The 922,746-nt window shown below is 51.6% G+C and carries 822 protein-coding genes, 7 tRNA genes, 1 other RNA gene, 10 pseudogenes, 1 CRISPR repeat array and 2 riboswitches (2 of these 843 cut by a window edge); of the genes and pseudogenes, 439 read left to right on the top strand and 401 right to left on the bottom strand.

What is annotated here, in order from left to right:
* Nucleotides 1-290: the final stretch of a hypothetical protein gene (locus METLU_RS25160; protein WP_231383588.1), read on the top strand. It extends 883 nt beyond the left edge of the window; only the last 290 of its 1,173 coding nucleotides appear in the window; the start codon falls outside the window, past its left edge; its stop codon occupies nucleotides 288-290.
* Nucleotides 291-767: 477 nt separating this feature from the next.
* Here METLU_RS25160 and METLU_RS0110975 read toward each other — a convergent pair whose 3' ends face one another.
* The 9 genes from METLU_RS0110975 to METLU_RS0110935 form a co-directional block, all read right to left on the bottom strand.
* Nucleotides 768-2,264, bottom strand: a complete 1,497-nt coding sequence (locus tag METLU_RS0110975; RefSeq protein WP_027158250.1) for a SpoVR family protein — start codon at nucleotides 2,262-2,264, stop codon at nucleotides 768-770.
* Nucleotides 2,261-3,520, bottom strand: coding sequence for a YeaH/YhbH family protein (locus tag METLU_RS0110970; protein WP_027158249.1), 1,260 nt, complete (start codon nucleotides 3,518-3,520; stop codon nucleotides 2,261-2,263). The genes METLU_RS0110975 and METLU_RS0110970 overlap by 4 nt, the downstream gene beginning before the upstream one ends.
* Before the next feature lie 17 nt (nucleotides 3,521-3,537).
* Entirely contained in the window at nucleotides 3,538-5,460 is a 1,923-nt protein-coding gene (locus METLU_RS0110965) for a PrkA family serine protein kinase (protein WP_027158248.1), read from the bottom strand.
* A 312-nt stretch (nucleotides 5,461-5,772) separates the two neighbouring features.
* Complete coding sequence (locus METLU_RS0110960) at nucleotides 5,773-6,081, bottom strand: hypothetical protein (RefSeq protein ID WP_027158247.1); 309 nt, start codon at nucleotides 6,079-6,081, stop codon at nucleotides 5,773-5,775.
* A gap of 123 nt (nucleotides 6,082-6,204) precedes the next feature.
* On the bottom strand, nucleotides 6,205-8,613 hold the full coding sequence (locus tag METLU_RS0110955; protein ID WP_027158246.1) for a fatty acid cis/trans isomerase: 2,409 nt from the start codon (nucleotides 8,611-8,613) through the stop codon (nucleotides 6,205-6,207).
* 124 nt (nucleotides 8,614-8,737) lie between these two features.
* Complete coding sequence (locus METLU_RS0110950; protein WP_027158245.1) at nucleotides 8,738-9,337, bottom strand: MBL fold metallo-hydrolase; 600 nt, start codon at nucleotides 9,335-9,337, stop codon at nucleotides 8,738-8,740.
* A gap of 70 nt (nucleotides 9,338-9,407) precedes the next feature.
* The gene (locus METLU_RS0110945; RefSeq protein WP_027158244.1) at nucleotides 9,408-9,806 is read right to left on the bottom strand and encodes a 4a-hydroxytetrahydrobiopterin dehydratase; all 399 of its coding nucleotides are present in this window, start codon (nucleotides 9,804-9,806) and stop codon (nucleotides 9,408-9,410) included.
* A gap of 266 nt (nucleotides 9,807-10,072) precedes the next feature.
* On the bottom strand, nucleotides 10,073-10,690 hold the full coding sequence (locus METLU_RS0110940) for a CDP-alcohol phosphatidyltransferase family protein (RefSeq protein WP_027158243.1): 618 nt from the start codon (nucleotides 10,688-10,690) through the stop codon (nucleotides 10,073-10,075).
* Entirely contained in the window at nucleotides 10,687-11,439 is a 753-nt protein-coding gene (locus tag METLU_RS0110935) for an endonuclease/exonuclease/phosphatase family protein (protein WP_027158242.1), read from the bottom strand. Before METLU_RS0110935 ends, METLU_RS0110940 begins: the two co-directional genes overlap by 4 nt.
* A 193-nt stretch (nucleotides 11,440-11,632) precedes the next feature.
* On the opposite strand from METLU_RS0110935, the gene METLU_RS0110930 reads away from it, so the two are divergent.
* Both METLU_RS0110930 and METLU_RS0110925 read left to right on the top strand, forming a co-directional pair.
* Nucleotides 11,633-13,012, top strand: a complete 1,380-nt coding sequence (locus tag METLU_RS0110930) for an NfeD family protein (RefSeq protein WP_027158241.1) — start codon at nucleotides 11,633-11,635, stop codon at nucleotides 13,010-13,012.
* On the top strand, nucleotides 13,012-13,752 hold the full coding sequence (locus METLU_RS0110925) for a slipin family protein (RefSeq protein WP_027158240.1): 741 nt from the start codon (nucleotides 13,012-13,014) through the stop codon (nucleotides 13,750-13,752). Before METLU_RS0110930 ends, METLU_RS0110925 begins: the two co-directional genes overlap by 1 nt.
* Before the next feature lie 56 nt (nucleotides 13,753-13,808).
* Here the strand turns inward: METLU_RS0110925 and METLU_RS0110920 are convergent, their stop codons facing one another.
* Nucleotides 13,809-14,072, bottom strand: a complete 264-nt coding sequence (locus METLU_RS0110920) for a DUF2024 family protein (protein ID WP_027158239.1) — start codon at nucleotides 14,070-14,072, stop codon at nucleotides 13,809-13,811.
* 271 nt (nucleotides 14,073-14,343) lie between these two features.
* Between METLU_RS0110920 and METLU_RS0110915 the strand changes: the two genes are divergently transcribed.
* Nucleotides 14,344-14,904, top strand: a complete 561-nt coding sequence (locus METLU_RS0110915; protein WP_027158238.1) for a MarR family winged helix-turn-helix transcriptional regulator — start codon at nucleotides 14,344-14,346, stop codon at nucleotides 14,902-14,904.
* Nucleotides 14,905-15,171: 267 nt separating this feature from the next.
* Here METLU_RS0110915 and asd read toward each other — a convergent pair whose 3' ends face one another.
* The 3 genes from asd to queF are packed head-to-tail and all read right to left on the bottom strand — an operon-like array spanning nucleotide 15,172 to nucleotide 16,600.
* Nucleotides 15,172-16,032, bottom strand: coding sequence for an archaetidylserine decarboxylase (gene asd, locus METLU_RS0110910; RefSeq protein ID WP_027158237.1), 861 nt, complete (start codon nucleotides 16,030-16,032; stop codon nucleotides 15,172-15,174).
* Nucleotides 16,033-16,035: 3 nt separating this feature from the next.
* Nucleotides 16,036-16,203, bottom strand: coding sequence for a hypothetical protein (locus METLU_RS25155; protein ID WP_231383587.1), 168 nt, complete (start codon nucleotides 16,201-16,203; stop codon nucleotides 16,036-16,038).
* A 7-nt stretch (nucleotides 16,204-16,210) separates the two neighbouring features.
* Entirely contained in the window at nucleotides 16,211-16,600 is a 390-nt protein-coding gene (gene queF, locus METLU_RS0110900) for a preQ(1) synthase (RefSeq protein ID WP_027158236.1), read from the bottom strand.
* A gap of 104 nt (nucleotides 16,601-16,704) precedes the next feature.
* Here queF and smc point away from each other — a divergent pair, with 104 nt between their 5' ends.
* The 4 genes from smc to METLU_RS0110880 all read left to right on the top strand — a co-directional run bounded on the left by smc (nucleotide 16,705) and on the right by METLU_RS0110880 (nucleotide 24,352).
* Nucleotides 16,705-20,214, top strand: coding sequence for a chromosome segregation protein SMC (gene smc, locus METLU_RS0110895; RefSeq protein ID WP_027158235.1), 3,510 nt, complete (start codon nucleotides 16,705-16,707; stop codon nucleotides 20,212-20,214).
* Nucleotides 20,214-20,918, top strand: a complete 705-nt coding sequence (locus tag METLU_RS0110890) for a cell division protein ZipA C-terminal FtsZ-binding domain-containing protein (protein WP_027158234.1) — start codon at nucleotides 20,214-20,216, stop codon at nucleotides 20,916-20,918. Before smc ends, METLU_RS0110890 begins: the two co-directional genes overlap by 1 nt.
* Nucleotides 20,919-20,924: 6 nt before the next feature.
* Entirely contained in the window at nucleotides 20,925-22,871 is a 1,947-nt protein-coding gene (locus METLU_RS0110885) for a helix-hairpin-helix domain-containing protein (protein WP_027158233.1), read from the top strand.
* Between the two features lie 302 nt (nucleotides 22,872-23,173).
* Complete coding sequence (locus METLU_RS0110880; RefSeq protein ID WP_081679081.1) at nucleotides 23,174-24,352, top strand: OmpA family protein; 1,179 nt, start codon at nucleotides 23,174-23,176, stop codon at nucleotides 24,350-24,352.
* A gap of 762 nt (nucleotides 24,353-25,114) precedes the next feature.
* Here the strand turns inward: METLU_RS0110880 and METLU_RS0110875 are convergent.
* Both METLU_RS0110875 and METLU_RS0110870 read right to left on the bottom strand, forming a co-directional pair.
* Nucleotides 25,115-26,137: an FAD:protein FMN transferase gene (locus METLU_RS0110875; RefSeq protein ID WP_027158231.1), complete on the bottom strand. Its 1,023-nt coding sequence runs from the start codon at nucleotides 26,135-26,137 to the stop codon at nucleotides 25,115-25,117.
* An 83-nt stretch (nucleotides 26,138-26,220) separates the two neighbouring features.
* Nucleotides 26,221-26,628 carry a ketosteroid isomerase-related protein gene (locus METLU_RS0110870; RefSeq protein ID WP_027158230.1) on the bottom strand — a complete coding sequence of 136 codons (408 nt, stop codon included), beginning with the start codon at nucleotides 26,626-26,628 and terminating at the stop codon, nucleotides 26,221-26,223.
* A gap of 117 nt (nucleotides 26,629-26,745) precedes the next feature.
* On the opposite strand from METLU_RS0110870, the gene soxC reads away from it, so the two are divergent.
* The 3 genes from soxC to aqpZ all read left to right on the top strand — a co-directional run bounded on the left by soxC (nucleotide 26,746) and on the right by aqpZ (nucleotide 29,483).
* Nucleotides 26,746-28,014: a sulfite dehydrogenase gene (soxC, locus tag METLU_RS0110865; protein WP_027158229.1), complete on the top strand. Its 1,269-nt coding sequence runs from the start codon at nucleotides 26,746-26,748 to the stop codon at nucleotides 28,012-28,014.
* Nucleotides 28,001-28,522, top strand: coding sequence for a c-type cytochrome (locus METLU_RS25150; RefSeq protein WP_231383586.1), 522 nt, complete (start codon nucleotides 28,001-28,003; stop codon nucleotides 28,520-28,522). Before soxC ends, METLU_RS25150 begins: the two co-directional genes overlap by 14 nt.
* Nucleotides 28,523-28,793: 271 nt before the next feature.
* The gene (gene aqpZ, locus METLU_RS0110855; RefSeq protein WP_027158228.1) at nucleotides 28,794-29,483 is read left to right on the top strand and encodes an aquaporin Z; all 690 of its coding nucleotides are present in this window, start codon (nucleotides 28,794-28,796) and stop codon (nucleotides 29,481-29,483) included.
* A gap of 99 nt (nucleotides 29,484-29,582) precedes the next feature.
* Here the strand turns inward: aqpZ and METLU_RS25145 are convergent, their stop codons facing one another.
* On the bottom strand, nucleotides 29,583-30,437 hold the full coding sequence (locus METLU_RS25145) for an EAL domain-containing protein (protein ID WP_036243038.1): 855 nt from the start codon (nucleotides 30,435-30,437) through the stop codon (nucleotides 29,583-29,585).
* A gap of 341 nt (nucleotides 30,438-30,778) precedes the next feature.
* Between METLU_RS25145 and METLU_RS0110845 the strand changes: the two genes are divergently transcribed.
* Nucleotides 30,779-31,630: a hypothetical protein gene (locus METLU_RS0110845; protein WP_027158227.1), complete on the top strand. Its 852-nt coding sequence runs from the start codon at nucleotides 30,779-30,781 to the stop codon at nucleotides 31,628-31,630.
* A 121-nt stretch (nucleotides 31,631-31,751) separates the two neighbouring features.
* A complete protein-coding gene (locus METLU_RS0110840; protein WP_027158226.1) occupies nucleotides 31,752-32,396 on the top strand; it encodes an FMN-binding negative transcriptional regulator in 645 nt (214 codons plus the stop codon).
* A 148-nt stretch (nucleotides 32,397-32,544) separates the two neighbouring features.
* Here the strand turns inward: METLU_RS0110840 and METLU_RS0110835 are convergent, their stop codons facing one another.
* The 5 genes from METLU_RS0110835 to METLU_RS0110815 form a co-directional block, all read right to left on the bottom strand.
* Nucleotides 32,545-34,206: a glutamine--tRNA ligase/YqeY domain fusion protein gene (locus METLU_RS0110835; RefSeq protein WP_027158225.1), complete on the bottom strand. Its 1,662-nt coding sequence runs from the start codon at nucleotides 34,204-34,206 to the stop codon at nucleotides 32,545-32,547.
* 223 nt (nucleotides 34,207-34,429) lie between these two features.
* A complete protein-coding gene (locus tag METLU_RS0110830) occupies nucleotides 34,430-34,693 on the bottom strand; it encodes a hypothetical protein (protein ID WP_027158224.1) in 264 nt (87 codons plus the stop codon).
* Between the two features lie 49 nt (nucleotides 34,694-34,742).
* Entirely contained in the window at nucleotides 34,743-36,566 is a 1,824-nt protein-coding gene (locus METLU_RS0110825) for a Na/Pi cotransporter family protein (protein ID WP_027158223.1), read from the bottom strand.
* Between the two features lie 138 nt (nucleotides 36,567-36,704).
* Nucleotides 36,705-37,529: an MOSC domain-containing protein gene (locus METLU_RS0110820; protein ID WP_081679080.1), complete on the bottom strand. Its 825-nt coding sequence runs from the start codon at nucleotides 37,527-37,529 to the stop codon at nucleotides 36,705-36,707.
* 132 nt (nucleotides 37,530-37,661) lie between these two features.
* The gene (locus tag METLU_RS0110815; protein WP_027158221.1) at nucleotides 37,662-38,060 is read right to left on the bottom strand and encodes a PilZ domain-containing protein; all 399 of its coding nucleotides are present in this window, start codon (nucleotides 38,058-38,060) and stop codon (nucleotides 37,662-37,664) included.
* A gap of 105 nt (nucleotides 38,061-38,165) precedes the next feature.
* Between METLU_RS0110815 and METLU_RS0110810 the strand changes: the two genes are divergently transcribed.
* The 13 genes from METLU_RS0110810 to METLU_RS0110750 all read left to right on the top strand — a co-directional run bounded on the left by METLU_RS0110810 (nucleotide 38,166) and on the right by METLU_RS0110750 (nucleotide 50,177).
* A complete protein-coding gene (locus METLU_RS0110810) occupies nucleotides 38,166-39,398 on the top strand; it encodes an ABC transporter substrate-binding protein (protein WP_231383585.1) in 1,233 nt (410 codons plus the stop codon).
* Nucleotides 39,399-39,407: 9 nt separating this feature from the next.
* Entirely contained in the window at nucleotides 39,408-40,370 is a 963-nt protein-coding gene (locus METLU_RS0110805; RefSeq protein ID WP_027158219.1) for a PQQ-dependent catabolism-associated beta-propeller protein, read from the top strand.
* Nucleotides 40,367-41,107 (top strand): ABC transporter ATP-binding protein, encoded by a 741-nt coding sequence (locus METLU_RS0110800; protein ID WP_027158218.1) that lies wholly within the window; start codon nucleotides 40,367-40,369, stop codon nucleotides 41,105-41,107. The genes METLU_RS0110805 and METLU_RS0110800 overlap by 4 nt, the downstream gene beginning before the upstream one ends.
* Nucleotides 41,104-41,907, top strand: coding sequence for an ABC transporter permease (locus METLU_RS0110795; RefSeq protein WP_027158217.1), 804 nt, complete (start codon nucleotides 41,104-41,106; stop codon nucleotides 41,905-41,907). The genes METLU_RS0110800 and METLU_RS0110795 overlap by 4 nt, the downstream gene beginning before the upstream one ends.
* 87 nt (nucleotides 41,908-41,994) lie before the next feature.
* The gene (gene cysK / locus METLU_RS0110790; RefSeq protein ID WP_027158216.1) at nucleotides 41,995-42,903 is read left to right on the top strand and encodes a cysteine synthase A; all 909 of its coding nucleotides are present in this window, start codon (nucleotides 41,995-41,997) and stop codon (nucleotides 42,901-42,903) included.
* A 46-nt stretch (nucleotides 42,904-42,949) separates the two neighbouring features.
* Nucleotides 42,950-44,527, top strand: coding sequence for a hypothetical protein (locus METLU_RS0110785; protein ID WP_027158215.1), 1,578 nt, complete (start codon nucleotides 42,950-42,952; stop codon nucleotides 44,525-44,527).
* A gap of 286 nt (nucleotides 44,528-44,813) precedes the next feature.
* Nucleotides 44,814-45,338, top strand: coding sequence for a hypothetical protein (locus METLU_RS0110780; protein ID WP_027158214.1), 525 nt, complete (start codon nucleotides 44,814-44,816; stop codon nucleotides 45,336-45,338).
* Nucleotides 45,339-45,397: 59 nt separating this feature from the next.
* Nucleotides 45,398-45,472: transfer RNA gene (locus METLU_RS0110775), tRNA-Gly, on the top strand.
* A 52-nt stretch (nucleotides 45,473-45,524) separates the two neighbouring features.
* A tRNA-Cys gene (locus METLU_RS0110770) sits at nucleotides 45,525-45,598 on the top strand.
* 19 nt (nucleotides 45,599-45,617) lie between these two features.
* A tRNA-Gly gene (locus METLU_RS0110765) sits at nucleotides 45,618-45,692 on the top strand.
* 714 nt (nucleotides 45,693-46,406) lie between these two features.
* Nucleotides 46,407-47,810 (top strand): mannose-1-phosphate guanylyltransferase/mannose-6-phosphate isomerase, encoded by a 1,404-nt coding sequence (locus METLU_RS0110760; RefSeq protein ID WP_027158213.1) that lies wholly within the window; start codon nucleotides 46,407-46,409, stop codon nucleotides 47,808-47,810.
* Between the two features lie 147 nt (nucleotides 47,811-47,957).
* Nucleotides 47,958-48,845: a UTP--glucose-1-phosphate uridylyltransferase GalU gene (gene galU, locus METLU_RS0110755; protein ID WP_027158212.1), complete on the top strand. Its 888-nt coding sequence runs from the start codon at nucleotides 47,958-47,960 to the stop codon at nucleotides 48,843-48,845.
* Nucleotides 48,846-49,253: 408 nt separating this feature from the next.
* A complete protein-coding gene (locus METLU_RS0110750) occupies nucleotides 49,254-50,177 on the top strand; it encodes an ExeA family protein (RefSeq protein ID WP_027158211.1) in 924 nt (307 codons plus the stop codon).
* 81 nt (nucleotides 50,178-50,258) lie between these two features.
* On the opposite strand, the pseudogene METLU_RS26715 reads toward METLU_RS0110750, so the two are convergent.
* A pseudogene (locus METLU_RS26715) lies at nucleotides 50,259-50,832 on the bottom strand (transposase); the annotation flags it as partial.
* 406 nt (nucleotides 50,833-51,238) lie between these two features.
* Between METLU_RS26715 and METLU_RS25135 the strand changes: the two are divergent.
* The 30 genes and pseudogenes from METLU_RS25135 to METLU_RS0110575 all read left to right on the top strand — a co-directional run.
* Nucleotides 51,239-51,827 (top strand): annotated as a pseudogene (locus tag METLU_RS25135) (GDP-mannose 4,6-dehydratase); the annotation flags it as partial.
* 2 nt (nucleotides 51,828-51,829) lie between these two features.
* Nucleotides 51,830-53,113 carry a nucleotide sugar dehydrogenase gene (locus METLU_RS0110730; protein ID WP_027158209.1) on the top strand — a complete coding sequence of 428 codons (1,284 nt, stop codon included), beginning with the start codon at nucleotides 51,830-51,832 and terminating at the stop codon, nucleotides 53,111-53,113.
* A 435-nt stretch (nucleotides 53,114-53,548) separates the two neighbouring features.
* The gene (locus METLU_RS0110725) at nucleotides 53,549-54,691 is read left to right on the top strand and encodes a glycosyltransferase (protein ID WP_155920536.1); all 1,143 of its coding nucleotides are present in this window, start codon (nucleotides 53,549-53,551) and stop codon (nucleotides 54,689-54,691) included.
* 427 nt (nucleotides 54,692-55,118) lie between these two features.
* The gene (locus METLU_RS0110715) at nucleotides 55,119-55,319 is read left to right on the top strand and encodes a CsbD family protein (RefSeq protein ID WP_027158207.1); all 201 of its coding nucleotides are present in this window, start codon (nucleotides 55,119-55,121) and stop codon (nucleotides 55,317-55,319) included.
* A gap of 637 nt (nucleotides 55,320-55,956) precedes the next feature.
* Nucleotides 55,957-56,421 (top strand): BON domain-containing protein, encoded by a 465-nt coding sequence (locus tag METLU_RS0110700; RefSeq protein WP_027158205.1) that lies wholly within the window; start codon nucleotides 55,957-55,959, stop codon nucleotides 56,419-56,421.
* A gap of 1 nt (nucleotide 56,422) precedes the next feature.
* Nucleotides 56,423-57,559, top strand: a complete 1,137-nt coding sequence (locus METLU_RS0110695; RefSeq protein WP_036243035.1) for a DUF1207 domain-containing protein — start codon at nucleotides 56,423-56,425, stop codon at nucleotides 57,557-57,559.
* A 181-nt stretch (nucleotides 57,560-57,740) separates the two neighbouring features.
* Nucleotides 57,741-57,890, top strand: a complete 150-nt coding sequence (locus METLU_RS27900; protein WP_155920535.1) for a lmo0937 family membrane protein — start codon at nucleotides 57,741-57,743, stop codon at nucleotides 57,888-57,890.
* Between the two features lie 483 nt (nucleotides 57,891-58,373).
* Entirely contained in the window at nucleotides 58,374-67,082 is an 8,709-nt protein-coding gene (locus METLU_RS0110685; RefSeq protein WP_231383584.1) for a GH36-type glycosyl hydrolase domain-containing protein, read from the top strand.
* A gap of 164 nt (nucleotides 67,083-67,246) precedes the next feature.
* Nucleotides 67,247-68,605, top strand: coding sequence for a V-type ATP synthase subunit B (locus METLU_RS0110680; protein ID WP_027158202.1), 1,359 nt, complete (start codon nucleotides 67,247-67,249; stop codon nucleotides 68,603-68,605).
* On the top strand, nucleotides 68,583-69,176 hold the full coding sequence (locus METLU_RS0110675) for a V-type ATP synthase subunit D (RefSeq protein WP_027158201.1): 594 nt from the start codon (nucleotides 68,583-68,585) through the stop codon (nucleotides 69,174-69,176). Before METLU_RS0110680 ends, METLU_RS0110675 begins: the two co-directional genes overlap by 23 nt.
* On the top strand, nucleotides 69,176-70,984 hold the full coding sequence (locus METLU_RS0110670) for a V-type ATP synthase subunit I (protein WP_027158200.1): 1,809 nt from the start codon (nucleotides 69,176-69,178) through the stop codon (nucleotides 70,982-70,984). Before METLU_RS0110675 ends, METLU_RS0110670 begins: the two co-directional genes overlap by 1 nt.
* Nucleotides 70,977-71,429 carry an ATP synthase subunit C gene (locus tag METLU_RS0110665; protein ID WP_027158199.1) on the top strand — a complete coding sequence of 151 codons (453 nt, stop codon included), beginning with the start codon at nucleotides 70,977-70,979 and terminating at the stop codon, nucleotides 71,427-71,429. Before METLU_RS0110670 ends, METLU_RS0110665 begins: the two co-directional genes overlap by 8 nt.
* An 11-nt stretch (nucleotides 71,430-71,440) precedes the next feature.
* Complete coding sequence (locus METLU_RS0110660) at nucleotides 71,441-72,130, top strand: ATP synthase subunit A (RefSeq protein ID WP_027158198.1); 690 nt, start codon at nucleotides 71,441-71,443, stop codon at nucleotides 72,128-72,130.
* Nucleotides 72,127-72,810: a DUF2764 family protein gene (locus METLU_RS0110655; protein WP_027158197.1), complete on the top strand. Its 684-nt coding sequence runs from the start codon at nucleotides 72,127-72,129 to the stop codon at nucleotides 72,808-72,810. Before METLU_RS0110660 ends, METLU_RS0110655 begins: the two co-directional genes overlap by 4 nt.
* A 36-nt stretch (nucleotides 72,811-72,846) precedes the next feature.
* Entirely contained in the window at nucleotides 72,847-74,658 is a 1,812-nt protein-coding gene (locus tag METLU_RS0110650; protein WP_027158196.1) for a V-type ATP synthase subunit A, read from the top strand.
* Between the two features lie 85 nt (nucleotides 74,659-74,743).
* Nucleotides 74,744-75,226, top strand: coding sequence for a low molecular weight protein-tyrosine-phosphatase (locus tag METLU_RS0110645; protein WP_027158195.1), 483 nt, complete (start codon nucleotides 74,744-74,746; stop codon nucleotides 75,224-75,226).
* A 45-nt stretch (nucleotides 75,227-75,271) separates the two neighbouring features.
* Nucleotides 75,272-75,991, top strand: coding sequence for a dienelactone hydrolase family protein (locus tag METLU_RS0110640; protein ID WP_027158194.1), 720 nt, complete (start codon nucleotides 75,272-75,274; stop codon nucleotides 75,989-75,991).
* A 169-nt stretch (nucleotides 75,992-76,160) separates the two neighbouring features.
* Nucleotides 76,161-78,764, top strand: coding sequence for a DNA gyrase subunit A (gene gyrA, locus METLU_RS0110635; protein ID WP_027158193.1), 2,604 nt, complete (start codon nucleotides 76,161-76,163; stop codon nucleotides 78,762-78,764).
* Entirely contained in the window at nucleotides 78,764-79,843 is a 1,080-nt protein-coding gene (gene serC / locus METLU_RS0110630) for a 3-phosphoserine/phosphohydroxythreonine transaminase (protein WP_027158192.1), read from the top strand. Before gyrA ends, serC begins: the two co-directional genes overlap by 1 nt.
* 15 nt (nucleotides 79,844-79,858) lie before the next feature.
* Nucleotides 79,859-80,944, top strand: coding sequence for a prephenate dehydratase (gene pheA, locus METLU_RS0110625; RefSeq protein WP_027158191.1), 1,086 nt, complete (start codon nucleotides 79,859-79,861; stop codon nucleotides 80,942-80,944).
* Between the two features lie 34 nt (nucleotides 80,945-80,978).
* Nucleotides 80,979-82,091 carry a histidinol-phosphate transaminase gene (gene hisC / locus METLU_RS0110620; RefSeq protein WP_027158190.1) on the top strand — a complete coding sequence of 371 codons (1,113 nt, stop codon included), beginning with the start codon at nucleotides 80,979-80,981 and terminating at the stop codon, nucleotides 82,089-82,091.
* On the top strand, nucleotides 82,084-82,983 hold the full coding sequence (locus METLU_RS0110615) for a prephenate dehydrogenase (protein ID WP_027158189.1): 900 nt from the start codon (nucleotides 82,084-82,086) through the stop codon (nucleotides 82,981-82,983). The genes hisC and METLU_RS0110615 overlap by 8 nt, the downstream gene beginning before the upstream one ends.
* A complete protein-coding gene (gene aroA, locus METLU_RS0110610; protein WP_027158188.1) occupies nucleotides 82,961-84,280 on the top strand; it encodes a 3-phosphoshikimate 1-carboxyvinyltransferase in 1,320 nt (439 codons plus the stop codon). Before METLU_RS0110615 ends, aroA begins: the two co-directional genes overlap by 23 nt.
* Entirely contained in the window at nucleotides 84,280-84,936 is a 657-nt protein-coding gene (cmk, locus tag METLU_RS0110605) for a (d)CMP kinase (protein WP_027158187.1), read from the top strand. Before aroA ends, cmk begins: the two co-directional genes overlap by 1 nt.
* Nucleotides 84,937-85,033: 97 nt before the next feature.
* Nucleotides 85,034-86,695 carry a 30S ribosomal protein S1 gene (gene rpsA, locus METLU_RS0110600; RefSeq protein ID WP_027158186.1) on the top strand — a complete coding sequence of 554 codons (1,662 nt, stop codon included), beginning with the start codon at nucleotides 85,034-85,036 and terminating at the stop codon, nucleotides 86,693-86,695.
* Between the two features lie 61 nt (nucleotides 86,696-86,756).
* On the top strand, nucleotides 86,757-87,062 hold the full coding sequence (locus METLU_RS0110595; protein WP_027158185.1) for an integration host factor subunit beta: 306 nt from the start codon (nucleotides 86,757-86,759) through the stop codon (nucleotides 87,060-87,062).
* A 484-nt stretch (nucleotides 87,063-87,546) separates the two neighbouring features.
* The gene (locus tag METLU_RS0110590) at nucleotides 87,547-87,780 is read left to right on the top strand and encodes a FeoA family protein (protein ID WP_027158184.1); all 234 of its coding nucleotides are present in this window, start codon (nucleotides 87,547-87,549) and stop codon (nucleotides 87,778-87,780) included.
* Nucleotides 87,780-90,119, top strand: a complete 2,340-nt coding sequence (gene feoB, locus METLU_RS0110585; RefSeq protein WP_027158183.1) for a Fe(2+) transporter permease subunit FeoB — start codon at nucleotides 87,780-87,782, stop codon at nucleotides 90,117-90,119. Before METLU_RS0110590 ends, feoB begins: the two co-directional genes overlap by 1 nt.
* Nucleotides 90,106-90,333: a FeoC-like transcriptional regulator gene (locus METLU_RS0110580; protein ID WP_027158182.1), complete on the top strand. Its 228-nt coding sequence runs from the start codon at nucleotides 90,106-90,108 to the stop codon at nucleotides 90,331-90,333. Before feoB ends, METLU_RS0110580 begins: the two co-directional genes overlap by 14 nt.
* A 146-nt stretch (nucleotides 90,334-90,479) precedes the next feature.
* Complete coding sequence (locus tag METLU_RS0110575; RefSeq protein ID WP_027158181.1) at nucleotides 90,480-92,141, top strand: ATP-binding protein; 1,662 nt, start codon at nucleotides 90,480-90,482, stop codon at nucleotides 92,139-92,141.
* 46 nt (nucleotides 92,142-92,187) lie between these two features.
* On the opposite strand, the gene METLU_RS0110570 is transcribed toward METLU_RS0110575, so the two are convergent.
* The gene (locus METLU_RS0110570) at nucleotides 92,188-92,835 is read right to left on the bottom strand and encodes a DUF2959 domain-containing protein (protein WP_027158180.1); all 648 of its coding nucleotides are present in this window, start codon (nucleotides 92,833-92,835) and stop codon (nucleotides 92,188-92,190) included.
* 104 nt (nucleotides 92,836-92,939) lie between these two features.
* Here METLU_RS0110570 and METLU_RS0110565 point away from each other — a divergent pair, with 104 nt between their 5' ends.
* Nucleotides 92,940-94,520: a peptide chain release factor 3 gene (locus tag METLU_RS0110565; RefSeq protein ID WP_027158179.1), complete on the top strand. Its 1,581-nt coding sequence runs from the start codon at nucleotides 92,940-92,942 to the stop codon at nucleotides 94,518-94,520.
* 179 nt (nucleotides 94,521-94,699) lie between these two features.
* Here METLU_RS0110565 and METLU_RS0110560 read toward each other — a convergent pair whose 3' ends face one another.
* The gene (locus METLU_RS0110560) at nucleotides 94,700-95,674 is read right to left on the bottom strand and encodes an integron integrase (protein WP_036243031.1); all 975 of its coding nucleotides are present in this window, start codon (nucleotides 95,672-95,674) and stop codon (nucleotides 94,700-94,702) included.
* A gap of 121 nt (nucleotides 95,675-95,795) precedes the next feature.
* Here METLU_RS0110560 and METLU_RS0110555 point away from each other — a divergent pair, with 121 nt between their 5' ends.
* The 19 genes from METLU_RS0110555 to istB (METLU_RS0110455) all read left to right on the top strand — a co-directional run bounded on the left by METLU_RS0110555 (nucleotide 95,796) and on the right by istB (METLU_RS0110455) (nucleotide 110,312).
* Nucleotides 95,796-96,098, top strand: a complete 303-nt coding sequence (locus METLU_RS0110555) for a hypothetical protein (RefSeq protein WP_027158177.1) — start codon at nucleotides 95,796-95,798, stop codon at nucleotides 96,096-96,098.
* Between the two features lie 77 nt (nucleotides 96,099-96,175).
* On the top strand, nucleotides 96,176-96,565 hold the full coding sequence (locus METLU_RS27315; RefSeq protein WP_081679078.1) for a GFA family protein: 390 nt from the start codon (nucleotides 96,176-96,178) through the stop codon (nucleotides 96,563-96,565).
* A 78-nt stretch (nucleotides 96,566-96,643) separates the two neighbouring features.
* Entirely contained in the window at nucleotides 96,644-97,057 is a 414-nt protein-coding gene (locus METLU_RS0110545) for a hypothetical protein (protein ID WP_027158175.1), read from the top strand.
* A 130-nt stretch (nucleotides 97,058-97,187) separates the two neighbouring features.
* The gene (locus METLU_RS0110540; protein ID WP_027158174.1) at nucleotides 97,188-97,688 is read left to right on the top strand and encodes a hypothetical protein; all 501 of its coding nucleotides are present in this window, start codon (nucleotides 97,188-97,190) and stop codon (nucleotides 97,686-97,688) included.
* 96 nt (nucleotides 97,689-97,784) lie between these two features.
* On the top strand, nucleotides 97,785-98,180 hold the full coding sequence (locus METLU_RS0110530; RefSeq protein WP_027158173.1) for a WapI family immunity protein: 396 nt from the start codon (nucleotides 97,785-97,787) through the stop codon (nucleotides 98,178-98,180).
* 67 nt (nucleotides 98,181-98,247) lie between these two features.
* Entirely contained in the window at nucleotides 98,248-98,640 is a 393-nt protein-coding gene (locus tag METLU_RS0110525) for a hypothetical protein (RefSeq protein WP_027158172.1), read from the top strand.
* Nucleotides 98,641-98,733: 93 nt separating this feature from the next.
* Nucleotides 98,734-99,264, top strand: a complete 531-nt coding sequence (locus tag METLU_RS0110520; protein ID WP_036243029.1) for an AAA family ATPase — start codon at nucleotides 98,734-98,736, stop codon at nucleotides 99,262-99,264.
* Between the two features lie 74 nt (nucleotides 99,265-99,338).
* Nucleotides 99,339-99,821 carry a hypothetical protein gene (locus METLU_RS0110515; protein ID WP_027158170.1) on the top strand — a complete coding sequence of 161 codons (483 nt, stop codon included), beginning with the start codon at nucleotides 99,339-99,341 and terminating at the stop codon, nucleotides 99,819-99,821.
* Nucleotides 99,822-99,975: 154 nt separating this feature from the next.
* Nucleotides 99,976-100,353, top strand: a complete 378-nt coding sequence (locus METLU_RS0110510; RefSeq protein WP_051299876.1) for a putative quinol monooxygenase — start codon at nucleotides 99,976-99,978, stop codon at nucleotides 100,351-100,353.
* A 70-nt stretch (nucleotides 100,354-100,423) separates the two neighbouring features.
* On the top strand, nucleotides 100,424-100,849 hold the full coding sequence (locus tag METLU_RS0110505; RefSeq protein ID WP_027158168.1) for a PaaI family thioesterase: 426 nt from the start codon (nucleotides 100,424-100,426) through the stop codon (nucleotides 100,847-100,849).
* Nucleotides 100,850-100,931: 82 nt separating this feature from the next.
* On the top strand, nucleotides 100,932-101,564 hold the full coding sequence (locus METLU_RS0110500; protein ID WP_027158167.1) for a hypothetical protein: 633 nt from the start codon (nucleotides 100,932-100,934) through the stop codon (nucleotides 101,562-101,564).
* Between the two features lie 83 nt (nucleotides 101,565-101,647).
* Nucleotides 101,648-101,935 (top strand): hypothetical protein, encoded by a 288-nt coding sequence (locus METLU_RS27895; RefSeq protein ID WP_196806531.1) that lies wholly within the window; start codon nucleotides 101,648-101,650, stop codon nucleotides 101,933-101,935.
* Nucleotides 101,936-101,941: 6 nt separating this feature from the next.
* Nucleotides 101,942-103,294 carry an IS1182 family transposase gene (locus METLU_RS0110495; RefSeq protein WP_027158166.1) on the top strand — a complete coding sequence of 451 codons (1,353 nt, stop codon included), beginning with the start codon at nucleotides 101,942-101,944 and terminating at the stop codon, nucleotides 103,292-103,294.
* A gap of 161 nt (nucleotides 103,295-103,455) precedes the next feature.
* A complete protein-coding gene (locus METLU_RS28650; protein ID WP_051299875.1) occupies nucleotides 103,456-104,475 on the top strand; it encodes an SEC-C metal-binding domain-containing protein in 1,020 nt (339 codons plus the stop codon).
* A gap of 171 nt (nucleotides 104,476-104,646) precedes the next feature.
* A complete protein-coding gene (locus METLU_RS0110485) occupies nucleotides 104,647-104,997 on the top strand; it encodes a hypothetical protein (protein ID WP_027158165.1) in 351 nt (116 codons plus the stop codon).
* Nucleotides 104,998-105,078: 81 nt separating this feature from the next.
* On the top strand, nucleotides 105,079-105,702 hold the full coding sequence (locus METLU_RS25125; RefSeq protein ID WP_196806530.1) for a GNAT family N-acetyltransferase: 624 nt from the start codon (nucleotides 105,079-105,081) through the stop codon (nucleotides 105,700-105,702).
* On the top strand, nucleotides 105,699-107,237 hold the full coding sequence (locus METLU_RS25120; protein WP_051299874.1) for an amidase: 1,539 nt from the start codon (nucleotides 105,699-105,701) through the stop codon (nucleotides 107,235-107,237). Before METLU_RS25125 ends, METLU_RS25120 begins: the two co-directional genes overlap by 4 nt.
* A 734-nt stretch (nucleotides 107,238-107,971) precedes the next feature.
* On the top strand, nucleotides 107,972-109,513 hold the full coding sequence (istA, locus tag METLU_RS0110460) for an IS21 family transposase (protein WP_027158164.1): 1,542 nt from the start codon (nucleotides 107,972-107,974) through the stop codon (nucleotides 109,511-109,513).
* A 43-nt stretch (nucleotides 109,514-109,556) separates the two neighbouring features.
* Nucleotides 109,557-110,312 (top strand): IS21-like element helper ATPase IstB, encoded by a 756-nt coding sequence (gene istB, locus METLU_RS0110455; protein ID WP_027157889.1) that lies wholly within the window; start codon nucleotides 109,557-109,559, stop codon nucleotides 110,310-110,312.
* A 335-nt stretch (nucleotides 110,313-110,647) separates the two neighbouring features.
* Here the strand turns inward: istB (METLU_RS0110455) and METLU_RS25110 are convergent.
* Together METLU_RS25110 and METLU_RS0110435 are read right to left on the bottom strand one after the other, a co-directional pair.
* A pseudogene (locus METLU_RS25110) lies at nucleotides 110,648-111,825 on the bottom strand (IS91 family transposase).
* A pseudogene (locus METLU_RS0110435) lies at nucleotides 111,822-112,729 on the bottom strand (tyrosine-type recombinase/integrase). The pseudogenes METLU_RS25110 and METLU_RS0110435 overlap by 4 nt, the downstream one beginning before the upstream one ends.
* A gap of 383 nt (nucleotides 112,730-113,112) precedes the next feature.
* Between METLU_RS0110435 and METLU_RS0110425 the strand changes: the two are divergent.
* From METLU_RS0110425 to METLU_RS25090, 6 genes and pseudogenes are all read left to right on the top strand, one after another.
* Nucleotides 113,113-113,601 (top strand): GNAT family N-acetyltransferase, encoded by a 489-nt coding sequence (locus METLU_RS0110425; protein ID WP_036243027.1) that lies wholly within the window; start codon nucleotides 113,113-113,115, stop codon nucleotides 113,599-113,601.
* A gap of 82 nt (nucleotides 113,602-113,683) precedes the next feature.
* On the top strand, nucleotides 113,684-114,097 hold the full coding sequence (locus METLU_RS0110420) for a GFA family protein (RefSeq protein WP_027158159.1): 414 nt from the start codon (nucleotides 113,684-113,686) through the stop codon (nucleotides 114,095-114,097).
* Nucleotides 114,098-114,309: 212 nt separating this feature from the next.
* A pseudogene (gene tnpA / locus METLU_RS25105) lies at nucleotides 114,310-114,741 on the top strand (IS200/IS605 family transposase).
* A gap of 326 nt (nucleotides 114,742-115,067) precedes the next feature.
* Entirely contained in the window at nucleotides 115,068-115,625 is a 558-nt protein-coding gene (locus METLU_RS28370) for a reverse transcriptase domain-containing protein (RefSeq protein WP_051299872.1), read from the top strand.
* Nucleotides 115,626-115,930: 305 nt separating this feature from the next.
* Complete coding sequence (locus METLU_RS25095; protein ID WP_051299871.1) at nucleotides 115,931-116,467, top strand: DUF4142 domain-containing protein; 537 nt, start codon at nucleotides 115,931-115,933, stop codon at nucleotides 116,465-116,467.
* Between the two features lie 15 nt (nucleotides 116,468-116,482).
* The gene (locus tag METLU_RS25090) at nucleotides 116,483-117,154 is read left to right on the top strand and encodes a Crp/Fnr family transcriptional regulator (protein ID WP_051299870.1); all 672 of its coding nucleotides are present in this window, start codon (nucleotides 116,483-116,485) and stop codon (nucleotides 117,152-117,154) included.
* A gap of 372 nt (nucleotides 117,155-117,526) precedes the next feature.
* On the opposite strand, the gene pntB is transcribed toward METLU_RS25090, so the two are convergent.
* The 3 genes from pntB to METLU_RS0110385 form a co-directional block, all read right to left on the bottom strand.
* Entirely contained in the window at nucleotides 117,527-118,921 is a 1,395-nt protein-coding gene (pntB, locus tag METLU_RS0110395; RefSeq protein ID WP_027158158.1) for a Re/Si-specific NAD(P)(+) transhydrogenase subunit beta, read from the bottom strand.
* Nucleotides 118,922-118,931: 10 nt separating this feature from the next.
* Nucleotides 118,932-120,497, bottom strand: coding sequence for a Re/Si-specific NAD(P)(+) transhydrogenase subunit alpha (locus METLU_RS0110390; RefSeq protein WP_027158157.1), 1,566 nt, complete (start codon nucleotides 120,495-120,497; stop codon nucleotides 118,932-118,934).
* Between the two features lie 204 nt (nucleotides 120,498-120,701).
* Nucleotides 120,702-122,954 carry a copper-transporting P-type ATPase gene (locus tag METLU_RS0110385; RefSeq protein ID WP_027158156.1) on the bottom strand — a complete coding sequence of 751 codons (2,253 nt, stop codon included), beginning with the start codon at nucleotides 122,952-122,954 and terminating at the stop codon, nucleotides 120,702-120,704.
* A gap of 318 nt (nucleotides 122,955-123,272) precedes the next feature.
* Here METLU_RS0110385 and METLU_RS0110380 point away from each other — a divergent pair, with 318 nt between their 5' ends.
* The gene (locus METLU_RS0110380) at nucleotides 123,273-124,772 is read left to right on the top strand and encodes an IS1182 family transposase (protein ID WP_036243024.1); all 1,500 of its coding nucleotides are present in this window, start codon (nucleotides 123,273-123,275) and stop codon (nucleotides 124,770-124,772) included.
* A gap of 169 nt (nucleotides 124,773-124,941) precedes the next feature.
* Here the strand turns inward: METLU_RS0110380 and METLU_RS0110375 are convergent, their stop codons facing one another.
* Nucleotides 124,942-125,967, bottom strand: a complete 1,026-nt coding sequence (locus METLU_RS0110375) for a zinc-dependent alcohol dehydrogenase family protein (RefSeq protein WP_027158154.1) — start codon at nucleotides 125,965-125,967, stop codon at nucleotides 124,942-124,944.
* Nucleotides 125,968-126,112: 145 nt separating this feature from the next.
* On the opposite strand from METLU_RS0110375, the gene METLU_RS0110370 reads away from it, so the two are divergent.
* On the top strand, nucleotides 126,113-127,399 hold the full coding sequence (locus METLU_RS0110370; RefSeq protein ID WP_027158153.1) for a hemolysin family protein: 1,287 nt from the start codon (nucleotides 126,113-126,115) through the stop codon (nucleotides 127,397-127,399).
* Nucleotides 127,400-127,475: 76 nt separating this feature from the next.
* Here the strand turns inward: METLU_RS0110370 and METLU_RS25085 are convergent, their stop codons facing one another.
* Nucleotides 127,476-130,307 carry a transporter substrate-binding domain-containing protein gene (locus METLU_RS25085; RefSeq protein ID WP_081679076.1) on the bottom strand — a complete coding sequence of 944 codons (2,832 nt, stop codon included), beginning with the start codon at nucleotides 130,305-130,307 and terminating at the stop codon, nucleotides 127,476-127,478.
* A gap of 1,080 nt (nucleotides 130,308-131,387) precedes the next feature.
* Here METLU_RS25085 and METLU_RS0110355 point away from each other — a divergent pair.
* On the top strand, nucleotides 131,388-133,778 hold the full coding sequence (locus METLU_RS0110355; RefSeq protein WP_027158151.1) for an LTA synthase family protein: 2,391 nt from the start codon (nucleotides 131,388-131,390) through the stop codon (nucleotides 133,776-133,778).
* Between the two features lie 23 nt (nucleotides 133,779-133,801).
* Here METLU_RS0110355 and METLU_RS0110350 read toward each other — a convergent pair whose 3' ends face one another.
* Complete coding sequence (locus tag METLU_RS0110350; RefSeq protein WP_027158150.1) at nucleotides 133,802-134,620, bottom strand: class I SAM-dependent methyltransferase; 819 nt, start codon at nucleotides 134,618-134,620, stop codon at nucleotides 133,802-133,804.
* A 367-nt stretch (nucleotides 134,621-134,987) separates the two neighbouring features.
* On the opposite strand from METLU_RS0110350, the gene METLU_RS0110345 reads away from it, so the two are divergent.
* From METLU_RS0110345 to cas9, 3 genes are all read left to right on the top strand, one after another.
* On the top strand, nucleotides 134,988-135,224 hold the full coding sequence (locus METLU_RS0110345; protein WP_036243021.1) for a WGR domain-containing protein: 237 nt from the start codon (nucleotides 134,988-134,990) through the stop codon (nucleotides 135,222-135,224).
* 955 nt (nucleotides 135,225-136,179) lie between these two features.
* Nucleotides 136,180-136,836, top strand: a complete 657-nt coding sequence (locus tag METLU_RS28645) for a hypothetical protein (protein WP_231383583.1) — start codon at nucleotides 136,180-136,182, stop codon at nucleotides 136,834-136,836.
* Entirely contained in the window at nucleotides 136,733-139,258 is a 2,526-nt protein-coding gene (gene cas9 / locus METLU_RS25080; protein ID WP_331271288.1) for a type II CRISPR RNA-guided endonuclease Cas9, read from the top strand. The genes METLU_RS28645 and cas9 overlap by 104 nt, the downstream gene beginning before the upstream one ends.
* 32 nt (nucleotides 139,259-139,290) lie before the next feature.
* Here the strand turns inward: cas9 and METLU_RS0110325 are convergent, their stop codons facing one another.
* Nucleotides 139,291-141,438 carry an FAD-dependent oxidoreductase gene (locus METLU_RS0110325; RefSeq protein ID WP_027158147.1) on the bottom strand — a complete coding sequence of 716 codons (2,148 nt, stop codon included), beginning with the start codon at nucleotides 141,436-141,438 and terminating at the stop codon, nucleotides 139,291-139,293.
* A 798-nt stretch (nucleotides 141,439-142,236) separates the two neighbouring features.
* On the opposite strand from METLU_RS0110325, the gene METLU_RS0110320 reads away from it, so the two are divergent.
* The 3 genes and pseudogenes from METLU_RS0110320 to METLU_RS0110310 all read left to right on the top strand — a co-directional run bounded on the left by METLU_RS0110320 (nucleotide 142,237) and on the right by METLU_RS0110310 (nucleotide 147,311).
* On the top strand, nucleotides 142,237-145,317 hold the full coding sequence (locus METLU_RS0110320) for a transglycosylase domain-containing protein (RefSeq protein ID WP_027158146.1): 3,081 nt from the start codon (nucleotides 142,237-142,239) through the stop codon (nucleotides 145,315-145,317).
* A 366-nt stretch (nucleotides 145,318-145,683) separates the two neighbouring features.
* Nucleotides 145,684-145,842: pseudogene (locus METLU_RS29170) on the top strand (transposase); the annotation flags it as partial.
* 575 nt (nucleotides 145,843-146,417) lie between these two features.
* On the top strand, nucleotides 146,418-147,311 hold the full coding sequence (locus METLU_RS0110310) for a hypothetical protein (protein WP_027158145.1): 894 nt from the start codon (nucleotides 146,418-146,420) through the stop codon (nucleotides 147,309-147,311).
* 129 nt (nucleotides 147,312-147,440) lie between these two features.
* On the opposite strand, the gene METLU_RS0110305 is transcribed toward METLU_RS0110310, so the two are convergent.
* From METLU_RS0110305 to ppnP, 5 genes are all read right to left on the bottom strand, one after another.
* Nucleotides 147,441-147,833, bottom strand: a complete 393-nt coding sequence (locus METLU_RS0110305; protein ID WP_027158144.1) for a DUF2721 domain-containing protein — start codon at nucleotides 147,831-147,833, stop codon at nucleotides 147,441-147,443.
* Between the two features lie 418 nt (nucleotides 147,834-148,251).
* Nucleotides 148,252-150,336: an elongation factor G gene (fusA, locus tag METLU_RS0110300; protein WP_027158143.1), complete on the bottom strand. Its 2,085-nt coding sequence runs from the start codon at nucleotides 150,334-150,336 to the stop codon at nucleotides 148,252-148,254.
* Between the two features lie 381 nt (nucleotides 150,337-150,717).
* A complete protein-coding gene (locus METLU_RS0110295; protein WP_081679073.1) occupies nucleotides 150,718-152,307 on the bottom strand; it encodes an ABC-F family ATPase in 1,590 nt (529 codons plus the stop codon).
* Nucleotides 152,308-152,373: 66 nt separating this feature from the next.
* A complete protein-coding gene (locus tag METLU_RS0110290) occupies nucleotides 152,374-152,847 on the bottom strand; it encodes a LabA-like NYN domain-containing protein (protein WP_027158141.1) in 474 nt (157 codons plus the stop codon).
* Nucleotides 152,848-152,850: 3 nt separating this feature from the next.
* The gene (ppnP, locus tag METLU_RS0110285; RefSeq protein WP_027158140.1) at nucleotides 152,851-153,165 is read right to left on the bottom strand and encodes a pyrimidine/purine nucleoside phosphorylase; all 315 of its coding nucleotides are present in this window, start codon (nucleotides 153,163-153,165) and stop codon (nucleotides 152,851-152,853) included.
* A 307-nt stretch (nucleotides 153,166-153,472) separates the two neighbouring features.
* Here ppnP and METLU_RS0110280 point away from each other — a divergent pair, with 307 nt between their 5' ends.
* On the top strand, nucleotides 153,473-153,760 hold the full coding sequence (locus METLU_RS0110280) for a hypothetical protein (protein WP_155920533.1): 288 nt from the start codon (nucleotides 153,473-153,475) through the stop codon (nucleotides 153,758-153,760).
* Nucleotides 153,761-153,771: 11 nt separating this feature from the next.
* On the opposite strand, the gene METLU_RS0110275 is transcribed toward METLU_RS0110280, so the two are convergent.
* Genes METLU_RS0110275 through smpB form a run of 5 tightly spaced genes read right to left on the bottom strand, consistent with a single transcriptional unit; the run spans nucleotide 153,772 to nucleotide 156,851 of the window.
* Nucleotides 153,772-154,347 carry a class I SAM-dependent methyltransferase gene (locus tag METLU_RS0110275; RefSeq protein WP_027158138.1) on the bottom strand — a complete coding sequence of 192 codons (576 nt, stop codon included), beginning with the start codon at nucleotides 154,345-154,347 and terminating at the stop codon, nucleotides 153,772-153,774.
* Nucleotides 154,325-155,386: an NAD(P)/FAD-dependent oxidoreductase gene (locus tag METLU_RS0110270; RefSeq protein ID WP_027158137.1), complete on the bottom strand. Its 1,062-nt coding sequence runs from the start codon at nucleotides 155,384-155,386 to the stop codon at nucleotides 154,325-154,327. The genes METLU_RS0110275 and METLU_RS0110270 overlap by 23 nt, the downstream gene beginning before the upstream one ends.
* A 34-nt stretch (nucleotides 155,387-155,420) precedes the next feature.
* On the bottom strand, nucleotides 155,421-155,774 hold the full coding sequence (locus METLU_RS0110265; RefSeq protein WP_027158136.1) for a HopJ type III effector protein: 354 nt from the start codon (nucleotides 155,772-155,774) through the stop codon (nucleotides 155,421-155,423).
* Between the two features lie 17 nt (nucleotides 155,775-155,791).
* Nucleotides 155,792-156,358: a hydrolase gene (locus METLU_RS0110260; RefSeq protein ID WP_027158135.1), complete on the bottom strand. Its 567-nt coding sequence runs from the start codon at nucleotides 156,356-156,358 to the stop codon at nucleotides 155,792-155,794.
* Between the two features lie 7 nt (nucleotides 156,359-156,365).
* A complete protein-coding gene (smpB, locus tag METLU_RS0110255) occupies nucleotides 156,366-156,851 on the bottom strand; it encodes an SsrA-binding protein SmpB (RefSeq protein WP_027158134.1) in 486 nt (161 codons plus the stop codon).
* A 103-nt stretch (nucleotides 156,852-156,954) separates the two neighbouring features.
* On the opposite strand from smpB, the gene METLU_RS0110250 reads away from it, so the two are divergent.
* The 3 genes from METLU_RS0110250 to METLU_RS0110240 are packed head-to-tail and all read left to right on the top strand — an operon-like array spanning nucleotide 156,955 to nucleotide 159,025.
* Nucleotides 156,955-158,316, top strand: coding sequence for a sodium-dependent transporter (locus tag METLU_RS0110250; RefSeq protein ID WP_027158133.1), 1,362 nt, complete (start codon nucleotides 156,955-156,957; stop codon nucleotides 158,314-158,316).
* Nucleotides 158,317-158,748 (top strand): type II toxin-antitoxin system RatA family toxin, encoded by a 432-nt coding sequence (locus METLU_RS0110245; protein WP_027158132.1) that lies wholly within the window; start codon nucleotides 158,317-158,319, stop codon nucleotides 158,746-158,748.
* Nucleotides 158,741-159,025 (top strand): RnfH family protein, encoded by a 285-nt coding sequence (locus METLU_RS0110240; protein WP_036243017.1) that lies wholly within the window; start codon nucleotides 158,741-158,743, stop codon nucleotides 159,023-159,025. The genes METLU_RS0110245 and METLU_RS0110240 overlap by 8 nt, the downstream gene beginning before the upstream one ends.
* A 34-nt stretch (nucleotides 159,026-159,059) precedes the next feature.
* Here the strand turns inward: METLU_RS0110240 and METLU_RS0110235 are convergent, their stop codons facing one another.
* Nucleotides 159,060-159,584: an outer membrane protein assembly factor BamE gene (locus tag METLU_RS0110235; RefSeq protein ID WP_027158130.1), complete on the bottom strand. Its 525-nt coding sequence runs from the start codon at nucleotides 159,582-159,584 to the stop codon at nucleotides 159,060-159,062.
* A gap of 156 nt (nucleotides 159,585-159,740) precedes the next feature.
* Between METLU_RS0110235 and fur the strand changes: the two genes are divergently transcribed.
* Genes fur through lolD form a run of 3 tightly spaced genes read left to right on the top strand, consistent with a single transcriptional unit; the run spans nucleotide 159,741 to nucleotide 162,100 of the window.
* Nucleotides 159,741-160,157 carry a ferric iron uptake transcriptional regulator gene (fur, locus tag METLU_RS0110230; RefSeq protein ID WP_434488054.1) on the top strand — a complete coding sequence of 139 codons (417 nt, stop codon included), beginning with the start codon at nucleotides 159,741-159,743 and terminating at the stop codon, nucleotides 160,155-160,157.
* Nucleotides 160,158-160,179: 22 nt separating this feature from the next.
* Nucleotides 160,180-161,427 (top strand): lipoprotein-releasing ABC transporter permease subunit, encoded by a 1,248-nt coding sequence (locus tag METLU_RS0110225; protein WP_027158128.1) that lies wholly within the window; start codon nucleotides 160,180-160,182, stop codon nucleotides 161,425-161,427.
* Nucleotides 161,420-162,100, top strand: a complete 681-nt coding sequence (gene lolD, locus METLU_RS0110220; protein WP_027158127.1) for a lipoprotein-releasing ABC transporter ATP-binding protein LolD — start codon at nucleotides 161,420-161,422, stop codon at nucleotides 162,098-162,100. Before METLU_RS0110225 ends, lolD begins: the two co-directional genes overlap by 8 nt.
* Nucleotides 162,101-162,149: 49 nt before the next feature.
* On the opposite strand, the gene METLU_RS0110215 is transcribed toward lolD, so the two are convergent.
* Nucleotides 162,150-162,659, bottom strand: coding sequence for a DUF2062 domain-containing protein (locus METLU_RS0110215; RefSeq protein ID WP_027158126.1), 510 nt, complete (start codon nucleotides 162,657-162,659; stop codon nucleotides 162,150-162,152).
* Between the two features lie 75 nt (nucleotides 162,660-162,734).
* Between METLU_RS0110215 and METLU_RS0110210 the strand changes: the two genes are divergently transcribed.
* The 14 genes from METLU_RS0110210 to METLU_RS0110150 all read left to right on the top strand — a co-directional run bounded on the left by METLU_RS0110210 (nucleotide 162,735) and on the right by METLU_RS0110150 (nucleotide 175,979).
* A complete protein-coding gene (locus METLU_RS0110210; RefSeq protein ID WP_027158125.1) occupies nucleotides 162,735-164,999 on the top strand; it encodes a DNA internalization-related competence protein ComEC/Rec2 in 2,265 nt (754 codons plus the stop codon).
* 88 nt (nucleotides 165,000-165,087) lie between these two features.
* Complete coding sequence (locus METLU_RS0110205) at nucleotides 165,088-165,537, top strand: SUF system Fe-S cluster assembly regulator (protein ID WP_027158124.1); 450 nt, start codon at nucleotides 165,088-165,090, stop codon at nucleotides 165,535-165,537.
* 14 nt (nucleotides 165,538-165,551) lie between these two features.
* Nucleotides 165,552-167,000 (top strand): Fe-S cluster assembly protein SufB, encoded by a 1,449-nt coding sequence (gene sufB / locus METLU_RS0110200; protein ID WP_027158123.1) that lies wholly within the window; start codon nucleotides 165,552-165,554, stop codon nucleotides 166,998-167,000.
* Between the two features lie 19 nt (nucleotides 167,001-167,019).
* On the top strand, nucleotides 167,020-167,232 hold the full coding sequence (locus tag METLU_RS0110195; RefSeq protein WP_027158122.1) for a hypothetical protein: 213 nt from the start codon (nucleotides 167,020-167,022) through the stop codon (nucleotides 167,230-167,232).
* Nucleotides 167,229-167,417, top strand: coding sequence for a type II toxin-antitoxin system HicA family toxin (locus METLU_RS29165; protein WP_081679072.1), 189 nt, complete (start codon nucleotides 167,229-167,231; stop codon nucleotides 167,415-167,417). The genes METLU_RS0110195 and METLU_RS29165 overlap by 4 nt, the downstream gene beginning before the upstream one ends.
* Nucleotides 167,418-167,484: 67 nt before the next feature.
* Nucleotides 167,485-168,228 (top strand): Fe-S cluster assembly ATPase SufC, encoded by a 744-nt coding sequence (gene sufC / locus METLU_RS0110190; protein WP_027158121.1) that lies wholly within the window; start codon nucleotides 167,485-167,487, stop codon nucleotides 168,226-168,228.
* Nucleotides 168,228-169,550 carry a Fe-S cluster assembly protein SufD gene (gene sufD, locus METLU_RS0110185; protein WP_027158120.1) on the top strand — a complete coding sequence of 441 codons (1,323 nt, stop codon included), beginning with the start codon at nucleotides 168,228-168,230 and terminating at the stop codon, nucleotides 169,548-169,550. The genes sufC and sufD overlap by 1 nt, the downstream gene beginning before the upstream one ends.
* Nucleotides 169,551-169,654: 104 nt before the next feature.
* Nucleotides 169,655-170,878 (top strand): cysteine desulfurase, encoded by a 1,224-nt coding sequence (locus tag METLU_RS0110180; protein ID WP_027158119.1) that lies wholly within the window; start codon nucleotides 169,655-169,657, stop codon nucleotides 170,876-170,878.
* A 79-nt stretch (nucleotides 170,879-170,957) separates the two neighbouring features.
* Nucleotides 170,958-171,410: a Fe-S cluster assembly sulfur transfer protein SufU gene (sufU, locus tag METLU_RS0110175; protein ID WP_027158118.1), complete on the top strand. Its 453-nt coding sequence runs from the start codon at nucleotides 170,958-170,960 to the stop codon at nucleotides 171,408-171,410.
* A 156-nt stretch (nucleotides 171,411-171,566) separates the two neighbouring features.
* Nucleotides 171,567-172,343, top strand: coding sequence for a class I SAM-dependent methyltransferase (locus METLU_RS0110170; RefSeq protein WP_027158117.1), 777 nt, complete (start codon nucleotides 171,567-171,569; stop codon nucleotides 172,341-172,343).
* Between the two features lie 66 nt (nucleotides 172,344-172,409).
* Nucleotides 172,410-172,730 carry a non-heme iron oxygenase ferredoxin subunit gene (locus tag METLU_RS0110165; RefSeq protein WP_027158116.1) on the top strand — a complete coding sequence of 107 codons (321 nt, stop codon included), beginning with the start codon at nucleotides 172,410-172,412 and terminating at the stop codon, nucleotides 172,728-172,730.
* 230 nt (nucleotides 172,731-172,960) lie between these two features.
* A protein-coding gene (gene prfB / locus METLU_RS0110160; RefSeq protein WP_155920531.1) for a peptide chain release factor 2 occupies nucleotides 172,961-174,059 on the top strand; the annotation gives its coding sequence in 2 pieces (ribosomal slippage) (nucleotides 172,961-173,035 and nucleotides 173,037-174,059; 1,098 coding nt in all).
* Nucleotides 174,060-174,165: 106 nt separating this feature from the next.
* Nucleotides 174,166-175,662, top strand: a complete 1,497-nt coding sequence (lysS, locus tag METLU_RS0110155) for a lysine--tRNA ligase (RefSeq protein WP_027158114.1) — start codon at nucleotides 174,166-174,168, stop codon at nucleotides 175,660-175,662.
* The gene (locus METLU_RS0110150) at nucleotides 175,662-175,979 is read left to right on the top strand and encodes a DUF2818 family protein (RefSeq protein WP_027158113.1); all 318 of its coding nucleotides are present in this window, start codon (nucleotides 175,662-175,664) and stop codon (nucleotides 175,977-175,979) included. Before lysS ends, METLU_RS0110150 begins: the two co-directional genes overlap by 1 nt.
* Nucleotides 175,980-176,075: 96 nt before the next feature.
* Here the strand turns inward: METLU_RS0110150 and METLU_RS0110145 are convergent, their stop codons facing one another.
* On the bottom strand, nucleotides 176,076-176,600 hold the full coding sequence (locus METLU_RS0110145; RefSeq protein ID WP_027158112.1) for a peroxiredoxin: 525 nt from the start codon (nucleotides 176,598-176,600) through the stop codon (nucleotides 176,076-176,078).
* Between the two features lie 389 nt (nucleotides 176,601-176,989).
* Here METLU_RS0110145 and METLU_RS0110140 point away from each other — a divergent pair, with 389 nt between their 5' ends.
* Nucleotides 176,990-177,400, top strand: coding sequence for a carboxypeptidase-like regulatory domain-containing protein (locus METLU_RS0110140; RefSeq protein WP_027158111.1), 411 nt, complete (start codon nucleotides 176,990-176,992; stop codon nucleotides 177,398-177,400).
* Nucleotides 177,401-177,527: 127 nt separating this feature from the next.
* Here METLU_RS0110140 and gloB read toward each other — a convergent pair whose 3' ends face one another.
* Entirely contained in the window at nucleotides 177,528-178,292 is a 765-nt protein-coding gene (gloB, locus tag METLU_RS0110135) for a hydroxyacylglutathione hydrolase (RefSeq protein WP_027158110.1), read from the bottom strand.
* Nucleotides 178,293-178,575: 283 nt separating this feature from the next.
* Here gloB and METLU_RS0110130 point away from each other — a divergent pair, with 283 nt between their 5' ends.
* The gene (locus METLU_RS0110130; RefSeq protein ID WP_051299868.1) at nucleotides 178,576-179,328 is read left to right on the top strand and encodes a cytochrome b/b6 domain-containing protein; all 753 of its coding nucleotides are present in this window, start codon (nucleotides 178,576-178,578) and stop codon (nucleotides 179,326-179,328) included.
* On the opposite strand, the gene METLU_RS0110125 is transcribed toward METLU_RS0110130, so the two are convergent.
* The 16 genes from METLU_RS0110125 to METLU_RS28360 form a co-directional block, all read right to left on the bottom strand.
* Complete coding sequence (locus tag METLU_RS0110125; protein ID WP_027158108.1) at nucleotides 179,318-179,647, bottom strand: cupin domain-containing protein; 330 nt, start codon at nucleotides 179,645-179,647, stop codon at nucleotides 179,318-179,320. The two genes, METLU_RS0110130 and METLU_RS0110125, sit on opposite strands and share 11 nt — an antisense overlap.
* A gap of 108 nt (nucleotides 179,648-179,755) precedes the next feature.
* Nucleotides 179,756-180,769, bottom strand: coding sequence for a PepSY-associated TM helix domain-containing protein (locus METLU_RS0110120; RefSeq protein WP_027158107.1), 1,014 nt, complete (start codon nucleotides 180,767-180,769; stop codon nucleotides 179,756-179,758).
* Entirely contained in the window at nucleotides 180,766-181,542 is a 777-nt protein-coding gene (locus METLU_RS0110115; protein WP_027158106.1) for an HpcH/HpaI aldolase family protein, read from the bottom strand. Before METLU_RS0110115 ends, METLU_RS0110120 begins: the two co-directional genes overlap by 4 nt.
* A gap of 10 nt (nucleotides 181,543-181,552) precedes the next feature.
* On the bottom strand, nucleotides 181,553-182,752 hold the full coding sequence (locus METLU_RS0110110) for a type III PLP-dependent enzyme (protein WP_051299867.1): 1,200 nt from the start codon (nucleotides 182,750-182,752) through the stop codon (nucleotides 181,553-181,555).
* Between the two features lies 1 nt (nucleotide 182,753).
* Nucleotides 182,754-184,577 (bottom strand): IucA/IucC family protein, encoded by a 1,824-nt coding sequence (locus METLU_RS0110105; protein WP_036243010.1) that lies wholly within the window; start codon nucleotides 184,575-184,577, stop codon nucleotides 182,754-182,756.
* 17 nt (nucleotides 184,578-184,594) lie between these two features.
* Nucleotides 184,595-185,767 carry an MFS transporter gene (locus tag METLU_RS0110100; RefSeq protein WP_027158103.1) on the bottom strand — a complete coding sequence of 391 codons (1,173 nt, stop codon included), beginning with the start codon at nucleotides 185,765-185,767 and terminating at the stop codon, nucleotides 184,595-184,597.
* Nucleotides 185,764-187,548, bottom strand: coding sequence for an IucA/IucC family protein (locus tag METLU_RS0110095; RefSeq protein ID WP_036243008.1), 1,785 nt, complete (start codon nucleotides 187,546-187,548; stop codon nucleotides 185,764-185,766). Before METLU_RS0110095 ends, METLU_RS0110100 begins: the two co-directional genes overlap by 4 nt.
* A complete protein-coding gene (locus METLU_RS0110090) occupies nucleotides 187,545-188,753 on the bottom strand; it encodes an ATP-grasp domain-containing protein (protein ID WP_036243007.1) in 1,209 nt (402 codons plus the stop codon). The genes METLU_RS0110095 and METLU_RS0110090 overlap by 4 nt, the downstream gene beginning before the upstream one ends.
* Nucleotides 188,754-188,762: 9 nt before the next feature.
* Nucleotides 188,763-190,898 (bottom strand): TonB-dependent receptor family protein, encoded by a 2,136-nt coding sequence (locus tag METLU_RS0110085; protein WP_027158100.1) that lies wholly within the window; start codon nucleotides 190,896-190,898, stop codon nucleotides 188,763-188,765.
* A 1,196-nt stretch (nucleotides 190,899-192,094) separates the two neighbouring features.
* The gene (locus tag METLU_RS0110075) at nucleotides 192,095-192,325 is read right to left on the bottom strand and encodes a DUF6686 family protein (RefSeq protein ID WP_027158098.1); all 231 of its coding nucleotides are present in this window, start codon (nucleotides 192,323-192,325) and stop codon (nucleotides 192,095-192,097) included.
* A gap of 64 nt (nucleotides 192,326-192,389) precedes the next feature.
* A complete protein-coding gene (locus METLU_RS25070) occupies nucleotides 192,390-192,593 on the bottom strand; it encodes a hypothetical protein (protein ID WP_036243004.1) in 204 nt (67 codons plus the stop codon).
* Between the two features lie 196 nt (nucleotides 192,594-192,789).
* Nucleotides 192,790-194,523 (bottom strand): NAD-dependent malic enzyme, encoded by a 1,734-nt coding sequence (locus METLU_RS0110065; RefSeq protein ID WP_027158097.1) that lies wholly within the window; start codon nucleotides 194,521-194,523, stop codon nucleotides 192,790-192,792.
* Between the two features lie 175 nt (nucleotides 194,524-194,698).
* On the bottom strand, nucleotides 194,699-195,253 hold the full coding sequence (locus METLU_RS0110060; protein ID WP_036243001.1) for a DUF488 domain-containing protein: 555 nt from the start codon (nucleotides 195,251-195,253) through the stop codon (nucleotides 194,699-194,701).
* Nucleotides 195,228-195,842 carry a uracil-DNA glycosylase family protein gene (locus tag METLU_RS0110055; RefSeq protein ID WP_027158095.1) on the bottom strand — a complete coding sequence of 205 codons (615 nt, stop codon included), beginning with the start codon at nucleotides 195,840-195,842 and terminating at the stop codon, nucleotides 195,228-195,230. The genes METLU_RS0110060 and METLU_RS0110055 overlap by 26 nt, the downstream gene beginning before the upstream one ends.
* Nucleotides 195,843-195,965: 123 nt before the next feature.
* Nucleotides 195,966-196,394, bottom strand: a complete 429-nt coding sequence (locus tag METLU_RS28365) for an IS1595 family transposase (protein WP_231383700.1) — start codon at nucleotides 196,392-196,394, stop codon at nucleotides 195,966-195,968.
* Nucleotides 196,395-196,425: 31 nt separating this feature from the next.
* On the bottom strand, nucleotides 196,426-196,893 hold the full coding sequence (locus METLU_RS28360) for an IS1/IS1595 family N-terminal zinc-binding domain-containing protein (RefSeq protein WP_231383518.1): 468 nt from the start codon (nucleotides 196,891-196,893) through the stop codon (nucleotides 196,426-196,428).
* 311 nt (nucleotides 196,894-197,204) lie between these two features.
* On the opposite strand from METLU_RS28360, the gene METLU_RS26705 reads away from it, so the two are divergent.
* A complete protein-coding gene (locus METLU_RS26705; protein WP_027158093.1) occupies nucleotides 197,205-197,570 on the top strand; it encodes a Rieske 2Fe-2S domain-containing protein in 366 nt (121 codons plus the stop codon).
* A gap of 102 nt (nucleotides 197,571-197,672) precedes the next feature.
* On the opposite strand, the gene METLU_RS28355 is transcribed toward METLU_RS26705, so the two are convergent.
* The 6 genes from METLU_RS28355 to METLU_RS25055 all read right to left on the bottom strand — a co-directional run bounded on the left by METLU_RS28355 (nucleotide 197,673) and on the right by METLU_RS25055 (nucleotide 200,088).
* A complete protein-coding gene (locus METLU_RS28355; RefSeq protein WP_196806528.1) occupies nucleotides 197,673-197,834 on the bottom strand; it encodes a hypothetical protein in 162 nt (53 codons plus the stop codon).
* 66 nt (nucleotides 197,835-197,900) lie between these two features.
* Entirely contained in the window at nucleotides 197,901-198,164 is a 264-nt protein-coding gene (locus tag METLU_RS29160; RefSeq protein ID WP_407939111.1) for a transposase, read from the bottom strand.
* 76 nt (nucleotides 198,165-198,240) lie between these two features.
* Entirely contained in the window at nucleotides 198,241-198,363 is a 123-nt protein-coding gene (locus tag METLU_RS28965) for a hypothetical protein (RefSeq protein ID WP_269209217.1), read from the bottom strand.
* A gap of 96 nt (nucleotides 198,364-198,459) precedes the next feature.
* Nucleotides 198,460-198,612, bottom strand: a complete 153-nt coding sequence (locus METLU_RS27880) for a hypothetical protein (RefSeq protein ID WP_155920528.1) — start codon at nucleotides 198,610-198,612, stop codon at nucleotides 198,460-198,462.
* Complete coding sequence (locus METLU_RS0110015; protein WP_027158091.1) at nucleotides 198,609-198,854, bottom strand: hypothetical protein; 246 nt, start codon at nucleotides 198,852-198,854, stop codon at nucleotides 198,609-198,611. The genes METLU_RS27880 and METLU_RS0110015 overlap by 4 nt, the downstream gene beginning before the upstream one ends.
* A 154-nt stretch (nucleotides 198,855-199,008) precedes the next feature.
* Nucleotides 199,009-200,088: an acyltransferase family protein gene (locus tag METLU_RS25055; RefSeq protein WP_051299866.1), complete on the bottom strand. Its 1,080-nt coding sequence runs from the start codon at nucleotides 200,086-200,088 to the stop codon at nucleotides 199,009-199,011.
* Nucleotides 200,089-200,260: 172 nt separating this feature from the next.
* Here METLU_RS25055 and METLU_RS27875 point away from each other — a divergent pair, with 172 nt between their 5' ends.
* Nucleotides 200,261-200,557, top strand: coding sequence for a hypothetical protein (locus tag METLU_RS27875; protein ID WP_155920526.1), 297 nt, complete (start codon nucleotides 200,261-200,263; stop codon nucleotides 200,555-200,557).
* Nucleotides 200,558-200,876: 319 nt separating this feature from the next.
* Complete coding sequence (locus METLU_RS0110005) at nucleotides 200,877-201,125, top strand: hypothetical protein (RefSeq protein ID WP_027158090.1); 249 nt, start codon at nucleotides 200,877-200,879, stop codon at nucleotides 201,123-201,125.
* 125 nt (nucleotides 201,126-201,250) lie between these two features.
* Here the strand turns inward: METLU_RS0110005 and dxs (METLU_RS0110000) are convergent, their stop codons facing one another.
* The 7 genes from dxs (METLU_RS0110000) to METLU_RS0109970 all read right to left on the bottom strand — a co-directional run bounded on the left by dxs (METLU_RS0110000) (nucleotide 201,251) and on the right by METLU_RS0109970 (nucleotide 210,593).
* Nucleotides 201,251-203,113 carry a 1-deoxy-D-xylulose-5-phosphate synthase gene (gene dxs, locus METLU_RS0110000; RefSeq protein ID WP_027158089.1) on the bottom strand — a complete coding sequence of 621 codons (1,863 nt, stop codon included), beginning with the start codon at nucleotides 203,111-203,113 and terminating at the stop codon, nucleotides 201,251-201,253.
* Between the two features lies 1 nt (nucleotide 203,114).
* Complete coding sequence (locus tag METLU_RS0109995) at nucleotides 203,115-204,779, bottom strand: copper resistance D family protein (protein WP_027158088.1); 1,665 nt, start codon at nucleotides 204,777-204,779, stop codon at nucleotides 203,115-203,117.
* A 9-nt stretch (nucleotides 204,780-204,788) separates the two neighbouring features.
* The gene (locus METLU_RS0109990; protein WP_027158087.1) at nucleotides 204,789-205,145 is read right to left on the bottom strand and encodes a copper resistance CopC family protein; all 357 of its coding nucleotides are present in this window, start codon (nucleotides 205,143-205,145) and stop codon (nucleotides 204,789-204,791) included.
* A 15-nt stretch (nucleotides 205,146-205,160) separates the two neighbouring features.
* The gene (locus METLU_RS0109985; protein WP_027158086.1) at nucleotides 205,161-206,540 is read right to left on the bottom strand and encodes an aspartate aminotransferase family protein; all 1,380 of its coding nucleotides are present in this window, start codon (nucleotides 206,538-206,540) and stop codon (nucleotides 205,161-205,163) included.
* Nucleotides 206,541-206,789: 249 nt separating this feature from the next.
* A complete protein-coding gene (locus METLU_RS0109980) occupies nucleotides 206,790-207,530 on the bottom strand; it encodes a phosphorylase family protein (protein ID WP_027158085.1) in 741 nt (246 codons plus the stop codon).
* Nucleotides 207,527-209,482, bottom strand: a complete 1,956-nt coding sequence (gene shc / locus METLU_RS0109975) for a squalene--hopene cyclase (protein ID WP_027158084.1) — start codon at nucleotides 209,480-209,482, stop codon at nucleotides 207,527-207,529. The genes METLU_RS0109980 and shc overlap by 4 nt, the downstream gene beginning before the upstream one ends.
* Before the next feature lie 10 nt (nucleotides 209,483-209,492).
* Nucleotides 209,493-210,593, bottom strand: coding sequence for a phytoene/squalene synthase family protein (locus METLU_RS0109970; RefSeq protein WP_027158083.1), 1,101 nt, complete (start codon nucleotides 210,591-210,593; stop codon nucleotides 209,493-209,495).
* A gap of 484 nt (nucleotides 210,594-211,077) precedes the next feature.
* On the opposite strand from METLU_RS0109970, the gene hpnH reads away from it, so the two are divergent.
* From hpnH to METLU_RS0109950, 4 genes are read left to right on the top strand one after another with little or no spacing between them, the layout of a single operon-like run.
* Entirely contained in the window at nucleotides 211,078-212,187 is a 1,110-nt protein-coding gene (gene hpnH, locus METLU_RS0109965) for an adenosyl-hopene transferase HpnH (RefSeq protein WP_027158082.1), read from the top strand.
* A 5-nt stretch (nucleotides 212,188-212,192) separates the two neighbouring features.
* Nucleotides 212,193-213,320 (top strand): glycosyltransferase, encoded by a 1,128-nt coding sequence (locus METLU_RS0109960; protein WP_027158081.1) that lies wholly within the window; start codon nucleotides 212,193-212,195, stop codon nucleotides 213,318-213,320.
* Nucleotides 213,321-213,351: 31 nt separating this feature from the next.
* Entirely contained in the window at nucleotides 213,352-213,969 is a 618-nt protein-coding gene (locus tag METLU_RS0109955) for an ABC transporter substrate-binding protein (RefSeq protein ID WP_027158080.1), read from the top strand.
* A gap of 11 nt (nucleotides 213,970-213,980) precedes the next feature.
* Nucleotides 213,981-214,961 (top strand): MlaA family lipoprotein, encoded by a 981-nt coding sequence (locus METLU_RS0109950; RefSeq protein WP_027158079.1) that lies wholly within the window; start codon nucleotides 213,981-213,983, stop codon nucleotides 214,959-214,961.
* Nucleotides 214,962-214,990: 29 nt separating this feature from the next.
* On the opposite strand, the gene METLU_RS0109945 is transcribed toward METLU_RS0109950, so the two are convergent.
* The 4 genes from METLU_RS0109945 to METLU_RS0109930 all read right to left on the bottom strand — a co-directional run bounded on the left by METLU_RS0109945 (nucleotide 214,991) and on the right by METLU_RS0109930 (nucleotide 218,620).
* On the bottom strand, nucleotides 214,991-215,506 hold the full coding sequence (locus tag METLU_RS0109945; RefSeq protein ID WP_027158078.1) for an adenine phosphoribosyltransferase: 516 nt from the start codon (nucleotides 215,504-215,506) through the stop codon (nucleotides 214,991-214,993).
* Nucleotides 215,507-215,550: 44 nt separating this feature from the next.
* Nucleotides 215,551-217,413: a 1-deoxy-D-xylulose-5-phosphate synthase gene (dxs, locus tag METLU_RS0109940; protein WP_027158077.1), complete on the bottom strand. Its 1,863-nt coding sequence runs from the start codon at nucleotides 217,411-217,413 to the stop codon at nucleotides 215,551-215,553.
* 84 nt (nucleotides 217,414-217,497) lie between these two features.
* On the bottom strand, nucleotides 217,498-218,394 hold the full coding sequence (gene ispA, locus METLU_RS0109935; protein WP_027158076.1) for a (2E,6E)-farnesyl diphosphate synthase: 897 nt from the start codon (nucleotides 218,392-218,394) through the stop codon (nucleotides 217,498-217,500).
* Complete coding sequence (locus METLU_RS0109930) at nucleotides 218,387-218,620, bottom strand: exodeoxyribonuclease VII small subunit (protein WP_027158075.1); 234 nt, start codon at nucleotides 218,618-218,620, stop codon at nucleotides 218,387-218,389. Before METLU_RS0109930 ends, ispA begins: the two co-directional genes overlap by 8 nt.
* A gap of 82 nt (nucleotides 218,621-218,702) precedes the next feature.
* Here METLU_RS0109930 and parE point away from each other — a divergent pair, with 82 nt between their 5' ends.
* Entirely contained in the window at nucleotides 218,703-220,598 is a 1,896-nt protein-coding gene (gene parE / locus METLU_RS0109925) for a DNA topoisomerase IV subunit B (RefSeq protein ID WP_027158074.1), read from the top strand.
* 3 nt (nucleotides 220,599-220,601) lie between these two features.
* Here the strand turns inward: parE and METLU_RS0109920 are convergent, their stop codons facing one another.
* On the bottom strand, nucleotides 220,602-222,032 hold the full coding sequence (locus METLU_RS0109920; protein WP_036242998.1) for an aldehyde dehydrogenase family protein: 1,431 nt from the start codon (nucleotides 222,030-222,032) through the stop codon (nucleotides 220,602-220,604).
* A gap of 194 nt (nucleotides 222,033-222,226) precedes the next feature.
* Between METLU_RS0109920 and METLU_RS0109915 the strand changes: the two genes are divergently transcribed.
* The 3 genes from METLU_RS0109915 (at nucleotide 222,227) to parC (ending at nucleotide 225,482) form a co-directional block, all read left to right on the top strand.
* The gene (locus tag METLU_RS0109915; protein WP_027158072.1) at nucleotides 222,227-222,577 is read left to right on the top strand and encodes an FUN14 domain-containing protein; all 351 of its coding nucleotides are present in this window, start codon (nucleotides 222,227-222,229) and stop codon (nucleotides 222,575-222,577) included.
* A 173-nt stretch (nucleotides 222,578-222,750) separates the two neighbouring features.
* Entirely contained in the window at nucleotides 222,751-223,248 is a 498-nt protein-coding gene (locus METLU_RS0109910; protein WP_027158071.1) for an acyl-CoA thioesterase, read from the top strand.
* Between the two features lie 2 nt (nucleotides 223,249-223,250).
* Nucleotides 223,251-225,482, top strand: coding sequence for a DNA topoisomerase IV subunit A (gene parC / locus METLU_RS0109905; RefSeq protein WP_027158070.1), 2,232 nt, complete (start codon nucleotides 223,251-223,253; stop codon nucleotides 225,480-225,482).
* 204 nt (nucleotides 225,483-225,686) lie between these two features.
* Here the strand turns inward: parC and lpdA are convergent, their stop codons facing one another.
* From lpdA to METLU_RS0109890, 3 genes are read right to left on the bottom strand one after another with little or no spacing between them, the layout of a single operon-like run.
* On the bottom strand, nucleotides 225,687-227,141 hold the full coding sequence (lpdA, locus tag METLU_RS0109900; protein WP_027158069.1) for a dihydrolipoyl dehydrogenase: 1,455 nt from the start codon (nucleotides 227,139-227,141) through the stop codon (nucleotides 225,687-225,689).
* A 13-nt stretch (nucleotides 227,142-227,154) separates the two neighbouring features.
* Entirely contained in the window at nucleotides 227,155-228,435 is a 1,281-nt protein-coding gene (gene odhB, locus METLU_RS0109895; protein WP_027158068.1) for a 2-oxoglutarate dehydrogenase complex dihydrolipoyllysine-residue succinyltransferase, read from the bottom strand.
* A gap of 1 nt (nucleotide 228,436) precedes the next feature.
* The gene (locus METLU_RS0109890) at nucleotides 228,437-231,262 is read right to left on the bottom strand and encodes a 2-oxoglutarate dehydrogenase E1 component (RefSeq protein ID WP_027158067.1); all 2,826 of its coding nucleotides are present in this window, start codon (nucleotides 231,260-231,262) and stop codon (nucleotides 228,437-228,439) included.
* Nucleotides 231,263-231,419: 157 nt separating this feature from the next.
* Between METLU_RS0109890 and METLU_RS0109885 the strand changes: the two genes are divergently transcribed.
* A complete protein-coding gene (locus METLU_RS0109885; protein WP_155920524.1) occupies nucleotides 231,420-232,229 on the top strand; it encodes a DUF2914 domain-containing protein in 810 nt (269 codons plus the stop codon).
* Nucleotides 232,230-232,391: 162 nt separating this feature from the next.
* Nucleotides 232,392-232,706 carry an H-NS histone family protein gene (locus METLU_RS0109880; RefSeq protein ID WP_027158065.1) on the top strand — a complete coding sequence of 105 codons (315 nt, stop codon included), beginning with the start codon at nucleotides 232,392-232,394 and terminating at the stop codon, nucleotides 232,704-232,706.
* 74 nt (nucleotides 232,707-232,780) lie between these two features.
* On the opposite strand, the gene METLU_RS0109875 is transcribed toward METLU_RS0109880, so the two are convergent.
* The 6 genes from METLU_RS0109875 to METLU_RS0109850 form a co-directional block, all read right to left on the bottom strand.
* A complete protein-coding gene (locus METLU_RS0109875; RefSeq protein WP_027158064.1) occupies nucleotides 232,781-233,665 on the bottom strand; it encodes a carbon-nitrogen hydrolase in 885 nt (294 codons plus the stop codon).
* Nucleotides 233,666-233,770: 105 nt separating this feature from the next.
* A complete protein-coding gene (locus tag METLU_RS0109870) occupies nucleotides 233,771-234,376 on the bottom strand; it encodes a DUF2238 domain-containing protein (RefSeq protein ID WP_027158063.1) in 606 nt (201 codons plus the stop codon).
* Nucleotides 234,369-234,713, bottom strand: a complete 345-nt coding sequence (locus METLU_RS25050; RefSeq protein ID WP_036242995.1) for a nucleotidyltransferase domain-containing protein — start codon at nucleotides 234,711-234,713, stop codon at nucleotides 234,369-234,371. Before METLU_RS25050 ends, METLU_RS0109870 begins: the two co-directional genes overlap by 8 nt.
* Nucleotides 234,714-234,895: 182 nt before the next feature.
* Nucleotides 234,896-235,924, bottom strand: coding sequence for an agmatine deiminase family protein (locus tag METLU_RS0109860; protein ID WP_027158062.1), 1,029 nt, complete (start codon nucleotides 235,922-235,924; stop codon nucleotides 234,896-234,898).
* A gap of 36 nt (nucleotides 235,925-235,960) precedes the next feature.
* On the bottom strand, nucleotides 235,961-237,640 hold the full coding sequence (gene recN / locus METLU_RS0109855; RefSeq protein WP_027158061.1) for a DNA repair protein RecN: 1,680 nt from the start codon (nucleotides 237,638-237,640) through the stop codon (nucleotides 235,961-235,963).
* A 5-nt stretch (nucleotides 237,641-237,645) separates the two neighbouring features.
* Entirely contained in the window at nucleotides 237,646-238,527 is an 882-nt protein-coding gene (locus METLU_RS0109850) for an NAD(+) kinase (RefSeq protein ID WP_027158060.1), read from the bottom strand.
* Between the two features lie 227 nt (nucleotides 238,528-238,754).
* Here METLU_RS0109850 and hrcA point away from each other — a divergent pair, with 227 nt between their 5' ends.
* From hrcA to greA, 8 genes are all read left to right on the top strand, one after another.
* Entirely contained in the window at nucleotides 238,755-239,810 is a 1,056-nt protein-coding gene (gene hrcA, locus METLU_RS0109845) for a heat-inducible transcriptional repressor HrcA (RefSeq protein ID WP_027158059.1), read from the top strand.
* Nucleotides 239,811-239,878: 68 nt separating this feature from the next.
* Entirely contained in the window at nucleotides 239,879-240,499 is a 621-nt protein-coding gene (grpE, locus tag METLU_RS25045) for a nucleotide exchange factor GrpE (RefSeq protein ID WP_027158058.1), read from the top strand.
* A 68-nt stretch (nucleotides 240,500-240,567) separates the two neighbouring features.
* A complete protein-coding gene (dnaK, locus tag METLU_RS0109835) occupies nucleotides 240,568-242,499 on the top strand; it encodes a molecular chaperone DnaK (protein WP_027158057.1) in 1,932 nt (643 codons plus the stop codon).
* Between the two features lie 125 nt (nucleotides 242,500-242,624).
* Entirely contained in the window at nucleotides 242,625-243,752 is a 1,128-nt protein-coding gene (gene dnaJ / locus METLU_RS0109830) for a molecular chaperone DnaJ (protein WP_027158056.1), read from the top strand.
* A 5-nt stretch (nucleotides 243,753-243,757) separates the two neighbouring features.
* Nucleotides 243,758-244,567 (top strand): 4-hydroxy-tetrahydrodipicolinate reductase, encoded by an 810-nt coding sequence (gene dapB / locus METLU_RS0109825; protein ID WP_027158055.1) that lies wholly within the window; start codon nucleotides 243,758-243,760, stop codon nucleotides 244,565-244,567.
* 103 nt (nucleotides 244,568-244,670) lie between these two features.
* Nucleotides 244,671-245,801 carry a glutamine-hydrolyzing carbamoyl-phosphate synthase small subunit gene (gene carA / locus METLU_RS0109820; protein WP_027158054.1) on the top strand — a complete coding sequence of 377 codons (1,131 nt, stop codon included), beginning with the start codon at nucleotides 244,671-244,673 and terminating at the stop codon, nucleotides 245,799-245,801.
* Between the two features lie 36 nt (nucleotides 245,802-245,837).
* Nucleotides 245,838-249,056 carry a carbamoyl-phosphate synthase large subunit gene (carB, locus tag METLU_RS0109815; RefSeq protein WP_027158053.1) on the top strand — a complete coding sequence of 1,073 codons (3,219 nt, stop codon included), beginning with the start codon at nucleotides 245,838-245,840 and terminating at the stop codon, nucleotides 249,054-249,056.
* Nucleotides 249,057-249,137: 81 nt separating this feature from the next.
* Nucleotides 249,138-249,614 (top strand): transcription elongation factor GreA, encoded by a 477-nt coding sequence (gene greA, locus METLU_RS0109810; protein ID WP_027158052.1) that lies wholly within the window; start codon nucleotides 249,138-249,140, stop codon nucleotides 249,612-249,614.
* Between the two features lie 61 nt (nucleotides 249,615-249,675).
* Here greA and yhbY read toward each other — a convergent pair whose 3' ends face one another.
* Nucleotides 249,676-249,942, bottom strand: a complete 267-nt coding sequence (gene yhbY / locus METLU_RS0109805) for a ribosome assembly RNA-binding protein YhbY (RefSeq protein WP_027158051.1) — start codon at nucleotides 249,940-249,942, stop codon at nucleotides 249,676-249,678.
* 46 nt (nucleotides 249,943-249,988) lie between these two features.
* On the opposite strand from yhbY, the gene rlmE reads away from it, so the two are divergent.
* From rlmE to METLU_RS0109780, 5 genes are all read left to right on the top strand, one after another.
* Entirely contained in the window at nucleotides 249,989-250,606 is a 618-nt protein-coding gene (rlmE, locus tag METLU_RS0109800; RefSeq protein ID WP_027158050.1) for a 23S rRNA (uridine(2552)-2'-O)-methyltransferase RlmE, read from the top strand.
* Nucleotides 250,607-250,781: 175 nt separating this feature from the next.
* Nucleotides 250,782-252,701 carry an ATP-dependent zinc metalloprotease FtsH gene (ftsH, locus tag METLU_RS0109795; protein ID WP_196806613.1) on the top strand — a complete coding sequence of 640 codons (1,920 nt, stop codon included), beginning with the start codon at nucleotides 250,782-250,784 and terminating at the stop codon, nucleotides 252,699-252,701.
* Nucleotides 252,702-252,878: 177 nt separating this feature from the next.
* Nucleotides 252,879-254,219, top strand: coding sequence for a phosphoglucosamine mutase (glmM, locus tag METLU_RS0109790; protein ID WP_027158048.1), 1,341 nt, complete (start codon nucleotides 252,879-252,881; stop codon nucleotides 254,217-254,219).
* A gap of 320 nt (nucleotides 254,220-254,539) precedes the next feature.
* Nucleotides 254,540-254,950, top strand: coding sequence for a preprotein translocase subunit SecG (gene secG, locus METLU_RS0109785; protein WP_027158047.1), 411 nt, complete (start codon nucleotides 254,540-254,542; stop codon nucleotides 254,948-254,950).
* A 40-nt stretch (nucleotides 254,951-254,990) separates the two neighbouring features.
* Nucleotides 254,991-255,075 (top strand) — tRNA-Leu (locus tag METLU_RS0109780).
* Between the two features lie 356 nt (nucleotides 255,076-255,431).
* On the opposite strand, the gene METLU_RS29155 is transcribed toward METLU_RS0109780, so the two are convergent.
* Entirely contained in the window at nucleotides 255,432-255,530 is a 99-nt protein-coding gene (locus METLU_RS29155) for a hypothetical protein (RefSeq protein ID WP_081679070.1), read from the bottom strand.
* 754 nt (nucleotides 255,531-256,284) lie between these two features.
* On the opposite strand from METLU_RS29155, the gene METLU_RS0109770 reads away from it, so the two are divergent.
* The gene (locus METLU_RS0109770; RefSeq protein ID WP_027158046.1) at nucleotides 256,285-256,602 is read left to right on the top strand and encodes a hypothetical protein; all 318 of its coding nucleotides are present in this window, start codon (nucleotides 256,285-256,287) and stop codon (nucleotides 256,600-256,602) included.
* A gap of 157 nt (nucleotides 256,603-256,759) precedes the next feature.
* On the opposite strand, the gene METLU_RS0109765 is transcribed toward METLU_RS0109770, so the two are convergent.
* The gene (locus METLU_RS0109765) at nucleotides 256,760-257,275 is read right to left on the bottom strand and encodes a hypothetical protein (RefSeq protein ID WP_027158045.1); all 516 of its coding nucleotides are present in this window, start codon (nucleotides 257,273-257,275) and stop codon (nucleotides 256,760-256,762) included.
* 574 nt (nucleotides 257,276-257,849) lie between these two features.
* Between METLU_RS0109765 and ppsA the strand changes: the two genes are divergently transcribed.
* Nucleotides 257,850-260,264 (top strand): phosphoenolpyruvate synthase, encoded by a 2,415-nt coding sequence (ppsA, locus tag METLU_RS0109760; RefSeq protein ID WP_027158044.1) that lies wholly within the window; start codon nucleotides 257,850-257,852, stop codon nucleotides 260,262-260,264.
* Here the strand turns inward: ppsA and queG are convergent.
* A complete protein-coding gene (gene queG, locus METLU_RS0109755) occupies nucleotides 260,261-261,340 on the bottom strand; it encodes a tRNA epoxyqueuosine(34) reductase QueG (RefSeq protein WP_027158043.1) in 1,080 nt (359 codons plus the stop codon). The genes ppsA and queG overlap by 4 nt on opposite strands.
* Before the next feature lie 108 nt (nucleotides 261,341-261,448).
* Between queG and METLU_RS0109750 the strand changes: the two genes are divergently transcribed.
* From METLU_RS0109750 to METLU_RS0109685, 14 genes are all read left to right on the top strand, one after another.
* Nucleotides 261,449-262,915 carry an NAD(P)H-hydrate dehydratase gene (locus tag METLU_RS0109750; RefSeq protein ID WP_027158042.1) on the top strand — a complete coding sequence of 489 codons (1,467 nt, stop codon included), beginning with the start codon at nucleotides 261,449-261,451 and terminating at the stop codon, nucleotides 262,913-262,915.
* Nucleotides 262,912-263,337: a tRNA (adenosine(37)-N6)-threonylcarbamoyltransferase complex ATPase subunit type 1 TsaE gene (tsaE, locus tag METLU_RS0109745; protein ID WP_027158041.1), complete on the top strand. Its 426-nt coding sequence runs from the start codon at nucleotides 262,912-262,914 to the stop codon at nucleotides 263,335-263,337. The genes METLU_RS0109750 and tsaE overlap by 4 nt, the downstream gene beginning before the upstream one ends.
* Before the next feature lie 67 nt (nucleotides 263,338-263,404).
* Nucleotides 263,405-264,721 carry an N-acetylmuramoyl-L-alanine amidase gene (locus METLU_RS0109740; RefSeq protein WP_027158040.1) on the top strand — a complete coding sequence of 439 codons (1,317 nt, stop codon included), beginning with the start codon at nucleotides 263,405-263,407 and terminating at the stop codon, nucleotides 264,719-264,721.
* Nucleotides 264,722-264,846: 125 nt separating this feature from the next.
* The gene (gene mutL / locus METLU_RS0109735; RefSeq protein WP_027158039.1) at nucleotides 264,847-266,646 is read left to right on the top strand and encodes a DNA mismatch repair endonuclease MutL; all 1,800 of its coding nucleotides are present in this window, start codon (nucleotides 264,847-264,849) and stop codon (nucleotides 266,644-266,646) included.
* Between the two features lie 8 nt (nucleotides 266,647-266,654).
* Entirely contained in the window at nucleotides 266,655-267,593 is a 939-nt protein-coding gene (gene miaA / locus METLU_RS0109730) for a tRNA (adenosine(37)-N6)-dimethylallyltransferase MiaA (RefSeq protein WP_027158038.1), read from the top strand.
* A gap of 60 nt (nucleotides 267,594-267,653) precedes the next feature.
* Entirely contained in the window at nucleotides 267,654-269,726 is a 2,073-nt protein-coding gene (locus METLU_RS0109725) for a carbon starvation CstA family protein (protein ID WP_027158037.1), read from the top strand.
* On the top strand, nucleotides 269,711-269,923 hold the full coding sequence (locus tag METLU_RS0109720; protein WP_036242988.1) for a YbdD/YjiX family protein: 213 nt from the start codon (nucleotides 269,711-269,713) through the stop codon (nucleotides 269,921-269,923). The genes METLU_RS0109725 and METLU_RS0109720 overlap by 16 nt, the downstream gene beginning before the upstream one ends.
* Nucleotides 269,924-270,039: 116 nt before the next feature.
* A complete protein-coding gene (locus METLU_RS26700; protein ID WP_051299865.1) occupies nucleotides 270,040-270,480 on the top strand; it encodes a hypothetical protein in 441 nt (146 codons plus the stop codon).
* A gap of 180 nt (nucleotides 270,481-270,660) precedes the next feature.
* Nucleotides 270,661-271,164, top strand: coding sequence for an REP-associated tyrosine transposase (locus METLU_RS0109710; protein WP_027158035.1), 504 nt, complete (start codon nucleotides 270,661-270,663; stop codon nucleotides 271,162-271,164).
* A gap of 470 nt (nucleotides 271,165-271,634) precedes the next feature.
* Nucleotides 271,635-272,309 (top strand): thiopurine S-methyltransferase, encoded by a 675-nt coding sequence (locus METLU_RS0109705; RefSeq protein ID WP_027158034.1) that lies wholly within the window; start codon nucleotides 271,635-271,637, stop codon nucleotides 272,307-272,309.
* A 327-nt stretch (nucleotides 272,310-272,636) separates the two neighbouring features.
* A complete protein-coding gene (locus tag METLU_RS0109700) occupies nucleotides 272,637-273,665 on the top strand; it encodes an efflux RND transporter periplasmic adaptor subunit (protein WP_027158033.1) in 1,029 nt (342 codons plus the stop codon).
* Complete coding sequence (locus tag METLU_RS0109695; protein WP_027158032.1) at nucleotides 273,665-275,416, top strand: ATP-binding cassette domain-containing protein; 1,752 nt, start codon at nucleotides 273,665-273,667, stop codon at nucleotides 275,414-275,416. Before METLU_RS0109700 ends, METLU_RS0109695 begins: the two co-directional genes overlap by 1 nt.
* Nucleotides 275,413-276,546 (top strand): ABC transporter permease, encoded by a 1,134-nt coding sequence (locus tag METLU_RS0109690; protein WP_027158031.1) that lies wholly within the window; start codon nucleotides 275,413-275,415, stop codon nucleotides 276,544-276,546. The genes METLU_RS0109695 and METLU_RS0109690 overlap by 4 nt, the downstream gene beginning before the upstream one ends.
* 2 nt (nucleotides 276,547-276,548) lie before the next feature.
* Nucleotides 276,549-277,661 carry an ABC transporter permease gene (locus METLU_RS0109685; protein ID WP_027158030.1) on the top strand — a complete coding sequence of 371 codons (1,113 nt, stop codon included), beginning with the start codon at nucleotides 276,549-276,551 and terminating at the stop codon, nucleotides 277,659-277,661.
* Nucleotides 277,662-277,808: 147 nt separating this feature from the next.
* Here the strand turns inward: METLU_RS0109685 and METLU_RS0109680 are convergent, their stop codons facing one another.
* The 3 genes from METLU_RS0109680 to METLU_RS0109670 form a co-directional block, all read right to left on the bottom strand.
* Entirely contained in the window at nucleotides 277,809-278,936 is a 1,128-nt protein-coding gene (locus tag METLU_RS0109680) for a PhnD/SsuA/transferrin family substrate-binding protein (protein ID WP_027158029.1), read from the bottom strand.
* A 2-nt stretch (nucleotides 278,937-278,938) separates the two neighbouring features.
* Nucleotides 278,939-281,635: a SpoIIE family protein phosphatase gene (locus METLU_RS0109675; RefSeq protein ID WP_027158028.1), complete on the bottom strand. Its 2,697-nt coding sequence runs from the start codon at nucleotides 281,633-281,635 to the stop codon at nucleotides 278,939-278,941.
* A gap of 231 nt (nucleotides 281,636-281,866) precedes the next feature.
* Nucleotides 281,867-282,229: a roadblock/LC7 domain-containing protein gene (locus METLU_RS0109670; protein ID WP_027158027.1), complete on the bottom strand. Its 363-nt coding sequence runs from the start codon at nucleotides 282,227-282,229 to the stop codon at nucleotides 281,867-281,869.
* A gap of 1,593 nt (nucleotides 282,230-283,822) precedes the next feature.
* Here METLU_RS0109670 and METLU_RS0109665 point away from each other — a divergent pair.
* Nucleotides 283,823-286,006: a S8 family peptidase gene (locus METLU_RS0109665; RefSeq protein ID WP_081679069.1), complete on the top strand. Its 2,184-nt coding sequence runs from the start codon at nucleotides 283,823-283,825 to the stop codon at nucleotides 286,004-286,006.
* On the opposite strand, the gene METLU_RS0109660 is transcribed toward METLU_RS0109665, so the two are convergent.
* Nucleotides 286,007-286,357: a tetratricopeptide repeat protein gene (locus METLU_RS0109660; protein WP_027158025.1), complete on the bottom strand. Its 351-nt coding sequence runs from the start codon at nucleotides 286,355-286,357 to the stop codon at nucleotides 286,007-286,009.
* Between the two features lie 728 nt (nucleotides 286,358-287,085).
* Between METLU_RS0109660 and METLU_RS0109655 the strand changes: the two genes are divergently transcribed.
* A complete protein-coding gene (locus METLU_RS0109655; protein WP_027158024.1) occupies nucleotides 287,086-287,370 on the top strand; it encodes a hypothetical protein in 285 nt (94 codons plus the stop codon).
* 76 nt (nucleotides 287,371-287,446) lie between these two features.
* On the opposite strand, the gene METLU_RS0109650 is transcribed toward METLU_RS0109655, so the two are convergent.
* The 6 genes from METLU_RS0109650 to METLU_RS0109625 all read right to left on the bottom strand — a co-directional run bounded on the left by METLU_RS0109650 (nucleotide 287,447) and on the right by METLU_RS0109625 (nucleotide 291,977).
* A complete protein-coding gene (locus METLU_RS0109650) occupies nucleotides 287,447-288,091 on the bottom strand; it encodes an IS630 family transposase (RefSeq protein ID WP_196806481.1) in 645 nt (214 codons plus the stop codon).
* Nucleotides 288,030-288,395: a helix-turn-helix domain-containing protein gene (locus METLU_RS0109645; protein ID WP_027156756.1), complete on the bottom strand. Its 366-nt coding sequence runs from the start codon at nucleotides 288,393-288,395 to the stop codon at nucleotides 288,030-288,032. Before METLU_RS0109645 ends, METLU_RS0109650 begins: the two co-directional genes overlap by 62 nt.
* Before the next feature lie 230 nt (nucleotides 288,396-288,625).
* Nucleotides 288,626-289,879: a S8 family peptidase gene (locus METLU_RS0109640; protein WP_027158023.1), complete on the bottom strand. Its 1,254-nt coding sequence runs from the start codon at nucleotides 289,877-289,879 to the stop codon at nucleotides 288,626-288,628.
* Nucleotides 289,876-290,550, bottom strand: a complete 675-nt coding sequence (locus METLU_RS0109635) for an anti-sigma factor family protein (RefSeq protein WP_027158022.1) — start codon at nucleotides 290,548-290,550, stop codon at nucleotides 289,876-289,878. The genes METLU_RS0109640 and METLU_RS0109635 overlap by 4 nt, the downstream gene beginning before the upstream one ends.
* Nucleotides 290,551-290,554: 4 nt before the next feature.
* A complete protein-coding gene (locus METLU_RS0109630; RefSeq protein WP_027158021.1) occupies nucleotides 290,555-291,148 on the bottom strand; it encodes an RNA polymerase sigma factor in 594 nt (197 codons plus the stop codon).
* Nucleotides 291,149-291,239: 91 nt separating this feature from the next.
* Nucleotides 291,240-291,977, bottom strand: coding sequence for a TorF family putative porin (locus METLU_RS0109625; RefSeq protein WP_027158020.1), 738 nt, complete (start codon nucleotides 291,975-291,977; stop codon nucleotides 291,240-291,242).
* Nucleotides 291,978-293,327: 1,350 nt separating this feature from the next.
* Between METLU_RS0109625 and METLU_RS0109610 the strand changes: the two genes are divergently transcribed.
* Nucleotides 293,328-294,599 carry an IS110 family RNA-guided transposase gene (locus METLU_RS0109610; RefSeq protein WP_027157521.1) on the top strand — a complete coding sequence of 424 codons (1,272 nt, stop codon included), beginning with the start codon at nucleotides 293,328-293,330 and terminating at the stop codon, nucleotides 294,597-294,599.
* Between the two features lie 156 nt (nucleotides 294,600-294,755).
* On the opposite strand, the gene METLU_RS0109605 is transcribed toward METLU_RS0109610, so the two are convergent.
* The 15 genes from METLU_RS0109605 to METLU_RS0109525 all read right to left on the bottom strand — a co-directional run bounded on the left by METLU_RS0109605 (nucleotide 294,756) and on the right by METLU_RS0109525 (nucleotide 309,537).
* Nucleotides 294,756-296,207, bottom strand: a complete 1,452-nt coding sequence (locus METLU_RS0109605; RefSeq protein WP_027158018.1) for a carotenoid oxygenase family protein — start codon at nucleotides 296,205-296,207, stop codon at nucleotides 294,756-294,758.
* 71 nt (nucleotides 296,208-296,278) lie between these two features.
* Nucleotides 296,279-297,304, bottom strand: coding sequence for an alpha/beta fold hydrolase (locus tag METLU_RS25035; protein ID WP_051299864.1), 1,026 nt, complete (start codon nucleotides 297,302-297,304; stop codon nucleotides 296,279-296,281).
* Nucleotides 297,305-297,615: 311 nt separating this feature from the next.
* The gene (locus tag METLU_RS0109590; protein WP_027158017.1) at nucleotides 297,616-298,119 is read right to left on the bottom strand and encodes a GNAT family N-acetyltransferase; all 504 of its coding nucleotides are present in this window, start codon (nucleotides 298,117-298,119) and stop codon (nucleotides 297,616-297,618) included.
* A 69-nt stretch (nucleotides 298,120-298,188) separates the two neighbouring features.
* Nucleotides 298,189-298,671, bottom strand: a complete 483-nt coding sequence (locus METLU_RS0109585; protein ID WP_051299863.1) for a DUF2507 domain-containing protein — start codon at nucleotides 298,669-298,671, stop codon at nucleotides 298,189-298,191.
* Nucleotides 298,672-298,793: 122 nt separating this feature from the next.
* On the bottom strand, nucleotides 298,794-299,159 hold the full coding sequence (locus METLU_RS0109580) for a roadblock/LC7 domain-containing protein (protein WP_036243685.1): 366 nt from the start codon (nucleotides 299,157-299,159) through the stop codon (nucleotides 298,794-298,796).
* 373 nt (nucleotides 299,160-299,532) lie between these two features.
* A complete protein-coding gene (locus tag METLU_RS0109575; RefSeq protein WP_027158014.1) occupies nucleotides 299,533-300,081 on the bottom strand; it encodes a cysteine hydrolase family protein in 549 nt (182 codons plus the stop codon).
* Nucleotides 300,082-300,263: 182 nt separating this feature from the next.
* On the bottom strand, nucleotides 300,264-301,088 hold the full coding sequence (locus METLU_RS0109570) for an alpha/beta fold hydrolase (protein WP_036242987.1): 825 nt from the start codon (nucleotides 301,086-301,088) through the stop codon (nucleotides 300,264-300,266).
* A gap of 184 nt (nucleotides 301,089-301,272) precedes the next feature.
* Nucleotides 301,273-301,359, bottom strand: coding sequence for a hypothetical protein (locus tag METLU_RS29150; RefSeq protein WP_407939110.1), 87 nt, complete (start codon nucleotides 301,357-301,359; stop codon nucleotides 301,273-301,275).
* A gap of 343 nt (nucleotides 301,360-301,702) precedes the next feature.
* A complete protein-coding gene (locus METLU_RS25030; protein ID WP_081679068.1) occupies nucleotides 301,703-304,150 on the bottom strand; it encodes an arylsulfatase in 2,448 nt (815 codons plus the stop codon).
* A 105-nt stretch (nucleotides 304,151-304,255) separates the two neighbouring features.
* A complete protein-coding gene (locus tag METLU_RS0109550; protein WP_051299861.1) occupies nucleotides 304,256-304,657 on the bottom strand; it encodes a hypothetical protein in 402 nt (133 codons plus the stop codon).
* A gap of 758 nt (nucleotides 304,658-305,415) precedes the next feature.
* Nucleotides 305,416-306,579: a hypothetical protein gene (locus tag METLU_RS0109545; protein ID WP_027158010.1), complete on the bottom strand. Its 1,164-nt coding sequence runs from the start codon at nucleotides 306,577-306,579 to the stop codon at nucleotides 305,416-305,418.
* A gap of 583 nt (nucleotides 306,580-307,162) precedes the next feature.
* The gene (locus METLU_RS0109540; RefSeq protein ID WP_155920520.1) at nucleotides 307,163-307,714 is read right to left on the bottom strand and encodes a hypothetical protein; all 552 of its coding nucleotides are present in this window, start codon (nucleotides 307,712-307,714) and stop codon (nucleotides 307,163-307,165) included.
* A 64-nt stretch (nucleotides 307,715-307,778) separates the two neighbouring features.
* Nucleotides 307,779-308,567, bottom strand: coding sequence for a class I SAM-dependent methyltransferase (locus METLU_RS0109535; protein WP_027158008.1), 789 nt, complete (start codon nucleotides 308,565-308,567; stop codon nucleotides 307,779-307,781).
* A 34-nt stretch (nucleotides 308,568-308,601) separates the two neighbouring features.
* Nucleotides 308,602-309,156 (bottom strand): hypothetical protein, encoded by a 555-nt coding sequence (locus tag METLU_RS0109530; protein WP_027158007.1) that lies wholly within the window; start codon nucleotides 309,154-309,156, stop codon nucleotides 308,602-308,604.
* A 111-nt stretch (nucleotides 309,157-309,267) separates the two neighbouring features.
* A complete protein-coding gene (locus METLU_RS0109525; protein ID WP_027158006.1) occupies nucleotides 309,268-309,537 on the bottom strand; it encodes a GYD domain-containing protein in 270 nt (89 codons plus the stop codon).
* A gap of 474 nt (nucleotides 309,538-310,011) precedes the next feature.
* Between METLU_RS0109525 and METLU_RS0109520 the strand changes: the two genes are divergently transcribed.
* The 6 genes from METLU_RS0109520 to METLU_RS0109495 all read left to right on the top strand — a co-directional run bounded on the left by METLU_RS0109520 (nucleotide 310,012) and on the right by METLU_RS0109495 (nucleotide 316,385).
* On the top strand, nucleotides 310,012-312,381 hold the full coding sequence (locus tag METLU_RS0109520) for an arylsulfatase (RefSeq protein WP_051299860.1): 2,370 nt from the start codon (nucleotides 310,012-310,014) through the stop codon (nucleotides 312,379-312,381).
* Nucleotides 312,378-312,530: a hypothetical protein gene (locus tag METLU_RS27870; protein WP_155920518.1), complete on the top strand. Its 153-nt coding sequence runs from the start codon at nucleotides 312,378-312,380 to the stop codon at nucleotides 312,528-312,530. The genes METLU_RS0109520 and METLU_RS27870 overlap by 4 nt, the downstream gene beginning before the upstream one ends.
* Nucleotides 312,527-313,051 carry a hypothetical protein gene (locus METLU_RS25025; protein WP_051299859.1) on the top strand — a complete coding sequence of 175 codons (525 nt, stop codon included), beginning with the start codon at nucleotides 312,527-312,529 and terminating at the stop codon, nucleotides 313,049-313,051. Before METLU_RS27870 ends, METLU_RS25025 begins: the two co-directional genes overlap by 4 nt.
* A gap of 47 nt (nucleotides 313,052-313,098) precedes the next feature.
* The gene (locus tag METLU_RS0109505; protein WP_027158004.1) at nucleotides 313,099-313,458 is read left to right on the top strand and encodes a SpoIIAA family protein; all 360 of its coding nucleotides are present in this window, start codon (nucleotides 313,099-313,101) and stop codon (nucleotides 313,456-313,458) included.
* Nucleotides 313,459-313,521: 63 nt separating this feature from the next.
* Nucleotides 313,522-315,774: a tetratricopeptide repeat protein gene (locus METLU_RS0109500; protein WP_036242985.1), complete on the top strand. Its 2,253-nt coding sequence runs from the start codon at nucleotides 313,522-313,524 to the stop codon at nucleotides 315,772-315,774.
* Nucleotides 315,775-315,821: 47 nt separating this feature from the next.
* Nucleotides 315,822-316,385: a lipid-binding SYLF domain-containing protein gene (locus METLU_RS0109495; protein WP_027158002.1), complete on the top strand. Its 564-nt coding sequence runs from the start codon at nucleotides 315,822-315,824 to the stop codon at nucleotides 316,383-316,385.
* 75 nt (nucleotides 316,386-316,460) lie between these two features.
* Here the strand turns inward: METLU_RS0109495 and METLU_RS0109490 are convergent, their stop codons facing one another.
* The 5 genes from METLU_RS0109490 to METLU_RS0109470 form a co-directional block, all read right to left on the bottom strand.
* Complete coding sequence (locus METLU_RS0109490) at nucleotides 316,461-316,739, bottom strand: glycine zipper family protein (RefSeq protein WP_027158001.1); 279 nt, start codon at nucleotides 316,737-316,739, stop codon at nucleotides 316,461-316,463.
* A gap of 12 nt (nucleotides 316,740-316,751) precedes the next feature.
* Nucleotides 316,752-317,144, bottom strand: a complete 393-nt coding sequence (locus METLU_RS0109485) for a Rap1a/Tai family immunity protein (RefSeq protein WP_027158000.1) — start codon at nucleotides 317,142-317,144, stop codon at nucleotides 316,752-316,754.
* Nucleotides 317,145-317,687: 543 nt separating this feature from the next.
* Nucleotides 317,688-318,698 (bottom strand): HAD family hydrolase, encoded by a 1,011-nt coding sequence (locus tag METLU_RS0109480; RefSeq protein WP_051299858.1) that lies wholly within the window; start codon nucleotides 318,696-318,698, stop codon nucleotides 317,688-317,690.
* 187 nt (nucleotides 318,699-318,885) lie between these two features.
* Nucleotides 318,886-319,284 (bottom strand): hypothetical protein, encoded by a 399-nt coding sequence (locus METLU_RS0109475; RefSeq protein WP_027157998.1) that lies wholly within the window; start codon nucleotides 319,282-319,284, stop codon nucleotides 318,886-318,888.
* Nucleotides 319,285-319,456: 172 nt separating this feature from the next.
* Complete coding sequence (locus METLU_RS0109470; RefSeq protein ID WP_196806527.1) at nucleotides 319,457-321,052, bottom strand: arylsulfatase; 1,596 nt, start codon at nucleotides 321,050-321,052, stop codon at nucleotides 319,457-319,459.
* Between the two features lie 263 nt (nucleotides 321,053-321,315).
* On the opposite strand from METLU_RS0109470, the gene METLU_RS0109465 reads away from it, so the two are divergent.
* From METLU_RS0109465 to METLU_RS0109435, 7 genes are all read left to right on the top strand, one after another.
* Nucleotides 321,316-322,140, top strand: coding sequence for a DUF2092 domain-containing protein (locus METLU_RS0109465; RefSeq protein ID WP_027157996.1), 825 nt, complete (start codon nucleotides 321,316-321,318; stop codon nucleotides 322,138-322,140).
* Between the two features lie 56 nt (nucleotides 322,141-322,196).
* Nucleotides 322,197-322,934, top strand: coding sequence for a hypothetical protein (locus METLU_RS0109460; protein WP_027157995.1), 738 nt, complete (start codon nucleotides 322,197-322,199; stop codon nucleotides 322,932-322,934).
* Between the two features lie 137 nt (nucleotides 322,935-323,071).
* The gene (locus METLU_RS0109455; protein WP_027157994.1) at nucleotides 323,072-323,779 is read left to right on the top strand and encodes a DUF4410 domain-containing protein; all 708 of its coding nucleotides are present in this window, start codon (nucleotides 323,072-323,074) and stop codon (nucleotides 323,777-323,779) included.
* A 78-nt stretch (nucleotides 323,780-323,857) separates the two neighbouring features.
* Nucleotides 323,858-324,757: a transporter gene (locus METLU_RS0109450; protein WP_027157993.1), complete on the top strand. Its 900-nt coding sequence runs from the start codon at nucleotides 323,858-323,860 to the stop codon at nucleotides 324,755-324,757.
* An 85-nt stretch (nucleotides 324,758-324,842) separates the two neighbouring features.
* Nucleotides 324,843-325,670, top strand: coding sequence for a hypothetical protein (locus METLU_RS0109445; protein ID WP_027157992.1), 828 nt, complete (start codon nucleotides 324,843-324,845; stop codon nucleotides 325,668-325,670).
* A 93-nt stretch (nucleotides 325,671-325,763) separates the two neighbouring features.
* The gene (locus METLU_RS0109440) at nucleotides 325,764-326,975 is read left to right on the top strand and encodes a patatin-like phospholipase family protein (protein WP_081679066.1); all 1,212 of its coding nucleotides are present in this window, start codon (nucleotides 325,764-325,766) and stop codon (nucleotides 326,973-326,975) included.
* A 656-nt stretch (nucleotides 326,976-327,631) separates the two neighbouring features.
* On the top strand, nucleotides 327,632-327,910 hold the full coding sequence (locus METLU_RS0109435) for an Lpp/OprI family alanine-zipper lipoprotein (RefSeq protein WP_027157990.1): 279 nt from the start codon (nucleotides 327,632-327,634) through the stop codon (nucleotides 327,908-327,910).
* A 451-nt stretch (nucleotides 327,911-328,361) separates the two neighbouring features.
* Here METLU_RS0109435 and METLU_RS0109430 read toward each other — a convergent pair whose 3' ends face one another.
* Nucleotides 328,362-329,546 (bottom strand): hypothetical protein, encoded by a 1,185-nt coding sequence (locus METLU_RS0109430; protein ID WP_027157989.1) that lies wholly within the window; start codon nucleotides 329,544-329,546, stop codon nucleotides 328,362-328,364.
* A 591-nt stretch (nucleotides 329,547-330,137) separates the two neighbouring features.
* Here METLU_RS0109430 and METLU_RS28960 point away from each other — a divergent pair.
* The 3 genes from METLU_RS28960 to METLU_RS0109420 all read left to right on the top strand — a co-directional run bounded on the left by METLU_RS28960 (nucleotide 330,138) and on the right by METLU_RS0109420 (nucleotide 331,540).
* A complete protein-coding gene (locus METLU_RS28960) occupies nucleotides 330,138-330,260 on the top strand; it encodes a hypothetical protein (protein WP_269209212.1) in 123 nt (40 codons plus the stop codon).
* Between the two features lie 115 nt (nucleotides 330,261-330,375).
* Nucleotides 330,376-330,666, top strand: a complete 291-nt coding sequence (locus tag METLU_RS0109425) for a hypothetical protein (protein ID WP_036242983.1) — start codon at nucleotides 330,376-330,378, stop codon at nucleotides 330,664-330,666.
* Between the two features lie 622 nt (nucleotides 330,667-331,288).
* Complete coding sequence (locus METLU_RS0109420) at nucleotides 331,289-331,540, top strand: hypothetical protein (RefSeq protein ID WP_027157987.1); 252 nt, start codon at nucleotides 331,289-331,291, stop codon at nucleotides 331,538-331,540.
* A 442-nt stretch (nucleotides 331,541-331,982) separates the two neighbouring features.
* Here METLU_RS0109420 and METLU_RS28955 read toward each other — a convergent pair whose 3' ends face one another.
* From METLU_RS28955 to METLU_RS29295, 10 genes are all read right to left on the bottom strand, one after another.
* Nucleotides 331,983-332,135 carry a type I restriction enzyme endonuclease domain-containing protein gene (locus METLU_RS28955; RefSeq protein ID WP_269209211.1) on the bottom strand — a complete coding sequence of 51 codons (153 nt, stop codon included), beginning with the start codon at nucleotides 332,133-332,135 and terminating at the stop codon, nucleotides 331,983-331,985.
* Nucleotides 332,084-335,185: a type I restriction endonuclease subunit R gene (locus METLU_RS25020; RefSeq protein WP_269209210.1), complete on the bottom strand. Its 3,102-nt coding sequence runs from the start codon at nucleotides 335,183-335,185 to the stop codon at nucleotides 332,084-332,086. Before METLU_RS25020 ends, METLU_RS28955 begins: the two co-directional genes overlap by 52 nt.
* Complete coding sequence (locus METLU_RS28345; protein ID WP_231383581.1) at nucleotides 335,182-335,790, bottom strand: Fic family protein; 609 nt, start codon at nucleotides 335,788-335,790, stop codon at nucleotides 335,182-335,184. Before METLU_RS28345 ends, METLU_RS25020 begins: the two co-directional genes overlap by 4 nt.
* Nucleotides 335,790-336,263: a Fic/DOC family N-terminal domain-containing protein gene (locus tag METLU_RS28340; RefSeq protein ID WP_196806526.1), complete on the bottom strand. Its 474-nt coding sequence runs from the start codon at nucleotides 336,261-336,263 to the stop codon at nucleotides 335,790-335,792. Before METLU_RS28340 ends, METLU_RS28345 begins: the two co-directional genes overlap by 1 nt.
* Before the next feature lie 152 nt (nucleotides 336,264-336,415).
* A complete protein-coding gene (locus METLU_RS27285; protein WP_081679065.1) occupies nucleotides 336,416-336,934 on the bottom strand; it encodes a restriction endonuclease subunit S in 519 nt (172 codons plus the stop codon).
* A 37-nt stretch (nucleotides 336,935-336,971) separates the two neighbouring features.
* Nucleotides 336,972-337,616: an IS630 family transposase gene (locus METLU_RS0109400; RefSeq protein ID WP_196806481.1), complete on the bottom strand. Its 645-nt coding sequence runs from the start codon at nucleotides 337,614-337,616 to the stop codon at nucleotides 336,972-336,974.
* A complete protein-coding gene (locus tag METLU_RS0109395; RefSeq protein ID WP_027156756.1) occupies nucleotides 337,555-337,920 on the bottom strand; it encodes a helix-turn-helix domain-containing protein in 366 nt (121 codons plus the stop codon). Before METLU_RS0109395 ends, METLU_RS0109400 begins: the two co-directional genes overlap by 62 nt.
* 109 nt (nucleotides 337,921-338,029) lie before the next feature.
* Nucleotides 338,030-338,566: an REP-associated tyrosine transposase gene (locus METLU_RS0109390; protein ID WP_027157985.1), complete on the bottom strand. Its 537-nt coding sequence runs from the start codon at nucleotides 338,564-338,566 to the stop codon at nucleotides 338,030-338,032.
* A gap of 237 nt (nucleotides 338,567-338,803) precedes the next feature.
* Entirely contained in the window at nucleotides 338,804-340,096 is a 1,293-nt protein-coding gene (locus METLU_RS25005) for an N-6 DNA methylase (RefSeq protein WP_331271269.1), read from the bottom strand.
* Between the two features lie 53 nt (nucleotides 340,097-340,149).
* Entirely contained in the window at nucleotides 340,150-340,494 is a 345-nt protein-coding gene (locus METLU_RS29295; protein WP_269209208.1) for a type I restriction-modification system subunit M N-terminal domain-containing protein, read from the bottom strand.
* Between the two features lie 179 nt (nucleotides 340,495-340,673).
* Between METLU_RS29295 and METLU_RS0109380 the strand changes: the two genes are divergently transcribed.
* A complete protein-coding gene (locus METLU_RS0109380) occupies nucleotides 340,674-341,570 on the top strand; it encodes a saccharopine dehydrogenase family protein (RefSeq protein WP_027157984.1) in 897 nt (298 codons plus the stop codon).
* Nucleotides 341,571-341,899: 329 nt separating this feature from the next.
* Here the strand turns inward: METLU_RS0109380 and METLU_RS0109375 are convergent, their stop codons facing one another.
* The 7 genes from METLU_RS0109375 to METLU_RS0109340 form a co-directional block, all read right to left on the bottom strand.
* On the bottom strand, nucleotides 341,900-342,331 hold the full coding sequence (locus METLU_RS0109375) for an aspartate carbamoyltransferase (RefSeq protein ID WP_081679064.1): 432 nt from the start codon (nucleotides 342,329-342,331) through the stop codon (nucleotides 341,900-341,902).
* 250 nt (nucleotides 342,332-342,581) lie between these two features.
* Entirely contained in the window at nucleotides 342,582-343,403 is an 822-nt protein-coding gene (locus METLU_RS0109370; protein ID WP_027157982.1) for a WD40 repeat domain-containing protein, read from the bottom strand.
* A gap of 1,453 nt (nucleotides 343,404-344,856) precedes the next feature.
* Nucleotides 344,857-345,153: a hypothetical protein gene (locus METLU_RS0109365; RefSeq protein ID WP_155920516.1), complete on the bottom strand. Its 297-nt coding sequence runs from the start codon at nucleotides 345,151-345,153 to the stop codon at nucleotides 344,857-344,859.
* A 28-nt stretch (nucleotides 345,154-345,181) separates the two neighbouring features.
* The gene (locus METLU_RS0109360) at nucleotides 345,182-346,129 is read right to left on the bottom strand and encodes a cyanobactin maturation protease PatG family protein (RefSeq protein WP_027157980.1); all 948 of its coding nucleotides are present in this window, start codon (nucleotides 346,127-346,129) and stop codon (nucleotides 345,182-345,184) included.
* 70 nt (nucleotides 346,130-346,199) lie between these two features.
* Complete coding sequence (locus tag METLU_RS0109355) at nucleotides 346,200-346,418, bottom strand: hypothetical protein (RefSeq protein ID WP_027157979.1); 219 nt, start codon at nucleotides 346,416-346,418, stop codon at nucleotides 346,200-346,202.
* Entirely contained in the window at nucleotides 346,415-347,299 is an 885-nt protein-coding gene (locus METLU_RS0109350; protein ID WP_027157978.1) for a S8 family peptidase, read from the bottom strand. Before METLU_RS0109350 ends, METLU_RS0109355 begins: the two co-directional genes overlap by 4 nt.
* A 413-nt stretch (nucleotides 347,300-347,712) precedes the next feature.
* Nucleotides 347,713-348,075 carry a DUF4186 domain-containing protein gene (locus METLU_RS0109340; protein ID WP_027157976.1) on the bottom strand — a complete coding sequence of 121 codons (363 nt, stop codon included), beginning with the start codon at nucleotides 348,073-348,075 and terminating at the stop codon, nucleotides 347,713-347,715.
* Nucleotides 348,076-348,160: 85 nt separating this feature from the next.
* On the opposite strand from METLU_RS0109340, the pseudogene METLU_RS0109330 reads away from it, so the two are divergent.
* Nucleotides 348,161-349,725 (top strand): annotated as a pseudogene (locus tag METLU_RS0109330) (IS3 family transposase).
* Nucleotides 349,726-350,015: 290 nt separating this feature from the next.
* Here METLU_RS0109330 and METLU_RS26695 read toward each other — a convergent pair.
* From METLU_RS26695 to norR, 3 genes are all read right to left on the bottom strand, one after another.
* Nucleotides 350,016-350,660 (bottom strand): YdcF family protein, encoded by a 645-nt coding sequence (locus METLU_RS26695; RefSeq protein WP_051299856.1) that lies wholly within the window; start codon nucleotides 350,658-350,660, stop codon nucleotides 350,016-350,018.
* A gap of 2 nt (nucleotides 350,661-350,662) precedes the next feature.
* Nucleotides 350,663-350,833, bottom strand: coding sequence for a hypothetical protein (locus METLU_RS28335; RefSeq protein ID WP_196806525.1), 171 nt, complete (start codon nucleotides 350,831-350,833; stop codon nucleotides 350,663-350,665).
* 137 nt (nucleotides 350,834-350,970) lie between these two features.
* Entirely contained in the window at nucleotides 350,971-352,488 is a 1,518-nt protein-coding gene (gene norR / locus METLU_RS0109315; RefSeq protein ID WP_027157974.1) for a nitric oxide reductase transcriptional regulator NorR, read from the bottom strand.
* A gap of 523 nt (nucleotides 352,489-353,011) precedes the next feature.
* Here norR and METLU_RS0109310 point away from each other — a divergent pair.
* The 4 genes from METLU_RS0109310 to METLU_RS24995 all read left to right on the top strand — a co-directional run bounded on the left by METLU_RS0109310 (nucleotide 353,012) and on the right by METLU_RS24995 (nucleotide 358,311).
* Nucleotides 353,012-353,917: a hypothetical protein gene (locus tag METLU_RS0109310; protein ID WP_027157973.1), complete on the top strand. Its 906-nt coding sequence runs from the start codon at nucleotides 353,012-353,014 to the stop codon at nucleotides 353,915-353,917.
* 166 nt (nucleotides 353,918-354,083) lie between these two features.
* Entirely contained in the window at nucleotides 354,084-355,664 is a 1,581-nt protein-coding gene (locus tag METLU_RS0109305; protein WP_027157972.1) for a DHA2 family efflux MFS transporter permease subunit, read from the top strand.
* Nucleotides 355,664-357,109 (top strand): efflux transporter outer membrane subunit, encoded by a 1,446-nt coding sequence (locus METLU_RS0109300; protein ID WP_027157971.1) that lies wholly within the window; start codon nucleotides 355,664-355,666, stop codon nucleotides 357,107-357,109. Before METLU_RS0109305 ends, METLU_RS0109300 begins: the two co-directional genes overlap by 1 nt.
* Nucleotides 357,110-357,150: 41 nt before the next feature.
* On the top strand, nucleotides 357,151-358,311 hold the full coding sequence (locus tag METLU_RS24995; protein ID WP_231383579.1) for an efflux RND transporter periplasmic adaptor subunit: 1,161 nt from the start codon (nucleotides 357,151-357,153) through the stop codon (nucleotides 358,309-358,311).
* 109 nt (nucleotides 358,312-358,420) lie between these two features.
* Here METLU_RS24995 and METLU_RS0109290 read toward each other — a convergent pair whose 3' ends face one another.
* The 12 genes from METLU_RS0109290 to METLU_RS0109230 all read right to left on the bottom strand — a co-directional run bounded on the left by METLU_RS0109290 (nucleotide 358,421) and on the right by METLU_RS0109230 (nucleotide 374,836).
* On the bottom strand, nucleotides 358,421-358,753 hold the full coding sequence (locus tag METLU_RS0109290; protein WP_027157970.1) for a hypothetical protein: 333 nt from the start codon (nucleotides 358,751-358,753) through the stop codon (nucleotides 358,421-358,423).
* Between the two features lie 18 nt (nucleotides 358,754-358,771).
* Complete coding sequence (locus METLU_RS0109285) at nucleotides 358,772-360,286, bottom strand: FAD-dependent oxidoreductase (protein WP_027157969.1); 1,515 nt, start codon at nucleotides 360,284-360,286, stop codon at nucleotides 358,772-358,774.
* 581 nt (nucleotides 360,287-360,867) lie between these two features.
* The gene (gene truC, locus METLU_RS0109280) at nucleotides 360,868-361,596 is read right to left on the bottom strand and encodes a tRNA pseudouridine(65) synthase TruC (RefSeq protein ID WP_027157968.1); all 729 of its coding nucleotides are present in this window, start codon (nucleotides 361,594-361,596) and stop codon (nucleotides 360,868-360,870) included.
* Nucleotides 361,593-361,865, bottom strand: a complete 273-nt coding sequence (locus METLU_RS0109275; protein ID WP_027157967.1) for a GIY-YIG nuclease family protein — start codon at nucleotides 361,863-361,865, stop codon at nucleotides 361,593-361,595. Before METLU_RS0109275 ends, truC begins: the two co-directional genes overlap by 4 nt.
* Nucleotides 361,865-362,560 carry a VIT1/CCC1 transporter family protein gene (locus tag METLU_RS0109270; RefSeq protein WP_027157966.1) on the bottom strand — a complete coding sequence of 232 codons (696 nt, stop codon included), beginning with the start codon at nucleotides 362,558-362,560 and terminating at the stop codon, nucleotides 361,865-361,867. Before METLU_RS0109270 ends, METLU_RS0109275 begins: the two co-directional genes overlap by 1 nt.
* 261 nt (nucleotides 362,561-362,821) lie before the next feature.
* Entirely contained in the window at nucleotides 362,822-364,147 is a 1,326-nt protein-coding gene (locus METLU_RS0109265) for an ATP-binding protein (protein WP_027157965.1), read from the bottom strand.
* Nucleotides 364,148-364,169: 22 nt separating this feature from the next.
* Nucleotides 364,170-364,643, bottom strand: a complete 474-nt coding sequence (locus tag METLU_RS0109260; RefSeq protein ID WP_027157964.1) for a PepSY domain-containing protein — start codon at nucleotides 364,641-364,643, stop codon at nucleotides 364,170-364,172.
* A 64-nt stretch (nucleotides 364,644-364,707) separates the two neighbouring features.
* On the bottom strand, nucleotides 364,708-366,645 hold the full coding sequence (locus METLU_RS0109255; protein ID WP_027157963.1) for a heavy metal translocating P-type ATPase: 1,938 nt from the start codon (nucleotides 366,643-366,645) through the stop codon (nucleotides 364,708-364,710).
* Between the two features lie 4 nt (nucleotides 366,646-366,649).
* Nucleotides 366,650-367,243 (bottom strand): cytochrome b/b6 domain-containing protein, encoded by a 594-nt coding sequence (locus METLU_RS24990; protein WP_036242981.1) that lies wholly within the window; start codon nucleotides 367,241-367,243, stop codon nucleotides 366,650-366,652.
* A gap of 170 nt (nucleotides 367,244-367,413) precedes the next feature.
* Entirely contained in the window at nucleotides 367,414-370,932 is a 3,519-nt protein-coding gene (locus METLU_RS26690; protein WP_051299854.1) for a bifunctional diguanylate cyclase/phosphodiesterase, read from the bottom strand.
* Nucleotides 370,933-371,038: 106 nt separating this feature from the next.
* Nucleotides 371,039-374,413, bottom strand: coding sequence for a bifunctional diguanylate cyclase/phosphodiesterase (locus METLU_RS26685; protein ID WP_051299853.1), 3,375 nt, complete (start codon nucleotides 374,411-374,413; stop codon nucleotides 371,039-371,041).
* 144 nt (nucleotides 374,414-374,557) lie between these two features.
* The gene (locus tag METLU_RS0109230; RefSeq protein ID WP_036242980.1) at nucleotides 374,558-374,836 is read right to left on the bottom strand and encodes a hypothetical protein; all 279 of its coding nucleotides are present in this window, start codon (nucleotides 374,834-374,836) and stop codon (nucleotides 374,558-374,560) included.
* A gap of 337 nt (nucleotides 374,837-375,173) precedes the next feature.
* On the opposite strand from METLU_RS0109230, the gene METLU_RS0109225 reads away from it, so the two are divergent.
* From METLU_RS0109225 to METLU_RS0109215, 3 genes are read left to right on the top strand one after another with little or no spacing between them, the layout of a single operon-like run.
* Nucleotides 375,174-375,644, top strand: a complete 471-nt coding sequence (locus METLU_RS0109225) for a hypothetical protein (protein ID WP_027157961.1) — start codon at nucleotides 375,174-375,176, stop codon at nucleotides 375,642-375,644.
* Nucleotides 375,645-375,682: 38 nt separating this feature from the next.
* Nucleotides 375,683-376,372: a response regulator transcription factor gene (locus tag METLU_RS0109220; RefSeq protein ID WP_027157960.1), complete on the top strand. Its 690-nt coding sequence runs from the start codon at nucleotides 375,683-375,685 to the stop codon at nucleotides 376,370-376,372.
* A complete protein-coding gene (locus tag METLU_RS0109215; RefSeq protein ID WP_051299852.1) occupies nucleotides 376,356-377,627 on the top strand; it encodes a sensor histidine kinase in 1,272 nt (423 codons plus the stop codon). The genes METLU_RS0109220 and METLU_RS0109215 overlap by 17 nt, the downstream gene beginning before the upstream one ends.
* 108 nt (nucleotides 377,628-377,735) lie before the next feature.
* Here the strand turns inward: METLU_RS0109215 and METLU_RS0109210 are convergent, their stop codons facing one another.
* On the bottom strand, nucleotides 377,736-377,939 hold the full coding sequence (locus METLU_RS0109210; protein WP_027157958.1) for a hypothetical protein: 204 nt from the start codon (nucleotides 377,937-377,939) through the stop codon (nucleotides 377,736-377,738).
* A gap of 198 nt (nucleotides 377,940-378,137) precedes the next feature.
* Here METLU_RS0109210 and METLU_RS0109205 point away from each other — a divergent pair, with 198 nt between their 5' ends.
* Complete coding sequence (locus METLU_RS0109205; RefSeq protein WP_051299851.1) at nucleotides 378,138-378,848, top strand: phosphatase PAP2 family protein; 711 nt, start codon at nucleotides 378,138-378,140, stop codon at nucleotides 378,846-378,848.
* Complete coding sequence (locus METLU_RS0109200) at nucleotides 378,839-380,764, top strand: LTA synthase family protein (protein ID WP_027157956.1); 1,926 nt, start codon at nucleotides 378,839-378,841, stop codon at nucleotides 380,762-380,764. The genes METLU_RS0109205 and METLU_RS0109200 overlap by 10 nt, the downstream gene beginning before the upstream one ends.
* A 76-nt stretch (nucleotides 380,765-380,840) precedes the next feature.
* Here the strand turns inward: METLU_RS0109200 and METLU_RS24975 are convergent, their stop codons facing one another.
* Nucleotides 380,841-381,608 (bottom strand): Crp/Fnr family transcriptional regulator, encoded by a 768-nt coding sequence (locus tag METLU_RS24975; RefSeq protein ID WP_036242979.1) that lies wholly within the window; start codon nucleotides 381,606-381,608, stop codon nucleotides 380,841-380,843.
* Nucleotides 381,609-382,466: 858 nt separating this feature from the next.
* Between METLU_RS24975 and METLU_RS0109185 the strand changes: the two genes are divergently transcribed.
* From METLU_RS0109185 to METLU_RS24965, 13 genes are all read left to right on the top strand, one after another.
* On the top strand, nucleotides 382,467-382,814 hold the full coding sequence (locus METLU_RS0109185) for a BON domain-containing protein (protein WP_027157954.1): 348 nt from the start codon (nucleotides 382,467-382,469) through the stop codon (nucleotides 382,812-382,814).
* Nucleotides 382,815-382,900: 86 nt separating this feature from the next.
* The gene (locus METLU_RS0109180; RefSeq protein ID WP_027157953.1) at nucleotides 382,901-383,452 is read left to right on the top strand and encodes a ferritin-like domain-containing protein; all 552 of its coding nucleotides are present in this window, start codon (nucleotides 382,901-382,903) and stop codon (nucleotides 383,450-383,452) included.
* Entirely contained in the window at nucleotides 383,449-383,775 is a 327-nt protein-coding gene (locus METLU_RS26680) for a BON domain-containing protein (RefSeq protein WP_027157952.1), read from the top strand. The genes METLU_RS0109180 and METLU_RS26680 overlap by 4 nt, the downstream gene beginning before the upstream one ends.
* Entirely contained in the window at nucleotides 383,775-384,917 is a 1,143-nt protein-coding gene (locus METLU_RS0109170; RefSeq protein ID WP_036242978.1) for a PQQ-dependent sugar dehydrogenase, read from the top strand. The genes METLU_RS26680 and METLU_RS0109170 overlap by 1 nt, the downstream gene beginning before the upstream one ends.
* Before the next feature lie 471 nt (nucleotides 384,918-385,388).
* Nucleotides 385,389-385,646: a DUF883 family protein gene (locus METLU_RS0109165; protein WP_027157950.1), complete on the top strand. Its 258-nt coding sequence runs from the start codon at nucleotides 385,389-385,391 to the stop codon at nucleotides 385,644-385,646.
* A gap of 12 nt (nucleotides 385,647-385,658) precedes the next feature.
* Nucleotides 385,659-385,919 carry a hypothetical protein gene (locus METLU_RS27865; RefSeq protein WP_155920514.1) on the top strand — a complete coding sequence of 87 codons (261 nt, stop codon included), beginning with the start codon at nucleotides 385,659-385,661 and terminating at the stop codon, nucleotides 385,917-385,919.
* A 174-nt stretch (nucleotides 385,920-386,093) separates the two neighbouring features.
* Nucleotides 386,094-386,486: a BON domain-containing protein gene (locus tag METLU_RS0109160; RefSeq protein ID WP_027157949.1), complete on the top strand. Its 393-nt coding sequence runs from the start codon at nucleotides 386,094-386,096 to the stop codon at nucleotides 386,484-386,486.
* A gap of 20 nt (nucleotides 386,487-386,506) precedes the next feature.
* The gene (locus tag METLU_RS0109155) at nucleotides 386,507-387,031 is read left to right on the top strand and encodes a quinol:electron acceptor oxidoreductase subunit ActD (RefSeq protein WP_027157948.1); all 525 of its coding nucleotides are present in this window, start codon (nucleotides 386,507-386,509) and stop codon (nucleotides 387,029-387,031) included.
* Nucleotides 387,032-387,067: 36 nt separating this feature from the next.
* Nucleotides 387,068-387,502: a DUF2383 domain-containing protein gene (locus tag METLU_RS0109150; protein WP_027157947.1), complete on the top strand. Its 435-nt coding sequence runs from the start codon at nucleotides 387,068-387,070 to the stop codon at nucleotides 387,500-387,502.
* 226 nt (nucleotides 387,503-387,728) lie between these two features.
* Complete coding sequence (locus METLU_RS0109145; protein WP_027157946.1) at nucleotides 387,729-388,046, top strand: hypothetical protein; 318 nt, start codon at nucleotides 387,729-387,731, stop codon at nucleotides 388,044-388,046.
* A gap of 99 nt (nucleotides 388,047-388,145) precedes the next feature.
* The gene (locus METLU_RS0109140) at nucleotides 388,146-388,391 is read left to right on the top strand and encodes a glycine zipper domain-containing protein (protein ID WP_027157945.1); all 246 of its coding nucleotides are present in this window, start codon (nucleotides 388,146-388,148) and stop codon (nucleotides 388,389-388,391) included.
* Between the two features lie 3 nt (nucleotides 388,392-388,394).
* Nucleotides 388,395-388,835 carry a phage holin family protein gene (locus METLU_RS0109135; RefSeq protein ID WP_027157944.1) on the top strand — a complete coding sequence of 147 codons (441 nt, stop codon included), beginning with the start codon at nucleotides 388,395-388,397 and terminating at the stop codon, nucleotides 388,833-388,835.
* Nucleotides 388,813-389,232 (top strand): hypothetical protein, encoded by a 420-nt coding sequence (locus METLU_RS24965; RefSeq protein ID WP_051299850.1) that lies wholly within the window; start codon nucleotides 388,813-388,815, stop codon nucleotides 389,230-389,232. The genes METLU_RS0109135 and METLU_RS24965 overlap by 23 nt, the downstream gene beginning before the upstream one ends.
* Nucleotides 389,233-390,208: 976 nt before the next feature.
* Here the strand turns inward: METLU_RS24965 and smbP are convergent.
* On the bottom strand, nucleotides 390,209-390,517 hold the full coding sequence (gene smbP / locus METLU_RS0109120) for a small metal-binding protein SmbP (protein ID WP_027157943.1): 309 nt from the start codon (nucleotides 390,515-390,517) through the stop codon (nucleotides 390,209-390,211).
* Between the two features lie 97 nt (nucleotides 390,518-390,614).
* Nucleotides 390,615-391,103, bottom strand: a complete 489-nt coding sequence (locus METLU_RS24960) for a PRC-barrel domain-containing protein (RefSeq protein WP_081679061.1) — start codon at nucleotides 391,101-391,103, stop codon at nucleotides 390,615-390,617.
* A gap of 352 nt (nucleotides 391,104-391,455) precedes the next feature.
* On the opposite strand from METLU_RS24960, the gene METLU_RS0109110 reads away from it, so the two are divergent.
* The 8 genes from METLU_RS0109110 to METLU_RS0109070 all read left to right on the top strand — a co-directional run bounded on the left by METLU_RS0109110 (nucleotide 391,456) and on the right by METLU_RS0109070 (nucleotide 399,658).
* On the top strand, nucleotides 391,456-392,331 hold the full coding sequence (locus METLU_RS0109110; RefSeq protein ID WP_027157942.1) for a hypothetical protein: 876 nt from the start codon (nucleotides 391,456-391,458) through the stop codon (nucleotides 392,329-392,331).
* Nucleotides 392,332-392,415: 84 nt separating this feature from the next.
* Nucleotides 392,416-392,973 (top strand): hemerythrin domain-containing protein, encoded by a 558-nt coding sequence (locus tag METLU_RS0109105; RefSeq protein ID WP_027157941.1) that lies wholly within the window; start codon nucleotides 392,416-392,418, stop codon nucleotides 392,971-392,973.
* A gap of 1,386 nt (nucleotides 392,974-394,359) precedes the next feature.
* Nucleotides 394,360-395,700 (top strand): right-handed parallel beta-helix repeat-containing protein, encoded by a 1,341-nt coding sequence (locus METLU_RS24955; RefSeq protein WP_051299849.1) that lies wholly within the window; start codon nucleotides 394,360-394,362, stop codon nucleotides 395,698-395,700.
* A 425-nt stretch (nucleotides 395,701-396,125) separates the two neighbouring features.
* The gene (locus METLU_RS24950; protein ID WP_051299848.1) at nucleotides 396,126-397,457 is read left to right on the top strand and encodes a right-handed parallel beta-helix repeat-containing protein; all 1,332 of its coding nucleotides are present in this window, start codon (nucleotides 396,126-396,128) and stop codon (nucleotides 397,455-397,457) included.
* Nucleotides 397,458-397,733: 276 nt separating this feature from the next.
* A complete protein-coding gene (locus METLU_RS0109085; RefSeq protein WP_155920511.1) occupies nucleotides 397,734-398,273 on the top strand; it encodes a hypothetical protein in 540 nt (179 codons plus the stop codon).
* Between the two features lie 485 nt (nucleotides 398,274-398,758).
* On the top strand, nucleotides 398,759-398,884 hold the full coding sequence (locus METLU_RS27275; RefSeq protein ID WP_081679059.1) for a DUF3096 domain-containing protein: 126 nt from the start codon (nucleotides 398,759-398,761) through the stop codon (nucleotides 398,882-398,884).
* Between the two features lie 68 nt (nucleotides 398,885-398,952).
* Nucleotides 398,953-399,111 (top strand): DUF3309 family protein, encoded by a 159-nt coding sequence (locus METLU_RS27270; RefSeq protein ID WP_036242975.1) that lies wholly within the window; start codon nucleotides 398,953-398,955, stop codon nucleotides 399,109-399,111.
* Nucleotides 399,112-399,211: 100 nt separating this feature from the next.
* Complete coding sequence (locus tag METLU_RS0109070) at nucleotides 399,212-399,658, top strand: BON domain-containing protein (RefSeq protein ID WP_027157939.1); 447 nt, start codon at nucleotides 399,212-399,214, stop codon at nucleotides 399,656-399,658.
* Between the two features lie 40 nt (nucleotides 399,659-399,698).
* Here the strand turns inward: METLU_RS0109070 and METLU_RS0109065 are convergent, their stop codons facing one another.
* Nucleotides 399,699-401,147: a hypothetical protein gene (locus METLU_RS0109065; RefSeq protein ID WP_027157938.1), complete on the bottom strand. Its 1,449-nt coding sequence runs from the start codon at nucleotides 401,145-401,147 to the stop codon at nucleotides 399,699-399,701.
* A 47-nt stretch (nucleotides 401,148-401,194) separates the two neighbouring features.
* Nucleotides 401,195-401,449, bottom strand: a complete 255-nt coding sequence (locus METLU_RS24940) for a GtrA family protein (protein ID WP_027157937.1) — start codon at nucleotides 401,447-401,449, stop codon at nucleotides 401,195-401,197.
* 427 nt (nucleotides 401,450-401,876) lie between these two features.
* On the opposite strand from METLU_RS24940, the gene METLU_RS0109055 reads away from it, so the two are divergent.
* The 7 genes from METLU_RS0109055 (at nucleotide 401,877) to METLU_RS0109015 (ending at nucleotide 409,684) form a co-directional block, all read left to right on the top strand.
* Nucleotides 401,877-402,971 (top strand): efflux RND transporter periplasmic adaptor subunit, encoded by a 1,095-nt coding sequence (locus tag METLU_RS0109055; protein WP_027157936.1) that lies wholly within the window; start codon nucleotides 401,877-401,879, stop codon nucleotides 402,969-402,971.
* Nucleotides 402,968-406,030, top strand: coding sequence for an efflux RND transporter permease subunit (locus METLU_RS24935; RefSeq protein WP_036242973.1), 3,063 nt, complete (start codon nucleotides 402,968-402,970; stop codon nucleotides 406,028-406,030). The genes METLU_RS0109055 and METLU_RS24935 overlap by 4 nt, the downstream gene beginning before the upstream one ends.
* Nucleotides 406,031-406,045: 15 nt before the next feature.
* The gene (locus tag METLU_RS26675) at nucleotides 406,046-406,477 is read left to right on the top strand and encodes an acyl carrier protein (protein WP_051299847.1); all 432 of its coding nucleotides are present in this window, start codon (nucleotides 406,046-406,048) and stop codon (nucleotides 406,475-406,477) included.
* A 216-nt stretch (nucleotides 406,478-406,693) separates the two neighbouring features.
* Nucleotides 406,694-406,939: an N-ATPase subunit AtpR gene (locus METLU_RS29145; protein ID WP_081679058.1), complete on the top strand. Its 246-nt coding sequence runs from the start codon at nucleotides 406,694-406,696 to the stop codon at nucleotides 406,937-406,939.
* Between the two features lie 270 nt (nucleotides 406,940-407,209).
* On the top strand, nucleotides 407,210-407,746 hold the full coding sequence (locus tag METLU_RS0109025; protein WP_051299846.1) for a gluconokinase: 537 nt from the start codon (nucleotides 407,210-407,212) through the stop codon (nucleotides 407,744-407,746).
* A gap of 235 nt (nucleotides 407,747-407,981) precedes the next feature.
* Entirely contained in the window at nucleotides 407,982-408,824 is an 843-nt protein-coding gene (locus tag METLU_RS0109020) for an SMP-30/gluconolactonase/LRE family protein (RefSeq protein WP_027157933.1), read from the top strand.
* Between the two features lie 44 nt (nucleotides 408,825-408,868).
* Nucleotides 408,869-409,684: an SDR family oxidoreductase gene (locus tag METLU_RS0109015; RefSeq protein ID WP_027157932.1), complete on the top strand. Its 816-nt coding sequence runs from the start codon at nucleotides 408,869-408,871 to the stop codon at nucleotides 409,682-409,684.
* 65 nt (nucleotides 409,685-409,749) lie between these two features.
* Here METLU_RS0109015 and METLU_RS0109010 read toward each other — a convergent pair whose 3' ends face one another.
* The 10 genes from METLU_RS0109010 to METLU_RS0108960 all read right to left on the bottom strand — a co-directional run bounded on the left by METLU_RS0109010 (nucleotide 409,750) and on the right by METLU_RS0108960 (nucleotide 419,311).
* Nucleotides 409,750-410,154, bottom strand: a complete 405-nt coding sequence (locus tag METLU_RS0109010; protein ID WP_027157931.1) for a c-type cytochrome — start codon at nucleotides 410,152-410,154, stop codon at nucleotides 409,750-409,752.
* Nucleotides 410,151-411,092, bottom strand: coding sequence for a cytochrome c oxidase assembly protein (locus METLU_RS24925; protein WP_051299845.1), 942 nt, complete (start codon nucleotides 411,090-411,092; stop codon nucleotides 410,151-410,153). The genes METLU_RS0109010 and METLU_RS24925 overlap by 4 nt, the downstream gene beginning before the upstream one ends.
* Nucleotides 411,089-411,469, bottom strand: a complete 381-nt coding sequence (locus tag METLU_RS26670) for a hypothetical protein (RefSeq protein WP_051299844.1) — start codon at nucleotides 411,467-411,469, stop codon at nucleotides 411,089-411,091. Before METLU_RS26670 ends, METLU_RS24925 begins: the two co-directional genes overlap by 4 nt.
* Nucleotides 411,470-411,479: 10 nt before the next feature.
* On the bottom strand, nucleotides 411,480-412,091 hold the full coding sequence (locus METLU_RS0108995) for a cytochrome c oxidase subunit 3 (protein WP_027157930.1): 612 nt from the start codon (nucleotides 412,089-412,091) through the stop codon (nucleotides 411,480-411,482).
* Nucleotides 412,088-414,001: a cytochrome c oxidase subunit I gene (gene ctaD / locus METLU_RS0108990; protein ID WP_027157929.1), complete on the bottom strand. Its 1,914-nt coding sequence runs from the start codon at nucleotides 413,999-414,001 to the stop codon at nucleotides 412,088-412,090. The genes METLU_RS0108995 and ctaD overlap by 4 nt, the downstream gene beginning before the upstream one ends.
* An 11-nt stretch (nucleotides 414,002-414,012) precedes the next feature.
* Nucleotides 414,013-415,041: a cytochrome c oxidase subunit II gene (gene coxB / locus METLU_RS0108985; protein WP_051299843.1), complete on the bottom strand. Its 1,029-nt coding sequence runs from the start codon at nucleotides 415,039-415,041 to the stop codon at nucleotides 414,013-414,015.
* Complete coding sequence (locus METLU_RS24915) at nucleotides 415,034-415,600, bottom strand: c-type cytochrome (protein ID WP_027157927.1); 567 nt, start codon at nucleotides 415,598-415,600, stop codon at nucleotides 415,034-415,036. Before METLU_RS24915 ends, coxB begins: the two co-directional genes overlap by 8 nt.
* The gene (locus METLU_RS0108975) at nucleotides 415,597-416,448 is read right to left on the bottom strand and encodes a substrate-binding domain-containing protein (protein ID WP_051299842.1); all 852 of its coding nucleotides are present in this window, start codon (nucleotides 416,446-416,448) and stop codon (nucleotides 415,597-415,599) included. The genes METLU_RS24915 and METLU_RS0108975 overlap by 4 nt, the downstream gene beginning before the upstream one ends.
* Nucleotides 416,429-418,342, bottom strand: coding sequence for a methanol/ethanol family PQQ-dependent dehydrogenase (locus METLU_RS0108970; protein WP_027157925.1), 1,914 nt, complete (start codon nucleotides 418,340-418,342; stop codon nucleotides 416,429-416,431). Before METLU_RS0108970 ends, METLU_RS0108975 begins: the two co-directional genes overlap by 20 nt.
* Nucleotides 418,343-419,005: 663 nt before the next feature.
* Complete coding sequence (locus METLU_RS0108960; protein ID WP_027157923.1) at nucleotides 419,006-419,311, bottom strand: hypothetical protein; 306 nt, start codon at nucleotides 419,309-419,311, stop codon at nucleotides 419,006-419,008.
* Between the two features lie 260 nt (nucleotides 419,312-419,571).
* On the opposite strand from METLU_RS0108960, the gene cas3 reads away from it, so the two are divergent.
* The 16 genes from cas3 (at nucleotide 419,572) to fae (METLU_RS0108880) (ending at nucleotide 436,553) form a co-directional block, all read left to right on the top strand.
* Nucleotides 419,572-422,280, top strand: a complete 2,709-nt coding sequence (gene cas3, locus METLU_RS0108955) for a CRISPR-associated helicase/endonuclease Cas3 (RefSeq protein WP_027157922.1) — start codon at nucleotides 419,572-419,574, stop codon at nucleotides 422,278-422,280.
* Nucleotides 422,277-423,767 carry a type I-E CRISPR-associated protein Cse1/CasA gene (gene casA / locus METLU_RS0108950; RefSeq protein WP_027157921.1) on the top strand — a complete coding sequence of 497 codons (1,491 nt, stop codon included), beginning with the start codon at nucleotides 422,277-422,279 and terminating at the stop codon, nucleotides 423,765-423,767. Before cas3 ends, casA begins: the two co-directional genes overlap by 4 nt.
* On the top strand, nucleotides 423,764-424,216 hold the full coding sequence (casB, locus tag METLU_RS0108945) for a type I-E CRISPR-associated protein Cse2/CasB (protein WP_027157920.1): 453 nt from the start codon (nucleotides 423,764-423,766) through the stop codon (nucleotides 424,214-424,216). The genes casA and casB overlap by 4 nt, the downstream gene beginning before the upstream one ends.
* A 37-nt stretch (nucleotides 424,217-424,253) precedes the next feature.
* Entirely contained in the window at nucleotides 424,254-425,396 is a 1,143-nt protein-coding gene (cas7e, locus tag METLU_RS0108940) for a type I-E CRISPR-associated protein Cas7/Cse4/CasC (RefSeq protein WP_027157919.1), read from the top strand.
* 14 nt (nucleotides 425,397-425,410) lie between these two features.
* On the top strand, nucleotides 425,411-426,064 hold the full coding sequence (gene cas5e, locus METLU_RS0108935) for a type I-E CRISPR-associated protein Cas5/CasD (RefSeq protein WP_027157918.1): 654 nt from the start codon (nucleotides 425,411-425,413) through the stop codon (nucleotides 426,062-426,064).
* Nucleotides 426,051-426,668 (top strand): type I-E CRISPR-associated protein Cas6/Cse3/CasE, encoded by a 618-nt coding sequence (cas6e, locus tag METLU_RS0108930; RefSeq protein ID WP_027157917.1) that lies wholly within the window; start codon nucleotides 426,051-426,053, stop codon nucleotides 426,666-426,668. Before cas5e ends, cas6e begins: the two co-directional genes overlap by 14 nt.
* Nucleotides 426,669-426,679: 11 nt before the next feature.
* Nucleotides 426,680-427,591 carry a type I-E CRISPR-associated endonuclease Cas1e gene (gene cas1e / locus METLU_RS0108925; RefSeq protein ID WP_027157916.1) on the top strand — a complete coding sequence of 304 codons (912 nt, stop codon included), beginning with the start codon at nucleotides 426,680-426,682 and terminating at the stop codon, nucleotides 427,589-427,591.
* The gene (gene cas2e / locus METLU_RS0108920) at nucleotides 427,572-427,877 is read left to right on the top strand and encodes a type I-E CRISPR-associated endoribonuclease Cas2e (protein ID WP_027157915.1); all 306 of its coding nucleotides are present in this window, start codon (nucleotides 427,572-427,574) and stop codon (nucleotides 427,875-427,877) included. Before cas1e ends, cas2e begins: the two co-directional genes overlap by 20 nt.
* 86 nt (nucleotides 427,878-427,963) lie before the next feature.
* Nucleotides 427,964-428,666: a CRISPR direct-repeat array (repeat unit 29 nt; unit sequence CCGTTCCCCACGAGCGTGGGGATGAACCG).
* 611 nt (nucleotides 428,667-429,277) lie between these two features.
* Nucleotides 429,278-430,216: a hypothetical protein gene (locus METLU_RS0108915; protein ID WP_027157914.1), complete on the top strand. Its 939-nt coding sequence runs from the start codon at nucleotides 429,278-429,280 to the stop codon at nucleotides 430,214-430,216.
* Nucleotides 430,209-430,910, top strand: a complete 702-nt coding sequence (locus tag METLU_RS24910) for an HAD family hydrolase (protein ID WP_051299841.1) — start codon at nucleotides 430,209-430,211, stop codon at nucleotides 430,908-430,910. Before METLU_RS0108915 ends, METLU_RS24910 begins: the two co-directional genes overlap by 8 nt.
* 131 nt (nucleotides 430,911-431,041) lie before the next feature.
* Nucleotides 431,042-431,953, top strand: a complete 912-nt coding sequence (locus METLU_RS0108905) for a beta-ribofuranosylaminobenzene 5'-phosphate synthase family protein (RefSeq protein ID WP_027157913.1) — start codon at nucleotides 431,042-431,044, stop codon at nucleotides 431,951-431,953.
* Between the two features lie 17 nt (nucleotides 431,954-431,970).
* On the top strand, nucleotides 431,971-433,107 hold the full coding sequence (locus tag METLU_RS0108900) for an ATP-grasp domain-containing protein (protein ID WP_231383578.1): 1,137 nt from the start codon (nucleotides 431,971-431,973) through the stop codon (nucleotides 433,105-433,107).
* Nucleotides 433,085-434,068 carry a methenyltetrahydromethanopterin cyclohydrolase gene (gene mch, locus METLU_RS0108895; protein ID WP_027157911.1) on the top strand — a complete coding sequence of 328 codons (984 nt, stop codon included), beginning with the start codon at nucleotides 433,085-433,087 and terminating at the stop codon, nucleotides 434,066-434,068. The genes METLU_RS0108900 and mch overlap by 23 nt, the downstream gene beginning before the upstream one ends.
* A gap of 88 nt (nucleotides 434,069-434,156) precedes the next feature.
* Complete coding sequence (locus METLU_RS0108890) at nucleotides 434,157-435,077, top strand: ATP-grasp domain-containing protein (protein WP_027157910.1); 921 nt, start codon at nucleotides 434,157-434,159, stop codon at nucleotides 435,075-435,077.
* Nucleotides 435,074-435,928 carry a triphosphoribosyl-dephospho-CoA synthase gene (locus tag METLU_RS0108885; protein WP_027157909.1) on the top strand — a complete coding sequence of 285 codons (855 nt, stop codon included), beginning with the start codon at nucleotides 435,074-435,076 and terminating at the stop codon, nucleotides 435,926-435,928. Before METLU_RS0108890 ends, METLU_RS0108885 begins: the two co-directional genes overlap by 4 nt.
* A 115-nt stretch (nucleotides 435,929-436,043) precedes the next feature.
* Nucleotides 436,044-436,553 (top strand): formaldehyde-activating enzyme, encoded by a 510-nt coding sequence (fae, locus tag METLU_RS0108880; protein ID WP_027157908.1) that lies wholly within the window; start codon nucleotides 436,044-436,046, stop codon nucleotides 436,551-436,553.
* Between the two features lie 23 nt (nucleotides 436,554-436,576).
* Here the strand turns inward: fae (METLU_RS0108880) and METLU_RS0108875 are convergent, their stop codons facing one another.
* Nucleotides 436,577-437,299, bottom strand: a complete 723-nt coding sequence (locus tag METLU_RS0108875) for a HisA/HisF-related TIM barrel protein (RefSeq protein ID WP_027157907.1) — start codon at nucleotides 437,297-437,299, stop codon at nucleotides 436,577-436,579.
* A 114-nt stretch (nucleotides 437,300-437,413) separates the two neighbouring features.
* Between METLU_RS0108875 and METLU_RS0108870 the strand changes: the two genes are divergently transcribed.
* The 5 genes from METLU_RS0108870 (at nucleotide 437,414) to METLU_RS0108850 (ending at nucleotide 442,185) form a co-directional block, all read left to right on the top strand.
* Nucleotides 437,414-438,400: an ATP-grasp domain-containing protein gene (locus tag METLU_RS0108870; RefSeq protein WP_231383577.1), complete on the top strand. Its 987-nt coding sequence runs from the start codon at nucleotides 437,414-437,416 to the stop codon at nucleotides 438,398-438,400.
* Nucleotides 438,390-439,436: a hydantoinase/oxoprolinase family protein gene (locus METLU_RS0108865; protein ID WP_027157905.1), complete on the top strand. Its 1,047-nt coding sequence runs from the start codon at nucleotides 438,390-438,392 to the stop codon at nucleotides 439,434-439,436. Before METLU_RS0108870 ends, METLU_RS0108865 begins: the two co-directional genes overlap by 11 nt.
* Nucleotides 439,437-439,568: 132 nt before the next feature.
* Entirely contained in the window at nucleotides 439,569-440,945 is a 1,377-nt protein-coding gene (gene pabB, locus METLU_RS0108860; protein WP_027157904.1) for an aminodeoxychorismate synthase component I, read from the top strand.
* Complete coding sequence (locus METLU_RS0108855) at nucleotides 440,942-441,493, top strand: amino acid kinase family protein (protein ID WP_027157903.1); 552 nt, start codon at nucleotides 440,942-440,944, stop codon at nucleotides 441,491-441,493. Before pabB ends, METLU_RS0108855 begins: the two co-directional genes overlap by 4 nt.
* Nucleotides 441,493-442,185 carry a DUF2959 domain-containing protein gene (locus METLU_RS0108850; RefSeq protein WP_027157902.1) on the top strand — a complete coding sequence of 231 codons (693 nt, stop codon included), beginning with the start codon at nucleotides 441,493-441,495 and terminating at the stop codon, nucleotides 442,183-442,185. Before METLU_RS0108855 ends, METLU_RS0108850 begins: the two co-directional genes overlap by 1 nt.
* 11 nt (nucleotides 442,186-442,196) lie before the next feature.
* On the opposite strand, the gene METLU_RS0108845 is transcribed toward METLU_RS0108850, so the two are convergent.
* Nucleotides 442,197-442,619, bottom strand: a complete 423-nt coding sequence (locus METLU_RS0108845) for a hypothetical protein (RefSeq protein WP_027157901.1) — start codon at nucleotides 442,617-442,619, stop codon at nucleotides 442,197-442,199.
* Nucleotides 442,620-442,858: 239 nt separating this feature from the next.
* Here METLU_RS0108845 and METLU_RS0108840 point away from each other — a divergent pair, with 239 nt between their 5' ends.
* From METLU_RS0108840 to METLU_RS0108820, 7 genes are all read left to right on the top strand, one after another.
* Complete coding sequence (locus tag METLU_RS0108840; protein WP_331271267.1) at nucleotides 442,859-444,475, top strand: GTPase domain-containing protein; 1,617 nt, start codon at nucleotides 442,859-442,861, stop codon at nucleotides 444,473-444,475.
* Nucleotides 444,456-446,078, top strand: a complete 1,623-nt coding sequence (locus tag METLU_RS0108835; RefSeq protein WP_027157899.1) for a GTPase — start codon at nucleotides 444,456-444,458, stop codon at nucleotides 446,076-446,078. Before METLU_RS0108840 ends, METLU_RS0108835 begins: the two co-directional genes overlap by 20 nt.
* A gap of 104 nt (nucleotides 446,079-446,182) precedes the next feature.
* Nucleotides 446,183-446,559: a transfer-messenger RNA gene (gene ssrA / locus METLU_RS27260) on the top strand.
* A gap of 171 nt (nucleotides 446,560-446,730) precedes the next feature.
* Nucleotides 446,731-447,993 carry a tyrosine-type recombinase/integrase gene (locus METLU_RS0108830; RefSeq protein WP_027157898.1) on the top strand — a complete coding sequence of 421 codons (1,263 nt, stop codon included), beginning with the start codon at nucleotides 446,731-446,733 and terminating at the stop codon, nucleotides 447,991-447,993.
* Nucleotides 447,994-448,101: 108 nt separating this feature from the next.
* Nucleotides 448,102-448,974 (top strand): DUF6387 family protein, encoded by an 873-nt coding sequence (locus METLU_RS0108825; RefSeq protein ID WP_027157897.1) that lies wholly within the window; start codon nucleotides 448,102-448,104, stop codon nucleotides 448,972-448,974.
* A gap of 126 nt (nucleotides 448,975-449,100) precedes the next feature.
* Complete coding sequence (locus METLU_RS27255; protein ID WP_081679055.1) at nucleotides 449,101-449,331, top strand: helix-turn-helix transcriptional regulator; 231 nt, start codon at nucleotides 449,101-449,103, stop codon at nucleotides 449,329-449,331.
* A gap of 124 nt (nucleotides 449,332-449,455) precedes the next feature.
* On the top strand, nucleotides 449,456-450,973 hold the full coding sequence (locus METLU_RS0108820) for a DUF3987 domain-containing protein (protein WP_027157896.1): 1,518 nt from the start codon (nucleotides 449,456-449,458) through the stop codon (nucleotides 450,971-450,973).
* A gap of 563 nt (nucleotides 450,974-451,536) precedes the next feature.
* Here the strand turns inward: METLU_RS0108820 and METLU_RS28325 are convergent.
* Both METLU_RS28325 and METLU_RS28320 read right to left on the bottom strand, forming a co-directional pair.
* On the bottom strand, nucleotides 451,537-451,965 hold the full coding sequence (locus METLU_RS28325) for an IS1595 family transposase (RefSeq protein WP_231383524.1): 429 nt from the start codon (nucleotides 451,963-451,965) through the stop codon (nucleotides 451,537-451,539).
* A 31-nt stretch (nucleotides 451,966-451,996) separates the two neighbouring features.
* Nucleotides 451,997-452,464 carry an IS1/IS1595 family N-terminal zinc-binding domain-containing protein gene (locus tag METLU_RS28320; RefSeq protein WP_231383518.1) on the bottom strand — a complete coding sequence of 156 codons (468 nt, stop codon included), beginning with the start codon at nucleotides 452,462-452,464 and terminating at the stop codon, nucleotides 451,997-451,999.
* Between the two features lie 92 nt (nucleotides 452,465-452,556).
* On the opposite strand from METLU_RS28320, the gene METLU_RS24900 reads away from it, so the two are divergent.
* Nucleotides 452,557-454,533: a DEAD/DEAH box helicase family protein gene (locus METLU_RS24900; RefSeq protein ID WP_051299840.1), complete on the top strand. Its 1,977-nt coding sequence runs from the start codon at nucleotides 452,557-452,559 to the stop codon at nucleotides 454,531-454,533.
* Here the strand turns inward: METLU_RS24900 and METLU_RS24895 are convergent.
* Nucleotides 454,518-455,021 (bottom strand): annotated as a pseudogene (locus METLU_RS24895) (IS256 family transposase); the annotation flags it as partial. The gene METLU_RS24900 and the pseudogene METLU_RS24895 sit on opposite strands and share 16 nt — an antisense overlap.
* Before the next feature lie 114 nt (nucleotides 455,022-455,135).
* Here METLU_RS24895 and istA (METLU_RS24890) point away from each other — a divergent pair.
* Nucleotides 455,136-456,650: an IS21 family transposase gene (istA, locus tag METLU_RS24890; protein WP_051299839.1), complete on the top strand. Its 1,515-nt coding sequence runs from the start codon at nucleotides 455,136-455,138 to the stop codon at nucleotides 456,648-456,650.
* Entirely contained in the window at nucleotides 456,640-457,389 is a 750-nt protein-coding gene (gene istB, locus METLU_RS0108790; protein WP_027157895.1) for an IS21-like element helper ATPase IstB, read from the top strand. Before istA (METLU_RS24890) ends, istB (METLU_RS0108790) begins: the two co-directional genes overlap by 11 nt.
* A 62-nt stretch (nucleotides 457,390-457,451) precedes the next feature.
* Here istB (METLU_RS0108790) and METLU_RS24885 read toward each other — a convergent pair.
* Nucleotides 457,452-458,204: pseudogene (locus METLU_RS24885) on the bottom strand (IS256 family transposase); the annotation flags it as partial.
* A 133-nt stretch (nucleotides 458,205-458,337) separates the two neighbouring features.
* Between METLU_RS24885 and METLU_RS27855 the strand changes: the two are divergent.
* The 6 genes from METLU_RS27855 to METLU_RS0108760 all read left to right on the top strand — a co-directional run bounded on the left by METLU_RS27855 (nucleotide 458,338) and on the right by METLU_RS0108760 (nucleotide 464,750).
* Complete coding sequence (locus METLU_RS27855; protein ID WP_155920507.1) at nucleotides 458,338-458,625, top strand: hypothetical protein; 288 nt, start codon at nucleotides 458,338-458,340, stop codon at nucleotides 458,623-458,625.
* Between the two features lie 17 nt (nucleotides 458,626-458,642).
* Nucleotides 458,643-461,087 (top strand): hypothetical protein, encoded by a 2,445-nt coding sequence (locus METLU_RS0108780; RefSeq protein ID WP_027157894.1) that lies wholly within the window; start codon nucleotides 458,643-458,645, stop codon nucleotides 461,085-461,087.
* A gap of 353 nt (nucleotides 461,088-461,440) precedes the next feature.
* Nucleotides 461,441-462,682: a TRAFs-binding domain-containing protein gene (locus METLU_RS0108775; protein ID WP_027157893.1), complete on the top strand. Its 1,242-nt coding sequence runs from the start codon at nucleotides 461,441-461,443 to the stop codon at nucleotides 462,680-462,682.
* The gene (locus METLU_RS0108770; protein WP_027157892.1) at nucleotides 462,675-463,079 is read left to right on the top strand and encodes a TIR domain-containing protein; all 405 of its coding nucleotides are present in this window, start codon (nucleotides 462,675-462,677) and stop codon (nucleotides 463,077-463,079) included. The genes METLU_RS0108775 and METLU_RS0108770 overlap by 8 nt, the downstream gene beginning before the upstream one ends.
* Nucleotides 463,080-463,396: 317 nt before the next feature.
* A complete protein-coding gene (locus tag METLU_RS0108765) occupies nucleotides 463,397-463,870 on the top strand; it encodes a TIR domain-containing protein (protein ID WP_027157891.1) in 474 nt (157 codons plus the stop codon).
* A gap of 4 nt (nucleotides 463,871-463,874) precedes the next feature.
* A complete protein-coding gene (locus tag METLU_RS0108760) occupies nucleotides 463,875-464,750 on the top strand; it encodes a DUF4231 domain-containing protein (protein WP_196806522.1) in 876 nt (291 codons plus the stop codon).
* A gap of 125 nt (nucleotides 464,751-464,875) precedes the next feature.
* On the opposite strand, the gene istB (METLU_RS0108755) is transcribed toward METLU_RS0108760, so the two are convergent.
* Together istB (METLU_RS0108755) and istA (METLU_RS0108750) are read right to left on the bottom strand one after the other, a co-directional pair.
* Nucleotides 464,876-465,631, bottom strand: coding sequence for an IS21-like element helper ATPase IstB (istB, locus tag METLU_RS0108755; protein WP_027157889.1), 756 nt, complete (start codon nucleotides 465,629-465,631; stop codon nucleotides 464,876-464,878).
* 43 nt (nucleotides 465,632-465,674) lie between these two features.
* On the bottom strand, nucleotides 465,675-467,216 hold the full coding sequence (gene istA / locus METLU_RS0108750; protein WP_027157888.1) for an IS21 family transposase: 1,542 nt from the start codon (nucleotides 467,214-467,216) through the stop codon (nucleotides 465,675-465,677).
* A 606-nt stretch (nucleotides 467,217-467,822) separates the two neighbouring features.
* Between istA (METLU_RS0108750) and METLU_RS27850 the strand changes: the two genes are divergently transcribed.
* The 4 genes from METLU_RS27850 to METLU_RS24875 all read left to right on the top strand — a co-directional run bounded on the left by METLU_RS27850 (nucleotide 467,823) and on the right by METLU_RS24875 (nucleotide 471,236).
* The gene (locus METLU_RS27850) at nucleotides 467,823-468,161 is read left to right on the top strand and encodes a hypothetical protein (RefSeq protein ID WP_155920504.1); all 339 of its coding nucleotides are present in this window, start codon (nucleotides 467,823-467,825) and stop codon (nucleotides 468,159-468,161) included.
* A gap of 990 nt (nucleotides 468,162-469,151) precedes the next feature.
* A complete protein-coding gene (locus METLU_RS0108740) occupies nucleotides 469,152-469,604 on the top strand; it encodes a MarR family winged helix-turn-helix transcriptional regulator (protein ID WP_051299837.1) in 453 nt (150 codons plus the stop codon).
* Nucleotides 469,605-469,650: 46 nt separating this feature from the next.
* Nucleotides 469,651-470,547 carry an SDR family NAD(P)-dependent oxidoreductase gene (locus METLU_RS24880; RefSeq protein WP_051299836.1) on the top strand — a complete coding sequence of 299 codons (897 nt, stop codon included), beginning with the start codon at nucleotides 469,651-469,653 and terminating at the stop codon, nucleotides 470,545-470,547.
* Between the two features lie 38 nt (nucleotides 470,548-470,585).
* On the top strand, nucleotides 470,586-471,236 hold the full coding sequence (locus tag METLU_RS24875; protein ID WP_051299835.1) for an efflux RND transporter periplasmic adaptor subunit: 651 nt from the start codon (nucleotides 470,586-470,588) through the stop codon (nucleotides 471,234-471,236).
* Here the strand turns inward: METLU_RS24875 and METLU_RS0108725 are convergent.
* Both METLU_RS0108725 and METLU_RS0108720 read right to left on the bottom strand, forming a co-directional pair.
* On the bottom strand, nucleotides 471,229-471,873 hold the full coding sequence (locus METLU_RS0108725) for an IS630 family transposase (protein ID WP_196806481.1): 645 nt from the start codon (nucleotides 471,871-471,873) through the stop codon (nucleotides 471,229-471,231). The two genes, METLU_RS24875 and METLU_RS0108725, sit on opposite strands and share 8 nt — an antisense overlap.
* Nucleotides 471,812-472,177: a helix-turn-helix domain-containing protein gene (locus METLU_RS0108720; RefSeq protein WP_027156756.1), complete on the bottom strand. Its 366-nt coding sequence runs from the start codon at nucleotides 472,175-472,177 to the stop codon at nucleotides 471,812-471,814. Before METLU_RS0108720 ends, METLU_RS0108725 begins: the two co-directional genes overlap by 62 nt.
* Nucleotides 472,178-472,238: 61 nt before the next feature.
* Here METLU_RS0108720 and METLU_RS24870 point away from each other — a divergent pair, with 61 nt between their 5' ends.
* The 3 genes from METLU_RS24870 to METLU_RS0108705 are packed head-to-tail and all read left to right on the top strand — an operon-like array spanning nucleotide 472,239 to nucleotide 477,329.
* A complete protein-coding gene (locus tag METLU_RS24870; RefSeq protein WP_081679054.1) occupies nucleotides 472,239-472,799 on the top strand; it encodes an efflux RND transporter periplasmic adaptor subunit in 561 nt (186 codons plus the stop codon).
* Entirely contained in the window at nucleotides 472,796-475,864 is a 3,069-nt protein-coding gene (locus METLU_RS0108710; RefSeq protein ID WP_027157886.1) for an efflux RND transporter permease subunit, read from the top strand. Before METLU_RS24870 ends, METLU_RS0108710 begins: the two co-directional genes overlap by 4 nt.
* Nucleotides 475,865-475,886: 22 nt before the next feature.
* Nucleotides 475,887-477,329 (top strand): efflux transporter outer membrane subunit, encoded by a 1,443-nt coding sequence (locus tag METLU_RS0108705; protein ID WP_027157885.1) that lies wholly within the window; start codon nucleotides 475,887-475,889, stop codon nucleotides 477,327-477,329.
* 472 nt (nucleotides 477,330-477,801) lie between these two features.
* Here METLU_RS0108705 and METLU_RS0108700 read toward each other — a convergent pair whose 3' ends face one another.
* Complete coding sequence (locus METLU_RS0108700) at nucleotides 477,802-478,212, bottom strand: site-specific DNA-methyltransferase (RefSeq protein WP_051299833.1); 411 nt, start codon at nucleotides 478,210-478,212, stop codon at nucleotides 477,802-477,804.
* Between the two features lie 367 nt (nucleotides 478,213-478,579).
* Here METLU_RS0108700 and METLU_RS0108695 point away from each other — a divergent pair, with 367 nt between their 5' ends.
* From METLU_RS0108695 to METLU_RS0108545, 30 genes are all read left to right on the top strand, one after another.
* Nucleotides 478,580-479,410 carry an energy transducer TonB gene (locus tag METLU_RS0108695; protein WP_027157883.1) on the top strand — a complete coding sequence of 277 codons (831 nt, stop codon included), beginning with the start codon at nucleotides 478,580-478,582 and terminating at the stop codon, nucleotides 479,408-479,410.
* A 10-nt stretch (nucleotides 479,411-479,420) separates the two neighbouring features.
* The gene (locus METLU_RS0108690; RefSeq protein WP_331271266.1) at nucleotides 479,421-480,395 is read left to right on the top strand and encodes a MotA/TolQ/ExbB proton channel family protein; all 975 of its coding nucleotides are present in this window, start codon (nucleotides 479,421-479,423) and stop codon (nucleotides 480,393-480,395) included.
* On the top strand, nucleotides 480,395-480,805 hold the full coding sequence (locus METLU_RS0108685; RefSeq protein ID WP_027157881.1) for an ExbD/TolR family protein: 411 nt from the start codon (nucleotides 480,395-480,397) through the stop codon (nucleotides 480,803-480,805). The genes METLU_RS0108690 and METLU_RS0108685 overlap by 1 nt, the downstream gene beginning before the upstream one ends.
* A 139-nt stretch (nucleotides 480,806-480,944) precedes the next feature.
* Complete coding sequence (locus METLU_RS24865; protein WP_051299832.1) at nucleotides 480,945-483,887, top strand: TonB-dependent receptor; 2,943 nt, start codon at nucleotides 480,945-480,947, stop codon at nucleotides 483,885-483,887.
* Between the two features lie 132 nt (nucleotides 483,888-484,019).
* Entirely contained in the window at nucleotides 484,020-484,985 is a 966-nt protein-coding gene (locus METLU_RS0108675; RefSeq protein WP_027157880.1) for an SMP-30/gluconolactonase/LRE family protein, read from the top strand.
* 176 nt (nucleotides 484,986-485,161) lie between these two features.
* Complete coding sequence (locus METLU_RS0108670; protein ID WP_027157879.1) at nucleotides 485,162-486,052, top strand: dienelactone hydrolase family protein; 891 nt, start codon at nucleotides 485,162-485,164, stop codon at nucleotides 486,050-486,052.
* A gap of 37 nt (nucleotides 486,053-486,089) precedes the next feature.
* Nucleotides 486,090-488,219 (top strand): protein-disulfide reductase DsbD family protein, encoded by a 2,130-nt coding sequence (locus METLU_RS0108665; protein WP_036242963.1) that lies wholly within the window; start codon nucleotides 486,090-486,092, stop codon nucleotides 488,217-488,219.
* Between the two features lie 261 nt (nucleotides 488,220-488,480).
* Complete coding sequence (locus METLU_RS0108660; RefSeq protein WP_027157877.1) at nucleotides 488,481-488,924, top strand: hypothetical protein; 444 nt, start codon at nucleotides 488,481-488,483, stop codon at nucleotides 488,922-488,924.
* A 70-nt stretch (nucleotides 488,925-488,994) separates the two neighbouring features.
* A complete protein-coding gene (locus METLU_RS0108655) occupies nucleotides 488,995-489,615 on the top strand; it encodes a redoxin domain-containing protein (protein ID WP_027157876.1) in 621 nt (206 codons plus the stop codon).
* A 13-nt stretch (nucleotides 489,616-489,628) separates the two neighbouring features.
* A complete protein-coding gene (locus METLU_RS0108650; protein ID WP_027157875.1) occupies nucleotides 489,629-490,336 on the top strand; it encodes a cytochrome b/b6 domain-containing protein in 708 nt (235 codons plus the stop codon).
* 47 nt (nucleotides 490,337-490,383) lie between these two features.
* Nucleotides 490,384-490,845, top strand: a complete 462-nt coding sequence (locus METLU_RS0108645; RefSeq protein WP_027157874.1) for a c-type cytochrome — start codon at nucleotides 490,384-490,386, stop codon at nucleotides 490,843-490,845.
* Nucleotides 490,846-491,484: 639 nt separating this feature from the next.
* A complete protein-coding gene (locus tag METLU_RS0108635; RefSeq protein ID WP_027157873.1) occupies nucleotides 491,485-492,330 on the top strand; it encodes an amidohydrolase family protein in 846 nt (281 codons plus the stop codon).
* Nucleotides 492,331-492,366: 36 nt separating this feature from the next.
* Nucleotides 492,367-494,106, top strand: coding sequence for a fumarate reductase/succinate dehydrogenase flavoprotein subunit (locus METLU_RS0108630; protein ID WP_027157872.1), 1,740 nt, complete (start codon nucleotides 492,367-492,369; stop codon nucleotides 494,104-494,106).
* Between the two features lie 2 nt (nucleotides 494,107-494,108).
* On the top strand, nucleotides 494,109-494,336 hold the full coding sequence (locus METLU_RS0108625) for a 4Fe-4S dicluster domain-containing protein (RefSeq protein ID WP_036242961.1): 228 nt from the start codon (nucleotides 494,109-494,111) through the stop codon (nucleotides 494,334-494,336).
* 5 nt (nucleotides 494,337-494,341) lie between these two features.
* Nucleotides 494,342-495,289 carry a HEAT repeat domain-containing protein gene (locus tag METLU_RS0108620; RefSeq protein ID WP_036243634.1) on the top strand — a complete coding sequence of 316 codons (948 nt, stop codon included), beginning with the start codon at nucleotides 494,342-494,344 and terminating at the stop codon, nucleotides 495,287-495,289.
* A gap of 375 nt (nucleotides 495,290-495,664) precedes the next feature.
* A complete protein-coding gene (locus METLU_RS0108615) occupies nucleotides 495,665-496,336 on the top strand; it encodes an ABC transporter ATP-binding protein (protein WP_027157869.1) in 672 nt (223 codons plus the stop codon).
* 272 nt (nucleotides 496,337-496,608) lie between these two features.
* Nucleotides 496,609-497,400: an ABC transporter permease gene (locus tag METLU_RS0108610; RefSeq protein WP_027157868.1), complete on the top strand. Its 792-nt coding sequence runs from the start codon at nucleotides 496,609-496,611 to the stop codon at nucleotides 497,398-497,400.
* Between the two features lie 255 nt (nucleotides 497,401-497,655).
* Nucleotides 497,656-498,531, top strand: a complete 876-nt coding sequence (locus METLU_RS24860) for an LLM class flavin-dependent oxidoreductase (RefSeq protein ID WP_051299830.1) — start codon at nucleotides 497,656-497,658, stop codon at nucleotides 498,529-498,531.
* A gap of 513 nt (nucleotides 498,532-499,044) precedes the next feature.
* The gene (locus METLU_RS0108600) at nucleotides 499,045-499,503 is read left to right on the top strand and encodes a rhodanese-like domain-containing protein (RefSeq protein WP_027157867.1); all 459 of its coding nucleotides are present in this window, start codon (nucleotides 499,045-499,047) and stop codon (nucleotides 499,501-499,503) included.
* 115 nt (nucleotides 499,504-499,618) lie between these two features.
* On the top strand, nucleotides 499,619-502,168 hold the full coding sequence (locus METLU_RS0108595) for a DUF1549 and DUF1553 domain-containing protein (protein ID WP_027157866.1): 2,550 nt from the start codon (nucleotides 499,619-499,621) through the stop codon (nucleotides 502,166-502,168).
* Between the two features lie 133 nt (nucleotides 502,169-502,301).
* Nucleotides 502,302-503,762 carry a DUF1501 domain-containing protein gene (locus METLU_RS0108590; protein ID WP_027157865.1) on the top strand — a complete coding sequence of 487 codons (1,461 nt, stop codon included), beginning with the start codon at nucleotides 502,302-502,304 and terminating at the stop codon, nucleotides 503,760-503,762.
* A 111-nt stretch (nucleotides 503,763-503,873) separates the two neighbouring features.
* Complete coding sequence (locus METLU_RS0108585; RefSeq protein ID WP_027157864.1) at nucleotides 503,874-504,260, top strand: hypothetical protein; 387 nt, start codon at nucleotides 503,874-503,876, stop codon at nucleotides 504,258-504,260.
* Between the two features lie 24 nt (nucleotides 504,261-504,284).
* Nucleotides 504,285-504,878 (top strand): peroxiredoxin, encoded by a 594-nt coding sequence (locus METLU_RS0108580; protein WP_027157863.1) that lies wholly within the window; start codon nucleotides 504,285-504,287, stop codon nucleotides 504,876-504,878.
* Nucleotides 504,879-504,915: 37 nt separating this feature from the next.
* A complete protein-coding gene (locus tag METLU_RS0108575) occupies nucleotides 504,916-506,517 on the top strand; it encodes a PepSY domain-containing protein (RefSeq protein WP_027157862.1) in 1,602 nt (533 codons plus the stop codon).
* An 11-nt stretch (nucleotides 506,518-506,528) separates the two neighbouring features.
* Nucleotides 506,529-506,717: a hypothetical protein gene (locus tag METLU_RS28620; RefSeq protein WP_027157861.1), complete on the top strand. Its 189-nt coding sequence runs from the start codon at nucleotides 506,529-506,531 to the stop codon at nucleotides 506,715-506,717.
* 350 nt (nucleotides 506,718-507,067) lie between these two features.
* On the top strand, nucleotides 507,068-507,292 hold the full coding sequence (locus tag METLU_RS0108565) for a hypothetical protein (RefSeq protein WP_027157860.1): 225 nt from the start codon (nucleotides 507,068-507,070) through the stop codon (nucleotides 507,290-507,292).
* A gap of 276 nt (nucleotides 507,293-507,568) precedes the next feature.
* Complete coding sequence (locus METLU_RS24855; protein ID WP_081679053.1) at nucleotides 507,569-508,837, top strand: MdtA/MuxA family multidrug efflux RND transporter periplasmic adaptor subunit; 1,269 nt, start codon at nucleotides 507,569-507,571, stop codon at nucleotides 508,835-508,837.
* A 35-nt stretch (nucleotides 508,838-508,872) separates the two neighbouring features.
* Nucleotides 508,873-511,977, top strand: coding sequence for an MdtB/MuxB family multidrug efflux RND transporter permease subunit (locus tag METLU_RS0108555; protein WP_027157859.1), 3,105 nt, complete (start codon nucleotides 508,873-508,875; stop codon nucleotides 511,975-511,977).
* 2 nt (nucleotides 511,978-511,979) lie between these two features.
* On the top strand, nucleotides 511,980-515,120 hold the full coding sequence (locus METLU_RS0108550; protein WP_027157858.1) for an efflux RND transporter permease subunit: 3,141 nt from the start codon (nucleotides 511,980-511,982) through the stop codon (nucleotides 515,118-515,120).
* A complete protein-coding gene (locus METLU_RS0108545; RefSeq protein WP_027157857.1) occupies nucleotides 515,117-516,595 on the top strand; it encodes an efflux transporter outer membrane subunit in 1,479 nt (492 codons plus the stop codon). The genes METLU_RS0108550 and METLU_RS0108545 overlap by 4 nt, the downstream gene beginning before the upstream one ends.
* A 174-nt stretch (nucleotides 516,596-516,769) precedes the next feature.
* Here the strand turns inward: METLU_RS0108545 and METLU_RS0108540 are convergent, their stop codons facing one another.
* Nucleotides 516,770-518,341, bottom strand: a complete 1,572-nt coding sequence (locus METLU_RS0108540) for an FAD-binding protein (protein WP_027157856.1) — start codon at nucleotides 518,339-518,341, stop codon at nucleotides 516,770-516,772.
* A 307-nt stretch (nucleotides 518,342-518,648) separates the two neighbouring features.
* Here METLU_RS0108540 and METLU_RS0108535 point away from each other — a divergent pair, with 307 nt between their 5' ends.
* The gene (locus METLU_RS0108535) at nucleotides 518,649-519,674 is read left to right on the top strand and encodes a hypothetical protein (protein ID WP_081679210.1); all 1,026 of its coding nucleotides are present in this window, start codon (nucleotides 518,649-518,651) and stop codon (nucleotides 519,672-519,674) included.
* A gap of 210 nt (nucleotides 519,675-519,884) precedes the next feature.
* Here the strand turns inward: METLU_RS0108535 and bstC are convergent, their stop codons facing one another.
* From bstC to METLU_RS0108485, 9 genes are all read right to left on the bottom strand, one after another.
* Nucleotides 519,885-520,763, bottom strand: a complete 879-nt coding sequence (gene bstC / locus METLU_RS0108525) for a sterol transporter outer membrane protein BstC (RefSeq protein ID WP_231383576.1) — start codon at nucleotides 520,761-520,763, stop codon at nucleotides 519,885-519,887.
* Nucleotides 520,702-521,535: a sterol transporter periplasmic substrate-binding protein BstB gene (gene bstB, locus METLU_RS0108520; RefSeq protein ID WP_027157853.1), complete on the bottom strand. Its 834-nt coding sequence runs from the start codon at nucleotides 521,533-521,535 to the stop codon at nucleotides 520,702-520,704. The genes bstC and bstB overlap by 62 nt, the downstream gene beginning before the upstream one ends.
* Entirely contained in the window at nucleotides 521,535-524,255 is a 2,721-nt protein-coding gene (gene bstA, locus METLU_RS0108515; RefSeq protein ID WP_051299828.1) for a sterol transporter cytoplasmic membrane protein BstA, read from the bottom strand. The genes bstB and bstA overlap by 1 nt, the downstream gene beginning before the upstream one ends.
* A gap of 13 nt (nucleotides 524,256-524,268) precedes the next feature.
* Nucleotides 524,269-525,375, bottom strand: a complete 1,107-nt coding sequence (locus tag METLU_RS0108510) for a Rieske 2Fe-2S domain-containing protein (protein ID WP_027157851.1) — start codon at nucleotides 525,373-525,375, stop codon at nucleotides 524,269-524,271.
* A gap of 40 nt (nucleotides 525,376-525,415) precedes the next feature.
* Nucleotides 525,416-526,432: an NAD-dependent epimerase/dehydratase family protein gene (locus tag METLU_RS0108505; protein WP_036242956.1), complete on the bottom strand. Its 1,017-nt coding sequence runs from the start codon at nucleotides 526,430-526,432 to the stop codon at nucleotides 525,416-525,418.
* A 171-nt stretch (nucleotides 526,433-526,603) separates the two neighbouring features.
* Nucleotides 526,604-528,001 carry an FAD-dependent oxidoreductase gene (locus tag METLU_RS0108500; protein WP_027157849.1) on the bottom strand — a complete coding sequence of 466 codons (1,398 nt, stop codon included), beginning with the start codon at nucleotides 527,999-528,001 and terminating at the stop codon, nucleotides 526,604-526,606.
* 46 nt (nucleotides 528,002-528,047) lie between these two features.
* Nucleotides 528,048-530,291, bottom strand: coding sequence for a terpene cyclase/mutase family protein (locus METLU_RS0108495; RefSeq protein ID WP_027157848.1), 2,244 nt, complete (start codon nucleotides 530,289-530,291; stop codon nucleotides 528,048-528,050).
* Between the two features lie 84 nt (nucleotides 530,292-530,375).
* On the bottom strand, nucleotides 530,376-530,978 hold the full coding sequence (locus METLU_RS0108490; RefSeq protein WP_027157847.1) for a hypothetical protein: 603 nt from the start codon (nucleotides 530,976-530,978) through the stop codon (nucleotides 530,376-530,378).
* Between the two features lie 11 nt (nucleotides 530,979-530,989).
* Nucleotides 530,990-532,630 carry a cytochrome P450 gene (locus METLU_RS0108485; protein WP_027157846.1) on the bottom strand — a complete coding sequence of 547 codons (1,641 nt, stop codon included), beginning with the start codon at nucleotides 532,628-532,630 and terminating at the stop codon, nucleotides 530,990-530,992.
* Nucleotides 532,631-533,683: 1,053 nt separating this feature from the next.
* Here METLU_RS0108485 and METLU_RS0108480 point away from each other — a divergent pair.
* On the top strand, nucleotides 533,684-534,100 hold the full coding sequence (locus tag METLU_RS0108480; protein WP_027157845.1) for a glycine zipper family protein: 417 nt from the start codon (nucleotides 533,684-533,686) through the stop codon (nucleotides 534,098-534,100).
* Nucleotides 534,101-534,714: 614 nt separating this feature from the next.
* Here the strand turns inward: METLU_RS0108480 and METLU_RS0108475 are convergent.
* From METLU_RS0108475 to METLU_RS0108465, 3 genes are read right to left on the bottom strand one after another with little or no spacing between them, the layout of a single operon-like run.
* Nucleotides 534,715-534,924 (bottom strand): dodecin, encoded by a 210-nt coding sequence (locus METLU_RS0108475; protein ID WP_027157844.1) that lies wholly within the window; start codon nucleotides 534,922-534,924, stop codon nucleotides 534,715-534,717.
* Nucleotides 534,917-535,600 (bottom strand): N-acetylmuramate alpha-1-phosphate uridylyltransferase MurU, encoded by a 684-nt coding sequence (gene murU, locus METLU_RS0108470; RefSeq protein WP_027157843.1) that lies wholly within the window; start codon nucleotides 535,598-535,600, stop codon nucleotides 534,917-534,919. The genes METLU_RS0108475 and murU overlap by 8 nt, the downstream gene beginning before the upstream one ends.
* Nucleotides 535,597-536,550, bottom strand: a complete 954-nt coding sequence (locus tag METLU_RS0108465; protein WP_081679052.1) for an aminoglycoside phosphotransferase family protein — start codon at nucleotides 536,548-536,550, stop codon at nucleotides 535,597-535,599. The genes murU and METLU_RS0108465 overlap by 4 nt, the downstream gene beginning before the upstream one ends.
* Nucleotides 536,551-536,688: 138 nt before the next feature.
* Here METLU_RS0108465 and lptD point away from each other — a divergent pair, with 138 nt between their 5' ends.
* From lptD to METLU_RS0108450, 3 genes are read left to right on the top strand one after another with little or no spacing between them, the layout of a single operon-like run.
* Nucleotides 536,689-539,595, top strand: coding sequence for an LPS assembly protein LptD (gene lptD / locus METLU_RS0108460; RefSeq protein ID WP_027157841.1), 2,907 nt, complete (start codon nucleotides 536,689-536,691; stop codon nucleotides 539,593-539,595).
* A gap of 13 nt (nucleotides 539,596-539,608) precedes the next feature.
* A complete protein-coding gene (locus tag METLU_RS0108455) occupies nucleotides 539,609-540,898 on the top strand; it encodes a peptidylprolyl isomerase (protein ID WP_027157840.1) in 1,290 nt (429 codons plus the stop codon).
* Nucleotides 540,899-540,934: 36 nt separating this feature from the next.
* Nucleotides 540,935-541,543: a DbpA RNA binding domain-containing protein gene (locus METLU_RS0108450; RefSeq protein ID WP_081679051.1), complete on the top strand. Its 609-nt coding sequence runs from the start codon at nucleotides 540,935-540,937 to the stop codon at nucleotides 541,541-541,543.
* Here the strand turns inward: METLU_RS0108450 and METLU_RS0108445 are convergent.
* Complete coding sequence (locus METLU_RS0108445; RefSeq protein ID WP_027157838.1) at nucleotides 541,540-542,172, bottom strand: MBL fold metallo-hydrolase; 633 nt, start codon at nucleotides 542,170-542,172, stop codon at nucleotides 541,540-541,542. The genes METLU_RS0108450 and METLU_RS0108445 overlap by 4 nt on opposite strands.
* A gap of 115 nt (nucleotides 542,173-542,287) precedes the next feature.
* Here METLU_RS0108445 and rnd point away from each other — a divergent pair, with 115 nt between their 5' ends.
* Nucleotides 542,288-543,466, top strand: a complete 1,179-nt coding sequence (rnd, locus tag METLU_RS0108440) for a ribonuclease D (protein WP_027157837.1) — start codon at nucleotides 542,288-542,290, stop codon at nucleotides 543,464-543,466.
* Nucleotides 543,467-543,755: 289 nt separating this feature from the next.
* Nucleotides 543,756-545,144, top strand: coding sequence for an L-lactate MFS transporter (locus tag METLU_RS0108435; RefSeq protein ID WP_027157836.1), 1,389 nt, complete (start codon nucleotides 543,756-543,758; stop codon nucleotides 545,142-545,144).
* 121 nt (nucleotides 545,145-545,265) lie between these two features.
* Here the strand turns inward: METLU_RS0108435 and fae (METLU_RS0108430) are convergent, their stop codons facing one another.
* Together fae (METLU_RS0108430) and METLU_RS0108425 are read right to left on the bottom strand one after the other, a co-directional pair.
* Nucleotides 545,266-545,778 carry a formaldehyde-activating enzyme gene (fae, locus tag METLU_RS0108430; protein ID WP_036243623.1) on the bottom strand — a complete coding sequence of 171 codons (513 nt, stop codon included), beginning with the start codon at nucleotides 545,776-545,778 and terminating at the stop codon, nucleotides 545,266-545,268.
* Nucleotides 545,779-545,868: 90 nt separating this feature from the next.
* A complete protein-coding gene (locus tag METLU_RS0108425; protein ID WP_027157834.1) occupies nucleotides 545,869-546,783 on the bottom strand; it encodes a DMT family transporter in 915 nt (304 codons plus the stop codon).
* 170 nt (nucleotides 546,784-546,953) lie between these two features.
* On the opposite strand from METLU_RS0108425, the gene METLU_RS0108420 reads away from it, so the two are divergent.
* The gene (locus METLU_RS0108420; RefSeq protein WP_231383575.1) at nucleotides 546,954-547,184 is read left to right on the top strand and encodes a hypothetical protein; all 231 of its coding nucleotides are present in this window, start codon (nucleotides 546,954-546,956) and stop codon (nucleotides 547,182-547,184) included.
* Nucleotides 547,185-547,209: 25 nt separating this feature from the next.
* Here METLU_RS0108420 and METLU_RS0108415 read toward each other — a convergent pair whose 3' ends face one another.
* Nucleotides 547,210-547,899 carry an O-methyltransferase gene (locus METLU_RS0108415; RefSeq protein WP_027157832.1) on the bottom strand — a complete coding sequence of 230 codons (690 nt, stop codon included), beginning with the start codon at nucleotides 547,897-547,899 and terminating at the stop codon, nucleotides 547,210-547,212.
* 207 nt (nucleotides 547,900-548,106) lie between these two features.
* On the opposite strand from METLU_RS0108415, the gene METLU_RS0108410 reads away from it, so the two are divergent.
* A complete protein-coding gene (locus METLU_RS0108410; RefSeq protein ID WP_027157831.1) occupies nucleotides 548,107-548,973 on the top strand; it encodes a helix-hairpin-helix domain-containing protein in 867 nt (288 codons plus the stop codon).
* Between the two features lie 238 nt (nucleotides 548,974-549,211).
* On the opposite strand, the gene hypF is transcribed toward METLU_RS0108410, so the two are convergent.
* Together hypF and hypE are read right to left on the bottom strand one after the other, a co-directional pair.
* Nucleotides 549,212-551,536 carry a carbamoyltransferase HypF gene (gene hypF / locus METLU_RS0108405; protein WP_027157830.1) on the bottom strand — a complete coding sequence of 775 codons (2,325 nt, stop codon included), beginning with the start codon at nucleotides 551,534-551,536 and terminating at the stop codon, nucleotides 549,212-549,214.
* Nucleotides 551,536-552,579 carry a hydrogenase expression/formation protein HypE gene (gene hypE / locus METLU_RS0108400; RefSeq protein WP_027157829.1) on the bottom strand — a complete coding sequence of 348 codons (1,044 nt, stop codon included), beginning with the start codon at nucleotides 552,577-552,579 and terminating at the stop codon, nucleotides 551,536-551,538. Before hypE ends, hypF begins: the two co-directional genes overlap by 1 nt.
* Nucleotides 552,580-552,745: 166 nt before the next feature.
* On the opposite strand from hypE, the gene METLU_RS0108395 reads away from it, so the two are divergent.
* On the top strand, nucleotides 552,746-554,245 hold the full coding sequence (locus METLU_RS0108395) for an IS1182 family transposase (protein ID WP_036242953.1): 1,500 nt from the start codon (nucleotides 552,746-552,748) through the stop codon (nucleotides 554,243-554,245).
* 223 nt (nucleotides 554,246-554,468) lie between these two features.
* Here the strand turns inward: METLU_RS0108395 and hypD are convergent, their stop codons facing one another.
* The 16 genes from hypD to METLU_RS0108315 form a co-directional block, all read right to left on the bottom strand.
* The gene (gene hypD / locus METLU_RS0108390) at nucleotides 554,469-555,632 is read right to left on the bottom strand and encodes a hydrogenase formation protein HypD (RefSeq protein WP_027157827.1); all 1,164 of its coding nucleotides are present in this window, start codon (nucleotides 555,630-555,632) and stop codon (nucleotides 554,469-554,471) included.
* Nucleotides 555,629-555,859 carry a HypC/HybG/HupF family hydrogenase formation chaperone gene (locus METLU_RS0108385; RefSeq protein WP_027157826.1) on the bottom strand — a complete coding sequence of 77 codons (231 nt, stop codon included), beginning with the start codon at nucleotides 555,857-555,859 and terminating at the stop codon, nucleotides 555,629-555,631. The genes hypD and METLU_RS0108385 overlap by 4 nt, the downstream gene beginning before the upstream one ends.
* Before the next feature lie 121 nt (nucleotides 555,860-555,980).
* A complete protein-coding gene (gene hypB, locus METLU_RS24850; RefSeq protein ID WP_036242951.1) occupies nucleotides 555,981-556,781 on the bottom strand; it encodes a hydrogenase nickel incorporation protein HypB in 801 nt (266 codons plus the stop codon).
* Entirely contained in the window at nucleotides 556,781-557,182 is a 402-nt protein-coding gene (hypA, locus tag METLU_RS0108375) for a hydrogenase maturation nickel metallochaperone HypA (RefSeq protein ID WP_456237700.1), read from the bottom strand. The genes hypB and hypA overlap by 1 nt, the downstream gene beginning before the upstream one ends.
* Entirely contained in the window at nucleotides 557,179-558,369 is a 1,191-nt protein-coding gene (locus METLU_RS0108370) for a Ni,Fe-hydrogenase I large subunit (RefSeq protein WP_027157825.1), read from the bottom strand. Before METLU_RS0108370 ends, hypA begins: the two co-directional genes overlap by 4 nt.
* On the bottom strand, nucleotides 558,366-558,830 hold the full coding sequence (hybE, locus tag METLU_RS0108365; protein WP_027157824.1) for a [NiFe]-hydrogenase assembly chaperone HybE: 465 nt from the start codon (nucleotides 558,828-558,830) through the stop codon (nucleotides 558,366-558,368). Before hybE ends, METLU_RS0108370 begins: the two co-directional genes overlap by 4 nt.
* A gap of 2 nt (nucleotides 558,831-558,832) precedes the next feature.
* Entirely contained in the window at nucleotides 558,833-559,054 is a 222-nt protein-coding gene (locus METLU_RS0108360) for a rubredoxin (protein ID WP_027157823.1), read from the bottom strand.
* Nucleotides 559,051-559,899 (bottom strand): hydrogenase expression/formation protein, encoded by an 849-nt coding sequence (locus METLU_RS0108355; protein WP_027157822.1) that lies wholly within the window; start codon nucleotides 559,897-559,899, stop codon nucleotides 559,051-559,053. Before METLU_RS0108355 ends, METLU_RS0108360 begins: the two co-directional genes overlap by 4 nt.
* A 134-nt stretch (nucleotides 559,900-560,033) precedes the next feature.
* Nucleotides 560,034-560,450, bottom strand: a complete 417-nt coding sequence (locus METLU_RS0108350) for a thioredoxin domain-containing protein (protein ID WP_027157821.1) — start codon at nucleotides 560,448-560,450, stop codon at nucleotides 560,034-560,036.
* Nucleotides 560,447-560,743, bottom strand: a complete 297-nt coding sequence (locus METLU_RS0108345; protein WP_027157820.1) for a HypC/HybG/HupF family hydrogenase formation chaperone — start codon at nucleotides 560,741-560,743, stop codon at nucleotides 560,447-560,449. Before METLU_RS0108345 ends, METLU_RS0108350 begins: the two co-directional genes overlap by 4 nt.
* Nucleotides 560,743-561,414, bottom strand: a complete 672-nt coding sequence (locus METLU_RS0108340) for a HyaD/HybD family hydrogenase maturation endopeptidase (protein ID WP_027157819.1) — start codon at nucleotides 561,412-561,414, stop codon at nucleotides 560,743-560,745. The genes METLU_RS0108345 and METLU_RS0108340 overlap by 1 nt, the downstream gene beginning before the upstream one ends.
* Before the next feature lie 2 nt (nucleotides 561,415-561,416).
* Nucleotides 561,417-562,121, bottom strand: coding sequence for a Ni/Fe-hydrogenase, b-type cytochrome subunit (gene cybH, locus METLU_RS0108335; protein WP_027157818.1), 705 nt, complete (start codon nucleotides 562,119-562,121; stop codon nucleotides 561,417-561,419).
* 10 nt (nucleotides 562,122-562,131) lie between these two features.
* Nucleotides 562,132-562,728 (bottom strand): HupE/UreJ family protein, encoded by a 597-nt coding sequence (locus METLU_RS24845; RefSeq protein WP_036242948.1) that lies wholly within the window; start codon nucleotides 562,726-562,728, stop codon nucleotides 562,132-562,134.
* Between the two features lie 9 nt (nucleotides 562,729-562,737).
* Nucleotides 562,738-564,534 carry a nickel-dependent hydrogenase large subunit gene (locus METLU_RS0108325; RefSeq protein ID WP_027157817.1) on the bottom strand — a complete coding sequence of 599 codons (1,797 nt, stop codon included), beginning with the start codon at nucleotides 564,532-564,534 and terminating at the stop codon, nucleotides 562,738-562,740.
* Complete coding sequence (locus METLU_RS0108320; RefSeq protein WP_027157816.1) at nucleotides 564,531-565,610, bottom strand: hydrogenase small subunit; 1,080 nt, start codon at nucleotides 565,608-565,610, stop codon at nucleotides 564,531-564,533. The genes METLU_RS0108325 and METLU_RS0108320 overlap by 4 nt, the downstream gene beginning before the upstream one ends.
* Before the next feature lie 419 nt (nucleotides 565,611-566,029).
* Nucleotides 566,030-566,335 (bottom strand): hypothetical protein, encoded by a 306-nt coding sequence (locus METLU_RS0108315; protein WP_027157815.1) that lies wholly within the window; start codon nucleotides 566,333-566,335, stop codon nucleotides 566,030-566,032.
* 340 nt (nucleotides 566,336-566,675) lie between these two features.
* Between METLU_RS0108315 and METLU_RS0108305 the strand changes: the two genes are divergently transcribed.
* Nucleotides 566,676-567,845, top strand: a complete 1,170-nt coding sequence (locus tag METLU_RS0108305; protein WP_027157814.1) for a hypothetical protein — start codon at nucleotides 566,676-566,678, stop codon at nucleotides 567,843-567,845.
* A gap of 188 nt (nucleotides 567,846-568,033) precedes the next feature.
* Here METLU_RS0108305 and METLU_RS0108300 read toward each other — a convergent pair whose 3' ends face one another.
* Together METLU_RS0108300 and METLU_RS27250 are read right to left on the bottom strand one after the other, a co-directional pair.
* Nucleotides 568,034-569,305, bottom strand: a complete 1,272-nt coding sequence (locus METLU_RS0108300; protein WP_027157521.1) for an IS110 family RNA-guided transposase — start codon at nucleotides 569,303-569,305, stop codon at nucleotides 568,034-568,036.
* 234 nt (nucleotides 569,306-569,539) lie between these two features.
* Nucleotides 569,540-572,161: a hybrid sensor histidine kinase/response regulator gene (locus METLU_RS27250; protein ID WP_081679050.1), complete on the bottom strand. Its 2,622-nt coding sequence runs from the start codon at nucleotides 572,159-572,161 to the stop codon at nucleotides 569,540-569,542.
* Nucleotides 572,162-572,561: 400 nt separating this feature from the next.
* Between METLU_RS27250 and METLU_RS0108290 the strand changes: the two genes are divergently transcribed.
* The 3 genes from METLU_RS0108290 (at nucleotide 572,562) to METLU_RS0108275 (ending at nucleotide 576,321) form a co-directional block, all read left to right on the top strand.
* Nucleotides 572,562-574,241, top strand: coding sequence for a multicopper oxidase domain-containing protein (locus METLU_RS0108290; RefSeq protein WP_027157813.1), 1,680 nt, complete (start codon nucleotides 572,562-572,564; stop codon nucleotides 574,239-574,241).
* On the top strand, nucleotides 574,238-574,882 hold the full coding sequence (locus METLU_RS0108285) for a multicopper oxidase domain-containing protein (protein ID WP_027157812.1): 645 nt from the start codon (nucleotides 574,238-574,240) through the stop codon (nucleotides 574,880-574,882). The genes METLU_RS0108290 and METLU_RS0108285 overlap by 4 nt, the downstream gene beginning before the upstream one ends.
* 464 nt (nucleotides 574,883-575,346) lie before the next feature.
* The gene (locus METLU_RS0108275) at nucleotides 575,347-576,321 is read left to right on the top strand and encodes an OmpA family protein (protein WP_027157811.1); all 975 of its coding nucleotides are present in this window, start codon (nucleotides 575,347-575,349) and stop codon (nucleotides 576,319-576,321) included.
* 96 nt (nucleotides 576,322-576,417) lie between these two features.
* On the opposite strand, the gene METLU_RS0108270 is transcribed toward METLU_RS0108275, so the two are convergent.
* The 10 genes from METLU_RS0108270 to METLU_RS0108225 form a co-directional block, all read right to left on the bottom strand.
* The gene (locus tag METLU_RS0108270; protein WP_027157810.1) at nucleotides 576,418-577,812 is read right to left on the bottom strand and encodes a sigma-54-dependent transcriptional regulator; all 1,395 of its coding nucleotides are present in this window, start codon (nucleotides 577,810-577,812) and stop codon (nucleotides 576,418-576,420) included.
* Complete coding sequence (locus tag METLU_RS0108265; RefSeq protein WP_027157809.1) at nucleotides 577,809-579,260, bottom strand: sensor histidine kinase; 1,452 nt, start codon at nucleotides 579,258-579,260, stop codon at nucleotides 577,809-577,811. Before METLU_RS0108265 ends, METLU_RS0108270 begins: the two co-directional genes overlap by 4 nt.
* A gap of 60 nt (nucleotides 579,261-579,320) precedes the next feature.
* Nucleotides 579,321-580,013, bottom strand: coding sequence for a DUF2490 domain-containing protein (locus METLU_RS0108260; RefSeq protein ID WP_231383574.1), 693 nt, complete (start codon nucleotides 580,011-580,013; stop codon nucleotides 579,321-579,323).
* Nucleotides 580,014-580,184: 171 nt separating this feature from the next.
* Complete coding sequence (locus METLU_RS0108255) at nucleotides 580,185-580,700, bottom strand: NADH-quinone oxidoreductase subunit B family protein (protein ID WP_027157807.1); 516 nt, start codon at nucleotides 580,698-580,700, stop codon at nucleotides 580,185-580,187.
* Nucleotides 580,701-580,709: 9 nt separating this feature from the next.
* Entirely contained in the window at nucleotides 580,710-582,293 is a 1,584-nt protein-coding gene (locus METLU_RS0108250; protein WP_027157806.1) for a hydrogenase large subunit, read from the bottom strand.
* Nucleotides 582,290-583,753: a hydrogenase 4 subunit F gene (locus tag METLU_RS0108245; RefSeq protein WP_027157805.1), complete on the bottom strand. Its 1,464-nt coding sequence runs from the start codon at nucleotides 583,751-583,753 to the stop codon at nucleotides 582,290-582,292. The genes METLU_RS0108250 and METLU_RS0108245 overlap by 4 nt, the downstream gene beginning before the upstream one ends.
* On the bottom strand, nucleotides 583,750-584,427 hold the full coding sequence (locus METLU_RS0108240) for a formate hydrogenlyase (protein ID WP_027157804.1): 678 nt from the start codon (nucleotides 584,425-584,427) through the stop codon (nucleotides 583,750-583,752). The genes METLU_RS0108245 and METLU_RS0108240 overlap by 4 nt, the downstream gene beginning before the upstream one ends.
* The gene (locus METLU_RS0108235; protein ID WP_027157803.1) at nucleotides 584,427-585,371 is read right to left on the bottom strand and encodes a respiratory chain complex I subunit 1 family protein; all 945 of its coding nucleotides are present in this window, start codon (nucleotides 585,369-585,371) and stop codon (nucleotides 584,427-584,429) included. Before METLU_RS0108235 ends, METLU_RS0108240 begins: the two co-directional genes overlap by 1 nt.
* Nucleotides 585,371-587,452, bottom strand: a complete 2,082-nt coding sequence (hyfB, locus tag METLU_RS0108230; RefSeq protein ID WP_027157802.1) for a hydrogenase 4 subunit B — start codon at nucleotides 587,450-587,452, stop codon at nucleotides 585,371-585,373. Before hyfB ends, METLU_RS0108235 begins: the two co-directional genes overlap by 1 nt.
* Nucleotides 587,453-587,517: 65 nt before the next feature.
* Nucleotides 587,518-589,173 carry a SulP family inorganic anion transporter gene (locus tag METLU_RS0108225; RefSeq protein ID WP_027157801.1) on the bottom strand — a complete coding sequence of 552 codons (1,656 nt, stop codon included), beginning with the start codon at nucleotides 589,171-589,173 and terminating at the stop codon, nucleotides 587,518-587,520.
* 508 nt (nucleotides 589,174-589,681) lie between these two features.
* Between METLU_RS0108225 and METLU_RS0108220 the strand changes: the two genes are divergently transcribed.
* Genes METLU_RS0108220 through METLU_RS0108210 form a run of 3 tightly spaced genes read left to right on the top strand, consistent with a single transcriptional unit; the run spans nucleotide 589,682 to nucleotide 591,871 of the window.
* Complete coding sequence (locus METLU_RS0108220) at nucleotides 589,682-589,957, top strand: hypothetical protein (protein WP_027157800.1); 276 nt, start codon at nucleotides 589,682-589,684, stop codon at nucleotides 589,955-589,957.
* Nucleotides 589,932-590,537: an isochorismatase family protein gene (locus METLU_RS0108215; RefSeq protein ID WP_027157799.1), complete on the top strand. Its 606-nt coding sequence runs from the start codon at nucleotides 589,932-589,934 to the stop codon at nucleotides 590,535-590,537. The genes METLU_RS0108220 and METLU_RS0108215 overlap by 26 nt, the downstream gene beginning before the upstream one ends.
* Nucleotides 590,534-591,871: a nicotinate phosphoribosyltransferase gene (locus METLU_RS0108210; RefSeq protein WP_027157798.1), complete on the top strand. Its 1,338-nt coding sequence runs from the start codon at nucleotides 590,534-590,536 to the stop codon at nucleotides 591,869-591,871. The genes METLU_RS0108215 and METLU_RS0108210 overlap by 4 nt, the downstream gene beginning before the upstream one ends.
* A gap of 328 nt (nucleotides 591,872-592,199) precedes the next feature.
* Here the strand turns inward: METLU_RS0108210 and METLU_RS28945 are convergent, their stop codons facing one another.
* The 3 genes from METLU_RS28945 to METLU_RS0108200 all read right to left on the bottom strand — a co-directional run bounded on the left by METLU_RS28945 (nucleotide 592,200) and on the right by METLU_RS0108200 (nucleotide 594,869).
* Nucleotides 592,200-592,778, bottom strand: a complete 579-nt coding sequence (locus METLU_RS28945; RefSeq protein ID WP_269209201.1) for an MFS transporter — start codon at nucleotides 592,776-592,778, stop codon at nucleotides 592,200-592,202.
* Nucleotides 592,779-592,806: 28 nt separating this feature from the next.
* Nucleotides 592,807-593,394, bottom strand: a complete 588-nt coding sequence (locus METLU_RS28940; protein ID WP_269209200.1) for an MFS transporter — start codon at nucleotides 593,392-593,394, stop codon at nucleotides 592,807-592,809.
* A gap of 212 nt (nucleotides 593,395-593,606) precedes the next feature.
* Nucleotides 593,607-594,869, bottom strand: a complete 1,263-nt coding sequence (locus tag METLU_RS0108200; RefSeq protein WP_027157797.1) for an MgtC/SapB family protein — start codon at nucleotides 594,867-594,869, stop codon at nucleotides 593,607-593,609.
* Nucleotides 594,870-595,256: 387 nt separating this feature from the next.
* On the opposite strand from METLU_RS0108200, the gene METLU_RS0108195 reads away from it, so the two are divergent.
* Both METLU_RS0108195 and METLU_RS0108190 read left to right on the top strand, forming a co-directional pair.
* Nucleotides 595,257-595,541: a PA3496 family putative envelope integrity protein gene (locus METLU_RS0108195; protein ID WP_027157796.1), complete on the top strand. Its 285-nt coding sequence runs from the start codon at nucleotides 595,257-595,259 to the stop codon at nucleotides 595,539-595,541.
* A 474-nt stretch (nucleotides 595,542-596,015) separates the two neighbouring features.
* The gene (locus METLU_RS0108190; RefSeq protein WP_027157795.1) at nucleotides 596,016-596,711 is read left to right on the top strand and encodes a protein-L-isoaspartate(D-aspartate) O-methyltransferase; all 696 of its coding nucleotides are present in this window, start codon (nucleotides 596,016-596,018) and stop codon (nucleotides 596,709-596,711) included.
* A 64-nt stretch (nucleotides 596,712-596,775) separates the two neighbouring features.
* On the opposite strand, the gene METLU_RS0108185 is transcribed toward METLU_RS0108190, so the two are convergent.
* Genes METLU_RS0108185 through METLU_RS0108175 form a run of 3 tightly spaced genes read right to left on the bottom strand, consistent with a single transcriptional unit; the run spans nucleotide 596,776 to nucleotide 599,374 of the window.
* A complete protein-coding gene (locus METLU_RS0108185; RefSeq protein ID WP_027157794.1) occupies nucleotides 596,776-597,510 on the bottom strand; it encodes a DUF72 domain-containing protein in 735 nt (244 codons plus the stop codon).
* 4 nt (nucleotides 597,511-597,514) lie between these two features.
* Complete coding sequence (locus METLU_RS0108180) at nucleotides 597,515-598,945, bottom strand: RtcB family protein (protein ID WP_027157793.1); 1,431 nt, start codon at nucleotides 598,943-598,945, stop codon at nucleotides 597,515-597,517.
* 9 nt (nucleotides 598,946-598,954) lie between these two features.
* Nucleotides 598,955-599,374, bottom strand: coding sequence for an archease (locus METLU_RS0108175; RefSeq protein WP_027157792.1), 420 nt, complete (start codon nucleotides 599,372-599,374; stop codon nucleotides 598,955-598,957).
* 341 nt (nucleotides 599,375-599,715) lie between these two features.
* Between METLU_RS0108175 and METLU_RS0108170 the strand changes: the two genes are divergently transcribed.
* Together METLU_RS0108170 and lon are read left to right on the top strand one after the other, a co-directional pair.
* Nucleotides 599,716-600,120, top strand: coding sequence for an Hsp20/alpha crystallin family protein (locus METLU_RS0108170; protein ID WP_027157791.1), 405 nt, complete (start codon nucleotides 599,716-599,718; stop codon nucleotides 600,118-600,120).
* A gap of 6 nt (nucleotides 600,121-600,126) precedes the next feature.
* A complete protein-coding gene (gene lon / locus METLU_RS0108165; protein ID WP_027157790.1) occupies nucleotides 600,127-602,565 on the top strand; it encodes an endopeptidase La in 2,439 nt (812 codons plus the stop codon).
* Between the two features lie 147 nt (nucleotides 602,566-602,712).
* On the opposite strand, the gene cysN is transcribed toward lon, so the two are convergent.
* The 5 genes from cysN to METLU_RS28310 all read right to left on the bottom strand — a co-directional run bounded on the left by cysN (nucleotide 602,713) and on the right by METLU_RS28310 (nucleotide 607,357).
* On the bottom strand, nucleotides 602,713-604,341 hold the full coding sequence (cysN, locus tag METLU_RS0108160) for a sulfate adenylyltransferase subunit CysN (RefSeq protein ID WP_027157789.1): 1,629 nt from the start codon (nucleotides 604,339-604,341) through the stop codon (nucleotides 602,713-602,715).
* A 48-nt stretch (nucleotides 604,342-604,389) separates the two neighbouring features.
* Nucleotides 604,390-605,298 (bottom strand): sulfate adenylyltransferase subunit CysD, encoded by a 909-nt coding sequence (cysD, locus tag METLU_RS0108155; protein ID WP_027157788.1) that lies wholly within the window; start codon nucleotides 605,296-605,298, stop codon nucleotides 604,390-604,392.
* 152 nt (nucleotides 605,299-605,450) lie between these two features.
* Entirely contained in the window at nucleotides 605,451-606,134 is a 684-nt protein-coding gene (mtgA, locus tag METLU_RS0108150) for a monofunctional biosynthetic peptidoglycan transglycosylase (protein WP_027157787.1), read from the bottom strand.
* Nucleotides 606,135-606,429: 295 nt separating this feature from the next.
* Entirely contained in the window at nucleotides 606,430-606,858 is a 429-nt protein-coding gene (locus tag METLU_RS28315; RefSeq protein ID WP_231383524.1) for an IS1595 family transposase, read from the bottom strand.
* 31 nt (nucleotides 606,859-606,889) lie between these two features.
* Nucleotides 606,890-607,357 carry an IS1/IS1595 family N-terminal zinc-binding domain-containing protein gene (locus METLU_RS28310; RefSeq protein WP_231383518.1) on the bottom strand — a complete coding sequence of 156 codons (468 nt, stop codon included), beginning with the start codon at nucleotides 607,355-607,357 and terminating at the stop codon, nucleotides 606,890-606,892.
* A gap of 286 nt (nucleotides 607,358-607,643) precedes the next feature.
* Between METLU_RS28310 and bamE the strand changes: the two genes are divergently transcribed.
* Entirely contained in the window at nucleotides 607,644-607,925 is a 282-nt protein-coding gene (bamE, locus tag METLU_RS0108130; protein ID WP_331271265.1) for an outer membrane protein assembly factor BamE domain-containing protein, read from the top strand.
* A gap of 56 nt (nucleotides 607,926-607,981) precedes the next feature.
* Here bamE and METLU_RS0108125 read toward each other — a convergent pair whose 3' ends face one another.
* On the bottom strand, nucleotides 607,982-609,592 hold the full coding sequence (locus METLU_RS0108125; RefSeq protein WP_027157784.1) for an NAD(P)/FAD-dependent oxidoreductase: 1,611 nt from the start codon (nucleotides 609,590-609,592) through the stop codon (nucleotides 607,982-607,984).
* A 210-nt stretch (nucleotides 609,593-609,802) separates the two neighbouring features.
* Here METLU_RS0108125 and METLU_RS0108120 point away from each other — a divergent pair, with 210 nt between their 5' ends.
* Both METLU_RS0108120 and METLU_RS0108115 read left to right on the top strand, forming a co-directional pair.
* Entirely contained in the window at nucleotides 609,803-612,448 is a 2,646-nt protein-coding gene (locus METLU_RS0108120) for an ATP-binding protein (protein WP_269209198.1), read from the top strand.
* Between the two features lie 89 nt (nucleotides 612,449-612,537).
* Complete coding sequence (locus tag METLU_RS0108115) at nucleotides 612,538-613,335, top strand: c-type cytochrome (RefSeq protein WP_027157782.1); 798 nt, start codon at nucleotides 612,538-612,540, stop codon at nucleotides 613,333-613,335.
* 336 nt (nucleotides 613,336-613,671) lie between these two features.
* Here METLU_RS0108115 and METLU_RS0108105 read toward each other — a convergent pair whose 3' ends face one another.
* Nucleotides 613,672-617,196: a bifunctional diguanylate cyclase/phosphodiesterase gene (locus METLU_RS0108105; protein ID WP_027157781.1), complete on the bottom strand. Its 3,525-nt coding sequence runs from the start codon at nucleotides 617,194-617,196 to the stop codon at nucleotides 613,672-613,674.
* A gap of 168 nt (nucleotides 617,197-617,364) precedes the next feature.
* On the opposite strand from METLU_RS0108105, the gene METLU_RS0108100 reads away from it, so the two are divergent.
* On the top strand, nucleotides 617,365-619,077 hold the full coding sequence (locus tag METLU_RS0108100; RefSeq protein WP_027157780.1) for a proline--tRNA ligase: 1,713 nt from the start codon (nucleotides 617,365-617,367) through the stop codon (nucleotides 619,075-619,077).
* A gap of 218 nt (nucleotides 619,078-619,295) precedes the next feature.
* Here the strand turns inward: METLU_RS0108100 and rlmN are convergent, their stop codons facing one another.
* The 4 genes from rlmN to METLU_RS24825 form a co-directional block, all read right to left on the bottom strand.
* Nucleotides 619,296-620,336 carry a 23S rRNA (adenine(2503)-C(2))-methyltransferase RlmN gene (gene rlmN, locus METLU_RS0108090; protein WP_027157779.1) on the bottom strand — a complete coding sequence of 347 codons (1,041 nt, stop codon included), beginning with the start codon at nucleotides 620,334-620,336 and terminating at the stop codon, nucleotides 619,296-619,298.
* A 219-nt stretch (nucleotides 620,337-620,555) separates the two neighbouring features.
* A complete protein-coding gene (locus METLU_RS0108085) occupies nucleotides 620,556-621,089 on the bottom strand; it encodes a hypothetical protein (RefSeq protein ID WP_027157778.1) in 534 nt (177 codons plus the stop codon).
* A 5-nt stretch (nucleotides 621,090-621,094) separates the two neighbouring features.
* Entirely contained in the window at nucleotides 621,095-621,619 is a 525-nt protein-coding gene (locus METLU_RS0108080; protein WP_036242943.1) for a hypothetical protein, read from the bottom strand.
* A gap of 33 nt (nucleotides 621,620-621,652) precedes the next feature.
* Nucleotides 621,653-622,087: a gamma-glutamylcyclotransferase family protein gene (locus METLU_RS24825; RefSeq protein WP_051299826.1), complete on the bottom strand. Its 435-nt coding sequence runs from the start codon at nucleotides 622,085-622,087 to the stop codon at nucleotides 621,653-621,655.
* Between the two features lie 455 nt (nucleotides 622,088-622,542).
* Between METLU_RS24825 and METLU_RS27830 the strand changes: the two genes are divergently transcribed.
* Both METLU_RS27830 and METLU_RS0108060 read left to right on the top strand, forming a co-directional pair.
* Entirely contained in the window at nucleotides 622,543-622,719 is a 177-nt protein-coding gene (locus METLU_RS27830; RefSeq protein ID WP_155920500.1) for a hypothetical protein, read from the top strand.
* Nucleotides 622,720-622,781: 62 nt separating this feature from the next.
* Complete coding sequence (locus tag METLU_RS0108060; RefSeq protein ID WP_027157775.1) at nucleotides 622,782-624,095, top strand: YihY/virulence factor BrkB family protein; 1,314 nt, start codon at nucleotides 622,782-622,784, stop codon at nucleotides 624,093-624,095.
* Between the two features lies 1 nt (nucleotide 624,096).
* Here METLU_RS0108060 and METLU_RS0108055 read toward each other — a convergent pair whose 3' ends face one another.
* Genes METLU_RS0108055 through METLU_RS0108035 form a run of 5 tightly spaced genes read right to left on the bottom strand, consistent with a single transcriptional unit; the run spans nucleotide 624,097 to nucleotide 628,621 of the window.
* Nucleotides 624,097-625,401 carry a dicarboxylate/amino acid:cation symporter gene (locus METLU_RS0108055; RefSeq protein WP_027157774.1) on the bottom strand — a complete coding sequence of 435 codons (1,305 nt, stop codon included), beginning with the start codon at nucleotides 625,399-625,401 and terminating at the stop codon, nucleotides 624,097-624,099.
* Nucleotides 625,391-626,071, bottom strand: a complete 681-nt coding sequence (locus METLU_RS0108050; RefSeq protein WP_027157773.1) for a (5-formylfuran-3-yl)methyl phosphate synthase — start codon at nucleotides 626,069-626,071, stop codon at nucleotides 625,391-625,393. The genes METLU_RS0108055 and METLU_RS0108050 overlap by 11 nt, the downstream gene beginning before the upstream one ends.
* A complete protein-coding gene (locus METLU_RS0108045; protein WP_027157772.1) occupies nucleotides 626,068-626,700 on the bottom strand; it encodes a DUF447 domain-containing protein in 633 nt (210 codons plus the stop codon). The genes METLU_RS0108050 and METLU_RS0108045 overlap by 4 nt, the downstream gene beginning before the upstream one ends.
* A complete protein-coding gene (locus METLU_RS0108040; RefSeq protein ID WP_027157771.1) occupies nucleotides 626,700-628,088 on the bottom strand; it encodes a DUF6513 domain-containing protein in 1,389 nt (462 codons plus the stop codon). Before METLU_RS0108040 ends, METLU_RS0108045 begins: the two co-directional genes overlap by 1 nt.
* On the bottom strand, nucleotides 628,085-628,621 hold the full coding sequence (locus METLU_RS0108035) for a flavoprotein (RefSeq protein ID WP_027157770.1): 537 nt from the start codon (nucleotides 628,619-628,621) through the stop codon (nucleotides 628,085-628,087). Before METLU_RS0108035 ends, METLU_RS0108040 begins: the two co-directional genes overlap by 4 nt.
* Nucleotides 628,622-628,709: 88 nt before the next feature.
* Here METLU_RS0108035 and folP point away from each other — a divergent pair, with 88 nt between their 5' ends.
* From folP to METLU_RS0108020, 3 genes are all read left to right on the top strand, one after another.
* Nucleotides 628,710-629,540 (top strand): dihydropteroate synthase, encoded by an 831-nt coding sequence (folP, locus tag METLU_RS0108030; RefSeq protein ID WP_027157769.1) that lies wholly within the window; start codon nucleotides 628,710-628,712, stop codon nucleotides 629,538-629,540.
* 611 nt (nucleotides 629,541-630,151) lie between these two features.
* Nucleotides 630,152-630,916, top strand: coding sequence for a methyltransferase domain-containing protein (locus METLU_RS0108025; protein ID WP_027157768.1), 765 nt, complete (start codon nucleotides 630,152-630,154; stop codon nucleotides 630,914-630,916).
* 101 nt (nucleotides 630,917-631,017) lie between these two features.
* Nucleotides 631,018-631,093, top strand: a tRNA-Val gene (locus METLU_RS0108020).
* 67 nt (nucleotides 631,094-631,160) lie between these two features.
* Here METLU_RS0108020 and METLU_RS0108015 read toward each other — a convergent pair.
* Nucleotides 631,161-631,814 (bottom strand): SOS response-associated peptidase, encoded by a 654-nt coding sequence (locus METLU_RS0108015; protein WP_027157767.1) that lies wholly within the window; start codon nucleotides 631,812-631,814, stop codon nucleotides 631,161-631,163.
* Nucleotides 631,815-631,816: 2 nt separating this feature from the next.
* On the opposite strand from METLU_RS0108015, the gene METLU_RS0108010 reads away from it, so the two are divergent.
* Genes METLU_RS0108010 through def form a run of 4 tightly spaced genes read left to right on the top strand, consistent with a single transcriptional unit; the run spans nucleotide 631,817 to nucleotide 636,025 of the window.
* The gene (locus tag METLU_RS0108010) at nucleotides 631,817-632,722 is read left to right on the top strand and encodes a 1-aminocyclopropane-1-carboxylate deaminase/D-cysteine desulfhydrase (RefSeq protein WP_027157766.1); all 906 of its coding nucleotides are present in this window, start codon (nucleotides 631,817-631,819) and stop codon (nucleotides 632,720-632,722) included.
* A complete protein-coding gene (locus tag METLU_RS0108005; protein WP_027157765.1) occupies nucleotides 632,719-633,378 on the top strand; it encodes a class I SAM-dependent methyltransferase in 660 nt (219 codons plus the stop codon). Before METLU_RS0108010 ends, METLU_RS0108005 begins: the two co-directional genes overlap by 4 nt.
* Before the next feature lie 22 nt (nucleotides 633,379-633,400).
* Nucleotides 633,401-635,491 (top strand): polyphosphate kinase 1, encoded by a 2,091-nt coding sequence (gene ppk1, locus METLU_RS0108000; protein ID WP_027157764.1) that lies wholly within the window; start codon nucleotides 633,401-633,403, stop codon nucleotides 635,489-635,491.
* Nucleotides 635,492-635,503: 12 nt separating this feature from the next.
* Nucleotides 635,504-636,025, top strand: coding sequence for a peptide deformylase (gene def / locus METLU_RS0107995; RefSeq protein ID WP_027157763.1), 522 nt, complete (start codon nucleotides 635,504-635,506; stop codon nucleotides 636,023-636,025).
* A 43-nt stretch (nucleotides 636,026-636,068) separates the two neighbouring features.
* On the opposite strand, the gene METLU_RS0107990 is transcribed toward def, so the two are convergent.
* Nucleotides 636,069-636,920: a hypothetical protein gene (locus METLU_RS0107990; protein ID WP_027157762.1), complete on the bottom strand. Its 852-nt coding sequence runs from the start codon at nucleotides 636,918-636,920 to the stop codon at nucleotides 636,069-636,071.
* Between the two features lie 139 nt (nucleotides 636,921-637,059).
* A riboswitch (cobalamin riboswitch) is annotated at nucleotides 637,060-637,268 on the top strand.
* Between the two features lie 252 nt (nucleotides 637,269-637,520).
* On the opposite strand from METLU_RS0107990, the gene METLU_RS0107980 reads away from it, so the two are divergent.
* A complete protein-coding gene (locus tag METLU_RS0107980) occupies nucleotides 637,521-639,632 on the top strand; it encodes a TonB-dependent receptor (protein WP_051299825.1) in 2,112 nt (703 codons plus the stop codon).
* A 299-nt stretch (nucleotides 639,633-639,931) separates the two neighbouring features.
* Here METLU_RS0107980 and METLU_RS27240 read toward each other — a convergent pair.
* Nucleotides 639,932-640,721 (bottom strand): IS5 family transposase gene (locus tag METLU_RS27240; protein WP_155920497.1). Its coding sequence is split into 2 segments (ribosomal slippage): nucleotides 639,932-640,460 and nucleotides 640,459-640,721, totalling 792 coding nucleotides; the frame shifts between segments, so codons are not numbered across the junction.
* A gap of 125 nt (nucleotides 640,722-640,846) precedes the next feature.
* Nucleotides 640,847-641,064, top strand: a riboswitch (cobalamin riboswitch).
* A gap of 110 nt (nucleotides 641,065-641,174) precedes the next feature.
* Between METLU_RS27240 and METLU_RS0107965 the strand changes: the two genes are divergently transcribed.
* From METLU_RS0107965 to METLU_RS0107870, 18 genes are all read left to right on the top strand, one after another.
* Nucleotides 641,175-641,354: a CbtB domain-containing protein gene (locus tag METLU_RS0107965; RefSeq protein WP_027157759.1), complete on the top strand. Its 180-nt coding sequence runs from the start codon at nucleotides 641,175-641,177 to the stop codon at nucleotides 641,352-641,354.
* Between the two features lie 7 nt (nucleotides 641,355-641,361).
* Nucleotides 641,362-642,045 carry a CbtA family protein gene (locus METLU_RS0107960; RefSeq protein WP_027157758.1) on the top strand — a complete coding sequence of 228 codons (684 nt, stop codon included), beginning with the start codon at nucleotides 641,362-641,364 and terminating at the stop codon, nucleotides 642,043-642,045.
* Nucleotides 642,042-642,851 (top strand): precorrin-4 C(11)-methyltransferase, encoded by an 810-nt coding sequence (gene cobM / locus METLU_RS0107955; RefSeq protein WP_036242941.1) that lies wholly within the window; start codon nucleotides 642,042-642,044, stop codon nucleotides 642,849-642,851. Before METLU_RS0107960 ends, cobM begins: the two co-directional genes overlap by 4 nt.
* A gap of 8 nt (nucleotides 642,852-642,859) precedes the next feature.
* A complete protein-coding gene (locus tag METLU_RS0107950) occupies nucleotides 642,860-643,696 on the top strand; it encodes a sirohydrochlorin chelatase (protein WP_027157756.1) in 837 nt (278 codons plus the stop codon).
* A 12-nt stretch (nucleotides 643,697-643,708) separates the two neighbouring features.
* Nucleotides 643,709-644,377 (top strand): precorrin-8X methylmutase, encoded by a 669-nt coding sequence (locus METLU_RS0107945; protein WP_027157755.1) that lies wholly within the window; start codon nucleotides 643,709-643,711, stop codon nucleotides 644,375-644,377.
* Between the two features lie 8 nt (nucleotides 644,378-644,385).
* Nucleotides 644,386-645,486, top strand: a complete 1,101-nt coding sequence (locus tag METLU_RS0107940; RefSeq protein WP_027157754.1) for a cobalt-precorrin-5B (C(1))-methyltransferase — start codon at nucleotides 644,386-644,388, stop codon at nucleotides 645,484-645,486.
* A gap of 1 nt (nucleotide 645,487) precedes the next feature.
* On the top strand, nucleotides 645,488-646,807 hold the full coding sequence (locus METLU_RS0107935; RefSeq protein WP_027157753.1) for a bifunctional cobalt-precorrin-7 (C(5))-methyltransferase/cobalt-precorrin-6B (C(15))-methyltransferase: 1,320 nt from the start codon (nucleotides 645,488-645,490) through the stop codon (nucleotides 646,805-646,807).
* The gene (gene cobI, locus METLU_RS0107930) at nucleotides 646,776-647,591 is read left to right on the top strand and encodes a precorrin-2 C(20)-methyltransferase (RefSeq protein WP_231383572.1); all 816 of its coding nucleotides are present in this window, start codon (nucleotides 646,776-646,778) and stop codon (nucleotides 647,589-647,591) included. The genes METLU_RS0107935 and cobI overlap by 32 nt, the downstream gene beginning before the upstream one ends.
* Nucleotides 647,588-648,334 (top strand): cobalamin biosynthesis central domain-containing protein, encoded by a 747-nt coding sequence (locus METLU_RS0107925; RefSeq protein ID WP_027157751.1) that lies wholly within the window; start codon nucleotides 647,588-647,590, stop codon nucleotides 648,332-648,334. Before cobI ends, METLU_RS0107925 begins: the two co-directional genes overlap by 4 nt.
* Nucleotides 648,334-648,738 (top strand): cobalamin biosynthesis protein, encoded by a 405-nt coding sequence (locus tag METLU_RS0107920; protein ID WP_027157750.1) that lies wholly within the window; start codon nucleotides 648,334-648,336, stop codon nucleotides 648,736-648,738. The genes METLU_RS0107925 and METLU_RS0107920 overlap by 1 nt, the downstream gene beginning before the upstream one ends.
* The gene (gene cobJ / locus METLU_RS0107915) at nucleotides 648,735-650,114 is read left to right on the top strand and encodes a precorrin-3B C(17)-methyltransferase (protein WP_027157749.1); all 1,380 of its coding nucleotides are present in this window, start codon (nucleotides 648,735-648,737) and stop codon (nucleotides 650,112-650,114) included. The genes METLU_RS0107920 and cobJ overlap by 4 nt, the downstream gene beginning before the upstream one ends.
* Nucleotides 650,107-650,457 carry a (2Fe-2S) ferredoxin domain-containing protein gene (locus tag METLU_RS0107910; RefSeq protein WP_027157748.1) on the top strand — a complete coding sequence of 117 codons (351 nt, stop codon included), beginning with the start codon at nucleotides 650,107-650,109 and terminating at the stop codon, nucleotides 650,455-650,457. Before cobJ ends, METLU_RS0107910 begins: the two co-directional genes overlap by 8 nt.
* A 134-nt stretch (nucleotides 650,458-650,591) precedes the next feature.
* Nucleotides 650,592-650,816 (top strand): phosphoribulokinase, encoded by a 225-nt coding sequence (locus METLU_RS0107905; protein WP_155920496.1) that lies wholly within the window; start codon nucleotides 650,592-650,594, stop codon nucleotides 650,814-650,816.
* A gap of 337 nt (nucleotides 650,817-651,153) precedes the next feature.
* A complete protein-coding gene (locus tag METLU_RS0107900; RefSeq protein WP_027157746.1) occupies nucleotides 651,154-652,038 on the top strand; it encodes a LysR family transcriptional regulator in 885 nt (294 codons plus the stop codon).
* 31 nt (nucleotides 652,039-652,069) lie between these two features.
* On the top strand, nucleotides 652,070-652,984 hold the full coding sequence (locus tag METLU_RS0107895; RefSeq protein ID WP_027157745.1) for a quinoprotein relay system zinc metallohydrolase 2: 915 nt from the start codon (nucleotides 652,070-652,072) through the stop codon (nucleotides 652,982-652,984).
* A gap of 65 nt (nucleotides 652,985-653,049) precedes the next feature.
* Nucleotides 653,050-653,883: a quinoprotein dehydrogenase-associated SoxYZ-like carrier gene (locus METLU_RS0107890; protein ID WP_027157744.1), complete on the top strand. Its 834-nt coding sequence runs from the start codon at nucleotides 653,050-653,052 to the stop codon at nucleotides 653,881-653,883.
* A gap of 715 nt (nucleotides 653,884-654,598) precedes the next feature.
* Entirely contained in the window at nucleotides 654,599-655,081 is a 483-nt protein-coding gene (locus METLU_RS0107875; RefSeq protein ID WP_027157743.1) for a hypothetical protein, read from the top strand.
* Between the two features lie 48 nt (nucleotides 655,082-655,129).
* Nucleotides 655,130-658,003: a dockerin type I domain-containing protein gene (locus tag METLU_RS0107870; protein ID WP_027157742.1), complete on the top strand. Its 2,874-nt coding sequence runs from the start codon at nucleotides 655,130-655,132 to the stop codon at nucleotides 658,001-658,003.
* Nucleotides 658,004-658,458: 455 nt separating this feature from the next.
* Here METLU_RS0107870 and METLU_RS0107865 read toward each other — a convergent pair whose 3' ends face one another.
* The 3 genes from METLU_RS0107865 to METLU_RS0107855 are packed head-to-tail and all read right to left on the bottom strand — an operon-like array spanning nucleotide 658,459 to nucleotide 659,495.
* Complete coding sequence (locus METLU_RS0107865; RefSeq protein ID WP_027157741.1) at nucleotides 658,459-658,854, bottom strand: hypothetical protein; 396 nt, start codon at nucleotides 658,852-658,854, stop codon at nucleotides 658,459-658,461.
* Between the two features lie 10 nt (nucleotides 658,855-658,864).
* Nucleotides 658,865-659,026, bottom strand: coding sequence for a hypothetical protein (locus tag METLU_RS27825; protein WP_196806521.1), 162 nt, complete (start codon nucleotides 659,024-659,026; stop codon nucleotides 658,865-658,867).
* Between the two features lie 13 nt (nucleotides 659,027-659,039).
* Nucleotides 659,040-659,495: a DUF302 domain-containing protein gene (locus METLU_RS0107855; protein WP_027157740.1), complete on the bottom strand. Its 456-nt coding sequence runs from the start codon at nucleotides 659,493-659,495 to the stop codon at nucleotides 659,040-659,042.
* Nucleotides 659,496-659,535: 40 nt separating this feature from the next.
* Here METLU_RS0107855 and mobA point away from each other — a divergent pair, with 40 nt between their 5' ends.
* Together mobA and METLU_RS0107845 are read left to right on the top strand one after the other, a co-directional pair.
* The gene (mobA, locus tag METLU_RS0107850) at nucleotides 659,536-660,129 is read left to right on the top strand and encodes a molybdenum cofactor guanylyltransferase MobA (RefSeq protein ID WP_027157739.1); all 594 of its coding nucleotides are present in this window, start codon (nucleotides 659,536-659,538) and stop codon (nucleotides 660,127-660,129) included.
* Nucleotides 660,130-660,137: 8 nt separating this feature from the next.
* Nucleotides 660,138-660,638, top strand: coding sequence for an endonuclease V (locus METLU_RS0107845; RefSeq protein ID WP_027157738.1), 501 nt, complete (start codon nucleotides 660,138-660,140; stop codon nucleotides 660,636-660,638).
* 94 nt (nucleotides 660,639-660,732) lie between these two features.
* Here the strand turns inward: METLU_RS0107845 and htpX are convergent, their stop codons facing one another.
* The gene (htpX, locus tag METLU_RS0107840; RefSeq protein WP_027157737.1) at nucleotides 660,733-661,605 is read right to left on the bottom strand and encodes a protease HtpX; all 873 of its coding nucleotides are present in this window, start codon (nucleotides 661,603-661,605) and stop codon (nucleotides 660,733-660,735) included.
* A 116-nt stretch (nucleotides 661,606-661,721) separates the two neighbouring features.
* Between htpX and METLU_RS0107835 the strand changes: the two genes are divergently transcribed.
* From METLU_RS0107835 to METLU_RS0107825, 3 genes are all read left to right on the top strand, one after another.
* Nucleotides 661,722-662,840, top strand: a complete 1,119-nt coding sequence (locus METLU_RS0107835) for a PQQ-dependent sugar dehydrogenase (protein ID WP_231383571.1) — start codon at nucleotides 661,722-661,724, stop codon at nucleotides 662,838-662,840.
* Between the two features lie 20 nt (nucleotides 662,841-662,860).
* Nucleotides 662,861-663,460 (top strand): NUDIX domain-containing protein, encoded by a 600-nt coding sequence (locus METLU_RS0107830; protein ID WP_027157735.1) that lies wholly within the window; start codon nucleotides 662,861-662,863, stop codon nucleotides 663,458-663,460.
* A 216-nt stretch (nucleotides 663,461-663,676) separates the two neighbouring features.
* Nucleotides 663,677-664,459, top strand: coding sequence for a lytic transglycosylase domain-containing protein (locus METLU_RS0107825; protein WP_036242939.1), 783 nt, complete (start codon nucleotides 663,677-663,679; stop codon nucleotides 664,457-664,459).
* Here METLU_RS0107825 and METLU_RS0107820 read toward each other — a convergent pair whose 3' ends face one another.
* The 4 genes from METLU_RS0107820 to METLU_RS0107805 are packed head-to-tail and all read right to left on the bottom strand — an operon-like array spanning nucleotide 664,460 to nucleotide 667,881.
* Nucleotides 664,460-665,047 carry a PqiC family protein gene (locus METLU_RS0107820; RefSeq protein ID WP_027157733.1) on the bottom strand — a complete coding sequence of 196 codons (588 nt, stop codon included), beginning with the start codon at nucleotides 665,045-665,047 and terminating at the stop codon, nucleotides 664,460-664,462.
* Nucleotides 665,048-665,053: 6 nt separating this feature from the next.
* Nucleotides 665,054-666,637, bottom strand: coding sequence for a PqiB family protein (locus METLU_RS0107815; protein WP_027157732.1), 1,584 nt, complete (start codon nucleotides 666,635-666,637; stop codon nucleotides 665,054-665,056).
* Nucleotides 666,638-666,643: 6 nt separating this feature from the next.
* Complete coding sequence (locus tag METLU_RS0107810) at nucleotides 666,644-667,261, bottom strand: paraquat-inducible protein A (protein WP_027157731.1); 618 nt, start codon at nucleotides 667,259-667,261, stop codon at nucleotides 666,644-666,646.
* On the bottom strand, nucleotides 667,258-667,881 hold the full coding sequence (locus METLU_RS0107805; protein ID WP_027157730.1) for a paraquat-inducible protein A: 624 nt from the start codon (nucleotides 667,879-667,881) through the stop codon (nucleotides 667,258-667,260). The genes METLU_RS0107810 and METLU_RS0107805 overlap by 4 nt, the downstream gene beginning before the upstream one ends.
* Nucleotides 667,882-668,293: 412 nt before the next feature.
* Between METLU_RS0107805 and METLU_RS0107800 the strand changes: the two genes are divergently transcribed.
* Nucleotides 668,294-668,797 (top strand): hypothetical protein, encoded by a 504-nt coding sequence (locus tag METLU_RS0107800; RefSeq protein ID WP_027157729.1) that lies wholly within the window; start codon nucleotides 668,294-668,296, stop codon nucleotides 668,795-668,797.
* Between the two features lie 136 nt (nucleotides 668,798-668,933).
* Here METLU_RS0107800 and fae (METLU_RS0107795) read toward each other — a convergent pair whose 3' ends face one another.
* A complete protein-coding gene (gene fae, locus METLU_RS0107795) occupies nucleotides 668,934-669,485 on the bottom strand; it encodes a formaldehyde-activating enzyme (RefSeq protein ID WP_027157728.1) in 552 nt (183 codons plus the stop codon).
* A gap of 176 nt (nucleotides 669,486-669,661) precedes the next feature.
* On the opposite strand from fae (METLU_RS0107795), the gene METLU_RS0107790 reads away from it, so the two are divergent.
* From METLU_RS0107790 to METLU_RS0107755, 8 genes are all read left to right on the top strand, one after another.
* Nucleotides 669,662-671,509, top strand: coding sequence for an LTA synthase family protein (locus METLU_RS0107790; protein WP_027157727.1), 1,848 nt, complete (start codon nucleotides 669,662-669,664; stop codon nucleotides 671,507-671,509).
* A 54-nt stretch (nucleotides 671,510-671,563) separates the two neighbouring features.
* Complete coding sequence (locus METLU_RS0107785) at nucleotides 671,564-672,679, top strand: hypothetical protein (RefSeq protein ID WP_027157726.1); 1,116 nt, start codon at nucleotides 671,564-671,566, stop codon at nucleotides 672,677-672,679.
* 20 nt (nucleotides 672,680-672,699) lie between these two features.
* Nucleotides 672,700-673,437: a DUF434 domain-containing protein gene (locus tag METLU_RS0107780; RefSeq protein WP_027157725.1), complete on the top strand. Its 738-nt coding sequence runs from the start codon at nucleotides 672,700-672,702 to the stop codon at nucleotides 673,435-673,437.
* Between the two features lie 608 nt (nucleotides 673,438-674,045).
* A complete protein-coding gene (locus tag METLU_RS24820; protein WP_081679048.1) occupies nucleotides 674,046-679,106 on the top strand; it encodes a peroxidase family protein in 5,061 nt (1,686 codons plus the stop codon).
* A gap of 179 nt (nucleotides 679,107-679,285) precedes the next feature.
* Nucleotides 679,286-680,131 carry a hypothetical protein gene (locus METLU_RS0107770; RefSeq protein WP_155920494.1) on the top strand — a complete coding sequence of 282 codons (846 nt, stop codon included), beginning with the start codon at nucleotides 679,286-679,288 and terminating at the stop codon, nucleotides 680,129-680,131.
* 398 nt (nucleotides 680,132-680,529) lie between these two features.
* Nucleotides 680,530-683,022: a multicopper oxidase domain-containing protein gene (locus METLU_RS24815; protein WP_051299822.1), complete on the top strand. Its 2,493-nt coding sequence runs from the start codon at nucleotides 680,530-680,532 to the stop codon at nucleotides 683,020-683,022.
* Nucleotides 683,023-683,053: 31 nt separating this feature from the next.
* A complete protein-coding gene (locus tag METLU_RS24810; RefSeq protein ID WP_051299821.1) occupies nucleotides 683,054-684,046 on the top strand; it encodes an SCO family protein in 993 nt (330 codons plus the stop codon).
* A 532-nt stretch (nucleotides 684,047-684,578) separates the two neighbouring features.
* Nucleotides 684,579-687,347 carry a putative Ig domain-containing protein gene (locus METLU_RS0107755; RefSeq protein WP_081679047.1) on the top strand — a complete coding sequence of 923 codons (2,769 nt, stop codon included), beginning with the start codon at nucleotides 684,579-684,581 and terminating at the stop codon, nucleotides 687,345-687,347.
* Nucleotides 687,348-687,527: 180 nt separating this feature from the next.
* Here METLU_RS0107755 and METLU_RS0107750 read toward each other — a convergent pair whose 3' ends face one another.
* Nucleotides 687,528-688,031 carry a CDP-archaeol synthase gene (locus METLU_RS0107750; RefSeq protein ID WP_051299820.1) on the bottom strand — a complete coding sequence of 168 codons (504 nt, stop codon included), beginning with the start codon at nucleotides 688,029-688,031 and terminating at the stop codon, nucleotides 687,528-687,530.
* 184 nt (nucleotides 688,032-688,215) lie between these two features.
* On the opposite strand from METLU_RS0107750, the gene gstA reads away from it, so the two are divergent.
* Nucleotides 688,216-688,827, top strand: coding sequence for a glutathione transferase GstA (gene gstA, locus METLU_RS0107745; protein WP_027157721.1), 612 nt, complete (start codon nucleotides 688,216-688,218; stop codon nucleotides 688,825-688,827).
* A 44-nt stretch (nucleotides 688,828-688,871) separates the two neighbouring features.
* Here gstA and METLU_RS0107740 read toward each other — a convergent pair whose 3' ends face one another.
* Entirely contained in the window at nucleotides 688,872-689,498 is a 627-nt protein-coding gene (locus METLU_RS0107740) for a helix-turn-helix transcriptional regulator (protein WP_027157720.1), read from the bottom strand.
* Nucleotides 689,499-689,717: 219 nt separating this feature from the next.
* On the opposite strand from METLU_RS0107740, the gene METLU_RS0107735 reads away from it, so the two are divergent.
* The 5 genes from METLU_RS0107735 to METLU_RS0107715 all read left to right on the top strand — a co-directional run bounded on the left by METLU_RS0107735 (nucleotide 689,718) and on the right by METLU_RS0107715 (nucleotide 693,685).
* Nucleotides 689,718-690,098 carry a group I truncated hemoglobin gene (locus tag METLU_RS0107735; protein ID WP_027157719.1) on the top strand — a complete coding sequence of 127 codons (381 nt, stop codon included), beginning with the start codon at nucleotides 689,718-689,720 and terminating at the stop codon, nucleotides 690,096-690,098.
* Between the two features lie 24 nt (nucleotides 690,099-690,122).
* A complete protein-coding gene (locus METLU_RS0107730) occupies nucleotides 690,123-691,103 on the top strand; it encodes a 2Fe-2S iron-sulfur cluster-binding protein (protein WP_036242937.1) in 981 nt (326 codons plus the stop codon).
* A gap of 127 nt (nucleotides 691,104-691,230) precedes the next feature.
* Nucleotides 691,231-691,572, top strand: coding sequence for a hypothetical protein (locus METLU_RS0107725; protein WP_027157717.1), 342 nt, complete (start codon nucleotides 691,231-691,233; stop codon nucleotides 691,570-691,572).
* A complete protein-coding gene (locus METLU_RS0107720; RefSeq protein WP_027157716.1) occupies nucleotides 691,569-692,165 on the top strand; it encodes a c-type cytochrome in 597 nt (198 codons plus the stop codon). Before METLU_RS0107725 ends, METLU_RS0107720 begins: the two co-directional genes overlap by 4 nt.
* Before the next feature lie 2 nt (nucleotides 692,166-692,167).
* On the top strand, nucleotides 692,168-693,685 hold the full coding sequence (locus METLU_RS0107715; RefSeq protein ID WP_196806520.1) for a cbb3-type cytochrome c oxidase subunit I: 1,518 nt from the start codon (nucleotides 692,168-692,170) through the stop codon (nucleotides 693,683-693,685).
* 207 nt (nucleotides 693,686-693,892) lie between these two features.
* Here METLU_RS0107715 and METLU_RS0107710 read toward each other — a convergent pair whose 3' ends face one another.
* On the bottom strand, nucleotides 693,893-695,431 hold the full coding sequence (locus METLU_RS0107710; protein ID WP_231383570.1) for a porin: 1,539 nt from the start codon (nucleotides 695,429-695,431) through the stop codon (nucleotides 693,893-693,895).
* A gap of 37 nt (nucleotides 695,432-695,468) precedes the next feature.
* On the bottom strand, nucleotides 695,469-696,257 hold the full coding sequence (locus METLU_RS0107705) for a pentapeptide repeat-containing protein (RefSeq protein ID WP_027157713.1): 789 nt from the start codon (nucleotides 696,255-696,257) through the stop codon (nucleotides 695,469-695,471).
* A gap of 748 nt (nucleotides 696,258-697,005) precedes the next feature.
* Between METLU_RS0107705 and METLU_RS0107700 the strand changes: the two genes are divergently transcribed.
* Nucleotides 697,006-698,025, top strand: coding sequence for a multicopper oxidase domain-containing protein (locus METLU_RS0107700; protein ID WP_027157712.1), 1,020 nt, complete (start codon nucleotides 697,006-697,008; stop codon nucleotides 698,023-698,025).
* A 42-nt stretch (nucleotides 698,026-698,067) separates the two neighbouring features.
* On the opposite strand, the gene METLU_RS0107695 is transcribed toward METLU_RS0107700, so the two are convergent.
* Nucleotides 698,068-698,988, bottom strand: coding sequence for a hypothetical protein (locus METLU_RS0107695; protein WP_027157711.1), 921 nt, complete (start codon nucleotides 698,986-698,988; stop codon nucleotides 698,068-698,070).
* Between the two features lie 493 nt (nucleotides 698,989-699,481).
* On the opposite strand from METLU_RS0107695, the gene METLU_RS0107685 reads away from it, so the two are divergent.
* Entirely contained in the window at nucleotides 699,482-701,824 is a 2,343-nt protein-coding gene (locus METLU_RS0107685; RefSeq protein ID WP_081679046.1) for a DUF7948 domain-containing protein, read from the top strand.
* Nucleotides 701,825-702,334: 510 nt separating this feature from the next.
* On the opposite strand, the gene METLU_RS26660 is transcribed toward METLU_RS0107685, so the two are convergent.
* The 3 genes from METLU_RS26660 to METLU_RS0107675 all read right to left on the bottom strand — a co-directional run bounded on the left by METLU_RS26660 (nucleotide 702,335) and on the right by METLU_RS0107675 (nucleotide 704,410).
* The gene (locus METLU_RS26660) at nucleotides 702,335-703,444 is read right to left on the bottom strand and encodes a transposase (RefSeq protein WP_196806519.1); all 1,110 of its coding nucleotides are present in this window, start codon (nucleotides 703,442-703,444) and stop codon (nucleotides 702,335-702,337) included.
* On the bottom strand, nucleotides 703,407-703,586 hold the full coding sequence (locus METLU_RS28305; RefSeq protein ID WP_196806518.1) for a hypothetical protein: 180 nt from the start codon (nucleotides 703,584-703,586) through the stop codon (nucleotides 703,407-703,409). The genes METLU_RS26660 and METLU_RS28305 overlap by 38 nt, the downstream gene beginning before the upstream one ends.
* Nucleotides 703,587-703,684: 98 nt before the next feature.
* A complete protein-coding gene (locus METLU_RS0107675; RefSeq protein ID WP_027157708.1) occupies nucleotides 703,685-704,410 on the bottom strand; it encodes an SDR family NAD(P)-dependent oxidoreductase in 726 nt (241 codons plus the stop codon).
* A gap of 149 nt (nucleotides 704,411-704,559) precedes the next feature.
* Between METLU_RS0107675 and METLU_RS0107670 the strand changes: the two genes are divergently transcribed.
* Entirely contained in the window at nucleotides 704,560-704,919 is a 360-nt protein-coding gene (locus METLU_RS0107670) for a DUF2784 domain-containing protein (RefSeq protein WP_027157707.1), read from the top strand.
* Between the two features lie 293 nt (nucleotides 704,920-705,212).
* Here the strand turns inward: METLU_RS0107670 and METLU_RS0107665 are convergent, their stop codons facing one another.
* Nucleotides 705,213-705,395, bottom strand: a complete 183-nt coding sequence (locus METLU_RS0107665; protein WP_027157706.1) for a PLDc N-terminal domain-containing protein — start codon at nucleotides 705,393-705,395, stop codon at nucleotides 705,213-705,215.
* Nucleotides 705,396-705,608: 213 nt separating this feature from the next.
* Nucleotides 705,609-707,456, bottom strand: coding sequence for a malto-oligosyltrehalose trehalohydrolase (gene treZ / locus METLU_RS0107660; protein ID WP_036242934.1), 1,848 nt, complete (start codon nucleotides 707,454-707,456; stop codon nucleotides 705,609-705,611).
* A 439-nt stretch (nucleotides 707,457-707,895) separates the two neighbouring features.
* Here treZ and METLU_RS0107650 point away from each other — a divergent pair, with 439 nt between their 5' ends.
* Nucleotides 707,896-708,111, top strand: a complete 216-nt coding sequence (locus tag METLU_RS0107650) for a DUF2905 domain-containing protein (protein ID WP_027157704.1) — start codon at nucleotides 707,896-707,898, stop codon at nucleotides 708,109-708,111.
* A 161-nt stretch (nucleotides 708,112-708,272) separates the two neighbouring features.
* Here the strand turns inward: METLU_RS0107650 and METLU_RS0107645 are convergent, their stop codons facing one another.
* The gene (locus METLU_RS0107645; protein ID WP_331271264.1) at nucleotides 708,273-709,544 is read right to left on the bottom strand and encodes a DEAD/DEAH box helicase; all 1,272 of its coding nucleotides are present in this window, start codon (nucleotides 709,542-709,544) and stop codon (nucleotides 708,273-708,275) included.
* Nucleotides 709,545-709,616: 72 nt separating this feature from the next.
* Nucleotides 709,617-709,868, bottom strand: coding sequence for a hypothetical protein (locus METLU_RS28300; protein ID WP_196806643.1), 252 nt, complete (start codon nucleotides 709,866-709,868; stop codon nucleotides 709,617-709,619).
* On the opposite strand from METLU_RS28300, the gene METLU_RS0107640 reads away from it, so the two are divergent.
* Together METLU_RS0107640 and METLU_RS0107635 are read left to right on the top strand one after the other, a co-directional pair.
* A complete protein-coding gene (locus METLU_RS0107640) occupies nucleotides 709,855-710,487 on the top strand; it encodes a rhomboid family intramembrane serine protease (RefSeq protein WP_407939061.1) in 633 nt (210 codons plus the stop codon). The two genes, METLU_RS28300 and METLU_RS0107640, sit on opposite strands and share 14 nt — an antisense overlap.
* Nucleotides 710,488-710,620: 133 nt before the next feature.
* Complete coding sequence (locus METLU_RS0107635; protein WP_027157701.1) at nucleotides 710,621-710,947, top strand: hypothetical protein; 327 nt, start codon at nucleotides 710,621-710,623, stop codon at nucleotides 710,945-710,947.
* 97 nt (nucleotides 710,948-711,044) lie between these two features.
* On the opposite strand, the gene METLU_RS0107630 is transcribed toward METLU_RS0107635, so the two are convergent.
* The 4 genes from METLU_RS0107630 to uvrA all read right to left on the bottom strand — a co-directional run bounded on the left by METLU_RS0107630 (nucleotide 711,045) and on the right by uvrA (nucleotide 716,970).
* On the bottom strand, nucleotides 711,045-712,607 hold the full coding sequence (locus METLU_RS0107630) for a phospholipase D family protein (protein WP_231383569.1): 1,563 nt from the start codon (nucleotides 712,605-712,607) through the stop codon (nucleotides 711,045-711,047).
* Between the two features lie 191 nt (nucleotides 712,608-712,798).
* Nucleotides 712,799-713,614 (bottom strand): DODA-type extradiol aromatic ring-opening family dioxygenase, encoded by an 816-nt coding sequence (locus tag METLU_RS0107625; RefSeq protein ID WP_027157699.1) that lies wholly within the window; start codon nucleotides 713,612-713,614, stop codon nucleotides 712,799-712,801.
* Nucleotides 713,615-713,623: 9 nt separating this feature from the next.
* Nucleotides 713,624-714,028, bottom strand: coding sequence for a hypothetical protein (locus METLU_RS0107620; protein WP_027157698.1), 405 nt, complete (start codon nucleotides 714,026-714,028; stop codon nucleotides 713,624-713,626).
* A 125-nt stretch (nucleotides 714,029-714,153) separates the two neighbouring features.
* Complete coding sequence (gene uvrA / locus METLU_RS0107615; RefSeq protein WP_027157697.1) at nucleotides 714,154-716,970, bottom strand: excinuclease ABC subunit UvrA; 2,817 nt, start codon at nucleotides 716,968-716,970, stop codon at nucleotides 714,154-714,156.
* Nucleotides 716,971-717,166: 196 nt separating this feature from the next.
* On the opposite strand from uvrA, the gene METLU_RS0107610 reads away from it, so the two are divergent.
* The 13 genes from METLU_RS0107610 to thrC all read left to right on the top strand — a co-directional run bounded on the left by METLU_RS0107610 (nucleotide 717,167) and on the right by thrC (nucleotide 729,919).
* Nucleotides 717,167-718,525, top strand: a complete 1,359-nt coding sequence (locus METLU_RS0107610) for an MFS transporter (RefSeq protein ID WP_036243608.1) — start codon at nucleotides 717,167-717,169, stop codon at nucleotides 718,523-718,525.
* A gap of 394 nt (nucleotides 718,526-718,919) precedes the next feature.
* The gene (locus tag METLU_RS0107605; RefSeq protein ID WP_081679044.1) at nucleotides 718,920-719,474 is read left to right on the top strand and encodes a tetratricopeptide repeat protein; all 555 of its coding nucleotides are present in this window, start codon (nucleotides 718,920-718,922) and stop codon (nucleotides 719,472-719,474) included.
* 341 nt (nucleotides 719,475-719,815) lie between these two features.
* Nucleotides 719,816-720,748 carry a 50S ribosomal protein L3 N(5)-glutamine methyltransferase gene (gene prmB / locus METLU_RS0107600; protein ID WP_027157694.1) on the top strand — a complete coding sequence of 311 codons (933 nt, stop codon included), beginning with the start codon at nucleotides 719,816-719,818 and terminating at the stop codon, nucleotides 720,746-720,748.
* The gene (gene aroC / locus METLU_RS0107595) at nucleotides 720,748-721,836 is read left to right on the top strand and encodes a chorismate synthase (protein ID WP_027157693.1); all 1,089 of its coding nucleotides are present in this window, start codon (nucleotides 720,748-720,750) and stop codon (nucleotides 721,834-721,836) included. Before prmB ends, aroC begins: the two co-directional genes overlap by 1 nt.
* A 76-nt stretch (nucleotides 721,837-721,912) precedes the next feature.
* A complete protein-coding gene (locus METLU_RS0107590; RefSeq protein WP_027157692.1) occupies nucleotides 721,913-723,070 on the top strand; it encodes an MFS transporter in 1,158 nt (385 codons plus the stop codon).
* Between the two features lie 82 nt (nucleotides 723,071-723,152).
* Entirely contained in the window at nucleotides 723,153-723,767 is a 615-nt protein-coding gene (locus tag METLU_RS0107585; RefSeq protein WP_027157691.1) for a MotA/TolQ/ExbB proton channel family protein, read from the top strand.
* The gene (locus METLU_RS0107580) at nucleotides 723,767-724,204 is read left to right on the top strand and encodes an ExbD/TolR family protein (protein WP_027157690.1); all 438 of its coding nucleotides are present in this window, start codon (nucleotides 723,767-723,769) and stop codon (nucleotides 724,202-724,204) included. The genes METLU_RS0107585 and METLU_RS0107580 overlap by 1 nt, the downstream gene beginning before the upstream one ends.
* Nucleotides 724,201-725,199: a tetraacyldisaccharide 4'-kinase gene (gene lpxK, locus METLU_RS0107575; RefSeq protein ID WP_027157689.1), complete on the top strand. Its 999-nt coding sequence runs from the start codon at nucleotides 724,201-724,203 to the stop codon at nucleotides 725,197-725,199. Before METLU_RS0107580 ends, lpxK begins: the two co-directional genes overlap by 4 nt.
* Nucleotides 725,192-725,383 (top strand): Trm112 family protein, encoded by a 192-nt coding sequence (locus METLU_RS0107570; protein ID WP_027157688.1) that lies wholly within the window; start codon nucleotides 725,192-725,194, stop codon nucleotides 725,381-725,383. Before lpxK ends, METLU_RS0107570 begins: the two co-directional genes overlap by 8 nt.
* Nucleotides 725,380-726,150 carry a 3-deoxy-manno-octulosonate cytidylyltransferase gene (kdsB, locus tag METLU_RS0107565; RefSeq protein WP_027157687.1) on the top strand — a complete coding sequence of 257 codons (771 nt, stop codon included), beginning with the start codon at nucleotides 725,380-725,382 and terminating at the stop codon, nucleotides 726,148-726,150. The genes METLU_RS0107570 and kdsB overlap by 4 nt, the downstream gene beginning before the upstream one ends.
* A gap of 126 nt (nucleotides 726,151-726,276) precedes the next feature.
* Entirely contained in the window at nucleotides 726,277-727,461 is a 1,185-nt protein-coding gene (gene alaC / locus METLU_RS0107560) for an alanine transaminase (protein WP_027157686.1), read from the top strand.
* 42 nt (nucleotides 727,462-727,503) lie between these two features.
* Complete coding sequence (locus tag METLU_RS0107555) at nucleotides 727,504-728,814, top strand: homoserine dehydrogenase (RefSeq protein WP_027157685.1); 1,311 nt, start codon at nucleotides 727,504-727,506, stop codon at nucleotides 728,812-728,814.
* Between the two features lie 10 nt (nucleotides 728,815-728,824).
* On the top strand, nucleotides 728,825-729,919 hold the full coding sequence (gene thrC / locus METLU_RS0107550; protein ID WP_027157684.1) for a threonine synthase: 1,095 nt from the start codon (nucleotides 728,825-728,827) through the stop codon (nucleotides 729,917-729,919).
* Between the two features lie 217 nt (nucleotides 729,920-730,136).
* On the opposite strand, the gene METLU_RS0107545 is transcribed toward thrC, so the two are convergent.
* Nucleotides 730,137-731,492: an alkaline phosphatase PhoX gene (locus METLU_RS0107545; RefSeq protein ID WP_036242932.1), complete on the bottom strand. Its 1,356-nt coding sequence runs from the start codon at nucleotides 731,490-731,492 to the stop codon at nucleotides 730,137-730,139.
* A gap of 286 nt (nucleotides 731,493-731,778) precedes the next feature.
* Here METLU_RS0107545 and recJ point away from each other — a divergent pair, with 286 nt between their 5' ends.
* Nucleotides 731,779-733,524 carry a single-stranded-DNA-specific exonuclease RecJ gene (recJ, locus tag METLU_RS0107540; RefSeq protein WP_027157682.1) on the top strand — a complete coding sequence of 582 codons (1,746 nt, stop codon included), beginning with the start codon at nucleotides 731,779-731,781 and terminating at the stop codon, nucleotides 733,522-733,524.
* A gap of 38 nt (nucleotides 733,525-733,562) precedes the next feature.
* Here the strand turns inward: recJ and METLU_RS0107535 are convergent, their stop codons facing one another.
* From METLU_RS0107535 to METLU_RS0107515, 5 genes are all read right to left on the bottom strand, one after another.
* Nucleotides 733,563-734,561 carry a peptidylprolyl isomerase gene (locus METLU_RS0107535; protein ID WP_027157681.1) on the bottom strand — a complete coding sequence of 333 codons (999 nt, stop codon included), beginning with the start codon at nucleotides 734,559-734,561 and terminating at the stop codon, nucleotides 733,563-733,565.
* A gap of 12 nt (nucleotides 734,562-734,573) precedes the next feature.
* Nucleotides 734,574-734,843 (bottom strand): BolA family protein, encoded by a 270-nt coding sequence (locus METLU_RS0107530; RefSeq protein WP_027157680.1) that lies wholly within the window; start codon nucleotides 734,841-734,843, stop codon nucleotides 734,574-734,576.
* Complete coding sequence (locus METLU_RS0107525) at nucleotides 734,840-735,142, bottom strand: YciI family protein (protein ID WP_027157679.1); 303 nt, start codon at nucleotides 735,140-735,142, stop codon at nucleotides 734,840-734,842. Before METLU_RS0107525 ends, METLU_RS0107530 begins: the two co-directional genes overlap by 4 nt.
* 3 nt (nucleotides 735,143-735,145) lie before the next feature.
* Nucleotides 735,146-735,682, bottom strand: coding sequence for a septation protein A (locus tag METLU_RS0107520; RefSeq protein WP_027157678.1), 537 nt, complete (start codon nucleotides 735,680-735,682; stop codon nucleotides 735,146-735,148).
* Nucleotides 735,683-735,773: 91 nt separating this feature from the next.
* Entirely contained in the window at nucleotides 735,774-736,040 is a 267-nt protein-coding gene (locus METLU_RS0107515; RefSeq protein ID WP_027157677.1) for a hypothetical protein, read from the bottom strand.
* 118 nt (nucleotides 736,041-736,158) lie between these two features.
* On the opposite strand from METLU_RS0107515, the gene METLU_RS0107510 reads away from it, so the two are divergent.
* Complete coding sequence (locus tag METLU_RS0107510) at nucleotides 736,159-736,458, top strand: DUF1244 domain-containing protein (protein WP_027157676.1); 300 nt, start codon at nucleotides 736,159-736,161, stop codon at nucleotides 736,456-736,458.
* A complete protein-coding gene (locus tag METLU_RS0107505) occupies nucleotides 736,455-737,195 on the top strand; it encodes a class I SAM-dependent methyltransferase (protein WP_027157675.1) in 741 nt (246 codons plus the stop codon). Before METLU_RS0107510 ends, METLU_RS0107505 begins: the two co-directional genes overlap by 4 nt.
* Before the next feature lie 14 nt (nucleotides 737,196-737,209).
* Here METLU_RS0107505 and METLU_RS0107500 read toward each other — a convergent pair whose 3' ends face one another.
* On the bottom strand, nucleotides 737,210-738,577 hold the full coding sequence (locus tag METLU_RS0107500; protein ID WP_027157674.1) for a TolC family outer membrane protein: 1,368 nt from the start codon (nucleotides 738,575-738,577) through the stop codon (nucleotides 737,210-737,212).
* Between the two features lie 113 nt (nucleotides 738,578-738,690).
* On the opposite strand from METLU_RS0107500, the gene METLU_RS0107495 reads away from it, so the two are divergent.
* The 4 genes from METLU_RS0107495 (at nucleotide 738,691) to METLU_RS0107480 (ending at nucleotide 742,949) form a co-directional block, all read left to right on the top strand.
* Complete coding sequence (locus METLU_RS0107495; RefSeq protein WP_027157673.1) at nucleotides 738,691-739,959, top strand: hypothetical protein; 1,269 nt, start codon at nucleotides 738,691-738,693, stop codon at nucleotides 739,957-739,959.
* Nucleotides 739,960-740,046: 87 nt separating this feature from the next.
* A complete protein-coding gene (locus tag METLU_RS0107490; protein ID WP_027157672.1) occupies nucleotides 740,047-741,174 on the top strand; it encodes an aminotransferase class V-fold PLP-dependent enzyme in 1,128 nt (375 codons plus the stop codon).
* 96 nt (nucleotides 741,175-741,270) lie between these two features.
* Entirely contained in the window at nucleotides 741,271-741,711 is a 441-nt protein-coding gene (locus tag METLU_RS0107485; RefSeq protein WP_231383568.1) for a substrate-binding domain-containing protein, read from the top strand.
* A gap of 11 nt (nucleotides 741,712-741,722) precedes the next feature.
* Nucleotides 741,723-742,949 carry a hypothetical protein gene (locus METLU_RS0107480; RefSeq protein ID WP_027157670.1) on the top strand — a complete coding sequence of 409 codons (1,227 nt, stop codon included), beginning with the start codon at nucleotides 741,723-741,725 and terminating at the stop codon, nucleotides 742,947-742,949.
* 2 nt (nucleotides 742,950-742,951) lie between these two features.
* On the opposite strand, the gene METLU_RS24800 is transcribed toward METLU_RS0107480, so the two are convergent.
* The 3 genes from METLU_RS24800 to METLU_RS24795 form a co-directional block, all read right to left on the bottom strand.
* Nucleotides 742,952-745,828, bottom strand: a complete 2,877-nt coding sequence (locus METLU_RS24800; protein ID WP_051299817.1) for a bifunctional diguanylate cyclase/phosphodiesterase — start codon at nucleotides 745,826-745,828, stop codon at nucleotides 742,952-742,954.
* A gap of 158 nt (nucleotides 745,829-745,986) precedes the next feature.
* Nucleotides 745,987-747,539, bottom strand: a protein-coding gene (locus METLU_RS27235) for an IS3 family transposase (protein ID WP_155920359.1) whose coding sequence is annotated in 2 segments (ribosomal slippage) — nucleotides 745,987-747,077 and nucleotides 747,077-747,539 — 1,554 coding nt in all. Because the reading frame shifts where the segments join, the coding sequence is not laid out codon by codon here.
* 42 nt (nucleotides 747,540-747,581) lie between these two features.
* The gene (locus METLU_RS24795; protein ID WP_155920489.1) at nucleotides 747,582-748,298 is read right to left on the bottom strand and encodes a PEP-CTERM/exosortase system-associated acyltransferase; all 717 of its coding nucleotides are present in this window, start codon (nucleotides 748,296-748,298) and stop codon (nucleotides 747,582-747,584) included.
* A gap of 158 nt (nucleotides 748,299-748,456) precedes the next feature.
* Between METLU_RS24795 and METLU_RS0107455 the strand changes: the two genes are divergently transcribed.
* A complete protein-coding gene (locus tag METLU_RS0107455) occupies nucleotides 748,457-749,242 on the top strand; it encodes a methyltransferase domain-containing protein (RefSeq protein WP_027157669.1) in 786 nt (261 codons plus the stop codon).
* Between the two features lies 1 nt (nucleotide 749,243).
* Here the strand turns inward: METLU_RS0107455 and METLU_RS0107450 are convergent, their stop codons facing one another.
* The 14 genes from METLU_RS0107450 to METLU_RS0107390 all read right to left on the bottom strand — a co-directional run bounded on the left by METLU_RS0107450 (nucleotide 749,244) and on the right by METLU_RS0107390 (nucleotide 760,055).
* Nucleotides 749,244-750,023 (bottom strand): TatD family hydrolase, encoded by a 780-nt coding sequence (locus METLU_RS0107450; protein WP_027157668.1) that lies wholly within the window; start codon nucleotides 750,021-750,023, stop codon nucleotides 749,244-749,246.
* A gap of 9 nt (nucleotides 750,024-750,032) precedes the next feature.
* The gene (locus METLU_RS0107445; protein WP_027157667.1) at nucleotides 750,033-750,383 is read right to left on the bottom strand and encodes a PilZ domain-containing protein; all 351 of its coding nucleotides are present in this window, start codon (nucleotides 750,381-750,383) and stop codon (nucleotides 750,033-750,035) included.
* Between the two features lie 4 nt (nucleotides 750,384-750,387).
* Nucleotides 750,388-751,380, bottom strand: a complete 993-nt coding sequence (locus tag METLU_RS0107440; RefSeq protein WP_331271263.1) for a DNA polymerase III subunit delta' — start codon at nucleotides 751,378-751,380, stop codon at nucleotides 750,388-750,390.
* Entirely contained in the window at nucleotides 751,377-752,000 is a 624-nt protein-coding gene (gene tmk, locus METLU_RS0107435; RefSeq protein ID WP_027157665.1) for a dTMP kinase, read from the bottom strand. Before tmk ends, METLU_RS0107440 begins: the two co-directional genes overlap by 4 nt.
* Nucleotides 751,997-752,995, bottom strand: coding sequence for an endolytic transglycosylase MltG (gene mltG, locus METLU_RS0107430; RefSeq protein ID WP_027157664.1), 999 nt, complete (start codon nucleotides 752,993-752,995; stop codon nucleotides 751,997-751,999). The genes tmk and mltG overlap by 4 nt, the downstream gene beginning before the upstream one ends.
* Nucleotides 752,992-753,825: an aminodeoxychorismate lyase gene (gene pabC / locus METLU_RS0107425; protein WP_027157663.1), complete on the bottom strand. Its 834-nt coding sequence runs from the start codon at nucleotides 753,823-753,825 to the stop codon at nucleotides 752,992-752,994. The genes mltG and pabC overlap by 4 nt, the downstream gene beginning before the upstream one ends.
* 38 nt (nucleotides 753,826-753,863) lie before the next feature.
* Nucleotides 753,864-755,108: a beta-ketoacyl-ACP synthase II gene (gene fabF, locus METLU_RS0107420; RefSeq protein WP_027157662.1), complete on the bottom strand. Its 1,245-nt coding sequence runs from the start codon at nucleotides 755,106-755,108 to the stop codon at nucleotides 753,864-753,866.
* Between the two features lie 90 nt (nucleotides 755,109-755,198).
* Nucleotides 755,199-755,432: an acyl carrier protein gene (acpP, locus tag METLU_RS0107415; protein WP_020161042.1), complete on the bottom strand. Its 234-nt coding sequence runs from the start codon at nucleotides 755,430-755,432 to the stop codon at nucleotides 755,199-755,201.
* A 145-nt stretch (nucleotides 755,433-755,577) separates the two neighbouring features.
* Nucleotides 755,578-756,306: a 3-oxoacyl-ACP reductase FabG gene (gene fabG / locus METLU_RS0107410; protein ID WP_027157661.1), complete on the bottom strand. Its 729-nt coding sequence runs from the start codon at nucleotides 756,304-756,306 to the stop codon at nucleotides 755,578-755,580.
* Nucleotides 756,299-757,249, bottom strand: coding sequence for an ACP S-malonyltransferase (gene fabD / locus METLU_RS0107405; protein ID WP_027157660.1), 951 nt, complete (start codon nucleotides 757,247-757,249; stop codon nucleotides 756,299-756,301). The genes fabG and fabD overlap by 8 nt, the downstream gene beginning before the upstream one ends.
* A 14-nt stretch (nucleotides 757,250-757,263) precedes the next feature.
* Nucleotides 757,264-758,232, bottom strand: a complete 969-nt coding sequence (locus tag METLU_RS0107400) for a beta-ketoacyl-ACP synthase III (RefSeq protein WP_027157659.1) — start codon at nucleotides 758,230-758,232, stop codon at nucleotides 757,264-757,266.
* A complete protein-coding gene (gene plsX, locus METLU_RS0107395; RefSeq protein ID WP_081679043.1) occupies nucleotides 758,229-759,257 on the bottom strand; it encodes a phosphate acyltransferase PlsX in 1,029 nt (342 codons plus the stop codon). Before plsX ends, METLU_RS0107400 begins: the two co-directional genes overlap by 4 nt.
* Before the next feature lie 88 nt (nucleotides 759,258-759,345).
* Nucleotides 759,346-759,528: a 50S ribosomal protein L32 gene (rpmF, locus tag METLU_RS27230; RefSeq protein ID WP_081679042.1), complete on the bottom strand. Its 183-nt coding sequence runs from the start codon at nucleotides 759,526-759,528 to the stop codon at nucleotides 759,346-759,348.
* Nucleotides 759,528-760,055 carry a YceD family protein gene (locus tag METLU_RS0107390; RefSeq protein ID WP_027157657.1) on the bottom strand — a complete coding sequence of 176 codons (528 nt, stop codon included), beginning with the start codon at nucleotides 760,053-760,055 and terminating at the stop codon, nucleotides 759,528-759,530. Before METLU_RS0107390 ends, rpmF begins: the two co-directional genes overlap by 1 nt.
* A 57-nt stretch (nucleotides 760,056-760,112) precedes the next feature.
* Between METLU_RS0107390 and METLU_RS0107385 the strand changes: the two genes are divergently transcribed.
* The gene (locus tag METLU_RS0107385; protein WP_027157656.1) at nucleotides 760,113-760,697 is read left to right on the top strand and encodes a Maf family protein; all 585 of its coding nucleotides are present in this window, start codon (nucleotides 760,113-760,115) and stop codon (nucleotides 760,695-760,697) included.
* Here METLU_RS0107385 and METLU_RS0107380 read toward each other — a convergent pair.
* The 30 genes from METLU_RS0107380 to ndhC form a co-directional block, all read right to left on the bottom strand.
* Nucleotides 760,694-761,557, bottom strand: coding sequence for an HDOD domain-containing protein (locus METLU_RS0107380; RefSeq protein WP_027157655.1), 864 nt, complete (start codon nucleotides 761,555-761,557; stop codon nucleotides 760,694-760,696). The genes METLU_RS0107385 and METLU_RS0107380 overlap by 4 nt on opposite strands.
* A gap of 7 nt (nucleotides 761,558-761,564) precedes the next feature.
* Nucleotides 761,565-762,137: a transglycosylase SLT domain-containing protein gene (locus tag METLU_RS0107375; protein ID WP_027157654.1), complete on the bottom strand. Its 573-nt coding sequence runs from the start codon at nucleotides 762,135-762,137 to the stop codon at nucleotides 761,565-761,567.
* A gap of 172 nt (nucleotides 762,138-762,309) precedes the next feature.
* On the bottom strand, nucleotides 762,310-763,908 hold the full coding sequence (locus METLU_RS0107370; RefSeq protein WP_027157653.1) for a MutS-related protein: 1,599 nt from the start codon (nucleotides 763,906-763,908) through the stop codon (nucleotides 762,310-762,312).
* Between the two features lie 188 nt (nucleotides 763,909-764,096).
* Nucleotides 764,097-765,086: a ferrochelatase gene (hemH, locus tag METLU_RS0107365; RefSeq protein WP_027157652.1), complete on the bottom strand. Its 990-nt coding sequence runs from the start codon at nucleotides 765,084-765,086 to the stop codon at nucleotides 764,097-764,099.
* Between the two features lie 8 nt (nucleotides 765,087-765,094).
* Nucleotides 765,095-765,637, bottom strand: a complete 543-nt coding sequence (folE, locus tag METLU_RS0107360; RefSeq protein WP_027157651.1) for a GTP cyclohydrolase I FolE — start codon at nucleotides 765,635-765,637, stop codon at nucleotides 765,095-765,097.
* A 41-nt stretch (nucleotides 765,638-765,678) separates the two neighbouring features.
* Nucleotides 765,679-766,668, bottom strand: coding sequence for a tRNA dihydrouridine(20/20a) synthase DusA (gene dusA / locus METLU_RS0107355; RefSeq protein WP_027157650.1), 990 nt, complete (start codon nucleotides 766,666-766,668; stop codon nucleotides 765,679-765,681).
* A 112-nt stretch (nucleotides 766,669-766,780) separates the two neighbouring features.
* On the bottom strand, nucleotides 766,781-767,014 hold the full coding sequence (locus METLU_RS0107350) for a hypothetical protein (protein ID WP_155920486.1): 234 nt from the start codon (nucleotides 767,012-767,014) through the stop codon (nucleotides 766,781-766,783).
* Nucleotides 766,998-767,750 carry a DUF2272 domain-containing protein gene (locus METLU_RS0107345; protein ID WP_231383567.1) on the bottom strand — a complete coding sequence of 251 codons (753 nt, stop codon included), beginning with the start codon at nucleotides 767,748-767,750 and terminating at the stop codon, nucleotides 766,998-767,000. The genes METLU_RS0107350 and METLU_RS0107345 overlap by 17 nt, the downstream gene beginning before the upstream one ends.
* An 8-nt stretch (nucleotides 767,751-767,758) precedes the next feature.
* The gene (rtcA, locus tag METLU_RS0107340; RefSeq protein WP_027157647.1) at nucleotides 767,759-768,778 is read right to left on the bottom strand and encodes an RNA 3'-terminal phosphate cyclase; all 1,020 of its coding nucleotides are present in this window, start codon (nucleotides 768,776-768,778) and stop codon (nucleotides 767,759-767,761) included.
* Nucleotides 768,779-769,165: 387 nt separating this feature from the next.
* Complete coding sequence (tkt, locus tag METLU_RS24790; RefSeq protein ID WP_036242929.1) at nucleotides 769,166-771,268, bottom strand: transketolase; 2,103 nt, start codon at nucleotides 771,266-771,268, stop codon at nucleotides 769,166-769,168.
* 81 nt (nucleotides 771,269-771,349) lie between these two features.
* The gene (gene zwf / locus METLU_RS0107320; RefSeq protein WP_027157645.1) at nucleotides 771,350-772,762 is read right to left on the bottom strand and encodes a glucose-6-phosphate dehydrogenase; all 1,413 of its coding nucleotides are present in this window, start codon (nucleotides 772,760-772,762) and stop codon (nucleotides 771,350-771,352) included.
* Between the two features lie 362 nt (nucleotides 772,763-773,124).
* Complete coding sequence (locus METLU_RS0107315) at nucleotides 773,125-773,598, bottom strand: VOC family protein (protein WP_027157644.1); 474 nt, start codon at nucleotides 773,596-773,598, stop codon at nucleotides 773,125-773,127.
* A 129-nt stretch (nucleotides 773,599-773,727) separates the two neighbouring features.
* The gene (locus METLU_RS0107310; protein ID WP_027157643.1) at nucleotides 773,728-774,189 is read right to left on the bottom strand and encodes a VOC family protein; all 462 of its coding nucleotides are present in this window, start codon (nucleotides 774,187-774,189) and stop codon (nucleotides 773,728-773,730) included.
* 136 nt (nucleotides 774,190-774,325) lie between these two features.
* Nucleotides 774,326-774,742 (bottom strand): YciI family protein, encoded by a 417-nt coding sequence (locus METLU_RS0107305; protein WP_027157642.1) that lies wholly within the window; start codon nucleotides 774,740-774,742, stop codon nucleotides 774,326-774,328.
* Between the two features lie 115 nt (nucleotides 774,743-774,857).
* Nucleotides 774,858-775,250 carry a YciI family protein gene (locus tag METLU_RS0107300; protein WP_027157641.1) on the bottom strand — a complete coding sequence of 131 codons (393 nt, stop codon included), beginning with the start codon at nucleotides 775,248-775,250 and terminating at the stop codon, nucleotides 774,858-774,860.
* Nucleotides 775,251-775,333: 83 nt separating this feature from the next.
* Nucleotides 775,334-776,587: an RNA polymerase sigma factor gene (locus METLU_RS0107295; RefSeq protein WP_027157640.1), complete on the bottom strand. Its 1,254-nt coding sequence runs from the start codon at nucleotides 776,585-776,587 to the stop codon at nucleotides 775,334-775,336.
* Nucleotides 776,588-776,732: 145 nt separating this feature from the next.
* Nucleotides 776,733-778,169, bottom strand: a complete 1,437-nt coding sequence (locus METLU_RS0107290; RefSeq protein WP_027157639.1) for an NADH-quinone oxidoreductase subunit N — start codon at nucleotides 778,167-778,169, stop codon at nucleotides 776,733-776,735.
* Nucleotides 778,159-779,646 carry a complex I subunit 4 family protein gene (locus tag METLU_RS0107285; protein WP_027157638.1) on the bottom strand — a complete coding sequence of 496 codons (1,488 nt, stop codon included), beginning with the start codon at nucleotides 779,644-779,646 and terminating at the stop codon, nucleotides 778,159-778,161. Before METLU_RS0107285 ends, METLU_RS0107290 begins: the two co-directional genes overlap by 11 nt.
* Entirely contained in the window at nucleotides 779,643-781,469 is a 1,827-nt protein-coding gene (nuoL, locus tag METLU_RS0107280) for an NADH-quinone oxidoreductase subunit L (protein ID WP_027157637.1), read from the bottom strand. Before nuoL ends, METLU_RS0107285 begins: the two co-directional genes overlap by 4 nt.
* 124 nt (nucleotides 781,470-781,593) lie before the next feature.
* Nucleotides 781,594-781,902, bottom strand: coding sequence for an NADH-quinone oxidoreductase subunit NuoK (gene nuoK, locus METLU_RS0107275; protein WP_027157636.1), 309 nt, complete (start codon nucleotides 781,900-781,902; stop codon nucleotides 781,594-781,596).
* Nucleotides 781,899-782,408, bottom strand: coding sequence for an NADH-quinone oxidoreductase subunit J (nuoJ, locus tag METLU_RS0107270; RefSeq protein WP_027157635.1), 510 nt, complete (start codon nucleotides 782,406-782,408; stop codon nucleotides 781,899-781,901). Before nuoJ ends, nuoK begins: the two co-directional genes overlap by 4 nt.
* A gap of 11 nt (nucleotides 782,409-782,419) precedes the next feature.
* Nucleotides 782,420-782,935 carry an NADH-quinone oxidoreductase subunit NuoI gene (nuoI, locus tag METLU_RS0107265; protein ID WP_027157634.1) on the bottom strand — a complete coding sequence of 172 codons (516 nt, stop codon included), beginning with the start codon at nucleotides 782,933-782,935 and terminating at the stop codon, nucleotides 782,420-782,422.
* Nucleotides 782,936-782,945: 10 nt separating this feature from the next.
* Nucleotides 782,946-783,899, bottom strand: coding sequence for an NADH-quinone oxidoreductase subunit NuoH (gene nuoH / locus METLU_RS0107260; RefSeq protein WP_027157633.1), 954 nt, complete (start codon nucleotides 783,897-783,899; stop codon nucleotides 782,946-782,948).
* On the bottom strand, nucleotides 783,896-786,565 hold the full coding sequence (gene nuoG / locus METLU_RS0107255) for an NADH-quinone oxidoreductase subunit NuoG (protein WP_027157632.1): 2,670 nt from the start codon (nucleotides 786,563-786,565) through the stop codon (nucleotides 783,896-783,898). Before nuoG ends, nuoH begins: the two co-directional genes overlap by 4 nt.
* Nucleotides 786,565-786,963 carry a 2Fe-2S iron-sulfur cluster-binding protein gene (locus METLU_RS0107250; RefSeq protein WP_027157631.1) on the bottom strand — a complete coding sequence of 133 codons (399 nt, stop codon included), beginning with the start codon at nucleotides 786,961-786,963 and terminating at the stop codon, nucleotides 786,565-786,567. Before METLU_RS0107250 ends, nuoG begins: the two co-directional genes overlap by 1 nt.
* Before the next feature lie 138 nt (nucleotides 786,964-787,101).
* Nucleotides 787,102-788,397, bottom strand: coding sequence for an NADH-quinone oxidoreductase subunit NuoF (nuoF, locus tag METLU_RS24785; RefSeq protein WP_196806517.1), 1,296 nt, complete (start codon nucleotides 788,395-788,397; stop codon nucleotides 787,102-787,104).
* 3 nt (nucleotides 788,398-788,400) lie between these two features.
* The gene (nuoE, locus tag METLU_RS0107235; protein WP_027157630.1) at nucleotides 788,401-788,877 is read right to left on the bottom strand and encodes an NADH-quinone oxidoreductase subunit NuoE; all 477 of its coding nucleotides are present in this window, start codon (nucleotides 788,875-788,877) and stop codon (nucleotides 788,401-788,403) included.
* Nucleotide 788,878: 1 nt separating this feature from the next.
* Nucleotides 788,879-790,621 carry an NADH-quinone oxidoreductase subunit C/D gene (gene nuoC, locus METLU_RS0107230; protein WP_027157629.1) on the bottom strand — a complete coding sequence of 581 codons (1,743 nt, stop codon included), beginning with the start codon at nucleotides 790,619-790,621 and terminating at the stop codon, nucleotides 788,879-788,881.
* Entirely contained in the window at nucleotides 790,614-791,252 is a 639-nt protein-coding gene (locus METLU_RS0107225; RefSeq protein WP_027157628.1) for a NuoB/complex I 20 kDa subunit family protein, read from the bottom strand. The genes nuoC and METLU_RS0107225 overlap by 8 nt, the downstream gene beginning before the upstream one ends.
* 3 nt (nucleotides 791,253-791,255) lie before the next feature.
* Nucleotides 791,256-791,672, bottom strand: a complete 417-nt coding sequence (ndhC, locus tag METLU_RS0107220) for an NADH-quinone oxidoreductase subunit A (protein WP_027157627.1) — start codon at nucleotides 791,670-791,672, stop codon at nucleotides 791,256-791,258.
* 328 nt (nucleotides 791,673-792,000) lie between these two features.
* Between ndhC and METLU_RS26655 the strand changes: the two genes are divergently transcribed.
* On the top strand, nucleotides 792,001-792,783 hold the full coding sequence (locus METLU_RS26655; protein ID WP_051299815.1) for a TIR domain-containing protein: 783 nt from the start codon (nucleotides 792,001-792,003) through the stop codon (nucleotides 792,781-792,783).
* Between the two features lie 102 nt (nucleotides 792,784-792,885).
* Here METLU_RS26655 and METLU_RS0107210 read toward each other — a convergent pair whose 3' ends face one another.
* Both METLU_RS0107210 and METLU_RS0107205 read right to left on the bottom strand, forming a co-directional pair.
* Nucleotides 792,886-794,004 (bottom strand): methyltransferase, encoded by a 1,119-nt coding sequence (locus tag METLU_RS0107210; RefSeq protein ID WP_027157626.1) that lies wholly within the window; start codon nucleotides 794,002-794,004, stop codon nucleotides 792,886-792,888.
* 8 nt (nucleotides 794,005-794,012) lie between these two features.
* Complete coding sequence (locus METLU_RS0107205) at nucleotides 794,013-794,633, bottom strand: TetR/AcrR family transcriptional regulator (RefSeq protein WP_027157625.1); 621 nt, start codon at nucleotides 794,631-794,633, stop codon at nucleotides 794,013-794,015.
* 288 nt (nucleotides 794,634-794,921) lie between these two features.
* Between METLU_RS0107205 and METLU_RS0107200 the strand changes: the two genes are divergently transcribed.
* Both METLU_RS0107200 and METLU_RS0107195 read left to right on the top strand, forming a co-directional pair.
* On the top strand, nucleotides 794,922-796,472 hold the full coding sequence (locus METLU_RS0107200) for a hypothetical protein (protein ID WP_027157624.1): 1,551 nt from the start codon (nucleotides 794,922-794,924) through the stop codon (nucleotides 796,470-796,472).
* Nucleotides 796,473-796,812: 340 nt separating this feature from the next.
* On the top strand, nucleotides 796,813-799,032 hold the full coding sequence (locus METLU_RS0107195) for a pentapeptide repeat-containing protein (RefSeq protein ID WP_027157623.1): 2,220 nt from the start codon (nucleotides 796,813-796,815) through the stop codon (nucleotides 799,030-799,032).
* A gap of 381 nt (nucleotides 799,033-799,413) precedes the next feature.
* On the opposite strand, the gene METLU_RS0107190 is transcribed toward METLU_RS0107195, so the two are convergent.
* Nucleotides 799,414-800,358, bottom strand: coding sequence for a hypothetical protein (locus METLU_RS0107190; RefSeq protein ID WP_027157622.1), 945 nt, complete (start codon nucleotides 800,356-800,358; stop codon nucleotides 799,414-799,416).
* A 524-nt stretch (nucleotides 800,359-800,882) separates the two neighbouring features.
* Between METLU_RS0107190 and METLU_RS0107185 the strand changes: the two genes are divergently transcribed.
* Nucleotides 800,883-802,577 carry an ABC transporter ATP-binding protein/permease gene (locus METLU_RS0107185; RefSeq protein WP_027157621.1) on the top strand — a complete coding sequence of 565 codons (1,695 nt, stop codon included), beginning with the start codon at nucleotides 800,883-800,885 and terminating at the stop codon, nucleotides 802,575-802,577.
* A gap of 74 nt (nucleotides 802,578-802,651) precedes the next feature.
* Here the strand turns inward: METLU_RS0107185 and METLU_RS0107180 are convergent, their stop codons facing one another.
* From METLU_RS0107180 to amoA, 5 genes are all read right to left on the bottom strand, one after another.
* Nucleotides 802,652-803,032, bottom strand: a complete 381-nt coding sequence (locus METLU_RS0107180; protein WP_027157620.1) for a hypothetical protein — start codon at nucleotides 803,030-803,032, stop codon at nucleotides 802,652-802,654.
* Between the two features lie 658 nt (nucleotides 803,033-803,690).
* Nucleotides 803,691-804,920: an MFS transporter gene (locus tag METLU_RS0107175; protein ID WP_036243599.1), complete on the bottom strand. Its 1,230-nt coding sequence runs from the start codon at nucleotides 804,918-804,920 to the stop codon at nucleotides 803,691-803,693.
* Between the two features lie 7 nt (nucleotides 804,921-804,927).
* Nucleotides 804,928-805,701, bottom strand: coding sequence for a bacterial ammonia monooxygenase, subunit AmoC (amoC, locus tag METLU_RS0107170; protein ID WP_027157618.1), 774 nt, complete (start codon nucleotides 805,699-805,701; stop codon nucleotides 804,928-804,930).
* 15 nt (nucleotides 805,702-805,716) lie between these two features.
* Nucleotides 805,717-806,955: a bacterial ammonia monooxygenase, subunit AmoB gene (gene amoB, locus METLU_RS0107165; RefSeq protein ID WP_027157617.1), complete on the bottom strand. Its 1,239-nt coding sequence runs from the start codon at nucleotides 806,953-806,955 to the stop codon at nucleotides 805,717-805,719.
* A 12-nt stretch (nucleotides 806,956-806,967) separates the two neighbouring features.
* Complete coding sequence (gene amoA, locus METLU_RS0107160) at nucleotides 806,968-807,720, bottom strand: bacterial ammonia monooxygenase, subunit AmoA (protein ID WP_027157616.1); 753 nt, start codon at nucleotides 807,718-807,720, stop codon at nucleotides 806,968-806,970.
* 244 nt (nucleotides 807,721-807,964) lie between these two features.
* Between amoA and METLU_RS0107155 the strand changes: the two genes are divergently transcribed.
* Nucleotides 807,965-808,900: a LysR family transcriptional regulator gene (locus METLU_RS0107155; RefSeq protein ID WP_027157615.1), complete on the top strand. Its 936-nt coding sequence runs from the start codon at nucleotides 807,965-807,967 to the stop codon at nucleotides 808,898-808,900.
* On the opposite strand, the gene METLU_RS0107150 is transcribed toward METLU_RS0107155, so the two are convergent.
* Nucleotides 808,897-809,991 (bottom strand): L-dopachrome tautomerase-related protein, encoded by a 1,095-nt coding sequence (locus METLU_RS0107150; protein WP_081679041.1) that lies wholly within the window; start codon nucleotides 809,989-809,991, stop codon nucleotides 808,897-808,899. The two genes, METLU_RS0107155 and METLU_RS0107150, sit on opposite strands and share 4 nt — an antisense overlap.
* 941 nt (nucleotides 809,992-810,932) lie before the next feature.
* Between METLU_RS0107150 and METLU_RS0107140 the strand changes: the two genes are divergently transcribed.
* From METLU_RS0107140 to METLU_RS0107125, 4 genes are all read left to right on the top strand, one after another.
* Complete coding sequence (locus METLU_RS0107140) at nucleotides 810,933-812,102, top strand: MdtA/MuxA family multidrug efflux RND transporter periplasmic adaptor subunit (RefSeq protein WP_027157613.1); 1,170 nt, start codon at nucleotides 810,933-810,935, stop codon at nucleotides 812,100-812,102.
* Entirely contained in the window at nucleotides 812,099-815,191 is a 3,093-nt protein-coding gene (locus METLU_RS0107135) for an MdtB/MuxB family multidrug efflux RND transporter permease subunit (RefSeq protein WP_027157612.1), read from the top strand. Before METLU_RS0107140 ends, METLU_RS0107135 begins: the two co-directional genes overlap by 4 nt.
* A gap of 2 nt (nucleotides 815,192-815,193) precedes the next feature.
* Nucleotides 815,194-818,307, top strand: coding sequence for a multidrug efflux RND transporter permease subunit (locus tag METLU_RS0107130; protein WP_036242926.1), 3,114 nt, complete (start codon nucleotides 815,194-815,196; stop codon nucleotides 818,305-818,307).
* A gap of 496 nt (nucleotides 818,308-818,803) precedes the next feature.
* The gene (locus METLU_RS0107125; protein WP_331271262.1) at nucleotides 818,804-819,259 is read left to right on the top strand and encodes a YcbK family protein; all 456 of its coding nucleotides are present in this window, start codon (nucleotides 818,804-818,806) and stop codon (nucleotides 819,257-819,259) included.
* Between the two features lie 73 nt (nucleotides 819,260-819,332).
* Here METLU_RS0107125 and METLU_RS0107120 read toward each other — a convergent pair whose 3' ends face one another.
* Nucleotides 819,333-820,151: a TOBE domain-containing protein gene (locus METLU_RS0107120; RefSeq protein ID WP_027157609.1), complete on the bottom strand. Its 819-nt coding sequence runs from the start codon at nucleotides 820,149-820,151 to the stop codon at nucleotides 819,333-819,335.
* A gap of 246 nt (nucleotides 820,152-820,397) precedes the next feature.
* Between METLU_RS0107120 and METLU_RS0107115 the strand changes: the two genes are divergently transcribed.
* The 13 genes from METLU_RS0107115 (at nucleotide 820,398) to msrB (ending at nucleotide 833,981) form a co-directional block, all read left to right on the top strand.
* On the top strand, nucleotides 820,398-822,404 hold the full coding sequence (locus METLU_RS0107115; protein ID WP_036242925.1) for a TonB-dependent receptor plug domain-containing protein: 2,007 nt from the start codon (nucleotides 820,398-820,400) through the stop codon (nucleotides 822,402-822,404).
* Nucleotides 822,405-822,421: 17 nt separating this feature from the next.
* Nucleotides 822,422-823,720 carry an ABC transporter substrate-binding protein gene (locus METLU_RS0107110; RefSeq protein WP_051299813.1) on the top strand — a complete coding sequence of 433 codons (1,299 nt, stop codon included), beginning with the start codon at nucleotides 822,422-822,424 and terminating at the stop codon, nucleotides 823,718-823,720.
* 47 nt (nucleotides 823,721-823,767) lie between these two features.
* Nucleotides 823,768-825,069: a di-heme oxidoreductase family protein gene (locus METLU_RS0107105; RefSeq protein ID WP_027157606.1), complete on the top strand. Its 1,302-nt coding sequence runs from the start codon at nucleotides 823,768-823,770 to the stop codon at nucleotides 825,067-825,069.
* A 48-nt stretch (nucleotides 825,070-825,117) separates the two neighbouring features.
* Entirely contained in the window at nucleotides 825,118-825,405 is a 288-nt protein-coding gene (locus METLU_RS24775) for a TOBE domain-containing protein (protein WP_081679040.1), read from the top strand.
* A gap of 73 nt (nucleotides 825,406-825,478) precedes the next feature.
* Entirely contained in the window at nucleotides 825,479-826,657 is a 1,179-nt protein-coding gene (locus METLU_RS0107095) for a molybdenum ABC transporter ATP-binding protein (protein ID WP_027157605.1), read from the top strand.
* Nucleotides 826,654-826,860, top strand: coding sequence for a hypothetical protein (locus tag METLU_RS0107090; protein ID WP_027157604.1), 207 nt, complete (start codon nucleotides 826,654-826,656; stop codon nucleotides 826,858-826,860). Before METLU_RS0107095 ends, METLU_RS0107090 begins: the two co-directional genes overlap by 4 nt.
* Nucleotides 826,861-827,197: 337 nt before the next feature.
* The gene (locus tag METLU_RS0107085; RefSeq protein ID WP_231383697.1) at nucleotides 827,198-828,628 is read left to right on the top strand and encodes an alginate export family protein; all 1,431 of its coding nucleotides are present in this window, start codon (nucleotides 827,198-827,200) and stop codon (nucleotides 828,626-828,628) included.
* Between the two features lie 100 nt (nucleotides 828,629-828,728).
* Complete coding sequence (gene modA, locus METLU_RS0107075) at nucleotides 828,729-829,532, top strand: molybdate ABC transporter substrate-binding protein (RefSeq protein ID WP_027157602.1); 804 nt, start codon at nucleotides 828,729-828,731, stop codon at nucleotides 829,530-829,532.
* Between the two features lie 16 nt (nucleotides 829,533-829,548).
* Nucleotides 829,549-830,235: a molybdate ABC transporter permease subunit gene (gene modB, locus METLU_RS0107070; protein WP_027157601.1), complete on the top strand. Its 687-nt coding sequence runs from the start codon at nucleotides 829,549-829,551 to the stop codon at nucleotides 830,233-830,235.
* Nucleotides 830,232-831,311: a molybdenum ABC transporter ATP-binding protein gene (gene modC, locus METLU_RS0107065; RefSeq protein ID WP_027157600.1), complete on the top strand. Its 1,080-nt coding sequence runs from the start codon at nucleotides 830,232-830,234 to the stop codon at nucleotides 831,309-831,311. The genes modB and modC overlap by 4 nt, the downstream gene beginning before the upstream one ends.
* A gap of 25 nt (nucleotides 831,312-831,336) precedes the next feature.
* Nucleotides 831,337-831,765: a TOBE domain-containing protein gene (locus METLU_RS0107060; protein ID WP_027157599.1), complete on the top strand. Its 429-nt coding sequence runs from the start codon at nucleotides 831,337-831,339 to the stop codon at nucleotides 831,763-831,765.
* Between the two features lie 200 nt (nucleotides 831,766-831,965).
* Nucleotides 831,966-833,174, top strand: coding sequence for a cation:proton antiporter (locus tag METLU_RS0107055; protein WP_027157598.1), 1,209 nt, complete (start codon nucleotides 831,966-831,968; stop codon nucleotides 833,172-833,174).
* A gap of 276 nt (nucleotides 833,175-833,450) precedes the next feature.
* Nucleotides 833,451-833,981 (top strand): peptide-methionine (R)-S-oxide reductase MsrB, encoded by a 531-nt coding sequence (gene msrB, locus METLU_RS24770; protein WP_036242924.1) that lies wholly within the window; start codon nucleotides 833,451-833,453, stop codon nucleotides 833,979-833,981.
* Here msrB and METLU_RS0107045 read toward each other — a convergent pair.
* On the bottom strand, nucleotides 833,978-834,550 hold the full coding sequence (locus tag METLU_RS0107045) for a CAP domain-containing protein (protein ID WP_027157597.1): 573 nt from the start codon (nucleotides 834,548-834,550) through the stop codon (nucleotides 833,978-833,980). The genes msrB and METLU_RS0107045 overlap by 4 nt on opposite strands.
* A gap of 94 nt (nucleotides 834,551-834,644) precedes the next feature.
* Between METLU_RS0107045 and METLU_RS0107040 the strand changes: the two genes are divergently transcribed.
* The 5 genes from METLU_RS0107040 (at nucleotide 834,645) to METLU_RS0107020 (ending at nucleotide 838,624) form a co-directional block, all read left to right on the top strand.
* Nucleotides 834,645-834,923: a hypothetical protein gene (locus tag METLU_RS0107040; RefSeq protein WP_027157596.1), complete on the top strand. Its 279-nt coding sequence runs from the start codon at nucleotides 834,645-834,647 to the stop codon at nucleotides 834,921-834,923.
* 1 nt (nucleotide 834,924) lies between these two features.
* The gene (locus tag METLU_RS0107035; RefSeq protein ID WP_027157595.1) at nucleotides 834,925-836,070 is read left to right on the top strand and encodes an MlaE family ABC transporter permease; all 1,146 of its coding nucleotides are present in this window, start codon (nucleotides 834,925-834,927) and stop codon (nucleotides 836,068-836,070) included.
* 14 nt (nucleotides 836,071-836,084) lie between these two features.
* The gene (locus METLU_RS0107030; RefSeq protein ID WP_036242923.1) at nucleotides 836,085-836,852 is read left to right on the top strand and encodes an ABC transporter ATP-binding protein; all 768 of its coding nucleotides are present in this window, start codon (nucleotides 836,085-836,087) and stop codon (nucleotides 836,850-836,852) included.
* 161 nt (nucleotides 836,853-837,013) lie between these two features.
* Nucleotides 837,014-838,006, top strand: a complete 993-nt coding sequence (locus METLU_RS0107025; RefSeq protein ID WP_027157593.1) for an MlaD family protein — start codon at nucleotides 837,014-837,016, stop codon at nucleotides 838,004-838,006.
* A gap of 18 nt (nucleotides 838,007-838,024) precedes the next feature.
* A complete protein-coding gene (locus tag METLU_RS0107020) occupies nucleotides 838,025-838,624 on the top strand; it encodes a PqiC family protein (RefSeq protein WP_231383565.1) in 600 nt (199 codons plus the stop codon).
* Between the two features lie 79 nt (nucleotides 838,625-838,703).
* Here METLU_RS0107020 and METLU_RS0107015 read toward each other — a convergent pair whose 3' ends face one another.
* The 10 genes from METLU_RS0107015 to sdhC all read right to left on the bottom strand — a co-directional run bounded on the left by METLU_RS0107015 (nucleotide 838,704) and on the right by sdhC (nucleotide 844,969).
* Nucleotides 838,704-839,270 (bottom strand): endonuclease dU, encoded by a 567-nt coding sequence (locus METLU_RS0107015; RefSeq protein ID WP_027157591.1) that lies wholly within the window; start codon nucleotides 839,268-839,270, stop codon nucleotides 838,704-838,706.
* Between the two features lie 146 nt (nucleotides 839,271-839,416).
* Nucleotides 839,417-839,493, bottom strand: a tRNA-Met gene (locus METLU_RS0107010).
* Between the two features lie 73 nt (nucleotides 839,494-839,566).
* A tRNA-Met gene (locus METLU_RS0107005) sits at nucleotides 839,567-839,643 on the bottom strand.
* A 52-nt stretch (nucleotides 839,644-839,695) separates the two neighbouring features.
* Nucleotides 839,696-840,787 carry a redox-regulated ATPase YchF gene (ychF, locus tag METLU_RS0107000; protein WP_027157590.1) on the bottom strand — a complete coding sequence of 364 codons (1,092 nt, stop codon included), beginning with the start codon at nucleotides 840,785-840,787 and terminating at the stop codon, nucleotides 839,696-839,698.
* Nucleotides 840,788-840,983: 196 nt separating this feature from the next.
* Entirely contained in the window at nucleotides 840,984-841,415 is a 432-nt protein-coding gene (locus METLU_RS0106995; RefSeq protein WP_027157589.1) for a protein YgfX, read from the bottom strand.
* Entirely contained in the window at nucleotides 841,375-841,623 is a 249-nt protein-coding gene (locus METLU_RS0106990; protein WP_027157588.1) for an FAD assembly factor SdhE, read from the bottom strand. The genes METLU_RS0106995 and METLU_RS0106990 overlap by 41 nt, the downstream gene beginning before the upstream one ends.
* A complete protein-coding gene (locus METLU_RS0106985; protein ID WP_027157587.1) occupies nucleotides 841,623-842,408 on the bottom strand; it encodes a succinate dehydrogenase iron-sulfur subunit in 786 nt (261 codons plus the stop codon). The genes METLU_RS0106990 and METLU_RS0106985 overlap by 1 nt, the downstream gene beginning before the upstream one ends.
* Nucleotides 842,408-844,192, bottom strand: coding sequence for a succinate dehydrogenase flavoprotein subunit (gene sdhA / locus METLU_RS0106980; protein WP_027157586.1), 1,785 nt, complete (start codon nucleotides 844,190-844,192; stop codon nucleotides 842,408-842,410). The genes METLU_RS0106985 and sdhA overlap by 1 nt, the downstream gene beginning before the upstream one ends.
* A gap of 3 nt (nucleotides 844,193-844,195) precedes the next feature.
* Nucleotides 844,196-844,576 carry a succinate dehydrogenase, hydrophobic membrane anchor protein gene (sdhD, locus tag METLU_RS0106975; protein WP_196806515.1) on the bottom strand — a complete coding sequence of 127 codons (381 nt, stop codon included), beginning with the start codon at nucleotides 844,574-844,576 and terminating at the stop codon, nucleotides 844,196-844,198.
* A 12-nt stretch (nucleotides 844,577-844,588) separates the two neighbouring features.
* Nucleotides 844,589-844,969: a succinate dehydrogenase, cytochrome b556 subunit gene (sdhC, locus tag METLU_RS0106970; protein WP_027157584.1), complete on the bottom strand. Its 381-nt coding sequence runs from the start codon at nucleotides 844,967-844,969 to the stop codon at nucleotides 844,589-844,591.
* Nucleotides 844,970-845,134: 165 nt separating this feature from the next.
* On the opposite strand from sdhC, the gene ygfZ reads away from it, so the two are divergent.
* Both ygfZ and METLU_RS0106960 read left to right on the top strand, forming a co-directional pair.
* A complete protein-coding gene (gene ygfZ / locus METLU_RS0106965) occupies nucleotides 845,135-846,136 on the top strand; it encodes a CAF17-like 4Fe-4S cluster assembly/insertion protein YgfZ (RefSeq protein ID WP_027157583.1) in 1,002 nt (333 codons plus the stop codon).
* Nucleotides 846,137-846,468: 332 nt separating this feature from the next.
* On the top strand, nucleotides 846,469-847,482 hold the full coding sequence (locus tag METLU_RS0106960) for a COX15/CtaA family protein (RefSeq protein ID WP_027157582.1): 1,014 nt from the start codon (nucleotides 846,469-846,471) through the stop codon (nucleotides 847,480-847,482).
* On the opposite strand, the gene METLU_RS26650 is transcribed toward METLU_RS0106960, so the two are convergent.
* From METLU_RS26650 to birA, 3 genes are read right to left on the bottom strand one after another with little or no spacing between them, the layout of a single operon-like run.
* Nucleotides 847,466-848,428, bottom strand: a complete 963-nt coding sequence (locus METLU_RS26650; RefSeq protein ID WP_027157581.1) for a hypothetical protein — start codon at nucleotides 848,426-848,428, stop codon at nucleotides 847,466-847,468. The genes METLU_RS0106960 and METLU_RS26650 overlap by 17 nt on opposite strands.
* Nucleotides 848,425-849,156, bottom strand: a complete 732-nt coding sequence (locus METLU_RS0106950) for a type III pantothenate kinase (RefSeq protein ID WP_027157580.1) — start codon at nucleotides 849,154-849,156, stop codon at nucleotides 848,425-848,427. Before METLU_RS0106950 ends, METLU_RS26650 begins: the two co-directional genes overlap by 4 nt.
* Nucleotides 849,156-850,148, bottom strand: coding sequence for a bifunctional biotin--[acetyl-CoA-carboxylase] ligase/biotin operon repressor BirA (gene birA, locus METLU_RS0106945; RefSeq protein ID WP_027157579.1), 993 nt, complete (start codon nucleotides 850,146-850,148; stop codon nucleotides 849,156-849,158). Before birA ends, METLU_RS0106950 begins: the two co-directional genes overlap by 1 nt.
* 327 nt (nucleotides 850,149-850,475) lie before the next feature.
* Between birA and METLU_RS28295 the strand changes: the two are divergent.
* A pseudogene (locus tag METLU_RS28295) lies at nucleotides 850,476-851,170 on the top strand (transposase).
* Nucleotides 851,171-851,178: 8 nt separating this feature from the next.
* On the opposite strand, the gene nqrF reads toward METLU_RS28295, so the two are convergent.
* The 6 genes from nqrF to METLU_RS0106905 all read right to left on the bottom strand — a co-directional run bounded on the left by nqrF (nucleotide 851,179) and on the right by METLU_RS0106905 (nucleotide 857,140).
* Nucleotides 851,179-852,408 carry an NADH:ubiquinone reductase (Na(+)-transporting) subunit F gene (gene nqrF / locus METLU_RS0106935; RefSeq protein WP_027157578.1) on the bottom strand — a complete coding sequence of 410 codons (1,230 nt, stop codon included), beginning with the start codon at nucleotides 852,406-852,408 and terminating at the stop codon, nucleotides 851,179-851,181.
* Between the two features lie 60 nt (nucleotides 852,409-852,468).
* Nucleotides 852,469-853,080, bottom strand: a complete 612-nt coding sequence (nqrE, locus tag METLU_RS0106930; protein WP_155920480.1) for an NADH:ubiquinone reductase (Na(+)-transporting) subunit E — start codon at nucleotides 853,078-853,080, stop codon at nucleotides 852,469-852,471.
* Nucleotides 853,081-853,083: 3 nt separating this feature from the next.
* Entirely contained in the window at nucleotides 853,084-853,908 is an 825-nt protein-coding gene (locus tag METLU_RS24750; RefSeq protein ID WP_036242918.1) for a Na(+)-translocating NADH-quinone reductase subunit C, read from the bottom strand.
* Nucleotides 853,895-855,100: an NADH:ubiquinone reductase (Na(+)-transporting) subunit B gene (locus METLU_RS0106920; RefSeq protein WP_027157576.1), complete on the bottom strand. Its 1,206-nt coding sequence runs from the start codon at nucleotides 855,098-855,100 to the stop codon at nucleotides 853,895-853,897. Before METLU_RS0106920 ends, METLU_RS24750 begins: the two co-directional genes overlap by 14 nt.
* Nucleotides 855,097-856,461 (bottom strand): Na(+)-translocating NADH-quinone reductase subunit A, encoded by a 1,365-nt coding sequence (locus tag METLU_RS0106915; RefSeq protein ID WP_027157575.1) that lies wholly within the window; start codon nucleotides 856,459-856,461, stop codon nucleotides 855,097-855,099. The genes METLU_RS0106920 and METLU_RS0106915 overlap by 4 nt, the downstream gene beginning before the upstream one ends.
* Nucleotides 856,462-856,771: 310 nt before the next feature.
* On the bottom strand, nucleotides 856,772-857,140 hold the full coding sequence (locus METLU_RS0106905; RefSeq protein ID WP_027157574.1) for a Rieske (2Fe-2S) protein: 369 nt from the start codon (nucleotides 857,138-857,140) through the stop codon (nucleotides 856,772-856,774).
* A 27-nt stretch (nucleotides 857,141-857,167) separates the two neighbouring features.
* Here METLU_RS0106905 and METLU_RS0106900 point away from each other — a divergent pair, with 27 nt between their 5' ends.
* On the top strand, nucleotides 857,168-857,794 hold the full coding sequence (locus METLU_RS0106900) for a DsbA family protein (protein ID WP_155920479.1): 627 nt from the start codon (nucleotides 857,168-857,170) through the stop codon (nucleotides 857,792-857,794).
* Here the strand turns inward: METLU_RS0106900 and METLU_RS24745 are convergent.
* The 8 genes from METLU_RS24745 to METLU_RS24735 all read right to left on the bottom strand — a co-directional run bounded on the left by METLU_RS24745 (nucleotide 857,780) and on the right by METLU_RS24735 (nucleotide 868,547).
* Nucleotides 857,780-860,059 carry a thioredoxin domain-containing protein gene (locus METLU_RS24745; RefSeq protein WP_051299812.1) on the bottom strand — a complete coding sequence of 760 codons (2,280 nt, stop codon included), beginning with the start codon at nucleotides 860,057-860,059 and terminating at the stop codon, nucleotides 857,780-857,782. The two genes, METLU_RS0106900 and METLU_RS24745, sit on opposite strands and share 15 nt — an antisense overlap.
* A 129-nt stretch (nucleotides 860,060-860,188) precedes the next feature.
* The gene (locus tag METLU_RS0106890) at nucleotides 860,189-860,749 is read right to left on the bottom strand and encodes a Csu type fimbrial protein (RefSeq protein ID WP_051299811.1); all 561 of its coding nucleotides are present in this window, start codon (nucleotides 860,747-860,749) and stop codon (nucleotides 860,189-860,191) included.
* The gene (locus METLU_RS0106885; RefSeq protein ID WP_196806514.1) at nucleotides 860,746-862,968 is read right to left on the bottom strand and encodes a fimbria/pilus outer membrane usher protein; all 2,223 of its coding nucleotides are present in this window, start codon (nucleotides 862,966-862,968) and stop codon (nucleotides 860,746-860,748) included. The genes METLU_RS0106890 and METLU_RS0106885 overlap by 4 nt, the downstream gene beginning before the upstream one ends.
* Before the next feature lie 111 nt (nucleotides 862,969-863,079).
* Nucleotides 863,080-863,832 (bottom strand): fimbrial biogenesis chaperone, encoded by a 753-nt coding sequence (locus METLU_RS0106880; RefSeq protein ID WP_051299809.1) that lies wholly within the window; start codon nucleotides 863,830-863,832, stop codon nucleotides 863,080-863,082.
* A gap of 5 nt (nucleotides 863,833-863,837) precedes the next feature.
* Complete coding sequence (locus METLU_RS0106875; protein ID WP_027157569.1) at nucleotides 863,838-864,335, bottom strand: Csu type fimbrial protein; 498 nt, start codon at nucleotides 864,333-864,335, stop codon at nucleotides 863,838-863,840.
* Nucleotides 864,336-864,498: 163 nt separating this feature from the next.
* Complete coding sequence (locus METLU_RS24740; protein ID WP_231383564.1) at nucleotides 864,499-865,629, bottom strand: glycoside hydrolase family 17 protein; 1,131 nt, start codon at nucleotides 865,627-865,629, stop codon at nucleotides 864,499-864,501.
* A gap of 617 nt (nucleotides 865,630-866,246) precedes the next feature.
* Complete coding sequence (locus tag METLU_RS0106865; RefSeq protein ID WP_027157568.1) at nucleotides 866,247-867,308, bottom strand: L,D-transpeptidase family protein; 1,062 nt, start codon at nucleotides 867,306-867,308, stop codon at nucleotides 866,247-866,249.
* Between the two features lie 306 nt (nucleotides 867,309-867,614).
* Entirely contained in the window at nucleotides 867,615-868,547 is a 933-nt protein-coding gene (locus METLU_RS24735; protein WP_051299808.1) for an alpha/beta hydrolase, read from the bottom strand.
* A gap of 788 nt (nucleotides 868,548-869,335) precedes the next feature.
* Here METLU_RS24735 and METLU_RS0106840 point away from each other — a divergent pair.
* Complete coding sequence (locus tag METLU_RS0106840) at nucleotides 869,336-870,253, top strand: TIGR01777 family oxidoreductase (protein WP_027157567.1); 918 nt, start codon at nucleotides 869,336-869,338, stop codon at nucleotides 870,251-870,253.
* A gap of 17 nt (nucleotides 870,254-870,270) precedes the next feature.
* Here METLU_RS0106840 and METLU_RS0106835 read toward each other — a convergent pair whose 3' ends face one another.
* On the bottom strand, nucleotides 870,271-870,672 hold the full coding sequence (locus METLU_RS0106835) for a DUF1499 domain-containing protein (protein WP_051300231.1): 402 nt from the start codon (nucleotides 870,670-870,672) through the stop codon (nucleotides 870,271-870,273).
* A 183-nt stretch (nucleotides 870,673-870,855) separates the two neighbouring features.
* Between METLU_RS0106835 and METLU_RS0106830 the strand changes: the two genes are divergently transcribed.
* The 5 genes from METLU_RS0106830 to METLU_RS0106810 all read left to right on the top strand — a co-directional run bounded on the left by METLU_RS0106830 (nucleotide 870,856) and on the right by METLU_RS0106810 (nucleotide 874,618).
* Nucleotides 870,856-871,203, top strand: a complete 348-nt coding sequence (locus tag METLU_RS0106830; RefSeq protein ID WP_027157565.1) for a phenylpyruvate tautomerase MIF-related protein — start codon at nucleotides 870,856-870,858, stop codon at nucleotides 871,201-871,203.
* A 63-nt stretch (nucleotides 871,204-871,266) separates the two neighbouring features.
* The gene (locus METLU_RS0106825; RefSeq protein ID WP_027157564.1) at nucleotides 871,267-872,271 is read left to right on the top strand and encodes a class 1 fructose-bisphosphatase; all 1,005 of its coding nucleotides are present in this window, start codon (nucleotides 871,267-871,269) and stop codon (nucleotides 872,269-872,271) included.
* Between the two features lie 51 nt (nucleotides 872,272-872,322).
* Nucleotides 872,323-872,772, top strand: a complete 450-nt coding sequence (locus METLU_RS24730; RefSeq protein ID WP_036242914.1) for an excalibur calcium-binding domain-containing protein — start codon at nucleotides 872,323-872,325, stop codon at nucleotides 872,770-872,772.
* A 62-nt stretch (nucleotides 872,773-872,834) separates the two neighbouring features.
* Complete coding sequence (locus tag METLU_RS0106815; protein WP_027157563.1) at nucleotides 872,835-873,770, top strand: YbgA family protein; 936 nt, start codon at nucleotides 872,835-872,837, stop codon at nucleotides 873,768-873,770.
* A gap of 2 nt (nucleotides 873,771-873,772) precedes the next feature.
* Nucleotides 873,773-874,618: an SDR family oxidoreductase gene (locus tag METLU_RS0106810; protein WP_027157562.1), complete on the top strand. Its 846-nt coding sequence runs from the start codon at nucleotides 873,773-873,775 to the stop codon at nucleotides 874,616-874,618.
* A gap of 11 nt (nucleotides 874,619-874,629) precedes the next feature.
* Here METLU_RS0106810 and METLU_RS0106805 read toward each other — a convergent pair whose 3' ends face one another.
* Nucleotides 874,630-877,998, bottom strand: a complete 3,369-nt coding sequence (locus METLU_RS0106805; protein WP_027157561.1) for an alpha-amylase family protein — start codon at nucleotides 877,996-877,998, stop codon at nucleotides 874,630-874,632.
* Nucleotides 877,999-878,404: 406 nt separating this feature from the next.
* Here METLU_RS0106805 and METLU_RS0106800 point away from each other — a divergent pair, with 406 nt between their 5' ends.
* The 5 genes from METLU_RS0106800 to METLU_RS27220 all read left to right on the top strand — a co-directional run bounded on the left by METLU_RS0106800 (nucleotide 878,405) and on the right by METLU_RS27220 (nucleotide 882,953).
* Nucleotides 878,405-879,106, top strand: a complete 702-nt coding sequence (locus tag METLU_RS0106800; RefSeq protein ID WP_027157560.1) for an FHA domain-containing protein — start codon at nucleotides 878,405-878,407, stop codon at nucleotides 879,104-879,106.
* A 54-nt stretch (nucleotides 879,107-879,160) separates the two neighbouring features.
* Nucleotides 879,161-880,771 (top strand): serine/threonine protein kinase, encoded by a 1,611-nt coding sequence (locus METLU_RS26645; RefSeq protein ID WP_027157559.1) that lies wholly within the window; start codon nucleotides 879,161-879,163, stop codon nucleotides 880,769-880,771.
* A 37-nt stretch (nucleotides 880,772-880,808) separates the two neighbouring features.
* Nucleotides 880,809-881,585 carry a PP2C family protein-serine/threonine phosphatase gene (locus METLU_RS24720; RefSeq protein ID WP_027157558.1) on the top strand — a complete coding sequence of 259 codons (777 nt, stop codon included), beginning with the start codon at nucleotides 880,809-880,811 and terminating at the stop codon, nucleotides 881,583-881,585.
* Nucleotides 881,586-881,634: 49 nt separating this feature from the next.
* Nucleotides 881,635-882,084, top strand: coding sequence for a glutaredoxin family protein (locus METLU_RS0106785; protein WP_027157557.1), 450 nt, complete (start codon nucleotides 881,635-881,637; stop codon nucleotides 882,082-882,084).
* A 410-nt stretch (nucleotides 882,085-882,494) separates the two neighbouring features.
* Entirely contained in the window at nucleotides 882,495-882,953 is a 459-nt protein-coding gene (locus METLU_RS27220) for a Kazal-type serine protease inhibitor family protein (RefSeq protein WP_081679039.1), read from the top strand.
* Nucleotides 882,954-883,240: 287 nt separating this feature from the next.
* Here the strand turns inward: METLU_RS27220 and METLU_RS0106780 are convergent, their stop codons facing one another.
* The 4 genes from METLU_RS0106780 to METLU_RS0106760 form a co-directional block, all read right to left on the bottom strand.
* On the bottom strand, nucleotides 883,241-884,437 hold the full coding sequence (locus METLU_RS0106780; RefSeq protein ID WP_231383696.1) for an IS4 family transposase: 1,197 nt from the start codon (nucleotides 884,435-884,437) through the stop codon (nucleotides 883,241-883,243).
* A gap of 350 nt (nucleotides 884,438-884,787) precedes the next feature.
* A complete protein-coding gene (locus METLU_RS0106770) occupies nucleotides 884,788-886,221 on the bottom strand; it encodes an efflux transporter outer membrane subunit (RefSeq protein ID WP_027157555.1) in 1,434 nt (477 codons plus the stop codon).
* A 6-nt stretch (nucleotides 886,222-886,227) separates the two neighbouring features.
* Nucleotides 886,228-889,386 carry an efflux RND transporter permease subunit gene (locus METLU_RS0106765; protein ID WP_027157554.1) on the bottom strand — a complete coding sequence of 1,053 codons (3,159 nt, stop codon included), beginning with the start codon at nucleotides 889,384-889,386 and terminating at the stop codon, nucleotides 886,228-886,230.
* Between the two features lie 19 nt (nucleotides 889,387-889,405).
* Nucleotides 889,406-890,515 (bottom strand): efflux RND transporter periplasmic adaptor subunit, encoded by a 1,110-nt coding sequence (locus METLU_RS0106760; RefSeq protein WP_036242913.1) that lies wholly within the window; start codon nucleotides 890,513-890,515, stop codon nucleotides 889,406-889,408.
* Between the two features lie 410 nt (nucleotides 890,516-890,925).
* Between METLU_RS0106760 and METLU_RS0106755 the strand changes: the two genes are divergently transcribed.
* Both METLU_RS0106755 and METLU_RS0106750 read left to right on the top strand, forming a co-directional pair.
* Nucleotides 890,926-892,401 (top strand): sensor histidine kinase, encoded by a 1,476-nt coding sequence (locus METLU_RS0106755; RefSeq protein WP_231383563.1) that lies wholly within the window; start codon nucleotides 890,926-890,928, stop codon nucleotides 892,399-892,401.
* Nucleotides 892,398-893,750, top strand: a complete 1,353-nt coding sequence (locus METLU_RS0106750) for a sigma-54-dependent transcriptional regulator (protein WP_027157551.1) — start codon at nucleotides 892,398-892,400, stop codon at nucleotides 893,748-893,750. Before METLU_RS0106755 ends, METLU_RS0106750 begins: the two co-directional genes overlap by 4 nt.
* A 283-nt stretch (nucleotides 893,751-894,033) precedes the next feature.
* On the opposite strand, the gene METLU_RS0106745 is transcribed toward METLU_RS0106750, so the two are convergent.
* From METLU_RS0106745 to METLU_RS0106700, 9 genes are all read right to left on the bottom strand, one after another.
* Entirely contained in the window at nucleotides 894,034-894,549 is a 516-nt protein-coding gene (locus METLU_RS0106745; RefSeq protein ID WP_027157550.1) for a helix-turn-helix domain-containing protein, read from the bottom strand.
* Nucleotides 894,550-895,051: 502 nt separating this feature from the next.
* On the bottom strand, nucleotides 895,052-895,552 hold the full coding sequence (locus tag METLU_RS0106740; RefSeq protein WP_155920473.1) for a hypothetical protein: 501 nt from the start codon (nucleotides 895,550-895,552) through the stop codon (nucleotides 895,052-895,054).
* A 341-nt stretch (nucleotides 895,553-895,893) separates the two neighbouring features.
* The gene (locus METLU_RS0106735; protein ID WP_027157548.1) at nucleotides 895,894-897,855 is read right to left on the bottom strand and encodes an alpha-amylase family glycosyl hydrolase; all 1,962 of its coding nucleotides are present in this window, start codon (nucleotides 897,853-897,855) and stop codon (nucleotides 895,894-895,896) included.
* Between the two features lie 16 nt (nucleotides 897,856-897,871).
* The gene (locus tag METLU_RS0106730; protein ID WP_027157547.1) at nucleotides 897,872-898,762 is read right to left on the bottom strand and encodes a PfkB family carbohydrate kinase; all 891 of its coding nucleotides are present in this window, start codon (nucleotides 898,760-898,762) and stop codon (nucleotides 897,872-897,874) included.
* Nucleotides 898,755-899,603: an HAD-IIB family hydrolase gene (locus tag METLU_RS0106725; protein WP_027157546.1), complete on the bottom strand. Its 849-nt coding sequence runs from the start codon at nucleotides 899,601-899,603 to the stop codon at nucleotides 898,755-898,757. The genes METLU_RS0106730 and METLU_RS0106725 overlap by 8 nt, the downstream gene beginning before the upstream one ends.
* The gene (locus tag METLU_RS0106720; protein WP_027157545.1) at nucleotides 899,596-901,740 is read right to left on the bottom strand and encodes an HAD family hydrolase; all 2,145 of its coding nucleotides are present in this window, start codon (nucleotides 901,738-901,740) and stop codon (nucleotides 899,596-899,598) included. The genes METLU_RS0106725 and METLU_RS0106720 overlap by 8 nt, the downstream gene beginning before the upstream one ends.
* 147 nt (nucleotides 901,741-901,887) lie before the next feature.
* Nucleotides 901,888-902,757: a phosphate-starvation-inducible PsiE family protein gene (locus METLU_RS0106715; protein WP_027157544.1), complete on the bottom strand. Its 870-nt coding sequence runs from the start codon at nucleotides 902,755-902,757 to the stop codon at nucleotides 901,888-901,890.
* Nucleotides 902,758-903,110: 353 nt separating this feature from the next.
* Nucleotides 903,111-903,575, bottom strand: a complete 465-nt coding sequence (gene lysM / locus METLU_RS0106705) for a peptidoglycan-binding protein LysM (protein WP_027157543.1) — start codon at nucleotides 903,573-903,575, stop codon at nucleotides 903,111-903,113.
* Nucleotides 903,576-903,603: 28 nt separating this feature from the next.
* On the bottom strand, nucleotides 903,604-904,164 hold the full coding sequence (locus METLU_RS0106700) for a DUF937 domain-containing protein (RefSeq protein ID WP_027157542.1): 561 nt from the start codon (nucleotides 904,162-904,164) through the stop codon (nucleotides 903,604-903,606).
* Nucleotides 904,165-904,514: 350 nt separating this feature from the next.
* Between METLU_RS0106700 and METLU_RS0106695 the strand changes: the two genes are divergently transcribed.
* Nucleotides 904,515-905,492, top strand: a complete 978-nt coding sequence (locus tag METLU_RS0106695; protein ID WP_027157541.1) for a MerR family transcriptional regulator — start codon at nucleotides 904,515-904,517, stop codon at nucleotides 905,490-905,492.
* A gap of 58 nt (nucleotides 905,493-905,550) precedes the next feature.
* On the opposite strand, the gene ftsH (METLU_RS0106690) is transcribed toward METLU_RS0106695, so the two are convergent.
* The 8 genes from ftsH (METLU_RS0106690) to METLU_RS0106650 all read right to left on the bottom strand — a co-directional run bounded on the left by ftsH (METLU_RS0106690) (nucleotide 905,551) and on the right by METLU_RS0106650 (nucleotide 913,740).
* A complete protein-coding gene (gene ftsH, locus METLU_RS0106690) occupies nucleotides 905,551-907,479 on the bottom strand; it encodes an ATP-dependent zinc metalloprotease FtsH (RefSeq protein WP_027157540.1) in 1,929 nt (642 codons plus the stop codon).
* A gap of 251 nt (nucleotides 907,480-907,730) precedes the next feature.
* Nucleotides 907,731-907,925, bottom strand: coding sequence for a hypothetical protein (locus tag METLU_RS24715; protein ID WP_036242912.1), 195 nt, complete (start codon nucleotides 907,923-907,925; stop codon nucleotides 907,731-907,733).
* 720 nt (nucleotides 907,926-908,645) lie between these two features.
* Nucleotides 908,646-909,740, bottom strand: a complete 1,095-nt coding sequence (gene arsB, locus METLU_RS0106675) for an ACR3 family arsenite efflux transporter (protein ID WP_456237699.1) — start codon at nucleotides 909,738-909,740, stop codon at nucleotides 908,646-908,648.
* A 16-nt stretch (nucleotides 909,741-909,756) separates the two neighbouring features.
* Nucleotides 909,757-911,559, bottom strand: a complete 1,803-nt coding sequence (gene arsA / locus METLU_RS24710) for an arsenical pump-driving ATPase (protein WP_051299806.1) — start codon at nucleotides 911,557-911,559, stop codon at nucleotides 909,757-909,759.
* 47 nt (nucleotides 911,560-911,606) lie between these two features.
* The gene (gene arsD / locus METLU_RS29290) at nucleotides 911,607-912,197 is read right to left on the bottom strand and encodes an arsenite efflux transporter metallochaperone ArsD (RefSeq protein ID WP_081679038.1); all 591 of its coding nucleotides are present in this window, start codon (nucleotides 912,195-912,197) and stop codon (nucleotides 911,607-911,609) included.
* A gap of 30 nt (nucleotides 912,198-912,227) precedes the next feature.
* A complete protein-coding gene (locus METLU_RS0106660) occupies nucleotides 912,228-912,710 on the bottom strand; it encodes an arsenate reductase ArsC (RefSeq protein WP_036242911.1) in 483 nt (160 codons plus the stop codon).
* A gap of 114 nt (nucleotides 912,711-912,824) precedes the next feature.
* Nucleotides 912,825-913,334 (bottom strand): ArsI/CadI family heavy metal resistance metalloenzyme, encoded by a 510-nt coding sequence (locus METLU_RS0106655; protein WP_027157536.1) that lies wholly within the window; start codon nucleotides 913,332-913,334, stop codon nucleotides 912,825-912,827.
* A gap of 55 nt (nucleotides 913,335-913,389) precedes the next feature.
* On the bottom strand, nucleotides 913,390-913,740 hold the full coding sequence (locus METLU_RS0106650; protein ID WP_027157535.1) for a metalloregulator ArsR/SmtB family transcription factor: 351 nt from the start codon (nucleotides 913,738-913,740) through the stop codon (nucleotides 913,390-913,392).
* Nucleotides 913,741-913,946: 206 nt separating this feature from the next.
* On the opposite strand from METLU_RS0106650, the gene METLU_RS0106645 reads away from it, so the two are divergent.
* Nucleotides 913,947-914,156, top strand: a complete 210-nt coding sequence (locus METLU_RS0106645; RefSeq protein WP_027157534.1) for a hypothetical protein — start codon at nucleotides 913,947-913,949, stop codon at nucleotides 914,154-914,156.
* Nucleotides 914,157-914,363: 207 nt separating this feature from the next.
* Here the strand turns inward: METLU_RS0106645 and METLU_RS27210 are convergent.
* Nucleotides 914,364-915,153, bottom strand: a protein-coding gene (locus METLU_RS27210; RefSeq protein WP_155920432.1) for an IS5 family transposase whose coding sequence is annotated in 2 segments (ribosomal slippage) — nucleotides 914,364-914,892 and nucleotides 914,891-915,153 — 792 coding nt in all. Because the reading frame shifts where the segments join, the coding sequence is not laid out codon by codon here.
* Nucleotides 915,154-915,251: 98 nt separating this feature from the next.
* A complete protein-coding gene (locus tag METLU_RS0106630) occupies nucleotides 915,252-916,901 on the bottom strand; it encodes an ISL3 family transposase (protein WP_027156516.1) in 1,650 nt (549 codons plus the stop codon).
* A gap of 111 nt (nucleotides 916,902-917,012) precedes the next feature.
* On the opposite strand from METLU_RS0106630, the gene METLU_RS24700 reads away from it, so the two are divergent.
* On the top strand, nucleotides 917,013-917,459 hold the full coding sequence (locus METLU_RS24700) for a DUF502 domain-containing protein (RefSeq protein WP_081679037.1): 447 nt from the start codon (nucleotides 917,013-917,015) through the stop codon (nucleotides 917,457-917,459).
* A gap of 50 nt (nucleotides 917,460-917,509) precedes the next feature.
* On the opposite strand, the gene METLU_RS0106620 is transcribed toward METLU_RS24700, so the two are convergent.
* Nucleotides 917,510-918,337 carry an AlbA family DNA-binding domain-containing protein gene (locus METLU_RS0106620; RefSeq protein WP_027157533.1) on the bottom strand — a complete coding sequence of 276 codons (828 nt, stop codon included), beginning with the start codon at nucleotides 918,335-918,337 and terminating at the stop codon, nucleotides 917,510-917,512.
* 199 nt (nucleotides 918,338-918,536) lie between these two features.
* Nucleotides 918,537-919,688: an SIR2 family protein gene (locus tag METLU_RS24695; RefSeq protein WP_051299805.1), complete on the bottom strand. Its 1,152-nt coding sequence runs from the start codon at nucleotides 919,686-919,688 to the stop codon at nucleotides 918,537-918,539.
* A gap of 346 nt (nucleotides 919,689-920,034) precedes the next feature.
* Between METLU_RS24695 and METLU_RS28290 the strand changes: the two genes are divergently transcribed.
* Complete coding sequence (locus METLU_RS28290; protein WP_196806513.1) at nucleotides 920,035-920,199, top strand: hypothetical protein; 165 nt, start codon at nucleotides 920,035-920,037, stop codon at nucleotides 920,197-920,199.
* Nucleotides 920,200-920,315: 116 nt separating this feature from the next.
* Here METLU_RS28290 and METLU_RS24690 read toward each other — a convergent pair whose 3' ends face one another.
* Nucleotides 920,316-920,969, bottom strand: a complete 654-nt coding sequence (locus METLU_RS24690) for a TetR/AcrR family transcriptional regulator (protein ID WP_036242910.1) — start codon at nucleotides 920,967-920,969, stop codon at nucleotides 920,316-920,318.
* A 169-nt stretch (nucleotides 920,970-921,138) separates the two neighbouring features.
* Here METLU_RS24690 and METLU_RS0106600 point away from each other — a divergent pair, with 169 nt between their 5' ends.
* Nucleotides 921,139-922,302, top strand: coding sequence for an efflux RND transporter periplasmic adaptor subunit (locus tag METLU_RS0106600; RefSeq protein WP_036243570.1), 1,164 nt, complete (start codon nucleotides 921,139-921,141; stop codon nucleotides 922,300-922,302).
* 3 nt (nucleotides 922,303-922,305) lie between these two features.
* On the top strand, nucleotides 922,306-922,746 hold the 5' portion of the coding sequence (locus tag METLU_RS0106595; protein ID WP_027157531.1) for an efflux RND transporter permease subunit. Its footprint extends 2,760 nt past the window's final position; only the first 441 of its 3,201 coding nucleotides appear in the window; its start codon is at nucleotides 922,306-922,308; the stop codon falls past the right edge of the window.

Genomic DNA, 922,746 nt, shown 5'->3' with positions numbered 1-922,746 from the left:
CAGGTGATCAAGTCGACTTCAATATCTCCGCAATATTGGCCGCCAGTCCACAGACATCTTTAAATGTCGGTTTACAACAGTCATTTATTCAAGAGACCAAGGTTAATAATGTTGAAGTACCCGGTAGCGACGGCGTGGCAAGCGTCTTTACTGCGGGTGCGTCATCGACCATTGGCCGCAGTTTATTTTTCTCTGTTTTGGGCGGTGTTGGGTTGACAGAGGACTCACCCGATTATTTCCTTAACGTAACCATTCCATTCAGGTTTGATGTACCTGTTAAACCACAATAGATCTTTATAAAACTCATAAGGGCTTTAGTCGTGACAATGCGGGCTAAAGCCCTTTTTCACAATGCGCTCACTTCGCAGGCTTATTATCAACTAAATGGCTGCGGTTTCCTTTGCTCGAGAACTGAAATGTTCTGGGTTGATCCAGGTTGTTACGGTATGTGACGACAAATGTGTTCAGAATCACCGGTGATTACATTGACAGGTCAAGGTTGATACATGGCAAGGCTAAATTAAGCTAAAGATCAACTTGAGTTCGGGATAAGAAAAGAGAGCGGGTTTTGGTTATAAATGAAGTTGTAGGATCGAATTCACTTGTGCCCAATAGGGGTATTCGATCCAAGGCGCCCGAGCGCGAGAGAAGGGGACATTAACATGCAGTTGCAGTGAGAATACCCAGGGGGCAAAAGTGAATTCGCACTACGCGAGCATTGAGTCAATTTACTACAATTTCTTCATAAGGCTTAAGCCGAACTGAGGTTAAAGAGGACATTCAAATGTAGTAAGCACCGATCCATCCTCGGAAAGCGTTTCAAGCCGGACATCAAATCCCCAAAGTCTGGCGACGTGTTTTAGCACTTCATCTGCACTTTTGGCTAACGGCAAACGGTGATATTGGGTGTGACGTAAAGTCAATGAACGGTCGCCTTTACGATCGACGTGGTAAACCTGGATATTGGGTTCGTTGCTGCCCAGGTTGTATTGTTCCGACAATGCCTGGCGGATATATTGGTAGCCTTGTTCATCATGGATCGAGGTCACCGCGATTTCTCTTTCCCTGTAGTCATCAAGGATAGAAAACAGTTTGAGGTCCCGAATGACTTTGGGGGATAAATACTGGCTGATAAAACTTTCATCTTTAAAATTCTGCATAGCGAAATGCAGAGTCTTATTCCAGTCGCTGCCGGCTATTTCCGGAAACCAGTGTTTATCTTCAGGTGTCGGGTTTTCACAGATTCTGCGGATATCGCTCATCATTGCAAAGCCCAGCGCGTAGGGATTAATGCCAGAGTAGTACTTGCTGTCGAAGGGTGGCTGGTAAACTACGTTGGTATGTGATTGCAGAAATTCAATCATAAAACCATCCGTTACCAAGCCTTCATCATAAAGCTGATTCAGAATCGTATAATGCCAAAAGGTGGCCCAGCCTTCATTCATTACCTGCGTTTGTCGTTGGGGATAAAAATACTGGGAAATTTTGCGTACGATGCGGATGATTTCACGTTGCCAGGGTTCCAGGAACGGGGCATTTTTTTCGATGAAGTAAAGGATATTCTCCTGAGGCTCTTCGGGGAAGCGGACTTCTTCCTCTGTGTCGCTGCGCGGCGTTTCCTTAGTGGGTATGGTACGCCATAACTCATTAACCTGAGATTGCAGGTAGGCTTCTCGATCTCGCTGCCGGGCTTGTTCTTCCTGTAGGGACAATTTGGATGGACGTTTATATCGGTCTACGCCAAAGCTTTTCAAGGCATGGCAAGAGTCGAGAATGGCCTCAACCTGTTCTTCGCCATAGCGTTCCTCGCAGTCCGCGATATAGCTTTTGGCAAACAGCAGATAGTCGATAATGGAATCCGCACTGGTCCAGGTCGTGAATAAATAGTTCTTCTTGAAAAAGGAGTTATGTCCATAAGCGGCATGCGCGATAACTAATGCCTGCATGGTCATGCTGTTTTCTTCCATTAAATAAGCGATGCAGGGATTGGAATTGATCACGATTTCATAAGCCAATCCCATCTGGCCTCTTTTGTAACGTTTTTCGTTTTTAACGAATTCCTTGCCGAACGACCAGTGACTGTAACCGATGGGCATACCGACGGAGGCATAGGCATCCATCATTTGTTCGGCTGTAATGATTTCCAGTTGAATCGGGTAGGTGTCCAATCCGAAATTATTGGCAATACGGGCTATTTCTGCGTGATATTTTTCTATCAGCTCAAATGTCCATTCCGATGTCTCTGATAGCGGTTTTCTGCTCATGAGCTTTGCTTCTCAAAAAGTTTGCGGAATACGGGATAAATATCGGCGACCCCTGCAATGCGCTGCATGGCAAAGTTGCTCCATTTGCTTTTCAGAGTCAGATACTCATGCCAGAGGTTCTGATGCCTATCCTCGGTGATTTCGATGTAGGCGTAATATTGCATATAAGGCATGATTTGCTCGGATAGGATTCGTGTGCAGTCTTTTGAATCGTTATCCCAGTTGTCACCGTCCGAGGCTTGCGCGGCATAAATATTCCATTCGGAGGTCGGGAAACGCTCCTGAATAATCTTGCTCATCAAATTGAGTGCGCTGGATACCACCGTGCCCCCGGTTTCCCTTGAATAAAAAAAGGTTTCCTCATCTACTTCACTGGCTTCGGTGTGATGGGAAATAAAGACAACCTGGATTTTTTCATAAGTTCGGGTCAGAAAGAGATACAGCAGCATGAAGAATCGTTTTGCCATGTCTTTTTCCTCAGGCCCCATGGAGCCCGAGACATCCATAACGCAGAACATGACCGCTTGCGTAGTCGGTTTAGGCTTGTCTATGCGGTTGTCATAACGCAAATCAAAAGTGTCGATAAAGGGAATCTGCTCGACTTTTTTCTTGAGCCGCTTGATTTCCTCATGCAGTGCAATAACCACAGCATCGGTTTCGTTGTGGCGTTTGAGTAAATTCTCAAGTTCTGCTTCGGCTTCCGCAATTCTCTTAATATGAGGCGCGCGCATAGCGATACGTCGGCCCAATGCCCCTCGTAATGAACGGATAACATTGATATTAGTCGGATTACCTTCGCTAGTATGGCCAGCCCGCACTTTTTTGGTTTCGTGGATGGTCGCCAGTTTGGTCTTGACCAGGTTAGGCAATTCAAGATCTTCAAAGAAGAATTGCATGAATTCTTCACGGGTCAGTTCAAAGACGAATTCATCCAGGCCTTCACCGGTATCAGAGGCTTGACTGCCTTGTCCGGTTCCGCCTTCGGGGCGTTCGATTTTGTCGCCTTTACGAAATTCCTTGTTCCCTGGATGAATGATTTCGCGATAACCGCCCTGGCCGTGGTGGAAGAAAGGTTCCGAGGTATCTCTTGCAGGGATAGAAACCTTTTCACCTTTATCCAGATCGGTCACGCTACGTTCGGTTACAGCGTCGGCAACCGCTTTTTTAATCTGGGTGCGAAAACGGCGAATAAATTTCTGTCGGTTAACGGCACTCTTATTCTTTCCGTTCAGGCGTCTATCTACAATTCGAGTCACAAATTTCTCCTCAAGTTTCAAGACGATTTACGTACTCTTAAATACCATTCGCTGAGTAACCGTACCTGCTTCTCTGTATAACCTTTTTCAACCATGCGATCAATAAACTCCTCATGTTTTTTCTGATCTTCAGGCGATGCCTTGGCATTGAATGAAATTACCGGCAGCAGATCTTCAGTGGTCGAAAACATTTTCTTTTCGATCACCGTGCGCAGCTTTTCATAACTGGTCCAGGCCGGATTCTTGCCGCCATGTTTGGCACGCGCCCGTAGTACAAAGTTCACAATTTCATTGCGGAAATCTTTGGGATTACTGATGCCGGCAGGTTTCTCGATTTTTTCCAACTCGTCATTCAAGGCGCTTCGATCAAACATCTCGCCGGTATCGGGATCGCGGTAGTTGGTGTCCTGTATCCAGTAGTCGGCATAAGTCACATACCGGTCGAAGATGTTTTGCCCGTATTCCGAATAGGATTGCAGATAAGCGGTTTGGATTTCCTTGCCGATGAATTCTATATATTTCTGTGTCAGGTAACCTTTAAGATAGGATAGATATTTTTCTTCAACATCCACCGGAAACTGTTCACGTTCGATCTGTTGTTCGATGACATACAAGAGATGAACCGGGTTGGCTGCAACTTCAGTGTTATCGAAGTTGAATACCTTCGACAGGATCTTGAATGCAAAACGCGTGGACAGGCCGGTCATGCCTTCATCGACACCGGCATAATCGCGGTATTCCTGATAGGACTTGGCATGAGGATCGGTATCTTTCAGATTCTCGCCATTGTAAACCCTCATCTTGGAGAAGATGTTGGAGTTTTCAGGTTCTTTCAATCGCGATAACACCGCAAACTGCGCCATCATTTGCAAAGTGCCGGGCGCACACGGCGCATTATGCAATGAGCTGTTTTCCAGCAGTTTGTCGTAAATTTTCATTTCTTCCGAGACACGCAGGCAATAAGGCACTTTGACAATATAAATGCGGTCGAGAAACGCCTCATTGTTTTTGTTGTTTCTGAATGCCAGCCATTCCGATTCGTTCGAGTGCGCGAGAATGATGCCCTGGAATGGTATCGCCGGAAAACCTTCCGTGCCTTTGTAGTTGCCTTCCTGCGTTGCAGTCAGCAGCGGATGCAGAACCTTGATGGGCGCCTTGAACATCTCAACGAATTCAAGCAAGCCCTGATTGGCCCGGCACAGGCCGCCGGAATAGCTGTAGGCATCGGGATCGTCCTGTGAGTATTTTTCCAGTTTACGAATGTCGACTTTGCCCACCAGTGATGAAATATCCTGATTGTTTTCATCGCCCGGTTCGGTTTTGGCGACGGCAATTTGTCTCAGGATGGAAGGTCGAATGCGTACGACTCTGAATTGGCGTATATCGCCATTGAATTCATGCAGCCGTTTGGTTGCCCAAGGCGACATGATTGTGTTGAGGTAGCGTCTGGGGATGCCGTAATCTTTTTCAAGAATATCGCCATCTTCATCAATATTGAAAAGACCCAATGGCGATTCGAACACAGGAGAGCCTTTAATGGCATAGAAAGGTGTTTTTTCCATCAGCGCTTTAAGCCGTTCAGCCAGTGATGATTTACCACCGCCGACCGGGCCGAGCAAATAAAGGATCTGTTTCTTTTCTTCCAGGCCCTGGGCTGCATGCCTGAAGAAAGAGACTATTTGCTCGATGACATCTTCCATGCCATAAAATTCGCGAAATGCGGGATAAATTTTTATGACTTTGTTGGAAAAAATCCGGCTGAGCCTGGGATCGTTATGCGTATCGAGCAGTTCCGGCTCGCCAATAGCCGCCAGCATACGCTCAGCAGGGCTCGCATAAGTTAACGGATCTTTTTTACAGAGATCCAGGTATTCAGGAAGCGTTAATTCTTCTTCCTTCAATTCTTCAAACTTGGACGTGTAGCGTTCAAATATGCTCATCACAACCCCCACATGGTTTGTTATGTTATCAATACGACATCAATATAGACCATGTATTCACGCATTATCTCCATCGGCACAATTAATTTAAGCTGAACGGGAGGTTTTATGGTTCAACTTATGTCATGAAAAAATGCTGCAAATTCATGGTAGTGGTTATTTATACAAGAAATAAATGATTAATGTGCAAGTCTTTACAGTAGTTCGTTTACATTTCAACTAAAATCAGGATCCCTAGTAAAAGACAGCCGATTTGACTTAACAGCTTATAGTCTTTGTTGAAGAGGGCAAGACTTTTCTCCTATAAACCAGCTACTCTTCGTCGTTTAGGTATAAGGCTTTAATCAGTTCTCTTTCCTCCGGAGCAAGCACGAGCCACGGGTGTTTCTTTTCGTAGCGGCTCCGGTCTGGAAGCTGCTGTTGCCTTCGATCCAGCACTCGGCGGTCTTCGGTGCGCCTTTCCATTTTTCGGCGATCAGACTTTGGCCATGCCAGGTAATTTTTCTGTATATGTTCCACCCATTCCTGCGAACCGAATTCGTATGGGCAGACGCGTCTTTCAGTTTTGCGTCGATCCATAAATGAGCGTCGTGAGCCCCTGCGCAAATTAACTATTTTCATGTCCTAATTACCTAGTACTGAGCAATTTTCATCAAGGACAGGCTGATACTTTAGAAAGTTCAACTTAGCCGGGTGCATCTGGCACTAAGGATAAGGGGAGATCAGCTTGTCGGTTCTTTAAGATTACAAATTTTCATAGCGGTTCATATCGAAAAAACCGGCTGTTCCAGGCTGTTCATGCAGGTATTTTTGATTAAACCAATCATAATATTGCCATATTTGCGGATTATTGCGACGAATACCATAACGGTTGTAAAACAAGTCTTTCTCTGCACCGGTCCTAGCATGTTTCAGGTGTTCAATAAATTCCGGGACCTGCTGTATTAATACGCTCAAAAATATATTCGGATAACTGCCGAGAAACCCTGGCACAACGGTCAGCGTATCCTGCTCAGGCTGTCGCCTCAGATTTTCCGCGAAGATAAAGGAAACGTTCGATAGTTTTTGATTGCGGATCAGTGTGTAGACGAGGTCTTTTTCAGGATCGGCCGTTTTTATACGCAGAAACGATACTTCAGGCAAGGCTTCGATTTCATATCCTTTGAGATCGGCTAATTGCCGCATCATGCCATCTGCCTGCTGCTGATCGGGAGAACTGTTCGCTCTGATGCACGGTTCTTTCAGGCAGCGATTGATCAAATCAGGTTCTCCGCCTGCAGGACCCAGACGCTGCTGGGTCCGTTCAAAAAATTCCTTTTTATAGTCGCTGGTCTGATAGCTGATAGCCGTTTCCTTGTCGATGCCATACAAGGGTTTGTCGAAGAAACCGAACAGTTTGGCATCAATGCCTTGATACCAGGAATCGCGCATCGCTTTTCGATGTTGCACCGGAATAAACCGGAGAAAGTTATTTTCAGCCTCCATGCGTAACGAATCCATGTATAAACGTGTAGTCACCTGATGGCCGGCCGTGCCGTAGACATTAAAACCGGCCACAAGCAGGTAATGAATACGTTCGAATAAAGGGTAATCGACGACCCAGGCTGTCAGCGGCGTCTTGCCCACCAGGCCTTTCACCACTGTGGCATTGTCAAAATGCCGAAAGACCGTCAACAAGGCGTTGTCATTATGGCCGTCGCCATCCCATATCAGATTGAAATCGACATCATGATGCCTTAACAGGGCTTTATGAATGAAAGTTTCTTTTTTATCGACATATTGCTGCTGCAGTTTATTAACGTCGAGCCACGAAATTAAGCCGATTTTTTCGCCTTCGGAAGCAGGCATGCGCAGGTAGTGATTGTTTGCAGCCAGGAATTCAGTGCTTTCCTGCATAAAGTCGTTCTGAGGCTTAATGAAGGCTATCCAGAACTGGTCACGGATAACGTTAACCGCGGCCTGGCCCCGGCAAACCGGGCCTTTAATGAAACCGGAGAAAAAATACTGCGCATCGTCGAGCAGGAATTGATAGCGCGAGATGGCCGGCAGTTCGCTGAAGGTATTAAACGGGTTGGCGGCCGACTGCGGGCCATAGCCCGGCAGTTTTGTTACGGTGAATTCCGGCTTGAGAAACAGTTCCTGCAAGCGTTGCATTTTGCCGTCACTTAATTCATAAACAAAATGATCTTTATCGACAATGGTGGAGGTAATGGGGCGTAACCGGTAATAAAACCGCTCGATGCCCGGATCGTCAAATGGACGGATGCTTTTCAGTTCTTCGACTGTCTGACCCGAAGGCGTTTTGGAGCGGACCAGTTTGTAAAACTCAGTAGCCGGGTGACCTTTAAAATGTAAATCGCCGATATACAGATGCTCATAGATATAGCGGGCGACCAACTGCTGCTTTGATGAAGGGCCGTTAAGGAAATGCTCCCATTTTTCAATTTCAGTGGCTGCGGCAGCCGATAATGATGGCTGAATATCGGTTTTAGCCCCGGCCTGCAACCAGCTTAAAAGCGTATTTTCCTGATCCTGGGTGAGCGGCGGCAAACCGTAGGGCATGCCCCAAAGCGGGTGATCGTGCCGGTATTCTTCAAACTCGTCGAGGCTGGGACATTGTAAGGAACGTTCCAGATCAAGCTCTATGGTATTTGGTAATTTGCCGCTGGATGGCAAAGGATTGTCGCGCTTTAATTGCAACAATTTTGCAATCAACGATTTGTTCAGGTTGGCCTCGGGTGAGGAGGTCTGTTCATTCAGAACGGGGAAAAAACCTTTCTTTCGCCAGCCTGCGGTCGTGGTTTCATCAATGTACAGCCTGGACGGCTCCTGTGCGGTTATTCTTTCATGGTCATAAACGCTCTTCTTGCTCGCGCCTCGGTCTATGCCTTCAAACGAGCTTAATTTAAGCTGGCAAGGCGAGTCATAACAGGAATGGCAAGCGACGCAGCGCGAGTCCAGAATGGGTTTGACATCGTTATGATAGGAAACCGGGCGAAATTGCCGATTAAGGTCGACAGGCTGCGTTTGCGGTTTGGCGGTTGCCGTATTGCTCGTGCTTGCAAAATTTATCGTGTTATATGCACCGATAAAACAGCTTATAAAAATAAAAAATAAAAGAGTGTATAACTTTGAGCCAACAATTCTAATCATTATTATAGGACACTGAATTCCGTTGTCAGGGGCTGTTGTTTATAACGCTTAATTTGGTTCCATGCAGGAACGCTTGTCGTGATCCGGCTAAGGATCGGACCGGTATTGCCAGAAGGACTTATATCTAGAGCGATCTGGCCAGACGATGCAGCGCTTCACCGCCATGATTAAACAACGGCCAGCCATCGCCGGTCAATACGGCTTTAATGCCTGGTAAATCAGCCAGACGTTTGACCGATTGAATGGCCTTGTCCACATCCGCCAGTTTGTTTTCCGGCAGAAGACATAATTCGCCGCCAATATGGCAACGGATTAAATCGCCAGTGATCAGTGTAGTATGTTCCAAAACCAGGGCAAGCTCTCCCGGTGTTTTAGAACCGTCAAGCTCATAAGCGATCAGACCGTGGACGACTTCTTCATTATCGTAAAGCCAGCGGTTACAGGAAAGAGGGAAAGTGTCTTCTTCGGCAGCAGGGCCACAGAGCATGGCGCCTGTTTCACTGGCAATATGCTCGGCATCGCGGCAGTGGTCGCTATTGGTGATGACTATGAAGCTGGCGCCGCCCAGCCTTTGCAGATGACTGTGATCATGTGCGGACATGGGCAAGGGATCGATCAGGACATTGCCGCCATCACGCACCCATAGCACGCTATGGAAGTCCAGGTTGCGCTCTGTATCAAAGACCGACCAGCCAAACAGGTCTTTCCGATGTAACTGTTTCATAATGGTGCTCTCGTTAACCTCTGAAATTCCGGTCGCTAATGGTGCTTATCCGTTCGATAAGGGCAATGGCTCACCAGAAGTGAGTACCCAGACCTTGACGGTACTTTTTAAATACATTGCGTTCATTGACAGATTGAGTAAGCGTATCAGTTTTGGAGGCCATAATAAAATCATTAAGATGCAGTCCTTTTATTTTGCGGGTCCACCAGCAGACCGTAACTTGCCCCCACTCCGTTGTAATCGATGGATGATGACCTTCCTGTTCGGCCAGGGCACCGACTTTATTGGTAAAGGATAAGGCTTCTTTAAAATCACTAAATCTGAATGTTCGGGACAGATGCCGGACACCATCCGTTTCAATTATTATCCAATCCTTCAGTTGCGGCATAAGCTCATCAATGCCCTCTTGGGATAACATGGGCGCACCGACTTGGCAGACTTCACATTTTTTACTGGTCAGCTCATTCATTAGAAATCCCCTTTTTATTATTGATACCAATAACAATGACAAGATGACTTTATATTTGGTTGCGAAATATTAGAAATACTCGCTGTGTTTGTGCAATTGCCGCTGTTTTTTTTGCCCTTTCAGACAATTATTGCCGGATTTTCCCTTTTACTTCTTGGGCGCAACTGATGATTTCATCGCGCGAGTGAAAACAGTCGAGGCAAATATCCTTCATTTAGGCAATATTGCCCGACACACGGTGACAAGGATGACTTCTTGAGAGGAGTTCATTTATTGTGCTGGTTGGTGGTCGATGTCGGTTGAGGCAAATGTTTTAAAACACTCCAGAGAGACGATATGTTTGAACGCTTTTCGGTAAGTATTAACGTAATGGCAATTTCTTCGGCGGCGGCCAGCGTGCAGAGGACCGCGGCGATTCTGAATGGCCAGGCCGGACCGCCCAAGAATAATACATACAACGTCAGCGCCATTGCCGCCGCCGCTAATTTGACCGTCCATGTATGGTAGCTGGTAAAGGAGCCGAATTTGACCATGCCTACAATGGAAGGTATCAGGTAGCTGCTGATAATCAGAACCACATAAATCAGCTCTCGCTTTACGACATCGGGCCACAGCCACCATGCGCTGATTGCGATGACTAAATAAATAATGACATCGGCCCAACTGTCGAGTACGGCGCCGAATTGAGTCACTTGCCCGGTCAGACGCGCGGCGATACCGTCCAGCGCATCGGAGAGAAAGGATACAGCCAATAAAATCAGAAACAGATTCTTATGGCCATGCCAGGCTAACCATAACAACACCGGCGCGGCCACAAATCGAAAGCAGGTCAACAGATTGGGCAGAGTCAATAATTCCGGGTTGAGCTTTAGATTCATAGTCATAACTGAAAAGTTGCAGACAGTGGGGCATGGTCCGACAGCATGCGCCAGGGCAGTTGCCCCAGTCGATTACAGGAGACCGGCTCAAGGCCCCGGTAATAAATTCTATCCATCGGTAAAAGCGGCATCCAGGCCGGGAAAGTTCTGGCATGACGCCCATGTAGAGTTTGGAATACCTCTTTTAATTCCAGGTGATCGTGAAAATGCCGTTCGATCAACCCCATCCAGTCATTAAAATCACCGGCTATGATTAACGGCGCGTCATGCGGTATATGACTGTCTATGCGATTACATAATGTCTCGACCTGACGTCGGCGCTCAGTGCCTATAAGGCCGAAATGAATGCAGACAATATGTACGGTTTTGTTGACTGCGGGAACGTGAATCACACCGTGCAAAAGGCTGCGGCTGGCCCAGGGATAGGGTGAAACGTTCACATTCTCCCAGAATTCCAGATCATATTTGCTGAGAATGGCATTGCCGTGATGACCCTCGCTGTAGATTGCGTTTTTGCCGTAGGCATAGTGCGGCCAGTGACCATGGGCCAGAAATTCCGACTGTGAGAGGTCGGGCCAGTCCAGTATCTTTTTTTCATGCAAACTGTGCGCGCCTTGCGTTTCCTGCAGGAACAGCAAATCCGCTCCTGCGTCAATCAGTGCGTCGCGTATCTGATGCAGAACAAAGCGCCGGTTGCCGATATTGAAGCCTTTGTGGATGTTATAGGTCATTACGCGCAATTGGTTTTTAGTCATACAGCCCTAAGAAGTTAAATGCGATATCTGAAACATTAACCCTGATTAAAACCAAAAATCAAGCCGGTATTGATGGGAGCCGGCTGTATTCGAACTAATGCCGCTTTTATTGTCCAATACTTTAGTAATACTGAGGGGCTAGCGCAAAAATACTGAAGCGGCTTTATATGGCATCCAATGGCAGAGAAAATCAATGATTATGATGAGGCAGGCTTTTTTTGTTTTCCTGGTGATTTTGGCTTTCACAGTCCAAGCCGAAACAGATGATGGCAGTCGGCCAAATAAAGCGGCAACGGTTATTCAGCTTGACATCAATGGCGCGATAGGGCCTGCCATTACCGATTATATCAGCAGAAATCTCGATAAAGCCGCCGAGGAAGGTGCGATTTGTGTGCTGTTTCGCATGGATACGCCCGGCGGTCTGGATACCTCCATGCGCGACATCATCAAAAAAATCATCGCCTCGCCGGTTCCGGTTGTCAGTTATGTGGCCCCTGGGGGCGCCCGTGCCGCCAGTGCAGGTACTTATATTCTGTATGCCAGCCATGTCGCGGCCATGGCGCCGGGCACCAACCTGGGCGCGGCCACGCCGGTGCAAATGCTAGGCCCGGACGATTTCGATGATGAAAAGGAGGATAAAGATGCCAAAGGTACTAAAAAAGAAGAGCCAGGCATATCGAATCCCATGGCCACCAAGGCTGTCAATGATGCCGTGGCCTATATCCGCGGTCTGGCCCAGATGCGTGGCAGAAATGCCGATTGGGCCGAGCAGGCGGTTCGTATAGCGGCAAGCATTCCGGCAGAAGAAGCACTGGCTAAACGGGTTATCGACTTGGTCGCAGCCGATCAGGCCGATTTGTTAAAGCAACTGCATGGCCGCAAAGTCAATGTGCTGGGTCAGGAAAGGATATTGCAGACCGACGGAGCCGTGATAAGAAAAATAGATCTGGACTGGCGCGGCGAGCTGTTGTCCGTCATTACTAATCCTAATATTGCTTATCTGTTGATGTTGATCGGCATTTACGGTTTAATCTTCGAATTTTCCAATCCCGGTGCCATTGTGCCCGGCACAATAGGCGGCATCTGTCTATTGCTTGCATTGTTTGCTTTTCAGTTATTGCCGATCAATTATGCCGGCATGGCGTTAATCCTGCTGGGCATAGCTTTAATGGTCGCGGAAGCTTTTGTTCCCAGCGTCGGCATTCTTGGTTTCGGAGGTTTGCTGGCATTTATTGTGGGTTCGGTAATCCTTATCGATACCGATCAGCCGGGATTCGGCATCAATCCGGCGATTATCGGCGCCGTCGCCCTGAGCAGTGCTGCGTTTTTTATCCTGGCCTTGGGATTATTGTTCAAATCCAGGCAGGCGCCGGTTGTAAGCGGCAGGGAAGAACTAATAGGCGCGACAGGCGTGGCGCTGGAGGATTTTACAGATCGCGGCATGATTCGTATTCATAGTGAAATCTGGCAGGTTCGCAGCGACAGTCCGATAAGTAAAAAACAGAGAGTAACAGTAACAGGTCTGGACGGTCTGACTTTATTGATTAGCCCGATTAAAGAGGAGTACAAGTGATGCTTACATATTTCTGGTATATATTCGGCAGCATTCTTTTAGTCATTTTAATTAGTGCCTTTAGAGTCCTGCGGGAATATGAGCGCGGCGTTATTTTCTTTCTCGGACGTTTTTATGGGGTTAAAGGGCCCGGATTGATTATCGTGATCCCGTTGATTCAACAGATGGAGCGCGTTGACTTGCGGACTATCGTCATGGATGTGCCTTCTCAGGATGTGATTTCTCTGGATAACGTCTCTGTAAAAGTCAATGCGGTGGTCTATTTCAGAGTCATCGAGCCGGATAAAGCCATTATTCAGGTTGAGAACTTTCTTGAGGCGACCAGTCAGTTGGCCCAGACGACATTGCGCTCCGTATTGGGCCAGCACGAACTGGATGAAATGCTGGCGCAACGCGACCGCTTGAACATAGATATACAAACCATCCTGGATCAGCAGACCGATGCCTGGGGCATCAAGGTGGCCAATGTGGAAATCAAGCATGTCGATCTCGACGAAAGCATGGTCCGGGCGATAGCCAAACAGGCCGAAGCCGAACGTACCCGTCGGGCGAAAATTATTCATGCGGAAGGTGAAATGCAGGCATCGGAAAAACTACTGGGCGCGGCCAATATACTGGCCCAGCAGCCACAAGCCATACAGCTTAGATATCTGCAAACCCTGACTGAAATTGCCGGGGACAAATCGTCGACGATTGTGTTTCCGTTGCCGATAGATATCGTCAATAATCTTATGAAATAGCAAAATTGGAACTGGCTTTATATTTTCAAAAACTTGAAAGCCCAGATCGATATTTTTTATCTTGGGCAGCCTTCCAGCTTATAAATCGCATAGCCTTGCGTGTCGATTTGTTGTCTTAAATCGGCAGGCGCTTCCGCGCTGTGACAAAAACAGCAATTCTCCTGAGTGACGGTCGCGTCTTCGTGCCCTATGCTTTGCAGCCATTCTTTGGCATAATTCAGCGCTTTTTCCTGGTCTTTCTCATCAAGAACTACATCAAAGTGCATAATCCTGCCCTTGGCCGTTTTTGCATAAGTGTCGAATACATGTGAGATAGGCATAACTTAAGTCCTGTAAAAAAACCGGCGGCATAACCGCCGGCACAATAACTACGTTTGAATTTAGGATATTATGATTTTCGTGATGAATTGAAACTCCCGAGCCAGTATTCATGCGATCTGGCAACGGAAACGATGACTTTTATATCGCATGGCAAAGAATTCGGGAGACATTCTCGCTCAAATTTATTATGGTATCGATTCGATACGGGGCAAGAATATGTTAAGATATCTTTCGTTGTCAACTTAATTAACGAATGTTTATATAGGTTCTATGGAAAAAGTTGATGTATTTGAGCTGATCGAACGGATGGCCGCCTTGATCCGTTCGGAAGAACGCAAAAGATGTACGGAATTAGGCCTTCAGCCGGTGCATTTGCAGGTGTTGGACTATTTATCACGCTGCAACCGTTACAGTGATACGCCGGCCGCCGTCACCAGTTACCTGGGCATGACCCGCGGGACGGTGTCGCAAACCTTGCTTCTGCTGGTGAAAAAAGGCTTTATAAAAAAGACATCTGATGCGAATGACCGGCGTATGGTGCATCTTGACCTTCTGCCGGAGGGTGATGCTATCTTGAAACAGGCCCGGCCTTCGGAATTGTTCAATCAGGCCTCGTCAATATTGAGAGCGATTGATTTCAGCAATCATGAAGATGTTTTTGTTAAAGCGCTTTCGGCGTTGCAAAAAGCCAACAAATCGCAGTCCTTTGGTTTGTGCAACACGTGTAAATATTTTACGAACACTCCGGAAGGTTATAAGTGTGATTTAACCAAGGGACCGCTAAGTCAGAGTGATAGTGAAAAAATCTGCCAGGAGCATACTGTTTTATAAGCTGTGAGGGAGTCAGGCGCTAGAGTTTGCCACATCCTGTTAGCACAGGATGTGGCGGGCTTGAATTCCTGGCAGGCTCGTTCCTGCAAAGCTAAGGTCGGATTTTCTTCCTCATCCGTTTCCGCGTCCTTTATCAGCAGAAAACCATGCGCTATAAGCCATCATTTCCATGATCGTTCCGATTTTTGATGGTTTATAGAAAAACTTATAGTTGAGTCAGGGCGCTCATCTTTCAGCGCCCACCTTAAGCTGTACATTGCTTGGTGGTTAACCCAAAGCCCTGCCAATCTGTTCACCCAGCCTCACCGTTTTTCCGGCTTTGAATTCAGCATCCCACTGCATTCTATCCTTGCCGAATAAAATAACAATCGTGGAGCCCATATTGAAGCGGCCCATTTCTTCGCCAATTTTCAGGGTAGGAGCGTCTTCTTCGTATTGCCAGCTGCGCACGGATGTTATGGTGGGCGGCGATACGACGCCATGCCAGACGGTCTCTATGCTGGAGACAAAAATGGCTCCGACCAGCACCAGCGCCATCGGGCCGATCTCCGTGTCAAAAATGGCCGCGACGCGTTCGTTTCTGGCGAACAGCCCTGGTACGGAATTGGTCGTGGCCGCATTGACGCTGAACAGACGGCCAGGAATATGCACCATTTCTTTTAGCGTGCCGGTCAGTGGCATGTGCAGGCGGTGATAGTCTTTCGGCGACAGATAAATCGTCGTGAAGGAGCCGTTGTTGAAAGGCTCGGCGCGCTCCGGGCTGCCGCCCAGCAAATCCGTGGCGGTAAAGCTTTTGCCCTTGGCCTGAAAGATATCGCCGTCGGTAATGGCGCCGGCCTGGCTGACGGCGCCATCCGCAGGACAGGCAATGGCGTTTCTGTCGGCGCAGAAAGTCCGGACACCCGGTTTGAGTTCGCGCGTAAAGAAATGGTTAAAGCTTTTGAAGGCATCGATGTCCTGCTCCAGCGCCTCGTCCATGTTGACGCCGTAATGCCTGATGATCTGTCTGATGAACAGGTTTTTCCAGATCCGGTTTTCAGAATGCGTCAGCGCGCTCATCATTTGAGATAAGGTATGGTGGGGCAGAGCGTATTGCGGTAATGTCGTCAGGGCTTCTTTTATGTTCATGAATCAGTAATATCGAGTATTTTGCCGCTTAAAAAACAGTTCCGGCTCGGCTTGCAGCGGGATTCCGTGTTGCTCGGCAATTTGCAGAATGTGTTCGGTCGCAAGACCTTGGCTTTTGCCGTCGTACTTCAAGGCGACGGCAATATCGCTGGTGTAACGGGTCTTGGGCATATCCGAATTAAGGCAAACGGACCAATTCCGGCGTGCGCCAGTCGCTGTTTCTGTGTTCTACGACGACTGTCGTATAAATGCCGCCCCGGACGTTGAATTCGGCGCGGATGCGCATGAAATTGGGCGATATAGCTCTGACGATGTCATCCAGGATTTCATTGGTGACGGCTTCATGAAAAGCGCCTTGCTCGCGGAAAGACCACATATATAGCTTCAGCGATTTCAATTCCACGCAAAGCGCGGCAGGTACATATTCGATCGTAATCTTGGCGAAATCCGGCTGGCCGGTTTTAGGACACAGGCAGGTAAATTCAGGAATGTCTATACGTATTGTATAATCGCGGCCCCGTTGCGGGTTGTCGAAAGTTTCTAGGTCTTTGCTGGGTCGTGTTGTCATCGTTGCTTGGTAAATAAAAGTAAATAAAAAAGTCGAAACTCAGCTGAATATCGTGAATAATAAGCGGTTATTTTAATTCAAATGCAGGGATATTCATACCAGTTATGAAACTGGAAAAAATCAAGCTTTCAGGTTTCAAATCGTTTGTCGATCCGACAGTTATTCCAATCACTGGCAATTTGACGGCGATAGTCGGGCCTAATGGCTGCGGTAAATCCAATATCATCGATGCGGTACGCTGGGTCATGGGCGAGAGTTCCGCCAAGCATTTGCGCGGCGGCAGCATGGCCGATGTGATTTTTAACGGTTCCTCCGGGCGCAAACCGGTCGGCACGGCTTCCGTCGAATTGATTTTTGACAACAGCGAAGGCAAGCTGGGCGGCGAGTATGCGCAATACGACACCATTGCCATCAAGCGCCAAGTGAGCCGCGACGGCCAGTCCTTGTATATGCTGAACGGCTCGCGTTGCCGGCGCAAGGATATCACCGACATATTTCTGGGCACGGGGCTGGGTTCCCGCAGCTATGCCATCATTGAACAGGGCACCATATCGCGCATGGTTGAGGCCAAGCCCGAGGACTTGAGAATCCATATCGAAGAAGCGGCCGGCATTTCCAAATATAAGGAACGGCGCAGCGAAACCGAAGCGCGCATGAAGCATACGCGTGAAAATATGGAACGGTTGAACGATCTGCGCGATGAAGTCGAGAAACAGCTCAAACACCTGCAAAAGCAGGCCGAAAAAGCCGAAAAATACACCGAACTTAAAAAGCAGGAACGCCAGTTCAGACTGGAGTTGCTGGCGATGCGCTGGAATGCCTATCATCAGGCTGCGCAGCAGTTGGAGACGAAACTGCAAGACGTGGCGGCCGAGCATAACCGCTTGTTTGTTCAGCTGCGAGATATCAATATCAGTCTGGAGGACAGGCGCGTAGAGCACAAAGTCCAGCAGCAGCACACCAACAGTTCTCAGGGCGAATATTATCAGGTTGTCGCGGAAGTCAGCGGTCTCGAACAAGCGATCAAGCACAATGAAATCAGCCACGAAGAAACCCAACTGGAAATCAACCGTTCTCGCCAGCAGGCCGAGCAGGCGTTAAATGAGCTCCAGGCCGATGTGCAGCAGTTGGAAGAAATCAGACAGGCCCTGGAAGAGGCCGAAGAATCCCTGATTGTCTCAGAGGAAAGGCAAGAGGGAGTTCTGCAGCTTCAGCAGGACTCGCAGCATCAACGGATATCCTGGCAGCAGCAATGGGATGCGTACCGCACTGAAAGCGCGAAGTACAGAGAGCAGGCCGAAGTGCATCGCGTAAAAACCGTGCAACTTGAAAACCAGAGCCGGCAATTGCAGATCCGCCTCGATAAATTAAACGGCGAACGTGATGAGTTGTCGGCTAGCCAGCTGCAAACGGATATCGAAACGCTGGATGCCGGCATTGAGCTGATTGAATCGCAACGCGCCGATCTGCAAAGCCAACTGGAACAGCTTCATCAGCAAATCCGCGACCAGCGGCAACAGGTCAAGCACTTGCATGATGAATTGCATGCACGGCGTTCGGAGATGCACAGCGTAAAAGGCAAGATCACCTCGTTGGAACTGTTGCAGCAGCACGCCATGGGCAAGGATAATAAAAATCTGAGCGCCTGGCTGGAGCAGATGAATCTGACTGATAGTCAGCGCCTGGCTGAATTCCTGGAAGTCGACTCAGGCTGGGAAACGGCTGTGGAAACCGTACTGGGCAGTTATCTGGAAGCGATTTGCATCGATAGCGCCGATTCTGTCATGGCGGGATTACCGCATTTGGCAAATGAATCGCTGACGCTTATCGAAACCGGTCGCAGAAAACCGGCTGAAACAGGCGAGCCGTTTATACGATTGCTCGATAAAGTGACGGCTCCATGGGATCTAGGCGATCTGTTGTCCGGCGTTTACTGCGCCGACACGGCCGAAGCGGCAAGAAGCCTGTCAACCCAGACCAAGTCTCATGAATCGGTTATTGCGCCTGATGGGACCTGGTTCGGGCCGGGCTGGTTGAAAATTATTCGCGCCAAGGACAGTAAAACCGGTGTGCTGCAGCGCGAGAAGGAGTTGCGCCTGTTGAAGCATAGACAGGAAGAACTACAGTTTGAAATTGAAGGCTTCGAAGATCAGTTGGAGGTGACTGAAGCGAGCTTAAAAGAGGCGGAAGTCAATCGCGAGTCCATGCAGCGGCAGGATAGCAGTCTCGGCTCGGAGTTATCGCTTAAAAATGCCGAATTCAGCGCCTACTCGGCGCGCTGGGAGCATCAGCAGCGCAGGCTCGCCCAAGTCAGTAGCGAAATAGAAGATATCGTTCATGAGAATACCGAAAACGCCGCATTGATTGCAGAATCCCGCCTGCTGCAGGAAGAAGCCGAACAGGCTCTGGCAACGCTGGAGCAGAAAAGGCAAAGCCTGGATTTGCTCAATCAGGAACTGCAATCCCGGCAGCATGATACCGAGCAATCCGTCCATGAAGCCCGGCAGCAGGTCTACAGCATCAAGGCGCAGGTTGAATCGTTAAAATCCACGGAAAACCTGACCGCCAGGCAGATTGAACGCTTGCAGATGCAACATCAGCAAGCGGTTACGCGAATTGCTGAACTGGAGCAGAAATTACAGCAAACCCTGGCGCCGCTGGACCAAGAGAAAAAGCAACTGGAGCAGCTCTATTTAAATAAGGATAAGCTGGAGACGGATCTGAAAACGCAGCGCCAATCTCAGGAAGAAATCGAATCAGTGATTGCCCATCTATCGGAAGAGCAGGTTCGAACCCAAAGAGCGCTGGACATGCAGAAGGAAGCGCTTGATAAGATTCGCTTTGAACTGCAGGAAAGCAAGGTGCGCCAGCAAACGGTCAATGAGCAACTCAAGGAGACCGATGCCGATGCCGAGCAGGTGCTGAAAAACCTGTCCGAGCAGGCCGAAGAACAAAGCTGGAAACGGAAAGTCGACGATTTATCGACCCAGATTGAGCGCCTGGGCACGATTAACCTGACAGCCATAGAAGAATACAAGTCGCAGTCGGAACGCATGAATTTTCTTAACGAGCAGCACGCGGACCTGATGGAGGCCCTGCAAACGCTGGATCAGGCAATCAGTAAAATCGATAAGGAAAGCCGACTGCGTTTTAAGGAAACTTTCGATAAAATAAACACCGGATTGCAGGAGAAATTTCCCAAGCTGTTCGGAGGCGGTCAGGCCTATCTGGAACTGACCGAGCAGGATTTGCTGGAGACTGGCGTCAATATTATCGCCCGGCCGCCCGGCAAAAAGAACAGTTCCATTCATTTGTTGTCAGGCGGAGAGAAAGCATTGACGGCGGTAGCGCTGGTGTTTTCGATCTTTGAACTCAATCCGGCGCCTTTCTGTTTGCTGGACGAGGTTGACGCACCTTTGGATGATGCAAATGTCGGAAGATTTTCACGAATGGTTGAGGAAATGTCAGCATCTGTTCAGTTTTTATATATTTCCCATAACAAGGCCACGATGGAAATTGCAAAACAGTTGGCAGGTGTTACTATGAAAGAGCCGGGCGTCTCCCGGATGGTCGCGGTAGATATTGAAGAAGCAGTGAGTTTGGCGGAAAACTAATGGATAAAGAAATATTGAGAATTGTAATTATTGCAACCGGTTTGCTTGTCATTATCGGTATGTTGTTGTGGGCTTTCATCAGAAACAGAAAAACGCAGCATGACATGGGGCTTTATGAGGATGAAAATGCCTCGAAAGGTGTTAGCAAGCCGCAATCATTCCAAGAGGATGAGGATGACGACGACCTTGGCATTGCGCTTTCAGGTTCTGACAAACGCGGAGCTTATCATGCAGCAAAATCAGACCAGTATGAGAAAGAAGATGACGATTACTATGTGTTGGAAGATGATGACTATGAGCAGGCGCCCCGGTTTGTCGCGCCCAAAATCATCCAATTCAGTCTGATTGCCAGGGACGAAGATGGCTTCAACGGCGTGGATCTGGTGAATGCGTTTGAAATGGTCGGGCTTGAATATGGTAGTTTGAAAATTTTTGAACGTCTGGATTCCAACCGACTGGTCGATTTTGGTGTCGCGAGTATGGTTGAGTCAGGTACGTTTCCGTCCAAAAATCTGGACACATTCTACTGTCCGGGCATCGTATTTTTTATGCAGCCTGAAGCGGTCGATGATGCGCAGGCTGTTTTTGACGATTACGTACAAACAATTCAATTGCTGGCCTCGGAGCTGAATGGCGTAATCCGGGATCATCAAAGACAGCCTTTGACGGAAGCTACAATTCAAATGATTCGGCAGAGTCTGTAAGCACTGATGCTTAACAGTGAACAGTTGAAAATTCTCCATGAAGCGGACTCAGATACTGCGTTATCACCGGAGTTTACAGAGCAAATCGCCGCACAAGCAGACGCCAGCCAGCTCACGGATGAGCAACTGCTTGAATTTTTAAAAATCTGCAACGTGTTGTATCGCGGCGGCGAACCGCTTATTTCCGATTATCTTTATGATTCGGTTTTTTTGGCCGAGCTGCAACGCAGGCATCCGCATCATCCTTATCTGGAAACGGTCGAGCCGGAAAAAGCCTTTGTCGGCAAGACGGTCACTTTGCCGGAGAGAATGCTGTCCACTGATAAAGCCTACAGGCAGGAAGAGATTAATCGATGGCTGACACGCATAGAAAAAGCCGCCGAGGAAATCAATATTGATCCTTCCTCACTGGTTTTCAGAGCCACCTCGAAACTGGACGGTTATGCGGCTTATGATGACGGGAAGATTTTGTATACGCGCGGCGATGGCCGCAAAGGCACCGATATCAGCCGGGTTTTTAAGCGCGGACTGATCGTTGGCGGTAACGGAAAAAGAGGGCAAGGTGCAGGCGAAATCGTCGTCGGTCAAAGCTATTTCAATACTTATCTGGCCGATTATTTTGAAAATGCCCGTAATTTCCAGGCCAGCATCATCCGGGAAAAAGAACTGGAACCGCATGCGTTAGAAGCCATACAAAGTCATGCTGCGGTTTTCTATCCGTTTTCGCAGCTACCAGACTGGTGCGGTTCCGCCGCGGAGATAAGAGCGAACTTCCATGAGATTGTCACTGAAGTCCGCTCTTTGGTTGATTATGACGTCGATGGCGTAATTTTTGAGGTAACGCATGACGCCGTAAAAAAACACATGGGCGCAACGCGGCATCACCACCGGTGGCAGATTGCCTACAAAAACAATATCGAGACAGCCACCGTTAAAGTACTGAGCGTTACGCCGCAAACCTCGCGTTCCGGACGTGTCAACCCGGTTGCTGAGCTGGAGCCTACGAGACTCAGTGGTGCCATGATTTGCAGGGCGACAGCTCATCATTATGGGATGGTCAAAGAGCAGGGCATTGGTCCGGGCACTATTATTGAATTGACTCGCAGCGGCCTCGTTATACCCAAAATTGAACGCGTCATTACGCCGCACCCTCCACAGATTCCGGATCGATGTCCCAGTTGCGGTAGCGAACTGGTCTGGGACAGTGATTATTTGTATTGTTTGAACACGACGCAATGCCCTGCGCAAATTGAAAATACGATTGAGCATTTTTTCAGGACGTTGGCCAATGTCGACGGATTTGGTCTCAAAACGATCGAAAAACTGCATGCCGCAGGGGTCAATTCCGTTTATGCGGTTTATCAACTGAATTTGAGTCAACTGCAGAGCATGGGCTTTGGTGATAAAACCGCCCAAAACCTATTGGATCAATTACAACGCAGCAGAACCGAAGCGATAGAGGATTGGCGTTTTTTAGGCGCATTCGGTATTTACAGAATGGGGCTGGGTAATTGCGAGCGATTGCTGCAGCATTACCATCTGACCGATATTTTCAAATTGACGATTGAAGATATTACCAATATTGAAGGATTCGCGGAAAAAACCGCCGTAGCGGTAGTCGAGTGCCTTAAAAAAGTCGAACATGACTTTATGCAAATTTATCAGTTAGGCTTCAATCTGATCCGGACGCCTTTGGTAAGAGAGCGTCAGCAAACAAGCAGCCCGATTTCAGGTAAAACGATTGTTTTTACCGGTACAATGCTGCATGGCAAACGCGATGATATGAAAAAAGAAGCCAAGCGTTTAGGGGCGAAAGTCGCGGATTCAGTCACGGGAAAAACCGATTATCTGGTGGCAGGTTCCGAGGTAGGAGTTTCAAAAATCAATGCGGCCATGCAGAAAGGCGTCCGCGTTATTAATGAAGAAGAGTATCTGGCATTGTTAAACGGATAACTCTCAGTTCGCGGGCCAAACTTTTAGTTATATTTTGTAAACCATCATAAGTGCCAGAATGGTAAGCATAAATTAATCAAAATAAACTAAGCTCGAGCTGTAGGGGGATGATTCAGTCATTTTGTGTGCGCTATTGCTCATACTTTTTTAACTGTTGCGATTAAACTACATTTTATTATTTTTAAACAACGGGTATACTATCCGAAAGGAAGATCGTTCTTTGTCGAGCATCGGCATTTGGAGCAGTGCAGGCCGAATAAAAATTAACATGCTAACGCAAATCAACATTTAAGGATTAAGCTATGCAAACACAAGATGAGTACAAACAAAAACAAATGGCACAAATGCATGAGTTGGGCGTTAAAACTGACGCTGGAATTGCAAATAAAAATGTTAGGGTAAAAACGCACTTACTTGCGCTTGCATTGTCAGGCATGAGCATTATGTCGGCTGCGCAGGCTGAAGAGCATCGGGATTATGAATCGGTCACTGATGATCGCTGGTATGTTGCCCCTTTCGGTACATTTATTAAAACCGGCGGTGACCGGGATGCAAAAGATGGCTGGGGCGGCGGTATGGGCTTCGGCAAAATGCTCAATGAACATTTTAACATCGAGCTGAGAGGCTTTTACCAGGGCTTTGGCGGTTATTCCAATGCCAATACCGGACAAAGCGGACGCTGGGACTTGACCGGCGGTTCGGCTGATCTTCAATATTATTTCTTCCGTGATAAATTCTCACCTTATGCAGTAGTGGGTGTCGGCGGAATGAATACCAGCGTTCCAGGCGATAGCGGTGCATCCATTATCGGTGAGAGCGGCGTCGGTTTTACCTATGAGCTGCACGATAATTTCTTGTTACGCAGCGATGTGCGCTACCGTTACAACAACAATTTCAATGCTCAGCTTCGTCCTGGTACCGACGAATACCATGACATGACTGTTAACGTTGGTTTCGTTGTTCCGTTTGGCGACAAGCCAAAAGCAGCAGTAAAACCAGAGCCATATGTGGCGCCGGTTGCAGCAGCTCCAGAACCAGATTGTTCGACTCTTGATTCAGACGGCGATGGTGTCAACAACTGCCTGGATAAATGCCCTGATACGATGAAAGGCAGCAAGATTGATTTCAATGGCTGTCCAATGAGTATCGAACTGAAAGGCGTAAACTTTGAGCACAACTCGGCCCAATTGACCGAAAATGCGAAGACTATTCTGGATGGCGTCGCTGCGAATCTGATTTCCACAGCAGATAAAAAAGATATTGAAGTACAAGGCCATACCAGCAGCGAAGGAACCAGTGCTTATAACATGAAATTGTCACAAAAACGCTCGCAAGCGGTTGCTAAATACCTCAAGAGCCAAGGTGTTACCAACAAGCTGTATGCTAAAGGTTACGGCGAAGACTTCCCTGTAGCTGACAATAGCACAGAAGAAGGTAAATCGATGAACCGCCGCGTTGAGTTAATCTGGATCGGTGATTAAAAAAGTAAGTTGAAGCCGAAAGATTAATTGTCTTTTATAATAAAAAACCCGCCGTTAAAGCGGGTTTTTTATTGGTTGGGAAAAACAAACAGTAGTTTGGGTCAATTTGACTTTTAATTAGCAGCCACAATTTTAATATTGCCTAGGCAATAAACAGTTCATCGTCTCAGAAATCTGCTGTTTGTAATCTTGTAGAATCTGCAATGACATATTAGGCGATAAAGCATTATTGCCAAATTTCTGACAAGCCAATAACGTGGTGATTAAAGGTGGGGTTGGTGCTTCTTGGGTGCCGATAAGACTATGAAACTTCGCCGGTAAAACAACATCGTTTAAAGTCAGCAATGCGTCGGCACCATAGTATCAGTCTTCAGTATCTGTAAGCATTCAAGCCAGTCATGAGTAAATCTCCAGCATTCAAGAGTCAGAAATCCTAGAAAGATGGCTTTTATAAGCAACAGGCAGTGACAAAGTCTGTGAGTTGAGGCGCCATGGCTCAGCTTTTCAGCAAAATTTGAGGGATGGGGAGCCAGTGTTGCGAAGAATCCGGCAAGAAGCGCTTTCTGAGAGCCGGGTTTTTGAGTCAGTACGACTGGCATAGCTAATGTCTTTTGTTAACATATTTCATTACATATCAATAGTTGTAAAGAACGGATTTTTCAGGAGTCCGCTTGCCTCCATGAGCGGATTGATGCGCTGGCGCAGCAATTCTCATTGCATAAAATCCAAGAAACATAGAGAGTTGTTTCAACTGAGCCGTAGTTATTGTGCCAAATCGACGAAGCGCTCCTGGCTCAGGGCCGGGCTGATAATTTCCTTTAAACTGCCATTTTCTCCATAAATAAAAAAAGCTTTCAATCCTTCCTCTGCGGCCAGTCGGGGACCTTCTTCTTCGCCCAGGCACAACAGCGCCGTGGACCAGGCATCGGCCCAGGTGGGATCGTCGTGCAATACACTCACTGACAGGAGATGATGATCCACGGGTCTGCCGGTCGACGGAGAGAGGATGTGAGAATAGACTTTACCACCACTCTCAAAGAAATTGCGGTAACTGCCTGAGGTCATGATGGCCATGGCGCGATCAGTCGGTACCTCGATAATGCGTTGCATCTCATGTCGTCCACCGGGTACCGGTTTTTCTATCGCTACACGCCAATGGGCGCCGTTGGCTTTTTTGCCGCGCACTTTCATTTCACCGCCGATTTCCAACAGGTAATTGGTGATACCCCGGCTTTCCAGCAGGGCTGCCACTTGGCCGATGGAATAGCCCTGACCAATGGAGGAAAAATCGATTTGAGCCGCACCATCCTTTTTGCGCAAGCGTCCGCCATCGCTGTCGGCTTCGATCTTGTTCAGGCCAATTTTGGTTTTGGCGGCAATAATTTCCTCATCGCTGGGTATGCGATCTTCATGTTTGAAAAAGCCCCAGGCCTCCAGAAGCGGTTTTACGGTCAGGTCATAGCAGCCACGAGATTTGGCGTGCACTGCTTGGGCAATGGAAACCAGTTCCGGCAGGGCTGGAGAAACCGTTATCCAATCGGTGCTTTGCTGCTGGTTGAAACGGGATGCTTCCGAGTCATCCCGGTAGTTGGAAAGCTGCAGGTCGATTTTCGCCAGCAGTGCATCGATTTCTCGATGCACTGCGTTGGCATCAGTGTTTTCGGCCGGGACGAACTTGATATGATAGCTGGTGCCCTGGGCCAAGCCGTCCAGTTCAAGCTCGCCTGGCGCGTTTTCGCAACCGGCCAGCAATAAAGTCAGGAACAGGCTAAGGATATATTTCATGGAGCACACTCAAACTAAAATCGATTCGTATCTACCCGGCAGATGTTACTGCACGGTTCCGCCTCAGGAGAAAGCCGCAAAAATTACTTGCTGACTTGCGCAATCCAGTCTTGCAGATTGTAGTAGTTGGTAATGCGCGCGACTTTGTTATCGCGGATTTCGAAAAAAGCGCCGGCCGGCAGGTGGTATTTTTGGCCTTTTGCTTCAGGCAAGCCTTCGTCGGTTTTCAGGTATTCGCCTAAGACGACAAATTCAGCCGCGCCGCGGCTGCCGTCCGGTGTCGCCATGATCACCATGTCTACGAGCTGCTCTTTGTAATTGTTGTTCATGCCGGCCATGAACTGCTTGAAAGCTTCCTTGCCGATTTCGCGTTTGCCCTGGTTGATATCATGGATGACGTCGTCAGTGAGCAGGCTCAGAAAAGTGGCCATGTCCGCGCTGTTGAAAGCGGCATAGTATTGCTCTATCAATTTGATGCTGTCTTGGTTCATAGTGTTCCTATCGTTCAAGTTAAAAAATGACGCCTATTTTATAATTAAACTGTATTTTTGCCTTATTATTTTGCAATAAACAGTTTATCGATCAACAACTGGCGGGAGTTTTGACATATGGTTCGGCAAACCGATTTACAACCCATTGCAGGTGGTGGTTTATTGGATCGGCGCTTGTTTTTAAAGCGCGGATTTTCTTTTTCGGTTGCTGTCGCTTTGGCGCCCGAAGCGTTTGCTTTATCTGGCGATAATGAGCGTTTGCCGTGGATGCAAAAACCGGGCGAGCCTTTTTCCAATTACGGTCAGCCTTCTCCGCATGAACGCAAAACCATTCGCTGGACCATGGGCAACAGCATGGCGCCCGGCAACGGGGTATCATGGACGCCATTGCAGGATCTGGAAGGCATCATCACGCCCAGCGGGCTGCATTTTGAGCGCCATCACAATGGCGTGCCGCAGATTGATCCCGATAAGCATCAATTGTTGATTCACGGCCTGGTGAATAAGGCTCTGATCTTTGATATGCAAGCCCTGCTGCGCTACCCGATGCAGTCCTGCTACGCGTTTGTTGAATGCGGCGGCAATAGCAATGCCGGCTGGCGCGACGAGCCAATTCAAACTGCTGTCGGCTATTTTCACGGTATGGCTTCGTGCAGTGAGTGGACGGGCGTGCCTTTGCGGATATTGCTTAATGAAGCCCATGTTAAAGGCCGAGCGAAGTGGATCATAGCGGAAGGCGCCGATGCCGCTGTCATGAATATCAGCATTCCCCTGGAAAAAGCGCTCGATGATTGCCTGTTGGCCATCTATCAAAACGGTGAACGCATCAGGCCGGAGAACGGCTATCCCCTGCGCCTGATCGTGCCAGGTTGGGAAGGCGTGCTGAACGTCAAATGGTTAAGGCGGATACATATTACTAACAGACCGGCCATGGCCAGAAATGAAACCGCGAAATACACCGAACTGATGCCTTCCGGCAAATCGCGGCAGTTTACCTTTGTCATGGACGCCAAATCGCTGATCACCAGCCCGTCACTCGGATACAAACTCGACAACAAAGGTTTGTACCAGATCAGCGGCCTGGCCTGGAGCGGGCGCGGCAGGATCAGCAAGGTCGAAGTCTCGGCGGATGGTGGTCGGACCTGGGCCGAGGCGCAGCTTCAAGAGCCGGTGCTGTCCCGATGTTTTACGCGTTTCAGGATTCCCTGGCAGTGGAACGGCGAAAAAACGGTGCTGAAAAGCCGGGCCATCGATGAGACCGGCTATGTGCAGCCGGAGCGTGACGCATTGATCGCACAATGTGGCCGGCATGGCTATTTTCACTACAACGCCATCGTCAGCTGGGAAATATCGCCGGAAGGGAGCGTCAGTCATGTTTATGCGTAGTTTGATGGCCTGTGTTTGCTTATGTCTTTGGCATGCGGCACAGGCGGAAAAAATTAGTCCCCATCTGGATGAACCGGCATCCAAGGATCTGATAGAGAGCTGGAACATGGATGTCTTTCCTGACGGTGAAGGGCTGCCCGAAGGCAGCGGCGATGCCGAAAAAGGCAAACAGGTTTATGAAGCTTATTGCCTGTCCTGTCATGGCGTCGAGGGCACAGGCGGCAGTGCGGATGAACTGGCCGGAGCCCGGCATTCATTAATCGATAATCCGCCCGATAAAACAATCGGCACTTATTGGCCTTATGCGACGACAATTTTCGATTTCACGCGCCGGGCGATGCCGTTAAATGCGCCGGGCAGTCTGAGCCATGATCAGTTGTATGCCGTCACTGCTTATTTGCTCTATCTGAACGGCATCATCAAGGAGACCGACGTCTTGAATGCCGAAACACTGCCTGAAGTGAAAATGCCGAATCGGGAGGGATTTGTCCAGATTGATGCAGAATGATTAATTACGCTATCACAAGTAGTTCTTCGATTTTAATAATTTTGTTTCTGCATCCCTGTCTCAAGAGAGTGAAATAGCGGAGCAAGGCACCTTTTTGGGTTTGAAAAAGGGCGATGATTAATTTCTTGACATGCTACTGTTAGAGTTTAGACTTGGTCACTAAGCACATATTTAGATGTATTATTTTATAAACAAACTTATATCCTGTTCGCCGTGATGGCCGCTTAGTTATTACGTAGGACACAACAATAACCACAAAAAGGAGATGAGTATGAAAAAATATATTGCTGAATTCTTCGGGACATTCTGGCTGGTGCTCGGCGGGTGTGGCAGTGCGGTACTGGCTGCCGCATTTCCTGATCTCGGCATCGGGTTTCTAGGGGTTGCGCTGGCTTTCGGTTTAACGGTGCTGACCATGGCTTACGCAATCGGCCATATCTCCGGTTGTCATTTGAATCCCGCAGTCTCTATCGGGCTCTGGGCTGACGGTCGATTCCCGGCGAGGGAATTGTTGCCTTATATCGTTGCTCAAGTCTTGGGTGCCATCGTGGCCGGAGGCGTTCTTTATCTGATCGCCAGCGGTAAAGCAGGGTTTGATGTTTCAGCAGGTTTTGCTTCCAATGGCTATGCAGCCCATTCTCCGGGCGGCTATTCTCTGCTGTCGGCTTTAGTCACAGAAGTCGTTATGACAATGGTGTTTCTGCTCGTTATTCTTGGCGCGACAGATATACGCGCACCGCAAGGTTTTGCGCCTATCGCTATCGGTTTTTGTCTGACTTTGATTCACCTGATCAGTATCCCGGTGACCAATACTTCGGTAAATCCCGCGCGCAGTACAGGGGTTGCAATTTATGTCGGGGATTGGGCTATAGCCCAACTGTGGCTGTTTTGGGTGGCGCCTATCATTGGCGCATTGCTTGGCGCAGCAATTTATCGTTTTATTGGCAGAATGGAAGATTAAGGCTTCATCTTAACAAATTGGCTTCAACGGCAATTTATGCGTCGTCATTGAAGCCAGTTTTAGAGTAGCGAGCTGATTTGCATTAATTATAGTTACTCGTCATGCTTCACTGATGGCTGTTTTTGATGAGCCGGCTTTTATGTATCTGGCTAAATAAGAGGCTTTTCTCAGGCTAAACAGATTGGGTTCGTAATGTCCGGCATGGCTAGTAGCAAATAGCGAATTGTCGAGTTTTTCAATCGGGGCCGCCATTGGCTTGCCAAAGTAGTACCCTTGGGCATAAGCAATGCCAATTTTTTCTATGGCCTTGAATTCATCAGCTGTTTCGATCCCTTCGGCAATGACCTGGCAGTTCAACGCCGTCGCCATGCTTAGAATGGATTTGACAAAATTCAGCTTGACAGGGTCCTTATCCAGTTTTTGAATAAAGTGTTTGTCTATTTTTACATAGTCAGGAAGTAATTCAGACCATAGCCTTAACCCCGAATAGCCGGCGCCCAGATCGTCCAGTGCAATTTCAAAACCCATGTTCCGATAATGGCTGACCGCCTCGCGCATTAACCCATAGTCATCAGTCGGTTGATGTTCTGTAAGTTCAATGACCACAGAGCGGGGGTCAACGCCAAATACCTTCAGAAATCTCAGCGTTTCGCCTTTTTTAAATTTTGGTTGCAAAAGTAAGGAAGGGCTTACGTTTATAAACAGTTTTTCATTAATGTTTAAGTCTGCGTAGCGTTTGATAGTGATTTCCCGGCAGATGAATTCCAGTTTTGCGCTTAAATCAAAGCGCTCGGCGGCGGCGAATAGATTGAGTGGGCTATGCAACGGGCTGTCGTAGGGACCGCGGATTAATGCTTCGTAACCCATGATTTTCTTTTGAGCTAAAGACACGATAGGCTGGAAATGAGGAGTTAGTTTTTGGTCGCCGAGAATGGCGATTAATTCATTATGCATTAGGGAAAAATAATTACTGGAAATTTCTGATTAACCAGCAAGAATAGGATGAGTTTATTACAGTAATGTGACAAACAGAAAAAATGCCGCAGAGGTTTTTTGTGCAGGATTAACTGGTTTTAAAGAGCTTTTCTATTTCCTGGTAATTGTACAGTCTTACGATCAAAATATGCTCGTCGCATAAGGATGAAGTAATGTTTGAGCAGTAGAGTCTTGTAAATTTGCTCGGCAAATTAGGTAATCTTTAACTTGACATGAAAAATTAATACATGTTTTTGAGGTCTGTTCTCCCGTAGCGTCAGGCTTTAATCTTTTAATTAACGGATTTAATAAGAGAGAAAATGAACCAAAAATTATCATTGAAACAAACACGTCTCATTGCCGCGTTAGCTGGAACACTGATTATTTCCATAGCTGTCTCTGTATTTTTTTATAGCCGAGAGGACGGTCAAAATTCGGCTTTCTTATCGCAAGGCCTTTCTGTTACCCCTGATCATACAACTGCCTTGGAAGAGTTATTCGACGTTACCGATTCAAATGGAAAAGTCAGAATCTCGACTAATGAACTGAGCAGCATCTGGTTTGAGCAATCATTCAAGTTGGGCAGTGATGAGCTTCATGTCATATTCATGAAAACTCAGGAAGTCGACCCGCAATCCGGTGCAATAGTTAAAACTCATGCCCAGGGTGTTGAAGTGGGCTCTATCACTTACAAGCAGGTAGATGGTGACTGGCAGGTCATATCGAAGCAGCCAAAATTTGGCGATTTCGGTGAGTGGGGCGATGCCCCGGAAGTGAAACAAGCCGAAATACTTCAACTGTCTCCGGATAACATCGCATTCATGATTGAGACCGGAGGCGGCATGGGCGGTTTTTTCGAGTCAGGAAAGACGCTGTTCGCTTATTCGAAAAACAACTGGCGCGATCTCGGATACGTGCAAACGGATGGAGATAATTCCGGTGCTTGTGATGGGGCATCTGAGCCGGCGCCTTCCGATAAAGGCGGCTCGATACCGTGCTGGCGTTATACAGGAACCCTGTCAATTGTTCCGGGCAAGAATATCGATTATCCGGATTTGCTAGTTACCCGCACCGGCACTGAAAGCGGAGAGGACGGCGTCTCCATAGTTCCCGCCAAGAATGTGACTTACATTTTTAACGGCGAGAAATATGTCGATTCTTCAAAATTGTAAAATTGGAAAAAATGACGCAGGCAAGGGCTTTTATACGATACGGTTCCCTATCAAAAGCGCTTTATCTGCACGCACTCTGTTCCTGCCTGTTTTTAATGAAATATTTTGAGAAGGAAAATCCATGTATATACCGAAGCATTTTGATGAGCCCAGAATCGAAGTCATGCATGATCTGGTTCGTGCCCGGCCTCTTGCTACGCTCATTACGTTATCCGCAAGCGGACTGAACGCAAATCACATTCCGCTGCACTTATCAGCCGAACCGGCGCCGTTCGGTGTTTTGCGCGGCCATGTTGCCCGCTCTAATCCAATGTGGTCGGATCTGGAGAAAGATGTTGAGGTGCTGACTGTGTTTCACGGTTCGGACGCTTATATTAGCCCATCCTGGTACGCTTCCAGGCAGGAAAACGGAAAAGTAGTGCCTACCTGGAATTATGCCGTTGTTCATGCCTATGGTTGGCTGCGCGTTATTGACGATGCTTCATGGTTACGTTCTCATCTTGAGGCGCTGACGGCGCATAATGAAGCGGCTTTTTCCAATCCATGGGCAGTATCGGATGCACCTTACGAGTTTACGGAGAAGTTGATCGAGGCTATCGTCGGCATCGAAATTACCATTACAAAACTGTCAGGCAAATGGAAGGTGAGCCAAAACCAGCCGGAGCAGAACCAGATTAGCGTCATTTCGGGGTTGAGGGAGTGCGGAAACTTTGAGGCCGAATCGATGGCTGCGCTGATAGAAGCCAACGCCAAAAACGCACGCTGACTCATCACTTATAGGCACAGCAATAATCCTGGGCGTTAGAGTGCATATAGCCAGTTGACGGTTTGCATGCGCTCTAAGCCAGAGTGAAGAAAAGAGTTGTCCATAGTATGGACAACTCTTGGTCAGAACGGATTGAGTTTTAAAGCAATCAGTCTTTTTCCCAGCTATCGCGCAGGGTCACTGTCCTGTTGAATACCAGCTTGCCGTCAACGCTGTCGGCATCCAGACAGAAATAGCCGGTGCGTTCAAACTGGTAGCGGCTTTCGGGCTTCGCATCAGCGAGGCTGGATTCGACGCGGCAGTCTGTCAGCACTTCCAGCGAGTTGGGGTTCAATGCATCAAGGAAGTTCTCTTCATTATCCGGATTGGGCACTTTAAACAGGCGGTCGTACAGGCGCACTTCCGCCAGCCGTGCGTGCGCTTCGGAGACCCAATGTATGACGCCTTTGACCTTGCGGCCTTCCGGATTTTTGCCCAGCGTGTCAGGGTCGTAGGTGCAGCGCAGTTCCGTAATGTTGCCGTTGGCATCCTTGATGACTTCGCTGCATTTAATGACATAAGCGCCACGCAGACGGACTTCGCCGCCTTCTATCAGACGCTTGAATTTTGGCGGCGGCACTTCGGCGAAATCATCCTGTTCAATCAGCACGACTTTGGAAAAGGCAACTTCGCGTTTGCCGAATTCGGGCTTCTGAGGATGATTGCTGATTTCCATGTATTCGGTTTGGTCATCGGGATAATTTTCGATGACCAAACGCAAAGGCCGCAGTACCGCCATCGCGCGGGGCGCATTTTCATTGAGATCTTCGCGGATGCAGTATTCCAGCATGCTCATTTCTATCCATGAATGTTGTTTGGTTACTCCGATGCGCTCGCAAAAATCACGTATTGATTTAGGCGTAAAACCCGCACGGCGCAGACCTGCGACAGTCGGCATACGCGGATCATCCCAGCCGTTGACGTGTTTTTCAGTGACGAGCTGGTTGAGTTTGCGCTTGCTGACGATAGTGTATTCCAATTGCAAGCGGGCAAATTCTATTTGTTGCGGATGGCAGGGCGTTTTGAGCTGGTCCAGTACCCAGTCGTAAAGAGGACGATGATCTTCAAACTCCAGTGTGCACAGCGAATGCGTAATGCCTTCAAGCGCGTCGGAAATGCAATGTGTGTAATCGTACATCGGATAGATGCACCAGTCGTCGCCGGTGCGTTGATGATGGACGCGGCGGATTCTGTACAGCGCCGGATCGCGCATGTTGATATTCGGCGATGCCATGTCGATCTTGGCGCGCAGCACGTATTGGCCGTCGGCGAACTCGCCGTCGCGCATGCGTTTGAATAGATCGAGGTTTTCTTCTACGGACCGGTTTCTGTCCGGGCTTTCCTTGCCTGGTTCGGTCAAGGTGCCCCGATAGGCTCTGATTTGTTCGGCCGACAGACTGTCAACATAAGCTTTGCCATCTTTGATTAACTGTACGGCATAGTCGTGCAGTTGTTCAAAATAATCCGAGGCATGGCGTAATTCCGTCCACTGAAAGCCCAGCCATTGCACGTCTCGTTTAATGGATTGTACATATTCATCACTTTCTTTTTCAGGATTCGTGTCATCGAAGCGCAGGTTGCAAGTGCCGTTGTATTCGCGGGCAATGCCGAAATTCAGACAGATCGATTTCGCGTGGCCGATATGCAGATAGCCATTGGGCTCAGGCGGAAACCGGGTGGCGACTTTTCCGCTATTTTTGTTTTCCTTGATATCGTTGTCGATGATGTGGCGAATAAAATTTGACGATGGCAGATTTTCGTTTGTGGGCATGAGGTCTGTATGTGGTTGTCGCGTTATGGAAGTTGATTTAATAGTCGGGAACTGTAGTCAGATCAGCCAATAAGCTGATCAGCAAACTTTCTATAAGTATTTTGCATTACAAACTATTAGATGCAATTTTTGATTTGATGAAATCGTTGCCGAGCATACTACTGTACGCGCTCGCTTTAGTAAAGACCGCACCGGACGCGAAAAAAGCGTGGTAGAGAGCGGTTTAGTCGGACGAGCCTTTATGTTCCCTAAGCTGTTGCAGAACGTCGATGCCTTTTTTGCGTTGCAGGCGGATGATTTCCAGTTCGGTTTGATACAGTTTTTTCAAACAGTCATCATCAGCCTGTTCTATTTTGCCCGTGATCTTCTGTTCTTTTTTCTTGAGTTTCCTCAGGATCTTTTTTAACTCTTCTATATGGCGTTTTTTCCTTTTTTGGGCAGGGTCAAAAAAGGCTTGTAATTTATGCAATAGCTTTTCTTTATTCATGGCGGGTGGAAGCAAGAATTAAAAAAGTACTGTCGAGTATAATCCTAATCTACAGATTGTCTGTTATGGGCGCATCCACCGCTTGAACGATTTCCTTGATCTCGGCTTCATTGAGGGCTAATTGCTGTTCAATGCGCATAGTGTTGGCATTGTCATGCACAAATAGCGTTTCGGCAGTTTTGATCAGATTTTTCTTGATGTTGTACATATAAGTGCTGTCGTTGATTAAAGACGATCCGGTTTCAGGCGTGATTTTTCGCTCCCGAATCAAGGTATCAATGGAGCGGTTCATCTGCATATCCTCGTCTTCAATCGACACTTTTAAAACATCCAGTGACAATAGCGGTAATTCGTTCTCTGCAATCTCCTGTCTGAACTTTTCAATCTGCTGGATCAGCAGGACTATCTGGTAAGCGATTTTTTTATATTCGTCTCTTGTGGCCTGGTTTTTTGAAGTTCTGGACCGCCCCCAGTTTTTCTGTAAATGTTTGGTATCTTTAATGGCCTCCACCAGCATCCGGTTGGCATCGCGCAGCCAGGTGAGTTTGGACGATTGTTTCATTTCCCATGTGAAATTGGCCTGACTGATAAAGGCAATGATGGCGCTGTAGATGCCTTTTATTCTTTTCTCATAGCCCGCATCGATATCGTATTCAACGGGCCCGTTGTTATGTTCTATCAGTTGTTTGAGATCAGATTGATCCGAGAGATTGCGTTTGCGCAAGCCAAATGTGTGCAGGATGATATGGATGCCGTGCTCGTACAAATGAATGCTTTCCAGTCTGACCGACTCGACGACCGTTTCAGGAAAGCCTGTGGCGGACGAATTTAAGTATTTGGGCCTGAAAAGGTTGGGGCGTTTCTCTACGAATATTTTTTCCAGCAAGGCGGCCAGATGATTCATGAAAGGCAGCATAATGACAACGCCGACCAGATTAAACAAGCTATGAAAAGTCGCCAGTTTCAGCGTATTGTCCGCGGCGGCGATGCCTAATGCGGCATTGATCATATCAACGGCAATGATAAATTCCCTGATGAAGATCAGGGCGATAATGCCGGTCAGCAGATTGAACAACAGATGCGCGCCGGCCAGTCGTTTGCCCTGGACATTGGCGCTCAGTGAGCCAATGACGGCGGTGAAGGTCGTGCCGATGTTGGAGCCGATGGCCAGCGCCAGCGCATTGTCATAAGTGATTTGATGTACGGATAGTGCCGTGATGATCAGTACCAGCGTGGCATGGCTGGATTGCATGATCATGGTGGCGATGATGCCCACTAATGTGTAAATCAGCAGTCCTTTTAAGCCCGGGATGGCGTAATCGGCCAGCTTGATCGTATTTTCAAAAGTCTCGAAGCTTTCCTTCATATAGTGAATGCCAAGGAAAAGAAAGCCCAATCCCGTCAAGATATAGCCAATGCCTTTTAACTGTTTGTTGTTCTGGAAACTGCATAAAACGCCGAAAACCAGCATGGGCATGGCGTAAGCGGAAATTTTGACTTTCAATCCTAGCCCGGCAATCAGCCACGCTCCGGTAGTCGACCCGAGATTAGCGCCGAATATGATGCCGATGCCCGCTATTAAATCAAGCAGGCCGGCGCTTAAAAAGGAAATGGTGATAATCGAAACCAGGGTGCTCGATTGCATCAACATCGTTGACACAATGCCAAAGCTGAGACTTTTCCAGGTCGTATCCGTGGTTTTTTGCAGAATCCGCTCCAGCATGCCGCCGGTAAAAGCCTTGAAGCCTTGCTCCAGAGACAGCATGCCGAAGAGAAAAATCGAGATGCCCATCGCAATGCCTTTAAATTCATCGCTTAGCCAAAAACCGTAAGATAAAAGCAGAATAACAACGAAAAGAAGGGCTTTAGGCATGTTTCAATAAAAATAGGGCAAAAAGGCTGGGGCTTATTCGGGGAGTCATTAAAAAATGGCATAGTTTAAATGCGGGGACGATTTTAGTCGTCCTTTTGACATAAAAAGACGGCTGAGGCCGCCTTTTACGGATTTTGGTTAAATCGGCGGCTGATTCGGGCCGGTCAATTTGACCTGGACAATATCGCCGATACTCAACGCGCCGCACTGATTGTGCAGGGCATTTTGCCCGAAGTAGACTTTATTTTGCCAATTTCTGACGCGGTTAAGCGTTCTCAGGGGTTCTTTTCCTGTTTGTGCGGTTTCAGGATCAATTGTTGGCACCGAGCAACGCGAGCAGGCTTTGGGAAGTCTAAAATCAATAGAGCCAATGCGGATTTCGCGCCAGCTGTCTTCAGCATAAGCGGGGCAGCCAGCAATGACCAGGTTGGGTCTGAAGCGAGCCATCGGTAAATCCAGTCCCATTTCATGATTTAATGAAACCAGCGAATTCTCTGAAATAATCAGGAAAGGAAAGCCGTCGGCAAACGAGACTTGGTCAGTGGCATGCGCATAATCGGGGTCGACTTGGCGGACCACGTCATCGGGCTGGTATACAAGCCTGCAGTCGGTGTTTAAAAAACGGCTCAGCCATCGATCGGCTCCCGATGATACGCTGCGGGCATCGCACTGATCGTGCCAGATGGTGCTGTTGATGATTTCGCCGTCAGCGGGCATCAGCGGCAGCACCAGGTTTTTCATGTCCGGCGCGGACAGGATCAGGTCGTTTTCGGTCAATGCCGTTTTAATTAGGGCCATTCGCGGCAGTCTGCGTTGGCTCAGAAATTGCCGGTTGCTATCGATAAGCAGCCATTTTCTGTCATGCAGAAGTCCGGTTTCGGTTACGGGCCAATGGGACGCGCTGATGCCTGCCAATGATTTTACCGGGTAAATGTATATGCCGCTTAATGTAAAGTGTGCCATTCGGATTAAGTAGTCGCTATCGTTGTTTGACCATGCGGATGTCTATTGCCTTGCATTTGCAGCGCTTGAAGCGGTTGAACTTGCATGGCGCTGCTGAACTGGATATTTTACCAGAGCGTTACGAAATGGGACTTATCTGAATATTAATTCTTTCTGAGTTTCCAGCAAATAATCCCCAAGTTCGTCATTATAGCGATTGAATTTGATTCCATATCGAATGTTCGAGAGAGTTGACTTGCGGACCACGGTTCCTTCGATTTTAAATGTTTTGCCACGATCAAATTTGAGCTTCAATGTTATTTTGTCACGAATATTGAGTTTTTTATGGCTGCGGATTAAGACGCCTTTGCTGCTGATATCAATTAAGTCAACCGGAATTTCGCGAGCAAAATTAAGCAAACTGTTTTTACTGAGGATGACTGTAATGTCTTTTCTTATGTAGCGGGTAGCAATGCGATTATTGACCATTTGCTTCTTTGATGGATTAAGGTAAAAAAATTTATTGGCAGCTTTTGTGTCATTAGAGGCCATGGTGTGATGGTTGTTATTATTAAGATAAATTCAAGTATTGTCGTAAATTGGCAAATTTCAATATAACGTTCTGCGCGAACTTCAACGAAAAGCAAAAAAAAGTCGATGAATCCGTTAAAATTGATGACTTGTTCGTTTTTATTGTCAGGAAATACCGTGTTTGATAGCCAGTCTCTTCGGATAATTATTAAACTTTTATTTATTATTCAATTGCTTACTGCAGGCCTGGTTTATGCGGAAGCTAAACAGACAGTCAATATCGCATATTTGGCGCAAGAGCAAAAAGCGCCTCCGCCTTTATCCAATCTGGACCCTTTTATCGAAAACAAGGGCGTTTTAGGGGCAGAGCTGGCGATTGGCGATAACAATACGACAGGCCAGTTCACCGGGCAGAAATTTGTCCTGAAAAAATTCATCGTGCCGATCGGCGGTAACGTTGCTGATGTGTTCAACAAAGACATCAGCGAAAAGTTTCAATTCGTCGTGACCACGTTGCCAGCCGAACAGATGACCAGCATTGCCGATTTGCCTGCAGCCCAGCAAATGGTGTTGTTCGATGCATTCACGCGCGATGATGCCTTACGCAACGAGCAATGCCGCAAAAACGTGCTGCACATGCTGCCCAGCAGAGCCATGCGGGCCGATGCGTTAGCCCAATATATGATGAAGAAACGCTGGACTGAGTGGTTTCTGGTCATTGGTCCCAATCCCGAGGATCGCCTGTTTGCCGATGCGGTCAGGCGCGCCGCCAAGCGTTTCGGCATGAAAATAGTGGAAGAAAAAACCTGGGAGCATACTTATGATGCCAGACGCACAGCACAATCGGATGTGGCTGTATTTACCCAGGTGGATGATTATGACGTGTTGGTCGTTGCCGATGAACAGGGGGTGTTTGGGGAATATCTTGATTACCGCACCTGGTATCCACGGCCGGTAATCGGAACTCAGGGTCTGATTGCCACGTCATGGCATCGAACGCATGAGCAGTGGGGCGCCGTACAGATTCAAAATCGCTTCAAGGAGCAGACCGGTCGCTGGATGGAAGAGCAGGATTATGCGGCTTATCTGGCTGTCAGGGCCATAGGCGAGGCGACTACGCGTACGAAATCCAATGAATTGAAGCCGGTTAGGGATTATTTATTGAGTGAGCAGTTTGCGCTGCAGGGCTATAAAGGCAATCCCTTGTCTTTCCGCTCCTGGAATGGTCAGTTAAGGCAGCCGATTTTGCTGGCGGCGCCCAGATCATTGGTCGCCGTAGCGCCGATTGAAGGTTTTCTGCATCCGAAAACCGAACTCGACACCCTGGGTTATGATCAGTCCGAATCAACATGTAAGTGAGGCATCCACATGAAAAAAAATTTTTTAATGCTGTTTTTGGCGATGGCATCAATAGGCTCAGTACAGGCGGAGACGGTTTTCGTCACGCTGGAAAAGGATAATGCCCTGGCTGTCGTCGATCCGATGGAAGGCAAATTAATCAAGACAGTGCCTGTCGGTCAGCGCCCGCGCGGCATCGCCATCAGTCCAGATAATAACTATCTGTATATTGCCACCAGCGATGACGATACGATCAAGATCGTGGATGCAAACACTTTGGCAGTGCTAGGCCAATTGCCATCGGGCGAGGATCCCGAGACATTCGCGCTGAATCCGGCCGGCGACCGGCTTTATGTCTCCAATGAAGATGACAGTTTGGTAACCGTGATCGATACCGCCAGCAAAAAAGCCGTCAAACAGATTCAGGTAGGTGTCGAGCCAGAAGGCATTACGGTCAGCCCTGATAACCGCTGGGTGGTCAGTGCCTCCGAGACGACGAACATGCTGCACTGGATCGACACGAAAAGCATGGCGATTACCGACAACACCCTGGTTGATCCCCGCCCCCGTGCAGTCAACTTTACAGCCGACAGTCAGCAGTTATGGGCGACATCGGAGATGGCCGGCACTTTAACGATTCTGGACGCTAACACGAAACAGGCCATCAAAACCATCAGCTTTGAAATAGCCGGCGTCACTAAAGATAAAATTCAGCCGGTAGGCGTCGTGATCGACAAGGACAGAAACAGAGGCTACGTGGCCTTGGGACCTGCAAATCGTGTCGCGGTAGTTAATGCAAAGACGTTTGAGGTTGAAAGATATCTGCTGGTCGGGCAGCGGGTCTGGAATCTGGCTTTTTCTCCCGATCAAAAAAGACTCTATAGCACTAACGGTACCAGTAACGATATTTCTATTATCGATCTGGAGAACCAGAAAGTGACTAAATCGGTCGGTGTGGGGCTTTATCCCTGGGGAGTCGCAGTCAAGCCATGAGTGCGCCGATAGCATTGTTAATTCAAGACTTAAGCTTTTCCTACGGAGGAAAGAAAGCGCTTGATCAGGTCAGTTTCCAGATTCAACAGGGGGAGTGCACAATCCTGTTAGGGCCAAACGGCGCCGGCAAGAGCACGTTATTTTCATTGATTACGCGGCTATATGATACCCGTAGCGGCCGCATCGAATTATGCGGCTTCGATATCAAGCGGCAAACGCGCAAGGCATTGGCAAAACTGGGCGTGGTTTTTCAACAGACCACCTTGGATATGGATTTGACGGTGATGCAGAACCTGCGTTACCACGCGGCTTTGCACGGCATGGGCCGCAAACAGGCCGCACAACGGATTCAGGAAGAGCTGGAACGCTTGAACATGGTTGAGCGCCGTTTTGAGCAAATACGGGAGCTTAATGGAGGGCATAGACGACGGGTCGAGATTGCGCGAGCGTTATTGCATAAGCCGTCGCTGCTGTTATTGGATGAGCCCACCGTCGGCCTGGACGTGCCCAGCCGTCATGATATCGTGGAACATGTGCACCGGCTGGCAGTTGAGCACCAGATGGCTGTTTTGTGGGCGAGTCATTTAATTGATGAAATTTATCCGGAGGATCGCTTGATCGTGCTTCATAAAGGCCGCATTAAAGCCCAGGGCACCGTTGATGAAGTTCAGGGAATTACCCATGCCGCAACGATTAAAGAGGCTTTCTACAAATTGACGCAAGGAGAGCAGGCATGAATGTTTTGCATTACTGGCGCGCAATGTGGGGCATCATCTGGCGTGAATTGTGGCGTTTTGTCACGCAACGTGAGCGCTTTATCTCCGCTCTGGTCAGGCCTTTGGTCTGGCTATTCGTATTTGCTGCCGGTTTTAGAGCCGCATTGGGCCTCGCCATTACACCGCCTTATGAAACTTATATTCTTTATGAAGTTTACATTACGCCGGGCCTGATAGGCATGATTCAACTGTTCAATGGCATGCAGAGTTCATTATCGATGGTATACGACCGGGAAATGGGCAGCATGCGGATACTGATGGTTTGCCCGCTACCACGAGGTTTTTTATTACTCAGCAAATTATTAGCCGGTACGGCAGTATCCATCCTGCAGGTATATGTGTTTTTAGCGATTGCCTGGTTTTATGACATCCAGGCGCCGTGGCAGGGATATCTGTGGATATTGCCGGCATTGATGCTGTCCGGACTAATGCTGGGCGCTCTGGGATTATTGTTGTCTTCATTCATAAAACAACTCGAAAACTTTGCAGGGGTCATGAATTTCGTAATTTTTCCGCTGTTTTTCATGTCCACGGCGCTGTATCCTTTATGGAAAATCAAGGAGTCCAGTGAACTGCTGTATAACCTGGCTAAATACAATCCTTTCTCCCAGGCGGTTGAGTTAACGCGATTTGCCTTGTACGAGCAGTTTAATCAGGAAGCTTTTATTTATACATTTGTCGCCTTTGTTATTTTTATGACAGCGGCGATCATTGGTTATAATCCATCAAAAGGCATGATGACGAGAAAGGGAGGCGGCTGATAGCCGATTCTCTCGTCTAAACCGATTTGCTAGTTTGGTCTAAAATTATCTCATCGTCGAGATCAATAAATTTATAGGAGAAAAAACATGGCTTACGCTCAGGATATTAGTGAATTGATTGGCAATACCAGTTTATTGAAATTGCGGCATATTACCGAGGCTGATTCAGCTGATGTATTGGTCAAGCTTGAATCTCGCAACCCCGGCGGCTCCGTTAAAGACAGGATTGGCCTGGCCATGATTATAACGGCCGAGCGAGAGGGCAGGCTTAAGGCCGGCGGTACGATAGTCGAGCCGACATCGGGCAATACAGGTATTGCTCTAGCAATGGTTGCCGCAGTGCGCGGTTACCGGTGCATATTGACCATGCCGGAAACCATGTCGGTAGAAAGACGGCAGTTGCTGGCGTTGTACGGGGCGGAAATTGTTTTAACTCCCGGCCCCGAAGGCATGAAGGGCGCTATTAATAAGGCCGAAGAAATCGTTGCCGGCACGCCGGGTGCGTTTATGCCTCAACAGTTTGAGAATCCCGCTAATCCGGAAATACACAGGCAGACGACGGCACAGGAAATATGGTCGGCTACCAATGGGAACATTGACGCGTTTGTGTGCGGCGTCGGCACGGGGGGAACGATCTCAGGGGTTGCCGATGTTATCAAAAAAAGAAAAGAAGATTTTCAGGTGATTGCGGTAGAACCCGTTGAGTCCCCCGTTATATCGGGCGGTACACATAGTCCGCATAAAATTCAGGGTATCGGCGCCGGATTTGTCCCCAAGAATCTGAGCGTGGATTTATTGGATGCTATTGAATTGGTCAGCACGGATGAGGCATTCGCAGTGCGCAAGCGATTAATCGAAGAGGAGGGCATTCTGGCTGGAATTTCGTCAGGAGCCAGCGTCTGTGCTGCTTTGAGAGTGGCTAAAAAACTGGGGCCGGGAAAAACAGTTGTCACCATTATTCATGATACTGGTGAGCGTTATTTAAGCATGGGTTGAATGGCTTGGTCGTTTATTACAGAGCGAAGTTAATATCGGTGAATATGTGAAGAACTCATTCTATCTGGTGATTCCAGCGCAACAGAATGATCCTCGGCGCCTCAAAGAATTTTCAAGTAAGGCATTACAGCAATGGATTACCGAATTGCCCACAGCCAATCCTGGTTTAGCCACACGTCTGCTTTACGATTTTATCAAAGATTGTAACTCCATCGAGATGGATAGTCAGATGAGGTTGGATGCTCTGGAGATTGTAAGACCTAGCGTACTTATTATTGAGGATTATCTTCGTTCAAGACTTATAAAATCCGGATTTCCGAAAGAAGACAATGACGGGAAAATTCTCGATGTATTAGTCTCAATTGAAAAGGAATTCTCTATAGGCTACTGGATAGTGCTCAAAGGCTTGACTCGGCGTAATGTGAGCTGGTTCCAAGGGAAGAATGCGGCATTGGCAATTCATCGCTGTATTAGAGGATTAAGCAACATTGTCATTAATCATTTTCTCATGGGGATGTCTATTCCAGACTGGGTATGGATAGATCTCCATTCGCTTTATAAACTCAGTGTCGAAATAAAAAAAGACAGGACTAAAATAGTCAATGGCACAAACCAGTCCAATAAAGCAAGCACTCCTGAAGAATGTTATAAGCAGATTCTGCTGCTCAGTCTTGCCGATCCGACAGGATTGATGCAAAAAGAGATCTTGTTGGTTTATAACTTCATAGAAACAATACATTTTTTAGTAAATTTGAAAAATGAGGCTGTTGCTGGTCAACAGATGCAATGTATTGTCTCAACGGATGAAGATAAACCACCGCATTATCAGGAAAATATGAATGCTAAAAATGATCTGGATGCGCTATATATAGATTTTACTAGGCTAATTAAAAACTTACAGCAGAAGGAAAAGTCGATTAGCGCGACCGATGCAAGATTTAGCTCAATGTATGTGCCGAAAAATAATAGTGTAAAGCTATCGTCAGAACTACTTGATTACCTGGGGCAAAGATGGTCGGGAATCGATCTTCAGGGAACTCTTTTTTTTAGCGACAGATTAGATCGATATATTGCTATTGGCTTGGATGCGTCATTCGAGCTACAGAGTTCATCGGAAGCGGATGCTGAAAAAAATTTGGAGTTTTTGGCCCAGTCAGGTTCCGATCAATTATTATCCTGTGTATTTGAAAAAACAGGTGTTTTATCTGTGGGGAGTCTGGTTAGTTTTAGAAAAACAGATATGCCGGAGCACAAGCGCTCCCTAGGCATAGTCAACAAGATAGTTGTAGCTAAACAAAGTGGAAAGATTGATTTTGGCATGCAATTGTTGGCACAGCAATCTGCTGCTGTAACTTACAGGCCGGTGGATGCTTCGGAAAAGGATGAGCTACAGAAAGCTTTGCTTTATACAGGAAACGAGCACGAAAGCGAAAAAATCTATATTATTACTGATACTTGTATGCTAGAAGGCGACATTATTCATTTATTTACACAACAGGAAGACTTTCCTGTCGTCTTGAAAAACAGAAAAAATGTCGGGCTAGGTTATTGGCAATTTGAATATCAACGTATAACGGAAAGAGAAAAACCGGCTCATACTAAAAAAGGCTATGATTTTATTTGATTAGATAAAATAAGAACCTACATAGCACTTGAAAAGTTTTTTCATCGTGGTAAGTTGGTGTATTAATTTGGAAATTTGATAATGGACTGTCGATTTTTAAAATTGCTATGGTTGGGTGAAATGAAAGCTCTTGCCTAAATAAAAGATCGTAAAATTTTTATTTATAGTTCAGTAGTTTAGTCAGGCAAATCTCGCTTTTGGATTATCTGAGCAAGCGGATGATGATAGTTTGGGCAGAGTCTCAATAAATATAATAAATAAAATTACAATATCGTGAGGATGAAAAATGAGTAACGAAGAAAATGTTAACAAAACTGAAGAAAACGTTAACAAAATCGAAGAAAATGTTAACAAAAGCGAAAGCTCAATGAAAAGTGTAGCTGGAAATCTGGTTTCTTCAATATTGAATTTAAAAGAAAAAAATCCAAAAGTATTTTTTGGGGCTATTGGAGGGGTAGTAGTCCTTCTAATTATCATAATGGCCAGCGGCGGAGATTCCTCGAGCTCTGTTTCCGGACCTGCAATCAAAAATCTTGTAGTGGGACAAAAATATGTTTTAAAGAGCCCAAATACCTATGATAAAGCAGCAACCATTCGTTTGGTCGCCGTGCCAGGCACTATAGCAGCATATGATGATACAGAAGAAGACGACAGAACCGGGGTCTGCAAGCATATGCCTCAAGGGACTCCTGTAACTGTTACGGATCTGCAGGACTTTTCTGGCAAGAAAAATGCTTTTGCTAAAGTTCAAATGTTGGAAGGCGAATGTCAAGGTAAAGACGGTTGGGTTTTATCAATTAATGTTCAATAAATAAAAACAAAAGTTGACATTATTAAGAAAAACTCTATAATGACTAAATAAATTGAAACGCGGGAATAGCTCAGTGGTAGAGCACAACCTTGCCAAGGTTGGGGTCGCGAGTTCGAATCTCGTTTCCCGCTCCAATGTGTTTATAAAAAGCCGCGAATGTACGCGGCTTTTTTATTTTACCTTTAAGGCTGCGTAGCAAAGTGGTTATGCAGTGGCCTGCAAAGCCATCAACAGCGGTTCGATTCCGCTCGCAGCCTCCATTTATACAATATTTAAAACGCGGGAATAGCTCAGTGGTAGAGCACAACCTTGCCAAGGTTGGGGTCGCGAGTTCGAATCTCGTTTCCCGCTCCAATGTATTTAAAAAAAGCCGCGAACATTCGCGGCTTTTTTGTTTCATCTTTATGGCTGCGTAGCGAAGTGGTCATGCAATAGCCTTGAATCTTCAATTTGAAGTTTAAAGATAATACTTCCTGATTCATTATCCCAAGCAGAATAAATTTCAGCAGCTTATCTAGCTTCATTCTCAAATGAAGCTCATACAATACTTCACCAAATTAATAAATCATCAAATCGAGCATGGCTTGGTAAATTCTTGCCAAGCGCTAGATCATGGAGCATGTTGTACGGCAAAAACTGTTCAATTTATAAAAAATTGCTCTGCGCAATCCCGTCAATGCATAAATCACCTCTTCATCATTATTGGCGTTTTTGGGACATGTATGGTAATCAAATCAAAGCATTACACGATTTTTTATCCTACATGATCAGTGATGATAACGTGCGTAAGTTTTTATGCCAACGACCAAAAGTTGCCGTCAAGTTTCGTTAAGCTGAGCCTGTGCGAGCGATATATGGAATAGTTTCAATAAATTGTCGCTGATTAGCGACTATTCCGCCGCATCACTGGCTTTGCTAGGCAGAATTTCTCTTATCCTAAAAAGTTTTGTCTTACTGATGTGATACTCCACGATTGATTGAAAACAATCTAGGCTTAATAAAGAAGTGTTAAAATTATTTTTGGTTAGGATTTATAACTTTTAACAAAGCAAAGGAAGATAAAAAGATATGATTCCCGTTATCTTATCCGGTGGTTCCGGTACAAGACTTTGGCCATTATCTCGAGGACAGTTTCCTAAACAATTTCTGCCGTTGATTTCTGATCATACTATGTTGCAGGAAACAGTGCTTAGGCTCAGTGGAGTCGCAGGAATGAAGGCGCCTATCGCTGTTTGCAATGAAGATCACCGCTTCATGTTAGCTGAGCAATTATGGGAAATTGGCGTTAAGCCGTCCGCAATAATCCTGGAACCTATGGGTAAAAATACCGCACCGGCTGTCGCTATGGCGGCCCTGACAGCGGATTCCGAAGATGATGTTTTGTTAGTATTGCCCGCGGACCATGTCATATTGGACCTGGAAGTCTTTCATCACGCTATTGCGCAAGCAAAGATTCTGGCAGAGCAGGGGAAATTAGTTACGTTTGGAATCGTACCTACGGAGCCTGAAACCGGATATGGCTATATCAAGCGTGATGCTTTACAACAAGGGGAGGCTTTTAATGTCGCGGCTTTTGTTGAAAAACCCGATTTAGACACAGCAAGGTATTATTTAGAAAGCGGCGATTACTTCTGGAACAGCGGAATGTTTGCCTTTAGAGCAGATACTTTTCTGCAAGAACTCAACAAATTTAATCCGGATATGCTATCGGCTTGCAAGCGTGCACTTGATGCCGCTAAAGTGGATTTGGATTTTACCCGTTTGGACAAAGCGCTCTTTTCCGCATGCCCGGCAGATTCCATTGACTACGCAGTGATGGAGAAAACTGATAAAGCTGTAGTGATTCCATTGGACGCTGGTTGGAATGATGTAGGGTCGTGGTCGGCATTATGGGATGTGGCCGATAAAGATCAGTTTGGCAATGCCATTAGTGGTGATGTATTGACCGTTGATACCGAAAATTCCTTCATACGCGCTGAAAATAAATTGGTTGCTGTTATTGGAGTGCGCGACTTGGTTGTTGTAGAGACCGCTGACGCATTGATGGTTGCGCCGAAAGACAGAGTGCAGGAAGTAAAAGATATTGTCGCTCAGCTAAAACAACTTAAGCGCAGTGAGGCGGAATTGCATCGTAAAATTTATAGGCCTTGGGGACATTACGATTCCGTGGATAGCGGTGAGCGTTACCAGACTAAACGCATAGTAGTTAAGCCCGGAGCCAGATTATCTGTACAAAAACATCATCATCGTGCAGAACACTGGGTTGTGGTAAAAGGTACGGCTTTAGTGACCAAGGACGAGGAAAAAATCTTGCTCTCCGAAAATCAGTCTACTTACATTCCTTTGGGTACAGTGCATTGCCTTGAAAACCCAGGCATCATTCCACTAGAAATGGTCGAAGTTCAATCGGGTAGTTATTTGGGTGAAGATGATATCGTGCGCTTTGAAGACTCTTATGGGCGTAATAAATGATTCTATATTTGCAACGTTATGCAGTTGAATATAAATTGTTCGGTATTTGCAACGTTATGCAGTTGAATATAAATTGTTCGGTTTGATTAAATTTGCAAACCGATAAATAAAATTATCGATTTATTATACAAGTTAAGGAAAAAGTGAATGAATAAAAAAATTACTAAAGCGGTTTTCCCTGTTGCAGGGTTAGGTACGCGGTTTTTACCAGCAACCAAGGCCAGCCCGAAAGAGATGTTGCCAATCGTTGATAAGCCGCTGATTCAATACGCTGTAGAAGAAGCTGTTGCAGCCGGTATTGATACTATGATTTTTGTTACCGGTCGTAATAAAAGAGCTATACCGGATCATTTCGATAAAGCTTACGAACTTGAAAAAGAGCTTGAAGCAAAAGGTAAGTTTGAAACGTTGAACATGATTCGGGATATTTTACCTGCGCATGTTTCATGTGTTTTTATTCGCCAATCTGAAGCATTGGGTCTAGGTCATGCCGTATATTGTGCCAGATCTGTAGTAGGCAATGAACCGTTTGCCGTTATATTGGCGGATGACTTGATTGCGGATGCCGGCAGAGGATGTATGGCGCAGATGGTGCGTCTCTATGAACAAAAACATACTTCTATTCTTGGTGTCGAAAGAGTTGACCCCTCTGAAACAGGTAGTTACGGTATCGTGAAAACGGGAGAATCTTCAGGTGCATATGCGCCTGTAGAGCTTATTGTTGAGAAGCCTAAACCAGAGGCAGCACCATCAAATTTGGCGGTTGTAGGCCGATATATTCTTACTCCGGCTATTTTTGACAAAATTAAAAAGACAGGCCGGGGCGCAGGAGGCGAAATTCAATTAACTGATGCGATCGCTGATCTATTGGTTGACGAACAAGTATTGGCTTATGAATTTGAAGGAAAACGCTATGATTGCGGTTCCAAACTGGGCTTTTTAATTGCAACAGTAGAACATGGATTGCTGCACAAAGAGCTAAAAGATGACTTTTTAGCTTACCTGAAAAATTTGACTAAAACGCAAAAAATTTAAGTCAATGCCATTTATAGAGACCTTACTTAAGGTTCTGGATAGCTAAATTACCCATAATAAAACAAAAAGGTCACATTAATAGTGGCCTTTTTAGTGAGAAAAGTTTCTTTAATCTAGACTGTTTGTGCATTGTAATAATATCTCCGCGACATTTGGAAATTTCAATCTGAGAGAGTTATTTAAATTTCAAAAAGTACGCTATAAAAAACAAAGAAAGCAGTGTATAAAGTTTGTTTTTTATTCCTAAATATTAGGAATGCTTGAATTTGGTTGGATCTTTTGATGTCCACCCATTGATCTGTTATAGAATCAGCTTATCCAATAAGTACAGCATAATAAGATCATCTGAGTCACGCTCTCAGTGAGATTTTCATGATAAGCTCCCACTAAGAACTTATTGCCGTAAATATGTATAAAAAATTTTTTGGACTTAACAAAAAACCATTCGCTCTTATACCTGATCCTGGGTTTCTGTATTTGAGCTCTAAGCATAAAAAAGCTTTAACTACACTTAATTATGGGTTAGTGAGTCAAGCCGGCATTACAGTGATTACCGGCGAGATAGGTTCAGGCAAAACAACATTGATCAGGTGCATGTTAGGCAAAATTAAAGATCAATGCGCCGTAGGGTTGATCACTAACACACATAGTAGCTTTGGCGATCTACTAACATGGGTATTGGCTTCATTTAATATCCAGCATGACGCTAAGGATAAATCCGAGCGTTATCAAATTTTTGTCAAATTTATAGCTGAACAAAGTCAAAAAAAACGACGTGTCGTATTGATTGTTGATGAAGCTCAGAATATGGATATTGAAACACTTGAAGAATTAAGATTGCTGTCCAACATCAATGTGAGTTCTCACGTAGTGCTGCAACTTATATTAGCAGGACAGCCGGAACTGGTTGATAAACTTAATTTGCCCGAGCTCGCTCAATTTGCTCAACGTATTTCCATTGAATATCATTTAGAGCCCCTTAATTTTGAAGAAACAAAGAATTACATAGCACATCGTATTCAGGCAGCCGGTGGAAGGACTTCAGTGTTTAAGGAATCTGCTTGTGCAGCTGTATTTTATTACACTGAGGGAGTGCCTCGACTAATTAACAACATTTGCGACTTAGCGATGGTTTTTGCCTTTGCCACCGATACACATGAAATTGGATGGAAAACTATTCTGGAAGTGGTGAATGAGAGGAAAACGAGTGGTATACGCCAGTTTACAGGAACAATTTCTCCTGATCTAGGTTTAAGCGAGCATACCTCCGAGGCGGAAAAATTTCATAAAGCAATCCTGGAAAAAACAGGTTTTGATACATCAACCTGCTAGTAATGAAGAGATTGAAATCATCTTTGTGAATATAAAACTTCCATGACATTGTTAAATTAGCAGAGTATTACCAAGTTACAGTCAAATCCGGTTTATGGAAAAGCAAGCGGCTTCCTGTTGTTGATCTCCGGTTTGTTTGATGCCGTTGGTGAATTTCACGCCGGCAATGACCTCGGCTAACTGTTGATAGCCTCTTAAGCGCAGCCATTTTTTCTGGGCCGTTTCTATCAGTTTAAATGCCATTGCCAATATTGTCGTCCGGCTACTAATGCCTGGTTTTGGTCGTTCTCAGCCTGACGATGGCAAAGACCGACTCGATCGGATTGCTGGTGCGGATATGCTGCCAGTTCTCGGCCAGATGATTATAAAATGCCAGCATAGCCTCCTTGTCTTTGACCAGGCGCGTCATCGCTTTCGGATATTTCAGCTCGAACCGTTCAAGACAGCGGTTAAATGCTTGATCAGCGCCTTTCCGTCTGCCAGATGGCCTGTGCAGAGCCGCTTTGATCTTGGACTGCATGGCTTTCGGCAGCTTTTCCAGGACATTGGCGGTCTTATGCACCCAGCAGTGCTGCTGGTTGGTTTCCGGCCAGAGTTTACTCACCGCTTTCCAAAATCCCAATTCGCCATCGCCGATAGCCAATTTGGGCGCACTCTTGATTCCTTGTTGCCCCCATCATAGATTCTCATTTAGAGCCTGATTTTAATGGGATGACAACTATCCTGACACAGGGGGGGAAACCTTTTCCAACGGAGTACACCGCTTGCTTCTCAGTTCAAGTACCAGAAATGATCATGCTTCCGTTCCAGTTGATATGCGATGCGCTAAATGATTTTTTGGGTGAAAAGTGAGCAAAAAAACACTAAAAGCTTGTCAAGATACGCTATATCACCTATTGAAAAACTATATATAGAGAGTATTTTTAAGTCAAAGAAGCAATAAAGTAGTGAAGTGCTTTTTCTTAAATTGAAATAATTATTGTTAATAGTTATGAAAGCATCACGGTAATTCATCATCCAACAGAATTAAGTAACTTGTATAAATGAAAAGAGTATTAATGCAGATCATGCATCTGCCGGCTCGGGCAGGAGTGAGATATTCATTGACTCATCCGCATGCCTATGTGGATTCCAATTTAGCTGGTTTTATCGATATATTGAGAGGATGTTGGCACAGTGAAATTTGAGCATTTGGTCTATGCTTCTTTCAGTTCTGTTTATGGCGCAAATCCCAAAATGCCCTTTTCCACCCACGACAATGTCGATCATCCTGCTTCGCTGTATGTAGCGACTAAAAAAGCGCATGAGCTGATGGCTCACACCTACAGTCATCTTTATAACCTGACGACTACGGGCCTGCGGTTTTTTCCTGTGTATGGACCGCAGAGCCGACCGGATATGTCTTTGTTTATGTTTATTCGTAATAATAATCCCGTCAATTTACTGACATTCATCGAAATACTCGAAAAATGTTTGAATAAGGAAGCCATAAAGAATTTTTTACCTCTACAGCCTGGAGATGTTCCTGATACTTATGCGGATGTTTCTGGTTTAGTAAATAAGTTGGGCTACAAGTCCGCTACTTCATTAGAAACCGGAATTAACAATTTTGTTGAGTGGTATAGAGATTTTTACAAAATTGGGAGATAAGTATGCATAACAGAAAAATATCAGTAGTTGGTTTAGGTTATGTCGGATTGCCTGTAGCAGTAGAATTTGCTAAAAATCAACAGGTTATCGGATTTGATATAAACTCGATACGCATTGAGGAGCTAAAACAGGGCATTGAGCGCACTAATGAAGTGGATGCGGAAGATTTGAAGAAAGCCAATATTTTATATACCTGCAATGCTGAAGATTTAAAAAAGGCGGATTTTCATATAATTGCGGTGCCTACACCGGTCAATAAAGCCAAACAACCAGACCTGAGGCCGGTAATCAAGGCTTCAAGAACCGTGGGTAAGCAACTTAAAAAAGGCGATATTGTTGTTTATGAATCGACAGTCTATCCGGGAGCTACAGAAGAAGATTGCATTCCTGTTCTGGAGCAGGAATCGGGGTTAATCTGGGGCATTGACTTTAATGTCGGGTACTCGCCTGAGCGAATTAACCCGGGTGATAGGGTGCATACGTTTAAGACTATCACGAAAGTGGTATCGGGAGATACGCCTGAAACGCTAGAAACTGTAGCAGGTGTTTATGAATCCGTGGTTACGGCCGGCGTACACAGAGCCGCTACGATTAAAGTCGCGGAAGCCGCCAAGGTAATTGAGAATACTCAACGAGACCTAAACATCTCGTTAATGAACGAATTGGCTTTGATTTTCAACAAAATGAATATCGATACGAGAGATGTATTAGCCGCGGCATCAACAAAATGGAATTTTTTGCCATTCGATCCCGGACTGGTCGGAGGGCATTGCATAGGAGTTGATCCTTATTATCTTACTTATAAGTCGGCAACTTTAGGATATACGCCGCAAGTCATTCTGTCCGGACGCAGTATTAATGACAGCATGGGAACCTTTATTGCAGCTCAGACTGTAAAGGAATTGATCAAGGCCGAAAAGTGTGTCAGAGGCAGTGTGGTCACTATTTTAGGCTTTACGTTTAAAGAGAACGTTCCCGATATAAGAAATACACGCGTCATTGATATTTATAAAGAATTGCAAACCTATGGCATTAATGTGCAGGTGTTTGATCCCATGTCGGATCCGAATGAAATAATGGAGGAATATGGGGTTAAATTATCAGCTGAAGATGAGCTGAAACCCGCTCATGCCGTGCTTTTAGCTGTGCCACATGATTACTTTTTAGCTAAGGACTGGTCTTATTTGGTGAGTTTATTAAACGACGAGACGGGCATAGTCATAGATATCAAAGCCAAGCTTGAAAGAGAGGATGTGCCGAAAGGCGTTAAACTCTGGAGACTTTAATCCAGGATGAAGCGATACACTGTCGTCGCCTTATCAGGATTAGCGTGCTTCTTGCAGCGTTAACGTTCTCCAAGAGAGTTATCGCCTCTGATTTGCCATTTTTCAGAAATTACAGGGGAAAGCCTAATGCAGGTGTTCGGGTGCCGCCGAAAAACACATCGATACGGGTGGAAAATAGTCGGAAGTATCTATTGATTCTGACTGAAGCAAGAGGCCAGGGGGGCTCGGTATCCGACGAAGCAATATCGATGAGCAAAGGTAATTATTCTTGTTGTCGAGGTCATTAACAGCTGGCGTAAAAATGCTGCATAAGCATGACATTTTTTCAAACTTGCAGGTGTTAGTAACAGGCATGCCCGCTCGCTGCGGATAAGGAAGTCTAAAAATTAGTTTTTTGTATATTCGCATAGCAACAAATTAACTTTGGGCAAAAAAATGACAGCTAAAAAAAATATTATTCTGTTCTGGTTCACGAATGATTGGGGCAAATATGGAAGAGCTTACGAAGAAATTGCCTTAGCTCTTGCCAAGAATCCTGATATTAATAAAGTTACCTGTATCCTCCCGCCTGTTAAAGCCCAAGACCAACGGTTCATGGCCAATATCCATAGACATACTAAAAATCTGATGGTTATTACCCCTTTCTGGCAATCCATTAATAAAAGCGGTATCGGATATCGATTAAGGAAATGGTTCAATTATCGTTATTCACCGCTGGCTTTGTTACGTTTATATCTTTATTTTAAAGGATACCGAAAAGAAAATACTGTGCTGTGGGTTTATCCACCGCATAAATTCATTCCTGAATTAATAAATAATATCCCTCATAAAATATTAATAACCCAAATAGTTGATACTAATAATTTCAGAGTAGATGTAAACCATAATATAGAATTTTCCATGATGCAATATAACGAATTGGCTCAATCAGCCAATCTGGTTATTACCTCCTCAGCCAATAATCATTCTGTATTTTCCAAGCTTAATAAAAATTGCTTATTTATCGAAAATGGCGTCAGCGAAAGATTTATAGCCGGTCCTTCTGATTTTCCATTTATCAAAAACAATATCCAGCCCAGGCTGGGTTATCTGGATTTTATTTATCAACTTACTGATATCGAATTGATACGCCATATCGCTCTTTCAAGGCCCAATTATTTATTGCTCATAGCGGGACCTGACGGGGGGATACTCGAGGCTTCAGGCATTACTAAGCTATCGAATGTAAAGTACATCGGGTCCGTTCCTTATGGACAAACGCCTTCCTTCCTCAGAAATCTGGATATTTGCCTTATGCCGCACAAAGATAATGACTATAGCCGATCCCTGATCCCATTAAAGCTGTTTCAATATTTGGCTTCCGGCCGCCCCATCGTCTCAACAAAGGTTGCCGGCACCGAAAGATGGGAGGATCTTGTCATGCTTTCAGAATCTTACGATGCATTCGTGCATAACATTGATAGGACATTTGAAACGGATAACCTGGAAAAAAGTACTATCAGGATCAATGCCGCAAAAGCCGAAAATTGGGATAATCGGGTGGAGCGCATGATGAGCAAGTTAATAGAGTTCAGCTAAATGATGAATACAGCGTATTTTACGCTGAACATAAAAGTGTTGATGCGCTGCTTGTGGAGACTGATATTAAAAACTAGCGCTTCCCGCTTTGTTCCCGTATATATACCCATCACGTCCTGTCTTGCCTATTCACTGACATAACTCCGCCCAGGCCTGGCTGGCACATGTGTTTCTTAATTTGATGGAACTGGAAACTTTTTGATCCGTCACGATCTAAAGAACGGACCAGCTTCGCTTTTACTTACTGATAAGCTTTATAGTCCCTTAAAGGCTGGATGCTTATGTGTGTCACCGTACAGACCTTTTTGGGTTCTTCACTTATATTAAATCCTTAAGATGTACGGCGAAACGCACAATTGTTCGCCACTAAGCTCAGTTTCCTGTTATAGGAAATTTCGTTCTTTCACAAACCATGAGGAGAATAGAGATGGCTTGGGACCAAATAGAAGGCAACTGGAAACAGTTGAAAGGTAAGGTAAAAGAGGCTTGGGGTGACTTGACCGATGACGAAATCGATCAGATCGCAGGCAAACGGGATGTGTTGCTAGGCAAGCTCCAGGAACGTTATGGGATTGAAAAAGACGAGGCGGAACGACGGCTTCGGGATTTCGAACAACGAATCCATTAATCAAGGGTTATCTTAGGAAGAAAGAGGATGATACGTCTGATGAATCAGACATATTGATGGCAATGCCAAGACATAGGCGGTGTTTCATCAAAAATCCCCTTTCACAAGGACGTCATGATTAAACTTTTGGCTGAGCCCGACCTTGAATGGATAAGGTCGGGATTGCTTCGGATTGAAGCGCGTGAGTTTGATTTTCTTTTTGGCAGGAGTACGAGCAGATCAATGGGTACGTCCTTAATTGATACCTCTTCTTCTGGTATGTATGTAATTCCCACGGCCATGTCGCCATGTATGGGATTATCCTCTACGTTAGTATCGGGCTGACGCCGATTATCTTGGACCATGAAGGTTTGCATTTAACCGCGATAGAGGTTGAAGGCAAGTCAGCGCTGATTTAAGGCCGGGAATGGCTATACCTTATTAGGAATAATCCCGGTCCAGCGTATGCCGGATGCTGGATTTTTGGACACGTCGATAGGATCGGATTGAGGCCGAACATTTTATTGGTTCTGTTCTTTATGAACAGGATCCAGTCATGATTAGGAACTTGGGAATTAGGAGTAACCTTGACCAATTGGCAATCATCAAGTTGCAAATAGCCAAGACTTTTAACAACCACTTTATTAAGGAATAACTCATGAAGATAAAAAATGACCAACCAATGATTTTTTCAAATGTGTTTGTAACTCTTTTGTTAGCCGCAGTCATCGGTCTGACCGGCTGTAAACAAGAAGGGCCGGCTGAAGAGGCAGGTAAAAAGGTCGATGAATCCGTTGAAAGAACCCAGGAGAGACTTGAAGAGGGTACTGAACAGAGACAGGAAAGCATGGAAGAGAGAGACGAGGCAATGGGACAGAAATCCGGATCAGTCGAAGAATATATGGACGATTCCGCCATTACCGCCAAAATTAAAGCGGAAATGGTAGCCGATCCCTTGTTGAGTGCAACCAAGATTGATGTAATTACCGATAAAGGCGTCGTCAAGCTGAGCGGTGTCCTTAACTCTCAACAAAGTGCGGACAGGGCGCTGGAAATAGTCCGTAGCGTTAAGGGTGTGAAATCGGTAGAGAACAATCTGGTCGTTAGTCCGGTATCAAGATAAGATGAGTTCTGTGCGCTATTTATTAATAGCCATCATTATTTTACTTCGCCTTCCCGGCGCCGAGGCGGCGCCGGTAGAGGATGCTTATATTGCCGGATACGCTGCCAGCATACTTCAGCGCGAGTTCAGGCTCGCTAATCCTGCATTAGATGTAAAAAATGGCATTATCAAGGTTCGCACAGATGATTTAACGGGGACAGATCGAGCCAAGGTCATGGACGCATTGTCGAGTATTCCGGGAGTTGCCGGAGTTGAGACGGTAGATAATGAAAAACAGTTGGCATCAAGCCCGTCAACGCCTTCTGCAACATGGGTTTATGAAACGACGCAGCCGGGCGGACAAGTGACGCTTCAGACCGGATTTCTGCCGACAGGCCATCTGTTCAAGTCTTTACTGGCTGATCCGCGTTGGCCTCATTTTTCAGCTGCTTATCATTATACGAGTGTCAGTGGTGATTTTGATGATACTGTCAATATAGCAACAGTCAGCTTTGGCGAAACGATACCGTTTTATCGCGGCAACTTAAGTTTCGGACAACGATTTGCGGGACAGTGGGAGACGGGGCTTCAAGCCGGCGTCTTCAGTGACTTCAATCTCGATGCTCCCTCATCGGATTTAATCAATACCGATTTTTTTGGAGCGGTGTATTCGAGCATGCGTATTGGCGATTTCTCGGCTTTCGGTCGGCTCTTCCATCAGAGTTCTCATCTTGGTGACGAGTTTCTGTTGCGGACTCAATTGCAGCGTGTGAACTTGAGTTTCGAAGGGATAGATCTGAAACTTTCTTATGAGCTTCCCTACGGTATTCGTTTGTATGGCGGCGGCGGTGGCCTGTTTCATAAGGAGCCTGCTTCGCTCAGCCCCTGGTCGGTGCAATACGGGATTGAGTTCAGAAGCCCATGGCGCCTGGATTTTGCAGCCATGCGACCAATCGTGGCGGTGGACCTCAAAAATTACGAAGAGAACGATTGGCAAACCGATGTGTCAGCGCGCGCCGGCGTTCAATTTGAAAACCTGGATGTGATGGGACGGCATTTTCAGATTCTTCTGGAATATTTCAACGGACATGCTCCGAGCGGCCAGTTCTATATCAATAAAATCGAATACGTAGGTCTTGGCGCCCATTTTTACTTTTGACCGGCAAGCGTTTGAAATGATGTGTCCGGGATAAAAATTTTGTTCCAAAACCTTTTCCGGTTATGGCCGGGAGAATTTATATCAATATTTTAAGTATCCTTGGCTGGTTTCTCGTGACAGCCATCTTGCTCACGTGAGCTATATCGTCATCTATTGATGGCCTTTTAAAGGAGAAGTAGACATGCTTGAAACTTTAGCGGTTGTCCTGATTATTCTTTGGTTACTCGGTCTGGTGTCTTCATACACATTGGGCGGTTTTATTCACATTTTTCTGGTTCTCGCGCTGATCGTGATCGTGATACGCATTATTCAGGGTCGAAGTCCGGTTTAAGTCTGTCAACATTCTTGGCCCTGGGCGTGCAATCTTCTGTTAGGGCCTGATGAGATGGAGAAAACAACTGGAATAATGAGTCTAAGGTTTAAATAGAACTATCAATAAACTTGGCAAGGAACCCTTGAGAAAAGAATTTCGATTTAACTTTGCTATTTCTCGGCTGATGACAAGATTTATCAGATTTGGTTTGTATGGATTAATCAACAGTTTGTTAAAAAATGTTCGCTTTATGTCTTTAAAATTAATCCGGAAGTTTTCCATTGCGCATTGAATGAAAAGCCCCGGACCATTAATCAGGCTTGAGTTCAGGAAATGTTCTATTAAACAGTTCATGCTTACCTTATAACCGTTGCACAAGCATCAGTCGGCTTAGGTGCCCGACCGAGAAGTAATGCCGGTATCGGGATAGTACGAGTTAGTTCTAAGGGCGCAGAATTACCAGATCTATCCGGGTCGAACTCGAGCAAGGAGAATAGCATAGTGTTCAAAGAGTTTGGGTTTTCTACACTTGGGCGACAGGGTTATCATAACGGCAGGGATACTGAGCTGTTGCGCTCGGAACTGTTCAGCATCGAACAACTGAAGCGATATGCGGTGGTGCTGGCCGGCCAGCATCGAATCAATCCCCGGCCCGGGCCGGACCGCTTATTGCCGCGCCTGGCCGATAATGAACGCGTTCTGCTGGAGGCTTATGATGTAGTCACCGCGGCAGTCAACGAGGAACAGCACATTGCCTCGGCAGAGGCCTGGCTACTCGATAATTTTTATCTTATCGAACAGCAGATCCATCTGGCGCGCCGTCATCTTCCTCGCAAATATAGTCGGGAACTGCCACAGCTGGCCGCTGGTCAATCGGCCGGCTTTCCGCGTATTTATGAACTGGCTCTGGAACTCATTTCTCATCAGGATGGCCGGGTCGACAGCGAAAACGCCTCCCATTTCATCGCCGCCTACCAAACCGTTGAACCCTTGAAGCTGGGCGAATTATGGGCGTTTCCGATCATGCTGCGCCTGGCCCTGCTGGAAAATCTTCGTCGTGTCGGATTGCGCATAGCGCGCGGACGCGAGGAGTACAACACGGCCGTCATGTGGACGGACCGCATGCTGGAGATGGCCGAAAAGGACCCGAGACAGCTCGCGCAATTGCTCGCCGAGTTTGCGGCTGCCGATGTGCCATTAACGGCATCGTTCGTGGAAGAATTCAATGCACGGCTCCAGATTCAGGGCACTGCGCTGGCTTTTGTGCAAACCTGGATCGAAAACCAGTTACTCGAACAAGGCGCCAATGCCTCGCAATTAATCCAGGACGCCAGCCATACGGCTGCGTCCAACCAGATCTCCATCGCCAACAGCATCGGCAGTCTGCGGTTTATCAGCGCCATGGATTGGCAGGATTTTGTCGAAACGCTCAGCATCGTGGAGCAAACCCTGCGAAAAGATCCGGCCGGCATTCACGGCAAGCAGGATTTTGCCACGCGCGACCTGTATCGGCACATCATTGAGAAAATAGCGAAGGGCAGCGTGCACAGCGAATCGGACGTGGCCCGCGAAGCGGTTGCACTCGCGCAGGCCGCTGCCGAGCGTTCGACGGCGGCTGACCGTTCCGCGCATGTAGGCTTCTATCTGATCGATAAAGGCCGAAACCCGCTTGAGCGAAAGGTCGACTATCACATGACCTGGTTAATGCACGCTATCCGTACTTTACGGCGTTTTCGCCTGAGTATTTATATTGGCTCCATTCTGTTCCTCACTGCCGTGATGGCATCGTTTGTACTGATGTCGCTGGACGGCATAGGCCCCGGCAACTGGCGATTCTGGTTCTTCGCCGTCTGCAGCATGATCGGCGGCATGTCGCTGGCCGTGCCGCTGGTCAATCAGTTCGCGATGATGGGCATTCCGCCTCGCATGCCGCCGCGATTGAATTTTTCAGAGGGCATTCCGCCCGAGCACCGCACGATGGTTGTGGTGCCGACTTTGCTGAGCAAGCCGCAGGATGTGGCCGATCTCATCGAAGCCATGGAAATACGCTATCTGGGCAATCGCGACCAAAATCTGTTCTTTGCATTGCTGACCGATTTCAGCGATGCGCCCGAGCAAACGCAGCCGGGCGACGAAGAGATACTCATGCTGGTACGCACAGCCGTCGAGGCACTTAATGAGACCTACCGGGACGACAGGCCGTGCATCTTTTATCTATTCCACCGGCCGCGGATATGGAACCCGCACGAACGCGTGTGGATGGGCTATGAGCGCAAGCGCGGCAAGCTGGAACAGTTCAATGCAGCGCTGAGAGGCGAGGGAGACGCAGCTTTTTCAGAACTGGTAGGCGATCCGTCCATTCTCCCTTCGATCAAATACGTCATTACCCTGGATACCGATACGCAGCTGCCCAGAGATGCGGCGCATGCGCTCGTAGGCAACATCGCCCATCCGCTCAATCGGCCGATCTACGATAACGAGAAGCGGCGCATAACGGACGGCTACGCCATCCTGCAACCGCGCGCATCGATCAGCCTGTTCAGCGCGAGTCAGTCGATGTTTACGCGTTTGTTCGCCGGTGAGGCCGGGATCGATCCCTATACGCGCGAAGTATCGGATGTCTACCAGGACATTTTTGGCGAAGGCTCGTTTATCGGCAAAGGTATTTATGACGTCGATGCTTTTCGTCTGACCCTGGACGGACGCTTTCCTGAAAACCTTATTCTCAGTCATGATCTGCTGGAAAGCGGTCATGCGCGCTCCGGTCTGGTGAGCGATGTCGATCTGATTGAAGAGCATCCGGCCAGTTACGTCATGGAAGCCAGCAGAAAGCACCGCTGGATACGCGGCGATTGGCAATTGGCCGGCTGGCTGCTGCCGCGGGTCCCGGGGCCGAACGGCAAGCGGCAACCGAACCCGCTCTCGCTCTTATCGATCTGGAAAATTTTCGATAATCTGAGGCGCAGCCTGGTGCCGCCGGCTCTGCTTGCCTTGCTGGCAGGCGGTTGGCTGTTCGGCCCTATGCCCGCATGGTTCTGGACTTTGCTGGTGATGGCCATCCTGTTCTTTCAGCCGTTGCTGGCGGCCGGGATTGAACTGATCCGCAAACCGGGAGACCGCGAGTGGCTGGCGCATTTGATTCTGGTCAATAAATCCGCCATGCGTCCGGTATTGCTAGCCCTGCTGACGCTGGTTCTTTTGCCCTACGATACCTTGATTTGCCTGGATGCCATTCTGTCTTCGGCGGGGCGCATGCTGTTTACGCGGCGCGGACTGCTGCTCTGGCACACTGAATCCTATGCGCGCCGGAATACCTGCAGAACGCTGAACGATTTCTTTCTGGAAATGTGGATAGCGCCAGCCGTGGCGGCGGGATTGACCGTAGCGCTGACATTCGTATGGGATGGCGGCCGATGGATTGAATGGCTGCTTACAGCGCCCGTGCTATTGGTTTGGCTGGTATCGCCGGTCATAGGCTGGTGGATCAGTAAGCCATTGGCGCCGCCGGCAGCCGATTTGACGGCCGATGAGCGGATATTCCTGCGCTCGCTGGCACGGCGGACCTGGCGCTACTTTGCGCAATTCGTCGCGCCGCTCGATAACTGGCTGCCGCCCGATAATTTTCAGGAGTACCCGGCCCCGGTCATTGCCTCGCGCACGTCGCCCACGAACATGGGCATGGCATTGGCAGCCAATCTGGCCGCCCATGATTTCGGTTATATTTCAGCCGGTGAATTGCTGTACCGTACCGAGAATACCGTGGCGACCATGGAAAAGCTGGAACGCTACCAGCACGGCAAAGGCTGTAATTATAAGTGCGGCCATTTTTATAACTGGTATGACACGCGCACGCTGCAACCACTGCACCCGCAGTATGTGTCGTCAGTCGATAGCGGCAATCTGGTCGGCAGTATATTGACGCTGCAGACTGGACTGGCTGAGCTGAAATCCCAGCCGGTATTGTCCGCCAATGCCTTTCAAGGGCTGGAAGATACGTTTCAGGTGCTGGCCGAGTACATTCCACAGTCGTCCGCGCCGGTCCAGGCCAGGCTCGTTAAAACGCTGCAGCATTTATTTGTCTCGCGTAAATTGGACAGCGAACCGCAAACCATGGCCGAAGCCGATGCGTTGCTGGAAAAAATACAGCATGCCGCCGCGGAACTGCTCGACGCCCTGTCGGCCGATACCGAAAGCGAACAGCATTACTGGGCGCAGGCGCTGGACCAGCAGGTTGCTTCACTGCGGGAAGACCTTAATACGCTAGTGCCCGACCTGCGGCATTTCAATACCATCCCGACGCTGCAGGAACTGGCCGAAGCAGGGGCGGCAGATATTGAGCCTGCGGCAGGCCTTCATCATAAGCAGGCAAGGGAACGTATCCGATTCATTGATGAGCTGATCGCGCGCTGCCGGCAATTGGTCGATATGGATTTTAAATTTCTCTACGATACGGATGCGGATCTGCTGGCCATCGGCTACGACGTCGGCGAGCGGCGCCGCGATCCGGCCTGCTACGACCTGCTGGCGTCGGAAGCACGCCTGGTCAGTTTTCTGCTGATCGCACAGGGACAGTTGCCGCAGAAGCACTGGTTTACGCTCGGGCGTCTGCTGACCAGCCAGGGCAGCGACGTCAGCCTGATTTCCTGGAGCGGCTCGATGTTCGAATATCTGATGCCGCAGTTGATCATGCCCAATTACCAGAACACGCTGCTGGAGCAAACCTGCCGGGCCGCCGTATCGCGGCAGATAGAATACGGCCGGCAGCGCAATGTGCCCTGGGGCATTTCCGAGTCGTGCTATAACCTGACCGATATGCACCAGACCTATCAGTACCGCGCGTTCGGCGTACCGGGACTGGGTTTCAAGCGCGGCCTGGGCGATGATCTGGTCATCGCGCCCTACGCTACGGCGCTGGCACTGACCGTCACGCCCAGAGCGGCCTGCCGTAATTTGCAAACGCTGGTTGAACGGGGCTTTCTTGGCTGTTACGGGCTTTATGAGGCCATCGATTATACGCCGACGCGCGTCGTGCGCGGCAAGAACTGTGCGATTGTGCGCAATTTCATGGCGCATCATCAAGGCATGAGCTTTTTGGCGTTTGGACATGTGCTGCTGGACAAGCCCATGCAGCGCCGGTTCATGTCCGACCCGCTGGTTCGGGCGACCGATCTGCTGTTGCAGGAGCGCGTGCCGAAGAAAGGCTATACGCTGCATCCGCATGCGGCCGAAGTCAGTGCTTCCGCGCGTCCTCCCGTTGCTGAGGAAGGCGAGATCCTGCGCGTGTTCATCGATCCCAATACGCCGATCCCCGAGGTGCATTTGTTGTCGAACGGCCGGTACCATGTCATGGCGACCCAGGCCGGCGGCGGTTACAGCCACTGGCGCGGCCTGGCCGTCACGCGCTGGCGCGAAGACACCACGGCCGACAACTGGGGGGCATTCATTTATCTGCGCGATCGCGATACGCGCGAGTACTGGTCCAGCGCCTATCATCCGACCTTGCGCAAGGCCGATCATTACGAGGCGATTTTCGTACAGTCGCGCGCCGAGTATCGCCGCCGCGATCAGGAGATCGAAGCGCATACCGAGATCAGCGTTTCACCCGAGGACGATGTCGAGATCCGCCGCGTGACGCTGACCAATCTGTCGCTCCGGGCGCGTCATATCGAAGTCACCAGTTATGCCGAAGTCGTGCTGGCGCCGTTGAATGCCGATCTGGCGCATCGCGTTTTCAGCAACCTGTTCGTGCAAACCGAAATCCTGCCCGAACGGCAGGCGATACTCTGCACGCGCCGCCGCCGTACGCCGGAGGAGCATACCCCCTGGATGTTCCATATGATCACGGTCACAGGCACCGCCGCCGGCGAGCCGTCATACGAGACCGATCGCGCCCAGTTCATCGGCCGGGGCCGAACGGCCGCCAACCCTGCCGCATTCGACGACAGCTCGGCATTGTCTAATACCGACGGTCCGGTGCTCGATCCCATCGTCGCGATTCGCCAGGCCCTGCGCATAGAGACCGATGGCTCGGCGGTCGTGAAAGTCATTACCGGCGCCGCCGATACGCGCGAAGCGGCTCTTGAGCTGATTGACAAATACCGCGACCGGCATTTTATCGAACGAGCTTTCGAGATGGCCTGGTTTCACAGTCAGGAAGTCTTGCGCCACCTTAACGCCACCGAAGCCGATGCGCAGATTTTCGGCCGGCTGGCGACTTCCGTGATTTACAGCAATGCCTTGCGCCGCGCGCCGCCCAGCGTTATCGCGCGCAATCAGCTGGGCCAGCCGGGCCTTTGGCCGTTCGCCGTCTCCGGCGACTGGCCCATCGTGCTGGTGCGCATAGGCGATGTCAATCGCATCGATCTGGTCAAGCAGGTGCTGCAGGCGCATGCCTACTGGCGCATGAAGGGCCTGACTACCGATCTGGTGATCCTGAACGAGGACTTCTCGGGCTATCGCGCCGTGCTGCACGACCAGATCATGGGCCTCGTTAATACCACAGGCAGTGAAGCCCAGGTGCTTGATAAGCCCGGCGGAGTTTTTATACGGCGCGCCGAGGATCTGTCTGAAGAGGACCGGGTCCTGTTTCAGACCGTTGCCCGCGTCGTGCTGGTCGATAACGCCGGGTCACTGGCCGAGCAGGTGGAGCAGCGCGTCGCGTCGGAGCGCCTCACGGAACGCAGAAAACGCTGGCGCCAGGGCTCGATACAACGCCGCATGCTGACCGAGCATTTTCCGGAAGCGCTGGCGCCTGTACGGCAGCCGGTAGCCGAGGTTATCAATCCCTTGCCGGCGCGCGAACGCATTTTCTTCAACGGGCTGGGCGGGTTTACGCCGGACGGGCACGAATATGTCATTACTCTGGAGCCTGGGCAAACTACGCCGGCGCCGTGGGCCAACGTCATCGCAAGTCCTCATATCGGCACCGTCGTCAGCGAGAGCGGCGGCGCTTATACCTGGGTGGAAAACGCCCATGAGTTCCGCCTGACGCCGTTTCACAATGATCCGCTCAGCGACACCAGCGGCGAAGCCTTCTACGTACGTGACGAAGAGACCGGCGGGTTCTGGTCGCCGACGCCGCTGCCCGCGCGCGGCCAGTCCGGTTATGTTTGCCGGCACGGTTTCGGGTACAGCATATTCGAGCACTTCGAAGCGGGCATTTATTCCGAGCTGACGACTTACGTGGCGATGGATGAGCCGGTGAAATTTGTCGTCGTCAAGCTGCGCAATGACTCCGGCCGTCCCCGCCGCTTGTCGCTGACAGGTTATTGGGAACTGGTCATGGGCGAATGGCGGCACGCCAACCAGATGCATATTGTCACTGAAACGGATCATCACAGCGGAGCGCTGTTCGCGCGCAATGCCTATGGCCGCGAAAGCGCGCACCGGGTCGTATTTGTGCAAATCAGCGAGCTCGTGCACACGGTGACCGGCAACCGCATGGAATTCATCGGCCGCAATGGTTCGCTGGCCAAGCCGGCGGCGCTGTGCCGCACGCATTTGTCGGGCAAGACCGGGGCAGGCCTGGACCCCTGCGCCGCCATGCAGACCCATATCGAGCTGGAGAACGGACAGGAGCGTGAGGTCGTGTTCGTGATCGGCGCCAGCCACGATACCGAAGGCGCCCAGCGTCTGATCCAGCGGTTCGGCGACTCAATCAGTGCCCGGCAGGAGCTGGAGGCCGTCTGGGCTCACTGGAACCGGACGCTGGGCGCGGTCTATGTCGAAACGCCCGACCGCGCGCTCGATGTGATGACCAACGGCTGGCTGATTTATCAGACCCTGTCCTGCCGGATCTGGGGACGCAGCGGCTATTACCAATCGGGCGGCGCTTACGGTTTCCGCGATCAGTTGCAGGATACGATGGCGCTGATCCATGCGACGCCGTGGCTGGCGCGGGAGCAGTTGCTCCGCTGTGCCGGGCGCCAGTTCATCCAGGGCGACGTGCAGCACTGGTGGCATCCGCCGGGCGGGCAGGGCGTGCGCACGCATTTTTCCGATGATTATTTATGGCTGCCGTATGCGACGTGCCGTTACGTCGCCGCGACCGGCGATACCGGCGTGCTCGATGAGTTCGTGTACTTTCTGGAAGGCAGGGAATTGGGGCCGGAAGAAGAAGCCTATTACGACCTGCCGCTGCAATCGTCCGAAGGCGCCAGTCTTTATGAGCATTGCGTGCGTGCCATCAAGTATGGCTTGCGCTTCGGTGATCATGACCTGCCGCTGATAGGCTGCGGCGACTGGAATGACGGCATGAACCTGATCGGACGGGAAGGCAAGGGTGAGAGCGTCTGGCTGGCCTGGTTCCTGTACGATAATCTCAGACTCTTTGCCGATCTGGCCCGCAACCGGTCCGATGAGGGCTTTGCCGAAATTTGCCGGGAGCGGGCGGGGCAGTTGCTTCTCAATATTGAAGCCAATGCCTGGGACGGCGGTTGGTACCGCCGGGCCTATTTTGACGACGGCACGCCGCTGGGCTCGGCCAGCAATGACGAATGCCAGATCGATTCGATCAGCCAGAGCTGGGCCATTATTTCGGGCGGAGGCAATCCGGAGCGCGCCCATCAGGCGATGGAAGCGGTTGATGAACGGCTGGTAAGGCGGGATGTGCGGATCGTCCAGTTACTGACGCCGCCTTTCGACAAGTCCGATCTCGAGCCCGGCTATATCAAAGGTTATGTGCCCGGCGTGCGCGAGAACGGCGGACAGTACACGCACGCCGCCATCTGGACCGCAACGGCATTCGCCATGATGGGCGACAAGGAGCGGGCATGGGAATTATTCACCATGCTCAATCCCGTCAATCGCACCAGTCAGGCGTCGCAGAGAGATCTCTACAAGGTCGAACCGTACGTCATCGCGGCCGATATTTATGGCGCGCCGCCGCATACCGGGCGAGGCGGCTGGACCTGGTACACCGGCGCCGCGGGATGGCTGTACCGGTTGTCTCTGGAAACCCTGCTGGGCCTGCAACTGAAAGTGGACAAGCTGCATATGTCCCCATGCATGCCCGACCATTGGCAGTCGTACAAGATCCACTACCGATACCGCGAGACGCTATACCACATCACCATCAAACGCATCGGCGAAAAGCCTGTGCGGGTAGTTCGTGTCCTGATCGACGGCATTGAGGCCAAAGAGCCGGGCGTCATACCGCTGATCGACGATCGCCGGCCGCACAATGTCGACGTGGAACTGGGAGCAGGTTAGGCCATAATGCCGTTCGGTTTCCGCCAAAGCCCGATTCGTTATTTCGAATCGGGCTTTGTTTATATCCTGTAAGATCATACAAAAGCCGTTGAAACTTAACAGTAAGCCAAGCCATTTCTTCCTGGGTTATAATTCCTTAATTCTTTATTTTTTTGGAGTCGCCCGTGATTGAACGCATGGTCAGGCATCATAATATTATTGCCATTGTCGGCAATATTATTACCGTGCAGATCGCTACGGAAAAGCACGATATCAGCACGCGCTTCGGCGATCTGGCCCTGATCGAGGACAATAACGGCGCCGAATCCCTGGCGCAGGTGATCAGGATCGACGACAGCCATGTGTCGCTGCAAGTGTTTTCAGGTACACAGGGCATTTCCACGGCGGCTTCCGTGCGTTTTCTGGGTCATGCCATGCAGGTGACTTATTCGCCGAACATTCTGGGCCGCGTTTTTACCGGCACGGGCAAGCCCATGGACGGCGGCTCCAAGCTGGAACCCGACCCGAAAGTCGGCATAGGCGGGCCTACCGTCAATCCGATGAAGCGCGTGCTGGCTTCCAAAATGATGCGGACCAACGTGCCGATGATCGATTTGTTCAATTGTCTGGTTGAAAGCCAGAAAATCCCCATTTTTTCGATTTCCGGCGAACCTTATAACCCGTTTCTGGCGCGCATCGGCATACAGGCCGATGCCGATATCGTCGTGTTTGCAGGCCTGGGGCTGATTTTCGATGATTACCATTTTTTCAAGACCCGGTTCGAGCAGGCCGGCGTATTCGCCCGCACGGTCATGTACTGCAACATGGCGTCCGACCCTATTGTCGAGCGCCTGCTGGTGCCGGACATGGCCCTGGCCATCGCCGAGCGCTTTGCCGTGGAAGAAGGCAAGCGCGTGCTGGTGCTGATGACCGATATGACCGCTTACGCCGACGCCCTGAAAGAGGTCGGTGTGTCGATGGAGCATGTGCCGTCCAACCGCGGCTATACCGGCGACCTCTATTCGCAGCTGGCCCGGCGCTATGAAAAAGCCTGCGATTACAAAGGCGCGGGCACCGTGACGATTCTGACCGTGACGACGATGCCCGGCGATGATGTGACCCACCCGGTGCCCGACAACACCGGCTATATCACCGAGGGCCAGTTTTATCTGCATCATGCCATGCTCGATCCGTTCGGCTCGCTGTCGCGGCTGAAACAGCACGTGATCGGCAAAGTCACGCGCGAGGATCATGCCCAGATCATGAATACGATGATCCGTTTTTATTCGGCGGCCAATGAGGCCGAGCAGAAGCAGGCGATGGCGTTTGAACTGTCGTCTTTTGACGAAAAACTGCTGAAGTTCGGCAAATTGTTCCGCGAGCGGTTCATGGACATCAATGTCTCGATGACGCTTGAGGACGCGCTGGATCTGAGCTGGCAGACCCTGGCCGAATGTTTTACCGAAGACCAGCTGCTGATGAAGCAGGCGCTGATCGACAAATACTTCCCCAAGGATAGGCATGGCCAGGCTGTCGTTAAGTAAAACCGCGCTGCATAAGGAAACTGCCCTGCTCAAGCGCTACAGGCAATATTTGCCGTCGCTGGATTTAAAGCGCCGGCAACTGCTGGTCGAACGTTACAAGGCCACGGCAAAGTTGGCCGAAACCGAACAGATGATGCAGCAGTGCCGCGACTTCGTGAGCAAAGAATTGTCCATGCTCTCCGATACCCGGATTGATTTGCACGGTCTGGTGACTGTTTCTGCCGTCCAGGTCGGCGATGAGAATATAGTCGGCATTCATGTGCCTGTGCTTGAGCATATCGACATCCATATCCAACCCTATTCAACCTATGCCAAACCGCATTGGGTGGATGCGACGGTCATTCAGTTAAAGCGCATGATGGAACTGAAGATCCGGTCAAGAATTGACCGGCAACGCCTGGAGATTCTGGATGTTGCCGTTAAAAAAGTCACTCAACGTGTTAACCTGTTCGACAAGTTATTGATTCCCAGGACGGAGCGAAATATAAAAAAGATACGTATCTTCTTGTCGGATACGGAAAGAGCCAATGTCGTCAGAGCCAAAATCACCAAGCAAAAACGTCAGCACTAATGGCCATCGTAAGGTTAAAAAAGCTTACTTTCTGCAGTTTAATCAGTGAAAAATCGTTTATTCTGGAAGAACTGCAAAAACTGGGCGGCGTTCATCTTATTGCACTGAAGGACGACGGCTCGGCCGCGGCTGAAATCGCGTATTCAAAACTGGTTGAAAATGTCGGCAAGGCGCTGAAGTATTTGAAGCGCTGTGCCTATAAACGCCTTCAAGTGCATGATGCCGAGAATTTTGATCTGGACAGCGTGGTCAAGGCGGTGCTGGATATTCAGGCTGACAGGCGAAAACTGTTCGATAAGCGCGATGCGTTGCTGAAACGCATTCAGGAAATCGAGCCATGGGGCGATTTCCGTTTGCCTGAAGAGGAACTCATGCGCGGGTTGAAGCTCTGGTTTTACATCGTGCCGGAGCAGCTCATGAAACGTATGTGGGCCGTGGATCTGATCTGGCAGGTGGTGCACAAGGATAATTTATACAGCTATATAGTCGTGATTGCCGACCAGGAGCCGTCTGCGTCGATCATGCCTGTTGCCAGAACGCATGCCGGTAAAGTTCCTCTGTCCCGGTTAAAAAGCCAGCTCAATCATATCGAGCTGACCTTGCAGGACCTACAGGCCGAAAGAGAGTCCTTGACGCGCTGGATAGATTTGATTGAAGCCAATCTTGACGAGGTCGCCGATAAATGCAATTTGTTGGTCGCGCATTCGCTCACGCTCGACAGGGATGATATTTTTATCATCCAGGCCTGGGCTCCCGAGACGGAGCTTGCCACGTTTGGGCAGTTTGCCATTCAGCACCAGCTGGCGTTGGTCGCTGCGGATCCCGAAGCTGGCGAAATGCCGCCGACTTTATTGAAAAACCCAGAAAGCCTGGCGGGCGGTCAGGAAATCATCAGTTTTTATCAAACGCCGGGCTATTTTGATTGGGACCCGTCCGTGGCTGTGTTTTTCTCGTTCGCGCTGTTTTTTGCAATGATTTTGTCCGATGCCGGGTATGCGGGGCTGTTTATGCTGCTGTTGGCCGGCAAGTGGCGGGCTTTGGGGCAATCGGAAGCAGGCCTGCGCCTGCGCATGCTGGCTGTGGTCACGCTGGGGGCCGCGCTGATCTGGGGCATCATCGTAGGCAGCTATTTCGGCTACAGCCCGCGGCCGGATAGTGTTTGGGGCACACTAAAGTTACTGGACCTCAATGATTTCGATGCCATGATGCGTCTGTCAATCTTCGTCGGCGTCGTCCATATCGCGCTGGCCAACATTGTCATGGCCTATCAACGCCGGAGCAAGAGAACGGCATTGGCCCCCTTGGGCTGGTTGGCCGTTGTGATCGGCGGCTTTCTGGTCTGGCAAGCCTCAAACCAGCAGAATGATACGGTTCAACAGATAGGGTATGGCGCTCTGGCGGCGGGCGGTTTATGCCTGCTGATGTTCAGCAGCGAGCGCGCTATCGTCAAGCCGCTGGATTGGTTCTGGGTTTTTCTGGACGGACTCAAAAGCCTGACCGGACTGACTGAGATATTCGGCAATGTGCTGAGCTACTTGCGCCTGTTCGCGCTTGGCCTGGCAGGGGCTTCGCTGGCGCTGACGTTTAACCGGTTCGCCGAACAGGCTTATCACGCCGTGCCCGGAGTGGGGCTGTTGCTAAGCATTTTAATTCTGTTGTTCGGGCATTTTCTGAATCTGGCGTTATGCTTGATGAGCGGCGTCCTGCATGGTTTAAGGCTGAACTTTATCGAGTTTTATAAATGGAGCGTCTCTGACGAGGGCTATCCGTTCAAGCCGTTTTCTAAAAAAGGAGTATATCGTGACTGAATTTATCGTTATTTTTCTAGGCTGGATGGGCTTATTTGCGCCCATGGCGCTGGGCGCGATCGGCAGTATTATTGGCTGTACGATAGCAGGGCAGGCCGCCATCGGCGCCATGCTGGATTCCGAAAGCGGCTATGGCCGTTATGTCGGGGTTTCGGCCATGCCTTCCTCTCAGGTTATTTACGGCATTGTCGTCATGTTTACGCTGAATCGAACCATTACCGCCAATATTGCCCCGGGTATTTTCGCGATTGGCATCTTGTCCGCGCTGGCATTGATGTTGAGTGCCATCTACCAGGGGCAATGCTGCGCTTCGGCCATTCATGCGGCCAAAGCCAAGCCCGAGATTTTTGGGCTGTCCATAGCGCCGGCCGCGATTGTTGAAGGCTTTGCCGTTTTCACCTTTATATTCGCTTTGGTTCTGGCTGACGGTATTCCGAAAACCTGAAGGTATGGATCATGAACAATGAAAAGTTACCTTTTGCATCATCAGGCGTCGAAGCGCTGATTGAGCGGCTTAAAGAAGAAGGTATCGCCGCCGGACAGAAAAAGGCCGAAAGTATCGTCATCGATGCGGAGAAAAGGGCGGAATGGATTATCAAAGAGGCGCAACTTGAAGCACAGTCGTTGGTCAATGAGGCCAGGGCCGAGGCCGAAGCCATGAAAGCGGCCGGCGAGGACGCCTTGAAACTGGCGGCCAGGGATGTATTTCTGCAATTGCGCGATACGCTACTGGGCAGTTTCAGTCAGGAAGTTACGCGCGTGGTCGGCAAGCAAATGGCCCAGAAAGACTTTCTGGAAAAGCTGATCCTGGCCCTGGCGGGACGTGTTCGCGATAAAACGGACATCGACAGTAACCGGCAGGTTGTCATTCAGTTGCCGGAAGATGTGATCGGTGTTGAAGAATTGCGCCGGAATCCGGAAGAACTCAGAGAAGGCGCCTTAACGCGTTTAACGGCCTCGATAGCGGCCGATCTGCTGCGCGAGGGCGTCAAATTCGAGGTGTCCGATGATCTGAGTAGCGGATTGCTGATTAAGCTGGAGGAGGACAACATCGTGATCGATTTCTCGGACAAGACAGTGGCGGCGCTATTGCTGGATCATATTCAGCCGCGGTTTCGGGCCTTGCTGCAGGGCATTATCAAGTGATCGGCGAGCGTTTTAAATATACGATGCTGCTGGCGAGTCTGCCGCCGCATGCCCCGGATTTATTCTCGACCACGCAGACGCCCGTTTCGCGCTTTCAGCTGGATAAACGACTGGCCTTGTTGGAAGCCCGCGATGCCGACGATTTGCGGCATATTGAGGAATTATTGCACTGGGCGCATGCCGAAAGCAGGACCGATGAGCAGATTATAAAGAAAAGCCAGGAAACAATGGCATTGATCCATGATGACTTTCTGAAAAAACTGATTTGTTGGCGTCTGGAGTTAAGAACCCTCATTTCGGCGTTAAGAAAACGGCATGCCGGCCTGCCGGCGCCGGATAAACATGCATTTGCCGGTTTTGGCAAATGGCCGTTTTTTATCGTCAAAAACTGGCATGAACATGATTTCGGCGTCGGTTACCAAGTACCCTGGCTATCACAAGCGCAGGAATTGATTGCGCAAAACAGAAGCTATGCGCTGGAAAAGCTGTTGCTGAATCTGGTCTGGCAATATTATGCGCGGGAAGGCAGTCAGCATTATTTCGATTTTCCGGCTGTGGTGATCTATGTCTTGCGATGGAATGTGATCCATCGCTGGACTAACTACAATGCGGCGAGTGCCGCCGAGCGCTTTGATCAACTGGTTGATGCCGGGATCGAAAAATTGGTATTGAATGACTGATCTTAACGACCGGCGCGCACTGAATTTTGGAAAAACATGAATCGTGAAAATTTGACCACCGCCCGAATCATTGCGGTTCAGGATGATATTGTTTCCATCGAAACGCTTGAAGGCGTTGATTATCCGCTGACTAAAAACGAAGTCATCTATATTCATCCAGGCCGCGGCAAGGCCGGACATGCCGAGCGTCTGAAAGGAGAGGTCCTGAGAATTCGCGGCAGAAAGGCCGACGCCCAGGTTTATGAAAGCACCATCGGCATAGGCGTGGGCGATCTTGTAGAACAAAGCGGCGAGATGCTATCCGTGGAGCTGGGGCCGGGCCTGCTGGGAGAGGTCTATGACGGCTTGCAGAACCCGCTGGATCAACTGGCGACGGAATTCGGTTATTTCCTGCCGCGCGGCGTCGATCTGCCGGCGCTCGATGTCAATGCCAAATGGGCGTTTACGCCGGCTGTTCAGGTCGGAGCCGTGTTGTCCGCCAGCGCCGTGATCGGTACGGTGCCGGAGCGCGGTTTTATCCATAAAATCATGGTGCCGTTTGACGTAACAGGTCAGGTTAAAGTCATCTGGATACAGGAAGGTTCGGTCACGGTCAACGAGCCTGTCGCGATTATCAAGCTGGCAAACGGCAAGGAGCACGCTGTCACCTTGAAGCAGCGCTGGCCGGTGCGCAGGCCATTATCGCAGCAATTGATAAAAAACGGCGTGGTTCAGCAGCAGTACCCGGTTGAACCGCTGATCACGCATTTGCGCCTGATCGATACCTTCTTCCCGATTGCCAGAGGCGGCACAGGCTGTATTCCGGGACCTTTCGGGGCCGGCAAAACGGTGCTCCAGAATCTGATTTCGAGAAATTCCGAAGTCGATATCGTTATCATCGTGGCCTGCGGCGAGAGGGCCGGCGAAATTGTCGAGACGATTACCGAGTTTCCTCATTTGTCCGATCCCCGTGGCGGCGGATCGCTGATGGACCGGACCGTGATCATCTGCAACACCTCGTCAATGCCGGTCGCGGCGCGGGAGGCTTCCATTTATACCGGTATCACGATGGGCGAATATTACCGGCAGATGGGCTTGAATGTATTGCTGCTGGCCGATTCGACATCGCGGTGGGCGCAGGCCATGCGCGAAACCTCGGGCCGGCTGGAGGAAATCCCGGGCGAAGAGGCTTTTCCGGCTTACCTGGATTCGGCCATTAAAAATATTTATGAACGGGCTGGCGTTATTCTGACCCAGGACGGCTCCACCGGCAGTTTAACCATGATCGGCACGGTATCGCCGGCCGGCGGCAATTTTGAGGAGCCGGTGACGCAGTCCACGCTGGGCACGGTCAAAACCTTTTTAGGGCTCAGTGCCGACAGGGCCTATAAGCGCTTTTATCCGGCCGTCGACCCTTTATTGTCCTGGTCGCGCTATCTGGACCAGCTGAAGCCCTGGTATGAAGAACACCTGGGGGCGGGCTGGATGGCGAACGTATCAGCCATGCTGGCGTTGCTGAAGCGAGGCGATAATATCTACCAGATGATACAGGTCGCCGGCGAGGAGGGTATTACGCTGAACGATTTCGTGCTCTATCAGGAGGCCCAGTTCCTGGATATGGTGTATTTGCAGCAGGATGCGTTCGACGAAGTCGATGTGGCCGTGCCGATAAAGCGGCAAAGGGACAGTTTCAGGAAAATCATCGATCTGGTCAGCGCGGATTACCGATTCGCAGGCCGGGATGACGCGCGCGAATACTTCACACGCTTGACCGGGTTATTCAAGAATCTGAATTATGCGCGTCCGGAAGCGCCGGAATATGCCGAGTTGTTATCAAAAATTGACCGGCTGTGCCAATCCGCGCTTTGAAAGACTTGAGGCAAGAAGCTTTGTCGTATCTTCCCCGAATACTACGTAATATAATATTCGGCTAATTTTTTTAATCGGTAAAATCATGAAAAAAATCAAAGTTCTCTTTGTCTGCATGGGCAATATCTGTCGCTCACCGACTGCCGAAGGCGTTTTTGCGAAAATGCTGAAGGAACGCGATCTGGAACGGCATTTTCTGATCGATTCCGCCGGCACGCATGGTCATCACGTCGGCGAAGCGCCTGACTTGCGCGCGCAAAAAGCGGCACGCGGCCGCGGCGTGGAATTGACCCATTTACGGAGCAGAAAAGTTGTCATGGGCGATTTCGAGGATTTCGACTTTCTGCTGGCCATGGATGACGAAAACTATTCGATATTGCTCAACGCCTGCCCCGATCAACATAAAGACAAAATCAGATATTTTCTCGAATACGCGCCGCATCTGAAAACGCGCGAAGTGCCGGACCCTTACTTCGGCGGCGACTACGGATTTGAACGGGTGCTGGACATGGTGGAAGACGCGTCGGAAGGTTTCCTGAAAAGCTTGCAGGAAGCGGGCCGGTTATAGGCAGCTCAGCATACTTACAACACACTGGATGAGGATGACAGCACAATGGCAATCATATCGAATACCGTAGGTTATATGGATGGCGATGTACAACTGGAAGCATTTTTCGCTTTTGACGATGCTCTATCAGGCCGTCGCCCGGCGGTTTTAATCAATCATACCTGGGCGGGCAGGGATGAGTTTGTCGCCGAGAAAGCGCGCAAACTCGCCGAACTGGGTTATGTCGGCTTTGCCGTCGATATGTACGGCAAGGGGATTTTGGGTTCGGGCCCTGAAGAGAACGCCAGGCTGATGCAGCCTCTCATGGAGGATAGGGCCATGCTGCAAAAACGCATGCAGGCGGCCCTGTATGCCGTCAAGTTGCTGCCCTGGGTAGACGACAGCAAGATCGCCGCGATCGGCTTTTGCTTCGGCGGCTTGTGCGTGCTGGATCTGGCCAGAACCGGTGTCGACATAAAAGGCGTGATCAGTTTTCATGGCTTGCTGGGCGCGCCGGGCAATACCCAGGGCAACGCCATTAAAGCAAAAGTGCTCGCGCTGCACGGCCATGACGACCCCTTGGCTCCGCCCGAGCAGGTGCTGGCGTTCGAGCAGGAAATGACCGAAGCCGGAGCGGACTGGCAGTTGCACGCCTATGGTCATACGATGCATGCGTTTACCAATCCTGTCGCCAACAATCCTGATTCAGGCATGGTTTATCAACCCGCTGCCGACCGGCGCTCCTGGCAGACGATGCAAAATTTTCTGGCGGAGTTATTCCTTTAAGTAAAAGCCGCAACACTTCGACTCTACAGTGATAATTTGTTATAATTCACCGGTTATTAATCTCATGTAACCGGTGTCGGCCAAAAGGAATTTTGAAGGCGGCGCGGTTGCTTTATGAAGGAAAATCATGCCCGCTCCGTGCGCGGCATTTACGTATATATACGGATCAATGTCAGACTTCGCTAAAGAAATTATCCCGGTCAATCTCGAAGACGAGATGAAACAGTCGTACCTCGATTACGCCATGAGCGTGATTATAGGTCGAGCCCTTCCAGATGCCAGAGACGGTCTTAAGCCGGTTCACCGTCGTGTTTTATATGCGATGAGCGAACTGGGCAACGACTGGAACAAACCTTATAAAAAGTCGGCGCGTGTGGTCGGCGACGTCATCGGTAAATATCACCCGCATGGCGATACGGCCGTGTATGACACGATTGTTCGCATGGCGCAGCCTTTTTCCTTGCGTTACATGCTGGTCGACGGGCAGGGCAACTTCGGCTCCGTCGATGGTGACTCACCCGCCGCGATGCGTTACACCGAAGTGCGCATGTCGAAAATTGCCCATGACCTGCTGGCTGATCTCGACAAGGAAACCGTCAATTTCGCGCCCAACTATGACGAATCGGAGTCCGAGCCTACGGTACTGCCGACGCGTATTCCGACATTGCTGGTCAACGGTTCATCCGGTATCGCCGTCGGTATGGCAACGAACATACCGCCGCATAATCTGTCCGAAGTAATCACTGCTTGTCTGGCCTTGATCGACCAGCCTGAAACCACGATTCACGAATTGATGCAGTATATTCCGGGTCCTGATTTCCCTACCGCGGGCATTATTAATGGCGCTTCCGGCATTTACAGCGCCTATACGACCGGACGCGGCAAAATTTATTTGCGCGCGCGTTGCCATTTCGAAGATATAGGCGACAGCAGCCGGCAGGCGATTATCGCGACTGAGTTGCCTTATCAGGTCAACAAGGCGCGTTTGCTGGAGAAAATCGCCGAACTGGTCAAGGACGGCAAGCTCGAAGGCATTTCCGGCCTGCGTGACGAGTCCGACAAGGACGGCATGCGTATGGTGATCGAGCTGCGCCGCGGCGAAGTGCCGGAAGTCATCTTGAACAATCTCTACAAACAGACGCAGTTCCAGACCGTTTTCGGCATCAACATGGTGGCGCTGCTGGACGGGCGCCCGCACTGCCTGAATCTGAAAGAGGTGCTCAATGCTTTCATCGATCACCGCCGCGAAATCGTCACGCGCAGGACGATTTACAATCTGCGCAAGGCGCGTGAACGGGCGCATATTTTGGAAGGTCTGGCCGTCGCTTTGGCCAATATCGATGAGATGATCGATCTGATCAAGGCCGCCAGCAATCCGGCTGTGGCCAAGGAAGGGCTGTTGGCCAGAACCTGGAACGCAGGACTGGTTTCTTCGCTGCTCGAGCGGGCCGATGCCGACCGTTCACGGCCCGAGGATTTGCCTCCCGGATTCGGCCTGGTCAATGGCGCTTACCGTCTTTCCGAAGCACAGGCTCAGGCTATTCTCGATCTGCGCCTGCACCGTTTAACGGGGCTGGAGCAGGACAAGATCGTCAACGAATACAAACAGTTGCTGGAACAGATTGATGAATATCTGGCGATTCTCGGCAGCGATGTGCGACTGATGGAGGTCATCAGGGAAGAACTGGTCGCCATCAAGGAACAATATGCGGACGAGCGGCGTACTGAAATCATTCAGACGCATCTGGATTTGTCCGATGAGGATTTGATTACCGAAGAAGACATGGTCGTGACCATGTCGCATGAAGGTTACGTCAAGGCTCAGCCGTTGAGCGATTACAAGGCTCAGCGGCGCGGCGGCCGCGGCAAGTCGGCGACGGCGACCAAGGAAACCGATTTCGTCGACAAGCTGATCGTTGCCAATACGCACGATACGATTTTGTGCTTCTCGTCGTCAGGCAAGGTTTACTGGCTTAAAGTCTACCAATTGCCAGTAGCTAGCCGGGCCTCGCGCGGCAAGCCGTTTGTGAATTTATTGCCGCTGGAGCAGGGCGAGAAAATCAATGCGATGTTGCCGATCCGGGAGTTTTCCGATAATAAATTCATCTTTATGGCAACGGCCAGCGGTACGGTCAAAAAGACGCCGTTGATGGAGTTCGAGCGTCAACGCACCAGCGGTAAGATCGCGATTGATTTGAAGGAAAGTGATACTCTGGTCGGCGTGGACGTGACCGACGGCCAGAGGAACGTGTTATTATTCAGCAGCGACGGCAAGGCTGTCTGCTTTAATGAAGCCGATGTGCGCTCCATGGGCAGAACAGCGTCCGGCGTACGCGGCATCCGGTTGCAGGAAGGGCAGAAAGTCATCTCTCTGATTATCGCGACAGAAGGCACGGTGCTGAACATTACCGAGAACGGTTTCGGCAAGCGCACCCGGCTCGAAGAATTCACCTGCCACAGACGCGGCGGCCAGGGCTTGATTGCTATTCAAACGTCGAAGCGTAATGGTGCAGTCGTCGGAGCCGTACTGGTCAATGATCATGATGAAATTATGCTGATTACCGATGCCGGTACGCTAGTGCGTACGCGCGTTGACGGAATTTCGGTCGTCGGCAGAAATACCCAGGGTGTCACAGTCATTCGTCTGGATAAAAAAGAGAAAGTCGTCGGAGTCGATCGTATTGAAGGGGGACTAGCCGACGAAGAAGACGAAGATGTGATGGAATCGGAAACGGGAGTGTCTAATGAAGTTGAATCCGGAGAAGAATCCTAATGTCCAGAATTTATAATTTCAGTGCAGGTCCATCGGCGCTTCCCGAGCCGGTATTGCGTCAGGCTCAGGAAGAATTAATGGAATGGCGCGACAGCGGCATGTCCGTCATGGAAATGAGTCATCGCGGCAAGTTTTTTTCCATCATTGCCGAAGAACTCGAAAACGATCTCAGAGCCTTGCTGGCTATTCCCGACAATTACAGGGTTTTGTTCATGCAGGGCGGTGCAACGGCCCAGTTTTCGTTTATTCCGCAGAATATCCTGCGCGGCAGGACCAAAGCCTGTTATGTCAATACCGGCGCCTGGTCGGAAAAAGCCATGCAGGATGCGAAAAACTATTGCGAGGTCATCATCAGCGCGAGCTCGGAGGCGTCAAACTTCACGAATATTCCCGATGCTGCCGGCTGGGTGCTGGATGAGCAGGCGGCTTATCTGCACTATACGGCCAACGAAACCATTCATGGCGTGGAGTTTTCCGATATTCCCGAAAGCCACGGTTTGCCGCTGGTCTCGGATATGTCTTCCAATATTCTATCGCGCAAATTTGATCTGAGCCGATACGGTCTGGTTTACGCCGGTACGCAGAAAAACATGGGGCCAGCCGGCGTGACGGTTGTGATCGTCAGGGACGATCTGACAGGCGATGTCGGCAATCAAGTGCCTCCGGTCTTCAATTATGCCGAACAGGCAAAAAATCATTCCATGCTGAACACGCCGGCTACTTATAACTGGTATCTGGTCGGGCTGGTGCTGAAATGGTTGAAAGAGCAGGGCGGCGTCGAGGCCATCGAACAGCGCAATATTGCCAAAGCCGAGTTGTTATATAAGGCTATCGATCAATCGTCTTTGTATCGGAATCCGGTGGAGCCTTCCTGCCGTTCAAGAATGAATGTGCCGTTTATTCTGGCCGATCAGAATCTGGATAAGCCGTTTCTTGCGGCGGCCGAAGCGAACGGTTTGTTTGAATTAAAAGGGCATCGTTCGGTCGGCGGCATGCGCGCCAGTATCTATAATGCCATGCCTGAGGCGGGCGTGCGGGCGCTATGCGATTTTATGGCAGAATTTGAAAGAACCCATTAAACGAGAGCCGCCCTAATGACCTCAGTCACTCCACTTTCTGAAATAAGAGATAAAATCGATGCGATCGATAAGCAGATTCTGCAATTGATCAATCAGCGCGCGTGCTGTGCGATGGAAGTCGCCAAAACCAAGATTGCACAAGGCGAGAATGGCACTTTTTACCGGCCTGATCGCGAATCCCTGGTCTTGAGACGTATCAAGGAATTAAATAAGGGGCCTTTGTCCGATGATACCGCCATGCGTTTTTTCAGGGAATTGATGTCAGCGTGTCTGGCGCTGGAAAAGCCGCTCGATGTGGCTTTTTTAGGGCCTGAAGGCACATTTACCCAGCAGGCGGCTTTCAAGCATTTCGGGCATGCCGTTAAAACCGTGCCTTCCGCCACCATTAACGAAATCTTTAATTCGGTCGAGAGCGGCAATTGCCAGTTCGGTGTCGTGCCGGTGGAAAATTCCACGGAAGGCGTAATCAGCCATACCCTGGACCGGTTTCTCTCGTCTCCGCTGAAAATATGCGGCGAGGTTGAAATCAGGGTGCACCACAACCTGATGGGGAATGTGGAGAGTCTGGCCGATATTACCGAGGTTTTTTCCCATCAGCAATCGCTGGCCCAATGCCGGCAGTGGCTGGATAGGCATTTACCGCAGGCTCAGCGCATTGCCGTCAACAGCAATGCCGAGGCGGCAAGGCTGGTGTCGACCAAGATACAGGCTGCCGCTATTGCCGGTCAGGTAGCCGCCGAGCTATATGGTCTCAATATTCTGGAAAAGAATATTGAGGACGAACCCAACAATACGACGCGCTTTATCATTATCGGCCAGCAAACATCGGCTTCCACGGGCAACGATAAAACCTCGCTAGTGGTCTCTACAGGCAATCAGCCCGGCGCCTTGCACAAAATCCTGGAACCTTTTGCAAAATTCGGCATTGGCATGATGCATATCGAATCCCGGCCCTCACGGCAGGGCTTGTGGGATTATGTCTTCTTTATCGATATTGAAGGTCATTGTGAGGATGACTATGTGGCTCAGGCTCTGGCGCTGTTGGAAAACAATGTGCATATGCTCAATATCCTGGGCTCTTATCCTAAAGCCGTTCTTTAATTTTTATCTTATGGATGTGCCTTGAGCAGAATCAATGAATAACACTAATACTATTTACAATCTTGCCGTACCGGGTGTTCAAAAACTTATTCCTTATGTCCCCGGCAAACCGATTGAAGAGCTGGAGCGGGAGCTGGGGCTGGCACGGATTATCAAGCTGGCTTCCAATGAAAATCCCCTGGGACCGGGAAAAAAAGCGCTGGATGCCATTCAGGCAACTTTGCCGCAATTGGCGCTGTATCCCGATGGCAATGGCTTTAACCTGAAGCAGGCGCTGGCTCGTAAATATGACGTCGAGTCCAGCCAGATCACGCTGGGCAATGGTTCCAATGAGATTCTGGAATTGGTCGCCCGCGCTTTTTTAACGCCGGAACTGGAGGTGGTGTTCTCACAACATGCCTTCGCGGTCTATCCGATCGTGACGCAAGCGGTCGGTGCCAAGGCCGTGGTCGTGCCGGCCGTGAATTACGGTCATGACCTGGATGCGATGCTGCAAGCCGTTACCGAAAAAACGCGGCTTGTTTTTGTCGCCAACCCCAATAATCCGACCGGAACACTGGTCGATCAGGCCAGCCTGGAGCGTTTTATCAAGGCTTTGCCGGAAACCTGCCTGTGCGTGCTCGATGAAGCGTATTATGAATTCGTCAATAGCACTGATCCCGTCGATTCGATTGGCTGGCTGAAAAAATACCCAAACCTGCTGATTACGCGCACCTTCTCGAAAGCATACGGGCTGGCCGGATTGCGCGTAGGTTACGGCTTATCGAGCCCCGAACTTGCCGATATACTGAATCGGGTGCGGCAGCCCTTCAATAACAATATGCTGGCTTTGGCGGCTGCGGAAGCCGCTTTATCCGATACTGAGCATCTGCAGCGCACGATCGCCGTCAATACGCAAGGCATGCAGCAGTTAACGAACGGTTTCAAAACGCTAGGGCTGGAGTGGATTCCTTCACATGGCAACTTCGTTTCGGTTGATTTAAAACAGCCCGGACAGCCAGCTTATGAAACCTTGCTGAGAAAAGGCGTGATTGTCAGGCCCATAGCCAATTACGAAATGCCCAGCCATTTGCGTATCAGCATAGGTACAGAAGAGGAAAATCGGATTTTTCTCGATGCGTTAACAGATGTGTTAAACAATGTTTAACCGACTTTGTATTATCGGTGTCGGCCTGATCGGCGGCTCCATGGCGCGGGCTGCAAGGCGGTACGGATTAAGCAAGCAGATTGTCGGCTATGGACGCGAGCAGGATTTAAACAATCTGCAGACGGCGAAACGGCTGCAGGTCATCGATGATTATTATCTGAATATCGAGAAGGCGCTGGAAGATACCGACTGCGTCGTGATTGCCACGCCTGTCGGCTCGATGCCCAGTATTCTGGCTTTGCTGAAGCCGTTCTGGACGGGAAAAGCCATTTATACCGACGTAGGCAGCACCAAGGGCAGCGTCATTGTTGCGGCAAGGCAGGTTTTTGGTGCCGTGCCGGATAATCTGGTGCCGGCCCATCCTATTGCCGGGGCGGAGCAAAGCGGCGTGGAAGCCGCTGTGGACGATTTGTTTCTGAACAAGCGCCTGATTATCACGCCAGTCGAAAATACCCGATTGGATGCATTGCAGACAATCCAGCATTTCTGGGAAGGCCTGGGTTCTTCTGTATCCATCATGGATGTTGACCACCATGATGCGATTTTGGCGGCGACCAGCCATTTGCCTCATGTTCTGGCGTATTCATTGGTGGACATGCTCGGACGCAAGGATGAGCAAAGCGAAATCTTCAAGTATGCCGCCGGCGGCTTCAGGGACTTTACACGTATTGCCTCCAGCGATCCGACCATGTGGCTGGATATCTGCTCGGCCAATAAGGACCAAATCATTCCGTTAATTCAACAATTGAAGAGTGAGCTGGATAAAATAGAACAGATGCTGGCAAACGATGACAGCCGGCAGCTTTTTGAAACTTTCACGTATGCCCGAAATGCGCGGCAACGCTTTCTTGATCAGTTTGAAGGTAATAATGTCGAAAACAATAACATTTAAAGTACAGCCGGGCGGCAGATTGCAGGGTGAGGCGCGCGTGCCGGGCGATAAATCCATCTCGCACCGCTCGATTATGCTGGGCGCACTGGCTGAAGGCGTGACGCACGTCAAGGGCTTTCTTGAAGCGGAAGACGCATTGGCAACATTGCAGGCTTTCCGTGATATGGGCGTCCAGATTGACGGGCCGGTCAATGGCGAACTGACAATTCACGGCGTCGGCAAGCACGGCTTGAAAGCGCCTGAGAAGGAACTGTACCTTGGCAATTCGGGTACCTCCATGCGTCTGTTGAGCGGCTTATTGGCAGGACAGCCTTTCAATTCGGTCCTGACGGGCGATAAATCACTATCAGGAAGACCCATGAAGCGGGTCACCGAGCCATTGGCGGCGATGGGCGCCGATATCAAAACGACAGAGAAGGGCACGGCGCCTTTGCATATTACCGGCAAGGCAGGGCAATTGACCGGCATCGATTATGTCATGCCGATGGCCAGTGCCCAGGTCAAATCATGCCTGTTGCTGGCCGGTATGTATGCGCAAGGCGAAACCAGCGTGACCGAACCCGCCCCGACACGCGATCATACCGAGCGTATGCTGGCAGGTTTTTCCTACCCTGTAAAACAGCAGGGAAGCAAGGTCAGCATTAATTCCGACGGGTATCTGAAGGCGGCCGATATCGACGTGCCCAGCGATATTTCATCGGCGGCATTCTTCCTGGTCGGAGCTTCCATCGCGCCGGGTTCTGACCTGTTGTTAAGACACGTCGGCATTAATCCGACGCGTACTGGCGTGATCGATATTCTGAAGCTGATGGGCGCTCGTATCGAAGTGCTTAACGAGCGTGTTGTTGGCGGCGAGCCGGTGGCTGATCTGCATGTGGTTTACAGCCCGTTAAAAGGCATCGAAATACCGGAAGCGCTGGTGCCGCTGGCTATCGACGAATTTCCTGTGCTATTCATAGCCGCTGCCTGCGCGGAAGGACAAACACGTTTGACAGGCGCGGAAGAACTCCGGGTTAAGGAATCGGACCGGATTCAGGTGATGGCCGATGGCCTGCAAATTTTGGGCATCAATGCGCAACCTACGGCGGACGGCATGATTATTCAGGGCGGGCCGATAGGCGGCGGCGAAGTGATCTCACATGGCGATCACCGCATCGCGATGTCTTTTTCAATCGCCGGACTGCGCGCTGCCACGCCTATTACCATTCATGATTGCGAGAATGTGAATACGTCTTTTCCGGAATTCAAGGATCTGGTCAAGAGTCTGGGGCTCGATCTGGTTTGTGGAGAAATGTAATGGCTATACCGGTTCTAACGATCGACGGGCCTAGCGGGGCAGGTAAAGGCACGGTCAGTCGGGCCGTGGCAAAAAAACTGGGTTGGCATTATCTCGATAGCGGCTCTATTTACCGCTCATTGGCAATTGCCGTATTAAAGCAGAATGTCGAACTGACTAATGAGCCCGGGATTGTAAAAACAGCGCAATCCATGTCGTTAGAGTTTGAGTGTGATGATGAGTTGGTCGTCAAGCTCGATGGCGAGGATATTACCTCTCAACTGGGCCTTGAAAGTACAGGCAATGCGGCTTCAGTTATTGCCGCTTTACCGGAAGTGCGCCGCGTGTTGCTACAAAAACAAAGGGATTTCAGGAAAATGCCGGGGCTGGTGGCTGATGGACGCGATATGGGGACTGTGGTTTTTCCTGATGCCGAAATAAAGGTATTTTTAACGGCCAGCGCTACCGAAAGAGCCCAAAGACGATATAAACAGTTGATAGAAAAAGGAATTGATGCTAACCTTTCGCTCTTGACAAATGAGATAGAAGAGCGCGACCGTCGTGACACGGAACGAAAAACGGCTCCATTGGCCATGGCTAGCGATGCGCTTTATATTGATTCCTCTGATATGACAATTGATTCGGTCATTGAAGAGATACTAAATTTGATCCGTTAAGGATTTTTTTACAGCTGCATGCATTATATGCAGCATTTTTTTAACTTTGACAACGAGAAGGCTTGTTCGAATTTTAACAGGCTTGGGAAAATTGAAAATGAGCGAAAGCTTTGCGGAATTATTTGAAGAAAGTCTAACCAAAACAGAAATGCGTCCTGGCGCCATGTTAATGGGTACCGTGGTCGATATCGAAAACGATATGATCATCGTTAGTACTCACTCTAAATCAGAAGGTGTCATTCCAAAATGGCAGTTTTTGAATAATGACGGCGAACTGGAAGTTAAAGTCGGTGACGAGATCGAAGTTGCCCTTGATTTATTTGAAGATGGTTTAGGCGCTACACTTCTTTCCCGAGATAAAGCGAAGAAAAACAAAGCTTGGTCTGAACTGGAAACTGCATTTGAAAAAGAAGCTACGATTACCGGTCGTATTACCGGTAAAGTACGCGGTGGTTTCACCGTTGCTGTCGGTGCATTACGTGCGTTTCTGCCAGGATCATTGGTTGATGTGCGCCCAATCAGAGACACGACTTTCCTGGAAAATCGTGATCTGGAATTCAAAGTTATCAAGATCGACCAGAAACGCAATAACGTCGTTCTGTCACGTCGTGCAGTTGTAGAAAAAGAATACAGCGCGGAAAGAGAAGAATTACTGAAGACCCTGGAAGAAGGTGCAATCGTTACCGGTGTGGTTAAAAACCTGACCGATTACGGTGCATTTATCGATCTGGGCGGTATTGACGGTCTGTTGCACATTACCGATATGGCATGGCGTCGTGTGCGTCATCCTTCCGAGTGTGTCGAAATCGGTCAGGAAATCCAGGTTAAAGTCTTGAAATACGACAAAGACAAAAACCGTGTTTCATTAGGCATGAAACAAATGGGTGAAGATCCATGGCAAAACATTAACCGTCGTTACCCTGCCGGAACCCGCGTATTCGGTAAAGTGAACAATCTGACTGATTACGGTTGCTTCGTTGAAATCGAAGAAGGCGTGGAAGGTCTGGTGCACGTGTCTGAAATGGATTGGACTAACAAAAACGTTAACCCATCCAAGATCGTACAGTTGGGCGATGAAGTTGAAGTCATGGTGCTGGAGATCGACGAAGAGCGTCGTCGTATTTCTCTGGGCATGAAACAATGCAAAACCAACCCTTGGGATGAATTTGCGGCGACTCATAACAAAGGCGACAAGATTTCAGGCAAAATTAAATCGATCACTGATTTTGGTATCTTTATCGGTCTGGAAGGCGGCATTGATGGTCTGGTGCATATGTCCGACATCTCTTGGGCAGATGACGGCGAAGCAGCTGTCCGCGAATTCAAAAAAGGCGACGAGCTGGAAACTGTTATTTTAGCGGTTGATTCCGAGCGTGAGCGTATCTCTCTGGGTATCAAACAGCTTGAGCAGGATCCGTTCCAAAACTTCCTGGCGACTCACGAGAAAGGCAGCCTGGTCACCGGAACTGTCAAAGAAGTTGATGCCAAAGGCGCCGTTGTCACATTAGTAGATCATGTCGAAGGCTATTTACGGGCTTCCGAGATTCAACGCGATCGCGTCGAAGATGCACGCACCTTCCTGAAAGAAGGCGATACGCTTGAAGCTAAATTCATCGGTGTGGATAAGAAAAGCAAAACTATTTCTTTATCCATTAAAGCTAAAGATCAGGACGAAGAGTCTCATGCTATTAAGGATTATTCCCAGCAATCAGCTGGTACGCCTACCCTAGGCGATATCTTTAAACAAATGGAAAAATAAAAACTATACGGGGTATGCGGTCATGCATACCCCTTTTGATTTTATTTGCACAGGATAGAATGTGACAAAATCCGAATTGATTGAAGCGCTTGCTAGACAACAACCTCATCTTGCACAAAAAGATGTGGAACTGGCAGTAAAATGCATCATTGAGAAAATGAATCAGGCATTATCCTCCGGTGAACGCATTGAGATTAGAGGTTTTGGCAGTTTTTCCCTGCATTTACGCCCGCCGCGCATGGGTCGTAATCCTAAAACGGGTGATTCTGTGGCATTAGCAAAAAAATATGTACCGCATTTCAAACCGGGCAAAGAACTTCGCGACAGAGTTGATGAGTCGCGCGGAAAATGCAAAATAATTGATTGAATAACCATCAGCGCAATGAATCAAGCCGGAAATTATAATAGCTGTTAGAGTATTAATTTTTCTGATGTTTTTTCATTGCGTTGATTTTTCTTTATTCAATTTCCACATCTCCGGTGCAAATAAATTTATATTTCACCGCCTTTCTTGATTTCTCTAATGCTGGCGCTCATTCTTGAGCTATTTGTCGACAGTATCGCTAGCTTTTTGATCTTGCTGCTGAAGTCTCGGTTCGCTTTTATTTAAACTAAAAATTGCTAAAATTTAGCCATGCCTTTGTGGTTCCTCTGACCTTTCATTTTATTCTCTCATTTTTCATCTGATCACTGAAAAAGTCGGTGAAAATTGATTTGATCCATAGTAATGGAATACGAGTTTTTGAGTGTGTTAGGTTATTGTGATATAGTCATTCTTAATGAGAACGATTATTGATTAGAGTCTGTTCCATTTGCATGTTTCAACAACTCCTAATACCCAAGGCTAAATTATGTGGTTACGCTTAAAAAATCTTGCTGTTGGAGACTCAGGGAAAATAGTCGGCTTTGACGCATCAGGTAAAGCCTATCGTAAACGATTGCTGGCTATGGGATTGACGCCGGGTACCGATTTTAGTATTACCCGCTTTGCTCCCATGGGTGATCCGGTTGAAATCAAACTGCGCGGGTTTTCATTGACCCTGCGTAAGGATGAAGCCGCGATTCTGCTGATAGAGAAAATTTGATGAGAGCCGATTTCACGGTGGGCGTGGTAGGCAATCCCAATTGCGGCAAGACCACACTTTTCAATGCTCTCACCGGCGCCAGGCAGTATGTTGGCAATTGGCCAGGCGTTACAGTCGAGAAAAAAACCGGCGAATATATATTCGATAATAAGGTTATTGAACTGGTTGATTTACCGGGAACCTATTCTCTAGAAGCCGCTGATGATCAAGTCTCTTTGGATGAGAAAGTCGCGCGCGATTATGTGGCATCCAAGGAAGCCGACTTAATCATCAATATCATCGATGCGTCCAGTATAGAAAGAAATCTTTATCTAACCTCGCAGTTGATCGAAATGCGGGTACCGATGATTTTAGTGCTCAATATGATGGACGTCGTTAAGCAGCGAGGCGTTAAAATTGATGTTGATTTTCTTGCCGAGCAATTAGGCTGCCCTGTAATTCCCATCAGCGCCTCGACGAAAGGTGGCATTAAAGCTTTAAAAGCGGCCATCAACAGCTCGGCTATGGCGAAGCCGGTGCCGACCGTAAAAATAACGTATCCGCCTGCATTAGAGCAGGCTATCGACGACCTGTCATCATTCCTGCTTGATGCAGCGGAACAGCATCAGTGTGATCGGCGCTGGCTGGCCGTTCGATTGCTGGAAGACGATACGTTGGCCAAACGGTTGGCAGGCAACGAGCTATTGCCCGAAGTATTAAAATTGCAGCGGAGGGTAGAAGCGATGGCAGACGATGAAATCGATATCCTTGCCGCCGATGCCCGCTACGGGTTTGTCAACCAGCTGACCCAGGGGGCAGTCTGCAAACTGCATGAAATCAGCCGGCACACGACCGATAAAATCGACCATATCGTCCTGAATAGATTTCTGGGCATTCCGGTTTTTTTGCTGGTCATGTACGCGATGTTCATGTTCACGATAAATATCGGCAGCGCTTTTGTTGATTTTTTTGATCAAGCAGTAGGTGCCTTATTGGTCGATGGCTTAAGCCAGGTGCTGACGGCGCTGAATTGGCCCGAATGGTTAATCGTCATGTTGGCTAACGGCATTGGTGGAGGCATCCAAGTCGTCGCTACTTTTATTCCTATCGTCGGCTTTCTGTTCATGTTTCTTTCGGCTCTGGAGGATTCGGGCTATATGGCCAGGGCGGCTTTTGTCATGGATCGGTTCATGCGCATGATCGGATTGCCGGGTAAATCCTTCGTTCCGATGATCGTCGGTTTCGGCTGTAATGTGCCGGCCATTATGGCGACGCGGACCCTAGAAAATCAGCGCGACAGAATTCTCACTAATTTGATGAATCCGTTCATGTCTTGCGGCGCCAGATTGCCTGTTTATGCCTTGTTTGCAGCGGCCTTCTTTCCCGTCGGCGGCCAGAATCTGGTTTTCGGTTTGTACCTGTTGGGCATCATCGTGGCTGTACTGACTGGCTTGATCATGCGCCATACACTATTTAAAGGCGAATCCGCACCATTTATCATGGAATTGCCGACCTACCATATGCCGACTCTGAACGGAGTTTTTATCCGGACCTGGGACCGGCTTAAATCCTTTTTATTCAATGCGGGCAAGGTTATTGTACCCATGGTGCTGGTGCTCAACTTTCTTAATGCCTGGGGCACGGATGGCAGCTTTGGCCAGGAAAACAGCGATAAATCAGTGTTGAGCGAGATCGGCCGAAGTCTGACCCCGGCTTTTAAACCGATGGGCATTGATAATGACAATTGGCCGGCAACGGTCGGTATTTTTACCGGCGTATTGGCAAAAGAGGCTGTGGTCGGAACCCTTGACGCTTTATACAGCCAACTCGGAACGTCTGAACAGGATGCGACAGATAAGGCAGAGTTTGATCTTAAAGAGTCTTTGGTCAGCGCCTGCCTGACCGTGCCTGAAAACTTGAAGGCTGTGGCTGATAATCTACTGGACCCGTTGGGACTGAATATTGGCAAGGTCAGTGATATCGATTCAGCCGCCAGTGAGCAGAAGGTCAATACCGGTACCTTTGCGGCCATGCAAAACAGTTTTGACGGTCAGTCCGGAGCCTTTGCCTATTTGTTATTCATTTTATTGTATGCGCCTTGTGTGGCAGCGACTGCCGCCATCTATAGGGAAACCAGTCTGGGCTGGACAGTGTTTGTCGTGTTCTGGACCACAGGCATGGCTTATATGACGGCCACTGTCTTTTACCAAGCCATGACTTACAGTCGGCATCCTGAATATTCCCTGGCCTGGATGGCAGGATTGATACTGGCCTTTGGGTCGGTGCTGTTCGGCTTGTGGTTATTCGGAAGAAATAGCGGCGCAAGAATTACGCGGGAGCCTTATAGTGATACTGTCTGATTTGAGAAGCTATTTACAACAGCAGCGCCGGGTTGCCCTGATAGACCTGGTTAATCATTTTGGCACCGATGCCGATGCGCTGCGCGGTATGCTGAACAAATGGGTCAGCAAAGGCAGAGTTCGTAAAATGCCGCTGGAATCATCCTGTGGCACCAGTTGTTGCAAATGCGATCCGGCTTTGACAGAGCTTTATGAATGGATCGATGAAAAGTGATTAACCCCTAAGCGCTGATTCCTGAGCGTCCTTATTCAAAAACATCCAAATGAGGGACAATAGGGTTTTCGCCTGATGCCTTATGTCTTGTGCCTTTCGGAAACTGGACTAAGCTTGTTATATTTATTTCATAGACGAGTATGACAATGTCCGAGCAACAATCCGATATCCTGATCGGCTATTTATCCGAAGTCCGTGGCGACGGCATGGATGCCAGAATAACCGAAGAGCATTCAAACGACTCACCTATCATCAAAGTAGGCGACGAAGAAATACTGGCTGGTCATATCGGATCTTATGTCGTTATCCGGCAGGCCAATATCGGCGTTCTGGCGCTGGTCTTCAAGATGTGGGAAAAAGACCACTTCGACAATGACGACAGACGCAAGTCGGACCGGTTTATCTCTCTGATTCCCGTCGGCGAGATTCAGAGCGACGGTACTTTCATTCGAGGTGTGCGCCATTACCCGACACCGGGCGCGAAAGTCTATGCGGTGGGCTTAAATGAAATCAACGCTATTTTCTCGAAGTTTCGCGAGTACAAATTTTTTATCGGCCAACTGGCCTCGCATAAAGATTATCACTTAAGCTTGGATCCGCGCGCGCTTTTTGGCCGCCATTTCGCCATCGTCGGGCAGTCGGGCTCGGGTAAGTCATGGACCGTCACGAGTCTGATTCAGAATACGATCAAGGCGATGCCCAAAAGCCATATCATCATGCTGGACCTGCACGGCGAGTATTGCTGGAAAGATAATGACGGTATGATTCAATCGGCGTTTCCCGACGAGCTGGTCAATTATGTCGATGCCATGGAAATGGAAATGCCGTACTGGATGATGACCTATGCCGAACTGGTCGATTTGTTCATAGACCGGGACGACAAAGGCGCCACGTTGCAAATGTCATTCCTGCGCGAAGTGTTGCAGCAACTCAAACGCAAGGAAGCCAAAAGGATCGGCTTGTCGACGGTGTCGATCGATACGCCGATTTATTTCTCATTGGCCGAGATGTACATGCAATTCAAGGCCGCCAACGAAGAGCGGAAAGACTTCGGCAAAGTGCAGGGCGCCTTGTTCGGCCAATTCGACGAATTCCTGATCAGAATGCAAAGCCGGTTCAACGACGTCCGTTATGATTTCCTGCTGAAACCGAAAATACGCAACAATTCCGAAAGTATGTCCGATTTGCTGCGGCAGTTTGTCGGACTCGGCAATAAGAAAGCCAATATTACCGTGGTCGATTTAAGTTCCGTGCCGACCGACGTCAGGCCGGCTGTTTCCGCCCAGGTTGGCCGCCTGGCGTATGAATTCAATTACTGGAATCCGCGTCGGCGTGATTTTCCGATCACACTAATCTGCGAAGAGGCGCATGCCTATATTCCCAGAGAGAAGAACGGCCCATTCGAAGGCACTAAGAAGATGATGGAACGTATCGCCAAGGAAGGGCGTAAATACGGTGTATCGATTGGCGTTGTCAGCCAGCGGCCTACCGAATTGTCGGAAACGATGCTGTCGCAATGCAGTTCATTTATCTGTTTGCGTACATCGAATCCGGACGACCAGGCCTACATTAGACGACTGGTTCCTGAAGCCGAAGGCGATTTAACCGACATCCTGAGTTCTCTAGGCAGGGGCGAGGCGCTGGTGCTGGGTGAGGCGGCGCCGTTACCGACGCGCGTGCAGATCTATCGGCCTAATCCGGAACCGAAAAGTAACGACGTTGATTATTTTACCAGCTGGCGGGAAGGTCCGGCCGATCTGAATGTCGATGAAATAGTCCAGTTCTGGCGAACCCAGACCCGAAAGTAATGTGCTACCCCCTGTGCAGCCGAAATGCTGCGCAGGGGGTAGGGGCTTATTGCCTATCTATGGTTTTAATGAAGGCATTGGCTTCATGAATCGACTTCTCCATGGCCGCAATCAAGGCCGATACATCGGATTGCACCAGGCCCAATTGCCCTTTTAACGAAGCGATCGCCTGAGCATTCAGGTTGTGTTTTAAATATAAGACCTGATCCTTGAACACGCTTAACACCGGCTCCATTTTTGCTTCAGCGCGTTTCATGGCGGTGATAAGTTGCTTGTAGTGCGCTTTGGTCGCCGTCAATTTCTGCTGGCTGCTGCGCTTCAGCGAGGCATTGCTGTATTGACTTAACTCACTTTCCCATTCGCTGAATAGTGCGCCGGAAACGTCCTCGATGTCGCTGATGCGCTTTCTGACTTCCTCGGCTTTTCTGACGCTATCCTCGTATTCACTGTTGAGCTTGTTGTAGGTCGCCTCAAGATCTCCGCCTTTAAAATTAGTCAGGACAGTGAATTGTTCCAGCGCCGACTTGAATTGCTCCTTGGTTTCTTCCTGCGTATCGCGAGCCTTCTCCACCCGATAAACCATGACCTCGCGTTTAGGAATCCCTATTTTTTCCAGACCGCCGTAATACATACTTGAGCAGGCAGTCAAAGAGAACACTGAACCAATTAAAATAAAACGCTGAAGAAAAATCATAAAAACTCCTGTCATTAGATTGATGCATTATATTGAAAATACATCACATTGAATAATAAGTTATAATTGGCAGTTTTCTTAGCAAATTCCACTAAATCAAAGGCATGTCAGAATTACTTTCAGAACTGCGGCGTCGGCGCACATTCGCCATTATTTCACACCCTGACGCAGGTAAAACCACACTGACCGAAAAACTGTTGCTGTTCGGCGGCGCCATTCAGTTGGCCGGCTCCGTAAAAGGGCGAAAAGCCGCGCGCCATGCTACGTCTGACTGGATGGAAATGGAAAAGGAAAGGGGGATCTCCGTTACGACCTCGGTCATGCAGTTCGAGCATAAAGACTGCATTATCAATTTGCTTGACACCCCCGGGCACGAAGACTTCTCCGAGGACACCTACCGGACGCTGACGGCCGTCGATTCGGCTCTGATGGTCATAGACGTCGCCAAGGGTGTCGAGGAAAGAACCATCAACCTGATGGAAGTCTGCCGACTGCGTACAACGCCCATTCTGACCTTCATCAATAAGCTGGACCGGGAAGGGCGCGAGCCGATTGACTTGATGGACGAGGTCGAGGATGTCCTGAAAATCAATTGCGCGCCCATGACCTGGCCTATCGGCATGGGCAAGCGTTTTAAAGGGGTTTATCATCTGTACAAGGATGAAATTCATCTGTTTAGCCCGCAGCATGGCGGCAGAATCGCCGAAGCCGAAATCATAAAAGGCCTGGACAATCCGAAGCTGGATGAACTGCTGCAAGATCAGGCGCAAGAATTACGGGACGAAATCGACCTGGTGAAAGGCGCCAGCCACGAGTTCGATCTGGATGAATATCTGGCCGGCAGACAGACGCCCGTCTTTTTCGGTTCCGCCATCAACAACTTCGGCATTCTGGAATTGCTCGATGCGTTCGCCGAATATGCGCCATCGCCCAGACCGCGCGAAGCCATACAACGCGCCGTTTCGCCCGAAGAAGATAAATTCAGCGGCTTCGTATTCAAGGTCCAGGCCAATATGGACCCCGCGCACCGCGACCGCGTGGCCTTCCTGCGCGTCTGCTCCGGCAAGTTCGATAAAGGCATGAAGATCAACCATGTCCGCATCGGCAAAAACATTCAGGTCGCCAATGCGATCACGTTTCAGGCCGACACGCGCAAAAGCGTCGAGGAAGCCTATCCGGGCGATATCATCGGCTTGCACAATCACGGCACGATTCAGGTCGGCGATACCTTTACACAGGGCGAAGTCCTCAAATACGGCGGCATACCGTATTTCGCGCCGGAATTGTTCCGCCGCGTGGTGCTGAAAGACCCGCTGAGAGCTAAAGCCCTGCAAAAAGGCCTCGTGCAGTTGACCGAGGAAGGCGCGACGCAGTTATTCAGGCCGCTGAAAAACAATGATCTGATCCTGGGCGCTGTGGGCGTGCTGCAGTTCGACGTGACCGCCTACCGGTTGAAAGCCGAATACAACGTCGAATGCGTGTACGACGCCGTGTCTGTTTCGACGGTGCGCTGGGTCAGTTCGGACAAGCCCAGCAAACTGGAGGAGTTCAGGAATAAAGCTTTCGACAACCTGGCCGAAGACGGCGGCGGTTATCTGGTTTATCTGGCCAACAGTCGGGTCAACCTGCAACTGACTGAAGAACGCTGGCCTGATATTAAATTCAGCGCGACCAGAGAGCTATAAAGCAGCATAGTGATGAGCATGAAATAACTCAGGTTGTAGGTGCGAATTCACTTGTGCCCCAGAGGGTTTCGCACTGTGCAGATACTGGGAAAGTTAATTTATGCATGTTCCATAGTTTGCGGAATACGAGAGATCGAGCATGAGGAATCGTGGTTCCGCAAGCGCCTTCAAGCCACTTGCTAGAATTGATCCAGCGGACTGATAACGTCTTTGCCGCCTTTGTTCAAAACATGGGTGTAAATCATCGTCGTCGCCACGTCACTGTGGCCTAGCAACTCTTGCACCATACGAATATCGTAGCCGGCCTGCAGCATGTGCGTTGCAAAGCTGTGACGCAAAGTGTGCGGCGAAATCGACTTGGCGATATTCGTCGCCAAGGCCGCTTTTTTAACATACCGCTGTACCTGTTTTTCCTCAACATGATGACGGTGTTCAGTTTTGCCGCGAGGATCAACCGAATAAATTTTGGCGGCAAACACATACTGCCAGCCCCATTCCCTTGAAGCGTTGGGGTACTTGACTGCCAGGGCATCGGGCAGCCAGACATTTATCTTGCCCAGCGCCAAATCCTGCTCGTACCACTGTCGATGCAACGCCAATTGCGCATGCATCGCATCCAGCAAACTATCCGGCAACACCGTCACCCGATCCTTGGCGCCCTTGCCGTCGCGGATCAAAATCTCGCCGCGTTCAAAATCCACATCCTTCACCCGGAGGCGCACGCACTCTATCAAGCGCATGCCCGTACCGTACAGGAGATTGGCCATCAAGCCATGGATTCCGCTCATCCGCACCAATACAGCCCTCACCTCGGTGCGCGTCAACACATTCGGCAAACGTTGCGGCTGCTTGGCGCGCACGACATTATTCAGCCACGGCAAATCGATTAACAGCACCTCTTTATACAAAAACAGCAAACTGGATAAGGCTTGATTTTGCGTTGAGGCCGACACCTTTCCTTCCACTGCCAGATGCGTTAAAAAAGCTTCCACCTCTGACACTCCCATCTCTTGAGGATGGCGTTTCCCGTGAAACAGAATAAAACGCTTAATCCACTGCACATATTGCTTTTCGGTACGGATGCTATAGTGCTTGACACGGATACGCTCGCGGACCTGATCAAGGAGTTTTGGAGGGGTGTTTTGAGTTTGCATAAATAAGGTTGATATCAATATAGCGATTACTATAGAATCACGCCTAACGGATTGCGAGAGTGGCATTATACACCTGCGATTTCAATTTTATATACACCTGAGAAGGTGTCTACTTATCGTTATGTTGCAGAAGGATAAACAGCGGATGCAATGCAAACGCATTTCGTGGTGGTTTGTTGCCGTGGCGCCGATCATAGGGTTTGTAGCGCTAGAGGCTTGGTTTATCGCTGACGGATACAACGGCCATTGCGGGTTATTGGATGCTGACTGGGAATGCAGTAAGTCTGAATACATTTGGTATTCACTTTTTAATCCACTGGTTCTCCCAGTCCTTCTTATTTACTCTGTTGCCTGGCTCATAGTCGTTGGCATTGTTGCCGCCGTTGTTCGTGCATTTTGTAGGAGGCGGCATGCTGAAACATAACCTTGCGCTCAAGCGGGACGGCCGCTATCGCGTCCGCCCCTTAGCTTCACGTTATGCCTCATGGAGAGTTATGTGTAATGACTAAATACAACGGTTCGTGCCATTGCGGAAGGGTTCGCTTCGAGATTGAAGCTGAAATAGATCACGTGCGTGTTTGCGATTGCTCTATTTGTAAAAAACGTGGAGCCTTGAATCATCGGATTCCGAAAAAGAAACTAAATTTGCTTACCCCATGGGAAGACCTTGTTTTGTATCAATGGGGAAGCAAAACGGCGAAAGATTTCTTTTGTCCCACGTGTGGCATCCTTCCTTTCAGACGACCAAGTGATCCAACGCCTGAAGAAATTCTCGAAGGTTCGAAGCCTTTCGATGGATGGGCGGTCAATGTCCGGTGCTTGGAAGGTATAGATTTGGACTCGATTCCCATCAAAAAAGTGTATGGAAGTAAAATCAAACATCACGCATAACCCGGCGCTCAAGCCGACCCGCTTCCGCTACGCTCTAGCGGTCGGCTTAGCTCTGCGTTAGCCTTAAAGAAATTTAATATGCGAACTAATCTTGATCTATTTGTTATGCTTACTGGTCTTGGACTATTTTATTGGGGACTTAAAATACTTGTCGAGGAAGGTAAAAAACTTGATGTCAAGTATTTCGAACTTTCAAAGAAACAAAAAATGATGAATCCAATTGCGTTTCTTTTATACGTATCCCCATTTACCATTGCGTACTTGTTTATCGGCCAATACCCGCAATATGCGGTAGAGTCGCTTATGTTCTCACTTTTTTATTTGTTTGTAATTCTCGGTACGGTTTATTTACGCCAAGTGAAAAAATTAACTACTTTGGGGTATCCGTCGAGCTACATAAATAAGTTCAGAATAAGCCAAGTTTTAACTAATCTAGGCATTCTACTTATTATTGGGTTGCAGTTAATACGGTTGGTGCAAAGGCATGGCTAACATTGCGCTCAAGCGGGACCCGCCTTTTCGTGGCGGTTTTAAAGGTTTATTGTTTTTCCAGCTTCGGCGGCTTTGCTAGTCTTCCGTGAAAGGCGCGCCCCTTAGCTTTGCGTTATAAGTCATCCGCACTATGAGCTTCAGTTACCAACGTCAAAATCCTTATTTGGGAGCGCTTTTTTTCTTCGTTGCCAGGAAGAAATATTTAGACATGGCTGTAAGTGATGGTATGGCTGCCAATCTGGAGGCCCCGGATCAAAAGAAACTGGAACAAGAGCGCGGAGAAGAGATACTGCGGTCATGGGAGGTTGGTTACCAAAATGGGTACGCCGAGATGACTAATAAAATTTCACAGGCACTTTGGTCGTCCTTTTGGACTATGGTTGTCGTTAGCGCAGTTTCGCTTCTTGCGGCATTCTATTTACAGAAATTGAGTTTTTCCCTTCCATTCAACCCAAGCAAATTCGTTGCATATGTAGGCTCCGCATTGGTCGGGTGGGCGGCATTAATGGAACTTGGTGGGAATCTCCCGGTATGGGATGGAGGTTCGTTCCCACAGGAGGTACACACCGTCATTTTTAAGGCCATTTTCATACCAGGCGTCTTGGGTGTTCTCATGAGTATCGTAATATGACTCATAACAACGCCATAAACACGGACGGCAAAAAGCGTCGCTCCTTCGTCGCTATGCTTTTTGCCTCCGGTTATGGCGAACGTTAGCGAGCAAAGAATGAAGATCTCCGGCCACGGTCTTGAATCAATTTTTACTTTCTCCTCCCCAGACAGTGAGGGGTGGATGAAGACCATTGTTCAAATTCGTGCGCCTAAGTTTGAAGGCAACTTTTCATGCACGGTTGAAAAGAAGGAATGGAGTAGTTTCATTCAAACCCTAAGGTATCTCGAAGCATCGGTTGGGGAAAATGTCGAGGCTTCATGGGGTAACATGGAAGAAAATATTGAGTTCCACTTTGCGTTGCACAAAAACGGCGCGTTAGAGGTGGTGTACAAATTTAGCCCCGACAATTTCAGTCTTGGACCAACGCTTTCCGGTATGTTTACGGCTGATCAAACCTTTTTGCAAAGTTGGGTTAAGTCTGGTGAAGAGGTGCTAGAAAATGCCCGCTAACCCTGCGCTCAAGTGGACGCTCCGCTTCGCTGCGCACCCCTTAGCTTCACGTTAGCTGAATATGCCCATGAATAAGCTGCTAAAACGAATTGCTGGTCTGCTGGCGGCAGGCATCCTCGGAATTGTGGCGTTCTTCGGCTACATCTACTTCACTCTCGCGGATGACCCGTTCAATAATCGTGAGTTTGATCGGGAGGTGTGGGTTTCCTTCTACGAAAATATGGACCCAGATAATCCTCGTGGAGAAATGTACGAAGACTTAGTAGCGTCGCATTTGCGCAAGGGAATGAAAAGAATGGAAGTTGTCGCGCTGCTTGGAAAGCCTGATGTCGAAGACGTCAAAAACCTGCTCAGCTACAACCTTGGTATGTGGTCGGGGTTTCGTATCGACTATGACTCTCTGGATATCGCGTTGTCGGACGACGGAGTTTTGGTAGGGGTGCGTCGTGTTCAGCATTAAATCAGCTAACAACAGCGTCAACTCGGACGCCCAACTACGCTGCGCTACGTTGGGCGCCGGTTACGCTGGTCGTTATGTGGCAAAGGGTGAATCGTGAAATCTGAAAGGAATCATCTGTATATATTTTCGGGGTTACCTGGTACTGGAAAAACTACTCTAGCCAAGTCTCTTGCCAATCATGTAGAGGCAGTGTTCTTGAGAATTGATACCATCGAGCAAGGTATGCGTGATCTATGTGGTTTTAAGGTAGAGGGGGAGGGATATCGGCTGTCGTATCGAATAGCCGCTGATAATTTGATGCTCGGAAATAGTGTTGTAGCTGATTCTTGTAATCCAATAAAATTAACCCGGCGTGAGTGGCAGGAAGTCGCCCTTTCAAATAGTTCATTTTATACAAACATAGAAGTTATATGCTCAGATACAGAAGAGCATAAAAAAAGAATTAAAGAGAGGGAGTGTGATATTCCCGGTATGGATTTGCCGAGCTGGAAAGAAGTAGAAGAACGAGAATATGATTCCTGGGATGAGGGTAGAATACTAATCGATACTGCTCATAAAAATGCCAATGAAAGTTTCAATGAGTTGTTGGCTAAATTAAATATGCCACATAACAAGGCAAATTAACTCGGACCGCAAAAACCGCTACGCGCTTTTCGCGCCCGGTTATTTGCAACGTTAGGCTCCACGAAAAACGCTGCATGGAACAGAGAATATTCTATCGGTCAGATCCACGATTCTCTGCACATTTGCTCCTTTTGGGAATAATTGTGCTGGGAAGCGTATTGGTCGTAGCATTGGCGGCTGAAAGGTGGTGGAGCGCAATGATTGCGTCGTTTGGCTTTTTTACTTACGCATGGCGGAGATTATCTTACGGGCCAGTTGGCGAATCTCCTCTGATCGTGATCGGCCCAGAGGACATTGTATTTGACGATCGCGTTGTAATGGGCAAAAATGCATTTGCATTAACAGATTTGGAATCGATTCGCGTGGTTGGTCCGATCAGGGATCGGCGTATTCGGGTGCAAACCAAAGCGGGTGAGCGTCGGGATGTAATACGCTCTCTTGGAAAGGGACGAACGACAGAAGCTATTATCTTTTTGCGGGAATCTCTCCCAGCCTCCTTGCGGATAATTGAAGAGGAACCCCCAAACTGGTCGTCCATAGTTCGTGGTGACTTTTAGCCTAACATGGCGATCAACCGGAACCCGGCCTAGGGTTCTTTATCGGGTTTTGTGCAAGCTTGTAGGCTTGTGACTTCGGTTAAGCTCAGCGAAGGCCGGGGCCAGTTATCTTAAACGTTAGGCGGCGGGAAACTAACCATAGGAGGTATTGAAAATGATGAACGAGATCCAAGGCATAGCTAGGCTGAAGATTCATGATGGCAAGCTTGAAGAGTTCAAGCGAGTTTCTTCTCAATGTATGGAAGTGGCTCGAACGAAAGATACGGGCACATTGCAGTACGAGTTGTATTTCAACCAAGATCAGACTGAATGCCTCGTTCTCGAAAGGTATCGTGATTCGCAATCTCTAATGGAGCATCTCAGTAATATCGGCGCACTGATGGATGCCATGCTAAAGACGTGCACTGCATCTGGTGAGGTATGCGGTAATGCGCCGCCTGAGCTAGTCAAGGCGCTAGAGGGATCTCCTGTGCGACTGTTTACCCCGTACCAATCGCTGCAATTTGCATCTGCAGAGCAACCCGCCGCCTAACAATTTATTCAAGCGGGACGCGCTAAAGCGCGCCCCTTAATTTAACGTTATGTCTGAGGAGAAATCTGGCATGGATGTAATCGGGATCCCCTTCATTGAGAAGGTCGGCATATGCCGAACAGAGGAAGGCGTGCTTGAGTTGCCGTTCAGCGCCTCGATCCAAAACCACTTGAAAGGGGTTCACGCGAGCGCGCAGTTCGCACTTGCGGAGACGGCGAGCGGTGAAGCACTGCAACTGCTGTTTCCTGAGCTTGTCGGGAAAGCTATCCCATTACTGCGAGAATCGCATATCAAGTTTAAGAAGCCGGCGGGCAATGCTATTTTCGCGTTCCCTTCAGTATCGGAAGAAGCCGTTTTAGCCTTCAAAGAGCAGTTCGGGAAGAAACAGCGATCGTCTATTACGGTCAGCGTTGAAGTTAAGGACTCCGAACATGTGGTCACGTCCGTCGGCACATTTAACTGGTTCATCCAAGGCATGCCACATGAAAAGACATAACCAGTCGCTCCATCGGATGCCAAAAAGGCTAGCGCCTTTTCGGCGCCGCTGAGCTTCTCGTTATACCTAAAAGGAGCATCAATTGACCTGCACAGAAATAGTGTCGCGGCTAAAAGATCTCGTGCTATCTGGTGCAGCAATAACAGGTGCGGTTGTAGCTGTACAGGGTCTGGGTACTTGGCAACGTCAACTGAAGGGACAATCTGAGTACGAGTTGTCGCGGCGAATATTGGTGACAGTATTCAAATATAGAGATGCAATTAATGGCGTTAGGCATCCTGCCATGTGGGCATACGAAATGCCTTCACCCCCAGAGGATGAAGCAGCAAAAATGTCCCCCGAACAAATGCGATTCTACGGCACCTCTAAAGCCTACCAGGCAAGATGGGACAAAGTTCAAATAGAAAGGACATCGCTATATGCCGACCTTCTGGAAGCGGAAGCAATTTGGGGTGTCGAGCTGAAAGAACTATTCAAAAAGGTTTTCGATCTTGAACATGAGTTGTTTACGAGAATTCGCCACTACATTGAACTCATAAATCCAGATACCGCTGAAGCCTCAAAAGAGGCAATAAGAAATATAGATAAGAAAGCTCGAGATATTATGTATGACGATTTGAGCGATGAGCCGGATGAATACAAAAAAGATCTCGTTTCGGCAATCGAGAAAATAGAAAAGTATCTCAAGCCAAAACTGAGCCATGAAAATGTATAACACGGCGCTTCACCCGACCAAAAACCGCTATGCGGTTTTCGTCGGGTGAGCTAGGCGTTAGGCTTCAAAATTGAGATTTTAATTTGAGAAAAGTTTTTGCTACTGATTTAGGCATTTGGCCAGTTTTTCAAAATTTGAATAAAGTTTCTGATGCTATGGTTGCATCGAGCGAAATTAAACGCTCATTAGCTAATTACATCCTGCTTTATGACCAAATATTTATACCTACAGGTAATCTTCAAATACTGCCAGTTCTTCGTATTTTATTGGGTGAAGATATATTTGATGAGCTAGGAGTCTGTCGGACTTATCAGCATTTAAATCTCATCAGTTGTAAAATAGTGATGAGTTCAATCATTTTACCGCCATGATTTCTGATGAGTCGCTTTATTCAGTTTGATCGTAACCAACAGTATTTGCTTCCGCCGTCCGTGGACGAATGGTTGCCGGAAGACCACCTGGCACGCTTTATCGTCGAAGTGATCGATCAGCTCGATCTATCAAAACTGACAGGCCATTATTCTGGACGGGGTTCAGCGGCTTATCATCCGGCACTGCTGTTGGCCCTGCTGATCTATGGTTATGCGACCGGCACGTTCTCCAGTCGCAAGATCGAGCGGGCAACCTACGATTCAGTGGCGTTTCGGTTCATTGCTGCCAATCATCATCCCGATCATGACACCCTGGCTCATTTCCGCAAGACCTTTCTGGTGGAGTTGGAGGACTTGTTCGTACAAGTGCTGACACTGGCGCAGACGATGAAACTCGTCAAGCTGGGACAGATTTCGCTGGATGGTACCAAAATCAAGGCCAATGCCTCGAAGCACAAGGCCTTGTCCCATGGCCACATCGAAAAGCTGGAAGCGCAATTGCGTGAGGAAGTGCAGGCCCTGCTGAAAAAGGCAGCGGACGTTGATCAGGAAGAATTGGCCGACGGTATCGATTTGCCGGCGGAAGTCGCGCGTCGGGAAGATCGCTTGAAAGCCTTGGCGGAAGCCAAGGCCAAGATTGCCGAACGGGTTAAAGAACGGGACGAACAAGCCCAAAAAGACCACCAGGAGAGACTGGCTGACCGGGAGCGCCAGCGCCAGGCGGGCAAAAAACCCCGAGGCCAGGAGCCCAAGGCGCCCGAAACCGGCCCCCAAGCTAAGGACCAGATCAACCTGACCGACGAAGCATCGCGGATCATGCCGAGCAAGGACGGCTTCGTGCAGGGCTACAATGCCCAGGCGGCCGTCGATGTTGACAGCCTGCTGGTGGTTGCCGCCACGCTCAGCCAGCATACCAACGACAAGCGGCAAGTCGAGCCGATGCTGAAAGCGCTGAACGCCTTGCCGGACAGCCTCGGCAAGCCGGAAATGCTGCTGGCCGACAACGGCTACTTCAGCAAAGACAACATCCAGGCCTGTGTGGAGCAAAAAATTACACCCCTCATCGCGCTGGGCCGGGAAGCCCATCATCTGCCATTGGCGGAACGCCTGACGCCGGATGCACCGGAACCTGAAAGCGATGACCCGCTGGTCAAAATGGCCTGGAAACTCAAAACCCAGAGTGGCCGCACGCTTTATGGTAAACGCAAAAGCACGGTCGAGCCGGTATTTGGGATCATCAAACAGGTACTGGGCTTCCGCCAATTCTCGCTGAGAGGTCTTGATGCGGTAGCTGGTGAGTGGAAACTGGTGACTATGGCCTTCAATTTAAAGCGAATGCATGTGCTGGCGGCCGGATAACGGAAAAATAACCCGAAATAGCTCTTGGTTGGGCAGAACCGAAGACTCAATGCCGCCAATAATCCATATCGGTCAAATAAGAATCATAATACTGAACCCTGTCCGACAGACTCCTAGTAAAAAGTAATGTTCTAGTACTTGCTCGATATGATAAATGGTTTATGTATGGTGGAAATGGATTAAATTTTTTTTCTGTAGCGGATCAATATGGACAACATAATTCTAATCTTTTTAACTTATATTTTGCCCCTCTTGATGAGTGCATTGATACTGTATTAAGATTCTCAACCCCAATAGCAAATGCAGATAGAAAAAGAATTATTACTAACTTATTGCTTGATAAAGTAGTTTCAGTGACTTCAAATATTAAAGCTGAAACATTTGTAGCTGAAACTTATAGCGATATTAAAAGAAGTCCTTATTTAAGAAATTTTCTAAGCATCAGAAATAATGGAAGACCACTAAATAAACTAAAAGGAATCAAACCTAACCAAATAAGGATATATTCCCCTCATGCCGAAGAAGATAAATCTGAAATTGGGGCTGTTCTTCATGCTGCATTTGAAAATTTTGTATTAGGGATAAGTTCGGATTTGAAAGTTGACGAAATTACCGGAGACGATTACTCGCTTTCTCTCTTAAAAGCTAAAGGACAGCGCGTAGGTATGCCAATTGAAGGACAAAAAGCTTTTGCCCAAATTCAAGAAATTTTAGGAGTTCCTGATGTTGGATTGGCGTTTGCTGATAATAAAATTACAGCAGAACAACTTCTTGATTTACGAGAATTAAAATCTGCGGAAAACTTCAGAAAATGGCTAAGTACATTTCAGCCGCAAAACTCTCATGAGGATATTGTTAATGCTTTTAAAGATTCGTTAGAGCAAACTAGCATTGCAGATTCTTATCTCATGAAAACGCTTCGTTTTGTCATTACAACTGCTATTGGCGTACAAAGCACTCCAGCAGGTATTGCAGCATGTGCGCTAGATACATTTTGGTTAAATAAGTTGTTTCCAGATAAATCGCCTCGTCTGTTTCTTAAACAAATAAAATCAGTTGTAGTTAAAAGCGCCGAAAAAGAAAAAGTTGATGTTGCGCCACCTAACCAAAGTGGAAGAGACCGAAATAGACCTTGTTCATGCGGCAGTGGTAAAAAGTATAAAAAGTGTTGTGGCCTGTAGCCTGTCAATCAAACGGAATAACTGGGGTCAGAGTAAAGCTAAAAGCCTAACATGGCGCTCAAAGGGACGTGCCGCCTCATGGCGGTTTTAAAGCTTTGTAATTTATCAAGCTTTGGGGCTCCGCCCGCCTCCCGTGGGCGGCACGCCCCTTAGCTCTCAGAAGGACACACCATGAACTGGCTGAAGATGTCGGAATCTGAAATCCTAGCAATCGCCAATCCGATAATGGACAACCTCATGCAAGCCTCGACCGACATCGATCATGAGCGGCACATTAGAGACTTCACCGATCAATTAAAGGCAATTGTTACAAAAGAGAATCTGGAAGCGCAGTGCAAGGAATACCAAGCCAAACTCGGTTTCTTTGCGGAAAGGGAGTTCGTTGCAGTTTTTAGAAAGGAAACGGATGCCGCCATCTTCTGGAAACAGAAGTACACAAAATCCAACGGCGAGCACATAGCGTTTCTCCGTCTCATCAACGTCAATGGCAACATCTTGGTACAAAACGTATCTGTTACGTAATGAGAGCTAACAACGCCATCAACACGGACGTACAAAAGCGCCGCTTCGCTCTGCTTTTGCTCGCCGGTTATGGCGAACGTTATGCGTGAGGGAGAAATGGAGCAGATTGGCGCGACATCACGACTGCTGATTAGACCGCTTTCTCCGGGTGACGTGCCTGCACTGATGGAGATTCTTGGCGATCCAGAGGTCATGAAGCATTCGGTTTGTGGCGTGTGTGATGAGGTGGCTACCCGGAAATTCATAGAATGGTGCTCGGTGAGCTACAAGTCGCACGGAATCGGGCCCTGGGCGCTCATCGAAAAGGAAACTTCCGCTTTCATTGGTTTCTGCGGAGTTGGCCCTGAGCATGTCGGAGATAAGGAAGAAACCAGTCTTGGATATCGTCTAGCACGGCGATACTGGGGCAAAGGCCTCGCCACCGAGTCGGCGGGGGCAGGTCTCGCATATGCGTTCAGGGTAAAAGAGTGCGGGTCAGTGGTGGCAATTATCGAGCCCGCAAACATTGCCTCATTGCGAGTCGCCGAGAAAGCGGGATTCCGTAGCTTCAGGGAAGTGCGGTTTCATGGAAAGGAGGTGCGGTTGTATCGGATTACCCACGAAGAATGGAGCGAATCGCATAACACGTCGCGCTCCAGCCGACCTCGGGCCGCGATGCGCCCCTTGACGGCTGATCTTGGCGTTAGCGGCTATAGAAACCAATGAGCGGACTCTCGAACTACCAAGATTTTGATGCTTTAGGCCTTGCGGAATTAGTGCGCACGGGTCACGTTTCTTCACAGGAACTATTGCATGAAGCCAGGACGCGCCTGCACGCGGTAAATCCCACCCTCAATGCGGTTATCTGCTCGATGGATTCACTGGCAGACTCCTTGGTGGCAAAGACAGATCTCCATGCGCCTTTCTGTGGAGTTCCGTTTCTTGTAAAGGATTTGAGGCTGCCGTTTGCCGGTTATCCACTGTCAAACGGTAGCAATGCGATGAAGAGATTCATTCCCGATGCCAACAGCGGCATGGCCGACAGAATCATCCGGGCAGGTTTGGTTGTCTTCGGAAAGACCAACACATCGGAGCTTGGAGCATCGTCGCTTACCGCTCCCGCCGCTTTCGGTGAAACCAGAAATCCTTGGAATCCAAAGCTGAATTCGGGAGGGTCGAGTGGAGGCAGCTCTGCTGCGGTTGCCGCTAGAGTCGTTCCAATGGCCTATTCCAGCGATGGGGGCGGCTCAATCCGCTTTCCAGCCTCGTATTGCGGAATATTTGGCTTCAAACCCTCTCGCGGTCTGAACCGATTTGAAGACCTCAGCAAAGCATGGGGTGGCGCGGTCGTTAGCCATGTATCCACGTTGAGCGTCCGCGACAGTGCTGCCTATCTCGACGTGATGGTTGGTAATACCGATGCTGGATATTCGACACTCAGTCCACCGGAACATTCATCCCTTCACGCGGCGATGCAGACACCGCCCCGCATGAAGATTGGACTGATTACTCAGTCTCCAACAGGCACGCCCGTCCATGCGGATTGCATTTCCACAGCAGAGGCCGCAGCGAAATATTGCGAACAGCTAGGCCATCACATCGGCACCCCGATCTGGGGTTTCGATGGCAGCGAGCTGATGCGCGCCTTTTTGACCGTCGTTTTCCGATACACGGCGCGAGATGTCACCGATATGGCGCGTCTGATCGGGATGCAGGAGAAAAGCATGCCTATCGAGCTGAACACCCGATTCATGGCAACAGTTGGTAGCGGTATAGGTGACGAGCGCGTGGCTTGGGCCCTGGACGTGTGGAAGAAAGCCGCCAGCCGCATGTCCGAACTTCACAATGAGTACGACGTCATCCTGACGCCAACCGTAGCCACCCCGCCGCTTCCGTCCAATGCTCTTGATCCCAATCCCGTGGAACGGCTTGCAATCCGCTTTCTCGCTTCAACAGGGTTGGGAAGAAAAATTTGCTCCGACAAGTTTTTGGATTCTGTCATTCAGAAGTCCCTTTTCCAGACACCATATACCCCCATTGCCAATATGACAGGGCAACCAGCAATGTCCGTTCCTCTCTATTGGGATCGCAACAACCTGCCGCACGGCGCGCACTTCATGGCCGCAGAGGGCAATGACCGGCTTTTGTTCCAGCTTGCTGGACAACTAGAGACCGCACACCCTTGGCGCAGCACGGTACCGAACATGTTGCTAACCCATCATTCAACCGGATCTGCGCAAAGAGCCGCGCAGGCTGGTTAATTCCACATTATACCTCATGAGGGAAAGTGACGTGGCGAAAATAACCATCGAGCCAGGTGAAGCGAAGGAATCTACTTACTGTGAGTGCTGCGGTAACAAAACCGAGACAGTGTATGGCTTCGTATACAACAACAATGACGCTTACGCCGTCTACTTTGCCAGTTGGACAATCGGACACTTGGAGAGAGGCGTAACAATGGCTATCGGTCTCGGTGGATGGGCCGAAGGGGGCATACCAGATCAACGACGTTCCGTCGGCTTTGAGTGTCGAACAACAGAAGATCAAATTCAGTTTGCGGTCATTGACCCTGAACAGTCCCTTTGGGGGGCACAGAATTTCTAGGTCGCATGTTGCCTCGCGAAGCGGCTTTAAACGATTCAGCCATTAAAGAATTCTTTCATATTGCGGAGCACGTTGTACAAGATGATCCACGGGTATCGAGGTTCAAACGAATAAGGTTAGATTGTGTGAGCAAAGCGAACCACAATCTGAACCGGTTGTTGGACAAGCCCGGTTGCATATTCTGGCCCAACCTGAACACCTATTCTGATTCAATCTGAACACTGATTCTGAACGAAGTTGAACATTGATTCTGGTTTCAAGCTGAACACTTTTTGGAGCATTTCCAGAATCGGTGTTCAAGTTGCCGGAATGGCTGTTCAGATGGCCAGAATCCTTCCTAACGCATTGTTTTGTTAAACCTTAGTATCCTGTTCCGATTTTTGGAAAGGATATGTCAGCCCAACGAATTGCCATGCGAAAAATCAGAGAAGTTTTACGACTGCGTCTCAGTGCCGGATTGAGTATTCGGCAAATCAGCGCCGGCACCAAGATCAGTGTCGGCAGCATTCAAAACATCCTCAAGCTGGCCGAGCAGCATCAGCTCTGCTGGCCGCTGCCGGATGATCTGGATGACCAAGCCCTGGCGTTGAGGTTATATCCAGGATCCGATGCCCGGCCTGCCAGAAAATTTCAGCAGCCGGTGTGGTCGGAGATTCATCAGGANCTGANGAAAAAAGGCGTGACCAANCAGTTGCTGTGGGAAGAATATNCCCGACAGTATCCGAACCGCTGTTACAGCTACTCGCAGTTCTGCGCCCGCTATGCCGACTGGCTGAAGCGGCAGCAGCGCTCCATGCGGCAAATGCATCGGGCCGGCGACAAGCTGTTCATCGATTATGCCGGTCCGACCGTGCCCATCGTCTGCGCTGGCGGCGAGATCCGGCCGGCCAGTATCTTTGTCGCGGTGCTGGGCGCTTCCAGTTACACCTATGCCGAAGCCACCTGGAGCCAGAGTCTGCCGGACTGGCTAGGCAGCCATGTGCGGGCCTTCGAGTTTTTCGGCGGCTGTCCGGCGCTGCTGGTGCCCGATAATCTGAAAAGCGGGGTCAGCAAGGCTTGCCGCTATGAGCCGGAGCTCAATCCGGCCTATCAACAGCTGGCCGCCCATTACGGAGTGGCAGTGCTGCCGGCCCGGCCTTACAAGCCCAAAGACAAGGCCAAGGCCGAAGTCGGCGTGCAACTGGTCGAACGCTGGATCCTGGCCCGGCTGCGCCATCAGACGTTTTTCTCGCTGGCCGAACTGAATCAGTGCATTCGAGCCCTGCTGACCGAGCTGAACGATAAGCCGTTCAAGCAGTGGCCGGGCAGTCGCCGGCAATGGTTCGAGCAACTCGATCGGCCGGCGCTGGCACCGCTGCCGAAACACGCCTATCAGTATGTCGCGATCAAGACCGCCAGGGTCGCTATCGATTACCACGTCCAGTACGAGCACCACCTGTATTCAGTCCCGCATCATTGCGTCGGCGAACCGGTGGAGATTCATGCCGGCGAGCGCTTGATCGAGGTTTATTTTCTGAATCGGCGCATCGCCACCCATGTCCGCCAGTTCCATCCCGGCACCACAACAGAACCAGCGCATAGGCCGGAAAAACACGCCAGGCATCAACAATGGACGCCGGGACGGCTGATGAACTGGGCGCAATCGCTGGGGCCTGAGGTGCTGCGCTGGGTGAACGCTCAGTTAAACCGTCAACAGCATCCGGAACAGGCCTACCGCGTCTGCTTGGGTTTGCTGAATCTGCAGCGTAGCTATCCGCCCGAACGTTTGAACCGGGCCTGCGCCCTCGCCAATCGGGAGGGCCTGTATCGATTGAAAAACATCAAAGCCATTCTGCTCAGTCACCGNGATCAGTTACCGGATCCCATGTTTGTGCAAACCTCTTTACTTCCCCAGGATCATGAAAATATTCGCGGACCTGACAGTTTTCACTGAAGTCCGTTGCCCCATAAACGATTAACCCAAGGATTACCCAAAAATGATTGCACAAACCCTCAGCCAACTGCGGCAACTGAAACTGACCGGCATGGCCTCGGCCCTGCAAACGCAACAGGAGCAACCTGGCCCCTATGAAGGCCTGTCTTTTGCCGAACGCCTGCAACTGCTGGTCGACCAGGAAAACCAGGAACGCCAGCAACGCAAACAGGAACGACTGATCCGGACGGCCCAGTTTAAACTCAAAGCTCACGCATCAGGCATCGATTACCAGCATCCCCGGGGGTTGCAGCAAAGCCAAATGGCGGCATTGCTGCAGTGCGACTGGATCCGCAAAGCGCAGAACCTGTTGCTGACCGGCCCCTGCGGCAGCGGCAAGACTTATCTCGCTTGTGCGCTGGGTCATCAAGCTTGCTTGAAAGCGTACAGCGTGCGCTATGTCCGGCTCTCCCGCCTCATCCTGGCCCTGACCCAGGCCAAAGCCGACGGGAGTTACAGCAAACTGCTCAAAACCCTGGCCAACTTCGATTTGCTGATCATCGACGACTGGGGGTTGGAGCCGTTAAAAGCCGCCACCCGCAATGACTTAATGGAAATCATGGATGATCGGCATGACCAATCCGCCACCGCCATCCTCAGTCAATTGCCCACCGATCAATGGTATCAGTCGATCGGCGACAACACCCTGGCCGACGCCATTTTGGACCGGTTGGTGCACAACTCGCACCGGATCAATCTGAAAGGCGAATCGATGCGTAAAAAATTGAATTCCTTGACTCAAGTTGAACACTTGGGATAAAAATTCACTGCCACGGATGCGTTAGGATTTTAACTGTTCAAATTGTCCAGAATCGGTGTTCAAATAAATCAGAATACGCACCGGTGATACGGATCTGACTTTAATATAAGAAAATAGCTTTTCGGCGTTTGTGGGATGCGGTGGCTTGTCTGACGCGTTAAGGCTCAAAAACAAGCCAATAGGGTCGCCATGACGGCAATAACATCCGGAAAGGGATGCATTCAGGCGTATTAAGCCCCGAATTTGAGCCGAGCGCAGGCCTCGGCGCAAACATGCCGATTCAGGCCGGGCCGGAATGACGGATGGATTTACATAACCTGTTCCTTTCGGTTTCGCTAGCCCGTTGGCACTGCCAGCCTTATGGAGGAAGGCGGCATCTGCGTTTTGACAATGCGCATGTCACCGCCGCAGCACCGGCACTTGAGGCCAGGCCAGGGCCTGGTTCGGATTCACACCGAGCAGGACTTGCAGCAGGCGGATCAGGCGTTTGCTGTTGGGGTGTAAAAAGCCGAAATTGCGGGCCCGCCGAAAGCCCTTGGGCAAGACATGCCGAAGGATCAGCCACAGAAACTGGGCGCCGGGCAGGATTCGGGTGCGCCTCTGCCGGGTTTTGCTGTCCCGGTAACGGAAAGTCACCTGGCCGTCCCGGCAGGCGATAATAGCCTTTTCCTGAATGACGCCTTTGACAGGTTTTCGCTCCTGCAAAACCTGCATACACCACCTCCCTGTGGTTATAAAGATAGCGTCCGAGATAGACCAGCGCCTGGTCGCCGCGGCCGACGGACTTGACGTCGACGACCCATTTTTTGGGGACAGAAACCCGCTCCCTGCGGTTTCTGCACTCCCCACCTCCCTGTGGATCGTAACGGTCGGGCAGTGCCAGCCCTGCTTGTGCAATAGCCTCGAGCAGTTTGGCACGGAAGACTTTGGCCAGGGCCTTGTGATTGAACAGATAACCGGTTCTGTGCTGATCTTGGCCTTTTTTGGTGCGCCACAGCCGTTTGTTCGGGTCAATGGCCGCCGCCGGTATCACCAGATGCACATGGGGATGGTAATCAAGGCGGCGAGAATGGGTATGCAGCACGGTGATGGCGCCGGCGTTCCCCTGAAGCTGTGGGTCGTTTTGCGTGAAGGCTTTGACGGTCTCCCAGCTACAGCGGATCAGCAAGTCATACAGCGTGCGTTGCTGTTGCCAAGCCAGCGCTCTGAGTTCGTTGGGCAAGGTGAAGGTCACTAGAAAATACTCGGCCGGCACCTGCTTTTGCAGTTGGCGTTCCAGCCATTGCTGGCTTTCGTGCTGCTGGCAGTGGGGACAACTGCGATGACCGCAGGAATGCGGCACGTAGCGTTGGCTCTCGCAGTCATCGCATTGCGCCAGCATCACGGGACTGTGCGAGGTGCGGCAGTGCTTCATGGCGGCCAGCGCCTGACGGTGGCTGGGCAGTAGCAAGCTCTGATAACGTTCCAGAAATTCAGATTCAAAGGTTTCGATGATCGATGACAGCAGGATCATTTCACTTTCCCCCAGTCCAGGGCAAAGCCATTCATCAAGGTATTGGTCACCTGGTTGGCGTTCTGATTCGTGCCGTCGGTCAGATGGGTATAGCGGGCAGTGGTGAGGATACTATGGTGGCCGAGGATTTTCTGCACTTCCAGCAGATCGACGCCGGCTTCGATCAGATGCGTGGCATAGCTGTGACGTAGGCTGTGCGGGGAAATCTTTTTTTTAAGCCACAGTCTTGAGCCACCTTGCGTAGCGTCGTTTGTACGCCGCCGCGATCCAGAGGGGTGGTGGCACGGCATGCGCCTTTCAGGCCGCCATGGCGATTGGGAAACAGCAACACCGGGTTACGATGAACCTGCCAGAAGCGGCGCAGCAAGGACAATGTGGCCGCCGGCAGGGGCACCAGGCGATCCTTGTTGCCCTTGGCATCGCGGATATGCACGCGCTGACGTTCGGCGTCGATATCGCCCACCTGCAAGCGCAAGCCCTCGCCGAGGCGCAAACCCAAGCTGTAGACGGTGAAAAAGAAAACCCGGTAACTGAGCACATGGGTGGCCAGGAAAAGTTGCTGAGCCTCTCCCACGCTAACAATATCCGGCAAGCGTTGGGCCTTGGGCGGCTTGATCAGATGGGGGGCTGCCCAGGGTTTGCGCAGCACATGGGTATAATAGAACTTGAGGCCGTACAGATCGAGCTTGACCGCGCTCCAGGAATGCGATGTCAGCAAATCGGTAAAATAATCGGTCAACTGCGGTTCGGACAGGTCATCGATTTGTTCATCGAAATACTGACCGCTACGCCGGATGGCACGGGCGTAAGCCTCTATCGTCTTGGGCTGGAGCCCTTTGAGCTTAAGGTGTTTAAGATGGGTTTGATAATTGCGCTTGAAATCGGATTCGGATGATGATGTCATTGTCGAGTAACCTCATGATTCGTCGTGGAATGATCCCTCGCAGTGAGGGCTTGAGGTTACATTCTATAAATAATCGGGCGATGGGGCTTTTTCTCCGCGTTAGCGGCTTCGTCCAACTCCACGTTAGGCAATTGGGCAAATACTCTATGACTCTTGAACCAGTCGTTGTTATCTCAGCAATTGCAGCTTGTATCTCAGCGTTGTCCGCACTGATCGCGACATGGAACTACCATCGTGAGCGACTAAACCAGTTTACAATCTGTTTGAATCTGCGTGTTCAAAAATTAATGAACTCAAACAACAATTGGCATAACGCGTCGCTCAAAGGGATGCTCCGCTTCGCTGCGCACCCCTTAGCTTGGCGTTAGCCGTCGAAAGCATCCATGTTCGTAGTCCGCGACTTTCTGCCAAGCGATTCAGCGCAAGTCAATGCTCTGGCTCTGCGGGCCTTTGAGCAATTCAAGAGCTCGTATCAGAACTGGCCGGGATTTCGAGCAAAAATCGGAAACATGTCCGCGCTAGCCGATGTTGGCGAAATTATTGTTGCTGAAGTCGAAGGTCAAATAATGGGCGCTGTCGCGTATGTCGGCCCGGGCATGCCCAAAGCGGAGTTCTTTCGGCCAGAGTGGCCGATCATGCGAATGCTTGTCGTTGCGCCCGATTTTCGAGGGCGTGGTATCGGCCGCGCATTGGCGCAAGAATGTCTTCGTCGTGCCAAGCGCGACGGCGCGTCAGTCTTCGCTCTGCACACGAGCGAACTCATGCATGTTGCCTTGTCCATGTACCAACGCATGGGGTTCAAGTGGGTATCCGGCACACCAGCAATCCACGGAGTTGAATATGGCGTCTATGTCAAAGAACTCGACGGCTAACCCGATGGTGCAGGGGACGTTGCGCGATAAAGCGTCGCGCAGCGTCCTTGACCTTGATCGTTATGTGCATTAGGAATCGACGATGAATCAAATTGTAGTAACGGGTAGTTGTCTCTGTGAGAAGGTTAGATATTCCATCACTTCAGAATTCCAGCAGTTTTACTTTTGCCATTGTAAACAGTGCAGGAAGGTTACAGGATCTGCCTTCGCGGCAAACATTCAGGCGAAGCCGGCAGAGATAACATGGATTTCTGGCGCTCAATATGTCAAACGTTTTGACTATCTCGGTGAACGCCTCTTCACTAAAGTATTTTGCGTTGAATGCGGCTCTGGGTTGCCGTTTCTAAACAAAAGCGGTACGAAGCTTTTTATTCCTGCCGGTTCTCTCGATTCCAAGCCGTGTATCCTCCCTGGACACAATATCTTCTGGGACGATAGGTCTTCATGGTATGAAGCGGGCCTTTCTGCTCCAAGATACGAAGGCTTTGCAGAATAATGCGCATAACATTTCGCTAAAGCGGGACGGTCGCTATCGCGCCCGCCCTTTAGATCCACGTTAGAGCATAAGAGATTCCCGTGACTAATCGTCGATTTCAAAACCTAGATAGGAAAACTCAGGCTAACCTGATTAATTTTCCATCATAAGGTTTAAACCACCGGCTTTAGCCGGTCAGCTTTAGCGGCGATAATTCGGCCAAGGAGGTGGCAATGGACTATAGATACGGCAGTCATACGGTTTACCCAATTGAATACCATTTTGTTTGGGTAACCCAATATCGTTACCAGGTGCTGAGTGGTGAAATAGCTGAACGAGTAAGAGATTTGGTGAGGCAGACGTGCGAAGCGTTTGAGATACGGATTATAAAAGGCGTGGTCAGTAAAGATCATATCCCTATTTTGGTGAGTGCATCGCCGAATATGGCGCCAAGCGAAATCATGAGGAGAATCAAGGGACGGACTTCGAGCTGTCTGTTTGAGGAGTTTCCTCACTTGAAAAAGCGGTATTGGGGAAAACATTTTTAGGCGCGCGGCTATTTTTGCGCCACCGTTGGCCAGATGACGGATGACATGATCAAACAATATTTGGAGCATCACTTAGAGCCTAATCCAAATGATAATTTTAAAATGGAGCCGGATTAAGACGCATCGTTTAGTCGACGCGTATCCGGACTTTCAGTCCGTTATGCGAACCCACCCGCTTGGGCGGGTGGTTATTAAGTGTTTTCCTGGCTTAGCCACTATCGCCTCTAATGAAAGTACGGACGGCTACCAACAAGTAGCTATAGCTGTTTACGATCATTGGCTGTCTGAAGAAGAGGCGTATAAAGAGTTAAACGATGTTCCAATCGAAAAACAGAAAATAAATGATGCCAAGTTGCACTCCTTTGTTTGCAGACTTACATCAAGTTTTGAGTCATACCTTGTTAAACGGGTCGGAAACAGGAGACGCCCTTCCGCTATACACAATGGGAGTTCCGCAAGGTGGTCCACTGTCGCCGCTATTATCCAACATCGTATTGAATGAACTGGATTGGGAACTGCACAAGCGCGGCCACCGCTTTGCTCGCTATGCTGACGACTGCAATATCGTCGTTAAAAGCAAACGTGCGGGGGAATGGGTGATGGCAAGCGTAACACACTGGCTGAGTGACAGGCTGAAGCTCACAGTCAATCCGCTCAAAAGCACGGTGGATCGTCCCGATAACCGAAAGTTTTTGGGCTTCACCGTCAGTCGCAACGGGAGTAAACTGAAAGCAGCCGACAAAGCCTTAATAAAACTTAAAGACCGTATTCGCGAACTGACCCGTCGTACGAGAGGCCGCCGTTTGGAACAGATTATCGCAGAATTAAGAAAAGCCCTGCTTGGATGGAAAGCTGACTTTGATATCATCGAAATAATGAGCCCGTTGCGCGACATCGACAAATGGATACGACGGAAGCTACGCTGTTATATCTGGAAACAATGGGGAAAATCGGGCTATCGGGAACTACGCAAACGCGGTGTATCCGTGCGAGAAGCGTGAAACACCAGCAAAAGCGCACACGGCCCGTGGCGATTGTCGAAGACCCCGGCGTTATCGCTGGCGTTGCCAGCGAAGGTATTTGCACAAATGGAGCTGACCGCCTTGGCGGGGCGGCAGATAGGAATCATCAAACCGTACGTGATTCGTATGCCCGGTGGTGTGGGAGGGAGGAGCCGCGAGGCTTCTTCCTATCCCGATTAGGCAGGAGGCTTTACTCTGTAACATTTGCTACAGATAAAAGGTTTGATTCTCTCTATTATTTTGACTGCTACATGTTCGTAGCGTACATAAATAGGAGTTAATCTATGAAACTTAATCATTCACTAATTGTGGCGGGTTTCGCTGCCTTGATCGTATTTTCGAGTAGCAACGCGGTCGCAAGTGGAAAACTAGACGATGCCACGATTCTTGCTATCTTCGATCAAGCCAACGCTGTAGATATATCCACGGGGTGGCTTGGTGTGAAGTACGGACACTCAAAAGAAATTCGTGATCTTGGTAAAATGGTGGCGACAGATCATATAGCTGTACAACAAATGGGACGAGATCTTGCCAAGAAGCTGAATATTGTTCCCATTCCACCTGACAACGACGCGAGTGCATCAGATCATGCAAAGACAGTTGCATTACTACAATCAAAATCGGGTTCTGAGTTTGATGAAGCGTACTTGCAACATGAAATTGCTTTTCACCAATCTGTCATTGATGCTGTTAAGGGAACGCTGCTACCAGCAATTAGCAATGCCGAATTCAGCGCTCTTGTTAAAAAGGTTTTGCCTGGGTTCGAGCAACACCTTACCGAGACCAAGGCCGTGGCTAAAAAGCTGGGCGTAACCTATTAAGCAAAGGGGATATTTTTGGAAAATACGAAGTCCACTGCTGAGCTTGAAAACTTTAAGCCATTTGATAACTTATCGAATATCAGCAAGTCATTGTTAGGCCGTGGACTTCATTACGTCAATTACTCCAAGAAGACTACGGTGCTTATAAAAAGTCAGCGGGTATCAGGCGCCTATGTTGTAGTGGGAGGGCAACTCAGGGTTTTTACGCTAACACCCAGCGGAAAAGAAGCAACGCTATATTTAATCAATCCCGGTGAAACTTGCGTTCTCGCACTGAATTGCATCTTTAATGAACTGTTGTACCCTGCGTGGGTTGAGGCAAAGCCCAACACTAGCGTTGCAGTTATCCCTGGCCCGCTATATCGAATATTGTTTGAATCTGAGCCAGCAGTGCGTAACATGACCGTCCAGGCATTTTCCACCATCGTTTTTCGTTTGATGGCAGAACTCGAGGAAGTGCATTCATACAATTTAGAGAAACGCCTCGCAAGTTTTTTGCTACTTCGCAGTTCTGCAGATGCCAAGATTCAAATGACGCAACAGGAAATAGCTTCGCACCTTGGTACTACACGCGAGGTAATCGCTCGAGTCTTGGGACAGATGGTATCGAAAAAGTACATTAAGACCAGTCGTAACCAAATAGTGATTAATGACCCTTCTAGGCTAGCGGAACTAATTAATCAATAGGTAAGGGCATAATTACTGGATTATTCCCTGATGCCTTGGCTTTGGGTATATTTATTCAAATTCTATTGTAGACTCGCTGAGTTTTTGTAGGCCGATGGGAAGTTTGGCCGTGCTGTGCCGTCGTATGCGTTTGCGAAGTATAATCCGTCGCATGAACCGACAAAACCAGGCAATTGAACATCGCGGATGCTCGGCGAATCCGCGCCCGATAAAATCAAGAAAACCTGTCCTGTATAACCCAGCGGTCGCAGAGCTGGTCGAAAGCATTCCCCGCACTTGCGGACGGGGAATACTGAAGAACAAACTAAAGGCCGGAAATGTGAGGAATAAGACCCAAGAAATGCCGCTTTCACCTTGAGCCTTATACGTTGATCAACCCTGCAATGCCTTCAACACCGCCTGCATCGTGTCGTTGGCATCGCCGAACAGCATACGCGTGTTTTCCAGTACGAATAACGGATTACCGACGCCGGCGTAACCCGATGCCATGCTGCGCTTAAGCGCAACCGTGGTGCCGCCTTTCCAGCATTCCAGCACCGGCATGCCGGCGATCGGACTATTCGGATCATCGAGCGCCGACGGGTTCACGATATCGTTGGCGCCGATCACGATCGTGACATCGACGTTGGGGAAATCCTCGTTGATTTCATCCATTTCATAAACGATGTCGTAAGGCACTTTGGCCTCCGCCAGCAATACGTTCATGTGCCCGGGCATGCGCCCTGCCACCGGATGGATGCCGAAGCGGACTTTCTTGCCTTTTTCCCGGAGCAGCTTGGTGATGTCATTGACCGTATGCTGGGCCTGCGCCACGGCCATGCCGTAACCGGGGATGATCATGATGTTTTTGGCCGCCAGCAACAATTGCGCGGTTTCTTCTGCATCGATAGGGTAGACATCGCCTTCAACGGCGGCCGCCTCGCCCGTGCCCGTGCCGAAACCGCCGGCGATGACGCTGAGAAAATTGCGGTTCATGGCTCGGCACATGATGTAGCTGAGGATGGCGCCGCTGCTGCCGACCAAGGCGCCGGTGACGATCAGCAGATCATTGCTGAGCATGAATCCCGTAGCCGCGGCGGCCCAACCGGAATAGCTGTTCAGCATCGACACGACGACAGGCATGTCAGCCCCGCCAATGGCCATGACCATGTGTACGCCGAAAATCAGCGCGATGAAAGTCATGATGAGTAACGGGTATAGGCCTCCACCGCTTTCGGTCTGTTCAAGAAACACCTGGCCCAAACCGATGACGAAAATCAACAGGCCCAGATTCAACCAGTGCCGTAACGGTATCAGGAGCGGCTTGCCGTTGATTTTGCCGCTGAGCTTGCCGAAGGCGATCACCGAGCCGGAGAACGTGACGGCGCCGATTAGAATGCCGATGTAAATTTCCAATTCATGGATCGTTTTCTCGGCACCCGAGAGAGCGGCGCCGGGATCCATGAAGTTGGCGTAGCCGACCAGAACCGCAGCCATACCCACCAGACTGTGCATGATGGCGACCAGTTCGGGCATTTGCGTCATTTCAACCTTTAAGGCCGCCATGGCGCCGATTGAGCCGCCAATCAGCAAGGCCAGGATTAAAACAACATAGGCATTAACCGCGCCGTTTAAAGTTAAAGTAGTGGCAATGATGGCGATGGCCATGCCGATCATGCCGTAATAATTGCCGCGCCGGGCGGTTTCCTGGTGGCTTAAGCCGCTCAGGCTCAAAATGAACAGAATCGTGGCGGCCAGATAAGACATCGTAATTAAGCTTTGAGACATCTTCTTCCCCTTATTTTCTGAACATTTCAAGCATGCGGCGCGTGACTAAAAAGCCGCCGGCAATATTGATGGATGCGATGAGTATGGCCAGGCCGGCCAGGATCATGGCGAGATTTCCCGGCGCCGAAATCTGCACCAGCGCGCCGATCACGATGATGCCGCTGATGGCATTGGTTACGCTCATCAGCGGCGTATGCAGCGCCGGCGTCACATTCCAGATTACCTGATAGCCGATGAAACAGGCCAGTACGAAGACGGTAAAGTGCGACATGAAAGAAGCCGGCGCGACAGAGCCGATACCAAACAGGGCGAGCCCGCCGATAACTAATGGTATAAAGGGCCTGATGGCATCAGGGATGGCTGGTTTCTTTTGTTGTGCCAGGACGGCTGGATAGGCGGGTGCGTCTGTTTGCGGAGGAGGAGTGAGCGATATTTTTGGCGGCGGTGGCGGCCAGGTTATCTTGCCTTCCTTGATGACCGTCGCGCCGCATATCACTTCATCGTCCATGTTGACGTTGAGTATGCCGTTTTTTTCGGGGCAGAGTTCAGTCAGGAAATGCCTGAGGTTGGTGGCATATAGCTGGCTGGACTGGTTGGCCAGACGGCTGGGCAGATTGGTATAGCCGATAATCGTGACGTCGTGCCTGACGACGACTTTATCTTTCTCGGTCAGAGCGCAATTGCCGCCTTGCTCGGCCGCCAGATCGACGATGACGCTGCCCGGCTTCATGGACTTGACCATGCCTTGGGTAATCAGTTCGGGCGCGGGTTTACCCGGAATCAGGGCCGTTGTGATGATGATGTCGACTTCCATGGCCTGGCGCGCGAATAGCGCCATCTCGGCTTCAATGAATTCCTTGGACATGGTTTTGGCATAGCCGCCGGTTCCGGCGCCTTCTTCCTTGAAATCCAGCATCAGGAACTCGGCGTCCATGCTTTCAATTTGCTCCTTGACTTCAGGCCGCGTGTCGAAAGCCCTGACAATCGCGCCCATGCTCTTGGCCGCGCCAATGGCGGCGAGTCCCGCGACACCGGCGCCGATGACCAGCACCTTGGCGGGGGGAATTTTGCCGGCGGCGGTAATCTGGCCGGTAAAGAATCGGCCGAAATGCTGCGCCGCCTCAATGACGGCCCTGTAGCCGGCGATATTGGCCATGGAACTGAGCGCATCGAGTTTTTGCGCCCTGGATATGCGCGGCACGCTGTCCATGGCCAGCACGGTCGCGCCTTTGGCGGCCAGTTTTTGCATCAGGTCTTCATTTTGCGCAGGCCAGATAAAGCTGATCAAATGACCGCCTTCGGGCAGGAGTTCAACCTCATCCATGGCCAGTTCAGGATGGCGTTCGGGCGGCCTGACTTTCATGATGATGTCGGCTTCATCCCATAGCGTCTTCGCCGATTTGACAATTTTGACTCCGACTTCCTTATAAGCCTCATCAGAAATATCGGCACCGGCGCCGGCGCCGCTTTCCAGGCAGATTTCGAAGCCCATTTTAATGATTTTTTCAGCGGCTTCAGGCGTTGTAGCTACACGTTTTTCACCCTCGTGGATCTCTTTGGGTATACCGATCTTCATACAGTTCCCTTTATAGTTTGAGTTATTTAGGATTAATTGAATAGCAAGATTTTTTATAACAAATGAAAACCTTACCGCTGAGCATAGGAGATTGAGGCAGGTTTTTCAATAAAAAATACGGCACTTATCATTGACAGTTAATTTTCGGAATTACGCGCATGGCTATCTTATGCCTTGCGCTTGCAGAAAGTGGAATGGTGTTTTTTACAATTTCACGCCACGCAATCTGAGGGCGTTGCCGATCACGGATACTGAGCTGAAGCTCATGGCGGCTGCGGCAATCATCGGGCTGAGCAGCAGCCCGAAGAACGGAAACAGGACGCCGGCGGCAATCGGAATGCCGGCAAAATTATAAATAAAAGCAAAGAACAGATTCTGTTTGATATTGGCCATCGTATGCTGGCTTAGCCGCCAGGCGCGGGCTATGCCGCGCAGATCGCCTTTCACGAGCGTGACGCCGGCGCTTTCCATGGCAACATCCGTGCCCGTGCCCATCGCGATGCCGACATGCGCCTGAGCCAGTGCCGGCGCATCGTTGATGCCGTCGCCGGCCATGGCCACAATGCGGCCTTCGTCTTGCAGGCGTTTGACTATGTCGGCCTTCTGGTCGGGCAGGATTTCGGCCATGACCTCGTCGATGCCGAGCTTACTTGCGACGGCCTGGGCCGTGGTCCGGCTGTCGCCCGTAAGCATCATGATGCGGATGCGCTCGTTGTGCAGGGTCCGGATGGCGTCGGGCGTGCTGTCCTTGATCGGATCGGCCACGCCGACGAGTCCCGCCGGCTTGCCGTCGACCGAAATAAACATGACGGTCTGGCCATCGCCGCGCAGTTCCTCGGCGCGGGCTGCGAGTGGACCCGGATCGACGCCCAGGCTGTCCATCAGGGCGCGGTTGCCGAGTGCGACGTCCCGGCCATTAACACGACCCTTGACGCCCTGGCCGGTAACGGACTCGAAATCTTCGGCGCGGTCCGGCTCGACGCCTCGCTGTTCAGCGCCTTTTACTATGGCTTCCGCCAGCGGATGCTCGCTGCCGCGTTCAATGCTCGCAGCGAAGCGCAGGAGATCATTTTCCCCAATGCCATCGGCAGTCGTGATACTGACGAGTTTCGGCTTTCCCTCGGTCAGCGTCCCGGTCTTGTCCACGACCAGCATGTCGATCTTGCGCATCAACTCGATGGCTTCGGCATTCCTGAACAGTATGCCGGCGCTGGCGCCCTTGCCCGTCGCCACCATGATGGACATGGGTGTCGCCAGGCCGAGGGCGCACGGGCAGGCAATGATCAGCACGGCGATGGCGTTGATGAGCGCGTAAGCCATGCGCGGTTCGGGCCCGGCCAGGGACCAGACGATAAAGGTGATAACCGCGATTACAATCACGATGGGAACGAAATAACCGGCAATGACGTCGGCCAGCTTCTGAATCGGCGCGCGGGTGCGCTGCGCCTCGGCCACCATCGCCACGATGCGCGACAGCAATGTTTCGGCGCCGACTTTTTCGGCGCGCATGACCAGACCGCCGGTGCTGTTGATGGTCGAGCCTATGACGCGGTCGCCTTCGTGCTTCTCGGCCGGGATCGGCTCACCGGTGACCATCGATTCATCCACCGAACTGGCGCCTTCCAGCACGACGCCATCCACCGGTATTTTTTCGCCCGGCCGCACACGCAGCCGGTCACCGACCTGCACCGCATCCAACGGCACATCTGACTCGGTACCGTCGTCGGCCAGGCGTCGCGCCGTTTTTGCCTGCATGCCGAGCAATTGCTTGACGGCCTGGCTGGTCCGGCTACGGGCGCGCAGCTCGATGACCTGGCCGAGCAGGATAAGCGTTACGATCACGGCGGCGGCCTCGAAGTAGACGCCAACCTCGCCATGCTCGCGGAACGAGGCGGGAAAAATGTCCGGGAATAAGGCGGCGATCAGGCTGTAGACATAGGCCACGCTCACACCAAGCCCAATCAGTGTAAACATGTTGAGGCTGCGGTTTTTCACCGATTGTACGGCGCGGACGTAAAAAGGCCACGCCGACCACAGGCAGACAGGCGTTGCGAGCGCGAGCTCGATGAGCGTGCGGGTCCGCATCGAGAACAGCTGTGAGACGGGCCGGCCGGGCAGCATGTCGCCCATGGCGACAATGACCAGCGGTACGGTCAACGCGGCGGCAAACCAGAACCGGCGGCTCATGTCCGTCAGCTCGGGGTTCTGCTCGGCTTGCTCGGCCTCGACTGTCCTGGGCTCAAGCGCCATGCCGCAGATCGGGCAGTTTCCCGGCTCGTCGCGGACGATCTCGGGGTGCATCGGGCAGGTCCATTCGGTGCGGGACGAGGGGTGAGGACTCTCGACAGGTTCAAGCGCCATGCCGCACTTCGGGCAATTCCCCGGCTGCACCGACTGTACTTCGGGATGCATGGGGCAGGTGTAAGAGGTTGTCGTGCTGCTGTCGATTCTGGTCATGGGCATGTCCTTGTCGCAAGCTATCAAGCTCTGTAGAAAATGGTATGCATCGTATACCATTTTCAAAGTTTGCCGACTCACTGTGATTCTGAAAAGGTACGCATTGCGTGCCCTACTGTTGCTAAGGAATCCGAATTCAATATATAAAAGACATTAGTATCATCTGTAAGTTTTAAATCTGCTTTTGAGTTCGAAATGGTTAGCACCGCTGTGATTCTGAAAAGGTACGCGATGCGTACGAGACTGTGAAAGAATCCAACCGTTCCGTCCAGGCCGCAAAGTATAATACGTCATTATCCCTTTGATAAAAAAGAAACGATGATACGCCGCTACAAAACCGGCCAATGCCGCCACCGGATGATGCTCCTGCCGCCGAGCCTTGACGAATACGTGTCCGAAGGCAACCCGGTCCGGGCCATCGACGCCTACGTCGAGACGTTGGACTTGCAGACCCTCGGCTTTCAAAACACCGGTCCCGGGGGGCAGGTGGGGCAACCGCCCTTCCCGCCGGACGCACTGCTGAAGCTGTACCTTTACGGCTACCTCAACCGCCTCCATTCCAGCCGGCGTCTGGAATGCGAGACAGTACGCAACCTGGAAGTGATGTGGCTAATCGAGGGTTTGCACCCGTGCTACAAAACCATCGCCAACTTCCGCAAGGACAACGGCGCAGCGCTGAAGGCGAGCAACAAGGACTTCATGCTGCTGTGCAAGCAACTCGGTCTGTACGGCGGTGAACAGGTCGGCGTCGACGGCAGCTTTTTCAAGGGCGACACCGCTACGGCCCACAGTTACACGGCCAAAAAGCTGGATGACCAATTGGCCGCACTGGAGAAGAAAATCAAGGACTACCAGCGTGCGCTGGCCGAACAGGACGCGGCGGATGACCGGGCGGGACTTGGGAGTCTGGTGGAAGACGGGGCGCTCGGCGAGAAGATCGCCCGGCTTAAGGCGAAGCAAGCTGAAAAACAGGCCTTGCGGGAGCGCCTGGAGCAATCGGCGGACCGCCAAATTTCGACGGTCGACCCGGATGCCCGCCTGTTGAGCAAACACGGCAAAGTCACCGCCGGTTACAACGTGCAGATCGCCGTGGACGCCAAACACAAGCTGATAGTCGCTAGCGAGGTCACCCAGGACGGCAACGACACGGGGCAACTCGTGCCGATGCTGGAAAAAGCGCAAGCAGTGCTGCACTCCGAATACCTGACGGGTCTGGCCGACGTAGGCTATTTCAGCGGCGAACAGGCCCGGCAGGCGGAAGAAAAGGACTTTGAAATCTATGTGCCGGTCCCGAATAAGGGAAAAGCCGCGGCCAAGGCCGGGCGCTTCGCCCGCGATCAATTCCACTACGAGGCGGAAGTGGACCGCTACCGCTGCCCGCAAGGCGACGTGTTAGCCCCTTGCGGCGGCTTGCAGGAACGGGAGGGCAAGCGCATCCAGGCATACAAAAGCCAGGTGTCCGCTTGCAAGGCGTGCCCGCTGCGCAGCCAATGCCTGAGCCCCAAAAGCCGCTATAAAAAGATCGAACGCTGGGAACACGAAGGCGTGGTCGAACGGCACCTGCAGCGTATGAAAAACGCGGGAACGGCAATGAAGACCCGCAGCCAACTGGTCGAACACCCGTTCGGCCCCCTCAAGCATCGTGCCGGGATACACCACTTTTGGGTGCGCGGCCTGGAAAAATGCCGGGGCGAATTCGGCCTGATGGTTTTGTGCTACAACCTCACGCGGGTGTTAAACATGCTTGGCGTCGATCAGTTCAGGGATTATTGCGCCCAACGGACGGAGAACGGGGCCAATAACGCCGCTTTGGCCTAGAAAATGAGCGGAAAGGGACTTCTGGTTGGAAAAAATGGCCCGGTCAGACGGAAAATTCCCGCAAATCCCCAAAAATTGGCGGTCGGAAAACGGTGAATCGCTTGGGTGGGGAAATACTTTCACAGTCTCGTGCCCTACTGTTGCAGATCCAGGTTGTTCATGCAGGTCATCAATCAATTCTCAGCACTTTGGCGCCGCGGATTCTGCCTGTTTTCAGTTCGATCAATGCCTCGTTTGCCCGTTCCAGGGCAAACACCTGAATTTCGGGATTCAAATCCATTTCAGCGGCCAGGCTCAGGAATTCCTGTACATCGGCTCGGGTAATATTGGCGACGCTCTTGATTTCCTTTTCCTGCCAGAGATGCAGCGGATAATCCAGTTGCAGCAAGCTCTGCTTGTCGCCTTCCTTGCGGATCGCGTTGATCACCAGCCGGCCGCCCGGTTCCAGATTCGCCAATGCCTCAACGATCGGCTGCCAGGCCGGCGTCGTGTCAATGATGCTGTCCAGTTTGCAGGGAGCTCTCTCGGCAGTTTCGCCGGCCCAGACGGCGCCCAGTTCCAGGGCGAACGTCCGTTCTTCGGCGCTTCTGGCAAACACGAACACCTCGCTGTTCGGATAGCGGTATTTGGCCATCTTCAGGACCAGATGGCCTGATGCGCCAAATCCCGTCAGGCCTAAACGCTGCCCGTCCTTAAGCCCTGTCAGCCGTAGCGACCGGTAGCCGATGGCGCCGGCGCACAGCAAAGGCGCGGCCTGAAGATCGGAAAAAGCGTCAGGAATCAGGTAGGCGAAGTCCTCGTTGACAGTCATGTATTGCGCATACCCGCCGTTGACATCGCGGCCGGTGGCCTCGAAGACCGGGCACAGATTTTCATAGCCGGCCAGGCAGAACTTGCATGTCCCGCAGGCGGAAAAGATCCAGGCGATACCGACCCGGTCGCCTTTCTTGATACGCTGTACCTTGCCGCCGACCGCGTCAACGCGGCCCACGACCTGATGCCCCGGGATAACCGGCAAATGCGGTGGCGGTGTTCTGCCTTCGATTTCATCGAGTTCAGTATGGCAAACGCCGCAAGCGGAAACCTTGAGCAGAATTTCCCTGTCGCCGGGAGCGGGAACGGGAAGGTCCACCCACTCAAGCGGCGCCTGATTATCTTTTAAATCGCAAAGCTGCCTTAATAGCATCGCTTTCATGGGCCCACCTTTGAAAGTTCATTAGCTGTCTGATTCGAAAGGTTAGTTGCCTGCCAGTTCCATTACCACGATCAGACGATGTGGTATCATTCTAATTCATTTAACTCCTCGGTCGCACCGGTAACGGTAAGAGGCGGCTCACATAATGGACATCGGTCTTATCCTTATTTTGATTCTTATCAATGGCCTTTTCGCAATGTCGGAAATGGCGATTGTTTCTTCCAGAAAGGCCCGCTTGCAAAAGCTGGCTTCCGAGCGTAAATCAGGCGCTAACGCCGCGCTCAAGCTGCGCGAAGAACCCTCTCATTTTCTGTCTACTATTCAGGTGGGCATCACTTCTGTCGGTATTTTGACCGGCGCGTTGGGGGAAGATGCATTGTCGGCGCCTATCTATGAGCAGCTTGTGAAAATTCCGGCGCTCGCGCCTCACGCCAAAGGCATCGCCCTGACACTGACGGTGGCTTTAATCACTTACTTTTCCGTGGTGATCGGCGAACTCTTTCCCAAACGATTGGCTTTGCTGCATTCGGAAAGCATTGCGGTTGTAATCGCCCGCCCGATGAGCGGCCTGGCCAGAATTGCCAGTCCATTGGTCTGGCTGCTGTCGTCTTCCGGAAACTTGCTGTTGCGCATCATCGGTGCTCACCGTCCCCGCCAGGAGTCGGTCACCAACGAAGAAATCAAGCTGTTGATGGAAATGGGCTCCGAAGCCGGCGTTTTTCATGCCAGCGAAGAAAGGCTGGTTGCCAATGTGCTGAAACTGGATGAACTGCGCGTCGGCGCGATTATGACGCCGCGCCAGGAGATTGTCGCTGTCGATCTGGCGGCTGCGGAGGATGAGATTAAGCGGAAAATTGCAGATTGCCGGCATACGCGCGTAGTGGTTTGCAGGGATGGTCTGGAGAATGTGCTGGGGATTTTGCACCGCGGTGATTTATTGAAGTCGATGATGGAAGGCGTGTTTGATATTGAGAAAACATTGCGCCCAGCGCTGTACGTTCCTGATTCCATAACGCTCACTCATCTTCTGGAGCTTTTCCGGGAAGAGCATGCTGATTTTGCCTTGATCGTTGACGAATACGGTGAAATGGAAGGCCTTGTTGCGCTCAGCGACGTCTTGACGGCCATTGTCGGCGATTTCCCGACAGTCGAGTCCGAACTTGATCCTGATGTGGTTCAACGCGATGATGGCTCGTGGCTCATTGATGGGAGTGTCTCAATTGCAAGGCTGAAGTCAATTCTTGATATAGATACCGATTTTCCCGATGAGATGGCCAATGTCTACAATACCATCGGAGGGTTCATCCTGTTCTATCTCGAAAGAGTCCCTCATGTGGCGGACAATTTTGAATACGGCGACTGGCGTTTTGAGGTGGTGGACATTGACGGAACTCGAATTGATAAGGTTCTGATCACCTCCATAAATCAATAGATCGGTTTCAGTCTCTCTTTAATTAAAACTGAAGAGCCGTAATAACCTTCAAGGATTGAAATTATTACGGCTTGGCTTAGTCCTGTGCCGCGCCGGAAAGTGATGGCTGGGCCAGGGCACACAGTAGCTCGTCAAAGTTGACCGGTTTGGTCAGATAATCGTTGAATCCGGCTGTCCATGCCAGCTCACGGTCCACCTCGCGTCCGTATCCGCTCAGCGCGATCAGATGCGTCATTTTCAACGCGGGATGTTGCCTGAGCGCCCGCGCAACCGCGTAGCCATCCATACCGGGCAGGCCGATATCGAGCAGCACGACCTGCGGCCGTTCAGCCAGTGCGGTTTCCAGGGCCGTATAGCCATCATTGGCCTGCAATACTTCGTGCCCTTCGCTGTTCAGCAACAGGGACAGACTCTGGGCGGCATCGCGGTTATCGTCGACCACCAGAATGCGGAGCGAACCTTCATCCGGCTTCGAATCTGCCGGATAGGAAACAGGAGCGGCCGGTGATTCCCGCAGGCAGGGCAGGCGGATGACAAATTCGCTGCCTTGGCCGCGGCCTTCGCTGTAGGCCCCGACCTCGCCGCCGTGCATCGTCACCAGGCTTTTGACCAGCGCAAGGCCAATGCCCAAACCGCCTTCCGCGCGGTCGATAGTGTGGTCCACTTGATAGAACAGTTGAAACAGACTGGACAGTGCGGAAGACTCAATGCCCCGGCCGTTGTCGCGGACCCGGATGAAGATCTCGTCGTCTGCCGGTTCAACGCTCAGACTGATGTAGCCGCCCTCGTCGGTATATTTGGCGGCATTAGTGAGCAGGTTAGCCACGACTTGCGACAGCCGGACCAGATCGCCTTTGACATAGGCCGGCTCAGGCGGCAGGTGTACGGTGAATGCATGACGGCGAGCCTCGATCAGCGGCTGACTGGTTTCCACCGCCCGCTGCACGATAGCCGACACCGCGAGAGGCTCCTTCTTGAGTTCGATCTTGCCGCGGCTGATGCGCGAGACATCCAGCAGGTCGTCGACCAGCTGGACCAGATGCTCGACCTGGCGACCGATGACATCGCGGCACCAGGCCAGCCGCGTTTCGTCCAGATTGGGCCGTTTCATGATTTGCACGGCGTTGCTGATCGGCGCCAGCGGATTGCGCAGTTCGTGAGCCAGCATGGCCAGAAATTCATCCTTGCGGCGGTCGATCTCCTTCAGTGCTTCCTCGGCCTCTTTGCGTTTGCTGATATCGAGCACATGCGTCACGAATCCGCGCACTTGCCCCTCGGCGTCGAAGTCCGGAGAGTACGTTGCGTGAATCCAGCGTGGGCCGCCCTCGATGTAGGGCGCCTGGAGTTCGAACTCGACCTGCTCTCCGGCCAGAGCCCGTTCGACGTAAGGGCGAAGAGTTTGCCAACTTGTCTCACCGAGAATTTCCCGCATGTGATGCCCACACACCTGTTCAGGGGTAGAGCCAAACCACGATTCGTAATTTTTATTGACGCGACGGTATCGGCATTCTCTATCAACATAAGACATCAGCGTCGGTGCGTTGTCCATGGTTACCCGCAGCAGATCGCGAGTCTGCTCGGCCTCTCGCCGCGCAGCCTCCAGTTCGGCCGTACGCTCGGCCACGCGCTGCTCCAGTGACGCATTGGCTTCGCGTAGCGCCTGCTTGGTCTGTTTCATTTCGGTAATGTCGATGCCTACTTCCAGGATCATCGGCGAGCCATCTGTATCGGTAAAAGGAAAATCATGAATCTCGTAGACATGTTCATCCGGACCGGTCCATCGCCATTCCTGCGGCGCATTGGTCTTCAGCGGCTTGAAGGTTTCGCAGCGCTCGCAAGGCTCGCAGCGGTTAAACAGATATTCATAGCAGAGTTTCCCCTGGGCGTTACCGTAGCGCTGTTCGAAGAATCGGTTGGCGAAGGCTACCTTGTGATCCTGGGTCAGTAGCACCACGTAGACAGGGAGTCCCTGAAGCACATCATGCAGTCGCTGACGTTCGGCTTGCACGGCTGAATAGGCTTGAGCCAGCTCGGCAGTATGCAAAGCCACCTGGCGGCGAAGCTGCCAGGTCCACAGGCCTAGCAAAGTCAATAGGCCAGCGATAATCACAGTGCCCCAAACAACGTGCTTGACCGGAAATGTGAAGGAGGTATCGATATCGAACCACTTTCTGTAGAGCCGGTCGTACTCCCCGTTGGCCTTGACGATGGCCAGGCCCTGATTGAGACGGTCACGCAGTTCAGTGTCGCCTTTGCGTACGGCGAAGCAGAACTCCCGTCGGTATTCCTTGAGCAGTGGACCGGGCGTGACTATTTTTTCCAGGCCGGTTTTATGCAACAGAATGTTGCCTTGCAGCAGCGGCGCCAGCACTGCGTCGTGGTGGCCTGAAGCCAGCAGGCGAAAGCCGTCGGTCAGATTATCTACGAGCACCAGTTGCTGATTGAAGCCGCGGCTGGCAAGGGCGTCGTGAGAGGCGTCCGAGCGCAGGACGATAATGCTCAAAGTCCGGGCCTGCTCAATAAACTCGAGAGGGGCATGTCCCTTGCGGACGAAGAAGGCATCGTAGCCAATCGTGTGCGGTTCAGTGAACTCCACCAGTCCTTCGCGTTCCGGCACGCGCGCCACCAGTGGCAGGGCATCTATCTCGCCCGTCTTGAGCTTTTGCCAGACCGTGCTCCAACGGTCTGACTGGAAGGTGACGGGAATATCCATCACTTCGGCAACCCTGGCGAACAGCTCGACAGTGAAACCAGTCGGCTGCCCCTGATCATCGATATCGGCATAAGGCGGAAAACGGGTTTCCGAGCCGACACGCAGGGACTGCCTCTGTTCGGCGCCAACGAGATCGGGAAGGCTCAGGATGACCAAAGCCAGTATGAGTGCAAACTGTCTGATCTGGAATTTCATATGAGGCAATATGTCCCGTTGAGCTTAAATGCTGAAAAGCTATTAAGGTTGGCTGGAAAATGGAGTAGTGATTGCATTATCTCTATTGTAAGTCCGGGTAATGTTTTCAAAATCGATGTTCCGTGATTGGCTCAAAAGCAACAGCCGTCTGAAAAATATCTAAACTAACATGGCGACCGCTACCTTGGATGAAAGTCCTGCTAATTTCTGGACGAGTTGCTGCCAGCGGTAGTTGTCATAGTAGTAATTGTAATAGTAATAATGTAATTATTAACCTACTTATTTAGTCAGAATATTTAAATAATAATTCCATTGCAAGCTTGTTTTGACTCGACAAGGCAGTTTCTGATGATTATTCAGGGGAAAAGAAAACTGGAAGGGGAATCTAACAGCGTTGATCCGCCAACATGGCTGATCTTGAGTTTCAGCGCATTATGTCGGCTCAAGGCTTTCAGCCACGGAATGGATGACTTTTGCCTGAATCCCCTAGTTCCCAGACACAATTCAAAGTACGGGGATTTTGCAAACTACGATTAATTATCTCGACATAAACTGATGCTCGGCAGAAGCGCTGAACTTTTAATGAAGCGCATGAGTCAACATTTCAAAACTTACGCAGGCATAGAGGCCTTCCGTATGATAGCCGATAAATATTACACCATTTTGTCAGCTAGTGCTTTTACAAGGGCTGACCCTGTCTTTGGAAGATGCGTACAAAATTAAAACAATAGTGGTGGTGGAAATATGCAACTCAGTTTGGGAGATAGATTCGCCGAATTGCACGCGTAACAAATGATTGAGCAACTAAACCAATGGTTTTTGGTTTGGACAACGCTCGGCTCTCTGTAACAAGTATGTGAAATTGGTGGCGGCATGTCGGCCATTCTTGCGGCCGGCAAAAGAAAGTGACCAATGAGAACCAAAAAGGAACGTCGGCTGGAAGCACGCTGAACGTTGTTGCATAACTAAGGCTGCCCGAATACCCCTGGATGGAATTTTGATTGACGCTGGCTCTTGCCATCGGAAATGGGATTGGTTTCCGAGTCGGAAGCTAAACCCAAAACATCAAGGAGATATTGCATGAACATAAGTTATCGAGAGTTTTTCAAGAAGCAGAAACACTTCATCTTAACCGTGGCGAAACTGCCGGTTTCCAGCGATACACTAGGCATGGTCAGCGCAATCATTATACCTGCGCTAATAGGAATCATTGGAATCAAAACCTACAAAATTCTCTTCGCGCTCTGGCCTGTTACCCGATCAACACTGGGTTGGGAACCTCCGACCCTCTTTGAAGGAATACGCATCTTCCTGGTGTCGCCGCTGGCGTTTCTTGCTGTTGCGTACTTGGCAGCTTATTTCGTCTTATGGCAGCGACTTTCGATCCGGCGCTGGTTGCGCGCAATCCTGCTGTTTTTGTTGCCATTGATTGCCTTGCCTTTGGCCAAGGTCCTTTGGACCGGGATAAAGGGGAAGAATCTAACGGGAATTGAATCTTCCTGGGCGTATCAGATTGTCCATGTGTATGGAGATGCACTGTCAGATATTCAATTTCTGTCCGGGATATACCAAACGGACATCTTTTTTCTAGTCGGGTATGGCCTGCTTTCTACTCTTGCTCTTAGTGTCGTGCCCAACCGATGGCGACAGCTGGTGTTCTCGCTGTTCATCTGTTTAAGCGCAACCATTTTGGCTGTTGCCGGTCTGGAACTTGCCCATTATCTTAAAACAGGCATGAACGGCAACGCGTCGATGTTAATGTACTTTCTTGCGAATGCCGACGATCTGTGGGATATGGTAAGGGACGAAGTCAATTGGAAAACCATCGTTGCTATATTGGCACCTCCTTTTTTAATATTGCTGTGCCCCTTGATCAGTCGATTAGTAACGAGGAATCCGTGGATCAATTGGCAGCAAGACAAGTCAGTGTTCAACGCAGGAAAGGTGATCTGGCTGGTCCTGCTCGCCGGTATCCTTGCGCCCGAGCACATCGGTCAGGAATATATTCGACTGAGAGGAAATATTGTCCTTAACTTTGGCCAGGAGCTGCTGTTTCAACCTGACATACCCACTGAGGCATTCAAGGAGGGAAAAGCGCTAAGACAGGCTGCGTTGAACCTTGAGTTTGTTCCGACTGCCCGCGCACAGCGCTTAAATATTGTGGTCGTACTGCTGGAATCCGTGCGAGCCGATGCAACCGGCGTTTATAATCCGTCGCTTCAAAATACTCCATTCTTACGTGAGTTAAGTAAAAAATCCTTAGTTGCCAATGAGATGTATGCGGTTATTCCAAGAACATCCGCGGCATGGGTAAGCGTGCTGAATGGCATGTATCCCAGCATTAACTCTGCGCTAATGTATTGGGCCTACCGGGAGGCCGGTAATCCGAAGTTTGCAAGCCTTCCAAGGTTGTTGCGAAAGACCGGGTATAAATCAGCATTTTTTGTTCCAACTCATCTTAATTACGAAAATGAAGGTCAACTGCTCTTCAATATGGGATTCGACCAGATTGTATCTGAAAAAGACTATGGTAAAACTTCATATGAACATGTGAATTATTTTGGCCTTGAAGACAGGGTTATGATTGACCCCATCATGTCTTGGGTAGATACCCAAAGAAAAGACCATAATCCGTTTTTTCTGACCGTTATGACAAACGTAGGTCACGAAAAATACACCTTTCCGTCGACTTGGAAAAAACGGGAATTTATAGGGAGTGGCAACGAAGATTACAATAATTACCTTAATTGTATCGCTTATATAGACGATTTTCTTAAACGGCTGTTTAATGAATTTCAACGCCGCGAGTTATTCCAGAACACGATATTTTTTGTGCTGGGCGATCATGGAGAGCCTTTCGGCGAGCGCGGCACTAAGGAGCGTGCGCTCTCTATGTATGAAGAAGAACTGCATATTCCAATGCTCATCTTTGCGCCGTCTCTATTCCACGACGGAGGGAAAATCATTGGCCCCCGGCAGCAGGTCGACATTCTCCCGACCATTGCAGACATGCTTGGATTTTCCACTAACGGTGACCTGCCTCCCGGGCTTTCGCTTCTCAGGGACAATCCGAAGGACCGCGAGCTCTACTATAGCTGCATTCTGGAGGGAATAGCCATAGGCATGCGTAAGGGCTCGCGGAAGTATATATACAAATTTGATTCTGCGCCGATGGAGGTGTTCGATTTGGCAAAAGACCCTGATGAACGCCATGACCTGGCAGGCGAAATCAGCGAAACGGAAGCTTTAATGGCCAGGAATCAGATGCTGAAGTGGTATGGAGCCACAAGGTTATCGATGACAGGTTCGGAACCGGATCATGATTTGGCGGCGGCCAAACCTATCAGAGCCTGTTCAAAATTTTCGCAGCCACAGTGCCAGGAAAGCCAGAGTAACGAATTGCAGGCCGGTATTGGGCAAGCGCCCGGAATTTTTCTGAAATCATCGGCGCTTTTCCAACCAGACGAATGATTGTTTCACGATCCAGCGCTGGGTCAAGGCTTTTCGGCAACGGCATAGATGACATTCGCCTGAACGTCTTGTAGCCGCGCGTCGGCTATGAATGCCAGACTGGCCCGGCGAACATAGTCTATCGCGTCCGAATCCATCTGGTCGATCGTGCCGCGGTATCCCGATCCGAGCAGCGTTGTCCACCAGTCATCCGGCGATGCAATGGCGTGAACGGCGGATTCGGCCGCTATCGATGATTTGAGCACGCCTCCTTCGACCAGCACTTCATTGAGCGTTGAAGGCTCCGAGATGCGGTCCCATGGGTTGAATTCTTTATACAGGTCGGGCCTGACATCGCGAACGGCGTTCCAGAACGCCGTATTGGCCGGCTCGAAGAAATCCGGCCCCCAGGTCGTAATGGCGAGTTTGCCGCCCGGACGCAGGACTCGCCACAGTTCACGGATAGCGGCCGGGATATCGGGCACGAAAAATATCCCGAACACGCAAACCACCGCGTCGAAACTGGCGTCGGGAAAGCCGGTAGCCAGCATGTCGCCGACCCGAAACTCAACATTGTTTAAATTATTATTGCCGGCCTTCGTGCGTGCAAGTTCAAGCAGTTTCTCTGCCAGATCAATGCCGATTACCTGGCCTGACAGCCCCACTTGTGCGGCCGCCGGCAGTGCTGATGCGCCGGTGCCGCAGCATACGTCGAGCACTGATGAGCCAAGCTTTAGATCAAGCCGGTCGATGGTGCTTTGCCCGAATCGGTTCCAGAAAGTATTGGCCGGATGGTCGAACAGGTCGGAAGCGGCATTGTAGGCCGCCGCCGCTTTGGCTTGTGCTTCATTTAATGAAATCATGGGTGGTCTCTTGGATTTAAAGCGCCGCTTGGTGGACGGCCTGAATTGATACAGAAGATGGGTAATGCATTTATAATCCCCAAATAATACCTTAAAGACGGGCATCAGGAAACCTGGGCTAACTTGTTGGCATTGTCGAGCAAATTCAAAGCATTAATGAGTCTGCTTTGTCGGTTGCGCCATTCTTTCATGACACATTTGTTGCGGAATGGTTATGATATGCCCCCGCAGGCGCGTCAGGCGGAATAAATTCTAATCCCGTTTTAAAATTATCGAGACTGCCGGAGGGCTGATTTTTTGCTATGAACGCTGGACAAATCGCCCATGTAGCCTGGAAAAAGCACTTTCAATTGAAGGCGATATTGAAATGAACCGCATTTATCTGGTCCGGAACGAGGCGGACAAAAACATGAACCGGTTTTATCAACTGATCATCATGCCGGGGCTGTTCGGTGACTGGTCGCTGATCCGCGAATGGGGCCGTGTCGGTTCGCCCGGCACCGTGCGCAAGGATTGGTTCGATACCGAGGAAGAGGCCATCAACGCCGCCCAGCGCTTATGCCAAAGCAAGCAGAAAGGCGGCTATCATTATTATTCCCGATGAATCCTGTTGTATCGACTGAAAGGGCAACAGATTAATTATCCCGTCTGCCGCGCCGGCCGCGCGCGTTGACAGAGGTACTCCGCGGCTCTTCTTTATCGCGTTTCGTAGATATACACGCACTTTCCGTGATCGAAATAGTGCTTTCCCGACTCGTCCGCGGCGGCGCTTCCCTGCACCGTATATGAGGCATTCCCGTTCGCGGCCAAGTGAATAAGACGTTGAACAGACCCGCCATCCGCCAGCATAAGCTGAATAACAGAGTAAGACTCGCCTGTGTTTGTTCGGATTGAAATGCCGTCACCTTTATCGAGTTCGTTTATCAGCATACCCGAAACTACGAAGGGTGTTTCTGGGTGGCAAACAGGCCATGGATGCCGGAAGCGCATATTCAATATTGTGACCTCAAACTCAGACTCGCAATTCAAGCGCTATATAATAAAAGTCTGTAACGCCTGCTTATAGTACAAGGGCTTGCGGCTCATGATGCCGGGCAATTGAACCAGGTTATTTCAGCCATGGCAAAGGCGGTAAAGGATCACTTTGATAAGGCGCGAGCAATTATAAATTCAAGTGGAAAAGCGCTTGCTGTTAGCAAAGTCGGCACCGATATTGAAATGATCGGCTGCAATTCATTTTTATGAAATACGCGGCGAAAGCCAGATAACAGTATGTCACATTTTTACTTTCCAAGAATCCGATCAACAAACTTGCCGGCCACATCGGCTACCGCGAATTGATGACAAAAAAACAGACCGTCGGATGGCTAATTGAAGAGATAGGGAAATAATAAAAAGTAGCAAATCGATGGATATAAAAAAGCCCCCTTAAGTTTTACTTTGCGAGGGCTCTGGTCGCTTGGAAGCGCTGCCTACGGAAAACAATTCCATGGGTATGAAAAGTTAACGATAGGCCTTATCGGTTACATCAGCGTCTGGATTATACACAAGGATTATGAATGAGCAAGAGAGTTCTGGGATTGGATTTGAGTGCAAATGCCATCGGCTGGGCATTGCTCGAAGAAATGCACGGCAGTTCCAATAGGATAATTGATCTGGGTTGCCGGATTTTCAGCAAAGCCCTTGAAGAGAAAGCACCTTCTTCTAAAGATGCTGAGCGCCGCAATGCCGGATTAATCCGACGCATTCTTCAGCGCAGAGCCAGACGAAAGCAACGGATGCTCAATTATTTGTTAAAGCTGGACCTGCTACCGCAGGAGTTGCAGACATCGTCTCAACCGGGAGCCATACTGAACCAGATCGGCAACCCCTATCATTTGCGTGCAAAAGCGCTGGATCAAAAATTATCCAGGCACGAACTGGGCCGGGTGATCCTGCATTTAGTCCACCATGGAAGCCTTCCGCGCAGCCGCAAAACCTTGCTGGGCGATATGGTCGATGACCCTGATGCGTTGGCGGTTCTGGCCGAGCTGGGGGAGGGTGAGGACCACGCCGAACGCGGCAAGGAAGAAATGGCCTTTAAAAAGGATGTCGAGGCGATAAAGGACGGCTATCAAAGAGACGGGCTGCCGGACGCTGGGCGAATATCTGTCGAGGCTGGACCTTCGCGACTGCAAGCGCAATCGAGCCCTTGGCATGCATTTGCGCACGGATAGGCAAATGTATCAAGATGAACTGGAACTGATCTGGCAACAGCAGCAATACCATCATGTCCTGTTGACGGAACAGGTCAAAAAGCAGGTGGAACGCATCATCTTTTATCAAAGGCTTCCTAAATCGCGCACCGACCGTGTTGGCAGGTGCGCTTTGGAACCCAAACGCAAGCCGGCCGGTATGGCACGGCTGGAAAGCCAGCGTTTTCGCTATTTGCAGGCTATCAACAGCCTGACATACCGTGAGGATTGCGCTGAACATGAAGCGTTTTTGTCAGCCGGGCAAAAAGGCAGACTGGTCTCGCTGTTTGAGTCCGAAGCCGAGGTGACCTTCCCGATGATACGAGCGGCGTTGGGCTTTGACGAAGCCATGGAATTCAATCTGGAACGCAGCAATAAAATGCTGAAAGGCAACGTGACTGCCTGCCGGATCAGAAAAGTTCTGAGTGCATGGGATGATCTGGGCGCTGAAAATCAGCAGGTACTGGTTGAAGATTTATTGACCATCAACAAGAAGCCGGTTCTGGAGAAACGGCTGGCCGAGCACTGGGGCTTTGACCCGGTTACTGTTGCCAGTCTGTGCCTGCTGGAGTTTGAGCCGGGACATTGCCACCTTTCCGTCAAAGCCATCAACAAGCTGCTGCCTTTCCTTTATCAGGGACAGAGTTACTCCGATGCACGGGTTAGTGCGGGGTACGGCCAGGAAATTCAGGAGAGGGAAATAAGGAACAAACTGGGCGCGCCGCCCGAAACCGCCAATCCTGTCTTGCGAAAAGGACTGCGTGAGCTCAGGCGGCTGATCAATGCCCTGATTGCCGAATACGGCAAGCCCGATGCGATCAGAATCCGGATGGCGCGTGATCTGGACATGAATGCCAGGCGCCAGGCAGAATTCATCAGGCAGCAAAAATCCAATGCCCGGGCGAATGAGGAGGCGATGCTGAGGTATCAGGACATTCAGCGACGGAACCCGCATCTGGACTTGGCCGGCTTCTCTGACAAAACCGTTCAACTAAAATACCGGCTATGGCGGGATCAACAGCGGCGCTGCGCCTACTCCGGTCTGCGCATCAGTTCATCCGTTCTGTTTGGCTCCGAAGTTGAGATTGGCTACATTTTGCCTTACAGCGAATCATTGGACGATTCTTATATGAACAAAGTGCTGTGTTATCGCAAGGAAAACAGCAACAAGGGCCAAAAAACGCCTATTGATGCGTTTGGCGATCATAAAGAACAATGGAATAAAATTGTACAAAACCTCAACCGGTGGGACAGGTCTCTTACGCCGAAAAAAAAGCGTTTTTTCATGACGACGGCAATGGTGCGGAAAGAGGATTTTGTCAACAAGCAACTCAATGATGCGCGCTATATCAACCGTGTAACGCATGGTTATTTGAAACAACTGGGGACGGATATTTCGGTCAGTAAAGGCTTAACGACCGCATGGATCCGGCAGCAATGGGGATTGAACAATCTGGCTGGTGGCGCATCGGCAAAAGATCGGGCCGATTATCGGCATCATGCGGTTGACGCGCTAGTCGTCGCTTGCATTGATCGGCCGTTGTATACGCATCTGGTCGAGGCGGCCAGAGACCTTGAGCAGAAGCAGTCCCAATTGAATCTGGACGATTTACCTATTGAACCGGCCTGGAAGACTTTGCGCGAGGATTTACAGCATGCGCTCGATAATATGATTGTGGCGCATGCGCCGTTGCTTGACTCAAGTGCTCTGTCGCATGAAGAAATCGGGGCTGGCAAGGTCTATAGAAGACCTCTGGATGGGACATTTACACAGGTCAATAAAATTGTCGATCCCGTGGTTAAGGATATCGTCCGGCAGCATCTGGAACGCTACAATGGCAAACCCAAGGCGGCGTTCGCGGAAGGCGTGACGATTTATCATAAAGACGGCAAAACCCCGATCAGACGGGTGCGGATTCTGCGATCGGAAACCACATTGCCCAAGCCCGATCCAGCCGAATCCGGTGCAGGGGACAAGCAGGGCAGGGTTTTTAAATGGCTGGCCTACCACGGCAGCTTTCATCATGTGGAAATATTCAGAAATAAAAACACCGGCCAATATATCGGTGAATTTACGGCCATGACGGAAGCGAATCATCGAGCCTGGGGCATTGGCAAACAGAAACAGCCGATCGCTAAAACAGGCCAGGCAGAACAGCTTGAGTTTGTTATGGCGCTGCATGTCAATGACATGGTCAGCGTCGAACAGGGCGGGCAGAGGGTTTTTTATCGCGTCCAGAAACTGGATGCCGGCAGTAGGGAATGCGTACTGTGTCTGCATTCCACAGCGATCTCCGGCAGAAAAGACGAAGAGGTGATCCATTTCAGCATAAACGAAGCGTCATTTGGCAGATGGCGACTGCGAAAACACAAGATCAATGCGATTGGCAAGCTTATCGGATGATAAATAACGACAAGTTATATGAAAAAGTCGCATTAGCCCCGCCGCCAGGCGTGGAAGCGCGCTATCCACTTCAACAATGTTTCCGGCTGATGACGGCGCTTCCATACGCCAGCGGCGTATTTGTTGGCTTCCGCCATGGTCGGATAGATATGAATAGTGCGCAGGATGTCATTCAGGCCAATACCATGCTTCATGGCCAGCACGAATTCCGCGATCACGTCGCCTGCATGCTGGCCAACTATGGTGACGCCCAGAATTTTATCCTTGCCGGGCGGGGTCAGCACTTTGACGAAACCGTGCGCCGCACTGTCGGCAATAGCGCGGTCCAGGTCATCAATATTATAAATGCTGACTTCATAGGCAACGCCTTGTTCCCTGGCGTCCTGCTCATTCAGACCGACGCGGGCGACTTCCGGGTCGGTAAAGGTTGCCCAGGGAATCACTGAGTAGTCGGTACGAAATTTATTGAAGCTGCCGAACAGGGCGTTAACCGATGCGTACCAGGCCTGATGCGCGGCTGTATGAGTAAACTGATAGGGACCTGCCACATCACCGCAGGCGAAGATATTCGGATAATTGGTGGACTGAAATTCATCAACCCGCACCGTACGCCCGGGCGCCAGTTCCACGCCGATGTCTTCCAGGCCGAAACCGGCGGTGTTGGCTGTGCGGCCGATAGCCAGCAGTAGCCGATCAAAGACGATGCGCACTTCCTGGCCCCGATATTCGGCAATCAGGATGTGCTCGCCGTTTTCGGCAAGGAATTGCTTTGCGGTATGTTCCAGGCGTACGTCTATGCCTTCCTGACTGAACTTTTCCATTATAGTCGTGGAAACTTCCGCGTCTTCTCGCGTTAACAGGCGCGGTGCTTTTTCGACCTGGATGACTTGTGTTCCAAGGCGGGCGAAAGCTTGCGCCAGTTCGCAGCCGATAGGCCCTCCGCCCAGTACCAGCAAACGTCTGGGTTGCTCGCGCAAATTCCAGATCGTGTCGGACGTCAGGTAATCGATGTTGTCAAGGCCCGGGATCGCAGGAACAAAAGGTCGCGAGCCGGTGGCAATGACGATGGAACGCGTTGTCAAGGTGCGCGTGCCTTCCGGCGTCGTAATTTCAACCGCCCAGGGAGAAATAATCCTGGCGCTTCCTTCAATGACATCCACGCCGAGTTCCCGGTAGCGCTGCGCCGAATCGTGCGGCGCGACGGTTTCAATCACACGTTGCACACGCTCCATAATCCCGGCAAAGTCAAAATCGGCTTTAATGCCGTTGATGCCGAATTCGGCAGCGCGGTGAAACTGCGCCAGCAATTTCGTCGAACGGATGAGGGCTTTCGATGGCACGCAGCCGGTATTAAGGCATTCACCGCCCATTTTGTGTTTTTCAACCAGCGTGACGCGGGCCTTGACAGCGGCGGCAATATAAGCGGCAACCAGTCCTGCCGCGCCCGCGCCTATGACCACGAGATTGGTGTCGAACTTGTCGGGTTTAGCCCACTTTTTGTAAATTTGTTTGGCTTGAAAGGCCGAAACGACTTTGCGTGTTATAAGAGGAAAAAGTCCCAATAAGGCAAACGATCCTAGCAGAGCAGGGGAGAATATGCCCGACAAAGTATCGATTTTAGCCAGTTGTGTGCCGGCATTAATGTACACCACCGTACCAGGCAACATGCCCAGTTGACTGATCCAGTAAAAGGTGCGGGTTGTGATGGCTGTCAATCCCATGACCAGATTAATGACGAAAAACGGGAAAACCGGCACCAGCCGCAAGGTAAACAAATAATAAGCCCCGTCACGCGCCATGCCTTCATCCACGGCTTTGATGCGTTCGGCGAACTTGGCTTTGACAAGGTCGCGAAACAGAAAACGCGCGGCCAGAAAAGCCAGCGTGGCGCCGATGCTGGATGCAAACGATACGATCAATGTTCCCCATAGCAAGCCGAACAGCGCGCCGCCGGCTAATGTTAACAGCGCGCCGCCGGGCAGGGACAAGGCGGTCGCGGCAATATAAATCAGCGCGTAAAAGATCGTAGCCTTGACAGGATGGGCATTGGTATAAGCAAGGAGGGCCTGGTGCTTGGCCTTTAAAGTTTCCAGGGTCAGCAATTGCTGCAGATCGGAATAGAAAAAAGCGCCTATCAGCACGGCTATAATTATCAGCAAAACGATGTGTGATCTGGTCATTGTCTTATCCTAGTGAATGCAATGCTGATTGGAGTGTTTAATCACTATTAGATGTTATACACGGGCCTTTTTTATCCCGCTTATTGTGCAAGCGATACTTCATAAACCGATCTTTTCCAACTCACCCCCGTAACCTCATCAATTGAATAGTCTTCATAGATGCGAATTTACTTGTGATCTGGAGGGTATTCGCACTAACAACAATGCAGCCGTTTATAAAGCATTGAAGGCACTTTGGGTCGAATGCCAACAGTAGGCGCTCCAGGGACCCTGCCGTTGCGTAATATCAGTGGCTGTATTTCTTATAACTATTTGATATTTTTTAAGCTATCCGTTTGATGATGTCGAAAATGGCTATAGTTACCTGGAAATATTACCTACTGCATCTAAATCTGTTACGCTAATGCAGCGAGTGCGTAGCGCGTTTTTGTTAGTTGCCTGATATCAGAGGCGCAGGCGGCACTATCAGATAGACTTGAAGAAGATTTCTAACCAGAAGCCAAATGGGTTATTCAAGAAAACAAATAAAAAACCGCTATACTGTGTTGCGCAATGCGCCCGCACTAATTTAACTACGAACTACAGAAATTTAATACTGCGTAACATCACTTATTAACACCTGAATATTAATAGTATATTCTTCATCTGAAAACTTGGGCATTGTAAGTAAATCGAATCGATACATATAAAAATGACTTTAAATAACAGCATCGAGTGGAAATATTGTGTCGGTTTCGTTACTTTCTTATGCTCGCAACTAAGAGTGCGCTTATTTTGCTTTGAAGGAAATTATCAGGAATGCAAACGAATAAACGGATAATTCATCGGTTTTTTAGTCTGGCAATTCTGATCATTCTGGTTGGAATCAGTATTGTTTTTGCAACAGTTATCAGAGAAGAGGTTAAAACCTCCAAATATCAAGCCCAATATCTTTCCGAAATAAGCAAGCAACTGAGTTTCAAACTAGAGCCCGGTCGCAGTTCATCGATTCGTTACCCTGATCATGGTCCTTATGATTTGCGGCTAGGCTACGCGATGCTGCCGGATATGATTCAGCGTGTTGAAAAGGCAGGCTTTAGCATTTCCGCCCAGGCGGCCTCGTCTCCGATGCTGACTCAACTGGTCGATTATGGCCTATTCCCCATCTATCGCGAGAAAACTCAGGCCGGGCTTCGCATCGTTGATCAGGCCAATCAGGTTTTGTTCAGCGCGGTTTATCCAACTTACGGTTACCCCAACTTCGAATCCATTCCCCCTCTGGTGCTGAACACGTTGCTTTTTATCGAGAACCGGGAATTGCTGGATGAAACGAATACCACCATAAACCCCGCCGTTGAATGGGACCGGCTGGGATTTGCCGGACTGCAATTAATGGCGAAGAAACTGGGCGCTGATATCAATGTGCCGGGCGGCAGTACATTAGCTACGCAATTGGAAAAGTACCGTCACTCGCCTGATGGCTATACGAAATCTCTGATAGACAAGTTTCGCCAGATGGGCAGCGCATCGGTGCGCGCCTATCTTTTAGGACCTGATACGCGCGAAATGCGGCGAGAAATCGCCCTGGCTTACCTGAATTCCATGCCGCTAGCCGCGACGCCGAGATTGGGAGAAGTCCATGGTTTGGGTGATGGCTTGTCGGCCTGGTTCGGTGCGGATTTTAACGAAGTCAACAGAATGCTCAGTCCGGGCGCGATCAATTCGGAAAATATCAGTCAGAAGCAGGCGCAAGCCTACCGGCAGGTTCTCAGTATTCTCCTATCTCAAAGGCGGCCTTCTTATCTATTGGGTCCGGGCTATCAGGCGCTTCAGTCATTGACCGATCGATATTTGCGGGCGATGGCGAGCCAGGGCGTTATTTCGCCAGCGTTGCGTGATGCCGCACTAAAAGTATCCACTGCCCGCCCTGTAGGTCTAAATTCGTCTCTTGCCAAATTCATGGCCGAGAAAAAAACACAGACCGTGCTGAGAACACGTCTGGCTAGAGCGACGGGCGTGAAGTCCATCTATGAACTGGATCGCCAGGATTTAACGGCCACGACTACTATCGACTACCAGACGCAGCAAGCCGTCGGGAATGCGTTACGCCGGTTGAGCGACCCGGCTACAGCCCGTGCCGCCGGCGCGGTAGGCTTCAGGTTGCTGGGCGACAATCAGGATCTGTCTCCCGTCGTCTATAGCCTGATGTTGTTTGAACGCAGTGAAAAAGGCAATCTGCTGCGCGTTCAAACCGATAATTTTGATCAGCCTCTTGATATTAATGAAGGCATTCGCCTGGATCTTGGTTCAACCGCCAAGTTGCGTACGATGGTGCATTATTTGCAGCTTATCAGCGGTCTGTACCATCAGTATAAAGACCGCCCGACTCAGGAACTGGAAAAAGTCGAACTGCATCCACGCGATTATTTATCGGCATGGGTTATCGAGCAGCTTCGGCTGCATACTCAGATAGGTCTGGAGGAATTGCTGAATATGGCGCTGGACCGGCGCTATTCGGCCAGTCCTTACGAAAATTTTTTCACCGGCGGCGGCATTCATCATTTCGAGAATTTCACGCGTGAAGAAAACGCTAAAATCATGTCGGTGCGCCATGCTTTGCGCGATTCCGTGAATCTGGTCTTCATTCGCCTGATGCGCGATGTGGTCTATCATCATCTTTACAGGCCCGAGGGCGTCGCCCGCTGGCTTGAGAATGAAGAAGACCCGCGCAGGCAAGCCTATCTGGAGCGTTTTGCCGATCGCGAAGGACTGGTTTATCTACGGCGTTTTTATGCCAAATACCAAGGCAAAAGCGCGGAAGAAGCCCTGGCCCTGCTGACCCAGCGCGTCAAGGCCAAAGCGTCGCGGCTGACCATGCTGTACCAGGCCATTTATCCGGATCACGACGAGTATGATCTCAACGCTTATCTGAAAGCGAATCTGCCCTCGTCCATTCTAGCCAAGGAAGACATTGGCGAGCTGCACAAGAAATATTCAACAGCAAAATTCGACTTGCAGGATCAGGGCTATATCACCAAGATTCATCCGCTTGAGCTTTGGCTGGTCGGTTATCTGGCCAAACACCCGAATGCCGCGCGCGACGAAGTTCTTGCCGCCGGCGTCGAACAGCGGCAGGCCGTGTACCGGTGGCTGCTCAAAAGCAAAAGAAAGCATGCTCAACAACGGCGTATCATGACGTTGCTGGAGGCCGAGGCATTTAAAGAAATTCATCGTGCCTGGGTACGTCTCGGTTATCCGTTCCAGGCATTGACGCCTTCTTACGCGACATCTATCGGCGCTTCCGGCGATCGGCCTGCCGCCTTGGCGGAGCTGATGGGCATTTTGCAGAATGATGGCATAAGACAGCCGCTGATTCGATTCGAAAGCTTGCACTATGCCGAGGCCACACCGTACGAGACATTACTGAACAGATCGCCCGGTAAAGGTGAGCGCGTCATGCCGGCTGAAGTCGCGCGGGTGGCTCGCGGCGCGCTGACTGGCGTTGTGGAGGGCGGAACCGCCTCGCGTCTCAGGGGCGTTTATACCGATCTGGAAGGCAAACCTCTGACTGTAGGCGGGAAAACCGGCACCGGCGATCATCGCCGCGAGGTATGGGGAGAGGGAGGTCGCCTGATTGAGTCGAAATTCATCAGTCGCGCCGCCACGTTTACGTTTTTCATCGGTGACCGGTTCTTTGGCGTTATCACCGCTTATGTGGCCGGACCCAATGCCGAACAGTATCACTTCACCAGTTCACTGCCGGTACAGATAGTGAAGTTTCTGGAGCCCACGCTTTCGCCTTTGGTGAATCGAACTGCAAATAATCCGGGTTCCGTGCCAGTGCCTAAAATGGCGATGGCCGACAAAAATAATGTAACAGCTGCTCCAACACAGCCTTAGAAGCTGTTCACGTGAATGCGTGTGGGAGGGCGGTTCACTCGCCCTCATTCGCTCAGTTCTAATATGGGTCTTATGAAATCTCCGGAATCTAAGCTGAATAGTGTTGAGTTTCCAGAGAAATGCCATGTCTCATATCATCTTAAAGGTATCAGTATCGGCTCACTGTGGCTGAGTTGGATAGCGCCGCACGGCACGAATCCGAAGGTCGAGTGCGTTGCCGCATTCTGGCCATACGCCAGTTGGCGCTCGGTCATTCCGTGGCGCAAGATCAAGGATGCTTCGGGCTCGGCAAGAGCCAGCTTTACCCGTGGGTGCAGCGCTATAATGCCTAAGGCTTGGTGGGACTGGTTGGCGTCCCACGTGCAGGCGCTATTGGTTCTGGATGGGGCTGGCTGGCATCGCTGCGCCGCCCTGGTCATTCCCGACAATCTGACCTTGCTGCACTTGCCTGCTTACTCACCGGAATTGAACCCGGCCGAGTGGCTCTGGCGGGAACTGCGGCAACGGCACTCGAGCAACCGCGTCTAGGCCAATCGCGAGGCACTCGATGAGGCCGTGGCAACCGCCTGGCTGAAGTTGACTCGTGATGCCAGTCAGCTCACGCAACTGATTCATTTCCCCCGGATTCAATCCGCTCAGGCTAACCTATGTCCGGGAACTTTTAAAGATGCGTATAATTTAGCAGTTACCGAGGCGGCGCAAAGTCAAATTCGCCAGGATTGAATTGATCAGTTTTCGCAGCCCAGAAAGGCACGTTCGAAGCGCCCTGGAACACTATCGCCCGCGGCGTTGCTGTTGGTGTCGTTGGGTGTTTATGTGTATTGAGCAGCAAGACGGAAGGTATATTATTGAGTTCTGTTTAGAAATAGCGCCTGATTATGCCATACTGATAAGTATGCGTCTGAGTTAATGACTGACAATACGGAACGATTAAGCAAATCTTTTTATCAAACAGGAAGTTTTGAAATATTGGCGGCATAACATGCGGTATAAGATGGCAAGCGGTTAATAAATTGGATTCATGGGCCTGATTAACACCGGATATTTATTGGCTTCAGGCTGAGTCCGTATCTCTTTCAAACTAACCTAAAAGGACTGAAATGATTAAATATACGCCTTTAAAAGATCACGATACACCTGTCAAAGTATTGTTCACCGGTTATCTATGCACAGTCGGCATCGGTTATGTTGTTGCGCTGATTCAGATTCTGTTTACGCACGGCATGGCTGATGGAAAGTTCGGTCTGTCCATCGATGATATCGTTTACAGTTATTACGGCAACCGTTCGGGCACGGTGGTGGAGACAAAACTGAACGGTTCAATGAAAGGGATGGCGCCCGAGGCGGAGCGCTTCCAGATCATACAATGGGTTCGGGATGGCGCGCCGATCAATGACTATCAGTCGTCCGGCGTTGAAAAAATTATCGAGACACGCTGCGTCACATGCCATAACAAAGACGCTTCAGGCATTCCGAATTTTGCGGATTTCGAACAGTTGAAAGCCTTGACGACGCAGGATGAAGGCGCGACTTTTTCTTCACTGACACGGGTTTCGCATATCCATTTGTTTGGCATCAGTTTCATCTTTATGTTTGTGGGCCTGATCTTCGCATTTTCCGAAACCACGCCCAGACCTTACAAATCCGTCGCTATCGGCATGCCTTACGTATTTTTGCTGGCCGATATTCTGTCCTGGTGGCTGACTAAGATTCATCCGACGTTCGCCTGGCTGGTGATTCTGGCCGGTACTGGCATGGGCGTTTCATTTGCGTTTATGTGGGTTACTTCAATCCTGGAAATGTGGCTGTTCAGACCCGTGTTTATTGAAGGCCCTGGTATGAAGGTACAAGCATGGTTAGAAAGTTTGACCTGCGGGGGCGAAGAAAGTGGTGTGAATAAAACCTGGTGTGCCGCCAAGCGCGGGTTCACCTTCCTGAAGGACAAATGGCTGCAGCATGGCTGGCCATGGCTTAAGGGGTTATTTAATAAATAGGTTTGTTTTGACCTCGTCAGTGCAGAGAGACTTTGGCTGAAGCTCTCTGCATCCTATTCAATTCATCATAGGTCAGCAGATTGATTAACTGACATTTAATCGAATCGGTTATCGAGTGAGCCAGCGGCTTTATTTCGCTTCCATATCTTCAAGCTCAATGTTCAGGGCTTTGGTCGAGATTAATAATTCACTGATGGATGCCAGCAATGACAGCACTATAAATACCATGCTAATACCGAATACGATATTGCCGTAACTTTGCACCCCATAAAAAATCAGCCCCATTGCCAGTATGCAGCCGATAATGCCAATGACTGCCAGCAATTGCATGGCAATGATGAAGCGTATCCGTTGCCTCAGGCTTTCAATCTGCTTTTTGGCCACGGGGCTTTGGGTTTTATTGAACAGGTTATGCTGCTCCCGAATGCGGCTGGCAATGGCCAGAAAACGGTTCGTGTAAGCCAGAAACAGGACCGAAATGGCAGGGAATAAAAGAGCCGGGGTTGTGATGGTAATGTTCATGAGATGCTGAAAATAACGATGCTTAGGTATTAAAGTGTATTGAAAAAGTAAATTTAATTGAAGAGTCCGGTCATGGAAACGACGTTTTTACTGTTTTGCCTAATGTCATATTGCTGTTCATAGCCTTTTTCCTGTGAACATGATAGAAATCTAAACTTTGAGTTTTTATTATTCTGTTTATGCATCAGTTATGCCACAAGCGATAAATGCTCAAGCAGTGCGATGATAAAAGAGGCAATTAAATCGGTTGGCAGCCGTTGAATGCACCAAAATAATACATATGCATCATTTTGATGCTCTATAAGCTGCTTTGGGTATTTGCAAAGACGCCCGAAGTTGAAGGGCAGGGAAAGGGCGGGTATTGATCAGGAAGGAAAATGCAGCCGGACAGATTGCCTGCCCGGCGTACCTTTTTAACTTACTTGTTTTTGTTACGTTCGTTGACTTCTTTAATCACTTCATCAGCCACGTTTTTAGGGCATGGCATGTAATGTGAGAATTCCATCGAGAACTGGCCGCGGCCAGAAGTCATGGTGCGCAAGTCGCCGATATAACCGAACATATCGCTCAGCGGCACGTCAGCTTTGATACGCACCCCGGTAATACCGGCATCTTGCGATTTAATCATACCGCGGCGACGGTTCAAGTCACCGATCACGTCACCAACGTTCGCTTCAGGTGAAAACACGTCCACTTTCATAATCGGTTCCAATAATTGCGGAGCCGCTTTAGGAATGGACTGACGATACGCTGCGCGAGCGGCGATTTCGAAAGCGATAGCTGACGAGTCAACCGCGTGGAAACCACCGTCGGTCAGGTTTACTTTGAAATCCAAGCATGGGAAACCTGCCAACACGCCTTTGTCGATACTGGCTTTGAAGCCTTTTTCAACAGCTGGCCAGTATTCGCGCGGTACGTTACCACCGGTTACAGTTGATTCGAACACAAAACCGCTGCCTGGCTCGCCCGGCTCGATGATGTAGTTGATTTTCGCGTACTGACCAGAACCACCGGACTGCTTCTTGTGGGTGTAGTCGTCTTCAACTCGTTTGGTGATGGTTTCGCGGTAAGCCACCTGTGGCTTGCCGACGTTCACTTCAACGCCATGAGTACGTTTCAGGATGTCCACTTTAATATCCAAGTGCAACTCCCCCATACCTTTGATGATGGTTTCGCCGCTTTCCTCGTCGGTTTCAACGCGGAATGAAGGGTCTTCCTGTATCATCTTACCCAAGGCAATGCCCATTTTCTCGTTGCTGCCTTTGTCTTTAGGCGAAATGGCGATAGAGATAACGGGATCAGGGAATACCATCGGCTCCAGAGTAGCTGGTTTATCAGGATCGCACAAAGTATGTCCGGTCTGAACGTTTTTCAAGCCGATCAGCGCGACGATATCGCCGGCTTGTGCCGTTTCAATTTCGGAACGGGTATCGGCGTGCATTTCCACCATCCGGCCGACCCGTTCGGTTTTACCGGTATAGGTATTCAACAAGGTATCGCCTTTTTTCAGACGACCTGAATAGATCCGAATGAAGTTCAAAGCGCCAAAGCGGTCGTCCATGATTTTAAAGACCAATGCACGCAATGGACGGTCGGCATCGACAAGCGCGTGTTCGCCGGTCGGGTTGCCTTCCAGGTCGACTTCGGGTTGTGGATTGACTTCAGTCGGGCTGGGCAGATAATCAATAACGCCATCCAGCACCAACTGTACGCCTTTGTTTTTGAACGAAGAACCGCAATAGGTCGGGAAGAAATCCATCTTAGTGGTGCCCTTGCGGAGGCAGCGCTTGATCTCGTCAATGCTGGGCTCTTCGCCTTCTAAATATTTTTCCATGATTTCGTCATCTTGATCGGCAACCTGGTCGATCAGTTTTGCGCGCCATTCTTCCACATCCGCTTCCATATCGGCAGGCACGTCCGTAATTTCGTATTTCATCGGGTCGCCGGAGTTATCCCAAATCCAAGCCTTGCGGGTTAACAGATCAACCACGCCGGAGAATTGGTCTTCGCGACCGATAGGTAGTGTCATCACGACTGGCACCGCACCCAACACGTCTTCGACTTGTTTGACAACGCGGTAAAAATCGGCACCTAGTCTATCCAACTTATTGACGTAAATAAGACGGGCGACTTTGGAATCGTTGGCATAACGCCAGTTGGTTTCGGATTGGGGCTCCACGCCGCCGGAACCGCAGAACACGCCGATACCGCCGTCCAGCACTTTCAAGGAACGATACACCTCGATGGTAAAGTCAACGTGGCCCGGGGTATCAATAATATTGAAGCGGTGGTCTTTCCAGAAACAAGTGGTGGCGGCCGATTGGATGGTGATGCCGCGCTCAGCTTCCTGTTCCATGAAGTCCATTGTTGATTCGCCTTCGTGAACTTCGCCGATTTTGTGGATTTTACCGGTGAGCTTTAAAATACGCTCTGTAGTGGTTGTCTTGCCAGCATCAACGTGTGCGAAGATACCGATATTTCTGTAAAGCGATAAATCAGTCATGTTTGTACTCTAGTTGTATAAAAAACTTCTGTCGTGACTACTCTTAAGTAATTTACTCAGGAGGGTTCGTGCCGGGGCGCAGGAGCGATCTGCCACGGATAGTTAATTTCACCCCGCAGCGACTGAAAAAACCATTGGTTTGGATAAAACGCGCAGGATGTTTACAGGTTGCTCAAAGCCAAGTGAGGTAGCGTTGTTAAAGTCACTGTCACTGCTCACTCGTCCAGATTCGAAAGGGCGCTATTTTAACCAAAAGCGCGACAGAAATACAGGAAACCGTTAATTTGTATTAATAAATAACAAAATCACCGAACTGAAGCGGCTTGCAGTCGGCCCCGGCTAATCGGAGCAAGACAACTTTCGCCGTCTTGCTCCCGCGCCTTAGACAGCCTGGCTGTTTAAATAGTCTTCATAATTGCCGTTGAAATCGACGATGCCGTTCGGCGTCAGTTCGATAATGCGTGTCGCCAGCGACGAGACGAACTCGCGGTCGTGGCTGACGAAAAGCAATGTGCCGGGGTAGTTTTCCAGCGCCATATTCAACGATTCGATTGATTCCATGTCGAGGTGGTTGGTCGGTTCGTCCATGACCATAATGTTGTTCTTTTGCAGGATCAGTTTGCCGAACAACATGCGGCCCTGTTCGCCGCCGGAGATGACTTTGACCGATTTCTTGATCTCGTCATGCGAAAACAGCAAACGGCCTAATGTGCCGCGTATGACCTGGTCGTCGTCGGTTTCCTTGCGCCATTGGCCCATCCATTCAATCAGGGGCATGTCTTCGGCGAAATCGTCGGCATGGTCCTGGGCGAAATAACCGACTTCGGCATTTTCCGCCCATTTGACTTCGCCCATATCAGGCGGTAAGTCGCCGACCAGCGTGCGCAGCAGCGTCGATTTACCGATGCCGTTAGGGCCGATGACGGCCACGCGTTCACCGGCGGCGATCATCAGATTCAGGTTTTTGAACAACGGTCGTTCACCATAGCCTTTGCCCAGTCCTTCAACTTCCAATGCCAGACGGTGTAGTTTCTTGGCCTGATCAAAACGGATAAATGGATTGACCCGGCTCGACGGCTTGACTTCATCCAGCTTGATTTTCTCAATCTGTTTGGCGCGCGAGGTGGCCTGTCTGGCTTTCGAGGCATTGGCCGAGAAACGGCTGACGAAGGTTTGCAGCTCGGCAATCTGGGCCTTTTTCTTGGCGTTGTCGGCCAGCAGGCGTTCGCGCACTTGGGTCACGGCAGTCATGTAATCGTCGTAATTGCCGGGATAAACACGCAATTCCCCGTAATCCAGGTCGGCCATGTGCGTGCAGACGCTGTTCAGGAAATGGCGGTCATGCGAAATGATGATCATGGTGCAGTCACGCTCGTTCAGCACGCCTTCCAGCCAGCGGATCGTGTTGATATCGAGGTTGTTGGTCGGCTCGTCGAGCAGCATGATGTCGGGATTGGCAAACAGGGCCTGGGCCAGCAGGACGCGCAGTTTCCAGCCCGGTGCAACGGCGCTCATGAGGCCGTAATGTTGTTCGAGCGGGATGTCGAGCCCCAGCAGCAATTCGCCGGCCCTGGCTTCGGCACTGTAGCCGTCCATTTCGGCGAACTCGACTTCCAGTTCGGCAACCTGCATGCCTTCCTCCTCGGACATTTCCGGCAGCGAATAGATACGGTCGCGTTCCTGTTTGACCCGCCAGAGCTCTTTGTGGCCCATGATGACGGTGTCGATAACGCTGAATTCCTCGAACGCGAACTGATCCTGACGCAGATTGCCCAGTCGTTCGTTGGGCGTAGTCATGACGGTGCCGGAGGTGGGTTCCAGATCGCCGCTCAGTATTTTCATGAAAGTGGATTTGCCGCAGCCGTTGGCGCCGATCAGGCCATAGCGGTTGCCGTCGCCGAACTTGATGGAAATATTTTCAAACAGGGGCTTGGCCCCGAACTGCATGGTAATGTTAGCTGTAGAAATCAAGGTTTTGTTCCGAGAGTGTAAATAAGATTCAAGAAAATGCGTAAAGACGACCGGTTGGTTTTCCGTTTATAGCAGCAGTTGGTCATTAATGGCTATAAATCGGTCGGCCGAGCAAATCAGCGATGGCGCTGTCAGGGCCGGTACGCCGTAGACTTCCGTAGTTATGTGATAGGCATTGCGGACTTTGTTGAGCAGCAGGTCGAAGTCGCCGTCACCCGATAACAGAACAATGACATTGACTTTGGGCGCATATTCGATGACATCGAGTGTAATGCCGACGTCCCAGTCGCCTTTGGCCGAACCGTCGCTGCGCTGGATGTAGGGCTTCAGTTTGACTTCAAAGCCGATATTTCTGAGTATCTGCTGAAACCCCTGCTGTCTGCTGTCGCCTTTGTCGATGGCATAAGCAAACGCCGCAACCACTTCTCTGCCGGCCGTTGCCAGGCTCCAGAATGCATTGTAGTTGAAATGGCGCTGATAGCTTTGCTTGACGGTGTAATAGATATTCTGCACATCGACAAAGATGGCGACTTTTTCCATGCGTTACTTTATAAATGAACAACAATAGTCGGTAGGTGTTTTGACCTTGACGGTGAATTGGGCATTGGCCGGCACATCGAATGATTCGCCGCCTTTGACGGATTGCCATTCTTCGTTTCCGGGCAGGCGCACATCCAGGTCGCCGTCGATGATTTCCATCAATTCCTTGTCGGCCGTATTGAATGTGTACTCGCCGGGCAGCATGAACCCCAGGGTTTTTACCGAGCCGTCGTCAAAACGAATGGTGCGGCTGCTGACATTGCCGCCGAAGTAGACATTGGCTTTTTTGACAACCGATACGTTATTAAATTCTGACATTGTCTGTCCTTAAAAATTGAGACTGGATAGAGATAAAAAAGAGCGCAATGATAACAGATTGTCTCTGTTGATGTTTTGTTTTAACGCATTTTTTCAAGTCGTGAAATCTTTGTATAAGTGGCAGAGATAGCGCTATTTGATGACCTATTGTCAGTGTTTATGCCTATGGCATCAGGTCTGAAAAGGGAGTAGCTTCAATATACCATTCTATGGAGGCATAGCCATGAGGTATATATTAACCCTGTTAGTTGTGCTTTTCGTACTGACTGCCTGCAGCCAACCGCAAGTGCGGGAGGTGAAATATACCATGGACACATTCGAGCCAACTGCTGACGTCGAGGTTTTGAACACCTGGCCTCGGGATCGCAAATATTTTGCAATCGGGGAACTTGAAGTCAGCACAAGCGATCAGGCAAACAATGCCCTTGTAAGAAAAGCCAGGCAAATGGGCGCGGATGCAATAGTTTTAGGGCCAGCCCGTGAACGTAGTCAGGTGTACGTGCCTATTGATTCGCCGTTAAATACGAATTCTGTCAGTTTCCGTGGCGTTTCGCTGAATAGCGTTCGCGCCATAGCTATAAAATACGAGCCTTAGATCCGGGTTTGTCAGCACATCTTGCTGACCATAAAAAGTATGGGGGCTGAGTCTTTGTGCTCCGTGCTGTAAACAGTGCTGACTCTGAATTGATTCGTATCCAGTTGGCCGCACCAGTGTTTGACCTGATCAGCTTCCTGATCGCCGCCTGGGTGGCCCGGATAGGCAAGGATCGTGATAAGTCCTCCGGCTGCCAATAGCCAGCTGGCGCTGTTCAGGGCCAGCAATGTCGAATCTGTGCGCGTGATAATGCTTTTGTCGCCGCCCGGCAGATAGCCCAGGTTGAACATGACAACGCTGATTTTGCCGTGATGCTGCCCGGGGATTTTTTCGGCCATGAGCGCATGGCTGGCATGAATTAACGTCAGGCACTCGGGATCACTTAATTGTCCGCATTTGGACCGGGCTGAATCCAGTGCCGCTTGTTGTATATCAAAGCCGTAAACCTTGCCTGCCGGCATGACTTGCTCAACGAGAAACAGTGTGTCATGGCCATTGCCTACCGTGGCATCGATAGCAATGCCCCCCGGCTGGAGCCTGTCTTTGATAAGTTTATGGGCTTCTTTAACCAGGGAAATGCGTTTCATGATAACGTTGGATATTGCAGGATAAGGGCAAGGGCGCGTTATTTAACAATGACTCGGCAAAACGCTGGCTATGCCAGGGAATCTGCAGGCTGCCTTTGGCGCCAAAGCCGTTGAAAATGGCGATTTGCGGGTGCCGGGGATGGTAGCCGAGAAAGGGATTACGGTCCTGTGTGCAGGGCCGGATGCCCGCTTGTTGGTTTGTCAAGGTGGTCTTGAGCGTAGGCGCGAGTTGCTTTAGCGCCGCCAATAAGTAGTCGCGGGCCGTATCGGTGGTGTCCGTGTTTATATTGTCGCGGTCGAAGGTAGCGCCGATACGGACCTGACGGTTGTCTAAAGGGATCAGCCAGTTGCCGTAGTTAAGGATTTTGTCCGGTAATTCGGCAGTAGGTAGCAGCGTTAATATTTCGCCTTTTGCCGGCCGAAAAGGCAGCCAGGAAAACCAATGGTTCCGGCTCGCGTGATGACCCGCACAGAAGATGATCTGTTTGGGTGAAATATCCTGCCAGCGTAATGAAGGTTCGAGTTGAATGTCGCGGTCATCAAATTCAGCCAGTCTGTAACAGCCTCTGGCAATAAAAAAGTCTTTCAGACAGCGCAATAATGGCCGGGTCAATAAATAACCGGTCTGTTTTTGCTCCATAAAACCGAAAGGCGTTTCCAGAAAGGGGATAACATTGTCAGATGTTGTGACGGCGCCTAAATAATTTTCATATCTGAAATCATTAAGCCGTTTTTGCGCATGCTTTAATTCGGCGTCACTGCGAAAAAGCCGCAGCATAGGCTTTTCAATATAAAAAGGCTGCCGGAAAAATGCTGATAACGCCGAGTAATACTGCCTTGCAGCAGGCAATAAATCGTCGACATCATCGGATTTTACGAAGCGCAGGCCAGTAACCGGATTGATCAGGCCGGCGGCTACCTGTGAGGCATTCTCACGTCCATTATCGATAACGACGACTTTGCAGCCGTGCTGTATCAGTTCCCAGGCGAGCAGGCTGCCGGCCAGTCCCTGGCCGATGATCAGAAAATCCACAGGCATGGTTATCTGATTAGGTTGATGCTGTAAGCGGTGGCTATTTCGCGGCCAGTGGCTCGCCTTTAAAACTGATGCCGTCCCATCCGTATTTCATGAAATTCCTGATATTTGCGTGGCCCGTGCCGTTCGGGTCATCTAAAACATCCAGGCGATAATAATCGCCGAACAGATTTAATGTCTGTTGCTGATCGAGCCCGTTGAGGCGGGCGAAGGCAAAAATTTTGCAGGAGCCTTCGTTAGTGCCGGCCGGATTGGTGACGACACTATCGTTCAGGCCGTTGCTGAATTCCGTCGGTTGGTATTGGTAATTCTCCGTAATGACGGCTATGGTTTCGTCAAAACTAACGGGGACGTTGTTTTTTATTTTTTCAATAAATGCTGTAAGTGACATGAGCAAGATTCAAGGAATTAACGAAGAAAACCTGACAGGCGTTTGAAATCGGGGTGAGCGGAGTTCCTCAGCCATTCGAACAACACCGATTCATAATTGGTAATAGCGGCGCCTTGCTGCTGCATGCGCTGCAATGCGTAGTGCTTGTGTTCCGTCTTGCGCGAGCAGACGGCATCCATGACTACGTGAACCTGATAGCCCGCGTGCAGCAACTCCAGAGCAGTCTGCAAAACGCAGACATGGGTTTCCTGTCCCACCAGTATGACTTGCTTGCGCTGGCTGTCCTGCAGCGCCTGGTTAAAGCCTTTGGCAGCGCAGCAGGAGAAACCGGTTTTCTCGAAAATCTGTGCGGTTTCGGGCAGTCTTTCAACAATAGACGCATCGGTAGGGCCCAGGCCTTTAGGATATTGTTCGGTGACCAGTACAGGAATATTCAGCAGGCGTGCGGCTTCAACCAGCTTACCGGCGTTAACGGTCATTAGTTCGCCATCCGGTTCAGGCATGGCTATTGATAACCTGGACTGCAAGTCGACGACGATCAGCAGGCTGTTTTCCACTGACAGGAGATTGGGGTGCGTATTCATTTTTACCTTAAGCGTGCTTCATTATGCGTGCTTTCTCGCGCTGCCAGTCACGGTCTTTCGAGGAGGCGCGCTTGTCGTGCAGTTGTTTGCCTTTCGCCAGGCCGATTTCCAGCTTGGCGCGGCCTTTTTTCCAATGCATGTTCAACGGGACTATCGTGTAACCTTTGCGTTCCACGGCGCCGATCAGCTTATTGAGTTCATGACGGTTCAGCAGCAGCTTTCTTTGGCGGATTGCTTCTGGGTTGACATGGGTCGATGCCGAAGCCAATGCTGAGATATGCGCACCGACCAGCCAGGCTTCGCCTCGCTTTATGGTGACATAACTTTCTTTCAGTTGTACGCGGCCTTCGCGCAGGCTTTTCACTTCCCAGCCTTCCAAAACAAGACCGGCCTCGAATCGCTCCTCAATATGATATTCATGAGTGGCCTGACGATTCTGGGCTATTGTATTGTTTTGCTGATTTTTATTTTTTTTGGACTTTTTATCGGCCATAGTGTGCTGGTTGAGATTTTAGACTGACGTAAGGGTATAATTTTGCTATTTTACTCGATTTACTGAAAAAAATGAGTTTTTAATAGAGACAACGGGCACTCAAATGACGGATACAAAAAAATCAATTCATGGGGAATGGTCATCACGTTTCGCATTTATCCTCGCAGCCACAGGTTCGGCGGTCGGTTTGGGAAACATCTGGAAGTTCCCTTATATAACCGGCGAGAACGGCGGCGGGGCATTTGTTCTCGTTTATTTGTTGTGCGTGGCGTTTATCGGTGTACCTATCATGATTGCGGAAACGATGATGGGGCGCCGAAGCCGGCAGAGTCCTATCAATACCATGGAGACGCTGGCCGCCGAAGCTGAAGCCGATACCAATTGGCATTATCTGGGCTGGATGGGGGTTCTCGCCGGTTTTCTGATTCTCTCTTATTACAGTGTTATTGCCGGATGGGCTTCCGCTTATGTCTTGAAGGCTTTCACCGGCAGTTTTTCAGGTGCGAATGCGACAGAGATAAAAGGGCTGTTTGACAGCTTTGTTGGCAGTCCTGTCCAACTGGTTTTCTGGCATACCTTGTTCATGCTGGCCACCATGATGATCGTTGCTCGTGGCGTAAAGAGCGGACTGGAAAGAGCGGTGCGTTTTTTAATGCCGGGCCTGGTTGTGCTGATGATTTTATTGGTTGGTTATGCCATGACGACGGGTGCTTATGATCAGGGGCTGGCGTTCCTGTTTACGCCGGATTTCAGCAAGATTACCGGTGATTCTGTGTTGACCGCCATGGGACATGCGTTTTTCACTCTGAGTCTGGGTATGGGGGCTATTATGGTTTATGGGTCTTACCTGCCCAAGGATGTGTCCATAGCAAAAACGGCGTTTCTGATCGCCGGTTCCGATACGATCGTGGCTTTGTTGGCCGGGATCGCTATTTTTCCTATTGTTTTTGCCAACGGACTGGAAGTCGGTTCAGGCCCCGGCCTTATTTTTCAAACGCTGCCGATTGCTTTCGGCAATATGACTGGCGGCTGGCTATTCGGTATTCTGTTTTTTGTGATGCTGATGTTTGCAGCTTTGACTTCTTCTATTTCCTTGATTGAGCCGGCTGTTGCGTGGCTGGTTGAAAATAAGGATATAAGCAGGGAAAAGGCCTGTGTCTGGACCGGTTTGGCAACCTGGTTACTGGGACTGGGGACCGTATTTTCTTTTAATGTATGGTCTGAATTTAAAATTTTCGACAGAAGCATTTTCCATTTGGTGGATTATTTGACGGCGAACTTGATGTTGCCCATCGGCGGCTTTGGGATCGCGGTATTTGCCGGCTGGATCATGAAACAGCAGCATAGTGAGCAGGAACTGCAAATATCCAGCATGCAAGGCTATCAGATATGGAAGTTTTTAGTCTGTTACATTGCGCCCGCAGCTGTTTTTTTGGTGTTTCTGAATGTGGTTGGGGTTATCTAAATGACCGTTGTTGAAAAAAGCGCGCTGGTGAAATTTTCCGCGCAGCAGATGTTTGATCTGGTTAATGATATCGAAGCCTATCCGCGTTTTTTGCCTTGGTGCAGCGGCAGCCGGATCCTTAAACGCGAGGGTGATATTGTTGAAGCGGAGCTGTTGATTTCCAAAGGCGGATTCAAGAAATCCTTTTCAACGAGAAATATAATTGATGAGGGCGGCAGAATCACGGTGTCCTTGCTGGAGGGGCCTTTTTCTTATCTGGAAGGCACATGGGATTTCATGCCGCTGCGCGAGGATGCCAGCAAGATTTCCCTGAATCTGGAATTTGAAATGCCGGGCTTACTGGCGAACCTAGCATTTGGCGCGGTATTTAACCAGATATGCAACACCATGGTCAGTTCTTTTACCCAGCGGGCCAAGGAAATTTATGACTGAGCTGCTGATTGATATCGAGGTCGCCTATGCCAAGCCTGAAGAGCAGGTGATTCTGGCCCTTAAAGTGCCCGAAGGTTCTTCTGTTGAACAGGCCATAAAGGCCTCAGGCGTGTTAGTCCGATTTCCGGAAATCGAATTGTCCGGGATCAAGGCGGGTATTTTTGGCAATGCTTGCAGGATGGATCAAATCCTAAGACAGGCCGATAGAGTGGAAATTTATCGGCCTTTGCTCCATGATCCCAAAGAAGCGAGACGGCAGCGGGCTGCAAAAGGATAACAGTTACAGTGCGCTTGATGATGCTTCGGGTGATTTAATTCATTGGGGTATCAGAATCATTTATTTTAGGTTCTGAATTTACAGGACTGGATTCAGTCGAATCGTCGATGTTATCGGCATCGATGCCGAACAGGCCGGTGATTTTTTCCCATAAGGTTTTCTCTAATTCCCGTGGCGGCAAATCCACTGTGGTTTCAGTCGACTCCTTAATCACAGGCAGTGAACTGGGCTTGAAATCGCCTTGTACGCCGATGACTTGATCATCCTTGAATAGCAATGAGATCTTTTTTTGCATTCTGGGCTCGCCGCCGGGTTGACTGGAATAAATGTAATCCCAGCGATTCTGGTGGAAAGCATCCGTCAGCATGGGCGAACCCATGATATACAGTACCTGACGTTTGCTCATGTTGGGGCGTAGCTGATCGATCATGGACTGATCGATCATATTGCCCTGTTGAACGTCTAAGGTATAGATGCCGGGTAAATTATTTAGAATGGTGGAACATGAGGCAAGCGTCAGGCTGGCCAACAGAGTCAAAGAAAAAAGCGGCTTTCCCATTTGAGGCGGCAGAATAATTTGAAAAAAGACTAAATCATACCCGATGTTAAACGATTATCCTATAAAACAGTCATGCGCTTCATGCCAAAAAAACGCTACAATGTGCAATCCCCCATATAAAACTGCTACTTGAAAGGCAAAAATCGGAGATTTATGTTGGAAACTCAAGATTTAAAGAATGCAGGCCTTAAGGTCACGTTGCCTCGGGTCAAGATTCTGGAAATTTTAGAAAAACAGGTTGATGAACATCATTTAACGGCTGAAAAGGTTTATAAAATCCTGCTGAGCGAGGATGAGGACATCGGCCTGGCCACGGTTTACCGGGTTTTAACCCAGTTTGAAGCCGCAGGTCTGGTGACTCGGCATCATTTCGAGGGTGGAAATTCTGTTTTTGAATTGGCCAAAGGTGATCACCATGATCACATTCTCTGCATGAAGTGCGGTAAAGTGGACGAATTTACCGATGAGCTTATTGAAGCCCGGCAGAAAGAAATTGCAGAGAAGCTGGGCTATGAGTTAACCGACCACAGTCTCCATTTGTATGGCTACTGTTCCGCCTGCAGAAAATCCTGATCCTTTTTAACTTACAAACTTCATGTTTAAACCGCTTATTTTTTATATCGGCCTGCGTTATACGCGGGCTAAACGCCGTACTCGCTTCATTTCCTTTATCACATTAACTTCTATTCTGGGGATAGCCCTGGGGGTCACGGCACTGATCACGGTCTTGTCGGTCATGAATGGTTTTGAAGCCGAGCTGCGCGAACGGATTCTCGGCATGACGGCGCACGCCACGATTACCGGCAAGGACGGCCAGTTGGATAACTGGCGGGAATTGCAGCCGAAAATCAAGGACTATCCGCATGTAGAGGCGGCCGCCCCTTTTATCGACGGACAGGTCATGATTAATGCCGGTCGACGCGTTAGCGGCACTTTGCTGAGCGGAATTTTGCCTGAATATGAGTCCACTGTTTCGGATGTTGCCAATAAAATGAAAGTAGGGCAGTTGTCTCAACTGGCCCCCGGTGAATTCGGCATTGTTCTGGGTGCGGAGCTGGCGGGTTATCTGGGCGTTATCGTCGGCGATAAAATCACTGTCATCAGCCCGCAGGTTAATCCCACGCCGGCCGGTATTCTGCCCCGGATGCGGCGTTTTACCGTGACGGGCATTTTTCAGGTCGGCATGTACGAGTACGACCGCAATCTGGCCATTATTCATATTGACGATGCGGCGAAATTGTTCCGTTTGGGCGATTCGGTTTCAGGACTCAGGATCAAACTGGACGATTTGTTTAATGCGCCAAGGATCACCCACGCCATGGCTACCGACTTTTATGATGAATACAGGGTGAGTGACTGGACGCAGGCGCACAGCAACTTCTTCCGCGCCATTCAGACTGAAAAACGGGTCATGTTTATTATCCTGCTGTTGATAGTGGCTGTAGCGGCTTTTAATATCGTATCGACACTGGTTATGGTGGTCACGGACAAGCGCGGCGATATCGCCATTCTGAAAACCCAAGGGCTCACCTCGCGTTCGGTCATGGGTATTTTTATGGTGCTGGGTACGGTCATCGGCGCGGTCGGCACGTTCTTGGGTACCGTAGGCGGCATCGCGTTGGCGTTAAATGTTGAAACGATAGTGCCGGCCATTGAGAAACTGTTTCAGGTTCAATTCATGGCGGCTGATGTTTACTATATTAGTCAGTTGCCCTCCAAGCTGGTCTGGACAGATGTTTATGCGATCGCGGGCATGGCCTTCTTTTTGTCGCTGGCAGCGACGATTTACCCTGCCTGGCAGGCGTCCAAAATAAATCCTGCGGAAGTTCTGAGATATGAATAAGACTAGCATTCTGGAATGCCGGCAATTGACCAAGCGTTATAACCAGGGCGGGCTGGACGTTGAAGTTCTCAAAGGCGTCAATTTGAGCATTGGGATCGGCGAGCGTGTCGCCATCATGGGCGCATCAGGCTCGGGCAAAAGCACGCTGCTGCATCTGCTGGGCGGCTTGGAAAAAGCCACCGGCGGCGAGGTGGTGCTCGATAACGTTAATCTGAATAAAGTCAGCGCGGCAAGATTGGCCAAGTTAAGAAACAGTTCCCTGGGCTTTATCTATCAGTCTCATCACTTGCTGGGCGAGTTTACGGTATTGGAAAATGCGGCGATGCCATTGCTGATCGCAGGCCTGTCGGTAAAAGAGGCGCGTGCTCGCGCTATAGAGTTATTGCAGCGGGTAGGGTTGGGGCATCGCATCGAACATAAGCCGGGGGAAATATCGGGCGGAGAAAGGCAGCGTGCGGCAATAGCCAGGGCTTTGATCAATAAGCCCAAATGCGTTCTGGCCGACGAACCGACAGGCAATCTGGACAGCAAAACGGCGGATCAGACTTACCAGTTGATGCTGGAGCTGAACCAGGAGCTGAATGTCAGTTTTTTAGTGGTGACCCATGACCATGAGCTGGCTGCAAGGATGGGTAAGGTGCTGCATATGGAAGACGGCGTGATAGTTGGCTGAAGATGAAGGTTAAACAAGCCATCCGCTTGTTTAACCTTGCTACTCGCGCTTATCTTTGCTTTCTTTCAGTCCATTTTTTCATGACATGGTAGCGCCAGAATTCTTTGACGCCGAAATATCCGGCCGCAGAAGTCATGATGCCCACAATCAGGCAGCCGACAAGAAACGGCTCCCAGACATGGCCGAGCCCTGACATGATGCTGTCTACCGAGAATTCAAAGTCTTCGCTGGGAGCAGGCTCATTCAAAGCCCAGAGCCCGGCCAGATAGGCAAAATAAAACATCGGCGGCATGGTCAGAGGGTTGGTTATCCAGACCAGCGCGACAGAAATCGGCAGGTTGGCCCTGAGATAAAATGCCACTACGGCCGCAATGGCCATTTGTCCCGGTGTTGGAATCCAGGCTACAAAAAGACCTACGGCAGCAGCAATGGATACGGAACGGCGGTTCAAATGCCAGAGATTAGGGTCATGCAGTCTGTCGCCGAGAAACTGAAGATTTTTGTGGTTTTTAATTGCTTCGGGTTTGGGCAGGTATTTTTGTATCAGTTTTTTAGGCATCGTGTTTGCATCGAAAGTCACTTAATCTTTTCAAGTCTATCAGGTTTTTGTTGGCCTCAAAATACCGGTATCTGAATGCTTGTTTCTTCACTGTTATATTTAGCCGGCGTTTTGCTGGTCCAGCAGTTGCCGACATTGCCGGCTATCCAATGGCTAATGGCAGGGGTTGTTATTGTTGGCTTGATGGCATGGCTGCGCTTCTGGCGAGGGCTGTTTTTTATGCTGGGCATTACATGGGCTGTGCTGTTTGCAATGAACAGGTTGTCGGATCGTCTGCCCGAGTCATTGGAAGGGATCGATATACCGGTTAAAGGCGTTATTGCCGATTTGCCGGAACAGGATGAAAAACGCGCCCGCTTCGATTTTGTTATTACCGACTCCACCCGTGATCTGCCTTCGAAAGTTAAATTGAGCTGGTATTACCCCAGGCATGAGATTAAGGCAGGCCAGCATTGGTCGTTTACGGTCAAGTTGAAGCGACCGCATGGCAATTTGAATCCCGGCGGGTTTGACTATGAGCGTTGGCTGTTCGCTGAGGGTATCGGTGCGACAGGGTATGTGCGCAATAATCCGGCGCCCGCTCTGTTGCCGGATGAGCCCGCCTGGTACAGCATTTCGGCAGGACGGCAGCGCATAGTCGACCGGTTGTCGCAGTTGCCGGGCGATACACAGAGTCTGGCGCTTGTAAAAGCCCTGGCTATTGGCGATGGCAGCAGTATTCCGCAGGAGCAGTGGGAGGTTTTTCGCAAGACCGGCACGCTCCATTTGATGGTGATTTCCGGTTCGCATATCGGATTGATTGCCGGACTGGTTTATTTTGTCGTGCTCAGGCTCTGGGCATGGACGAACCTGTTAGCCTGGCCGCCTCAGCGGGTTGCCGCGCTGTCGGCATTAGCCGCTGCTATCCTGTATTCGGCGTTGGCTGGATTTTCGATACCGACGCAACGCGCGGTCGTTATGCTGGCTATCTTTATGGCCGCCATTATCCTGCAGCGCAATACCCATTCTTTAAATACGTTGGCTGTCGCCATGTTCGCGGTTTTACTGCTGGACCCGTTAGCCGTCCTGTCGGCAGGGTTCTGGCTTTCATTTCTGGCTGTGGCTGTGATTGTCTATGCCGTTGCCGGGCGCTTGGGCAAGCCCGGCTATTTTGAAGGGGTTATAAAGATAAATTGGGCCACGACTGTGGCCTTGTCGCCGCTGTTGTTATTCTTTTTTCAGCAGGTTTCAATAATTGCGCCGTTGGCAAATTTGATTGCGGTGCCCGTTGTCAGCTTTCTGGCTGTGCCGCTGTCGTTGCTGACGGTGATGGTGATGTTTGTATCGTCGGCATTGGCCGGTAAACTGCTTTTTCTTGTTGATGCCGTGCTACAGGGGCTATGGTGGATATTGAATGAGCTGGCGTCCGCGCCGCTGTCCGCGATAAATCATGCAGAGCCTTCGGTCTGGGCATTGTGTTTTGCCATACCCGGTGTTCTGATCATGCTGGCGCCTGCAGGCATGCCGGCCCGCTGGCTGGGACTGGTGATGTTTCTGCCCGTGGTCTTTACCAAACCGGAACAGCCTGAAACAGGCAATTTCAAAATGACCTTGCTGGACGTCGGTCAAGGCTTGTCGGCGGTCGTGCAAACATCCCATCATGTGCTTGTGTACGATACCGGCGCGAAATTTTCCGAACAAAGCGATATGGGGCAGAGCGTGCTGCTGCCTTTTTTACGCAAGCAGGGTGTCGACAAGATCGACAGTCTGGTCATCAGTCACGGCGATAACGATCACATCGGCGGCGCCGAATCATTATTGGCAGACATCGAGACCGAACAGGTGCTTACCAGTGTGCCACAGCAGCTAAGCAGTCATTCGCCGATCGCCTGTGCGGCGGCGCAGTCGTGGGATTGGGACGGCGTGATATTCACGGTATTGTCGCCGCGCCCGCCCGGCTTTGTTTCGGAAAACGATAATTCCTGCGTCTTGAAGATTCAGTCCGAAAAGAACTCTGTGTTATTGACGGGCGATATAGAAGCGGCGGCGGAATCCTGGCTGGTCGGGGTTTATGGCGAGCAGCTAAAGGCCGATGTGCTGATTGCGGCGCACCATGGCAGTAAAACTTCGTCAACCCCGATGTTCCTGCAAACCGTTCAGCCCGATTATGTACTCATTCCGGCCGGCTACCGCAATCAATTCGGCTTTCCCCATCAGTTCGTGTTGAAGCGCTATCAGGACATAAAAGCGAAATGGCTGAACGTCGCCGATCAAGGCGCGATTTTCGTCGAAGCTGATAAAGAATCGCTAGCTGTACAGAGTATGCGGACAGTGGAAAGCAAATACTGGAATAGTCGTTAATTGCGGCGATTTAGCGCCTTGATAATAACCAAGTTCTTTACTACGGAATTAAATAGGACTAAAATAGTCCTTAATTAGAGGAGTAGGTATGTTACGGTTGAGCAAATTAACTGACTATGCAACGGTCATTTTGAGCTTTATGGCAAGAGATCGATCGCATGTGCATGCGGCTATGGAAATAGCGGCGGCAACAGGTATTGCTTTGCCGACGGTCAGCAAGATTCTTAAGTTGCTTGTGAAAGCGGGCGTGCTGATGTCCACGCGCGGCGCCAAAGGCGGTTATGCGTTAGCCAGGGTGCCTGAAAAAATCAGCGTGGCGGCAATTATCGGTGCTTTGGAAGGACCGATTGCGCTGACCGAATGCAGTATTTCCCATCAGGGCTGCGAGCAGGCTACGGGCTGCGATATTCGCAGCAACTGGGGTGTGATTAACCGGACGATTCATAACGCACTGGAGTCAGTGACTCTGGCGGATATGATCAGACCTGCCGTCGTGCCGGAAGAGGTTTTCATTCCGGTGGCCAGTTTATATCGTTAAATTTAGAGTTTTTTATGTCAACAAGTGCGAAAGAAATCGAGAACCTGATCAGTCGGGAATACAAGCAGGGCTTTGTGACTGAGCTGGAAACCACCACGTTTCCGCCCGGATTGAATGAAGAGGTCATTCATAAACTGTCCAAGGTCAAGAATGAGCCCGAGTTTATGCTCGAGTACCGGCTGAAAGCATTCCGCCACTGGCAGACCATGAAGTCGCCGGCCTGGGCTTTCGTCCATTTTGATCCGATTGACTATCAGGATATCAGCTACTATTCGGCGCCCAAACGCAAGGAAGACGGTCCGAAAAGCCTGGACGAAGTCGATCCGCAGGTGCTGGAAGCCTACAAGAAACTCGGCATTCCGCTGGATGAACAGGAGCGGCTGGCCGGCGTGGCTGTCGATGCGGTGTTTGACAGCGTATCGGTGGCGACGACGTTTAAAGGCAAGCTGAAAGAAGCCGGCGTTATTTTTTGCCCGATCTCGGAAGCCCTGCGCGACTATCCGGAGCTGGTCAAACAATATCTGGGCTCGGTCGTGCCGCATACCGACAACTTCTTTGCCGCACTCAATGCGGCCGTGTTTACGGACGGCTCATTCGTCTACATTCCGAAAGGCGTGCGCTGCCCGATGGAATTGTCGACCTATTTCCGTATCAATGCCGCCAATACCGGGCAGTTTGAAAGAACGCTGATCATTGCCGACGAAGGCAGCCATGTCAGTTATCTGGAAGGCTGTACGGCGCCCATGCGCGACGAGAATCAGTTGCATGCGGCCGTGGTCGAGCTGATCGCATTGAAAGACGCGACGATTAAATACTCCACCGTGCAAAACTGGTATCCGGGCGATAAGGAAGGCCGGGGCGGCATTTATAACTTCGTGACCAAACGGGCCGACTGCCGTGGCGAAAACTCCAAAGTATCATGGACGCAAGTTGAGACCGGTTCGGCGATCACCTGGAAATACCCCAGCTGCATTTTGACCGGCGACAATTCTGTCGGCGAGTTTTACTCGGTCGCGCTGACCAATAATTTTCAGCAGGCCGATACCGGTACCAAGATGATCCATATCGGCAAAAATACCCGCAGCACGATTGTCTCGAAGGGCATTTCGGCAGGCCGCGCGCAGAATACCTATCGCGGTTTGGTCAAGGTGCTGAAAAGCGCCGAGAATGCGCGCAACTATACCCAGTGCGACTCCTTGCTGATCGGCGATAAATGCGGTGCGCATACGTTCCCTTATGTTGAGGTCAAACAACCTTCGGCGCAGGTCGAGCATGAAGCGACTACATCCAAGATCAGTGAAGATCAGCTGTTTTTCTGCCAGCAACGCGGCCTGTCGGCGGAAGATGCCGTATCGATGATCGTGAACGGTTTCTGTAAGGAAGTGTTCAAGGAACTGCCGATGGAATTTGCGGTCGAGGCACAGGCTCTACTGGGGCTGAGTCTGGAAGGTTCGGTAGGGTAAGGCTGTTGGGAGTTGCGAAATGAAAAATGAATATACCGCGATTGTAAAGCAGGAAGGCGATTGGTGGATAGGCTGGATCGAGGAGATTCCCGGCGTCAATTGCCAGGAAGCAACGCATGACGAATTACTGGAAAGTTTAAAAGTAACCTTGCAGGAAGCATTGGCATTCAATCGAGAAGAAGCTTTAGCAAATGCGGGTGCGCATTATAGAGAAGAACGCATTGCTATATGAAGCGGACGGAGTTGCTCAAATATTTGAAAGCACAAGGTTGTGAACTGTTGAGAGAAGGCGGATGGCATTCATGGTGGCACAATCCATCGCAAAATAGCCGTTCAGCCATCCCTCGGCATAGTGAGATCAAAGACATTTTGGCTAATAAGATTTGCAAAGACTTGGGTGTAAAACCCATCAAATAATTTAGTAATTTGGATTGGCAATAATCCGGTCCAAAAAAGAAATTTAATTTAATCAGGTAAAACAAATATGCTCAGCATAGAAAATCTTCATGTCAGCGTAGGCGACAAGCCCATTCTTAAAGGCATTAATCTGCAGATCAATGCCGGCGAGATTCATGCCATCATGGGGCCGAACGGTTCCGGCAAAAGCACTCTGTCGCATGTGTTGTCGGGCAAGAGCGGTTATACCGTCACGGAAGGCTCTGTCACTTATCAGAACAAGAATCTGGTGGAGATGGCTCCTGAAATCCGGGCGCGTGAAGGTGTGTTCCTGGCCTTTCAATATCCGGTCGAAATCCCGGGCGTCAGCAATATCTATTTGCTGAAAGCGGCGCTGAACGCTATCCGCAAGCATCACGGCCTGCCGGAAGTCGACGCGATGGATTTTTTGACCCTGGTCAAGGACAAGGTGCGCCTGTTGGAAATGGATGAACGGTTTCTGTACCGCGCCGTTAACGAAGGCTTCTCGGGCGGTGAAAAGAAACGCAATGAGATCCTGCAGATGGCGATACTGGAACCTAAATTGTGCATCCTTGATGAAACCGATTCGGGCCTGGATATCGATGCGCTGAAAATCGTCGCGGAAGGCGTCAATTCCTTGCGTTCGCCGGAGCGTTCCTTTGTCATGGTGACGCACTATCAGCGCTTGCTGGATTACATCAAACCGGACTTCGTGCATGTACTGGCTCATGGGCAAATCGTCAAATCCGGCGGCCCCGAGTTGGCATTGGAGCTGGAAGAGAAAGGTTACAGTTGGATTGAGGCTGCTTGATGACTACAGCAACAGCAAGCCGTTATACGGCTGAATATCAAACCATAGCGCCAGCTTTGCCGGGGCAGTCGTTGCCCTGGCTACAGCAGTTGAGAAGCGAGGCGCTGGCGACATTCTCGGTGCACGGTTTTCCTTCGCTGCGCGAAGAAGAATGGCGTTACACGAATGTGTCCGCGATCGAGAAGAAGCTGTTTAAGCCGGTTACCGGTTTAACGGCCAATACGGTCGATGCGGACTGGCTGAAACAGCATCAACTGGAAGATGCCTGGTCGATCGTGTTGATTGACGGACATTTTTCGGCGGAACTGTCAGTGCTGGACGGGCTGCCTGAAGCGGTTTCGGTGATGAGCATGGCCGAGGCGTTGAATGCACAATCTGTATCACTGGAACAGCATCTGGGCCGTGCCGCGGCGGGTGAGGAGAACAGCTTCATCGCCTTCAATACGGCCTGGTTTACCGATGGGCTGTTTGTGCATGTGCCGGCCAAACAGGTACTGGCAAAACCGGTGCAGCTGCTGCACATTGTCACGCAGGCCGATACGCTGGCTGCAACGCGCAATATCGTCATTGTCGATGACATGGCCGAAGCGCAAGTCATAGAGGCGTTCGTCGGTCTGGATCAGGCTTATCTGTCGGCAGCCGTTACCGAAGTGTTCGTTGGGCCTAATGCGGACCTGACCCTATTTAAACAGCAAAGCGAGTCCGAGAAAGCCTACCATTTCGGCGGCATCTACGTTAAGCAGGAGCGCGATGCGCGCTTCCGGCATCATAACTTTGCGTTTGGCGGCCTGCTGGCGCGCAGCGATATCCATGCCGATCTCGATCATGCGTCCGAATGCGAGTTGAACGGCCTGTTTTTAGGTGGCAAACGCCAGCATATCGACAACCATACGCGCATCATTCACTTGAAGCCGCGCGGTATCAGCCGTGAAGTCTACAAAGGCGTGCTCGATGACAGGGCCAGGGGCGTGTTTCAAGGGCGCGTAATTGTGGCGGAAGATGCGCAGAACACCGATTCGGAAATGAATAACCGCAATCTGCTGCTGTCCGATGATGCCGAGGTCGATACCAAGCCGCAGCTGGAAATCTATGCCGATGACGTCAAGTGCGGGCACGGGGTGACGGTAGGCCAGCTCGATGAAAAATCGATTTTTTACCTGCAATCGCGCTGCGTCGATGAGGAGACGGCCCGCAATATGCTGACTTTCGCGTTTGCCAATGAGATGGTCGACAAGGTCAAGATCAAAGGCCTGCACGACAGGGTGCTGGAGCAGGTGTTGGCGCGCTTCCCTCAGGAAGGCGTTAAGAAGGAATGGCTGTAAGCCGGGCTGACTTTCATGCAGACGGCATCGTTCAAGTTAATTAAGTTAAATAGTCTGTGGCATTGCTGATTAAGCGACGCGTAAATTTTCGAAATATTAAAATTATGACCAATTTCCCTGTAGCAAAAATTCGGGCCGATTTTCCTATCCTGGCGCAGAAAATCCGCAACAAGCCCCTGGTTTACCTGGATAATGCCGCCACCTGCCAGAAGCCCAACGTGGTGATCGACAGCATCTCGCATTTGTATCGCCACGATTACGCCAATGTGCACCGCGGCGTGCACACCTTGAGCGTGCGTTCCACCGATCAGTTCGAGGCGGCGCGCATCAAGGTCAAGGAATTTATCAATGCGGCCAGCGACAAAGAGATTATTTTTGTCAAAGGCACGACGGAAGCCATCAATCTGGTCGCTCAGACCTTCGGCCGGGCTAATATCAAAGCCGGCGACGAAATTGTGGTCAGCCGCATGGAACATCATTCCAATATTGTGCCCTGGCAAATGCTGTGCCAGCAGACCGGCGCGGTGCTAAGAGTTGCGCCGATCAATCATAAAGGCGAATTGATTTACGACGAATTTGAAAAACTGCTGAACGATAAGACCCGGCTGGTTTCCATCGTGCATATGTCCAATGCTCTGGGTACGGTCAATCCGGTCAGGAAGATCATTGCCGTAGCGCACAGCAAGGGCATTCCGGTATTACTGGACGGTGCGCAGGCTATTCCGCACATGCCGGTTGACGTGCAGGAACTGGATTGCGACTTTTACGCCTTCTCGGGCCATAAACTTTACGGTCCATCCGGTATCGGTGTGTTATACGGCAAACAGGCGCTGCTGGAAGCCATGCCTCCGTATCAGGGGGGCGGCGACATGATACGCAAGGTCACCTTCGAAGAGACGGAATACAATGTGTTGCCGTACAAGTTTGAAGCCGGCACGCCCAGTATTGCCGATGTGGTCGGGCTTGGTGCCGCCATCGACTATCTGAATGAAATCGGCATGGATGCCGTTGCGGCTTACGAGGCTGAGTTGCTGGCTTATGCCACTGAACAGGCCAGGCAGATCAAAGGGCTGCGCATTATCGGCGAGGCCGGGCACAAAGGCGCGATTCTGTCTTTCGTGCTCGATAAAATCCATCCGCACGACATCGGCACCATGCTGGACAGTTTGGGCATCGCAGTCAGGGCAGGGCACCATTGCGCCATGCCGGTGATGGATTTCTTCGAGGTTCCGGCCACGGCAAGAGCCTCGTTCGCCATGTACAACACCAAGGAAGAAATCGATGTGTTGATGCAGGGGGTGAAATCCTTGATTGAGGTATTTGGCTGAAGCTTGTAATGCGCGAAGCCGGTCGCTAATCCGTTCGGGCTTTGTTTCCATTTTTATACCGAATTTACAGAGAACAAACATGTTTGATGACTTACGCGACCTCTATCAGGAGGTCATTTTTGACCACAACAGGAACCCGCGCAATTTCCGCGTCATGGAAAATGCGGACCGGCAGGTGGAAGGCTTTAACCCGCTGTGCGGCGATCGTTTGACGCTGTTCTTGAAAATGGACGGCGATGTGATCGCGGATGCCAGCTTTCAGGGATCAGGCTGCGCCATTTCCACGGCATCGGTTTCGCTGATGACTGAAATCATTAAAGGCAAAACCGAGCAGGAAGCCGAAGAGTTGTTCAAACAGTTTCATGAAATGACTACCGGCAAGGACGAACAGGCCAGCCTGGCCGCGGTCGGCAAACTGGCCGTGCTGGCCGGCGTGCGCGAATATCCGGCGCGCGTGAAATGCGCAACATTGGCCTGGCATACGCTCGATGCGGCGCTGAAGAACGAGAGAAAATCGATTTCTACGGAATAAGCCATAATATAAGCGCTTGGCCTGGGTACACAAATTGCAAGGACGACCGCTCGTTTGCCTTGTAGGGTCGAATTAATTCGACCCTACAGCCGCGATATCAGCATTGGCACGCGTTGCTAAGATTCCTTAGGCACCTCTACCGGATTTTTGAAAGGCATGAACACAATCAACCAGCCGTATATCGGACAGCTTGCCGTTCTTTATGAAGGCAATGGCGATCTGTTGCCGTTTCAGCAACTGGCCGCACGGCTGGGCGTGCCGCTTTATCAGGCACCTGCGCGAGATATTCCCGAAGCCTTCCTGTTGACCTGGCGCGACGGTGCGCTGAAACTGCTCGATCGGGAACTGTTCAAAAAAGGCGGTTTATTCGTCGATATTGAGCCGCGCAGCGGCGAGCAGCGCTCATGGCCGGCGCCGAAGCAGGACGCACTGGCTCACGCGCTCGGACGCAAAACCCGCACCGTCGTCGACGCGACGACAGGCTGGGCACAGGACAGCCTGCATATTTTCCGCATGGGCTACGAACTGCTGTGCATAGAACGCTCGCCGGTCATGGCCGAATTGCTGGCCGACGGTTTCAAGCGTTTGGCCGGGCTGGACTGGATGCAGCGCCTGAATCTGGAGCCGCCCCGTCTGCTGGCCGGCAACGCCATTGAAATCATGGATGCATTGGAAACGCCGCCTGACTGCATCTATCTGGACCCGATGTTTCCGTCCAAGCGGAAAAAATCGGCGCTGGCCAAAAAATCGATGATGGTGCTGCGCGATCTGCTGGGTGATGATCAGGATAAGGAACAGCTTTTTGAAGCGGCCTTGAAAGCGGCCGGAAAACGTGTCGTGGTGAAAAGTCCGGACTATGCCGAACCCTTGGGCGGTAAGCCGAGTGAGAGCTTTCAGGGTAAATTGCTCAGGTTTGATGTGTATTTAAAGTAGTGCATCGTAGCCGTAGGGTACGCATCGCGTACCTTTCCTGCTTGTATTAAATAGTTAAGGTGAAAAATGTCCGACTGGATAAACGTAATCGATCAAAACGCACTGGCTGACGGCGAGCATGTCGTCGTCGATGTCGATGGCACCGATGTGGCCGTATTTAAAATCGAAGGCCAGTTCTATGCCATCGAGGATGTCTGCACGCACGACGGCGCGGAAATCGCCAGCGGCAAGCTGGAAGGCTGCGAGATTGTCTGCCCGCGCCATGGCGCGCGTTTTTGCGTGAAAACCGGCGCCGTAAAAGCCCCGCCCGCCTATGAAGATATCGACTGTTTCCCGGTGCGCATCGAGAACGGCAAAGTGCAGGTCAGGGATAATCGCTGGGATTGACGCTATCGACTCGCCTGTAGGGTCGAATTCGCCTGGAGCGCCTACTGTTGGAATTCGACCTGAAACGCTTTGCCAAACTGATTTAATACAGTTATCCCCGCGCATCAGTCATTAAGTTCTGTATGAACATGGTCGGGTTATAGTTTATAATTCCGCCTTTTATTTGAATTTTCATTGGCCGGAGCTTGTCAATAGCCTCCGATTTCGAACGCCTTGTTTAAAAACACTCCATGCAAGAAATTAATCCGATTAAGTATAAAATAGCCGACCTGAAAAGCCGTGGCGATGCCCTTAGGGGGTATCTTTGACTTCGAAACCAAAAGCGAGCGTTTGGTCGAAGTTTTAAGGGAACTGGAAAACCCGAAAATCTGGGATAACCCGGAAGTGGCGCAAGCCCTGGGCAAGGAGCGGGGTCAGCTGGAAGCGATCGTCAATACGATTCATGAACTGGAACATGGCCTGGCTGATGCGGAAGAACTGCTGGCGATGGCTGTGGAAGAAGATGATGAAGAAACCGTCGATACGGTGGTGGACGATCTGGAACAACTGGAGAAAAAAGTCGCCGCCCTTGAATTCCGCCGCATGTTTTCCGGCGAAATGGACGCCAACAATGCCTTCCTGGATATTCAGGCCGGTTCCGGCGGCACCGAGGCGCAGGATTGGGCTTCGATGATCGAACGCATGTTTTTACGCTGGGGCGAGCGCAAGGGTTTCAAGACCGAGCTGATCGAGGAGTCGGACGGGGATGTCGCCGGCATCAAAAGCGCCACGATCAAATTCGAAGGCGACTATGCCTTCGGCTGGCTGCGCACCGAAACGGGCGTACACCGCCTGGTCAGAAAATCGCCGTTCGATTCGGGTAATCGCCGCCATACCTCGTTCGCGTCGGTATTCGTTTCGCCCGAGATCGATGACGATATCGCTATCGATATTAATCCGGCGGACTTGCGCGTCGACGTTTACAGAGCCAGCGGCGCCGGCGGCCAGCACGTTAACCGTACCGAGTCGGCCGTGCGTATCACGCACAACCCCACCGGCATCGTCGTGCAGTGCCAGAGCGACCGCTCGCAGCACAAAAACCGCGATACGGCCATGAAGCAGTTGAAAGCCAAACTGTATGAGCTGGAAATGCGCAAGCGCAGCGAAACTCAGCAGGCTTTGGAAGATACCAAATCGGACATCGGCTGGGGCAGCCAGATTCGTTCTTACGTGCTGGACCAATCGCGTATCAAGGATTTGCGCACCGGCGTCGAAACCGGCAATCCGCAGGCCGTGCTGGACGGCGATCTGGATCAGTTTATCGAAGCCAGCCTGAAAAGCGGACTGTAAGAAATTTGTAGCGTGGGCAGCGCTGTTTTGTCTGCCTTGTAAAATAGATACCCATGGTGGGCGCAAAGTCTGCGATCACCCTACAACGATAAGAGTCAAAATACACATGTCAGAAATTGAACGGGACGAACAGGAACAGATCAGACAACGCCGCGGCAAATTGAATGAATTGCGTGAAAACGGCATCGCATTCCCTACCGACTTTCGCCGTAACGTGGTCGCCGGCGAAGTGCTGGCCGAATATGGCGAAAAATCCAAGGAAGAACTCGAAGCGGAACCTGTTCGCGTCAAGATTGCTGGCCGCATGATGACGCGCCGCGTCATGGGTAAAGCCAGCTTTTGTCATATTCAGGACATGTCTGGCAGGATACAGCTGTACGTGACCCGCGATACGCTGCCGGAAGGGTTTTACAACGAGCAGTTCAAAAAATGGGATATCGGCGATATCATCGGCGCGGAAGGCGTGCTGTTCAAAACCCAGACCAATGAACTCAGCGTCAAGGTCGACGACATCCGCCTGCTGACCAAGGCCCTGCGCCCGCTGCCGGAAAAATTCCATGGCATCGCCGACCAGGAAATCAAATACCGTCAGCGTTATCTGGATTTGATCATGAGCGATGAATCGCGCCGTACATTCCTGGTGCGTTCCAAAATCGTCGCCTACATTCGCCAGTTCCTGATCGAACGCCAGTTTCTGGAAGTGGAAACACCGATGATGCAGGCCATTCCGGGCGGGGCCACAGCGCGGCCTTTCGTGACTCACCACAACGCGCTGGACATGGGCCTGTTTCTTCGCATTGCGCCGGAACTGTACTTAAAGCGTCTGGTCGTCGGCGGTTTCGAGCGCGTGTTTGAAATCAACCGTAACTTCCGCAACGAGGGCCTGTCGACGCGGCATAATCCCGAGTTCACCATGCTGGAGTTCTATCAGGCCTATGCCGAATATCAGGACTTGATGGATTTGACCGAAGCCATGCTGCGCGGTCTGGCCGAAGACGTGTTAGGTCAGACGGTTATCACCTATCAGGGCGAGCAGTACGATTTCGGCAAGCCGTTCGACCGCATGACCGTGTTCGATTCGATCCTGCACTTCAATCCCGATTTGACGCCGGCCGATATCGATAACCGCGAATCTGCCGTTAAAGTCGCGGAAAAATTGCGCATTCCAGTCAAGGATGGCTATGGACTGGGCAAAATACAGATCGAAATCTTTGAAAAAACCGTCGAGCATCGCCTGATGAATCCGACTTTCATCACGGCTTATCCGGTGGAAGTGTCGCCGCTGGCGCGCCGCAATGACGACAATCCGCATGTCACGGACCGTTTCGAGTTCTTCGTCGGCGGCCGGGAAATCGCTAACGGCTTTACCGAGCTTAATGATGCCGAAGATCAGGCGGCGCGCTTCCAGAAACAGGTCGAGGAAAAAGAAGCCGGCGACGATGAGGCCATGCATTTCGACGCCGATTACATCGTCGCGCTGGAACACGGCATGCCGCCGACAGCGGGCGAGGGCATCGGCATCGACCGTCTGGTCATGCTGTTCACGGATTCCCCGTCAATCCGCGATGTTTTGCTGTTCCCGCATATGAGGCCGAAAGGCTGATGACGCCGGCAGGACTTTATGGCTTTCTGATATTGGCTGCCTTCGTCGCAGCCAATGTACCGTGGGTCAACGACCGTTTTCTGGTGGTTTTTAAACGGGACAAAAGCGCCTGGCTGTGCTGGCTGGAATGGCTGGTGATGTATGCGGTGGCGGGAGGCCTGTCTGTCGGCCTCGAGTACAAATTGACCGGTACCCGGCATGTTCAGGGCTGGGAGTTTTATGTCACGACGTTATGCCTGTTCCTGGTCTTTGCCCTGCCGGGCTTTATTTATCATTACGACCTCAAAAGGCCTTTGTCGAGAAAGACTCAGGATTAATCGGCTAATCAGCTCTGAAAGGTACGCACTGCGTACCCTACGGCCAGTGATGGACCGGGCCATTGTGACTCACGCCCGTCCGGTCCGTACAGCGGATTAATGGTGCTTTAAATAGTCGAGCATTGTATCGGCATCGCTGACGGTGAACGGATCATCCGGGCAATTATCCGTTTTTCCCTCTTCGCAGAACAGTTTGATGATTTTTTTGTCATCGACCAGCATGGAATAACGCCACGATCGACAGCCGAACCCCAGATTTTCTTTTTTGACCAGCATATCCATGCCCCGGGTAAAATCCCCATTGCCGTCAGGCAGCATTTTTACGTGTTTAATGCCCAGATGCTTAGCCCATTGATACATGGTAAAGGCATCGTTGACGCCTAAACAGTACACTTCATCCACACCCTGATCGATGATTTCCGAGTATCTGGCGTCGTAACCCGGCAGGTGCGCGCTGGAGCAGGTTGGCGTGAAGGCGCCCGGCAATGCAAACAGCACGATTTTTTTGCCTGCGAAAACGTCATCTGTAGTGACGTCCTGCCAGCGAAAAGGATTATCGCCTCCGACACTTTCGTCGCGGACGCGGGTTTTGAAAACAACGTTGGGCACAGTTGATGCCATGGCTTACCTCCGGTTTTGTGTCGAATTTTTACGCATTCGAAATAAAGGCTTGTAGACGAGATTGCGCGGGATAGCTTTTACGTTATAGCAACTGTTCTCGTTCAACACGATGACAGTCTATTGGTGATTTATGACAATTAAAAACGGATTGTTTCCGTTATAAAACGAATTATTTTGTGATGCCTTGACTGATCCACGCCAATCGTATTGTCAATGAGCTCAGTTTTCCGGGAGGCAGCAAAGTCCGGCGTCAAGTACCTGCTCACAGTTTGTACGCTACCGAGCAGACAGGCGGATGTAAATTCGTTATATTTGGAGAATATTTTTCCTTGGGACTGGATTTAATGCCCATGCATCCCGCATCTTTTAATGATCAAGGAGAACTCTTTATGAAACGATTATTCTACGCGCTGGTTATGCCCTGTTTTCTATTCAGCCTGCAGGCTTTTGCACAAGAAGACTGGCCAGAGCCCCAAACGCAAGGCGACGTGACATTCGTCAGCGGCGGCATTGGCGAGGGCGAGCGTAACGCCATGGAAGCCATGAAAAGCGATTACAATTTGAACCTGCTGTTCGCCGCTAAAGGAACAGGCGAATTTCTTGCCGACGTCAATGTCAGGATTGCCGATGCGCAAGGCAACACGGTTATTGAAACCGTATCCGACGGCCCTTTTCTTTTTGCCAGACTCAAGCCCGGAAATTATACCGTTCTCGCCGAGAAAGATGGGAGTGTCATGCGCCAGAAGGCCAGGGTAGGCGGTGGAAAGAGGGCCTCGTTGTCATTCTACTGGCCCCTGTAATAGGCCGATTGAGCCATCAGGGATGGTTGTTCGCCCATTGATCTATTCCAACAACCTTGCTCCCGCTCTTCTTCAAGGAACTGAAAGCAGAGCCTGGGAGCAGGCATAAATTCGCGGTCGCCGGGTTTTAAAACCGATCCTTCAACTTTCGGGTTTCCGCAAACACCCGCACCGGTGCTTCACCCGTCATATTGATGGTTTTTTGCAGCATCGGACTGTCTTCCCTGAAAAAAGGATTGGTTGCCAATTCCTGCGCCAGGGTTGAAGGCACAGTCGGCAGGTGCTTCGCCCGCAATCGATTGACCTCGTCCATTCTTTGCGCTAACTGCCGGTTATCAGGCTCTACGCTTAAAGCGAACCGGCCATTGGCTTGCGTGTATTCATGCGCGCAATAGATGCGCGTGGAAGCGGGCAAGGCTTTCAGTTTCTGTAGTGAATGCCACATCTGCTCGGCCGTGCCTTCAAACAGGCGGCCGCACCCCATCACGAATAACGTATCTCCGCAAAACAGCGCATCGTCATCAGCAAAATGATAAACCACATGGCTACGGGTATGACCGGGCGTGAATATAACGTCGGCCACATGCCGGCCGAGCGAAATCCGGTCGCCCTCATTGACGCCAATATCAATGCCGGGGATGCGATCCTTATCGAAATGGCCCGCAATGATCGTGCAGCCGGTTTTTTCCTTCAATTCCAGATTGCCGCCGACATGGTCGCCGTGGTGATGCGTGTTCAGAATGTATTTCAGGCGCCAGCCTTTTTCATGCAGGACATCCAGCACCGGTTGAGCAAGGGCCGGGTCTACGGCGGCCGTTTCACCGGATGCGGGGTCGTGGATCAGATAAATGTAATTATCGTTCAGGACAGGGATGTGAATTATTTCCAGCATTTATTTTGGCTCCAGTCTGTTTCGTTGAATAAATCAAATAGTCTATAAAGACGGACGGTAAATATCGCTTGATGCCATATATTGGGCAAGATGTCATCTAAACTATATCTGGCTGATAAAAATCCGGCTCATAAAGTCCCTCGGCAATCGCACATGGCTGGCATATAACAATGCGGAACTGGATAATAGCTTATTGGATAGATAAAAACGATTACAAATCAACAGTCATTTGCAAAGGCTGTAATTGCGGATGAATCCTCGAATAGAAAAATAGAGAATGGGTATGTCAGAACTGAAATGTTATGGAGTGTGGGATGCAGGCATCCGCTGGTTTCACTGGATTAATGTACTTTGCGTTACGGCCCTGGCGGTTGTGGGGCTTGTGATTCTCAACGCCGGCGATCTTGGGGTTCACAATGCCGGTAAAGTGATGCTTAAAACGGTTCACGCCTGGATCGGCTACGTCTTCGCGCTCAATCTGCTCTGGCGCATCGTGTGGGGGTTTTGGGGCAACCGTCATGCGAGGTGGCGCTCCATTCTTCCCGGCGGCAGAGGCTATTTTCAGGCGTTACGCCGCTATACGGCGGCCTTCTTCTCCAGCCAGCCCGAACAATACCTGGGCCACAATCCGATAGGCCGGTTGTCGGTAATCGCAATGCTTCTGCTCATGGCAACTCAAGCAGTCACCGGTCTGGTGCTGGCGGGCACCGATCTATTCCAGCCGCCCATCGGGCATTGGATCGCGCAATGGGTGGCCGCGCCCGGCGTCGCTCCGGATTCGCTGGCGCCCTATGCGCCCGAGATGTATGGCGCTTCCGCTTACGAAGCCATGCGCGCTTACCGGAAACCTGTTGCAGTAGTGCATCTGTACACTTTTTATATACTGGCCGTCATCGTCATTCTGCATGTGGCGGCGGTCATTGTTACCGAGTTAAGAGAAGGCGGCGGCATTATTTCCGCCATGTTTACGGGGCGAAAGGTTATCAGCGGATGCCCCGTGGATGAAGAGCCCTGCAAAAGCGATATCAGTTCGTAAGCGAGATGGTCAGCAGGATGATCGCATCCTCAACGCCTCTGAGCGAATGCGGTTCTCCCGGCATAAGATAGAGCAGTTGACCGTCATGCAACTCTTGCGTCCTGCTCATGGCAGTCAACTCAATCTTCCCTTGAACGCAATGGACGACCACAGGCCCAGGCACCTGGTGACTGGGATACTCCTTGCCTTTGGGCACGACGAGGCGCGCCAGTTCCATCGCATCTGTTTTTATGATGACCTTTGATTTTTCATTGGGCAGATCGTTAGCCCAACTGGCAAGGTCGACAATTTCCCCCGGAACCGCATGATGTGTTGCCATGGCCTTTACCTTCCTTTTTAAAATACTAAATTAGACAGGATGCACAAAAATTTGTTCTATTTACTCACATGAAATTGATTGAATTGAGCTTGACCTGCACAAGGATACCTAACGGCAGCGCGGCTTGATGATGCGCCAGCCGCGCTGCACGCCGCTGCCGAGCAGGAAAAGCAAGGCGATGCCGCAAAGGACCAGCAGCCAATGGCCCCAGATGCCCGGCAATTTGCCGCTATGCAGGGGATACAGCAGCATGGTCCAGTGAGAGAAAGGCGTTTTGAGTTTTAGCAGCGTTCCCCTTTGACCGTCCATAAACTCCCAACTGCCGTCCAGGAACCGAAAACGCCATGGCTGGCTTGCGTCGGCCGGGAAGTAGATGCGCTCCAGCGGAGCATTGCGATAACCTTCAACCGCAGCATCGATCAGTCCAGGCAGCGGCAGCATCTGCCGCGTGGAAGCGGGCTCTGTGATGGTCGGCGGCGGGTCCAGCCATTGCATCAAAGGGCCGGCAAAGTTGAGCAACGCTCCCAGCAAGGCCAGAACGGCAACAGGACCGCCCAGCAGCAATCCCGTTTGCCGATGAATCGCCATGAGTCCAGGGAAAAGCTTTGCCCGCTGCCGTTTTACCGTTGCCCTGCGCCTGAACCCTAGCCACAACCCCATCAGCCAAAGAAACAGCGTCCCCAGACCGGCCATGCTGGCGGCAATCTTTCCGGGCAGGCCCAATACGCTGCCTCGATGCAGTTCCCGCAGCCAATCCAGTCCGTCCGGATCGGCGCCGTTCCTGGTCGCCAGGATGGCGGCCGTGCCGGGATGAATAAACACCAGCAGCGGTTCCGGCCCGGTCAGTCTGGCCCTGGCGCTATGCTCGGGAGCCGTCGGCAGAAACAGCACCTCCAGGCGGTGGCGGGGAAAGTGGCGCCGAATCGATTCGGCCAGGGCGCCGGCATCGCGCGGCTGGCGCACCGGTTCTGCCAGGCGGTAAGGCGGCGAGGCGTAACGCAAGTCATCGTAAAAGCTCAACACGATGCCGCTGGCGGCAATGATCAGCAGGGGCAGGGCAAGCGCAATTCCTAAGTAAAGATGGCCGAACCACAATTTCCTGGAGGAAATAGCCGCGTTCATGGTAATGACTGGTTTTTCCAGCTTTGCAGGTGCGCCTTGAATGCGCGGAAGGCGACGCCCCGGTCATCGCCCAGCAGAAAGGCATGAACGCCGCGCTGCCGCCAGTATTCGCCCTGTTCCGGCAGGCGCGGTATGGCACAGAATGGCACGTTGTGTTTGCGGCAGGCATCGGCGATAGTCAGGATGGCGGCCTGCACGTCCGGATGCTGGGCCTGTCCGGGCACGCCGTAAGACTGGGACAGGTCGATCGCCCCTTCCAGCACCAGATCGATGCCCGGCACGGAGACGATGGCGTCGATGTTTTCCACGCCGGCCCGGTCCTCGATCATGACTGCGACCAGTAGCTCGGCGTTGGCCTGTTCGAAATAGCTCGGCAGATCCAGGCGGCCGAAACCCGTTGTACGGCCGCCGCTGATGCCGCGTTGGCCCAGCGGGTGGTAGCGGCTGGCGCTGACGGCTGCTTCCGCTTCGGCACGGTTTTGCACGTGGGGCACGACGATGCCTTGCGCGCCGCTGTCCAGGGCGCGCAGAATCGCGGCGGCATCCATACCCGGCACGCGCACCAAAGCGGTAAGCCCGGCGCATTCCGCCGCCCGGATCATGTTTTCCAGGGTTTCCGGATTAGTGTTCACGTGTTCCAGATCCAGGATAACGAAGTCGTAGCCGGCATAGCCTATCATCTCTACCAGCAAGGGCGCCGGTATGGAATTGAGCAGTCCATATACTGCTTGGCCGCTGCGCAGGGCCTGTTTTAGCTTATTGGTCTGCAGCATGGGACGGCTCCTATGAAAATAAATAGAGGTGCTGCGGGTGCGGGTGACGCAGAAAATCATGGTGGGAGATATGCCAGGCATAAGCGCCGGCATAGGGGAACAGCAGCAGGTCACCGACCCGCACCCGTTCCACCGACGCATTGCTGGCCAATACGTCTTTCGGTGTACAGAGCTGGCCCACTACGGTGACCTGGGTCTGTTCCACACCGGGCCGGGGAAACGGATAGGGCCAGTGCTCCTGTGGCAACACGAAAAACGGGTGGCTGTGGCCTTGGGCATAGGGCGTGCGGAAATGGTGCGTGCCCCCGCGGCCGACCACGAAATAGCGTCCGAAGCATTGCTTGATATCCAGCACCTGCATAACGTAATAGCCGCAGGCCGCCGTCATATAGCGGCCAAGCTCGAAACGGATGCGCCAGTCCGCCATGCTTTCGCTTTTTACTAAGGCCGCCAGGCCGCTGCTGAACGCCGGCCAGTCGAATTGCCGGTCGGGCTCGCGGTAATTGATGCCGATGCCGCCGCCTACATTGATATGATTAATGGCAAGCCCGAATTGCTCATTCCACTGCCGCACTTGGCGGAAGTAGCGCTCGAGCAAGATCAGATGCGCTCTAGCATCCAGCTGATGGGACATCAGGTGAAAATGGAAGCCGTGTAAACGAACTTCTGGATGCTGCGCCAGCCATATCAGGCATTCGGGCAGTTGGCCGACATCTATGCCGAACGGGGTGGCTTGGCCGCCCATGGTCAAGGTGGTGACTGGCATGTCATCCAGGGGCAGGTTGATGCGCAGCAGCACATCAACCTGCCGGTCCGCGCGCCAAGCCAGCCAGGCGAGCCGCCGTAACTCGCCCAGGCTTTCCACATGCAGCAATTCCACGCCGAGTTCCAGAGCAGCGGCCAGCTCCGTATCCAGCTTGCCGGGTCCGCCGAAAATCACCGGCGCATCCGGGAAATGGGCGCGTACCCAGGCTAATTCGCCGCCCGATGCGACCTCGAACCCGTGGACATGAGGGGCCAGGGTTTGCAGGATCGGCAGATCGGAATTCGCCTTGACGGCGTAAAACAGCTCGCAATTGTCCGGCAGCGAAGCGGCCAGACCGGCGGCATGCCGGTCCAGCGATGCCAGATCGTAGATATAGGCGCACAGCGGCTCATCGTTACAGGCGCGCCGGGCGGCTTCCGTCACGCGGGTTGATGGTTCCTTCATGTCAGATATCCCCCAGGTAGGCTAATGGGCTGGGCAATGACAGATAGGTGGCGTTGCGATCGGGACGCTTGTAGAAACGGTTGATCAGGTTGGCCTTGGCCGGGAAAGGGGCGCCGGCCAGCAGGGCATTGATGCGTCGTGCCGCGTTCGGGTTGCCGTGGTGAGCCAGGTAGCGGCGCAACTGGTGTCCGACAATACGCCACAGGCGCTGTTCCAGGGATGGGTGCAAGACGCTCAACTGCGCTACGGCTTCGCAGAAGTTGTTGACCAGCAGGCAGTAAGCGATGCGGTTCCAACCCTGATCGTCGCTGTAAAACAGCGCCTGTAGCACCCTCGCGTCGACGGCATCGAGCGAAACGGCATTGAATCGCCCTGTTACCAGTTTGACGCCCTCGAAATCGCGCAGCCAGATGTGGCTGGGCCAGTTCTCGGTCAAACCGAGCAGCACGTTCTGCAAATGCGGTTCGAAGATGATGCCGTGGTCGAAAAAACAATGCAGCACTGGCGGCAGCAGTTGCTCCACATAGGCCGAGAACCAGTCTTCGGCTACCGCATCCCGCGGCGCGGCCTGCTTTTGTGCCAGCTTGTCCAGGATGTCCGACAGACGCGCCTGGCCCCGCGTATGATTGCCGAACAGCGAACCGGCGAGCAGCGGCGTCACAGTTCCGGTATCTATCGGGTCCAGTCCCTGGCGCAGGATCAGACCGAAGCCTTCCGTCGCCTCCCGCTCGGCCTGGGATTCATTGTCGCTCAGCCGTACCGACGCGTAGGCCGGTTCTTCCAGCACTCGCAGGGTAGGAAATTGCGCCGCCAGGCGAGGACAGAGGGTCTGCATGATGCGCGTGACTTGCAGCGCCCCTTCCAGTTCGTAAACAGCATTCTTTCGCACGCAATTGGTAATGCGCACCTGCAGGGAACACTTGTAAAAATAGGGATTGTCCGGATGGAACAGCGTGCGTATCGATGAGGTGGCAAAATAGGCCGGCCCTTGCGAACCCAGGTCGCGCAGCCGGTCCTGTTCGATGGCCGCCCGCACTGCTGGCAGGGATAATAAATAGCGCGCTTGCCAGGGATGCGCCGGCAGCAAGGCGAAATCATCGTCCGCTTGCAGGCCGGCAGGCGCCTGGGCAGCCAGCAGGGCATCGGTGGATTCCGGCAGCAGCGAATTCTGGAGCCAGTGTTCGCGGCGCACAGCAAAATAATGCAGCGGGAAGCTGGCGCGCAGTTCCGGCGCATAGCATCGCAGATCCGCAGCCGAGAAGTCTTGCCGGCTCTTCGGGGCGGGATGGAACGGATGGCCGAACGCGAGGGACTGCTCGGAATCCACATAGGCCGCCAAGGCGTCGCTGGGGGCTGCCGGTTGCGGCTCGGCGAGAATCGCGCCGGTCACTGCGACGCTGTCGCGGATTTGTTCCAGCAGTTCCTCATTGAACGGTATGTCATTCTGGACTGCCAGGTCGCGCAGCAGCAGCGTCGCCAAAGTGCGCCACTCCAAAGGCGCCCAGGGCCGGCCCGGCGACTTGTAGTAGAAAGGTGAATGATAACGGTAGTTGCCGGTCGGCGATGCCTGACCGACCAACACTAACAGACGCTCTCCGCTGTGCGGCAGCAGGATGTGCATGGCCTTTCCGCCGCCTTGCCCCAGTGCCGCGCGCAACGCCATGGGCCAATCGCCCTGGCCGAACAGGGGGCCAATGCTGATCTGGCCGGCCGGGCCGGCGACTTCCCGGCAATAACAATTGAGTAATGTCTCCAGACTGCGCTGGCCAGCCTGATCCTCGGCCGAGCAAGTCTGATAAAAAGTTTGCAGAGCTTGATTTCCCATGGTTTTTCTCCAGAGTGTCAGATATTTTCGGGGCGCCAGCGGCAAAAGCCTGAAACCGCCAGCCAGCCGGCAGCAGCGGCCATAATGCCGGCGCCGAGTAAAAAAGGTGCCTGTGGGCCAAATCTGTCCACCATGACCCCGGCGGCCAGCCCGGCTGCTACCGCGCCCCACTTCGAGCCGCTTTCCAGCCAGCCGAAAGTGCGTCCGGCATGGCCTTCGCGCACCAGCGCCGCGATCAGGGCATGCAGCCCGATAAAGCCGCCGGTCATGGCCAATCCCATCAGTACCCGCCACAGGATCAGGCCCGTCAGGCTTTGGGTCTGGGCCTGGCCGAACAGGGCGACGGCCATTAACAGGAACGTCCACGCCAGCCCTGCCGGCGACAGCCGTTGTCCGAAACGGCCGGACAGGACGCCGGCTGTGACGAGGTAAAGCAGGTTAGGCACGCCGAATAGCAAGCCGGCCAGTTCGACAGAAACTGAATCCAGACCTTGGGCATAAGGGACGAAGTAGGGGAATGTGGCGACAGTGGCGAATACGAAGGCAAATTGCAGCGCGTAAATGTTGTTTGCCGACAGCAGCAGTGGGCGGGCGTTGGTTTTTTGAGGTCGATCATCAACGGATGGGCCCGGCGCTGTTTCGGGCAGTGCCCAAAGCAGCAAGGCCGCAGCCAGCGGCAGCAGGGCCAGGTAGCGGTACAGTTCTATCGGCGGAACCGATGCGGCGAACCACCCCAGCACGGCGGGCGCCACAACCAGGGCTGCGCGCGCGGAGCCTTGCATCAGTGTCAGGCTGCGGGCCAGGGCGGGGCCGCTGGCCATAGTCGCCAGATAAGCATTGGAAGCGGCAAAGGTGCCGCCCAGCATGCCCTGCAAAGCCAGAGCCAGAAAGAATAGCCCCGTACTGTCGCTATAGCCGGCCAGCAGGAAACTGACTGACAATCCCAGTTGCGCGCGCAGCAGCGAGATCTTCTTGCCGATACGGTCGGCCCATATGCCCCACCAGGGACTGGATAGCGCTGTGAAAATCGTCGGCACCACGTAGAACCAGCCGGCCAGATAAGTGCCGCTGCTGTGCAGCGATTCGCTGAGGATCAGGGCGAAGAAGGGCGGCATGCCGAGGGCGGCGAAAGCTGCGATGAAGTGGCAGAACATGACCACCATCACCATGCGGCGCTGGGCGATGCTCACAAACTCTCCTTGAGAAAGTTAGGCCCGCTTTTGCCGTAGAACTTATTGACGTCGGCGGCGCCCGTTGCAGTCTTGGGTTTCAGGCTGGCCGCAGTGAGCAGGTATTTGACGTACTGCCGGTCGTCTTCCAGCAGGGCACGACGCGCCAGATCGGTGTTTTCTCCGCACCGCGCCAGTTCCGTGAGCAGCGCTGCTATTTTGTCGCGCACACAGCCATAAAGTTGCCGGCGGGACAAATGGCCGATATCTGCCAATCCTTCAATCAGGACGGCCACGTTGAGCTGCAGGGTGATGGTCGTGAACATCTGCGCCAGAGGCAACTCGTCGTCCACTATGATGCGGCGATCCTGCAAGCCGTCCACGAACGCAGCCAGTGTCGGCCAGCGGGCGGCGAGGCGGGCGCCGTGGATGCGCGGTGCGTCGTTGTCCTTGAGCAGCAGGCGCAAGGACGGCGCCTTGGTGCCGAGCACCAGCATGGAATTTTGCTGGTTGGATTCCAAGGCGATGCCGTAGCGCAACCATAAGACCAGGTGGGTGCGCAACGTTGTTTCCAGATAGGCGTCTAGGAAATCCTCCAGTCGGCCGGCAAAAAAACGCTGCACCATTTCTTCCGCCACCAGCCGGCCTTGGGGCGTTTCTGCGAGCAGGCCCGCCACCGGCACCACCGTAGCCTGTTCCAGTCCCGACGGATAGCGGCGCAGGATGTAGCCCAGTTCGGGCAGATGGTTGATGTGAGCCCCCATGCTTTCGTCGGTCAACAGCAAACGACCGGCGATGTCGGCGTCCTGGACCGCTATGCGGCCCAGCAGGCTTTGCATGGAGTGGCCGTCGGCGATGGTGCTGGGCTTGATGGTGCGTATGTTTTTGCCGCCCAGGGTGCGGATGGCCATGGGCAATTTGATGTGCAGTCCCGGCCTGCTCTGCACGGCCAGGGTGCGTACCGACAAAGTGGGCAGAACATCCAGATAAGACTTGGGCGCCAGCAGGAGCTTGCCCTGTAAGCCGTGCGCTTCGGCCAGGTCATCGAACTGTTGTTGCGCGGACAAGGGGTGAACCGGCAACAGGGTGTAATTGCTGCTTAGCTGGGCATCGAGCCCGACTTCTTCAAAATTGGGACAGAGGCCTTGCAGGCTTGCCTTAGCCTCCGGGCCGAAATGGATAGCCTTGGCCACGGCTAACCAGCGTAGCTTAAAGGGGCGCTGGAATTCGGGACTGTAGGCGGCGAGATCGTCCGGGGACAAACCCAGCTTCGCGCGCGCCGTGGGATATAAGGGATGATCGAGAAATGCAGCCAGCCGCTCATAGTGCAACTGCCGTTCCTGCCAGCGCGGGCTGAGACCTGCATACAGGCGGGTATGATTTGCTTCGGTAAAATAACGCTGCCGCTCTTGCGCGCACAGGGCGCCGTGCTCGACGGCGGTCAGGCATTCCTGGGCATAGTCGTCGAAGTGCGTGGCCGAGGCTTGATCCAGCCCTTGCCGGAACAGCGCCAGAATGGCAACGATATCGTCCAGTCGGCGATAGCCGTCGCCGCCTTGCCAAATCAACGGCAGATCGTGGAGCGCCCATGCCTGCATGAAGGCGCAAGGCCGGACCGGAATCCACAGGCAGCCGTCACCCAGATGGTCGACGGCGAGCCAGTGGCCGGGTTGCACCGGCAGGTCGGGCAAGGGCATGTCAGCCGCCGGGACAATGCGGCCCCGGCTTACCGTTTCCCGGACATCTTCCCGCAGTAGCGCATCGACAACGCGCCGACAAATATAGGCCTGCTGATTTTTCATGAACGGATCTCCCAGACTAAGTCGCCGCTGGCTTGCGCCAGCACTTGGCGCACCGCATCCGCATTTGTGCCGACACCGGTCAGGATGCCCAGGTAGTCCTTGTTGGAATGCGTGATCGCCACGGTTTCACCCGCTCGGCGCAGCACGCGAAGGGCGACGTCGACTGTCGCGCCGTTATGGCTGAAGGGGGCAGGGGCGCTAATGAGCTGGCCCTCCGCCGAGGGGATGAGATAACGGATCGCGGCTGCGCGCGGCGTCAATGACAGGGAGGGCAGCGGTTCGCCCAGGTGCAGTCGCAGCACGGTTTCAAACAGCGGGATGCCCAGTATCTGCTCCAGCAGAAAATCGCGCCGGTCGCCGATACAGCGGTAATTGATCTCGATCAGGCGCGGTCCCTGAGGAGTCAGCACAAATTCGGTATGGCAGGCGCCGAAGCCGATGCCGAAACGGGCGATCTGGCTCAGCACCTCGTGCTGCTCCGCCAGTTCGCTGCTCCACTCGGCTTCCAGCTCGACGAAATGCGGCGGCGCCGACAGGCGTACGTGAAATCCGCCCAGCGCACGCATCCCTTTGCCATCACCCAGTGTTTCCAACGTACACAAGGGGCCTACGATATATTCCTCCAGCAGCATCGCCTGGCCGGGACGGGTTTGCCAGACCGCCTGGCAATGGGCGGCGAGTTCGGCGTAATCCTGCGCTAGTCCGACTTCCTGGCTGGCGACCCCTTCGCGCGGTTTGACGACGCAAGGGAAAGACACGCGGGCCGCGGCCTGCGCCAAGCTGTCCGGCGCCCATGCCACGGCGTGCCGTACCGTTTCGATGCCTTGCTCGGCCAGGTAAGCGCGCATTTCGGCCTTGTTTTTGGCACGGTAGGCCACGCGCCAGTCCTTGCCGGACAGTCCGAAGTATTCGGCGGCGATGGCGGTGCTGGTTTGCAGATGATCGCTGTTGGAAAAAACCGCCGCCGGTTTGTGCCCGCGCCGGCTGATCGCCTCGATAACCGCGAGCGGGTTGAACACATCGCAGGCGATGATGGCGTCCGGATAGGCCGGCAGCCCGCTCTGGCTGAAATATTGGCGGTGCGCCTCGGCCTGGTCTGTCAACAGCACCGGCGACAGACCGAGGCGGCGCGCCGCCGGCAGAAAACCTTCGTTGACCGATTCGGTCGGGACATGGGTCAGCAGAATCAATTCTTGGTTATGCATAATTTTTCCTTATATATCCATTTGCAGACTGAGCATGACGGAGCGGCCCGGTCCCGGCATTCTGCCGAGGCTGGTATCCACACCGCGGAAGTAATAGTCCTCGTTGAACAGGTTGTTGCCGGCAAGGCCGACCCGCAGGTTGGTCTTGTCCAGGCGGAAGTCCTTCGTGATCTGGGCATTCCACAGCCAGTAGCCCGGTATCTTGCCCCGGTCGCCATTGGCGCTTTCCAGTTCAGTGTTGGCTGCATCGGTGTAGGCAGAGCTCAAGTACGAGCCGTTGACGTTGAAATTGACCGTGTCGATACGGTAGTTGCCTTGCAGGGTGATTTGATGATGCGAACTGAACGGCACTTCATTGCCTTGAAACGCGACCTGAGACGTACCGCTGAACAGATCATTCTTCTGCCGCGTATCCACATAGGTATAGCCTGCTTTGAGATCGAGGCCGGCCAGGAAAGACGGACGCCAGTCCAGTTCGGTTTCATAGCCTTGATGCTCGGCTTGGCCAAGGTTGCGGAATTTGGTGGTGCCGTTTTCCACGACATTGACGATCTGGTTATCAAAGTCGAAACGGAAATACGTGAATGTGGCGTCGAGCTCCGCCAGTGGCGATACGCGCAGACCGGCTTCGTAGTTCCAGGCCTTTTCTACACCGGTATCGCCTTCCAGGGTAATCTGCGTGAATTGCACGGGCTGCAAGGATTTGTGCACGTTGCCGAACAGGAAGACTTTATCCGGCCACAGGTGAAAGCCTACATCGACGCCGGGCAATAGCTCGTTGCTGTGGCTGTCAACGACAATGTCTCTCAACCTGTTGTGGCTGGTTTGCTCGATCCACTCGGCGCGCAAGCCCGGCGTGATACTGAGCCGCTCGTTCCAGACGCTCAAGGTATCGCTGGCATAGAGAGCGAAGGCATCGGTATCGAAATGGAAGTTCTGGGCATGGGTGACGTCATCTGTGCCCAGGCGGTACCGGTCGACGCCCTGATCGACGTCTTCGTTGACATAACGCCCGCCCAGCGTGAACTTGTGGCCCAGCCAGCCGGTCTGGGCGCTGACAGTCAGACGGGGCTCCGTGCCAAAGACAGTGAAGGTGCGCGGACTGGTCTGCACGCCATTGGATGGCTTGGACGGATCGAGGTTACATGTGCTTGCGGCAGCGTTCAGTTCGCAGCCGACAGTAAATTCGCGGTCGCTGGTATGGGCAAAATTGGTCCAGTTGAATTCGGCGGGCCGGCCGAAAAGATCGAAATTCTGGTCATAGACCAAATGTCCCCGGATGGTATCGCCCTGGAACTTGTCGTACGGCCGCTGCGACTGGAAGCGGTCCTGCGCGTAAGCCTGGGGCGACAGGCTGCCCGGCAGCTCGGTATCGGTATTGTAATACTGGATGCCGGCCTTGATGGAAGCGTTATCCGTGATGAACCAGTGAGCATCCAGGGCCAGGTTTTCTACTTCCGTTTCCGAATGGGCGCGCGACGAATCGCCTAGCACGGTATTGGCCTGGAATTGCAGGCCCAGGTTGTCGCTCACGAAACCGCCGGCGCGCAGGTAGGTGTCGGTCAGCACGTTGCCGGTGTCGGTGGAAATCGTCAAGGCCTCTCTCGCGGTGGCGCTGAACTTATTCGGGATCGCTTTGCTGATGAAATTGATGACACCGCCCACGTTGTTCGGTCCATAACGCACGGCCGCCCCGCCGCGCGCCACGTCGACGCTTTCTACCGTTTGCATGGTCAAAGGGAACAGGGACAAGCCCGTCTGTCCGTAAGGGGCGAGGGCCATAGGAATGCCATCGACCAGCACCAGCGTGCGTGTGCTGCGCCGGGGATCCAACCCGCGCATGCCGATATTCGGCAGAATGCCGGTACCGGTTTCATCCTGGGCGCGGACACCCGGCACCAGGCGCAAGGCATCTTCCAATGTGCGGGCGCCGGCTTGCTGCAGCTCGGTGTCGGTGACCATGGAACGACTCCCAGGATAGGTGCGAACAGTTTCCTTGGTGGGGGCTCCCAGCCAGTCTCCTTCGACTGTCACTTCTTCCAATACAGCAGGCTCTTGGTCCGGCTCCGCAGCGGCTAGTGGGAATGAGATTAGATAAGTGCTGCCGGCTAAGGTGATCGCCATGCGGGTGGCCGCGTGTTTCATGATGTAGCTCCTTGAGAATACAGTTGTTGTTATCGTTGTTCGTTTGGAGAAGACATGTTTCAGAACCTGGACCATAAAGGAAGTCATTAACCTTCATAGTGATATGAAGCAAGCCGGATAAATAACGTAAATAATGCTATCACTAATGAGAATGATTATCAACAACGATAAGTTAGAGTTATTTCCAGATGCATCTCCACGAATTATTGCTTCCCAAGTGTATCGAAATAGCCGACTGACAGCGCTTGCGTCAGTTCTAAATAGGTTGCGATAGCTCAAAGGAGACATAGCGGCATGCTATTCGGCCGAGAAAAATAACCGAGTAGGGGGAACGCTTTTAATCACTGTTGATCCTGAGTTGCCGTTCAGTAACGGAAACTTTTAGGCTGAGGTCAACGAGCCAAAGTGCGAAGGTGATCAGGGCGGCGATCAGCAGAAGATTAGCTCGGCGCTAGGTGGGTATCCGGCTTTCGCGAGTTAAATCCAGGCCATAATGCGTGCTCTTGGTATAGCGGAAGCCTGTATACGGGTTCGGTAATAGTCCACGGTCCGAACTGCCGAATAAGCTTTCAGGAATTGCGGCACGACCTTTACCGAGGACTTTTCAACCGTTCGGAAAGTGGACACGGCGGCACCGCGCAGCTTATCCCCGGTTTTTTTCTGACCGGCCTTGGTTTTTTTGCTTTATCAGGGCATCATCCAGGCCCTGACAGTTTCGGCGCCGATGGTGGCGAAAATCCGCCAGCGATGAACGGAAGACGACCCGGACTCCGCCTTGAAGGACCATCTCCACCCCGGCAAAGCACCCAAACTGACTGCTCATATCATGACTACTGGATTGTACGAGGCTTTCCTGCCGGGCAAGAGCGCGATTTGGTACGGAGACTGGAATGATAGACCGTACGGCTACTGTCCGAGCAAGCCAGTTCCTTAAGCCGAACCCAGACCAGGGAAACCCTATCAGTTGCCAGTCCAGCGTATTGATGCGCCGATAAGACTGCGCACAACAGAAATCAGCCACTTGGCGATTGGCCTTGAGGGAACCGTCGTAAATTTTCCATAGGGACTCGACAGGCAGCATAAGGCCTTGAGTGGTATATCGTCATAGATCATGGCGACAATGTTTTACCCTGTGCTTTCACCGCACAGGGCGAGCTATACCTCAGCGCATTAAGACGCTTCAAGGATGGCGAGTATCAATGAACCAAGGTAAGCTTCGGGCTCTTGCGCGGTTTTTCAGTGGACTCTGCGCCAAGTTTTTTCGATGCTTCTGTCATCATTGCTGCGAATTTCGAAAATTGTTCCACATCGAAACGCAATGATATGTTTTGCATATGCAGATACACCACGCCACATTCACGGCACATCAAAACTGTGCCAGTATCGCTTGTCGCCAGGTATTCATGGGTGCAGGGCTTTTTAGTCATAAGCTTGGGTCCTTTGAGTTGTAAATAAGAAATTATTCAGCCATATCAAGCATTTTCATTGGCCTTATAGCAACTTAGCGCCTTGGTCGATTTTTGACTTGGTAAGCGACAGGAGCATTTTCCAGACGATTTGTTTTGAACCGAGGTCCAGGCATCTGAAATCCGTGGCATGGATTTGACCTTTCTCCATTAAAGAGGCTAGACATTTCGGTTCGATTTCCAGCTTCACCGTCAGGGGCGATCTAAAAAAGGAAAATAAAAATTTCATCAGTAGACCCTCGTTTTGTTTTTCTAAATGATAATCATTATCATTTATAATGTACAGTATTTTTCTATATCCGAGTTTCCCGGTGATGGTAAGTATTGGGCGGAGTTGGGAAGACCGCGGTTTTCATCTGACTGGATGTCGTTTGGCAACAATCCAAATGTTATGAAGATTTCCTCATTCGAAGGATGTGAAGATTTTATTTATTCGGAGGCGAGTAAGTGAAAGGCAGGTGCTCGGCTTTCCAGAATCTGGAGCGCACATAGGCTTCAAGATCGATTCCCTTGAGGTCCTGGCGGGGGGATGAGCCGTCTTCAAGCGCCCTGGCAAGGACGCGCGCCGCAACGACGACGCTGACTTTCCGCAGGTCCGCAATAGGGGGATAGATATGGCCGGATGCCAGATAATGCTCAGCCGTGTAATCGGCCAGCGCATAAGCGGACTCAAGCACCATGGCATCGCTGATCCGGGAACATTCTCCCAATACGGCGGCAAAACCAAGTCCAGGAAAGATAAACGCATTATTGCCCTGGCCGACAGGATGGCTATGGCCGCCATATTCAACATCAGCAAACGGGCTGCCTGTCGCGACGATTGCCTGGCCTTGCGTCCAGGCAACGATATCCTCGGGAATGGCTTCGCAATTGGCTGTCGGGTTCGACAGCGGGAAGATGACAGGGTGCCGATTGCTCCTGGCCATGGCTTTGATGATAGGCTCGTTGAATATGCCGGCGATGCCTGAAAGCCCGATCAGGACGGTGGGTTTGGCATTGCTGATGACTTCCATGAGAGTGGGAAGTTCGCCGTTGATCGGCCAGTTCTCATAAACATCCGCAAATTGCGCGACCGGCAGTTTATAAGCGTCGGTCGTGGTCCCCTCGACAACCAGACCGCGCCCGTCCATGACGAACATCTGCCGGCGCGCCTGCTCGCGGCTCAGGCCGTCGCGCACCATGCCTTCCTGAATGGCGCTGGCGACGCCGACACCGCCGGCGCCCGCGCCGACTACCACAATAATCTGGTCGGAAAGGGCTTCGCCTTTTATGCGACAAGCCGATAACAGCCCCGCGAGCGCAACGGCCCCCGTGCCTTGAATATCATCGTTGAAGCAGGGTATTTGATGCCGGTATTTTTGCAGCACGTCAAAAGCCACATTTTTGGCGAAGTCTTCCCATTGAATGATGGTCTTCGGCCACTTTTTTTGCACGGCATTGACGAATTTATCCACCAGTTCAAAGTAGGACTGACCGCGCAGGCGCTTTTCATGCACACCCAGATAGCGAGGATCTTCAAGCAATTCTGTCCGGTCCGTGCCCACATCCAGATTGACCGGCAGGGTTTGAAAGGGGCAGAGTCCGCCGCCGACGGTATAAAGCGCCAGTTTGCCGACGCAAATGGTCAGCCCGCCCATGCCCTGATCGCCGATGCCGAGAATGGCGGAGGCGTCCGTAACGACGATCATTCGAATGTCATGCAGGGGATAGTTGTCGAGAATGGTTTCCACCCGGCCGATATTCTGGGCCGACAAGGTCAGGCCGCGAGCCGTCGTATAGATCTTGCTGAATTGCTGAACCGCCAGCCCGATCGTCGGCGTATAGATAATTGGCGTCATTTCTTCCAGATGTCGCTCGAGCAGCGCGTAAAAGAGCACCTCGGAACGATCCTGCACAGCTCGAAGGAACTGGTATTTTGAAATATCATCAAGTTGTCTTCGAAAATTCGTGTACAGCCGGTCTACCTGGATTTCAAGAGTGGTTACTTGCGGCGGAAGCAAACCGTCAAGGCCAAGATCAATACGTTCCTGTTCAGTAAAGGCGGTGCCTTTATTGGTTGCCGGCAGTCGCAACAGGACAATACCACGAGCGGCAACCTCCACATAAGGGTTGCCGTTTTTATCCGTTTTATAATCGAAGTAATCACTGAGTCGCGACATAAATATTCCTTGTAGTTGATCCCGAATTGCATTGGTTCAGACTTAAACTGATACCGCTCATGGATAAGAAAGGGTTGATGATTAGATATAAAGCATCGGGTTTTTATCTGGCCAGTGAAAAATAATTTCATGTCGGAGGAAGGTGATTTCCTGGAGCGGATCAGGCGCGGGTTTTTTATGTTTCATAGGGCGGATAAGTAATTGTCGTGCCATTCACCTTGGCGAAAGGCGTCAATAAATGCAGTTGCCGGCGCGCTTCCCTGACGATTTCCTCGACGCGAATCCCGCGTATTGTCAATGCATCGGCGATTAGCGAGCGATGACAGCGCCACGGCACGGCCTCGGCGCACATCAATGCGACGCGTTCCTGCTTTGCCTGTTCGATAAGATCAGCCAGATTTTCAGCAAATTCCTCGGTCTGCATGTAGTCAGCGAAGCCGCGGAACGCATCGTTGTGCCAACCTTGGTTAAGAGACTCAGGGCTAGTGTGGCGGAAACCTCCCAAACCGATGGCGTGCTTATAGCGGATGCCGGCAGATTCAAGCGCTTCAGAAAAAGTGTCACGGTTAAATTGCGGATTGTGGCGTGAGCGTGGCACGGTGCGCACATCAATGAGGCAGGTCACTGAATGGGCCTTGAGCAGGTCGATAAACGCAGCCAAGGGGCGCGTGGAATGCCCGATGGTTAATACGATAGGTTGAGGTTCACGCTTCAACTTCTCTGCTTGCATGAAACGCTCTGATCCGGGCGCGCAGTACGGGTAGAAGCTGTTGTTCAAACCAGGGATTGCGCTTGAGCCACAGCGTATTGCGTGGCGATGGATGGGGTAAGGGCAGATATTGCGGCGCATACGCCTGCCAGTTCCTGACTGTTTCCGTCAATGACGACATGCGGCGATCGCCAAGGAAGTGGCGTTGCGCGTATTGGCCGATAAGCAGCGTCAATTCAATCCGGGGCAGTTCGGCCAGCAAGTGGTTCAGCCATAGGTCCGCGCATTCGCGGCGCGGCGGTAAATCGCCGCTCTTTCCGCGCCCCGGATAACAATAGCCCATGGGGATGATCGCGATGCGCGAGGTATCGTAAAACACATCCCTGTCTATGCCCATCCACATGCGCAGGCGCTCGCCGCTAGCGTCGTTCCACGGAATGCCGGTCGCATGCACGCGTGTTCCGGGTGCCTGTCCGACAATGAGAATGCGGGCCGTTGCTTCGGCGCGTAGCACGGGGCGCGGGCCGAGCGGCAGATGCTTCTCGCATGCTCGGCAATTGCGCACGGCCGTCAGCAGTGCTTCGAGAGATGGATAACGGGTTTCGGTCACGAGGTTTGCGTGTTTTTGATGACTATAAATAATACTTAGTGTGAAGTATGGAACGGGTGGTTCAATAAGGTTGATGCTCTGATTGGGTGCAAATGTGAAAGGCTCATAATGGCTTCCAGGGAGTTAGCTGATAATCAGCTCCAACAGAGAACTTAATAACGCTTTACCGCGTTTTCTGGCGTTATGGACAAACTCGAAAAAGCCTAAATAAATGGGCAGATGCGATTGAGAAATCCCGCGATGCGGGCGTAACCAGGAACGCAGCAGCGACCAAAACCCTTCCATTGTGTTCACATGCACTTCATAAAACCCATCACCGTCCTCATCGCGCGCATATTCCCCGGCACCATGGCAAACGCTTTTTCGCGCGTATCCCCATGACTCCAGGCGGTCATAAATCGCATATTCATCGGTGTAAATGAGCGTACCCGGCGCTATGGTGCTTTGAATCACAGGCTGGATGGTCGTTTGCTGAACATTGTCCAGCATCTGAATGACCACTGGTCCGCCGCGTTGAATCATGCCCAATATCGGCGGCTTTTCCTTGGCCAGCGTACCGCGTCCACGCGCACCTTTTAAGCGGTTACGCCGACCTTTTCGGCCTTTTTTTTACGGCTTCCGGTTGGCCTTTATGCCCGGCTACCACATAAACTTCGTCGCATTCGACTTCGCCTTCCAGCACCACCACTGGTCTTTTGCTGACGATCCCTGACCGCAACTGCTGGGTCATTGGCTGAACGTCCGTTTCATTTAAATCCAGCTCACGGGCAATCTGCGCGTTCGATAAGTTCAAGCCCATAAAATACAAGCACAGCACCCAGATCTTCAAGGGTTGATGGTGACCCGCGAAAATCGTACCGGTTAAATCGTCGAATTTGCGCTGACAGGCCTTGCAGCTGTAACGCTGCCTTTCAGACTGGGTATCATCCTTGCCCTGCTTGATTATGGCTTCTGAGCCGCAATGGGGACAAGAGACTTTATCCGGCCAGCGCAGGACGCGAATCGTTTCAAAGCATTTGGCATTGTCTAATAGTTGAGGTAAGGTAATCATCCGTCCTATCTGGGGATACTGAACCTCAAATTCAAGTTTTCAGCAATGGTTGGGTATCTCCCTGGAATCCAATAAGAGCCATGTGAAAAACATCGGTAGAACGTTATGCGAGTTATCATACAGACGTAGAAATCGATTGGATACAATGTATCCAAGTTGCAAGCAGTAAAAGTTCCGCGCGAATCAGGGCAGACATCAACAACCAAAACAGTATAAAAACACGCATCGGCAAGGGAATCAAATGAGCGGAACCATTACAAAATTGAGCGGACCTGACTTCACCGGAGGCGTGGCTTTCTCCACAATTCCCGATGGTGCCTCCGTTGCTTGGCCATGCGCATGGCGAGCAGGTGCTTCTGACGCGGCAGGGCGACGAACTCTTTGTGATCGGCAATATTTGCACGCATTACGATGCCCCGCTGGGCGGAGGACTGCTCGTGCAGGATACGGGTTGTTGCTCATGGCATCATGCCTGTTTCAACTTGCGTACCGGAGAGGCCGGCGCACCATGGCGCTGGACCCGGGTTCCTGCTGGCGCATGGAGCAGCAGGGGTACTGTCCATGTTCGGGAAAAGCTTGAGTCGATCAGGAAACAACTGTCTGCATTATTGATCGATATAACAGGCTTTATCGTTATTGTCGGCGGCGGAGATGCTGCACCGGGAGGATTACGATAGTCGAATCACGATGCTGAGCGCGGATGAGTCGATTCCCTGATCGCCAAAAATTTTCTAGGCTATCTTGCCGACGTAGCATCCGAAGAATCACCTCCGTTGTGTTCACCCGAGTGCTATCAAGAGCACGATATCGATTTGAAACTGGCAGCGCGTGTCGTAGCGATTGACACGGCTAATCAGCAAGTACAGATCATCGATGGCAGTCGTCATACCTATGACAAGCTCTTGCTCGCTACTAGCGACGGTCTTCCACAGATGCATCATCTGCACGCGCCGGTCGGACCGTCACACCGGAGAAGACATTGCGTCGAATATTAGAGCATTTATTTATTACATAGAAACATAGCCTGAATGCCTGAAGAGATTGAGGCACTCATCAGCCTGAAACTCATCCAACAGTTTACCCATGAGTTGCCAAAGCTTATCGGAAGTGCGTTCTGCCGCCTTGCGCAGGAGCGCCTTCAGCTTGGCGAAGACCTGCTCGATCGGATTCAGCTCAGGACTGTAGGGCGGCAGGTATTTGATCGTCGCCCCGTGCGCTTCAACAATGGCCTGCACTTCCGCCACCTTATGCGCAGGGAGATTGTCACAGATGACGCTATCGCCGGGTTTTAAGGTCGGTCCTAACTGTGCGACCGCAGATATTCTTTGAAGGCTTCTCCGTCATGGCCTAATCCAGGCACCAAGGGGTTGTGAGCCGGTCGGCACGCAAGCCGGCAATCAAGGTCAGGGTTTGCCGATGACCCGCCGGCGCCGCATCCCCGACAGCGGGCACCCCCCAAAGCACGGCCATAGCGACGGATCATATCCGTGGATAGCCCCGTTTCATCCAGAAACACCAGTTTCGACAGATCGCAGGTTTTCTGCCAGGCAGGCCATTGCTCTCGGGCTATAGCGACAGCCTCGCGCTGCTGTTCAGTGGCGACCAGCGTTTTTTATAGCGATAGCCTAGTTTGAGCCGGATAAACTTATCAATGGCCGAAATCGAAACGCTTAGGTTTTGTTCGTGTTCCAGCCAGATCTGCAGTTCCTTCAGCATCATCGACGGGCTGTTCGCCAACCGGGCGCTGATGGCGGCTTCATACGGTTCCAGTCTCGAGCGTTTGTAGCCGCCAAAGGGCGCTTGCCTTGAACGGATCCGGTTTCACGCCACAAGGCGTGCATTCGACAGACAAAGGCCGGACTGACTTTGTATTGTAAAGCCACGGCCCGCACGGTGTGGCCTGCGGCAACCGCTTCAGCCACCCGGCTGCTGCGTAAATCTTCGGAATAAGGCTTGAGCATGATGAAAACGGCTCATCTCGTTTAACACGAGGTTAGTTTATATCATGTTTATATCTATACAATAACTGCTCTAGCTTGTTGCCCGGTGCCAGGGGCAGACCATCGCCGCGCGCAACATGTCAATTGCTAGGCTGGCGAGGTGGGCAGGTGATGTTTAAGCAAATCTCACTATCCGCCTGGTGCGCTCAACGCATATGACCTTAAGTTTGAGTGCATGCTTTTCAATGAAATGCCAGCTTGCTGCGCTTAACAGAATCGTTATTGCACCGGAGGTCAAAATCATATTTAGAATTGATACGCTTGGGATCAATGCTGCAACGGATTGCTGAACCGGCCATGCATAGATATAAATGCCGTATGAGTAATCGCCTAGTGAATTATATCGGCGAATAAATCCCGACGGAATATAGGCTAGAAAAAAAACGATATAAGCGAGCGATAAACTATAGACAATATAAAACAGGTCTTTATCATGAGCAGAAAAAACTACGGCACTTAATAAGGTCCAGAAAAGCCAGTGATAAATGGGTATCCGATCTTTCAAAACATAAAAAGATGCGCCCGTAAAAAACATAAAAGGGAGTCTTGCATATCTAGTGCCTGGAGATAAATAAAAATGATCGACAAAGACATAGATTCCCGATAGTGCTGCAAAAATGATGATCAATGCTTTTAACGCCTTTACTCTGCGTCTAGGCATTATTTTCAGCACAAGCCATGCAACAGCCAATGTCGCATACATTCTCACCTCATAGGGCAAAGTCCATAGCGATGCATTGGTATTAGGAACAGGATTGTTGCTAAATACACCCGGTAATTGTCTCGCTACATTGATAAAAAGCGTTGAGCTTCTTGGCAAATAAGTATAGGTTTCACGCGTTAAAAAATATTCGCTTAATGGTAGTGATGTTAAGGCTGGACCAAGAACAAAGACGGTTAAAAGCAACATTATTATCAGAGCAGGGTATATTCTCAATGTCCTGGCCCACACAAATTCGACAAGGCTGGATCGATTTAACAAACTTGCAGTAACGAGAAAACCGCTAGTGATGAAAAAAGTATCGACTGCAATTCCTCCTGGTGTCATTCCTATGCTTTCTCTAAGGAGTTCAGCTTTACCGGATACCGGGGCCAATGTAACCCCGTGAGAAATTAACACGGCAAGCGCCGCAATAATTCTGATAAGGTTGAAATTGTTATCTTTGCCTTGAGAGAAGTTGGATAGTTTATGCATGTCGCTTCCTTTTGTTATTTTTTATGCCTTATCATCAATAATTACCCCAGCGCCAATGCCTTGCGCTTTTCTATCATGTTGTTTTCTTGGTTTAATTAGGTTAACAAGTAACGTGGTCGGCCTATAGTTCATGTGGGCTGCTGCATATCATTAATCAGCAAGATGAGGTAATTTGAACTATAGACTCAAGGTCATAAATAATACCGCAGCAGAAAGAACAATTCATCCTTTAGGGCATCAAAAAATTAGCTACTGGAGTCTATGTAATGAATTTATGGCAATAATAAATTTCAAAGATGGCAACAAACTGCAAGAGATAGCTGCACGCCTCTTATGCGGTCGCTGGCCACGACCGAACCGTGCGGCGGATGGACAGCTCAATCCGGAACGAACGCATCTTGTGGCCTTTGGGAAAGCCCTTGTTTTTAAACATTCTGGCCTATCCGAACTCCGTCAGGTGTCAGTTTAGCGCATCAATGCGCCGATAAGGTCGCGTATCATCGGAATTATCCATTTGCCGATTAGCCATGAGCGGGCAATCATAGACTTTGTACAGTGATTCGATCAACAGTATCAGCTCTTTGGTGGCAATACCAGCTATCCATAAACACCACCCGAAAAAGGAGCCGCTTGTGATGGACGGCGCTCGTCAACATGTCACGGACATGATCGAGCCCTGATTTACCAGTTCCTGCGGAATCATACTGCCAGTAGTCGATCGCCAGAAAACATCGGTTCCATGATTAATTATAGAGACAACTCGCGGCACCGATCCCCCGGATCAGGCTATGTGCATTAACGCTGTACTGGCGACGGACCAGTTCGATCCGACACGAGCAATTCTTGACCAGTATGGTATCGTCAAAGACCAAGTATCCGGTCAGGGGCGTCATTACTTGGTCGCGGACATTGTCCCACACGAGGCGAGCCGTCATCCGTTCGCCGCGCAGATAGCGACCGACTTGATGCCGATGACGATTAGAGCTTTAGCCGTGCTTGCCGCGGCTAAAGCTTTCATGAAAACTTTGTTAGGATAGGGTGGTAAAATTTCCCGATTTATACATGAAATCAGCGCTTATGTGAGGTGGTAAGCTCTGGGGCGAATGAATTCGCCCTACAAGTGCTCTCGTCAAAATCCAGAAAAGTATTTTCCTGTCTAATTCTAAGCGCAAAACTGCTCAATTTGCTCGATCAGCCCATGTACATCCAGGCCGCACAGGGCCAGCAGTTCTTCGCGGGTGCCCTGCTCGACGAACCAGTCGGGCAGGCCGATGTTGAGTACCGGCATCAGGATCTTCTGCGCGTGCAGGAAGTCATTGACGGCGCTGCCGGCGCCGCCGGCCAGCACGTTCTCTTCGGCAGTCACGAACACGTCATGGCTTTTGGCCAGTTCCAGGATCAGGTCCGTATCGAGCGGCTTGACGAAACGCATGTTGACCACGGTCGCATTCAGATGCTTGCCGGCCTCGAGCGCCGGCGCCACCAGGCTGCCCCAGGCCAGGATGGCGATGCGCCCGCCCTGGTGGCGGACTTCGCCCCGGCCGATCGGCAAGGTGGTCAGCCCGGCCTGCACCGGCACGCCCGGGCCCTTGCCGCGCGGATAGCGCACGGCCGCAGGTCCCTCGTGCTGATAGCCCGTGGTCAGCATCTGCCGGCATTCGTTCTCGTCGGCCGGCGCCATGATCAGCATATTGGGGATGCAGCGCAGGAAGCTGTGGTCGAAGCTGCCGGCATGGGTCGGGCCGTCCGGTCCGACTAGCCCCGCGCGGTCCAGCGCGAACAGCACGTCGAGATTCTGCAGGGCGACATCGTGGATCAGCTGGTCATAGGCGCGCTGCAGGAAGGTCGAGTAGATCGCCACGACCGGCTTGGCGCCCTGGCAGGCCTGGCCCGCCGCCAGGGTCACGGCATGCTGCTCGGCGATCGCGACGTCGAAATAACGCTGCGGATAGCATTGCGAAAACTTGACCAGCCCCGAGCCCTCGCGCATGGCCGGCGTGATGCCCAGCAGGCGTTCGTCCTGGCCGGCCATGTCGCACAGCCACTGGCCGAATACTTCGGTATAGCTCGGGTAAGGCGACGGCGCCGATTGCGGCAGGCAGTCCTTCGAGGGATCGAAGGCCGGCACGCCGTGATAGGCCAAGGGGTCCTTCTCGGCCGGGGCGTAGCCCTTGCCTTTCTTGGTGACGATGTGCAGAAAGCGCGGTCCCGAGGTCTGTTTGAGATTCTCCAGGGTCGAGATCAGCATGTCCAGGTCATGGCCGTCGATCGGGCCGATGTAATTGAAGCCCAGTTCCTCGAACAGGGTGCCCGGCACGATCATGCCCTTCATGTGCTCCTCGGTCTTGCGCGCCAGCTCCCAGACGCTGGGCATCTTACTCAGCACCTTCTTGCTTTCCTCGCGCACGGAGGCATACAGGCGGCTGGACAGGATCTTGGTCAGGTAATTGTTCATGGCCCCGACCGGCGGCGAGATCGACATCTCGTTGTCGTTCAGGATCACCAGCAGGTTGGCGTCCAGGGCGCCGGCATGGTTCATGGCTTCGAAGGCCATGCCGCCGGTGATGCTGCCGTCGCCGATGATGGCCACCATCTGCTTGTCCTCGCCTTTCAGGTTTGAGGCAATGGCCATGCCTAAGGCGGCGCTGATCGAGGTGCTGGAGTGGCCGACGCCGAAGGCGTCGTACTCGCTCTCGGCGCGGCTGGGGAAGGCCGAGACGCCGCCCTTGGTGCGGATGGTGGGCATGGCTTCCTTGCGGCCGGTCAGGATCTTGTGCGGATAGGCCTGGTGGCCGACGTCCCAGACCAGCTGGTCGGACGGCGTGTCGAACACGTAATGCAGGGCGATGGTCAGCTCGACCGTGCCGAGCCCGGCCGCGAAGTGGCCGCCGGAAATGCTGACCGTGTGGGTCAGGTATTCGCGCAGCTCCCGGGCCAGGGCCGGCAGTTGATCTTTACTGAGCTTGCGGACATCATCAGGCGAGTTGATGTCTTTAAGCAGGGAATATTGATGTAATGTATTCATATTAATAGAGAGGTTCGCGATAGAACATCAGAATGAGTCCGATCTGAAACAGGGCGGCAACAGAAACAAACCCGGCAATATCTTTGCCCGGCCTGTCCAGTTTTAATTCCAGCCAGCGTCCGCATGCCAGAACCAGTGAAAAGACGCCCATCAAGGTATGGCCCACCTGGATGAGAAAAGCGCTTTTAGCCTGAAACCCGACATGCGAATGTGTCAGCAGCATGAGTCCGCCGAATGCTGCCAGTATAGGGAATACGAAAGGCAATTTGCTGGTGGTGTCTTTGGTCATTCTGGCGCGCAGTTCTATAACGCCCAGTACAAATACCAGTAAGGTTGCAATTCTATGCTGCAATACTTCACCGTTATTAAAGGTGCTGTCCCAGAATCCTATCGGGCCCAGTGGCCAGGATTCGGCGTCACTGCGGAAAAACAGAAAGATGCCCAATGCGACAAAACCGAAAGGCCAGTATCTGGTTAATGATAAAAATTTATCAAAAATGGAAAATGCGGACGGCAAACGCTTCGTATAGGAAAGCATCGCAACTAAGCTCATCACGGTCAGAAATATACCGGCAATATTGTGGTTGTAATCCGACCATGCCGTTGCCGCTTCCGAGGGGATTTGGCCTACGATAGCGACACGGCCCGCTTCCCCGGCTAGCAACGCTTCGTGAGTAGGTGAACTGGTGCGGGGAAAGCGTGGCGCAAAAGTGTTTAAAACTTCCTGCCAGGTAGCCGTCAAGTGCGGGATATCGATTGAAGGGGGCTGTGAAGCAAGGCTGGCGGCCGTGAATAACAAAATGACTAATACCAGGGTTTCCGCTTCAATGTAAAAAGGCACCCGATTGTTTAAGGCATGGTTATTGCCGGAGGTGCCGAATTGCAGTACGGCGCTCCTGTTCAGCCAGGCAAAACCCAGGGCGATCGATAGCATTATGATTTTAACCATTAACAGGTTGCCGTAGCCGGTGCCAATAAAACCATTCCAGGTGTCGATATATTGCAAGGCCATCGGCAGACCCGAGATTAAAATCATAGCGACCGAGGCCAGGCCGAACATTGAGAATCGTTTCAACATGATGGGCCAGAGTTCAGCCGGAATCAATTGGTGGCGACGCAAAAACCAGATGTTGACCAGTTGAAAGACGCCGCCTATCCAGGCCGCTGCCGCCAGTTGGTGCGCAACAGTCAGTGACATCAACGATGCCTGATTTTCAAAGCGACCGGCGGCATGCACCAGCCAGGCTCCGGAAATAATCATCGGTATCGCTATAAGACCGGCAGTTATCCAATGATACTGGGAAAAAGGATTTTTACTCAGGTACAGGTAGGCATAGCCAGTCAGCAGCAAAGTTAATACCATACGAATCAGTCCGCCGATGAATTGCGTGGTTTCGGCGAATTCAGGAAATGGCCATTTCTCCAGGATGGCGGTCATCAACCAGATTTTAAGAATGATCTTAAAAAGCTGGATCATCGCCAGGGCAAAACCGCCTTTGTACAAAAGGGCGATGGTTTTATCCAGCAGCGCGGTCGTATATCCATCGTGGCTGCGCCACGGGCACAGAACAAAAAGTCCCCAGAACAAGCTGCCTATTGCCAGTGAAAAACAAACAAGGTCAACTCCGCCAACCAGAGAATCGAGAAAGTCAGCTATGGCTTCCATTACTACAACCTATTGAGATACAACAAAGTGAATAACATCTTCTGTCAAGTGCCCGTCGGCCGCGAAGACTTTGAACCGGAGAGCATAATCGCCGGGCTCCAATGGCGGGACTTCTACAATGATGCGGCCGTTCTGCTGGCCTTGTGTCGCCTTTAATAATTCATGCTGATCGCCTTTACGCACGAGGAAAATTTGGGACAGCCCCAATTCAACCTGGGAGTTGAATGTCAGTTCGACCTTTTCTGTCTGATTGGCGTGAATGGGTGCAATTTTTAATGAATTATCCGTTACCACGGCATGAGCAGAAACAGTCTCTAGCTGAAGCAGACATAGAGTTAATAAGCCTATTTGGAGTGCACTTTTCATTGATCATTACCCTTTTTATTTTTTCATAGCATGGCTTGCCAGATTTTTGCCTAAATCCCAGATTGATCCAGGTATCTGGTGGGTGTCGGCGATGACCCTGTCAAAAGCCGTGACAATATGATCGCGGTCTTTTTGCGTTAAGGTTAATGGCGGTAACAGCTTGACCACGTTCATGCCGTGTCCGGCAACTTGAGTCAGAATATGATGCTCTTTAAACAGCGGAATCGTGATCATCTGGCAGAACAAGCCCTTATTGGCCGCTTCCAGCATCGCCCAGGCCGCTTTCAGTGTCAGGCTTTTGGGCGAGTTGAATTCGATCGCAATCATCATGCCTTTGCCGCGCGCTTCTTTCAGGAACTCATACTTTCCTGACATAGCGTTCAGGCTGTTGATGATATCGGTACCGACTTTGTCGCTGTTTTCGACCAGGTTTTCAGCTTTCATGACGTGAAGGGTGGCAAGGCCTGCCGCCATTGCTGCATTGTTTTTGGAGAAAGTCGATCCGTGCACGACCGCTCTATCCATGCGGTTAAAAACGGTATCCATGATTTTCGATGTCATCGCGACCGCGCCGACCGGAACAAAGCCGCCTGACAGGGCTTTCGCCATACAGATCATGTCGGGTTTAACGTTCCAGTGGTCGATCGCCCAGAATTTTCCGGTCCGTCCCAGCCCTGTCTGTACTTCATCAGCGACGAATAACGTACCGTATTTTTTACATAAGCGCTCGACTTCGGGCAGGTAATTATCGTCCGGAATATTGACGCCTTTGCCCTGAATGGGTTCGACAACAAAGGCCGCTACGTCTTTATTGCTTAAAGCTTTTTCCAGCGCTTCGAGATCATTGAACGGTATGGCGCTGCAGCCGGGTAATAGCGGGCCGAAGCCTTCGCGGAAAATTTCTTCGCCGTTCAGTGATAACGAGCCCATGGTCAGGCCATGATAACCGTGCTCACAAAAAACGATTTTCTCGCGTTTGGTGACGTAGCGGGCAAATTTAATCGCTGCTTCGACCGCTTCAGTGCCCGAATTGCAGAAAAACATCTTGGTCAGGTTGTCGGGCGTGGTTTTCAGTATTTCCTTGGCCAGCAAGCCGCTGAGCACCGAGACATCGAGTTGCACCAGATTGGGCAATTCCAGCGTTAAGGATTCATGCAATGCACTGACCACGGTAGGATGATTGCGACCGATCGCAAACACGCCAAAGCCGCTCAGCAGATCCAGATATTCGGTGCCGTCCTGGTCATAAAGATATTGACCGACAGCTTTCTTGTAATGACGGTCATAGCCGATAGTTTTTAAAACCCTGACCATTTGGTTGTTCAGGTGTTGTTCGTGCAGTTCAAATTTATCGGTGCTGTGTTGGGAAAAAAGTTCGGCGATGCTGAAAGACATTAAGTACCTCGAAAAATAAAATTCTTTTGCTGCTTGTGTTAGGGCAGGTGCTAAAAGCGGGCAGGCGTATCCAAGAGCAAATGAGGGTGAACGTGATAACGCTGGACGATAACTGCTGCCCTGGAGCCGCCAAATCTGTTCGAGTGGCGGAATATAAGCCGGGGCAGTTGTAAATAACCTACTCCACCATCACCGAGTCGACGTAAAAAGGCGAAGGTGATGAACAGGGTGTTTGAATGGTCTACTGCGTTATTCATGGAAACTTTGCGTAATTATGCTTGATTGGCCAAAGGCGTTAATTATATCAAGCTGTTGAGCAACCAATTTTAATTTATTCTTGGCGGCATTAAAATGCAGGCCCAGTTTGATCAATCCGGGTAGTTCAATCGGATGCAATGCGAGAAATATCAATAACTTGCTTAAAACCACATCGCCCTGATCGTTAAGTGAACGATGGACGGCTCTGGGCAGGTTCATGTTCACCGGGTCGACAATTGCGCGAATCGCCAGAAAAGGCAAACTGTGTTGCCGGGCAATTTTTGCGACAGCGACGCTTTCCATGTCCAACACAATGGCGCCGGTTTTGGCATGCAGTTGTTTTTTATCTTTACCCAATGAAACAATGTGACGGCTTTCAGCCAGGCAGCCGGTATGAACAACCCCATGCACTGACAAGATATTTCTGGTGTGGCTATGCCAGTCCGAGGCTATATCCATCCGAACATTATCCGTATCTATCAACGAATCAGCCAGGGTAAGATCGCCGGGCCTTAATGATGAATCGAGAGCAGCGGCGCATCCCCAACTGATCAGTCGGGACGCGCCTCTGGAAACCAGCAGTTCGGCTGCCGCTTGTGCATTTGCAGGGCCGGCGCCTGAATAAGCAACGAGTGCTTTATCGGATATAAAAACACAGTGCCCTTTCTCGAAATTTTTCGATGTCAGGGTGCCGAGTTCTTCCGGTAAAGCAACAACGATTCCGATAATCACTGTCTGTTAAGTTCGTTGCGGTATCTGGCAAGTGCCCATAACGGGAAGAACTTGTCGTAACCATGGTATTTCAAATAGAAAACCCTTGGAAAGCCGGGGGCCGTAAAGCATTTGTCATTCCAGACGCCATCCGCCTGCTGATTGCGCAGCAGAAAATCGATGCCGGCTTTTACTTCAGGGCTATGAGCCTTGCCGGCCGCCATTAGTGCCAGAAGTGCCCAGGCTGTCTGGAAAGCCGTACTGAAACGGTATTTTCCGCTATGGCCGACATCATGATAACTGTGGTTATCTTCACCCCAGCCGCCGTCTTCACGTTGCACACTTTTTAACCATTTCGCGGCTTTGGTATACATCGGGTCGTCCTTGGGTAGATTGGTTTGTTCCAATCCCAGCAAGACCGACCAGGTGCCGTAGATGTAATTGGTGCCCCAGCGCCCAAACCATGATCCGTCCGCTTCCTGTTCGCTGCGCAAATAGTCGATAACCCGTTCCAGGGTCGGCAGATATTCCTCATGATCCTTGGCTACACGTGCCATCAGCATGGCGCAGCGCGCGCTGACATCGGCGGTTGGCGGGTCTAACAGGGCTCCATGATCGGCAAAAGGAATTTCATTCAGATAATAATGGCTATTATCCGCATCGAATGCCCCATAACCGCCGTTCTTGGATTGCATGCCTACTATCCAATCGGTGGCACGGCGTACGGATTCATCCAGGTCCGGCAGACCTGATTCGGCCATGCCAAACGCCACGACCGCGGTATCGTCGACATCGGGATAATGCGGGTTTGCGAATTGAAATGCCCAGCCGCCGCCTTTCAGATCGGGTCTGGAAATTCGCCAGTCGCCCGGTTCGTCAGAGAGTTGTTTGCTTTTCAGCCAGTCATAGGCCCGTGTCAGGCTTTCACTGTTGCCGGGCTTGTCGGCCTCCAGCAAGGCGAGAGCGGTAAGCCCGGTATCCCAAACCGGCGATACGCAGGGCTGGCAATAGGCCTCATGCTCGTTGATAACCAATAACTTGTCTATGGCCTTGCGTGCCGTTATTACCAGTTCGTGATCTTTAGGCATGCCCAGCAGCAGCATGGCTTCGTAAGCATTGACCATGGCAGGGAAAATAGCTCCGAGACCGTCTTCGCCGTTCAGGCGCTCGATGAACCATGCTTTGGCTTTTTCGATCGCAAGCGCATGCATTTTTTTGGGAATTAATGGGCGTGTTTTACGACCCAGTTTATCCAGCGCCAGAAAAAATTTGTTTAAAGTTGTTCTTTCCGGAAAATAATGCTGCTCTTCGTCAGGATGGGTGATGAAAAGCTCCAGTATGTCAACTTTTTTCGGGTTTTTAGCGGTCGCTTTCAATGTGCAAAGCACAAACAGCGGAACCATGACGGTTCTTGACCAGTATGCAACTTTATCTAGGTGGAAGGGAAACCAGTCCGGAAACAGCATGATTTCAACCGGGATATAAGGCACGCCGCGCCAGGGCAGTTGCTCAAAGGTCGCTAATGCGATACGGGTAAAAACGTTGGCCTTGGCGGCGCCGCCCTGGCTCAGGATGTAGTTTCTCAATTGCACCATATGCGGCGCATCGATAGAATCGCCGGCCATTTTTAAAGCGTAATACACCTTAACGCTACAACTGATGTCCCCGGCGCCGCCCATGAATAGCGGATAGCTGCCATCTCTAGACTGATGGGATCTCAGATAATTGGCTATTTTTGCCTGCAACAGTTCGTCGATTTCGCCCAGATAATGCATCATCATGATGTATTCGGCCGGAATCGTGCAATCCGCTTCCAATTCGAATACCCAAAAGCCTTCTTTGTCCTGCAGACTTAATAATTTTTCTTGAGCTTTGCTTATGGCTTTATTGAGATCCAATGCATGAGAATTAATAGCAGTCGATGAACTCGGTGCGGTGCTGATATTTATCGCTGTAATTGCTTCAGTAAACATGGGTGTGTCCTTAAAGATCTGACTTGGATTTTGAGGATGACATTGTATAGGTCCAGCCGGGCGTTTTGAGTCCTCGGCCGGCTAAATTGAAAAACAGGGATAGCATGCTATTGCTGCGGCCGGCTAACTTCGTGGCAAGAATGGTAACTTTGACGCTGTTGCGTGAAATTTTGACTTGGCTGGATTGGGTAAAGTCCAGATTTTGTTTAATTTTTCGTAACGTCAATACGGCCATGCCGAGCGCCCATAGGCAGAAGTTACGGATGCCGGTTTCATGCGCAGGAATTAGCTGTGTATAAATCAGGGCATTATGCAGATGGCCATGGGCAATGCTGATTAGATGCTCCAATCCTTTTCTGAAATTTTCATCATTGGTTTCGGGTGTCAGGTCTTTAAGATCAAACCCGGTTTCGGTGAAAATATCCTGTGGCAGCCAACATACGCCGCGTTGAGCGTCATCCCAGATATCTTTCAGGATATTAGTCATTTGCAGGCCCTGGCCGAAAGAGACCGACAAGGTCAGCAGTTGCTCGCGATGTTGTGCAATTTCCGGTGAATAATGACAAAAAAGTTTGGCCAGCATTTCACCTACACAGCCTGCGACGTAATAACAGTATTTATCCATGTCTGCCAGTGTGGCCAGGCCGCCTCGCAGGTCCATGGCCTGATAGATAGGCATGCCTTCAGCCATGGTTTCAACGCAGCAAGCCAATGCTTCGATTTGATCCGGATCGAATTTGTGCGTGATTTCTATGACGCGCGGTAATACATGGATAAGCGTGTGTTCAGCCGGAATGGTCTGGGCCGACAGTAGCGGGGCAAGTTCGACAGCGAATGGTTCGGAATTAACGCCGGTTTTAACAACGTTAATAAATTCCGAGCAAAAATACTTCTTTTGCTCAGGCGATAAGGAGGTTTCGTCTTCTATGGTATCGACTATACGACATAACAGATAGGCATTGGCTACGGCACTGTAGAGTTTTTCCGGTAATTGGGGAATGGTTAGCGCAAATGTTCTGGATACACCTTCAAGCAATAAAGCCTGAAATTCATCATCAGATAATTTGCTGAGTGATTTTGGATTTTCCAGGGAAATTTGAGTTCCGTTCATAATTTTTTTTATGTCTACTTACAGTATTTTAATAAAAAGTTGTAGTACTGAGAGCAATAATAGACTGTTTGTTGGTATTTTGCAAAGCAATGTTGTTTTGTTGCTAATATGGCAGGCAAGCAGAATTTTTAGGATATTTATTGAGAATAAAAACAGAGATTTAAGTCTGTCTGTTGTGTTTTTGCAAAACAGCTTGGCGATATTTTGCATTGAGGCATTAATGCATAATTTATCGTAAAAACTGGAGTCGGTTAATAAAAGATAGTATTCTACTCAACAATAGATAAGCGTTTGTATTATATGAAAGGTCAGTTCGAATTGCTGAACTTGCCATAATGCTGAAAAGAGAAAAGGTTGTATTTCAGTGAATATTATCTTTTTGTTGTTTTATTGCAACGCGCTTATTATTTATAAAAATAAATCCAGGGTGGTCGTTGTGTTATGGCTACCGTCAGTCTATTGAAATTTTTTGGAGGGTTTGCCCGTGGGAGTTCCTTTACGTCAGCAGTTGGCTGTAGGCAGTTATCTGATTAAGCAAAAGTTGAAAGGAGTTAAGCGATATCCTTTGGTTCTTATGCTGGAACCTCTGTTTCGTTGCAATTTAGCCTGTGCGGGTTGCGGCAAAATTGATTATCCTGACGATATTCTGAATAAGCGTCTATCTGTTGAAGAATGTTTACAGGCAGTGGATGAATGCGGTGCTCCAATGGTATCAATCCCAGGCGGCGAGCCTCTGATACATAAAGAGATGCCGCAAATTGTCGAGGGGATTGTGGCGCGCAAGAAGTTCGTTTACTTATGTACGAACGCGCTTTTATTGAAAAAGAAGATCAATGATTACAAGCCTTCTCCTTATCTGTCTTTCTCCATTCATCTCGACGGCATGCGAGATCGTCACGACGCCTCGGTATGTCAGAAAGGTGTTTTTGATCAAGCCGTTGAAGCCATAAAGTTGGCATTGGATAAAGGTTTCAGAGTCACGATAAACTGTACTTTGTTCCAAGGCGAAAATTCAGAAGAAGTGGCCGAGTTTCTTGATTATGCAATGGAACTAGGGGTGGAAGGCGTTACTATCGCACCAGGCTTCAGTTATGAGCGGGCACCGCAACAGGACGTTTTTATTAAAGGTAAAGACGTTAAGGATTTGTTCCGGGGTATATTTAAAATCGGCAAAAACCGTAAATGGAAACTGAATCATTCCTCATTGTATCTGGATTTCCTGGCTGGCAATCAAAGTTATAATTGCACGCCATGGGGTAATCCGACGCGTAACGTATTCGGCTGGCAAAAACCTTGCTATTTACTGGCTGACGAGGGGAATGCGGAGAGTTTCCAGGAGTTGCTTGACAGTACGCCATGGGATAAGTACGGCACTGTAAAGAATCCTAAATGTGCTAGCTGTATGGCTCACTGTGGCTATGAGGCCACTGCCGTTGAGGATATGTTAAAACATCCAATAAAAGCTATGTTCACAGCAATCCGCGGGCCAAGAACCGAAGGGGTTATGGTGCCTGAACCTGAGCCGGACTATGTGCATGAGAAGCCTGTGCCAACGATTTCCGGTATTCCAGTCAGAGTTGAGATGGTCGAATAATTATAATGGTTGATGCTGGCTTTTATTTGTCCGCTGTGGCGGCAGTGGTTTGGTTAATTGTTTTACTGCTGCCGTGGCGTCCCTGGAGCGTTAAAGAAGTACTGGAAGCAGATTCGACTGGTTATGAACAGGCGGATCTCAGCGACATTACCGTCGTTATCCCGGCGCGTAATGAAGAAGATTTTATCGGTAGGACTTTGGCTGCTCTGGAGCATCAGGGGCAGGGGCTTAATGTCATAGTCGTTGATGACGAGTCTACTGATGGAACGCTTGCAATCATTCATCAGTCCCACCTGCACGCTTTGAAAATTATTCAATCCGGCTCATTGCCTGCTGGATGGACAGGTAAGTTATGGGCTCAGGAGCAAGGGCTCAAACAAGTGCAAACACCTTATACTTTATTGCTCGATGCGGATATAGTATTGCGCCCCGGCATGATCAAAAGTCTCAAAGACAAGCAATCGGCGGAAAGCGTTAACTTTGTGTCTCTGATGGCGGTATTACGGTTTGACTCGTTCTGGGAAAAACTGCTGATGCCTGCGTTTGTTTTCTTTTTTAAAATGATTTATCCATTCGCTTTGGCTAATAGGTCTGATAGCAAATTGGCTGCGGCGGCAGGTGGATGTATCTTTGTGGAAACGCATATATTGCACCAAATCGGGGGTATGGCTTCGATTAAAGACGCGCTTATTGATGATTGCACATTGGCAAAAACGGTAAAATCGGCCGGATACAAAATCTGGATGGGCTTGACACACGGTGTGTTGAGTCAGCGTCCCTATGGAACATTGCGCGATATATGGGAGATGGTAGCGCGTACGGCCTATACGCAGCTTTATTATTCGACTGCATTATTGCTGATTTGCACAGTGAGTATGCTGATAATGTACTGCCTGCCTTTGTTCGGCTTATTTTATTTTCAAGGCGAAGCAGCTCTATTCTGTTTTCTGGCTATTTTGTTGTTGGTGCTGATATACAGTCCGGTTCTGCGATTTTATGCATTCAATCCGGCCTGGGGGTTTGCTTTACCGTTGATAGCGAGTCTTTATTTATTGATGACCTGGACTTCTGCGATACGTTACTGGAAAGGAGAGCGTTCAAGATGGAAAGGACGCGTTTATCAAAAGATATAAATATGCTTTATAATTACGAGGTTTTTTGATTATGGTTTTAAGAAGTATAAAGTTGGCATTGGTCCTGGTATGGTATTTCCTTGCAACGGCAACTGCTTATGCCCAGGAAGAAGGCGCGGCCACAGCAAGGCAAGTGGTAGAAAAATTCCAGGCGGAACTTATCGAAGTTATGAAGAACGGCAAGCAGTTAGGCTATGCCGGCAGGTATGAGAAACTTAAAGACCCGGTTTCCAATAGTCATGATTTGACAAAAATTGCTCGTATTGTTGTTGGTAAAGAATGGGAAAAATTATCAGAAGATCAGCAACAAAATCTCGTGGATGTGTTCAGTCGTCTGAGTATTGCTTCTTATGCTCATAATTTTAAAGAATATTCAGGAGAATCATTTGTATTTGATTCGGAAGAAGAAACCGCAAGAGGCGGGGTAGTTGTACATTCTCATCTGGTAGTTCCCGGTGAAAAAGATGTGAAGTTCGATTATATGCTGAAGGAAAAAGGTCCTAGCTGGCGCATTATTAACATCATAGCCAATGGTGTCAGTGATCTGGCGTTAAAAAGATCAGAATACACCGCTATTTTGCAGCGTGAAGGATTCGATGCCCTAATAGCCAAGATCAACGAAAAAATTGATAATTATTCAAAACAGTAGGTTTTATGTTAATGAACAAACTCAACGGCAACCGGTACGGTAAAATTAAACAAACTTTGTCAGGCATGCTTATCGGAGCAGCTGTCACTCTGAGTGGTTGTGCAAGCACCGGAGGTGTTGAGCAACAAGTTGAAGCGAATCCGGTTGATCCTTATGAAGGCTTCAACAGAAAAATGTATGTTTTTAATGATACCGTTGATGACTATGTCGCTAAACCTATCTCAGATGCGTATAAATTCATAACGCCGCAGTTTGTTCAAACAGGTGTATTCAATTTTTTCAATAACTTGAAAAACATCAATATCGTGTTGAATGATGTTTTACAGGCTAAATTCCAGCAAAGCGCTCACGATACCGGGCGGTTTGCAATTAACACGACAGTAGGCTTGGCTGGGCTGTTTGATGTCGCCAAGCAATTCGGCCTGGAGCAGAATGAGGAGGATTTTGAGCAGACTTTGGCCGTCTGGGGCGTGCCACAAGGCTCTTATCTGGTGTTGCCTTTCTTAGGGCCTACTACTGCGCGTGGTATTCCAGGTTCAATATTTGACACAGCGGCAAATCCTGTAACTTATGTAGGCGCTCCAGTGCAACTGGTTTCGATGCTGAATTCTCGGGCAAATGCTGAAGGTGCTTTGAAATTTATTGATGAAGCGGCGCTGGATCCGTATGTATTTACCCGTGAGTCTTTTTTGCAATGGCGTCATAGTTTGGCTGCGGACGGCAAAGTCGATGTGTCTGACGACTTACTGGACTTCGAGGAAGAGGCGCTTGAAGACGACGTAAATGCGACTTCTGGCCAGACTGCGGCTGCCGAGCAGGATGCCTCGGGCAATACAACCAACCCAAAAGCCTTTGCTCTGAAGTTAAGTGCCGATAATAAAGAATTTGAACAGGTATCTAATTCATTCAGCAGCACGGCCCAGTCATTTGACGCGACAGCCAAGTCATTTGAAGAAGCGAGCAATAAAATAGATCAACTGAAATTCAAATAATATTTATAAGGAGCTACAAGGATGTAGCTCTAAAAGTGCAATAAAGAATGGACTTCGTAATTGCCGAGTTTATACCTTCCTTCCAGAAAGTCCAGTTCCACCACGAAAGCACAGGCTTCAACCTTTGCCCCCAGTTTTTCAACCAGTTCGCAACTGGCTTTAGCGGTTCCGCCTGTTGCCAGCAGGTCATCAATCAATAATACGCGATCGGTTGCATCAAAGGCGTCAATATGCGCCTCTAACGAGGCTGAGCCATATTCCAGGTCATAAGATACGCTTTGTACGTCATAAGGCAGCTTGCCCGGTTTCCTTAACGGTACAAATGGAAGCCCCATTTCCCAGGCAACGAGCGAGCCAAAAATAAAGCCACGCGCTTCCATACCGGCAATGGCCGTGATGTCTCTGCCCAGAAATGGTTGCAGCAATTGATGAACAGCCAGGCGTAATGAGGCCGGATCTTTTACCAGTGGCGTAATATCCTTGAAGATGATGCCCGGCTTTGGGAAATCGGGAATGTCGCGGATTTTGTTTTTAAGTCTGTCCATTGTTTTTGTTGTAATTAGAGATTGAGATTAGAACGATTTGCGGGTTAAGCGCAGAATGCTTCGATACTGTTGATGAGGCCGCGCACATCCAGACCGCACAGGGCCAGCAGTTCTTCGCGGGTGCCCTGCTCGACGAAGCGGTCGGGCAGGCCGATGTTGAGCACCGGCATCAGGATCTTCTGCGCGTGCAGGAAGTCATTGACGGCGCTGCCGGCGCCGCCGGCCAGCACGTTCTCTTCGGCAGTCACGAACACGTCATGGCTTTTGGCCAGTTCCAGGATCAGGTCCGTATCGAGCGGCTTGACGAAACGCATGTTGACCACGGTCGCATTCAGATGCTTGCCGGCCTCGAGCGCCGGCGCCACCAGGCTGCCCCAGGCCAGGATGGCGATGCGCCCGCCCTGGTGGCGGACTTCGCCCCGGCCGATCGGCAAGGTGGTCAGCCCGGCCTGCACCGGCACGCCCGGGCCCTTGCCGCGCGGATAGCGCACGGCCGCAGGTCCCTCGTGCTGATAGCCCGTGGTCAGCATCTGCCGGCATTCGTTCTCGTCGGCCGGCGCCATGATCAGCATATTGGGGATGCAGCGCAGGAAGCTGTGGTCGAAGCTGCCGGCATGGGTCGGGCCGTCCGGTCCGACTAGCCCCGCGCGGTCCAGCGCGAACAGCACGTCGAGATTCTGCAGGGCGACATCGTGGATCAGCTGGTCATAGGCGCGCTGCAGGAAGGTCGAGTAGATCGCCACGACCGGCTTGGCGCCCTGGCAGGCCTGGCCCGCCGCCAGGGTCACGGCATGCTGCTCGGCGATCGCGACGTCGAAATAACGCTGCGGATAGCATTGCGAAAACTTGACCAGCCCCGAGCCCTCGCGCATGGCCGGCGTGATGCCCAGCAGGCGTTCGTCCTGGCCGGCCATGTCGCACAGCCACTGGCCGAATACTTCGGTATAGCTCGGGTAAGGCGACGGCGCCGATTGCGGCAGGCAGTCCTTCGAGGGATCGAAGGCCGGCACGCCGTGATAGGCCAAGGGGTCCTTCTCGGCCGGGGCGTAGCCCTTGCCTTTCTTGGTGACGATGTGCAGAAAGCGCGGTCCCGAGGTCTGTTTGAGATTCTCCAGGGTCGAGATCAGCATGTCCAGGTCATGGCCGTCGATCGGGCCGATGTAATTGAAGCCCAGTTCCTCGAACAGGGTGCCCGGCACGATCATGCCCTTCATGTGCTCCTCGGTCTTGCGCGCCAGCTCCCAGACGCTGGGCATCTTACTCAGCACCTTCTTGCTTTCCTCGCGCACGGAGGCATACAGGCGGCTGGACAGGATCTTGGTCAGGTAATTGTTCATGGCCCCGACCGGCGGCGAGATCGACATCTCGTTGTCGTTCAGGATCACCAGCAGGTTGGCGTCCAGGGCGCCGGCATGGTTCATGGCCTCGAAGGCCATGCCGCCGGTGATGCTGCCGTCGCCGATGATGGCCACCATCTGCTTGTCCTCGCCCTTCAGGCCGGCCGCGATGGCCATCCCCAGGGCGGCGCTGATCGAGGTGCTGGAGTGGCCGACGCCGAAGGCGTCATACTCGCTCTCGGCGCGGCTGGGGAAGGCCGAGACGCCGCCCTTGGTGCGGATGGTGGGCATGGCCTCCTTGCGGCCGGTCAGGATCTTGTGCGGATAGGCCTGATGGCCGACGTCCCAGACCAGCTGGTCGGCCGGCGTGTCGAACACGTAGTGCAGGGCGATGGTCAGCTCGACCGTGCCGAGCCCGGCCGCGAAGTGGCCGCCGGAAATGCTGACCGTGTGGGTCAGGTATTCGCGCAGCTCCCGGGCCAGGCCCGGCAGTTGATCTTTACTGAGCTTGCGGACATCGGCGGGATAATTGATGGTATCCAGGATAGGATAATTACCGGGTTTGTACATGTATAAATCAATTCCTTTAATCGGCATTTCTTTTTGACAGTCGTGTGATTATGCAGATTAATTCTTGAGTAATCAAATAGGTAATTAGTGATCCCGTTGAATAATATAAAGCGACAAGTCGCGCAGCAGGTCGGCTTCCTTGCCAAAAATGCTCAGGCTGTCAATGGCCTGTTCATGCAGTTCCTGCGCTTTCTGTTTGGCGCCTGCCAGGCCCAGCAAGGCAGGATAAGTAGGCTTGTCGTTGTTCTTGTCTTTGCCTTGGGTTTTACCTAATGTGGTCGTATCGCTTTCTTCATCAAGAATGTCGTCTTTGACCTGGAAAGATAAGCCGATGCATTTGGCATAATGATCAAGTTTGGCCGCCATGGTCGGGTCGATATCGGGCTTCGCCAGTGTCGCCATATTGACGCTGGCGCGGATCAAAGCGCCGGTTTTATGGATATGCATGTTTTCAAGTTCCGGCAGACTCAGTTTTGTGCCTACGGATTCGAGGTCTATGGCCTGGCCGCCGACCATGCCCTGAGAACCGCTGGCTTTTGCCAGCATCGTGATCATTTTGAGCCGGTTTGCGGCATCGATAGCCATAGAGGGATCATGCGCCAGTATTTCAAATGCCAATGCCTGTAGGGCATCGCCGGTTAAAATGGCAGTCGCTTCGTCAAAAGCGACATGACAGGTGGGCTTGCCGCGCCTGAGCTCATCATCGTCCATGGCCGGCAGGTCGTCATGGATTAAAGAATAAACGTGGATGAATTCGACCGCGCAGGCGGGTCCATCGAGCATTTCCGGAGCAATGCCGAGTGTCTTGCCGGTGCAGTAAGCCAGCATCGGGCGCATGCGTTTGCCGCCGTCCAGCACGCAATAGCGCATGGCCTCATGCAGTTTCCTTGGCAGTATGTTTTCGCTGGGAAGACGAGCTTCCAGAGCCTTTTCTACACGGTTTTGACAAAAACTAAGATATTCTTTCAACGCATTACTCATCAGCAAAGGGCTCCAGGGATTGAGTGCCGTTTTTTTCCAGTAAGATCTGAACTTTCTGCTCCGCCTCCTGCAAGGCTTTTTGACAGGTGCGGGTAAGATTGACCCCGCGTTCAAATGACTTTAGCGATTCTTCCAGCGAAATATCGCCTTGTTCCAGCTGCGTAACCAACTGTTCAAGTTCCGCGAGCGAGTCTTCGAATGAAGTCGGGCTTTTCTTTTTCGGCATGTGGTAAAAATATTTTAATGATACGATGTACAGATTGAACCCACCATTATATATGAAATCGGATTGCGAGTGATTACGAAGTATGAGTAGTGAATATAACGCGGCGGCCATAGAGGTCTTAAGCGGACTGGAGCCGGTACGCAAACGCCCCGGCATGTATACGGACACCACCCGGCCCAACCATCTGGTGCAGGAAGTCGTTGATAACAGTGTCGATGAAGCGATAGCAGGGCATGCCGACAACATCGACGTCGTTCTGTATAAGGACGGCGCGGTGTCGGTCACCGACAACGGCCGCGGCATGCCGGTCGATATCCATCCCGAGCAGGGCATACCCGGTGTCGAGGTGATCCTGACCCAGTTGCATGCGGGCGGCAAATTCTCGAATAAAAACTATCAGTTTTCCGGCGGCTTGCATGGCGTCGGTGTCTCGGTCGTCAATGCCTTGTCGGAGAAACTGGAAATAGAGGTCAAGCGCAACGGCAAAATCTACCGCATGGAATTTGCCAATGGCGACAAGCAAACCGAACTGACCGAAACCGGCACGGTTGGACGCAACAATACCGGTACTTCGGTGAAGTTCTGGCCGAATGAAAAGTATTTTGACTCCAGCAAAATCTCCGTTACCAAACTGAAACAGGTACTGCGCGCGAAGGCGGTGTTGTGTCCGGGCCTTAAAATAACGCTGAAGGTCGAGCAACCGGAGGAAGAAACTGTCTGGTGTTATCAGAATGGGCTGAAGGAATATCTGCTGGATCGTGTCGGCGATATCGAGTTCTACCCGCAGCAGCCGTTCATGGGCAATATGGCCGCGAGCCATGAGGCCGTAGAGTGGGGCGTCGTCTGGGCTACTGAAAATCCTGCCGAGGTGTTGGCCGAAAGCTACGTCAATCTGGTGCCGACGGCACAGGGCGGCACGCATGTCAACGGTCTGCGGGCCGGCCTGACCGAAGCGATGCGCGAGTTTTGCGACTTCAGAAGCATCCTGCCTCGCGGTGTCAAGGTGGCGCCTGAGGATGTCTGGGAAAACTGCCATTTCGTGCTCTCTGTCAAGCTGGAAGATCCGCAGTTTTCAGGCCAGACCAAGGAACGGCTCAGTTCCCGCGAATGCGTGGCTTTCGTGTCCGGCGTGGCCAAGGACAGTTTCAGCCTGTGGCTGAACCAGCATCCGGCCGAAGGCGAGAAGATCGCCGAAATCATTATTTCCAGCGCCCAGAAAAGGCTGCGCTCCAATAAAAAAATAGTCCGCAAGAAAATAACGGCCGGTCCCGCCTTGCCGGGCAAACTGGCCGATTGTTCGGCGCAGGATATCGCCAGAACCGAATTGTTTCTGGTCGAGGGCGATTCGGCCGGCGGTTCGGCCAAACAGGCCCGCGAGCGCGACTTTCAGGCGATCATGCCGTTGCGCGGCAAAATCCTCAATACCTGGGAAGTGGAGTCGAATCAGGTCATGGCTTCGCAGGAAGTCCACGATATCGCCGTGGCTTTGGGCATCGAGCCTGGTTCCAACGACTTGCAAAACTTGCGTTACGGCAAGGTGTGCATACTGGCCGATGCCGATTCTGACGGCAACCACATTGCTACCTTGATCTGCGCCTTGTTTTATCAGCATTTTCCGGCGCTGGTCAAAGCCGGGCACGTCTTTGTGGCCATGCCGCCTTTGTACCGCATCGATGTCGGCAAAAAAGTGTTTTATGCCCTGGACGAGTCCGAGCGGCAAGGCGTTCTGGATCGCATCAAGGCCGAAAAGCTCAAGGGCCAGATCAATGTCCAGCGCTTTAAAGGTCTGGGTGAGATGAATCCGGGGCAATTGCGCGAGACAACCATGAATCCCGATACGCGCCGGCTTGTGCAGTTAACGGTTCAGGAAGACGACGATACCAATGCCCAACTGGATTTATTGCTGGCGAAAAAACGCGCGCAGGACAGGAAGGCATGGCTGGAGACTAAAGGTAATCTGGCGGATATAGTGGCATAACTTTTATAAAGCCGGCGAATGGAAGATGGCCATTTTCTCGATCTGCATGTCGCGGAACGTATAGGGAATGCCGCCGGTTCCATGACCTGACTCACGCAAGCCCGCAAACGGCATCCAGTCTACACGGAAAGCCGTGTGATCATTAATCATAACGGTCGATGCCGCCAAATGCTTGTAGGCATACAGGGCGGTATCGATATTTTGCGTGATCACTGAGGCCTGAAAGGCGTAAGGCAGGGCGTTGGCCTGTTCGATGGCTGCATCCAGACTATTGTATTCGTAAACGCACACGACCGGCCCGAAGATTTCCTGCCGGCTGACCTTGCTGTTTGGCGACGCATTCAATAACACGGTCGGCTGATACAGCGAGTCCGAAAGCCGCTGGCCGCCGGTGATCAGTTCAGCGTTTTCGGCAACGGCTTCATTCACCCAGGCTTCGATACGATCCACATCGCTGTGCCGAATCAACGGGCCGCAATCCGTGTCTGGCTTAGCCGGATCGCCGACTGTCATTTTGTCAGCCAATGCCGCCAGTTCTTCTGCCGCTTTTCGGGCTATCGATTCATGCGCATAAATGCGCTGCACCGACACGCAAACTTGTCCGGCATGATAAAAGCCGCCTTTAGCCAGTAATGGCAGTATCCGTTCGAGATCGGCGTCTTCGGCCATAATGACCGGCGCCATGCCGCCATGCTCCAGTGCACAACGCGTGCCGGGCGCCAATTTTGAGCGCAGCATCCAGCCGACACGGGCGCTGCCGATGAAACTTAAAAAGGCGACGCGCGGATCGATCGCCAATTGTTCGGCGACTTTCATGTCATTCGCTACAACGGGCTGACACCAGTGCCCAGGCAGGCCCGCCTCGCGCAAGATATCCACCAGCGCAAAAGCCGACAAAGGCGTTTCGCGCGCCGGCTTGATAACGACAGGGCAGCCTGCGGCGATCGCGGGCCCTATCTGGTGGACGATTAAATTGATAGGATGATTGAAAGCGCTGATCGCCACTACAGGGCCGATCGGTTCCCTATGCGTAAAGGCCAGTCGATGCATGGAGGCCGGATTCAACTGCATCGGAATTTCCGTGCCGCGTTCCGTGCGCATGCAATCAATACAGCTCCTGATGCTGTCGAGCGCCCGTGACAGCTCAACCTGAGTGTCTTGATAAGGCTTGCCGCCTTCGGCCACGGCCGTGGTTACAAATTGCTCACTGCGTGCCTGTATGAGCGTGATCGCACGCTCCAGAATGGCGATGCGCTCATGGGCGGGCAGCCAGTTTTTGCGGCCGCGAAACAGCTCATGCATGTTTTTCAATGCCTGTTCGGCTCCAGATTCATCAATGGCTTCAACGGAACCTACACGCCTGCCATCATAAGGCGAGAAGACTTCAACGATGCCGGCCGAATCGGCGCCAGGTACTTTGATGGGGTAGTGCATAAGCAACTTCTGTTAGATCAAGACATTATTATTTTTTCTTTCCGGCAGATCAAAATCAATAGGTGGTGCTGCTTACGACTGGGGTTTATTTAACAGGCTGCCTTTAATGAACTGGCATCTGGCTTGAAAATGATTAAAATGTCGGCTTTTTCCAGTCTGGCTGGAGTCAGCAATAACCGTACGAGAAGCACAAAATGAGCAGTGATCAAGCAATCAACAGCGCATCCTCCACCGATATTTTTTCCTCGGCTTTCATGATCCCCAATGTAGGAGCGCCTTTTATCATCGGCCTGGCGGTCGGCTATTTCGCCAAAAAAATGCTGAAGGTGGCATTGTTCATGGGCGGTGCGGCGGTGGTGCTGCTGTTCGTGTCCGAATACTACGGCATCGTCAGTGTCAGTGAAGCCCACTTGCAGAACGCCGCCAGCGCGGCTACCGAAGCCGCACAGCAGTCCGGCAATTTTCTGATCGATCGCTTATCGAATATTACCAGCAAGGGCGTCAGCGGCGCAGCCGGTTTCTATGCCGGTCTGAAAATGGGCTGACAGTTCAAGCCTATCGACTCATAGTCTGTCATCGGTCTGTATCGTCATTCTTAGACCTTTTATAGGAAGCCTTCAGGTAGAATAAAGCCGTAAGGGAAGGGCAATAGGGCATTTTCCGGATTGCTCATGTCGTAAATAAAGGCCGCATAGCCTTATCGAGTCGGGTAAATAAAATGGATAAACAAGAGAAGTCGTTGGCCATGACCGTGCTGATGACGCCGGACATGGCGAATTTTTCCGGTAATGTGCACGGTGGCGCATTATTGAAGCTATTAGATCAGGTGGCTTATGCCTGCGCGGCGAAATATTGCAAAAGCTATGTCGTGACCGCATCGCTGGACCATGTTTTTTTTAAGCAGATGATCAAGGTCGGCGAATTGGTGACTTTCAATGCGCATGTCAATTACGTGGGGCGCTCCTCGATGGAAATCGGCGTCAAGGTCGTGGCCGAAAACCTGATGACGGAAGAAAAGAGGCACACCAACTCCTGCTATTTCACCATGGTGGCCGTCGATGAAAACGGCAGACCTCAGGAAATCCCCAAACTACAGATAGAGAACGAAGTGGAAAAAAGATTATTTGAAGCCGCAGAAATGCGCAAAAAAATGCGTCAGGAATTCATGGAGAAGAGCCGCGCGTTACATGTTGATTTACCAAAGGATGAATTGTGATCGTGGGTGTACAAGAGAATTACGAACAACTGCCGTTAAAGCATTTTGCCGAGAAAGCCTATCTGGATTATTCCATGTATGTGATTCTGGACCGGGCCCTGCCGCATATCGCCGACGGCTTGAAACCGGTACAGCGGCGCATCGTTTACGCGATGTCGGAACTCGGCCTGACGGCGGCGGCGAAATACAAGAAATCGGCCAGAACGGTCGGCGACGTGCTCGGCAAATACCATCCGCACGGCGACTCGGCCTGCTACGAGGCCATGGTGCTGATGGCGCAGGATTTTTCCTACCGCTATCCGTTGATCGACGGGCAGGGCAACTGGGGTTCGCCGGACGATCCGAAATCGTTTGCGGCCATGCGTTATACCGAATCGCGGCTGACGGCTTATGCGCAAACCTTGCTGAGCGAGTTGGGGCAGGGCACGGTCGATTGGACCGACAATTTCGACGGCACGCTGAAAGAGCCGGTTTTACTGCCGGCGAGATTGCCGAACGTGCTGCTGAACGGCACGATGGGCATTGCCGTCGGTATGGCGACCGACATTCCGCCGCATAACCTGCGCGAAGTGGCCAATGCCTGCATCGAGTTGCTCGATAATCCCGACAGTTCGCTGGAAGCCATTTTCAACCATATCAAAGGCCCCGATTATCCGACCGACGCCGAAATCATCACGCCTGCCGAAGAGATACGGAAAATGTATATCAGCGGCGGCGGCTCGGTAAAAATGCGCGCCAAATACGAACTTGAAGACGGCAATATCGTCATCACAGCCTTGCCGCATCAGGTATCCGGCGCCAAATTGATGGAGCAGATCGCAGCCCAAATGCTGGCCAAAAAACTGCCGATGATCGAGGATTTGAGGGACGAATCGGATCATGAAAATCCGACCCGCCTGCTGGTCATACCGAAGTCTAAACGGCTGGATGTCGAGGCGGTCATGTCGCATTTGTTCGCCACGACGGATCTGGAAAAAAGCTATCGCGTCAACATGAACATGATCGGTTTGGACGGTCGCCCGCAAGTCAAAGGGCTGAGAGACATCCTGGCCGAATGGCTGACGTTCCGCACCGAGACGGTCCGGCGCCGGCTTCAGCACCGACTCGATAAGGTGCTGGCCCGTTTGCATATTCTTGACGGCTTGCTGATCGCCTACCTGAATATCGATGAAGTCATCGCCATTATCCGCAATGAAGACCATCCCAAACCGGTGCTGATGGCGCGATTTGGGCTCAGCGACCTGCAGGCCGAGGCGATTCTCGAATTAAAATTGAGACATCTGGCCAAGCTGGAAGAGATGAAAATCCGCGGCGAGCAGGATGAACTGGAAAAAGAGCGGGCCGCGCTGGAAAAAACCCTGGGTTCCAAGAAATTGTTAAACCGCCTGATCAGAAAGGAACTCGAGCGCGATGCCGAGAAATACGGCGATGATCGCCGCTCGCCGATCGTCGCAAGACAGGCTGCGCAGGCGCTGGATACGACCGAGCTGATCGCCAATGAACCGCTGACGGTTATTCTGTCGCAGAAAGGCTGGATCAGGGCGGCTAAAGGCCATGACATCGATGTAACCAGTCTGAGCTATCGCTCCGGCGACGGTTTTCTCGATGCGGTCAAGGCCAGGACGACTCAGCCGATTTATATGCTCGATTCGACCGGCCGGGCTTACAGCACGTCCGCGCATGATCTGCCGTCGGCCCGAACCCAGGGCGAGCCATTGACAGGACGCCTTAATCCTCCGTCTGGCGCCTTTTTCACTCATCTGCTCGCCGGCAATCCCGATGACTGGTATGTGCTGGCCAGCAATGCCGGCTACGGTTTCCGCGTTCAGCTCAAGGAGCTGTTGAGCAAGAATAAAGCCGGCAAGACGTTGATCACGCTGCCCGATGGCGCCAAGGTATTGAAGCCGGCGCGGGTAGCCAATGAATCCGATCTGCTCGCCGCCGTCACCCTGCAGGGGCGGTTGCTGATTTTTCCGGTGGCCGAGCTGCCGGCGCTGGCGAAAGGCAAGGGCAACAAGCTGATCCAGATCCCGACATCGGATCTGACTGCTGGCAAGGATCAGGTGGTTGCGGTGATTACACTTCCGGAGAACGGTCAGTTGAAAGTGTTGTCGGGCAAACGCCATTTAACCCTGAAACCGGCCGATATCGAGCATTACTCAGGCAGCCGCGCCAACAGAGGATCGGCTTTACCGAGAGGCTTTCAGCGGGTTGATGGACTGGAGCGTGAGTGAGTTGCCCGCAGTGGTAGTAGCCAATGCGTAAACGCATAAAAGCATGAAGGACGTGAATGACTGCACGGATACAGAAAGTGGAATTGCGTCTGGAACAGTAATCGGGAACACGAAGTTTTTTGCCTTGAATTTTCTTTTTGTGCCCTTCGTGGTAGAAATTTTTTGAGATTCAAGGCTTTCAATTATTCCTGGCTACGATGTTCCTTATGAGGGCAATTTGCCTACTGGCAAATGCAGTGTCCGTTTCTCAAGAGACAGCGCCGCTTCTTGCAGGGCTTCTGAAATGGTCGGATGAGCATGGATAGTTCGGGCCAGATCTTCACTGCAGGCCGAAAATTCCATGGCTAGCACAGCTTCGGCAATCAGTTCGGAAGCTTGGGCGCCGATGATATGAACCCCGAGTATGGTATCGGTATCGGCGTGGGCAATGATTTTAACCAAGCCCTCGGGGTTGCCCATGACGTGCGACCGGGTGGCGGCACTTAACGGGAAAGTCCCGATCTTGATGTTCTCGCCTATGGCTCTGAGGGCCTGCTCGGTCTGGCCAACCCAGGCTATTTCAGGCTCGGTATAAATAACGCTGGGCAGAATGTCGTAATTGATCGGGGTATAAATGCCGGCAATCTGTTCGGCAACAAAGACGCCTTCCTCTATGCCCTTATGGGCCAGCATGGGGCCGAGCGAGGTCAAGTCGCCGATCGCATAGACGCCGGGCAGGGTGGTCAGGCAATTTTCATCGACATGAACAAAGCCGTTTTCGTCGAGCATTAAATTCGCTTCCTCGGCGGCCAGGTTTTCGGTATTGGGTTTCCGTCCTGAAGCAACGATCAGTTTGTCTACTCGCAGGCAATGCAGACCTTCATTATCCTGATATTCGACAGTCACTTTTTTATGGCTTTTTTTGGTGGAAACGACCCGTGCGCCTAAACGCATTTCGAGGCCCTGCTGCGTATAGATGCGATAGGCTTCGCGCGAGATTTGCTGATCGGGCAGGGTTAAAAAGTTTTCCTGCGCTTCCAGCAAAATGATTTCGGAGCCGAGCCGGCTCCAGATGTTGGCTAACTCAAGGCCAATGACACCGGCACCTATGATGCCCAGTTTTTTGGGCACGCTGTTAAGGCTTAAAGCGGTTGTGGAATCAATGATGAATTCATTGTCGATTGGAGCGCAGGATAAATCGATCGGGGATGAGCCGGCGGCCAGGATGATATTCTTGGCCTGAATAATGGATGGCGCCGAATGGTCGAGCGGAGTGATTTCTACCTGACGCGCATTGAGCATTTTTGCCTGTGCATGGATGCGGCTGATTTTGTGATGAGCAAAAATGTCGACGATTTTATTGCTGAGCGTTTCAATGATTTTGTCCTTGCGCTGCATCATTTGGGCGATATCCATGGAAATATTTTCAGCATGAATGCCATGACTGTCTATTTCGTGATTCAGCAAGTGATAAATTTTTGCCGACTCGAGCAAGGCTATCGAGGAAACGCAGCCGGCATTAAGATACGTGCCGCCCAGACTGCTCTGGAGTTTGCTATTTCGCCAGTTATCGACGCAGGCTGTTTTCAAGCCGAGCTGTGCGCATCGAATGGCGCTGACATAACCGGCGGGTCCTGCGCCAATGACGATGACATCATAATGGATTTGTTGCTTTGGCATAATTATGGCCTTCTTAAATATTAAGAAGTAGGTGAGCGGGCGCTTCCAGACATTCTTTAATCGTCACTAAAAACTGCACGGCATCGCGTCCGTCGACCAGGCGGTGATCGTAGGACAAGGCCAGATACATGATCGGTCGGGCGACAATCTGACCGTTTTCGACAATAGGGCGTTCCTTGATGGCGTGCATGCCCAAAATGGCGCACTGTGGCGGATTCAGTATCGGTGTCGATAACATTGAGCCGAAAATGCCGCCGTTGGTAATAGTAAATGTGCCGCCCTTCAGGTCTTCGTAGCCTAAAGTGGCGTTGCGTCCTTTTTCACCGAAATCGGCAATGCTTCTCTCGATGCCGGCAAAATCAAGTTGGTCGGCATCGCGCAGGACCGGCACGATCAGACCGCGCGGCGTCGTGACGGCAATGCCGATGTCATAGTAGCCGTGATAAATGATATCGTTATCGTCAATAGAGGCATTAACGGCCGGAAAACGTTTTAACGCTTCGATGGAGGCCTTGACGAAAAATGACATGAAGCCCAGTTTGACATGGTGCTTTTGTTCGAACCGATATTTGTACTGATCGCGAAGATCGATAACGTTTTGCATATTGACTTCGTTGAACGTCGTCAGCATGGCTGCGTTCTGTTGGGCCTGCAACAGGCGTTCGGCAATCTTCGCCCTCAAGCGCGTCATCGGCACCCGCTGTTCCGGGCGCAGATTTAAAGAAGGCGCCGCCGGCTCAGCTTGTTTGGGCTTCTCCGGCTTGGCAGGTATCTCTGGCTTGGCCGGCGCGGGTACGACTTCCGGCTTTGGCGGTTCGATTTCAGCTTCAGGCAGTTTGTGGCTTTCCAGGTAATCGAGTATATCGGTCTTGGTGATGCGGCCGTTTTTGCCGGTGCCCTTTATGCCGGCAGGGTCGATATTTTTTTCAAATATCAGCCGTCGTACAGAAGGGCTTAATGCCGGAGTCGCATCGCTGTAGGCTTCATCCGTTTCGGGCGCGGCCGTTTCAACAGCCTCGGTTTCCTGGGATTGAACGGCCTGCGGTTCCCGCATGGCTTGAGGCTCCAGCACGGCCAGTACTTCGCCAGCAACCACTGTCGAGCCGTTTTCCTTGCGTATTTCGCGCAGAATGCCTGAGTCCGGCGCGGGCACTTCAAGAACCACTTTATCGGTTTCCAGATCGACCAGATTTTCGTTTTTATCGACCCTATCACCAGGCTTTTTGTGCCAGGTCGCCAGTGTGGCGTCTGAAACCGATTCGGGCAGGTTGGGGACTAGGACTTCGATGCTCATGTTATTTTCCTGATGATTTTCCGTGTAAGGCCGATTCAACGACGGCTTTTTGTTGTTCTATATGGACGCGGAAATTTCCCACCGCAGGGGCGGCAGATGCCTCTCGGCCACTGTAGGTCATAGTGATATGTGGCTCAAGACTGTCTGCGAAATGATGTTTGGATTGGTACCAGACACCTTGATTCTGAGGCTCTTCCTGACACCAGACGAATTCTTTCATGGCGGGATATTTCGCCAGTTCCGCTCTGAAGGCGTCGACGGGGAACGGATACAGTTGTTCTATGCGTGTGATGGCAACATGTTTCAGATTGTCCTTGCGACGCGCTTCGAGCAGATCATAATAAACCTTGCCGGAGCACAGGACAAAGCGCGTGACTTTTTTCGGATTGATCGGATCCTGTTCGCCGATGATGGGCTGAAATTGCCCGTCAGTCAGGTCTTCCAAAGTGGAAACGGCGAGCTTATGCCTGAGCAGGCTTTTAGGCGTCATGACAATCAATGGTTTTCTATACGGTCTGATCAATTGCCGACGCAGCAAATGAAATATCTGTGCCGGCGTAGTCGGGTTGCAGACCTGCATGTTGTGTTCGGCGCACAGTTGCAGATAACGTTCGAGTCTGGCGGATGAGTGCTCCGGTCCCTGGCCTTCGAAGCCATGCGGCAGAAGCATGACCAGACCGCTCAACTTGCCCCATTTTGTCTCGCCGGAACTGATGAACTGATCGATGACGACTTGCGCGCCATTGGCAAAGTCGCCGAATTGCGCTTCCCAGATGACCAGCGTATTAGGAACGGTCGAGCTATAGCCGTATTCGAAACCTAGTACAGCAGCTTCCGATAGTAATGAATCGAAAATCTGCGCCTGGCCCTGGTCCTTGTCCAGATGTTTCAGCGACGTGTGCGTTTTGCCGTTGAGCTGATTATGCAAGACGGCATGGCGGTGGAAGAACGTGCCTCGGCCGACATCCTGGCCGGTCAGGCGCACATTGTATTTTTCCATCAGCAGAGTCGCATAGGCCATGTTCTCGGCAAATCCCCAGTCCAGGGGCATGGCCCCGGCAGCCATTTTACGACGGCTGTCCATGATTTTGGCGACGCGCGGATGCAGTTCGAAGCCGGCCGGCAGTCGCTGCATGCGATCATTGCAGAAGCGAATGTGGTCTATCGATACGGACGTATCGCAGGGTGTGTCCCAGCTTCCGTTCAGGAACGGATTCCATTGAGTCGTGTATGAGTAATGGTTCTTGTCCAGCACGGGCCTTGAAACGACCTGGCCGGCGTCGAGCTGCTTTTGATATTCCTGTTCCATTTCGGCGGCTTGCTCGGCCGTAATGATGCCTTCACTGATAAGGCGTTCCGCATAAATCCGTCGCGTGGTTTTGAGCTTGCGGATTTTCTTATACATGCGCGGCTGCGTGGCTGAAGGCTCATCGGCTTCATTGTGGCCGAGGCGGCGGTAGCAAATAAGGTCGATGACGATGTCTTTGTTGAAAGTCATCCTGAAATCGAGCGCCAGTTTGGTAACAAAATTGACGGCCTCGGGATCATCGCCATTGACATGAAAAACCGGCGCCTGAATCATGCTGGCCACATCGGTGCAATAAAGGGTCGAGCGGGCATCCTCAGGGTTGCTGGTGGTAAAGCCGATCTGGTTGTTAATGACGATATGAATAGTGCCACCGGTCGAAAAGGCGCGGGTTTGCGACATGTTCAGGGTTTCCATGATGATGCCTTGCCCAGAAAACGCCGCGTCGCCATGGATCAATACCGGAATGACTGCATTCTTACCGTCCGCGCCGGCCCTGTCCTGACGCGCTTTTACCGAGCCTTCCACGACCGGGTTGATGATCTCAAGGTGCGACGGGTTGAACGCCAGCGTCAAATGTAGCGGGCCGGCGGGCGTGGCGATGTTGGATGAGAAACCCATGTGATATTTGACGTCGCCGGAAATGACACCGGGCGATAACTTGGGCAGGCCGGCGAATTCATCGAATAAAATGGAAGGGCTTTTGCCGAGAACATTTACCAGCACATTGAGGCGGCCTCTATGCGCCATACCGATCACGACTTCTTTAACGCCTTTTTCCCCGGATCCCTGAACGAGTTCGTCGAGAACCGTAATCAGCGATTCGCCGCCTTCCAGTGAGAAACGTTTTTGACCGACAAATTTGGTATGCAGGTAATTTTCTATGCCTTCAGCTGCAGTCAGTTGTTTCAGCAGCCAGCGTTTTTTTTCAGGTCCTATCGTTAAAGTGGATTTCGGGCTTTCCAGATGGTTTTTTATCCAACGTTTGATTGTCGTATCGACAATATGCATGTATTCGGCGCCAATGCTGCCGCAGTAAATCTCTTTCAGACTGGTTATGATGTCGCGCAGCGGTAATCTGTCAATGCCGCGCAGCATGTCCGCATCGAACAGAGTATCCATGTCGGGCGCGGACAGCCCGTAATAAGCCGGATCAAAATCGGGAGGCGGAGGCGATGTTTTTCCCAGAGGATTATTTTGGGCGATCTGATGCCCGCTGACGCGGTAATGGTTGATAAGCCGGGCAACGGCCGATTGCTTTTTTACGCTTTCTTCCGTGAAACCTTGTAATTCGGCCAGCCGGCCCTGGGATTTAATCGCGAGCTGTGCAAAGCGTTTCACGATAGGGCTGTGAGCCGCTTCGTAATCGACACCGTCATGAATGGCGCTGAATTCTTTCTGCCAGCTAGGCTCAACTGATTCGGGGTCTTCCAGAAACTTTTCATACAGGCTTTCAATGAAACTGGCATTGCTGCCATAGAGGCTAGAGGAATCTTGAAAAAGTTTAAGCAGCTTACTCATTAGGATTATCCAATTTATTCAAAACGGGTTTTCAGTTTCCACTCTGTCCGCAGTGGTATAGTACTTGGTTAGATGTTGTCCAGCCAGAATACGGTTCATTTTATTAGTGGCAAAGGCAATCATAAAGTTTCATCTGCTTGTCGTTGAGATAAAAAATATGAGAGACAAAAAAAACATTGTAATTAGAGTTAATTATTCTAAATCGGGAAAAAAATCGGAAAATTATATCTCTGACCCTGAGATGATAACAGAGTGGCATGTCAAACGAATATTGCTTGCCGTCAGCATTATTGTCGTCCTGCTTTTAACCGTGTTGTACTTTTTTATTAAGCCGGATGTTCAAACGGCTGATGCGCCACTGTCTGATGCGGATGTTGATGCTGTGGCCAAGCCGGAAATAAAAGATAATAAATATATAAAAGAACAGCCGATAATAATTAAGCCTGAGGATAAGTCTAAAGCTGTTAATAATACATTTGAACCGGAAGCTAAAAAGCATCCGGGTAGTATTAAAGCTGTAGAGATAGGGAAAAAGCAATCAACTAGTATTAAGAATGAGGAGAAAGGAAAAAAGCAATCGGTAATAGTTAAGCATAGAAACGTAACAAAAAAACAAAGTTCGCCAATCGTTAATGAAAATGTTTCTCGCGCTTTATTGACTCATAAAATTAATAATAAAGAGCCTGCAGGAGAACTAAATCTGCCAGTCAAGGTCAATAAAAAACAAGCCGTCGGCGTTTATTATTTTACTGAATTAACCGAATTAAAAGGTCGGACGCTCTATCATGAATGGTCAAACAATGGAAAGGCTGTTTTTAAACACCCGATAAATGTCTTAGGCAATAGATGGAGGGCATCTAGCAGTATGTTATTTACTGATAATGATGTAGGTAATTGGGGCGTTAGACTTATTGATGAGTCTGGGCATATATTAAATAAAAAAAGCTTTAAGGTTATTATTAATTAATGTCATAGACTCAGAATTAAAAAAATATATGGTTATAAATGATTATTTGAGATTAAGATACGTAATTCTTACTATTTATAGTATTAGTTAGTCATGATATGATTGTTATATATTTTATTACCAGGAGCGAAAATGACCCAGTCCCATTATCAAAATCTTAAAATGGCAGAGTATCAAAATCTTTCAGAAAATGAATTGCAGGCTGTTATTGAAAAAGCCGAAAAGGCATTAAAGACTAAACAGGCGAATAAACGTAAGGAAGTCATCGCTCAGATTAAAGAGCTGGCGGCATCGATTGACGTTGGCGTGGAAATTTATGAAAGTGATAAAAGATCCGCTCGCAAGGGCGTTAAGGTTCCGATTAAATATCGTCATCCTCAGGATCCTGAAAAGACATGGACTGGTCGTGGAGTTACGCCAAAATGGATGCAGACTCTGCTTGATGCAGGTCATGATCGTTCTGAGTTTGAAGTTTGATTATCCAAACCAAATCAGATGTTCTCTGGGACACAAGGCAAAACATCTGTGGTTTTCGCCTTGTGCCAGTATTTTTAATCAATAAAGCGTTTTGTTAAATCCCCATAATCATCAATTCTTCGGTCACGCAAATAAGGCCATATTTGCCTGACGCGCTCAACACTTGAACTATCAAGGGCGGCAGTTAATAACTTTACCTCCGATTCGTTGGCATGAGTAATTATTTCCCCTTGAGGCCCTGCGATGAAGCTATTGCCCCAGAAATTTATACCTTTCTCCGAATCAGGCGCTTTTTCAAAACCGATACGATTGCAGGATATGACCGGGATGCCGTTCGCAACGGCGTGAGAACGCTGAATGGTAGTCCAGGCATCCAGTTGGCGTTTTTGTTCTTCTGGCGTATCCAGCGGGTCCCAACCTATCGCGGTAGGATAGATTAATAATTCCGCGCCGGCTAAAGCCATCAATCTGGCTGCTTCGGGAAACCATTGATCCCAACAGACCAAGACACCTAATTTACCGATCGAAGTCTGGATTGGTTTGAAGCCAATATCGCCCGGCGTGAAATAGTATTTTTCATAAAAGCCAGGATCATCCGGGATATGCATTTTTCGGTATTTACCGGCGATACTGCCATCCTTATCAAAAACAACAGCGGTATTGTGATAAAGCCCCGGCGCTCTTTCTTCAAAGATGGTTGAAACAATAACGATCTCCAGCTTTTTAGCCACTGCCGATAGGACTTCGGTAGCGGGGCCGGGAATAGGCTGGGCAAGTGAAAAGTTATTATGATCTTCGTTCTGGCAGAAATAAGGTCCCAGATGCAGTTCCGGCAGTACGGCCAGGTCTGCGCCGGCCGCGGCCGCTTCATGGATTTTCTCAATGGAAAAATCAAGGTTTGTCTGTCTGTCTTCATTGCAGGGCTGTTGAACGGCGCTGACGATTAATTTTGATTTCATGATGCATTAATTTGAATAGGTTTTAACAACAGTATTATTTTATAACGATTTAAAAATAGGCAGTAGCGCTATTAAGTTCAGTGAAAGCTGAAAAAATCAATAAGGCTAAAGTTGTCTGGCGGCAATTTTGCTTATTTGCCGGTCATGAATACGGCTTAACATTATAATTGCCGAAATCGCGCCGCCCAGTGCATATGCCATATCGGACTGCGTATCCCAGATATAACCCTGCGTGCCTAAAAATGATTCGGCAGCTTCCTTGCTGACTAAGGCAACGAACCATTCAATAAGTTCGTAAAAGGCAGCGATAGCTAAACAGATACAGATAATGAGGAAATTTAGCCATTTACGGCTTTTCACGACCTGATTCCTGATCAATATTTCACGGGCAATGATGGCCGGGATAAAGCCCTGGGCCAGATGGCCGAGTTTGTCGTAATTATTGCGTTCCAGTTCGAATGTTACTTTCAGCCAGTCAAATAACGGGACTTCGGCATAAGTATAATGGCCACCTATCATCAGAATGATGCTGTGAATTAAAATCAGGCCGTAGGCGAGATTTGTCAGCGGAAAACGCCGACGGGTCGCGATAAGAATAACCAAGGCGATCAGGGCCGGCGAGGTTTCAAGCAGCCAGGTCGGGTAATCTTTGGGATTGATGGCTGACCATATCAGCACCGAAAAAAACACTGCCAACCAGGTTTTAGTCATGGTGGGTGTTTTGCCGGTTTAAATGGGGCGCATTTGCGGATTCATAAAAAATAACACCTATATGGTTGATATGATCAATAAGGTCGGCGTTGTTTATATGACTGAAATTGGAAATATCAAAACAATAAGGTAAAAACAGACCGTCGAGTTCAAAGTTTATTCTGTCAATAACTCTCGAATTCAGTTTGCGCCCTTTTAATGCGAGATCGATATCTGAACCGTTCTTATAATTGCCTTTCGCCCGCGATCCGTAGAGGATGACCTGTTCAATTTCGGGATGGCTGGCAAAAACGGCATTTATCTGGGCTATGGTTTGATCTTTGAGACCGTATTTCATATTTTATGATTGCTCTTTAAATAAACCCGCTCATAGAAGTATTTAAGGCTTTGAATGAGCGCTTGTACTTCAAGTTCATTTAAATCATCTTATTATGTAGACGGCTTTGTCGATAATATAAGCACCTAATATATATCGGGTGCTTATATTCTAGTTGTCACTGAGCAATTGCAGTTTGATTATTAGTCAATAACAGCAAACGCTTTTTCAGGAAACTGCATGGTCATGCAATGCAGGCTGCCGTATTGATGCACCAGGGGGCGGCATGGTGTGGCGATGATCTTGTGATGTGGGAAACAACCGGCCAGTCGTTCCAGGGCAACGGCATCCATCGGGTCGTCATAGACAGGCACCATGACAGCCTGATTGATGATCAGGAAGTTGGCGTAATTGGCTGGCAGGCGCTGGCCGTCCTCATCAAAAATCGGTTTCGGCATCGGCAACGGCACCAGTTCATAGGCTTCATTGGATTGGGTGCGGAAGGCCTGTAGTTGGGATTCCATGTTTTTCAAACTCGCGTAATGCTTGTCTTCGGGATCATCGCTGCCGGTATAGGCAATGGTCGTGGCCGAGCAGAAACGGGCCAGCGTATCGATATGGGCATCGGTATCGTCGCCGGACAGATTTTCCTGATCGACCCATAAGATTCTTTGGGCACCGAAGTACTGTAGCAGTCGCTGTTCAATTTCCTGCTGCGACAGTTCCTTGTTCCTGTTCGGATTCAACAGGCATTGCCGCGTGGTCATGATCGTGTCAATGCCGTCGCTCTCGACGCTGCCGCCTTCGAGGATGAAGTCTATATCGGCATAATCGGCATTCTTGAACGGGCTGTAGTTCAGCAATGCATGATTCAGTGCGTTGTCGGCCTGATGCGGGTATTTGCCGCCCCAGCCATTGAATCTGAAGTTGAGCAGTTTCATGCAGCCATCTTCTTCCACAGTCAGGAAAACCGTATCCCTGACCCATATGTCATTGACTACGGCATGAAGAAACGTAATATTGCCGTTGTTTTTGATTAAAGTCTGAATATGCTGCTGATGGGCGTCATCCTTGCAGACGATGAACAAGCGCTGATAAAGGCTTATCGTTTCGGCAATAAAACCGTAGCTTTGTTCGACAGCATCAAGGCGATTGCTGAAGTCGCCGGTTGCATGCGGCCAGGCGATTAATACGGCGGACTGTTTTTCCCATTCGGCTGGAAAGCGGATCATTGATTTTGGTACCCTGTGGTTGAATTTGCCGGCATATTAATGGCCGGCAGTGGATTGAAATAACATTTCTTTGGCGTGGGCCAGCGTGTTGGCGGTGATGTTGACGCCGCCCAGCATTCTGGCAATTTCCTGAACGCGTTCCTCGTCATTCAGTACTCTGACATTGGATGACGTGATATCGGCTTTGTTGTTCTTTTCAACATATAAATGATAGTGCGCTTGCGATGCGACCTGCGGCAGATGCGTCACGCACATGACCTGGCGGTTTTGGCTCAGGCTGCGCAGTTTTTGTCCGACAATTTCGGCGATGCCGCCGCCGATGCCCGTATCGACTTCATCGAAAATCATGGTCGGCGTGGTTTTATCATTGCTGGTCGTGACCTGAATGGCCAGGCTGATGCGGGATAATTCGCCGCCCGAAGCGACTTTGGCAAGCGGTTTGGCCGGCAGGCCCGGGTTGGCGCTGACCAGAAATTCGATCTTGTCTCTGCCGTTCAGCTTGGGTGTCTCCAGGTCCAGCGCTGTGACGTCGACCAGAAACTCGCCCTGCGGCATGCCAAGTTCCTTTATCATGGCTGAAATCTGCTGTGCCAGATTTTTACTGGCCTGCTTGCGCTGCTCTGACAGTTGTACGGCCAGTTGATTGTATTGTTCGAGCAGTTGAGCTGTACTGGTCTTTAAGGCTTCGATGCGCTCGCTGCTGTGGGTCAATCCATCAAGTTCCTGTTCCAGTTTATCTGAGAGTTCGGGTAACTCGTCCGGCTTGACATGGTGTTTGCGGCTCAGATTCTGAATGATGGCGATCTGGTTTTCCAGTATGTCCATGCGTTGCGGATCGGCTTCCTGAGATTCGAGGAAACGGCGTAGCTGCTGGGCCGCTTCTTCGGTCTGAATCTGCGCCTCCGATAACAGCGAGCAGATCTCGTTCAGTTCCGGCGCAAAGCGGGCGATATGCGTGAGTTCATTCAGGCTATGGCCCAGCATCTGACTGATTGATTGCTCGTCGTTTTCATAGAGTATATCAACCTGGCTCTGGCCGACTGTTAAGATCTGGCCCAGATTGGCCAGTTTGCTGTGTTCTTCCGACAGGGCCGGGTAATTGAAGTTTTGCAAGTCAAGCTGTTGCAGTTCTTCAATCTGGTAACGCAATAATTCTTCGCGCTCGGCTTTATCCTTGCCGGCTTTAATCAGCGTTTCCAGTTCCTTGTTGGCTTGCTGCCATTGCCGATAACAGGCGTTGACTTGATCCAGAAGCGGCTGGTCTTTTGCGTATACGTCCAGCAGGCGGCGTTGTTCATCGCTATTGAGCAAGGTCAAATGCGCATGTTGACCGTGAATTTCAACCAGCTTTTCGCTAAGCGCCTGCAGGGTCTGCAATGTAACCGGGCGATTGTTGATATAGGCTTTGGAACGCCCGTCCTGATTGACTATGCGCCGAATCAGGCAGTGGTGCTCGTCATCGAGATCGTTTTCCTTCAGCCAGTGCTGAGCCTCGGGGGCATCGGCCAAATCAAACTCCAGGTTGATCTCTGCGCGCTTGGAGTCTGGGCGCACATAGCCTGAATCGGCCCGATCGCCCAGGGCGAGCCCTAATGCGGTCAATAGAATGGATTTGCCGGCCCCGGTCTCGCCCGTGAGCACGGACATGCCCTTTTCAAGATCCAGGTCCAGTGATTTGACAACGGCAAGGTCGATGATATTAAGGTTCAATAGCATAAGGATTAAATATGATAACCAGTGCTCCAGTTTAATTTTCCCCGCAGTATCTGAAAGAAGTCATGGTCCTCGGGGTGCAGAATTCTAATCGGTTTGGGATCTTTTTTAATCAAAATTTTATCGCTGATCAGTACGGCGGGTATTTCAATCTGATCGCAGGTAACCAGAGCATTGATTTGCTTGGTCTGGCAGAAGCTGACTTCAATTTCAGCGGAGTCATCGATGACGATCGGACGATTGGTAAGGGTATGGGGATTGAGCGGCACCAATACCAGCGCATTCAACGAAGGATGCAGAATTGGCCCGCCCGCGGACAGGGAGTAGGCGGTCGAACCGGTGGGCGTGGAAACGATCAGGCCGTCGGAGCGTTGAGAATTAAGAAAGACATCGTCAATCTTGGTCACGATTTCAATCATGCTGGGCGTTACCCAGCGATGAATCACCACTTCATTGACGGCTGTTTCTTCATGGATGACTCGTTCTTCGCGGATGATTCTGGTGCGCAATAAACAGCGTTTTTCTTCTATATAATGACCCTGGAGCATGTGGCTCAATCTGTCTGGTAGCTCGTTTGGCGATATGTCCACCAGAAAACCAAGGCGGCCCAGGTTGATGCCAATCAAAGGAATATCATATTCGGCGATGGCCCGCGCGGCCGACAAAAAAGTGCCGTCACCGCCAATGGCGATAACCAGGTCGCAATATTGGCCCAGTTTGTCGATGGGACAGGATTCGGGCTCGTTATGAATAAACTGGGCGCTGTCCTGAGCAATCTTGACAGTGAATTGCTGGTGTTTTAAAAATTTGTAAAGGACCGATAGGGTCTCAGCAATGCTGGGGTCACTGGGTTTGCCTATGATGCCGATGGTTTTGAAAGGGCTCTGCATTGCCGGATACAAGTCAAATGAATTGGATTATACAAAAAAACCTCGGTAAACCAACCAGTTTTACTGATGAAGGATATTTTTGGTTCTCGATAGCGGCGGCGATAGAGCGTTATTGATAGACAGTTTTATAAAAAGGGTCTTTATTGACAACAGACCGTTGAGCTGATATTTTGCGCCGCTGGCACTCGACTAGGTGGAGTGCTAATTCTGATCTTTTAGAGGTTGATGTGGGTACTAGTCAGGTTTTAAACGAAAGGTCGCTGCAATTATTGAAAACGCTGGTTGAGCGTTATATCAGTGATGGTCAGCCGGTTGGTTCAAGGGTCTTGTCGAAAGACTCGGGTTTAAGCTTGAGCCCTGCAACCATCCGCAATGTCATGGCCGATCTTGAAGATTTGGGGCTGGTGCATTCGCCGCATACCTCTGCCGGACGTGTGCCCACGGTCAGCGGTTATCGATTATTCGTAGACAGCTTGTTGACAGTCAAGCCTCTGAAATCGGAAGACTTGACTCGACTGCATCAGGGTTTATCCGTTACTGACAATAATGGCGATGTCATCGGCGTCGCCTCGCGCCTGCTTTCGGAGTTGACCCGTATGGCAGGGGTCGTGACTTTACCCAGACGGGAGACGCTCTACCTGCGGCATATTGAGTTTTTACCTTTATCCAATACGCGCGTACTGGTGATTTTTGTTACCAATGAGCAGGAAGTCCACAACAAAATCATTCATACGGCTAAGGCATTCAGTGCCTCCGAATTGCAGCAGGCGGCCAATTATTTAAATTCAGTCTATTGCGGCCGCAGTCTGGTTTCAGTGCGGCAAGCGGTATTTGAAGAGTTGAAGGAAGCTCAGACGCGCATGAATCAGGGTATGCTTGATGCAATCAAAATGGCGCAGCTGACCTTCGAGCAGAACAATGACAAAGAAGATTACGTGCTGACCGGTGAAACCAATTTAATGGGTTTTTCGGAGTTGGCGGATATGGACCGTCTGAAAAAATTATTTGAAGCCTTCAGCCAGAAGCAGGATGTAATTCATCTGCTGGATCAGTGCATGACAGCCGAAGGCGTGCAAATTTTTATTGGTGAAGAATCCGGCTATCAGGCATTTGATCACTGCAGCCTGGTCACATCGTCTTATTCGATCAGTGATGAAGTGGTGGGCGTGCTGGGTGTCATTGGGCCGACGCGCATGGCTTATGAGAAAATCATCCCGTTTGTCGATATTACTGCAAAATTGTTAGGCGCTGCCTTGAATCCAAAATCATCGTCCCCATCATAAGTAGCATCTGTTTTCTTTCGTGCAGTTAGGCGCGATAACCCATTTCATATTTTGAGGAGCTATAGCGAATGAGTAATGATCAGGAAGTGCCTGAATCTCAGGTTGAAACCGAGGCCAAAAACGAAGAGCCGGTTGGCGAGGCTGTTAGCGAAGAGCAATTGTTGCCTGAACCAACTGTTGAAGAACTGAAGCAGCAATTGACACAGGCTGAGCAGAAAGCTCAGGAAAACTGGGAGAAGGCAGTTCGTGCCCAAGCTGAGATGGAAAACCTGAAAAGAAGGACACAAAAAGATCTGGAGAGCGCGCATAAGTTTGCGCTGGAAGGGTTTGCCAAAGAGTTACTGCCGGTATTGGACAGTCTGACACTAGGACTGCAGGCGGCTACTGGCGATAGCCCTGAAGTGGAGAAGTTTCGCGTGGGCAGCGAATTGACGATCAAACAGTTTGAATCGGTATTCGCCAAATTTAACATTGAAACGATTGATCCGGTCGGCCAGCCTTTTAATCCCGAGCACCATCAGGCTATGACCATGCAAGCCGTGGAAGGCGTCGAGCCTAATACCGTGGTTAACGTTTTCCAAAAAGGTTATTTGTTGAACGGACGTTTGTTGCGTCCTGCCATGGTCGTGGTTGCCAAAGCGCCCGAAAAACCGGCCGCAGATACACAGAGCATTGATGAACAGGCTTGAACACCATAAAACAATCCCCATATTAAGAACAACTTTTAACATTTACATATTCAAGTCTGGAGACTTCAATGGCTAAAATTATTGGAATAGATTTAGGAACTACAAACTCTTGCGTTGCGGTTTTAGAAAATGGCGTAGCGAGAGTGATCGAGAATAGCGAAGGCGCCCGTACGACGCCGTCAATTATCGCTTTTACCAGTGACGATGAAGTATTGGTAGGTCAATCGGCTAAACGTCAGGCCGTAACCAATCCTAAAAATACGCTATTTGCCATCAAGCGTTTGATCGGGCGTCGTTTTAAAGACGATGTTGTGCAAAAAGACATCAAAATGGTGCCTTATAAAATTGTCGAAGCTGAAAATGGCGACGCCTGGGTTGAAGTGCATGGCAAAAAAATGGCGGCGCCTGAAGTTTCAGCGCGTGTGTTGATGAAACTGAAAAAAGACGCCGAGGCTTATCTGGGCGAAGAAGTCACGGAAGCCGTTATCACGGTGCCTGCTTACTTTAATGATTCACAACGTCAGGCTACTAAAGATGCCGGTCGTATTGCCGGATTAGACGTAAAGCGGATCATCAATGAGCCAACGGCCTCGGCACTGGCTTTCGGTATGGATAAGCCTAAAGGCGATACCAAAATTGCCGTATATGATCTGGGTGGCGGTACGTTTGATATTTCCATTATCGAAATTGCCGAGATAGAAGGCGAGCATCAGTTTGAAGTATTGTCGACTAACGGCGACACTTTCCTTGGTGGCGAAGATTTCGACTTGAGAGTCATTGAATATCTGGCGGCAGAATTCAAAAAAGAAAGCGGCGTTGACCTGCATAATGATCCGTTGGCGCTGCAACGTCTAAAAGAAGCGGCGGAAAAAGCCAAGATTGAATTGTCTTCAAGCCAGCAAACCGATGTTAACCTGCCTTATATTACTGCTGATGCATCGGGCCCTAAGCATTTAAATGTCAAATTGACTCGGGCTAAACTGGAATCTTTGGTTGAAGAGTTGATTAATCGCACGAAAGGCCCCTGCGAAATGGCGCTTAAAGATGCTGGATTGTCAGCATCCGAAATTGACGACGTGATCCTGGTGGGCGGTCAAACCCGTATGCCGAAAGTACAGGAAATGGTAAAAACCATTTTCGGCAGAGAGCCGCGTAAAGACGTTAACCCGGACGAAGCGGTAGCTTTGGGGGCGGCGATTCAGGCCGGTGTTTTAGGCGGTGAAGTTAAGGACGTACTGTTGCTGGACGTTATTCCATTATCGCTGGGCATCGAGACCATGGGTGGTGTCATGACCAAACTGATCGAAAAAAATACCACAATCCCAACCAATGCTTCACAGGTTTTCTCTACTGCCGATGATAACCAGACTGCGGTAACGGTTCATGTTCTGCAGGGTGAGCGTGAAATGGCGGCTGCCAATAAATCACTGGGACGTTTTGATCTGTCTGATATTCCGCCGGCGCCGCGCGGCATCCCGCAGATTGAAGTGGCATTCGATATCGATGCCAACGGCATTCTGAACGTGTCAGCTAAAGACAAGGCAACCGGTAAAAAACAATCTATTGTCATTAAAGCGTCCAGCGGTTTATCGGATGAAGAAGTTCAGCGCATGATTAAAGATGCCGAGGCTCATGCTGATGAAGACCGTAAACTGGCGGAACTGGTGGCGGCGCGTAACCATGCCGATGGTATGATTCACGCCACGGAAAAGTCATTGAAAGAGCTGGGTGATCAGGTCGGTGCTGATGAAAGAAGCTCGATCGAAAGTGCGATCAATGCTCTGAAAGACGCTGTTAAAGGAGATGACAAGTCTGAAATTGAAGCCAAAACCAATGCCTTGACCGAGCTGTCAGGCAAGCTGGCCGAGCGCGTTTATGCGCAAAAAGCAGGTGCTGAAGGCGGCGAGTCTGCTGGAGCGAAAGCATCTGAACAGCATGCAGCTGATGAGGGTGTTGTCGATGCCGAATTTGAAGAAGTCAAGGACGACGATAAGAAGTAAAATATACGGTTCATGCCGCGCCTTTACCGGCGCGGTTATTGATAACTTTATGGCATGCTTACATCTCCTGAGTGAGTCCTCGGGAATGAATTTAAACGAAACAAGACGAAACTAACGATTGGAACATGGCAAAAGAAGACTTCTATAAGCTTCTCGGTGTAGAGAGAAACGCCAGTGATGCAGAGATTAAGAAAAGCTATCGCCGCCTGGCGATGAAGTATCATCCTGATCGGAATAAAGACAATCAGGCTGAGGCTGAAACGAAATTCAAGCAGATTAAGGAAGCTTACGAAGTTTTATCAGATCCTAAAAAACGCTCCGCTTATGATCAATTCGGTCATGCCGGCGTTGATCAGTCCATGGGCGGCCGCGGTGGTTTCGGTGCCGAGAGCTTCAGCGATATCTTCGGTGATGTATTCGGCGATATTTTCGGCGGCGGAAGGGCTCGCGGTTCCGTGCAGCGTGGTGCGGATTTACGCTATAACCTCGAATTGACACTGGAAGAAGCTGTTGCCGGAACCGAGGCTAAAATTCGGGTGCCGGTGCTGGTTGTCTGCGGTGAGTGTAATGGCTCAGGTGCCAAAAAGGGTTCCAGTCCGGTTATCTGCTCGACCTGCCATGGTCATGGTCAGGTCAGAATGCAGCAGGGGTTCTTCTCTGTTCAGCAGACCTGTCCGACATGTCGCGGCACGGGCAAGCAGATTAAGGATCCTTGCGGTAAATGTTATGGACAGGGCCGTGTTCAGGAAACCAAAACCTTGTCCGTCAAGGTGCCGGCAGGCGTCGACACCGGCGATCGTATTCGTCTGGCCGGAGAAGGCGAGGCCGGAGAACGCGGCGGACCGGCTGGCGATCTGTATGTGCAGATTCAGGTGAAAGATCATGAGATTTTCACGCGTGATGGCGCCAATCTTTATTGCGAAGTGCCGATCAGCTTTGCTACGGCCTGTTTAGGCGGTGAGATAGAAGTGCCGACACTTGATGGCAAGGTGATGCTGAAAATTCCTGCCGAAACACAAACCGGAAAATTGTTCAGATTGCGCGGCAAAGGCGTCAAGCCTGTGCGCGGCGGTGCGGTCGGTGATTTGTTGTGCCGGGTACAGATTGAAACGCCGGTTCACTTGACCAAGGAACAGAAGGAGTTGATCCAGCAGTTAGGTGATTCCCTGTCAGGCGGCGGTAAGCATCACAGTCCTCAGGAACATTCATGGACTGACGGCGTAAAAAGTTTTTTCGATAAATTGACAGGATAAGCACCATGATTCGTATTGCTGTAATAGGCGCAACAGGACGGATGGGGCTTTGCCTGATCAAGGCGGCGGCATTGGCTGACAAGGCTGAGCTCTCCGTTGCGGTTTCTCGCCCTGAAAGCCTTGCAATAGACAAGGATGCGGGCGAATTGGCGGGCATCGGTGCTGTCGGCGTTAAAATCGCTGATAATCTGGCGTCTGTCGTTGATCAGTTCGATGTGCTGATCGATTTCACTCGTCCCGATGCTTCCATGGAATACATCGATATCTGTCGTCAGGCCGGCAAAAAAATCGTGATCGGTACGACCGGATACAGTGATGCACAAAAAGCCCTGATTGCAGAAGCGGCCAAAGAAGTGTCGATAGTGCTGGCGCCCAACATGAGTGTTGGCGTCAATCTGTCGCTCAAATTGCTGGAAATGACCGCCAAGGTGATGGGGGATTATACTGACATTGAAGTCATTGAGGCGCACCACCGGCATAAGGTCGATGCGCCGTCAGGCACGGCCTTGCGCATGGGGGAGGTGGTTGCGGCCGCGTTAGGCCGGGATTTGAAAGATTGTGCGATTTATGGCCGTGAAGGCAATACCGGTGAGCGGGACAGAAAAACCATCGGCTTTTCAACTATCCGTGCCGGCGATATCGTTGGTGAACACACGGTTATGTTTGCCGACGAAGGTGAGCGCGTGGAAATTACGCATAAAGCCACAAGCCGCATGACTTTTGCCAATGGCGCGGTAAGGGCGGCACTCTGGTTGAAAGATAAACAAACCGGTCTTTATGACATGCAGGATGTTCTGGGTTTGAAAAATTGTTAATGACCAAAACGCTATAATCTCGTAAAATAAGCAGAATTTTGTTTTTTATAACGGGATGAGTCCTTAGGGGGTCATCCCGTTTTGCACATTTGAGGTGACGTGTTTGAGTAAACCTGCATTGTTAGTGTTGGAAGATGGAACGGTGTTTAACGGTGTATCCATAGGTTCCGATGGATGTTCCGTAGGAGAAGTCGTTTTTAATACCTCGATGACCGGATATCAGGAAATCCTCAGCGATCCGTCTTATGCCCGGCAAATTGTTACATTAACCTATCCGCATATCGGCAATGTCGGTACAACCGACGAGGATGATGAGTCAGTCGGTGTTTTTGCCAGCGGTTTAGTGATCAGGGATCTGCCGTTACTGGCCAGTAACTGGCGCAATGAAAAAACCTTGCAACAATATCTGATCGATAACAACGTTGTCGCTATCGCTGATGTCGATACGCGTAAGTTGACGCGTCTGTTGCGCGATAAAGGTGCTCAGCGCGGTTGCATTATGGCAGGCGAAACTGTCGATATAGAGGAAGCCAAAACGGCAATCGAAAGTTTTCCGGGGCTACAAGGCATGGATCTGGCTAAGGAAGTGACCGTTGCCGAGGCTTACGAATGGACTGAAAATGTCTGGCATCTGCAAAACGGTCATACAGAGGCTGAAAATCTAACCCGGCATGTTGTCGCTTATGATTTCGGCGTTAAACGAAATATCCTGAGGCTATTGGCAAATCGTGGTTGCCGCATTACGGTTGTGCCTGCGACCACGTCGGCGGAAACCGTGCTGGCGATGAATCCTGACGGCGTGTTTTTATCCAACGGTCCTGGCGATCCGGAACCATGCACCTATGCGATTGAGGCGATCAAAGTTTTTTTAGCCAAGAAAATTCCGGTATTCGGCATCTGTCTTGGACATCAGTTACTGGCTTTAGCCAGCGGGGCTAAAACCGAAAAAATGAAGTTCGGCCATCATGGCGGCAACCATCCTGTACAGGAAAAATCCACAGGCCGCGTGATGATCAGTAGTCAGAATCACGGATTCGCGGTTAATGAAGGGTCTCTTCCTGCCAATTTAGTCGCCACCTATCATTCTTTATTTGACGGCAGCCTACAGGGCGTCAAACGGATCGATTGCCCGGCCATGAGCTTTCAGGGGCATCCTGAAGCAAGTCCGGGTCCTCACGACGTGCAATCATTGTTTGATGATTTCATCAAGATGATGGATCAGGTCAATAAGTAATAAGCCAGTCAATAATCAGCAAAGCAAAACAACGAAATGCCAAAAAGAACCGACATAAAATCGATTTTATTACTGGGTGCAGGCCCGATTGTTATTGGTCAGGCCTGTGAATTTGATTATTCGGGCACGCAAGCCTGTAAAGCGTTGCGGGAAGAAGGCTATCGCGTCATTCTGGTCAATTCGAATCCGGCCACCATCATGACTGACCCGGATATGGCCGATGCCATTTACATCGAGCCTATCGATTGGCAAACCGTAGAAAAAATTATCGAAAAAGAACGTCCCGATGCCATCTTGCCGACGATGGGTGGACAGACGGCATTGAACTGCGCTCTGGCGCTGGATGCGCATGGTGTGCTGGAAAAATACGGCGTCGAGATGATCGGCGCGACTAAAGAGGCGATCAATAAAGCCGAAGACCGTGAATTGTTCAATCAGGCCATGAGAAAAATCGGTTTCGAAGTGGCCCGCTCAAAGACCGCGCATTCAATGGAAGAAGCTTTGGCAGCTCAGCAGGAAGTCGGTTATCCCACCATCATCCGTCCATCGTTCACGATGGGCGGCAGTGGCGGCGGCATCGCCTATAACAAGGAAGAGTTTATGGAAATCTGCGAGCGCGGCCTGGATTTGTCTCCGACTAATGAATTGCTGATCGAGGAATCGGTGCTTGGCTGGAAAGAGTATGAAATGGAAGTCGTGCGCGATTCGAAAGACAACTGCATCATCGTCTGTTCTATAGAGAACTTTGACCCGATGGGCGTGCATACCGGTGATTCGATTACCGTGGCGCCGGCGCAAACTCTGACTGATAAGGAATATCAGATTTTGCGTAACGTCGCGTTGGCAGTATTGCGTGAAATCGGCGTCGATACCGGCGGTTCCAACGTACAGGTGGCGATCAACCCTGAAGACGGACGCATGGTCGTGATCGAGATGAATCCTCGCGTATCGCGCTCGTCCGCGCTGGCTTCCAAGGCTACCGGCTTCCCAATTGCCAAAGTCGCGGCAAAACTGGCGGTCGGTTACACATTGGATGAGTTGCAAAATGAGATCACGGGCGGCGCAACCCCTGCATCGTTTGAACCGACGATCGATTACGTCGTCACCAAAGTGCCGCGCTTCACTTTCGAGAAATTTCCACAAGCCGATGATCGCTTGACCACGCAAATGAAATCGGTAGGGGAAGTTATGGCGATTGGCCGTACTTTCCAGGAGTCGCTGCAGAAAGCCTTGCGCGGTCTGGAAATTGGCATCAGTGGTCTCGATGAAATTGTCGATTTGAGCGCTGATGATGCGCGCGAAAAAATGCAACGTGAAATGCGCCATCCGGGACCGGATCGTTTGCTATATGTCGCCGACGCTTTCCGAAGCGGCATGACTTTGGAAGAAGTGCATGAGGCATCCAAGATCGATCCGTGGTTTTTAGCGCAAATTGAAGATCTGGTGCGGACTGAAAAGTCATTGTCGACTAAAACCTTGTCGACGTTGAAAGAAGGCGAGCTTTATCGGTTAAAGCGTAAAGGATTTTCTGATCAAAGACTGGCGAAACTGCTCGATACGACCGAGTCCGAGGTGCGCAACGTCAGGCATAAACAGAATATCCGCCCGGTTTACAAACGCATCGATTCCTGCGCGGCTGAGTTTTCCTCGGATACGGCTTATTTGTATTCAACTTATGAAGAAGAGTGCGAAGCGCGTGTTTCCGATAAGGAAAAAATCATTATTCTCGGCGGCGGGCCTAACCGAATCGGACAAGGCATCGAGTTTGATTATTGCTGTGTGCATGCAGCATTGGCGTTGCGTGAAGATGGTTATGAAACGATCATGATCAATTGCAACCCCGAGACAGTTTCCACCGATTTCGATACATCCGATCGATTATACTTTGAATCGTTGACGCTGGAAGATGTGCTGGAAATTGTTGAACTGGAAAAACCCAAAGGGGTCATTGTTCAATATGGCGGTCAGACACCTCTAAAATTAGCCCGTGCGCTGGAAGCGGCCGGGGTTCCGATCATTGGTACATCGCCCGATTCGATTGATTTGGCCGAAGACCGTGAACGGTTCCAAAAACTGTTGGAACGGCTGGATTTAAAACAGCCGCCCAATGCGACAGCGCGTTCTGTCGAGCAGGCGCTTAATGCGGCAAAAGAACTGGGTTATCCTTTGGTTGTGAGACCTTCCTATGTATTGGGCGGTCGCGCCATGGAAATCGTTTTCAACGAAGAAGGCCTGCAACGCTATATGAAGGAAGCGGTTACGGTTTCCAATGACTCGCCGGTATTGCTCGATCGATTTCTGGATGATGCGGTCGAAATGGATGTCGATGCCATTTATGATGGCGAACGTGTATTGATCGGCGGCTTGATGGAACACATCGAACAGGCCGGCATCCATTCGGGAGACTCGGCGTGTTCATTGCCTCCATACGATCTGGCGCCCGAGATTCAGGACAAATTGCGCGAACAGGTCGCCAAAATGGCAGAGGCTCTGGGTGTAAGAGGGTTGATGAACACTCAGTTTGCGATTCAGGGAGAGGATATCTATGTGCTTGAAGTGAATCCAAGGGCATCGCGTACTGCGCCGTTTGTATCCAAAGCGACCGGTTATCCGCTGGCCAAAATCGCGGCGCGTTGCATGGTGGGGCAATCGTTGGCGGAGCAAGGCATTACTGAAGAACGTATTCCTACTTATTATTCTGTCAAGGAAGCCGTGTTCCCGTTTGTTAAATTTCCGGGCGTAGATCCATTGCTGGGGCCTGAAATGAAATCTACCGGTGAGGTGATGGGGGTTGGAAAGACGTTTGGAGAAGCATTTGCCAAATCCCAGCGGGCTGCCGGCGTTAACTTGAATCATAGCGGTAAAGTACTGATCAGTATTCGCGATGCGGATAAACCCAAACTGCCTGATATTGCAAGAATGCTGGTAGAGAAGAAATATGAGATTGTCGCAACCGGCGGCACGGCAAGGTTCCTTAAGGAAGCCGGTATCCCTTGTGAAGTCGTATTTAAAGTCAATGAAGGTCGGCCTAATACAGTCGATATGATAAAAAATGATCAGGTTCAGTTGATTATTAATACAACGGAAGGTAAAAAAGCTATTTCCGATTCATTTACCATGCGCAGAGAAGCCTTGCAGCATCGTGTAACCTATTACACGACTATGGCAGGAGCTAGAGCAGCCTGTTACGCGCTTGGCGAACTGGATGCCGGCAATGTCAATAGTCTTCAGGATCTACATAAAAGCCTGACTTAATTAATAATTGATCTGCATTAGGCAGGTTTTGAATTCCCATATTAAGGGATGGATGAGTAATATTTTTGGAGTTGTAGCAGAATGAATAAAGTACCGCTTACCGTGAAGGGTGCAGAAAAATTGCGTGAGGAATTGGACGAATTGAAATCGGTGGTTCGTCCGCGCATTATTGCGTCTATAGCATCTGCGCGTGAGCACGGAGATTTAAAGGAAAATGCCGAATATCATGCTGCGCGTGAGCAACAAAGCTTCGCCGAAGGGCGTATTGCCGAAATTGAGGCAAAATTATCCAATGCCCAAATTATTGATGTCACTAAACTGGATGCGAATGGAAAGGTGGTCTTCGGCGCGACAGTGGAAATAGAAGATACAGAGTCGGAAAAGAAAGTGACGTATCAAATTGTCGGTGAAGATGAAGCCAATATCAAGGAAGGACGCATCTCCATCGGATCGCCTATTGCACGGGCGTTAATCGGCAAAGAAGTTGAAGATATTGTTACGGTTAAGGCGCCGGGCGGTAATGTCGAATATGAGATTATCTCAATTAAATATATTTAATTGAGGCGCAAGGCTAAAGATATAAACTGCGACGCTGTTAATTTTTAGCCTTGAGCTTGAGTTACTTATCAGGGTTCAGTCTGTAAATGACAGCAATCTGGCCAATAGTTTGAATCAGTGCCGCTCTCGTATCCATGCAGATTTCCTCGCTAATTTGCTTGCGATCTTCCCGTTCGGCACGTATTCTTACTTTAATGAGTTCGTGGCTATCTAGCGCCAGTTCTATCTCCGCCATGACCGCCGCCGTCAGTCCGGATTGGCCGATCATGATCACGGGTTTTAAGCTGTGAGCCTGAGCCCGGAGTTTTTTCTTATCTGCAGAATTCACTCTTTATTCCTAAATCAAAAACTTAATTTTACACTAAAAAATAGCAATGGGACGAAGTAAAAGTAGCAGTCGTTGGATGCAGGAACATTTCAATGACGAATATGTCAAAATGGCTCAAGTTAAAGGTTATAGATCGCGTGCTGTTTTTAAACTGGATGAGATTCAGGATAAAGATCAAATTATCAAGCCGGGGATGAATATTATCGATTTAGGTGCGGCCCCCGGTGGATGGTCGCAGTTTGCGCGAGAGATTATCGGGAAAAAGAATAAGATCATTGCATTGGATATTTTGCCGATGGAACCGATTGAAGGTGTTGACTTTATACAGGGAGATTTTCGCGAACAGGCCGTTCTGGATGAGTTATATGCCGTTCTAGATGGTGCAGAGGTTAATTTGGTTATGTCAGATATGGCGCCGAATATGAGTGGCAATAAAGCTGTAGACCAACCACGATCCATTTACTTGGGAGAACTGGCTTTGGAAACGGCAAAAACAGTGCTAACAAAAGGTGGTACTTTTCTGGTTAAACTGTTCCATGGTGAAGGATTTGAAGAATTTTACCAAGAAGTGCAGAAATCTTTTTCAAAAGTAGTTATTAGAAAACCAAAAGCCTCAAGACCGAGAAGTAATGAAGTTTATATTTTGGCCAAAGGGTTTAAATAATTGTTTATAGCCCTTATATTTAGATGATAAGGAGATTACTAGGCATGGTGAAAATTAATTTTCATAATGGGTGAATTCCAGATAAATAGACGCTGTCAGAAAATTATTCCTGATATAATTAGTCAGTTTTTTAAACCGAGAGCCGTTCGGGCCTAGGGTGTGTAAATTGAACGATATGATTAAAAATATAATCCTGTGGGTCGTCATTGCTGTTGTGTTGATGTCCATCTTTAATAATTTTGGTCCGCAGAGTGAACGTGGCGATTCATCGCTATCGTATTCACAATTCATCGAATCGGTGAAAACGGGCCAAGTTCAGCAGGTCATGATTGACGATAACGTTATCAAAGGCAAAATGCAGGGTGGTGAAAGGTTTAAAACATATGCGCCGGAAGACCCTCATTTAGTTGATGATTTGTTAGCGAATGGCGTCGAAATCAAGGCCATACCACCCGAGCAACCTTCAATGCTAATGCAGTTGCTGGTGTCTTTTGGGCCGATGTTGTTGCTTATTGCTGTTTGGGTATTCTTCATGCGGCAAATGCAAGGCGGTGCAAGCGGTGGTCGAGGGGCGATGACTTTTGGAAAGAGTAAAGCCCGTATGCTTGAGGAAGATCAGATTAAAGTGACCTTTGCCGATGTGGCGGGCTGTGATGAAGCTAAAGAGGAGGTCGTTGAGATGGTTGATTTTCTCAGAGACCCCGCAAAATATCAGAAATTGGGCGGTAAAATTCCTCGCGGCGCACTGATGATCGGTCCTCCAGGAACAGGTAAAACCCTACTTGCCCGAGCTATTGCCGGCGAAGCCAAAGTGCCGTTTTTCACTATTTCCGGTTCGGATTTTGTGGAAATGTTCGTAGGTGTAGGTGCATCGCGTGTACGGGATATGTTCGAACAAGCGAAAAAGCATGCACCATGTATTATTTTTATTGATGAGATCGACGCAGTCGGTCGTCAGAGAGGTGCTGGTCTTGGTGGTGGAAATGATGAACGCGAGCAGACACTAAACCAGTTGTTAGTTGAAATGGATGGTTTTGAAGGTAATGAAGGTATTATTGTCATTGCGGCAACAAACCGTCCCGATGTACTGGATCAGGCTTTATTACGTCCCGGTAGATTTGATCGTCAAATAACGGTGGGCCTGCCTGATGTAAGAGGACGGGAACAGATTCTTAATGTGCATTTGAAGAAAGTGCCTACAGCTGATGATGTTGAAGTTAAATACATAGCCCAGGGTACGCCAGGTTTTTCAGGAGCCGATTTGGCGAACCTGGTTAACGAAGCGGCTTTATTTGCGGCCAGATCAAATAAACGTCTGGTTAATATGGCGGATCTGGAAAAAGCCAAGGATAAGTTGATCATGGGCGCTGAAAGACGCTCCATGGTTATGGGCGAGAAGGAAAAAAAGATGACGGCCTATCACGAGGCTGGCCATGCTATCGTCGGAAAGCTTGTTCCTGAGCATGACCCTGTTTACAAGGTCAGTATCATGCCCAGGGGGCGTGCGCTGGGTATTACCATGTTCTTGCCGGAAAGAGATCAATACAGCGCCAGCAAACAAAAATTGGATAGCATGATCTCCAGTTTATATGGTGGTCGTATTGCCGAAGAAATGATCTTTGGTTGGGAGCAGGTCAGTACCGGTGCTTCCAATGATATCGAGCGAGCCACTGAATTAGCCAGAAATATGGTGACTAAATGGGGATTATCTCAACGTTTGGGCCCACTGGCATACAGCGAAGAAGAAGGTGAAGTTTTTCTGGGACGTTCGGTAACGCAGCATAAGACGGTTGCGGAAGAAACTTCTCATACGATTGATGAAGAGATCCGCTCTTTTATTGACCGGAACTATGAGCGTGCAGAAAAAATTCTCAAGGAAAACATTGATATTCTGCATGCTATGGCGGAAGCTTTAATGAAGTATGAGACTATTGATAAATATCAGATTGATGATCTGATGGCGCGTAGGCCAGTCAGAGAACCTCAAGGTTGGGATGATACGCCTCCTCATGCCGATCTTAAAGCCGATGAGTCCAAAGGAGCAGATGATAAAAAAACGGAGAAGCCAATTGGAGGCGCAGCCGAGCAAATCTAACAATTCTCTGGGTTGAGATGAAAGGAGAGATTTATATCTCTCCTTTTTTTATGCGTAATTATTGGCGATGAGCCCGATAAGGTGAACTGAATCCGAGAATAAAGCATGTTTTTATCGCATAATGATCTATGGAAGCATTAATGTTTCTACATTTTTCAGGTAGAGGTTTGTAGGATTATGACAAAAAAATATTTTGGAACCGATGGCATTAGAGGCAGAGTGGGGGAGGCTCCCATCACGGCAGATTTTTTGCTGAAACTAGGGTGGGCTACCGGACGTGTTTTTGCAAAGGAAGGGCACGGCTTTGTTTTGGTTGGTAAAGATACGCGTATTTCAGGCTATATGTTTGAATCCGCATTGGAAGCTGGTTTGACTGCAGCGGGTGTCGATACTCGACTGTTGGGGCCTATGCCTACGCCAGGTATAGCCTACTTAACTCGTACTTTAAGAGCGAGCGCAGGTATTGTTATCAGCGCGTCTCACAATCCCTATTACGATAACGGTGTGAAGTTTTTCTCGGTACAGGGTTCAAAATTGCCTGATGAAATAGAGAAAAAAATAGAACACTACATTGACTCGGCGATGACTACGGTAGAGTCATCAAAATTAGGCAAGGCGAAACGGTTGGTCGATGCGGCTGGACGTTATATTGAATTTTGCAAGGCAAGTGTTCCCGCTGGGCTTGATTTTAACGGCATGCGGATTGTAATCGATTGCGCTCATGGGGCAACTTATCATATAGCTCCGCATGTGTTTAGTGAAGTAGGCGCAGAAGTCGTGACGATTGGCGCAGAGCCGGATGGGCTAAATATTAACGACGAATGCGGATCGACTAGACCAGAGAAATTGGCTGCAGCGGTATTAGAGTATCGGGCGGATTTAGGCATCGCATTTGATGGTGATGGCGATAGGGTCATAATGGTGGATCATAAAGGTGAAATCGTCGATGGCGATGAACTTATCTATATCATTGCTAAATCCAGACTGAAATCAGGCCAATTATCCGGTCCTGTAGTCGGCACATTAATGACAAATCTGGGCATGGAACATGGTTTGAAAAAGCTGGGTATAGACCTGATGAGGGCGAAAGTAGGTGACCGATATGTAATGGAAATGTTGACTGCGAATAATGGTGTTTTAGGCGGTGAAAATTCCGGCCATATCATTTGTCTGGATAGAACCACAACTGGGGATGGTATCATTGCGGCGTTACAAGTTATGGCGGAAATGCAAAGCAGTGGGAAAAATTTGTACGAATTGAAATCCGGAATGCAGAAATATCCGCAAATTCTTATTAATGTCAAAACAAGTAAAAAAGTAGATCCAGCTAAGGATGAAGCTATACAAAAAGCGGTAAAATCCATTGAGAAAAAACTCGGTGATAATGGCCGAGTACTGCTTAGAGCTTCGGGGACAGAACCCTTGATTCGTGTAATGGTAGAGGGAGAAAGTGAAGACTTGGTAAAAGATTATGCAAATAATCTAGCTGGCGACGTTAAGAGAGCAATAGGAACTTGAACTATAAGCTATTAGCATATATCATACATCGTTTATTTTCTGCTTGAGGGCAAGAATGCTCCAGTCTCTGGTTGTGGGAATTTTAAGAAACAGCAACGGATGAGCAGACCCAATCCCTAGGATCAACAGCTATAACTGTTAGAAAAATGAGGTTATTACCGACGAAATACAAATATGTGTGTCTAGGTAGTGTTAAGCCGGATAGGGAAAAGACTTGCTTGTTATGAGAATATTGATAGCAGTTTAACAGGTGGGGCTTCGCTGGATTGCGGATCCTTTTACAGATTTATCATTCGACTTAGAGTAGTTTAGACTTTTTTATGTATCAGGTAATCATTGTTGTTCATGTGTTGTTGGGTTTAGGCGTTGTTGGATTAGTATTAATGCAACAAGGTAAAGGAGCGGATGCGGGTGCTGCTTTTGGTTCCGGTTCTTCAGGATCCGTTTTTGGTGCTCAGGGCGCTGCTTCATTTTTGTCTCGAGCAACAGCAATTTTGGCAACTTTGTTTTTTACGACTAGCTTAGGGCTTGCTGTATTGAGCGGCCAACAGGGAAAGACTGTAGATCTGATGAGTAATCCTGAAGTTGAGCAGGATACGTCAGGCATTCCTAAGGTAGATGAAACAATAGAGAAGAGTGTTCCTACTATACCTGAGTCCGGATCAGAAAAAATACCAGCAGCACCAGCGCCAACTCCTGCTGATCAGGTTAAAGATAAAGTGGAAAAATAGTTCAAAACAGTGTTTAATAACACATTCTAATCATTCTTTAGCCGATGTGGTGAAATTGGTAGACACGCCATCTTGAGGGGGTGGTGACGCAAGTCGTGCCGGTTCAAATCCGGCCATCGGCACCAAATCAGGGTTTTAAGAAGCCCAGCCAAGTACAGAAACCCGCAAGTCATCATAAGGCTTAGCGGGTTTTTTATTGTCCAATGAAGTATGCGCGATACAGTATGCTCGGCAATTTATACTGAGATCTTTACAGTAACTCAAAATAGTTAATGAAAAATTATTGCACAATAGATGAAATTCAAGATGTTGAACGGCAAAAAATATCTATCGATAACCACAGTTAGGTTAAGAGTTTGGACAAAAGATAATAAATTAGCATTGCGTAAGTTAAGGGTCGGTTTTTTCTTTTGATAAAAGTAAACTTAAACCGCCACCATATTTGAGAGTCAGTTGAGCAAAGGGCAATGTCGGGAATGCTTCAGGTTAAAATGTTTCTCAACTGATCATTGAGGATTTCAATGATGCTGCGTTTACGCGGGAGTAACTTGGCAAGTACGTCGATAGTACAGGCTTTCATGTTCTTTTTCAAAGCAGTAATCAATGTAATATTTCATGTTTCCAACAGGTGAGCTAATTTGTTCGAAATATAGCCCCTGTCGCCGAATGAACAGCCTGCCGGCCAAATCCTTTACCAGATGGGGTACCGATTTTCAATCATACACATTGCTCCGGGTTATGAAAAATGGCAGGGTTTTGCTTTGATCATTGATGATTTGATGTATTAAACCCATAATAAATCGGCCCATCGATGGCTTTCCGCCCGCTTCTTTAATGAGTTTTTTATGATACGAATACAAATATTTTTATAGATCCGCAAGGACGTAGAATCAAGCAATGCATCGCGAGGTTGCGCATGACGTGGGATTTCGTGAAAAGCAGTTAGCGGTACGACTCTTTGGACAAAAGCTTGATAAACGAATGGTAGTGCAAGAGGTGGGAAAACACTGACAGCCAGTGCTTCCACATGGTTTTTATAAAAACCACTTAGAGAGTGCGGTAACCCGGTTGATGGAAATGTACCAACAGGGTGAGTATCTCGTCATAATTCATGACGTAAGTGATTCCGCTTCTTTTCGCCATTTATTATTTATTTTCTTACTGTACAGGATAAATGTCCGGCAAAAATCATCTATATCGCAAAAGCATGTGTTAATTTCATGGTTAGCAGGTTTTTGAGGAAAAAAATGGCTGTCGCAATCTCTATTTTTCCTGTTTTTTACATAAAATCTGCCTGCTTTCCTTATCCCGAACTGAGGTTAAGGTAAAACTATATGAAAATAAAAATTCTGATCCTCGCTATCATAATATTTGCGGTGATGAACACAGCGCATGCTGAAGACCAGCAGCCTCCAGCAGTCTATCTGATCGATGTTATTTTATACCGACCATTGGGCCTCATCGCTACAGTGACTGGCTCGGCTGTTTTTGTGGCGATTAGTCCGCTTACGGCCCTTGCAGCTATCTCTCCACCTCACGATGCGTTTGAAAAAACAGCTAATTTGTTAATCATGAAGCCTGCTAAATATACCTTTGATCGACCTATGGGTGTTTATTATCCGGATGGTGATGGGGAATATCGACGTTATTGAAGGAGATTTTCTTAATATTGCCGGGTTTTTAACGGTGATAACGCCAAACGATTTCTGGACTGTTTTGAGTCACTACAGGTAGGCGTTGTTGTTTGGTTTTTCAAATATTCAGTCCGTAAGCAGCGGATATCTCATACCAAGGCAAGCTTATATAAAGTTATGATCGGTTCGTCAGGTGCTGTTCGATACAACTTGTTAAAGCGAAGCGTATAATTAGAAGGGTCATCATAATCGGGAACAGCAGGTAATGCTGATGCAATGCCAGACTCACTAAAACGCCTGTCATTACAAGCCAGGGCGGCAGTTTATTTCCTTCGGAGAAGGATTTCATATAGCAGAAAGTCTCATAATCGATGACTTGGCATTTCTGAATAAAAAACAACGACACAAAAGCCGCCATAAAAGCGAAATAAAGCGGATAGAAGAAAAATATCGGCGAGTCATCATTAAATAAAGGTTTCCAATAGCTAAACCAGGCTAATAACGCGCCGCCCGCAAAGACGTCATACCAGATTTTCGTTGGCAATTTTTTCAAAAGTATTCCTACAATACTGCCGGCAGCCAATGTTATGCCAATATAATTGAATGTCGAAGAGCCTAACAGGCTTTGTAATGGGTTGGCGCTTTGGACTATAAAACTGAAGGCGAGGCTTAGTGCAATAAAGAATGGCATAGTCTGAAATTTCTATAGTTATATTAAAATGCTTGACATTAGGTATTTCAATAAGCTTAGCATGTTCTGTTTATGCACAGAGTATTTTTATAGTGCAAGAACGGCATTTGATTCCAAAACAGGCATTACTTATCAAAATTATTCGGTTGTAAGTTATTGATAAATAATTATTATTATTTTTGTACAAAAATGCTACAATCTAATAAAAGCATAGGCAGGGCAGGGTCTGAACGCAGTTATCTGGAACTTATGCACAGAGTTATCCACAGGATTTGTGGAAAAGATTGTATGTGCTTGATTGATAAAAATGAACCGGAAGTCAAGCGGGAAAATCAAAAAAAGGGAGCTTAATAATCTATTTTAAGCTCCCTGCTCAAAGCCAAAGGCAAGTAAGAGCGCATAATATATGCTAGCAATGCCGGAAAAGAATGATAATGTGGCAAATTGTCACACAATATTTTTAAGGTTTTTTCTTTTCCGACAAAATTATTGGCCGAGGCTGATAAATGCTGTACCTTCTTTACAACCCACGTCACAAGGCAGCCGGGGAATATGCTAAAGGAGAATAAACATAATGTCTGAACAAATGAACTACATCCGCTGGTTTAACGAATTAACTATCGATGATGTGCCTCTGGTCGGCGGAAAAAACGCGTCACTGGGCGAGATGTATCGTGAATTGACGCCACAGGGTATCAAGATTCCCAACGGCTTTGCTATCACAGCAGAGGCTTATCGTTATGTGCTGGATCAGGCTGATGCCTGGCAGCCTCTCCATGAGGCTCTGGATGAGCTTGATTCGGATAATGTTGTCGATCTTGCCAAACGGGCGCGCAAGGCGCGGGAAATCATTTATGCCGCGCCTCTGCCGGAAGATCTTGAAAGCCAGATTCTGAATGCATTTGCTCAGCTGCAGCAGGAATATGGCGAGGATTTGAGTGTTGCGGTACGCAGTTCGGCGACGGCCGAGGATTTGCCGACCGCCAGTTTCGCCGGTCAACAGGATACTTATCTGAATATACGCGGGGATCAGGCCTTGTTGGATGCCTGCAAGCGATGCTTCGCTAGCCTGTTTACCGATCGGGCCATTCATTACCGGATAGATCAAGGCTTCGATCATTTCAAATTGGCGCTGTCGATCGGCGTCATGAAAATGGTGCGCTCCGACCTGGATGCCAGCGGCGTCATGTTTTCGCTGGACACCGAATCGGGTTTCAGCGATGTGGTTTTCATTACCGCTGCTTATGGTCTGGGCGAAAATGTCGTGCAGGGCGCCGTCGATCCGGACGAATTCTATGTGCATAAACCAACTTTCGAGCAGGGTTATCGGACGGTATTAAGGCGCACGCTCGGGGCGAAAAAGATCAAGATGGTCTATAGCGAGGGGCGCACGCGCGAATCCACGCGCAATATAGTCACATCGGCCCAGGAGCGCGGGCATGTTTGCATCAACGACCAGGATGTCCTGACGCTGGCCGATTACGCCATTAAAATCGAGAAACACTACAGTGCCAAGGCCGGCCAGGCACGGCCCATGGATATGGAATGGGCCAAGGACGGCATCGACGGCCAGCTGTATATTGTTCAGGCCCGGCCTGAGACTGTAGAATCACAAAAGCGCGGCATGATGCTGGAACAATATGCGCTCAAGCAAAAAGCCACCCCCATTGTCACGGGGCATTCGGTGGGCAGTAAGATTGCCGTCGGCAAGGCGCGCGTTATCGAGAAACTCGAGCAGTTGTCCGAATTCAATCCCGGCGATGTGTTGGTAGCGGACATTACCACGCCCGATTGGGAGCCCGTCATGAAAATTGCCTCGGCGATTGTGACTAACCGCGGCGGACGCACCTGCCATGCGGCGATTATTGCACGGGAATTGGGCGTGCCGGCCGTGATCGGTTGCGATAATGCCACGACCGTCATTAAAAACGATGCGCTGGTGACCGTATCCTGCGCCGAGGGCGATATCGGCAAGATTTATGAAGGCCGTCTTGATTTCGAAATAACAAGCACCGACCTGTCCAATCTACAGCGGCCGCAAACCCAAATCATGCTGAATATCGGAAATCCCGAGTTGGCTTTCAAAACCAGTTTTCTGCCTAATGACGGCGTCGGTCTGGCGCGCATGGAATTTATCATTACCGAATACATCAAGGCGCATCCGATGGCCTTGCTGCATCCGGACAAGGTTCAGGATTCGAACGAGCGCGAGCAACTCAAGCAATTAATCGGCGCTTACGAAACGGCTGAAGAATTTTTTATCCAGCAGTTGTCGGAAGGCGTGGGCACGATCGCTGCGGCGTTCTATCCCAAACCTGTCGTCGTACGCATGTCGGATTTCAAAACCAACGAATACGCCACCTTGCTGGGCGGGCGCTGGTTTGAATTCGATGAAGCCAATCCGATGATCGGTTTCCGCGGTGCCTCGCGCTATACGCATTCGGCTTATGCCGAAGGGTTTGCGCTGGAATGCGCTGCCATGAAACGCGTGCGCGATGACATGGGTTTGACCAATGTCATCCTGATGATTCCGTTCTGCCGGCGCGTGCAGGAAGCACAACGCGTGCTCGAGTATATGGCGAAGCTCGGTTTGAAGCGCGGCGAAAACGGTCTCAAAATCTATGTGATGTGCGAAATCCCCAATAACGTCATCCAGATTGATGCCTTTGCCGAGCACTTTGACGGTTTTTCCATAGGGTCAAACGACCTGACCCAGCTTACCCTGGGCGTGGACCGCGATTCGGCCATTGTCGCCGAGGATTTTGACGAGCGCGACCCCGGCGTAAAAGAGATGATTCGCTTGGCCGTTGAAGGTGCGCGGCGTACCAAGAGGCATTCCGGCCTTTGTGGCCAGGCGCCGTCGGATTATCCTGAAATGGCCGAGTTCCTGGTGGAAATCGGGATTGATTCGATGAGTTTAAATCCCGATACCGTGCTCAAGACCACGCAACGGGTGCTGGAAACCGAACAGCGGCTTGGCAAACGTTAATCGGTTGATAACCGGTCCAGTTGTCTGTCCAAAGCCCACCGTACATGCTCCTTCACCAGTTCCGAAGGATGAGAGAGCATGGCCTTTAAGGCATCAATCACAAGCTGCGATGCGGGCGCATTGCCCAGAGCGACGGCAATGTTTCTCAGCCAGCGCTCATGGCCGATACGGCGTATGGCCGAGCCTTCGGTTCTCGCCAGGAATTCTTCCTCGCTCCAGGCAAAGGCAGCGAGCAATTGCTGGGTATTCAACCGATGTCGGGGATGAAAATCCTGTTCATCGGTTATTTTCGCAAAACGGTTCCACGGACAGATCAGCTGGCAGTCATCGCAGCCATAGATCCGGTTGCCTATCAGCGGCCTGAACTGTTCAGGAATCGAACCGTGCAGCTCAATCGTCAGATAGGATATACATCGTCTGGCATCCACCTGATAAGGCGAGACAATCGCCCGCGTCGGACAGACGGTCATGCAGGCTGAGCAGCTGCCGCAGTGCGATGCCGCCTTGGAATCGGCCGGCAGGGGCAGATCGGTATAAATTTCTCCGAGGAAAAACCACGATCCCGCCTTGCTGTTAATCAGGTTCGAATGCTTGCCTATCCAGCCCAGCCCTGCTTTTTCGGCCAGCGCTTTTTCCAGAACCGGCGCGCTATCGACGAAAGCCCGGTAACCGAACGGGCCATAGTCCTGCTGTATTTTGTCGGCCAGTTTCTGCAAGCGGTTGCGCAGCACTTTGTGATAATCGCGACCCAGCGCATAGCGCGAAATATAGGCTGAACAAGGATCTTCGAGTGTCTTGTGCAGGGCGTCAGCCGGTTCGGGCAAATAATCCATGCGCACGGAAATCACGCTGACGGTTCCCGGCTGCAGCGAGGCAGGCCTGCTGCGCTTGTCGCCGTGGCGCTGCATATACTCCATGTCGCCATGAAAGTTATTGACAAGCCAGTTTTGCAGATGGGCTTCCGCACCCGATAAATCGGTGTCGGTAATGCCTACTTGTTGGAACCCCAGTTCTTGCCCCCATTGTTTGATTTGCCGGGCGAGGGCAGCCATTTTTTGAACGCTGGTTGTGTCCATCGATGAATTCAGGAAATATAATAGATGAGGTACAAAATATACAGTTAGGGAAATTCTTTATGATTGCACACTCAAATGCAAGTGATAAGCTTTTTGGAGCTTGATACTATGTATAAATTACCAATAAAACTCTATCGGACTGCGCAAGTCAGGGAACTTGACCGGATTGCCATTCAGGAACGCGGCATTCCCGGCTTTGAATTGATGAGCAGGGCCGGATATGCGGTTTTTCAGTGCCTTCGCAACAAATGGCCTTATGCGCGGTCGGTAGCGGTATTTTGCGGCTCCGGCAATAACGCGGGCGATGGCTACATCATTGCCAGACTGGCGATGGACGCCGGGCTCAGCGTGACCGTTTACTGCGTGTGGGATCCAGGGAAGTTGACAGGCGACGCTCTAGCAGCCTACCTGAAATTCGTCGAGGCCAAGGGAACGGTGGTTCAGTTTCAGTCTGATCTGGATATTGAGGCCGACGTGACTGTAGACGCGCTCTTGGGCACCGGGCTGGACAGACCGGTAACAGGTGCTTATGCAGAAGCCGTTGCGTTCATCAATACCCATCAAAAACATGTCATAGCCGTCGATATTCCCTCGGGCCTGAATGCCGATACCGGCAACGTAATGGCCTGTGCCGTGAAAGCGGAATGCACTGTTTCTTTCATTGGATTGAAGCAGGGGTTGTTTACCGGGCAGGCGGCCAATTACTGCGGCGAGATTTTTTATGCGTCCCTTGCGGTGCCCGATGATGTGTTTGAAGCGGTGCCATCCAGGACGGTTCGAGTCATTAAAACACGCATGCCGGATCGTGAGCGCTGCGCGCATAAAGGCCATTACGGACATGTACTGATAGTAGGCGGCGATCAGGGTTTTTCCGGGGCTGCCAGAATGGCTGGCGAGGCGGCCTTGCGCGTCGGTTCGGGGCTGGTCAGCATCGCGACGCGGCCTGAGCACGCAGGGCTCATGAATATGAACAGGCCGGAACTAATGTGTCATGGCGTAAGAAATGCCGGACAACTGCGGCCGCTGCTGGAAAAAGCCGACGTCATCATCGTCGGGCCGGGTCTGGGACAAAGCGATTGGGCCAGTGAGCTGTTCAGCGTCGCGGTAAATTCTCAAAAGCCTCTGGTCATCGATGCCGATGGTCTGAATCTATTGGCCCGAGCCCCCTTTGCAAAGCCCAACTGGATTTTGACGCCGCACCCCGGCGAAGCCGGGCGCTTATTGCAGTGTTCCACTGTCGAGGTGCAACAGGACAGATTCGCTTCGGCCGCGGCAATGCAGGCCAAATTCGGCGGTGTCGCCATTCTGAAAGGCTCCGGCACTTTGATCGCCTCAGACCATGAACTGGCTGTTTCGACCTCCGGAAATCCGGGCATGGCTTCAGGCGGCATGGGTGATGTGCTCGCCGGTGTGATTGCGGGTTTGCTGGTTCAGGGATTGGCTCTGAAAGACGCGGCCCAGCAAGGCGTGCATATTCATGGTCTGGCGGCGGATCTCGCGGTGGAAAAAGGCGGAGAAAGAGGCCTGTTGGCCAGCGACTTAATGGACCCTCTCAGGCAATTGGTAAATTCATGAAACAACATTTAAACAATACTGAAGAAACAGAGCAGTTCGGCGCGCAGTTATGGGAGCTGTTGCCACCGAAATGCCTAGTTTTTTTACAGGGCGATTTAGGGGCAGGAAAAACAACCATGGTCAGGGGCTTTCTGCGCGCGGCAGGCTTTTCCGGCGCGGTCAAGAGCCCTACTTATACGTTGGTCGAAGAATATAGCCTGGCTGATCGCCAGGTATTCCATTTCGATTTATACCGGGTTGCCGATCCGGAGGAACTGGAATGGATAGGCATCAGGGACTATTTCGCTCAGGATGCCGTGTGTTTTATCGAATGGCCCGACATGGGCAAGGGCTATCTGCCGGAGCCGGATGTGGTCATCACGATGACTCCGGAAGGTACCGGCCGTTCACTGGAACTGAAAATGATCAAAAAAGGTCTATAAGGGAGTGGAAAAACAAAGACATACTGTTATAATTTAAACAAGATTGTTGTCATTAGGGATCATAGCTATGAAAAATTACTGGAAGGTCTTATCTGTTATTGGATTACAGTTATTATCTGTAGCCGGTTATGCACAGCAAATCAACATCGATTCATTGAATTATATTACAGGTACCGATCAGGCGCGCATGGTGTTTGATTTGACCTCCGCTCCTAAATACCGAATTTTTCAGCTTGAAAATCCATCACGGTTAGTGATCGATATCCTGGATGTTCATTTAGGGCAGGCATTAAGCCAGCCCCCTGCATCACATCCACTGTTTCACCGGGTGCGCACGGCACTCAGAAACGACACTGATCTAAGAGTTGTCTTTGATTTAAAAAGACAGATCAATACCAAAAGCTTCAAGGATGGCTCGCATTTGGTTGTGGAGCTGACCGATAAAGGGCCTGTCGCCGATGCGGCTAAATCAGCCGCAACCCGATCCGTTGCCAGCAAAACTGTCGATCCCAAAACAGTCGTCAGCAAAGCCGATATCGCGAAACCAGCCGAGTCAAAACCGGTCATTAAAAAAGCCATTGAGGACAAGTCAGCCGGGCCGATAAAAGTAGCGAACAGGTCACTCAAAAGTAAGGCGGCTGCGAAAAAAGGCAAAGGCATCATAATTGCCATAGATGCGGGACATGGCGGTAAAGACGTTGGCGCTCAAGGATATAAAGGCACCCAGGAGAAAGACGTTGTATTTTCGATTGCCCGCCGCCTTAAAACGTTGATTGACAGACAGCCCGGCATGAGCGCGGTCATGGTGCGCAATGGCGACTATTTCGTCAATCTGCGCAAGAGAATGCAAATTGCCCGCATGGCCAAAGCGGACCTGTTTATCTCCATACATGCCGATGCCTTTGACGATCCCACTGTTAAAGGCGCTTCGGTATTTACTTTATCTCAAAAAGGCGCATCCAGCGAAGCCGCGCGCTGGCTGGCCAACAGCGAGAATGCGTCTGATCTGGTGGGTGGTGTCAAGCTTCATGATAAAGACGATGTGCTAGCGTCGGTATTGCTGGATTTGTCTCAGTCCGCCACCCAGGATGCGAGCGTGGACCTGGCGGCGAATGTTTTAAATTATTTTGGAAAGATTGGCGAGTTGCATCATGAGTCGGTACAAAAGGCCGGATTCATGGTGCTGAAATCGCCTGATATCCCGTCCATTCTGGTCGAAACCGCCTATATCTCGAATCCGTCGGAAGAACAGAAATTGCGCAGCAGCGCGTATCAATCGAAGATGGCGATGGCTATTTTTAAAGGGATTGTGAGCTATTTCAGCCAGCAACACACACCGATTAATACGCACATGGCTGAAGCTGATACTGAATTAAATATGTAACAAGCCCGGCACAAGGCGACCTTCCTCAGGTCGCCCATTTTCTCCAATGGCGTAAATTCAGCCGTTAAATTTTCCCCAGTCAATGCCCAAGTCATATAAAATACGCCTTTTGATTCGGGCTGTTTATGCGAATTCATTCTCTTCCCACACAACTCGTCAACCAGATTGCCGCCGGCGAAGTCGTTGAAAGGCCTTCGTCTGTCGTCAAGGAACTGGTTGAAAACTGCTTTGATGCGGGCGCCCGGCAAATCACCATTGATATAGAGCAGGGCGGCGCTCGTCTGATTAAAATCCGGGACGACGGCTGCGGCATAGTAAAGGAAGATTTACCGCTGGCGTTGTCGCGGCACGCGACCAGCAAAATCGCCACATTGCAGGATCTGGAGCAGGTCGTCAGCATGGGCTTTCGCGGCGAGGCGCTGCCCAGCATCAGTTCCGTGGCCCGACTGACGCTGATTTCACGCACAGATGGCGCCGATTGCGCCTGGCGCGTCACTGCCGACGGCTCGGAGCGCGATTTCGATCCGCAACCTGATCCGCACCCGAAAGGCACGACGGTTGATGTGCGCGACTTGTTCTACAACACGCCGGCCCGGCGCAAATTTTTAAAGGCCGAAAAAACCGAATTCGCGCATATCGAAACCCTGGTGCAAAGAATGGCGCTGAGCCGTTTCGATATCGGTTTTACCCTCACGCATAACCAGCGGGAAATCCTGAACCTGAAACCGGCGGCCACCGAAATCGAACAGGAGCGGCGCATCGCCGGCATCTGCGGAACGGCTTTCATCGATAATTCCGTCAAAATCGATTTCGAATCATCAGGCCTGCATTTAACCGGCTGGGTGGGCCTGCCGGCCTTTTCGCGCAGCCAGCAGGACATGCAGTTCTTCTATGTCAACGGCCGCCTGATCAAGGACAAACTGGTCGCCCATGCCGTCAAGCAGGCTTATCAGGACGTGCTGTTTCACGGGCGGCATCCGGTCTTTGTTCTGTTCCTGACGCTGGACCCGGCGCTGGTCGATGTCAATGCGCATCCGGCTAAGCTAGAAGTCAGATTCAGGGAAGGGCGGCTGGTGCATGATTTCCTGTTCTCGGCGCTGCATCGGTCACTGGCCGATTTGAGGCCGGGGCATCAGGAGCAGGCTCCGGCACCGGTGCAGGAATTTACGCCCCAGCCGCAGGTAAAATCAGTCGAAAGTCATAAATCGGTTTACAGCCCAGGGCCGCAACAGGCATCCTTGCCTTTGAATGTAGAGGAAACGATACAGGCGTATGCCGCGTTGTATCCGAAACCCGAACCCGCTCAAAGACCGGCGCAACCAGTAGCGCAAACAAAAGGTACGCCGCCTCTGGGCTACGCTATCGCGCATCTGCACAACATCTATATTCTGTCCGAGACCCCAAACGGCATTATCCTGGTCGATGCCCATGCGGCGCATGAGCGTGTCACTTACGAGCGCTTAAAGAAGCAGTATCACAACGGCAACGTGCCCAGTCAGCCGCTGTTGCTGCCCATCAAGATAAAAGTCAGCCCGGCTGAAGCGGATCTGGCGGAGCAAGAGCACGAATTCTTCATGTCGCTGGGCTTCGATCTGAACCGTTCAGGCCCCGAGACGATCCTCCTGCGCTCGACGCCGGCGTTACTGAACAATGCCGATACGGAAACATTGATACGCGACGTCCTGGCCGACATCATCGAGCACGGCATGAGCACCAGAGTGCAGGAACAAATCAATGAATTATTGGCTACGATCGCCTGCCATGGCGCCGTGCGCGCGCATCGTCGTTTAACAGTCGACGAAATGAACGCCCTGCTGCGTGAAATGGAACAAACTGAAAGAATTGGCCAATGCAATCACGGCAGGCCGACCTGGATAGAATTGTCGACCCATGATCTCGACAAATTCTTTCTGCGCGGACAATAATTATTAATATGCAAGAACCCATTCATCCTCCGGCCATTTTCCTGATGGGCCCCACGGCCTCGGGAAAAACCGCCCTGGCCGTGCAACTGGCCCAAAGGCTCAACGGCGAAATCATCAGTGTTGATTCAGCGCTCGTGTATCGAGGCATGGATATAGGCACGGCCAAGCCCACGCTGGCGGAAAGAGGCGGCATTCCGCACTACCTGATAGACATACTGGACCCGGCGGAATCCTTCTCGACCGGCCAGTTCAGGGATCAGGCTTTGAGGTTGATGGCCGATATCACCGGACGCGGCAAACTGCCGATACTGGTCGGCGGCACCATGCTGTACTTCAACGCCCTGAGCAGCGGGCTGGCCGTGCTGCCCGAAGCCGACGAAGCCGTCAGGGCAAAGCTCGATCAGGAACTGGAACAGTTCGGCAAAGAAGCCCTGCATGCGCGGCTGGCCAAAGTCGATCCCGAAGCGGCGGCCCGAATTCATCCCAACGATCCGCAACGCATACAGCGTGCGCTGGAAGTCTATGAGATCAGCGGCAGGCCGATGACTTCTTTCTTCGGAGAAGCCCAGGCGCAAGACATACCCTACCGGAAAATCAAACTGATCATCGCTCCGCCGGACAGAAAGATCCTGCACGACATCATCGCCCAGCGTTTCAGAACAATGCTGAAGCAGGGCCTGGTCGAGGAAGTGAAAGCGCTGTTCAATCGCGGCGACCTGACAGAAAAAATGCCCTCGATCCGGGCGGTCGGCTATCGCCAGGTCTGGTCCTATTTGTCGGGCGACTACGATTACGACACCATGGTCGAAAAAGGCATCGTCGCCACGCGGCAGCTGGCCAAGCGGCAGTTCACCTGGCTGCGCAGGGAGACCGACTCCACCAGTTTTGAGACCGGGCAGCCGGATTTGTTGGAGAAAGTGCTGGCGGAAATCAGAAGGCATTTATAGTAGCGACCGGCTCCAGCATTTGTTTAAGAAAAATAAAATCATAATAATCTCTAAAAAACTATGAAGAACAACCTGTTAAAAAACGCCATCTGGCTACTCATCGCCATCCTGGGCGCGTCTGCGGTCGGCGGCATCGCCCTGAACCGCGGCGAGAGCATCAACGCACTGTGGTTTATTACCGCCGCGCTGTGCGTCTATGCGATCGCCTACCGCTTTTACGCGGCATGGATTGCCGCGACCGTGCTGGTCGTCGACCAGACGCGCGCGACGCCGGCCGAACGTCTCGATAATGGCCGCGACTTCGTGCCGACCAACAAATGGATCGTCTTCGGCCATCATTTTGCTGCGATTGCAGGCCCAGGTCCTTTGGTCGGGCCGACGCTGGCGGCGCAGTTCGGCTATCTGCCCGGCACGCTGTGGCTGCTGTTCGGCTCGGTGCTGGGTGGCTGTGTGCAGGATATGGTGACGCTGTTTCTGTCCACGCGCCGCAATGCCAAAAGCCTGGGGCAGATGGCGCGCGACGAACTCGGGCCTCTGGGTGGCACGGCGGCTTTGATCGGCACGTTTTTCATCATGATCATCCTGATCGCCGTGCTCGGGCTGGTGGTCGTCAATGCCATGAAGCACAGTCCCTGGGCGACCTCCACGGTGGCTGCGACGATCCCGATCGCGATGATCGTCGGCCTGTACATGCGCCATCTTCGTCCCGGCCTGGTGCTGGAAGCGTCGGCCCTGGGTGTGACGTTGCTGCTGCTGTCGGTCGCGGGCGGCGGCTGGATCGATGCCAGTGAGACATTGCGCGGCCTGTTCGATCATGAAGGACTGACGCTGGCCTGGTGGGTCATGGCTTACGGCTTTGCAGCCGCCATTCTGCCGGTCTGGCTGCTGCTGGCGCCGCGCGATTATTTATCGACATTCATGAAGCTGGGCACCATCACGCTGCTGGCCGTGGCGATCGTCATGCTGCAACCGGACGTGAAAATGCCGGCCGTGACGCAATTCATCGACGGTACCGGCCCGATTTTCGGCGGCAAGTTGTTCCCGTTTGTTTTCATCACGATCGCCTGCGGCGCGATCTCGGGGTTTCATGCACTGATATCTTCAGGCACGACGCCGAAACTGCTGACCAATGAACGCGATATCCGCATGATCGGCTACGGCGGCATGGTGCTGGAATCGTTTGTGGCGGTCATGGCCATGATCGCGGCGACCGTGCTCGATCCTGGCGTGTTTTTCGCCATCAACAGCCCGGCCGGCATCGTCGGCAAGGAAGCGGCCGCTGCCGTCGCTACTATTTCCTCTTGGGGCTTTCCAGTGACTGTCGAACAAATGCAGACGCTGGCCAGCCAGATGGGCGAAGCCAGCCTGTTCGCGCGCACGGGCGGCGCGCCGTCGCTGGCCGTCGGCATGGCCAGTATTTTCGGCAGCGCCTTCGGTAACGGATTGCTGGCCTTGTGGTATCACTTCGCGATCATGTTCGAGGCCATTTTTATTCTGACCACGCTGGATGCGGGCACGCGCGTGGGCCGATTCATGCTGCAGGACATGCTCGGCAATGTCTGGCCGAAAATGGCCGAAACCTCGTGGGCGCCTTCGGTCATGCTGACCAGTGCGCTGGTTGTGGCGGGTTGGGGTTATTTCCTCTATATCGGCGTCATCGATCCGAACGGCGGCGTCAACATCCTGTGGCCGCTGTTCGGCATCGCCAACCAGATGCTGGCGGCTATCGCGCTGTGCGTGGCGACCGGCATTCTGGTCAAGTCCGGCAAATTCAACTATGCCTGGGTGACCGGCCTGCCGCTGCTGTGGCTGGTCATCATCACCAGCACCGCCTCGTGGCAAAAAATCACCAGCGACGACATCCGCATTGGCTTCTTTGCGGCCGCCAACGACCTGTCCGACAAACTGGCAGCCGGCACCCTACCGCCCGAGAAAGCCTCCATCGCGCCGCAACTGATCTTCAATCTGCACCTGGATGCCTGGCTGACGCTGTTTTTCGTCGCACTGCTGTGGACGATCGTATTCGACATGCTGCGCGTATGCGGCCGCCACCTGGCCGGCAAACCGGTGCGGCCGCTGACCGAAGTGCCGCATAGCCCGAGCCAGTTGGCGGCAGAATGGGCGAGGGATTGATGATCAGCCGACTCAAATCGTTCTGGCAGATCGTGCGTCGCCTTTCCGGCGACGACGCCTATGAGTGCTATTTGGAGCACTTTGCTATGCATCATCAGGCCGGCCCTGACTGTGCCCATTGCCAGCCGTTGAGTAAGAAGGAGTTTTTCAAGCAGTGGCAGGATGAGAAGTGGCGGGGTGTGAAGCGGTGTTGTTAAAAGGGATGATAGCTCAGCTTGCGCCATTACGCTCATGGGAATGACGCTGAAGTGCTGAGAGCAAAAGTTGGGTTTTTTTTAAGACAACAAATATTGTATACATTACATTAGAAACTATGGACTGCTTCCTCTCAAAGATTGATGCTGCTGTAGATCAGCTCGACTGGTCAATCCGTCTATTTTTGGATCATCATGCCTTCGTTCCAGCAATAACCTTGGCTGGTGCTGCTGAGGAGATCATTGGCGAAATCCTCAGAGATCAATCAGTTTTTTCGCTTGTGAAGAAAAAATTAGCCGCTGACTTAGCTTTTCCTGAGAAGGTTATTTCTCAAATGCATATGAATAGGGCAAGAAACTGGCTGAAGCATTGGAAGGAAATGGAAGATGAAGAAACGATCAGTGTCGATCTTGAAGGCGAGGCAATTCAGTACATCGTGCGCGCCTTAATAAATCTAATACTTCACGACCGTTCTCTTCCGTCTGAAGGTCCTCGCTTCTTCGAATGGTTAGCTATTAATAGAAAGGATTTATATGCTCATGCAGGACGGGGTTTGTAACCCCATCCCAAAGGTTTGAGCTACAGTTACCTTTATAATACCCAGCGAAAGGGAATATTCATGCGGAGCGGGGTTTGCAACCCCGCTCCTAACGTTTAATGTTTGAACTACTGTTGTCTTTATAATACATGGAGCAGGGAAAAACATGATTGCCCACGATTCAACCAGAAAGGATTCGCCATGCCATCTCGACGCGTAGCCGCCGAGCTTAATGCCGGCACTTACTTTCTCACGCTAACCGTTCAACGCTGGTATTACCTGTTCGACCGTCATAACCGCTGGCAGATTCTGTCCGATTCGATCCGTTATTGCCAAGACAACAAAGGGCTGGAATTGAACGGCTATGTCTTTATGCTGAACCATATCCATCTCATAGCGACTTCGCCGGATATGGCGGGATTTTTACGGGATTTCAAGCGGTTCACCTCCGGTCAATTCAGACGCAATCTTGAAACCACGGAGCCGAATGTGTTGAAACTATTTGTTGATGCGCAGGGTAGTTACCGGTTTTGGATGGAAACTAATGCACCGAAGAAGATCGAAAATCCTACTTTCTATCTTCAAAAGCTTAACTATATTCATGAAAATCCGGTTCGGAAAGGCTATGTTTCCCGGCCTGAGCATTGGTTTTGGTCGTCGGCTAATCCGGCTTCTCCACTTCTTATCAGATTGTTTTCGACATGATGCGCATGCTGAGCATAGCTGTTTGGCTTGGACGGTGCAGAAACGTTAGGGACGGGGTTGCAAACCCCGTCCCGCTTGAGATACGTCTTGGTTACTTACCCCCATTCATTCTTTAGCGAAGCTTTTCCACCTTTAACCCTGAATTACTTGGCACTTCAGATACCGGACGTGGTACTCTCTAATAAACCTTACGGGTGCCTATTCGACCTTCATACCTCTTCTCACAAAGTTTTGTGTCCGTTCGATCTGACATTTTCCTTTTCACAAAACTTTAAATACATGGGAAGAACTCGCCATGCCCGATTACCCTATCAAGTACGATGCTGTCTGCATAGATGCTAAGGACTACCCGCATTGCTATTTATTTATCCTAAAGCAATATTCAGATCGCCTGGGGACTGAACTTGCATGTATTTCCTTGGGCCGACTGGCCGCCTTCGGCAACTTATGGTTATGACGGAGGGGCAATCATGATCGATCGGGACAATAAACTCTGGTTGCAACTATGGCGCGAACGGCGAATCGATTTTCATCAAAGCGCGGTTAATCAACTTCTTGCCAGATTCTGGCCAAGCCTTAATCTGGCAAGGGGAAGCCGGGTATTTGTACCTTTATGCGGCAAAAGTCTGGATATGATCTGGCTTGCCGAACAGGGATACGAAGTCGTCGGTGTTGAGCTCAGCCCTCTCGCGGTCCAGGCCTTTTTCCTTGAAAACCGCCTCAAGCCATCACGGCGGCGTGTCGGCAAATTTACCCTTTGGAAACATGGAAGAATCAGCATTTTATGCGGAGATTACTTTTCGCTGACCGAAGGTGATCTGGGAAATATCGATACGGTCTATGACCGGGCGGCCCTCACCGCGCTCCCTGAAGATATCCGCCGGCATTATGTCGCTCACTTGCGGTTGATTACACCGAAATCTTCCGAGGTTTTTTTGCTGACTATCGAGGATGCCGAAGAAAAAGAGACGCTCAAGCAAGCGTTTGGTGTTGGCGAAGAAATCAGGACGCTGTATTCGTCGGGCTTTGAAATCGATCTGGCGTATGTTGAGAGCGTGTTCGAAGTGGATCCCGATTGGCCGGATCAATTACCTGTACGCGCCGAGTATAAAGTGTACCGTCTCGCATCCAAATCGGTTTCCTAATAGCGGCGCCGAACATCCGGGCTGTAAGTGACGCAAGCAGCCCGCATAAAATGAAACGCGATACGGAGCATCGGCGTCTCGAAATTCCGTATTACGCAGGCCCGATATGCGCTGCTTGCATCCTCGTTCCAAACGTTTGTGCTGTCGCTAAACCAGACGAGAACCCATGCGGATGGACAGGTTGCCGATCTGAAACATTAGGGATGGGGTTGCAAACTCCGTCCCGCTTGAGTTACAAAGTGAACTTTTCCTCCTGTCTGTCTGGCTAACCATCGGTCTTCAACGATAACAGCCTGCAGGGATGCTTCATTTAACTTAAATAACAGCATGAGACCACTGAAAATCATCATTATCCTGGTTGTTATAGCCGGCATCGCGGTTGTCGGCTGGTATGCCAGCCGTCCCGAGCCGGCAGATGAAAACAGTCTGACGCTATACGGCAATATCGATATCCGCCAGGTTGAACTGACTTTTCATGACACCGAGTACATCGCGGCGATATACGCCAGGGAAGGTGACCGGGTCAAAAAAGGCCAGTTGCTGGCCGTACAGGATCTGGAACGTTTTCAGTATGCGATGGACAGCGCCGAAGCCAAAGCCGAGGCCCAGCGCCAGGTGGTGGCAAGGCTGGAGGCCGGATCGCGTATTGAAGATATTCGCAAAACGCAGGCGGATGTCAAATCGGCGCAGGCAACCGTAGCATTTGCCCAAAAGGAGTTTGACAGGATGCAGGAGATGGTTCGGCGAAAGTCGGCGCCGATACAGTCACTGGACCGTGCCAGAGCGGAACTGGATGCGGCCAGAGAGAGAATGCGTTCCTTGAAAGAACTGCAGGCGCTTGCGGTTATCGGCCCGCGCGTGGAAGACATCGCCGAAGCCAGGGCGTTGCTGAAAGCCGCTGAAAGCGCATTCGACCTGGCGAAAAAAGCCTGGCAGGATGCCCATCTTTACGCGCCTGCCGACGGCATCATCCAGGACCGGATTCTGGAGCCCGGCGATATGGCCAATATCAACACGCCGGTTTATACGCTGGCGCTGATCGATCCGGTCTGGGCGCGAATCTATGTGCCAGAGAAGCAGCTGGGCAAACTGAAATACGGCATGCCAGCCCGGGTCAAAACGGACAGCTATCCCGATAAAGTCTACGACGGCTGGGTTGGTTTCATTTCACCCACGGCCGAGTTCACGCCGAAAACCGTGGAAACGCCGGAACTGCGCACCAGCCTGGTCTATCAGGTGCGCGTTTTCGCCTGCAATCCGCAAAACGAATTGCGCCTTGGCATGCCGGTCACGGTCAGCATTTCCTTCGCCTCAGATTCTGAAAGCAGTGCGACTCCTCCTTGTAAGGAGCGGTAATGCCTGATTCGCGCAGCGATCAGGCTGTCTTCGCGCTCGAATTTCAGGCCGTCAGCAAATGCTTTATTGCCGGCCGGCGCACTGTTGATGCCTTGCGGAATGTGTCATTGGCGCTGCCGAAAGGCACGGTAGCCGGCCTGGTCGGGCCGGACGGCGCCGGCAAAACCACGCTGATGCGGCTGGCGGCAGGATTGTTGCTGCCGGATTCGGGCCGTGTCGCCGTGTTCGGACGCGACAGCAGTAACCAAGCCGCGCAGCTTCGTGGCCTGATCGGTTACATGCCGCAGCGCTTCGGTCTGTACGAAGACCTCAGCGTGGCGGAGAACCTGAATCTTTATGCGGACCTCCACGGCATCGGCCGGGAGGAGAGGACGCAACGCTTTCAGGAACTGACCCGCATGACGAATCTCACGCCTTTTTCCAAGCGTCTGGCCGGCCGCCTGTCCGGCGGCATGAAGCAGAAACTGGGGCTGGCCTGCACGTTGCTCAGCCAGCCGCAACTGCTGTTGCTGGATGAGCCTAGCGTCGGGGTCGATCCGGTATCGAGACGGGAGTTGTGGAGCATTATCGATCAGCAGGTAAAGACGAGCGGCACGACTGTGTTGTTAAGCACGGCCTATCTCGACGAGGCCGAGCGTTGCATGGAAGTCATGTTGCTGGATGAGGGCGAATTGCTGGACCACAGCAGTCCGGATGCTTTCAGGAAAAAAGTTCAGGGGCGTTGTTATCGAGTCACGCATCCCGATCTTTCCAACCGCGATCTGCAAAACCGCCTGAGCGGCCAGCCCGGCATTACTGATGCGGTCATTCAGGGCGAGGCGGTGCGCATCGTGTGCGACAGCGAGGACTCAGTCAATGCGGCATTGCTAAAGACAGACAACGGCAGAACCCGGATCGAGCCGATTGCCCCCCGTCTGGAAGATGCTTTTATAGAGCTGTTGAACAAACGCCGGGCGCCGGTCCGGCAGGCAAACAGGATAACGGAAGCATCCGTGCCTGTCGCCGATGAGGAAATCATTCGCGTTGACGGCGTCGACCGCTGGTTTGGCGACTTTCAGGCGGTTAAAAGGTTGAGTTTCACGGTCAGGCGCGGTGAGGTCTTCGGATTGCTGGGTGCAAACGGCGCCGGCAAAACCACGACCTTTCGCATGCTGTGCGGATTGCTGCCCGCCAGCAGCGGCCGACTGCAGGTCGCCGGCGTCGATCTGCGCAAAGCGGCGGCCAGGGCCCGCGCACGGATCGGCTACATGTCGCAGAAGTTCTCGCTTTATTCGAATTTAAGCGTGAGCCAGAATCTGGCGTTTTTCAGCAGCGTCTATGGTCTGAGTAACGCCCGCCGTGACGATCGAATCCAGTGGGCCTTGCAGCAATTTGAGCTCGAGGCGCACAAGGACGCCAACAGCGGCGATTTGTCGCTGGGCTACAAGCAGCGTCTGGCCATAGCCTGCGCATTGATGCACGAGCCGGAAATCCTGTTTCTCGACGAGCCCACGTCCGGCGTCGATCCATTGGCCAGGCGGGAATTCTGGAACCGGACCAACCGTCTGGCTGCGACCGGGGTCACAGTGCTGGTCACCACGCATTTCATGGAAGAGGCCGAATACTGCGACCGCCTGGTGATCATGGCGGAAGGCGATATTCTGACTAGCGGCACGCCGTCTGAAATCAAACGGCAGGCGCGCACGGAGGCGTTGCCCGATCCGACCATGGAGGATGCGTTTATCCAACTGATACAGGCAAAGCGGCCATGAGCGATTCAAGAGTAAAAAAACGCATGCGCCTGAAGGGGCTGATCGCCAAGGAGTTTCTGCAAATCTGGCGCGATCCCAGCAGTCTGGCCATTGCCTTCGTATTGCCGGTATTCCTGCTGTTGCTGTTCGGTTACGGCGTATCACTGGACGCCAGGCAGGTGCCCGTGGGCTGGGTTGTGGATAAAACCACGCCCGAGACCACGGGTTTCACGGCGGCCTTTCAGCATTCCGAGTATTTTCAATCATTCCATTTTGCCGACATGGCGGCTGCGGAACATGCGCTGCTGGCACGGGAGATCACGGCTATTATCCGTCTGCGCGAGGACTTCAGCAGCCAGTTGTTCAAGCAGAACTCGCCGGCCATCCAGGTCATCGTCGATGGCGTGGACGCCAATACCGCGCGCCTGATCTCGGGCTATGTCCAGGGCACATGGAATGAATGGCTGAGTCATCTGGCCGCGATGCGAGGCACAACGCTGTCAAGACCGGTCATCGCCCAGCAACGGATCTGGTATAACAGCGCAGTTTTAAGCAAGGACTTTCTGGTGCCGGGCCTGATTGCCATCATCATGACGCTGACCGGCGCGCTGTTGACGGCCATGGTCGTAGCCCGCGAATGGGAGCGCGGCACGCTGGAGGCCATGATTGCGACTCCGGTCACGATGGGCGAAGTCCTGCTGGGCAAACTGATTCCGTACTATCTGCTCGGCATGGGCGGGCTGCTGCTGTCCATTGCCATGGCGGTGTTTTTGTTCGACGTGCCGCTGCGCGGTTCGTTTTGGGTATTGTTGCTGACCGGCACGTTATTTCTGCTGGTCGCTCTGGGCATGGGGCTGCTGATTTCCATTATCGCTAAAAATCAGTTCGTCGCCGGGCAAGCGGCCATTATCGCCACTTATCTGCCGGCTTTTCTCTTGTCCGGATTCATTTTTAATATAAACAGCATGCCGCCGGTCATTCAGGCATTCACTTATCTGGTTGGCGCACGTTATTTCGTCGCGATTTTGCAAACCGTGTTTCTGGCCGGTGACATCTGGCCCGTCATTTTGCCCAATGCGCTGGCGCTGGCCTTGATGGCGGCCGTGTTTTTCGGGCTGGCCGCGAAGAAGGCCCCGAAGCGGCTGGAGTGATCATGTGGGCCATGATTCATGCGCTATTGATCAAGGAATTTCTGGCTCTGGTCAGGGACAGGAAAAGCCGCTTTATATTGATTGGCCCGCCGGTCATCCAGCTCTTCATATTCAGCTATGCCGCGACTTTCGACCTTAATCATATCCCCATCGCGATTTATAACGAGGACCGGAGCATCGCCTCGCGCGATTTTATCGAGCGCTTCACGGCGGCGCCGGCGTTTACGGAGGTTTTGAGAATCACCCATCAGGAACAGATCGCGCCAGCCCTCGATGAGAAGAAAGTGTTGGCCGTACTGCATCTCGGCCCGCATTTCAGCCGCGACCTGTATGCGGGCCAGAAGCCTGCCGTGGCGCAGATTCTGATCGACGGCCGCGACTCCAACACGGCGATGATCGCCCTGAATTACATGCAAAGCATCGTGGCGGCGTTCAATCTGGACTGGGCTCAGCGGCACAACCTGCCGCTGCCCCCCGCGCAACTGGAGATCAGGGCCTGGTTCAACCCGAATCTGGAAAGCCAGTGGTTTATCGTTTCCGGCATTGTGGGACTGCTGACGCTGGTTGTGACTATCGTCGTCACGGCGCTTTCAATTGCCCGCGAACGCGAGCAGGGCACTTTTGACCAGCTGATGGTGACGCCGCTCACGCCTTTTCAGATATTGGTCGGCAAGGCCTTGCCGGCGGCAATCATCGGTATTCTTGAAGCCTCGTTCATCATTTTCATGGCCGTGTTCTGGTTCAGGATTCCGATGATCGGCAGTCTGGCGGCGCTGTATCTGGGAGTGGTTCTGTTTGTCCTTTCCGTCATCGGCATCGGCTTGATGATTTCATCGTTGTCTGTCACTCAGCAACAGGGGCTTTTGGGGACATTCCTGTTTATCGTCCCGGCCGTTATTCTGTCCGGCTTCGCGACGCCGATTGCCAACATGCCGTCATTTGTTCAGGATCTTACGCTGCTCAATCCCTTGCGCTATTTTCTGGTGATCGTCCGAGGCGTTTTTCTTGAAGGGCTGTCGGCATCCGCATTGATTTCGCAATACTGGCCTTTGGCCGTGATTAGCATAGTCACCCTGATCTGTGCCTCATGGCTGTTCAGGCGGCGTATGTATTAAAACCCTGCGGATGGGATATGGTGCCGGGTTGAAGAGTTTTGCGTTAGTTAAGTGTAGCCACTTGGTTCGGATGCCGCACAAACTTTAGGGACGAGGTTGCAAACCCCGTCCCGCTTTCATGCTACCGCTGTCTTGGTTGAGGTTAGCCTAGCTCTCTACATAGCGATCAAATACCATTTGCAGCATGTTCAGTTCATCCTGTTCCGGTTTGCACCAGCCTTGAAACTGGAGATCCTGCAGTATTTGCTTGCCTTGCTCATCGTTTGTCATGTCCTCCAGGACAGTGCCTAAAGCGTCGCTTTCCGATTGCAGGTGAGGGGCGATGCTGAATAAGTGAAAGGTAAAGTTGGTGTCGCTGGCGTCCAGTTGCCGTACGCTGTTGCGGCTTAGCGATGACAGGTTCTCGTAGGTTTTTTTCAGCACAAACAATATATCGGCCTGTTTTCTGATCAGCATTTGCAGCGCTTTGATTTCATTGCCGGCAAAATGGTAATTGAGCTTCGACGAATCGACATGGCTTTCATCGCACAGGAACCGTCCTAACAGGTAAACAAAACTCGCTTCCGTTGCCGTGACAACGTTGACGTTTTTCATGTCGGACATAGTCCGCTTATCGTCGGAACGGCAGAGAATGACGACCTCGTCCGCTTCGGCAATGGGACGCATCAAGGGGATGAAGCCTTTTTTCATCATGGCGCAGGCTTCAAAGGGCTTGCTGAACAATATGTCGGGCGTGATGTTTTTAACGTCCTGGGCCTGTTCAAAATGTATGACTTTCTGCAGGCGCCGCTGCAGATAAGTATTCAACAGGTACCAACCGCTTAGTTGACTGCCGGTCTGTAAACTGGCGACAAAATTTAATTTTGAGTTGGTGGCCGGCGCTTCGCCGTCGGTATCGGCTTTATGCGCATGCGCGGGCGGCGCGGGGTCAATCATTTTCGTGCCAGAGCTGTCCTGGCCTGTAGCGCCTTTGACAAATCGCCCCAGGCCGGTGATTTTAAACAGCATGCTGACCATTCGATTGAGGTTTTGTACTTCCACGCGCGTGCCGCTATGCTCCCATTCCTCGAACAGTTTCAGCAATAATGATAATCCCATGGAATTGACGCGTTCAATATTGCTGAAATCCAGTGTGACAGAGGCTTCGGCCGGTAACGAAGTGAACACGCTGAAGGCGGGTGTGGCATGGGCGTCGATTGAGCCGGCGCAATCAAAGCTGTATTGGTTGTTGTTCTTGGAAATCTGCTTGATTGTGAGTGAAGTTGAAATGGTCATTATTAGACTCCTACCTTGTTTTCTGCATCGTATTTGCTGTGGTACAGAAACTGAAATCCGGAACTGGTGTCCATGTTGACTGGACTGCTCAGATCCCATACTGTGGTAACTTGCGTTCTTTGTTGTGGAAGGATGCGAATTTGAAAATAATCCGACAAACGCCAAAGCATATAAAGACCGGCGCCCCCTATGCCGGCTTCAACGCCCGAATCCATCGCATGAGAAATGCTTTTCAGGAAAACGGCGGGGGTCAATGTGCCCCAGTTATCGGTCACCATTAATCCCATGTGCCTATCTGTCAGAACAATGTCAATGCGCACTTCTTCGTGTTCCGAGAGTTCGCGCGATACACCTTTTTTGTAGTAGGGGACGCCTTTTCCGTCACGGGGCGCCGCGTACAGACTGTTTTCGATCATTTCATCCATGGCGACGATCAAGCTTTCAAGATGCTCTTCCTGGGCTACTCGCTGATCGGTCAGCCAGGCTTGTATTTCTTCCATGATAAAGACCTTGTCTTCAGTATGCGTCAGCTGAAACTGTTTTCTCAGCGAAGAGGCGGGCAGCAAGGTATATAAGTCATCATTAATGGAATGATGATGCTGATTCAGCAGTTTTTCCCAGCCGATATCAAGGCAGATTTTGTTGTTGCGCGGCAGAACCCGGCAAATACCATCCTGGCTGAACCGTGACAGAAGATCCGCATATTCCTGTTCCGCAAAAAAGACCACGAATTCACGGGAAATGCGCGGAATAGGGTGATCGCCGCGCCGATAAAAGGTATCCGAGAGACGAATGATGTCGCTGGCTTCTTCCACTGAGGTGGCCACCGGCATGACACGGTCACTATGGTTGATGACGAGAATGGTGATGTCATCGGTAAAAGTGCTTCCCGCGCAGTGCTGGGTCAATGCGCCCATCAAGCGGCTGTGGAAAATTTCCGGCTCGACTTCACCGCACTGGTTAAGCAGGTTTTCCAGCCGATCGAATCCGAACGCTTCGCCATCAGGGGATTCTTCCTCTACCAGGCCGTCAGTAAACATGAAAATACGGTCGCCTATTTCCATCTGCAATTCAATGGAAGGCGTGAAATAATCCGAATCGATACTTTTTCCCAGCGGCAGGCCCGAAGCTTCCAGGATCTCCCATCGTTGTTCCTGGCGTCTCCACAGATAGGGCAATACGTGTCCGGCATTGGCGAAAATGAGCTTGCCAGTCACTGCATCCAGTGTAATACAAGCCATCGTCATCAATAATGATTGATGGGCTGTAGCCAACATGGTTTCGTTTAATGATTGCAGAATTTCAGCCGGATTGCTGACGCCGGTATGCACCAGCGGATAAACACCGGCTTTCGCGGCACTCACCATGGTGCCGGCCGCAACCCCGTGGCCGCTGACGTCGCCGACCAGCAATACAGTCTTGTGTCCGTCAACGACATAATAGTCATAATAGTCGCCGCCCACCTCACTGGATGTCAGCAGGTTGGCTTTGCCCTGGACGCCAGGCAGCTGGATAATGGGATTCGGCAAAATGGAACGCTGCAATGTCGCCGCAAGGTCAACTTCTCCTTTTAAACGGGCGCTCATTTGTTCCAGTTCGGCATGCGTCTGTTGCAGTTGGAGTTCTTGTTGTTTACGTTCGGTAATATCCAGACCCGTGGCCAGGAACATGATCGGCCGGCGGGTTCTTGAGTCATGCACGACCGTCGTATGCCAGACGATATTGATGTGTTCGCCGCTGCGAATCATCATCTGCGTTTCAACCTCATCCGCGAATTCGATTGATCCATCCATCATGCCGTTAAACAGTTGTTTCAGGACCACCTGTTCTTGGGCTGGAATGAACTGTTCGAAGAAATCCCTACCTTTGATTTCATCTTCTTCCCAACCGACGCTTTCTTCGGCATAGTGGTTGAATAAGGTTACTTTTCCTGCCGGATCAAGGCCGATAATGAGCGCCTCCGCCGTGTTAATCACGTTGTCGGCAAAATTTTTCTCTTCCTGGATTCTGAAGGTGGTTTCTTGCAGTTTTGAAATCAGAGGCCTCAGTAGAACAGAGCCAACCAGGGCCAATGTGCCTAATGCGATAATGAAGATGATGTTTTGCAGACTCATCGTGTTACGCAGCTTGTGCTCGCCCAGCTTTTGATAGGCTGAGGTCGCTTTCTCGATACCTTCCAGCACGGGTGGCGACAATTCGTAATGCAGCCTGAACAATGCCGCCTGATCCAGTTCTTCTTTTTTGTTTGAGGCAATGACTATGCTTTTTGATACTTCGAGATAGTTGTTAATCTGGCGGCTTAATTCGATCGGTTCTCCAAAAAATATTGAATTAAGTTCACTGGGTAATACGCCTTTCTCACGAACCATTTTGTCGGCTCGACGAACGAAGCGGTCGCCGTTTTCTAATGTGGCAAGAGTATCTCTGAGTAATACCTGGTCATTAAGAATTTGACTACGGATAGCAGTAATTTTGCCTGGGTCAGTAGTATGGCTGAGCTGCAAGGTTAGAAAATTGATATCACTGATCAAGCGGCTTTGATCACTGCTGAGCTTCACTAAAGCGATATTTCCTTCCTGTTCTAATAAATCGGTCGTGAGAACGAAATAGGTTAAACAGTTAACTAATGCCAATATCGACAATACAGTGATGTATTGACTCAGCAAATAAGTTATTACTCGTCGAAAAGTCTGTTGCATAGGGTTTCCTCATATTTTTATTATTATTTCCTTATCTGATTTTTATAATTTTTAATTAATACAGATAACGGGTGCCCGATCTCAACACATTGAGTACATGCATATCACCGGAACACTGGGTTTAACAGACTCTATGCGTATCTGGAAAAAATACACGCAAGTCGGTATTCAGCATCAGATATATGTTATTAATGAACATATATTTGTATAAAAACATCTTGTTTTGTGGCTCTACAACATATCGGAAATACTTTGAGCGGCTCTGCTGACATCCAAAAAAATCAGGCCGAGTCTTGCGTTGGGCTTTGCCAGCACAGTTAATACGGCTTCCTCTCCGGCATGTGTCATTAATACGTACCCGCGATCGCCTTTTATTAAAACCTGTTCCAGGGTGCTGCGGCCTAATTCCTGGGCAGTCCGATCGCCCAGCGACAGCATCGCCGAACTCATCGCGCCAACCCGGTCTTCATCCATGCCGGCCGGTAACGCGGCTGCTATCATCAAGCCATCCGTTGAAATAATTCCAGACGCTTCGATATCCGTCGAAGTCCCGTTTAATTCAATTAATACAGAAGTCAGTATATCTGCTCGCATTTCAGCCTCATTTTTTATAACTACGATTTGATGGAAAATTCAAACTGCCTCCGGCTTGTCTGGCATGCATATTGATGTCTGCCCGATAAATTCCGGCTGATAAAAATGGGGATGTCGGCAATGACAAACCGAATGCATCGGGCAAATAGCGGTCAGGCTGTTTGCTGTAGCATCCACAAGCCTCAGGCGGCTTGCGACCCTGTATTTATATGAGCGGTAACCTGGCATAGCGCCTAAGCGGTTACAATTTCAAAGCTAATGCCGGCAACTTAAGTCATGCTGTCATGCAGAGCGGGCCAAGTTTGTTTTTAATGTCCGGCTGGTTATTTGCCGGCTCATGAGCCTTTGAATCAAGCACTGCTTCTGGCAGGATGTGGTCATTCTGGAAACACCCATAACGCATCCCGTTCCATGAAAACTGCTCTGGCTGTTCTAGTGCCAAAACTAACGGTCTGATGTTGCTTCAAAAAGGCTTTTAAAATTGTCGGAGTTTTTATCTCTCTTTTTATTTGAGGCTAATTTGTGCATTCAAGTCTTCTCACCAAGACTTGTTTTTTTACTTAAACCTTTCGGCAAGTGCTCATTTATTTATCTACACCCTTGAAAGCATTTCCGTGATGGACTTTTTCCACCTCAACTTAAATCTGTATGTAGATAGCTGGACTTCCCAGTCCGAATCCCAGGAATAACAAGTATTCTCGCGGCTGTTCCTTACATGGGATAGAGCATAAACCCAAATGAAAATATTTTCTAAAATGGAAATCGTAAAATGTGAACCGAATCACAAAATAAGAATGAATGTAACGATAATTCTGGTCGGTAATAGCCGGTTTAATAGGTGGGGGAGTTGACGGAATAACCTCTTTCTGTGAAAGGTTATTTTCTGATAATACACACAATCGTCGGAAAAAATGCGCTATTAACCTCATTAAATATAATGTTTTTGCCATACATAATTCAGCAAAAATTTCTGGCGTTTAATGCTTCTGTCGGACTACTAAAAATGGTGTAATTTGTCAAGATTGCCTGGTAAGCAACTGAAATTAAGGAAGATTTAAGGGGGATTTAAGGAAGAGCCATTTCCCGGGCTGATCCGATTAATCGGTACATTGTTTTTGGGACACTAACTCGGGTATTTCATTGGCTTCTTGAAACGCGCCTCTAAAAATAACGAACGGATCGAGGCGAGGGCGGTTATTTTGAACGGGCTTATATAAAGACATTTTGAGCGGGGCTGTTCGGCTTTCTGATCTTCTTCCTTATCCCATCATCAACGTGTCGGGAACAGCACTTGCTGGCCGCTAATCAGCAAAATGGCATTGTCATTGATATAAAGCGGAATTAAAACGAATAATGTTGTTCAGTGACGGTCAAACAAGGTCTGTATTGGATGCTACAGGGTGGCTGTTATTTTGCAGCGTTTAACGGCAGGAATTTATTGGGCTGCGATACAAGTTGTCATGGACAGGTTCTTGTCTGGATTGAATTTAAGCAGCCGAATTTTATCGAACTCCACAGGATTTCCCTTTTTATGAGATCTCCGGACTAGTTTGGAATAGAAATAATTATAACCCTTATGGAATAACAATAATTATGGCTATGTTTGAACCAACAGTAATGGGTAACGACACGACAGAACGAGCCTTTTGCTCATCGTTCGGCAGGATTCCCTGCGGCCGCGCCATGCTGGCGCTGTCCATCCTGCTAGCGACGTCCATTGCCTTCGGCGCTCAATCCGACCCCGGCGACTATGCAAAATTGCTCGATGAGGCAAATTCAAAAGGCGCGGCCCGTGTCCTGGTGACGCTGGATGACACGGTGACACTGGAGGCGATGAAAAGCGATCCGCTCTCCGTAAAAGCGGAGATGGAGTCGAAAGCGGAGATTCTGCTGGCTGAGCTGGGCCAGGACGCGTTGCCATCAGGATACTGGAATAACGGCATCGGCCAGATTGGGGTCTATGTGAATACGAATGGTCTTCGCGTTCTGGCCAACAGCGCCAGCGCGGCAGCCTTCATGCCCGATGTGACGCATATGTACCGCATCCGGGCGCATGACATTGACGGCAGCCTCGACGCCATCGAAACCGCGATCAATGCAAAAGGCTTTGCCGATGTCGAGGTGTTTCTGAACGTCGATGAAGGCGACTACGACATCGACAGGAGCGGCAGGACTGTATTTCGACCATCAGTGGAGCTGTCGGATCAGATCATCAAGCGTTTGAGCGATATCGGAGCGCATGAGCTCGCCCGGACCTTCAAGAACTTTGATCTCAGTCCGTTCCTGGCTGCTGTGCCCAGACCAAGTTTTCGGGTAAAAATTGACAAGAATGCATTCTACGGGCTACGTGAAAGCGTTGATGTGAGGGCAATTCGGCCGATAGGCTTTGTTGACCCTCGCCCGGCCCAATGGCCGGCTGATGTGCTGGCATCCGCACAGGCGGATGGTTCGGCGGAGGTGGTTATCACATTGCGCGGCGGCGCAATTTTTTCCGCGAAGACAGGTTTCATGTCGGCTACAGCGTTAAAGGCTCAAGCCGACGCCAATCAGCGAGCTTTTGACGATATCCTCGCTAATGCCGATGCTTTGCTGTCATCAGCAGTTGTGGCGAGCTATCCCGAAATCGGGGCTCTCCATATGCGCCTTCCGTATGACTCCTTGACGCAGTTGTACAAAAATGCCGACCCGAGAATTCTCGGCATCGAATTGAACCGGCCCGCAGCCTGGACAGCGCTGACCACCAGCACCGGGCTGATGAACATGCAATCCGCATGGGACGCCGGATATCGCGCTGCCGGTCAAAATATCATCATTGCCGATTCCGGCGTGCGAAAAGATCACGAGCTCTTCAAAATGAACGGTGTGACCAAGGTCATCTATGAGGCTTGTTTCGGCACGAATAATCAGGGTTATCGTTCGATCTGCCCAAGACAGAATGGCGCCGGCGACAGCCCGTTGGGTCTGGCCGGCTCTGGAGAGCCGTTCGGAGACTTGGAAGTCTGCAAATCTTTGGCGTTGTCTGCCTCCTCCCATCATGACTGCTCGCACGGCACACATATTGCCGGCATTGCCGCAGGCCGCCGCAGTCCTCGAGTTTCGCCATCGAATCTTCAGGGGGTTGCGCCCGACGCTAAACTGATCTCGGCTCAAGTGTTCTCGTATGACACAACGAACTTAAAGGCGGTGTCATTCAGCTCGGACATTCTGGCTGTCCTCAACGCCGTATTGTCGGCCACGAAGCCGGGCACGAATAATCCTTATGTGGTCAACATGAGCTTTGGTGGCTCACTTTCTTCCGCGGATTGTCCGGATTTGCATGCCTATATCACGAGTGCTATCAAGAGTCTGACTTCCCGGGGGGTTCCGGTCGTAGTCGCTACAGGGAACGAAGGGAGACGTAACGGGGTCGGTTGGCCGGCCTGCGTCCCTCAGACTATTAAGGTAAGTTCAGTTATGAGCGATGCAAGCGGCACATCCGTCAATGACTTCGCAAACATCGGCAACCCGGCCAGCTTCACCGGACCGATTCTGTTGGCTCCAGGCGGCGGCGGGGGGACAGCGATCAGATCCGCGGACCGGGCCTCGAAAACCGCCACCAGGCAGATGGCCGGCACATCGCAGGCAGCCCCGCACGCAGCGGGCGTATATGCTGCCATCAAGGCCGCCGTTCCCGGCATCAGCGTCGCAGACGCAACGGCCTGGATCGTTACGACGGGCAGCATCCCTGTCACCGTCAGCACCCAAACTTATCGGCGGATTCGTATCCCCGATTTCTAATTAGAGTGACTTATACAGCTCTAACGCCTTGTTCAACTCCTCTGTCGCGCCTTGTATATCACCCTGTTTTGTTTTGATTTGCGCCTGAATGATGCATGCGTGCGCTTTTTTGACGGTGTCCGGATCCCCCGTTACTTTCTCGGAAGCCGCGCGTGCCTCTTTTATATGCTGGCTGGGCGGCACGAAATCGTTTTTGATGATTTCGACTTTAGCCGCTTCAATATGCATAATGGCTTCATTCGGGCTGTAAACTGAACTTTTGGCGGCTTCTTCCGCATAAGCGATAACGCTGGTTGCGCCTGAAGAGAAACCCAGTAATAAAGTTAACGCTGTGTTTTTGATAATGTTCATAAAATAAAGTCTTTGTTGTGATTGTCGGATGGTTTAGGTAAAAAATGCTTGAAAAGCAAGCTCTTTCGACCTACGTGAAAACGGATTAATCAGTAATGACTTTGAATTATGCAGTTTAAAATCTATAGGATTTTCAGTAAAACTACCATGGCGTGAATTGAGTACACAATACGTATAAACACTTGATATGCACTAACACGCAAGACAGGTTGTCTTGGCATTCAATGTCAAAAAACACGGGTAAAGATACCGGTCTCTAAATGGCCGTACGGCCCAGACTTGTGGCAAAACGCAGAAGGCGAGCAGCGGGTGGAATGAGGGTAACGAATATTGAGCAGAATATCGGTTACTGTGGAGTCAATCATTAATAGTTGACTAATCTTTATGCGTGCTGTGCGCAGGTTGTCACACTTTTATATTTTATATGGCAATGACTTTTCAATGCCAGCCAGAGAATAGACAGGCTATTCATGCCGTCCACTATTATCGTTCTCATGGCCTACTGCGCTTCCGCTCCATATCATCAATCAGTTCAGGCAAGAGCTCAGGTTTTGTAAGGGTAGAACCCATGTATCAACGGCAGCGACAATATTTATATATCTCTTTTGAACCTATCCATCTTTAGAGGGATTTACTAAGTGTAATTTAGATTGTTTTTGAATTAGCCGATTATCCAGAAGCATGGCTGAACTTTTTTCATCCTATCATCAGCTCAAATGGAACGACAAATGATCTCAAACCGCATAAAAAGCTCATTACAAGCCAGAAAAGCCCTTGGCGGTATATTAGGCAGGCCAATTGGGGTATGCTGCATAGATAATCAGAAAGCCGACATTATCAAATACATTGAGAATGGGTTTAATATCATGGAGGTGGCAATATTCATCGACTGTAATTGCCAAACGCTTTCTAAATGGCTTGTACAGAATAAAAACGATCCCGATGTGCAAAGAGCATTGATCAAAGCGTTAATCAGAGAATCTAAAGAGCCCGGTATTAGTGGCATCACTTAACTCCGCTAAATACTTCAGGCTGTGGAACCAGAATATAGAGAGATATCCGCCTTGAGATGGCTAGAGCAATTATCTATTACGTAGAAACATAGCCTGAATGCCTGAAGAGATTGAGGCACTCATCCGCTTGAAACTCATCCAACAGCTTACCAATGAGTTGCCAGAGCTTGTCGTAAGTGCGCTCGGCGGCCTTGCGCAGCAACGCCTTCAGTTTGGCGAAGACTTGCTCGATCGGATTCAGCTCAGGACTATAGGGCGGCAGATATTGGATCGTCGCCCCGTGCGCTTCAACAATGGACTGGACTTCCGCCACCTTATGGGCGGACAGATTGTCACAGATGACGATGTCGCCGGGCTTCAAGGTCGGTCCCAGTTGCGAGCGCAGATATTCCTTGAAGGCTTCGCCCGTCATGGCCTGGTCCAGACACCAGGGCGCGGTGAGCCGGTCGGCACGCAAGCCGGCAATGAAGGTCAGGGTTTGCCAATGGCCTGCCGGTGCCGCATCCCGACAGCGGGCGCCACCCAAGGCCCGGCCATAGCGACGGATCATGTTCGTGGAGACGCCCGTTTCATCCAGAAACACCAACTTTGACAGATCGCAGGTTTGCTGCCAGGCTTGCCATTGCTCTCGGGCCATCGCGACATCTGCGCGTTGCTGCTCACTGGCGACCAGCGTTTTTTTTATAGCGATAGCCCAGCTTGCGCCTAATAAACTTATCAATGGCCGAGATCGAAACACTTAGGCTGTGTTCGCGTCCCAGCCAAGCCTGCAGTTCCTGCAAGGTCATCGACGGACTACTCGCTAACTGTTCCTTGATGGCGGCTTCATAAGGTTCCAGCCGCGAGCGTCTGTAGCCGCCAAAGGGCTTGCCTTGAACGGCTCCGGTTTCACGCCACAAGGCGTGCATTCGGCAGACAAAGGCCGGACTGACTTTGTATTGTAAAGCCACGGCCCGCACGGTGTGGCCTGCGGCAACCGCTTCAGCCACCCGGCTGCGTAAATCTTCGGAATAAGGCTTGGGCATGATAAAAATGGCTCATTTCGTTTAACAAGAGGTTAGTTTATATCATGTTTTTATCTAAAAGATAATTGCTCTAATTAGAGATAATAGATTTCACAGGCACTACGGATGATTCTATCTGATCTGGCGGGTAAACCTTGAGCCGGCTGAAGGCATTGTGGCCGCATATTTTGTTTACTAGAGTCGGTAAGTAGAATATGCGAGGGAAAACGTATCCGCCTTATTTAACGAAATCAGTTAGGGGTGGCATTGCGCTCATCTCTAAGCGATGAGGCATTCGGCGTATGTGTAGTTAATAAGCTTGATTCACTATTGAGATGATTTTTGATATCGCTGATTTGCCAATCAGGATGAAGTTGCAGAAGTAGAGCTATGAGACCTGCGACATGCGGTGTGGCAAAAGAACTGCCGCTCATAAAATCATACGCCCCATGGGGGACTGTCGTAAGAATGTCCTGACCTGGGGCAATAAAGCTTAAATTTTCCGCTTCCCCACCACGCCCTACTGCCAGCACGCCAGGCACATTGGCCGGAAAGCTTCCGATTTGATCTTTGCCTGGAACAGCCGCAATGACAATGATGCCTTCGCTCAGCGCTTTCTCAATCAGCATCTTCAGCAAAGGATCTTCAGGGCCGCTCAAGCTGAGATTGATGATGCGACTTTTCAGGCGAATGGCCTGATTGAGCGCCAGGGCCAGGGTAAAACTGTTGCAGCGTGCAGCCAAGGAACCCGGGTTATCCGGCCAGCAGGCGCGAAAAGCCAGAATTTCGGCTTCCGGCGCGATGCCGGCAATGCCAATTCCGTTATCGGCACGTGCCGACAATACGCCAGCCACAGCAGTTCCGTGAAGCTCTGCCAGACTGTGATCACCTGGCTCCGGCGCCACATTTTCGGAATAGCTGATTTGACCTTTCAAATCAGGATGATCAACATCAACGCCGGTATCGATTAGTGCAATGCGTATACCCTGGCCGGTGCTGAATTTGTGCAGTTCCGCTATGCCCAATGATTGAAAGCCGGTTTGCAAATGCAAGTACGGGTCGCTGTAGGGCTTGATAGCCGAATGTTGATTGCCCAGCACATTGAAAGTCTGCATTTGTTGTACCGACGAAACATCCTGATCTTTTTGCAAAGCAGCCATTACCTGGCGCAAAGGCAATGTTTCGGGGACTCCATAAACCACACAGCTGACCCCTAATTCTGTAACTGGCCACTGGGCGACAAATTGCAATTGATAACGCTCGGCAAGATGGCGGGCAACACGTTCACTCCAGCTGGAGTTATTGTATTGACCACGCAGCCGGTAACTGTCCTGGGTATTGCCGGGTAAATTACGGTTGATGGTCCGGTCGACAAAGGTCACTAGCAGGCGCCTTTCGTCAACGTTTGGGCTGTCACCCAAGCGTGAGTAATCAGTCTTATTGGCGCAGCCGGTTGTCAATAGCGCGACCAATGCGAGCAGCAGCGTAAACCGGACGAGTTTCATGGCTGCATGACAGGTTCAGCCAGCAGCACATCCTGGCGACTTCGTAACAAGGCGATGGCTTCCTCCAGGCGAGGACTGCTTCCGCCGGCTTCCAGCCGTACCGTCAAGGCGCCAACGCTGTTGGGTTCACCGATGCGCTGGCCGTGTATTTCCGCCAGAACAGCGGCGACTTCCGCAGAAGATGACGATTTGGCAAAAACTACTCGCAATTCCTTGCCGGTAGCTGATTCGGGTTTTGCGGCTGAAAGCGTGTAGTAATGGTCTGTCGTATTCGTTTGGACTGTATGCAGGGTTAACGGAATAACCGCCAGCAACAGGGACGCGGCCATTGCAAGACGAACACCGGTTTGATTTGCGAACTTGCCGATTCTGCCGGGTGTCGCTGTTTTTGCTGATGCGGCTGATTGCGCTCTGCCAGGGGCTCTTGCCGGCAGCTTTGTCCGCAGGCCCGCGAACGATGTTTCCGCGGCCAGATCCAGATCGGATGCGATTGTCACAGCTTCGGCCAATTTGCGCAGACTATCCAGTTCCCTGCGGCATGGCAGGCAATGACGAATGTGGTTTTCTACCAGACGATGTTCATGTTGCCGCAGGCTTTGGTTCACGTACCAAGGCAATAAAAACTGGACCTCTTGATGTTGGGTCTGGCTAATTGATGTCAATTGGTTCATGGTCTTAATTCCCCTTTGCTTCCGCAAATGCCTGAAGCTTTTTGCGGGCATGAAACATACGAGTTTTGATAGTGTTTTCCGGACAGTCGAGGATTTTGGCAATCTCTTGATACGGCAGGCCGTGATAAAAGGTTAATTCGATCACGGCACGCTGATCGGCAGGCAGGATATCGAGCGCGCAATTCAGCCAATCTTGAGTTTCGGTATTCTCGGCCAGATTGGCTAATGGATCGGCTATGGTTTCTCCGTATTCATCGACATCCAGATTATTGCTGCTTCTGGCTGCTCTGGACATTGATTTAAGCGCCTTGCGATACGCGATGCCAAACACCCAGGTTGAAATTTTACTACTATGGTTGAAGCGTTCCGGCTTCTCCCAAATCAGTAGCAAGGTTTCCTGTATCAACTCCTCGATGTGGTCCGGCTGACGGGTAATACGCAAAATGAACCGGAACAATCTGGGATAGTAAAGCTTGTAAAACGTTTCAAACGCCAGCGTATCCCCTTCGACTATACGCTGGAGCAATGCATATTCATCGACTTCGGTTGCAGTCTTATCCGGTATGGGTGGTGTTTGATTACGCACTAAACGCAACATGGTTTAACCTGTTTTCCTTCCGATATCATCGGTTGTCTTACTAGCTATATTCCGTCAATAAAGCAAAAGGTTCAATCGCATTTAAATATTTTTAGAACCCGAGCGTGACAGAGAACAGGTACTTGTTTTCCTGCTGCCGGGGATAAAAGTCATCATGATGATCTTCGGACTCTTGATTAGGGAGGGCAACATCAACATAACGGACATCTATAGATAAATAGGGTGTTGCAAACCATGAGAAGCCGGCATTCCAGTAGAAATAATCGTGCCCAAGCAACGCGCCGGCCTGGTTATAGCCCAGGCCGGCGGAAAATTGTACGGTATCCAATAAATCACGACGATAAGTGAGTTCGTAATTGGCGACATCGGCATGCCGCTGATAGGCATTCGGCGCGATGGATGCTCTGGCGCTTAGCCAGCCCTGATAATGCAGCGATGCGTAAAATTCCGCGTAATCAGCGGAATGATTGAAGATTTTATTATCATAAATATAACCGCTGACCGATAACTCCGCCCTCCAGTCCGTGGAAAGCGGCAAACTCCAGCCCAAGTAGGGTTTTATTTCAATCTCGGCACGATCGGCGTACTGTTGATCATCAAAGCGAACCTGGGATACGCCCAGTCCGGCAAACCATCCGCTAGTATCTTGGTAGTCAATATTTGCCTGAACAATAGGATTTCCTCTGCTTTTAGAATACCCCCGATAGACATAATCGGACAGGAGTTTTATATCCCCATGCCAGTCCGCTTGCGAAACCGGAAGCCAAAGAATGAAGGATAAGGGAGCTAATCTTAAAAAAATTAACCGAAAAGAGTCACGAATAGGCATACTTAATGTAATACACTGGATTCATTGGATTGTTTGAGTCTCCGAGTCTGGTCGGTTTTCTTAGCTCACTGATGCTGAAATAAAAGCATTAGATTGAGCTAAAGTCTACAAAAATCCGCGCCATTCCTCGCGAATCTGCTGGAGAGCACAAAAAAAGCCCGGTGGACTGCTTTTACGGTTTTTTTAACTGCCAATTCATGCATTATTTCGGGCTATGTGAGCCGCGCTAAAAGAATGAACTGCGCTACTTGCGAAAGCCCGGAGTCAACTCCTTGCTGCCTGTCGTATTAATTGATTGAGGGTCTGCTCTATACCAGTCAGCAGACTCTCAGTTTCCCCAGCTAATTTATACTTTTCATATGGATCCCAACTACATGCCATGATATCTGGATCTGTTTCACCCGATTTTAGGATGATAGGCTGTTAGCGATCTTGCCTAATACTATAGACTTGTTGCAGAAATGACTCGAAAGACTGAAGATATAGGGAAACCATATAATTACTAGTTAGGCGCCATGAATTCGACTCAAATCACCTGTCCCAACTGTGGAGCGTCGATTGCCTTTTCCGATCGACGCAGCGTCGTCCGAGAAAAAGCGTACGGGCTCAGACTGTCATCTGGTACCGTGAGGCTTTGTCCTGGCTGCGGAACACGGCTCTGGACGCCTATCTCGAAGCTAGCCATCAGTCTCATGGGAGGGTTCTTTGCTTTACTGGTAGCGCATGTGGTCGTAACAAACCACATTACGAAAGAACATGCTGAAACTTGGGGCTACATATGGTTTGCGGTAACGTCCATCTATTTCATCGGCATGTGGCTAAGTATTTCCAAGATTGAATGCTCGCGACACTGGTCCGCCGTCAGTCCTAAGAGCGAGCGACGAATGAGGATGCACAGCTTGATCAGTGAGGTAGTCAGATGGGCGCTAGCAATCGCCGCGCTTTTTACATTGGTGCGTGGTTTTATGTAGTGCATAACGAATAAGGTTAGATTGTGTGAGCAAAGCGAACCACAATCTAACCTTATTCGTTAAGTTGCTGCCAAGGTAGTGACCATTCTCTTAATCGACAGGCAAAAATCAACCCTTTATAGTCCTTCCGTCCTGTTTTAGGTGATACTCAGCACAGCTGGCAGGTAGCTGCCAGTAAAGCAGGACATGCACCTGCGGGCTACGAATAATTCGACCCCAACATTTAGATGTTCACCGGTTTGGTTTCGAGCCCACGGGTGCGCTTGGGATCACTAACGAATACTCAGGGCTTGCCGCGGCATCGGCTCACCTATATTGCTTTCGCAGATCTCAGGCAGGCATGTTTCTCTTGGTTAATCGACCCCGCCGGAGATCAGGTATGAATAGCCTTAACAAGCCATCGTTTACAGCTTTTGTCGGTATTGACTGGGCCGACAGAAAGCATGACGTTTGCCTTCAAGCGGCAGACAGCCCGAAGCGGGAGTTTTCAGTGATTCCCCATCAAGTTGAATCGATCAACGATTGGGCGCAAGCCTTAATTCAACGGTTTGGCTCACCTATTGCGGTCGCCGTGGAACTGTCGAAAGGTCCGATTGTATATGCACTGCAGAAATTTGATAGCTTTGTCATTTATCCGATCAATCCTGGAACGCTGGCCAAGTATCGGGAAGCCTTTACGCCGAGCAGGGCAAAGGATGATCCGACGGATGCGGAATTCGCTGTGGATCTACTGTTACGTCATCCCGAGCGTTTTAAACCCCTTCAGCCTCAAAGCCTGGAAATGCGAGCCTTGTCATCCCTGGTTGAGCAAAGAAGGAGTTTGGTTAACGATAAAATCCGTCTCACCAACCGTCTGCGTTCGGCCTTAAAGCAGTATTATCCGCAAGTCCTGGACTGGTTTGATCATATTGATACCCCGTTATTCTGTGCTTTCATTCGCCAATGGCCAACGCTGGCCCAAGTCAAACGGGCCCGAAAAAATACGCTGGCCACCTTTTTTCATCAACATAACATGCGTTTTCCTCAGGTGTTGGAAGAGCGGCTGGCAGCGATCAAAACTGCAACGCCGTTAACTTTAGATGAGGCTATTATCATTCCCTATCGCCTACAGGCACAGGTATTGATCGAACAGTTAAGCGTTACTCTGGAAGGGATTAAACAATTTGACCAGGCCATTGAGCAAATCGCCTGTCAGCATCCTGATTATGCCTTGTTTAGCGCATTGCCAGGCGCAGGTTCATCGCTCGCGCCGAGGCTATTGGTGGCGTTTGGCGAGCAGCGAGATCGATACCCGAGTGCGGCAGATTTACAAAAATATGCGGGCGTTGCGCCAGTAACGGAGCGCAGTGGTAAGAAACATTGGGTGCATTGGCGGTGGGAGTGCCCGACCTTTCTTCGACAAACCTTCACCGAGTGGGCGGCACAGACCATTAATAAATCATTCTGGGCGGGCCAATATTACCGACAGCAGCGCGCAAAGGGCTCAACCTATCAAGCCGCTGTGCGTTCCCTGGCGTTTAAATGGATACGTATCCTCTACCGGTGCTGGCAGACCGGTAAGCCCTATGATGAATCCACTTACCTCAAAGCGCTGGAACAACGGGGCTCCTCGTTGCTAAAACCAGGCGGCGAAATCAGTGAAAAAGCTTGACGGACTAACTCAGGGCGTGAACCGGTCATTCGGGTGTTTATTCCGAATTGTGATAAATGACCAATGTCAGCGGTTCACTTTGGCTGGTCCGTTGAATAGTCGGGTTATAACAGACCGTTTTGGATTATGCTCGCCACCGCGCCGTTGCCATAAAATTTAACTGTGGAGCGTCCGATACGAGAGTGGCCCGCTCCCCCCGGTGAGATAGTTTCCATGGAACCCGAAGGGAATAGGGTGCGGCACCTCCGCACGAGCCAGTTCCTCGTAGCTGGATGCCGACAGGATCAATAAGAAAGAAGCTTCCTTCATAGCATCCAGGACAACCGAAAGGATGACTCCCTCATCTTCTTTCGACGCATCAGGAGCGGCCACAAACACAGGCTCCCCCGGATAGCAGCCGTTTTGATGCCAGGATGCCGTCTTCCGTCCTTCGAGGTCCAGTTTCACCAGTCTGTCGTTGAAGTTGCCGGGGATTTCGGTACCTACGCCGTAAATATAGCGGTAAGGATGTCCGGCGTGGTTTCGGTAGTCGATACGGGGAAAATCCAAAGGGGTCTCGGAAAGCGTCTCGCTCGTGACATTCTTCCCGCCGCTCATGTCAATGCGGAAACGCGTCAGCTTCCCCAGTGCCGTCAGCGGCTGGTGGCCCGACCTAAGGCGGTCGAGGTAGAGCAGGTCGATGATGCCGGCGTCGGGATAGGTCACGATGTCCACCACGACCTCGCCGTTTTCTTCGAAGGCATTAGCATGGTGAAAGCCGAAGTAGGGTGAAGACCGGACCGACTTCATCAGGCGCCCCGACTCTTTGTCGATGATGTGAAAATGAATGCCGCGCTCAGGCTCCCATTCGTAATTCCGGATGAAGGGCTGCCCGCTGAAACGCAGCTTGAGCGGATTTACCACCAGCGGGAACTCGGTGAGAACGAGGTAGCGCTCCGTCATCCCGAACGAGTGCATATAAGCCGGTTTCCGCACCGGGATGGAGGCTACCCGCGCTCGTCGCCCGGTATCGGCTGCCATGCTGTAGAGGTGATACCGGCTCTGCCGGCCGAACTCCAGCAGGTAGCCATAGTGGCGCATCCGCTGAAAGTCGAAGTGCAGGTGGGCGGTCGAAATATGCCCGACGAGGTCGTCCTGATAGGCATAGGCGCCGAGCGTCTCCAGCGTTTCCGGATCGAACCGGTAAGGCTGCGGGCTTTCGGTGAGAGCCACGATCTCGTCCCCGAATTTGTTGATGCAGACGCTGCAGTTATCGGTGAATTTCGGAAAGAAGAAGTCGGCGACGCGCTGAAGAGGCGTGCGCACGGGACAGGTCGAAAACTCGCGCCGGCCGATCTTCCCGAATTCCATGGCCTCCCGGTAGGATCGGCTATGAAGGAAGCGGTTGGCGTATGAAACGCGGCCGCCGGAGAACGCGAATCGGTGAAGCATGGCGAGGCCATCAAACCAGTGATTATATCCCTGCTGGCCTACCTCGAACTTGGCCGGGCCGTTTCGGAAAAGAGTGCCCTGAAGCCACGTGGGGACGGTCCCGTGGACGGGTAAATCATCGATGCTAGCCTCGGCTTCAAGCGTGGTGAATCCTAGCCGGTAAGGTGACTGCTTCATGATCTGCCCTCCTGGAACAGCAAGTGATTGCGCCGGAACCCGATTGCCCGGCTCCGTGCGCGACAAAAATTTTATCGGGTCTTGGCGGTCAGGATCAGATGTGCGACTTGCGCCGGTTCATCCATCTGGACGTAGTGACGGGCAGTTGACAGCAAGAACAGATCCGATGTGGGAAAGACATTATGGAAGTCCTGTGCGAGTTCGGCATTCAAATAAGGATCGCTCGCCCCGAAGATGATCCGCACGGGGCCATCGAAAGCGGCAAGTTCTGGGGCTCTTTTCGTGTTGGCCTGTATCGAATTTCCCAGGTCGTGATTAAGCTCGACAAACGCCGGAATGGTGCTCGGTTTTTGGGCGAACTGCGTATAGAGCCGTGGCAGGAATCGCTCTCGCACCCCATCGTCGCGAAAAAAGGAGCCTACCTGCCAGAAATACAACCACCGAAACATTTGCGGATCATTGGCAATCGCCTGGCTCAGGCGCTTGAAACTCCAAGGGCTGGTCGGCGGCACGACGGGCGCGGTTCGCAATTCGAGCAGGTCGCCGAATATCGCGATCGCTTCAGGCGCCGAGAGGGAAGGCGCCAGGTGGTAGAAGGTATTGAGGAGGACCAGGCCGCCGGTCTCCTGGTTGTGGTCGAGCGCCCAGTTGATCGCGGCCGGTCCGGAGGCATCATGAGCCACCAGAAGCGGTTGTTGTAACGCAAGTTGCTGAATAACGGCATCGAGTTGCGCTTTTTGATCGTCGAACGTATAACTGTAGCCTTTGGGTTTGTCCGAACGTCCCCAGCCGAGGAAATCAAACAAGACGAAGTGTCGGCCGCACAGATAGGGCACTATGCGGTCGTAAAGGTGAAGGTTGTCGGGAAAGCCATGCATCAGAACAACGGGCGGTTCTGTGCCGGCGTACTCGCGGACATACAATCCGTTCGTTCCATGCTGGATCCGATGTTCAGCGAACTCCTGAGAACAGCCACCAAGCGCGCCCAGTGGCGGCGACACCTGGGCCTCAATCGACGTAGTGTCGGAATGAGCGGTAAGTGTCATAGAAAATAAAAACAGGAAAACCAAAATCGTGGCGAGGCTTCGAATGCGCATGGGAGTATCTCCTGTTGAGTTACAGTTTGACTTCGTCAAAACCTATATCCTCCATATTCAATCCTTTAATAGCCATAAAATGGTGATTAAAAATCAATCAAAATAAATTTATTAGTAGCATGTCATGTAGGCTGGAAGACCCTGCCTTCTGGAAATCATGACTCTGAGGGCTACTTCGGAGTGTTTGGTCTGATGATTGGAGCTTTACTGAAAGAAATTGACCGGCTGTTGGTCGGGACTGTATGTATTTTGAATAGCGGTAACGCCAGTCTCAGCCGGGAAAAGTGAGGTCGGCCGGCCGGAGCGCCTTGTTATAGGTTGCTGAACGCAACATGATACTTGATGGTGCCTGTTGCACCGACGAGATAACCCGGCTGCAATTCCATGACCATGAACACATCCTCCGGCACTTCGTATTCGCAGTCAATATCAAAGCGCGTGGAAGGCAAGAAGCCGAACCGAGAGTAATATTCCGGGTGTCCGAGAACAACGACGGCGCCGAATCCGAGTTTTCCGCACGCTTCAAGACCGGCGCGCACGAGCGCAGAACCTGTGCCTTTTCGCTGATGCGCTGGTGATACCGCCATTGGCGCGAGGCCCATGATTTTCAGTTCGGGATGTCCTGAGAGCGCAACGGGCGAAAACAAGATGTGTCCCACAATTGCCCCTCCATCATCCGCAACCAGAGAAATCACTGGGTGTGCCTGTTCGCGTAGCGCGTCAACGAGGCCGGCTTCCGCCGCTGATTCAAAGGCCGCCTTATTCACCGCCTGTATGCTTGCCGCATCTTTCTTATTTTCGTGTCGAATCTGCATGAAGCATCCCTTATGTATAATGTTGGGGCGGGGTCGGTCTTGGGTTGCTTCAATTCCTTTTAGAAAGGACTATCCGATCTCAATATCAAAGCCACATGTTTTGTCGCCCAATCCGCCAATGCAGGTAACTTCCCGTGCGCGCGCACTGCGACCAGTAATGGTTTGGACTGCGCCGGCAATTAATCCGCCCTCGAAATGACAAATTGGACGCCCGACCGCTTCGAGGCCGCTACAGGTGACGCATTCATAGACATCAACATGAACTTTCGTTTCTGTGGCGACAGGCACTTCAATGATGCCAATATTGAGATCCTTACACAATTGAAGAAAATCTTCCAATTTAGTCAGTCCCAATGATACTCCGAGTTTTTTCCCTGCCAGGTAAGCGGCTCCTGATGCGCCCCTGCCGATGATGTCTTCCAGCGCTACAAGCCTCAATAAACGATACAAAGCCACTCCGGCGTTATTTCCCAGTGTCGGGCGTACAACATTAAGGGCATTTTCAACATCAATATTTTTATGCGGTTTTATAACACGCTCTTCAGTTGCCATGTTTAAATTCCTGTTCTTATTATCAATAGATTCCACAATGCTCAGTCTTTCTTCTATAAAAAGAAACCGGAAACTGTTGCGGATAATGAATAAAGCTTGTCATGATTGTGCCGCTTATCGACTTATAGAACGTATTTTATTTCTTGCACTGTTCTCTGTATTTCCAGAAAAATCAGTCCAAGTTTGGCCTGCTTAGCCGCGAGGACAAGTAATAAAGCCTGATCGCCGATTGCGTTGAGCATTACATAACCATTAGGGGAGCGAACATAAACCTGATCCAAATCCGAGTTCATCAGTTCGGACGAGATTCTTTCTCCAACGCCTAACATTGTAGAACTTATCCCGCCAATTAGGTCTTCATCAATCTTATGGTTTAAGGCAGAGGCAGTAATCATTCCCTCGATATTAATCACGGCGCAACCGAGGATTTCTGGATTATCTCTGCAGAATTTTTTTAAATAAAAATTTATCTGTTCGATCATTATCATGATTGAGCCCCTGTTATTGTTATTATTTTCATAATTATCGGACTCCTGCCTTGGAAGAGTATGTGCGTGAGCCATAAATGCATACGCTTCAGCGATTATTGTTTTTTGCTCACTGGATTTCTATAGGTACTATTACTGATAACCTGGAGTTTGAGTCCTTAAAGCCGCTGCACAGCTGATCCGTGGAAATATTCTCTGACTCAAGGCTCGTTTATTAAGGCATTGAAGAAATTGGGCAGCGCTGTTCCGCCCATCCATATATCTACAACCCGATCATCCGGTTTTGGCCGGCTATAATTGTTTAAAGCCGGCCGAGGTTGTGTACAAACTCATGGTGGAACCCGTCAGAAGTGGTTCTTATTCCACTGAGCAATCAGACAAATGAAGAGATCTCATCTACAGAAAGCACCTTTGCAAAGGCACCATCGATTGCTGCAAGAAATGCAGCTTGAACACCTTGTGCAGACACGGTGACGCTTCCGTAAGACTGCGCTTTGGTTGCGCATGCATCATGTGCGAGGAAGCACTCAAATCCAAGATCGGCCGCCGCTCGAACTGAAGTGTCAATACACATGTGCGTCATCATTCCAACAACCACCAAACGAGTTATGCCAAGTCTTTCCAGATGCTCAAGCAGGGGTGTGTCACGGAACGCATTCGGAAAGTGTTTCGGGATAACTAACTCCCCGGCCCTTGGAGAAACGCAATCGTTAATTTCGACGCCTGGCGTGTCGGGTAGAAAGAACGTTGCACCAGGATGAGTGGCAATGTGCTGAACATGGATGACAGGCAATGACTTTTCACGAAACGCTGCAAGTGCCCGGCTGGCAAGTGTGCCGGCTTCTACAGCGCCAGCCAATTCCATTTCCCCGTCAGGAAAGTAGTCGTTTTGAATGTCGATAATTAATAGTGCGGTATTCATGAGTATCCTTTCTGGTAAATTTGCTGTGTGTAAATATTTGACTGATGTTGTAAGTATAGGCAAAGGGCGCGCCGTTCGCGATTGATGCGCTTCGTTCCTCAGCTCATCCTATGGGCCCTATTGCCGAGAAAATGTTTCATGTTTTTCGTGTTGTCTAATGATGTCTGTAAGCTGCCGCAATGTTATGCCTTGCCCAATAGATTGCATATTTCAGGTGCCGCCTGGTACAGGCAGGAGTAGTGTGACAGGCCGTTAAATATTTTGGCCGAGGTGCAGCCTGGAATCGCTGATTTCAAGTAATCAGCCATAAGCTTCGGCGACCAATTGTCCTCCGCGCCGTGCCAGATGTGTGTGTTGGCTGAGACATCGGGGAGTATGGTTTTCCAGGGATGCACATAAGCTTCAATATCTCTCGCGTAGCCTCGGACGCGATCAACAAAGCACAACCTCAATACCTGGGTGATGCCGGATTGAAATTCACGGTCGGCCGTTAATGCTTTGTCATGGCCGGCGGCGCTGGCAAACAAAAAACGGAAGAGTGCGTCGGGAAAAAACAGGGCGATTAATCTTTGCCAGTAAGACAATAAAATGAACAAGGCAGGAAATGTTTTTGCTAACTTAAAAACCTGTCCGCCGGCCATGGCTTCAAGATAATCTCCAGTCTCCAGCGGCGCGGCTGCGGAAACCAGATGCAGACTTTTGACTCCATCGGTCATGTAACGGCACGTCTGTAGCGCAATAAAGGCGCCGATTGAAAATCCGATGACATCTACTCGTTTCCCTGCGGCTTTCTTTGAAATTTCCCCGGCCAGAAGCTTGTAATACGTTTCACCGCTTACCGAGGAATCGACAGAAAACCGATCAAAACAAATAAACGTCAAACCGTGACTTTTCCCGTCCAGATCGAAAATTTTGCATTCTTGCGGCGCGCCAGGCGCACCATGAAAATAGATTACTATTTGCCCGTCGTCGGCGCCGAACTGGCTGAATTTCAATGATTGCTTCATTATTATATCCCTAGCGTTTCATATAGGCGGCGTCCAGCAGCAGGTGAAGCCAGGTGTTAAACGTCCGCTTGATGGAAGATTCAGGCTGGGCCAGAGTTTGTGGCACCTTGTTATTACGAGACGCCAGCAGTGCTAGACTTCCGGCTCCGTCTTCTCGAAGTAGTGGATTGGACGGATCTCACCCCTAGCCAAACTTCTCGCCCGCACTCACTTGCACGGTTGGATGCAGGGAAGCCAGCCGGACCGTTTCCTCAATGTCCTGCGCTTCTATAAGGAACGCGCTGCCTGTCGTTTCTTTGGTTTCGACAAAAGGGCCGTCGGCAATCCTCAGTTATTCGTTCACGCGTCACAGGCATTTGGCCTCCAAGGCGGGGCCAGCGTCAAGGATTACCCGGTCGCTCTTGTGGAATTCCTCCAAGTAGGGTTGGCATTCACTCATGACAGCATCGATCTCGGCTTTTTGGGGATCTAAGTAATCCAAGCACAGGTATTTCATGATACCACCCTGTGGTTTGTCTGACGAATGCAGTGTTGCTCGGCGGTTAATGGCCTGCCGATGCCCGTCTTGCCCGCCAGCTCCGCATCCACCTGTCTTCCAGCGTCGGCCCTGATTCTTACTCCACAGTGCGCTCCGCTTTCAACGCCATGCTCCGGAGTTTTTCTTGATCGGCAGCGGTCAGGTTGGCTGGCTTGACGTCTATTTCCACTTTCTTCAGTTTGCCGGTGAACGCATTCGGCGAGGCATAGTCCGCACTCACGGGTGATCCCGTGTCTTCGCCGATGTCGAAGGTTTCGTCTGCCGAGAAACGTCCCCAGTTGGTGGTTTCAATGCGATCTTCACCAACTTTTTTGTCGTTGACGAAGAGTGTCGCAGTGCCGCCTTTGCCGACGCCGCCCTCGTCATAGCGAAACTCCATGCGGATAGTAGCCGGCCCTGGCGCTAGCATTTCTGAGCCGGTCACTTTGCTGCGGGTCTGAGAGAAGTAATTATATTCGTAGACAGGCCGGCCATCCTTGATATAAAGGGAAAAGCCGCCGACTACGCCTCCTTCGGCGACCAGAACGCCGTCAGCCCCGCCCTGGGGTACCTCGATGTGTGCCGTTATGACATGCGATGCGTTCTTGGTTGGGGCTGCGGAGCTTTCCGGAATCCGTACACTTCCCGGATAATAGGTGAACCGGGTTCGCCCTTCGATCAAGCTGGGCCGCAAGCTGGGATCGACGCGTTCGACCAGGCGGTCGTCCAGCGGTAGAACCTGAAACTTTTTGGCTTGCACCCAGAACTCGTCCTGCAGCTTTTTGAGCTTGCCGGGATGTTTTGCGGCGAGATTGTCAGCTTCGCTGAAGTCGTGTGTCAGGTCGTAAAGCTCCCATTGATCCTTGTCGAAATCATATGTTCCAGTCGTCCACGGCAGCCGCCCATGGCGAGCGGCGGCGATCCAGTCGTCCTCGTACAGCGCCCGGTTGCCGAACATCTCAAAGTACTGAGTTTTGCGCGTGCTTTTGGCGGTCGGTTGATCGAAGCTGTACAGCATGCTGACGCCTTCAATGGGTTTCTGCTTGACGCCGTTCACCTCCATAGGCGCCGGAAGCTTCGCTGCCTCCAAGATGGTAGGCGCGATGTCGATCACGTGGTGGAACTGTGGGCGAAGCTCCCCTTGTTTCTTGATGCGATCCGGCCAGGCAATCACCATGGGATTGCGTACGCCGCCCAGATGCGAGGCGATCTGCTTGCCCCACTGGAACGGCGTGTTCATAGCCCAGGCCCAGCCTACCGGGTAATGGTTGTAGGCATTGGGTCCGCCGATCTCGTCCAGGTGCTGCAAGATAAAAGCCGAATCCTCCTGTATGCCGCCTAAGGCCGCCATCTCGTTGAAGGAGCCATACAATTGGCCTTCCATGGACGCGCCGTTGTCGCCGATAATCCAGAATACGAGGGTGTTATTCAACTGGCCGACTTGGTCCACGGCATCCAGAACGCGCCCCACTTCGTAATCGGTCTGGGCGGTATAAGCCGCGAACGCTTCCATCAGGCGCGCGGCCACCCGCTTCTGATCCGGTGTCAGCGAGTCGTAAGCCGGTATCTCTCTGGGCCGGGGCGTGAGCTTCGTATCAGGCGGGATAACGCCCAGTTTGAGCTGGCGCTGATAGGCTTCTTCGCGGTACTTGTCCCAGCCTTGATCGAATTGCCCTTTGAACTTGTCCAGCCATTCTTTGGGAACGTGATGCGGCGCATGGGTGGCGCCGGGCGCATAATAGACGAAGAACGGCCGATCGGGCGTGACCGATTTCTGCTGAAAAATGTATTTGATGGCTTCGTCCGCCAGCGAATCGTTGAGCGTGTAGCGGCCTTCCTGGCCTTTCGGGATTTGCATTTCCACCGGCTGATGATCGCGATAAAGGGCCGGAGCCCACTGATTCGCTTCCCCGGCGATAAAGCCATAGAAATGATCGAATCCCTGCAGGCCGGGCCAGCGGTCGTAAGGGCCTGAAACGCTGGTTTCCCAGTCCGGGACATTGTGGTTCTTGCCGAAGAAGGCGGTGCTGTAACCGTTCTGGTGCAGAATCTCCGAAATCATTGCCGTGCTCTTGGGGATCTGGCCGCTATAGCCGGGATAGGCGGTGCCGGTTTCCGTGATCGTGCCGGTGCCGGCCGAATGGTGGTTGCGCCCCGTCAGTAGAGCGGCCCGGGTCGGCGAGCACAGCGCCGTCGTGTGGAAGTTATTGTAGCGCAGACCGCCTTGCGCTATTTTGTCCAGATTGGGCGTGGGAATCTGGCCGCCGAAGGTACTCCATGCGCCGAATCCGACATCATCGATCAGAACGACCAGGACGTTCGGGGCTCCGGCCGGTGCCTTGATAGTCGGAATCTTGTCGGGTTTTGAATCCTTGTAGGTCCGTCCGATCTTGCCCTTGAAAGGCGGTTCGGGTGCCGGTAGCACCGTGCCGTTTGGCGTCTTTGCCCAAGCGATGTCGAACGAAAGCGCCAGCAAAATGAAAACCATGAACAACGGCCCGAGTAATGCGCCCAACTGCTGTTGTTGAAGATTGGTTGTATGCATTGCAATCTCCTATCGTTGCTTGATGCTGCTGTTTCCCTGCGCTTGTTCGGCCGGCGATACGTACTGCTGTTATTTGAGCATCGCCGTTACCCGAGTTCGGCCACGTTACTGGTATTTGATGGCTATGGCGATCACGACACGACCTTCGATCGGCTGAACGGACCGATCCCGCCACGGTCCGGTGACCCAGGCGCCGGTGACCTCGGTGCGGTCATAGACGACGACCGCAGCGTCAGCGCCCAGCTTGGCTGCCTCCTGGCGCAAAGCCTCTTCAATTTTGCTCACATCGACACTCTCGCTTGATGGCTCTGCCCTGACTTCGCCCAGACGCACGTGCGGACGCGTCGGTTCCGTGCGCAGAATCTGAACCTGCGACGGATCGGACGGCGGATACTTTGGACTGCCGACGTCCTGCGTATGCGTTGTGTCTACCGTCTGGCATCCAGTGGCCTGGAGAAGCATGGCGATGACAAGCAGGCCGCTGATGAAATTGATTATCGTAGTCACGAGTCCCCTCCTGGCTGCTTCGGTTGTGAGCGATGTTTGCTTTCCAGTGACGCAACTCAACGGTCTGATCGCATAGTGGTCAGCCTGATGGCTCGGAAGGTTTGGCAGTTTATCGGGCAACTCTTCGCATTTGCCATCTGGACTGTCACGGGCATCGCTATGGTTTGTCGGCATCTTCGATTAGGAAGAGCGGGCAGGGCGGCGAGAGAGTCCCGGTTCCCTGATCCCAAAACATGCTGCCGACGAAGCGCAACGCATGGCTATAGTCCGTGTTGATGCGACGGCTGGTTGTTGATACTGAGCCAAACCGGATTTCCGCTACTGTAGCGGCTATCGGTCATTGTTCATGTTTTAAGCCGGTTTTCTATCCGTACTATTACTATCCGTCCAATTACTGATGGCTCTGATTCTGCGGGTAAGGATAGGTGGAACATAAGCCGGGCAGGGTGCATGAGTGCAGAGCGTGCCCCGTCTGGCTTTAAAAAACGCGTACTTGCTCGTTGCGCCTCTTGTTGCCGGCACGTCCTAATAATTCTTGGTTACCAGTAATGCCATGTTTTCAAGACACCGACTCCTTAACCGGAACGGCGGCTTTCAGCTATTTTCGCCGGCGTAAAATAGTGATTGAAAAGCGGCTATTTGTTTAATGGCCTAAAAAACTTGATGATGCCGGCTGTGATCCAAAACGCTTAGCGCCATGCGCTGCCTCGTTCTGCTACGGCAGAAAAACGCTTCGTGTTTGCTCACTCTGTCTGACCTCAAGGCGCGATGCGAACCTCCACTGAGTTGATGAACCATTGGAAATTGGTCCTGCTGTGTAATTCCATATCGTTTGCGTTCGCTATATCGAAAGTCCTGGTTCCTACGGTAACGACCACGGATTGCCCCGCCGGCACGGGGCCGGAACTGAATAAATGGGCAAAGTAGTGCTGGCCGCGGGTCAGATTTTCTCTATTCGCATATAAGTCATCTCCGTCGGTCTCTTCAAAAAGATTGGACATCAGGGACAGTGAAGGTTCTGGCACATTCGGGTGAAGAACGTTCATCATGAGGTAGTTGTTTTGATTGCACCATGCACTCGAAAACCCGAACTCATCATCGATTTCCAGATAGTGGGTGTCAATTGTGCTCTGAGCATCAACGAGGACTTCCACGAGACCGGTCGCGGGCGCTTCGAACCCGAATGCGATCTGAGCTTCGGCAGTTGCCGATGCATAATCAAAATTTCCGGCGTCGTTACAATCCATAGTGCTCTCGTTTCCTACCAGACCGACGGACGGCTCCAAAAAGAGCAGCCGATCCACCAGGAAGTTGTTGCTAGCCACGGGAACGAAGCTAAAGAGGAACCCGAAGAAAGGCGGCCTGAACAAGAACCACCGGTGTGGGTCGGATGGGTCATCTATTGGCGGAATCGAACCCCAGGGCAGCGGAAACTTATGCAGCGGCGACAGGTTTATCCATGTGTCGAGATGCTTCGGCAGGTTGTATCCCGGAACTACCTTGCCATCAACGACGGACAGTATTGCTTCCAGCCTTTGCCGGAACTCTTTGCCGATCTTTTCCAATTGCTCGGGATTGGCGCCGGTATTGCGTATGAGCCTGTCTATTTTCCATTTGCTCGCCTTATGTTGCCTGGTGAAGTCATGATTCAAGCTTTCCGGCGGCTGCCAGAGGTCACGGAAGGCCAGGCGCTCGCGTTTAATCTCCTTTCTCAACTCAGCCAGTTTGTCGGCTCCCAGAAGATCATGCAATCGGCAGCGGGTATCCTCAACGGCTTCATCCGCTTTTTGGATGCGCAATTCCCTGGCTTTATACCGTTGCGCATCCTGCTGGCTGATGGCTTCTTCAACCGACTGACGATCCTTTGCTGAAAAGCCGTCCAGAAACGGCAAGTTGCGGGCAGAGCAGTTACCATTCGGCATTTGCGTACTCCTTCGGAAGTTTTAGGCAATTTCGTTTTTGTCTGTTGCGGCTGTCACTTCCATTCTGTTGTTTCTTTACAGTTCAGCTTACGAAATATTCCGAACACCAGCGCACCGCGCCGCATAACCAACCGCCAATGGAGCGTGAGCAAGGCGCAGGCCGAGTTGATTGGGCGGTCAGTTATTGATGCGGAGCCGAGTCAGATTTCCGGAACTGTGGTGACTATTGTTCACACTTTTGCCTGAATTTCTATTCGTTCGGTTACTGATACCGCCTACTGAAGTTGTCGCGATTCCAGGGGCGGCATCAATTACAGCTCGACGCTTGAGTTACGGAAATTGCCGAGCGGTTAGACAAGTTCGTGTCTAACATTAAAAATTCTCTGCATTCGCCCGGGAGAAACTTAAACGTTCTATAAGCGCTGCGGGTGCGGTCCGGGTGGGCAAAGTCAGCCTCGGCATCCACACCTCCGGCAGCGTTTGTTTTTACTTGATCTGTATAGCTTCGGAAGGAGGCATATCCTTGAGTGCTGCGCCTCTTTTCATCGCCCATTCAATTATTTTGACTGCCAGCGCTGGCGTTTTAGTTATCAGCGGTAGTCTCTGAGCCGCTGACGGGGACGCGTTTCGCCTGGAAGTTATGGCTGAATTCATCGGTTGGCTGAACGTTACCGGGATTCAGCGGGTCTATGCCGGGGCCGAAAACCTGCCCTCTTACAGAGACGGTTACAGTTTGCAGCGTATTATCGAACTGCATATCGAATTGGGATTTTGTGGTGCCTAAGAACGCGCCCGTTGCCGCATCATACACAATACTCAAAACGATAGCCTCAGCCTTATTGTCTCCATTGCTTTTCCAGGTGCCATGCTGATTGCTGAAAGCATTGGGAGGCACTTCTCCCTTAAATTGAACGGACTGTATGCTCGCCAGATTGCCGTCCGCAAAAAGGTTCAGAATTCTGGTTGATTCATCAGCCGATTGAGGCATCGCCAGGTATGTGCCGGCAATTTGTGCACCGAAGTTGCCTTGCGGCATCTGTTCGGTCGTTCCGGAAAACGTCGGGGAAGACAGTGCGAAGATGCCGAAAATCATTAAGGTACGAATAACTGATGTTGCTGATGTTGATAGTCTCATTTGAACCTCCACTAGATAATAAGCTGATTAAAGGGAGAGTAACTTTTCAGATATTTCCAACCTTTTACGTGGCCCTCATTGCCTGGCGCTGAATAACAAACTGCTCATGCCCCGTCTTAATCACAATCCGGCCGGTCTGGGTATAAGGCGAGAAAAGATCCGCCATAGGTTGGCGCGGGATTTCATCGAAATAGTCTGCCATCAGGAAGCGCATGACTTTCAATCGGTTCTCCTCCGCATCCGGAAAAGCCAGTTCATAATGCATGGCCTGTTTGCGGTAAACTTCGCCCTGCATGTCCAGGCTAGCCTCAAGGTCTTCTGCTGTGTGGTAAGGGTAGGGCATGTTGATCAAGGCAAAACAGTAGGTCGCGAATTGGATCAGTGTGTTCCTCTTTCCGGCCATGGCGGCTAGAAAAAGTCCGGAAGGTGTTAAAGCGCGAAGAAGGCTGGCCAGCACTTCGTCAAGATCCGGAACATAATAAAAAACATGATTCGCCAGCACTAGATCAAAGCGGGCATCCGAATGGGGAGGCAGTGCTGGCCAAGTTTGCACTGGATGAACAGTGAAGGGTTGCAGTTGTTCGATGGCCTGTTGACGATATTCCTCATCAGGTTCCACCAGAGAGAGCCGCAACCGGTCCGAAGGCAAGCCAGCCAAGCCGAGAAATTGGCGGGTGAATCGCCCGGAGCCGGATCCAAAATCCAGCATGCGGATTGGGCCGCTTCCAGTCGCTAAAGCATGCACGTGGGGCATATAGGAACGTAAATCCTCGTCTGCCTCCGTACTTTGCTCCTGAAAAAAGAGATAATCATCATGGATGGGCCAAAAGCTCTTACTGCCGGTCACATTCATGGGCAAAACTCTTCATCAACACAATCTTTAACCCTTAGTTGCTGACTGTGACGCGTTTCGCCTGGAAGTTATCGCTAAATTCGAAAAATGGTTTAGCGTCGCCAGGATTCAGCGGATCTACGCCGGGACTGAAAATCTGTCCCTGTGCGGTGGCTGTGAAAGTTTGAAGGGTGTTGTCGAATTGCAGGTTATAGTGGGCAATTGCAGTGCCAAGGAACTCACCCGTTGAGGGGGTATAGTCCAAATCCAGGACCGTAGCTACAATCTTATTCTCTCCAACGCTTTTCCACGTACCATGTTGATTACTGAAACCTTCGCCGGGAACGTCCCCGCCAAACTGAACAGATTGCATACCCGTTATGTTGCCGTCCGCAAAAAGGTTTAAAATTCGGGTTGGGCCTTCGGACGGTTGATGTATCACAAGGTAAGTACCGGCAATTCGTGCACCGAAGCTGTTCACAGTGTCATCTGGTCTGTTCGTCTTGCCCTCCGGGGAATCAAAGTTGCCTTGTGCCTGTAGGGCTGGGCTGGCAAATACAAAAAAACCAAGAAAGGCTAAGATGCGGATAACTGATGCTGATAGTTTCATTTGAACCTCCGCTAAAAGGTGATAGATGTTTCTTTAAATCATGCTGTCATCTTTGTGGCTGCCAGTTGCCGTGATCCGTCAGCATCCCGGCACAGCTAGCCGCCGATTAACTTATCGAAATCCTCGATGGGAAGCGCTGGAACAGTGAGTGGCAAAAGAAATTCCCATTGCCTTATTCAAGTCAACTGAAGCCTTCATTGCTTCGGCTATGCCGGGAAACTCCGTAATCACCAGTATGTCTGTTTTTCCCATCGTGGCATAGGTGCTTATTATGGAACCTCCGCATTGTTGAACGATCTGGTTGGCCTTTGGAATGCGGTCGACGCTGATTTGCTTCACGGAATCAGCCGAATATTTTCCTGCCATTATGAATGTCGCCATTGCATTATCTCCTTTTTCATCCTGGTCTCTCGTCGGACAAACCCTATAGCCGGTTGCCGACGAAGCGCTGTTTAATAGGAAGTTTGCGCGGATGGTGATTATTTATCTTGGGCCAAGCTGGATTTCCATTACTTCAAGCAGCTATTGTTCCTATTTTAGGCTGGATTTCTATTCGTGCCATTACTGTCTAACTTAGCGGTTATTGGGCTTTGACTTGAAGTCAGGTGATCAAGTGACAGAATATGGCGATGAGGAGGAGAAAATACTTTACTAATGTGAAGTTTGATCAAGGCCGGTTTTTTGCCACAGATGCTCAGTTGGACAGGATATCTATGAACTGGTAAGGCGGCTGGGATGTCAACTCATCTAGCACTGCTCATGCTGAGATTGTTTTAAGTACGTGCAGCCCACCAGATCGGATTAGTTTTATCCCTGATCGATGAAGCATAGACATTCCGAAAAAGGATAAGAAAAATGAATAAACAAACATGTCTGTTCGTGGCCTTATTTGTCCTGCTTACTTTCGCCAGTCTTCACTCAAGCGGAATTGGGGCGGCTGTGCCTGGCGCGGTCAAGCTTGATCGCACCTTGCTGCCCATTATCGAACCTGAGTACCCGCCGATCAAGGAACTCGACGCCCGCAAGGCCAAGGCCCCGCCGCGTTTCGAAGTGAAGGCGCCGAACGGTGCGCCCAATGTGGTCATTGTGCTGATCGACGACATGGGCTTCGGCACGGCAGGCACCTTCGGCGGCCCGGTCGCCATGCCGACAATGGACCGGCTGGCGCAGGAGGGCCTGCGCTACAACAACTTCCATACCACGGCGCTGTGTTCGCCGACCCGGCAGGCCCTGAAGACGGGCCGCAACCACCACACCGGCAACACCGGTTCGATCATGGAGACCGCCACGGCGTTTCCCGGCGATACCGGCGTATTGCCGAACAGCGTGGCGTCAGTGGCCGAGATACTGCGGCTCAACGGCTACAGCACCGGCGCTTTCGGCAAATGGCATGAAACGGCACCCTGGGAAATCAGCGTTTCGGGGCCTTTCGCCCGCTGGCCGACCCTGCAGGGCTTCGACAAGTTCTACGGCTTCCTGGGCGGCGAAACCAACGAATGGTCTCCGTCGATTTACGACGGCGTGACCAAGATAGAGCCGCCGCATGACCCGAACTACCACTTCACCACCGACATGACCAACCAGGCCATCGCCTGGGTCCGCTATCAGCAGGCGCTGACGCCGGACAAGCCGTTCTTCGTTTACTACGCGCCCGGCGCCACCCACGCGCCGCACCACGTGCCGAAGGAGTGGGCCGATAAGTATAAGGGAACGTTCGACCAGGGCTGGGACAAGCAGCGCGAGGAGACGCTCAGGCGGCAAATCGAGCTCGGTGTCGTACCCGCCGGCACCCGGTTGGCCAGCAAGCCCGAAGCCATCAAGGACTGGGACACGCTCACGCCGGACGAGAAGAAGCTGTTCACGCGCCAGGCGGAAGTCTTCGCCGGTTTCGCCGAACACACGGACCACGAGATCGGCCGCCTGGTCAAGGCGCTCGAGGACCTGGGCGAGCTGGGCAACACCCTGTTCATCTATATAGAAGGTGACAATGGCGCCAGCGCCGAAGGCGGCATGAACGGCATGTTCAGCGAGATGACCTACTTCAACGGCGTGCAGGAGACGGTGGAAGATCAACTCAAGCATCTGGATCATTGGGGCGGGCCCGAAACCTATCCGCACATGGCGGCAGGCTGGGCGGTAGCCTTCGACGCGCCGTTCGCGTGGACCAAGCAGGTGGCCTCGGACTTCGGCGGCACGCGCAACGGCATGGTCATTCACTGGCCCAAGGGGTTCAAGGCCAGAAACGAAGTCCGCAGTCAGTTCCATCACGTGATCGACATCGTTCCTACGATCCTCGAAGCAGCCTATCTTCCTGAACCCAAAGTGGTTAACGGCACGATACAGAAACCCATCGAAGGGGTGAGCCTGGCGTACACCTTTGACGACGCCAAGGCCAAAGACCGCCATGTCACCCAGTATTTCGAGATGTTCGGCAACCGCGCCATTTATCATGACGGCTGGCTGGCCGGCACCGTGCACCGGGCGCCCTGGGAGTCTCAATCCCGTCACCCCCTGAAAGAAGACCTCTGGGAACTCTATGATGTGCGCAAGGATTTCAGCCTCAGCCAGGGCCTGGCGAAAGAGCATCCGCAGAAGCTTGCGGAAATGCAGAAGCTGTTCATGAGTGAGGCGGTCAAGTACAACGTCCTGCCGATCGACGACCGTCTGCTTGAGCGTTTTACTGCCTCCGTAGTGGGACGGCCCGACGTGATGGCCGGCCGCACCTCGCTGACCCTCGGCGAGGGTATGACCGGCATGATGGAAAATGTCTTTATCGACGTAAAAAACCATTCCAAGAGCATTACCGCCGAGCTGGAAATTCCCGAGGGCGGCGCCAACGGCGTCATTCTCGCCCAAGGCGGACGGTTCGGCGGCTGGAGCCTGTACCTAAAGGACGGCAAGCCCGCTTACACCTACAATTTCCTCGGCCTGAACCGATACACGGTGGATGCACCGGAAGCCTTGCCGACCGGCAAGTCCACGGTGGTGTTCGACTTCGCCTACGACGGCGGAGGAGTGGGCAAGGGCGGAACCGGGACGCTGTCCGTCAACGGCAGCAAAGTCGCCGAAGGCCGTATCGACCGGACGCAACCGAGGATATTCTCGGCCGACGAAACGGCCGACGTGGGCATCGATGACGCCACGCCGGTGGCCGACGGAATCGGCGAAGGCCCGCAAACGCGCTTCACCGGCAAGATCGAGAAAGTGACTGTCGAGGTGAAATGAGCCCGGCAGAATGGGCGTTAGTTCTGCCAGGAAAAGCCGGGAGATTCGATGGTGCGCTTTGTGGCCACTCTACTGTTCCCGGCAGGACTAAAGAAATCCATGTGCATGTGAATGAAGTTGCTGATCACTGGGAAGAGAAAAAATTATGAATCTGGCACCCATGTTGAAACATGAAATCAAAGAAATAGGCTTGGTTTCCCTTTACTTTTTCTTTTGTTTCAGTGTGTTCCTCACGTTGAAGAAACTACTGCTGGCTGACTACCAGATCGAAGTTTCAGTCCTTTCGACGGCGGCCATCAGTGCGCTCATCGCCGCGAAAATCGTGATCATTCTCGACAAGACTCATGCCGGCCGCCGCTTCGACGCCAACTATTCTCCGGGATTGGCTGCTCTGTATAAGACGCTGATCTATATCCTGGTGACGTTTATCGTCTTGTACCTGGAGAAACTATTTCATGCCTATCGGGAGACCGGCACGCTCGCGCAGGCTATCTCGTATGTGTGGGAGCATAAGGATCGCAACCTCATACTTGCCAAAGTGCTCTGCGTCGGTTTGGCGTTTTTTGCGTATCACCTGTACGCGGGGCTCGACCGCCGTCTCGGCGAAGGGACGCTTCGCAGACTGGTCATGGCATCTCCCGAAGAGACGCCGACCCCGGATAAGGGATAAGAAGGCGGAATTCAGTTCCCAAGAATAATGACAAGAGAGGTTAATCAATGGCTTACGAAATTTTGGAAATCGATAACGAGATCATACGTGCCCGCATTTCGGGCGTTATGAGGCTGGCTGACCAGAAGGAATTGCAGCAAGTGGCCCGTGATTTGATTGATCAGGGCCTGAAACCGAGGCTGCTGGTGATGGCTGAGAATTTTGAAGGCTGGGAAAAGGCGGAGGAATGGGAAGATGTCGGCTTCCTGACGGGCTATGGCGATTCTATTGTAAAGATGGCGATTGTGGGCGACGAACTCTGGAAAGAGCAGGTCTTCATGTTTACCGGCAAGGGACTGCGGACCACCGAGATCGAGTTTTTTCCGCTGCTTTCATTGGATGAGGCAGAGTTATGGATACGTTCATGAGCCAGGATGGCGTTCGCAAGGTTCGGCAAGAATCATTGCGAGCGAAGTACAAGGCGCACGGAAATGGCCGCAGTCATACGTAACAGGTACTTGCTGGCCGTAAGTATCGTGCTGGCGGTCACGGTACTTACGGCGGGATGGCTCGCGTACCTCGAGCTTCCGGCCATTCCACCGGTTCTCGTACAGCCCCCGATCCAGACCGATGCCAGCTATGTGGGACGTCACTCCTGCGCCGGCTGCCATGCCGAACAGGATCGCCTGTGGCAAGGCTCGCACCACGACCTCGCCATGCAGGAGGCGAGTGACGAGACGGTGCTCGGCGATTTTCGCGACGCCGAATTCAGGAAGGACGGCGTGGTTACCCGATTCTTCCGTCAGGACGAGCGCTATCGGGTGCGCACCGACGGCCCGGACGGCAAGCCTGACGATTTCGAGATCAAGTACACCTTCGGCTTTACGCCGCTCCAGCAGTATCTGGCCGAGCTTCCGGGCGGGCGGCTTCAGGCTCTCTCCATCGCCTGGGACAGCCGGCCGAAGGAGCAGGGCGGCCAGCGCTGGTTTCATCTCTATCCGAACGAAAAAATCGATCATACAGACGAACTGCACTGGACGAAACGCTCGCAGAACTGGAACTTCATGTGCGCCGAGTGTCATTCGACCAACCTGCAAAAGAACTACGATCCGGCCAGCCGCACTTATAACACTAACGCGTCAGAGATCGACGTGGCCTGCGAAGCCTGTCATGGACCCGGCTCGCACCATGTGGCCTGGGCCGAGCGCAAGCCTGGCTACGAGCGCATCGATGCCGGGACCAGGGGCCTGACCGTCCTTTTGAATGAACGCCAGGGAGTTCAATGGACGATCGATCCGGAATCGGGCAATGCCCATCGCAGTACCGCGCGCGGTTCCGAGCAGGAAATCCAGGTCTGCGCCCGCTGTCACGCGCGGCGCGCTCAGCTATCCGGCGATTACCGCCATGGCCCACTGATGGATACCCATTTGCCTTCGCTGTTGCAGGAGACGCTGTATCATGCCGACGGCCAGATCGAGGGCGAGGTTTATGAATACGGCTCTTTCCTGCAAAGCAGGATGTACGCGGCCGGCGTGACCTGTAGTGATTGCCACGAGCCCCACAGTCTGAAGCTGCGCGCGCCCGGGAATGGGGTCTGCCTGCAATGCCATAACCAGGACAAGTACGCTACCGAAAAGCACCATTTCCACCGCACCGGCTCTGACGGCGCCCAGTGCGTCAACTGCCACATGCCGGCCAAGACCTACATGGTCGCCGATCCCCGCCGCGATCACAGCTTTCGTATCCCGCGCCCGGACCTTTCGGTGCGGCTCGGGACGCCAAATGCCTGTATGAACTGTCACGCGAACAAGCCGGACCGCTGGGCGGCGGGCAAAGTGCGGCAATGGTACGGCCATGATCCCAAGGGTTATCAGAATTATGCCGAGACCCTGCACGCGGCAAGGATGAGGACTACGGATGCCGAGGCGCGTCTGCTCGCCTTGCTGCGCGATAAGGAACAGCCGGCTATCGCACGGGCTACGGCGGCTGCGGAACTGAGCCATTGGCTGAGCGGAAATTCGCTTCCGGTGCTGGCCGAAGCGCTTGGCGACGCCGATTCTCGAGTGCGCGCCGCCGTAGTCGAGTCCTTGGCGCCGCTGCCGCCGGAGCAGCTTTGGCAACTTGTCCATCCGCTGCTACGGGATCCGGTAAGGGCGGTGCGTATGCTCACTGCCGGCGCGCTGGCTGGAATTCCCGCCGAACAGGTGCCTCCGAGCGAACGCGCTGATTTCAGTAAAGCCATCGACGAGTATCTGGCGTCGTTACGGTTCAACGCCGACGAACCGGCCGCACAGGTCAATCTGGGCAATTTCCACGCGGCGCGCGGCGAATCCAGGGAAGCTGAACAGTCATACCGGGAGGCGCTCGTCATCGATCCGGATTGGCTGCCGGCTTACGTCAATCTGGCTGATCTCTACCGCCAGACGAACCGCGATAGAGAAGGGGAGTCTCTGCTGCGAGAAGGTCTGGCGCGCCAGCCGAAAGCGGCTATTCTGCACCACAGTCTTGGGTTGCTGCAGGTGCGGCGGAAGAATCTGCCAGCGGCTCTGGGCTCACTGAAACGGGCGTTGGAATTGGCGCCTGATGATGCCCGCTTTAGCTATGTTTACGCAGTGGCCCTGCAAAGCGCCGGGCATGCGCGGGAGGCCAGGGCCATCGTCGAGACCGCACTGACGCGGACGCCGGGTGATCTTTCACTGAACGAACTGAGGTCTCAGTTGACGAAGGAGGTAAGCAATCGATAAACGCAGCACCATTCAATGCAATATTCCGAAACGAAAGGAGTAAAGACATGAAACCGACACTAATGATCAACTTGTTGTTGACTGCCGTTTTGATGCTGGCCGGCTGCGAATCCACCGGCGGCAAGCAAGCCGATGCGATAGATGCGGCTCAGATCGACCGCGATGTGGACGCCGCCCTGGCGAAGCTCTACGAAACCGCGCCCTCGGCCAAACTGCTGGCGTCCAAGGCGAAGGGTATCCTGGTGTTTCCGAATATCGTCAAGGCCGGCTTCATCGGCGGCGCTCAGTACGGGAAAGGCGCTTTGCGCAAGAGGGGCCAGACAGCGGGCTATTACAATATCGTGGCCGGCTCGTTCGGTCTGCAAGCCGGGGTGCAATCATTTGATTATGCACTGTTCTTTATGAATGATGAGGCGCTTGCCTATCTTGATCGCAGTGAGGGGTTTGAACTCGGCATAGGTCCGACAGTGGCTGTTCTGGACGCTGGTGCGGCGGGCAATCTGAGTACCACGACTCTCAAGGATGATGTCTATGCATTCATATTCGGGCAAAGAGGCTTGATGGCGGGTATTAATCTGGAAGGGTCGAAGATCACCCGGATCAATCCGTAACCGGATATGACCGGCAGGATGCGGTGACGATAGGAACCGTATCGTACTGCATCCTGCCGTGCTGCTTTTTTATATCTAACGCGGTGCTTGTAGGGCGTCCCTTTGCCCCTGTTGATAGGCCCGCTGTTCGGATTCCTTGTGTTTGCCATACAAAAAACCGCCCGTGGTGCCGGCAGCGGCACCGATTGCCGCCCCCAGGCCGGCATTGCCCGCCATCGCACCGATGACGGCTCCGGCGGCAGAACCACTCAAACCTCCGGTGACAGAGCGTTGCTGAGTCTCCGACATGCCGGCGCAACCGGCCAAATTAATAGTGGCCAATACCGCCATAACTAAAATCAAAAATCTTTTCATGTCATATCCCCTTTAATAGGTTTTTTTACAGGGCCATTTTTCGGTTAAAAATCTGAATTCCGTCTCGACCGGCATTTCGTTCATGTATTCAGGGTGTCGTTGAGCCCATGAAATAAACATATCGATTATTTCGTTGCGCGAGGGCTTAGGCTCCGGAGCACATAATAACTTCAGTTCCCGTTTATCCGCAGTCGCGGCCTGATAATAATGAAAAGCGCCAACCAGATAACCGTGGCAAAAATGGATGGCATCCCGATAATGGGGGTCTTGCGGCGATGCCGTACAGAGATTGATCAGGTTTTGTGTATTCTGTGCTACGAAATCTTTATCGGTCACGTCGGCTTTTGCCGCGCCAGTGGCAAATAAAGCGAGCAATAAGAAAGGGGCGAGATGTTTGAGTTGCATAAGTTATATCCTCGGTTTTTTCTGCTTTAATGGGAAATAAATTCTCTACAACAGGAAAAGCGCATTTATACCTGCGCTGCTCTATCAATTTGAAGAAGAGCATCTTCCTTTTTTGTGGCGTATTTCTGTAGTCTTCCTTCCTATCCTTTTCACACTACCTATAGCAAACATCTACTTCAAGCGGTTACTTTGTGTCATACATTGGATGTCATTGCGCTTATCTTGTTCCGGTTAATAGAAGAAACTAAGGAACGGGGATTCAATAACTTCAGAACTTTAAGTTGCAAATTAAGGAATGGGCATAAAATAACTTCCTCAAGTACGCGGAGAATTTCCCGGTGTAGGTGCGAATTTATCCGCGCAGTGCGAATACCCTATAGGGCACAAGTACCCTAAAGGGCATAAATAAATTCGCACCTACAATTTTCTGATTTATTCCAGGCTCATTACTTATTATCTGAAGATTTCCATGGGACTCCGGCGGGGCAGTTTAAGATAAAACGCTGCTTGAAATACGGGAATGGGCGCCCGTTCAAGGATTCTTCAGGGGAAAATCCGCTTCCAGTCTTTTTTCATATCAACCACAGTCCAGCCTTTCTGCCCGGCCTCATCAAGCGCTTTGTCGAGCTGTCCAATGGATGATTGCCGGTCGTATGCCGTCTCGCGTTTGTCGTCGGTATGATGAACGAGAAGCCCGAAACGAGGGCCATCGCCGGCTGTCGTCCATTGCAGCATTTGCAGATCGCCGTCGGAATTGCCGAATGCGGCGATTGGTCTGTGACCTATGAATTTATTGATAGCCACTGGCTTGCCGTCCTTGTCGTCGATAAAGTCGACTTCCGGCAGGCGCATAAGCACCGGTTTACCGCCCTGAAATTCGAATTTGGTTTTGATGCTGCTGCCGATAACCTGCTCCGGCGGGATGCCATAAACTTTCTCGGTCCATGGTCGCATGAATTCAATGCCGCCGCCGGATAAGATGTACGTCTTGAAACCTTTGCCGCGCAAATAGACGAGCAATTCGAGCATCGGCTGATAAACCAGTTCGGTATAGCGCCGGTTGTATTTCGGATGCTTTGCCTCAGCGAGCCAGTCTTTGACGATTTGAGCAAATTCTTCAGTGGTCATGCCCGCATGAGAGGCCATGACCAGTTCCAGCAAAGCGCGCTCACCGCCTGCCATCACCCCTTTCAGGTCTCCGTCAAGCACGGATTTGAACGGCTCCGTGTCTTTCCATTCAGGATGCTGAGGGCTAAGCGCCTTGACTCGATCAAGCGCGAAAGCGAGCTGAACATACAGAGGCTGTTCGGACCACAGGGTGCCATCGTTGTCGAACACGGCGATGCGTTTGGCGGGCGCTATGAAATGCCTGCCGCCTCTTTGAGTCGTCTCTTTGACGAATTTTACGATAGCTGTCTTGGCCGGTCCGCTGTTCCAGGAGGGCAAGGGGTCTGCGGTTCGGGCATGAGTAACCATCGAGAATGACAACAATAAGAGCCACAGAATAATGCGGTAGCCATAACTTATTAAATGTATGCGGGATAACTGATTCATGGTGGTCTCTATAATATTTGTCGACGCAAAATATAAGTCGAATCGAGCCTATCTTCGAACATTAGGCGGATTCCCTGGATTTTTTCAAACCGTGGCTTACCGGTGTCAGCCTTGCCTGGCAAAGGCCAGCCATAGAATTCGTTTAAGCTGCGTGTATAAAACAAACCTTGATCTGAACAGCAGGGGTTCAGTCAAGCCTATCCCAAAACAAGGAACGATGGGGAACATCGAGTTCCTTGGGCAAACCGATCATATAAACCAGGCCAATTACCAGATCCGTCAGCCCCAACGGCACGGCAATCAAGCCCAGATCACCGAAAAGACCCGCTGGAACAAGTAACAGTGCAGCAACGTAGCGCAACAATGATTCCCAGTATACAAAGGAAGCGCGATGGCTGAGGTCGCGGGAGGACAGGATCAGAACCGCGCTGGTAAATCCAAGGAAACCGGCAAGTAGCCAGCCCCACAAAGGAGCCGGGATATTGAGGCCGAGTATTCGGTAGACCGGCGGAAACAGCAGGATCACAGCTAAACCGCCGTTGTAAAGTCCCGACCAATAAACAAAGTCCTTCATTTTGAATGGCATGGAAGCCTCCAGATTTAAAACGTTCAAGCAAACATTCAACCATTCCCACACTGTAATGATAGGGGGTCTATTTAGGGGGTGGGCCGGCTTCAGGATGCTCCCGCAAAAACATACGTAAAAAACGCAGCCGCCGGTTTTTTTCGGCAGCCGAGATTAACCTGTCAAACGGCTGTCACCTGTTTGGCGGCGTCTGCAATTGCTCCATGACTTGATCAATGGTGAAGCTTGCCGCTTTCTGGCGGGGCGGATAGTCTTTGAACGTTGCCAGAAATTTGCCAACGCTGCTCTGAGCTGGCAACAGCAGGAAGGCATGATCAAGATACCAATCCCAGTAGGTATTGGATGTGATGGGCGCCTTCTCGTAAGGATCAGTGCGCAGGTTGTACAGCCACGGAATTCTTGTTTTGACGAATGGTTCGCCCCATACTGCCAGCGTACCTGGTTCCCGTTGCTGGGCGAATACCAGCTTCCAGTTATCGTAGCGCAACGCCGTCAGGTCGCCGTCGTCGGAGAAATAAAAGAACTCCTGACGGGGGCTTTTTTGTTCCTGACCTGTCAGACGCGGCAGTTGGTTATAACCGTCCAGGTGGACTTTGAAGTTTTTCCTGCCGGCCTTGTAGCCCTTGAGAAGCTTATCCTTGACGTCGGGCACACCGGTTGCGGCCAGCAGGGTTGGCGCCCAGTCCAGGTGGGAAATGATGTCGTTGGAGATCGTGCCGGGATTGATGTGACCCGGCCAGCGCACCATGGCCGGCACGCGGTAGGCACCTTCCCAGTTGGTGTTTTTCTCACTGCGGAAAGGCGTCATGGCGCCATCCGGCCAGGTGTTCATGTGCGGGCCGTTATCGGTGCTGTACATGACGATGGTGTTATCGGCGATGCCCAACTCATCAAGCTTGGCCAGTACGGTGCCCACGTTTTTATCGTGGTCGATCATGGTGTCGTGATACGGACTCTGCCAGCGCCCGGCCTTGCCCAGACTCTCGGGTTTCGTGTGAGTGCGGAAATGCATGTGGGTGAAGTTGACCCAGACGAATAGAGGCTTGCCGGCCTTGGCTTGCTTGTCGATAAACTCGGCGGCGCGTGCGGCAATATCGTCGTCGATGGTTTCCATGCGCTTTTTGGTGAGTGGCCCCGTATCTTCTATCTTCTGAGTACCGTCGGGATTGGCGAAGCTATGAATCACGCCGCGCGGGCCGAATTTCTTGCGGAATTCGGGAAAATCGGCTTCTTTCGGGTAGTCCGGCGATTCCGGTTCCTCCTCGGCGTTGAGATGGTAGAGGTTCCCGTAAAACTCGTCGAAACCATGGGCGGTAGGCAGGGACTCGTCCTTGTCACCCAGGTGGTTCTTGCCAAACTGGCCAGTGACATAGCCTTGGGCCTTTAATAACTCGGCGATGGTTGGGTCTTCCTTGCGAAGACCCAGGTCGGCGCCCGGCATCCCCACTTTGCTCAAGCCTGTGCGGAATACGCTCTGTCCGGTGATGAAAGCGGAACGTCCTGCTGTACAGCTCTGTTCGCCGTAATAGTCGGTGAAAGTGACACCTTCGTTGGCTATCCGGTCGATATTAGGGGTCCGGTAGCCCATCACCCCCTTTGAATAAGTGCTGATGTTGGACTGGCCGATGTCGTCACCCCAGATGATAACGATATTGGGCTTCTTTTCGGACGATTGAGCGGCAGGCTGGGCCGCGGCTGATCCATAGGTAAATGTCAGACTAACCGCCAAAGTCATCAATGTGAACGAGGTAAGCTTGATGTAGGTCATTTTTTCCCCTTATCTCAAAAGTTTGCAAAAAATGAACAACGATCGCCTTGTTTTGGCAAACATGCTCTTGCTTGGTTCCATCTGAAAGAGGGCAAGATCTGTCAAAGTTGAAATCATCGCATCGGAACGAAGGGTGCAGTACGGTGTCAACGGTTCGAAGGGATGATGGGAATAAAGCAGAGAAGCCATGATCGGCTGGAAGGTAGTGGACGAAGGCAACGAGCTGGCAAAGTTTCAACCCCTGTCCTCGAAGGAGGTAATCCGTGAAGACGATACGACATCCGGAAATACGCACTGTGCTGTGCGTGGCGCTTCTGACGGTAGTGGCAGGCTGCGCGGAGAAAGGGGCGGTCACGCGCCCGGAATCACCGGCAGCCCAGGCGCCAGCGCTGCAAACCGTGGCGGAGCCGGATGCTATTCTCATGCGCATGGCCGAGTTTCTGGCCAAGTCCCCGCGATTCAGCGTGAACCTCCGGACCAGTTATGACACTGTCCAGGAATCCGGCCAGAAGATTGAATTCGGCGAAACGCGAAAGGTCATCTTGAGCCGGCCCGACGGGCTGCGCGTTGAAGCGGAGCACAGCGATGGCGAGAGGCACGTCGTCCTGTACGACGGCAAGGACATCACGGTATTCAACCCGTCCCAGAACGTCTATGCGCAGGCCTCCAAACCCGGCGGCATAGATGAGGCGGTCATGTATTTCCTCAAGGATCTCAACATGAGGTTGCCGCTAGCCATGCTCCTGGTCAGCCGGTTTCCGGATGAACTCAAGCGTCGGACCCAGTCGCTCGACTATGTAGAGAGGACTGAAATCTATGGAGTGCCTGCGCATCATTTGGCAGGGCGCACCGAGACGGTAGATTATCAGGTCTGGATCACGGAAGGCGCGCAGCCGCTGCCGCTACGCGTGGTGTTGACTTACAAGAACGCCGAGGGGCAGCCTCAGTTCCGGGCGCAGTTTGCCGATTGGAACTTTTCGCCCGAAGTCCAGGATTCCCAGTTCGCATTCACTCCGCCCGAGGGGGCGAGGAAGATCTCATTCCTTGCGCAGTTGCCACAGGCCGCGCTTCAGAGGGGAGCGGCCTAGGAACAAACCGGGGGACAGAAATGAACATCAGACCTTCAATATTCGTTACAGTTGCTATGGCCACAATCGTTTTACTAATAGGGTCCGTGGGGTCCGTGGATGATGCTGTCGCCCGTGGTCGTGGAGGCGGCGGAGGCTTCCGTGGCGGCGGAGGAGGCGGTTTCTCACGAAGTGGGGCAGCGGCTAGCGGCAGCTTTGCCTCCCGCGGCTCAAGCTATCAGGGCAGCAGGGCAGGCGCTGCATCCCGTCAGGCATACACCGGCTCAGCGCAACAGAGGCGTCAACAATTACAGCAGAACCCTCCGCAATACGACAGGCAGCAGTTGCAACAGAGCCGGCAACAATACGGACAACAGGCGCAGCAGAGCCGCCAGCAATATGGACAACAAGCGCAGCAGAGCCGACAAGCGCAGCAGGAGCAAGCGCAGCAAAGTCGGCAACAAGCCGCGCAGTCTTATCCTCGTGGTTATTATCCACCCTCAGGCTATTATCCGCCGTCAGGATATTACTATGACCATGACGACTGGGACGATGGCGAAGTCGCGGCCGTGGCGATCGGCGCGGCCGCGCTGGGCGCCGTCGGGGGATACGCGGCGGGTGAGTCATCGGCCTCTACCGCGCCATCCACGACGGTAGTCCAGACCGCCCCACCGCCCTCAGGCTACGCGAGTCTGCCTTGCGCGGCTACTACCAAGGTCGTTTCCGGCGTGACTTATTATCAGTGCGGCTCTACCTGGTATACCCAGGCTTATGGTAGCGGCGGCGTAATTTATATGCCCGTGCCTCCGCCCTGATCAGGGACCGTAAGTGCAGAGAGGGATTTCCCGCTCTGTAGAAACGAATCGAAATTTTTAACCCTATTATCGGGCTGGGAAATTACCCCGGCTCCTTGTTCAATTCATCGCATTTGGTTTGCCATAGGAGGCGTGTCATGAGACAGCTTAACCTTGCTGCGCCAAGCTTACTCATCCTGGCCGTTTTGGCTGGGTGCTCGTCCACCGCTTTTAACGAGCGCCAATCGTACACGGGTGAAATGATTGCCCGGCCCGATCGCATTGTCGTCTATGACTTTGCCGCGACCCTCGCCGATGTTCCATCTGAATCCGCTCTGGCGGGCCTGTCTGTCGAACACCCGATACCGCAGACTCCGGGGCAAATCGAGACCGGTCGCACACTGGGCGTTCACGTCGCGCGGAACTTGGTTGTGGAGATTCAAGACATGGGGTTGCCGGCTGTGCAGGCCATGGGCCAACCGGCGCCGCAGGCTGGTGACCTTGTGATCAAAGGCTATTTCGTCTCCATTGATTCGGGTAACGCCGGCAAGCGTGTGCTGATCGGTTTTGATTCCGGAACTGCCGATCTGAGGCCGGTGGTCGAGGGCTATCTGGAGACGGATCAGGGTCTGCACCGGCTTGAAAAAGGACTGCTCGAACCCGGAAACGGCAAAAAGCAGGGTGGACTGGCGGGCTTGGCAACCCTCGTTGAGACCGGAAATCCCCTTGATCTTATCGGCGATGGCACGTCGAAACTAAAAGGAGAAAGGAAAGGTCCTCCGACGATCGGCGACGCCGCTCAGGGAACTGCCAAGGAGATCGCCGATCAACTACGGGTGAAATTCAGAGAACAGGGGTGGATCTAATCAAGTGATATGGGAAGCTATCTCAGTGGGCGGATGCCCGGCCGAATACAAGAAGAATTCCCGGCGCGAAGGCTCGCAATGGTTCGGTTTGCCGCAGTGTGCCTCGCCGTAATGGCGTCCGATTTGCACGGTCAGGAACTCGAACCGCGCACCTATGCCAACACGCCCGTCGGGCTTAATTTCCTCATCGCCGGCTACGGCCACCTGGAGGGCGGCGTGGCGATCGATCCGGCGCTGCCAATAGAAAACACGCAAGTCGAAGTCCATTCCGCCGCGTTTGCCTATGTCCGCTCTCTTGATTTCCTGGGAAAATCCGCCAAGTTCGATGTGGTGCTGCCTTATGCCTGGGCCTCGGTCAGCGCCACTGCCCTAGGGCAGCTCCGGGAACGCGACGTATCCGGCTTAGCCGATCCAAGAGCTCGCTTTTCGGTCAATTTATACGGCGCTCCTGCGCTTTCGCTGGAAGACTTCAAAAATTACCAGCAGGACACCATCATCGGCGCCAGTCTCGAGGTGACTGCGCCCGGTGGCCAGTACGATGCCGGCAAGCTGCTCAACCTGGGCACTAATCGCTGGTCAGTCAAACCGGAGGTCGGGATCTCAAAGAATCTGGGGCCGGTGACGCTGGAATTGATCGGCGGCGTCCGCTTCTACACCGACAATGATGACTTCTTCGGCGGCAAGGTCCGCGAACAGGACCCGATCTACTCCATGCGAGGGCACCTCATTTACAGCTTCAGTCACGGCATCTGGGCGGCATTGGACGGCACCTTTTATACAGGCGGACAGACGACCGTGGACGGCATAAAACGCAACAACAGGCTGGAGAATACGCGTCTGGGCGCCACACTCGCGTTGCCGATAACCCGATACAATTCGGTCAAGCTATATTTCAGCACAGGTGTTTCTACCCGTGCCGGCACCAATTTCGATGCGGCCGGGATTGTCTGGCAATACCGCTTCGGCGGAGGACTTTAATCCATGCATCAATCGAGAAAAGACCGAAGATGCTCGAAAAAAAACTTATCAAGAACCGTTTAATCAGAAAATAAGGAAGGCTGGCATGACCCTAAAAACCGGTTTTTTCACGCTTTGCAAAGCGTTGATTCTCGTGGCAGGCTTAGTGGCGACATTCAGCCCCCACGGCGCCATGGCTACTGAAGAGGGCGACGTCAAAAATTCCTGGGCTTTCAATCTCACGCTCTATGGCTGGATGCCCGGTGTGGACGGTAAATTCTCTGCTGGGCGGTTTAACAAGTCGGTCGATGCCAGTTTTATCGATATTGCCGAAGAGCTCAGGAACTTCCCGTTAGCCTTTATGGGCAGGTTTGAAACACATTACGAGCGGCTGGGGTTGTATGTGGATGGCAATTATATGGATCTGGATTTCGAGCCCAGATTTGACCAAGGGATCAGCAAGGGACTGTCGAGCCAATTGGGCATCATGGAGTACGGAGTCATGTACCGGCTGTTCGGCACTCCGGCGAAGGAACAGGTCGGCCATTGGGCGGAAAAGACGCGGTCTAACATGCTCGAGGTCTATGCCGGCGGGCGAACCATCTGGTTGGACAATCAGGTTGAGTTCAGGGGCATAGGCAGCGCCTCGGCCAGCGAAAGCCTTACCAGCCCGCTCATCGGCGGGCGGTTCACCGTGGAATTCAGTCCGGAGTGGTTCGTGCAGGTGGACGGTAACGGCGGCGGCTTTGGCATGGACGACGTCGATTTCGCCGGGTCCGTGATGGGGATGGTCGGCTACCGAACCACTCTGTTCGGCGTGCCTACCTCGCTGGAAGCCGGTTACAGGGCTCTGCGCCTGGATTTGAAGAAGCGCATCATTGAAACCAATGTAATCATGAGCGGACCGTTTATCGGGTTGACAGGGTACTGGTAAAGATCGATGCGGTTGAATTAAGCCATTCATGCTGTGGCATCAAAGTTAGATTGGTATGTTCTCAATGACGCTGGATTTTAAAGGAGTTTTGCAATGGTCAAATTTATTTCTTTGCAGGTGTATTTGGCCTCGATCATGACATTGACCGGCTGCGCCGCTCTCCGGCCCCATTTTCCGCCGCCGCAGCAGGTCGAGGCGCAGGTTAAAATGCCGGGAATGCCCGGCGTGCGGGCCTGGGGCGATGAATTCAGCCCGGCGTTCCAAAAGGACTTGATCGAATCCTTACGGCAGGAACAGCGGAGCGGCCTGTTCCGGGAGGGCGATATCGTCAGCATTCTGGCGATATCCGGTGGCGGCGGGGATGGCGCTTTCGGCGCGGGCTTGCTGTGTGGCTGGACCGCCGCCGGCAATCGCCCGAGCTTTAAACTGGTCACCGGGATCAGCACCGGGGCATTGACTGCGCCGTTCGCGTTTTTGGGGCCGGCCTACGACGATAAGTTGAAGAAGATCTACACAACTATTTCCTCGAAGGAGATTTTCAAGCTGAAATCCCTCTTCGGCATGGTGCAGACGGATGCCATCGCTCTGAATGATCCCCTCGCCAAGCTCACCACGGAATATGTCGACGAGAAGATGCTCAAGGATATCGCCGCTGAGCATCTCAAGGGGCGGCGGCTCTATATCGGCACCACCGCCCTGGATGCCCAGCGTCCCGTGATCTGGAACATGAGCGCCATCGCGGCGTCGGGCCGTTCTGATGCGCTCGAACTGTTCCGTAAGGTCATGATTGCATCCGCCGCTGTGCCGGTGGTCTTTCCCCCGATATATATTCCGGTCGAAGCCGGTGGGAATAGCTACGACGAAATGCATGTCGACGGAGGCGTGACCAATCAGGTGTTTCTCTATGGTCCTATGTTGAACTTGCCGGCTGGCAGGAAAATATTGGGACATGACCGACCCCTCCGGAAACCGCGGGTCTTCGTTATCCGCAACACGCGGCTCAAGCCCACTTGGCTTGCCGTGAAGCCGGTTATGCGTTCCATCGCCCCACGCTCTGTCGCTTCGCTCATCAAGGCCCAGGGCGTTGGGGATATCTACCGCATTTACGTCATCGCCCAACGGGACGGGCTCGATTTCAATTTGGCCCACATTCCCGATGAACTGGATACGAACCGAAGCGATGAATTCAACAGTCAGGTGATGAACGTCTTGTTCGATACCGGCTACAACCTGGCTCGCTACGGCTACCGCTGGCAGAAGACCCCGCCGGGGTTCTTTCCCGAGAATGGGGCCGGTTATGAATAGCAGCCAGCCTGGTTCAGGAGCAACCAGTCAATTTCTTTCGATAAAGCGCTGAATCATCAGGGCAAATGCTATGAGAAACTGAGTTGGCGAATTATCCCCATCCCGCTTGATGCCGGCGGATGGTGATAATGATGGCTGAAAAAGCGATCGGAAACACTGAGTCAAGCAGCGGGCGCGCCGCTGTTTCACTTTGTCAAACAGGGCGGGATTAAGCGCTGGTCGGTAAATGCTGGCAGGTGAGGTTTGCCGTTTGATCCCGAAAAACGATTACAACGGCAACTCGCATCAATAACCTTAATCAGTGAAATTAGCCTTGATACTTGTCTGATGTTTAGTGGCGATAGGGATAGTATTTTACGGAATATATTATTTTATAAAATATCCTGAAATCCGTTGGACAAGCCCGCATTAAGTTTTCAAGATAAAAGCGTATTTAAATAACTCGGATTAAGCATAATCGGGTTATTGGATGAAACTTTGTTGAATTAAGCTTATCCAATGTTTGCCAATAAAAAGCGTTAAAATCATTGGTTTATTGTTTTTTTGAATGCCATTGACGAGAGAAATTGGTAAAGATAGGCGCTGAACGAGGAAAACATTAAAACTGTTTAATAGATAAAGTTTTTTTAACGTTAATCTTCAGTAAGGGGAAATATATGAAAAAAATAATAAAATTATTAATGATTACCCTGGTTTTCAGTATGGTTGCGGCTTGCGCGACCACTTCAGATGTTGAAAATATACAATCGCAAATTGATGGCTTGAATTCCAAAGTTTCTCAGGCATCAACTGATGCGGCCAACGCACAATCCACGGCGGCTGACGCGGCGGCAAGGGCCGAAGCCGCAGAAGCCGCGGCTAATCGGGCGGCTCAATATGCTCAAGATGCCAATAGCAAATTGGATAGCGGTTTCAGAAGATCGATGATGAAATAAACCTTTGTTGTTTAAGAGCAAAACATAGCCCGATGAGAAGATTCCCAGTCTTTTAGGGCGATTTATGCTTATCAAGACCGAGTTGAAATAACGGCAAATATTTGCCAGTCAGTAGCATCAAAAACTGGCTGGCAAAATCTAAACATTGCTCTAATAAACCCCATCCCGCCAGGGGAGTCTTCGGCAGAAATGCTTTCTTCGCCGATAACCAACATGATTAGATAACTGATGTTACGCAGATAATTGGTTCATACGTCAAGCACCCCTGTAGGGTCGAATTAATTCGACCCGAGACGCTCGCCAAGCTTTCCTGAAAGCGTTTTGGCTCTTGTTGAGTGCGAATGAATTCGCACCTACGCGAGTATCTGGCCGATTTCGATAAAGGCGACTCAAGAGCTGTAGTGCTTGGGAGCGGCAAAAGGCACAAAAAGCTACCCATGCGTAACATCAGTCAGATAAGTATATTGACGATCTTCAGCAGAATATCCTTGATCGGGACTTGAATGGAGAACAGCACGGCTATGGGAATCAGGGTCGGAATTGCGATGGCAAGCAATGAGAACTTGCTGATAGGCGTTATACGCATACTCCTGATCGCCTGATAAAGTGTCAGGGTGTCGGCTACCGGCCCGAGTTCCTCCGCATGCAAGAGCGGATCGTCTACTTCCGTTTCCCCCAGAATCCAGCGCCGGCGCACCAGACGCCCGTGGTTGCCGATCAAGGCGCCATATTCCAGCAAAGCACGGCGCCTGGCCCTGGCGAGAGGTCCGATGAAGGTCAGGAGCGGCGCCAGACATATAACGACCAGGAGGACCAGAAAAACTGTGAGCATTGTCTTTAAGGCCTGAAGGTCAGCTCCATGGTAAACAACACCATGGGCCAGGCGCGAAGACAGCACCGCCGATATCGCGAAGGCGAACAGGCTGAATGCATTCGGCAGACGTCCCAGGAAGCCCAGGCCGCCGGCTCCATCCGGATGAGTGGGTACGATATCGAGATCGAGCCGGGAGATACGTTTCAGCAGGACGAAAACCAGGATCAGACGCCAAAGCCAAGCCAGCAGGAGGGCGCTAAAGAGGGGGCGGCTTACGTACATAAACCACCAGCCGCCGAATCCGAGACGGCCTGCGCCGTCGTTTGAGGCCCAGTTGACTTCATGGCCGAAGTCAGAACTGGCGGTCACTGGCCCCAACACCGTCCAGGCAATGATAAGCGCGACGATCACAACCCAGGGCAGGGGCCGGTTGCGCAGATGGGTTATATCCCTAATGATGTTCGCGAAATCCTGCCTTTGAGCGGGTTGCACCAGACCCGAGGTCAGAAAATAGGGAATCAGCGTCGTGCTCAGTTGGTGCGCCATTCCCTCGCCAAGAATGAAAAGCGGTACGGCGAGCAAAAAGCGCGCATGCACACCGAAGTGCCTCAGTAGCGGATCGTCCACGGCGCCGGGCAATATTCGGTCTGTCGCTATGGCCCAAATGACGATGGGCAGCCAGGTGAGCAAAGCGAAAAATACCGCCCGGCGCCTCAAGCCCAATCCCTGTTCGGGAATCAGTCCCACGCGGCGTTGGAGCCGAAACGGCAGATCATCCCTGACCAGGGAGAACGCCAGCGATTCGTCGACGGTTTGCTTCATGGGTTGGCTCCTTGTTGATTAAAATGGCAGGCTGCTGCTCCAGCCGCATCCATTATTTCCAGATGACTGCCGCTGATGCGATAACGTTCCACCTTCTCCAATGCCGATCAGTTTGATTCAGCGATCGCGATCGGGTCGCCGTCGGCGGGCGGCAGGTCGGTAAGCGTCCATCACCAGGTTTGGAATTCACTCATCCTTGCTGAACAAATTCCTATTTAATTCGGCTTAGTCTATACGTTAGGCTTGAATATACAACCAACAATAGCTTTAGCGGCTTGTACCAGAATGGAATAACATCTGTTTCATGTATAAAAGCAGGGCGGATCAGGCAAACGCACTGGCTTTTTAGCGTGGACCGGCCACAATCCAGGCTGTAGGAGTCTGTATTTAATCTAAAAAATAATGAAATTGGAATTCAGACTTATAAGGCATTATCTAAAGAATAACCGCTATTGGCCCAATAACTGCTAAGCTTGACAGTAACCATACGAATAACAATCCATTCAAAAAAATGGATAATAGTTCCCCTAAGAGCATACATCTCATTCAAAATAAATTTCTGTACCTTCTTACCGTCTTATTTGAGTGGATTTGAGACAGTACGATAAAGGGCGTTTCATTGCTGGAGCAGCAACAATGCCATTAAAGCCTGTTTTACTTTCGGGTGCGGAAATGGATCAGTTAAGCATTGAAATCAATTTACTTAAGCGCTAATTGAAGAATTTAGCATGTTTCACGGCATTATGCCGGAAGAGGCTAAAAAAAACCGCCTTAACTTTTAAACAATTAAGGTATTTGTAGGTAATTTTTAACGCGAGGTATTTCTGTTATGAAATTATTACAAACAATTGCTGCAAGTGTATTGGTATTAGGTATGGGGTCTGCTTTTGCCGAGGAACCCATGGCATTGACTGACGCCCAGATGGATAAAGTCAATGCGGGCGAGGCATGGGCAAGCGCTGACGCCGTGGGCTTTGCATTGTTCGGTAAAGTAGACACTTCCACGTCCGCCGTTGCTTTTGATTCCAGAAAATTTGATTTTGCAGCGGCTAGTGCGTCGAGTAGTGCTAGAGGCATTGTCGCATTTGCCTCATCCAGTAGCTCTGCATACGCAGACTAAATAAAAAAGCAGGAAATGCCTCTTTCTGTCGGTTGAGACATTCCTGCCAGCAAGACACAACTGAAAAAGAACGCCTTACATTTTAATTATGTGCGAGTTAATTATAATGCTAAGGCGTTTTTCAACCTTGACAGAGAAACAATTCAGCAAGCGTTGAGCCTGCTGCTTTCAGGCTCACTCACAATCTTCATGCTCTTTGTCTGCGGTTATCGCTCTCGATGAGCACAAATATGACCAGCACAGCGTCGAAAATTATCCATAATCAATTTCCCTCCGATTTAGGCCTTACGCATAATCCTGGATTAATAATTGATGTTACGCAGACAATTTGCCCATACGTCAAGCGCCTGTAGGGTCGAATTAATTCGACCCGAGACGCCCGCCAAAGCTTTCCTGGAATCGGTATGGCTCTTGTTGAGTGCGAATTAATTCGCGCCTGCGCGGGCATTTGGCCGCTTTCGGTAAAGGAGGCTCAAGAGCTGTAGTGCTCGGGAGCGGCAAACGGCATAAAAAGCTACCCGCGTAACATCAGTTAATAAGGTAAGTAGTAGACACAATATCTCTCTCTGATTAAGAACATTAAAATATACTACTTCATATTACGGGATACCTTTGATTGCTTATGAATAAATTTAAACTTGATGATAATACTGAGTATTTGGCGGAAGATCTTGTCGATGGTTATTTAGTCAATCCGGTTTTTCATAACGGACTGGGTTTAGAATCACCTTTCATCATCCGTATGGAACGTCAATTTTCCGTGCATCACCTGATAAACGGATGCCTCAGATGCTGGGGCGTTTTTTACACCCTCGATAATGCTCTGAAATGCGCCAAAAGTGGTCCTTCGTGGCGTAACAAGGCTTGTGCCTAGCGGGGGCACAATCTGTGAAATAACTGATGTTGCGCAGACAATTTGCCCGTACATCGAGCGCCTCTGTAGGGTCGAATTCATTTATGCCCTTTGGGTACTTGTGCCCTATAGGGTATTCGACCCGAGACGCCCGCCAAGCTTTCCAGAAAGCGATATGGCTTTTGTTGAGTGCGAATTAATTCGCACCTACGCGGGCATTGGGCCGCTTTCGGTCAGTGAAACTCAAGAGTTATAGTGCTCGGGAGCGGCAAACGGCATAAAAAACTACCCGTGCGTAACATCAGTGAAATAACATCAAATATTTGTATGATTTTGTCCTGATGGTCTATTTTTCAGCCCGACAAACATTGCTAAAAAACCGGGCGCCTGCCAGACCAGGTTTGAACTACACCAGTCAGGCCATGCCTCTGCGGCACCTTAATTCCTCCGCTTAACATCGTCTTCACGCCCAGTTCTCACTCAATGCCTGCGCCTGTTGCAGAACCAACTCGACAGCCGACTCCTGCTGATCGGGCGGATATTTGTATTTTCGCAGGATGCGTTTCACCATGAGCCGCAGCTTGGCTCGTACGCTCTCTCGGGCCGACCAGTCCACGGTAAGATTGCGGCGCAAATTTTTTCGGTCAGCTCATGGGCTATTTTCTTCAGCGTTTCGTCGGACAGCTCGCGGACGGCGGATTCATTGTCGGCCAAGGCATAGTAGAAACTCACTTCATCCTCGCTCAGACCCAGTGTCTCGCCGCGTCCGGCGGCCTCGCGAAACTTTTTGGCCATCTCGATCAGCTCTTCGATGACCTGCGCCGTTTCGATGGCGCGGTTCTGGTAGCGTTTGACGACATTGGCGAGCAGTTCGGAAAATTTCTTTTCCAGCACGACGTTGCCGGCAAAGCGCGCCTTGATTTCGCCTTCCAGCAACCGGTCCAGCAACTCCACCGCCAGATTGCGCTCGGGCAGGTTGCGCACTTCGGCCAGAAAGGCGTCGTCGAGAATGCCGATGTTCGGTTTGTCCAAACCCACCGCGCCAAAAATATCGACCACATCTTCCGATACCACCGCCGAGTTGATGATCTGCCTTATCGCCAGTTCCCGTTCGTCATCAGTCCGTTTTTTTTCACTGATATCGCGTTTGGTCAGGATCACTTTGACGGCCTGAAAAAACGCGACTTCTTCGCGTACCGCCTTGGCATCATCCAGCGTGCAGCACAGCGTGAACGCTTTGCTCATCGCCAGCGCCGTATCGGCGAAGCGCTTCTTGCCATCCTTCTGACCGAGTACATGATTGGCGGCGCCCGCCAGCCGCCTGTGGCCGGCGGTCAGGAAATCACTGTAATCGAAGCCATGCAGCAGACTGCGCAGAATATCGAGTTTTTCCTCCAGCACGGCATAAGCCTCACGGGCATCCGCGGTCGGGCGTCCGCGCCCGTTGCTGGCCGTGTACTCCTTCAGCGCGCTGCGCAGCTCATTGGCGATGCCGATGTAATCCACCACCAGGCCGCCCTGCTTGTCCTTGAACACGCGATTGACGCGGGCAATCGCCGGCATCAGGTTATGGTCTTTCATCGGCTTGTCGACGTAGAGCGTATGCATGCACGGCGCGTCGAAACCGGTCAGCCACATATCGCGCACGATCACCAGTCTCAACGGGTCGGCCGGGTCCTTGAAGCGCTTCTCCAGGCGCTTCTTGACCTGTTTGCTGTAGATGTGGGGGCGCAGCAATGCCTTGTCGCTGCTTGATCCGGTCATCACGATTTTCACAGCGCCTTTTTCCGGATCATGGTCATGCCAGTCCGGGCGCAGCCTGATAATCTCGTTGTAGAGATGCACGCAAATCTCCCGGCTCATCGCGACGATCATCGCCTTGCCGGGCTGGGCCTTGTTGCGTTCCTCAAAATGCGCGACCAGATCGGACGCCACCAGGGCTACGCGCGGTTCGGCGCCGACCACTTTTTCCAACGCCGCCCAGCGGCTTTTCAATTTGGCCTGCTGGCTTTCTTCCTCGTCTTCGGTCAGCTCATCAACCTCATCATCAATCTGAGGCATTTCCTCGGGCTTCAGGGCCAGCTTCGCCAAGCGTGATTCAAAGTAGATCGCGACGGTCGCACCGTCCTCCCTGGCCTGCTGCATGTCGTAGACATGGATGTAATCGCCGAAGACGGCGCGCGTGTCGCGGTCTTCGCTGGAAACGGGCGTGCCGGTAAAGGCCACAAAGGTCGCATTGGGCAGAGCGTCGCGCAGATGCTGGGCGTAACCAACCTGATAGCGGGACTGGTAACAGACATCCTGAACAGCGGCCCCCGGACCTGTAGGTCGGGTTAGCGCAGCGTAACCCGACGTTTCGCCGGCATCTTGTCGGGTTACGCCCGCCGGGCTAACCCGACCTACAGAGGATTTCGCTGTCAGCCTTGCCTCAAACCCATACTGCGTCCGATGCGCCTCGTCGGCAATCACCACGATGTTACGGCGCTCGGACAGCACAGGAAAACTATCCTCATCCTCGCCGGGCATGAACTTCTGAATGGTTGCGAACACGATGCCGCCCGAGGGACGGTTGCCCAGCCTGGCGCGCAAATCCTGCCGCGTTTCCGCCTGCACCGGCTGCTCGCGCAACAGGTCCTGCGCCAGCGAAAACACGCCGAACAACTGTCCGTCCAGATCGTTGCGGTCGGTGATAACGACGATGGTCGGGTTTTCCATGGCCGCTTCGCGCATCACGCGCGCGGCAAAGCAGGTCATGGTGATGCTCTTGCCCGAACCTTGCGTATGCCAGACCACACCGCCCTTGTGGCTGCCGCCGGGACGTGAGGCGGACACGACCTGACTGATGGCCGACCGCACGGCATGAAACTGGTGATAACCGGCGATCTTCTTGACCAGCGCGCCGTCATCCTCGAACAGCACGAAAAAGCACAGATAATCCAGCAGATAAGCCGGCGCCAGTACGCCGTGCACCAGCGTTTCCAGCTCGTTGAACTGGCCGAGCGGGTCCAGCGTGACACCATCGATGGTCCGCCAGCGCATGAAGCGCTCGGCAGTGCCGGACAGCGACCCCATCCTCGCCTCGGTCCCGTCCGAAATCACCAGCACCTCGTTGTACTGAAACACATCCGGGATTTGTTCCTTGTAGGTCTCGATCTGGTCAAACGCCTTCCAGATATCGGCGCTCTCATCGACCGGATTCTTCAGTTCCAGCAGCACCAGCGGCAGGCCATTGACGAACAGGATGATGTCCGGCCGGCGGGTATGCCTGGGGCCTTTAATCGAAAACTGGTTCACCGCCAGCCATTCATTGGCGGCGCTGTCGGTAAAGTCGATCAAGCGCACAAAATCGCCCCGGGTTTCGCCCTCCTGCTGGTACTGCACCGGCACGCCGTTGACCAGCAAGCGGTGGAAGTGGCGATTGGCCGCCAGCAGAGCCGGCGTATCCGGATTCAGGACCTGCTGCAAGGTATCCTCGCGGGCGGCCAAAGGCACCTGCGGATTGAGCCGCTGGATTGCGTTGCGCAGACGCTCGGCCAGAACGACCTGCATGTAACTGCCGCGCTCAGGCGCATCGCCGTCCGGCGCGATGTCCGGGCCATAGACGGATGCATAGCCGACCTCGGCCAGCCAGCTTAGGGTTTCCTGTTCCAGTTGGTTTTCGGTCATGCTTTTTGCCCTGCATTGCCCATCAAAATCGCATTCAGGGCGACGTTGACATAATAATTGCCACGGCCCATTTTTTGTTTCTGCACAAAGCCGCCCTCCGCCAGCGCATCCAGGTACTTGGTTGCCGTAATGCGCGACACCTGCAAATCACGCTGCACGAATTCAATTTTGGTATAGGGGTGCATAAACAAATTATTGATCAGATCCTGGCTGTAAAACTTGTAACCGGCACGGATGCGGTGCTTGTAATCCAGCAGCGCCGCCTTGATCGCCTGAATGGTGGCGATAGTCTGCACGGCGGTCTGCTCCACGGCGTCCAGCATGTACAGCACCCAATCCTCCCAGCCATCGTCCACGCGCACGGCTTGCAGCAAGCGGTAGTAATCGGCCTTGGTGCGCACGATATGACTGCTCAGATACAGCACCGGAATATCCAGCAAGCCTTCCTTCACCAGATACAGCACATTGACGATACGGCCTGTACGCCCATTGCCATCGTAAAACGGGTGAATGCTCTCGAACTGATGATGAATCAGCGCCATCTTGATCAACGGGTCGACGGCGAACAGTTCGGCATCATTGATGAAGCGTTCCAGATCGCGCATCAGGGCCACGATCTCGGCGGGTTCCTGCGGGGCGTGTAAACGGTCTGGCCTCCGCCGTCCTTGAGCGCCGTGCCCGGCAGCTTGCGAAAGCCGGCATGATTGCGCTCCAGCTCGGCCTGAATCCCGATAATATGGTTCGCGGTCAGCAGCCCGTTGCGCCTGACCTGCTCAAAACCCACGCGCAAGGCCTGCCGGTAGCGCAACACTTCTTTTGCGGCCGGGTTGGCGAACGCCTCGGGTAATACGTCGTCCTTGAACAACTCATCATGCGTGGTGACAATGTTTTCAATCTCCGAGCTGTCCTTAGCCTCCTGCAAACCCAGCGTATTGATCAGGATCTCCTGATTCGGGATGGACCCGGCGATGCCTTTCAGCTCGGCCAGACGGCGGCTGCTGATCGCCAGCTTTTTAAGGATCGCAGGCGACTCAAAACGCGTGGCGTCCAGTCGCTCAAGCGGGGTAATGGAATGCATCGGCTGTTTCCCTGGCTATGATGTGTATAGAAAATGCCATTTTTTAAATATAGTAACATCGACGTGTATAGAAAATAGGTTTTTTTATATATGTCAGGTTTGATGTGTATAGATAAAGAGGATTTCGATAACCACAAAGGCGAGAGGAAACATTATTCATGACTGGTATTGTCATCCGGCAGGCGCAGTTGGCCGGAGATCAGGCGGGGCAGTAAAGTATCGCGGAGAGTAGCAAGGGTTTGGGCTTTTTTATTATTTTCAGTTATACGCACAAACAACGGATCCACAATTTCAATGAATTCTTTAATTATCTGGTCTTTAGGAATAACTACCGCCAATGGTCGAAATACTTTTTTGCTGATTTCCATAAAGGTAGAACCGTTTGCATGATTTTTGATCACATCCATGTTCTGCTTGCACCAAAATAGAAGATACAGCGGTGGAAGTGCTCCGCTTGGCAACATTGCAATATACCCTTGATTAATCGCGACTGGTATTTGTGTAATAGCCAAATAGCCTATTGGCGCTCGGGAAGCCCCGTAGGTCGGGTTAGCGTAGCGTAACCCGACATTTTCGTGCCCCGATGCGCCCACTTGGCTCCGATCCGTCGGGTTACGCCCTATCGGGCTAACCCGACCTACAAATTTACCCGTTGGTAAATTAGAACTCATACTCCAACCCCGTAGGTCGGGTTAGAGCAATTATCTATTACGTAGAAACATAGCCTGAATGCCTGAAGAGATTGAGGCACTCATCCGCTTGAAACTCATCCAACAGCTTACCAATGAGTTGCCAGAGCTTGTCGTAAGTGCGCTCGGCGGCCTTGCGCAGCAACGCCTTCAGTTTGGCGAAGACTTGCTCGATCGGATTCAGCTCAGGACTATAGGGCGGCAGATATTGGATCGTCGCCCCGTGCGCTTCAACAATGGACTGGACTTCCGCCACCTTATGGGCGGACAGATTGTCACAGATGACGATGTCGCCGGGCTTCAAGGTCGGTCCCAGTTGCGAGCGCAGATATTCCTTGAAGGCTTCGCCCGTCATGGCCTGGTCCAGACACCAGGGCGCGGTGAGCCGGTCGGCACGCAAGCCGGCAATGAAGGTCAGGGTTTGCCAATGGCCTGCCGGTGCCGCATCCCGACAGCGGGCGCCACCCAAGGCCCGGCCATAGCGACGGATCATGTTCGTGGAGACGCCCGTTTCATCCAGAAACACCAACTTTGACAGATCGCAGGTTTGCTGCCAGGCTTGCCATTGCTCTCGGGCCATCGCGACATCTGCGCGTTGCTGCTCACTGGCGACCAGCGTTTTTTTTATAGCGATAGCCCAGCTTGCGCCTAATAAACTTATCAATGGCCGAGATCGAAACACTTAGGCTGTGTTCGCGTCCCAGCCAAGCCTGCAGTTCCTGCAAGGTCATCGACGGACTACTCGCTAACTGTTCCTTGATGGCGGCTTCATAAGGTTCCAGCCGCGAGCGTCTGTAGCCGCCAAAGGGCTTGCCTTGAACGGCTCCGGTTTCACGCCACAAGGCGTGCATTCGGCAGACAAAGGCCGGACTGACTTTGTATTGTAAAGCCACGGCCCGCACGGTGTGGCCTGCGGCAACCGCTTCAGCCACCCGGCTGCGTAAATCTTCGGAATAAGGCTTGGGCATGATAAAAATGGCTCATTTCGTTTAACAAGAGGTTAGTTTATATCATGTTTTTATCTAAAAGATAATTGCTCTAGCGCAGCGTAACCCGACATTTTCGTGCTGGTGCTGTTTATTCATGACCTATACCTTCGAAATCAATGCCGTCTCGCCCCCAATCGGGCGGATATATGCCTGCTTCAACATAACGGCGAAAACTGGAATACGGCCAATCGATCGGCGATGACGCCAAACGGTGTTTGACCGGGTTGTAATGGATGTAATCGACATGGCGCTCAAAATCGGTTTCGTCACGTATCACATGCTCCCAATACCGATGTTGCCAAACCGCCTGTTCGCCTCGCGATTGGCGAGAGGCATTGCGGTATCGCCGCAACGCCGGGTCGCAATGTTTGGTAAACCGGGTTTTGATCAATCGCCAACGGGTAGCGTAATCGCTATCGCCGGGCGGCAATGTCCATAGGCAATGTAAATGATCTGGCATTACTACCATCGCGTCGATCTCGAACGGGCGGGATTTGCGCACGTTGCGAAATGCGTCGCGCAGGACTTCGACCATTGCCACGTTGTTAAACACCGGTCTACGTTTTTCCGTGACTACGGTAAAGAAAAAACTCCCTCCTGGAATGAATGCGCGTCGGTATTGCATGGCTATTGTCCGGGTTACGCTATGCTTTTACGCCCTTCAGCCGCGTCGGGTTAGCGTAGCGTAACCCGGCATTTACGACTTCGATGCGTCGGGTTACGCTATCGCTAACCCGACCTACAAAATTATTGGTTGGTAAGTCAGATCTCATAGCCCAGTCCTGCCAGTTTATTCCGGATCAGCCGTGTAGGTCGGGTTACGCTATCGCTAACCCGACCTACAAAATTATTGGTTGGTAAATCAGATCTCATAGCCCAGTCCTGCCAGCTTCTGCCGGATCAACTGATCCAGTTCCACGCCCTTGGCCATCTGCTCGCCCAGCTTTTCGGTCAGTTTCTGCATCTTTTCAGCAAAGGCTTCGTCGTCGTCTTCGATGGCTTCGGCGCCGACGTAGCGGCCCGGCGTCAGCACGTGGCCGTGTTCGGCGATTTCGGCGAGCCTGACGCTGCGGCAATAGCCGGGGATGTCTTGATACTCGCCCGCATTTTCCTTGCCGCGCCAAGCGGCAACAGTGCCGGCGATGCGTTCGATCACTTCATCGGTCAGTTCCGCCTGCACGCGGCTGATCATGCGGCCGAGTTTGCGCGCGTCGATGAACAGCACTTCGCCCTGACGGCTGGTTTTCTGTTTAGTAAGGAACCACAGGCAGGCCGGAATCTGCGTGTTGAAGAACAGCTGGCCGGGCAGCGCGATCATGACTTCCACGACGTCGGCCTCGACCATGGCGCGGCGGATGTCGCCCTCGCTGTTCTGGCTGGAACTCATCGAGCCATTGGCCAATACGATGCCGGCGCGGCCGGTGGGTTTGAGGTGGTAGAGCATGTGCTGCAACCACGCATAGTTGGCGTTGCCGGCCGGCGGATCGCCGTATTCCCAGCGCGGGTCGCCGGTCAGGCTGCCGTGCCACCAGTCGCTGATGTTGAACGGCGGATTGGCGAGGATGAAGTCGGCGCGCAGGTCCGGATGCTGGTTGCGCGTGAAGGTGTCGGCATGCTCTTTGCCGAGATTGAAGTCGATGCCGCGGATGGCGAGGTTCATGGCCGCCAGCCGCCAGGTGGTCGGGTTGGATTCCTGGCCGTAGATCGCCACGTCGCCCAGTCTGCCGCCGTGCGCTTCGATGAACTTTTCCGATTGCACGAACATGCCGCCCGAGCCGCAGCACGGGTCATAGACCTTGCCGTGGTGCGGCGCGAGCACGGCGACCAGCGTTTTGACGATGCTGGCCGGCGTGTAGAACTGCCCGCCCTTCTTGCCCTCGGCGCTGGCGAACTGGCCGAGGAAGTATTCGTAGACCTGCCCGAGCACGTCGCGGGCCTGGCTGGCGTTTTCGCCGAAGTCGATCGTGGAGACCAGATCGACCAGTTCGCCGAGCTTGCCGTCCGGCAACTGGGCGCGGGCGTAGCGTTTGTCGAGGATGCCTTTGAGCTTGGGATTTTCGGCTTCAATGACGGCCAGCGCCTCGTCGATGCGCTTGCCGATGTCCGGCTGTTTGGCGCAAGCGCGCAGGGCTTCCCAGCGGGCTGTTTCCGGCACCGAGAAGACGTTGACTTCCTTGTAGTAGTCGCGGTCTTCCAGTTCATCGGGAATCAGTTCGGGATCATCGAGATAGTAATCGTCGGCCGGGTCGGCAAATTTGCGTTCCAGTTCGGCCCGCGGCGGGCGGCGAAGGTGTCGGAGACGTATTTGACGAAGATGAGGCCAAGCACGAGGTGCTTGTATTCGGCGGCGTCCATGTTGGCGCGCAGCTTGTCGGCTGTCGCCCACAGGGTTTTCTTGATGTCGTCGAGCATGATCCTTTCAGCTTGTTGGGGAAAATGCTGAGTATTATCAGTGATGGATGACAGGCGTGACAAATTTAATGGTCTTCGAGCATGAATCCTGTTTGGCAAAGCCAGCTTGCCGCATTTGATGGCTGAAGCGGAACCATTCATGCGGGTACACATAGGCCGGTGCTAATGCATTTTACGGATTTTATTGGCATGAAAGTTATATATACTCAAGAACTGTAACAGGCTTTGGAAATAATCATCAGTTTTGCTTCTGCATCGCAACAGGGGAGTGAAGAAACACCGTTTCAACACTGACCCAACGACAAAACGGGGTAAACACTATGAAAAAAATGCGGCTTGCCATCATCGGGCTGGGGCGTCTGGGGCGTAAATGTGTCGAGGCCATTTCCGCCGACCAGACCACGGCGCTGGCCGGTATTGTGCAGCGTACCGACGAATCTCCCGATCCCGGTGTGGACGTGCCTGTCGTTACCCATATCAGCGAGCTTAAAAATGTGGATGCCGCGCTGATCTGCGTGCCTCCCGATGCGGTATTGGGCGTAGCGCAAGGCCTTTTGCAAAGCCGCATTCCCATCGTGGAATGCGCGCGTCTTCATGGCGAACCTTTTTTCAGAAACAAGTCGGAAATTCATCGGGTTGCGTTGCACCACAAAGTGCCGGCTATCGTTGGCGCGGGATGCGATCCGGGCGTACTCTCATTGTTTCGCGGCTATTTCGCGATGCTGGCGCCGCACGGGCATACGGAAACCACTCTGCACGCAGGAGCGAGTCTGCACCATAGTTTGGCGGCGGAAGGCATAAAAGGCGTCAGGAAAGCCTTGGCCACAGAACTCAAGCCGATAGGAGGAATCGTTCAACGCTATGTGTATGTTGAATTGGAAGCCTCGGCCGATGCGGCCGAAGTGGAGCGCATCATCGTAAATGACCCGCTGTTCCTGGATGAACAAACCCTGGTGTTTCCGGTGCCCAGCATTGACACGCTGGAGGAGACAAATCGCGGCGTGGTGCTGGAACGCCACGGAAAACCGGGTGAGGCCGGCCATGCGTCTTTCTTGCTGGAAGCGCGCTTTGATGAGACCGGGCTTGCCGCACGAATGATGCTGGTTGCCGCGCAATCATTAGCCACGTTGCACGCAGGCGCATATTCGTTATCAGACCTGCCGTTGAGCGCGCTATGGGGACAACCGGGTGCGGTCGAGGAGAAGGAATGGATGTGACGCGTCAATTTTTTGTGATGATTTACTGATCTTACGCCACAGCAGGGTCTGTCCTAAAGGGTACTTGACCCGAAACGCCTTGTTAGTCATTTTAGTGCGAATGAATTCGCACCTACAAGCGCATTCGGGCGCTTTGGGCCGGGGAAATTCATGATTTGTGGCGCCCGGCGCGGCAAAACAGGATAGAAAATGGCTCATGCGTAGCATCAGTGATTCACACCCGCTATGAAGAAGTCAGTGTCTGGTTGACAGGTAACGCTGCGCTTGTCCGCCGCTGACATTGAAAGGCCGTTTCAACGGCCTTTCAATGTCAGACTCCCGATTTCAGTTTACTCCGCCGGCGTTGCATGATGCTTGTTGTGTTCCGGCACGATAACATTGCCGTGCTCGCTCATCTGGGCGTCAAACCATTCATGAAGCGCCTGAACGTACTGGGGATATTCGGTTGAGTAATGAATCTGCCCGCCGTTTGCCAACGCTTTATATTCAAATTTTATATCGTCGGGTTCAGCTCTTTTTAACTGGGCGAGACCCGGCATATCGGGGCCGTGCATGCGTTCCGTCACGGAAAAATCGCCTTTTCTGAATTCATCGGCAATTTTTTGCAGATGGGCCTGAATCGATTTTATTTCCCGGGTATTGTCCGGCGATTTGGCGATGACATGTTGCACACCGCCGTGGACGGTCTTGGAAAAGGTTTGCAGGGTTTGGTCCAAAGAATAGGGCACCATCTGCTGCTGGCGGTATTGCACTTTAGCCATCTGATCAGGGCTGGCTTTTTCAAAGGCTGGCGTTGTTGTGGAAAAACATAAAAGTCCAACAAATAGTAAGGGGTAATGTTTCATAATCACACTTCACGTTAAGTTAAAACAAAATGAAAACACCATATATTAAGACTGCACTATAAAAGACATGGTTTCTGTTGATCAGGTTCAATATTAGGCTGCGTTTGAATCTGAGCCTGATTTCGATCATATCCGGATGCTTACGGTATTATGCAATCCAAGGTTTTCAGGAGCGGTCGGCGCACAGATCACGCGAGATCATGCCCCACATGCCGTCGGTGTCGGGTATGGGCGCGATGAGCTTGCCTTCGCCATTATTTTTGTTGATCTCAATCAGCCTGGGCTGGCCGTTTCCGTCCGCAACGCCTAAAAGTTCGCCCCGTGGTCCGACTGCCAGGCCGAATACCTGCTTGAAGCCGATGTCGCCGATGATTTCCGCCAGACCTGAATGCGGGTCGATCCGGACAAGCAAGTCGGTTGTTTCCTCCAGCGTATTGAGCCGCTTGGCGGCGCCTAACAAGGTTCCGTCCGGCAGGAAAACCAGATCGCCCGATGAGCCCAGATCACTCCCGTAAACGCCCACTTTAGTGCCTTGTCCGGTTTCAGTATCAATCGTGAGCAACTCGCCGTCCCGCGTCGCGGCGTATAGCTGGCCGTCAGGGCTTGCGGCCAGGGAATTGATCCAGCGCTCCTCGCTCAAATAGGCTTCGCCAATAATGCCGCCGACAAACTCGGTTTTTTGGGTAACCGTATTGATGATGAGCAGGCGGGTGAACGTCACGCCGAAGAGTTTGCCGCTGGGAAGAAACGCGAGGTCGGTCATTTCCTTGACGCTGGTTTCGCCCAGGTCCAGAGGGTAGGCCAGCTCAGGATTTCTCAGATAAAGGTTGAGAGCGTACAGATTGCTGGATTCATCGCTTTTGCCATGATCGTTGGCGTAAAGGACATAAGCGCCGCCTTCTTTGCAGTCGGCCGCTTCGGTGCCGGTTGCCTCAAGAAGCAGGGAGGATACCAACATGATGCGGGTTATGGTTTTTAAACTGAACATTGGCATTTCCTTTGGGTGACTCTAAAAGGGCAATGCATCGTTGGAATATTGTTTAGTCCGTAAGCTGGCTTGGAGCTTTGCGGAAATCCGGCATAAGGCGCTTCGAAATACCGGGTTTATCCACCCGGCCTACGAGCTTATATGCTATGAGTTCACAATCACTCAGGAACACATTGCAAACGCCACTTTCTGCAACACGACTGGTCGCCAAATTCGGTACAACAAAAAAATAACCAGGAACAAGGCGTCCAGGGTGGGAGAACGAGTTGTGGGTGCACTATTCCGCTCTCCCCAACCCCAACTGCGATTACCGAATTGTAATTAGCTGCCGCATAGACCGAGGCTTCAGCGGTAAATCCAGGTATATTCATTTCATGGCTCCTGGTTTAAGTTTAACGATCAGTTGTGAGCGATGGAGCGGTTCCGGCGCTTCGAAATGCCGGGTTTATCAATCCAGCCTGCGAGCTACGCAAATTTCAGCCCAAGTCGGGCGAGATAACCGGCGGACGGCAGATGATCACAGGGTGACCAAAAAAATCCCGTTGACATTGACATTGCTCAAGCGGAGATACGTCCTGTGATGTGCAGACGAACCGGTGTAGCACTGTGGAATACCCGCAGCACCTCATTGTCATGCCAAAGCGCCCCTTAAAGGATGAGGCGCCGAATTGCTGCAGAGATACTTCACCCGAGCCGGCTCTACTAAAAATAGCCTTTCCCTGGTATGTGGCCATGGAAGGACCAAGCGATGATTCGGCATTAAATTTAGGCATGTTCATATTACACCTCCTGGTTTCAGGATTTTAATAATAGACGCGCAAGGATGCGCGTCTTGCTCGCCGGCAGGCCAGAGCAGAAAAATTTAAATTGGGCTACAGAAGTGCTGGCCAAATAGGCTCCTGCAACGCCAACCGTTCTGACAACAGCCGTGGTTATCATTACAGCAGTGCGTGCCTGTCGGACAACATCCTCTGGTGCCTCCGTCAGTACAGGACTCTCGCCCCGGAGGACAGCTTGGAGGCGGCGGTGGCGGAGGCTTCGGTGTACAACATACGCCCGTTTCCCTACAGGAATCCAGGTCATAATCGGAACAGAACAACTTACTAAACCCGCTAGGGCATTGGGGATCGCGAACACAATGCGTCCCTTTCGATATCGCAGGCGATATTTGATCACCCATACCGGCAGCCAGAACCGCTGTAAGTTGATAGTAGCGATTCGTTCTATAAAGCGAAGCCTCTGCGTTAAAACTTGGTATGTTCATTTGACTTACCTGATTTTATGGTTGGTTTAGGTTCAACAACCGTAGTCCGCCCGGAATGCGCTGAAGCAAAGAGTACGTTCCAGGTGGGCGACTGCATACCACAGAGCACGAGGTGCAAGGTTAAATGCCATTTACTCTCCATGCGCTAATAACTCGTAAGCTGGGTTGGAGCGTTGCGGAAACCCAGCGTCACCACTTAATCCGTAAATCCTTGATGATGCAGATATCTCCAGGCCTTCGAAGATTACAGCAATCTAACGTTCCCGGACCGTAGCTGTTGCATTCGTTGCATGTAATATTATCGGGAAAGGTATTGCAGTCGACATCGATGTCCGGTGCGGGGTTCGTGTTGCGTCGGAAGAGTAGGGCGGGTGCCAAGGCGGCCACGGCCAGCGTATCGAAGGTGCCAGCTATCGAGCGGTAATGATCATTCGTCTTATGAAGCGAGGCTTCCGCGGTAAATCCAGGCATATTCATGGCGTTCATTTTATACGTCCTCTTTGACTGATGAGGTTTAACGGTCATAGTACGGCGACATCTTGGCGACCAGGAATGGAAACTCCTCGGTCACGTCGGTGCGCACAAAGAACTTCTCTGTAAAATCGGTATTGCGGTTGGTATAGGAGAAGATCACATCGACGATATTGCGCGTGCTGCTCAAAGGCGATGGGCGTACTTCCACTCCAGTCAGCGAAAAGTCTCCAGCAAACTCTTCCGCCGTCTTGGCATAGATGCCGGGGTAGCGCATGGCGAGATAATTCAGGGCGCGGTGCTCGTCGGTTGCGCCGGCGTTGTCCGTCAGTTGCATGATCCGGTTGAATAATTCCTCGGCCGCAGGCCCGAACTGCTCGGCTTTAGCTTTTTCCGGCTTCGGAATGGCTTTGATAAGCGCGTCGCGATCAAAGGAATAAATCTGGTCAAAGGCAACGATGGGTATCATCAAACCGTTGCACATCTCTGGCGGGGCGATAGGTCCGCGCAGGCCGATGACCACATCGATGTCATAAGGGCTAGGGGCTGGGCGGATGGCTTCCACCAGCAAATCGATATCCGCCGGATCGCGCGGTGCCAGCAGGTAGGTTTCCAATCCCTGAATGGTCAGCACCCAACACAGTTGGCGCACCAGGTAACGGTTTTCGCGCTTGGACAGCACGGCGTGGAAGGTCTGTTGATCGGTCTTTCCGGCGGTATCCGTGCGTCCGGTGGCCTGGGCAAATTCCTTTTCCGCGGCAAGGTTCGGGAAGCGTGCTTCCACCCGGCCGATGGCATAGACATAAGGAACCGTTCCAGTGCCATTGGAACTCAAGCCGGTTGCTCCGCCACAGCCACAGGTTCCGCCCTGCGCTTGCGGAGCGATCGATGCATCCGCATGAGCCTCAGGGTAGGGCACGACGGCTCTTGCGTTACTTGTCGTAGTCGGTTGCTCCATGGGTTTGTCCATTGTTTCAGCTTGGTCATTCATATCTGCTCCTTAGTAATCATGCGTATTAACAGGCTTAATAAACAAGAGAATCCGAAGTCAGACGATTCCCCTACCTTTGATGTCCATTGGTGAAAACCAGCCAGCGGTTGAGCGCAGTCGCTCGCTGCTCGCAGCCGCCGCAGGGCTTGAGCCCAAAATAAGAGGTCGTTCGCTTGATCGCATCGCCAAGCCCGATTTCTTCGTCGGTGATAAATCCAGGCAGATGCACCATATGGGGCGGGCGTTCGATCCGGCTTGGCGAATCATTGTCTTTGCTTGCTTCATTCATGAGATTTGCCTCTTTGCATTCGCCGACAACAGGATTTGGTAGGCCGCCGTAGCGTCCAGCAAAGGCGGAACTACCGAGGCTCGCCTCGGTGTAAACGCTTGAGTGACGGCCAGTTTGATTTGCGCCGCAGTCGCGGCAGGAAATTCCGACCACAGCAGCGCGATGGCGCCCGTCACAAAAGGCACCGCGACGCTTGTTCCTCCCAAAGTCAGCGGGTTGCCGTTCGCGCCAATACTGGTAATGCCCTCACCGGGCGCACTCAAACCCCGCCTGCCGATCGAACTGCCCAGATTCGACTCGTTCGTTGGCCTGCCTTGAAGGTCGCACGCGACCACCGGGATGATCCATGGATGACGGGTAATGGCGGAACTGCCGAGAGCGCCTTGATTGCCCGCCGCCGCGACTATAACCACGTTTCGCCTGATGGCCTGATTGAGCGCTTCTTCCAGCGCCTGTTCATCTTTGATGGACGGTTGCGCAAGGGCAAGGCTCAAGTTAATTACGCGTGCGCCGGCTTCGATACACTCTATGATTGCCGCGGCAAGTTCCTTCGGCGTCGCACTTGGCATATGATCGCGCCCCAGGGTTGTCTCTGAGAAAATGGGACGTATCAGGAGAGAACAATCGGGGCAGATGGCGGGGGCGGATGAATTCCGTTTTGCGGATAAGATGCCGGCGACAAAGGTTCCGTGCAGGCACGCGGCGCTATCGGCTTGTGTACACGCGGCGCCGTTATTTCCGGGAATCTCGTGAAGATAGTCAATTGCCAGATCGGCATGTCGGGTAACGACAGGTCCATCGATAAGTCCGATTTTTACTTCAGGGCTACCGCGAGTGCGTTTCATGAGTGGAGTGAGCTTGACCAAATCTAAAGAATCCAAAGAATTCTCCTCTTTGCTTGCCTGGCGCTCTAAATAATCGGCTATTAACAAGCGCACTAATGCTTTTTGTTCGAGTTAATGCGCTTGCCGCTCATTGATAAAGAACCTATCAGGTTTTTACTGGATAGCAAGGCAATTATTCATGGTTTTGGCTTGATTTCAATTCGTGCCATTACTTATGACATAACAGCCTGGTCTATGACGAGCTATCCGTCGAAAGCATTGCAATGGCTATTGCCGGTTAGTGGCAAGTTAGTAATGAGCATGGAATAAATCAGAAAATTGCAGGTGCGAATTTATTTATGCCCTTTAGGGTACTTGTGCCCTATAGGGTATTCGCACTGCGCGGATAAATCCGCGCTTACATTGGAAAATCCTCTGCCTACTTGTAGAAGTTATTTTATGCACATTCCTTAAGAGCCCATTTCCATTTCATTTCGAAGCCAGCGCTCAAGCACTTTGATAATGTAAGCTTCCTGGTTTGAAGTCAGGGCGCGGCCTTTCGGGATTCTGTGCCATTTTTCCAGGCAGCCTCGGCAGCAGCAGGCGGTCGCATGCTGGGCGACAAAAACCGGGTGTCCTCGGAATGGAGTTTGCTTGCCGTCATTTTCAATCACGGCCGGCGCCAGGCGCTTGGCGATGAAGTCTCGGGCGTGAGCGATGACTGTGGGCAGGCCTTTGGTTTGCAGGTAAACAAGGTCCTTGCCCTGGAGGTGGAATTTGCGGCGGAAAGCCGACTTTGAGAGAGCCTCAAAGATTTTGTCCAAGTCTTGCATAATTGATTAATAACTGATGCTAAGCATGCCCCCTGTGTCAGGATAACTGTCGCCTCTAATTTTCATTGATTGACTATTAGAGGTAATGAAATTGAAAAAGAAGACTTATTATACGAAAGCTTTTCGCCAACAGGCGTTGGAGAAAGTTTATAACCGGGGCGATCGTACCGTTCAAGCGATTGCCGATGACTTGAACATAAACAGCTGGACGTTGAAGAACTGGATGAAATTACCGAAAAACGTGGTTGAGGGCCAAGCCGACCTGATGACAAAACGACCTCAAGACTGGAATCAGAGCGAACGTTTTCAACTGATCCTGGATAGTCAGGGCAAGGCAGGGGAAACATTGCATGCCTGGTGCCGGGAACAAGGGATTTTTCCGCATCATTTACACGCCTGGCGTAAAGCCTTTGAAACCGGCACGTCGGAGACTGCCGTCAGTCGCGCTGACTGGCGAGAACTGCAAGTGAGCCATCAAGCGTTACAGCGGGAGCTGAAGCGCAAGGAAAAAGCCTTGGCGGAAGCGGCGGCCTTACTGGTTCTGCAAAAAAAGTATCAGGCGCTCTGGGAGGAAAAGGACGCATGATTTCCCTGTCAGAGCGCCAACAAATTGTGTCTTGGCTAGACGAAGCCCACGCCGCCGGAGCCCGTCGGCATCGAGCCTGCGACTTATTGGGGATCACCTTGCGCACATTGCAGCGCTGGCAGCAATCGGGTGAAGTCGCGGAAGACGGTCGTCGCGGCCGCCAGCTGATTCCCGCGAACAAACTCAGTGAGCAGGAGCGTCAGTCCGTGTTGTCGGTAGCCAATTCGGCCGAATTTGCCGCGCTGGCGCCCAGCCAGATCGTGCCGATTCTGGCCGAGCGGGGTCAGTATCTGGCTTCGGAATCGACCTTCTACCGGATCTTGCGCGAGGCGAAGCAACTTCAGCATCGCCAGGCCAGTCGGGCGGCCACCGACTGCCGCAAGCCGAAAGCCCTGAAGGCCACGGCGCCCAATCAGCTGTACAGCTGGGATATTACCTATCTGCCCACGGCCGTCAAAGGGGTATTCCTGTATCTTTATCTGTTTATGGATGTTTACAGCCGCAAGATTGTCGGTTGGCAGGTGTACGAACGCGAAAGCAGCGAATGGGCGGCGGACATTGTGCGGGATATCGTGCAACGGGAAGGCCTCCCCCGTCAGCAGGTGACCCTGCATTCTGACAACGGCGGCCCCATGAAGGGCGCCACGATGCTGGCGACCCTGCAGGCCTTGGGCATCCTGCCGTCGTTCTCGCGACCGGCGGTGAGCAATGATAATCCGTATTCGGAAGCCTTGTTCAAGACCCTCAAATATCGGCCGGACTATCCGGTCCACCCCTTTGCGGATTTGAATCAGGCCCGACGCTGGGTGGCGGGCTTTGTGGACTGGTATAACCATGAACATCGGCACAGCGCCATTCAGTTTGTCACGCCAGATCAGCGGCATAGCGGACAAGACTTCGCGATTTTAAAACAGCGAAAGGCGGCCTATCAAGCCGCCAAAAAGCGCCGTCCGGAACGCTGGCGGAACAAAACACGAAATTGGGAGCCTGTACTTGAGGTCTATTTGAACCCTGACCAGAAGGACAAAAATATAATTCGGCAGGCGCTGAAAAAAGCGGCCTGATTTAACTGTTGAGGCGACAGTTATTTTGACAATTACCGCATGTGTTGTTTTTTATCCTGTTTGCTTCGGTAGCGACGCGTAGGTGCGAATTCACTTGTGCCCTTTGGGTATTCGCACTCAATGACTAACAAGGCATCTCGGGTCGAATACCCTCTAGGGCACAAGTGAATTTGACCCTGCAGTTGAATTCAAATAACCGTCGCGCTGGCGGTACTTTGTTAGATCTGTCTCAATTCGATTAATGCGTAACATCGGATTGTAAACCCGTAGAACCGAAGCTTTCCCGCGCATCAATGACGAGCCGGGCAGAATGGCACATTGCCCGAGCTCGACCGTTCATAAACCGCAATATCGCGGGTCCAGGAATAGAGCTCATGAAGGGCAAATGGAACCGTCCAACCTACGAGACTGAGCGGCAAATGACCGCCAGTGACTTGCACGCGATCGCACCAGGAAGGTTTCTGGCGGCAAAGATAACGCTTTGCCCGATGCACATGCAGCGTGTCGGAGGCCACAAAGATCCGATCATAGTTTTCCAGGAAAGGCAGTGAACAGCTGACGTTCTGCCATGTGTTAAGCGCCTGGTCTTCAATGATGAGATGATCGTCGGGAATGCTGAGCTCGCGGGCGAATGCGGCCATGATCTTCGCTTCGACGTGCTCATTATGGGCAGCCGCGCCCGATACGATCAGTCTGTCGCAGGCACGGTTCCGATAGGCCGCCACGCCGGCTTCCACGCGCATGCGTTGCATCGGATGGAGGCTGCCGTCCGCGTTCGAGGGAAAACCCGCAACCAGCACGGCGCAGTTGCCTGAAGCGGCTCCAGCCGACATATTGCGAGATCCCTGCCAGTAAGCCAGCTCCGCGAGCGTAAACAGGCCGATGAATGCGGCTAAAGCCGGCTTCAGCCATTTTTTCAATGTCTTGATTAGCAAGGCTATTCCTTGTCGGCGTAAATATTATCAACGAGCTTTTTGAACCAGGCAGGCAGGAAAATAACAACAAGCAAACCGATCGTGCTGGTAATCGGGATCGGGCCTATGCCCAGCGCTGAAAAAACAATCAAGACCAGGGCGCATGTTATTCTGGCTCGGTTTGAGACATTCATGATAGGCGTTTTCCTGTTTTGAGTGCGGATTTAATCATAATGATATTACACCTAAACCAAGGATTTTTTTATCACAAAGCTCGTAGGCTTCAGAAAGGTACGCAATGCGTACCCTACGGCAATGTTCGCAATAGCAGTTACTTTATTCCCAACCGTCTGGCGAGCCGGTGCAGGTTGCCCCGGTCCAGGCCCAGGCGGCGTGCTGATTCCGACCAGTTTTGATCGGCTTTGGCAAGCGTGGCAAGAATGCGTTCGCGCTGAAAGACGTCGACCGCCTGGGCGAGCGGCAGCTCGGCGGTCCTGGCGGGCGTATCGTCCGTATGATTTTCGTTTTCGGCTGTGATGTCGAGATCGCCCGGTTCCAGAATCACCGATCGTCCCTGAATCGAAGCGGCGCGCAGAACGGCCCGCAGGATGACATGCTCCAGCTCGCGGACGTTGCCGGGCCAGGGATAAGTGTTGAGCAGCTCGATGGTCGCCGGCGCCAGGCCGACCTGTTCCAGGCCAAGGCGCGCCCGGGCCTGGGCCAGAAAGTAATCGGCCAGTATCGCAATGTCGTCTATGCGGTCCCGCAACGGCGGCACATGCAGCGGGTATACGCTGAGCCGATGGTAAAGATCGGCCCGAAACCGGCCCTCCTTGACTTCCCCGGCGAGATGCCGGTTGGTTGCGGCGATGATCCTGACATCGGCGCGGTGGCTTTTGTCCGATCCCAGGCGCTGGATCTCCCCGAACTGGACCGCGCGCAGCAGCTTGGCCTGAATCGACAGCGGCAGTTCGCCGACTTCATCCAGAAACAGCGTGCCGCCGCTGGCGAGTTCGAACTTGCCGGCGCGGTCAGTGTTGGCGCCGCTGAAGGCGCCGCGCACGTGCCCGAACAGTTCGCTCTCGGCCAGCGACTCGGGCAGCGCCGCGCAGTTCACATAAACCAGGGGCTGGCCGGCCCTTAGCGAGCGGGCGTGGATGACGCGCGCGACCACTTCCTTGCCGACGCCGGTTTCACCCAGCAGCAGGACCGTCAGGTCGGATTTGGAAACAATGTCGATTTCGCGGTTCAAGCGCTGCATGGCCGGGCTTTCGCCCAGAGCCTGATTGCTGCGCTGCAATGTCTCGTTGACCAGCTCGCTGGCGACCAGTTCGCGGTGCCTTGCCAGGCGCTCCAGCGTGCTGATATAGGTTTCGTAGCGCAATGACACGGTGGCCAGGGCGGCGAAAGTCTGGAAGACCTGGTCATCGATATGATCGAACGCACAGGGTTCCAGCGAGTCTGCCGACAGTACGCCGAACAGAGTATTCTCGTTATAAAGGCTGCATCCGACGCAGGCATGGACACCCAGCCGGCCGCCGGCGTCATTCAGCAGCATCGTATCGTAAGGGTCGGGCCTGGGGTCGTTGGCAGCGAACCGGATCGGGGTTCGCGATTGCATGATGGCGGCCAGCCGCGGGTGCTGTTGCGGCCGGAATGTCAGTTCCTGCACTTCCGGCAGCAGGCCGAAGGTCGCGACCGGCGCGAAGACGCCGTCCTGATAGCGCAGCAGGGCACAGGCATGGTTGCCGGTGATTTTCGCGAAAATGTTCAGGAACTCGGTGTAACGGTCCTTCATGGACAGGTTTGCTGTCAGGCTCAAGACGACGGCGCGGATGGCTTCTTCCATGGTTTTAAATTCCAGAGATTTAGTCATTGTTTAACAACATGTAGTCAATTTGATGCAAAGTGTGTCAATAAGACAAGTCAATGTCCAGCTTTATCCGACTGATATTATCCATAGGGTTTTTCTCTCGTTATCCATATTCTCTGTGCAAATCATTTTTAGCCTGGTCGGGTAATGTTTTCACTGTCTCATGCGAAATTCACGGCTTCCCGGAGCCTGGAGTGCGGGCTGGTTTTGAAAAGGTACGCGATGCGTGCCCTACAGTCCTTTACGAATACGCAGAGCCGGCAGTAGGGTCCGCATCGCGTACCTTTTCTTCAGTTCAAAACCGCTGCCTGGAAAAAGCGATGTCATTTAGACAACGCCATAACCTGAATTCTAAAAATAAATCAATATATACAATAACTTACAAATTGGCACGCATGTTGCTGTATCACATCGATCATCTTCATTGGCTTTATATCGTGTGTTTTATGTCAAATGTTTCCCGAACTCAAAACTCATTAACCCTGTCTGGAGAAGAGCAATGATTAAAAAATTGACTAACCAAACCGCAGGAAAAATATTGGCTAACCAGCCTGACTTCTTATTTATAAAGCTGTCGCTGTTGCTGTTTATATTAAGCGGCTGCGCCGCTGAACCGATAAAGCCGCCGACCGCCGTGACCGATGAAATCCGCACAGTGCTTGTCGTGCCGGTGGAATCGCCGCCGCTCGAGGTGATTCCCGATCTGCTCGAAACCCGCATGCCCGTGTATGGGCATTTTAAAAACATGGCATTGCCTCTGTTCCTGGAGGAGAAAATCTACAGGAATCCCGGCGGCGTATTGATTTCAGGCTTGCTGGGCGGTGACGATATTGTTCCCGAAGTGACTTTTGCACAAGGGCAGGAGCCAGGCTTAAAAGAAGTCGCCGCTCTGTCAGAAAATTGGACGCCGACCTTTCCGTTGGCGCAGGAAGCGGCATCGCAACTGAGTGCGCATGGGATCAAGGCCATTCCGAGCAAACAGTATTATCGCCTTCCGATACAGGATCGAACCGCCTACGTCGGCCACTGGCGCGCGGCTGTTGAACAGTGGTACGGGCAGGCTATCTCTCCGGTCGATTATCGTGCTACAGAACCGGTCGATGCCGTACTGGAACTGGGCATCGGCACCTATAAAATTTTTGCAGGGCAGACTTCAATACAGGTCTTAATCAAACTGATCGATCCGCAAAGTGGACGAGTGATCGCAAGAACCGAAAAGCGCGCCTTCTCGGCCGAGGATTCGGCGCAAGCCCTGCTGAGCCGTGAGGCCGAAACGTTCAAGGCGCTGGTTGCCGAAACCGGTGCGCGGCTTCTTGATCAAGCTTTTAGTGAAATCGGTCTGACACAGGGACGTCTGGCCCAGGCAACGGCAAGCCTGAAAAACGAGCCGCCTTATGGCAACTGAAGTGAGGTTTGGGCGGCAACGCTGTAAAACCAGAGGCATGGCATGGTTGTATCGAATCGATATTTGTCGATACAATGCGTCATCACGGATGGGAATAAATCCGATATTTGCAGGAAGCAATACTTAAAGGACAGGCTGTTCGAGTATAAGGAGAAATCAGGAATTCATGGCGATCATCTACAGTAAACGGCTGCGCGGCTGGCGTTTTGGCCTGTTTAACCTCTGCATGGGTCTGGGGCATGCCGTGGTTATATTCAATGCCGGGGCCTATATCGCCATGCTGCCGCGCGTGGCCGGCGGGCTGGGCATCCCGCCCAGCTTCGCCACCTGGACCCAGACCGATTACATGATCGGGCTGGCCCTGGCTTTTCCGGTGGGCGGCTGGCTGTCGCGGCGCATCGGCGAATACCGTCCGTTTGTGGCGGCCTTCGTCGTTTTCGCGCTGGCCTCGGTTATCTGCGCCTATGCCACGTCGCTATACGTTTATCTGGCCGGGCGCATTCTGCTCGGGTTTTCCGGCGGATTGACGTTGCCCCTGGGCCAGTCCATGATCATCAAGGAATATCCGGACAAACGAAAATCCTTAGGCATCGGCGTCTGGAGCCTGTTTACCCTGACACCTTTCACGTTCGGACCGCCGATTGGCGGCTGGATCGCCGACAATCTGGGCTGGCGCTGGCTGTTCGTGTTCAATATCCCGATTGCGCTGGCGATTGCCGGCATTGTCGGCGCGCTGCTGTACCAGCGCGGCTACAAGTCGATCCAGCGCCGTTTCGACACGGTCGGCTTTGTGCTGCTGGTCGTCATAATGGGCGGTTTTCAGACCTTGCTGAACCAGGGCAATGACTGGGACTGGTTTAATTCAATTTATATCACAACCTTGACGGCGGTTATCGTCATTACCTTGATGGGTTGGATAGTCTGGGAATTGAGCATCAAGCACCCTTTCCTGGATCTTACCTTGTTCGCGCACCGGAATTTCACGATCGGCGCCCTGATCATGTTTACCGGATTTTTGTGCTTTCAGGGGCTTCTGTCGCTATTGATTGTACAGCTTCAGTTATCGCTGGGTTATTCCTCCTGGCTGGCAGGACTGGTGTTTTTGCCCATGGCGATTTTCGCGAAACCTATCTCTGGGGTGTTTCATGAAATCGTCAAGCGCTTCGATGCGCGCCTGCTGGCTTTTTTTAATTTGCTGGGCTTTGCGGCGACTTATTTCTGGCTGAGCCGGTTCGATGTGAGCGATGCCTATGATCAGCTGTTCTGGCCCAAGCTGCTGGAAGGCGTCTGCCTGGGCAGTTTCTTTGTGCCATTGACGGCGCTGCTTTTGCACGGGCTGCCGCCGGAGCGCCAGTGGCGGGCCGTGGAATTGGCCAGCCTCATGCGCATCGCGGCCGGCGCCATCGGCATTGCGGCGCAGGGCATTATTTTCTACCGCCGGGCTCCGTTCCATATGACGCGCTTCGCCGAAGAGCACACTATTTTTGACCCGATTTACGATCAGTCATTGGCTATCCTGGTCGAGGCCGGTTTTACCGAGTCCTTGGCCTTCGCCAAGTTCGCGAAACTGGCCGCGCGCGATTCGGCCATTCGGGCCGTCAACGATGCCTACTGGATAGCCGGCTGCATCTTTGTCGGCATGGCGATTCTGGTTTGGTTCGCATATCCGACCCGGCAGCCCGCCAAACGCACGCCGGAACAATCCCTGCGCCGCAGAGCCCAGGAATTACTCGCAGAGGAGCCGTAATGAGCAGATACGATGCAAGCCGCGCCTTGCTGTTTACCGTCCTATTAATAGCGCTGTCCGGCTGCGCCTGGTTTGGGGAAGAAACCAAGCGCGCCGAAATGATCCCCATGCCGTCCATGGAGCAGACCCTGTCCGCATCGCACGAAGCGCTGCCATCACACGGCAAATGGCCTGAACAGGACTGGTGGAAAGCCTTCGGCAACGCGGAGCTGAATCGCCTGATCGAAGCGGCCGTGGCTGACAATCCGGGCTTCAAGGCCGCGGAAGCGCGCCTGCGCCAATCCCAGTCGATGGTTGATGCGCAGGCGGCCGAGCTATATCCGACCGTCGACGCCAACGTCAGCTTCAGCGCGCAGCGTTTCTCGGCCAACAGCACCGAGGCCAAGCTCGCCGGCGACCACTTCCGGAAGTTGATGATCAACCCGTTTATATTGCGCTATCACATTGACTTCTGGGGGCAGGACAAGGCGGCCCTGGAAGCGGCCGTCGGCGAGGCGCTGGCCGCCCGGGCCGAACTGGCCGACGCCAGGCTGCTGCTGTCCGTGGCGGTTGCGCACGGCTATTTCGATCTGGTGGCCGCCACGGAAAAACTGCGCATGATCGAGGGGATCGTGGCTTACCGGGAAAATCTGCTGAAACTGGAACAGGTGCGCGTGGACACGGGTCTTGCCGCCACGACGCCGTTGCTGTACGCGCAGACGCAACTGGGCGAGGTGCGCGAGATCGCGGCCGCCGTCCGCGCCGAGGTCGAGCTGCAAAAGAATCTGCTGGCCACGCTGGCCGGCAAGGGGCCTGACTGGGGGCGGGATATCGCGGTCGGACGCGGTGTTTCTCCGAAGCGTCTGGCTCTGCCCCGTGATTTGCCGCTGCACCTTTTGGCGCACCGTCCCGATGTCACGGCCGCACGGCTGCACGCGGAAGCTGCGGCCCAGGACATCAAGGTCGCCAAGACCGCCTTTTATCCGGATGTTAACCTGATCGCTTTCGCCGGGCTGCACAGCGTCAGCATGACGGATGTCATACTGCAGGGCTCAAGCCTTGCCTACGCGGTCGGACCCTCCATCGATTTTCCGATTTTCGAAGGCGGCCGGCTGCGCGCTGAACTCAGTTATCGGGAGGCTGCTTATGACGCAGCCGTCGAGCGATACAATAACAGCCTGCTGCACGCCGTTCAGGAAGTGGCCGACTCCCTGACCCGCTGGCGCGATATCGACGCGCGTCTGGCCGAACAGCGTCAGACTGTGGACGCCATCACCGAAACCAGCCGCCTCGCGCAAACGCTCAACCGTACCGGTCTCAATGATCGCAGCGAATTGCTGGAGGCGAGCGCCGTCGAATACGAGCAGCGTTTTAGGCTGGCCGCTCTGGAAGGCGAACATTTCAAGGCCGCCGTACAGGTCATCAAGGCATTGGGCGGCGGCTATGCCGGTACCAGGGAACATTAAAATCAGATATGCGCAATAACACCATTCGACCCAGAGAAATCATGCGCCGGCGTAACCGTCGGCTGAAACTGGTTACGTTGATCGTTTTGCTGGCAAGCGTCGGCTATTTCGGCTATTTCTGGTATATCAACCGGAATTGGGTGTCCACCGACGATGCTTTCATCACCGGACACCTGGTCACGCTGAAGGCGCAGACCGAAGGAACCGTCGTCGAGATTCTGGCCGAAAACACGCAGCCAGTAAGAAAAGGCGACGTGCTGGTCCGGCTCGACGGCAACATTGCTCAAATCGCGCTGCAGCAGGCGCAAGCCGAACTGGGCGAGACCGTGCGCGACATCGTCACGCTGACCGCGAAAATCGATACGCTGAGCCAGCGCATCATCGCCCGGCAGGCCGCGCTGAATCAGGTTCAGCACGATCTCAAGCGTTATTTGGTGGCGGCGCGGGACGGCGCGGTTTCCGACCAGCAGGTGCAGAACGCGCGAGACAAGATTCGTGAACTGGAAGCCTCGATTCAGGAAATCCGGGCCGAAAAAGCCGGTGTCGAAGCCCAGGTTCAGGGCATTCCGATCGAGCGCCATCCGGCTGTCGAAAAAGCCAAGAGCCATGTGCGGCGTGCCTATCTGGATTACCACCGCCGCAACGTGATCGCGCCGGCATCGGGCTATGTCGCCAAGCGCCGCGTTCAGGTCGGCGACAACGTCAAGGCCGGCGCTGTTCTTCTTGCGATCGTGCCGCTGGATGATCTCTGGATCGAAGCCAATTTTCTGGAGACCCAGATTGCCGAAATCCGCCCCGGACAGTCAGCTGAAATCAGGGTCGACGCCTACGGCAAGGATCTGATCTACCATGGCCGGGTAGAGGGGCTCAATCCCGGCACCGGCAGTACGTTCGCGCTGCTGCCCACTGACAACGCGACCGGCAACTTCATTCATATCGCCGAGCGCCTGCCGGTGCGCATCGGACTGGACCCCAAGGACCTGAAGGAAAATCCCCTGCAGCCCGGCCTGTCCACGTTGACGCGCGTCAATATCAGCGAAAAGGGCGAGCCATTGTTGACGTCCTCGGCCCGCGCCGACGGCGATGCTTACCGGACCGGCATTTACGATAATGAGCTGGACGGCGTGGAGCCGTTGATAGAGCGGATCATTGAAGAAAACAGAATGCCGGGCCATCAGGTTAAAGTTCTGACGGGCGACTGAAGTCGCTCCTGCACTGCATCCGCATCCGCCGAAATGCTGGGCGTCAGCCAAGCATAGTCACATCTTGATGCACCCCGGATCGATGATCAATTGAGCCCTGCAATTATTGTCAGAACGCGAATTTCAACAGCAAAATAAAGCCGGCCACGGCAACCAGTCCATGAAGCAGGGCCAGCCATTTAGGTACGGAACTGGTGGTAAGGTCGCGGGCAATCAGGACGAATCCGCCGGCCGCGGCGATGGCGAATAAAATCAGGCTTGCTATGGGAGCGGGGCTGTGCTGGAACGTATAGATGATAAGCAGGATAAGCCCTATGGCTGCCAATGGCCCATGCGTGAAGGTAACGGCTTTGGGCGTTTCTTTTCCTTTCAGCACGAAGGTCAAAAGGAAAATGCCGAGCAGGGCGGCAAGTGAAAACAATACGATGGCTGCGATGATCATTGCCTGGCTCTCCAAAAATTAATGCTGATTGTTGACTTCCATTTTCGGCAGATTGATTATGGCCGGTCCTTCGATCACCTGGCCGTCAACCGTAAAACGGCTGCCGTGACAGGGGCAATCCCAGCTTTTTTCTTCCTCGTTCCAGTTGACGATGCATTTCATATGCGTGCAAACGGCTGAAACCTGGTGCAGCTCTCCGGCTTCATCCCGGTAGGCGGCGAATTTTTCGCCTTTTATTTCAACGATCTTTCCTTCATCGGGCATAATCGAGGAAAATCGCTTGGCTTCGGCCTGATAAGGCATATCCTTCATATAGTCCATGAAAACGTGAACGTTTTCTTTTATGAAGCGGCCCGCCGATTTAAGCGGATTGCGTCGATGGGGATCGTAAAGCTTCGACCAGGGGTTTTCGTTGCCCAGAATCAAATCGCTGATGATCATGGCGGCCAGTGTGCCATACGTCAGTCCGTCCGTGGCGAAGCCCGTAGCGATGTAAACGCCGGACTTCTGATTAATGGCGCCTATATAGGGCAGATAATCGGCTGATTTGTAATTCTGTGCGCTCCAGTGGTATTCGACGGATTTAACATCGAAGCGCGCTCTGATATAGGTTTCCAGGTTTTGAAAGCAGATTTCATTGTCCTTTTTGTGCCCGACTTTATGCGGCTCGCCTAGAACAAGCAGATAGTTTTCGCCGCTTCTGCTGGTGTAGGAGCGTATGGAATGGTGACTGGTCCCGAGAATTGTCCAGAAAATGCCTTCGGGATAATTGCCTGAGTTCAGTTTTACGGCAATCGCATATTCCCTGTATGGCCCTAACAGGGCGTGAACGACCTTGACGCCTTTCGGCGAGTGCGTCGCATGGATGACCTTGCCCGCCGTTACCGTTCCGTTTGCCGTGTATAGAATATTCGGCGAGCCTTCTTGAATGCGGATGACCGGGGTGTGTTCGAATATCGCACAGCCCGCCTTCCGAGCCTGCGCGGCCAGTGCCTTTGCATACTGCATGGGATTGAACTGCGCCTGGTTCTCAATGCGAAGGGCGGCGCTGATAGTGAAAGGCAAGGGCGCAGCGGAATCTACATAAGCCTCCAGGCCGGCATCCAGGCAGGCTTCATATTCCTTTTGCAGGCTGCTGGTGTCGTCTTGAGTTTCCGATATTAAACGCCAGGGCCTTCTGTGAAAGTCGCAAGCAATAGCGAATTCATGAACTGTGTTTTCTATCTGTTCTATAGCGGCGGTCCGGGACGCGACGACGGCACGCATCGTTTCCGTGTCAAACTTGGACCGGACTTTCTGGAGCTGCTCTCCAACAATGGAATAAAGATTGCCGGTAGAAAAACCGGTCGTGCCGCCGCCGACCTGCAACGCTTCAAGCACTGCGACACTTTTACCGGCCTTCGCCAGTAAATGCCCGGCCGTTAGGCCGGTAATGCCGCCTCCGACAATGGCGACGTCTACATTCCAATTTTCCTGCAGGGAGTCGTAAGAGCTTGCTTCGGCATCGTCTTTCCAAAGGGAAGTCTTTTTCATAAATACCTCTGTCCATGACCAAATCAGGGAAAATTTACTGGGAGTTTACCGGTTAAATAAGTGCTGTATATGATAAAAGTCAGAGGAAGTAGATTGCTCAAATTAACCGCGAACGACTGCAGGGATGCAGGAGGTAGAGCAACGCAGGAGCAGTTGCCGACGACTGCAGGGATGCAGGAGGTAGGTAGAAAACCGCTCCATGCGTTTTCGACATTCGCCACATCCTTGTGGCTTAGCAACGCAGGAGCGGTTGTCGAGCACATGAAGCTCTGTAGGGTCGAATTCATTCGACCCGAGACGCCTTGTTAGTCATTCAGTGCGAATGAATTCGCACCTACAAGCTGATGTTACGCGGATAAGTGGCCCCTGCGTCAAATGCTCGCCTGTAGGGTCGAATTCATTCGACCCGAGACGTATTGTTAGTCATTGAGTGCGAATACCCAAAGGGCACAAGTACCCAAAGGGCATAAATGAATTCGCACCTACGCGAGCATTGGGTCGCTTTCGGTAAAGGAGGCTCAGAAACTGTAGTGCCCGGGAACGGCAAACGGCATGAAAAAGCTGCCCGTGCGTAGCATCAGTTAAGAATCCGCGAACAAATGTCCCCAGCCCAGCTCTGTAATGACACGGCTGTAAACCGGATCGAGGGGAGCCTTGATATTCATCTCCGCACCGGAGTAGGGATGGGTAAACGCCAGGCCGGTTGCCGCCAGCAACAGTTGATGGCAGTTGAAATGCGCTCTGAAAAAATCGTTATGACGGCCATCGCCATGCGTTGTGTCGCCGACGATGGGATGGAAGATATGCTTCATGTGCCGCCTGATCTGATGCTTGCGCCCGGTTTCGGGCGATAGTTGCAGCAGGGAATAACGGCAGCTCGGGTAGCGCCCCACCGCATGGGGCAACTCGACTGTCGCCAGGCGCCGGTAACGGGTCACGGCGGTCTGGGCTTGCTTGTCCGGGTCGGCTTTGGCATCGGTCATCTTGTCCAGCTCTTCCTTCAGCGGGTAATCGATGGTGTCGGTTTCAGCGGTATGTCCACGCACGACGGCCAGATAGGTTTTCCTGATGCTATCGCCCATGAATACGGCCATCATTTGTCTTGCCGCCTCGGGATTCAGTGCGAACAGCAGTACCCCTGCGGTAGGTTTATCGAGCCGGTGCACCGGAAACACTCGGCGGCCGAGCTGATCGCGCAGCATTTGCACGGCAAAACGGGTTTCATGCCGGTCGATATCGGAGCGATGCACGAGCAGGCCGGCCGGCTTGTCGACGGCGACGAAATGGTCATCCTGGTACAGAATTTTCATAAAATAAAATCGATAACTCGGTTCAAATCTGAGGAAAGCAGCCGCAATTTATGGAGGCGGGGCAGTTTTTTGATGGCGATTTCGCGTTTGCTGGCGGAGCTGCGGTCATGCCCGGTTTCAACATAAACCAACTCCTTGGGCTGGCGTCCGCGAAAATATTTGGCGCCCAGGCCGCAGGCATGATCATGAAAGCGCCTTTGGACATCATTGGTGATGCCCGTGTAGAGCGAGCCGTCACTGCAACGGATGATATAGACGGACCAGGGCATCAGACGACGGTGTCGAAGAGAGCGCCGGCGCCTGCCGTCAGGCCCATGGCCAACGCGCCCCAGAACGTGACGCGGCAAGCGCCCTTGAGCCGGCTTGAACCGCCGGTGTGGGCGGCGAGCAGGCCGAGCAGGGCAAGGGACAGCAGCGATGCTGTTATTACCGATGCCATCAAATAAGCGGCAGGGGCAATCAGTACGATCAGCAGCGGTAAAAGCGCGCCAACGGCAAACGTGGCGGCCGACGTCAACGCGGCCTGAACCGGACGGGCATTCACGGTCGCCGAGATGCCCAGTTCGTCGCGGGCATGGGCCTCCAGAGCATTGTGATGCATCAGTTGTTCGGCAACCTGTTCGGCCAGGACTGGCTCCAGTCCCCGTTGGACATAAATAGCCGCCAGTTCTTTTTTCTCATGGGGCTCATCATCATAGAGTTCTCTGCGCTCGCGGGCCAGGTCGGCTTTTTCGGTATCGGCCTGGGAGCTGACCGACACGTATTCGCCCGCCGCCATCGACATGGCGCCGGCCATCAGTCCCGCCACGCCGGCCAATACGATCTCGTTATGGGGCGCATTGGAGGCAGCAATGCCGGCGATCAGACTCGCGGTCGATACGATACCGTCGTTGGCACCCAGAACAGCGGCGCGCAGCCAGCCGATGCGATGGGTGCGATGCGTTTCGGGGTGGTGGCTGGGCATGGTCTATCCTTGGATAAAAAGTTGAATCAACGTGGTAAAGTAATGACTTAAGCCGAAAGTCTGTCTGTTTACCACAAAGAACATGAGGAACTGAAGGACATGAACTGCATAACTTTTCAAAATATGTCGATTTACAACGGCTCTAAAGGTACGCGATGCGTACCCTACGACTCCTGCATAAGTCCCGGGGATGGGGCGCATGCAGGGAAATGACGGGATCATTTTCTGGCCGTGCAGTCGTGGCTTACAGGGTTACAACGGTCAAGCCAGGGGCAAAACGACTTCCACGCAATGTCCGCCCAGGTCGTCGGATTGGCGAAGTTTCAGTTGTCCGCCATGCTGTTGAGCGATCAATCGCGCCGTGGTCAGGCCCAGGAGATAACCGCTGGTGGCCTGATCCAGCACGATGTTCTGCTGGGCAAGATCGATCATGCCGGTTTCTGAAATGCCCGGCCCGTCATCTTCAATACTCAGGTGAATAGTCTGATCGATTTCAACGCTTAGCCTGACTTTGGATTGAGCCCATTTGCAGGCATTTTTGAGCAGGTTGCCGGACAACTCCAGCATGTCTTCACTGCCAGTCAATAAGACGTCGGTTTGCGGCATGATAAAGGTGATGTCCAGATTCTTTTCCTGATACATGCTTTCCAGGACGTTGATCAGGGTCAATATTTCCCGCTCAATATCGCTTCCTATAATCGATGGGTCCGGGTCGACCCAGAAAGCTGACTCAAATACGTGCTCCGCATCGGCATTTTGCGCCTGCAATGAATGATATGTGTCAGGCCCGGATTGTCCGGTCTTTTCGTCAGGCAATTGCTGTAGCTCGGCTACAGGCGGTTTTATCACGTGTTTCAGCGCGTTAAGATAATTGTGCGAGAGTTGCACGGGTTGCTGTTCCTGCGCATCCAGCCCATCCAGCAACCAGTTGATTGCTTCGACCAGTGGCGACACTTCCTTGGGCACGTCGGTATCGAGCCGGTCTACTTCGCCTTGTTCCAGCGCATTGACCTGCCGCTTTATGCGTTTAAAAGGTTGAAATACGCTATTAAGAATAATGATCTGCACGATGATCAGCAGCAGTAGCATAACCAGTGCAATCAACATGAACCGGGATTGAAACGGCTTGATGAACGCCAGTGTCGGCGACAGATCTTCAGCGACTGCAACGACAAGGGGCCGGTCGTGCCTGTTGTAACCGTAGGCCATGACCAGCAAGGATTGCTGTCGTGGGCCGGACAGATAAAGCCGGCGCTTTTCGCCTTCGGCCAAGTCCGGAATAGCCAGCTCCATGTCCCATAGTGAACGTGAGCGTATCACTTCGCCATCGCTGTGCAGCTGATAATATTGTCCTGAAAAAGGTTGCAGGTAGGTTGGGCTGGTTTGTTTCGTTTCCAGCGTGATTTTTCCCGTTTTATCGGCCTGGGTTGCAGCCAGCACGCTTTCGGCTTCTTGCGCCAGATGCGATACCACATGTTTTTCGGCTATGTCCTGCATGGTGCTGTCGGTCAGCCACCATAAAGTTGGAAATATAATGATTAAGCTAATCACTAAAGCAACGCTGAGGCGTCGTTGCAATGATTTCATGCAAATTGTTCCTTCAATTTATTCAAATCCTGTTATGTTCGGTTTGTAGCGGTCGCATTTTTTTAGAGCTCTTTTTTTTCGCTAATAGTAATGGGTCGGATTGTATCAGTTGTCCGGATTGCGCGTTAATGGTTAATGTTTGCACGATACCGTCTCTGTCGGCGATGTCTATTTTATAGAAGATCAGCTTGTTTTTTGTTTCCAGTTTGATATCCATAACCGGCCCCGGATAGTGTTCGGCATACAGGTCCAGAATGCTTTCAAGCGGTTGCACGATGCCGTCATCGAGCAGTTTTTTGGCTTGATCATGATCGTTCAAAGGCATGCTCATGGCTATGGAATTATCGCACAGCACTACGAACATAAAGCCGAATAACAGCAGTTTTCGCAAGCAGTGGAAAACTCCCGGCAAATAAAAATGATGGCTCGCCTGCAGGTGGTTAACGGGCCGTTGCCGAGAGTGCGGGGTATTAGGGGATAAAATGGTCGTTATCATTGTTCAGCCCAATCTCATTAAAGTTAACGGTATTCTCTCTGGTAAAGTTTGTAAACTCGCTGTACTAAAAATCGGAAAGCATTTTCGGTGCCATCGCTGCCCGTAACGCATTCAATACTGCAATGACATCAATTATCTCCTGGGTAATGGCGCCGGCGACCGGCGTCAGATAGCCCATTCCAGCCGCTATCATACCAATTACGCTAAGCGACATGCCACCAATGGCGCTTTGCAGTGCGATAGCGCGCATGCGCTCGCCGATATGAAAAAGCTCGTCGACTTTCAGCAGAGAGCTGTCCATGATCACGGCATCGGCGGACTCGCCGGTAATATCGCTGTTCTGGCCGAAGGCGATGCCTATGGTCGCGGCAGTCAAGGCAGGCGCGTCGTTGATGCCGTCGCCCAGAAATACGGTTTTAGCGGCTTTGGTTTCCTGGCGTACGATGTCCAGCTTCTGAATAGGACTCTGCCCGAAGTAAACATGTTCAATACCGACCTGTTCAGCCAGATAGCGGACTTCCGATTCCCGATCACCCGAGACCAGCATGACCCGGTCAAACAGATGGCTGGGCCGCAGGTGGTTGATAAAGGATGAACTGTCGGCGCGCACTTCATCGCGAAATTGCAGCGTGGCTGCGTAAGCGTCATCAATCAATACGACGCATTCCAGGCCGCCGCAGACAGGCGGCAAATAAGCCGTCGGCTGAAGGGCAAGAAATTTCTGCCGGCTGGTGATCTGGACTCGTTTTCCGTCCACTTCGCCTCTCAGACCCTCGCCAGGCAATTCCGTGATATTGCTGACATTTAACAAGGGCAAAGCGGATTTTTCGGCCGCTTTGAGAATGGCGCTCGATAACGGGTGCTTGGAGTAGCGCTCCAGGCTGGCAATCAAGGTCAGCACGTCCTGTTCGTCATGGCCGTTGCCGGGAATCAGGGCGGTCAGCGCCGGGCGGCCGTATGTCAGCGTGCCGGTTTTATCGAAAATCGCCGTGCGGCAGGTGCCCAGAGTCTCCAGAATGGCCGGATTCTTGATGATGATCTCGCGCCGCGCCGCCAGTGAAATGGAGCTGATGATCGTGACCGGGATGCCGATCAGCAAAGGGCAGGGGGTGGCGATGACCAGCACGGCCAGAAAGCGGACCACGTCGCCGCTGACCAGCCAGGCCAGCAGCGCGATCGCAACCGCCACCGGCGTGTAAATCGCACCCAGCTGGTCGCCCAGGCGTCTGAGCTTGGGGCGGTGCTGCTCGGATGAACGCATGACTTCCATGATCTTGGCATAGCGTGAGTCGACGGCAAGCTTGTCGGCGCGGATGGTCAGTGCCGTATGGCCATTGACGGCGCCGGACAGCACTTGAGAACCACGGACTTTCGACATCATGTACGGTTCGCCGGTCAGATAGGATTCGTCCATCGTGCCGGCGCCTTCCAATACCGTGCCGTCGACGGGACAGATTTCATGCGGCAGAATCAGCAAGGTGTCGCCGATAACGACTTGCTCGGTGGTAATATCGGTGACTGTAGTATCGGCCGATTTGCGGTGCGCGACGGACGGCATGCGCTTGGCGAGCGCTTCCAGCACCGAAGAGGCCCGGCGGACGGCGTAGGACTCCAGCACCGCGCCGCCGGCCAGCATCAGCACGACCAGGCTGCCGGCCAGATATTCATGCAGCAGGACGGCCGTGACAATGGAAACGCCGGCCAGCAGATCGGCGCCCAGGTCGCGCTGGAGCAGCTTGGCGATCAGTTGATAAAGCAATGGCACGCCGCCCAGTATCAGAACGGCGATCAGCGGCAGTTCTACCTGCGAGATGCGAAAACTGAATTGCCCGGAGACTAGGCCGGTGTCCGGCGCCGTCAGTGAGCCACTGCCAGACAGGGTATAAATCCCGTGGCCTGTATCGAGCGCGTAGCGCAATACCAGATAAGCGCCGATGCCGAGCAGGCTCAAAACGGAAATGAGGGTTTCCGATCTTGAGGTTGCTTGTTGGGTGTGGGCCATTTTTTTAGTTTGAGTGAAAATCAATATCCTCGGACTTTTTGTCTGATGGACGCTTGTAGCCATGAATCATAGCTTTTACCAGGCTTTCACGGTGTATGTAGCTTCCAATGGCGACACCTAGTATATGCACAACGACCAGCAGCAGCGTGAAGTTGGCTAAAAATTCATGGATTTCTTCCCATAATTTTTCATGACTAGGGCCAATTCCGGCCAAAGGGCCCGCTCCCTGATCGGCTCCATAAACCGCAAAACCCGAAATAACGGTCAGCAGCAAACTGACCAGCAAAAGCACGATCATGAGCGCTCCGGCCGGATTATGGCCCAGGTAGCGCCTGGACTTCAATGCTATTACGTCTTTGATATAGCTGATCGATTGAGCGGGACTGCAAATAAAATTTGAAAATCTGGCATATTCATTACCGATGAATCCCCAAATCAATCTGAAAATCAGTAATCCAAAAACCAGATAACCGGCCCACACATGCTGGGCCAGGAAATCATCCTCTGTCAGATAGGCGATAAAGAAAGCCACGACCAGCAGCCAGTGAAAAATTCTTACAGGCAGATCCCAGACTTTAACTAGTTCTTGCGTATTCATGCTTTTCTCCACAAGTTTAGAGCGATTGCTGCATCCAGGTTATCTGAAATGAAACTGGATTTTGTGATAAGACTCAATAAGATCGTAAAAAAATAAATCAAAGGGTTTTAAATTGATGCTGCGCAATAGCTCAGGGATTTCTACCACAAAAAGCGCGCGTAACAAGTCCTTTAAATATACATCTTGGTAGTCCGTCCGGTTTCATCATGCAGATTGATCGTCTGAACTACGTTTAAATCATTGAGCAGCTTTTCAAACTCAACAGCCGGCAATGGTTTTGAGAACAGATAGCCCTGCCCGTAGTCACAGCCGACGGCGGTCAGCAGATTGCGCTGCTGCACCGTTTCCACGCCTTCCGCGATCACCTTGATGCCGAGTTTATGGGCCATGACGATAATCGCCTCGCAGAGCGCCATGTCGTCGGAACCGGGCGCCAGGTTGCTGACAAAGGACCGGTCGATCTTGAGGTAATCGATGTCGAATTTTTTCAGGTAGGACAGCGACGAGTAACCGGTGCCGAAATCGTCCAGGGCGACTTGCATACCGGCATCGCGGAATTCGAGCAATTGATCGGTGATGGCCGTGTTCGCATCCAGCAATAACCCTTCGGTGATTTCGACAACAATGCTTTGGCCAGTCAGGCCCTGTTGCTGCAGGTAATCGAACCAGGCGGCATGGTTGTTGCTTTCATTATGGAACTGGATGGGCGATTTATTGATGCTGATCTGGAAATCCGCATGGTGCCGTTCTCGCCAGTGTTTGACCTGACAGGCGGCCTCGCGAAAGACCCAGTCGCCGATGTCGATAATCAGGCCGGTTTCCTCGGCGATCGTGATGAACTCGAAAGGGCTGACCATGCCACGAGTCGGATGCTGCCAGCGAATCAGCGCCTCGGCCTTATGGATGACGCCGGTTGCCAGTTCCACGATCGGCTGATACACCAGGCTGAACTGGTTGGCTTCGAGTGCGCCGCGCAAATCGTTGGCCAGCCGCATGCGGTTCTGTGCCGCCTCCTGCATGGACGGAATGAAATAGTTGTAGCGATTGCGGCCCTGATTCTTGGACGCATACATGGCCTGGTCGGCATTCTTGAGCAGCGTATCGCTGCTGGCACCGTCGTTCGGATAGAGGGTGATGCCGATGCTGGCCGAGACATAAGCCACTTCGTCTCTTAGCTGAAACGGTTCAGCCAGTTTCTTGAGAATAGTATGCACGACGCGTTCGATGATGCCGGCATCGTCCAGTTCGTTCAGAATAATCGTGAACTCATCGCCGCCCAGACGGGCCACGGTATCGGTTTCGCGCACGCAACGACGCAGGCGCTGTGCCGCATCGATCAGCAAAATGTCGCCCATGTCATGGCCCAGGGTGTCATTGACTTCCTTGAAGCGGTCGAGGTCCAGAAATATCACCGCCAGCGGTCGGCACGTATGGCGGGATTGCTTGCATGCCTGTTCCAGACGGTCATGCATCATGCGCCGGTTTGGCAGGCCGGTCAGCGGATCGAAATTGGCCTGCTGCCAGATCAATGCTTCGGCCTCTTTTCGCTTGGTGATGTCGCGTGTGATCGATAATTGGACGAGTTTATCGCCCGATTTGCCCGAAAAAGGCACGGCATGGGTCTCCATCCACCGGCGCGTGCCCTGCAAGCCGATGATCTCGAATTCAAGCGTGCATTTTTGTCCCTGGCAGACCTGCTCGTTTAACTCCCGAAAGGCATCCAGGTGCTCGGGGGCAATAACGGAATAGAGATTCTGCCCGATAACGCTGGTCTCATCCTCCGCCTCGATCATTTTGAGACCGGCTGCATTCATGGACAGCAGTATGCCATCGCGGTCGATTATCTTCACGCATTCAGGGGATGTTTCAATGATGGTGCGCAAATATCGCGAACTCTCGCGTAGCGCATCGCTGGCCAATTGTCTCTCGATCGCAATGCCCGCCAGCTTGGCGGACTGTTCGATCAGGTCGATTTCCTTGGCAAGCGGCGCCTTGGCTACGCGATGATAGACGGCAAAGGTGCCGAGCACCTTGCCGTCAGAGGCCTTGATGGGAACCGACCAGCAGGCATGCAGGTCGGCTCTGGCGGCCAGTTTCTTAAACGGTTGCCAGTAGGGATGAGAGGCAATATCCTCGACAATGACATTCCGGCCTGTAAAGGCCGCGGTGCCGCAAGAACCTACGCCCATGCCAATGGCCAGGCCATGAATGGCGGCGTTATAAAAATCCGGCAAGCTGGGCGCAGCCCCCGTCAGTAGATGTTTGCCCTCGTCATCCAGCAGCAGAATTGAGCACAGTAGGGTGGGGTTTTGCGATTCCATGTGCAGCGCCAGGGCGCCCAGTATCTCCGGCAGCGGCAGGCTTTTTGACACCAATTCCAGCACATGACTGCGCGATCGATTGCCCATTTCCACTTGCTTGCGTTCGGTAATGTCGGTTTGCGTGCCGATCATGCGCAGCGGCTTGCCGGCGGCATCGCGGCTGACCACCATGCCGCGCGTCAGCAGCCATCGCCAGCCAACATCCCGATACCGGGCGCGGTGCTCATTGTTGAAAGCGGGAGTCGCGCCGTCCAAATGCGCGTGCAGGTCTTTCATCAGGCGGGCATAGTCCTCCGGATGGATAGTCGATCTCCAGTGCCGGTATTGGTTCTCTCGCTCCTTGTCGGTAAATCCCAATATTTCATGGCAGCGCTCGGAGAAGAAAACTTCGCCGGCCTGGACATTCCAGTCCCATACGCCATCGCCGGCGCCTTCCAGGGCAAATTTCCAGCGCTCTTCGCTGGTGCGCAGCGCAGCTTCGCTTTGCCGGCTCCTGGAAATGGTCAAAGCCTGCGTCATGCCGACTATCGTCAGCATTAACAGGTAGAGCCAAAGACTGCTCAGGTTCGATTGAGCGATATCCATGGAAAAATAGCCGGTCTCGTGTATTGCGCCCAGCAGCGCTTGCGACGCCGTCATGCCGATGACCAGTAGAACGCCGTGGCGGCCGAAACGCGCAGCGCTCCAGGTGATGAAAGGGAATATCAGAAAGCCCTTGGCAAAATCGCCCAGGATGTGATGAAACCAGTTCATAAAGACAATCTGGCCAACGATAAAAGACAAGCCGAAACAACACGCGATTTCCAGCGTGCGACGCCACTGGAGCCAGCCGTGAGGCGCCTTGCGCCATATCAGGATCAGCGGCGTTACCAGAATGATGCCGAGCATATCGCCCATCCACCAATGCAGCAGGTTTGGCATCATTGTTTGCTGTGCCAGTATCCCGGTCAGCAGTAAAGTCGTTACGCCAGTCAATGCGCTCACGCAGGCGCCGGCGGAAGCCGTCAGAATCAGCCAAAGATAATCCCGGGGATGAGCCAGTGCAGAATCGAAGCGGCCCGGACGAGACAGTAGCCAAAGACAGGCAAGCGTCTCCAGCGTATTGCCGGACGCAATGGCGAAGGATATCCAGGCAGAGCCGCTCCCCACCATGCTGCCGGTGAAGGCACCGATAAAAATGCCGGGCCAGTATTTCTTGCCGCCTATCAGTAGCGCGGCGAGCGCCAGGCCACTGGGCGGCCATATGACAGAGATCACGCCATTGACTGAAAATAAATGAAGCATGGTGATGGCAAGCAGCGCGTATACAAACGCCAGGCCAATAAATCCGGTTAAATCAGGCCGGCGATAAATCAGTAATCCATTCAAAACACTTTACCCGCGAGTGCGTTATCGATGGCGGTAAGTTTAGCAAATGCCGAAATGCCGGGCTAAACAAAAAACTGCAAAATGGAAAGGTTATTTAGAGGGGGGGTCAGCCGGCGGCAAGCAGCTTTTCAAACTCAACAGCCGGCAATGGTTTTGAGAACAGATAACCCTGCCCATAGTCACAGCCGACGGTACTCAGCAGATTGCGCTGCTGCACCGTTTCCACGCCTTCCGCGATCACCTTGATGCCGAGTTTATGGGCCATGACGATAATCGCCTCGCAGAGCGCCATGTCGTCGGAGCCGGGCGCCAGGTTGCTGACAAAGGACCGGTCGATCTTGAGGTAATCGATGTCGAATTTTTTCAGGTAGGACAGCGATGAGTAACCGGTGCCGAAATCGTCCAGAGCAACTTGTACGCCGGCATCGCGGAAATCGAGCAATTGATCGGTGATGGTCGTGCTCGCATCCAGCAATAACCCTTCGGTGATTTCGACGACAATGCTTTGGCCGGACAGTCCTTGTTGCCGCATATGTTCGAACCAGGCGGCATGGCTGTTGCTCTTGTTATGGAACTGGATGGGCGATTTATTGATGCTGATCTGGAAATCCGCATGGTGCCGTTCTCGCCAGTGTTTGACCTGGCAGGCGGTCTCGCGGAAGACCCAGTCGCCGATGTCGATAATCAGGCCGGTTTCCTCGGCGATCGTGATGAATTCGGTCGGACTGACTTCGCCGCGGTTGGGATGCTGCCAGCGAATCAGCGCCTCGGCCTTATGGATGACGCCGGTCGCCAGTTCCACGATCGGCTGATATACCAGGCTGAACTGGTCGGCTTCGAGTGCGCCGCGCAAATCGTTGGCCAGCCGCATGCGGTTCTGTGCCGCCTCCTGCATGGACGGAATGAAATAGTTGTAGCGGTTGCGGCCCTGGTTCTTGGACGCATACATGGCCTGGTCGGCATTCTTGAGCAATGTTTCGATGTTGGCGCCGTCGTTCGGATAGAGGGTGATGCCGATGCTGGCCGAGACATAAGCCACTTCGCGCTTCAAATGGAACGGTTCAGCCAGTTCTTTCAGGATGTCCTGGGCGATGCGTTCCACATTGGCGGGATCATGGAGTTCGCTCAGAATAATCGTGAACTCATCGCCGCCCAGACGGGCCACGGTATCGGTTCCGCGTACACAGCTGCTCAGGCGTCGGGCGCCTTCCTTGAGCAGGATGTCGCCCATGTCATGGCCCAGGGTGTCATTGACTTCCTTGAAACGGTCGAGGTCCAGAAGCATCAATGCCATCGGCAGGCCGGTGCGATGGCTTTTCTTGATGTCCTGTTCCAGGCGATCCTGAAACAGGCAACGGTTTGGCAGGCCGGTCAGCGGATCGAAATTGGCCTGCTGCCAGATGGTTTGTTCGGCCAGTTTCTGATCCGTGATATCCGAGAAGATGGCGATGCGCTGCTGTACTTCACCGTCGCTGTCATAAATCGTGTTGATCATCAACCATTCGAAGTATTCTTCGCCATTTTTACGCAGGTTCCAGACCTGACCCTGCCAGCGGCCGGTCTTTTCCAGCATATGCCACATATCCCGATAAAAGGCGGCATCATGCCGGCCGGACTTGAGCAGTTTGGTGGACCGGCCGATCGCTTCCTGCTCGGTATAACCGGTCAGCTGCGTAAAAGCGGGATTGATGGCGATAATGCGGTTGGAAGGGTCGGCGACCATGATGGCTTCGCCGATGGCCCGATAGATCATGGCCGAAAGCTGCAGTTTCTGCTCGAAGTGTTTGCGTTCGGTAATATCGATAATGCTGGCAATGACGTTCAGTCGATTATCCAGCTCGACCGGGCTCAGGCTGATCTCGATGGGAAACTCTGTGCCGTTCTTGCGGATGGCGGATAGCCGGTTATTGATATCTGTTGACCGCGGGTGAGGGATACGCATGAATTCGGCACTATGGCCGGCGCTGGCGAACATCGGCACCAGCATGTCAACGTTAAGGCCGATCAGTTCGGAGATGGGGTAAGCGAAGACTTGTGCGGCGACCTGGTTGGCGAACAGAATGATACCGTCATTGTCCACCAGAAGCATGCACTCCGGTGACGCCTCCAGGATGGTATGAACCTGTGACCACTGCATCTGCTTGCGTTTGCTGATATCTCTGTGCGTACCGATCATGCGCAGCGGCTTGCCGGCGGCATCGCGGCTGACTACCATGCCGCGCGTGACCAGCCATTTCCAGTTATTATTCGGGTACCGAATGCGGTGCTCACTGATAAAAGAGGTGGTCCGTCCTTCCAGACAGGCTTGCAGGTCGCTCATCAGACGCTCATAGTCGGCAGGGTTTGTGATTGATTTCCAGTCCTGGTCGCTGCTTTTCTGTTCATCCAGAGGAAAGTTGAGTATTTCCTTGCAACGCGGAGAAAGAAAGATTTCATGCGTTTGCAGGTTCCAGTCCCATACGCCGTCGCCGGCGCCTTCCAGTGCGAATTTCCAGCGTTCCTTGCTGACGCGCAGCTCGTTTTCGGCCTGGGTGCGTGCCGTGATAATTAATGCCAGAGCCATGCCGACTACCGTCAATTCGAGGATATAGATCCATAAATTGACCAGCCCGGTTTGCGCGATGTCCGCATCAAAATAACCGATGCCGTTTACCGCGCCCAGCAGCGCCTGCAATGCCGTCATGCCGATGATTAGCAGAGCGCCGTGCCGGCCGAACCGCACAGCGCTCCAGGCGACGAAGAGGAACATAATAAAGCCGTTGGCGAAGTTGCCCAAGGCGTCAATGAACCAGTCAAGAAAGATGAACTGGCCTGCCAAAAAAGCCAGGCCGAAGCAGGCTAGGGTTTCAAATATGCGTTGGTGCTTAAACCAGTCAGAGGGTGTTTGTCGCCATACCAGTAGCAATGGCGTCACCAGGATAATGCCCAGCGTGTTGCCCATCCACCAGTGCAGCAGACTGTCCGGTATCATTCGTGCCGTGATAATGCCGGCCTGCCAGAATGCCGCGACACCGATCAGCGACGCTACAACGGCGGCAATGGCTCCGGCAAGCGCCAGCCAGTAATAATCGCACGGATGCATCAATGCCGGATCGAATCGATGCGGAGCCCATCGTTTCCAGGCGGATTCTTGCCTGAGTATCCAGACTGCCAGCAAGGGTTCGATGGTATTGCTCAACGCGGTGAATATCGACGGCAGCATGGCATTTCCGAGTGCGAGTCGGGCGAGCAGGGAGCCAGTCAATAAGGCCGGCCAGTATTTCAGGCCACCGATCAATAGCGCGGCCAATCCTATACCGGCAGGGATCCAGATAATGGAAATGGTTGTTGCATCGGTAGTCAAATAGGTCAGGACGATGGTTACCGTCAGCGCATAAACCAGCGTTAAACTGATCAATTGGGCCAAATCAGACCAGCGATAACCCCGTAATTGATTCAGGATGCTTTTACCTGTAAATACTTGGGCAAGGAAAGATTTCACGGATTGCCAATGAAGGTTGAAGAACTGTTAAAAAACGTCCCATATTGTCTATCTTCCGGACCAACAAGCAGACCGGCGAGGGCAGTGTATCGCTCCGCTTGCTTCATGCCGTCAGCAATATATTCGTGCCGAGGTTGCACGCTCTCATGCATGTTGTACCCGCCATGCTTTTGGTGATTGCACAATTGCTTTTAAAGCTGAAAGCATCGCCATTGATGATAGAGTCGAAATGGATATGAGGTGCTTGATTTTGATGCAGGGCATGACGTGACGCATGACAGTCAGAGCGGTTTCTCTTTTATCAATAGCAAACGGCGACATAGACCTTTGTCCGTCGCCATCTGTTTTATAATTCTTTTCATCAATTAAAGCCATACTGATGGCGTTCAATAAGAACGCAACCACAAACAGGTGCATGTGCATTATGGCCGAAATGCTGTGTTTCTTAATTTGTAAGCATTTACGGACGCGAAGTGTAACAAATATTCTCGATACTTCCTAAAATAACTGCACTGTAGAAACATCTATCTGTCGATATATCGTCTCTGGATTCGGCCAGCCTATGAAAAGTTGGAAAGTTAGGTTCAGGCGGGTAATATACGCGGGCTTCGCTATTCAAAATAGCTGGCTCCATCGTATTGGGCTTTTATTGTTTTTCTTTAACTTGCGGTGTCCATTTCTTTTTATGGAAGTGCTTTAAAAAAAATACGACCCAGCACCGGCACTACCAGGTTCATATTTTTACTTACAGGTCATATAAATGCGTAAATATCTTTTAAACCTCTGTTTTTTAGTTCTGGCTACGCCTGTTTTCGCCGCCGATCCTTCGGTTGCGGCTGAAGAAGCTCTTCCCGAAAAAATAATGGCAGAGATTCAAAAACGGCATCCGAATGCCGCGGGTATCAAGGCTGAACAAAAAACACATTTTGGTCAGGACGTGTATGAGGTCCATTTTAAAGACGGTGAGAGCGAGCAAATCGAACTTTATAGAAAAGACGGACATTTTTATGTCAGCGGCGAAAAAATCGATTCCTCGAACCTGATGCCCGATCCCGTTAATGACAATCTTAAATCGGCTTTTACAAAGTTTGAAATTAAAGAGGCCATATTAATCGTCAATCCTAATGGTCCGGGTGAGGAATATGATTTGTCCGTAGTCTCTGGCAATCAGACCTGGAGCGTTACGGTCGACAACAAAGGCAATATCATCAAAAAAGAACGAGAAGAATAATAAAAGGCGCTAGCTGTTTATCGGCCTTCCCACCTAATATGCGCTTGCTTATTATTGAAGACAACCAGGATCTATGCAGCGAACTGGCCGATTTTCTTGAGTTTCAGGGCGATACGATAGATACCGCAACCGATGGGATTACCGGTCTCCATCTGGCCGTGGTCAACGAGTATGATGCCATTATTCTGGATTTGACGCTGCCCGGAATGGATGGGCTGGAAGTGTGCCGGCGCCTGCGGCAGGATGCCGGCAATTGGGTGCCGGTGTTGATGCTGACGGCTCGCGATACTTTGGATGACAGGCTGAGCGGCTTTGAACGAGGGGCGGATGACTATCTGGTTAAACCTTTTTCTTTGAAGGAATTAAAGTACAGGCTTAACGCATTGGCTCGCCGCACTACCGGCCTGCATCAACAGTCGATGTTGACTGTCGGCGATTTGGAACTGGCGCCTGAAACGCGCGAAGTGAGACGGGACGGAAAAACGATCGAACTGACCGCGATTGAATTCCAGATTCTGGAACTGCTTATGAGACAATCACCACGAGTCGTGTCCAGGCAGCATCTTGAATACAGCATATGGGGGGACACTCCTCCCGATGGCGAGGCGCTACGCGTACACATTCATCATTTGCGCCACGCCATTGATAAGCCGTTCAGCTCACCGTTGCTGCATACCGTTCGAGGCGTGGGTTATCAATTGAAGCCAGGCAATGCCATACCATCATAAGATCAGATCCCGGATATTTCTATCCTATCCCTTGCTGGGACTCCTGCTAAGCCTGTTTATGATCACGTTCCTGATACTGGCCTTCGAATCACTGGAAAGGCAGGTGATGGGAGCTTATCTGGTCGAGGAACTGGAACATTTCATTCAGCTGGCGGATCGTAACCCGGCTTTATCAATACAACAGTCGAAAAACTGGACTGCCTATAAAGTCGAAGATGGCAAATTGCCGGATGAAATCAGCTTTCTGTCGACCTATCCGGAAGGTATTCATGATGTTGAGCATGGCCAGCATGTCTATGATGTCGTGATTAAAGCGCATAATCAGACCCACTATTATATAGTCTACGATGACACCGGTTTTGAAACCCTTGAATACAATCTCATAACCTATCTGGTTGCCGCCGTATTCATTATTCTCTGGCTGGCAACCTGGTACGGTCTTTGGCTTTCCAAAAAAGTGATTGAGCCGATAGCGACGCTGGCCCGGCGCATTAAAACGCTAAACCCGGAAAACTCTACCGAGTATCTCTCGGAGGACTATACCAATGATGAAGTCGGGATGCTGGCGCTGGAGTTCGATGCCTATAAGGAGCGCCTGCAGGCTTTGGTCCAGCGTGAAAGGGAATTTACCGGTAACGCCAGTCATGAGTTAAGAACTCCTCTGGCTATCATTATGGCTGCCAGCGAAGGACTGCTGTTGCGGGACCTGCCCGATGACATCAGGCCACGCATAGAACGTATTCAACGTTCGGCCATTGAAATGAAAGAACGGCTGGCTACCTTGTTACGTCTGGCCCGCAGTCCCGTGTCGACAAGCGAGGCAACCGATAAAATCGAACTGACCGCGATTATTGATCGGCTGATAGAAGACCATAGAAACTTGTTGGATAAGCAGGTGAAGGTCATCAAGCGAGTTAACGGACCGCCCAGCATTAATGCTTCGCCGCCCATTATTTCCATGTTGATGGGTAATTTGATAAGGAATGCATTTATCTATACCAGCCAGGGCACGGTGACCATATCTCTTGATGAGCATGCATTTGCGGTGACTGATACAGGGCAGGGTATCGATACGGATGAGATTAACCGGATATTTGAACGGGGCTATCGCGGAGCGTCCAGCCAGGGCAGCGGCCTGGGACTGGCTATTTCCAAACGCATTTGTGAATATTACGGTTGGCAACTGAAGATCGACAGCGTTAAAGATCAAGGCACGCAAGTGCAATGGCTGTTTAATTCGTCCTCAATTTCCTGACAGTTTCGGTTCCCAAACGGGCGTTTGGGAACCGGTGTGAAAAGCTCTGTCGTTTTGTCGGTAATTAATCACAGGCTTACCGAAAAAGCGAACCTCCTCTAGTAATTGTTATTTTGCGTCTTCAGCGTATTTCTTATTGACGTCATGACCAATAGCGTAAGCTGAATTGTGAGCATCTTCCGCAATTAATTTTTTTGCAGTTTCATATTTTCCGTGCTCACCACCTTTGATCATGAAGACTACAGCACCAAAAGCAAGTACGCCAGCGCCAACATACAGCCAGAAATTATCTTTTTCTTGTTTCTCGATCATTTCATTTACCTATGAGAATATATGAATATTTAAAAATGCTGTTAAGTTAAACAGCGGGCTAACTATAACACAATAACCATAAAAAAAAAGTGGTTTTTATATTCCCATACTTCTTAACGCAAAATTAACGATACGTTAATTATGGTTTAACTGAGCTTTTTTTATAATATTACCTTAATTTTAATAAGGAAATAAGCTTTGCTCAAACCAATCAGGCTGGATTTCGATAAATTTATCATTGTCCATTTTATCGTTCCGTTTTTATTGTTCGCGGTTGTATTTGCAGTTTTGGAGTTCTTCCGCGCGGACTTATGGATTACGAGGCATTTTTATAATGCCAGTCTGCATCAATGGCCGTATAAAGAACACTGGCTAGTCGAAAACGTTCTGCATAGTGGCGGCCGGTATTTAACTTATTTGCTGGCGGCAGCCACCATGCTGAGCTGGCTCATTTCGTTCAGATCAAATTCGGCCCTCTATCCTTATCGCCGGCCTCTGCTTTTTTTATTGGTTTCGGGCATCAGCGGACCGCTGATTATCGTGCTGTTGAAAAGCCATACGCATGTTGATTGCCCCTGGAGCCTGGTGCTGTTCGGCGGCGATAAACCCTACATACGTTTGTTTGATTACATGGGCAACCACCTAAAGGCAGGGCATTGTTTTCCTGCCGCGCATGCCGGTTCGGGATTCACTTTCCTCAGCCTTTACTTTTTTCTGCTTCTGGTTAAGCCGGACTATAAGTCTTACGGACTGTATTTTGGCCTGATTTTAGGCACTGTCTACGGCGTTGCTCAGCAAATGCGTGGCGCGCATTTTTTAAGTCATGACCTATTTGCGCTGGCCGTATGCTGGTTTTTTTCATTCATATTATTCATGCTGTTTTTCAGGAGACAACTGCAATGGACATAGCAAAAAGATTATTTGAGAAATCACGATTCACCGGTATTTTACTTTTTTTATTGATTAACCTGATCAGTTTTGCCCTGCTCAGGGTCGCGTTGCTGATCAAACAACTGGCTGACCTGGACGTTTCGTTTTATTCAATAGCCCTGGCTTTTCTGTTGGGTCTTGGCCATGACCTGGCTTTTTTCAGTTATCTGCTGATTCCGTTTTCGCTGTACCTGCTGGTTCTGCCGAACGCGGCCTACCAAAGCAAAATCAACAGGATCATTGTCTTTGCCGGTTTTTTTATCAGTTTATACGCACTGTTCTTTGTCGAGGCTTCTGAATGGACGTTCTGGGACGAATTCGGGGTCAGGTTCAACTTCATTGCCGTCGATTATCTGATTTATACCCACGAGGTGGTGAACAACATTATTGAATCGTATCCGCTGGGCTGGATTCTGTCGGGGCTTTTGTTCGTGACGACTGTCTGTTTCCTGTCGACGAGAAAATTTCTGTCGAAGAGCTTTAATACCAGCGAACCTTTTGCTTTGAGGCTGAAAATCACGGCTGCCTTGCTGAGTTTGCCGCTAGTCAGCTATATCGCGGTCGGGCAGTCATCGCATCAGTTTTCCGCCAATACCTATCTGAATGAACTGGCCGCCAATGGTCCTTACCAGTTCTTCGCGGCATTTCGGAATAATGAGCTGGACTACCGGCATTTCTACAAATTGGGCGATGACAGACAGCTATCCGGTGTAATCAGGTCCGAATTGGCGGGAGAGCCTTTGCCGGCTGTCGGCGAGAAATTGTATGACATCAAGCGCATGGTCAGGCAACCCGGCCAGGAAAAACATTTGAATGTGATTTTGATTACCGTTGAGAGCCTGAGCGCCGAGTTTTTAACCGCCTTCGGCAATACCGAGCACATTACGCCGTTCATGGATGAATGGTTCAAACAAGGACTCTTGTTTACCAACTTTTATGCGACCGGCACGCGCACGATCCGGGGGCTTGAGGCATTGACCCTGTCGATTCCCCCTACGCCTGGGCAGTCGATCGTCAAGCGGCCGGACAATAGCAAATTGTTCAATTTAGGCCATGTGTTCCAGCAGCGCGGTTACGATACGGCTTTTTTATACGGCGGCCGCGGTTACTTTGACAATATGAACGCATTTTATGCCGGCAACGGTTACCGCATCGTGGATCAAACTGATTTTACTGACGAGGAAGTGACATTTTCCAATGCCTGGGGCGTGTCGGATGACATTATTTTCAAGCGTACAGTCAAGGAAGCTGACCTGGATCATCAAAACCGCAAGCCGTTTTTCTTTCAGATCATGACCACGAGCAACCATCGGCCTTATACCTATCCGGACGGCAGGATCGATATTCCATCAGGTACAGGGCGCACAGGCGGGGTCAAATATACTGATTACGCGCTGCGGGAATTCATCAGTCTGGCCAGGACCAAGCCCTGGTTTGACGATACTGTTTTCGTCGTGGTCGCGGATCACTGCGCCGGCAGTGCCCGCAAAGTGGATCTGCCCTTGGACAGATACCATATTCCGTTATTCATTTATGCGCCCAAGCATGTGCCGGCCCAGAGCAATGATATTTTGTCCAGCCAGATCGATGTCGCGCCAACGGTCCTGGGGCTTTTGAACTTCAGCTATGAAAGCCAGTTTTACGGACGCGATCTGATGCGCATGCGTAAGGACGAGGGCCGGGCGCTGATCAGCAATTACCAGAAACTGGGCTTGGTTAAAGGTAACAAACTGGTGTATCTGTCGCCACAGCAAAAGATTGATGTGATAGCCGATCCCTTAGGCGCGCATCGATCCGTCGATATCAATTCGGAAACTCGATTGGTTGAGGAAGAAATGGCTTATTATCAATCGGCCGACTATATCTGGTCTCATCGTTTAAATCGGTATCAGTAGCGCGCGGCTGTGAAAGCAAGGTACATGGCGTGTCTGATTATTTCTCGCGAAATGCTTCCACAGCCTGTTTTCCGGCTTAGCGGGCATATCTTACCGAACGGAACTGGGCATGAATCTGAGCGTGGTCGGAAGGCAGCAAGCGATCAAACTCCTGTTTGACCACCTTGTAACATTCGCAGACCCGCTCCTCCAGCCCAGGCCTGTCCTTTATAGTGATATGGCCGCGGCTATAATGGATTAACCCCGCTTGCTGCAGCTTGCCGGCCGCCTCCGTGACGCCTTCGCGCCGTACGCCGAGCATGTTGGCAATTAATTCCTGGGTCATGGTTAATTCATTCGAGGGCAGTCGGTCCAGGCTCAGCAACAACCAACGACACAATTGCTGGTCTACTGAATGATGCCGGTTGCAGACGGCTGTCTGCGATGTCTGTGTCATCAATGCCTGCGTATAATGCAACAACAATTGATGCAGCATGCCATAGCGGCGTCCGCCGGAACGATTGAATTCCTGCCTGAGGATATTCCCCTTCAAACGATAGGCGTGCCCCGCGCTCTGCACGACCGCCCGATTAGGCATGGTTCCGCCCCCCATGAACAGGGCTACCCCTACCATGCCTTCATTACCGACCACGGCAATTTCGGCCGAAGCGCCATTTTCCAGCACGTAAAGCAACGACACAATGCAAGTCGTAGGAAAATAGACATGATGCAAAGGGTCGCCGGATTCGTAAAGTGCTTCCCCGAGGGGCATCGGAACCAGTTCCAGGTGCGGCGCCAAGCGTTCGAAGATGAGCGGAGGCAATGCATTAATAAGATAATTTTGTCGAGGATTATGCATGGACATAATTAAACTTTGGCTGGTTTGAATTGCGAGGCATTGTCCTTTGGCTGAAGGATTAGGACAATAAGCACGAATACTTAATGTTATGTTTATTAAGGATTTTTTAATATAAACACAAAAAGTCAAAGAAGCATTTAATGAGCTCACTCTAAAGTAAAAGCCCGTTTAAGCGTGTAGAACATGACAAAAAGGTAAGGTTCAATAAACAGTTATCTGTTCGAAACCGCACAGACTTTACTTCGAATTTCAGTTATTTTTTAGGGTTGAAAACCAAATAATGGGCTTTGAATCCCGGAATGGCCGCCATCAAGGCGGAAAAGTTTTTTGCGGCAGTTTGCAGGCCGCGCTGATCGATAGTTTGGTGTTGTTCGATTGCGCTAAGCGAGCTAAGGAAGAGGCGGAGCGACAGACAGCGAATTCATTTGTGCCCCGGAAGGTATTCGTAGGGCATGTCATTTCCGGTATCCCGGACTTTTTAAGGTCGAATGCCGACAGCAGGCGTTCCAGGCCAATTTGACCCTGCAGTCGCATAGCATCAGTAAATAACGCAAAACGTTATGTTCGACACCGAACCGACGTCGTCTAATTTTAGATCTAGAGTTACTTTAGGTCATGCATTACGCTCAGTCTTTGCGACAGAGCCGGTTTTCTGCCGAAATAACTGAATCCTTTGGGTATGTTGTTTATTAAGCCTGGATGGCATGGGTCAAACATCGCAAACAGATAGCTCATATTGACGCATAGCCTTTGCCTGACGATGCATTGCCGTTTCGCTCCAAGGGTAGGCGCCATCTAGTATCCGGGTATAAATCGTGATCGAATTGACCGTCATCATTTAATTATTCATCTGGAGAATTAGCTATGAAATCAATCAAGCATTGTTCAGCATTTTTTCTGGCTCTGATGTTGGCATTGATAGCCGGGTGCGCGACGACCGATGAAGGCTCTGATACGCTGGCCGGAAGAAGCGCCACCGGCCAGTACTTTGATGACAGCGCCATTACCACCAAGGTGAAAGCGGCCATATTTAACGAGCCTGGCCTGGATTCCGCCGAAATCAACGTTGAAACACATCAAGGCAATGTGCAATTAAGCGGTTTCGTCGAATCTCGGGACGCTATCACCAGAGCGGTCGAGGTTGCTCAAAGAGTTGAGGGTGTCAGATCGGTAAAAAATGATATGCGGCTTAGAGAGACTGGGTATAGATAAGTTTGATGGACCACGGGCCACTGCGTAAGCAGAGGCCCGCGGATTATTATTAAACGCACGATCAGATGCCGAACAGAGAGGTCTCCATGTCCAAGAAAAATCATATGACCGATGTCCAGACCCTGCGCCAGCAAGCACGCCAGCATATTGACGACGGCGCGGTAACGGCCGGCTATGCGGCCGATGCGCAGACAGTCATCAAACTGCTCAATGACGCGCTGGCCACGGAACTGGTCTGCGTGCTGCGTTACCGCCGCCACTATTTTATGGCCCAGGGCATCCAGTCCAGGAGTATCGCTGACGAGTTTCTCGTGCACGCCAATGAGGAACTGGGGCATGCCGATCAGATTGCGCGACGTATCGTACAGTTGGGCGGCGAGCCCGATTTCTCGCCGGACAGCCTGTCCGGCCGCAGCCATGCGGAATACGTCGAAGGCGATTCGCTGGTCGATATGATCGAGGAAGATCTGGTGGCGGAGCGCATCGCCATCGACAGCTACCGCGAGATGGTCCAGTACATCGGCGAGCGCGATCCGACCACGCGCAACATACTCGAAGGCATCCTGGCCGTGGAGGAGGAGCATGCCGACGAACTGGTCGATCTATTGCAGGGGCGGTCGGCGGAAGCGGGTTCGTGAAACTATCGAGCCTGGCAACGCTCATCGCGCTGTCAGCCGCTTCAGCCCAGATCGCCGGCTGTGGATATGGCGAACTTGTTCGTCTTTATTTTCAGGAGCAGGAATATCAAAAAGATCAGGAGTTGATCGCCGAAATCAAAGGTGCGCTGCTTGCCGACCCGCAAATCCGGCGCGCGCCTGTCCAGGTCGAGGCCTATCTGGGAACTGTCCGGCTTAGCGGCACGGTATCGTTACCGGATCAGAAACAGCGCGCGCAGGCTATCACCGAACAGGTCGACGACGTGGAATCCGTGGATAATGATCTTATTGTGCAGGAGCCCTAATGCGGAATCATTGCTTTAAAAGCAGCATTCGGTCAGGGGTTGTCAGACTGAACAAGGGTGCTTGCATGGCCCTGCTGCTGACCTCAATGAGCGCCTGTTCCTTTACGCCCGGTGCCCGACTGGACCGGATATCGCTGCCGGCCGGATTCTCTATCTCAATATATGAGGACAATGTGCCCGGCGCGCGGACCCTGGCGTTTGGAGACAAGGGCACGCTGTTTGTCGGTACTTATAAAGAAGGTAAGGTCTATGCCATCCCTGCGCGCAACGGTGATGAAGGTGGCGTGCTCGTGATTGCCGAGGGCTTGCAGAACCCGCATGGCGTCGCCTTCAGGGATGGCTCTCTGTATGTGGCGGAGCGCAGTCGCATAGTGCGGTTCGATGATGTGGAAAACCGTCTCGCCCAGCCGCCGGCGCCCCGGGTCATTTATGACCTTGGTCTCAAATATGCCCACCACGGCTTGCGCGTCATGCATTTCGGACCCGACGGCAAGCTGTATGTATCGATTGGCGTGCCGTGCAATATCTGTATGCCGGAGGCTGATCGCTACGGCATCATCATTCGCATCGACAGCAACGGCAAGGCTGAAGTGTTCGCGCGCGGCATACGCAACTCGGTCGGATATGACTGGCATCCGGACACGCATGAACTGTGGTTTACCGACAATGGCCGCGATCTGCTGGGTGATGATGCGCCGCCCGACGAACTCAATCATGCGCCCGTGGCGGGTATGCATTTCGGCTATCCCTATTGCCATGCCGGCGAACTGCCCGATCCGGTATTCGGTCTTCGCAATCCCTGTTCAGAATTCACCGGACCCGCGCAAAGGCTGGGCCCTCATGTCGCGGCGTTGGGCATGCGGTTTTATACGGGGCATCAGTTTCCGGTCTCCTATCAGAACCGTATTTTTATCGCCGAGCACGGTTCGTGGAACCGCAGTTCCAAGCTGGGTTACCGGGTCAGCATGGTCACGTTCGCCGGGAATGAGGCGGTGAAGTACGAGCCTTTCGCCGAGGGCTGGCTGCAAGGAAATTCCGCCTGGGGACGACCGGTTGACGTCATCGTCGCGCCGGACGGTGCACTGATGGTTTCCGACGACAAATCGGGCGCGATATACCGAATCAGCTACGGCAATCATTAGACCTCTTTCCGCGACATAAGGTCGCGGTATACAACCACGTCCGCCAGCAAGGGTACAGCACGAATTTTTATGTGCGTTATCGAACCGACTATACGGCATTTTATATCTATCATGTCATACAAGATGCATCACAGTTAAGCCGCGTGAAATAGCGGAAAAAATAGTTTGATGACAGCATCTTGTTACCACTATTCCAGCCTGTCAGTAACTGGCAGGCACGAAACGGGGATAGAGGCAATAAGTCCTACCTGTTTAGGAGACATATTATGGGTAAATATGTGCTTGGATGGTTATTGGGTGTACCAGTGTTTGTGCTGGTCATTATTTATCTGATCTTTAATTAACTTCTACTCCAATGATTCTGGCCGCTGAGTCTCGGCATCCAGAAGCGGAGCAAACAGCATGTGTCACATACGGGCACTTTTTTTGAGATCTTTATGATCTTATAACTTATCAATACTGGAGAACATTATGGAAACGACAAGACAAGGTAATACCGGCGAAACTGTTGAACGCGTTAAAGCCGGCGCACATGAAGCCGTGGATAGAGCCGCCGAAGTCACTCATAGAGCCGCGGAAACCCTCAGCGAGAAGAGCGAGCAAATGATGGATGCTCAAGAACGTCTGATGGAGCATGCGCGCGAGTATGTACGCGAAAATCCGGTGACATCGTTAGGCATAGCGCTTGGCAGCGGGTTTATATTGAGCCGCCTGATGGGCCATCGCTAGATCGAGCCCGGCGTGTTTCATAAAAAACAGCCATCTTTAGAAAAAAGGGGAGGCAAAGAAACCCTAGCGATTAAAGATGTACATGACGTTTACGCGTTGCCGCAAGACCGATTAAGTTGTCCGGATCTTCTTGAGAAAGACAGGCATTTGACGGGACACCGACAACGCGTCGACTTAATGTTAATGGTGACGGCGTTGCGCAAGAGCGTAGCGCCGTCATGGGTCAATGCAAATTTACCAGAATCGCCAAAGTTTTCTTTTCCAGCGCTGTAACCGGACCTTGCTTTCAGAAATGGCGGAAGCTGTGCATCTTAGTGGATAGGCTCGCGACAATTATTGTTCTTAATCTTAAGTTACTGATGAGAAATTGTTTTGTAAATGGAAAGGCTGGCTGGGAGGGCAAATGGGCCTCGAAACTAATAAAGTTTTTATTTAAGGAGAATCACTATGTCAAAACGATTATCACTACTGACCTTGACATTGGCGGCCGGTTTAATGCTGATCACAGGTCTGACCAGAGCCGAAGCTGGGACTACCGGCAACCCTGCCGAAAATACCGAGCGCAATGTACGCGATAGAGGCGATACAACATTGACACCTGAAGACCAGCTTCAAAATGAGAGCGATCTCCAGGTCACGGCAAATATTCGCAGAGCCATTACCGACGATGAGTCGCTGTCTGTCAACGCTCATAATGTGAAGATTATCACGCGCAACGGTATGGTAACTTTACGCGGGCCCGTCAACAGCGCGGCGGAAAAAACCAAACTGCAATCCATCGCTCAGAAAACGTCAGGCGTGACTCAGGTTGACAACCAACTTGAAATTAAAGCGCCGTAACCGGTTGTAAGGAGAATGTCATGAATAAAGCAGTTTTTTGTATCGCTCAAACTAACGACCAGGTGGAACATATCGTCAGTCAACTGAAAGCGGCCGGTTTCGACAATAACGATATTTCCGTGCTGCTGCCGGATAAAACCAGTGAGCATGAATTCGGTCATGAAAAACACACCAAATCACCCGAAGGCACGGCTATTGGGGGCACTATAGGCATCGGTACAGGCGCCATATTGGGATGGCTGGCGGGCATTGGCTCGCTGGCTATTCCGGGTATAGGGCCATTTATTGCCGCAGGACCTATCATGGGCGCTTTAAGCGGTGCGGCTCTTGGTGCTGCTACCGGCGGCCTGGCCGGCGCTCTGATCGGCATGGGTATTCCGGAGTATGAGGCCAAGCGTTATGAAGGCAGAATTCACGGCGGCAATGCGCTGATTTCTGTCCATACGGAAACGTCGGAAGCGCGCTCAAAAGTGAAAGACATTTTTGAGGAAGCCAATGCCGAAGACATCTCAACCACGGGTGAAGTTGAAGCAAAATATCATTAGATTGTTTTTTAACCCAAATCAGATCAGGAGTTTCATATGGCAAGCATTGACAAAGTTGAGAAGTTGCTAAAGAACGAATTATCCGCGGCAGAGACCTATCATCAAGCATTGGAAAAATTCGAAGAAGAGAATCAACGCAAGGAAATCGCCTATCTGGAGCCCATATATGAAGAACATACCGAAGCCGTTTCCGAGCTGCAGGAAAAGATTCAGCAAATGGGCGGCACCCCTACCAGCGATTCCGGCTTATGGGGATCATGGTCCGAAGCCGTCATGAGCGGCGCCGAGTTGCTGGGTAAGGATGCCATGCTGAATGCATTGCTGGCCGGAGAAAAAAGCGGCCTGGACGATTATGAGCAAGCGGCGCAGGACCCCGAGATTCCTTCGGAGGTGAGCGCGCTGATTCAGGCGAAGTATGTGGCTTCACAGCAGGAGAATATCCGGGCGATCAATCGGCTGCTCAGCAGTTAGATGCCTGGCCGGATGTTAGTACCTTCTAGTGAATGAGCGTGGGCAATCCGTTAACTTGTCCATGTGGTTTTTTCACTGGTTCAACGATTGTCCCGGCCTCGGTTGAGGTTGAAATGGGGTGATATTTTGAAAACGTGTCAATGGGTACATGGCATTATGGTCTGGAAACTGTTTCAGTACGGTTGATAGATTTTTTTTGCAGATTAAACCATCGGCTGAGGTCAATATGAAAACCTTTAATTCTTTCAAGAAAAAATTGTGGCTGCCTGTTGTTTTTGGCGCCAGCCTTGTCTGTATCATTCAATCGGCACATTCCGAGGGCATGGGCTCGGGCGCCATGGAAGAGGGGCAAGCCATAAAAAAATCGCCGACTTTTGCGGAAGCAGACAAGAATGGCGATCACTATGTGACCAAGGATGAACTGGCGGACTATCCTGAGCTGCTCAGGCATTTTGATACGGTTGATGCCGGCAAAACCGGCAAGCTGGAAGAGCATGAATATGGGAGTCTCATTTTAGAGAAGGCGCAGTCCAGAGGCAGATAATCCTGGAAATTTGTTTATAAAAAAATCCGCTAAGGTTCCGTTAGGGCCTGTTTTTTAAGGCTTTGCGATTTTATAACAATCTCAACAAAGGTAACGACTATGGAAACTATAGACAAACTATCAAGCGCCGCGGAAGAAGCAGCCGAGAAAATTGCCAGCGTCACCAGTCAGGCTACCGAGGCGCTCGGCGAGAAAGGCGAGCAGTTAAAAGAGATGGAAGAGCAACTGATGGAAGATGCCCGCGATTACATCCGCGAGCATCCATTCACCTCGATGGGCATTGCGTTGGCGGCCGGCTTCATGTTGAGCCAGATAACGACGCAAACTTTGGAACACAGGAGATGATAGATGGCTATCCGTACTCCAAAGGAAAAGCCTGTACACTCCGTCACTTCCGGCAAGCCGGGCATACATGCCGACTTGCTGGAAGATGTCCGACTGCTATGGCAGGAACTGCGCGGGCTGACACATGATCATATAAAGCTTGCCGCGCTGGAAACAAAACGGGCCGGCAAAAGTCTGGTGAGCATGATCGTGGCAGGGGTCGTCATGGCGGTTTTACTGATCGGCGTCTGGATCGGTCTCATGGTCGCCGCCGCGCTGGCGCTGATCGAGAGCAATATGGTAGGCGGTACCGAGGCCGTCCTGTTGATCGCCGGCGCTAATTTAGTGGTTGCGTTATTGCTGTTCTGGTTCATACGGAGCAGGAGTCGCTATTTATTATTTCCAGAGACAGTTCGTAGTCTTCGGGGTAAGGAGGGTTCACATGAAGACAGGCAAAAACAATAATCACGGCAAAGAGAATCTGGCTGCTTTAAACGCGCGAATCGAAGAGACTGAACAGCGGATTATGGATTGGCAACGCATTGTCCATGTTCGTACCGATGTTTTAGTCAAGGATCTTCGGCATGAAATGACCTTGCCGACCACTTTATTGTTGGCTGGCGAGGTCGGTTTTATTGTGGGCGAATTGACCAAGCGCCCGGCTAAAAAAGAACGGCCTACCGGGGCCAAGTCAGATGTCAATGAGAGGCCTTTAAAAAAGGCTATGAATTTCATGTCCGTGGCGCGTAATTTATATCAGGCATTGCCGCTGGTCTGGATTATGGATACCTTTTTTCCGGAGGATGCATCAAAAACAGGATTTGCCCCCAAGGTTAAAAAAAGTCAACACCCGTCTGTCTAGTCTGTTTCAATCCAGTTGGCACCAGTAAGTTTTAACGCCAGCGGCTACCGATCCTGGGGATTTGCCGGCTTGCGGCTCAGGCTGATTGTCTTGAGGTAACGCCAGCCCCGCTACTGATCGAGCGGGCTTCACATCGTTCTGTTTGCCGACGGTTCATCGGCCTTGAGTTTACCGCACAACTTATCGTCAAAGGCCTCAAATCGCTGTAAACATCCTGGATTGGGAAAGATTATCTCCGATAATTGCGCGGCAATCGACCAGCCTCAAGCACACCCGCAAGATTTTTTTCAAAAAATTATTCCAACTACGAAGCTTCGTACAAGATCATCGCTATTGTTATGGAACGACCCGCCGCGAGCTGGTCTTGGCTGGCCTGTATGGCGCTTCTGATGAAGGAGTTCCAAGCGCATGGTGTTCCAGAGATTCAAAGTGTGAGGTCAGTCATTTAATCCGGCGGCCGCGCGATTTATCTGAGAAGCTGCCATCTGAGTTACTGTTTTCCGAAGTGAGCGTTGCGACTGTCACATCATGGATGAACCGGACAGCCAATGTCCGGTTCATCCATACTCATGTTTAAAGCTGTCGGATCAAATTCAGAATTTTAAAGGCTACAGAATTGCCTGGCTGTCCCGGATATTCACACTGCCTTATTGTTCTCAACATTAGCCAGGACAAGTCAAACCCTGTTATTTGTTCCGCGGATATTTTGCTTTATTTGTCGATTATGATTTTTAACCAGTATTCCAGTCTAACGAATCGATTATGTTGTCCTGGTATTTAAAAGATAACCAGGTCCATAAAAAAGGCAAAAAAAACCTCGGAATAAAACCGAGGTCGTATTCACGCTGAGAATTGACTGCGTGACAAGTGGTAGGAGGCACCCCAAAAAGTTATTCAGGTTAACCACACTCCTTAGAATTTTTAAGATCAGCGGTCTAATTTCCGCCGCTGCTCAGTTGCTCTGATTAAAATAATTTTATTGAGCGGCCTTGATGTGGGTTACTGCTTCTTCGGCGGCTTTCTGAGCCATATCACCATGTCCCATATTGCCATGCTCAATGGCGTTTTCCAGGCTCTTTATGCCGGCATCGAGATGTTCATCGGCAGTTTTCGCATGTTTTTTCGCTTGCTCAGCATGCTGAGCGACACCCTTTCCATCAGAAAGTTTAGCAGCAGCCTCGGCATGTTTGAGCGCTTCATTCATGTGGTTTTCTTCAGCATAAACGCCAGCAGAGCCTAAGCTCAGAACAATACCAGCCAATAAAGTAGACAATTTCATATTCATATAGACACCCTTCCAATTGTTTTTTATTTTAAGAAAAGTACTCTCGCATGACCGAGAGAAAACCGCACTGCCGAGGCAGCGCGGTACAGAAAAACAGCTAATGACATGTAGGACCGGATTCACCGGAACGCGTAGTGCCAGTTCCAGTTTCACTTGAATACGGTTGTTGAATAGACTCTGCCGTATACGGTTTTGTTCCATAAAATGAATGGACTTCTCTTGACCAGGTTTCATCGGCCATGTCGGGCCAGCGGTCCTTATCGAATCCTGGCGCCATTTCCAGACGTTCCTTGTCGACATCCAACGTAAAACGTTTGTTTTTTATATCCAGTTTTAACGCATCCCAAGGGACTGCAAACAGTTTATCGCCAATCCCTAACACGCCTCCGAACGAAAGTACAGCGTAAGCCACTCTGCCTGAAGTCATGTCCAGCATGAATTCCTTGATATCACCCAGATCTTCGCCCTTGCTATTGTAAACATCGTTGCCCAGCAGCGTGTCTGCGCCCATTAATCGCGGCCCAGGGCCCTCATCGCTGAGTCTGCCCTTGTACATGCCATAAGTGTCACGATCTATATAACTCATGTTCGCCTCCTCAATAATAATGAAGTTCAATATAACTGGAACGACTACCTCCAGCATCTTACCGTAAGAGGATACCTACAAAATTTAAAATAATCGGTACGGTTGCACACATAGAAATAAATTTGGACAAGATAATCCGACGGCAAAAAATGCCGGCATATTTATGTACGTCAGCGTACCGACAAGATAACCAGTTATTGAGTAAACTTTGAGCATCTATAGATATAGATCGAAAGATATAGAACGAACAAAATACAAGCTGAGCAGCTATTTGAACATGACATAGTCGGCGTCGGCAGTTGCTAGAGTAGATGCTCATTGTTTCGATTAACTGGCTTTGGAGTATATGGTCATGAGCAATGTATCCTATGAAGAAACGCATGTAAGACCCGGCATCTCACCTCGCAGACCAGGGCGCACACGATGGATAAAACACGTATCCTGGGCCTCGGTTTTTGCCGGCGTCGCTGTCGCCTTGGGCGTTCAGGTGCTACTGAGCATGCTGGGCACCGGCATTGGCATGAGCACAATTGACCCGTTACGGGTAGGAGGTACGCCGAGCGCGAGCGCATTCAGCATCGGCGCCGGTTTATGGTGGGTTGTTTCGAGTTTCATTTCGCTGGTCATCGGAGGTTGGGTTGCGGCCCAGTTCTCCGGCTACCTGCGCCATCTTGACGGTCTGCTGCATGGCTTGCTGGTCTGGGCGCTGACCACGCTGATCACCATTTATTTGTTGGGCAGCGCCATCAGCTCGGTAGTGAGCGGTACCGCCAGTGTATTAGGCACGGGCGCTCGTGGCATGGCGGAGACTGCATCCTCGGTCGTGCCATGGAACGATATCAAAGAAGATGCGAGGGCCGTGCTTTCCCCTCGGCAAGCACCCGGCTCACCACAGGTAATAGACCCAGAGTTCAATTCGACGCTGGAACGTTTTCTGACAGCTGATGATACGGGGACCAAGGAAAACAATCGTACAGCGCTAATTAATCTGCTCGTGGAACGCACGGGCATGAGCGTGGATGAAGCGACGAGTCGGGTCAACAGTTGGGAAAGGACCTATCAACAGGCTGAACAAGCAGCCCGGGAAGCGGCTGACAGCACGGCCAAAGCGGTATCATGGTCGGCCTTATGGGGTTTTATCGTGATTCTGTTGAGCGCTATAGCGGGCGCTTTGGGCGGTATTGTCGGAACACCGGTCCCTGATGTAGAGGTTCGTGAAGAACTTTAATCGTCAAATGGCCATAATGAAAATTATAGAGTTCGGAATGCGCATCGTTGGCTTTCCGTTCTTAAATTTATAGAGGTAAACGTTATGAACCAGGCAGAGAAGCAGTCAGCCGGCGGCAGTAGTGGACAGGATGCCATAGCGCTGCTCACTCAGGATCACAACAAGGTAAAAAAGCTGTTCGAGGAATTCGAAAAAATCAAAGCCGATGAGAATGCCGAGGATGAAAAGCTGGACCTTGCGATGGAGATATGCACGGAACTGACAATTCATGCAAAGCTCGAAGAGGAAATCTTCTATCCGGCCGCCATGGAAGCGATCGGTCAATTGGACATCATGGATGAAGCGGCTGTCGAACATGCGGCAACCAAGGATCAGATTGAACAATTGGTGTTGATGGCGCCCGAGGAAGAATACTATGACGCTAAAGTCACGGTACTGAAAGAGATGGTTGAACACCACATCAAGGAAGAAGAAGGCAAGATGTTTCCCATGCTCAAAAAAGCCTCAATCGATATGGCCGCGCTAGGTCAACGGCTCAGTCAGCGCAAGCAGGAACTTCAGATGGATATGGGCATGGTTGGCGCATCAATGCGCAAGGGCCAGCCGGGCAGCGAGCAGACGCAGCGCGGCCCAATGCCTTAGTTCCTGTTCAGGTATGAAGACGAGGCCCGATTTCATGTCCGGGCCTCGCAATCCAAAGCCATATTCATATTTCGGATCTTTTATTTTTTACACTGGCCTGATCGGCCGAGGGCTGAGAAGGTTGTTATTACATTTTACGGAAGGGATTCAATATGAATGAAGAAATGAATGGCAACAACATGAAAGCCTTGAGCCTTTTCGTCCCGAGACCGGTGAAAAGCTCACGATCAATCAGGGCGGGGCGTAGGCATTGCCACTACCAAACTCACATGAAAGAGGCAGGAAGCTTATCGAAAAATTCGTCCTATATATCACAAAAAGTGTTGTATGTACGGCAACGCACTGACTGAAATTGCTATTTCGGGTTAAATTGATTATCAGGTTTGACGTAATGTGCGTGGCGAAGCCTGGTTTTCTACAAGTAGCGTGCCTTTTCAGGTGGCGCTTGTCTTTCTAAATTTTGGAGAATCCCTACCATGTCTAGTATTCAGCCTGAACAAAGAAAAACCTCTACTCCTTCTTCTTTCCAGTCCATGAAGTCGTGTATAGAGATGTGTAATCGTTGCGCCGGGGTTTGTTGGAAAACCGCGATGAATCAATGTCTGGAAATGGGTGGACGGCACGTTGAGCCTGAGCACTTTCGCCTGATGGTGAACTGTGCCGAGATGTGTCAGTTGTCAGCCAGCTTCATGCTTAGCAGTTCCCGTTTCCATACTCGCACCTGTGAAGTCTGTGCGGAAATCTGCGAGGCCTGCGCCATGGACTGTGAAAGCATCGGAGATATGGAAGAATGTGCGTCTACTTGCCGTGAGTGTGCTGAAAGCTGTCGGCAAATGGCGAGCATGGCAATGCACTGACTTTAAATTGCATGCCATGTGGTTCAGCCTCGTCTGAGCGTCCTCGCGAAGGATCATGACGAAATCGGAAGAAAAATTATCAGGAAATTAGCGATGGGCCTGTCGGGCACAAATGGACTTGATGATCCGGACGCACCGGATAAGTTATTGACAGGCAATTTAGGCGCTCACCGTAATCAGTGAGCGCCTTTCCTCCATTTATCCATATATACTTATTTGTCCGATGACTCCCAATGTCCATCAGGGCAATACTCTTTATGGCCAGCGGATCATCGCGGCCAAATCACAGGCCGATAGTCGCTGCTGCAATGGTTAATGCGGGATAGTGCATCGGCTTCATCAATTTCGGCATTTCATCTTTAGAGCACATCCTCAGTGGCATGGCTGAGCGGGTGCGTTTTTAAAAATACATTAAAATTTATTGCGTTCTCCTTGTTTTGCTGGCCTTGCAGTACTCATTATGTGACGCAGTTAGCTTTTTTGATTCGTTTTCGATTCTACAATTGTTTTCATATTAGGAGAAACCACTATGAAAACCACACAGAAGATATCGAATAAAACCGAGATAAAGCCATCGACAACTATCCGCATAAGCAAGGTTGAATCTGCCCGTAACAAGCTGATTCGGGATGTGACAATAAAGCAATATCTATTTACTGTTAAGGCAGGCTTGCTGTTGCTTGGCCTGTTTGCCGGTCCAGTCCAGGCTCAGAATTTTTATGTCTGCAATGATGGCTCGGATAGTAATCGCGGTTCGTCACCTTATCAGCCATGGGCAACCTTTGATTTTGCCATGTCAAGATTCAAGTACTTGAATGCCGGGGATGCCATTCTGTTCTGCCGGGGCGGGACATTTACTTCATCTTATCCCCGATTGTTCAATCAACATTGTACTGCGGATGCGCCGTGCACAATCGCTGACTACATACCGCCTAATGCAGCAGCATCTACAAAATCTACCAATGCCAAACTACCGCTCATTACCAGCAGCACCTCTAATGGCGTATTAAATTTTCAGGATGGGGGCAATGCCGACCATGACGAAGGCTATGTCGTCAAAAATCTGTCGCTCAAGGGAAAGGGCACTGGGTTCGGCATCTTCCTGTTCAATGACGTGGATTTCGTAACAGTCGACGGCCTCACGATTGACGGGTTTGATATCGGCATGTACTCGGCGGGCGCCAATGCACCCAATCCCGGCGCCAATCGGGTCAATGAGAATATCGAGTTGAGGAACTCACAGATCATTAACAATAACGGCCAGGGCTGGCTGGGCGGCTGCAATGACTGTGTGATCGACAACAACAAGTTCACCAATAATGGCTTTGCCAGGAAAATATTCAACCATAATATCTATATTGGGGCTTCCAATAATTTCGGCATTACGGTTTCCAACAATACCTTGACCAAATCAACGTTTGTTGCCGGCAAATGCGCGGGCGTATCCCTAGTGGTGCATGGTGTCGTAAATGGGCTGACCATTAAGGACAATACGGTTTTTGAAGACATTGGAGCGGCTGAGCAGACATGTTGGGGCATCAGTGTCGATCCCGGCTATGCGACTGAAGAGTCCTTCAGCAATGTGCTGATTACCGGTAACAAGGTCACCAATGTCGGCAATGTCGGCATCGGCTGCGCGTCCTGCACGGATCTGCAGATTCTGGACAATACCATCACGCATTCCCAGGATTTTGGTTTTACGGGAATAAGGACGCCCGTCAGGACCGAGGATACGGTTAAATCGGACCGGATACTGATTACGGGAAATTATATTGAACTGCTGGATCCCAATCACAGAGGCAAGCAGGGTATTGTTGTGACGGCTACCGGCGATGTGAATGTGGGATCAAATGATTTCATCCTCCGTTGAGATAGCTCCCGTCTGATGCCAGGCGGGAGCTTTTTCAATCTGTTCTTGCGCCTTGTACGGCAGTTCCAGCGGGAATGATCGAAATTTGTGAAAAAAACAGGGAGGTTTTTTCGCAGTATCTGCCCGTCAGGTGCACGAAACCCGATTCAGGAATTGTCTACCCGGAATACTCCGTTAAAACCATCTGAATTCAAAATTGCTATACAACATCGGTTAGGCATAAAGATGCCTTATGTGTGATAGCGCACAGACCTCAGCAATATCCGCATTCTATCTTCTGAGCGTACTCAGACTCATCACTAAGTACACATCAAGTTATATGCCGCTTTTTGTGGCCACACCTAGGCAATGCAGCAATGTGCAGTTAGAAACTGTTTTTTCAGGTTACATTTGATTCGAAATGTTTTTATATAAAGGAAACGACTATGAAAACTATAGATAAAGTATCGAATACGGTAGCTACAAAGCCATTGACTGTTATCGGCATGAATGTGATTGAACATACCGGTATCAAGCTGATTCGAGATGTGACAATAAAGCAATATCTATTTACTGTTAAGGCAGGCTTACTGTTGCTTGGCCTGTTTGCCGGTCCAGTCCAGGCGCAGAATTTCTATGTCTGCAATGATGGGGCAAACACTAATACTGGTTTATCACCTTTTGAGCCATGGGCAACCTTTGATTTTGCCATGTCAAGATTTAGCGCCCTGAATGCCGGGGATGCCATTTTGTTCTGCCGGAACGGGACGTTTACTTCCTCTTTTCCCCGATTGTTCAATCAACACTGCGCTGCGGATGCGCCGTGCACAATCGCTGACTACATACCGCCTAATATGCCCGCCACAACTGCTAGATTACCGGTCATTACCAGCAGTGGCGCCAACGGCGTGTTGAATTTCCAGGATGGGGGCAATGCCGACCATGACGAAGGCTATGTCATCAAAAATCTGTCACTCAAGGGAAAGGGCACTGGGTTCGGCCTCTTCCTGTTCAACGATGTGGATTTCGTAACAATCGATGGCGTTATTATTGATGGCTTTGATATCGGCATGTACTCGGCGGGCGCTAATGCAGCCAATCCCGGCGCCAATCGGGTCAATGAGAATATCGAGTTGAGGAACTCGTCAATCACTAACAATAACGGCCAGGGCTGGCTGGGCGGCTGCAATGACTGTGTGATCGACAACAACAAGTTCACCAATAACGGCTTTGCCAGGAAAATATTCAACCATAGTATTTATATATCTGCTCAAAATGGTAATTCCGGCATTACGGTTTCCAACAATACCTTGACTAAATCGACTTTCGTTGCCGGCAAATGCGCGGGCGTCTCCCTGGTGGTGCATGGTGTCGTAAAGAATCTGACCATTAGAGACAATACGGTTTTTGAAGCCATTGGGGCGGCTGAGCAGACGTGCTGGGGCATCAGTGTCGATCCCGGCTATGCGACCGAGGAGGCCTTCAGCAATGTGCTGATTGCCGGTAACAAGGTCACCAATGTCGGCAATGTCGGCATCGGCTGCGCGTCCTGCACGAATCTGCAGATTCTGGACAATACCATCACGCATGCCCAGGATTTTGGTTTTACGGGCATTAAAGTACCCGTCAGGACCGAGGATACGGTTAAATCGGACCGGATACTGATTACGGGAAATTATATTGAACTGCTGGATCCCAATAACAAAGGCAAGCAGGGCATTGTTGTGACTGCTACCGGCGATGTGAATGTGGGATCAAACGAAGTCATTCTAAAGTGACTTTATAAATGTGCGGCAACGCACTGACTTCAATAGATTCTGTAACTAATCTTCATTAGTGCATCCTGGTGTTTTTGCCGGGATGCCCGTTCATCCAGATCCCGATATGAACGTTAATAAAGTCCTGGTAGTTGAAGCGAGAATTTATAATCCTGATTAGCGGCATCTCCGCTTACAGTAAGTAGCCAAATCCAAGCTATGAAGCAATATTGCAGTTAGACACTGTTTTTAGATCACATTGAAAGTCTACAATATTCTTGAATAGGGGAATCTATCATGAAAGCTATAGAAAAGGCATCGAATACAATAGCTACAAAACCAGTGACCGCTATCAATATCAATACGGTTGAATTTACTGTAAAAAAGTTCTGGCTGCCTTTGGTTTTCGGCGCCAGTCTGATTTACATGGGCAATCCTCCTCATGCGGGAGAACAGCAAGGGGCGGGCAATCAGCCTATGCAATCCGGAAGTGGCCAGGGACAATCGGGTAAATGGGAAATGGCTCAAGGCACTGAAAGTCAGGGTTCCGGCAGAGGCACCAAGCCGGCACCAGGCTATACGGACGACAGGGTGCGCAATCAAGGCAGCAATACACTGGAGCGGGGCGGCGATAGAATCAAGCAAGGCACAGATCGTCCCGGCAGTGATCCAATGGACAGAGACACTACTCCAAGCGGTGAAAGAGGTATCAGCCCGGATATAGACAAGGGTACTGCTCCTGACAGTGAAAATATCAACAAAGATACCACCGGTCCCGGTGGTGACAATATGATGAGAGATGCCATCCCCGGTGGTAGTGGCATCAAAAGAGAATGATGTTGAGAGGCAACAGGCAGGCGTCAGAGAGATAACCGCCATGGAGCGGGCTTAGGTGCTTATTTAAATAGTAAGAGAGCTTTCAAAATTTTGTGTCAACTGAGCCGGTTAGACAGCCAATACGGTATCTAACTGGCTTTTTAAGGGAACTTTATGAGAATTTTTAATAAATAACTTTTAGTCTATCTATTGTAACCGGAAGCCTGACAGCAATTGATGCAAGCCCCAGCCTGCTGTGTCCGACGAGTCCGAATGAAGGCCCTGTTTATAAAATTTCAGTCCCTGAATAGCATGCTATGTGCGGTATTGTACAGACGGCATTCGATCCTGGCGCTAAACTGTTTCTGAGCATGATTCCCGCGCGATGCAAACCAGAAGTAAAAATATAAGCTGTGCCAGCCGTCAGCAGGCGAGACTGACTTTGATCTTTCGATGATGAACATGCTGCGCTGGGTCTGAAACGCTTGCTTAAAAAGGAGACTGTCATGAATATCGAACCTATCCTGGCCTTGATAATAGGCATATTAATATTGATAGTGCCCAGGTTTTTAAATTATTTCGTGGCTATCTATTTAATTGTCGTTGGGGTTCTGGGATTGATGAATCGTTAATTTTATGTAATGTTCCAAACCGAAATCCATCTTCTGGACTGAAGTTCACGTTTTAAAGGAGAACTGCTATGGCAACTAGCACTATATTACTGATCGTTTTGATCTTGATTATTTTAGGCGCGATTCCCATTTGGCCCTATAGTCGAGGCTGGGGGTATGGACCTAGCGGAATACTCGGGCTGATCCTGGTCGTTTTTCTGATTTTGCTCCTGTTGGGGGCGATCTAGACCTTGGAGGAGACTTGCATAAGCAGTAATCCTGAACATAGGATTACTGCGGGCGGATGGACAAGTATTCATATAGTCAGGAGACTGAAAAGACTAGGCCATGAAAACAAAAAAAGTGTATCGGCGAATCAGCGTGTCTGATGGCGTTTTTGCTCTCGTCATTATGACAACAGCGATCGCATTGCCCGGCTGCGCGCAGGATGGGCCTGGGTTCGGAGAAAGGACAGGCAGGCAGATTGATCAGGCTGCATCAAGAGCGGGTGAAACCGTGCAAGGCGCTCAACGGTCGCTAGGCGAGCAAACCGAAAAGGCCGGGGAATACTTCAACGACGCAGCTATTTCCAGCCGCATCAAGGCTGACCTTCTTAACGATTCGTTGCTTGCTTTGTCCAATATCAACGTCACGACAATTGCCGGCGTGGTTACGCTCAGCGGCATTGTTAATTCACAGCAGGCGATGGATAGAGCTTTGGAAATAGCGCGCCGTCACCCAAACGTGAAATCAGTCGAGAACAAGCTGCTCATTAAGGCGCCGAGCAGGATTTAATCGTCGCCTGAAGCAGCATAAGGTCAGCCGGCTTCATGCGTCATCTGGGAGAGGATGCATCAGTGGGTTTGTAGCGAACTGCTCCACCCCCTAAAAGAATAACCGCAACGTTGTCGCTTGTGCCGATAAATTCGATTGCTTGATTTATGGATCTCGATGCAAGATTAAACTTGTGAGCTAACACATCGCATTCCTTGCTGCTTGTTCTGCAATCCCAATAATCCTTGGCACCGGAAGCAAAAACAATGGACCTGGTATACGGAGGAGAATTGAAGATTTGCGCTTCCCTGTAACGCTTATCCATCTGTCCAAAAATAGCCACAGTCTCATAGTTTGAGGGATGATCGGGAAGCACAGTCTGCATTTTCCGCATGACAGATTCCGTCCTGGTTTTATGCTCGCTCAAATATGATCGGCCATCGATCGAAAGATTCCACCCCGTCCATAGTAATAAAATGATGCTGAGCCAGTGAATTCTAAGAGATGGCTGATTAGAAACAAGCAGCACGATAAGCATTGCCACAGACAGAGCTATCAAGCTTCGGGTTTGTATAACCGGCGCCAATGGAACGGAAAAAGCAAAAAAAGCAGCGCCTACCGCCAAAAGGATGATGATTCGCGAAAAATCGGAACGCCAGAATTGAAGGCGAAAAGCACATAATAAAATTAATCCGGAAATATAAAAGGGACTATTACCAGAGCCATTTTTCCAAAGCTGGAAAGCTTGTTTTTTGAAGCTTTCGATAACATAAAGTATGTTTCGAGCAAGGCTCTTCAAATCGTGAACAGGCGCGGCGTGTCTCCATTCCGCGGGCACAATCCCTACCTGTCCCGTAGCAATGAATACTGCGACAGACGAGAACAAAGCCCCCGCAATTGCACCCGAAATCCAATAAAACAAATGGCTGAATAAATAGGATCCAGGCTTATCAATGTCTTTATGCTCCAGCTCTTTCCGCCGGAGAAAAAATAAAGGAAGAAGAAAATAGCAATTCTGCATCATGCCGAACAGCAAGACGCCCCCAAGCGGATAAATCACTTTATGGGAAACGCCCTTGTCAGCGAGCCAGCTCAATGCCAATAATGCCAGGGTTGTAGGAAGGAGTGTTGCCGGCCACAGACTTTGCTGTATATAGGGGGGACTCAAAAGCAAAACGGATGCGATCACCACCGAATATCCGATGTCTCTCGTGAGGTTTTTTGCTATGCGAAAAAGTACTAGCCATGAGCCACAGACGAACAATACTGCATGTATCGCCAATGGCACTTGGCGCAACCAATGATGAAGAAGAAAGTTTATCCACCGGCCTTCCTCTTTTAACTTGAAAGTGAAATCGTGATAATAATGGACTTCGTCATGACCAAATATTTTAAGATTTAGCAGTAAGTAATAGACACTGATCAGCAAAATTAGCGATAGGGCCGCCGCAATGCGGTCGAACCCTCTTAAGGTTGCCGTTTGTGCCCGGTTAAATGGAATGGCTTTCATTTTTTATGGAGTGGATTGAGGTAAATACTTCCGAAGGTTTATATTTTTTATTTCCAAACGAAATATTTATTAATCAGATAAAAAAACACGGTATATGTACTCATGGCAAACACCTGAGCGATTTCCGGCCTAATGTCGAGCACGCTAACCAAATAAAGCAGCATCGCCTGATTTAGTGAAAAAGCGGAAACGAAACCGATTGAAAATCGGACGAACGCTCCAAGACTGAAGAGTGCGCCTTTGAAGACAAACAAACGATTCAGTGCGAAAGCAGCCCCCAGTCCGGCGCCATACAACAGCATTGGCCAGTTCTGGTCTCAGGTTACCCCAGAGGAGCATCATTAAAAAGACGCCGTAACCAATCGACGTGTTAGCACTCCCTGCAATCGAGTTGCTGAGATTAATGGCAGGCAGTCTCCTTGTCAATTGCTAACATAACAAGCCACATTCGGTATTTTATTTTAATAAAAATCAATTGGTTAAATTGGTTATTCCTGGCCAACGGCACGAATGTTTTATGCGATGTAGGTGCGAATTTATTCGCACTGTCTGTTAATGCCGGCACGCCAGTGTTGTCTCGGCTCGAATACCCTCCTGGGCACAAGTAAATTCGACCCTGCAACTGCGTACATCAGTTAACAAAAACCTTGAATCGGCGCAGTTATTAGAACTTATAATGAGCCAATCCTCGCGCTTTTGAGCTACAACGGACACTCATTACAGGAATCGATGATCAAGCGAATTCTCCTTATCGTTACGTTATCCGTGCTGATTTTCGGCGGGTTGTTTGGCTGGAAGTTCTATCGGGACCGACAGGCGCAAAGCCAGATGCAGGCGCCGCCGCCTGCCGTCGTGGCGGTCACCGAAGTCAAGCGGGAACAGTGGCAGCCTTATTTGACCAGCGTCGGCAGCCTCGTCGCGGTATCGGGCATTGACGTCAGCAACGAACTGGCCGGCAAAATCACGGCCATTCATTTCGAGTCGGGACAGCCGGTCAGGAAAGGCCAGTTGCTGATAACGCTGGATACATCGACAGACGAGGCCGAACTCAAAGGCCTGCAGGCCGATGCGCAACTGGCGCAGGTCCGGTTTGAGCGATACGAAAAGCTGATCGGCAAACAATTCGTCTCCCGGTCCGACTACGATCAGAGCCGTGCGCAACTGGCCCAGGCTCAATCGGCCGTCAAGGCCAAACTGTCGGTGATCGCCAAAAAACGCATCCGCGCACCCTTTGACGGCAAGCTTGGCATTCGTCTGGTCGACATAGGCCAGTATCTGGCCGAAGGCTCGGCGATCGTGCCGCTGCAAAAGCTCGATCCCATTTATGTCGATTTCACGCTGCCCGAACAGCATCTGGGCGGGTTGGCTATCGGCCAGAAAATGACCGTGACGGTGCAAGCCTACCCGGGCAAGCTGTTCAACGGCGCGATCAGCGCCATGAATCCGCTCATCGATATCGGGACCCGATCGATAAAGCTGCGCGCGACGCTGGTCAACCCCGAACAGATCCTGCGTCCGGGCATGTTTGCCGACGTACAGGTCCTCTCCAGTCGGAAACAGGACGTGTTGACGCTGCCCGATACGGCTATCACCTATAACCCCTACGGCGATTCCGTATTCGTGGTCGAGCCCGGCGAACAGGGTCTGACGGTACAGCGCCGGCAAGTGAAGACGGGCGAAACGCGCGGGGGCCGCGTGCAAATTGTCGAGGGCCTGCAGGCCGGCGAGCGCGTGGTCAGCGCCGGACAGGTCAAACTGCGCAACGACATGCCGGTCCGCATCGACGACAGGCCCGCGCCCGGCGAACGCGAGAACGAATCGTGAAATTTACCGACCTGTTTATCCAGCGGCCGGTATTGGCCAGCGTCATCAGCCTGCTGATCCTGGTGGTCGGCATCCGCTCCATCGCCGTGCTGGAGGTGCGCCAGTATCCGAAAACCGAGGATACGGTCGTTACCATCACCACGATCTATCCCGGCGCCAGCAGCGATCTGATCAAGGGCTTTATCACGACGCCGTTGCAGCAGGCCATCGCCGAGGCCGACGGCATCGATTACCTGTCCTCGGCCAGCCGGCAGGGCAGCTCCACGATCGAGGCGCACATGCGCCTGAACTACAGCGCGAGCGCGGCGGTCGCCGAAATCCAGGCCAAAGTCGCCAGCCAGCGCAACGTGCTGCCCGTGGAAGCCGAAGACCCGGTCATCACCTCGCAGACCGGCGACCGGACGGCGCTGATGTATATGGCCCTGTACAGCGACGCGCTGACGCCGGCGCAGATCACCGATTACATGATTCGCGTCATCCAGCCCAAGATGCAGGCCGTGGCCGGCGTCGGCAAGGCGCAGCTGCTGGGCAACAAAACCTTCGCCATGCGCGTCTGGCTGGACCCGCGGCGCATGGCGGCGCTGGGCGTGACCGCCGATGACGTGGCCGAGGTGTTGCGCACCAACAATTACCTGTCGGGCGCGGGCCAGACCAAGGGCGACTACGTCATGATGGACCTGAGCGCCACGACCGATGTGACGCGCGAGCGGGACTTCCGGCGGCTGGTCGTGGGCAATCGCAACGGCACGCTGGTGCGCCTCGGCGATGTCACCCATACCGAAATGGGCAGCGAGGACTACGATTCGATCAACTGGTACAAAGGCAAGGACGCCATATTCATGGGCATCGAACAGGCGCCCGGCGCCAATCCGCTGATCGTCGCCCAGGACGTGCGCAAGGCGCTGGACAGCCTTGAGGCCGAACTGCCCGAGGACCTGCATGTGCTGGTGCCTTATGACGCCAGCCAGTTCATTCAGGATTCGATCGATGAAGTCTTTCTGACCCTGGTACAGGCCATCGCGATTGTGCTGGTAATCATTTATTTGTCCCTGGGCTCGGTGCGCGCTGCACTGGTGCCGTCCGTGACCGTGCCGCTGTCGTTGATCGGCGGCACTTTTCTGATGTTGCTGGCGGGCTTTTCGATCAATCTGCTGACCATGCTGGCGATGGTGCTGGCAATCGGACTGGTTGTCGATGATGCCATTGTCATTGTCGAAAATGTGCACCGCCACATCGAGCTGGGAACCCCGCGCTTTCAGGCCGCGATTGATGCCATGCGCGAGCTGGTGCTTCCGGTTATCGCCACGACCGTCGCCCTGGTCGCGGTCTACATGCCGATCGGCTTCATGGGCGGCCTGGTCGGCACCCTGTTTACCGAATTCGCGTTTTCGCTGGTCGCGGCCGTGATCGTATCAACCATTGTGGCGATGACGCTGGCGCCCATGCTCAGTTCGAAAGTCCTGAAGGAAAAAGGCGCGGCGGGCAGGTTCGAGCGTGCTGTCGAGCGTCTGTTTACCCGCCTTTCCGAGCATTACCGGCGCGTGCTGCATGAGGTTCTGGAGTTTTCATTGGTGCTGCCGGCTTTCGCGCTGGCCGTGATGGTCAGCATTTATTTCATGTTCGAGCTGACGCAGAAAGAGCTGGCGCCGACTGAAGACCAGAGCATTCTGTTTTTCATGGCCACGGGCCCGCAGACCGCGACCTTGAAGTATAACGAGGCTTACACTCGCGAGTTGATGCAAGTTTTCGAGACCATTCCCGAATACAACGAAAGCTTTCTGCTGCTCGGCTTCGGCGGCGACGACAACGTCGTGTTCGGCGGATTTAAAATGCCGTCGACGACCGAGCGGCAGCGCTCGCAAATGGACATTCAGCCGGAACTGCAGGCCAAGGTCGATGACATCGCCGGCTTTCAGACGGCCGTGATTCCGCGCCCGAGCCTGCCCGGATCGGGCGGCGGCCTGCCTTTGCAGTTCGTGATACAAGCCGATGCCGATTATGCGCGGCTTGATCAGATCGCCGACCAACTGGTGAACTCGGCCACGGCCAGCGGCCAGTTTTCCTTCCTGATGAAGGAAGTCGAATTCACGAGGCCCATGGCCACGCTGGTGATCGACCGCAACCGGGCCGCCGACCTGGGCCTGTCGATGGCAGACATCGGCCGCAATCTGGCCGCACTGCTGGGCGACAATTATATCAACCGCTTCAACCTGCAGGGGCGCAGCTACAAGGTCATACCGCAGGTCGACGATCCGTCCCGCCTCGATACCAGCAAGTTCAGCGACTATTACCTGCGCACGGAATCGGGCGGCCAGGTGCCGCTTTCGTCGCTGGTTCGCATCGAAAAATCGGTGGAGCCGAGCAAGCGAACCCAGTTTCAGCAGCTTAACAGTTTGACGGTTTCAGGATCGCCGGCGCCGGGCGTGGCTCTGGGCGATGCCATGGCTTATCTGGAGCAACTGGCCCGCGACCAGTTTCCACGCGGCTACAGCTTCGATTACACGGGCAGCTCGCGCCAGTATGCGCAGCAGGGCAGCGAGCTGATCATTACTTTCTTTATGTCCCTGCTTGTTATATATCTGATACTGGCTGCGCAGTTCGAAAGCTGGCGCGACCCGCTCATCATTCTGACTTCGGTGCCGATGTCTATCGCCAGCGCGCTGGCGTTTCTGATGCTGGGGTTCGCTTCGCTCAACATTTACACGCAGGTGGGACTGATTACCCTGATCGGCCTGACGGCGAAAAACGGCATACTGATCGTCGAATTCGCCAATCAGTTGCAGATTCGGGAAGGTTTGTCCAAACGCGATGCCGTCGAGCAGGCGGCCGGGATCCGCTTACGGCCCATCCTCATGACCGCGATATCAACGTTGGTCGGCGTAGTTCCGCTGCTGCTGGCGACAGGGCCGGGCGCGGCCAGCCGCTTCGATATCGGCCTGGTGATTGTCACCGGCCTCGGTATCGGCGGCACGTTGTTTACGCTGTTCGTGGTGCCGGCCTTTTACCTGCTGCTGGCGCGCGACCGGCATCAGGGCGGGGCGCCTGTTCAGGCCTCATAACAGGAATTATTACCCATGAACTTGTTGACTGCTTTTATTACCCTGGAAACCATCGCCTTTATCGCCGTGCTGCTCTGGCTGCCGCGATACAAGAAGGCAAATGCCATGGCAAAGGCCTTCGCCGGCAGACCAAGCCATTCGGATGATGAGTTTTATGAACGCTATTTCCGGCAGGAGGGCGTTCCGAAGCAGGTTGTCATCGGCGTCAAGCGCATCCTGGAAGCGCATCTGGAAGCCGATCTTTCCCAATTGACGGATCAGGATGATTTTTCCACGAATCTTGCCTTTTTCTGGGAACTGGACTCGATGGCCGATGTGGAAATCGTGGCCGCGCTGGAGAAGGAATTCAATATCATCATTGAACATGAAGAGGCGGAAAAAGCCGTAACGGTCAGAGACATAGTCGATCTGGTCTGGCACAAGTCAACTGTAGCCGGCACCAGATAAATGCCGCGGTTCGCCGCTGTACCGGCGCCGGGCGTGCTGATGTCTGTATCGGAAGCGGGGCGGGACGCGGCTGACTCGCAGCGCATTGGCGCGCCTGGAAGCCGGCGTGTTGCGGCAGTTTACGCAGATGCAGGAGCAATGACGGCAGAACACAAGCCGAATCCCTGCTGTTTGCAGGTGTAACACAAGGCGGTATTAACGCCCGACGATGGATCGATAAGGAGCGACAATGACCGTAAACGTTTATCTGGACGCCGGAGCCTTACTCTGAGGCTGATTTACTTTGACGGGCTTTGGCTCACCGTGCGCCGCCTGCCTGCGGTGCAGTATCAGGCATTGTGGATGCTGGGCAGTTTCATCCTGCGCAATATGCTGATCGCAGCCGGGTTTTATGCGATTTCGTTTGGGGTTGGCAGTATGAAATGCTGTGTTTGGCAGGGTCTCTCGTGGTTCGGTTTGTAATGATTCGGCATATCCAGAAGTCGCTTGAAAAGGAGCCGGCAGGGTGAGAAAAAGAGTGCGGGGCTTAGCAGATGATGGCTAAACAATGGTTATCGATCCTGAACATTATTTTGCGGCAGCATGGCTTCATTAAAATCAATGCCGCTCCGGCATCTGTCAGCAGCCTTGGCGATATATGCGTATTTGTTGCCGGATCTTGTCTGTAGCGCGTTAAATGCCGAAGCAAAAGCCTTTTGAAACTATTTCCTTTGAACCGGAAGCTATAGAGACATGAATAACGAATTTGATGACAGAAAATCTCCTCTGTCCGATCGGCCGGGCTTCGTGCTGATCATCGCCGGCGTTTCCGGCGCCGGGAAGACGACGGTGGGCAGGGCCTTGGCCGAACGCTTGGGCTGGCGCTTCATCGAAGGCGACGATTATCATCCTGCGGCGAATGTGGCCAAGATGCAGCGAGGCGAACCGTTGAATGATGCCGACAGAGAACCCTGGCTGCTTCGCCTGCGGGATGAGATCAAGGCTTGCCTGGCTAGAGGTGAGCGGGCCATTCTGACCTGTTCGGCATTGAAGGAACGCTACCGCGCACTGTTGCGTCCGGATCCGGAGCGGGTACATTTTGTCTTTCTCACGGGCAGTTATGAAACCCTGCATAAGCGGTTAACGCAGAGGCACAACCACTTCATGGGGCCGGATCTGCTGGCCAGCCAGCTGGAAACTCTGGATCTGCCCGGCGATGGCTTGATCGTCGATATCGACCAGCCTGTAGACGCGATTGTGGATGCAATAATGGTTTATCTAGGCCTGTAGGGTCGAATTCATTCGACCTGGTGGGTTAGGGCTGCCCAAGCCGGGTTTCCGCTTAAGCCCCGGTCCAGCCTACAGGCTGAACCTTTTAGCCCAGTAGGATGCGTGCCATAGCCAGAGCGCCACAGTTTTTTTCGGGACCGGCATTTTCCTCACTTGACTTTAAATTAAAGAAGTTAATGCTTGTCAAAAATGCAAAGAATGGCGCAACAAGCGCTGAATAATCAGGAGAATTACGATGGATGACACCGAAGTACTTGTAACAGGCCTCGCCTTTCCCGAAGCGCCGCGCTGGCGGGATGATCGTCTATGGTTCACCGACCAGCACGGCAAATGCGTCATGACCGTCACGCCGGACGGGCAGACCGAATGCCGGCTGGAAATGGACGATTTGCCGGGTGGCCTGGGCTGGCTGCCCGACGGCACGCCGCTGGTCGTGGCCATGAGCGAGCGGGCGGTTTATCGCATAATCGGCCATAGTCTGGTTCTGCATGCCGATCTGTCCGACCTGACCCCGTTCCACTGCAATGACATGGTCGTCACGGCTGAAGGCCGGGCTTATGTCGGCAATTTCGGCTACGACCTGCATGGCGGCGCGCCGCCGGCTGAAACCCATCTCATTGCGGTTGAGCCCGACGGTCAGTGCCGGATAGCGGCGCAAGGGCTGGTCTTTCCGAACGGCAGCGCTATTACGCCGGACGGCACTACGCTCATCGTGGCGGAAACCTTTGCCTCCCGCCTGACCGCCTTCCTGATCGGCGACGACGGCCTGCTGCATTCGCCCCATCTCTGGGCCAGCCTGGGTGATGCGACGCCGGACGGCATCTGTCTGGACAAAGATGGCGCGCTGTGGGTCGCCAGTCCCGCGACACGTTCGGTGCTTCGGGTCAGCCAGGGCGGTGATGTTTTATCCCTTGTTCGCCCGACAGGCATCCCTTACGCCTGCATGCTGGGCGGGCCGGACCGGCGAACCTTGTTCGTGACGACTGCCGAAACGGATGATCCGTACCAGGCCATGATAATGAAATCGGGGCGCATCGAGGTTGCCGAAGTCGCCGTACCGGGTGCAGGGCTGCCTTAAATTTTTCGGATGGACAATTTATCAACCAGAGTGAGAGCCCAGACATGCCATTACTGATCGAAAAGACATTAAGCGGACAACGTGCCTTAATCACCGGCGGCAGCTCCGGCATCGGCGCGGCGGTCGCCCGTGCGATGGCCGAAGCGGGTGCGCGCGTGGCGATCAATTACGTGTCCGATGCCGAAGACGCGCAGAAACTGGTCGACGAGATTCAGGCAGGCGGCGGCGAGGCTTTCGCCGTGCAGGCTGATGTAAGCTGTGAAGAAGAGGTCAAGCTGATGTTTGAAATCGTCATCAAACGCTGGGGCAGTCTCGATATTTTAGTCGCCAATGCCGGCATCCAGCTCGACTCGCCTGTTGCCGAGATGACGCTGGCTCAGTGGAATAAGGTGTTGGCCGTCAATCTGACTGGCCAGTTTCTCTGCGCGCGGGAAGCGGTCAAGGAATTTCTGCGGCGCGGCCTGATTCCCGAGTTATCCAGCGCTATGGGCAAAATCATCTGCATGTCGTCGGTGCATGATGTCATTCCATGGGCCGGGCATATCAATTACGCTGCCTCGAAGGGCGGAGTGCTCATGTTCATGAAAAGTCTGGCGCAGGAAGTCGCCCATCAGAGAATCCGGGTCAATGCCATTTCACCGGGAGCGATCCGTACGCCGATCAACCGTTCGGCCTGGGAGACGTCTGAAGCGGAAAGGGAGCTGCTTAAACTGATTCCTTATGAGCGGATAGGCGAGCCGATGGATATCGGTCATGCGGCGGTCTGGCTGGCCTCCGATGCCTCCGATTATGTGGTCGGCACGACCCTTTACATCGATGGCGGCATGACGTTATATCCGGGATTTCGCGAGGGCGGCTGAACATGAAAACCCTTGAAGCGCTCTGCAATCCATCGTCAATACCATGAAAGTGCTGGGCAGGGCTGCTATTTCGAGGCGCTGTACAGGTACGTCACCATGTCGCGGGCCGTCGCTTCCGGTACATTCAGGGCAGGCATGACCGTCTTCGGATCGATCCGTTGCGGATTCATGATCCAGGCGACCATGTTGTCCGGCGTATTGGGAATCACGCCCGCCAGATACCAGCGCTTCCCGACTCCGGCCAGGGGCGGGCCGACCAGGCCGTTGGCGCCGGTCACGCCGGGAATGGTATGGCAGCTGCCGCAGCCATAGTTGTAGAGTGCGACTTTGCCGCGCCCGGGATCGCCGCCGATCACCTGGGACTGCAGCTTGTCCTGTTTGTCCGGAACGCAGGCCGAAAGCCCGACCAGACAGAGGAGGAGAATACCCAGAGCGAGAATTTTTGCCGGCATAGCCTCTCCCATACTCATCTCCGTTTGTCCAGAAGCAGATCCCGGCTTTGCCGCGAGCCCTGTTCAGCCTCCTGAAAGTAACGCATCAGCGACAGCAGGGTCACGATCACGAAGACAGCGCCGCCCGGCACCCACATGATCAGGCCGCCGAGCTGCTGGTCCTCGACGGGCGAAAAGCCCCAGACGGGCGTCGTGACGGCATAAACAGGATACCAGGGGCTGGAAGTGAAAGTCAGCAGGGCGCCGAGAATGCTGGTGTGAATAGCCGTGGTGAAAATGTAGAAGGCTCCCATCAGTCTGTTGGCGATACCCTGTCGTCGCTCCACCATGGCCCACCAGAACAGCAGCGCGGAAACCAGAAAACCCAGGTGCTGGAGGATGTGTATCCCATTATTCCCTAACGCCGCCTGGAAAAGAAAGGGGATATGCCAGAGCCACAGGATCAAGGCATGGATGAGCCATGCGATCAGAGGCCGGGTGCTGAAAGCCCAGAGGGCAGCCAGGGGTCGGCTTCTCGCCAGAATTTCAGCGCCCTTGCGCCAGCCTGCCGGCAGGCCCCAGAGCCAGGCCGGAAAGACCTTGCTGACTACCAGAAAAGGGGCCGCCACCAGCATCATGATTTCATGCTGGACCATATGGGCCGCAAAAAGCTCATTGCTCAGGGCGTCCAGTGGCGAAACCAGGGCGATGAAAAGCGTCAGCCACCCTGCGGCAAAGGCCGCCGCCTCGCGCCGCCGGATGCCCCCGCCCATCCGGGTATGCCGCCAGAGACGGAAAAGACCGGCGGCGTAAAGGCCTCCCGATAATCCCAGCGGGATCAGAACGGCCAGGTCCGTGTTCCAGGCTGTCCATAGGCTGTTCCGGTCGATAGGCGTTTCCCAGTGGGCATGCGCGGCGGCGGGCGCGGCCAGGGCTGACAGAATCAGACGACGGACAAAAAGCTTAAGGCCGGTCATCTTGAGCAAGGGTCCAGAATCAGGGTGGGCAGCCATTGGGCGATGATCGCGACCGTGAAAAAAACCGAGAGCATCAGGCCGCCCAGGGCCATGAAGCGGCTGCGCGAGATCGGATCGCCGCCGCTGTCAGGCCACTGCGGCCCCGCAATATGCCAGCTGTGCCAGGCCAGATAGAGGCCGGCGGCGGCGATCAGCAGGGCGACCAGGGCCAGCAGGTGATGCAGAAAGCTGTGGCCGCTCTCGCAGATCCGATCGACCAGGGCATAACCGACACCTAATTGCAGGGCCCAGGCGAACGGCGCCAGCAGCACGCCACCCCACAGGGCAGCGATGCCTTTGTGCTGCATGAAATAGGATAAGGGGTCGCGCTTTTCCAAAGTGATCTCCTTAGCTTTGCAGCAGATGGGAAGCCCAGTAGATGGTCATGTACAAAGGAATCCAGACGACCACGACGAAATACCAGTAGAGCCCGTTGACAGTAACGCCGATGCGCCGTTTGCTGTTGAAATAATTCTGCCAGGCCAAAGTAGTGACGACGGCGGTTTTCAGGATCAGAGCCAGCACGTGGGCGCTGTGGAAGCCGGCAATGGCCCATACCACGGAGCCGTAAGCGTGCGTGTCCCAGCGGAAGCCGATGTCGCGGTACTCGATGGCCTTCATGATCAGGAAGACGAGGGCCAGGGCGATGCTGATTAGAGGGCCTACCTTCAAAGGAAACGTCTTGCCTTCCTTGATGGAGGAGTCCGCCCAGTACATGGGAATAGCGCTGGCCAGAAGCACCAGCGTGGCGAGGGTCGGTTTCAGCAGTTCCGGCGGCTGGGTGCCGTCCGGCGGCCAGGTGGGGAAATTGGTTTGCAGGTAGAAGAAACTGATGACCAGACTGGCGAAGACAGTGGCCTCCACGACAATCAGGCCGATGATGCCCCACCATATCGGTACACAGTGGCTGAAAGCATAGCTGGGCAGTTTGCTCGCATCAATCGCGGAAAACGTGTTCATGAGGGCTCCTCCCGAGCTTCTTTCGTCAGCTCCCGCGGCCAGAACCAGCCGGCCAGGGCGATAAAGCTGAGCACAAAACCCACCACCGGAAAAATGTTGTGGAACATGAAGCCGCCGAAGCCGATGCCCACAGCCACGGCCAGCAGCAGCGGCCATACGGAAGGCCCCGGCATCACCGAGCGGTATTGGGGATGGGCATCGAGGAGCGAGGTGACCAGCAGTTCCCGGCGGTCGGAGCGGATGCCCGTCACGACCGGAATGTCCTGGCCTTCCTGGTATTCCCATAAGGGATGGCGATCTATCACCACCGGAATATGGCGGAAATTGTACGCGGGCGGTGGCGATGGGCAGCCCCATTCCAGACTGTCGGCATGCCAGGGATTGTCCCCGGCCGGCTCGCCCCGCTTCAGGCTCCAGAAGATGTTGATAAAAGAGCTCAGAAAGCCCAGAGCCAGCACCCCGGCCGACAGCGACACGAACAGGTTGATGTCGCCCCAGCCGAGCGGCTCGAAATAGGTATAGACCCGGCGCGGCATCCCCTGCAGGCCCAGGTAATGCATGGGGAAGAAGGTCAGGTTGAAGCCGATGAAGGTAAGCCAGAAGCTGACCTTGCCCAGCGTTTCGCTCATCAGGCGGCCCGTGAGCTTGGGATACCAGTAATACAGACCGCCGAACAGGGGGAAGACCCCGCCGCCGATCAGGACATAATGAAAATGGGCGACCAGGAAATAGGTATCATGGACCTGGGTGTCGAACGGCACGGAGGCCACCATGACCCCGGACAAGCCCCCGATCACGAAAATGAAGAAAAAGCCGAGCACATACAGCAGGGGCGTGGCGAAGCGGGGCCGGGTGCCCCACAGGGTGGCGAGCCAGCAGAAGATCTGCACGCCGCTGGGGATGGCGACCATGGAACTGGCAGCGGTGAAAAAATTGGAGGCCAGATGGGGCATGCCTGTCGTGTACATATGGTGTACCCAGAGGCCGAAGCCGACGAAGCCGATGGCGACCAGGGACAGTACCAGGGCCGTGTAGCCGAAAACGGGCCGCTGGGTGAAGGTGGTGATGATGTCGGAGATCATGCCCAGGGCCGGAATCAGGATGATATACACCTCCGGATGCCCGAAGAACCAGAACAGGTGCTGCCACAGGAGTGGGTCGCCGGTGCCGGGAACGAAAAAGTGGGTGCCGACGGTGCGGTCCAGCGCCAGCATGACGCTGCCCACCATCAGCGGCGGCATCGCGAAGACGATCATGAAGGACATGACCAGGACGGCCCAGACGAACAGGGGCATGCGGTTCAATGACATGCCCGGCGCCCGCTGCTTGAAGATGGTGGCGATCAGCTCCACTGCCGCTACCAGCGCGGAAATCTCCATGAAGGTGACGACCGTGGCGTAAAAATCCACGCCCATGCCCGGCGAGTATTTCGCGTCGGCCAGCGGCGGGTAGGCGAACCAGCCCACGGCCGGGGCCATGTTCAGAAACAGGGCCAGGTACATCGCGACGCCGGCGATCAGGTAGACGTAATAGCCGAAGGCATTGAGCCTGGGAAAACTCATATCCCGGGTGCCCAGCATGAGGGGCACGATATAGATGGCGAAGCCTTCCATGATCGGCACGGCGAACAGGAACATCATGGTGATGCCGTGCATGGTGAAGATCTGGTTGTACAGGTCCGGGGGCAGGAAATTGTTTTCCGGCGCGGACAGCTGGATGCGCATGAGCGCCGCCAGCAGTCCGCCCAGGATGAAGAACACGAATCCGGTGATGATGAAGCGCTTGCCGATGCTGGTCTGGTTCACATGCGTGAACCAGCCGAAAAAGCCCGGCGGCGAGCGCCAGACTTCGGTCAAAAGACGGGTCTCCTCGCTGGAATCGATGACTTGGGTCCTTTCATGTTGTGTCATGGTTCGGCCGCTTACCTGAGACTGTGCAGATAATCCAGCAGGGCGGACAGATCGTCCGGAGCCAGCTGGGTCGGAGGCATGAAGTTGCCCGGCTTGATGCCTTGGGGATTGAGAATCCAGCCTGCCAGATGCCCCCGGGAATTGGGCATGGAGGCGGCGGCCAGGGTCTGCCGGCTGCCGAAGTGGGTTAGATCCGGCGCTACGCGGCCTTGCGCTCTGGTGCCGCGCACCGAGTGGCACATAATGCACTGGGAGGACAGGAAGACTTCCTGGCCGCGCGCCAGAGCCGGATCGACAGGCATTGCCGCCGGCTGCTTCTGGCGGTCCAGCCAGGTCTGGAATTCCGCGACCGGCTGGGCCTCCACGAGAAAGGCCATGCGGGCATGCTGCAGGCCGCAGAATTCCCCGCACTGGCCGCGGAAAGTACCCGGCCGGTCGGCCTGGACCCAGCTGGTGTTGGTCTTGCCCGGAATCAGGTCGGTTTTGCCGTTGAGATTGGGTACCCAGAAACTGTGAATGACGTCGGCAGCCTTCAGCAGCAGGCGTACCGGCCGCCCTACCGGAATATGGATTTCGTTGGCGGTGGTGGCGATGCGGTTCTGCCGGCTGTCCAGATAGTGCACCTCCCACCACCACTGGCGCCCGATCACTTCAATGGTGAGGACATCCGCCGGCAGCGGCTTGGCCAGCACACGGTCGGTCGCCGCGCTGGAAAGACTGAAGGCGAGCAGGACTACGACGGGCATGACCAGGCCTGCGGCAATCACGAGATTGCGGCTCTGGATATAGGTCAGGGGCCTGTGCTGCCTCTGCCGCCAGCCGCGGAACTGGCCTGCCAGCAGCAGGATCAGCACCAGCGCCAGGATGACTCCCGCCACGCTGACCATGATCCAGAAAAACAGCGTGATCCGTTCGGCTACAGGCCCTTGAGGGTCCAGGGCGGACTGACGGCCTGCGCAGGCCGTCAGCAGGGCGCCGCTTAAGGCAAGGCTGACAGGGCGCAGCCTGTGAAGGTTCATGGCGGGCCATGCGCTAGTCATCGGCGGCCTCCTTGTGATACTGCTTCAGCTCCTTGGGCCCTTGCTTCAGGTTGCCGGACGCCTCGTCCTGCAAGGGCAGGCTCCGGGTGCCTTCAAGCAGCTTCGTGCCCAGACCGCTCAGGGAGCGGACGTAGGCGACAATTTTCCAGACATCATCTTCCGGAATCCGACCGTGGAAGGACGGCATGCCATTCGGCCGTCCTTCCATGATGGTCGCGAAAATGGCGGCAGGCTCGCTGCCGTAAATCCAGTGATCGTCCATCAGCGGAGGCCCCATGCCGCCGCCACCGCCGGCATGGCAGCCGATACAGTTGAACCAGGCGTAGAGCCGTCTACCCTCGTTGATGGCATGCACCTGACCTTCATAAGGATTGGCTATCTTCGGGCGCTCCGTGGGCAGGCCCGGCTGCAGGTCCACCATGGGCATGCCGGCCGGCGCCATGCGGGCCGCAGGGCCTTCCCGCGTGGCCTGCTGTTCGCGCTCGCAGCCCGCCAGCAGAATCAGCAGCAGGGCCGCCAGCCCGGCTTTCACAATTGGTTGAAATAGGCAGAGTTTCATTGCTCAGCCCCCTGCCTGTCGGCGGATGCGACCTGAGGAATGCCGTAGGCGCCGAGGATTTTCTGGATATCGTCATGCCGCCGCTTCAGCGCCGCCTCGATTTCGGCCTTGAAGACCTTTTCGCCGTGGCGGACGCCCATGGCGATGTCATACTCCATGGGCAGAAAGGCCTGGTCCAGGGCGGGCGAGACAGGCGTCATTGCCAGCGGCACCGGCTCCCGGCGGACAAAGAAGCCGGCCAGAGGGCCCCAGACGATGGCCACGTCGATCCGCCCCTCGGCCAGGGCGTCGAGAATCCGCGCCGGCGGATTGGGCTGGCTGTAATCGCCGTAAATCGGGAAGCCGACCACGTTGTCGATGATATGGTGCCGGGACAGGGCGTGGGCCGGCGGCGTATTGGCATAGTCATCGCCCATCAGATGCACCCCCACTTTGGCGCTGCGCAGGAGGGGGTCGCTGAAGGAGCGGACCCGGTAGGGACTGTTCTTTCGATGGACGAACACATACGTGGAGCGGTAATAAGGGGCGGTGGTATCGACCATTTCAAACCCGGCCGGCACGGCCATGACCAGGTCGCAACTGCCGGCCTTGAGGGTGTTGCGGATGAAGCCGCGGCGCTGGGCCCACCAGGTGTAATGGAGCGTCGCCTTCAATTCATGGGCCAGAATCTCGGCGATCCGGTTCTCGAAGCCCTCCTGCCGGGCATTGGAAAAGGGCAGGTTATTGGGGTCGGCGCAGACCCGCAGCTGGCGGGCTAAGGCCGGCTGGGCCGCCAGACTCCAGGCGAGCAGGGCGCCGGCCAGAAGCCGGCCGGGAATGCGGCTGCAATCAGGGCAGGGCGAAGACATACAGCGCGCCTCCCTTGTTCGTGTGTTTGGGCAGGTCTTTCATGGCATTGACGAAACCGAGGGCCGCGGTGCCGTCCCGGGCGTCCAGTTCGCCCGGCACGATGGCGCCGGACCAGCCGCCGACCCCGGCGAGAATGGCGACGTACTGCTTGCCGTCCGGGCCCAGATAGGTGACGGGCTGGCCGATGATGCCGGAGCCCACCCGGAACTGCCAGAGAATTTCGCCGGTCCGGGCATGGACCGCCCTGAACCAGCGATCCATGGTGCCGTAGAAAACCACGTCGCCGGCCGTGGCCACCGTGCCGCTCCAGACCGGGAACAGTTCCTTGATGCTCCACATTTTTTTGGCTGCCACCGGGTCCCAGGCCGAGAATTCGCCGCGATGGCCGCCGGGGCCGGGGTGCATCTTCACTTCGGCGCCGACGAACGGCGTGCCGGCAATATAGTTGGCCTCGGTGCCGCGCATGTCCATGCACAGGTTGTTGTGCGGGATGTAGAGCAGCCCGGTCTGGGCGGAATAGGCGGAAGGCTGCCAATCCTTGGCGCCGGGCGCCGCCGGACAGATGTTGTGGACCGCCTTGCCGAGGCCGGTCTTCTTGTCTGCCACTTTCCTCGGCTCGCCCGTCTGCAGGTCGATACCGTTGGTGACGTTGACGTGGGCGTAGGTTTCGGCGGACAGCACCTCGCCGGTGGCCCGGTCCATCACGTAGATGTGGCCGTTGCGCTCGGGCCGGATCAGCGTTTTGCGCATCTGCCCGTTGACTGGCAGGTCCAGCAGAATCAGTTCATTGACGCCGTCGTAATCGTAAAGATCATGGGCTTCGATCTGGTAGGCCCAGGCCGCCTGGCCGTTGTCCGGGTTGCGGGCGAAGATGGTCAGGGTCCACTTGTTGTCGCCGGGGCGCTGGTCGGGATTCCAGGGACCGGGATTGCCGGTGCCGTAGTAAATGAGATTGAGGTCAGGATCGTAGGAGATCCAGCCCCACACGGCGCCGCCGCCGATCCGCCACATATCCGGCGGCCAGCTGCTTGCACCCAGATCGGTGCCCTGGTCCTTGGCATAGAAGGGCTTGAAATCGGGACCGATCAGGACCTCTTTGTCAGGCCCGGTGCTGTAGGCGGTCCAGGCGACTTTGCCGCTGTTGATGTCCACGGCCTTCAGCCAGCCGCGCACGCCCATTTCCCCGCCGCTGTTGCCCACCAGCATCTTGTCCTTGACCACGAGGGGCGCCATGGTGATGGTTTCGCCCAGGTTGATGTCGCCGAGCCTGGTTTTCCAGAGTTCCCGGCCGGTTTCGGCATCGAGCGCAATGGCATGAGTATCAAGCGTATTGAACAGGATCTTGCCGTCGGCATAGACCAGTCCCCGGTTCACCACGTCGCAGCAGGCCACGCCCTGGGCTGCGGCCTGCGGCAGCGGATTGTACTTCCATTTCAAGGCGCCGCCCTTGGCAAGATCCAGGGCATAGACGATATTGGGATAGGGTGTGATCACATACATGATCCCGTTGACCACTACGGGCGCCGCCTCATGGCCGTTGGTCTGTCCGGTGGAGAAGCTCCAGGCCAGCCGGAGATTTTTGACGGTTTCCGTGTTGATCTGGTCCAGAGTGCTGTAGCGCGTGCCCGCATAATTCTTGGCCGGCATTTCCCATCGGCTCTCTTCCTTGCCGGTGAGCCAGCCTGGCAGCGCTGCCCCCGAGTGGGGTTTGAGGTCCTGGTAGTGTTCCCTGAGCGGAAGCACGCTGGCTCCCTCCGGAGGTCCGGCTTGCGTTCCCTGCTTGTCTTGTGCAGACGTATCGGCAGCGACGAGAGCGAACAGGATAGCGAGAAGCGCCAGCGATTTCGCGGCGGTAGTAAAAAACGCGATGTCAGCGGTCCGGTATGGCGTCATATGATTACTACACTCTTTGTTGTTATTTGGGAGGTTCTAGTAACTTTTTGAGCGAACTCGTACGCTGATATCCGTATGGAATCGCGATACACTGAATTTGTAACCGGAGCAATCGATTTGGTTCAATTTTTCTCTTTAACAGGGAAAAAAATTGATGCACGAAGCTGGGCTCTCAGTACACATAAACTGACCCGCTGGCTGTCTGGCTGGAGATTCGATGCTGGAAAAGTGCGAAGCCGGCTAGCATTCCGGGACATCTGGCGGCGACTGCGTTGGCTCGCATAGCGAAATCATAGACTGGCAACGCTCGTCTTGCTGCCACTCTGTTGCCGTTGATAACGAGCTTTATCGATACTTCACAACCGCTGATTGCAGGTATGCGGGGCGACTTCAGTCGTCCGTCCAGGCATGATAAGGTGGCAGGTGCCGCGGATGAAGCCGCCCGCAGGTTGCAAACGGCTTTTCGCTTTTATAATGATGAGATTGAACGAGGCTGGTCAGCGGCAGGCGCTAGCCATGTCCTGAAGAAACATTAAAGGCGTGCCGAAACCGGGCTGAGCGATCAGTGAGTCCAGTCTGATGGCTTCCGCCCTTATGCAGAAAGAGGGCAATCTGGCGTCAGGATAGCCATTTCACCTTGGCAAAACATCACTGATTAAGAAGTTATTGTTTGATGTTTTTATAGCCTTCCTCGGTCTCGCGCATGATTTTCTGGCCTTCTTCAGTCATCCGGCGCCCTTCATCGATTTTCGACTGACCTTCGACTTGCAGATTCTCGCCTTGCTCGACCATTCGTTTGCCTTGCTGCCAGCGACTGCCCAGCTGTGCCATGCCCTGACTTTCGCGCATCATCTGATCGCCGGAGAGAATCGGTGATGGCGGCGGCGGTTGATCGCCGGCGCAACCAATCAGGAGTAAAGGCAAACTGGCGATAGCTAAACTGAGGCGAATGCCGATATTTTTTTGCATGATAGTCTGTTCTCTCATCCGGTAAAAAAAACAGGCAATTTTGCATCACCCCGGATAAATTGCAATAATTTTCTCATCAGTCTCAGTTTGGGCGATCTGGCGATAATTCGGTGCCATTTGTGTTAGAGGCCGTTAAGACAGGCTGCCATGCAGGAAATACAGGCGGCGCCGGAAACTTATAACCATATAAAATGCGCGGCACGGAATGATGCGGCAGCCATGGATGGAGACTCAGGCAAATCGTTAGAAGGGGGCGATAGATGGCGCAAGCGCTGTATTACAGGTATTGGGGGAAAGCCAGGCCCGATAAAGAGAACGGGCCGGCTTATCATTTGTTGCCGTATCATTGTCTGGATGTGGCGGCGGTGGCCGATCAATGGTGGCAGTATAGTGCCGATATCAGGCGATGTTTTGCCGAAATTACCGGTTTAGCGGAAGAACAAGCCCGTGCCTGGGTGCTGTTTTTTATCGCTTTGCATGATTACGGGAAATTTGATCTTCGTTTTCAACGCAAGGCGCCGGAAGTCTGGAAAGTTGTCAATACCGAATCAGACAGCATGCTTGTCCAACTGAATGGGAAGGCCATCAAAGACTATTGCCATGGCCCTGCCGGGCTGTATTGGTTTTATCAGGACTTAAAGGAGCGGTTTTCATCAGCAGAGGATGACTTTTACTTTGACGACAACGATGACTGGTTAGCCTGGTATAGCTGGTTGGCGCCTGTTATGGGCCATCACGGCATCGTGCCGGATGATGCTCAAAAAGAAAATCATCATCCGCCAATTGCAGAAGCGTGCTTGCTGTCTGCATTCAAACAAGCGAGATTGCAATGGCTTAATGCCCTGGAGCGGCTTTTTCTTACTCCGACGGGATTATCGCTGAACGATACTCCGCCTTTACTGGAAAAAACCAAAAACAGCCAATCGGCTGCAACAATGCTGGCAGGTTTTTGTTCGGTAAGCGATTGGTTGGGGTCATCCGACTATTTCAAATATGACGATCAACCGTCTGATGATTTGCAGAGGTGGTATGAAGCGCGGTTGGCGGTTGCCAGGCAAGCGTTGCAGGAAGCCGGAGTCATAAGCCAAATCAAGCCTTATCAAAGTATCGATGTTTTACTGAATGGCTATTCTCCACGGCAAGTGCAGTGTCTCATTGAACAACTGCCAAAAACACAAGGCTTAACGCTGATGGAAGCCTCAACGGGAGCGGGAAAAACCGAAGCGGCTCTGGCTTATGCATGGCAATTATTGGCGTTGGGCTTGGCTGACAGCATCGTGTTCGCGCTGCCGACTCAGGCGACTGCCAATGCCATGTTAAAGCGATTGGAGAAAGTGGCGCCATTGCTGTTTGCTAATGAAGCCAACGTGATTCTGGCGCATGGCCGGGCGAAGTATGAGCAGAATTTCATAAACTTAAAACAGGCCTGCCATCCGCACACTGCTCAAGGCCATGAAGAAGCCTGGGTCCAATGCGGCAACTGGCTGGCGCAGAGCCGCAAACGGGTTTTTCTCGGGCAAATCGGCGTCTGTACGATCGATCAAGTACTGGTTTCGGTACTGCCGGTCAGGCACAAGTTTGTGCGCGGCTTCGGGATCGGCCGCAGCGTATTGATCATTGACGAAGTCCATGCCTACGACAGCTATATGTACGGTCTATTGGATGCCGTGCTGGAGCAGCAACGCCTTGCCGGAGGCAGCGCTATTTTATTGTCAGCCACCTTGCCGTCCCGGCAAAAAGAGCAGCTGGCGAAGGCATGGGGTTGCAAGTCAGCCGCTACCGACAAAGCTTATCCGCTGATTAGCCATTACAGTACTGGACAAAGCTTTGCATACGATTTGGCGGCACAGCCCGATCAACAGCCCAAACCGACATCGATTCATTTGGAACTGATCAAAACACCCCATCTATTGCCTGATAATAGTTTTATTCGCCGATTGCTTGATGCCGTAGCTCAAGGCGCGCAAGTCTGTCTGGTCTGCAATCTGGTCGCGGTCGCACAACAACTTTACAGCCAATTACAGGCGAGAATTGAACAAATAGAAGCACTCGCCGAAGATCAGTTGCTGCTTTTTCATTCCCGATTTATCTTCGCTGATCGCCAGCAAAAAGAGCAGGCTGTTCTCGATCTATTTGGTGCGGAACCCAAGCCGGAAAACGCCAGAGCCAAAGGTCATTTATTGATAGCGACTCAAGTAGTCGAGCAGTCACTGGATCTGGACTTTGACTGGCTGATCACCCAGCTTTGTCCGGTCGATTTGCTGTTTCAACGCATGGGTCGCTTGCATCGACACCGCCGCAGCAGGCCGGAACGGTGTGCAGAGCCGGTTTGTACCGTGTTATTACCCACCGAAGACGATTATGAATTGCACGAACTGATCTACGGCAACAGCCGGGTGCTGTGGCGTACCCAGCAATGCTTGCAGCAAGCGGAGCAGGAAACCGAAGCCAAGATCAGTTTTCCGGCAGCGTATCGGGATTGGATTGAAGCTGTTTACAGCGAAGGGGCATGGCCCGATGAACCGGAATGGGTGCTGAAAAGTTACCAGCAATTCAGTCTTGACAGCGAATCGAGCCGATACGCTGCACTGGTAAACATAAGACGAAATCCCGGTCTTGATGATAACGATGTCAATGTTGCCGCATTAACCCGCGACGGCGAAATGAACCTCAATCTGATCCTTTATTATATTAATACTCAGAGCGAACGGTGTTTATTGAATGGCGACATGATAGACAAGCTGGATGAGAGCGATCGCCTGGAAGCCATAAACCTGAATAGTGTCGCCGTGCCGAAAAACTGGGGCAATCACGGCAGGTTGCCGGAAGCCGATAAAGAAGGTTTTATCTGGCTGCCCATGCAACCAACCGAGGAAGGCCACTTCGTCGCGCAACAGGGCGATTACATCTATCTTTACCAAGCCAGCACAGGATTAAATCGTATGGAACAACCGAAGGAAAACCCATGAATTTACTGATAGACACATGGATACCGGTTCAGCATCAAGGCAGCTACCAAAAAATAAGCCTGCAGCAGCTGCTTTGCGGCGAACAAACCGGCGAACTATGCCTGCCGCGCGACGACATGGAACTGGCTTGTTTGCAGCTTTTATGCGCCATGACACAAGTGCTGTTCATTCCCAAGGATAAAAAAGCATTGGGGCAATACATCAAAGAGCCGATCACGCCTGAAGCTTACGCCGATGCCTGCCAAGGGAAAATGGACTGGTTCGATCTGGAGCATCCGGAAACGCCGTTCATGCAAATCCGAGGCGTAAAAGCGGCGCAACCGACTCCGATGGATAAATTACTGGCCGGAGTCGCAGATGGAACGAATAAAGCTTTTGTCAATCCGCAAGGCTTGGCTGAAGCCTTGTGCCGTGGTTGTGCGGCCATTGCGTTATTTAATGCCGCCAATAATTGTCCGAGCATGGGAGGCGGTTTTAAAGGAGGTTTGCGAGGCAGCACGCCGATCACGGTCCTGATTAAAGGCCGCACTCTTAGAGAAACAGTCTGGTTGAATGTCCTTACCGAGGAAACGGCGGAATCCGTTATGCCCTGGCATCAAGCGACAAAAGACCAGTTGCCAAATTACCTGGACAGAATAAAAGCCGACGCCAAAATACCGGTTTCCGCCATAGGCCTGAATCGGGGCTTATTATGGCAGCCTGCCCATTTTGAATTATTGCCTTCTCACGGTTCGGCAAATTGCAGTTGTTGCGGATGTTATGAGCCGGTTTATAACGGCTTTAATAAAGCCAAATTCAACTATACGATAGAAGGTGTCTGGGCGCATCCCTTATCAGCACGGACTTTTGCCATAAAAAAGGGCGAAAGAGAAGAAAAATTTCCTTCGTTCACAACCACGGCACCGACCTGGACGCATATGAGCCGGCTAGTAGTTGATAAGCAAGACGACAAGGAAGGCCAGCAAACCGCGCCGGTTATTCAGCAAGCCAGAACCTTTATGGCGGCGGACAGGATTCAACTCATCATCGGCGGCTATCGAAACAATCAAGCGACGATATTGGAGCGCCGGCATGAGCTATTCAGCCTGGCGCAAGGCTGGGCAGAGCATGGCGACGTGATTCAACAGATTATTGACGACGGCCTGGCCTATAAAACCGCCTTAAGAAAAGCATTGTATCTTTTTGCCCTCGGAATCAAGGACAAAGTGAACGGCTCCGGCGTCAATCTTTGTGATTCTGTTGAGGCCGCCTATTACCAGCGAACGGAAAATTTGATGCATAACAGTTTTGCGACTATTAAATTCGAAGCCCCGCGAGATGAGTTGCAAGCATTGAATAACCAGCTCAAGGCTATCGTTATCAGCCTATTCAATCAGTCCACCGAACCTTATCAGCAAGAACCCAAAATGCTGAAAGCCTTGGCGCTGGCAAGGCGGTCTTTACACAAATCCCTGAAAGAACTTGAACCCCAAGGAGGAACCCTATGAGTGAGGGAGAAAACAAAACGCCCGATTTTCTGGCGTTATACGCACGTTATCAAGGGTTAAAGCCCGGCCCGAAAGCGGAATTGAGGAGAGTCATGAATCCGGGCGACCTGATTGAAATACCCGCTTTTTACCAGGTATTGCAGGACAACAAGTCTCATAAAGGCATGCAACGCCTGCTGTATTGCCTGCCACTGATTAAGCATCAGGAAAATGGTAATTCTCTGGGAAAGGCATTAGCCAAAGCAGACATTAGTGAAAAACGTCTGTTCATGGTGATCCGTTCACAGGAGCCCAACGATTTGATCCAATTGCGCCGTCTGTTGAAATTAGCCGGCCAGCCTGCCGTTGATTGGCCGCAAATGGCCAATGCACTGTGGTGGTGGGATCACCCGAATCAGTTTTCAAAACGAAAAATACTGGAAGATTTCTTCTATTACAAAAATAACTAAATCCGGAATATCGGCTTAATTAAAGGAATGCAAAAAAATGAACAAGAATTTTATCAACTTTCACGTTTTGATTTCACACAGCCCATCCTGCTTGAATCGCGATGACATGAATATGCAGAAATCCGCTATTTTTGGCGGCAAAAGACGGGTGCGGATTTCCAGCCAGAGTTTAAAGCGCACGATGCGCCAAAGCCATTATTCTCGTGAAAACTTGGGCGAGCCTAGCATTAGAACGAAGCATTTATGGGATGTTGAAAAGAATAATTTGAAAATTATTGCTACTGAAGCATTGAGTGGTCGCTTCGAAAATACTTTGATTGAAAAAGCCATTGAGTTAATCAGCGGCAAAAAACTGGATTCCGACAATAAAGTTGAAAACGATGCCGTTGCTCCCTGGGTGATAGAAGAAATTGCTTATTTTTGCAATCAAATACAAAAGCTTGAACAAGAAGGAACGGCAGAAAATAAACTGCAAAAGATTGTCGAGAAAGATAGTCTGGCGTTCCGCGAAGCGCTGGCTAAAGGACTCGATATAGCTTTGTATGGCCGCATGGCGACATCGGGCCTGATGAGTGAAGTCGGCAAGATCGACGGCGCCCTGGCCGTTGCCCATGCCATCACTACCCACGCCGTCGATGCGGACATCGACTGGTTTACTGCCGTGGACGATTTGCAGGAATTAGGCTCAGGCCATTTGGATACTCAGGAATTTTCTTCTGGTGTGTTCTACCGCTACGCCAGCCTTAACCTTAAGCAGTTGCAGGTGAACATGGGTCTGTTGCCTGATATGAAAGCCGTTGAAACAGTAGAGAGCAGATGGAAAGCACTGGAGGTTGCAGCCCACGTATTGCACATGCTGGCAACCGAAGTACCTGGCGCCAAGCAGCAAAGCTTTGCCGCGCATAATCCGGCGGATGCGGCATTGGTCAGCTTTTCCGATCAGCCGGTTTCCTTGGCCAATGCCTTTGAAAAGCCCATACAGGCCGATCACAAAGGCGGGTTTAGAGAGCCATCAATTGCTGAATTGAACAGCTATTGGGATAAAGTGCATCGAGGGTATGGCTTGGATGAACATTGTGCTGAATTCACTTTGGATGGCGTAGAGCTACCGGCTGGCATTAATGCCAAACGATCACTGCCCGAGCTTGAAAGTTGGGTAAGAAACAACGGTGAAGGCTAACCGGAAGCGATGCCATGCGTAAACATTTGATATTAAAACTGCAAGGCCCAATGCAGGCCTGGGGCAGGGAGAGTTTTGAAGGCTTGCGTCCTTCCGAACTTTTTCCCGGCCGCAGTGCCTTGCTTGGACTATTGGGAGCCTGCCTGGGCATCGAGCGTACCGATCATGAGCAACAGCAAGCCTTGGCCGATAGTGTAGCGTTTGCCGTGCGCGTTGATCGGCAAGGCCAAAAAATGACCGATTACCATACCGTCAAGGATGCACGGGAGGATTATCGCGGCCTGAAAAGCCACGACACCATTCAGACCTGGCGGGAATATTGGCAGGATGCCTGTTATACCGTTGCCGTATGGAATAATGAAGAGCCGGCTATTTCCTTGGAAACGATTGAGCACGCTGTCAGGCAGCCTGTTTACACGCCAGTACTGGGCCGACGGAGCTGTCCGCTTGGCAGGCCTCTGTTTGAAACGGTTTTATCGGCTGAATCGGCGCTGTCAGCTTTGGCCCAGACCGGCATTAACCAGGGAGTTATTTACAGCGAAGAGGAAACCGACAGCGCTATTCCTTTAAGAAAGCGGGATGTGCCTATCATTCATCAGCCCCGGCAATTTTCTACACGAACCGTATTTATGACAGCAACCAAGGGAGCGGTTCATGTACCTGAGTAAAATTCATATTCCCTGGCCGCAGGCACAAAATCCTTACCAGCTTCATCAGGCATTATGGCGCTTGTTTCCCGGGCATGAAGATGCGGACCGTGACTTTCTGTTTCGCGTTGAACAATTGCAAAGAGGCGTCGGCACTCATATCTTGATGCAATCGACCATACAGCCGCAAAGCGTCGAGCAAAGTCCGATAATACTCAACTGGCGCGAGTACGTTGTAAACATTCAAAATGGTCAAAGGCTGCGTTTCCGACTGCGGGCCAATCCGATCAAAACCATCAAGGACAGCAGCAAGGGCACGATTGAAAAGCAAGGCAAAACCTTTACCAAAACCGTGCGGGTGCCGCTAGTGCATGAAGAGCAGCAACAGGCCTGGCTGGAGCGCAAGCTGCAATCTTTTGCGCAATTGGAATCGCTGATCGTGCAACCCGAACCGGTATTGTATTTCCGCAAAGCCAGAGAAGGCCGCAGCGGCAAAATTCAAACCGTGATGTTCGACGGCATACTGACAGTTACCAATGCCGAAGTCCTGAGTCAGGAAATCAGGCAAGGCATTGGGCCGGCCAAAGCCTTCGGATGCGGTTTGCTTTCCATAGCCAGAGCTTGACAGGATTTAATATGCTCCCACCCCTCAAACCCATCGCCATGAAAGAACGCGTCTCCATGGTCTTCATCGAAAAAGGCCAGATCGACGTCAAGGACGGCGCGTTTGTCGTGATCGACGAGACCGGCATACGCACGCACATCCCGGTCGGCAGCATCGCCTGCATCATGCTGGAACCCGGCACGCGGGTTTCCCATCATGCCGCTGCTTTGGCCGCCAGGGCAGGGACACTGCTGGTCTGGGTGGGCGAAGCCGGCGTGCGGCTATACGCGGCGGGCCAGCCGGGCGGGGCGCGCTCCGACCGTCTGCTTTACCAGGCTAAACTGGCGCTGGATGATGCGGCGCGTCTGAAAGTCGTGCGCAAAATGTACGAGATCCGCTTCGGCGAAAAGCCGCCGGAAAGGCGCAGCGTCGAACAGTTGCGCGGCATAGAAGGCGCCCGCGTCAAGAAGATTTATCAACTGCTGGCCAAGCAGGCCGGCGTGGAATGGAAAGGGCGCAATTATAATCCGTCTCAATGGGACATGAGCGATATGCCCAATCGTTGCGTCAGTTCGGCGACGGCCTGCCTGTACGGCATCTGCGAAGCAGCGGTTCTGGCGGCCGGTTACGCCCCCGCCATCGGTTTTATCCATACCGGCAAGCCTTTGTCGTTCGTTTACGACATAGCCGATTTGTTCAAGTTCGACGACATCATTCCACATGCCTTCAAAATCGCCGCCAAGAATTATCGCGATCCCGAGCGCGAAGTTCGGCTGATGTGCCGCGATATTTTCCGGCAAACCAAAATCCTCAGAAAAATCATTCCCACCATAGAGGATGTGCTGGCGGCCGGCGAGCTGGAGTTGCCGAAGCCGGCCGAGGAATCGATCGCGCCCGCCATTCCTAATCCTGAGAGTATCGGCGATGTTGGTCATCGTAGTTGAAAACGTGCCGCAGCGATTGCGAGGCCGACTGGCCGTCTGGCTGATCGAAATCCGCGCCGGCGTTTATGTCGGCGATTTATCGGTTAAGGTCAGGGAAATGATCTGGTCGCAGATCGAGGAAGGTATTGAAGAAGGCAATGCCGTCATGGTCTGGTCCACCAATACCGAATCAGGTTTTGACTTCATGACCCTGGGCAAAAACCGCCGTCTGCCGGTCGAGTTCGACGGCCTCAAACTGGTCTCTTTTTATCCTGCGGAAGATCAGAAGGATGAAAATGCTCTTTAACAATTCGACGATAAAAAATCGGCTTTTTATTTGGTGGAAAATAGGAAGCGATTATTTCGCTTAATTAACAGTGTGTTAAGATAAGTCCGTTCCCCACGAGCGTGGGGATGAACCGCAAAGCTGGCCCAGGATGATAGGCACGTTATTAACCGTTCCCCACGAGCGTGGGGATGAACCGTCGTTAATCATCCCGGACCACATGAGTTTATTCCGTTCCCCACGAGCGTGGGGATGAACCGCATCTAAACGCCCTATTAAACGTAGGGCGCATCCGTTCCCCACGAGCGTGGGGATGAACCGTTTGCTGCTTGGCCTGCCTTATCTGATCGATTCCGTTCCCCACGAGCGTGGGGATGAACCGCAGCTTGAATTTGAATTGGATGAAGCTAAGGACCGTTCCCCACGAGCGTGGGGATGAACCGAATGCGCGGCAATGATAGATAACGCTCAGTCACCGTTCCCCACGAGCGTGGGGATGAACCGTCGCAGGGCCCGGGACACTTCAGGATTTTAAACCGTTCCCCACGAGCGTGGGGATGAACCGCATTCATGAATCACAGATAAAGGCTAAGTTATCCGTTCCCCACGAGCGTGGGGATGAACCGGGCAGACGGTAACGCCAAAGCCAAAGGAAAGCCCGTTCCCCACGAGCGTGGGGATGAACCGCCAATTCGACAACAACATTAGCGCAGGTAAAACCGTTCCCCACGAGCGTGGGGATGAACCGCTGACTGGAGTAACGCGCAAGAAAGTCAAAGCGCCGTTCCCCACGATCGTGGGGATGAACCACCTTGCGGCGATTGAGCATTCAAATTGCCGGCCTATTTCCCACGTTCGTGGAGATAAATCAAACCGATTTAATCTTTTTTTAATCACTTTTTATTAGAATATCTCCCGGTTTACGGACGGGGTTGAGCTGGCGTATTTCGGCGGCCTGATCTCCTGTGACCACTGTTCCCCACGTCTGTGGGCATGAACCGTAGAAACACCTGAAACGGCAGATAAGCAGTACCTGTTCCCCACATCCGTGGGGATAAAGCCAAATCGAGCCGAGTACGCCTGGTTGCCAACCGAAAATGCAGGTTTCCTTCGTCCATAGGAATAAACTGTTCTACGAGGCTTAGGCTGATATATCATCAGTAAACATATTCTCCGCAACGAAGGGGCGGACAGGTTGATAAATTCATCAACGCCGGAATGATCGGATACCGCCCAGGCCCTCGGGTACAAACAGATCAAAAATGAATTAATCTCGCCTGTACAAAAATATTGCTGGCCGAATACAAGAATATTCGAACTTTCTAAGAGTTGCTGAATCATTGCAATGTATCCGATACAATATTTTCTCTCTACACTAAAATGCGACAAGAGCCTGTTAAACCCGCCAGAATTGTAACTAAATGATTTATCCTAAAGATTTTATCGAAACGGCCGAAGGGCTGATTTTTGCCGTGGTGGCGCAACCCCTGGAGCAGGGCAAGGTGCTGTGTTTTTTGCGTTACGTCAAGGAAGCCTCGGGCTGGAAAAAATACGACACTGCCGAAGCCAATGCCCTGCTGAAACGGCAGCATTCCGATTATCTGCATTATTCCAGTGTTCTGGATGCGCATTTGCATGCGGTGCCCATAGCCCGCATAACCAAACATCATCAGCCCCGGCGAAGATTACAGCGTATCATTCAGATGAATGAGCCGGATGCGATTGAACAGGATTTGCTTCAGTTGTGTCATTTGTTTCAACAGCAGGGCGTGGATTTAATGAAGACGGGCGTGACCGGTTCGCTGCTGATCGGCGTTCAGAAGCAAAGTTCCGATATTGACCTGGTCTGTTACGGACGGGATGTTTTTAATGAAGCCAGGGCGATCACACGCGAGCTGATTCGACTGGGGCATTTGCAGGAACTCAATGACGATGATTGGGAACAAGCCTTTCAGCGCCGCTCATGCGCTCTGAGTTATGGCGAGTATGTCTGGCACGAGCGGCGCAAATACAATAAGGCGATCATTAACGGGCGGAAATTCGATTTGAATTTTGTTGAAAATGAGGTGAAGCCCGCGTCTGTCAATTATCAGAAATGCGGGACGGCCACATTGCAATGCAAGATAACCGATGCCACACGCGCCTTTGATTATCCGGCCGAGTTCAAGGTGGATCATGAGCATATCGATACGATCGTCAGCTTTACCGCCACTTATACGGTGCAGGCTTTAGGCGGCGAAACGGTGGAGGTATCGGGTTTGCTGGAGCAGATGGACCAGGGCTCCAGGCGTATTGTCGTCGGTTCCAGTCGCGAAGCGCATGGCGAATATATTAAGGTTATTCAGAGCCCGGATGCATAAATTACCCGATTTCAGCGCGATTATTTTTGACATGGACGGTTTGGTGCTGGATACCGAGACCACGTACGTGGCTGCCTGGCAGCAGGCGGCCCGCGTCATGGGCCATGAGTTCCCGGAAGCGTTTTGTCTGTCCATGTCGGGCCTGCATTCCAATGTTGTCGGGCAGAGGCTGAGGGATTTCTGCGGGGGCGGTTTCAATCTGGAAAAATTTGCCCGGTTAAGCGCCGACTTTTGGCGTCAATATGTCAATACGCATGGCATCAGCACGAAAAAAGGCTTTAATCGGTTGCTCGCTCTTATTGACGAACTTGAGATACCTTATTGCCTGGCCACGAACAGCCCGATGGTCAACGCTTATCAGTGCCTTGAGTTTGCCGGCATCGGGGATGTTTTTTCGACGGTGATCACGCGTGACCATGTTCAGCAGGGCAAGCCGGAGCCCGAAATTTTCCTGAAAGCGGCAGAGTTGCTGGATGTGAGTATCAGCCGGTGCCTGGTTGTCGAAGATTCCCATGCCGGCATCGAGGCGGCGTCCAGAGCCGGCGCGTTTTCGGTATTGATCCCGTCGGTATTGCCTGTCGACCCGCGCACGGTCGAGTTATGCGATGTCATGATGGAAAATTTGGCGCAGTTGGCTGATGTGATCAGTACCTGGAATTGGACTTTAGGGCGGACTTTGGCCAGTCCGCATTAAAACAGCTTCTTAGTTCACATATCGGCGGATTGATCATGTATAATTTTTATCACTTATCTGCCACAAGCGATTTTTAACTTTTGAAAGTACAACATTCTAAAGTCTCAGTGATTGCCCCTGCGAGATTGCATATGGGGTTTATCGATTTAAGCGGATCATTGGGCCGTCATTTCGGCAGCATTGGCATTGCGCTCAATGAAATCAGCACGCGTTTATCAATAACTTCCGCTGAGCAATTCACTATTACCGGGCCGGCCGCACAGCGCGCCGCGAAATGCGCAGCCATGTTGTGCCGCACGTTACAGGTACCCGACAAGCTCAATATCACGATTGAAGCGGCGATCCCTGAGCATGTCGGGCTGGGTTCGGGCACGCAAATGTCCCTGGCGATCGGCGCCGCGCTGAATGAATTTTACGGCTTGGGGCTGACTGTCAGGGAAATTGCGCAATTGACCGACAGAGGCATGCGTTCAGGCATTGGCATCGGTGTTTTCGAACAGGGCGGACTGGTTGTCGACGGCGGCAGAGGCGAAAAAACGATCACGCCGCCGGTTCTGGCGCATATGGATGTGCCGGACGATTGGCGCTTTATTCTGGTCTTCGATCAGCGCGGGCAGGGGTTGCACGGTCAGCAGGAAATCCAGGCTTTTGAAGGGTTGCCGCCATTTCCTGTGCAGGAAGCCGCGCGCCTGTGTTATTTGTTGCTGATGCAGGGGCTGCCGTCCGTGGCCGAGAAAGACATAGTCAAGTTCGGCGATGTCATTACGCAACTGCAAAAATCGGTCGGTGAGCATTTTGCCTCGGCGCAGGGTGGAATTTTCACCAGCCTGGAAGTGGCCGAAGCAATGAGATGGTTTGATCGCCAGGGCGCCGTCGCCATCGGCCAGACTTCATGGGGGCCTACCGGGTTTTGCGCCGTGGACGGTGAGCACTTTGCGGAGTCTCTGGTTAGGCATGCCAGACAGGAATTCGCTCATTTTGACAATTTGAGCTTTATTGTCGCCAGCGCCCGCAATAGCGGCGGCGATATTTTTATCATGTAGAAGCCGTCCTTGTTCCGGTGACGGCCGATCCTGTCATTCCCGAATATATCCTTATCATCGCCAGTTCGGCGCGCATGTTGGTGCAGGCCGCAAGAACGGCTGGCCTGAAGCCTTTGGTCATAGACCGCTTTGCCGATCAGGATACGCAAGCCGGGGCCGAAGCCTATCGGCGGGTCGAATCATTGGCCGAAACCGATATTAAGGCAGCCGTAGACTATTTGATCGAGTGCTACGGTGTTGCCCATGTCGTTTACGGCAGCGGCTTTGAATGCTATCCGGATAGTCTGCGCTATCTGGTCAGCCGATTGGAAATTCTCGGGAACCGGGTCGACGTTTTTGCAAGAGTCCAGGATAAGAAAGCGTTTTTTTCTTGTTTGCATGATCTGAATATTCCTTATCCGGACGTTTCTTTTAACCCTCCTTTATATGGCGGAGATTGGCTGATAAAGCCTTTGCAGGGGGTAGGCGGCGTAGGCATCCAACGCTGGCGCGCTGAAGAGGAATCTTCAACCGGGGTCTACTGGCAGCGCTATATTGAAGGCGGGCAAAATTCCGTGCTGTTTCTGGCGGACGGCGGCAGCCCGCAGGTCATCGGTTTTAACAGGCAGTGGTCGGTGGCTTTGGATGACAGGCAGTCGTTTGTTTTTTCAGGAATCATCAACGACAGTGAGTTGCCGGATGAATGTAAAGCATTGGTAACGGACTGGCTGAAAAAGCTCGTGCCGACTTTTGCGCTGAAGGGCTTGAATTCTCTCGACTTTATACAGGCCGAAGGGCAGGGCTACGTACTGGAAATCAATGCGCGGCCGCCGGCCAGCATGCAACTGTACGACCGGGATTTGCTGGTCAGGCATGTCAGAGCCAGTCAGGGCGAGCTGATTGCCGGTCTCTCGGCACAAACCGGCTGTGCGGGTTATCAGATTGTTTACGCGTTATCGGATTTGCGCATCCCTAAAGTATTCGCATGGCCGCCATGGTGCATGGATCTGCCTGAATCCGGCGCATTAATTGGCGCAAAACAGCCGATTTGCAGTATTATTGCGCACGCGGAAAAATCGCGGCAGGTTTTGGAAAAGCTGTCGATTAGACAACAGATTATAGTTAATAAATTACATCAAGGTATCGACCGATATGGAATATACAGCAAGCGTTAATAAATTGACCCAGCCATTAGTCAAGCAACTAATTGATAACGCGGATAAATTAAGAGTCCATGTAGAAAAACTGGCAAATGGCTGCACGATCGTTGATGCTGGAATCAAAGTGCCGGGCGGTATCGAAGCCGGCCGCATCATTGCTGAAATCTGCCTCGGCGGCATGGGCACTGTCACGATCAGCCACAGCCCTTATACGACTAACTGGCCGTTGACCGTTAACGTGCATACAGGTAATCCGGTACTGGGTTGTCTGGGCAGCCAGTACGCGGGTTGGAGTTTGTCGCATGAAAAATATTACGCGCTGGGATCAGGTCCCGCCCGCGCCATGGCGACTAAGGTAAAAGACGGCAAGGAAGAGCCGGTTGAAGAACTTTACAAGGAATTGGATTATCGCGACGAGGCCGATTCGACGGTACTGGTGATCGAGAACGATGCGATTCCGCCTGTTGAGCTGGTTGAAAAAGTCGCGGCCGCCTGCAAGGTCGATCCGTCGAAGCTGACGATCATCGTGACGCCGACCAGCAGTCTGGCCGGCGGCGTTCAGGTTGTGGCGCGCGTGCTGGAAGTGGCCATGCACAAGGCTCATGCGTTGCATTTTCCATTGGAAAACATCGTTGACGGCAGCGGCAGCGCGCCGGTTTGCCCCCCGCATCCGAATTTCGTTAAAGCCATGGGTCGCACGAACGATGCCATCCTGTTCGCAGGGCAGGTGCATATTTTCGTCAAAGGCAGCGACGAGGCCGCCGAAAAACTGGCGCAGGAATTGCCCAGCTCAACGTCCAAGGATTACGGCAAGCCTTTCGCCGATATCTTCAAACAGTATGAATACGACTTCTTTAAAATCGACGCCATGCTGTTCAGTCCGGCCAGCGTGATCGTGACGGCGGTCGAGTCCGGCAAAAGCTTTCGCGCCGGCAAGCTCGACAATGCCTTGCTGGATCAGTCATTCGGCGCCTAACGCCAAATCATCTTGCCGCGAAGCGTCAAAGGCTTCGCGGCATCTATCGGGTTGTCCAACCCGGCTTTCCTTTTTTGAGAGTATGTGTGTGGGTCGCATAGCAATTTTTACCGATGATCCGGGCTGGCATGGCAAGCAGTTGCGTCTTGCTTTCGCCGGTCGGGGGTATAGCAGCGAATATGTATCGCTAACCGAATGCGAGTTCGCTATCGAGCCTGGACGGATTCCGGTTTTGATTCCCGGCTTCGAGCAGGAGTTGCCTGATGCGGTTTTTGTCCGGGGCGTGCCGGGCGGTTCGCTGGAAGAGGTCGTGATGTATCTGGATGTTCTGCATGCCTTAAAGGCGATGAATATCCCCGTCTACAATGACGGGCAGGCCGTTGAGCGCAGTGTCGACAAGGGCATGACCAGTTTCTTGCTGCACAATGCGGGCCTGCCCACGCCGATGACCTGGATTTTGCGGAACAGGGAGCAGGCTTTGAGCATTGCCGAGGAAGAGCTGAGAAAAGGCAACCTGCTGATCAGCAAGCCGCTGTTCGGCTCGCAGGGCGAAGGCATTCGGCGCATCGAAAAAACGACTGACCTGTTCTGGTTAACAAGCAGCCACGGCGTTTACTATCTGCAACGCTTTGTGCATTGCGACGGCGCCGGATTCTCGGATCATCGCGTTTTTGTCATCAACGGCCGCGCGGTTGCGGCCATGCGCAGACGCGGCAAGTCGTGGCTGAACAATGTCGCGCGCGGCGCTCAATGCGAAGTGATCGATCTGGACCCTCAAATGGCCGATCTGGCCGTCAAGGCGACACACGCATTGGCTATGGATTATGCCGGTGTGGATATTATCCGCGACAGGGAAGGCAATTACACTGTGATCGAGATGAACAGCATTCCGGCCTGGAAAGGGCTGCAAAGCGTTTGCGATATCAGTATCGCCGAATTGCTGGTGGACGATTTGATAAACCGACGCATCAATAAAAACAGGCCTGAAGCCATTGCCGCTGTTTCATGATTTCTTCAAAGCAAATTAGCGATCTGTACCGACTGGCCTGCGAAGTGGAATTGGAGGCATTCAAGCCCGGCAATGTCAGTATTTATGTCGATGGTCATGACATGACCGTAGCGGACTTCATAGCCAGCGCCGAAGTTAGCGCGGGCCCTCTCTGCGATCCGGATTATTCGTTGGGAGAGAAAATCTATTACGCCGTCAAGGCGACGCGAACGGCGGTAGGCTGTAACACCAATCTGGGTATTCTGCTGCTGTGCGCGCCGCTGGTTCAGGCGATCAGCTATTGCGGTTCAGGCGTGACGCTGAGACAGGCTGTGCACCGCGTTATTGCCAATACAACGGTGGAAGATGCCGACTGGGTATTTAAAGCCATAGCGTTGGCATCGCCGGGCGGGTTGGGCAAGTCCGAGGAGCAGGATGTCCATGAGAAGCCCTCCGTGACCCTGACCGAGGCTATGAAAATAGCCAGCTCCAAAGATCGTATCGCGCTGCAATACGTTACGGATTATAAAGATATTTTCGATTTTTCAGTTTTAAGGTATAATGGCGTTTTTGATCGGTGGGGAGACCGAAATTGGGCCGCGGTAGCAGTATATGCCGATTTGCTCAGTCAATTCCCTGATAGCCACATCGAAAGAAAGTACGGAGACCGATACACTGGAATGGTTGCGGCCAGGATGGCTCTGCTTAGTGAGGAGTTATTCAAAACTGACGATCCGGAACAACTTAAGCCGTTGCTTTATCGTATCGATCAGGAGTTCAAACTCAATGGGATTAACCCGGGTACAACGGCCGATTTAACTGTGGCGACAGTACTGACAGTATTTTTAGAGGATTTGATTGGAAAGCTTTAATCGCTTTTGATCAATCTTCAACAACGAATTTGTTTAAAAACAAATAATCCGACATTTGATGTCCTTAGATTTAATCTAATCTTTATCATTTTTTCTACACAGGGGAAAATCAAGCATGGCTAAAATTAATAACTTACGCGTTGGTGAATCTTTAGTTGGCGAAGGCAACGAAGTTGCTCACATCGACCTGATCATCGGCCCAAGAGGTTCAGCTGCTGAAACTGCGTTTGCTAACACTTTAACAAACAACAAAGACGGCTTCTCCAGCTTGCTGGCTGTTGTTGCTCCTAACCTGATGGTTAAACCTTCTACTGTTATGTTCAACAAAGTAACAATCAAAGGTTCTAAGCAAGCAGTTCAAATGTTTGGCCCAGCACAACGTGGTGTTGCTATGGCTGTTGCTGACAGTGTAGAAAACGGCACTATTCCGGCAAACGAAGCTGATGACCTGTTCATCTCTGTTGGTGTATTCATTCACTGGGCTGCTGAAGACGACGCTAAAATCCAACAGTACAACTACGAAGCTACTAAAGAAGCTATCGCTCGCGCTGTTGCTGGCTTGCCTACAGCTAAAGAAGTTGTTGAAGGTAAAGCAACTGCTGTACATCCATTCGCTGCTAACTAAGATTTACTTAGTTACTGAGAATATTAAAAATACCCCGACTCGTCGGGGTATTTTTTTGCCTGAAGGTTTCTGATATCGTCGGCGCTCAGGTGACCTGAATGCAGCGCGCTTGCGACCAGCGCCTGCTCTACACCTATTTCACTCAAGTCCAGCAGATCCTGTTTGTTCCTGATGCCGCCTGCGGCGATAAAGTTTTTGTCCGGGTATTGCCTGCAAAACCGAGCTAGTTTATCCAGATCCGGGCCGCTATGACTGCCCACGCGCGCCAGAGTCATGATGATAATATGATCGGGCCACAGATTCGGGTTGCTGAACAATGATTTCGCCCCCAGTGCATCGGTCAAAGAATAATCCAGAGACAGAACAAAATTATTGTCAAAGGCTTTAATTTCGCCGATTGTCTCGTCGCGAAAAGATTCGCTGCCCAGCACCGACATATAATTGCCGGGTCGTACGCTTTGTTGGCTGCCACTTTGATAGCCGCTGTCCACCCAAAAAGTCAGCTTCGGAAAACGAGCCAGCATTTCATCAATTAGTCGCCCATGGCCGCCCTGGTGCATGATCGCGTTCAGATCGGCAATGTAAAAGGTGGAGAAGTCATGAAGATTTAAAAATGCCTCGATAACGCTGTCGATGTCCGATGAATTGCATAAGCGGGTATTGATGGGCTGATATTGATCGCGCCGGCCTTGTCTGGCATGCACGACGACGCCGTCTTTCAAATCGATGACCGGGATTATTTTCATGGATAACTGTTATGCCGTAAAACAGGGAGGTGCGGTAAATGGTACAATAGGCAAATTAATTCATGGCCTTGAGCGGCTAATCTCTTGCTGATTGTTTAAATTGTGAAAATTCTGGTGTTTGAGTATATCACGGGCGGCGGCTTTAATAAGCAGGCGTTGCCTGGTTCGCTGGCTCGCGAAGGCCGCCTGATGTTACAGGCTTTGCTCGATAATCTGACTGCGATAGACGGTATCGAGCCGGTTGTGATGCTCGATGAGCAGTTGGCAGGATCAGTAAATACGGTCGGAAAGTCTACGGTTATCATCGGTCCGGAGCATGACGTTATCGAAGAATTTACGCGCCTGGCCGGGCAGTGCGATGCGGTATGGCCTGTCGCACCGGAATTTGACGGGATTTTACAGGCATTATGCCAAACGGTTGATCTGTCAGGCAGAATTTTACTGACGTCGCCGGCCAGTGCCGTGGCCATGACCGGCAATAAACTCAGGACTTATGAACGGCTCATGCAGCACGATATTGCGACTATTGCAACTTACTCGTTCGATACCGCCGAATATCGCTCCGGAGAATGGATCGTCAAATCCATTGACGGCGCAGGCTGCGCGGAAAGTTATCTGATTGAGGATAGGCAGGATTTCGCGGCAATCTCGTCGCAGTCGCAGGATAAAACCCGATTTATTTTTCAGCCCCACATTCAGGGTGAAAAGACCAGCTTGTCCTGTTTGTTCAAGCAGGGTCAAGGCTGGCTGTTATGCGTTAATTTGCAGCGCTTCGAGATCATCAACAAACAGTATCAGCTAACAGAATGCGTGGTTAATTATCAGGCTGACTTTAGCCCATACCAAAATTTAGTAGCGGCTATAGCCCAGGCTTTCCCTGAATTATGGGGATATGCGGGCATTGATCTGATTGAAACCGCAGAGCAAATCCATGTGCTGGAAATAAACCCGCGTTTGACCACGTCATTCACGGGTATCTATGATGGCCTTGGCATTAATGTCGCGCAGCAGGTTCTGCGTTTGCTGAACGGCGAACCCCAGGTAAATCCGGCGCGTAATCAATCAATTGCAGTAAAAGTAAGGGAATCAGATGCAGCTTAATACAATTGGCTGGGATATAGGCGGGGCTCATGTCAAGGCGGCCGTCGTCAATGAGGATGGCGATATTGTCGATGTGTTTCAGCAAGCCTGTCCGTTATGGAAAGGCATGGATCAGTTGCATCAGGCTGTCAACGCGGTCTTATCGCAATTACCTGAGGCCAATTATCTGCACGCCGTTACCATGACCGGCGAGCTGGTCGATTTGTTTGAGAGCAGGGATGACGGCGTCAGTCAAATCATCAAGACCATGAAGACATTGCTTTCCGAAGGCAAAATCAGGATTTTCGCAGGTAAAGAGGGCATGCTCGATATTCAAGCCGTTGAGGAAAAACACTACGAAGCCATTGCATCCGCCAACTGGCTGGCCAGTGCCTCATTTGCCGCTCGAAAGCTCGAAAGCGGTTTATTTATCGACATAGGCAGCACGACGACCGATATTCTGCTTCTGCGTGATAGGCAGGTGCAGGCGGCCGGCTATACCGACTATCAGCGCCTGATTTCCGAAGAGCTGGTTTATACCGGCATCGTCAGAACGGCGGTTATGGCGGTTGCGCGGACGGCGTTCGATAAAGGTCACGAAATCGGTTTGATGGCCGAATATTTTGCCACAATGGCCGATGTTTACCGCGTCACGGGCGAGCTCAATGAGCTGCATGATCAAACTGAAACCGCCGATGGCGTGGAAAAAACCGTTATGGCCAGCGCCAGGCGGCTGTCGCGCATGATAGGTTGCGATTTTGATGCCGACGAGCTATCGCGTTGGCGGCAATTTGCTGATCATATTCGCTCGCAACAACTACAAAAAATACAACGAAGCTGCGAAAGACAGCTATCGCGCCATAACTTGGCTCAAAGCAGCCCGTTTATCGGCGCCGGGGTAGGGTGTTTTCTGGTGAGACAGATCGCTCTGAATCTGGGTTACCCTTATGTTGACTTCAGCGACTTGTTTCAAATCTCGACTGTCCGGACAGGATTGTCCGCGTCCGACTGTGCGCCGGCCGTTGCCGTTGCCTGTCTGGCCGGGGAGCTTTGTTAATTCGGGCGACTGTTATAAAATTTCATTCAATCTGAATATCCATTTGTCAATGCCCTTCACATACTCATACAACTGGCTGCGCTGCGAGCAGGCAACTTGCTGATCCGTTTATCCCAACCAGACACAATTTAAATGTCGTCATCGAAACAACTTCATTCTCCGCTTCCTTATTTTAAAAACAGTGCAGCGCTTTTTGCGCCGATCGCCGGCCGTCCCTGGTCGGTTTTTCTCGATAGCGGTTATCCTTACAGCCGGCAGGGGAGGTACGATATTATCGCGGCCGATCCCGTATGTACGCTGGTCACGCACGGTGATACAACCCGGATTACGCGTGGCGGCGTATCCGTGCAATCGACTGAAGATCCGTTTTTATTGGTCAAGCAGCAGTTAATCGGGAATTTTCCGGTCATCGACGGCCTGCCTTTCAATGGCGGAGCCATCGGTTATTTCTCTTATGATCTGGCCCGCCGGCTGGAGAAATTGCCCGTTATCGCCGAAGACGCCGAGCATATTGCAGAAATGGCCGTCGGCATCTATGACTGGGCGGTCATCGTCGACCATGAACGGCAAGAAAGCACGCTGGTCGGGCATGTGGACAATGATCAAAAATGGCGGGCTTTAATTGGGCAATTCAGCACATTGCCAGCTGATCGCCATGATCAGCCATTCAAAGTGTTCGGCGATATTAAGGCCAATATGGACAAGGAAGCCTATGCCAAGGCTTTTTACCGCATTAAGCATTACCTGAAAGAAGGCGATTGCTATCAGGTTAACCTGACCCAGCGTTTCGCTGCCGACTGCGAAGGCGATCCCTGGACCGCCTATCTGGCGCTGCGTGAATTGAATGCCGCGCCGTTCAGCGGCTATCTGAACCTGCCCGAGGCGCAAATTCTCAGCTCGTCGCCGGAGCGGTTTTTGAAGGTGACGAACGGTATCGTGGAAACCAAGCCGATCAAGGGCACGCGTCCGCGCAGGCAGGATGTCGTGGAGAACCAGGAGCAGATTCAGCAGCTTAAAAACAGCAAGAAAGACCGCGCCGAAAATGTCATGATTGTCGATCTGCTGCGCAATGATCTCAGCAAGACCTGCAAAAAAGGGTCGGTCAAGGTGCCGGTCCTGTTCGATGTGGAAAGTTACGCCACCGTGCATCATCTGGTCAGTACCGTCACAGGCGAACTGGCTGATGATCAGTACGCGATGGATCTGTTAAGAAGCTGTTTTCCAGGTGGCTCGATTACCGGCGCGCCCAAGATCCGTGCCATGGAAATCATCGAAGAGCTCGAACCCAACCGGCGCGGCGTTTATTGCGGAGCTATCGGCTACCTGGGATTTGACGGCAATATGGATACCAATATCGCGATCAGAACGCTGGTGCATTCGGAAAATATGATCCGCTTCTGGGCGGGCGGCGGCATCGTCAACGATTCCGTCATGGAAGATGAATATCAGGAATGTTTTGACAAGGCGGCGGCGATGATCCGGTTGCTACAGCGGTTTAGGCAAGAATGATCGTTATCAAACTGGGCGGCAGTCTGGCTGAGTCGGGCGCGCTGGTTTCATGCCTGAACACGATCGAGCAGGCGTATGCGGGCGGTGTGGTGATTGTGCCCGGCGGCGGTGCTTTTGCCGACCAGGTCAGAATGGCCCAACAGCACTGGCGGTTCGATGACGGCACGGCGCATGCGATGGCGCTGCTGGCAATGCAGCAGATGGCCTTGTTGTTTAAAAGCCTCAAGCCCGATTTTGTAATCTCTGGTTCGATTGCCGGGATTCAGGCGCAGTTGGCCAGGCAAAAAATCGTAATCTGGTCGCCCGATATCGTCGAGCTTGATGAGACAGGCGTCGAGGCCAGTTGGGACATCACATCGGATAGTCTGGCCGCCTGGCTGGCCGGAATGCTTTCATCGGATGAGCTGATTCTGGTAAAGTCAGCAATGATTGACGCCAGTCTCGGCATTGATGAACTAGTCGAGCACGGCATTGTCGATAAAGCGTTTTACGGCTTTACAGCGCGAGCGCCGTTTACAGTAAAAATCATTAATCATCGAAGTTTCTAATGTCCGAATACAATCAATCATTAACGAGCTTTCTGATAAGAAAATCACTCGATTCACTCGGCAGTTTTTTCTCTAAAAAATTCCGCAACGTTTATTACAGCGCCAGGGAATCGATAGGCGATCACAAGCGTACCATTGTCGTCTCACAGGTTGAGCAAGCGTGTGTCAGCTTGCAGGATACTCGGGATGAGTTTGAAGATGCGCTTGAGCGTTTTAAATCGCTGGTCAACGTCAGCGAGACCACGCTGGACCATAAATACAATCTGTTAAACAGGCAATATCAATTCTGCCGAGCCAAATCCGAGGCCGTCAGCGACAGAATCAGAGCTATAGAAGACGTCAGCGAGGCGCTGTTTATCGAGTGGGAAAGAGAGTTGGATGAATATACGAACCGCTCCTTGCGTAACCAGAGCAAACAACAGTTGAAGGCAGCCAGGCAAAATTATACCCGGCTGATCAAGTCCATGCGCAGGGCCGAAGCCAAAATCCAGCCGGTGCTGCTGGCATTCAAGGATCAGGTGCTATACCTTAAACACAACCTCAATGCCCAGGCGATTGCGGCATTGAGGCATGAGTTTATAGAAATCGGCATAGACATATCGCAGCTGATTCATGCCATGGAGCAAACCATTGCCGAAGCTAATCAGTTTGTGTCAACACTGGTTGAACAAAAAGCGCTGCCTGGCCGATGAGGCCATTGGCCTTATTTTAGTTTATAGAGGATGTCGTTGGCCTTGTCGCGAGGGTCTTTGCCAGTTCCCTTTTCTTGGCTAATTCGTTCCTGGCCGAATTTGGCAATCATTTCATCCCAGCTCGAATACTGGGTATAGGCCTCAATGCCGGCATTTTTACGTTCTTGATAAAGTTCCTTGCCTAGATCGATGATTTCTTGAGGCTCTTTGCCGTCAACCTTTTCAAGAAATTCACCTTCATTTTTGAAAGAATCGCGGATAGTCCAGAAAGAGACCTCGAATTCGATGCGTTGTTCGGCAGGGAGGCGATTTTTGATCACTTTGACGGACTTATAAGCCGTGCGGGCATTGTGGCCGTTTATTTTCATGCCGTTGCCGCAGGCAATTAATGTTGTGCAGGTAAGAATAATCAGCAGAGCAGATAGTTTCTTCATAAGATAACCTCGAAGTAAAGTACGGGTCCAAGTTGCGTTATTTATAATTATTGCATTACACCCTGTCACCAAACAAAGTAAAATGGTCGGTTATTATAAACCCAAGCTAACTTTCTATGCTGGAATTTATCCAATTATTAAAACAGCGTTACCAAGCCGTTTTGAGTCAACCGGGCAATGAATCTGCCAAAACAAGTTATCAACAGCGGATAGATCAGCTTATTATGGCGGAAGCCTTTATGCGTAAAGGCCAACTCATAGCATCTACCCCTGAACACCCATTGCAGATCACTGTTATTGGTCCGACCCAGGCAGGAAAGAGTTCACTTGTCAACCTGTTATTAAACAGCAGTGTGGCCGGCGTAAGCCCTTTGGCCGGCTATACCGTGCATCCCGAAGGTTTTTGTAACGGCATCAGCCTGAAGGATTGCAGCGACTTGCAGCGTTATTTTGGCCGATTCCAGCAATTGCAGCAGGCGCATGCGCGAGCAGACCGTTACGACTGTTATCTATTAACTGAAAATACGGCGGATTCAGCGTATTTGCCGCCCAGCGTACTTTGGGATACGCCTGATTTTGATTCGATAGATGCCGCGAATTATCGCGAAGGACTGATCAGGACGATTGCTCTGGCCGATATTATCATTCTGGCCGTCAGCAAGGAAAAATACGCCGACCAGTCGGTCTGGGACATCATGTCCGTACTGGAAGATTTGCATCAGCCGACGGTTATCTGCCTGAACAAGCTCGTTGAAGGCTCGGAAACCTTGCTGATCCATTCACTGAAAGAAAAATGGCAGCACGCCAGAAACGATGAATTCCCGGAAGTCGTGCCCTTGTATTATCAAAAGCAGACTGGCATGCCGGCCTGGCCGGAATCCCGGCAGAAACTACTGATCCAACTTGCCCGCAAGGTCAATCATAAGAAGCAACCGCGCTACGAGCAGGAATTGCTCCAGAAGAACTGGCAGTACTGGGTCGAGCCGGTCGTCGCCGAGCACCAGGCATTAAAGGACTGGCAGGAACTGGTCGACCAACTGATCAAGCAGGCGCTGGACAGTTATCAGCGTGATTTTCTGAATCACCCGCATCATTACGAAACTTTTAAATACGCCCTGGCCGAGCTGCTGAACTTGCTGGAGATACCGGGCCTGGCGGGTATTTTGTCCGGCACGCGCAGAATTCTGACCTGGCCGATCAGACAAGTCATGAAGCTGGGGCGCAAAAGACAGCACATAGCCGACAGCAGCCACGAAGTCGCGCTGTTAAAGCAAATCGCCGAGCACATGCTGATCCAGATGGCGGACCGTCTTCTGGACAGGGCTGAGCAGAACCGGCAAAACCCATGGTGGAAAGAAGCCAGCAGCCTGTTGCGCAGTCAACGCCCGGATATTTTGCAGGATTTCAGCAACGCCGCGAAAAACTACCATATCGCTTTTCAACAGGATGTGGAAAACACCGCGCAACAGCTGTATCGCAAATTGCAGGAAAAGCCGGTGCTCCTGAACAGCTTGCGGGCCACGCGCGCCACGACCGATGCGGCCGCCATTGCGCTGGCCTTGAACACAGGCGGCATCGGCATGCATGACCTGATCATTGCGCCGGCGATGCTGACAGTTACCTCTTTGTTGGCCGAAAGCGCCATCGGCGGTTATGTGCACAGAGCCGAGGCGGAACTGAAACAGCATCAGCTCAATACTGTCAAACAAGCCTTATTCATAGACAGCATGGGCAGAAGGCTTTCCGCACTGCCCAAGCAATTAACACACCTTACTCAGTTTAATATTGCGCCCGAGCAGTTGCAGGCAGCCGAACACCAACTCAAAGAAAAGCGACATGGCTTACGATTACTCTGACTTAGTAGAACAGACAAAACACTGGGCCGAGCAGGCCGCCGCCTCAGGCTGGATCGACCGAGAGTCGGCCAGGCAGTTATGCGAGTTCGACGCAAGAACGCCCGAATCCCTGTTCGCGCATGGCGGCTCCCGGCCATTGATCGTGGCCTTCATGGGCGGCACCGGCGTGGGCAAGAGTTCGTTGCTGAACCGCCTGGCCGGTCAGGCGATTGCCCGGACCGGCATAGAGCGGCCGACATCGCGCGAGGTCACGCTGTACCATCATCGCAGCGTCGCCATACAGCACCTGCCCGAGAAACTGCCTGTCGAGCGCATCAAACTAGCCCAGCATGATGAGGAATCGAAAAAAAACATCATCTGGATCGATATGCCGGATTTCGACAGCATCGAGCAAAGCAACAAGCAACTGGTTCTGGAATGGCTGCCGCATATCGACGTGCTCGTCTATGTGGTCAGTCCCGAACGCTACAGGGATGAAAAAGCCTGGCGTCTACTGCTCGCCGAAGGCGGCCGCCATGCCTGGCTGTTTGTCTTGAATCAGTGGGATAGGGGACAGACCGCCCAATATGAGGATTTCAAGCAGCAACTGCACAAAGCCGGCTTTGAGGAACCGATCATCTTTAAAACGATTTGCGCGGAAGACCTCCAGGCCGATGAGTTTGAATCGTTAAAAGCCACGATTGAATCGTTGGCGACCGAGCATGTTATCGAGCAACTCGAACAAAGAGGCCTGCAGGTTCGCAAGGACGATTTGAAACAAAGGCTGCAGCGCCACATGCCATTTCTGGGCTCCAGCCAGGCTGTGCAGCAAGCGCCGAAACTGTGGCAGGAACAATGGCAGCGCACCTCCGACATCCTGCAGCAGGGCATGGTCTGGCCGATACAGCAACTGGCCAATTACTATGCCGAACACGCGGCCGATTTAATCACCAATCCGGCTACGGGCAAATATTCGCCAACCCGCTCGAACGTGCAAATGTGGGACGAGTGGGCCTGCGCACGATTTGATGATGGTCTGGACGAATTCGTGCTGAATGTCGACCAGCAAGGCATTCCCGTTGCGCCGCTTAAAAAGCAGTTGGCCCCGATCCGCGACAAGGCGCCGAAAATCATTCAGGCCCAGAGTGAACTGGCTGTGCGGCAGGCGCTGGCCAATCCCGGCAATGTCATGCACCGCGTCTTTTTAAAGTTCATGCGCTTGTGCGAGATCGTGCTGCCTCTTGCAGCCATCATCTGGGTCGGTTACAAGCTGTTCACCGTATATTACACCAGCAATGCAGGTAATGAGGAATATTTGGGCGTCAATTTCGCTATTCATAGCATCTTGCTGATCGCCATTACCTGGCTGACGCCGTTTTTTATATTGAAGAAAATGAAACCTTCGCTGGAAAAAACGGCCTTACGGGGGCTTCACAAAGGACTGATTAACGGGCTCAGCATGATTGAATACGAAGTGTCTGAAACCATAGAGAACTTCAGTCATCAACATGCCGAGCAGGTAAAGCAGGTTGCCGACATCATCGAACAGTGCAGAATTGATGATCAGCGACGGGAACTTCCCATGAATGACAAAGGTCTTTTAACCCGAATGTTAATTGAGTAGGGTTTTAGATTAAACGGATTTTCAGAGGGCTGAAAAATAATTTTGTAAATGAACGGAATCTTTTTAGGAAAATTGACTCTTATCAATTACAATACACAAGTTAAGGGGGCGACCTGGCTTCGACGTGGGTAGCGAAACCTTAAGTGCATGCCGAGGACTGTACACCTCGTAAATCCTACAGAAAAAAAGTATTCGCAAACGACGAAAACTACTCAGTGGCTTTAGCAGCTTAAAACCTGCACCACTTCTCTGACTGTGTGTGCTTATGCGCGCAGAGTTCTTCGGAACATTCAGGGATCATATTACATAAGATCGCGTCAGGGCTTAGTTCGGAGCCTGAAGCGCTAAATCCAATCGAAATCGCTGTTGATCCTCTTGGCCCGACGGGTAGTCAACAGTTAAATCAAAAGCGCGGGATAAGCATGTAGACCTTACGGCGGAGTGCTTGCGGACGCGGGTTCAATTCCCGCCGCCTCCACCAATTCCAAATACAACCTGATTCAAGGTTGTACAGAAACCCACAAGTCATAAGGCTTCGTGGGTTTTTTATTGTCCAAAGAAATGTAACAAAATGCAGTAACAATCGACAATTTATGCAGTAAGTTTTACAGTAACTGGAAATTTTTACTGTTACTGCATCTGGAGTTACTGCATGGCGAAACAATTACTGAATGATGTCACAATACGCAGCACCAAACCGGGCGACAAAGATAAACGCCTTAATGACGGTGGTGGGCTATATCTACTTATCAAAACCAATGGCGCTAAATGGTGGAGATTCGATTATAGTTTCCAAGGTAAGCGTAAAACACTCTCATTAGGTGTCTATCCTTCTACCGGATTAGCAGATGCGAGACGCAAAGCAGATGAAGCTCGTACCAACGTTGCTAATGGTGTAAACCCAAGCGATACACGGAAGGAAACAAAAGCGGCTCAAAAATTAGTGATTGAAAATGAAAAACGTCTTGATGCTGGATTAGCAGTTATTGATAGTTTTGAGCATGTGGCTAAGGAATGGTACGAAAAGAGAATGCTTAATAAGTCAGAGAGTCATCGAAAAAGAACATTGAGTTCGCTAGAGCGTGACATATTTCCTTGGATTGGTAGGCAGCTCATTGCCGACATAAAAGCGCCAGAGCTATTAACAGTATTGCAGCGTATCGAGAGCAGGGGCGCAATTGAGACAGCTCATAGAGCTTTGCAAACCTGCGGACAAGTATTTCGCTATGCTGAAGCAAGTGGACGTGTTGATCGCGATATAACTCAGGCATTGAAAGGTGCTTTAACCGCTGTTAACGGTAGCAATTTTTCATCAATGACAGACCCACAACAGATAGGGCCGTTATTACGAGCTATTGATGATTACAACGGCTCATTCGTCGTTAAATCTGCTTTACAACTTGCGCCACTGGTATTTGTCAGACCCAGCGAATTGAGACAAGCGGAGTGGGAGCATATCGATTTGGAAACTAAAGAATGGCGTTATTTGGTTACCAAAACAAAGACTCAGCATATTGTCCCTCTATCAAAACAAGCGGTTGAAATTTTAACTAATATTCATCCACTGACTGGAAATGGGCGCTTTGTATTTCCATCAGCAAGAACGCCAAATGGATCGCGGGCAATGTCGGACGTAGCTTTATTGGCAGCATTACGTCGTATGGGATTTGATAAAACAGAAATGACTGTGCATGGTTTTAGGGCTATGGCTAGAACTATTCTTGATGAAGTACTTGGATTCAGACCGGATTTTATTGAGCATCAGTTAGCTCATGCAGTAAAAGACCCGAACGGCAGAGCATACAATAGAACAGCGCACTTATCAGAGCGTCGAAAAATGATGCAAACATGGGCTGATTATCTGGATAGCTTAAAGGCTGATGCTGATGTAATCCCATTCAGAAAGCAAGGATAAGCTAATCTAATCAATTTAATCGGATTGCTTTATGGGTAATAGACGGAATTCATTCCCTATTTCCGATTATTTCTCTACTAATGTTTTCACTTTAACTAGGTATTACTAATGGCTGAAGAGCTTGATACTAGCTGGTTTGATATAAAGAATTATGAAGTGTTAAAAACACTGTCAATTGATGGATGGGCAAATGTGCTGGGTGCTCGTTATGCTAATCATTACGGCATGACTGAACGTGATTGTCCTTGGTGGATGGACACCAGAATTCCTTATCCCTTCTTGTTGCCAAGAGCAGCAAAATTAAGGAAAGGCATTGTATATAACGGAACCAACAATATTGGCTTGGATTATAAAGTTAATTCAATATTAAAAGGCGATCCATTTTCAACAACCTCTGTTAATAGCCTTTCTTCTTATGAACTAGCTCTACTGGTAGATGATGATCTTCCACAAGTGTGGGAGGCTTGCAGGCATGTGGCTGAGTATGATGCTAGATGCTTTGACAGTGATTCAGATCTTATTCCAGATAAAAATTTAACAAAAATTGCCTCGACTTCACACGATATTAATGTCAGGCAAGGGTGGAATACTTCCCATCATCTAGCATATGTGGCGATTGATCTATATGCAACTGATGAGCAAATCAAAGAAGACTTTAACCATTGGCTAACAAATTATCGAAAAGAGGTTAAACATCAAAGCCCAGAAAAGTTATTTAAGCAGGCAGATTTTGATTATTGGATTAAATTTAGCATTATTCCATACCTTGATTTAATGTTTATATCCAGATTAGAAGGAAAAAAAATTACTCAAAATAAAATGGCGGGGTTAATTTTTCCTGAAGAGTATAATGTCGATAGAGTTGAGCGATTACGTAAAGTCACCAAGCCAGAAGCAGATCATTTGATCAAAAACAAGATATATGAAGCACTATCAGCACAGTCCCTCTTTGAAAAAACAACTGGAATGAAAAAAGCCTAAAACCATTCCGGTATGTAAGAAGGCTTAAATCATACCGGAACGAATTACCTCAAATTCCATCTCTTCAAACAGCAAAAAAAATGCCTACAATGCTTAACCTTATTCAATTATTTGATAAGGTGAAACATGAATACAACAACAAACTATCAACTACCTGAAACCGGATTCTTAAGAATCTGGCAAATCGTAGGCAACAAAAAAACCAGTACTCCCGCCCTTATTCCCATAAGCCGAACATCATTTTTAAATGGCGTGAAGTCGGGCAAATATCCCAAGCCAGTAAAACTTGGAGAACGAACAACGGCTTGGCGTGTGGAAGATATTCGAGACCTGATCACTTCAATCAATCAAGCATAAAAAAACCCATAACTTACTATTAATAGGCTATGGGTTTCCCTTATTTAATACCTCAAATGTGCAAGCGCATTATAGCGTACTTTGTAGGATTACTTGCGGTGGATTCATGCCTAAGGAAACTAGCATGAACAGTAGAGATAAACAATTAACTGAAGAGAAACTACATCTTGAACCTGAACAACAAGTTGAAGAAGCTCACATAGAAGCGGAGCCCCAACTAGAAATAACTAAAGATAAAGATACTTTACCTAGTAAACCATCCCAGAACTACAATGCTGTTTTAGATAGTGAGCAGCATCATTGTTCTGTTGAATTCTTACAGTTTATTGATGATTCCCATTTACTAAAAAAACTTGCCGTTGATGTTGCTAAAGCTACACATCTACCAGAACACACTACCTTCTTAACCGGATTAGGTGTGTTTAGCTCTATCGCTTGCAGAAAGTACAAGGTGGACTATCAGCATAATGGCTCATTACCTATTGGTTTATATGTTGTAGCAGAACAACCTAGTGGTACAGGGAAATCACGCTCCAATTCAATATTCCAAGATCCATTCAATAAAGCCCAAGATGAATATTTCAAAGAAATTAGAGCTAAACTGGCTACATTGAGAAGAAAGAAAGAGTGTACCGAGGAAGAGCAAGATGAACTTGATCAGTTATCAAAGAAACAGCATCCATTTTTCGTAACTAACTCTACACCCGAAGCGTTAGAAGAAACCTTGAAACATACTCATGGTTTTTTTAGTGCTATAGCCAGTGAACAGGGATTAGCTAACTCAATGCTGGGACTTAATTATGGCGAAGGTAAGGTCAGCAACAATGATTTATTGCTTAATGGTTTTGATGGTGGCTATGTAGCTTCTTTGCGAGTGAGTCGTGATGGTTATAGCGGTCATGTTGTAGGTTCAGCCGTCTTATTTGCCCAACCAGGAAGCATTGAAACAATACTCAAGCAGTCCAATGGAACAGGTTTAAGTGAACGATTCTTATTGCTCTCAGAACAGCATAAATTAGGTACACGAGATCATACGATAGAAACATCTATCAATACTGACTTACTTGCTAGATATAAGTCGATTTGTGAAGTCTTGGGTAAAGAGGTTCTAGCTAATAAAAAAGAATACAGTAATTTGATTAGCTTAAAGATCTGCAAGGATGGACATGCTTTAATTAATGAATACAGAAACACCATCGAATTACATTTAGCTGATGGTGGTAAATATTCTCATATATCATTAAGAGGCGCGGCAGGAAAGATCAATATACAGATCATGAAAATAGCGGCTAATTTACATATCTTAGATAGTCAAGAGAGCGAAACTATAGCTATCAAGCATGTTGAATCAGCCATAAACATTGCTAATTCCATGCTGGAAGCTAATTTAAAGCTCTGTATTGATAAAGGGATAATTGGTCAAAAAGCAGAATATGTTGCTATCTTAAGATATTTTGAGAAACGTCCAAGACTTCTCACTTTCCGAGAAATTAGTAACTCAATGCGCGGAACATTACCTTTTAAGAACTTAACGGGGAATAAGACAAAAGCTGTTCGTGCAACACTAACGGAAATGGTAGAAGCTGGATTATTGATTATAAGCAATGAAAGCGGGGTTGATAAGTATTCGTTAGGTCAATAAATTTCTAACAGTGCATAGCGTGTGTAGTGGTTGTGTAAAGGACTATTACACACGCTGAGCCTTACAGCCATAAGGGATAGAGATATATTGTGTAATATATGTAATGTGATATACCTATTTTTTTCTAATATTAATATTTCCTACTGATCTTGATAGAGAAACACTTAAGGTTATACGTGTTACATTGTTACACAAAATGCTTGCAAGCCGCGTGACTGTTGAGTCGAATGCGTGTAACGACACTTACACAAACATTACACACTTTTTAACATAGCCATGAAGTATGTTTATTTTACACGCTTAGAAACGTTCGTATGCTCGCATCAATAAGATTATTCTATTTTTTACCATATCCACTGACCAAATAGCTTAGACAAAAATCGTACTAGCTAATAAATATTTAGTATTTAGATTTCTGTTCCCAAGTATTTAGGTATTTGTATTTATTTGTTGTTAAAATTCTTAAGTTTAGCGTTAATAAGATGCTAGGTTAAGGTTACATCCCTCAAGGACTATGCGTAAGCTCCTATAAAAATAAAAGGCTCATAATGGATTCCAGGGAGTTAGCTGATAATCAGCTCCAACAGAGAACTTAATAACGCTTTACCGCGTTTTCTGGCGTTATGGACAAACTCGAAAAAGCCTAAATAAATGGGCAGATGCGCTTGAGAAATCCCGCGATGCGGGCGTAACCAGGAACGCAGCAGCGACCAAAACCCTTCCATTGTGTTCACATGCACTTCATAAAACCCATCACCGTCCTCATCGCGCGCATATTCCCCGGCACCATGGCAAACGCTTTTTCGCGCGTATCCCCATGACTCCAGGCGGTCATAAATCGCATATTCATCGGTGTAAATGAGCGTACCCGGCGCTATGGTGCTTTGAATCACAGGCTGGATGGTCGTTTGCTGAACATTGTCCAGCATCTGAATGACCACTGGTCCGCCGCGTTGAATCATGCCCAATATCGGCGGCTTTTCCTTGGCCAGCGTACCGCGTCCACGCGCACCTTTTAAGCGGTTACGCCGACCTTTTCGGCCTTTTTTTTACGGCTTCCGGTTGGCCTTTATGCCCGGCTACCACATAAACTTCGTCGCATTCGACTTCGCCTTCCAGCACCACCACTGGTCTTTTGCTGACGATCCCTGACCGCAACTGCTGGGTCATTGGCTGAACGTCCGTTTCATTTAAATCCAGCTCACGGGCAATCTGCGCGTTCGATAAGTTCAAGCCCATAAAATACAAGCACAGCACCCAGATCTTCAAGGGTTGATGGTGACCCGCGAAAATCGTACCGGTTAAATCGTCGAATTTGCGCTGACAGGCCTTGCAGCTGTAACGCTGCCTTTCAGACTGGGTATCATCCTTGCCCTGCTTGATTATGGCTTCTGAGCCGCAATGGGGACAAGAGACTTTATCCGGCCAGCGCAGGACGCGAATCGTTTCAAAGCATTTGGCATTGTCTAATAGTTGAGGTAAGGTAATCATCCGTCCTATCTGGGGATACTGAACCTCAAATTCAAGCTTTCAGCAATGGTTGGGTATCTCCCTGGAATCCAATAAGAGCCAAATAAAAATATATGATTTCTGACTTCAAAAAAGTTGATTCCCTTTCTCCGTCTGATTTTGAAATATTCGTCCGTGATGTGTTTGTTGCTGCTGGCTGGAGCGATGCAATCATTACCAAAGTTGGCCAAGAATTTCAGCATGGTGATGGTGGTGTCGATATTTTTGCCTATAAAAACAAGCGTAAATTTGCTATCGAGGTTAAACAGCGAGCAGCAGGAATAACTGTTGATGTTAAATCTTTAAATCAGTTAGTGACAGGCGCTAAACTTGCCAATGTCACTAATATGATTTTAGTAACAAATTCTTATTTCACTTCAGAAGTAAAAGTTCGAGCTTTAAGGCTTGGCGTTGAGCTAATTGATCGTGATGGTTTGCAGAACTTATGGATCCAAAAGCATTCTGAAATTGGGCGCGAAATTAAACCTAGAAAATATCAAGAAACTGTTATTCAAGAAAGTTTGAAACGTTTTAACGAAGGCAAAGGCCGTTTATTGATTGAGATGGCAACAGGCTTAGGTAAAACTTATACGGTTGCTCACTTACTTAAACAGATATTGCAACAAGGCCAGGCTAGGCGTGTGCTATTTTTAGCACATCAAGTTGAAATTCTATTGCAGTCTGTGACCGCTTTTAAAAACGTGTTTGGCATTGGCACTTACTCATTTTCTGCTTGTTTTGGTGGTGCAGATCCAGAAGATACTGACTTTGTTTTCGGTAGTTTCGATACACTATTTAGCAAAATAACTTTACTGGAAAAAGAAACATTTGATGTGGTTGTGGTTGATGAAGCCCATCATACTCCCGCTATAACTTATGCCACTGTCGTTGAACATTTTCGTCCTAAATTACTGGTAGGTCTTACCGCTACGCCTTTTCGTGAAGACAATAAAGATGTATTAGCATTTTTTGGTGGTTCAGCAGGGCATGTTGGTAAATACGATTTAGCATGGGCATTGCGCCATAATAAATTAGCATTCCCGAAATATTTAGTTCTGCTCGATGATTTGGATCAATCTCGTATAGATCAACTTGATCGTGGCATGTCAATTAGTGACTTAGACAAGCGCCTGTTTCTGCATAAAAAAGACGAGGAAGTTGTTCGCATAATAGAGCAAACGATACAAGACAAACAAATCCCTAATGTTAAAGGCATTGTCTTTTGTCGCAGTATCGCGCATATGAACTATCTTATTCAATTTTTCCCCGCCGGTAGCGCAACTTTCGTCCATTCAAGAATGAATGATCAGCAACGCTGGCAAAATATTCGTGATTTTCGTGAAGGTAGTTATCGCTATATTTTAGTGCGCGACTTGTTTAATGAAGGTGTTGATATTCCAGAAACTAATCTTCTGGTCTTTATGCGTTATACAGGATCTCATACGGTATGGTTGCAACAGTTAGGTAGGGGCTTACGTAAAACACCAAACAAAGAGTATGTTCATGTATTGGATTTTGTTGGGTCATTAGAGCGTTTGAATGAAGTCCATGAACTTAGTAAGAAAGTAAACAGAATTCCAATTGAAAAAGATAATTGGGAACCGACATCTGGTAAAAATGAAATCTTACATAACTCATCGTTGGAAGTGAATTATAGTCAGTCCGCAGCGCAAGTTTTACAGCTAATAGAGGAATTACAGTATCGCCTAAAATCACGCATGCAAGCTATTGAGGCATTACAAAGATACTATAGTGATTACAATAGAATCCCTGAGCTTCATGAAATAGAAAGCGTTCTGACGGATATCAGTGTTGATCAAATCGCTACGCACTTTGATTCATATTTTGGTTATTTGGAAGCAGCATTAACTGGACAATATGATCAATGCTTGTTTCGTACCTTATGCTTAGATTATGCACAGCATTTTTATCAACAGAACCACATCTGCCCAACCTTTAGAGCCATTAGTTTAGCTAATCAATATAACGGTTTACTCGCTGAGATATTGTCAAATCTGGTGTTCAAGGGCCTGAATCAAGCGGCGATCTGATCTGATTCTATTGCCTCAATACCATCGTTAAATTTCACTCCGTCAATCACTTTCGCCAGGTAATCAAACCCTCGCTGACGCCGCCAGTTTTTCTCCGCGCATTGCGCCAATTTGAACATCATCTGCAGCATGCCATCACGCGTCAGGCACCCCTTGGATCGCTTGGTTCTGTGACGGATAGTCCCAAAGGTAGACTCGATCGGGTTGGTGGTTCGCAGGCTTTGCCAGTGCTGAGCTGGAAAATCGTAAAACGCCAATAATTCCTCCCGGTCTTTCTGCAGGCACTGTGTTGCCTTTGGGTATTTGGCCTCATAGGTTTGAACGAACAAGTCAAAGGCTTTTTCCGCCGCCTCCTTGGTCTCAGCTTGCCAAATCTCATGGAGTGCCTGCTTGGCTTTGGCCTGACTGGACTTCGGCAGGCAATTCAGAATATTCAGGGTCTTGTGCATCCAGCAACGTTGTTGGCGGGTCTCACCATAGATCTCTTCCTGTTAAAAAGCGTGCAAAACTTTCCAGGGCCCTGGGGAAAAGAGCGTTGAAAAGTTTCCACCCCAGGTTATTTAATGACCGGTTTTTGACCGGAGCATCCTGGAGTGTTAGAAATGGACCTTATTGCCGAACTCAGACGGCGTCATCATGTAGGTAAAGAAAGCATCAGTTCTCTGGCGAAGACCTTTAAGCTCTCCCGCCCCACCATCCGCAAGCATCTCAAGACGCTTGAAGCGCCGGTTTATCAGCGCCAACATCAGCCTTATCCCAAGCTGGGCTCATTCCATTACCAACTGGACACCTGGTTGGAGCAGGAAGCGGTTTTGCCGCGTAAACAGAGACGGACTGCCCGCCGACTGTATGAGTGTCTCCAGGTTGAGGGGTACCGCGGCTCTTATACGGCCGTACAACGCCATGTAAGGCGTTGGAAGAAACAGCAAGTCAGCAGTCCCGCCGTCAAACAAGCCTTTGTACCGTTAGCCTTTCCGGCGGGCGAGACCTGCCAGTTTGATTGGAGCCAGGAAACCGTCGAGCTCGGCGGTGTGACGCAGACCATTAAAGTGGCTCACTTTCGCCTGGCCTACAGCCGGCAGATGTTCGTGGTCGCCTATCCGCGAGAAACCCAGGAGATGGTGCTGGATGCACACCGCCAGGCGTTCGCTTACTTCGGTGGCGTACCAAAACGCATGATCTACGATAATCTGAAGGCTGTTGTTGACGCGATCTTTGTCGGCAAGGAGCGTCGCTTTAATCGCCGTTTTCTGGCCTTGGCCAATCACTATCTGTTTGAGCCGGTGGCCTGCACGCCGGCATCGGGCTGGGAAAAAGGCCAAGTGGAAAATCAGGTGGGTAATATCCGGGAGTGGCTGTTTACGCCCTTGGCCAAATTCGCCGATTTTACCAGCCTGAATGCCTGGCTGGCGCTACGCTGTCGGGAATTGGCGGGACGGCCCCATCCCGAACAACCTTCACGCACTATCGCCGATTGCTTTGCCGAAGAACAGCCGCTGTTAATGCCAGTCAAGGCCAGCTTTGATGGCTACGTGGAAGAGGTACGGCGGGTCTCACAGTTGTGCCTGATACGTATTGACCGTAATCGCTACAGCGTGCCGGCCCAATGGGCTAATGCGGTGGTGTCAGTGCGCTTAACGGCCGATCGTGTGCGCCTGGTGGCCGAAGGTCAGGTCATTGCCGAACATATCCGTCGTTTTGGCCGTGATCAGCTGGTCTGTGATCCCTGGCATTACCTGCCGGTATTAGAGAAAAAGCCGGGAGCACTGCGGCATGGTGCGCCGTTTCAGGCCTGGGATCTGCCGGCACCGGTTAAAGTGGTCCGGGACCGCATTCTCAAACAAGACCAAGGTGATCGCGCGTTTGTCGATCTGTTGCTGATGGCCAGGTCATTAGGCGATGATGGCCTGGAGACACTGGAAGTGGCGTGCGACCTGACCTTGCAAACCGGGATCATCAGCGCCGCGATTGTGCTCAATGAAATGCGCCGGTTAACTGATGCAGCTAGGCCTAAACCGTTGACTGACACATCGCCATCCACGCCGACATTGGCCCTGGAGCCGGTAGCTGATTGCAGCCGCTACGATACCTTGCGGAGTTCACGCCATGTCCATTGATCGTGCAATGCGCCTAAAGGATCTTCATCTCTATGGCATGGCTGCGGCCTGGAGCGAGTGGCAAGCCGAATACAGTGGTCAGCAAAAGCCCGTCATGCCGGAAGTTTGGCTGGATCGCCTGATTGAAGCGGAACAGGCTGACCGACAGGCCCGCAGCCTAAGTTATCAGCTTAAAGCCGCGCGCTTTCCTCATCACCGTGATCTGATGAGCTTTGATTGGCAGGAAACGCCTTTGGAGCAAGCGCGGATTGAGCAGTTGGCAACGGCCGGCTTCATGGAGCAGGTCACCAACCTGATACTGGTGGGCGGAACCGGCACCGGTAAAACCCATCTGGCGACCGCCCTGGGCGTAGCAGCCATTCACCAGGGCAAACGCGTGCGTTTTTACAACGCTGTCGATCTGGTCAATCAACTGGACAAGGAAAAGCAGTTGGGCAAGGCCGGCACTCTGGCCAAGCGGTTAACGCATAGTGATGCAGTCATTCTCGATGAACTGGGCTATCTGCCGTTCCCGGCATCGGGTGGCGCTTTGCTGTTTCATCTGATCAGTCAGCTGTACGAGAAAACCTCGCTGATCATCACCACTAATCTGAACTTCGCCGAATGGGTGCAGGTGTTCGGTGATGCCAAGATGACCACGGCCCTGTTGGATCGAATTACTCATCACTGCGATATTCTGGAAACAGGTAATGATTCCTATCGGTTCAAGCAGCGAAAAAAGGCGGCTGAAGGCCGATAACCCTACAACACGACTGGAAACTTTTCGACGCTCTTTACTGGAAAATTTTCAACGCTCTTTGACATCTCTTCCAGGGCAGCCCAGAAACCCATGGCGCCATCCCCAATAGCCAGCCTGGGAACATTCATGCCTTGCGCCTTTAGTTTCAGCAGCACTTCCCGCCAGCTCTGTGTTGACTCCCGGACACCGTCCTCTATCGCCAGAAAGCGCTTCTGGCCTCGTTCGTTGACCCCGATTACCACCAAGGCGCAGAGCTTGGCATCCTCCGCTCTCAGACCACTGTAAATTCCGTCAGCCCAGATATAGACCCAGCGATCCTTGTCGAGTTGGGTTTCCCGCCATTGCTGGTACTCGTGCGCCCAGGTCTGCTTCAAGCGCGACACCGTGCTGGCGGAGAGACCTTTCGCATCAGGACCCACCAGAACTTCCAACGCCGCCTCCATCTCACCACTGGATATCCCTTTCAGGTAGAGCCACGGGATGGCCGCTTCCAGGGAGCGTGTTTTGCGAACGTAGGGTGGTACCAGGGCGGAACGGAAAGTGACAGGCTCCCCGCTTTTGGCGCGGACTTTGGGAATGCGAACTGTGACCGGCCCCAACCCCGTTTGAATCTCACGCGCTGGAAGGTAACCATTGCGGACCACGGCCGCATTGCCGTTGGCCAGGCGTCTGTCCTTGTGGACTTCCAGAAGTTCCTGCAGTTCAGCTTCTACGGCTTGCTGAATCAACTGTCTTGCTCCGTTTTTCAATAGCTCAGTCAGCGGGTCCGAAATCTCTGCTCGCCCATCCAACTCAATAACGTTATGCTTGCTCATAGTGGCGTATTCCTGGGTTGCTTGTTTGTTTGGCGACAACAAATCAACCAGATACGCCGCTTCTTTTCAACTCTTTAAACACCAGATTCAGTTATAACTCTTACTCGCTTGCTCTGAACTAGAAGTCAGGTTTTTGCTGGGCAGTGAAAGTGAATTAGAAAATTATTTATCAGAAAAAAACATAATAGATAAATCCACTTTTGAATCTACCATAAAAACCACTAACTCAGAGTTACCAATTAGCTCAACGGTTATTGAAATAAATAATCAGTCGTTACTAATTGATAAATATCTATCCATTATTAAAACTAGACAAGATTTACTAAAAATTCCAGCTGAAGATAGAGCAGAAATCAAGAAAGTATTTAATTCAGAGTTCCGTTTTTTCAGTTGTTTACAGGATAAAATAATTAATAATTAATAATTAAGTATAGCTTTATGTGTGAAAATACTGAGATAGATACTTCTGAATACCATCAATTACCTCTAGCTAATCTTAAACTATCTGGTAATTATGAAAAATTGATCAAGCGAATAATAGGGATTAATGGCTTTAATAATTTATTAGGTGAAAGATTTATTGCTGAAACTGTTGGAGATATTGTTAGCCTTGAACCTCACAAATTTTCAAAATGCCAGGGCATTGGAAAGCTATACGTTGAAACGCTGATTGAATTTAAAAAAGAACTGCCACATATTCTAAATAAACTAAAACAAGAACCAAACTTTGTTTTTAAAGAAGATATTTTTACATCAACTGTTGATGACTACGATTTTGAAACTCCAATATATCGGCTTGACTTATCGCCAAAATATCAAAAGCTCATAAAAAAAATTTCCTCAGTCATGTGTAATGTTGAGACGGTTCAGGATATTATTAATATTGATGCTGATAGTTTTTCAAAATTGCCTACAATAGGCAAATCATATATTAATTCACTGATAACCTTACAAAAGGACTTACTACCTTTAGTCTCTACTCAGCTTGATAGTGATAATAAAGAAATAGATGTAGAAATACCGTCTCAAAGTATACTTTCAAAACTTTATGTAAATTATGGCTATTTAAGTGAAAAAGAAATAAAACAATTAAAAAAGATAGAAAAATTTTATGACGGAAATATTGATATTCGTAACGTGAATACAATATTAACTATTGATAAGATTGAACTAGTTAAACAAGCCGGTTTCGGTAAGTTATTTACAAATGCTCTAAACGATTTACAGAATAAGATAAAAAATGAACTCAGTGTGTTACCAAAAAACATAACAGATCATATTATAAAACAGAGATGTCTATTTATATGTAGTGACATTACATTTCTTGAGTTTAATGAAATTGATAATATCTTAATAGAAGATATTGAAGGCTATTTATGGACATTAGATGAAATGAAAATGGATATTGCGCTTTCACGCTGGGGATTTAATAAAGAACATGAAATACTTGAAGAATTTGGAAGCCGCTATAATTTAACTAGACAACGAGTACAACAACTTGAAAAATCTATTAATAAAAATCTACTATTAAATTTTAGAATACAACCCAAAGTATTATGGGCGAATATTCGAGAAAAAATGACCGAAGATTTAACAGCATTACTCCCCAATTTAGCTAAGTGCTTTGAAACAGATAAATTATTCTATGCTTTTATGGAATTATGCTGTCAAGTTGAAAGCGGTAGTATTAGTAGAATCATATATACAAAAATTAATAATAAAGCTATAAACTCTCTGTTTTGTAATAACACGTCACCCATTGCTCAAGAAATAATCATCAATGAACTGATGTCAAACTATGGTTACAGTAAGGCTTCATCAATTAATGGCATCAAAAATCTTGAAAAAGATGGTAGAATTGAAATAACTGAACAAGGTATTTATCCTAAAAACCTTAGTAAAGCTGAAGCCGTTGCACATGCCTTGGTCTCTCATCCAGAAGGACTACCTTGGAAAGATATTGTTAGGATAGTGAATAAAAAAGCCTATACATCAACTCCATTTGATGAAACAAAACATATAGGTAGTGGTTTTAGTGATTCTGAGTATATTTATTTATGCGCTAAAGGTACTTATCGAAGCTTGCTATTTCTTGATATTGGACAGTTCAATATTCCTGTAATCATGCAACACTTGCTTGATCATTTTAAGCTACATCAATCGAATACAGTGCACTTACATGATTATTATTATCAAAGTAAAGGTAATCGAAGTGAAATAGATTATTTTACCTTACGTCATTTAGTCAGAGAATATGGAGAAGAATATGGGCTTTATTTTAGTGGCAAATCAAATACAGACAATGTAAGCCTTGATCAAGATGTAAAATCCGTCACTCAAGCGAATGTTATTATAAAAGTGCTGAATGAATCAAAAGTTGCTATGACTATGCAGGAAATTGCCGAACGACTTAGAAGTAAAAGCACAGCTCATGGCAGATATTATATACAAAATCTAATTGAAGAAGGCAAAGTAGTACGCGTTGATCAAATGGTTTATACCACTCCTGAAAAAGCCTTCAGCAACATGGATATAAAATCTGTTATGAGGATTATCTTAGATATTATGAATATTTCAAATATTATCGTAGAAGCGGATGTTTTTCGTGAATATGTTAATATAGAACTTAATCTAAGCTATTCAAAATATATTTACGCTGGATTAGTCAAAACACAAATTAATGAACTAGCATGGTATCGTAATGGCAATTTATTTAGCAAGTCGCCCATACCTTATAAAAGTTTGATAGATATGTGCAAACAACTATGTGATCCAGAATTACCTAATAATCAAAACACTAAAATTATTCAAAAGAGTGCATGGTTAACCGATGCAGTAGCGACTGAAGCAATTCATCAATGGAGATGGCAAATCAGTCATTAGACACCTTCATAGAAAAATAGCAATTAAAATATAATTAAGTCAAAAAAGTGATTTAGCTTGTTCAATAATCAGAACTAATGTCTCACTGAATGACTTTAACCGTCGAGCCTGTTAGTTAATTTCTATCAATAAAACTTCGAATAACTAGGCCAAGTAATATAAGATAACTAGAATTATCATTATATTCAGAGCTACATAGTACGCCATTCTAGGGTGAAATACCGTTAGTAAACCTAACTAACTTTACAACTTTGTTGCTGTTAACGCCAAGAGGATGAAAGGTATATATAAATTTTATAACTAGTTGTTATGAGTTCAAGATTATATGTAGTGAGATGAAATTGGGATAGAGAATGGCAAAATCAAAGAAGATATGTTTCGTTATAATGGGATTTGGTAATAAAACAGATCCCTCAACAGGAAAAACTTTAGATCTCAACAAAACCTATAAGAATATCATTCAACCAGCCGTTGAGCGCTCTGGTTACCAGTGTGTCCGAGCTGATGAAATACAGGATTCTGGATTAATTGATAAAAGTATGTATGCTCTACTAATGCATGCCGATTTGGTCGTAGCTGATATATCAACTTATAATCCGAATGCAATTTATGAGCTTGGTATCCGGCATGGTGTAAGGCCATTTACTACAATTATTCTCAAAGAGAAAGAAGGGAAAATCCCATTTGATTTGGATCACACACGAATATTCCACTACTCTCATCTTGGTGAAGATATTGGTGCAGATGAAGCGAAGCGCTGCCAGGGCGAATTGGCTGAGCTCATTAAAAAAACTGAGCGCAATTTATTCATAGATAGTCCTCTCTATGACTTCATAAAAGATATAACTCCTCCTAAAATTCCACCTGCTGAATATAAAAAAATTATTGACGAATTAGCTGAGCGAGAAACTCATATATTTGCAATAGTTGAAAAAGCAAAAAATCTTATGGATGAAGGAAATTTTTTAGAAGCATGTAAGCATTGGAAAAAAGCATCCGAAAAAATCTCAAGTGAACCTTATTTTATTCAACAACATGCATTGGCAAAATATAAATCGAAAAAGCCAACAGAGTTGTCATCATTATCTGACGCATTAGCTATTATCGAGAATTTGGATCCTGATGGTGATATAAATGACCCTGAAACTTTGGGGATAACGGGAGCAATTTACAAAAGATTATGGCTTGTAAGCAATGATCCTGAGTATTTAAGAAGAGCGTGTAAATTTTATGAAAAAGGATTCAATATCAGAACAGATTATTATACAGGGGAGAATTATGCCTTATGTCTAAATATGTTGGGTAATTTTGAAGAAGATAAAGAAGAGAAGACATTTAATAAAATTGCCGCAAGAAAGGTAAGGATGCGAATTATTAAGTCACTTGAGGAAATAAGTTCTCAAGAAGAAGTTGATGGCAGCTATAAATGGGCATACGCTACTTTAGCCAACTGCCATTATGGGCTAGGAAATGATGTTTTGGGGAGAAAGTTTGAAAAAATTTTCATGGAATTAACTTCTGTAGAATGGGAGAAAGAAACATTTCTAACAAACAAGCAACATTTGATGGAATTAATAAGGAATGATTATGGCTAAAAATTATCGAATTTTTGTAAGCCACTCATGGAAATATTCCTATGAATTAGAAAGGTTAAGGAATCTTTTAAATGCGAGAGGGTATTTTAATGTGGAGTTTGAGGAGGCTTCAAGAGACAAGCCTATTAACTCGACAGATGCATACTATATTAAACGTCGGCTCACTGAAAATATCTCAAACTCTAATATTGTATTAGGCTTGGCTGGCATATATGCAAGCTATAGCGATTGGATGGAGTGGGAACTAGACAAAGCAATAGAGCTTGATGTACCTATTGTTGGGGTAATTCCTTTCGGTCAAGGACGCATATCAAGAGTGGTTTCGTCGAGATCAATTACTGATATTCGATGGAATACTGAGAGTATCGTTAAAGCAATCAGAAGCTACGCTAAGTAACCAACAAAGCGCTCACATGCACCCTTTGATTCTCTTTCAGATTTCGCGCCAGAGCGGCATGTCTGTTATCTTGGTTTAGCTCCCTGATGGGAGTTTAAGGAATAATAGTGCTCAATATTTCTCCGTAAGTAACAGCAAAAACTGACCGGCAATAATTTATAAAGCTGGTTTAGGAGACGCACTTGGTAAACTAATTGTCGTAATAGGACATAAAGGATCTAGCGAAACCACTTTTTTGAAAACTTAGCCAGATATGAGCAATCGAAATAGACGAAGAATATTAGAAAAATTTAGTAAAAATAACAAAGGAAGGCTTAATGGGATTACCAAGAACATTTGTTGGATTTAGTAGCACAGATATTCATTACTATCGTCTGATGCAAGCGTGGAAAGCAAACAAAAATATCGATTTCAATTTCGCTAACTGTCAGCTTCAAAGTGAAGTAAATTCCGAAAACGAATCTTATATCAAGCGTAAGTGTCGAGAAAGAATAAATATGGCTGGCAAATACGTCATGCTTATAGGTCAGGATACAAAGAGCAAATATAAATATGTCAGATGGGAAGCAGAGGTGGCTATTGAAAAAGGATGCACAATTATTGCTGTGAACATTGATGGTTCAAGAGCAATGGTCAGAGATACTTGCCCACCTATAATACGAGATATCGGAGCTATCTTCGTTCCTTTTTCACCAAATATAGTTGCATATGCAATTCAAAATTATGAGATGCCTGGCGATAACGATAATTATCATTACAGAGATCACGTTTATAAGAATTTAGGGTATTGAGAAAATGCAGATGGAGGAAAATGATTTTCCCGCTTTATACAATGCAGCCGATAGCGCATCTTTGAATGCGCAAAGTTATTATTTTAATGCGCTAAGATTTTATTTATTTCTGCTCGTTGCAGCAGCATTCATATCTTTTAATTGGCCTCAAAATGTTTATGGCGCAATCGCGTCAGCTGTACTTTTTCTCATTACGTTAGGAATACTGGTTTGGCTGAAAGTTCAGAAACCAGAGGATATTTGGTACAACGGTCGTGCCGTTGCAGAATCAGTTAAAACGCGTACTTGGCGCTGGATAATGAAAGCCGAACCATATGACAAGGCTGTAAGTGAAGAGCAAGCTCAAAGGGAGCTTTTGTCGGATTTGAAAGCAATCCTTGATCAAAATCGATCTTTATCCAGCGCACTTGAGTGGACTCCTGACTTGGGGGAAGCAATATCGCAAAAAATGGTCACTATTCGTGCGTTACCGTGGCAAGAAAGATTGTCTATCTATAAAAGCGATCGCATTGATAACCAGTCAATTTGGTATTCAAAAAAGTCACAATTTAATAAACGTCGCGCCAAACAATGGTTTACTGTATCAATCTTACTTCACTCCACTGCTGTACTTATGTTGCTTTACAGAATCAAGGAGCCAGCAAGTTTTTTCCCTATTGAAGTTGTCGCTACAACAGCAAGTGCAGTCTTAACTTGGGTTCAGGCTAAAAAATACAATGAACTTAATTCATCTTACTCTTTAGCTGCTCATGAAATAATATTGATTAAAGGCGAGTCTGTTTCGGTGCAGGATGAATCACATTTATCAGAGTTTATAATTAATAGTGAATCTGCCTTTTCAAGAGAGCACATACAGTGGACTGCGAGGAAAAACGTATAATAAAGCGCTACATATGGATAAATTACTAACTGCATTTATACCGGTTGCGTATTCTGATTTATTTGAACACCGATTCTGGACAATTTGAACAGTTAAAATCCTAACGCATCCGTGGCAGTGAATTTTTATCCCAAGTGTTCAACTTGAGTCAAGGAATTCAATTTTTTACGCATCGATTCGCCTTTCAGATTGATCCGGTGCGAGTTGTGCACCAACCGGTCCAAAATGGCGTCGGCCAGGGTGTTGTCGCCGATCGACTGATACCATTGATCGGTGGGCAATTGACTGAGGATGGCGGTGGCGGATTGGTCATGCCGATCATCCATGATTTCCATTAAGTCATTGCGGGTGGCGGCTTTTAACGGCTCCAACCCCCAGTCGTCGATGATCAGCAAATCGAAGTTGGCCAGGGTTTTGAGCAGTTTGCTGTAACTCCCGTCGGCTTTGGCCTGGGTCAGGGCCAGGATGAGGCGGGAGAGCCGGACATAGCGCACGCTGTACGCTTTCAAGCAAGCTTGATGACCCAGCGCACAAGCGAGATAAGTCTTGCCGCTGCCGCAGGGGCCGGTCAGCAACAGGTTCTGCGCTTTGCGGATCCAGTCGCACTGCAGCAATGCCGCCATTTGGCTTTGCTGCAACCCCCGGGGATGCTGGTAATCGATGCCTGATGCGTGAGCTTTGAGTTTAAACTGGGCCGTCCGGATCAGTCGTTCCTGTTTGCGTTGCTGGCGTTCCTGGTTTTCCTGGTCGACCAGCAGTTGCAGGCGTTCGGCAAAAGACAGGCCTTCATAGGGGCCAGGTTGCTCCTGTTGCGTTTGCAGGGCCGAGGCCATGCCGGTCAGTTTCAGTTGCCGCAGTTGGCTGAGGGTTTGTGCAATCATTTTTGGGTAATCCTTGGGTTAATCGTTTATGGGGCAACGGACTTCAGTGAAAACTGTCAGGTCCGCGAATATTTTCATGATCCTGGGGAAGTAAAGAGGTTTGCACAAACATGGGATCCGGTAACTGATCNCGGTGACTGAGCAGAATGGCTTTGATGTTTTTCAATCGATACAGGCCCTCCCGATTGGCGAGGGCGCAGGCCCGGTTCAAACGTTCGGGCGGATAGCTACGCTGCAGATTCAGCAAACCCAAGCAGACGCGGTAGGCCTGTTCCGGATGCTGTTGACGGTTTAACTGAGCGTTCACCCAGCGCAGCACCTCAGGCCCCAGCGATTGCGCCCAGTTCATCAGCCGTCCCGGCGTCCATTGTTGATGCCCGGCGTGTTTTTCCGGCCTATGCGCTGGTTCTGTTGTGGTGCCGGGATGGAACTGGCGGACATGGGTGGCGATGCGCCGATTCAGAAAATAAACCTCGATCAAGCGCTCGCCGGCATGAATCTCCACCGGTTCGCCGACGCAATGATGCGGGACTGAATACAGGTGGTGCTCGTACTGGACGTGGTAATCGATAGCGACCCTGGCGGTCTTGATCGCGACATACTGATAGGCGTGTTTCGGCAGCGGTGCCAGCGCCGGCCGATCGAGTTGCTCGAACCATTGCCGGCGACTGCCCGGCCACTGCTTGAACGGCTTATCGTTCAGCTCGGTCAGCAGGGCTCGAATGCACTGATTCAGTTCGGCCAGCGAGAAAAACGTCTGATGGCGCAGCCGGGCCAGGATCCAGCGTTCGACCAGTTGCACGCCGACTTCGGCCTTGGCCTTGTCTTTGGGCTTGTAAGGCCGGGCCGGCAGCACTGCCACTCCGTAATGGGCGGCCAGCTGTTGATAGGCCGGATTGAGCTCCGGCTCATAGCGGCAAGCCTTGCTGACCCCGCTTTTCAGATTATCGGGCACCAGCAGCGCCGGACAGCCGCCGAAAAACTCGAAGGCCCGCACATGGCTGCCTAGCCAGTCCGGCAGACTCTGGCTCCAGGTGGCTTCGGCATAGGTGTAACTGGAAGCGCCCAGCACCGCGACAAAGATACTGGCCGGCCGGATCTCGCCGCCAGCGCAGACGATGGGCACGGTCGGACCGGCATAATCGATGAACAGCTTGTCGCCGGCCCGATGCATTTGCCGCATGGAGCGCTGCTGCCGCTTCAGCCAGTCGGCATAGCGGGCGCAGAACTGCGAGTAGCTGTAACAGCGGTTCGGATACTGTCGGGTATATTCTTCCCACAGCAACTGTTTGGTCACGCCTTTTTTCCTCAGCTCCTGATGAATCTCCGACCACACCGGCTGCTGAAATTTTCTGGCAGGCCGGGCATCGGATCCTGGATATAACCTCAACGCCAGGGCTTGGTCATCCAGATCATCCGGCAGCGGCCAGCAGAGCTGATGCTGCTCGGCCAGCTTGAGGATGTTTTGAATGCTGCCGACACTGATCTTGGTGCCGGCGCTGATTTGCCGAATACTCAATCCGGCACTGAGACGCAGTCGTAAAACTTCTCTGATTTTTCGCATGGCAATTCGTTGGGCTGACATATCCTTTCCAAAAATCGGAACAGGATACTAAGGTTTAACAAAACAATGCGTTAGGAAGGATTCTGGCCATCTGAACAGCCATTCCGGCAACTTGAACACCGATTCTGGAAATGCTCCAAAAAGTGTTCAGCTTGAAACCAGAATCAATGTTCAACTTCGTTCAGAATCAGTGTTCAGATTGAATCAGAATAGGTGTTCAGGTTGGGCCAGAATATGCACCGGTAGCGCGTGGTGGGCAAAAAAGCATTATCCAGCCTATGTTTTGGCTTCAAGTATGCTGAAAGTTTTCTTTGGTCGAATTCAGCTAGACAATGCCAGATTTAATTGAGACTAATTTTGGAAGTTATCAGATCAAGCCTGAACTAATTCAATGATGCATTTAAATTAGCTAAAGTTAACTTACTATTTACTTAGTAGTTCTACTAAAAAAGTCTTTTTACCCAGAAAATCTGGTGTGTAGAAATAGCTCGCCTCTTATGTTTACGCATTAACTTAACCCTCCACGGAGTACCTTTCTCTCCTACACGGTGCAGACCATGTTCAGAAACTCATTGATATAAGAATATTTGTAAAAAGATTTTGAAAGACAATAAACTGGAAATGACAATGAAAAAACTAATCCTTTTATCAACAATAACCTTAACAGGCTGTTCCGTCACACGTATGGCTCAAGATGCAGCGGCAGGTTCAATAGGTTGCCCATCGAATCAGATTAAAATATCTAATTGGGATTATAAAATGATTCCTGGAAGTACTGTATTCAGCGCAGAATGTCAAGGTATTCGCTTCGAATGTAGCCAACAAACAGAACATTCTGAAACCAAATGTACAAAGGCTTTAATTCAACCATCTAAAGAAACAGTCTCTTTATATAAACAACCCGAGCTATCTAAAGAAGAATGTTTGAGAAGGAAGACGTTTAATAGTCTTTTGAAATGTAATTAAGAAACTCTAATTTACCAAAAAGCACAGGCTAAGTTTTTACTATCTTGACAAGTTAACTTGTTTTGTAATTATTGAGAGTAAATTAACTTAATCTTGTAATGCTACCAGCAATTCAGAAAACGAATTGTAGGGCTGAAGAATTTGTTTGAAGCTAACGGAATTATGAGATAAAGGCTGAGGATGAGATATGCTGTTTTGTTTTAAAAAATTCGGCAAGTGTTGCGGTCATTTTTGCGTGTACAAAAAATAAACAAGCGGCATAGAGGATATAATGACTTTTGGGTCAAAAAGCAGAGCTACAGAGAAAAAATGCAGTAACTTTTACAGTAACTGGTGGATGTAAAATTATAATTTATATTATAAATCAATTAATTATTTTATTAATTCGGTTGACGCCGCACCACCAATTCCAAATCCAACCTGATTCAAGGTTGTACAGAAACCCACAAGTCATAAGGCTTCGTGGGTTTTTTATTGTCCAATGAAATGTAACCAGATTCGTTGACATACAGTTATGCTTGGGGGTAGGGGTACCTTAGATACTCTCAATGGAAATACCTCCAAATGCCTCTCTCAGATACTGCCTGCAAGAACGCTAAACCTCAAGAAAAACCTTTTAAAATCAGCGATGAAAAGGGCATGTTCCTTTTGGCACAAACCGCGCTGACTCACCGTGGTGTCGTCCGCGGTTTCCTCCCTTGAGGCTTGTCCGACGCCTGCCCGCCAAGCTCTGCCGCCCATTGCCAGACCTGTGTATATGGGCAGGCATCAGACAACCTTTAACAAAGATGGCGTAAGGACAAACCACAAGCCTCAGTCATCAGGAATCTTGATAGTATGCGTCCGAATCGCGTTCTTCAAATTAGGATAGCAACAAAATCTACACCGATTCGTTGAGTCTCAGCATTTAATAAGTGATGCTTGACAACAATTATTACGTGTATATACTCCTATGTAACTCGCCATCATAGACACTTAGATTAATAACTCATGAATACCTCAGAAAACCTGCCTGATTTGCATTGCTGTCTTGATTGCACGGCATTCAATTTGCGGAAAGCGACCCGTGCAGTCAGCCAATTCTACGATGACATGTTGAGACCGGTAGGGATTAGGGGGACACAATATTCCCTATTAGTCGCCTTAAAACTTAAAGGTAAAGTACTGATTACCGAATTAGCAGAGCAAACCGTCATGGACAGGACAACGCTCACCCGTAACCTGGAAGTCATGGAAAAACAAGGGCTGGTCAATGTTTCTCCAGGGAAAGATCGGCGCACACGAGTCATTTCGATCACTGAACAAGGTTCAGCGATCTTACTCAAGGCTTATCCATTGTGGTTACAAGCACAAACTCAAATTGCTAACACGATGAAAAGGGAACGTATGGATCAATTAATGGCCGGTATTAGTGAGTTAATAGATATAACGAAGCAAGCTTAGATTTTTTTTAATTATTTATGTGTATATACATCTATTGGAGATAACAATGAACAGTAAACCAAAATTTGCCAATCGCGTGGTTATCATTACTGGCGCATCAAGCGGCATCGGCAAGGAAACCGCGCTCACCTTTGCCCGTGAAGGAGCCATTACTATTCTTTCGTCACGATCTAAGGATAAACTGGACTTGGTGGCTGATGAAGCCAGAAAATTTAATCCCAATGTACGTGTTATACCGGCGGATGTTTCATCTCAAGCGCAAGTCCAAGCTTTAGTTAGTGCAGTTGTTGAAGAATTCGGTAGGGTAGATGTCCTAATCAATAACGCAGGTAGCGCGGCAACGGGCAATATTGAAAGCTCGAACTTTGTTAAAGATATTCGCGAACTATTCGAAATTGATTATTTGGGCAAAGTTTACTGCGCGCAGGCAGTGCTACCGCTCATGCGTCAGCAAGGAAATGGGTTTATCGTGAATCTTTCTTCTGTCGTTGGCCGAAAAGCGTTTCCAGGTTTTGCGGCCTACTCGACTGCAATGCACGCAATATCGGCATTTTCCGATGCGTTACGTCAGGAACTGGAAGGAACGGGCATCCAAGTTGCCACTGTGCATCCAGCTTTGACTCAGACAAATTTTTTTGAAGGTTTCGCACAAGAGGAAATCCCAGCATCATTTCGGTACATGACACCCTTGCCAGCAGCAATTGTAGCTAACAAAATATTAAAAACTGTTCTTAACAAGAAAGCGCGTTGCATTATTCCTTGGCAACCACGATTAGTGATTTTGGGGGACAGCTTATCTGCCAACCTTGGCGATTTAGTAGTTAGGCTACTAAAAAATCGTATTTTTATGCGATCGATTGGAATGTATAAAGGCAGTACCTATCAATTAAGCAACCCGCAAAAAAGCAATGTTTCTGAAAATCCTGCATCGAACAGAAGTTAGAAAATCGGGTAAAAACAAACCTTAAAAGGTGTATATACATGTTTTCGGATCAAACAATAATTTCATTAAAAAAGCTGCTTTATTTTATAAGGGTACTGTTTTGGATAAGCCTCATGGCCATCATGGAAGGATGCGGCGGCAAGGATGAAAAAGACAGCGCACCTATTAGGCCCGTTAAAACTTATCGTGTCGAAAATACCCCAAGTCATGGCACATGGACTTACCCTGGAGAAATCAAAGCCAGAATTGAAACTATTTTGTCATTCCGGGTGAGTGGAAAAATGCTCGAAAGACCGGTGGAGATTGGCGACCCTATCCGCAAAGGCCACGTTTTGGCAAAGCTGGATAGCAGCGATTACCACTTGTCTGCCCAGGCGGTTAAATCCCAATTAACCGCCGCTAAGGCTGAAATGGAGTTTTCCGCTGATGAACTGACGAGACACCGTGAACTTCTGAGACAAAAAGTAATAAGCCAACCTGATCTCGATAAACGGGAAACCGCGTATATTGCCGCCAAGGGACGGGTAGCCGCATTGCAAGCACAGTTGTCTCAAACAATAAACCAAACACGCTATGCGATTTTGACTGCAGATAAATCAGGCGTGGTTACTGCGGTACACGCCGAACCTGGGCAAGTTGTTAGCGCAGGACAACCGGTATTGAGTTTAGAGCAATTATCTATTACGTAGAAACATAGCCTGAATGCCTGAAGAGATTGAGGCACTCATCCGCTTGAAACTCATCCAACAGCTTACCAATGAGTTGCCAGAGCTTGTCGTAAGTGCGCTCGGCGGCCTTGCGCAGCAACGCCTTCAGTTTGGCGAAGACTTGCTCGATCGGATTCAGCTCAGGACTATAGGGCGGCAGATATTGGATCGTCGCCCCGTGCGCTTCAACAATGGACTGGACTTCCGCCACCTTATGGGCGGACAGATTGTCACAGATGACGATGTCGCCGGGCTTCAAGGTCGGTCCCAGTTGCGAGCGCAGATATTCCTTGAAGGCTTCGCCCGTCATGGCCTGGTCCAGACACCAGGGCGCGGTGAGCCGGTCGGCACGCAAGCCGGCAATGAAGGTCAGGGTTTGCCAATGGCCTGCCGGTGCCGCATCCCGACAGCGGGCGCCACCCAAGGCCCGGCCATAGCGACGGATCATGTTCGTGGAGACGCCCGTTTCATCCAGAAACACCAACTTTGACAGATCGCAGGTTTGCTGCCAGGCTTGCCATTGCTCTCGGGCCATCGCGACATCTGCGCGTTGCTGCTCACTGGCGACCAGCGTTTTTTTTATAGCGATAGCCCAGCTTGCGCCTAATAAACTTATCAATGGCCGAGATCGAAACACTTAGGCTGTGTTCGCGTCCCAGCCAAGCCTGCAGTTCCTGCAAGGTCATCGACGGACTACTCGCTAACTGTTCCTTGATGGCGGCTTCATAAGGTTCCAGCCGCGAGCGTCTGTAGCCGCCAAAGGGCTTGCCTTGAACGGCTCCGGTTTCACGCCACAAGGCGTGCATTCGGCAGACAAAGGCCGGACTGACTTTGTATTGTAAAGCCACGGCCCGCACGGTGTGGCCTGCGGCAACCGCTTCAGCCACCCGGCTGCGTAAATCTTCGGAATAAGGCTTGGGCATGATAAAAATGGCTCATTTCGTTTAACAAGAGGTTAGTTTATATCATGTTTTTATCTAAAAGATAATTGCTCTAGCCAAGGAAGATGGCAAGGAAGTGCATTTTGATATACCTGAGGATAGGATAAACCAAATCAACGTTGGCGATAGTCTGTTCGTTTCTTTATGGAATAACCAAGATCGGCAAATCGAAGCATATATCAGGGAAATAGCCGTCAGTGCCGATCCTGCCAACCGGACATACCGGGTTAAAGCAACATTATCAAGTAGCCAACAAGATCTGAAATTGGGCAGGTCGGTTACAGTTCAGTTATCTTCTAGGGAACAGGAAGTTTTGGGTATTCCCTTATCAGCGGTGTTTGCGCCACATGATAAACATGACCAAACCAAAGTCTGGGTGGTTGACGAAAATAAGCGCTCGGTAAGTGCCGTTCCCGTCCAATTGGGAGTGGCTTTACCGGAGAATCGTATTGCTGTAAAGGGGGTTGAGCCTGGGCAATTGCTGGTTAGTGCGGGCGTGCATCGCTTACGCGAAGGACAAGTCATTCGTCTGCCGATAGAAACAACAGCCTGGCCGGAAACCAGTAGCGTCGTGGTTAACAAAAGCGAGGGACAGCAGCCATGACCCACTTCAATCTCACCGAATGGGCATTACAGCATCGGGCATTTACTGCTTTTATGATGGTGCTTTTGCTGCTGGGCGGAATCTTTGCTTATTTTATTTTGGAACAGCGCGAAGATCCCAAATTCACGTTCCGTGTCATGGTGGTCAAAACACTATATCCGGGTGCAACCGCCAAAGAAGTCGAGGAGCAAGTCACCGATCACCTGGAGAAAAAACTCCAGGAACTACCCAATCTTGATTATCTTCGCAGCTATTCCAAGCCCGGCGAATCCGTCATTTTTGTTAACGCAAGGGAAGATATTCCGCCATCAGAGATTCAGGTGCTTTGGTATTCGGTTCGGAAGAAGATCGGTGACATCAAGCTTACATTGCCACCGGGGGTGATTGGCCCGTTCTTTAACGACGAGTTCGGCGACACCTACAGCCTGCTTTACGCTTTTTCGGGCGAAGGCTTAAATTATGTCGAGTTAAAAGAAGTCGTGGAAGAGGCAAGACAGCAAATACTAAGAGTAAAAAATGTCGAGAAAGTTGACTTGATCGGCGTACAGGATGAAAAAATCTATATTGAATTTTCCGACAAACATCTGGCCACATTGGGCTTGGATGTGGCTTCCGTGGCGCAAGTGCTTCAAGCCCAAAATAGCTTGGTATCCGCCGGAACCGTTTTGACGGGGCGACAAGATTTAAAGATTCGTCTGTCCGGCCAATTCAAATCAATCGATGAAATTGCCGAAATGCCGCTTCGAATCAATGGTCGTACATTTAAGGTACAAGACATCGCCCGCGTCAGGCGAGGCTACGACGAGCCTGCGAAATTCAAGATGCGCTTTAACGGTAAAGAAGTGATCGGGCTGGGCGTAACAATGAACAAGCGCGGCGATGTCCTGGCACTCGGTAAAGCCTTGGATAAGGCACTGGCAGAAATAGAGCATAACCTGCCCATCGGTGTGGATGTGGAAAAAGTGGCCGACCAATCGCAGGTTGTCGATACGGCCATCGGGGAATTCCTGCGTACATTTTTTGAGGCTTTGGCAGCAGTCCTGTTGGTCAGTTTTATGAGCCTGGGGTTGCGTACCGGTTCCGTGGTCGCATTGACGGTGCCGCTAGTACTAGCGGCCACCTTGTTGGTTATGTTGCTGGCAGGCATGGAAATCCATCGTATTTCGCTGGGAGCTTTAATATTGGCGCTTGGACTATTGGTAGATGATGCCATGATCTCCATCGAAATGATGGCCAGAAAACTGGAAGAAGGCCTGGATCGTCTGCAAGCCGCAACTTATGCCTATCGTGCCACGGCATTCCCCATGCTGACCGGAACCTTAATTACTGTGGCAGGCTTTCTTCCGGTGGGGCTTGCTAAATCGTCCGCCGGAGAATATACCGTAGCCATTTTTCAAGTCGTCGGTATCTCGTTAATCCTATCCTGGTTTGGTGCAGTCATTTTTACGCCCTATTTGGGTTATTTGATCTTGAAACCCAATCAAGTAGGTGCCGACAAACATCACGACCTCTATCATACCGTCTTCTATGGACGTCTACGCAACTGGATCATCGTTTGCCTTAAGCACCGCAACAAGGTGATATTGGCTACGGTGTTATTGTTCGGTGCGGGTGTTCTGGTTCTGACTAAACTACCGCAACAGTTTTTCCCGCTTTCGAACCGCCCTGAACTAATAGTCGATTTGTGGTCGCCGGAAGGCAGTTCATTCGAACAAACCGAAATTGTCGCCAAACACATGGAAGCGCTTCTGGCCAAAGATTCCGATGTCGTTCACTATGCGAGCTATCTGGGAAGTGGCACGCCTCGGTTTTTTCTGTTGATTGTGCAGCAATTGGCGAATACCAACCTGGTGGAGTTTGTGGTCATGACTAAAAATAATATTGCCCGTGAAAAGGTGATGCAGCGCATCCGGCAAGCTATCGCCACAAACTTTCCCGAGGTACGAGGCCGGGTCATGCGCCTCAATGTGGGGCCGCCAATGGATTATCCGATTCTGTTTCGGGTATTTGGGGATAATGCCCAAACCGTTAGGGAAATCGCTGAGCGCGTCGCCGATGTCGTACGTGCCAATCCTTATACGGTTGATGTCAACGATGACTGGCATGAGAACATACCTTCAATACGCCTTGATCTCGATCAAAGCAAAGCACGGGCTGTCGGCGTTTCTACAAGCAATCTTGCCCAAGCCTTGCAGGCTCATTACTCAGGGATTCCGGTCGGCCAGTATCGTGAGGACGATAAATTGATCGATATTGTCTGGCGGGCGGAACATCCATTACGAATAGCCGTTGATGACTTGCCTGGCATAAGCGTCCCGACAGTAACCGGAAAATGGGTACCTCTTGCGCAATTAGTCAGTAGTAAAATCGATTTCGAAGACGGCATACGCTGGCGGCGCAACCGATACCCGGCAATTTCAATACGTGCCGATGTTGCGGATGGCAAATTGGCACCCGATGTTGCCGCACAAATAGAACCGGAACTGGAAAAAATTAAAGCCCAGTTGCCCGCAGGTTATGCCATTGAAACAGGCGCAGCCAAAGAAGATACCTGGATTGCTCAAAAGTCGATTTTGATCTGGATACCGCTAGTTGTCATTGCCACCTTGGTGTTGTTGATGATGCAGCTGCACAATCTGTCGCGTACTTTCCTGGTTTTTATGACTGCGCCTTTGGGCGTGATTGGGGCGGCCTTTGCCCTGATGTTATTCGGTGCGCCGTTTGGATTTGTTGCCCTGCTTGGCATTATCGCGCTGGCTGGGATGATTATGCGGAATTCGGTGATTTTGGTCGACCAGATCGAACAGGATGAAAAAGCCGGACTGGATACCTGGAACGCGATTGTCGAATCCACGGTCAGGCGCTTTCGTCCGATTTTGCTTACCGCCGCCGCTGCTATCCTAGCCATGATCCCCCTATCCCGTAACGATTTCTTCGGTCCTCAAGCCATCGCCATCATGGGCGGGCTAACGGTCGCCACTATCCTGACCGTGTTCTTTCTGCCCGCGCTGTACGCTGCCTGGTTTAAGGTAACGCCTAAGCCTGTGCCAACAGAATTAAACTGAATGAGCTAAACCGGTAAATGTCATGACTAATCGCCACATCATAAGCACCGTAACCATCCTGTTCTTCGTGCTAAGCGGTTGCACACCTACCCGAGTTTCCGACCAGGTAAGCCTTATGCCGCCGACGCATTGGAAGAACCAACCTGAATCAGCATCATCCAAGCTGGATTTAGCAAAATGGTGGCAAGGCTTCAACGATCCGTTATTAAACGGATTGATAAAACAAGCATTGTCAGCCAACCATGATCTAAAAATTGCTGATGAACGCATAAAGGAAGTAAAGGCTTTGGCAACGGTTGCCAAATCTGCACTTTATCCCAGTGTCGATTTGTTTGCATCCGGTGGCCGGGAAAAGAAAATAGACCGGATAATTGGTGTTCCTGGTAGCCGCGGCATTGAATTGATAACACCCACGGGCGATGTCATTAGCGGCGGATTGACGGCACGATGGGAAATTGATTTATTCGGCGGTAGGCGCCTGGATTCGGAAGCTGTACTGGCCCAAGCGTTAGGTGCTGAAGAAGCATTACGAGCCGTTCAAGTAGGTCTATTGGCTCAGGTCGCAACCAACTATTTGGAACTGAGGGGGGTGCAGAAAAGAATCACAATCCAAAAGGGAATAATCGATGTTAACCGCGAAAAACTGAGAGCATTGCAAGCCTTCAAACAAGCAAGTTTGGCTAATTCTTCCGATGTCTCTAGCCAGACTGCATTATTGGCAAGTTCGGAAGCGCTATTGTCAGGACTTGTTCAATCCAGATTGACATTGATTCATCGTTTGAGCGTGTTGCTGGGCGAATCGCCAGGCAAACTAGAAGCCAGATTAAGTCAGATGAAAAGTGAACCTATCGACTTGCCAGTCTTGCCAACCTTATTGCCTGCAGATTTGCTGGTACAAAGACCTGATCTTAGAATGGCTAAAACAGAGATCACTACGGCAGCCGCCAAATTAGGTTCTGCCCGTGCGGATTTATTCCCTAAAATACAACTTGCTGCCAGTGCAGGTTACGGCGCCATTGCTGTGGGAGGTTTTCCCAGTCTCGCGGAAAGCATTTACACACTCGGTACAGGATTGACCGCGCCGATCTTCAATGCCGGACGAATCGAAGCCTATATTAGCGCGGCCGACAGCCGATTAAAGCAAGCCGCAACGAATTATGAAAAGTCTTTCCTGCTCGCTGTGGAAGATGTCGAAAACGCCTACGTCGCTTATCGAACTGCGGATATCCAATATCACCAATTTTCAGAAGCCCAAACTGCCGCCAATACCGGATATAAACAAAAGAATTTACTCTATCAGCAAGGCGCTGGGGATTATCTGTCGGTGTTGGAAGCACAAAAAAATGAATTAACTTTGTCAGATGAAAAAACCAAATCCGACACCGCAATTAAGGTGGCTGTTGTTTCGCTCTATCGGGCTTTTGGAGGCGGTTGGGATCAAGGCTCAAAAATTATTGAAGATTAGAAGATTGTTTATTACTGGCTGGCCACAAATGGAAGGTAAATCTATGCAACGGTTATTAGTTATAACTCAGATTTACCTCGAATAATTGCCATAAGCCACATAGGGCTTCTAATTTCTTATCCGTCAATGTCCCACCGTCTCTAAGTTCGCCAAATTTATATGGATCAGAGGCGTAGTTTGAATTGACGGACGATTAGAAAAGCATTTATTGCCTTCCTGGCTTATCAGTCGGAAGAAGGGGCGATTTCGTTACAAGCGATTTGAAATTTATTCGAGGATAATCTGACAACTATAAATTACCCCCGTGTTGGCACTAGTTGGATGGGTTGGTTTTTATTGTATGCCTACTGTTTTTCAACTGGCTGTCCGCTGTGAAGCTAAAAGCGGACGGTCTATTTACGCGATGACGGGCAGCTAGGGGTCGAACTAAGACGGTCGTAAAAAATTAGCGTTAAGGTGCGCTTAAACTTCGTTAGGACAATCGCTCTACAGCTCCCTTAAACTCTATTTCACCCATTTCACATCCATGAAACGCCCGGCCTAACTCCCGGCAGGCGATCGCCATGGATCCGCTGCCGGTAAAAGTATCCAGAACCACATCACCACGCCTGGAGCTGGCTTCGATAATGTGCCGCATCAGATCCAGCGGTTTCTCGCAGGGATGTTTACCCGGATACCACTGCACGGTCTTGAAGTCCCGGACGTTGGCGTAGGGCACGTGCTTGGTAACGGCAAAGTGGCGGCGCTGCTCTTTGATGGTTTTGTATTCGGCTTTCAGTTGCGAGTAGGGCTTTAACGTGTTGCCGAACAGGCCATTCATGGTTTGATAATGGGTCTCACCAGAGAAACTCCACTTCAATCGGTCGAACCAGTGGCCGGACATCTTCAAAAGTTGCCGGCTCTGCGATTCCGAAATGTACGCAATGCGTACCCTACGACTTTATTTCCCAAACTCCGGCCTGTTGCTGAGGCAGCACTCGATAAACAGCTTGCTGCTGAGAGTGCAGCAAGGCAGATAACCAAACCCGTGGTTGACGAGCCGGCCGGGCCGGGTGTTTGTTTTTGAAGCTATTGAATTCATTGGTTTTGTGACTAACCGCGTTCAGGTTGCGGCGGATATGGCACGGTTTGTGATTAGGCAGTTTAGAAGTCGATTGAGACCAGTCCGCCCAAGGCGTGGCCTCGTTTGCAATTACATTACTAATGAATTGGCACAGATCCCGTGTCTTTCAAGGAACTGAGTGAACAGTATGAACCGCCCTGTCATGAACTTTCAGCAAGTTGAACCAGGAATAACTTCTCCAAACAATTTGGCGCGTATTTTTCCTTTCAAAACTGCCGCCAATGAATTCGATGCCTCATTTGCGCCCTATGCGGGGACTGGTACTGTTCTGGGCAGTTTCAGGTTCGAGTCCGATAAAGGCGATCGGAAGCTTATCGATTATCTGGTTGTGGGCGTGCTGTCCATTTTCATCCATGCCACGCTGGTTGATCACTTTAAAGGGGCGGATTTCGCGCAGGAAGAGATTATTGAGCCCAAGGTTCCGCCAAAGGTGCAAATCACGCTGGTCAAGCCGCAGCCGAAACCCATCGCCCCGCCGCCCCCTCCGCCACCCAAGGCAAAGCCCAAGCCGCCGCAGAAAAAAGTTGTGCCGCTTAAGCCGCAAAAGCCGAAGGTCAAGCCTAAACCGGTCGAGGAAATCGTTGAGCCAACGCCGCAACCGACCATAACCGACAATAGCGCGCCGGTCAGTTCGGCTCCTGTAACGGCTCCGCCTGCGCCGCCAGTCGAGGAGAAGGTGACGCAGCCGCACGCGGGCGCCGATTACCTGAATAACCCGGCCCCGGAATATCCCGAGATCGCCATGGATCGGGGCTGGGAAGGGCGTGTGCTGATGAAAGTGCACGTTAAGCCCGACGGCAAACCGGACAACATCTCCGTCATAAAGTCCAGCGGCAAGAAGGTGCTGGACGATGCTGCCGTCAGTACGGTTAAAAAATGGTCTTTTGTCCCGGCAAAGCGAGGCGATACGCCGATCGCAGGCTGGGTAACAGTTCCAATCACCTTTAATTTGAGTTGAGGATTCATTAATGACACAAACCACATCTACAGTTTCGCAAACGCCAACGGGAGCTGGTATTGCCAGTCCCGCGGCACCCGGCACTGCGCCCGGAGTTACCGAGGCAGCGTCCGGCGCCGTGAACACAGGAGGGGTTGTGGCCGGCGCACCCGGAAGCGTCGCCCAGGCTGCGACTGCGAGCACGGAACAGGTTGCTTCCGCGGCAGATGGTATTGCTCCGATCGGTTCGGACATCACATCGGCCGTCATTGTCGACGGCACGCTCTGGATTCTGATCGGATTTTCCGTGGCGACCTGGGCCTTGATCCTGATCAAAGGCATACAGCACCTGCGGATTTCTCATCATAACCGCGTCTTCGGCAAACAGTTCTGGAGCGCGCCGGATTTCCAGGCCGCTTCCGAGCAGCGAAATTATTCGGGTCCTGCGGCAAGAGTCGCTCAGGCCGGTTTCTCGACACTGATAGAAGCCGATGGCGGCACGACGACGCATGACCTGGAGCATACAGGCGATCGCCAGGAACTGCTTGACCGGCGACTGCGCCAGCAGATGCAGAAGGAGCGCGGATCGCTGGAAAGCGGGCTTGCGATTCTGGCGACGATCGGCAGCATCTCGCCCTTCGTCGGCCTGTTCGGCACGGTCTGGGGCATCATGGGCGCGCTGACCAGCATCAGCAAAAGCGGATCGGCCAGCCTGGATGTGGTGGCCGGTCCCATCGGCGAAGCGCTGATCGCGACGGCAGTCGGGATCGCCGTCGCGGTGCCGGCGGTTATTGCCTACAACTTCTTTATCCGTAGAAACAAAGTGATCTGGGCGTTTCTTGACGACTTCGCCATCGATTTCGTGCATCTCGCCCTGAAAACCTCGTTCATCATCAAACGTCCTTCCGCCCGCCATACGGCGGCGCCTCGCGTCAACGACGCAACCAGCGGCAGAAAGCACGTCATTGATGATGAAGAATTAACGGCGAAGGGGGCGCATGCCTGATGGCCTTTAATACGAAAGATGATGGCGGCGATGATGTCATGGGGGAAATTAACGTCACGCCGCTGGTCGACGTGATGCTGGTGCTGCTGGTGGTGTTCATCGTGACCGCGCCTTTGCTGACCAACGCCATCCATGTCAATTTGCCGGAAACCGCCGAAACGGCGCCGCCCGAGGAGAAAGAGGCGGTCTATGTGAGCGTGGATGCGCAGGGGAAAGTGTTTATCGACAAGACCGAAATTCCGCTGGAATCCTTCGAAAACGAACTGAAAACGCGCAAGGCCGCCGATCCTGAAATAGCGCTCAATCTGAACGCGGACGATGCCGTGCAATACGGGATCGTGGCCAAGGTGATGTCATCCATAGAGCGGGCCGGAATCGCCAAGCTGTCGGTTCTGACCATCGCCAAATAATAAATCAATCATTGAGTGGGAAGCGGTTAAACCGGCCCTCCGGGCCGGTTCAGGGACGCTCGGCCCCGAGTAAATTGAATGCCCGTCAACTGCCGGGAAATTCGCAAATTTTAAGAATAATTATTAATGAGTAGTGACAATGAGTAGTAATAGTGATTGGCGACAGTCGGAAAACAATGATGAGCTGGCGTTGTTGAACGAGGAACTAATGTTGCTGATAGCATACGGTAACTTAGATAAGACAATTTCAATTGAAGATTCACAAGCCTCGCAAGGCCACACAACAAAAATAGCCGGGAATACCAACAAATACAAACTGTTAAGCGGCGCGGCAATCATTATTGCCGGAACATTTTTATTCACGCCTGATTATGCGTTCGCCGATGATCAGGACCTTGCGACCGAGAATGCCCGGTTGAGGCAAGAGTTGGAAGCGGCGAGGAGGGAGAACCAATCTCTTAAAAAAACTATGAAGGTTGAGGAGGCTCCAGTCATTGAAGATACCTTGGCCAAACCTCAGACTGCTGAAGAAACACTTGCAGAAGAAGCGGCTGTTGAAGAAAACAAGACTGAAGACCTTGGCGAAGTCGTGGTGCGCGCGCAGCCGCGGCTTAAAAAACTAAAAGACGTTCCGACTTCCACCTCGGTGCGGACAGGACAGGAATTGTCGCGGGAACTAGCATTCGACATGGAAGGCATTCTAAAACGCTCAGGTAACGTCAAATTCGACCCAGGCAATGCCCGCACCAGCAGTTTATCGCTACGGGGCTTGGGAAAACAGGGTTTGGTCGATGCCATGGACCCCAGTATTGGAACCGTCTTCGATGGCGTGCCGTATGTATACAATCCGCTGACAAGTTTTGATCAATACGACTTAGCTTATGTGCAGGTGGATCGAGGACCTACCGGTACCGATTTTGGCAAAAATTTTAACATGGGCAGAATTGCGATTACGCCCAGACATCCGTCTTTTACGCCAGACGCCAATTTTTCTTTGACCTATGGCGATTATGATACGTACATTGCCGATGCGGCCGGCGGCGGCACCGTGATTGACAATTTATTGGCCTGGCGGGGCGCTATTCACGTCAACAAAGCCGATGGGGCGTACGAAAATGTATCGAATCCGCGCCAGACCTGGTACAACAGAGATCGTGCGGCGGGCCGGCTCCAGCTGTTGTTTACGCCAACCGAAGATTTCAATGCCCGTATCAGCTTTGACGCGAATGTTCAACAGGATGAGTCATTTAATGGCAATGATTTTTTCACGCCACTGCCGCGTCAATTTGCCAACGGTACGCCTAATACGTCCTTGAATTCGTCATTTGAGACACGGTCAAGCAGGCGTTGGTTCAGGGATGCCAAGCCAAATTATACCCTTGCCAATTACTTTCGCACCGGCGCCTTTGATCAGGACAGTAGCCAGCCCATTCAAACGGCCAGTAAAGGTGGATTGATTGACCTTAATTGGCATGTAGGCGATTTCAAACTGTCCTCGATTACCTCGCTCAGAGATTTTGAATTCCGGGCCGCCAATGATGAAGGTACGCCTTTCGATGTCAACAGAGGCGGATTTACTGGCGGACATGTACCTGAATTATTGCATTTTACCCAGGAATTTCGAGTCGGTTCGCATTATGAAGATCTGGTCGATTATCAAGCTGGCGCGCTCTACCTGAAACGCGATATGCAGTACAACAACTGGGCTTCTTATGGCAAGGACGCAGGCGCCTGGTACGCAAGTAATAGCCAATACGGTGTGCTGGATGCCGATAACAACGGCAGACAATTGATGTCGGATTCTGTCGATGGTGTGATCAGATGGCGTAATCGTAATATAGAAAATGATTCCGTGGGACTGTTCGGACAAGCGGAATGGCATGTAAACGATGCTTTTAACATCACGACCGGCGCTCGGGTCAATTACGAAAAACGCAAACTATCAACCAACCAAGTCTTAACCGATAGCGGAAATGGTTCACTCTTGAATAGGGCTGCCGTAAATGGAGTCGAATTAGGCGGTTTTGAGACAAACAATGCAGGCGTTATGCCCGAGAGTGCGCTAGCGGATCCCAAACAGGTTGCAGTAGCTAACGCGGCGGCACTTAAATATTTTAATCAGCAAAATTACGCGGATCTGACTGATGCGCAAAAAAGCCAGATTGGTGCGGCAAAATCCATTCGTAATGGACGTATAGGCAATCTTTGGGGTTATCAAAATGGAGTCATTGAAGATATCCAGCCTACCTTCCTCGTAAGTCCGAGTTATAAATTCAATAAAGATCTGACGGGTTATGTGTCCTGGCGGTTTAGCCAAAAGCCAGGGTTCCTTGATGTCCCGAATGGCGCAATTCAGAAAATTAAAGAAGAGACCACCAATGCCTACGAGATAGGTTTCAAATCAAATCTATTCGACGACACACTGGCCTTGCATGCCGATTTCTTTTGGATGGATATAGAGGATTATCAGCAACCGGCGTTGGTATTTGACGAATTCACTACCAACATAGATCGTCAAACGAATCCCAATGCCGATCCTGTATTCATCTCTGGCAGCGGCAATGCGGAAGGCGTTCGAATTATGGGCGTGGAAATCGATGGTTCTTATACCGGACTTCCCTATACCGCGATTAATTTTTCCGGAGCCTGGAATGATGCGGTTTATACCGATTTTACCAACGCCGTAACACCGGTTGAGCTGCGATATCCTGGCGCGCCGGTGTCATACGACGCAACGGGCGAAAATCTTCCCGGTTCCGCTCAATTTACATTCAGTATCAGCCCGGAAGTTCGTTATCCACTGGCCAGGGTAGGTTTTGATAAAGCTGAATTCCATACCAGTTTTACCACTACTTATACCAGCGCATTTAACTCGGATAACTCATTATCAACATACGGTGTCATTAAAGCCAATACCACTACGGATTTTTCTATTGGTATTGGTCGTGTTGACAAACTGCTTGATGTATCAGTAGTCGGAAAGAATGTTTTTAACAATCAAGAACCCATTGCCAGAACTTGGAATACTTGGCAGCCAAATTGGCCGCAGTGGTTTGGCGTAAGGGTTAGCAGTAGTTTTTAAATAATTTGAATGATTCGTTCATTGGTGGTGGCAGGAATATCTGGATTTGATAGGTGTATATCCAATATTAAGCCTGTGCCAGGAAATGAAAAAATTGAATTCAATAATTTTATACGCATTCGGAGATGAAAAATGTTACCCAAAAAAATACTTAACAAGCTAGTCCCGCTTATTAGCACGATTGCCTTTAGCGCCTCGGTTCAGGCTGACGACCCTGTCACCCCGGCAATTCCGGGCGTGTCTGCCGGCGGCGTCGTCATCGAGTTGATCAAGGACGGATTCAACGGCACGGAAGGGCCTGTCGGCCTGGTGGACGGCAGTCTACTGTTCACCGAAACCAATGCCAAACGTATTGTGCGCATCGGGCCTGACAATACCGTTTCGACGTATCTGGAAAACACGAACGGCGCCAACGGCCTTGGCGTCAATGCGAAAGGCGAACTGATCGCCGTGCAGGTCGCCAATCCAAGGGTAGGCGTCATTTATCCGCAGGGGCAGGAGAAGAATCTCGCCGAAAATTTCGAAGGGCAACCTTTTCAGCGGCCCAATGACCTGGTTCTGGCCGGGAACGGCAGCCTTTACTTTACCGACAGCGGCACGCGTCCGACCAAGGAAAATCCAAACCCGCCGGCTTCAAAACCGGGGCTTTTCCACATCGCGCCCGACGGCACTCTGAAACGCATCGCCAACGACATCGAGCGCCCGAACGGCGTTCAGCTCAGCCCTGACGAAAAAGTGCTTTACGTGACGAATACCCTGGGCGAGCACGTTCTCGCCTATGACATCGCCGCCGACGGCTCAGTCCAGAACAGGCGAAATTTCGCCAAGCTGGAAGGCTGGAAAAACACCGAAAACGTTTGGTCCAGCGGTGCGGACGGTCTGGCTGTCGATGCCGAGGGCAGGGTGTATGTCGCGTCCAATGCCGGCATCGAAGTTTTCAGCAACAAAGGTGAAGCGTTAGGCGTTATCTCCCTGCCTAAAAAGCCGCAGAACCTGGCTTTTGCCGGCAAGGATAAGAAAACGCTTTATGTGGTAGGGCGCGGCGCGGCCTATAAGATTCCTTTGCTGGCGGCGGGTTTTGCCGGCCGGGCAAAATAAGAGTTTTATGAATTCGGTTTCAGGGCTTTTGGCGGAGACTTCGGCTACAAGCCCGGATGAGTGCGTCCCTTCCAAATCCCTGTGTGTCCAACCGTGGATAAATCCGGGCAGTCTCTGCCAAGGGCTCTGAAACCGATCTTTCATATTTTATCAGGACATTACTTAAGGAGTTTTCAATGACGCGTAAAACAGCAAATGACTTCAATCCGGAAGTGCTGCAACTTTTCGACAAATATGTCCACGGCGACATATCACGGCGGGGATTTATGACATCGGTGGCCAAATACTCGGTTCTGGGCCTGACCGCGGAAGGTCTGCTCGAGGCATTGACCCCGAATTTCGCCGAGGCGCAGCAGATTTCCCCCGATGATGCGCGCATCAAGGCGAGCTATGTTGAATACCCGTCGCCGAACGGCTATGGCACGCTGCGAGGCTATCTGGTGCAGCCGGCCCGGTTCGAAGGCAAGCTGCCGACGGTGTTGGTGGTGCACGAGAACCGCGGCCTGAATCCCCACATTGAAGACATCGCGCGGCGCGTCGCCCTGGAGAATTTTATCGCTTTCGCGCCGGATGCCCTGTTCACTCTGGGCGGTTATCCGGGCGACGAAGACAAGGCGCGCGAGCTTTTCAAGACGCTCGATCAGAACAAGACGCGGGCCGACTTCATTGCGGCCGCCGAGGTGCTGAAGCAACTGCCGGAAGGCAACGGCAAAGTGGGCGTGGTCGGTTTCTGCTACGGCGGCGGCATCTCCAATTTCCTGGCGACCCGCATTCCCGATCTGGCGGCGGCCGTGCCTTTTTATGGCGGCCAGCCGGCAGCGGAAGAGGCGGCTAAAATCAAGGCGCCGCTGCTGCTGCACTTTGCCGGCGCCGATGAGCGCGTCAACGCCGGCTGGCCGGCCTACGAGGCCGCCCTGAAAGCCGCCGGCGTCAACTATGAAGCGCACATTTATCCGGGCGTGCAGCACGGCTTCAACAACGATACCACGCCGCGCTTCGACGAAGCGGCGGCAAAGCTGGCCTGGGAGCGCACCATCCATTTCTTCAATACCCATCTGCGCGTCTAGGCCTGCTTCACGTTTGATTGACCATCGGGAGGTTTCCATGCTGATACTTCGTTTCATACCTATCGCTTTACTCGCACTGACTTGCGATGCGGATGCAGGCCCGTCTGAAGCCGCTACCGAGCAAGTCCGGGCGCAACTGATCGCCTCTGTCGATGCCGTGCGTCCGGGCGATACGATTCAGGCGGGCGTGCATCAGGAAATCATCCCCCACTGGCATACTTATTGGATCAACCCCGGTGATTCCGGTCTGGCCACCCGAATTGACTATGATCTGCCCGCGGGCGCTACGGCCGGTCCTATCCAATGGCCGACGCCGGGCCGCATTACGCTGGGCCCGGTGACCAATTACGGCTATGAACACGAAGTCACGCTGCTGTCCAGCATCAAGGTGCCGGAGGACGCTATAGTCGGTGGCGTTTTTCCGATCAAGGCCAAGGTTAAATGGCTGGTTTGCGAGGAGATCTGCATTCCTCAACGGGTTGAACTGGCACTGGATCTGCCCGTCGTCGCGCCCGGCCAGGATCAGGGGCGCGGCAGTGAGCTGGTCGGCAAGGCCCAGGCCAGTCTGCCGGTGGCCAGTCCCTGGCCGGTCAGCGTCACAAGCGGGAATAATGGCCTGACGCTACGGATCACCGATACGGGATTGCAGCCCGACAACATCAAGAACATCTGGTTTTACCCGTCCGAATGGGGCCGGATTGTGCACAATGCCGACCAGCCTCGGCTGGTCGGCGGCGGCACGATCGAACTGAAACTACAGCCGGGCGATGATGCGCCAACCGCCAGCGGCGGCAGACTGAACGGCGTGCTGGCGGTGACGGAAAACGGCAGCGATGGGCCGGTGACGCGCGGATTTATCATCAATGCGCCAGTCAGTGCCGCAGCGGTCGATAGTGCGCCGGCAGCGGAACCCGATCTGGCGCTGTCATCGGCGCTGATTCTGGCCCTGCTGGGCGGCGTGATCCTGAATCTGATGCCGTGCGTGTTTCCGGTGCTCTCCATCAAGGCGCTGTCCCTGGCGAAGCATGCTCACCAGAACCCCTTGCAAACACGTCTGCATGGATTGGCCTATACCTTGGGCGTGCTTTTCAGTTTCGCCCTGCTAGGCTCGCTGCTGAATGTGTTGAAGGCCAGCGGCGCGCAGATCGGCTGGGGTTTTCAGTTCCAGTCGCCGCTGTTCGTGCTGGCCGTCGCCTATCTGATGTTCGCGGTCGGGCTCAGCCTGTCCGGCGTTTTTTCTATTGGCGGTTCGGTAACGAGCATCGGTTCCTCGCTGGCCGAAAAGCCCGGCTATACCGGCAGCTTTTTCACGGGCGTCCTGGCCACCGTCGTCGCCACGCCATGCACGGCCCCGTTAATGGGTGCGGCCATTGGTTTTGCGCTGGCGCAACCGCCGCTGGTACTGCTGGCCGTCTTTCTCAGCCTTGGATTGGGCCTTGCCCTGCCTTATTTACTGCTGAGCCTTTGGCCGTTCCTGCAACGTTGCCTGCCGAAGCCCGGCCTATGGATGGAACGGGTGAAGCAGGGCCTGGCTTTTCCCATGTACGCGGCGGCCGTCTGGCTGGTCTGGGTACTGGCGCAACAAGCAGGAAATGATTCCGTTGCCGTCGCGCTGGGCGGCATGGTGACAATCGCTTTCGCGGCCTGGCTCTATGAATCCACCAAAACCGGCGGCAGTGCAGTGCGGCATAGTGGCGAAGGCCTTGCCGCATTGGCGCTGGCGGTGGCGTTGACAGGCGGCTATTTCGGCGTTGAAGCCAGTTTCGCCGCGAAAACCCGGTCGTCAACCGCCAGTGCTGACAACCACTGGGAGCCCTATTCGGCCGAGCGCCTCAATGCCTTGCGTGCCGAAGGCAAGCCGGTGTTTCTGAATTTTACGGCGGCCTGGTGCATTAGTTGCCTGGTCAACGAGAAAGTCGCGCTGAGTCAGCGTTCGGTAATCGATGCGTTCAGGCAATCCGGCATCACTTACCTGAAGGGCGACTGGACCAACCGTGACGTTGAAATCACCCGAATACTCGCGAAATTCGGCCGTAGCGGCGTGCCGCTGTACGTCTACTATCCCGGCGGCGCGGCGGCGAGTCCGGTTGTGCTGCCGCAGATACTGACGCCGGCGGTCGTTACGCAATTTATCAAAGCATCAGCCAGGGCGGTTTCCCAGAGTTGATCAGTGAAAGGTTATTAAGAACATTGGGCTGCAAAGGAATTTGCACGCCGCATAAGGAAGCGAACGAGCTGAAAAAGTGATGATGACAGGCGAAAGCGGGGTGATCAAGTCCAGATTATGGAGCCTCGCAGACCTGCAAAGTTGTAGGGCAGTTTCCGTTTCGCGGTTGAAGGATCAATTTCAGCAGCAAATCAATGGATGGATTTGCTGCCTTATCTGGGCGCCGCGCCGGATAGCGGCGTGACGGTCAGGGAACGATAAATGCGTGTGGGTTTTTTCAATGCCGGGGCGAATATGCTGAACACTCATCGAATACACATAGTCATGATTGCCGCCGTTTTTATGCTGGTTGTGGTCATGCCGGTTGAAACTTTTCATCTGTTGGCGTGGGTCGTGTACCACACCTATGAATTGCTTGAATTCATTCTGGATGAAGTGATTCACCATGTCTTCGAAACGAGCCGCCATACCACCCAGGTGATTGTTTTTTATCTGATGCTGGGGATGCTTTCATATGGTCTTTATCGCCTGGCGAAGCTGTTGGGAGCCATCAACAACAGAATGAAAACCGGGATTTCCGGTTGGTGCGCGGAACGCAACAAAAGCGCCATCAGCACCTGGAAACCCTGGATGCTGGACAAAAGAGTCCGGATGCTGTGCGGATTCACCTTTGGCGGAGCCTGTCTGGCCCTGCTGGTGTTTTAAACAGCCAGAGCTGGAACCGTTTTTATTTAATGGCAATTGCCGTTTCCCTATTAACCATAAGGAGTCAGTCATGTTTTTAAATCAACCTTACCGGAGCGCCATAATGGGTCTGGCTTTTGCCCTGGCTTCCACGGCAGCCCTTGCCGCGCCTGTGGTCAGCCAGCCGGCACCTGTGTTTTCGGGCACAGCCGCCGACGGCAGCACCGTCAATCTGGCCGGTCTGCGCGGCAAGACCGTGGTCCTGGAATGGACCAACCATGAATGTCCGTTCGTAGTGAAGCATTACGAGAGCGGCAACATTCCGAACCTGCAAAAAGACGCCGTCGCCAAAGGCATCGTCTGGCTGCAAGTCATCTCATCGGCGCCCGGCAAGCAGGGCTATATCGACGGCGAAACCGCCAAAAAACTCAATGCCGACCGCGGCGCCACGCCTACCAACACCGTATTCGATCCGGACGGCAAAATCGGCAATCTTTATGAGGCCACCAACACGCCGCAATTCTTCATCATCAATCCTGAAGGCGTGCTGGTTTACAAAGGCGGCATCGACAGTATCCCGTCGGCGGATATAGAGGACATTGCCAAAGCCGAAAACTACGTCAGCGCGGCACTGGCCGAACTGGCCGCCGGCAAGCCCGTCACCAAGTCCAGCACCAAACCTTACGGCTGCACCGTCAAATATTCAGGATAAGGAGGAGACAGTCATGAAAGAAACCGTTCATATCTGGGACTGGCCGCTCAGGCTGTTTCACTGGCTGCTCGTCGTGGCCGTCGTAGGGGCTTATGTCACTGGCAAGCTCGGCGGCGATCTGACCGAATGGCACGGGCCCATAGGCGCTCTGATTCTGGGCTTGCTGATCTTCCGTATTCTCTGGGGCTTTGTCGGCACGAAGCATGCCCGTTTCGCCAGTTTCTTCCCGACTTTCGGGCGCCTTATCGCCTACTTTAAAGGCAACTGGCAAGGCGTCGGCCATAACCCGGTTGGGGCGCTGTCGGTCATCGCGCTGCTGACCGTGCTGGCGACGCTCGTCGGCACCGGTCTGTTCGCCAACGATGACATTGCTTTCGAGGGGCCTCTGTTCAATCTGGTCGATAAATCCCTGAGCGACAGGCTGAGCGGTATCCATGCCCTGGCGCTGGACGTGTTGATGGTATTGCTGGCACTGCATTTGATCGCCATTGCGTTTCACCACCTGGTCAAAAAGAACAATCTGGTGCTTCCGATGCTGACGGGGAAAAAACGGGTGCCTACAGATTTGGCATCTTCGGTGCCATCGGTTGGCGCGTTGCGCTTCCTGATGACCGTGGCGATTTCCAGCACGCTGGTCTGGGGCATCTGGAGCGGGGACCTGGCGGACTATTTCAAACCTATTGAAAGCCTGCAAACCGCGGCGCTCAGACTGGGTTGGTAAAACACTGTAACTCTATTTTTTGTAAAACACCAAAGGAACCAAACATAATGAAAATAAAACTGCCATTAGCATTAGCGCTGACCACTGTAACAACGGTAGCTCTGTCGGGTGAGGTTGAAGAGCAGATAAGATTCCGGCAGTCCGCTTATTCGTTCTTGAGCTGGAATACGGGGAAAATCAAAAGCCAGGTGGTCGATCATCCCGATACCTTCAACAAGGATCAAATCACAGCGGCCGCTAACGCCATTGCCGCGATCGCCAACTCCGGCCTGATCAATCTTTACGGACCGGGCACGGATAAGGGCATCGGCTGGAAACAATCCCGCCTGCGGCCTGAATTCTTCGAGAAACAGGACGAAGCCAAGGAACTCGACGCCACTTTTATCAAGGAAGCCAATGAATTGGCGAAAGTGGCCGCCACGGGCGACGCTGGCGCGATCAAGGCGCAGTTCGGCAAAGTCGGCGCATCCTGCAAGGGCTGCCACGACCTGATCCGTATTCGCGAATGATCCGGCAAACTGCATCGTGGCCAAACGGTGCCCTGTGAAAGGGTACCGTTCGGCACAAAGCATATTATCGTAGGGTACGCATCGCGTACCTCTCTTGGATTCAATTCTTGAAATGCCTTGAAAATGGTACGCGATGCGTACCCTACAGTGGATTTCGCCTTGATTTTGGCAGGGCAGCGAGGGAGGTCAGGCTGCTAAACCCAGCATTTCGGCCGCCTATGCCGGGTTTCCGCTAAAGCTCCAACCCAGCCTACACAGGCTGAATACGCCGGAGATCGCTTAAGAATTTTGCCTGTAAAACGGGCAGCCCTGTTAATTTCGAATTGAGACACAGATGAAAAGAAAAATAATTGATATGCGCAGCCGGCCGTCGTTTCTGCATGACTTTTACGGCGCAACGCCCGGCACTGCCGAAAACGAAGCTTTGTAGGGTACGCATCGCGTACCTTTTGGGGCTTGATTTAGACACTGAGAAGGTACGCGATACGTACCCTACAGCGGCTGTAGGCTGGGTTGATAAACCCAGCATTTCGGCCGCCCATGCCGGGTTTCCGCTAAAGCTCCAACCCAGCCTACACAGGCTGATTTATAAAGCTTAAGACGGGCATTGGCCCCGGTTAATTTCGAATTGAGACAGATATGAAAAGAAAAATAATAGATATGCGCAGCCGGCCGTCGTTTCTGCATGACTTTTACGGAGCCACGCCCGGTACCGCCGAATACGAGGCCGCCAGATGGCTTAACCGGCGCATGGGTTCGAAAAATGACGCGCATTTTGTCCGCTCGGGAACAGTCGATGCCTTTGTCGAAGAAGTACGCGAAGCAGGCATTACGGCGGCCGTCGTGGTCGGGCGCGATACGCCTGCCTTGTCGATTGCCAATGACCGGATTCTGGAAATCACAGCGCCCCATAAAGAGCTCATCGGTATCGCCTCGGTCGATCCGCAGAAACCGGATGCGCTTGATGAAATCGAACGCGCCGTCAAACAGCTCGGGCTGGCCGGCATCAATATCGAGCCGGGATTCGGCAGCCCTGCGCTCAAGGCGGACGATCCTTCGCTCTATCCGATTTATGAAGCCTGCGATCAGCTGGGCATACCGGTTTTTCTGATGTCCGGTCCGACAACGCCGAATTTGGAACACGCCAATCCGGCGGCAGTGGGCGGGATTGCCCGCGCGTTTCCCCGCTTGCCGATTGTCTGCTACCACGGCTTCTATCCTTTCGTGAACGAAATGATAGGCGTCGCGTTTCGTCATGAAAACGTCCACGTCGTTCCGGATATGTATATTTTCCTGCCCGGCGGCAATCTGTATGTCCGGGCCGCCAATGGTTTCATGCGTGATCAGTTGCTGTTCGGCACGTCGTATCCTTTCCGGGCCATGGGCCAGACGGTCGATGATTTTCTGACGTTGGGCCTGCATGAACAGGTGCTGGATAACGTGCTGTTCAGGAATGCCGAACGGCTGCTGAAAATCGAACTTTAGAATTGCCCATAACAGCTTTTTTACCCGAGTCAAATCATGCAAACTCATAATATAGAAGTCGATATCCTCGTCATCGGCGGAGGGACGGCAGGCCCGATGGCCGCCATCAAAACCAGGCAAAAAAATCCGGCGCTGAAAGTGCTGCTGCTGGAAAAAGCCAATGTCAAACGCAGCGGCGCCATCTCGATGGGCATGGACGGGCTCAACAATGCCGTCATTCCGGGGCACGCCACCCCGGAACAATATGTCAGGGAAATCACGGTCGCCAATGACGGCATCGTCAACCAGAAGACGCTGTTCGCCTACGCGGAAAACAGCTATGCCATGATCGAAGAACTGGATAGCTGGGGCGTCAAATTCGAGAAGGATGAGAACGGCGATTATGCCGTCAAAAAGGTTCACCACATGGGAACCTACGTCCTGCCGATGCCGGAAGGGCACGACATCAAGAAAGTGCTGTACCGCAAGCTGAAGCAGGCGCGCGTGGATATCACTAACCGGTTGGTGGCGACCCGCGTTCTCACTGCACCTGACGGACGGGCCGCAGGGGCGCTGGCTTTTGATTGCCGCACGGGTGTTTACACCGTCATCCGCGCCAAAGCGGTGATCTTGTGTACCGGGGCGGCAGGACGCCTGGGGCTGCCCGCATCAGGGTATTTATTCGGCACTTATGAAAACCCCACCAATGCCGGCGACGGTTACAGCATGGCTTATCACGCCGGGGCGGAGCTGTCAGGCATCGAATGCTTCCAGATCAACCCCTTGATCAAGGACTACAACGGCCCAGCCTGCGCCTACGTCACAGGCCCCATGGGCGGCTACACGGCCAATGCCCGGGGCGAACGCTTCATCGAGTCCGATTACTGGAGCGGGCAGATGATGCAGGAATTCCATCAGGAACTGGCGGGCGGCAAGGGACCGGTTTTTCTGAAGATCAACCATCTGGCCGAGGAAACCATCATGAACATCGAAAATATCCTGCACGGCAACGAACGGCCCAGCCGCGGCCGCTTTCACGAGGGGCGCGGCACCGATTACCGGACCGATATGGTCGAAATGAATATTTCCGAAATCGGCCTATGCAGCGGCCACAGCGCCTCCGGCGTATGGGTCAATGAGCGCGCCGAAACTACGGTGCCGGGCTTGTATGCGGCGGGCGACTTAGCCTGCGTTCCGCACAATTACATGCTGGGCGCTTTCGTGTATGGCCGGCTGGCCGGCGAATCGGCGGCCGATTACTGTGCCGGTATCGAACTGGCGGCCGTCGATGCAGCGCAAGTGGAAGCGGAACGGCAACGCATTTTCGCGCCGCTCGCGCGCGGGCAGGGGCTTTCGCCGGCCCAGGTTGAATTTAAATTGCGCCGGTTGGTGAATGATTACCTGCAACCGCCCAAAGTGGCGCGGCGCATGGAAATCGGCCTCAGACGCTTTGAAGACATCCGCGCCGATCTGCAAAAAATGGCCGTGTCGAACCCGCATGAACTCATGCGGGCCGCGGAAGTCGGTTTTATCCTTGATTGCGCCGAAATGGCCGCTCGCGCCTCACTGTTCCGCACGGAAAGCCGCTGGGGCCTCTACCACTATCGGCAGGACTATCCCGATCGCAACGATGCGAACTGGCAGGTGCATGTTCAGGTGAAGAAAGATCACAGCGGCAACATGCAGGTGTTCAAGCGGGCGCTGGAGCCCTATCTGGTCGAGCTGGAGGAAACCGAAAAGAAAGTCTACCAGCAATTGCGCATTCAACCCCGAGAAACGATTTCATGCAGGAGATAACCATGGCGTTCAGTCAGATCGATTTTCCGGTTAAAGTGAATCCGGAGGCTTGCATTGCCGACAAAGGCTGTACGGTATGCATCGATGTCTGCCCGCTGGACGTGCTGGCCATAGATCCCGCAACGGGCAAGGCCGGCATGAAATACGACGAGTGCTGGTATTGCCTTCCTTGCGAGAAGGACTGCCCCACACAGGCCATTACAGTGGATATTCCCTATTTGTTACGGTGACCGCCATGGAATCTGCATTAACTGATCGTCTTTCTCATACTGATCCCGTAGTGCGACGTGTTGCGATGATGTCGCTGCTGGACGAACTGGACCCGGATGCCGCCGAACCCATTCTAATCGCCGCATTGCAGGACCCCGCCAGGGAAGTGCGTCTGGAAGCGGCAAGAGCGCTCGAAGCCCAGGACAGCCCGGATGCGGTTGCCGGACTGCTGAAAGCCCTGGAAGATGTTGAATACTCGGTGCGGGAAGCCGCGGCCCAGTCGCTGAGCGCCGTTAAAAATCCGGCGGTCGGCGCGTTGCTGCTGGAGCAGGCAGACAATACCGATGCCGGCGTTCGCGCCGGGATTTTCAGGGCGCTGCGCGAATTGCGCCTGCCTGCCGCAACGCTGCCGGCGGTCAAGGCTTTGCCGGATGAAGAGGCCCGCGTCCGCCGGGAAGCCGTAGCGGTGCTGGGCTGGTTAAAAGCCCACTCGGCTCTCCCGCAGATGGTCGTGCTGGCAACAAGCGATCCCGATGCCGAAGTGCGGCGAGCCGCCGTCGGGGCGATAGGTTTTTCCGCCGAGACCCTGGTAAGCAAAGCCGTGGAATCAGCGTTGGCGGATTCAGACTGGCAGGTGCGCGAGGTCGCGGCCGCTGTAATCGGCAAGCTGGGGCTACAGGAACTTGCACCCGCTTTGATTGCCGCTTTGAACGACAGCCACTGGCAGGTGCGCCTCAAGGCCGCCCATAGTCTCGGGCGGCTCAGGGAGGGTGGCGCTGTTGCAGCATTGTGCGATTTGCTCTTTGATCCTGTCAGCAATTTGCGCAAGGAGGCCGCGCTGGCGCTGGGAGAAATTTCCGATCCGGCATCGATCGATCCGTTGTTTGAGGCCATAAGCGACTCGGACCCGGACGTGCGCAAAGCCGCAAATTTGGCTTACTGCCGGATCAAAGCCTTGCACGATCTTTGTTAAACAGCGGTGCCTGCCGGCATTGCCTGCTGAGATCGAAGTGGCATCCTTCGTGACCAGCCTGGGCGGTCTCGAATGCTGGGTTTATCAACCCAGCCTACGCGTGCTGTGCCTTAATCTGCCGCTTTAATCATCACGATTAACAGAGAAGCACGCGTAGGCTGGGTTGGAGCTTTAGCGGAAACCCGGCATGGGCGGCCTCGAATGCCGGGTTTACCAACCCAGCCTACGCATGCTAGGCTAATTCGAAACAAGTCCATGCCAAGGGATGCTGATAAGTCCGATCAGGCTTAATATTGTGTTTGTAGCGGATGGGCTTAATAACTAATGGACTTGAACCCCTACTTCGTCAGCCGGCAAATTCGGAACAATCGCGCAATGCCCCCTATCATTCAATTTGACCATGTGTCGGTCTGTATCCATGAAAAAACGCTGCTGTCGGACATCAGTTTTGACCTTTTCGCTGGAGAAAAAGCCGTGTTATACGGCAAGTCCGGCTCCGGAAAGAGCAGTGTACTGAGAACTTTACTGGGTCTGAATCCGCTGACACAGGGCAGTGTCTACTTTCAGGGAAAACCGCTTGATCCCGTATCGATTCAGGCTGTTCGAAGCCGTATCGCGTATATAGGACAGGAGCCGATATTGGGCGCTGAAAGCGTGCGGGAAGCGCTGCTGTTGCCTTTTCAGTTTAAATCGCATCGCGACCATAAGCCCACGGAAGACCAAATCGTTGAGATATTGCAGCGTTTGCAGCTGTCTGCGGACATTTTACGCCAGGACAGCAGCCGTATTTCCGGCGGGGAAAAACAGCGGATTGCGCTGGCCCGCGGCTTGTTGCTGGGCAAAAGCCTTTATCTGCTGGACGAAGTGACCAGCGCGCTGGATGCGGAAAGCAAACGAGCCGTGTTCGAGGTTTTCTCCGATGCCCGCCTGACCGTTCTGTCAGTCACTCACGATCCCGATTGGATCGAACGCTGTGATCTCGTTTTTGAACTTGAAGAAGGCCATTTGATAAAGCGCCGCGGGCGCGCTGAGCACCAGAGCTTTTAGCGGCGGTAGGCTGGGTTGATAAACCCGGCATTTTCGAGGCCGCCCATGCCGGGTTTCCGCTAAAGCTCCAACCCAGCCTACACAGGCTGTTAAAAGAAAGTAACTCGCCTTCGGCTGCGACAAATCGTCAGGATTGACGATTTGCATGACATAGTCGCCTATCAAGGCGAAAAACAGGGATTTTTTCGTGAAACCCGATTAACACAACCGTCGCGCTAGCGGCACTTTATTAAATCTCAACTGACTGCGTAACATCAGTTAGGAAAACCGCAATGGAAACACTGGATATCACTCTTCCCCGGATGGCGCTGCTGTATGGTCTCTGTCTGTTGCCCTGGCTGCTGCTCTGGCTGATTGGCCTGCGTTTGAGCCGGGATATCGGCATCAGCATTCTGCGCATGACTGTCCAGTTATCACTGGTCGGGATTTATCTGAAAGTGCTGTTCGAGCTTAATGATCCCTGGCTCAACGGCTTGTGGATACTGCTGATGCTGCTGGTCGCCGATTTGAGCATCCTGCAGCGCGCGGGGCTCAAAGCGCGTTATTTCTTCCTGGCTACCTTTACGGCTGTCGCCTCCAGCATACTCTTCTCCACCGCCTATCTGGTGATGCTGGTCATTCAGCCGGCGCTCTATTACGACGCCCGGTATATCGTGCCGCTGGCCGGCATGATTCTCGGCAATTGCCTGCAAGGAAACGTCATCGCGCTGGAACGGTTCTATTCCGCCTTGCGAAAAAACGAGAAGGAATACGAGACCTTCCTGATGCTGGGCGCAACGCGCTGGGAAGCCGTCCTCCCTTACTTTCGCGCCGCCATCAAGGCGGCCATCAATCCGACCATTGCCGGCATGGCGACCATGGGGCTGGTTTCATTGCCCGGCATGATGACCGGCCAAATCCTGGGCGGGAGCGAGCCCTGGATAGCCGTGAAATACCAGATCGCCATCATGATCTGCATCTTTACCAGTACCGCTGTCGCCAGCGTCATCAATCTGAAACTCAGTCTGAACATTGCATTCGACGGGTTTGATGTCCTGAAGAGTGAAGTGATTGAGAAGGGTTAATCGGGTTTGATAACCGCTTTGTGTCTTAATGGTTCAATGCCCAGGGTGAAGTAGAGATTAACTTTTACTTCTCAGCCGATGCCGGCATGATTCCTTGACTCTGCTGCTACAGCAACAGGTCTGTACCAGGAAATGCTGCTTAAACAGCAGCAATGCCGTGTCAACCGCTCCGTCGGCCTTGCCTGATCCGGACTGAATAATGGCATAGTTATTGCGCTATGCAAAAGGCATAGCCATAACAAAGCAGAGTCAGCCATGAGCGCAACGAGAACCGAAAAAAAACGACTGAAACTGAGCGTATTCCTGTCCGGCAACAGTCGTCATCTGGCTGCCTGGCGTCATACCGATGCATCGGCATACGGAGAATTGAATCTGACGCATTACATACAGATCGCAAAAACAGCCGAACGCGGCAAATTTGACGCCATATTCCTGGCCGATACCGTGGATCTCTCCGAAAATTCCGATCAAGCCTTAAATCTATCCGGTCCGGCGGATCGTTTCGAAGCCGTCACGCTGCTGACAGCGCTTTCCCACGCCACTGAACGCATCGGCCTCATCGCAACCGCTTCCATTGCTCATTCTGATCCATACAATCTGGCCAGCAAATTCGCCTCGCTCGACCATATCAGTTGCGGCCGTGCCGGATGCAATCTGGTCGCCGGCAATGCAAAGCCCGAGTATTCCGGTCCGGGCAGGCAGATCGGATACAGCGCTCATTTCGAGAATGTCGGCGAATATATTCGTGTTCTCTCAAGCATTTGGGATAGCTGGCAATATGAAGCTTACGTTTACGACCAGCAAAACTATTTAACGCATGCGGGGCTTAATATGGCCGCTCCTTATTATGGTTATCCCGTCATAGCTCAGTCAGGGAGATCCGATGCCGCCATGGAACTGGCCGCACAGACGGCAGACATGGTGTTCAGTGCGCAGGGCGCGTTCGAAGACGCCAAAGCCTTCTATTCGAAGCTGAAAGGCAAGTTAGTCAAATACGGGCGCTCGCCGGAGCAAACCAAAATCATGTCGGCTGTGTTCCCGGTGATAGGAAGGACTGAGCGCGAGGCCCGCGACAAATATGAGATGCCTGAACCTCGCTGGTTTGGCGTAGTGGTAAGCGGTAAGTTATAGCAATCGATTTGCCCCGGGCGGAAGTGCCTGCCTGTTCGCGCCGGTTCGGCCTGGTGCTTGGCGGCGGGCAGTAACAAGCCCTCTCATCGGGATAACCAGGCTTTCATCATGGGCTCAAGTTTCCCTTGAGCCCTTTTTTTCGCAAGATTTCCCATTGTCGGTCGGGCGCAGGCCGGCTTCAATTGAAAACCGCCTGTTTGGCGCGCGATGCTAATCCATGGCGGTACTGTTGTTTATCTATCCACATGAGATGTTGATGGGTTGTTGTTATTTCAGCAGTTGGCCAGCGGATTTATGTGGACAGGCAAAAATTGACAAGTCCGCTCAAAGAGGGACTGGGCCGGAATTCTGGTCTTTTACCAATGAATATAGCGCTTTCGGCGCTACGCATTGCCCGCAATGGCTGGGTTTGCCTCTCTGGCATGGAAGTTGCGATATGACTCATGACCAACCTTGATGATTACACATTCCGGTGTGCGTTTAACTATTTATTTGAAATTAAGAGAAGTAATAATGAAAAAAGTAACAAAACTGTTGTTGTTGATGATCCTCGCTACGCCTACTGCCTTTGCGGCAAGCCATGACCATGCCGGGAAAGCCGGGGAGGCCGCACCTAAGGCGCAACCCTATCAGGCCAAATCTCCTAAAATCGACCGCGCCAAACTGGATGCCCTGCTGGCCAAGCCTGATCAGCTGCTCATCATCGACCTGCGGCGCCCTGATGAAATTTCGAAAATTGGCGGGTTCCCGGTGTACCTGAACGTTCAGTTTGCCGAGCTGGAAAACAACCTGGCGTCTATTCCTAAGGACAGGGCTATCGTGACCGTCTCGAATCACGCCGGCCGTTCCGGCAGAGCGGCTGACCTGCTGTCCGGCAAAGGCTTCCAAGTGGCCGGCTGGGCTGGTGCTCAGTACTATGAAGAAGAAGGCGGCAAGCTGACCAAAATCGTGCCGCCGGCTCCGAAAAAATAAGTTAAGTCGAGGACATAAGAAAAACATTAATCCTGGTAAGGCCTCATCTTTGCGGCCGTTTAGGCACAATGAGGCCGGCAAGGTCCTAAGGCTTTTTATTTCTGGAGTAAGTCTAATGAGAAAAAAACTATATCCTGCCGTTTTGTGGAGTCTTGCGGCGGCGATGACAAGTGATGTCATGGCGGCAGACGCGCAACCAGCGGGCGCCAATGCCGGCGCTCCGCAGGCAGCACAAGCCGCGCCAGCACCGCAAGCCGCGGAAATAACGCCGATTGCGCCAGCACCGCAAGCTGCGGCAGCAGCGCCAGTCGCGCAAGCAACGCCAGCGCCGCAAGCAACGCCAGCGCCGCAAGCTGCGGCAGCAACGTCATCTGCGGAAACAACGCCAGCAGCGCAGGCACCGCAAACCGCACAAGCAACACAAACAGCGCAAGACACTTCACCCAGGTCAAAGCTCTGGTCTTACCAGCCGGTGAAAGCGCCGGTTATCCCCGCCGTCAAGCAGCAAGCCTGGGTACGGACGCCGATCGACGCGTTCGTGCTGCAGAAGCTGGAAGAAAAAGGTATTCAGCCGTCCGCGGATGCGGATCGTGCCGCCTTTATCCGGCGCGCCACGCTGGATGTCTGGGGCGTCATTCCGACGCCGGAAGAAGTCAACGCCTTCGTCAGCGACACGTCCGACAATGCTCACGAAAAGCTGGTGGACCGCCTGCTGGCATCGCCCAAATACGGAGAGCGCCAGGGCCGCAAATGGCTGGATCTGGCGCGGTATGCCGACAGCACCGGCTTTCAGAACGATAACGACCGGCTGAACATGTGGCGCTACCGCGATTACGTGATCAATGCCTTCAACCAGGACAAGCCCTACAGCCGCTTCATCCAGGAACAGCTGGCCGGCGACGAGCTGTGGCCGGACGATGAGCAGGGCCTGATCGCCACGGGCTTCATGGCGCAGTTCCCGGACAACAGCAACTCGCGCGATCTGGTTCAGCGCAAGTACCAGATCACCACCGACATCACCGACACGGTGGGCAAGGTCGTTCTGGGGCAATCGCTGGAGTGTGCGAGATGCCACAACCACAAGTTCGACAAGATCAGCCAGAAGGACTATTTCTCGCTACAGTCGTTTTTTGCCAACATCAACGCCGTCGACAATATTCCCGCGAAAAAAGGCGAGATCGAACGCAACTACGAAGAGCAATGGGCCAAATGGGAGGCCGCTACCAAGGACATTCGCGCAAAACAGAAAGCGATTATCGACACCGACAGGGAAGCGGCGCTCAAATATCACAAGGAGCGTTATTTGACTGACTCCAGGGCAGCGATTTTCAAGCCCAAGAGCGAATGGACGCCTTTGGACCGCTGGGTCAACCACCGTCTTGAGAATGTGCTTAATGAGGCTGCCTATACGACCTATTTTGAGGACAAAGCCACCAGTACCGACCCTGCGTTTCATAGTAAAAAGCATGAAGAGCTATGGGCCGAGTACGACAAGCTGAATAAGCAGCTGAGAAAGTTCAATGACCTGAAACCCACTACCAGTTCCAACACCATTTCCGCGATGACTGAACTGGGCTACCCCGACGCGCCACCTACCTATGTGCTGGCAGGCGGTGATCACGAGCGACCTCTGGAGGAAGTGCAGCCCGCGTTTCCTGCTGCTATCACGGACGAAAAGCCCGAAATTAAACCATTGCCTTTCTCATCGGGACGCCGTACCGCCTTGGTCAAATGGCTGACCAGTCCCACCAATCCGTTGACTGCAAGGGTATTCGCCAACCGGATCTGGGACGAATATTTCGGACGCGGCATCGTGGCAACAGTCAGCGATTTCGGCAAAGCCGGACAAAAGCCTACGCATCCCGAATTGCTGGATTATCTGGCCGATAAATTCGTCAAGGATGGCTGGAGCGTCAAGAAACTGCATCGCGAGATCCTGTTGTCGAGCGTTTACCGGCAATCGTCGGATCACCGCGCCGATGCGCGTAAAGCCGATCCGGACAACAAATTGCTGGCTGTCTTTCCTCGTCAGCGGCTGGAGGCGGAACAAGTACGGGATTCGTTGCTGCTTGCGGCCGGAAAACTGGAAGACAAGGTTGGCGGGCCTAGCGTTTATCCCCCACTCCCCAAAGTCATCAAGACCAACGATGGTACATTCAACGGTGATCCTTCCTGGAAAACTTCGAAGGATTGGCACGACCACAACCGTCGCAGTCTGTATGTCTTCACCCGGCGCAGCGTGCCTTACCCGATTCTGGAGTCGTTCAACATGGCCTCTCCGCAGGAAGCGCATAGCAAACGCGAAGTGACTACCACGCCATTGCAAGCGTTGACGCTGTTCAATAGTGAACTGATCTTCGACTGGTCTAAATCGTTGGCGGGTCGGGTCATCAACGAGGCGAGCGATGATGAATCGAATCGGCTGGACAGGCTTTATCAAATATTGTTCGCGCGCAGTCCGGACGATATTGAGAAAGACTCTTTGAAAGCGTTTCTGGACAGCCAGGAAAAAGTCATCCGGGAAAAAGCAACGGCGGGCAAGTTCGAAATTAACGTGCCAACCGGCGTGGAAGGCAAACAACTGACCGATCCTATCAGGGCTGCGGCATTTGTTGACCTGGTGCACGTGGTAGCGAACTCGAACGAATTCATATACCGGTTCTAAAAACAGGATAGACCTATCGCACATCGAATTTCGGCACTTTGCCTCCTTTTCCCTGCTAGAGAGGATGGGGGAGGCGGTTCAAATAACCGAAATTCGATGGGTAAACACTAATTTAATACAAGAGGTTTGCATTATGAACAACAAGTCACGTCGGGATTTTTTGTTAAAAACGGGCTACGGCCTGGGTGGATTGGCATTGAGCGGCTTGATGCCCGGCGGCGGAGTCATTTCCAGCGCGTTTGCGGAAGAGGCAGTCAATGCATTGGCGGGAGGTAGTCCTTTGGCGCCGAAGGGACCGCACTTCCCGGCCAAGGCTAAAACGGTCATCTGGCTGCACATGGCCGGAGCGCCCAGCACGCTGGATCTTTATGATTACAAACCGGAACTGGTCAAATTGGCCGGCACAGGGGTTCCCGCTTCATTTCTGAAAGGCATCAAGACCAGTACGCGCGGCGGCGCGAACAAATTGATCGCGACCAACCGCACCTGGAAACAGCACGGCGAAAGCGGCGCCTGGTTTTCAGATCTTCTGCCGAACCTGGCTCAGCACGCCGATGATATTGCGTTTATCAAATCCAGCGTCACGATAGGCGCAACGCACGATATTTCAATATTGAAGTTGAATTCGGGCGGCTTGAATCCCGGACGTCCAACGCTGGGTGCCTGGGTGCAATATGCGCTGGGCTCCGCCAATCCGAATCTGCCCGCTTACGCAGTGCTTTATAACGACAAGCGGGAGCCCAGAGGCGGGGTGACCAACTGGAGTTCGGGCTTCCTGCCGGCGGTCTATCAAGGCACGCCATTCCGTCCCGGCAATTCACCCATTCTGCATTTGAATAATCCGGAATATCTGGCGAAATCCGAAAAACGCCATGCGCTTGATTTGTTGAAGACCCTGAACCAGAAACACAGCTCCCAATATCCTGACGATACAGAACTTCAGGCGCGCACCGAATCCTACGAACTGGCCTACCGCATGCAGGAAACCGCGCCGGAAGCGGTGGATCTGAGCAAGGAATCCGATGCCGTCAAGGAACTGTACGGCCTGAACGATGAAGTCACCCGGCCCTACGGCGAATTGCTGCTGCGCGCACGGCGCCTGACTGAACGCGGCGTGCGTTTTATTCAGGTGGTATCAGGACCAACGGATATAAAAGGGGACAGCCGGGATTGGGATGCCCATGACCACATCGAAGAAAACCACGGCAAGCATGCCCGTATCGTCGACAAGCCGATCGCCGGCCTGCTCAAGGATCTGAAAGCCAATGGCTTGCTGGATTCCACGCTGGTGGTCTGGACTTCCGAGTTCGGCAGAACCTCCTGGAGCGAGTCCGGCGACGGACGCGACCACAATCCTTGGGGTTACACGCAATGGCTGGCGGGCGGCGGCGTCAAGGCCGGCACGACTTACGGTTCGACCGACGAAATCGGTCTGCAGGCCGAAAAAGGCAAGGAAGTCGATACCTACGACCTGCACGCGACAGTCCTGAACCAACTGGGTCTGGATCACCTGAAAGTCATTTACAAGAACATGGGCCGGTCCGAGCGGCCTACCGTGGTTTACGGCAAGGTCATCAAGGAACTTATCGCCTAGGAAGGGCCCGCTCGACCCCGGAATCTTTGCCTTCCGGGGTCGGAGCGATTGATAAACAGTTATTACATAGAATACATGACGGGGCGATCGCTGCCGTCTACAGGATTGAATATGCATAAAGTGATTAATTTTTTCGGAATTATATTCTTATTAGCCAGCAGTGCGGTCACTGCCGAGAGCGAATTCGATTTCGAAGAATTGATGGAAACAATAGACAACAATTCCCATAACTTGCAGGACAGCATCATTAACAAGAACAACGAATCCGCCATTGCCCTGGCCAAGGAACTTCAGGATGCTTTCAAGCTGGTTGAAGGCTTTTTCGAAAAACGGGGCAATGCCGCCGATGCCGTGGCCGATTCCAGGATATACCAGGACAATGCGGCCGCCATCGTGAAATTTATTGAAGCGAATGATTACGAGTCAGCGTCGAACAAGGCCATTGAAATTTCGAATTCTTGCGACGATGCCTGCCACGATACCTACAAACCCCTTTAAACACTTTTTATTAAAGAGACCTTCATGAAACAGTTTTTACTGGCTTGCCTGCTGTCGGGCGCCATCGCGCTTCCCGCTGCCGCCGCCCTGAAAGAAGGCGACGCGGCGCCGGATTTCGAGGCGCAGGCTTCCCTGGCCGGCAAGCCCTTTGCCTATTCCCTGAAAGAATCCCTGGCGAAAGGCCCGGTGGTGGTTTACTTCTATCCATCAGCCTATACAGGCGGTTGCAATCTGCAAGCGCATACGTTCGCCGTCAATCACGATAAATTCACGGCTGCCGGCGCGTCGATTATCGGCGTGTCGCTGGACAGCATCGACAGGCTCAACGTCTTTTCGGCCGATCCCGAGTATTGCGCCGGCAAGGTGGCCGTTGCCTCCGATGCGGACGGCAAGGTCAGCAAGGCCTTCGGTCTGACTGTCAGGGAGGCCGCGGCGGGCAAAAAGGATACGCGCGGCGAAGAGATCAATCATGGATTTGCCGAGCGCACGACTTTCATCGTCACGCCCGACGGCAAGATAGCGGCGATATTGGGCGGGCTCAAGCCGGTCCAGAATGTTGCAAAGGCACTTGAAGCGGTAGAGCAGTTGGCGGCCCTCAGTAAAAAAAATTCCCAATAATTCTTCCCTGATTGTTTATGTTTGAGAATGGAAACATATGAAAGCCTTGAAACGCCTGTTGTTTGAAGTCCATCGCTGGCTGGGCATCGTCCTGGCCCTGTTCATATTTTTCTGGTTCGTTACAGGGTTGGTGATCATGTATACCACGCCGGCCGCGCAAAGCCGCAGCCAGCGTTTGGCCCATGCCGAAACCCTGGCGCCTGAAGCTGGCTGGTTGAGCCTTGGCGAAGCCTGGGACCGAAGCGTCGGGCAGCGAAAAGCGGCAAAGGCGCATGGGCCCAGGGCCGTAGGCAACGCCCCTGCCGAAACAAGCGCCGACAGGCTGACGGCAGGCGAGCCCGGCATTGCCGACGCCAGGCTGGTGCGAAGCGGCGGAGAGCCGCTGTGGCTGATCGAGGATGATCATGGCCACTATTTCGCGCTGTCCGCGATCGACGGCTCGCTGCATGACATTTCCGTGGGGCAGGCCCTGAAAATCGCGCAAAACTGGACGGGGGGCGCGAGTGATGTCATGCATCTGGAAACCGTTGAAAAGACGGTCATGATACGTAACCAGGATGCCCTGAGTCCTTTCCATCACATCGCCATCGACAACGACGCCGGAGAGGAACTGTACATTTCCGCGCGCACCGGCGAGGTGCTGCATGCGTCCACGCGCGTGGACCGCGCTTTCTACTGGGCGGGCAACTGGCTGCATTTGCTTAAGCCCCTGGATTCCATGGGCCTCGGCCATATACGTCATGACGTGCAGTTGTGGCTGGGCCTGTCGGCGACGATCGCTACGCTGACCGGGCTGATCATCGGCTGGCTGCGCTGGCGGCCCGGTTTCGGCGGCAAGCCGACTTATTCCCAGGGGCGCACTCAGCCCTATCGGGAATTCTGGTTCAAGTGGCACTTCTGGAGCGGTCTGATCGGCGGCGCTGTGGTGCTGTTCTGGGCCATCAGCGGGTTTATCGATACTAATCCAGGGCAATGGTTCTCGCCGGCAAACCCCAGCCGCGAGGAACTGGTGCGCTACTCGGGCGGCAAGGTGCCCGTTGCAATGCGCGACTGGCGGCCCGTTCCGATTGACGGCGGTTCGGACATCGTCGAGCTGGGCTGGCGAAGCCTGGGCGATGAAGCCGTGCTGCTGTCCTACACGCGTGACGGGCAGCGGCAGCCGCAATCGGCGACCAATACCGCGCCGCAATTCAGCCAGGCATCGCTAGTGGCTGGCGTGCAGCGTCTGGCCGGCGATACCAGGCTTGAGAGGCTGTCCATCCTGACTGACTACGATAGCTACTATTACCCAAGGCACCACCAGGGGCTGGTGGAAAAACCGTTGCCGGTATTGCTGGTAACGCTGGCTGACGATGCCGGCACGCGGCTTTATCTCGATCCGCGGGACGGCCGGCTGCTGGCCAAGCTGGATCGGAGCCGGCGGGTTTTCCGCTGGCTGTACTCCGGCCTGCATCACTGGGATTTCGGCTGGCTCTACCATCGCCCGATCTGGGATGCCTGGATGCTGACATGGGTGGCGTTCGGATCGGTTCTCGGCGCCAGCTCGCTGGTGGTCGGCTGGAGACGCCTGCGCCAGACTTTCCGCATCAAAAGGAAAACCGGCCGCAAGGTGCAGGTCGCTTCGGAGGCGGCGGGCTGAGAGCGGCCGCATTGATTAACCACGAAGCTCGCGAAGGCAACGCTTCGTGGTTGATCGATGAATTTGCTGAATTAACAACACCATTTGCTGCCGGATTGCTGCGTGAGCAGCAGGGCCTCCGGGATTTTGGATGGCCGGCTGAAAAGCGACGGCGCCGGCAAGGATGGAGCGGAAAAATTATAGGCTTTGTAATCAATTGATTAAATCAATTCAACGTCATGATGCGCTGTCGGCATAAACGTTGGCACTATTTCTGCTTATAGAAATAGGGTGCGCATTGCGTACCATTTTCAAGATTTGCGAACTTTGAGAATGGTACGCAATGCGTGCCCTACGGAACTGATGATATTTGCGGACAGGCCTTCCCCCTTTGTCGTGCAAAGCGCCACGGTTTTTAACGGCGGTAGGCTGGGTTGATAAACCCAGCATTTGAAGCCGCTAAAGCTGGGTTTTCGCTAAAGCTACAACCCAGCCTACATAACTCCTAGGGTCGAATACCCATGGGGCACAAGTGAATTCGGCCCTACACACAAGAAAACCCGATCATAATATGAAAAACAATCCAGTTATTTTATTGGCGCTATTTTTAAACGCACCGCTGGCGCTCGCAGCGGATTCAAGCCACCCTTCAAGCCCGGCGCTGGACGCCTCCAGGGCTGACGCGCCGAAAGAGCCTCTAAGCTTTTTCCTGTCCAGCCGCGGTATGGGCAAGGAGAATCCGGAGATAATTGGCGGAGCGGGGCTGTTGTGCGATCAACTGGCGGTCAGGTATTAACAATAGAGCCGCATCCCAGGCAGTACAAATCATGACATTTTTATCGTTCCCCCGGCATTGCCTGCGTTCGGCCGGACGAAGCCCTGCAATAGACCGGTATGTTCGAAGACGCGCTAACAAAGTTTCCTCATTGTTTGCACAATTGCTGCAAATTGCTTGCGCGTTTCACCGCTACAATCCAAAGGCAACAAGCCCTTGAATGCCCGGGCTTCGGCTTTTTTAATCCGCGCAACATCGGCAAGAAATTAATTAACCAAACGTGAACCCGGACTACTCATGAAGTTGGAAGAAAACAAGGCATCGCATCTGGCAGAACCGAAGCGAAGATTTCACTGGCTGGCCTGGCCTGCGCTGATTCTTTTGATCTCGGCGGCGGCTTATTTCGTCAAGCCGTTTATCGGCAATCCCGCGCAGGCGGCGCCCGAGAAAAAGCGGGGCGGCCAGTTCGGCGGGGGGATGGTCGCGGCGGTTGTGGCCGAGCCGGTCAGGGAGGGCGACGTGCCGGTTTACCTGAATGGTTTGGGGACGGTCACGGGTTTGCGCACGGTGACGGTGAAATCGCGCGTTGACGGCGAGTTGGTCCGCGTCGCTTTCAAGGAAGGCGGACTGGTGCGCGAAGGCGACCAGCTCGCTGAAATCGACCCGAGGCCCTTTCAGGTTCAGCTCATGCAGGCGGAAGGCCAGCTGCTGCGTGATGAAGCGTTGCTGAAGAACGCGCAGCTGGACCTGGAACGCTACCAGACCCTGCTGGAGCAGGACTCCATCGCCGCTCAGCAGGTTGCCACGCAGGAAGCCACGGTAAAGCAATACCAGGGCATCGTGGCAGCGGACCAGGCCATGGTCGCCAATGCCAGACTACAGTTGAGCTATGCGAAGATCGCCGCGCCGATCACCGGACGGCTGGGCTTGCGCATCGTAGACCAGGGCAATATCGTCAAGGCGTCCGATACCAACGGCATTGTCGTGATCACGCAGACGCAGCCGATAGCCGTAGTCTTTACGCTGCCGGAAGACCAGGTGCCGGCGGTCATGAGACAGCTTCATTCCAGCAAGGCCCTGACGGTTGAAGCCTATGACCGCGGCGGCAAAAACAAGCTGGCGCAAGGCCGGCTGCTGGCCGTCGATAATCAGATCGACCTGAATACCGGCACGGTCAAATTGAAGAGCCAGTTCGATAACGAGGATGAAACGCTGTTCGCGAACCAGTTCGTCAACATCCGGATGAAGATAGACACGCTGCGCGGCGTGGCCATCGTGCCCAGCGCCGCGATCCAGAACGGCAATTCGGGCAGCTTCGTGTATGTGGTAAAGGACGGCCAGACCGTGAACACACGGCCCGTGAAGCTGGGGCCCGTGGATGGCGAGCAGGTCGCCGTGCTGGAAGGGCTGCAAGCCGATGAACGGGTGGTGGTCGAGGGTGCCGACAAGCTGCGCGAAGGCGCCCCGGTCAAAGTGATGGATCATGGCGGCACCCTCGCCGGGGGCGCTCTGCTGTCCGCGAATGACAGCGATCAGGGGCGGCCCAAGCGGAGCGATGCAAAGTAATTTTCCCCCGCCACCTGGACAGGACGCCTGACCTTATGAATCCTTCTCGTCTGTTTATTTTACGCCCGGTCGCCACGTCGCTGATGATGCTGGCGCTGCTGCTGATCGGCATCGTCGCCTACCGGGAACTGCCGGTCTCGGCCCTGCCGCAGGTCGAATATCCGACCATCCAGGTCGTGACGCTGTATCCGGGCGCCAGCCAGGATGTCATGTCGTCGCTGATCACAGCGCCGCTGGAGCGCCAGCTCGGGCAGCTACCCGGCATGAGCCAGATGTCGTCCACCAGTTCGTCCGGCGCTTCGGTCATCGTCCTGCAGTTCAACCTGAACCTCAATATCGACGTTGCCGAGCAGCAGGTGCAGGCCGCGATCAACGCCGCCACCAACTTTTTGCCCAATGATCTGCCCATGCCGCCGATCTACAGCAAGGTCAATCCCGCCGACGCGCCGATCATGACGCTGGCGGTCAGCTCCGGCACGCTGCCGCTGACGCGCGTGGAAGACCTGGTCGATACGCGCCTGGCGCAGAAACTGTCGCAGTTGTCCGGCGTCGGTCTGGTCAGCATCAGCGGCGGGCAGCGGCCGGCCATGCGCATCCAGGCCAATCCGGCGGCCTTGTCGGCTTATGGCCTGAGTCTGGAGGACGTGCGCCAGGCCGTCGCCAGCGCTAATGTCAACCAGCCCAAGGGCATGTTCGACGGGCTGAGCCGCTCGGCCACGATCGATGTCAACGATCAGCTGAAATCGGCTGCCGAGTATGAAGCGCTGGTCATCGCTTTCCGCGACGGCAGGCCGGTGCTGCTGTCCGACGTCGCCGACATCAGGGAAGACGCCGAAAATGTGCGCCTGGCGGCCTGGGCCAACAAGACGGCGGCCGTGATCGTCAACATTCAGCGCCAGCCGGGCAGCAACGTCATCGAAGTCGTGGACCGCATCAAGGCACTGCTGCCGCAGTTGCAGGAATCGCTGCCCAGCGGCCTTGACGTGGCGGTGCTGACCGACCGCACGACCACGATACGCGCGTCGGTGGAGGACGTCGAAAAAGAGCTGATGCTGGCGCTGGGCCTGGTGATCCTGGTGATCTTCCTGTTTCTGCGCAATCTGTCCGCGACGGCCATTCCCGGCGTGGTCGTGCCGCTGTCGCTGGTCGGCACGTTCGCCTTCATGTACCTGGCCGGCTTCAGCATCAACAACCTGACGCTGATGGCGCTGACCATCGCGGCGGGCTTTGTGGTCGATGATGCGATCGTGGTCATCGAGAACATTTCACGCTACCTCGAAGAAGGCGATACGCCGTTGCAGGCCGCGCTGAAAGGCTCGGAGCAGATCGGCTTCACGATCATCTCGCTGACGATCTCGCTGGTGGCCGTGCTGATCCCGCTCCTGTTCATGGGCGATGTCGTCGGGCGTCTGTTTCAGGAGTTCGCCGTCACGCTGGCCGTGGCGATTCTGATTTCGGCCGTGATCTCGCTGACCCTGACGCCGATGATGTGCGCGAAAATGCTGCGGCGCGTCGACGAGGCGCGCGCGGGGTGGTTCTACCGGGCCAGCGGCCGTCTTCTCGATCGTCTGAACGACGGCTATGGACGGCTGCTGCGTTTTGTCCTGCGGCACCAGGGCATAACGCTGCTGGTGTCCATGGCGACGCTGGCGCTGACCGTGCTTTTATACATCGTCATACCCAAGGGCTTTTTCCCGATCCAGGATACCGGCGTCATACAGGGCATTACCGAAGCGCCGCAGAGCATCTCGTTTCCGGCGATGGCGGACAGGCAGCAGGCTCTGACCGACGTGGTGCTGCAAGACCCGGCCGTCGATAGCGTCGCTTCGCTGATCGGCGTCGACGGCACCAATCCGACGCTCAATACCGGACGCCTGCTGATCAACCTGAAACCGCTGGACGAGCGCGACATCAGCGCGGTCGAAGTGATCCGGAGGCTGCAACCGAAACTCGATCAGGTGCAGGGCATCGCGCTGTATTTGCAACCCGTGCAGGATCTGACCGTCGAAAACCGCATCAGCCGCACGCAGTACCAGTTCACGCTGGAATCGGTGGATCAGAACGAACTGAGCCGCTGGACCGGCCTGCTCGTGGACCGGCTCGCGCGCTCGCCCGTGTTTGCCGATGTGTCCAGCGATTTGCAGGATCAGGGCTTGCAGGCCTTCGTATCGGTGGACCGCAGCAGCGCCAGCCGCTTAGGGATCTCCATCGCGGCGGTCGACAACGCGCTTTACAACGCCTTCGGCCAGCGCCAGATCTCGACGCTGTTCACGCAGTCGAACCAGTACCGCGTCGTGCTGGAGGTTAAGCCCGAATTCCGCAACAGCATCGCGGCGCTTAAAGATGTCCGGGTTCAGTCCTCGAACGGCACGCAGGTGCCGCTGTCGACGATTGCAACGGTGTCGGAGCGGTTTGCGCCGCTGGTCGTCAATCATCTGGAGCAGTTCCCGGCGGCGACGATTTCCTTCAACCTGGCGCCGGGCGCGTTTCTCAGCGATACCATCGATGCGATAGAGCAGGCCAGGCAGGACATCGAACTGCCGTTGAGCGTGCATGCCAGTTACCAGGGTGCCATGCAGGCGTTCAGCGCCTCGCTGACCGATACCGTGTGGCTGATCATCGCGGCGCTCGTGACCGTCTATATCGTGCTGGGCGTGCTCTATGAGAGTTACATACATCCGGTCACGATCCTGTCGACACTGCCTTCGGCCGGCGTCGGCGCGCTGCTGGCCCTGATGCTGTCGGACTCTGATCTGGGCATTATCGGCATCATCGGCATCATCCTGCTGATCGGCATCGTCAAGAAGAACGCGATCATGATGATCGACTTCGCCCTGGAGGCGGAGCGCAAGGAAGGCAAGCCGGCGCACGAGGCCATCTATCAGGCCTGCCTGCTGCGCTTTCGGCCGATCATGATGACGACCATGGCGGCGCTGCTCAGCGCGCTGCCCATGATGCTGGGGTCCGGCGTCGGCTCCGAATTGCGTCATCCGCTGGGCATCACCATGGTCGGCGGGCTGATTTTCAGCCAGATGCTGACGCTGTTCACGACGCCGGTCATCTATCTGGCCTTCGACCGACTGGGCCGGCGTCTCAGGAGCAATCCCGAACCCATCGCACTGCCTGCCGGCAAGGAGTAGCCGTGTCACTGTCCGCACATTTCATTGCGCGCCCGGTCGCGACTTCACTGCTGACGATCGGCATCGCTTTGGCCGGCGCGCTGGCCTATTTCCAGTTGCCGGTGGCGGCGCTGCCGCAGGTGGATTTTCCTTCCATCTCGATCCAGGCTTCCATGCCGGGGGCGAGTCCCGAGACGATGGCGGCGAATGTGGCGACGCCGCTTGAGCGCGCATTGGGCCATATCGCCGGCATCACGGAGATGACTTCATCGAGCGGGCGCGGCTCCACCAGCGTCAACCTGCAATTTGATCTCGACCGCGATTTCGACGGCGCGTCACGCGACGTGCAGGCCGCGATCAACGCCGCCAGCAGCCTGCTGCCCGCCAACATGCCGTCCCGCCCGAGCTACCGCCGGAACAATCCCAGCGACACGCCGCTCATGATGCTGGCGCTGACCTCGGATGTTCTGACGCGCGCCCAGTTGTTCGATGTGGCCTCGACCATCATCGCCCAGAAGGTCTCGCAGGTCGAAGGCATGGGCAATGTCTCTATCCGGGGCAGCTCGCTGCCGGCGGTGCGCGTGGAGCTGAACCCGGCCGCGCTGGCCAAGTACGGGGTCAGCTTCGCCGACGTGCGCGCGGCCATCACGGCAACGAACGTGAATCGGCCGAAGGGCGCCATCGAGAATGACAGCCGCCACTGGCAGATTTTCGTCAATGACCAGGCCAAAACCGCGAGCGATTATCTGCCGCTCATCATCAGTTACCGCAACGGCGCGCCCGTGCGCCTTTCCGACGTCGGTACGGCCATTGATTCAGCGGAAAGCCTGGGCAGCACGGGTTACCTGAATGACAAGACTGCCGTGATGCTGGCCTTGTACAAGCAGGATAACGCCAACGTGATCGCGACGGTCGACAAGGTCAAGGCGTTGTTCCCGCAATTGCAGGCGTCCATTCCCCGCATGATTAATCTGACCATCGCGATGGACCGCTCCGCCTTTATCCGCGCGTCCCTGAAAGAGGTGCAGCTCAGCCTGATCATCGCCGTGGCGCTGGTCATCCTGGTCGTGTTCCTGTTTCTGCGCAATCTGCGCTCGGCGATGATCCCCGTCGTCACGGTGCCCGTGTCGCTGATTGGCACCTTCGGCGTCATGTATTTATTCGATTTCAGCCTCGATATCCTGTCGCTGATGGCGCTGACCGTCGCGACCGGTTTCGTCGTCGATGACGCCATCGTCGTGCTGGAGAACACGACCCGGCATCTGGAGCAGGGCGCATCGCCCGGAAAGGCCGCGCTGCTGGGCGCGAAAGAGGTCGGTTTTACCCTGCTGACCATGAGTCTTTCGCTGATCGCGGTGTTCATTCCGATTCTGCTGATGGGCGGCATCGTCGGGCGTCTGTTCCGCGAGTTCGGCCTGACCCTGTCGGCCGCGGTCGTCGTCTCGCTGATCCTGTCGTTTACCACGACGCCGATGCTGTGCGCGCTGTGGCTGAAACGCGGCGCCACTGAGCGGCACGGACGCTTTTATAATGTCAGCGAACGCTGGTTTGACAGCCTGGCAGCGGGTTACGACAGATCGCTGGCCTGGGTGTTGAAGCACCGAAAGCTTGTGCTCCTGTTGCTGGCGATCATCGTAGGGCTGAACGGTTATCTTTATTCGATTGTGCCCAAGGGCTTTTTCCCGGCCCAGGATACCGGCAGGCTATTGGGCGGCCTGATGGGGGATCAGACGATTTCATCGCGCGCCATGCAGGAAAAACTGGCGGCGTTTATCAAGATCATACGACAGGATCCGGATGTCGAGACGGTGCTGGGCAATACGGAAGGCGACCGCACCAACGGCGGGCGTCTGTATGTGATGCTCAAGCCGGTGGAAGAACGTCGTCTGCGCGCCGACCAGCTCATGAACAAGTTTCGCCGCCAGTTTGGCGATGTGCCCGGCGCGAGTCTGTTCCTGTTTCCGGCGCAGGAACTGCGCATCGGAGGCAGGCCGTCGTCGGGCACTTATGATTACGCGCTGGAGGCGGATCAGCTCTCGGATCTTCGAACCTGGACGCCGCAAATCGTCAGGGCCTTGCAGCAGTTGCCGGAGCTGACCGATGTCAACACCGACCAGCAGGACAAAGGCCAGCAGATCTTGCTGCAAATCGACCGGAGCGCCGCATCGCGTCTGGGCGTCACGCAGGCGCTGATCGATTCGACCCTGAACGACGCGTTCGGCCAGCGTCAGGTTTCGGTCATTTATGCGCCGTTGAATCAGTATCACGTGGTCATGGAAGTGGCGCCTGAATTCGCGCGGAATGCCGAGGCCCTGAAAAATATCTATGTCAGCGTGCCGCCCAGCGTCCAGTATCCGAACGGATCTCAGGTGCCGCTGTCGGCGTTCGCCGGTTACGAGTACACCAACACGGCTTTGTCGGTCAATCATCAGGGCCAGTTTCCGACCTCGACCATCTCGTTCAATCTGGCGTCGGGTGTTTCCCTGTCCACGGCCCTGCAGGCCATCAATGAAGTGATGAACAATCTGGGCGTGCCGACCTCGGTTCACGGCAGTTTTCAGGGCACAGCCAGAGCGTTCGAGAAATCGCTGGAAAACCAGCCCTGGCTGATTTTGTCGGCGCTGATTGCGATTTACATCGTGCTGGGCATGCTGTACGAGAGCTATATTCATCCGCTGACGATACTGTCAACCCTGCCGTCGGCGGGCGTCGGCGCCATTCTGGCCTTGCTGGCGTTCAAAACGGAATTCAGCATCATCGCCCTGATCGGCGTGATCCTGCTGATCGGCATTGTTCAGAAGAACGCGATCATGATGATCGATTTCGCCATCAATGCCGAGCACAATGGCGGCCTGAGCGCGGAAGAAGCGATTCGCAAGGCCTGCCGCATGCGCTTTAGGCCCATTCTGATGACCACTTTCGGCGCCCTGCTGGCCGCTGTGCCGCTGGCTTTCGGCACGGGTTACGGGTCGGAATTGCTCCGGCCCTTGGGTATCGCTATCATAGGCGGTCTACTATTCAGCCAGGTTCTGACCTTGTATACCACTCCCGTCATTTACCTTTATCTGGACCGCTTTGAAGCAAGGGTCCGCCGCATCTTTAGCCGCAAGGCCAGGCATTCAGTATCCGCGCTCTTGGATACGCCAGGAGACTATAAATCATGAGGAAAGGACTGAAATCACAGTTGTTGACTGTTATCGTTTGCTTGCCGGCCGTCGCCTGTACGGTTGGACCGGACTATAAGCGGCCCGCCATGCCGGTGCCGGCCGAGTTCAAGGAGATACAGGGCTGGAAGCAGGCACAGCCGCGCGACCATGAAATTTCCGGCGACTGGTGGAAGATTTTTGATGACCCTTATCTGAATTCCCTGGAACAGCAAGTCGACATTTCCAACCAGTCCATCGCTCAGGCCGAAGCGCAGTTCAGACAGGCGCAATCGCTGGTGCAGGGCGCGAAATCCGCTTATTTCCCGATCGTTTCGGGAAGTCTGTCGGCCAATCGCTTTCGCGCGGCCAGCGGCCAGAGCGTGGCCGTGTCCGGCGTAAGGAGTCTTTTCAATGGCGCTATCAGCTTTGCCTGGGAACCCGATATCTGGGGCAAGGTCCGCCGGGAAGTGGAGTCCAATGAGGCCGCCGCCCAGGCCAGTGCGGCCAGCCTGCAGGCCGTGCGGCTTCTGACGCAGGCCACACTGGCCCAGAATTACTTTCAGTTGCGCGCGCTCGATGAGCAGATCAAGCTCCTGAATGATACCGTCGAGGCCTTTGCCCAGACGCTGAAGATCACTCAGAACCGCTACGCCGTCGGCGTCGCCGGCAAGTCCGACGTGGTTCAGGCTGAAACCCAGCTGGAATCGGCCAGGGCGCAGGCCATCGACATCGGCGTGCTGAGGGCGCAGCTGGAGCACGCCATCGCTGTATTGATGGGTAAAACGCCTGCGGAGCTGACCATTCCGGTTGTGACCTTCAATGCGAAGATTCCGGCCATTCCGGTCAATATTCCTTCGCAACTGCTGGAGCGCCGGCCCGATATCGCCGAGGCCGAGCGTCTGGCCGCGGCGGCCAATGCCCAGATCGGCGTGGCCAAGGCGGCTTATTATCCCAGCCTCAATCTGGCTGCGACCAACGGTTATCAGGCCAGCACGTTTTCGAATTTGCTGACCAATGCGGCCCGCTATTGGGCGCTGGGCCCCGCGGCGCTGGCCTTGCCTCTGTTTGACGGCGGCGCGCGCGGCGCGACCCTGGGCGAGACCATCCACAGCTATGATGCGAGCGTGGCCTTCTATCGCCAGACCGTGCTGGTCGGCTTTCAGGAAGTCGAGGACCATCTGGCGGCGTTGCGCATTCTCGAACAGGAAATCAAGGTGCAGGAAAAAGCCGTCGCGGCCGCGCGCAAGGCCGTCGAACTGACGACCAATCAGTATCAGGCCGGCACCCTCAGCTATCTGAACGTCAATACCGCCCAGACCGCCGCTCTCAACAATGAAATCACGGCCGTCGATCTTTTGAGCCAGCGCCTGGTCGCCGCTGTGTTGCTGGTCAAGGCCCTGGGCGGCGGCTGGAGCACAGCGCAGCTGCCGAATCAGGATGAAGCCGGCGGGGATGTGGAATGGTCACAGTTTTTGCCGATTCCGGTGAAGTGATCCGCGCTATGTTGTCGCTGGATGGGGCATGTTGCCCGGCTTAGGAGTGGCGACATCGGCCACTTCTGGCACCAGATAAAGAGGCCAGTAGGGTACGCATCGCGTACCTTTTGAGGTTTGGTTCATCGGAAAACTTTGAAAAGGGTACGCAATGCGTACCCTACAAGGCAGTTCTCAGCCTGCCTTTTCCAGCTTTCTCATCTCGACCGGCGAAACCCTGCCTTTCGATGAAACCTTGTCGTACACCTCATCGAAAGCCTGCCGGCAATGGGGCAACCGCTCGCGCAACCGGTCATAGCCGGCATGGTCGAACATCGTTCTGAAAGCTTCCCTGCTCATAGTGGTTCTTGCATATAAGGCCTGGTAGCCCCGATGGTCGATGACGAATTTTTCCAGCAAGGGCAGGGCGATGGCGTTATCGAAATCCTTCTTGCCCGGCGTGCCGTAGGCGCCGATATCCACATACATTTCGTCCACGGCGCCTTCCTCTGTCCTGAAAGGGTGAACAAAGCCGGGTTGTCCGCCATTATCCTTGATCGCCATCGGCGAAAGCCATAAGGGATATAACCGGAAATGCTCGTCGAAATAGTCGATGGACTGCTTCAGATACCGGATTGGCATGAGCATGTCCTGAATCACATGAAACTTTTCCCGAAGCCGCTGGGTGGTTTGCGTTTCCGTGTATTTCAATAATTCGATGCGGGGAGGCAAGGCCCAGCCCAGCAATGCCCTGAAAACGGGATGATTTCCAAACGGAATGATTTCCTCCATGGCCCAGAAATAACTGCGGGTGTGCCGGTGAAAATAATCCCTTACCGGCAAATACTCGACGCCTTCCTTCCGGTGCCCAAGGTGGCTCTGGACATGCTTGTAAAACCAGGGCTTATACCATCGTCCGATGGCATTCAAAGATCCGTCCGGGCCCACGGCATCGACGAGTCTGCCGACCATGATAACCGCCTGATCGCGGCCATAAACCAGGCCTTCCACGAAATCGTTGTTTTCGGCATCGCGGCTGGCTCGTTCGAAAACGCTGACCATATCATCAAGGGTATAAACAGGCTGATAGTGAAGCCTGACGTACTTTTTGACCGGAACGATCTTCAATTCGGCTGCCACCAGAAAGCCCAGGGTGCCATGGCTCCATGGAATCTGATAAAAGAACTCTGGATTTTCCGAAGGACTGCATTTGACCTGTTTCCCTTCCGCCGTCACAATCTCGAAGGATTCGCAAATGTGCTGGAATAGCCCGTATTTATGGCTGCTGGTTTCCACGCCGAAACCCATGATCAAACCGCCCACCGTCAAACTGTCCAGTTCCGGCACCACGGGCAGCGTCCAGCCTCGGGATATGAGGTTGCGCGAAATCTGGCCCATGGTCGCGAGGGGTTCCACGCGCACGATTTGGCGCTGCTTGTCGATTTCAAGCAGGTCATACATTCCAACATCGATCCTGCGGTGTGAAAGCTTGTATTTTGGCACCAGTTCGCTCATGGTTTTCCAGCCTGATCTTGCGGTGCAAAGTTTTTGTTCCGCGCCTTGCATTTTCCAGTCCGCGATTTGCCGAATCACCGCTTCAACCCGGTCAGCGTGTTTTGCGGGGGCACTGTTAAGGCGAAAGGAAATCCAGTTACGGATGCCGGCATAGGCGCCATAGACTGCCGAAACAGGCAGCAGGAAAAGGGTGGCGAATATCCCGCGATAATGGGTTAATACGTGTTCGAATAAGAGGTCGGGTTTTATCACTGGGGTTATCCTGAATTAATTGATGAAAAGCCGGTTTCCGATAGCAGGCATCGGGCGCTGTTCGGTTTTATAGTTAGCCAATATTCCTTTGACGCTGAATAATCCAGGTTGAAATGGCTGTGTTATTCGGCTTTATTATTTAGTTGACGGCTACGCCATTATCTCATGCTGTGGCTGTGTCCTTGTACTCAAAAAAATGCCGGGTTTGGGAATTATCAGGGATATTTTTGTATCGAATCAAATGTTCGCCTCCGTGAATGCGCCAAATGTATTATCAACCCGCAACTGTTGGATGTCTTATTTTCCTATGCCGCGAAAACCGAATCATGCCATCGCTATCGCGTGGCTATTGAGTGTAAGTATTTTCCTGCGGGCAATGCCCGCTTTTGCTGAATCCCGGACAGTCGAAGAGACATTGAGTCTGTTGGGAATGGACAGGGGGCAGATTGCCGAACTGGCGCAAGGTCAGCCTGTCACTTTTGCTTTGAGTGAAAGCAGTACCGACGAGCTTGCCATGGGCATCGTCTGGTATCTGCCGGTTTCTTTGGCCAGGGCGGCCGAACAGTTGCGGCAGGAAAATCCGGACCCGCTAGATGTTGATGTCACTGCGTACGGGTTATTGACCGAGCACGGCGGAGCGGCTTCCTTCGCATCCGCCGTTCTGTCCCGGGCAGAAATCGAGGCTTTATTGGATACCGAACCGGGCGACGAATTCAATCTGTCCGCCTCTGAGATTGACAGCTTCAAAACGCTCAGGCAGACGTCCCCTGAGGCCATCGAAGATGCGGTCTTACAGCATTACCGTGAGGTCCTCTTCCAGCGCTTTGAAGCGTACCGGCGCGGAGGAACGTACGCAATAGCGCCGTATGTGCGGGAAGGAAATCGGGATTCCAAGCCTTCTCTGGAACTTCGCCAGGCCGCAAACGCAAGCGTCGTCCTGGCGAGCTACTTTCCGGCCTTGTACAAGGCTTGGCTGGATTATCCAAAACCTTTGCCGCCAGGAGCGGACGAGGCCTTCCCTTGGGTGGAAAAAAAAGTGGAAGGTCGTCCGGCGGTTATCCTCAGGCACCGCATCAGTACTGATTGGAACGGCGGAGTCTTGTCATTGACTCGGGAGTTCTATGCGCCGCATTCATACAATTCCAGCCAGTGGATAACCGGCTGTCTGGCCTATCGCGACGGCACGGTGGTCTTTCAGCAGGTGCGCAGCTATACCGACCAGGTGAGAGGAATAGCCAGCGATGTCAAGCATATAATCGGCCGGCAAATACTGAAAGACAAAATGCTCAAGTCTTTTAAGCGCCTTTGCGGTGTCCTGGGTCAATGTCAGTGATTAACTGATGTTACGCAGGGATGTTTTATCCCGTTTGCCGTATGGAGCGCGTAGGCTGGGTTGATAAACCCAGCATTCGAAGCCGCCTAAGCTGGGTTTCCGCAAAGCTTCAACCCAGCCTACACGAACTGATAAATCCGGCATTTTGGGGGCGCCCATGCCGGGTTTCCGCTAGAGCTCCAACCCAGCCTACGCGAGCTTCACATTTGATTACTGATGCGACGGGCCGCTCTCTCCAAGCTCCTGTGCAAATTCGGCGAATTCCTTTTGCCAGGGCTCTTTGCTGTAGCCCCAATTGCCCTCCGCCAATAGCTTTTCCCCCAGCGCGAATTCGGCTTTTGCCTGGCTCAGGCTAGCCTCGTCACCGTCATGCCAAAGCGCCTGGGCATAAAACAGGTGATTGAGCGGGTGCCCAGGATGGTCCTTGACCGCCTTTTCCAGCAGTTCCAGCGCCTTGTCGAGATCGCCTATGCCATTGGGCCAGGCTGGCGCTTTCAGATAAAGCGCCCCCAAAAGGCGCCGCGGACCGCCATCGTCAATATCCGGGCTCAAGGCCACCGCCTGTTTCATCTCGCTTTCCAGTCGACCAAGATTTTCCATGGCTAGCGTGATGTGCTCGCGCACCGCCAGGCCAAGGTTGGCCGCCAGGTAGTAATGCACCGCTCCGTCGCCGTCGCCTCCTTGCGCCAGGGCGGCTTCGGCAAAATCCACCCCCTCAGTGGCGAACTTCTCGCGTTTTTCGGAGTTGAGTTCGCGCTCAGCCAGATGCAGGCAGAGCCGGCTACCCAGCGCGGTGCGGCGCACTGCATGATCCTGGGTGTCGCGCAGGACGTTCAGTGCGCAGGCCAGGGCATGGGTGTCACTCAAGGGGCCGAGCTTATTTTGTTCGGCGCTTAGCGTGTCAGCGGTTTGGTTGGGGCAGTCGGAAAGCCGGTCAAGCCGGACACGGTCGCGCGGGAGGCCGGCGCAGCCGCTCATGAATGACAGTATCAGAATGGCGGAAAGAAGGCGTGCGTCGCTCAAAGTCTTATTTCCCTTCATGCCACAGTTTAACCATCGGTTCGTACACGGCCTCGTCCACGTTGACAAAGGATTCCACCCCGAACAGTTCGCATAGTTTTTTACCCTCGGCGTCAGTACACATCTCTTTTAGCGCCTTGCCGAAGCGGGTGCGTTCTTCCTCAGTCGTAGTGACGCTGTTAGCCACCACTCCCATAAGCGGGATTTCTTCGGATGTGAAGACAGCTTCAAGAGGCTTCTCCAGATGAAGTGACCCAAGTCCGCCGAATTGTTGCTCGTTCAAGATGACGGCGTCCAGTTCCCCTTTGCTCAAGGAACGCAACGCGCGGATGGCCTGATTGGACGGTTTCAGGATGAAACCGGCGGAATCGTATTTTCCTGCAAAAACGATCTTGCTGATGAATGAGGGTTCTTCCAGTACCGTCCCGCCCAAGGTTTTGCCTTTCAGTTCGTCCAGGCTCTTGTACTTATCCTTTTGGATCATTACCCGGTAACGCTCGCTGGTGCGGCCTTTGATCTTGGGCTGGGCTACCGGCAACAAGTTGTGCTGGTTGCGCAATTCCAGATAGAGGCCCAAGGAGGTGATCGCGAACTTGGGATTTTTTTCGGTCATCAGCTTTCTGCATTCGTCCGGTTTGGTGCTGAATACGCTGTTGAAGCTGTTCTCCTGCCACTGACCGACGCGCTCCACCACTCGCAGCATGGAACTCATCGCTCCGTTGGCATCCTTGACATTGACCGACCCGCCAGGGTAGCAGACCACGATCATTTCGGGATTGGGCGCGGCACATACGGCAAGGGGTGCCAACAGGCTAACAATAAAAAGACAAATTTTTCGCATTATGGTTTTCTCTTGGAATCAAATAATTGCCCGATAGCCGGAGCCACTAGAAGGGTTGCGGTCAGGCAGCACAACAGCCCGATGGTGATGCTTAGCCCCAAAGAAGCCACGCCCCGGTAACTGGCCAAGGTGATGGCGCCCAAACCGGCCAGTGAGGTACCCGCGGCCAACCCGATTGTCTTGCCGACAGCCAGGCTGACTTGCAAGGGGGTGCGCGTATTCAATTCTCTCCAGCGGTAGCTGAACCAAACGCCATAATCGACCGCCAGCGCAATGACTAAAGGCAAAGCAACGATGTTGGCGTAATTATAGCGAATGCCACTCAGCGCCATCAGCCCTAGCATCCAGCCGCCGCCGATCAGCAGGGGCAATGCCGCCAGCGCGAAGCCAAGCAGGCTGCGTGTCGCCGCCATGACCCAGAGCAGGCACAGCGCCAGAGCCAATTGCGTGCCGTGAGTAAAACTAGCCACCACGGCCTTGGAAAACTCCTGGTGCGTGGTCGGGAAGCCGGTCGCTTCCGGAGAGACGTTATAGACGTCTTTGATCAGGGCGTCGAGGTTGTCGGGATCGTATACGGATTTTGCCGGGAAGGCATAGACCGCGATACTGCCATCAGCGGCAAAGAAGCGCTCGTGCAGGGCAGGCGGCAACTGTTCCGGCGTAAGGGGCCGGGCCTGCCGCCAGATGTCAATGATGTTAAGCCCGGCATCGGCACCGGATAACAAGGCGCGCAAGAAGCTCTCGCTGCGCACACGACCCAGCTCGCTGTCAGCGGCGAGACTGGCCGAAATGGCCAAAACCTGTTCGCGCACTTTCTCCAAACTCTCGACCAGGTTGGCATGACCGGCGGAGAATGCCTGCTCCTGGGCTTCGTCGATGATGGCGGTGCCGTTTCCCAGCACAGCCTTCAGTAACTCAAATGATTTTGGTGATAAGCCGGCGCGGTCGAGTTCTGCGACCTGCTGGGCATAGTCGGTCCGGGCGAACGCCTCGCCGATGCTCACGGCCTTGTGGAGGCGTTCGTCGGCATCCGCAGGAAAAAGACCGGCCAAAGACTGCGCCTGGGCAATCGTCTTGAGTTTGCCCGCCTCGTTGGTGATCCGGTGAGCCTCGGCCATATCCTTGGCGGTGAAAATGATGACCTCAGACTGATAGTCGCTTTCCGCCACCATGCGGCGTTGATAATTGGCTGCCTGGGAATCTTTGGGCAACATGGCCAGCACGTCGTAATCGAAATGAATGGTGAAACCCTTCAATCCGCCAAAGACAGCGCCGCCTATGGCCAATATGACCAGAGCCACCGCAATGTGTTTGGGGAACGCGCCGCTGTATTTCTCAGGTCTTGCGGAAGCTAGCGGCGTGACTAGCGAGTTAATTTCTTTCAGCTTGGGCGGAAGCAAGGCGTAGAGTGCGGGCTGAACCATCCAGGTGCTGATCAGGATCATCAGCACGCCCATGGCCGCCACCACGCCCAGTTCGGCGAAGCCAGGGAAATCGACCGTGGCCAAAACGCTGAAGATCAGCAGCGAGGCGCCCCCTGCCGTTAGCACCGCTATAAAGGATGAGCCGATGCCCACCCCGATCGCCTCCACCAGAGGCTTGCCTGTGCGGCGCTCCTCGGCGATACGCGAGGAGGTGAAGATGCCGTAGTCCGCCCCCAGTCCGAACAGAATGGCGATAAAGGCAGCGGTGATAATATTCAGATGGCCGACGGTGAACAAGGCCAGGCCCAAGCTCCACAGCACGCCGAGTCCCATAGGAATGAAAATCAGCGCGGCCCAGCGCACGCTACGCACCACCAGAAGGATCAATGCGGCGACCAGACAGGCGGAGGTGATTGTCACCAGGGTCATATCCTTTTGGATATTGACGTATTCCTCGTATTCGAGGGCCGGTAGCCCGGTCAGTCCCACCGTAGGCGGAGTGCGGCCTGCGGCTTTGGCTTGTTTAGCCAGGTCCGCCGACACCTGCTTGACCTTGTCGACGAAGGGGCCAAGATTATCGAAATTTCCGGAAGGGTTTTTCGGGTGGACGAACAAAAACAGCATCTGCCCGTCGCGCGAGGCAAAGTAGCCGTCGGACATGCCTATTGCCGCGTTTTTGGCCAGTAGGCGGCTCCAGTCCAAGCCGGCCGGAGCGGTTTCAGAGGACAGCCAGCGCTGCCATTCTTCCAGAAAAAATGCCGCCAAGTTCAGGCTGGCTTCGGCAGCTTGCAGGTCGGTGTCCGTCCCGCCCAGCGGCGGGTGGTCTTTGCTCCAGCTCAACGCTTTGCGCAGGTTTGCTTCCATCCTTTCGCCATGTAGGGTGGGCGGACTCGCCATCTCGGCAAGCTTATCCAGGCTCTCGGTCGGCATCAGCAGGTAGGAATAGTTCAGGAAAAACCTCATGTCAAGACGGGAGGTTGCCTGGCCGATCTCGGGCTCTGTCTCAAGCCGGGCGGCCAGATCGTTGGCAAAGGACTCCAATTCGTTGCGCGGAGCGCCTTCCAGGACCACCATCAGATCCGAAGCGGCGCCGTAATTCTCCAGGAAGTCGTTGAAGCGCTTCGCCACCGCCGTGTCCTGGGGAAGCAGCGCCTGCCGCGAGGTATGGACCGGGAGTTGCAGCGTCGCCCAGAGGGCCAGTATCGACAGCACCATAGCGGCTCCCAGGATCGACCAAGGATTTCGGGCAAAGCATTCGGCGATCTTGGCAATACGTTGGGTGATTTTTATTGGCATGAGATTCCGTTAATCAATCCGCGCAAGAGACCCGCGCCGCTTCTTTTCTGGCCAGATGCTCCTCCCACTTGCGCGCGGTTAGCCGCTGGAACATCGGAACCACGGGGTTGAGTTCGATAGGCGGGGCATCCCAGTATGTTTCGTAGCCTAACAGCTCTGCTTCCAGGGCAACGCCGTCTTCTTCGAGTATGGGTTTGAACACCAGGGGCTTAGCGATATTCAACACTATTTGGGTCAGCCATTTCGGAGTTTTCATGGCAATCAGCGGAATCTTCAGGGCATCGAAATAAAACAGGAAAAATACCCGGGTATTCCGCTCGTCGATAGGCAACATAAACGACCAATTCTTGATGCTGTCGCCAGTGTTAGTCCATTGATAGGGGTATTCGTAGCACAGCTCGATGGAACGGGTATTGACCCGGTTGCGGTCCACGAAAATCCCGGAAATCCGGCCACCGGCCATATAGGCGTCGTAAGTCAGGTAAACTCTGTCGTCATCGGCCTCATGGTGAGTCAGTTTGGCATCAATGAAAGGCTTATATTTACGGTGCAGGAAAGCATGGGAGAAATCGCAGATATTGTCCATCACCATGGAATGGTGGGTGCGCCAAGTTAAATCCGAGACAAAGTTGGCCCACGGGTCGTCCCCGTCGAGTTCGGGAATTGCCGGAATCTTGCGCTCGCTAGCCAGTTCCGGATCGCCAGGGAATAGCCAGATAAGGCCATAGCGGACCTGCACGGGATAAGTCCGCAATTGTCTTTTGATGAGCGGTTTGCCGAAGCAGTCGTGGGAGTAGTCTTCCAGCCAACCCTTCCTGTTGAAGGACCAGCCATGATAGGAGCAACGCAGATTGCACTGATCCACCGCACCATGCGTTAGCTTGAGCTGACGATGCGGACAGCGGTTTTGCATCGCCGCGAGTTCGCCGTCTTCGCCACGGTACAAGGCAATAGAGGTGTTCCAGAAGGTCACTTCTTTCACCTGACCTTTCTTAACCGCGCTCTCGTATTCCACCACATACCAGCGATCAGGGTCCATGCCGGCAGCGCGGGCCTTTTGCCGCGAGTTCTTGGCTTCTGCAAAGGTGGGGGGCGATGATTTCATCTGCTCATTGTTCATGTCTGGGGCTCCAGTTCGTGGTTAAGCAAGGATGGATTGTTTACTTGGACGGGACAATCAAGCCCCTGCGTACGAAATCTTCGTAGGCTTCCCGCACTGCCTGGGACAATTGGGTGGGCTGGTAGCCCAATTCCTGTTTCGCCTTGTCGTGGCCGGCCCGGCGCCGCATCTGGAGCAAGCGCACCGCACCCGGCGTGAAGCGCCTGGGCAGATGGGGGAATGCCCTGTACCAGGTCTTGTCGGTCACTTCGGCCAGTATGGCCATCAGGTATGGCGGCAGCCGCAGCCGGGGCGCCGGGCGGCCGGTGACTTCCCGGAACAGCGCCATCAGATCGTCCACGCTGGCATAGGCGGTGCTGAAAATGTACTTCTGCCCGGAACGCCCATGCCGCATGGCTAATAAATGGCCTTCGGCGATATCCCGGCCGGATACCCATTCGAAGCCTCCGGGAATGTAAGCGCGCAGAGAGCCGTGAGCGTAATCAATGAGCACGCGGCCCATGCGCGAGGGCACGTAATCGTGGGGTCCGATGATGGCGCAGGAAGTGGCGACCACCACGTTGAGGCCATTGGCGTGGGCCTTAAGGCACTCATGCTCGGTGAGATGCTTGGTAAAGCCGTAAGGCAGATGGCGATCGAAGGGATAGAACGGCATGTCCTCATGGCTGGAACGGTCCGGCTCGTAGCCGGTGGCGCTGAGCGATCCTGACACGACCACCTTGTCGATGCTGTGGCGCTCGGCCGCCTGAAGAACATGGATTGTACCTCGGACGTTGGTGTCGAATATTTCGCGCTTATGGGCCGCATTACCTTCGATAGTCGAAACCAGGGCAGCGCAATGATAAACGCGTGCGCAGCCGCGCACGGCAGCGGACACTGCCTCGCTGTTGCGCAGGTCAGCGAACACACGCTCCACGTCGAGGCCGTCCAGTGCTCCGTTGTCGTGTTCGGCGCGCATCATCACCCGCACCTGCTCGCCCTCTTCGAGCAGGCGGCGAACCAGGTTAGCGCCAAGGTGACCGGTAGCGCCTGTAACGAGCGTTATGCCGGCGCTCATCGCATTAATCCCGGATGACGCCACCAAGGGTGGAGAAGAAAGATCAGGTCGAGGCGTTCGGATGTCATCGTTCTTGTTTTTAAATCTTTGACCAGGTAACAGGCATGATTTAACCCAAAGCAGTCCATGGCTTTAGAGGGATAGCTTCGTCCAGAACGCAAATAGCACGGCTTAAGGCTTTTGAGTATTTGCGCCATAACCGAAATAAGTAAGATATTTTATTTTCTCGAAATAATGATAAAAAAATGCCGCTAACGAAACCTCATTTTTTATCAAGGGTTTAATGATGATAAACGCATCCGAGAGAAGTCTTATCGCCTTAGGTAAATTCAAAATGTTATGACGCAGTAAATTGCGAGCGCCAAACACCGTTAATAAACAGAATTGTTTCATTAAGGAATAATGGTTCCTGTTCAGGCCGGCCAAAATAGCAATCGATTCCTGCGCGTTAGCCCCGCCACGCTGCAGGTATTGGAATACCGCCATTTTAAGTAAATCGTTAGCCATGACACCGTAGAGCGCATTGGCGAGAATATTAAGATTGGCGTTGGCGCTCTGCCTGTCACGGTAATAGGCTTCGATTTTTTCATGAATCAAATCGGTATTACTGAAATCGGGCATAGCCAATAAATGGGAACTCAATATCTGGATGTCCGAAAATACCGCTGTCAATCCGCCGCCTGTTATGGGATGGCGCATATTCAGAGCGTCTCCCAGCATTACTGCCCCCTTCCGTATTATGGGTCTTGCCGCCATGTAATGATTAGGCATGACCTTGAACCCGCCTTCTTGCAAGGCTTGCGCATAGCTGTTAAGCATGCATTCGGGAATGTAAGGCGCTACATTGGCATCCAAATGCGCTTGCAGCAACAATTTGGTCGGCAGCTGTCCGCCCGGAAAATCAATTAAAAGCCTGACTTCATTATTGGAAATGGGATAACAAATAAAGGGCGATGGCCCCGACAAAAACACATGCCCATGTTTTGGAATAGGCATTTCACAGTCTTTTAAAATCAAGCCGATAAAATAAGACGTCACGGTTTTTTCATTATTGCTGAGATGCTCTCTGAAATTTGAAAAGAATCCGTCGCTGGTAATGGTTAAGGGGGCATAAATGGACTTTATCTGGGACGTGAGCGATTCCCGGAAACTGACGCCAACAATTTCATGCTTTTCGTTTTCCAATAGATGCAGCGCCTTGCCATGTATTTGCCTGACCGATTCATTTTGCAGAGCGGAGGCTCTTATCTGCTGCAAAAACCGGCCATTATGCAGGCCCATTCCTGTATGGTGACCCGGATAATGAATGGTTGTGTTTTCCTCGCCTTGCAGCAGCAGCGCGTATCCTCCGACCGTCTGTGCTTCAAAGCCGTCCAGTAAATGCCTGAGCCCCATTTGCTCAAGCGATAGCACGGCTCCAGGTTGCAACAATTCGCCGACGATGCGCTTTTTCTCTTTAAAGCTCTGATCGATTAACGCGATTTTGATGCCTTTGGGGGCAAGATGAGCAGCGATGGTGGCCCCCGCCATGCCTGCGCCGATAATGCAGATGTCGAATTCTGACTTCATACTGAGCCCCTGGAGACGAGTGCTTTAAACAGCGTTGATTCATTTATCATCCTTGAACGTACCGCCTGTAGTATCTGCTTAATGCCCAGACAGGAAAGATATTCCTGTAATTGGCATAAGTTATCATGCAGTTATAGTTAAAAACGCCGGAAATGCTTTCCTGTGGCCAATCGCCGATAGCGCTTTGTTTATTCAACAATACGTTAATGCCTGATTCGATGACTTTCCTTTCGCTGAACTCGGCGGCCATCAGCGCCAGCAGAGCCCAGGCGGTATTAACCCCTTGAGATGCCGCCGCCTCGCTATAAACCAACGTTGAACAGGATTTGAAAGTCTCGCCCCAGCCGCCATCCGCTTTTTGCTTATCGAGCAAAAAGGCGCAGGCGCCGGTTATGCTGGCCGCTAAGGTCGCATCGTCATAATAACCATTGCCTTTGGCCTTACTGAGCGCTTCCACGCCGAACCAGGTCGCATAGGTAAAACAGACCGCCCAGCCGCCATACCAGGAACCATCCGCCCTTTGTTGGTTAAGGATAAAATTGAGTCCTGTGCTTATCGCTTTGCGTATTTCGCTGGTTTTAAAGCCGGGATAAGTTTCTTGAATTTCCAGCAAAGAAATGACACAGGCCGCGGTACATTCCGTCCATGAATAATCAATCATGATATCGGCAAACACTTCGGAAGGATTGAGTTTTTCCAGCCATTTAGGCGCTCGCGTCAATTCATAAGTGGCCCAGCCGCCATCGGTATTTTGATAAGAAAGTATGACGTCAACGGCTTGTTTGATACGTTGCTCATCAACCATCGGCTTAACCAGACCAGAATGATGAATGGCCAAAGTGGCGCTTAAGCCTTCCGCTGTGCAATCGGCAACCGGCCAGCCGTTTTCAGGGGTTGAAAATGGCCAGCTGCCGATCATCGGATGGCGGAAAAACTCGGCATGCGTCGGGTGTTCATCCTTGATTTGCGATAGCTCGATGAATCGATAGCTTTTTGCAATCGTTGCCGGAAATAGTTTGCCCAGGTCGCTTTCCAGCATGGCGCGGGTTGCAAAAGCGGTATCCCAAAGTTGCGAGCCGTTGTAGCCATTCATTTTCATGCCGTCTTCGGCAACCCATAAATAATCATACCAACGCGCTGCATGTTTTTTAAATTGCACAGAATCTTTACCGTAAGCATGCCAGATACAAATGGAATTAATGGCTTGATTGACGGGGCCGATATTGATGTAGCTGGTTTGCTCATCCTCGGCATTGAGGTATTTTAAGATGTAGTCCGTGGACTTTTTTCTTAACCAGGCGCTTTTGAACTTTTCATAATTATTGGTGAAAAAATTCATCCACTTCAATACCGGGGACGGGGTGGTGTAACAATCTTTTTCGCATACCGTATCACGCTGTTTAGGCCAGTTAATAGAGGCGAAATTCTCGTTATGGATTTCCTCTCTTAATGACAAAATCAGTTCATTTTCGGGCGCTTTAATTCGCTGGGCATAGCAATAGGCCATCGGCAAGTAAACCATGCGGGTGTGGCACCAGTAGCGCCAGGGATGGACCGGCAGCCATTTGGGAAATAGCCACATTTCGGGAAACAGGCTGTTGAAGCCTTGCCAGTCGTATAAATTCAACACAGCCAGATAAAATTTTCCCCAGGATGGGATGCCGGTTGCACCGCCATTGTTTTTAATCCACGTCCTGGCCTTGATCAGTTGCTCATGATTTTTATCGACTCCCAGAAGACGCAACGACACGTATTGCATGACGGTGCCGAACATGGTCGATTCGCCTTCAATATGCATGCCCCAGCCGGCATCTTTATTCTGATGATTGAATAAATAAAGCTTCATCATTTCCTGATGCGCTTTGGGAAACGGTGAATCTGAAATATAGGAAGCGATCAGTAAGCCGGGCAAGAGAAACAGCGGTCCGCCGTAATCACCCGGCCAATGACCGTCTTCAGTTTGCAAGTAAGAGTAATAGTTCATTCCTTTGATGAGCGCGCCGATGATTTTTTGCTTGTCGGGATTCGCTGACTGAGGTATTTCCCCTGTAAAATTTTGGAACTTAGTATCAGTGGCTGTATTTCTGAACACCTTGTCGCCGGAATTGGGATTGCTGGATTTATCAAACTGAAAATCTTTAGCAAACTGAGCTATTTCTTCGTCTGTAATGTTATCGACATTTTGTAAATGCGCATTGATATTATTTGAACTGGGCTTGAATGCCCAAATTTGCCGTCCTTTTTCAGTGAGTAGTTGCCAGTTTTTCCAACCCGGTTTTACATTCAACATAAATGTTTATGAGATTCCTTTTAATTTGGTTAAGCGACAGATACCATCCTTTGAAAAGTTGGTGCCTGCAAGTCTTGGATTTGTTTACTTATCAAATAAGGCAATGCGTACCATTACCATAAAGCCTTTTAGTTTTTTCCATAAGCCGGGCTTTTGGCGTAAACGCTCATGGCCAGGCAGTAATTGCCCTTTAGCCAATTTGCCGATTTTTCTTTTCACGGCCGGGTCCAGTTTGCCGTCGGCAGCCAATTCAAAAAACAAGGCTTTCACATTGCCTAAATCAAAAAAATCCCGTTGCCATTCCCATTTATAATCGCCGCCATAACGAAACCAGGAGCCGCCTATGCCTGCCACTTCATAATGTGTACCGTCTTCTCGTAGCGCAGGCGACACTTGACGCCATAAGCCTATCACTTCACCCTGTTTCTCATCAATTAAAATGCGGTGGTACGGATAGCGCCATTCTTCAAAGCCTTCCATTTGCACGCCTAAAGCCCATTCTTCTATCTCTTTACGGCTGCGCGCGACAAATTCTTCATTGGGGCCGATATTCCAGCGATATTCAGCCGTCTCTGTATACATCGCGCCCAGGTATTTGGGCCAATTGCCTTCTTTTTCCGCGTTGCGGTTCGCCTGCAGCCAACGGTCAACCATTTCTTCAAGTTCTGCTCTGGGATATGCAGCCATGCTTTATCTCTTTAGTGCGTTTGGTTCAATTCAATTTTAATTGCTTTGGTCGGGCAATATTTTTCGGCTTGTCGGGCTTTTTTCAGTAAATCCAGCGGCGGGCTTTCTTTTAAAATGGTTACATTCCCTGCATCGTCCACCTGAAAAAGCTCAGGCGCTTCAGTCATGCAGGTTGCATGCCCCTGGCAAAGCTCCCTGTCAATTGTTATTTGAAAACTCGAGCCAGTTTGTACGCTTTCCTGGGCGGCATTTTTCATTGACTCATCAGCGGCATATTTAACGTCCGTGCGTTTTATATAACGAACACGACAAGGTGATACCGGTTGCACCACCATTTGGGTGAAGTCATCCTGATAAGTGTCTTTGTTGTCGATCAGTTCAAAAGTAAACCGGCGTAACAAAATGCTGAAAATGGCTTTGAGCTGCAACATGGCAAAAGCGTTGCCGCTGCATTTGTGTTTGCCGCCGCCGAAGGCAATCCAGCTGAAGGGTTTGGCATCTTCCTGGCGTATTTCTGAATAGCGATCAGGATCAAACTTTTCCGGGTCCGGGAAAACATCAGCGATGCGATGCGATACGCGCGGTGATGCGCAAACGTATTTTCCGGCCTTGATCGTATAATCTTTAAAATGAAAGTCCTGCATCACCTTGCGAATTAAAAATATCAGAGGAGGGTGCAAGCGCAAGACTTCTTTAATGACATTTTCCAGTACCGGAATTTCGCGTAAGGATTGAAAAGTCACTTCGCCGTCAGTGCCGAAGTGTGCATCCAGTTCATTCAGGGCCCGTTGCATATAGTCGGGCCGGCGCGCCAGTTCCAGCAAGGTCCAGGCTGCCGTGCCTGCTGTGGTATGATGCCCGGCGAATATGGTGCCGATTAACATGCCCGTTATTTCATGGGCGGATAAACGGCTGCCGTCGTCATAGCTGGCATCAATGAGTAATTGAAACGCATCTTCACTTTTTTCCGGTTTCTGCGCTCTCTTGGCAATTATACCGGTGACCAGTTCTTGAAGTCTGGCGCGCGCTTTATCACGGCGTCGAAAAACAGGGAGGGGCAGATAGGGAAAAACAAAGGCCAGAGGATTTACGCCTTTTTCAAGATCGTGATAAATTTTGGCGAATTCTTCATTCAGTTCATAACGGAACTCATCGCCAAGCAGGCAGTGGCTGGAGGTGTAAATGGTGAGTTCTTTCATGAACTCAAGCAAATCAATTTCCCCGGTATCGCCCCAGCTGGCAATCATTTGCTCGACTTCCTGGACGATCACTTGGGCATAGCCGCGCATCGGCTTATCGCGTAAAACCGGCATGAGCATTTTAAGCTGTTGGTCTTTTTTATGCGGCGGCGCATCAAAAACCACGCCCTTGCCAAAAATTGGCGTCATGATTTTATACGCCTGGCTTTGATCCAATTGGGCGTCGGACGCGCGAAAAAAAGCTTCATTCGCTTCCGGGCCGGTCATCAGCACCATTTTTTGATGAAACATACGGAATTCGCCAATTTCTCCCAGAGTATTTCTCAGTTTCATCATGTATTCAAAGGGATTTTTGCCAAATTCGAGCATATGCCCCAGGAGCGGCAATGCATAAGACATTGTAGGCGGCTCTTTGCCTGGCGAAACGGTCTTTTCGATGTTCGTCGTAGTCATGCTCGATTTTGATATATTTTTATTAAGGAAAACTGATGTTGTAAATCCAGATTCCTTATAGCGCATTGATCTTTGAAAGCGGCAACAGACCATGCCGGGAAAATCAATCGTGTCAAAACCAGGGATACCCGCGGTATCGGCAGGATTTTTAAATAAAAATTTATCTGCTCGATCATTGTTTTAATTGAACTCTTATTATTATTTTTTTCACTCAAATGTATTCACTTTTGCAGTCATTATTCATTTTGTTGACTGGATTTCTATTAGTATCATTACTGATAAACCAGAGATTGAGCGAATAAGGGGCAACGGCAGGTCTACCGCCTCAAGCATATTCATGAATTCTCTGTTCGCCTGTTTATTTCTGATCGGGCTGAACCTGTAATGCCAAACATATTATAAGCTTCTATTTTTAGAAATTTGTAGCTAACATTGAACTTTAATCAAAATTGGGCCGGAACGCCTCCATCCCGGTTTAGTTGGATGATGGTCATGAGAATTACCGGATGCCCGAATTTTCAGGGCAAAAACAGGGTGGCTCTCCAAACAATGCAGGATAGGTTAGAGACATTGCTTGGATCGTGATCCCCCAGTCCGCGCCAGTGAATATCTTCAAGATAAGGCAAGCAGGAGGCTATGCACTCTGGCGAAAAATACAATAATCACGTATCTGATGGGTGCCCTCTTGGCGTCACTATGTCATGGCTCAAGTTTTTATTTTCATGGCCAGAAGGATAAGCTTTTTTCGATGGCATGCGTAACATCAGGCATGGGATTAGGTAGAGGTGAGTCGCTTATTGCATCATTTTAACGCGGCTTACTTAACATATGCCAACTGACAAAAATTTGAATGAGGGGCGGGGCGATGACATGAAGCCACTCGATCTATCCTGCCGCTATGTGTAGAACCTAACTATGTGCAAATTGGTCTATGAAAGATCGACGGTCAATGGACAGGTTGCGCATGAACATCATTCCATCCCCGCGACGTAAGCCAAAGGTTGTATGGCACAAAATCGTGCCCCTAATCATCCTCTGAAATAGGAGTTTCTCATGTTTAAGTTTTTTCTGATTCCTGTCATTGCCCTGACAATGGGGGGCTGCACATCAACCCGCCCGGTTCTTTATCCCAACGAGTATTTAAACACCGTTGGTCCAGTGGCCGCCGAAGGTGATATTGCGAACTGCATTCATCTGGCAGAGGCTGCCGGTGCCGATTCCGGCGGCAGTGAGGCAGGGCGGGCCGCAACCAACACCCTTGGTGGCGCTGCCGTGGGTGCTGCGTCGGGCGCTGTGGGCGGTGCGGTAGTAGGCTCGGCAGGCTCCGGGTCGGCGATTGGAGCGGCCAGCGGCGCGACCATCGGACTGCTGCGCTGGATATTCGGAAAGACGGAACGCAGTCCCGCTTTTGAAAACTTCGTAAACAGATGTCTTGAGGAGCGCGGGTATCAACCCGTCGGCTGGGACTAAGCGCTCATCACTCGCATGATGGCTATTACGCTCGTGCTCCTGTGATGAATCGCTTGCGGATGGATTCCGCTTTGTTACACATAGGAGATGGAGGCATGCCGGAGGTGTGCGGTATTACCCCATAAAGCCCGACTTCATCAAGAGTCAGAACATTGGTGAGGAAGATATTCAGCGCTTCGTAGCGAATATTGTAATGGATGAAGAGACTTTACTGCGTCGGTATGGGTATTGCTCGAGAAGCAATGTCTAGAGTAGAAGAGGAACAGCTGTCTGTGCCTTAGCCCCATGAATTTCCTGACTCAACAACTTCCTGGGTCAGGATAATGGTTTGGATCATACGCAGCCGCTCCAGGCAATTAGTCTTTCCGAAGCTTCAGGGATGTAAAAGTAGTAATGAGCACAGATCGCACGGTGCGGGCACTGGTCGAAAAAATCATACGCAGAAAGTCCGTAATCCAGGTCGTTAGAGAAGACATGGGTAGTTCTAGCATTCCGGCACGATAAGATGGGCTGAGTACAAGCCCATCAATCACAATGACCGATTAGTAATCTGCCTTATCAGCAATTTATTATTTTCCCTGGATGATAGGGCGAGAGTTCTGCGGTTAAAATTTTTATTCGGTCAGTGCAAATCCGATTTTTATTGTAACCTGCCAGTGGGCAATTTTGCCGTTTTCTATATTGCCGCGCGTTTCGACGACTTCAAACCAGCGCAGATCGTGGAGGGTATTAGTGGCCTTGCTGACGGCATTTTCGATGGCGTTCTCCATGCTGACGGTTGAGGAGCCTGTCAGCTCTATTTTTTTATAAATATGATCAGTCATGATTGCTCTCTCTTTGCGTGTAGTAAAGGTCCAGTTCTTTAAGGCGCTGCGGCGTGCCTATATCCATCCAGAAGCCGTCGAATTTTTGTCCTGATATTCTGCGCTCCGACATGGCTGCGCGCAGCAATGGCGCCAATTTACTTTTTCCGACCGGCATATGGCTGAATAGTTCAGTCTTGTAGAGTCCGATACCGCTAAAAGTAAATTTCTCAACGCCGTTTTCAACGATATTGCCGGCACTGTCGAGGCCAAAGTCCCCCGATCTGTTGTGCTCGGGATTGCCGACCAATATCAAATGAGCCAGATCAATGCTCAGGTTTTTCAGTTCAGCAAACGGGAAGTCCGTGGCGATATCGCCATTGACGACTAAAAAGGTATCATTGCCCAACAAGGGCAGGGCGTTGATGATGCCGCCGGCCGTTTCCAGACCTTCTTCGCCTTCGGGTGAATAACTGATGGCGGCGCCGAATCGCTCGCCATTACCGAGACGCTCTTCAATTTGCCGGCCCAGGTGGGCGTGGTTGATGATGATTTCATGGAAGCCGGCCGCGACAAGCTGTGTAATCGTATGCTCGATAAGCGGTTTACCGGCTGCAGACAGCAAGGGTTTAGGCGTGTGGTCGGTTAAAGGGCGCATTCTCTCGCCACGCCCGGCCGCTAAAATCATGGCTTTCATAGTTTGGGCAAGACCTGTTCGTGAAGAAACCGGCCAAAACCGGCCAGTTCAGGGTAGGCGGCGCAGACGGCGGTGACATAATTCAGCGTACGCGGTATGTCTTTCAGATAGCCGGATTTGTTATCCCGAATGTGCAGGCGCGAAAAAATGCCGATGGCTTTCAGGTGCCGCTGCATGCCCATCAGATCGAACCAGCGTTTAAAACGGTCCAGATCGCAATTGATCAGGTCCGCCTGCAGAAGCCGTTGGTAATACTGGGTCATCCATTGCTCAACTTGTCGTTCGGGCCAGGCTATATAGCAATCGCGCAGTAACGACACCAAGTCATAGGTAACAGGCCCGATGACGGCATCCTGAAAATCGATCACGCCGGGCGAATCGGCGTTCAGCACCATTAAATTGCGCGAGTGGAAATCGCGATGAACGCAAGTTTTCGGTTGTTCCAACGCCGATGCAATCAATATGTCATGCACCGTGTTTCGCAGTGGCTCCGGCATGGTGATATCCAGCGACCGTTCTAAAAACCAGTCGTCGAAAATGGCCAGTTCTCTCTTCAGCAGCGGTTCGTCGTAAACGGGCAGGCCGCTATCGAGTTTCGGCGTATTGGTTTGCAGTTTAAACAAGCTGTCGAAAGCGCTTTCGTATAAACCAGCGGCGGTATGCTCATTTAATTGATCAAGAAAGCACTGCGAGCCGAAGTCTTCGAGTAGCAGAAATCCGTCACTGAGGTTCTGCTGGAAAATAGTCGGGACATTAACCAGGGAACGCGTCAGCAGGTTAGCAATTCTTATAAAAGGCTCGACGTTTTCTTGGGGCGGCGGAGCGTCCATGACGATGAATTGCCCATTCGGCACTTTAATTCTAAAGTAGCGCCGGAAGCTGGCATCACTGGAAGCAGGCTCACAAGAGTGGATAGCTAATAACAAATCATTTTCGAGCCAATCGAGCATGGATATCGCTCTTAAGTCTTCAGGCATCATGGGGAATAGAAGAGTTTAGTTATAATGCTGCGGTAAATTAAGGTAAAATGTTGAATTCGGCATTTTATTCGATTTGTGATTCATTAAGCTACTAAACTTCTATCCTCTATGCGTCGCCGCTTATTCCTGGTCTTTTTACCCTCTTTCTACACACCTGTCGGTTTTGCCAATGAAGCAGCCTGGAATTGCGAACAAAGCAAAGACGGCAAGGGATGGGTTTGTGTTGGCGAAGCAAAACCAGCCGATAAAACCACTGAAGCGCAGGTGCCTGCTCAACCAGCACCGATTGAAGAAACTCAGCCACCGGTTATCCCTGAGCCCATCCAAGCGGAGCGGCCCGTGACTCCCTCCGAGCCTGTCGAAGAAACCGAACCGGTTCTGGCAAAACCTGCTGAAGAGGTCGGACCGGCTGAGACCGAACCCGCGGCGGATGAACAGCCGGTTATATCCGAACAGGATAAGCGGCAAGTTGTAGTCAAACGTCCGGTCGTAACCGATGCCAACAAGCCCGTTCCTGTTGAGATAAAAAACACTAAAACTGCCAGCGCTGCCGATACGCAACAGCGCCCGGGATGGAGTTGTGCGCCCGGTGAAGAAAACCAAAACTGGAGTTGTAAATTGGTTGGCGCCGATCCGAAAGGTCAGGCGCAGGTTGTTGCAACGGATGAGGCTCAATTTCATCTGCTGGATTCGGCATTTGATTTACAACAGGAACGAATCTTTAATACCTTACAAACACAGCTGAAATATGACCCGTGGGCAAATTGTGCGGTGGATGTTCCGGTATCGCCGGAGTTTGTGCCGGAAAAACACCTGCGCGAAACGTCCCCGCTGGAGGTCCGGTCGGACTACTCGGAAGTTTTCGATGCTGAAATCAGCAGCTACTTCGGCAACGTCCAGATTCGTCGGGCCGATCAGCATATCCTGTCGGATGCCGCGAGCTATGATACGGTTTCCGAAACGCTCGATCTGCAGGGTGATGTTTATTACAGCGAAGATGAGCTGGCCTTGTACAGCGATACGGCCGTGCTCAATCTGGCCACTGATCAGGGTAGATTGAGGGATACGATGTTTATATCGCCGTCCGCACCGCTCAGGGGCCGGGCGAAAGTCGTTTACCGTGACAGCAAGACCTTGTCGCGTTATAAAGACGTTGCTTACACCAGCTGTCGTCCCGGCAATCAGGACTGGGTGGTCCATGCGTCCGAATTGAAACTGAGTGATGCGACCGGTAAAGGCTCAGCCAAAAACGCCTGGCTGGAGTTCAAAGGTACGCCTGTGTTTTATTCGCCGTATCTTTCGTTTCCTATCGATGACCGAAGGATATCCGGCTTTCTGGCGCCTTCTTTTGGCAATACGGAACGAGCGGGATTCAATTTTTCAGTGCCTTATTACTGGAATATCGCGCCTAACTATGATGCGACTTTAAGGCCGCGTTATCTGTCAAAAAGAGGCGTGTTGCTGGCAGGGGATTTTCGTTACCTATCCGAAATAACGGAAGGCAAGCTAAGTCTCGAATTTTTGCCAGACGATTCATTACGGGAACAGTCGCGGTATTTCGCTAGGCTCTTAAACAGTGCCCGATTTACGCCGCATCTCACTTCGAAGATGGACCTCAGTTATGTATCTGATAAGGACTATTTCAACGATTTGGGCAATGCGCTGAGCTTGACCAATTTAAGTTATTTACATAGTCAGGCGGATGTCAGTTATAACGATGAAGGCATTTCATTCGTCAATCGGGTTGAGAATTATCAGGCGATTGATAAAGCGATACCGCAGCGAAATCGTCCTTATCGGAGATTGCCGCAAAGTATATTGAATCTGAACCGCAGTTTCGACTTCATGCCGCTCGATACGGCCATGAATGCCGAGTATGTTTATTTTCAACATGAAGAATTGGTAAATGGCCAGAGATTCAACATCAAGCCGTCGGTCAGTTTCCCGCTGGAAACATCCGGCGCGTTTTTAAGGCCCCGGCTTTCCTTGCAGCACACGCAATATGAGTTAAGCGAACAACAAACAAGAAATCTAGGCCAGCCGGATTCCATTTCCAGAACGCTGCCTATAGCCTCTATCGACGGCGGCCTGTTTTTTGAGCGCGAAATCGATTTAGGCGAGAGCGCCTATATGCACACGATAGAGCCGAGGTTGTTCTATTTATATATTCCCAAGGATAATCAGGACGATATTCCGTTGTTCGATACTTCGCTCTATGATTTCAACTTCAGCAGCCTGTTCAGGGAGAACCGCTTCAGCGGTAACGACAGGGTGCAGGATGCCAACCAGGTTACGGCCGCTGTTACTTCGCGTCTGGTTGATCCTGAAACCGGCAAAGAAAGGGCAAGATTCGATATCGGCGAGATCTTCTACTTCCGGGATAGGGAGGTCGGCTTGTGCGGCAACTATTACTCACCGTTATGCACGGTTAACAGGCCGATTGAAACCAGCAGCTTTTCGAACCTGGTGAGTGAACTAAATGTCCGGTTTACGGATCATGTATCGGTTGATAGCGGTCTTCAATGGAGTCCTGACATAAATGACATCGTCAGAGGCGATATCATGTTTCATTATGTTAATCAGCCCGGCGAGATTTTCAATATAGGCTACCGGTATAGAAAGAATACCGTAGTGACTTTTCCTGATCGGCGAAATGACATTATCCAGAGTGATATTTCATTTCACTGGCCCATATACGATAACTGGTATGCGGTGGGACGCTGGCAATACTCCTTGCTCAATAACGCTACGCGGGAAAGCTTTATCGGCTTCGAGAAAGAGAACTGTTGCTGGCGTTTCCGCCTGATCGGCCGGCGCTGGGTTAATACAAGAATCACTGATGCATTTGGCAATACTGCTGCCAGTGATGTTGAGCTAAGCAGGCTCGATCCGGAAGGTGAAAGCCAGACCGGTGTATTTTTCCAGATAGAGCTTAAAGGTCTGACCGGTGTCGGAGAAAAACTCGATGAGTTCTTTGAACAGAATATTTATGGTTACCGCAAGCCGGAAAGATAATTTTTTAGAAAATATGAAAAGATTGATTGCACCTGTACTGTTATGTAGTTTGTTTTTCAGCAGTTTTGTCGCGCACGCTGAAGAGCTGGACAAAATAATCGCTGTCGTTGAGGATGATGTCATTCTTGACCGTGAACTGGAGCGGGAGGTGGCGGCTGTCAGGCAGCGAATCGAAGCCAGTAACGCCGTCATGCCGCCTAGCTTTATCCTGCGCAAACAAGTGCTGGAAAGAATGATTGTCGATAAGTTGCAGCGTCAGTTGGCGGAGAGAGCCGGCATTACGGTCAGTGAGGAAATGCTGAACGGCCAGGCTGCCGAGATTGCCCAAAGAAATAACATGAATTTGCAGGAATTCCGGTCCGAACTGGAAAGGCAGGGCATTAGCTATCAAAGCTTTCTGGACAATATACGTAATGAAATTATCATCAGTCAGCTACGGGGCAGGGAAATAGGCGGACGCATTAAAGTGACCGACAGAGAAGTCGAACACTACCTGGAAACGCAGGACAAGATTGGCGAAGAGTCTACCCAGTACCATCTCGGGCATATACTGGTCGCCGTTCAGGAAGCCGCGTCAGCTCAGGAAATACAGAAAGCCAAGGCGAAGGCCGATAATCTGGTTGAAAAACTGCGCGCGGGCGAGGATTTTACCGAAGCGGCCATGAGTCATTCAGATGGTGACAATGCCCTGAAAGGTGGCGATTTGGGTTGGCGTTCCATGGGCGACATACCGACGATGTTTGCCGAGGAGGTCGGTAAAATGAAGCCGGGCGATATAGCCGATCCTATTCGCAGTCCGAGCGGTTTTCATATCGTTAAATTACTGGAGCAAAAAGGCTCTTTGGATCAGCATATGGTAACCAAAACCAAGGTTCGCCATATTCTGATAAAAACCAATGAACTGGTCGATGATGCCGAAGCAAGAAAACGGTTGCTGGCATTGAAAGAGCGGTTGGCCAACGGTGAGGATTTTGCGGCATTGGCGCGCGCTCATTCCGATGACAAAGGCTCGGCATTAAAAGGCGGCAGTCTTGATTGGGTAGGTCCCGGTGACCTGGTCAAACCGTTTGAAGAAACCATGGAAAAACTGTCCGTCAATGAAATCAGCGAACCCGTGCAAACACAGTTCGGCTGGCACTTGATTCAGGTTCTGGAGCGGGAAAACAAAGACAACAGCACGGAGTTCAAAAAAAATATGGTCAGGGATGCCATACGTAAACGGAAAATTGAAGAAGAAACCGAGCTTTGGATGCGCAGATTGCGTGATGAAGCATTTGTGGAAATTTACCAGGATAGGCTCTAAAGTAGCGCGGTTAACAGTGATCGATTGTAGAACAGGATGAATGACAGGAATAGTGTAACGGCGGAGCCGGTGGTCAACCAGACCGAACCGTTGAAAAATCGTTTGCGGCAGATTCTAAAGAGCGAGAATCTGGAGTCTCATCGTATCTTAATCAGCGCAATAGCCGCTGAACTGGATGTGGATATTTTGGACTGCGCTGCAGCGTTGGTGTATTTAAATCAGCCGGCAGTGAGCAGACTACCGGTTGATTTATGGGAAGAGCAAAAGCCGGCAATAAGAATATTGCCGCAGCTCAATCTGCCGCCTGTCAGGATGGTGCGCTATCGCCTGGACGTGGGTCGAGCCCATCTGGTTACGGTAGAAGAAATCAGGAAGGTCCTGGTGGAAGAATCCGGCGTCGATAAGAAAAATATCAACAGAGTGGATATTCACGGTTTATATACCATTATTGAATTGCCGGCCGGCATGCCGCCGGATATATTTCAGCACCTGAAAGCGGTGGAAATCAATCAGCAGAAATTGAACATAACGCGTGTGAAAGTGCGCAGCGGTAAAAAGCGTGGAAAAAGTAATTTTCGGCGGGGGCGTCAGCGTAATCCTCAGTCAGATAGCCAGAATACGGATGTATCCGGCGCGGGCGGCTAAACGCTGACATAAGGATTATGACGCATTTCCTCGCCAAAGGTGGACATCGGGCCGTGGCCGGGAATAAACGCGACCTGCTCGCCCAGGGGCCACAAATTGTTTTTTATGGAACTGATCAATGTATGAAAATCGCCTTTAGGGAAATCGGTCCTGCCGATTGACCCTTTAAACAGCACGTCCCCCACAATCGCCAGTTGCGATTGACGGTGATAAAAAACCACATGGCCGGGCGTATGCCCCGGACAATGCAATACCTCCAGTATTTCTTCACCGACTGCGACCTTATCACCATGCGCCAGCCAGCGTGTCGGCGTAAATCCGTGACAGACAGGAAAACCAAAGGCCTGGCATTGGGATGCAACTGCCTCAATCCAGAACTGGTCGTCGCGGTGGGGGCCGATAATGGGAACATCAAGCAAAGAGGCCAGTTCGTAGGTGCCGCCGATGTGATCGATATGACCATGCGTCAGCAAAATGGCTTCCAGCGCCGCTTTTTCCTTGTCGATTACTTCCAGAATCAGGTCGATATCGCCACCCGGATCGACGGCAGCCGCCTTGCCGGTTCGCTCGCAGATCAGTAAGGAACAGTTTTGCTGAAAGGCCGTGACGGGAATAATGCGGTATTTCATATGGGCAGACTATAAATTAAAAGATTTTACCATCAACCTGTCGATATGCGGCTTGTTCGATCAAATTCGGCGCCAAGGGTAGGTTAAAGATAAAAAAACTGTTATTGTACTTATTATGACTACTATTCAATACATTGATACCCCTGAAAAGCTGAGCGCGCTGTGCCAGCAGATTTTAAAAGAGCCCTGGCTGGCGCTGGATACCGAGTTTTTAAGAGAAAAAACCTATTTTCCAAGGTTCTGCCTGTTGCAGATTGCCACGCCCGAATGGGTAGCCTGTGTCGATCCCATCGCTCTGCCTGATTTAGACGAACTTTTCGATGCTTTGTACAATCCTTCGATCATTAAAGTTTTCCATTCCAGCCGGCAGGATCTGGAGATTTTCTTTCAATTAAAAGGTTGTATTCCCGAGCCGATTTTCGATACCCAGATAGCCGCACCCCTGCTGGGCTTTCAGGATAATCCCGGTTATGCCATGCTGGTTTCCAGTTTCCTGAATATCAATCTCAGTAAGGCGCATACGCGAACCGACTGGACCGTACGGCCCTTAAGCGAGGAACAGTTGCGCTATGCCGCCGATGACGTGATTTATTTATGTCAGGTCTACATGATCATGTGCGAGAAGCTTCAGGAACTCGGCCGTTTTGACTGGCTGAAAAGTGATTTTGAGTTATTGAAAGATCCCGAACTCTACCTGGTTTCACCGGAAAAAGCCTGGCTGAAAGTCAAGGGTAAAAACAAACTGACAGGCAGACAGCTATCGATCATTCAGACGCTGTGCGAATGGCGCGAACGTACTGCTCAGACTGAAGACAGGCCCAGAAGCTGGCTTATGCGTGATGATCTGCTGCTTGAACTGGCAAAACTTCAACCAGGCACCGTTAGCGCCCTGGCCGAGGTGCGCGGCATTAACGAACGCACCGTCAATCGCTACGGAAAAGTGCTGTGCCAGTTGATCAATGACGCCAAGCAGCGCCCGCCCATTCCTTTGAATGAAAAAGGCAGGCCCGCCAGAAAAACGCAGCAGCAGGAAGCCATACTGGATATTTTAACGGCACTGGTCAGAATACGGGCCGAAGAAAACTCGTTGAACCCGGCCATTCTTGCCACACGCAAAGACCTGGAAGTGCTGCTGTTCAATGATGATGACGATTGTCCTTTATTGCACGGCTGGCGCTTCAGCATGGCCGGCAGGGAGTTGGTCGGATTGCTGAAGGGCGACCTCTTGATCGGAATCGAATCCGATAAGCTCAATATAATCAATAAAACATCTTTAGCTGATGCTGCGCAATAACTAAAAAATTTCCATCACGAAGGCCACGAAATTTTGTAGGGTCGAATTTATTCGACCCAAAATGCTTTCGGGCAAGCTTTTTTAAGCCGTATCTTCCGGCCGACATTCCCAGAACCATTCAAAAGCCTCAATCACTGCCTTTCCGCATAAATTTAAAAATATAGCCGCGTGCAGTAAAATATAGCCCTCCCGGTTTTTATACCATCGTTAGCGCCGGGGGGGGGCGCATTATTTGTCGGATTCAGGCCGGCCCTCATACAAAACAAACAATAACAGGAAAAAATAGTTTATGAACACGACGGGATCGATGTCTTTTTTGTCAAGAGACAGGACGATTGCAAAATCGGGTTTTAATCGTTGGCTGGTTGCCCCTGCGGCTTTGGCTGTGCATTTGTGCATAGGGCAGGTCTATGCGTTCAGTGTATTCAATTTGCCGTTAACCAAAGTGCTGGGCATAACCGAATCCTTGCCCGAGGACTGGAAGTTGACTGAACTGGGCTGGATATTCAGCCTGGCCATCGTATTTCTGGGCTTGTCGGCGGCCTTTGCCGGCAAATGGCTGGAGAAAGTCGGGCCGCGCGTCACGATGTTCTGCGCCGCTTTGTGCTTTAGCGGCGGCTTCTTTATTTCCGCGGCCGGTGTCTGGCTGCATGAGATCTGGATGCTGTATCTGGGGTACGGCGTTCTGGGCGGTATCGGATTGGGGCTGGGTTATGTATCTCCGGTTTCGACATTGATCAAATGGTTTCCCGATCGTCGCGGCATGGCGACCGGACTGGCTATCATGGGATTCGGCGGCGGCGCGATGATAGGCGCGCCTCTGGGTGTGTTTCTGATGAAACATTTCGCATCAGTGACATCGGTCGGCGTTGCAGAAACATTCATGACGATGGGCGGAATTTATCTGGTCATTATGATGATGGGCGCGTTCTCGATCCGGCTGCCGATTGAAGGCTGGATGCCGGAAGGTTATCAACCGTCAACGCGGAAAAGCAAACTGGTCACGAACAACCACGTGCATGTCGATCAGGCGCTGAAAACGCCACAGTTTTATCTGCTGTGGCTGGTATTATGCCTGAACGTGACGGCGGGCATCGGTGTGCTGGGTCAGGCTTCGGCCATGAGCCAGGAGATGTTCAAGGACCAGTTCACGCCAGAAAGAGCCGCGGCTTTCGTTGGACTTCTGAGTCTGTTCAATATGGGCGGGCGCTTTGTCTGGTCCACGTTATCCGATTATCTGGGCAGGAAAACTACCTATTTCATCTTCTTCGTGTTGGGCTGTGCGCTGTACTCCAGCGTGCCTTATACCGGCCAGATGCATAATGTTGCGCTGTTCGTCGCTTGCTATGCGGTCATCATGAGCATGTACGGCGGCGGATTCTCAACCATACCCGCCTATCTGGCTGATATCTTCGGCACCAAATACGTCGGCGCGATTCACGGCAGGCTGCTGACGGCCTGGTCAACGGCCGGCGTCGCGGGGCCCGTGCTGGTCAATTACCTGCGCGAAAGCCAGATTGCGCAGGGTGTTGCCAAGGCCGATGCCTACAATATGACCATGCATATCATGGCCGGGCTGCTGGTAGTGGGATTTTTGTGCAATCTGGCCATCAGAGCCGTCGATGAAAAACATCATATCAAGCACGACGAAGTCAATGATGAATATGACGGCCTGTAATCTATAAACTGGTTGATGAACCACGAAGAACACGAAGAAGAATCAGAGAAGAAAACTTCGCGTCCTTCGTGGTTATGCCTTGATATATTGAATGCGTACGGAAATGCGCTGGCGGCGCTAATTAATCATGAGCCGCCAGCGGATGATGCACGACATCTTCCTGAGATATCACTTCCTCGGGCGACGGTTGGCATTCAACGGCACGCTTGATCGCCAGCATCGTGGCCTCATAGTTCCAGTCCTGGATTTTATCGTCGTCCTTGGCGTCCCAGTGGATGAAAACGCCGACGCAAATAAAGATATCGTTGGCTTGCTCTATCGGTATGACGCCCGCCTTTACGCTGTCGGTGACCGCCTTGGCGACGCCGCGCTGGGCCGGTCCGAACATTTGCGTGGCCTGTTTTGCGTCTTTGATTTCCACCTTATTAAACAAGATGGTATTGGGCTTGGCCATGAGATTAGGGGCCACCAGCGCCAATAAAGCGTTGTCTCCGCGTTTCTGATTGGTCAGCGCGATACAGAACGCCGTTTCCGCGGCGCTGCCGCGCGGCCCCATGACCAGATCAACATGAGCCACTTCATTGCCTTCACCCACAAGAGCTTCACTTACCAGTACTTTGTCTATTTTTGACATTTTCATTTCAGCTTCTCCTGTTAAGTTCATGAATTGAGCTTAAATCACTAAAGACAGATAGTCGGCCGGATTAGTTTCAGGCGGGCAAGCTCATGCCGAAGAACGCAGGCGCTTCGCTGTCGTTTTTCTGACCAGATAGCCAACTATTCTGTCGAAATACTCATGCATGAAGAGCGCCGCCAGGATCAACGCCGTGCCGGTCGCGATCTTCATGGTCAGAGGCTCATGGTTGACCGTATGTCCCAGCATGAGCGCAAGCACCGGCGAAAGCAGCGTAATGAGGGCGACGCGCGTGGCGGCCAGATGGGTCAGCACATAGTAATAAAGCACGAAGCCGATTGTCGTCGCGATGACGCCCAAATAGACGATCGAGGCCAGACTGGCAGGCGGCAAAGACGCCGGCCACTGCCCGTCAGTTAGCCACCAGGTCAGCCAATAGGCCGGCACGGCCAGCAGCAGGCCGCCGGCTACCTGCGATAAGGCCGGCAATTTTGCCTGGATGCGCTGCACCCAGACGGCACTGGCCGATTGCAGGAAGGCTGAAACCAGCACGCCGGCGATGCCCAGCACCGCCTCCGGGCCGAATTGCAAGGCCGAACCGAACATGATCGTCAGACCGCCAATGCCAAAACCGTAAGACAGCAATTTACCCGGCGTCAGGCTGCGCTCTCTCAGCCAGATGGCGGACAGCAGCGCCGTGATCAAGGGCGACAAGCCGAATATCACCGAAATCCAGCCGGAAGGGATGAACTGCGCGGCCCAGTAAACCGCCAGCATGGAGCCATAGATTTGCAGGGCCACGGCCAGATAGGTCAGCCGAGCCTGGCGATGCCAGGCCAGGCGCTGTCGCATGAGCAGCAGCAAAGTTACCACGCAGGCGGCGCCGATACTCATGCGGCCTGCCACGCCGAACAAAAAGCCCGGGCCTTCGCCGCTCCATTTGATAGCCAGCGGCGTAGTGGCCCAAATTAAAATAATGCTGATGTAGGCTAACGGGATGCGCATCAGATTCCAGCGGAAACGGTTAACAGGTTGCAGGTCATTGTATTCAAGGAAGAAAAGGGTAGTGTTAGAGGTTTAAATAAACTGTCTTTAATCAGGAACTTGATGGATTTTTGAGTTTCCAATAGCCATAAATTTATCTAGTCCATAATCAGCACAAACGGGTGATTAAGATGGCGACACGCAACACGAGAATAACCGAGTCCAGTTATGAAGCCGCCCGCGAATATTTGCAAAGGCAACTGGAGACGCATTCCTGGTGGCCTACGGAACAGCCGGGAGTGGCTCGGCAAGAGTTTAAGTTGATGCAGGGCGATGCGCGTGCGCTTAACGTCTGGTGCAAGAAATGGCTGGATTCCGGACAGATGCGGCGACTGGCCAAGGCCATGCAAAACCATGATTGAACACCCGGCCGCGTGCATCCTGCTATCAAGCCGTTTTTTTGCGCGCAACGATCACGCCGTCCCGTGTCGGGTTGATAAAGCTGTCGAAATCGGGATCATTAAAGATTAACAGATTGTGTTCCAGTATTGCCTCGGTCCAGCCGGGCACAATATCGACAAAATTTTCCATGGCCACGCGGCCATGCCACAGCACATTATCGGCGATATACAGGCCGCCGGGGCGGACGCGGTCCCGGGCGATTCTCCATACCTCAGGGTAATCGCCCTTATCGACGTCATTGTAACAGATATCGAACAGCCCTTCGGTTTGCGCGAAGATATCCTGCGCAAGTCCGGTATGGAAATCAATCCTGTCCCATAAACCGGCGGCGCTGAGATAGCCCTGCGCTTTCAGCCGGTTGACGGCATCGCCGTCGCTGCAAATCACCTTGCCTTCAGGGCCTACCGCGCGCGCGAACCAGTAGGCCGAATAGCCGTAACCGCTGCCGAACTCGAATACGCGCCGGGCATCGATGCTTTTCGCCAGCGTTTCCAGAAAAATCCCCACCAGACGGTCGACGATAGGGAAGTTATATTGCTTCGCATAGTCCTCCATCTCGGCCAATACCGGGTGATCGGTAAGACCGGTCAGGCTCCGCATGTAGTCTTCGATAGCCGGATTAACCGGAACGATAACGGAAGGATTGGGCATCGTGGGAGATTGCATGTTGGCCATTATCTGTGCCTCGCTGTGAAATGATTAAGTTTAATTGTATTTTATTTCCGATGCTGCGCGATAAATTTGCTTATGAAAGCTTTAATCTGACACTGTAAGACTTAGGCTCGTTTAACAAATTGCAAAAAATCAGGCCATTCTCGCCGCGATCAGAACTTAAGGAATCGCTTCAGAGTCACAGACTATAATGGGCGCGAGGATAGCTTTATGATAAATAAAGAAGTTTCCGATAGATTGCGGGAAATTGCCAAATTGCTTGAAGAGCAGGGCGCCAATCCGTTTCGTTCAACCGCCTACTTGCGGGCCGCGATCACTATTGACGAACTTGACCGGCCGGTTTCCGAGATCGTCGAAAAAGAGGGCATTGAGGGGTTGGACGATCTGCCCAGCATCGGCGTGGGCATTGCCCGTTCGATTTGTGAATATGTGACCACAGGTCGTATGAGCCGGCTGGACAGCCTGAAAACCGGCCATGATCCCATCGAGCTGTTTGAACAGATTCCGGGCATAGGACCGACCCTGGCGCATCGGCTGATAGAAAAACTGCATGTCGACACGCTGGAAGAACTGGAAATGGCCGCGCATGACGGACGGCTATCGACCGTGCCGGGCTTTAGCAGGAATAAAGCCGAAATGGTTCAGGCCTGGCTGGATCGCATCCTGGGCTATCGCCGTCCGCGTAAAAGACAACAAGCGCCTGCCGTCGAGGTGCCGGTCGAGTTATTGCTGGCAATCGATTTTCTTTATCTGACGAAGGCCGACGAGGAAGAGCTGCCGAAAATCGCGCCCAAGCGCTTCAATCCATCGGGCGAAGCCTGGCTGCCTATCATGCACAAAACGCGGGATGGCTGGCATTTCACGGCCTTGTACTCGAATACTCCGCGCGCCCATCAGCTCAACCGGATCAAGGACTGGGTCGTCATTTACTTTTATGACGACCAGCATCATGAAGGGCAGTACACGGTCGTGACCGAAACCAAAGGCCCGCTGCAAGGCAAGCGCGTCGTTCGCGGCCGGGAACGCGAATGCCGCGAATATTATGTCCAGAGGTCGTCCGCTTTGAATGCGGACTGATTACTGAACCCGTAATTTCGCACTGATGCATAACATCAGTGCGAAATTACGTAGGGTCGAATTCACTTGTGCCCTGTAGGGTATTCGACCCGAAACAATCCGAGATCAGGCAGTGCGAATGAATTCGCACCTACGCGCACGCACCACTATTCAGACGATGAGGTGCTGCGAGTGGCATGAAGAATCTGTCGCCAGCACGGTTGGCATGAAAAAACAGTCCACGCGTAACATCAGTTCTTCACTTTCCTTTAATGCTTAGCGCAGCGGCAATCACGGCTTGCCCCAATGCCAGGCCGCCGTCGTTCAGCGGATAGCGTTGCGGCGACAGGACGGTTTTGCCAGCCTGCCGTAATTGCTGAGATACCGATTCCAGCAGCAGCCGGTTCTGAAACACACCGCCGCTGAGCACAATACAGTCGGCGCCGGCTTGGCGGCTGAGCCGGAGCAGTAATTCAACGGTCGCAGCGACCAGGCTATGATGGATGCGGGCGGCGATGCGGACTTTATCCGTGCCGCGCTTAAGATCGGTCAGCACGGCCTGCCATAAGCCTTGCCAGCGTAACACCGACAGGCCGACGCTGTTGTCGATAGCCCAGGCTTGCGGGTAGGGCTGTTCATCGGCAAACAGCGGCGTTGCCAGCCTTTCCAGCGCAATCGCGGCCTGGCCTTCGTAATGGACCTGTTCGCCGTGCAGATCCAGCGCGGCGGCAAAGGCATCGAACCAGCGGCCGCAGGAGCTGCCGGGCAGCGAGTTGATGTTTCTGGCAATCATCGTCGCCAATGTATCCAGTGGTTTGCCTGCCAGCAACCTCATGATGTTCAGCTCGGCGAATTCCTGTTGCAGCGCTGGCCAATCGAAGTAATGCAGCAGTTGCGCAAAAGTGTTGCGCCAGGGTTCGCGCATGGCCTGAGTACCTCCTGGTAGGGCGATGGGCTGAAAATGGCCGAGCCGGGTGTAATTTCGGTAATCGGCCAGCAAGAATTCGCCGCCCCACAACGTATCGTCATCGCCCAGTCCTAAACCATCGAAGATCGCTCCCAGCACCGGGTGCGTTTCCAAGGGTACGCCATGCTCGGCCAGACAGGCGGCCAAGTGGGCGTGATGATGCTGCACGGCGACTAACTGAGCTTGCTCGGCCGCCGCCAATGCTTGTCCGTATTGCGTGGACAGATAACCCGGATGCAGATCGACGGCGATGCGTTTGGGATTAAAACCGAATAACTGCCGGTACAGCGCGACGGCATTGCGGTAATCGTGCTGCACGGCGGCATTTTCCAGATCGCCGATGTGCTGGGAAACGATCGTCTGACCGTTCTTCAGCAGACAGAAACTGTTTTTCAATTCCGCGCCCATCGCCAGGATGTTATCAGCTGATTCGAAACCTGCCGGCAAGAGCAATGCCTCTGGGGTGTAACCGCGCGCGCGCCTCAGCAGCCGGATTTTTCCATCCATCAGTCGTACCACCGAATCGTCTAGCCGGTTGACAATGGTCCGGTCGTGCAGCAGCCAGTAATCGGCGATGCCGGCCAGTTTTTCCCGTGCTTCGTCGTTTTCGGTGCATTGCGGTTCGTCGCTGATATTGCCGGAGGTCAGCACGATGGGCGCATCCAGCTCCCGCATTAATAAACTATGCAAAGGCGTGTAGGGCAGCATGAAGCCCAGCTTATCGTCATCCGGCGCGACGCCGGGCGCCAGCGCCATGCCATGCGCGGCCAGCAGTACAATCGGCGCGGCTTTATCATGCAGAGCCCGCGTTTCCTGTTCGTTCAGCCGGGCATGGCGAGCTATCATTTCCGCATCGCGGGCCATTAATGCAAACGGTTTGGCGTAGCGTTGCTTCCGTTGCCGCAGTCGGGCAACCGCGTCCGGATCGACGGCATTGCAGGCCAGATGGAAGCCGCCCAGTCCCTTGACCGCGATGATGAAACCCTGGCGTATCAATTCAGCCGTGTGTGTTATGGGATCGTTACAATTCAGCGTAGATCGGCCGCCATCTTCCAGCCACAGCCTGGGGCCGCAGTCGGGACAGCAATTGGCCTGGGCGTGGAAGCGGCGGTCGGCCGGATCGTCGTATTCCTGCTGGCATCGCGGGCACATCGCAAATTCCGCCATGCTGGTATGGCAACGGTCGTAGGGCATACGCCGCACAATGGACAGCCGCGGCCCGCAGTGCGTGCAATTGGTGAACGGATAGCGGTAGCGGCGATTGGCGGGGTCGGCAATTTCGGCCAGGCATTCTGGGCAGGTGGTCGCATCGGCGGCGATCGGAGTTTGAACGCTGTGGTCTTCGCGGCTGGCAACGATATGGAACTCGTCATCCGGCATTGCGTTTAAATACTGTACCTCCAGGCTGTCGAGCCGAGCCAGCGGCGGCAGTTGCAGCGGTATTTGCCGGATGAAGGCCTCCATGTCTTCATCGCTGCCGAAGGCGTGGATCATCACGCCTTCAGCGTCGTTCCATACCGAGCCGGTCAGCCGGTGTTGCCGGGCCAGATGCCAGATCATCGGCCTGAAGCCTACGCCCTGCACTACGCCGCGAACGCGAATCGCCTTGCCGGACATCAGCAGATGCGTGGCAACTGTTCGCCGACCGGCCAGTCGACAATGCGCCGCCCGCCGAAAGCCGTGGTCATCTGCACGAAACCGTGCTCGTCGTCGATGACTTCGCCGATGATGGCTGCGTCGCGGCCCAGGGGATGTTGCTGCATCACCGCCAGCAGGCGCTTGGCGGCAACGGCAGAGCAAATGCACACCAGTTTGCCTTCGTTGGCGACATACAGCGGGTCCAGGCCGAGAATTTCGCAGGCGGCTTTGACTTCGGCTTTTATGGGAATTCGCGTCTCGTCGATGGCCATGCCGACCCCGGATTGTTGGGCCAGTTCATTCAACGCCGTCGCCAAACCGCCGCGGGTCGGGTCGCGCAGGCAATGAATAGCGTCCGGCGCGGCGGCGACCATCTCGGCAACCAGGCCGTTCAGCGCGGCGGAGTCGGAGACGATGCTGGTGTCGAATTGCAGGTTTTCCCGTCCGGCCATGATGGCGACGCCGTGATCGCCGATCGAACCGCTGACCAGGATCGCGCAGCCCGGCCGTGCGCGGTCGCCGGAAATAGTAACGCCCTTCGGCACGATGCCGACACCGGTCGTGGTAATGAACACGCCGTCGCCCTTGCCGCGTTCCACGACCTTGGTATCGCCTGTAACGATAGGCGTGCCGGCCTGGCGGGCGGCCGCCGCCATGCTGACGACGATTTTTTCCAGGTCGGCCAGCGGCAGGCCTTCTTCCAGGATGAAACCGGCCGCCAGATACAACGGCCGCGCGCCGGACATTGCCACATCATTGACGGTGCCGTGCACCGCCAGCGAGCCGATGTCGCCGCCCGGGAAAAACAGAGGTGATATGACATGGCCGTCGGTGCTGATCACCAGCCGTCCTGCGGGGATGGCAAACAGCGCCTGATCATTGCGCTGCCGCAGCAGATCGTTATCGAAATGCTTGATGAACAGCTCGTCGATCAGCTGGGCCATCGCCCGCCCGCCGCCGCCGTGGCTCAGGTCGACTTTGCCGGTTGTCAGGTTTAAAGGGGATGTGTAGGGCTTGGGCACTGAATAGATTCTCGTATTAAAAAAATGGCGCTCTTGCAACGGTTTAAAACTATCCCAAAGTTTGAAGAAAGATTAAATGTAGGGTACGAGACTGTGAAAGAATCCAACCGTTCCGTCCAGGCCGCAAAGTATAATACGCCATTATCCCTTTGATAAAAAAGAAACGATGATACGCCGCTACAAAACCGGCCAATGCCGCCACCGGATGATGCTCCTGCCGCCGAGCCTTGACGAATACGTGTCCGAAGGCAACCCGGTCCGGGCCATCGACGCCTACGTCGAGACGTTGGACTTGCAGACCCTCGGCTTTCAAAACACCGGTCCCGGGGGGCAGGTGGGGCAACCGCCCTTCCCGCCGGGCGCACTGCTGAAGCTGTACCTTTACGGCTACCTCAACCGCCTCCATTCCAGCCGGCGTCTGGAATGCGAGACAGTACGCAACCTGGAAGTGATGTGGCTAATCGAGGGTTTGCACCCGTGCTACAAAACCATCGCCAACTTCCGCAAGGACAACGGCGCAGCGCTGAAGGCGAGCAACAAGGACTTCATGCTGCTGTGCAAGCAACTCGGTCTGTACGGCGGTGAACAGGTCGGCGTCGACGGCAGCTTTTTCAAGGGCGACACCGCTACGGCCCACAGTTACACGGCCAAAAAGCTGGATGACCAATTGGCCGCACTGGAGAAGAAAATCAAGGACTACCAGCGTGCGCTGGCCGAACAGGACGCGGCGGATGACCGGGCGGGACTTGGGAGTCTGGTGGAAGACGGGGCGCTCGGCGAGAAGATCGCCCGGCTTAAGGCGAAGCAAGCTGAAAAACAGGCCTTGCGGGAGCGCCTGGAGCAATCGGCGGACCGCCAAATTTCGACGGTCGACCCGGATGCCCGCCTGTTGAGCAAACACGGCAAAGTCACCGCCGGTTACAACGTGCAGATCGCCGTGGACGCCAAACACAAGCTGATAGTCGCTAGCGAGGTCACCCAGGACGGCAACGACACGGGACAACTCGTGCCGATGCTGGAAAAAGCGCAAGCAGTGCTGCACTCCGAATACCTGACGGGTCTGGCCGACGTAGGCTATTTCAGCGGCGAACAGGCCCGGCAGGCGGAAGAAAAGGACTTTGAAATCTATGTGCCGGTCCCGAATAAGGGAAAAGCCGCGGCCAAGGCCGGGCGCTTCGCCCGCGATCAATTCCACTACGAGGCGGAAGTGGACCGCTACCGCTGCCCGCAAGGCGACGTGTTAGCCCCTTGCGGCGGCTTGCAGGAACGGGAGGGCAAGCGCATCCAGGCATACAAAAGCCAGGTGTCCGCTTGCAAGGCGTGCCCGCTGCGCAGCCAATGCCTGAGCCCCAAAAGCCGCTATAAAAAGATCGAACGCTGGGAACACGAAGGCGTGGTCGAACGGCACCTGCAGCGTATGAAAAACGCGGGAACGGCAATGAAGACCCGCAGCCAACTGGTCGAACACCCGTTCGGCCCCCTCAAGCATCGTGCCGGGATACACCACTTTTGGGTGCGCGGCCTGGAAAAATGCCGGGGCGAATTCGGCCTGATGGTTTTGTGCTACAACCTCACGCGGGTGTTAAACATGCTTGGCGTCGATCAGTTCAGGGATTATTGCGCCCAACGGACGGAGAACGGGGCCAATAACGCCGCTTTGGCCTAGAAAATGAGCGGAAAGGGACTTCTGGTTGGAAAAAATGGCCCGGTCAGACGGAAAATTCCCGCAAATCCCCAAAAATTGGCGGTCGGAAAACGGTGAATCGCTTGGGTGGGGAAATACTTTCACAGTCTCGTACCCTACTGGGCTTCATGAATTCATCCAGTGTAGGTCGGGTTAGCGCAGCGTAACCCGACATTTGCCGCTTGATATGTCGGGTTACGCTGCGCTAACCCGACCTACGACTCAACCGCCCATACGACCAATATGCCGCACAAGCCCCCTCCGACGACACCATACACGACCCCATCGGATTTTCCGGCGTGCAGACCGTGCCCAGCAACTTGCAATCCTGCGGTTTTTTCGCGCCGCGCAGGATGGCCGGGCATTCGCAGCCTTTGACATCGGATGCCTGGATCGCGGGCATATCAAAACGTTGCTCGGCGTCGAAATCAGCATAATCGGCTTTCAGTTTTAGCGCGCTGTCGGCGATCAAACCCAGACCGCGCCATTCGAATTGTGGCCGCAACTCGAATATTTCCCGCATCAGCGCTTGCGCTTTCAGGTTGCCCTGGCGGGTGACGGCGCGGCTGTATTCGTTTTCGACCTCGTGCCGGCCTTCGTTGAGCTGGCGGATCAGCATCAGCGCCGACTGCATCACGTCCAGGGGTTCAAAACCAGCGATGACGATGGGTTTGGCATGGTGCTCGGCAAATGGCTCATAGGCCTGGCTGCCGATGACCGTGCTGACGTGGGAAGGTCCGAGAAACGCATCGATCGACTGCATGGATGCAGGAGGTAGAGCAATGCCGGGAGCAATTGCCGACGCGACCGGTTGCGGTGCGTCCAGTATCGCCTGCATCGCGGCAGGCGTCAGCACATGGTTGCAGAACACCGAAAAATTGGTCAGACGTTCGGCCTGCGCCTGCTTAATGGCGACGGCGGTCGGCGGTGTGGTGGTTTCGAAGCCGATCGCGAAAAACACCACGGGCCGTGCCGGGTTTTCGCGGGCAATTTTCAGGACATCCTGCGTGGAATAAACCATGCGGATGTCGCAGCCGCCGGCCTTGGCTTTCAGCAGGCTGTTGCGCCCGGTGGCCGGCACCCGCATCAGGTCGGCATAGGTGCAGAGAATCACGTCATGCCGTTCGGCCAGCTGGATCGCGTTGTCGATGCGTCCTGTCGGCAATACGCAGACCGGGCAGCCGGGGCCGTGGATAAATTCGACATTGGCCGGCATCAGGTCCTGCACCCCGTAGCGGAAAATGGCATGGGTGTGGCCGCCGCAAAATTCCATCAGCCGGTAGTGCCGGTTGGGATCGACAGTTTGCGCGATGGCCTGGGCCAATTGCCGGGCGAGGTCTTGCTGGCGGAACTCGCTGATGTATTTCATGGGTTGGATGTCAATCCGGCTTCGGCGAACAAGGCCAAGGTTTTCAGGGCTTCGTCCTCGTCGATTTTATTCAGCGCATAACCGACATGCACCAGCACGTAGTCGCCGACCGCGACATCATCGACGAGGGCCAGCGATACTTCGACCTTGATGTTATCGACCGAGGCGGTCGCCATCCCCGTATCGGGATCGATGGCGATGATTTGGGCAGGCAGGGCTAGGCACATGAATTTCGGTTTCCTCAAATGTAGGGTACGCATTTATGCCCTATAGGGTATTGCGTACCATTTTCAAATCGCTCGATCAAAATCCAGAAGGTACGCGGTGCGTACCCTACGGTAGCGAGCATTAAGCATATCCAATACGCTGCAATTCCAATTCGGCCTTGAGCCAGCGCAGCCAGTTGTTCATACCTTCGCCGGTTTTGGCCGACAACGGCAATACCTTGATGCGCGGATTGACCTGCTTCGCGTACCGGATGCATTGCTCGCTGTCGAAATCCAGATACGGCAGCAGGTCGGTCTTGTTCAAAATCATCAGGTCGGCGGCATGGAACATGTCGGGGTATTTGATCGGCTTGTCCTCGCCTTCGGTGACCGACAGGATCACCACTTTGTGCGCCTCGCCCAGATCGAATGACGAAGGGCAGACCAGATTGCCGACGTTCTCGATGAATAACAGGCTATGGTTGTCCGGCTCCAGGCTTTTCAGCGCATGCCCGATGCGGTGCGCGTCGAGATGGCAGCCTTTGCCGGTATTGATTTGCACAGCTTGCACGCCGGTGGCGCGGATACGCTCGGCGTCGCGGGCGGTTTGCTGATCGCCTTCGATCACTGTGATGGCGATGCCGTCTTTCAGCCGGGCGATGGTTTCGGTCAACAGCGTGGTCTTGCCGGAACCGGGACTGGAAACCAGATTCAAGGCCAGCATGCCGCGTTCGCCGAAATAGCTGCGATTTTTAGCGGCATAACGATTATTCTTGGCCAGAATATCCTGTTCGATCTGCACCATGCGCACCCGGCTTAGACCCGGTGCGTGAGCATGCGCCGCGTCGTGTTCGTGGTCATGGTCGTGATGATGGTGATCATGGGAATGGTCATGATCGTGCGAGTGGGAATGGCCCTCGCCGCAGCCGCATACGCCGCACATTATTCTACCTCCAGTTCTTTGATTCGCATTTGATCGCCGCCGTTGACCTGCAATTGATGGCTGCCGCAGCGCGGGCATTGATCGTATAACTGCTGCACGGCCACATTGCGCCCGCACGGCAAGCACCAGGCCTGGCCCGGCACTTCGATGATTTCAAGGCGGGCATGATCGGCCAGCGAGCCTTGTATGACAACATCGAAACTGAAACGCAACGCCTCGATCTCGACGCCGGACAACGCACCGATTTCCAGCCAGACCGTTTTGACTTTGCGGTATTGCTGGGCTTCCGCCTGTTGCTCCAGTATTTGTAAAACGCTTTCGCACAGCGACAGCTCATGCATGGCTGTCCCTGCCATGCACCCTTCGGGCCAGTGCAAACTTGTTCCAAACAGATTTGTCATGCATGGGCTTCTGCCTCGCTACCACTGTCCGTCAGCTTTAAATTGTATTGTACGCATGGGTCCACTGCGTTGATTAATAGTTCCGCCTGCCGCCGCAGCGCGTTCGGATCTTCGGTCTTTAATTGTTTCAAGCCTTGGGCGATAACGCCTTCGGAGTGGAAATTCCATTCGGTAGGCGCGACGATCCGGTAATCATACACTCGCCCTTGTCGCAATTCCAGGCGATGAATCAACAGGCCGCGCGCGGCCTGAACCTGGGCCAAACCGATGCCATCAGCATTCGGGGCGATCGCAGGCTTAGCTTTTCGTCCGGTCAATCGACTTAACCGCAGCGGTATCGCGGCTACTTCCAGCAAGCAGGCCAGGAAGCGCACCATCAGGCCGTTGCCGTAACGGCTTCGCAATTCGGCGATCAGGGGATGCGACCATTGCCGGTTCAGCGGCGTCGTTTCAACGCAGCGATCTTGCCAATGCGGCGCCCGGCAGAACACCGTCAAATCGTACTGTTGCATCTGCCGGTTCAATGTTTCGTTATCCAGTTCGGGCAGACAAGCTATGTCGTTTCGGCCGACCGCCGGCCAATCCTGTACATACAAGTCGTTCAGCAAATGAGCCGGTAACGCAGCGTTTTGCCACAGCCAGTCGCGCAACTGCGCTTCGCCGGTTATCGCCCGAAAACCGTCAAGCCGACCGTTGAAAATAGAGGTGTCGATCAGTGCTTCCAATTCGGCTGCCAATCGCATTAGCGGCATGGCATCGATGTCGAGACGGCTGTCGAGCTTGTATGCCTCGCCATCTCGAAACAGATGCCGCTTGAACTGCGCATCGAATTTCAACAGCGACGCTACGGCTTTTTTATCCGGTTCCAGGCCGACCAGTCCCGGCCAGTCCAGTAAAATCCGCCAGGCGTGCTCGCGCAAGGTTTCCAGTTGCACCAGCATCTCGCGAGCCGCATCCGGTTCGGGTTCGGCGTCCATGCCCACTGCGGCGCGGCAGGCCTGCAGCGCCGCGTAGCATTGCGCATTGCCGCACAATGTGAACAGCAGCGGTACGCTGGCAAGGACTTGTTCCGGGGTTTTGCCAAGCAATACCCGTGTCGCTTCGGGGCGAGCGGAGACGATGCGCACCTCACTGGCTTGGCCGGCACGGTGATGCAGCTCGATATGGATAGTGCCGGCCGGTGTCATTCACGGCTTCCGAAAGAGCCGCGCAGCAAATTCCGGCGGCTGACAACGCGCGCTGCCGGGGCGGTTAGCAAACCTTGCAAGGCGGATTGCGCCGCGCCCAGAGCGGCTGACTGATTGTCGAACTGAAACATAGGCGAGAACAGCGAACACAGCGCATAAGTCCCTAATTGCGCTTCGTGGGCCAGCGTAAATTCGAATATACCGTACGGAAAAAGCTGCTCGAATTTGCTGCCGGGCGGCTGTTCGCGCCAGTGACTATCCGGTCCCGAAAGCAACAGCAGGTTCATGAACCAGGGCGTAATCAATACGCCCAGCCAGTCTTCGTTAAACGGATCGAAACCGACGGCCTGCACTGAAAGCGCGGGGTTAATCACCGGCACACCGCGCAGGCGTGTTTCCAGAATGTCGTTAAATACGGTTTCCAGCGCGAGCCTGATCTGCTCGCCATTCTGCCACTGCATACTCAATCGTCCAGCACCAGAAAATCCCGTTTGGGGGCGCCGCACTGCGGGCAGCTCCAGTGCTCGGGTAACTGCGAAAAAGCCGTGCCGGGCGGTATTTGCCAGACCTCGTCGCCATCTGCCGGATCATAGACATGCCAGCAGATTTTGCACTCCAGCCGGGTCTCCGGCGGCAATCTTGAGGCGTCGCCACCATAGGCGCCGGCGAAAAAGGCGTCGTTCATAGATAAACCTTCAGTATTTCCTGCAAACGCTCGCGGCTGTCTTCTATGTCTTCCGGCGAGGCGCAGGCCACGCTGGGCACGTCGCTGACTTCCAGGGTGTTGAGAATCAAGGTGTCCTGCGAATTGAAATACTGCACCCACCAGACGAAACGGGTGCCGGTCGCAGTGATTCGGCAGTTGCCGTAGCCTCGTGACAGTATCGTCACCGAGCCCTTGCCCAGCCGTTGTTCCAGAAACGCCAGATCCTGCTCGGTTTGCGGCAACAGGCTCAAGTTGATGACATGCGCTTCGCCGCCCGGCCGGTAGCCGGCGATTTTCGCGTTGAGCTCGGCCAGCAGCGGCGGCGCGTTCATTACGCCTTCCGGCAGAGCCGTCCAATGCGTGTCGATTTGGCCGGCTGCGCCAGCAAAGGCCGACTGCGCGATTAGTCGCGGAATAATGCCGACTTCCAGCACATCGGCGACGACCTGTTGCCGGGCATCGAGTTGCTGCAAACGCCAGACGCCTGCCAGCACCGACTCCTGAATGCGGCTATCTTGCCCGCCGGAACAAATCATGCTGACTTCGCCTTCACCGAGCAGCTCGTTGATGAATTGCCGGTTGTGTTGATCCAGCGCTGTCAGGTCGTTGGGCCCGGAAGCGGAGGGAAACGCAGCCAGATTCTGCTGTAATTGCCGCAATACATTTTTTGCCTGCGCCAAATCCGCCGCGTTTAACTCCGCAGAAACCTGCGGCATGCTGTAGGTCGCCATTTCCTGCGGCATTTGCAGGTAGTCCAGCTCGACGCCGTCTTCTTCAGGCGGTTGACTGCCTTGGCCGAAAATAGGGAGGGAGATTGAGGTCATAGTTTTTCAGGGTTATTAATTTCGCTGGCTGGTTATTAATGTAGGGTACGCACCGTGTACCTTTGTTTAGATTTTGAATGCCTGGAACGTTTGGGAAAGGTACGCGGTGCGTACCCTACTACGGATTCCAAAATTCATCGTGCCCCACAGACTTTGTCCAAATCGAAGCCGGGCGGTTCGCCGGGTGTGGCGGCCAGAATCCGCAAGGTCTCCTGCCTGTACTCCAGCCAATCCTTGATGCCGGTGATGGCGCCTAAATACTCGCCATTGCGCAAAAACACCAGCGACGGCCATCCGGTAAAGCGAAAGCGCGCCTGCAATTCGCGTTCGATAGGTTGGGCGATAATCGCCGCTTGCAGCCGCCCGCTAAACGCTTTGACCAATTCCGGCAGGATCACCGCGACATCGAGGCTTTCCGGAAACTGGACGGGATCGTTGCAGAAAAACAGCACGACGTTTTCGGCGCCGTAAACGAAATGATCGTAACTGTCCGCATCCAGCAAGGGATAGCCGTGCCGGGTCTGCAATTGTTCAATCAGAGGCGATGTCATGGTTTTAAAAACTCCGGTAATTGGGGTTCCCTGTCGACCAGGTCGGCAAATAAATGATCTATTTGGCTGTCGCCCTGCATCGCCAGATGCAGGGCTTCCAGCGCATCGGCGATTTGCCGGGCTCTTTGTTCGCTGAGCACTTCCCGGGCGGTATCGAGAAAAACCAGCAGCCAGGTGCCGACCGGCTGCGGGCCGACCAACATCATGTCGATCAGGCCTTCCTGGTCGCGGTAGACACAGAGCGCCGATTCTCCGCGCTGCTCGATGATCTGCATGGGGATGCCGATGCACATCAGTATTTGCCCCGGTAATCGACATCGACCTGCAATGTGTTTTCGTCCGCAGGTTGCGGCGAGCGCACCTCAAACGCGTCGGATTGCAGGATGCGCTCATCGCCGATCCGGCAGGCCTGGTCAGCCTTTGGCCGTTCCTGTTCGTAGCGTTGCATGTTCAGCACCGGGTCGGCCAGATCGCCATCCGTGTCGGTTGTTTCGGCGGCAATGCCGAAAGCCTTCAGAAAACCAAGCGCCATGTCGATCGCCGGTTGAATCTGCGCCTTGACCGATGGCCGCAGGCTGCCGCCGTAGTCGTCCAGCTCTTCCGGCTGCACGCCGATCAGCAGCAAGTGTTGAGGATAACTGCCCAGCATTTGCGCCATCGCCAGCACTTCCTGGAAGCCGGTTTGATGCAGGCTCATCTTTTTGGCGCCGAGAAAATGCGGCACGTCGTCATTTTCGATCCGTTTCAGAGTGCCAGGCTTCAAACCGTAATCGATTGCATCGAATACGATCAATACATCGGCGGCCTGCACATGTTCGACCAGATAAACGCCCTGGGTGCCGCCGTCCATGACTTTGACCCGATCGGGAAAACGGTAGTTTTTTTGCAGGCGCTCGATCACGCGAACGCCGAAGCCTTCGTCCGCCCACAGCACGTTGCCTATGCCCAGCAGTAAAATGTTCATGGTCAATGGATGTCGTCCAGCGGTTTGTCGTCCTTGAAGGTGCGCCAGCCGGTCGCTATCGTCGACAAAATGCTCTGGCGGGAGAGTTTATCCTCGCGCACGGCGACATAAACGTGGATCAGCACAAAGCACACGATCAGCCACATGACCAGATGATGCCAGCTGTGCAGGCTCTGGCTACCGCCGAAAACCGGCAGCACCCAACTGCTGAACAGCGCGTATTGCCAGCTGCCTCGCCCCGTGCCTTCGCCGTACAGCGCAAAGCCGGTGACTATCATGAACAGCGTGCCCCAAACGAAGGCGAAATGCATGGCCAGCAACGCCAATGGGTTATGGCCGGTGTATTTGCGCGGTTCCTTGACGAGGAGGGCATACCACAGAATTTCATGGCCGACGCCTTGCCAGAAATTCCGGTTCAACAACGGCGGCAGGAAGATTTGCCGGGCATGCTCGTTGCCAGCATAGGCCCAGTACAGTCGAAACAGCAGACCTATCGCCAACAGGTAGCCGGCGGCGAAATGCACGAACCTGACATAGCCCATCAGGAAGTGATCAGACGCTTCACCGCCCATCGACGCGAGCGGATCGGCGATCAAATAGCCGGTGATGGTCAAGGCGACGATACCTAAGGCGTTCAGGCCGTGCCATAGCCGTACCGGTTTTTCATAGACGTAAACGGCTTGAGTGGAAGATGCAGGCTGATTCATGGCGGCTTCCTTATGCGAACAACAGCCAGGCGCCGGTCAGGCCGGTCAGGGTGCCATAGATGCGGATCAAGCCGGCCGCATTGGCGCGCCGGATGAGCAAGCCCAGTATCAAGCCGGAAAAATGCAGTAACGCAGTGCCTGAGACGATTCCGGCAACATAAGCATATCCCGATGCGGCAGCCGGCATTTCGCTGCCGTGCGCCAGCCCGTGCATAGCGGCAAAGATGGCGATTGACAGCAAGATAATCGCCTTGGGCAGTTTATTCGTGCCATAACCGAGCGCGATGCCGAACGACAACAGTGAGACCAGAATGGCGGTTTCGACATAGGCAAGATCAAGCCCGGCTAAGCCGAGCAGGGCGCCTGCCGGCATGAATAACAAAAACAGTGCTATCGCCTGTTGAGCGAGCAAGCGGCTTTGGCTGCTCGCCCATAACCCCAGCCCCAGCATTACCAGAAAATGGTCAAGGCCCAAAAACGGATGCTGGAAGCCATGGCTGAAACCATCGGTTGGCAACAAGCCGGTATGCGCCGATACGGCATGCGAAAACGCGACTAAGCCGGCTAACGATAAGCATTGCAATTTAATTTTGTTCAAACTGTTCATACATTCTCCTCAGCGAACTTTGACTTGGGTTAATTCGGTGCCTTCCGGGCTGATGATATGCGTGGAGCAAGCCAGGCAAGGATCGAAACTGTGCAGGGTGCGCAGGATTTCCACCGGTTCCTCGGGGCGCTCGACCTTGGTGTTCATCAAAGCCGCCTCGAAAGCACCGATATTGCCTTGCTCGTCGCGCGGCGAACCGTTCCAGGTGGTCGGCACCACGCATTGATAATTGGCGATTTTGGTGTTCTCGATTTTCAGCCAATGGCCCAATGCGCCGCGCGGCGCTTCGGTAAAGCCGACGCCTTTGACGCTGCTTGGCCAGGTTTCCGGGTCCCAGCGCTCGACATTGGCCGTGGCCAGATCGCCGGCCTTGATGTTGGCGATCATCTTGTCCATGAAATAGCGCATCTTGCCGGCCGCCCATTGTGCCTCCAGGCCGCGGGCCGCGGTTCTGCCCAGGGTCGAGAACAGGGCTGTGGCCGGCACGTCCAGTGTTTTCAGGACGAAATTGATCTGCTCGGTGATTTCCTTGTTGCCTTGCGCATAGCCGATCACATAGCGCGCCAGGGGGCCGACTTCCATCGCATGGCCGCGCCAGCGCGGGGCCTTGATCCAGGAGTATTTGGCGGATTCGTCCAGTTCCTCGATGTGGGTGCGGTTGCCCTTGGTTTTCGGCCCTATGCGGTAATTGGGCTCGGTGACGCCGTCCCAGGGATGCAGGCCCAGTGATTCGTCCGGATATTTGTACCAGGAATGCGGCACGAATTCCTTGATTTGCTCGGGATCGGTCAGATCCACTTCATGGACTTTGCTCAAGTCGCCATTGATGATCGCACCGCGCGGCATCAGCAGGTTGGCCGCCGAGTAGTCATTGGCGTTATCGGGGATGTCGCCATAGGACAGCAGGCTTTGCCCGGAAATGCCGCCGCCGTATAGCCAGCCTTTGTAGAACTGGGCGATGGCCAGTAAATCGGGGATGTAGACCTGATCGATAAAATCGATGGTGCGGTCGATAATCGACGAGACCAGATTCAGCCGCTCCATGTTGATCGCGCCGTTGGCGCCGATGCCGTCGATGTTGATCGCGCACGGCACGCCGCCGACCAGCCAGTTCGGATGCGGGTCCTTGCCGCCGAAGATGGTGCGGATTTTCATGATGTCTTTTTGAAAATCCAGCGCTTCCAGGTAATGCGTGACCGCCATCAGATCGGCTTCCGGCGGCAACAGATAGGCTGGGTTGGTCCAATAGCCGTTTTTGAACGGACCCAGCTGGCCGGATTCGACAAATTTCAGCAGGCGGTTCTGCGTGTCGCGGAAATAGCCGGGCGAGGACTTGGGGTTGTGCGGCGAAATCGATTGTTGCAGCGCCGAAGTGGCGGCGGGATCGGCTTTTAAAGCATTGACCGGATTGACCCAGTCCAGGGCATGAAGATGATAAAAATGCACCAGATGGTCCTGCACCTGCAGGCTGAGCTGCATCAGGTTGCGGATCGAATTGGCGTTTTCAGGAATCTTGATCTTCAGGGCATCTTCCACCGCGCGCACCGAGGTCAGGGCATGGGTGCCGGTGCAGACACCGCAGATGCGCTGCACGAAAGCCCAGGCATCGCGCGGGTCGCGGCCTTTCAGTATCACTTCCAGGCCACGCCACATGGTGCCGCTGGAGACGGCATTGCGGATGATGTTGTCGTCGTCGATATTGACTTCGCAGCGCATGTGGCCTTCGATGCGCGTAACCGGATCGACCACGACGCGGCGGCCGGCGTCGTTCAGATGGAAGCCGTTGGGGGTGTTTCTGACTGTCATTGTTGTTCTGCTCCTGATTGTTTAGCCCGTTTCAGCGCTGTAAGGCCCGCATGCGCGGCGATGCCGGCGCCGACCACGGCCGCCGCAGTGCCGCCGACGGCATCGGCGTTGGCTTCGATGCCGAATTGATTGATGTCGGTGAGGCGCTCGTAGAAGCTGCCTTTGTCCCAGAAACCGTCTTCGGAACAGCCGATGCAGCCGTGGCCGGCCTGAATCGGAAATGACGTGCCTTCGTTCCAGCGCACCGTCGAGCAGGCGTTATAGGTGGTGGGCCCCTTGCAGCCCATTTTGTACAGGCAATGGCCCTGGCGGGCGGCTTCGTCGTCCCAGTGCTCGACGAACTGGCCGGCGTCGAAATGCGGCCGTCTGTAGCATTTATCGTGAATGCGCTGGCTGTAGAACATCTGCGGGCGGCCTTGTTTGTCCAGCGTCGGCAGTTTGTCGAAGGTGAGCAAATACGCCACAACGGCGGTCATGACTTCGGCAATCGGCGGGCAGCCGGGGACTTTGATGATCGGTTTGTTGGCCAGGCCCGGCACTTTATGCACTGGCGTAGCCCGGGTCGGATTGGGTTTGGCGGCCTGTACGCAACCCCAGGATGCGCAGGAGCCCCAGGAGATGATGGCCTTGCAGCTTTCCGCCGCGTATTTGAGCTGTTCGACGAAGGGCTTGCCGCCGATGATGCAGTACATGCCATCCTCAGCCAGCGGCGGATTGCCTTCCACGGCCAGGATGTAATTGCCTTTGTATTTTTCCACGATCTCGTCGACGATGGCTTCGGCGTTATGCCCGGCGGCCGCCATGATGGTGTCGTCGTAATCCAGTGACAGCATAGACAGGATCACGTCCTTGGCCAGGGGATGGCCGGAACGGATAAAGGATTCCGAACAACAGGTACATTCCAGGCCATGCAGCCACAGCACCGGAATGCGCGGCTTGGTCTCCATCGCATGCGCGATTTTGGGAGCGAAAGCGGGAGAAAGCCCTAACGAGGCAGCGGTCAGGCTGCAGAACTTGAGAAAACTGCGGCGCGTGATGCCCTGCCTGCGCATGACATCGTAAAAGGTTTCATTCATTCAGGAACTCCTGGCATTGTTATCCGGCTACGTGAAGAATGCACGGTCGATAGATGCGCTTGAACATTTTTCAGTGCCTGTTTGTCAACGCAGTGACTGACACTATATCTCCCGTCGACACTGCTCCGTAAGACCATAGCAACATCCATACCGGATTGACGCCGGCCAAAAAACCTTTGTAACAGTGCGGGAAATGATGTCGGTAAGTGAAGAAAAAAATCAAACGAAATGTCGGTTACGCGACAAATGCAACAAAAAAATCGGATGGATGCAGGAAAGGTGACATAAACCGATGAGTACGTCCAAGCCCGGATTTCATGTCATCCGGATTGGCTGATCTATTGTCGGTTGGATAACGCAAAGTCTACGAAGCCGCAGGTCGGGTTCGCGATGCGTAACCCGACTTTGGTGCTTTTGGTTTACTTAGCCAAAGCTGCCAAACGAGTCTCCAGTTCAGAGGCGACCAGGGTGTTGTAATGGCGCCGCAAGACGGAGTCGGTTGGGCGGGGCCCAAAGGAAGACTCGATTTCACTTATCAGACGAGTCAGAAGATGATTTGATTCCTCGAGGATTCTCAGCTCAGAATCGGCCGTCGATTCCACTTGATTGGCGACCGTGGATTGTTGGGCGGATTTCGAAAAAAACACCATGCTGTAACCCAATGGAAAAAAAGCGCATGCCGCCATGACAAACATGACGAGAACAAGCAGAATGACTTCGAACATATCAATACCTCGCTACTGTTGAAAAAGGCCCAAGTACGCACATCAGAGGGATGTTGATAACCCGGCAATTCTCTATGTAGCAATTTAAATGCCATGCTGTTTTTTATCGTTAATGTACTGATTTTTATTATGAATTTATGGCTGTGATGTGCAAGGCCTGGTGGTTTTTTGAACAATTTGTCAGCAATCCATCAACACGGCAACTGGAACCGGGCTACGGCGCCCGAAAAACTCAATCGCAGGCCAGAGACATTAAGGAAGGATCAGTCGAATTATTTTGATAAAATAGCACTCATAAACGCCGCCAGCCTTTTGTCCGCTCAATCATGAGATTTAAACCATGGCTCAATCCAAACGCAAAATCGTCCGAATTGCTCCAAAAACCGATGGAAAAACAACCTTATCCGCGGCCCAAAAACAATTCAATAGCCTGACTAAAAAAATTGACCGTCAAAAAAAGCTGTTGATCGAGTGGAAAGAAACCATCCCTTTGTATCATCAAATAGTTGAGCAGGAATACGACCCTGCTGTAGAGATCTTGAATAACCAGAAATTTGAGTGGGCCAAGTTATTGGATCAGTCTTACGACAAGCCGCTATTCAAAAAAACCGACAAATTGAAAATTAAGCATTTTATTTGCGAGGCATGTGAGCAATTAATTCCCGAGTTGAACAACGATGAACTGAAAGCCTTGTTCAACAAATATAGTGGTGAAGATTACGATACCATCAACCAGGAGACTGAAGCCGCTGTTGGCGAACTCATGAGAAGCATCGCGGAAGGCATGTTCAATGTAGATTTGGGAGATGACGTCGATGTAAGTTCGCCGGAAAAATTGCACGCTCACTTGCAGGAAAAGCTGCAAGCGCAGGCAGAAGCTCAATTAAAAGAGCAATTGGACGCCCCCGTTAAACAGCGTAAAAAAACCAAAAAACAATTGGAAAAAGAAGCGCGCCAACGAGAGGAAGAGGCGCTGGCAAGTAAGTCGGTCCAGGAGGTTTACCGTAAATTAGTCGCCACACTGCATCCCGACCGCGAGCCGGATGAACAGGAACGCGTCCGCAAAACGGAGTTGATGCAGCGCGTCAATACCGCTTACGGCAAAAAAGACTTATTGCAGCTACTGGAGTTGCAATTGGAAATTGAGCAGATCGATCCCGCGCATTTGAGCCAAATGGCTGACAGTCGTCTGAAACATTTCAATAAGATATTGAAAGAGCAGTTGTCTGAGCTGGATCAGGAAGTTCATCAAATTGCAGAGATATTTAAGTTGCAATTAAATCTGCCTTTCTATGCGCTTCTGACTCCCAGGCAATTGATTGCATCACTGAAACATGATCTTAAATCAGTTAAGACAGATATAGACGCCATTCGGAAAGAGCTTGAAACCTTTCAGGATCCTGCTGCGCTGAAAGCATGGCTAAAAAGCTACAAGATTCCCAAAAAATCCGACCTGGATGATTTTGATGATTTCTTTTTCGACGGCATGATGCCGTTCGGATATAGATAGCATAAGGATGGGTTTACGCCGTGCTTTTTGTCCCTTGGCAATGAGTATGAAATAAAGCCTGAGTCAGAACTATTTAATCCGTGCCGGAGATTTAACAGACGGACTGGCCGTCAATGATCAAAGGATGATTGAGCCAAGGCGTAATGCAGTTCATCAAAGTTGACCGGTTCACGCCGTGAGTTAGTCCGTCAAGCTTTTTCACTGATTTCGCCGCCTGGTTTTAGCAACGAGGAGCCCCGTTGTTCCAGCGCTTTGAGGTAAGTGGATTCATCATAGGGCTTACCGGTCTGCCAGCACCGGTAGAGGATACGTATCCATTTAAACGCCAGGGAACGCACAGCGGCTTGATAGGTTGAGCCCTTTGCGCGCTGCTGTCGGTAATATTGGCCCGCCCAGAATGATTTATTAATGGTCTGTGCCGCCCACTCGGTGAAGGTTTGTCGAAGAAAGGTCGGGCACTCCCACCGCCAATGCACCCAATGTTTCTTACCACTGCGCTCCGTTACTGGCGCAACGCCCGCATATTTTTGTAAATCTGCCGCACTCGGGTATCGATCTCGCTGCTCGCCAAACGCCACCAATAGCCTCGGCGCGAGCGATGAACCTGCGCCTGGCAATGCGCTAAACAAGGCATAATCAGGATGCTGACAGGCGATTTGCTCAATGGCCTGGTCAAATTGTTTAATCCCTTCCAGAGTAACGCTTAACTGTTCGATCAATACCTGTGCCTGTAGGCGATAGGGAATGATAATAGCCTCATCTAAAGTTAACGGCGTTGCAGTTTTGATCGCTGCCAGCCGCTCTTCCAACACCTGAGGAAAACGCATGTTATGTTGATGAAAAAAGGTGGCCAGCGTATTTTTTCGGGCCCGTTTGACTTGGGCCAGCGTTGGCCATTGGCGAATGAAAGCACAGAATAACGGGGTATCAATATGATCAAACCAGTCCAGGACTTGCGGATAATACTGCTTTAAGGCCGAACGCAGACGGTTGGTGAGACGGATTTTATCGTTAACCAAACTCCTTCTTTGCTCAACCAGGGATGACAAGGCTCGCATTTCCAGGCTTTGAGGCTGAAGGGGTTTAAAACGCTCGGGATGACGTAACAGTAGATCCACAGCGAATTCCGCATCCGTCGGATCATCCTTTGCCCTGCTCGGCGTAAAGGCTTCCCGATACTTGGCCAGCGTTCCAGGATTGATCGGATAAATGACAAAGCTATCAAATTTCTGCAGTGCATATACAATCGGACCTTTCGACAGTTCCACGGCGACCGCAATAGGTGAGCCAAACCGTTGAATTAAGGCTTGCGCCCAATCGTTGATCGATTCAACTTGATGGGGAATCACTGAAAACTCCCGCTTCGGGCTGTCTGCCGCTTGAAGGCAAACGTCATGCTTTCTGTCGGCCCAGTCAATACCGACAAAAGCTGTAAACGATGGCTTGTTAAGGCTATTCATACCTGATCTCCGGCGGGGTCGATTAACCAAGAGAAACATGCCTGCCTGAGATCTGCGAAAGCAATATAGGTGAGCCGATGCCGCGGCAAGCCCTGAGTATTCGTTAGTGATCCCAAGCGCACCCGTGGGCTCGAAACCAAACCGGTGAACATCTAAATGTTGGGGTCGAATTATTCGTAGCCCGCAGGTGCATGTCCTGCTTTACTGGCAGCTACCTGCCAGCTGTGCTGAGTATCACCTAAAACAGGACGGAAGGACTATATTGGTCAAATAACCGTTGAATCCGGCTGCCCGCGCCTGTTCACGGTCCTCCTTCCGCCCGTAGCCGCTCAAGGCGATCAACTGCATTCTGTCCAGGCCGGGCTGTTGCCGTAACGCCCGTGCGACCGCGTAGCCGTCCATGCCGGGCAGGCCGATGTCCAGCAGCACGATCTGCGGTCGTTCAGCCAGCGCAGTTTCCAAACCGCTAGGTCCATCATAGGCCAGTCCGACGGTGTGTCCTTCGCCGCTCAATAACATGGACAGGCTCTGGGCGGCATCGCGATTATCATCGACCACCAGAATGCGCAAAGGGTCTTCTATGAATTCCGGTTTTGTTGAATCGACAATCGGAACGGTCGGCGCCCGCCGCAGGCCGGGCAGGCGGATGACGAATTCACTGCCTCGGCCGCGGCCTTCGCTGTGAGCCCGGACTTCACCACCGTGCATCGTTACCAGACTTTTGACCAGGGCCAGTCCGATGCCCAGGCCGCCTTCCGCGCGGTCGATGGTGTGGTCCACCTGGTAGAACAATTGAAACAGGCTGGGCAGCGTCGAAGGCTCGATGCCCCGGCCATTGTCGCGCACCCGGATCAGGATGTCATTGCCTGACTGCTCGACGGTCAGCCCGATGCATCCGCCTTCATCGGTATATTTCGCCGCATTGTTGAGCAGATTCGCCACGACTTGAGACAGTCGCACCAGATCGCCTTCAACATAAAGCGGATTCCGCGGCTGGTGTATCGTAAAGGCATGATGCCGAGCCTCGATCAATGGCTGAGTGGTCTCTGCCGCACGCTGCACGATAGCCGCTACCTCGAGGATTTCTTTCTTGAGTTCGATTTTACCGCGGCTGATGCGCGAGACATCCAGCAGGTCATCGACCATCTGGACCAGGTGCTCGACCTGGCGGTCGATGACGTTGCGGCACCAGGCCAGCCGCGTTTCGTCCAGGTTCGGCCGCTTCATGATCTGAACGGCGTTGCTGATCGGCGCCAGCGGGTTGCGCAATTCGTGGGCCAGCATGGCGAGGAATTCATCCTTGCGCCGGTCGGCTTCGCGCAGGGCTTCTTCGGCCCGTTTGCGCTCGGTAATGTTCTCGACCATCGCTCCGAAGCCGGTGATCTGGCCGGTATCGTCATACAAGGGATACCAGCTTTCGTTCCAGTAGCCTGTTACGCCGGGCGCTGTGGGGATCTCGCCGCTGAACTCATAGTCCTTGACCGGTTCTCCAGTCGCCAGAATGAGGTTGATTACGTCCTCCGCCGTGGCAGCCAGCGTCGGCACGATGTCGTGGACACGTCGGCCGATATGAGCGGCGGCAGGGAGGCCATTGAGTGCCGCGAGACTGTCGTTGATAAGCAGATAACGTAACTCGAGATCCAGATAGGCAAAGCCCATGGGCGCTTGCGTCATCAGGGCGTTGAGGAGCGTGTGGGTTCTGGTCAGCGACTCTTCGGCCTGCTTGCGTCCACTGATGTCCTGGACGATGCCGGCTATGGACACGGGCCGTTCCATCTGGTCCAGCTTAAGGCGGCCTTTGGCGTAAATCCAGCGTATTTCGCCATCGGTACGGCGGATGCGGCATTCAAAGTCCCAGTCAGTCCGCATCTGTATGGCCTTATTGAAGCGCTGCTGCACGGCGTCCCGGTCCTCAGGCAATACATGGTCGAGGAATTGCTCAAAGGTCCATCCGGGCAAGCGTTTCTGGTAGCCGAAGATGAGGTCGTGCAATAACGTTCGGTGCACCGTGCGATCCTGCAGATTCAACTCCCATGCGCCGGCCTCCAGGGTTGACAGGGCGAAATCGAGACGCTGCTGATGCTCTTCGATGAGCTGCTCCTGTTGCTTGCGCTGGGTAATATCCAGCACGATGCCGCGATAGAGAACGGCTTTCCCTTGTTCGTCAAAAACCGCTTGGCCGCGCGACATGAGCCAGCGCTCCTGATTTCCCGGCAGATTGGCCACCCGCCATTCCAGATTGATTTCAAGGCCGGCCGTTACACAATGATTCAGAGTGGCAAACACCGCGGCCTGATCATCGGGATGCACGCTCCCTAACCAATTGTCATACGAAGGCGGGCTTGAAGGTTCGAGGCCGTACATCGACCAAAGATTATCAGACCAAAATAGCTGGTTGGTTTGTACATCCCATTCCCACAGGCCGGCGTTGGCCGATGCGAGAGCCAGTGTCAATCGGGCTTGATGGGTTTTCAACTGATTGGCATTGGTTGCCCATGCCCTTTGGCTGCGCTTTAGCTTCTCGTGCGTGATGCTGATAAGAAGTCCCATGGCAGCGAATACCGCAATAGAATAGCTGCGCTCCAGATTTTGCACAGGCCAGGGCTCTTCGGGATGAACAAAAAAATGAAGGCCTAACAGCGTCGCTACCGCCGTACTCATCAGCCCCGCCCAAAAGCCGCCAATCCATGCGCTGAAAAACACCGCCGGATATAGCAGCAACCAGGTGTAAGGCAGGATATAGGGCCAGAACCATTGCTGAAGGATCGCTGCGGTAACGGGAGTGATGAGCGCTAGTGTCAAGCGGTAAACTTGCGGATACCTGACGAGCAATCGAGTGGGTATAAAAGTTTGCATTCAAAAACAGGTAGGCTCGTTTTTCGTTATATTTTTTGCCGAAGTCATTTAATGATTTTTAGGACAGGCTTGGGATAAGCCGGCCTATAAATTTAAGTAATCATACGTCAATACAGCGGCGTTTAAACAGAGCCTGAACCAGAATCATGTTTAGGCGGCATTTGTTAAATAAACTATCATGGCACCGATTCAGCTATTCTGAAATCAGTAAAATTGCTTATAGTCGGTAGAAATACTCACAGGAAGCGCATGGTCTTGAGGAAAGCAAACAGATGTTATTCTTATTCAGGAATCAGGATGAGGCGTTTATCCCATATCATGATGAACTAATGCTTCCCTGCCGGGAAATTTTCGGTATAGTGGCGTGTTTAGTTGAATCTTGCTGTACAGTTGTCTAAAAATGCAGAATAAATACTTACGTTTATTAAGTCTTCTCCTGATCGTTTTATTAATTCCCCTGGCATATTGGTTAAGACCCGGCAAGTTCGAGGAAGCCGATCTGAATCCGCCGTCCACGCGCCCTAACATGGCCGGCAAGCCGTCCGGCTTTGAAAAACCCTGTAAGGACGAACACCCCGAATGGCGCCAGGCTCAGACTATTGACGGCGTCGAGATCGCTGAATCGCTGGCGTGCAGTCCCGACAATCCATACGACATCGCTGCTTTCGTCAAAGGCGTCAATAACATTTCGATGCCTACCTTGATGAGCACGCATCTGTCCGAAGACGCATTGACCAAAACCGACGACCTGGACGGCGACGGCGACCCCGATGTGATCCGCATCAAGCTGGAAGTCATCGAGCTTAACGGCAGATCGCCCGACGGCGATTTTCTGATCCCCAGTTATGATGTGTTGCCGGGCGTGCAGCCGGGGCTGTGGGTGTTCGCGCCCAAGACCAGTGACATGGCCGTGAAGAATTACGGCTCCAACCAGGCCAATTATTTCCTGCGCGCGCCGTCGCCGGTGATTCGCGTCGAGCAGGGCGATCAGGTCTATATCACGCTGGAAAACTCGCATTATTTCCCGCACACGATTCATTTTCACGGCGTTGACCACCCCTGGAAAACGGCGTCCGGCAACGATAACGACGGCGATGCGCACGGCGGCGCTGGCGACATGGGCGTTTTCCCGGGCGATAGCCACACTTATGAAATGAAGCCTCGGACGACCGGCACCATGCTTTATCACTGCCATGTACAGACCGACAAACACTTCATGATGGGCATGGCCGGTATGTTCATCGTGGAAGAAAATCGCCCGAACAACTGGGTGCAGACCTTCAATATTGGCGGAGGACACGTACGGCATCCGTCTGTTGGCGTCAAAGAGGAATACAATCAGGAATATGACCTGCATTATCAGTCCGTCGACAAGCGTCTGGCCAAAATCATCCAGGAGGCCAACGATCCTCGCTTGATCGAGAAAAAAATGAACCGCGAATACAACATGGCCGAATCGCATGAAAACTATTTCCTGCTGAACGGCCATGCCTTCCCGTATACGTTGCGTGATGATCTGATCGTCACGGAACCCAATGAAAAGATCAAACTGCGCGTCGCTAATGCTCAGAATTCGGCCATGGCGCTGCATTTTCACGGTCATAAGGCCACGATCACGCATTACGACGGCATCAAACAGCCCGAGACCATGCAGGTCATCCGCGATGTGGTCGATATTGCATCGGCGCAGCGCGTCGATATCAAGCTGGATACGACCAATGACGGCCTCCACAACGATGGCGAGGGTGTCTGGATGTTTCACGATCATGTCGAGGTCGGCGCGACCAATGACGGTGTGAGCCCGGGGGGTAATATCTCTTTAGTCGTGTACCGCGATTACATCGATGAGCAGGGCATGCCGAAACTGCACGAAGGGATGTTTGATCAGTTCTTTACCAGCGCTTATTACGCGCGCGAAAAACCCATGTGGGCCACGGGCGAGTTTGTGCAACTACTGGGCGAAGCAGGTCCTCTGCCCCCGAATTATCTGAAAATCATCGCCTTCGGCCTGACGGTCGGCTTGCTGTTCGCGCTGGTGTTCTACCTCGTGCGCAGCTTTAAGAAAGGAGCAGCGGAATGAGTTTTGTTAAGCCTCTTATTTTGTTAATGGCGATAGCCGGTGTTCAGCCGGTCATGGCGGCTATGAACCATAACGGCATGATGATGGACGAAACCGGCATGATCATGAATAGCAATACCGATAACGTGCCGCGCGACTGCAAGAAGATCGCCGGCGATGTCAATATTACGGTCCGCGCCGGTCATAAACAGGCCAGGAAATTCAACGGCATCATGTACGCGTTCGACCAGCAGCAATGGGAAGCGCCGCCCTGTTCGCGCATTAATGTCACGTTTATCAATGAGGACAAGATCCGGCACCAGTTCATGATTCACGATCTGCCGGGTTATATTTACCCGCAAGGCATGTTCACGATGGAAATCTACGGGCCGGGCCAGAAGACGGCTTCTTTTATCGTGCCCAGCCAGCGCAAGACCTATCTGGTCCATTGCGAAGTGCCTCAGCACATGGAGAAAGGCATGAAGGCGCAGTTGAAAGTGGACGGCGGCGATGGCGATTTGCCGAGTATTCCGGGCATATCGGCGGCTGTCAATGCTGATTCTTATACGGTAGACTGGGATAAAAGCGCCTGGGGGACTTTACTGGTTTCGTTTTTTGCAGGGGCAGCGGTGCTTTTATTGCTGAACAGGATTAAGCGATAATGGAGCGGAAGTCTTAAAAAGATAACGGGTGATAAAAAAGAAAGACCACCAGAAATTGTGGGGGGTTGGTGGGAGGTGGTCTTTTTAAAGTAGAGACAAAATTGTCGAAAAGCATGGGAGCTATTGCTAATCGACGGGGATCATCCTAACAAAAGGAGTAGAGAGATTTTATTCGTACGAATACTTATGCATTCAATTACTCTTTTTGCCATGCCGATGCTGAACACTATTTTTCGTGATTCAAATGAAAAGTTTCATACATGATTTTAATGGTGACATTCAGCCGGAATTCATAAAAGATCATCAATCATTACTTCTTAAATGCTTAAAAGTGCAAAGAACAATAGCCCATTGTGAACTCAAAATGCTGAGGTTGCTCTATAATTATCAATTCGTTTCTAACTGAAAAGTCTCAGATAGATACATAAATATTTTTATAAAAATTAGCCAAAGGCTGTGCAATTATGAAAAAAAGTTTATTAGTTATCGGTATCAGTTCTGCTTTATTGACAGCTTGTGTTACCGATCCCTATACCGGTCAATCACGTATAAGCAATACTGCTAAAGGCGGGGGACTGGGAGCAGTGGTAGGCGCCGGCGCCGGTACTTTGTTTGGGGGTAACGATCTTAAGAATGCCGGTTGGGGCGCCTTGGCCGGTGGCGCGTTAGGCGCGGCGGTTGGTGCCTATATGGACAGTCAGGAACAGCAGATGAATGAATCGCTGCAGGGAACCGGTATCGAGGTTCAGAGAACAGCCGAGAATACGCTGACCCTGACCATGCCGAACAACGTTACGTTTGGATTCGATTCGTCCAACTTGACGTCGCAAGCTCAATCCGCTCTGGATTCAGTGGCTAATGTGTTAAATCAGTATCAGGATTCCAAAATCAGTATCACTGGCCACACCGATGATGTCGGGGCGGATAATTACAATCAGAAATTATCCGAGCAACGGGCTACCAGTGTTTCCGGTTATCTATCTCAGCATGGCGTGAATTACTCGCGTATCACCCAGCAGGGTATGGGCGAGCGTATGCCGAAACTGCCTAATACCAATGATGCTAACCGGGCCGAGAACCGTCGCGTGGAACTGGCTATCGTTGCCAATCCGACTGCCGGCAGCCAGCCAGGCGCTCAACAACCGCAAGGCGGATATCAGCAGCAACAACAAGGTTATCCTCAACAGCAACAGGGTTACCCTCAACAGCAGCAAGGATATCCTCAAGGCGGAGGCTACCAGCAGCAAGGATATCCTCAAGGTGGCGGCTATCAGCAGCAAAATTACCCTCAGCAGGGTTACCCGCAACAGCAAAGTTATCCGCAGGGAGGCGGTTATCAGCAGCAAAGTTATCCGCAGGGGGGCAGCTACGGCTATCCTCAGCAACAAGGTTACCCTCAGCAAAACACTTATCCTCAGCAATACGGCTACCCTAGATAAACCGTAAGCACTCAGAGGAAGGGCAGTTCAGCAAATCAGTGCCGGACTGCTCTGTTCTTTTTCAATGTAGCAATATTCAGAGCCGTTCAGTCTAAATCAATCCGTCGTTTTAATATTATATTTACGCACCCGGTAGCGCAGTGTTTCCCGCGTTGTGCCCAATGCCCGCGTTGCAGCGGCCAGATTGTTGTCGGCCCTTTCCAGGGCGGTTTTGATAATGAAACGATCCATGTCTTCCAACGCCATGCTGCCGTCCAACGGCAGACAAATCCTGTTTTTCGGTTCGGAAGCCATGTTTTCCGAAGCCGCGCTTTCCTGGCCGGGCAATTGCAGCCATTGGACCGGAAAAATCGGACCGTCGGCGAACAGCACGCAACGTTCGATGGCATTGCGCAGTTCACGGACATTGCCCGGCCAGTAATGAGCGCGCAATTTATCCCAGACCTGTTCGGGAATCTCTTTGACATGGCGTCCGGCCTTGGCGTTGTATTCGGCCACGAATAGCGGCACCAGTTCGTCCAGATCCTCCCTGGCTTCGCGCAAAGGCGGCAGCATCACGCGGAAAACACTCAGGCGGTGATAGAGATCGCTGCGGAAATGGCCGTCCCGTATCATCCGCTCCAGATCACGGTTACTGGCCGCGATGATCTGGACATCGATTGTGATTTCCTTCTCGCCGCCCAGCCGCCGGACTTTGTGATCCTCGATCGCTTTCAGCAGCTTGGCCTGTAAATCGAGCGGCATTTCGCCTATTTCATCCATGAACAGCGTGCCGCCGTCGGCCTGTTCCAACAGGCCGCGATGCCGCCCCGAGGCGCCGGTGAAGGCGCCGGGTTCGTGGCCGAACAATTCCGACTCCAGCAGTTCGCGCGGCAAAGCGGCGCAATTGACTTCGATCATCGGGTGTTGCGCCCTGGCGCCGCCATAATGCAGGATGCGGGCAACCAGCCCTTTGCCGGTGCCCGTTTCGCCGCCTATGATGAGGGCGCTGAACGGGACTTTGGTCAGGCGCGCCAGCAATTCCCGGACATTGCGTGCCTGCCGGCTCGATCCGACATAGGCTTCCGGCGAATAGCGCCTATGCTCCTGCCGTGTCTGGTCAATAACCCGGCGCTGTATCGCCGCGCTGCGGGCAGCGCTGTTGACGACCAGGTCGAGTCGATCCGGATCGCAGGGCTTTTCCAGAAAATCATAAGCACCCAAACGCAAGGCTCGGACCGAGTCCGGCACGCTGCCGTAGCCGGTCAGAAACAGCCATTCGGCATGGCTGATGTTTTTTTTCATCTTTTCCATGAAATCCAGCGCATTGCCGTCCGGCAGATTCATGTCGGACAGAATCAGCAAAGGCTCCAGCTCATCTCTAAGCAATAATTCCTCGGCTTCGGCCAGCGAGGTCGCCAGCATGACCTCCCAGCCGGATTGCCGATAGTGGCGTGACAGCTCCGAGCCCAACAGTTTTTCGTCCTCGATAATCAGCAGGGTTTCCATCAGGATTGATCTCCGGCAAGGTGACTATTCGGCAGAACGATAGACACACAGGCGCCATGCGGCTGGTAATTGGTGAGTCTGATGCTGCCGCCCATATCTTTGACAAAGCGTTGAACCATAGCCAGTCCCAGTCCGGTGCCGCGCTGGCGACTGGTACGGAACGGGCGAATGCCATAGTTCAGTATATCTTCTGAAAAGCCATGGCCATTGTCTATGACATCGATATGGAGTCCTTGCGCATCCTTGCGCGCTTTGATGCTGACCACGCCCGGTTCGTCTTCCAGCGCTTCGGCCGCATTCAGGATCAGGTTCAGCAGTGCCTGGCGCAGCGCGCTCTCGGGCAGCTGGACCGGCAGAGGATAGGGTGCATCGATTTCCAGGCGCACGCTTTCGGCAATCTGGTAGCGCGTCAAGGTGACCAGATCGCGGATCAGTGTTGCCGCATCGAATTCGGTCGCCGGCTCCGGCGAATGCCGGCTCTGGTCCAGCATCTCGTTGAGCAGCCGGGCCAGTCGCTTCAGCTCCTCGCCGATCATATCCAGTCTTTCCTGCTGGTCGGGCGCCTGAATTTCGCGGCGGAAATTACTGAACGCGATTTGAATGCCGGCCAGGGGATTGCGTATTTCATGCGCCAGTTCAGCGGCCACTTCACCTATTGCCGCCAGCCGCTCCGCCCGCGCCAGACTTGATTGCTGCTCCAGCAGGGCCTGCGTAGCCAATTTGACTTCCTGTTGCAGGGACTGGGCATGCAGGCGCTTGGCTTCCTCCAGTTCCGCCAGATGCTTGACCATCTCGTTATAACTATTGAATACCGGCAGCAGCAGCGGGTCAAGGTGGTCGGTCGTGATCGGCGTATAGTTCTCTTCCGTCAACCGTTGCAGGAGCTGCTTCAAATCGTTGAGCGGATGCAGGATGCGGCTGTGCAGAAAGAGCACGGCCACGATCAACGTCCAGGCCAGGATGACCAGCGCCAGGTACAGTTCGGTCTCCGTGGTACGGCTGATGTTTTCCAGCAAGTATTCGCGCTGCAGGGACTCGTTCTCGAGCGTTTCGCTCATGACCTTCAGCGCCGTGATCAGGCGCGTGTTTTTTTCCAACTGGTCCAGTTTGCCCACATCGCTCAGCAAGTCCCTGACCGTTTCCAGACTTTGCCGGGTTTTTTCCGACAAATGACGGTTATCGGTCATTAACGCATCCATTTCCTCCAGCGTTCTGGCCAAGGCCTCGGAGGGCGCAACCGGTACGGCTTCGGTCAGATACTCGATCAAGGATTGCTGCAGGCCGACCGATACGTTCTGAATGCGGTGAGAATAAGTGACGTAGGATAAAACCGTCTCAAAGCGATGCAGATTGCGCCAGATCATGCCGCCGAGTATAGCCAGCGCCAGTAATAGCAATGCTAAAAAAGCCAGGCCGCGCAGTTGCACAGGGCGGTAGAAAATTGATTTCATTCGGGATCAGGATTTGAGATGCAAGGCAAGAACTGAAAGTTTTACCTTGCGCCATTTGCTTCAATAATTCAAATACAAGTTAACCGACAGGATATGACTCATCCTGTCTGGCCCGACGGCTTTGCGGATGTACTGGTTCATATAACCGATTTCCGTGCGGGTGTTTTTATTAAAATTGTAACCGACGCCCCCAAACACGCGGTTCTGGTCAAAGCCGTCGTCGGCGCCCCAGTCGGTGCGGTTGATATTGGCGAAGTACTCGTCAGTAAGCACCAGGCTGAAATCGGTCGCGAAGGGCAACGGCGTCGATAGTTTCAACAACTGCCGGAAACGCCAGCCGACATCTTCGCCGTTCTGAACAAAGCGTTGCTCGAAGCGGCTGCGGCTGGTGATCGTGCCGAACGAAAATGTATCGCTCCATAACAATTGCTGCCAGATGCGGTGCTCGTCAACAGGCGAGACAGTGAAAGGTTCCTCGGTGGGAATGAAGGCATAGCCCAGCCAGACGCTGGTATTGTCGTTCAGTGCATAACCGAGGCCCGTACGCAACATACCCTGAGAGAAACGCGAGGTATCCTCGCCGAACCGGCCCTGGCCTTCTAGCCAGTATTTGTAGTTTTTCAGATCGGGATTGAGGACGCCCAGGCTGCCCATGGCCGTGATATTGCCCCAGGTCTGGAAGTCTTCAGCCGTCTTGGCGGCTATCGGGTTCGAAAGCGTTAGGCCGATCAGCAGCGGTAAAATCAGCCTCATTTTTGATGTCTTCATTGTTTTTAACGTCATGTTTTATTTTTGTAAAAGGCAAGGGATGCTGTACAGCTATTGCCGCGTTGCATCATGGGGGATTATACCGGCTGATTGGAAACTCATGTAGGGTACGCATCGCGTACCTTTATTAAGTAGAAATAGTACGCAATGCGTACCCTACCTCTGCCTGTGCATTAACCCTAACAAGCCTTTCATCAAGACCAACGGCGTCGGCGGGCAGCCGGGGATCACCATGTCCACCGGGATGACGTTGGATACTGCGCCGCAGCTGGCGTAGGACACGCCGAATTCACCGCCGCAGGCGGCGCAATCGCCGGCTGCGATAACCCACTTCGGATCGGGCGTCGCCTCATAAGTGCGCAGTAAAGCGGTCTGCATGTGCCGCGATACCGGGCCGGTCACGAGCAGCACGTCGGCATGCCGAGGCGAGGCGACGAAATGGATGCCGAAGCGTTCTATGTCATAGAAGGGATTGTTGAGCGCATGGATCTCCAGCTCGCAGCCGTTGCAGGAGCCGGCATCGACTTCCCTGATCGCGATACTGCCCGAGAATTTCCGGTCGATATGCCTTTTAATCTCGATGCCGAGCTGTTCCAGTTCATCGTCTTTCGGTGCTTTAACGCGCTCGGTGACTACGCCGGTGGTCAGAATTTTTTTAAATAGTCTCAGCATGAGTCTTTCCTACAAATCATGGCCCGAATAGGAACCGTTCACGGATTTGTTGCAGACCGGAAAATCCGGCACGATGTTACCCAGCACGAGCTTTTCCAGCGCTGGCCAGTTCAGCAGGCTGGGATCGCGCGGATAGAAGCGGGCGATGGCATTGTCGGCATCAAAACGGACATACGTAATGATCTCACCGCGCCAGCCTTCGACAATGCCCAGACCTTCACGGCCCGCTTCGGGTGTTTTCCAGTCGCTGAGCAGATCGCCCGGCGCCAGCAGATCGATGAATTGCCCTATCAGTTTAAGGGCAACGCTGATCTCCTTGTATCTGACCCAGAAGCGCGAGGCGATATCGCTCTGCGCTTCCACCGGCACCTTGACAGTCAGCCGGTCATAGGGCGCGTAAGGTGCGTCGCGGCGCACATCGAAATCCTGTCCGCTGGCCCGGCCGACAAAACCCAATGTGCCGAGAGCGGCGGCGATCTCTTCGGGCAGGTAGCCGGCCGTGTAGAGCCTGTCTTCCAGAGACGAGTTCAAATCCAGCGCCGGCAGGATTTCGCCCAATTCAACTTTCAGTTGGTATATTCCCCGCTTGATCGCGATACCGGCCTGCTCGGATAAATCACAGGCCACGCCGCCCGGTACAATCCTGTCCATCAGCAGGCGATGGCCGAACAGTTGCGCATTGCAGCGCAGCCACAGTTCCCGCAGGCGCGTGAATTGCATCTGCGCAAAGGCGAAACCGACGTCATTGCAGATCGCGCCCATATCGCCCAAATGGTTGGCGATCCGCTCACGCTCGGCCAGAATGCCGCGTATCAAGGCCGCGCGCGGCGGAATGGAAAGGCCGGCGGCCTGTTCCATGGCCATGCAGGCCGCCCAGCAATGCCCGATCGTAGTATCGCCGGAAACCCGTCCGGCCAGACGCGCCAGCTGTTCGGGCGTTCGGCCTTCGGCGATTTTCTCGATGCCCTTGTGCGTATAGCCGAGGCGCTCTTCCAGATTCAAGATGGTTTCGCCCATGGCCTGAAAGCGGAAGTGGCCGGGTTCGATAATGCCGGCATGAACCGGGCCGACCGGAATTTCATAAACGCCCGCACCGTAGGCCTTGACGAAGGAATAATCCCGATCGGGCGGCGTGACCGCTTCCGGTTCGCCCTGAACAGGAAAATCCTTGCGCAACGGATAGCTGTTTTTGGGCCAGGCCTTGTGCCGTGTCCAGGGCCGGTTGTCGGGATGGCCCACGAAATTCAGGCCGAACATATCCTGCGTATGGCGTTCACTGCGGCTGGCGGCCGGATATACCGTGGCCTGCGAAGGCAGTTCCGGTTTCGGGTTATGTACTTTTGTCCTAAGCAGAACATAACAGCCCTGCTTTTCGAAACAGGCATTGATTAAAAACCATTCCTGCTCCTGCTCGGCCCAGCCGGCCGCCCAGCGCAGGTTTTGCTGCAAGGCCAGCTCCGCGAATCGTTGCCAGTCGCTGCTGACAATCCGCCACAGGCTTGCCGGGCCGATAGTGAGCTGTTCGACTGTGATGCCAACCTCATCAGCCTGCTTTAAAAAATCGACCTTCCAGCTGGAATTTGAATAACTCATAACGGCGCGCTCCCCGAGATTAATATCGTCGCCTGTGAAAACCAGTCGGCCAGGAAGCCCGGAATAGCCAGGCCCAGCCAGAGCACCAGACCCAAATGAATCATGACCGGCCACAGGTTGGCTTTGATCGGCTGCTGGCCTTCGGGCCTGTCGCCATAGACGATCGGCTGGATATGCCGGAACAGGCCCGCGAAGGCAATGCCTATACCCAGCAACAACAACGGCGCCAGCCACGGATAGCTGTGCATTGTGGCTAGCAGCACCAGAAACTCGCTGGTAAACACGCCGAATGGCGGAAAGCCGGCAATAGAAACCGTGCCGATCAACAGGCCCCAGCCGACTTCCGGTTGGGTTTTAATCAATCCGCGTATTTTTTCCATGCTTTGCGTGCCGGCGAGTTGGGAGGCATGACCGACCGTTACGAAAATCGCCGACTTGGTCAAGGAATGCACGGTCATATGCAGCAAGGCGGCAAAAGTCGCCAATGGGCCGCCGATACCGAAAGCAAAAGTCATCATGCCCATGTGTTCGATCGAGGAATAACTGAACAGCCTTTTGATATCTTTTTGCCGATGCAGGAACAGGGCGCCAACCAGGAACGACAGCAGGCCGAATCCCATCATCAGGAAACCGGCCATATCGGAATGGGTTGCGCCGTCGACCAGCATTTTGTTGCGCACGACGGCATAGAGCGCATCATTCAGCAGCAGACCGGACAGAACCGCCGACATCGGCGTCGGACCTTCGGAGTGCGCATCGGGCAGCCAGTTATGCAGCGGCACGAGGCCGATTTTGGTGCCGTAGCCGATCAGCAGGAATACGAATGCGATTTTAAGCACTTCGGGATTGAGCTTGCCGGCATTCTCATAAAGCACCGACCAGAGCAGGGCATTTTCTTCGCTGCCTATTTGCTCGGCCGCGTAATACAGCAAAATCGTGCCGAACAGCGCCTGCGCGATGCCGACGCCGCAGAGGATGAAATATTTCCAGGCCGCTTCTACCGATTCGGGCGTGCGATAAAGACTGACCAGCAGCACCGTCGCCAGCGTCGCGCCTTCCATCGCGACCCACAGGATGCCCATGTTGTTGGTCGTCAGTACCAGGTACATTGACAGCATGAAGCCCTGATACATGGCATGGTAAAGCTTCAGGCGGGCATCGTTGAGCCTGCCGATTTCCTTTTCGTGCTCCATGTAAGGCGCGGAAAAAATGGCCGTGGTCAGGCCGACGAAAGCCGTCAGCACGATCAGGTAGACGTTGAACGGATCGACCAGAAACGCCTTGCCTGATGACAGAATCGTGCCTTCGCGCAGCACGTTAACGGCCAGCCAGACCGTGGCAACGAGATTGATGGCGTTCAGGCGGATATTCCAGATACCGGAATCGGCCCGGTGTCCGGCCAACGCGAAAAAGGCCATGCCGGTCAGTGGAATCAAGAGCACCAGATAGGCCGCGATCATTTATCCACCTCGCTCAAGCGGTTCAGCAGATCGACGTCGAGCGAATCGATACTGGTGCGGATATGAAAGAAAAAGATGCCGAACAGCACAGCCGCCACCAGCACATCGAATGCCACGCCCAGTTCGACCACCATCGGCATGCCGTGCGTGGCGACAATGGCGGCAAAAAACAGGCCGTTCTCTATCGACATAAAACCGACCACATGCGCGACCGCCTGCCGGTGCGAGATCATCAGCAGCATGCCCAATAACATCACGGACAAACTGACCGCCAGCGCATTCAGCATGACGATAGAAGAGGTCTGCACGATAGGGTGCAGTATGTAATAGCTGAATACCATCAGGCTAGCGCCGCCCAGCATTACTGCGGAATTATTTTTCAACGCCTCGACATCACGGTGCATGTTCATTTGCAGCACCAGTCGCCGCAGCATCCACGGAATGACAATCACCTTGAGAACCAGCGTCAGCACGGCGGAAATATACAAATGGTGAATATTCAGGCTGTAGGCGGCCACGGCCGTGGTCAAAGCCAATAAAAAACCCTGTACCGCAAATACGAAAATCAGCCGTAACAGCCGCCCCTGGCCCAGCATCAGAAAAGACGTGAGCCCGACCAATGCCGCCAGCGATAAAACGGCCTGCGTGTAAAAATCCAGTTGTTCTATATTCATCAACGGGCCCCCTCCAGAATAATATGGCTCAACATGCCCAGCAAGCCCAGCAAGTAAGCAAAACTGAGGAATTCCTGCACGCGAAACAGGCGCATTTTGGCAAACAGCGTTTCCGACAGCGCCAGCAGAACCGCCAGCAAGGCCAGTTTGACGACGATGGCCAGCAGGCCGTATTTCAATGCCTCAACCGTAATTCGTTCGGCAATGCCCCACGGGAAAAAGATGTTGGCGATCAGTACGCCGTACAGCATAAGTTTCAACTGGCTGGCCCATTCGATCAGGGCCAGATGGCGGCCGCTGTATTCCAGGATCATGGCTTCATGGATCATGGTCAGCTCCAGATGCGTCGCCGGATTATCGACAGGTATGCGCCCGGTCTCGGCAATCGCGACCAGCATCAGCGAAAGCAGGGCGAAAATGAATGACGGCCGCAGTACCAGTCCTTCATTGAGCACAAAGTCGATAGCGAACGATAGATTAGTCGTGGAGGCGGACATGGTCAGCGCAAAAATACCCATCAGCATGGCCGGTTCAGCCATCGAGGATATCGTCATTTCACGCGATGAACCCATGCCGCCGAAAGCCGTGCCGATGTCCAGGCCGGCCAATGCCAGAAAAAACCGGGCGAAAGAAAAAAAACCGATCAGCACGATGACATCGGCGTTGGCCGAGGTGGGCAGGTCAACGGCCACCAGCGGCACGATGCTGGCGGCCAGCACCATGGCCGAGAAGATGATGTACGGAGAGGTCGTGAAGATCCAGGATGCCTGATCCGAGACCACCGGCTGCTTGCGCGTCAGCTTGAGCAAGTCCCGGTAAGGCTGGAACAAGGACGGCGCCTTGCGGTTCTGCAAGCGACATTTACACCATTTGATCCAGCCCGCCAGCAGGGGCGCCAGCGCGACAAACAGCACGGTCTGTAAAACTGCCAATAACCAATTCATTAACTAATGATCCATAACATAACGATTAAGGTAACGAACGAATAACCCAGATAAGTCCGGATATTGCCGGTCTGAATGCGTCCCACCAGTCTGGCCGTCCTGTTGACGGCCCGTTCAATCGGCTGGTACAGGCGCGGCCAGCTGTGATCCTGTATCTGCAGGGAATAATGAATCGCCGCGACATCCTGATTCATGGCGCCCTGGCTGTCTTTCCTGACCTGTTCGTCGATGATCCAGACCCTGGCGAAAATACGCCTGAAAGGCATCATGAAGGCGCTGGAGCTGTACTGCATACGCGGTGTCAGACCGCCAAAGCCGCAGTCCCAGGTTTCGGCCCGGCGCATGACTGTTGCAGGGCTCCGGCGCAGATACCGGAAACAGATGCCGGCTGCGATCAGGGCGCCGACCAGCACCAGCGGCGCCGAATAGGACGCCTTGTCGGCGGAAACGGGCGCCAGGTGCAGCCAACTGAGCGTAGCGCCATCCGGCAGGGATGCCCCCAGCACTTGCCCGGCAACGTCATTGATCAAACCGAGCATCAGGCCCGGAAAGATGCCGAACAGAAAACACAGGCCGGCCAGCAGGGCAGGCCCTGCCAGCATGCCTTGATCGGTAATTTCCTGGGCTTTGTCGGAATGCCGTGAGCGGGGCAGTCCCAGAAACAGGATGCCGAAAACATTGACGAAGCAGGCCGCCGCCAGGGCCGCCGTTAATGCCAGAGAGGCGGCCGCGACCGGAATCAGGCTGCGCAATACGCCGTTGTCGATGACATCGACCTGCAGCGCGGTCTGGAAAGCCAGCCATTCCGAAACGAAGCCGTTAAACAGCGGCAACGACGAAATGCTCATGCAGCCGATCAGGAACAGCATGCCGGTCTTCGGCATGCGCTTGATCAGGCCGCCCATCAGGTCGATATTCAGCTCATGCGTTTGATGATGAATAATGCCCGCGCCCAGAAACAGCAGATTCTTGAACAAGGCATGGTTGAAAGCGTGGAACAGCGCCGCCAGAAAACCCAGCGCCGCCAGTTGCGGTTGGTTCTGTGACATGAAAATCATCGACAGGCCCAGCACCATGAAGATGATGCCGATATTCTCTACCGAGCTGTAGGCCAGCAGACGCTTCAGATTGGTCTGCATCATGGCGTACAGAATGCCGCCCAGGGCCGAGACCGTGCCCAATATCATCAGCGCCAGTCCCCATTGCCAGTGCACCTCGCCGATCAGGTCAAAACAGAACCGGATCAGGCCGTACAAGGCCACTTTCAGCATCACGCCGCTCATCAAAGCCGAAATATGCGACGGCGCCACGGGATGCGCTTCCGGCAGCCAGACGTGCACGGGCACGAGCCCCGCTTTCATGCCAAAACCCAACAGCGCCAGCACAAACGCGATGCTGGCCCAGGTGGTCGATAACCGGGCATCGCGCAAGGCATCGAATGTAAAGCCGTCGGCAAAGCTGGCCAGCACGCCGAAAGCCAGAATAATGGCGAGCGCCCCGATTTCCGCCATCAACAGATAAAGGAAAGCCGCGCGCCGGTTGGCCGGATTTTCGTGCTGAAACGCCACCAGAAAATAACTGGCGACTGACATCAGTTCCCAGGCGATCATGAAAAAGAAGGCATCATCGGCCAACAGCACCAGCAGCATGCCGGCGACAAAGAGGCCGGTAAATAAACTCAGGACCGCAAACGGATGCCGGCCTTCTTCATAGGTCGAGACATAGCCAGGGCCGTAAAGGCTGACGGCGCTAACGGCAATGCCGATGATCAAAAAGAAGAAGCCGGACAGATTGTCGAAGCGCACCTGCCAGGGCAGCCAGGGCAGGCCCAGACTGATCCGGTCGGTCATCACCTCGCCGGTGATCAGTACGCCCAGACCGGCCAGTATGGCGAAAAGACCCGACAAGCCCAATAAGCCAAACACGGCTCGCCGCATCAGAATCGGGAAATGCTGCTCTTCCAGATTAATGATCCACTGCCGGTTAAAGGCCGGCAGATTATGGCGCTGATACATCAGCAGCGCCGGCAGGCAGGAAGCAAAGCTTAACAGGACAGAACAATAAGCCAATACAAGAATCATTCAATTCTCCGTAAAGCGATTCAGGACAGGGCGATCGGTTGATCGCCCATTCTTTGGCTAAACCTTTAGCCTTTTCTTTCGTCGGCCGTCATCAACCGTGCGGCCAGCGCATGATCTGAAAACTTTTCCGAAGCCCGGCCTATCTGCCTACAGTGGCCGCCATGCGCTTCATAGTTATGCATGTAATCATGTATGAACTCCATGACTGTATGGTCGATCAGATACCCGTCCGATAAATCAAAAACAACCGATTTGCCCGGTTCCAGCGCAGCCAGCGCTTTTTTCAATGGCAGAAAATTGGAAAAAATCGCCGAACCTGTCAGCTTGACCACCACGGTATCACTATTTGGCCGTTCGATGGAAAAATGAATTTTGAACAGATTCCTGAGCCAGACCCCGCGTGCAATATGGATAGCCAGCTTGGCCACAATGCCGATAGCGACGCCGATCAATAAATCGGTCGCCAGAACACCTGTGATTGTGACCATAAAAATAAAGAACTGTTCTTTTCCGATACCCATGACTTTGGCGAATTCCTTGGGTGAGGCCAGACGAAAACCGGTATAAACCAGCAATGCCGCCAAGGCTGCCAGGGGAATGCTGTGAATCAGGCGCGGGAACAGCACGACAAACAGCAACAGCAACGCGCCATGAAAGAAATTGGCCCAGCCGGTTTTGGCGCCATTGTTGACGTTGGCGGAACTGCGCACGATCTCGGCGATCATCGGCATGCCGCCTATCAGGCCGGCGACCAGGTTGCCAATGCCTACCGCCGTCAAGTCGCGGTCCAGATCGGAATGGCGTCTGTAAGGGTCCAGTTTATCCACCGTGACGGCACTGAGCAGGCTTTCAAGGCTGCCTACCAGGCAGATGCTGACCACGGCTTCCCAGAATTCAACCGTCGCAACCTTGGCAAAATCGGGAAAATAGAAGCTGGACATGAACTTGTCGGAGATCGCGACCAGAAACCTCGGTCCGACCGTTGCCTCATGATGGCTTATGAAAGGCGCATCCGGCAAAAACAGATACATATGCTCGTGATTCAAATCAAAATAGCGGCCCAGTCCCATGCCGACCAGCACGACGATAATGGGCGCCGGAATCATTTTCAATTTGGGATTTTTCAACAGCGACCAGATGATCAGGATAACCAGTCCGGTCAGGCCGATTAGCGCGATTTCCGGATTGGGGCTCAGCAGGCTGTGCGGAATCTGTGCCATGGTCGAAAACAGGCTGCCCTCTTCAGGCGTCACGCCGAGCATGACATGAATCTGCTTGGTCATGATAATGATGCCGATCGCGGCCAGCATGCCGTGCACGACCGACGCCGGAAAAAATGAACTAAGGCGCCCGGCCTTAAAGACCCCCATCAGAATCTGCAGCGCGCTGGCAACGACGATCGCCGCCAGCGTGTAGCGGTAGCCGGCCATCGCATCGCCTTCTCCCAGCGTTTGCACGGCACTCAGAACCACGACGATCAAGCCGGCGGCCGGCCCGTTGATCGTCACGTAGGAACCGTTGATGCGCGACACCAGCAGGCCGCCGATAATGGCCGTAAGAATCCCCGCCGAAGGCGGAAATCCGGACGCCATCGAGATGCCCAGGCATAACGGCAATGCAATAAGAAAAACCAGAAACCCCGACAGCAAATCGCTGCGCCAGTGCTCTTTCAAACCGGCCAGGCCGGTTTCAGGTAATGCCGGTAGCGAAGTCTTGATCATGGTTAAGTCCTCACAGTGTAAAAATGAAATGCTTCGGACTATTGTGAAGGCACTTATCATGCCAATTAAATAATTATATTTAAGCTTATGATTTGGTGAGTAAAATATTGATTTGAATTGGTCCGGTAGCCGTGAAATTAAAAAAGGAAGGTGCAAAACCACCATCTGTGGTTCATTTGCACCGATGACTTGCAAAGTTAGTGGAGCAGGGTATGCATCGCTTGCCATTTTTCTTTGCCCCGTTGTGGTTTATTGCGATCTGTTTAAGTCAATAAAGGTGAATGAATTTGCCTTCACATCCGCTAAAAGTCATCTCGTATAAGTTTTTATACTGATTTACTGGATAATTGCTTTTCGATATAAATCAACATAAATGAAATGAGTTTTCAAAATTCTCTAACCTCATCCAGAGACAGAACAGTGACGGGCGTTATTTTGACTTTAAAAATTCATTAGCATTTTTACTTTGTTAACTCTGCTGATAAAGCCACAAACCAAGGCACCGATAATGAATATCAAAATAAAAATCGCCTTATCCGTTCTACTGTTATGCGGGGGGATCTTGATGATCAGATCCGGTATTGACGCCTTTAGTGTTCCCACGCCTGAAATCGCTACGCAAGCCCGGGCGACTATGCCTCAAGATGTTAAACTGATTAATGATAAGGTTTTTGATATGCCCGGATCGGGTAATTGCGATGCTTGCCATGCTCAACCCGACCGGTCTGCTGAAGCCATGGCAGCGCCTGCGGTGATTTATGAGCAACACACACAGCGGATATGAAAAAATCAGTTTAGCTGAAGGCGATGCTCTGGTCATAGTGGACCTGCAAAATGATTTTTTGCCCGGCGGCCGTCTGGCCGTTCCGGGTGGCGAACAGGTTATACCGGTTCTGAATGGTTACATCGAACGGTTCATCAATCAAGAGCTGCCCATATTTGCGACACGCGATTGGCACCCGAAAAACCACAGTTCCTTTATTGAACAGGGCGGGCCATGGCCTGAACACTGCGTTGCCGGCACCAGAGGCGCGGAGTTTTCGGCCGAGTTGCATCTTCCTGCTTCCGTGCGGATTATCTCAGCCGGTAGTGAGGTTGAGCGCGACGGTTATTCAGCTTTTGAGACATCCCTCTGCAAGCAGCAACTCGACAGTGCTGGCGCCAGACGCTTGTTCATCGGCGGACTTGCCACCGATTATTGCGTTTTAAACACGGTGCGCGATGCACTGGCATTCGACTATGAAGTCTTCTTGTTAACCGATGCCGTGAGAGCCATCAATGTTCAGCCTCGGGATGGACAAAAAGCCATCGATGAAATGGTTCAAAAGGGCGCTAAGCCCATTACCCTTTCCATGATTTTATGATCGCCGACAGGGCATTGTTGACTGATCTCTATCAGTTGACCATGCTTCAGGGCTATTATGAGCAAAACAGGGAAGAGCTTGCTGTCTTCGAGTTTTTTGTCCGGAAACTGCCTAAAAGCCGGGGCTATATGGTTGCGGCGGGGCTGGCTCAGGTTTTGGCTTATCTCGAAGAAGTGCAATTCTCCCCGGATGAAATCGATTGGCTCGCCGGCACCGGGCGCTTCAAGCCGGCCGTGCTTGATCGGCTTGAAGCTTTCAGATTTACCGGCGATGTGCATGCGATGCCTGAAGGGACAGTGTTTTTTCCGCATGAGCCGATTCTGCGCATCACGGCGCCATTGCCTGAAGCGCAACTGGTCGAAAGCAGGCTCATCAATCTGCTGCATTTCCAGACCCTGATCGCCTCCAAGGCCGCGCGTTCGGTATTGATCGCGCCGGATAAGCTACTGGTCGATTTCGGCATGCGCCGTGCGCATGGCAGCGAAGCCGCGCTGCTGGCGGCACGTGCCAGTTATCTGGCTGGCTTCGGCGGTACCGCGACGGTGAATGCCGGCATGTATTTCGATATCCCGATTTATGGCACGATGGCGCATTCTTTCGTGCAGACATACAGCCGCGAAAGCCAGGCTTTTATCGATTTCGCAAAAGCCAATCCTGATAATGTCGTGTTGTTGATCGACACCTATGATACCGAAGCGGCTGCGCGGAAAGTCGTCGATCTGGCCGATACGCTGCATGCGCAGGGCATAAAAATCAAGGGCGTGCGTATCGATAGCGGCAATCTGGCCGAACACGCCATAAAGGTCAGAAGGATTCTCGATCAGGGCGGCCTTCAGCAGGCCACCATTTTTGCCAGCGGCGGTATTGATGAATACAAACTGGCGGCATTGATAGCCCAACAGGCGCCGATAGACGGCTTCGGCATCGGCACGCACCTGGATACCTCGGCCGATGCGCCTTATCTCGACTGCGCTTATAAGCTACAGGAATATGCGGGCATCGCCAGGCGCAAACGCTCGGAAGGCAAGGCAACCTGGCCCGGGCGCAAACAGGTTTATCGTAATTATGACGACAGTGGCTTCATGTGTGGCGATACCGTGACGGTTGAAAACGCCCCGTGCACTGGAAAGCCCTTACTGCAACGGGTCATGCAGGGCGGACGGACCGTGCTGCCGCAGCCTTCGCTGATGGAATCCAGGGAGTATGCCAAAGGGCAGTTAAGCCGATTGCCAGAAGCATTGCGCGCGCTTAGTGATACGCCCGACTATCCAGTGATCATTTCTGCCGAACTGCAAGCGTTGGCGAAAAGCGTGGATGAACAAACCTTACTTTAATCACTGATGTTACGCATCAGTTGAATTGAGACGGGCTTAAAAAGTACCGTCAGCGCGACGGTTGTTTGAATTCAACTGTAGGGTCGAATTAATTCGACCCGAAACGCTTCCCCGAGATATGGGCGTTAATAAATAGTGCGAATACCCGCAAGGGGCACAAGTAAATTCGCACCTACACACACGCATCACTATTCAGGCGACGAAGTCCTGTTAGTTCAATGAAGAATCTGTCGCCAGCGCGACAAGCAGGATAAAAAACAGTCCATGCGTAACATCAGTTAATCAACCTGCCATACACGGTAAAGCCGAGCGCTGTTTTCTCCCAGGCTTAAGGTGCTGCCCGTTTATGGTTTTTATGGAATACCAGCAGCAACATTGCCAGCACCGAAAACACCGCGCCGGCATAGAACGTCATATCCGCGCCATAACGGTCCCATAGCCATCCGGCAATGACGCTGGCCAGCAGCATGAACAGGCCGGTTACAAAATTGAACAGTCCGAATGCCGTCCCTTTCAATTCCTGAGGCGTGACATTGGCAACCATCGTCGCCAGAATGCCTTGCGTAAATCCCATATGCAGTCCCCATAAAGCGACGCCGCACATGACTGCAAGAGACGAATCGGCGCGGGCAAGTATCAGATCAGCCAAAGCCAGCAGAACAAGGCCCGCGGCCAGCAAGTAGCTCTTGCTCACATGGTCCGATAAAACGCCGGCGGGATAAGCCGATAGCGCATAGAATAGGCTCATCACGACCATGACCAGGGGAATCCAGGTGATAGACAGGCCCATTTGCTCGGCTCGCAGTACCAGAAATGCCTCGCTGAACCGGGTCAGCGTAAAGACGGCGCCTATCACGACAACCCACCAGTAGTGTTTGGAAAAAGCCTTCAGAAAAGTCAGCCGCAAGGGTGAGCGGAATTGGCGCGGCCTGGCTTTAGCGGCGGGGTTCCCTGACGCCGGCCATGATTAAAATAATCGTGATTGCCGCGGGCACAACGGCAAACCACAAGACCGTCTTCATGTCGCCGTGGTAAAGATATAACAACACTATGGCTGCAAGAGGGCCGAGAACCGCGCCGACCGTGTCCATGGATTGGCGGAGGCCAAAACAGGCGCCGCGAATGTCTGAAGGCGCTACATCGGCAATCAGGGCATCGCGCGGTGCGCCCCGAATGCCCTTGCCGATTCTGTCCAGAAAGCGCGCTGTGAATACGGTTTCCACGGAGCTTGCAAGAGGAAACAAAGGCTTGGTAAGCGCTGCCATGCCGTAGCCAGCCAGAATAAGCCATTTCCGGCGGTTAAAAAAATCGCTCAGTGCGCCTGAAAATATTTTTACGATCAGCGCGGCCGCCTCGGCAATGCCTTCAATAAAGCCGACAGTCAGCGCATTGGCGCCCAGCACAGTAACCAGAAATACCGGCAATATGCTGTGGACCAGTTCCGAAGACAAATCCATGAACAGGCTGACGTAGCCCAGGGTCCAGACGGTGCGCGGAATTTTTGGCGATTTTCTTATAAACACAAGTTTATTCTTGTTGGCTGATGCTGCTATCAAGTAAGGAATTTTTACCACGAAGAGCGCGAAGGACACGAAGTTTATATTTCTTCGCGTCCTCGGCAATAGCTCCTGCATAAGCCCCGTGGATGGGGCGAATGCAGAGAAATGACAGGATCATTTCCCGTCCATGCAGTTGTTCGTGCTCTTCGTGGTGTTTTTATACAGTGTGTATCAAATCACGCATTGATCTTAAACGCATACAAAATCGAAACCGCAAATAAAAATATCAGCCAGACAGCCGCCGCCCTCACCGAGCGGTTACGCGCGAGGACGACGGCATAAATCGCCTTCAGCAGGTTATTGCTGCCGCTTGCCAGTATTACGGCGGAAACAATGGCCGAATCGGAAACGGTAAATTCGCCGCTGAGCAACGACAGAATAAAAGGATCAATATCGGTAAAACCGACGATGATAGACAGAAAATTCAGGCCGCGACCGCCATAATTGCTGGTTACGAACTGCGTGATGGAAGTAAAGATCATAAACGATAGCGCGAACACAATGGCGGTTGATAGTTCCAGCGGGTGTTCAATAATGTTCACCTCGGACGGTTGCGATGAATCAGCCTTGAAACGAAGCAAGGCAAAGACAGTGCAGATAGACAATAGAATGGCTGCAAGAAACGGAGCCAGCAGGCGCTGACCGGCAACCGGGGCAAAAAGTAAAATAATGATCAGCAATCGGATATACATCATGGCGGTTGCCATAATCAGTGCCGATGAAACGAAGGGCGCGGCTTCCGCCAGGTGATGAGCACGGCGCCCGATAACAACGGTAGCGACGGTGCTGGAATAAAGTCCGCCCAAAACACCGGTTATCATCAGACTGCGGCTCTTGAAAAAATAAGTGTTGACCAGATAGCTCAGGTAAGAGAAACCGGAAACGATGATCACCGCCAGCCAGATCTTGTCATAGGTAACGGGCATTACCGGTGCGATGGGCTCATCCGGCAGCAATGGCAAAATAACGCCGGAAATAACAAGGAACTTGGCCAGGGTTACGATTTCTTCACTGGCCAGTTTATCGGAGATGCGATGAATCAGCGGCTTCTCGCTGAGTATTAAAACCAGCAATACGATAAAAAGTATCAGAAACCATCTGGGGAAAATGCTGACAATAGGCCCAGTCAGATAAATCAAAAGAGCCAGCAGAACGCTGAACAGCGACAGCATTTCTTTCGAGGATAACCGCCAGTAATAGATCAGCAGCATGCTCCCGAGCAGAAACAGGCCGATGCCAAACAACACATGCGTGGTATCAATGGTATAAAGAATGAATCCCAATAAGCCGATCAGAACAAAGGTTCGCGTGCTGCCGAAATGGAACTTATACTGGTTCGTGCGCTGGTAACGGCGAAATTCCAGACCGACGACAAAAGAGAATGCCACGGTCAGGGCAAATTCAATCAAGAGGGGAGGAATGCCATCTGGAAATTCCATGATCTGATCCTTTAGCGGCTATTGCGACCAAAATAATACCGGGTTTTGAATTATTGGACCCGGATAAACAGGCATCTATCACTGGTATCTTACTGTTTCTATATTGCCTTTAATAACGTGACTGAGCAATCGCGTCCCGGCAATAAATAACAGGGTATTGACTTAAGTACATTTACTAATTATGTTGCGCGCACAAATACGATATAAGTAACGGCCACTCGAAAGCGGAGCGTTTTTGATCCAGTCTGTTTACATAGTTTATTCATTGTTTCAGACTACAATGATCATCTCTCGTTCGAGTAACATTTTTAATATGATGCTTGTATAATTTTGCGTTTCAGGCATTGTTGTAAACACTAAAAACAATTTTTTATGGTTGGTTAAAAAATGAATATAAAAGCATCTCAAGCTGAATCGGATAAACCTCTGTTAGATGACGCCACTCCGGATAAATCCGCGCCGGAATCCGAGGCCAATGAAGCCAAAGGTGAAATTGACCTGGATATCGAGGATTTCGATTTAAGCGAGGATTACATCATGATGCCGGTTGAAAATGACAAGGTAGCCAAAAAGATGGCCGCGCGTAGAAAAATTGAAATGTATTGGGAGAAAAAAAAATTAAAAGAACAACTCGGCGAATTTGATGACTTTGACCTTGATTTCGATTTTTAACCGCACATCGCATGAAGCGAATTGAGTTAATCCGCTCCCGGTCCTCGACGAGAACAACTGTGGACGGTCACGTTTACGATAAATAGCCTTATTCATTTAAAAACATATTCATTTAAAAACAAAAGCCTCGGTGCAATTTCCATGATCAAGGGAGCATTGCTTTCCATAAATTTAAGTCAGCTTGAAATTGCATTTCATCAACCGATCTTTTTGAGCTGATCCTCCCCATTCAAAACCGCTGAATCAAAGATAACCGCGTAAGTAGTCATTCGAATTATATGGCTTTCAATAATGCGGTATAAGCTTCTTCATACCTACACTGGATTTCGATGCTTGGCACAAGCCGCGCCATTCTTATCATGATACGGAATGATAGGGACGGCGCGTATTCCCGCTCATGCCGGGCTGCTGGCATGAGTTACGGGCCGTCGTTTTCGCCTGCATTGACGAGCACAAATAGCGAGGGCATGACAAATGAAAGAGATGCGGCAAATGCTGTCGGACATTGAATGGGAGGTCAAGTTAACCCGCAGTATGATCGGCAAGGCGGCATTGAGCGATCGCGTCATGGCCGCCATGAAGCAGGTGCCGAGGCACAAATTCATACCCAAGGCTTTGCGCGAATACGCCTACCAGAATGGCCCCGTACCGATAGGTTTTGGACAGACGATATCGCAACCCTACATTGTCGCCTTGATGAGCGATTTGCTGGACACGAAGCCCTCCGACGTTGTGCTGGAAATTGGTACGGGTTCAGGCTATCAGGCAGCCATCCTTTCGAAGTTGGTCAGGCAGGTCTACAGCATCGAAGTCGTTGAGGAGCTGGCGACAATGGCGCGTACCCATCTGCATGAACTGGGCTATAACAATGTAGAGATTCGCACCGGTGATGGCAACCTGGGCTGGCCGGAGCATGCGCCTTACGACGGCATCATAGTCACGGCTGCGGCGCCGCATATCCCGCAGTCCCTGATTGATCAATTGCACACAGGCGCCCGCTTGGTCATTCCTTTAGGCCTGCCTTACAGCGCTCAGGAACTGATGGTTGTGGAGAAAAAACCGGATGGAAAAATCGAAACTCAGGATGTTCTCAGCGTCGCTTTCGTGCCGTTGGTCGAAGGGCGGAATACGAGTTCCTCTCATCAACCGGACAGGCACAATCCAATGTAGGGTACGCATCGCGTACCGTTTTGAGGTTTAACGCACTGTAGAAAAGTGGTACGCGATGCGTACCCTACATCCTGTTCCGAAGCAGTTTCTGCAACTCAAGCGCATTGTGGGGGGCTGCACCCTTAGCCGTATTATCAAAATAAACATGCACTTGTTTGCCCTGCCTTAGCCACTGCTCGATACGCTCGACCCACTGCATCAATTCCGGCGTGCTGTAACTGGATACATAGGTTTGCGTATGGCCATGCAGGCGAATGTAAACAAGATCCGTGGTAACGCGATCCCACATAGGCCAGGCCTCGGCATCGGACAGGCAGACAGCAATGCCGGCTTCAGCCAGATAATGTGCCGTTTCGTCATCAAACCAGGAGCGGTGCCTGAATTCCACAGTGTGACGTACGCTCTGCCATTGCAGTAAAGCGGCAATAAACTGCTGTAGCTTGACCCGATCTTTTTTGACCAGGCCGGGCAACTGCCAGAGCACGACAGCCAGTTTTTCTTTCAGCGCTTCGGCATGGCTTTTCTCAATCAGCACCGACGCGGCCGGATCGACTAATTTCTTGTGATGAGTCAGATAGCGATTGGCTTTGATAGCGAATCTGAAGGTTGCCGGCGTTTCATCGGCCCATTTTTTAAAAGTGTCGGGAGTTTGCAAACGATAAAAAGTCCCGTTGATTTCCACGGCGGGCAGCCGCTCTGCATAGAATCTCAAGCGGTCCTTGCGGCCAATGCCGGTGTAAAAACTATCCTGCCATTCTTGATAATTCCAACCGCTGGTGCCTATATAAAAGCGCGACACACGATTAACCTTTTATGCAAATAACGGGCTCCAGCCGGGCTACTTTTTTCGCCAGGCCGGCACGGTCCGCTACATCGATGACGGCATGGACGTCTTTATAAGCCAGAGGCGCCTCTTCGGCGATGCCGCGCATCGATGCGCTGCGGATAATGATGCCCTGGTTTGCCAGTTCATCAACCAATGCTCGGCCGCGCCATTGCTGGGTCGCCTGGTGACGGCTCATGGCTCGGCCTGCGCCATGACAGGCCGAGCTGAATGAACGCTGTTCACTGTCGCTTGTCCCGCAGAGTACATACGAACTGGTTCCCATCGATCCGCCTATCAGCACCGGCTGTCCGACATGGCGGTATTCCGGCGGCAAGTCGGGGTGGCCTGGGCCAAAAGCGCGGGTGGCGCCTTTACGATGAACGAACAGATTTCTTTTTTGCCCATCGATGGAATGCTGCTCCAGTTTGCAGGTGTTGTGCGAGACATCGTACAGCAGATCGAGGTGGAGGCCGGGAAATACCGTCTCCACAGCCTTGCGGGTCAAATGCGTGATGATCTGGCGATTGGCCAGGGCGCAGTTGATGCCGGCGCGCATGGCGCCCAGATAGTGTTTGCCCAATGGCGAATCCAGCGGCGCACAGGCCAGTTCCCGATCAGGCAATGAGATATGGTATTGAGCCGCCGCCATGGCCATGTCTTTCAGAAACTCGGTGCCGATCTGATGGCCCAGTCCTCTGGAACCGCAGTGGATAGTGATGACGACGGCATCGGGTTTCAGGCGGAAAACATTGGCCAGGGCCTGATCGTAAATATCAACGACGCGTTGCACTTCCAGATAATGATTACCGGAGCCCAGTGTGCCCATCTCGTCTTTTTGCCGCTCCCGCGCTTTGGAAGACACATATTGGGGCTCGGCGCCGGCCATGCAGCCGCGTTCTTCTATGAATTCCAGATCGCGGGCGACCCCAAATCCCCGTTCAACGGCCCATGAGGCACCGCCTTTCAGCATGGCAATCATGTCGTCATGATTCAGGTGGATGCGCCCGGTGCTGCCGACACCGGCCGGGACGGTGCGGTAGAGTTCATCCGCCAGCTGCTGCTTATGAGGCTGTAGATCGGCCATGACAAGGTCGGTCAGCAAGGTGCGCACGCCGCAGGAAATATCAAATCCTACGCCGCCGGCCGAAACGACGCCTCCCAGTGCCGGATCGAAGGCGGCGACGCCACCGATAGGGAAGCCGTAACCCCAGTGCGCATCGGGCATCGCATAGGCCGCTTCGACAATGCCCGGCAATGCGGCCACGTTGGTGATCTGTTCATAGACTTTCTGGTCCATATTGCGCAGCAACTGTTCATCGGCATAAATGATCGCCGGAACGCGCATGGGGCCTTGAGCCGGAATTTCCCAGCGGGTTTCATCGTGCTGTATGAATTGAGAAGTATCCATGAGTATCCTTTAAACGTCGACGACGCATTGGGCAACCCATAAGCCGTCCGGTTGTTGATAAACATGAAGCTCGGTAAGTGTTGCGCCTTTGATTTCCACGGCAGGCTGGTGTTTTTGCCGATCAATGGCTTCGCCGAAGGCCGTTGCCGTTAATTCCCCGTCATTGATGGACACCTGAAACCGGTTGAACAACAGGCGGCGAACAGCCATGGCGTAAATCAGTTCATTGATCCAGTCCAGAAACAGAAACTCGTTGTCGGGTTCTGAACAGTGTATCGGAATCGCTTCCGAAGGCAGAACCTTGGCGGGATCGGTAATGACTGCCGTCATGGCCAGTGCCGCCTGTTCGAACGCCTGTTCGAGGGTTGGCGCAATTCCGCGTATGCCCATATCGGCTTCATGTGCAAAATGTTCCCAAGAAGGCGGCATGGCTTTACTTTGCTTTCATCAGTAGGTTTTTCATAATAACATTCGATACTACGATGAAAAAAAATATCATGATATACATGTACTTACCTAAGTAATGTTACTGATTACCCTGTCGTTATTTATCGGATATAACTAAAAAATAATCATGGCTCAGGCACTTCAAAGCGCGCGAATACTTTGAATAAATCTGCAATCTTGAAATCTGATGTTAATAGACGAATAAATTGTTTTTCTGATTTCGTCCTTCTGTCACACCCTGAGTGAAACATACCCGTGCTATGGTGGTCTATTTGTTTTACTTCACATAGCATGTATAACCGACTATCTGAATTTAAGACATTATGCCATTACGTAATTTTGAATTATCAATGTGGGCGGAAGCCTGCAAAGTGCTGGATCGGGCAGAGCGACTGCATCGGCAGTTTTTCCGGCCCGTTGCCATGCAAGTCAAACATCGGGCGTGGGAGCCGCCGATCGACATTTATGAAACCCTGGATGAATTCAAAATTATGGTCGCGTTGCCCGGAGTTGAGCCGGAGCATATCAGTGTATCACTTGAGGAGGGCCACTTAATCGTAGGCGGACGGCGCTATTTGCCGGTAGATGTCGGGGCAGAGATTCAGCGATTGGAGATTCCCTACGGTCGATTTGAACGGAGCATTGAACTCCCTGAAGGGCACTTTAAATTAAGTGCGCACGAGTTCTCGAATGGCTGCCTGTTAATTTCACTGCGGAAAATAGGATGATTACATATGCGGATCAAGGACCTTAAGAATTTAATTCTGGGTTCAAAGAGCGAGTCCGAAGAGGATTCGGCCACAATCCAACAAGCTCAGGATGATTCCTCCAACATATCCATTCCCAGTGACGCCTTAGTCATTGTGCCCATGCTCGGCACTGTGCTGTTCCCTCAGGTCGTCCTGCCGTTGGTGATTGGCCGTAAGCAATCGATTGCTGCCGTGCAGTACGCGGTTCGCACCGAAAGGTCGATCGGATTGCTGTTGCGCCGGGATGACAAGGATGAGGATCCTATGCCCAATGACCTGTATACGGTCGGTACTGTGGCGGAAGTATTGCGTTATCTGACAGCGCCCGACGGTAACCACCATATCGTTTGCCAAGGCATTCAGCGTTTCCGGGTAAAGGAATTCCTGCCGGGTTATCCCTTTCTGGTGGCGCGCTGGGAGGCTTATCAGGAATCCGACGAAACAACGAAGGATATCGAGGCTCGCGTTGTAACGCTTAAAAACAAAGCACTGGAAGTGCTGAATTTATCAAAACAAGTTCCCGATGAACTGGTTAGCGCCATTCAATTGATCAATTCGCCCCCTATGCTGGCGGATCTGATTTCCAGCTATCTAATTACAAAATCCGAGGAGAAACAGCAGATACTGGGGCTATTCGATGTCCAGAAACGCATCGACAGAATACTGGAGATGCTCAATTATCGGATTGAAGTATTGAAACTCTCCCATCAAATCAATGAGCAGACCCAGGAAACAATGGGGCAGCGCCAACGAGAGTTTGTTCTGAGAGAGCAAATGAAAGCCATACAGAAGGAACTGGGCGAGGGCGAGGAAGGATTTGTCGAGATTGAGGAAATAAACAACGCCATCACGGCAGCCAAAATGCCTGAGGAAGTGGAAAAACATGCCCGCAAGGAACTGAATCGCCTGCGGCAAATGCCGGAGGCGGCCGGCGAGTATTCCATGTTGCGCACCTATCTGGACTGGCTGATAGAAATACCCTGGTCAGTTTCCAGCACAGGCGATATCGATATTAACAGGGCGCGTGACATTCTTAATGAAGATCATTACGGGCTGGACAAGATCAAGCAGCGTATTCTGGAATATCTGGCCGTGCGCAAGCTGAATCCGGAAGGCAAGAGCCCGATTCTTTGTTTCGTAGGGCCTCCGGGCGTCGGTAAGACTTCCCTAGGCCGCAGTATTGCCCGTGCGATAGGGCGCGAATTCGTACGAACCAGTTTGGGCGGTCTGCATGATGAGGCCGAAATTCGAGGGCACCGGCGCACTTATCTGGGCGCGCTGCCGGGCATAATCATTCAGTCCATTCGTAAGGCCGGCACCAATAACCCCGTGTTTATGCTCGATGAAATGGACAAGATCGGCGCGGGTTTTCAGGGCGATCCTTCCGCGGCACTGCTGGAAGTGCTTGACCCGGAACAGAATTCGACTTTTCGCGATAATTATCTGGCGGTGCAGTTTGATCTGAGCCATGTCCTGTTTATCGGAACGGCCAATGTCCTGGACAATATTCCTATCGCCCTGCGCGATCGCATGGAAGTGATAGAGCTATCCGGCTATACGGCTGATGAAAAGGAGCAGATCGCCAAGCGCTACCTGGTCGGCAGGCAGTTGGAGGCGAATGGTTTAAAGCCTGAGCAATGCACCATTACCGATCGGGCCATACGGATCATCATTCAGGAGTACACGCGTGAAGCCGGCTGCCGGAACCTCGAACGCGAAATAGGCGCTGTGTTCCGTCATGTTGCCATGAACATTGCCGAAGGCAACGTGGTTCAGGAACAGATCGATGCCGAGCAAATCCCGGCCATTTTGGGGGCGAGAAAATTTGAAAGCGATGTGGCCATGCGCACCAGTGTGCCTGGTGTTGCGACAGGGCTTGCCTGGACGCCCGTCGGCGGCGATATCCTGTTTATCGAAGCGACCCGCATACCCGGATCCGGAAAACTGATCTTGACCGGACAGCTCGGTGACGTGATGAAAGAAAGTGCCCAGGCGGCATTGAGTCTGGTCAAATTCCGGGCGGGCGAGTTCGGTCTGGGGCGGGAACTGTTTGAAAAGACGGATATTCATGTGCATGTGCCTGCCGGCGCTATTCCTAAGGACGGCCCCAGTGCCGGCGTGGCAATGTTCATAGCTTTGTATTCGGCATTTTCCGAGAGAATCGTGCAAAACGATGTGGCTATGACCGGTGAAATCAGTTTGCGCGGACTGGTTCTGCCGGTCGGCGGCATCAAGGAAAAAGTCATTGCCGCGGCGCGCGCCGGGATCAAAACGGTCATGCTGCCTGCACGCAATAAAAGGGATTTTGAGGAAATACCGGAAGCGGTCCGTGATCAGCTCCAGTTTGTCTGGCTGGAAAAGGTGGATGATGCGCTGGAGGTTGCTGTTGAAAAGGCGAGCCGGAATAATCCTGAACCTACATGATATGCAGTTGTAGTTGTAGGGTACGCATCGCGTACTACTCTTCTATCGTCTCATCAGGACTTTGAGAAGGTACGCGATGCGTACTACAGTTGGCAATGATAAATGAACAATGAAAGAGGCGCATATGCGCCTCTTTGCTTATATTGATTAATAAATAATTTTTTGAGTTTTTAAAGCCGCGTAAATAGCATCAATAGATAATTTATCACTATCAAAAGCCATATCAGACACTTCGGCATTGCTGTTCACGCATAGACAGATCAATCCGGCATTTTTGACAGCCTGAATAAGCGGCGCCGCATCCTCGGTTTCCAGAACGGTCGTGGCGTGGCCGTTGTCGAATAATTTCCGTTCCAGTTGATAAGCCATTTCCTTGCCGTTTGCGCCGGTCAGGGCGATAGTCGTGGCCGTCTGGCTGAATCGAGCCGCCCGTTCCGCCACGCTGACCGGCTGTTGAATTTCATCTTCCGTATGGCCTGTGATCATGCCGGCGCCGACCGTACCGTTGGTCAGGCGATCGATAATGATGAATGAGCCGGTGCCTTTAGTGCGCTTGTAGGGGTCGAATACCACGGGCGCATTGACTGAAACCGTGCAGGAACCGATCTCGTTGAGTTTCAACTCGCTCGCGTCATGATGTTCCAGGGTATTCACATCGATGCGGTGATGAATCATCGAGATGGAGCCGGGCACGCTGCGGGTGGCCAGCTTGATAATATACTGACGGCCCGGCGTCATGGCCTGTTCGGCCATCCAGACGATGCTCGCTTTGAATTTATCCGCAACCGTTGCGGGCGCCTTTTCCTCACCGACAATCATGTCGCCGCGGCTGATGTCGATCTCATCTTCCAGGGTCAAGGTTACGGCCATGGGAGGAAAGGCCTGGTCGAGGTCGCCGTCGTAAGTTACGATGGCTTTGATTTTGCTGCTTTTACCTGAAGGCAAGGCAGTAATGCGGTCGCCTTTGCGGAAAATGCCCGACGCCACCGTGCCGCAGAAACCGCGGAAGTCGAGGTTGGGGCGGTTGACGTACTGGACCGGGAAGCGTGCATCGTCGAAATTGCGGTCATTGGCGATTTCAATGGTATTCAGCGCTTCCATCATCGGCACGCCGGTAAACCAGGGCATGTTGTCGCTGCTGTTGACCACGTTGTCGCCGTCCAGCGCCGACAGCGGGATAAAGGTGATGTCATGCAGATCCAGCGTTCGGGTAAACGCCAGATAATCGGCCTTGATGTTATTGAAGGTTTCTTCGCTATAGCCGACCAGGTCCATTTTATTGACCGCGACGATGATGTGCCTGATACCCAGCAACGAAGCGATAAAGCTGTGGCGTTTGGTCTGGGTCTGCACGCAATAGCGCGCATCGATCAGAATGACGGCCAGATCGCAGGTCGAGGCGCCCGTAGCCATGTTGCGCGTGTACTGCTCGTGTCCCGGCGTATCGGCAATGATAAATTTGCGTGTGGCGGTGGAAAAATAGCGGTAAGCGACATCAATTGTGATGCCCTGTTCGCGTTCCGCCTGCAAGCCGTCAACCAGCAGGGCCAGATCGATTTTGCCGGCGCCTGTAGTGCCGGATTTGACGCTGTCGGCCTGAACCGCGGCCAGCTGATCCTCATAGATCATTTTGGAATCATGCAGCAGGCGGCCTATCAGTGTGCTTTTGCCGTCGTCGACATTGCCGCAGGTCAAAAAGCGCAATAATTCCTTGCGCTCATGTTGCGCCAGATAAGCGTTGATGTCGGTGCTGATTAAATCTGATTGGTGTGACATAGTATTGTTTCTCTGAATTCCTGTTATTGGTTGCAGTGGCGGGTGTTGTTAAAAATACCCTTCGCGCTTTTTCTGCTCCATGGAACCGGCCTGGTCGTGGTCGATCAGTCGTCCCTGGCGTTCAGAGGTTGTGGTCAATAGCATTTCCTGAATGATTTCAGGCAGTGTGGTGGCGGTCGATTCGACAGCGCCTGTCAGCGGGTAGCAGCCTAAGGTGCGGAAGCGGACCATTTTCATTTCCACCTTGTCGTTCGGGTCGATCGGCATGCGGTCGTCGTCGACCATGATCAGCATGCCGTCCTTGTTGACGACGGGGCGTTCCTTGGCGAAATACAGCGGCACAATCGGGATGTTTTCCAGATGAATGTATTGCCAGATATCCAGCTCGGTCCAGTTGGAAAGCGGGAACACGCGAATGCTTTCGCCCTTGTCGATTTTGCCGTTATAGATATTCCATAACTCAGGGCGCTGATTTTTTGGATCCCAGCGATGATTTTTATCACGGAAGGAATAAACGCGTTCTTTCGCACGGGATTTTTCCTCGTCGCGCCGGGCACCGCCGAAAGCGGCATCAAAGCGATATTTATTCAGCGCCTGCTTCAGGCCTTCGGTTTTCATGACATCGGTGTGTTTTTTACTGCCATGGGTAAAAGGCCCGATACCCTGATCGACACCGTCCTGGTTGACATGAACCAGCAGCTCAAGACCGAGATCTTTAACCATGCGGTCGCGAAATTCGATCATCTCCCTGAATTTCCAGGTCGTGTCGACGTGCATCAAAGGGAAGGGCGGCTTGCCGGGATAAAATGCCTTCATGGTCAGATGCAACATGACGGCGGAGTCCTTGCCGATGGAATACAACATCACCGGGCGTTCGAATTCGGCGGCTACTTCACGAATAATATGAATACTTTCAGCTTCCAGCTGTTTGAGGTGGGTCAGTTTATAATCAGTCATTAATAATCCGTCAGGAATGGGTGCCTCGGTATATTTATTGAGTGAGATTAATTCAAGCTCAATAAGAAACCCTCTATTTTAATTTGATCAGGCGGTTAATGCCAGATTTGGTTGAAATTTATTGTATTGCGCCCGTTATATGGTTAATAACATTACCCGTTTTTTATATGATGATAGCCAAGATTCCGCATTTGCTTGAGAATCCAGTATTGCCGCTTGAGTACATAATTCGACGGGCGGTTTGCGCGCAGCGTTATCGGGTTGGGCAAAGTGGCCGCCAGCAGCGCGGCCTGAGAGCGGTTAAGCTGTTTTGCGGAAATGCCGAAATAGTGGCGACTGGCGGCTTCTATGCCGAATAAATGATCGCCGAATTCGGCTATGTTCAGATACATGACCAGTATTCGTTCTTTGCTCCACATTATTTCAATTAACAGCGTAAACCAGACTTCCAGTCCTTTACGAAAAAAACTTTTTGCCGGAGTCAGGAATAAATTTTTAGCCACCTGCTGGGAAATCGTGCTTGCCCCCCTCAGTCTGCCGCCCTCCATATAGACATCAATTGAAGACTGTATGGAATCCAGATCAAATCCGGAATGCTGGAAAAAACGCTGATCTTCAGCAGCGATAACGGCCGCCGAAGCGTTGGAGGAAATCTTTTCCGAACTGACCCAGGTATAGTCGATAGCTTTAAACGTTTGATCATCGATTAAATCTTCAAAATGCCGGTAGAGCATGAATGTCGATGTGGGTGCGGGTAACCAGCGTAATAATGCGCAGAATGCGATAGATGTAACCAGAAAAGTCAGCAGCAGATAAAGCGTTATATTCCGTAGCATGAGCCTTAGTGGCAATGACCGTAAGTTTCTGTTTTGCAGGCGGCGGGATTTTTTTGTCAAGGTACTGAAAAGTTTTATATCTGATGAGAGCCTGATAGCCATTAAAAATAATCTAAATACTGCTGGGTTAATGAGATATTCCAGATTAAGGTGCGTCCGCGATAATCAAATTACGACCCGTTTTTTGGAGATAGTGTAATACTTTCATGTATAAGGAAATTTATTGGCGAAGTTTAAATTAAAACCAAATCCATGCATAAGCTTATTTATTTGGCTCATAATGGATTCCAGGGAGTTAGCTGATAATCAGCTCCAACAGAGAACTTAATAACGCTTTACCGCGTTTTCTGGCGTTATGGACAAACTCGAAAAAGCCTAAATAAATGGGCAGATGCGCTTGAGAAATCCCGCGATGCGGGCGTAACCAGGAACGCAGCAGCGACCAAAACCCTTCCATTGTGTTCACATGCACTTCATAAAACCCATCACCGTCCTCATCGCGCGCATATTCCCCGGCACCATGGCAAACGCTTTTTCGCGCGTATCCCCATGACTCCAGGCGGTCATAAATCGCATATTCATCGGTGTAAATGAGCGTACCCGGCGCTATGGTGCTTTGAATCACAGGCTGGATGGTCGTTTGCTGAACATTGTCCAGCATCTGAATGACCACTGGTCCGCCGCGTTGAATCATGCCCAATATCGGCGGCTTTTCCTTGGCCAGCGTACCGCGTCCACGCGCACCTTTTAAGCGGTTACGCCGACCTTTTCGGCCTTTTTTTTACGGCTTCCGGTTGGCCTTTATGCCCGGCTACCACATAAACTTCGTCGCATTCGACTTCGCCTTCCAGCACCACCACTGGTCTTTTGCTGACGATCCCTGACCGCAACTGCTGGGTCATTGGCTGAACGTCCGTTTCATTTAAATCCAGCTCACGGGCAATCTGCGCGTTCGATAAGTTCAAGCCCATAAAATACAAGCACAGCACCCAGATCTTCAAGGGTTGATGGTGACCCGCGAAAATCGTACCGGTTAAATCGTCGAATTTGCGCTGACAGGCCTTGCAGCTGTAACGCTGCCTTTCAGACTGGGTATCATCCTTGCCCTGCTTGATTATGGCTTCTGAGCCGCAATGGGGACAAGAGACTTTATCCGGCCAGCGCAGGACGCGAATCGTTTCAAAGCATTTGGCATTGTCTAATAGTTGAGGTAAGGTAATCATCCGTCCTATCTGGGGATACTGAACCTCAAATTCAAGCTTTCAGCAATGGTTGGGTATCTCCCTGGAATCCAATAAGAGCCATTTATTTTTCTTTCTTTATAGCGTGCATGTATAAAAAAGATGCATTTATTCACATATATAAGCAGTAAATTTGACAGATTTTCATTTTAATATCAGGATAACTTATTTTTTAAAGTTAATAATGCTAATGATGAAGATTGACATTTTATATACAGCAGTTTCTTCCGGACTATTGAGAAAAACGCTCAGAGGCCTGATTATGGTTATGTTTCTTTCATCTGCTGCAGGATGCGCCACTGTCGGGCATGAGTTTCCGGCTGGCCAGGTTTCAACTATCAGGATAGGCGAAACGACTCAGAATGATATTCGCGCCACTTTCGGCAATCCCTGGAGGACCGGCATGGAAAATGGCTTGAGAACCTGGACCTATGGCATTTACCAATACAGTCTGTTCGATGATGCCAGCACGGAAGATCTTCTCATTCGGTTTGACAAGCGCGGCATTGTTTCCTCATTTGTATTTAATACTACCAAGCGATCAAAATAGTTCAAATAGGGTGCGTTATATACGGCTCGCACCCCATACCCTGCCGACCTTTTAAGTTATTTTTCCTGGTTTCGGACTATGTCCAAAGCCACAGCTTCGGCTATCTTGATGCCGTCCACGGCGGCGGAAAGAATGCCGCCCGCATAGCCCGCACCTTCTCCCGCCGGATACAACCCTTTGGTATTCAGGCTTTGATAGTCGGCGTTGCGTTTGATGCGCACGGGGGATGACGTTCGTGTCTCAACGCCGGTCAACACTGCATCGTGCATGGCAAATCCCTTTATTTTTTTGTCGAAAGCCGGTATGGCTTCGCGTATCGCCTCTATGGCGTAATCGGGCAGGGCGGAGCTTAGATCGCATAAATGCACGCCCGGCGTATAGGAGGGTTGCACGCTGCCCAGCGCAACCGAGGGTCGCTGGGCCAGGAAATCGCCCACCAGCTGTCCCGGCGCTTCATAGGTTTTTCCGCCCAACTCAAAGGCATGGGCTTCCAGTCGGCGCTGGAGCTCGATTCCGGCCAGCGGATGGTCCGGATAATCATCCGGCGTAATGCCGACAACAATGCCGCTGTTGGCATTGCGCTCATTGCGCGAATACTGGCTCATGCCATTGGTCACGACATGGCCCGTCTCGGATGTGGCGGCTACCACCGTGCCTCCGGGACACATGCAGAAACTGTAAACGGAGCGTCCGTTGCGGCAGTGATGAACCAGTTTGTAATCGGCGGCGCCGAGCATGGGGTGCCCCGCATTTTTGCCAAAACGACAGGCATCGATCAGCGATTGAGGGTGCTCGATGCGAAAGCCGATGGAAAAGGGCTTGGCTTCAATATAAACGCCGCGATCATAAAGCACTTTGAAGGTATCCCGTGCGCTGTGGCCGACGGCCAGCACGATGTGATCGCAGCGAATTGTTTCGCCGTTGGCGAGTTTGACGCCGCGCACCTGTCCGTTGTCGATGTCAATGTCGTCCACGCGGCTTTGAAAGCGTATTTCGCCGCCCAATGACTCGATGGTCGCGCGCATCTGTTCTACCATCGATACCAGTTTGAAGGTGCCGATATGCGGTTTGCTGACATAGAGAATTTCAGCAGGCGCGCCGGCTTTCACGAACTCTGTCAGCACCTTGCGGCCGTAATGATTAGGGTCCTTGATCTGGGTATGAAGTTTGCCGTCGGAAAAAGTGCCGGCGCCGCCTTCGCCGAACTGAACATTCGATTCAGGATTGAATACGCTTTTGCGCCAGAGGCCGAAAGTATCCTTAGTGCGCTCGCGAACCTCTTTGCCGCGCTCCAGAATGACGGGTCGAAAACCCATTTGGGCCAGAATTAAAGCTGCAAACAGTCCGCAGGGGCCGGTGCCGATTACAACGGGCCGACTGGACAAATCCATGGGCGCCCGGGTTACAAAGCGATAAGTAGTGTCCGGTGTTAAGGAAATATGCGGATCATCATGCAAGCGTTTCAGGATACCCTGCTCATTGTCGGTTTCAACATCGATAGTATAAATAAGGAAAATTGAATCCCGATTGCGGGCATCAATGCCGCGACGAAATATCGTATAATTAATTAAATGTTCTGCACTGAGGCCAAGCCGATCGAGAATGGCGGTTTTGATCATACTTTCCGGATGATCGAGCGGGAGTTTAAGTTCAGTGATTCTCAACATGTAGTTTATTCCGAGAGGCCTCGCTTAGGGGACCTTATATATTGCGGGTCAGTGTGATGGGATAAGAACTATTTTACCTTAATGGCATTTTTCTTGTTAGCAGCTATTTAGGCACCTTTATTCAGTTATGCTACTTTTACTCAGTTATGCTATTAAAAAAATAGGGCGTAACGTAAACAAAACCATTTTTACGTTGTTAATAATCAGAATATGACTTTCGGTTTTGCAATGATCCGTACATCAAAATATCTATTTTTAATCGGGCTTATTGCCGGAGCCTATTTTGTTTCTGGTTTATTAGGCCAAATGCTTAAAGTTCCGCCCAGTAATGCCGGCGCACTATGGCCGCCTTCCGGTATTTCCCTGGCGGCAATGCTCCTGTTGGGCAAGCGGATCTGGCCCGGTATATTCATAGGCAATTTCTGTATCAGTGCGTGGGCCTTTGGTTTTAAGGAAGAATCACTGATTGTATATGCGGTAACCGGTTTGGGGGCTGTGTCATGTGCTCTTGCCGGCACCTATCTGATAAAACGCTTTGTCGGCTTTCCAAATCCGCTAGTTGAGGATAAAAGCATTGTGCTTTTCATGTTGCTGGGTGGCCCCTTAAGTTGTCTGTTACCGCCAACCATAGCCATGATCGCCATGAGCCTGGACGGTATTATTTCGGCATCCGAGATTCCCGTCAATTGGATTAGCTGGTGGGTTGGCGATACCATGGGCGTGCTGGTATTCACCCCGTTGACATTGATCATTTTTGCGCAGCCGAAACATATATGGCGCAAGCGCCTGGCTTCAGTAGGCATACCGCTTGTTTTGGCAAACGCATTAGTTATTGTATTTTTCTTGTATATGCAAGAAATAGATCAGCAACAGCGTCAGCAAAAATTCAAAAATCAGGTCATCACGCTATCTCAGGCCTTAAAAAATCGTATTGATGGCGATCTGCACGCCATTAACAGCGTCCGGATTTTTTTCATGGGTTCCGATAATGTTGAAAATCAGGAGTTCATATTGTTTACCAAGCAGGCGTTGTCTCCTTTTAAAGAGATAGAATCGCTGACATGGATAAGCCATTTGTCGGCAGGAATTGGCAACATTGAATTCACATCCATACTTAATAAGCGAATTACCGACTATTCAAACGATCAGCAGGTATTCTCGGCAAATCCAAATCATTTGCTGAAGGGGGATTTTACCTCTTCCGAATTTGGCTATCTCTCAGTCGAAGGCGATAAGGTCATACTGGTAATGCCGGTTTTCAACAAAGCAAAAAACAATGAAAAACTACTGCGAGGGGCTATTGTAACAAGGATTTCTATTGATGAACTGGTGCGCGAATCATTCAACGAATTGAACACGGCAGACAGCTTTTTTACTGTCAGCACGTCTAAAGGCGCAGAGAACCAGAAAAAAATCATTTTTTCCAATGCTGGCGACCAATCCACCAACAAAGCTTCCGAAGAATACGCATTCTCTGTCGCCGACCACCAGTGGCGATTGAGCTTTTACCATAACTCGGTTTTGGAAAATTCGCGCATTTACTGGCCCATGTGGTGGGTTTTAGTCAGTGGATTGCTATTTACCAGCTTGCTCGGCGTCGGTCTTTTAATACTAACAGGACGTTATTTTCGGACCGAATCCATTATCGAGGAACGGACGGCAGCATTACTGCAGGCAAAAAATGCTGCCGAAACGGCCAATAATGCCAAAAACCAGTTTCTGGCCAATATCAGCCATGAGTTGCGCACCCCGTTGAATGGCATATTAGGCTTTACACAACTGTTGCAGAAGCGATCATCCCTGCCTGAGGATGTTAAAAAGCACGTCAATATCATTAAACAATGCAGCGATAATCTTCTGACGCTGATTAGCGATATTCTCGATATTTCGGCGATTGAATCCAATAAAATTAAGATTGATATCGGCAATTTTGACTTTGAGTTATTGCTGGACAATCTGGTTGATGTTTTCAAGCTGCAAGCCGATGAAAAAAACCTGACTTTAATTGTCAACAATGAAGTCAGCCCCCAATATTTGAAAGGTGATGAAACACGCATCCGGCAAATCCTTGTCAACTTGCTCAGCAATGCCATCAAATACACAGACTATGGCAGCGTAAGCATCAATTCAAGCTACCATAACGGAAATCTGGTTGTCTCTGTTGGGGACACAGGCTGTGGAATTGCCCAAAAGGATCTGGAGCAGATTTTTTCTCCTTTTGTGCAAATCAATGCTTCTGACTTTGTCAGGGAAGGCGTGGGTCTCGGCTTGGCCATTACCCGCGAACTGGTTGATTTTATGGGAGGGGAAATCACTGTCACCAGTCAGCCCGGCAAAGGTAGTATTTTTTCAGTTTCACTGCCGCTGCCGATCAGTACTAGAAATCAGTATGGCGCAATCCCTGATCAACAGGTGAAGACCGAAAGAAATACCGCTATGCGCGTTTTGATTGCCGATGATAGCGAGATCAATTTGCTGTTACTGGCTAATATGCTTGAGCAGTATGGTTGTGTCGTCGATTCTGCCATGAACGGCCAGGAAGCCTTGCAATTAATCAGCGAACAGGACTATCAGATGGCACTCATAGATCTCAATATGCCTGTCATGACCGGCCTGGAGTTGGTGAAAGTTATAAGAAGTCAGCATAATCCGCTAAAAATTGCCGCTATCAGTGCTTATGCCGATGAACATAAGATAACGGAAGCACTGAAAGCCGGATTCGATTTTTATTTAACCAAGCCGCTCGATGAAAACAAACTGATAAAAATATTAATGGATGTGCGGGAAGAGAAACAAATTATTGTCCGCGGGCCTGATCTTATTAAGAACAGCTCCATTACGCCTCTATCATGGTGATGTAAAAAGCTCGGTGATATGATTTAAAACAATCAGACCATTTCTTCCGGAAAGACCCGCTTAACAAAAACAAAAAAAGAGACTCTGACATGACAGGCATAAGACAATTACTCAGCTTTGTATTGTTACTAGCATTGCCCCAGGTAAGCCCGACTGCTGACTGGCCGAATTTTAATCTGCTTAAAGCCGATCCCGCGCAACTGCCTAAATCGGAAACGGTAAAAATCAGCCATGATCCTGTTTACAAGTCAGCGAAGGAATACGAAGCTTATTCGCTGTCGGCAATCCTGAACAAAATTCCCGTGCCGCCTTCATTAAAAGACGATGAGCTGGTTGTCGTGTTTACAGCGGCCGATGGCTATAATGTGTCCATGGCTTATCAGGATGCCATGGACGAAAAGGGCTTTATCGCTTTCAAGGACAATGCCGCCGAGCCCAAAAAATGGCTGGAATTTAAATTCGGCAAGCAAACTATCACGCCGTCACCGTTTTACCTGGTCTGGCCAAAAAAAGGACTGGACGAGTGGCGATTTCCCTGGCCATTTCAATTGGTTTCGCTGTCGCTGCAGCCCACCAAGTCTTATTTCGGCGCCGCCGCGCCCGCCAAAACCGATGACCGGACTAAAAATGGTTTTAAATTGTTCAGCCGCTACTGCATTCGCTGCCACTCGGTCAATCTTGCCGGAGGTGAGGTCGGTCCGGAACTGAATATCCCGAAAAACATTACCGAATATTTTAAGGAACAGGAACTGGCCGGATTCATACGCAATGCGGCTGAGTATAGAGCCGGCACGAAAATGCCATCGTTTGAGAACATCATTACGCCTGATGATGCCAAGGATATCGTGCATTATCTGAAACAAATGAAACTGGGAAAAAAGCAGTAAACGATGGAAAACACAAAAAATGTCATTCTCCTAATAAAGACGATAGCGTCAGCAACAAATACGGTATCCAGATCACGCCTGTGTGGGATTTGCCTTTTCAGATTGTCTCGACAAAATTCGGGTTCAGAGGCTTTACCGATTTTCGCGCCGATGAAACCAATGCTTCAGGTGCTTTAATGTTTTTCTGCAACTGCAATTACTACTGGATTTAGGGGATTTATTCGGTTGGAAAAGCGATAAGATTTATGTGGGCACCGAATATTCCTATTGGTACAGCAAGTTTGGCATAAGCGGTATTAATGAGTCTGTGGTTCAGGTCATGGCTATCGGTTTTTTCTAAAGGCTTATGGACCGGCGCCACAAGCTATAGTATTTTTCCGCAAATTGGATTGCCGGCAGAGGCGGGCTGAAATAATGGCCCTGAAAGCTTTGGCACTCCTGCTGTTTCAGAAGGTCGAACTGTTCCGCCGTTTCCACACCTTCGGCAATGACATGCAAGCCCAGGTGTTTGGCCATGCCAAGAATGGTCTCTACAATCACTGCATCACTGAGATCGGTTAAAATGTCCCTGACGAAACTGCGGTCTATTTTTAAAATGTCAATCGGCAGTTTTTTCAAATAGGACAGGGAAGAGTAACCGGTGCCGAAATCATCCATGGCAATCGAGACTCCTAATGCTTTTAAGGCTCTCATTTTGGCGATGGTATCGTTTATATTATCAATCATCACGCCTTCAGTCAGCTCAATACCAAGCAGATACGGTGCGATTCCGTTACTGGTCAGGGCATGTCTTACCTGTTCAACGAAATCGGGCTGCCTGAATTGGCGGGAACTGACATTGATGGAAATATGCGGCAAATTAACTCCCGTCGCTTGCCAGGCTTTAATCTGGCAGCATGCTTCCACCAATACCCATTGGCCTATCGCCAAAATCAAACTGCTTTCTTCAGCAATAGAAATGAAATCTATCGGCAGTAGGGTGCCTTTACTGGGATGTCGCCATCGAATCAGCGCTTCCGCGCTCAATACGACGCCTTCGCTGTCAACCAGAGGTTGATAGTAAAGACTGAATTGGGTCTGCTTGATAGCAAACCGCAAATCATTTTCCATGTTGATGCGCAAATCAGCGACTTCCTGCATGCTGGGGTGATAAAAACTGATCGTGTTGCGGCCGCTGGCTTTTGAACGATACATGGCGGTATCGGCTTGTTGTAAAATGATATCCGTGCTTTCATGGTTATCGGGAAACAAGGCAATACCGATGCTGGTTGATATCTGATGCTGATAATCCTTGAGAAAGAAGGCCTGATTTAGTGCGGCTCTGATCTTTTCAGCGGCGGCAATGGCATGATCCGCCGCTACCGTTAAACTGCCCAGGTCAGGATGCAGCAGTATAACAAACTCATCTCCACCCAGACGGGCCGGGGTGTCCTCTTTTCTAAGCACCGAAGACAGGCGCGCCGCAACCTGTATCAACAATTCATCACCGGCCTGATGGCCTAGTGAGTCATTCAGTAATTTAAAGTGATCCAGGTCCAGAAAGATGACGGCGCCATACCGCCGATGTCTTCTGGCTACGGCCAGGGCATGCTCGAACCGGTTCAGCAGCAGGCGTCGATTGGGCAAACCCGTTAAGGAGTCATAAAAAGCCATTTTATGAATTTTATTGGCGGCCTCTTTCTGCTCGGTAATATCCGAGAAAACGCTTATATAGTGGCTGACTTCATTGGCATCGTTTTTAACAGCGGTAACCGTTTGCCATTCAGGATAAATTTCTCCATTCTTGCGCCGATTCCATATTTCTCCTTCAAATTTACCGAGGGTTTGCAGTTGCCGCCAAAATTCGTCATAAAACGCCTGATCATGATATCCCGATTTCAGGATGTTAGCGCTTTGCCCTTCAGCCTGTTCGGCTGAATAGCCGGTAATTTCGGTGAAGGCCCTATTGACGCGCAGGATTCTGGCGTTCTTATCGGTAATCATGATGCCTTGCAGACTTTCAAAAGTCGTTGCGGCCAGACGCAATTGTTCTTCAGCCTTCTTTTGGTCGGTGATATCAATCATGAAACCGACCTTTTCCGTCACTCTATCACCGTGGATGATCAGATGAACCACATCACGCAGCCAGACGCAGCGGCCGTCGGCCGCAATCATGCGATATTCAAAGTCGTAATTGCGAAGATTCCGGATTTCTTCCGCACAATAAGCGGTCGCGGCTTCTCTGTCATCCTCATGAATATGCTGCCGCCAAAAATCGGCTTCATTAAGCCAGCTGTCAACCGGATAACCCAATATGCTTTCCGCTTCATCGCTGACAAACAAGAATCTGAATGACTTCGGATCCGCGCGCCAGACGATGGCCGATTGCGTTTGCACCAGTTTTCTGAATTGTTGTTCGCTGGCAGCCAGTTTTATATTGCTCTGATTGAGTTCCTCAGTGCGCTTGTCGACTTCGGATCTCACCTTTTCGGTATGACCTGTCAATACCAACAAGCCGATACTCATAAAGCTGGTCAATACCATGCCTCCTGCAAGCCACTGCCAGACAGACCAGGAATAATGATCGCTGAGAAATTCCTGGTCGGGCGCAATCTCCAGAAACCATTGATGCTCTGCCAGATTCACGGTTGTGAAGGCGGTCAAATTTAATGGATCGTGTAATGCCCGATTATCATTTGATTGAAAAATAGTTATCGCGGCTGAACTTGTGTCATCAAAAAGCTTGACCACAACATGCGGATAGTTTTTCCAGTCCATGGCCTTTCCGACAAAGTTCTTAATATTGATAACGCCGACTACGAGACCTTTCAATCTTGTATCGGTGTGAAAAACAGGCAGGCAAACCATGAATTCGTGCTTGCCCGTCACAATCAATTCGCGCGTCCCTATAGCTAGTCCGTTTGCTATTTCAGCCACTGATTTAAATTCGGCGGTTTCCTTGTTGTCCGCCCTATATTTGCTGATGAAGGAGGGGTCGTTTTTATTGCCGGATGCTTCAAGCCACTCAAGCCGTGCAATATCTGTCTGTTGATTAAGAATGGAACGCGAGAAAGCCTGAAAATTGTCTTCTGATATCGATCCGGGGAGGTCAATTAATCCTTTAACTAATTGCAAAACCATCCGATGCTGTTGGAGTGCATGTTGCAGATCGTTGCGGATGATAGTGGATCGGCGATCGATAAGTTTATGCAGGCGCTCAGTCTCTTTCTGCTGGGCAAATAAATAGCCGGCTGAAATCAGAATGAAAATGCCGACCAATGGCAAGCCCAGAGAAAACAAACGCTGTCGCCAAATTCTATGGCGGCGGTTAAAAACAACGAAAAACAGCGGGGTAAAGACGGCAATGCCGGCACAGTCTCCCAGCCACCAGGTTAAAAACGAAGAACCCAGATCCTGTTCGATGATAACGCCGGTCAGAAATAGAGAATACACACTCAGGACGGCCGGCAGGAAGGTCGCCGCGGGGCCTGCGAGCATAAAGAACAGAATAATCAGAGGGGTTGAAATCAAGTCATTCGGAAAGCCTGCCAGTTTTCTGACCAAGGTACTGCCCAGCCAGGCTCTGAGCACGCTATTAAGCGGACTAAGAAAAGAAATGGCTGATTCCGGCGATGATGCCAATAATGCCGATATATCATAGACCTCATAGTGTATCAGCAATTCAGCCACAAATATGCCAGGCAAGACCCGGTTGCCCCATAACAGAACAGCAGCCAAACCGATACCCGCCGGTGGCCAAATGGCCGTCGCATAACTGGGAGGCAGCGATAATGGCAGCGTCAGCATGCCGGCCGTATAGAAAATTACAGTAGTTGCAATGATAGGCAACCAACTTTTAACTGACATATTTAGTGTAGTCATTGGCCTCATTGATAAGCTGTAGTTAAATTTTATTAAGTCTACCTTAAAAACTCAGTGGCCTATCTGTTTTTTTACAGCCAGGCAGGCAAGCCGAGATATCGGGATGACTAAAACCGTATTAAATCTGTAAAATAGCATTTTTCAATTTTTTCATCTTTCAAAAACAGAATGCGTACTACTCAATTTCCACTCAATACCATTAAAGAAACCCCGGCCGATGCCGAAATCGCCAGCCATCAGCTGATGATACGCGCCGGACTTATCCGTAAACTGGCTGCCGGTCTTTATACCTGGTTGCCGTTGGGGCTGCGGGTATTGCGCAAAGTGGAAAGGATCACGCGCGAGGAAATGGAAAAAGCCGGCGCGCTTGAAGTCCTGATGCCGGCGTTGCAGCCGGCTGAGCTGTGGCAGGAGACCGGTCGATGGGAGCAGTACGGGCCGGAACTGGCGCGCCTGAAAGACCGCCACGATCGCGACTTCTGCCTGGGCCCCACGCACGAGGAAATCATTACCGATCTGGCGCGCAACGAAATCAAAAGCTACAAGCAGTTGCCCATTACCTATTATCAGGTGCAAACCAAATTCCGCGACGAAATTCGTCCGCGCTTCGGCATCATGCGTTCACGCGAATTCGTCATGAAGGATGCCTACTCGTTTCATCTTGACCAGGCTTCGCTGCAGGAAACCTACGATGTCATGTATCAGGCCTACAGCAATATATTCAATCGTCTGGGCTTGAAGTTTCGTGCAGTGATTGCCGACTCTGGATCCATCGGCGGCGCCGTCTCGCATGAATTCCACGTGCTGGCCTATTCCGGAGAAGACGCCATCGCCTTCTCGACCGAGAGCGACTACGCGGCCAATGTCGAAAAGGCCGAAGCCGTCATGCCGGCCGGATCGCGCGCCCAGCCGACGGCTGAATTAACACTGGTCGATACGCCCGATCAGCACAGCATTGAAGAGGTCAGCCGCTTTTTCGGCATTTCGCCGCAGCAATGCCTGAAAACCCTGATAGTAAGAGGCGAAGAAGAGGGCACGCTGGTGGCGCTGCTGTTAAGAGGCGATCATGAACTGAACGTGATCAAGGCTGAAAAAATCGACGGCATTGCCGCGCCGCTTAGCTTTGCCAGCGACGAGGAAGTCTACAGCGCCTGCCGCAGCAAACCCGGTTCACTCGGCCCGATAGGCCTGGACATCAAAATTATCGCTGACCGCAGCGTGGTTTTGATGTCCGATTTCGTCTGCGGCGCTAACCAGGACGGCAAGCATTATCAAGGCGTCAACTGGGAGCGAGATCTGCCGGTGCCCGCAATCGAGGACCTGCGCACGGTTGTTGAAGGCGATGTCAGCCCGGACGGTCAGGGCACGATCACGCTGGCGCGCGGCATTGAAGTCGGTCATATCTTCCAGTTGGGCACCAAGTACAGCGCTGCGATGAAAGCCGATATCATTAACGAAGCCGGCAAAAACCAGACCATGATCATGGGCTGTTACGGCATCGGCATCTCGCGTGTGGTGGCGGCGGCCATCGAACAAAATCACGACGATAAAGGCATTATCTGGTCGGACAGTCTGGCGCCGTTCCAGGTCGCGCTCTGCCCCATGAACATGCACAAATCCGAGCGTCTGAAAGAAGCGTCCGAAAAGCTGTATCAGGACCTGCAGGCGGCCGGCATCGAGGTGTTGTTCGACGACCGTAAAGTCCGCGCCGGTTTCATGTTCTCGGACATGGAGCTGATCGGCATTCCGCACCGCATCGTCGTCGGCGACCGCGGCCTGGATACGGGCACGGTCGAATACAAGGCCAGAACGGAGCAGGACAGCATGGAAATCCCGTTTACGGAAATCATCGACTTTTTGAAAGCCAGACTGAACCCTTAAGTCAGGGCAGGGGCGGCCAGCCGGCCGCCCTATGAACCTTTACGGCTCCTGAATCAAACTCAGCGTTTTCTCAGGCAGTTTATCGACCGTCTTTCCCTCCAGATGCAACCGGGCATCTTCATGCACTGTGGTCATGAACTTGATCAAGCGCGGTAGGATACGGTGAGGTACGAACCGCATCGTTCGCGATCGATGCGCATCACTGCGTTCAGCGCATCCTACTGATTATTGGAATTGAGTTGTCCGCATGCTGCTAATACGTCATCACCTTTAGCACCTCTTATTAAAGTCGGGATCTTAAAAGCATCCAAAACTTCCTTAAACTTTTCAACCTTATCCAAATCCGGACGCGTGTAACGTGATCCCGGGAATGAATTAAAAGGAATCAGGTTTATATAAGCGCTTTTGCCGGCCAGCATCATCCCCAGTTTTTTAGCATCATCTGGAGAGTCATTAAAATCCTTTATCAGAATATATTCATAAGTAACAAATTGCTTTTTATTTAAAGGTATCTTGTCAATATAGGCCAACACCTCATCTAGTGGATATTTTTTATTAATGGGGATAAGTTCATTTCTCTTTTCTTCAAACGGTGAATGAAGGGATAGCGCAAGGTTCACGCCAGGAACTTCCTGACTCCATCTTTTAAGCCCAGGAATATAACCAGCCGTTGAGACAGTAATTTTTTGAACGCCAATTGAAGTTCCATGTTGAGATAAAAAAATTTCACACGCTTTTTTAACGGCATCAAAATTATGTAAAGGCTCGCCTTGTCCCATAAAAACAATATTTAAAATCCTCTCTTCTCCAGGCCTGTTTGTTGCCAACCAGCGCCAAGCCTTTAGAAATTGCCCAACAATTTCACTCGTGGTCAAATTTCTTTTAAGCCCTTGCTCTCCGGTAAAACAAAAAGAACAATTCATTGCGCAGCCAACCTGCGATGAGAGGCAAATAGAATATTTATTGTTAAACGGGATAAGGACTGTTTCAACCTTATGATGGTCTTTAAGCTTAAAAAGAAATTTTACTGATCGATCTCTTTGTGACTCATAAACTGTATCGATTTCGGGTAGAGAAAAATCAAAATTTTGTTCAAAAAAGGCCAATGAGGATTTAGAAATTTTATTATGGCACTGAGTGTTTTCTTTTTTCTTGTAATACCAGTTAAAAAGAACTGTCGCCACTGAGGGGTTTAAGTTATTTTGATTTACAACTGCCTCTAAATCAGAATAATTTAGATCATAAAAAGACTGTTTCAAAAGTTTCTCCAGGCAAGATCAGCATTTTGCCGATATCGATTAGCTTTAAAAATATTAGGGGCGAGTCAAATTTTGTTCCAACCCGGCTTAATTTTCATGCAACAATCACCCTCGAGCAGTAAGGGCTTAGATAATTAGCTTATTGGTGGCGGCACATCAAGTTCGGGGTTTTACAATTAATGGATGCATATACAAATCGTCAGGTGAGCTTGTAAGTATTCACAGCTCCTGAATCAAACTCAGCGTTTTCTCAGGCAGTTTATCGTCCGTCTTTCCCTCCAGATGCAACCGGGCATCTTCATGCACGGTGGTCATGAACTTGATCAGACGCATCTCGTGCTGCATTTTCTCTTCAAAATCCTCGGCTTCCCACATCTGATTGAGCAGGTATTTCGCGTGATGATGGATCGTGAAGGCGACTGCCTCTGGCAGATGCGTGTAACTGGTACGGATCGACGATTTGAGCTGATCGAGTGAGTCCAGATACTGCTTGTAGTCCTTGATGTCCTGTTGGCACTTGGTTTTGAACATGGCCAGCTCGGCATCATGCCTGGTCCTGAGCAATGCAATGTCGTGTTCCAGTTGCACGCTGCGCTTTTTCAGGTCGGCTTCCAGCGCTTTCTCGGCCAACACGTGTGCGTGCCTGAGTCTGGCCTGTTGTTCCTGATTGGCCTCCTGCCAGTCCAGGTTGTCCTTTTTAACCGCATGAAAAAGATTGGCAAGGTTAAGTACCCAGTTTTTTAAAACAGACATAAGCGCTAGATGAAGGTGGAAATTTTTTGCTGAAGTTGTAGCAGAGACTCAATATCCTGCTGCTTGCGATAGCGGATATTGTCCTGCCGTAATTGCTTGAAAGTGGTTTTTGGCAATTCTTTCTTGATCGCCAGCAGATCCTTATGAATGGATTTCGATAAAGATCGGATGTGCTTGCGGTTGTTCGCCTTTAACAGGCGCTTTCTACGCAATTCATTCAGGTATTTTATTTTTAATGTTCTGAAATGAAACAGTTGCCTGATGCGCTCCTGCTGGGCCTGAACAAACAGCAGCCGGCGGTGCAGGCGCTCTCCGGCAGACAAGTAATTCAAAACAGAGCGCATGATTATTTTAGGCATGGCCAGCAATGCAGTAATGATCAGGACAGCCAGCGCGCTTAACAGCATCGCTGATCCCAATTTGGTGATCAGTTCAGGCAAACCGGGAATGTTCAGCCATAGCAGTATTTCCGCCAGCACCAAGACCGGCAGCGAGAGCAGGAACAGTAGAAAGGAAATTCTGATAATCAAGCAGCCAACCGCAATAAATCTTTGATAAATAGTTTAACCGGCATTGTATCGGACTTTGCCAAAACCCCGTAGATGGGCGACGTAATCGCCCGAGGGAATGCGGGCCAGTCCGGCGACGGCGCGGTTGTAGATATAAACCCATGCCTGACGGACAGTGCCGTCGCGCACCGTTATATCAATCTGCTTTCTGACGTACTCATGCGGTTTTGGATACTTAGCCGAGCACTGCTCATAGTCATCCAGCAGCAGGAAAAGTTCATCTTTGTTAATGATGCGATAGAGTTCTCCATGCACGCGGCAACGACCATGAGTCGATTCGACGACGCCGGGGTAACTGTCGAGCTGATAGAGATGGCCGCACAGGCTGCCCTGGTCGTGGAACTGGCAATATCGCTTCATCAAATCATGCACAGGCAATGCAAATTCCTGCCTTAGAGTGCCATAAACAAATATAAACTCGTCAGACATGGCCAGCCTTAAATATGATCGGGCTGGATGCGTCGAATCGCACTATAAAAAGGCACGCTTCTGGAGGTCCTGTTGCCGAATACCTTGGCAAGGCGCTCATCAAAGCATCGGCGGCCCGTTTGTTGAAATAATCTGTCTTCCTCAGTCATCTGCCCGGTTTTTGTCCTGGTAACATTTGAATAATCGCCGTCGGCTGACGAATAGCGCCAATGGCAACAAGTACGTCGGAAACGGATCATAGGTTAATTCGTGGCGTTAATGAGAGCGGCATTCATCCTGAATTTAGTCCCGGCATCAAGATAGACAAAGACTTAGCGATGCGCTATTGTCAAAACACGGCCGCTCAACCTTTATATTTTACGCTAAATGACGTTATGCGTTGTAGCTTCTGTTGGCAACCGGATTGCCTTACAATCTTTTCAATTCATCGACTTCTATTTCGACCAGGTGTTTTCATGAGCGATCGCCCTATGGCTACGAGAATCAAATGCGTTTTTACATTGTTGCTACTGATGATACTGGATATCGGCCCGATTCCGATCACTGCCGGCATGGGCTTGTTTATCGTACTGTTTCGGCCGCTATGGTTTAAAAGACTCATTGACACGATTTACAGCAAGGATTCGCATTGATTTGAATTAGAGGCGCTTCAAGCAGTCATATTTAACGGAATTCGACAGCATAGGACCAGCTCATGAATCTCAATTTCATCGATTATTTTAAAGAAGACATCTGGGTACAGCGCGAACAGCGGCTTTCGCCTTTCAAGGCGAAACTGCTGAAATTCACAAAAGTCATTCTCTTGTCCTATGAAGGATTCAATCGCGATCTGGGACCTTTAAGAGCGTCCGCCTTGACGCTTTATTCGCTATTGGCGATTGTACCGGTTATCGCCTTGCTGTTTGGCATCGCCAAGGGCTTCGGCTATGAAAAAACACTGAAGAAGCAATTACTCGAGCAGATGCCAAGCCAGGATGCGGTGGTGCTGAAATTAATCGATTTTGCGGAAAATATGCTGGCCAGTACGCAAGGCGAGGTGGTGGCTGGTATCGGTATCGTTGTCTTGTTTTGGACCGTGATCAAATTGATCGGTCATATCGAAAAATCGTTTAACCATATCTGGAAAATAGACAAAGGCAGGCCGCTAGGGCGTAAATTAAGCGACTATCTGTCAGTCATGCTGCTGGCCCCTGTTTTATTGGTCATTTCCAGCGGTATTACCGTATTTCTGAAAACACAGATAACCTGGCTGATAGAGGCTATCAACTTGCCGGAAGTAGGTACATTGCTAGTGCTTAGATTACTGGGTTTATTGCCGGTCATCATTCTGTCCGCGCTCTTCGCTTTTACATTTATTTTTATGCCTAACCTTAAAGTGGATTATAAGGCGGGCATTATCGCCGGTGTGATTACGGGTGTTGTCTATCAATTGGTGCAGTGGGCCTATCTGAGCCTGCAAATCGGCGTGTCGAGCTATAACGCCATTTACGGCAGTTTCGCCGCCTTGCCTTTGTTCATCATCTGGCTGCAGATCGGCTGGATGATCGTCCTGTTCGGTTGCGAGATCAGTTTTTATCTGCAGAATTACGAGGATTACCAAGGCAAGAACAAAGTTGAAGACATCAGTGTTTTTCTGAAAAAAGTTGTCGCGCTGAAAATAGCGCATTTGATCATTAAGAATTTTGTTGAACAGCAAAATCCCCTAAGCGCGGTTGAAATAGCATCCAGACTGGCTATTCCCGCCTATGTTGTCCATAGCGTTCTGTTGGAACTGATGGCGTGCCAGATTGTTGTCCAGGTTAAAACCGAGGACGATGCCGATGAGGTTTATCTTCCCGCTGTCGATGTCAATAAAGTGACGATGGCTTATGTTATTAATGCGCTGGAGCGGCGGGGGCAGAATCATTTGCCGGATATCAGGCAGGACGAGCGGTTTATGACTGTGGTCAACGACTTCAGGCAACGGATCGAAAACGACGAGAAAAACCGTTTATTGAAAGACATTTAATTCATGGCTGCGTCTTTTTATGAGGGAGCTCAATCTCCGCGATAACGCCGGCTTCAGGGTCATTGAAAACCTTTTCATCAAACGCATTTTCCCCTCGCGCGATAATGCAGGTGACTAGCGCATCGCCGGTGATATTGACCACCGTGCGCAGCATGTCCAGAATTCGGTCCACGCCCATGATCAAACCGATGCCTTCCACAGGCAGCCCGACCTGATTCAACACCATGGCCAGCATGACGAGGCCGACGCCGGGCACGCCGGCTGTGCCGATCGACGCCAATGTCGCCATACCGATCACAGTCACATACTGGCTCAGGCTCAGATCGATGGCATAGACATTGGCGATAAACACGGTCGCGACGCCTTGCATGATCGCCGTGCCATCCATGTTGATGGTCGCGCCCAAAGGGATTGTAAACGCGGCAATGGCATTGTTGACGCCGAGGCGCTTTTCGACGACCTGAAGGTTAACCGGGATCGTGGCATTGGAACTGGCCGTGCTGAACGCAAAAATGTGCGCGGAACGCATTTTTCGGATAAACACCAGAGGATTCAGTTTGGCCATCAAGATCATCAGCAGACTGAAAGTGCCTAAGAAGTGCAGCAGCAGGCAAAAGACGACCGCCGAGAAATAGCCGATCATCGGCATGATCAGGCCGATGCCCTGTTCGGAAAAGGTCCTGGCCATCAGGAAAAACACGCCGACCGGGGCGAAATCCATGACCAGCGTCACGACCTTCATCATGACTTCATTCATTTTCTCGGCCGACTGAGCTAATTGCCGGCCTGTATCGCCGGTCATCAGCATGGCGATGGCAAACACGATGACGAAGAAAATGATTTGCAGCATATTGCCTTCGGCAAAAGCCTGAACGGGATTGCCTGGCACGATATTGATCAATACATCCGTGACAGGCGGCGCCGATGGCGGCGTGAAGTCTGACAAGGGATGCGCATTGGCAAAATCCTTACCGGGGCCGATCAAGGCCGCGACGCTGAGCGCCAGCGTAATCGCAATCGATGTGGTCAGAATGAAAAGAGCCAGTGCTTTAAGACCCACGCGGCCCAGCACGCTGACATCGCCGATGCCGCAGACGCCGCAAATCAGCGAAAAAGTGACCAGCGGCACGACCAGCATTTTCAAGGCATTGACGAATGCGGCGCCAACCACATAAAACAGGCCGTCGACCAGATAAGTCTGGATAAAAACGGCATCCTTGCCGAAGGCGTTGATCAGGCTGCCCGTCAGCAGCCCGATCACCATTGCGATCAGGATCTTGGTCGTGATAGTGGTTTTAGGCGGCATCGACAATGGCCTGTCTGATACGGGCAATCGCCTCTGTGTCCAATTGCGCGGTACGGTTATATTGTTGGCATAATGCGCCCCTGAAGCCCAGGTAATCGGGTTGGTAAGGCATCAAACCGGCGATATCCGCCAGTCTGAGAGAGCCGGCAAGCCCGCACAGCAATTGACAGGCTTTAGTTTGCGCGACAAATTGTCCGATAATGGTTTCGTCCATGACTTGCACCAATGAGCCTTTTTGCTTGTCCATGGTATCGAGCATGGCACCCTTGAAGCCGGCATTTTTCAGTGCAGCAATAATGGAAAGGTCGGGTTGAGCATCAGCGAATAATACCGCGATCAAGGCGTGTTGCCTGGTTAGTGCCGACAATTTGGCTACGGTTCCGGTCCAGTCACCGCCGGGAAAAAAGCCGATCTTTATGTAATCGACGCCCGTTTCAGCCATGGCTTTGACAGCCTCGAAAACAAGTTCGGGCTGCATGGGTAAATCGCCGACCGTCGCACTGACAGGGCAGCGGTGGTCGATGGCGGTCACGATTTGCCTGACGACCCCGGTCTCCAAAGCGCCCAGAGCGCCTTGTTCGGGTTGTTTCAGATCAATAATGTCTACCTGTGCGCCCAACACCAGGGCGGCTTCGTCCAGGCTGTTGACGCTGGCAAGCATTCCGGTCATTCATCCACCTCCTTTTTATGCGCATCAATAATGTCCATCAACCAGCCCCAGGCTTCCAGTTCCCGGTCGCCGGCGGTTTTTTCAAGGCCGATGCGCAGATAGTCTATTTCGGATTCAATTTTTTCCAGCGGAAGCCTATGCAGACGGCTGATCAGGATCGCCGCTTCCAGCACCGAAAACTGGGCACGGTTGAAGCCCTGAAATGGCGAGTGATTGACTCTATGGATAACTTTGCAGAACAGTTTCGGCCGGACCGGATCCTCTTCCACGCGCACCAATTCAACTTCGGCATGGGCCAATGTCGCCGTCAGTACCTGGCCGTTGATTTTCTCGGCCGGCTTCAACGGCCAGTCGCGCCGCCCGGTCAGGCAACCGGCGAAAATACGCACGTCATCGCAATAGTTGATTACGGCGGTCCGGCTGGACAGCAGGTTGTCGAGCGTCGTTGATGGACGGAAAGGCAGGATGATCAATTCATCGGCTGGTGTGCCTGTTGCCCTAGTGGCCGCGCCCGTTCCCGACGGGCTTGCGGTATACACACCATCTCTGGCGATAACATGTATGCCCATGGGCGCGATATGCGCTGCCCCCGAGCTGTTTACGGTAGTGACTATGGTTTCTTGGATCATTATTTTTTTTGCAAGGTGGTGCCTGCCGGCTTGAAGGTGTGCAGGTCGACAGTGGGTTCCGTCGTGTTGGCGGCGCAGCCCCAGGTCAAGGACTGATCCTGAGTGAAGCGCTTGCCGAGCAGCCAGGCGATTTCGGCGCGCGCCAGTTCGACGCCCAGGTAAAAGGCGTGGCCGCCGTCGTTCTCAACCTGCAGTTTGGGATACAGATCGAACGGATCGGTCGCGCTGTGAAAGCCGTCGCGGTTGAAAATATGCAGTCCTTCGGCGCTGATCTGGATGCGGAAACTGGGGTCTCGGATTTGCGAGGCCAGTTCCTTGATTTCTTCCAGTTGGTACGGGAATGGCGATATCTCATGCAGGGCCATCAAACCCGGATCGATATGTTTGGGCAGCATATTGTGCTCTTTGGCCGCAAACATGATGCGGCGCGCCAGATCGGCTTCCTTGACGGCCCGGCAGGCATGCTTGCTGACTTCGGTAGCCAGAATGCTGTTGATATTGAGTTCCGAGCAAATGCCCAGCAGCAGGGCATTCATGCCCATGGTGTCGGCATGCGTCAGCTCGGTAATGTTGCCGACGCCGAGCATCATTTCGATATCGGGATAATTTTTCCTGACTTCATGATAGCGCACGATCGAAGCCGTAAAACCGAAGTGCAGGGGATCCAGAATGGGATCGACGATAAAGGCGCGGTTTTTGGCCTGCATGCCTTGAATGGCCCGGTCCAGTGAAGCCAGATCTTCATGTTTTTTGGGGATCAGAATCGGTGTTGATTCCACTTCGTCGGCGATCCAAAGGCTGCTCTCGTGCAGGCTGAGTAGATAGTCCGCGCCGGCCTTGCCGCCCCTGAGCAAATCGTCGTTTTCGAGCGAGTCGATGCTGACCGTGAAGCCTTCCTGTTTCAACGTGCCGATGATGTCTTCCATGTGCGGGAAATCGGTGCTCGGCAGGCAGCCTATGTCGATCACATCGGCGCCGTTTTGTTTATAGTAATAAGCGCGTCTGACAACTTCTTCAACGGTGATATTTGGCGCATCGGTGATTTCGGCGAAGATTTTGACGCTGTAGCGGCCTAAATCGATCTTGTGCGCCGCCTGGCCGAAAAACTGCGGCAAATCCTTCAATTCTTCCGGCCCGCGTTCCACCGGAATGCCCAAATTCTTTGATAACGTGTCCAGATCGCCGCGGCAGCGCCCCGGCACGAGAATGCGGTCGGCGCCGAACGTATCGGTCAGGCGCCGGGCTATCATGTCTGCGGTCATCAGGGCGGCGACTTTAAGGCCCAGTTCATGCACCGTGTAGGTGAAGGCCGGCTGCATTTTTCCGAGGATCGCGTGCAGCTGTTTTTCCGCCAGCCTGCCGGTCAGAAAGAGTATGTGTTCGCTCATTTTAGGGTCTTAAGCCGTTCATTCACTTTGATGATTAGTTCGTCGACATTGTCAACGACCGTCGTGTATTCAAATGTGCGCAGTTTCTCGGTGGCTTCCAGATCGATCCTGCGCGGATAAACCATGACTTTTCCGCCCGGCGCCGTCGTCTCCATTTCCGGCGCGGTATCGCAAGGATAGACAATGCTGGGCACTCTGCATTTCCCGGCCTGCGCATATAAATTGGTCACGAGCGAATCGGCGATCCCCAGCACGCATTTGGCAACCGTGTTAGACGTAGCCGGCGCCATTACGAAGGTATGATAATGACCCTTGTAAAAATGCCCGACCGGCGGCGCCGAGGCGGCTTTATCGCGATACACCGGCATTTTCGCGCGGATATCACTCAGATCGATGCCGTACATTTTAAGCACTTCCTCGCCGGCCTGGCTGATATACAAGTCGACATCATCCAGGGTCAGGAGGAAATCCAGGCACTCTTCTATGTAATGGCCGGAGCCGGTAATGGCCCAGGCTAAACGTGGTTTAATCATTATTCAGGGTCGAAAGGATTTCGTTATAATCAATGACTTTTTTATTATACCTGAATAAACACACAGCAATGCGCACAGGAGATCAAGCATGTTCGGCCATATCGACAAACCGCTGATTATGGGGATTTTGAATGTCACGCCGGACAGTTTTTCCGACGGCGGCCAGTATTCGGACGTCGATGCCGCTGTCCGGCAGGCGCGGCGCATGCTGGACGAAGGCGCCGATATTATCGACATAGGCGGCGAATCGACCCGGCCGGGTTCCGAACCGGTTGCCGCCGATGCACAGATACAGCGTGTGGTGCCGGTGATTGCCGCGATCAGGCGACAGGTATCGGCCGATATTCCGATCAGTATCGATACGACCTTGAGTGCCGTCGCCAGAGCGGCGCTTGAGGCCGGCGCCGACATCATCAACGATATTTCGGCAGGCCGTGATGATGAGGCTATCCTGGCGCTGGCCGCCGAAACCGATGCGCCGATTATCTTGATGCACAGCCAGGGCACGCCGAAAACCATGCAGGATAATCCTTATTACGACGATGTCGTGCAGGATGTGCTGGCCGCGCTATATCAGCAAATTGATGCGGCATTAAAGGCCGGCATTAAAAAGAAAAGAATAGCCATCGATCCGGGCATCGGATTCGGCAAACGCAAGCAGGACAATCTCGATCTGCTGGCGCATCTTGATGCGTTCGTGGCTGCAGGCTATCCTGTCTTGCTGGGCACCAGCCGCAAGCGTTTCATGGGCACCATCTGCGATGTATCGGAACCGTCCGAGCTGGTGATCGCCACTGCCGTGACCACGGCTTTAGGCATCATGGCGGGCGTGCAGATGTTTCGCGTGCATGATGTCAGGGAAAACCGGCAGGCGGCGGATGTGGCGTGGGCGATCAAGCAGAGCAGGCAGAGCCTGTAATCTGCCGCGTACTCTACCTTAAACAGTCAAGAGCCAGGGGTCGCTCTCTTCGCGCTGTTCCTGCATGAACAGAAAATCAACAATCTTTGTTGCTTTTCCAACAAACGACTGCCATTCGATAACCTGAAAGCGTTGATAAAACTGAAGATAGAACTTGGCAAGATTATTGCTGTATTAATAATGTAAGTCACGTCATGATGCGTTACTGTAGCAGGAAGCTGTTCGTAAGCAGCGGTTGTTACCAGATTGAATAGCCAATGAGTATTTTTCAGGATACGAAAAAGTACCCATCATGAAAACCGTGACTCCAGTTTTAGACGCATGGAGAAACATCGCTAGAGTTTTTTGCAGTAGATTACTTCCTTCCTGGTGAAGAACAAGCGGGTCCTGTTTGTTCTACTTTTTACCTGCCTTCGGGCAGGTTTTTTTTATCTTGAATCAACATCAGTTACAATGTGAGTCTTCGCAGGACAGCAAGTCCGGTAGGGTACGCATAGCGCACCATTTTGGGCTTGATTCACTAAAAACGTTTTAAAAATGGTGCGCGATACCCTCCGCGGAATAAATGCGTATCCTGCTTCTGATCATACTTCCTCTGACTTCCCCATCGAATGAAACCGCAACAAGACCGAAATTTTGACTCCCTGATCAAAAAGTTTGAGCAGAGAATCTATGACACGCATAAAGGCGACTGGCGGCTTAAGCTGGTCAAGGAAGATCTTGACAGCTTTTACCGGCATGAACCGCTGACGGTATGGGACGCCGGTTGCGGGTTTGCACAGATCAGTCTGTGGTTTGCAGAACAGGGACATAGGCTGACGCTGTGCGATTTGTCGGAAAAAATGCTGGCGCGCGCGGAGCGTCAATTTGCCGAGGCCGGTTTATCGGCGCAGTTTCATCATGCCGCCGCGCAAACGCTGGCGCCGCAATTGCCCCAGTTTGATCTGGTGCTGTTTCATGCCGTGCTGGAATGGCTGGCCGATCCCATGCCGTCTTTACAGACAATAGCCAATCAGGTCAAGCCGGGAGGTTCGCTGTCGCTGTTGTTTTATAATCGAAATGCCATGATTTATACCAATGCCCTGAAAGGTGAATGGCGCTGGAAACATCTGCTCGATGACAGCTATATGGGCAAGGGCAAGAATCTGACGCCGCCCAATCCGCAATATCCCCATGAGGTTATCGATCAGCTTCGGCAATGGGGCTTTGCCGTAACGGCCCATACCGGCATTCGCGTGTTTCATGATTACCTGACTCGTGCCGTTCGGGAGCAAAGTGATCTGGATGAGCTGTTTGAGCTGGAATACCGCCATTGCCGGATGCCGACTTATCGCGAGATGGGGCGCTATATTCATCTGGTCGCGCGGCGGGATTGATTTTCAGGCAATATTTTAAAAAATATTTTAATTGAGTGTTATATCCTCATAAACAGGCTTGCTTTTTATTTTTCGTTGTGTAAAATGCCGGGCTCTAAGTCGGGTGCTTAGCTCAGCTGGGAGAGCATCGCCCTTACAAGGCGAGGGTCGGGGGTTCGAACCCCTCAGCACCCACCAGACTTTAAAGCTTCCTTATCGGTTAGAAGTTTTTACTTCGAAACCGGCATTCTTACGAATAAATCCTTCAAGATAAACAGCCCGCATCGTTATGCACCGGATTGTTAACGCGATTGCTGACCGGCGTCAGCAGCATATCGCGGTAAGCGGCTGACTGATCAAAAGACAAGACATCAACCGCTTCGGTTTTTTTATCCAGCCAGCTGGCGTACTGTTCGGGCCTGATGACGACAGGCATGCGGTCGTGGATCGATGCGATTTTAGCGTCGGCCGCTGTCGTGACAATGGCACAGGAATAGATCGTTTCCGTCTCATTTTTCCAGTGCTCCCAAAGTCCTGCAAAAGCAAACAAATGGTTATCCGGATAATGGATATGATAAGGATGCTTGCCCGATTCGGTGCGCTGCCATTCATAAAAACCGGTTGCCGGAATCAGGCAGCGGCGCTTCCTGTAGGCCGATCTGAACGATGGTTTTTCTATCAGCGTTTCGGCCCGGGCATTGATCAATCGATTGCCGATGCCGCGGTCCTTGGACCAGGAGGGAATCAATCCCCAATGCAGGTAGGCGGCTTTGTTGCTGCCGTCTTCAAGTTGAACGATATTGAGAATTTTTTGTCCTGGCGGAATGTTATAGTCAGGTTGATAATTAGCCAGACGCCGCAGGCTGAAATGTTCAATAATCTGCTGCTCTGATGCGATCAATACAAAACGTCCACACATAAATGCACCCGGAACTGATTCAACTGGAAAAAACCTTCGACAAGTCCATTCTATCAAGGATTCAAGATCCGATGCTTGACCATTACGGAATCGAGCTATGGGTCAAGCGCGACGATTTGCTGCATCCGGTCATCTCCGGCAATAAATGGCGCAAGCTCAAATATATTCTGGACCATGCCTTGTCGCTAGGCGCGCATACGCTTATCAGTATGGGCGGGGCCTATTCCAATCATCTGCATGCGCTGGCTTATGTGGGGCGAGAATTGGGATTGAAAACGACAGGGCTTATTCGCGGCGAACAACCGGACACGTTAAACCCGACTCTGGTCGATATGCGGAATTGGGGCATGGAGCTGAAATTTGTCTCGCGTTCCGATTACAGAGATCTCCGGCATTATAAAGACTGGCAGGATTTGCCCGGCATCAAATCCCGGCAATACTGGCTGCCCGAAGGCGGGGCGCAGACTTTGGCCTTAAAAGGCGTGGCGGAACTGGTTCGGGAAATTGATATGCCTTACGATATGCTTTGTGTGCCATGCGGCACCGGCACGACGCTGGCCGGCATCATTGAAGCCGTTCCGGAGAGTGTATCGGTCATGGGTTTTGCGGCGTTAAAGAACGCAGGTTTTTTAACGGCCGATGTCGAATCGTTGCTGAGCCGCCCTTACGCTAACTGGCAAATCAATCCGGATTACCACTTCGGCGGTTTCGCGCAAGTCAATGCCGAATTGATGGCCTTTATAGAGGCTTTCGAGCTAAAAACGCATGTTCCGCTGGAGCCTGTCTATACCGGCAAAATGCTGTACGGGCTTTACGATTTGATAGCCCAAGGCTGTTTCAAGCCCGGGCAGCGTATTATTGCCGTCCATACCGGCGGCCTGCAGGGGAAAAGGGGATTCGACCAATGAAAAGAGTATTGGAACCGGAATTGATGGAAGATGAAGCGCAGGTCAAGGCCTATGCCGAAGCGGACTTTGAAGTGCCGCACAGCCAGTTCATAGAGCGCCTGCAAGCCTTCGTTAACGAACCTGATTTCAGCGGTACGGCGTTGGATTTAGGCTGCGGGCCCGGTGATATCAGTTGCCGTTTTGCCAGGGCTTATCCTTTGGCCAGGGTGCATGCTGTCGACGGTTCGGCTGCCATGATAAATTATGGTAAGTTATTGATAGATGATGCATTGAAGCCGCGCATAAGTTTTATTCAGGGTTTATTGCCTCATGTAAGCTTGCCGCAAGCCAGCTATGGCATTATTTTCAGCAATAGCTTGCTGCATCATTTGCCTGATCCCATGGTGCTTTGGGACGTCATTAAAAGATTTGCGGTACCGGGTACACAGATAGTCATTATGGATTTATTACGCCCGGCCAGCATTGACGAGGCACAAACGATGGTGCGCACCTATGCGGCTGATGAGCCTGATATCCTCAAACGGGATTTTTATCAATCTTTACTGGCGGCGTTTCGCATGGAAGAAATCGCCGGACAAATAGCACAAGCTGGTCTGGATCTGAAAATCGAGCAAATCAGCGACCGACATGTTTTTATCACGGGTATCGCATCCTGACAGCTTAAGGTGTAGTTAAAAAATGGACATAAATGAAACAGACGACATAATAGATCTTCATAAACCTGAGCTGTATATCAATCGCGAGTTGAGTTTGCTGGAGTTTAACAAGCGGGTCCTGGCGCAGGCAAAGGATGAAAATGTGCCGTTGCTGGAGCGGCTCAATTATCTGTGCATCTCCTGTTCCAATCTGGATGAGTTTTTCGAGGTCAGGGTGGCCAGTGTTCTGCAGATGGCGACTATGGACCCCAAGGCGATAGGGCCGGATGGCTTGACGCCGCATGAACAGCTGGAGCAGATTTCGATCAATGCCCATCAGCTGGTTGATGAGCAATATAACGTTCTTAATGAAATTCTGATCCCGAATCTCAAAGAGCAAAATATCCGCTTTATCCGCCGCAGCAAATGGACTGAAGCGCAGCACAAATGGCTGGAAAATTATTTTAATGATGAACTGCTGCCGATTTTGACGCCCGTCGGCCTCGATTCGGCGCACCCTTTTCCGCGCATACTCAACAAAAGTTTAAATTTCATTATTTCCCTGACCGGCAAGGATGCCTTCGGCCGCAATAGCGGCAGGGCAATTTTACAGGCGCCCCGCGCATTGCCGCGCCTTGTGCAATTGCCAGCTGAGGAGACAGGCAGCGGACCGGCTGATTTTGTGTTTTTGTCGTCGATCATTCACGCCTTCGTGGGCGACCTGTTCAACGGCATGACCGTTAAGGGCTGTTACCAGTTCCGTGTGACGCGTAATAGCGACTTTTTCGTTGATGATGATGCGATAGACGATTTATTGCTGGCTGTCGAAGGCGAACTGGCCATGCGCAATTACGGCGATGAAGTGCGTCTGGAAATTGATGCCAATTGTCCGGATGAAACCGTTAATTTTTTACTGGGCCGCTTCGACATGACTCGCGACCGTCTGTATCTGGTGCATGGTCCGGTCAATCTGAACAGGGTACAGGAAATTATTGATCTGGTGGACAGACCCGATCTCAAGTTCGCGCCTTTTAAGCCTTCCGTTCCGCCGCAACTGGCCCGCAACAAGGACATATTCGCGGCAATCAAGCGCCATGATATCCTGCTGCATCATCCGTTCGAATCGTTCTCGCCGGTTGTCGAATTTCTGCGGCAGGCGGCCGTCGATCCGGATGTGTTGGCGATTAAGCAGACGCTGTATCGCACCGGCGCGGACTCGCCCATCGTCAGCGCCCTGGTCAAAGCGGCCAAAGCCGGCAAGGAAGTGACCGTCGTTATCGAGTTGCGCGCACGCTTCGATGAGAAAGCCAATATCAACCTGGCATCCAAACTGCAGGAAGCGGCCGTGCATGTGGTTTATGGCGTGGTTGGTTATAAAACGCATGCAAAGATGTGCCTGGTGCTAAGAAGGGAAGGCAGCCAGTTGTGCAATTATGTGCATCTGGGCACCGGTAACTATCATCCTAAAACAGCGCAGATTTATACCGATTACGGTCTGTTTTCCTGTAATAAGGAATTAGGCGAGGATGTCCGGCGCGTATTTGCCCAATTGACCAGCTTAGGTAAAGTGACCAAGTTGAATAAATTGCTGCAATCGCCGTTTACTTTGCACAGCGGGCTGATCGACAAAATCGAACGCGAAATACGCCATGCCAAAAACGGCAAGCCGGCAAAAATCATCATCAAGGTAAACGCCATCGTTGAAGAGCAATGTATTCAGGCTCTTTACCGCGCTTCGCAGGCCGGGGTTGTCGTCAAGTTGATCGTTCGGGGAGTTTGCTGTCTAAGGCCGGGTATCTCCGGGGTTTCTGAAAACATAGAAGTACGATCCATCATCGGACGTTTTCTGGAGCATGGCCGCGTGTACGCATTTGGAAACGACGGTAATCAGGAGGTTTACACCTCCAGCGCCGATTTAATGAATCGCAATATGTTCCGCCGTGTTGAAATCCTTTTTCCTATCGAAAACAAAAGGCTGCATAACCGGATTTTGCATGATCTGGATTTGTATCTGCAGGATAATACCCAGGCCTGGGTTCTGCAGTCCGACGGCAGCTATCAGCGGCTCACGCAGACCGCCGATGAGGAACCGGTACAGGCCCAGACCATGCTCCTGAACGAATTGCTGGCTTAAGAGGTGACGACCATGCGCGAGATTGCCCAGTTGGGTGCCGAGGTTTTAAGAAAAAAGGCGGAAACGGTTGCGGATGTGCATGCCGTTGAAGTCCGGCGGATAATCGCCGATATGCAGAGCACGTTGGCCGGTACTCAGGGGGTCGGCATTGCCGCGCCCCAGATCAGCGAATCAAAACGGATCATGATTGTGGCATCGCGGCCCACGCCTCGCTATCCCCATGCGCCGCGGATGGAGCCGACGGTCATGATCAACCCTGAATTTGAAGTCTTGTCGGACCACAAAGAAAAAGACTGGGAAGGCTGTTTAAGCATTCCGGGCATACGCGCGCTGGTGCCGAGGCATCGGGAGATCCTGATCCGTTATACCGATCAGCAGGGGGACTCGGTGGAATTGAAACTGGACGGTTTCGTTGCCCGGATTTTTCAGCATGAGTATGATCATCTGGAGGGCAGGGTGTATCTGGACAGCGTTGAGGATAACCGGGATATTTTTTCCGAAAGTGAATATTTCAAACTGATGGGAGTCCGTTGAGTATGGTTTGGAACCGCCTATCAGGCGTGCACGCTTGTATTCATTAGTGATCAGTCAACAGGAAAATTGCACCCAATATCAGTATTTGTAAGGGAAATGTTGCAATATCAAAGACAAGTGCGAGCGGTTCCTTATAACTGATACCCTTGACGCGCACTCTCTGAGGTTCTGGAGAAAACATTAATCTGTTGGGCTCGCTTTTCAGTCCGGACACAGAAACGAAAGCCATCATAGTGATATTGCCTCCGCTTGCCGTTGTGTCGCTTAAGTATGGCCTGGATTTTTTGATCTGATATACCGCATGTTGTATCGATTTGTCTTTGGCATGTAGGGAAAGAAAATCCTGCTGTAGCTCAGGACATGCACCGATGGGAAATCCATCATCATTTGTCATATCAGAGTTTGTATTGCAGGATGTGAAATTGAATGTCATAACCGGAACTGTCGGTCTTTTAGACGGGGTTTTGCAGCCGGAGTGAATGTGATTACTCGGTATCCTTATATATTCACCATAAGTTTCATCGCCTACTAAATGCTTAAAATTAGCACTGGTAATCTCATGCGATTCACCGGGCCTAACCGATATATCGAAAGACAAAGATTTACGTTCCTGGGTTGCTGTGTTAAAGCCCGTAAAGCAGATAGTCAATAAATTATCTTGAATCAGAAAGGCGTTGATATTCTGTATTGAATCATATTGCCAGTAATTTTCTTGATTCTGCTTACCTAAAGCGACAAACAATGAAGCGCAACCATTGAGCCCGATCAGGATGCATGCTGGTAACATCAAACTCTTGGCATGTCGATGGCTAATTGTGGCGGCCTGCAAATATAAATCGCAGGATCTGCAAACAGCCATTTTTTCGACCCGGATTAATTGCCAATAGGCCGGCATTGTTTCATGCGGTGGCAACCTGTGACTAATGAGGCGTTACATGGACAGCGCCATGACATGGATAAGTTGCCGAGAATTGTCATTGCTTTTGACATCAAGCATTACGCCGGAAATTTGCTTTATCTCGGTTACCTCTTATAATTGCCGCCTGCTTTCAGGTTCTGTCAGGTTTTTTACCTGACGATTAAACGGGAAGTCGGTCAGGTCATGCCAAAGCCGACGCTGCCCCCGCAACGGTAGATAAGTAAAAGAATCGTTAAAAATGCCACTGTGCCATGCATGGGAAGGTGACGATTCAGGCTTCCGCCACTTATAAGCCCGGAGACCGGCCCGAAAGTTTGATTCGATGCAGCGGAGGGCTGCCAGCGAAAATGACAGTGCAGCTTCGCGTTTGCGTCATCTCTCATTTTTCTTTAGTCCTCTGTTGTGTACTACAACCTTTATGCGCGGGCGGCGCAGAGGACCAACATGCAAGAGCCTATCTTCGGCAGCTTATCACTTACTGGTATTGCTACCCGGTTACATACGCAGGAAACACCCAAAAATCTCCACGATAGGATGGTTGTCTTGTCCAGTTTGAAAATCAGGACATGAGTTGCCATGCGTATTACAAAACAAAACTCTAAAATCTGCCTGGCTATAGGTGGATCGTTGGGCCTGAGCTGCGCCATGGTTAACGCCGATTCTCAACCTGTGGAACTAAAAGAAATGGTCGTCGAAGCCGGGCGAGAAAATGATCTTATTGGTACGACTGGCTCAGCGTCGCAGGGCGAAGTCCGCCAGGCACAACTCGAATACCGCCCGATGTCCCGTAACGGCGAACTCATGGAAGTAGTACCTGGGGCGTTAGCCAACCAGCATAGTGGTTCCGGCAAAGCCAATCAGTATTTCCTGCGCGGCTTCAATCTCGATCACGGCACGGATTTTACGACCTACGTCGACGGCATTCCCATGAACATGCCTACCCATGCCCATGGACAGGGTTATATGGACATTAACAGCGTCATCCCGGAATTGGTAAAGAAGATTGATTACGGCAAAGGCCCGTATTATGCGGAAATCGGCGATTTTTCCTCAGCCGGTTATTCGAAAATGTTCTCGATGGACCAATTGCCTGCAGGCCTGTTGAAGTTCACCGGCGGCGAATTCGGTTATTACCGTGCTTTAGTCGCTAATTCCAACCAAGTCGGCAGCGGCGATTTACTATACGCTGGCGAGTTCAATTTCTATAACGGCGTCTGGCAGCAACCGGAGGATACAAAAAAAATTAACGGCCTGCTGCGTTACACGCTTGATAAAGGCAACTGGGGATTATCGGTTAACGGTAAGGGTTATACCAATAGCTGGACGGCAACCAACCAGATCCCTCAAGCCTTAATTGATAACGGCACGCTCGACCTTTACGGCACTATGGATCCCACGGATGGCGGCAAAACCAACCGCTACAGTTTTTCAACTAATCTCTGGAACAAAGGCGATAACTGGAAAAACGAGGCCAATATCTATGCGCTGTACTACGATGTGGATTTATTCTCCAATTTTACCGGCTATTTGGACGATCCGGTCAACGGTGACCAAATTCACCAGTTTGAACATCGGGTACAGACGGGTGGCAATATCGAACATACCCGCTACAGCCAGCTGGCCGGTTTTGACATGGACAACACCGTGGGGTTCCAGCTTCGCCATGATGAAATCATGGGCATAGGTTTGGATCACACTGTCGGTCGGCACTATCTCAGTACAGTCAGCCACAGCAAGGTCAGTGAAACCACTGCCGGGATTTATCTCAAGAACCAGACCTATTGGCATGAAAAAGTGCGTACCATTGCTGGTTTAAGAGGAGATTTTATCCATGACGATGTCACAGTGCTCGACACGGCTACGCATGATCCTCATGTCAAGGCGGCAAATTCGGGCAGTCGAGGGCAAGCGCTGGTCAGCCCGAAGCTAAGCCTGGTCATCGGCCCCTGGTACAAGACTGAATACTTTATCAATGGTGGTTTCGGCTATCATTCCAACGATGCGCGTGGTACGACGCTGCAATTCGATCCCAATACCGGTACAGCACTAGATAGCAGTGCCGCCAGGATCTCGCCTCTAGCGCAGTCCCGCGGCGCTGAAACAGGCATTCGCAGCAACGTTATCAAAGGCTTGAACAGCACCCTGGCATTCTGGTGGCTGGAGAGCGATCAGGAGCTGGTGTTTGCGGGCGATGCCGGTACCACTGAAGTCAAAGGGAAATCCCGTCGATACGGCGTTGAATGGATCAATGACTATAAGCCGACCGATTGGCTGACGCTGGATGCGGACTTTGCCTTTAGTTCGGCACGGTATGTGGCGATGCCAGAGGGTGAAACCAACAACTATGTCCCAAACTCCGTCGGCACAGTTATCTCAACGGGCGCTACAGTGGTTGCTCCTAGCGGGTTGTTCGGCACGGTACGGTTGCGCCACTTTGATGACATGCCGCTGGATTCCTCCGGTGCATTCTGGTCCGGCTCGACCAGCATCGTCAATTTAGGGGCGGGCTTCCAGCAAAAAAGATATAAACTGGAAGTCGATATTTTCAATATTTTCGATTCGACCGCCAACGATATTGCTTACGCTTATCAATATGCCTATCCTGCTGGTGCTTCGCCGCAGACGGGTATTCTGAAACATCCAGTTGAACCACGCATGGCTCGGGCAACTGTCACGATCCCTTTCTAACGAAAGCTTAATGAAGAGTCAGACGTTTGACATAACAACACTCACAGGAATGTCTCTTAATTAGATCGGGAATAGCTATTCAATAATTCCTGTATTAGCTCATCGCCAGTGTCCGCTTTGCCTATACAGAAACCGGGCAAAGCATTCAACTCTGTCATTTTTCACCTACCCTATAACTTTTACTTTTATTCAAGAGTTTGATAATACGTTAGTTTACATGCACTGCGCCTATCAGGAAGTGATCTGAGACCAGAATTTCATTGGTGCCTATAAGTTGTCGGCATGGGCTTAGAGCTTGTTCAATATCTCCGTAGCAACAGCGCCAGGAAGGCCAGATTAACGAACTGTAAGCTGGTATTGAGCAAGCGCTCAGTGTTCTTCCATAATCTTCGGCACTTCTCCAGCCAGGCAAACGAACGCTCTACTACCCAGCGTTGCGGAATGACAGCGAAGGTATGAAGCTCATGGCGTTTGGCCACCTGCACCGAAGCGCCAAGCAGACTCTGAACAGCTTCGGCGAAGGGTTGGCCACTATAGCCGCCATCGACCAGCAGCGAAGTGACCTCAGTTAAGTCTTTCCAGTTCTGTTCAATGGTTTTTAGCGCCCCTTGGCGATCACTGACGTCCGCCGTGGTGATGGCAATTGCATGGGGTAACCCTTGCGTGTCGACAAAAATATGTCGCTTGATACCTGAAACCTTTTTGCCGGCATCATAACCTTTGCTGCGTGCGCAGTCGGTGTTTTTGACACTCTGTGCATCAACGATGCAGAAACTCGTCCTGGCGTTGCGCCCCTGTCTGGTACGGGCCTCGCCAACCTGATTTTTTTAATGCCTGCTCCAGCAGGCTGGTTCCACCTTCAGGTTTCTCGCTCCATAACGAAAAATAATGATGGACCGTGCGCCATTTCGGAAAGTCGCTCGGCAGCATGCGCCACTGGCAGCCGCTCTTCAGCAAGTACAGAATGGCACAGAACACTTCACACAAGTCCACTGTACGAGGTCGGGTTTTCTTGCGAGCATTTTCTAGCAGAGCTCTGATCGGTTCAAATTGTTCGCGACTGATGTCGCTGGGGTACACTTTTCTCATGCCCTCATTATCTATCATACTCAGCAGATATTGAACAGGCTCTTAGGCGTTTCGAGATAACAAATGCAGCCCAGCTTCAACAGTAAAAGTAAGGGGTACATTCAATTAACGCTCCAATTAGTTTATACTGGACTGAATGATTAGGTGCCTTGGTGCGCGGTTTGTGCGCCAGGGTGAAACGGGAAGTCCGGTGCGTTGAGCGTTTATCCTCAGTCAAAGCCGGCGCAGCCCCCGCTGCTGTAAGCCTGATGAATCGTTCATATGCCACTGCGCGGTTAGTGTGGGAAGGCGGATGATTCAGATGACGGCAAGCCAGAAGACCGGCCTGGTCATATGAAGGATACCGACTCCGGAGGGGAGCCGTATGCCAGTCTGCAGCTATGGCTGTATTTGCGCATCCGTGTTTCTCTATGGCAGTCGACTCCAGCCCCTTACCTTATCAGGAGACCCGACATGCTCGTTGAAACCCATTCCAGACACGCTTCCGGCTTAACCGCTGCACGCCTGATTCCTGCCTTGTCTGCTATTGCGCTGGGCTTTGCACTGTTGCTGATCATCGGCTTTGCCCCAATGACCGAAGTGCATAACGCCACGCACGACACCCGTCACGCAACCGGCTTTCCTTGCCACTAGCACCGTCATGTTCAAGCACATCATGTTCTCCGCTGCGCTGGCCGGCACCATGGCCGCACTACTGCTATCCCTGTTACAGATTTTTTGGGTGACGCCGTTGATTCTGCAGGCGGAAACCTATGAAGCGGCTGCTGAAGCAGTCTTTCATGAGCCTACCGCCGGCCATGCCCACGATGAAGCGGCCTGGCAACCGGAAGACGGCTGGCAGAGAACACTCTCGACGACCGGCAGCAATGTCGTAATGGCCGTCGGTTTTGCGCTTATGCTGACTGGGCTGTACGCTTTGCGCAAGCCAACAGGCATATGGCAGGGCCTGGCCTGGGGGCTCGCCGGCTATGCGGTATTTTTCGCCGCTCCGGCCATAGGCCTGCCACCGGATTTGCCGGGTACGACAGCGGCAGCGCTGATGCCCAGGCAATACTGGTGGCTGGGTACGGCGCTGGCTACGGCGGGCGGGCTTGGGCTGATTTTTCTACAAAGCCGCTGGCCGTTAAGGATGACCGGCCTACTGCTGTTGCTGATACCCCATCTGCTTGGCGCACCGCAGCCTGAGACAGCTGAAAGCCTGGCGCCGGCGTTGTTGCAGAATCAGTTCCGCTGGGCCAGTGCGCTCAGTAATGCGGTGTTCTGGATGGTGTTGGGCGTGCTGTCGGCACTGATATTTAACCGTTTGCAAGACAAAAGCGAATGACTCTTTCTAATAAAACCAAAGCCATCAACGGCCAAGTCTGGTTCGTCGGCGCAGGTCCCGGCGACCCGGAACTGATCACCGTAAAAGGCCAGCGCTTACTGCAGCAGGCCGGCGCCGTGCTCTATGCCGGCTCCCTGGTCAACGAGGCCGCTACTTTATACGCTCCTGCCTCCTGCCTGATCCGCGACTCGAAGGATATGACTCTGGAAGAGATTACCGGCTGGTTGATAGAACAGGCGGGGCAGCATAAAACCGTGGTGCGGCTTCAGACTGGAGACCCCGGGCTTTATGGCGCACTGGTCGAGATGGCGCGGCCGCTCGATGCAGCGGGCATACCCTGGGCTGTAGTGCCGGGCGTGTCTTCGGCCATGGCATCGGCTGCCGCGGCCGGCGAAACGCTGACGCTGCCCGAGATAACGCAAACCGTGATCTTCACCCGCGTGGCCGGGCGCACGCCCATGCCTGCAGGCGAGGATCTGGAATCTCTGGCTTCGCATCACACCACTTTGTGCATTTTTCTATCCATAACGCTGCTGTCGGACGTGCAACAGGCTTTGCTTGCCGCAGGCTGGGCCGAAGATGCGTCGATTCTGGTGGTGCAAAAAGCCAGTTGGCCGAACGAAGAAAAGATCGTTCGAGGAACGCTTAAAGATATTCGCGAAAAGTGTCGCGCCGAGAAAATCAACAGCCAAGCGATGATCATCGCCAGCCCGGCATTGGGCGCTCGCCATTGGCCCGAAATTCGCCATTCAAAACTCTACGATGCCGGATTTTCGCACCGTTTCCGCAAGGCCATCAAATCATGAGACAGAAAATGAATAAGCAAACCATTTTATTGATTGGGCATGGCTCGCGCGAACTGTCCGGCAATCTCGAAGTCGAAGCCTTCGCCGAGCAATGGCGAGCCCGCCAGCCGGAACGGCGCATAGAAGTCTGCTTTATCGAGTTTGCGGACGTGCTGATTCACGAAGGTTTGGATCGCGCGGCCCAACACAGCGGCCAAGTTGTTGTGGTACCGTTGATCCTCAATGCTGCTGGCCACGTCAAGATGGAGATACCCGAGCATATCGAACATGCCCGCCTGCGGCATCCAGAGGTTGAGTTTATTTATTGCCGCCATCTGGGCGCCAGCGAGGACGTTCTGGCTATTCTCAAGCGTAACCTGCGTAAAGCCCTGGCGAGCCTGGACATGCCAGATCCACGCAATACCGGGGTTATTCTGCTGGGTCGCGGCTCGTCCGACCGTGTCGCTAACGGTGAAGTGGCTAAAATGGCCCGCTGGCTGTACGAGGATGGCGAGCATCCGATGGTGGACATTGCCTTTACCGGCATCACCCATCCACGTCTGGAATCGACGGTGCAGCGTCAGGTTAAGCTGGACATGCGGCAGATTGTGGTGCTGCCGTATTACCTATTCACCGGCACGTTGATCGAGCGCATCCATCGACAGATAGCGCGCTTGCAAACTCAGTATCCGCATATCCACTTTGCCCAGGCCGATTATCTGGGATTTGAGGACGAAATTTTCGCTGTGCTGGAACAGCGCATCGAGGAGGCCACTCATAGGCAATCCCCTGCCATGATGGAATGCGATGGCTGCAAATACCGCGAATTCGCCGCTGATCACGGTCATAGCCATCATCACGCCTAAGCAGGTTATCTTATGAATAATATCGTTACCGAACAACTTACCGACGCAGGCCGCCAGATCGAGCACGACTCGTTTGCGATCGTCGACCACGAAGCCGGGCCGCACCGCTACAGCGAGCAGCAATGGCAGGTGGTGCGGCGCATCATCCACGCCTCGGCGGATTTTGAATTCAACGGCCTGACCCGTTTTCATTCGGATGCGGTGGCCGCCGGTTTACAGGCCATCAGCCAAGGTGCGCCTATCGTCGCCGATGTGGAAATGATTTGTGTGGGCTTGTCCAAGCCACGCCTAGATCATTTTGGCGTCGTCACGCATCAGTTCATCGCCGATGAGGATGTGATTGCTCAGGCCAAAACCGAAAACAGCACCCGTGCCGTGCAGGCCATGCGCAAGGCGCAGCGGCTGAATTTGCTGGATGGCGGCATCATCGCGATCGGCAATGCGCCGACTGCGCTACTGGAAGTGGTACGCATGATCAACGACGGGCAGATCAAACCCGCCCTAGTGATCGGCATGCCGGTGGGCTTCGTCTCGGCCGCCGAATCCAAAGCGGTACTGAGCGAGATAGACAAGGTGCCCTGGATTGTCATTGACGGCCGCAAAGGGGGCTCTACCTTGGTAGTGGCGGCGATTCACGCCTTGCTGGCGCTGGCCGAAGCGAAGCAAAAAGCGTCCGGCTGATCTGGCGAATGGAAAAAAAAGCCAAAGGCACTCGCAAAGGCTACACCACCGGCGCCTGTTCCGCGGCAGCCGCACGGGCGGCGGTATTAGGCCTGGTGGACGGTACCGTGCCTGAGACGGTCGATTGTGACCTGCCCAACGGCCAGCAAGTACGCTTTGCCGTCTGTAACGGATATTGTGATCGCGATGCCGCGCACGCTGTCGTCATCAAGGATGCCGGCGATGATCCTGATGTCACTGACAAAGCGCCATTGACCGCCGAGGTGCGGCTGTTGCCGGAGGCGCCCGGGGCGGTAGTGCTGAAAGGCGGCGAAGGCGTCGGCACGATCACTATGCAGGGCCTGGGGCTGGAGGTAGGTGGGCCGGCCATCAATCCGGTGCCACGGCGCAACATCGAAGCCAATGTGCGCAGTGCAGCAGGCGCCTTGCTGGAGCGATCAGGAATTGAAGTGACCATTTCCGTGCCAGGCGGCGAAGACATGGCGAAAAAAACGCTCAATTACCGCCTCGGCATTATCGGCGGCATTTCCATCCTCGGCACTACCGGTATCGTTCACCCCTATTCCACGGCGGCGTTTCGGGCTAGCGTGATTCAGGGCATTGAAGTGGCCGCCAGCCAGGATCAGGATACCGTGGTGTTGACTACCGGCGGGCGTACGGAGAAATTCACCATGCAGGAGCTTCCCGAACTGGCGCCAGCCTGCTTCGTGCAGATGGGCGACTTTCTCAAGTACGCGCTGGACACTGTGGTCGAATGCGGCATTCGCAAGGTCGTGATCGGCGGCATGGTCGGCAAGTTGACCAAGATTGCCCAGGGCGAAACCATCACGCACGCCAACCGCAGCGCGGTAGATACCGAGTTGCTGGCGGAACTTGCCTCCGAAATCGGGGCGCCGGCTGACATCTGCGACGACATCAGGCAGTCGGAAATGGCCCGCTATGCCAGCGAGCGTATGGAAGAGCTGGGCTTGATTACCGAATTTTACACGGCCCTGGGTCGGCGGGTTATCGCCACCTTGAGCCAGCGCTACACCGGCAAATTCCGCCTGCGGGTGCTGATGTGCGATTTTGACGGCAAAAAACTGGCCGAAGTTGAAGGAGATGTTTGAGATGACCCATCCTTGCCGGATTATCGGCGTACTGGACAATGGCGCTGCAGGCTTAACGCCGGAAGCGCTGGCGCAGCTGCAATCTGCCGATCTGGTGATTGGCGGCCACCGTACCTTGGCATTATTTGCCGATGCAATACGCGTCGATGCCGAACGTCATGATCTGACCGGCAATTTGCCGCAAGTTCCTGTCTGGATAAGTGCGGCCCGTGAGGCCGGCAAGCAGGTCGTGGTGCTGGCGACGGGCGATCCTTTATGCCATGGCATTGCCAGTTTTCTTATTAACAAGCTCGGCCGTACAGGCGTGGACATACTGCCCAATCTTTCCACACTGCAACTGGCCTGCGCAAAGCTGGGCCTGGCCTGGCAGGACGTTCGCATCAGTTCGGTGCACCATCGCGACGCCGGCGAATGGACTATTGGCGCCACGCCGGAACATGGCTTGTACCCTTTACTGTCTTTACTGCGCCAGTCGGATCTGACCGCTGTCTTCACCAGCCCGGAAAACACCCCTGCACGCATCGCTCGGATGTTGCAAATCGAGTCTCTAGAGGACGAGTTCGAGATGGCCGTAGCGGCATGCCTGCTGCAGGATCAGGAGCAGGTTTCTGACTGGCTGACCATCAATGCGGCCGCTGAGCGCCGCTTTGCCGATCCCAATATCGTCCTGTTGCGCCGCCGTCAGCCTGCCGCTCGCGAAGCCCTGTTTGGGCTGCCCGATGATCGCTTTAACCAGCGCAAGCCCGACAAAGGGCTGATTACCAAACGGGAAGTCCGGGCGGTATCGCTGGCAAGGATGGCTTTATTGCCGGACAGCGTGGTGTGGGATATCGGCGCAGGCTCCGGCTCGGTCGGGCTGGAAGCAGCGAGATTGTGCCCGCAAGGCCATGTCTATGCCATCGAAAAAAACGAAGCCGATGCCGCGATTGCCCTGAGTAACCGGGCCAGCCTGCGGGCCAGCAACTATACATTGCTGCATGGCCGTGCGCCGGCCGGACTGGAAAACTGGCCCGATCCGGACGCAGTGTTTATCGGCGGTTCCGGCGGCGAATTAAGGGAGCTGATCTCGCTTTGCCTGCGACGGCTTCGTCCGGGAGGCAATCTAGTGATGAATTTTGCCACCTTCGAAAATATAACCACCGCGATCGACACCTTAAAAGCGACGGGGGCGCAATGGGATGTGATTCAACTGCAAGCCGCACGCAGCCAGCCTATTTTGAATATGCACCGCATGCAGGCAGAAAACCCGATCTGGATTGTCTGCGCTCATCAGTGCGAACCGGATTGCAGTGAGCAAAACTTGGAACAAAGCTATGACTAAACCACAAAGCGGCCGGCTAATCGGCGCCTCACTCGGCCCCGGCGATCCGGGACTGATTACCCGGCATGTCTGGGAATTGTTGCAGCGGACTGACGCGCACTGGGCTTATCCGGTGCGGCGCAAGGACGCCGAAAGCCATGCGCTGCAGATTGCATTGCGCGCGGGGCTGACGCTGCCTGAAGCGCATTCGCCGCTGATTTTCCCGATGACCCATGACGCCGATATTCTGGCTGGCTACTGGCTGCGTGCCGCCGAAACGGTGCTGGCCCGCCTGCACGCCGGTCAGGACGTGCTGTTCCTGGTCGAGGGCGATGCCTCCACCTATTCGACCTTCGGCCATCTGGCCCGCACTGTGCGCGCGCTGGACGAAAGCATCGTCATCGAAACGATTCCCGGCGTGCCATCGTTTAACGCCGCCGCCGCCCGTGTGGCCATGCCGCTGGCCGACACCGACGAAACCGTGGCGATTATCCCGGCCAGTTACGGCATCGCCATGATCGAACGCCTGCTCAATGACTTCGACACGTTGGTGCTGCTGAAGGTGAAACCTTTGTTGGATGATATTCTCGATCTGCTGGAACGACGGGCTCTGCTGGCTGATGCTGCTTTTGTCGAGAAGGCTGGCACGCCTCAGGAGCGCATCGAACGCGACGTGCTGCAATTGCGCGGGCAGAAGGTGAATTATTTGTCGCTGCTGCTGGTGCGCAACCCTGATCGCCAGCGCGGCGAAATGATCCGCGGCTGCCGCAAAAAAACATCTGAATCCACTGAAGAGACTTTATGATCACACCCTCACAGCCCCGTGTCGCGCTGGTAGCGATTACCAAGCACGGCTTATCCCAAGCCCTGCGCCTGGCCGCACAATTGCCGGATGCGTGCCTGACCGTATCGGAAAAATTCGCCCCCGAACTGCCCGCCATCAGCAATCCTGTTGAAGTACTGCCCGGCGCACTGAGCGCCAATATGGGCGGCCTGTTCGTGCGCTATGATCAGCTGGTGCTATTTATCTCGCTGGGCGCCGTGGTACGGCTGATTGCACCGCACCTTAAATCCAAGGACGAAGACCCGGGCGTCGTGGTCGTGGATGACGCAGCGCGTTATGTGATCCCGGTATTGTCCGGACACGTGGGTGGCGCCAATGCCTTCGCCGAACATGTAGCTGCTTTGCTGGGTGCCGAAGCGGTGCTGACCACCGCCTCTGATGTCGGCAAGACCATCCCGGTGGATATTCTCGGCCGTGAGCTGGGCTGGCAGGTCGAGGCACCGAAAATCAACATTACCCGCGTCTCGGCGCATGTCGTCAACGAGGAGCCTATTGCTTTCGTACAGGAAGCGGGTGCTAAAAACTGGTGGATACGACCCACGCCGCTACCTGCCAATATTCATCTGTTCGAGCGTTTCGAGGCAGTCGATTTGTCGCGGTTCAAGGCGGTGCTCTGGGTGACCCGCCGTGACATCGCCCCGGAACTGTGGGAGCAGCTCGCCGAACGTTTGGTAGTCTACCGGCCGCCACTGGGGCAGGACTGATGAAAGTCATACTGGGCCTGGGCTGTGACCGCAACACCTCTTTAGCCACTCTGCGCACGGCAGTCGAACAGGCATTGACTCTGGCCGGGTTGGATAAAACCGCTATCGCGGGCGCAGCCAGTATAGACAAGAAAAACGACGAGATGGCCATTCTGCAACTGGCTGACGAGCACGACTGGCCGCTGTATTTTTTTACCGCGCAGCAATTGGCGCAAGTGCCGGTGCCCAACCCTTCCGAAACCGTGCGCAAGTACATGGGTACGCCTGCCGTCGCTGAGGCGGCCGCATTGCTGGCGGCAGACGCCGATATGCGCGCACTGCTACTGGAAAAACACAAATACCGCGGCGAGGATGGCAAGAACGTCACGGTATCAATCGCAAGCATGAAAGAGAACAACGCATGAAGAAAGGCAAAATTTTGCTGGTGGGTTTCGGCCCCGGAGCGCCGGAACATATGACCTATCGGGCCCGTGCTGCTATCGCCGAGGCCGATGTAGTGATCGGCTATTCCACTTACATCAAACTGGTGCAGGAACTGTTGGAAGGCAAGGAAGTGGTGCGCAAGGGTATGACCGAAGAGATCGACCGCTGTATCGAAGCTTATGATCAAGCCTTGCTGGGCAAGACCGTAGCGTTGATTTCATCCGGCGACATCGGCGTTTACGGCATGGCTGGGCCGACTTACGAAGTGCTGTTGCAGACCGGCTGGACGCCGGACAGCGACATCACAGTGGAAGTGATACCCGGCGCCACAGCGCTGAATGCCTGCGCCGCGCTGGTCGGCGCACCGCTGACGCATGACTTTTGTTCGATTTCGCTATCGGATCTACTCACTCCCTGGCCGACTATTGCTCGACGGCTGGAAGCGGCGGCACGCGGAGATTTCGTCGTGGCACTGTATAACCCCAAAAGCGGCCGGCGCACTGGCCAGATTGTCGAGGCACAACGCATCCTGCTACAACATCGCCGCCCAGAAACGCCGGTCGCGATCATCAAGTCCGGCTATCGTCAGCGCCAGACGATCCAGATGACCACGCTGGCGCAAATGGCCGACTGCGAGATCGGCATGCTCTGCACTGTACTGATCGGCAATAGCAGCACGTTTGCCCGCGATGGCCTGATGATCACCCCGCGCGGTTATGCCAACAAATACGACAACCTGACCGGTATGGCGAAAACCGGCGAACAGGCGGGCCGCTCCCTGAGTATGGGGTTGACTGGCTGGCATGCCTGCGTGCGCAGGTATCTGCGCGAAAATCCGACCGTTACGCTGCGTGAGACGGCCGCGCACTTTGACGTGCCGCTAGGCGAGATTCTGGCCGCCATTGCCGCGGCGCAGCCTGATGATGAGACGGGCGATCTGCAAGCGCGATGGACGTCTGGTGACCAGATCGACGCGGTGCTGAACGCCGCCAAAGACTGGGGGCAGCTACGTGCCGTGATCCGCAGCGAGACCGGCGCAGTGGCCGAATTGCTGTTGGAAGCTAAGGATTTCACTCGCCGTGGCGACTGGCTGAATATGACGAATGCGTATTGCCATCTGCATGTCGACCGTCAGCGCATTGCCAGCGCCTGGTTTCTCAGTCAAGGCGACAGACAACACGGCATCTATTGCATGGATGCTCGCGGTTCAGTAGTTTTCTCGCTGTTGCTGGTGAAGGCCGGCGAGGCATTCGATGCCGTCGCGCTCAAGGCTTACCGTAGCGCTTGTGAGCAATATGGACAAGCTATTGTCGCTGTCGAAGATACGAAAACTGAAGAGGTGACAAGCGATGACTGAGACGGTAATGCCGGAAAAACCCAAAATGAGCGACTACAGACGCCACCTGCTGGTGTGTACCGGTCCGCGCTGCACGCTGAACGGTGAATCGCAGGCGCTGTTCGATAGCCTGGGCGCTAAATTCAAGGCTGCCGGGTTGGATCAGGGCGCATTGCGCGTCAAGCGTACCCGGGTGTCATGTTTCGCCTCCTGCAAAGCGGGACCGATCGTCTGCGTACAACCGGACGGGGTCTGGTATTACAACGTCAACGATACCAACCTCGATCGCATCATTCATCAACATCTGATCGGCGGTGAACCGGTGGCCGAGCTGATTTTCCATCAAGGACCAGGCTGCAAGTGAGGGCTGATACCATCGCCTGCCAGATGAGTGCCAGATAGGGGATATAAGGCCAAACCCCAGAAAATTCCGTGAAGCCAATTTCCGCTTATTTCTCAGCAGAATTCTCCGTAATTGATGCCAAAAACAGAAAGTTTTTGGCATCAATCATAATCAAACCAGGGCTGAAAAGCATCAATTTGGCAAAATACATCAACGCATTAGGGCCGCGCTTAACCCGGCATGGCTACAATGCCAAGGCCCTGGCTGAACTGCTTGATACCAAACCCGCTGAAATACGGTCATTCTTGCAGGGCAACCTGACTCCAGCCCGGACACAGGAATTGCAGAACAGCCTGTTGGCGATTGGGATTCCTCTCTGATTTCTTATTGGCGCACAATGTGGGTCCTGAGCGATGTTTGCAGGCTGTTGGCAAATAATGCCGGCCTATTGGCAATTAATCCGGGTCGAAAAAATGGCTGTTTGCAGATCCTGCGATTTATATTTGCAGGCTGTTACAGCTAATGAATGTCATCTTAGCTTTAATCCTTACAGGCGGTATCAGTTTTGACTCATGAATATCGATTTTAAATTGTCAATTTTTTAAAGTAAATATCACGAATAATGATATTATTAAAGGCTAATGTTCGAGTCTTTTAACAATCCTGAACTTCAATAGAAAACTAAAAATACTCGAGAAAAATTATCAGGAAATTGCATTGAATCCCAATCATTTACTTACTTTCGCCGTCGTTGCCCGTTTCAAGAGCATTACGCTGGCCGCGCAGCATCTGCATCTGGGACAACCGGCTGTATCAGGACAGCTGAAGCTGCTGCAGAGCGAGGTCGGCGAGGCGCTTTATGAGCGCAAAGGCCATCAGATCGAATTGACGCCGGCCGGAAAAGGCTTGCTGGAATATGCCCAGAAAATGGATAACGATTTCAATCAGGCTATTGACTATGTGCGCTGCTTGCAGCAGATCAATACCGGTTTTCTGCGCTTGGGATCCACGACCACGATCGCCAGCTTTTATTTGCCCCAACATGTTGTGCAACTTCAGAAGCTGTATCCGGGCGTTCAGGTTTTTATGAAGACCTGGGATACGGCGGAAATCATCCGCAACCTGGGCGATCTTGATCTGGGTTTTATTGAAGGGCCGGTGAACGAGGATGAACTGCCCGGCAATTATGAGGTTGTGCCGTGGCAGGATGATGAAATCGTGCTGGTTTTGCCGGAGGATCATAGCGTGGCGCAGGAGTACCCCGAAAGCGTGCCCTTGGAGGTCTTCACCCAGCATCCGGTGATCTGGCGCGAGCCCGGTTCGGGGGCCAGACACGTGGTCGAACGGGCATTGGCGGCGGCCGGTATCGTTGCGCCCGTCAGTATCGAAGTGACCGGGGTTTCGGGCATCAAGGAGTCGGTCAGGGCGGGGCTGGGCATCGGTTTCGCCTCTTCCCAGGCGCTGCGCCATGAGGCTAAAGGTCTGGTGGCGCGGCGCATCAATCCCCCGAATGGCCTGGTCTGGCATTTGAATATTGTCGCGCCTAAGCAGGTCATTCAGTCCCGGGTCACCAAGGCATTTTTGGAATTATGCCTTAAATAAATAAGATTCAGGTTTTTACTAGAGGTAAGTGATGAGATTTTTGTTGGCTTTAATTCTATTGATAGGCAGCGCCTACGCGACAGCCGCGCCGGTCCTGTCGGTAACGGAAGTCGCTCCAGAAGTTTACGTGCATTTGGGCGTGCATGAGTTGCCCGACACTAAAAATCATGGCGCTATCGCCAACATCGGATTTATCGTCGGCGAACGCTGCGTGGCGGTTATTGATACGGGCGGCAACCCAGAGCAGGGCAAATCCTTGAAACTGGCGATCAAACACATTACCTCCAAGCCGGTTTGCTATGTCATCAATACGCATGTCCATCCGGACCATATCTACGGCAATACTGCCTTTAAAGAGGAAGGGGTCAAGTTCGTCGGCCATGAGAAGCTGGCTCGGGCCATGGCGACACGCGGCACTTATTATATCGATAAGGCGGCCGATCAGATCGATGTCAAGTTAAGGGCCAGCGACATTATTCCGCCCGATATAGCCGTTAAGGATCATCTGGATCTCGATCTGGGCGGGCGCACATTAAAACTGACGGCTCATCCCGCGGCCCATACCGATAACGATCTGACCGTTTATGATGAACGGACCGATACCTTATGGATATCCGATCTGCTGTTTATAGAGCATTTGCCTGTGATAGACGGCAGCCTGAAAGGCTGGCTGGCCGAGCTTAAAAAGCTGGAAAGTCATCCTTATAAGACCGTGATTCCGGGCCACGGGCCGATAGTCAAGGATTGGCCGAAAAGCATGCAGCCTGAAAAAGACTATCTGGAAATGCTGCTGACGGAAATCAGGGTCATGATCAGGCAGGGCAAATATCTGGAAGAGGCCGTTGAAACAGTCGGTTACTCGGCCAAGGGACAATGGCAGTTGTTTGACCAGTTCCACCGCAAAAACGTCACCACCGCTTTTGCCGAACTGGAATGGGAAAATTGATTTTACGATGCCGGCAGTTTTAAGGACTTGCCGGTGTTTTATTTAGCGATTGGAGTTTTTATAGCATGAAGAAACAGAAAATAAGATCCTGGCTTTTTGTTCTGCTGCTGATGCCGGCTCTGGCTTTGGCTGAAGGCGATGAGGCCGAATGGAATAACAAATTGAAAGATCAGTATTTTTCCGGTAAATCGATTGAAGAGTCCAATGGCATCATAGAAATCGAAGCGCCTTACCGGGCCGAAGATCCGGCGCTGGTGCCGATAAAGATTGTAAGCAAGGTACCTCAAGCCAAAGACAGCTACATTAAAAAAATCCTGGTGCTGGTCGATAAAAACCCGTTTCCTTACGTCGGGGAGTTTGAATTTACGCCGGAAAGCGGCAAAGCCGATTTGGCGATGCGGATTCGCGTCAATACCTACAGTAACATCCGCGCTATTGCCGAAATGAATGACGGCAGGCTGGTTATGGCCAAGAAGTTCGTTAAGGCCAGCGGCGGTTGTTCCGCACCGATAGGCGCCGATCTCGATGCCGCCATGCAGCGTCTCGGCAAAATGAAATTCAGGCTCGATGAGGGGGTTAAAGTCGGCGAGCCAAATCTGGCCCAGTTGCTGATCAGTCATCCGAATATTACAGGTATGCAGATGGATCAGGTCACACGGTTCGTGAAGAAATCTCACTTCGTCAAAGAAGTGCGCGTTTCATTTAATGACAAGCCAATCCTGACCGCCAAGACCGATATCGCGATCAGTGCCGACCCTAATTTCAGGTTTTATTTTGTCCCGGACAAAGCCGGTGTGTTGAAGGCCGAGGTTGCAGACACCTCATGTGAAAGTCCGACCAGCCGCGATGCTTGTACGGCCGGCAACAGCTATAGTGAAACTTATACGCTCAATCCCTGATCCTGAGCTGAAAGTTCATCCGTATAATCAATATAAATGTTGCCAGATTACTGGGGCATTTATTATTTAATCAGAAGCATAGCCCGAATGCCTGAAGAAATTCAGGCATTCGTCGGTCTGAAAACGAGCCATTAATTGGCCGATATGCGCCAGAGATTTTCATAAGTCCGTTCCGCCGCTTTGCGCAGAAACGCCTTAAGCTTGGCGAATACCTGCTCAATCAATATAATCCAAAGTAAGACCTGAACTGCAGTGCAAGCGGGTCGTTGGCATGCAATAAATTGTGATGTCTATCACATAATAGGCTATCGTAGCCAGCTTCTATGTTGAGTGGCCATTTAAATTCAACTATAGTCTAAACCCTCTGACTTAATAATGGATTTACCCACCAGAACTGATACAGGCTAAGTCAGATAGAGGCTGGACTATAGATATAATTGCATGGAGATCGATCTTGCACCGCATCGTTTATTGCAATCCTTTTTAAATAAGCTCTTCGTATTTGGTTAATTCTCATCAGCCAGGAAATAATAATCTACACTTGGACTATCCTTACCATAGTCAAATAGACGTTTTCTGAAAAATCAGGCTGGACAAGGACCGAAATTTTCGATGCGGCCAATCTGCCTTCTATAAGAAGAGCAAAAATTTCTATTGGGTTAGGCCGCTTATCTTTTTTACTAACCCCATTTCCAGTTAATAAGCATTTACAGCTATGCCTAATAACATAAATCACAGTTATTTTTCACGCCTATTGAGTACTGCTTGCATACTTGTTGCGATATTCGTCGGCGAAGGTTGCGCTAGCGGAGATCCCCGTCCCGTCAGCGCCACTCAACGCGAAGCGGAAATACGCGAGCTGCTGCGCGACAACCTTTCCTGGTCGTTTGGCACCCATTCCCTTACCAAGCCTTATAAATGGCCAGACGAAGATGATGTTACCGAGGTGTTCGAGCAACTTACCGACGCCGATATTCCTATTCTGATCAACATTATCCGCGCCGATGTGGCGCAAGGGAAAGGACTTTTGAATGCGGAAACCAATTCCGCTATTTGGGTACTCTCTTTTTTTAAAGAGAAAGCAAAAGTACCGGTATTACGGCTTTACCATGATCCAACGATCTCACAGGCTGAAAAAGCAATATGGAAAGATGAGTTAGATGCAATTGAGGTAAGGTCAACAACAATTTGGCGGTAATTATCGCCAATATCCACAGTAAAGAATCACTAAGATCAGGAGAAACTTGTGATACAAAAGCCATTTCATTTTATACGGCTCTCAATTGTCGCGACAATCTGGGGAACGACACTTCTGCCGATAGATGCCGGAGCCTTTGTGCCCGGCGGACTCAAAGGCGCAGCGACGGGTGGAAAAAGCCATAAACAGATGACCCGGGATGCGCTCGACGTGCTTTATGCCGAGTACGGTTTTGGTACCGGCGCCTGGCCACTCTCCAAAACCATGGACTATGCGCGAGAACAGATCGCGGACGCCAACGCTTCGGTAGATGACGTTTATGCCTCGACAAGCGCACGGCATTGCGATGCGGAGAATTTGCAGGCGTGCAGCGACCTGACCAAAAGCTTATTCCAGGAAACAGTCGATGCGCTCGGAAACGAAGACGCGGGATCTGCCCGTAAGTCGCTTGGTGAAGCCTTTCATACGCTGCAGGATTTTTATTCGCACAGTAACTGGATAGAACTGGGCAACAACATACCGCATCCCGACCTTGGCAAAGGCGTTATTGCCAACATTGCGCCAAAGGATGCGCAGACATGTATCGATGCACCTGCGCTGGATCTTTGCTTCGCTGACAATTTGACATCTTCATACCTGACCAGCGGGTATTTTTCTGACCAGGACAGAACACATTTATACGAGCCTGGTAAAAAATGCGCCCATGGAGGTTCCTTTGACCATACTGATGGCTATGGCGGCATCAATAAGGATTCGAGCACCTGTTTTGTTATGGCCGGTGCAGTCCCCGTCGGTGTTTCGCCTCATGCAGATGATAACCCGGCGGCGTCCACGGTGGCGCATAACGCTACCGTTGAAGCGCTGTATGCGATCAAGGAACAAGTCAGTGACCGTGAATTCAAAAGTCTGCTTGGCATTGGCCCATCACTGGCGTTCGCTGTCGATACCACTGGCAGCATGGGATCGGTGATCAATGGAGTACGAACGGATATTCAAAACATTTTGAATTCAAGGTTTGGCACTCCGGATGAACCAACGCGTTATATTCTGTCTCCCTTTAACGACCCCTCCACAGGACCGCTGACTTCTACAAACGACTCCGATCGCTTCTTGGATGCGCTGAACAACCTTTACCCATGGGATGGCGGTGATTGTCCCGAACTGGCAATGAGAGGCGAATATGATGCATTGGTCGCCTCGGACAGCGGAGGAGAATTATTCATGTACACGGATGCGAGCGCAAAAGATGCTTATCTCGAACCACAAGTAAGTACTGTCGCACAGCAGAAGGATGTCAAAGTTTTTAATGGTCTTTATGGGCGATGCTCGCCTTATGATCCGGCCTATTTCGCTATCTCCAACAGTTCCGGAGGACAAACGTTCCTCCTGCAGCCAGGAAAAACCGCAGGCTTTTCGCAGTTGGCGAATCTCCTGTCACGTAGTAATGCCGCGGATATTATGGCAGTTGCCGGGCCATTGGGGACTACTGTAGTCGATCATTACTTTCCCGTGGATCTTCAAACCAGTCGAATCACGGTTTCGGTGACCAGTACCGGTGTTTCCAGTATTTCAGTAATCCGCCCTGACGGCAGCATTGTCTCCGCCAATGATCCTGGAGTCATGCAGCCGTCTATCCCGACGGCGGCAGGCTCTGCAAAAATTTACTCGATCGATGCGCCGCAATCCGGCAACTGGCGAATTTCGATCCAGGGCACCGGCGATTATTCGGCCCTGGTCAATGGCGATAGCGCTCTGATGTTCAATGCCTTCCGGTTTGTCGAGCCAGGAGGACGTCCGGGGCATGAGGGATATTTTCCTATCACCGGCTTCCCCATTATGGGCAAAACACAAGAGGCCATCGCACGATTGTCGGGCAAGCCGCAATCCGTCTCTTTCGAGTTTCGGACGCGGAGCGGGCAAGCCATACAATCTTTCAAACTGGAATCGCCCGATGCTGATGACAACGAACTGCTGGGGAAATTAACTGTTCCCGCACAAGAATTTGTTGTCTATGCCATGGGCAACGATGCAAACGGACAGCCATTCCAGCGTGTACGCGCATCCCAATTCTCGCCGCAATCGTTTGCCATTGTTCCGCCAGTCGCAGTAAACATGGGCCGCGGACAGGATACTCCTTATATTTTTCAGATAAAAAATTATGGAGCCGATGCCACATTTAACTTTTCGGCGCTTGATGACAAAAACTATCAGGTCAGCCTGACACCCAAGTCGGCAGACATTCCGGCAAACGGCAGCGCCGATGTCAGAGTGGTAATGCATCCGCCTTTAACGGCGGCGGTCGGCACGCCGGATACACTGACTTTCACTGCGATACAATCAAACAATCCCAAGGCGATTAATTTTGCTGTGGTTCAAAGCAATGTGGCTGATGCGATTCTCCCTGGCGATGCCAACCGCGATGGCATAGTGAATTGTGACGATTTTGCATTGGTCAAAATCTCGCTCGGCAGCAAAGCGGATGATGCCGCATTCAATCCGGCACTGGATGTGAATAATGATGGATTAGTGGACGAGCATGACCTGGCGGCAATCAATGCGGAGGATAAAGAACCGCCCGTGATCAATAGCCTGGAAGCCACTCCAAATATTTTATGGCCGGCAAACCATAAAATGATTGCAGTATCGGTAAAAGCAACCGCGACGGATTGGTGCAGCATACCGCCGCCCGTGTGTAAGATTGTTTCTGTCAGCAGCAATGAGTCAGCCAATGGTTTGGGTGATGGGAATACCGATTCTGACTGGGAAGTCATTGGCGATCTCGCAATGCAATTGCGGGCCGAGCGTTCTGGGCAAGGCAGTGATCGAATATATACAGCCAATGTTCAGTGTACTGATACATCAGGTAACGGAATCACTGATTCGGTGAATATCACAGTCCCACAGTCTTCGGCAATTCGCTGACAGCCGAACTATTTAGTCGGTTTGTGCCGTTGTAGTCTTTTAAAATACAAGGTGAAAGTAGATTTTTTCGCCTTGTATTTTTTTTCTAAAATATCGACCCTATTACCCAAGTTTAATTAACCTCAGTTCGGTTCAAGAGTTTGGGCAAAAGGTGATAGATCAGTAGGTCAATGTTCAATGATGGACCAAAGAGTGCCTGACTTTTATGTACCGATTCAGGTTTGGAATTTCAAACCGGTCATCTACTCTCACCCCAAAAACATTCCAAGCTTCGTCAACTTGATGACGGCTAGTGATTGCATATCCCAAAAACGGTTAGATAACGCTGCTTCAGGACGAAAACACGAAGTTCACGAAGAGGTCCGAAGCAAATACTTCGTGTCCTTTATACTCTTCGTGGTTTCATGCCTTAAGTGTGGCAGGTGGCGGCTAATCGTCGGCCACTCTACCTTGCCTTATTTTACGAAACAGCTTTTCTCTGCATATTCCTCGGCTTCATTAAGCCGCTTGCGCAGATCCTTGGCGCGTTCAGGATCGCGAAAAGCACCACCACCCTCGCCAGGCATTTTGCGCAAATATGAAACGGTTTGCGCCGCCTCGTATTCCTCGAATTTCAGCTTCTCGGCAATTTTATCGATCTTGCAGCCACAGGCGTATTGGGTGATGTAAGTCAGTCCGCCGTGTTTGGCCACGCAGTTCAGAACGTATTCGACGCGATCCCGGGTAGGATAATCGCTGACGAAAGGCGCTGGCTCGGCCGCTGCCTCTTCGGCGGGTTTTTCCGGCGTGGCGGTGCAGCCTGCAAAGAGGGTCAGTAAGGCAGCGCTTAAAATTGAATTGATGTTTTTCATTGATAGTTTCTTATTCCCATAAGTCAGAAAGTGAAAAAGTATGCTCGGCGAAAGGAGCGGTGGCTATTGGATCGTCGTCGGCATAAGAACCGGCCAGCAGCCAATGCCGGTCGTGCAATTCATACGCCTCCAACGTTTGCAGGATGGCTTGCTTGAAAGCTGTATTTGCCATAGTGTTTTATCGCTCATTGTTCGATGGCAAAATCGACAATTTGTTTTAACAGCTCGTTCATTTTAGCGGAGAATTCGTTCAATTCCGGATTTTCAGTATCAGTAGGCAGCAAATGTGTCGATACGATGGTTTTGCCTTGGTAATTATACATGACTACATTGCAGGGCATGTGTCTGACCGAATGCGGCGACATCAATAACAGTGTTTTGGCATGCGTCAGATTGCAGAACTGTATCGTGTCATAGTCGGGAAAATCCGCGGTACCTCGATCGCGTATGACTTTACCGATGCGGCTGTGTCCGGTTATTCTGAAATTGTTTTCGGCGATGGCGCTTTCCAGTTCAGCCAGGACATCATCGTAGGGTTTGGTTGTCTCCACCTGATAATACGGTATAAATTCGCCGACCGGCTGCGATGCGCATCCCGCCATAACCAGCAGGCAACTGAAAAAAATGGATCGTTGAAACATCTATAGGTCACCTAATTCAAGGGTAAACAAGCTTATCATTATGAACAGTCAAACAAAAGTAACAGGCGTGATTCTCGCCGGCGGACAGGCCAGGCGCATGAACAACCAGGACAAGGGACTGGTCAATTTCAAAGGCCGGCCGATGATCAGTTATGCCATCGCCGCCATGATGCCCGTTGTCAACCAGCTCATCATCAATGCCAACCGTAACCGAGAGCGCTACCAGCAGTTTGGCTTGCCGGTCGTGGCCGATCAAACCGACACCTTCGACGGGCCTTTGGCCGGCGTATTAACCGCCATGATATACGCCGACGCGGATGTGCTGCTCATCATGCCCTGCGATTCGCCTTTAGTGACGGCCGAACATTTGCGGAAACTGCTGTCAGCGCGCGCCGAACAGGGGGCCGACGTTGCCGTGGCCTTTGACGGCGAGCGTCTGCATCCGGTTTTTATGGTCATCAGGACCGTGCTAAAAAACAGTCTGGAAGCATATCTCGCAAGCGGCCAGCGTAAACTCGATCTGTGGCTGGAACAGCAGAACATGGTGAAAGCGGACTTCAGTGATACGCCTGACATCTTTGTTAATATCAATTCTATGGCTGAGTTGTCAGCGCTGGAGGCCGACGGTAATTAATTCAACCGATGATATTGGCTGTAGATGTTGACTATCGGGATAGTGGCGCGTCCATTGCGGGCATTGCCTTTGAAAACTGGCAGGATGAAAACGAGAAAAGCGTGTTCAGGAGCAGGCTCGACGATATCGAAAATTATATACCCGGGCAATTTTACCGCAGGGAACTGCCTTGCATACTGAAGCTCATCGAAGAGCATCAAATCGTAGCTGATTCAATAGTCATTGATGGGTTTGTCTATTTGGACGGCAAATCAAGGCCGGGCTTGGGTAAGCATCTGTATGACGCACTGCAAGGAAAAGTCAGAGTGCTGGGCGTCGCCAAAAGGCCATTTAAAGGTATAACTCAGGAATGTGAGCTCTATAGGGGAATGAGTAGAAGACCGCTCTATATTACAAGTATTGGTATGCCGTTATCCGAGGCAAAGTTTCACATTAAATCCATGCATGGCGAATACAGGATGCCTGCTTTGCTGAAGAAGGTCGATCGGATTTCCAAAGCGATGCCATAGCGAAAAGGCGGGCATTCGTCGGTGATGATGGAACTATTTGGCGGAGGCTTTTAAGAAAGCCGGACAGCGATCTGCCCGGCTTGGGTGAATAAAATCAGCGCTGGTTTTGCAGTGCGGCAATACGCTCTTCCAGCGGAGGATGGCTCATGAACAATTTTTGCACGCCACCGCCGTTAATGCCGAACGCAGCCAGTTGACCGGGCAGGTCTTCCGCGTGACCGCGTTGCAAAGCCCGTAGCGCATTGATCATTTTTTGGCGTCCGGCCAGATTGGCGCCGCCCGCATCGGCCCTGAATTCTCTATAGCGAGAGAACCACATGACCAGCATGGTGGCCAGAAAGCCCAGCGCAATTTGCGCAACCATCTGCACGATGAAATAGGCCGGGCCGTGCCCTTCTTCGGTTTTGAAGACGACCCGATCGACCACATGGCCGATCACGGTGGCGAAAAAGTAAACGAAGGTGTTTACCACGCCCTGCATCAATGCCATCGTGACCATATCGCCGTTAGCGACATGGCTGATTTCATGACCGACAACCGCTTCCACCTCGTCGGCATTCATGTTTTGCAGCAGGCCGGTGCTGACTGCGACCAGGGCGCTGTTTTTGTTCATGCCCGTAGCGAATGCATTTGCCTCCGGCGTCTGGAAGATACCGACTTCAGGCATGCCGATGCCGGCTTGTTTGGCATGTTTGGCGACGATATCGACCAGCCATTGCTCAGTCTGGTTTTGCGCATGTTCAATCACGTGAACGCCCATGGCATTTTTGGCGGACCATTTGGACATGATCAGTGAAATTATTGAACCTGTCATGCCGATAACTGCCGAAATGATCAGCAAGGCGTTAAGATTGAGATCCACGCCGTGTGCGTCGAGTGTGCCGCTCAAGCCCAAAATATTAAAAACGATACTGATGACAGCCAGTATCGCAACGTTAGTCGCTAAAAAAAGAAGAATACGCATCATGGTCAAAAGTCCTTGAATAGTGAAAAGTTGCCATTGATATAGGGACGGAATAAATTAATTCAATAGAGTTCCGGAATGACAATATAAATAAAAATTTAATTATGGAGGGTATCATCATGTTTTTTATAAAAATAATGTTATCCGGCCTGCTTCTGTTTAACGCCGGACTGGCTTTTTCACAATCAGGACGTCATCAGGATGTCATCAAGCAACTACAGTTGCCGCCCGGGTTTCGCATATCCATTTTTGCCGACGATGTCCCCAATGCCCGCTCCCTGGCATTAGGTGATAACGGAACTGTTTTTGTCGGCACGCTGGATCAGGGCTATGTTTATGCCGTGCAGGATACCAATCGTGACGGCATTGCCGATAAACGTTACGTCATCGATAGGGATTTAAACATGCCCAATGGCGTAGCCTATAAAAATGGCGCGCTTTATGTCGCTGAAGTCAATCGTATTATCCGCTATGACAATATCAGCCAGCATCTGGACAATCCGCCCAGGCCAGTCACCATCTACAACAAATTGCCATCGGATAAGCATCACGGCTGGAAGTACCTGCGCTTCGGGCCGGACAACAAGCTTTACACGGCGGTCGGCGCTCCCTGCAATATCTGCAATCCTCCAAAAGAGATTTATGCCTCTTTGGGACGATTGAACCCTGACGGCACGGGAGCTGAAATTATCGCTCGCGGCATCAGGAATACTGTCGGCTTCGATTGGGAGCCGGTTTCGAAAGCACTGTATTTTACGGATAATGGCCGCGACTATATGGGCGATGATATGCCTCCCGAAGAGATCAACAAATGGACCGTTAAAGGCCAGCATTTCGGTTTTCCGTATTGCCACGGCGGCGATATACCGGATCCCGAGTTTGCCGGCGATAGAGAATGTCAGGAATTCACTCCGCCAGTCTGGAAAATCAAGGCACATATGGCGGCTTTAGGTATGCGTTTTTATAAGGGCAAACAGTTTCCGGCCGCGTACAAAAATCAGCTGTTTGTCGCCGAGCATGGCTCCTGGAACCGCACCAAGCCGCAGGGTTATCGCGTTGCGCTGATAAAATTCAGCCGGGGCAAACCGGTTCTGGAACAGCCTTTTGTCAGCGGCTGGTTAACCAAAGCGGACAAGGTGCTGGGGCGGCCGGTGGATGTGCTGGAGATGCCGGACGGCAGTCTATTGATAAGCGATGATAAGCTGGGCGTTATCTACAGAGTGACCTATAAAAAATAACCTGTAGCAGGATGGATGGAATGAAAAAACAATTTGAGATTATTGACAGGGAAGTCGGCTATCAGGGCTTTTTCCGGCTGGAAAAGTACCGTTTGAGACATACCTTGTTCGCCGGCGGCTGGAGTGCCGAAATAGACCGCGAGCTGTTCAGGCGCGGCAATTGCGTGGCCGTTTTGCTCTATGATCCCGATGCCGATAAAGTGGTGCTGATCGAGCAATTCAGGGTGGGCGGCGTTTTGCAGCCTGAAAAAGCCTGGATGCTGGAGATTGTCGCCGGCGCCATAGAAGAGGGCGAGACGGCCGAGGAAGTCGCTTACCGGGAATCGATCGAAGAGGCCGGCTGTGAAATTCAGGAATTGATGCTGATCAATGAATTTTACACCACGCCCGGCGGTTCTTCCGAATGGATTACCTTATTCTGCGGCAAGGTCGACAGCACCCATGTCGGCGGCATTCATGGCCTGGATCACGAGAACGAGGACATCTTCGTGCGCGCCGTTTATTTTGACGAAGTCTATCAGATGCTGGAAGACCGTATGATTGAATCCGCCATTCCCATTCTCGCCATTCAGTGGCTGGCCTTGAACAGGCCAAAGCTTAGGCAGAAGTGGATTAAATGATTTACGCTACAGAATGAACTCAAAGATATTTATCAGTCAAAGGAATATGACATTATTTTGGAAACACCAACTAAGTTGGGTGTCAGTAAATTTCACAATTATCAGTCAGTGATTCTTTTGCGCTTACACTCAACGCTATAAAGAAACAACACCATTACAGGTCTGGCATCTCACATGCCCTGGATCAATCTCGTGCAGCAGAGAGCGGAGAGTAGTATGAGTTGGAACAAACTGTTGATCGCCGGGCTATTAATCCTTTCTTCTGTAGGGGCGCATGCGGCCGAAGTTGATCGGGCGTCGGCCAGTATTCGCAAACTGGCGGCCTCTTACGAACAAGGTCGCGGCGTCAAAAAAGATTGTAGAAAAGCCTTCAAGTATTACCTCAGGGCTGCCGATATGGGCGATGCCTATTCCCGGCGCGTGGTAAAGGATTATCAGGATGCCGAAGCCTTTTATGACGCAGTCTGCCGGCCAAAACTGCAAATCCCGTCTCAGGCATTCGTTTTGCCCCAGGCATTTATCAACAGTCCCGAGCGGAAAATTGTCGAGTCCTGGGTCAATGAAATCGCACCGGTTTATGACATCGATCCCAAATTGGTATTGGCTGTCATCCAGACTGAATCGGCGTTCAATCAAAAGGCTTTATCCAACAAAAATGCGCAGGGACTGATGCAACTGATTCCGGCTACTGCCGAGCGTTTTGGCGTCAAGGATGCGTGGAATCCGGTTCAGAATATCAAAGGCGGCACCGCCTATCTGAACTGGCTGATCCATCATTTCTCGGGCAATGTGGAGTTGGTGCTGGCCGCCTATAACGCAGGCGAAGAGGCTGTCGAACGCTATCGGGGCGTGCCGCCTTATGAAGAAACCCGGAATTATGTCAGACGCATCCTGGCCTTGTATAAGAAAACGATACATCCGATTCCATCAAGGCATACCGGAAAAGTTGTTCCCATACACCAGGCTGTATTGAAGAATAGGCCCGGGGTTGATGGATGATTATTTTATCTTGACCAAGGCCTGCGATAATTCCCGGCTGAATTCGCCGAGCAGCGCGCTCAATGCATGCACCGTGCCCGTATACGACGCATCGGAAAGCGGCTGTTCGATTCTGGAGCGGCCATGGGTCAGGATTTGATGGTTTTTCTCATTCATGATGGCCCAGCTGGTTTCCAGATTGGCGAACTTTCCAGGTTGCGTATCGAACCGGACGACATCCACGATAATGCGGTAATCGACCGAGCCGAATGCGCCCCAAGGGTAGGACCGAACGACGTCGCCAGGCATCAACAGTGAAAGATTATGCGTCAATACCTGAGTGATGTTTTCTTTCAATGGGGAAGCCCACTGATGAAATTCGGCGATTTCTACACCGTTAGCCGCCGTTCGGGTTACTATTTTTTGACGTTCAATCAATGCCGGGATAGAAATGGGGCCTACGCCGATCAGGTGTTTTTTTGCCGCGCTTGTCGCTGATGCCGAGGGCTTGCTTAGAGGTTCCAGTACATAAAAATTTGTCGGTGGCGTCGACGCACAGGCCGACAGCAACAACAGACTGCCGGTCAATATCCAGTTTGAAATTTTCATGCGCATTTATTCCTCTTTCTTGCCGTGAATTAATGAATCCGGATGCTGTTCCAGATAATCAGACAGTTGCCTGACCGAACTCGCCGCCTGTGAAAGCTCGCGAAGCAGTTGTTCCAGTTCGTAACGCGCCGTGGAGCCGGGTTCAAGGGTACTTAACACCTGTTGAGCAGAGGTTATCGTATGGTCAGCGTTGCCAAGCGTGCCCTTTGCCGATTTGAGCATGTCGGTTGCCGCTTTTGACGTACCCTGCAAGGATACCAGTGTGGTATCGATGTCTTGGGTCAGCTTATCCAGCGGCAGTTTGGCAACCTTATCCATGATGATATTGGCCGAATGCGTAAACTGATCCAGAGAGCTGGCCGTGGTTGGAAACTGGGGATAAGTTGTGGTGTTGGCGCTCTGGATAATTTTGCTGTCCGGATAAAAATCAAGATCGACAAGAAGTTGTCCGGTCAGCAGGCTGCCTGTTTGTAACTGCGCGCGTAAGCCTTTCTTGATCAATCTATCCATCACGTCTTCATCGCTGATTCCGGGTTGATTATTCACTTCCCTGATGCGGTCCGGCTCCAGTTCCACGATGACCGGCACGCGTATTTCCGCGGTTTTTTTGTCGATCTCCAGATTGATGCCGGTAACCTTGCCGATCGGGATGCCGCGCAATTGTACCGGCGCGCCTTCGGTCAGGCCGCGCAGTGAGCCCTTGAAGTACATGACATATTTCAACGTGTTGGCATAGACGATCTGGGTCGATTGCTCATAGGTATCGTACAGCGGAAACAATGTGTTTTCAGGCTGGGTGTCGGCGGCTTTATCCTGAGCCGATGCCCGAAAAGCGATGCCGCCGCTCAGCAGGGAGATCAACGGTCCGGTCCTGACTTTAAAGCCGTCGGCGCCGGCCGACAGATCGACGCCGCTGTCTATCCAGAAACGCGTGTTTTTTCTTATAAACTGGTCATAAGGGGCATTGATGAAAACGGTCAGGCGTATGGCATTGGCCTCAGCGGACAGCTCATGGCTGAGCACTTCGCCGACGATAATGCCGTGGAAATTAATCGGCGTGCCGGGGCGCATCGAACCCAGATTGTTGGTTTCGAGGATGAATTGTTTGCCGTCGACCTGGGTTTTCAGCAAGGGGGGCGTGGTGAGCCCGGTAAAATGCTCCTGTTTGCGGCCATTACCGGGTTTCATGCCTATGTAGGGCCCCGACAGCAGTGTGCCAAGTCCGGAAACGCCGCCCAGACCGACCTGAGGCCGTACCACCCAGAAACTGGTGTTTTCCTTCAGATAGCCGGCGGCCGTACTGTTCATCTGCGCCGTCACGCGAATGGTTTTGTTGTCGTCGTTAATGGAAATGGCCGTCACCTTACCGACCTCGACATCGAGGTAGCGGATTTTGGTTTTATCGACTTCCAGTCCTTCCGCCGTAGGGAAGGAGATCGTAATAACCGGGCCTTTTTCGCTATTCGATTTATAAATCAGCCAGCCGCTGACCAGCAGCGCAATAAGCGGCAAAAACCAGACAAGCGGTAATTCGGATTTTTTATTGAGCGTTACGTCTGTAGCGAGGTAAGAGTCGTTCAGATTATTCATACTTAGTTAGCGTTGGCTGTCCCAGATGAGACGTGGATCGAAACTTTTGGCCGCAAACATCGTGAGTACCACGACGGCAGCGAATGCCGTGGCTGCGGGTCCGGCAATAACGCGGGCAATGCCGCCCAGATCGACCAGAGAAACGAGGATGGAAATCATGAAAATATCGAGCATGGACCAGCGGCCGACAAAGGCGATAATACGATACATGACCGTCCATTTGTGGGCATCGACCTGCCAGCGGTAATGCGCGCAAAGCAGCAGCAAGGCGATGCCGAGCAGCTTCAGTAACGGCACCAGAATGCTGGCAACCAGGACCAGCATTGCGATCGGCACCATATCGCTTTTGATCAGTTCGATAATGCCGCCGATGATCGTGTGCGGTTCGCCGGCGCTTAATTGCGTGACCGTCATAATCGGGTAAATATTGGCCGGAATGTAAAGCAGGAACGCACTGATCAACAGCGCCAGTGTGCGCTGCATGCTGTTCGGCAGACGATCATGCAGAGAACTGCCGCAAAGCCGGCAATGCGAAGGCCGGCCTGCCGCGGGGATTTTTGTCAGATAGCCGCAGTCATGGCAGCGAATGAGGCCTTGCGCCAGTGCGCTCGTTTCAGTTTTCATGGGGCGTGGCTATGGTTCAGTTGTTCTATGCGTCGCCAGAACAGGTATTGATCCAGACTGCTGGCCAGCATGGCGTTAACAATCAGTAAAGTAACAAAGGCATACAGGCCGAAGCCGAACCGGAGTTCAGCCATTGATGCCAGCTTGACGCAGGCGACAATAATGCCCAATGTGTAAACCTCCAGCATGGCCCATTCTTCGATATGCTGCAGCCAGCGCATCCAGCGGGGCAAAAACCGGTTCGGCTTCCGAAAATAAAGATGACCACTGACCAGCAGGGACAAAACAATATTTGCCAGAGGAAACAGAATGCTGGATAAAAACACCAGTATGGCGACAGCCCACATATCTTCCTGATACAACGTCACCACGCCGGACCATAGCGTACCGTCGCGCGTGTTGCCCAGCACTTTTATACCAACCAGTGGCAACAGATTGGCCGGCAAAATCAGTATCAGGCCGGCGGCAGACAGCGCAAAGGTACGTTCGATGCTTTGTTTGCGCGGACGCTGAAGCAGATAACCGCAACGGGGGCAGCGCGCATTGTCACCCACGGCAGGTCGGGCCGGATTCAATAACAAATCGCATTGGGCGCAGGCATCAAGTTCAATTCTACTCATGGTCCAACTATTGTTAAGCGGATAAATTAGCGATAAAGCGGAGATATTAACGGTTAACCTGGATATTTCATGAAACCACAGAGCTCACGAAGAAAAGACAGGGGATTTTCTCCCTGCACCTCATGATCGTATTAGAAAATAGTGGCAAGTAATTGAATTTCAAACGCTTCGTTTGCTCCACGTGCTTCGTGATGAAATAGTCAGACTCTAAATATACCATGAACCTTACAAGGAGCATGAGAGTCTCGTCGTCTTATCCGGTATTGAATACACACGGATAGCTTAGGTAGTCGCACTAATTGATAAAAATTGCCGATTCATCATAATAAAAATAAGCGGATTTAGGTTCCAGTTTCATTGTCGTTAAAACAGAAATCCGGATCGTTTACCGTCTGATCAAGTTGGAAACGTCATGAGAACAATATATTTTTTAGTTCCTGATATTGAAACGACCCATAAAATTGTCGACGAGCTGCGTGCTGAAGGTATACCGGAGCGGCATATCCATGTGCTCGCCAAACGGGACACGCCGCTGGAAGATATGCCTGAAGCCTCCCTGTTGCAGAAAACGGATTTTATTCCGGCTTTGGAGCGAGGCGCTCTCTTAGGGGGCACCGGTGGATTATTAGCCGGTCTGGCGGGCTTGGCTTTCTCCGGATTTGTGATCGCCGGAGGCGCCATACTGGGCGCCATCATGGCTGGAGCAACGATTGGTTCGCTGGGCGGCGGTCTGATGGGTATGAATGTCGGAAATACCAAGCTGAAACAGTTTGAGGAAGCTATTGAAAAGGGTGAATTGCTCGTTCTGATCGATATTCCCCGCGAACGGATAGAGGATATTAAGAAAAAAATTCTCAAGCATCATCCGACTGCCGAATTTGAGGGTATGGAACCGATCCTGCCTAGCGGATATTAAGCAAAAAACACTCAAGCATCATCCGACTGCCGAATCTGATGGTATGGAATCCATCCTGCCTTTATCCAGTACCTGGCGGATAAAGATGACTCCCATCCTGCGATGCGTGACGGGAGCCAGAATGATCAATCCAAAATTACCACTGAGACTCGCCAGTTTCAGGGTCGTACATTTCGTGGACGATTTTATTACGGTTGGCAATCAACTCTTCAATGCTGGGCGAATTGCTCATGGCGCGCGAAATAGCCAGTTTCATGGCTTCATAATTGGTGCGGTATAAATCCTTGCGATCCACATCCGGGTCCGCCGCGCATTCAGGGGCAATCCAGAGCATCGCGATAATGCACAGATCGTTGGCCTTATCAGCCGGAATAACGCCTTCTATGACGCTGTCCAGCACTGCGTCGGCCACGGCCGATTGCACGGGGCCGCCGAATAAATTCACATAAGCGCTGGATTTGATCGTGACTTTCGGGACCATGATAGTGGCAGGTCGTACCTGCTGGTTGCAGGCGCGGATTGCAAACATACGCGTATGGCCTTCGGTTTGTCCCATCAGATTGGCGAATGCGTGACCCGCAGGGCCTTTGACATCGCCTATGAGTATCTCAGGCATCGCGTCCGTGCCTTGACCTTCGCTGGAAAATACCGTCGCTTCGCCGGTTCTGAACCAAATTGTATCTGACATTGAAAACCCCAAAATTAAGTATAAGAAACGGGCATTCTATGACGGATAAAGAGAAGCGGGCAATAATGAAAAATAAATGAAGATGATTCAGCGAGCAGTAAGGATGGTTATAATAGACTAAACTCGACCAGCAGCATATTTGACTGTTTCCAGGAATCTCATTTTTTTCAATAGCTATGTTATTAAGATTTTTACCCGTTATTTCCACAACGGTGTTGTACGCGTTGTGTTATCTAATCAGTGTTTTTAAGTTCGATGTAGAATTCCACTTTAAAGCTATACCGTACGATTACCTGCTACAGGTCATCATCGGTTACATACTCTTCGCTTTTTCAAGACGCCTGTGGATTTTCCTGGTGATCCAGGCCCTAGTGATGGGCATACTGTATGTCGGCAATGCCATAAAGATATCTTTTTTCGGCGGCCCGATCATGCCGGACGATGTTTATGCGCTACGCTCCCTGTTGCTGATTCTTGATGGGTGGCGGTTTTTTGCCGCGGCTGTGCCATTGGCCGCCATCGCCGGTTTATTGCTGTACAACTTCAGCATGCGGCACTGGAGTTCCTATCTAGCTAGTGTAGCTGTGTTTCTATTTGGCATTACTCTGGTCTATGAGCCTAATTCTATTGTCGGTCCCCTCGATAAATTCTTCGGCAACTCGGTATGGGATCAGCGTTCCAACTACTTATGGCATGGCGCGACGGTTTACAGCATTCAGGAGAGCGCGCGCCGTATTGCCGAGGCTGACGTGGTGCCTGATCAGGATATAGCTCAGGAAGCGGCCGAAAAATTGCAATTGACTGTGCCGCAAAAGGTCGCCAGCACGCAAGCGTTTACACCGCGCAATGTGCATATTGTCCTGCTGGAGTCTTTCTGGGACCCGAATGAATTGAAGAAGGCCAAGTACAAGCAGAATCCGCTGTCGCCGGAATTTCGCAAGCTCTGGAAAAGCGCGGGGTATTCTCATGCCATGGCGCCGGTATTCGGCGGCTATACCGCTAATTCGGAATTTGAAGTCCTGTGCGGGTTTCCAGTCGTCAAGGATAACGTCAAGTTCGAGCGCCAGCTGCTGAACGATGTGCCCTGTCTGCCGCATATTCTTGCCGAAAACGGTTATAAAACCATGGCTTCCCATCCCAATGTGCCGGTATTCTGGAATCGCGTGAATGCCTATCGGCGCATCGGATTCCAGACTTACTGGTCACTACAGGATTTTATGCAGGATGACATGAATCGCGAGTTTCTGTCCGATGAATCGCTGTACCGTCAGGTCATGGAGAAAATCCAGCCCTCGCTGGATGCGCATCAGCCTGTCCTGGATTACATCGTGACCTATTTCGGCCATTGGAATTACCCTTTAAGTGAAAACAGGCCCAATAAAGTGTCATCGCCTTCTCCGGTAGAGGAAGTATCGAGTTATGCCAACACGGTCTATTACAAATCCCGCGAAATGATGGATTTCATCAATGAAATGCGCAAGCGGGACCCGGACGGCATTATCGTACTGTTCGGCGATCACCTGCCTTTCCTGGGCGAAAATTTTGCCGGCTATGTCGATTCAGGCGTGCTTGCGGCCAATCGCAGCGACTTTACGCCGGATATGTTCAAGTTCTATGTCAGCACGCCGATGCTGATTATCGACGGCAAACGCGGACCGGTTAAATTCGGCAGCATGCCGCTTTATCAGGTGCCCAAATTCGTGCTGAACCTGCTGAATTTCAATGAGCCGACGATCATGGACTACACCGACTCAATGCCTGATATGCGGGTACGACCATTGCCCGGCCTGCATTTTAATCTGACTAAGGACCAGAAAGTAGATCTCTGCAAGGAACCACCTTATTCAGCAGGTTGTAAGGCATCCGCCGATTGGCTGCGCGATGTGCTGGTCGTTAGCAACGACCTGTTTATAGGTCGCCAGTTTACTCGTCCCAAGCATCCGCCTATGGAGCCGAGTGAACCTGAGCCTGTAACAGCCGATGTTGCCGCCCGGCAGGGAACAGCGGCTCATATAACACAATAAGGCACCAGAGTAGGGCGGCCAACTGCCGCCTATTGATTTTCCGGAGAAAAATGCATGAAAAAATATTTCACAATGATTATGCTCAGTCTCTCTGGGCTTTTTTCAAACAGCGGCTGGGCGAATCAAATCTCTGTGCCGCTGCAGATTGATTACAGCATGATCGAGAAAGCGTTGGTTACGCAGCTCTACAAAGGCGCAGACCACACCGCCCAACTCTGGAATGACAAGCAGGGATGCAGTTATTTGAAGTTTTCCAATCCACAGGTCAGCGGACAAAACGGCCAGGTCCGGCTGTTAAACGAAGTCCAGGCCCGGTTCGGGACCGGATTTGGCGGACAATGCGTGCCCATGCTGGACTGGGCAGGGGTATTGGAGACCTTCCAGCAACCGACCCTGAATGCCGAACAGTCGGTCGTGACTTTTCCTGTCACCCGAGCCAACGCCTATGACAGTCAAGGCCGCCAGTTGACCATTGATAAATTGCAGGATTTGATTACCCGCGTCGTCGAGCCCAGACTCGCAGCCGTCAAAGTGGATCTGAATGAATCCCGTGTCGATATTCAGCAAACGCTGGCCAGGTTTTTGCCCAGAGAGAACGCCGCAGAATTTCAGCAGATGCTGAACACGCTGAAATTCAACACTATTCAGGCCCAGGATGACGGCATCAATGTCAATCTCGCCTTCGATGCGCCGGCTCAAATGGCGGTCAAACAAGCGCCGGCCCCGGCCTTCAGCGAAGCGGAGCAACAACAATGGGCAGCCACATGGCAGCAATGGGATGAGTTTTTGACGTCGGCGATCAAAAAGGCCTCCGATGATACCCAGTCGCAGGAAGTGCGTGAAACCTTGATGGAAATTCTGCTTGATTCGCGCGCCGCTTTCCAGTCCGGCTTGAAAGGACAGAGCACGAGCGGTGCCGATCCGGTCCGCGTATTCTTTACCGATACCTGGGAGCGTCTGGCGCCTGTCCTGAAAACCGTCGCCAGGGAAGTGCCCGGTATCCAGGGCATGCAATATCTGACGTTCATAGCCGCTACCGATGTCATGTATGAGCTTGAGAACCTGGGTGCGCCATTCGGCCTGCAGATTTCCTCGGAAGGCTTGCGCAGGCTGGCGCGCATGCTGATAGCCGGCAGGCAGGAGCACATGGACGCAAAGCCGATGCAATAGCATGAGCCGGGCGGCGAAACATGAATACGCATGAGCAAAGGCACCGAAACGCGCATCTGGGCGATAAAGCGCTATTCAGCGGCGAGCATTTGCTGCGTTTGCGCAAGGCGGTTTATGATCTTTGCTGGTTATTCAACCGCGGCTATGCCCGGCATTCAGCCATCAAGCTGGTAGGCGATCACTATCAGCTGCTCAAACGCCAGCGCCTGGCTATTTCCAGGGCGGCCTGTTCGGATGAAAGCCGGGAATTGAGAGTAGCCAAATGCCTGCCGATTGAGGCCATCAAAGATCGGCAACTGGTCATTGACGGGCTCAACCTGATCATCACGGTCGAGACAATCATGGCCGGCGGCGTCGTGCTGCGTTGCCGGGATGGCTGTATCCGCGACATCGCCAGCATCCATGGCACTTACCGGCAGGTCCATGAAACCGGCAACGCCATCGCTCTTGTCGGTCAGGCGCTTGAATTTTTCAGACCGGAAAACATCCTGTGGATTTTTGACAAGCCCGTTTCCAACAGCGGCCGCCTGGCGGTCATGGTGCGCGATATGGCTCAAGCCAGGGGCTGGAACTGGCAGACCGCTTTAATGAACAATCCCGACCAATTCATTATCCGCTCTGATAAACTGGCAATTACTTCCGATTCAGCCGTATTGGACGAGGTCGGGCAATGGGTAAATCCGGGCGAGTATATCGTAGCCAATTTTTTCTCCTCGGCTTGGATTATTGACTTTTCCAACGTGAGCGACCCAGTCTGATAATTTCAAGCAATTCTCCGTGTTGCGCCTGCTTTTTACGAACTTTATAAAATCCCTATTGTCCAGGTCTCGTATGGCTGAGCTTGTGGTAAAAGAGTTAACCTTTACAATTGAGTGTCGGTGCGTTGGATAAAGCGCACTTCACAAATCCACAAAGCAATGCATTCACTTTTTCTCTTGCCGGGCCGGAAGCGCCTCTCCGCATTTTCGCAAAAAAAACACGTTCAAAAATTACATTCAGAAAACATCCCGATCGAAATTACATCTTTGCTCATACCCTAACTCATAAATACAGGATTTCCTTAGATTGAAGTACAGTGTTAACTGTAGTGTATGAGGTTGAATCTAAATATAACCTACTGCCGTAGTCAAGAATTGTAGAGAAAAACGGAACATCCTTCAGCTGAAGCTGGAAATGATGTTTCAACCTGAAATAATCTTGGGTAAGGAGTATGTAGTCATGACATCTATATTTAGCTTAACTGCGATGCTGTTGCCAGGTGACTTCTGTCCAGTGAGAACCTGTGCAGAATCCCACCGGCGATCCAGTTTGACGTCCATGGACGCCTCCAGATGGCTAGTCCATCCATCACTATAGGGAATGGAAAATGTTAATCAGAACTCAACAAAGACTTGCCCCAAAAGGTAAGAGGACTTTAGCCGCGCTGATGTCGCTGCTCATGGCCATGCCGAATGTCGGCGTAGCTCCCTCGTTTGCCGCAGTGGATCCCGCACAGGTCGGTTCGGGCTTCACGGTCACAGCTTCCGACCTGGCCTATATCCTTCAGCAAATTAAGATCGCTGAGTATCACGCCGCGAATACCACACAGGCAACAGGCCCTTGCGGAGCGCTGCTAGGCGACGGGCCTAATCAGATCGGCAGCCCACTCCTTTCTCTCGGGCTTCGGACGGTAGATGGGACTTGCAACAACCTCCAAGCCGGACAGGAGAAATTCGGCGCCTCGGATCAGACATTCCCGCGCTTGACCACGCCCAATTTCAATAAGGCAGCTGACCAGATTCCGCAAGGTTTCCCAGGAGCAGGGAGTGACACAAACTACAACCAGACCAGTGGTTTTGTTTTCGATTCCCAGCCGCGCATAATAAGTAACTTGATTGTTGATCAGACTTCAACCAACCCGGCCGCCGTCAACGTGGCAGGCTTTCCGGCTAGAACTCAGGGTAATGAAGGGGTTTTTCCGTGTACTACGGAGCCATCAACTCCAGGAGGCACCGATGGGTTGCCAGAGGGGTGCGTGCCTGAGCATCAAACCCTGTTTATCCCAAACGTTACCACTGATGTCGGCCTTTCACCGCCATTCAACTCGCTGTTTACAATCTTCGGCCAGTTCTTCGATCACGGCCTCGATAAGATCACTAATGGCGGCAATGGACAGGTTTTTGTCCCGTTGAAGAATGACGACCCGCTGGTCGCCGGCCCGGACCACATTTTCGGCAATGCCGATGATCTTCCGCTTCAGCAGCGGTTCATGGTCCTGACGCGGGGCACTATCAAACAAGGCCCTGACGGTTTCCGTAACGCTCCGAATACGGATACCCCGTTCGTGGATCAAAGCCAGACTTACACCTCACATTCATCGCATCAGGTCTTCACTCGCGAGTATGTTCTAAATGCCGAAGGCGAACCGGTTGCGACAGGCAGGTTCCTCGAACAGACCGATGGCGGCTTACCCACTTGGGCGATGATCAAGGAGCAGGCGGCGACCAAACTCGGTCTTCAGCTTGTCGACGCGGACGTCAGCGACATCCCCATGATAGCGGCCGATCAGTACGGTAACTTCCTCCCCGGCCCGAACGGTCTTCCTCAGTATGTGACGGCTACCGGCCTCGTCGAGGGCAATCTGAGCGCACCAGTTGCTGCTCCAGCGAACGTGGATCGTATCGCAACGGCATTCCTGAATGATATCGCGCACAGTGCAGATCCGGGAGCTGTCACTGCTCCAAAGGCACCTGATGCAGATACCACAGCTGGCGGCAGCCTTGATCCAGCTGCAGCCGGCGAGTACGATGATGAACTGCTCGATCAGCACTTCATCTGCGGCGACGGTCGTTGCAACGAGAATATTGCGCTGACCGCAGTCCACCAGGTTTTCCACTCCGAGCATAATCGTCTGATCGATTACTTCACCAGCCCAACTGATGGTGTGCTGACCCGGCCCGAGAATGCCGAACTGCTGGCGGATTTCAAGAACGTCAATCTTGCCCCAGGGACGGATAAGACCTTTACCTATGAAGAGCGTCTGTTCCAGGCTGCCCGTTTCGTCACTGAAATGGAATATCAGCATCTGGTGTTCGAGGAGTTTGCGCGCAAGGTCCAGCCGGCGATTAACGCTTTCGAACCCTTCGCCTTCAACCAGACGGATCTCAATCCGGCAATTACGGCTGAGTTTGCCCATGCGGTTTACCGTTTCGGCCATTCGATGCTGACCGATACGATCCCGCGCGTAAACACGCCTGAATCAGTAGTTGCCGGCGCGCTGCCGCGCAATGACATTCCGTTGTTTGACGGATTCCTCAACCCGGCGGCATACAACGATGGAGGTAACGGTATCAGAATCAACTCCCGTGATGCCGCCACCGCCATCCTCATGGGGTTGTCGGATCAGACGGGTAACGAGATAGACGAATTCGTGACCGAAACGATGCGTAACCACCTGCTGGGTCTACCACTTGACCTGCCTAGCATCAATATGGCGCGTGCCCGCAGTGAGGGTATTCCTTCTCTAAATAACGTTCGCAAGCAAATTTTCGCGACGACAAACGATGGTCAGTTGACGCCCTATGCAAACTGGATTGACTTCGACCAAGCGCTTAAGCACCATGCCTCGCTGGTTAACTTCGTTGCGGCATATGGCAAACATTCAACCATTGTTGTCGCGACAACCTTAGAGGGCAAACGTGCTGCCGCTGACCAGATCGTCAACGGTACAGTTTTGACCGGACCGGATGGCTTCCTGGATGACGACCCTGACACAACTGTAAATGAAAGCGCCGATAACATCTTCCCACCGGAGGATAGTGCCGACTTCATGTTCAGCACGGGCAACTGGGCGAATGACGCGAATGGCGTATCTCAAACCGGTGTTGATGATATCGACCTCTGGATGGGGGGGCTTGCCGAGAACACCAACCTGTTTGGCGGTCTGCTGGGGCCTACTTTCAACTATGTGTTCGAGAAACAGCTCACTGATCTCCAGAACGGCGACCGGTTCTACTATCTGGCCCGTACGCCAGGCATGAACCTGCGGACCCAGCTTGAGGGTAATTCGTTTGCTGAGCTGATAATGCGCAATACTACTGCGCACACCCTGAAGGCTGATCCGTTCGCGACAGCTGACTGCAAGTTCGAGCTTGGCAACCTTACTTTCCCTGCGGATACAGGCAGTGACATCACCGGCCCTGGCTCGGTCAACGATGACCCAACCTCGGAATGTAACGAAAATCTCCTGTTGCTTCGTGAACCTGACGGCACGATCCGATACCGGGCGGTCAACGATGTCGATCCGGTGGGCATCAATGGCCAGAGTGTCTACAACGGTACTGATTTTGCCGATGACTTCTACGGCGGCAACGATAACGACACTTTCTGGGGCGGCCTGGGCAATGACAGGATCGAAGGCGGCGGCGGAGACGACGTGGCTCTCGGCGGCGAAGGCAATGACATTATCACCGACTTTGCAGGCAACGACATTCTCAAAGGCGGTCCCGGCAACGACGCCATCGACGGCGGCATCGGCGATGACATCATTATGGCCGGCGATGGTAAGGACTTCACCAACGGCGGCGGCAATAACAATGAAACCTTTAGCGGCCCAGGCGATGACTTTGCCATTGCCGGGCAGGGTATAGATGCCGTCTTCGGTGACAGCGGCGACGATTGGGAAGAGGGAGGCGACCAGCCAGATCTCCTGATCGGTGACAGTTCCACCTTGTTCTTCAATGACCTTAACCTGCCTGGCCATGATATCCTGATCGGTCAGGGCGGCGATGACGACTATGACATGGAGGGTGGTGACGACATTGGCGTGGCCGGCCCTGGTGTAGAGAAGAACGCCGGCGGCTCTGGCTATGACTGGGTTGTTGGAGTGGGAGATCCACAGCCTCAAAATGCTGATTTGGCTCTGCTGATCCTTAATACGCCACCAGTGAACGAAACTCGCGATCGGTACAATGAAATTGAAGCGCTGTCCGGCTGGAAGTTTGACGATACCCTGCGTGGCGACGATATTATCCCCAGTCAGATTGGCGGCGGCGGCTTCATCGGCTGTGACGCGCTCGATCAGGCGGGTCTGGACCGCATCGCCGGCCTCGATGATCTGGTTCCGCCACTGGCTGCAGGTACGGCTACGCCATTGGCTTCGGTCGTTGCCAATTCCGTGACCAACTTTTGTCTGTTGAAGGGAGACTTCGTCTGGGGCGAGGGCAATATCCTCCTCGGCGGCGAAGGCAGTGATCAGCTCGAAGGTCGCGGCGCTAATGACATTCTTGACGGCGACCGTTACCTGAATGTCCGGCTCAGTGTTCGTGATGGCGCGGGCGCTGAAATCGGCACTACCGACCTCATGGAGAACAAAGAGCTTACAGGAAGAAACTTCGGTGCTGGCACTGACGGCATGACCCTGCAACAAGCCGTGTTCGCGGGCCTCGTCGATCCGGGCAACATCGTGGCTGTGCGGGAGATCCTGACCCCAACCGTTCCCTCCGCTGACTGTGGCGCCGCAACACCGCTCAACTGCGATACGGCGTTGTTCTCAGGGCCGCAGGTCAATTACACCATTACCCTCAATGCCGATGGCAGCGTAACTGTCAGCGACAACACTGGCGGTGGCGGTGGCGGCGGTGGTGGTGGTGGTGGTGGTGGTGGCGTCAACGATGGCACCGATATTTTGTGGAATATCGAACAGCTCAGCTTCTGTGCAACGCCTGGCGCTCTTAGAAACACCTGCGATGTCCGTGCCGCTCCGATCAGCGTCGCTGACGCGATCGCGCCGGTCGCCGAAGTGACGCCCGCCTCGCTGGTCTTGGCTTTCGGGGATCAGGCCGTCGGCACTACCTCGGCGCCGCAGAGCATCACGGTCAGCAACACCGGGAACGGCAATCTCGTGGTATCCGGAGTCACAATAACCGGTGCTGATGCATCACAGTTCTCATTAGCCAGCAACAACTGTGGCACTGTCGCACCTCTTGGCAGCTGCACTGTCACTGTGCAGTTCTCTCCCACCTCCGACGTCCCTAAGACGGCCACTGTCTCTATCGCACACAACGCGGCGGGATCACCTTTCAGCGTCACAGTGAGCGGCACGGGCACGGCCCAACCACCAGATCCGGCCGCCACAACAACGACCGCCACCATCGCCAACACAACTTTCGGCGGCGGTAGGGGGATACGGATCGGTGCCAGTGTCACCAGCAACGTTCGGGTGAGAAACACGGGCACTAACCCGCTCGTCATCACCTCTGCGAGTGTGGCGCCTGGGCCGTTCACGGTCACCCTGGGCACCTGCGGCACACCAGTTCGCGTGGGCAGGGCTTGCAATCTCAGAGTCACCTTCAGTCCGACCGCTGCCCAGTTGTACACGCGGACACTGACAGTGGTGAGCAACGCCTCTCCAGCCCCAATTGGCACCTTAACGGGTAGGGGGCGCTAACATGGAAAGCGTAATGTAGCAGTCGTAGCGCGCTACGTGGCAGACCGCGGGACGGCTCCCAAGCCGCTCCCGCGGTCACCCTCCCGAAAGGCGCCGCGACTAAGGCATGGCAAGCTCAAAGGAGCCGAACACGATATCGGCGCTATTGGATCTTGATTTGGAAACTTAAGGTATTTTTTATGAAATATTTCGCAATAACATTATGTACAGCCATTATTTCCGCTTCTGCATTCCTTGCGCTCTCATTTGTAGATGAGGTTTTCCTGGAAAACACGTCGATTGCAAAAACACAGGCAGTCCAGGAGAAGAGCCTGGCGGCAGAAGAACAATTTGCAACTGCAAAAGGTGATAGCTTCACCGCGGGAAAGGCTTTCGGTGAAAAAAAAGGCAGTCTCGACAGCATGGAAACAATGGTTGGCAGAGGGAAAAATTATCTTTTAACGCAAGTTAATAATCGCCTGAATCAGCTTAGACCCTTCAGGACCAGGATAGAAAACATAACTGCTCTGAGCGATTCGGAAAGAAAAAGCCTGGTTTCCGAGCTTAGTGCCGAAATTGACATGTTTGAGGCATTCAAGCCAGAGATTAACAGGAGCGCAACTAAGCAGGACATTAGAAACGTTGCCGATAAAATAAAGGCTGAATGGATAAAAAGCAGACTCACTGTGGCGCGCGCGGAAGGACAGATTCTTGCAGAAAAGGAAAATCAGCTTATATCGGATGCCGATGCGGCTTCTTTAGGTATCCAAAAGCGCATAGATGCCCTTAAAGCATCGGGAAAAAACACTAAGGCCCATGAGCAGCTGCTTTCTGCGTATGACCAGAAAATTGCTTCCGCAAAGCAGGATATAGCAGCCGCAAAAGAGAAATCTGGCGCAGCGGCCAGCGCTTCAACAGAAGATGAAAAAGAAAAGCTAATTAAAGGGAAGGACCTTTTGTTAAAAAGTGGCCATGACAGCATAACAGATGCTTACAAGCTGTTGACAGAAGCAGCGCGCCAGGAGTTTTCGCAAAGGTATAAATAGGATCCATCCGGTGTTGGCGGCGAAAAATAATCAGGCGCTTAACTATCGGTCCTGTTAATTGACAAGGATATCGCCAACGGCAACAAAGAGAATTTATCAGAAGATCCGCGCGGTGTCGTGACCGACATCGCAACGGTTCTTATCGCTTTATTGTTATTCCGCCTGGCCCTGCAACCACGCAGTGGATGGAAGATTTACCCGATGCAATTACCTCGGCCGAACCCGTCTGTTTGCGCCGAGAGAAAACTGCCCTCCTACCGGTTGAAATTTGATCAGGGGCGAAACGGTTTTTACCTTAAGTAAGGTACGAATTTGAATGCCGCCCTACATCACCGACAGCATGAAGAGGACAGGCAGTGGATAGAATCCAATTTTAGAAACAAAAACGGAGGTTTATCATGTTCAAGAAAATCAACAAAATAGTAAACTCCAGCCAGCACGGGAAGGTCTTGGTTCGCTGTTCATCTGTCTTGCCCAAGGGATTTAACAACGACCGCGCAAGGAAGCATATCGACCCAGTTGCAGCGCTAGCTTGTCTTCTCGGTACAGTCGCCGGGCCGGCCTATGCGGGATTCGATATTCCAACAGGCGTGGCTGCGGTACCTCCTACGGCGTCGCCCAGTCCATTATTTGGAGCTACGGAATTCAGCGCTCCGCTGCTGATGTTCGAGGAGTTCGGTTTGCGGACGATGCCGGCCAGTCCGCCTTCGAACACGAACTCTATTCCGGGGCCTATTGACTGCGATAAAACCCCGGACGGCAAGGATCTCGATGATTTCCTTAAAGAACCCCTGCATCCTTTTCCCACCGAAGCAGCAAATGATGCGTTACCCAACGCCTGGGCAACCCTGGTTAATGATTGCGCAGGCACGTTCGGTAAAACCGTCCTGGAAGGGCGGCCTTCAGGGAAGTACTTTGCCCATCAGCGGTGGGATGAATTCTTTCCCAAAGTCTACTTCCAGAGCGCTCAGACCGGTGCGCGCACCAACCTTGGGTTGCGAGACCAATACCAAAGGCACGGCTACAGCAAAGGGGAATTCGGAAGTGGCGGGCTTTATCATTTCAACGGCACCCTCAACGGAACCACGAAAGGACTCGAAGTCAGAATTCATCCGAAGATGCCCGTCCAGAAACCCGAGGCGCTCTGGACTTTCGACGGCACCTTCCCGCCGAAGCTACTCATGGCGCGCTATGGCGAACCTGTCTTGTTCCGGCATTACAACGCGCTGCCGATGGATCCCTTGGCTAACTCAGGCTTTGGAAGCTATACCATCAGCACGCACGAGCATAACGGCCACAGTCCGGCCGAGAGTGACGGTTACACGGCGGCCTTCTTCTATCCGGGCGAATTCTACGATTATCATTGGCCGATGATCCTGGCGGGGCATGACAGCATCAATAATCCAGCCAGCGATACCAAGGCCGGTTATCCCGACGGTAATGGCGGCATTATCAAGATACGCGGCGACTGGCGGGAAACGATGAGCACCCATTGGTTCCACGATCACATGCTCGACTTTACGGCGCAGAACGTCTACAAGGGCAATGCGGCCATGATGAACTATTACAGCGCGGTGGACCGTGGCCGAGAGCCGAAATCCATAAAGGAGGCAAGAGGTGACAGGAGAAAGCCCGGCTATGGCTGCCACTATGCCAATCCGCAAAATGTAAATCTCTGCCTGCCCAGCGGCAATGCCCTCGATTGGGGCAACCGGGACTATGACGTCAATCTGTTGCTCGCCGACAAGGCCTGGGATCAGGATGGTCAGCTCTCTTTCAATATCTTCAACACGGATGGCTTCCTCGGCGATCGGATTACTGTCAACTGGGTTTACAAGCCTTATGTGGATGTTCGCGCCCGCCGCTACCGCTTCCGTATCCTGAACGGCAGTGTGTCCCGTTACTTCAAGATCGCCCTGGTCAACGAGCAGGGCCAGCGCGTGCCGTCTCATATGATTGCCAATGATGGCAACATCATGGAGCATGCAGTGCCATTCCCCAATGCCCAGTCCGCCGATCTGCCTTCACAGGGCATTGCCGAGCGCTACGATATCGTCGTGGATTTCAAAAACTTTGTTGGCCAAAAGCTCTACTTCGTCAACCTGCTGGAGCACGAAAACGGTAGAGGTCCGAAACAGGCGATACCGTTGGCGAATGTCCTGAATGGCAGTTACAAAGCCGATGGCATTAAAGGTGATCCGGGCGTCGGCAAGTTCCTCGAATTCCGCGTGCGCCCATGCGAGCGGAGGGGGCGGCCAATCAGCTGCACGGACTTCAGCATGAATCCGGCGGATTACGAAGACGGCGGGTTGAAGATGATTCCGCTGCCCACTTTTGATAAGGCGGAGCTCGATAACGCGATACACAGGAAGTTCGAGTTCGGGCGAAGCAGCGGTACCGACGAACAGCCCTGGACCATCAGGACCGATGGCGGACGCGGTCTCACTATGGATCCGCACCGGCTGTCGGCCGCACCGGTCGAGGGTACCGCCGAGATCTGGCATATCAAAAACGGTGGTAATGGCTGGAGCCATCCGGTCCACGTGCATTTCGAGGAAGGGCAAATCCTGAAGCGTGGCGGTGTGGAGCCGCCGATATGGGAAAAGTGGGCGCGCAAAGACGTCTATCGTATCGGCCCTCTGTCGGATTCGACAGATAGTGTCGATGTGGCCATACGTTTCAGGGAATTTGCCGGCACCTACATGGAGCATTGCCATAACACCCAGCACGAGGACAAAGCCATGCTGATGCGGTGGGATATCCTGAATCCACTTAAACCCATAGTGCTGCCTACGCCTGTTCCGGGATGGGAGGGAGTCTCTTATGAACCTTCATTTGTTTTGCCGACCTATCTGGACGGATGCGATAGCCCTAGTGCTAACTGCCAATGACTGCCTTGAGTCCTGATAGGAGAAGTAGACGATGAAAACGCGGCACGTATCAGAAGGTATGAGCGTAATGGCTGTCATTTTCCTGTTCGTCTGCACCGCACTGATGCTTGGGAGCGGTCCTGCCTGGGCCGCTCCTGCGGGTTCGCGGTGGGGAGCGGACTATTTTCCCAATATTCCTCTGGTGGCGCAGAATGGGAATACAGTCCGCTTCTATGACGACCTTATCAAGGATAAGGTGGTGGCGATCAATTTCATTTTTACGCATTGCTCGGATTCCTGTCCGGCAGAGACGGCCAGCATGCGCCAGGTCCAAAAGGCGCTGGGCGATCGCGTAGGCCGCGATGTTTTCTTTTATTCGATCAGCATAGACCCCGAGCACGATACGCCGGCGGCGCTCAAGGCGTATTCCGAGAAGTTCAGGGTTGGGCCGGGCTGGACATTTCTGACCGGGAATAGGGCGGATATCACGCTGCTGCGCAAAAAACTGGGCCTTTACAGTGAGGAGGAGCCAAGCGAGAAAGCCGGCGATCACCACATTAATCTCATCGTCGGCAATGAGGCTACCGGGCAGTGGATCAAACGCTCGCCCTTCGACGAGCCAAAGGTTTTGGCTAGATTGCTCGGCTATTCGCTCCAACGCGTGCATACGGCTAAGCCAGAATCAGTAAGTTATGCCGAAGCACCGCGCCTGCCCAACTTAAGCCGGGGCGAGGATCTTTATCGTTCGCGCTGCGACTCCTGTCATAGCCTGGGTACGGAAGACGGACTGGGGCCAGGGCTGTCGGGCGTGACTGAGCAGCGGGACCACGCCTGGCTTGCGCGCTGGCTGAAGGAGCCTGATCAGATGCTGGCGGAAAAAGACCCTATCGCGACGCAATTATTTGTTAAGTACAACGAGGTAGCCATGCCGAATCTGAGGCTCAGCGACGCTGATGTGGACGCCCTGATCACTTATATGGCCGATTCGGCCAAGCAAGTTGGCGGCGCCATTGCGACCAATAGCGAAGGAGGCGCTGGACAATAAGCATATTCAATGTCTGGGCGCCGTTCGAGCGGACGCGCACGGGTTGGGTACTGAATCGTGCGGCGTAGGATTTTTGTTAGTGTTTTCGCTGGGAGTTAACTAATATCGAGGTATTGGGGAAATATATTCCTGAAAATATTTAAATATATCGGAGGATACTGATTCCTGAAGCGCGGACCTTAATAATAAAGCCGTATTTGAATAGGTATCTAAACCTAATAAACAGCGTGTATTTAATAAGTATTTTGCCTAGTAAGTAATACGTATTTTAAATAGTTATTAATTATCACTTAATTAGCTAACTCATACTCATCCACTGATAACTTGGAAGGCACTGCCTGTATCTTGCTTTCATCTGGCCCGATTTGATTCATGCGAATCATTTTAATTAGAAGGATAACGGTGACCAGAAATATAGTTGTTAAGCATGGGAACTCTTTTAACTTAACTTTAGGGCCGATGATATGAAGACATCATAACTATTTAGGAATTATTCAATAAATACATCAATAACAATAATTAAGGATTAGCCATGAACGTATCAATAATACCCTATAAAATGAGAGCAGCCCTCTTATTAACGGCGACACCGTTAATAAGCGCACTCCCGGCTGCCGCAGCACTGCCTACAGTACCTGTTCTGTCAAACGTCAGCGGCGAAATCGAAAAGCTGACTCTCAACGATCCCGCCGATCTCTGGTCGGGCGGCACGATTGTCGTTGGCGGACAGGTCGTCATCATCCCCAGAAATCTGTTGCTGGATTTGCCGGCGAACCGGATGACGCTGAAGCAACTCTTCGATCAGGCGCCTGAAGCCTGCGTTAGCGCCGGAGAAAGCGGATTAGCCAAGAGTGATACTTGCAACGTCAGCAAAACCGGTGGTTTCGCCACGATTGCCGCGAACCGCTCGGTTCCCGGCAATGCCATTACCGGTGACGTATTCATCGAAAAAGGCCGCGAGGTAGTCACCGGCGTGGTGACATTCATCAATTACACGGACGGCTATTTCCGTCTCAATGGCGACCCCAACAAGCCCGATACCGGCGTCATGGTGCGCCTGAACGACCCGGACGGACGGCATACTGTCCAGCAGGGCGCCGGTTGTATAGCCGGAAGCCCGAACTGCAGTCCGGACCCGCGTTTCACCCTGGACGCCGACAACTACACCAACGTCTTCAGCACCGGCTATCCGCTGTGTATTCCAAGCGCAACAACGCGCCAGTTTCCGGGATTGCCCCAACTTGCCGACATACAGGGAGGCCAGGCTGCCGGTCCCACTCAGGCCGGCGCCGATGGTTCTGGGGATCTGCTCTGTCCGACAACCAACCGTACTGTCAATAACGGCGAGCCGGTCGATGACTCGCGCCGATTCGCGCCTGTCATGATAGGCGACAACATTACTGCCGAGGGTAACTTCGAGACGATCAATGGCGTGCATTTTCTCTCCGCCCATTCGAGCATGATAGCGAAAGCGTTGACCACAAAAGCAGGCCAGCCAGACTATCTGTTCCTGGATGAAGTGGAAATGGATGTCGGCGGTTTCCAGAACGAGCGCGCCCGCACCCTCATCATAGGCTACGCCACACTGGCGCCCACCGATGTGCTTATCTGGTCGATTCACTATGATCCAATTAATAATGAACCGCATGAGTTCCCTCTGGCCTCGGTGGCTGGCTGTAACGCTGCCGACGGCGATCCCACTGCTTGCGGTTCACAGGGCATCGGAGGCGGTGGCGCGAACATTTTTAAGATCCGCCATGACGTCGATTTCCTGGTTGGCGCCGATCCCAAGCTCAATCCGTGCGCTCACTTGCAAGCGGACCCTCGCTTCGCACCGCTTAATGTCTGCCCAAATGGTGGTGGAACTGATAGCACGGCTGCTGCAGCTATCGCCGATCAATTCGGTATTTTGAGCCCGATGCCGCGCGAAATTCAGGCGCGTACCGGCAACAGTCTGGCTAATCCCGGCCTCGTCACGCTGGACGTTAAAGGTGAAGCGGCCACCAATGGACAGTATCTTTTCCCCTTCGGCGTGGGACTTGGCGGCGTCGCTTTTCCTGAATTCAACGAGATCAACCTCAATGGGCTTGCCTCGCCAAACTTCTTTACCGCATTACCCTGGACGCTGGATCGCCGGCTCAGCCCCGGCGGATGCGACCCTACTTGCGAGCCAGAGGTTCAGCCGTTAACTCCTTATCCATTTGAAGGTCTGGATCCGCGTACGCAAGCGCAACTTCCAACAGGGCAGTACAATGATCCGAACTATGTCGATACTAGTCTTCCCAATGTCAGAGATCGTATTTTCTCGTTTGTCAGCCCGAATGCAGATCGTCCGAACGGCAATGGCGGCGGGACAAATGCGACCGGCAACTTTACGTCTACGGTGCTGGCTTTTCCACCTGCAGAGCCACCCGCTATCGCAATCGGTGTAACGCCGCCGGTTGTGCTTGCCTGCACAGGCCCTGGCACCGGCACTAACACTGCGCCGGTGATTGTAGATATTCCAGAGCAAACCGCGACCGCGGGTCAGTCTTTCAGCTTACTGGTGGATGCGAGCGATGCCGAAGGTGACGCTCTCACTTTCTCATTGTCGGCCGCGCCGGCCGGCATGACTATTAACAGTTCGTCAGGTCTGATTGCATGGACGCCAACAGCTGAACAAGTTGGAACCCATTCGGTAACCGCGGAGGCGACGGATGGTCAGGACTCTGACGCTGTCACCTTCACCGTGTCGGTCGATGGCGCAGGTGGCGGCGGCACAAATACCGCGCCGACGATCACGGCGATTGCAGATCGAACCGTGACCGCAGGTCAGTCCTTCAGTTTACAGGTACAAGCGAGCGATGCCGAAGGCGATGCACTCACATTCTCGTTGTCGGCCGCGCCTAATGGCATGACTATTGATGGAACATCAGGCCAGATCGCATGGGCACCAACTGTTGATCAGGTCGGGTCCCATTCGGTAACCGTGCAGGTGACGGACGGTCAGCTATCGACCGCTGAAAGCTTCAACGTGACGGTCGCGCCAGTGCAGGAAACCCTCACTGTGAGACGGGCGGAATTCCGTACCCGCAGAGGTGAATTGCGCATTGATGGCACAAGCTCGTTGCTCAGTAATCATTCAATCGACGTATTTATAGGCAATACCACGGCGGGAAGCCCTATCGGCAGCATGTCAGTCAATCCGCTGACCGGCATATTTACTTTGAGAACCACCACTGATCTAGGCGGTGCAACCCAGATTACTTTGCAATCTTCTCTTGGCGAGGTTGAGTTGGTGAATCTGACAGTACGTAACTAAAACCATAAAAGGCGGTTTCGCTGTCGTGAAGCCGCCTTACAAATGGAAAACGGACCGCCTTTAAATTAAGGTAATAAACCTCTGATCCATAACGCTTCCTGAAAAAATTCTGTCGCGGTTTTGTTCATGTAAAATCACCATCGCATTGCCACGGCGATAGAGTCAAAAGCTCAGTGTAAATCAATAGGGACGGTTTTTAATATTAAGCCGATACAGAACAGGCGAGAGAAGAACGTCGATCAGAAAAAAAGTCAAGGCAACCGCTAAAATATCCGCCACATTCAGGTCCAGTTGCGCATGAAGCACCAACGCAGGCATGACCGATTCGGGGATTGTATCGATACTGCGGACACGGCTGCTCTCGGCATAGCCCTGCCGGCGCTTGATAAAACTGGCCAGCAGATCGCCCGACATGGCCGCCAAACCGAATAAGGCGCCGTCAAGCGCAGGCATTCCCAGAACCGTTGCAACAAGCGAAGTAGTGATAACCGAGACGATAATGCCGCGCCAGGTTTTTCTATAACCAAACAGCGCGCGTCCGTCACCTAGTGTTAGGCCCATATCCACCGGCAGGCTGAACCGGTCCTTCAGCCAATGGCGGGCTAAAACCGGTGCGCCATTGGCGGCCAGCAGCAATATAACGGTTCGGCCGATACAGATCAGGCAGAGTTCAGTGTCAGTCATAAACAATTCCCAAATTGTGAATCACAAATTTTTTGACCAGTTATTTTTGAACAAGTCTCAGGAAGAGAGTATCCAATTTAAAAGTTTGGCTCCTTAAATGGTATATGGAGCCTTGCATTGGCAGCACAAAAACTGATGCCGTCGGTCAGATAAATGCTTTGTTAAACCTTTCAGGAGATTGACGATGAAACTTTACTACAGTCCTGGTGCATGTTCGCTCTCGCCGCATATTGTCTTGTGCGAGGCTGAGCTGCCGTATGAACTCATTAAAGTTGACCTGCGGGAAAAAATGACTGAAACCGGCGAAGATTTCCGCAGCGTCAGCCCCAATGGCTATGTGCCGGTCCTGGTGCTGGATGACGGAAGGAAACTGACCGAAGGGCCGGCCATTATCCAATATCTCGCCGATCGGGTACCCGAGAAAAAACTGGCGCCCACGACTGGTACGTTTGAACGTTATAATCTGCAACAGTGGCTGAATTTTATTTCCACTGAACTGCACAAGACTTTTTCGCCGCTCTTCAATGCCAATATGCCCGATCAGGCAAAAAAACTGTTTCGCGAAACGCTGGCCTCCCGGTTTCAATGGGTGGCGGACAATGTCTCCGCGCACCCCTACCTGCTGGGTAATGACTTTACCGTCGCGGATGCCTACTTATTTGTTGTGCTGCGATGGGCGAAACTGATGTCGATCGATATTTCACGGTGGTCATCACTGGTGCAGTATAAAAAAAGAATCGCCGATAGGCCCGCGGTAAAAAGGGCGCTGCAGGAAGAAGGGCTTGGCGCCGACTAATAAGCGATAAATCAGATCAGCAGGGTCGGTGAGAGAATATCGGGTCATTTATTTTTGATAAGAAACTGACAGGAGCAGTCATCGCATGCCATGCACCTGGTTTGCTCGATCGGGCGATCCAGCAGGGCGGACATGAATGCGCGATCAAACTCACATAATTCCGGATATTGCTGAGCAAGATCGTGATATACGCAATTAAATGCCTGTATGACGGGTGTCGAATTGGTCTGATCTTCCGACGCGTGATAGCCTAGCGTCTGCATCGTCTTGATTAGTGCGGCGATTCGTTCGACCGGTCCCTTGTCGCTGAATTGCGGCATAAGTGTCTGCGCGAATTTAGCCCCGAGTCTCGCCATGTAGCGTCGGAAAGCTTCTTCGCCCATCTCTGCCTTAAGCTCGGCCAGCATTAAATTACAGAACCAGGCATATTGCTTGGGAAACCGGTTAATGCCTTTTTCAGTCAGCACATAATTGCGCGACGGCCGCCCGCCGGTGATCCTGAATGCGTCTTTTTTGATAAAATCGCTGTTTTCAAGGCCGACGACATGCTGCTTGACGGCATTTCTTGAGATATTCAACGCGGCGGCGATTTCGTCAAGACTCATGCCTTGCCGTGAGTTCAGCAACAGCTTCAATATCTGGTCTTGTCGGGAACTCGTTTCTTCAGTCATATAAATTTTTTGCAGGCATTTCGGTTGATTTTTTAATTTTTTAATATTGAAAGAAAGCTGTAAATAAAGGAAATAATCGGTAAGGCTTGAAAAATTATAGTGTATGTAAATAGCTTTTGTCATATAAATATTGCAAAAGTTCTGTATCGATACTAAACTAATTTTCGAGCATCAATGCTCCATAGGTTTTTTAATAATAATTTTTATAAGGTATCAGAGATGAGTGAAACACCTACAGCTACACTTTACGATCAACTCGGCGGCGAAGCGGCAGTCAATGCGGCGGTCGATATTTTTTATCGCAAAGTCTTGAACGATCACCGAATCAACCGCTTTTTTGACAATACCGATATGGAACAGCAAGCCGCAAAGCAAAAAGCTTTTTTAACCATGGCTTTTGGCGGTCCTAACAACTACAACGGCACCGATATGCGCAACGCTCACGCCAGATTGGTCAAGATGGGCTTGGACAATTCCCATTTTGATGCGGTTATGGAACATCTAGGTGGAACTTTACAGGAGTTGAATGTTCCACAGGAATTAATCGCGCAAGTTGCCGCTATTGCGGAAAGCACGCGCAGTGATGTTCTGGGCAAATAATTAAAGACAGCTTGGGTAGTGACCATGAAAAAAATATCGTTAGGCGATCAAGTCAGTTTTTGTTACGAAGGCGAAACGGTTCTTGATGCCTTGCTACGCGATAATATCGACGTTCCGAACAGTTGCCGGCAGGGCGCTTGCCAGAGTTGCATGGTGCGCAGTCTGGACGTTGAGCCGCCCATGGCTTCGCAATGCGGCTTGAAGGACGTATTGCGCAAGCAGAAGCATTTTCTGGCTTGTTTATGCTATCCGGAACAAGACATGGCCATTACCCTAAGCCAACAACCGGAGTTTTATACCGAAGGCACCGTTGTCGATAAAAAACCGCTGAATCAGGAAACGCTGTTATTGACAATCGAATGCGAGGAGCCGCTGGATTATTATGCCGGTCAGTTCGTCAATCTCAAACGAGCCGACGGACTGATGCGCAGCTACTCGATCGCGAACAGCCGCTCGCATGACAGAAAACTGACTTTCCATATCCGCCGACTGGCAGGTGGCCGTTTCAGCGAATGGGTTCATCAGGAACTGCTGGTCGGCGACAGGATCGCAGTCTCGGATCCGCAGGGGCTTTGCTATTATCTGCCAAACAGGCCCGAACAGAACCTGCTGCTAATCGGTACGGGCAGCGGGCTTGCTCCGTTAGTCGGCATCATAACCGAAGCGCTGCAACAAGGGCATACCGGAGATATTCATTTATTTCATGGCAGTCGTGAAATGGATGGGCTTTACTGGATTGAAGAAATGCTGGAACTGGAACGGCAGCATCCGAATTTTCATTATACGCCTTGCGTATCGCGCGGCGATTCACCCGAAGGCGTGGCGATAGGCCGCGCTAATGACGTTGCCTTAAGTCAATTGCCTGACCTGAAGGGCTGGCGCGTTTTTCTGTGCGGCCATCCGGAAATGGTCAATGAGACTAAAAGGCAGGCCTACCTTAATGGCGCGAGTTTGAAAGATATTTATGCGGATGCGTTTCACGTCGCTTCCACTTCCCTTGATTAAGCCGCCGGTGAAAATCACTGCTTGAGCAGTTAACGTATTTATATTTAGTTGGTAGTAGTAATTAATATCGGCTAGTCACCGTTTTTTATTGACGGTTTATTAATCATTAATTTCGTTTTAACCGGCTATGATTGAACCCGTTGCTTTAAAAGACTTCTTTATCACGTTCTTTTCCTCGGCGCTGATCATTCTGGCCGGGGCCGCTTATGCGCTGTTGTTCGCCTGGTCCAAAGTCAATGCGCATATCGGCATCAAAATAGCCGCTCTAGCCTCTTATGCCGTGCTGATTGCATCAGTGCTTGAACTGACACGGGCCGCGCAATTTCAAGGATATTGGCTGATTATTTCCGTGGCGATGGGCGTCGGCTATTTCTTTGCGCCTATCGGCATCTGGCATTTGTGCGTTAAAACGCATGAACAGTCTGTGGATACCCCAATAAAAACAAAAATACAGGAGGACGAGCAATGAACGAAACACCGCTATGGGCTTCGGAATCATTCTGGAAAAAGACGGCTATCTGGGTGACGGCCGTATCGTTTGTGATTTTAATCGTGTTGACGATGGATTCGCTGAGCCAAACCACGGCGGGCGGCAAGCGGGTGCCGGCTTACGCTGTGATCAATAAAAAAATCGACTATCAGTTCAACAAGGAGCTCAATAAATCAGTGCCGGTTATCGGCGAAGATGAGTTTTTATTCGGCAAGCAAATGACCGAACAGGAAGCCGCGGAGCTGGTCGATCTCGGCAAAAAAACCGCGCAGACCAGGAACTGCATGAATTGCCACACCATTCTGGGCAATGGCGCTTATTTTGCGCCTGACCTGACCAAAGCCTGGCTGGATCAGGGCTGGCTTTCGAAAGACTTGCGCGAGGATTTGATGGTTAAGTTTCTGATGAATCCCGAGAGCAACGCCCGGACGTTCGGCAGCAATCGCAAAATGCCCAATCTGGGCATCACCGAGCAGGAAGCGAGAGGCCTTGTCGCGTTTTTAAAGTGGATGTCGAGCATCGATACCAATGGCTTTCCGTATAACTTTAAAACCATTGAAGCGGAGGAGTGATCATGAATACAACCCAATTGGACGACGTTATTCCTAAACCCGCTTCGGTACTGGATAAGGCGCGCAGACTTCTGAACGATTTCAAAGTCTGGGTGAATCTGGACAGTGGCAATCTAACTGCCGGACAACAACTGGCCGTTAAATATTTCACCGTGGCGATGATTTTATTCGTTGCCCAGATTCTGTTCGGCCTGCTGTCGGCCCTGCAGTTCATTTACCCCGATTTTCTGTACGGCATTCTGGATTTCAATGTCAACCGCATGGTGCATATCAACGCCATGATCGTATGGATGCTGTATGGATTCATCGGCTCTATCTATTGGCTGATCGAAGACGAAAGCGGCACCGATATTGTCGGTCTGAAGTGGGCCAATATCGCCTTCTGGGTGCTGACCGGCGCGGTTACGCTGGTGGTGCTGGTTTATCTGTTTATTCAGATCGGGCCGGGCAAGGATTCCAGTCTCTGGTTCATTAACGAGGGCCGCGAGTATATCGAAGCGCCGCGCTGGGCTGATCTCGGCATTACAGCGGTGATGCTGGTCTTTTCCTACAACGTGGTGGCGACGTTCAGCAAGGGCAAATGGTCCGGCATTGCCGGGGTTTTAACGCTGGACCTGATTGCGCTGATCGGGCTTTACCTGGCCGGCATGTTTTACATGACCAACATCACGCATGACCAGTACTGGTGGTGGTGGGTGATTCATTTATGGGTTGAGGCGACCTGGGAAGTGCTGGTTGGCGTAATCATGGCCTGGTCGCTGATAAAACTGCTGGGCGCCAGGCGCAAGATCGTGCAGACCTGGCTGTATATCGAAGTCGCACTGATGTTCGGTTCCGGCATCCTGGGGCTAGGGCATCATTACTTCTGGATCGGTATGCCCGAATACTGGCTGTCGGTGGGTGGGTTTTTCTCGGCGCTAGAGCCGATTCCGCTGGTCGCGATGGTCGTGCACGCCATTTATGATTCCGGCGTGCACGCGTTCAAAACCGTCAATCATCCGGCGCTGGCCTGGGTTATCGCCCATGCCTTCGGTAATTTTTTCGGCGCCGGCGTCTGGGGCTTCATGCATACGTTGCCGCAGATCAACCTGTACACGCACGGCACGCAGTGGTCCGCATCGCATGGTCATCTGTCGTTCTTCGGCGCTTACGCCACGATCAACATCGCCTTCTTCTATCTGGCGATTCAGCACTGGCGCGGCAATGTCTGGATGGCCGCCGGCACCCGGCATGCCTGGCGCTGGAAATGGGCCTTGGGCCTGTTGAATGCCGGTGTAGTCGGCATGACCGTCGCGTTGCTGATCGCCGGTTACGAGCAGTCGTTTATCGAGCGGGCCGTGGAAGGCTCGACCTGGGCCGGCTATTTTGCCGCGCAGAACCAGCCCTCGTTCCAGCACGCCATGAACTGGCGCATGATCTTTGGTCTGGTGACGGCGGCCGGCTTAGGGTTATTGGTATGGGATTTACTGACGATCGGCAAGTATGAGGAGCGTAAGGCCGAGAAAATTGTTGTTCATTAACCGATGTGACTTACGGGCCGTCTTTTATTACGGTTGTTGCGCTCACAGCCGGCCGGGGCATGTTGCCCCGGCCGAAATGTTTTGCGTGAGTAACTGTAGTCTTTTCACTCAGATATTGCGGAAACTTTATATAAAGCATTGTGGATAGCTTGGGTCGAAGCGCTATAGGGCGCAAGTGAATTCGACCTTGCAGGTGCGTAACATCAATTAAAAAGAAATATCCCACTGCATCCTGGCTCTTTCCTCGGATTGTTCCATAAGGCTGACGGGATCTTCAACGCTCAAATGGCTGATTTCGAAGGTCAGTTTGTTGGAGTGTCCGGAAAAGAACCAGTTGATCGCCGCCGTGACTTCCTGCTGAAGATCATTGGACAGATCGACATTGGGATCGACGAAGGCATAGCGGACGGCAAACTCCAGTTGTCTGGGCACTTCACGGATCAGATAATGAGGGAAATAGCCGGCCTGCACATAACTGCCGGTGAGGTCGGTTCTTCTTCGGGCATCGCCCACAGTTGCCAGCGTATCTTCCACTTGCTTCCAGTGAAATTCATGCTGAAGCGAGAAACCCCGCCATTTGAAACGGAATTCCTCCATCATCTGGTTGACGCGGAATTGTCCGGGATCGCCGACTTCAAAACCGGGCAATGCGCGGCAGCTATCGCTCGCTGTTTCGAAGGCGGTACATCTGCTCTTATTCGTGGCGGCCGCGAATGCCAGGCTGGAGGCCGGATTTACATGGAATTCAACGTCGGACTGGGAGAAGGGGAGTTCATCGCCCAGCCAGTTCCACTGCAGCCGTGCCGAATACATCATGTTGTCGTCATCGTTGTTGCGCTCGCCCACGCCCAGTCCGGTGAAGACGCCGGCGGCATAGCTGAAATCGTACCATTCATCGGGAAAGATGCGGCCGTGCAGTTGCGCGCCCTGCTGCCGGTCGACCGTGAAGATATCGTTGATGATCGAGCGGTTGGCGAATTGTTGCCTGCCGGAGGAGGTCACGCGTTCGTCGTTCCAGATGACCTTGCCGCGGCCGAGTCGAAGCTGCGCCCAGGGAAACTTGCCGATGTCCAGGTAAAAGTCGCGCAGGACGGGTTGGCTCCAGTCATACTGCATATAATATTTGAGCCAGGGCCAATAGGCATGTCCGCCGACCTTGAGCCGTGCCCGACGCACCATGAAGGAGCTTTGGCCGCGTTCCAGATCCTCGATCGAGCGAGGATCGCTGTCGAACGGATTGGCATAGCGGAACTGCAGGCGGTTTTGAATCTGCATGGCGAACCTGCCGTCCGTGGTCTTGAGCTCGAAGCCTTTATCGCCGTAACTGGCTGTGACAGGGAATTTGTCGGACGATTTGGATTTTGTCTCGGCGGATTTTTTTTCTTCCGTAACTTGTACAGGCGCGCTTTCCGCTTTTACCGGCACGGCTTTTTGCGGCGCGACAGTTGCCATAGCCGGCGCCGACTCCAGCTTTTCGAGCTGTTTCAGTTTCTCATCTAAAGCCTTGGACTTGGCGTCCAGCCGGCTTTCTATGGCCGTCAGTTCCTGCATTTTTTGCTCCAGACTCTCGGCTGCCAGAAACGCGCCCAGTTTAATCCGGTTTTTGCCCGGTTCGGCGACAATCTGCTTGGTCTTCTGATCGAAATAAAGCTCCACGGATTGCGGAGCTGAGCCGGCGATCGCATCCATGCTGTTCAACAGGCCGAGCAATGCCGCTGCTGTGGTTATTGTGCGGGGTTTTAGCATAGTTGATTTTTCTTATTATTGAGTAGGTGGACGGCGATTAATCAAACACAGCGGATTCGATACCTTTGCTGGAATCCAGTCCGCGAAACGTCGATTTGTCCTTGACGCCGGTAAATTGCGTGCCGGTCACCGTGCTGCCGGTAAAATCGGCATCCTTCAAATGCGCACCCGACAAATCCGCGCCTGTCAGGTCGGCGCCGGAAAAATTGGCGCGGGTAAGGTCGGCGTCAAACAGAATCGCATTTTTTAGATTAGCCCCGGAAAGATTGGCCATCCGCATCAAGGACTTATTCAGATTGGCATGGGTCAGATTGGCGCCCGTCAAGTTGGCGTTGTTCAGGCTGACCCGCATCAGGCCCATCGGCTGATTTTTCATATCGACGCCCCAGTCGGCATGCGATAGGTTGGCATGGCTCAGGTTCGCCCTGTCGAGATTGGCGATAAACCGGCTGCCGGTCAGATTGGCATGGCTCAGGTTGGCGCCGCCCATATGCACGCCGAAAATACTGGCATTGGACAGATCGGCGCCGGAAAGATTGATCTTGGACATGACCGTCAAATCCAGATTCAGGCCCGATAAATTACTGTTGCTCAAGTTGCTTCTGCGCAGATCCGAGCCCCACAGGTCGGCATGCCGGAAGTCCAGCCCTGACAAATCCAGGTCAGTCAGATCTTTTCTGCGCAGATCGGCAGGATGCGCTTTGCTCGCTGTAGCGAGCAGTTTTTCTATGGCCGCGCGATCAAGATCGGCCGCCGATACGGACAGGCAAAACAGTCCGCCCGCCAAGCCCAGGCCGAGCATGCGGAGTTTCGGATAAATGTTCATAGTGCATGGCTCCTAAGGTAACTCAATCAGTCAAAGGTAAGAGCCGGAACTCTACCGGCAGTTTTTGCGCATTGCAAATCTTAACCTTTGAACCGAATCCTGACCCGGTATGGATAGCTTCTCTCCAAAGGATTAGATAACACAATATGTCTTAGTTGCAGTTACTTGAATTTAGATCGATTAAATTAAATAAAGTGTCCCTGGCGCGGCGCTTATTCAAGTCGGGTCCAGGTATAGGGTCGAATTCGTCTGGAGCGCCTACGTCTGGTATTCGACCCAGGACAGCGCCGGACATCGGCATGAGCCAGTGCGAACGCATTCGCACCTGCGGGGCTCAAGAACTGCAGTGAATGACCAATGTGGCAAATGGGATAAAACGGCCCGTACGTGACGTCGTTTAGTAATATCGCTTAGGCATTTATGCGTATATTTTTAGATGAAGCTAAGCATTACTATCCTTGAAAAAGAAGGCTTAAGTAGAAAGATCGATATTAAAGATTTATCCATTATGAACATAAACTCTCATTTTCCCTGATAGATAAAGCGTGCGTTAAAACCCCTTAACGCTTGAAAACGTTCCCATGGCGCTATGAAAAAAAACTGGAGTATATGAACTCAACCGGGTTGGCATGACAGGACGGTCAATCTGCCAATTGAGCTTTATATCGTATTAGGCCATGGTCGTCGCTTCTATTTACCGTTTTATAAAAGCAAGCTCTTGCCTATATAAAAACTAAAGGGATCTATCATGAAAATTCATGAAATACTTTTTGTCATGCTTATCCTCTTCATTAGTGCCAGAGTATCACCCGCATCGGCAATAACACGCGAATATTTTATAGCGGCAGAGGACACGATTTGGGATTTCGCTCCTTCAAACCGGAACCTGATCCATTGCCACGATTCACCCTGCAGCATTCCTGAACCATGGGCCAGCAGTCACAGCTTTCCTTCAACCCGTTATATTCAGTACACGGACAGTAACTTCGCTACCAAAGTAACTCAGCCTGAATGGCTGGGCATACTGGGACCCATTATTCGCGCCGAGGTCGGCGATACCATTATCGTGCATTTCTGCAATCGCTCGAGCAAGGGGGCATACAGCATGCATCCCCATGCCCTTAGGTACAACAAAGAAGATGAGGGGGCTCACTATGTCGGTGTAAACAGTCGCTCTCAACCTGGTGGCGGCGCGAAAGTAAAGCCGGGCGCCTGTTATAACTATACCTGGATGGCTGATGAGGAGAGTGGTCCTGACAAGGGAGACCTCAGTTCCAAGGTCTGGTGGTACCATACCCATTTTGATGAGTCCTCGAATATTAATAGCGGATTGTTAGGTCCGATTGTGATTACCCGGAAAGGCTTTGCCAATCCTGATGGCAGCCCACGGGATGTAGACCGTGAGTTCTTTACGGCATTCTTCGTGTTCGATAAAGCCGGAGGCGAAGAGAAAGGCCTGATGCACAGCATCAATGGATACATCTTCGGCAATTTGAAGGGGCTGATTATGAAAAATGGCGAAAAAGTCCGCTGGCACGTTATGGCAATGGGGAACGAAATCGATCTGCATACCGCGCACTGGCATGGCAAGACTGTCAGGGTCGGGGAAGGGCCCGGAGCGCGCCGTACGGATGTCATTGAATTGCTCCCAGCCTCCATGGTCACGGCCGATATGAATGCCAACAATCCCGGAGAATGGATGTATCATTGCCATGTAACGGATCACATCGAGGCGGGCATGGCGACGTCTTACCTCATCCTGGAATAAGCGTCCCAGACAGCCCGGGTTTTTCCTTGCAGGCTATTTAAATCAACCGGCAGAATGCTTATCTTCTTGTTCGTTTTTCTTTTTCTCCCGTAGTTCAGGTAAATACCGATGCACCTTAATGGACGGCAGAAAAACCTCATCCTGTATTTCGACATCGATGCGCTTGAGCCGTAAGGGTTTGTTTTCCGGATTTTCCGATAAGGCCCGAAAGCGGGGCAGGGCGGAATGTTTGGCAGCCAGAAAAAAGATCGGCCCGACCGCCATGCAGACCTTCCGACGCAAAACGCCATCCTCATCGAACCAGGCGATATTGGCGCGCGGATGATTGGATGGCGGCGAAACCTGCGCCAATGGTTCGTCGAACGGAATCGTGGCCAGCAGCTTCAGTTGCATTTTCAATCCGGCTATATAGGCGGCGTCGCCACCGCCATTAATTTTCTTTTCCAGCAGATTTTGCGCATCGGATACGTTGAGCCTCGATACCATGCGGGAGCGGAACCAGGTAAAGGAAACGGATTCAAGGGCATGCGGAAAATAGAAAAATTTCCGGCTCGCTTGGCGCCGACTAAAGCGGGCATACCCTAAACGCTCCAGGGCAAATTTTGATAGCGGGATTTTCAGATCATCCTGATTGACCAAAATCTTGTCCATGCGCATCAACACGCGCTGCAAGGTGTACCGCAATTGATTGACCTGCTCAATCTGGTCCATTGTGGCTGAATCGGTTCCGCACATGCCAATATAGTTCAGCGTATCCCCTGGCTTCATTTCATCATTGGCATAGACAACCAGTTTAACAAACGCCGCCAGCTGCTCGCGATCCGCGGGCGCATCCAGATGCTGCGCCCATAACGGAAAATGTTTTTGCTCCAGCAGACGGTCACTCAGCGCCTGCTGCTCAGACAATAATTGCTTTAAAACCTGATCCAGCTCGGCTCTGAGCTCAGAGTGAATAGTAGGCATAAAATCTCCTTTAGCGTTTTATACAGATTGCATTTATATCATAGACATATCAGGAGTGTATATAAATTAGCTTATTCAAATACGGGTGGCCGAATTCGCCCGGAGCGTCCACCGTTGGCTTTCAGCCCGAAGCGTCATAACTTATAAATTTAACAAGGCTTACGCAACATGTGGAGGTGACTCCGCCTGCTGTTGGCAGGCGCCCATTCGAGCATCTGATTGTTAAGGATGAGTATTCCATTACGCACTTGAACGTATTGACCGTGCGGCTCAGTATACCTACTATTTTATTTCCAAAATCCATCTCAGGTTAAGGGCTGATTTTTTTTCAGGCTGGGGGATGTCCTGGAGGGCAACATATGCGCAATAAAAATGGCCTTCACCTGCTCGTTTGCCACATTATTAGCGCTTTTCCGTGCCCCCTGGCGTTCAATTCCCAGGCTCAAAACAGGTCTGTCGTTGGTTTAAAAACACCTTAACATAGGAGGTTCTCATGGAACCGATTCAATTTGTCGCATCGAACAGGGATGGTATGCGTCTATGCGGCATTGCCGCAGGCATGGTTTGTCTGGCTTTGATGTCCGATTCTGTATCAGCCGCCCTGGCGGTGGCTCCGGGCGTGAAGGCTCAGGTACAATCGAATTATGGGAAGCTGCCGCTCAGTTTTGAGGCTAATCAGGGGCAATCGGATAGCCAGGTGAAATTTCTCTCACGGGGTCATGGCTTCACGTTATTCCTGACACCCACCGAAGCCGTGCTATCCTTGATAAAGCCTCAACCCCAGGCCAAGACTTCATCTTTCGCAAAATTCTCACCTTCGTCTCCATCTGATGGAAGGTTTTCGTCACCCTCGTCTCCATTTAAAAGAAAATTCTCACCTTCGACTCCGCCCAACAGAAAATTCTCGCCCTCGACTCCGCCCAACAGAAAATTCTCATCTTCATTTCCGCCTAACGTAAAATTCTCTGATTCGAGGGAGTCAAACAGGGCAATAGTGCGGATGCGGTTCATTGGGGCAAATCCTGCCCCCCGGATTTTGGGTAAGAAAGCGCTGCCCGGAAAGGTCAACTACCTGACCGGCAAGAACCCTAATCAATGGGTCACGGGAGTGCAGACCTATGCCAAGGTTGCCTACAAAGACCTGTATCCTGGCGTGGACCTGGAATACTACGGCAACCAGGGACAATTGGAGTATGACTTTGTGGTGGCGCCAGGCGCCGATCCCCGACAGGTCAAACTGGCTTTTCAAGGCGCCGATCACATCCAGGTGAATCGGGCGGGAGAATTGATTCTGCGCGCGATGAGCGAGGAACTCCGCATACACAAGCCAGCCATTTATCAGGAAACAGGCGGAGTTCGCAAACCCATCAAAGGCAACTATGTAGTCATGGAAGGCCAGGAAGTGGGTTTTCAGGTGTCATCCTATGATACTACACGTCCCCTCATCATCGATCCGGTCCTGGTCTATTCGACCTACCTCGGCGGCAGCGGGCTTGACATTGGTCAGGGCATCGCCGTGGATCAGCAGGGCCGGGCTTATGTGACAGGACAAACCTCTTCGACCGACTTTCCGACTGAAAACGCTCTACAGCCCGCTATCGGCAGCAATCTCGATGCCTTTGTTGTTCAGATCACGGCAGATGGTTCGGCGCTGGGCTATGCCACCTACCTCGGCGGGAGCAGATCCAGCGAGGGTCTGGGCAACGTCGCCGACGGAGGCTTTAGTATCGCCGTGGATGAACTAGGTCAGGCTTCTGTAACGGGGTTCACCTTCTCGTCCGACTTCCCGACCGAGAACGCTTTGCAGCCAGCATATGGCGGTGGTGGAGATGCCTTTGTCGCCCAACTCACAGCCGATGGTGCAGCGCTGCGCTATGCCACTTATCTGGGCGGCAGCGGATTTGATGTGGGCTTCGGAATCGCTGTGGATCCGCAGGGCCAAGCCTCACTGACGGGACAAACCAGCTCGACCGACTTCCCGACCGAAAACGCCCTGCAGCCGGCTTCAGGCGGTGGAACAGAAGCCTTCGTCGCCCAGTTCACGGACGATGGGGCAGCGCTGAACTATGCCACCTACTTAGGCGGCAGTGACTCTGAAAGGGGCTGGGGCATCGCCGTGGATGAACTAGGCCAGGTCTCTGTAGCGGGACAGACGTCTTCGCCCAACTTCCCGACCGAGAATGCCCTGCAACCTACATATGGCGGAGATTCCGATGCCTTTGTCGCCCAGTTCTCGCCTGATGGAGCGGAGCTGAATTATGCGACTTACCTGGGCGGCAGCGGGGGGGATTTTGGCTTTGGAATCGCCGTGGATCAGCAGGGCCAAGCCTCACTGACGGGACAAACCAGCTCGACCGACTTCCCGACCGAGAATGCCCTGCAGCCGGCTTTAAGCGGTGAACAAGATGCCTTCGTCGCTCAGATCACGGCCGACGGAGCGGCGCTACGCTATGCGACTTACCTTGGCGGCAGCGGAAATGACCAGGGGTTCGGGATCGCCGTGGATCAGATGGGCCGGGCTTCTTTGACGGGGTTCACCTTCTCGACCGACTTCCCGACCGAAAACGCCTTGCAGCCGACTTTAAGCGGTGAACAAGATGCCTTTGTCGTCCAGCTCACGTTTGATGGCTCGGCACTGGGTTATGCGACCTACCTCGGCGGCAGTGGAAATGATCAGGGTTTCGGGATCGCTCTGGATCAGCAGGGCCAAGCTTATGTGACAGGGGAGACCCGTTCATCTGACTTCCCGACCGTGAACGCCTTGCAGCCTGCTTTCGGCGGTAGTTTTCCTAATGATGCCTTCGTGACCAAGATCGGAAGCAATGATCAGCCGTGAACCTGACTGATGGCGTCCATGGGAAAAGAAGGGCTTGAAAAAAGACAAGCATGGAGCATACGGCTCTGGAATCTGATATCTCGCGAGTCAACTGGTGTTCAATACCATAAGTCGATTGAAACATAATGGAGTCAACTAGCACGTTCGCGCCCATGGGCGCGAACGTGACCTTCCTTACTGAATTATCAGGTTCAATGCTGGCGCTTGATTCAATGACAGGCGATCGAGGCTGAAAACCAGGTTTGAAAGTTCCCAAAAAAACGAGCTGGAAGCCGGGCCAAAATTAGCCGGTTAAAAATTGATCTAAAGTGATGCCATCCGTGACGAAAGATGAGTATTTAAATCAATATATTAATTATATCATAGACATAATTAATCCTTACCTTATCCGCATCCGCCTTCATAATGTTTATCACATTACCACATGATGATGCTTATAAAATTAAAGAATATTATATCATAGACATTTTAATTAAAAAGTTTCCCCATCAACCAATAGTTCGAACACTTTTACGCAGCAATCGTCCCATAATCACTGAATTCGTCAAATAGTTGGGCTATTTTTTCGCACTCTCCGCTCAGGCCTAACTTGTCGAAAAGGCGTAACAGCAAGTGTTGATTGAATTTTTTACGTTTCCAGGAGGCAATGGAAATCACCGTTTCCTGCGTCGTCTGTTTTTGACGTCGATATTCAAGCTTCAAGAGATTCAGCGCTGTCAATGACGCATTGGTATGCATCTGTATCGCTTCTTTACAGCGGGCTTGGCAATCCATGAGCCCGGTATATTGTTTGGCATCACGAAACAAAAATTCGATTTGAAAACGCGCTTTATAGTAGTGAAGGATTGTGACAGGATCCAGAGCCGCATCCGTTGAGAACAGAAGCGCATGGCCTTCTTTGACTTTTTGCCTGTTATGAAGCAAGACAACCCGGAGGTTTCGCTTAAAGCGTTTGCAATAGACCACCTGGCTGTACAGGTCGACACCGCCCTCCAGTGTGAGGTGATAGCCAAAACGCGCTTTCTCGGACACGATGTCGACTTTTCCGTCGTATTTTTTCGGGCGTCCACAGCCTTTATAGTCGCCTGGGTAAAGCCAGTACAAATCCGCATCAATCCGCAGTTTACCGACCAAATCAAACGCTTGTTCGCAAACCGCATCAATAAATTTCACCTTGCTGTAATAGCTGTCGGCGGCCAGATAGCGTATTGAAGCCTTTTTCAACGCCGGGGCAACCTCGCGAAAATGCCGGGCATAGAGGTCCACCCGGCTCTGTTCTTCAACATCCACGGTTTGTCGGGCATCAATGGCATAGGCGGTATTGGCATTCAAATCAACGAGTGAAATAAGCGAAATCTCCAAGCCTTTTTCAGCTTTGCCTGCCTGGCTATGGTAAAAGTACCCCAAACCCTCTGTGTGCTTCCCGCTTTTTTTCATAAAACTGGCATCAATGGCGGCTATCCGTTCGTGAGCTTCGGGCAATTCATGAGCAAGTAATCGGGCATTGAAGTGAGTAAAATCAAAGGCTCGACGGGACCAACGCGAAAAACGTTTTTCATGCATTTCGCTGTAGCGGCTTAGGTTACGAAACGTCGCCTTGCCTTGAAACAATCTCAACACTGAAAACAACCCCATCAGAAATAGTCTTTGCGGCTTTTTGACGCTGGACATTGAGGTTAAAACTGAGTTTACTATCTCTTCCATGAGCTGATTTCTGGGGTTGTTCGATGTCGGAAACCGTATTATCCCAGAGTTTGCTCATGGTTCTACTCCATTAAAACTGTCCGAAGTATTGATCAACTAACAAGGAGAACTGAATAATCAGTTTTGGGCTTTAAGCATCAAGTCAATCCATTGAGATTAGTACTCCCAGGCACCGGCAACAGTAATCAATGAACCGGTCATCGATTCCGGGCTATTCCAAACCAGCCATGCAGCAGTTTGGCCTATTTCGTCGGGGCGCACAGGGCGACCATAGGGGATTTGACTTGCCATTTGCTGACGCTCTTCCGCACTGATATGACCTTCCTCGACAAGTCCGGGGCAGATCGCATTAACGCGCACTTTGTGCGGAGCAAGAGCGACAGCCAGACTTTTAGTTAATGCGGCAACACCCGTTTTAGCAGCGCAGTAACCGGTCGACATCGTCCATGCTTTGATGTTTTCCACGCCGGAAAAGGCAAAATTGATGATCTGGCCTTGGTTACGACGCAGTTCATTCAGTGCATAATGAGTGGTGTTAAAGCAGGTATGCAGGTTCAGATTAATATCATCGAACCATTCTTTCGGAGTGACCTCCAGAATGTCTTTATACGTAAAAGGGCCGACGATATTGATTAAGACGTCAAGCGAGCCAAATGCCGCCAAGGTCTGAGCAATCAGAGACTCGGCTTGACTGGGCTCTGTCAGATCGCATTGAAAAAGGCGGTTTTGGACATTTTTTTCATCCAGCCAAGCTTGAAGCTCACTAACTTTAGCTTGATTTGAATAATAATGTAGAGCCAATTGCAATGGATGGTTGGACAAGGCTTTTGCAACGGCTATACCAATATCCGAATTACTGCCCGTTATTAAAATTGTCTTCATAAAATAATTGTCGTGCTGAGTAGGGAAGGGACTATTGTAATGCTGTTACCCACTTAAATTTAAAAGATAGCCGAATGTAAGCAAAATTCATGAACGAGGCGATTCCGTCAGACTCCAAGCCAATTCAAGTGCCTCATTAAGGAGAGTCAATGTCAAATCAATTAGTTGCCGATCTGGTCGTACTGCTGCATTTTTCCTTCATTTTATTTGTCGTTTTCGGCGGCCTGTTCATCTTCAAATGGCGGTGGCTCGCATGGCTTCATTTACCGGCTGCCGCATGGGGGGCATTTATCGAACTCAGCGGCGGCATTTGTCCTCTGACACCGCTTGAAAACAAGCTTAGATCCGCTGATGGAGATACTTATTCCGGCGATTTTATCGATCATTACATCATGCCAGTAATTTATCCCACTGGATTAACCCATCAAATACAAATCACATTCGGAATAATCGTCCTGATTCTCAATAGCATCATTTACGGATTGTGGCTCATCCGCAAGGCGCGATAAAAAACATTGAAATATCCCTTCGTTCTCATCCTGGGAAGCCAGTGGAAAAAACTACCAACTTCACTATAAAGTTGATGGCACAGGCTATGAGAAATATAAAATAAAAAGTTTATTATATCATAGACATATTGTAAATAATTTTACACGCCAGTCGTGTTAGGAAGATGCCGCATGTAAAGTGACTTCTTTCAAAATAGAAGAAAAAAAGCCAGACGGAAAGGTTTTAGTCCCGTTGTCATCGAGGCTAAAACCCAAACTACTGGCTAAGCTTCTATCTCCATTTAACAAATCAATTAATCACCTTTCGGCCCTGCAAACCACCAAATTATCAAACCCACAACAGGCAGCAGTAAAATCAAAATCACCCATAAAACCTTCGCTCCAGTTGAAGCAGCACTTTTTACAATGCTAATTATGGCCCAGATATCCAGGACGAGTACGATAAAACCTAGAAAACCGCCAACTTCAATATCCATATTTCCTCCTAAACAGGTTCGTTTTCATTAAGATAAACTGTTCTGCCTTATCTGGTTCAAACTCTACGCTTAAAAACAGATGAGTTCTGTACGGTAGCACACATTGCTGAGCTTTCATCATTTTTGAGCATTCTTTTATTCAAGTTATTAACTGGCCATCAACAACGTAACCGGAGTGGCATCAGGAATCGCCTTGACCGGCGCCATGACCGTTCAGCCTTCAGCTAACAGCCAGACTACTGACCAAGGGGGTAGTGTGTATGGCGGCTGAAGATCGGCTATCGCTGTATCGGTTCTGAAAATGACTTCACCAGTGCTGGGGCTATCGATCGTCACCGATTCATCGCCTAGATTGGCGATTAACTCCAGTTGCGAATCATCGGCCAATCGCCAGTTCACCGTTAATGCTCGCTCGCTTAATAACCGATACTCTGCTTGCCCGCCGGCCATGCCGGATAGACGCGGCTGAACGTACTGCCGGCGCAGATCCAACAGGTGCCGGTGGTAATCCAGCCATTGCCGGTGAGACGGTTGCTCCAGTTCATGCCAGTCCAGTTTTGCTGACAGAAAAGTGTCGATCTGATTGGGCAGCGGTATGTTCAGCGAGTCATTAAAGTCCGGGAAGCGCGCAAATTCCCGGAGCCGGCCTTGTATGACTTTCTCACTCAGTTCTGCCGTGAAATCGACGAAATAAGGGAAGGGCGTAGATGCGCCCCATTCCTGTCCCATAAACAAGAGAGGTATGGACGGTGCCAGCAGAATAATCGCCGTGGCCGCGCGCAACGCTTTCGGGGAACATAACGCGGAAAGGCGCTCCGCGAAAGCACGGTTGCCAATCTGGTCATGATTCTGCAGAAAAACCACGAAGGCCGTAGGCGGCAGATCGGCGCTCGGTTCGCCACGCGGTCTGCAGTCCCGATAGGAGGAGATTTCTCCCTGGTAGGCAAAACCTTCGGTCAGGCAACGGGCGAGATGTTCAAGCGTATGCTCGGCATAGTCCTGATAATAACCGCTGGTTTCGCCGGTCAGCAGCACATGCAGCACGTGATGAATATCGTCATTCCATTGGGCATTGTAATGGCTGTTATGCTGCTTCGCCGGGGTTGGCCTTAAATAATGTGCGGCATTGTTGTCGTTTTCCAGAACCAGATGAATATGGCGGTCATAACCATGAGCATGGCGCACCTCCTGGGCCAGATACTCAAAAAGTGGCGGACGGGCAGGATCGGAGTCATCGAAAATAGCATGGACGGAATCGAACCGCAGCCCGTCAACATGGTATTCTTCGAGCCAGTACAAGGCGTTATGAACAAAAAAGTTGCGCACCCAGGTACTACCGGGGCCGTCAAAATTGATCGCGTCGCCCCAGGGTGTTTGATGACGGTCGGTAAAAAATGCCGGCGCATACTGATTCAGGTAATTGCCTTCGGGGCCGAAATGATTGTAAACCATGTCCAGAAAAACCATTAGGCCCCTGGCGTGCGCCGCCTGTATGAAATCCTTCAGATCGTTCGGCGTGCCATAAGCCGTGGCCGGGGCGAAAGGCAGCACGCCATCGTAGCCCCAATTGCGGGTGCCGGGAAAGTCCGCGATCGGCATGAGCTGCAGAGCCGTTACTCCCAGTTCGGCCAGATAATCGAGCTGCTGCCTGGCGGCGGCAAATGTGCCCTCGGCCGTGAACGTGCCGATATGCAGCTCGTACAGGACGACTTCTTCCCAGGGTCGTCCTTGCCAGTCCTGATCCTGCCAGTCCCAGTCGTTGGGATCGACGATCTGGCTGGCGCCATGCACGGTTTCCGGTTGATAGCGCGAGGCCGGATCAGGAACATAAACAGCCTCGTTAATACAGTATTGATAGTAATAAGCGCTACTGCCATGCTCGGTGATAATGCCGAACCAACCTTCGTCTTCCGGTGTCATCGGCAGATGTTCTTCAGGATCCAGCCCTAGCAGACTGAGCTCGACTTTGTCGGCCCCCGGCGCCCACAAGCGAAAACGCACCCGGCCGTCATCCATGAGTTGCGCGCCGAAAGGCATCAGATGGCGGCGCTTGACAGCCATCAGCCCAGCTCGATACAGTCAACGGCGCCATATTGCAACGCGAACATCAATGTCAGATGTTCGCGCAGCTGGCGGGTCAGCAGGAAATTTTCACGCACAAAGTTTTTCACGGTAATCCCCATTTCCCTGGCTTTTAAGTGTGCAATCTTTAATCGTGAAGCGGGGGTTGTCTTGCGCCATTGCCGCTGCTTCAGTGGATGGATCGGTTATTGCCATAGCCCCTCTAAAATAGCTGTTGGTGCCTTCAGCAAATGGGCGAGTTTGCCTGCCACCTGCTTGAAGCCTCCAGGTAGCATGAATTGTCAGGTAAAATAGCCTATTGAATAGAAAAATAAAATTCGCATTAACGCCTAAGTAAACATACCGACTAAGAGCGCAGTAATAAGTGGTTATAATCGCAGAATTAAAAACAGTGGCTTAGCGTAATGGAGGGCAACCTATGACAACCGGTAAAGTATTGATGATCATTGGCGTCATCCTGATCGTTGCCGGGCTTGTTTTCAATTATGCTCCCGGGCTGATCAATTGGTTTGGCAAGCTGCCCGGTGATATTCATATCAGGGATGAAAAACGGGTTATTTTTTTTCCGATTACCTCGATGATCATCGTCAGCCTGATTTTGACGCTGATTATCAATCTGATTTTTCGTAAATGACTGGACGTTATTGTTATGCAACGGCTGACCTGCGAGGGCATGATTATTCAGGCGATGAGGAGACGTCATGAGTTGTATGACGCTCGGTTTAACGAAGACTTAAACCGAGCGATTTTGTAAATCAGGCAGCCCGATAAATCGGCCGTCTGATTTTTTACTGATTAATCAGTGGGGACTTGCTCTGTGGAAGGCTTATTGCTTGGGGCGCGGCGTTTGCCGATATTTTTCTTGTCGCGATGACGCATTTTGGCCTTTTTGACAGCTTCTTTTTTAGGTTCTTTTTTTGTCTTGCTGCCTGCGGCTTTTCCTGAGGCTTTAAGTTTTTTAGGACCTTTATACTTGCCTTCCATTTCCTTGATCGTGCGGCGTTTAAACTTCTGTTTTAAAAAACGCTCGATGCCGGCCATTAAATTCCATTCGGTACTTTTCACCAGGGCAATCGCCAGACCCAGTTCGTCGGCGCGTCCCGTTCTGCCGATGCGATGGATATAGTCGATGCCGGTTCTCGGCATATCGAAATTAATCACCAGATCGATGCCTTTTACATCGAGACCGCGCGCCGCGACATCGGTGGCAATCAGAATGTTGATATCGCCCTGCGTATACAATTCCAAAACACGGTTACGGTCTTTCTGATCCAGATCGCCGTGCAGCACGCCGACACGGAGCTTCTGGCCCCGCAACGGGCCGCGCAGACTGTCGGCCTGAATTTTGGTGTTGGTAAATACCAGCGCCTTGTCATAGGTTTCGTTCAGCAGCAGCCAGGCCAGCAGTTTCTGTTTGTGATCATTGTCGTCGGCCAGAACAATTTGCTGCTCAATATTGCCGTGTTCGTCGTGCAGGCTGTTTAAGGCGACCACTTCAGGTTTTTTCAGTACCTGAGCGGCTATTTTCGTGACGCCTTGATGAGCCAGCGTTGCGGAAAGCAGCAGCGTTTGTCTTTGCGCATTGCAGTGCTCAACGATGGACAAGACGTCGTCGCTAAAACCCATATCCAGCATACGATCGGCTTCATCCAGCACCAGCACTTCCAGCTCATCAAAATCGGGCGCGTCCTGCTCCAGCAGTTCCAGGAGCCGTCCAGGTGTGGCAATGATGATCTCGGGATGTTTGCGGAAGGTTTTCTGCTGTTGTTTGAAGTCATCGCCGCCGGTAATCAGGCCGGCTTGCAGCTCGGTGAATTCGCACAAGTGCCTGCATTGCTGAAAAATCTGCCGCGCGAGTTCCCGGGTCGGCGCCAGCACCAGTGCACGTGTTCCTGCATGCGAAGCGGGAATCGTCAGCAAATGATGCAAGGTCGGCAGCAGGAAGGCGGCTGTTTTGCCGCTGCCGGTCTCGGCGCTGACCAGCAGGTCTTTATGTTGCAGGGCTGGTGGAATAGTCTGCACTTGAGTCGGCGTGGGCTGCTCAAAGCCCAGTTTGCTTGACGCCATGAGCAAACGCTCGTCAAGGGATAAATCTGAAAAGGATAGGGGGGTGTCTATTGAAGTCGGTTGCATGGATTGTTAACGGTAGCCGCAAGGCAAAGATGAGAAGAAGCTATTTTTTCCGGCATTATAAACTTTTTGGTCCAAGGGCTTATCAATAAATGCAGATTCATTGCTCATCAGTATTTTTAACTGATAAGCTTGAGCTAGGAATACCAGGATTACTCGGTAATTAAAATCAACAATAGGGGAAGCAATGATACCAATTAGAGATACAGCGCCCTGCAATATAAGGCCTTGGGTGACCTGGGGATTAATGGCTATCTGCATTATTATTTTTGTTGCCATGCAAGTGATGCCGAATGAGTTGAGTTACCGGCTTATTTATCTGTATGGCATGGTGCCCATCCGTTATTCAGATCCGCAATGGGGCGTCAGTTTCGGTTTGCCGGAAGACTATTATTTGTCTTTTTTGACCAGCCTGTTCCTGCATGGAAATTGGTGGCACCTGGCCATAAACATGATTTTTCTGTGGATTTTTGCCGACAATGTGGAAGATCGAATGGGACATGGATTTTTCCTGATCTTTTATTTGCTTTGCGGGCTTTGTGCAACATTTCTTCAATGGTATTTCGATCCCCGCCTTGCCATACCGGTTGTCGGCGCATCGGGCGCTATTGCCGGTGTACTGGCGGCTTATTTCTTTCTCTATCCGCTCGCCCGGGTCATCATCTGGGTCCCTTTATTCCTTTTACCGATTGTCATCCATATTCCTGCCATTGCTTTTTTGGGGCTGTGGGTCATTATCCAGTTACACGATGCAACCACGTCAGTCATTTTTGAGGGTGTTACGGTCGATGTGGCCTGGTGGGCGCATTTAGGCGGCTTTGTGACGGGTACTATCCTGTATCGGTTGTTTATTCGAAATGAGTTGGCGGAAGAAAAATAAATTATTTTGACGGCTTTAAGGTATAATTGCCGATCTCAAAAAGTGGGGCTTTTTGATAAAAAATCAATGAAAGTCAGAACGCTTTCTGACTAAAAAAGGCTTCTTAAGTTCTATCAGGAAATTAAAAAATAATATGAAAAATATTAATGTTGCATTGGTAAGGCTGCTTCAATTTGTAGTTTTTGTACTGTTCACGTTCATGGTATTGGCCTATTTCGGCGCCATGGTGTTATTGCCGCTGGATGCGATTGCACTGCTCATAAAACTCATGTCGGCCATTGGCCTTAACGGTTTTATCGCGGCTTTTATCGCTGTTCCGGTTGTTGGCTATTTGGTCATGGTGGTTTACAAGATACCTGGGCTTGGCAAAATGGTAGTCGATACAGGCGTTGATCTGGTAACCACAGGCAAATCAAGAGTTGAAGCGTTTAATGAAATTGCCAGTTCAGTAAAAGGTTAATTTCCGTTTTTACCCTATCGGGTACAAAAAAGGCGTGTCGGACAGGTTCGACACGCCTTTTTTATGTTCCGCTGTGGACTTTTACATCCCATCCCGGTCATAAAAGCCACTCGATCGGCAACCATGACAGAAAAGAGACCATGGCACGTTGCCAAAAATTCGTGCCGGGCTCCGTCTCATGCCGTACCGACTTTCCATCCCGATTCTCAAGCCAATACAAGTTCCCGTTATCGGACAGGCGTACCTCATAGGCATTCTCGGGAATGCCGCCATCGAATATAGCGTCGATCTGTTTTGCCAATGTCGGGCTATCGATCACAAAGCCCAACTCGGTGTTCAGTTTTGCCGAACGAGGATCGAAATTGAACGAGCCGATGAAAATGCTTGAATGATCCACCGAAAATGTTTTTGCATGCAGGCTCGAACCCGAACTGCCCAGTATGCCGGTTCTCCGATCTCTCTCGGCTTCCGGGGATAACAGCCTTGTTTCATAAAGCGTGATGCCGGCCTCCAGCAGCGGTTTGCGCCACTTCGCATAACCGGCGTGTACGACAGGCACATCCGTGGCCTCCAGGGAATTGGTGAATACCTTGATGTCCACACCCCGACTGGCTAGAGCCACAAACGCATCGACGCCTGCGGCGGTCGGCACGAAGTAAGGCGAAACAAGCTCCACTTCAGCTTCCGGTTCGCCGATGATCTCGTTAAGCTCATGGGTCAGGTGGGAGTCTTTCGAGACCGGGCCAAGTCCTTTGCCCGGATCGTCGCTGACCATACGGGTTACAACCCATTCCTGTTCCAGGTTTCCCTGAACCAGTTTACGGACCACAGCCGAGTTACGTCTCGTATCCATATAAGCCACGGCGGCCGGATCGCTCTCGACCATCGATGCGGCCGATGCAAGCTCTTTGATCATGGCAGGGTCAGCGGGCGACAATATACGATCGATGGGATATGACGATTCGCTGGCCCAGTATCGGTCAAAATCGTTTGACACCTCCTTGACGACTGCCCCCACGGCCATGACGTCCAGATCGGCGAATAACACGCCCTCCGCCGCGCCGAAGTACTCGTCCCCGACATTGCGGCCGCCGATGATCGTGGCCTGGTTATCGGCGGTAAAGGACTTGTTATGCATGCGCCGGTTCGCCCGTGAGAAGTCGGTGATATAACCGATCACGCGCGGCTTGCGGATCATGAACGGGTTGAACAGGCGAACTTCGATATTCGGGTGGGAATCAAGCGCCATGAGCATTGCGTCGAGCTCGGAAGAGGTGTTGTTGTCGTCGAGCAATAGCCGCACGCGCACACCGCGGTCAGCCGAGGCATGCAGGGCTTCGAGCAACAGGATGCCGGTCATGTCCCAATGCCAGATGTAATACTGGATATCAAGGGTACGCTCGGCGGCCTGAGCCAATAAAGCCCGCACGGCAAACGCATCGTGCGCGTTCGGAAGCGGGTGAATGCCGGACTTTCCGGGATGCGCCTCAATGGATGATGAAATCGCCTTGCCGAGCCGGGTGGCATTGGACTCGGTATCGGAAAGCGCCGTGGAAATACTTCGGCCGTCGAGCGACGGTAGCGGGGTGCATCCTCCGATCAGACCTGTGGCCAGGCAAAACATCAAAATATGCCGCGTAATGCTTCCGCGTGCGTTCATGGCATCGTCCATCTGCCAGCCGGTTTATGCATATCAAAGTACCTTCAGGTCGGCGGTGGCGACCGCCGAGAGTTCGCGATTATTGTTTTGTTATCACAACATTCGACACAATCGCTCGGCTTTTGTTCGGTGCGGGATTTTAATGGGGAGATCGTCGCTCGGTGAAAGGAGATGGCGGCAATCGCTCTGCTTCACCAGAGATAAGCGCTCGCTTTTTTTTCCATTATTTCGAATCTGAATACTTGCCTGGCCGCTGAGCCGGCGATGCCATAGCAGACATGTAAAGGCAACAGGTGATCTTCTCTCGGATGGCAATACCTTGCGGCCGGAGCGCTTTCCCAATTGATCAGCCTATGCTCTCTCTCAGACTCGCTTAACTGACGGCTTGAACAGGTGTCAATCAGCCACCGCTCGAAGGCTTCATTCATGGCTTGCGTTTCCTTTGTCGATGGCGCAAAAAACGCCCGGAGATTATGGAACGAAAACCCGGAACCGATGACAAGCACATTCTCCTCCAACAGCCCGACCAAGGCTTTGCCAATCCGGATGTGCTCATCAGGCCGCAAGCTCTTGACCAGGGACAATTGAACGCAAGGAACGTTTGCGTCAGGGTACATGATCTTCAACGGCACGAATAAACCGTGATCAAAGCCTCGCTGGTCCGTGAGGCTTGCGTCAATGCCATGGCTTTTCAAGAGATCGAATATCTTGCCCGCAAGCATGGGGGCGCCTGGCGCTGGATATTCGATCCTATAGGATTCCTCCGGGAACCCGTAATAATCATAGATCAAGGAAGGGGACGCCCCGCTGGTAATGGTTGGTTTGTCTTCTTCCCAGTGGGCGCTGATCACTAAAATAGCCGAGGGATTGCCAAGAACAGGCGTCACTTTTTTAAGCAGAGCTATCATTTCCTTGTGCGCTTCGTCGCCGAGCAAGGGAAGGGGGCCGCCGCCATGGGAAAGGTACAAAACCGAACCCTTCGGAGTACTGTTTGATTTGTCGCTCATGAGTCGGAGCTACTTAATTTCTTCGATCGTAAAGCGCTGGTAACGATGCGCAAAATCAAACGGCACGCGACGGATGACGTTCATCGCGCGCGCTGCTTCCGTATCGCTGGGCGCATAGATCAGCAAGAACGCGGAGCCTTGCTTGGCGGCTTCCAGATGGGCTTTTACCGCTTCATCACTCCAGCCCAATCGCGCCAGAAAGCCCTTATTATCAGCAAGATTACGTTGTGCCGCATCAGCCACTTCTTTGCATGTATAAAACTCGCAATCGGCCTGGTCATACCCGCCGGCCATGAGATCTTGCTGTACCTGCCGCGCATCCTCCTGTTTCGGAAACGCGACGACGAGATAGCCGAGCGGATAAAATATACCGAAGTCGGTGCCTGGTTTATTCTCTGATGTCTGATTGCTCATGACTCATCCTCTCTCTATAGCGTTATGTTAATGGTTCGCCTTTGGAAAGCATCAGCAAATCTGACAGTGGGCGTGGGGGCTAAGTTTCCGTTGAATCCTTGCAGGCTGACGTCGGCCCATACCGATCATTCAAAAAAACGCTTCAGATAAACTCCGGTATGTGAGGCCGGGTTTTCGGAGATTTGTTTCGGCGTGCCTTCGGCCACCAGCGTGCCGCCGCCGTCGCCGCCTTCGGGGCCCATATCGATGACCCAGTCCGCCGTCTTGATGACGTCCAGGTTATGCTCGATGACGATGACCGTATTGCCGTGATCGCGCAGAGTATGCAAGACCGACAATAACTGCTTGATATCGTGGAAATGCAGCCCCGTAGTCGGCTCATCGAGAATATACAAAGTCTTGCCGGTATCGCGTTTGGAGAGTTCCTTGGCGAGCTTGACGCGTTGCGCTTCGCCGCCGGACAGGGTTGTCGCGTTTTGCCCCAGGGTAATATAGCTCAGGCCGACTTCGGTCAGCGTATCGAGTTTACGGGCAATGGACGGAACGGCGCTGAAGAAGGCCGCCGCGTCTTCGACGGTCATGTCCAGCACTTCATTGATGGTTTTGCCTTTGTAGCGTATCTCCAGCGTTTCGCGATTGTAGCGCTTGCCATGGCAGATGTCGCAGTTGACAAAGATGTCGGGCAGAAAGTGCATTTCCACCTTGATGACGCCGTCGCCTTTACAGGCTTCGCAGCGGCCGCCCTTGACGTTGAAGCTGAACCGGCCGGGCGTATAGCCGCGCGAGCGCGATTCAGGCGTGGCGGCGAACAATTCCCGTATTGGCGTGAACAGGCCGGTATAGGTGGCCGGATTCGAGCGTGGCGTGCGCCCGATCGGGCTTTGGTCGATATCGACAACCTTATCGAAGTAGTCCAGTCCTTCGATGGCATCGCAAGGGGCGGGGATGGCGCCTGCGCGGTTGATTAAACGCGCCGCGTGGCAGTACAGCGTATCGTTGATCAATGTCGACTTGCCGGACCCGGACACGCCCGTGACACAGGTCAGCAGGCCGACAGGGAAGGCGATGTCGACATTTTTCAGATTATTGCCATGCGCGTTGCGCACGACGATTTGTTTATCTGTATCGACAGGCGTCAAGGAATCGGGCACGGCAATGTCGATCTTGCCCGATAAATACTGGCCCGTCAGCGAGTCTTCGCTAGCGAGAATATCCGCCAGTGTGCCCTGGGCGATGACACGTCCGCCATGCACGCCCGCGCCGGGGCCGATATCGACGATGTGCTGGGCCGAACGAATGGCGTCCTCGTCGTGCTCGACCACGATCACGGTATTGCCCAGATCGCGCAGGCGGAACAAGGTGTTCAGCAGGCGCTGATTGTCGCGCTGGTGCAGGCCAATCGAGGGCTCGTCCAGCACGTACATGACGCCGACCAGACCTGCTCCGATCTGGCTGGCCAGGCGTATGCGCTGCGCTTCGCCGCCGGACAGCGTTTCGGCGCTGCGGTCCAGTGTCAAATAATCCAGTCCCACGTTGACCAGAAACTCCAGCCGTTCCTGGATTTCCTTGACGATTTTTACGGCGACCTCGCCGCGTTTGCCGCTCAGGTTAAGGTGACTGAAGAAATCCAGCGATTTGCGGATAGGGAAGCGCGTCAGATGATGGATCGGCAGGTCTTCGATGAAAACGTTTCTGGCCGCGATATTGAGCCGCGCGCCATCGCAGACGTTGCAGGTCTTGTTGGACAAATATTTCGCCAGCTCTTCCCGGACCATCTGAGAGTCGGTCTCGTGATAGCGCCGCTCCATGTTGGCGATGATGCCCTCGAAGCTGTGACGCCTTTTCTTGGCGCCGCCGGTGCCGGTCAGGAACTTGAACTCGATGGTTTCATTGCCGCTGCCGTATAGAATCATGGACTGGATATCGCCGGGCAATTGCGAAAAAGGCACTTCCGGGTCAAAGTCGTAATGCCTGGCCAGCGAGCAAATGATCTGGTAATAATAGGCGTTGCGCCGGTCCCAGCCGCGAACCGCGCCGCCGGCCAGGCTGATGTCGGGATTGTGAATAATCAGCTCGGGATCGAAGTGCTGCCGCACGCCCAAGCCGTCGCAACTGCCGCAGGCGCCTTTGGGGTTGTTGAACGAGAAGATGCGCGGCTCCAGTTCGTTCAGGCTGTATCCGCAATGCGGGCAGGCATAGCGCTCGGAGAACAGCAGTTCCGTACCGTCATCCATGCATGCGGCAATAACGATGCCGTCGGCCATGCGCAGGGCGGTCTCGAATGATTCGGCCAGTCTTAAAGCGATATCGTCGCGGATCTTGAAGCGATCGACGATGACCTCAATGGTGTGTTGCTTTCTTAGATCCAGTGCCGGCGCTTCGTCCAGATCGCACACGACGCCGTCGATGCGGGCGCGAATGAACCCCTGCGCGCGCAGGTCGTCGAGCAACTGGGTATGTTCGCCTTTGCGCTGACTGACGACCGGCGCCAACAGCATCCAGCGTTGATCCTGAGGCTGGGCAAGAACCTGATCGACCATCTGGCTGATCGTTTGCGCTTCCAGCGAAACCTGGTGCTCGGGGCAGCGCGGCGTGCCGGCGCGCGCGTACAGCAGTCTCAGATAATCGTAGATTTCCGTAATCGTGCCGACGGTTGAGCGTGGGTTGTGCGAAGTCGATTTCTGTTCGATCGAGATGGCCGGCGACAGGCCTTCGATATGGTCGACATCGGGCTTTTCCATCATCGATAAAAACTGACGGGCATAGGCGGAAAGCGATTCTACATAACGTCTTTGGCCTTCGGCATAAATCGTGTCAAAAGCCAGTGATGACTTGCCTGAACCGGAAAGGCCGGTGATGACGATAAGTGAGTCCCGGGGCAGATCGAGATCGATATTTTTCAGGTTATGCGTTCTGGCTCCGCGGATGCTAATGATATCCATCGAATGATTCCGTCAATCTAAACAACCGCATAATATACGTTCAAAAACGGCCTAATACAAACTAACTCAGAAAGCGCTTGGGTATGGCACAAATACGTGAATGCGCCGAAATGATTGCTATAATGGGCGACTTTTAAGCGCAACGATTACAAAGGAGAAATTGGTTTTGACAAAAGTGCAGGACATTACGAGTCCGATGAGCCCATCGGAAAAACGCGCCACCTGGTCTTTGGCCAGCATTTATGCCTTCCGCATGCTCGGCCTGTTCCTGATTATGCCGGTCTTGTCGTTATTCGCCGAGCAGCTTGAGGGAGCGACACCTTCATTAGTCGGTCTGGCCATTGGCATTTACGGCATCAGCCAGTCGCTTCTGCAAATTCCTTTTGGCTTGCTATCGGATCGGTTTGGCCGCAAAAAAATCATTGTCATCGGTTTATTGCTGTTTTTTGCCGGCAGTGTGGTTGCCGCCGTTTCCACTACTATCCATGGCGTTCTGCTGGGCCGGGCCATACAGGGAGCTGGCGCGGTAGCCGCCGCCATCATGGCTTTGGTGGCCGATTTGACACAGGAAGTGCACCGCACGAAAGCCATGGCGCTGATCGGCGCCAGTATCGGCGTATCCTTTGGCGTTGCCATCACTGCCGGTCCCGTGATTGCGAGTTTTATCGGCGTGCACGGCATATTCTGGCTGATTGCGGGACTGGCATTGCTGGCTATATTGATCATCCTATTTGTAGTGCCCAATCCCCGGCAATCCAAAAAACATCGCGATGCGGAACTCGTGCCGACGCAATTTTCGCATGTGCTGAAAAATGCTGAATTACTGCGGTTGAATTACGGCATTTTTATCCTGCATGCCATTCTGACGGCCAGCTTTGTCATCGTGCCTTTACTGATGCGTGATGCCGGCTTGTTACCCGCCCAGCACTGGCAGGTCTATCTGCCCGTATTCATTACCTCCATGGCCGTTATCGTTCCATTCATCATACTGGCAGAAAAAAAACGCAAGATGAAAGGCGTTTTTATAGGCGCCATTGCTGCACTTGTGCTGGCTGATCTCGGCTTGATGCAGTTCAACAGCCTGCCTGCCATAATTGGATTCCTCTGGTTGTTCTTCTGCGGTTTTAATCTATTGGAAGCGACCTTACCGTCATTAATCTCCAAAACCGCACCGGCTGATTTGCGAGGCACAGCCATGGGCGCCTATTCGACCTGTCAGTTTCTGGGCGCGGGAATAGGTGGCGCGGCGGGTGGCTGGTGTTATGGCGAGTTTGGCGCCAGCGCGGTATTTTTATTTTGCGCCGCCGCTGCCGGCAGCTGGCTGCTTTTATCCTTCAGCATGAAGCCGCCCCGTTATTGGGCGAACCTGCTCATTTCACTGGAAAAGCTGACGGAGCAGGAAGCCAACGAATTTATGGCGGAGATGATGAAAATTATTGGGGTAGAAGAAGTGACCTTACATTACGAAGAGGCGGTCGCTTATCTCAAAGTAGACAATCAAAAGCTGGACAGGGATAACCTGCAATACTTGATTTCAAGCTATACCAATGCCTGATCCAGTTTATTCGTCAAGATATGAAAGTTGTTAAGCGTGGCATTGAATTTAAGGCGGCAATTAGTAGAAAATTCGGAATGCCTTTATAATCCCGAGGAGTGACAGTCCTTTCAGGAAAATATCCGGGTACAATGTCCCTATGAAATCTGAAAAGCTGATGCTCGACGCTATTTTACAAGGTAAATCCGTAGATGAGGCACTTGGGTAAAAAGAAGCTCATCAGCGGAACCAATCAAATAACATAGAGCTATTTTAATATAAAATGTCAATGCCAATTAAACGACTTGTTTTAGTTTGTTCCCTACCTACTTTGATTACAGGCTGTGCCGAGTTTTATGGTTCTCAGCGGCCAGCGCCGGTATATGGAAGGCAACCGGATATCCATGTCAGCACTGTGCCCAAGCCGAAGCCTCCCAAGACTATCAAACAGGCTAAACGCCCGGCGGCTCCGATCGTAGAAACCCAACCACTTAAAGACTTCGGCCCGATCACTACAGCGCCGCTGGAAACAATGCCGCCGATAGAATCAGTCCCAAGTACTGATGTACCTTCATATCCGGAGCCTGCCGCCCCTCCCGCAGTGCATACGGAAACGATACAACCGTTGGAACCGGTAGCTCTTCTGTCGCCATCGCCGGCTGTAGGCGCTCTTGTTTCAGCAGCAGACCAAAACAGTCAGTCAGGCAACCTTGACTCGGCCGTCGCTGTCATTGAGCGCGCCATCAGAATAGAGCCCCGCAACGCAGTCTTGTTTTATAAACTGGCGGAGTTAAGGCTCAAGCAATCCAAGCCGCGCCTGGCGGAAGACCTGGCGAAAAAATCGGCATTGTTGGCGTCCAAAGATACGCGTTTGAAAAGACAAAGCTGGCTATTAATCGCCAATGCCAGGGTGATGCAGCAGGATTTCGACGGCGCCAGAAAAGCGAGAGCCAAAGCCGCGAGTTTTTAAGGAGATCACATCTTCAAAATCGGCGGATAAGCCGCGCGCAGATTTCCTTACTCGATTCGACGAGATCTTTAGGACTGGAAAAACAATATCAGGATGATTATCGACACGGGTCAAAATAGGCCGATGTCTATATCATGATCAACTCGGCCAGCATGGTTCTAGGATCAAAACCGGTAACTTGATGGGCAGTCAAGGCACTGATAGCATCAACATGACTACTGCGTGTCCGTAATATTTTGCGTATGAATTGTTTGTTGAATATTCGGACAGGCCACAAAAGTTTAGTTTAAAATCCCCGTTTTAATTGAGATTGATGTTCTCTCTATATTTCCTGTTAATCAATGAAAACAACACCATCTGATGTTTTAACCACACTGTCGACCATTCGTGATTATATCCGCTGGGGCGCCAGCCGGTTTACCGAAGCCGGAATCTGTTTCGGACATGGCACGGCGACAGCGCTGGACGAAGCTGCGGCTCTGGTCCTGCATACCGTTCATCAACCCTATAATCTGTCTGATGCTTATCTGGAGACTATTTTAACGCTAAAAGAACGTCAAAACGTCATAGATATCATCGACAGGCGCATCATCGAAAGAAAGCCGGCCGCTTATTTGACCCATGAGGCTATTTTTGCGGGTTTGTCGTTTTATGTCGACGAGAGAGTGTTAGTGCCGAGATCGCCGATCGCCGAGTTGATCGAGCAGCGATTCGAGCCCTGGGTGGAGGAAGATCTGGTCGAGCGCATCCTGGATTTGTGCACCGGCAGCGCCTGTATCGCTATCGCCTGTGCTTATGCATTTCCCGACGCCTATGTGGATGCGGTCGATTTGTCTGACGATGCGCTGGTCGTTGCTGAAATGAATGTGGCGAAACACCAGATCGCCGATACGGTGACGCTGTATCAATCGGATTTATTCAAGGAACTGCCTGATCATCGCTATGACATCATCGTCAGCAATCCGCCTTATGTCAGCCATGCCGAATGGGAGCAGTTGCCTGCCGAGTTTCGCGCCGAGCCCGACATGGGTTTTAAAGGCGGCGAATCAGGGCTGGATATCGTGCTGCGCATTCTGGCTGAAGCTGGCCGTCATTTGACGGAGCAGGGCATTTTGATCGTGGAAGTCGGCAGCAGCGCGGAAACATTGCAATACGCATTCCCTGAGGTGCCTTTTTACTGGCTGGCTTTTGAGCGCGGCGGAGATGGCGTGTTCTTGCTGACGGCTGAACAGGTTAATCAATATCACGAACTATTCTTAGCGGCTTTAGCATAATGTCTGGAAATACCATAGGAAAATTATTTACTGTCACCACGTTCGGTGAAAGTCATGGCCCTGCCTTGGGTTGTATCGTTGACGGCTGCCCTCCGGGGCTGTCATTGACCGAAGCCGACCTGCAAGAGGATCTGGATCGCAGAAAACCCGGCACATCCAGACACACGACACAACGCCGCGAAGCCGATGAAGTTAAAATCCTGTCCGGCGTATTCGAGGGCAAGACGACGGGCACGCCTATCGGACTTCTGATTGAAAATACCGATCAACGCTCCAAGGATTATTCAAAAATCGCCGACAGTTTCAGGCCCGGGCACGCTGACTATACCTACCAGCACAAGTACGGCATCAGGGATTACCGCGGCGGCGGCCGTTCATCGGCCCGCGAGACGGCCATGCGCGTAGCGGCCGGCGGCATCGCCAAAAAATATCTGAAAGAGCAGGCCGGCATCGAGATAAAAGGCTATTTGTCTCAACTGGGGCCTATAAAAATAGAAAAGATCGATTGGGATATTATCGACAGCAATCCATTTTTCTGTCCGGATGCGGATAAAATAGAGGAAATGGAAGCTTACATGGATGCCCTGCGCAAAGAAGGCGAATCGATAGGCGCCAAAGTCAATGTCGTGGCAACCAATGTTCCGCCCGGTCTGGGCGAGCCTGTTTTTGACCGGCTCGATGCCGATCTGGCTCATGCATTGATGAGCATCAATGCCGTAAAAGGCGTGGAAATAGGCGACGGCTTCGCTTGCATTGACAGCAAAGGCACGCAGTTTCGCGATGAAATCACGCCGGACGGCTTCTTGAGCAACCATGCGGGCGGCATTCTGGGCGGCATTTCCAGCGGTCAGGCGATTGTTGCCAGTATCGCGCTGAAGCCTACGTCCAGTCTGCGTTTGCCTGGTAAAAGTATCAATCGTCAAGGCGAAGCCGTTGAGGTGATTACGGAAGGCCGTCATGATCCATGCGTCGGCATTCGCGCAACGCCGATAGCGGAAGCGATGGTGGCGATCGTGTTGATGGACCACTTGTTGCGGCATCGGGCGCAGAACGCCGATGTCCATTCAGGATTGCCGGTTTTAAGATAAGCCGTTGTCAATAACCACCAACATTAACGCCACAAGCTATGAAGCCATAGCTTGTGGCGTATAAATAAAGACTTTCATGTCTGTTCCTTACTGGCGTCTGTCAGGGTTCTACTTTTTTTATTTCGCAACATTGGGCGGTTTTTTGCCTTATTGGAGCCTCTATCTGAAAGATAGCGGCTTCAATGCCGATCAGATTGGCGAACTGTCGGCGCTGCTGGTTGGCACCAAAATCATTGCGCCTAATCTGTGGGGATGGGTTGCCGACTATACCGGCAAGAGTCTGCGCATTATCCGCATCGCCTCGCTTTTCGCCGCCGTGATCTTTGCCGGCTTTTTAATCGATCGCGATTATCTCTGGTTTGCCTGGTTTACCATCGGTTTCAGTTTTTTCTGGAATGCCGCTTTGCCGCAGTTTGAGGCGGTAACGTTATTTCATTTAAAGAGCGACCCTCATCGTTATAGCCAGATCAGACTATGGGGGTCAGTCGGATTTATTGCCACTGTGCTGGGCATAGGCTGGTTGCTGGAAAAGCAGCCCATCTCAATGCTTCCGGCTGTCATTACCGTTTTGCTGGCTTTAATCTGGATCGTTACCTTAATGACGCCGGATGCCCATGCCTCAGACCGCGAGACTGAGCCTGTCGGCCTTATGCAGATCCTGAAAAAGCCGGAAGTTTTAGCCTTTTTAATCGTTTATCTGCTGCTGCAAATTGCTCATGGCCCTTACTATGTTTTTTATTCCATTTATCTGAAGCAATATCATTATTCGACAACAATAACGGGAATACTTTGGGCTTTAGGCGTCTGTGCGGAGATCGTTTTATTTATTTACATGAGGCGCTTGTTAAAGCGTTATTCATTGCGGCATATTTTGCTGTTCAGCATCGTGCTGGCTGTCGCCCGTTGGCTGATGATCGCCTGGTGTACGGATAACTTATGGTTGCTGATCTTTGCCCAGTTGCTGCATGCCGCTACATTCGGCTCAGCTCATGCTGCGGCTATTCATTTGGTTCATCTTTATTTCGGTCGGCAGCATCAGGGTAAAGGCCAGGCTTTATACAGTAGCCTGAGTTACGGGGTAGGCGGCATGATGGGCAGTCTCTACAGCGGTTATTACTGGGAATCCATGGGCCCCGCATTCGTTTATTCGATGGCGGCCGTAGCTTGCGGCTTTGCCTTTATCATCGCTTATCTATGGATTGGCTTTGAAAATACTCAACGGTCGCCACTTTAGGTTAAAATGGCACTGATACAGTGTGTAACCTATACTTGTGCATGTGGTTTTTAGTTAACAATACTGACTTTTAGGAAATAACGTGTTTGAAGTGATAAAAAATGGCGGCTGGATGATGCTGCCAATCATTCTATGTTCAATTGGCGCAATGGGTATCATTGCTGAACGTTTGTGGTCTCTACAAAAAAAGAAGATTTTACCGCCGGATCTCGTTCCGCAGGTATGGAATCTGTTTCGCGAAGGCAAGCTTGATAAAATGGCTCTTCATCGTTTGAAAACCAGTTCGCCTCTGGGATGCATTCTGGCCGCAGGCCTCGCCAACATCAATCATGGACGCGAAGTCATGAAGGAATGTATTGAAGAAGCTGGCCGCCAGGTTGTGCATGACCTGGATCGTTTTCTTAATGCTTTGGGCACTATTGCCTCAATTGCTCCATTATTAGGCTTATTAGGCACGGTGTTCGGCATGATTGAGGTTTTTTCCGGCATTATGATACATGGTGTCGGTGATCCGAATGCCTTGGCGGGGGGGATTTCTGTCGCACTGGTCACGACGGCAGCTGGATTGACTGTCGCCATTCCCAGCCTGATTTTTTACCGTTACTTTGAAAGACTGGTCGATGAATATGTCGTCAATATGGAAGAGGAAGCGTTAAAACTGATCGAAGTCCTGCACGGAGAGCGTGAGGAGGCCTGATGAATTTTCGCCGTAAAAAAAGGGAAACGCCTGAAATCTCCATGGCGCCCATGATCGATGTAGTCTTTTTGTTGCTGCTTTTCTTCATGGTAACAACTACTTTCAATCGACAAACAGAAGTCAATGTGAAGCTGCCGGAGGCCAATGGAGCTGAAGCTGAAGCGCATGAAAAGATGATTACCTTAATTATCGATGCGGATGGTGTTTATTACCTGAAAGGCGAAGATGGTCTGCCGCATGAACTGGTTAATCAGAAAATAGATACGTTAAAACAGGAATTACATAAAATTGCAGCACATTCCTCCCAACTGCCTTTTGTTATCAATGCTGACGGCAAGACACCGCACCAGGCTGTCATTTCGGCTCTGGATAGTGCGGGCCAGGCAGGTTTTACGCATATCACGTTTGCAACGCAAGAATCGAAGACTGGGAAATGAAAAAAACGCTGGCTCGATGGGCGCAGGATATCTGGTATAAAGATCAGTTTATCGGCGTATGGCTGTGCCCATTGGGCTTTCTGTTTTGTGATCTGGTCAGATTTCGCAGATTCTTGTATCGCCTGGGCATGTTGAAAAAACAGTCCATGCCTGTTCCGGTTATTGTCGTGGGCAATATCACGGTAGGCGGGACGGGTAAAACGCCGTTCGTGATCTGGCTGGCCTTATTGCTTAAAGAAGCAGGTTATAAGCCAGGAATCATTAGTCGAGGTTACGGCGGACTGTCTGAGTCATGGCCCCAGCGGGTTGACCAGAACAGCATCGCTGAACAGGTCGGCGATGAAGCCCTGCTGCTGGCCAGGCAGACGGCTTGTCCCGTAGCCGTTGGCCCCGTCCGTATCGATGCTGCCAATCTGTTGCTGGCACAGACGGATTGCAATGTTATCGTCTCTGATGACGGTCTTCAGCATTATGCACTGGCAAGAGATATCGAGATTGCCATTATTGATGGGGAGCGGCGCTTTGGCAACGGTTATTGTTTGCCTGCAGGACCGCTGAGAGAGCCGATAGAAAGATTGCAAAACGTCGATTTCAGAATTGTCAACGGCGCCGAAAAGGAAGCCGGGGAATATTCCATGCAACTTATCGGCGATCATGCGATCAATCTGGTCACGGGTCAGCAAAAATTATTGCGAGACTTCAGTGGTGTGGAATGTCATGTGTTGGCAGGCATCGGCAATCCCGGGCGCTTCTTCAATCTGTTGACCTCTGCCGGCATATCATGTGCGACACGCAGCTTTCCGGATCATTATAAATTTGAGCGGCATGATGTTGAATTCAATGATGATAAACCGGTATTAATGACCGAAAAAGATGCGGTAAAATGTACCGGTTTTGCAGGGGCTCAGCACTGGTATGTGCCGGTAAAAGCTGTTCTGGAACAAGGTTTTTCCGAACAATTATTAAATTTATTAAAAGCAAAAAACAATGGATAAAAAATTACTCGATATTCTGGCCTGTCCTTTATGCAAAAGCCCACTGATTTACGATAAAGCCAAACAGGAATTAATCTGTAAAGCTGATCATCTCGCTTTTCCTATCCGCGACGACATTCCGGTCATGCTTGAAGATGAAGCGCGCGAATTAAGCCTTGAAGAAATCGACGCTTTACATAAATGAGCCTGCGTTTCAAGGTTGTTATCCCCGCAAGATACGCATCCACTCGGTTGCCTGGCAAACCATTGCTGAACATAGCCGGCAGACCTATGATTGCGCATGTCTGTGAACGAGCGCAAGAAGCTGATGCCGAAGAAATTATCGTCGCAACCGATGACGAGAGAATTCTCCAGACGGTTGATGATCTGGGTATCAAAGCCATCATGACAAACCCTGATCATCAAAGCGGCACGGAAAGAATTGCGGAAGTGGCGAGACTGTGCGGATGGGATCATGATGAGATCATCGTCAATCTGCAGGGTGATGAGCCGCTGATACCCCCGGCTTATATTCGTGAGGTCGCTGCGGCATTAGCCGGTCAACAACAGGCGGGCATAGCCACGCTGGCTGCTGAAATCATCGATAATGAAGAAATTTTCAATCCTAACGCCGTTAAGGTAGTTTTGAATAAAGCCGGTTTGGCGCTTTATTTCAGCCGCGCACCCATTCCATGGGAAAGAGCAAGCTTTACTCATTCCGGCGGCACGCCTTCCGGAAAAATGCCTTATCTCCGGCACATCGGCATGTATGCCTATACGATCGATTTTTTACACCGTTACTGCCAATGGGAAGCGTCCCCGCTCGAGTCGGTGGAATCTCTGGAGCAGCTCAGAATTCTGTGGCACGGAGAACCTATCCGGGTAAAAGTCGTAGCTCAGACGCCGCCTGCGGGAGTCGATACTCCGGAAGATTTAATACGCGTGGAGCGGGCATTGTCCGCACAACGTTAAACTTCGCGATTCCCGTTTCAATACCAGTCTACGGCATTGCCAAATATTTGACATAACTCAGTAACAACAGTACTTTAGGCTGTTTTTTAATTTTTACTTATATACTTGAATTCTCAAGGGCTGTTAATGGAACAATTTCATAGAATAAGTCGCTTACCTCCCTACGTTTTTAACATTGTTAATGAACTAAAAGCCAAAGCCCGTGCAGCCGGAGAGGACATTATCGATTTTGGCATGGGCAACCCGGATCAGCCTACCCCCGATCATATTGTCAAAAAGCTGATTGAAGCGACGCAGAGAGGGGATACGCATCGTTATTCCGTTTCCAAAGGCATCCCCAGACTCAGAAGAGCCATTTGCAACTGGTATAAAAACCGCTTTGATGTCGATCTGGACCCGGAAACCGAAGCCATTGTCACGATAGGCTCGAAAGAAGGTCTCGCGCATCTGGCATTGGCAACTTTAGGGCCTGGCGATATCGTATTGGTGCCCAGCCCTGCTTACCCGATTCATCCTTACGGTGTTGTCATTGCCGGAGCCGATCTTCGGCACATACCCTTAGTGCCCGGCATTGACTTCTTTGAGGAACTGCAGAAAGCCATTATCGATTCCTGGCCCAAGCCGAAAATGCTGATCCTCAATTTCCCCGGCAATCCGACCAGCCAGTGTGTGGAACTGGACTTTTTTGAAAAGATCATCGCTTTGGCCAAAGAGCACAAGATCTGGGTGGTCCATGATATTGCCTATGCCGATATCGTGTTCGATGGCTATAAAGCGCCGTCCATTCTTCAGGTGCCTGGGGCAAAAGATATAGCGGTCGAATTTTTCTCGCTGTCGAAAAGCTACAACATGCCGGGCTGGCGTGTCGGGTTCATGTGCGGCAATAAGCAGCTCGTGTCCGCTTTGGCACGCATCAAATCCTATCTGGATTACGGCACCTTTACGCCTATTCAGATTGCGGCGATTGCTGCGCTGGAAGGTCCGCAGGATTGCCTGATTGAAATTGCCGACATGTATAGAAGGCGTCGCGATGTGCTGTGTGATGGTTTAACTGCAGCTGGCTGGCCGGTTAAGAAGCCTAAGGCTACGATGTTTGTCTGGGCGCCTATTCCGGAACCCTACAAGGAAATGGGATCGTTGGAATTTTCGAAAAAACTGTTAGCGGAAGCTAAAGTGGCGGTTTCTCCGGGCATTGGTTTTGGTCAGCACGGTGATGATCACGTCCGGTTCGGATTAATTGAGAATGAGCACAGAACCCGTCAAGCCGTTCGCGGTATTCGCAATATGTTGAAGAAAGACAACGTTATATAATGTTAAATTTACTTAGAAAGATGCTTTGTGCAGGAGTTTGATTTGAAACCGGTAAAAGTGGGGGTTTTAGGATTAGGTACTGTCGGGGGCGGTACGGTCAATGTTTTGAAACGCAATGCGGCGGAAATTGCACGCAGAGCTGGTCGTGAAATCATCATCACTCGCGCATCGGCAAGGGATTTAAATCGGGAGCGCATTTGCGATACGCAAGGTATAGCTTTAACGACGGACCCTTTTGAAATCATCAATGATCCGGAAATAGACATTATCCTGGAACTGATTGGCGGCTGTGGTCCGGTCAAAGAGATGGTTTTAACAGCCATAGCCAACGGCAAGCATGTTGTTACCGCCAATAAAGCTCTGATTGCCTTGCACGGTAATGAGATTTTTGCCAAAGCCAGCGAAAAAGGTGTCATGGTAGCATTTGAGGCCGCGGTCGCCGGCGGCATTCCGATTATTAAAGCCATTCGCGAAGGATTAAGCGGCAATCAAATCCAGTGGCTGGCCGGTATTATTAACGGCACCGGCAACTTCATTCTGACTGAAATGCGGGATAAGGGCCGTGATTTTTCCGATGTTTTGGCCGAAGCACAAGCTTTGGGTTATGCAGAGGCCGATCCCACATTCGACGTGGAAGGCATCGATGCAGGCCACAAATTGACGATTTTGGCATCCATTGCGTTCGGCATACCACTGCAATTTGATAAGGTTTTTACCGAGGGCATTACCAAAATCACACGTGAAGATGTCGAATATGCCGAAGCGCTCGGTTACCGCATCAAGCATTTGGGTATCGCCCGCAAAACGCCTGAAGGTATTGAATTAAGAGTTCATCCGACACTGATACCGGCACGCCGCCTGATCGCCAATGTCGACGGCGTCATGAATGCCGTGCTTGTTAAAGGTGATGCGGTAGGCCCCACTTTATACTATGGCGCCGGCGCCGGCGCAGAACCAACTGCATCTGCCGTGGTCGCTGATGTGATTGATGTCGTGCGGGCATTAACCGGCGATCCTGAAAACCGGGTTCCGCATTTAGCTTTCCAGGCCGACTCGCTGGCGGATATACCGGTATTGTCACCGGACAGATTTAAGACCGCTTATTATCTGCGTCTGCATGCCGAGGATAAACCCGGCGTTCTGGCGGAAGTGACAAGAATTCTTGCCAACCATCAGATCAGCATTGAAGCCATTATTCAGAAGGAAGCACTGGATGATAAAGGATTCATGCCAATTATCATGCTGACTCAGATCACGCTGGAAAAAGAAATGAATGCGGCCATTGCTGAAATTGAAGCTTTACCGATGGTTAACGGTAAAGTCAATCGAATCCGCCTAGAAACTTTGGGATAAATAAAAAAACATGTCTATTAGTAAACGTTATACCGGTCTCATCGAACATTACAGAGGCCGTCTGCCCGTCAGTGAAACCACTCGTCTGATCAGTCTGGGTGAGGGCAATACTCCGCTTATTCAACTGCAAAACATACCTCGACTGATAGGCAAAGATGTCGATATTTACGTCAAGTATGAAGGCTTGAATCCTACCGGTTCTTTTAAAGACCGGGGCATGACGATGGCCGTGACTAAAGCCGTGGAAGAGGGCAGCAAGGCCATCATCTGCGCATCGACTGGTAACACATCAGCTGCCGCCGCCGCTTATGCTGTTCGTGCCGGCATTAAGGCTTTCGTGTTGATACCCGAAGGCAAAATTGCCTTGGGCAAACTGGCGCAGACGTTGATGTATGGCGCTGAAATCATCCAGATCAACGGCAATTTTGATAGAGGCATGGCCTTGGTTAAAGAAGTGGCCGATCATGCACCAGTCACTATCGTAAACTCGATCAATCCGTTCAGGCTTGAAGGTCAGAAAACAGCGGCTTTTGAAATCGTTGACGAGCTTGGCCGCGCGCCAGATTATCACTGTCTGCCAGTCGGCAATGCCGGCAATATCAGTGCCTACTGGAAAGGTTATAAGGAATACTCAACCGATAACGCGACACATAAAGCTGTTACCAATACGCGTCCAGTCATGTGTGGCTATCAAGCGGCTGGAGCGGCCCCGTTTGTGCTCGGCCAAATGGTTGATGAGCCCGAAACGGTTGCTACGGCCATCCGCATCGGCCATCCTCAATCCTGGGATCTGGCCTGGACGGCGCAAAAAGAATCCGGCGGCTGGTTCGACAGATTCTCGGACGAACAGATTCTGGCGGCCCAGAAAATGCTGTCTCAATATGAAGGCGTGTTTTGCGAACCGGCATCAGCTACTTCACTGGCAGGCGCTTTGCATGACATCAGTACAGGCAAGATTCCCGAAGGCAGCAAAGTTGTCTGTACTTTAACCGGTAATGGCTTAAAAGATCCCGACAGTGCAATCAAACAATGCGCGGCAGCTCATCCTGTTACGATTGAAGCCAATCTGGATGCCGTTAAAAAGGCGATTCTGGATAATATGTAATTTTGACTGTCTCTGACTGATAAAAAGCCGACTATTGTCGGCTTTTTATTTTAGGAGCTGTTCTCTCTAGCCACTTATTCGACCAGCTTGAGCTAGTTGAATATTGAAGCGCGCAGTCGGTCGGAAAAGCCTAAGAACGAGCAATAAAAATGCCGCAGCTTATTTAATAGTTGCGGCTCGTTTTGTATTTATTACTGCGTTAATTTAATTGGATGAATCAATCACGGTCCTCGTTATGTCTTTCATCCTTTTCACTGTATTTCCTGATTTTAGTGATTGCCATCGTTTTATCATTACCCGTTCCGGAATGCTGGACATTCACGAACAGCTTGTGCGGGTCCTTGCCGAAATAGATACCGGTTCCTTCCGCATCTTTATCTTTCATCGATGCAAACAAATGCACGCCGTCGGCATGTCCATCACCGTCATTATCGGGTTCCGCTACCCAAATATCGCTGGGCGCGTTATCTTCGACTATCCACAGTTTACCGTCAGAACCATTGGCTAGATTGTCAGGACTTTTAAGACCGGTTACACCAGCAGATTTATTTTCCGCCGCAATATTGACGCCAGCTTCAACAAAGTAACTGACCATCGGTCTTTCATGTAGACTGATGGATAACACGGCACCAGGACCGTCTTTGCCTCCAATACGAGGTTCACAGGTTAATGCCGCATATAAAGTCTTGCCGATGCGCTCCAAATCTTCTGGACGGCAGTAGCTGGTTGCTCCGACTTGCTCTGCTGCCGCTTGCGCATCAAATGTGACTGGATCCAGGTGCAGTTCCACCCATTCCGCTTCGCCGATTTGGACGCCATCCTTAACACGCAATGCGAACAATTTGCCAGTGCTCAAATCACCGTAGGTGTTCGGCACGAACTTGAAAATGGATCCGCCCGGCGCGCGGTCTTCGTCGATCACATAGACATTGCCTTCATCATCGATCTCGATCCCTTCATGAGCAATTGAGCCAAGCAATGGGCGCGCAGTCACTTTTTTTGCTATTGTGAGATCGTCCTTATCCAGTTCGATTTCATAAACCAGACCTGATGATGCATGTGGATAGTCGGGATCAGGATAACCGCCTGAATTTGTTTCTTCGGCAACCAAAATGGTATGCCAAGGCGTCCAGATAATGCCGTCCAGAGCTTCCCAATCTTCTCTTGCCACCAGTTCCTTGGCTTTACCCGTTTTTAAGTCAATAACGGAAACTGTCCCACCGAGTTTTCCATCATTACGCTGATCATTGCCTGGACGGACTTCATGAGTACGATATAAGTAGCGGCCAGCCTGCTTTTTAGCTTCATTGACCGTATTCATGTCGGGCCAATCGTTATTAATATAGATATTTAAATTGGACTCGTCAGAAATAACGGATTGTTTGAATCCTTCGGGAATCAACCAGGTCGATTCATTTAAAACAGCAGGATCACTGGTTAGTTCATTATAAGCGGAACCCGCGATCGGTTTGAAGGCCATTGGTCCATTGATCTCATCCGCGAAACCAATGACAGGATGAAAACTGCCTACCACCGCGAGTAAGGGAAGGGATGTTAAAATTTTTTTATTCATGCTTATTTTCCGTACAATTTTCATAAATTTTGGGTCACCGCAATGCTCTAAGCGGACTTCATGAATAATAAGTATGAGAAATGACAAGAAGATGAAGGAATTAAAATGAATTGATGACTATGATGCTGCATCAATCAATTATAATGAGTTCTTTTTGCTTCTCTCATAACAGTGGCTTACCGGGCAACACCAAATAAATTACCATTAAGATTTTGATTTTAATTGTATTTTTGCTCAAATATATTTTGAAGCTCTGTAGCGCTAACTCTGCCGATTATTGAATTCCATGTATTATCCAGGTGTAAAGAAAACCATCGTTACCAGACCTATAGGTAAAAAACGTCCTCAATTTGGCGAACTTCATCCTGTTCTGGAGCGTATTTATTTAGCCAGGGGTTTAACATCGGAAGCCGATCTGGATAGGACGTTAGCAAAACTGCCATCACCATGGTTGTTATCAGGCATGGAAAATATGGTCACCCATCTAGTCACCGCAATTAATGAAGGGCAAAGAATTTCCGTCATAGCCGACTTCGATGCGGATGGCGCTACCAGTTGTGCCGTGGCTGTCAAAGGATTGCAATTACTGGGGGCAGGGCAGGTTTCATTTATAGTCCCCAACCGGTTCGAATACGGTTATGGATTGACTCCGGAAATTGTCGAACTGGTCAAGCAGCAAAAGCCTGGCATCATCATCACCGTCGATAATGGCATATCGAGTATTGACGGTGTCAAAGCGGCCAAGGATTCTGGGTTAAAAGTTCTGGTGACAGATCATCACTTGCCTGGGCATGAACTACCGGCTGCCGACGCTATCGTCAATCCCAATCTATCCGATGATAAATTTCCGAGTGGCGCACTGGCTGGTGTTGGAGTAATTTTCTATGTGTTAATGGCTCTGCGTAGCCGATTAAGAGAACAGAACTGGTTTGAGCGACATAAGGTCCAGGAACCGAATCTAGCCCAGTTACTCGATTATGTGGCTTTAGGCACAGTTGCCGATGTGGTTCCTTTGGACCGAGTTAACAGAATACTGGTTTATCAGGGTCTCTTAAGGATTCGCACGGGGCGGGCCCATCCTGGGGTAAACGCGCTGATTGAGGTATCAGGCAAAAAAACTCAATCCATCAGCTCATCGGATCTGGGATTTTCGCTAGGACCAAGGCTCAACGCTGCAGGGCGCATGGATGATATGTCATTAGGCATTGAGTGCTTGTTAACCGAAAATCCGGTACAAGCAAAGGAAATAGCACTTCAGCTCGATGATCTGAATAATGATCGACGGGAAATTGAAGGGCAAATGAAAAAAGAGGCTATAGCTTTATTAAAGGAAATGAAAACCCTTGATGAACCGCACTTGCCCGCCGGGGTTTGCCTGTTTAATGCAGACTGGCATCAGGGCGTGATTGGTATTTTGGCTTCGCGAATCAAGGACAGACTGCATCGACCTGTTATCGCCTTTGCATCGGCTGGTAAAGATGAAATAAAAGGCTCTGCGCGTTCAATTCCAGGCGTTCATATCCGGGACGTGCTGAGTGATATTGCCGCCGAGCACCCTAAATTACTAAGCAAATTCGGTGGTCATGCCATGGCAGCTGGTTTGAGCCTGAAAATGCACGATTACCCGCCTTTTGCTTTGGCCTTTGATGAAATGGTAAGAAAGCGTCTGGATAATGTTGATCTGGAGCTGAAGATTTATTCGGATGGCGAGTTAACCGAAAATGAGATCTCGATTGAATTTGCCGCTTTATTACAAAACGCCGGTACTTGGGGACAGGAGTTTCCCGAGCCAGTGTTTGATGGGATATTTGACGTAATTCAATCCCGCATCGTCGGACAACGCCATCTTAAACTGGTGCTGAAAAAACCATCTACTGATCTGTTAATCGATGCTATCGCTTTTTATGTGGATCATCCTGAGCAATGGTTAGGACTGAGATCTTGCAGAATAGCTTACAAGTTGGACATTAATGAATTTAGAGGGAATTGCAGCGTGCAGTTTATTTTGCAATACATGGAAAAATTAGCATAAAAAAGGGCGGAAAAAACCGCCCTTTTTTAATAAATAGCTTATTTTTTATCTGGAGTTGCTGGTTTTCCAGCCTCAGGAGCCGCTTTCTCAGCTGGAGCATCACTTGGTTTTACAGGCTCTGGTGCTGATTCGACAGCTGGTTGTTCTGTAGTGGCTGGTTCGCCAGCAGGAGCTGCGCCTTCAGCTTTTGGTTTTTCTTCTGTTGTCGGAACCAGAACTTCTACTTGCGCCTGTTTGCGCAGGTTTTCAATCATGGATTGGACTTTTTTGCGTTGCAGATAAGGCGTCAGCTGTTCTTTTACCGATTCCAATGGAGGTGGTGTTTGCGGGCGTGAATCTTCCCTTAAAATAACATGCCAGCCAAACTGTGTCTGTACCGGTGCTTTGGTGTATTTGCCGTTTTCCAGTTTCTCTACTGCTTGAGAGAAAGGCGCAACCATCTGGTTAGCAGTAAACCAGCCCAAATCGCCGCCTTGAGATGATGTATCTATAGAGTTCTTGGTTGCCAACTCGTCAAATTTTGCGCCTTTGTCTAGTTTTTCAATCAGTTTTTTAGCTTCTGCTTCAGTCTTGACTAAAATATGACGCGCTTTATATTCGGTGCCTTTTTCAGCGGCAACTTTACTATCATATTCCGCTTTTACTTCTGCTTCAGTGACTGGATTGGTTTTTAGATAGTCTTGCAGAACAGCCTGCGATAATAATGATTTTTTAAGAGTTTCGAGACGCTCTACAACTTCAGGCGATTTATCAAGCCCTTTTTTCAAGGCTTCCTGTACCAGTAATTCGCGTTGGATCAACTCTTCTATCAATTTATCTTTAGGAAAAGCCTGTCCGTGTGCGCGCTCAGCAACTTCACTTTCTAACTCCGCCAGTGTTTTTTTACTGATGTATTTTCCGTTTACGACAGCAACGGCATCTGCTTTGTCAACAACGGGAGCAGCAGGAGTAGCATCAGTGGTTTTTTGTTCATTACAAGCTGAAATCGAAACCAGTGCCGTACCAGCAAGCAGTAAAGGGATAATCTTTTTTTTCATTTATTATTTTCCTTATATTTTATGTTCAGAGGGTGAGAGAGCATTAATGCCTAAAGCATGAATTTGATGTTTCATCATGTCGCCCAGCGCTTTATAGATTAGCTGGTGCCGTTGAACTAAAGATTTGCCTTCAAACGCATCGGCGACAATCGTAACATGGTAGTGACCGCCGCCGCTACGTGCTCCGGCATGCCCGGCATGAGCTGAGCTGTTATCTACAATTTCCAGCAGTTCAGGATGAAAGGCTTCATTTAATAATTGTTTTATAATATTGGCTGTCATTGAGGCAAGACCCTTTTGAAAGGTTTAACTGTAACCTGTGTATAAACGCCTGCATCAATATAGGGATCTGCATTGGCCCATTGCTGGGCTGCTTCCAGACAATCAAACTCAGCCACAATCAAGCTACCGGTAAAACCGGCTTCACCGGGGTTTTCGCTGTCTACAGCAGGGTGCGGACCGGCTAAAATCAATCGCCCGGCATCCTGAAGCTCTTGCAGTCTTTTAAGATGGGCCGGACGCGCTGTCATTCTTTTTTCCAAACTATTCGCTACATCTTCACTGATAATTGCGTATAACATGATTTATTCCTCTGCCTCGGGAATATATTTATAGATAAAAATCATTTGTACCAGAATAAAAATAATCATTAACCCCGGTACCCCGAATGTTTTAAAAGTCACCCAATCATCAGTATTGTAGTTATACATAACATACAGATTGATAAAACCGATACTGATAAAGAAACTGGCCCACATAATGTTCAATCGCTTCCAGATCAAAGCCGGCAACGTTAAACTGCCGGACATCATTCTTTCAACGAAAGGCTTTTTACCAATAAATTGGCTGCCTAAAAAGGCTAGACCGAACAACCATTCTATAATGGATAATTTCCATTTGATAAATTGCTCATCCTGTAGATAAATGGTGGCGCCCCCCATTACGAGAATCAGAGCTAATGTAATCCATTGCATAGTTTCAACTTTACGGCGTTTAAACCAGGTATAGGCGACCTGAATAATAGTGGCTACGATAACGACTGCAGTAGCAACATAAATATCGTAAAGTTTAAACGCAATAAAGAATAGAATGATAGGGAAGAATTCGAAAAGCTGATTCATAATAGCTGGAAATGAAGGTTGTCAGACATAAGTGTCTATTCCTGTAATCAATGCGACACGTTGATTCAGCAAGAGTTGATGATGTCCTGGTTTAAGCATTTTGCGCTTTTAAAGTACGCGTGTCAGTTGATATATGAGTGTTATGCCGGTTTATTAAATCCAGGCTTGAACCGGTATTCTTGAATGTTTTTTTAATCTTATCGGGAGAACGCCCCCGATCGAACTGATGGTTATGAGAGTTTTTAATAACAGAAAGTTCATTGGCTTCGTCTTTGTTCTGCACATTGTTGTTTTTGTCAATGGATTGCCGGTTATATCCAATGGGCAAAAAAGTTAACGATGAACTATGAATTTCCATATATTGAACCGTCTGCTATGCGAACATAATGACGAGGTATTGTAAAATCTTTGCTCATGAATGTACATATCTCGATGTGCGTTTCTGCTAGAATGTCCAATATTTTCGGAGAACGTCTATGGATAAAAATACACAAATAGAACTAGAAGCGGCTGCATTCAGGCAATTAGTCAGCCATTTACAGAAACATACCGAAGTACAAAACATTGATTTAATGATTTTGGCCGATTTTTGCAGAAATTGTCTGGCAAAATGGTATGTGGCGGCAGCAGCAGAGCGAGGGATTGATATGGATTACGAACAGGCAAGGCAAGTGATTTATGGTATGCCCTATAACGAGTGGAAGGATAAATTTCAAAGTGAAGCAACAGCCGAACAATTGGCTGCTTATGAACGCAAGCAACAATCAAAATTATGATCGATAAAAAATCCCAATATGATGCAATGTTTTCCGGCGTAATAGGGCAGGACTATGAAATGCTCAATCTGATCTGTCCATTAGCAACAGAAATGAGCCGTCTCGTGGGCGCCATGGTAGCTGAATATCCTGAAAGAAGTACAGATAAATTGAAAATTGTTGAATTAGGCGGAGGAACAGGTATTACCACGCTATCGATATTAACCGCCAGAGAGGCAACGACTGTTTTCAGTATCGATAACGAACCAACTATGCAGAGCCAAGCCAAAAAGCATCTGAAAAAATGGGCGGACGAGGAAAGATTGTTTTTTTGTAGCGATGACGCATTGACCGCACTAGAAAATCTGGCAACGGATAGCGTTGATATCGTGGCATCTGCCTATACTTTGCACAATTTTCAAAATACTTATCGCCAGAAAGTGATAGAGGAAATTTTTCGGGTTCTAAAGCCTGGTGGGCAATTCATCAACGGAGATCGTTATAGCCTGGACGATATTTCCGGACATACACGTGTTGTTCAGCAGGAGGTCAGCGGCTATTTCAAAATATTGACGAAAGCCAATAAGCTTGATTTATTGGAGAGTTGGATAGTGCATTTATTCAATGATGAATCCGAAAATCATATCATGCGTGAATCGCTGGCGCTAAATCAACTACGAGAAATTGGATTTTCACAGATTAATTTGAGCCATAGAATGGAAGCCAATGCCTTGGTGACAGCTATAAAACCAGCTTGATAAGGGGCTACTTTCTAATCTCTGTTTTTATCGGTATTTGCCACTAACAAACGATTGATTTGTTCAAGATCACCTACGGTAAGTGTGCTGGCCGCTTGCTTTAATTTGATACTATTGATCAGATAGTCATAGCGGCTACGCGCATAATCCCGTTTGACCCGGTATGAATTTCGTTGCTCAGCCAATACTTCCACCATGGTTCGGGTTCCTACTTCAAGGCCCGCTTCAGTGGCTTCCAGGGCGCTCTCGGCCGAGATGACTGTCGTTTTTAACGCTTCTACTCTACCGATGCTGGACATAACGCCACGAAAGGCATCTTTTACCTGACGTTTTACCGAGCGCCTGGTCGCAATCCATCGCTCCTTGGCGGCTTCATAGTCGTGGCCAGCCTGACGGGTACGTGAATTTACCGCGCCGCCTTCAAACAGAGGCACATTCAATTGCACGCCGACCGTTTGCGTATCGCCACGCAAACCAAAACTGCTGTTGACATCCGATACACCGTAAGAAGCGACCAGATCCAGTTGCGGCAGATGCCCGCTGTGCTGCAGATCAATCGATTTGCGAAAGGCTTCCGCTTCATTGAATGCGGAAATGATACTGAAGTTATTCATTTCCGCTGAATTGCTCCACTTCTCGATATCCGCCGGTTCAGGTTTGGCCAGGGGCAATTTTTCGTCAAGCGGATCCAATAAGGCCTCATTGTCACCAATGATTTCCCTTAATACTTCTTTTTGATTATCCAGGTCATTAGTGGCTTCTATCTCGCTGGCACTGGCCTGATCGAAGGCAGCCTGTGCTTCATGCACATCGGTTATGGCAACAAGACCAACTTCGAAGCGTTGTTTAGCCTGTTCCAGCTGTCGAGCGATAGCATCTTTTTCCGCCACGGTAAAATCCAGATTATCCTGGGCCGATAAGATATTGAAATAAGCCTCGGTTATTTTAATCATCAGATTCTGCAGTTCCGCCTGATAAGAAGCTTCGGCCTGGGCAATTTCATTATCGGACTGACTGAGTTGGATCCAGTGTTCCCAGTGAAACAAGGGCTGGGCTAAATTCAGGGAAAAACTATGGTTCCAGTATTCCTGGTTGACTTGTATCCCCCGGAAATCAATGAACCGGGGATCCTTGGCTTTTTTATTGTGCAAGCGCTCTCTGCTACTGGAGGCTGTGGCTGAAATGTTAGGCAAAAAACGCGCAATACTTTGATCCCTTATTTCATCAGTTGCGAGTTGGTTTGCCTGAGCCTGCTTTAGAGTAGGGTCGTTTTGCAACGCCAGTTCATAGGTTTCCAGTAGATTTTGGGATTTTAACGGCGTAATGCCGGTTAAAACAATAATAAAACCAAATAGTTTTTTTAATAATGAGTGCTTTTTCATACTTCCATGAAATGCTTATACGTAGAGTTCGATTATCAGTTTTAATGGGTAAATGATAATATTGATGGTTTTTTGTTTTACCGATACTTGCTTTACTAATATCAATATATCGTATGAATCCAGTATTTAAAATTTTCATTTTACCTATTATTGCCGCCGAATTAAGTAGTTGTTCGAGTTTCGGCAAAGGCGTTATTGAAGCTGTCATGGAAAAACAGCAAGCCGTTGATACTCGCCTATGTGAAGTATGGGGGAAATCCTTTAGTGGAATCATGCCATTTCTGGATCATCAGAAAGGCAAAATGAAAGTACTCATGGTGCATGGAGTGGGGGACCATTTACCCGGATACTCGACACAATTTATAGAGAAGCTGGCTAAAGAACTGGAGTTACCGGTCATGTCGGCACAATACAAAAACATTACTCTGACGGATCCGCTTGATGCCACCAAAAATCTCGGCAACTTAAGAATCAACCGATTGCTAAGCAGGGATAGAAGCAAGGAGTTAATGTTTTATGAATTAACCTGGTCTTTTATTACAGCCAAGCAAAAAGAAGTGCTGGCGTATGATAATTCAGGAGAATATTCCTTTCGCCGAGCGGAAATCAATGATTTGATGAAAAAGTTTTCTAATGACACCGGACCTGATCCCATCATTTATCTGGGAGACAGCAGGGAAGAGATTCTGGTTTCATTTACACAATCATTTTGCTGGATGACCAAAAGCAATTGGGAAAACCTGCCGAATGATGTAACACAAGTTTGTTCATTTAATGAAAACTCAGTAACGACAAACATACATAATGACCAGTATGCTTTTATTTCTCATAGCCTTGGTAGTCGTATTGCGATTGATGGCATGCAGCGAATTGCTTCTTTACTGGATAACCGCAATGACCATAAAGATAACTCTGCTCAAGCTATAGAGTTGGTTGATGCCTTAAAAGACAAGGAAATCCCCATTTATATGATGTCCAATCAACTGCCTATGCTGCAGCTAGGACGTAAGTTGCCGGATGTAAGTAATCAAAAAGCGGCTTATTGCCAGCCGCAAGGGGAAAGATACGATCAGCGCATGCTCGCTAAAACATCCATTATTGCTTTTAGCGATCCCAATGATCTTCTCAGTTATGCAGTACCTCGAGGATTTGTAGAAAAATACCTGGATTCGAGGCTGTGCATTGATGTAACTAATATTAATATTAATGTCGCTACTATTTTTGATGCTTTTGGCTTGGGCAAGCTGGCCAATCCTATCAATGCGCATATAGGCTACGATACCGATGACAGAGTGATAGCGCTAATTGCTAAGGGCATTGGCAATAATATGGCATCCAGTATTGTTAACGATCGCTGTCGGTGGATCGACACTATTGATTAACCCAGGCATTAATGTAAATATATCATAATTTAACATAATATATATTATGCGAACATTTTTATTAAACTTACTTTCAGGATTATTGCTATGAAACATCCGGAATTTCCATTATCTGATGAACTAATTTATTTAAACCACGCTGCTGTATCGCCATGGCCTAAAAGAACCAGCGCAGCCGTTGCAAAATTTGCAGAACAAAATACAGTATACGGTTCATATTTTTATCCCGACTGGCTGGCAAAAGAATCCGAATTACGGACACAGCTGAAAATGTTATTAAATGCACCTTCTGTGGATGATATTGCTTTGGTAAAAAATACCTCTGAAGCTTTATCTTTTGTAGCCTACGGCCTGGATTGGCAATCCGGCGACAACATTGTCAGCAGTAATGAAGAATTTCCCTCTAACAGATTACCTTGGCAGTCTCTGGCAAAACAAGGTGTTGAATTTCGTCAAGCTGATTTAAGGAATTCTATTTCTCCTGAGGATGCTTTATTTGCACTTGTAGATAATAATACCCGTTTATTAACAATAAGTTCTATACAGTTTGCTTCGGGTCTGCGTTTGGATCTGGAAAAAATAGGCGCATTTTGTAAACAGCGCAATATCTTGTTGTGTATCGACGCTATTCAAAGCCTGGGTGCTGTTCAATTTGATGTACAGGCTTATCAAGCTGATTTCGTGATGGCTGATGGGCACAAGTGGATGCTGGGCCCTGAAGGCCTGGGTGTTTTCTATACTACGCCAGAGGCTAGAGATAAACTAAAACTGACTCAATATGGTTGGCATATGATGAAAGACACCTATAATTATGAAAATAAACTGTGGGAAATTCACCCTACTGCCCGTCGTTTTGAATGTGGCAGTCTTAATATGTTAGGGATTCACGCTCTTTCTGCAAGCCTGTCCTTATTGCTGGAGACGGGAATGGCAGTTGTTGAGTCTTTGATTATAGAAAAAACGCAATATTTAATGGATCAGATTAATGGAAACGAGCAACTGGTTTTATTATCTCAGCGGCAAAATCAATTAAATTCCGGTATCATAATATTCAAACATAAAACTATCTCAAATAACGTGTTTTATAAATACCTGCAGGAAAATGGTGTTGTCTGTGCTTTACGCGGTGGTGGAATACGGTTATCGCCACATTTTTATAATAAAAATGAAGAATTAAAGAAAGCGCTCTCTATAATAGAATTATATTGCGATTAACAATTCTCATTAGATTGTTCTATAAGAAACGACTCTATTATTAACCGGTTATCCAGTTTGCAACAAATCGCCCTATTCTTTCAATTAAGATTGAGAATGAGTTTCGTGCTCATTCTATCCATCTTTTTGCTGAATCAATTTGCTTCAGCCGCGCCTCCTCTAATTGACCAACAACAAAATATTGTCGTTCCTGTCATCAATAGAGCTAATCAGCAAAATACCATTAGCCGAAATGGATTAAGTGCGATTTTTAAGATGCGATTACTTCGCTGGAATGATGGTTCTGCCGTGACAGTTTTTGTACTAAATGATGATGACCAATTACATAGACAGTTTTGCAAGCAGATATTAAATGTTTTTCCTCACCAAATGCGTCGAAATTGGAACAAGCTAGTCTTTAGCGGATCAGGTCAGGCTCCAATTCTTGTAGAAAGCAAAGAGGAAATGATTGAAAAAATAGCAAATACGCCAGGATCCGTAGGCTATCTAAATTTAAAAGACTTAACAAATAATATTAAGCAATTGGTTGTTAAATAAGGAAATATGACATGTATGTTGTTAAATTTAGTTTAAATAATTCTAAAAAACTGTTCATCTGCAGTGTAGTGATGGTGACCCCTTTTATTTCCAACAATACAATTGCTGCTGAAAAAAATTGGCTACCGGATTCAATACAAATACATGGTTTCCTTTCTCAAGCATTGATTCATACATCGGATAATAATTTCTTCGGAACAACCGATGATAATATTTCTGAGGATTTCAGGGAATTAGGTATCAACGGTTCATGGCGTATCTTTCCTGACTTACAGATAGCGATGCAGGTAGTATGGCGAGACGCGGGTTTAACGGATGAGCAAGGCTTACGTATTGACTATGGGCTTGCTGATTATCACCTATACTCTTCCGAGGATAATTTATTGGGCATTAAGGCTGGAAGAGTTCCAACTCCACTAGGTTTATATAATGAAACCCGGGATGTCGCATCCACCAGGCCTGGTATATTTTTGCCACAATCGATTTATTTTGATGTTAATCGAAATTTCGCGTTATCCGCTGATGGCGGTTATTTATATGGCGAACAAAACACCGATTGGGGTGATTTTTCTTTTAATTTCGGTATTACAAGTCCTCGTAGTAGCGAGGATCCTGATTTAAAACCAGCGATTGTAGGTAATTTTCCGGGAGAAATAGAGGGCGATCTATCTTGGGGCGGTCGCTTAAATTATGAATGGAGGGGTGGCGAAGTCCGACTTGTGGTTACTTATGCCGAGGTTAACGCTCATTTCTCCCCTGCACCTGCGCCGAACAACTTAAATTCAGGTCAAATCAAATTTCATCCATTGATTTTTTCTGCTCAGTATAATGCCGAAAAATGGTCTTTGACTGCAGAATATGAATTTCGAGATTTACGATTGAACAATTTCGGTCTATTTCCTGATTCCAAGATATTAGGTCAAGGATACTATGTTCAAGGTATTTATAAGTTCACTTCTTATCTGGAGGGTATGGTTCGATATGATGAGCTCATCTGGGATACAGATGATAAAGATGGGAATAAATTTGCCGCGCAATATGGTAGACCGGCTTATTCAAGATTTGCTAAAGACTGGACTGTTGGTTTGCGGTATAAAATAATTCCTGGTTTGCTTCTTAGTACAGAATATCACCGCATAAACGGTACGGGAACAATATCTAGTTTAGAAAACCCAGATCCAGCCCGTACAGTACAGCATTGGGATCTATATGCAGTGATGTTGTCTTATGATTTCTAAATTCAAATGGCTTCCATCTCAGACTCAAACTGATCGATACGTAGACTAAGCTCTGGTTCAGGCATAGGCTTGCCTATACCATAGCCTTGTGCGTAATCTATGCCCATTTTTGACAATTCTTTCAGTATCATCTCATTCTCAACAAACTCAGCAATTGTTTTTATTCCCATCCCCTGCCCGACATCATTAATTGCTTTCACGAAAAGCTGATCTTCTTTATTATTAGCAAGGTTTTTGATAAAGCCGCCATCGATTTTCAAATACTGAACGGGCAACTGTTTAAGATGACTCATTGATGAAAAGCCAACCCCAAAGTCATCCAAAGCAAATTTACCGCCTATATTTGTTACATAAGTCATGAAGTCGCGGGCTGCTTGTATGTTTGTAACGGCTTGGGTTTCCAGAACTTCGAAAATGAATTTGTGAGCCGGAACATTCCATTTATCAAGATGATCAGCAATAATAGAGAATGCATTAGGATTAGAAAGCATTTCACCGGACAGGTTAATGGATAAATGAATATCCAGTCCTTGTTTGAGAAATAAAGACTGCTTTTTAAAAGCAAGATCAATAACTCTTTGATCTATTTTAGTAATTAGCCCGAAATGTTCGGCAATACCAGTGAACATGCCTGGCGGAATAATTTCTCCATTTTCATCAATCATCCGTAATAGACATTCATAATGGGAAATGCTTTTATCGGCTATTCTCATAATGGGCTGATAATAAAGAATGAATCGGTCTTCCTCTAACGCCTTTTCGATTTTTGCCTTCCAATTTACTCTGTGCCGTATTTCATCCCTGGCTAAATCATCCATGGAAGCAAGGCACCACCCTCCTCTGCCCATCTGTTTTGCTTTGTACATGGCAATATCTACGGTTGCCATCAATTCCTGAGGAGAGAAACCGGGGGCCGGAAAAATCAGCATACCCGCACTAATAGTTACTCCTAAATCGATATTGTTAACCGTAACTTTAACGGTGGCAATCTCAGTACATATTTTCTGCACGACTTTCTCTGCATGATCCTGATCAATACAATATGAGATCACCACGAATTCATCGCCGCCTAATCTAGCGACAATATCCGTATCACGAATTATTGAAAGTAGTTTATCGGCTACTTTAATTAATAATTCATCCCCCACATTATGACCACTACTATCATTAATATTTTTGAATTGATCTATATCAAAAAGAATAAGAGCTCCTTTTTGATTATATCGAGTAGCAATAGTCAGTGCGTGCGTCAATTCCTGATCAAACCGGCGCCGATTATATAAATTAGTTAATGGATCATGATCCGCAAGCCATGATAATTTTTTTTCCGTTATTCTGCGTTCAGTCAAGTCTAGACCAACAGATAATATTTCAGTTTTTTTATTATTTTTTATAAGCGTAAAAAACCATGATATATATAATTCATTTCCTTTAGAGGAAAATACAATACATTCATAGCGAAAAGATCTTCGTTGCTGGTTAGATATTTCTTCAATAGCATTTGATATAGCTCTTATATCCTCATGCCCAAAAACTAGGTCGATGAATAATTGCTGTTTTAATTCGTTTTCATTATAACCTATCTGTTTCTCTGCATATTTATTACTCATTACAATTCTTCCATTACTATCAATTATAATAATAATAACTTGAGCCGTATTAAGTATATTGGAGACGAGATTTTTTTCTTGTTGCAGTTCAACACTCCTTTCTGCCAGACGTTGCGTACGCAAATCGACATCTCTATCTAAATTTTTCAACGTAAGAATTAAATCTTGTGTGGCATTATTTAATATATCAATTTCATCGTTAAATAATTTATGTCCAGAGGCAACCGGCATAATTTCATTTACTTTTAAATAATTTTTCTTAGCTATCCAAGGCAGTAAAGCTATAAATGCATTCAAACGCCTCATTGGTTTAATTAACAAAAGTAATAGAATCAGACCTGCCAAGATTAAGCTTATTATGCCACTTAGCGCGTATAACATTGATGATTTATTAATGTCGATTAATTCTTCACTTAAATTATCGATAATAATAAGATCGGCAATACTATTATCATTACTAAATGGAAAAACAATTATTTCATATTCATTGTTATTGTATTCGAAACGTGCATTTTTTGCCGGTAAGCCATCCGGTAATTTATTCATGACGGCCAACAAAAGTGGGAAGCTTTTTTCATATTCAGTTAACGCAATGATAGCTTTTGACCATTTATCAAGAATTGGTTTTGTTGAGACTGTTTTATTTTCGTTACTCTGCACCAGAATCCCAATTTCCTTTCCGGTAATAGCTTTCATTCTTAGCACCATATCTGCTAGGTCTCTTCCAAATATAAATACTCCGGCAAATTCTCCATTATGTAAAAAAGGATAAGCTTTATATTGCACACAATTGATGTTACAGAGAATCCTTTCAAAAGGCTCTTCATTTTCGAATACGTAATTAAGCCATGGTGAAAAAATATCCTTGTTTAGTACTGTATCCCCCCAACTATTTAATAAATCCCCTTTTTTTGAAAATAAATAAGCAGATTTGATATCAGATTCAAGCTCTATTTTGAACCAATTGGCATTAATGATTTTTTCTATCTGGTTTAATGCCTGCTGAGATGATATGTCAAGACTAATGACAGCGGGAATGATCCACGTAATATCAATTTGATCAAGTTTTGATTGTTGCAGAATACTATTGAATGCTTGTTGATAAAAGCGATGTACCCTGTCTCGTTCCTGAGAATAATTTTTTTCTAATGTTAGATTACCAAATATAAAAACACTGCCTGAAGATATCAGAATGGCTATGCTAACGGCTAAAATTGCTTTCCAGGTAAGGCTCAGGAATCTGCTTTTTTTCTTAGTTTTATCTTGCATTAATATAAGTAATATTTTTTATTACATTTTGTTCACTTAATTCTCTACTTATTTTATCAAACAGGCTACGGAACTCTGGAGTTAAATTTTTATAAGTGCTTTCTCGATAAAACACATAAGGTACCGGTGTTTTTCAAGATAGTTGTCGTGTTTTTTGATCACGCAGCCTGTTTTATTTCCGCCTCGTTCCGTTCCGGATTCAGCGTAACAGGGCCTGCTGGCGTCCAGTTTCTTGTGGCGCCTGACCAGCGGGCCGGATGCCGTTTTTTGGCCTGGGCATAGACCTGATCACGTCGGTTAAGAATCGCCCGGTCTTCGCCCCGATGGCGCTGTGCCGGCGTAACAAACCGAATCTGGCTGTGACGATGCGTTTCGTTATACCAAGACACGAAGCGGCTCATCCATTCACGCGCGACCAGCAGGGAGGCAAAGCCTTGCGAGGGCCATTGCGGACAGTATTTCAAGGTCCTAAACAGCGCTTCCGAATACGGGTTGTCATTGCTGACCCGGGGCCGGCTATGGGAAGGCGTAATGCCCAGCTCGTAAAGCTTGGCCTGCAGCGTCTGCGACTTCATCGGGCTGCCATTATCGGCATGCAGCACCAGGGGCTTGCGCCAGCAATGCTCGGCCAAGACCGCGCGCTGTACCAAAGCGGCCGCCGCTTCGCCACACTCCTGCTCGTGCACTTCCCAACCAACGATTTTACGGCTGAAGATGTCCACGATCAGGTACAGATAAAAGAACCGACCGCGCACGCCGCTCGGCAGATAACTGATGTCCCAGGTCCAGACTTCATTGGCCGCTCGGGCTTGATGTGTGGTCGGCGGCCGGGATTTCTGTCTGGCTTTCGCACGGCCCCGATGATGCAACTGATCCGCCGCCTTCAGAATGCGATAAAAGCTGGATTCCGAGGCCAGATACACGCCCTGGTCCGCCAGTCTCGGCACGATCTGGCTGGGCGGCAGGTCGGCATAGTCCGGCTGGTTACAGACAGCCAGTACCTGGGCCCGTTCCTGTTCCGACAGCTTGTTCGCAGGCGCCGGACGTTGCGCTTGCGCGCGCTGATCCTGACTAATCTGGCCGGCCTCCTGCGTCCAGCGCTGGAAGGTGCGCAGGCTCAGGCCCGCCTCTGCGCAGGCCAAACGCTTCCGGACACCCGCTGAGATGGCTGCGCGGATCCAGGTCACTAATTGTTGCCGCTCCGGGTACGAGGTTAATCGGCCTCGTTTGCCTCCCAGAGGGCGGTCAACTTTTTTCGCAGCACCAGTAAAGCCGCCGCTTCCGCCAGGGCTTTCTCCTTGCGGTTGAGCTCTTTCTCGAGCGCCTTGATGCGCTGTTTGTCCTGCTTCGCTTCCAGTCGTTGCTGCTGTTGTTGCGCTCCGGCCTTCTGTGCGCCTTGAATACAGGCCTCCTTCCAGCGCCGGATCTGTTCGGGATAAAGGCCCTGGCGGCGGCAGTATTCGCTCAGTTCCAGTTCGGTCATGGCCGCAGTTTCCACCACGGCGGCAAATTTTGCCTCCGGCGACCAGTCTTCTGTTTGTTTCCTGCTGCCTGGCACGGGCACCCCTTGTTGTTTGGCTTGTTTACGCCAATTGTATAACGTCTGGTCACAAATCCCTTCCTCTCGGGCGACTTCCGGTACTGAGCGGTTATGGGGTGGCAACAGTTTTCTTAATACAGACGCTTTGCGTTCCGCTGAATAATGTGGCATTGAGCTTTCTTTCCGTCCCCTGTCTAGTTTCCAATTATCCCGTTAGCGGGAGAGGACAACTATCCTGACACAGGGGGGTACCCGTGTCCCAAAGCACTCAAAAGGTTTACCTATCTGATCAAATTGGACACCAAGACGACGTAATAAAATTGCAAGTTTTGGCTCTACCATTGCAAGACCATATTCCATATTTTCCTTAAATGCAAAATGCATGGTTGCTGACATAAGGCACATGGGCAAATAATTGATTGGATAGCGCTGGTTTGGATGAACTATATTTTCAGCCTGTTTAACAGGCTCTTGATCTATACGATAGTTATCAGAAAGCCGCCGTCTGAAGGACGACATAATGGCCATTCGTGAAATTTCACCTATGTTTGCTCTCTCCACCTTATTTACACGGGTAGCGCTAAAATCAAAGGGTTTCCCGTAATACTTTTCAATTGGCAATTGATTGCAATGCTTTTTTATCTGAGGAATCAATCGGATATAACCGATAGCTTGATTGCTTGGTTTATGAAATAGCAGACTGTGCAGAGAATATTCATCATATTCGTCAATTTCCATATTTTTATAGTGAGAGTTTCCTAATTCATAATAACCGTATTCTTCATGAAATACGCTATGGCGTAATTTATAGGCGATTGTTTTTAGTTCTTGAGTATTAACATTGACCATCTGAAAATATTTTGAATAGTGATTTCCTATATCTTCTTTTTTCCACATAGCTATCCATATCCCTTTTTTGTAAGCGTTCAAACATCGACTCACCTATGGTAAATTATTGATTAATTGATATAAAATATTAATTTAGTTAAATATCTTATCCACTCATATAATCATGATGAGATTTTAGACTATTTTCTATAGATAAATATAGAAGAAAAACAACATTTATCCTAACAGGAAAAAATCATATGACTGAATTTAAAGGTCCTGTCGACGTTGATTATCTAAAAAAAGCAGGCGAAATTTTTGCACCTATCAAGCAGCTTAGCTATAAAAAAATGCAAATTAAGCAAGGTAATACGGTTCTTGACTTGGGATGCGGCCCTGGCATTGATGCTATTGAAATGAGTCGATTCGTATCGCCAGATGGCTTTGTTATAGGTGTTGATTACGATGAATCCATGTTAAGAAAAGCATTGGAGCAAGTGGAAATTTTAAAGATGGATCGCATTGTCCACTTTCAACATGAAAATGCCAGTGCGTTAACTTTTCCAGATAACTACTTTAATAGTTGCCGAAGTGAACGACTTTTCATGCATTTAAACAATCCTGAGCAGGTACTTGGCGAAATATACAGAGTCACAAAACCGGGAGGGAACGTAGTAATCATAGATACGGATTGGGCAAGCCTGTCTATTGATTGTCAATCAGTAAAAACAGAACAATTACTATCAAATTATCGTCTGGAAAATTTTCTCACAAATGGCTATTCAGGGCGAAGCTTATATCGGATGTTCAAAAATGCGCATTTTAATGACATTCAAGTCGATGTTTTTCCTCTTTATACTAATGATCTGGAATTATTTTACGCTTTGTCCCTACAGGAAACCGTTGAAAATAATGCTTTAACAGACAATATCATTACACAAAAAGAATTGGATCAATGGCGCATGGAATTGAAACAAACCGCATTAAATAATTCTTTCTATTGCAGTATCAATATAATTATGGTAAGCGGCATCAAACCTTATTAGCTTAGCTAAGTTCTAATTTAAAAAGTCTTTTAAAATTTTCTGTGCTCTGTTTCGCGATCTGTTGAAAACTTGTGTTTCTCAATTCAGCTATATGTTCAGCCACATAACGTACATAAGTGGGATAATTTGGTTTTCCGCGAAACGGAACCGGCGCCAAGTAAGGCGAATCAGTTTCAATAAGAAAGCGGTCCGTGGGTACTTTTTTTGCCACTTCCTTGATTTCTTTAGCGCTGTTAAACGTCACAATACCGGAAAAAGAAATATAAAAACCCAGATCCAGCACTCTTTCGGCAAAATCCCAGTCTTCGGTAAAACAATGAATAACCCCGCCTACGTCACGAGTTTCCTCTTCTTCTAAAATTCGCAAGGTATTTTGTTTGGCCTCGCGGGTATGAATAATTAGTGGTTTTTTCAGAGTTTTGGCTGCAGTAATATGATTTCTGAAACGTTTGTGTTGCCAATCAAGATTGCCTTCACTACGAAAATAATCCAGTCCGGTCTCCCCTATTGCTATAACCTTTTTCTCCTGACCTAAAGCGATAAGCTCATCAATACTCGGGTCCTTGCCGTCCTGAACATTGGGATGTACGCCGACAGTCAGTGATATTTGAGAATAATCTGAAACCAGAGCATGCATGGCCGGATAGGATTCCAAATCAATGGCGATGCATAACATATGTTCAATTTGGTTATTTTCCGCTTCTTTCATGAAACGGGAAAAATCTAGTTGATACGGTCCCAGATCAATGCGGTCCAGGTGGCAATGAGAGTCAATAAGCATTCGATAAAATCACATGGTATGGGTTGACCGGTCAGAACCTAAAGCACCTGCCAAATAGGTTTCTATTTTATTGCGAGCCATGCCACCATCCTGGTCACTGAATTGCACACCGATCCCTGTTGCTCTATAGCCCTCTGATCCTGGAGGTGTTTTCCAGATTATTTTTCCGGCGATAGGAAGTCGTTCGGTTTCTTCCATTAAATTTAATAGCATAAATACTTCCTGACCCATCTGATATTCCCGATTAGTTGGAATAAACAAACCGCCGTTTATTACAAAAGGCATGTAAGCCGCGTATAAAGCATTTTTATCTTTGATTGAAAGTGACAATATACCTTGTCTGGGTGCTGATTCTGCCATGGTGTTATCTGCTCAGGTTAATTTCAGACCATTTAATTAAAATCTCTTCGAACATCAGTTGTTTATTGATTGGCGAATCCAATCGCTGGCGAGTTGCCAATAATATGTCATACAATTTGTAAACGCTTTTTAATTCTAGTTGTTGAGACAGTTCTTTCAAGGACTTGTACAAGTCCGGATTATATAAATTTTCAATATTTGCCGGATAAAAACATTTAATTAAATCGACAATCCAGGATGTAACCCAGAATAACAATGGGGATTCGGGTAATTTATGCCAAGTTTCAGCAACAATGACGGGATTGGACTGTTGCTTTGCTATACCCATCCATGCCTTGAAGCATTCATGACGCATGCCAATGTAGCCTTCATCCGCATATTGTCGGGCCAATAATGGTGCTCCCCTAGCCAGTCCGAATAGCAGTTCCGTGTTTTCCTGAACATTTTGCTGCTTAAGCCAAGCAAGCGTCGTGTCTTTAGTGGGAGTATTAATGATCAGCTTCTGGCATCGACTGACTATAGTGGCTGGTAATTTTGCCGGTTTATCGGTAATTAAAACAATGATAGTGCGCTCTGTCGGCTCTTCGAGGCATTTTAGAAAGGCATTGGCTGCTGCATGATTCATTTGCTCGGCAGGACTGACAATAACAACGCGATAAGTCTCAAATTGAGGTTTTAAGGTCAGTTGGGTGATTAAATTGCGGATTTGGGCAATGGTAATGCTTTTGCCGGCTTCTTCAGGCTGAATATTAATAAAATCAGGATGCGTTGCAGCACTGAGCAATTTACAACTGACACAGGAACCACAACTCAAACCATCGGTCTGCGGGTCTGCACAAAGCAGTGAAAAAGCGAACTGGTTAGCTAAATGCAGTTTGCCTATTCCCTTATTACCGGTAATCAGCAAAGCCTGCGGAACACGTTCCTGAATAATATAATTATATAGCCGTTCCCAGTTAGGTTGCAGCCAGGGAAATAATGGGTTTACTGACATCATTTTATTAATGGTCGAAGCACATCAACCAGTGAATTTTGCACGTCAGTTAATGGTTGATTCGCATTGATGAGTTTGATTCGCGCAGGATAAAGAGCGGTTTGTCTCAGATAAGCTTGCCTGACGCGTTCAAAAAAATCGACTCTTTCCGACTCAAACCGGTCCAATTCTCCCCGAGTCCTTACTCTTCCAAAGCCTATTTCAACAGGCGCATCAAGTAATAACGTCAAGTCGGGCCTCAAAGTACCTTGTACGAGATTCTCCAACCATTCTATGGTATTGATACTCATATTTCGACCACCTCCTTGATACGCATAAGTTGCATCTGTGAAGCGATCGCAGAGCACCCATTTTCCTTCTGACAGCGCAGGTTCAATCACATGCTTGATATGCTGTGCTCTTGCCGCAAACATCAGTAGCAATTCTGCTGATTCCGAAATGCTCTCACTACTCGAATCCAATAGCAACTGTCGTATCTTTTCTGCCAATTGGGTACCGCCGGGCTCACGCGTAACAATAACGTCAATACCATGATCTTGTAGATATTTTTTTATAAAAGCCAGATTCGTGGTCTTGCCTACGCCCTCTCCGCCCTCCAAGGTAATAAATTTCCCTCTACTCATTTTTTCTTCCTTTGGAAAATATCAACCGCGCGGTTATGATCTTTTAATGTTGGCGAAAAGATATGCGTCCCATCCCCTCGAGATACAAAATAGAGGCTATTGCCGGTATCAGGATGTAAAGATGCATAGATAGCTTCTTTCCCTGGCATGGCTATCGGGGTGGGCGGCAAACCTTTAACAACATAAGTATTATAAGGGGTGGTATTTTTTAAATCTTCATAGGTGATATCCCCTTTATAATGATCACCCATGCCATAAATTACCGTGGGATCCGTTTGTAACAGCATACCTTTTTCAAGTCGGCGAATAAATACGCCGGCGATTAAAGGCCTTTCTTCAATTACCGCGGTTTCCTTCTCTACAATTGAAGCGAGAATTAACGCCTCATAAGGATTTTTAAAAGGCAAATTTTCGGCCTTATTAAGCCACTCTTGTTGCAATACCTGCTGCATTTTGTCATAAGCTCTCTTTAACAAAGAAACATCGGTCATATGTTTTTCAAAAAAATAGGTATCGGGAAAAAACATGCCTTCAGGATGTTTCGCATCTGTTCCGAATTTCAGCATTAAAGCTTCGAGATCAGCGCTATTTAAAGTATGCTCAAGGTGAGGGTTATTCTGGACTTCCCGCAATATATCCTTAAAGCTCCAACCCTCTGGAAAAGTAATCGCATATTGTTTGGTTTTACCTTGAACGAATAAGGCTAATATTTCCGGTATGCTTAAACCGGGCGTTAATTCATACTCTCCGGTTTTAATTTTTTTGGCTGATTCGCTTGTGTAAGCAAAGACTTTAAACCAGATTGGCTTAACAGCCACGTTTTGCTCGACTAACTTGTCAGTGATCCGATTTAATGAGTCACCTTTTTCGATATCTACATAAACCTGTTTGTTGAGTACGACAGGGATTTTTACAGCTCTTTGATAGTCCATCCATGCCCATCCACCTGTAAAACTGAAGATCAATAATGTAAATCCGATGATTTTATTGGTCATAGTAAAGACGCCTCCGCCTCGCTTTTAAGTCTGTCGAGACAAGATTGTATTCGTCTGGTTATTGGACCTATTGAGAAATGATTGTTTCCAATTTGATTGATTGGCCATAAGCCAATGATTGAATTGCTGGCAAAGATTTCATCAGCCAATAAAAATTCATTTTTATTAAATAACTTTTCAAATACTTGAATATTATGGTTTGATAATATTTCTATAATAATACCGCGCATAATGCCAGCGACACCCGATTGAGACAATGATGCGGTATAAACTGAACCATTTTTGACATAAAAAAGATTGGTCATGGTTCCTTCGATAATATGATCATTGATATCCAGCATAATTCCTTCCTGAATAGCTGGGTCATTCCATTCGGCCCGAGCCAATATCTGTTCGAGTCGATTCATGTGTTTGATTCCCGCCAATGATGGATTTAAACCTAAACGAGTATCGCAGAAACGGGCAACAATGCCTTGATCTCTATACGCAGGAGGATAATCGGGATAAGGATGAAGACTTAGTACGCGGGTAGGTTGAATCAAGTCTGGCTGACGATAGCCTCGCCCGCCGGAACCTCGAGTCACAATCAGTTTGAGTACAGCCAGACTCGAATTCTTACAGAGACTTAAAGCTTCAGCGGTTAGAAGTTCAGGATCGGGACAGGGAATATGAAGCCGATGGCAACCTGTATTTAAGCGCTTTAAATGCCGATCAAGAAATACAGGCTGTCCGTTTCTAACTTCTATCGTTTCGAATAATCCGTCGCCATACTGAAAGCCGCGGTCAGATATTTCAATATGCTGCTTGCGTTCACCATTTACCAGAATCATCAGCAAGAAGCATCACGTATTTAGCAATATGTTGTACGTTACTCGAAACGTTTAAAAACTATGGATCCGTTAGTGCCGCCGAAACCGAATGAGTTGGATATGGCTATATCGATTTTCATGTCTCTGGCTGTATTGGGCACATAATCAAGATCACACTCAGGATCCTGATTTTCCAGATTAATAGTTGGGGGAGCAATCTGGTTTTTAATGCTTAAGGCTGTGAGCACAGCTTCAATGCCACCGGCTGCGCCTAACAAGTGCCCTATCATGGATTTTGTTGAACTGACGGCAACTTTATAAGCATGTTCGCCTAAAGCTGCTTTCATTGCCTGGGTTTCTCCGATATCGCCGGCAGGAGTCGAGGTACCGTGAGCGTTGATATAATCAACCTGATCCGCATTCAAGCCGGCATCACGCAATGCATTGCGCATGCAACGAGCTGCACCTTCTCCCCCCACAGATGGGGTAGTAATATGATAAGCATCGCCGCTCATGCCATAACCAACCACTTCGGCGTAAATTTTTGCACCACGCGCTTGCGCGTGCTCCAATTCTTCAAGAACAACCACGCCGGAACCATCACTCAAAACAAAGCCGTCTCGATCTTTATCCCAAGGACGGCTTGCCGCTGGGGGATTATCATTACGGCGCGATAAAGCTTTTGCCGAGGCAAAGCCACCCATCGCCGTTGGCGAGGTTGTGCAACGTTCTGCGCCACCAGCAATCATGACGTCGGCATCGCCGTATTTAATTAAGCGTGCTGCATCGCCAATATTATGCGTACCTGTTGAACAGGCAGTAACAATGGCAAAGTTGGGGCCTTTTAATCCGTATTTGATTGAAAGATTACCGGAAATCATATTGATAATATTGCCCGGCACAAAGAATGGCGAAATCCGACGCGGACCACCTTTTTCATAAGTCGCATAGCATTCTTCAATTCCGGTAATCCCTCCTATACCTGAACCAATCGCCACGCCAATGCGATCAGCGTTAGCTTCAGTCACTTCAATGCCTGAATCTTCAATAGCCTGGCAACCAGCCGCAATGCCGTAATGAATGAAAGCATCCATACGTTTGGCATCTTTATCAGGAATGTATTGAGTAATGTCGAAATTTCTTATGACGCCGCCGAATGTAGTGGCAAATGGAGAAATGTCAAAAGAATCAATTGGAGTGATGCCGCTTCTACCGTTAATAATACCGTCCCAGGTTTCTGCGACAGTGTTAGCTAAAGGCGTGACAGCGCCTAATCCAGTTATTACGACTCGACGTTTGCTCAATGTAATGTACCGTAAGAAATGTATAGGGGGGAATAAAGACTTTATACAAATATAGTGGATGAACGAGAGGGTTCATCCACTAAAAGCAGGCTATTGCGCGTTTTTTTCTACGTAATCGATAGCTTGTTGAACAGTTGTAATTTTTTCAGCTTCATCGTCTGGAATTTCACATTCGAATTCTTCCTCAAGAGCCATAACGAGTTCAACTGTATCCAGAGAATCAGCACCAAGATCATCTACAAATGAAGCATCAGTAGCGATATCTTCTTTAACGCCCAATTGCTCTGCTACAATTTTTTTTACTCGTTCTTCAATGTTACTCATAATTATTATCCTCAAACAATGTAAGTTCATCAGTATTTGGTTAGAAGCTTACAATAGTATTGTTATTAACTTTACTAGAAATCCCGTCTCCGGCAATTCCAGACGGCGGGGGGATTATACTTTATATTGCAAAAATCTCACAATATTAAGGCATAAACATGCCACCATTTACATGAATGGTTTCACCGGTGATATAAGCGGCACCTTCTGAAGCCAAAAATGAGACGGCGTGGGCAACTTCTTTGGCTTCGCCCAAACGAGCTAAAGGAATAGAGGCTAATAAGGAGTTTTTAATATCCTCCCCTAACTCCTTAGTCATATCAGTATCGATAAACCCGGGTGCTACCGTGTTGATGGTGATATTGCGCGAACCCACTTCTTTTGCCATGGATTTAGCAAAACCGATCATGCCTGCCTTTGCCGCAGCATAATTGGCTTGCCCCGCATTGCCAGTGGCTCCTACCACGGATGATATATTGATGATGCGACCTGTTTTCGCTTTCATCATGCCGCGCAGCACGGCTTTGCTCATGCGAAAAACTGAAGTCAGATTGGTATTGATAATATCGTCCCACTCCTCATCCTTCATGCGCATAAGCAGGTTATCGCGCGTAATACCCGCATTGTTGACTAACACTGTCGGTACGCCATATTCGTCACTAACTATTTTAACGACTTCAGCAATCGATTCAGGATTAGCCACATCAAGTTTTAAACCCTTGCCGTTTTCACCAAGATAAGCGGAAATTGAATCAGCGCCGTTATCTGAAGTTGCTGTGCCGACAACAAAAAAACCATCCTCGGCCAATCTTTCGGCAATTGCTCTGCCAATGCCACGGCTGGCGCCTGTCACTAATGCTACTTGCTTAGTCATTTAACTGCTCCAATGCTTTATTTAAAGTCTCCGGGTCATATATAGCCATATGTCCTGCATCTTTAGCGATACGCTTATTTAATCCAATCAATACCTTGCCGGGACCACACTCAACAAAGTGAGTAACGCCTTGATCGTGCATAAACTTAATACTGTCAACCCAACGTACAGGCTTATAGAGCTGCTCCTTCAGTACGTTTCGAATGACTTCAGGTGCGCTATGCGCCGCAACGTCTACATTATGAATCAACGTCATTTTGGGCACATTGAGGGCTATATTCTGCAATTGTTCCTCCAGTTTCGCAGCTGCTGACTGCATCAGTGCGCAGTGAGACGGGACGCTGACCGGTAATTGTACTGCCCGTCTGGCACCAGCCTCTTTTGCAGCTGCTATCGCCCTTTCGACAGCCGCCGTATGCCCGGCAATAACAACCTGCCCTGGGGCATTAAAGTTAACGGCTGAAACAACTTCATTTTCTGACGCATCGGCACATACTTTAACAACCTGATGATCTTCAAGTCCTAAAATTGCCGCCATGGCACCAACACCGGCGGGCACAGCCTCCTGCATAAACCGGCCCCTTGCCGCCACCAGTTTTATTCCGTCTTCAAAAGACATAGCCTCCGAACAAACCAGTGCAGTATATTCGCCAAGACTATGGCCAGCTGCCCAGGCCGGACGGATCTCACTCTGCTTGCACCAGACTTTCCAGATGGCAACGCTAGCCGCCAACATGGCGGGTTGCGTGTTTTGGGTCTGGTTAAGCTCGTCTTCAGGTCCTGAAGATACAATAGACCATAAATCTTTGCCTAGCGCATCGGATGCCTGTTCAAAGACTTGCTTCACTTCCGGATAACTCTCGGCCAGTGCTGCCACCATGCCGACAGATTGGGAGCCTTGCCCTGGAAAAACAAAAGCCAAATTATAATTTTGCTTATTCATTAATACGTCTGTTTTTAATATTTAATTAATGCAGAGCCCCATGTAAATCCTGCGCCAAATGCTTCAAGCAGCACTACTTGCCCTCGCTGAATACGACCGTCACGAACCGCTTCATTAAACGCGAGGAGCACTGAAGCAGACGATGTATTGCCTTGATTTTCAAGTGTTAAAACAACATGATCCATGGGCATTTTTAATTTTTTTGCCGTTGCCGCAATGATACGTATATTGGCCTGATGAGGAACTAGCCAATGCACATCGGATTTCTGCATATTGTTGGCCGCCAGCGTTTCATCGACAATACGGCCTAATGTATTTACAGCGACCTTAAATACTTCATTGCCGCGCATTTTGATATATCCGGCTTCATCTTTATTATGCTCGGTAGCCGCCTGCGGATTTGGACAATAAAGCAAATCTTCGTATTCGCCATCGGAATGGATATGAGTCGACAAAATACCGGCTTCATTTGAAGAGCTCAGCAATAAGGCGCCTGCACCATCGCCGAATAAAATACAAGTACTACGGTCGGTCCAGTCGACAACGCGTGAGCAGATTTCAGAACCGACAACAAGCACTTTCTTGGCTGCGCCTGTTTTAATGTATTGATCAGCAATACTTAAGGCAAAAATTGAACCTGAACATGCTGCTTGCACATCGAAAGCAACACAATTTTTAATACCTAAACGCTGTTGCAACAGACAGCCTGTGCTGGGATAAACGCGATCGGGAGTTCCTGTTGCTACAATTATTAAATCAATTTCTTCAGGATCAATTTGCGCCGCATCTATGGCTTGTCTCGCCGCAATTTCAGCCATGCTTGAAGCCGTTTCATTCGGTCCTGCAATTCGGCGACTTTTAATGCCAGTGCGTTCATGAATCCAACTATCGGATGTATCGACGGTTTGCGATATATGATTGTTTGTGCGAACTTCTTCTGGCAGATATCCACCGGTACCGATTACTCTTGAATAACGGGTCATGCGCTCTCTCTCCTGGCCAAAGTTTGTTCAACCTGCTCGCTTATTTTTCTGATAACATCTTTTTTGATTTCTACTTCGGCAAGATGAATGGCCGTTTTAAAAGCCAGCACATCGGCTCCGCCATGACTTTTGATAACTAGCCCGCGTAGTCCCAGAAAACTGGCGCCATTATAGAGCCGCGGATCTATGCGTTTTTTAAATGACTTAAGGACCGGGTAAACAAGCAATCCGGCCAGCTTGGTCCAAATATTCCTGCCAAAAGCTTCTTTAAGCGCAGTTCCGATCATTTTGGCCGCACCTTCAATTGATTTCAGTGCAACATTTCCGACAAAACCGTCGGCTACGATCAGATCGACCTTGATATTGCCCGCATTTAAAGAATCGCCTTCTACATAACCGATATAGTTTAATGATGAGTTTTCCAGCAGCTTTGCCGCCGCCTTAACTTGCTCATTACCTTTTACATCTTCCTCGCCAATATTTAACAGGCCGACTTTCGGGCTTTCAATGTTTTCCACGGCTTTAACCAACTCAGTGCCCATAACGGCAAACTGAAAAAGATGTTCAGCACTACAGTCTACATTGCCACCGAGATCAAGCGCGTGAGTATGCCCGTAAATTGACGGTAAAGTAGAAATAATGGCGGGGCGATCAACGCCTGGAATCATTTTCAGAACAAAACGAGCAGTCGCCATTAATGCTCCGGTATTGCCAGCACTGACACAGGCATCGGCTTGACCGTCACGAACCAGATTGATAGCCACTCGCATTGATGAATCTTTCTTGTTTTTCAGCGCCTTAGATGGTGACTCATCCATGCCGACGCACTGCGATGCATGCTGAATAGAGAGCCTGTCCTTGAAATCAATTAATGCTTGTGCTAACTGTTGTTTCAGAACAGTTTCGTCGCCCACTAAAATCAGTTTTAAGTCTGGATTGCTTTTTAAACAATCCAACGATGCTGGAATGGTAACTTCGGGACCATAATCCCCGCCCATCGCATCAATCGAAATTGTTAAACTCACGCTTACGAATGACTCCGGAGTTATTGAAAAAAGCCGAACCCGAAGATTGGGTTCGGCATATCATCATTCTAAAAGGGAGAAAGATTGATTAATCTTCGTCGCCAGTAGTTACAATTTGGCGACCTTTGAAAAAACCGTCTGGAGTAACGTGGTGACGTAAATGAGTTTCACCGGTCATCGGGTCTTGAGATAATGCTCTGCTGGTTAAAGCATCGTGTGAACGACGTTGACCACGTCTTGAACGTGATACTTTACTTTTTTGTACTGCCATTATAAATCTCCAGTTTTTTTAAGTTTGGCTAAGATGGAAAAAGGATTTTCAGGGGTTGACTGCTCCTCATCGGATAATGAAGCGTCCTTGTTAAAGTTTGCATCCGGCACTGAACAAGCGTGCTGATGCTTTGGAAAAGTTGGCAGAGCAAGTAATAACTCGTCCTCAACGATATCCTTAAGAGAAGTTTTCTCTTCTTTAATTAATAACGGTTCATAATCTTCGGGCAACCTATCTGCTTGATCTATTGAGGTAACAATACCCAGTTTGATTTCAGCACTGACAGGCCATTCCATAGCCAGCAAACAGTTTTGACATTCAAGCTCCAGAATCGCCTCTATGTGTCCCTCAATTTTGGCCAGTCTTCCTTCCCGTCCAAAAAAAAGATCCACAGCAACAGTCCCGGTGTCGCTCAGCAGTGTTTCCGCTAAACGATCCATGCTGTTTAAAGGTATTTTTCCCTTCAATTCAGCACGTTTATCTGCGAGCTGTAAAGGGTCTATATATTCAGGCAATCGATCTAACATAACTATACAATAATATCTGGAATCAATAACTGCGTCAAACTTACAACAATTGCCAATATGAAAATCAATAACTTAATTCTCGCGTCAAGTTCGCCTTATAGACAAGCTTTATTGAAAAAACTTCATTTGAATTTTAAGGCCATCAGTCCTGAAGTTGATGAAAGACCGCTAGAGAATGAAGCACCGGAAACTCTTGCCTTACGTTTAGGAAAACTAAAAGCGCAAGCATTATGCGAAAAGCACCCCGACCATCTTATTATTGGCTCAGATCAAGTCGCTGTGATCAATGACAAACAATTAGGTAAGCCGGGTAATCGAGCCAAAGCAATTAAGCAACTTCAGGCAGCATCGGGCAATACCGTTACATTTTTTACCAGTATCTGCATTATAAACAGTAATACAATGCATTACATGACTGATTTGGATATCAGCACAGTCTTTTTTAAAACATTGACACGACAACAAATTGAACATTATGTCGACATTGAGAAGCCTTACGACTGCGCAGGCAGTTTTAAATCTGAAAGTCTGGGCATTGCATTGTTTGAAAAAATTCAAGGCGATGATCCGAATGCCTTGACTGGCTTACCGCTAATTAAATTAATTTCCTTATTGGAAAAATTTGGGGTGTATGTGCTTTAATGAAAGCGCTTATCGATCGCTATTAATTCGAACATTTGTTCAAATTCCTCATCGGCTTGGTTTATAACTTCAGCGATCTGCGATTCACCTAGCCTGACTATGGATAAGGTTTCGTCGGAAACCTCTGCAAGTATTTCCGGCACGGATTTATTTTGCTGGATGCTATCTGTCAAACGTGTAGCCAGGAATAATAAGTGGGTATCAAGTTTGTGCATCAGAGCTTTTTCTGGAGTTAAATAATAGAGTACTGCCTCAGATAATGAATCCGGCAGTCCCCACGATTTAATCAACTCTGCCCCGACATCGGCATGGGTAAACCCTATTATCTCCTGCTCCAGATCAGCCACAAGGTAGCGTTTGTGATCGGCTGCTAGTAAAACCTGGAGTGATTTACCTGGTAATTTGGCATATAAAATCAATGACCCTATATCATGCAGTAAACCAGCCAGAAATAACCGCTCGCAATGCAGTACGGCACTTTTTTTAGCCAGTAACTGAGCTATTACCGCACAATTAAGACTGCGCAGCCAGAAGGACGTCATATCCATCAAGTCATTCGGGATCTTGTTGAATGAATTAACTATGGTTGTTGCAAAAACCAGATGGCGCAGGTTTTCGTTACCCATGACGGCGACCGCCCTGGAAATCGTATCAATTCTTGCCTGATCACCATAAAAAGTACTATTGCCGATTTTCAGGACTCGTGCGCTTAATGCAGGGTCTTTGGCTATAACTAAAGCGATATCATTCATCGAGAAACGAGGACTGTTAATCATTTCGCGAAGCTGAAAATAGATATCAGGCAAAGAGAACAGTTCCAGACTATCTTGAACCAGGTAATTCGCAGTAATTTCTGCCATAAAATATTTATCTGTTATAGAGAGCCAGAACCTGCTTCACATAATTACGTGTTTCGGGGTATGGAGGAATTGAATTGTGATATCTTATTACCGCATTTTCGCCGGCATTATAGGCTGCAACAGCCAAATTCAAGTTCGAATCAAACATTCTTAGTAAATCTTTTAAGTACCGTGTTCCGCCATTGATATTCTGATCAGGATCGCGGCGATCGGTAACCCCATAACGCCTTGCGGTAGCTGGCATTAATTGCATTAATCCGACTGCACCGGCAGATGAAACGGCGGTGGCATCGTAAGCCGACTCCGCTTGGATCACAGCATGCAGTAACTTCGCATCGACCTGATGCCTGACAGCAGCCTGGGCAATCATATCCGCATATTTCTTTTTGTTGACACTTACGAAAGGCAATGCTTTTGAGTAACTCTTGGGTCTTGAGCGAATGATGCGTTTATAGAGGCTGTTTTTAGGATCATCCGTATAATAGACATGCCCTTCAGAATCAACATATTTATAAACATCAGCCAGTACTTGATTGGAAATAAGCAAAGTAAACAATAAAACAACAGCGACTCTTATCATTTTTGTTATTTTCCCTGATCAGAATTAAAGCCGCATACGCGGCATTTTTTGCAAACAAATACCGATATAGCCCCATACCTATGGGGCTATGCGAGAGATTCGAATATTAATTTGCTGTCCCTATAAGGATAGTAAAAACTTGATTGCACTACCAGAAGCAGTGCTGTTTTTTTTATTTGGAGCCGGACAAATAGTTGTCTATGTCTTCTTTTGAAAACCCAATTTTTTTGGCAACACGGTCAGCATGGCTGATGCGGGAAATGCCGGGGATAAGTTTATAGGTAGGAGCATCGTTAGCAAACTCGACCTGTCTGGGCAAACCAACGCCCTTGCTGACAAAATCATCGACGAGTTGATGATTATGAGTAATTAATATAGTGCTGTTGCCTTTTCGATAAAATCCGTTAAGCACATTGGAGGATGACTCCATCTTTTCCTCAAAAGTCGTACCTTCAGATAATTCGTCCAGCACAACCAGGCTTTTAGCCGTGGTAGCCAAAAAGATATCCTTGGTCCTTTTCAGTTCGGTACCGAAGCGCCCTTCTCCATCATCCAAGTGGCTAATTTCCGGCACCTGATAAAAAATTCTATCGGCTACAGTAAGAATTGCCGATTTGGCAGGTACGTAACAACCTATTTGCGCCAGCAATTGAATTTGAGTGATAGTTTTGCAAAATGCGGTTTTACCGCCGCTATTAGGCCCAGTTACCAGGACCAACTTGTCATCCTCCAAAGCAAAATTGTTGCCAATATAACGAGGATTTTCTTTGCCCAAAACCGGGTTCCTGGCATCAACCAGATTGATGCGGTGATGCTCGGCCTCAATCAGTTTCGGCAGGACCAGATCGCCCCCAAAAACATCGGCAAATTTTATAAACGAAAGCAATTCATCCAGTTGTCCCAGCGCATCCAGAGTTTCGCCCACCGCCTGCGAGCTTTTGAACTCGTTTCTTAACGGGATAATGCAACTATCCCTATCGAAACCACCAACTACTGGAAAATAAACCATTAACAGCGGAATAAAAAAAATGGAAATGGTTGGGATGGCTTCCACTGAAATTCTGAACATATCTGTCGGAAATAGATGCGCCAATACCCAAATGATGCCGAAAACCAATGCCAGCAAAAGGGGTTTGAAGATGCGAGGTCTAAAGATAATGGCCGGAGAAAACGAGCCTTTTCTCTCCTGTTTGGATTGAATGCCATTTTCAGTAATATAAGCGGGACCTTCCATCAGAGAATAAGGTCGGGTTTCCGCAAAAGCTTTTATTTTTTCAAAAATACTGTTGAGATAGCGGCTTTTAGGTGCCTCACTGGCTTGAATCTGGTCAACCAACTCAAGCATAAGACGAATGCCTCTCTTATATTGTAGATAACCATAGCCCTCTATTTCATGCTCTTCCTTGGCTGTGCCAAAAGATCCGAGGAATTCACCGAATAATAGTAAGTAAAAGTTTTTCTCATGCGTCGCCGCGTTTTGCACGATGTGCTCGATATTATCTTTTAACTCCGGGTTATTGCGAAGTTCCTCGACAGCTTCCTGTTTGGCTTTAATATCCTCCAGAACATCCAGCGGCTGCGTTAAAGAGCGAAACAGAACCGCTTGCCCCACCTGTGTTGAGGCATGATTGATCGCATTAAACACCTCGTTGACTTCGATCGTATTGAAGGAACGTTCATCAATGACGCCCTCGCCGGTCTTCAGCGGTTTACTGGACTGAACGGCAGGCCAAATAACATCTTGCCAACTTTGTAATATGGTTTCTTTCATCGCATTAGCTCTTTATTTTTTTACTGAGGACACCAAAAACTATACCGCAGCAATGACAATACCGGATAGCATGATGTTTTCTTTCGAGGCGCCAGACTCTTACTCCATGCCAACGCCGGTAAAAGCAAGGTTGTGCACTAGGCCACATACTGCACAGTTTTGATCGTATCCTCTTATGTCGATAATTCTCAAATTTTTTCTTCGAGTAGCTTAACTATAGCATCAACATGAGATTTTGAATCATTGAGAGCCGGAATGTAGCGATAGACCTCGCCTCCGGCCCCAACAAACAGAGCTTTATTTTCCATGGCGATCTCTTCCAGAGTTTCCAGGCAGTCCACGGCAAATCCCGGACAAACCACATCAACTTTTTTAACACCCTGTTTGGGAAGATTTTGCAATGTTTCCGCGCAATAAGGTTTGAGCCATTGCGCCTTGCCGAATCGGGACTGGAATACAACACGCCACTGGTCCTTGTCGAGATGAAGTTTCCCGGCGATCAAGGCGGCGGTTTTATGGCACTGATGAAAATAAGGATCGCCCCACTTGGTTAACTGCTCAGGCAGGCCATGGAAGGACATCAATAGCAGGTCATTCTTGCCTTGTTTGCACCAGGCTTGCGCAATAGAGTCTGCAACGGCCGTAATATAATACTCATTCTGGTGATAGTCGCTGATAAATTGAAAACTGGGCAGATGTCGCCACTGGTTCAATTCCTTGATCAGATCATCATAAACGGATGCTGTCGTTGTTGAAGAGTACTGGGGATAAAGTGGCAGGATAATCAGATTTTCGACACCCTGTTTTTTGAAAGCATTTAACTGCTTTGCCATGGAAGGCTCGCCATAGCGCATCGCATAATCGGTTATAACGCCTTTAGCGTTTAATCGTTCAGCGATCTGTTCGGTTAGCTGGCGCGTCAAAAAAACTAAAGGCGATCCCTTTTTATCCCATATTTTACGATAAGCGGCTGTCGACCTGCGCGGACGAAAAGGCAGAATAAAAAAGCGCAGTATCACCCACCATAGAGGGCGCGGTAAATTGACTACGCGAGGATCGCCAAGAAATTCCTTAAGAAAGCGCCTGACTGCTGAGGCGGTAGGCGCCGCCGGTGACCCCAGGTTCACCAGTAGCATGCCTGTTTTCTTGGTAATAGAAGTGGCGCTTTGAGGCGGCATGCAAAAACTTACCGGTTGATAAGGTTTAAAAATTCAGAACGGGTACTGATTTCTTTACGAAATATACCGGTCATTACCGATGTCGTCATGATTGAATTCTGTTTTTCAATGCCGCGCATCATCATGCATAAATGCTTGGCTTCAATAACCACGGCGACGCCTCTGGCGCCGGTTGCAATTTCAATCGCATCGGCGATTTGCTTGGTCAGTTTTTCCTGAATTTGCAGGCGTCGCGCGTACATATCAACAACACGGGCGATTTTAGACAAGCCAAGCACTTTGCCTTTTGGTAAATAACCGACATGACATTTGCCGATAAAAGGCAGCAAATGATGCTCACATAAAGAATACAATTCGATATCCTTGACGATAACCATGTCTTCGGTGTCCGCTGTAAAAATAGCGCCGTTAAGCACTTCATCCAGCGTCTTATCGTAGCCGTTATTCAGAAATTTGAAAGCCTTGGCTGCGCGTTTGGGTGTATCGATCAGGCCTTCTCGATTTAAGTCTTCACCGACTGCTTCGATAATTTTGGAAAAATGCTCTTCCATAGTTCTCAGTCTCAATTATATAAATGGCTGTCCAGTATACATCATTGATCAATGAATTTTAATGCGTCCAAAATGACATTTTCATCCGCATTGGGCTTGCTGACATTTTCACTGATATGCCGGCGCCAGCCTCGAGCGCCGGGTTCACCATGAAACAGCCCCAGAATATGCCGCGAGATATTATTCAAGCGGGCACCGTTTTTAAGCTGCAGCTGAATATAAGGAATCAATTGCATCACAATTTCGTGACGAGACTTGGGCTCATGGGGCTCGGCAAAAAAACGCCTGTCGACGTCGGCTAAGAGATATGGATTATGGTAGGCTTCCCGCCCTATCATGACGCCGTCAACATGTTTCAGAATCTCTTCAGTCTGATTTAATGTTGTAATACCACCGTTCAATATGATTTCCAGCGTCGGCAAATCATTTTTCAGTTGATAGACCATATCATAGCGCAACGGCGGTATTTCCCGATTTTCCTTGGGCGACAGGCCGTTCAGCCAGGCTTTTCTGGCGTGAACGATAAACGTGCGGCAGCCGGCATCGGCCACAATCGCTATAAAACGCAACAATTCTTCGTAAGAATCGCGCTCGTCAATGCCTATTCTCGATTTAACCGTCACCGGAATCGAAACTGCCTGCCGCATGGCTCCCATACACTCGGCGACAAGCTCCGGTTCGGCCATCAGACAGGCGCCAAACCGACCATTCTGAACCCGATCGCTGGGGCAACCAACGTTTAGATTGACCTCGTCATAACCATAGTCCTCAACCATTTTTGCGCAGACTGCCAGATCTTTTGGATGACTGCCGCCCAGTTGAAACACGACAGGATGTTCGACGGATTCAAATTGCAGAAACCGGTGATGATCTCCATGCAACAATGCCCCAGTTGTGACCATTTCAGTATATAGCAAGGCGTGCTGTGAAATCAGGCGGTGAAAATAACGGCAGTGTTTGTCTGTCCAGTCCAACATCGGGGCGACTGAAAATACATGCGTCCCTTTAACCGGTTTTTTGTCTGTATTCATTGACTGTCTGTCTAAATTACAATTAATATGTCTATGATATAATATCTTTTATATAGTTATCCATGCTTATTTATCTATTGGCTGTTAGCCGTTATTTTGGTCGATTGATGAACTAAAAGCGCGAGCTTGTCAGTGTTACATCGGCATCAGCCCAGACATGTTTGAACTGCCGCTCGACATCGTCAGCCTCTTTAGTTTTACCTTGCCGGCGCAGGCTCTGGGCAAGCCCGGACAGCGACCAGCCATTTTGCGGGTGATCAATCAGATCTTGTCGGTAGACCTTGCTCCGCTTCACCGGCTTTGCCTGCCTCGCTGGTGCCTCCACGAGTTTAAGGTTTGGATTCAATATCTCTCTGCTCGATGACAACCTGCCAGGGCCGCTCGGCATTGGGCAATACGTAACCGTGAGCATCCAGTTCGGCATGAGTCAGAGAGACCGCATCGAGCACATTGCCGCCAATCAGGTCCAGCTCATGCGGTCGACGGTCCACCACTATATCGCAGTGATAAGGCCCGCGGCGCAGTCGTGTAAATGTATTAACTTCATGCATGAAGCCCTCTTCGCGAGGCGCGCAAAGCAAGTCTCCCGGCCTGGGCGAATAGAACCTCGCATCGCGGGCGATGAATCGGGCTTTTTTATCGGCTGACAGGGCATGCTCGATGTAATCCCAATGCAGCACTGTGGAAGGCAGGTCGCTTTCAGGCACACCGGCACTACGCGCCAGCCAAACGATGAAAGCGCCTGACCAGGGCCGCATTTCCCCCTCATAACCTACCATCGGCAATGACGAAACAGTGTACCAGTATAAAAACACGCGTGAGAAAAACGGCGCCTGGGTTTCATGGCTGATCGTTGTTCCGAAAGGATAAGTCAGCGCCGGTGGTTGACGGGTGTAATCGGCTACGGGCTGACCAAACAGCATCCATTCCTGTCGCGCCAGGTAAATCATGCGCTCGCGTATGGTGGGTATGGCGAAAGCGGGTTTGATGTCAGATCCTGGCGTAATACGCGGCGGCTGGTCGGCGGTTATTAGAGTGCAGCCGATCTGTATCAGAATCAGCCCCAAGCTTATACTGCGCAAGGATCTGATCATACATTCACAATAACGCGCCATTGTCTGCCCGGTTCGATTTCCACTACATTGATCTCTACATCGATGAATTGCCGAATCACAGCGATATTGGTCAGGGTATGCCCGGATAAAGGCCCGGTCACAAACGAACCGCCGGCGCCCAGGCTTAACGGCAGCAGAAGCTGGTCAGCAAGATGGCAGCCGACAGGTGCTCCAATGGACTGATAACGGCATAGCTCATCGGCAGCTTTGTCTGCCACATGTTCCGCACTAATACCGCGCGCGCCGATGCTTTCGACCACTTCTGTAATGTCCGGATAATGCACCTGGAGAGAAATAATATTGCCAGGCCCTGGAGATTCAACTGTCGCCAATGTAATGCTATCTTCAGGCCAATCCAGCCTTTTCAATAATTGTTTTTTTTCTCTGATCAGGACATGGCCGGGTATGCGCGACGCTATGCATTTTGCCTGACTTCTGAGTAGCGTTCCCTGATTTTCCAGCATGATTTTATGGAAATTTTCAGGCGGTTTGATGGTTATTGTCCATTTTCCGCCTCCTGCCGGGTAAAAGCCATAGCGCTCTATCCTGGCATTCGATTCAATACCCATTTGCTCCAGGACCGGTAAAAAACTATGTTGAATAAAATCAAAGCTGGGCGCCATTGGGTTATGCGTTCCGCCTTCCAGAACCAACCGCGAGGGCTTTCCGGTTAACAGCAATGCCGGCAGTACGGTCTGAAAAACTAGCGTACTGCTGCCGGCGCTGCTGATGGCAAAATGATAGTTACCGGCCTTAGTGTCACCTGGTATAAATTCAATTGTCTGGGAACCGACGAACGCACCAATAACCTGAGCATTGCATATTTCGGCCATTGCATTAACGCTGGCCAAATGCTGACGCATCAGCCCCGGCTTGTTTCTGCCCTGCCTGATATTTTTGATGTGTACCGGCTCCTTAAGACTTGCGGCTAAGGACAATGAAGTTCTCAGCATCTGACCACCGCCCTCCCCTTGTGCACCATCTATCTCAATCATAATTCATATCCTCACCACATTATCATTATGACAGTGTGTCGAGTGATTTGGCGCGAATTCTGTTTCTGGAAGTATTGGATGGCTATCTTGTCGTTATTATGTCTATGATATAATAGTATTGTATTTAAGAAATCAGGATTCTTTGTCTGCCCTATTTGATTAGGGTCAAGCTGGCCCAATATGATCGTTTGTTCAAAGCAAACAGGAAGAGCATTCTCATATATGTCTATGATATAAATGCACAATGCACAATTTCTCATAAAGACTGGTGGTTGGACTCGCAGACTGAACACTGCCTACGATGCTGATAAGTGTATTAATAACGCACAGCGCCAGATGCTGTCCGAACGACAGACGCTGCGATTAAGAGCGGGATATCTTTCAATGCTAATCTTCTTGGCCGCCTGCACTGCTTTTGCGGTGCTGCGCGATTTGCTCCCTGGCCGCGGCGGCAATGTTTTCCGGCGTGAACCCGAAGTGATGGGCGACGACTTTCGCCGGTGCGGAGAGGCCGAAGGCATGCAGGCCAAACCGGGCGCCATCGCTGCCGGCGTAGCGCTCCCAACCGAAGCTGGATGCCGCTTCGACGGCGACGCGCGCCTTAACCCACGGCGGCAGCACGCTGTCCCGGTACTCCTGGCTCTGAGCCTCGAACAGCTCCCACGACGGCATGCTGATCACCCGTGCCTTGATCCCTTCCGATGCCAGTTGCTCATAAGCTGTGACGCAGGGCGCGACCTCGCTGCCCGTCGCCAGCAACAGCACGTCAGGCGACTGGTCCACGGCATCGGCAAGCACATAGGCGCCTCTCGACACGCCGCTCGCCGGCGCGTATTGCGAGCGGTCCAGCGTCGGCACCGCCTGCCTCGTCAACACCAGGCTGACGGGACGATCCCTGATTTGCATGATGACGCGCCACGCCTCGATCACTTCGTTCGCATCCGCCGGACGAATCAGGACCATGCCCGGCATGGCGCGGAAAGAAGCGAGATGTTCGACAGGCTGATGGGTAGGCCCATCCTCGCCCAGGCTGATCGAATCGTGCGTCCAGATATAGATGACTGGCAGTTCCATCATCGCGCAAAGCCGCACCGCCGCGCGGCAGTAGTCTGTGAAGATGAAGAAGCTTGCGGCGTAAGGCCGCAGTTTTGATTGGCTCAGCCCGCTGGCGATCGCGCACATGGCATGCTCGCGCAAGCCAAAGTGGAAATTGCGCCCGCTGTAATCGCCGCCCTGCCCCGGCGCCTGAAACTCGCCAGACGGCTCAGTGCTCAGATGCGTCTTGGTAGACGGCGCGAGATCCGCCGCGCCGCCCAGCAGCCACGGCATTTTGCCGGCTATCGCGTTCAACACTTTGCCAGACGATTCGCGCGTCGCCATGCCCTTCGCATCGGCAGGAAAGTCCGGCAAGTCGCTGTCCCAGCCGTCCGGCAAGTCACCGTGCTGCATCCGGTCGATCTGCTCGGCAAGATCAGGAAATTTTTGGCGATAGGCTGCAAACTGTTCATCCCAACCCAAGCGGGCCGCTGCGCCGCGCTGCCCAAACTGATCACGGAAGTGCGCAGGAACCTCGTCCGGCACGTAGAACTGGGCGTCAGGATCCCAGCCATAAGATTCCTTCGCCAGCCGCACCTCTTCATCTCCTAGCGGCTCGCCGTGGGCTTCCTTGGTGTCGTGCTTATTCGGGGCGCCATAGCCGATATGACTCTGGACGATAATTAACGTGGGGCAATCATCCGTGTCGAGAAAGATCTCGTAGCTTCGCGCCAGCCTCTCCAGGTCATTGGCATCGCTGACATGAATGACGTTCCAGCCGTAGCCGAAAAAACGCGCCGCCACATCCTCTGTGAAAGTCAAGCGGGTCGAGCCCTCGATGGTGATGTCGTTGTCGTCGTAAATCCAGCAGAGATTGGAAAGCTTCAGGTGCCCGGCCAGGGACGCCGCCTCGGCGCAGACGCCTTCCATGATGTCGCCGTCGCTGCATAGCGCATACACGTTGTAGTCGAACAGATCATGGTTGGGGCGGTTGTAAGTAGCCGCCAGCCAGCGTTCCGCGATCGCCATGCCGACGCTCGTCGCCGCCCCTTGCCCGAGCGGCCCCGTGGTCGTCTCCACGCCGGAAGTCCAGCCGTATTCGGGATGTCCCGTGCAGCGGCTGCCGATCTGACGAAAGGTCTTGAGATCCTCAAGCGTCACGGCCAGCCGGTCGGATTCCTTGTAGCTGGGGCTCGCCGCCTTGACGCCGCAGAGATACAGCAAGCTGTAAAGCAGCGCCGAGGCGTGGCCGGCCGAAAGCACGAAGCGGTCGCGGTTTGGCCACTCGGGATCTACCGGGTCGTAGCGCAGAAAGCGCTGCCAGAGGCAGTAGGCTGTCGGAGCCGCGCCCATCGGCGTGCCGGGATGGCCGGATTTCGCTTTCTGCACGGCATCGATGGAGAGTGTGCGCAAGGTATTGATGCAAAGCTGGTCGAGTTGAGCTGAATCGGTCATGAGGTTACTCCCGTAAAAAAAGCCGGATCAGGCCGCCGATAGGTTCCGTGGCCGGCAACAAGACAATCCCGTCCGGCGCCGTCATGACCTCGGCCCCTGCCGCGCGGGATTGAGCCAACCGCCATCGGCGGCAATAAGCGCATCGGCCTCTTTCGGCCCCCAACTGCCGGGCGAGTAAGCGTGAACCCGGTGATGCGACTTCAGAACGGGATCGACCACCGCCCAGGCGGCCTCGGTCGCTTCCTCACTGCTGAAGAGTGCATCATCGCCTGCCATGGCATCGGCCAAAAGCCGATCATAAGGCGACTCCTCATCGAGTTGCTCATCAAACAGATAGAGTTCCCGCTGGCGGCCGACGAATTCCTTCCCCGCCCGCTTGACCCGGGCGGCCACGGCGATGGCGCAGTTGGGGGAAAGCCTGAAGCGCAGATAATTGGCCCGGCCGTCCGCCGGCATCGAGTCGGCGAACAGCCGCTGCGGCGGCGGCTTGAGCTGGACCAGCACCTCGTCAGCCGTTTCGGCCAGGCATTTGCCGGAACGCAGATACCACGGCACGCCTTCCCAGCGCCAGGAGTCGATAAAAAGCCGCACGGCGCAGAACGTCTCCACGTCGGAATCCCCGGCCACATCCGGTTCATCACGGTAGCCCGTGTACTGGCCGCGCACCAGATCGTCGGCCTGCAGCGGGCGCATGGCCTGGAAGACCTTGGCCTGCTCGCCGTGCACGGCGCCAAAGCCCCGGTAGGCCGGCGGTTCCATGGCCAGCAGCGCAGCGACCTGGAACAGATGATTCTGGATCACGTCGCGCAGGCAGCCGACGGTTTCGTAAAATGCACCGCGATCCTCTACGCCGAAATCCTCGGACAGGGTTATCTGAACACTGGCCACGCAGTTGCGGTTCCAGATCGGCTCCAAAAATGAATTGGCGAAGCGGAAATAAAGGATATTCATGATCGCCTCCTTGCCGAGGAAGTGATCGATGCGGAAGATCGACTCTTTCGGGAACACTGACCCCGCGATGCGGTTAAGCTCCCGCGCGGAAGCCAGATCGCGCCCGAACGGCTTTTCGACGATGACGCGTGCCTGGTCTGCCAGGCCTGTGGCGCCGAGCCCTTTGATGACGGTCGCAAATAACGCAGGTGGAATAGCCAGATAATGCACCGGCCGCCGGGCCTCGCCAAGAGCCTGCTTTAGCGCGTCGAACGTGCCCGCATTATTATAATCTCCCGCCACGTACCGGAGCAGGGAGAGCAGATGGTTCAGGGCTTGCCGGTCATCTATCTTGCCTGATGCCTGAATGCTGTCCGCTGCCCGCTGCCGAAGCTGCTCCTGGCTCCACTGCGATGACGCGACGCCGATCACCGGCACATTAAGGCCGCCCCGCTTCGCCATCGCATAAAGCGCCGGGAAGATCATTTTTTGGGCCAGATCGCCCGTCACGCCAAAAAGCACCAGCGCATCGGACATTTCCGCGCGGTCTCTGCTATTGGCCATCTCAACGCCCTCCTTTCCGGTTTCGCCTCACTGCTTTCTGATGGTAATTCTGTCCTTAACTCAATTTTCCATAAAATGAACCGATTGCTCGATTACCTCCGTTCGGTATCAAACATAGGCGCATTTTCCGAACGGGAAAATTCAACCAGGATTTGGCTTCCGGACTATTTAATGGCTGGCTTCGACGGAGATAGCCGGCAGCAGCTGTGTTGATATTGCCTCAAGCAATTTAATCGGAACGTTGAATAATTATCAGCTGATGTTGCGCAGGAAGGTTTATCCCGTTTGCCGCAGAGCGCCACAGCCTGTAAGGTCGAATCCACTTGTGCCTTATGGGTATTCGACCCGAAACACTCTATTTATTATGATTGCTCATAGGCGAGCTGCAATTTTTTAATGTCGATTTTGTCCATTTTCAGCATGGCTTGCATGACTCTTTTCGATTTTTCAGCATCCGGGCCGTGCAACATCTCGCCTAAAGCGGAAGGAATGATCTGCCACGACACACCGAACCGGTCTTTAAGCCAGCCGCATTGCTGTTTTTCACCGCCCGCGGAAAGTTTCTCCCACAATTCATCGACTTCTTCCTGTGTCTCACAGTTCACGAAAAACGATATGGCCGGCGAGAAAGTGAAGTGCGGACCACCGTTTAGGGCAATGAATTCCTGTCCATCGAGCTGGAATGTCGCGGACATGACCGTTCCCACAGGGCCTGGCCCCGTTTCTCCATAACGGGTAATGTTTCCAATCCTGGAATTTTTAAAAATGGCCGTATAAAAATTCATCGCCTCTTCGGCTCTGCCATCGAACCACAAAAATGGGGTGATTTTTTGCATGGTGTTTAACCCTCAGTATCAAGAAAACTCAATTTCGCAGCCTCGATTTCATTACACTTCTTCGAGGCTGCGATTGGTAAGACCGGTCTCGACGTCCTTGCCTATACCCTATTGTCACAGTTGATAAAGCTAGCAGCAGCCTTTCAGCGCCGCCTCCTGCAGTTCCTCCGGACTTACATCGCGAACGTGCGTGGCGATTGCCCAGTGATGACCGAACGGGTCTTCAAGATATCCGTAGCGATCGCCCCAGAACATATCCTGGACCGGCATCTTGACTTCCGCCCCGGCGCTGACGGCCTGCTCGAAGAGCGCATCGACATCTTCGACCTGGAGATGAATGGTGACTGGCGAGCCCTTGAGCGAGTTGGGTCCGAATGAACCCCATTCCGGGAATTCATCGGCCAGCATGACCACTGAATCACCAATTCGAATGCTGGCATGAATGAGTTTGCCCTGCGGACCCGGCAGGCGCATCATTTCAACGGCATTGAACGCCTTCTTGTAGAACTCGATGGCATCAGCGGCTCCGTCGCAAATCAAATGAGGCGTTACTGTGTGCATCCAGTCCGGAACAGGTTTTACTTGTGGCATGAGATTTCTCCTTCAGATTTAGGTTTTAATGTTGGAACAGTTCTGTATACGAATTCGACCGTCTAAATCCTGCTTCACTCAATAATCGAACGAGGCGCAGTGAAATCGACGGATTATTTTGCCAAGTAAAGATTGCCTACATCTTCGCCTCAGCCTCCAGCTCGCGAAAGCGTTCGATCGCCTCGCTGGGACCAAAGTCATCCAGCTCGAATAACTGACGCACCTCGATCTCCGCTTCGTTTCCCTCACCGGCGGGATTGGGAAAGCGTTGGGTCCACTCGATGGCCTCTTCCCTCGAATTCGCTTGAATAAGCGTATAGCCGGCGATGAGCTCCTTGGTCTCAACAAACGGCCCGTCGATCAGGGTGCGCTTATCCCCTGAATACTTGATACGCCAGCCCTTCGAACTCGGCTGAAGCCCCGATGCATCAAGCAGCATGCCGGCTTCTGCCAGTTCCTCGTGGAATTTTGCCATGGTAGCTATCAGTTTCTCTTCGGGCATAACACCGGCTTCACAGTCTTGAGTGGCCCTGACCATAATCATGAATCGCATTGTCTTATCTCCTGTCAGTTAAAGTTTGGGATCGAGCTTTCTGGCGATCTTGCCGCCGGCTCTGCTTACTAGTCGAACGAGGCGACGTGAAATCGACACGATGATCACAAATATTTTATGGCAGAGGCGATATTTCCAGGTTGGGGTGTATTTCAGCCTGGGCCATTTCCCGAATCGGCCGGATCGGCCGCACCTCGATGCTGCCCACGCGTGCCGGAGGGATCTTCGCGGCCAGCTGGATCGCCTCGTTCAGATCCCGAGCCTCAATGAGATAAAACCCGGCCAGTTGCTCCTTGGTTTCGGCGAAGGGGCCATCGGTAATGGAAACCTTGCCATTGCGGACCCGCACGGTGGTGGCGGCCTGAACAGGCTGTAAAGCCTCAGAGGCGATGCCGTGCCCGCTCATGCGGAGCGCCTCGTCATAAGCCAGACATTCCTCATCCTTCGGGCTTTCCGGCAGTGAATGTAGTTTTTCTTCCTCACTGTAGACCAGGCATAGATACTTCATGGCTCACTCCTTAAATTTATAGTTGAAAAACGTGGATAACGCCTATAGTCGATTGACGGAACCCGAAATCGACAACGCGCCGATTAATTTTTCAGTTCGGCCAATCGCCGTTCGAGGAAACGCCGTTCCGGTTCCTGTCGGGCAAGGCTGAGCGCTTGCCGGTAAGCGACTTCGGCTTGCCCGGTTCGTCCTAGCCGGCGGCACAGATCCGCTCGCGCCGAATGTGCCAGGTGATAATCTGTAAGATCGCCGCGTGAAAGTATGGCGTCGATCAGGAAGAGACCTGCTTCCGGCCCGTCACGCATGGCGATCGCCACCGCGCGATTCAGTTCGACCACAGGCGAGGGATTCGCCTGTAGCAGCAGATCGTAAAGTCCGATAATTTCCGTCCAGTTGGTTTCACCGGAATTGGAGGCTTCGGCGTGAACCGCCGCAATGGCTGCCTGCAGTGTGTAGGAACCGATGCTGTGTGATCTGAATGCCTGCATAACCAGCGTCAAGCCCTCTGCAATCTGCTCGCGGTTCCAAAGCACGCGATCCTGTTCGTCCAGCAGGATCAAGTCGCCATTCGGTGAAGTGCGCGCGGCGCGGCGGGAGTCGTGCAGCAGCATCAGCGCCAGTAAGCCTGATGCTTCTGATTCCTGTGGCAAGAGTTCGATCAGGAGCCTGCCAAGACGAATGGCTTCGCCCGAGAGATCATGCCGCGTCAGCTCACTGCCGGCAGAGGCTGAATAACCTTCGTTAAATACCAGATAGATTACCCGCAAAACCGCCTCCAACCGATCCGGCAAATCCTCATGCGCAGGAACCTCGTAGGGAATTCGGGCGTCGCGGATTTTCGCTTTAGCCCGCACAATACGCTGCGCGATGGTCGTCGGCGTAGAAAGAAACGCGCTGGCGATTTCTTCCGTGGTGAGCCCGCTTACCTCTCGCAGGGTTAGAGCCACCTGAGAGTCCAGCGCCAAAGCTGGGTGGCTACAGGTAAAAATGAGCCTGAGATGATCGTCCTCGACACTCTCTTCTTCCCCTGCTGCCGTTTCGAAGACGGCGGTGTCGACTTGCCCGGCAACATCGTCCAGCACGTCGAAACGGGCATGTCGCCGAATACCGTCAATACCCTTGAAACGACCAGCTGAGACCAGCCACGCTCGGGGATTGGCGGGCATGCCGTCACGCGGCCATTGCTCCAGCGCGGCCTGGAATGCATCGTGCAAGGCTTCTTCCGCAAGATCAAAGTCCCCCAGCAGACGAATCAATGTCGCCAGTACGCGCCGCGACTCGGTGCGGTAAACCGCTTCCAGTGTTTTGCTCAGGTTTGGTTCTGTATTTTCGTTCAAGGGCGCTACCTGCTCTTATCGTCTTATCGACAAGCAAATAGCTAATATATTATCGGTTTGCTGATCACTGTCACCCGGAAATTTGGCTTCGGGTCGAATTAATTCGACCCTGCACTGCATCAGTTCATAATATTTACAACATCCGTTACAACCCCTGAATCAAACTCATCAGATGTATGGGATCAACACCCAGCCAGACCAGCAGCACCGTCAACAAGACCAGCGTCGCAGAGGACATTCGTCCCAAAGCCGCCACGGGGCCGGCATGGCTGTCCGCTGCCTGGCTTATCGACATGACCACGATGACTCTCAGGTAGTAATAAAGCCCCAGGCCGCTGCCGATAATCAGCATCAGCAACAGTCCCCACAGTTGGGCATCGACGCCAGCGGCGAAAAGATAGAATTTGCCGATGAAGCCGGCCGTCAGCGGAATGCCGGCCAGCGACAGCAGCATGAGCGTGAAGACTGCCGCCAGCCCCGGCCGGCGCCAGAAAAGCCCGCGATAGCTCGACAGTTCCACCGCCTCTGCCTGCGGCGTGGACAGGATCGACACGACGCCGAAAGCGCCCAGCGTGGTGATGAAATAAGCGGCCAGATAAAAAGTCACGGATTCGATGACGAGGTTCGGCGCTATGCTGCTTCCGGCAATGAAAGCAATCAGCAGGTAGCCCATGTGCGCGATGGATGAATAGGCCAGCATGCGCTTGACGTTATCTTGCAGCAGCGCCAGCACATTGCCGAACAGAATGGACAGAACGGCCATGACCGTGAAAACAGTCAGCACTGAAGCATAGGAATAGCTGCCGCTGTCGAGAAAAAAGCGCAGCAACAGCATGAAAACAGCGCCTTTCGAGACCGTGGCGATAAAGGCCGTGACCGGCGCCGGCGCGCCTTCATAGACATCGGGCGTCCACAGATGAAACGGCACCAGCGACAGCTTGAATCCCACCCCGGCCACGATAAAAACAATGCCTATCAGTACCATGGCATTAAATAGCTCCTGACTGGCCAGATACTGTTCAATGCCGCTGAAGTTGAGCTGTCCGCATTCCGAATAGATCAGCGCCATGCCCATCAGCAATAACGCGGACGATACGCCCGACAAAACCAGGTATTTGGTCGCCGCTTCCAGCGATCGCGATTGCCCCGGCACATAACCGACCAGCACGAACAAAGACACGCTGAGCGTTTCCAGACCGATGAAAAATGTGGCGAAATGGCTCGCCGTCACCAGCACGGAGCCACCCAGGAGCGCTGTCAGTATCAGAAACAGCAGTTCCTCGTTTTCTCCTTCGTGATCCTTGAAATAATCATAACAAAAGGCAATGACGGCCAACCCTGACAGCAACAGCAATGCCATGGCAAAGAGCCCGTAGGCATCCATCCGGGTAAGAGCCGTCACCTGAACGCTCCCCTGCCGCCCCGCCGCCGTCAACGCCAGCAGGGAAACCAGAATGCCGAGTCCGGCCATGAGGCAGGCCAGCGCGAAATGGCGCCTGACGGCGATAATCAGCATGACGATGACCGCCGAGGCGGCGACGCAGATGACGGGCGAAAAAGCGATCAATTGGCTACTGTTCATCGGTCGATTCCATAACGGCAGAACTTTGCATGGCCTGCTGCAACGACGGCTCCGTCCCGCTCAGCACCCGATGCGGATGCAGCCCCAGCCAGACGCTGGCGATCACCAGCAGTCCCATGGCGATCATGTCCCGGCGGCCGAAATCGACTACAGGGCGCGGATGCGGCAACGGACCATGGAAGGCTTTCTGTATGATGATCAGGGCATAGACCGGAGCCAGGATCATGACCAGCGCCGCCAGCGCTGTCAACGTCATGCTGACCTTGAAAGCCCCCAGAAATACCAGAAACTCGCCCAGAAAATTGCCCAGCCCCGGCAGACCCAGCGAAGCGATAGCAAAAAACAGGGCCATGGCCGACAGGCGCGGCACCGCCGCCCAAAGCCCGCCCATGTTGCCCATCTCGCGCGTATGCAGGCGTTCCTGCAAGGCGCCGGCGATCATGAACAGGGCCGCGGCGCTGATGCCGTGCGCCAGCATGGTCATGACCGCCCCCTGCAACGCCAGCAGATTCCAGGAAAACACGCCCAGCAGCACAAAACCCATATGGCTGATGCTGGTATAGGCGATCAACCGTTTCAGATCGGATTGGGCGAACGCCATCATGGCCGCGTAAAGCACGCTGATGACGCCCAGCGACATGGCGACCGGCGCAAACTGATGCGCCGCCTCGGGGAACAGCGGTATGACAAAGCGCAGCAGGCCGTAAGCGCCGGTTTTCAGCATGACGCCGGCCAGAATGACGCTGCCGCCGGTCGGCGCCTGCGTATGCGCATCCGGCAGCCAGGTATGGAACGGCACCGACGGCAGCTTGACCGTAAAGGCGATAAAAAAGCCCAGCATCAGCCAGAATGCCGCATCCGCATCGAGCGGCATGCCCAGCAGGTCAAAATAATCAAAACTGTAAGTGCCGGTTTCGCCGCGATAAATCAGCGCCAGGACTACGATGGCCAGCAGCATCAGCAGGCCGCTCACCTGCGTGAAAATCACAAACTTGATGGCCGCCGCGGTGCGGTCTTCGTGCCCCCAGATGCTGATCAGAAAATACATCGGGATGATCATGACCTCCCAACTGAAAAAAAACAGGAACAGGTCCAGCGCCAGGAAAACGCCCACGGTCCCGGCCAGACACATCAGCAAATTGAAGTAAAAGAAACCCGGCCGCTGTTTGATCTCGGTCCAGGAGCAACTGACCGCCATGAAACCGAGCAGAACGGTCAGCATGACCAGCGTCAGGCTAACCCCGTCCATCGCCAGATGAAAACCGATGCCGAAACGGGAAATCCAGGGCCACTTCAGATCGGCTATCCAGACCGATGAATTATCGGCGGTCAGCGCATACTGAGACAGCACCAGCACAAACTCAACCGCCAATGCCGCCAAGGCGGTCCAGCGCGGAGCGGCAGGACTCCAGCGCCCGGCGACAAGAGCCGCCAGCCCGCCAACAAACAAAACCGCAATCAGCGCCAGCAGCATCATGACAGCAATCCTATGGCGATGATCAGCACGGTGCCCAGACCCATCGATGCCACATACCAGCGCAGCCGCCCCGTCTGTATGGCACTGGCCATGTAATGAAGGTAAAAACCGCGCCTTGCCATGGCGGTATATCCCTTATCCACCACATCGTGTTTGTTAAGTCCGGCAATAGCCTTGAAAGGGCGTATCAGCAATGTGCCGTAAAGGCTATCCAGTCCCCAACCGCTAAACCAGTAGCGCTGCAAACCTCTGACCCATTCGGAAGAAACCAACCTCTGCGCCGAAAACGTGCCGGTCAGATAAAACAATACCGCGATCGCCAGACCGGCCACTGGCGCAGCAATCGTCAGAGCGCTCACAACAGTGCAACCGCGATGCGCCTGAACGCCTGCAGGAAACACCGAATCCAGCGGTATCCGCAGCAGCCCGCCCAACAGCGCCAGCGCGCACAGCACGATCAGCGGCAACCCCATTCTCCAGCTGATGCCCTGCTCGACTTCATGATGTTCGGGACCGAAAAACGCCACAAATACCAAACGAAAACTGTAAATGCCCGTGATCAGCGCGCCAAGGCAGCCGGCCGCCCACAGGCCGGGCGAGGCATCGAAAGTCTCCAGCAGAATATCGTGCTTGCTGTAATAGCCGGACGTAAGTGGCAGCGCGGCCAGCGCGGCGCTGCCGATCATAAAGCTCCAGAATGCGACCGGCATGGCTTTGCGCAAGCCGCCCATTCTGTAAATGTTGTGTTCATGATGGAAACAGAAAATGACCGCGCCCGCGGCAAGGAACAGCAAGGCCTTGAAGAAGGCATGGGTCATCAGGTGAAAAACAGCCGCCGACCAAGCGCCGACGCCCAGCGCCAGAAACATGTAGCCGATCTGGCTGATCGTCGAATAAGCCAGAATGCGCTTGATGTCGGTCTGGACCAGCGCCGAACAGCCGGCTATCAATAAAGTCGCCGTTCCGACCAGCGCAACGGCGTACTGCACGGCAGGCGCCAGCGTGAACAGACCATGGGTTCTGGCGATCAGGTAGACGCCCGCCGTCACCATGGTCGCGGCATGGATAAGCGCGCTGACCGGCGTGGGACCGGCCATGGCATCCGGCAACCAGGTTTGCAGCGGCAACTGCGCGGACTTGCCGACCGCGCCGCCCAGCAGCAGCGCGGAAGCCGCCACCGGCAGCCAGCTTCCGGCCTGCCACTGGCCTGCAGCCTGCAAGACAGCCTGAATATCCAGCGTGTGCAACTGCGTAAACAGCAGAAACAGGCCGAGCGCCAGCGACGTATCGCCGATTCGCGTCATCACGAAAGCCTTGCGCGCCGCATAGCCGTTGTCCGGGTTCTCATACCAGAAGCCGATCAGCAGATAACTGCCGAGCCCTACGCCCTCCCAGCCCAGATAGAGCATCGCCAGATTGTCCGCCAAGACCAGCACCAGCATGGCGCCGACGAACAGATTCATATAGGCGAAAAAGCGCGCATAACCGGCATCATCAGCCATGAACCCGGCCGAATAGACATGGATCAGAAAACCGATGCCGGTCACGACGAACAGCATCGTGACCGACAAGGCGTCCAGATAAAAGCCGAAAGGCAGCGACAGATCGTCGACAGCCATCCATGAACCCAGCACCAGCCGGTAAGGCTGCAGATCGCCAGCCAGAAACGAGGCGCCGACCAGCGCCGCCGCAATGGCCGACAGCCCGACAGAACCGACCCCGACCCACGCCACTGCCGATCCGGATAATTTATCGCCGGCCAATACCAGGATCAAAAACCCGAGCAATGGAAACAACGGCGCCAGCCAAAGCCATTCAATCACCTGTCCTCCTTAATGCCTCATCAAATCGCTCATTTTGTAGGCTGGGTTGCTAAACCCAGCATTTTAGGATTGCCCATGCCGGGTTTCCGCTAAAGCTCCAACCCAGCCTACACATTTACATCGTCTACCCTTTCATCTCATCCACCGCATCCGCATCCAATGTCTGGAACCGGTGAAAAACCTGCATGACCAATCCCAGGCCGACGCCGACTTCCGCGGCGGCCAGCGTCAGAATCAGCAGAAACATGATCTGCCCGTCCGCCTGTCCCCAGCGCGACCCGGCCACGACGAAAGCAAGCCCCGCCGCGTTGAACATGATTTCCAGCGACATCAGCATGAAAATCAGATTGCGCCGCACCAGCACGCCGACCAGTCCCAGCGCAAACAGCACGGCGGACAACGACAAACCATACGCCATCGGGATTCCGTTCATACATCCCTCCTTTTAGCCATCATGGGCTTGCCGAGATGATAGGCGCCGACCAGCCCCGCGAGCAGCAGCATCGACGCCAGTTCCACAGCCAGCAGATAAGGGCCGTACAAGGCGATCCCGACCTGCTTGGAATCCACCAGTTGCCCGGTTCCGGCGCTGCCGCCTTCAGCAATCACGACCACGACTTCCGCGAACAGAATCAGCGCCAGCACCGAGGGGCCTGTCCAGATGCCCGGCGTCAGCCAGGCGCGCTCCTGCTCCGTGGTTTTCTCGCCCTGATTGAGCATCATGATCACGAAGACGAACATGACCATGATGGCGCCGGCATAAATGATCACTTCCAGCACGGCGGCGAAATGCGCGCCCAGCAGGAAAAACAGGACGCCCACGGCCAGCAGCGACAGAATCAGATAAAGCAGGCCATGCACGGCATTCACGCGCGTGATCATCATGACCGTCGCGAAGACGGCGACCGCCGATGAGATAAAGAACAGTACCAATTCCATATCAATACTCCTTATGGCAACAGCGTTTTAACGTCGACGGGCGGCGCCTCGTTTTCGGCCTGGCCCTTGTCCTTGCCGCCGACCGTCATGCCGGCCACGCGGTAAAAATTGTAATCGTGGTACTTGCCCGTGCCGTCGATCAGAAGATGCTCCTTTTCATAAACCATGTTCTGGCGGTCGTATTCACACATCTCGAAGTCCGGCGTCAGTTGAATCGCACAGGTCGGGCAGGCTTCCTCGCAAAAGCCGCACATAATGCAGCGGGAAAAATTGATGCGGAAAAAGGCCGGATACCAGCGCCCGTTTTCGTCTTCGGCTTTCTGCAGCGCGATGCAGTCCACGGGACAGGCAACGGCGCACAGATTGCAGGCCACGCAACGCTCCTCGCCGTCCGGATCGCGCGTCAGCACGATGCGCCCCCGGTAGCGCGGATACAATTCCCGCTTCTGCTCGGGATATTCGATCGTGTCGGGTTTGGTGAAGGTATGTTTCAGAACTTCCCATAATGTGCGTAATTGACTCAGCATGATCTCTCCCTTATGTGCCATAAAGCGCCACGGCGCCGGTAATGAGCAGGTTCAGCAATGCCACCGGCAGCATGGCTTTCCAGCCGAAGCTCATGAGCTGGTCATAGCGCGGCCGGGGCAGCGATCCGCGCAACAGAATAAAAAACAGGATGCCGACAGTGGTTTTCAGGCAGAACCAGACCAGCGGCGGCAGCCAAGGCCCCAGCCAGCCGCCGAAAAACAAGGTCACGATCATGGCGGAAGTCAGGGTAATGCCGAGATACTCGCCGACGAAAAACATGCCGAATTTCATGCCCGAATACTCGGTATGAAAGCCTGCTATCAACTCCTGCTCGGCTTCGGGCAGATCGAACGGCGCCCGGCGGCTTTCGGCCACGGACGCGACCAGAAACACGACGAAACCCGCGAACTGGGGCAGGATGAACCAGCCGTCGCGCTGGGCCTCGACGATCCCGCGCAGATTGAAGGTGCCGGACAGCATGACCACGCCCATGATGGAAATGCCCATGAACACCTCGTAGCTGACGGTCTGGGCCGCGGCGCGCAAGCCGCCCAGCATCGAGTATTTGTTGTTCGAGGCATAGCCCGCCAGCACAACGCTGTAGACGGACAGGGACGTCAGCGCCAGAAAATAAAGCAGCCCGAAATTGAAATCGATAATGCCGACGCCCGGCGCAAACGGAATCACGGCAAAACCGGTCAGCATGGTAATGAACACGATCGTGGGCGCCAGCACGAACACGAGTTTGTCGGCAAAAGGCGGAATCCAGTCCTCCTTGAAGAACATCTTGATCATGTCCGCCGCGACCTGAAACAGCCCCAAGGGACCGACCCGGTTGGGTCCGAGGCGGTCCTGCCAGACGGCCAGCAGCCGGCGCTCCACCCAGATCAGCATCGCCGCCACGAGAATCGTCGACAGCAGGATGCCGATAATGTCCATGGCACCGCCAAGCCCGGTATTCATAATGGCCCCTCCCCGATCGCTTTCTTCAGTATCACGTGATGCGTTTGACAACACCGCTCGGTTCCCGGCAATCCGGCCGTTATGCCCAGCAGGCCGGCCGGTAAATTCGGCTTGATGCCCGCTGGCAGCACGATGAACGGCCCGCCGGAAATACAGTGAATTTCGACGTTATCGCCCGCCTGCACGCCCAGCATCCTGGCATCCGCAGGATTCAGCAGGGCGCAGGCAGCCGGCGAGCGCTCGGCCACCGGCGGCGAGCGCAAGCTCAACTCCTCGCTGCCGAAGATGTGCTGCAACAGCACGATGCGCCACTGGCCAGTTATCGGCTTGAAAGGCTCCGGGATAGTTCTGAACCAATCCCGCTCGCCAGAGGGTTCAATCAGCCTGACGCCGTAATCGCCGCCGCGCAAATGTCCCCCGATCCCGTCCTGAAACTTGTTGACGGCCTGGTTGGAATTCCAGCCGGGCGCCCAGATAACCGGTTCCAGTGCGGCCGGCACATCGGCTGTCGCGCCTTCCATCGAAAACGTGAATGGCGTTTCCGGATCAGCCGGCCGCCGGGGCTCGCTGACGTTGATATGCGCCTGCATGGCCGTGCGGCCGCTGTAACGATGGGGCTGACGGGGAATCTTCATGCCGTCGACTCTAAAGCCCGCGCCGGGCGCTGCCTGCCTGATATCCGCCAGCACCGGAAAAGCGGCCGCGCAGGCGGCGGTCAGCCTGTCGAAGCTCAGCTCCTTCATGTCGGCCAACAGCCATTGCCAGCTGCAGCGCACAGGCGCCGGCGCCGGATAGACCTGGAAATAACGCTGCGCCCTGCCCTCGTTATTGATCAGTGTGCCGTCGGATTCGGCAAACGTCGCGGCAGGCAACAGCAGGGTGGCTTTTTCGGCCGTCCTGTTGTTCAGGCAGTCAATGACCGCCACCTGCTGTGCCGCCTGCAGGAAGGTATCGACATCCCAGAGCGGCGCGCGCCGGTAGAGATCGTTCTCGAGGATGATCACGCGCCCGGCCGCATGGACCCGTTCGAAAGCCTGCCGCAAGCGTTTTCCGCCCATCATGGCAAGACCCAGGCTATTGCTTTCCGGCACCGTGAAAGTCAGTTGCCTGTTTTGCGCAGGCAACGCTTTGGCCACGTTGTAGGCAGCCTCAATAATGGCGAGGCTGGCGCTGGCGGTTCCTGACACCACCAATGGCCGCTTGGCCTGTTTCAGGCTGTCGGCGATAGTGACGGCCAGTGCGCGCGCATCATCGTTCAAACCGGCAGGCTCCGGTGCATGGGAATCAAGATTGTGAGCAATGGCAAAACCCAGCCTGGCAATGTCTTCCGGACTGCCCCGGTAAGTGGCCGTGGCAGCGTCATCCAGACGCGTTGCGCAAACGCTGGCGATAAACAGCGGGCTGCGGTGATCTATCTGTTGCTCCCTGACGGGCTTGTCCAGCCAGGGCGCTATGTTCAGGTTCCGGGCTTGATCGAACGCGGCATTGCGCACCGATTGACGCAACGAAAGCGCCAGCCTGGGCGCGCTGTGGGTCACGTCCTCGCCCAGAATCAGCACGGCATCGGCCTGCTCGACCTCGCGCAGTGACGGGGAGCGGATGCCTCCGTTACGCATAATATCGACGATCGCTTCGAGCATCGTCTGCTCATTGTCATCCAGGCCGAGATAGAAATTTTCCTCGCCGACCCGGCTGCGCAGGGCAAAATTGGCTTCCAGAGAAGCACGGGGCGAGCCGATGCCGATCGTCGAATCAGTCAGCCAGTCACGCAACTTCTGTTCAGCCTCCTCAATTGGAATGTCCATGCGATCATGAATGCGCGGCTTTAAAATGCGGTCGGGGCTGTTGACGAAACCGTACCCGAAGCGTCCCCGGTCGCAGAGGAAGTAGCCGTTGATCTCACCGTTATAGCGGTTGATGATCCGTCTGAGCTCGCCGTAACGCTCGCCGGGCGCCGTATTGCAGCCCAGGCCGCAGTGCGCGCACACCGAAGGCGCGGTTTGCAGATCCCATTTGCGCGTGTAGCGGGCACTGAAAGTCCGATCAGTAAAGACGCCGGTCGGGCAGACCTCGACCAGGTTGCCGCTGAATTCGTTTTCCAGCGTCCCATCCTCGAAGCGGCCGAAATAAACATTGTTGTGCATGCCGAAAACCTGCAAATCCCTGCCGCCGGCATAGTCGTCATAAAAGCGCACGCAGCGGTAACAGGCGATGCAGCGGTTCATTTCATGGTTGATGAACGGGCCGAGGTACTGGTTTTTATGCGTGCGCTTCTGGCCGCGATAACGGCGTACCGTATGGCCGGACATCAGCGTCATGTCCTGCAGATGGCACTCGCCGCCTTCCTCGCAGACCGGGCAATCGTGCGGATGGTTGATCATCAGCAGTTCGATGTTGTCGCTGCGGAATTGCCTGGCCTGCTCGGCCTGAAGGGAAATGCGCATGCCGTCGGTCACGGGGGTCATGCAGGCCATGGCGAGACGTCCTTTTTTGTCTTCCGGGCTTTGGTACTGCATCACCGCGCACTGCCGGCACGCGCCTACCGAACCCAGGGACGGATGCCAGCAAAAATAGGTCAGATCCAGGCCCAGGGCGAGGCAGACTGGCAGCAGGCTTTCACCGGCTTCCGCCTGGTATTGCACGCCGTCGATTTCGATAGTGACCATCAGCTTCTCCTGGATTCGCTTGTGGGGCGACTTAAGTCGCCCTGGGCGAATGAATTCGCCCCTGCATACTTCACGCCGTCGATTTCGATAGTGACCATCAGCTTCCCCTGGATTAAGTTGACGATGTTGTCGCTGCGGAATTGCCTGGCCTGCTCGGCCTGAAGGGAAATGCGCATGCCGTCGGTCACGGGGGTCATGCAGGCCATGGCGAGACGTCCTTTTTTGTCTTCCGGGCTTTGGTACTGCATCACCGCGCACTGCCGGCACGCGCCTACCGAACCCAGGGACGGATGCCAGCAAAAATAGGTCAGATCCAGGCCCAGGGCGAGGCAGACTGGCAGCAGGCTTTCACCGGCTTCCGCCTGGTATTGCACGCCGTCGATTTCGATAGTGACCATCAGCTTCTCCTGGATTCGCTTGTGGGGCGACTTAAGTCGCCCTGGGCGAATGAATTCGCCCCTGCATACTTCACGCCGTCGATTTCGATAGTGACCATCAGCTTCCCCTGGATTAAGTTGATGCACATACATTCTCCCTCATACCAGCCTTTTCACTGAGGGAGGCGGAGCAACACCCGCGATGTAATGCTCAAAATCCCTGCGGAAAAATTTCAGCGCGCTTTGCAGCGGCTCCATGGCGCCGGGCGCCAACGCGCAGAACGTATTGCCGAGCGCCATCATGCCCGTGAGCCTTGACAGCGTATCGAGGTCTTCCAGACGGCCTCGCCCTTCGATGATGTCCTTCAGTAACGTGACCGTCCACGGCAATCCGTCCCGGCAAGGCGTGCACCAACCGCAGGACTCCTGTGAAAAAAACTGTTCCAGATTCAGCACCATCTTCACGGGGCAGGTCTTGTCATCGAGAATGATCATGGTGCCGGTGCCCATGCGGCTGCCGACCTTGGCAACGGCATCGTAATCCATGCGCACGTCCAGGTGTTCGGGCAACAGGAAATCAGTCGAAGCGCCGCCCGGCAGAAAAGCGCGCAACGAGAAACCGTCCCGCATGCCGCCCGCATGCTCTTCGACAATCTCCCTGATGGGCGTTCCCATGGGCAGTTCCCACAAGCCCGGCCGCCTGACCCGGCCGCTGACCCCGAACAGCTTGGTGCCCTGGTCTGCGCCCAGCCCCAGTCCCTTGTACCAGTTAACCCCGTTGCGGATGATATGCGGCACGTTGCACAGGGTTTCGACATTATTGACCACGGTGGGCTTGCCCCAGAGCCCGCTGACCACGGCGAACGGCGGCTTGGCGCGGGGATTGGCCCGCTTGCCCTCCAATGAATTGATCAGCGCCGTTTCCTCGCCGCAGATATAACGCCCGGCGCTGGTATGCAGGTGAATGTCCAGGCTGAAGTCCAAATCCAGTATGTGCTCGCCCAGATAGCCCTTGGCGCGCGCTTCCTGCAGGGCCTGCTCAATGCGCCGCGCGGCTAGATGGTATTCCCCGCGCAAAAAAATGTAAGCGGTTTGGGCCTGGATGGCATAGGCCGCGATGATCGTGCCCTCGATCAATTGATGCGGGTCTCTCTCCAGCAGAAACCGATCCTTGAACGTACCCGGTTCCATCTCGTCGCCGTTGACGATCAGATAGCGAGTTTGATGCGCATCGTCCAGGGGCATCAGGCTCCACTTGACCCCGGCCGGAAATCCCGAGCCGCCGCGCCCCCGAAGTCCCGCATCCTTGACCCATTGCTGCACCTCCTTAGGTGGCAGTTCCGCGATGGCCTTGCGCAAACCCTGATAGCCGCCGGTCTGCTCGTAATCGGCCAGCGTCGCGAAAACGCGATCCGGTTGAATGTTCTGGGTTAGCGGCTTGTCCATGTTTTCCATGATTTACCTGCCTAAAATCTCGTCAATGACATCATCCGTGACATCGTGCCTGAGCTGATCGCCGACCAGCATGACCGGCGCGTGGTCGCAGGCGCCCAGGCAGACGATCGGCAATACCGTGTACTCACCGTCCGCGGACATCCCGCCCGGTTCGACCTGTAACCGCTCGCACAGGCGCGCTTCGACCTGTTCAGAACCCATGATCCAGCAGCTGACGCTGTTGCAGTAATGAATGACCGTCCTGCCCACGGGCTGGCGGTAGATCAGGTTATAGAACGTCGCTACGCCTTCCAGTTGCGCCGGCGATATGCCCAGCAACTGCGCCACGGCGACCAGGCAGTCATCGGAAACCCAGCGCCGGTATTTCTGCACGATTTTCAGCGCCTCGATGGAAGCGGCCGCCTTGTCCGCATAATGTGACATCTCGGCGGTTATCTCCTCTATTTCGACGGCAGTCAACACGGCGGGTTTCTCAGTCATGTCAGCGGTCCACGTCAGCCATTACAAAATCGATGCTGGCCAGTATCGCGATCAGGTCGGCGATCATTAGCCCTCGGCACATCTGCGGAATCATCTGCAGATGCGGGAAAGACGGCGTGCGGATGCGCGTGCGGTAAGACATCGTGCCGCCATCGCTGGTCAGGTAGTAGCCGTTGAGGCCCTTGGTCGCTTCGACGGTCACGCAGGCTTCGCCGGCCGGAATCACAGGTCCCCAGCTGACATTGAGAAAATGGTCGATCAGGGTTTCTATGTCATGCAGGGTGCGCGCCTTGGGCGGCGGCGTGGTCAACGGGTGATCGGACTTGTGGGGGCCTGCCGGCATGTTGTTCAGGCATTGCCCGATGATGCGGACACTCTGGCGCATCTCTTCGATGCGCACGGCGCAGCGGTCGTAGCAATCGCCATGCCGGCCAATAGGGATCTCGAACTCGTAGTTTTCATACCCTGAATAAGGCCGCGCCTTGCGATAGTCCCATTCAAAGCCCGTGGCGCGCAGTCCCGCTCCGGTCACGCTCCAGTCGATGGCTTCGGCGGTGGTATAGGCGCCGACGCCCTGCGTGCGCCGCTTGATAGTGCTGTTGTTCATGACCATTTTGTCGTACTGATCGAGCCGGGCCGGGAAATAATCGACGAACGCCTTCACGAGTCTGTCCCAACCGCCCGGCAGGTCCAGGGCCACGCCGCCGATGCGGAAATAACTGGAATGCATGCGCGCGCCGCTGATCGCCTCGATGATGTCGAATACTTTCTCGCGGTCGGCAAACATATAAAAGATGGGCGACATCTGGCCGATGTCCTGAGCAAACGTGCCATAGAACAGCAGATGGCTGGCCAGACGGTAGAATTCGCCGATCATGACCCGGATGACTTGCGCGCGCTCCGGGACGTTGATGCCGGCCAGCCGCTCCACGGCCATCACATAAGGAAAGTTGTTCATGGACCCGCCCAGATAATCCACGCGGTCGGTATAAGGAATATAGGTATGCCAGGACTGGCGCTCGCCCATCTTTTCCGCGCCCCGGTGGTGATAGCCGATATCGGGCACGGCATCGATAATCTCTTCGCCGTCCAGTTGCAACGCAACGCGAAAAACGCCGTGCGCGCTGGGATGATTGGGCCCGAGGTTCAGAAACAGGAAATCGCTGTCCTCGCCTTGCCGTGTCATGCCCCATTCCTCGGGCACGAAGCGCAGCGCTTCCTGTTCGCTTTCCTCGCGTTCGTCGGACAGGCTGTAAGGCTCCATTTCCGTCGCGCGGGCCGGGTGGTCCTTGCGCAGCGCGTGCCCTGTCCAGGTCGGCGGCAACAGGATGCGCCTAAGATTGGGATGGCCTTCAAAGACGATGCCGAACATGTCCCAGACCTCGCGCTCGTACCAGTTGGCCGAAGGCCAGATATCGCAGATGGACGGCAGCGACAGACTTTCTTCCTGCAAAGCCACCTTAAGACGGATATCCTCGTTGCGATCAAAAGAGAGCAGATGATAAACGACCGTATAGTCGCTGGTGGGCTGGCCCTGACGCCGCGTGCGCTGACGCTCGTCCAGGGCCGTCAGGTCGAACAGCATGGCGTAGCCGGAGACCGCCTCTTTTTTCAGAAACCTGAGGAAATCGCGGATACGTTCCCTGGCGATCCAGAACGTGGGGATACTGTCGGCTGTCGGCTGCACGGCAAAGGCGCCATCGCCGAACCGGTCGGACAGTTCGCGCACGACCCGATCAGACATGATCCGGCCCTCTGAGCTGTTTGGCGCGCATCCTTTCTTCCGTCAACAGATCGCGAAAGCTGGGTTGAGGCGCCCTGATCACCTCCTGATCGCCGACCACCCAGCTCAACGGCCGCCGTTCCTGACCGATGGCCTGCTGCAGCAGCATCAGACCCTGCAACAAAGCTTCCGGGCGCGGCGGGCAGCCCGGCACGTAGACATCGACCGGCAGGAACTTGTCCACGCCCTGCACGACGCTGTAGATGTCATACATGCCGCCCGAGTTGGCGCAGGAACCCATGGAAATGACCCAGCGCGGCTCCAGCAACTGGTCATACAGCCGCTTGACCACCGGCGCCATCTTGCGAAACACCGTGCCCGAAATGACGATCAGATCGGCCTGCCTCGGCGATCCCCGGATGACTTCGGAGCCGAAGCGGGCGATGTCGTGGCGGCTCGTGAAGGCGGTCGCCATTTCCACATAACAGCAGGACAGCCCGAAATTGAACGGCCAGACGGAATTGGCCTGTCCCCAGGCCACCATGTCCTCAAGCCTGGCGAGCAGAAAGTTGCGGCGCATCGCCTGTTCATAGGTTTGCCGGCCCGGTCCTGGCGCGGTATCGCTTTCGGCTTTGGTCAGATGCCAGTTCATGGTTCACTCCCGCCCGGACTTTTGGATATCGATGCGCTGCCGCCTCGTGCGCCAGTCGAGCGCGCCGACAGCCCACAGATAGGCCAGCGCGGCCAGCAGCACGCCGATGAAAATCAAAGCCTCGACAAAACCCGCCCAGCCGGATTCGCGCAAGGCTACCGACCAGGCAAACAGAAACACCGATTCCATATCGAAAATCACGAAAAAGATGGCGAGCAGGTAAAACTGGATGGAAAAGCGGATATGAACGTCGCCCGCCGGCACGACGCCCGATTCGAACGGCTCGTCGGCGGCTTTGGCAGTGTGGCGCTGTCCCAGAAAATAGGCGCCCCCGAGCATGATGCCGGTAACGGCGAGCACGGCCACGAAATAGATGATGAGCGGCAGGAGGTCGGAGGCCAGCATGGCTTCAATGTTCATCAGGGAGTGCCTCTGTCAATCAATAAACCAAAAAACAGTAGCCACACCGTCGGGGATGGCGTCCGGGTAAATTCAACAAACATCGACATCCGATGATCACTCATGCTCCTTGCATGACTAAGAGTTAAAAAAATGGTGATGGTTCAAAATGGGGATTGGGGTATAACGTGGGTGCCACTCATGCGGCGCAATACGCTGGCGCTATTGCGCCCTACGGTTTGTGCCTTGCCGAGTTTGCATTTGATGGATATTTTAATTAAATGCTCAGATTGTGAAAGAATGTAGAATATCCAGATTTAGATAATAATTGTTAGGCTTAGGAGTACACATGACACCCGAGCAAGTGATTGCTGAAGTCGAGCGTTACGAAGCGGAACTAGCCCGCATTCACATTTCATTCAAGAGGACGCGAGACGGTATTTATATCGCTGAAGGGGACGAAGCCCTCTATCGACAGTACGTGCATGAGTTGATTGATCTATACAACGACGCCTTAGGTAGAAATTCGTATTCGGCTCAGATAGCACATGAATTCCAGAACGGGTTTGGCTATCTAGGATCTGCATCTTTGAAGGGAGTCGAGAACATTTTAGCAGTCATCCGCGCCTCTTTGACACGACTACGTAGGAATCCAGAGATGCTCAGTCAGAAACAGAACCAAGAGGTCGCTCGAAAAAGGGAGAATGTTTTTCTTATCCACGGACGTGATGAAGCAAAATGGCGAGAGCTGAAAGACATTATCCAGACAGAGTTTCACCTAAATCCAATCATTTTGATGCAGCAACCCGACGCCGGAGCAAAGACCGTAATTGAAAAGTTCGAGCACTATGCGGAAACTTGCTCCTATGCGATCGCAGTATTCACGCCAGACGACGAAGTGTCGTCCGGTGGAGAAACTTATCTCCAAGCGCGGCCTAACGTCATCTACGAACTCGGTTGGTTCTGTGGACGTCTCGGTCGTGGCAACGTGATGCTTCTCTTGCGTGAAGGCACTTCCATGTTTTCTGATTTCGGAGGAATTATTCAGAAGCGCTTCACAACCAACATTTCAGAGAAAGTCGTAGAAATTCGCAAGGACTTGGAGGCCGCCGGTGTTCTTCCTACCACCTAACCCGGTAAGGCGCCATCCGTAGGGCGCAATAGCGCCAGCGTATTGCGCCGCATGATTATCACCCGAGTCCCTGACTTCGTACCTCGGCGCATCCTATCGAGTTCATTGTCCCAACTGCAGCACAAGTATCTTCGCGAACGATTGCAGGCCCACTTGCTCTTCCAGTACCAGGCCGCTTCTGTCGAACAATCTCAACCATTCCTCGAGCGTCCTTCCCCTGCCACGGGTACCCATGAACAGCTGCATGTCGAGTGAGGCACTGGCAAGGTCGGGCCGCGATTCGGGCAGAACCATCTCCATCAGGGCAATGCGGGCGCCCGTTCCGGCGCAGGCGCCGGCAATATTGCGGAGGGCCTTGACGCAGCTATCGTCATCGAAACCGTGCAGGACGGCGCTGAGCAGGTAGATGTCCCTGGCGCTCGTCGCTGCCGGAACCGATTCGAATAGATCGCCGGCCTGAAAGCTCAGGCGGGCGAGCAGCGCCGGCGCCTCGCGCCCTGTCCAATGTTGCTCCGCTTCACGGACAACTTGGGCGCGGTCCACCACCAAGGCTTTCAGATGCGGATGCCGTTTCAGGATAGCAAGGGATTTACTGCCCTTTGATCCGCCGACATCAATAACGCGCTCGAAACGCCCCCAGTCGAAGTCCAGCGCGAAGCTGTCGCCGGTCAGCGCTTCCACGCAGTCCATCGCCTGCGAGAACAAGCGATCGAATTCGGGATGGCTATCCATATAACCAAACAGTTCCTGTCCGTGCGCAAGCTGAAATGGCACATCCCCGCTCTGTACACCCTTTTCCAGTTGTTCGTACCATGGCCGGCTCATCTCTTCCGAATTGTGCATCAGAATCATTGCGCGCACGCTTTTCGGATGGTCCTCCCGCAGATAGGCGGAAAGACCATTATTGCTGAACACGCGAGGCGATACTTCCTCGAAAACACCCAGTGCCGCCAGCATCCGAAGCAACCGGTAAGTGGCATCGGGGTCCGCGGAAACGCGAGCGGCAATTTCATCTGCCGTGAGGTGTTCATCTCCCAGCACTGTGGCTATATCGAGCTGGGCAGCGGCGTAAAGTGCCCGCGACTGCCAGAACGCCGAGCCGATCTGCATCAGGCGAAACGGCGGCGGCGTAATCCGGTTCGGGATGTTTTGCAGCCAGCCGGCGAATTTCATCAATCTGGAAAACCGCCGAACGGCTCCGGCATTTTTCTGTAACGACATATCATCCCCTATTCGTGCATGGCCGGCGCAAGGCCCATCGTAAAAAGCCGTCCATTGAAACGGGCCAGGTCTTCGATGAACGCTGCATCCATCGCTTGGCCCATTTGTTCCTCGAAAATGTCTTTCAACAGCATCGGCGTCATGGCCAGGCTGACGAATGCCATCCTGAGAATGTCCGGGTCTACCGTTGGATCGATCAGCCCCTGCGTTTTTAAGTCGACTACTTTCCGAGCGCCCCGTGTGCGCCCTCGTTCCAGCAACTGTTGGATAAAACGCCGCCCCGGACCCTGGTTCAGCGCCAGCACCTTCAGGATCAGCTTGGGAAATTCCGGTCGTTTAGTCATAGTGTCGTAATAGAGGCGAAGGAAGCTCGTGAATCCCTCCGTCGACGACAGCATCGGACCGTCCAGCACATCCAGCAACGGGCTCAGCGTATCCCGGATCATTTCCTCGTACAGGCCTTCCTTGCTGCCAAAGTAGTACCGGATCATGGAAATGTTGGCATCGGCCTTTTCGGCAATCAGCCGGGTAGTAACCTTGTGGTATTCGTCGGCTAAAAAGCATTCCAGAGCCGCCTTGAGCAGCCGTGTCCGGACGGGGTCGGGAAGTTGTTTGTGGGCCATATCCATCGCGTTCTCCTATAGCGGGTGTGGAAAGAAGCTTAGCATCCGCATGCCGGCATCAACAGCATTTTCGCCAATCAATTCACGTGGTTTGATTGACTGGCGAAATAAAGTTGAACAAGAAGCCAATGGTTCAAATGGGCATTGGGAAGTTTACTTGACCTGCAATGCATTGCTTACGTGTAGGTTTTCTTACCACTAGACGTCACTCTCCCATAATGTCATGTTGTAGGCTTAACCGGTTAAATCTCTTACTCCTCTAATCATTGCCTACAATAGAATAAGGAGACGATTATGGTATCGAACCGCTCACTGCATGTGACCTTTGTTAACTGCGGCAGACTCTTCATAGGCGCATTTCTAGGCAGTTGGTTCACGCTTGCCCTGGCTCAGGACGCCGCCACGCGCAAAGATGCTGTTGCTGCTGCGCAAACACCGGAAGAAGTGCCCATCGAGCGCGCCGAGCAGAAGAAAAGCCAGCATGACCACTCGGATATTTTCAATGCGACCAAGGCCAACCCCTCCTCGTCAGTTTTCAAGGAACAACCGAAGCAAGGCAAAATCTCAGGCTTCGATTTCTACAGGGATCCGCTGAACGCCGACAAGCCGTTCCAGGAACCTACGGCTATCATGCAGAAGGAGATTGATAATAAAGCGGCTGTGATGTCGGCCCAGAAAGAATTGCTGGAGCGCCGGTATAATCTCAAGCCAAAGTTTGACCCGGAGGCCAAGATGTCGCGGGGCAAGCCCCTGGTAGTGGGACCTACCGCCAGACTGGCCGACGATATGAGCTGGGATGAGCTGGCGTCGCTGGAACCTGATGAAATCAAGGAGCGCGGAGTTTTTCCCTACCCTTCGCTGCCGCATCCGTTGCAGTCCAATGGCGGACAGGTTTTCCCCAAGATGCAGATCAAGATGTTTCCGCGGCTCGAGCGCTTCGATGTGGAATTTGACCTGCCCGAGGCGTTTCTGCCCGAGTTTCCACCCGCTATTTTCCTGCACAACCGGCCCGAGCTGGGTGATGTATCGCGCGGGGAGGTGGTGTCGATCAATAATTTCTACCGATTGTTCAAGGACATCCTGACCCCCGTTCAGCTCAACGGGCTGCAGTTTCTGCTAACGCCGTTTCCGCAGGAGGAATTCAATCCGACCGATGACCGCAAGAGCGTCCAGCCCAGCCTCGGCGTCACCTGCTTCGATTGCCATGTCAACGGCCACACCACAGGGCAGTTTCACCTGAACCCGGACGATCGGCCACAGGAGCGGCGCTTCCGGCTGGATACCACGAGCCTTCGGGGAATGTTCAACCAGCAGATCCACGGTTCCAAGCGCAGTTTGCGCTCGGTCGAGGATTTCACCGAGTTCGAGTTCCGCACCGCCTACTTCAACGGCGATCCGATCCACGCCATGAAAAAAGGCTTCCCGATCCTCGACCGCATCCATGTCAGCCACATGGCGCAGTTGCAGAATATGCTCGATTTTCCTCCCGCGCCCAAGCTTAACCCTGCGACTGGCCGGCTTGATCCCGCCAAGGCGACCGAGAATGAATTGAATGGCGAGAAGATTTTCTTCGGCAAGGGCCAGTGCAGCAACTGCCATACCCCGCCGGCCTATCTTGACCACCAGATGCACGATCTGCATCTTGAACGCTTTTTGAAAGACGAGCCCGGCGACGGCCCGATGAAGACTTTCACCTTACGCGGCCTCAAGGATAGCCCGCCTTATCTGCATGATGGCCGGGCGCTTACGCTTGAAGATACGGTGGAGTTTTTTAATCTCGTATTGCAGCTTAAACTTGAGTCCCAGGAGAAGCAGGATCTGGTTGCTTTCATGCGCCAGTTGTAGCTGACCGCAAAAGCTGACCCTATTCAGGCGGGACGGGCATGTTGTCCCGTCCCGCCAGCTGTAGGGTCGAATTCATTCGACCCGAGACAATGCCGGCGTGCCGGCATGGACATGTAGGTGCGAATTTATTCGCACAGTGCGAATAAATTCGCACCTACAATTCCCTGATTTATTCAATGCTCATTACTAAGTTAAGACTTGTTCCGTTCGCCCTGAGCTTGTCGAAGGGTGAGCATATGAGGTTGTACAGTTAAAATTTTTAACTTTATTCATAATAAAGAATTAACTCAGTTGATTTATACTCAAAAATCAACTACCGCAATAATCCGCGTTAACCGCCATGTCCAGCCCTGCATTGCCACCCAGACAAGAAACCTCTCCGCATATCGAAAAACTGCTGGAAGCGGCCAACTCCGCATCGCAGTCGGTGTCAGCTCTTCATATCGCATTCATCGCGTTTGCCGCCTATCTCGGCATCATCGTCTGGGGCACCACGCACGAAGACCTGCTTCGCATCAGCCCGGTCAAACTGCCGATTCTGGATGTGGAATTGCCGCTGACCACCTTTTACGCCTTCGCGCCGTGGATGGTGGTCCTGCTGCATTTTAACCTGCTCATGCAATTGGAACTGCTCTCCAACAAGCTCTGGAATCTGGACCGCGACCTGCCCGCCACGCCAACCGGGCAACAAATACGCGATCGCCTGTTCATCTTCCCTTTCACGCATCTCATTGTAGGGCGCTCCGATGTCTGGCTGATCCGCTGGCTGCTGTCCCTGATAGTCGGCATTACGATCATTGCCCTGCCCTTGTTTATGTTGCTGGCGGCGCAGATTCGCTTTCTGCCGTTTCACGACGAAGCCATCACCTGGTCTCAACGCCTCTCGGTGTGGACCGATGCAGCCATGCTGCTCGCCTTGTGGCCGCTCATCGCCTCGCCCGAGGACAGGGCGCGGGAATGGTGGCAAAGCTTTGCTTTCAGGCTGGTGGGTTATTGGCCTGCATGGATTCGATATTTAACTATCATCGGATGGAACCGACTGGCGCGCTTGATTCAGCGCCATTGGCCGAACCGGCACTTTCGTGAAATCGTCCCTCCGTCCATGCAGCAGACCGGAACTGAACCCAAGGGCATGGTTGTATTACTGATCTCGGTGCCGTTAGTGGTTCTGATCAGCATTGTCGCGGTGGTCCCCGGCAGCATTACCGTGCAGACTTATTACTCTCCGGCGAATGACAAGTCCCGGAATGACTCGCCTGAGGATACTCCTTTTTATTTAGAAGACTGGCTGATCCGAAGAATGCCCGAGTCATGGCTGAGCGTTGCCGCCCATAAATATGATGCTGTTTCCTGCACTTCACTGGCACAGGCTGAAAAGACCGATGCTTCTATTCTTCAGGTAGTGCTTGGTCCCTGCTCCTGGTTCAATCTGGATCTTTTTACGCGCAACCTGAACCTTAGAGAAGCCCGGCTCGTACCGAAAGAGGTTTCCCTGTCTCTGCTGACGCGTGCAACAGACCCGAACAAACAGATTCGCGACGCGGCCTTCAAGGAATTCGACGGGCTTAATTTACAGAATCGCGATCTGCGCTTTGCCAATCTCTTCGGGGCCATGCTGCCCAAGGCCGATATCCGGCATGTCCAGTTGCAGGGCGCGATCCTGCTGAAAGCGAAACTCCAGGGCGTGATCGGCTGGGACAAGACGCAACTTCAGGGCGCCATCCTGGGCGGGACGCAGCTCCAGGGCGCGGGCTTGATCGAGGCGGATCTGCAGGGAGCGGATCTGCGCGGAGCCGATCTTCAGGGCGCGGACCTGAGCTGGGCAAGCCTGCGGAGCGCGGATCTGCGCGGTGCGAATCTGCAGGCTGTGGATCTGCGCGGAGCTGATCTTCAGGGTACGGACCTACGCGGGGTGAAACTGCAGGGCGCAAACCTGCGCAAGGCGAATTTGCAAGGCGCGAACCTGGTCTACGCCGATTTGCAGGGCGCGGACTTGACCTCGGGGGAACTGCAGGGCGCAAAATTGCTTGAGGCACAGCTTCAGGGGAGCGAGTGGACGGATGCCAATCTCGACGGCCTATTTATCGCAGGCAGTTCGTGGTCGGATTGGGACGATCAGCAGCAGCGCAAGCTGGAAGCGGCGCTCAAACAGTTGCTGGACGCTGAAAAATTCAGCGCCTTCGAGGCACGTATGAAGCGCGCCGACACCGGCCTGTCACCAGGCAAAGCGGCCAGCCGAAAAGCCTGCTACAGCGATAATCGAGCCTTATTGAAATGCGAATACGATGATCCGGCGCAACTGAGCGCTTATCGTACCAACGTGCTGCACCCGAAGCTGATCGAACTGGCTTGTTCGGATGTTTCAATTGCCGCGGGCATTGCAAGACGCAGCCTCGATAACGCCGAGGACAATGATCCCGATTTTGGCTTGGCGGCCGCTCTGCTCAAAGTGCTGGATGGGCCAAAACCCTGTGCGGGCCTGGCGGCTCTGCCGGAACAATTGCAACATGAATTGCGGAATGCGGAGAAACTTCAGAAAAACGCAGGCAAGCCCGAATGATATGTGAAAGCCTGGACCTGTCCTGCCAATTTACAAAATTGGCTTCAACGGCACAGGATATTGGCTGTCTCAGTTCGACCGAGGGTGTGTCAAAACGCGTGACTATATCTATCTGAAGTGAAAATTACTCCACTAAACGGCTTAAAATGAGCGCTTTCTTAATGATTAGCTCCTTAGTGATCGGTATTCAGCTCGATAACTGGCATCATTAAACCACTGACTTTTCGATTTCTACGTTTTGACACACCCTGGACCCAAAAGAGACATTCGGCGATACTGAGTCACTTTAGACATGATTTTATCTATTGCTATGCGTTTCCCAAAATAGTTGCCGGATTTATTCCATTCCAGTTAAATTGGCTAAAATTTGAGAAAGTTATTTTATTCAATAAAAAGCTCAATACATTTTTCTCTGGCTGAGGCTGGAGCAAAAATAAAATCTTTATTTTCGGCGACTTCTTTTCCTATGGTGCCATAAAGTTTTTCTTTTTCCATCTCCCATCGTGTCTTGAAATAGTCGAGAAACAGCTCTGCCATATTCCAGCACTCCGATTCGAACGAAGTCTGCTCGCTGAAATTAAGCCCCGTTTCCCAATGCAGATAAGGCATTTTCGAAACCGGCTCGGTTAAATAATAGCTGCTATAAACTTCAACTTTTCTGGACTCTTTGCGGATGATAATGAATAGAGGAATGCAGGGCAGGCCGTCGTAAACAAAAACGCCTAAAGACCCCGTTATCTTATTTCCTATACGATTAATCACATCTTCTAGTGTAACTTTGAATAATTTGGAGTATTCGTTGAATTCGTGCGGGTTAAAGCCGGTCGTTTCCGTTGCGCGCAATTCGCCGATGCGGCAATCAGCTTTTAAAATCAACATCCTGAAATGCACGCCATTTTTTATCCCATTCTCCAGTTCCCGCGATTTGTTTTTGAAGCGAGGGTCGAAGGTGATCAGCCAATAGACATAATCCCCCGGTTTTAATCCTTGCATAATTTGGCTGAAATCGAATTCTTTATTGGTGATACCGGAAAATCCTCTTTTAACGGAATTCAGCAAAATACTATCGACGTACTTGGAAAGGGTTTCACGCAAACTTATTTCGGCTTCCTTGTGCTCTTCAGCAGCGATAAACCAGTGATGAAAGTAACCAACCGAAACGACGACGGATACGAACAGGCCAAATTCCGAAATGATTTTGAATATCCATTCATATTCTTGATAGGCAGGATTATGGACCAGCCCCTCAAATAACTTATAAATCGTAAATCCACCGAAAATTAGCACTAGCGATAAGAGCCATTTGAGCTTTTTAGTAGTGGTCATGATTTGTGCCTATTTTGGAAAAGGGTCATCCTAAGTATCCTCCTCCGGTAATACATTGCCAATACCCTGGAGAGAGTCAATCAGCAATCCAATTCGGATGAAAATACAAAATGGCCGAATAGTGACATCAACCACAATGCATTGAATAGGCCGGCGGATGAAGGCATTTGATCAGAAATTTACGGTTTCGGCATCAATTACAAAAGTCCGGTTTTGGCACAACTACGTCAGTCAATCGACAGGCAAAAAGCGACCTAAATCGGCCTTTCACCACAGTGGCTTAATCGGCGGATTAGTGCCGGATGACGGACAGTCGTTAATGTCAGATAGCCTTCGCCGAATAATCTAAATGATCAACTGGAACCTGATGTTCGCTGCCGTATCCCTTGCTGTACGCTGTCATGCTAGCCGTCATACAGAAACTTGACCGACCCCAAATTCAATTTCAAGTTATGATTTGCTCGTCAATATAAGATGATAGAGGCAATCTCTAAACAGAGTTACGTCTCGGGAGGTGATCATAAATGAATCATAAAAAAAATTTTTTTACTACGTTTATGAAATTGGCCGGCTCTTACTGGACATCCAAAAACTGTTTAATAATATGGGCAGAGACTGTCTTGCTGATTGTACTGACGGTGATGCAAATTAAACTGGCTGTCTATATTACCCAATGGAATGCCGCTCTTTTTGATGCGATTGAACAACGATCAATGGCTGGCGTAAAAAGCCAGGCCGTCATATTAATCCTGATCTTCATTGGCAGCATAACAATCGCTACAGTCCATTTAATCGTCAAACGGCGCTTATTGATTGGATGGCGGACATGGCTGACCGAAAAAGTCATTTCCAAGTGGATTCAACAAGGCCGCCATTATCAGATAACTTTTTTGTCCCCAAGTGATCATGATAATCCGGACGGCCGCATCGCGGAAGATATTCGTATTGCTACTGAAGACGCTATAGCGCTAAGCCATTCATTGTTTTACTGTTTACTGATGTTGGCGAGCTTTAGCCAAATTCTTTGGGGCATTTCCGGAAAAGTTGTATTTGAGTTTGGAAACGTTTTGATTCCAGTGATGGGATATCTTGTCTGGATTTCGATCAGCTACTCAATCTGCGCTTCGATTTTAGGCTGGTGGATGGGGAAACCGATGACATCGGCCACTCATACAAGACAAACCAGAGAGGCTGATTTCCGGCACAATCTGATCGATATTCAAAATAATTCTCAAGCCATCGCCTTGATTCGAGGCGAAACCAACGAACAAGAGCGGCTGTTAGATTCGTTTCGAGCAATTATCGGGTCCTATGCCGAACAAACGAGCGCTTGGATTCGGATTCAATTATTTACGTCGGGTTACTCAGTCGCATCCATGGCCTTGCCGATTTTAGTTGCATCGCCTCGTTATATAGCCGGTGCAATTTCATTAGGCATGTTGATTCAGTCCGTCCAGGCCTTTCAGCACATGGTTTCCGCTTTGTCGTGGCCGGTCGATAACATGGCCCAAATCGCCAAATGGCGAACATCGGTCGAGCGGGTTTTAGGGCTCATGGACGCCCTTGATCATCTGGAGCATGACATTTCACCGCTGAATTCACGCCAGATCCGTGTGAATGAAGCCAATGTTTCGGCGCTAACGTTTAATAACGTCAGGCTGGAAGATCTGAAAGGAGAAAAGCTTTCAATCGTTTTCAATGGTGAAATCAAAGCGGGAGAGCATGTGCTGATTTCCGATCAGGCCAACAATGGCCCCAAGCTGTTTAAAGCGATTGCCGGTTTATGGCCTTGGGGATCTGGCCAGATTGAAGTACCTTCTGGTCAGTCGACATTCTTTATGCCGCCAAAGCCATACCTTCCTGCAAAATCATTATTTGATGCCATTTGCTACCCAAAACCCAAGGCAGCGTTTGACCAAGCCGAAGTAGAAAAAAAGCTTGAGCAGGTGGGTCAAAAAGCCCTGATCAATCAATTGAACCAGGTCGATGCCTGGGAAGACGTGTTGTCAAACGAACAGCAGCAGTATTTGGGTGTTGTTCGCGCGTTATTACATCGACCGCAATGGCTTTTCATTCAGGAAGCCCTCGACTCGCTGCCCCCTAATGACGAAGAGAAGATGCTCAAATTATTGGCCCGCGAGCTACCTCATGCAGGCGTTCTCACGATTACTCATCAGCCGTCCGCTCAGGCTTTTCATCAACGCAAGCTCAAAATTTAGAAAGCGCTGAGGTTACCGGTAAAACCCTTGAAAGATTAAGTCTTTTCAGAGAAGACTAACGCAAGCTCAAAGGTTTAAACAATATGTTCCCAGTCTACTTTACTTGGCTTCGGTTTTTCTCTTTCCGGTCTAATGTCTGGACTCTTCAACTCCTCAGAACATTGCTTAATATTTTTTGTCTCGTTGACCAGGTAATTTTTAGCCTCTCTGGTATCAAACGCGATGTCTTTTTTCTGTATGGCATCAAGATCGGTATAGGTTGTCTTTCCTACAACCCCCCATAAGGCAAGGATCATCATCACCATAGATAAAAAGGGCGCAGATATCATTGAAAATTTGATGAGTCCCAACAATAGATTTCCAGCTATAGCTGCCCCTTTCTGTAGGTGTATTTTCCTTATACTCAAGGACACTTCTAAAGAAGCGATAGCAGCATTAATTATCTTTGTGTTCATTTTTGTCTCCTTGAAATGATTTGTCATCTCACCGGATACAAATTACCAATCTTAAATTTTATTCAAATCCCTTGCCAACCATTCCATGTCGGACAGTTTTTTCTTCATCTTCCAAAAAAGAGGATTCCATCCAATAGGCTTTGATATTGGCAAATTATCCAGGTCCTCATAATCAATCTCTTTATAATCAATCTGATCGACAAAGACAACGTTGGTTCATCAAAGAGCATCCCTCAAGCCTGTCCATGCGCTTCGCCTTCATTCCGGTATCATCTCCAGGCTTATCAACTACTAGCGGCCTACGTTTCTCCAACCATCACAGCAATAACCGTTGCTTAGGGCTTTATCGAGTTGCCGTTTGCAGTATGGGCCGGAGTCTGGGGCATTGCTGTCTAACCCTGCGCTCAACCGGCCTGGGCGAAAAGTAGTGCAGGCCGGTGAATACAAACGTTGAATGACAGTTTTCAAAGTTTCATCTGACCCTCACTAATAATTATTGAAAGTCCGGTTTTGGCACAACTACGTCAGTCAATCCACAGGCAAAAAACGACCTAAACCGGTCCTCCAAACCTTATTTCCTTGGAAGTCTGCATGTGTATGCTTAGTTGGCATCGATAATTTTCAGATTTGGTGCGGTAAAACTGACGATGACAAATGTTTAAACGCGAATCCTCAGGACAATGAGCGTTGCCAATAATGCGAATAGTCCCGAGCATAAAAACGCCAGATTGTAATTCCCGAGAACACTATGCAGAAAACCTGCCGAATAAGCGGCTAATGCCGCCCCTATTTGATGGGCGCAACAGATCCAGCCAAATACTACCCCAACATTGCGTTTACCGAACAAATCGGCGGTCAGCGCTGAAGTGACCGGAACAGTGGAAAGCCAATTGAGTCCGTACACCACAGAAAACAGCATGAGTTCTGCGTTGGATTCGACAAACGGCAATCCGATCAAAGAGATGCCGCGTAACATGTAGTAACTCGCCAATAGCCGACGATTGTTGAAGCGGTCGCACAGCCAGCCTGACAAAAGGGTGCCTAATATGTCGGTTGCCCCCATCAAGCCTAGCGACATTGCCATGGTGATTTCGGTAAAACCATGCTCGATACCATGGGGGATCAAATGGGTTTGAAATAGCCCTGAGGTTGTAAAGCCGCAGATTGCAAAGCTAATCGCCAATAACCAAAACTGGCCTTGAACGATTACTGTATGCATTGGATTAGACTCAGCCGTTGCAGTCCGGGTTGCCGCTTCATTCTGGCCCAAAGCCTTTAGTCCTTTCTGCGCAGGTTCGTCAACCAGCCATAATGCTGACGACGGCAACACCAACAAACCCATCAGTCCCGTCAAGAGCAGAAGTGCAGGCCGCCAACCGTATACCATGTCAATCTGCATCACCCATGGCGTAAAGATAAGCTGCCCAGAGGAAAACGCCGCGCCGAGAATACCCAGAGCAAGACCGCGTCGTTCCACAAACCAGCGGTTGACCAAAGCAGAGCCCAACACAATGGAGGTGCCGCTGGCTCCGATGCCAGCGACGATCCCCCAGAGCACGTAGAACTGCCAAATTTCCTTAATGAGGGTGCACAGCCCCGCTGCCAAGATTAGCAGCGCAATACTGATCAAGCAGACACACTTTGCTCCATAGATATCCATCCATCGCCCCAGCCACGGCCCGGATAGACCAAACAACAATAAATTGAGAGCTACTGCGCCACTGATTGCATCTCGACTCCAACCGAATTCGTGTTCCAAGGCTAACATTAAGATGCCCGGTACGGCGCGAAGCGCAGCGGCGACAAACAAACACAGGAATGTCACCGCTAATACGACCCAAGCATAATGTAACCGACGCGGTTGAGCGAGGGCCGCGGTTATGCTCATGATGGACTTACTCGGCATCTTCGATTTTGTCTAACAGTTCAATCAGCCGGGTAACCCCTTGCAGCAAGATGCCGCCGACGCCCAAAGCGAACCAAACGCCAATCACGAAACCCCAATGAATCGGAGCAGCAAAGAACTCCTCCCTAAACCAAAAGGTGTGTCCCCATTCGTTAAAGCCCACGCTGACCAGTATCATGAACGGACCAAATACCGCTAACGTCAACGGTAATGAAATGCCTTTAGCATATAACGGTAAGCGGGTTCTGGCGTACAACCAGGCGCAACCGCCCAGAATGACATAGAGCGGAAAATTAAAATAAAACTCGATGATATGGTTGGCCGTAAACGGCGTGTCACGGATCGCCACCTGATGCCAGGAATTATCTTGCTCGGCAAAATAACTGCCCGCCCAATACACCGCAAAGGTATAAATGCTGATCCACATGGTAAGGGTGAAATAGCGGCGAATTTCTTCCTTGGGTTCCAGTTGATCCAACTGCCGGTCACGTGAAAGCCATAAGTAGCCCCAGAATCCGCTGGCAACCAAGGTAATAATAACGAGTTCGACATAAAACAGCCGCATCCAGTATTGCTCAAAAGCCGGCTCAGTGGAGTCCAGGCCTGAGGATACGGCAAATGCGCCCTGATACAATCTCAGGCCGATGTATATGACAGACAATAAACCAAAGCCTTTCAAATATCGCGGTAAATCGATCAGATACCAAGGCAATGATTTCATGCTTTCTGTCGATGACGTGACATGTTCAGATGTAGTAGCCATGTTAGCCTCCTAAAATTAACTGAATTTGGGTATGACGGCGGCGGAAATGCTGGAGATATAACGTTGGCCCAACAGTTCGTCATACAGGAAAAGTAATCCGCCAATGCGGCTGTCGGCATCCCGAATCAAGCCATCGAGTTTCTCGGATTCCCAAGCTGCATCGCGTGCGACAAGGGTAACCACCCGCTGCTCGCCCGGCTCTATCGGTTTGTCATCGTCGATACTAAGCCCTGGGCTTGTGATGTCATCATCACCTGTCATAACGCCACTCAAACTCAAAGCAGGGTTTAAGAAGTGGACATTGGAGGTCGAGAATTCACCAATGCGTACCGGGCTTTGGCTGCGGTTGTCGACTTTGACTTGCAGTACCATGGACCGTTGTGCGACGTTGTATTCCGCTTTCAGCGTATCTACGTTGACCGTGCCGGCATTGACCTGAGCCGGTAGCGGTAAAATTTGATCCAATCCGGCCTGCAACGGAATGGCATCCGGGTAGCGTTTGGCCGTGATCTCATTCAGAATCAGCACTAAAACCGGCACGCCTGCCAGTATCAGCTTGGCGATCAGTTTGTCATTTTTAGTGACGAGCTCATGCTCCAATCCAGCCTCCAACATGCGATAACGGCTGATGAATAAGGGCCGACGCACCCACCAGATCAACCAAGCGGCAGCCAGAAAGCCCCAAAACAGATGCCAGAAAATACCATTGCTCAGGCCGAAGCTTTCCATATCGATGGCTTCGCCGCTGATAGTCTTGATAGTGTTGCTGAAGTCAGAGGCTGCACCGCCAATTTCCAGCCAGGCGCCGGGGCCCATGACTTGTCCGGCATCCTTCAGGTTGAAAAACGGGTGGATGTGATAGCGCCCCGGTAGACGGCCCTTCAGAACCACCTTGAATTCGTAATCGCCACCGGGCTGTAACGCGACCGAGTTGACCCAGGGTTTGCCGTTTAAATAACGCTCAGTCCGAATCAGAACCGGGCCGGGTGTGGAGATATTCAAAAATGAAGCCTCCGGCTTGGGGACGCTGATCGGCCAGTCTTCGGCGACATGGAACTTGCCGCTGACACTGACTTCATCGTTGACATTGAACTTTTGCGTGGACCATTGCACGTCGTACCACTGTATAGTCCGCATGCGAATGAATGGCTCCAAGGCTTTTTCGCCATGGGCCTGGGCGGTGGGCATCTGGAGTACAGATAACGCGCTCAACCAAACTAAAGCTAATACCCAAGGTTTAAATAGTGATTTCATGGCAGTTTCTCCTTAGATTTTGGTCAGGTATCGGGTGCTGGCAAACCACTTGCCGATATGCCACCATAAGGGATACATCAGTGAACACAACAGCGCCGAACAAAAGGCTGACAAGGGTGTTGCGTATTGGCCGTAGGTTCGCAAGGTGCCGCGCTCGATGATGCGCAGGTATTCCGGCATGCCCGTGCGAATGTATTGAAAACCGAACAAATCGGCAACGGTGAGCTGGCTATTGGCATATTCGACCGGTTGATGGAACATGCCGAAGATCGGCCAGTTGGTAGGGTAAAACAGCAAGGCAAACGCGGCGCCGCCAAAGATGGAAGTGATGGTCAGGCTGTTAGTTAACATTAACAATGCGTCCAGGACCAAGGCTCCCGGTAGCATCGTAGCTGGCAACACCATGTTGATGGGGAAATAGTTCCAGTAGTGATAGGCAAAGACACGGGTGACCCAGGTGCCAATCAGTAAAGCCGCGACACATAAGGTAGCCCCCATAGGCAGACGAAACTTATCCCACAAAACGGCTTGAACGGCGGCCGGAAACGTAATGCCGATCAACGGCGTCACCAAAGGCCACCACTGGCGATCTTTCCAATCGACCCAGAAGTCCCAATCGCCGACCGTGAGTGCGAAATGCAGGTGAAACGAACCGATGAATAAAAACAGCGCCAGGACCAAAATTAGATAGTCATAGGCGCGCGCCAGCCGGGCTTTTTCGCCCCGGTATGGCTTGAAGGTTGAAACAGGAATGTGTGCGGACATAGTGAATCCCTCTAAAGTCTTATAATGAACGACAGTCGTCGCATGATCATTTGGGCGCGTCGCCAGCCGAGGCTTGGCCTGAGGGGGTAAACCGTATAGGCTAGACGACACGCTTGAGGGATAAGGTAGGTGAAAATCGTCCGGCTGTTAAATGTATAAGGTTCATCCCGCTATCAAGACTGTTCATGCCGGTCATTCTGAATTTTGGTTACCATAAACCCTGTATTTTTGGTGAGGATTGAACATGTCCAATCTCCGCAGCTTCGACTTGAACCTATTGTTGGCTTTCGATGTGCTGATGCAGGAACGCAATGTCACGCGGGCCGCTGATCGCATGTTTGTCACGCAATCGGCTATGAGCCATACCTTGCATCGCTTACGTCAACAGCTTGACGATCCGCTGCTAGTCAAAACGCCAAGCGGCATGCAGCCAACTGATCGTGCATTGGCTTTAGTGGAACCCGTACGCAACTTGTTGCGGGAAATGGAAAGGCTGCTGGAACCGCCGCAAGCCTTCGACCCGGCCTCCAGTCAGCGTCGATTTACGCTGGCCGCGACCGATTACATGGAATTTTTGCTGCTACCCGATTTATCCCGCTTAATCGAGCAAGCCGCCCCCGGCGTCGACATCCATATCAAACGTACCGAATCAGCATTTCCGCTGACGCAGTTGGAAAATGGCAGTCTGGATGTGGTGTTGGGTTTTGCCTCGGTACTCGAGCCCCCTGCGCATTTGATTTGTGAACATCTTTTTAGGGACCGCATGGCTTGTGTGGTACGTAAAAATCATCCCAACATCTCCGCCAATCCGATTCTGGCGCACTATTTGGACGCTCCGCACATGCTCATTTCGCGAACAGGTAGCCAGGTCGGAGTCATCGATGCCAAATTGGCGGAACTGGGATTGGAGCGTCGGATTAAGCTGATCGTGCCGCATTTCTTGTCTGCGCCTTTGATCGTTACGCAGACCGACATGATTTTGTCTTTACCTTATCGCCTGGCCGTGGCGTTTAGCAAAATGGTCGCATTGAATATTCTACCGGTGCCCCTCGATTTGCCGGATTACGACTTGGTTATGATCTGGCACCCGTTGCGAGAAAAAGATCCGGCCCATTGCTGGCTGCGCGAACAAATCGCAGCAATAGGCCGAATGATAGATTCGCTTGATATTGAGCTTTAACGTCCTTGTAGGCCGGCAGCCAGGGCTTTGACTTGCAACAAATAGTAAGGCGGTTTCGACTGGGCATCCCCACCGTTCAGCGTGGCAGAGCGATGCAATCGGTTGACCACTGCATACAACTGCCCATTGGGGCCAAAACTGAATGAATCGACCCAGGACAATCTTAGGTCTTGGGCGAATTGTCGGTATTTGCGGTCAGAACCGATGATGCCAATGGCATTGTTGGCGAGATCACCCAAATAAATATTATTCTGCTTGTCGATGCTGATACCGTCGGAAATGGGTTTGTCGCTATAACGCTCAACCCGGTTGGCGAGCTGCTCGGCGGTTAAACTCTCGTTAATCAGGTCGGCTGCTTTGATCCGGTAAAGACTGAGGCCATGCATCGGTCCAAAATAAACCCATTCGTTGGTCAAATCTTCGGTGATTGGATTCACACCTATGTGCGGCCTGACTTTTTCGCCTGACGTGGCTGCTAACTGAATGGGCACGTTATCGATGATGAGATCGACATTTTCCGGGAGCACGCTGGCATGGCCTTCCAGCACACGCCGCGCGGCACCGGTATATAGGTTGACCACAATCAATCCAGCGTTATTGCCACCCGCCGGATCGCTAATAAAAGCGTGACTGTGTTGGGTATCCAAAGCAAAATCGTTGACGAACGCATCTTTTGGCGCAATAGGGGCTGGCAGGTAAATCAAACGCTGCAGTTTATTGGTTTTGGTATTCCAGCCGACCAGTTTCGGTGTCACGCCGCTCCGCATGCCATTGTCCAACATCCACACCACGCCATTGGCATCGGATCGTATGCCTAATACCGAGTCTAACTTCAAGGATGCAGTCGAGTCTGTGGCCGCCCAGTCGTGCGAAGGAAATGGCACCAGTTTTTGATCCTTATACTCAACGACCGTATATTCGGGTTGATAAAACTGGTGCTGGCTCATGATGATTCGTCCGTCAGCAGTCGCCGTCACATTGCCCGGACCTGTTTCCAGATTCGCTAACACGTCAAAATGCGAGCTATCATCTGCCAAAGCCTCGAGACTTGCCAATAACAGTGCGCAGGTCAATTGGGTGAGCGTTTTCATGTTAATCCCCTAATTTTGATTGAGTTCCAACACACAGTACTGAAGTACTGACGGGGTGTTAAATGATGTTTCCTCATGATGCCATTTATAAAATTGATGGCTTACTGGAGAGCAATAGGCGGCAGAATTTATGCAGTAAGACGAAAAATATGAAAGGGCAAAAAATGAAAACAGTGCAACAAACACCGGCTACGATTGCGCTTATTGAATGTCCTTTGAGCAGCGTATAGAGGTGGTTTTTATAGATCCTTATGCCTCTTCGCTTTCGAATTGCGGCTTGAACTTCTGCCCGAAGTCAGAATCGTAGGGCGGATTTGCCTTGGCAATCCACCACAAACGGAGCCTTGAAACCGTCATGTTCCGCCATATTGCCAGCCTGCTGGAAATGGCGGTTTGCTGCGCGAAACCGCCCTACGCTTTTCCATATTGATTTGATGACATCACGAGTGATGCGCCTCCTTCGTCGGCACATCCTATTGAATTTACATATTTTGCCTAACACAGCGGTCAAAGCAACGCGCCGCCCGTTGGCGATTTTGAAGGTTCGCTTTTGAATCGGTTTTGTTGGCTTCGTTTAACCACCTTCTGCGGCACACCCCTTACCTTTACGTTAGGCGTCCTGTGCAATTCACGACCATGTTGAGATATCCCTCAGCAATCGATCAATACATTCAGTACCTGCCTTAATCACGATTAATTGTTAAAATCGTCGGATCGAGTTTGAAGTATTACAATTTTCTCCATGAATTTCGCGCTCTTATGCCTTGAACTGATGTCTATGCGGGGTACAAATCCTCGTCTGCAGGCATTTGGAGGACATTAAGCGTTTTTTCTTAAAACCTTTGTGACTTTCCCAATAAAACCTTTAGCCATTGCGTATCATAGTTGAGCATTAATATTGAAATTTTTATCTCTGTTCTATTAAGGAAGCGCTCCATTAAATGAAATCGCGTAACTTGAAGCTGCTTCTCATCGGACTGGCCGTCATTCTTTCCATCATGGCGGCCGCCTATCTTGTCAAGCTCCGCCCCGACCAGCCAGAACAACAGGCTGATGAAAAACCGGGCAAACCAGATTTTTCCACCGTGGCGGTTGTGGCCGAGGCGGCCACGCGGGGCGACTTCCCGATTTATCTGAATGGATTGGGGACGGTGACGGCGCTCAATACGGCGACGATCCGGTCGCGCGTGGACGGCGAGCTGATCCGCGTCGCTTTCGAGGAAGGCCAGATGGTGCGCGAAGGCGATCTGCTGGCGGAAATCGACCCGCGCCCGTTCCAGGCTCAGCTCATGCAGGCCGAAGGCCAGCTGCTGCGCGATGAGGCGCTGCTGAAGAACGCGCAGATAGACCTGGAACGCTACCAGACCCTGCTGGAACAGGATTCCATCGCCGCGCAGCAGACCGCCACGCAGGAGGCGCTGGTCAGACAGTATCGGGGCACGGTGGAAACGGACCGCGGACTAATCGCGGATGCCAAACTGCAGCTGGCCTATACGCGCATCAAGGCCCCGTTTACGGGACGCCTGGGCCTGCGGCTGGTCGATAAGGGCAATATTATTCAGGCTTCCGATGTCGATGGTCTGGTCGTGCTGACGCAGATCCAGCCCATCACGGTCGTCTTCACGCTGCCTGAAAATGACTTGCCGGCCGTCATGAAACGGCTGCGCGCCGGCGAGAAGTTGCCGATAGAGGCCTACGAACGCTCGGGCAATACCCGTCTGGCCCAGGGCAGGCTCGTGGCCGTGGACAATCAGATCGACACAACAACCGGCACCATCAGGCTCAAGGCACAATTCGACAATGAGGACCATGCCCTGTTTCCGAACCAGTTCGTCAATGTCAGGATGACCGTCGATACGCTGCGGGCCGTCACGATCATACCGGGGTCGGCCATCCAACGCGGCACGCCAGGCACGTTTGCGTATGTCGTGAAGGAGGACGAGACCGTCAGCGTGCGCCCGCTGACGCTGGGTCCTGCCGAGGGCGGGCAGGTCGCCGTGCTTGAGGGGCTTGAGCCCGGCGAACGGGTCGTGATCGATGGCACCGACAAGCTGCGCGAAGGCGCCAAAGTGGAGCTCGTCACGCGAGAGCCCGCACGGCCGGCGTCATGAACCCGTCCCGCATTTTCATCCTGCGCCCGGTCGCCACGACGCTGCTGATGGTGGCCCTGCTGCTGGTCGGGATCGTCGCCTACCGCACGCTGCCGATCTCCGCCCTGCCCCAGGTCGACTATCCGACCATTCAGGTCGTCACGCTCTACCCGGGCGCCAGTCCGGACGTCATGACCTCGTCGGTCACGGCGCCGCTGGAGCGCCAGTTCGGCCAGATGCCGGGGCTCAATCAGATGTCGTCCTCCAGCTCGGGCGGCGCATCGGTCGTCACGCTCCAGTTCGATCTGAATCTGGAGATCGACATTGCCGAACAGGAAGTGCAGGCGGCCATTAACGCGGCCACCAGCTTTCTGCCTGACGACCTGCCCATGCCGCCGATTTACAGCAAGGTCAACCCGGCCGACGCGCCGATCATGACGCTGGCGGTCAGCTCGAAAACGCTGCCCTTGACCAAAGTCGAAGACCTCGTGGACACGCGCCTGGCGCAGAAACTGTCGCAATTGCCGGGGGTCGGCCTGGTCACCATCAGCGGCGGCCAGCGCCCGGCCGTGCGCATCCAGGCCAATCCGATGGCGCTCGCGGCCTACAACCTGAGCCTGGAAGACCTGCGCACAGCCATTGCGCGCGCCAATATCAACCAGCCCAAAGGCATGTTCGACGGCCCGATGCGCGCGGCCACGATCGACGCCAATGACCAGCTCCGCTCGGCAGACGAATTCAGGCCGATCATCATCGCGTACCGCAACGACAGGCCCGTGCGCCTGTCCGATGTAGCCGAAGTCAGCGATGCGGCCGAAAACGTGCGCCTGGCCGCCTGGGCCAACGAGACGGCGGCCGTGATCGTTAACATCCAGCGCCAGCCCGGCATCAACGTCATCGACGTGGTGGACCGCATCAAGGCGCTGCTGCCCCAGTTGCAGACGGCCATGCCCACCGCCCTGGAAATCGTGCCGCTGAGCGACCGCACGACGACCATCCGCGCCTCCGTGCGGGATGTGGAGCATGAGCTCCTGCTGGCCGTGGCGCTGGTGGTGCTGGTGATTTTCCTGTTTCTGCGCAATCTGTCCGCGACCGCCATTCCGGGCGTCGCCGTGCCGTTGTCGCTGATCGGCACGTTTGCGGTCATGTATCTGGCCGGCTTCAGCATCAACAACCTGACGCTGATGGCGCTGACCATCGCGGCCGGCTTCGTCGTGGACGACGCCATCGTCGTCGTCGAGAACATCACGCGCTACATCGAGAAGGGCGAGACGCCCCTTCAAGCCGCGCTCAGGGGCTCGGAGCAGATCGGCTTCACGATTATCTCGCTGACGGTTTCCATGGTCGCCGTGCTGATCCCGCTGCTGTTCATGGAAGACGTGGTCGGCCGCCTGTTTCGCGAATTCGCGATCACGTTGTCCGTGGCTATTCTGATCTCCGGCGTTATCTCGCTGACGCTGACGCCGATGATGTGCGCGAAAATCCTGCGCCCGGTTTCCGAAAAACAGTCCGGCCGCTTTTACCGCAGCAGCGGCCGGTTCTTCGAAAAACTCACAGACAGCTACGGCCGGACGCTGAACCGGGTGCTGAATCACCAGGCCATCACGCTGCTGGTGGCGTTCGCGACGCTGGCGCTGACCGTGTTCCTGTATGTGATCGTGCCCAAGGGCTTTTTCCCGATTCAGGACACCGGCGTCATTCAGGGCATCTCCGAAGCGCCGCAGACCGTGTCCTTTACGGCCATGGCGCGGCGCCAGCAGGCGTTGGCCAAGGTGGTGCTGGCCGACCCCGCCGTCGAGAATCTGTCTTCATTCATCGGCGTGGACGGCACCAATCCCACGCTCAACAGCGGGCGTTTTTTCATCACGCTGAAGCCATTGGCCGAGCGCGGCATCAACGCGTCGGAGGTTATCCGGCGGCTGCAACCGAAGCTTGCCGAAGTGCCCGGCATCACGCTGTACCTGCAACCGGTGCAGGATCTGACCATCGAGAACCGCGTCAGCCGCACGCAGTACCAGTTCACGCTGGAAGCGGTCGATCTCGAAGAGCTGAACCACTGGACGCACCGCCTCGTCGGGCAGCTCTCGCACAAGCCGCATCTGGCCGATGTGACCAGCGACATTCAGGACCAGGGGCTGCAGGCCTTCGTGTCGATAGACCGCGACAGCGCCAGCCGTCTCGGCGTCACGACCGAGGATATCGATAACGCGTTATACAACGCCTACGGCCAGCGGCTGATTTCGACCAGCTTCACGCAGTCGAACCAGTACCGCGTCGTGCTGGAAGTGAAACCGGAATATCAGAAAGGCTCGGCGGCCCTTAAAGACCTCCGCGTCTCTTCCTCGAACGGCACACAGGTGCCGCTCCCGGCCGTGGTCAGAATATCTGAGCAGTCGGTCCCGCTCATCATCAATCATCTGGGCCAGTTCCCGGCCGCGACGGTTTCGTTCAACCTTGCACCGGGCGCGGCTCTCGGCGAAGCGATCGAAAACATCGAATCCGCCAAGCAGGAAATCGGCCTGCCCCTGAGCATACAGAGCAGCTACCAGGGCGCCACGCGCGCCTTCACGGCCTCGCTCACGAACACGCTGTGGCTGATCCTGGCCGCGATCGTGACCGTCTATATCGTGCTGGGCGTGCTGTACGAGAGCTATATCCATCCGGTCACGATCCTGTCGACGCTGCCGTCGGCCGGCGTCGGCGCCTTGTTGGCGCTAATGCTGTCGGGCACGGATCTGGGCATTATCGGCATCATCGGCATCATTTTGCTGATCGGCATCATCAAGAAAAACGCCATCATGATGATCGACTTCGCCCTGGAGGCCGAGCGCAAGGAAGGCAAGCCGGCGCGGGAGGCGATCTTTCAGGCGGCCCTGCTGCGCTTTAGGCCGATCATGATGACGACCATGGCGGCGCTACTCAGCGCCCTGCCGTTGATGCTGGGCACGGGCGTGGGATCGGAGCTGCGCCATCCGCTGGGCATCACCATGGTCGGCGGGCTGATTCTCAGCCAGGTGCTGACGCTGTTTACGACACCGGTCATCTATCTGGCTTTCGACAGGCTGAGCCAGCGGCTGTCGCGGACTCAAAACAATGAGGCCCGACCGTGACGATGCTCTCCTCGCATTTCATCGCCCGTCCCGTGGCGACGACGCTGCTGACGATCGGACTGGCGCTGGCCGGCCTGGTCGCCTTCCTGCAACTGCCGGTCTCGCCGCTGCCGCAAGTCGATTTCCCGGCCATTTCCGTGCGGGCCGCGCTGCCCGGCGCCAGCCCCGAGACCATGGCCGCCACGGTGGCCACGCCGCTCGAGCGTTCTCTCGGCCGGATCGCAGGCATCAACGAAATGACATCGACGAGTTCCACGGGCTCCACGCGCATCAACCTGCAGTTCGATCTCGACCGGGACATCAATGGCGCGGCTCGGGATGTGCAGGCCGCGATCAATGCGGCCAGCAGCCTCTTGCCCACGAACCTGCCGACCCGCCCCAGCTATCGCAAGGTCAACCCGGCCGATGCGCCGATCATGATCATCGCCCTGACCTCGGCAACCCAGACCCGCGGCCAGCTTTACGATGCGGCTTCGACCATTCTGGCGCAGAAAATTTCACAGATTCCGGGCATCGGCCAGGTGGACGTCGGCGGCAGCTCGCTGCCGGCGGTCCGGGTGGAGCTCAACCCTGACACGATGGCAAAGTACGGGATCGGCTTCGAGGATGTCCGCTCCGCGATCGCCACCACCAATGCCAACCGGCCCAAGGGCTCCGTCGCGGACGACAGCCGGCACTGGCAGCTCTATGCCAATGACCAGGTCAGCGAGGCCGGCGATTACCTGCCGCTCATCGTCGCCTATCGCAACGGCGCCCCCGTGCGCATCGCCGATATCGGCCAGACCGTCGATTCCGTGGAGGACTTGCGCAACGCCGGCATCAGCAATGGCAAGCCGTCCGTGATTCTGATACTGAGAAAGCAGCCTGAAGCCAACATCATCGCGACAGTGGACAAGGTAAGGGCCATGCTGCCCCAGCTTCGGGCTTCCATTCCGCAGTCCATCGACCTGTCGGTGCCCATGGACCGGGCCGGCACCATCCGCGCATCGCTGCATGAGGTGGAAACGACGCTCTGGATCTCCATGGGGCTGGTGGTTCTGGTCGTGTTCCTGTTTCTGCGCAACCTGCGTTCGGCCCTGATTCCGTCCATTACCGTGCCGCTGTCGCTGATTGGCACTTTCGGGGTCATGTATCTGGCCGGCTACAGTCTGAACAACCTGTCCCTGATGGCGCTGACCATCGCCACGGGCTTCGTGGTCGATGACGCCATCGTGGTGCTGGAAAACACCACGCGCCACATCGAAAAAGGCCTGCCGCCATTTCAGGCCGCCATCAAAGGCGCCGGCGAGGTCGGTTTCACGGTATTGTCCATGAGCCTGTCGCTGATCGCCGTGTTCATTCCCATCCTGCTGATGGGCGGTATCGTCGGCCGTCTGTTCCGGGAGTTCGCGGCCACGCTCTCGGCGGCGGTCATGATTTCGCTGGTGGCCTCGCTGACCACGGCCCCGATGCTCTGCTCCCGCTGGCTGGCCCGCGCCGAGGACCGGCGGCACGGCAGGCTCTATCACTGGAGCGAACGGCAGTTCGACCGCCTGCTCGCCGGCTACGAACGGACGCTGCGCTGGGCGCTGGACCATGGGCCGCTGATGATGGTGCTGTTGCTGGGCGCGATCATCCTGAATGTCTATCTCTACATCATCGTGCCCAAGGGCTTCTTTCCGGTGCAGGACTCCGGCCGGCTGGCCGGCGCCCTTCGGGCCGATGAAGGCATTTCATCGGCCGCCATGCAGCAGAAACTGACCGATTTTTCCGAGATCGTGCGCAAGGAGCCGGATGTTGAAAATGTGGTCGGGTTCACCAGCGGCAGCAATACCGGGTTCATGTTCGTTACCCTCAAGCCGATTACGGAACGCGAGCTGACAGCCGAGCAGATCATGCAGCGCCTGCGCGCCAGACTCGCCAAGGAACCGGGAGCCAGCCTGTTCCTGCAGCCGGTCCAGGATCTGCGGGTCGGCGCGCGCGGCGCAGCGGCCATGTTCGAATACACGCTGCAGGCCGAAAATCTCGAAGACCTTCACACCTGGACGCCGCGGATTTTGAAAGCGCTGTCGCAACGTCCGGAACTGGCGGACGTCAATACCGATCAGCAGGAAGGAGGCCGGCAGGTTTTCCTGAACGTGGACCGCGACGCGGCCTCGCGGCTGGGCGTCACGCAGGCGCTGATCGATTCGACCCTGAATGACGCTTTCGGCCAGCGCCAGGTTTCGGTCATCTATACGCCCCTCAACCAGTATCACGTTGTGATGGAAGCGGCGCCCGAATACTGGCAGCATCCGGACACGCTGGATAAACTGTACGTCAGCGTTCCGCCCAACCCGGAATTGCCGGCCGGCAGGCAGGTGCCGCTGTCGGCGTTCGCCAGCTACGATCTGACCAGTGCGCCGCTGACCGTCAACCATCAGGGCCAGTTTGCCGCGGCCACGCTGTCGTTCAATCTCAAGGGCGGAGCCTCGCTGTCGACGGCTACGCAAGCTATCGAGGAAACGATGAATCAACTGGGCGTGCCCGATTCGATACACGGCAGCTTTCAGGGCACGGCCAAGGCCTTCGCGCAATCCCTGCGCAACCAGCCCTGGCTGATCCTGGCCGCGCTGGCCACGATTTATATCGTGCTGGGCGTGCTGTATGAGAGCTATATTCATCCGCTGACGATCCTGTCAACGCTGCCGTCAGCCGGCGTCGGCGCGCTTCTCGCCCTGCTCGCTTTCGGGACCGAATTCAGCATCATCGCCCTGATCGGCGTGATTTTGCTGATCGGCCTGGTAAAAAAGAACGCCATCATGATGATTGACTTCGCGCTCGATGCCGAACGCAACGAAGGACTGAACTCGCACGACGCCATCTTCACGGCTTGTCTCATGCGCTTTCGGCCCATCATGATGACGACCATGGCGGCCCTGCTGGGCGCTCTGCCGCTGGCTTTCGGAACCGGCTACGGCGCCGAATTGCGCCAGCCGCTGGGCATTTCCATCGTCGGCGGGCTGATCGTCAGCCAGATGCTGACGCTTTACACGACGCCGGTGGTATATCTCTATCTGGACCGCTTCCAGTTGTGGTGCCGACGCCGTTTTGGCCGTGATGCGGCCGAAGCTTCCCTGCCCCGCCGGCGGAGCTGATTTACCCAGGGCACCTGCCCGCGCATGACGATCCATGAAGTCCCCATCAGCCGGACGGGGCATGTTGCCCCGTCCGGGATGTTTGGCATTGGTCAAATGCGCCACCGGGCCCGGATACCGCAGAAACGTTGGGAACGCGGTTGCAAACCCCGTACCGCTGGTGTCTTACAGTCGCCATCTCCCGGATTAAGTGGCTTCGCCCTGGTTTTTTAGCTGATGTTACGGTCATCAAATATTTGACCGCTTAATGACAAATATCATGGAAATAGCCATGTGAATGTTTATTCAGGATCTATTTAATATCCGCTAGTCAAAGGCTTAGCAAATAGAACTATCCGTTGTATTTAAAAAATAAAACGTGAACCAGTATCTATCGACAAGCCAGGAAATTGATGCAGGCAGTTTTATAGCATCAAGGCGCAGATTTCTGAGGATGATGGCATGCAGTTCTTTGTTGACACTGAGTGAGACAGAGATCGCAAATGCAGCAGGCAAAGTGAACCCTTCGCACAAAACGCTCGCCCTTGAGCATATACATACCGGTGACAAGCTAAAGCTGACCTACTTTGAACAGGGCCATTATATTGAAGGTGCCCTGCGGGAAATCAATTATCTGCTGCGTGATTACCATAACGACGCGGTTCATCCTATAGATCCGGCCTTGCTGGATCAGTTGTATGACCTGAAAATCATGCTTGGCATCAATCGGCCTTTCTATTGTTCCTCAGGTTACCGCTCCCCGCGCACCAATGCCCGATTGCGTAAAAGGTGCCGGTGCGGCGCTGCAAAACACAGTCTGCACATGCAAGGCCGGGCTATCGATCTGCACGTGAAAGGACTGGATACGCGAAAGATCAGAAACGCCGCGCTGGCACTGCACCGTGGCGGGGTCGGGTATTATAGACACCTCAATTTCGTACATCTTGACACAGGCCGTTTCAGATCCTGGTAGCGTAAATCCATGACGCCAGATTCGCCATCAAGGTTGCAGGCAAGTTTGTTATTGCGCCGGTGACCGAGACTCTTCAGGCATCCCCCACGGCAAGCATCACGGCATTGCTCTTAAACACGGCACTGACCGGCACGTCATATTTCAGCCCCAGGGATTCAACGCTGGCCTGGGCGACTGTGGCGACGAGGCTGTCCCCGCCTGGCAGCCGGAGCGCAACCTGCGCATCGACGCCGTCCCGCTGCACGCGAATCACTGCGCCGTGCAGGCAGTTGCGCGCCGACAGACGCTGATGATCGAATTCGGTCACAATGCCAATCTCCGGGGCATTGATCAGCAGCAGCACATCCTTGCCGACGCTGATCTCAAGCCGGTCAAGCATTGACAAACCCAGATCGGCGACAATCCGCTCCCCCCCTTTTAACTCGACCGATACTTCGGCATTGACGGCGCCGGACTGAATGGCCGTGATGGTGCCGAACAGTTGGTTAGTGGCGCTGGTTTTGATCGCCAGCGGCTTAAGAAGCAGCATCATTTCGGGATCATCCGCCAACCCCTGATTGAGTTGCCGCAGGAATTGCCGGTGCTGTTGCTCCAGCCGGGTAAACAGCTGTAGCAGCGCCTGCCCGGCGGCGGTCAGGCGCGTGCCGCCGCCCTTGCTGCCGCCGGTTGCCGTGGCAATCAAGACTTTGGGCGCCAGATTATTGGCGCGCTCTATCATCTGCCAGGCGCCTTTATAGCTCAACCCCTGCTGTTTGGCCGCCTGATTGATGGAGCCGCTTTCATCGATGGCCCTCAGCAAGCCGATCATACGGCTGTCCAGTATGCCGGCCAGTCGCAATTCGCCCTCGAGCCAGGCGGTCGGAAAATCGTCGTGGTTTGGGTCGCTGGTCATTAGTCTTGGTTGCCTCGCAAAAATTGAGTGAAACATTATTTCCCGAACAGGAATAGCCTGTTGCCAATTTTCGTTATTTACTTAAATACATAACGAATTAAAATAGCTCTGCTTTAAACAAATAACGCTTGTTTTACACCACCATAAGCATCGAAGCGAGAGTAAAGCTCGGGATTATAAGCCATTCATGGCTGTGGCACGTGTGTAAAACCGAGCTATATACTATCAGCACTAACAGGCAAGATAATGCGCTTTTCTCCTTTGTTGTTAACAATAACGGCCTTCTCCCAGGCAGCACCCGCCGACGACGATGTTTTTAATTTAGGCGTTATCGAAGTTAACGCAAAAGTGGAACAAGAACAACCTTCAGACAAGGAAACCATTACGGCCGAGGACATAGCGCGCAACAACCGCTACGATGTCGCTTCGGCCTTAAACCTGCTGCCCGGTGTATCGGTGCAGAATTTAGGCGCGCGCAACGAGCGCCTGATTTACCTGCGCGGCTTCAATTCCCGGCAGGTGCCGCTGTTCATGGATGGCATTCCTGTGTATGTGCCTTACGACGGCAATGTCGATCTGAACCGGTTTACGACCTTCGACATCAGCCAAATCGATGTCAGCAAAGGCAATGCCTCCGTCCTCTATGGCCCGAACACGCTGGGCGGCAGCGTCAATCTGGTCAGCCGGCGTCCGTCCCGGAAGCTGGAAGGCGATCTGACAACCGGCATGGGCATGGATTCCCGGTTCGATGCCAATTATTACCAGACTGCTTTGAACTTCGGCTCGAACCAGGGCTTATGGTATATCCAAGGCGGCGCTTCCTATCTGGACCGGCAGTTCTGGCGTTTATCCGATGATTTCACGCCGACGACGACTGAGGATGGCGGCATACGCGAAAATTCGGGCAATACCGACTATAAAGGCAGTGTCAAGCTAGGGTTGACACCGAACGAAACCGACGAATACGCGGTCGGCTTTAACCATCAAAGTGGCCGCAAGGATACGCCGCCCTATGCCGGCAAGGACCGAAACGCGAGTATCCGCTATTGGCGCTGGCCTTATTGGGACAAGGAAAGCGTGTTTTTCCTATCGCGCACGCAATTTGCCGAGGATCATACGATTAAACTGCGCGCTTATCACGATACCTTCGAAAACAGTCTGGTGTCGTTCGATGACGCCACTTATAGCACCATGTTGAGGCCTTATGCCTTTAACAGCCAATATGACGACTATACCTTCGGCGCCGGTTTTGAATACGACACGACCTGGTTCGACCACCATGAAATCAAACTCGGATTCAACTACAAACAGGATGTGCATCGTGAAATCGGCGATATCGGTCAGCCGCGTCAGCGTTTTGCCGACGAGTACTATTCCTATGCGATCGAAGACAGCTATACGCCTACCGACGCACTTAGGTTTGTGGCCGGCGCCAGCTACGAGCAGCAAAAACGCCTGCAGGCGCAGGATTTGATCAATAATCAAATCGTCTCGTTTCCGCTGGGTGGAACCAAGGATGCCTACAATATTCAAGGCAGCGCGTTTTACGAATTGCTCGAGGATTTTACGGTGCATGCCAGTCTGGCCCACAAGACCCGGTTTCCGACAATAAAGGATCGCTATTCCTATAGTTTCGGCAGTGCCTTGCCCAGTCCCGATCTGCAGGCGGAAAAAGCCCTGAATTACGAATTGGGCATGGACGGCAGGGCGTTCGGGTTGCTCGATTACGGTGCTGCGGTATTTTTCAGCCAAATCGACAGCACGATCGAGAGCGTGATATTGCCGAGCAGTAGCTGTACCCGTCCGCCGTGCTTTCAATTGCAGAACATCGGCGAACAGGAAAATCTGGGTATCGAGCTGTATGCGACTGCCGAAATCAACGAGCAATGGCGCATGCATTTCAACTATACCTGGCTGGATCGCAACAATATCACCAACCCTGAAATCAAGCCGCTCGATACCATCAGGCATAAGGTGTTCGCTTATGTCGAATACCAGCCCTTCCGGTATCTGCGTTTGCTGGCCAGCGCGGAATACAACTCGGAACGCTTCAGCAATACGCCCGGCACAAGAATTGCTAGTGAAATCGTTCCTGATTTTGTTATCGGAACTCTTAAGGCGACGCTTCCGGTGCACGAAAACCTCAGCGCCGAATTCGGCGTCAATAACGTCGCCGATCAAAACTACGCCTACATGGCGGGCTTTCCGGAGCCGGGACGCAATTATTTTGCCAACCTCACAATGCGCTATTGAGCCAAGGAGTCAACTCGATGAAATTTCGTCTTTTACTTGTTCTGATGATGGGTTTGAGTGGTTTTGAGGCGGCGGCCAAAGAAACACTGACGGTATTGACCGCTTATCCTGAGGAAGTCGTCGCGCTTTTCGAAACAGCATTCGAGCGCGATAACCCCGATATCGACCTGAAGGTGTTATGGCGCAGGCACGATGCGCTGCCGTATTTGCGCATGCCTGCGCAGGGCGGCGTCGACGTCTATTGGTCAGCCGCGCTGCATAATTTTCTGCAGTTGAAGCAGGAAGGCGCCTGGCAAAAACTCGCCATCGACCGGACCGGATTGGCGGACAATATCGGCGCACTGCCGCTGATCGATCCGGACGGTTATTACTGCGCGACCGAAATTGCCGGCTTCGGCTTCGCAGTCAATCCGGGATATCTGCGCAAACATGGGCTGCCTCTACCGAAATCCTGGCAGGATTTGACTGATGCCCGCTACAGCGGACACATTGCCTTGCCGGTGCCATCCAAGCGCGGTAATTTTGTACCGCTGATGATCGACAGCATATTGCAGCAATACGGCTGGGAATCCGGGTGGGCCTTGTTGGCGGAGATCGCGGCCAATGCGCAACTGTTGCCCCCCGGCCCGGCTTTCATTACCGATATTATCGGTTCCGGCGAACGCGGCATCGCACCGAGTATCGATTTTTTCGCCGCATCGGCGCAAGCGAACGGCGCACCGCTGCAAATGATTTATCCGGAATCTGTCGCCTATTCGCCCGCGCACATCGCCATTGCCGCAGCAACACAACATGCGAAAGCGGCCCGGCGCTTCGTGAACTTCATGCTGTCGGAAACCGGGCAAAAACTGCTGTTTCATCCGGATGTCCGTAAGCTTCCGGTGCGCGCGGCTGTTTACGCGGATAAACCGGAGGGTTATTTCGATCCGTTCAAAGCGGCCGTCAGTCATCCGCCCGTTTACGACCGAAATGTGACGTTGCAGCGCCTGGCGCTGGATAATGCACTGTTCGAACTGCTGCTGACCGAACATCATGAAACGGCGCAACGTCTCTGGCAGCAATTGCGCAGACTGGAAGCGCAAGACGGCGGCAAAGCAGACAGGCGAATTGCGCACATAAGGCGGTTACTGACCGCCGTACCGATTGATGGCAAAAAGGCTCAGGACTTAAAAACGCAACAAATCTTCATGAAGCACACACGTGCCAATGACGCCGATGCCGAAATACAGGCGAATAAACTGGAACAGGCGTGGCGCGCTGAAATCGGCGACAGATACAAGGAAGCCGAACGATTGCTGGCGCAATGGGAGCGTTGACAATGCCAGTGGTTAAACTCTTGCCGTGTTTGTTACTGGGGACGGCCATGCAAGCTGCGCAAGCGGAAAACCTCTGGGTTGCTCAAGATGCAAGCCGGGAAGCGTTCAGCCGCATTTATTCTAAAGTCGACGAGGAACAACTAAACCAAGCTCTGCAGGGACGCAGTTTATTCCAGCAAAGCTGGGTGATTCCGCCGGCAGAGGATATAGAAATCGCCGGGCTCGGCCCGCTTTACAACCAATTGTCCTGTCTGTCCTGCCATTCCAAGAACGGACGCGGGCAGCCGCCGGAAAATCCGCAGCAGGCCATGCGTTCGATGCTGGTGCGCCTGAGCCTGCCGGGGCAAGACCCGCACGGCGGCCCCTTGCCGCATCCTGTCTACGGCACTCAGCTGAACGAACAAGGCGTTCCCGGCGTACCCGGTGAAGGACAGGTAAGCGTCGATTATCGCGAAGAGCGCGTGACGCTGCCGGACGGCGAAACCATCAGCTTGAGGATGCCGCTATACCAATTCGCCGATCTGCACTACGGGCCGTTAGATGCCGACATCCGGTTCTCGCCGCGCGTCGGACCGCCGGTATTTGGTTTGGGCTTACTGGAAGCCGTCTCTGAAAAGACTATCCTGCAATTGGCTGAACAAGGCCGGCAACAAGGCGTCAATGGCCATCCCAATTATGTCTGGGATGCCGAGCGGCAGCGTCCGGCCATCGGGCGCTTCGGGCTCAAGGCCAATGTCGCCACGCTCCAGCAGCAAATTGCCGGCGCTTTTATCGGCGACATGGGGATTACCTCATCATTGCATCCGGAGGAAAACTGCAGCGCTGTCCAGCTTGCCTGCCAGCAGTCGCCGTCCGCCCGGCAGCCCGAACTGGCCGATGCCCAGCTCGATGCCGTGCTGAGCTACCTGCGCCTGTTGCAAGTCCCGGCCCGTCGCAATGCCGATGATCCGGTGGTGCAGCAAGGCGAACAAACATTTTCTGCCATTGGCTGCGCCGCCTGCCACGTACCGGTTTTGACGACCGATGACTTTCTGCCGCTGCCGGCCCTGTCCGGGCAAACCCTGCATCCCTATACCGATTTGCTCTTGCACGACATGGGCGAGGGCCTGGCCGACCGGCGGCCCGACTTTCAGGCCAGCGGACGGGAGTGGCGCACGCCGCCGTTGTGGGGAATCGGCTGGATAGCGCGCATCAACGAGCACAGTTATTTCCTGCATGACGGCCGCGCGCGCAACTTGACGGAAGCCGTGCTGTGGCATGGGGGCGAAGCATTGCCCGCCCGGCAACGTTTTGCCGAGTTACCCGTCGGCAGACGCCTGGCGCTTATCCGCTTTTTGGAATCGTTATAAAAGCTGCGCTTCAAATTCCGGCAGGCGATGCAACAGAACCGTTGAGTTTTGAACCATGAATCGAATCGGGCCTATGCCAAGCTCAACAAAAGCCGTTTTTCAGTCGTCACCGATTACTGCGGCTACCGGCTTTCCGCCCGCAACCAGCTGCAAGGCACGGTAACCCGGGTTAACCCCGGCGCGGTCAATGCCGAAGTCGACATCAAGTTAGCCGACGACGAACAAATCGCCGCCACCGTCGCCAACGACAGCGTCGAAAAATTGGGTTTGCGCGTAGGTCAGCCGGCTACCGCGGTGTTTAAAGCCGGGTCGGTGATTCTGTCCGTCTCCGGTTGATGTCTCGTACGACCCGGCCGCAAACCAACTTTCGGTTGCGGCCGGGTCGGCCCGTTAATTAATGGAGGTAAACATGCTGCTAGAAATGAATGTAAAACTGCGCCAAGGACATTTCAACCTGAGCACGTGCCTGTCGATCAACGACACCAGTACCGGTCTGTTTGGCCGATCCGGTGCCGGTAAAAGCACGGTACTCGGCCTGATCGCCGGTACTATTCAACCGCAAAGCGGGCATATCGTGCTGGACGGCAAGATTCTGTTCGATAGCCGCAAAGGCATCATGATGCCGCGCGAACAGCGACCTGTAGGCGCCGTGTTGCAGACCGACCGCACCGATTCGGCGGAAACCGTCCGCGACAATCTGACCGCCGCCTATAACCGCACGCTGAAACACCGCAGTATTTTCAAATTGGATTTTTTGATCGAGCTGTTGGAACTGGGGCCTATCCTCAATCATGTGATCGAACTGCTTTCCGCCGGTGAACGCCAGCGGGTGGCACTGGCCCGTTCACTGCTGAAATCGCCTCGACTGTTGCTGCTGGATGAAACCTTTGCCGCGATCGGCAACGGTTACCGAATACAGCTGCTGCCGATTCTGAGCCGCCTGCGGGATGAACTGGGCTTGCCGGTACTGTACGCCAGCCAATCCCTGGGCGAGATTCTGGAGCTGACCGACCGGCTGATCGTATTGGAACAAGGCAAAGTGCTGCACAACGGTTCGTTGCTCGAGGCCGCCAAACATCAAGGCATGCTGCGTTATCTGGGTATCCGCCGGATCGATAACATTCTGCCGGTGATGATCAGCCGTCACGATTATCTGGGCGGTTGCAGCCTGGCCCACAGTTTCGGCCTGCCGCTGACCCTGCCGCTACGGCCGCATCTGGCTATCGGCAGTCAGGCCCAGGTGTCGATACGCGCCAACGACATAGCCCTATCGCGCCGCTATATCGACGGCATATCGATCCAAAACCAGATCAAGGGACGCATCTGCGCATTGATTCCCAGCGGAGAAAGCCTGATCGTCCAGGTCGATTGCGGCAGCACGCTGCTGGCCGAAATCACGCAGGGCTCCTGCCGGGACATGGCTTTGCAGGAGGGCGACGTTGTTTATTGCCTGATCAAAACCCACGCCATTGCTTACCTCGCCGAGCTTGACGCCCTGCCCTATCAACGGGTGGTCAGCCATGGCGATGGCCACTATTACCTCGATGCAACCGGAGCGGCTAGCAGCGGCGGCTTATTGCTTGAATGACCAGCCGCCCTCAGTCGCTTGCCATTATGTTCATACGTCAAATTCATTATCTGCTGGCGTTGTTCGAAAACCGGACATTTCGGCCGGGAGGCGGAAGCGTGTTACGTTTCCCAACCGCCTTGTCTCCCGCCATTCAACACCTTGAGGAAGAACCGGGCATTACCATCGTTCAAGACGCTTTATGGATGAAAAGACAAGATTGAATAATCGCTTTCTCACTCAACCTACAAAACATAACAAAATGTTTGAAACCCAACATTATTTATTTTCTGACTCAACAACAATAACCAATATAAATCAAAGATATAGTTGCAACATCAATAAATGGCGCATTATTTGCATAGAAGCTATTAGCGTTATATACTTATATATATAACGAATTAAACTAGAGCGATGCTTATTTTGGGAGCTTTCAAAGTAAGTGTTGCGATACAGATTTCGTACTTACAATAATTATTAGGTTTGACTGTGCAAAGAAAGCATATTACCGGCATTACTGCCGGCTATACACTCAGTTTAATTATCGTCAGCAGCATTTACATGGGGGCCAGCAATACTACTCAGGCGGCAGAAGAAAAGAAAAGCTACACCAAACCACCCTTCTCTTCGTTTTCCAGTCAAATGCGGGATGCACTGACCGGCTACGGTAACTATGAGAAGCCGGTCTGGAATCTGCACGATGCATTGGACTTGCCGGATTGGCTGTCAGTGTCGCTGGAACAGCGCACCCGCTATGAAACCCTGGACGGCAGTTTCAAGGCCGGCAGCCAGGGCGGCGACCAGCAGATTCCGATGCAGATCGACCTGTCTCTGGAAGCGCGCTTCGGCCACTGGCGCGTCGGCGGCGAATTTCTCGATGCGCGGCAATTCGGCGCGGATGAAGGCTCCGGACTCAACAATACCCATGTCGATGAAGCCGATTTTATCCAGGGCTATCTGGCCTGGGCCGATCAGAACGTAGCTTACAGCGGCTTGGGGGCGGAAGTCATCGCCGGCCGGCAGACCCTGAATTTCGGCAGTCGCCGTCTGGTGGCCCGCAATGTGTTCCGCAATACCATCAACACTTTCGACGGTTTGCGGCTGCGGGTTCTCGACTACAACCACTGGCAATTCACTGCCTTCGTTACGATGCCGGTCGGCCGTTATCCGAATAATTCGGCGCAACTGCTCGACCATTTCCATAGTTTCGATGAACCGGAATACCAGGCCTGGTTCTCCGGCGGTTTTCTGGAAATCTACGATTTACCCTGGAAAACCAACGCCGAACTGTATTTGTACCATCTGGATGAAGGCGACAGGAACCGCAACCCCACCAGCAATCGCCGCTATTTCACGCCCGGCATGCGGGTTTACAGGAAGCCCGCCAAAGAGGAGTTCGATTTCGAGCTGGAAGCCATCGGCCAGCTGGGCACGGTGCGTTCCAGTAAAAGAGCCTCCGACGGTAGAGACTTGGAGCATCAGGCCTGGTATCAGAGTTTCAATGTCGGCTATACCTTCAATCTGCCGTGGTCCCCGCGCCTGTCGCTCGAATACGACTATGCCAGCGGCGATCGCGATCCGAACGACGGCAAGGATGAACGTTTCGACACCCTGTTTGGCGCCCGGCGTTTCCAGTACGGTCCGACCGGCATCTACGGCACATTTGCCCGCAGCAACATCAACACGCCGGGCTATCGGATCGGCATTAAGCCGCGATCCAATGTACAAGCCTTTCTAAGCCACAAGTTTTTCTGGCTGGCCGAGGACAAAGACGCCTGGACCGCCGCCAACTTACGCGACAGAACCGGCAATACCGGCAATTTTATCGGCCAACAACTGGAGTTGGCGGCGCGCTGGGACATCAACAGCAGCCTGAATCTGGAAACCGGCTGGGCGCATCTGTTCAAAGGCGAATTCGCCAAGGATGCGCCATTGGCGCCGGATGCCAAGGATCTTGATTATTTCTACGTGCAGAGTTTATTTCGGTTTTAGTATCATGTCGCCCACGCGACGCTTGTTTAAAGCCGGCACTTGCCGGCAGGCGGGAGGGAAATCGCCCGCTGCAACAGCCTTTTTATTTTGGAGATAAGCCATGTTATTTAATTCTTTAAAGAGCGTCCTGCTGACTTTGTATCTGTTTTCAAAGAGCATTTTTCTGACTTTGTTTCTGTTCTCGGTCAACGCGATCGCACACGCCGAAACCACGCTGGTCGCAGTGGCGTCCGACTTCACCAAACCGATGACCGAAATCGCCGCTGAATTTGAAAAAGCCACCGGCCACAGTGCCAAACTGTCGTTCGGCTCTTCCGGCAAGGCGTATACACAAATCCAGAGCGGCGCACCATTCGAAGTGTATTTGTCGGCTAGCGAGAAATACCCATTGGAATTGGAAAAATCCGGCCATGTTGTGGCCAACAGTCGTTTCGTGTACGCCATCGGCAAGCTGGTGCTCTGGTCTGCCAAGCCGGGATACGTCGATGATCAAGGCCAAGTCCTGACTAAAGGCGGCTTCCAGCACTTGGCACTGGCCGATCCCAGCCATGCGCCCTACGGTGTGGTGGCGGAAGAAGTAATGGCGCATCTGGGCGTGTTGGAAAAGCTGCGCCCTTTATTCGTGCAAGGCGAAAACATTTCCCAAACCTTTCAGTTCGTCAGCACCAGCAACGCCGAACTCGGCTTTGTGGGACTGGCGCAAGTCATCGATATCGCGAGCGGAAAAATCGGTAGCGGTTCGGGCTGGATCATTCCGGATACGCTACACAGCCCATTCCGACAAACGGCGGTATTGCTGAAAACCGGCGCCGAAAACCCAGCTGCCCTGGCTTTGGTGAATTTCCTCAAATCGCCGACGGCCTTGGCTATTATCGAAAAATACGGCTTCGGTTTACCCAAGTGATGAATAAGGCCCCGTTATGCTAACCTCCGCCGATATCGCCACCCTGTGGCTGACTTGTAAAGTCGCCGGGCTGGCGACCGTGTTGATGCTGATCCTGGGCACGCCGCTGGCCTGGTGGCTGGCGCGTACCACTTCGCGCTGGAAAGGCGTCTGCAATGCCCTGGTCGCCTTGCCGCTGGTGTTGCCGCCGACCGTGCTGGGCTTTTACCTGTTGATACTGATGGGGCCAAGCGGGCCTATCGGCCAATTGACGACCCAATTGGGCCTGGGTACCTTGCCTTTCACCTTTGGCGGTCTGGTCGTGGCATCGGTCCTGTATTCACTGCCGTTCGTCGTACAGCCCTTGCAAGCCGCCTTCGCCGCTATCGGCGATCGCCCCCTGGAAGCAGCAGCCACTCTGCGCGCGGGTCCTTTGGATACTTTTTTCACGGTCGTGGTGCCTCTGGCTCGCCCCGGTTTCATGACCGCGACGATCCTGGGCTTCGCGCATACGGTCGGCGAATTCGGCGTGGTGCTGATGGTCGGCGGCAATATTCCTGATAAAACACGGGTCGTGTCGGTGCAGATCTACAATCATGTCGAAGCACTGGAATACGATCAGGCGCACTGGCTGGCCGGCGGCCTGCTGGCGTTTTCGTTCTCGGTGCTGCTGCTGATGTACAGCGCATTGAAAGCCCACCCTGTCGCCCATCAACTCAAATGACCCAGACTATCACCGCCCGCTTTTTTCTCGATTACGGCGAATTCAAATTCGACGTCGATCTGCGCCTGCCCGGTTCAGGCATCAGCGTACTGTTCGGCCCGTCCGGCTCCGGCAAGACCACTTTGCTGCGCTGCATCGCCGGCCTGCAACGCGCGCCGCAGGGTCTTCTTAAAATCAACGGCGAGGTCTGGCAGGACAGCGAGCGCGGCGTGTTCGTACCGACCCATAAACGGCCGCTGGGCTATGTGTTTCAGGAGGCCAGTCTGTTTCCGCATTTAACGGTGACCGAAAACCTGCAGTTTGGCCTGAAACGGATCAATAAACCTTCAAGCGCTGCCGATCTGCACCAAATTATTGAATTGCTGGGCATCGGCCATTTGCTCAAACGGATGCCCGACCGTTTGTCCGGCGGCGAGCGGCAGCGGGTTGCCATCGCCCGCGCGCTGGCGCTGAATCCCGAGGTGCTGCTGATGGACGAGCCGCTGGCAGCGCTGGATTTCCAACGCAAACAGGAAATCCTGCCGTTTCTGAACCGTTTGCATCAGGAACTCAACATTCCGGTGCTCTATGTCACGCATTCCCAGCAGGAAGTCGCGCAGCTGGCCGACACGCTGGTGATTATGGCCGACGGCCGGGCGCTGGCTTCGGGGCCGCTGGCGGAAACGCTGAGCCGTCTCGATGTGCCGCTGGCTCATGACAGGGAGGCCGCCACGGTCTGGCCGGTAACCGTCATCGAACATGAAGCCGATTACCATCTGACCCGCGTTGCTTTTGCCGGCGGCACGCTCAGCCTGCCGGCGATCGATGCCGCTGTCGGCACGCCGCTGCGCGTGCAAGTTTATGCCCGCGATGCTAGTATCGCCCTTGAGTTGCCCAGTGCCACCAGCATTCTCAATGTACTGCCGGCGACCGTCACCGGCCTGACCGATGGTCACGGTGGGCAAAGTGTGGTGCGGCTGAAGGTCGGCAATCAGGCATTGCTGGCGCACATCACGCGCAAGTCCACGGTGTTGCTGGGTTTGCGGGTCGGCATGGGGGTTTATGTGCAAATCAAGGGCACCTCGATCTTGAATTAATCCACAATAAATAGGGAGTTTCATCATGAAAGCAAGTGCACGCAATCAATTCAAAGGCACTGTCAAAGAAGTCATTATCGGCGCGGTTAATGCAGAAGTGCATGTCGAACTGAAAGGAGGCGCCACTATTGTCTCCTCGATCACCAAGGATTCGGTGGAAAACCTGGCAATCAAGACCGGCACGGAGGTCATCGCGCTGGTCAAGGCGCCGCAAATCATCATTGTCACCGATTTCGGCGGTTACCGGCTTTCTGCCCGCAACCAGCTGGCCGGAACGATCACTCAAGTCAAACCGGGGGCGGTCAATGCCGAAGTCGATATCGAATTAGTCGGTGGAGAAAAGATAGCCGCCACTGTCACCAATGACAGCGTGGAAACGCTGGGCTTGCGCAAAGGCCAGCCTGCAACTGCCGTATTCAAAGCCGGGGCAGTAATCCTCGGTGTTGCAAGCTAAGCGTTTTATCGTTTTTCCAAGGGATCGAACATTAGAACAGGCTTTTCCTCTGCCTTTCTTTTTGTTCGTTTCCCATCCATATATGAATTACCGAAAACAGGCATTGTCTTATGTGGCAATACTTATTACTCATTGAAACGAGTCCGAGAGCCCTGAAACCGGGCCTGTTTCCAGCTGACTAATGGATTACGGCATCTCAAATGGCGGTCCATGATTATTTTTTAACGCTGCTCATCATTCTGCTGTCGGCGCGTCTGTTTACCGAACTGGCCGTTCGCCTGAAAGCGCCGGGTGTTATTGGCGAACTGCTGGCCGGTGTGCTGATAGGCCCTAGCCTGCTGAACTGGGTCCAGCCGGTTGAGGCCGTTAAGCTGCTGGCGGAAATCGGCATCATCATGCTGCTGTTTGAAGTGGGCCTGGAAACCGATGTCAGGCGTCTGGCGCAAACAGGGGCCAAGGCCTTTGTGGTTGCCTTCGCCGGTTTAAGTATGCCGTTTGTTTTGGGTTTTCTCCTGGCTTATCGATTTTTTGAGCTGCCGCTGCTGACCGCTCTGTTTATAGGCGGAACGCTGACGGCCACCAGCATCGGCATCACATTGAGAGTACTGGCGGACCTGAAGCGCCAGGATTCCACCGAGGGTCAGGTGGTTTTGGGAGCGGCGGTGCTCGATGATATTCTCGGCGTGGTTATGCTGGCGTTATTGTATGAGTTTTCCATAGGCGGAGGCGTCAATCTGATCAATGCCGGCAAGGTATTGCTTTCCATCATGGTTTTTTTTGTTCTGGCGCCCATCGCCGCAAAACTGATCTCGTTCATCATCAGGCATCTCGGTAACGTGAGTGATGTGCCGGGCTTGATTCCCAGCACAATTGTTTCATTGATGCTGTTTTTTGCCTGGCTCGCCCATGCCGCAGGAGCGCCCGAACTGCTCGGCGGCTTCAGCGCGGGACTGGCTTTGTCGCGCCGGTTTTTTCTGCCGTTTGGCGCGTCTTTGGCGGTTGATGCAGACTTCGCCCATGAAATAGAAGCGCAGATGAAGCCGATCATTCATTTGTTTACGCCCATTTTCTTTGTCACGGTCGGTTTATCGCTTAATCTGCGTGAAATCGAATGGAACTCGCCTTTTGTCTGGGTATTTTCTTCGACTCTATTTGTGGCCGCTGTTGCGGGCAAAATCATGAGCCCTTTATTCATCAAAGGCTCCCGGCTTCAACGCTGGGCGATCGGCATAGCCATGGTGCCGCGCGGCGAGATCGGCTTGATTTTTGCCGAGCTGGGCAAAGAAAGTAATATTTTCAATAACGCGATTTATGCAGGCATGATCATCGTGGTCGCCCTGACCACCCTGCTGACGCCTTTCATATTGAAGTGGTTTTATGGCCGTTATGGCGCCCAACTTAATCACTGATGTTACGCACGGGTAGCTTTTTATGCCGTTTGCCGCTCCCGGGCACTACAGCTCTTGAGTCGCCTTTACCGAAAGCGGCCCAATGCCCGCGTAGGTGCGAATTCATTCGCACTGAATGACTAACGAGGCGTCCCGGGTCGAATACCCTAAAGGACACAAGTACCCAAAGGGCATAAATGAATTCGACCCTACAGGCGCGCATTTGACACAGAGGCCACTTGTCCGTGTAACATCAGTTAATCAATAGCCGCTTATGCCATTTTCCGGAGGTTTACCATGAACAAGATCATTTTATTGCTGACATTATCGCTATGCGCCGCCACGGCTTCAGCCTGGGATGCCCGCTCATTCGTAAAACCCGCGCAGGAAGAACTCAAAAGCCGTCTGACGCCGCTGCAGTTTGACGTGACTCAGCGCGAAAGCACAGAGCGCGCGTTCGACAACGAATACTGGAATAACAAGCAGCCCGGCATTTATGTCGACGTGGTTTCGGGCGAACCCCTGTTCAGTTCGCTGGACAAATATGACTCCGGCACAGGCTGGCCGAGCTTTACCAAACCGATCAGCATGGACAGCATCACGACCAAAACAGATCGCGGCTTTTTCACGACGCGCACCGAAGTCCGCAGCCGCCTGGCCGACTCCCACCTGGGCCATGTCTTCGATGACGGCCCCCAGGCGACAGGCGGCAAACGCTACTGCATGAATTCAGCCGCGCTGCGCTTTATTCCGGCGGACAAGCTGAAAGAAAGCGGGTACGGGGAATTTGTGCCGTTGTTTGAAAAAAGCGAACCCAGTAACGACTAAAACATATCCTCCGTCACATAAACATCATTGCCCGAGATAGCGACACCGATGCCTTGCCGGTCGATCAGCGGCGACAGAATATTTTGGCGGTGCGACGGACTGTCCATCCAGCCTTGCACCGTCGTCTGCGCGAGCTCTTCCTGACTCTTCCAGATGTATTCCCTACCGACGGCAATGCCGTTTCGGGTCGTTATCACTATTCTGTTGTAAAGGCTGTTCAGGAAAATATTTTCAGATAAACCGGTTTTCCATGTATTGGGGCCAGTCTGCTTTTTTTTGTCCCAGCCCTGACGTTTGCCGCGCTCGGCTGGACCTTCACCCTGCGGATTGATGTGGCTGAAGAAATTGAACCTCGCCATATCCTGACTGTGATTACGCGCTATCACAGTCAATTTTTCATCCTGAACCAGTGGCGCCAGACCGTACCTTTGCCGCTCACGATTGATCTGCTGGTGAATCTGGCGTTCCAGTTGAATCGGATCTATTCTGGGTGCCTTATCGGCATAGGCTTTTGCCGGGCAATAAAAGGCCATTAGCCATAACAGTGCCATTAGCGGGATTTTGTTCATCTTTTTTATAGTAGAAACAGCTTTATAAACGAGAAATTAATGCAGGGAAATAACGTGCTTTTGGAGCGCGGATTATAGACAAATCCTGTCTAAAATGCTCATCCCTATCAATAAGCAAACATTAATTGTTTTATTCAATGATGTGATCACTGACACCAACGAAATCTCAACGGATATAAAAGCCGCCATTGCTGTCTTAATCAGTGCCTTACCGATATTCGCGGTCCAGTTAGATCCGGGCAGCGGTATAAATTTTTTGCATGGACTTTTCTTAAAGTGGAAACGATTTATGTTAAAAACAGGCATCATGAAAAAAACCTCTACATCCATTGGACCGCTGAAAGCTTTAGCGGCAATGCTCGCAGGAGTATGACGTGAGCGCTGCCAGTACTGCATCGGGCCAGGTCAATTTCATCCGGATTGACGATTCGACCGTGGCTGTACAGTTGACCGGCAACTGGGATCATGGCGCAACAATCAAGCAAGCCGAACAGGTGCTCGCGGATTTGGACGCATCTAAAAATCCAAGCCTTGTTTTACTGCAGGCGCATGAGCTTGGAAGCTGGGATAGCCGACTGCCGGCTTATCTCCTCAGGGTCATCGATTATTGCCAAGCCCATCATATCGACATAGATGCGTCCGGATTACCCGAGGGTGTACAGGCACTGCTCAAACTGGCGCGCGCGGTGCCTGAACGAGCCGGGGACCGCCGCACGGAGCAAAAAAAATCCACGCTGGGCCAAATTGGCAAAACGGTCCTGAAAGGCCTTAAAGATGCCAAGGGGCTAATTGCCTTTATCGGCGAGACCGTGCTGGCTTTCATGGCGCTGATCCGGGGCAAGGCGCGCTTTCGTACTGTTGATATGTTCTTGTGCATACAGGATGCAGGTCCAGCGGCCTTGCCGATCGTAACGCTGATCAGCTTGCTGGTGGGCCTGATTCTGGCTTTCGTCGGTGCCGTGCAGCTGGCCATGTTCGGCGCCCAGATCTATATCGCCGATCTGGTCGGCCTGGGCACGGTCCGCGAGATGGGCGCGCTCATGACGGCCGTGATCATGTCCGGGCGCACCGGCGCCGCCTATGCCGCGCAACTCGGCACCATGAACGTCAACAGCGAAATCGACGCCCTCAGAACCATGGGCATATCGCCGATGGAGTTCCTGGTACTGCCGCGCATGCTGGCGTTGATCCTGATGATGCCGCTGCTGTGTCTTTATGCCGACCTGATGGGCATTCTGGGCGGGGCGATGGTCACGGTCAGCGCGTTCGATGTGTCCTTGATCCAGTACTACAATGAAACCCAAAAAGCCGTGGATCTGACCGACTTCAGCATCGGTCTGTTCAAGAGCCTGGTATTCGCCACGCTGATCGCAACGGCCGGCTGTATGCGCGGCATGCAGTGCGGACGCAGCGCTTCCGCTGTCGGCGATGCCGCAACAGCAGCCGTGGTGAACAGCATCGTCTACATCGTGGTTGCCGATTCGGTAATTACGTTAATCTGTGACCGGCTCGGTATTTGACCGGAAACAGAGCCATGAATACGCCGCATATCACGGTAAGGAATCTGACCATGGCTTACGGCGATTTCGTGATTCAGCGGGATTTGAATTTTACGATCGATCGCGGCGACATTTTCATCATCATGGGCGGCAGCGGTTGCGGCAAAAGCACGCTGCTGCGGCATTTGATCGGCCTGCAGCGGCCCGCCAAGGGCGATGTGTTCTACGAGCAGCAAGACTTCTGGCATGCCAGCGATGAGGAACGCATCAACATCATGCGGCGCATCGGGGTTTTGTATCAGAGCGGCGCCTTGTTCAGTTCGCTGACGCTGGCAGAAAACATCGCGTTGCCGCTGGGCGAATTCACCGGTATGGGAAGCCGTGAAATCGCCGACATCGTGTCCTACAAGCTTGCCCTGGTCGGTCTGGCGGGATTCGAGGATTATTACCCGTCCGAGATCAGCGGGGGCATGCAAAAACGTGCCGGACTGGCCCGGGCCATGGCGCTCGATCCAGAGATTCTGTTCTTCGACGAACCGTCGGCCGGACTCGACCCTGTCAGCGCCAAGCTGCTGGATGACCTGATCGCCAGCCTGCGCGACACGCTGGGAGCGACCATTGTTGTCGTCACCCACGAACTGGCGAGCATCTTCGCTATCGGCACCAACTCGGTTTTTCTCGATCCCGATACCAAGACCATGCGGGCGACCGGTTCGCCCAAAAAGCTGCTGGCCGAATCCAACGATGCCAAAATCATTCAGTTTCTGACCCGAGGCGAAAGCAATGTCAATAAATCCGCATAGGATTCGGTTAAAAATAACTTTCCGATTTGTCGATGAAATCAGCGCTTATGTAGGGGCGAATAAATTCGCTCAGGGCGACTTAAGTCGCCCCCACACCGGCTGCTCATCAGAATTCAGAGAAGTTATTTCTCGCCCTGTCCTTAGAAGGGAGCAACGCTGCCATGAGTAAACCCATCAGTCCTGTAGCAATCGGCGGTTTCACTATCGGCGCTCTGGCGCTTTTGCTGGTCGCGGTCTTCATATTCGGCGGCGGGCGGTTTTTACAGACCGACAAAGTCCACTTCGTCATTTTCTTTGATTCCTCGCTCAATGGGCTGGATATAGGTGCCCCGGTAAAAATGCAGGGCGTCAAAATCGGCCAGGTCACAGAGATCATTCTGCAAATTGATCCGAAAGCCACCAAGATATATAAGCCGGTAGTGATAGAGATCGACCGTAATACCTTAACCAGCAAGGAAGGCAAGGCTTTTCCCAAGGCAATGACGCGTGAAGAACGGGAGGAGAACCGGGACAAACTTGTTGCCGCGGGCTTCCGTGCCCGTCTCGAGATGCAAAGCTTATTGACGGGTCTGCTTTTCATAGATTTCGATGTGCATCGTGATAAACCGCCTGTGTTTACAGGTCTTGAATACCAGGGATTGCTGGAACTGCCCGCCATTCCGACGACCGTGGACGAAATCCGCAATACGGCCTCGGAAGTGGCAAAAAAACTAAACGCATTACCGCTGGAAGACATAGTCCAGGATTTATCGGCCAGCTTGCGCGAAATCAAAACCTTTCTCGCTTCCAAAGACGTCAAGAAATCTACCGCAGCCCTGGCCAGTACCCTGGAGGGAATGGAGAAAACGGTCAAGACGCTCAATCATAATCTGGAGCCGTTGCTGGCCAATACGAATAAAACAATGGTCAGCACCAACACATTGATCAAAGATCTCAAGCCCATCGTCGCTAATACCGACAAGACATTGAGCACCGCAACCGCAGCTCTTGACCGAGCGCAGGATTCGATGGCGAAACTGGACGGCGCCGTCGGGCCTGAATCGGCGCTGGACGAAACCCTGGAAGCGCTCAAGGATGCCGCGCGCTCCGTCAGGAATCTGACCGACTATCTGGAACGCCATCCGGAAGCGGTGCTTACCGGAAAAGAGAACTAGAGGATATCGACCATGCCCATGAACCGGCTTGTTTTTCTTCCGCTGCTGTCCGTTCTGCTCCTGTCCCTTGCGGCTTGCATAGGCGGGGCAACGTCTCCGTCACAATTCTATATGCTTGAGCCGATCACTGGCATTGAGCACAAAAGGCCGACCGGAGCCGCCCAAAAGCCCGTCATTATCCTGAAATCCGTTCGCATTCCAGACTATGTGGACAGACCCCAGATTGTGACCGCCACCGGTAAAAACGCCTATCACCTGAGCGAACTCAATCGCTGGGCCGAAGCGCTGGATCACAATATCAGCCGTGTGTTGGCTCAAAATCTCACGCTTCTCGTGCCAGCCGAAGTGGTATTTTCTAAAAATTCGAATACGGCGGAACGAACAAGTTTCCGGCTGTCCATCAATATTCTCGAATTTCATGCAGACCCGCAAGGACAGGCCGGGTTGACCGCGCAATGGCAGATAACGCGCGATGATGGGACGGTATTGAACCGGCAGGTCTCTTACCGTGAACCGACATCGACTACCGACTACGCTGTCATGGTAAAAGCGCTCAACGAATGCCTCAACCGTTTAAGCCGCGACCTGGCTGATGAGTTACAGAGGCTGGCTGTTTAATTTGTAGGCTGGGTTGGAGCTTTGCGGAAACCCAGCTTGGGCGGCTTCGAATGCTGGGTTTATCAACCCAGCCTACAAATTAAGGACGATGCCGGCTTTCGCCCAGGGTTATACCGCCGGCGATCAGATGGGCCGTCCGTAGCGGCTCGGGGATATGGCTGTTGACGGCAAGAAACCGTAGCGTCCGGTCAGCATCGGCCAAGGTAAGCCCAATCCGCTGCACAAATACCTGCCGGACCGGCTCCACGGGCCCTGCCCGTTCGACCAGCCGCCATTTGCGCTGGCCGCCGGGCACATGATTCAGCAAGGTTTGCCTGATCGCCTGCATATCGGGACGCCTGCGCATGACCACCAGCACCGGCAGGCCGAGCGTCTTGTGCAACAGCGGCAGATCGACCACGTTGAAACCGGCAAAGGCAATGCCCTGCAGCATCACGAGTTGCAGATGGCCGGCGAAACGCGAGCCGCTGATCAGCTTAATGATATTCCGCGTGGCGTTAGCGCCGTCTCGCCTGACTTTGCCGCTCAGCACGGCATCCAGCCGCAGGCCGGCATAAACCGCGCCCACCAGCAGCACATCCCCTCTATGCGCGCGTGAAAACGGAGCGTCATCGAAGCCTATAACATGCGAGAGGGATTTGGTCATTCAATGCTTAATAAGGCTTTGGGTAAGACAAATAAAAACCAGGATCAGAAAAGATCAAATCAAAATAGGCTTTATTATGATTTGCTACGGATTAGGTATTCAAGAATTTTCCGTCATACATACCGCAAAGAATGGGCTTTAAAAAATGGTGGCGATGGGTGGGATCGAACCACCGACCTTGGGGTTATGAATCCCACGCTCTAACCGGCTGAGCTACATCGCCTTCTGGAAGGTCTTTATGTTGTAAAGCCGAGCATCCGGTGATACTGCAACTGTAAAACTTCAGATAAGGATAATGGTGGCGATGGGTGGGATCGAACCACCGACCTTGGGGTTATGAATCCCACGCTCTAACCGGCTGAGCTACATCGCCTCTGGATAGGCCTTTAAAAGAGCGGGCATTTTATATACCCGCTCCTGTTTTGTCAAACGTTGAATCTGAAATGTACCACATCGCCGTCCTTAACGATGTAATCCTTGCCTTCAAGACGCCATTTTCCGGCGTCCTTGGCACCCTGCTCGCCTTTATTGGCGATGAAGTCTTCATAGGCGATCACTTCGGCGCGGATAAAGCCTCTTTCAAAATCCGAGTGTATAACACCGGCCGCCTGAGGCGCGGTTGCGCCTGTCGGAATGGTCCAGGCCCGGACTTCCTTTACGCCGGCGGTAAAATAGGTGGACAGATTCAGCAGCGCGTAGCCGGCCCTGACGACGCGGTTCAGGCCCGGTTCTTCCAGGCCCAGATCGTCGAGGAATTCTTTCTTTTCGTCGTCATCCAACTGGGCAATTTCCGCCTCTATCGCGGCGCATATCGGCACGACGACAGCCCCTTCCTTGTCGGCAAACGCTCTGACCTTATCCAGCAAGGGATTGTCTTCGAAGCCGTCATCCTGAACATTGGCGATATACATGGTGGGCTTGATCGTTAACAGGCACAGGTCTTTTATCAACGCTGTCTCGTCATCGCTCAGCCCCATGGCACGCACAGGCTCGCCGGTATCCAGGTGCTTGGCGACTTTTTCCAGCACCTGTTTTTTCGCCAGTTCTTCTTTGTTGCCGGATTTGGCGGCTTTTGATACGCGCTGCAATGCCCTGTCAACCGTAGCCATATCAGCCAATGCCAGTTCGGTATTAATGACTTCTATATCGGAAACGGGATCGATTTTACCGGCCACATGAACAACATTGTCGTCATGAAAACAGCGTACGACGTGGGCTATCGCATCGGTTTCACGAATGTTGCCTAAAAACTGATTGCCCAGACCCTCGCCTTTCGATGCACCGGCGACCAATCCTGCAATATCGACAAATTCAATGGTTGTAGGCAGTGTCCGCTCGGGTTTCACAATTTCTGCCAGTTTTTCCATTCTATTGTCGGGCACGGGAACGACGCCCACGTTAGGATCAATCGTACAGAATGGATAGTTTTCGGCGGCGATCTTCGCCCGGGTTAATGCGTTAAACAGGGTTGATTTTCCAACATTGGGCAAACCAACGATTCCGCAATACAATGCCATAGGGTTCTCTTAATAGAATGTGGTACAGGAAAGGAGTACAGCAAGAGGTTCAAGCTGAAACAAACTGCTAATTATACAATTTATCGCTTTAATCTAAAAAGCCTATTTATCCAATGCGGGGTGCGGCTTCGCCTAAAAGGCGATTAATGTATAAGTCCTGTCCTTGAAACTTTCAGAATTAGCTTCATTGGTTATCTTATTTGTCCCTGGTTATGACTGTAGTTCTCAATTTCACGATAAAAGACCGATAGTCATCTTCTGATAAGGCATCGTTTAAGATAACAATATTCTTTTTGCCTGCACTCTGTATTATCACGTGTAAAAATACCGCGTATACGGTGACAACCGTTGAGTTTAAAATCCGGATCGGCTCAAAGTCATCATCTTTGGAAATTTCCCAGCCTGATGTTTCGGTATACCTGATTGTTTGCAGCGAATCATTTAAACGCTTGACGACAATCCCAAGATGCAGCCCAATGCCCGCCATCAAACTCAATTTGATAGCAAGCGGCAAGGCATTGGCCAGACACGCGCCCAGCGCAAGCACATGAGCGGAAATAAGCAGTCGCTTTAATCGTTTAGAAGATTTAAGTTTCAGCAGCAGAGAGGGATCGTATTTTTTTGACAAGAGAATCCATTCCTTTTTCTTCAGGCAATTGTTCGCCCATCAGATACATCAACAGCTCCCCATCGCTGAAATTCAGCAACGCCTGAAACAGTTGCTGTTCATCATGCCCCGCCGTTAAATAGCAACGGTCCAGATACAGGTTAAGCATCATATCCAGCTCCAGCGAACCGCGTCGGCAGAGCCATCTCAGTTTTTCCTCTGGAACCATCAGCCCTGTTGACGTATTAACAGCATCTTTTTAATTTCGGCAATTGCTTTTGCTGGATTCAGGTTTTTAGGGCAGGTATCGGTACAGTTCATAATGGTATGGCACCGGTACAGTTTAAAGGGATCTTCGAGATCATCCAACCGCTCGCCGGCATATTCATCGCGGCTATCCGAAAGCCAGCGGTAGGCCTGCAATAAAACGGCCGGTCCCAAAAAGCGCTCGCTGTTCCACCAATAACTCGGGCAACTGGTTGAGCAGCAGGCGCACAAAATGCACTCATAATAACCATCAAGTTTTTTGCGGTCTTCTTTGCTCTGCAACCGCTCCCTGTCCGCAGGAGGCGGTGTTTGAGTTTCTATCCAGGGTTTTATGGAAGCATACTGAGCGAAAAAATGGCTCAGATCACCGACCAGATCCTTTATAACAGCCAGATGCGGCAACGGGAAAATTTTTATCGTGCCCGGATAATCCTCAATAGCCTTGATACAAGCCAGCGTGTTTTTGCCATTAATATTCATCGCACAGGAGCCGCAAATGCCTTCCCGACACGATCGCCTGAAGGTCAAGGTGCTGTCGATGTCATTCTTGATCTTGATAATCGCATCGAGCACCATAGGCCCACAGTCGTCGAGGTCGATTTCATAGGTATCGATGCGCGGATTTTCACCGCTCTCGGGATCCCATCGGTAAACTTCGAACTGTTTTATATGCTTGGCATGCGCAGGTGCGGAAAAAACTTTGCCTTTTTTAAGCACCGAGTTTTTAGGCAAGGCAAATTCAACCATCAGTAAACCCTCTTCTTAGGTGGAATGACTTCAACTGCATCAGTCAAGGTATACAAATGCACGGGTCGGTAATCGATTTTAATCCGGCTCTTATCCAGCCAGAGCAGCGAATGCTTCAGCCATTTCTGGTCATCGCGCTCGGGATAATCTTCTCTGGCATGCCCTCCCCGGCTTTCCGTTCTGTTCGCCGCTCCGATAATTGTCACCATGGCCTGGCTTAACAGATTGTCCAGTTCCAGTGTTTCAACCAGATCCGTATTCCAGATCAAGGATTGATCCTTGATCCCGATATCAGCAAAGGAATCGACAACTTGCCTTAACTTCTCGATGCCTTCATTAAGCACGGGGCCGGTTCTGAAAACCGCGGCATGCGTCTGCATGGTTTTTTGCATGTTTAAACGCACATCAGCCGTTTTTAGAGGGCCCTTGCCATACCGGATGCGGTCAAAACGGGCGATAGCCTGATCGCAGGCACCCTGTTTTAAAGGCGCATGGGGTGTTCCTGGCTTGATCAGCTCGGCGCACCGTATGGCCGCCGACCGTCCGAAAACGATCAGGTCGAGCAATGAATTCGAACCCAGCCTGTTGGCGCCGTGGACAGACACGCAGGCCGCCTCGCCTATCGCCATCAACCCGGGCACCACGACTTCGGAATCATCCCCATTCTTGGTGATCACCTCGGCCTTGTAATTGGTCGGAATGCCGCCCATGTTGTAATGCACGGTAGGCAAAACTGGAATAGGATCTTTGGTAACGTCAACACCGGCAAAAATCCGGGCAGTTTCGGATATGCCGGGCAGGCGTTCCTTGATGATTTCCGGGTCCAGGTGTTCGATATGCAGATAAACGTGATCGCGTTCCTTGCCTACGCCGCGTCCTTCCCTGATTTCCAGCATGATGGCGCGGCTTACGACATCGCGGGAGGCGAGGTCTTTCGCATTCGGTGCATAGCGTTCCATAAAACGCTCGCCTTCCGAATTGGTCAGATAGCCGCCCTCGCCTCTAACGCCTTCCGTAATCAGACAACCCGCACCGTAAATGCCGGTCGGGTGAAACTGCACGAACTCCATGTCCTGCAATGGCAATCCGGCCCGCAGCACCATCGCGTTGCCGTCACCGGTCACGATATGGGCGGACGTGCAGGAAAAATAGCAACGTCCATAGCCGCCCGTAGCCAGAACGGTCATATGAGACCTGAATAAATGCAGGCTGCCATCATCCAGACACCAGGCTAGCACCCCCTTACAGACGCCATCTTCCATGATCAGATCAAGGGCGATATATTCAACAAAAAACTCGGCCTGATGTTTGAGCGATTGTTGATACAAGGTATGCAGGATAGCGTGACCGGTCAGGTCAGCGGCGGCACATGTGCGCTGGGCCGTGCCTTCGCCAAAATGCGTGGTCATGCCGCCGAACGCGCGCTGGTAGATTCTGCCGTCCGACGTTCTGGAAAAAGGCACGCCGTAATGCTCAAGCTCGATGATGGCCGGGATGGCCTCGCGACACATATATTCGATGGCATCCTGGTCACCCAGCCAGTCGGAACCTTTAACAGTATCGTACATATGCCAGCGCCAGTCGTCTTCGCCCATATTGCCCAATGCCGCGCTGATGCCACCCTGTGCGGCGACGGTATGACTGCGGGTGGGGAAAACCTTACTGATGCAGGCCGTTTTCAATCCCTTTTCCGCCATACCGAGAGTCGCGCGCAAACCTGCGCCGCCAGCGCCTACGACGACGGTATCGTAGCTATGTTCAATAATTTTATAATCGTTCGACATGCCTTATACCATTTCTCTTATATTAAAGATTGCCATCACAGCGATCAACGCCAGAAAAACAAATGTCAGCTTGACCATCCACACAGAAACAATCTTTAGCCATTCAGTATGAACATAGTCTTCTATGACTACCTGCAGGCCCAAGCCGGCGTGGTAAAAAACCGCCAGAACCCAGGCGATCATGAGCACGCCGTTTAAAGGTTTGGACAGCCAGGCTACGGTATGGGAATAAGGCGACTTTAAGAGATGACCGATGAACGTCAGCCACCACAGCGACAGTGGAATGAGCGCAACAGCCGTGACTCTCTGCATCCACCAATGAACAGTTCCTGCCTTTGCAGACCCCAGACCGCGGGCTCTGGCAAGCGGTGTGCGATAATCCATAATAGCCTCTGCTTAAAGTAAGAAAAAACTGGCGACAGTCAGAATGATCGATGCTATCAGCTCGATATAGACATTCCTGTCCATGTGTTCCCGTTCGAACCCGCTGCCTGCATCCCAGACCAAATGCCTGACGCCGTGGCACAAATGAAAGAATAGCGCATAAATAAATAGCCATAGAACCAGAGTGCCTAAGGCATGGTTCATAAGGTTTTGCATAGCCATATAGGCATCCCCCCCTGCGCTGATTGTCAGCAAACTGCCTACAAACAGCAGCAGCCCCACCGACAATACGACACCAGTGATACGGTGAACAATGGATGCAACTGCATTCAAGGGTAACTTGTAAACCTGAAGATGAGGGGAAAGCGGTCGGATTCTTTTCTGTTGGTCCATAACACATCACGATTAAGCCATAGTGAAAGTTGATAATACCTTGTCAACCGCTGATAAGCCAATACCTAATTTAGGCATGACAGATTGTGAAACAGGCTTATTTTTGTCTTTGTTTAAAGCACGTTATAATCGCTATCCCTCTTATCCATCCATTAAATCTCATCCATGAACCGAAACTGGAAAAATTTTCTAATCGCTGAACATGCCACATTTAAAGATGAGGGCGATATTGTTTTTCCTTCCATTTCGCCTGATAGCGATAAACAAATTTATGCCATCCCGGACCTGGCTGTTCTGACTGTTGCCGGAAATGATGCGGCAAAATTCCTGCAAGGACAGATCACTTGTAATATCGATGAAATTACCGAGACCCAAAGCAGCCTCGGGGCCCTGTGCAATCCGAAAGGGCGCGTCATTACCACTTTCTTACTTGTAAAAAAAATCGATGCATTCCTTCTGGTTCTGCCTAAAGCATTGCTGGGATCGGTCAAAGACAGACTGCAAAAGTATATTCTGCGGTCCGATGTGCAATTAACCGACAGTTCGGATGAACTATGTTTGATCGGGCTCAGCTATCCCAGCGGGCAACCAGGCGGCTTATCCTTGCCTGAACAGTTGTTTGCAACCAGCCAGCAGGACGCGGCCTTTATCAACCTTTCGCCCGGACAGAACAGGTGTCTGGTCATTTCAGAGCCGGAGACGGCCGCGACACTTTGGACTGTATGGACTGGCGATCATGGTTTCCAGCCTCAAAGCTCCGAGCAATGGCGCTATCTGGACATTATCGCCGGACTTCCGTGGCTGGCGCCCGAGACATCCGAGGAATTCATTCCGCAAATGCTCAACCTGGACAAATTGGGCGGCATCAGTTTCAACAAAGGGTGCTATACCGGCCAGGAAATTGTGGCCCGGACTCATTATCTCGGCAAAACCAAACGAGAAATGTTTCTAGCCGAATGCGCTTCTTCGTCAACCGCGCCCGAACCCAATATGGCAATCATCGATAAGAGCACCGGCATGGAACAAACGGTTGGCGCGGTGCTCATGGCGCAAGCCCGACAAAACATTTACAGAATGCTTATCGTTCTGCAAGTGTCTGATGCGAATACTTATAATCTTGCCTTAAACAATCAGGATCAGGACAAGATCACGTTATTGGCGCTATAATTTCATCCATTTAGTGACATAGCTCGCTGAGAATGCGATTTACTACCAATCAGGGTTTCCTTGATATGTTCGAAGGGAACTTGATGCCAGACGTCATGCTTTGCTCGCATTTTGGAACCTAACGCGTGCTATGTCGATATTGTGCAAAATAGATCTCTTGCGGAGCACCGCGGGAACTGATCATCCGGCATGCCGGATTGACTGCTCTACAGTTCCCGCTTTTGGCAGACCGAGTCCTGCAACCGATGCTGAAATAACGGAAAAAGTATTTCAGACAAAATTGAATGAGCAAAGAGCACGCTTTCCTAAACAGCAGTACCCCGAATAAAACTATGATGAATACACAAGCAGCCTTACGTTTTCGCCGCCTGGGCACCTTAACCATTTTCGCCGTTTATTTTGTCATTCTCGTGGGCGGGATTGTAAGAGCCTCCGGCGCGGGCATGGGATGCCCCGACTGGCCGACCTGCTTCGGACAATGGGTGCCTCCCACCGAGGAATCCCAGTTACCTGCCAATTATCACGAAATATATGCCGAACGCGGCTATGAAAGCACGCAATTCAATCCGGTAAAAACCTGGACCGAATATACCAATCGTCTGGTCGGTGTGTCAGTCGGATTCCTGATTTTCCTGACCCTCTGGGCATCGCGCATTTACCTGAAAACCGACAAGATCGTCTTTTATTTGTCCTTAAGTGTTTTTTTTCTGGTGGGTTTTCAGGGATGGCTGGGTTCGACCGTGGTTGCCAGCAATCTGAAGCCCATCATGATCACACTGCATATGCTGCTGGCTTTGTTCATAGTCGCCCTGCTTATTTATACGATCGCCCGATCGCAACGCGACTTTATAGGCCGGATAGACACCCAAGGGTTGCCCGATAAGTTCAAGACTGTCCTGATTATCGCCATGGTCATGACTTTAACCCAAGTCGCCATGGGCACTCAGGTGCGTGAAGCGGTGGATTTTATCGCGCATGAGCACGGCTATATCGATCGCCAGTACTGGCGCGACGGCTTTCCGGTCATTTTTTATATCCACAGATCCTTCTCGTCGATCATTTTATTTACCAACCTATGGCTGGTTTGGAAGATTTACCAGTCAGTCGACAAAAAAAGCATTTTGCTGCGCACCGGCCTCGCGTTGATCGGACTGATTGTGACCGCGATCATTGCGGGCGTTACGCTGGACAGACTGGGCATGCCGGCAGTTGCCCAACCTGTGCATTTATTAATGGCCAACCTGATTTTCGGCGTACAGTTCTTCCTGTTTATATGCCTGAGTTATTCCGCAAACAGACCGGCACTTTTAAAGCCTGACGATTCGCGGATTACCAGCACTGATTGATTTGCTTGACGGCAATAGCCGGGTAAGTTTGTTTCATGACATTCAAGCGTTCCAGCACCTTGCCGCTCGCTTTAATCTGGGCATATTTCTGGGATTTAATGATATACCGGGGCTTGACTTCGGCCTGAATGTCCTTGGCAAGCAACTGGCCCTTCAAAGCCTGGGCCCGGCTTTCATTTTTGAATACGCCTAACGAAATCTGACCTTTATCTTTACCCTTGGTCAACGGCCAAAGGTCATTGATGCCTTTATCCTTGAGCATTTTCAGATTCGCTTCAGCCTGCTGCTTGGTTTCCGCCGCCGGATAGTAAACCAGATAGTCGCTGATCGCCTCGCCATCGCGGCTGAGCGTTTTAATGCTCTCTCTGCCTGCATTCAACTCTCTTTTCCAGAGCTGATAGGCATTGCCATTGACGAAAGGACCGGCTTCGTAACAACTGGCCGGCTCGCTTGCAGCATCGTTGTTTTGCGCTTTTTCAGTCGCGGCAATTGTTGGCTGAATAGATTTTGATTCAGATGCAGATTGATCTGATTTTTCCTTATCAGGACGAGACTCGGATGTTGCCGTTTCCGCTTTTTTCTGCTCAACATGCCGCTCGGCACTACTTTCGGCCAGTTGTCCCGATGCTATCGCGAGATTAGCCTGGGTTGGCGGGGTCAGTTGCTCGATCTGCGGATTACTGCCGGATGACTCTGAATCCTTAGCCGATGCCTGCATGGCCCCGGTCGCCGGCGCTCGCTCCATACCCGCTGCGATTTCAGGCTTGGGCTCAAGCGCCTGAGTTCGATGCACTTCTTTTAATTCACTGACCAATAGAATCTGTTCCTGGTCCAGTGAAGCGTATTGTTCGGCGATATCGACCGATGGTTCAAAAGCGCCCTGTTTGTATTCCCACATAACCAGGCCGACGTTGGCCAATGCCACTAAAAATAAAAAAAATTTCATGCGTTACTCTTCAAGATTATGGACAATCCACGCAGCACGATATCGGAGTCGATAATGGGCCTGAAAACGAGCTGTGTCGCAATAAGATCAGCATCGCCGCCCGTTAAAATCACTTGCATATTTTCCGGCTGCCGGGCCACTGCATGCTCGACCAACCCGACAGCGGCCGATAAAGTGCCGCTATAGATAGCCGCTGCCGTGTTCGTCGCCAGTCCGAACGCATGATGCGCTTCACTGAATTGTAGCTGCTCGGTTCCCAGTGAAAGCGATTTTTTCATCAGCATCAACCCGGGGCTGATCAAGCCGCCTTGGTGCTTGCCATTCGCGTCAAGCACATCCACGGTTATTGCCGTGCCGCAATCGATCACGCAGGCCGGTCCCGGATAGCAATGCCGGGCAGCGATCAGCGATAGCCAGCGATCAACACCGAGTTTTTCCGGATTTTCATAGGCATTGCGCACGCCGAATGCCCGCGCTTGGGACTTGGCAGGCACAATATCCACGCCTGGCCAAAGCTCAAGCGCTACCGATAGAACCTGTTCGAGCAAGTGTTTTGCGCTGACGCAGGCGATGGCGATGTGTTGAGGTGGCGGGATTTTTTCCCAGAGGCTCACAAGCTCATGCCGTGTCACCTGATCATGAACAAGCGACCGTCCGGCAATGATCCGATGGTCTTTGACCATGCCCCACTTCAGCCGGGTATTGCCTATATCGATTAGCAAATTCATCACAAAGAACCGCTAAAGCTGACTTCGCCGGAAGCAAAAGCCCGAACATCGCCATCCAGGCGCCTGATCAGCAACAGTCCGTCATCATCTATGCCTTCGACAATGCCGTCGAATTGCTGTGTGGCGATAAACAGTGTCGCCGCTTTATCTTTCAGACAATCATAGCCGCGCCATTCATCGACATACCCTTTAATGCCGACGTCTTCAAAACCGGAGATCACTGAGATCAAATGCTCCAACAGCAGGCCGGCCAGCCTGTTTCTGGATAGCCGTTTCCGTCCGGTCACTTTGCTCAAATCAGTCCACGCCTGCGTGATACTCTCAGCTTCGGATTCGGGCAGGAATAAATTCAGGCCCAACCCGATCACAGCCAGGCACGGTCCGCCTGTCTCACCTGAAACTTCAACCAGAATACCGCCCAGTTTTTTACCCTGGCTGTAGATGTCATTGGGCCATTTCAGGCCGACATCCTCGATGTCATGCTGTTTTAAAGCTCGCATGACCGCTACGCCGATAGCCAGGCTCAAGCCTGAAATGGCAGCCGGCCCCTGCTGAAAGCGCCACAGTATCGACAGATAAATATTGCTGCCGTACGGCGACACCCATTGCCGTCCCCGCCTGCCTTTGCCTGCGGTCTGATGCTCTGCAAAACAGACAGTGCCGGACGGCGCGTCATGCTGTCCGCGATCCACCAGATAGCTGTTCGTGGAATGGATCCTGTCATGAATCTCAAGTGATGAAATCAACTCGCGGGTCCGGTCGCTCAGTACTTCATCGATTTCGGCATGAATCAGCAATTCAAGCGGTTTGTCCAGCCGATAACCCTTGCCCCTGACTGCCGAATGATGCAATCCCAATTCAGTCAGGCTGTTCAACTGCTTCCACACCGCTGCACGGCTGAGCTTCATGGCACGAGCCAGTTCGGTTCCGGAATGAAATGCGCCATCCGCCAGAATAGCCAGAATTTTCTTTTGTTTCTCAGAAATAACCACTGCTTTAGCCTCTGAAACCGAACGCCTGTTTATCTACTTTATGCGCCAAAACGTTAAATACTCTTCATGACTGATTGCCCGATATTATCTTGTTGGTATCCGGTATGTCCGGGAGTTCTTTTGCCGAAATCCAGTCACGCCCCCTCCACGACAACCGGCGAATTATACTGCAAATAAATTAATTCATGAGCAAAAGCCATAAATTAACAATCAGGCTTTACGGAAAGATAGTTGACGCTATATACGAAACCAGGACACTAAGAACCCGTTCAATATCTGCCGAGGATGGTTGATAATGAGGGCATAAGAAAAGTGTAACCCAGCGCTATCAGTCGCGAACTGTTTGAGCCGGTCAGAGTCCTGCTGGAAAATACCCGCAAGAAAACCCGACCTCGCACCGTTGATTTGTATAAGGTGTTCTGCGCTATTCTGTACTTGCTGAAGAGCAGTTGCCAGTGGCGCATGCTGCCGGAGCGGAGCGATTTCCCGAAATGGCGCATGGTCCATCATTATTTCTCGTTGTGGAGCGAGAAATCTGAAGGCGGAACCAGTTTGCTGGAGCGGGCGTTAAAAAAATCAGGTTGGCGAGGCCCGTACCAGACAGGGGCACCGGCCTTGACGAGTTTCTGCATCGCTGATGCGCAGAGCGTCAAGAACACGGATTTTGCACGAAGCAGACGTTATGATGCCGGCAAAAAGCTGTCAGTATCAAGCGGCATATTTTTGTAGACACGCAAGGGTTGCCATCACAACAGCTAATGTCAGTGATCGCAAGGAGCGCTGAAAACCATTTAACAAGACTTGGAGGCTTGGCAGAGGTCACTTCGCTGTTGATCGGCTATAGTGGCCTGCCGTTATGAGCTTCTCACCTTTGCCGTCATTCCCAACGCTGGGTGGTAGAGCGTTCGTTTGCCTGGTTGGAAAAGTGCCGAAGATTATGGAAGAACACTGGATGCTTGCTCAATACCCGCTTACAGTTCGTCAATCTGGCTTTCCTGACACTGTTGCCGGGGAGATATTGAACAAGCTCTTAGAACTTATCAAACAAAATATTCCTTGAATCAACGCCAAGGTTAATCAACATGCTCACCACGGTATCAATCATTACCGGCGGGCCGCACAGGTAATACTCACAGTCCTCGGGGGCCGGATGATCTTTCAGATATTGGTCGAACAGGATCTGGTGAATGAATCCGACTGGTCCTGTCCAGTTGTCTTCAGGCAACGGACTCGACAGTCCGACAACCCACTCGAAATTGTCGTGCTCCTGTGCTAGCCGGTTGAAGTCGTCGGTATAAAAGACTTCAGCAAGACTGCGAGCGCCGTACCAGTAAGATATTTTTCGACCGCTGTGCAATCGCTTCAGCTGATCGAAGATGTGTGAACGCATAGGCGCCATACCGGAACCGCCTCCGACAAAAATCATCTCGCTATTAGTTTCCCTTGCAAAGAATTCACCATACGGGCCTGATATGCTGAGCTTGTCTCCGGGTTTCAGATTATAGAGATAAGACGATGCCTTGCCGGGCGGAGCATCAGGATTAGAAGGCGGCGGCGAGGCGATGCGAACGTTCAGCATGATGATGCCTTTTTCTCCCGGGTAATTGGCCATGGAGTAAGCACGTGTGACGAGCTCGTCAACTTTGGACACATATTGCCATAGATTGTATTTGTCCCATTCCGGCCGAAACTGTTCTTTTATATCGAAATCACTGTATCTGACAGTATGAGGCGGCACATTAACCTGAACATAGCCGCCGGCCCTGAATTCCATATCCTCGCCGGCCGGCAGTTCCAGAACCAGTTCCTTTATGAATGTCGCTACGCTATGATTGGAGCGTACTGCGCAGTCCCAGTTACGGATCAAGAACAGTTCCGGCGGCAGGCAGAGACTCATGTCACTTTTGACGGCGATCTGACAAGACAACCGATAGTTGGCATTGATCTGTTGCCGGTTTAGTTTGGCCCGCTCGGTGTCCAGAAGATCACCGCCGCCTTTCTTAATTATGACCTTGCACTGCCCGCATGTGCCCTTGCCGCCGCAGGCCGAAGGAATATAGATTTCATTATCGGCCAGTGCGTTCAGCAATTTGCCGCCCATGGGTACGGACAAGCCAAGCTCCGGATCATCGTTAATTGTAATCGTAGCGTTGCCTTTGGCGACCAGCCGGTCTTTAGCCAGCATCACGATAAAAGCCAGCACCAGTACAATAACTGTGAATAAAGCCATACTTATCATGATGAGGTTGATATCGCTCATGCTGACTCACGCCGGGCGACTAAAGTCGCCCCCACATTGGCTAAACAGTTTGTCGTCATGCTAGAGCTCGATGCCTGAAAACAGCATGAAGGCCATCGCCATCAGGCCAGCCGTAATAAAAGTGATGCCGAGCCCTTTGAGACCTTCGGGCACGTTGCTGTATTTCATTCTTTCACGAATACCGGCCAGGCCGATGATGGCCAGCGCCCAGCCAGTACCGGAACCAAGGCCGAACACCACACTCTCCATAAAATTGTAATTTCGCTCCACCATGAACAGGCTGCCGCCTAGAATGGCGCAATTGACCGTGATCAGAGGCAGGAAAATACCGAGTGCGATGTAGAGTCTCGGGACATATTTGTCCAGAAACATCTCCAGAATCTGCACGATGGCGGCAATAACGCCGATATAGGTCAAAAGCCCCAGAAAAGTCAGGTCAACACCACGCAGACCCAACCAGGCCAAGGCATTTTCCTTGAGGACATGCTGATAAATCAGGTTATTGACCGGCACGGTGATCGACTGCACAACAATGACGGCAATGCCGAGGCCAACGGCCGTCGCCATCCGTTTAGAGACGGCAAGAAACGTACACATACCGAGAAAAAAAGCCAAAGCCAGATTTTCAACAAAAATCGCGGTCAGAAAAAGGCTCAGATAATGGTCCAGCATGAGCTACTCCGGTCCGCGAATCAGGGCGAAATCTTCCGGTATCCGCCCTTGTTCCAGATTATTCAGAAACGGCCCATAACCGTGCTTGCCCAGCCAGTATCTGACCAGATTGCTGACACCGCGACTGGTGATCGTGGCGCCGGAAAGGCCCGAGATTTGATGGTCGGCATCGCTTGACTCCGGCTCGACTTCACCGCGCGTCACTTCGACAATCACCTGACCCCGATCGTCAAACGCCTGCTTGCCTTCCCAGCTACCTTTCCATTGCGGATTGTCGATTTCGCCTCCCAGCCCCGGCGTTTCCTTGTGCTCATAAAACGTGATACCGGTAATCGTACGCAAATCCTTATCCAACGCTATGAAACCGTACAGGGTAGACCACAGTCCCTTGCCGTAAATAGGCAGAACCAGTTTTTGCAGCTGCTGGCCGTTTTTGACCAGATAGACCACCATGTATTTAGGGCGCTGCTTTATCTTGGCCTGATCGTATTGCGGCGGAATGGATTCGCCATAATCTGGATCAAAAGCAAGCGCTTCAATATCAAAGGTCTCAATGTTAAGTGTTTCGTCGACTTTTGCCTGATCGACAACCTCTCCCGAGTGCAAATCTATCATCAACGGCTCGATTTTTTGTTCATAGATTGCATCAAGATCGGCGCCTTCCTCATACAGATCCGCAACGCTCAGAATATTTCTGATTCTGTCCTGGCGCTGGTTGTGTGTCTGCGTGGCATGCAGCAATATCGCGGCAGCGGATACAAATAAAGAACAGATCAGGCTTACGCCCAATACGACCTGGACAGCATGCTTGACGCTATCTTTCTGCATTGACGGATTGCCTCCGCTGTCGTCTTCGGATATGCCGGCTAACGAACAGCCTGTCTATAGTCGGCGCAAACACGTTGCCGAATAAGATAGCCAGCATGATGCCTTCCGGAAAGCCCGGATTGATGACTCTGACCAGTACCGTCAAGGCACCGATCAGCACGCCGTAAACGAACTGGCCGGGCAGGGAATGCGCAGCCGATACCGGATCAGTAGCCACGTAAACCGCGCCGAAGGCAAATCCGCCCAGCACCAGATGCCATTGCGGCGTGACCTGAAACATCGGATTCGATAGGCTGCCGGCATAGTTGAACAGCAGAGATAAACCAGCCATGCCCAGCACGACGCCGGCCATGATGCGCCACGAACCGACTCGGCTGATGATAAGGATGAGCGCACCGATCAGGCACGCCAATGTCGATGTTTCGCCCATGGAACCGGGTATGAAGCCATAAAAGGCATCCTGCCAGGAAACAGACAGATCCAGTTCAGGATCGGGCAGTTCCGCCAAAGGCGTGGCCCGGCTATAGCCGTCGACCGGCACCCAGACCTTATTGCCGGACATTTGCCTAGGATAGGAGAAGAACAAAAAACAGCGGCCGACCAGGGCCGGATTGAGTATGTTCATGCCGACACCGCCGAAGATTTCCTTGCCGATGACTACGCCGAACGATATGCCCATCATGACCTGCCACCACGGTATGGCTGGCGGCAGAATCAGTGCGAAAATAAGACTGGTGACCAGAAAGCCCTCGCTGATGGTTTGTTGCCTGACGCTGGCGAACAGCACTTCCCAGAAGCCGCCTGTTAGTACAGTGATGATATAGACCGGCAAGAAATACAGCGCACCCAGCAGCATGTTATCGAGCACGCTAGCCGGATCGCTACCGATGCCCATGAGGGTCAGCAAGGCACCGCGCCAGCCTGGGGCATATTCGGCGCTTTGCTGTTGCAGCGCCAGATTGATTTGCAAACCGGTATTGTAGAGAGCCATGATAACTGTCGGTATCAGTGCGACGACGACTGTAATCATCATGCGCTTCATGTCCATGGCATCACGCACATGCGGGGCGCCACGTGTAACGGTGCCTGGCGTATATAAAAAGGTATCTATCGCTTCATACAGCGGGCCTAATTTCTGCCATTTTCCGCCTTTGACGAAAAGTGCGGCGAATTTTCCAGGCTCTTCACTCATGCAATTCCGCTCCCTAAACTTTCTTCCTCGATCATGTCCAGGTTCCGGCGTAGCAGTGGCGCGAAATCCAGTTTAGACGGACATACAAAAGAACATAAAGCCAGATCTTCTTCGGCCAATTCCAGGCAGCCAAGGCTCTCCGCTTCTTCAATATCGGCGACAGCCAACGCGCGCAGTAAAAAAAGCGGCATCACATCGAGCGGCATGACGCGCTCATAATTACCGTTGGGAATAATGGCCCTAACGTCCCCGTGTGTCGAGGTCGTGAAATTGAAGGTCCTGCCGGGAATAAATTTGGATAGCACGACGTTTTTGATCGAATAAAGCATGAGGCCAGGATTCAACCAGCCTAAAAACTCGCGTTTCCGGTTTTCCGGCAACACCGAAATCTGCTGATGATAGCGACCCAGAAATGCCATGGCTCCCTCGGCCTTGTGGCCGGATAACACCGAGCCGGAAATGATGCGATTATCATCCCCAATCAATTCGCCTCGACAGTGATCATCGAGGCAGGCACCGATCCGGGTCCTGATCAGACATGGCTTATGGACGGACGGGCCAGCCATGGAAACGATGCGATCCACATATAACCGGCCGGTAGTAAACAGTCTGCCGACCGCGATCACATCCTGAAGGCCAATATGCCAGACCATCTTGCCAAGATGGACGGGATCAAGAAAATGGATATGCGTGCCGACATTGCCGGCCGGGTGCGGGCCTGAAAACTCGGCGACAACCAGATTCTCAATGTCCATCTCCGGCATTAAAGTTTTCGGGTATTTGCAGAGGAAGACCTTTCCCTCGGTTAATCGGGCCAGAATGCGCGTACCGTTGATGAAGTCCTGCTCATGACCAGCTAAAAGAGGCTCAATAGCCGGTGCCAGCGGATTGGTATCCATGGCAGTGATAAAGAGAGATTGAGGTATTGTTTCAGGATTTGCCGTTTTATTGAACGGCCGTGCGCGCAATGCCGTCCATAGTCCGGAATTCAGCAATTGATCAATGATCCGACCGCGGCTTAGTAAGCCAAGCTGATTCTCGGCATACGACTCGAAGCAGACTTCTTCCTCACTTTCCGTCAGCTCAATTATGACTGACAGCAAGACGCGTTTTTCGCCGCGGTTGATTGCCTTTATATAACCTGTCCCGGGTGAGGTATAACGTACCACCGGCATTCTTTTGTCGGTGAACAATAGCTGGCCTTTAATGACAGGGTCGAATTCCTTGACCGCCATCTGCGGTTTTAACCCGATGTAATCAAAGCCGAGCATCGCAATGGTTTTCGGAAAGGATTTGGTTTTAATAATCTGTTCGGGTCCGCCTTTGATAGGCAGGTCCAGGCCTTTTTTGATTTTAATCATTGCCTCACGACCGCTGAATGAACATAAAGATTACTCTAGTATTATTTCCTGCTGTAAGAGCGCGATAAATCAGTATGATTACCTAGTACTACAGTTGTAATTTGAAGGATATTCATTCCGTCCGCGCAGTCCAATGCCTGTGGTTTCTATGCATTGAAGAGGAATGAACGAGCGAACCATCGCCGCGCAGGTGCCGTTGGCCTGGCTCACCGGCGATGCTGTATACGGCGACCCCCGTGGCCCGTTCTTGCCACTACCGGCGGCGTAGGCGGCAAGATAATCTACAACTGTAGTGTTAAGAAATCCGCTGTTAAACTATCGGCAATTGACGCGCCTGTGGCGGTAAATAAACAGCCCCGTCCAAAACCTGCACAGGAATCGGTTTTAATTTCTGTCTGACGCATGGCCCGAAAACACACAAGCCGTCATCGAGTCTAAACAAGGCGCCATGAACGGCGCAGATGATATGAGTCTGCTCGGGACTCAGAAACTCATCCGGCTTCCAGTTCATCTCCACTTCCCAATGGGGACAGGCATTTTGATAGGCTTTGACCGTACCGGCCGTTTTTACCAGCATCGCCTCAACCAGGGCTCCCGACGCATCGGTATAATTAAATTGCCGGCACTGACTGGCTTCAAGATCGGCAATGTTACAGATTTTGTTTAAATCGGCCGGCATGTTTCTTAACTGTCATGGATAATGGAAATGAACGCAATTTTATACTATATACACGATCCGCTGTGCAGCTGGTGTTACGCTTTCAGGACCAGTCTTGCAGAACTGAAGCAGGCATTGCCGCCGGAAATTCATTTTAAGAGATTGCTGGGCGGGCTGGCCCCTGACACCACAGAGCCCATGCCCCCTGCCCTGCAACAAAGCATTCAACAGGCGTGGCATCGCATCGAGCAAACGATTCCGGGCGTCAAATTCAATTTTGCATTCTGGAGCGACAACACGCCCATCCGTTCGACCTATCCGGCTTGCCGGTCATTATTGGCGGCTAGAAAGCAGAGCGCTGAACTTGAAGACAAACTTTTGAGCTGCATTCAGGAGGCTTATTATCAACGCGCCCGAAACCCGGCGCTTGATGCCACACTGTTCGAATGCGCCATTCAGTCGGGCTTAGACAAAGAGCAATTCGAACTTGACTATCGCAGTCATGAAATTGACAGGCAATTGCAACAGGAGATCAAAACGGCAAGGAGCCTTGGCGTCTGTTCCTATCCGTCACTGGTACTGGGACAGAACAGTAGAATTTCGTCCATAACCGTCAATTATCTCGACTACAGAACCATGCTTGATGATATTGAAGCGCTGTTAATATACCGTTAAGATCACAGTTTCGGGAGCTTGGCATGCTTCCTGATCGCAAGCCTGAAATTGCAGGTTCAGCTTAACGGGCTCGTGGATTTCTTCGTCATGACGGGACAACTCGGCTCGCATGTGCACCCGCCCTTCATAAAGCGCCAATGGATTTTTGTCGAATGGCAGTGTCCTTAAAACTGGCTCGGGGTAAGTCACCGCATCGACAGTCCATGCTGAACCGTCCGCCAAGCCCAGTTCCGTGGCTACCAGCGTTTGCTGTAACGGCTCATGGGCATTGATATGCCAACCTTCCTTGATCTCCAGATCGACTGTCACAAGATTTTTGTGCAGTTGCTTTATGCGTTTTGCTTCGATTTTAACTGCGCCGCGCGCGGCATATTGACGAGGTCCGGTCTCGCCATTTTGCATTTCATCGAATTGCGCCAACAGATAAGCATAAGCCGAAGGCTGCCGGTTGATACCATCGGCAAAAGCCTGAACAATCCTTGCCGCATGGTCAGCATAGGCCGTCTCTCCAGTACGCCTGGCCAGCCTTGAAAGCACTCGCACGGCAACGGCATTGCCGGAAGGCAATGCACCGTCATAGCTGTCTTTGGGATGATGGAATAATAACCGTTCCCGCCCCATGACCAGTGCGCCGGAAACGCTGTCCAGGAACTTCTCCAGCATTTCATCGACAAGCGCCTGGGCTTGTTGCAGATACAACGGATCGCCGCTGATGTCATAGAGCGCCAGCAACGCTTCGCTGAGATGCGCATAGTCATCCTGGCGGGCGGAAATCGATGACTTGTTATCGAGACTGACGCGCCACAACACGCCGTCCTTGGGGCGTTGCTTTTTCCAGAGCGTGCCGGCAGCGCGCTTGGCGGCATCGATATAGCGCGGTTCAGCCAACCTGTCGCCAGCCTCGGCCAGCGCTGTAATCAGCATGGCATTCCAGGCGACAATGATTTTATTGTCGGTCAGCGGCGGGATGCGCTGCACGCGGTAGCGTCTGAGTGTTTCCAGCATCGGATCGAGCCTGTTAAACAATTGTTCAAGGCTGATGCCTTCTTCCTTGGCGACTTCATCCAACGGGCGCGGCAGATGAAAAATATTCTTGCCCTCAAAATTGCCCTTCGGCGTCAGGCCGAAGGTTTTTATAATAAACGCGGCATCATCAGGCGACAGCACGGTTTTAACTTCATCTATCGTCCAGATAAAAAACGTACCCTCATGACCTTCACTATCGGCATCGGTCGCGGAATAAAAGACGCCTTCCGGAGTCGTTATCTCACGCAGCACATAGTCGAGCGTCTGTTTGACGATCCGCGCATAAATCGGATTGCCGGTTAGATTATAAGCATGCGCATAGACTCGGGCCAGATAGGCCTGATTGTAGAGCATCTTTTCAAAATGCGGCACCAGCCAGTGTTTATCGGTGGCGTAACGGTGAAAGCCGCCGCCAATCTGATCATAGATACCGCCTTGCGCCATTGCCGACAGCGTGTGATTCAAAGCGGAAAACAGCGCCGGTTCAGGATTGCGCTCATAGGCCTGAAGCAGCATCAACAAAGCCGGTTCGCTGGGAAATTTCGGCGCCGGACTGAAGCCGCCGTCCTTGGCATCGTAGTGTTCCAGCAATTGATCGACCGCCGCCCGCATGGACGAAACGTCCAGTTTGCTGAGCTGGCGCTGGGTGGCCGTAACACGATTCACGGCATCGGCCAGTTGCTCGGCCTGATCGATCAGCGTCCGCTGCTGACTGATCCAGACTTTTATGATCTGCAACAGTAAATCGGCAAATGTTTCCGCCGGATAATAAGTGCCGCCGAAAAAGGGTTTGCCCTGGTGCGTTAAAAATGACGACATCGGCCAGCCGCCATGACCTGTCATCATCGTGACTGCCGTCATATAAATCTGATCTATGTCGGGATACTGCTCCCTGTCTACCTTGATGGAGATGAAGTTGTCATTGAGGATTTTGGCGATATACAGGCTTTCAAAACTTTCCTCCTCCATGACATGACACCAATGGCAGGTAGCATAACCTATTGAAAGAAAAACCGGTTTGTTTTCCAGACGAGCTATTGCAAACGCCTCATCGCCCCATGGAAACCAATCCACCGGGTTGTGGGCATGCTGCAGCAGGTAAGGGGAATCTTCAAAAATCAGCCGGTTCGTATAAATTGGCTTGCCGTTTTCCAGATGATGCGTGCGGGGTTGGTAATTCGGGCCCTTGGCTTCCAGAGCGGCGGCCAGTTTGGCTTTCAATTCGGCTGTAGATGGCATGATAAGGCCCCATTAATTGCGCAATATGAAATAATCAACAATGTCAAAAAATTGGACCTTATTTTATTAAGATTGCTCCGATTCAGAGTTAAAATGAAATAATCTTCTCTGAATTTAGCAAAGACCCTGTCACAACCCTTCATGAAACTCCACCGTTACCGTAATGGTATCGGCATAACTGCCCGCCGCCACATACTGGCCCGCCGGGATGCGGCCATAAATGGTATGGTCAATGGAAGTGCCAAGCACCGCAATCGTTGTGTTATCCGTAAAGATACCCGTACCGCCGGTTCCGTCCCCCCAGACCGTGATGTGGCTGGCCTCCTTGTATAGATTGTAATTTAGCTGATTGGCTCCGCTGGACATTTTTCGGGGAACGAACGAACCGCTCCCTCCTTTGTTGAGACTGATGTTAGTTTGTGCCCCCACGCTGACTAGAAGCACGGTACAGAAAACATGCACATTTCCGGTCGCATCGGTCGGCGCGCCATTGGTAGGATTATAATTGCCGAAGGCAACCCCTGTCGCGGAAACATTGCAACTAAGTCCGAGCGCCGCCGCCGGCGTTGACGTCAATGACAAGACAATGCCCAGCAGGGCGGCTGTCAAGCCGAAGAACAAATCGGTTGATCCAGTTCGCGGATTGTCTTGACGGTGCTTTTTAAGCGAATAATTGCGATATTTCTTCATGGCGAGACTCCATGACAGGTAAAAGTGCCCAGATCGGGCAGCGGTTCTTCGGTTTCGGGAAAAGAGACTTCGAGCTGGCAGCTTTGATCATGCCAGAGTACGCGCAAATGATTGTCCGATGCAAGTCCGGTGATATAGACATTGCCTTTCAGGGCCACCGGAAACTCCTCAGGCTGACCGATGATCTGCACGATGGCGCCGGCCGGCAGCGGCTGGCCGTTGTCCAGGACAATGGTCATCGTGGCGCCCCGCGACCGCCGGATCGGAAAATTCAGCAGAAAGCCGCTTCGGAAATAAGGCTGGGCATTGATCGTCAAGGTATCGATCTGGGCATCCAAAGGCAGATCCGCCTGTTCGATCCGGATATGGTTTTCCTGATAGGGCCGGAGCATGGGCACCAGCGCGTTACCCGACGCATTGGTCGTCGCCACGAGCTGATTCTCCGCGTAAACGCGCACATTGGCATAGTCCGGTATGTGTACGACAGCGAAACTGCTGTTTATGCGCCGGGAAAGAAAGGCGTCTCCGCCCATGATCGCCAAGCCGCCGCTGGCGCTCCCGCGAAAATTGTTTCGCCCCTGAAACCGGTAGGCATCCAGATTATAAGTTCCGATATCGTTTTGCAGGGCAATGCCGGCTTCGATACGCTCCGACCCGTCATATCCCGCCAGTACCCGGTAGCCCATCCCACTGCCCGGCGGTAAATTTTGCTGTACCTGCATGAACGTGGTAGCGGAATCATTTTGCAGCCCCGCCGTGAGGCTGGCACTGGTTCGCTCTCCGAGCGTATGATTAAGCACCAGCGCGACGCCTTTGTCAGCATCATCGCTCAGACTGGTGAATGCGGAAAGGTTTAAAAACCATCCCTCGCCGACTGTAAAATTATAGTTTGCGTTGATCAGGTTGATGTTACCCTGATCACGGTATTGCTGATAGATATGATTGACGCTAAAGCTCCCGTACCCGCCAGTCGAAATACCCAGGTGCAATGAACTTAAAAGTTTGGGCGCCGGGCGATCTTGGGCCAGACCAAGCTGGGTAAATCGGCTGCTGGCGACCTGCGCCTGCCCGCCGAAGCTTAATCTTGAAGTCTGCCGCTGAAAACCCACAGCCAGCAAGGCGCCTGATCCCTTCTGACTATGACTGCCCGCTATAGAAGCGTCGAAAACGCCTATGGACGGCGACAAGTAAATACCGCCGAGTCCCATATTTTGCTGACCCTGTAGAATTTCGGCATGCCACTCGCCGGTAAAGTAATCGCTGAAACCCAGGCGATGGGTGCCCACGGCGAACCAGCGCCCGTAATCGTTACTTTTCAGCCCGTAGTTTTTGCGGATCGGGCCGATTTCGTAGGAAAATTCCTGTAAGTCCTTCTGTAACAAGCCGGGGCTGGCGTAATAAGGCTGGCTGATAATTTGTTCGCGACCCAGCATATCGCGAACCACCATGCGCATCTCGCGTAAACCGGTAATGGTGGGGATATTGTTGACGGTAAAAGGCCCCGGCTGCACCTCGCGATTCAGTAACAGGTTATTATCGACGTAGACGTCAACAACGGAAGGCAGCACCGCTTCCCCTGCCATGCTGGGCATCGGGAAAGTGATAAACCTGGGCTGAGTCTGAAAATTTGTCGCCCACTGCAGGCCTGCGAACCGCACCGGACGCCCCCAGGCACCTGCACTACTGATTGAATCACCGATCCTGAAACTCGCGAGTTGGTCGGGCTTATCGATCGTCCAGGTGGAATCCAGACGTATCAGCCGGGCTTCATCGCTAATATCCCGGGCTAAAAAATTACTGACTCCCACGCCCCAGCCGTTAAATAATCCCAACTCCATCAGGCTGTCCAACCGAAAGGATTGCTGCTCGAAGGATTGCGCAAAAATGTCGTAATTGAAAAAACCGCCGAGAGAAGACGGATCGGGCATGGAAAGTTCCAAAGCGGCGCCGTTGACCTGGGTGGCCGAAAAAGCATCGGGTTCAGCTTCAATCAATAAGGCTTGCCTGGCCTCGTCTATCCGGTAGGAAATGCCGGTAAATGTCCGCAAGTCATAATATTCTTGCCCCTGATAGGATAGTGTTGATTTCGGCGGCAGTCGCAAGCGCCAATGCTGTATGTCTTCGCCGCTCGCCAGCAGGGCATCCTCCATTTTAAGCAGCAGCGCGGTTTCGTTCAGATTCTCTTGATTGATGTAGACCGCCAGCAGCAACTCCTGCATAGCTGGATACCTGGCAGGAGCCGGCTCATCGCTTGTCGGAACTGCTTCGGCAATAGCCGATTGTATTAAAAGCAGCAGGCAAAAAAAAAAATTCATCCGCTCTAGACAGAGCTAGGGTTTATCAACAACTATATCCGCCTGAACCGCGCCGCTGTCCGTATTGGCCAAAACGCGCAGTGATTCTCCGGAATTGGGCATCACATCGGTGGTAAGTAACCAATAGCGCGTTTCGCCAGGAAGCAGATAAGCAAAAAGCTGCTGAGACAGAAAGGGCTCATCGCTGCCTGCCCGATAGATTTTATAAGCGGAAAGGTGATCATGTCCGTTGCCGGTATTCGTTACCCCGATTTTGAGCGAGTGCTCGGCAGTTCGCACGGCCTGCCAGCGCAGAATCGGCTTGGCGGGGCGGGCAGGCGCGACAAATATTGGCACACTGATGCGTAACGCCACTTGCAAATCAACACCGCCGGGTTTCGCGGGAGGCGGCACCTCCTGGAGAAACATCCGGTAGGCAAGTTCGCGTTCCGCGTCGGGCGCCCGGCGCAATCCGACCCGGATAATTTGCGATGCCCCGGCCGGCAGGGTGAAGACAGGCGGGGTCGCCAGCAATTCCCGCGTCGGCGTGTAAACATCCTGGCCATCCGCTTGCGACCATGCGGCTAGTTCCACTTGCAAGACCGCGGCTTGCGCGCCGTCGTTGCGCACCGTCATGACCTGCGTGGAATTTTGCGCGGAAAAGGTCAGCTTGACCGGATTAATGCCATAAGAGCCGGCCTGGGCCATTGAACAGACCAGTGAGCACAGCACCGCCAGAATCAGGCGCGCGCATGCCTTTGCCGGCAAGCCGGCATCCCTGCTGCGCATCGCTATCAGTAAGTAACGGTGACGGTGATCGTATCGCTATAGCTTCCCGCCGTCACATACTGACCGGTGGGGATTCTACCGTAGACGGTATGATTTTCAGCGGCGCCGGTAGCGCTTCCCACGGCAACTGTGTCCGTACCGACCGTATTGCCCCAGTTAACCGTGCGATTGGTATCGCTGAAAAGGCTGTAATTGAGCAGATCGGTTGAGACTGTATCGATCATTTGCCGTGTTGTCACGGTAGCCCCCGAGGCCGTTCCCTCATTCAATCCTATGTCATAGTCAGTAGACTTGGTGCAGGTAACCGTGATCGTGCTGGTGTCTTCATCGTCCGCCGCCGAAGGGTCATAGACGCCAAAGGCCAGGTCCGTCGCGGAAACAGTACAGGCATCATTTACCGTCGCGGTGACTTGAAAGGTAGTGGTGTCCGTTGCGGCTTGGACAGCTTGTCCATCCAACAGCAACAAGCCGATAGCAACAATCTTCACTTTATGGAAACGCATGGGATGCTCCTCTATTATTAATTTTATTAAGATATTATTACCAAGCCATTTCTTGCTATTCAGCCGAGATTGTTTGCCGTTTTTCAGAAAAACAGCCCCCCCCCCGATCATCAGCTGCCATGGCTTAAAACGGCTGAGCCCCCAAGCTCAGCCGTTTACTCGGTTATTTACTGTTTAATCCCCTGGCGCAAGTATACGGCGGTTTTCCTTCGCAAAGTCCCCAGTAACTGCCGAAGCTGCCCTCATTGCTGGGTTTCCAGTTTTCCGAAAAGGCCTCGAACACGACGCCGGACCAGTTCTTTTGGGCCAATTTTTTAAACGTCTGGTTGACGACTTTCATTTGATTTTTCCGGCCGGCTACGCCGCAATGCTGTTTGGTATGAACGTTGTATTCCGTGCCGCCCGCCGGTCCATTAGGCCAGCCGAATTCGGTCAGAATCACGTCTTTCTTGGGATAGGTTTTCCGCAGGTCCTTGAGCCGCGCAATATGAAAGTCCGCCGCTTTTTTGGCGGGTACGCAGGGGAAAATTTTTGAATGTTTATTTTCCCACCAAGGAAAAATATTGGTCCCTATCCAGTCCACGCTTTTGCCGAAACTGGATTGCTTGCAAGGCCATGAGCGGTTGCACCATTCCCACCAGGTATCTATCGTTGTGATGGGCTGAGTCACGCCCGCTTTACGCAGACTGTCAATACAACGCGTGATCTCGCCATCGAAGGCATTGCCGTGCCGTGTCCTGACTTCGGAGCCGCAGCTCAGCTTTAAGATCGTTTGCGGGAAAGCCCGTGCGACTTCTATACCGCTGTTAATCGATTGCGTATTGACAGCTACGTCATCATCCAGCCAGATAATGGCGATTACTTTGAGATTACGGGCTTCGGCTGCCGCAAAGACATATTCCAGCCCGTTCATGACGCCGTAGGTCATGATGCAACGAAAGCGTGTTTCCTTGACCAGTTTGTCGAGCAGTTCATTGATCAGCTCCCTGGATGGATGGGCGCCGTGATCGGGATTAAGATCACCGACATAAGGGCTGAAAGCAGCACACTGCATTCTTTCGTTGGATGGGGGAACAGGCGTATTCTCCTTATGCTGAAGCTCGGCTATCGGCTTTTCTGCTGTTGCCGGCTTATCGGCTGCCGCCGGCTGATCTGGACTTGTAGCAACCGGCTTATCGGTAGTTGCCGGCTTGTCAGTAGATACCGGCTTTTCTGTAGCGGCCGGCTTGTCGGCAGCTATTGGCTTGTCTGCAACTGCCGGTTTTTCTGTAGCTGTCGACTGATCTGCAGCCATTGTCTGACCACTCATTAACAACACGGAAAACCAAACCCAAAACAGCAATTGCTTCATGAAATCCTCATAAGAATAAATAATTTAATAAACAAGCTTACGCTCACTTCCCGCTAGAGCGATATGATAGCGATTTCTTTATAAAAGTCGTGAACTTTATTTATCCTGATTTTCAGAATGAGCTGCAAATGCCCATCCTGGCTTTAGAAATAAAAAATTGCCTGAGACTTTACCAGATGACAGAGGTGAAATGGCGTTTTAAAAAACACTAAGTCAATCTATTGCAGATTATACAAAAAGTATCATTGCAATAAACATTGCCCTTAAAATCTGAATGGTCATTTTGGTTGTAATAATGTCGACACTCGTCATAAGAACAAGAAGTAGATGTATGGCTGTTTATTTTGTCAATACCACGCGTTTTAACCCTGAAGAATACTATTTACACGCAATGTCAGGTTGCTCGACTCTGCCGAACATAAGCTTATGTATTAAGCGGGAAAGAAATGAACATCAATATCGGACCAGGAATCGCATACGGCATTGAATGACAACTTTAGAAACAGGCTATTCGGTGCGTTACGCTGCCGCCCCGAATAGCCATGATTTGTAAATAATGGTTAGTATGCAGGCGGTTTTTGAGGGCCGCGGTAATATTTTGTCAAAGTCGGATTGTTGGCGGGCGTTTGAGCCGACTCTTGCTGCGCGGTTGTAACCTCTTCCCCGGGCAAAGGCGGCAATCTTTCGTAGATTGCTATCGGATCGCCGTCCAGTTTAGTGAGGGCTTCGTTCAACGTTTGCTGGTCAAACTCGGGTATTTCGCCATCATTGGCTTTCTGGATAAGACTCAGCGCTAGTTCAAAACGCTGATCCCGTGTCATTTCCTCGCCTTCTAAATCAGGGTGTGCCTCTATGTAGAGCTTATTATCCAGCCATCCCACCTTGATAGGCTGTTTGACGATATAAACGGGCGTTCCCACCGGCACCATACCGTATAGCTGCTCTATATCTTCAGGATACATACGCACGCAACCATGCGTGATCTGCATGCCTATGCCGAAGATTTTATCGATATCGGTGCCGTGTATGCGATATTCACCAGGCAGTGCCAGATACAGCGCATAGGCTCCCAAGGGGTTATGCGGGCCAGCCGGCACGGCTGCCGGCAGAGGATCGCCGTTGGCCGCATGTTCGCGCCTGATTGATTCAGGCGGATGCCAGACAGGGTCTTTAACTTTGCGAGCAACTTTCGTCTCACCCAGAGGCGTCTTCCAGTCCTGCCGGCCGACGCCATGCGCGAACGACATCACCTGCCGGGGCATACCGGACACCTCTGGCGGATAATAGTACATACGATACTCTGAGATATTCAGTGTAATGCCCTTGTGCGGCGAATCCGGCAGAACACGTCTGTTGGAGATGCGAATAATTTCATCCCTTTTCACATGCCAGCGATCAACGTCCGGATTCAGACGTACTATTTCCATTTGTCCCAAATTAAACCTTCTAGCCATATCCAGCAAGGTTTCCTCTTGCTCCGCCCGGGCTAAAGGCACACCGTCAGGGTATTCGGTGATGACAGTATCATTGGGATTTTCCGGCCAGTTGTAGGTCGTGGCATTGGCTTTGCCGCCGACGACTGATAATGCAATCGACAAGGCAAATAATATACGCAATTTCATTTTGATAATTTTCTCAAACGCAAAAACAAATATAACATCACTTTTTCAATTTCAGGCTTAACGCATGCTGAACGGCGAAAAAGAGTCTGATTGAAAAATCAGTGAAGAGGAAGAAAAATCCTGTCCCGATTAATAAATGCTTAAATTCTATCATGTCGGGAAGATTTAAGCATAGCTTGACTCAGAGTTCTTTAAAATACAGCTTGGCTGATAAATATGAGATCAGATAAAAAAACAATATCGATATCGGCTTAATATCGGCTGACTCCTATCAGGAATTATAGTTTGATTAGATTAACAAGAGATTTAATGCATTCTGGTTAATAACGCCTTACAGGATGTTTGCCACTGGGTGTAATAATCCAGAAATGCAATAATATCGGATAAAACCGGCTTGCTATCCTGTAGCGGCAATGCCAGCGCCGCCAACAGATCAATATGATCAAGATCATCATATAGCCGCGTTTCCACGCAACCTGCCGCATCCCTGACTTTGTGGCTCAGGCTTTTGATGTTGATTGGCTTTACTGTTTCATCATTGTTGCCGTACAGCAAAAGCAAGGGAGGCTCAGTACCTTGAACGAAGTTGACTGGCTGGGAGGCCGGATATTTCTCTTCGGGTCCAAAAATCTCTTTTTGATAGGCTTCTGTAAGGGGTAAAAAGTCGTAAGGGCCCGCCAGACCGATAAATCCTTTTATACCCTGATAGGTTTCAGGCCGCAAATAGTCCTCATTAAGCGTCAGCATGGCCGCCAGATGCGCGCCGGCCGAATGCCCCATCAGGAAAATATTTCCGGAATCCGCTCCGTATTCAGCGCCATGCGCCTTGACCCATTCGACAGACCGCCTGGCATCATTGATGATCTGATCGAATCTGACTTCCGGATAACGGCGGTAATCCGGTATGACGATCGCATAACCGTGTGATGTTAAAGCCTGGGCGACAAACAGATAATACTCCTTGTCTTTGGTCTCACATCCGCCCCAGCAACCGCCGTAAAAAAAGACAACCGTGGCATGCAAAGCCTGACCCTGGCCGGGCAGATAAATATCGAGACGGTTCAGCGAATGTTCGCCATAAGCAATATCTTCAATAGCAACAAAGTTATCGGTCCGGGCCAGTGAATTTACTGCAAACAAAGCAGACTCGGCACATGCCGTCAGCGCCAACAGATAAAACAGCCCTAAAACACGTTGTGCATTTTGCCGGATGCGTGTCTTTGTTTTCAGATGATTCATACAAATATCCGAATAACCCAGGATGGATAATCTCAAGCCCGCCAATGGCGCTCAATGATAGCGCCCGAACTGTTACTTCGATATCTCGCGCTACTGGTTTACAAAAGTTTTTCTATATTCGCCAGCATGACAAACAGAATATGCGATATACCAATATACAGTAAAAACAGAGGGTAATTCGGATCAATCGGCACCTCATTTATCTGCCTGTAAAATTTCAATGACCCGTGATTAAAATCAGGAAAAAACCGGTCAAAATGATCGCTTGAAATCTTTTATAAAAAACAGTAATGCATACGCCTATTTCAGAAAAACCAGACATATCATCATAATTGCGCAGGTTATTGAGCAAGGGATTATATAAAGCTCCGGATTAAATTCAAAAATTGCATCACTGCCTGATGCTGACGATAGACTGCCTATCACTAACCCAATAACGGAAAGAAAAAGTTCGCAATAAGAAGAAATTTTAAGCCTTGAAATACTTTTGATGTCATATCTTTACTCATTTGCTTCGTCATTCATCAAGTAAAAAAAGACCCTCCTCTTAGACCGCCAAGGAGGGTTTACCGAGGAGGATCGTTTAAAGTTCTTTAAAGTCAAGAACATAACAAACAAGACGAACCAATTAAGCGGACGCTCAATGCTACTTAGTAAATTTGACTCTTGTTTAAGATAAAAAATCCTCAGCTCATAACCTTCTGAAGAAGCAATTATTCCAAAAAAAGAATAGACAACTTATCCGGCAGTATCGGCTCTATTAGAAAAAACACAATGAGGGCAGGACCATGAATGTATTGATCACAGGCGGAACCGGCTTTATCGGCCATGCATTGGCGCAACACCTGAGCCGACTGGGTTATATTGTCACCGTTTTAAGCCGCAACCCCGACAAAGTCGCCGCAATCTGCGGTCCCGGTGTAAACGCACTGGGAGATCTTAAACTGCTTAAAGCCGAAGACGCCTACCAAGTCATCATCAATCTGGCTGGCGAACCCATTTTTGACGCTCGCTGGACCGCAGCCAGAAAAAAACTGATCCGGGACAGCCGCATCAACCTGACCGAACAGCTCGTTGACAGCATCGAACGCATGGCAGCCAAACCGGATCTGCTGATCAGCGGTTCGGCGGTCGGTTACTATGGCGATCAAGGCGATGCCGTCTTAACCGAACAATCGGCGCCGCGCCCGGACTTCTCGCACCAGCTTTGCGCCGATTGGGAACAGGCAGCCCAAAAAGCCGAACAGTTCGGGGTCAGAGTCTGTCTGATCAGAACCGGTCTGGTCATAGCCGGAGACGGCGGTTTGCTGAAGCGCATGCTGCTGCCTTTCCGCTTAGGGCTGGGCGGCCGCCTGGGCAGCGGTCGGCAATGGATGTCCTGGATACATCGCGAGGACTGGATCGCGATTGCCCAGGCCATGATCAGCGATCATTCCATGCAGGGAGCTTATAATGCAACCGCTCCCAACCCGGTCACCAATCGCGAGTTTACGCAAACGCTGGCATACTGCCTGAACCGCCCCGCCCTGCTTCCGGTTCCGGCCCGGCTGTTAAAAACCTTGCTCGGCGAAATGTCGGAACTGGTATTAGGCAGCCAGCGCATCATACCCGAGCGACTGCTGGCGCAAGGCTTCGAGTTTCAATACCCTGATCTGGTTTCGGCATTGAAGCAGGCGCTAATAAAGCAAGAGATGCTGAAAACCTGAAGGGACAATTCCGGAACTCACTCAATAACTCCGACATTCCGCAACGCAAGCCGCAGAGCCTCCATACGCCTGCGGTTGACGCCCAGATCGCTGTAACCGACGCGTGATGCGGAACGAACATGAATCAGCCCGGCCTTGGCATCGAGTATGGCGTCGATATCATCAACAAAACGAAAAACCAGACTGGTCGCCTGCGCGTGCAGCGCATCCTCCGTTTCTTCGGTAATAACAGTGCGGTTTTGACTGACAAGCGCCTGCTTCATTGCCGTCCAGGCATCTTCCGCCTTGCCGATAATTTTAAACGGGGCGATAAAATGCTCCTCATCCGCGGCCTGGCTCGAAACGCAGTTCGGACTGTTTGGGCATAGGGCCAGTTTTTTCTCGGATGCACTGGAATGGCTGGCAGTAATTAAAGTCATCGTAATAAAACCCGTATATAAAAGAGATTTAATGGTCATCGTTTTGCCTATCGCTAGCGTACAAGAGAGCATCTCATTTATCAGACACAAAAACCAGGCGGATTGTGAATCATCTTCACTAATCAACTTTTTACGATAAACTTTAACCCGATTCAAAACGCATCCTTATTCGGAGATAAAGCCATGCCTTATTTAAAACTAAGCACCACCGAATCCATCCCTGATGAACAATCGCCGCAATTGCTGGATCAACTGTCAAAATTGATGGCGCAACAAACCGGCAAGCCGGAACGCTATGTCATGGTGCAAGTCGAAGGTGGAAAAGCCATGCTTTTCGCAGGCAATAATCAGCCAGTGGCTTATGTTGAATGCAAGAGCATCGGCCTGACGACGGCGCAGGCCAAAGCCATCTCGTCTTCACTGTGCCGGTTGCTGAACGATACGCTACAGATCCCGTCGGATCGCGTCTATATCGAGTTAAGCAACTGCCCGGCCGAGTACTGGGGCTGGAATGGCTCGACCTTCGGCTAGTTAACCGGCCTGGTTCGGCCGAACCAGACCATAAAGAACAACGCACTAATAGAGGTATAAAACATGGCCAATCGTATCACTCTGACTCAGTTCATCATCGAACAGCAGCGCGAGTTGCCAGGCGTATCAGGCACATTCACGTTGCTGCTCAACGATATCGTGACCGCGTGCAAGAAAATATCGCATCTCGTCAATCAAGGCGACCTGATCGGCGTGCTGGGCAGCGCCGAATCCGAGAATGTGCAGGGCGAAGTGCAAAAGAAAATGGACATCATCACCAACGATATCATGATCAATGCGCTGAATTGGACCGGTCATCTGGCCGGCATGGCATCGGAAGAAGTCGACGATATCATCAAGATCCCTGACCAATACCCTAAAGGCAAATACCTAGCCTTGTTCGATCCGCTGGACGGCTCTTCAAACATTGACATCAATCTGACCGTCGGCACTATTTTCTCGATACTGCGCTGCCGGGAAGGCATCGATCCGACATTGGAGGATTTCCTGCAAAAAGGCTGCGATCAGGTATGCGCCGGCTTCGTGCTCTACGGTCCGTCGACCATGATGATTCTGACGACTGGGCACGGCGTCAACGGCTTCACGCTCGATCAGGATATCGGCGAATTCATCCTGACGCATCCGAACATGACCATTCCCGATGAAACCAGTGAATTCGCCATCAACATATCCAACCAGCGTTTCTGGGAAGCACCTGTGCAGCAGTACATCGATGAGTGCCTGCAGGGCAAGGAAGGTCCGCGCGGAAAAAACTTCAACATGCGCTGGGTCGCATCGCTGGTTGCCGAGGTCTACCGGATTCTGACGCGCGGCGGCGTCTTTCTGTACCCGCTGGATATGCGAGATCCGTCCAAACCCGGCAAACTGCGCCTGATGTACGAAGCCAATCCGGTCGGCTTTATTATCGAGCAAGCGGGCGGCGTCTGCTCGACCGGACGGGAGCGCATACTCGACATCAAACCGACAGACCTGCATCAACGCGTGCCCGTGATTTTAGGATCGAAAAGCGAAGTTGACCGGATTGTGAAATATCATCGGCAAGGCTGAAAAATAATCAAACTCGGTGCTTGTCGCCATCATCTCTAACTAAAAACAAAAATGAAATTATTACTGACAATCACATTATCGCTATTCAGCCTGAATGCCACTGCCGCTTATAAATGCGTCGTAAACGGCAAAACGATCTACTCCAACTCGGTGTGCGCTCAGGACGCACAGCAATTTTCAGTCGATAAAGACTCGGACTGGACCATGGAACTAAAGGTCAGAACCGCGCCGAAAGAAGATGCCCGTCTCAATGCTGTCAGATCCCTTCCTTTACCGGATAAACCCGCCGAGCAACCTGCTCCTCAAGCAGCGATTGAAAGCGTAAGCCATCCAGTCTCGAGCAAGCCGGCAAAAAATAATAAATTCAGCTGTGATGGCAGGGATCACTGCTCGCAAATGACTTCATGCGAAGAAGCAACTTTTTTTCTTGAAAACTGCCCAAATCAGCACACGGACGGTAACAATGATGGCGTCCCTTGCGAATTTCAATGGTGTGATTAACACTAGGCACCGCAAATCAGGGTTATGCCGTGCGCCAACCAAGCTTACTCTATTGATATATTATGAAAAAAATCCCCATCGGTATCAGCAGTTGTTTACTTGGTCAAAATGTCCGTTATGACGGCAGCCATAAGCATGATGCCTATATCACCGGCACGCTCGGCGAGTATTTCGATTTCCGGCCGTTCTGCCCGGAAGTTGAAATCGGCCTCGGCATACCGCGCCCGACTATCCATCTGGTCAAGGTCAATGGCGAGGTGCGCTGTATCGGCGTTAAAGACCCTGAGATCGACGTAACGGAGCGGCTGCGCAGCCATGCCGAACGACTGAAAGCGCAACATGCCGATCTATGCGGCTATATCCTGAAAAAGGATTCGCCGAGCTGCGGCATGGAGCGGGTCAAGGTTTATTCCGACAATATCCCCAAGCGGGACGGCATCGGCATTTATGCCGAGATCATGATGCGCAACAATCCGCTGCTGCCGGTAGAGGAAGAAGGTCGGTTAGGCGATGCCGGCCTGCGCGAGAACTTCATTCAGCGCGTCTATGTGCTGTACCGCTGGAAGCTAATGCTGGAAGAAGGGTTGACGGTACGCAATCTGACCCGTTTTCACGCCCGGCATAAGCTGATCATCATGAGCCACGGCGACTACCAGGAACTGGGCCAATTAACAGCCGGCGCAGCCCAGGATAATATCGAACAGGTTGCCGACCGGTATAGCCTGCTGTTGATGACGATGCTCAGAAAAGTCGCCAGCCGCGGCAATCATGTCAATGTTCTCCAGCACATCCAGGGCTATCTGAAAAAAGAGTTAAGCGCCGATGACAAGGCCGAGCTTTGCGAAATCATTGAACGTTACCGCCAGGGCGAAGTGCCGCTGATTGTGCCGTTGACATTGCTGAGGCACCATTTCCGCAAGGCGCCCGACCCTTATATTGACGATTCCTATTACATGTCGCCCTATCCTCATGAATTGCGGCTGATCAATCAGCTATAGCCATGGCAAACATAGCGATTGTCGGCTGCGGTGATCTGGGCACGCGCCTGGCTCATGTGTTGTCCGACAAGGGCCATCAGGTAACGGGTCTCAAACGTCATCCGCCATCCCATGAAGGCCGGATTAACTATGTCGCTGCCGACATCGCATCAGGCACAGGTCTTGATGCGATGGATATGGACTTCGACCAACTGTTTTTCATCGTTACGCCCGACGGGCGCAGTGAGTCGGACTATCGCGCCATTTACGAGACCGGTCTGAATAATCTGCTGGCCAAGCTGCCCGAGTGCCCGTGGATTTTTGTTTCGTCGACCAGTGTTTACGCGCAGTCCCGCGGCGAATGGGTCGATGAAGATTCGCCGGCTGAACCTCAGACGGTTACGAGTCAATTGATCCGGAAGGCCGAACAGCGATTGATAGAATCCAATCCCGATAACATCATCGTACGCTTCTCCGGCATTTACGGCCCAGGCCGCGAGTCGCTGTTAAGAATGGCCGCGCAATCCCCTGCCATCCAAAAAGAACCACCCTATTTCACCAACCGGATTCATCAGCAGGACTGCGTCGGCGTGCTGGCCTTTCTGCTTGAACAACGACTGGCGGGGCGCAAACTGGAACCTTGCTATCTGGCCAGCGATGATGACCCGGCCCCTTTATGGAATGTGGTTTCGTGGCTGGCAGAACGCATGCATTGCCCGTCGCCTGTCGTCAAAACGGTCGGCACGGATGCAGTTATGAACAAGCGTTGCAGTAACCGGCGCTTAAAAGATCTGGGTTATCAATTCCGCTATCCCGATTTCACCAAAGGTTATGCGGAGTTGATTGATAAAGGCGGCCTCGCTCTGTAAACACATTTGTCTCACTCCTTCTCCATCGGCCAGATATGGTAAAGCAGGATACGGATGCCGCCGGGGAAAGCATCCGGTTTCGCAGAGGAAAAGGTTACCGTGTTTTCGCCCGGTTTCAGTTTAAGTCTAAGATTGGAAAATTCGACCTTCTTTCCTGGCGCCATGCCTCCGGGCCAGTGAATCGTTTCGCCCGGCCCTTCCGAAGTCAATGCCTGCCCCGCCGCCAACGATTCAGGAAATACCGTGCTTTCTCCGTTGACCGTGATAATTGGCCGATCGAGCGAAGGCCCTGATGCAGGGGTTCGGAACGCACGGACACCGTCGAGTGCGACACGGACTGTCGTCTTGGCCGGTATGGCGTCGAAATAAAACAGAAGATGCTCCGTATTCGCCCAGTCGAACTGACTACCGGCCGGGAAGGGAAAAGTCAACAGGTGCCAACCCGAGAAGTTAATAATGGCTTGGAAATCAACATTATGCCCCTTTGAATCGCTGAGCTGGATGCGAAGCTGCTCGTACTTGGCGTCGCCCAGTACCCAGACGCCCAATGCGTTATTTCCCGTAAGGTTCAGAGGCTTCTCGAACCGCCGGCCGATTGCCGACCATCCTCCATAGCTCCCTTTGTTTACTGCCGAATAGAGCAAGGCGCTCCCGCCGGCCTTTACATCGTTTTTGGTTGTCTCGAAGCGCTGCCGCACTCCGTCACGTACAGGTCCGTTGGGCGACACCACCTTATCAGCATGAGCCACGAGCTTCTCATAGTGATTGCGATCGCTCATCTGGAAGTCGGCAGCGTTTTCAAAGCGTTCGATCGTAACCGCTTCCGGGCTATTATAGGCGACTGGTGCTCCGGACATCCTGCCTGCAATGATCTCCACCCCAAGTTGTTGGTCACTTGCCATATCGTTGCGGATGATCCAGGTATTTTGTTTGCCATCCAGCACATCCACGTATCTCACCGGTTGGTATAAGGCTCGGTAGAGCTGCCAACCGTCGCTTGCATCGCCAAACAGCTTGAAATCCTTCCGCGGTTCACTCAGCCTGGCTTTGACCGACGGGGAGATGGGTTGTGCATGCCTGTACTGTTCCCACTTTTGAAGGGTATCCATCATCTGGCGTGACTGCGTCTGACTCTCGAGCGCCGTCCGCGACGTCTCCAGCGAAATCGACCCGTCCACGCCCAGCGCTTTGGCGGCGACATACTCGAGCTGGTCCGGCCGCATGTCCTTGAACCAGTAATACCAGCCGATATCGGGACGGGTGAAATTGGCATCCATGCGCAGAATCCCGGGCCAGCGTTCATCGAGATAGCCCTTGATGTCGCCATGGCCGTCCGCCGAAGCCGAACGCGGCACGATGTGCCACCGCAAGTCGGTTCCGGGGCCATTGCTGACCTGATAGAGCACATGCTTCTTGAATTTACGGTAATAGGCCAGGTGCATACGGTTGAGATAGTACCAGCTGTCGATATACGCATCGATGATGCCATCGCTGGCGTCAAAGTACACCATGTCGAAATCCGCATTATTAAAGACATCGGCGAAGGTTTGGGTAAGCTCATCGGCGAGCGTGCTGTCAGGATCGACAAGAAAATATCCCCACAGCGTGAGAAGCCCATTTATGCTCGATCCGGCGGGATGAGCCTCTGCCTTGGTGCCCAATGCGCCGCGCACACAACGAACATACCGAAACGGTGGGCCCGGCTCCGCGGCTTCATAACGGATGATCTCATCGCCGATCCTCAGGTACGGGCCTGGAAACTCCTTGCTGCGTGGGCCTGTCGGCGGCAAGCCGGGTTTGGCCGACAGCGTGATGGTAGTGGCTTTCTCATCGAGCGCCTCGGCGAGAGCCGGAACGGGAACCGTCGCCAGACGATCATCCGGCTTCGGCGTGATGTAGGAATCGTTCGGCGAAATCGAAGGGCCAAACACATGCACGCCTGCCTCAAGCCCCGCAGCGTGAATCTTCGCCACCGCCGCCTTCACCCCGTCAAGACCGTGCGGAAAATTATCGGTATTGATCCGATAATGGCCGTGGGTATCCAGCCAGTTATCTTTCAGGAAAATGATGGCGCCGAATCCGCCAAGTCTGGCATAGTCGATCAGCGCGTCGATATTGTCTTCCGATGCATCGGTGGCTAACAGATAGGATTTTTGAACGGATTCCGAATCACGCGCCCACTTTCCGTCCAGTTCAGGAGACGGCAAGCCTCCCGCGCGCTCGGCTTCCCGGATCGCGGACTTGAAGTCCTTGATGGGCGCCGCCACGAGCGAAAATTTCGCGCCGGCGATGCCATGGCTGCGATGAGCTTCCCCTTTAAGCAATTGTATCGAATTGTTTATCGACAGTGGACGGTTGACAGTATTTTCGGTGATGCCGAAGAAAGACGCGCCGAACTCTTTATCGTAAGTTGCGTTGAAGGTTGGTGCCACGGTCTCAAGGCGCTGCAAAGGAAATTCGATGTAAAGGGCATCGAGGTCTGCCGGTTCGGCGCTCAGCACTTCGAAGGTGAAATGTTGCTGCGCAGGAATAACGCGCAAACTGACCTTGACCTGGGGATCGATGAACTCCGCAGTCAGGACATCGTCTTTCCGGGAAATCCGGGTTACCGGCATGCCTTGCATGCCTGCCCGGGAAGCGGTCAGCATCGGCCGCCTGGCTGCATTGGGAACGTAGTCTTTGCCGGAAGCCAGGCTGACAAAGTGAGTCAAAAAACCGGAAGGCGATAAACTCAACTTTACGGCTTCGTTCTGAATAACCGTGTCCGCCGCATTAGCCGGCAATTCCGGCAAATCCACGGATTCCACGCGGATGTCGTCGACATCGATACCGGCCTGGGAAGCCGTGGAAATGACTAATGCCGAACGCTGATACCCTTCGCCGGCAGGCTGATAGAAGACGGAGAACTGCTGCCATTTCGAGCCGGCATATTCCTGCAACAGAGTCTGACCTCCGACCGGGCCTTTCTGGAAATACTCGTAGGTTTGCACTGCGAACGCGCCGCCTCTGGCCCATAAGGAAATACGATACCACTTGCCCGCCTGCAAGCCTTGGCAGCTCTGATACAGATGCGCGGCGCCGCGAGTTGATGCCAGTATCCGGGCAAATCGCGAACCTGAGTGCGGACCATCGGCGCCAATCAGCAATTGGCCTGGATAAGCCGGGTTTGGTTTCCAGTTCAAGGGAATCTCCCCGACTGCATCCAGCTTCCACCCCTCTACCAATCCATCAGGACCGGGTTTGGCATCATGGAGAGACTCGAAACCGCCGTTTTTGAGCATGGCATCGCGTTCATCGGCCATCGCCAGGCGGCTTGTCGCCATTACCATGAAAGCCGCAGTGAAGATCACTGTTGCGCTTAACCCTGTCCGCAATTTCATTTTTCATTCCTTAAGATGCTTTTGAAAATTTTCAGACTTCCGGAACCGGCCGGCTTATCCGACTGCTCTTTGGGGTTCTGTTACGTTAGCGGAGAAGCCTCATCGCTGGTGATTTTATCCGGTTCTGTCGTAAAAATTATCAAACCAGTAGACAGTTCATCGTTTTAAGGGATTGGAAAATACAAAAAATCAGTTCCGGAAGCTTCCGTTATCTGAAAGACATTGGTCCACACACCGTTTTTTCTATCCGGTATGCGGTTTTTTATCATGGCTGATGGTCAATATTGGGCACACCGATAACTTTTGACTTTGGCTTTATGTTTATTTTAGGAGGCAGTAAACACCAAATAAATAATTTTTATCCTATACTTTTCATTTTGATTTTTTTGATCAAACAGACTCCGCCATGAGCTACCTAAATATCTACTTTAACGATGAACTCAGATCCAAACATGAAGTGAAATCTCTCATCACCCGAATTGGCCGTAATCAGGATAATGATGTGGTGATCGACAACGCAGGTGTTTCAGGTAATCACGCCGAAATCATAAAGAACGGCGACAAATACACCATTCATGACCTGAATAGCAAAAACGGCGTTTATGTTAATGGCGAGCGGATATCGGAGACTGAATTAAAGCTTGGAGACGAGATAAGTATTTTTAAACACAAATTAAGATTCATCGCGGTCGATTTACCTGTTTCCATTGAAACGACAAACTCAACATCCTCAATTGAAAAAAACAATAGCGCCCAATCGGCTACTGTGGAGGTTGACGTTTCCAAATTGGAAAGTCTGATAAAAGAAAAGGAAGCAAATAATGCCTACCTTGAAGTTTCGAGCGGCGCGATGAGCGGCCGGAAATTCAGATTATCCAAAACCCGGTTTAATGTCGGCAAATCCCCGGATTGCGATTTCCAGACCGGCGGCTGGTTTGCTCCAAAAATCGCCGCCAAAATCGTTCGTCAAAGCGACGGATATTATCTGGTTCCGGAAAAACGCGGAAAAACCCGGCATAACGGCAGCACAGTCAAAACCAGGATCAAACTCAGGCATGGCGATGACATCGAAATCCGCGGAACAATGTTTCATTTCACAAATAAATAATGAGTCGCTGATTAAAGGCGTTAAACCCTTACTCTCAATAGTGAAAAACTGACATTGACTATCCACGTTCCCGGCTACACAGTCCAGAAACTTTTGGGCGAAGGCGGCATGGCTTCTGTTTATTTAGCGACACAGAAGTCTCTTGATCGCCCTGTCGCTTTAAAAATACTGAAAAGATTTGATACCGAAGCGCAAATCAGGCGTTTTTTCAATGAAGGCAAGATCATTGCCTCATTGAACCACCACAATATTATTACCATTCATGATTTGGGAGAGGTCGATGGACGATGCTTTCTGGCAATGGAGTATATTGAGGGCGGCGATCTCAAGCAGCGCATCGATACCGGTTTGCCGCCGGATGAAGCCATACAGTTGATTAAACTGATCGCGCATTGTCTCGACTTTGTACACCAGAAGGGCATCATCCACCGCGATATCAAACCTGAAAATATTCTCTTCAGAAAAAACGGTACGCCCGTCCTGACGGATTTTGGCGTGGCCAAACAGCTACAGGCCGATACCTCATTAACCATGGACGGCTCGGCTATCGGCAGTCCCCATTATCTAAGCCCGGAGCAGGCTGAGCAGAAACCGCTCGATGCGAGAACGGATATTTATAGCCTCGGCATTATTCTCTACGAAATGCTGACTGGCCAGAAACCGTTTCAAGGCGATTCTCCCATAGAAATCATCATTGCGCATTTAACGACCGAAGCCCCCCCGCTACCCAAAAGCCTGGCAAAATATCAGGAACTACTGGATTTGATGATTGCCAGGGATGCGAATGATCGATTCGACTCTGCCGCTGATTTAGTCGACTATCTTGGAAGACTACAGAAACCCGCTTCCAGCCATGTGTTGGGCAAGAAAATCGGTAAAATCATTTCCTCCACTGAAAAAAAAACCAAAGCGTCAGTTAAAAATCCGTTATCGACAAACCAGACAATCAAGCCGGGAAAACCCCTATACAAACCCGTATTGTTTGGCGTGACAAGCGCCGCCATACTATCGGCCGCTATTTATTTTTACCCTTACCTGAATACAAAGCCGGCCCCGCAAGAGAACTCTTCAGCTGATTCCGTCCAGGATCCCGTCCGGGATAAAAGCACTGCTACCGAAACAGCATCTGCTTTATTAGACAACAACAGAATTCAACAGCTACTGGCTCAGGCAAAAGCTCTTCTGGATAATCCGAACACATCCCTGCCAATTCTGAAACAGGCATACGATGCCTACAATCTGGTGCTTAAGATGGATCCAGACAATGCTGTTGCATCAGAGGGGATAACACACGTCGGAGCACTGTACGCCACCATGCAGGATAAAGTTGATTTTTATCTTTCCGAAGCGAGAAAGGCCTTACAGAATTACAGATTGACTTCGCCTTCAAGACATAACGCCCTGTTCTATTTTCATGAAGTCCTGCTCCTGGACCCTAACAATGCTGAGGCTCAACAAGGCAAATCCAAAATTGCAAATGCCTATGCGGACCTCGCTGAGTCTAATCTGGATGCTTTTGATTACACCGCTGCCAAAGCCAATATTAAAAAAGGACTTTCCATTTATCCGGACTCATCCAGATTATTAGCACTCAGAAAAAAAACCAATGCATTTACGGATGCCCCCAAGCGCCTGTTCGGAAAAATCAAATCCATTTTCAATTGAACAATGGATGACAATACATTAAAAAGAGGAGTCACTGATGCCCTGGAAATTTGGACAAGCAATTAACATAGGCAAACGAAGTGAACAGCAGGACCGCATAGGCATATTCCACGCAAAAGATGGGAACAGACATCTGATGGTCGTCGCCGACGGCATGGGCGGGATTCCCAAAGGGGGCCAGGCAGCGCAAATTGTCGTGGATACCGCAGAACAGGCTTTCAAAAAAAACAAAATCCGCAACCCCGAGTTATTTCTCGAAGATATTTGCACTCGATCCCATGAAAGGATCAATCAGCTTGAAACGGATCTTTCGTTGGCGCCCGGCACAACTTGCGTCTTGTTATACATCGACAAACGTCAGGCCTATTGGGCTCATATCGGCGACTCGCGCCTATATCATTACAGGCAGGGCCTGTTGATCAATCAAACGCTGGATCATTCACTGATGCAGCTGATGATTGATCAAGGTGCCATTGAAGAAAACAGTAATGAGGCCAAATCTTTACAAAACCAGCTCTACAAACGCCTGGGCGGCCCCAAGAAACCGGAGCCCGATATTCATGCAGACGCTCTAAAAAATGGGGATCTATTCCTGCTATGCAGCGACGGCTTATGGCAATTCATAGAAAAAAACCGGATTCCGGCTATTCTTCAGGATCATCCACTGGATCAGGATGGCGCTGAGCATCTTGTAACCCTAGCTTTACAGAATGGAGGCCGGCATTGCGACAATATCAGCGTTACATTGGCTCAGTGGGAAAAAACGCAAACAAATTTAATACAGAAAATGCGCAACTTTTTTAACAAGAATTAATGCCGGCATTCTTCTGTTATCCAGCTCTCACGAATTCAAATATAGCTTTATGCAAAGTAATAAGTCTCTTTTCAAGCAATCGTTGTTGTTTATCTTAATTTTTCTTGCAGGCGCCGCTTCCGCTCAAGTTTACAAATGGACTGATGAGTCAGGAAAAACGCATTTCAGTGACGCTCCGAGCAGAAATCATGTTGTTAAAGAGGTATCGATTAATGTCAAAAGCGCCAGTCATGCAATAAATTCATCTAATGAACTCGCGGACGACAAAACAACTGAGAATGTGGTTATGTACGCAACGAGCTGGTGCCCTTATTGCAAAAAAGCGCGCAAATATTTTCAGGATAACGGAATACCCTATACGGAATATGACATTGAGAAAGATGCGCGCGCTAAACGCATGTATGACCAGCTTGGCGGCAAGGGAGTACCCGTTATTCTTGTTGGCGAAAAGCGCATGAACGGGTTCAGTGTGTCGGATTTCGAACGAATATACAAATAGCTTTGGCCGAAAACAATTAATGAGTCTCAACGACAATCGAGTGTTGCTCCTGCCCGTCTATCGTACATAAATGGGTGTTATTCCGCTTGGAAACACAGCTTTCAGAGAATTGTTGACAGCGCAATTCCTCTAGCATATAAGTTATGCCGACTTGGATAATAACTTATTATGCCTATGCTCGCATGCCGACACAGCACAAATCCATGCACTACAGGCCCCTGCTTCGAACCGCCACAAGGCTTGATGCCGTTGCCGAGGCAGGGTGTTTCTCTGACAGTTGCGCCCTATCCAAGAACGGGACCGACGCAATGGACGCTTCATGAACCCTGACGCAGAACAACCACGCGCGCCCATCAAGGAGCTTTTTATATACTCTTTACTAATAGATACCTGTTACGGAGATAAAAGCCATGAACACTTTCATCACTTCATTCGTCGGTTTCTGTATGGCTCTCGTTCTGGCGGGCTGCGAGGATAAATCGTCGCAACCCACACCCTCCGAGAATGCGGTTTGTGGCACTATCCGGGGGCTAACCTGCCCTGACCATCAGTATTGCGATTTTGGCGTCGGTCAATGCAAAGTTGCCGATGCACAAGGCACTTGCAAGACCAAGCCCTCGGCTTGTACAAGAGAATTTGACCCGGTATGCGGCTGCGACGGCAAAACCTATGGCAATGCATGTGAAGCAGCTTCGGCAGGCGTTTCTATCGACCATAAGGGTGAATGCCCATCACCAGCCCCCCAGGCCTGCGGCGGGATAGCCGGAATTCAGTGTCCGCCCCACCAGGTCTGCGCCGATGATCCAAATGATAGCTGTGATCCCGCCCGGGGAGACAAGGATTGTCTGGGAATATGCAAAACCGAGTAGGATTCCCTGAAGCGGCTCATTAAAAAGCCGGAGCACAATTACCGCTGCGTTATCTTTCTTCCGAAAGGGAGAAGGTAACGCAGCGCTTGCACCGTAGGGTTAAGATTTGATGTTACGCATGGGTAGCTTTTTATGCCGTGTGCCGCTCACGGGCACTACGGATTCTGAGTCTCCTTGACCGAAAGCGGCCCAATGCGCTTGTAGGTGCGAATTCATTCGCACTATTCGCACTAAATGACTAACAAGGCGTCCCGGGTCGAATGAATTCGACCCCATAGGCATCAACTTTAGAAAAAGACACCCCCTGCTTCCAATTGTTGTGAGGTATTAGGCTTCTTTTTCCTGGAGTTGAGCGAACAGCCCTGTTCGAATCGATCCGCTAATTCCTTCAGTAGCTCGACCAAGACATCAAAATCGTCGATGCAGTGCGCCAACCGTGCCGATTGCTCTTTAATCATCTGACAGCCCTTGACCAGACTGCGGTGAGGCCGTCGCCATAGCCCTGTCAATACGATCCAATGCTGAACCAGCACACCCAAGAGTTTGGCGTATAGCTCGCAAAGGATTCGTTGCGGTTTTTCACTATGGGAATAGCCCAGCCGTCCATGGGTTTTCCACAGCTTGAACATCAGTTCGATTTGCCAGCGGACCCCATACAGCAACAAACAGTCGTCTTGTATTAGTTTTTCGGGCTCAACATTGGTAATCAGCATCTGCCAGTCGCACCACGCAAGGCTCTCCGCCTTAGGCATCCGGCCATGTTTTTGGGCACGCTCCAGCATTATTGCCCGTCGCCGTGCGGCGGCTTCCTCGGGCAGCTTCCATATTAGCCAGCGCACCTTTAAGTGTTCGGCTGCGCCCACTTTGACCGTCCGCTCATGGCGCACGACGCCTTGTTTTGACAAGGCGTGCAAATAGGCGGGCACGTCAATCGGGTCGCCCTCCAGCGTCAACACCTGCGTCCGCGGTTGCAGGCGGGAAATCCAATACTCGCCGCGCTGATCCTGCTCTTTCATGCGGGCCAGGTTGAAATAGCCCAGATCTTGCAGGCGCAGGCTGCCCGGTTCGTAAACCGACTCGGCTACAGGGCTGCGGTTGTCCGAATGACGGCCCGGCAACAAGCCCAAATGCAGTTGGCCTGTTTTTAACTCCAGACAGGTGTCGATCTTCACGGCCGCTTTACTGGCATTCCCTGAGCCACCCACACCCTGCCAGACCGTCTCCAGCTCGGTGGGCAACGTGACCGTGCGGGTATCCGAGAGGTAGACCGCTGTAAAACGGTTCAATCGTTCAATATCGACCTCATGGCTGGCCGTAATCACTTGCGCAATCGCCGCTTCCAAAACGCTTCTCATCAAGTCGCTGGCCGCTGGGGTAAAACGCTTGTCCAGCCCCTGCGCGGAAATCCTCAGGCCATGGCTGTAACCGGCCCTGGCGATACCTTCAACGGAAGGCGAGTGGTTTTGTAGCCAGGCAAATAGCAGTGCCTTGACAAAATTCGAGCCGGTTACTTTGCGGCTGCGCTGGATGAAGCCGTTTTTTTTGCCAGTTCATTCGCCTTATCGGTCAGGACGTACTGCAGTGCCTGTGCAATCTTTGAAAAAATGTTCATTAATACTTTCATTGACATCATTGTAGATCCCTTAATTTTGCAGCAAATCAAGCACCTATGTCTAGATTTCATTAAGTTGATGCCTATGGGGTCGAATTCATTCGACCCTACAGGCGCATTTGACGTAGGGGCAAATTGTCTGCGTAACATCAGTCATGATTGTTAAACCCATAAAAGGCAATTGATCCAGAATCCAGGATGAGTATAAGCGCGGGGAAACTATCACGCCCATCCTCCTCCTAGCGCCTTATAAATTTTAACGGTTGCTATCCGTTGCCGCTTGATCACATCAATTAACTCTAGATTGGCCTGCAATGCGTTTTGCTGTGCGATAAGCACCTCCAGGTAGGTTGCCCTGGCAGATTTATAAAGTTCGTCAGATGTTTCAACCGACTGTTTCAATGCCTCGCTTTGTTGCTTTTTCCGGGAATGGATCTGTTCCAGATTCTTAATATTGGAAAGTTCGTTTGCCACCTCGACATAGCCGTTCAAAATGGTTTCCTGATAGTTATACATTGCCGTCAACTGGTTGGCTTTTGCAGTGTTGAACTGTGCTTTCAGCGCATTCATATTGATCAGCGGCGCCACTATGGTTCCAAAGAGTGAATAAGCGAGTGATGCAGGCGTCTGAAATAAAAACTCAGGATTGAATGCCTGATAACCCAAGGTCGCCGTAATATTAAAATTCGGGAAAAAAGCCGCCCTTGCCGCTTTCAGATCAAACTTGCTGGCCTCAATCTGATGTTCGGCTTCACGAACATCGGGACGGTTCGCCAGCAATTGCGAAGGAACGCCCGATGCGATTTGTTGAGGAGCTGCTTCGAACAACACTTCCTTCTTCCTATCAATGGACTGCGGATAGCGTCCCAGCAGGAAATTAAGCCGGTTTTCGGTTTCCGTGATTTGTTGCAGCGCCTGTTTTTCCAATACCTGCGTATTGAGCAATTGGGCCCTGAACTGCTGCACGGCCAATTCATTCGCCCTGCCGGCCTCTTTCTGCAGTTTTACGACCTCCAGCGCCTCCTGCTGTTTCAGGGCGGTCTGCCTGATGATGTCCAGTTCATTATCCAAGGCCAGCAGTTCGTTATAGTGAATCGCGACATCGGCAACCAGATTTGAAATGACAAAGTTGGTTCCTTCGATGCTTGACAGATAACCCGAAACCGCCGACTTGCGCTGGTTGCGCAGCTTACCCCAGACATCGACTTCCCAGGATGCCTGCAGGCCCACGAACATATCGGTCAAATTTTCGGGCACGATTTGGCCGGGCGTGATTTCGGTGGAAGCATTGCCCGCTCCGTCCATGGTGTAAAGCCCGAATTTTTGGACTCCTCCGCCTATACTCAGATCCACTTTCGGCAGCAGGGCGCCGTTTGCCAGTTTCACGCTTGAACGTGAAACTTCAATCCGCTGCAAGGCCATCTGCAAATCGAGGTTGTTGGCCACAGCGGTATCGATCAGCTTTACCAGGAGCGGATCGGTAAAGTATTGTCGCCAGTTGATGTCTGCAATAGTCGTGGTTGCATCTTTTTGATTTGGAAAACTGACAGGTATCGCCTTTTCCGGAATGGACACATTGGTATCGAGCGATGCACAACCATTGATGTTTACGGCCAAAAACGAAATGACCAAGGGGTAATAAATTTTATTCTTCATTTAATTTCAAATAGTTTCAGAGAATGCAATTTCTTCTTTTCTTCCGTTGCGCTTGTGCTTATCTGCAATGCTTGCAAACACCACATAGAGCCCCGGAATGACAATCACCCCGAAAATTGTCCCGAAAAGCATTCCCCCGGCCGCTGCCGAGCCGATGGTATTGTTGCCTATCTTTCCTGCGCCCGAGGCGAACATCAACGGAATAAGGCCGGCAATAAATGCAAAGGATGTCATCAAAATAGGACGCAGACGCAGTGCGGCGCCTTCGATAGCCGCTTCAAGCGGCGTTTTCCCCAGCCGGTGCTGCATCGTGGCATATTCAATGATCAGAATGGCGTTCTTGCCGAGAATGCCGATCAGCATAATCATGGCGATTTGCGCGTAGATATTGTTTTCCAGGCCCATGACCATCAGTAAAAACAAGGCCCCGAATATGCCAATCGGCAGGGAAAGAATAACCGGCATGGGCATCAGGAAGCTTTCATATTGCGCGGCGAGGAGCAGATAAACGAACAACAGGCAAATCATGAAAATATAAACAGCCTGATTGCCCGCCTGCGCCTGGTCCCTGGACGATCCCGCCCAATCGTAGCCAAAGCCTTTCGGCAGTTTTTGCGCGGCCACGTCCTTGATTGCGGCGATAGCCTGCCCGCTGCTGTACCCTGCCGCAGGCTGGCCGTTGACCATGGCGGAAGTGTACATGTTGTAGCGTGTCACCTGCTCCGGGCCATAGACTTTTTCAACGCGAAGAAAAGAAGAAAAAGGCACCATGTTCCCCGTCTCGTTTTTGATATACAGTTTCATCAGATCGTCAGGTTGGGCGCGGTATTCGGGCAATGCCTGCACCATGACTTTGTACATCTGGCCGAAACGGATGAAGTTGGTGGCATATTCGCTGCCGATCAGTGTCTGTAGCGTGCTCATGGCATTTTCCGCGGTGATGCCTTTTTGCGCGGCCTTATCGCCGTCAACATGCAGCAGAAACTGCGGAAAACTGACGTTGAAGGTGGTAAAGGCATTCACGATCTCGGGCCGTTTGTTGAGTTCTTCCACAAAGTCATCGGCCACTTGCTGCAATTTTTGAAGATCGCCCGAGCCGGTCTTGTCCAGCAAGCGCATTTCAAAGCCGCTGGAGTTGCCATAACCCGGCACCGGCGGCGGCGTGAAGAACTCAATGCTGGCATCTTTGATATGCCGGGTTTTTTCTTCAAGCTCACGGATGATGTCCTTATCGGAAGCCGTTCTTTGGTCCCAGTTTTTTAAACTGATCAGATTCATGCCATAAACGGCGCCTGTACCTTCGGAGAGCAGACTGAACCCTGCCAGACTGGAAACCGAACTCACGCCATCCAGACCCGATGCGACGCGTTGCACTTCATCCGACACTTTTTCGGTGCGCTCAAGGGTTGCTCCCGATGGCGCCGTGATATTGGCATATATGGTTCCTTGATCCTCTTCAGGAATAAAACCCGAAGGAATATAAGTCCCTATCAAGCCGGAACCTCCGGAAAATCCGACTAATATGCCAAAGGTTATAAGCCTTCTGTTGGCGATTGCGCCGATCAGTTTTTTGTAATTGTCGGACAGCTTGTTGTAGCGGTTGTTAAATCCCGCAAAGAATCTCTGCAGACCCGATTTTTCAGCGTGTTCAGCATTATGAATATTTTTGAGAAACAAGGCGCAAAGCGCCGGGGTCAGTGTCAGCGCCGTGATCCCCGAAAGGACGATGGAAAACGCCATGGTCAGGGAGAACTGCCGGTAAAAAACGCCCTCGGGGCCTTCCATAAAGGCCACCGGCAAAAACACGGCCGACATCACCAGCGTGATCGCGATAATCGCCCCGCTGATTTCACGCATCGCTTGTTCCGTTGCCTTTCGCGCACCGATTCCCGAATGCTCCATTTTGGCATGCACAGCTTCAATCACCACAATGGCATTGTCTACGACGATACCGATGGCCAGCACCAGGGCGAAAAGGGTGATGAGATTGAGAGAAAACCCCATGAGCTGCATAAAGAAAAAGGTGCCGACCAGCGATACCGGCACGGCAATAATGGGTATGACGGTGGAGCGAAAATCCTGTAAAAAGACAAACACCACCAAGGCAACCAACAGGAAGGCTTCTACTAAAGTTTTAATGACCTCATGAATGGAGGCGTCCAGAAACTCGGAAACATCATAACTCAGGGTATAGTCCATGCCCGGCGGGAAGGAAGTTGACTTTATCCTTGTCATGGTCGTTTTGATATTGTCGATTACCTCCTTGGCATTACTGCCCGGACGCTGCTTTAACAAAATGGCGGCAGAGGGCTGGCCGTTTTCCTTGGAAAGCACGTTGTAATCCTGAGAATCGAATTCGACTTCGGCAACATCTTTGAGGCGCAGTATTTCGCCATTCTCCTTGCCGCTTAAGACGATATTCTCATACGCCTCCCTGGTATTATACTTGCCGGTATACTTTAATACGTACTGAAGCGCCTGCGCCTTTTTGCCTGAGCTTTCTCCAATTTTACCCGGCGCCGCCTCTACGTTCTGGGCTTTCAGCTTTTCAATTATTTCAGTAGCCGAGATGTTGTACATCACCAATTTATCTGGCTTCAACCATACGCGCATGGCGTATTCCCTGGACCCCAATATTTCGGCAAAACCTACCCCTTCTATTCGTTTGAGTTCTTTTAAAACATTGATGTCAGTAAAATTGTAAAGAAATTTTTCATCCAACGTTGGATCCGAACTGAGTATATTGATATACAACAGCATACTGTTCTGCACTTTCTCTACAATAACCCCCGCCTTAATCGCTTCCGCGGGCAACTCATCCAGCACCGAAGACACCCGGTTCTGAACGTTGACAGCAGCGACTTCCGGATCGGTCCCGGCCTTAAAAATAATCTGTATTTCGCCGCTGCCGTCATTGCCGGAGACAGACGACATATAAGCCATGCCGGGCACACCATTGATCGCTCTTTCGAGCGGCGTTATTACGGCCTTGACGACAACTTCCGCATTGGCGCCGGTGAATTTTGTCGTAACATTGACCTCCGGCGGAGCAATATCGGGAAATTGTGTGACAGAAAGTTGAGTTAAAGACAATAATCCCATCAAAGTGATAAGAATGGAGATTACGATCGACAGTACCGGACGATGAATAAATCTAGCAGTCATGATGATCCTTACCGCCCAGTTAAGCTTTAACGTCTAGCGACATCACATTTGCTAAATCAACATCAACAGGATGTATTTTATGTCCATCCCTTACATTCTCAACGCCTTCGAACAGTATCCTTTCGTCTTTTGACAAGCCGGATTCCACGACATAAAAATCCGTAAAGCGCATTTTGGGAACGATATTTCTTTGCTCTAGCACACCCTCCTGATTGACCACGAAAACATAAAGCTTGTCCTGAATTTCAAACGTTGATTTCTGAGGAACTTGCAAGGCGTTCTCAAGCTGTTTGTTGACAATGACCTTGCCGCTCGCTCCGTGTTTTAAAATGGCATCCGGATTCGGAAATCTTGCCCTGAAAGCAATATTACCGGTTGAGCCGTCGAATTCACTTTCGATCATTTCTATTTTTCCTTCGTAATCATAGAGAGCATTGTTGGCAAGTTTTAAACTCACGGTTTTTGTCTTTTTTTCGCCAGCGGTCATGTAATTCAGATAATCGATTTCCGACAGATTGAAATAGGCAAAGACCTCCTGATTGTCGGAAATAGAAGTCAGCATATCGCCCTCTGCAATCAAACTGCCGACCTTGTTCGGAATCCGGTTGATAATGCCGTTGTAGGGCGCTTTTATTTGTGAAAATGAAAGCTGTAAAGCGGTCTGCTCTTTGTTTGCCAAAGCCTCTTCCACATCGGCTTTTAATGCGTCCACTCTGGCTTTTGTTACGGCAAACTCCGCCTTGGACACAATGTTTTTTTCCGCCAACCGCTTCACGTTTTTTAATTCCACTTGGGCTGCCTTCAGATCGGCAATGGCATTCTTGTAAACCGCATTGGCTTTTTGCAATTCTTTTTCAAATTCCAGAGAGTTAAGCGTAAATAGCAGTTGCCCTTCCTTTACCCGCTGGCCTTCGTCCACATGAATTTTTCCAATGTAGCCTTTAACTTTGCTTCTGATCTCTACATATTTCACCGACTGAATCTCGGCTACATATTCGTTACTGTAGGTAGTGTCCTTTAATAGGGGGGTTACCACCTGATGGATTTCGACGGTATCGGTTTCTTTTTTTGAGGTGCAGGATGCCGTGATCAGGCACAATGCAAGAAACAATATTTGGCTATTTTTCATTTGAAGTCGTTTAGGCAATTGAATTTCTGACACAGCAAGAGAATCGTACGGATTTTCTTCGTGCTGTTAGGATTATGGTTTTTTAAACAGATGAAATTTAAGGTATAAAATTTTTTTTGTTCTGTTCATTAAACCCAGCTTTTACTTTTTCTATTAACGCATGCTTAAATTGGAAAACTGAATGCTGAAAGGCGGACGCAGTTCTCAGAAAACTGGTACAAATGAATAAATGAGTTGTTGTTGACAGCATTGCAAGTAATGAAATTATTGATTGTCTTAGATAATAAGCAAAAAATAGGCCAAAATAAGCAAAACAAATCACATTGTCTTTCTTATAGTTAGCTCATCTAGCAGATTTGCGGGCTTGAACAAATGTTGCATTTTGCAACAAGCAGATGCAAAATACTTCAATGTCAGTTATCTATAAATTAACTTTCTCCCTGTTTGTCCTGACATTGATAGTTTTTGGCATCTATGGAACGTATCAACTTCGAACCGAATCACAGGATTTACGGGATGATGTTGAAAAAGAAACGCGCTTATTGGCCCACAGTTTGCTTGTTTCGGTAGAAAACGCCATACGGGACCAGCAAATGGAAGACGTGCAAAAACTTTTGCAACAGTTAGAACGCCTCAAGCCTTCTATTGATGTGCGTATCTACATTCAAAATCGTAACGTTATCCGTTCGGATGCAAAAAGCGTGGTTTGGCCGGAAAAAGTAAAAGAGGCTTTATACCAGGCTGCACTTGATGGCGAAACGAAACAATTTTATTTTCCCGCGGATGAGCCCGATTTCCTGGTGCTGTCGTTACCTTTCAATAAGGCTTCAACTGATATGCCAGGCAATCTGGCCGTGGTGCGATCGTTGCAAAAGATGAAAGAGGATTTAAGTAAAACGAAAACTTATATTCTTTTGTCTTTTTTTTCCTTGATTTTATTTACCTCCCTGCTTTGTTTCTTTTTAGGTCACATTTATATTTCCCGTCCGTTACGAGAACTCCGTCAAGCCATGCTGGCTTTCAGGAACAGCAGAGAACCGCCAGAGCCCTTACCGACAACCGGTAACGACGAACTTTCTTCCGTGACGCAGGAATTTAACCGGATGACTGCGCAATTATTTTCGGCTTACCGCAGGCTGGAAGCCGAAACGCAACAGAGGCGACAACTGCAACGGGCGCTGCAAAATGCGGATAAAATGATAACGATCGGCCAGCTATCGGCAGGACTGGCCCATGAAATCGGTTCGCCTTTGCAAATCATTAACGGCCGGGCAAGAGCGCTGGCTGGCGGCGGCGAGGATTTGAAAGAGGTGCAGCGGATAGCCAGTATTCTGGTCGATCAGACTGACCGTATCACGCGAATTGTCCAGCGCCTTCTGGAGTTCGCCCCGCGCCCCTCATCCGAACCCGTGCTCTGCAATGTCATCCGGGCTATAGCGGAAGTCATTGATATGCTGGGTTTTGAAGCGCGGCGTCAAGGGGTGATCATGACTTATACGCACCCTGAAACATTGCCCCTTTTGTTGATCAATAAAGATGGCATCCAACAGATCGTTTTAAACTTGCTGTCCAATGCGCTGGCCGCCATCGTCGGCACAGGCTCGATCACTGTCGATTTATCCCAGGATTCAATTATTTATGCCGATAATGAAATACCGGCGCTGCGACTTACCGTAAGCGATACGGGAACAGGCATCGCGCCGGAACATCTGCCCTATCTTTTCGAACCCTACTTCACCACCCGCAGCAAACAAGGCGGCACCGGTCTTGGTTTAGCCGTGGTCAAGACGTTAGTTACCGAAATGGGAGGCAGCGTCATTGCCGAAACAGAATCCGGCAACGGCAGCCGGTTTATCCTTCATTTACCATGGAAAAACCCATCATGACTGTAGAAAACACTCGCCTGCTGGTGATCGATGATGATCCCGGCATTGTTGATTATCTGCTCGACATGCTGCGGCATGAGGGTTATTCGGTCACCGGATTCACGCAAACCGACGAAGCACTCCGTGCTATAGAAAAAGAGCCATTCGATCTCGTCATATCCGATGTGGTCATGCCCGGCATGCGCGGTCTTGAATTAATTACCGCCATTCACCATAAACGGCCCGAACAACTGGTATTACTGATTACCGCCTTTGGCAGCATCGATCTGGCGATGCAAAGCATGCGTGCGGGCGCCTGCGACTTTTTAACCAAACCGTTTCGTATAGAAGAGCTTTACTCCGCAGTAACCCGTGCGCTTGAAGACCGGCAGATGAGACGTACGGCGGTAAAAATCGACTATACCGATGATAAAAATAGCGACACGAGTGTTTTTATCACCCGCAGCGCTTGCATGCGACAATTGATCACCCTGGCAAAACGGGCTGCCGCAGTGAATTCGACGGTGCTTTTAACGGGCGAAAGCGGCACCGGCAAAAGCGCGGTGGCGCGCTGGATTCATGATAACAGCCCGAATCGTCAAGGGCCTTTTATCGCCATCAATTGCGCAGCATTGCCGCACAGCCTGGTGGAAAGCGAATTGTTCGGCGTCCGCAAAGGGGCTTTTACCGATGCCAGCAAAGACAGGCCGGGACTGTTTTTGCAAGCCGATTCCGGAACATTGTTTCTTGATGAAATCGCGGAACTGCCTTTGGAAATACAACCCAAGTTGCTGCAAGCGCTGGAAACCGGAAAAATCCGCGCACTCGGCGACACCAAAGAAGAGGAAGTCAATGTCCGCCTGATCGCTGCGACCCACCAGCCTTTGGAGCAACGCATCAACGACAAACTGTTCCGCTCGGACCTTTATCACCGATTGAATGTAATCAGTCTTGAAGTGCCGCCTTTACGAGAGCGCAAGGAGGATTTTAACGAGTTGATCAAGACATTGATCGATACGATCTGCCAGCGTCTCGGCAAACAGGGGCCTGTCAATATTTCGGCGGAGGTATTGCGCTGGATACAAGCCTACCATTGGCCGGGCAATGTCCGGGAACTCGCCAACACCTTGGAACGGGCCATCGTGCTTGCCGAACATGACACGCTTTTTATAGAGGATTTAGCACAAGCGTCGAAAATTCCTTTCAGCGACAAGAGTTTTCTGGAACTGGCAATGATGCAGGGATGGACGGTGGAAGACATCGAGCAGGCTTATATCCGCCATGTTATGGAAGCAACCAGCGGCAATAAGATTCAGGCGGCCCGGATACTCGGCCTGGACCGCAGCACCCTGTACCGCAAGCTGGGATAATGCTTTCTTGCAGAAGAATCGATCGTCTCATCCGAATCACGGCCGATTCATTTCAGGCGCCTCTTTGCGCCGTTTGTTATTCTTGGGTGCATGGCACCGTGGCAGTGGAGAAGAGTCCATATCATCATCCTATGGCCCTGTTTCATAAAGAGCATCTCCAGCGCAGCAAATCGCCATTTCAAGCAGGCCAGTAATATTGCGAAACACTTCGGTTGCAAGGCTCCGTTTGTTGGTGGATTGCCAAGGCAAATCTACCCTACAATTCATCCGTCATACGGCCATGTTATAGATGGTTTACGCTCTCATTTCCGGTTTTGCGAACTTTATTAAGTAAGAGATTTTCGATCAGCGATATGTCTGGATAGTTGAATCTAGTCATTAAGTCAAAAGCGACATAAAACAAATCTCTCCGACTTGCTTCCGTATCAGAATAAAGCCCTTCGCAAATCAAACGATTGCACATATCGATAATTTGTAGCCAATATCGTTCCGTTTCTGAGACAGTTCTTTCATTAACCTTGGGTAGCGTCTCCATTAATCGATTTGAGCCTGGCAACCGATTGTCACTTGTAGCCTGATCGTCAATCTCTGGAATTGGCTCAAGTCCTCTTAATTGCGACTCCGTTATACCAAAGGCTTTAGCTATCTTTCCAACATTCCTGGATCTTAAATCCTCATGCTTCCCTGTTAAAAATCTGTGAATAGTAGGCTGCGGTACGCCTGACCTATTCTCAAGGTCATAGGCGTTCCAGTTGCGCTTATCAAGCTCTTTCTTAAGTGTTTCGCGTAATTTATTCATCTAACGATAATGAATGGCTCACATTCTCATTTTTACTCTTGTGAGATTTGCTATCTAAAAGCTGTTCTATTAATGATATTTCAGGGTAATTATAATAAGTCATAGCGTTGAAAGCTTCCCAGAATAATGTCCGGCTAGCTTCCGTATCAGGATAAAATCCATCAGCTATCAATTTTTTACACATCATTACCACTATACGCCGTACGATTTATTTCTCCACACCGAAGCTTCATTCCAACGCTGTCGGCAAATCGTCAGGAGCGCCACACCAACCAACAGGTAGTAATCCGTCCGAAACGTAACAATGGATTGTCGAATACGGCCATTTCGCGCAGCAAATCGCCATTTCAAACAGGCCGGCTACATTTCTAGAACACATAACGGCTGCGAGGCTCCGTTTGTTGGTGGATTGCTAAAGCAAATCCACCTTACGATTCATCCGCCATATGGCCTTAGCTATCGGCGGAACCTGTGGACGATTCCGCCTGATGGGCGGCTTGTTTCAGGGTATAAATAACTCTGAATTCTCAAATATATCTCTGGCAAATACAGTTTTCAGCGTACTTAGTGCATCTCCAACAAGCTGAAAGTAAACGAACTCTATAAGCTTGTTGGGATCATATGTTATCGTCATTTTAATATTGTCATTCATATAGATACCAGAGTCAGCATAGCTTTCCAAGAATCTAAGGTTAAGCGCGTCGGCTAAAAAAACGCTAAGCTCCGATGAGAGGCGTTTAGATGTTTCAAATTCCCACCCATCTTCACCTAGTGTTTTTTGGGTATCAACAGGAATAATAAATGCTGCTTTGTATTTTTCTTTCATGTCGTTACTCAGCCACTCTAACTGGTATTTGATCAACACCGACTTTAATAGCAGCAGATGTACGATGTTGTCCATCTTGTAGGGCGTAAAATTGACCGAGGCTATGCCATCGGCACCAGTAGTTGCACTAGATGGCGTTAGTCCTCCGCCTTTATTTCCTTTGGGTGATGATTCCACCGCAAATGTAACGATTTCTCCAGCGTATGGAGTGCTTCCGTCATAGTCTATAAGTTGAACAGATAGTGGTTGTGATTCAAACGAGCCGTCCTCGGCAACTATGACAGTTTGTCCATCACCCCCTGTTTTTCTTAAGCTTCTTGGAATTAAGCCAAATGTCGCAGTGTGGATAATTTTTTCATTCTCAACAACTTCGGCAGTCCAGATACCCGGCTTTCCGTAATTGATGTCGGATGTAATAAATTGCCATCATGAGAGGATTTCGACCTTACAGTATATTTGACGAATGTATCAATTAAATGTGTAGTATCAGTCGCTTAAACGCCATTCCTACCAAACATTCAATATTCATTCAGCCAATAAAAGTGGAAAGGCTGCACAATCAACCTGCCCTCCTCTATAGTAGGCCGCTTTCCCGAATATAAATCGGTCAACTCAACGGAATTGCCGAACCCTTCCTGAGCCAGGGTTTGCAGATCCAAAGACTGCGCTTCGGCGCTGAAATTGCTCACGACCAGAACGCGTTCCGAAGGACGGTTGTGATCGAAACGCATGAAGGCAAACAGATGCTCGTTATTCGTATCGATCAGATGGCGATTGTTAAAGTCGGCAAAGGCGGTAGTTTCCTTGCGTATCGCGATCATTTTCTTTAACGCGGTGAACAGCGTGTGCTCTATCGTGCCCTGTTTCTTGCGCAATTCGGCGCGTTCCCAATCGATTGCTGGCCGGTGTATCCAGCGACTGTCGGCTGATTTGTCATGATCATTGAGATAGCCGTAATCATTGAAAGTACCGATCTCATCGCCATAATACAGCAACGGAATGCCGCCGAAGGCCATGATCAAGTTATGCAGCAGCAGGATCTTATCGATAGCAATCGCGACTTCCTGTTCATTTCCGGATTGGGTTGCTTTTTCCAGACCTGCCAGCGATGCCAGTGACCCTGAGATGCGGGCATCGCCGGTTTTGTCATTGCGCATGAAGGGAGCGCCATTGGCGAAAGAGCCCGGATAATTGCCTGTAAAGAAATCAATCAAAAATTGTCGGTGCGCGAAAGGCTCGTAACCGGCGGCACGAATGTCGTTGTCATCAAACCCGAGGCCGATATCGTCATGGCAGCGCACATAGTTCAGCCAGGTGGCGCGCTCCAGTTTATCGGGCAGGCTTTTCAGGCCCTGGGTCAGCAGCTTGCTGTTCTGCGTGGCGATGGCATCCCATAGCAGCGCCATCAACGTGGCGTTGTAGGCGATCTCGCATTCCTTGGCAATGATCGCGTCTTCACCGAAATATTTGATGATTTCCACCGGTGCGACAATGGCTTCAGCGATAAACAGCGTACCCGGCGCCGTGACCTGGCAGCAGTCCTTCATTAATTGCAGCAGCAGATGCGCTTCGCGTTCGTTCTGACAGATGGTGCCCATTTTCTTCCATAAAAAGGCCACCGCATCGAGCCTTATGATATCGGCGCCCTGGTTGATCCAGAACAGAATGACGTCGATCATCTCGATGAAAACGGCCGGATTGCTGTAGTTCAGATCCCATTGGAAATCATGGAAAACCGTCATGACCCATTTTTGCATGGTCTCGTTCCAGGTGAAATTGCCCGGGCTGGATTCCGGAAAAATTTCCGGCATGCTTTCCTCATACATATCGGGGATGTCGCGGTTCTCGAATATGTAGTAGTAATCCTGATACTTTGTGTCGCCGGCAATAGCCTTTTGCGCCCACTCATGCTCATCGGAGGTATGGTTGACGACTACGTCCAGCACCATCAGGATATCTCGCTTGTTGAATTCCTCGGCGATCGCCTGCAGATCATCCAGCGTACCGACCCGCTCGTCGATCATACGGAAATCGCTGGCCGCATAACCGCCGTCGCTTTTGCCGATCGGGCACTTCAGAATCGGCATGATATGTACGAGATTGACGCCCAACTCCTGAAAATAAGCCGTCTTCGTCGCCATATTCCGTAAATTACCGGCGAAACCGGCACTGTAAAGCGCCATGCCGACCCACTGCTGGCTTAGAAACCAGTTGTGGTCCTTTTCCCGGGCGAGATCAAGATCTTTCAGTTTTCTCGACCGATTCATGTATTTCCGCACCAGCACCTCAACCAGGCGCGTCATCTGGAATTTGAAATCATCGCGCTGGCCGTAGAGAAGCTCAAAAAGATTATGAATGGCGTAGAAGTTAGCGCCCAGGCGCGTATAAAAATGCTGCAATTCCCGTCGTCGTTCGTATATATTCGGTTGCAGTTCTTCCAGAATTTCGTTCAGTAATGAGTGGGAGATTTGTTCGTACATGATTTTTTCTCTCTGGCTACTGATTGAGTGCCCAGGCTTCTATAAACGGCTGATAGAAGCTAGCATCCTGAACCGTTGCGCCGCGTCGGCCAACCAGGGCCGAAGCGAAGCACTGCGCGCGCTCCATGGTCAATTCTACATTCCAGCCCAGATTCAGGCCGAGCAACAGGATGGCGGCGAAGGCATCGCCGGCGCCGACCGTATCGACGACTTCCAATGTTTCTGCCGGCGTTACTTCGATCTGGTTTCCCGCCGCATCGATCGCCAGCGCGCCCTGGTCGCCGCGGGTCATGATCAAGCCATCGAGGTCATGCGCCGCCTGAAACGCGCGCATATCGGTCTTGATATCGCCCGATAATGGCTGTAGCGCGGCCAGTTCATGATGATTGAGCTTGACCCAATCGGCGTCATCAACCAATCGCAGCACAGACTCCTTGTCCCACCACGGCGCGCGCAAATTGACATCCAGAAAAATCTTGCCGCGATGCCGGGCCTTTAACGCCGCCAGCGCCTGTCGCGATACTTCATGCCGCACCGCCAATGTGCCGTGGTAAAGCACCCCCCCGCAATTCTCCGCAGCCAGCTCATCAGCGGCGATAAAATCGTAGGCCTGCGACGGCAGGATCGCATAACGGGGCTCGCCATCGTCGATCATGACCTGCACGGAGCCGGTGGGATGTTCGCCGTCGCGTTGCAGGCCCGACACAGCCATGCGCCATGTCCGCATAGCTGATTCAATGGCATCGCCCAATGAATCCCGACCGACGCGGCTGATAAAAAGCGGCGCCTGAGCGAAAGCCTGCAGATGCCAGGCCACATTGAAGGGCGCGCCGCCCAGCACGCAGCTGCCGTCGGGGAAATGATCGAACAGCACTTCGCCGAACACTGTGATAGGTTTATTAGTCATTAATTTTCATCCATTGTTGCGTGTGCGGCAGGTAATGCGCCACACCTTCCAAAATTCCGGCGCTGTAGTTGCCGTTCATGCCCAAAAAGCCGCCTTTGGCGAGATAAAGCGCGCCGCCGGTCGAGCGCAGCGCTGCCAATTCCTGGGCTTCTTTGCGCACCTCCGCGCTGGCGTTGGCGACCAGCACCGACCGGATCGGGCTGGTCAGCACCGGCAGGTCATTGCCGCTGTCGCCGGCGAATACGGTATTTTCGATGCTGAATCCAAGCTCCTGCATCAAAAATTCGATGGCATGGAATTTGGTGGCACTGGCCGGCAGCACGTCCAGTAGCCCGACAGGTCCGGCCTCATCGATGCTATATATAAGATCGGCCCGGATGGCCTGCTCTGCCAGCAGGCCGCGCATGGCTGCCATGAGCCGGGGCAGATCGGCCTCCACCGGCACATAATAGCTGAGCTTGAAACGGTTCTGCTTGACGCTTTCCTGCAACCTCAGGTCGGCCAAGTGCTCGAACAGCCGCCGCATATCGGTATGTTCGCGGCCTGCCCAGTCAGGCGCAATGGCTTCTATCCATTGCGGCCATTCCCGCCAGCCATCGGCCGTTATCGCATAAATGCTGGTGCCGACGTCGCCGATGACAAAATCGGGTTGCGGCAGCTTGTAGTCGGCTATCGCCTGTTCCACCAACGCCCTGTGCCTGCCCGAGACATAAGCCAGCCGAACTTCCGGGCGCGCGGCCAGCGCCGCGAACAGTCCTCTCGCCGAGACCGATTCCGGCGCGTTGCCGTTCGGCAGCAGTGTTCGGTCCAGATCGGTGCAGATTAACAATCGTTCAGTCATTGTTGTTGAAAAAATCATAGTGCTCGATGGCTTCGATAATGCCCAGCGCATAAGGTTGCTGCGCGAAATAGATGCGTTCCGGTTCATCCAGCTGAGCGAGTTCCTCGCGGTGCCGGTTGGCCACGACGACGGCCAGCGTGTTGCCGCGCATCATGTCCTCGTCGGCGCCCGATCCGCCGGCGACCAGTATCCGTCCCAGCGGAATATTCCACTGCTGGGCGAAATAGCGCAACGCCAGCCCCTTGGAGGCGCGCGCCGGCACGATATCGAAATACTGCCCGAAAGATAGCAGCGCATTGACGACCTTTTCTTCCTGACGCAACCGCGCATTGATCTCATCCGGGGACGGCGCGATATCTGCATTGTAATAAAACGAGATCTTGAAACGGCTTTGTTCGCTCTTGGGCTGCAAGGTCAGGCCGGGTATTTCGCTCATGATCCTGCGGATGGCGCCCGGATTCCAGTAATGGTCGATATGTCGGGTCCAGGCCGTATCGGCCGTGATATGCGGTGCATAATAGATTTCCGTGCCGAGGCTGGTAATCAATACATCCGGTGTCGGGATACGATGTTTCCTCAGCACCGCCAAAGCTGAATCGAGCCTGCGTCCGGTCGCGATGCCGAAAAAGACATGCCGGCGCCTGTCGCGAATATAGCGGGCGAATTCCTGCAAGCCTTCCGGGTTGCCGAGCAGGCTCTGATCGATATCGGTAAAGATGGCCCGATCCTGATAGCGCAGGGAAACGCGGGGGCGGGCGACTTTGGGCAGCGGCATTTGCTGGCCGAGCAATGGCTTGATGTTGTTCAGATATTTCTCGGCATGGGCCTGCCATGAATAATATTTGCGGACATTGACCAGACCGTTTTCGGAAAATCTCTGCCATTGCCCTTGATCCTTGAGCAGCGTCAGCAGCGCCTCAGCCAGCGCCTGTTTATCAAGCGGATCAATGAGCACGCCATTATGGCAATTGCCGATAATATCGACCGGACCGCCGTTTTCAGTCGCGACCAGCGGCAGGCCGCAGGCGGCCGCTTCCAGCAGGGTCAGGCCGAACGGCTCGGTCAATGCCGGATTGACGAACACGCCTTTCGACAAAGCCGCCAGCCGGTAAATGGCCGGCACGTCTTCCTGACTGTGATGTTTGGGAATCGCGATACGCCCGTACAGATCGTAATAATCAATCAAAAGCAGAATGTCCGTGAGCACCGACTGGGCGCCCTCGTCCATTTCACGGATATCGTCACGACTACCGGCCACGATGACCAGATTGGCCAGTCGCTGCAATTTTGGACATTCGCCGTATGCTTCGACCAAGGTGCTGATGTTCTTGCGCACATCAGGGCGCGAAAGCGCCAGGATCATCGGCTTTTCAGGTTCGTTCAAGAACCGCGTCAGGCTCTTGTAGATCTCCGCGTTTTCCTCCGAACCGTCCGGCGCATGAAACTGATCCAGATCCGTGCCGGGTGGAATGACTACCATACGCTCAGGATGGTAATAATCGTAGAGCTCGTACTGTTCGGCAATTTCATTGCGCGTGCTGGTAATGACCAGCTCGGCGTTGGCCAGCACATCCTCTTCGACATTGATGCGCCGGGACAAATGGTAACTCTGTTCGACCGTATCGCTGTGCAGCCCTGTCGCCAGCAGCCGGCGGCGTTTGTCGCGCCCCAGGGAATGTCCGGTATGGATCAGCGGAATGCCGGTCAGATGGGAAAGACGCATGGCCACATAACCGGCATCGGCGTAATGGCTGTGCAATACATCGGGCATGCGCGGCTGCTGATGCAGCCATTGCAGCAGATTATCGGCGAATATATCCAGATAATCCCAGAGTTCCTCTTTTCGGAAATAACCGTCCGGGCCTGCTGCGATACGGATGATATGAGCCTTGTCCTGAAGCCGCTCTATCGGTTCGCCGTAATCGGCGCTCAGATTGGGATCGATAATTTGCCGAGTTACCAGATCGACACGAGCGACATCTTCGCGAAGCGCCAGAGCCCGTGCCAGATCGACGACATATTTGGTCTGACCGCCAGTATCGGCATCACGGCCCAGTTCAAGATCGTGGCCTCGAATCAGGCCGTGAACGCTGATCAGAAGCGGATAAAGAAGGTCAGTTTTGCCTGCCATAACCATTCCAGTTTGCTAGAGGTTAATAGGTTTTTTCACATTCCTTTTTCATCTTACCTGTTTTTGGCGCGGAATTTGAGCTTTTTGCCCTCCAAAAACGGCACAGCATATATTGAATCCATCGCAACTACTGATTATCCGCAGCTTCAGGGGCTATTCCTTTTTATGAATCAGCCAGTATGTAATGCCCAGCGCCACGACAACCAATGACGATGCGCCGACATATTCATATGGTAAATGCTTGTAATCAAAGACAATAACTTTTCGCGAAATCGCCATCAGAGCGGTCGCAACGACCAGCTTGACGGGAATCACATCACTGCGGATATACAAGGTGATGTTCAAAAAAATCTCAATGGCGATCAGTACGGCCAAAAATGCCCCGAAAGTATCCAGGATTTCATCAGTGGTCATCAACAGAAAAGGCGGCGTCGTCATCTTTTCGTAAATCACGTAAATAACATCGACAATACTGAGCAGGATCACAAAAGTCATCAGCACGGCCAGGAACTTGACGCCTGAGCGAATCGTGCGATGCAGCAGCTGAATAAACGGATCTTCATGATCCATGGGCAGCTCTTCATGCTTCGTCACGCTCACGTGCTTGATCAGTTTGACTCGCAGGAGATTGACTAACGGGCCGATAATGCCTTTATGCGTTGCGATGCCCGCCGGCGTAAATTCCTTGTCAAAAAAATGGGGAAATTCTTTGAAACTGTTTAACTCACGTTCATCCAGGTTCTCGAACCCCATGCTCCAGTAAGGGAACTCCCGTTCAGCAATCGGTTTTGTTTCAATCAAGGTAACGTCTTTGTGCCGCCTGTCTTTTTTTATTTTTTCAAACGTTTCATTAACGGTTTCCTCGTCGCCTTCCAGTATCTGAAAAAAAGTCCTGTGTAAATAGATCAGCGCGCCGGTAATATCTCTGGCGCTGTTATTGGTGCGGCAGGTTTTCAAAAGCGCTAGCAGCTCTTCGGCGTTCCAGTCCTTCAGGGCTGTGCTTGCAAAAATCAGTCTGATCATATCTGTTTTCCTCATAACACTAGACTCTAATTGTTACGCAAGATTCCTAGCATTAAAGGCTCCCGGTTAGACAGGCACGTTTTTTAGTTGATAAAACAGAAGATCTGAGCGGTTATAGAGTATGGCCGGACGCATCAGATGTTTGAAAGCAAGCCGGAAACTCCAGTACGGTTTTGCTGAAGAAATTAATGGCGATATTAAAAAAGCTCCTGGATGAGCAGACTTTCTTGCATCTGGCCCAGCTTTATATCCATCAACCCGGTTATCTCTTCGGTCAACCAACAAGAGACATGTTCCTTCACCCGATCAGATGAAGAAACATGCAGGATGCATTACGAACAGACAAACACTATTTAACTTAACGGTATTCTGATTTTCTGCCCTGGATAGATCAAATCCGGGTCCTTGATGACCTCTCGGTTCGCCTCAAAAATACGCGGATATTGATTGGCATCGTGATAATACTTCTGAGCAATTTTCGATAACGTATCGCCGCTGGCAATCACGTAGTACTCGACGTTTGAAGGTTCCAGCGCCGATGCGGCATCTTTACCCGCCGAGGTCGCCTCGACGACGTCGATTTTCGGCACGACTTTACTGACGCCTTTGATATTCCCGGCCATCAGCACGGCCTTCTGCGCCGCCTCCGCGCTATCGGTCGTGCCGATCAGAGTTACTTCGCCGTCCTTGTAGGTAACGCCTAAGTCGCGAATGCCCGGATTACTGGCCATAATGTGATCCGTAATTTTACCCGCGGCCTCGTCGTCTTTATTGAACAGTTTGCTGCCGATATCTTTAACAAAGTCTAATAATCCCATGTCATCCTCCGGTGCTGTGAAAAAGCTATTAAAAGAATTTCTTGGCAAGATTCAATAAATCATCGGTGATATCACCATCCTTGTCCGCATCCAGGAAAGACGTGAGCCAATTGCCCGACGGACTGGCGCCGGTTTGTCCATAGCTCTGCGCCGAACCGGTGGATACGGTTTGATCGGAGGTTTGTTTGCTTAAGGCGGCCATGACCGCTGCCGCCACCAGGGGCAGTAATCTCTTGACAATACCGGTATCCGTGCCTGTTTCCTGGGCGGCATGAGCCGCCACATTGCGGCTGACGTCCTTGCTGCCGAAAATATGGCTTAAAATCTCGTTTCCCTCGGCTTTGGCCTCTTCCTCCTGCAACGCTTCGGGATGGTCAAGATAACGTTGATAGTTCCCGGTCTTCAGGTCGTTTAATAGCCCTTGCAAGCCCTCGCTGCTCGCCGCATTGGATTTGATCCCTCTGGAGACGGCGGGCAGCAATTGACTGACGATATTCTGCACATCGTTTTGATCAATACCGACGCTTTGCGCCAACTGGGCAACCATGTCCGCATTCTGCTTTCCTAGAACAGCATCAAATAGACTCATCGCTCAACCTCCTCATGATTTTGAGGTTTCTATTAGCAAGCACCTGTTCAAAGATACTTACGACTTTGGATCAAAATTCGCTTATTAATTTCCCATTTCCAAATAAAAATAACTGGCTGTGTCCTGTCTCAGATCAACAATCGGATGTTTTAGTTCTGGAAAAATTGTAACCTTCTCCCTGCGATGAGCTTAATAATCGCTCAATCAAGAGAATCTCAAATATTAAGCGGAGTCTATTCAATAACTAGGCAATACAATGTATTAAAAGGCTTTAAAGATTGTCCTGCGTCAAATTTTTGTAAAAGTGCTGTGTTATAATTTTTTTAAAAAACCCTATCACGCTCTCATACATGAATGAAGATCAGACCAAGCCAGCGCAATACTTAATCAGTACCGTTTCGAAGCGTTCCGGCGTCAAAACCGACCTGATCAGAGCGTGGGAAAAACGTTATGAGGCTGTGACTCCCTCCCGTACAGCGGGCAGACAGCGTGTCTATACCGACCAGGATATCGTCAGATTAAAATTGCTCAATCAGGCCACGAGCAATGGTCATAGTATCGGCCAGATTGCCAGACTCTCTCTGGATGAACTGCAATCCTTACTCAAAAAAGACATCCACACGACAAAACAGTCGCTGGAGATTGTCACGCAAATACGCGGTGGCAGTCGTGAGCTGGCGGAAGAATACCTGGAGAAATGCTTTAGCGCCATCGTTGCTTTCGAGGCTACGGTACTGGAAGGTCATTGCGAGAACGCCATTGCCGAACTGGGGCCTATGCCCTTTATCGAACATTTGCTGACGCCTTTGCTGAATAAAATCGGCAAGAGTGGGCAGGCCGGCTTGCTGAGGCCGGCGCATGAACATATGGCTACAGCCACATTCCGTTCCCTGGCTTATATCCTGCGGACCAGCACGCCCTGTCCGAAGCACGCTCCGCGCATGATCATGAGCACGCCGCTAGGCCAATTGCATGAAATAGGTGCCCTGCTCGCCACGATTATTGCCGAATTCAAAGGCTGGCACGTGATTTATCTGGGCGCCAACCTACCGGCTGAAGAAATCGCCGCCGCCGCTAAATATACCTGTGCCCGTGCGGTGGTAATCAATATCAGTTTCAGAACTGATGATCATGTCATCAACAGAGAGATAAGGCGTCTGAACAAGCTGATCGGGAAAGATGTCGCTCTCATTGCAGGCGGGAGAGCGACAGCCGATTATCAAACCGTTCTGGATGAGGTCGGTGCCCTGCGCGTCCAGAACCATGACCACTTCAAATTGATGCTGGATGGTTTACGCGCTCAAACTCCGCTTCATGACTACTCTTAACCGGATAAGTAGTTTGGTTCAAAAAAGGGGGATGCATATCCCCCTGAATGAGGGCACCTCAAATCTGCTCGGCAGGCTTGTCCGCAGCAGTCTGTGCAGCTTCAGGTTCTGCTTTTTTCTGCCCTTTGGTGTCCGAATTAGGCTGACGGCCTTGATGATCGTTCCCATCCTGAGGCGGTCTGGCATCTCTGCCGGCCATTAAATCCTCGATCTGTTGGCGATCCAGCGTTTCCCATTTCATCAGGGCTTCGGCCATTTTATGCAGGATGTCGATGTTTTCCTGCAGAATGATTTCCGCGCGTTGATAGTTACGGTCGATGATCGAACGTATTTCTTCATCGATCATATGAGCAACGTTAATGGAAACAGCGCTCCCCTGAGAACCGGGATACCCCATGAAAGGCTGACCACCCTCCTCGCCGTAAACCTGTGGCCCTAGTTTGTCCGAGAACCCCCAGCGTTTGACCATGTTGCGAGCCAGCTCGGTTGCGCGCTCGATATCATTGGAAGCCCCTGTGGTTACGCGGTCTCCTCCATAAATCATCAGCTCAGCAATTCTGCCGCCGAACAGGCCCGCTATCTGGCTCTCCAGTTTGCGTTTGCTGGCGCTGTACTGATCTTTTTCAGGCAAAAACATCGTGATGCCGAGCGCCCGCCCCCTGGGCATGATGCTGACTTTATAGACCGGATCGTGATCGGGCGATTTCTGACCGACGATACAATGTCCCGCTTCGTGATAAGCGGTTAGTAACTTATCCTCTTCCGTCATGACCATGGTGTGTTTCTCGGCGCCCATCAGAATCTTGTCCTTGGCTTTCTCAAGATCCTGCATGCTGACTTCTTCCTTGTCGGCTCTGGCCGCGAACAGCGCTGCTTCATTGACCACGTTGGCCAACTCCGCGCCGGAAAATCCCGGCGTGCCGCGCGCTATGTATTTCAATTCGACATCGTCGGCAACCGGCACTCTTTTGATGTGTACGTTTAAAATTTGCTCACGGCCGCGTACATCGGGCAACCCGACGGTTACCTGTCGATCAAAACGCCCCGGTCTGAGCAGGGCTTTATCGAGTACGTCGGCGCGGTTGGTTGCGGCAATAACGATGATGCCTTCGTTGCCGTCAAAACCGTCCATTTCCACGAGCAACTGGTTAAGCGTCTGTTCGCGCTCCTCATTGCCGCCACCCGTGCCGGCACCGCCGCGTTGACGACCGACGGCATCAATCTCGTCGATAAAAATAATGCAAGGCGCATGCTCTTTAGCCTGCGCGAACATATCTCTAACCCGTGAGGCGCCGACGCCGACGAACATTTCGACAAAGTCGGAACCGGAAATACTGAAGAACTTGACGCCTGCTTCACCGGCAATAGCCCGTGCCAGCAGGGTTTTACCGGTGCCCGGAGGACCGACCATTAAAACGCCGCGCGGCATTTTACCGCCCAGCTTCTGAAACTTGTACGGATCCTTCAGGAAGGCCACCAGTTCGACCACGTCCTCTTTGGCTTCCTCGCAACCGGCGACATCTTCAAATTTGACCGTCATTTTGTCTTCGGTCAGCATTTTGGCTTTGCTTTTGCCAAAGTTCATGCCTCCCCCCATGCCACCGCCGCCTGGCATTCTGCGCATGTAGATGACCCATATCGCAACGAGCAACAATATGGGAAACCAGGAAATGAATAATTGCATCAAGAATGATTGTTGTTCCGGTGCGTAGGTTCTTATCTGGACACCGGCTTCGAGCAGATCATCAATAAGGTGGGGATCATCAGGATTAATGGTCTCATAGGTTTGGCCTTCCGATGTGCGGACTCTGATGAGATTCCCCAGCATTTCCACCCGCTCAACCTGTCGATGCTGAACTTTTTCAATAAAACTCGAGTAGGCTATGGAATTATCCGTTGGAGGGGTTGAGTTTAACTGGTTAACTACCAACACTGCACCGATCAAAACAACGCCCCAAAGCAGTAAATTCATTGAATATTTCTTCATGATTTATCTCCGGACTTTTGCGGGATGATCAACACCTTGGCGCTGTCTGCGTGCTCATGGGCACTGCTTGGTTTTATGCATAAAAATATCATTCTAGACAATTACTTATATTAACTTGCAGAATTGAACAGATACGTTAAAAAAATGTATCTCGCCTTTTTCCTTATCAGTTCCATACAGGTTTTATTGTGCTTTGCCCGTGCACTCCATCCTCCGTTAGCAAAGCACGATGTTAAAACCCAAACCTGTAATCAGGTCATTTTTAAAAAGAACATTGCGTTATAGAAGCGGTTGAGTTTTTTTTCATAAAAAACTGACGGCCATAAAAACCCAAGCGCTTTTTGACTAATTTCTTGAAGCGTTCTTTTTATGGATTGTTTGGCTTTCGGCATATCACTGACCCGGTTTGATCCATAACTTTGATGATTTCCTGCAATCGACTTCATGCGAGGAGTCACAGTGAAATAAGCTGAGCAGCGATACAACCAGGCGCTGCTTAACTCTTTGTTTTGACCATGGTTTATCTAAATAGGTCATAATAATGACGTCTTTGTAAGCCTAGTTAGATTACAGTCTAATAGATAGGATGATAACATATTGATTTTATTAGGCTTATTTTTAACCTAGTCAATCAACAGAGCATGAGCCGAGCGGCACTTCAGAAACGGCATTAACCTAATTCTCCACCTAATTTAGGTCCAATGATAATCAGTAGCCCGGCCATTGTCTAATTATAATTAGACAAAATATGTACAAAAACCTCAGAACAGTTAAGCATTATTAGAGAATAATAATATAAGATGAGGATTTTTTTGAAATAGCCGTTAAAGGGTTAATCGCGATTTTGTAAGGCAGTTAAATCCCTGATAGAAGAAACATTAGCTTCCTCTGCGGAATTTTCCTGCCTTATCAAATTGATGCTGCCCGTAGTGCATGTAATTTTGCCAGACTCGCAAGCTCTTGTATCTGCACAGGCACTTAAGGACCTCAATAAAATATCGCTAATGTTCGGTCAAATGGCCGTTGCCCAACGATGTCTAAAGAGTGCCCTCTCCCGACCAATGGGGATAGCTTTGTGGGATTTTTGTAGGGCCATAAAAATGGCGGATCAATAAACAGAGAGGCTATTATCAGTCCCTCTGCTTTTTATTCACTGTTTTTGGTCCTTATGCCGGACGCTTTTCGTACCACCCTCGTGAGGCATTGACCACCTTCACCACCAGCAGCATCACCGGCACTTCGATCAGTACCCCGACGACGGTCGCCAGCGCGGCTCCGGAATTGAATCCGAAGAGACTAATAGCCGTGGCTACGGCCAGTTCAAAAAAATTGGATGCGCCGATCAGGGCTGATGGGCACGCTATGCTATGTTTCTCGCCGACTGCGCGGTTGAGCCAATAGGCCAGCGCCGAGTTGAAGAACACCTGGATCAGAATCGGCACGGCCAATAAGGCAATGATGAGAGGCTGCTTCAGGATGGCTTCACCCTGAAAGGCGAACAGCAATACCAGCGTGGCCAGCAGGGCGGCAATCGACCACGGTCCGATCTTTACCATCGCGGCATCGAAAGCAGTTTGCCCCTTCGCCAGCAAGGTCTTGCGCCAGAGCTGGGCCAGAATCACCGGGATCACGATGTAAAGCACCACTGAGGTAATGAGCGTATCCCACGGCACGGTAATGGCCGAGATGCCCAACAATAAACCCACCAGCGGCGCAAAGGCTACGATCATGATGCTGTCGTTTAAAGCGACTTGCGACAATGTGAACAGCGGATCGCCATTGGTCAGACGGCTCCAGACAAAAACCATCGCCGTGCAAGGTGCGGCAGCCAGCAGGATCAGTCCGGCGATGTAGCTGTCGAGCTGATCGGCAGGCAGCATCGGCGCGAAGAGATTGCGGATGAACAGCCAGCCGAGGAAGGCCATCGAAAACGGCTTGACCAGCCAGTTCACGAACAGGGTAACGCCGATGCCACGGACGTGCTGACGCACTTCGTGCAGCGTGCCGAAATCCACCTTCATCAGCATCGGAATAATCATCACCCAGATCAACAGCCCGACCGGGAGATTAACCTGTGCGATCTGCATGCGCCCGATAGCTTGAAAAACGTCGGGCAGATACTGGCCCAAGGCGATGCCGGTGATGATGCAGAGAAACACCCAGACGGTCAGGTAGCGCTCGAACACGCTCATCGGCACGCCCGCCTCTTTTTTCATGGGAATTTTATCTTTTTTCATGGCGATTTTATGTTGAGTAGACACAGCAATGGCCTCCTGGTTATACGTCGCGCCGCTGGTCCAGTTCGCGGCGTCGGATTTGTGATGACATAGGGTCGGTCAGTTCTAGCAGGCGTTCTACGCCTACCGGCTCTTCTTTCAGCAATGGCACGACCGCATAGCGCCGGGCATGACGGCTGGCCACGGCATCGATCTCGCGCAGCTCGTTGGCGGCACGCTGGCGCAACAAGGGCGATTGAGCGCCAGCCGCAGCAGTACTCATATTGATGATCCAGGCCCAAGGCTCAATGCCGGCCCGGCGCAAGTCCTCCTGCAGGTTGGCCGCTTCCAGCACCGGCGTGGTTTCGGCCAGCGTGGCGATCAGCACCTTCGTCCGCCTGGCATCCTGTAACTGCATCATCGGCGTACTATAGTGCAGGCCGGACTTGCCCATCTGGCGTGTCACTTCACGGTGATAGGCGCCGGTCGCATCCAGCAGCAGCAAGGTGTGCCCGGTGGGTGCGGTATCCATCACCACGAATTGCTTGCCGGCCTCGCGGATGACGTGAGAAAACGCCTGGAATACAGCGATCTCCTCGGTACAGGGCGAGCGCAGGTCTTCTTCGAGCATGGCGAGGCCTTGCCCATCGAGCTTGGCGCCTTTGGTCTTCAACACGTGCTGACGGTAACGCTCGGTTTCCTCTTCTGGATCGATGCGGCTGACGGTCAGGTTGTCGAGCGCACCATTCAGTGTTTCGGCCAAGTGCGCCGCCGGGTCGGAGGTCGTCAGATGCACCGGCAAGCCGCGATGCGCCAGTTCTACGGCAACTGCGGCAGCCAGTGTGGTTTTCCCCACACCGCCTTTGCCCATCAGCATCACAAGGCCATGGCCGTCCTGTGCAATCTCATCGACCAGCTCGGAAAGACTGAACACGTCGAGTTCGAAGGGAGCGACCACGTTAGCCTCCTCTTGTGCGGGGATGTTCACCAACAGCTGGCGCAAGGGTTCTACACCCACCAGATTGAATGGTTTCAGCATGACCTCATCGCGAGGCAGGGCTTTCAATGCGTCCGGGATGGCTTTCAGCGCTGACTGCTCACGTTGGTAAATGGCTGCGGCCAAGGGATCTTTGCCAGCCTCGCTGACCGGCAGGATGCCGTTGATGACCAGATATTGTTGCGACAGTCCAATCGACGCCAGCTCTTCATGCGTACGTGCGACTTCACGCAAGGTAGCCTGCTGGGCACGGGCCACCAGGATCAGCCGGGTACGGGCTTCATCGGCCAGCGCATCCACGGCCGCCTTGTATTGCGCCCGCTGCTTTTCGAGGCCGGCCAAGGGGCCCAGACAGGACGCATCGCCCTTGCCCGCCTCAAGAAAGCCGTTCCAGGCGCCGGGCAGTTGCAGCAGGCGAATGGTATGGCCGGTAGGCGCCGTATCGAAAATAATGTGATCATAATCGGCCGTTAACGCCGACTCGGTCAGCAGCGCGGTAAATTCGTCAAAGGCGGCAATTTCGGTCGTGCAGGCGCCGGACAGTTGTTCTTCAACGCTTTTCACCACCGCTTCGGGCAACACACCTCGCACCGGGCCGACGATGCGGTCGCGGTAAGCCTGTGCCGCCGCTTGCGGATCGATTTCCAGGGCCGCCAGGCCCGGCACATTGGCAATCGCAGTAATGTGGTTGCCGATGCTGATGCCAAACACCTGCCCTACATTGGAGGCCGGATCAGTGCTGACCAGCAGCACGCGCTGTCCGGCTTCCGCCAGTTGTATCGCCGTGGCGCAGGCAATCGAAGTCTTGCCTACCCCGCCCTTGCCGGTAAAAAACAGGAAGCGCGGCGGCTGGTCAAGAAATTTCATAGGCGACTCCTAATATCTCGCTTGGATAGACACACATGGCATTTTTATTAGACGGTGGTGACCGAAGCCGTGCTGCAACATGGGCTCGCTTTCGCGCCGGCATGGGGCAAGACTTGCGGTCCAAGATAGCGCTGAGCAATATCCAGCATGGCCCGGGCGGGGGTATCCTTGACCATCTGGGCAAGATCCACAGCTCGGCGCATATCCGTGTTGCTGACGCCGAGTTTACGCGCTTGGTCGTAATGGTATTTAAAGCAAGGCTCGCAATTGGCGGCGATAGCAGCGCCGATGGCCACGAGCTCGGCGACCTGTTCCGTAAAAATAGAGGAGGCCGCAGCGAGACCTAGCCATTCAGCCAGTTCCGCACGACTGGGGTAACGGCCAGCCAAAGCCACTTCGCCGTCAACCAGAATCAATGGCAATGCTTCCGCGCCGGAACGCTCAAGGAATTCCTTAACGACAGCGTTTTCGGCAAAAGCTGTGGGTTGCTGGGCGAGGTTGAAGCGCTCGATCTGCGCGCCCTGCTGTTTCGCCCAATCCACGTCAGCGGAAAAGTCGACCAATTGCTGATCGACATCAACGCCGCATACGCCGGTGCTACAGCACAGTGCGGGATCGAATACCTGGATAATTTTCATTTTGGATCTCCACGGAACATTAAAAAATAGTCATTGCAAAAGCGTGCCGATCCGATCCAGTTCCTCTTTCAGACGGGCAGGATCGTTTTCCAGTTCGGTCAGTGGCAACGCTAAAAAGGCTTCAATACGAGCACGCAGGACGCGGTAAGCGGTCATGAAGGCCGCGTCGATTTCCGCATCCGTGCCGGTCGCATGGGCTGGATCATCCACGCCCCAATGGGTACGCAGCGCCGGGCCAAGGTAAGCCGGGCAAGTTTCGCCTGCCGCGCTGGCGCATACGGTGATGACGATATCCGGCGTATGCGGCAGGCTATCCCACGACTTGCTGTGCAAGCCTTGGGTCGAGATGCCCTCGCGGTCCAGCAGAGCCAGCGAGCGCGGATGCACCTGTCCGGTGGGCTTGCTGCCCGCACTCATGGCCGTCCAACCAGCGGGGGCGAGATGATTGAAAGTGGCCTCAGCCAGGACCGATCGGCAGGAGTTGCCGGTGCAAAGGAAGAGGATGTTTGGCATGGTGTTTCCCTGAATATGATTGAATCGTTCGCACTAAAATAATTATGGCAATAATTGAATACTGGCATTAAACACCTATGTATTCATGCTCTTACCTCAAACTCTTAATATTTGTTATCCACTGCAGCAGGATGAAGTTGACTTCTCGTCAGAGCAACAGGTCGTTGCCGGCTCAGGCGCACAGCAGGCGGTTGTGGTCTCGGGTGGACAGCAGACAAAAGGATTTTCGCCATCAGACTGAGCATTCTGATCGTTAAACGTTGGAATCTCGGACAAGGAATGGAAGGATTCCCAGGCAATGCCTTGTGGATCGGTGATCCAGTATTTATCGGAGCGCATGTAGCAACAAGCTGCCTGTTCCTGCGTTTCGACAGGCCGTTGCGTGGCATCCAGGCGCTGTTTGATGTCCTGCAGTTCCTGATCGTCTTCGGCCTGAACACCAAGATGATCGAGTCCGAATCGGTTGCCGCGGTTGGAGATGGCGAAATTGATGCGCGGGTCGTCCAGCATCCATTTTGCGTAATCCTCGTGCCGCACCGTGGGGTCACAGCCGAACAGGGTGCTGTAAAACTCAATGTTCCGGTCGAGGTTCTCTACCGACAGGTGTATATGGAATCTTTTCATGTAAATCTCCTTAAATTGATATACGCATAAGCGTATGTTTTTGGTAAAAAATACATCAACAGCAAGCTGCTGCTTCAGGCCGGCATTGCATGTTCTGCAAGCGTTCCAGATCGTTTTTAAGCTGACCGCTTTTATCGGCGGCCATTAACGCGTTTTCCAGAATCGGAAACGCCCAGTCAGGCAGTTTCGGGCTGATCTGATAATAAACCCACTGCCCTTCACGACTGTCCAGCAATAAACCGCATTGACGCAATTGCGCCAGATGCCGCGAGATTTTAGGTTGAGACAGATCCAGCGCCGTCGTCAACTCGCAGACGCAGAGTTTGCCTTCTTTTTGCAGCAACGTGATACAGCGCAGGCGCGTATCGTCAGACAAGGATTTAAAAAATTGAGCCGGTGTAATCATGTGCATCTAAGTTATGAATATATGCATAACCATATATAAATATCATCAACCAGTCAAATTTTATTTTTTGTTCGGCATGGAAAAATCGTAAAAATAACTGAAAGCGCCAGTCTAAGTTTTATAAAAAATCCTGACTAAATAGCTCAAAATTGACAATAGCGTTAAGATAAAAAAGTTCTCATTTCAGGCGTCATGAGGTAAAAGCCATGAAAAGCAAGCTTAAAACCTTAATAGATTACGTGCTGATCGGCGTGGCTGGATTCCTTCCTATCGCCTTAGTGTTCCAGATTGTTATCTATGTCGAACATTTATTGGCAGACTTTGTATTACTCGTCCATGGTCGATACGAAAATCCATTAGTGCCTATCGCTTTGTTTATGGCAGCCATAGCGCTACTTGTAAGGGCTCGCGTTTGAAAATGGCCGGGCTCGCAATTAGCCCGATTTTCGGCTCGAATTATTTGCCACTGAAAATCCGGCCCGGCTCGCATTAGGGGTCTTGCTCACTTTTGGTGATGCAAAACTCAAAAGTTATTCTGGCTCAGCAGTCAGCGTGTCGTAGCGATTGACTGCGGTACTGGATTTTGAACGAACGACTGGAAGACTGAGATCCTTAGAGCTTGTTCAATATCTCCGTAGCAACAGCGCCAGGAAGGCCAGATTAACGAACTGTAAGCTGGTATTGAGCAAGCGCTCAGTGTTCTTCCATAATCTTCGGCACTTCTCCAGCCAGGCAAACGAACGCTCTACTACCCAGCGTTGCGGAATGACAGCGAAGGTATGAAGCTCATGGCGTTTGGCCACCTGCACCGAAGCGCCAAGCAGACTCTGAACAGCTTCGGCGAAGGGTTGGCCACTATAGCCGCCATCGACCAGCAGCGAAGTGACCTCAGTTAAGTCTTTCCAGTTCTGTTCAATGGTTTTTAGCGCCCCTTGGCGATCACTGACGTCCGCCGTGGTGATGGCAATTGCATGGGGTAACCCTTGCGTGTCGACAAAAATATGTCGCTTGATACCTGAAACCTTTTTGCCGGCATCATAACCTTTGCTGCGTGCGCAGTCGGTGTTTTTGACACTCTGTGCATCAACGATGCAGAAACTCGTCCTGGCGTTGCGCCCCTGTCTGGTACGGGCCTCGCCAACCTGATTTTTTTAATGCCTGCTCCAGCAGGCTGGTTCCACCTTCAGGTTTCTCGCTCCATAACGAAAAATAATGATGGACCGTGCGCCATTTCGGAAAGTCGCTCGGCAGCATGCGCCACTGGCAGCCGCTCTTCAGCAAGTACAGAATGGCACAGAACACTTCATACAAGTCCACTGTACGAGGTCGGGTTTTCTTGCGAGCATTTTCTAGCAGAGCTCTGATCGGTTCAAATTGTTCGCGACTGATGTCGCTGGGGTACACTTTTCTCATGCCCTCATTATCTATCATACTCAGCAGATATTGAACAGGCTCTTAGGACAGGCCTGGCGTGTCAGGTGCGGGCGTAGCAACAACCGGCCGCAAAGGCATCAGGCGGCTAATAAAAACCGCCGGGTTAATAGATCCAGACCCGCACGCCCGTACATCGACCGCTTCAGCGTTTTGAGCCGGTTGATGTGACCTTCGACCGGACCGTTGCTCCAGGGCAAGATCAGGCTGGTTTTCACGGCGTCATAGTCGTCGCGCAGCCCTTTGGCAAAGCGCTGCAAGGCGGGGCAGATACTCTGGGCAGCGCGCACCAGCCAGTGATCAAAGCGGTCGGGCTGCCGTTGACGGACCATCGCGGCAAACTCGCGGGCGAGTTCAATGGCGGCTGCTAATTCCGCATGTTGCGCTTTAAGCTGCAGGATCAAGCGTTCGTCCTCCTCGATGCGTTGTTCGGGTCGTTGCAATACCAGCCGCGTGACACGTCGGGTAGTGAGCGCCCGCAGCCGAGTTTGATTAACTTTGGGCAGTTGCCCCGGAGGCCGCTGTCGAGGCTTGAGTCCCTGGGCCTCTCGCAACCGGCGGGTGTAGCGCGCTACTGTAGCATAGCTACCGCCATAGCCTTGGCTTTGAAGCGCGCGGAACAGCGCCAAGGTTTCACGCTGCCCCGCATTCCAACGCTCGACCAGGTAGGCTTTGTAGGGATCCAAGAGGCTTCTGCCCCGATCGCTGCGCTCCTTGCGTTCCGGAAAGACCGGGGCCTGAAGGTAGCGGGTCACGGTCATGCGGCCGATGCCCAACTGTCGGGCAATGACGCGATCAGACCAGCCGTGGCGGTGCAGTTCCCAGACTCGGGTGTAATGGGCGAGGCGCCGCGCCCGGCGCTGTTCGGCCCGTTGCCTCGCCAGAGGCGGCGGTCGGGTTGGTGGCACCGTGACGGTGCCGGCAGGGATACTCGGTTCCGACTTAAGCTGCTTCTTGACCTCAGTGAGTGCGGAACCATGGGCGCTGAAGACCTGATCGAGTGCTTCGCTTAGGTTCTGCAGCAAATGAAAGCGATCGGTCATCTGGATCGCCTGCGGCGCACCCGCGCGAATCCCCTCCGCATAGGCGATGGACCGATCCCGGGCCACCATCTTGACGCCGGGATGTGCGCACAGCCAGCCGGCCAGGGTATCGGCTTGGCGGTCGGCGAGCAGTGCGACCGGCCGGCTTTGCTCCAGATCGACGAGGATCGTGCCGTAGCTTTGGCGTTTGCGATGGGCCCAGTCGTCAACCCCCAGAATAGCTGGCGCTGGTCCGTCCGGCAAAGGTTGACGGCGTATCAGCCGTAACAGGGTATGACGAGACACCCTGATGCCGAGGCGGTCGCTCAGCCGAGCCCCGGGTGCCCCGCCCAAAGCCAGGCCGATAGAGGTCAGACGTTCGGCCAAGCGATTCGTGCGTCGTGCCCACGGTTCGGCCAGGTCGGGCAGACGTTCGGTGAAAATTCGTCGTGAGCAAGCAGCGTTGTCACAGAAGAGCTTACGCACGCTGAGCTGAATCTGAAGGCCATAACCACTCCACGGCAGATCCGTCAGTGTGCGCTGATAGCGGCTGTGGAGGCGTGCCGCCGGCTGATGGCAGCCCGGGCAAGAAGGGGTTGGCTGTAGGGAGGTTAACTGCAGTACAAACTGAGTTTGCGTAGTTTCAACCCGCCAGGCATCAAAGCGAAGATCGGGTAACGCGAGGAGCTGTTGAACAAGGAAATGCATCTCCTTGATATGGGGATAGCCGGTTGAGAAATCATCACCAAAAGTGAGCAAGACCCCTAATGCGAGCCGGGCCGGATTTTCAGTCGCAGCTAATTTGAGCCGAAAAACGGGATAATTGCGAGCCCGGCGGTTTTCAAACGCGAGCCGTTACAGCTACTGGCTTATTTCGGCAAACTGCTCAAGCATGACAGAGCGCATTTACTGTATTATCTGGAAGGACTGATCCAGCGCATCCCCGTTATCGGCAGCATTTATCGAGTCACCAGGAAACTGATCAGATTGTTTTTCACGACTCAAGACCCGCAAGTGCGGGAAATAGTGTATGTGGAATATCCCAAAGACGGCATGTGGGTACCCGCCTATGTCACCAATCGCATAAACGACAGCTACATTTTGTACATTCCCACTTCGCCCAATCCCACGTCCGGTTTTACCGTTCTGGTCCATAAAGACAAGGTCGTCAAATCGGCCATGAACATTGAAGAAGTCTCGAGCTTCGTGATCAGCGTGGGCGTTGATTATGCTAAACCCGATGAAACAAGCAATTTATATAAATAGCGGCATAGCCAATCAACCGCTATGCAACATCAGAAAACGGGCTATATGAATTACTTGGCGTGCGTCCATCTACCGGAGATATAGCCCAATGCCTCCTGAATATTCAGATCGCGCGTGCCTCCGCCGGTTCTGACGTAAAATTTCGGCGTATTGCCCTGGTTTAAAAACACCGGTCTGGCAGCGGGGGACACGATAAGGCGACAGACGTCCTTATCATCAATGACGTGGAATAAAACATGGACAAAGGGGCAAAGATCGGCGCCCAGATTCGTCGAAATAAGCGTCATGATAGTTTGCTCGAACCCATCCTGGTCAGGCCTTTTGAGTGTTTGGTAATCTTTTTCAAGGCCGACCACCTCGCCATCATCGGCAACACCGATCAGCAACGTGCCGCCTTGATGGCTATTCAGAAATCCGGCCAGGGTTTTCAGCACAACACCTTCAAGAGCCCGGTTTATGCGCGACTCCGCCATATCCCAGCGCAATGAAGACTTGAACTCCAGTAAAGGCCCTTCACCCTGCAGGATAATCGAAGGCAAATCTTTATCCAGTTCCATTTTTAATTGTTCGATGCGCAGCAAGCGATTATGCAGCACTGTGTATAGACCCAAAGACAACAATCCAAGCATCGCACCGATTTCCGCATAGAACACGATGAGATTATTCTGTGCAATCTTCCCCGTCAGCATCTCCCTGACTTGACGCAGTACATACTCGATTGACGAGACCGGATTGGCTGCCCGCTCGCGCGAGCTAATATAATCATAACTTGGCGCCAAAATGAAAATACCGATTAACGCCCCTATAATCGCGGCAGCAAAGTAGAGCTTTAGCTGTTGCCTCCAAAGCCTAATCATCAATAAAAAAAATCTTTTCATTATTTCTCGGAATTCAATCTTTTAGAGAAACAGCCCGGGGTATATAACGGATACTTGTATCAACGGCAAATCAGGCCGACGATTTGTTTGTAATAACTACATAGACAGGGACAATCGGAGAGCAGGATCTCCACAACATTCGGAAACTTACAAGCCTGCGCATCCCTCATGAAGACCGGCTTGAATTCTTTACGGTAATTTAACTCAGATGTTCCAATACCGCTCTTGCCCACGCCGAGAACTTGCCGGTATAGGGAATAACCGTTAGGCATCTTCGCTCTCCGGAATGGTGAAAGATCTTATTGATTCTGTGAATTTGCGTATCATCGATCGCCAGATCGATGTAGAACACCACCTTGTTGTAGCCATCGCTGCGATCTTCCGCGAACTGCTTGAGAATCAGCCGCACTAACGCATCCTCTTCGGGCAGACTGTAGCCGACGATTACCAGCACAGTCGATTCATGCAGTAGCCGGATAACTTTTGGAAAGATAGCCTGAAAATATTTTTGCTGATAATCCTGCTCATGCGACGGCAGCATGATTTGCGGCGGATTTAATTTCAGGCTGCGAAAATCTTTCTCTCTGTAATCAAATTCGTAGCCTAACGGGGTCTCATAAATCTCAAAACCGCCATTGACTTTCAGCAGATTATTAACAAAGCCATGATCGTGTATCGCTGTGGCCCTGTTTTTGCCGCAACAACACTGCCGCGGCGTGATGCCACGATAGGTATGCCGTAAAAACGACTCATCCGGTCCTGCGCAATTATCCAGAATAGCCTCGATAGTGGCGTCGTAATTTGTGGTAATGAAATGCGGCCTTACACCTTCAGGCAAACTCTCAGAGCCGTCAGCATCTCTAAGCAGCCGTGAAAAAAGCTGCAAGATAGTCTGCTGATCATCGCTCAATTGAGTATCGAAACAAAATTTGTCAAGATCAGGATTAACAGGATATGAAGGCGCCATATTCTTAAATTTTTCGACAATCAGCGCCTTGAGCTCGTTTTCAACGATGGCGATATTCTGTTCATCCAGGTATCTCGACCTGACGACGGCATATTTTTTCATCATGCCGATCTGATAAACGATGTCTTTAAAGAGCTCGCAGGTTATATCCAGTCCATGCACCTGATAATTATTGAGCGTCAGAAACTGCTCCAGAGCCTGGCCGCTTGGATTCCACTCTTTATATTTGAACTCAAACAACTGGTTTTCCAGCGGAAACCGTTCGTCCCATGATTTAGGGAAACCGGCCCCGAGGAAAAACGAAAAGTTACATAGTGGCGCTGTTTTTTTGCCTTTAAAGGAATGCTGATTGATCAGGGATGCAAATGTTCTAGGAGAATCCATCACGGCTTTCTCGGTATCCACCGTTAATTAATAAGATTTTATTAATTAAGAAGATTTTTTCTGAAATTTTCGGACTTAGAAAAGCCATCTTAACCATCTTGAATTCCCAAGCACAGAGCGATTTGTATGACAGCCTGAATTTTGGCCCTTAACGGCAATTAGACCAGATGGAACGCTATTGATTTCATGTGCGCTACTCTTTAAATGTTAAATCTGTATTACAAATTTATTGCCATATAAGAAACAATCAAGTTCTTTTTTCGGTTATTGTTAATAATACGGACACCTCGTATAGTAGTACCAGATTTTACAAGAACCGCTATTAACATTTTATAAGGAAATGAAAATGAACGATTTATCCAAAGATATTCTGACTAGCCTGGTGTTTGTGACAGGTCTTTTCGGTTTTGTTTCAGGCGAGTACATTATCTCGTCCACTTTGTTTGCCACTGCGGCTATCGCCAGCAACGTAAACCTGAACCGTAAACGGAATAATGCGGGATTGATGTAATTATCATATCCCTGAGTGCTCCATTCATATTACGTCCCTCAACTATCGTTTGATGACTTCCTGGGTATGAGTGCCCAGGAAGATTTTTCTCTTCAGTTTTTCCTGTTGCGCCGGCGCTAATGCTGATCCCCATTAAAACCATCCGCTCCGTCTGACAGACAACCGCGCAGAAACAAGCTTGTAGCCTGCCTTGCCCAGATATCAATTTGCGCCTCATCAGGCGTGGGACCCAAGCCGAGCTGTAGTCTCAGAACCCTTTCACCGCGTAGTGAGCTTATGAATTGTTCGGCGAGTAAACCCGGATCTATGGCGGCAAAATAGCCAACTTGTTGCTGCCGGATAAAAAACTGCTCCAGATGATTCAGAGTGCGCTGTGGCCCCTGCTCATAGAATTGCATGGCGAGATCCGGGAATTGTAATGATTCACCTATTAATATGGCGCGTATGCGCACCGCATCCGGTCGGGTAATGCCGAGCAGAAACTGCCTGGCGAAAGCAGTTAGCGCTTCCTCTGGCTGACCTTCTAAAAGACCTTCCGACAGGACCGATATAAACGGGTCACTGGCACGTTTTATAACTGCGCCGAACAACCCGGCCTTGCCGCTGAACTGATTATAGATAGTGCGCATCGACACGTTGGCCTCCCTGGCAATGGTTTCCAGGCTCAGGCTTCCATAACCGTATTCAAGAAAAAGCTTGAGGGCCGTATCCAGCAATCGGTCACGGCTTTGACACTCCTCACCCTTGCGCGGTCGTCCGCATTTAATCATTTGTTCACTCATAAAACATTATTTGACTTGAGGCATGATCATACCGTAAATTAAACGGTAATATTCTTTACCATTTATTTTTTCTTTTCAATGACAAGGTGTAAAAGGGATGAAAAAAGCAACGCGCATGTCGACTGTCATCCATCGGTCAGGCCCGCCAAAGATATCAATGCAAGACCTATGGAAAGGACTGTTGACCCTCGTCACACTGGTGGCGATAACCGGCTGTAGCAACCAGAACGGTCCGGAATCCCAAAATGCTCAAGGCCAACCGCCCGGCGTCAAAATCGCCCAGCCCCTGGCGCAAGATGTCACCGAATGGGACGAGTACACGGGCCGCATCGAAGCCGTCAGTTCAGTAGATGTGCGAGCACGAGTCAGCGGCTATCTCGAGAAAGTGAACTTCAAGGCCGGAGAAAAGGTAAAGAAAGGCGATCTGTTATTCCTGATCGACCCCAAACCGTTCAGTGCTCAACTGAGCTACGCCGAAGCGGAGCTGGAGCGAGCACGGTCCAAGCGCGAGCTGGCCAAAAATGACCTGGAGCGGGCCGAACGCCTGTTCCGCGCCAAAGCAATCTCGGAAGAGGAGCATGATGCCCGCAGCAAGGGCTTGCGCGAAGCCGCGGCGGCAGTTCAATCCGCGGAAGCCAATGTTTATACAGCCCGTCTGAACCTCGATTTCACCAAGATCCGCGCCCCGATAGACGGACGCATCGGACGTGAACTGATCACCGAAGGCAACCTTGTCAGCGGCGGCGGCGCTGATGCTACGCGTTTGACCTTCATTGTTTCCACCGATCCCGTCTATGTTTACGTGGATGCGGATGAGCGCTCGGTGCTGAAATACCGGCGTCTGGCCCAACAAGTCGGAGGCGGCGATTTTGGCGCAGGACAAACGCCCGCGCAACTGGCCGTGGCTGACGAGACCGACTTCCCCCATCAGGGCACACTCGACTATATTTCGCCGCGCGAGGATACGGCTACCGGCACGGTGACGTTGCGCGGCGTGTTCCCCAATGCGGATGACTTGCTGAGCCCCGGCTTTTTCGCGCGCATGCGAGTTCGCGGCAGCACCCCCTACCCGGCTATTCTGCTGCCTGATCGGGCCATCGCAACGGATCAGGCGCAACGATTCGTCTGGGTCGTCAATCAGGAAAACCAGGTGGAATACCGCAAAGTGGTTCTAGGCGCCCATATCGGTCAATCGCGCGTGATCAAAGAAGGCTTGAAGCCTGAGGAATGGGTTGCTATCGAAGGCCTGCAAAAGCTCAGACCTGGCATTAAGGTGAATCCGGAACGTATCTCGCTCGCCGAGCAGCATAAAGAGCAATAAACCATGAATCGCTTCACCCACTTTTTTATTGATCGGCCGATCTTCGCATCGGTATTGTCTATCTTGATCATCCTGGTCGGCGGACTGGCTCTGATCGCCCTGCCTATTGCCCAATACCCGGAGATCGCGCCACCTACTGTGGTCATCAGTGCCACCTACCCAGGCGCCAATGCCCAGGTTGTGGCCGAAACCGTGGCTACGCCCATAGAGCAGGAAGTCAATGGTGTCGAGGACATGCTGTACATGTCCTCGCAGTCCACCAACAGCGGCTTCATGGCGCTTACGGTGACATTCAAACCGGGTACCGATCTGGATACAGCTCAGGTTCTGGTGCAAAACCGTGTGGCGCTGGCCGAACCCAAACTGCCTGAAGAAGTACGGCGCCAAGGCATTAGCGTCAAAAAGCGCAGCCCGGATTTGAGTCTGGTCGTCAATCTGGTCTCT

It is taken from the genome of Methylobacter luteus IMV-B-3098 (assembly GCF_000427625.1).
GTDB lineage: Bacteria > Pseudomonadota > Gammaproteobacteria > Methylococcales > Methylomonadaceae > Methylobacter > Methylobacter luteus.
Note: the sequence above shows the minus strand (reverse complement) of the source record. Positions and strands in the feature narration are given on the sequence as shown.

What these genes read in the sequence shown, in the direction of transcription:
- METLU_RS0109680 (WP_027158029.1), bottom strand. Translation starts at nt 278,936, where the DNA reads ATGACCATTTCAACTTCACTCACAATCAAGCAGATTTCCAAGAACAAC.
- METLU_RS0109210 (WP_027157958.1), bottom strand. Translation starts at nt 377,939, where the DNA reads ATGATCGAGAAACAAGAAAAAGATAATTTCTGGCTGTATGTTGGCGCT.
- METLU_RS0106770 (WP_027157555.1), bottom strand. Translation starts at nt 886,221, where the DNA reads ATGAAGAATAAAATTTATTACCCCTTGGTCATTTCGTTTTTGGCCGTA.
- METLU_RS0108775 (WP_027157893.1), top strand. Translation starts at nt 461,441, where the DNA reads ATGGCAAAATCAAAGAAGATATGTTTCGTTATAATGGGATTTGGTAAT.
- hyfB (WP_027157802.1), bottom strand. Translation starts at nt 587,452, where the DNA reads ATGATTCTTGTATTGGCTTATTGTTCTGTCCTGTTAAGCTTTGCTTCC.
- METLU_RS0106815 (WP_027157563.1), top strand. Translation starts at nt 872,835, where the DNA reads ATGAAAAAAATCCCCATCGGTATCAGCAGTTGTTTACTTGGTCAAAAT.
- METLU_RS0107135 (WP_027157612.1), top strand. Translation starts at nt 812,099, where the DNA reads ATGAACCCGTCCCGCATTTTCATCCTGCGCCCGGTCGCCACGACGCTG.
- METLU_RS0108275 (WP_027157811.1), top strand. Translation starts at nt 575,347, where the DNA reads ATGAAAAAAAGTTTATTAGTTATCGGTATCAGTTCTGCTTTATTGACA.
- METLU_RS0107495 (WP_027157673.1), top strand. Translation starts at nt 738,691, where the DNA reads ATGAATCCAGTATTTAAAATTTTCATTTTACCTATTATTGCCGCCGAA.
- lysS (WP_027158114.1), top strand. Translation starts at nt 174,166, where the DNA reads ATGTCAGAAATTGAACGGGACGAACAGGAACAGATCAGACAACGCCGC.
- METLU_RS0106660 (WP_036242911.1), bottom strand. Translation starts at nt 912,710, where the DNA reads ATGCCAAACATCCTCTTCCTTTGCACCGGCAACTCCTGCCGATCGGTC.
- hemH (WP_027157652.1), bottom strand. Translation starts at nt 765,086, where the DNA reads ATGCCGCCTCAAAGCGCCACTTCTATTACCAAGAAAACAGGCATGCTA.
- nuoE (WP_027157630.1), bottom strand. Translation starts at nt 788,877, where the DNA reads ATGACTGAGAAACCCGCCGTGTTGACTGCCGTCGAAATAGAGGAGATA.
- METLU_RS0110700 (WP_027158205.1), top strand. Translation starts at nt 55,957, where the DNA reads ATGAAGATAAAAAATGACCAACCAATGATTTTTTCAAATGTGTTTGTA.
- feoB (WP_027158183.1), top strand. Translation starts at nt 87,780, where the DNA reads ATGAGAGCCGATTTCACGGTGGGCGTGGTAGGCAATCCCAATTGCGGC.
- METLU_RS0107950 (WP_027157756.1), top strand. Translation starts at nt 642,860, where the DNA reads ATGAATAAGCAAACCATTTTATTGATTGGGCATGGCTCGCGCGAACTG.
- METLU_RS24735 (WP_051299808.1), bottom strand. Translation starts at nt 868,547, where the DNA reads ATGAATCATCTGAAAACAAAGACACGCATCCGGCAAAATGCACAACGT.
- METLU_RS0110540 (WP_027158174.1), top strand. Translation starts at nt 97,188, where the DNA reads ATGAGCTTCAGTTACCAACGTCAAAATCCTTATTTGGGAGCGCTTTTT.
- amoB (WP_027157617.1), bottom strand. Translation starts at nt 806,955, where the DNA reads ATGAAATCACTATTTAAACCTTGGGTATTAGCTTTAGTTTGGTTGAGC.
- modC (WP_027157600.1), top strand. Translation starts at nt 830,232, where the DNA reads ATGACCCAGACTATCACCGCCCGCTTTTTTCTCGATTACGGCGAATTC.
- METLU_RS0106990 (WP_027157588.1), bottom strand. Translation starts at nt 841,623, where the DNA reads ATGGTTCCAGAGGAAAAACTGAGATGGCTCTGCCGACGCGGTTCGCTG.
- alaC (WP_027157686.1), top strand. Translation starts at nt 726,277, where the DNA reads ATGGAACAATTTCATAGAATAAGTCGCTTACCTCCCTACGTTTTTAAC.
- METLU_RS25145 (WP_036243038.1), bottom strand. Translation starts at nt 30,437, where the DNA reads ATGCATAATGAATTAATCGCCATTCTCGGCGACCAAAAACTAACTCCT.
- METLU_RS0106890 (WP_051299811.1), bottom strand. Translation starts at nt 860,749, where the DNA reads ATGAAGAAATATCGCAATTATTCGCTTAAAAAGCACCGTCAAGACAAT.
- METLU_RS0110105 (WP_036243010.1), bottom strand. Translation starts at nt 184,577, where the DNA reads ATGGGAAATCAAGCTCTGCAAACTTTTTATCAGACTTGCTCGGCCGAG.
- METLU_RS0110280 (WP_155920533.1), top strand. Translation starts at nt 153,473, where the DNA reads ATGGACACATTCGAGCCAACTGCTGACGTCGAGGTTTTGAACACCTGG.
- METLU_RS0108300 (WP_027157521.1), bottom strand. Translation starts at nt 569,305, where the DNA reads ATGAATAGCCTTAACAAGCCATCGTTTACAGCTTTTGTCGGTATTGAC.
- METLU_RS0108615 (WP_027157869.1), top strand. Translation starts at nt 495,665, where the DNA reads ATGCCCCCTATCATTCAATTTGACCATGTGTCGGTCTGTATCCATGAA.
- METLU_RS27880 (WP_155920528.1), bottom strand. Translation starts at nt 198,612, where the DNA reads ATGATGCTGAAGGAACTGCAGATCTGGCTGGAACACGAACAAAACCTA.
- folE (WP_027157651.1), bottom strand. Translation starts at nt 765,637, where the DNA reads ATGGAAGAGCATTTTTCCAAAATTATCGAAGCAGTCGGTGAAGACTTA.
- METLU_RS0108760 (WP_196806522.1), top strand. Translation starts at nt 463,875, where the DNA reads ATGCAGATGGAGGAAAATGATTTTCCCGCTTTATACAATGCAGCCGAT.
- rpmF (WP_081679042.1), bottom strand. Translation starts at nt 759,528, where the DNA reads ATGGCAGTACAAAAAAGTAAAGTATCACGTTCAAGACGTGGTCAACGT.
- METLU_RS0110275 (WP_027158138.1), bottom strand. Translation starts at nt 154,347, where the DNA reads ATGAAACGCATTTCCCTGGTTAAAGAAGCCCATAAACTTATCAAAGAC.
- tmk (WP_027157665.1), bottom strand. Translation starts at nt 752,000, where the DNA reads ATGAGTAGAGGGAAATTTATTACCTTGGAGGGCGGAGAGGGCGTAGGC.
- METLU_RS0110385 (WP_027158156.1), bottom strand. Translation starts at nt 122,954, where the DNA reads ATGACCAGAATCGACAGCAGCACGACAACCTCTTACACCTGCCCCATG.
- METLU_RS29165 (WP_081679072.1), top strand. Translation starts at nt 167,229, where the DNA reads ATGAAGCGGACGGAGTTGCTCAAATATTTGAAAGCACAAGGTTGTGAA.
- METLU_RS0107250 (WP_027157631.1), bottom strand. Translation starts at nt 786,963, where the DNA reads ATGGTCACTATCGAAATCGACGGCGTGCAATACCAGGCGGAAGCCGGT.
- METLU_RS0109365 (WP_155920516.1), bottom strand. Translation starts at nt 345,153, where the DNA reads ATGAACGCCATGAATATGCCTGGATTTACCGCGGAAGCCTCGCTTCAT.
- mobA (WP_027157739.1), top strand. Translation starts at nt 659,536, where the DNA reads ATGAACAGTCAAACAAAAGTAACAGGCGTGATTCTCGCCGGCGGACAG.
- METLU_RS0109665 (WP_081679069.1), top strand. Translation starts at nt 283,823, where the DNA reads ATGGCTATGTTTGAACCAACAGTAATGGGTAACGACACGACAGAACGA.
- METLU_RS24965 (WP_051299850.1), top strand. Translation starts at nt 388,813, where the DNA reads ATGAAGACAGGCAAAAACAATAATCACGGCAAAGAGAATCTGGCTGCT.
- METLU_RS0110240 (WP_036243017.1), top strand. Translation starts at nt 158,741, where the DNA reads ATGACTGAGCTGCTGATTGATATCGAGGTCGCCTATGCCAAGCCTGAA.
- msrB (WP_036242924.1), top strand. Translation starts at nt 833,451, where the DNA reads ATGAACAAGATCATTTTATTGCTGACATTATCGCTATGCGCCGCCACG.
- smbP (WP_027157943.1), bottom strand. Translation starts at nt 390,517, where the DNA reads ATGAATATGAAATTGTCTACTTTATTGGCTGGTATTGTTCTGAGCTTA.
- METLU_RS0108445 (WP_027157838.1), bottom strand. Translation starts at nt 542,172, where the DNA reads ATGAAATACCGCATTATTCCCGTCACGGCCTTTCAGCAAAACTGTTCC.
- METLU_RS25055 (WP_051299866.1), bottom strand. Translation starts at nt 200,088, where the DNA reads ATGCATAAACTATCCAACTTCTCTCAAGGCAAAGATAACAATTTCAAC.
- METLU_RS0108620 (WP_036243634.1), top strand. Translation starts at nt 494,342, where the DNA reads ATGGAATCTGCATTAACTGATCGTCTTTCTCATACTGATCCCGTAGTG.
- METLU_RS25030 (WP_081679068.1), bottom strand. Translation starts at nt 304,150, where the DNA reads ATGCATACAACCAATCTTCAACAACAGCAGTTGGGCGCATTACTCGGG.
- METLU_RS24860 (WP_051299830.1), top strand. Translation starts at nt 497,656, where the DNA reads ATGAGCGCAACGAGAACCGAAAAAAAACGACTGAAACTGAGCGTATTC.
- METLU_RS24715 (WP_036242912.1), bottom strand. Translation starts at nt 907,925, where the DNA reads ATGAAGTCGATTGCAGGAAATCATCAAAGTTATGGATCAAACCGGGTC.
- METLU_RS0110525 (WP_027158172.1), top strand. Translation starts at nt 98,248, where the DNA reads ATGAATAAGCTGCTAAAACGAATTGCTGGTCTGCTGGCGGCAGGCATC.
- METLU_RS27830 (WP_155920500.1), top strand. Translation starts at nt 622,543, where the DNA reads ATGAGCGATCGCCCTATGGCTACGAGAATCAAATGCGTTTTTACATTG.
- METLU_RS28305 (WP_196806518.1), bottom strand. Translation starts at nt 703,586, where the DNA reads ATGAGCAAACTCTGGGATAATACGGTTTCCGACATCGAACAACCCCAG.
- METLU_RS0110820 (WP_081679080.1), bottom strand. Translation starts at nt 37,529, where the DNA reads ATGGCACACTTTACATTAAGCGGCATATACATTTACCCGGTAAAATCA.
- METLU_RS0110940 (WP_027158243.1), bottom strand. Translation starts at nt 10,690, where the DNA reads ATGACTATGAATCTAAAGCTCAACCCGGAATTATTGACTCTGCCCAAT.
- METLU_RS24900 (WP_051299840.1), top strand. Translation starts at nt 452,557, where the DNA reads ATGATTTCTGACTTCAAAAAAGTTGATTCCCTTTCTCCGTCTGATTTT.
- METLU_RS0110270 (WP_027158137.1), bottom strand. Translation starts at nt 155,386, where the DNA reads ATGCCTGTGGATTTTCTGATCATCGGCCAGGGACTGGCCGGCAGCCTG.
- lon (WP_027157790.1), top strand. Translation starts at nt 600,127, where the DNA reads ATGCGGATCAAGGACCTTAAGAATTTAATTCTGGGTTCAAAGAGCGAG.
- METLU_RS0110495 (WP_027158166.1), top strand. Translation starts at nt 101,942, where the DNA reads ATGAGTCGCTTTATTCAGTTTGATCGTAACCAACAGTATTTGCTTCCG.
- METLU_RS27315 (WP_081679078.1), top strand. Translation starts at nt 96,176, where the DNA reads ATGACTAAATACAACGGTTCGTGCCATTGCGGAAGGGTTCGCTTCGAG.
- METLU_RS0110110 (WP_051299867.1), bottom strand. Translation starts at nt 182,752, where the DNA reads ATGAAGGAACCATCAACCCGCGTGACGGAAGCCGCCCGGCGCGCCTGT.
- METLU_RS24730 (WP_036242914.1), top strand. Translation starts at nt 872,323, where the DNA reads ATGAAATTATTACTGACAATCACATTATCGCTATTCAGCCTGAATGCC.
- cobM (WP_036242941.1), top strand. Translation starts at nt 642,042, where the DNA reads ATGACTCTTTCTAATAAAACCAAAGCCATCAACGGCCAAGTCTGGTTC.
- METLU_RS0108100 (WP_027157780.1), top strand. Translation starts at nt 617,365, where the DNA reads ATGCGTACTACTCAATTTCCACTCAATACCATTAAAGAAACCCCGGCC.
- METLU_RS0108885 (WP_027157909.1), top strand. Translation starts at nt 435,074, where the DNA reads ATGATTTCTTCAAAGCAAATTAGCGATCTGTACCGACTGGCCTGCGAA.
- METLU_RS0107945 (WP_027157755.1), top strand. Translation starts at nt 643,709, where the DNA reads ATGAATAATATCGTTACCGAACAACTTACCGACGCAGGCCGCCAGATC.
- METLU_RS0110425 (WP_036243027.1), top strand. Translation starts at nt 113,113, where the DNA reads ATGTTCGTAGTCCGCGACTTTCTGCCAAGCGATTCAGCGCAAGTCAAT.
- METLU_RS0110800 (WP_027158218.1), top strand. Translation starts at nt 40,367, where the DNA reads ATGAGTGCGCCGATAGCATTGTTAATTCAAGACTTAAGCTTTTCCTAC.
- METLU_RS0108825 (WP_027157897.1), top strand. Translation starts at nt 448,102, where the DNA reads ATGGCTGAAGAGCTTGATACTAGCTGGTTTGATATAAAGAATTATGAA.
- METLU_RS25020 (WP_269209210.1), bottom strand. Translation starts at nt 335,185, where the DNA reads ATGACCGAAAACCAACTGGAACAGGAAACCCTAAGCTGGCTGGCCGAG.
- METLU_RS0109150 (WP_027157947.1), top strand. Translation starts at nt 387,068, where the DNA reads ATGGCAAGCATTGACAAAGTTGAGAAGTTGCTAAAGAACGAATTATCC.
- METLU_RS24695 (WP_051299805.1), bottom strand. Translation starts at nt 919,688, where the DNA reads ATGGATTCTCCTAGAACATTTGCATCCCTGATCAATCAGCATTCCTTT.
- METLU_RS0108450 (WP_081679051.1), top strand. Translation starts at nt 540,935, where the DNA reads ATGAATGACAGGAATAGTGTAACGGCGGAGCCGGTGGTCAACCAGACC.
- METLU_RS0110670 (WP_027158200.1), top strand. Translation starts at nt 69,176, where the DNA reads ATGGCCATCGTAAGGTTAAAAAAGCTTACTTTCTGCAGTTTAATCAGT.
- METLU_RS0110390 (WP_027158157.1), bottom strand. Translation starts at nt 120,497, where the DNA reads ATGAAGATCGGTATACCCAAAGAGATCCACGAGGGTGAAAAACGTGTA.
- METLU_RS0108850 (WP_027157902.1), top strand. Translation starts at nt 441,493, where the DNA reads ATGTCCGAATACAATCAATCATTAACGAGCTTTCTGATAAGAAAATCA.
- ppnP (WP_027158140.1), bottom strand. Translation starts at nt 153,165, where the DNA reads ATGTCAGAATTTAATAACGTATCGGTTGTCAAAAAAGCCAATGTCTAC.
- hypF (WP_027157830.1), bottom strand. Translation starts at nt 551,536, where the DNA reads ATGTCCGGCAAGGCGATTCGCGTTCGCGGCGTAGTGCAGGGCGTAGGC.
- METLU_RS0110320 (WP_027158146.1), top strand. Translation starts at nt 142,237, where the DNA reads ATGCAAACGAATAAACGGATAATTCATCGGTTTTTTAGTCTGGCAATT.
- METLU_RS0106745 (WP_027157550.1), bottom strand. Translation starts at nt 894,549, where the DNA reads ATGAATAAATTACGCGAAACACTTAAGAAAGAGCTTGATAAGCGCAAC.
- METLU_RS0109710 (WP_027158035.1), top strand. Translation starts at nt 270,661, where the DNA reads ATGCCATCTCGACGCGTAGCCGCCGAGCTTAATGCCGGCACTTACTTT.
- modB (WP_027157601.1), top strand. Translation starts at nt 829,549, where the DNA reads ATGCTAACCTCCGCCGATATCGCCACCCTGTGGCTGACTTGTAAAGTC.
- METLU_RS0106600 (WP_036243570.1), top strand. Translation starts at nt 921,139, where the DNA reads ATGCAAGACCTATGGAAAGGACTGTTGACCCTCGTCACACTGGTGGCG.
- METLU_RS0107645 (WP_331271264.1), bottom strand. Translation starts at nt 709,544, where the DNA reads ATGGCGTCAAGCAAACTGGGCTTTGAGCAGCCCACGCCGACTCAAGTG.
- modA (WP_027157602.1), top strand. Translation starts at nt 828,729, where the DNA reads ATGTTATTTAATTCTTTAAAGAGCGTCCTGCTGACTTTGTATCTGTTT.
- METLU_RS0108675 (WP_027157880.1), top strand. Translation starts at nt 484,020, where the DNA reads ATGTTACCCAAAAAAATACTTAACAAGCTAGTCCCGCTTATTAGCACG.
- METLU_RS26675 (WP_051299847.1), top strand. Translation starts at nt 406,046, where the DNA reads ATGAACTTGTTGACTGCTTTTATTACCCTGGAAACCATCGCCTTTATC.
- METLU_RS0107040 (WP_027157596.1), top strand. Translation starts at nt 834,645, where the DNA reads ATGCTCATCCCTATCAATAAGCAAACATTAATTGTTTTATTCAATGAT.
- METLU_RS0109450 (WP_027157993.1), top strand. Translation starts at nt 323,858, where the DNA reads ATGGTTCGGTTTGCCGCAGTGTGCCTCGCCGTAATGGCGTCCGATTTG.
- METLU_RS0108210 (WP_027157798.1), top strand. Translation starts at nt 590,534, where the DNA reads ATGATCGCCGACAGGGCATTGTTGACTGATCTCTATCAGTTGACCATG.
- METLU_RS0108865 (WP_027157905.1), top strand. Translation starts at nt 438,390, where the DNA reads ATGCAGCTTAATACAATTGGCTGGGATATAGGCGGGGCTCATGTCAAG.
- METLU_RS24720 (WP_027157558.1), top strand. Translation starts at nt 880,809, where the DNA reads ATGCCCTGGAAATTTGGACAAGCAATTAACATAGGCAAACGAAGTGAA.
- METLU_RS0107740 (WP_027157720.1), bottom strand. Translation starts at nt 689,498, where the DNA reads ATGACTGAAGAAACGAGTTCCCGACAAGACCAGATATTGAAGCTGTTG.
- METLU_RS0107310 (WP_027157643.1), bottom strand. Translation starts at nt 774,189, where the DNA reads ATGCCACAAGTAAAACCTGTTCCGGACTGGATGCACACAGTAACGCCT.
- METLU_RS0108555 (WP_027157859.1), top strand. Translation starts at nt 508,873, where the DNA reads ATGAATCCTTCTCGTCTGTTTATTTTACGCCCGGTCGCCACGTCGCTG.
- METLU_RS0106900 (WP_155920479.1), top strand. Translation starts at nt 857,168, where the DNA reads ATGAACGCAATTTTATACTATATACACGATCCGCTGTGCAGCTGGTGT.
- METLU_RS0110565 (WP_027158179.1), top strand. Translation starts at nt 92,940, where the DNA reads ATGTCAGAATTACTTTCAGAACTGCGGCGTCGGCGCACATTCGCCATT.
- fae (WP_036243623.1), bottom strand. Translation starts at nt 545,778, where the DNA reads ATGTCAAAAATAGACAAAGTACTGGTAAGTGAAGCTCTTGTGGGTGAA.
- METLU_RS0109275 (WP_027157967.1), bottom strand. Translation starts at nt 361,865, where the DNA reads ATGCCCTGGTCCGTCTATATCATCCGTTGCAGTGACGGCTCGCTCTAC.
- METLU_RS0106835 (WP_051300231.1), bottom strand. Translation starts at nt 870,672, where the DNA reads ATGACTTTAATTACTGCCAGCCATTCCAGTGCATCCGAGAAAAAACTG.
- def (WP_027157763.1), top strand. Translation starts at nt 635,504, where the DNA reads ATGCGCGAGATTGCCCAGTTGGGTGCCGAGGTTTTAAGAAAAAAGGCG.
- METLU_RS0108255 (WP_027157807.1), bottom strand. Translation starts at nt 580,700, where the DNA reads ATGCTGAGACTATTTAAAAAAATTCTGACCACCGGCGTAGTCACCGAG.
- METLU_RS0109185 (WP_027157954.1), top strand. Translation starts at nt 382,467, where the DNA reads ATGAAATCAATCAAGCATTGTTCAGCATTTTTTCTGGCTCTGATGTTG.
- METLU_RS0106960 (WP_027157582.1), top strand. Translation starts at nt 846,469, where the DNA reads ATGATGAATACACAAGCAGCCTTACGTTTTCGCCGCCTGGGCACCTTA.
- METLU_RS0106730 (WP_027157547.1), bottom strand. Translation starts at nt 898,762, where the DNA reads ATGACTAATAAACCTATCACAGTGTTCGGCGAAGTGCTGTTCGATCAT.
- METLU_RS0108765 (WP_027157891.1), top strand. Translation starts at nt 463,397, where the DNA reads ATGGGATTACCAAGAACATTTGTTGGATTTAGTAGCACAGATATTCAT.
- nuoI (WP_027157634.1), bottom strand. Translation starts at nt 782,935, where the DNA reads ATGCTGAGTCAATTACGCACATTATGGGAAGTTCTGAAACATACCTTC.
- METLU_RS25150 (WP_231383586.1), top strand. Translation starts at nt 28,001, where the DNA reads ATGTTTATGCGTAGTTTGATGGCCTGTGTTTGCTTATGTCTTTGGCAT.
- METLU_RS0108415 (WP_027157832.1), bottom strand. Translation starts at nt 547,899, where the DNA reads ATGGCCAACATGCAATCTCCCACGATGCCCAATCCTTCCGTTATCGTT.
- hypA (WP_456237700.1), bottom strand. Translation starts at nt 557,182, where the DNA reads ATGACAAATCTGTTTGGAACAAGTTTGCACTGGCCCGAAGGGTGCATG.
- METLU_RS0107180 (WP_027157620.1), bottom strand. Translation starts at nt 803,032, where the DNA reads ATGAACACAAAGATAATTAATGCTGCTATCGCTTCTTTAGAAGTGTCC.
- METLU_RS0109960 (WP_027158081.1), top strand. Translation starts at nt 212,193, where the DNA reads ATGGTTGATGCTGGCTTTTATTTGTCCGCTGTGGCGGCAGTGGTTTGG.
- METLU_RS0109165 (WP_027157950.1), top strand. Translation starts at nt 385,389, where the DNA reads ATGGAAACGACAAGACAAGGTAATACCGGCGAAACTGTTGAACGCGTT.
- METLU_RS0107520 (WP_027157678.1), bottom strand. Translation starts at nt 735,682, where the DNA reads ATGAATCAGCTTTTCGAATTCTTCCCTATCATTCTATTCTTTATTGCG.
- METLU_RS0109575 (WP_027158014.1), bottom strand. Translation starts at nt 300,081, where the DNA reads ATGAATACCGCACTATTAATTATCGACATTCAAAACGACTACTTTCCT.
- METLU_RS0110530 (WP_027158173.1), top strand. Translation starts at nt 97,785, where the DNA reads ATGAAGATCTCCGGCCACGGTCTTGAATCAATTTTTACTTTCTCCTCC.
- METLU_RS0110935 (WP_027158242.1), bottom strand. Translation starts at nt 11,439, where the DNA reads ATGACTAAAAACCAATTGCGCGTAATGACCTATAACATCCACAAAGGC.
- METLU_RS0110840 (WP_027158226.1), top strand. Translation starts at nt 31,752, where the DNA reads ATGTATATACCGAAGCATTTTGATGAGCCCAGAATCGAAGTCATGCAT.
- cas5e (WP_027157918.1), top strand. Translation starts at nt 425,411, where the DNA reads ATGCGTAAACATTTGATATTAAAACTGCAAGGCCCAATGCAGGCCTGG.
- METLU_RS0109725 (WP_027158037.1), top strand. Translation starts at nt 267,654, where the DNA reads ATGAAGAACAACCTGTTAAAAAACGCCATCTGGCTACTCATCGCCATC.
- METLU_RS0107200 (WP_027157624.1), top strand. Translation starts at nt 794,922, where the DNA reads ATGGTATCGAACCGCTCACTGCATGTGACCTTTGTTAACTGCGGCAGA.
- METLU_RS0109995 (WP_027158088.1), bottom strand. Translation starts at nt 204,779, where the DNA reads ATGGAAGCCATAGCTGACTTTCTCGATTCTCTGGTTGGCGGAGTTGAC.
- METLU_RS0109910 (WP_027158071.1), top strand. Translation starts at nt 222,751, where the DNA reads ATGGATAAACAAGAGAAGTCGTTGGCCATGACCGTGCTGATGACGCCG.
- METLU_RS0108635 (WP_027157873.1), top strand. Translation starts at nt 491,485, where the DNA reads ATGAAAAGAAAAATAATAGATATGCGCAGCCGGCCGTCGTTTCTGCAT.
- METLU_RS0107525 (WP_027157679.1), bottom strand. Translation starts at nt 735,142, where the DNA reads ATGTTATACGCAATTATCAGTGAAGATGTAGCGAATAGTTTGGAAAAA.
- METLU_RS0110205 (WP_027158124.1), top strand. Translation starts at nt 165,088, where the DNA reads ATGTTACGGTTGAGCAAATTAACTGACTATGCAACGGTCATTTTGAGC.
- METLU_RS0110120 (WP_027158107.1), bottom strand. Translation starts at nt 180,769, where the DNA reads ATGAACGCGGCTATTTCCTCCAGGAAATTGTGGTTCGGCCATCTTTAC.
- lolD (WP_027158127.1), top strand. Translation starts at nt 161,420, where the DNA reads ATGAATAAGACTAGCATTCTGGAATGCCGGCAATTGACCAAGCGTTAT.
- METLU_RS0109885 (WP_155920524.1), top strand. Translation starts at nt 231,420, where the DNA reads ATGAGAGACAAAAAAAACATTGTAATTAGAGTTAATTATTCTAAATCG.
- METLU_RS0108355 (WP_027157822.1), bottom strand. Translation starts at nt 559,899, where the DNA reads ATGACCTCAATCTCCCTCCCTATTTTCGGCCAAGGCAGTCAACCGCCT.
- gloB (WP_027158110.1), bottom strand. Translation starts at nt 178,292, where the DNA reads ATGCTGGAAATAATTCACATCCCTGTCCTGAACGATAATTACATTTAT.
- METLU_RS0109015 (WP_027157932.1), top strand. Translation starts at nt 408,869, where the DNA reads ATGCCATTACTGATCGAAAAGACATTAAGCGGACAACGTGCCTTAATC.
- METLU_RS24995 (WP_231383579.1), top strand. Translation starts at nt 357,151, where the DNA reads ATGCGCCGGCGTAACCGTCGGCTGAAACTGGTTACGTTGATCGTTTTG.
- METLU_RS28290 (WP_196806513.1), top strand. Translation starts at nt 920,035, where the DNA reads ATGAACGATTTATCCAAAGATATTCTGACTAGCCTGGTGTTTGTGACA.
- METLU_RS0110950 (WP_027158245.1), bottom strand. Translation starts at nt 9,337, where the DNA reads ATGAAACAGTTACATCGGAAAGACCTGTTTGGCTGGTCGGTCTTTGAT.
- METLU_RS0109160 (WP_027157949.1), top strand. Translation starts at nt 386,094, where the DNA reads ATGTCAAAACGATTATCACTACTGACCTTGACATTGGCGGCCGGTTTA.
- istB (WP_027157889.1), bottom strand. Translation starts at nt 465,631, where the DNA reads ATGATTGCACAAACCCTCAGCCAACTGCGGCAACTGAAACTGACCGGC.
- ctaD (WP_027157929.1), bottom strand. Translation starts at nt 414,001, where the DNA reads ATGACACAACATGAAAGGACCCAAGTCATCGATTCCAGCGAGGAGACC.
- nuoK (WP_027157636.1), bottom strand. Translation starts at nt 781,902, where the DNA reads ATGAACGGAATCCCGATGGCGTATGGTTTGTCGTTGTCCGCCGTGCTG.
- METLU_RS0108695 (WP_027157883.1), top strand. Translation starts at nt 478,580, where the DNA reads ATGAACCGCCCTGTCATGAACTTTCAGCAAGTTGAACCAGGAATAACT.
- METLU_RS0110555 (WP_027158177.1), top strand. Translation starts at nt 95,796, where the DNA reads ATGTTGCAGAAGGATAAACAGCGGATGCAATGCAAACGCATTTCGTGG.
- METLU_RS0108340 (WP_027157819.1), bottom strand. Translation starts at nt 561,414, where the DNA reads ATGAACATTTTACTGCTGGGCATAGGCAACGTGCTGTGGGCGGACGAA.
- METLU_RS0110760 (WP_027158213.1), top strand. Translation starts at nt 46,407, where the DNA reads ATGATTCCCGTTATCTTATCCGGTGGTTCCGGTACAAGACTTTGGCCA.
- METLU_RS0107305 (WP_027157642.1), bottom strand. Translation starts at nt 774,742, where the DNA reads ATGCGATTCATGATTATGGTCAGGGCCACTCAAGACTGTGAAGCCGGT.
- nuoC (WP_027157629.1), bottom strand. Translation starts at nt 790,621, where the DNA reads ATGTCTGATCGGGTCGTGCGCGAACTGTCCGACCGGTTCGGCGATGGC.
- METLU_RS0109685 (WP_027158030.1), top strand. Translation starts at nt 276,549, where the DNA reads ATGTGGGCCATGATTCATGCGCTATTGATCAAGGAATTTCTGGCTCTG.
- METLU_RS0109610 (WP_027157521.1), top strand. Translation starts at nt 293,328, where the DNA reads ATGAATAGCCTTAACAAGCCATCGTTTACAGCTTTTGTCGGTATTGAC.
- METLU_RS0110125 (WP_027158108.1), bottom strand. Translation starts at nt 179,647, where the DNA reads ATGGCAACACATCATGCGGTTCCGGGGGAAATTGTCGACCTTGCCAGT.
- METLU_RS0110650 (WP_027158196.1), top strand. Translation starts at nt 72,847, where the DNA reads ATGAATCGTGAAAATTTGACCACCGCCCGAATCATTGCGGTTCAGGAT.
- METLU_RS27250 (WP_081679050.1), bottom strand. Translation starts at nt 572,161, where the DNA reads ATGCAAACTTTTATACCCACTCGATTGCTCGTCAGGTATCCGCAAGTT.
- METLU_RS0107925 (WP_027157751.1), top strand. Translation starts at nt 647,588, where the DNA reads ATGATCACACCCTCACAGCCCCGTGTCGCGCTGGTAGCGATTACCAAG.
- METLU_RS0109695 (WP_027158032.1), top strand. Translation starts at nt 273,665, where the DNA reads ATGCCTGATTCGCGCAGCGATCAGGCTGTCTTCGCGCTCGAATTTCAG.
- ppk1 (WP_027157764.1), top strand. Translation starts at nt 633,401, where the DNA reads ATGGACATAAATGAAACAGACGACATAATAGATCTTCATAAACCTGAG.
- dxs (WP_027158089.1), bottom strand. Translation starts at nt 203,113, where the DNA reads ATGAATACATTACATCAATATTCCCTGCTTAAAGACATCAACTCGCCT.
- miaA (WP_027158038.1), top strand. Translation starts at nt 266,655, where the DNA reads ATGCAAGAACCCATTCATCCTCCGGCCATTTTCCTGATGGGCCCCACG.
- METLU_RS28340 (WP_196806526.1), bottom strand. Translation starts at nt 336,263, where the DNA reads ATGCATTCCATTACCCCGCTTGAGCGACTGGACGCCACGCGTTTTGAG.
- METLU_RS0106920 (WP_027157576.1), bottom strand. Translation starts at nt 855,100, where the DNA reads ATGAGTGAAGAGCCTGGAAAATTCGCCGCACTTTTCGTCAAAGGCGGA.
- METLU_RS0109660 (WP_027158025.1), bottom strand. Translation starts at nt 286,357, where the DNA reads ATGAACATTATCAAAAACACAGCGTTAACTTTATTACTGGGTTTCTCT.
- METLU_RS0109535 (WP_027158008.1), bottom strand. Translation starts at nt 308,567, where the DNA reads ATGAATGTGACCGGCAGTAAGAGCTTTTGGCCCATCCATGATGATTAT.
- METLU_RS24910 (WP_051299841.1), top strand. Translation starts at nt 430,209, where the DNA reads ATGCATAAATTACCCGATTTCAGCGCGATTATTTTTGACATGGACGGT.
- METLU_RS0106760 (WP_036242913.1), bottom strand. Translation starts at nt 890,515, where the DNA reads ATGAAAAATAGCCAAATATTGTTTCTTGCATTGTGCCTGATCACGGCA.
- METLU_RS0109390 (WP_027157985.1), bottom strand. Translation starts at nt 338,566, where the DNA reads ATGCAATACCGACGCGCATTCATTCCAGGAGGGAGTTTTTTCTTTACC.
- cobJ (WP_027157749.1), top strand. Translation starts at nt 648,735, where the DNA reads ATGAAGAAAGGCAAAATTTTGCTGGTGGGTTTCGGCCCCGGAGCGCCG.
- METLU_RS0106750 (WP_027157551.1), top strand. Translation starts at nt 892,398, where the DNA reads ATGACTGTAGAAAACACTCGCCTGCTGGTGATCGATGATGATCCCGGC.
- METLU_RS0109580 (WP_036243685.1), bottom strand. Translation starts at nt 299,159, where the DNA reads ATGATAATGATCGAACAGATAAATTTTTATTTAAAAAAATTCTGCAGA.
- METLU_RS0109970 (WP_027158083.1), bottom strand. Translation starts at nt 210,593, where the DNA reads ATGAACGGAACTCAAATTTCCCTGGAAAATCCAAAATCACTCAGCAAA.
- METLU_RS0107990 (WP_027157762.1), bottom strand. Translation starts at nt 636,920, where the DNA reads ATGCCGGCCTATTGGCAATTAATCCGGGTCGAAAAAATGGCTGTTTGC.
- METLU_RS0108490 (WP_027157847.1), bottom strand. Translation starts at nt 530,978, where the DNA reads ATGGCTGCATATCCCAGAGCAGAACTTGAAGAAATGGTTGACCGTTGG.
- METLU_RS0106735 (WP_027157548.1), bottom strand. Translation starts at nt 897,855, where the DNA reads ATGTACGAACAAATCTCCCACTCATTACTGAACGAAATTCTGGAAGAA.
- METLU_RS0108325 (WP_027157817.1), bottom strand. Translation starts at nt 564,534, where the DNA reads ATGACAGTCAGAAACACCCCCAACGGCTTCCATCTGAACGACGCCGGC.
- METLU_RS24855 (WP_081679053.1), top strand. Translation starts at nt 507,569, where the DNA reads ATGAAGTTGGAAGAAAACAAGGCATCGCATCTGGCAGAACCGAAGCGA.
- METLU_RS0110245 (WP_027158132.1), top strand. Translation starts at nt 158,317, where the DNA reads ATGACCGTTGTTGAAAAAAGCGCGCTGGTGAAATTTTCCGCGCAGCAG.
- METLU_RS0109470 (WP_196806527.1), bottom strand. Translation starts at nt 321,052, where the DNA reads ATGACCTACATCAAGCTTACCTCGTTCACATTGATGACTTTGGCGGTT.
- METLU_RS0107385 (WP_027157656.1), top strand. Translation starts at nt 760,113, where the DNA reads ATGAAAATCAATAACTTAATTCTCGCGTCAAGTTCGCCTTATAGACAA.
- arsD (WP_081679038.1), bottom strand. Translation starts at nt 912,197, where the DNA reads ATGAAAATTATCCAGGTATTCGATCCCGCACTGTGCTGTAGCACCGGC.
- METLU_RS0107705 (WP_027157713.1), bottom strand. Translation starts at nt 696,257, where the DNA reads ATGAACATTTATCCGAAACTCCGCATGCTCGGCCTGGGCTTGGCGGGC.
- METLU_RS0109525 (WP_027158006.1), bottom strand. Translation starts at nt 309,537, where the DNA reads ATGGCGACATTCATAATGGCAGGAAAATATTCGGCTGATTCCGTGAAG.
- METLU_RS0109675 (WP_027158028.1), bottom strand. Translation starts at nt 281,635, where the DNA reads ATGCAACAGACTTTTCGACGAGTAATAACTTATTTGCTGAGTCAATAC.
- METLU_RS0107095 (WP_027157605.1), top strand. Translation starts at nt 825,479, where the DNA reads ATGCTGCTAGAAATGAATGTAAAACTGCGCCAAGGACATTTCAACCTG.
- mch (WP_027157911.1), top strand. Translation starts at nt 433,085, where the DNA reads ATGGAATATACAGCAAGCGTTAATAAATTGACCCAGCCATTAGTCAAG.
- istB (WP_027157889.1), top strand. Translation starts at nt 109,557, where the DNA reads ATGATTGCACAAACCCTCAGCCAACTGCGGCAACTGAAACTGACCGGC.
- METLU_RS28370 (WP_051299872.1), top strand. Translation starts at nt 115,068, where the DNA reads ATGGGAGTTCCGCAAGGTGGTCCACTGTCGCCGCTATTATCCAACATC.
- nqrE (WP_155920480.1), bottom strand. Translation starts at nt 853,080, where the DNA reads ATGCTGGACCATTATCTGAGCCTTTTTCTGACCGCGATTTTTGTTGAA.
- METLU_RS0107960 (WP_027157758.1), top strand. Translation starts at nt 641,362, where the DNA reads ATGTTCAAGCACATCATGTTCTCCGCTGCGCTGGCCGGCACCATGGCC.
- METLU_RS0109225 (WP_027157961.1), top strand. Translation starts at nt 375,174, where the DNA reads ATGCGTAAATATCTTTTAAACCTCTGTTTTTTAGTTCTGGCTACGCCT.
- METLU_RS0108170 (WP_027157791.1), top strand. Translation starts at nt 599,716, where the DNA reads ATGCCATTACGTAATTTTGAATTATCAATGTGGGCGGAAGCCTGCAAA.
- pabC (WP_027157663.1), bottom strand. Translation starts at nt 753,825, where the DNA reads ATGATTCTGGTAAATGGTGAACGCAAGCAGCATATTGAAATATCTGAC.
- METLU_RS0108590 (WP_027157865.1), top strand. Translation starts at nt 502,302, where the DNA reads ATGAACAACAAGTCACGTCGGGATTTTTTGTTAAAAACGGGCTACGGC.
- METLU_RS0110815 (WP_027158221.1), bottom strand. Translation starts at nt 38,060, where the DNA reads ATGGCCTCTAATGACACAAAAGCTGCCAATAAATTTTTTTACCTTAAT.
- METLU_RS0107650 (WP_027157704.1), top strand. Translation starts at nt 707,896, where the DNA reads ATGACAACCGGTAAAGTATTGATGATCATTGGCGTCATCCTGATCGTT.
- METLU_RS0108045 (WP_027157772.1), bottom strand. Translation starts at nt 626,700, where the DNA reads ATGATCCAAGAAACCATAGTCACTACCGTAAACAGCTCGGGGGCAGCG.
- METLU_RS0110715 (WP_027158207.1), top strand. Translation starts at nt 55,119, where the DNA reads ATGGCTTGGGACCAAATAGAAGGCAACTGGAAACAGTTGAAAGGTAAG.
- METLU_RS0108180 (WP_027157793.1), bottom strand. Translation starts at nt 598,945, where the DNA reads ATGGATACTTCTCAATTCATACAGCACGATGAAACCCGCTGGGAAATT.
- METLU_RS0109215 (WP_051299852.1), top strand. Translation starts at nt 376,356, where the DNA reads ATGCCATACCATCATAAGATCAGATCCCGGATATTTCTATCCTATCCC.
- METLU_RS0108565 (WP_027157860.1), top strand. Translation starts at nt 507,068, where the DNA reads ATGAAAAACAATCCAGTTATTTTATTGGCGCTATTTTTAAACGCACCG.
- METLU_RS0110795 (WP_027158217.1), top strand. Translation starts at nt 41,104, where the DNA reads ATGAATGTTTTGCATTACTGGCGCGCAATGTGGGGCATCATCTGGCGT.
- istA (WP_051299839.1), top strand. Translation starts at nt 455,136, where the DNA reads ATGGACCTTATTGCCGAACTCAGACGGCGTCATCATGTAGGTAAAGAA.
- cas3 (WP_027157922.1), top strand. Translation starts at nt 419,572, where the DNA reads ATGGCGCAAGCGCTGTATTACAGGTATTGGGGGAAAGCCAGGCCCGAT.
- METLU_RS25125 (WP_196806530.1), top strand. Translation starts at nt 105,079, where the DNA reads ATGCGTGAGGGAGAAATGGAGCAGATTGGCGCGACATCACGACTGCTG.
- greA (WP_027158052.1), top strand. Translation starts at nt 249,138, where the DNA reads ATGAATAAAGTACCGCTTACCGTGAAGGGTGCAGAAAAATTGCGTGAG.
- truC (WP_027157968.1), bottom strand. Translation starts at nt 361,596, where the DNA reads ATGAAAATTCTGTACCAGGATGACCATTTCGTCGCCGTCGACAAGCCG.
- METLU_RS0109740 (WP_027158040.1), top strand. Translation starts at nt 263,405, where the DNA reads ATGAAAAATTACTGGAAGGTCTTATCTGTTATTGGATTACAGTTATTA.
- METLU_RS25035 (WP_051299864.1), bottom strand. Translation starts at nt 297,304, where the DNA reads ATGCGCATTCGAAGCCTCGCCACGATTTTGGTTTTCCTGTTTTTATTT.
- METLU_RS0107205 (WP_027157625.1), bottom strand. Translation starts at nt 794,633, where the DNA reads ATGGATATGGCCCACAAACAACTTCCCGACCCCGTCCGGACACGGCTG.
- METLU_RS0109950 (WP_027158079.1), top strand. Translation starts at nt 213,981, where the DNA reads ATGAACAAACTCAACGGCAACCGGTACGGTAAAATTAAACAAACTTTG.
- METLU_RS0107210 (WP_027157626.1), bottom strand. Translation starts at nt 794,004, where the DNA reads ATGTCGTTACAGAAAAATGCCGGAGCCGTTCGGCGGTTTTCCAGATTG.
- fabD (WP_027157660.1), bottom strand. Translation starts at nt 757,249, where the DNA reads ATGAATAAGCAAAATTATAATTTGGCTTTTGTTTTTCCAGGGCAAGGC.
- METLU_RS26655 (WP_051299815.1), top strand. Translation starts at nt 792,001, where the DNA reads ATGACACCCGAGCAAGTGATTGCTGAAGTCGAGCGTTACGAAGCGGAA.
- METLU_RS24820 (WP_081679048.1), top strand. Translation starts at nt 674,046, where the DNA reads ATGTTAATCAGAACTCAACAAAGACTTGCCCCAAAAGGTAAGAGGACT.
- METLU_RS0108580 (WP_027157863.1), top strand. Translation starts at nt 504,285, where the DNA reads ATGAAACAGTTTTTACTGGCTTGCCTGCTGTCGGGCGCCATCGCGCTT.
- METLU_RS0107030 (WP_036242923.1), top strand. Translation starts at nt 836,085, where the DNA reads ATGAATACGCCGCATATCACGGTAAGGAATCTGACCATGGCTTACGGC.
- METLU_RS0107800 (WP_027157729.1), top strand. Translation starts at nt 668,294, where the DNA reads ATGAGAACAATATATTTTTTAGTTCCTGATATTGAAACGACCCATAAA.
- hisC (WP_027158190.1), top strand. Translation starts at nt 80,979, where the DNA reads ATGAATAACACTAATACTATTTACAATCTTGCCGTACCGGGTGTTCAA.
- METLU_RS0107545 (WP_036242932.1), bottom strand. Translation starts at nt 731,492, where the DNA reads ATGAATAAAAAAATTTTAACATCCCTTCCCTTACTCGCGGTGGTAGGC.
- METLU_RS0107285 (WP_027157638.1), bottom strand. Translation starts at nt 779,646, where the DNA reads ATGATGCTGCTGGCGCTGATTGCGGTTTTGTTTGTTGGCGGGCTGGCG.
- METLU_RS28355 (WP_196806528.1), bottom strand. Translation starts at nt 197,834, where the DNA reads ATGATGCATCTGTGGAAGACCGTCGCTAGTAGCGAGCAAGAGCTTGTC.
- METLU_RS28650 (WP_051299875.1), top strand. Translation starts at nt 103,456, where the DNA reads ATGTATGGTGGAAATGGATTAAATTTTTTTTCTGTAGCGGATCAATAT.
- METLU_RS0107805 (WP_027157730.1), bottom strand. Translation starts at nt 667,881, where the DNA reads ATGAGTAGAATTGAACTTGATGCCTGCGCCCAATGCGATTTGTTATTG.
- METLU_RS0106810 (WP_027157562.1), top strand. Translation starts at nt 873,773, where the DNA reads ATGGCAAACATAGCGATTGTCGGCTGCGGTGATCTGGGCACGCGCCTG.
- METLU_RS0108505 (WP_036242956.1), bottom strand. Translation starts at nt 526,432, where the DNA reads ATGAGCGCCGGCATAACGCTCGTTACAGGCGCTACCGGTCACCTTGGC.
- METLU_RS0107115 (WP_036242925.1), top strand. Translation starts at nt 820,398, where the DNA reads ATGCGCTTTTCTCCTTTGTTGTTAACAATAACGGCCTTCTCCCAGGCA.
- ispA (WP_027158076.1), bottom strand. Translation starts at nt 218,394, where the DNA reads ATGAGTAATGCGTTGAAAGAATATCTTAGTTTTTGTCAAAACCGTGTA.
- METLU_RS0110225 (WP_027158128.1), top strand. Translation starts at nt 160,180, where the DNA reads ATGTTTAAACCGCTTATTTTTTATATCGGCCTGCGTTATACGCGGGCT.
- METLU_RS0106650 (WP_027157535.1), bottom strand. Translation starts at nt 913,740, where the DNA reads ATGATTACACCGGCTCAATTTTTTAAATCCTTGTCTGACGATACGCGC.
- METLU_RS0107935 (WP_027157753.1), top strand. Translation starts at nt 645,488, where the DNA reads ATGACCCATCCTTGCCGGATTATCGGCGTACTGGACAATGGCGCTGCA.
- METLU_RS0110955 (WP_027158246.1), bottom strand. Translation starts at nt 8,613, where the DNA reads ATGATTAGAATTGTTGGCTCAAAGTTATACACTCTTTTATTTTTTATT.
- METLU_RS0110810 (WP_231383585.1), top strand. Translation starts at nt 38,166, where the DNA reads ATGAATCCGTTAAAATTGATGACTTGTTCGTTTTTATTGTCAGGAAAT.
- METLU_RS0109590 (WP_027158017.1), bottom strand. Translation starts at nt 298,119, where the DNA reads ATGCAGATTCGACACGAAAATAAGAAAGATGCGGCAAGCATACAGGCG.
- METLU_RS0107480 (WP_027157670.1), top strand. Translation starts at nt 741,723, where the DNA reads ATGTATGTTGTTAAATTTAGTTTAAATAATTCTAAAAAACTGTTCATC.
- METLU_RS0109545 (WP_027158010.1), bottom strand. Translation starts at nt 306,579, where the DNA reads ATGCCGAATGGTAACTGCTCTGCCCGCAACTTGCCGTTTCTGGACGGC.
- METLU_RS0108780 (WP_027157894.1), top strand. Translation starts at nt 458,643, where the DNA reads ATGTGTGAAAATACTGAGATAGATACTTCTGAATACCATCAATTACCT.
- METLU_RS0108360 (WP_027157823.1), bottom strand. Translation starts at nt 559,054, where the DNA reads ATGAACGACGCCTTTTTCGCCGGCGCCTATGGTGGCGACGCCTCAAGA.
- mtgA (WP_027157787.1), bottom strand. Translation starts at nt 606,134, where the DNA reads ATGCTACGGAATATAACGCTTTATCTGCTGCTGACTTTTCTGGTTACA.
- METLU_RS29295 (WP_269209208.1), bottom strand. Translation starts at nt 340,494, where the DNA reads ATGAATGGTTCCGCTTCAGCCATCAAATGCGGCAAGCTGGCTTTGCCA.
- METLU_RS0108040 (WP_027157771.1), bottom strand. Translation starts at nt 628,088, where the DNA reads ATGAGCGAACACATACTCTTTCTGACCGGCAGGCTGGCGGAAAAACAG.
- METLU_RS0110150 (WP_027158113.1), top strand. Translation starts at nt 175,662, where the DNA reads ATGACGCCGGCAGGACTTTATGGCTTTCTGATATTGGCTGCCTTCGTC.
- METLU_RS0108195 (WP_027157796.1), top strand. Translation starts at nt 595,257, where the DNA reads ATGAATATAAAAGCATCTCAAGCTGAATCGGATAAACCTCTGTTAGAT.
- rpsA (WP_027158186.1), top strand. Translation starts at nt 85,034, where the DNA reads ATGAGCGAAAGCTTTGCGGAATTATTTGAAGAAAGTCTAACCAAAACA.
- METLU_RS24815 (WP_051299822.1), top strand. Translation starts at nt 680,530, where the DNA reads ATGTTCAAGAAAATCAACAAAATAGTAAACTCCAGCCAGCACGGGAAG.
- METLU_RS0109645 (WP_027156756.1), bottom strand. Translation starts at nt 288,395, where the DNA reads ATGCCCAAGCCTTATTCCGAAGATTTACGCAGCCGGGTGGCTGAAGCG.
- METLU_RS28360 (WP_231383518.1), bottom strand. Translation starts at nt 196,893, where the DNA reads ATGATTACCTTACCTCAACTATTAGACAATGCCAAATGCTTTGAAACG.
- METLU_RS0109705 (WP_027158034.1), top strand. Translation starts at nt 271,635, where the DNA reads ATGATCGATCGGGACAATAAACTCTGGTTGCAACTATGGCGCGAACGG.
- cas1e (WP_027157916.1), top strand. Translation starts at nt 426,680, where the DNA reads ATGCTCCCACCCCTCAAACCCATCGCCATGAAAGAACGCGTCTCCATG.
- METLU_RS0107730 (WP_036242937.1), top strand. Translation starts at nt 690,123, where the DNA reads ATGAAAAAAATATCGTTAGGCGATCAAGTCAGTTTTTGTTACGAAGGC.
- METLU_RS0109020 (WP_027157933.1), top strand. Translation starts at nt 407,982, where the DNA reads ATGGATGACACCGAAGTACTTGTAACAGGCCTCGCCTTTCCCGAAGCG.
- METLU_RS0107790 (WP_027157727.1), top strand. Translation starts at nt 669,662, where the DNA reads ATGTTATTAAGATTTTTACCCGTTATTTCCACAACGGTGTTGTACGCG.
- METLU_RS0106755 (WP_231383563.1), top strand. Translation starts at nt 890,926, where the DNA reads ATGTCAGTTATCTATAAATTAACTTTCTCCCTGTTTGTCCTGACATTG.
- METLU_RS0110975 (WP_027158250.1), bottom strand. Translation starts at nt 2,264, where the DNA reads ATGAGCAGAAAACCGCTATCAGAGACATCGGAATGGACATTTGAGCTG.
- METLU_RS0108625 (WP_036242961.1), top strand. Translation starts at nt 494,109, where the DNA reads ATGGCGTTCAGTCAGATCGATTTTCCGGTTAAAGTGAATCCGGAGGCT.
- METLU_RS0106785 (WP_027157557.1), top strand. Translation starts at nt 881,635, where the DNA reads ATGCAAAGTAATAAGTCTCTTTTCAAGCAATCGTTGTTGTTTATCTTA.
- METLU_RS0106840 (WP_027157567.1), top strand. Translation starts at nt 869,336, where the DNA reads ATGAATGTATTGATCACAGGCGGAACCGGCTTTATCGGCCATGCATTG.
- sufD (WP_027158120.1), top strand. Translation starts at nt 168,228, where the DNA reads ATGACTACAGCAACAGCAAGCCGTTATACGGCTGAATATCAAACCATA.
- METLU_RS27220 (WP_081679039.1), top strand. Translation starts at nt 882,495, where the DNA reads ATGAACACTTTCATCACTTCATTCGTCGGTTTCTGTATGGCTCTCGTT.
- METLU_RS0107570 (WP_027157688.1), top strand. Translation starts at nt 725,192, where the DNA reads ATGGATAAAAAATTACTCGATATTCTGGCCTGTCCTTTATGCAAAAGC.
- queF (WP_027158236.1), bottom strand. Translation starts at nt 16,600, where the DNA reads ATGACAACACGACCCAGCAAAGACCTAGAAACTTTCGACAACCCGCAA.
- METLU_RS27270 (WP_036242975.1), top strand. Translation starts at nt 398,953, where the DNA reads ATGGCAACTAGCACTATATTACTGATCGTTTTGATCTTGATTATTTTA.
- METLU_RS0109625 (WP_027158020.1), bottom strand. Translation starts at nt 291,977, where the DNA reads ATGCCTATTCGTGACTCTTTTCGGTTAATTTTTTTAAGATTAGCTCCC.
- dusA (WP_027157650.1), bottom strand. Translation starts at nt 766,668, where the DNA reads ATGAATACAGACAAAAAACCGGTTAAAGGGACGCATGTATTTTCAGTC.
- METLU_RS0109110 (WP_027157942.1), top strand. Translation starts at nt 391,456, where the DNA reads ATGAGCAATGTATCCTATGAAGAAACGCATGTAAGACCCGGCATCTCA.
- METLU_RS0106720 (WP_027157545.1), bottom strand. Translation starts at nt 901,740, where the DNA reads ATGGTTATGGCAGGCAAAACTGACCTTCTTTATCCGCTTCTGATCAGC.
- METLU_RS0110515 (WP_027158170.1), top strand. Translation starts at nt 99,339, where the DNA reads ATGGAACAGAGAATATTCTATCGGTCAGATCCACGATTCTCTGCACAT.
- fabG (WP_027157661.1), bottom strand. Translation starts at nt 756,306, where the DNA reads ATGACTAAGCAAGTAGCATTAGTGACAGGCGCCAGCCGTGGCATTGGC.
- cas7e (WP_027157919.1), top strand. Translation starts at nt 424,254, where the DNA reads ATGAACAAGAATTTTATCAACTTTCACGTTTTGATTTCACACAGCCCA.
- METLU_RS0107750 (WP_051299820.1), bottom strand. Translation starts at nt 688,031, where the DNA reads ATGACTGACACTGAACTCTGCCTGATCTGTATCGGCCGAACCGTTATA.
- secG (WP_027158047.1), top strand. Translation starts at nt 254,540, where the DNA reads ATGTATCAGGTAATCATTGTTGTTCATGTGTTGTTGGGTTTAGGCGTT.
- METLU_RS0107515 (WP_027157677.1), bottom strand. Translation starts at nt 736,040, where the DNA reads ATGGAAATTCATAGTTCATCGTTAACTTTTTTGCCCATTGGATATAAC.
- METLU_RS24825 (WP_051299826.1), bottom strand. Translation starts at nt 622,087, where the DNA reads ATGTCTGACGAGTTTATATTTGTTTATGGCACTCTAAGGCAGGAATTT.
- grpE (WP_027158058.1), top strand. Translation starts at nt 239,879, where the DNA reads ATGAGTAATGATCAGGAAGTGCCTGAATCTCAGGTTGAAACCGAGGCC.
- METLU_RS0108665 (WP_036242963.1), top strand. Translation starts at nt 486,090, where the DNA reads ATGCTGATACTTCGTTTCATACCTATCGCTTTACTCGCACTGACTTGC.
- METLU_RS0106655 (WP_027157536.1), bottom strand. Translation starts at nt 913,334, where the DNA reads ATGAAAAGATTCCATATACACCTGTCGGTAGAGAACCTCGACCGGAAC.
- METLU_RS0107665 (WP_027157706.1), bottom strand. Translation starts at nt 705,395, where the DNA reads ATGGATATTGAAGTTGGCGGTTTTCTAGGTTTTATCGTACTCGTCCTG.
- METLU_RS0107940 (WP_027157754.1), top strand. Translation starts at nt 644,386, where the DNA reads ATGGAAAAAAAAGCCAAAGGCACTCGCAAAGGCTACACCACCGGCGCC.
- METLU_RS0110835 (WP_027158225.1), bottom strand. Translation starts at nt 34,206, where the DNA reads ATGCCCACAAACGAAAATCTGCCATCGTCAAATTTTATTCGCCACATC.
- fusA (WP_027158143.1), bottom strand. Translation starts at nt 150,336, where the DNA reads ATGACTGATTTATCGCTTTACAGAAATATCGGTATCTTCGCACACGTT.
- METLU_RS0107890 (WP_027157744.1), top strand. Translation starts at nt 653,050, where the DNA reads ATGAAGAAACAGAAAATAAGATCCTGGCTTTTTGTTCTGCTGCTGATG.
- METLU_RS0108905 (WP_027157913.1), top strand. Translation starts at nt 431,042, where the DNA reads ATGGGGTTTATCGATTTAAGCGGATCATTGGGCCGTCATTTCGGCAGC.
- METLU_RS0107875 (WP_027157743.1), top strand. Translation starts at nt 654,599, where the DNA reads ATGCCTAATAACATAAATCACAGTTATTTTTCACGCCTATTGAGTACT.
- METLU_RS0108710 (WP_027157886.1), top strand. Translation starts at nt 472,796, where the DNA reads ATGACCCACTTCAATCTCACCGAATGGGCATTACAGCATCGGGCATTT.
- METLU_RS24950 (WP_051299848.1), top strand. Translation starts at nt 396,126, where the DNA reads ATGAAAACTATAGATAAAGTATCGAATACGGTAGCTACAAAGCCATTG.
- METLU_RS0108115 (WP_027157782.1), top strand. Translation starts at nt 612,538, where the DNA reads ATGACAGGCATAAGACAATTACTCAGCTTTGTATTGTTACTAGCATTG.
- METLU_RS0109445 (WP_027157992.1), top strand. Translation starts at nt 324,843, where the DNA reads ATGACCCTAAAAACCGGTTTTTTCACGCTTTGCAAAGCGTTGATTCTC.
- METLU_RS0109265 (WP_027157965.1), bottom strand. Translation starts at nt 364,147, where the DNA reads ATGAAATCATTGCAACGACGCCTCAGCGTTGCTTTAGTGATTAGCTTA.
- METLU_RS0109520 (WP_051299860.1), top strand. Translation starts at nt 310,012, where the DNA reads ATGAATAAACAAACATGTCTGTTCGTGGCCTTATTTGTCCTGCTTACT.
- METLU_RS0107825 (WP_036242939.1), top strand. Translation starts at nt 663,677, where the DNA reads ATGAGTTGGAACAAACTGTTGATCGCCGGGCTATTAATCCTTTCTTCT.
- METLU_RS27900 (WP_155920535.1), top strand. Translation starts at nt 57,741, where the DNA reads ATGCTTGAAACTTTAGCGGTTGTCCTGATTATTCTTTGGTTACTCGGT.
- hypD (WP_027157827.1), bottom strand. Translation starts at nt 555,632, where the DNA reads ATGAAATACATCAGCGAGTTCCGCCAGCAAGACCTCGCCCGGCAATTG.
- METLU_RS0108960 (WP_027157923.1), bottom strand. Translation starts at nt 419,311, where the DNA reads ATGCAAAAAAATATCGGCATTCGCCTCAGTTTAGCTATCGCCAGTTTG.
- METLU_RS0106695 (WP_027157541.1), top strand. Translation starts at nt 904,515, where the DNA reads ATGAATGAAGATCAGACCAAGCCAGCGCAATACTTAATCAGTACCGTT.
- kdsB (WP_027157687.1), top strand. Translation starts at nt 725,380, where the DNA reads ATGAGCCTGCGTTTCAAGGTTGTTATCCCCGCAAGATACGCATCCACT.
- METLU_RS0108630 (WP_027157872.1), top strand. Translation starts at nt 492,367, where the DNA reads ATGCAAACTCATAATATAGAAGTCGATATCCTCGTCATCGGCGGAGGG.
- METLU_RS0109990 (WP_027158087.1), bottom strand. Translation starts at nt 205,145, where the DNA reads ATGAAAAGTGCACTCCAAATAGGCTTATTAACTCTATGTCTGCTTCAG.
- METLU_RS0109490 (WP_027158001.1), bottom strand. Translation starts at nt 316,739, where the DNA reads ATGAAAAGATTTTTGATTTTAGTTATGGCGGTATTGGCCACTATTAAT.
- METLU_RS0107700 (WP_027157712.1), top strand. Translation starts at nt 697,006, where the DNA reads ATGAAAATTCATGAAATACTTTTTGTCATGCTTATCCTCTTCATTAGT.
- nuoH (WP_027157633.1), bottom strand. Translation starts at nt 783,899, where the DNA reads ATGAATACCGGGCTTGGCGGTGCCATGGACATTATCGGCATCCTGCTG.
- recN (WP_027158061.1), bottom strand. Translation starts at nt 237,640, where the DNA reads ATGCTATTGAACCTTAATATCATCGACCTTGCCGTTGTCAAATCACTG.
- METLU_RS0109750 (WP_027158042.1), top strand. Translation starts at nt 261,449, where the DNA reads ATGTATAAATTACCAATAAAACTCTATCGGACTGCGCAAGTCAGGGAA.
- METLU_RS0107500 (WP_027157674.1), bottom strand. Translation starts at nt 738,577, where the DNA reads ATGAAAAAGCACTCATTATTAAAAAAACTATTTGGTTTTATTATTGTT.
- METLU_RS0106725 (WP_027157546.1), bottom strand. Translation starts at nt 899,603, where the DNA reads ATGACTGAACGATTGTTAATCTGCACCGATCTGGACCGAACACTGCTG.
- istB (WP_027157895.1), top strand. Translation starts at nt 456,640, where the DNA reads ATGTCCATTGATCGTGCAATGCGCCTAAAGGATCTTCATCTCTATGGC.
- serC (WP_027158192.1), top strand. Translation starts at nt 78,764, where the DNA reads ATGTCCAGAATTTATAATTTCAGTGCAGGTCCATCGGCGCTTCCCGAG.
- METLU_RS0110780 (WP_027158214.1), top strand. Translation starts at nt 44,814, where the DNA reads ATGAGTAACGAAGAAAATGTTAACAAAACTGAAGAAAACGTTAACAAA.
- METLU_RS0110130 (WP_051299868.1), top strand. Translation starts at nt 178,576, where the DNA reads ATGTCAGAACTGAAATGTTATGGAGTGTGGGATGCAGGCATCCGCTGG.
- METLU_RS24810 (WP_051299821.1), top strand. Translation starts at nt 683,054, where the DNA reads ATGAAAACGCGGCACGTATCAGAAGGTATGAGCGTAATGGCTGTCATT.
- METLU_RS0107965 (WP_027157759.1), top strand. Translation starts at nt 641,175, where the DNA reads ATGCTCGTTGAAACCCATTCCAGACACGCTTCCGGCTTAACCGCTGCA.
- METLU_RS24800 (WP_051299817.1), bottom strand. Translation starts at nt 745,828, where the DNA reads ATGCAAGATAAAACTAAGAAAAAAAGCAGATTCCTGAGCCTTACCTGG.
- rtcA (WP_027157647.1), bottom strand. Translation starts at nt 768,778, where the DNA reads ATGATTGAGATAGATGGTGCACAAGGGGAGGGCGGTGGTCAGATGCTG.
- METLU_RS0108250 (WP_027157806.1), bottom strand. Translation starts at nt 582,293, where the DNA reads ATGAGTTATTCAAATTCCAGCTGGAAGGTCGATTTTTTAAAGCAGGCT.
- METLU_RS0110015 (WP_027158091.1), bottom strand. Translation starts at nt 198,854, where the DNA reads ATGCTCAAGCCTTATTCCGAAGATTTACGCAGCAGCCGGGTGGCTGAA.
- METLU_RS0108720 (WP_027156756.1), bottom strand. Translation starts at nt 472,177, where the DNA reads ATGCCCAAGCCTTATTCCGAAGATTTACGCAGCCGGGTGGCTGAAGCG.
- METLU_RS25025 (WP_051299859.1), top strand. Translation starts at nt 312,527, where the DNA reads ATGAATCTGGCACCCATGTTGAAACATGAAATCAAAGAAATAGGCTTG.
- METLU_RS0106885 (WP_196806514.1), bottom strand. Translation starts at nt 862,968, where the DNA reads ATGCAGGAGTTGCTGCTGGCGGTCTACATCAATCAAGAGAATCTGAAC.
- METLU_RS0107485 (WP_231383568.1), top strand. Translation starts at nt 741,271, where the DNA reads ATGAGTTTCGTGCTCATTCTATCCATCTTTTTGCTGAATCAATTTGCT.
- METLU_RS0107190 (WP_027157622.1), bottom strand. Translation starts at nt 800,358, where the DNA reads ATGACCACTACTAAAAAGCTCAAATGGCTCTTATCGCTAGTGCTAATT.
- METLU_RS0109140 (WP_027157945.1), top strand. Translation starts at nt 388,146, where the DNA reads ATGGAAACTATAGACAAACTATCAAGCGCCGCGGAAGAAGCAGCCGAG.
- METLU_RS0107675 (WP_027157708.1), bottom strand. Translation starts at nt 704,410, where the DNA reads ATGAAGACAATTTTAATAACGGGCAGTAATTCGGATATTGGTATAGCC.
- METLU_RS0108200 (WP_027157797.1), bottom strand. Translation starts at nt 594,869, where the DNA reads ATGGAATTTCCAGATGGCATTCCTCCCCTCTTGATTGAATTTGCCCTG.
- METLU_RS0109200 (WP_027157956.1), top strand. Translation starts at nt 378,839, where the DNA reads ATGGACATAGCAAAAAGATTATTTGAGAAATCACGATTCACCGGTATT.
- cysD (WP_027157788.1), bottom strand. Translation starts at nt 605,298, where the DNA reads ATGACTGATTATAAACTGACCCACCTCAAACAGCTGGAAGCTGAAAGT.
- METLU_RS0109690 (WP_027158031.1), top strand. Translation starts at nt 275,413, where the DNA reads ATGAGCGATTCAAGAGTAAAAAAACGCATGCGCCTGAAGGGGCTGATC.
- dapB (WP_027158055.1), top strand. Translation starts at nt 243,758, where the DNA reads ATGATTCGTATTGCTGTAATAGGCGCAACAGGACGGATGGGGCTTTGC.
- METLU_RS0107580 (WP_027157690.1), top strand. Translation starts at nt 723,767, where the DNA reads ATGAATTTTCGCCGTAAAAAAAGGGAAACGCCTGAAATCTCCATGGCG.
- METLU_RS0107630 (WP_231383569.1), bottom strand. Translation starts at nt 712,607, where the DNA reads ATGAACGCACGCGGAAGCATTACGCGGCATATTTTGATGTTTTGCCTG.
- METLU_RS0109455 (WP_027157994.1), top strand. Translation starts at nt 323,072, where the DNA reads ATGAGACAGCTTAACCTTGCTGCGCCAAGCTTACTCATCCTGGCCGTT.
- METLU_RS0109505 (WP_027158004.1), top strand. Translation starts at nt 313,099, where the DNA reads ATGGCTTACGAAATTTTGGAAATCGATAACGAGATCATACGTGCCCGC.
- METLU_RS0109485 (WP_027158000.1), bottom strand. Translation starts at nt 317,144, where the DNA reads ATGCAACTCAAACATCTCGCCCCTTTCTTATTGCTCGCTTTATTTGCC.
- aroC (WP_027157693.1), top strand. Translation starts at nt 720,748, where the DNA reads ATGTCTGGAAATACCATAGGAAAATTATTTACTGTCACCACGTTCGGT.
- METLU_RS25070 (WP_036243004.1), bottom strand. Translation starts at nt 192,593, where the DNA reads ATGAAATTTTTATTTTCCTTTTTTAGATCGCCCCTGACGGTGAAGCTG.
- METLU_RS0108425 (WP_027157834.1), bottom strand. Translation starts at nt 546,783, where the DNA reads ATGCGCATCCCGTTAGCCTACATCAGCATTATTTTAATTTGGGCCACT.
- METLU_RS0110805 (WP_027158219.1), top strand. Translation starts at nt 39,408, where the DNA reads ATGAAAAAAAATTTTTTAATGCTGTTTTTGGCGATGGCATCAATAGGC.
- METLU_RS0109475 (WP_027157998.1), bottom strand. Translation starts at nt 319,284, where the DNA reads ATGCCATTCAAAATGAAGGACTTTGTTTATTGGTCGGGACTTTACAAC.
- METLU_RS0109495 (WP_027158002.1), top strand. Translation starts at nt 315,822, where the DNA reads ATGAAACCGACACTAATGATCAACTTGTTGTTGACTGCCGTTTTGATG.
- cysN (WP_027157789.1), bottom strand. Translation starts at nt 604,341, where the DNA reads ATGTCACACCAATCAGATTTAATCAGCACCGACATCAACGCTTATCTG.
- METLU_RS0110575 (WP_027158181.1), top strand. Translation starts at nt 90,480, where the DNA reads ATGTCCGAGCAACAATCCGATATCCTGATCGGCTATTTATCCGAAGTC.
- METLU_RS0107720 (WP_027157716.1), top strand. Translation starts at nt 691,569, where the DNA reads ATGAACGAAACACCGCTATGGGCTTCGGAATCATTCTGGAAAAAGACG.
- zwf (WP_027157645.1), bottom strand. Translation starts at nt 772,762, where the DNA reads ATGGCCAATAGCAGAGACCGCGCGGAAATGTCCGATGCGCTGGTGCTT.
- METLU_RS0109260 (WP_027157964.1), bottom strand. Translation starts at nt 364,643, where the DNA reads ATGATAACGACCATTTTATCCCCTAATACCCCGCACTCTCGGCAACGG.
- METLU_RS0107755 (WP_081679047.1), top strand. Translation starts at nt 684,579, where the DNA reads ATGAACGTATCAATAATACCCTATAAAATGAGAGCAGCCCTCTTATTA.
- METLU_RS28645 (WP_231383583.1), top strand. Translation starts at nt 136,180, where the DNA reads ATGAGCAAGAGAGTTCTGGGATTGGATTTGAGTGCAAATGCCATCGGC.
- METLU_RS0109875 (WP_027158064.1), bottom strand. Translation starts at nt 233,665, where the DNA reads ATGAAATCAAAATTAATCGTCAGCGCCGTTCAACAGCCCTGCAATGAA.
- METLU_RS0107380 (WP_027157655.1), bottom strand. Translation starts at nt 761,557, where the DNA reads ATGGCAGAAATTACTGCGAATTACCTGGTTCAAGATAGTCTGGAACTG.
- METLU_RS25120 (WP_051299874.1), top strand. Translation starts at nt 105,699, where the DNA reads ATGAGCGGACTCTCGAACTACCAAGATTTTGATGCTTTAGGCCTTGCG.
- sufB (WP_027158123.1), top strand. Translation starts at nt 165,552, where the DNA reads ATGTCAACAAGTGCGAAAGAAATCGAGAACCTGATCAGTCGGGAATAC.
- fae (WP_027157728.1), bottom strand. Translation starts at nt 669,485, where the DNA reads ATGTCAGATACAATTTGGTTCAGAACCGGCGAAGCGACGGTATTTTCC.
- METLU_RS0106715 (WP_027157544.1), bottom strand. Translation starts at nt 902,757, where the DNA reads ATGATCAGACTGATTTTTGCAAGCACAGCCCTGAAGGACTGGAACGCC.
- METLU_RS0108010 (WP_027157766.1), top strand. Translation starts at nt 631,817, where the DNA reads ATGCACCCGGAACTGATTCAACTGGAAAAAACCTTCGACAAGTCCATT.
- smpB (WP_027158134.1), bottom strand. Translation starts at nt 156,851, where the DNA reads ATGGCCGATAAAAAGTCCAAAAAAAATAAAAATCAGCAAAACAATACA.
- METLU_RS28300 (WP_196806643.1), bottom strand. Translation starts at nt 709,868, where the DNA reads ATGCAGATAGCCATTAATCCCCAGGTCACCCAAGGCCTTATATTGCAG.
- METLU_RS0110960 (WP_027158247.1), bottom strand. Translation starts at nt 6,081, where the DNA reads ATGAAAATAGTTAATTTGCGCAGGGGCTCACGACGCTCATTTATGGAT.
- METLU_RS0109230 (WP_036242980.1), bottom strand. Translation starts at nt 374,836, where the DNA reads ATGCACATGCACCTGTTTGTGGTTGCGTTCTTATTGAACGCCATCAGT.
- rnd (WP_027157837.1), top strand. Translation starts at nt 542,288, where the DNA reads ATGACTACTATTCAATACATTGATACCCCTGAAAAGCTGAGCGCGCTG.
- METLU_RS0106765 (WP_027157554.1), bottom strand. Translation starts at nt 889,386, where the DNA reads ATGACTGCTAGATTTATTCATCGTCCGGTACTGTCGATCGTAATCTCC.
- folP (WP_027157769.1), top strand. Translation starts at nt 628,710, where the DNA reads ATGTTCGGCCATATCGACAAACCGCTGATTATGGGGATTTTGAATGTC.
- METLU_RS0107510 (WP_027157676.1), top strand. Translation starts at nt 736,159, where the DNA reads ATGGATAAAAATACACAAATAGAACTAGAAGCGGCTGCATTCAGGCAA.
- lpdA (WP_027158069.1), bottom strand. Translation starts at nt 227,141, where the DNA reads ATGCCAAAGCAACAAATCCATTATGATGTCATCGTCATTGGCGCAGGA.
- mltG (WP_027157664.1), bottom strand. Translation starts at nt 752,995, where the DNA reads ATGACCAATAAAATCATCGGATTTACATTATTGATCTTCAGTTTTACA.
- METLU_RS0107150 (WP_081679041.1), bottom strand. Translation starts at nt 809,991, where the DNA reads ATGAAAACGCTCACCCAATTGACCTGCGCACTGTTATTGGCAAGTCTC.
- odhB (WP_027158068.1), bottom strand. Translation starts at nt 228,435, where the DNA reads ATGAGCATCGAAGTCCTAGTCCCCAACCTGCCCGAATCGGTTTCAGAC.
- METLU_RS0107140 (WP_027157613.1), top strand. Translation starts at nt 810,933, where the DNA reads ATGAAATCGCGTAACTTGAAGCTGCTTCTCATCGGACTGGCCGTCATT.
- METLU_RS0110545 (WP_027158175.1), top strand. Translation starts at nt 96,644, where the DNA reads ATGCGAACTAATCTTGATCTATTTGTTATGCTTACTGGTCTTGGACTA.
- METLU_RS0109955 (WP_027158080.1), top strand. Translation starts at nt 213,352, where the DNA reads ATGGTTTTAAGAAGTATAAAGTTGGCATTGGTCCTGGTATGGTATTTC.
- METLU_RS0110880 (WP_081679081.1), top strand. Translation starts at nt 23,174, where the DNA reads ATGCAAACACAAGATGAGTACAAACAAAAACAAATGGCACAAATGCAT.
- METLU_RS0109105 (WP_027157941.1), top strand. Translation starts at nt 392,416, where the DNA reads ATGAACCAGGCAGAGAAGCAGTCAGCCGGCGGCAGTAGTGGACAGGAT.
- METLU_RS0107490 (WP_027157672.1), top strand. Translation starts at nt 740,047, where the DNA reads ATGAAACATCCGGAATTTCCATTATCTGATGAACTAATTTATTTAAAC.
- METLU_RS0110920 (WP_027158239.1), bottom strand. Translation starts at nt 14,072, where the DNA reads ATGCCTATCTCACATGTATTCGACACTTATGCAAAAACGGCCAAGGGC.
- nqrF (WP_027157578.1), bottom strand. Translation starts at nt 852,408, where the DNA reads ATGAGCGATATCAACCTCATCATGATAAGTATGGCTTTATTCACAGTT.
- METLU_RS0110005 (WP_027158090.1), top strand. Translation starts at nt 200,877, where the DNA reads ATGTGCATTAACGCTGTACTGGCGACGGACCAGTTCGATCCGACACGA.
- METLU_RS0110930 (WP_027158241.1), top strand. Translation starts at nt 11,633, where the DNA reads ATGATTATGATGAGGCAGGCTTTTTTTGTTTTCCTGGTGATTTTGGCT.
- METLU_RS0109765 (WP_027158045.1), bottom strand. Translation starts at nt 257,275, where the DNA reads ATGCCATTCTTTATTGCACTAAGCCTCGCCTTCAGTTTTATAGTCCAA.
- METLU_RS0108510 (WP_027157851.1), bottom strand. Translation starts at nt 525,375, where the DNA reads ATGAACAATGAGCAGATGAAATCATCGCCCCCCACCTTTGCAGAAGCC.
- METLU_RS0108085 (WP_027157778.1), bottom strand. Translation starts at nt 621,089, where the DNA reads ATGTCTGTTTTAAAAAACTGGGTACTTAACCTTGCCAATCTTTTTCAT.
- METLU_RS0110195 (WP_027158122.1), top strand. Translation starts at nt 167,020, where the DNA reads ATGAAAAATGAATATACCGCGATTGTAAAGCAGGAAGGCGATTGGTGG.
- METLU_RS0109500 (WP_036242985.1), top strand. Translation starts at nt 313,522, where the DNA reads ATGGCCGCAGTCATACGTAACAGGTACTTGCTGGCCGTAAGTATCGTG.
- METLU_RS0109670 (WP_027158027.1), bottom strand. Translation starts at nt 282,229, where the DNA reads ATGCGAGCAGATATACTGACTTCTGTATTAATTGAATTAAACGGGACT.
- METLU_RS0107895 (WP_027157745.1), top strand. Translation starts at nt 652,070, where the DNA reads ATGAGATTTTTGTTGGCTTTAATTCTATTGATAGGCAGCGCCTACGCG.
- arsA (WP_051299806.1), bottom strand. Translation starts at nt 911,559, where the DNA reads ATGAAATTTCTTGACCAGCCGCCGCGCTTCCTGTTTTTTACCGGCAAG.
- htpX (WP_027157737.1), bottom strand. Translation starts at nt 661,605, where the DNA reads ATGATGCGTATTCTTCTTTTTTTAGCGACTAACGTTGCGATACTGGCT.
- ppsA (WP_027158044.1), top strand. Translation starts at nt 257,850, where the DNA reads ATGTCTGAACAAATGAACTACATCCGCTGGTTTAACGAATTAACTATC.
- murU (WP_027157843.1), bottom strand. Translation starts at nt 535,600, where the DNA reads ATGAAAGCCATGATTTTAGCGGCCGGGCGTGGCGAGAGAATGCGCCCT.
- METLU_RS0109065 (WP_027157938.1), bottom strand. Translation starts at nt 401,147, where the DNA reads ATGAAAGCCATTCCATTTAACCGGGCACAAACGGCAACCTTAAGAGGG.
- METLU_RS0109155 (WP_027157948.1), top strand. Translation starts at nt 386,507, where the DNA reads ATGAATAAAGCAGTTTTTTGTATCGCTCAAACTAACGACCAGGTGGAA.
- METLU_RS0109300 (WP_027157971.1), top strand. Translation starts at nt 355,664, where the DNA reads ATGAGCAGATACGATGCAAGCCGCGCCTTGCTGTTTACCGTCCTATTA.
- METLU_RS0109285 (WP_027157969.1), bottom strand. Translation starts at nt 360,286, where the DNA reads ATGAAAAAGACTTCCCTTTGGAAAGACGATGCCGAAGCAAGCTCTTAC.
- METLU_RS0110345 (WP_036243021.1), top strand. Translation starts at nt 134,988, where the DNA reads ATGAACCGCATTTATCTGGTCCGGAACGAGGCGGACAAAAACATGAAC.
- METLU_RS0107400 (WP_027157659.1), bottom strand. Translation starts at nt 758,232, where the DNA reads ATGACCCGTTATTCAAGAGTAATCGGTACCGGTGGATATCTGCCAGAA.
- bstA (WP_051299828.1), bottom strand. Translation starts at nt 524,255, where the DNA reads ATGCCAATAAAAATCACCCAACGTATTGCCAAGATCGCCGAATGCTTT.
- recJ (WP_027157682.1), top strand. Translation starts at nt 731,779, where the DNA reads ATGTATTATCCAGGTGTAAAGAAAACCATCGTTACCAGACCTATAGGT.
- METLU_RS0108420 (WP_231383575.1), top strand. Translation starts at nt 546,954, where the DNA reads ATGGCGACACGCAACACGAGAATAACCGAGTCCAGTTATGAAGCCGCC.
- METLU_RS24750 (WP_036242918.1), bottom strand. Translation starts at nt 853,908, where the DNA reads ATGCAGAAAGATAGCGTCAAGCATGCTGTCCAGGTCGTATTGGGCGTA.
- METLU_RS0108655 (WP_027157876.1), top strand. Translation starts at nt 488,995, where the DNA reads ATGTTTTTAAATCAACCTTACCGGAGCGCCATAATGGGTCTGGCTTTT.
- dnaK (WP_027158057.1), top strand. Translation starts at nt 240,568, where the DNA reads ATGGCTAAAATTATTGGAATAGATTTAGGAACTACAAACTCTTGCGTT.
- lysM (WP_027157543.1), bottom strand. Translation starts at nt 903,575, where the DNA reads ATGGGATTATTAGACTTTGTTAAAGATATCGGCAGCAAACTGTTCAAT.
- METLU_RS0110250 (WP_027158133.1), top strand. Translation starts at nt 156,955, where the DNA reads ATGACGGATACAAAAAAATCAATTCATGGGGAATGGTCATCACGTTTC.
- METLU_RS0108600 (WP_027157867.1), top strand. Translation starts at nt 499,045, where the DNA reads ATGAAAAAAGTAACAAAACTGTTGTTGTTGATGATCCTCGCTACGCCT.
- METLU_RS0107635 (WP_027157701.1), top strand. Translation starts at nt 710,621, where the DNA reads ATGAAAAATATTAATGTTGCATTGGTAAGGCTGCTTCAATTTGTAGTT.
- METLU_RS0108495 (WP_027157848.1), bottom strand. Translation starts at nt 530,291, where the DNA reads ATGTTGAATGTAAAACCGGGTTGGAAAAACTGGCAACTACTCACTGAA.
- METLU_RS0108350 (WP_027157821.1), bottom strand. Translation starts at nt 560,450, where the DNA reads ATGACATCGCCTCTGATTGAACAATTGCAGACCCGGCACGGCTATCCC.
- galU (WP_027158212.1), top strand. Translation starts at nt 47,958, where the DNA reads ATGAATAAAAAAATTACTAAAGCGGTTTTCCCTGTTGCAGGGTTAGGT.
- METLU_RS0110085 (WP_027158100.1), bottom strand. Translation starts at nt 190,898, where the DNA reads ATGAAACACGCGGCCACCCGCATGGCGATCACCTTAGCCGGCAGCACT.
- METLU_RS0107120 (WP_027157609.1), bottom strand. Translation starts at nt 820,151, where the DNA reads ATGACCAGCGACCCAAACCACGACGATTTTCCGACCGCCTGGCTCGAG.
- METLU_RS0107530 (WP_027157680.1), bottom strand. Translation starts at nt 734,843, where the DNA reads ATGACAGCCAATATTATAAAACAATTATTAAATGAAGCCTTTCATCCT.
- METLU_RS0110615 (WP_027158189.1), top strand. Translation starts at nt 82,084, where the DNA reads ATGTTTAACCGACTTTGTATTATCGGTGTCGGCCTGATCGGCGGCTCC.
- METLU_RS0107625 (WP_027157699.1), bottom strand. Translation starts at nt 713,614, where the DNA reads ATGAGCGACAAATCAAACAGTACTCCGAAGGGTTCGGTTTTGTACCTT.
- METLU_RS28320 (WP_231383518.1), bottom strand. Translation starts at nt 452,464, where the DNA reads ATGATTACCTTACCTCAACTATTAGACAATGCCAAATGCTTTGAAACG.
- METLU_RS0107830 (WP_027157735.1), top strand. Translation starts at nt 662,861, where the DNA reads ATGAAAAAACAATTTGAGATTATTGACAGGGAAGTCGGCTATCAGGGC.
- METLU_RS24975 (WP_036242979.1), bottom strand. Translation starts at nt 381,608, where the DNA reads ATGTCCATGCATAATCCTCGACAAAATTATCTTATTAATGCATTGCCT.
- METLU_RS0107725 (WP_027157717.1), top strand. Translation starts at nt 691,231, where the DNA reads ATGATTGAACCCGTTGCTTTAAAAGACTTCTTTATCACGTTCTTTTCC.
- METLU_RS25095 (WP_051299871.1), top strand. Translation starts at nt 115,931, where the DNA reads ATGAAACTTAATCATTCACTAATTGTGGCGGGTTTCGCTGCCTTGATC.
- METLU_RS0110750 (WP_027158211.1), top strand. Translation starts at nt 49,254, where the DNA reads ATGTATAAAAAATTTTTTGGACTTAACAAAAAACCATTCGCTCTTATA.
- METLU_RS27870 (WP_155920518.1), top strand. Translation starts at nt 312,378, where the DNA reads ATGAGCCCGGCAGAATGGGCGTTAGTTCTGCCAGGAAAAGCCGGGAGA.
- METLU_RS0107045 (WP_027157597.1), bottom strand. Translation starts at nt 834,550, where the DNA reads ATGAACAAAATCCCGCTAATGGCACTGTTATGGCTAATGGCCTTTTAT.
- METLU_RS0107910 (WP_027157748.1), top strand. Translation starts at nt 650,107, where the DNA reads ATGACTGAGACGGTAATGCCGGAAAAACCCAAAATGAGCGACTACAGA.
- METLU_RS0107685 (WP_081679046.1), top strand. Translation starts at nt 699,482, where the DNA reads ATGGAACCGATTCAATTTGTCGCATCGAACAGGGATGGTATGCGTCTA.
- METLU_RS0108835 (WP_027157899.1), top strand. Translation starts at nt 444,456, where the DNA reads ATGGCTTACGATTACTCTGACTTAGTAGAACAGACAAAACACTGGGCC.
- METLU_RS24690 (WP_036242910.1), bottom strand. Translation starts at nt 920,969, where the DNA reads ATGATTAAATGCGGACGACCGCGCAAGGGTGAGGAGTGTCAAAGCCGT.
- METLU_RS0108685 (WP_027157881.1), top strand. Translation starts at nt 480,395, where the DNA reads ATGGCCTTTAATACGAAAGATGATGGCGGCGATGATGTCATGGGGGAA.
- METLU_RS0108015 (WP_027157767.1), bottom strand. Translation starts at nt 631,814, where the DNA reads ATGTGTGGACGTTTTGTATTGATCGCATCAGAGCAGCAGATTATTGAA.
- METLU_RS0110890 (WP_027158234.1), top strand. Translation starts at nt 20,214, where the DNA reads ATGGATAAAGAAATATTGAGAATTGTAATTATTGCAACCGGTTTGCTT.
- METLU_RS0109985 (WP_027158086.1), bottom strand. Translation starts at nt 206,540, where the DNA reads ATGTCTTTCAGCATCGCCGAACTTTTTTCCCAACACAGCACCGATAAA.
- METLU_RS0107670 (WP_027157707.1), top strand. Translation starts at nt 704,560, where the DNA reads ATGTCAAATCAATTAGTTGCCGATCTGGTCGTACTGCTGCATTTTTCC.
- METLU_RS0109425 (WP_036242983.1), top strand. Translation starts at nt 330,376, where the DNA reads ATGAAATTATTACAAACAATTGCTGCAAGTGTATTGGTATTAGGTATG.
- METLU_RS26705 (WP_027158093.1), top strand. Translation starts at nt 197,205, where the DNA reads ATGGTGCCTCCGTTGCTTGGCCATGCGCATGGCGAGCAGGTGCTTCTG.
- METLU_RS0109305 (WP_027157972.1), top strand. Translation starts at nt 354,084, where the DNA reads ATGGCGATCATCTACAGTAAACGGCTGCGCGGCTGGCGTTTTGGCCTG.
- METLU_RS0108645 (WP_027157874.1), top strand. Translation starts at nt 490,384, where the DNA reads ATGAAAATAAAACTGCCATTAGCATTAGCGCTGACCACTGTAACAACG.
- METLU_RS0109880 (WP_027158065.1), top strand. Translation starts at nt 232,392, where the DNA reads ATGGCAGAGTATCAAAATCTTTCAGAAAATGAATTGCAGGCTGTTATT.
- METLU_RS0109605 (WP_027158018.1), bottom strand. Translation starts at nt 296,207, where the DNA reads ATGAAGCAGTCACCTTACCGGCTAGGATTCACCACGCTTGAAGCCGAG.
- METLU_RS0108970 (WP_027157925.1), bottom strand. Translation starts at nt 418,342, where the DNA reads ATGACGCCATACCGGACCGCTGACATCGCGTTTTTTACTACCGCCGCG.
- METLU_RS0110945 (WP_027158244.1), bottom strand. Translation starts at nt 9,806, where the DNA reads ATGAATGAGCTGACCAGTAAAAAATGTGAAGTCTGCCAAGTCGGTGCG.
- METLU_RS0108395 (WP_036242953.1), top strand. Translation starts at nt 552,746, where the DNA reads ATGATACGCCGCTACAAAACCGGCCAATGCCGCCACCGGATGATGCTC.
- METLU_RS0107785 (WP_027157726.1), top strand. Translation starts at nt 671,564, where the DNA reads ATGAAAAAATATTTCACAATGATTATGCTCAGTCTCTCTGGGCTTTTT.
- METLU_RS0108650 (WP_027157875.1), top strand. Translation starts at nt 489,629, where the DNA reads ATGAAAGAAACCGTTCATATCTGGGACTGGCCGCTCAGGCTGTTTCAC.
- queG (WP_027158043.1), bottom strand. Translation starts at nt 261,340, where the DNA reads ATGGACACAACCAGCGTTCAAAAAATGGCTGCCCTCGCCCGGCAAATC.
- METLU_RS0110380 (WP_036243024.1), top strand. Translation starts at nt 123,273, where the DNA reads ATGATACGCCGCTACAAAACCGGCCAATGCCGCCACCGGATGATGCTC.
- tkt (WP_036242929.1), bottom strand. Translation starts at nt 771,268, where the DNA reads ATGACCGATTCAGCTCAACTCGACCAGCTTTGCATCAATACCTTGCGC.
- METLU_RS0109145 (WP_027157946.1), top strand. Translation starts at nt 387,729, where the DNA reads ATGAAAACCTTTAATTCTTTCAAGAAAAAATTGTGGCTGCCTGTTGTT.
- METLU_RS0108240 (WP_027157804.1), bottom strand. Translation starts at nt 584,427, where the DNA reads ATGAATATAGAACAACTGGATTTTTACACGCAGGCCGTTTTATCGCTG.
- METLU_RS0107300 (WP_027157641.1), bottom strand. Translation starts at nt 775,250, where the DNA reads ATGAAGTATCTATGCCTGGTCTACAGTGAGGAAGAAAAACTACATTCA.
- METLU_RS24875 (WP_051299835.1), top strand. Translation starts at nt 470,586, where the DNA reads ATGTTTTCGGATCAAACAATAATTTCATTAAAAAAGCTGCTTTATTTT.
- METLU_RS0109635 (WP_027158022.1), bottom strand. Translation starts at nt 290,550, where the DNA reads ATGAACCAATTGACATCAATTAGCCAGACCCAACATCAAGAGGTCCAG.
- METLU_RS0108855 (WP_027157903.1), top strand. Translation starts at nt 440,942, where the DNA reads ATGATCGTTATCAAACTGGGCGGCAGTCTGGCTGAGTCGGGCGCGCTG.
- METLU_RS0110825 (WP_027158223.1), bottom strand. Translation starts at nt 36,566, where the DNA reads ATGCCTAAAGCCCTTCTTTTCGTTGTTATTCTGCTTTTATCTTACGGT.
- METLU_RS0106700 (WP_027157542.1), bottom strand. Translation starts at nt 904,164, where the DNA reads ATGAGTCTATTTGATGCTGTTCTAGGAAAGCAGAATGCGGACATGGTT.
- METLU_RS0110965 (WP_027158248.1), bottom strand. Translation starts at nt 5,460, where the DNA reads ATGAGCATATTTGAACGCTACACGTCCAAGTTTGAAGAATTGAAGGAA.
- METLU_RS0107390 (WP_027157657.1), bottom strand. Translation starts at nt 760,055, where the DNA reads ATGTTAGATCGATTGCCTGAATATATAGACCCTTTACAGCTCGCAGAT.
- METLU_RS24940 (WP_027157937.1), bottom strand. Translation starts at nt 401,449, where the DNA reads ATGCTGTTGTATGGCGCCGGACTGGGGGCTGCTTTCGCACTGAATCGT.
- METLU_RS0109290 (WP_027157970.1), bottom strand. Translation starts at nt 358,753, where the DNA reads ATGATCATCGCAGCCATCGTATTGTTTTCACTTGCCGCCCTGCTCGGC.
- METLU_RS0110355 (WP_027158151.1), top strand. Translation starts at nt 131,388, where the DNA reads ATGAACATAAGTTATCGAGAGTTTTTCAAGAAGCAGAAACACTTCATC.
- METLU_RS29155 (WP_081679070.1), bottom strand. Translation starts at nt 255,530, where the DNA reads ATGAAAGCCTGTACTATCGACGTACTTGCCAAGTTACTCCCGCGTAAA.
- METLU_RS0106875 (WP_027157569.1), bottom strand. Translation starts at nt 864,335, where the DNA reads ATGCGTTTCCATAAAGTGAAGATTGTTGCTATCGGCTTGTTGCTGTTG.
- gyrA (WP_027158193.1), top strand. Translation starts at nt 76,161, where the DNA reads ATGTCAGACTTCGCTAAAGAAATTATCCCGGTCAATCTCGAAGACGAG.
- METLU_RS25155 (WP_231383587.1), bottom strand. Translation starts at nt 16,203, where the DNA reads ATGCCCAAGACCCGTTACACCAGCGATATTGCCGTCGCCTTGAAGTAC.
- pheA (WP_027158191.1), top strand. Translation starts at nt 79,859, where the DNA reads ATGACCTCAGTCACTCCACTTTCTGAAATAAGAGATAAAATCGATGCG.
- METLU_RS0108465 (WP_081679052.1), bottom strand. Translation starts at nt 536,550, where the DNA reads ATGCTCGATTGGCTCGAAAATGATTTGTTATTAGCTATCCACTCTTGT.
- METLU_RS0109630 (WP_027158021.1), bottom strand. Translation starts at nt 291,148, where the DNA reads ATGTTGCGTTTAGTGCGTAATCAAACACCACCCATACCGGATAAGACT.
- METLU_RS0109220 (WP_027157960.1), top strand. Translation starts at nt 375,683, where the DNA reads ATGCGCTTGCTTATTATTGAAGACAACCAGGATCTATGCAGCGAACTG.
- METLU_RS0107195 (WP_027157623.1), top strand. Translation starts at nt 796,813, where the DNA reads ATGTCCAGCCCTGCATTGCCACCCAGACAAGAAACCTCTCCGCATATC.
- METLU_RS0109085 (WP_155920511.1), top strand. Translation starts at nt 397,734, where the DNA reads ATGAAAGCTATAGAAAAGGCATCGAATACAATAGCTACAAAACCAGTG.
- METLU_RS0110560 (WP_036243031.1), bottom strand. Translation starts at nt 95,674, where the DNA reads ATGCAAACTCAAAACACCCCTCCAAAACTCCTTGATCAGGTCCGCGAG.
- METLU_RS0109870 (WP_027158063.1), bottom strand. Translation starts at nt 234,376, where the DNA reads ATGACTAAAACCTGGTTGGCAGTGTTTTTTTCGGTGCTGATATGGTCA.
- cysK (WP_027158216.1), top strand. Translation starts at nt 41,995, where the DNA reads ATGGCTTACGCTCAGGATATTAGTGAATTGATTGGCAATACCAGTTTA.
- METLU_RS0107770 (WP_155920494.1), top strand. Translation starts at nt 679,286, where the DNA reads ATGAAATATTTCGCAATAACATTATGTACAGCCATTATTTCCGCTTCT.
- METLU_RS0109890 (WP_027158067.1), bottom strand. Translation starts at nt 231,262, where the DNA reads ATGAGTAAGCTGCTTAAACTTTTTCAAGATTCCTCTAGCCTCTATGGC.
- METLU_RS0108830 (WP_027157898.1), top strand. Translation starts at nt 446,731, where the DNA reads ATGGCGAAACAATTACTGAATGATGTCACAATACGCAGCACCAAACCG.
- shc (WP_027158084.1), bottom strand. Translation starts at nt 209,482, where the DNA reads ATGTTTACTGAAGCAATTACAGCGATAAATATCAGCACCGCACCGAGT.
- METLU_RS28335 (WP_196806525.1), bottom strand. Translation starts at nt 350,833, where the DNA reads ATGAATGTCTCAAACCGAGCCAGAATAACATGCGCCCTGGTCTTGATT.
- METLU_RS24880 (WP_051299836.1), top strand. Translation starts at nt 469,651, where the DNA reads ATGAACAGTAAACCAAAATTTGCCAATCGCGTGGTTATCATTACTGGC.
- METLU_RS0110875 (WP_027158231.1), bottom strand. Translation starts at nt 26,137, where the DNA reads ATGAAATATATCCTTAGCCTGTTCCTGACTTTATTGCTGGCCGGTTGC.
- METLU_RS0108125 (WP_027157784.1), bottom strand. Translation starts at nt 609,592, where the DNA reads ATGTTGAGAATCACTGAACTTAAACTCCCGCTCGATCATCCGGAAAGT.
- METLU_RS0109070 (WP_027157939.1), top strand. Translation starts at nt 399,212, where the DNA reads ATGAAAACAAAAAAAGTGTATCGGCGAATCAGCGTGTCTGATGGCGTT.
- METLU_RS0107505 (WP_027157675.1), top strand. Translation starts at nt 736,455, where the DNA reads ATGATCGATAAAAAATCCCAATATGATGCAATGTTTTCCGGCGTAATA.
- METLU_RS0110065 (WP_027158097.1), bottom strand. Translation starts at nt 194,523, where the DNA reads ATGTCGCGACTCAGTGATTACTTCGATTATAAAACGGATAAAAACGGC.
- hypB (WP_036242951.1), bottom strand. Translation starts at nt 556,781, where the DNA reads ATGTGCGGCGTATGCGGCTGCGGCGAGGGCCATTCCCACTCGCACGAT.
- METLU_RS0107980 (WP_051299825.1), top strand. Translation starts at nt 637,521, where the DNA reads ATGCGTATTACAAAACAAAACTCTAAAATCTGCCTGGCTATAGGTGGA.
- METLU_RS0107865 (WP_027157741.1), bottom strand. Translation starts at nt 658,854, where the DNA reads ATGAAAAACATCAATTCAATTTTAAGCGCTGCCTTACTGACCCTCTTT.
- METLU_RS0110180 (WP_027158119.1), top strand. Translation starts at nt 169,655, where the DNA reads ATGACCAATTTCCCTGTAGCAAAAATTCGGGCCGATTTTCCTATCCTG.
- METLU_RS28345 (WP_231383581.1), bottom strand. Translation starts at nt 335,790, where the DNA reads ATGCGCGATCTGGAACGCTTCATCAATGATGCCGAACTGTTCGCCGTC.
- METLU_RS0107090 (WP_027157604.1), top strand. Translation starts at nt 826,654, where the DNA reads ATGACCAGCCGCCCTCAGTCGCTTGCCATTATGTTCATACGTCAAATT.
- METLU_RS0109440 (WP_081679066.1), top strand. Translation starts at nt 325,764, where the DNA reads ATGGTCAAATTTATTTCTTTGCAGGTGTATTTGGCCTCGATCATGACA.
- METLU_RS0108005 (WP_027157765.1), top strand. Translation starts at nt 632,719, where the DNA reads ATGAAAAGAGTATTGGAACCGGAATTGATGGAAGATGAAGCGCAGGTC.
- cas2e (WP_027157915.1), top strand. Translation starts at nt 427,572, where the DNA reads ATGTTGGTCATCGTAGTTGAAAACGTGCCGCAGCGATTGCGAGGCCGA.
- METLU_RS0108545 (WP_027157857.1), top strand. Translation starts at nt 515,117, where the DNA reads ATGAGGAAAGGACTGAAATCACAGTTGTTGACTGTTATCGTTTGCTTG.
- METLU_RS24990 (WP_036242981.1), bottom strand. Translation starts at nt 367,243, where the DNA reads ATGAATACGCAAGAACTAGTTAAAGTCTGGGATCTGCCTGTAAGAATT.
- METLU_RS25050 (WP_036242995.1), bottom strand. Translation starts at nt 234,713, where the DNA reads ATGAAATACGGTCTCAAAGATCAAACCATAGCCCAGATAAATGCCGTT.
- METLU_RS0108385 (WP_027157826.1), bottom strand. Translation starts at nt 555,859, where the DNA reads ATGTGCCTAGCCCTGCCTGCCCAAATCATCGCCATCGATCCCGATACG.
- METLU_RS0108475 (WP_027157844.1), bottom strand. Translation starts at nt 534,924, where the DNA reads ATGACTGATCATATTTATAAAAAAATAGAGCTGACAGGCTCCTCAACC.
- METLU_RS0108575 (WP_027157862.1), top strand. Translation starts at nt 504,916, where the DNA reads ATGAAAGCCTTGAAACGCCTGTTGTTTGAAGTCCATCGCTGGCTGGGC.
- METLU_RS0110695 (WP_036243035.1), top strand. Translation starts at nt 56,423, where the DNA reads ATGAGTTCTGTGCGCTATTTATTAATAGCCATCATTATTTTACTTCGC.
- METLU_RS0109930 (WP_027158075.1), bottom strand. Translation starts at nt 218,620, where the DNA reads ATGCCGAAAAAGAAAAGCCCGACTTCATTCGAAGACTCGCTCGCGGAA.
- METLU_RS0107835 (WP_231383571.1), top strand. Translation starts at nt 661,722, where the DNA reads ATGTTTTTTATAAAAATAATGTTATCCGGCCTGCTTCTGTTTAACGCC.
- casB (WP_027157920.1), top strand. Translation starts at nt 423,764, where the DNA reads ATGAGTGAGGGAGAAAACAAAACGCCCGATTTTCTGGCGTTATACGCA.
- METLU_RS26650 (WP_027157581.1), bottom strand. Translation starts at nt 848,428, where the DNA reads ATGAAATTTTTTTTATTTTTAGTGGCATTGGCCAACGTCGGCCTGGTT.
- METLU_RS25085 (WP_081679076.1), bottom strand. Translation starts at nt 130,307, where the DNA reads ATGAAATTCCAGATCAGACAGTTTGCACTCATACTGGCTTTGGTCATC.
- METLU_RS0110420 (WP_027158159.1), top strand. Translation starts at nt 113,684, where the DNA reads ATGAATCAAATTGTAGTAACGGGTAGTTGTCTCTGTGAGAAGGTTAGA.
- METLU_RS0109585 (WP_051299863.1), bottom strand. Translation starts at nt 298,671, where the DNA reads ATGGCAACTGAAGAGCGTGTTATAAAACCGCATAAAAATATTGATGTT.
- METLU_RS0110325 (WP_027158147.1), bottom strand. Translation starts at nt 141,438, where the DNA reads ATGACCAGATCACACATCGTTTTGCTGATAATTATAGCCGTGCTGATA.
- METLU_RS0108105 (WP_027157781.1), bottom strand. Translation starts at nt 617,196, where the DNA reads ATGACTACACTAAATATGTCAGTTAAAAGTTGGTTGCCTATCATTGCA.
- METLU_RS0108265 (WP_027157809.1), bottom strand. Translation starts at nt 579,260, where the DNA reads ATGAAATCAATTTTCTACCGCCCTGTGCAACTGCGCGGCCTGGCTTTT.
- amoA (WP_027157616.1), bottom strand. Translation starts at nt 807,720, where the DNA reads ATGTCCGCACACATTCCTGTTTCAACCTTCAAGCCATACCGGGGCGAA.
- lptD (WP_027157841.1), top strand. Translation starts at nt 536,689, where the DNA reads ATGCGTCGCCGCTTATTCCTGGTCTTTTTACCCTCTTTCTACACACCT.
- sufC (WP_027158121.1), top strand. Translation starts at nt 167,485, where the DNA reads ATGCTCAGCATAGAAAATCTTCATGTCAGCGTAGGCGACAAGCCCATT.
- METLU_RS0108485 (WP_027157846.1), bottom strand. Translation starts at nt 532,630, where the DNA reads ATGACTACGACGAACATCGAAAAGACCGTTTCGCCAGGCAAAGAGCCG.
- METLU_RS0109720 (WP_036242988.1), top strand. Translation starts at nt 269,711, where the DNA reads ATGGGCGAGGGATTGATGATCAGCCGACTCAAATCGTTCTGGCAGATC.
- METLU_RS28310 (WP_231383518.1), bottom strand. Translation starts at nt 607,357, where the DNA reads ATGATTACCTTACCTCAACTATTAGACAATGCCAAATGCTTTGAAACG.
- METLU_RS0110090 (WP_036243007.1), bottom strand. Translation starts at nt 188,753, where the DNA reads ATGCATAACCAAGAATTGATTCTGCTGACCCATGTCCCGACCGAATCG.
- METLU_RS0107590 (WP_027157692.1), top strand. Translation starts at nt 721,913, where the DNA reads ATGTCTGTTCCTTACTGGCGTCTGTCAGGGTTCTACTTTTTTTATTTC.
- METLU_RS0108455 (WP_027157840.1), top strand. Translation starts at nt 539,609, where the DNA reads ATGAAAAGATTGATTGCACCTGTACTGTTATGTAGTTTGTTTTTCAGC.
- METLU_RS0109430 (WP_027157989.1), bottom strand. Translation starts at nt 329,546, where the DNA reads ATGAAGCAAACCGTCGACGAATCGCTGGCGTTCTCCCTGGTCAGGGAT.
- METLU_RS0107175 (WP_036243599.1), bottom strand. Translation starts at nt 804,920, where the DNA reads ATGAGCATAACCGCGGCCCTCGCTCAACCGCGTCGGTTACATTATGCT.
- cas6e (WP_027157917.1), top strand. Translation starts at nt 426,051, where the DNA reads ATGTACCTGAGTAAAATTCATATTCCCTGGCCGCAGGCACAAAATCCT.
- METLU_RS0109340 (WP_027157976.1), bottom strand. Translation starts at nt 348,075, where the DNA reads ATGCAAGACTTGGACAAAATCTTTGAGGCTCTCTCAAAGTCGGCTTTC.
- METLU_RS0110870 (WP_027158230.1), bottom strand. Translation starts at nt 26,628, where the DNA reads ATGAACCAAGACAGCATCAAATTGATAGAGCAATACTATGCCGCTTTC.
- METLU_RS0110725 (WP_155920536.1), top strand. Translation starts at nt 53,549, where the DNA reads ATGACAGCTAAAAAAAATATTATTCTGTTCTGGTTCACGAATGATTGG.
- METLU_RS0107920 (WP_027157750.1), top strand. Translation starts at nt 648,334, where the DNA reads ATGAAAGTCATACTGGGCCTGGGCTGTGACCGCAACACCTCTTTAGCC.
- cmk (WP_027158187.1), top strand. Translation starts at nt 84,280, where the DNA reads ATGGCTATACCGGTTCTAACGATCGACGGGCCTAGCGGGGCAGGTAAA.
- METLU_RS0108320 (WP_027157816.1), bottom strand. Translation starts at nt 565,610, where the DNA reads ATGAATGAAACCTTTTACGATGTCATGCGCAGGCAGGGCATCACGCGC.
- METLU_RS0109850 (WP_027158060.1), bottom strand. Translation starts at nt 238,527, where the DNA reads ATGCAGAGCCCTTTCAAAACCATCGGCATCATAGGCAAACCCAGTGAC.
- sdhA (WP_027157586.1), bottom strand. Translation starts at nt 844,192, where the DNA reads ATGTCGAACGATTATAAAATTATTGAACATAGCTACGATACCGTCGTC.
- sdhD (WP_196806515.1), bottom strand. Translation starts at nt 844,576, where the DNA reads ATGGATTATCGCACACCGCTTGCCAGAGCCCGCGGTCTGGGGTCTGCA.
- METLU_RS24960 (WP_081679061.1), bottom strand. Translation starts at nt 391,103, where the DNA reads ATGAGTTATATAGATCGTGACACTTATGGCATGTACAAGGGCAGACTC.
- METLU_RS0110260 (WP_027158135.1), bottom strand. Translation starts at nt 156,358, where the DNA reads ATGAATACGCACCCCAATCTCCTGTCAGTGGAAAACAGCCTGCTGATC.
- METLU_RS0107815 (WP_027157732.1), bottom strand. Translation starts at nt 666,637, where the DNA reads ATGAATAATCTGAACGACTCTTACCTCGCTACAGACGTAACGCTCAAT.
- ftsH (WP_027157540.1), bottom strand. Translation starts at nt 907,479, where the DNA reads ATGAAGAAATATTCAATGAATTTACTGCTTTGGGGCGTTGTTTTGATC.
- METLU_RS0107105 (WP_027157606.1), top strand. Translation starts at nt 823,768, where the DNA reads ATGCAAGCTGCGCAAGCGGAAAACCTCTGGGTTGCTCAAGATGCAAGC.
- hybE (WP_027157824.1), bottom strand. Translation starts at nt 558,830, where the DNA reads ATGCAGTGGCAGAATGGCGAGCAGATCAGGCTCGCGCTGGAAACCGTA.
- METLU_RS0108535 (WP_081679210.1), top strand. Translation starts at nt 518,649, where the DNA reads ATGCCGCGAAAACCGAATCATGCCATCGCTATCGCGTGGCTATTGAGT.
- METLU_RS0109180 (WP_027157953.1), top strand. Translation starts at nt 382,901, where the DNA reads ATGTCCAAGAAAAATCATATGACCGATGTCCAGACCCTGCGCCAGCAA.
- tsaE (WP_027158041.1), top strand. Translation starts at nt 262,912, where the DNA reads ATGAAACAACATTTAAACAATACTGAAGAAACAGAGCAGTTCGGCGCG.
- METLU_RS0109570 (WP_036242987.1), bottom strand. Translation starts at nt 301,088, where the DNA reads ATGAAGCAATCATTGAAATTCAGCCAGTTCGGCGCCGACGACGGGCAA.
- soxC (WP_027158229.1), top strand. Translation starts at nt 26,746, where the DNA reads ATGGTTCGGCAAACCGATTTACAACCCATTGCAGGTGGTGGTTTATTG.
- METLU_RS0109375 (WP_081679064.1), bottom strand. Translation starts at nt 342,331, where the DNA reads ATGGCTAAAGTGCAATACCGCCAGCAGCAGATGGTGCCCTATTCTTTG.
- METLU_RS0106950 (WP_027157580.1), bottom strand. Translation starts at nt 849,156, where the DNA reads ATGAATTTGCTAATCGATATAGGCAATACCCGGCTGAAGTGGGGCATG.
- METLU_RS0106805 (WP_027157561.1), bottom strand. Translation starts at nt 877,998, where the DNA reads ATGAAATTGCGGACAGGGTTAAGCGCAACAGTGATCTTCACTGCGGCT.
- METLU_RS0108285 (WP_027157812.1), top strand. Translation starts at nt 574,238, where the DNA reads ATGAGTTTTGTTAAGCCTCTTATTTTGTTAATGGCGATAGCCGGTGTT.
- METLU_RS0108740 (WP_051299837.1), top strand. Translation starts at nt 469,152, where the DNA reads ATGAATACCTCAGAAAACCTGCCTGATTTGCATTGCTGTCTTGATTGC.
- METLU_RS0106905 (WP_027157574.1), bottom strand. Translation starts at nt 857,140, where the DNA reads ATGCCGGCCGATTTAAACAAAATCTGTAACATTGCCGATCTTGAAGCC.
- METLU_RS0107085 (WP_231383697.1), top strand. Translation starts at nt 827,198, where the DNA reads ATGGGGGCCAGCAATACTACTCAGGCGGCAGAAGAAAAGAAAAGCTAC.
- METLU_RS0107060 (WP_027157599.1), top strand. Translation starts at nt 831,337, where the DNA reads ATGAAAGCAAGTGCACGCAATCAATTCAAAGGCACTGTCAAAGAAGTC.
- coxB (WP_051299843.1), bottom strand. Translation starts at nt 415,041, where the DNA reads ATGACTAGCGCATGGCCCGCCATGAACCTTCACAGGCTGCGCCCTGTC.
- METLU_RS0108595 (WP_027157866.1), top strand. Translation starts at nt 499,619, where the DNA reads ATGAGAAAAAAACTATATCCTGCCGTTTTGTGGAGTCTTGCGGCGGCG.
- METLU_RS0110115 (WP_027158106.1), bottom strand. Translation starts at nt 181,542, where the DNA reads ATGCTGCAGACCAATAAGCTAAAACAGGCCCTGCGCAGCGGCCAAGCA.
- gstA (WP_027157721.1), top strand. Translation starts at nt 688,216, where the DNA reads ATGAAACTTTACTACAGTCCTGGTGCATGTTCGCTCTCGCCGCATATT.
- METLU_RS0107640 (WP_407939061.1), top strand. Translation starts at nt 709,855, where the DNA reads ATGGCTATCTGCATTATTATTTTTGTTGCCATGCAAGTGATGCCGAAT.
- METLU_RS0109945 (WP_027158078.1), bottom strand. Translation starts at nt 215,506, where the DNA reads ATGGACAGACTTAAAAACAAAATCCGCGACATTCCCGATTTCCCAAAG.
- METLU_RS0107130 (WP_036242926.1), top strand. Translation starts at nt 815,194, where the DNA reads ATGCTCTCCTCGCATTTCATCGCCCGTCCCGTGGCGACGACGCTGCTG.
- bstB (WP_027157853.1), bottom strand. Translation starts at nt 521,535, where the DNA reads ATGCGAAAAATTTGTCTTTTTATTGTTAGCCTGTTGGCACCCCTTGCC.
- METLU_RS0109055 (WP_027157936.1), top strand. Translation starts at nt 401,877, where the DNA reads ATGATCAAGCGAATTCTCCTTATCGTTACGTTATCCGTGCTGATTTTC.
- METLU_RS0109395 (WP_027156756.1), bottom strand. Translation starts at nt 337,920, where the DNA reads ATGCCCAAGCCTTATTCCGAAGATTTACGCAGCCGGGTGGCTGAAGCG.
- METLU_RS0108260 (WP_231383574.1), bottom strand. Translation starts at nt 580,013, where the DNA reads ATGAGGCTGATTTTACCGCTGCTGATCGGCCTAACGCTTTCGAACCCG.
- METLU_RS0107620 (WP_027157698.1), bottom strand. Translation starts at nt 714,028, where the DNA reads ATGAGCAATCAGACATCAGAGAATAAACCAGGCACCGACTTCGGTATA.
- cybH (WP_027157818.1), bottom strand. Translation starts at nt 562,121, where the DNA reads ATGAATCAGCCTGCATCTTCCACTCAAGCCGTTTACGTCTATGAAAAA.
- parE (WP_027158074.1), top strand. Translation starts at nt 218,703, where the DNA reads ATGAGTAGTGAATATAACGCGGCGGCCATAGAGGTCTTAAGCGGACTG.
- METLU_RS0108500 (WP_027157849.1), bottom strand. Translation starts at nt 528,001, where the DNA reads ATGAAGTCAGAATTCGACATCTGCATTATCGGCGCAGGCATGGCGGGG.
- METLU_RS0107155 (WP_027157615.1), top strand. Translation starts at nt 807,965, where the DNA reads ATGTCCAATCTCCGCAGCTTCGACTTGAACCTATTGTTGGCTTTCGAT.
- METLU_RS0109460 (WP_027157995.1), top strand. Translation starts at nt 322,197, where the DNA reads ATGGCCACAATCGTTTTACTAATAGGGTCCGTGGGGTCCGTGGATGAT.
- METLU_RS0109010 (WP_027157931.1), bottom strand. Translation starts at nt 410,154, where the DNA reads ATGAGTATGGGAGAGGCTATGCCGGCAAAAATTCTCGCTCTGGGTATT.
- sufU (WP_027158118.1), top strand. Translation starts at nt 170,958, where the DNA reads ATGTTTGATGACTTACGCGACCTCTATCAGGAGGTCATTTTTGACCAC.
- METLU_RS0110170 (WP_027158117.1), top strand. Translation starts at nt 171,567, where the DNA reads ATGAACACAATCAACCAGCCGTATATCGGACAGCTTGCCGTTCTTTAT.
- METLU_RS0108050 (WP_027157773.1), bottom strand. Translation starts at nt 626,071, where the DNA reads ATGACCGGAATGCTTGCCAGCGTCAACAGCCTGGACGAAGCCGCCCTG.
- amoC (WP_027157618.1), bottom strand. Translation starts at nt 805,701, where the DNA reads ATGGCTACTACATCTGAACATGTCACGTCATCGACAGAAAGCATGAAA.
- pabB (WP_027157904.1), top strand. Translation starts at nt 439,569, where the DNA reads ATGTCGTCATCGAAACAACTTCATTCTCCGCTTCCTTATTTTAAAAAC.
- METLU_RS24925 (WP_051299845.1), bottom strand. Translation starts at nt 411,092, where the DNA reads ATGACCGGCCTTAAGCTTTTTGTCCGTCGTCTGATTCTGTCAGCCCTG.
- METLU_RS0109170 (WP_036242978.1), top strand. Translation starts at nt 383,775, where the DNA reads ATGCGGAATCATTGCTTTAAAAGCAGCATTCGGTCAGGGGTTGTCAGA.
- METLU_RS0108670 (WP_027157879.1), top strand. Translation starts at nt 485,162, where the DNA reads ATGACGCGTAAAACAGCAAATGACTTCAATCCGGAAGTGCTGCAACTT.
- prmB (WP_027157694.1), top strand. Translation starts at nt 719,816, where the DNA reads ATGAAAACAACACCATCTGATGTTTTAACCACACTGTCGACCATTCGT.
- METLU_RS0107450 (WP_027157668.1), bottom strand. Translation starts at nt 750,023, where the DNA reads ATGCTTATTGACTCTCATTGCCACCTGGACCGCATTGATCTGGGACCG.
- ndhC (WP_027157627.1), bottom strand. Translation starts at nt 791,672, where the DNA reads ATGAACATTGAAGCCATGCTGGCCTCCGACCTCCTGCCGCTCATCATC.
- METLU_RS0108435 (WP_027157836.1), top strand. Translation starts at nt 543,756, where the DNA reads ATGAACACGACGGGATCGATGTCTTTTTTGTCAAGAGACAGGACGATT.
- METLU_RS0106620 (WP_027157533.1), bottom strand. Translation starts at nt 918,337, where the DNA reads ATGAAAAGATTTTTTTTATTGATGATTAGGCTTTGGAGGCAACAGCTA.
- METLU_RS0108370 (WP_027157825.1), bottom strand. Translation starts at nt 558,369, where the DNA reads ATGACACCGGCCGGCACTATCCATATCGAGCTGCATCACCGTGCCGGC.
- sdhC (WP_027157584.1), bottom strand. Translation starts at nt 844,969, where the DNA reads ATGGACCAACAGAAAAGAATCCGACCGCTTTCCCCTCATCTTCAGGTT.
- METLU_RS0108610 (WP_027157868.1), top strand. Translation starts at nt 496,609, where the DNA reads ATGGAAACACTGGATATCACTCTTCCCCGGATGGCGCTGCTGTATGGT.
- METLU_RS0110485 (WP_027158165.1), top strand. Translation starts at nt 104,647, where the DNA reads ATGAACTGGCTGAAGATGTCGGAATCTGAAATCCTAGCAATCGCCAAT.
- METLU_RS0108975 (WP_051299842.1), bottom strand. Translation starts at nt 416,448, where the DNA reads ATGTCTTCGCCCTGCCCTGATTGCAGCCGCATTCCCGGCCGGCTTCTG.
- norR (WP_027157974.1), bottom strand. Translation starts at nt 352,488, where the DNA reads ATGGAAGAAGCCATCCGCGCCGTCGTCTTGAGCCTGACAGCAAACCTG.
- METLU_RS0110310 (WP_027158145.1), top strand. Translation starts at nt 146,418, where the DNA reads ATGATTAAATATACGCCTTTAAAAGATCACGATACACCTGTCAAAGTA.
- METLU_RS0107535 (WP_027157681.1), bottom strand. Translation starts at nt 734,561, where the DNA reads ATGAAAAAAAAGATTATCCCTTTACTGCTTGCTGGTACGGCACTGGTT.
- METLU_RS0108705 (WP_027157885.1), top strand. Translation starts at nt 475,887, where the DNA reads ATGACTAATCGCCACATCATAAGCACCGTAACCATCCTGTTCTTCGTG.
- METLU_RS26700 (WP_051299865.1), top strand. Translation starts at nt 270,040, where the DNA reads ATGGACTGCTTCCTCTCAAAGATTGATGCTGCTGTAGATCAGCTCGAC.
- METLU_RS0110590 (WP_027158184.1), top strand. Translation starts at nt 87,547, where the DNA reads ATGTGGTTACGCTTAAAAAATCTTGCTGTTGGAGACTCAGGGAAAATA.
- METLU_RS24865 (WP_051299832.1), top strand. Translation starts at nt 480,945, where the DNA reads ATGAGTAGTAATAGTGATTGGCGACAGTCGGAAAACAATGATGAGCTG.
- bamE (WP_331271265.1), top strand. Translation starts at nt 607,644, where the DNA reads ATGTTTCTTTCATCTGCTGCAGGATGCGCCACTGTCGGGCATGAGTTT.
- METLU_RS0110660 (WP_027158198.1), top strand. Translation starts at nt 71,441, where the DNA reads ATGAACAATGAAAAGTTACCTTTTGCATCATCAGGCGTCGAAGCGCTG.
- METLU_RS0110145 (WP_027158112.1), bottom strand. Translation starts at nt 176,600, where the DNA reads ATGGCATCAACTGTGCCCAACGTTGTTTTCAAAACCCGCGTCCGCGAC.
- METLU_RS0106645 (WP_027157534.1), top strand. Translation starts at nt 913,947, where the DNA reads ATGAAAAGCAAGCTTAAAACCTTAATAGATTACGTGCTGATCGGCGTG.
- METLU_RS0108660 (WP_027157877.1), top strand. Translation starts at nt 488,481, where the DNA reads ATGCGTGTGGGTTTTTTCAATGCCGGGGCGAATATGCTGAACACTCAT.
- METLU_RS0107055 (WP_027157598.1), top strand. Translation starts at nt 831,966, where the DNA reads ATGGCGGTCCATGATTATTTTTTAACGCTGCTCATCATTCTGCTGTCG.
- METLU_RS0108305 (WP_027157814.1), top strand. Translation starts at nt 566,676, where the DNA reads ATGGCTCAATCCAAACGCAAAATCGTCCGAATTGCTCCAAAAACCGAT.
- METLU_RS0108060 (WP_027157775.1), top strand. Translation starts at nt 622,782, where the DNA reads ATGAATCTCAATTTCATCGATTATTTTAAAGAAGACATCTGGGTACAG.
- METLU_RS0108175 (WP_027157792.1), bottom strand. Translation starts at nt 599,374, where the DNA reads ATGCCGCCTTCTTGGGAACATTTTGCACATGAAGCCGATATGGGCATA.
- METLU_RS0108690 (WP_331271266.1), top strand. Translation starts at nt 479,421, where the DNA reads ATGACACAAACCACATCTACAGTTTCGCAAACGCCAACGGGAGCTGGT.
- METLU_RS0109770 (WP_027158046.1), top strand. Translation starts at nt 256,285, where the DNA reads ATGAAAATAAAAATTCTGATCCTCGCTATCATAATATTTGCGGTGATG.
- METLU_RS0110075 (WP_027158098.1), bottom strand. Translation starts at nt 192,325, where the DNA reads ATGACTAAAAAGCCCTGCACCCATGAATACCTGGCGACAAGCGATACT.
- METLU_RS0108220 (WP_027157800.1), top strand. Translation starts at nt 589,682, where the DNA reads ATGAATATCAAAATAAAAATCGCCTTATCCGTTCTACTGTTATGCGGG.
- METLU_RS0108235 (WP_027157803.1), bottom strand. Translation starts at nt 585,371, where the DNA reads ATGAATTGGTTATTGGCAGTTTTACAGACCGTGCTGTTTGTCGCGCTG.
- METLU_RS0106825 (WP_027157564.1), top strand. Translation starts at nt 871,267, where the DNA reads ATGGCCAATCGTATCACTCTGACTCAGTTCATCATCGAACAGCAGCGC.
- METLU_RS0107440 (WP_331271263.1), bottom strand. Translation starts at nt 751,380, where the DNA reads ATGATGTCAGTAAACCCATTATTTCCCTGGCTGCAACCTAACTGGGAA.
- METLU_RS0107855 (WP_027157740.1), bottom strand. Translation starts at nt 659,495, where the DNA reads ATGTTTCAACGATCCATTTTTTTCAGTTGCCTGCTGGTTATGGCGGGA.
- nuoJ (WP_027157635.1), bottom strand. Translation starts at nt 782,408, where the DNA reads ATGGAATTGGTACTGTTCTTTATCTCATCGGCGGTCGCCGTCTTCGCG.
- uvrA (WP_027157697.1), bottom strand. Translation starts at nt 716,970, where the DNA reads ATGGATATCATTAGCATCCGCGGAGCCAGAACGCATAACCTGAAAAAT.
- METLU_RS0107225 (WP_027157628.1), bottom strand. Translation starts at nt 791,252, where the DNA reads ATGAACTGGCATCTGACCAAAGCCGAAAGCGATACCGCGCCAGGACCG.
- METLU_RS0108055 (WP_027157774.1), bottom strand. Translation starts at nt 625,401, where the DNA reads ATGCCGCCTAAAACCACTATCACGACCAAGATCCTGATCGCAATGGTG.
- METLU_RS0110290 (WP_027158141.1), bottom strand. Translation starts at nt 152,847, where the DNA reads ATGGAAAAAGTCGCCATCTTTGTCGATGTGCAGAATATCTATTACACC.
- METLU_RS0110210 (WP_027158125.1), top strand. Translation starts at nt 162,735, where the DNA reads ATGCTTGTTTCTTCACTGTTATATTTAGCCGGCGTTTTGCTGGTCCAG.
- METLU_RS0110505 (WP_027158168.1), top strand. Translation starts at nt 100,424, where the DNA reads ATGGATGTAATCGGGATCCCCTTCATTGAGAAGGTCGGCATATGCCGA.
- METLU_RS0108215 (WP_027157799.1), top strand. Translation starts at nt 589,932, where the DNA reads ATGAGCAACACACACAGCGGATATGAAAAAATCAGTTTAGCTGAAGGC.
- METLU_RS0107315 (WP_027157644.1), bottom strand. Translation starts at nt 773,598, where the DNA reads ATGCAAAAAATCACCCCATTTTTGTGGTTCGATGGCAGAGCCGAAGAG.
- METLU_RS0107710 (WP_231383570.1), bottom strand. Translation starts at nt 695,431, where the DNA reads ATGCTAAAACCCCGCACAATAACCACAGCAGCGGCATTGCTCGGCCTG.
- METLU_RS0108225 (WP_027157801.1), bottom strand. Translation starts at nt 589,173, where the DNA reads ATGATCAAGACTTCGCTACCGGCATTACCTGAAACCGGCCTGGCCGGT.
- METLU_RS0107020 (WP_231383565.1), top strand. Translation starts at nt 838,025, where the DNA reads ATGAACCGGCTTGTTTTTCTTCCGCTGCTGTCCGTTCTGCTCCTGTCC.
- thrC (WP_027157684.1), top strand. Translation starts at nt 728,825, where the DNA reads ATGTCTATTAGTAAACGTTATACCGGTCTCATCGAACATTACAGAGGC.
- METLU_RS0107780 (WP_027157725.1), top strand. Translation starts at nt 672,700, where the DNA reads ATGAATACGCATGAGCAAAGGCACCGAAACGCGCATCTGGGCGATAAA.
- METLU_RS0106915 (WP_027157575.1), bottom strand. Translation starts at nt 856,461, where the DNA reads ATGATTAAAATCAAAAAAGGCCTGGACCTGCCTATCAAAGGCGGACCC.
- ygfZ (WP_027157583.1), top strand. Translation starts at nt 845,135, where the DNA reads ATGAACCGAAACTGGAAAAATTTTCTAATCGCTGAACATGCCACATTT.
- METLU_RS0110305 (WP_027158144.1), bottom strand. Translation starts at nt 147,833, where the DNA reads ATGAACATTACCATCACAACCCCGGCTCTTTTATTCCCTGCCATTTCG.
- METLU_RS0110925 (WP_027158240.1), top strand. Translation starts at nt 13,012, where the DNA reads ATGCTTACATATTTCTGGTATATATTCGGCAGCATTCTTTTAGTCATT.
- glmM (WP_027158048.1), top strand. Translation starts at nt 252,879, where the DNA reads ATGACAAAAAAATATTTTGGAACCGATGGCATTAGAGGCAGAGTGGGG.
- METLU_RS28965 (WP_269209217.1), bottom strand. Translation starts at nt 198,363, where the DNA reads ATGGCCGTGCTTTGGGGGGTGCCCGCTGTCGGGGATGCGGCGCCGGCG.
- METLU_RS0108700 (WP_051299833.1), bottom strand. Translation starts at nt 478,212, where the DNA reads ATGTCCGGCCACTGGTTCGACCGATTGAAGTGGAGTTTCTCTGGTGAG.
- METLU_RS27825 (WP_196806521.1), bottom strand. Translation starts at nt 659,026, where the DNA reads ATGGCAAATACAGCTTTCAAGCAAGCCATCCTGCAAACGTTGGAGGCG.
- METLU_RS0107375 (WP_027157654.1), bottom strand. Translation starts at nt 762,137, where the DNA reads ATGATAAGAGTCGCTGTTGTTTTATTGTTTACTTTGCTTATTTCCAAT.
- METLU_RS0110095 (WP_036243008.1), bottom strand. Translation starts at nt 187,548, where the DNA reads ATGAAAAATCAGCAGGCCTATATTTGTCGGCGCGTTGTCGATGCGCTA.
- METLU_RS0110140 (WP_027158111.1), top strand. Translation starts at nt 176,990, where the DNA reads ATGAAACGATTATTCTACGCGCTGGTTATGCCCTGTTTTCTATTCAGC.
- METLU_RS0110510 (WP_051299876.1), top strand. Translation starts at nt 99,976, where the DNA reads ATGATGAACGAGATCCAAGGCATAGCTAGGCTGAAGATTCATGATGGC.
- METLU_RS27850 (WP_155920504.1), top strand. Translation starts at nt 467,823, where the DNA reads ATGAAAAAACTAATCCTTTTATCAACAATAACCTTAACAGGCTGTTCC.
- METLU_RS0108035 (WP_027157770.1), bottom strand. Translation starts at nt 628,621, where the DNA reads ATGATTAAACCACGTTTAGCCTGGGCCATTACCGGCTCCGGCCATTAC.
- METLU_RS0107845 (WP_027157738.1), top strand. Translation starts at nt 660,138, where the DNA reads ATGATATTGGCTGTAGATGTTGACTATCGGGATAGTGGCGCGTCCATT.
- METLU_RS0109380 (WP_027157984.1), top strand. Translation starts at nt 340,674, where the DNA reads ATGAAAAAAATGCGGCTTGCCATCATCGGGCTGGGGCGTCTGGGGCGT.
- METLU_RS0107820 (WP_027157733.1), bottom strand. Translation starts at nt 665,047, where the DNA reads ATGAAAATTTCAAACTGGATATTGACCGGCAGTCTGTTGTTGCTGTCG.
- METLU_RS0109135 (WP_027157944.1), top strand. Translation starts at nt 388,395, where the DNA reads ATGGCTATCCGTACTCCAAAGGAAAAGCCTGTACACTCCGTCACTTCC.
- carB (WP_027158053.1), top strand. Translation starts at nt 245,838, where the DNA reads ATGCCAAAAAGAACCGACATAAAATCGATTTTATTACTGGGTGCAGGC.
- METLU_RS0110350 (WP_027158150.1), bottom strand. Translation starts at nt 134,620, where the DNA reads ATGATTTCATTAAATGAAGCACAAGCCAAAGCGGCGGCGGCCTACAAT.
- METLU_RS0108820 (WP_027157896.1), top strand. Translation starts at nt 449,456, where the DNA reads ATGAACAGTAGAGATAAACAATTAACTGAAGAGAAACTACATCTTGAA.
- METLU_RS0107715 (WP_196806520.1), top strand. Translation starts at nt 692,168, where the DNA reads ATGAATACAACCCAATTGGACGACGTTATTCCTAAACCCGCTTCGGTA.
- METLU_RS0107735 (WP_027157719.1), top strand. Translation starts at nt 689,718, where the DNA reads ATGAGTGAAACACCTACAGCTACACTTTACGATCAACTCGGCGGCGAA.
- METLU_RS0109480 (WP_051299858.1), bottom strand. Translation starts at nt 318,698, where the DNA reads ATGAATCAGTTATCCCGCATACATTTAATAAGTTATGGCTACCGCATT.
- METLU_RS0110915 (WP_027158238.1), top strand. Translation starts at nt 14,344, where the DNA reads ATGGAAAAAGTTGATGTATTTGAGCTGATCGAACGGATGGCCGCCTTG.
- METLU_RS0109270 (WP_027157966.1), bottom strand. Translation starts at nt 362,560, where the DNA reads ATGCCCAGCCACCACCCCGAAACGCATCGCACCCATCGCATCGGCTGG.
- METLU_RS0109435 (WP_027157990.1), top strand. Translation starts at nt 327,632, where the DNA reads ATGAAAAAAATAATAAAATTATTAATGATTACCCTGGTTTTCAGTATG.
- METLU_RS24915 (WP_027157927.1), bottom strand. Translation starts at nt 415,600, where the DNA reads ATGAAACTCTGCCTATTTCAACCAATTGTGAAAGCCGGGCTGGCGGCC.
- METLU_RS0109025 (WP_051299846.1), top strand. Translation starts at nt 407,210, where the DNA reads ATGAATAACGAATTTGATGACAGAAAATCTCCTCTGTCCGATCGGCCG.
- fae (WP_027157908.1), top strand. Translation starts at nt 436,044, where the DNA reads ATGGCTAAAATTAATAACTTACGCGTTGGTGAATCTTTAGTTGGCGAA.
- METLU_RS0108190 (WP_027157795.1), top strand. Translation starts at nt 596,016, where the DNA reads ATGAAAGAGATGCGGCAAATGCTGTCGGACATTGAATGGGAGGTCAAG.
- METLU_RS0109915 (WP_027158072.1), top strand. Translation starts at nt 222,227, where the DNA reads ATGAGCAGTGATCAAGCAATCAACAGCGCATCCTCCACCGATATTTTT.
- METLU_RS27255 (WP_081679055.1), top strand. Translation starts at nt 449,101, where the DNA reads ATGAATACAACAACAAACTATCAACTACCTGAAACCGGATTCTTAAGA.
- ftsH (WP_196806613.1), top strand. Translation starts at nt 250,782, where the DNA reads ATGATTAAAAATATAATCCTGTGGGTCGTCATTGCTGTTGTGTTGATG.
- METLU_RS0109640 (WP_027158023.1), bottom strand. Translation starts at nt 289,879, where the DNA reads ATGAAACTCGTCCGGTTTACGCTGCTGCTCGCATTGGTCGCGCTATTG.
- METLU_RS0109920 (WP_036242998.1), bottom strand. Translation starts at nt 222,032, where the DNA reads ATGCACTACCCCATCAAAGTACCTGGCGCCGATTCGGCCGGCATCGTT.
- aroA (WP_027158188.1), top strand. Translation starts at nt 82,961, where the DNA reads ATGTCGAAAACAATAACATTTAAAGTACAGCCGGGCGGCAGATTGCAG.
- METLU_RS0110375 (WP_027158154.1), bottom strand. Translation starts at nt 125,967, where the DNA reads ATGAAAGCGATGCTATTAAGGCAGCTTTGCGATTTAAAAGATAATCAG.
- METLU_RS0107015 (WP_027157591.1), bottom strand. Translation starts at nt 839,270, where the DNA reads ATGACCAAATCCCTCTCGCATGTTATAGGCTTCGATGACGCTCCGTTT.
- METLU_RS24745 (WP_051299812.1), bottom strand. Translation starts at nt 860,059, where the DNA reads ATGCCATCTACAGCCGAATTGAAAGCCAAACTGGCCGCCGCTCTGGAA.
- METLU_RS0106880 (WP_051299809.1), bottom strand. Translation starts at nt 863,832, where the DNA reads ATGCGCAGCAGGGATGCCGGCTTGCCGGCAAAGGCATGCGCGCGCCTG.
- METLU_RS0110730 (WP_027158209.1), top strand. Translation starts at nt 51,830, where the DNA reads ATGCATAACAGAAAAATATCAGTAGTTGGTTTAGGTTATGTCGGATTG.
- METLU_RS0107445 (WP_027157667.1), bottom strand. Translation starts at nt 750,383, where the DNA reads ATGGCAGAATCAGCACCCAGACAAGGTATATTGTCACTTTCAATCAAA.
- METLU_RS0110265 (WP_027158136.1), bottom strand. Translation starts at nt 155,774, where the DNA reads ATGTCACTTACAGCATTTATTGAAAAAATAAAAAACAACGTCCCCGTT.
- METLU_RS0108315 (WP_027157815.1), bottom strand. Translation starts at nt 566,335, where the DNA reads ATGTTCGAAGTCATTCTGCTTGTTCTCGTCATGTTTGTCATGGCGGCA.
- METLU_RS0110640 (WP_027158194.1), top strand. Translation starts at nt 75,272, where the DNA reads ATGGCAATCATATCGAATACCGTAGGTTATATGGATGGCGATGTACAA.
- METLU_RS0110845 (WP_027158227.1), top strand. Translation starts at nt 30,779, where the DNA reads ATGAACCAAAAATTATCATTGAAACAAACACGTCTCATTGCCGCGTTA.
- METLU_RS24845 (WP_036242948.1), bottom strand. Translation starts at nt 562,728, where the DNA reads ATGAACAGTTTGAACAAAATTAAATTGCAATGCTTATCGTTAGCCGGC.
- METLU_RS27275 (WP_081679059.1), top strand. Translation starts at nt 398,759, where the DNA reads ATGAATATCGAACCTATCCTGGCCTTGATAATAGGCATATTAATATTG.
- smc (WP_027158235.1), top strand. Translation starts at nt 16,705, where the DNA reads ATGAAACTGGAAAAAATCAAGCTTTCAGGTTTCAAATCGTTTGTCGAT.
- METLU_RS0110215 (WP_027158126.1), bottom strand. Translation starts at nt 162,659, where the DNA reads ATGCCTAAAAAACTGATACAAAAATACCTGCCCAAACCCGAAGCAATT.
- mutL (WP_027158039.1), top strand. Translation starts at nt 264,847, where the DNA reads ATGCGAATTCATTCTCTTCCCACACAACTCGTCAACCAGATTGCCGCC.
- METLU_RS0109360 (WP_027157980.1), bottom strand. Translation starts at nt 346,129, where the DNA reads ATGAATGACCAAGCTGAAACAATGGACAAACCCATGGAGCAACCGACT.
- nuoG (WP_027157632.1), bottom strand. Translation starts at nt 786,565, where the DNA reads ATGGTCACTATCGAAATCGACGGCGTGCAATACCAGGCGGAAGCCGGT.
- METLU_RS0110060 (WP_036243001.1), bottom strand. Translation starts at nt 195,253, where the DNA reads ATGCAAGCAGAGAAGTTGAAGCGTGAACCTCAACCTATCGTATTAACC.
- METLU_RS0109355 (WP_027157979.1), bottom strand. Translation starts at nt 346,418, where the DNA reads ATGAATGAAGCAAGCAAAGACAATGATTCGCCAAGCCGGATCGAACGC.
- METLU_RS24740 (WP_231383564.1), bottom strand. Translation starts at nt 865,629, where the DNA reads ATGGCTGCAGATCAGTCGACAGCTACAGAAAAACCGGCAGTTGCAGAC.
- METLU_RS0109530 (WP_027158007.1), bottom strand. Translation starts at nt 309,156, where the DNA reads ATGAAACTATCAGCATCAGTTATCCGCATCTTAGCCTTTCTTGGTTTT.
- METLU_RS0108120 (WP_269209198.1), top strand. Translation starts at nt 609,803, where the DNA reads ATGACTTTCGGTTTTGCAATGATCCGTACATCAAAATATCTATTTTTA.
- METLU_RS0109255 (WP_027157963.1), bottom strand. Translation starts at nt 366,645, where the DNA reads ATGGCCCACACCCAACAAGCAACCTCAAGATCGGAAACCCTCATTTCC.
- ychF (WP_027157590.1), bottom strand. Translation starts at nt 840,787, where the DNA reads ATGGCATTGTATTGCGGAATCGTTGGTTTGCCCAATGTTGGAAAATCA.
- METLU_RS0108025 (WP_027157768.1), top strand. Translation starts at nt 630,152, where the DNA reads ATGAAACCGCAACAAGACCGAAATTTTGACTCCCTGATCAAAAAGTTT.
- METLU_RS0107695 (WP_027157711.1), bottom strand. Translation starts at nt 698,988, where the DNA reads ATGCCTACTATTCACTCTGAGCTCAGAGCCGAGCTGGATCAGGTTTTA.
- METLU_RS0110235 (WP_027158130.1), bottom strand. Translation starts at nt 159,584, where the DNA reads ATGGGAAAGCCGCTTTTTTCTTTGACTCTGTTGGCCAGCCTGACGCTT.
- METLU_RS0109310 (WP_027157973.1), top strand. Translation starts at nt 353,012, where the DNA reads ATGATTAAAAAATTGACTAACCAAACCGCAGGAAAAATATTGGCTAAC.
- METLU_RS0108875 (WP_027157907.1), bottom strand. Translation starts at nt 437,299, where the DNA reads ATGAAAATAATCCCGGTCATCGATTTGAAAGACGGCGTCGTCGTGCAT.
- METLU_RS0108480 (WP_027157845.1), top strand. Translation starts at nt 533,684, where the DNA reads ATGTTTAAGTTTTTTCTGATTCCTGTCATTGCCCTGACAATGGGGGGC.
- METLU_RS27285 (WP_081679065.1), bottom strand. Translation starts at nt 336,934, where the DNA reads ATGAGTTCTAATTTACCAACGGGTAAATTTGTAGGTCGGGTTAGCCCG.
- METLU_RS0109655 (WP_027158024.1), top strand. Translation starts at nt 287,086, where the DNA reads ATGATCTCAAACCGCATAAAAAGCTCATTACAAGCCAGAAAAGCCCTT.
- METLU_RS0107810 (WP_027157731.1), bottom strand. Translation starts at nt 667,261, where the DNA reads ATGAAAACTGAAACGAGCGCACTGGCGCAAGGCCTCATTCGCTGCCAT.
- METLU_RS0107290 (WP_027157639.1), bottom strand. Translation starts at nt 778,169, where the DNA reads ATGAACAGTAGCCAATTGATCGCTTTTTCGCCCGTCATCTGCGTCGCC.
- METLU_RS0109540 (WP_155920520.1), bottom strand. Translation starts at nt 307,714, where the DNA reads ATGAGACTATCAACATCAGCAACATCAGTTATTCGTACCTTAATGATT.
- acpP (WP_020161042.1), bottom strand. Translation starts at nt 755,432, where the DNA reads ATGAGTAACATTGAAGAACGAGTAAAAAAAATTGTAGCAGAGCAATTG.
- METLU_RS0110885 (WP_027158233.1), top strand. Translation starts at nt 20,925, where the DNA reads ATGCTTAACAGTGAACAGTTGAAAATTCTCCATGAAGCGGACTCAGAT.
- METLU_RS0108245 (WP_027157805.1), bottom strand. Translation starts at nt 583,753, where the DNA reads ATGATCGCGGCCTATCTGGTGCTCTTGATTCCACTGACCGGCATGGCC.
- METLU_RS0110830 (WP_027158224.1), bottom strand. Translation starts at nt 34,693, where the DNA reads ATGAATAAAGAAAAGCTATTGCATAAATTACAAGCCTTTTTTGACCCT.
- METLU_RS0106985 (WP_027157587.1), bottom strand. Translation starts at nt 842,408, where the DNA reads ATGGTTGAATTTGCCTTGCCTAAAAACTCGGTGCTTAAAAAAGGCAAA.
- aqpZ (WP_027158228.1), top strand. Translation starts at nt 28,794, where the DNA reads ATGAAAAAATATATTGCTGAATTCTTCGGGACATTCTGGCTGGTGCTC.
- METLU_RS0109370 (WP_027157982.1), bottom strand. Translation starts at nt 343,403, where the DNA reads ATGTTCAGTTTAAAAACCATAACCCGCATCATGTTGGTATCCTCCCTG.
- METLU_RS0109700 (WP_027158033.1), top strand. Translation starts at nt 272,637, where the DNA reads ATGAGACCACTGAAAATCATCATTATCCTGGTTGTTATAGCCGGCATC.
- METLU_RS0110645 (WP_027158195.1), top strand. Translation starts at nt 74,744, where the DNA reads ATGAAAAAAATCAAAGTTCTCTTTGTCTGCATGGGCAATATCTGTCGC.
- METLU_RS0106830 (WP_027157565.1), top strand. Translation starts at nt 870,856, where the DNA reads ATGCCTTATTTAAAACTAAGCACCACCGAATCCATCCCTGATGAACAA.
- METLU_RS0108845 (WP_027157901.1), bottom strand. Translation starts at nt 442,619, where the DNA reads ATGAAGAAACTATCTGCTCTGCTGATTATTCTTACCTGCACAACATTA.
- METLU_RS0108585 (WP_027157864.1), top strand. Translation starts at nt 503,874, where the DNA reads ATGCATAAAGTGATTAATTTTTTCGGAATTATATTCTTATTAGCCAGC.
- METLU_RS0107455 (WP_027157669.1), top strand. Translation starts at nt 748,457, where the DNA reads ATGACTGAATTTAAAGGTCCTGTCGACGTTGATTATCTAAAAAAAGCA.
- METLU_RS24955 (WP_051299849.1), top strand. Translation starts at nt 394,360, where the DNA reads ATGAAAACCACACAGAAGATATCGAATAAAACCGAGATAAAGCCATCG.
- lpxK (WP_027157689.1), top strand. Translation starts at nt 724,201, where the DNA reads ATGAAAAAAACGCTGGCTCGATGGGCGCAGGATATCTGGTATAAAGAT.
- METLU_RS0108995 (WP_027157930.1), bottom strand. Translation starts at nt 412,091, where the DNA reads ATGAACACGTTTTCCGCGATTGATGCGAGCAAACTGCCCAGCTATGCT.
- pntB (WP_027158158.1), bottom strand. Translation starts at nt 118,921, where the DNA reads ATGTCTCAAAGCTTAATTACGATGTCTTATCTGGCCGCCACGATTCTG.
- METLU_RS0106865 (WP_027157568.1), bottom strand. Translation starts at nt 867,308, where the DNA reads ATGAAATTGCGTATATTATTTGCCTTGTCGATTGCATTATCAGTCGTC.
- METLU_RS0107370 (WP_027157653.1), bottom strand. Translation starts at nt 763,908, where the DNA reads ATGAAAGAAACCATATTACAAAGTTGGCAAGATGTTATTTGGCCTGCC.
- METLU_RS0110165 (WP_027158116.1), top strand. Translation starts at nt 172,410, where the DNA reads ATGTCCGACTGGATAAACGTAATCGATCAAAACGCACTGGCTGACGGC.
- asd (WP_027158237.1), bottom strand. Translation starts at nt 16,032, where the DNA reads ATGAACATAAAAGAAGCCCTGACGACATTACCGCAATACGCTCTGCCC.
- METLU_RS0107185 (WP_027157621.1), top strand. Translation starts at nt 800,883, where the DNA reads ATGAATCATAAAAAAAATTTTTTTACTACGTTTATGAAATTGGCCGGC.
- METLU_RS0110370 (WP_027158153.1), top strand. Translation starts at nt 126,113, where the DNA reads ATGGACATCGGTCTTATCCTTATTTTGATTCTTATCAATGGCCTTTTC.
- treZ (WP_036242934.1), bottom strand. Translation starts at nt 707,456, where the DNA reads ATGGCTGTCAAGCGCCGCCATCTGATGCCTTTCGGCGCGCAACTCATG.
- METLU_RS0108345 (WP_027157820.1), bottom strand. Translation starts at nt 560,743, where the DNA reads ATGTGCATCGGCATCCCCATGCAGATCATCGAGCAGCGCGGAGAATCG.
- METLU_RS0108840 (WP_331271267.1), top strand. Translation starts at nt 442,859, where the DNA reads ATGCGTAAAGGCCAACTCATAGCATCTACCCCTGAACACCCATTGCAG.
- nuoF (WP_196806517.1), bottom strand. Translation starts at nt 788,397, where the DNA reads ATGGAAAACATGGACAAGCCGCTAACCCAGAACATTCAACCGGATCGC.
- METLU_RS0107025 (WP_027157593.1), top strand. Translation starts at nt 837,014, where the DNA reads ATGAGTAAACCCATCAGTCCTGTAGCAATCGGCGGTTTCACTATCGGC.
- dxs (WP_027158077.1), bottom strand. Translation starts at nt 217,413, where the DNA reads ATGTACAAACCCGGTAATTATCCTATCCTGGATACCATCAATTATCCC.
- METLU_RS0108915 (WP_027157914.1), top strand. Translation starts at nt 429,278, where the DNA reads ATGATTTATCCTAAAGATTTTATCGAAACGGCCGAAGGGCTGATTTTT.
- METLU_RS0106630 (WP_027156516.1), bottom strand. Translation starts at nt 916,901, where the DNA reads ATGCATTTCCTTGTTCAACAGCTCCTCGCGTTACCCGATCTTCGCTTT.
- METLU_RS0108290 (WP_027157813.1), top strand. Translation starts at nt 572,562, where the DNA reads ATGCAGAATAAATACTTACGTTTATTAAGTCTTCTCCTGATCGTTTTA.
- METLU_RS0106800 (WP_027157560.1), top strand. Translation starts at nt 878,405, where the DNA reads ATGAGCTACCTAAATATCTACTTTAACGATGAACTCAGATCCAAACAT.
- dnaJ (WP_027158056.1), top strand. Translation starts at nt 242,625, where the DNA reads ATGGCAAAAGAAGACTTCTATAAGCTTCTCGGTGTAGAGAGAAACGCC.
- METLU_RS0108410 (WP_027157831.1), top strand. Translation starts at nt 548,107, where the DNA reads ATGATAAATAAAGAAGTTTCCGATAGATTGCGGGAAATTGCCAAATTG.
- casA (WP_027157921.1), top strand. Translation starts at nt 422,277, where the DNA reads ATGAATTTACTGATAGACACATGGATACCGGTTCAGCATCAAGGCAGC.
- METLU_RS0107610 (WP_036243608.1), top strand. Translation starts at nt 717,167, where the DNA reads ATGAGCCCATCGGAAAAACGCGCCACCTGGTCTTTGGCCAGCATTTAT.
- rlmE (WP_027158050.1), top strand. Translation starts at nt 249,989, where the DNA reads ATGGGACGAAGTAAAAGTAGCAGTCGTTGGATGCAGGAACATTTCAAT.
- METLU_RS0109420 (WP_027157987.1), top strand. Translation starts at nt 331,289, where the DNA reads ATGAATAAATTTAAACTTGATGATAATACTGAGTATTTGGCGGAAGAT.
- METLU_RS0107110 (WP_051299813.1), top strand. Translation starts at nt 822,422, where the DNA reads ATGAAATTTCGTCTTTTACTTGTTCTGATGATGGGTTTGAGTGGTTTT.
- METLU_RS0110570 (WP_027158180.1), bottom strand. Translation starts at nt 92,835, where the DNA reads ATGATTTTTCTTCAGCGTTTTATTTTAATTGGTTCAGTGTTCTCTTTG.
- METLU_RS0110675 (WP_027158201.1), top strand. Translation starts at nt 68,583, where the DNA reads ATGGCCAGGCTGTCGTTAAGTAAAACCGCGCTGCATAAGGAAACTGCC.
- METLU_RS0109860 (WP_027158062.1), bottom strand. Translation starts at nt 235,924, where the DNA reads ATGATCCGCTTTCCAGCCGAATGGGAAAAACAGTCCGCCGTATTAATC.
- METLU_RS0108770 (WP_027157892.1), top strand. Translation starts at nt 462,675, where the DNA reads ATGGCTAAAAATTATCGAATTTTTGTAAGCCACTCATGGAAATATTCC.